General features: G+C 73.3%; 676 protein-coding genes, 3 tRNA genes, 18 pseudogenes and 2 riboswitches (2 of these 699 cut by a window edge). Of the genes and pseudogenes, 321 read left to right on the top strand and 376 right to left on the bottom strand.

Going from position 1 to position 922746, the window contains the following annotated elements:
• Positions 1-30602, bottom strand: the 5' portion of a protein-coding gene (locus tag OG455_RS33135) for a type I polyketide synthase (protein ID WP_266299976.1). Its footprint begins 4954 nt before the window's first position; the window shows 30602 of its 35556 coding nt (coding positions 1-30602); it begins with the start codon at positions 30600-30602; its stop codon lies beyond the left edge, outside the window.
• A 46-nt stretch (positions 30603-30648) separates the two neighbouring features.
• Complete coding sequence (locus OG455_RS33130; protein ID WP_323185615.1) at positions 30649-47097, bottom strand: type I polyketide synthase; 16449 nt, start codon at positions 47095-47097, stop codon at positions 30649-30651.
• A 528-nt stretch (positions 47098-47625) separates the two neighbouring features.
• Between OG455_RS33130 and OG455_RS33125 the strand changes: the two genes are divergently transcribed.
• Together OG455_RS33125 and OG455_RS33120 are read left to right on the top strand one after the other, a co-directional pair.
• Entirely contained in the window at positions 47626-47778 is a 153-nt protein-coding gene (locus tag OG455_RS33125; RefSeq protein WP_266299975.1) for a hypothetical protein, read from the top strand.
• Between the two features lie 70 nt (positions 47779-47848).
• Positions 47849-48061: a DUF397 domain-containing protein gene (locus tag OG455_RS33120; protein WP_266299974.1), complete on the top strand. Its 213-nt coding sequence runs from the start codon at positions 47849-47851 to the stop codon at positions 48059-48061.
• A gap of 97 nt (positions 48062-48158) precedes the next feature.
• Here the strand turns inward: OG455_RS33120 and OG455_RS33115 are convergent, their stop codons facing one another.
• Positions 48159-48482, bottom strand: coding sequence for a hypothetical protein (locus OG455_RS33115; RefSeq protein WP_266299973.1), 324 nt, complete (start codon positions 48480-48482; stop codon positions 48159-48161).
• Complete coding sequence (locus OG455_RS33110; RefSeq protein WP_266299972.1) at positions 48479-48988, bottom strand: GNAT family N-acetyltransferase; 510 nt, start codon at positions 48986-48988, stop codon at positions 48479-48481. The genes OG455_RS33115 and OG455_RS33110 overlap by 4 nt, the downstream gene beginning before the upstream one ends.
• Before the next feature lie 85 nt (positions 48989-49073).
• Between OG455_RS33110 and OG455_RS33105 the strand changes: the two genes are divergently transcribed.
• Together OG455_RS33105 and OG455_RS33100 are read left to right on the top strand one after the other, a co-directional pair.
• Positions 49074-49241 carry a DUF397 domain-containing protein gene (locus OG455_RS33105; protein WP_266299971.1) on the top strand — a complete coding sequence of 56 codons (168 nt, stop codon included), beginning with the start codon at positions 49074-49076 and terminating at the stop codon, positions 49239-49241.
• A gap of 86 nt (positions 49242-49327) precedes the next feature.
• Entirely contained in the window at positions 49328-49957 is a 630-nt protein-coding gene (locus tag OG455_RS33100) for a GNAT family N-acetyltransferase (RefSeq protein ID WP_266299970.1), read from the top strand.
• 179 nt (positions 49958-50136) lie between these two features.
• Here OG455_RS33100 and OG455_RS33095 read toward each other — a convergent pair whose 3' ends face one another.
• From OG455_RS33095 to OG455_RS33085, 3 genes are all read right to left on the bottom strand, one after another.
• Positions 50137-50559: a hypothetical protein gene (locus OG455_RS33095; protein WP_266299969.1), complete on the bottom strand. Its 423-nt coding sequence runs from the start codon at positions 50557-50559 to the stop codon at positions 50137-50139.
• Between the two features lie 114 nt (positions 50560-50673).
• On the bottom strand, positions 50674-77118 hold the full coding sequence (locus tag OG455_RS33090; protein ID WP_266299968.1) for a type I polyketide synthase: 26445 nt from the start codon (positions 77116-77118) through the stop codon (positions 50674-50676).
• A gap of 79 nt (positions 77119-77197) precedes the next feature.
• A complete protein-coding gene (locus OG455_RS33085; protein ID WP_266299967.1) occupies positions 77198-93232 on the bottom strand; it encodes a type I polyketide synthase in 16035 nt (5344 codons plus the stop codon).
• Between the two features lie 230 nt (positions 93233-93462).
• Between OG455_RS33085 and OG455_RS33080 the strand changes: the two genes are divergently transcribed.
• The 3 genes and pseudogenes from OG455_RS33080 (at position 93463) to OG455_RS33070 (ending at position 95330) form a co-directional block, all read left to right on the top strand.
• Entirely contained in the window at positions 93463-94389 is a 927-nt protein-coding gene (locus tag OG455_RS33080; RefSeq protein ID WP_266299966.1) for a hypothetical protein, read from the top strand.
• Between the two features lie 33 nt (positions 94390-94422).
• Positions 94423-94620, top strand: a pseudogene (locus OG455_RS33075) (MerR family transcriptional regulator); the annotation flags it as partial.
• Positions 94621-94838: 218 nt separating this feature from the next.
• Complete coding sequence (locus OG455_RS33070; RefSeq protein ID WP_266299965.1) at positions 94839-95330, top strand: cytidine deaminase; 492 nt, start codon at positions 94839-94841, stop codon at positions 95328-95330.
• Here OG455_RS33070 and OG455_RS33065 read toward each other — a convergent pair.
• From OG455_RS33065 to OG455_RS33050, 4 genes are all read right to left on the bottom strand, one after another.
• On the bottom strand, positions 95323-95718 hold the full coding sequence (locus tag OG455_RS33065) for a hypothetical protein (protein ID WP_266299964.1): 396 nt from the start codon (positions 95716-95718) through the stop codon (positions 95323-95325). The genes OG455_RS33070 and OG455_RS33065 overlap by 8 nt on opposite strands.
• A gap of 101 nt (positions 95719-95819) precedes the next feature.
• The gene (locus OG455_RS33060) at positions 95820-107015 is read right to left on the bottom strand and encodes a type I polyketide synthase (protein ID WP_323185614.1); all 11196 of its coding nucleotides are present in this window, start codon (positions 107013-107015) and stop codon (positions 95820-95822) included.
• A 25-nt stretch (positions 107016-107040) separates the two neighbouring features.
• Positions 107041-116508 (bottom strand): type I polyketide synthase, encoded by a 9468-nt coding sequence (locus OG455_RS33055; protein WP_323185613.1) that lies wholly within the window; start codon positions 116506-116508, stop codon positions 107041-107043.
• Positions 116509-116583: 75 nt separating this feature from the next.
• The gene (locus tag OG455_RS33050) at positions 116584-125244 is read right to left on the bottom strand and encodes a type I polyketide synthase (RefSeq protein WP_266299963.1); all 8661 of its coding nucleotides are present in this window, start codon (positions 125242-125244) and stop codon (positions 116584-116586) included.
• Between the two features lie 379 nt (positions 125245-125623).
• On the opposite strand from OG455_RS33050, the gene OG455_RS33045 reads away from it, so the two are divergent.
• Positions 125624-127168 (top strand): FAD-binding oxidoreductase, encoded by a 1545-nt coding sequence (locus OG455_RS33045; protein WP_266299962.1) that lies wholly within the window; start codon positions 125624-125626, stop codon positions 127166-127168.
• A gap of 129 nt (positions 127169-127297) precedes the next feature.
• Here the strand turns inward: OG455_RS33045 and OG455_RS33040 are convergent, their stop codons facing one another.
• Together OG455_RS33040 and OG455_RS33035 are read right to left on the bottom strand one after the other, a co-directional pair.
• The gene (locus OG455_RS33040) at positions 127298-128848 is read right to left on the bottom strand and encodes a hypothetical protein (protein ID WP_266299961.1); all 1551 of its coding nucleotides are present in this window, start codon (positions 128846-128848) and stop codon (positions 127298-127300) included.
• Positions 128833-129669: an ABC transporter ATP-binding protein gene (locus OG455_RS33035; RefSeq protein WP_266299960.1), complete on the bottom strand. Its 837-nt coding sequence runs from the start codon at positions 129667-129669 to the stop codon at positions 128833-128835. Before OG455_RS33035 ends, OG455_RS33040 begins: the two co-directional genes overlap by 16 nt.
• A 369-nt stretch (positions 129670-130038) precedes the next feature.
• On the opposite strand from OG455_RS33035, the gene OG455_RS33030 reads away from it, so the two are divergent.
• The 9 genes and pseudogenes from OG455_RS33030 (at position 130039) to OG455_RS32995 (ending at position 138776) form a co-directional block, all read left to right on the top strand.
• Positions 130039-130944, top strand: a complete 906-nt coding sequence (locus OG455_RS33030; RefSeq protein WP_266299959.1) for a hypothetical protein — start codon at positions 130039-130041, stop codon at positions 130942-130944.
• 137 nt (positions 130945-131081) lie between these two features.
• Entirely contained in the window at positions 131082-132575 is a 1494-nt protein-coding gene (locus OG455_RS33025; protein WP_266299958.1) for a class I SAM-dependent methyltransferase, read from the top strand.
• Between the two features lie 180 nt (positions 132576-132755).
• Positions 132756-134114, top strand: coding sequence for a crotonyl-CoA carboxylase/reductase (gene ccrA / locus OG455_RS33020; protein WP_266299957.1), 1359 nt, complete (start codon positions 132756-132758; stop codon positions 134112-134114).
• On the top strand, positions 134111-135277 hold the full coding sequence (locus tag OG455_RS33015) for a beta-ketoacyl-ACP synthase 3 (protein WP_266299956.1): 1167 nt from the start codon (positions 134111-134113) through the stop codon (positions 135275-135277). The genes ccrA and OG455_RS33015 overlap by 4 nt, the downstream gene beginning before the upstream one ends.
• Positions 135274-137034 carry a 3-hydroxyacyl-CoA dehydrogenase family protein gene (locus OG455_RS33010; RefSeq protein ID WP_266299955.1) on the top strand — a complete coding sequence of 587 codons (1761 nt, stop codon included), beginning with the start codon at positions 135274-135276 and terminating at the stop codon, positions 137032-137034. The genes OG455_RS33015 and OG455_RS33010 overlap by 4 nt, the downstream gene beginning before the upstream one ends.
• Before the next feature lie 161 nt (positions 137035-137195).
• On the top strand, positions 137196-137423 hold the full coding sequence (locus OG455_RS33005) for a hypothetical protein (RefSeq protein WP_266299954.1): 228 nt from the start codon (positions 137196-137198) through the stop codon (positions 137421-137423).
• Complete coding sequence (locus OG455_RS33000; RefSeq protein ID WP_266299953.1) at positions 137401-137919, top strand: DUF6879 family protein; 519 nt, start codon at positions 137401-137403, stop codon at positions 137917-137919. Before OG455_RS33005 ends, OG455_RS33000 begins: the two co-directional genes overlap by 23 nt.
• Before the next feature lie 5 nt (positions 137920-137924).
• Positions 137925-138128 (top strand): annotated as a pseudogene (locus tag OG455_RS42145) (helix-turn-helix domain-containing protein); the annotation flags it as partial.
• Positions 138129-138131: 3 nt separating this feature from the next.
• On the top strand, positions 138132-138776 hold the full coding sequence (locus OG455_RS32995) for a DUF5753 domain-containing protein (RefSeq protein ID WP_323185656.1): 645 nt from the start codon (positions 138132-138134) through the stop codon (positions 138774-138776).
• A 191-nt stretch (positions 138777-138967) separates the two neighbouring features.
• Here OG455_RS32995 and OG455_RS32990 read toward each other — a convergent pair whose 3' ends face one another.
• Positions 138968-139672 carry a TetR/AcrR family transcriptional regulator gene (locus tag OG455_RS32990; protein ID WP_266299951.1) on the bottom strand — a complete coding sequence of 235 codons (705 nt, stop codon included), beginning with the start codon at positions 139670-139672 and terminating at the stop codon, positions 138968-138970.
• Between the two features lie 224 nt (positions 139673-139896).
• Between OG455_RS32990 and OG455_RS32985 the strand changes: the two genes are divergently transcribed.
• From OG455_RS32985 to OG455_RS32960, 6 genes are all read left to right on the top strand, one after another.
• Positions 139897-141360 (top strand): MFS transporter, encoded by a 1464-nt coding sequence (locus tag OG455_RS32985; RefSeq protein ID WP_266299950.1) that lies wholly within the window; start codon positions 139897-139899, stop codon positions 141358-141360.
• A 154-nt stretch (positions 141361-141514) separates the two neighbouring features.
• On the top strand, positions 141515-141850 hold the full coding sequence (locus OG455_RS32980; RefSeq protein WP_266299949.1) for a hypothetical protein: 336 nt from the start codon (positions 141515-141517) through the stop codon (positions 141848-141850).
• 163 nt (positions 141851-142013) lie between these two features.
• The gene (locus OG455_RS32975; RefSeq protein WP_266299948.1) at positions 142014-143864 is read left to right on the top strand and encodes an RNA ligase family protein; all 1851 of its coding nucleotides are present in this window, start codon (positions 142014-142016) and stop codon (positions 143862-143864) included.
• Positions 143864-146920 (top strand): poly(A) polymerase, encoded by a 3057-nt coding sequence (locus tag OG455_RS32970; protein WP_266299947.1) that lies wholly within the window; start codon positions 143864-143866, stop codon positions 146918-146920. Before OG455_RS32975 ends, OG455_RS32970 begins: the two co-directional genes overlap by 1 nt.
• A gap of 64 nt (positions 146921-146984) precedes the next feature.
• On the top strand, positions 146985-147728 hold the full coding sequence (locus OG455_RS32965) for a dienelactone hydrolase family protein (RefSeq protein WP_266299946.1): 744 nt from the start codon (positions 146985-146987) through the stop codon (positions 147726-147728).
• Between the two features lie 2 nt (positions 147729-147730).
• Positions 147731-147997, top strand: coding sequence for a DUF6295 family protein (locus OG455_RS32960; RefSeq protein WP_266299945.1), 267 nt, complete (start codon positions 147731-147733; stop codon positions 147995-147997).
• 94 nt (positions 147998-148091) lie between these two features.
• Here OG455_RS32960 and OG455_RS32955 read toward each other — a convergent pair whose 3' ends face one another.
• From OG455_RS32955 to OG455_RS32945, 3 genes are all read right to left on the bottom strand, one after another.
• Entirely contained in the window at positions 148092-149723 is a 1632-nt protein-coding gene (locus OG455_RS32955) for a glycosyltransferase 87 family protein (RefSeq protein ID WP_266299944.1), read from the bottom strand.
• Between the two features lie 472 nt (positions 149724-150195).
• Positions 150196-150489, bottom strand: coding sequence for a hypothetical protein (locus tag OG455_RS32950; RefSeq protein WP_266299943.1), 294 nt, complete (start codon positions 150487-150489; stop codon positions 150196-150198).
• Between the two features lie 29 nt (positions 150490-150518).
• The gene (locus OG455_RS32945) at positions 150519-150953 is read right to left on the bottom strand and encodes an ATP-binding protein (RefSeq protein WP_266299942.1); all 435 of its coding nucleotides are present in this window, start codon (positions 150951-150953) and stop codon (positions 150519-150521) included.
• A 294-nt stretch (positions 150954-151247) separates the two neighbouring features.
• Here OG455_RS32945 and OG455_RS32940 point away from each other — a divergent pair, with 294 nt between their 5' ends.
• Genes OG455_RS32940 through OG455_RS32930 form a run of 3 tightly spaced genes read left to right on the top strand, consistent with a single transcriptional unit; the run spans position 151248 to position 152591 of the window.
• Positions 151248-152129, top strand: coding sequence for a helix-turn-helix transcriptional regulator (locus tag OG455_RS32940; RefSeq protein WP_266299941.1), 882 nt, complete (start codon positions 151248-151250; stop codon positions 152127-152129).
• Positions 152116-152328, top strand: a complete 213-nt coding sequence (locus OG455_RS32935) for a DUF397 domain-containing protein (RefSeq protein ID WP_266299940.1) — start codon at positions 152116-152118, stop codon at positions 152326-152328. Before OG455_RS32940 ends, OG455_RS32935 begins: the two co-directional genes overlap by 14 nt.
• Positions 152329-152372: 44 nt before the next feature.
• Positions 152373-152591, top strand: coding sequence for a DUF397 domain-containing protein (locus OG455_RS32930; protein ID WP_266299939.1), 219 nt, complete (start codon positions 152373-152375; stop codon positions 152589-152591).
• A 185-nt stretch (positions 152592-152776) separates the two neighbouring features.
• On the opposite strand, the gene OG455_RS32925 is transcribed toward OG455_RS32930, so the two are convergent.
• From OG455_RS32925 to speB, 4 genes are all read right to left on the bottom strand, one after another.
• Positions 152777-153070, bottom strand: coding sequence for a DUF1330 domain-containing protein (locus tag OG455_RS32925; RefSeq protein ID WP_266299938.1), 294 nt, complete (start codon positions 153068-153070; stop codon positions 152777-152779).
• A 129-nt stretch (positions 153071-153199) separates the two neighbouring features.
• The gene (locus OG455_RS32920; RefSeq protein WP_266299937.1) at positions 153200-154654 is read right to left on the bottom strand and encodes an MFS transporter; all 1455 of its coding nucleotides are present in this window, start codon (positions 154652-154654) and stop codon (positions 153200-153202) included.
• A 26-nt stretch (positions 154655-154680) separates the two neighbouring features.
• Positions 154681-155139 carry a MarR family winged helix-turn-helix transcriptional regulator gene (locus tag OG455_RS32915; protein ID WP_266299936.1) on the bottom strand — a complete coding sequence of 153 codons (459 nt, stop codon included), beginning with the start codon at positions 155137-155139 and terminating at the stop codon, positions 154681-154683.
• 272 nt (positions 155140-155411) lie between these two features.
• Entirely contained in the window at positions 155412-156551 is a 1140-nt protein-coding gene (gene speB / locus OG455_RS32910) for an agmatinase (RefSeq protein ID WP_266299935.1), read from the bottom strand.
• A 599-nt stretch (positions 156552-157150) separates the two neighbouring features.
• On the opposite strand from speB, the gene OG455_RS32905 reads away from it, so the two are divergent.
• From OG455_RS32905 to meaB, 6 genes are all read left to right on the top strand, one after another.
• The gene (locus tag OG455_RS32905) at positions 157151-157630 is read left to right on the top strand and encodes a DinB family protein (protein WP_266301047.1); all 480 of its coding nucleotides are present in this window, start codon (positions 157151-157153) and stop codon (positions 157628-157630) included.
• A 94-nt stretch (positions 157631-157724) separates the two neighbouring features.
• Positions 157725-157850 (top strand): hypothetical protein, encoded by a 126-nt coding sequence (locus tag OG455_RS32900; protein ID WP_266299934.1) that lies wholly within the window; start codon positions 157725-157727, stop codon positions 157848-157850.
• Positions 157851-157970: 120 nt separating this feature from the next.
• Positions 157971-158810, top strand: a complete 840-nt coding sequence (locus OG455_RS32895; RefSeq protein ID WP_266299933.1) for an SAM-dependent methyltransferase — start codon at positions 157971-157973, stop codon at positions 158808-158810.
• A gap of 298 nt (positions 158811-159108) precedes the next feature.
• Entirely contained in the window at positions 159109-161013 is a 1905-nt protein-coding gene (locus tag OG455_RS32890; protein WP_266299932.1) for a methylmalonyl-CoA mutase subunit beta, read from the top strand.
• Positions 161010-163232: a methylmalonyl-CoA mutase gene (scpA, locus tag OG455_RS32885; RefSeq protein WP_266299931.1), complete on the top strand. Its 2223-nt coding sequence runs from the start codon at positions 161010-161012 to the stop codon at positions 163230-163232. The genes OG455_RS32890 and scpA overlap by 4 nt, the downstream gene beginning before the upstream one ends.
• 80 nt (positions 163233-163312) lie before the next feature.
• Positions 163313-164299, top strand: a complete 987-nt coding sequence (gene meaB, locus OG455_RS32880; protein WP_266299930.1) for a methylmalonyl Co-A mutase-associated GTPase MeaB — start codon at positions 163313-163315, stop codon at positions 164297-164299.
• Between the two features lie 61 nt (positions 164300-164360).
• Here meaB and OG455_RS32875 read toward each other — a convergent pair whose 3' ends face one another.
• Complete coding sequence (locus OG455_RS32875) at positions 164361-165146, bottom strand: amidohydrolase family protein (RefSeq protein WP_266299929.1); 786 nt, start codon at positions 165144-165146, stop codon at positions 164361-164363.
• Positions 165147-165246: 100 nt separating this feature from the next.
• On the opposite strand from OG455_RS32875, the gene OG455_RS32870 reads away from it, so the two are divergent.
• Positions 165247-165690 carry a MerR family transcriptional regulator gene (locus OG455_RS32870; protein WP_266299928.1) on the top strand — a complete coding sequence of 148 codons (444 nt, stop codon included), beginning with the start codon at positions 165247-165249 and terminating at the stop codon, positions 165688-165690.
• 64 nt (positions 165691-165754) lie between these two features.
• The gene (locus tag OG455_RS32865; RefSeq protein WP_266299927.1) at positions 165755-166276 is read left to right on the top strand and encodes a putative immunity protein; all 522 of its coding nucleotides are present in this window, start codon (positions 165755-165757) and stop codon (positions 166274-166276) included.
• A gap of 30 nt (positions 166277-166306) precedes the next feature.
• Here the strand turns inward: OG455_RS32865 and lnt are convergent, their stop codons facing one another.
• From lnt to OG455_RS32845, 4 genes are all read right to left on the bottom strand, one after another.
• Positions 166307-169147, bottom strand: a complete 2841-nt coding sequence (gene lnt, locus OG455_RS32860; RefSeq protein WP_266299926.1) for an apolipoprotein N-acyltransferase — start codon at positions 169145-169147, stop codon at positions 166307-166309.
• Positions 169148-169160: 13 nt separating this feature from the next.
• Positions 169161-170540: a flotillin family protein gene (locus OG455_RS32855; RefSeq protein WP_266299925.1), complete on the bottom strand. Its 1380-nt coding sequence runs from the start codon at positions 170538-170540 to the stop codon at positions 169161-169163.
• Between the two features lie 28 nt (positions 170541-170568).
• The gene (locus OG455_RS32850) at positions 170569-170793 is read right to left on the bottom strand and encodes a hypothetical protein (RefSeq protein WP_266301046.1); all 225 of its coding nucleotides are present in this window, start codon (positions 170791-170793) and stop codon (positions 170569-170571) included.
• A 197-nt stretch (positions 170794-170990) separates the two neighbouring features.
• The gene (locus OG455_RS32845; RefSeq protein ID WP_266299924.1) at positions 170991-172046 is read right to left on the bottom strand and encodes a glycosyltransferase family 2 protein; all 1056 of its coding nucleotides are present in this window, start codon (positions 172044-172046) and stop codon (positions 170991-170993) included.
• A gap of 460 nt (positions 172047-172506) precedes the next feature.
• On the opposite strand from OG455_RS32845, the gene lysA reads away from it, so the two are divergent.
• The 3 genes from lysA to metG all read left to right on the top strand — a co-directional run bounded on the left by lysA (position 172507) and on the right by metG (position 177649).
• Entirely contained in the window at positions 172507-173796 is a 1290-nt protein-coding gene (lysA, locus tag OG455_RS32840; RefSeq protein WP_266299923.1) for a diaminopimelate decarboxylase, read from the top strand.
• Positions 173797-173955: 159 nt separating this feature from the next.
• On the top strand, positions 173956-175803 hold the full coding sequence (locus tag OG455_RS32835) for an LCP family protein (protein ID WP_266299922.1): 1848 nt from the start codon (positions 173956-173958) through the stop codon (positions 175801-175803).
• Between the two features lie 136 nt (positions 175804-175939).
• The gene (gene metG / locus OG455_RS32830; RefSeq protein WP_266299921.1) at positions 175940-177649 is read left to right on the top strand and encodes a methionine--tRNA ligase; all 1710 of its coding nucleotides are present in this window, start codon (positions 175940-175942) and stop codon (positions 177647-177649) included.
• A 69-nt stretch (positions 177650-177718) separates the two neighbouring features.
• Here metG and OG455_RS32825 read toward each other — a convergent pair whose 3' ends face one another.
• Together OG455_RS32825 and OG455_RS32820 are read right to left on the bottom strand one after the other, a co-directional pair.
• Complete coding sequence (locus OG455_RS32825; protein ID WP_266299920.1) at positions 177719-178588, bottom strand: ABC transporter permease; 870 nt, start codon at positions 178586-178588, stop codon at positions 177719-177721.
• Positions 178588-179529 (bottom strand): ATP-binding cassette domain-containing protein, encoded by a 942-nt coding sequence (locus tag OG455_RS32820; RefSeq protein WP_266299919.1) that lies wholly within the window; start codon positions 179527-179529, stop codon positions 178588-178590. Before OG455_RS32820 ends, OG455_RS32825 begins: the two co-directional genes overlap by 1 nt.
• Before the next feature lie 371 nt (positions 179530-179900).
• On the opposite strand from OG455_RS32820, the gene OG455_RS32815 reads away from it, so the two are divergent.
• Together OG455_RS32815 and OG455_RS32810 are read left to right on the top strand one after the other, a co-directional pair.
• A complete protein-coding gene (locus OG455_RS32815) occupies positions 179901-181061 on the top strand; it encodes a cytochrome P450 (RefSeq protein ID WP_266301045.1) in 1161 nt (386 codons plus the stop codon).
• On the top strand, positions 181058-181291 hold the full coding sequence (locus tag OG455_RS32810; RefSeq protein WP_266299918.1) for a ferredoxin: 234 nt from the start codon (positions 181058-181060) through the stop codon (positions 181289-181291). Before OG455_RS32815 ends, OG455_RS32810 begins: the two co-directional genes overlap by 4 nt.
• 56 nt (positions 181292-181347) lie before the next feature.
• On the opposite strand, the gene OG455_RS32805 is transcribed toward OG455_RS32810, so the two are convergent.
• Entirely contained in the window at positions 181348-183315 is a 1968-nt protein-coding gene (locus OG455_RS32805; protein WP_266299917.1) for a Xaa-Pro dipeptidyl-peptidase, read from the bottom strand.
• A 254-nt stretch (positions 183316-183569) separates the two neighbouring features.
• Between OG455_RS32805 and OG455_RS32800 the strand changes: the two genes are divergently transcribed.
• From OG455_RS32800 to OG455_RS32785, 4 genes are all read left to right on the top strand, one after another.
• Positions 183570-183965 carry a hypothetical protein gene (locus OG455_RS32800; RefSeq protein WP_266299916.1) on the top strand — a complete coding sequence of 132 codons (396 nt, stop codon included), beginning with the start codon at positions 183570-183572 and terminating at the stop codon, positions 183963-183965.
• Positions 183966-184187: 222 nt separating this feature from the next.
• Positions 184188-184892 carry a class F sortase gene (locus OG455_RS32795; RefSeq protein ID WP_266299915.1) on the top strand — a complete coding sequence of 235 codons (705 nt, stop codon included), beginning with the start codon at positions 184188-184190 and terminating at the stop codon, positions 184890-184892.
• A 233-nt stretch (positions 184893-185125) separates the two neighbouring features.
• Positions 185126-186715, top strand: a complete 1590-nt coding sequence (locus OG455_RS32790; RefSeq protein ID WP_266299914.1) for an alpha-amylase family glycosyl hydrolase — start codon at positions 185126-185128, stop codon at positions 186713-186715.
• Positions 186716-186774: 59 nt separating this feature from the next.
• The gene (locus tag OG455_RS32785; RefSeq protein ID WP_266299913.1) at positions 186775-187653 is read left to right on the top strand and encodes a polysaccharide deacetylase family protein; all 879 of its coding nucleotides are present in this window, start codon (positions 186775-186777) and stop codon (positions 187651-187653) included.
• Between the two features lie 44 nt (positions 187654-187697).
• Here the strand turns inward: OG455_RS32785 and OG455_RS32780 are convergent, their stop codons facing one another.
• Positions 187698-188633 (bottom strand): alpha/beta hydrolase, encoded by a 936-nt coding sequence (locus tag OG455_RS32780; RefSeq protein WP_266299912.1) that lies wholly within the window; start codon positions 188631-188633, stop codon positions 187698-187700.
• A gap of 304 nt (positions 188634-188937) precedes the next feature.
• On the opposite strand from OG455_RS32780, the gene OG455_RS32775 reads away from it, so the two are divergent.
• Genes OG455_RS32775 through OG455_RS32760 form a run of 4 tightly spaced genes read left to right on the top strand, consistent with a single transcriptional unit; the run spans position 188938 to position 192972 of the window.
• Positions 188938-189900 carry a nuclear transport factor 2 family protein gene (locus tag OG455_RS32775; protein ID WP_266299911.1) on the top strand — a complete coding sequence of 321 codons (963 nt, stop codon included), beginning with the start codon at positions 188938-188940 and terminating at the stop codon, positions 189898-189900.
• Positions 189900-190964 (top strand): TIGR03619 family F420-dependent LLM class oxidoreductase, encoded by a 1065-nt coding sequence (locus tag OG455_RS32770; RefSeq protein ID WP_266299910.1) that lies wholly within the window; start codon positions 189900-189902, stop codon positions 190962-190964. The genes OG455_RS32775 and OG455_RS32770 overlap by 1 nt, the downstream gene beginning before the upstream one ends.
• A gap of 9 nt (positions 190965-190973) precedes the next feature.
• Complete coding sequence (locus OG455_RS32765; protein WP_266299909.1) at positions 190974-192389, top strand: MFS transporter; 1416 nt, start codon at positions 190974-190976, stop codon at positions 192387-192389.
• Between the two features lie 34 nt (positions 192390-192423).
• On the top strand, positions 192424-192972 hold the full coding sequence (locus OG455_RS32760) for a cupin domain-containing protein (protein WP_266299908.1): 549 nt from the start codon (positions 192424-192426) through the stop codon (positions 192970-192972).
• A gap of 95 nt (positions 192973-193067) precedes the next feature.
• On the opposite strand, the gene OG455_RS32755 is transcribed toward OG455_RS32760, so the two are convergent.
• Complete coding sequence (locus OG455_RS32755; RefSeq protein ID WP_266299907.1) at positions 193068-193886, bottom strand: SDR family NAD(P)-dependent oxidoreductase; 819 nt, start codon at positions 193884-193886, stop codon at positions 193068-193070.
• 235 nt (positions 193887-194121) lie between these two features.
• Here OG455_RS32755 and OG455_RS32750 point away from each other — a divergent pair, with 235 nt between their 5' ends.
• The 4 genes from OG455_RS32750 to OG455_RS32735 all read left to right on the top strand — a co-directional run bounded on the left by OG455_RS32750 (position 194122) and on the right by OG455_RS32735 (position 197605).
• The gene (locus OG455_RS32750; protein WP_266299906.1) at positions 194122-194991 is read left to right on the top strand and encodes a 3-hydroxybutyryl-CoA dehydrogenase; all 870 of its coding nucleotides are present in this window, start codon (positions 194122-194124) and stop codon (positions 194989-194991) included.
• 198 nt (positions 194992-195189) lie between these two features.
• A complete protein-coding gene (locus tag OG455_RS32745) occupies positions 195190-196050 on the top strand; it encodes a GH25 family lysozyme (protein ID WP_266299905.1) in 861 nt (286 codons plus the stop codon).
• A 56-nt stretch (positions 196051-196106) separates the two neighbouring features.
• Positions 196107-196814 carry a maleylpyruvate isomerase family mycothiol-dependent enzyme gene (locus OG455_RS32740; protein WP_266299904.1) on the top strand — a complete coding sequence of 236 codons (708 nt, stop codon included), beginning with the start codon at positions 196107-196109 and terminating at the stop codon, positions 196812-196814.
• 98 nt (positions 196815-196912) lie between these two features.
• Entirely contained in the window at positions 196913-197605 is a 693-nt protein-coding gene (locus tag OG455_RS32735; RefSeq protein WP_266299903.1) for an MBL fold metallo-hydrolase, read from the top strand.
• 466 nt (positions 197606-198071) lie between these two features.
• Here the strand turns inward: OG455_RS32735 and OG455_RS32730 are convergent, their stop codons facing one another.
• From OG455_RS32730 to infC, 8 genes are all read right to left on the bottom strand, one after another.
• Positions 198072-198803 carry a hypothetical protein gene (locus OG455_RS32730; protein WP_266299902.1) on the bottom strand — a complete coding sequence of 244 codons (732 nt, stop codon included), beginning with the start codon at positions 198801-198803 and terminating at the stop codon, positions 198072-198074.
• Between the two features lie 140 nt (positions 198804-198943).
• On the bottom strand, positions 198944-201481 hold the full coding sequence (gene pheT, locus OG455_RS32725; RefSeq protein WP_266299901.1) for a phenylalanine--tRNA ligase subunit beta: 2538 nt from the start codon (positions 201479-201481) through the stop codon (positions 198944-198946).
• On the bottom strand, positions 201481-202602 hold the full coding sequence (pheS, locus tag OG455_RS32720) for a phenylalanine--tRNA ligase subunit alpha (RefSeq protein WP_266299900.1): 1122 nt from the start codon (positions 202600-202602) through the stop codon (positions 201481-201483). The genes pheT and pheS overlap by 1 nt, the downstream gene beginning before the upstream one ends.
• Positions 202603-202776: 174 nt before the next feature.
• Complete coding sequence (locus OG455_RS32715; RefSeq protein WP_266299899.1) at positions 202777-203910, bottom strand: ATP-binding protein; 1134 nt, start codon at positions 203908-203910, stop codon at positions 202777-202779.
• 94 nt (positions 203911-204004) lie between these two features.
• Positions 204005-204880 carry an RNA methyltransferase gene (locus OG455_RS32710; RefSeq protein ID WP_266299898.1) on the bottom strand — a complete coding sequence of 292 codons (876 nt, stop codon included), beginning with the start codon at positions 204878-204880 and terminating at the stop codon, positions 204005-204007.
• 233 nt (positions 204881-205113) lie between these two features.
• A complete protein-coding gene (rplT, locus tag OG455_RS32705) occupies positions 205114-205509 on the bottom strand; it encodes a 50S ribosomal protein L20 (RefSeq protein WP_266299897.1) in 396 nt (131 codons plus the stop codon).
• A 107-nt stretch (positions 205510-205616) separates the two neighbouring features.
• Positions 205617-205811: a 50S ribosomal protein L35 gene (rpmI, locus tag OG455_RS32700; RefSeq protein ID WP_266299896.1), complete on the bottom strand. Its 195-nt coding sequence runs from the start codon at positions 205809-205811 to the stop codon at positions 205617-205619.
• A 142-nt stretch (positions 205812-205953) separates the two neighbouring features.
• Complete coding sequence (infC, locus tag OG455_RS32695; RefSeq protein WP_323185655.1) at positions 205954-206775, bottom strand: translation initiation factor IF-3; 822 nt, start codon at positions 206773-206775, stop codon at positions 205954-205956.
• A gap of 416 nt (positions 206776-207191) precedes the next feature.
• Here infC and OG455_RS32690 point away from each other — a divergent pair, with 416 nt between their 5' ends.
• Positions 207192-207557: a DUF1844 domain-containing protein gene (locus OG455_RS32690; protein ID WP_266299895.1), complete on the top strand. Its 366-nt coding sequence runs from the start codon at positions 207192-207194 to the stop codon at positions 207555-207557.
• 78 nt (positions 207558-207635) lie between these two features.
• On the opposite strand, the gene OG455_RS32685 is transcribed toward OG455_RS32690, so the two are convergent.
• Positions 207636-208370: an SseB family protein gene (locus OG455_RS32685; RefSeq protein ID WP_266299894.1), complete on the bottom strand. Its 735-nt coding sequence runs from the start codon at positions 208368-208370 to the stop codon at positions 207636-207638.
• 189 nt (positions 208371-208559) lie between these two features.
• Between OG455_RS32685 and OG455_RS32680 the strand changes: the two genes are divergently transcribed.
• Positions 208560-209759 (top strand): alanine racemase, encoded by a 1200-nt coding sequence (locus OG455_RS32680; RefSeq protein ID WP_266299893.1) that lies wholly within the window; start codon positions 208560-208562, stop codon positions 209757-209759.
• 189 nt (positions 209760-209948) lie between these two features.
• Here OG455_RS32680 and OG455_RS32675 read toward each other — a convergent pair whose 3' ends face one another.
• Positions 209949-211235 carry a DUF2510 domain-containing protein gene (locus OG455_RS32675; protein WP_266299892.1) on the bottom strand — a complete coding sequence of 429 codons (1287 nt, stop codon included), beginning with the start codon at positions 211233-211235 and terminating at the stop codon, positions 209949-209951.
• A 220-nt stretch (positions 211236-211455) separates the two neighbouring features.
• Here OG455_RS32675 and OG455_RS32670 point away from each other — a divergent pair, with 220 nt between their 5' ends.
• The 4 genes from OG455_RS32670 (at position 211456) to OG455_RS32655 (ending at position 216166) form a co-directional block, all read left to right on the top strand.
• A complete protein-coding gene (locus tag OG455_RS32670) occupies positions 211456-212574 on the top strand; it encodes a cation diffusion facilitator family transporter (protein WP_266299891.1) in 1119 nt (372 codons plus the stop codon).
• Between the two features lie 85 nt (positions 212575-212659).
• Positions 212660-213511 carry a PhzF family phenazine biosynthesis protein gene (locus OG455_RS32665; RefSeq protein WP_266299890.1) on the top strand — a complete coding sequence of 284 codons (852 nt, stop codon included), beginning with the start codon at positions 212660-212662 and terminating at the stop codon, positions 213509-213511.
• Positions 213512-213577: 66 nt separating this feature from the next.
• Positions 213578-214543 carry a 5'-3' exonuclease H3TH domain-containing protein gene (locus tag OG455_RS32660; protein ID WP_266301043.1) on the top strand — a complete coding sequence of 322 codons (966 nt, stop codon included), beginning with the start codon at positions 213578-213580 and terminating at the stop codon, positions 214541-214543.
• A 255-nt stretch (positions 214544-214798) separates the two neighbouring features.
• Positions 214799-216166, top strand: a complete 1368-nt coding sequence (locus OG455_RS32655) for a condensation domain-containing protein (RefSeq protein ID WP_266299889.1) — start codon at positions 214799-214801, stop codon at positions 216164-216166.
• A 50-nt stretch (positions 216167-216216) separates the two neighbouring features.
• Here OG455_RS32655 and OG455_RS32650 read toward each other — a convergent pair whose 3' ends face one another.
• The 7 genes from OG455_RS32650 to OG455_RS32620 all read right to left on the bottom strand — a co-directional run bounded on the left by OG455_RS32650 (position 216217) and on the right by OG455_RS32620 (position 232594).
• Positions 216217-219405: an amino acid adenylation domain-containing protein gene (locus OG455_RS32650; RefSeq protein WP_266299888.1), complete on the bottom strand. Its 3189-nt coding sequence runs from the start codon at positions 219403-219405 to the stop codon at positions 216217-216219.
• Positions 219392-224932 carry a non-ribosomal peptide synthetase gene (locus tag OG455_RS32645; RefSeq protein WP_266299887.1) on the bottom strand — a complete coding sequence of 1847 codons (5541 nt, stop codon included), beginning with the start codon at positions 224930-224932 and terminating at the stop codon, positions 219392-219394. The genes OG455_RS32650 and OG455_RS32645 overlap by 14 nt, the downstream gene beginning before the upstream one ends.
• Positions 224933-225063: 131 nt before the next feature.
• A complete protein-coding gene (locus OG455_RS32640) occupies positions 225064-225351 on the bottom strand; it encodes a phosphopantetheine-binding protein (protein WP_266299886.1) in 288 nt (95 codons plus the stop codon).
• On the bottom strand, positions 225348-228413 hold the full coding sequence (locus OG455_RS32635) for an amino acid adenylation domain-containing protein (RefSeq protein ID WP_266299885.1): 3066 nt from the start codon (positions 228411-228413) through the stop codon (positions 225348-225350). Before OG455_RS32635 ends, OG455_RS32640 begins: the two co-directional genes overlap by 4 nt.
• 7 nt (positions 228414-228420) lie before the next feature.
• Positions 228421-229980, bottom strand: a complete 1560-nt coding sequence (locus OG455_RS32630; protein WP_266299884.1) for a class I adenylate-forming enzyme family protein — start codon at positions 229978-229980, stop codon at positions 228421-228423.
• Between the two features lie 737 nt (positions 229981-230717).
• On the bottom strand, positions 230718-231722 hold the full coding sequence (locus OG455_RS32625) for an SIS domain-containing protein (protein ID WP_266299883.1): 1005 nt from the start codon (positions 231720-231722) through the stop codon (positions 230718-230720).
• Positions 231723-231850: 128 nt separating this feature from the next.
• Positions 231851-232594 (bottom strand): ribonuclease H, encoded by a 744-nt coding sequence (locus tag OG455_RS32620; RefSeq protein WP_266299882.1) that lies wholly within the window; start codon positions 232592-232594, stop codon positions 231851-231853.
• 246 nt (positions 232595-232840) lie between these two features.
• Between OG455_RS32620 and OG455_RS32615 the strand changes: the two genes are divergently transcribed.
• Positions 232841-233707 carry a haloalkane dehalogenase gene (locus OG455_RS32615; RefSeq protein WP_266299881.1) on the top strand — a complete coding sequence of 289 codons (867 nt, stop codon included), beginning with the start codon at positions 232841-232843 and terminating at the stop codon, positions 233705-233707.
• Between the two features lie 92 nt (positions 233708-233799).
• On the opposite strand, the gene OG455_RS32610 is transcribed toward OG455_RS32615, so the two are convergent.
• Complete coding sequence (locus OG455_RS32610; RefSeq protein ID WP_266299880.1) at positions 233800-235005, bottom strand: cytochrome P450; 1206 nt, start codon at positions 235003-235005, stop codon at positions 233800-233802.
• 211 nt (positions 235006-235216) lie between these two features.
• On the opposite strand from OG455_RS32610, the gene OG455_RS32605 reads away from it, so the two are divergent.
• Entirely contained in the window at positions 235217-236263 is a 1047-nt protein-coding gene (locus OG455_RS32605; protein WP_266299879.1) for a sphingomyelin phosphodiesterase, read from the top strand.
• A gap of 150 nt (positions 236264-236413) precedes the next feature.
• Here the strand turns inward: OG455_RS32605 and OG455_RS32600 are convergent, their stop codons facing one another.
• Positions 236414-239254, bottom strand: coding sequence for an RNA helicase (locus OG455_RS32600; protein WP_266299878.1), 2841 nt, complete (start codon positions 239252-239254; stop codon positions 236414-236416).
• Between the two features lie 312 nt (positions 239255-239566).
• On the opposite strand from OG455_RS32600, the gene OG455_RS32595 reads away from it, so the two are divergent.
• Positions 239567-239941, top strand: coding sequence for a hypothetical protein (locus tag OG455_RS32595; RefSeq protein WP_266299877.1), 375 nt, complete (start codon positions 239567-239569; stop codon positions 239939-239941).
• Between the two features lie 86 nt (positions 239942-240027).
• Here the strand turns inward: OG455_RS32595 and OG455_RS32590 are convergent, their stop codons facing one another.
• The 7 genes from OG455_RS32590 to OG455_RS32560 form a co-directional block, all read right to left on the bottom strand.
• Positions 240028-241203 (bottom strand): aminotransferase class V-fold PLP-dependent enzyme, encoded by a 1176-nt coding sequence (locus OG455_RS32590; RefSeq protein ID WP_266299876.1) that lies wholly within the window; start codon positions 241201-241203, stop codon positions 240028-240030.
• 4 nt (positions 241204-241207) lie between these two features.
• A complete protein-coding gene (locus OG455_RS32585) occupies positions 241208-242998 on the bottom strand; it encodes a glycoside hydrolase family 36 protein (protein ID WP_266299875.1) in 1791 nt (596 codons plus the stop codon).
• Positions 242999-243350: 352 nt separating this feature from the next.
• Positions 243351-244328 (bottom strand): ABC transporter ATP-binding protein, encoded by a 978-nt coding sequence (locus OG455_RS32580; protein WP_266299874.1) that lies wholly within the window; start codon positions 244326-244328, stop codon positions 243351-243353.
• Complete coding sequence (locus OG455_RS32575; RefSeq protein WP_266299873.1) at positions 244325-245305, bottom strand: ABC transporter ATP-binding protein; 981 nt, start codon at positions 245303-245305, stop codon at positions 244325-244327. The genes OG455_RS32580 and OG455_RS32575 overlap by 4 nt, the downstream gene beginning before the upstream one ends.
• Positions 245302-246291, bottom strand: a complete 990-nt coding sequence (locus tag OG455_RS32570) for an ABC transporter permease (RefSeq protein ID WP_266299872.1) — start codon at positions 246289-246291, stop codon at positions 245302-245304. Before OG455_RS32570 ends, OG455_RS32575 begins: the two co-directional genes overlap by 4 nt.
• Positions 246288-247241 carry an ABC transporter permease gene (locus OG455_RS32565; protein ID WP_266299871.1) on the bottom strand — a complete coding sequence of 318 codons (954 nt, stop codon included), beginning with the start codon at positions 247239-247241 and terminating at the stop codon, positions 246288-246290. The genes OG455_RS32570 and OG455_RS32565 overlap by 4 nt, the downstream gene beginning before the upstream one ends.
• Before the next feature lie 16 nt (positions 247242-247257).
• Positions 247258-248991 (bottom strand): ABC transporter substrate-binding protein, encoded by a 1734-nt coding sequence (locus tag OG455_RS32560; RefSeq protein WP_266299870.1) that lies wholly within the window; start codon positions 248989-248991, stop codon positions 247258-247260.
• 250 nt (positions 248992-249241) lie between these two features.
• On the opposite strand from OG455_RS32560, the gene OG455_RS32555 reads away from it, so the two are divergent.
• From OG455_RS32555 to OG455_RS32545, 3 genes are all read left to right on the top strand, one after another.
• Positions 249242-250687, top strand: a complete 1446-nt coding sequence (locus OG455_RS32555; protein WP_266299869.1) for an aminopeptidase P family protein — start codon at positions 249242-249244, stop codon at positions 250685-250687.
• 109 nt (positions 250688-250796) lie between these two features.
• Positions 250797-251405, top strand: coding sequence for a fasciclin domain-containing protein (locus OG455_RS32550; protein ID WP_266299868.1), 609 nt, complete (start codon positions 250797-250799; stop codon positions 251403-251405).
• Positions 251406-251671: 266 nt separating this feature from the next.
• Complete coding sequence (locus OG455_RS32545; RefSeq protein ID WP_266299867.1) at positions 251672-252592, top strand: hypothetical protein; 921 nt, start codon at positions 251672-251674, stop codon at positions 252590-252592.
• Positions 252593-252669: 77 nt separating this feature from the next.
• Here the strand turns inward: OG455_RS32545 and OG455_RS32540 are convergent, their stop codons facing one another.
• The 3 genes and pseudogenes from OG455_RS32540 to OG455_RS32525 form a co-directional block, all read right to left on the bottom strand.
• Positions 252670-253428 (bottom strand): GNAT family N-acetyltransferase, encoded by a 759-nt coding sequence (locus tag OG455_RS32540; RefSeq protein WP_266301042.1) that lies wholly within the window; start codon positions 253426-253428, stop codon positions 252670-252672.
• Positions 253429-253856: 428 nt separating this feature from the next.
• Positions 253857-254897 carry a nitronate monooxygenase gene (locus OG455_RS32535; protein WP_266299866.1) on the bottom strand — a complete coding sequence of 347 codons (1041 nt, stop codon included), beginning with the start codon at positions 254895-254897 and terminating at the stop codon, positions 253857-253859.
• 708 nt (positions 254898-255605) lie between these two features.
• Positions 255606-255797: pseudogene (locus OG455_RS32525) on the bottom strand (helix-turn-helix domain-containing protein); the annotation flags it as partial.
• 308 nt (positions 255798-256105) lie between these two features.
• Between OG455_RS32525 and OG455_RS32520 the strand changes: the two are divergent.
• Positions 256106-257092 carry a hypothetical protein gene (locus OG455_RS32520; protein WP_266299865.1) on the top strand — a complete coding sequence of 329 codons (987 nt, stop codon included), beginning with the start codon at positions 256106-256108 and terminating at the stop codon, positions 257090-257092.
• Between the two features lie 213 nt (positions 257093-257305).
• Here the strand turns inward: OG455_RS32520 and OG455_RS32515 are convergent, their stop codons facing one another.
• Positions 257306-257944 carry a response regulator transcription factor gene (locus OG455_RS32515; protein ID WP_266299864.1) on the bottom strand — a complete coding sequence of 213 codons (639 nt, stop codon included), beginning with the start codon at positions 257942-257944 and terminating at the stop codon, positions 257306-257308.
• Positions 257941-259380 carry a sensor histidine kinase gene (locus tag OG455_RS32510; protein ID WP_323185611.1) on the bottom strand — a complete coding sequence of 480 codons (1440 nt, stop codon included), beginning with the start codon at positions 259378-259380 and terminating at the stop codon, positions 257941-257943. Before OG455_RS32510 ends, OG455_RS32515 begins: the two co-directional genes overlap by 4 nt.
• A gap of 325 nt (positions 259381-259705) precedes the next feature.
• Between OG455_RS32510 and OG455_RS32505 the strand changes: the two genes are divergently transcribed.
• Positions 259706-260779, top strand: a complete 1074-nt coding sequence (locus OG455_RS32505) for an FtsX-like permease family protein (RefSeq protein WP_266299863.1) — start codon at positions 259706-259708, stop codon at positions 260777-260779.
• Between the two features lie 79 nt (positions 260780-260858).
• Positions 260859-261575 carry an ABC transporter ATP-binding protein gene (locus OG455_RS32500; RefSeq protein ID WP_266299862.1) on the top strand — a complete coding sequence of 239 codons (717 nt, stop codon included), beginning with the start codon at positions 260859-260861 and terminating at the stop codon, positions 261573-261575.
• On the opposite strand, the gene OG455_RS32495 is transcribed toward OG455_RS32500, so the two are convergent.
• Positions 261565-261954 (bottom strand): VOC family protein, encoded by a 390-nt coding sequence (locus OG455_RS32495; protein WP_266299861.1) that lies wholly within the window; start codon positions 261952-261954, stop codon positions 261565-261567. The genes OG455_RS32500 and OG455_RS32495 overlap by 11 nt on opposite strands.
• Before the next feature lie 97 nt (positions 261955-262051).
• Between OG455_RS32495 and OG455_RS32490 the strand changes: the two genes are divergently transcribed.
• Positions 262052-262504, top strand: a complete 453-nt coding sequence (locus OG455_RS32490) for a helix-turn-helix domain-containing protein (protein WP_266299860.1) — start codon at positions 262052-262054, stop codon at positions 262502-262504.
• A 172-nt stretch (positions 262505-262676) separates the two neighbouring features.
• On the opposite strand, the gene OG455_RS32485 is transcribed toward OG455_RS32490, so the two are convergent.
• The 25 genes and pseudogenes from OG455_RS32485 to arc all read right to left on the bottom strand — a co-directional run bounded on the left by OG455_RS32485 (position 262677) and on the right by arc (position 287582).
• Positions 262677-263387: a GntR family transcriptional regulator gene (locus OG455_RS32485; protein ID WP_266299859.1), complete on the bottom strand. Its 711-nt coding sequence runs from the start codon at positions 263385-263387 to the stop codon at positions 262677-262679.
• A gap of 263 nt (positions 263388-263650) precedes the next feature.
• Positions 263651-264595, bottom strand: a complete 945-nt coding sequence (locus OG455_RS32480) for an ornithine cyclodeaminase family protein (protein ID WP_323185610.1) — start codon at positions 264593-264595, stop codon at positions 263651-263653.
• Positions 264592-265578 (bottom strand): proline racemase family protein, encoded by a 987-nt coding sequence (locus tag OG455_RS32475; RefSeq protein WP_266299858.1) that lies wholly within the window; start codon positions 265576-265578, stop codon positions 264592-264594. The genes OG455_RS32480 and OG455_RS32475 overlap by 4 nt, the downstream gene beginning before the upstream one ends.
• The gene (locus tag OG455_RS32470) at positions 265575-266936 is read right to left on the bottom strand and encodes an aldehyde dehydrogenase (RefSeq protein ID WP_266299857.1); all 1362 of its coding nucleotides are present in this window, start codon (positions 266934-266936) and stop codon (positions 265575-265577) included. The genes OG455_RS32475 and OG455_RS32470 overlap by 4 nt, the downstream gene beginning before the upstream one ends.
• Positions 266933-267937: a proline racemase family protein gene (locus OG455_RS32465; RefSeq protein ID WP_266299856.1), complete on the bottom strand. Its 1005-nt coding sequence runs from the start codon at positions 267935-267937 to the stop codon at positions 266933-266935. Before OG455_RS32465 ends, OG455_RS32470 begins: the two co-directional genes overlap by 4 nt.
• Positions 267938-268176: 239 nt before the next feature.
• Entirely contained in the window at positions 268177-269040 is an 864-nt protein-coding gene (locus OG455_RS32460; RefSeq protein ID WP_266301040.1) for a dihydrodipicolinate synthase family protein, read from the bottom strand.
• A gap of 240 nt (positions 269041-269280) precedes the next feature.
• Complete coding sequence (locus OG455_RS32455) at positions 269281-270750, bottom strand: FAD-dependent oxidoreductase (protein ID WP_266301039.1); 1470 nt, start codon at positions 270748-270750, stop codon at positions 269281-269283.
• 73 nt (positions 270751-270823) lie between these two features.
• Positions 270824-271138, bottom strand: a complete 315-nt coding sequence (locus OG455_RS32450; RefSeq protein ID WP_266299855.1) for a (2Fe-2S)-binding protein — start codon at positions 271136-271138, stop codon at positions 270824-270826.
• A gap of 152 nt (positions 271139-271290) precedes the next feature.
• Positions 271291-272442: an FAD-binding oxidoreductase gene (locus OG455_RS32445; RefSeq protein ID WP_266299854.1), complete on the bottom strand. Its 1152-nt coding sequence runs from the start codon at positions 272440-272442 to the stop codon at positions 271291-271293.
• A gap of 212 nt (positions 272443-272654) precedes the next feature.
• On the bottom strand, positions 272655-273614 hold the full coding sequence (gene tatC, locus OG455_RS32440) for a twin-arginine translocase subunit TatC (RefSeq protein ID WP_266299853.1): 960 nt from the start codon (positions 273612-273614) through the stop codon (positions 272655-272657).
• 67 nt (positions 273615-273681) lie between these two features.
• Positions 273682-273954, bottom strand: coding sequence for a twin-arginine translocase TatA/TatE family subunit (locus OG455_RS32435; RefSeq protein WP_266299852.1), 273 nt, complete (start codon positions 273952-273954; stop codon positions 273682-273684).
• A gap of 271 nt (positions 273955-274225) precedes the next feature.
• Complete coding sequence (locus OG455_RS32430) at positions 274226-274405, bottom strand: hypothetical protein (RefSeq protein WP_266299851.1); 180 nt, start codon at positions 274403-274405, stop codon at positions 274226-274228.
• Positions 274402-274647, bottom strand: a complete 246-nt coding sequence (locus tag OG455_RS32425; RefSeq protein ID WP_266299850.1) for a hypothetical protein — start codon at positions 274645-274647, stop codon at positions 274402-274404. The genes OG455_RS32430 and OG455_RS32425 overlap by 4 nt, the downstream gene beginning before the upstream one ends.
• Positions 274644-275597 (bottom strand): YafY family protein, encoded by a 954-nt coding sequence (locus OG455_RS32420; protein ID WP_266299849.1) that lies wholly within the window; start codon positions 275595-275597, stop codon positions 274644-274646. The genes OG455_RS32425 and OG455_RS32420 overlap by 4 nt, the downstream gene beginning before the upstream one ends.
• Positions 275594-276625 (bottom strand): YafY family protein, encoded by a 1032-nt coding sequence (locus tag OG455_RS32415; protein ID WP_266299848.1) that lies wholly within the window; start codon positions 276623-276625, stop codon positions 275594-275596. The genes OG455_RS32420 and OG455_RS32415 overlap by 4 nt, the downstream gene beginning before the upstream one ends.
• A 223-nt stretch (positions 276626-276848) precedes the next feature.
• Positions 276849-277223, bottom strand: a complete 375-nt coding sequence (locus OG455_RS32410) for an FKBP-type peptidyl-prolyl cis-trans isomerase (protein WP_266299847.1) — start codon at positions 277221-277223, stop codon at positions 276849-276851.
• A gap of 174 nt (positions 277224-277397) precedes the next feature.
• Positions 277398-278726 (bottom strand): FKBP-type peptidyl-prolyl cis-trans isomerase, encoded by a 1329-nt coding sequence (locus tag OG455_RS32405; RefSeq protein WP_266299846.1) that lies wholly within the window; start codon positions 278724-278726, stop codon positions 277398-277400.
• 152 nt (positions 278727-278878) lie between these two features.
• The gene (locus OG455_RS32400) at positions 278879-279859 is read right to left on the bottom strand and encodes an FKBP-type peptidyl-prolyl cis-trans isomerase (RefSeq protein ID WP_266299845.1); all 981 of its coding nucleotides are present in this window, start codon (positions 279857-279859) and stop codon (positions 278879-278881) included.
• A 216-nt stretch (positions 279860-280075) separates the two neighbouring features.
• Positions 280076-281437, bottom strand: coding sequence for a Pup--protein ligase (gene pafA / locus OG455_RS32395; RefSeq protein WP_266299844.1), 1362 nt, complete (start codon positions 281435-281437; stop codon positions 280076-280078).
• A gap of 143 nt (positions 281438-281580) precedes the next feature.
• Positions 281581-282477 (bottom strand): proteasome subunit alpha, encoded by an 897-nt coding sequence (prcA, locus tag OG455_RS32390; RefSeq protein ID WP_266299843.1) that lies wholly within the window; start codon positions 282475-282477, stop codon positions 281581-281583.
• A gap of 72 nt (positions 282478-282549) precedes the next feature.
• The gene (gene prcB, locus OG455_RS32385; protein ID WP_266299842.1) at positions 282550-283392 is read right to left on the bottom strand and encodes a proteasome subunit beta; all 843 of its coding nucleotides are present in this window, start codon (positions 283390-283392) and stop codon (positions 282550-282552) included.
• Positions 283347-283712 (bottom strand): annotated as a pseudogene (locus tag OG455_RS32380) (endonuclease domain-containing protein); the annotation flags it as partial. The gene prcB and the pseudogene OG455_RS32380, both read right to left, overlap by 46 nt.
• A gap of 74 nt (positions 283713-283786) precedes the next feature.
• Entirely contained in the window at positions 283787-284005 is a 219-nt protein-coding gene (locus OG455_RS32375) for a ubiquitin-like protein Pup (RefSeq protein WP_266299841.1), read from the bottom strand.
• Between the two features lie 178 nt (positions 284006-284183).
• Complete coding sequence (dop, locus tag OG455_RS32370) at positions 284184-285695, bottom strand: depupylase/deamidase Dop (protein WP_266299840.1); 1512 nt, start codon at positions 285693-285695, stop codon at positions 284184-284186.
• 120 nt (positions 285696-285815) lie between these two features.
• Entirely contained in the window at positions 285816-287582 is a 1767-nt protein-coding gene (gene arc / locus OG455_RS32365; RefSeq protein WP_266299839.1) for a proteasome ATPase, read from the bottom strand.
• 220 nt (positions 287583-287802) lie between these two features.
• On the opposite strand from arc, the gene OG455_RS32360 reads away from it, so the two are divergent.
• Positions 287803-288105, top strand: coding sequence for a ferredoxin (locus OG455_RS32360; RefSeq protein ID WP_266299838.1), 303 nt, complete (start codon positions 287803-287805; stop codon positions 288103-288105).
• Positions 288106-288324: 219 nt separating this feature from the next.
• On the opposite strand, the gene OG455_RS32355 is transcribed toward OG455_RS32360, so the two are convergent.
• The 3 genes from OG455_RS32355 to OG455_RS32345 all read right to left on the bottom strand — a co-directional run bounded on the left by OG455_RS32355 (position 288325) and on the right by OG455_RS32345 (position 291469).
• Positions 288325-288996, bottom strand: coding sequence for a hypothetical protein (locus OG455_RS32355; RefSeq protein WP_266299837.1), 672 nt, complete (start codon positions 288994-288996; stop codon positions 288325-288327).
• A gap of 206 nt (positions 288997-289202) precedes the next feature.
• A complete protein-coding gene (locus OG455_RS32350) occupies positions 289203-290159 on the bottom strand; it encodes a tRNA (adenine-N1)-methyltransferase (RefSeq protein ID WP_266299836.1) in 957 nt (318 codons plus the stop codon).
• A gap of 92 nt (positions 290160-290251) precedes the next feature.
• Positions 290252-291469 (bottom strand): site-2 protease family protein, encoded by a 1218-nt coding sequence (locus tag OG455_RS32345; protein ID WP_266299835.1) that lies wholly within the window; start codon positions 291467-291469, stop codon positions 290252-290254.
• Positions 291470-291651: 182 nt separating this feature from the next.
• On the opposite strand from OG455_RS32345, the gene OG455_RS32340 reads away from it, so the two are divergent.
• Together OG455_RS32340 and OG455_RS32335 are read left to right on the top strand one after the other, a co-directional pair.
• Positions 291652-292698 (top strand): RecB family exonuclease, encoded by a 1047-nt coding sequence (locus OG455_RS32340; protein WP_266299834.1) that lies wholly within the window; start codon positions 291652-291654, stop codon positions 292696-292698.
• Complete coding sequence (locus OG455_RS32335) at positions 292698-293369, top strand: response regulator transcription factor (protein ID WP_266299833.1); 672 nt, start codon at positions 292698-292700, stop codon at positions 293367-293369. The genes OG455_RS32340 and OG455_RS32335 overlap by 1 nt, the downstream gene beginning before the upstream one ends.
• 146 nt (positions 293370-293515) lie before the next feature.
• Here OG455_RS32335 and OG455_RS32330 read toward each other — a convergent pair.
• The 3 genes and pseudogenes from OG455_RS32330 to metH form a co-directional block, all read right to left on the bottom strand.
• A pseudogene (locus OG455_RS32330) lies at positions 293516-294937 on the bottom strand (ABC transporter substrate-binding protein).
• A gap of 524 nt (positions 294938-295461) precedes the next feature.
• Positions 295462-296166: an HAD family phosphatase gene (locus OG455_RS32325; protein WP_266299832.1), complete on the bottom strand. Its 705-nt coding sequence runs from the start codon at positions 296164-296166 to the stop codon at positions 295462-295464.
• A gap of 91 nt (positions 296167-296257) precedes the next feature.
• Positions 296258-299791, bottom strand: a complete 3534-nt coding sequence (metH, locus tag OG455_RS32320) for a methionine synthase (RefSeq protein WP_266299831.1) — start codon at positions 299789-299791, stop codon at positions 296258-296260.
• 531 nt (positions 299792-300322) lie between these two features.
• On the opposite strand from metH, the gene OG455_RS32315 reads away from it, so the two are divergent.
• Positions 300323-301165 carry an alpha/beta hydrolase gene (locus OG455_RS32315; RefSeq protein ID WP_266299830.1) on the top strand — a complete coding sequence of 281 codons (843 nt, stop codon included), beginning with the start codon at positions 300323-300325 and terminating at the stop codon, positions 301163-301165.
• Positions 301166-301231: 66 nt separating this feature from the next.
• On the opposite strand, the gene OG455_RS32310 is transcribed toward OG455_RS32315, so the two are convergent.
• On the bottom strand, positions 301232-301858 hold the full coding sequence (locus OG455_RS32310) for a disulfide bond formation protein DsbA (protein WP_266299829.1): 627 nt from the start codon (positions 301856-301858) through the stop codon (positions 301232-301234).
• A gap of 283 nt (positions 301859-302141) precedes the next feature.
• Here OG455_RS32310 and OG455_RS32305 point away from each other — a divergent pair, with 283 nt between their 5' ends.
• Entirely contained in the window at positions 302142-302930 is a 789-nt protein-coding gene (locus OG455_RS32305) for a phosphodiesterase (RefSeq protein WP_266299828.1), read from the top strand.
• Positions 302931-303032: 102 nt separating this feature from the next.
• Here OG455_RS32305 and OG455_RS32300 read toward each other — a convergent pair whose 3' ends face one another.
• The gene (locus OG455_RS32300; protein ID WP_266299827.1) at positions 303033-304175 is read right to left on the bottom strand and encodes a phosphoribosylaminoimidazolecarboxamide formyltransferase; all 1143 of its coding nucleotides are present in this window, start codon (positions 304173-304175) and stop codon (positions 303033-303035) included.
• Between the two features lie 31 nt (positions 304176-304206).
• Positions 304207-304292, bottom strand: a riboswitch (ZMP/ZTP riboswitch).
• 199 nt (positions 304293-304491) lie between these two features.
• Between OG455_RS32300 and OG455_RS32295 the strand changes: the two genes are divergently transcribed.
• The 4 genes from OG455_RS32295 to OG455_RS32280 all read left to right on the top strand — a co-directional run bounded on the left by OG455_RS32295 (position 304492) and on the right by OG455_RS32280 (position 309041).
• A complete protein-coding gene (locus tag OG455_RS32295) occupies positions 304492-305268 on the top strand; it encodes a GNAT family N-acetyltransferase (protein WP_266299826.1) in 777 nt (258 codons plus the stop codon).
• Positions 305269-305312: 44 nt separating this feature from the next.
• On the top strand, positions 305313-306197 hold the full coding sequence (locus OG455_RS32290; protein WP_266299825.1) for an SGNH/GDSL hydrolase family protein: 885 nt from the start codon (positions 305313-305315) through the stop codon (positions 306195-306197).
• Between the two features lie 275 nt (positions 306198-306472).
• Entirely contained in the window at positions 306473-307657 is a 1185-nt protein-coding gene (locus OG455_RS32285) for a PAC2 family protein (protein WP_266299824.1), read from the top strand.
• A 358-nt stretch (positions 307658-308015) separates the two neighbouring features.
• A complete protein-coding gene (locus tag OG455_RS32280) occupies positions 308016-309041 on the top strand; it encodes a slipin family protein (RefSeq protein WP_266301038.1) in 1026 nt (341 codons plus the stop codon).
• A gap of 160 nt (positions 309042-309201) precedes the next feature.
• Here OG455_RS32280 and mshC read toward each other — a convergent pair whose 3' ends face one another.
• The 5 genes from mshC to OG455_RS32255 form a co-directional block, all read right to left on the bottom strand.
• The gene (gene mshC, locus OG455_RS32275) at positions 309202-310431 is read right to left on the bottom strand and encodes a cysteine--1-D-myo-inosityl 2-amino-2-deoxy-alpha-D-glucopyranoside ligase (RefSeq protein WP_266299823.1); all 1230 of its coding nucleotides are present in this window, start codon (positions 310429-310431) and stop codon (positions 309202-309204) included.
• A 153-nt stretch (positions 310432-310584) separates the two neighbouring features.
• Positions 310585-311370: an SCO1664 family protein gene (locus OG455_RS32270; protein ID WP_266301037.1), complete on the bottom strand. Its 786-nt coding sequence runs from the start codon at positions 311368-311370 to the stop codon at positions 310585-310587.
• A gap of 116 nt (positions 311371-311486) precedes the next feature.
• Entirely contained in the window at positions 311487-312065 is a 579-nt protein-coding gene (locus OG455_RS32265; RefSeq protein WP_266299821.1) for a DUF3090 domain-containing protein, read from the bottom strand.
• 188 nt (positions 312066-312253) lie between these two features.
• Complete coding sequence (locus OG455_RS32260) at positions 312254-312976, bottom strand: histidine phosphatase family protein (RefSeq protein ID WP_266299819.1); 723 nt, start codon at positions 312974-312976, stop codon at positions 312254-312256.
• Between the two features lie 34 nt (positions 312977-313010).
• On the bottom strand, positions 313011-314057 hold the full coding sequence (locus OG455_RS32255) for an LLM class F420-dependent oxidoreductase (protein WP_266299817.1): 1047 nt from the start codon (positions 314055-314057) through the stop codon (positions 313011-313013).
• 341 nt (positions 314058-314398) lie between these two features.
• Between OG455_RS32255 and OG455_RS32250 the strand changes: the two genes are divergently transcribed.
• Entirely contained in the window at positions 314399-315379 is a 981-nt protein-coding gene (locus OG455_RS32250) for an aldo/keto reductase (protein WP_266299815.1), read from the top strand.
• On the top strand, positions 315376-317523 hold the full coding sequence (locus OG455_RS32245; protein ID WP_266299813.1) for an ATP-binding domain-containing protein: 2148 nt from the start codon (positions 315376-315378) through the stop codon (positions 317521-317523). The genes OG455_RS32250 and OG455_RS32245 overlap by 4 nt, the downstream gene beginning before the upstream one ends.
• Before the next feature lie 226 nt (positions 317524-317749).
• On the opposite strand, the gene OG455_RS32240 is transcribed toward OG455_RS32245, so the two are convergent.
• Positions 317750-318355: a hypothetical protein gene (locus tag OG455_RS32240; RefSeq protein WP_266299811.1), complete on the bottom strand. Its 606-nt coding sequence runs from the start codon at positions 318353-318355 to the stop codon at positions 317750-317752.
• A 399-nt stretch (positions 318356-318754) separates the two neighbouring features.
• Between OG455_RS32240 and OG455_RS32235 the strand changes: the two genes are divergently transcribed.
• Positions 318755-318949, top strand: a complete 195-nt coding sequence (locus OG455_RS32235; protein WP_266301036.1) for a DUF5703 family protein — start codon at positions 318755-318757, stop codon at positions 318947-318949.
• Positions 318950-319139: 190 nt separating this feature from the next.
• Here OG455_RS32235 and OG455_RS42140 read toward each other — a convergent pair whose 3' ends face one another.
• The 3 genes from OG455_RS42140 to OG455_RS32215 all read right to left on the bottom strand — a co-directional run bounded on the left by OG455_RS42140 (position 319140) and on the right by OG455_RS32215 (position 322203).
• Positions 319140-320066, bottom strand: a complete 927-nt coding sequence (locus OG455_RS42140) for a chaplin (protein ID WP_323185608.1) — start codon at positions 320064-320066, stop codon at positions 319140-319142.
• A gap of 299 nt (positions 320067-320365) precedes the next feature.
• Complete coding sequence (locus OG455_RS32220; RefSeq protein WP_323185607.1) at positions 320366-320608, bottom strand: chaplin; 243 nt, start codon at positions 320606-320608, stop codon at positions 320366-320368.
• 257 nt (positions 320609-320865) lie between these two features.
• On the bottom strand, positions 320866-322203 hold the full coding sequence (locus OG455_RS32215; RefSeq protein ID WP_266299809.1) for a M20/M25/M40 family metallo-hydrolase: 1338 nt from the start codon (positions 322201-322203) through the stop codon (positions 320866-320868).
• A 256-nt stretch (positions 322204-322459) separates the two neighbouring features.
• Here OG455_RS32215 and OG455_RS32210 point away from each other — a divergent pair.
• Positions 322460-322544, top strand: a tRNA-Leu gene (locus OG455_RS32210).
• On the opposite strand, the gene OG455_RS32205 is transcribed toward OG455_RS32210, so the two are convergent.
• From OG455_RS32205 to OG455_RS32195, 3 genes are all read right to left on the bottom strand, one after another.
• A complete protein-coding gene (locus OG455_RS32205) occupies positions 322526-322831 on the bottom strand; it encodes a hypothetical protein (protein ID WP_266299807.1) in 306 nt (101 codons plus the stop codon). The genes OG455_RS32210 and OG455_RS32205 overlap by 19 nt on opposite strands.
• 216 nt (positions 322832-323047) lie before the next feature.
• Complete coding sequence (locus OG455_RS32200; protein WP_266299805.1) at positions 323048-323761, bottom strand: HAD family hydrolase; 714 nt, start codon at positions 323759-323761, stop codon at positions 323048-323050.
• 2 nt (positions 323762-323763) lie between these two features.
• Positions 323764-324522, bottom strand: a complete 759-nt coding sequence (locus OG455_RS32195; RefSeq protein WP_266299803.1) for a hypothetical protein — start codon at positions 324520-324522, stop codon at positions 323764-323766.
• 153 nt (positions 324523-324675) lie between these two features.
• Here OG455_RS32195 and OG455_RS32190 point away from each other — a divergent pair, with 153 nt between their 5' ends.
• From OG455_RS32190 to OG455_RS32155, 8 genes are all read left to right on the top strand, one after another.
• Positions 324676-326466: a hypothetical protein gene (locus tag OG455_RS32190; protein WP_266299801.1), complete on the top strand. Its 1791-nt coding sequence runs from the start codon at positions 324676-324678 to the stop codon at positions 326464-326466.
• 192 nt (positions 326467-326658) lie between these two features.
• Positions 326659-327642: a hypothetical protein gene (locus OG455_RS32185; protein ID WP_266299799.1), complete on the top strand. Its 984-nt coding sequence runs from the start codon at positions 326659-326661 to the stop codon at positions 327640-327642.
• 5 nt (positions 327643-327647) lie between these two features.
• Positions 327648-330236, top strand: a complete 2589-nt coding sequence (locus tag OG455_RS32180; RefSeq protein WP_266299797.1) for a hypothetical protein — start codon at positions 327648-327650, stop codon at positions 330234-330236.
• Positions 330233-331573, top strand: a complete 1341-nt coding sequence (locus tag OG455_RS32175) for a hypothetical protein (protein WP_266299795.1) — start codon at positions 330233-330235, stop codon at positions 331571-331573. Before OG455_RS32180 ends, OG455_RS32175 begins: the two co-directional genes overlap by 4 nt.
• On the top strand, positions 331570-332070 hold the full coding sequence (locus OG455_RS32170; RefSeq protein WP_266299793.1) for a hypothetical protein: 501 nt from the start codon (positions 331570-331572) through the stop codon (positions 332068-332070). The genes OG455_RS32175 and OG455_RS32170 overlap by 4 nt, the downstream gene beginning before the upstream one ends.
• Positions 332067-332795 carry a 4Fe-4S single cluster domain-containing protein gene (locus OG455_RS32165; protein ID WP_266299791.1) on the top strand — a complete coding sequence of 243 codons (729 nt, stop codon included), beginning with the start codon at positions 332067-332069 and terminating at the stop codon, positions 332793-332795. Before OG455_RS32170 ends, OG455_RS32165 begins: the two co-directional genes overlap by 4 nt.
• Positions 332792-334195 (top strand): hypothetical protein, encoded by a 1404-nt coding sequence (locus OG455_RS32160; RefSeq protein WP_266299789.1) that lies wholly within the window; start codon positions 332792-332794, stop codon positions 334193-334195. The genes OG455_RS32165 and OG455_RS32160 overlap by 4 nt, the downstream gene beginning before the upstream one ends.
• Entirely contained in the window at positions 334192-336777 is a 2586-nt protein-coding gene (locus OG455_RS32155; protein WP_266299787.1) for an AAA family ATPase, read from the top strand. The genes OG455_RS32160 and OG455_RS32155 overlap by 4 nt, the downstream gene beginning before the upstream one ends.
• Positions 336778-336915: 138 nt before the next feature.
• Here OG455_RS32155 and OG455_RS32150 read toward each other — a convergent pair whose 3' ends face one another.
• Positions 336916-337956 (bottom strand): hypothetical protein, encoded by a 1041-nt coding sequence (locus OG455_RS32150; protein WP_266299785.1) that lies wholly within the window; start codon positions 337954-337956, stop codon positions 336916-336918.
• 131 nt (positions 337957-338087) lie between these two features.
• On the opposite strand from OG455_RS32150, the gene OG455_RS32145 reads away from it, so the two are divergent.
• On the top strand, positions 338088-338417 hold the full coding sequence (locus OG455_RS32145) for a CU044_2847 family protein (RefSeq protein ID WP_266299783.1): 330 nt from the start codon (positions 338088-338090) through the stop codon (positions 338415-338417).
• 3 nt (positions 338418-338420) lie between these two features.
• Positions 338421-342923, top strand: a complete 4503-nt coding sequence (locus tag OG455_RS32140; RefSeq protein WP_266299781.1) for a tetratricopeptide repeat protein — start codon at positions 338421-338423, stop codon at positions 342921-342923.
• Between the two features lie 829 nt (positions 342924-343752).
• Here OG455_RS32140 and OG455_RS32135 read toward each other — a convergent pair.
• On the bottom strand, positions 343753-343896 hold the full coding sequence (locus OG455_RS32135; RefSeq protein ID WP_266299779.1) for a hypothetical protein: 144 nt from the start codon (positions 343894-343896) through the stop codon (positions 343753-343755).
• A gap of 696 nt (positions 343897-344592) precedes the next feature.
• Positions 344593-351828: a LamG domain-containing protein gene (locus OG455_RS32130; protein WP_266299777.1), complete on the bottom strand. Its 7236-nt coding sequence runs from the start codon at positions 351826-351828 to the stop codon at positions 344593-344595.
• 408 nt (positions 351829-352236) lie between these two features.
• On the opposite strand from OG455_RS32130, the gene OG455_RS32125 reads away from it, so the two are divergent.
• Positions 352237-352569 carry an EthD domain-containing protein gene (locus OG455_RS32125; RefSeq protein ID WP_266299775.1) on the top strand — a complete coding sequence of 111 codons (333 nt, stop codon included), beginning with the start codon at positions 352237-352239 and terminating at the stop codon, positions 352567-352569.
• 46 nt (positions 352570-352615) lie between these two features.
• On the opposite strand, the gene OG455_RS32120 is transcribed toward OG455_RS32125, so the two are convergent.
• Positions 352616-353533 (bottom strand): glutaminase, encoded by a 918-nt coding sequence (locus tag OG455_RS32120; protein ID WP_266299773.1) that lies wholly within the window; start codon positions 353531-353533, stop codon positions 352616-352618.
• A 162-nt stretch (positions 353534-353695) separates the two neighbouring features.
• Between OG455_RS32120 and OG455_RS32115 the strand changes: the two genes are divergently transcribed.
• Together OG455_RS32115 and OG455_RS32110 are read left to right on the top strand one after the other, a co-directional pair.
• A complete protein-coding gene (locus OG455_RS32115; protein ID WP_266299771.1) occupies positions 353696-354028 on the top strand; it encodes a hypothetical protein in 333 nt (110 codons plus the stop codon).
• A gap of 6 nt (positions 354029-354034) precedes the next feature.
• On the top strand, positions 354035-354253 hold the full coding sequence (locus OG455_RS32110) for a DUF1931 family protein (protein WP_266301033.1): 219 nt from the start codon (positions 354035-354037) through the stop codon (positions 354251-354253).
• 72 nt (positions 354254-354325) lie between these two features.
• On the opposite strand, the gene OG455_RS32105 is transcribed toward OG455_RS32110, so the two are convergent.
• Together OG455_RS32105 and OG455_RS32100 are read right to left on the bottom strand one after the other, a co-directional pair.
• The gene (locus OG455_RS32105; protein WP_266299769.1) at positions 354326-355069 is read right to left on the bottom strand and encodes an MBL fold metallo-hydrolase; all 744 of its coding nucleotides are present in this window, start codon (positions 355067-355069) and stop codon (positions 354326-354328) included.
• 316 nt (positions 355070-355385) lie between these two features.
• Positions 355386-356267 carry an SDR family oxidoreductase gene (locus OG455_RS32100; RefSeq protein ID WP_266299767.1) on the bottom strand — a complete coding sequence of 294 codons (882 nt, stop codon included), beginning with the start codon at positions 356265-356267 and terminating at the stop codon, positions 355386-355388.
• Positions 356268-356426: 159 nt separating this feature from the next.
• Here OG455_RS32100 and OG455_RS32095 point away from each other — a divergent pair, with 159 nt between their 5' ends.
• Positions 356427-357002: a TetR family transcriptional regulator gene (locus OG455_RS32095; RefSeq protein WP_266299765.1), complete on the top strand. Its 576-nt coding sequence runs from the start codon at positions 356427-356429 to the stop codon at positions 357000-357002.
• Positions 357003-357364: 362 nt separating this feature from the next.
• Positions 357365-357886: an NUDIX hydrolase gene (locus OG455_RS32090; RefSeq protein WP_266299763.1), complete on the top strand. Its 522-nt coding sequence runs from the start codon at positions 357365-357367 to the stop codon at positions 357884-357886.
• 82 nt (positions 357887-357968) lie between these two features.
• Here OG455_RS32090 and OG455_RS32085 read toward each other — a convergent pair whose 3' ends face one another.
• Positions 357969-358118 carry a hypothetical protein gene (locus OG455_RS32085; RefSeq protein ID WP_266299761.1) on the bottom strand — a complete coding sequence of 50 codons (150 nt, stop codon included), beginning with the start codon at positions 358116-358118 and terminating at the stop codon, positions 357969-357971.
• Positions 358119-358844: 726 nt separating this feature from the next.
• Here OG455_RS32085 and OG455_RS32080 point away from each other — a divergent pair.
• Positions 358845-359207, top strand: a complete 363-nt coding sequence (locus tag OG455_RS32080) for a LysR substrate-binding domain-containing protein (protein WP_266299759.1) — start codon at positions 358845-358847, stop codon at positions 359205-359207.
• Between the two features lie 290 nt (positions 359208-359497).
• Here the strand turns inward: OG455_RS32080 and OG455_RS32075 are convergent, their stop codons facing one another.
• Entirely contained in the window at positions 359498-359779 is a 282-nt protein-coding gene (locus OG455_RS32075) for a MerR family transcriptional regulator (RefSeq protein WP_266301032.1), read from the bottom strand.
• Positions 359780-360935: 1156 nt separating this feature from the next.
• Between OG455_RS32075 and OG455_RS32070 the strand changes: the two genes are divergently transcribed.
• From OG455_RS32070 to OG455_RS32060, 3 genes and pseudogenes are all read left to right on the top strand, one after another.
• Complete coding sequence (locus tag OG455_RS32070) at positions 360936-361151, top strand: hypothetical protein (RefSeq protein ID WP_266299757.1); 216 nt, start codon at positions 360936-360938, stop codon at positions 361149-361151.
• 3 nt (positions 361152-361154) lie between these two features.
• A pseudogene (locus OG455_RS32065) lies at positions 361155-361307 on the top strand (response regulator transcription factor); the annotation flags it as partial.
• Positions 361308-361483: 176 nt separating this feature from the next.
• On the top strand, positions 361484-362545 hold the full coding sequence (locus OG455_RS32060) for a helix-turn-helix domain-containing protein (protein ID WP_266299755.1): 1062 nt from the start codon (positions 361484-361486) through the stop codon (positions 362543-362545).
• Between the two features lie 85 nt (positions 362546-362630).
• On the opposite strand, the gene OG455_RS32055 is transcribed toward OG455_RS32060, so the two are convergent.
• Entirely contained in the window at positions 362631-363104 is a 474-nt protein-coding gene (locus tag OG455_RS32055; RefSeq protein ID WP_266299753.1) for a hypothetical protein, read from the bottom strand.
• 355 nt (positions 363105-363459) lie between these two features.
• On the opposite strand from OG455_RS32055, the gene OG455_RS32050 reads away from it, so the two are divergent.
• The 4 genes and pseudogenes from OG455_RS32050 to OG455_RS32035 form a co-directional block, all read left to right on the top strand.
• Positions 363460-364200, top strand: a complete 741-nt coding sequence (locus OG455_RS32050) for a (Fe-S)-binding protein (protein WP_266299751.1) — start codon at positions 363460-363462, stop codon at positions 364198-364200.
• The gene (locus OG455_RS32045) at positions 364197-365657 is read left to right on the top strand and encodes a LutB/LldF family L-lactate oxidation iron-sulfur protein (RefSeq protein ID WP_266299749.1); all 1461 of its coding nucleotides are present in this window, start codon (positions 364197-364199) and stop codon (positions 365655-365657) included. Before OG455_RS32050 ends, OG455_RS32045 begins: the two co-directional genes overlap by 4 nt.
• Positions 365654-366307, top strand: coding sequence for an LUD domain-containing protein (locus OG455_RS32040; RefSeq protein WP_266299747.1), 654 nt, complete (start codon positions 365654-365656; stop codon positions 366305-366307). The genes OG455_RS32045 and OG455_RS32040 overlap by 4 nt, the downstream gene beginning before the upstream one ends.
• Positions 366304-366477: pseudogene (locus OG455_RS32035) on the top strand (amidohydrolase); the annotation flags it as partial. The gene OG455_RS32040 and the pseudogene OG455_RS32035, both read left to right, overlap by 4 nt.
• Positions 366478-366860: 383 nt before the next feature.
• Here the strand turns inward: OG455_RS32035 and OG455_RS32030 are convergent.
• The 5 genes from OG455_RS32030 to OG455_RS32010 form a co-directional block, all read right to left on the bottom strand.
• Positions 366861-368084: a cytochrome P450 gene (locus tag OG455_RS32030; RefSeq protein WP_266299745.1), complete on the bottom strand. Its 1224-nt coding sequence runs from the start codon at positions 368082-368084 to the stop codon at positions 366861-366863.
• 34 nt (positions 368085-368118) lie between these two features.
• Positions 368119-371370, bottom strand: a complete 3252-nt coding sequence (fabD, locus tag OG455_RS32025; RefSeq protein WP_266299743.1) for an ACP S-malonyltransferase — start codon at positions 371368-371370, stop codon at positions 368119-368121.
• The gene (locus tag OG455_RS32020) at positions 371367-392885 is read right to left on the bottom strand and encodes a non-ribosomal peptide synthetase/type I polyketide synthase (RefSeq protein ID WP_266299741.1); all 21519 of its coding nucleotides are present in this window, start codon (positions 392883-392885) and stop codon (positions 371367-371369) included. Before OG455_RS32020 ends, fabD begins: the two co-directional genes overlap by 4 nt.
• Positions 392886-392887: 2 nt before the next feature.
• The gene (locus tag OG455_RS32015; protein WP_266299739.1) at positions 392888-401218 is read right to left on the bottom strand and encodes a type I polyketide synthase; all 8331 of its coding nucleotides are present in this window, start codon (positions 401216-401218) and stop codon (positions 392888-392890) included.
• A gap of 62 nt (positions 401219-401280) precedes the next feature.
• Positions 401281-407502, bottom strand: coding sequence for an SDR family NAD(P)-dependent oxidoreductase (locus OG455_RS32010; RefSeq protein ID WP_266299737.1), 6222 nt, complete (start codon positions 407500-407502; stop codon positions 401281-401283).
• A 698-nt stretch (positions 407503-408200) separates the two neighbouring features.
• Between OG455_RS32010 and OG455_RS32005 the strand changes: the two genes are divergently transcribed.
• A complete protein-coding gene (locus OG455_RS32005; protein ID WP_266299735.1) occupies positions 408201-408959 on the top strand; it encodes a 3-hydroxyacyl-CoA dehydrogenase in 759 nt (252 codons plus the stop codon).
• A 139-nt stretch (positions 408960-409098) separates the two neighbouring features.
• Here OG455_RS32005 and OG455_RS32000 read toward each other — a convergent pair whose 3' ends face one another.
• Positions 409099-410139 (bottom strand): ketoacyl-ACP synthase III family protein, encoded by a 1041-nt coding sequence (locus tag OG455_RS32000; protein WP_266299733.1) that lies wholly within the window; start codon positions 410137-410139, stop codon positions 409099-409101.
• Positions 410140-410425: 286 nt separating this feature from the next.
• Positions 410426-411850 carry a DHA2 family efflux MFS transporter permease subunit gene (locus OG455_RS31995; RefSeq protein WP_266299731.1) on the bottom strand — a complete coding sequence of 475 codons (1425 nt, stop codon included), beginning with the start codon at positions 411848-411850 and terminating at the stop codon, positions 410426-410428.
• A 608-nt stretch (positions 411851-412458) separates the two neighbouring features.
• On the opposite strand from OG455_RS31995, the gene OG455_RS31990 reads away from it, so the two are divergent.
• From OG455_RS31990 to OG455_RS31975, 4 genes are all read left to right on the top strand, one after another.
• Positions 412459-416619 carry an SDR family NAD(P)-dependent oxidoreductase gene (locus OG455_RS31990; RefSeq protein ID WP_266299729.1) on the top strand — a complete coding sequence of 1387 codons (4161 nt, stop codon included), beginning with the start codon at positions 412459-412461 and terminating at the stop codon, positions 416617-416619.
• A gap of 12 nt (positions 416620-416631) precedes the next feature.
• Positions 416632-425841, top strand: coding sequence for a non-ribosomal peptide synthetase (locus OG455_RS31985; protein ID WP_266299727.1), 9210 nt, complete (start codon positions 416632-416634; stop codon positions 425839-425841).
• 98 nt (positions 425842-425939) lie between these two features.
• Positions 425940-427169: an LLM class flavin-dependent oxidoreductase gene (locus OG455_RS31980; RefSeq protein WP_266299725.1), complete on the top strand. Its 1230-nt coding sequence runs from the start codon at positions 425940-425942 to the stop codon at positions 427167-427169.
• A 242-nt stretch (positions 427170-427411) separates the two neighbouring features.
• Positions 427412-428263 carry a phosphatase PAP2 family protein gene (locus OG455_RS31975; RefSeq protein ID WP_266299723.1) on the top strand — a complete coding sequence of 284 codons (852 nt, stop codon included), beginning with the start codon at positions 427412-427414 and terminating at the stop codon, positions 428261-428263.
• Positions 428264-428311: 48 nt separating this feature from the next.
• Here the strand turns inward: OG455_RS31975 and OG455_RS31970 are convergent, their stop codons facing one another.
• Positions 428312-428848 (bottom strand): NUDIX hydrolase family protein, encoded by a 537-nt coding sequence (locus tag OG455_RS31970; protein ID WP_266299721.1) that lies wholly within the window; start codon positions 428846-428848, stop codon positions 428312-428314.
• Positions 428849-428982: 134 nt separating this feature from the next.
• Positions 428983-430245, bottom strand: a complete 1263-nt coding sequence (locus OG455_RS31965) for an agmatine/peptidylarginine deiminase (protein ID WP_266299719.1) — start codon at positions 430243-430245, stop codon at positions 428983-428985.
• Positions 430246-430396: 151 nt separating this feature from the next.
• On the opposite strand from OG455_RS31965, the gene OG455_RS31960 reads away from it, so the two are divergent.
• Positions 430397-431050: a TetR/AcrR family transcriptional regulator gene (locus OG455_RS31960; protein ID WP_266299717.1), complete on the top strand. Its 654-nt coding sequence runs from the start codon at positions 430397-430399 to the stop codon at positions 431048-431050.
• Positions 431051-431069: 19 nt separating this feature from the next.
• Here OG455_RS31960 and OG455_RS31955 read toward each other — a convergent pair whose 3' ends face one another.
• The 6 genes from OG455_RS31955 to OG455_RS31930 all read right to left on the bottom strand — a co-directional run bounded on the left by OG455_RS31955 (position 431070) and on the right by OG455_RS31930 (position 437433).
• Positions 431070-431900 (bottom strand): ABC transporter ATP-binding protein, encoded by an 831-nt coding sequence (locus OG455_RS31955; protein ID WP_266299715.1) that lies wholly within the window; start codon positions 431898-431900, stop codon positions 431070-431072.
• The gene (locus OG455_RS31950) at positions 431893-432873 is read right to left on the bottom strand and encodes an ABC transporter ATP-binding protein (protein WP_266299713.1); all 981 of its coding nucleotides are present in this window, start codon (positions 432871-432873) and stop codon (positions 431893-431895) included. Before OG455_RS31950 ends, OG455_RS31955 begins: the two co-directional genes overlap by 8 nt.
• Entirely contained in the window at positions 432870-433724 is an 855-nt protein-coding gene (locus tag OG455_RS31945; protein WP_266299711.1) for an ABC transporter permease, read from the bottom strand. The genes OG455_RS31950 and OG455_RS31945 overlap by 4 nt, the downstream gene beginning before the upstream one ends.
• Positions 433721-434680 carry an ABC transporter permease gene (locus OG455_RS31940; protein WP_266299709.1) on the bottom strand — a complete coding sequence of 320 codons (960 nt, stop codon included), beginning with the start codon at positions 434678-434680 and terminating at the stop codon, positions 433721-433723. The genes OG455_RS31945 and OG455_RS31940 overlap by 4 nt, the downstream gene beginning before the upstream one ends.
• The gene (locus OG455_RS31935; RefSeq protein WP_266299707.1) at positions 434677-436338 is read right to left on the bottom strand and encodes an ABC transporter substrate-binding protein; all 1662 of its coding nucleotides are present in this window, start codon (positions 436336-436338) and stop codon (positions 434677-434679) included. The genes OG455_RS31940 and OG455_RS31935 overlap by 4 nt, the downstream gene beginning before the upstream one ends.
• A gap of 96 nt (positions 436339-436434) precedes the next feature.
• A complete protein-coding gene (locus OG455_RS31930) occupies positions 436435-437433 on the bottom strand; it encodes an agmatine/peptidylarginine deiminase (RefSeq protein WP_266299705.1) in 999 nt (332 codons plus the stop codon).
• 325 nt (positions 437434-437758) lie between these two features.
• On the opposite strand from OG455_RS31930, the gene OG455_RS31925 reads away from it, so the two are divergent.
• From OG455_RS31925 to OG455_RS31900, 6 genes are all read left to right on the top strand, one after another.
• A complete protein-coding gene (locus OG455_RS31925; RefSeq protein ID WP_266299703.1) occupies positions 437759-438331 on the top strand; it encodes a TetR/AcrR family transcriptional regulator in 573 nt (190 codons plus the stop codon).
• A gap of 100 nt (positions 438332-438431) precedes the next feature.
• Complete coding sequence (locus OG455_RS31920) at positions 438432-439010, top strand: TetR/AcrR family transcriptional regulator (protein WP_266299702.1); 579 nt, start codon at positions 438432-438434, stop codon at positions 439008-439010.
• 365 nt (positions 439011-439375) lie between these two features.
• Positions 439376-440542 (top strand): agmatine/peptidylarginine deiminase, encoded by a 1167-nt coding sequence (locus OG455_RS31915; protein WP_266299701.1) that lies wholly within the window; start codon positions 439376-439378, stop codon positions 440540-440542.
• Positions 440543-440664: 122 nt separating this feature from the next.
• On the top strand, positions 440665-441852 hold the full coding sequence (locus tag OG455_RS31910) for an agmatine/peptidylarginine deiminase (RefSeq protein WP_266299700.1): 1188 nt from the start codon (positions 440665-440667) through the stop codon (positions 441850-441852).
• Between the two features lie 93 nt (positions 441853-441945).
• Entirely contained in the window at positions 441946-442722 is a 777-nt protein-coding gene (gene ureA / locus OG455_RS31905) for an urease subunit gamma (RefSeq protein ID WP_266299698.1), read from the top strand.
• Positions 442719-444428, top strand: a complete 1710-nt coding sequence (locus OG455_RS31900) for an urease subunit alpha (RefSeq protein ID WP_266299696.1) — start codon at positions 442719-442721, stop codon at positions 444426-444428. The genes ureA (OG455_RS31905) and OG455_RS31900 overlap by 4 nt, the downstream gene beginning before the upstream one ends.
• A 78-nt stretch (positions 444429-444506) precedes the next feature.
• Here OG455_RS31900 and OG455_RS31895 read toward each other — a convergent pair whose 3' ends face one another.
• The gene (locus OG455_RS31895) at positions 444507-445724 is read right to left on the bottom strand and encodes an agmatine deiminase family protein (RefSeq protein ID WP_266299694.1); all 1218 of its coding nucleotides are present in this window, start codon (positions 445722-445724) and stop codon (positions 444507-444509) included.
• Between the two features lie 174 nt (positions 445725-445898).
• On the bottom strand, positions 445899-447068 hold the full coding sequence (locus tag OG455_RS31890) for an alpha-hydroxy-acid oxidizing protein (protein WP_266299692.1): 1170 nt from the start codon (positions 447066-447068) through the stop codon (positions 445899-445901).
• 156 nt (positions 447069-447224) lie between these two features.
• Here OG455_RS31890 and OG455_RS31885 point away from each other — a divergent pair, with 156 nt between their 5' ends.
• The gene (locus tag OG455_RS31885; protein WP_266299690.1) at positions 447225-448322 is read left to right on the top strand and encodes an Lrp/AsnC family transcriptional regulator; all 1098 of its coding nucleotides are present in this window, start codon (positions 447225-447227) and stop codon (positions 448320-448322) included.
• 167 nt (positions 448323-448489) lie between these two features.
• On the opposite strand, the gene OG455_RS31880 is transcribed toward OG455_RS31885, so the two are convergent.
• The 3 genes and pseudogenes from OG455_RS31880 to OG455_RS31870 form a co-directional block, all read right to left on the bottom strand.
• Complete coding sequence (locus OG455_RS31880; RefSeq protein ID WP_266299688.1) at positions 448490-449509, bottom strand: LLM class flavin-dependent oxidoreductase; 1020 nt, start codon at positions 449507-449509, stop codon at positions 448490-448492.
• Positions 449510-449859: 350 nt separating this feature from the next.
• Entirely contained in the window at positions 449860-450681 is an 822-nt protein-coding gene (locus tag OG455_RS31875; RefSeq protein ID WP_266301031.1) for an alpha/beta fold hydrolase, read from the bottom strand.
• Positions 450682-450783: 102 nt separating this feature from the next.
• Positions 450784-451194 (bottom strand): annotated as a pseudogene (locus OG455_RS31870) (cupin domain-containing protein); the annotation flags it as partial.
• 71 nt (positions 451195-451265) lie between these two features.
• Here OG455_RS31870 and OG455_RS31865 point away from each other — a divergent pair.
• From OG455_RS31865 to OG455_RS31855, 3 genes are all read left to right on the top strand, one after another.
• Entirely contained in the window at positions 451266-451892 is a 627-nt protein-coding gene (locus tag OG455_RS31865; protein ID WP_266299686.1) for a TetR/AcrR family transcriptional regulator, read from the top strand.
• Between the two features lie 152 nt (positions 451893-452044).
• Positions 452045-452914, top strand: a complete 870-nt coding sequence (ddaH, locus tag OG455_RS31860) for a dimethylargininase (RefSeq protein ID WP_353963024.1) — start codon at positions 452045-452047, stop codon at positions 452912-452914.
• 167 nt (positions 452915-453081) lie between these two features.
• The gene (locus OG455_RS31855) at positions 453082-454050 is read left to right on the top strand and encodes an iron-containing redox enzyme family protein (RefSeq protein ID WP_266299682.1); all 969 of its coding nucleotides are present in this window, start codon (positions 453082-453084) and stop codon (positions 454048-454050) included.
• 59 nt (positions 454051-454109) lie between these two features.
• Here the strand turns inward: OG455_RS31855 and OG455_RS31850 are convergent, their stop codons facing one another.
• From OG455_RS31850 to OG455_RS31835, 4 genes are all read right to left on the bottom strand, one after another.
• The gene (locus OG455_RS31850; protein WP_266299680.1) at positions 454110-454352 is read right to left on the bottom strand and encodes a CDGSH iron-sulfur domain-containing protein; all 243 of its coding nucleotides are present in this window, start codon (positions 454350-454352) and stop codon (positions 454110-454112) included.
• A gap of 28 nt (positions 454353-454380) precedes the next feature.
• Entirely contained in the window at positions 454381-455034 is a 654-nt protein-coding gene (locus OG455_RS31845; protein WP_266299679.1) for a HemK2/MTQ2 family protein methyltransferase, read from the bottom strand.
• 147 nt (positions 455035-455181) lie between these two features.
• Entirely contained in the window at positions 455182-455355 is a 174-nt protein-coding gene (locus tag OG455_RS31840) for a CsbD family protein (RefSeq protein ID WP_266299678.1), read from the bottom strand.
• 48 nt (positions 455356-455403) lie between these two features.
• Complete coding sequence (locus OG455_RS31835) at positions 455404-456054, bottom strand: hypothetical protein (protein ID WP_266299676.1); 651 nt, start codon at positions 456052-456054, stop codon at positions 455404-455406.
• 125 nt (positions 456055-456179) lie between these two features.
• Between OG455_RS31835 and OG455_RS31830 the strand changes: the two genes are divergently transcribed.
• The gene (locus OG455_RS31830) at positions 456180-456902 is read left to right on the top strand and encodes a TetR/AcrR family transcriptional regulator (RefSeq protein WP_266299674.1); all 723 of its coding nucleotides are present in this window, start codon (positions 456180-456182) and stop codon (positions 456900-456902) included.
• A 91-nt stretch (positions 456903-456993) separates the two neighbouring features.
• On the top strand, positions 456994-457149 hold the full coding sequence (locus tag OG455_RS31825; protein WP_266299672.1) for a DUF6131 family protein: 156 nt from the start codon (positions 456994-456996) through the stop codon (positions 457147-457149).
• Between the two features lie 110 nt (positions 457150-457259).
• Here OG455_RS31825 and OG455_RS31820 read toward each other — a convergent pair whose 3' ends face one another.
• From OG455_RS31820 to OG455_RS31810, 3 genes are read right to left on the bottom strand one after another with little or no spacing between them, the layout of a single operon-like run.
• Positions 457260-457436, bottom strand: a complete 177-nt coding sequence (locus OG455_RS31820) for a hypothetical protein (RefSeq protein WP_266299670.1) — start codon at positions 457434-457436, stop codon at positions 457260-457262.
• Positions 457433-457747, bottom strand: a complete 315-nt coding sequence (locus OG455_RS31815) for a hypothetical protein (RefSeq protein ID WP_266299668.1) — start codon at positions 457745-457747, stop codon at positions 457433-457435. The genes OG455_RS31820 and OG455_RS31815 overlap by 4 nt, the downstream gene beginning before the upstream one ends.
• Positions 457728-457958 (bottom strand): hypothetical protein, encoded by a 231-nt coding sequence (locus tag OG455_RS31810; RefSeq protein ID WP_266299666.1) that lies wholly within the window; start codon positions 457956-457958, stop codon positions 457728-457730. The genes OG455_RS31815 and OG455_RS31810 overlap by 20 nt, the downstream gene beginning before the upstream one ends.
• Before the next feature lie 272 nt (positions 457959-458230).
• Between OG455_RS31810 and OG455_RS31805 the strand changes: the two genes are divergently transcribed.
• The 5 genes from OG455_RS31805 to OG455_RS31785 all read left to right on the top strand — a co-directional run bounded on the left by OG455_RS31805 (position 458231) and on the right by OG455_RS31785 (position 460485).
• Positions 458231-459085 carry a helix-turn-helix transcriptional regulator gene (locus tag OG455_RS31805; protein WP_266299664.1) on the top strand — a complete coding sequence of 285 codons (855 nt, stop codon included), beginning with the start codon at positions 458231-458233 and terminating at the stop codon, positions 459083-459085.
• The gene (locus OG455_RS31800) at positions 459082-459303 is read left to right on the top strand and encodes a DUF397 domain-containing protein (protein ID WP_266299662.1); all 222 of its coding nucleotides are present in this window, start codon (positions 459082-459084) and stop codon (positions 459301-459303) included. Before OG455_RS31805 ends, OG455_RS31800 begins: the two co-directional genes overlap by 4 nt.
• Before the next feature lie 15 nt (positions 459304-459318).
• Positions 459319-459675 (top strand): DUF5753 domain-containing protein, encoded by a 357-nt coding sequence (locus tag OG455_RS31795; protein WP_266301030.1) that lies wholly within the window; start codon positions 459319-459321, stop codon positions 459673-459675.
• Positions 459676-459700: 25 nt separating this feature from the next.
• Entirely contained in the window at positions 459701-460033 is a 333-nt protein-coding gene (locus tag OG455_RS31790; protein ID WP_266299660.1) for a DUF397 domain-containing protein, read from the top strand.
• Positions 460034-460260: 227 nt separating this feature from the next.
• Positions 460261-460485, top strand: a complete 225-nt coding sequence (locus OG455_RS31785) for a DUF397 domain-containing protein (protein ID WP_266299658.1) — start codon at positions 460261-460263, stop codon at positions 460483-460485.
• Positions 460486-460589: 104 nt separating this feature from the next.
• On the opposite strand, the pseudogene OG455_RS31780 reads toward OG455_RS31785, so the two are convergent.
• The 3 genes and pseudogenes from OG455_RS31780 to OG455_RS31770 form a co-directional block, all read right to left on the bottom strand.
• Positions 460590-461093, bottom strand: a pseudogene (locus OG455_RS31780) (isochorismatase family protein); the annotation flags it as partial.
• An 88-nt stretch (positions 461094-461181) separates the two neighbouring features.
• On the bottom strand, positions 461182-462939 hold the full coding sequence (gene ltrA / locus OG455_RS31775) for a group II intron reverse transcriptase/maturase (RefSeq protein ID WP_266299656.1): 1758 nt from the start codon (positions 462937-462939) through the stop codon (positions 461182-461184).
• Positions 462940-463603: 664 nt separating this feature from the next.
• A pseudogene (locus OG455_RS31770) lies at positions 463604-463696 on the bottom strand (cysteine hydrolase); the annotation flags it as partial.
• Between the two features lie 187 nt (positions 463697-463883).
• On the opposite strand from OG455_RS31770, the gene OG455_RS31765 reads away from it, so the two are divergent.
• The 3 genes from OG455_RS31765 (at position 463884) to OG455_RS31755 (ending at position 467571) form a co-directional block, all read left to right on the top strand.
• Positions 463884-464876, top strand: coding sequence for a GlxA family transcriptional regulator (locus OG455_RS31765; protein ID WP_266299654.1), 993 nt, complete (start codon positions 463884-463886; stop codon positions 464874-464876).
• A 640-nt stretch (positions 464877-465516) separates the two neighbouring features.
• Entirely contained in the window at positions 465517-466671 is a 1155-nt protein-coding gene (locus OG455_RS31760) for a family 2 encapsulin nanocompartment cargo protein terpene cyclase (protein WP_266299652.1), read from the top strand.
• A gap of 27 nt (positions 466672-466698) precedes the next feature.
• Positions 466699-467571 (top strand): geranyl diphosphate 2-C-methyltransferase, encoded by an 873-nt coding sequence (locus tag OG455_RS31755; protein ID WP_266301029.1) that lies wholly within the window; start codon positions 466699-466701, stop codon positions 467569-467571.
• A 108-nt stretch (positions 467572-467679) separates the two neighbouring features.
• On the opposite strand, the gene OG455_RS31750 is transcribed toward OG455_RS31755, so the two are convergent.
• Together OG455_RS31750 and OG455_RS31745 are read right to left on the bottom strand one after the other, a co-directional pair.
• Positions 467680-468279, bottom strand: a complete 600-nt coding sequence (locus OG455_RS31750; protein ID WP_266299650.1) for a hypothetical protein — start codon at positions 468277-468279, stop codon at positions 467680-467682.
• A 149-nt stretch (positions 468280-468428) separates the two neighbouring features.
• On the bottom strand, positions 468429-469355 hold the full coding sequence (locus OG455_RS31745; protein ID WP_266299648.1) for an LLM class F420-dependent oxidoreductase: 927 nt from the start codon (positions 469353-469355) through the stop codon (positions 468429-468431).
• A gap of 207 nt (positions 469356-469562) precedes the next feature.
• Between OG455_RS31745 and OG455_RS31740 the strand changes: the two genes are divergently transcribed.
• Positions 469563-470369: a DUF4232 domain-containing protein gene (locus tag OG455_RS31740; RefSeq protein ID WP_266299646.1), complete on the top strand. Its 807-nt coding sequence runs from the start codon at positions 469563-469565 to the stop codon at positions 470367-470369.
• Positions 470370-470413: 44 nt separating this feature from the next.
• On the opposite strand, the gene OG455_RS31735 is transcribed toward OG455_RS31740, so the two are convergent.
• On the bottom strand, positions 470414-471565 hold the full coding sequence (locus tag OG455_RS31735; RefSeq protein WP_266299644.1) for a hypothetical protein: 1152 nt from the start codon (positions 471563-471565) through the stop codon (positions 470414-470416).
• 112 nt (positions 471566-471677) lie between these two features.
• Here OG455_RS31735 and OG455_RS31730 point away from each other — a divergent pair.
• Positions 471678-471751, top strand: a tRNA-Met gene (locus OG455_RS31730).
• Between the two features lie 320 nt (positions 471752-472071).
• Here OG455_RS31730 and OG455_RS31725 read toward each other — a convergent pair.
• The 6 genes and pseudogenes from OG455_RS31725 to OG455_RS42275 all read right to left on the bottom strand — a co-directional run.
• On the bottom strand, positions 472072-472806 hold the full coding sequence (locus OG455_RS31725) for a hypothetical protein (RefSeq protein ID WP_266299642.1): 735 nt from the start codon (positions 472804-472806) through the stop codon (positions 472072-472074).
• A gap of 177 nt (positions 472807-472983) precedes the next feature.
• A complete protein-coding gene (locus OG455_RS31720) occupies positions 472984-473679 on the bottom strand; it encodes a hypothetical protein (RefSeq protein ID WP_266299640.1) in 696 nt (231 codons plus the stop codon).
• A gap of 801 nt (positions 473680-474480) precedes the next feature.
• Positions 474481-475341 carry a hypothetical protein gene (locus OG455_RS31715; RefSeq protein WP_266299638.1) on the bottom strand — a complete coding sequence of 287 codons (861 nt, stop codon included), beginning with the start codon at positions 475339-475341 and terminating at the stop codon, positions 474481-474483.
• Positions 475342-475466: 125 nt separating this feature from the next.
• Positions 475467-476273: a leucyl/phenylalanyl-tRNA--protein transferase gene (locus OG455_RS31710; protein WP_266299636.1), complete on the bottom strand. Its 807-nt coding sequence runs from the start codon at positions 476271-476273 to the stop codon at positions 475467-475469.
• Positions 476270-479446, bottom strand: coding sequence for a non-ribosomal peptide synthetase (locus OG455_RS31705; protein ID WP_266299634.1), 3177 nt, complete (start codon positions 479444-479446; stop codon positions 476270-476272). The genes OG455_RS31710 and OG455_RS31705 overlap by 4 nt, the downstream gene beginning before the upstream one ends.
• A 78-nt stretch (positions 479447-479524) precedes the next feature.
• Positions 479525-479677: pseudogene (locus OG455_RS42275) on the bottom strand (MbtH family NRPS accessory protein); the annotation flags it as partial.
• A gap of 329 nt (positions 479678-480006) precedes the next feature.
• Here OG455_RS42275 and OG455_RS31700 point away from each other — a divergent pair.
• The gene (locus tag OG455_RS31700; RefSeq protein ID WP_266299632.1) at positions 480007-483201 is read left to right on the top strand and encodes a bifunctional diguanylate cyclase/phosphodiesterase; all 3195 of its coding nucleotides are present in this window, start codon (positions 480007-480009) and stop codon (positions 483199-483201) included.
• 79 nt (positions 483202-483280) lie between these two features.
• Here the strand turns inward: OG455_RS31700 and OG455_RS31695 are convergent, their stop codons facing one another.
• Positions 483281-484438 carry a TIGR03364 family FAD-dependent oxidoreductase gene (locus tag OG455_RS31695; RefSeq protein ID WP_266299630.1) on the bottom strand — a complete coding sequence of 386 codons (1158 nt, stop codon included), beginning with the start codon at positions 484436-484438 and terminating at the stop codon, positions 483281-483283.
• 293 nt (positions 484439-484731) lie between these two features.
• On the opposite strand from OG455_RS31695, the gene OG455_RS31690 reads away from it, so the two are divergent.
• Positions 484732-485490: an AIM24 family protein gene (locus OG455_RS31690; protein ID WP_266299628.1), complete on the top strand. Its 759-nt coding sequence runs from the start codon at positions 484732-484734 to the stop codon at positions 485488-485490.
• Between the two features lie 161 nt (positions 485491-485651).
• On the opposite strand, the gene OG455_RS31685 is transcribed toward OG455_RS31690, so the two are convergent.
• Positions 485652-485879, bottom strand: a complete 228-nt coding sequence (locus tag OG455_RS31685; protein WP_266299626.1) for a hypothetical protein — start codon at positions 485877-485879, stop codon at positions 485652-485654.
• Positions 485880-486213: 334 nt separating this feature from the next.
• On the opposite strand from OG455_RS31685, the gene OG455_RS31680 reads away from it, so the two are divergent.
• The 3 genes from OG455_RS31680 (at position 486214) to OG455_RS31670 (ending at position 492001) form a co-directional block, all read left to right on the top strand.
• Positions 486214-490341 (top strand): DUF6531 domain-containing protein, encoded by a 4128-nt coding sequence (locus OG455_RS31680; protein WP_266299624.1) that lies wholly within the window; start codon positions 486214-486216, stop codon positions 490339-490341.
• Positions 490342-490478: 137 nt separating this feature from the next.
• Complete coding sequence (locus OG455_RS31675) at positions 490479-491213, top strand: hypothetical protein (protein ID WP_266299622.1); 735 nt, start codon at positions 490479-490481, stop codon at positions 491211-491213.
• Positions 491214-491275: 62 nt separating this feature from the next.
• Positions 491276-492001 carry a hypothetical protein gene (locus OG455_RS31670; RefSeq protein WP_266299620.1) on the top strand — a complete coding sequence of 242 codons (726 nt, stop codon included), beginning with the start codon at positions 491276-491278 and terminating at the stop codon, positions 491999-492001.
• Positions 492002-492041: 40 nt separating this feature from the next.
• On the opposite strand, the gene OG455_RS31665 is transcribed toward OG455_RS31670, so the two are convergent.
• The 5 genes from OG455_RS31665 to OG455_RS31645 all read right to left on the bottom strand — a co-directional run bounded on the left by OG455_RS31665 (position 492042) and on the right by OG455_RS31645 (position 497301).
• Positions 492042-493310, bottom strand: a complete 1269-nt coding sequence (locus tag OG455_RS31665) for an MBL fold metallo-hydrolase (RefSeq protein WP_266299618.1) — start codon at positions 493308-493310, stop codon at positions 492042-492044.
• Positions 493311-493318: 8 nt separating this feature from the next.
• Positions 493319-494041 (bottom strand): HAD family hydrolase, encoded by a 723-nt coding sequence (locus OG455_RS31660; RefSeq protein ID WP_266299616.1) that lies wholly within the window; start codon positions 494039-494041, stop codon positions 493319-493321.
• Entirely contained in the window at positions 494034-494894 is an 861-nt protein-coding gene (locus OG455_RS31655) for a carbohydrate ABC transporter permease (RefSeq protein ID WP_266299614.1), read from the bottom strand. The genes OG455_RS31660 and OG455_RS31655 overlap by 8 nt, the downstream gene beginning before the upstream one ends.
• The gene (locus tag OG455_RS31650; protein WP_266299612.1) at positions 494891-496204 is read right to left on the bottom strand and encodes an extracellular solute-binding protein; all 1314 of its coding nucleotides are present in this window, start codon (positions 496202-496204) and stop codon (positions 494891-494893) included. Before OG455_RS31650 ends, OG455_RS31655 begins: the two co-directional genes overlap by 4 nt.
• 179 nt (positions 496205-496383) lie before the next feature.
• Entirely contained in the window at positions 496384-497301 is a 918-nt protein-coding gene (locus OG455_RS31645; protein WP_266299610.1) for a carbohydrate ABC transporter permease, read from the bottom strand.
• Positions 497302-498128: 827 nt separating this feature from the next.
• Between OG455_RS31645 and OG455_RS42270 the strand changes: the two are divergent.
• The 12 genes and pseudogenes from OG455_RS42270 to OG455_RS31590 all read left to right on the top strand — a co-directional run.
• A pseudogene (locus OG455_RS42270) lies at positions 498129-498299 on the top strand (helix-turn-helix domain-containing protein); the annotation flags it as partial.
• A 147-nt stretch (positions 498300-498446) separates the two neighbouring features.
• Positions 498447-499475, top strand: a complete 1029-nt coding sequence (locus OG455_RS31640) for a hypothetical protein (RefSeq protein ID WP_266299608.1) — start codon at positions 498447-498449, stop codon at positions 499473-499475.
• On the top strand, positions 499472-500101 hold the full coding sequence (locus OG455_RS31635) for an HAD-IA family hydrolase (protein WP_266299606.1): 630 nt from the start codon (positions 499472-499474) through the stop codon (positions 500099-500101). Before OG455_RS31640 ends, OG455_RS31635 begins: the two co-directional genes overlap by 4 nt.
• Before the next feature lie 174 nt (positions 500102-500275).
• Positions 500276-501025 carry a hypothetical protein gene (locus OG455_RS31630; protein WP_266299604.1) on the top strand — a complete coding sequence of 250 codons (750 nt, stop codon included), beginning with the start codon at positions 500276-500278 and terminating at the stop codon, positions 501023-501025.
• A 145-nt stretch (positions 501026-501170) separates the two neighbouring features.
• Entirely contained in the window at positions 501171-502061 is an 891-nt protein-coding gene (locus OG455_RS31625; protein ID WP_266301028.1) for a phosphotransferase, read from the top strand.
• Entirely contained in the window at positions 502058-502741 is a 684-nt protein-coding gene (locus tag OG455_RS31620; RefSeq protein ID WP_266299602.1) for a bifunctional 2-polyprenyl-6-hydroxyphenol methylase/3-demethylubiquinol 3-O-methyltransferase UbiG, read from the top strand. Before OG455_RS31625 ends, OG455_RS31620 begins: the two co-directional genes overlap by 4 nt.
• A gap of 14 nt (positions 502742-502755) precedes the next feature.
• Positions 502756-503301, top strand: coding sequence for an HAD domain-containing protein (locus OG455_RS31615; protein ID WP_266299600.1), 546 nt, complete (start codon positions 502756-502758; stop codon positions 503299-503301).
• A complete protein-coding gene (locus OG455_RS31610; protein WP_266299598.1) occupies positions 503301-503486 on the top strand; it encodes a hypothetical protein in 186 nt (61 codons plus the stop codon). The genes OG455_RS31615 and OG455_RS31610 overlap by 1 nt, the downstream gene beginning before the upstream one ends.
• A gap of 226 nt (positions 503487-503712) precedes the next feature.
• Positions 503713-504402 carry a hypothetical protein gene (locus tag OG455_RS31605; protein ID WP_266299596.1) on the top strand — a complete coding sequence of 230 codons (690 nt, stop codon included), beginning with the start codon at positions 503713-503715 and terminating at the stop codon, positions 504400-504402.
• 195 nt (positions 504403-504597) lie between these two features.
• Positions 504598-506058: an amidohydrolase family protein gene (locus OG455_RS31600; protein ID WP_266299594.1), complete on the top strand. Its 1461-nt coding sequence runs from the start codon at positions 504598-504600 to the stop codon at positions 506056-506058.
• Positions 506058-507593 carry a DHA2 family efflux MFS transporter permease subunit gene (locus tag OG455_RS31595; protein ID WP_266299592.1) on the top strand — a complete coding sequence of 512 codons (1536 nt, stop codon included), beginning with the start codon at positions 506058-506060 and terminating at the stop codon, positions 507591-507593. The genes OG455_RS31600 and OG455_RS31595 overlap by 1 nt, the downstream gene beginning before the upstream one ends.
• A 96-nt stretch (positions 507594-507689) precedes the next feature.
• Entirely contained in the window at positions 507690-510995 is a 3306-nt protein-coding gene (locus OG455_RS31590; RefSeq protein ID WP_266299590.1) for a LuxR family transcriptional regulator, read from the top strand.
• A 38-nt stretch (positions 510996-511033) separates the two neighbouring features.
• Here the strand turns inward: OG455_RS31590 and OG455_RS31585 are convergent, their stop codons facing one another.
• The 3 genes from OG455_RS31585 to OG455_RS31575 all read right to left on the bottom strand — a co-directional run bounded on the left by OG455_RS31585 (position 511034) and on the right by OG455_RS31575 (position 512601).
• Positions 511034-511627, bottom strand: coding sequence for an SMI1/KNR4 family protein (locus tag OG455_RS31585; protein WP_266299588.1), 594 nt, complete (start codon positions 511625-511627; stop codon positions 511034-511036).
• Positions 511628-511729: 102 nt separating this feature from the next.
• Entirely contained in the window at positions 511730-511930 is a 201-nt protein-coding gene (locus tag OG455_RS31580) for a hypothetical protein (RefSeq protein WP_266299586.1), read from the bottom strand.
• Between the two features lie 155 nt (positions 511931-512085).
• Positions 512086-512601 (bottom strand): putative immunity protein, encoded by a 516-nt coding sequence (locus OG455_RS31575; protein ID WP_323185654.1) that lies wholly within the window; start codon positions 512599-512601, stop codon positions 512086-512088.
• 260 nt (positions 512602-512861) lie between these two features.
• On the opposite strand from OG455_RS31575, the pseudogene OG455_RS31570 reads away from it, so the two are divergent.
• The 5 genes and pseudogenes from OG455_RS31570 to OG455_RS31550 all read left to right on the top strand — a co-directional run.
• A pseudogene (locus OG455_RS31570) lies at positions 512862-513143 on the top strand (IS21 family transposase); the annotation flags it as partial.
• Positions 513140-513913: an IS21-like element helper ATPase IstB gene (gene istB / locus OG455_RS31565; protein WP_266299582.1), complete on the top strand. Its 774-nt coding sequence runs from the start codon at positions 513140-513142 to the stop codon at positions 513911-513913. The pseudogene OG455_RS31570 and the gene istB, both read left to right, overlap by 4 nt.
• 171 nt (positions 513914-514084) lie before the next feature.
• Positions 514085-514291: a hypothetical protein gene (locus OG455_RS31560; RefSeq protein WP_266299580.1), complete on the top strand. Its 207-nt coding sequence runs from the start codon at positions 514085-514087 to the stop codon at positions 514289-514291.
• A 52-nt stretch (positions 514292-514343) separates the two neighbouring features.
• The gene (locus OG455_RS31555; RefSeq protein ID WP_266299578.1) at positions 514344-514838 is read left to right on the top strand and encodes a winged helix-turn-helix domain-containing protein; all 495 of its coding nucleotides are present in this window, start codon (positions 514344-514346) and stop codon (positions 514836-514838) included.
• Positions 514835-515407, top strand: coding sequence for a transposase (locus OG455_RS31550; protein ID WP_266299576.1), 573 nt, complete (start codon positions 514835-514837; stop codon positions 515405-515407). Before OG455_RS31555 ends, OG455_RS31550 begins: the two co-directional genes overlap by 4 nt.
• A 6-nt stretch (positions 515408-515413) precedes the next feature.
• Here the strand turns inward: OG455_RS31550 and OG455_RS31545 are convergent, their stop codons facing one another.
• From OG455_RS31545 to OG455_RS31515, 7 genes are all read right to left on the bottom strand, one after another.
• Entirely contained in the window at positions 515414-515923 is a 510-nt protein-coding gene (locus OG455_RS31545; RefSeq protein ID WP_266299574.1) for an SUKH-4 family immunity protein, read from the bottom strand.
• Positions 515924-516015: 92 nt separating this feature from the next.
• Positions 516016-516750, bottom strand: coding sequence for a GNAT family N-acetyltransferase (locus tag OG455_RS31540; protein WP_266299572.1), 735 nt, complete (start codon positions 516748-516750; stop codon positions 516016-516018).
• A 104-nt stretch (positions 516751-516854) separates the two neighbouring features.
• Positions 516855-517385, bottom strand: coding sequence for a GNAT family N-acetyltransferase (locus tag OG455_RS31535; protein ID WP_266299570.1), 531 nt, complete (start codon positions 517383-517385; stop codon positions 516855-516857).
• 58 nt (positions 517386-517443) lie between these two features.
• On the bottom strand, positions 517444-518670 hold the full coding sequence (locus OG455_RS31530) for a cytochrome P450 (RefSeq protein ID WP_266299568.1): 1227 nt from the start codon (positions 518668-518670) through the stop codon (positions 517444-517446).
• The gene (locus OG455_RS31525; RefSeq protein ID WP_323185602.1) at positions 518667-520526 is read right to left on the bottom strand and encodes an FAD-dependent monooxygenase; all 1860 of its coding nucleotides are present in this window, start codon (positions 520524-520526) and stop codon (positions 518667-518669) included. Before OG455_RS31525 ends, OG455_RS31530 begins: the two co-directional genes overlap by 4 nt.
• A gap of 123 nt (positions 520527-520649) precedes the next feature.
• Positions 520650-523790 (bottom strand): ferritin-like domain-containing protein, encoded by a 3141-nt coding sequence (locus tag OG455_RS31520; protein WP_266299566.1) that lies wholly within the window; start codon positions 523788-523790, stop codon positions 520650-520652.
• A 22-nt stretch (positions 523791-523812) separates the two neighbouring features.
• Positions 523813-525342 carry an NAD(P)/FAD-dependent oxidoreductase gene (locus OG455_RS31515; RefSeq protein WP_266299564.1) on the bottom strand — a complete coding sequence of 510 codons (1530 nt, stop codon included), beginning with the start codon at positions 525340-525342 and terminating at the stop codon, positions 523813-523815.
• Between the two features lie 254 nt (positions 525343-525596).
• On the opposite strand from OG455_RS31515, the gene OG455_RS31510 reads away from it, so the two are divergent.
• From OG455_RS31510 to OG455_RS31500, 3 genes are read left to right on the top strand one after another with little or no spacing between them, the layout of a single operon-like run.
• Positions 525597-526817 (top strand): methyltransferase, encoded by a 1221-nt coding sequence (locus tag OG455_RS31510; RefSeq protein ID WP_266299562.1) that lies wholly within the window; start codon positions 525597-525599, stop codon positions 526815-526817.
• A 56-nt stretch (positions 526818-526873) separates the two neighbouring features.
• Positions 526874-527986, top strand: coding sequence for a tryptophan 2,3-dioxygenase family protein (locus OG455_RS31505; RefSeq protein WP_266299560.1), 1113 nt, complete (start codon positions 526874-526876; stop codon positions 527984-527986).
• 49 nt (positions 527987-528035) lie between these two features.
• The gene (locus tag OG455_RS31500; protein WP_266299558.1) at positions 528036-528455 is read left to right on the top strand and encodes a heme-binding protein; all 420 of its coding nucleotides are present in this window, start codon (positions 528036-528038) and stop codon (positions 528453-528455) included.
• Positions 528456-528535: 80 nt separating this feature from the next.
• On the opposite strand, the gene OG455_RS31495 is transcribed toward OG455_RS31500, so the two are convergent.
• On the bottom strand, positions 528536-529315 hold the full coding sequence (locus tag OG455_RS31495) for an alpha/beta fold hydrolase (RefSeq protein ID WP_266299556.1): 780 nt from the start codon (positions 529313-529315) through the stop codon (positions 528536-528538).
• A gap of 82 nt (positions 529316-529397) precedes the next feature.
• Here OG455_RS31495 and OG455_RS31490 point away from each other — a divergent pair, with 82 nt between their 5' ends.
• Positions 529398-530027: a TetR/AcrR family transcriptional regulator C-terminal domain-containing protein gene (locus OG455_RS31490; RefSeq protein WP_266299554.1), complete on the top strand. Its 630-nt coding sequence runs from the start codon at positions 529398-529400 to the stop codon at positions 530025-530027.
• An 84-nt stretch (positions 530028-530111) separates the two neighbouring features.
• Here the strand turns inward: OG455_RS31490 and OG455_RS31485 are convergent, their stop codons facing one another.
• Positions 530112-530393, bottom strand: coding sequence for a helix-turn-helix domain-containing protein (locus OG455_RS31485; RefSeq protein ID WP_266299552.1), 282 nt, complete (start codon positions 530391-530393; stop codon positions 530112-530114).
• Positions 530394-530483: 90 nt separating this feature from the next.
• Between OG455_RS31485 and map the strand changes: the two genes are divergently transcribed.
• The gene (gene map / locus OG455_RS31480) at positions 530484-531254 is read left to right on the top strand and encodes a type I methionyl aminopeptidase (RefSeq protein WP_266299550.1); all 771 of its coding nucleotides are present in this window, start codon (positions 530484-530486) and stop codon (positions 531252-531254) included.
• A gap of 11 nt (positions 531255-531265) precedes the next feature.
• Here map and OG455_RS31475 read toward each other — a convergent pair whose 3' ends face one another.
• On the bottom strand, positions 531266-531781 hold the full coding sequence (locus OG455_RS31475; protein ID WP_266299548.1) for a DUF1990 family protein: 516 nt from the start codon (positions 531779-531781) through the stop codon (positions 531266-531268).
• 135 nt (positions 531782-531916) lie between these two features.
• Between OG455_RS31475 and OG455_RS31470 the strand changes: the two genes are divergently transcribed.
• The gene (locus OG455_RS31470) at positions 531917-532705 is read left to right on the top strand and encodes a methyltransferase domain-containing protein (RefSeq protein ID WP_266299546.1); all 789 of its coding nucleotides are present in this window, start codon (positions 531917-531919) and stop codon (positions 532703-532705) included.
• An 88-nt stretch (positions 532706-532793) separates the two neighbouring features.
• On the opposite strand, the gene ddaH (OG455_RS31465) is transcribed toward OG455_RS31470, so the two are convergent.
• From ddaH (OG455_RS31465) to OG455_RS31410, 12 genes are all read right to left on the bottom strand, one after another.
• Positions 532794-533693: a dimethylargininase gene (gene ddaH, locus OG455_RS31465; protein WP_353963021.1), complete on the bottom strand. Its 900-nt coding sequence runs from the start codon at positions 533691-533693 to the stop codon at positions 532794-532796.
• A gap of 15 nt (positions 533694-533708) precedes the next feature.
• A complete protein-coding gene (locus tag OG455_RS31460) occupies positions 533709-534908 on the bottom strand; it encodes a hypothetical protein (protein ID WP_266299544.1) in 1200 nt (399 codons plus the stop codon).
• A 7-nt stretch (positions 534909-534915) separates the two neighbouring features.
• The gene (locus tag OG455_RS31455; protein WP_266299542.1) at positions 534916-535368 is read right to left on the bottom strand and encodes a hypothetical protein; all 453 of its coding nucleotides are present in this window, start codon (positions 535366-535368) and stop codon (positions 534916-534918) included.
• The gene (locus tag OG455_RS31450) at positions 535365-536615 is read right to left on the bottom strand and encodes an ATP-grasp domain-containing protein (protein WP_266299540.1); all 1251 of its coding nucleotides are present in this window, start codon (positions 536613-536615) and stop codon (positions 535365-535367) included. The genes OG455_RS31455 and OG455_RS31450 overlap by 4 nt, the downstream gene beginning before the upstream one ends.
• Positions 536612-538189 carry a class I tRNA ligase family protein gene (locus OG455_RS31445; RefSeq protein WP_266299538.1) on the bottom strand — a complete coding sequence of 526 codons (1578 nt, stop codon included), beginning with the start codon at positions 538187-538189 and terminating at the stop codon, positions 536612-536614. Before OG455_RS31445 ends, OG455_RS31450 begins: the two co-directional genes overlap by 4 nt.
• Complete coding sequence (locus tag OG455_RS31440) at positions 538186-538584, bottom strand: cupin domain-containing protein (protein ID WP_323185600.1); 399 nt, start codon at positions 538582-538584, stop codon at positions 538186-538188. Before OG455_RS31440 ends, OG455_RS31445 begins: the two co-directional genes overlap by 4 nt.
• 202 nt (positions 538585-538786) lie before the next feature.
• Positions 538787-540076: a lysine N(6)-hydroxylase/L-ornithine N(5)-oxygenase family protein gene (locus tag OG455_RS31435; RefSeq protein WP_266299536.1), complete on the bottom strand. Its 1290-nt coding sequence runs from the start codon at positions 540074-540076 to the stop codon at positions 538787-538789.
• 120 nt (positions 540077-540196) lie between these two features.
• Positions 540197-541423, bottom strand: a complete 1227-nt coding sequence (locus OG455_RS31430) for an FAD-dependent oxidoreductase (protein WP_266299534.1) — start codon at positions 541421-541423, stop codon at positions 540197-540199.
• 4 nt (positions 541424-541427) lie between these two features.
• Positions 541428-542645 (bottom strand): ParB N-terminal domain-containing protein, encoded by a 1218-nt coding sequence (locus OG455_RS31425; protein WP_266299532.1) that lies wholly within the window; start codon positions 542643-542645, stop codon positions 541428-541430.
• Between the two features lie 247 nt (positions 542646-542892).
• Positions 542893-544197, bottom strand: a complete 1305-nt coding sequence (locus OG455_RS31420; RefSeq protein WP_266299530.1) for an MFS transporter — start codon at positions 544195-544197, stop codon at positions 542893-542895.
• 46 nt (positions 544198-544243) lie between these two features.
• Entirely contained in the window at positions 544244-545497 is a 1254-nt protein-coding gene (locus OG455_RS31415) for an acetyl-CoA carboxylase biotin carboxylase subunit family protein (RefSeq protein ID WP_266299529.1), read from the bottom strand.
• Positions 545498-546276: 779 nt separating this feature from the next.
• Positions 546277-547536 (bottom strand): MFS transporter, encoded by a 1260-nt coding sequence (locus OG455_RS31410; RefSeq protein WP_266299528.1) that lies wholly within the window; start codon positions 547534-547536, stop codon positions 546277-546279.
• 156 nt (positions 547537-547692) lie between these two features.
• Here OG455_RS31410 and OG455_RS31405 point away from each other — a divergent pair, with 156 nt between their 5' ends.
• Positions 547693-548052 (top strand): DUF4190 domain-containing protein, encoded by a 360-nt coding sequence (locus tag OG455_RS31405; RefSeq protein WP_266299527.1) that lies wholly within the window; start codon positions 547693-547695, stop codon positions 548050-548052.
• 107 nt (positions 548053-548159) lie between these two features.
• On the opposite strand, the gene OG455_RS31400 is transcribed toward OG455_RS31405, so the two are convergent.
• Both OG455_RS31400 and OG455_RS31395 read right to left on the bottom strand, forming a co-directional pair.
• Positions 548160-549350 (bottom strand): PLP-dependent aminotransferase family protein, encoded by a 1191-nt coding sequence (locus OG455_RS31400; RefSeq protein WP_266299526.1) that lies wholly within the window; start codon positions 549348-549350, stop codon positions 548160-548162.
• Between the two features lie 110 nt (positions 549351-549460).
• On the bottom strand, positions 549461-550513 hold the full coding sequence (locus OG455_RS31395) for an NAD(P)-dependent alcohol dehydrogenase (RefSeq protein ID WP_266299524.1): 1053 nt from the start codon (positions 550511-550513) through the stop codon (positions 549461-549463).
• A gap of 122 nt (positions 550514-550635) precedes the next feature.
• Here OG455_RS31395 and OG455_RS31390 point away from each other — a divergent pair, with 122 nt between their 5' ends.
• Positions 550636-551502 (top strand): helix-turn-helix domain-containing protein, encoded by an 867-nt coding sequence (locus tag OG455_RS31390; protein ID WP_266299522.1) that lies wholly within the window; start codon positions 550636-550638, stop codon positions 551500-551502.
• 84 nt (positions 551503-551586) lie between these two features.
• Here the strand turns inward: OG455_RS31390 and OG455_RS31385 are convergent, their stop codons facing one another.
• Both OG455_RS31385 and OG455_RS31380 read right to left on the bottom strand, forming a co-directional pair.
• Positions 551587-552609, bottom strand: a complete 1023-nt coding sequence (locus tag OG455_RS31385) for an NADPH:quinone reductase (RefSeq protein WP_266299520.1) — start codon at positions 552607-552609, stop codon at positions 551587-551589.
• A 211-nt stretch (positions 552610-552820) separates the two neighbouring features.
• The gene (locus tag OG455_RS31380) at positions 552821-553084 is read right to left on the bottom strand and encodes a dsRBD fold-containing protein (protein WP_266299518.1); all 264 of its coding nucleotides are present in this window, start codon (positions 553082-553084) and stop codon (positions 552821-552823) included.
• 224 nt (positions 553085-553308) lie between these two features.
• Between OG455_RS31380 and OG455_RS31375 the strand changes: the two genes are divergently transcribed.
• A complete protein-coding gene (locus OG455_RS31375) occupies positions 553309-553569 on the top strand; it encodes a hypothetical protein (protein ID WP_266299516.1) in 261 nt (86 codons plus the stop codon).
• A gap of 14 nt (positions 553570-553583) precedes the next feature.
• Entirely contained in the window at positions 553584-554246 is a 663-nt protein-coding gene (locus tag OG455_RS31370; RefSeq protein WP_266299514.1) for an HAD family hydrolase, read from the top strand.
• A gap of 85 nt (positions 554247-554331) precedes the next feature.
• Here OG455_RS31370 and OG455_RS31365 read toward each other — a convergent pair whose 3' ends face one another.
• Positions 554332-554961, bottom strand: coding sequence for a TetR/AcrR family transcriptional regulator (locus tag OG455_RS31365; RefSeq protein WP_266299512.1), 630 nt, complete (start codon positions 554959-554961; stop codon positions 554332-554334).
• A gap of 240 nt (positions 554962-555201) precedes the next feature.
• Between OG455_RS31365 and OG455_RS31360 the strand changes: the two genes are divergently transcribed.
• A complete protein-coding gene (locus tag OG455_RS31360; protein WP_266301025.1) occupies positions 555202-555570 on the top strand; it encodes a carboxymuconolactone decarboxylase family protein in 369 nt (122 codons plus the stop codon).
• Between the two features lie 33 nt (positions 555571-555603).
• On the opposite strand, the gene OG455_RS31355 is transcribed toward OG455_RS31360, so the two are convergent.
• From OG455_RS31355 to OG455_RS31345, 3 genes are all read right to left on the bottom strand, one after another.
• Entirely contained in the window at positions 555604-556950 is a 1347-nt protein-coding gene (locus OG455_RS31355) for an MAB_1171c family putative transporter (protein WP_266299510.1), read from the bottom strand.
• Positions 556950-557402: a ParH-like protein gene (locus tag OG455_RS31350; protein ID WP_266299508.1), complete on the bottom strand. Its 453-nt coding sequence runs from the start codon at positions 557400-557402 to the stop codon at positions 556950-556952. The genes OG455_RS31355 and OG455_RS31350 overlap by 1 nt, the downstream gene beginning before the upstream one ends.
• A 140-nt stretch (positions 557403-557542) precedes the next feature.
• Positions 557543-557995 carry a helix-turn-helix domain-containing protein gene (locus tag OG455_RS31345; RefSeq protein WP_266299506.1) on the bottom strand — a complete coding sequence of 151 codons (453 nt, stop codon included), beginning with the start codon at positions 557993-557995 and terminating at the stop codon, positions 557543-557545.
• A 685-nt stretch (positions 557996-558680) separates the two neighbouring features.
• On the opposite strand from OG455_RS31345, the gene OG455_RS31340 reads away from it, so the two are divergent.
• The gene (locus tag OG455_RS31340; RefSeq protein WP_266299504.1) at positions 558681-561749 is read left to right on the top strand and encodes a SpoIIE family protein phosphatase; all 3069 of its coding nucleotides are present in this window, start codon (positions 558681-558683) and stop codon (positions 561747-561749) included.
• 73 nt (positions 561750-561822) lie between these two features.
• Here OG455_RS31340 and OG455_RS31335 read toward each other — a convergent pair whose 3' ends face one another.
• Complete coding sequence (locus OG455_RS31335; RefSeq protein ID WP_266299502.1) at positions 561823-563337, bottom strand: fatty acyl-CoA synthetase; 1515 nt, start codon at positions 563335-563337, stop codon at positions 561823-561825.
• Between the two features lie 358 nt (positions 563338-563695).
• On the opposite strand from OG455_RS31335, the gene OG455_RS31330 reads away from it, so the two are divergent.
• Together OG455_RS31330 and OG455_RS31325 are read left to right on the top strand one after the other, a co-directional pair.
• The gene (locus tag OG455_RS31330) at positions 563696-567202 is read left to right on the top strand and encodes a S8 family serine peptidase (RefSeq protein WP_266299500.1); all 3507 of its coding nucleotides are present in this window, start codon (positions 563696-563698) and stop codon (positions 567200-567202) included.
• A 188-nt stretch (positions 567203-567390) separates the two neighbouring features.
• Positions 567391-568344: a deoxyribonuclease IV gene (locus OG455_RS31325; protein WP_266299498.1), complete on the top strand. Its 954-nt coding sequence runs from the start codon at positions 567391-567393 to the stop codon at positions 568342-568344.
• Positions 568345-568349: 5 nt separating this feature from the next.
• Here OG455_RS31325 and OG455_RS31320 read toward each other — a convergent pair whose 3' ends face one another.
• Both OG455_RS31320 and OG455_RS31315 read right to left on the bottom strand, forming a co-directional pair.
• Positions 568350-568562 (bottom strand): DUF397 domain-containing protein, encoded by a 213-nt coding sequence (locus tag OG455_RS31320; protein WP_266299496.1) that lies wholly within the window; start codon positions 568560-568562, stop codon positions 568350-568352.
• Positions 568562-569524 carry a helix-turn-helix transcriptional regulator gene (locus tag OG455_RS31315; protein ID WP_266299494.1) on the bottom strand — a complete coding sequence of 321 codons (963 nt, stop codon included), beginning with the start codon at positions 569522-569524 and terminating at the stop codon, positions 568562-568564. Before OG455_RS31315 ends, OG455_RS31320 begins: the two co-directional genes overlap by 1 nt.
• A 154-nt stretch (positions 569525-569678) precedes the next feature.
• Between OG455_RS31315 and OG455_RS31310 the strand changes: the two genes are divergently transcribed.
• From OG455_RS31310 to OG455_RS31300, 3 genes are all read left to right on the top strand, one after another.
• The gene (locus OG455_RS31310) at positions 569679-570107 is read left to right on the top strand and encodes an ATP-binding protein (RefSeq protein ID WP_266301024.1); all 429 of its coding nucleotides are present in this window, start codon (positions 569679-569681) and stop codon (positions 570105-570107) included.
• 2 nt (positions 570108-570109) lie between these two features.
• Entirely contained in the window at positions 570110-570436 is a 327-nt protein-coding gene (locus OG455_RS31305; protein ID WP_266299492.1) for a hypothetical protein, read from the top strand.
• A 532-nt stretch (positions 570437-570968) separates the two neighbouring features.
• Positions 570969-571451 (top strand): hypothetical protein, encoded by a 483-nt coding sequence (locus OG455_RS31300; protein WP_266299490.1) that lies wholly within the window; start codon positions 570969-570971, stop codon positions 571449-571451.
• Positions 571452-571523: 72 nt separating this feature from the next.
• Here the strand turns inward: OG455_RS31300 and OG455_RS31295 are convergent, their stop codons facing one another.
• From OG455_RS31295 to OG455_RS31285, 3 genes are read right to left on the bottom strand one after another with little or no spacing between them, the layout of a single operon-like run.
• Positions 571524-572486, bottom strand: a complete 963-nt coding sequence (locus OG455_RS31295) for an ABC transporter permease (protein WP_266299488.1) — start codon at positions 572484-572486, stop codon at positions 571524-571526.
• Positions 572483-573370, bottom strand: coding sequence for an ABC transporter ATP-binding protein (locus OG455_RS31290; RefSeq protein ID WP_266299486.1), 888 nt, complete (start codon positions 573368-573370; stop codon positions 572483-572485). Before OG455_RS31290 ends, OG455_RS31295 begins: the two co-directional genes overlap by 4 nt.
• Positions 573367-573762, bottom strand: a complete 396-nt coding sequence (locus tag OG455_RS31285) for a GntR family transcriptional regulator (protein WP_266299484.1) — start codon at positions 573760-573762, stop codon at positions 573367-573369. Before OG455_RS31285 ends, OG455_RS31290 begins: the two co-directional genes overlap by 4 nt.
• A gap of 114 nt (positions 573763-573876) precedes the next feature.
• Between OG455_RS31285 and OG455_RS31280 the strand changes: the two genes are divergently transcribed.
• Together OG455_RS31280 and OG455_RS31275 are read left to right on the top strand one after the other, a co-directional pair.
• Complete coding sequence (locus OG455_RS31280; RefSeq protein ID WP_266299482.1) at positions 573877-574557, top strand: bifunctional 2-polyprenyl-6-hydroxyphenol methylase/3-demethylubiquinol 3-O-methyltransferase UbiG; 681 nt, start codon at positions 573877-573879, stop codon at positions 574555-574557.
• 25 nt (positions 574558-574582) lie between these two features.
• The gene (locus tag OG455_RS31275) at positions 574583-575062 is read left to right on the top strand and encodes a VOC family protein (RefSeq protein ID WP_266299480.1); all 480 of its coding nucleotides are present in this window, start codon (positions 574583-574585) and stop codon (positions 575060-575062) included.
• Between the two features lie 81 nt (positions 575063-575143).
• Here OG455_RS31275 and OG455_RS31270 read toward each other — a convergent pair whose 3' ends face one another.
• Both OG455_RS31270 and trpS read right to left on the bottom strand, forming a co-directional pair.
• Positions 575144-576529, bottom strand: coding sequence for a nucleobase:cation symporter-2 family protein (locus tag OG455_RS31270; protein ID WP_266299478.1), 1386 nt, complete (start codon positions 576527-576529; stop codon positions 575144-575146).
• A 342-nt stretch (positions 576530-576871) separates the two neighbouring features.
• Positions 576872-577870: a tryptophan--tRNA ligase gene (gene trpS, locus OG455_RS31265; RefSeq protein WP_266299476.1), complete on the bottom strand. Its 999-nt coding sequence runs from the start codon at positions 577868-577870 to the stop codon at positions 576872-576874.
• Between the two features lie 276 nt (positions 577871-578146).
• Between trpS and OG455_RS31260 the strand changes: the two genes are divergently transcribed.
• From OG455_RS31260 to OG455_RS31240, 5 genes are all read left to right on the top strand, one after another.
• Positions 578147-579787 carry a metallophosphoesterase family protein gene (locus OG455_RS31260; RefSeq protein WP_266299474.1) on the top strand — a complete coding sequence of 547 codons (1641 nt, stop codon included), beginning with the start codon at positions 578147-578149 and terminating at the stop codon, positions 579785-579787.
• A 142-nt stretch (positions 579788-579929) separates the two neighbouring features.
• Positions 579930-580928: a phosphotransferase family protein gene (locus tag OG455_RS31255; RefSeq protein ID WP_266299472.1), complete on the top strand. Its 999-nt coding sequence runs from the start codon at positions 579930-579932 to the stop codon at positions 580926-580928.
• Between the two features lie 5 nt (positions 580929-580933).
• On the top strand, positions 580934-582112 hold the full coding sequence (locus OG455_RS31250) for an acyl-CoA dehydrogenase family protein (protein WP_266299470.1): 1179 nt from the start codon (positions 580934-580936) through the stop codon (positions 582110-582112).
• On the top strand, positions 582109-583290 hold the full coding sequence (locus OG455_RS31245) for an acyl-CoA dehydrogenase family protein (RefSeq protein WP_266299468.1): 1182 nt from the start codon (positions 582109-582111) through the stop codon (positions 583288-583290). Before OG455_RS31250 ends, OG455_RS31245 begins: the two co-directional genes overlap by 4 nt.
• Positions 583269-584303 carry an acyl-CoA dehydrogenase family protein gene (locus OG455_RS31240; RefSeq protein ID WP_266299466.1) on the top strand — a complete coding sequence of 345 codons (1035 nt, stop codon included), beginning with the start codon at positions 583269-583271 and terminating at the stop codon, positions 584301-584303. Before OG455_RS31245 ends, OG455_RS31240 begins: the two co-directional genes overlap by 22 nt.
• A 97-nt stretch (positions 584304-584400) precedes the next feature.
• Here the strand turns inward: OG455_RS31240 and OG455_RS31235 are convergent, their stop codons facing one another.
• The 3 genes from OG455_RS31235 to OG455_RS31225 are packed head-to-tail and all read right to left on the bottom strand — an operon-like array spanning position 584401 to position 586912.
• Positions 584401-585357 carry an NADPH:quinone oxidoreductase family protein gene (locus OG455_RS31235; RefSeq protein WP_266299464.1) on the bottom strand — a complete coding sequence of 319 codons (957 nt, stop codon included), beginning with the start codon at positions 585355-585357 and terminating at the stop codon, positions 584401-584403.
• The gene (locus OG455_RS31230) at positions 585354-586109 is read right to left on the bottom strand and encodes an SDR family oxidoreductase (protein ID WP_266299462.1); all 756 of its coding nucleotides are present in this window, start codon (positions 586107-586109) and stop codon (positions 585354-585356) included. The genes OG455_RS31235 and OG455_RS31230 overlap by 4 nt, the downstream gene beginning before the upstream one ends.
• A gap of 47 nt (positions 586110-586156) precedes the next feature.
• Positions 586157-586912 (bottom strand): SDR family oxidoreductase, encoded by a 756-nt coding sequence (locus OG455_RS31225; RefSeq protein WP_266299460.1) that lies wholly within the window; start codon positions 586910-586912, stop codon positions 586157-586159.
• Positions 586913-587030: 118 nt separating this feature from the next.
• On the opposite strand from OG455_RS31225, the gene OG455_RS31220 reads away from it, so the two are divergent.
• On the top strand, positions 587031-587687 hold the full coding sequence (locus OG455_RS31220; protein WP_266299458.1) for a TetR/AcrR family transcriptional regulator: 657 nt from the start codon (positions 587031-587033) through the stop codon (positions 587685-587687).
• Between the two features lie 7 nt (positions 587688-587694).
• On the opposite strand, the gene OG455_RS31215 is transcribed toward OG455_RS31220, so the two are convergent.
• Entirely contained in the window at positions 587695-589281 is a 1587-nt protein-coding gene (locus tag OG455_RS31215; protein WP_266299456.1) for a hypothetical protein, read from the bottom strand.
• 94 nt (positions 589282-589375) lie between these two features.
• Positions 589376-589999, bottom strand: coding sequence for a LysE family translocator (locus tag OG455_RS31210; RefSeq protein WP_266299454.1), 624 nt, complete (start codon positions 589997-589999; stop codon positions 589376-589378).
• 85 nt (positions 590000-590084) lie between these two features.
• Between OG455_RS31210 and OG455_RS31205 the strand changes: the two genes are divergently transcribed.
• Positions 590085-590543: an Lrp/AsnC family transcriptional regulator gene (locus tag OG455_RS31205; RefSeq protein WP_266299452.1), complete on the top strand. Its 459-nt coding sequence runs from the start codon at positions 590085-590087 to the stop codon at positions 590541-590543.
• 69 nt (positions 590544-590612) lie between these two features.
• Here OG455_RS31205 and OG455_RS31200 read toward each other — a convergent pair whose 3' ends face one another.
• Both OG455_RS31200 and OG455_RS31195 read right to left on the bottom strand, forming a co-directional pair.
• Positions 590613-591422, bottom strand: coding sequence for a serine protease (locus tag OG455_RS31200; RefSeq protein WP_266301023.1), 810 nt, complete (start codon positions 591420-591422; stop codon positions 590613-590615).
• Positions 591423-591602: 180 nt separating this feature from the next.
• On the bottom strand, positions 591603-592814 hold the full coding sequence (locus tag OG455_RS31195) for an ATP-grasp domain-containing protein (protein WP_266299450.1): 1212 nt from the start codon (positions 592812-592814) through the stop codon (positions 591603-591605).
• Between the two features lie 134 nt (positions 592815-592948).
• On the opposite strand from OG455_RS31195, the gene OG455_RS31190 reads away from it, so the two are divergent.
• Positions 592949-594232: an NAD(P)-binding domain-containing protein gene (locus OG455_RS31190; protein ID WP_266299448.1), complete on the top strand. Its 1284-nt coding sequence runs from the start codon at positions 592949-592951 to the stop codon at positions 594230-594232.
• A gap of 86 nt (positions 594233-594318) precedes the next feature.
• On the opposite strand, the gene OG455_RS31185 is transcribed toward OG455_RS31190, so the two are convergent.
• The 9 genes from OG455_RS31185 to OG455_RS31145 form a co-directional block, all read right to left on the bottom strand.
• Positions 594319-595608 carry a glycoside hydrolase family 16 protein gene (locus OG455_RS31185; protein ID WP_266299446.1) on the bottom strand — a complete coding sequence of 430 codons (1290 nt, stop codon included), beginning with the start codon at positions 595606-595608 and terminating at the stop codon, positions 594319-594321.
• On the bottom strand, positions 595608-597482 hold the full coding sequence (locus OG455_RS31180; protein ID WP_266299444.1) for a glycosyltransferase: 1875 nt from the start codon (positions 597480-597482) through the stop codon (positions 595608-595610). The genes OG455_RS31185 and OG455_RS31180 overlap by 1 nt, the downstream gene beginning before the upstream one ends.
• Positions 597483-597792: 310 nt before the next feature.
• The gene (locus OG455_RS31175; RefSeq protein WP_266299442.1) at positions 597793-598605 is read right to left on the bottom strand and encodes a polysaccharide deacetylase family protein; all 813 of its coding nucleotides are present in this window, start codon (positions 598603-598605) and stop codon (positions 597793-597795) included.
• The gene (locus OG455_RS31170) at positions 598602-599549 is read right to left on the bottom strand and encodes a glycosyltransferase family 2 protein (protein WP_266299440.1); all 948 of its coding nucleotides are present in this window, start codon (positions 599547-599549) and stop codon (positions 598602-598604) included. Before OG455_RS31170 ends, OG455_RS31175 begins: the two co-directional genes overlap by 4 nt.
• Entirely contained in the window at positions 599549-600886 is a 1338-nt protein-coding gene (locus OG455_RS31165; protein ID WP_266299438.1) for a lipopolysaccharide biosynthesis protein, read from the bottom strand. The genes OG455_RS31170 and OG455_RS31165 overlap by 1 nt, the downstream gene beginning before the upstream one ends.
• A 3-nt stretch (positions 600887-600889) precedes the next feature.
• On the bottom strand, positions 600890-602278 hold the full coding sequence (locus tag OG455_RS31160; protein ID WP_266299436.1) for a glycosyltransferase family 2 protein: 1389 nt from the start codon (positions 602276-602278) through the stop codon (positions 600890-600892).
• Complete coding sequence (locus tag OG455_RS31155) at positions 602275-603054, bottom strand: glycosyltransferase family 2 protein (protein ID WP_266299434.1); 780 nt, start codon at positions 603052-603054, stop codon at positions 602275-602277. The genes OG455_RS31160 and OG455_RS31155 overlap by 4 nt, the downstream gene beginning before the upstream one ends.
• Before the next feature lie 271 nt (positions 603055-603325).
• On the bottom strand, positions 603326-605452 hold the full coding sequence (locus OG455_RS31150) for a bifunctional diguanylate cyclase/phosphodiesterase (RefSeq protein WP_266299432.1): 2127 nt from the start codon (positions 605450-605452) through the stop codon (positions 603326-603328).
• A complete protein-coding gene (locus OG455_RS31145) occupies positions 605449-606225 on the bottom strand; it encodes an SAM-dependent methyltransferase (protein WP_266299429.1) in 777 nt (258 codons plus the stop codon). Before OG455_RS31145 ends, OG455_RS31150 begins: the two co-directional genes overlap by 4 nt.
• 332 nt (positions 606226-606557) lie before the next feature.
• On the opposite strand from OG455_RS31145, the gene OG455_RS31140 reads away from it, so the two are divergent.
• Positions 606558-608339, top strand: a complete 1782-nt coding sequence (locus OG455_RS31140) for a glycoside hydrolase family 15 protein (RefSeq protein WP_266299427.1) — start codon at positions 606558-606560, stop codon at positions 608337-608339.
• 95 nt (positions 608340-608434) lie between these two features.
• Here the strand turns inward: OG455_RS31140 and OG455_RS31135 are convergent, their stop codons facing one another.
• Both OG455_RS31135 and OG455_RS31130 read right to left on the bottom strand, forming a co-directional pair.
• Positions 608435-608959: an AAA family ATPase gene (locus OG455_RS31135; protein ID WP_266299425.1), complete on the bottom strand. Its 525-nt coding sequence runs from the start codon at positions 608957-608959 to the stop codon at positions 608435-608437.
• Positions 608960-609005: 46 nt separating this feature from the next.
• The gene (locus tag OG455_RS31130; protein WP_266299423.1) at positions 609006-609905 is read right to left on the bottom strand and encodes an NAD-dependent epimerase/dehydratase family protein; all 900 of its coding nucleotides are present in this window, start codon (positions 609903-609905) and stop codon (positions 609006-609008) included.
• Positions 609906-610079: 174 nt separating this feature from the next.
• On the opposite strand from OG455_RS31130, the gene OG455_RS31125 reads away from it, so the two are divergent.
• Positions 610080-611003, top strand: a complete 924-nt coding sequence (locus tag OG455_RS31125) for a LysR family transcriptional regulator (protein WP_266299421.1) — start codon at positions 610080-610082, stop codon at positions 611001-611003.
• Positions 611004-611072: 69 nt separating this feature from the next.
• On the opposite strand, the gene glmS is transcribed toward OG455_RS31125, so the two are convergent.
• From glmS to OG455_RS31100, 5 genes are all read right to left on the bottom strand, one after another.
• Entirely contained in the window at positions 611073-612899 is a 1827-nt protein-coding gene (gene glmS, locus OG455_RS31120) for a glutamine--fructose-6-phosphate transaminase (isomerizing) (RefSeq protein ID WP_266299419.1), read from the bottom strand.
• Positions 612900-613170: 271 nt separating this feature from the next.
• A complete protein-coding gene (locus OG455_RS31115; RefSeq protein ID WP_266299417.1) occupies positions 613171-613458 on the bottom strand; it encodes a hypothetical protein in 288 nt (95 codons plus the stop codon).
• A 97-nt stretch (positions 613459-613555) separates the two neighbouring features.
• Positions 613556-613954, bottom strand: a complete 399-nt coding sequence (locus OG455_RS31110; protein ID WP_266299416.1) for a DUF6114 domain-containing protein — start codon at positions 613952-613954, stop codon at positions 613556-613558.
• A 299-nt stretch (positions 613955-614253) separates the two neighbouring features.
• On the bottom strand, positions 614254-614895 hold the full coding sequence (locus OG455_RS31105) for a DUF6230 family protein (protein WP_266299415.1): 642 nt from the start codon (positions 614893-614895) through the stop codon (positions 614254-614256).
• A 178-nt stretch (positions 614896-615073) separates the two neighbouring features.
• Positions 615074-615763, bottom strand: a complete 690-nt coding sequence (locus OG455_RS31100; RefSeq protein ID WP_266299414.1) for a TetR/AcrR family transcriptional regulator — start codon at positions 615761-615763, stop codon at positions 615074-615076.
• A gap of 576 nt (positions 615764-616339) precedes the next feature.
• On the opposite strand from OG455_RS31100, the gene OG455_RS31095 reads away from it, so the two are divergent.
• Entirely contained in the window at positions 616340-617281 is a 942-nt protein-coding gene (locus OG455_RS31095) for a hypothetical protein (RefSeq protein WP_266299413.1), read from the top strand.
• Between the two features lie 162 nt (positions 617282-617443).
• A complete protein-coding gene (locus OG455_RS31090) occupies positions 617444-618118 on the top strand; it encodes a Tat pathway signal sequence domain protein (protein WP_266299411.1) in 675 nt (224 codons plus the stop codon).
• A gap of 21 nt (positions 618119-618139) precedes the next feature.
• Here OG455_RS31090 and OG455_RS31085 read toward each other — a convergent pair whose 3' ends face one another.
• Positions 618140-619630, bottom strand: coding sequence for an FAD-dependent oxidoreductase (locus OG455_RS31085; RefSeq protein ID WP_266299409.1), 1491 nt, complete (start codon positions 619628-619630; stop codon positions 618140-618142).
• A 64-nt stretch (positions 619631-619694) separates the two neighbouring features.
• Here OG455_RS31085 and OG455_RS31080 point away from each other — a divergent pair, with 64 nt between their 5' ends.
• Positions 619695-620588, top strand: a complete 894-nt coding sequence (locus OG455_RS31080) for a LysR family transcriptional regulator (protein ID WP_266299407.1) — start codon at positions 619695-619697, stop codon at positions 620586-620588.
• A 119-nt stretch (positions 620589-620707) separates the two neighbouring features.
• Complete coding sequence (locus OG455_RS31075) at positions 620708-621958, top strand: glycosyl hydrolase family 8 (protein WP_266299405.1); 1251 nt, start codon at positions 620708-620710, stop codon at positions 621956-621958.
• Positions 621959-622268: 310 nt separating this feature from the next.
• Here OG455_RS31075 and OG455_RS31070 read toward each other — a convergent pair whose 3' ends face one another.
• Positions 622269-622781: a GNAT family N-acetyltransferase gene (locus OG455_RS31070; RefSeq protein WP_266299403.1), complete on the bottom strand. Its 513-nt coding sequence runs from the start codon at positions 622779-622781 to the stop codon at positions 622269-622271.
• A 150-nt stretch (positions 622782-622931) separates the two neighbouring features.
• On the opposite strand from OG455_RS31070, the gene OG455_RS31065 reads away from it, so the two are divergent.
• Entirely contained in the window at positions 622932-624065 is a 1134-nt protein-coding gene (locus OG455_RS31065) for a beta-propeller fold lactonase family protein (protein WP_266299401.1), read from the top strand.
• Here the strand turns inward: OG455_RS31065 and OG455_RS31060 are convergent.
• On the bottom strand, positions 624019-624981 hold the full coding sequence (locus OG455_RS31060) for a DMT family transporter (RefSeq protein WP_266299399.1): 963 nt from the start codon (positions 624979-624981) through the stop codon (positions 624019-624021). The two genes, OG455_RS31065 and OG455_RS31060, sit on opposite strands and share 47 nt — an antisense overlap.
• A 253-nt stretch (positions 624982-625234) precedes the next feature.
• Between OG455_RS31060 and cbiE the strand changes: the two genes are divergently transcribed.
• Together cbiE and cobM are read left to right on the top strand one after the other, a co-directional pair.
• Complete coding sequence (gene cbiE, locus OG455_RS31055) at positions 625235-626482, top strand: precorrin-6y C5,15-methyltransferase (decarboxylating) subunit CbiE (protein ID WP_266301022.1); 1248 nt, start codon at positions 625235-625237, stop codon at positions 626480-626482.
• Positions 626479-627234, top strand: a complete 756-nt coding sequence (gene cobM, locus OG455_RS31050; protein ID WP_266299397.1) for a precorrin-4 C(11)-methyltransferase — start codon at positions 626479-626481, stop codon at positions 627232-627234. Before cbiE ends, cobM begins: the two co-directional genes overlap by 4 nt.
• A gap of 104 nt (positions 627235-627338) precedes the next feature.
• Here cobM and OG455_RS31045 read toward each other — a convergent pair whose 3' ends face one another.
• Positions 627339-628484, bottom strand: a complete 1146-nt coding sequence (locus OG455_RS31045) for a cobalt-precorrin-5B (C(1))-methyltransferase (RefSeq protein WP_266299395.1) — start codon at positions 628482-628484, stop codon at positions 627339-627341.
• A 23-nt stretch (positions 628485-628507) separates the two neighbouring features.
• On the opposite strand from OG455_RS31045, the gene OG455_RS31040 reads away from it, so the two are divergent.
• Complete coding sequence (locus OG455_RS31040) at positions 628508-629302, top strand: cobalt-precorrin-6A reductase (RefSeq protein ID WP_266299393.1); 795 nt, start codon at positions 628508-628510, stop codon at positions 629300-629302.
• Positions 629303-629354: 52 nt separating this feature from the next.
• Positions 629355-630296, top strand: coding sequence for an SDR family oxidoreductase (locus OG455_RS31035; protein ID WP_266299391.1), 942 nt, complete (start codon positions 629355-629357; stop codon positions 630294-630296).
• Positions 630297-630645: 349 nt separating this feature from the next.
• Here the strand turns inward: OG455_RS31035 and OG455_RS31030 are convergent, their stop codons facing one another.
• From OG455_RS31030 to OG455_RS31020, 3 genes are read right to left on the bottom strand one after another with little or no spacing between them, the layout of a single operon-like run.
• Positions 630646-632250, bottom strand: coding sequence for a precorrin-2 C(20)-methyltransferase (locus tag OG455_RS31030; RefSeq protein ID WP_266299389.1), 1605 nt, complete (start codon positions 632248-632250; stop codon positions 630646-630648).
• Positions 632247-632873 carry a precorrin-8X methylmutase gene (locus OG455_RS31025; protein WP_266299387.1) on the bottom strand — a complete coding sequence of 209 codons (627 nt, stop codon included), beginning with the start codon at positions 632871-632873 and terminating at the stop codon, positions 632247-632249. Before OG455_RS31025 ends, OG455_RS31030 begins: the two co-directional genes overlap by 4 nt.
• The gene (locus tag OG455_RS31020; protein ID WP_266299385.1) at positions 632870-634162 is read right to left on the bottom strand and encodes a cobalamin biosynthesis protein CobG; all 1293 of its coding nucleotides are present in this window, start codon (positions 634160-634162) and stop codon (positions 632870-632872) included. The genes OG455_RS31025 and OG455_RS31020 overlap by 4 nt, the downstream gene beginning before the upstream one ends.
• 103 nt (positions 634163-634265) lie before the next feature.
• Here OG455_RS31020 and OG455_RS31015 point away from each other — a divergent pair, with 103 nt between their 5' ends.
• From OG455_RS31015 to cobN, 4 genes are all read left to right on the top strand, one after another.
• A complete protein-coding gene (locus OG455_RS31015; protein ID WP_266299383.1) occupies positions 634266-634706 on the top strand; it encodes a helix-turn-helix transcriptional regulator in 441 nt (146 codons plus the stop codon).
• 37 nt (positions 634707-634743) lie between these two features.
• Positions 634744-635163, top strand: a complete 420-nt coding sequence (locus tag OG455_RS31010) for a VOC family protein (RefSeq protein ID WP_266299381.1) — start codon at positions 634744-634746, stop codon at positions 635161-635163.
• A gap of 314 nt (positions 635164-635477) precedes the next feature.
• Positions 635478-636215, top strand: a complete 738-nt coding sequence (locus tag OG455_RS31005) for a hypothetical protein (protein WP_266299379.1) — start codon at positions 635478-635480, stop codon at positions 636213-636215.
• A gap of 198 nt (positions 636216-636413) precedes the next feature.
• Positions 636414-636488: riboswitch (cobalamin riboswitch) on the top strand.
• A gap of 54 nt (positions 636489-636542) precedes the next feature.
• Positions 636543-640175 carry a cobaltochelatase subunit CobN gene (gene cobN, locus OG455_RS31000; RefSeq protein WP_266299377.1) on the top strand — a complete coding sequence of 1211 codons (3633 nt, stop codon included), beginning with the start codon at positions 636543-636545 and terminating at the stop codon, positions 640173-640175.
• 88 nt (positions 640176-640263) lie between these two features.
• Here the strand turns inward: cobN and OG455_RS30995 are convergent, their stop codons facing one another.
• From OG455_RS30995 to OG455_RS30965, 7 genes are all read right to left on the bottom strand, one after another.
• Positions 640264-641085: a zf-HC2 domain-containing protein gene (locus OG455_RS30995; protein ID WP_266299375.1), complete on the bottom strand. Its 822-nt coding sequence runs from the start codon at positions 641083-641085 to the stop codon at positions 640264-640266.
• Positions 641082-641621, bottom strand: a complete 540-nt coding sequence (locus tag OG455_RS30990; protein ID WP_266299373.1) for a sigma-70 family RNA polymerase sigma factor — start codon at positions 641619-641621, stop codon at positions 641082-641084. The genes OG455_RS30995 and OG455_RS30990 overlap by 4 nt, the downstream gene beginning before the upstream one ends.
• A gap of 59 nt (positions 641622-641680) precedes the next feature.
• The gene (locus OG455_RS30985; RefSeq protein WP_266299371.1) at positions 641681-642286 is read right to left on the bottom strand and encodes a hypothetical protein; all 606 of its coding nucleotides are present in this window, start codon (positions 642284-642286) and stop codon (positions 641681-641683) included.
• 173 nt (positions 642287-642459) lie between these two features.
• Complete coding sequence (locus OG455_RS30980; protein WP_266299369.1) at positions 642460-643209, bottom strand: DUF4232 domain-containing protein; 750 nt, start codon at positions 643207-643209, stop codon at positions 642460-642462.
• Positions 643210-643360: 151 nt separating this feature from the next.
• Entirely contained in the window at positions 643361-643996 is a 636-nt protein-coding gene (locus OG455_RS30975) for a vitamin K epoxide reductase family protein (protein ID WP_266299367.1), read from the bottom strand.
• Complete coding sequence (locus OG455_RS30970) at positions 643993-644808, bottom strand: thioredoxin domain-containing protein (RefSeq protein WP_266299365.1); 816 nt, start codon at positions 644806-644808, stop codon at positions 643993-643995. Before OG455_RS30970 ends, OG455_RS30975 begins: the two co-directional genes overlap by 4 nt.
• A 120-nt stretch (positions 644809-644928) precedes the next feature.
• Positions 644929-645591, bottom strand: coding sequence for a hypothetical protein (locus OG455_RS30965; RefSeq protein WP_266299363.1), 663 nt, complete (start codon positions 645589-645591; stop codon positions 644929-644931).
• 139 nt (positions 645592-645730) lie between these two features.
• Between OG455_RS30965 and OG455_RS30960 the strand changes: the two genes are divergently transcribed.
• From OG455_RS30960 to OG455_RS30930, 7 genes are all read left to right on the top strand, one after another.
• On the top strand, positions 645731-646696 hold the full coding sequence (locus tag OG455_RS30960) for a lysylphosphatidylglycerol synthase transmembrane domain-containing protein (RefSeq protein ID WP_266299361.1): 966 nt from the start codon (positions 645731-645733) through the stop codon (positions 646694-646696).
• A gap of 69 nt (positions 646697-646765) precedes the next feature.
• Positions 646766-648385: an NAD(P)/FAD-dependent oxidoreductase gene (locus tag OG455_RS30955; protein WP_266299359.1), complete on the top strand. Its 1620-nt coding sequence runs from the start codon at positions 646766-646768 to the stop codon at positions 648383-648385.
• A gap of 41 nt (positions 648386-648426) precedes the next feature.
• Positions 648427-648816 (top strand): co-chaperone YbbN, encoded by a 390-nt coding sequence (locus tag OG455_RS30950; protein ID WP_266299357.1) that lies wholly within the window; start codon positions 648427-648429, stop codon positions 648814-648816.
• 118 nt (positions 648817-648934) lie between these two features.
• Positions 648935-649363 (top strand): hypothetical protein, encoded by a 429-nt coding sequence (locus OG455_RS30945; protein ID WP_266299356.1) that lies wholly within the window; start codon positions 648935-648937, stop codon positions 649361-649363.
• Between the two features lie 254 nt (positions 649364-649617).
• The gene (locus OG455_RS30940; RefSeq protein WP_266299354.1) at positions 649618-650673 is read left to right on the top strand and encodes an isopenicillin N synthase family oxygenase; all 1056 of its coding nucleotides are present in this window, start codon (positions 649618-649620) and stop codon (positions 650671-650673) included.
• A gap of 101 nt (positions 650674-650774) precedes the next feature.
• Positions 650775-651533 (top strand): MerR family transcriptional regulator, encoded by a 759-nt coding sequence (locus OG455_RS30935; protein WP_266301021.1) that lies wholly within the window; start codon positions 650775-650777, stop codon positions 651531-651533.
• Positions 651534-651585: 52 nt separating this feature from the next.
• Positions 651586-651873, top strand: a complete 288-nt coding sequence (locus OG455_RS30930; protein WP_266299352.1) for a hypothetical protein — start codon at positions 651586-651588, stop codon at positions 651871-651873.
• Between the two features lie 11 nt (positions 651874-651884).
• On the opposite strand, the gene OG455_RS30925 is transcribed toward OG455_RS30930, so the two are convergent.
• From OG455_RS30925 to OG455_RS30915, 3 genes are read right to left on the bottom strand one after another with little or no spacing between them, the layout of a single operon-like run.
• Complete coding sequence (locus OG455_RS30925; RefSeq protein ID WP_266299350.1) at positions 651885-652076, bottom strand: hypothetical protein; 192 nt, start codon at positions 652074-652076, stop codon at positions 651885-651887.
• Between the two features lie 57 nt (positions 652077-652133).
• Positions 652134-652325 carry a hypothetical protein gene (locus OG455_RS30920; RefSeq protein WP_266299348.1) on the bottom strand — a complete coding sequence of 64 codons (192 nt, stop codon included), beginning with the start codon at positions 652323-652325 and terminating at the stop codon, positions 652134-652136.
• Between the two features lie 8 nt (positions 652326-652333).
• Positions 652334-653185: a helix-turn-helix transcriptional regulator gene (locus tag OG455_RS30915; RefSeq protein WP_266299346.1), complete on the bottom strand. Its 852-nt coding sequence runs from the start codon at positions 653183-653185 to the stop codon at positions 652334-652336.
• Positions 653186-653449: 264 nt separating this feature from the next.
• Here OG455_RS30915 and OG455_RS30910 point away from each other — a divergent pair, with 264 nt between their 5' ends.
• Both OG455_RS30910 and OG455_RS30905 read left to right on the top strand, forming a co-directional pair.
• Positions 653450-653905 (top strand): ATP-binding protein, encoded by a 456-nt coding sequence (locus OG455_RS30910; protein WP_266299344.1) that lies wholly within the window; start codon positions 653450-653452, stop codon positions 653903-653905.
• 106 nt (positions 653906-654011) lie between these two features.
• A pseudogene (locus OG455_RS30905) lies at positions 654012-654395 on the top strand (DUF6879 family protein); the annotation flags it as partial.
• A 45-nt stretch (positions 654396-654440) separates the two neighbouring features.
• Here OG455_RS30905 and OG455_RS30900 read toward each other — a convergent pair.
• Both OG455_RS30900 and OG455_RS30895 read right to left on the bottom strand, forming a co-directional pair.
• A complete protein-coding gene (locus OG455_RS30900) occupies positions 654441-654884 on the bottom strand; it encodes a hypothetical protein (RefSeq protein ID WP_266299342.1) in 444 nt (147 codons plus the stop codon).
• A gap of 243 nt (positions 654885-655127) precedes the next feature.
• On the bottom strand, positions 655128-655841 hold the full coding sequence (locus OG455_RS30895; protein WP_266299340.1) for a hypothetical protein: 714 nt from the start codon (positions 655839-655841) through the stop codon (positions 655128-655130).
• A 374-nt stretch (positions 655842-656215) separates the two neighbouring features.
• On the opposite strand from OG455_RS30895, the gene OG455_RS30890 reads away from it, so the two are divergent.
• Positions 656216-657001 (top strand): HAD family acid phosphatase, encoded by a 786-nt coding sequence (locus tag OG455_RS30890; RefSeq protein WP_266299338.1) that lies wholly within the window; start codon positions 656216-656218, stop codon positions 656999-657001.
• A gap of 71 nt (positions 657002-657072) precedes the next feature.
• On the opposite strand, the gene OG455_RS30885 is transcribed toward OG455_RS30890, so the two are convergent.
• The 4 genes from OG455_RS30885 to OG455_RS30870 form a co-directional block, all read right to left on the bottom strand.
• Positions 657073-657306, bottom strand: a complete 234-nt coding sequence (locus OG455_RS30885) for a hypothetical protein (RefSeq protein ID WP_266299336.1) — start codon at positions 657304-657306, stop codon at positions 657073-657075.
• Between the two features lie 167 nt (positions 657307-657473).
• Entirely contained in the window at positions 657474-659669 is a 2196-nt protein-coding gene (locus OG455_RS30880; protein WP_266299334.1) for a 3-hydroxyacyl-CoA dehydrogenase NAD-binding domain-containing protein, read from the bottom strand.
• Positions 659670-659720: 51 nt separating this feature from the next.
• The gene (locus OG455_RS30875; protein WP_266299332.1) at positions 659721-660932 is read right to left on the bottom strand and encodes an acetyl-CoA C-acetyltransferase; all 1212 of its coding nucleotides are present in this window, start codon (positions 660930-660932) and stop codon (positions 659721-659723) included.
• Positions 660929-662071: a CaiB/BaiF CoA-transferase family protein gene (locus tag OG455_RS30870; RefSeq protein WP_266301020.1), complete on the bottom strand. Its 1143-nt coding sequence runs from the start codon at positions 662069-662071 to the stop codon at positions 660929-660931. Before OG455_RS30870 ends, OG455_RS30875 begins: the two co-directional genes overlap by 4 nt.
• Positions 662072-662307: 236 nt before the next feature.
• Between OG455_RS30870 and OG455_RS30865 the strand changes: the two genes are divergently transcribed.
• The 4 genes from OG455_RS30865 to OG455_RS30850 all read left to right on the top strand — a co-directional run bounded on the left by OG455_RS30865 (position 662308) and on the right by OG455_RS30850 (position 666458).
• Positions 662308-663156: a GNAT family N-acetyltransferase gene (locus OG455_RS30865; RefSeq protein ID WP_266299330.1), complete on the top strand. Its 849-nt coding sequence runs from the start codon at positions 662308-662310 to the stop codon at positions 663154-663156.
• 35 nt (positions 663157-663191) lie between these two features.
• Positions 663192-664445, top strand: coding sequence for a sensor histidine kinase (locus OG455_RS30860; protein WP_266299328.1), 1254 nt, complete (start codon positions 663192-663194; stop codon positions 664443-664445).
• Positions 664442-665215 (top strand): response regulator transcription factor, encoded by a 774-nt coding sequence (locus OG455_RS30855; protein ID WP_266299326.1) that lies wholly within the window; start codon positions 664442-664444, stop codon positions 665213-665215. Before OG455_RS30860 ends, OG455_RS30855 begins: the two co-directional genes overlap by 4 nt.
• 193 nt (positions 665216-665408) lie before the next feature.
• Positions 665409-666458 (top strand): hypothetical protein, encoded by a 1050-nt coding sequence (locus OG455_RS30850; protein ID WP_266299324.1) that lies wholly within the window; start codon positions 665409-665411, stop codon positions 666456-666458.
• Positions 666459-666498: 40 nt separating this feature from the next.
• Here OG455_RS30850 and OG455_RS30845 read toward each other — a convergent pair whose 3' ends face one another.
• Together OG455_RS30845 and OG455_RS30840 are read right to left on the bottom strand one after the other, a co-directional pair.
• A complete protein-coding gene (locus tag OG455_RS30845) occupies positions 666499-666870 on the bottom strand; it encodes a toxin Doc (protein WP_266299322.1) in 372 nt (123 codons plus the stop codon).
• On the bottom strand, positions 666870-667097 hold the full coding sequence (locus OG455_RS30840) for a hypothetical protein (RefSeq protein WP_266299320.1): 228 nt from the start codon (positions 667095-667097) through the stop codon (positions 666870-666872). Before OG455_RS30840 ends, OG455_RS30845 begins: the two co-directional genes overlap by 1 nt.
• Positions 667098-667196: 99 nt before the next feature.
• Here OG455_RS30840 and OG455_RS30835 point away from each other — a divergent pair, with 99 nt between their 5' ends.
• Positions 667197-667736 carry a SigE family RNA polymerase sigma factor gene (locus OG455_RS30835; protein ID WP_266299318.1) on the top strand — a complete coding sequence of 180 codons (540 nt, stop codon included), beginning with the start codon at positions 667197-667199 and terminating at the stop codon, positions 667734-667736.
• A gap of 74 nt (positions 667737-667810) precedes the next feature.
• A complete protein-coding gene (locus OG455_RS30830) occupies positions 667811-668653 on the top strand; it encodes a hypothetical protein (RefSeq protein WP_266299316.1) in 843 nt (280 codons plus the stop codon).
• A gap of 67 nt (positions 668654-668720) precedes the next feature.
• On the opposite strand, the gene OG455_RS30825 is transcribed toward OG455_RS30830, so the two are convergent.
• Positions 668721-670331: an ABC-F family ATP-binding cassette domain-containing protein gene (locus OG455_RS30825; RefSeq protein WP_266299314.1), complete on the bottom strand. Its 1611-nt coding sequence runs from the start codon at positions 670329-670331 to the stop codon at positions 668721-668723.
• Between the two features lie 319 nt (positions 670332-670650).
• Here OG455_RS30825 and OG455_RS30820 point away from each other — a divergent pair, with 319 nt between their 5' ends.
• A complete protein-coding gene (locus OG455_RS30820) occupies positions 670651-672288 on the top strand; it encodes an ABC-F family ATP-binding cassette domain-containing protein (protein ID WP_266299312.1) in 1638 nt (545 codons plus the stop codon).
• 103 nt (positions 672289-672391) lie between these two features.
• Positions 672392-673045 (top strand): nitroreductase family protein, encoded by a 654-nt coding sequence (locus tag OG455_RS30815; RefSeq protein WP_266299310.1) that lies wholly within the window; start codon positions 672392-672394, stop codon positions 673043-673045.
• A gap of 18 nt (positions 673046-673063) precedes the next feature.
• Here the strand turns inward: OG455_RS30815 and OG455_RS30810 are convergent, their stop codons facing one another.
• Positions 673064-673837: a DUF4230 domain-containing protein gene (locus OG455_RS30810; protein ID WP_266299308.1), complete on the bottom strand. Its 774-nt coding sequence runs from the start codon at positions 673835-673837 to the stop codon at positions 673064-673066.
• Positions 673838-674133: 296 nt separating this feature from the next.
• Between OG455_RS30810 and OG455_RS30805 the strand changes: the two genes are divergently transcribed.
• From OG455_RS30805 to OG455_RS30795, 3 genes are all read left to right on the top strand, one after another.
• Positions 674134-674745, top strand: a complete 612-nt coding sequence (locus OG455_RS30805) for a hypothetical protein (RefSeq protein WP_266299306.1) — start codon at positions 674134-674136, stop codon at positions 674743-674745.
• Positions 674746-674801: 56 nt separating this feature from the next.
• On the top strand, positions 674802-675404 hold the full coding sequence (locus OG455_RS30800) for a hypothetical protein (protein WP_266299304.1): 603 nt from the start codon (positions 674802-674804) through the stop codon (positions 675402-675404).
• A 95-nt stretch (positions 675405-675499) separates the two neighbouring features.
• Positions 675500-676099, top strand: coding sequence for a GNAT family N-acetyltransferase (locus OG455_RS30795; protein WP_266299302.1), 600 nt, complete (start codon positions 675500-675502; stop codon positions 676097-676099).
• Positions 676100-676160: 61 nt separating this feature from the next.
• On the opposite strand, the gene OG455_RS30790 is transcribed toward OG455_RS30795, so the two are convergent.
• On the bottom strand, positions 676161-677795 hold the full coding sequence (locus OG455_RS30790; RefSeq protein ID WP_266299301.1) for an isovaleryl-CoA dehydrogenase: 1635 nt from the start codon (positions 677793-677795) through the stop codon (positions 676161-676163).
• Positions 677796-677867: 72 nt separating this feature from the next.
• On the opposite strand from OG455_RS30790, the gene OG455_RS30785 reads away from it, so the two are divergent.
• Complete coding sequence (locus OG455_RS30785; RefSeq protein WP_266299300.1) at positions 677868-678419, top strand: NUDIX hydrolase; 552 nt, start codon at positions 677868-677870, stop codon at positions 678417-678419.
• 39 nt (positions 678420-678458) lie between these two features.
• Here the strand turns inward: OG455_RS30785 and OG455_RS30780 are convergent, their stop codons facing one another.
• Positions 678459-680843, bottom strand: coding sequence for a Tex family protein (locus OG455_RS30780; protein WP_266301019.1), 2385 nt, complete (start codon positions 680841-680843; stop codon positions 678459-678461).
• A 136-nt stretch (positions 680844-680979) separates the two neighbouring features.
• Between OG455_RS30780 and OG455_RS30775 the strand changes: the two genes are divergently transcribed.
• The gene (locus OG455_RS30775) at positions 680980-681366 is read left to right on the top strand and encodes a PPOX class F420-dependent oxidoreductase (protein ID WP_266299299.1); all 387 of its coding nucleotides are present in this window, start codon (positions 680980-680982) and stop codon (positions 681364-681366) included.
• Positions 681367-681380: 14 nt separating this feature from the next.
• On the opposite strand, the gene OG455_RS30770 is transcribed toward OG455_RS30775, so the two are convergent.
• From OG455_RS30770 to OG455_RS30760, 3 genes and pseudogenes are all read right to left on the bottom strand, one after another.
• Positions 681381-683051: an AMP-binding protein gene (locus tag OG455_RS30770; protein ID WP_266299298.1), complete on the bottom strand. Its 1671-nt coding sequence runs from the start codon at positions 683049-683051 to the stop codon at positions 681381-681383.
• A 41-nt stretch (positions 683052-683092) separates the two neighbouring features.
• Entirely contained in the window at positions 683093-683887 is a 795-nt protein-coding gene (locus tag OG455_RS30765; protein WP_266299297.1) for an SGNH/GDSL hydrolase family protein, read from the bottom strand.
• Positions 683888-684008: 121 nt separating this feature from the next.
• Positions 684009-684359: pseudogene (locus OG455_RS30760) on the bottom strand (winged helix-turn-helix transcriptional regulator); the annotation flags it as partial.
• Positions 684360-684444: 85 nt separating this feature from the next.
• On the opposite strand from OG455_RS30760, the gene OG455_RS30755 reads away from it, so the two are divergent.
• From OG455_RS30755 to OG455_RS30740, 4 genes are all read left to right on the top strand, one after another.
• Positions 684445-685656 (top strand): pyridoxal phosphate-dependent aminotransferase, encoded by a 1212-nt coding sequence (locus tag OG455_RS30755; RefSeq protein WP_266299296.1) that lies wholly within the window; start codon positions 684445-684447, stop codon positions 685654-685656.
• A gap of 175 nt (positions 685657-685831) precedes the next feature.
• Positions 685832-688099, top strand: coding sequence for a germacradienol/geosmin synthase (locus OG455_RS30750; RefSeq protein WP_266299295.1), 2268 nt, complete (start codon positions 685832-685834; stop codon positions 688097-688099).
• Positions 688100-688164: 65 nt separating this feature from the next.
• A complete protein-coding gene (locus tag OG455_RS30745) occupies positions 688165-688932 on the top strand; it encodes a maleylpyruvate isomerase family mycothiol-dependent enzyme (RefSeq protein WP_266299294.1) in 768 nt (255 codons plus the stop codon).
• 217 nt (positions 688933-689149) lie between these two features.
• Positions 689150-690052, top strand: a complete 903-nt coding sequence (locus OG455_RS30740; RefSeq protein WP_266299293.1) for a hypothetical protein — start codon at positions 689150-689152, stop codon at positions 690050-690052.
• 41 nt (positions 690053-690093) lie between these two features.
• On the opposite strand, the gene OG455_RS30735 is transcribed toward OG455_RS30740, so the two are convergent.
• Positions 690094-690426 carry a YnfA family protein gene (locus OG455_RS30735; RefSeq protein WP_266299292.1) on the bottom strand — a complete coding sequence of 111 codons (333 nt, stop codon included), beginning with the start codon at positions 690424-690426 and terminating at the stop codon, positions 690094-690096.
• Positions 690427-690437: 11 nt separating this feature from the next.
• On the bottom strand, positions 690438-691061 hold the full coding sequence (locus tag OG455_RS30730) for a TetR/AcrR family transcriptional regulator (RefSeq protein WP_266299291.1): 624 nt from the start codon (positions 691059-691061) through the stop codon (positions 690438-690440).
• A gap of 180 nt (positions 691062-691241) precedes the next feature.
• Between OG455_RS30730 and OG455_RS30725 the strand changes: the two genes are divergently transcribed.
• Positions 691242-691727, top strand: coding sequence for a peroxiredoxin (locus tag OG455_RS30725; protein WP_266299290.1), 486 nt, complete (start codon positions 691242-691244; stop codon positions 691725-691727).
• A gap of 80 nt (positions 691728-691807) precedes the next feature.
• On the opposite strand, the gene OG455_RS30720 is transcribed toward OG455_RS30725, so the two are convergent.
• From OG455_RS30720 to OG455_RS30710, 3 genes are all read right to left on the bottom strand, one after another.
• On the bottom strand, positions 691808-692443 hold the full coding sequence (locus OG455_RS30720; RefSeq protein WP_266299289.1) for an MBL fold metallo-hydrolase: 636 nt from the start codon (positions 692441-692443) through the stop codon (positions 691808-691810).
• An 8-nt stretch (positions 692444-692451) separates the two neighbouring features.
• The gene (locus OG455_RS30715) at positions 692452-693540 is read right to left on the bottom strand and encodes an S-(hydroxymethyl)mycothiol dehydrogenase (RefSeq protein ID WP_266299288.1); all 1089 of its coding nucleotides are present in this window, start codon (positions 693538-693540) and stop codon (positions 692452-692454) included.
• A 176-nt stretch (positions 693541-693716) separates the two neighbouring features.
• The gene (locus OG455_RS30710; RefSeq protein WP_266301018.1) at positions 693717-695372 is read right to left on the bottom strand and encodes a metallophosphoesterase family protein; all 1656 of its coding nucleotides are present in this window, start codon (positions 695370-695372) and stop codon (positions 693717-693719) included.
• 361 nt (positions 695373-695733) lie between these two features.
• Between OG455_RS30710 and OG455_RS30705 the strand changes: the two genes are divergently transcribed.
• Positions 695734-696942 carry a multicopper oxidase domain-containing protein gene (locus OG455_RS30705; protein WP_266299287.1) on the top strand — a complete coding sequence of 403 codons (1209 nt, stop codon included), beginning with the start codon at positions 695734-695736 and terminating at the stop codon, positions 696940-696942.
• Between the two features lie 21 nt (positions 696943-696963).
• Here OG455_RS30705 and OG455_RS30700 read toward each other — a convergent pair whose 3' ends face one another.
• A complete protein-coding gene (locus OG455_RS30700) occupies positions 696964-698634 on the bottom strand; it encodes an FAD-binding dehydrogenase (RefSeq protein ID WP_266299286.1) in 1671 nt (556 codons plus the stop codon).
• Positions 698635-698940: 306 nt separating this feature from the next.
• Between OG455_RS30700 and OG455_RS30695 the strand changes: the two genes are divergently transcribed.
• Positions 698941-699867: an SGNH/GDSL hydrolase family protein gene (locus OG455_RS30695; RefSeq protein ID WP_266299285.1), complete on the top strand. Its 927-nt coding sequence runs from the start codon at positions 698941-698943 to the stop codon at positions 699865-699867.
• Positions 699868-700191: 324 nt separating this feature from the next.
• Entirely contained in the window at positions 700192-702192 is a 2001-nt protein-coding gene (locus OG455_RS30690; protein WP_323185653.1) for an NPCBM/NEW2 domain-containing protein, read from the top strand.
• Between the two features lie 55 nt (positions 702193-702247).
• Here the strand turns inward: OG455_RS30690 and OG455_RS30685 are convergent, their stop codons facing one another.
• A complete protein-coding gene (locus OG455_RS30685; RefSeq protein ID WP_266299283.1) occupies positions 702248-703390 on the bottom strand; it encodes a HoxN/HupN/NixA family nickel/cobalt transporter in 1143 nt (380 codons plus the stop codon).
• Positions 703391-703586: 196 nt separating this feature from the next.
• Between OG455_RS30685 and OG455_RS30680 the strand changes: the two genes are divergently transcribed.
• Complete coding sequence (locus OG455_RS30680) at positions 703587-705593, top strand: CocE/NonD family hydrolase (RefSeq protein WP_266299282.1); 2007 nt, start codon at positions 703587-703589, stop codon at positions 705591-705593.
• Positions 705594-705669: 76 nt separating this feature from the next.
• Here OG455_RS30680 and OG455_RS30675 read toward each other — a convergent pair whose 3' ends face one another.
• Entirely contained in the window at positions 705670-706659 is a 990-nt protein-coding gene (locus OG455_RS30675; RefSeq protein ID WP_266299281.1) for a hypothetical protein, read from the bottom strand.
• A 158-nt stretch (positions 706660-706817) separates the two neighbouring features.
• Here OG455_RS30675 and OG455_RS30670 point away from each other — a divergent pair, with 158 nt between their 5' ends.
• A complete protein-coding gene (locus OG455_RS30670; RefSeq protein ID WP_266299280.1) occupies positions 706818-707960 on the top strand; it encodes an esterase family protein in 1143 nt (380 codons plus the stop codon).
• A gap of 87 nt (positions 707961-708047) precedes the next feature.
• Positions 708048-710417, top strand: a complete 2370-nt coding sequence (locus tag OG455_RS30665) for a glycosyltransferase family 39 protein (protein WP_266299279.1) — start codon at positions 708048-708050, stop codon at positions 710415-710417.
• 108 nt (positions 710418-710525) lie between these two features.
• Here the strand turns inward: OG455_RS30665 and OG455_RS30660 are convergent, their stop codons facing one another.
• The 5 genes from OG455_RS30660 to OG455_RS30640 all read right to left on the bottom strand — a co-directional run bounded on the left by OG455_RS30660 (position 710526) and on the right by OG455_RS30640 (position 721840).
• Entirely contained in the window at positions 710526-710825 is a 300-nt protein-coding gene (locus OG455_RS30660; RefSeq protein WP_266299278.1) for a hypothetical protein, read from the bottom strand.
• Positions 710826-710829: 4 nt separating this feature from the next.
• The gene (locus OG455_RS30655; protein WP_266299277.1) at positions 710830-712461 is read right to left on the bottom strand and encodes an alpha/beta hydrolase; all 1632 of its coding nucleotides are present in this window, start codon (positions 712459-712461) and stop codon (positions 710830-710832) included.
• A 65-nt stretch (positions 712462-712526) separates the two neighbouring features.
• On the bottom strand, positions 712527-713288 hold the full coding sequence (locus OG455_RS30650) for a hypothetical protein (protein ID WP_266299275.1): 762 nt from the start codon (positions 713286-713288) through the stop codon (positions 712527-712529).
• 83 nt (positions 713289-713371) lie between these two features.
• Complete coding sequence (locus OG455_RS30645) at positions 713372-714445, bottom strand: hypothetical protein (RefSeq protein WP_266299273.1); 1074 nt, start codon at positions 714443-714445, stop codon at positions 713372-713374.
• Between the two features lie 126 nt (positions 714446-714571).
• Positions 714572-721840, bottom strand: a complete 7269-nt coding sequence (locus OG455_RS30640; protein ID WP_266299271.1) for an RHS repeat-associated core domain-containing protein — start codon at positions 721838-721840, stop codon at positions 714572-714574.
• A 450-nt stretch (positions 721841-722290) separates the two neighbouring features.
• Here OG455_RS30640 and OG455_RS30635 point away from each other — a divergent pair, with 450 nt between their 5' ends.
• Entirely contained in the window at positions 722291-725971 is a 3681-nt protein-coding gene (locus OG455_RS30635; protein ID WP_266299269.1) for a hypothetical protein, read from the top strand.
• A gap of 150 nt (positions 725972-726121) precedes the next feature.
• Here the strand turns inward: OG455_RS30635 and moaA are convergent, their stop codons facing one another.
• Positions 726122-727135: a GTP 3',8-cyclase MoaA gene (gene moaA, locus OG455_RS30630; RefSeq protein WP_266299267.1), complete on the bottom strand. Its 1014-nt coding sequence runs from the start codon at positions 727133-727135 to the stop codon at positions 726122-726124.
• Between the two features lie 130 nt (positions 727136-727265).
• Here moaA and OG455_RS30625 point away from each other — a divergent pair, with 130 nt between their 5' ends.
• The 5 genes from OG455_RS30625 to OG455_RS30605 all read left to right on the top strand — a co-directional run bounded on the left by OG455_RS30625 (position 727266) and on the right by OG455_RS30605 (position 732691).
• Positions 727266-727982 carry an NTP transferase domain-containing protein gene (locus OG455_RS30625; RefSeq protein WP_266299265.1) on the top strand — a complete coding sequence of 239 codons (717 nt, stop codon included), beginning with the start codon at positions 727266-727268 and terminating at the stop codon, positions 727980-727982.
• Between the two features lie 140 nt (positions 727983-728122).
• Complete coding sequence (locus OG455_RS30620) at positions 728123-729127, top strand: hypothetical protein (protein WP_266299263.1); 1005 nt, start codon at positions 728123-728125, stop codon at positions 729125-729127.
• A 406-nt stretch (positions 729128-729533) separates the two neighbouring features.
• Positions 729534-730391, top strand: a complete 858-nt coding sequence (locus OG455_RS30615; protein WP_266301017.1) for a hypothetical protein — start codon at positions 729534-729536, stop codon at positions 730389-730391.
• A gap of 236 nt (positions 730392-730627) precedes the next feature.
• Complete coding sequence (locus tag OG455_RS30610; RefSeq protein ID WP_266299261.1) at positions 730628-731470, top strand: (2Fe-2S)-binding protein; 843 nt, start codon at positions 730628-730630, stop codon at positions 731468-731470.
• A gap of 201 nt (positions 731471-731671) precedes the next feature.
• Positions 731672-732691, top strand: coding sequence for a DUF2637 domain-containing protein (locus OG455_RS30605; RefSeq protein ID WP_266299259.1), 1020 nt, complete (start codon positions 731672-731674; stop codon positions 732689-732691).
• Between the two features lie 84 nt (positions 732692-732775).
• Here the strand turns inward: OG455_RS30605 and OG455_RS30600 are convergent, their stop codons facing one another.
• The 3 genes from OG455_RS30600 to OG455_RS30590 form a co-directional block, all read right to left on the bottom strand.
• Positions 732776-734992 carry a SpoIIE family protein phosphatase gene (locus tag OG455_RS30600; protein WP_266299257.1) on the bottom strand — a complete coding sequence of 739 codons (2217 nt, stop codon included), beginning with the start codon at positions 734990-734992 and terminating at the stop codon, positions 732776-732778.
• Between the two features lie 306 nt (positions 734993-735298).
• Complete coding sequence (locus OG455_RS30595; RefSeq protein WP_266299255.1) at positions 735299-735751, bottom strand: ATP-binding protein; 453 nt, start codon at positions 735749-735751, stop codon at positions 735299-735301.
• 203 nt (positions 735752-735954) lie between these two features.
• Complete coding sequence (locus OG455_RS30590; RefSeq protein WP_266299253.1) at positions 735955-736737, bottom strand: carbonic anhydrase; 783 nt, start codon at positions 736735-736737, stop codon at positions 735955-735957.
• Between the two features lie 392 nt (positions 736738-737129).
• On the opposite strand from OG455_RS30590, the gene ureA (OG455_RS30585) reads away from it, so the two are divergent.
• From ureA (OG455_RS30585) to OG455_RS30575, 3 genes are read left to right on the top strand one after another with little or no spacing between them, the layout of a single operon-like run.
• Entirely contained in the window at positions 737130-737840 is a 711-nt protein-coding gene (gene ureA, locus OG455_RS30585; RefSeq protein ID WP_266299251.1) for an urease subunit gamma, read from the top strand.
• Between the two features lie 5 nt (positions 737841-737845).
• Positions 737846-739561: an urease subunit alpha gene (locus OG455_RS30580; protein ID WP_266301016.1), complete on the top strand. Its 1716-nt coding sequence runs from the start codon at positions 737846-737848 to the stop codon at positions 739559-739561.
• A gap of 29 nt (positions 739562-739590) precedes the next feature.
• On the top strand, positions 739591-740628 hold the full coding sequence (locus OG455_RS30575) for an agmatine/peptidylarginine deiminase (RefSeq protein WP_266299250.1): 1038 nt from the start codon (positions 739591-739593) through the stop codon (positions 740626-740628).
• A gap of 62 nt (positions 740629-740690) precedes the next feature.
• Here OG455_RS30575 and OG455_RS30570 read toward each other — a convergent pair whose 3' ends face one another.
• The 8 genes from OG455_RS30570 to OG455_RS30535 all read right to left on the bottom strand — a co-directional run bounded on the left by OG455_RS30570 (position 740691) and on the right by OG455_RS30535 (position 744488).
• Positions 740691-740921 (bottom strand): hypothetical protein, encoded by a 231-nt coding sequence (locus OG455_RS30570; RefSeq protein WP_266299249.1) that lies wholly within the window; start codon positions 740919-740921, stop codon positions 740691-740693.
• The gene (locus OG455_RS30565) at positions 740918-741421 is read right to left on the bottom strand and encodes a hypothetical protein (protein ID WP_266299248.1); all 504 of its coding nucleotides are present in this window, start codon (positions 741419-741421) and stop codon (positions 740918-740920) included. Before OG455_RS30565 ends, OG455_RS30570 begins: the two co-directional genes overlap by 4 nt.
• Positions 741422-741685, bottom strand: a complete 264-nt coding sequence (locus OG455_RS30560; RefSeq protein WP_266299247.1) for a hypothetical protein — start codon at positions 741683-741685, stop codon at positions 741422-741424.
• Positions 741682-742611 carry a hypothetical protein gene (locus OG455_RS30555; protein ID WP_266299246.1) on the bottom strand — a complete coding sequence of 310 codons (930 nt, stop codon included), beginning with the start codon at positions 742609-742611 and terminating at the stop codon, positions 741682-741684. The genes OG455_RS30560 and OG455_RS30555 overlap by 4 nt, the downstream gene beginning before the upstream one ends.
• The gene (locus tag OG455_RS30550; RefSeq protein ID WP_266299245.1) at positions 742611-742814 is read right to left on the bottom strand and encodes a hypothetical protein; all 204 of its coding nucleotides are present in this window, start codon (positions 742812-742814) and stop codon (positions 742611-742613) included. Before OG455_RS30550 ends, OG455_RS30555 begins: the two co-directional genes overlap by 1 nt.
• Before the next feature lie 87 nt (positions 742815-742901).
• Positions 742902-743744, bottom strand: a complete 843-nt coding sequence (locus tag OG455_RS30545; RefSeq protein ID WP_266299244.1) for a helix-turn-helix transcriptional regulator — start codon at positions 743742-743744, stop codon at positions 742902-742904.
• A complete protein-coding gene (locus OG455_RS30540) occupies positions 743741-744280 on the bottom strand; it encodes a DUF6879 family protein (protein WP_266299243.1) in 540 nt (179 codons plus the stop codon). The genes OG455_RS30545 and OG455_RS30540 overlap by 4 nt, the downstream gene beginning before the upstream one ends.
• A 7-nt stretch (positions 744281-744287) precedes the next feature.
• On the bottom strand, positions 744288-744488 hold the full coding sequence (locus tag OG455_RS30535) for a hypothetical protein (protein ID WP_266299242.1): 201 nt from the start codon (positions 744486-744488) through the stop codon (positions 744288-744290).
• 24 nt (positions 744489-744512) lie between these two features.
• Here OG455_RS30535 and OG455_RS30530 point away from each other — a divergent pair, with 24 nt between their 5' ends.
• The 3 genes from OG455_RS30530 to OG455_RS30520 are packed head-to-tail and all read left to right on the top strand — an operon-like array spanning position 744513 to position 745677.
• Entirely contained in the window at positions 744513-745070 is a 558-nt protein-coding gene (locus OG455_RS30530) for a hypothetical protein (RefSeq protein WP_266299241.1), read from the top strand.
• A gap of 16 nt (positions 745071-745086) precedes the next feature.
• Entirely contained in the window at positions 745087-745308 is a 222-nt protein-coding gene (locus OG455_RS30525) for a hypothetical protein (protein WP_266299240.1), read from the top strand.
• A 9-nt stretch (positions 745309-745317) separates the two neighbouring features.
• Positions 745318-745677: a CYTH domain-containing protein gene (locus tag OG455_RS30520; RefSeq protein WP_266299238.1), complete on the top strand. Its 360-nt coding sequence runs from the start codon at positions 745318-745320 to the stop codon at positions 745675-745677.
• Positions 745678-745974: 297 nt separating this feature from the next.
• On the opposite strand, the gene OG455_RS30515 is transcribed toward OG455_RS30520, so the two are convergent.
• Positions 745975-746355 (bottom strand): metalloregulator ArsR/SmtB family transcription factor, encoded by a 381-nt coding sequence (locus tag OG455_RS30515; RefSeq protein ID WP_266299236.1) that lies wholly within the window; start codon positions 746353-746355, stop codon positions 745975-745977.
• A 98-nt stretch (positions 746356-746453) separates the two neighbouring features.
• On the opposite strand from OG455_RS30515, the gene OG455_RS30510 reads away from it, so the two are divergent.
• Entirely contained in the window at positions 746454-748442 is a 1989-nt protein-coding gene (locus OG455_RS30510; protein ID WP_266299234.1) for a heavy metal translocating P-type ATPase, read from the top strand.
• Positions 748443-748630: 188 nt separating this feature from the next.
• Here the strand turns inward: OG455_RS30510 and OG455_RS30505 are convergent, their stop codons facing one another.
• Both OG455_RS30505 and OG455_RS30500 read right to left on the bottom strand, forming a co-directional pair.
• Positions 748631-749119 carry a hypothetical protein gene (locus tag OG455_RS30505; RefSeq protein WP_266299232.1) on the bottom strand — a complete coding sequence of 163 codons (489 nt, stop codon included), beginning with the start codon at positions 749117-749119 and terminating at the stop codon, positions 748631-748633.
• Positions 749120-749341: 222 nt separating this feature from the next.
• The gene (locus OG455_RS30500; protein WP_266299230.1) at positions 749342-749764 is read right to left on the bottom strand and encodes a nuclear transport factor 2 family protein; all 423 of its coding nucleotides are present in this window, start codon (positions 749762-749764) and stop codon (positions 749342-749344) included.
• 171 nt (positions 749765-749935) lie between these two features.
• Here OG455_RS30500 and OG455_RS30495 point away from each other — a divergent pair, with 171 nt between their 5' ends.
• Positions 749936-750448: a MarR family winged helix-turn-helix transcriptional regulator gene (locus tag OG455_RS30495; protein WP_266299228.1), complete on the top strand. Its 513-nt coding sequence runs from the start codon at positions 749936-749938 to the stop codon at positions 750446-750448.
• Entirely contained in the window at positions 750439-751767 is a 1329-nt protein-coding gene (locus OG455_RS30490; RefSeq protein ID WP_266299226.1) for an MFS transporter, read from the top strand. The genes OG455_RS30495 and OG455_RS30490 overlap by 10 nt, the downstream gene beginning before the upstream one ends.
• Here OG455_RS30490 and OG455_RS30485 read toward each other — a convergent pair.
• Complete coding sequence (locus OG455_RS30485; RefSeq protein ID WP_266299224.1) at positions 751759-752433, bottom strand: S1 RNA-binding domain-containing protein; 675 nt, start codon at positions 752431-752433, stop codon at positions 751759-751761. The genes OG455_RS30490 and OG455_RS30485 overlap by 9 nt on opposite strands.
• 98 nt (positions 752434-752531) lie before the next feature.
• Between OG455_RS30485 and OG455_RS30480 the strand changes: the two genes are divergently transcribed.
• Positions 752532-753020 (top strand): GNAT family N-acetyltransferase, encoded by a 489-nt coding sequence (locus tag OG455_RS30480; RefSeq protein WP_266299222.1) that lies wholly within the window; start codon positions 752532-752534, stop codon positions 753018-753020.
• An 89-nt stretch (positions 753021-753109) separates the two neighbouring features.
• The gene (locus tag OG455_RS30475; protein WP_266299220.1) at positions 753110-753721 is read left to right on the top strand and encodes a TetR/AcrR family transcriptional regulator; all 612 of its coding nucleotides are present in this window, start codon (positions 753110-753112) and stop codon (positions 753719-753721) included.
• Positions 753722-753728: 7 nt separating this feature from the next.
• On the opposite strand, the gene OG455_RS30470 is transcribed toward OG455_RS30475, so the two are convergent.
• Positions 753729-755048, bottom strand: a complete 1320-nt coding sequence (locus OG455_RS30470; protein ID WP_266299218.1) for a protein phosphatase 2C domain-containing protein — start codon at positions 755046-755048, stop codon at positions 753729-753731.
• A gap of 282 nt (positions 755049-755330) precedes the next feature.
• Here OG455_RS30470 and OG455_RS30465 point away from each other — a divergent pair, with 282 nt between their 5' ends.
• The 8 genes from OG455_RS30465 to OG455_RS30430 all read left to right on the top strand — a co-directional run bounded on the left by OG455_RS30465 (position 755331) and on the right by OG455_RS30430 (position 762075).
• Positions 755331-755843, top strand: coding sequence for a hypothetical protein (locus tag OG455_RS30465; protein ID WP_266299217.1), 513 nt, complete (start codon positions 755331-755333; stop codon positions 755841-755843).
• Between the two features lie 147 nt (positions 755844-755990).
• Positions 755991-756674: a DUF3105 domain-containing protein gene (locus tag OG455_RS30460; RefSeq protein ID WP_266299216.1), complete on the top strand. Its 684-nt coding sequence runs from the start codon at positions 755991-755993 to the stop codon at positions 756672-756674.
• Complete coding sequence (locus OG455_RS30455) at positions 756674-757441, top strand: DUF305 domain-containing protein (protein WP_266299215.1); 768 nt, start codon at positions 756674-756676, stop codon at positions 757439-757441. Before OG455_RS30460 ends, OG455_RS30455 begins: the two co-directional genes overlap by 1 nt.
• A 157-nt stretch (positions 757442-757598) precedes the next feature.
• Complete coding sequence (locus OG455_RS30450; RefSeq protein ID WP_323185599.1) at positions 757599-758207, top strand: MarR family transcriptional regulator; 609 nt, start codon at positions 757599-757601, stop codon at positions 758205-758207.
• A gap of 87 nt (positions 758208-758294) precedes the next feature.
• On the top strand, positions 758295-759182 hold the full coding sequence (locus tag OG455_RS30445; RefSeq protein WP_266299213.1) for a LysR family transcriptional regulator: 888 nt from the start codon (positions 758295-758297) through the stop codon (positions 759180-759182).
• A 287-nt stretch (positions 759183-759469) separates the two neighbouring features.
• Positions 759470-760252, top strand: a complete 783-nt coding sequence (locus OG455_RS30440) for a maleylpyruvate isomerase family mycothiol-dependent enzyme (protein ID WP_266299211.1) — start codon at positions 759470-759472, stop codon at positions 760250-760252.
• Positions 760253-760500: 248 nt separating this feature from the next.
• Complete coding sequence (locus OG455_RS30435) at positions 760501-761199, top strand: DUF4097 family beta strand repeat-containing protein (protein ID WP_266299208.1); 699 nt, start codon at positions 760501-760503, stop codon at positions 761197-761199.
• A 78-nt stretch (positions 761200-761277) separates the two neighbouring features.
• A complete protein-coding gene (locus OG455_RS30430) occupies positions 761278-762075 on the top strand; it encodes an alpha/beta fold hydrolase (RefSeq protein ID WP_266299206.1) in 798 nt (265 codons plus the stop codon).
• A 24-nt stretch (positions 762076-762099) separates the two neighbouring features.
• Here OG455_RS30430 and OG455_RS30425 read toward each other — a convergent pair whose 3' ends face one another.
• The 4 genes from OG455_RS30425 to OG455_RS30410 all read right to left on the bottom strand — a co-directional run bounded on the left by OG455_RS30425 (position 762100) and on the right by OG455_RS30410 (position 767455).
• Positions 762100-763725 carry a DNA-3-methyladenine glycosylase 2 family protein gene (locus OG455_RS30425; protein ID WP_266299204.1) on the bottom strand — a complete coding sequence of 542 codons (1626 nt, stop codon included), beginning with the start codon at positions 763723-763725 and terminating at the stop codon, positions 762100-762102.
• A gap of 116 nt (positions 763726-763841) precedes the next feature.
• Positions 763842-764624: a class I SAM-dependent methyltransferase gene (locus OG455_RS30420; RefSeq protein ID WP_266299202.1), complete on the bottom strand. Its 783-nt coding sequence runs from the start codon at positions 764622-764624 to the stop codon at positions 763842-763844.
• Between the two features lie 94 nt (positions 764625-764718).
• Positions 764719-765816, bottom strand: a complete 1098-nt coding sequence (gene rsgA / locus OG455_RS30415; RefSeq protein ID WP_266301014.1) for a ribosome small subunit-dependent GTPase A — start codon at positions 765814-765816, stop codon at positions 764719-764721.
• 346 nt (positions 765817-766162) lie between these two features.
• Positions 766163-767455, bottom strand: coding sequence for a YihY/virulence factor BrkB family protein (locus OG455_RS30410; RefSeq protein ID WP_323185652.1), 1293 nt, complete (start codon positions 767453-767455; stop codon positions 766163-766165).
• 288 nt (positions 767456-767743) lie between these two features.
• Here OG455_RS30410 and OG455_RS42265 point away from each other — a divergent pair, with 288 nt between their 5' ends.
• The 11 genes from OG455_RS42265 (at position 767744) to OG455_RS30360 (ending at position 777732) form a co-directional block, all read left to right on the top strand.
• Positions 767744-767827, top strand: a complete 84-nt coding sequence (locus tag OG455_RS42265) for a putative leader peptide (protein ID WP_353963037.1) — start codon at positions 767744-767746, stop codon at positions 767825-767827.
• Between the two features lie 200 nt (positions 767828-768027).
• The gene (locus OG455_RS30405; RefSeq protein ID WP_266299198.1) at positions 768028-769752 is read left to right on the top strand and encodes a nitrite/sulfite reductase; all 1725 of its coding nucleotides are present in this window, start codon (positions 768028-768030) and stop codon (positions 769750-769752) included.
• Complete coding sequence (locus OG455_RS30400; protein WP_266299196.1) at positions 769749-769928, top strand: hypothetical protein; 180 nt, start codon at positions 769749-769751, stop codon at positions 769926-769928. The genes OG455_RS30405 and OG455_RS30400 overlap by 4 nt, the downstream gene beginning before the upstream one ends.
• A complete protein-coding gene (locus OG455_RS30395) occupies positions 769912-770610 on the top strand; it encodes a phosphoadenylyl-sulfate reductase (protein WP_266299194.1) in 699 nt (232 codons plus the stop codon). Before OG455_RS30400 ends, OG455_RS30395 begins: the two co-directional genes overlap by 17 nt.
• 42 nt (positions 770611-770652) lie before the next feature.
• Positions 770653-771252, top strand: coding sequence for an adenylyl-sulfate kinase (gene cysC, locus OG455_RS30390; protein WP_266299192.1), 600 nt, complete (start codon positions 770653-770655; stop codon positions 771250-771252).
• Positions 771253-771269: 17 nt separating this feature from the next.
• A complete protein-coding gene (gene cysD, locus OG455_RS30385; RefSeq protein WP_266301013.1) occupies positions 771270-772202 on the top strand; it encodes a sulfate adenylyltransferase subunit CysD in 933 nt (310 codons plus the stop codon).
• Positions 772203-772204: 2 nt separating this feature from the next.
• Positions 772205-773551: a sulfate adenylyltransferase subunit 1 gene (locus tag OG455_RS30380; RefSeq protein WP_266299190.1), complete on the top strand. Its 1347-nt coding sequence runs from the start codon at positions 772205-772207 to the stop codon at positions 773549-773551.
• 235 nt (positions 773552-773786) lie between these two features.
• Positions 773787-774938, top strand: coding sequence for an aliphatic sulfonate ABC transporter substrate-binding protein (locus OG455_RS30375; protein ID WP_266299188.1), 1152 nt, complete (start codon positions 773787-773789; stop codon positions 774936-774938).
• Between the two features lie 233 nt (positions 774939-775171).
• Positions 775172-775975: an ABC transporter ATP-binding protein gene (locus OG455_RS30370; protein WP_266299186.1), complete on the top strand. Its 804-nt coding sequence runs from the start codon at positions 775172-775174 to the stop codon at positions 775973-775975.
• Complete coding sequence (locus OG455_RS30365) at positions 775962-776912, top strand: ABC transporter permease (protein WP_266299184.1); 951 nt, start codon at positions 775962-775964, stop codon at positions 776910-776912. Before OG455_RS30370 ends, OG455_RS30365 begins: the two co-directional genes overlap by 14 nt.
• A 4-nt stretch (positions 776913-776916) precedes the next feature.
• Positions 776917-777732 (top strand): sirohydrochlorin chelatase, encoded by an 816-nt coding sequence (locus tag OG455_RS30360; protein ID WP_266299182.1) that lies wholly within the window; start codon positions 776917-776919, stop codon positions 777730-777732.
• Between the two features lie 36 nt (positions 777733-777768).
• Here the strand turns inward: OG455_RS30360 and OG455_RS30355 are convergent, their stop codons facing one another.
• The gene (locus OG455_RS30355) at positions 777769-779997 is read right to left on the bottom strand and encodes a hypothetical protein (RefSeq protein ID WP_266299180.1); all 2229 of its coding nucleotides are present in this window, start codon (positions 779995-779997) and stop codon (positions 777769-777771) included.
• A gap of 137 nt (positions 779998-780134) precedes the next feature.
• Here OG455_RS30355 and OG455_RS30350 point away from each other — a divergent pair, with 137 nt between their 5' ends.
• Positions 780135-780473 carry a hypothetical protein gene (locus OG455_RS30350; RefSeq protein ID WP_266299178.1) on the top strand — a complete coding sequence of 113 codons (339 nt, stop codon included), beginning with the start codon at positions 780135-780137 and terminating at the stop codon, positions 780471-780473.
• 25 nt (positions 780474-780498) lie between these two features.
• Here the strand turns inward: OG455_RS30350 and OG455_RS30345 are convergent, their stop codons facing one another.
• Positions 780499-781311, bottom strand: a complete 813-nt coding sequence (locus OG455_RS30345) for a barstar family protein (protein ID WP_266299175.1) — start codon at positions 781309-781311, stop codon at positions 780499-780501.
• A gap of 157 nt (positions 781312-781468) precedes the next feature.
• On the opposite strand from OG455_RS30345, the gene OG455_RS30340 reads away from it, so the two are divergent.
• Entirely contained in the window at positions 781469-782383 is a 915-nt protein-coding gene (locus OG455_RS30340; RefSeq protein ID WP_266299173.1) for a GNAT family N-acetyltransferase, read from the top strand.
• Positions 782384-782474: 91 nt separating this feature from the next.
• Here the strand turns inward: OG455_RS30340 and OG455_RS30335 are convergent, their stop codons facing one another.
• The 3 genes from OG455_RS30335 to OG455_RS30325 all read right to left on the bottom strand — a co-directional run bounded on the left by OG455_RS30335 (position 782475) and on the right by OG455_RS30325 (position 785349).
• Positions 782475-783461, bottom strand: coding sequence for a hypothetical protein (locus OG455_RS30335; protein ID WP_266299171.1), 987 nt, complete (start codon positions 783459-783461; stop codon positions 782475-782477).
• A 95-nt stretch (positions 783462-783556) separates the two neighbouring features.
• A complete protein-coding gene (locus OG455_RS30330) occupies positions 783557-785128 on the bottom strand; it encodes an MDR family MFS transporter (protein WP_266299169.1) in 1572 nt (523 codons plus the stop codon).
• Positions 785129-785190: 62 nt separating this feature from the next.
• A complete protein-coding gene (locus OG455_RS30325) occupies positions 785191-785349 on the bottom strand; it encodes a hypothetical protein (protein ID WP_266299167.1) in 159 nt (52 codons plus the stop codon).
• A gap of 64 nt (positions 785350-785413) precedes the next feature.
• Between OG455_RS30325 and OG455_RS30320 the strand changes: the two genes are divergently transcribed.
• Together OG455_RS30320 and OG455_RS30315 are read left to right on the top strand one after the other, a co-directional pair.
• Entirely contained in the window at positions 785414-785875 is a 462-nt protein-coding gene (locus OG455_RS30320; protein WP_266299165.1) for a MarR family winged helix-turn-helix transcriptional regulator, read from the top strand.
• A 22-nt stretch (positions 785876-785897) separates the two neighbouring features.
• Positions 785898-786749, top strand: coding sequence for a helix-turn-helix transcriptional regulator (locus tag OG455_RS30315; RefSeq protein WP_266299163.1), 852 nt, complete (start codon positions 785898-785900; stop codon positions 786747-786749).
• A 30-nt stretch (positions 786750-786779) separates the two neighbouring features.
• Here OG455_RS30315 and OG455_RS30310 read toward each other — a convergent pair whose 3' ends face one another.
• Both OG455_RS30310 and OG455_RS30305 read right to left on the bottom strand, forming a co-directional pair.
• Positions 786780-787994 carry a serine hydrolase gene (locus tag OG455_RS30310; protein ID WP_266299161.1) on the bottom strand — a complete coding sequence of 405 codons (1215 nt, stop codon included), beginning with the start codon at positions 787992-787994 and terminating at the stop codon, positions 786780-786782.
• Positions 787995-788287: 293 nt separating this feature from the next.
• Complete coding sequence (locus OG455_RS30305) at positions 788288-788878, bottom strand: TetR/AcrR family transcriptional regulator (RefSeq protein WP_266299159.1); 591 nt, start codon at positions 788876-788878, stop codon at positions 788288-788290.
• A gap of 131 nt (positions 788879-789009) precedes the next feature.
• Here OG455_RS30305 and OG455_RS30300 point away from each other — a divergent pair, with 131 nt between their 5' ends.
• A complete protein-coding gene (locus OG455_RS30300) occupies positions 789010-789906 on the top strand; it encodes an SDR family oxidoreductase (RefSeq protein WP_266299157.1) in 897 nt (298 codons plus the stop codon).
• Between the two features lie 286 nt (positions 789907-790192).
• On the opposite strand, the gene OG455_RS30295 is transcribed toward OG455_RS30300, so the two are convergent.
• Genes OG455_RS30295 through OG455_RS30285 form a run of 3 tightly spaced genes read right to left on the bottom strand, consistent with a single transcriptional unit; the run spans position 790193 to position 790981 of the window.
• Positions 790193-790417: a hypothetical protein gene (locus OG455_RS30295; protein WP_266299155.1), complete on the bottom strand. Its 225-nt coding sequence runs from the start codon at positions 790415-790417 to the stop codon at positions 790193-790195.
• Positions 790384-790740: a hypothetical protein gene (locus OG455_RS30290; RefSeq protein WP_266299153.1), complete on the bottom strand. Its 357-nt coding sequence runs from the start codon at positions 790738-790740 to the stop codon at positions 790384-790386. Before OG455_RS30290 ends, OG455_RS30295 begins: the two co-directional genes overlap by 34 nt.
• Entirely contained in the window at positions 790721-790981 is a 261-nt protein-coding gene (locus tag OG455_RS30285) for a hypothetical protein (protein WP_266299151.1), read from the bottom strand. Before OG455_RS30285 ends, OG455_RS30290 begins: the two co-directional genes overlap by 20 nt.
• 109 nt (positions 790982-791090) lie before the next feature.
• Here OG455_RS30285 and OG455_RS30280 point away from each other — a divergent pair, with 109 nt between their 5' ends.
• Together OG455_RS30280 and OG455_RS30275 are read left to right on the top strand one after the other, a co-directional pair.
• Positions 791091-792161 carry a Scr1 family TA system antitoxin-like transcriptional regulator gene (locus tag OG455_RS30280; protein ID WP_266299149.1) on the top strand — a complete coding sequence of 357 codons (1071 nt, stop codon included), beginning with the start codon at positions 791091-791093 and terminating at the stop codon, positions 792159-792161.
• Between the two features lie 18 nt (positions 792162-792179).
• The gene (locus OG455_RS30275) at positions 792180-792380 is read left to right on the top strand and encodes a DUF397 domain-containing protein (RefSeq protein ID WP_266299147.1); all 201 of its coding nucleotides are present in this window, start codon (positions 792180-792182) and stop codon (positions 792378-792380) included.
• A gap of 269 nt (positions 792381-792649) precedes the next feature.
• Here OG455_RS30275 and OG455_RS30270 read toward each other — a convergent pair whose 3' ends face one another.
• The 7 genes from OG455_RS30270 to OG455_RS30240 form a co-directional block, all read right to left on the bottom strand.
• Entirely contained in the window at positions 792650-793954 is a 1305-nt protein-coding gene (locus OG455_RS30270) for an amidase (RefSeq protein ID WP_266299145.1), read from the bottom strand.
• 35 nt (positions 793955-793989) lie between these two features.
• The gene (locus OG455_RS30265) at positions 793990-794544 is read right to left on the bottom strand and encodes a hypothetical protein (protein WP_266299143.1); all 555 of its coding nucleotides are present in this window, start codon (positions 794542-794544) and stop codon (positions 793990-793992) included.
• Positions 794535-795245, bottom strand: a complete 711-nt coding sequence (locus tag OG455_RS30260) for a class I SAM-dependent methyltransferase (protein ID WP_266299141.1) — start codon at positions 795243-795245, stop codon at positions 794535-794537. The genes OG455_RS30265 and OG455_RS30260 overlap by 10 nt, the downstream gene beginning before the upstream one ends.
• Before the next feature lie 29 nt (positions 795246-795274).
• Entirely contained in the window at positions 795275-795829 is a 555-nt protein-coding gene (locus OG455_RS30255; RefSeq protein WP_266299139.1) for a hypothetical protein, read from the bottom strand.
• A gap of 64 nt (positions 795830-795893) precedes the next feature.
• Complete coding sequence (locus tag OG455_RS30250) at positions 795894-796544, bottom strand: response regulator transcription factor (protein ID WP_266299137.1); 651 nt, start codon at positions 796542-796544, stop codon at positions 795894-795896.
• Positions 796532-797779: a histidine kinase gene (locus tag OG455_RS30245; protein WP_266299135.1), complete on the bottom strand. Its 1248-nt coding sequence runs from the start codon at positions 797777-797779 to the stop codon at positions 796532-796534. Before OG455_RS30245 ends, OG455_RS30250 begins: the two co-directional genes overlap by 13 nt.
• Positions 797780-798140: 361 nt before the next feature.
• The gene (locus OG455_RS30240) at positions 798141-798656 is read right to left on the bottom strand and encodes an Lrp/AsnC family transcriptional regulator (RefSeq protein WP_266299133.1); all 516 of its coding nucleotides are present in this window, start codon (positions 798654-798656) and stop codon (positions 798141-798143) included.
• Positions 798657-798731: 75 nt separating this feature from the next.
• On the opposite strand from OG455_RS30240, the pseudogene leuE reads away from it, so the two are divergent.
• Both leuE and OG455_RS30230 read left to right on the top strand, forming a co-directional pair.
• Positions 798732-799428: pseudogene (leuE, locus tag OG455_RS30235) on the top strand (leucine efflux protein LeuE).
• An 89-nt stretch (positions 799429-799517) separates the two neighbouring features.
• Positions 799518-800639, top strand: coding sequence for an NADAR family protein (locus OG455_RS30230; RefSeq protein ID WP_266299131.1), 1122 nt, complete (start codon positions 799518-799520; stop codon positions 800637-800639).
• Here OG455_RS30230 and OG455_RS30225 read toward each other — a convergent pair.
• Positions 800626-801990, bottom strand: coding sequence for an MFS transporter (locus OG455_RS30225; RefSeq protein ID WP_266299129.1), 1365 nt, complete (start codon positions 801988-801990; stop codon positions 800626-800628). The two genes, OG455_RS30230 and OG455_RS30225, sit on opposite strands and share 14 nt — an antisense overlap.
• A 79-nt stretch (positions 801991-802069) precedes the next feature.
• Here OG455_RS30225 and OG455_RS30220 point away from each other — a divergent pair, with 79 nt between their 5' ends.
• The 3 genes from OG455_RS30220 to OG455_RS30210 all read left to right on the top strand — a co-directional run bounded on the left by OG455_RS30220 (position 802070) and on the right by OG455_RS30210 (position 804771).
• Positions 802070-802960, top strand: coding sequence for a winged helix-turn-helix transcriptional regulator (locus OG455_RS30220; RefSeq protein ID WP_266299127.1), 891 nt, complete (start codon positions 802070-802072; stop codon positions 802958-802960).
• A gap of 114 nt (positions 802961-803074) precedes the next feature.
• Positions 803075-804013 carry an ATP-binding cassette domain-containing protein gene (locus OG455_RS30215; RefSeq protein WP_266299125.1) on the top strand — a complete coding sequence of 313 codons (939 nt, stop codon included), beginning with the start codon at positions 803075-803077 and terminating at the stop codon, positions 804011-804013.
• Complete coding sequence (locus OG455_RS30210; RefSeq protein WP_266299123.1) at positions 804010-804771, top strand: ABC transporter permease; 762 nt, start codon at positions 804010-804012, stop codon at positions 804769-804771. Before OG455_RS30215 ends, OG455_RS30210 begins: the two co-directional genes overlap by 4 nt.
• On the opposite strand, the gene OG455_RS30205 is transcribed toward OG455_RS30210, so the two are convergent.
• From OG455_RS30205 to OG455_RS30165, 9 genes are all read right to left on the bottom strand, one after another.
• A complete protein-coding gene (locus OG455_RS30205; protein ID WP_266299121.1) occupies positions 804755-808057 on the bottom strand; it encodes a BTAD domain-containing putative transcriptional regulator in 3303 nt (1100 codons plus the stop codon). The two genes, OG455_RS30210 and OG455_RS30205, sit on opposite strands and share 17 nt — an antisense overlap.
• Positions 808058-808164: 107 nt before the next feature.
• Positions 808165-809148, bottom strand: a complete 984-nt coding sequence (locus OG455_RS30200) for a hypothetical protein (protein ID WP_266299119.1) — start codon at positions 809146-809148, stop codon at positions 808165-808167.
• A 121-nt stretch (positions 809149-809269) separates the two neighbouring features.
• Positions 809270-809788, bottom strand: a complete 519-nt coding sequence (locus OG455_RS30195) for a SigE family RNA polymerase sigma factor (RefSeq protein WP_266299117.1) — start codon at positions 809786-809788, stop codon at positions 809270-809272.
• Positions 809789-809900: 112 nt separating this feature from the next.
• Positions 809901-811685 carry a serine/threonine-protein kinase gene (locus OG455_RS30190; RefSeq protein WP_266299115.1) on the bottom strand — a complete coding sequence of 595 codons (1785 nt, stop codon included), beginning with the start codon at positions 811683-811685 and terminating at the stop codon, positions 809901-809903.
• Positions 811686-811795: 110 nt separating this feature from the next.
• The gene (locus OG455_RS30185) at positions 811796-812290 is read right to left on the bottom strand and encodes a peptidylprolyl isomerase (RefSeq protein ID WP_266299113.1); all 495 of its coding nucleotides are present in this window, start codon (positions 812288-812290) and stop codon (positions 811796-811798) included.
• Between the two features lie 99 nt (positions 812291-812389).
• Complete coding sequence (locus OG455_RS30180; RefSeq protein ID WP_266301012.1) at positions 812390-812770, bottom strand: MmcQ/YjbR family DNA-binding protein; 381 nt, start codon at positions 812768-812770, stop codon at positions 812390-812392.
• A gap of 174 nt (positions 812771-812944) precedes the next feature.
• Positions 812945-814642, bottom strand: coding sequence for a DEAD/DEAH box helicase (locus OG455_RS30175; protein WP_266299111.1), 1698 nt, complete (start codon positions 814640-814642; stop codon positions 812945-812947).
• A 163-nt stretch (positions 814643-814805) separates the two neighbouring features.
• Positions 814806-815009, bottom strand: a complete 204-nt coding sequence (locus tag OG455_RS30170) for a cold-shock protein (protein WP_266299109.1) — start codon at positions 815007-815009, stop codon at positions 814806-814808.
• A gap of 344 nt (positions 815010-815353) precedes the next feature.
• Positions 815354-817552, bottom strand: a complete 2199-nt coding sequence (locus OG455_RS30165; RefSeq protein WP_266299107.1) for an MMPL family transporter — start codon at positions 817550-817552, stop codon at positions 815354-815356.
• Positions 817553-818107: 555 nt separating this feature from the next.
• On the opposite strand from OG455_RS30165, the gene OG455_RS30160 reads away from it, so the two are divergent.
• Positions 818108-820441, top strand: coding sequence for an MMPL family transporter (locus OG455_RS30160; RefSeq protein WP_266301011.1), 2334 nt, complete (start codon positions 818108-818110; stop codon positions 820439-820441).
• Between the two features lie 99 nt (positions 820442-820540).
• Positions 820541-821461 carry an aminoglycoside phosphotransferase family protein gene (locus OG455_RS30155; protein ID WP_266299105.1) on the top strand — a complete coding sequence of 307 codons (921 nt, stop codon included), beginning with the start codon at positions 820541-820543 and terminating at the stop codon, positions 821459-821461.
• Positions 821462-821550: 89 nt separating this feature from the next.
• Here the strand turns inward: OG455_RS30155 and OG455_RS30150 are convergent, their stop codons facing one another.
• Positions 821551-822066 (bottom strand): MarR family winged helix-turn-helix transcriptional regulator, encoded by a 516-nt coding sequence (locus tag OG455_RS30150; protein ID WP_266299103.1) that lies wholly within the window; start codon positions 822064-822066, stop codon positions 821551-821553.
• Positions 822067-822329: 263 nt separating this feature from the next.
• On the opposite strand from OG455_RS30150, the gene OG455_RS30145 reads away from it, so the two are divergent.
• Positions 822330-823400, top strand: a complete 1071-nt coding sequence (locus OG455_RS30145) for an alkene reductase (protein ID WP_266299102.1) — start codon at positions 822330-822332, stop codon at positions 823398-823400.
• Positions 823401-823492: 92 nt separating this feature from the next.
• Here the strand turns inward: OG455_RS30145 and OG455_RS30140 are convergent, their stop codons facing one another.
• A complete protein-coding gene (locus OG455_RS30140; RefSeq protein ID WP_266299101.1) occupies positions 823493-824278 on the bottom strand; it encodes an exonuclease domain-containing protein in 786 nt (261 codons plus the stop codon).
• A gap of 168 nt (positions 824279-824446) precedes the next feature.
• Between OG455_RS30140 and OG455_RS30135 the strand changes: the two genes are divergently transcribed.
• Positions 824447-825277 (top strand): hypothetical protein, encoded by an 831-nt coding sequence (locus OG455_RS30135; RefSeq protein WP_266299100.1) that lies wholly within the window; start codon positions 824447-824449, stop codon positions 825275-825277.
• 202 nt (positions 825278-825479) lie between these two features.
• Here OG455_RS30135 and efeB read toward each other — a convergent pair whose 3' ends face one another.
• From efeB to OG455_RS30120, 3 genes are all read right to left on the bottom strand, one after another.
• Positions 825480-826790 (bottom strand): iron uptake transporter deferrochelatase/peroxidase subunit, encoded by a 1311-nt coding sequence (gene efeB, locus OG455_RS30130; RefSeq protein ID WP_266301010.1) that lies wholly within the window; start codon positions 826788-826790, stop codon positions 825480-825482.
• 53 nt (positions 826791-826843) lie between these two features.
• Positions 826844-828961 carry an iron uptake transporter permease EfeU gene (gene efeU, locus OG455_RS30125; protein WP_266299099.1) on the bottom strand — a complete coding sequence of 706 codons (2118 nt, stop codon included), beginning with the start codon at positions 828959-828961 and terminating at the stop codon, positions 826844-826846.
• 153 nt (positions 828962-829114) lie between these two features.
• A complete protein-coding gene (locus OG455_RS30120; protein ID WP_266299097.1) occupies positions 829115-830380 on the bottom strand; it encodes an SAV2148 family HEPN domain-containing protein in 1266 nt (421 codons plus the stop codon).
• A gap of 397 nt (positions 830381-830777) precedes the next feature.
• Between OG455_RS30120 and glgX the strand changes: the two genes are divergently transcribed.
• The 3 genes from glgX to treZ all read left to right on the top strand — a co-directional run bounded on the left by glgX (position 830778) and on the right by treZ (position 836887).
• Positions 830778-832883: a glycogen debranching protein GlgX gene (gene glgX, locus OG455_RS30115; protein WP_266301009.1), complete on the top strand. Its 2106-nt coding sequence runs from the start codon at positions 830778-830780 to the stop codon at positions 832881-832883.
• A 66-nt stretch (positions 832884-832949) separates the two neighbouring features.
• Positions 832950-835181 (top strand): malto-oligosyltrehalose synthase, encoded by a 2232-nt coding sequence (gene treY, locus OG455_RS30110; RefSeq protein ID WP_266299095.1) that lies wholly within the window; start codon positions 832950-832952, stop codon positions 835179-835181.
• Positions 835181-836887, top strand: a complete 1707-nt coding sequence (gene treZ / locus OG455_RS30105) for a malto-oligosyltrehalose trehalohydrolase (RefSeq protein ID WP_266299093.1) — start codon at positions 835181-835183, stop codon at positions 836885-836887. The genes treY and treZ overlap by 1 nt, the downstream gene beginning before the upstream one ends.
• On the opposite strand, the gene OG455_RS30100 is transcribed toward treZ, so the two are convergent.
• Together OG455_RS30100 and OG455_RS30095 are read right to left on the bottom strand one after the other, a co-directional pair.
• Positions 836865-837755: a transketolase family protein gene (locus tag OG455_RS30100; RefSeq protein ID WP_266299091.1), complete on the bottom strand. Its 891-nt coding sequence runs from the start codon at positions 837753-837755 to the stop codon at positions 836865-836867. The genes treZ and OG455_RS30100 overlap by 23 nt on opposite strands.
• Before the next feature lie 17 nt (positions 837756-837772).
• Positions 837773-838447 (bottom strand): transketolase, encoded by a 675-nt coding sequence (locus OG455_RS30095; RefSeq protein ID WP_266299089.1) that lies wholly within the window; start codon positions 838445-838447, stop codon positions 837773-837775.
• Between the two features lie 55 nt (positions 838448-838502).
• Here OG455_RS30095 and soxR point away from each other — a divergent pair, with 55 nt between their 5' ends.
• The 3 genes from soxR (at position 838503) to OG455_RS30080 (ending at position 839949) form a co-directional block, all read left to right on the top strand.
• Positions 838503-838955, top strand: coding sequence for a redox-sensitive transcriptional activator SoxR (soxR, locus tag OG455_RS30090; protein ID WP_266299087.1), 453 nt, complete (start codon positions 838503-838505; stop codon positions 838953-838955).
• A 139-nt stretch (positions 838956-839094) separates the two neighbouring features.
• Entirely contained in the window at positions 839095-839478 is a 384-nt protein-coding gene (locus OG455_RS30085; RefSeq protein ID WP_266299085.1) for a hypothetical protein, read from the top strand.
• A gap of 87 nt (positions 839479-839565) precedes the next feature.
• Complete coding sequence (locus OG455_RS30080) at positions 839566-839949, top strand: VOC family protein (protein ID WP_266299083.1); 384 nt, start codon at positions 839566-839568, stop codon at positions 839947-839949.
• Here the strand turns inward: OG455_RS30080 and coaE are convergent.
• Both coaE and OG455_RS30070 read right to left on the bottom strand, forming a co-directional pair.
• Complete coding sequence (gene coaE / locus OG455_RS30075) at positions 839930-840538, bottom strand: dephospho-CoA kinase (protein WP_266299081.1); 609 nt, start codon at positions 840536-840538, stop codon at positions 839930-839932. The genes OG455_RS30080 and coaE overlap by 20 nt on opposite strands.
• A gap of 9 nt (positions 840539-840547) precedes the next feature.
• Complete coding sequence (locus OG455_RS30070; RefSeq protein WP_266299079.1) at positions 840548-841195, bottom strand: MBL fold metallo-hydrolase; 648 nt, start codon at positions 841193-841195, stop codon at positions 840548-840550.
• Between the two features lie 63 nt (positions 841196-841258).
• Here OG455_RS30070 and OG455_RS30065 point away from each other — a divergent pair, with 63 nt between their 5' ends.
• A complete protein-coding gene (locus OG455_RS30065; protein ID WP_266299077.1) occupies positions 841259-841714 on the top strand; it encodes a MarR family winged helix-turn-helix transcriptional regulator in 456 nt (151 codons plus the stop codon).
• A 101-nt stretch (positions 841715-841815) separates the two neighbouring features.
• Complete coding sequence (locus OG455_RS30060) at positions 841816-842019, top strand: hypothetical protein (RefSeq protein ID WP_266299075.1); 204 nt, start codon at positions 841816-841818, stop codon at positions 842017-842019.
• Here OG455_RS30060 and OG455_RS30055 read toward each other — a convergent pair.
• Both OG455_RS30055 and rpsA read right to left on the bottom strand, forming a co-directional pair.
• Positions 842006-844246 carry an MMPL family transporter gene (locus OG455_RS30055; protein WP_266301008.1) on the bottom strand — a complete coding sequence of 747 codons (2241 nt, stop codon included), beginning with the start codon at positions 844244-844246 and terminating at the stop codon, positions 842006-842008. The genes OG455_RS30060 and OG455_RS30055 overlap by 14 nt on opposite strands.
• A 257-nt stretch (positions 844247-844503) precedes the next feature.
• The gene (gene rpsA, locus OG455_RS30050; protein WP_266299073.1) at positions 844504-845994 is read right to left on the bottom strand and encodes a 30S ribosomal protein S1; all 1491 of its coding nucleotides are present in this window, start codon (positions 845992-845994) and stop codon (positions 844504-844506) included.
• A gap of 440 nt (positions 845995-846434) precedes the next feature.
• Here rpsA and OG455_RS30045 point away from each other — a divergent pair, with 440 nt between their 5' ends.
• From OG455_RS30045 to OG455_RS30025, 5 genes are all read left to right on the top strand, one after another.
• Positions 846435-847277, top strand: a complete 843-nt coding sequence (locus OG455_RS30045) for a class I SAM-dependent methyltransferase (RefSeq protein ID WP_266299071.1) — start codon at positions 846435-846437, stop codon at positions 847275-847277.
• Between the two features lie 123 nt (positions 847278-847400).
• A complete protein-coding gene (gene hrpB, locus OG455_RS30040) occupies positions 847401-849899 on the top strand; it encodes an ATP-dependent helicase HrpB (protein WP_266299069.1) in 2499 nt (832 codons plus the stop codon).
• A 54-nt stretch (positions 849900-849953) separates the two neighbouring features.
• Positions 849954-850088, top strand: coding sequence for a hypothetical protein (locus OG455_RS30035; RefSeq protein ID WP_266301102.1), 135 nt, complete (start codon positions 849954-849956; stop codon positions 850086-850088).
• Positions 850064-850498, top strand: coding sequence for a Uma2 family endonuclease (locus OG455_RS30030; protein ID WP_266301007.1), 435 nt, complete (start codon positions 850064-850066; stop codon positions 850496-850498). The genes OG455_RS30035 and OG455_RS30030 overlap by 25 nt, the downstream gene beginning before the upstream one ends.
• 261 nt (positions 850499-850759) lie before the next feature.
• A complete protein-coding gene (locus OG455_RS30025; RefSeq protein ID WP_266299067.1) occupies positions 850760-851335 on the top strand; it encodes a GNAT family N-acetyltransferase in 576 nt (191 codons plus the stop codon).
• On the opposite strand, the gene polA is transcribed toward OG455_RS30025, so the two are convergent.
• A complete protein-coding gene (gene polA / locus OG455_RS30020) occupies positions 851266-854019 on the bottom strand; it encodes a DNA polymerase I (RefSeq protein WP_266299065.1) in 2754 nt (917 codons plus the stop codon). The two genes, OG455_RS30025 and polA, sit on opposite strands and share 70 nt — an antisense overlap.
• Positions 854020-854190: 171 nt before the next feature.
• Here polA and OG455_RS30015 point away from each other — a divergent pair, with 171 nt between their 5' ends.
• The 6 genes from OG455_RS30015 to OG455_RS29990 all read left to right on the top strand — a co-directional run bounded on the left by OG455_RS30015 (position 854191) and on the right by OG455_RS29990 (position 861008).
• Positions 854191-854667: a PaaI family thioesterase gene (locus OG455_RS30015; RefSeq protein WP_266299063.1), complete on the top strand. Its 477-nt coding sequence runs from the start codon at positions 854191-854193 to the stop codon at positions 854665-854667.
• 607 nt (positions 854668-855274) lie between these two features.
• A complete protein-coding gene (locus OG455_RS30010) occupies positions 855275-856498 on the top strand; it encodes a branched-chain amino acid ABC transporter substrate-binding protein (RefSeq protein WP_266299061.1) in 1224 nt (407 codons plus the stop codon).
• Positions 856499-856611: 113 nt separating this feature from the next.
• A complete protein-coding gene (locus OG455_RS30005; RefSeq protein WP_266299059.1) occupies positions 856612-857541 on the top strand; it encodes a branched-chain amino acid ABC transporter permease in 930 nt (309 codons plus the stop codon).
• A 19-nt stretch (positions 857542-857560) separates the two neighbouring features.
• Positions 857561-859330 carry a branched-chain amino acid ABC transporter permease gene (locus OG455_RS30000; protein ID WP_266299057.1) on the top strand — a complete coding sequence of 590 codons (1770 nt, stop codon included), beginning with the start codon at positions 857561-857563 and terminating at the stop codon, positions 859328-859330.
• Positions 859331-859332: 2 nt separating this feature from the next.
• Complete coding sequence (locus tag OG455_RS29995; protein WP_266299055.1) at positions 859333-860292, top strand: ABC transporter ATP-binding protein; 960 nt, start codon at positions 859333-859335, stop codon at positions 860290-860292.
• Positions 860289-861008 carry an ABC transporter ATP-binding protein gene (locus tag OG455_RS29990; protein ID WP_266299053.1) on the top strand — a complete coding sequence of 240 codons (720 nt, stop codon included), beginning with the start codon at positions 860289-860291 and terminating at the stop codon, positions 861006-861008. The genes OG455_RS29995 and OG455_RS29990 overlap by 4 nt, the downstream gene beginning before the upstream one ends.
• A gap of 73 nt (positions 861009-861081) precedes the next feature.
• Here OG455_RS29990 and OG455_RS29985 read toward each other — a convergent pair whose 3' ends face one another.
• A complete protein-coding gene (locus OG455_RS29985) occupies positions 861082-861738 on the bottom strand; it encodes an ANTAR domain-containing response regulator (protein WP_266299051.1) in 657 nt (218 codons plus the stop codon).
• 91 nt (positions 861739-861829) lie between these two features.
• Between OG455_RS29985 and OG455_RS29980 the strand changes: the two genes are divergently transcribed.
• From OG455_RS29980 to OG455_RS29960, 5 genes and pseudogenes are all read left to right on the top strand, one after another.
• Positions 861830-861912, top strand: a tRNA-Leu gene (locus OG455_RS29980).
• A gap of 114 nt (positions 861913-862026) precedes the next feature.
• On the top strand, positions 862027-862809 hold the full coding sequence (locus OG455_RS29975; protein ID WP_266299049.1) for a helix-turn-helix domain-containing protein: 783 nt from the start codon (positions 862027-862029) through the stop codon (positions 862807-862809).
• A gap of 126 nt (positions 862810-862935) precedes the next feature.
• Positions 862936-863704, top strand: a pseudogene (locus OG455_RS29970) (hypothetical protein).
• An 89-nt stretch (positions 863705-863793) separates the two neighbouring features.
• A pseudogene (locus OG455_RS29965) lies at positions 863794-864030 on the top strand (hypothetical protein); the annotation flags it as partial.
• 242 nt (positions 864031-864272) lie between these two features.
• Entirely contained in the window at positions 864273-865214 is a 942-nt protein-coding gene (locus OG455_RS29960) for an ADP-ribosylglycohydrolase family protein (protein WP_266299045.1), read from the top strand.
• A 69-nt stretch (positions 865215-865283) separates the two neighbouring features.
• Here the strand turns inward: OG455_RS29960 and OG455_RS29955 are convergent, their stop codons facing one another.
• From OG455_RS29955 to pyk, 3 genes are all read right to left on the bottom strand, one after another.
• Positions 865284-869372: a trypsin-like peptidase domain-containing protein gene (locus tag OG455_RS29955; RefSeq protein WP_266299043.1), complete on the bottom strand. Its 4089-nt coding sequence runs from the start codon at positions 869370-869372 to the stop codon at positions 865284-865286.
• Positions 869369-869677, bottom strand: coding sequence for a trypco2 family protein (locus tag OG455_RS29950; protein WP_266299041.1), 309 nt, complete (start codon positions 869675-869677; stop codon positions 869369-869371). The genes OG455_RS29955 and OG455_RS29950 overlap by 4 nt, the downstream gene beginning before the upstream one ends.
• Before the next feature lie 168 nt (positions 869678-869845).
• On the bottom strand, positions 869846-871291 hold the full coding sequence (gene pyk, locus OG455_RS29945) for a pyruvate kinase (RefSeq protein WP_266299039.1): 1446 nt from the start codon (positions 871289-871291) through the stop codon (positions 869846-869848).
• A gap of 310 nt (positions 871292-871601) precedes the next feature.
• On the opposite strand from pyk, the gene OG455_RS29940 reads away from it, so the two are divergent.
• From OG455_RS29940 to OG455_RS29930, 3 genes are read left to right on the top strand one after another with little or no spacing between them, the layout of a single operon-like run.
• Entirely contained in the window at positions 871602-872708 is a 1107-nt protein-coding gene (locus tag OG455_RS29940) for a hypothetical protein (protein ID WP_266299037.1), read from the top strand.
• Complete coding sequence (locus tag OG455_RS29935) at positions 872708-874414, top strand: VWA domain-containing protein (protein ID WP_266299035.1); 1707 nt, start codon at positions 872708-872710, stop codon at positions 874412-874414. Before OG455_RS29940 ends, OG455_RS29935 begins: the two co-directional genes overlap by 1 nt.
• Positions 874401-875051 carry a hypothetical protein gene (locus OG455_RS29930; protein ID WP_266299033.1) on the top strand — a complete coding sequence of 217 codons (651 nt, stop codon included), beginning with the start codon at positions 874401-874403 and terminating at the stop codon, positions 875049-875051. Before OG455_RS29935 ends, OG455_RS29930 begins: the two co-directional genes overlap by 14 nt.
• Here the strand turns inward: OG455_RS29930 and OG455_RS29925 are convergent.
• The 3 genes from OG455_RS29925 to OG455_RS29915 form a co-directional block, all read right to left on the bottom strand.
• On the bottom strand, positions 875005-875334 hold the full coding sequence (locus OG455_RS29925; protein WP_266299031.1) for a hypothetical protein: 330 nt from the start codon (positions 875332-875334) through the stop codon (positions 875005-875007). The genes OG455_RS29930 and OG455_RS29925 overlap by 47 nt on opposite strands.
• A 130-nt stretch (positions 875335-875464) precedes the next feature.
• Entirely contained in the window at positions 875465-876922 is a 1458-nt protein-coding gene (locus OG455_RS29920) for an aldehyde dehydrogenase family protein (protein WP_266299029.1), read from the bottom strand.
• Positions 876923-876967: 45 nt separating this feature from the next.
• Positions 876968-877840, bottom strand: a complete 873-nt coding sequence (locus OG455_RS29915; protein ID WP_266299027.1) for a helix-turn-helix transcriptional regulator — start codon at positions 877838-877840, stop codon at positions 876968-876970.
• Between the two features lie 144 nt (positions 877841-877984).
• On the opposite strand from OG455_RS29915, the gene OG455_RS29910 reads away from it, so the two are divergent.
• Complete coding sequence (locus tag OG455_RS29910; protein WP_266299025.1) at positions 877985-879004, top strand: hypothetical protein; 1020 nt, start codon at positions 877985-877987, stop codon at positions 879002-879004.
• A 69-nt stretch (positions 879005-879073) separates the two neighbouring features.
• On the top strand, positions 879074-879295 hold the full coding sequence (locus OG455_RS29905) for an ArsR family transcriptional regulator (RefSeq protein ID WP_323185651.1): 222 nt from the start codon (positions 879074-879076) through the stop codon (positions 879293-879295).
• A gap of 178 nt (positions 879296-879473) precedes the next feature.
• Here the strand turns inward: OG455_RS29905 and OG455_RS29900 are convergent, their stop codons facing one another.
• The 17 genes from OG455_RS29900 to hisI form a co-directional block, all read right to left on the bottom strand.
• On the bottom strand, positions 879474-881003 hold the full coding sequence (locus OG455_RS29900; protein WP_266299023.1) for a glutamate synthase subunit beta: 1530 nt from the start codon (positions 881001-881003) through the stop codon (positions 879474-879476).
• Entirely contained in the window at positions 880996-885594 is a 4599-nt protein-coding gene (gene gltB / locus OG455_RS29895) for a glutamate synthase large subunit (protein WP_266301006.1), read from the bottom strand. Before gltB ends, OG455_RS29900 begins: the two co-directional genes overlap by 8 nt.
• 422 nt (positions 885595-886016) lie before the next feature.
• Complete coding sequence (locus tag OG455_RS29890; protein ID WP_266299021.1) at positions 886017-886760, bottom strand: VIT1/CCC1 transporter family protein; 744 nt, start codon at positions 886758-886760, stop codon at positions 886017-886019.
• A gap of 233 nt (positions 886761-886993) precedes the next feature.
• The gene (gene lgt, locus OG455_RS29885) at positions 886994-887956 is read right to left on the bottom strand and encodes a prolipoprotein diacylglyceryl transferase (RefSeq protein WP_266299019.1); all 963 of its coding nucleotides are present in this window, start codon (positions 887954-887956) and stop codon (positions 886994-886996) included.
• A gap of 140 nt (positions 887957-888096) precedes the next feature.
• Positions 888097-888969, bottom strand: a complete 873-nt coding sequence (locus tag OG455_RS29880; protein WP_266299017.1) for a thioredoxin domain-containing protein — start codon at positions 888967-888969, stop codon at positions 888097-888099.
• Between the two features lie 77 nt (positions 888970-889046).
• Complete coding sequence (locus OG455_RS29875) at positions 889047-889541, bottom strand: MauE/DoxX family redox-associated membrane protein (RefSeq protein ID WP_266299015.1); 495 nt, start codon at positions 889539-889541, stop codon at positions 889047-889049.
• 131 nt (positions 889542-889672) lie between these two features.
• A complete protein-coding gene (locus OG455_RS29870; RefSeq protein WP_266299013.1) occupies positions 889673-889861 on the bottom strand; it encodes a hypothetical protein in 189 nt (62 codons plus the stop codon).
• Positions 889862-890127: 266 nt separating this feature from the next.
• Entirely contained in the window at positions 890128-890937 is an 810-nt protein-coding gene (gene trpA, locus OG455_RS29865) for a tryptophan synthase subunit alpha (protein WP_266299012.1), read from the bottom strand.
• Entirely contained in the window at positions 890934-892196 is a 1263-nt protein-coding gene (trpB, locus tag OG455_RS29860; RefSeq protein ID WP_266299011.1) for a tryptophan synthase subunit beta, read from the bottom strand. The genes trpA and trpB overlap by 4 nt, the downstream gene beginning before the upstream one ends.
• Positions 892197-892240: 44 nt before the next feature.
• Positions 892241-892393 (bottom strand): tryptophan biosynthesis modulator TrpM, encoded by a 153-nt coding sequence (gene trpM, locus OG455_RS42320; RefSeq protein WP_368082115.1) that lies wholly within the window; start codon positions 892391-892393, stop codon positions 892241-892243.
• Between the two features lie 12 nt (positions 892394-892405).
• The gene (trpC, locus tag OG455_RS29855) at positions 892406-893215 is read right to left on the bottom strand and encodes an indole-3-glycerol phosphate synthase TrpC (RefSeq protein ID WP_266299010.1); all 810 of its coding nucleotides are present in this window, start codon (positions 893213-893215) and stop codon (positions 892406-892408) included.
• A 286-nt stretch (positions 893216-893501) separates the two neighbouring features.
• Positions 893502-893942 carry a DUF2752 domain-containing protein gene (locus OG455_RS29850; RefSeq protein ID WP_266299009.1) on the bottom strand — a complete coding sequence of 147 codons (441 nt, stop codon included), beginning with the start codon at positions 893940-893942 and terminating at the stop codon, positions 893502-893504.
• 180 nt (positions 893943-894122) lie between these two features.
• Complete coding sequence (locus OG455_RS29845) at positions 894123-894422, bottom strand: HGxxPAAW family protein (protein WP_266299007.1); 300 nt, start codon at positions 894420-894422, stop codon at positions 894123-894125.
• 181 nt (positions 894423-894603) lie between these two features.
• A complete protein-coding gene (locus tag OG455_RS29840) occupies positions 894604-895233 on the bottom strand; it encodes a TIGR02234 family membrane protein (protein ID WP_266299005.1) in 630 nt (209 codons plus the stop codon).
• Between the two features lie 62 nt (positions 895234-895295).
• A complete protein-coding gene (locus tag OG455_RS29835; RefSeq protein ID WP_266299003.1) occupies positions 895296-895850 on the bottom strand; it encodes a Uma2 family endonuclease in 555 nt (184 codons plus the stop codon).
• A 40-nt stretch (positions 895851-895890) separates the two neighbouring features.
• The gene (locus OG455_RS29830; RefSeq protein ID WP_266299001.1) at positions 895891-897411 is read right to left on the bottom strand and encodes an anthranilate synthase component I; all 1521 of its coding nucleotides are present in this window, start codon (positions 897409-897411) and stop codon (positions 895891-895893) included.
• Positions 897412-897545: 134 nt separating this feature from the next.
• Positions 897546-897929 carry a phosphoribosyl-AMP cyclohydrolase gene (hisI, locus tag OG455_RS29825; RefSeq protein WP_266298999.1) on the bottom strand — a complete coding sequence of 128 codons (384 nt, stop codon included), beginning with the start codon at positions 897927-897929 and terminating at the stop codon, positions 897546-897548.
• A gap of 122 nt (positions 897930-898051) precedes the next feature.
• On the opposite strand from hisI, the gene OG455_RS29820 reads away from it, so the two are divergent.
• Positions 898052-898603, top strand: coding sequence for a hypothetical protein (locus OG455_RS29820; protein WP_266298997.1), 552 nt, complete (start codon positions 898052-898054; stop codon positions 898601-898603).
• Positions 898604-898652: 49 nt separating this feature from the next.
• Here the strand turns inward: OG455_RS29820 and hisF are convergent, their stop codons facing one another.
• The 8 genes from hisF to hisD all read right to left on the bottom strand — a co-directional run bounded on the left by hisF (position 898653) and on the right by hisD (position 904587).
• On the bottom strand, positions 898653-899423 hold the full coding sequence (gene hisF, locus OG455_RS29815) for an imidazole glycerol phosphate synthase subunit HisF (RefSeq protein ID WP_266298995.1): 771 nt from the start codon (positions 899421-899423) through the stop codon (positions 898653-898655).
• A complete protein-coding gene (locus OG455_RS29810) occupies positions 899420-899851 on the bottom strand; it encodes a RidA family protein (protein ID WP_266298993.1) in 432 nt (143 codons plus the stop codon). The genes hisF and OG455_RS29810 overlap by 4 nt, the downstream gene beginning before the upstream one ends.
• Positions 899848-900573 (bottom strand): bifunctional 1-(5-phosphoribosyl)-5-((5-phosphoribosylamino)methylideneamino)imidazole-4-carboxamide isomerase/phosphoribosylanthranilate isomerase PriA, encoded by a 726-nt coding sequence (gene priA, locus OG455_RS29805; protein WP_266298991.1) that lies wholly within the window; start codon positions 900571-900573, stop codon positions 899848-899850. Before priA ends, OG455_RS29810 begins: the two co-directional genes overlap by 4 nt.
• 74 nt (positions 900574-900647) lie before the next feature.
• Positions 900648-901283, bottom strand: a complete 636-nt coding sequence (gene hisH / locus OG455_RS29800) for an imidazole glycerol phosphate synthase subunit HisH (RefSeq protein ID WP_266298989.1) — start codon at positions 901281-901283, stop codon at positions 900648-900650.
• A gap of 93 nt (positions 901284-901376) precedes the next feature.
• Positions 901377-901526 carry a hypothetical protein gene (locus OG455_RS29795; protein ID WP_266298987.1) on the bottom strand — a complete coding sequence of 50 codons (150 nt, stop codon included), beginning with the start codon at positions 901524-901526 and terminating at the stop codon, positions 901377-901379.
• On the bottom strand, positions 901523-902122 hold the full coding sequence (hisB, locus tag OG455_RS29790; protein WP_266298985.1) for an imidazoleglycerol-phosphate dehydratase HisB: 600 nt from the start codon (positions 902120-902122) through the stop codon (positions 901523-901525). The genes OG455_RS29795 and hisB overlap by 4 nt, the downstream gene beginning before the upstream one ends.
• Positions 902123-902128: 6 nt before the next feature.
• Complete coding sequence (locus OG455_RS29785; protein WP_266298983.1) at positions 902129-903256, bottom strand: histidinol-phosphate transaminase; 1128 nt, start codon at positions 903254-903256, stop codon at positions 902129-902131.
• The gene (gene hisD / locus OG455_RS29780; protein ID WP_266298981.1) at positions 903253-904587 is read right to left on the bottom strand and encodes a histidinol dehydrogenase; all 1335 of its coding nucleotides are present in this window, start codon (positions 904585-904587) and stop codon (positions 903253-903255) included. The genes OG455_RS29785 and hisD overlap by 4 nt, the downstream gene beginning before the upstream one ends.
• A 125-nt stretch (positions 904588-904712) precedes the next feature.
• Between hisD and OG455_RS29775 the strand changes: the two genes are divergently transcribed.
• Positions 904713-906593: an oxidoreductase gene (locus OG455_RS29775; protein WP_266298979.1), complete on the top strand. Its 1881-nt coding sequence runs from the start codon at positions 904713-904715 to the stop codon at positions 906591-906593.
• Positions 906594-906605: 12 nt separating this feature from the next.
• Here the strand turns inward: OG455_RS29775 and OG455_RS29770 are convergent, their stop codons facing one another.
• The 5 genes from OG455_RS29770 to OG455_RS29750 all read right to left on the bottom strand — a co-directional run bounded on the left by OG455_RS29770 (position 906606) and on the right by OG455_RS29750 (position 910354).
• Complete coding sequence (locus OG455_RS29770; RefSeq protein WP_266298977.1) at positions 906606-907778, bottom strand: methyltransferase domain-containing protein; 1173 nt, start codon at positions 907776-907778, stop codon at positions 906606-906608.
• Complete coding sequence (tgmB, locus tag OG455_RS29765) at positions 907775-908743, bottom strand: ATP-grasp ribosomal peptide maturase (protein ID WP_266298975.1); 969 nt, start codon at positions 908741-908743, stop codon at positions 907775-907777. The genes OG455_RS29770 and tgmB overlap by 4 nt, the downstream gene beginning before the upstream one ends.
• Before the next feature lies 1 nt (position 908744).
• The gene (locus tag OG455_RS29760) at positions 908745-909071 is read right to left on the bottom strand and encodes a hypothetical protein (RefSeq protein WP_266298973.1); all 327 of its coding nucleotides are present in this window, start codon (positions 909069-909071) and stop codon (positions 908745-908747) included.
• Between the two features lie 219 nt (positions 909072-909290).
• Complete coding sequence (locus OG455_RS29755) at positions 909291-909488, bottom strand: DUF397 domain-containing protein (protein ID WP_266298970.1); 198 nt, start codon at positions 909486-909488, stop codon at positions 909291-909293.
• 5 nt (positions 909489-909493) lie between these two features.
• Entirely contained in the window at positions 909494-910354 is an 861-nt protein-coding gene (locus OG455_RS29750; RefSeq protein WP_266298968.1) for a helix-turn-helix transcriptional regulator, read from the bottom strand.
• A gap of 263 nt (positions 910355-910617) precedes the next feature.
• Between OG455_RS29750 and OG455_RS29745 the strand changes: the two genes are divergently transcribed.
• From OG455_RS29745 to OG455_RS29735, 3 genes are read left to right on the top strand one after another with little or no spacing between them, the layout of a single operon-like run.
• Positions 910618-910857, top strand: a complete 240-nt coding sequence (locus tag OG455_RS29745; RefSeq protein WP_266298966.1) for a hypothetical protein — start codon at positions 910618-910620, stop codon at positions 910855-910857.
• Positions 910838-911152 (top strand): hypothetical protein, encoded by a 315-nt coding sequence (locus tag OG455_RS29740; protein ID WP_266298964.1) that lies wholly within the window; start codon positions 910838-910840, stop codon positions 911150-911152. The genes OG455_RS29745 and OG455_RS29740 overlap by 20 nt, the downstream gene beginning before the upstream one ends.
• On the top strand, positions 911149-911349 hold the full coding sequence (locus tag OG455_RS29735; protein WP_266298962.1) for a hypothetical protein: 201 nt from the start codon (positions 911149-911151) through the stop codon (positions 911347-911349). Before OG455_RS29740 ends, OG455_RS29735 begins: the two co-directional genes overlap by 4 nt.
• Before the next feature lie 100 nt (positions 911350-911449).
• Here OG455_RS29735 and OG455_RS29730 read toward each other — a convergent pair whose 3' ends face one another.
• Positions 911450-912298, bottom strand: coding sequence for a helix-turn-helix domain-containing protein (locus OG455_RS29730; protein WP_266298960.1), 849 nt, complete (start codon positions 912296-912298; stop codon positions 911450-911452).
• A 112-nt stretch (positions 912299-912410) separates the two neighbouring features.
• Between OG455_RS29730 and OG455_RS29725 the strand changes: the two genes are divergently transcribed.
• Positions 912411-913004 (top strand): NADPH-dependent FMN reductase, encoded by a 594-nt coding sequence (locus OG455_RS29725; protein WP_266298958.1) that lies wholly within the window; start codon positions 912411-912413, stop codon positions 913002-913004.
• Between the two features lie 212 nt (positions 913005-913216).
• Positions 913217-913909: a hypothetical protein gene (locus OG455_RS29720; RefSeq protein ID WP_266298956.1), complete on the top strand. Its 693-nt coding sequence runs from the start codon at positions 913217-913219 to the stop codon at positions 913907-913909.
• A gap of 44 nt (positions 913910-913953) precedes the next feature.
• On the opposite strand, the gene OG455_RS29715 is transcribed toward OG455_RS29720, so the two are convergent.
• Positions 913954-915342 carry a hydrolase gene (locus tag OG455_RS29715; protein WP_266298954.1) on the bottom strand — a complete coding sequence of 463 codons (1389 nt, stop codon included), beginning with the start codon at positions 915340-915342 and terminating at the stop codon, positions 913954-913956.
• A 190-nt stretch (positions 915343-915532) separates the two neighbouring features.
• Here OG455_RS29715 and OG455_RS29710 point away from each other — a divergent pair, with 190 nt between their 5' ends.
• Together OG455_RS29710 and ybaK are read left to right on the top strand one after the other, a co-directional pair.
• Positions 915533-916261 (top strand): LON peptidase substrate-binding domain-containing protein, encoded by a 729-nt coding sequence (locus tag OG455_RS29710; protein ID WP_266298952.1) that lies wholly within the window; start codon positions 915533-915535, stop codon positions 916259-916261.
• A gap of 178 nt (positions 916262-916439) precedes the next feature.
• Positions 916440-916946, top strand: a complete 507-nt coding sequence (ybaK, locus tag OG455_RS29705) for a Cys-tRNA(Pro) deacylase (protein WP_266298950.1) — start codon at positions 916440-916442, stop codon at positions 916944-916946.
• Here the strand turns inward: ybaK and OG455_RS29700 are convergent.
• The 4 genes from OG455_RS29700 to OG455_RS29685 all read right to left on the bottom strand — a co-directional run bounded on the left by OG455_RS29700 (position 916896) and on the right by OG455_RS29685 (position 920108).
• Positions 916896-917768: an ABC transporter permease gene (locus OG455_RS29700; protein ID WP_266298948.1), complete on the bottom strand. Its 873-nt coding sequence runs from the start codon at positions 917766-917768 to the stop codon at positions 916896-916898. The genes ybaK and OG455_RS29700 overlap by 51 nt on opposite strands.
• 36 nt (positions 917769-917804) lie before the next feature.
• Positions 917805-918611, bottom strand: coding sequence for an ABC transporter permease (locus OG455_RS29695; RefSeq protein WP_266298946.1), 807 nt, complete (start codon positions 918609-918611; stop codon positions 917805-917807).
• Positions 918608-919501, bottom strand: coding sequence for an ABC transporter ATP-binding protein (locus tag OG455_RS29690; protein ID WP_266301005.1), 894 nt, complete (start codon positions 919499-919501; stop codon positions 918608-918610). The genes OG455_RS29695 and OG455_RS29690 overlap by 4 nt, the downstream gene beginning before the upstream one ends.
• A 286-nt stretch (positions 919502-919787) precedes the next feature.
• Entirely contained in the window at positions 919788-920108 is a 321-nt protein-coding gene (locus OG455_RS29685; protein WP_266298944.1) for a hypothetical protein, read from the bottom strand.
• Between the two features lie 35 nt (positions 920109-920143).
• Between OG455_RS29685 and OG455_RS29680 the strand changes: the two genes are divergently transcribed.
• Positions 920144-920947, top strand: a complete 804-nt coding sequence (locus OG455_RS29680) for an alpha/beta fold hydrolase (protein ID WP_266298942.1) — start codon at positions 920144-920146, stop codon at positions 920945-920947.
• 225 nt (positions 920948-921172) lie between these two features.
• Here the strand turns inward: OG455_RS29680 and OG455_RS29675 are convergent, their stop codons facing one another.
• Positions 921173-922369 carry an NYN domain-containing protein gene (locus OG455_RS29675; RefSeq protein WP_266298940.1) on the bottom strand — a complete coding sequence of 399 codons (1197 nt, stop codon included), beginning with the start codon at positions 922367-922369 and terminating at the stop codon, positions 921173-921175.
• A gap of 331 nt (positions 922370-922700) precedes the next feature.
• Between OG455_RS29675 and OG455_RS29670 the strand changes: the two genes are divergently transcribed.
• Positions 922701-922746, top strand: the beginning of a protein-coding gene (locus OG455_RS29670) for an MFS transporter (protein WP_266298938.1). Its footprint extends 1568 nt past the window's final position; only the first 46 of its 1614 coding nucleotides appear in the window; it begins with the start codon at positions 922701-922703; its stop codon lies off the right edge, out of view.

Raw genomic sequence — 922746 nt, 5'->3', positions numbered from 1 at the left:
GCCGGCTGCGCGTCCGTGCTGAACGCGGCCAGCCGCTCGGCCTGCGCGAGCAGTGCGGCCTCGCCCTTGCCGGAGAGCACCCAGGGCACCACCGGGGAGTCGATCGGCTTCTCACTGACGGTGCTTGACGGTACGTCAGTGATCGGCGCCTGCTCCAGGATGGTGTGCACGTTGGTGCCGCTGACCCCGAAGGAGGAGACCGCCGCGCGGCGCGGGCCGGCGGTGGCGGGCCAGTCGGTCGCCTCGGTGAGGAGTTCGACCGCGCCGGCCGCCCAGTCCACGTGCGGGGTCGGCTCGTCCACGTGCAGGGTCCTGGGCAGTACGCCGTGGCGCATCGCCATCACCATCTTGATCACGCCCGCGACGCCCGAAGCCGCCTGGGTGTGACCGATGTTGGACTTGACCGAACCCAGCCGCAGCGGGTTCGCCGCGTCCCGGTCGCGGCCGTAGGTGGCCAGCAGCGCCTGCGCCTCGATCGGGTCGCCCAGCGTGGTGCCGGTGCCGTGCGCCTCGACCGCGTCGATCTGATCGGCCGTCAGGCGGGCGTTGGCCAGGGCCTGGCGGATCACCCGCTGCTGCGAGGGGCCGTTGGGCGCGGTCAGCCCGTTCGAGGCGCCGTCCTGGTTGATCGCCGAACCGCGCACCACCGCGAGCACCGGGTGGCCCAGGCGCTGCGCGTCGCTCAGCCGCTCCACCAGGAGCATGCCCACGCCCTCGCCCCAGCCGGTCCCGTCCGCCGCCGCCGCGAAGGGCTTGCAGCGGCCGTCGGCGGCCAGTCCGCGCTGGCGGCTGAACTCGATGAACGCGCCCGGGGTGGTCATGATCGTCACACCGCCGGCCAGCGCCATCGTGCACTCGCCGCCGCGCAGCGCCTGGACGGCCAGGTGCAGCGCGACCGAGGAGGAGGAGCAGGCGGTGTCGACGGTGACGGCCGGGCCCTCCAGGCCGAAGGTGTAGGAGAGGCGGCCGGAGACCACGCTGGCCGCCGCGCCGGTGCTGCCGTAGCCCTCGGCGGTCTCCGGCGCGCCGAGGAAGAGTGCCGGGTAGTCCTGGCCGTTGGTGCCGACGAAGACACCGGTGCGCGAGCCGCGCAGGCTCTGCGGGTCGAGGCCGGCCCGCTCGATCGCCTCCCAGGTGGTCTCCAACAGCAGGCGCTGCTGCGGGTCCATGGCGAGCGCCTCGCGCGGCGAGATGCCGAAGAAGTCGGCGTCGAACTCACCGGGCGCGCTCAGGAAGCCGCCGGTACGCACGTAGGAGGTGCCGCGCCGGTCCGGGTCCGGGTCGTAGAGCCGCTCCAGGTCCCAGCTCCGGTCGGTCGGGAACTCGCTGACCGCGTCCCGCTCGGCGACCACCAGCTCCCAGAACTGCTCGGGGGTGCTGACCCCGCCGGGGAAGCGGCAGCTCATCGCGACGATGGCGATCGGCTCGCCCTCGGCGGTGGCGGTGCCCACGGCGACCTGCTCGGCCCCCGAGTCGCCGAGCAGCTCGGCGCGCAGCAGGGCGGCCAGGTGCTCGGCCGTCGGGTAGTCGTAGATCAGCGTGCTGGGCAGGCTGAGCCCGGTCACCGCGTTCAGGCGGTTGCGCAGCTCGACTGCGGTCAGCGAGTCGAACCCGAGGTCCTTGAAGGCGCGGCCGGGGTCGACCGACTCGAAGGACGGGTAGCCGAGCGCGATCGCCACCTGGTTGCGCACCAGGGTCAGCAGGATGCGCTCGCGCTCCTCCTCGGTGCGCTCGGCCAGCTCGCGCAGCAGGCCGTTGGACTGCTCGTTCTCGGCGGCGGCCGCCCGCTCCAGCTCGGCGATCGCCTCGCGGGCCTCGGGGATGCGGCGCAGCAGGCGGCTGGGCCGGGCCGAGACCTGGGCCGCGACCAGGCGGCTCCAGTCGATGTCGGCGACGGTGACCTGGGTGTCGCCCAGGTCCAGCGCCTGCTGCAGCGCGCTGATCGCGGCCTCGGGGGCCATCGGGGTGACCGCGCCACGGCGCATCCGCTCCTCGGCCGCGCCCTGGGCGGCCATGCCGCTCTCGGCCCACGGGCCCCAGGCGATCGAGGTCGCGGCCAGCCCGGCGGCGCGCCGCGAGGCGGCGAGCGCGTCCAGGTGGGCGTTGGCGGCGGCGTAGTTGCCCTGGCCCGGGCCGCCCAGCGTGCCCGCGATGGAGGAGAAGAGGACGAAGGCGTCCAGCTCCCGTTCGCGGGTCAGCTCGTCGAGGTGCTGGGCCGCGTCCGCCTTGGCGGCGAGCACGGTGCGCAGCCGCTCGGGCGTCAGGGTGTCGAGGATGCCGTCGTCCAGCACACCGGCCGCGTGGAAGACCGCGCCGAGCGGGCGCTCGGCCGGGATCCCCGCGAGCAGTGCGGCCACCGCCGAGCGGTCGGCCATGTCGCAGGCCGCGACGGTGGTTGTGGCGCCCAACTCGGTCAGCTCGGCGCGCAGTTCGGCCGCGCCGGGCGCGTCCGGGCCGCGCCGGCTGGTCAGGATCAGGTGCTCGGCGCCGTTGCGGGCCAGCCAGCGGGCCACCTGGGCGCCCAGCGCGCCGGTGCCGCCGGTCAGCAGCACGGTGCCGCGCGGGTGCCACGGGGCGCTCTGCGGGGTGGCCGCGGCGGGCAGCGCCCGCTCCAGCCTGGCCCCGAGCAGGCCGGTGGCGCGGATGGCGAGCTGGTCCTCGGCGCCCTGCAGCAGGGCGGTGCCGATCCGGGCCGCGGTGGGTCCGTCCAGCTGGGCGGGGAGGTCGAGCAGACCGCCCCAGCGGTCCGGGTGCTCCAGCGCGGCGACCCGGCCCAGGCCCCAGAGCTGCGCCTGGGTCGGCACCGCACCGCCGTCGGCCGCGCTCACCGCGACCGCGCCGCGGGTGGCGCACCAGAGCGGCGCGCCCAACTCGGCGTCGCCGAGCGCCTGCAGCAGCAGGAGGGTGGCGGCCAGCGGCTCGGGGTCGGTGAGCGCGAGCAGCGAGAGCACCCCGGCGGGGGCCTCGCCCTCGGCGGCCTCCCGGGCCAGCCGCTCGGCCAGCTCGGTGCGGGACGGGGAGCCCTCGATCAGCAGGTGGCGGAGGGTGAAGCCGGCCGCCGTGAGCGCGTCGGCCACCTCGCCGTCCGGCTGCCCGGCCGAGCCGACGACCCACCAGGTGCCGGACGGCGCCGACGGGGTCGCACCCGCCAGCGGCTCCCAGCGCAGCGCGTAGCGCCAGCCCTCCAGCAGTCGCTGGCCAGCCTGGCCACGCCGCCAGGCGGAGAGCGCCGGGAGCACCTCGCTCAGCGAGCCCGCGCCGTCCAGTCGCAGGGCGGCGGCCACGGACTCCAGGTCCTCGCGCTCGACCGCCTCCCAGAAGAGCGTGTCCACGCCGTCCTGGTCCTCGCCCGCACCCGGGCGGCGGCCGCCGGCCGCGATCTCCGGCCAGTAGCGGTCGTGCCGGAAGGCGTAGGTCGGCAGGTCGGTGGCGATGGGCCCGGTGCCGGTGAAGACGGCGGACCAGTCCAGCTCCAAGCCGCGCACGTAGGCGCCGGCCAGGCCGGTGAAGAGCGCCTCGACCTCGCCGCGCCCGGCCCGGCCCACCGGCAGCGCGGCCGCCGGAGCCGGCACGAGGGCACTGAGGATGCCGTCGGGGCCGATCTCCAGGAAGGTGCGGACACCCTGTTCCTGGAGGGTGGCCAGGCCGTCGGCGAAGCGGACGGCCTCGCGGACGTGGCGCACCCAGTAGGCGGGGTCGGTCAGGTCGGCGCTGAAGTCGCCGGTGACGTTGGAGACCACCGGGATGCGCGGGGCGCTGTAGCTCAGCGACTCGGCGACCGTGCGGAACTCGGCCAGCATCGGGTCCATCAGCGCGGAGTGGAACGCGTGGCTGACGGTGAGCCGCTTGACCTTGCGGCCCTCGGCTCGCCAGACGGCCTCCAGTTCGGCGACGGCGGCCTCGGGGCCGGAGACGGTGATCGAGTCGGCGCTGTTCACCGCCGCGACGTCGACGCCGTCGGGCAGTGCGGCGCGGATCTCCTTTTCGGTGCCCTGGACGGCGAGCATCGCGCCACCGGCGGGCAGCGCCTGCATCAGGCGGCCACGGGCGGCGACGAGCTTGCAGGCGTCCGCCAGCGACCAGAGGCCGGCGACGTGCGCGGCGGCCAGCTCGCCGATCGAGTGACCGGTGAGGTAGTCGGGGGTGAGGCCCCAGGTTTCGAGGAGGCGGAAGTAGGCGACCTCGATCGCGAAGAGACCGGCCTGCGTGTACACGGTCTGGTCCAGCAGCTGCGACTCGCTGTCGAAGAGGACCTCGCGCAGCGGGCGGTCCAGCTCGGTGTCGAACTGGGCGCAGACCGCGTCGAGCGCGTCGGCGAACGCCGGGAACACGGCGGACAGTTCGCGGCCCATACCCGCGCACTGGCTTCCCTGACCGGACATCATCACCGCCACCCTGCCCCCAGCAGTTACCCCGCGCACCACACCCGGTGCCTCACCGCCGGCGGCGAGCGCGTTGAGCCCGGAGCGGAACCCGTCCGCCCCTGCCGCGATCACCACCGCACGGTGTTCGAACCTAGAGCGGCCGTGGGCCAGCGAGAACCCCACATCCACCGGGCTCGACCCCGCACCGTCCCCTAGCCAGGCCGCCAGCCGCCCCGCCTGCGCGGACAGCGCCGCAGCTCCACGGCCCGCGAGCACCCACGGCACCACCGGGAGGGCCACCCCTGCGGCCGGGGCGGGGGCCGGGGCGGGGGCCGGGGCGGGCAGGCCCTGTTCGATGATCACGTGGGCGTTGGTGCCGCTGATGCCGAAGGCCGAGACGCCGGCCCGGCGCGGGCCCTCGTGCTCGGGCCAGGCGGTCTGCGCGGTGAGCAGTTCGACGGCGCCGGCCGTCCAGTCCACGTGCGAGGACGGCGCGTCCACGTGCAGGGTCTGCGGCAGCACCCCGTGACGCATCGCCATCACCATCTTGATGATGCCCGCGACCCCGGCCGCGGCCTGGGTGTGGCCGATGTTCGACTTGATCGAACCCAGCAGCAGCGGACGGGCGTCCTCGCGGCCCTGGCCGTAGGTCGCCAGCAGCGCCTGCGCCTCGATCGGGTCACCCAGCGCCGTACCGGTGCCGTGCGCCTCCACCGCGTCCACCTCGGCCGCGCTCAGACCCGCCGACGCCAGCGCCTGCCGGATCACCCGCTGCTGCGAAGGACCATTGGGCGCCGTCAGACCGTTCGACGCACCGTCCTGGTTCACCGCGCTGCCGCGCACCACCGCCAGGACAGGGTGCCCCAGCCGCTGCGCGTCGCTCAGCCGCTCCACCAGGAGCATGCCCACGCCCTCGCCCCAGCCCGTGCCGTCCGCCGCCTCCGCGAACGCCTTGCACCGGCCGTCGACGGCCAGACCGCGCTGGCGGCTGAAGTCGACGAAGACACCCGGCGTGGACATCACCGTCACACCGCCGGCCAGCGCCATCGTGCACTCACCGCTGCGCAGCGCCTGCATGGCCAGGTGCAGGGCCACCAGTGAGGAGGAGCAGGCCGTGTCGACCGTCAGGGTCGGGCCCTCCAGGCCGAGCGTGTAAGCCACCCGGCCCGAGACCACCGCGGCCGCGTTACCCGTGCCCAAGTGCCCTTCCGCCGACTCCACCGCGGCCAGCAGCAGCGCCGGATAGTCCTGACCATTCGTCCCCACGAACACACCCGTACGCGAGCCGCGCACCGACAGCGGATCGACACCCGCCCGCTCGAACGCCTCCCACGAGGTCTCAAGAAGCAACCGCTGCTGCGGATCCATCGCCAACGCCTCACGCGGCGAGATCCCGAAGAACCCGGCGTCGAAGCCACCCGGCTCCGCCAGGAACGCACCCACATTCACATACGACGTCCCCGCGTGATCAGCATCCGGGTGGTACAACCGCTCCAGATCCCACCCACGATCAACCGGGAACCCACCCACCGCGTCAACACCCGACGCCAACAGCGACCACAGACCCTCCGGCGAATCCACCCCACCCGGGAACCGGCACGCCATCCCCACGATCGCGATCGCATCGTCCACCGACGCCTGGACGAGGGCGGTGGGCTCCGCCGCACCGGCGGGCACGGCGCCGAGCAGCTCGGCGGCCAGGTGCTCCGCCAGCACGGCGGCGGTCGGGTAGTCGTAGACCAGCGTGGTCGGCAGCCGCAGACCGGTCATCCCGTTCAGGCGGTTGCGCAGGTCGACGGCGGTCAGCGAGTCGAAGCCCAGGTCGTGGAAGGGCCGTTCGGCGTCCACCGCGTCCGCGGTGGCGTGGCCGAGCGCCAGCGCCGCCGAGAGGCGGACCGCCTCCAGCAGCGCCTGCGCCCGGTCGGCCGGCGAGAGCCCGGCCAGCCTGGCGGCGAAGGAGGACCGCTCCGCGCCGTCGGACTCGCTCGGGCGCGGGCCCGCTTCGAGCGCCTGGACGGCCTCCGGCACGCCGTCCAGGACGGGCAGCCGGCGCGCGGCGGTCAGGCCGGGCGCGTAGCGCGACCAGTCGATGTCGGCGACGACCGCGGTGGCCTCGCCCGCGCCGAGCAGGAGTTCCAGGGCCCGGAACGCCCCCTCGGCGGCCAGCGGGGCGAGCCCGCCCCGGCGCATCCGCTCTTCGACCACGGACTCGTCGGCGGCCATGCCCGCGCCCGCCCAGGGACCCCACGCCACCGAGGTGGCCGCCAGACCCAGCGAACGACGGTGCACCGCCAACGCGTCCAAATAGGCGTTCGCCGCCGCGTAGTTACCCTGACCCGCCGCACCCAACGTCCCCGAGAGCGAGGAGAAGAGGACGAACGCGTCCAGCTCCTGATCGATCGTCAACTCGTGCAGATGACGGGCCGCATCGGCCTTCGCCGCCAGCACCGAGCGCAACCGCTCAGCCGTCAGACCCTCCAACACCCCGTCATCCAGCACACCCGCCGCATGCACCACCGCCGACAACTCGACACCGGCCAGCACCTCGGCCAACGCCCCACGGTCCGCCGCGTCACAAGCCACCAGCGACACCTCGACACCAGTACCGCGCAGCTCCTCGGCCAGCTCCACCGCACCCGGCGCATCCCCGCCACGACGACTCAACAACACCAGACGCCCAACACCCCGAGCAGCCAACCAGCGCGCCACCCGCACACCCAACGCACCCGTACCACCGGTCACCAACACCGTGCCACGCGGCACCCAACCATCACCACCGGCCACCGGCACGACACGCTCCAACCGGGCCACGAACACACCCGACCCACGCACCGCCACCTGATCCTCGACCGACTGCCCCAGCACCGCACACAACCGAGCAACCGCCCGCGCGTCCAACTCCACCGGAACATCGACCAGACCACCCCAACGCTCCGGCACCTCCAACGCCGCCACCCGACCCAGCCCCCACACCAGGCCACCATCAGGAACCGACAGAGCATCAGAACGCCCCACCGAAACAGCACCACGCGTCACACACCACAACGGCGCCGCCAGCCCCAACCGCACCAGCGCCAACACCGCCTCAACACCCTCCAGCAGCGACACCACACCCCGGAACCCACCCGGAACCACAGCCGCCACCGACTCCGCACGCACCACCTCAACAGCACCATGCGCCACCAACCCAGCCGCCACCGCATCAGCGAAACCATCCGCAACCCCCACCAGCAACCAACGACCCTCCAGTGAGGCCTTGTTGGCACCGGTCCACGGCTTCCAGCCGAGCCGGTACAGCCGGCTCTCGCTCGCCGACTGCTCGCGGCGACGGCGGCGCCAGTCGGCGAGCACCGGCAGCACCGGAGCCAGCGCCTCCAGCGGGGAGCCGTCCTCCAGCACCGCGAGCGCGTCCAGGTCCTCGCGCTCGACGGCCGCCCAGAAGCGGGCCTCCACCGGGTCGGCGGCACCGGCCGCCGGCGTGAGCGCGGCGGGCAGGCCCATCTCCAGCCAGTAGCGCGTGCGCTGGAAGGCGTAGGTGGGCAGCTCGACCCGGCGGGCACCGGAACCGGCGAAGTAGGCCGGCCAGTCGACCGCGACGCCGCGCACGTGCAGTGCGCCGAGGGCCGCGACCAGCGTCTGCGGCTCCGCGCGGTCCCGGCGCAGCGCGGCCACCAGGCGGGAGGGGGTGCTCTGCGCGGCCTCGCGGTCGGCGAGCACCTCCTCCGCCATGGCGGTCAGCACGCCGTCGGGGCCCAGCTCCAGGAAGGTACGCACACCCTGCTCGTGCAGGGTGGCCACCCCGTCCGCGAAGCGCACCGCCTCGCGGACATGACGCACCCAGTACTCGGCACCGCCCAGGTCCTCGATCCGGCCGGTCAGGTTGGAGACCACCGGAATCCGGGGCGCGGCATACGTCAGCGACTCCGCGACCGCCCGGAACCCGTCGAGCATCGGCTCCATCAACGGCGAGTGGAACGCGTGGCTGACCGTCAACTTCTTGACCTTGCGGCCCTCCGCCCGCCAGGCCGTGGCCAGCTTCGCGACGGCCGACTTGCTGCCGGAGACCACGACCGAGCGCGGACCGTTGACAGCCGCGATGTCGACCCGGCCACGCAGCGCGGCGCGGACCTCCTGCTCGGTGGCCTGCACGGCGAGCATCGCGCCACCGGCCGGCAGCGCCTGCATCAGGCGACCGCGCGCGGCGACGAGCTTGCACGCGTCGGCCAGCGACCAGACACCCGCCACGTGCGCGGCGGCCAGCTCACCGATCGAGTGACCCGCCACGAAGTCCGGGCTCACACCCCACGATTCGAGCAGCCGGAACAGCGCCACCTCGATCGCGAAGAGCCCCGCCTGCGTGTACACCGTCCGGTCCAGCAGCTGCGACTCGGCGTCGAAGAGAACCTCGCGCAGCGGGCGTTCCAGCTCGGCGTCGAAGTGCGCGCAGACCGCGTCCAACGCGTCCGCGAACACCGGGAACGCGGCGTACAGTTCACGCCCCATCCCCGCACGCTGGCTGCCCTGCCCCGAGAAGAGCACCGCGGACTTCGCCGCCGAGGTGCCGCCGCGCACCGCGCCCGGCGCCTCGCCGTGCTCGGCGAAGGCGGCCAGCGCGTCGAGCAGGCCGGCGCGGTCGGTGCCGGTGACCACCGCGCGCTGCTCCAGGGCGGCGCGGCCGGTGGCCAGCGCGAAGCCGGCGTCCAGCGGCGCGACCTCGGGGTGCGCGGTCAGGTGCTCGTGCAGGCGCGCGGCCTGGGCGAGCAGCGCCTGCGGATCGCGGGCCGAGAGGAGCACCGGCAGCACGGCCGGGGCGACCGGATCGGCGGCCCGGGCGGTCTCGACCGCCTCGGCCGGCTCGGCCTGCTCCAGGATGACGTGCGCGTTGGTGCCGCTCACGCCGAAGGAGGAGACCGCCGCGCGGCGCGGCTGCCCGGTCTGCGGCCACTCCTGACGCTCGGTCAGCAGCTCGACCGCGCCCGCCTCCCAGTCCACGTGCGGGGTGGGCTCGTCGATGTGCAGGGTCTGCGGCAGCAGTCCGTTGCGCAGGGCGAGCACCATCTTGATCACGCCCGCGACACCGGCGGCCGCCTGGGTGTGACCGATGTTGGACTTGATCGAGCCCAGCCGCAGCGGAGCGCGGCCCTCGGAGCGGCCCTGACCGTAGGTGGCCAGCAGCGCCTGCGCCTCGATCGGGTCACCCAGCGCGGTGCCGGTGCCGTGCGCCTCGACGGCGTCGATCTGATCAGCCGTCAGGCGGGCGTTGGCCAGCGCCTGGCGGATCACCCGCTGCTGCGCCGGACCGTTGGGAGCGGTCAGGCCGTTCGACGCGCCGTCCTGGTTCACGGCGGAACCCCGGACCACGGCGAGCACCGGGTGGCCCTGGCGGCGTGCCTCGGAGAGCGGTTCGACGAGCAGCATGCCCGCGCCCTCGGACCAGCCGGTGCCGTCGGCCCCGGCCGCGAAGGCCCGGCAGCGGCCGTCGCCCGACAGACCGCCCTGCTTGGAGAACTCGGTGAAGATACCGGGGGTGGCCATCACGGTCACACCGCCGACCAGCGCCATCGAGCACTCACCGCTGCGGATCGCCTGACCCGCCAGGTGCAGCGCCACCAGCGAGGAGGAGCACGCGGTGTCGACGGTGACCGCCGGACCCTCCAGACCGAAGGTGTAGGAGAGGCGGCCCGAGACCACGCTCGGCGTGTTGCCGGTCAGCAGGTGCCCCTCGACGCCCTCCGGCATGCTCAGCAGGCCGGTGCCGTAGCCGGAGGCGGCGGCGCCGACGAAGACACCGGCGCGCGAGCCGCGCACGGTGGCCGGGTCGATGCCGGCCCGCTCCAGGGTCTCCCAGGCCACTTCGAGCAGCAACCGCTGCTGCGGGTCCATCGCGAGCGCCTCGCGCGGCGAGATGCCGAAGAAGCCGGGGTCGAACTCACTGGCACCGTAGAGGAATCCGCCCTCCCGGACGGAGGAGGTGCCGGCCCGCACGGCCTCGGGGTCGTAGAGGCTCTCCAGGTCCCAGCCACGGTCGGTCGGGAAGTCGCCGATCGCGTCGCCGCCGGTGCTGACCAGCTGCCAGAGCGCCTCGGGCGAGTCCACCCCGCCGGGGAACCGGCAGGCCATGCCGACGATCGCCAGCGGCTCATCGGAGCCGGTCGTGGTCGCGACGGTGGTGGTGGTGGTCGAAGCCGCCACCTCGCCCAGCTCGGAGGCCAGTTCGCTCAGCACGTACTCGGCGAGCACCTGCGGGGTCGGGTAGTCGAAGACCAGGGTGGCGGGCAGCCGCAGACCGGTCGCCCCACCCAGGCGGTTGCGCAGCTCGACGGCGGTCAGCGAGTCGAAGCCCAACTCCTTGAACGCCCGCCCCGACTCGACCGCCTCGGCCGAGCCGTGACCGAGCACGGCGGCCGCCGCACCCCGCACCAGCTCCAGCACGGCACGCCCGCGCTCGGCCACCGCCAGCGGCGTCAGCTTCTCCACCAGCGCCGAACGGCCACCGGCCACCGCCGCCGCGCCCGCCACCCGGCGCACCGCGCCGCGCACCAGGCCGCGCAGCACCGGGGGCAGCGCCCCGGCAGCGGCGGCGCCGCGCAGCGCGCCGAGGTCGATCCGCAGCGCGACCGGCGCCGCGTTCGCCGAGGCGATGCCCGCGTCGAAGAGCGCCAGGCCCTCGGCGCGCGAGAGCGGCAGCAGACCGCCGCGCGCCATCCGCGAGACGTCCGCCTCCGAGAGGGTGGCCGTCATGCCGCCCGACTGCGCCCAGGGGCCCCAGGCGAAGGAGGTGGCCGGCAGGCCCAGGGAGCGGCGCTGGGCGGCCAGGCCGTCCAGGTAGGCGTTGGCGGCGGCGTAGTTGGCCTGACCGCCGGCGCCCAGGGTGCCCGCCACGGAGGAGAAGAGCGCGAAGACGGCGAGATCCTGACGGACCGTCAGCTCGTGCAGGTGCTGGGCCGCACCCGCCTTGGGCGCCCAGACGCCGGCGAGCCGCTGCTCGCTCTGCGCACCGATCACGCCGTCGTCCAGCACACCGGCGGTGTGCACCACGGCGGTCAGCTCGCGCCCGGCCAGCACCGCGGCCAGCGCGGCGCGGTCGGCCACGTCGCAGGCCACCACCTCGGCGGCGGCCCCCGACTCGGCCAGCTCCGCGACCAGTTCGGCCGCACCCGGCGCCGCCGGGCCCCGCCGGCTGAGCAGCAGCAGCTTGCGCGCACCGTGCTCCGCCACCAGGTGCTGGGCGACGAAGGCACCCAGGGTGCCGCTGGCGCCGGTGATCAGCACCGTGCCCTCGGGGTCCAGCGCCCGCGGCACGGTGAGGACCACCTTGCCGATGTGCTTGGCCTGGCTGACGAAGCGGAAGGCGTCCCGCGCCTGCCGCACGTCCCAGCAGCGGACCGGGGAGAGCTCGACGGCACCGGCCTCGAAGAGCGCCAGCAACTCGGCCAGCAGCTCACCGATCCGCGCCGGACCGGCCTCCACCAGGTCGAACGCCCGGTACGCCACCCCCGCCGGGACCTCGGTGCGGATGTCGGTCTTGCCCATCTCCAGGAACCGCCCGCCACGCGGCAGCAGTTCCAGCGAGGCATCCACGAACTCCCCGGCCAGCGAGTTGAGGACCACGTCCACACCCTCGCCACCGGTCACCGCGAGGAACTTGGCCGCGAACTCCAGATCACGCGAGGAGGCGATGTGCTCGTCATCGAGACCCAGCGAACGCAGCGTCTCCCACTTGCCCGGACTCGCGGTGGCGAAGACCTCCGCGCCCAGGTGGCGGGCCAGCTGGATCGCGGCCATGCCCACACCGCCGGTGCCGGCGTGCACCAGCACCCGCTCCCCCACCCGCAGCGAACCGAGGTCGGTCCAGGCGTAGAGGGCGGTGAGGAAGACGATCGGGACCGAGGCCGCCTGCGCGAAGCTCCAGTCGGCCGGCAGGCGGGTCACCATCCGCTCGTCGGCGATCGCCAGCGAGCCGAAGCCACCGGCGAACATGCCCAGCACCCGGTCGCCGACGGCGAGTCCGGTGACACCCGGACCCACCTCGGCCACCACGCCCGCGCCCTCGCCGCCCAGCAGACCGGCCGGGCCCGGGTACATCCCCAACGCGCTCAGCACGTCACGGAAGTTCACGCCTGCCGCCCGCACCGAGATCCGGACATGGCCGTCCGGCAGCTCGGCCTCGGCGTCGGGCGCGGGCACCAGGCGCAGCGCGTCCAGCGTGCCGCGCTCGGTGCTGTCCAGTCGCCAGGCCACCGCACCGGCCGGGGCGGCGAGTTCGGCACCGGCGTCCACCCGCGCCAGGCGCGGGGTCAGTGCGGCGCCGGCGCGCAGCGCGAGTTGGGCGCAACCGGCGGCCGTCATCGCGGCCAGCGCGGCGGGCAGCGCGGCCCGGGAGTCCGCGCTCCCGTCGGTGTCGGCGAGCACCAGGCGACCCGGGTTCTCGGCCTCGGCCGAGCGCACCAGGCCCCACAGGGCGGCGCCCGCCAGGTCGGTCACCGGCTCGCCGGGCACCGTGGCGACCGCGCCCCGGGTGAGCACCACCAGGCGGGAGTCGGCGAAGCGCTCCTCGGCCAGCCAGCGCTGGACCAGCGCCAGCACCCGCGCGGGTGCGCCCTCACCGCCGTCGGCCACGAGCACCAGCGGCGGGACGGGCTCGGCGAGCGAGTCGAGTGCGTCGATTCCGTCGACCCCGTCGAGAGCGTCGAGAGCGTCCGGAGCGCCGAGCACGGTCAGCGGCTCGACGACGGCGTCCTGCCCGGTCGCGGCGGCCGGCGCCTCCCAGACGAGCCGGTGGACCGGGTCGTGGTCGGCGGCGGGCTCGCTGCGCAGTTGCTCGGCGGAGACCGGGCGGAGCACCAGCGAGTCCACCGTGGCCAACGGCGCGCCGGTCGGGTCGGCGATGGTGAGTGCCACCGCGTCCGGCCCGGCGGCGCTCAGCCGCACCCGCAGCGCGGACCCACCGGTGGCGTGCAGCGAGACCCCGGTCCAGGCGAATGGCAGCCGGCCCTGGCCGGCGGCGGTCTCGGCCTCGGTGACGGCGATGAACTCGCCCAGGCCCACCGCGTGCAGGGTGGCGTCGAGCAGCGCGGGGTGCAGGCCGTAGGCTGCGGCGTCGGCCTGCACGCCCTCGGGCAGCACCACCTCGGCGAAGACCTCGGCGCCGCGCCGCCAGGCGGCCCGCAGGCCCTGGAACATCGGGCCGTAGCCGTAGCCCTGGGCGGTCAGGTGCTCGTAGTGGCCGCCGACCTCGACCACCGTGGCGCCGGGCGGCGGCCACTCGGTCAGGCTCTCCGGCGCGCTCCCGGCCGCTGCCGGGCTCAGCTCGCCGAGCGCGTGGCAGGTCCAGGCCGCCTCGGCGTCGGCCCCGGGGATTCCCGTACCGGCCGGGCGGGAGGAGATGGTGACGGAGCGCCGGCCCTCCTCGTCCGCGCCGCTGACCCGCACCTGCAGCAGCACGGCCGCGTCCTCGGCCAGCACCAGCGGTGTCTGCAGGGTCAGCTCGTCCAGCCGGTCGCAGCCGAGCAGGTCGCCGGCGTGCAGCGAGAGCTCGACGAAGGCCGTGCCGGGCAGCAGCACCGCGCCCAGGATCGCGTGGTCGGCGAGCCAGGGGTGGGTGCGGGTGGAGAGCAGGCCGGTGAGCACCAGGCCCTCGTCGTGGGCGAGGTGGACGGCCGCGCCGAGCAGCGGGTGCTCGGCGGAGCTGAGCCCCAGCCCGCCGGCGGACCCGACCGGGGCGCCGGTCAGGCGCGGCCAGATGTGGGTGCGCTGGAAGGCGTAGGTGGGCAGGTCGACGCGCCGGGCGCCGGCGAAGTACGCGTCCCAGTCGACGCGCACGCCACTCACGTGCAGGCGGGCCACGGCGGTCGCCAGGCTCCGCACCTCGGAGCGGCCCGCGCGCTGGGCGGGGATGCCCTCGGCCAGCGCGGACAGCACACCGTCCGGACCCAACTCCAGGAAGGTTCGGGCACCCTGCTCGCGCAGCGTGGCCAGACCGTCGGCGAAGCGGACCGCCTCGCGCACGTGGCGCACCCAGTAGGCGGGGTCGGTGAGGTCGGCGGTGAAGTCGCCGGTGACGTTGGAGACGACCGGGATGCGGGGGGCGGTGTAGGTCAGGGACTCGGCGACCGTGCGGAACTCGGCCAGCATCGGGTCCATCAGCGCGGAGTGGAACGCGTGGCTGACGGTGAGCCGCTTGACCTTGCGGCCCTCCGAACGCCAGCCGGCCTCCAGTTGTGCGACGGCACTCTCGACGCCGGAGACCACGATGGAGTCCGCCGCGTTGACGGCCGCGATGTCGACGCCGTCGAGCAGCGCCGCGCGGACCTCGGCCTCCGACCCCTGCACCGCGAGCATCGCGCCACCGGCCGGCAGCGCCTGCATCAGGCGGCCACGGGCGGCGACGAGCTTGCACGCGTCCGCCAGCGAGAGGACGCCCGCGACGTGTGCTGCGGCCAACTCGCCGATGGAGTGGCCCGCGAGGAAGTCCGGGCGCACACCCCACGACTCCAGCAGCCGGAACAGCGCGACCTCGACCGCGAACAACCCCGCCTGCGTGTACACCGTCCGGTCCAGCAGCCGCGACTCGCCGTCGAACAGCACCTCACGCAGCGGCCGGTCCAGCTCGCCCTCGAAGTGCGCGCAGACCGCGTCCAGCGCCTCCGCGAACACCGGGTAGGCGGCGTACAGTTCGCACCCCATCCCGGCCCGCTGACTGCCCTGGCCCGACATCAGCACGGCCAGGGTGTCGGTGACGCCCCGGTCGGCGAGGCCGCGCACCACGTCGGCGGCGTCGGTCTCCTCGGCGAGGGCGGTGAGCGCGGCCGTCAGCTCGTCGCGGGTGGCGCCGAGCAGCACGGCGCGGTGCTCGAAGGCGGAGCGGCTGGTGGCCAGCGAGAAGCCGACGTCCAGCGGGTCCAGCTCGGGCCGCGCCGTCAGCAGCTCGGCCAGCCGCTCGGCCTGCGCGCGCAGCGCCTCGCCGGTGCGGGCCGACAGCGGCCAGAGCAGTGCGGGCAGCTCGCGCGCCGGCGTGGCGAGCGAGGCCGGCGCGGCCGGCGCGGTGGCTCCGGTGGGCTCGGGGGCGGCCACCGGCTCGGGGGCCTGCTCGATGATGGTGTGCGCGTTGGTGCCGCTGACGCCGAAGGAGGAGATGCCCACCCGGCGCGGCTGCCCGGTCTCGGGCCAGGCGGTGGGCTCGGTGAGCAGCTCCACCGCGCCGGCCGTCCAGTCCACGTGCGGGGAGGGCGCGTCCACGTGCAGGGTGCGCGGCAGCACTCCGTGGCGCATCGCCTGCACCATCTTGATGATGCCCGCGACGCCGGCCGCGGCCTGGGTGTGTCCGATGTTGGACTTCACCGAGCCGAGCAGCAGCGGGCGGTCCTCGGTGCGGCGGCGGCCGTAGGTGGCCAGTAGCGCGTCGGCCTCGATCGGGTCGCCGAGCGCGGTGCCGGTGCCGTGCGCCTCGACGGCGTCGACCTGGTCGGCCGTCAGACGGGCGTTGGCCAGCGCCGCGCGGATCACCCGCTGCTGCGCCGGGCCGTTGGGGGCGGTCAGCCCGTTCGACGCGCCGTCCTGGTTGACGGCCGAGCCGCGCACCACGGCCAGGATCGGGTGGCCCAGGCGCTGCGCGTCGGAGAGCCGCTCGATGAGCAGCATGCCGGCGCCCTCGCCCCAGCCGGTGCCGTCCGCCCCGGCCGCGAAGGCCTTGCAGCGGCCGTCGCCGGCCAGCCCGCGCTGGCGGCTGAACTCGATGAAGACACCCGGCGTGGACATCACGGTGACGCCGCCCGCGAGCGCCATCGAGCACTCGCCGCTGCGGATCGCCTGCGCGGCCAGGTGCAGCGCGACCAGCGAGGAGGAGCAGGCGGTGTCGACGGTGACCGCCGGGCCCTCCAGACCGAAGGTGTAGGAGAGGCGCCCGGAGACCACGCTGGCCGCGTTGCCGGTGCCGAGGTGGCCGCCCAGTTCGTCCTGGGCGCCGACCAGCAGGTGGCCGTAGTCCTGGCCGTTGGTGCCGACGAAGACGCCGGTGGGCGAGCCGTGCAGGGTCTGGGGGTCGAGCCCGGCCCGCTCGATCGCCTCCCAGGAGGTCTCCAGCAACAGGCGCTGCTGCGGGTCCATCGCGAGCGCCTCGCGCGGCGAGATGCCGAAGAAGCCGGGGTCGAACTCGCCCGCCCGCTCCAGGAAGGCGCCGACCTGGACGTAGGAGGTGCCGGCGTGCTCGGGGTCGGCGTCGAAGAGGTTGCCGAGGTCCCAGCCGCGGTCGGTGGGGAACGGTCCCACCGCGTCGCCGTCCGCGACCAGCAGCTGCCAGAGCTGCTCGGGCGTGCTGACGCCACCGGGGAACCGGCAGGCCATGCCGATGATCGCCATCGGCTCGTCCTCGGCCTGGCGGCCGGGAGCCGCCCCCACGACGGCACCTTGGACGGCGGTCGCGTCGGCGGTCGTGCCGGCGGTCGCGTCGGCGGCCTCGTCGGCGCTGAACAGCTCGCCGTGCAGCCAGCCGGCCAGGACGGCGGGGGTCGGGTGGTCGAAGACCAGGCCGCCGGGCAGCCGCAGGCCGGTGGCCCGGCTGAGGCCGTTGCGCAGCTCGACGGCGGTGAGCGAGTCGATGCCCAACTCGCGGAAGGCGCGGTCGGCCTTGACCGCGTCGGCCGAACTGTGGCCGAGCACCAGCGCGGTGTGCGTGCGCACCAGCTGGAGCAGCGCGCGCTCGCGCTCGGGAGCGGCGAGTGCGGCCAGCTGGGCGGTGAGGCCCTGACCGGCCGGCGCGGCCTCGGTGGCGGCACCGGCAGCGGCCGTCGAACGGTCGGCGCGCAGCTCGGGCAGCTCGGCGAGGTAGCGGGTGGGGCGGGCCGCGGTGTAGGCGGGGGCGAAGCGGTCCCAGTCGATGTCCGCGACGGCGAGCACCGGCTCGTCCTCCGCGACCGCCTGGCCGAGGATCGCGATCGCCTGCTCGCCCGCCATCGGGCGCAGGCCGCCCCGGCGCATCCGCTCCTCGACGACCGCCTCGTCGGCGGCCATGCCGGTGCCCGCCCAGGGGCCCCAGGCGAGCGAGGTCGCGGGCAGGCCCAGGCCGTGGCGGTGCGCCGCCAGGGCGTCCAGGTAGGCATTGGCGGCGGCGTAGTTGGCCTGTCCGGCGGCACCCAGGGTGCCGGTGGTCGAGGAGAAGAGGACGAAGGCCGCCAGCTCCTGATCGAGCGTCAGTTCGTGCAGCTGGCGGGCGGCGTCCGCCTTCGCGGCGAGCACCGTGCGCAGCCGCTCGGGGGTCAGCCCGTCGAGCACGCCGTCGTCCAGGACGCCGGCGGTGTGCACCACGGCGGTCAGGGTCAGTCCGTCGAGCGCCCTGGCCAGTTGCTGACGGTCCGTCACATCAGCGGCCACCAGGTCCACCTGGGCGCCCAGCTCGCGCAGTTCGGCGGCGAGCTCGGTGGCGCCGGGGGCCTGCGGGCCGCGGCGGCCGAGCAGCACCAGGTGCTCGGCGCCCCGGCCTGCCAGCCAGCGCGCCACCTGCGCGCCGAGCGCGCCGGTGCCGCCGGTGATCAGCACGGTGCCGGACGGCGTCCAGTCGCCCACCGACAGCTCGCCGCGCGGGGCCCGCTCCAGGCGGGCGGCGAAGAGGCCGGAGGCGCGGATCGCGAGCCGGTCCTCGACGCTCTGCGCGAGGGCCGCGCAGAGACGGGCGGCGGTGCGGTCCGCGTCCGCCCGGTCGGCGGTCGGCGGCAGGTCGAGCAGGCCGCCCCAGCGGTCCGGGTGCTCCAGCGCGGCGACCTTGCCGAGGCCCCAGAGCAGCGCCTGGTCCGGCGCGGCGAGCGGATCGGAGCGGCCGACCGAGACGGCGCCCCGGGTCAGCAGCCAGAGCGGGGCGGTGACGGCGGCATCGCCGAGCGCCTGGACGAGTGCCAGTGCGGCGGCGACGTCGGTCAGCAGCGAGAGCACGCCCCGGATCTCGCCGTCGGCGGTGGCGGCGGCGTTGGCGGCGGCCAGCAGCTCGGCCAGCTCGGCGCGGGTCGCGTCGGGGCCCGCCACCAGGCGGATCGGCCGGGCGCCGTGCGCGGTGAGCGCGGCCTCGATGGCGGCCGGGTCGCCGGTGGCGCCCTGGTCGCTCTCCGCCGGGGTGATCAGCAGCCAACCACCGTTCAGCGAACGGTCGGTGAGGTCGGTGGCAGGCGTCCACCGGGTGCGGTAGCGCCAGCTGTCGGCGGTGTGCCGCTCGCGGCGGCGGCTGCGCCAGGTGGCGAGCACGGGCAGTGCCGGGGAGAGCGCATCGACGGCGGCCTGCGGGTCGACGTCCTCCGTGCGCAGCACGGAGGCGAGCGCCGCCAGGTCCTCCTGCTCGACGGCGGCCCAGAACGAGGCGTCGAGCGGGTCGGTGCCGGTCGCCGGGGCGGCGGGCTTGGCGATGGTGGGCCAGTAGCGGGTGCGCTGGAAGGCGTAGGTCGGCAGGTCGAGCCGCTGGGGGGCGGCCCCGGCGAAGTAGGCCGCCCAGTCCAGCGGGGTGCCCTGGACGTGCAGCCGGGCCAGCGCGCCCACCAGGGTCGCCACCTCGGCGCGGCCGGCCCGGGCGACCGGCACCGCGAGGGCCGTGTCGGGGACCAGCGCGGCGAGCACGGAGTCCGGGCCGATCTCCAGGAAGGTGGTCACGTCCTGCGCGTGCAGGGTGGCGAGGCCGTCGGCGAAGCGGACGGCCTCGCGGACGTGGCGCACCCAGTAGGCGGGGTCGGTCAGGTCGGCGGTGAAGTCGCCGGTGACGTTGGAGACCACGGGGATGCGGGGGGCGGTGTAGGTCAGGGACTCGGCGACCGTGCGGAACTCGGCCAGCATCGGGTCCATCAGCGAGGAGTGGAACGCGTGGCTGACGGTGAGCCGCTTGACCTTGCGGCCCTCGGCCCGCCAGACGGCCTCCAGTTCGGCGACGGCGGCCTCGGGGCCGGAGACGACGATGGAGTCGGCCGCGTTGACGGCCGCGATGTCGACGCCGTCGAGCAGCGCCGCGCGGACCTCGGCCTCCGACCCCTGCACCGCGAGCATCGCGCCACCGGCCGGCAGCGCCTGCATCAGGCGGCCACGGGCGGCGACGAGCTTGCAGGCGTCCGCCAGCGAGAGGACGCCCGCCACGTGCGCGGCCGCCAACTCACCGATCGAGTGCCCGGCCAGCACGTCCGGGGTGAGGCCCCAGGACTCCATCAGGCGGAAGTAGGCGACCTCGATCGCGAAGAGCCCGGCCTGCGTGTACACCGTCTGGTCCAGCAGCTGCGACTCGGCGTCGAAGAGCACCTCGCGCAGCGGGCGGTCCAGCTCGGCGTCGACGTGCGCGCAGACCGCGTCCAGCGCGTCCGCGAACACCGGGTAGGCGGCGTAGAGTTCGCGCCCCATCCCGGCCCGCTGACTGCCCTGGCCCGAGAAGAGCACGGCGGTTCGCGGCGCGCCCTTGGCCTCGCCGAGGACGACCGACGGGGCCGGCCGGCCCTCGGCCAGCGCCTCCAGGGCGGCCAGCAGCTCGGCCCGGGAGGCGCCCACCAGGGCGGCCCGGTACTCGAAGGTCGAGCGGCTGGTGGCCAGCGAGGCGGCGAGAGCGGTCAGGTCGAGTTCGGGCCGCTGCTCGACGAAGGCGGCCAGGCGGCGCGCCTGGTCGGTCAGCGCCTCCTCGGTCCGGGCTGCGACCAGCCAGGGCAGCGCGGTCTGCGGGCGGGCGGGTGCCTGCTCCGTCAGGATCGGCGAACCCGACTGCGGGCCCTGCTCGATGATGGTGTGGGCGTTGGTGCCGCTCACGCCGAAGGAGGAGATGCCGGCGCGCCGGGGGCGACCGGTCTCGGGCCATTCCTGATGTTCCGTCAGGAGCTTGACGGCGCCGGCCGTCCAGTCCACGTGCGAGGACGGCGCGTCCACGTGCAGGGTCCGCGGCAGCACCCCGTGACGCATGGCCATCACCATCTTGATGATGCCCGCGACCCCGGCCGCGGCCTGGGTGTGGCCGATGTTCGACTTGATCGAACCCAGCAGCAGCGGACGGGCGTCCTCGCGGCCCTGGCCGTAGGTCGCCAGCAGCGCCTGCGCCTCGATCGGGTCACCCAGCGCCGTACCGGTGCCGTGCGCCTCCACCGCGTCCACCTCGGCCGCGCTCAGACCCGCCGACGCCAGCGCCTGCCGGATCACCCGCTGCTGCGAAGGACCATTGGGCGCCGTCAGACCGTTCGACGCACCGTCCTGGTTCACCGCACTGCCGCGCACCACCGCCAGGACAGGGTGCCCCAGCCGCTGCGCGTCGCTCAGCCGCTCCACCAGGAGCATGCCCACACCCTCGCCCCAGCCCGTGCCGTCCGCCGCCTCCGCGAACGCCTTGCACCGGCCGTCCTGCGCGAGGCCCCGCTGACGGCTGAACTCCACGAACGTCGCCGGGGTCGACATCACGGTGACACCGCCGGCCAGGGCCATCGTGCACTCGCCGGTGCGTAGCGCCTGCATGGCCAGGTGCAGCGCGACCAGTGAGGAGGAGCAGGCCGTGTCGACCGTCAGGGTCGGGCCCTCCAGGCCGAGCGTGTAAGCCACCCGGCCCGAGACCACCGCGGCCGCGTTACCCGTGCCCAAGTGCCCTTCCGCCGACTCCACCGCGGCCAGCAGCAGCGCCGGATAGTCCTGACCATTCGTCCCCACGAACACACCCGTACGCGAGCCGCGCACCGACAGCGGATCGACACCCGCCCGCTCGAACGCCTCCCACGAGGTCTCAAGAAGCAACCGCTGCTGCGGATCCATCGCCAACGCCTCACGCGGCGAGATCCCGAAGAACCCGGCGTCGAAGCCACCCGGCTCCGCCAGGAACGCACCCACATTCACATACGACGTCCCCGCGTGATCAGCATCCGGGTGGTACAACCGCTCCAGATCCCACCCACGATCAACCGGGAACCCACCCACCGCGTCAACACCCGACGCCAACAGCGACCACAGACCCTCCGGCGAATCCACCCCACCCGGGAACCGGCACGCCATCCCCACGATCGCGATCGCATCGTCCTCGGCAGCGGCGACCACCGAGGCCTCGACGGCGTTCTCGGTCTGCGCGCCGAGCAGTTCAGCGCGCAGGTGGTCGGCCAGCACGGCCGGGGTGGGGTGGTCGAAGACAAGCGAGCTGGGCAGCGCGAGGCCGGTGACGGCGGTGAGGCGGTTGCGCAGCTCGACAGCGGTCAGCGAATCGACGCCGAACTCGCGGAAGGCGCGGTCGGCCTCGACGGCGGCCACGGAGGCGTGGCCGAGGGTGGCCGCGACCTGGGCGCGGACCAGGTCCAGCACCGCGCGGGCCCGGTCGGCCTCGCTCATCGCGCGCAGCTCGCGGACCAGGGCCGCGCCGGCCGGCTCGTCCGTGCCGGGGGTCGCCGCCACGGCCGCCTCGACGGCCTGACGGGCCTCGGTGATGCCGCTGATCAGCGGGCTGGGCCGGGTGGCGGTGAAGGCCGGCGCGAAGCGGGCCCAGTCGATGTCGGCGGCCACCACGGCCGCCTCGCCCTGGCCGACCGCCTGCCGCAGCGCGGCGAGTGCCAACTCCGGTGCCAGGGCCGGGATGCCGGCCTTGCGCATCCGGTCCTCGATCGCCATCTCGTCGGCGGCCATTCCCGCGCCCGCCCAGGGACCCCACGCCACCGAGGTGGCCGCCAGACCCAGCGAACGACGGTGCACCGCCAACGCGTCCAAATAGGCGTTCGCCGCCGCGTAGTTACCCTGACCCGCCGCACCCAGGGTGCCGGCCAGGGAGGAGAAGAGGACGAACGCGTCCAGCTCCTGATCGATCGTCAACTCGTGCAGATGACGGGCCGCATCGGCCTTCGCCGCCAGCACCGAGCGCAACCGCTCAGCCGTCAGACCCTCCAACACCCCGTCATCCAGCACACCCGCCGCATGCACCACCGCCGACAACTCGACACCGGCCAACACCTCGGCCAACGCCCCACGGTCCGCCGCGTCACAAGCCACCAGCGACACCTCGACACCAGTACCGCGCAGCTCCTCGGCCAGCTCCACCGCACCCGGCGCATCCCCGCCACGACGGCTCAACAGCACCAGACGCCCAACACCCCGAGCAGCCAACCAGCGCGCCACCCGCACACCCAACGCACCCGTACCACCGGTCACCAACACCGTGCCACGCGGCACCCAACCATCACCACCGGCCACCGGCACGACACGCTCCAACCGGGCCACGAACACACCCGACCCACGCACCGCCACCTGATCCTCGACCGACTGCCCCAGCACCGCACACAACCGAGCAACCGCCCGCGCGTCCAACTCCACCGGAACATCGACCAGACCACCCCAACGCTCCGGCACCTCCAACGCCGCCACCCGACCCAGCCCCCACACCAGGCCACCATCAGGAACCGACAGAGCATCAGAACGCCCCACCGAAACAGCACCACGCGTCACACACCACAACGGCGCCGCCAGCCCCAACCGCACCAGCGCCAACACCGCCTCAACACCCTCCAGCAGCGACACCACACCCCGGAACCCACCCGGAACCACAGCCGCCACCGACTCCGCACGCACCACCTCAACAGCACCATGCGCCACCAACCCAGCCGCCACCGCATCAGCGAAACCATCCACCCCACCCACCAGCAACCAACGACCGGAGAGCCGCGTGGCGGCCGTCTCGGTCAGCGGGTGCCAGGCGACGCGGTAGCGCAGGCCGCCGGCCGTCCGCTGCTCGCGGTTGCGGCGGCGCCAGTCGGCGAGCACCGGAAGCAGCTCGCCGAGGCGCTCCTGGGCGCCGGGCTCGGCGACCTCCAGGGTGGCGAGCAGACCATCCAGGTCCTCCCGCTCGACCGCGCCCCAGAACCCCGCCTCGACCGCGTCGGTCGCGCCCGGCGCCGCAGCCTGGACGGCTGCCAACTCCGGCCAGTAGCGCTCCCGCTGGAAGGCGTAGGTGGGCAGCTCGACCCGGCGGGCACCGGAGCCCGCGAAGTAGGCGGCCCAGTCGACCGGGACGCCGTGCGTGTGCAGCTCGCCGAGGGCCGCGGCCAGCGCGCGGGCCTCCGGCGCGTCGCGGCGCAGCGCGGGGACGAAGGCGAGGTCCGCGTCCTGGGCCAGGACGTCCTGGGCCATGGCGGTCAGCACGCCGTCGGGGCCAAGCTCCAGGAAGGTGCGCACACCCTGCTCGTGCAGGGTGGCCACCCCGTCCGCGAAGCGCACCGCCTCGCGGACATGGCGCACCCAGTACTCGGCACCGCCGACGTCCTCGATCCGGCCGGTCAGGTTGGAGACCACCGGAATCCGGGGCGCGGCATACGTCAGCGACTCCGCGACAGCCCGGAACCCGTCGAGCATCGGCTCCATCAACGGCGAGTGGAACGCGTGGCTGACCGTCAACTTCTTGACCTTGCGGCCCTCCGCCCGCCAACCGGCATCCAGTTCGGCGATGGCACTCTCGGCACCGGAGACCACGACAGCCTCGGGCCCGTTGACCGCCGCGATCGCCACGTCCCGCTCGCGGCCGACCAGCGCGGCGCGGACCTCCTGCTCGGTGCCCCGCACGGCGAGCATCGCGCCACCGGCCGGCAGCGCCTGCATCAGGCGACCACGAGCGGCCACCAGCTTGCAGGCGTCCGCCAGCGAGAGCACACCCGCCACGTGCGCGGCCGCCAGCTCACCGATCGAGTGACCGGCCACGAAGTCCGGGTGCACGCCCCAGGACGAGACGAGCCGGAACAGCGCCACCTCGATCGCGAAGAGCCCGGCCTGCGTGTAAACGGTCTGGTCCAGCAGCTCGGAGTCCGCGTCGAACAGCACCTCGCGCAGCGGGCGGTCCAGCTCGGCGTCGAAGTGCGCGCAGACCGCGTCCAACGCGTCCGCGAACACCGGGAACGCGGCGTACAGTTCGCGCCCCATCCCCGCACGCTGGCTGCCCTGGCCCGAGAAGAGCACCGCACTGCTCGGCACACCGCGCACGGTCGAGCCGGTGGCCTGGCCGGCCGCGAGGGCGGTGAGGCCGGCGAGCAGCTCCTCGCGGGTGGTGCCGACCACGGCGGCCCGGCGCTCCAGCGCGGCGCGCGCGGTGGCGAGGGTCAGCGCGACGTCGGCGGTGGTGAGTTCGGGCCGGGCGGTGAGCTCGGCGGCCAGCCGCTCGGCCTGGGCGCGCAGCGCGTCCTCGGTGCGGCCGGAGAGCAGCCAGGTGTGCGCGGCGGCCTCGCCGGCGGCCGGCTGGGGCCGCTCGTCCGTCTCGACCGGCTCGGCCGGTGCGGCGGCGGGCGCCTGCTCCAGGATGGTGTGGGCGTTGGTGCCGCTCACGCCGAAGGAGGAGACGGCGGCGCGGCGCGGGCGGCCGGTCTCCGGCCACTCCTGACGCTCCGTCAGCAGCTCGACCGCGCCCGCCGACCAGTCCACGTGCGAGGAGGGCGCGTCGACGTGCAGGGTCTGCGGCAGCAGGCCGTGGCGCATCGCGAGCACCATCTTGATCACGCCCGCGACGCCCGAAGCCGCCTGGGTGTGGCCGATGTTGGACTTCACCGAGCCCAGCCGCAGCGGCTGGTCCGCGCCGTGCTCCTGGCCGTAGGTGGCCAGCAGGGCCTGGGCCTCGATCGGGTCGCCCAGCGCGGTGCCGGTGCCGTGCGCCTCGACCACGTCGATCTGGTCGGCCGTCAGCTCGGCCGAGGCCAGCGCCTGGCGGATCACCCGCTGCTGCGCCGGACCGTTGGGGGCGGTCAGGCCGTTCGACGCGCCGTCCTGGTTCACCGCACTGCCGCGCACCACGGCGAGCACCTCGTGACCGAGGCGCTGGGCGTCGGAGAGCCGCTCGACCAGCAGCAGACCCACGCCCTCGCCCCAGCCGGTGCCGTCGGCGGCCTCGGCGAAGGGCTTGCAGCGCCCGTCGGCGGCCAGCCCGCGCTGGCGGCTGAACTCGATGAAGGCACCCGGGGTGGACATGATCGTCACACCGCCGGCCAGCGCCAGGTCGCATTCGCCGCCGCGCAGCGCCTGCACCGCCAGGTGCAGGGCGACGAGCGAGGAGGAGCAGGCGGTGTCGACGGTGACCGCCGGGCCCTCAAGGCCGAAGGTGTAGGAGAGGCGGCCCGAGACCACGCTCGCGGCGCTGCTGGTGGCCAGGTAGCCCTCGCCGTTCTCGGCGGCGGCGGCCAGCAGGGCGGCGAAGTCCTGCCCGTTGGAGCCGACGAAGACACCGGTCCGGCTGCCGCGCACCGAGCGCGGGTCGAGCCCGGCGCGCTCGAAGGCCTCCCACGCGGTCTCCAGGAGCAGGCGCTGCTGCGGGTCCATGGTCAGCGCCTCGCGCGGCGAGATGCCGAAGAGCGCCGCGTCGAAGTTCTCGGCGCCCCGGACGAAGCCGCCCTGGGTCGCGTAGGTGGTGCCGGGGTGGTCGGGGTCGGCGTGGTAGAGGCGCTCGGCGTCCCAGCCGCGCTCGGCCGGGAAGTCGCCGATGGCGTCCCGCCCGGAGGCGACCAGCTCCCACAGCTCCTCAGGGGTGCTGACGCCGCCGGGATAGCGGCAGCTCATGGCGACGATGGCGATCGGGTCGTCCCCGGCCATGGAGACGGCCATGGAGACTCCCCCGGCCGACGGCTGGGGAAGGCCGGCAGCCGCCTCGCCCGGCGGCTGGACGGCCGAGCGCAGGAAGTCGGCGAGCGCGGTGGGGGTCGGGTGGTCGAAGGCGACCGTGGTCGGCAGGTGCAGCCCGGTGAGCGCGCTCAGGCGGTTGCGCAGCTCGACCGCGATCAGCGAGTCGAAGCCCAGCTCGCGGAAGGCCTTGCCGGGCTCGACGCTCTCGACGCCGGAGTGCCCCAGCACGGCCGCGACCTCGGCGCGGACCAGGCCGAGCAGCAGCCTGGCCTGCTCGCCCGCGGTGAGCCCGGCCAGCCGCCGCAGCAGCGCCGGCTCGCCCGCCGCACCGGTGCTCCCGGTGGCCCCGCTCAGCGCGGTGCGCACCTCCGAGAGCCCGGAGAGCAGTGAACTCGCACGGGTGGCAGTGAAATTGGGAGCGAAACGGTCCCACTGGACATCGGCCACCACGACGGCGGTGTCCTGCGCGGCGACGGCGGTCTGCAGCGCGGCGATCGCGCGCTCGGGCGCCATCGCCCGCACGCCACGGCGGGCCAGGTGGTCGCGGGCGGCCTCGTCGGCGGCCATGCCGCCCTCGGCCCACGGGCCCCAGCCGATCGCGGTGGCGGCCAGACCGGCCCGGCGGCGGGTCTCGGCCAGCGCGTCCAGGTAGGCGTTGGCGGCCGCGTAGACGGCCTGACCGGCCGAACCCCAGGCGGCGGCGATCGAGGAGAAGAGCACGAAGGCGTCCAGCGGCCGGTCGCCGAGCAGCTCGTGCAGGTGAGCGGCACCGCCCACCTTGGCGGCGAGCACCTCGGCGGCCTCGGCCGCTCCGGTCCCGGCCAGCGGACGGATCTCACCGACGCCGGCGGCGTGCACCACGGCGGTCAGGGTGCCCTCGGCCGTGATCGAGGCCAGCAGCTCGGCCACGGCGGCGCGGTCGGCCACGTCGCAGGCGGCGACGGTGACCCGGGCGCCGAGCGCCGTCAGCTCCTGGGCCAGCTCGGCCGCACCCGGCGCGGCCAGGCCGCGGCGGCTGGTCAGCACCAGGTGCTCGGCGCCCGTGCCGGCCAGCAGGCGGGCCACCTGGGCACCCAGCGCGCCGGTGCCACCGGTGATCAGTACGGTGCCGCGCGGACGCCACTCGCCCAGGCCGGACGGCACGGGGGCGTGCGCCAGGCGGCGGCCGAAGACGCCGGAGGCGCGGACGGCGAGCTGGTCCTCCTCCCGCTGGGCCAGCGCGGCCGCCACCCGGGCGGCGGCGCGCTCGTCCAGCGCCCCGTCCACGGCCGGGGGCAGATCGAGCAGACCGGCCCACTGGCCGGGGTACTCCAGCGCGGCCACCCGGCCGAAGCCCCAGAGCTGCGCCTGGGCGGGCGAGAGGGCGGCGTCCGAGCGGCCGATCGAGACCGCGCCCCGGGTGACGCACCACAGCGGCGCGGCCGACGGGCCCGCGGCCAGCGTCTGAACCAGGGTCAGCGTGTCGGCCAGGCCCCGGGTGAGGGCGGGGTGGGCGGCGTGCGGGCGCTCGTCCAGTCCGGTCAGGGTGAGGATGCCGCGCAGGTCGGGGTGGGCGGCGGCGGTCTCGGCGATCCGCTCGGCGAGGTCGGCGCCGAAGGGCAGCCGCAGCACGGTGCCGCCCGCGCGCTCGACGGCGGCGGCGAGCTGGTCGGCGGTGAGCTGGTCGGCGGTGACGGTGGGATCGGCGTCTGTGGCGTCGGCGTCGGAGGGCTCGACCAGCAGCCAGTCACCGGTGAGCGAGGCGGCCTGGGCGGCCTGCTCGACCGGCTCCCACTGGACGCGGTAGCGCCAGGCGTCGAGCACCGAGGCCTCACGCCGACGACGGCGCCAGGAGGAGAGCACGGGCAGCACGGCACCGAGGTCCGGCGCACCCTCGGCGGACTCCAGTTCGAGCGCGGCCTCGACCGCGCCGAGGTCCTCGCGCTCGACGGCCTCCCAGAAGCGGGACTCCACCAGGTCGGCCGAGCCCGCGGCGGCGATGGCGGCCGGGGCGGCGGTCAGCCAGAAATGGGTGTGCTGGAAGGCGTAGGTGGGCAGGTCGACGCGCCGGGCGCCGGTGAAGTACGCGTCCCAGTCGACGCGCACACCGCTCACGTGCAGACGGGCCACGGCGGTGGCGAGGGCCGACACCTCGGGGCGGCCCGCACGCTGCGTGGCGATGCCCTCGGCCAGCGCGGACAGCACGCCGTCCGGGCCCAGCTCCAGGAAGGTGCGGACACCCTGCTCGCGCAGCGTGGCCAGGCCGTCGGCGAAGCGGACCGCCTCGCGCACGTGGCGCACCCAGTAGTCCGGGGTGGCGAAGTCTCCGGTGCTGGTGGGGACGACCGGGATGCGGGGCTGCGCGTAGGTCAGGGACTCGGCGACCGCGCGGAACTCGGCCAGCATCGGGTCCATCAGGGCGGAGTGGAAGGCGTGGCTGACGGTCAGTCGCTTGACCTTGCGGCCCTCCGCCCGCCAGACGGCCTCCAGTTCGGCGACAGCGTCCTCGGCGCCGGAGACCACGATGGAGTCCGCCGCGTTGACGGCCGCGATGTCGACACCGTCGACCAGCGCCGCACGGACCTCGTCCTCGCTGCCCTGCACCGCGAGCATCGCGCCACCGGCCGGCAGCGCCTGCATCAGGCGACCACGAGCGGCGACGAGCTTGCACGCGTCCGCCAGCGAGAGGATGCCCGCCACGTGCGCGGCCGCCAACTCGCCGATGGAGTGGCCCGCGAGGAAGTCGGGACGGATGCCCCACGACTCCAGCAGCCGGAACAGCGCGACCTCGATCGCGAACAGCCCGGCCTGCGTGTACACCGTCCGGTCCAGCAGCTGCGACTCGCCGTCGAACAGCACCTCGCGCAGCGGCCGGTCCAGCACCCCGTCGAACTGCTCGCACACCGCGTCCAGCGCTTCCGCGAACACCGGGAAGGCGGCGTACAGTTCACGCCCCATCCCGGCCCGCTGACTGCCCTGGCCGGAGAAGAGGAACGCCGTCTTCCCCGCCGACCCCGGCGCGGCCGCGCCCTGGACGACGGTGCCCGAGCTCTCGCCCCGGGCCAACTGCTCCAGCCCCGCCGTCAGTTCCTCGCGCGAGGCGCCGAGCAGTACCGCGCGGTGCTCGAAGGCGGAGCGGCCGGTGGCCAGCGAGAAGCCGAGGTCCCACGGGTCGAGGTCGCTCCCAGCCTGTGCCTGGAGCAGCTGGGCGGCCTGTCCGCGCAGCGCCTCGGGGGTGGTGGCGGAGAGCAGCCAGGGCAGCACGCCGTCCCGCCGCGCCGGCGGCGCCGGCTCTTCGGCGGCCTCGGCCGGCTCCGCGACCGGCTCCTGCTCGATGATCACGTGCGCGTTGGTGCCGCTGATGCCGAAGGAGGAGACGGCGGCGCGGCGCGGCTGCCCGGTGGCGGGCCAGTCGGCCGCCTCGGTGAGCAGCTCGACCGCGCCGGCCTCCCAGTCCACGTGCGAGGAGGGCGCGTCCACGTGCAGGGTGCGCGGCAGCACACCGTGCCGCATCGCCAGCACCATCTTGATCACGCCCGCCACGCCGGAGGCGGACTGGGTGTGGCCGATGTTCGACTTGAGCGAGCCGAGCAGCAGCGGACGGGCGTCCTCGCGGCCCTGGCCGTAGGTGGCGAGCAGGGCCTGCGCCTCGATCGGGTCACCGAGCGCGGTGCCGGTGCCGTGCGCCTCCACCGCGTCGACCTGCTGGGGCGTCAGGTGGGCGTTGGCCAGCGCGGCGCGGATCACCCGCTGCTGCGCCGGGCCGTTCGGGGCGGTCAGCCCGCTGCTGGCACCGTCCTGGTTGGTCGCGGAGCCGCGCACCACGGCGAGCACCGGGTGGCCCAGGCGCCGCGCGTCGGAGAGCCGCTCCACGAGCAGCATGCCGACGCCCTCGCCCCAGCCGGTGCCGTCCGCCGCGTCCGCGAACGCCTTGCAGCGGCCGTCGCCGGCCAGCCCGCGCTGGCGGTGGAACTCCACGAAGAGGCCGGGGCTGGACATGATCGTCACGCCGCCGGCCAGCGCCATCGAGCACTCGCCGCCGCGCAGCGCCTGCACCGCCAGGTGCAGCGCCACCAGCGAGGAGGAGCACGCGGTGTCGACCGTGACCGCCGGGCCCTCCAGACCGAAGGTGTAGGAGAGGCGCCCGGAGACCACGCTGGTGGCGTTGCCGGTCAGCAGGTGGCTGTCGGCCCCGTCGCCCGCCTCCTGTGCCGCCGCCCCGTAGCCCTGCCCCGCCGCGCCGACGAAGACGCCGACCTGGCTGCCGCGCAGCGAGGTCGGCACGATGCCGGCCCGCTCGAAGGCCTCCCAGGAGGTCTCCAGCAGCAGCCGCTGCTGCGGGTCCATCGCGATGGCCTCGCGCGGCGAGATGCCGAAGAAGGCGGGGTCGAACTCCCCCGCGTCGTAGACGAAGCCACCGAGCAGGGAGGGGATGTCCGCGAGCACCTCGGAGCCGGCCGCGCCGGAGCCCGGCAGCGGCCAGCCCCGGTCGGCCGGGAACTCCGCGATGGCGTCGACCCCGCCGTCCACGATCCGCCAGAGGTCCTCCGGCGAGCGGACGCCGCCCGGGAAGCGGCAGGCCATGCCGACGATCGCGATGGGCTCGCGGCCGGCCTCCTCCACCTCACGGAGCCGACGACGCGCCTCCCGAAGGTCAGCGGTCGCCCGCTTCAGGTAGTCGAGGTACTTCTCCTCATTCACCATTTCGCGTCCCTCTTTGCGGCATTCGTCAGACGGGGGGCGGAGCAATTCAGGACGTGCCGAGCTCGCTGTCAAGGAGGTCGAACAGCTCGTCCGCGGTGGCAAGCTCAAGCGTTTCGGCGGCTGCCTGGTCCGCCGGGCTCTGGGTCTTCTGCCAGGTCGACAGCAGCTCGCGCAGGCGAGCGGTGATGCCGTCGCTGTCGGTGTCGCCCGGGGTGACGCCGGCCAGCAGCGTCTCCAGCCGGTCCAGTTCGGCGTGCACCAGCGGGGCCGGGGACTTCTCCCCGCCGCTGGGCAGCTGTTCGCCGAGGTAGCGGGCCAGCGCGGTGGGCGACGGGTAGTCGAAGATCAGCGTCGCGGGCAGCCGGCGGCCCACCACGGCGCCGAGCCGGTTGCGCAGCTCGACCGCCGAGAGCGAGTCCAGGCCGAGCTCAAGGAAGCCCCGTCCCGGGTCGATCCCGGCCGCCGAGGCGTGGCCGAGGACCAGCGCGCTGTGCGACTGCACCAGTTCGAGCAGCGCCTGCTCGCGGTCGGCGCCCGCCAGGGCACCGATCCGCTGCTGGAACTCCGCCGCCGGGTCGACCGACGACGAGTTCGCGGCCTGCGCGGCCCGCTTGGGCCGACCGCGCACCAACCCCTGCAGCAGCGGGGGCAGTTCACCGGCGGTGGCCTGGCGGCGCAGCGCCTCCGGGTCGAGCGCCAGCGGCAGGAGCGCCGCTTCCGGCCGCGCCAGGGCCGCGTCCAGGAGCGCGAGGCCCCTCTCGGCACTCAGCGCGGCGACACCGGAGCGGGCCATCCGCTGCAGGTCGGCCTCGCCCAGCTCGCCGGTCATGCCGCCGCTCTGCGACCAGAGGCCCCAGCCGAGCGAGAGCGCCGGCAGGCCAAGCGCGCGGCGGCTGCCCGCCAGGGCGTCCAGGTAGGTGTTGGCGGCCGCGTAGTTGGCCTGGCCGGCACCGCCGAAGACGCCCGAGGCGGAGGAGAAGAGGACGAAGGCGGCGAGATCCTGATCGAGCGTCAGTTCGTGCAGCAGGTCGGCCGCACCGGCCTTCGGCGCCCAGACCGCGGCCAACTGCTCGGCGGTCATCGCCTCGATCACCGAGTCGTCCAGCACGCCCGCCGTGTGCACCACGGCGGTCAGCGGCCGGCCGGCCAGCGCGCGCACCAGCGCCTCGCGGTCCGTGAGGTCGCACTCGATCACATCGGCGGTGGCACCCGACTCGGCCAGGTCGTCGACGAGTCGCTTGGCGCCGGGGGCCTCGGGGCCGCGGCGGCTGAGCAGCAGCAGCTTGCGCACGCCGTGCTCGGCCACCAGGTGGCGGGCCACCAGCGAGCCGAGCGAGCCGGTGCCGCCGGTGATCACCACCGTGCGCTCCGGGTCGAGCGGCTGCGGCACGGTGAGGACCACCTTGCCGACGTGCTTGGCCTGGCTGACGAAGCGGAACGCCTCGCGCGCCTGGCGGACATCCCAGGTGCGCACCGGCAGCGTCTCGATCGTGCCCGCCGCGAAGAGCGCCAGCAGCTCGGCGAGCAGCTCGCCGATCCGCGCCGGACCGGCCTCCACCAGGTCGAACGCCCGGTACGCCACCCCCGCCGGGACCTCGGAGCGGATGTCGGTCTTGCCCATCTCCAGGAACCGCCCACCACGCGGCAGCAGTTCCAGCGAGGCGTCGACGAACTCGCGGGCCAGCGAGTTGAGGACCACGTCCACACCCTCGCCACCGGTCACCGCGAGGAACTTCGCCGCGAACTCCAGATCACGCGAGGACGCGATGTGCTCGTCGTCCAGGCCCAACGAGCGCAGCGTGTCCCACTTGCCCGGACTCGCGGTGGCGAAGACCTCCGCGCCCAGGTGGCGGGCCAGCTGGATCGCGGCCATGCCCACGCCACCGGCACCGGCGTGCACCAGCACCCGCTCACCGGGGCGCACCGCGCCGAGGTCGCGCCACGCGTACAGCGCGGTCAGGAAGACGATCGGCACGGACGCGGCCTGCGCGAAGGACCAGCCCCGCGGGACCGGCGCCACCATCCGGTGGTCGGCCACCGCCTCCGGGCCGAAGGCGCCGGGGAAGATCCCGAGCACCCGGTCACCGACCGCGAGCCCGGTGACGCCGGGCCCCACCTCCAGCACCACGCCGGCGCCTTCGCCGCCGAGCACCGGCGCGTCGCCCGGGTACATGCCCAGCGCGCTCAGCACGTCGCGGAAGTTCACGCCCGCGGCGCGGACCGCGATCCTGATCTGATGCTCCGTCAACTCCATGACAGGGGCGGCGAGGAGCTCCAGCGCGTCGAGCGTGTCGCGCCCAGCGCCGTCCAGCCGCCAGGGGCCGGGGTCCGTCGGGACGGGCAGTGCCTCGGCGGAGCGGGCGGGCAGCAGGCGCGGCGCGAAGGCCTGCCCTGCCCGCAGCGCGAGCTGCGGCTCGCCCGCGGTGACCGTGCCGGGCAGCGCGGCCCAGGACTCGGGCGAGCCGTCCACGTCCACCAGCAGCACCCGGCCGGGGTGCTCGGACTGCGCCGAGCGGACCAGGCCCCAGACCGCGGCGGCCCGCGGGTCGGCGACGGCCGGATCGGTGTCGACCGCGATGCCGCCGCGGGTCAGCAGCAGCAGGTTGGTCTCGGCGTAGCGCTCCTCGGCCAGCCAGCCCTGGAGCAGCTCCAGCGCCTGCCGCGGCTCGGTGGCGCAGGCCACCAGCACCGAGGCGTCGGGCGAGTCGGCCGCCGCGCCCAGCGGCAGGCCCGTGCCGAACGAATCCGCGCCGAGCAGCGCCCAGCCGTTCGCGGACGCGGCGCCGAGGGCGACCTCGGGCCAGGCGAGCCGGAAGAGCGAGTCGTCGCCCGCGCCGGGCGCCTCCCGCAGCCGCCCGGCGTCGACCGGGCGCAGCACCAGGGCCTCCACCGAGAGCACCGGGCTGCCGCTGACGTCGGCGGCCTGCACGGTGACGGCGTCGGTGCCCGCGCCGGCGATCCGCACCCGCAGGGCGCGCGCGCCGGTGGCGTGCAAGGTGACACCGGAGAAGGCGAACGGCAGGTGGCCCTGGGCCGCGCCCGCCTCGCCGAGGAAGCTGCCGAGCCCCACCGGGTGCAGGGCGGCGTCCAGCAGCGCGGGGTGCAGCGCGTAGGTGGCGGCCTCGGCACCCGCCTCCTCCGGCAGCGCGACCTCGGCGAAGAGCACCTCGCCCTTGCGCCAGACGGTGCGCAGGCCCTGGAAGAGCGGGCCGTAGGCGTAGCCGCGGGCGGCCAGCGCCGGGTAGAAGTCGGCGAGGTCGACAGGCGTCGCCCCGGTCGGCGGCCACTGGGCCAGTTCGGCGGCGGCCGGGTCGACGGGGGCGGTGGGAGCGGTGGCGAGGTAGCCGCTGGCGTGCCGGGTCCACCGCCGGTCCGCCGTCAACTCCTGGTCGGCACCGGCGTGCACGGTGAACGGCAGCCGTCCGGCCTGGTCGGCGGCGCCGACCCGCAGCTGCAACTGGACCGCGCCCCGCTCGGGCAGCACCAGGGGGGCTTCGAGGGTGAGGTCGTCCACCTGGACGGCGCCCGCGTGGGCGGCCGCCTGCAGGGCGAGCTCGACGAAGGCCGCGCCCGGCACCAGGACGGCGCCGAGCACCTCGTGCTCGACCAGCCAGCGCTGCGCCTTGGCGGAGAGCCGCGAGGTGAAGAGCAGCCCCTCCTCGTCCGCCAGCGTGACGGCCGCGCCGAGCAGCGGGTGCTCGGCGGCGGTCAGGCCGAGCGCGGCCAGGTCGCCGGCCGCCGCCACCGGGGCGTCCAGCCAGTAGCGCTCGCGCTGGAAGGCGTAGGTCGGCAGGTCCACCCGGACCGCGCCGGTGCCGGTGAAGACGGCCGACCAGTCCACCGGCGTGCCGCGGGTGAAGGCGGTCGCCACGCCGGTGAGCAGCGACTCCACCTCGCCGCGCCCGGCCCTGGCCACCGGCACGGCCACCGCGTCCTGCGGGACCAGGGCGCTCAGCACGCCGTCGGGGCCCAGCTCCAGGAAGGTGCGGACACCCTCGCCCTGGAGGGTGGCGACGCCGTCGGCGAAGCGGACCGCCTCGCGGACGTGGCGCACCCAGTACTCGGGGTCGGTCAGGTCGGCGCCGAGGGCGCCGGTGACGTTGGAGACCACCGGGATGCGCGGGGCGCTGTAGCTCAGCGACTCGGCGACCGTGCGGAACTCCGCGAGCATCGGGTCCATCAGCGCGGAGTGGAAGGCGTGGCTGACGGTCAGCCACTTGACCTTGCGGCCCTCGGCCCGCCAGACGGCCTCCAGTTCGGCGACAGCGTCCTCGGCGCCGGAGACCACGATGGAGTCCGCCGCGTTGACGGCCGCGATGTCGACGCCGTCGACCAGCGCCGCGCGAACCTCGTCCTCGGTGCCCTGCACCGCGAGCATCGCGCCACCGGCCGGCAGCGCCTGCATCAGGCGGCCACGGGCGGCGACGAGCGTGCAGGCGTCCGCCAGCGAGAGGACGCCCGCCACGTGCGCGGCCGCCAACTCACCGATCGAGTGGCCGGTGAGGTAGTCGGGGCGGACCCCCCAGGACTCCAGCAGCCGGAACAGCGCGACCTCGATCGCGAAGAGCCCGGCCTGCGTGTACACCGTCCGGTCCAGCAGCTGCGACTCGCTGTCGAAGAGCACCTCGCGCAGCGGGCGGTCCAGCTCGGCGTCGAAGTGGGCGCAGACCGCGTCCAGCGCGTCCGCGAACACCGGGAAGGCGGCGTGGAGTTCACGCCCCGTCCCGGCCCGCTGACTGCCCTGACCGGACATCATCACCGCCACCCTGCCCCCAGCAGTCACCCCGCGCACCACACCCGGTGCCTCGCCACCGGCGGCGAGCGCGCCGAGGCCCGAACGGAACCCGTCCGGGTCGGCGGCGATCACCACCGCACGGTGTTCGAACCTAGAGCGGCCGTGGGCCAGCGAGAACCCCACATCCACCGGGCTCGACCCCGCACCGTCCCCTAGCCAGGCCACCAGCCGCCCCGCCTGAGCCGCGAGGGCGTCCGGCCCGCGGCCGGTGAGCACCCAGGGCAGCGCCCGCGGCGCGCGCTCGGCGTCCGGCTCGGCGTTGAGTGCGGCGGCGGCGGACTCGGGCGCCTCTTCGAGCAGCAGGTGCACGTTGGTGCCGCTGATGCCGAAGGCCGAGACCCCGGCCCGGCGCGGACGCTCGGCCAGGCGCGGCCAGGCCCTCGCCTCGGTGAGCAGCTCGACCTCGCCCTCGCTCCAGTCCACGTGCGGGGTCGGCTCGTCCACGTGCAGGGTGGGCGGCAGCACGCCGTTGCGCAGCGCCAGCACCATCTTGATCACCCCGGCCACGCCGGCCGCGGCCTGCGAGTGGCCGATGTTCGACTTGATCGAGCCGAGCAGCAGCGGGCGGCCGACCGGCCGCTCCTGCCCGTAGGTGGCCAGCAGGGCCTGGGCCTCGATGGGGTCGCCCAGGCTGGTGCCGGTGCCGTGCGCCTCCACCGCGTCGATCTGGTCGGCGCTCAGGCCGGCGTTGGCCAGCGCCTGGCGGATCACCCGCTGCTGGGCGGGGCCGTTCGGGGCGGTCAGCCCGTTGCTGGCGCCGTCCTGGTTGACGGCGCTGCCGCGCACCACCGCGAGCACCGGGTGGCCCAGCCGCTCGGCGTCGCTGAGCCGCTCGACCACCAGCATGCCGACACCCTCGGCCATGCCCATGCCGTCGGCGGCGCCCGCGAAGGCCTTGCAGCGGCCGTCGGTGGCAAGGCCCCGCTGGCGGCTGAAGGTGACCAGCGCGGCCGGGGTGGTCATCAGCGTCACCCCGCCGGCCAGCGCCATGGTGCACTCGCCGTTGCGCACGGCCTGGGCGGCCAGGTGCAGGGCGACCAGCGAGGAGGAGCAGGCGGTGTCGACGGTGACCGCCGGGCCCTGCAGGCCCAGCGTGTAGGAGATCCGGCCCGAGGCGACGCTGACCGAGTTGCCGGTGGCCAGGTAGCCCTCGCCGCCCTGCGGTGCGCCGGCCACCAGCGCCGCGTAGTCGGAGCCGTTGGTGCCGGCGAAGACGCCGACCTGGGTGCCGTGCAGGGAGTGCGGGTCGATCCCGGCCCGCTCCAGCGCCTCCCAGGAGACTTCGAGCAGCAGGCGCTGCTGCGGGTCGACGGCGATCGCCTCGCGCGGCGAGATGCCGAAGAAGCCCGGGTCGAAGAGCCCGGCGCCGTGCAGGAAGCCGCCCTCGCGGGTGTAGCTGGTGCCGCGCGCGTCGGGGTCGGCGTCGTAGAGCGCCTCCAGGTCCCAGCCGCGGTCGGTCGGGAACCCGGTGACGGCGTCGCCGCCGCCGGCCAGCAGCTGCCAGAGCTCCTCGGGCGACTCGACGCCGCCCGCGTAGCGGCAGGCCATGCCGACGATGACGATCGGGTCCTCACCCTGCTCCGTGCCCCGGGCGGCGTCGGTGGACACCACCGCCGCGCGCTCGCCGATCAGACCGTCGCGCAGCCGGGCGGCCAGCGCCAGCGGGGTCGGGAAGTCGAAGACCAGCGTGGTCGGCAGCCGCAGCCCGGTGGCCTTGGTCAGCCGGTCGCGCAGCTCGACGGCGGTCAGCGAGTCGAAGCCCAGCTCCTTGAACGCGCGGGACTCCGCCACGGCGTCCGGCGAGCCGTGCTTGAGGACGGCGGCCGCGTTGGCGCGGACCAGGTCGAGCAGCAGCCGGTCCTGGTCGGCCGCGGAGAGCCCGAGCAGCTCGGCGCCCAGCTCGGTGGCGGCCTGCGGGGTGCGCGGGCCCGCCGCCTCGGGCGCGGCGGCCCGCACCTGCGCGGCCCGCACCTCCGGGATGCCGTCCAGCAGCGGGCGCGGGCGGGCGGAGCTGAAGGCGGGGGCGAAGCGGTCCCAGGCGACGTCGGCGACCGCGACGAAGGTCTCGTCGTGGTCGAGCACGGTCTTCAGCGCGGCGAAGGCCGGCCGCGGGTCCAGGAACGGCAGGCCCTGGCGCTGCAAGCGCTCCGGGTCCACGCCCTCGGGCACCAGGCGCCCGTCCCAGTGGTTGACGGCCGCCCAGACGCCCCAGGCGACCGAGGTCGCGCCCAGTCCGGCGGCGCGGCGCTGCTCGGCCAGGCCGTCCAGGTAGGTGTTGCCGGCCGCGTAGGCGGCATGGTCGCCGCTGCCCCAGACACCGGCGATCGAGGAGAAGAGGACGAAGGCGTCCAGCGTGTCCTCGGCGAAGATCTCGTGCAGGTTGCGCGCACCCAGCACCTTGGCCTGCAGGTCGCGTTCGAGCTGCTCGGGGGTGAGCACCTCGATCGGCAGCAGGCGGATCGAGGCGGCCGCGTGCAGCACGCTGGTGACCGGGGTGCCCTCGGCCGCCAGCCGGTCGACCAGCGCGCGCAGTTGCTCGCGGTCGGCCACGTCGCAGGCGGCGAAGGTGGCCCGCACGCCCAGGCTCTCGACGTCGGCCAGCAGCGCGGGCGCGCCCGGCGCCTCGGGGCCGCGGCGGCTGACCAGCACCAGGTGCTCGGCCCCGGCGGAGGCGAGCCACTGGGCGATGTGCGGGGCCAGGGTGCCGGTGGCGCCGGTGACCAGCACGGTGCCGCTGGGGTGCCAGTCGCGCGGGGCCGGGCGGCCGGCCAGCGGCGCGCGCTTCAGGCGGCGCACGTAGAGGCCGGCGGGCCGCACGGCCACCTGGTCCTCGCCGCCGGGCAGGCCGGCCAGCACGGTGCCGAGCCGCTCGGCCGCGCGGTCGTCGAAGACCTCGGGCAGGTCGACCAGACCGCCCCAGCGGTCGGGGTGCTCCAGGGCCACCACCCGGCCGAAGCCCCAGATCTGGCCCATCGCCAGGCTGTTCAGCGGGTCCGAGCGGCCGATGCTGACGCCGCCGCGGGTGGCCAGCCAGAGCGGGGCGCCGATCCCGGCGTCGCCCAGGGCCTGGACCAGCGCCAGGGTGTTCGCCAGGCCGCGGGTGAGCGCGGGACCGGCGGCGGAGTCGTCCGCGTCCAGGCCGAGGGTGGCGAGCACGCCGTCCACCGGGCCGGCCTCGGCGAGCAGTTCCGCGAGCAGCGCCGCGACCTCGGAGCGGGAGTCGGCGGACACGCCGCCGAGATTGAGCTGACGGATCGTCACACCACTTGCGGTGAGCGCCCGCGCGTACTGATCGGCGGCAGCGGCGCCCTCGGAGGCGCTGACGACCAGCCAGCTCCCGCTGGGCACCGCGGCCTTCGCGGTGAGCGGCTGCCAGGCCACGGTGTAGCGCCAGTTGTCCAGGGTGGCGGACTCGCGCCGGCCCCGGCGCCAGTCCGAGAGCGCGGGCAGCACCTCGCTCAGCGGCCGGTCCGCGTCGACGCCGAGGGTGGCGGCCAGCTCGCCGCTCTCCACCGCGTGCCAGAACTCGCTGTCGGCGGCGTCGGCTTCGGCGGTGCCGGGGGCCGGGGCGGCGGTGCCGTCCAGCCAGAAGCGTTCGCGCTGGAAGGGGTAGGTGGGCAGGTCGACATGGGTCGTGGCGGTGAGCAGGCGGGTCCAGTCGACGGCGGCGCCGTTGACGAAGGCCTCGGCCAGCGAGGTCAGGAAGCGGTCCGCGCCGCCGCGCTCGCGGCGCAGGGTGCCCAGCGCGACGCCGCCGCCGTTCTCCTCCAGGGTCTCCCGCACGCCGACGGTGAGCACCGGGTGCGGGCTGGCCTCGACGAAGACGCGGTGCCCGGCCTTGGCCAACTCGGTGACGGCGTGCTGCAGTCGGACGGGGTGGCGCATGTTCTCGTACCAGTAGCGGGCGCCCAGCTCACCGGGCTCGACCCACGCGCCGGTGTAGGTGGAGAACATCGGGATGCTCGGCGCCAGCGCCGTGATCGGGGCCAGGGCCTCGGTGATCTCCTCCGCCAGCACCTCCATCTGCGCGGAGTGCGAGGCGTAGTCGACGTTGACGCGACGGGCGTCGACGCCCGCCTCGGCGCAGAGCGCCATGAACTCGTCCAGCGCGGCCGCCTCGCCGGAGACGACCACCGAGCCGGGGCCGTTGACGGCCGCGATGCCGACCCGGCCCTCGAAGCCCACCAGCAGCTCGCCGGCCTTCGCGGCAGAGGCGAAGAGCGACACCATGCCGCCCGAACCAGCGACCCGGGCCAGCGACTTGGCCCGCAGAGCGACCACCCGGGAGGCATCCTCCAGCGAGAGCGCGCCCGCCACGCAGGCAGCGGCGATCTCACCCTGCGAGTGGCCCACCACCGCCGAGACCTCGACACCCAGCGAACGCCACAGCGCCGCGAGGGAGACCATCACCGCGAAGAGCACCGGCTGCACGACATCGACCCGCTCCAGGAGCGCGGCGTCGGTCAGCGCCTCCTCCAACGACCAGTCGGTGAACGGCGCCAGCGCCGCCGAGCAGGCCGCGATCGACTCCGCGAAGACCGGGGAAGCCTCCAGCAGACCCGAGGCCATCCCCACCCACTGCGAACCCTGACCCGGGAAGACCAGCACCACGCCGCCGTCGCCGAGCGCGTGCCCGGTCAGCTCCTCGCCGCCGAGCAGCACGGCCCGGTCCTCGAAGAGCGCCCGGCCGCGCACCAGCGCCGCACCGGCTGCCGCGAGGTCGCCCTCGAACGCACGGGAGCCCTCGAACGCCGCGAAGCGCTCGACCTGCGCGCGCAGCGCCGGCTCGCCCTTGCCCGAGAGCACCAGCGGCACCACCGGGGTGTCCAGCACCGGGGTGTCGAGTACCGGGGTGTCCAGTACCGGCAGGGCCTTCTCCGGCTCCGACGATGCGCCGACCTCGGGTGCCTGCTCCAGGATCACGTGCGCGTTGGTGCCGCTCACGCCGAAGGAGGAGACGCCGGCCCGGCGCGGACGGCCGGTCTCCGGCCATTCCTGACGCTCCGTCAGCAGCTCGACGGCGCCCGCCGTCCAGTCCACGTGCGGGGTCGGCTCGTCCACGTGCAGCGAGCCCGGGACCTGGCCGTGGCGCATCGCCATGACCATCTTGATCACGCCCGCGACGCCCGAAGCCGCCTGGGTGTGGCCGATGTTGGACTTCACCGAGGCGAGCAGCAGCGGGCGCTCGGCCGGGCGGTCCTGGCCGTAGGTGGCCAGCAGGGCCTGCGCCTCGATCGGGTCGCCCAGCGTGGTGCCGGTGCCGTGGCCCTCCACCACGTCCACCTGGTCGGTGGTCAGGTTCGCGCTGCTGAGCGCCTGGTGGATCACGCGCTGCTGGGCGGGCCCGTTCGGGGCGGTCAGGCCGTTCGAGGCGCCGTCCTGGTTGACGGCGCTGCCGCGCAGCACCGCCAGGACGGGGTGGCCCAGGCGCTGGGCGTCGGAGAGCCGCTCGACCAGCAGCATGCCGACGCCCTCGCCCCAGCCGGTGCCGTCGGCCGCCGCCGCGTAGGGCTTGCAGCGGCCGTCGGCGGCCATCGCGCGCTGGCGGCTGAAGTCGATGAAGATGCCGGGGGTGGAGAGCACCGTGACACCGCCGGCGAGCGCCATCGTGCACTCGCCCTGCCGGATCGCCTGCGCGGCCAGGTGCAGGGCGACCAGCGAGGAGGAGCAGGCGGTGTCGACGGTGACCGCCGGGCCCTCCAGGCCCAGCGTGTAGGAGATCCGGCCCGAGGCGACACTGCCGGCGCTGCCGTTGCCCAAGTAGCCCTGGACGTCTTCCAGTTCCTCCGGTCCGGCGCCGAACAGCCGGGAGGCGTAGTCGTGGTACATCACCCCGGCGAAGACGCCGGTGCGGCTGCCGCGCACCGAGGACGGGTCGATGCCGGCCCGCTCGAACACCTCCCAGGCGGCTTCGAGCAGCAGGCGCTGCTGCGGGTCCATCGCGATCGCCTCGCGCGGCGAGATGCCGAAGAAGGCGGCGTCGAACTCGCCCGCGTCGTAGAGGAATCCGCCCTGGTCGGAGTAGCTGCGTCCGGCCCGGCCCGGGACCGGGTCGTAGAGTTCGGCGGCGTCCCAGCCGCGGTCCTCGGGCCAGCCGCCGACCGCGTCGGTACCGGCCGCGACCAGCTCCCAGAGGTCCTCGGGCGAGCGCACCCCGCCCGGGTAGCGGCAGGCCATGCCGACGATGGCGATCGGCTCGTCCGCGGCCAGCGCGCGGGCGGGCGCGCTCGCCCGCGTGGCGGCGGCGAGCGGGAGCCCGGCGAGCTGGGCGGCCAGGTGGGCGGCCAGCACGCGCGGGTTGGGGTAGTCGAAGACGAGCGTGGCGGGCAGCCGCACGCCGGTGGCGCGGGCCAGCCGGTTGCGCAGCTCGACGGCGGTCAGCGAGTCGAGGCCCAGCTCCTTGAAGGCTCGGTCGGCCTCCACCGGGCTCTGCGGACCGTGGCCCAGCACGGTGCCCGCCTCGCCGCGCACCAGCTCCAGCATGGCGCGCTCCAGCTCCTCGGCGCCCAGCCCGGCGTAGCGGCCGACGCCGCCCGCGGCGGCGTCCTCGGCCACCCGGCGCGGCACCGCGCGCACCAGGCCGCGGTAGAGCGGCGCCAGTTCACCGGCGACGGCCTGGCGGCGCAGCGCGGCCAGGTCGAGCCGCGCGGGGACCAGGAAGGCGTCGGAGGTGGCGAGGGCGTCGGTGCCGCCGGGGCCGCCGGGGCCGCCGGGGCCGCTGAGGGCCGTGTCCAGCAGGGTCAGCCCCTGCTCGGCGGTCAGCGGCAGCACACCGCGCCGGGCGATCCGGCCCAGCTCGGTGCCGTCCAGGTGGCCGGTCATCCCGCTCGCCCGGTCCCAGAAGCCCCAGGCCAGCGCCAGACCCGGCAGGCCCAGCGCGCGGCGGTGCGCGGCGAGCGCGTCCACGAAGGCGTTGGCCGCCGCGTAGGCGGACTGCCCCGGGCTGCCGGCCACGCCGGAGAACGAGGAGAAGAGCACGAAGGCGGTCAACTCCAGCCCACGGGTGGCCTCGTGCAGCCGCCAGGCGACGTCCGCCTTGGCGCGCAGCGCGGCCGAGAGCTGCTCGGCGGTGACGGACTCCAGGATCGCGTCGTCCAGCACCCCGGCGGTGTGGATCACCCCTCGCAGCGGGGCGGCCGGGTCGATCGCGGCCAGCACGGCGGCGAGCGCGGCCGGGTCGGCGGCGTCGCAGGCCGGGGTGGTGACGCGGGCGCCCAGCGCGGTCAGCTCGGCGACCAACTCGGCCGCGCCCTCGGCCGCCGGGCCGCGGCGGCTGGTGAGGACCAGGTGGCGGACCCCGTGCTCGGCCACCAGGTGGCGGGCGGTCAGCGCGCCGAGCACGCCGGTGCCGCCGACCACCAGCACGGTGCCGGCCGGGTCCCAGAGCGGCGCCTGCTCGGCGCTGCCGGGGGTGGCGGTGCCGGGGGTGGCGCTGCCGGGGGTGGCGGCGGCCGGCCGGCGTGCCAGGCGGGGCAGCAGGATCTCACCCTCGCGCAGCGCCGCCTGCGGCTCGCCGGAGGCGACGGCGGCGGGCAGCGCGGCCCAGGAGGCGTCGGCGCCGTCCAGGTCCAGCACGGTGAAGCTGCCGGGGTGCTCGCTCTGCGCGGAGCGCAGCAGGCCCCAGACGGGGGCGGCGGCCAGGTCACCGACCTGGTCACCCGGGCGGGCGGCCACCGCGTCGCGGGTCAGCACGACGAGGCGGGCCGAGCCGGCCAGGGAGTCGGTGCGCAGCCACTCCTGGAGCAGCGCCAGGGTGTCGGCGGCAACGGCGTGGGCGACGGCGAGGACGCCGTCCGGCGCGGGCCCGGTGGGCGCCACGGGGAGCAGGACGGTCCGCGGGCTCGCGTCGGGGGCTGCTGCCGCCTCGGCGAGCGCGGCCAAATCCGGGTGGACGGTGACCTGGTGGCCGGCGCGGCGCAGCTGCTCGACCACGGCGTCGCGCGCGGCGTCTTGTGCGGTACCGAACGCGGTGCCGAGCAGGGCGAAGGTGGTGGTGTCCGCGGCAGGGGTGCCGCTCAGCGGCGACCAGTCCAGCCGGAACAGCGCGTCCCGCAGCCCCGCGTCGGCGCCGCCGAGCGTGTCGAGCCGGGCGGCGCGGAGGGTGAGCGCGTCGATGGTGGCGACCGTCCGGCCGCTGCCGTCGGCGACCAGCACCGAGACGGTGTCGGGGCCTGCGGGTGTCAGGCGCACCCGGAGCAGGGCCGCACCGGTGGCGTGCAGCTCGACGCCCGCCCAGGAGAACGGGATCCGGGGCGCGGCGCTGTCGTCCGCCTCAGTGACCGGGGAGCCGCTCGGCAGCAGGGCCAGCGCGTGCAGGGCGGCGTCGAGCAGCGCCGGGTGCAGCCCGTACTTGGGTGCCTCCGCCGCCTCGGCCTCGGCGAGCGAGACCTCGGCGAAGACCTGCTCGCCCGAGCGCCAGGCGGCGCGCAGCCCGCGGAAGGCGGGGCCGTAGCCGTAACCGCGCGCGTCCAGGCCCTCGTAGACGGCCTCGGCGGGCGCGGCCACCGCGCCGGCCGGGGGCCAGGCGGCGAGGACGGCGTCAGCGGCCGGGGCCGTCTGCTGACTGCTCGTCAGATACCCGGTCGCGTGGCGGGTCCAGGGCTCCTCGGTCGAGGCGGGGTCGGCCGCCGGCTGCTGGGCGCGCGAGTAGACGCTGACCGGGCGGCGCCCGTCGGCCTCGGCGGCGCCGATCCAGAGCTGGACGGTGACGGCCTCCGCGCCGGTCAGGACCAGCGGCGTGCCCAGGGTCAGTTCGTCCACCCGATCGCAGCCGACCCGGATCCCGGCGTGCACGGCGAGCTCGACGAACGCCGTGCCCGGCAGCAGCACGGTGTCGCCGAGCGCGTGGTCGGCGATCCAGGGGTGGGTGTGGGCGGAGAGGCGGCCGGTGAAGAGCAGGCCGTCGCCGTCCCCGTCGGCCAGCGCGATGGCCGCGCCGAGCAGCGGGTGCTCGGCACTGCCCAGGCCCGCCGAGGTCACATCGCCGAGCACGGCGGAGACCTGGGGCCAGAAGCGGCGGCGCTGGAAGGCGTAGGTGGGCAGGTCGACGTGGGCGGTGCTGGTGAGCAGGCGGGTCCAGTCGACGGTGGCGCCGTTGACGAAGGCCTCGGCCAGCGAGGCGAGGAACTTGCGGGCACCGCCCTGCTCGCGGCGCAGCGTGCCGAGCGCGACGCCGCCGCCGTTCTCCTCCAGGGTCTCCTGGACGCCGACGGTGAGCACCGGGTGCGGGCTGGCCTCCACGAAGACGCGGTGGCCCGCCTTGGCCAGTTCGGCCACGGCGTGCTGCAGGCGGACGGGGTGGCGCAGGTTCTCGTACCAGTAACGGGCGCCCAGCTCACCAGGCTTGACCCACTCGCCGGTGTAGGTGGAGAGCATCGGGATGCTCGGCGCGAGTCCGGTGATCGGCGCGAGGGCCTGGAGGATCTCCTCCTCCAGCAACTCCATCTGGGCGGAGTGCGAGGCGTAGTCCACGTTGACCCGACGGGCGTCCACGCCCGCCTCCGAGCAGACGACCATGAACTCGTCCAGCGCGGCCGCCTCACCCGAGACGACCACCGAGCCGGGGCCGTTGACGGCGGCGATGCCGACCCGGCCCTCGAAGCCCACCAGCAGCTCACCGGCCTTCGCGGCGGAGGCGAAGAGCGACACCATGCCGCCCGAACCCGCCACCCGGGCCAGCGACTTGGCCCGCAGCGCGACCACCCGGGCCGCATCGTCGAGCGAGAGCGCGCCCGCCACGCAGGCGGCCGCGATCTCACCCTGCGAGTGGCCGACCACGGCGGAGGGGGTGATGCCCATCGAGCGCCAGAGCGCCGCGAGGGAGACCATCACCGAGAAGAGCACCGGCTGGACGACATCGACGCGCTCCAGGAGTGCGGCGTCGGTGAGCGCGTCCTCCAACGACCAGTCGGTGAAGGGCGCCAGCGCCGCCGAGCAGGCCGCGATCGACTCCGCGAAGACCGGCGAGGCCGCCAGCAGACCCGACGCCATCCCCACCCACTGCGAACCCTGCCCCGGGAAGACCAGCACCACGCCGCCGGTACCGAGCGCCCGCCCGGTCACCTCCTCGCCGTCGAGCAGCACGGCCCGGTCCTCGAAGAGCGAACGCCCGCGCACCAGCGCCGCACCCGCCGCCGCGAGGTCGCCCGCGTTGGAGCCCTCGAACGCCGCGAAGCGCTCGATCTGCGCCCGCAGCGCCGCCTCGCCCTTGCCCGAGAGCACGAGCGGCACCACCGGGGCGTCCAGCACCGGCGCCGCCTGGCTCTGGCTCTGGTCCTGGTCCTGGCCCTGGCCCTGGCCCGACGGTGCGTCGACCTCGGGCGCCTGCTCCAGCAGCACGTGCGCGTTGGTGCCGCTCATGCCGAAGGAGGAGACGCCGGCCCGGCGCGGCCGGTCGACCTGTGGCCAGTCCTGACGCTCCGTCAGCAGCTCGACGGCGCCGGCCGTCCAGTCCACGTGCGGGGTCGGCGCGTCCACGTGCAGGGTCTGCGGCAGCACCCCGTGGCGCATCGCCTCGACCATCTTGATCACGCCCGCCACGCCCGAAGCCGCCTGGGTGTGACCGATGTTGGACTTCACCGAGCCGAGCCGCAGCGGCTGACCGGCCGGACGCCCCTGGCCGTAGGTGGCCAGCAGCGCCTGCGCCTCGATCGGGTCGCCGAGGGTGGTGCCGGTGCCGTGCGCCTCGACCACGTCCACCTCTTCGGTGGTCAGGCCGGCGTTGGCGAGCGCCTCCAGGATCACCCGCTGCTGCGAGGGCCCGTTGGGGGCGGTGAGCCCGTTGCTCGCGCCGTCCTGGTTGACCGCGCTGCCGCGAACCACCGCGAGCACCCGGTGCCCGAGCCGCTGGGCGTCGCTGAGGCGCTCGACCAGCAGCATGCCGACGCCCTCGCCCCAGCCCGTGCCGTCGGCCGCGGCTGCGAAGGCCTTGCAGCGGCCGTCGCCGGCCAGCCCGCGCTGCTTGGAGAACTCGGTGAAGGTGGCCGGGGTCGACATGATCGTCACGCCGCCCGCCAGCGCCAGGTCGCACTCGCGGCGGCGCAGCGACTGCACCGCCAGGTGCAGCGCGACGAGGGAGGAGGAGCAGGCGGTGTCGACCGTGACGGCCGGGCCTTCGAGTCCGAAGGTGTAGGAGAGCCGCCCCGAGATCACGGCGGCGGCCGTCCCGGTGACCAGGTGGCCTTCCAGGTTCTCGGCGGAGTTGCCGAAGAGCGCCGCGTAGTCCTGCCCGTTGGAGCCGACGAACACCCCGGTGCGCGAGCCGCGCAGGCTCTGCGGGTCGACCCCCGCGCGCTCGAACGCCTCCCAGGCGGTCTCCAGCAGCAGCCGCTGCTGCGGGTCCATCGCCAGCGCCTCGCGCGGGCTCAGCCCGAAGAACGCGGCGTCGAAGAGGTCCGCGTCCGCCAGGAACGCGCCGTCCCGGGTGGTCGAGGACCCCGGCCGGTCCGGGTCCGGGTCGTAGAGCGCCTCGGTGTCCCACCCCCGGTTCTCCGGGAACCCGCCGACGGCGTCCCGGCCCTCGGTCACCAGCTGCCAAAGCTCCTCAGGGGTACTGACCCCACCCGCGTACCGGCAGCTCATCGCGACCAGGGCGATCGGCTCGCGATCGCCGGCCTCCAGTTCCCTCAGTCGCTCACGCGCCTGGTGCAGGTCTGCAGTGACCCACTTGAGGTAGTCACGAAGTGTCTCTTCATTCGCCACTGAATGCCACCTCTTCGGTTGTGAACGGCCGCACCGGAAAGTCGGCACGCCGAATTCGCCTCTGAACGCATGAAAAACCGCACGGGAAAGTGAAGGAGCCGCCGCCGCCTGACCGCAGGTCAGCACTTGTCTCAGAATTTCCGTTCCGACCCTAGGAACCCGCCCAGGGCCCCAACAACCCCTACGTCCCCTTAAGGGCGGCCTGGTCAGGCGGGGTGCGGTGAGGGGTGGACCGGGCGGTCAGCGGGGCCCGCGCCGGTGCTGCCACGGCGGCGGAGCGACGGTGAGGCGACGGCGGCGGAGCGACGGCGGGGCGACGGCGGGGCGACGGTAGGGCGGGCCACTCCTCCGGATGGACCTTCGCCGGTTTCGACCACGGAGGAGCCCGACCGCCCCTATCCTCGCCGACACAGGGACCCCGGCGACCTGACGGCTCGTCACGGGGTTCGGGAACCGTGCGCCTGCGGCAGGTGGCATCCATCGCGATGACGACCTCGACACCGTCGAGAAGCGGCTTGCGGTGCGCCTTTGTCGCTCGGCGAACGCGCGCCGCTCACCGCGCCGCTGACCCTGCTCACGCTGCCCGGCGGAACCGTCGCCGCCTACACGGAATCGCTGCGCCGCGGGTCGCTGAGCCGGGATCCGGCCGTCATCGAGAAGTGCCGGCGCGGGTACGCCTGATGCGGATCGCCGCCCTCTCGCAGGATGCGTCGGTAGAGCTGATCCGCAACATCAGGCAGGAGCTGTATTCATGAGTGAGCTGACCACCGCGCGGTGGCGCAGGTCGTCCTACAGCGGCAACGACGGCGGCGACTGCGTCGAGGTGGCCGACGGCCAGTTCGACGGCCTCACCCCGGTCCGCGACTCCAAGGACCCCCACGGGCCCGCCCTGATGTTCCGCTCCCACGCCTTCGCCACCTTCGTCGCGAGCCTGCGCGACGGCGGCCTCGACTCCACCCACTGACCGTCACCCCGGGTCGGCGGCCCGGCCGCCCGGGGCCGGGGCCTCGGGGTTGTCGTCACGGGGTTGTCGTCACGAGGTCGCCGTCACGAGGTCGCCGTCACGGCCGCGCATCCCGGCGCCGCAGCGGCGCCCGGTCGAGGACCTCGATGTAGACGATCCGACCGTCCACCACATCCAGGTTCAGCATGCCGCTGTCGGTGAGGAGCGGCACGCACCGATACCCCGCCCCGAACGGCTGCCCCGCCGGGTGGTCCGCCGTCCAGAGGCTCTGGCAGGGGTCACTCGCACACCCGCATTCGCGCACCAACCGCACGTCCAGCACGGTGATCGCCGACTCGCGCTCCCCCTGTGCCGCCAGCAGCGCGGACAACTCGGCCACCAGGTCAGGGAAGACGTCGCGAAGAAGGGGTGACTCCGTCACGGCGCTGTCCCCTGGAGTGCCAAGTCACGCTGGTACCAGGCGCCGTGCTTGCCCCCGAGGTCGGCCGGCCCGGCCGGCCCGACCGTGAGGAACCCGGCTTTGGTCAACACCCGTTGGGACGCGACGTTCTCCCAGGAGGTGGCCGCCCGCAGCGTGCGCAGCCCGTGCCGCGCCGTCGCCAGCTCGCACAACTCCCGCACCGTCGCGGTCGCCACGCCGTGCCCGGCGACGTGCCGCGCGACCCGGTAGCCGAGATCGGCCGTGCCGTCCACGAGGTCGTAGAGGTTGAACCGGCCGAGCACCGAGCCCTCCTCACCGACGAGCAGGTAAAACGCGCAGACGCCGGCCTCCTGCTCGGCCAGCAAGGCGCTGTGCCGCTCGGCGTACCGCTCGTAGAACTCGTCGCCCCGGTCGGAGATCGAGGCGGTGAAGTAGGCACGGTTCGCCAACTCGAAGGCCAGCACCGCCGGGGCATGGTCGGCGTCCAGCCGCGTCAACTCGGGCACCGGCCAACTGTACCCAGGCGGCGCGCCGGGGCCACCTGGGTTTCCCGCCGCCGACGGGAGCACCGGAGAGCCGGCGGGGCCCGGCTTGTCCGGCTGCTCGGTGCTCGGGTGTGGTGATCGAAGACCAGTTCAACGGCCTGCCCTGGTCCGCGACTCCAAGGACCCCGACGGCCCCACCCTGGTCTTCCGCTCCCACGCCTTCGCCACCTTCGTGGCGAGCCTGAGCGACGGCGGCCTCGACGCCACCCACTGACCGTCACCCCGGGGCGACGGCCCGCCCGCCCCGCGGCTGCGTGTGCGGACTTGACGGTCGTGGTGACCGCCAGGTGATCATTGGTCGTGACTCGCGATCTGTCGACGCCGCCCGACCTTCCGCCCGGTTCGCTGGCGGACTCCCCTCAACCCGTGCTCCCCGCCGCCCAGGGACTGCTGCTGCGACCTTGGCAACCGGCTGACGCGGCGACGTTCCTCTCCGCGTACCAGGACGAGCAGATCCGGCGATGGCACACCCGCCGCCCGTCGTCCGAGACCCGTGTCCGGGAATGGTTCGACCGCTATCGCGAGGACTGGGCGCAGGAGAAGGGCGGCCACTGGGCGATCGTCGGCAACGGCGGTGAAGCCAGTAGCGACGGTGAAGCCAGTAGCGACGGTGAAGCCAGCGAGGTGGTCGGCCGCATCGCGCTGGGCAGCGTGAACCTCGATGAGGGCATAGCCGGCGTTGGCTACTGGGTGCTACCGGCAGCCCGCGGCGCCGGTGTCGCGACCTGTGCCCTTTCGGCGCTCACCGCCTGGGCCTTCGACGAGATCGGGTTTCACCGCCTGCACCTGGACCACTCGACGCGCAACCACGCCTCCTGCCGGGTCGCCACCAAGTCCGGCTACCAGTTGGAGGGCACCATGCGCAGTGCCGGACTGCACGACGACGGGCGGCACGACATGCACCTGCACGCCCGAGTCCGGGGCATCTGAGCACGGCCTCCCGGGCCCTCAACCGGCCGGGGGATCATCTGTCGGACAGGCGGCGACCCTGGAGTGCCAGGTCGCATTCGACGGCGGGAGGGGACAGCTTGGCGGTATTCGGGTATTCGGGCATTCGGGCATTCGGGTATGCAGGTATGCGGGCTGCGGTGCGGTCCTGACGGCGGCGTTCATGAGTCAGAAGCTGCTTCGAACCGGGCCAGCGCAGTCCAGTCCAACGGTCGCGCGATCTCGGTCAACCGGCTGAAGGGGTCCTCGCCGGCCTGTTGGAACCACACCACGGACAGCTCGCTGCGGCCGGGGTCGCTCACCCCCTCGGGACGCCAGGGCGCGCTCAGTCGGGCCTGCACCCTCGCCCGTGGCAGCCAGGTGTCCACCCGCGCGGCGGCATCGGCCCGGATGCCGTCCAGGTCGTGGACATACAGACCCTGCGAACCTGCGAGCTGCTTCTCCAACTGCATGATCCTCATCCGACGATGCAGATACGGCGTGCCCTCGATCATCCCTTCGAGGTCGTCCCACACGCGCAGCTCGCGCAACTCGGCTCGGATCTCGCCCACCTGAAACGTACGCAGCTCAAGATTCCCGGTCACAGCGCGCAGCCTAGCGACGGCGCCGGCTGCCGGCGAACGCAATTCCCGGGGTAACAGGGCCCCGCCCTCGCGCTGTCAACGCGAGGGCGGGGCCCTGAACCTCTCGCCCTACCGTCAGCCGCGGCCCAAGTCCCGATTGATGAAGGCGAACAGCTCCTCGTCGCTCGCGTCCGCCAGGGTGTCCGCGACCGGGGCGGACGGGGTGGCGCTCTCCTCGGTGGGGGTGGGGGTGGCCGGGCCGCCGTTCCACTGGGCGAGGAGGCTCTGCAGGCGCATCGCCACCTTGGCCTTGACCAGGTTGTCCACGCCCGCCGAGGCCGCCGCGGCGTCCAGGCGGTTGAGTTCGGCGAGGAAGGCCTCGCCGGCCGGGGCCTGCTCCGGGAGGAGTTCGGCGCGCAGGTGGCGGACCAGGGCGGTCGGGGTCGGGTGGTCGAAGACCAGGGTGGCGGGCAGCGCGAGGCCGGTGGCGGCGCCGAGTTGGGTGCGGAAGTCCACCGCCGTCAGGGAGTCGAAGCCCATCGCGCTGAACGAGCGCGTCGCCTCCACCGCCGCGCCGGAGGCGTGGCCGAGCGCGAGCGCGGCCTGGGTGCGCACCAGGTCGAGCAGCGCCTCCTCGCGTTCCGTCTCGCCGAGCCCGGCCAGCCGCTCGCGCAGCTGGTCCGCGTCGCCGCTGCGGGCCGCCACCGGGTCCGCCGTGGCGGCTGACATCGCCGCCCGCGCCTCGGGCACCCCGCGCAGCAGGGCGCAGGGGCGGGCCGCGGTGAAGAGCGGGGTGAAGGTCTCCCACGCCACGTCGGCCACGGTCAGGCAGGTCTCGCCGTCGTCCAGCGCGCCCTGCAGCGCGTTCCAGGCGGTGTCAGGGTCGAGGGCCGGCAGGCCGCGGCGGCGCAGGCCCTCGGCCCGCTCACCGTCGGTGGCCATGCCGCCGCCGCCCCACGGGCCCCAGGCCACCGAGGTGGCCGCCAGGCCCCTGCCCCGGCGGCTCGCGGCGAGCGCGTCCAGGTAGGCGTTGGCGGAGGAGTAGGCGGACTGGCCGCCGCTGCCCCAGATGCCGGAGATCGAGGCGAAGAGCACGAAGGCGTCCAACTCCTGCTCGCCGAAGAGCTCGTCCAGGTGCCGGGCGCCCGCCACCTTGGCGGCGACCACCTCGGCGAAGGAGGCCAGGTCGGTCTCCGCGATGGTCTCCGAGGCCCCGACGCCGGCGGCGTGCACCACCGCCCGCACCGGGGAGCCCTCGGCCGCCAGGCCGTCGAGCAGCTGCGCCAGCGCGCCCCGGTCCGCGATGTCGCAGGACTCGACGCTCACCCGAACGCCGGCGGCGGACAGCTCCGTCGCCAGTTCGGTGGCGCCCGGGGCCGCGCTGCCGCGCCGGCTGACCAGCACCAGGTGCTCGGCGCCGTTCCCGGCCAACCACCGGGCCGCCCGGATGCCGAGCGCCCCGGTGCCGCCGGTGATCAGCACCGTGCCGCGCGGCCGCCAGACCGTCCGGTCCGTGGCAGCGGCCGGGCGCGGCGCCCGGACCAGGCGTCGGGCGTGCAGGCCGGAGGGACGGATCGCCAGCTGGTCCTCGTCGCCACCACCGGTGAGCAGGCCGCGCAGGCGCTCGCGGCCGGTCGCGTCCAACTGGGTGTGCTGGACCGGAAGGTCAACCACGCCACCCCAGCGGTCCGCGCACTCCAGCGCGACCACCCGTCCCAGGCCGGCCAGTTGAGCCTGATCCGGATGGACCTGCTCACCGCTCGCCACCGCTGCACCGCCGCTGGTGACGCACCAGAGCGGCGCGGTGATCGCCGCGTCGCCGAGCGCCTGCACCAGCAGCAGGGTGTGCGCGACGCCGGTGGTCACGGCCGGGTGCTTGGGGTGCGGGGTGCGGTCCAGGCCCAGCAGCGAGAGGACGCCGGTCGGCGCGGAATCAGCTGCGGACTCGGCTGCGGACTCGGCTGCCGCGGCGCGCAGTTGCTCGGCCAGGGCGGCCCGGTCGGTGTCGGCCTCCTCGACCTCCACCCTGACCACTGTGCCACCGCGCTCGGTGAGCGCGCTGACCGTCTGCTCCACGAGCGGGAGTTGGGCCGCGTCACCCGGCACCAGCACGAGCCAGCTACCGACCGCCGCCGCCGGGGCGGGCTCGGCGATCGCCTCCCAGCGCACCCGGTAGCGCCAAGTGTCCAGCACCGTCTGCTCCTTGCGCTGCCGCCGCCAGGAGGAGATGGCGGGCAGCAGCTCGCTGAGCGGCTGGGCCGGGTCGATGGCGAGCTCGCTGCCGAGCGCCTGGAGGTCCTGCCGCTCGACCGCGTCCCAGAAGCTGCCCGCCGCCACGTCGGAGGCGGCGGCGGCCGGGGCGCCCGCCGACGGCGCTCCCGAGGCCAGCCAGTAGCGGTCGCGCTGGAAGGCGTAGGTCGGCAGGTCGACGCGCCGCGCACCGGCGCCCGCGAAGTACGCGGCCCAGTCAACGCGCACGCCGCGCACGGAGAGGCGGGCGACGGCGGTGACGAGGGTCCGCGCCTCGGGGCGGCCGGCCCGCTGGGTGGCGATGCCGTCGGCCAGGGCGCTCAGCACGCCGTCGGGGCCCAGCTCCAGGAAGGTGCGCACGCCCTCGCCCTGGAGGGTGGCGAGGCCGTCGGCGAAGCGGACGGCCTCGCGGACGTGGCGCACCCAGTAGGCGGGGTCGGTCAGGTCGGCGGTGAAGTCGCCGGTGACGTTGGAGACCACCGGGATGCGCGGCTGCGCGTAGGTCAGGGACTCGGCGACCGTGCGGAACTCCGCCAGCATCGGGTCCATCAGCGCGGAGTGGAAGGCGTGGCTGACGGTGAGCCGCTTGACCTTGCGACCCTCCGCCCGCCAGGCCGCCTCCAGCTCGGCGACGGCGGCCTCGGGGCCGGAGACGACGATGGAGTCGGCGCTGTTCACCGCCGCGACGTCGACGCCGTCGAGCAGCGCCGCGCGGACCTCGTCCTCCGAGCCCTGGACGGCGAGCATCGCGCCACCGGCCGGCAGCGCTTGCATCAGGCGACCACGGGCGGCGACGAGCTTGCAGGCGTCGGCGAGTGAGAGGACGCCCGCGACATGCGCGGCCGCCAACTCGCCGATGGAGTGACCCGCGAGGAAGTCGGGACGGATGCCCCAGGACTCGATGAGGCGGAAGAGCGCGACCTCGATCGCGAAGAGACCGGCCTGCGTGTAGACGGTCTGGTCCAGCAGCTGCGACTCGCTGTCGAACAGCACCTCGCGCAGCGGCCGGTCCAGCACCCCGTCGAACTGCTCGCACACCGCGTCGAGTTCGGCCGCGAACACCGGGTAGGCGGCGTACAGTTCACGCCCCATCCCGGCCCGCTGACTGCCCTGCCCCGAGAAGAGGAAGGCAGTCAGCCCCTCGGCCCGAGTACCGGTGAGGGCCGCACCCGTGGCCCGCCCCTCGGCGAGCGCGTCCAGGCCGGAGAGCAGCTGCTCGCGGTCGTCGGTGACCACGGCCGCGCGGTGCTCGAAGGAGCCGCGCCCGGTGGCCAGCGAGTAGGCGGCGTCCAACGCTCGCAGCCCGGAGTTCGCCCGCAGGTGGGCGGCGAGGCCGGCGGCCTGGCGGCGCAGCGAGTCGGCGCTGCGGGCGGAGAGGATCCAGGTCGTCAGGCCGTCGGGCGCCGGGGCGCCGTCCTGCGGAGTGATGCCCACGGCGTCCTCAACGATCGAATCTCCGATGATCGAGGTTCCGATGGCTTGAGCTTCGATGACTGGAGCACCGATGGCCGAGGATCCGACGGCCGAGGTCTCGATGATCGGGTGATCAGTGGTTGCCCCGTCGACGGTCACACCCTCGACGATCGCGTCCTCGATGATCGCGTGCACATTGGTGCCGCTGATCCCGAAGGCCGAGATGCCCGCCCGGCGCGGCCGCTCCGCCGACGGCGTCCAGGCCACCTCCTCGGTGAGCAGGCGCACCGCGCCCGCCGTCCAGTCCACGTGGGAGGTCGGCTCGTCGACGTGCAGGGTGCGCGGCAGCAGCTCGTGCCGCATCGCCATCACCATCTTGATGATGCCGCCGACGCCGGCCGCCGACTGCATGTGGCCCAGGTTCGACTTGAGCGAGCCGAGCCAGAGCGGGCGCTCGGCCTCACGGCCTTGGCCGTAGGTGGCCAGCAGGGCCTGGGCCTCGATCGGGTCGCCCAGCGGAGTACCCGTGCCGTGCGCCTCGACCACGTCCACCTGGTCGGGGGTCAGGCGGGCGTTGGCCAGGGCCTGGCGGATCACCCGCTGCTGGGCCGGGCCGTTGGGGGCGGTGAGCCCGTTGCTCGCGCCGTCCTGGTTGACGGCGGTGCCGCGCACCACCGCCAGCACCGGGTGGCCGCGCCGGCGCGCCTCGGCGAGCGGCTCGATCAGCAGCATGCCGACGCCCTCGGCCCAGCCGGTGCCGTCGGCCGCCTCGGCGAAGGACTTGCAGCGGCCGTCGGCGGCCAGCCCGCGCTGGCGGCTGAACTCGGTGAACATCCCCGGCGTGGCCATCACGGCCGCGCCGCCGACCAGGGCCATGCCGCACTCACCCTGCCGCAGGGCCTGCACGGCCAGGTGCAGCGCGACCAGCGAGGAGGAGCAGGCGGTGTCGACCGTCATCGACGGGCCTTCGAGGCCGAAGGTGTAGGAGAGGCGGCCCGAGACCACGCTGCCGGTGTTGCCGGTCAGCAGGTGGCCCTCCAGGCCGTCCGGCAGTTCGCCGGTGAGGGCGGAGCCGTAACCGGAGGGCGCCGCGCCGACGAAAACGCCGGCCTGGCTGCCGCGCACGGTGGCCGGGTCGAGGCCGGCCCGCTCGAACACCTCCCAGGCGGTCTCCAGCAGCAGGCGCTGCTGCGGGTCCATCGCCAGCGCCTCGCGCGGCGAGATCCCGAAGAAGGCGGCGTCGAAGCCCGCCACGTCGTAGAGGAAGCCGCCCTCGCGGACGTAGGAGGTACCGGCCCGGTTCAGGTCGGCGTCGAAGAGGCCGTCCACGTCCCAGCCCCGGTCGGTCGGGAACCCGGAGACCGCGTCGCCCCCGCCGGCCACCAGCTGCCAGAGCTCCTCCGGCGAGCGGACGCCGCCGGGGAAGCGGCAGCTCATGGCCACGATCGCGATCGGCTCATCGGCGGTGGTCGCCGTCCCCGTGGTGGGTGCCGCCGTGGTGGGTGCCGCCGGGCCCTGCGCCTCGGCCGCGCCGGGCAGTTCGGCGCCCAGGTGCAGCGCGAGCGCGGCGACCGTCGGGTGGTCGAAGACCAGGGTGGCGGGCAGCCGCAGGCCGGTGGCGGCGCCCAGGCGGTTGCGCAGCTCGACGGAGGTGAGCGAGTCGAAGCCGAGGTCCTTGAAGGCCCGGTCCGGCTCGACGCTCGCCACCGAGGAGTGGCCCAGCACGGCCGCGACACTCCCCCGGACCAGGTCGAGCAGCGCCCGCTCCCGCTCGGCGCCGCCGAGGCCGGCCAGCCGCTCGAGCAGGCCGCCCCGCTCGCCGCGCGCGTCGCCGGTGGCCACGGCGCGCCGCCGGGTGACCCGGACCAGCTCGCGCAGCAGCGGCGGCACGCCGTGCTCGGCACCGCGTTCGCGCAGGGTGGCGAGATCCAGGCGAGCCGGGACCAGCAACGCTTCGGCGCCGGCCTGCGCCACGTCGAACAGCGCCAGGCCCTGGGCGGGGCTGAAGGGCAGCACCCCGGCCTCGGCCATCCGGCGCAGGTCGGCCTCGGTCAGCTCCTCGGTCATGCCGCCGCCGGACTGCTGCCACGGACCCCAGGCGAGCGAGGTCGCGGGCAGGCCGAGTGCGTGGCGGTGGGCGGCGAGCGCGTCCAGATAGGCGTTGGCGGCGGCGTAGTTGGCCTGCCCGGCGCCGCCGACGATGCCGGAGGCGGAGGAGAACAGGACGAACGCGGACAGGTCCTGATCCAGCGTCAGTTCGTGCAGGTGGCGCGCGGCGTCGGCCTTGGGCGCCCGGACGGATGCCAGGCGCTCGGAGGTCATGCCCGCGAACAGCCCGTCGTCCAACACGCCGGCCGTGTGGACCACCGCGGTCAGCGAACGACCCGCCAGAGCGGCGGCCAGCGCGTCACGGTCGGCGACATCACACGCCAACACCTCCGCCGTGGCACCCAGCTCGGCCAACTCCGCGACCAGCTCGGGAACACCGGGCGCCTGAGCGCCCCGACGGCTGAGCAGCAGCAGCTCGCGCACACCGTGCTCCGCCACCAGATGACGGGCCGTCAGCGCACCCAGAGAGCCCGTGCCACCGGTGATCACCACCGTGCGCCCCGGGTCCAGCGGCTGCGGCACGGTCAGCACCACCTTGCCGATGTGCCTGGCCTGGCTGACGAAACGGAACGCCTCACGCGCCTGACGCACATCCCACGTGCGCACCGGCAGCGTCTCGATCGTCCCCTCGGCGAACAGCGCCAGCAACTCCGCGAGCAGCTCACCGATCCGCGCCGGACCGGCCTCCACCAGATCGAACGCCCGATAGACCACACCCGCCGGCACCTCGCTGCGGATGTCGGCCTTGCCCATCTCCAGGAACCGCCCACCACGCGGCAGCAACGTGAGGGACGCGTCGACGAACTCCCCCGCCAACGCGTTCAGAACAACATCCACACCCTGGCCACCGGTCACGGCCAGGAACTTCGCCGCGAACCCCAGATCACGCGAGGACGCGATGTGCTCATCGTCCAGACCCAGCGACCGCAGCGTCTCCCACTTGCCCGGACTCGCCGTCGCGAAGACCTCCGCCCCCAAGTGCCGGGCCAACTGGATCGCCGCCATGCCCACACCACCCGCACCAGCGTGCACCAACACCCGCTCACCCGGGCGGACAGCACCCAGATCCGACCACGCGTACAGCGCCGTGAGGAACACGATCGGCACCGAAGCCGCCCGCGCGAACGACCAACCCGCCGGAATCCGGGCCACCATCCGGTGATCGGTCACCGCGAACGGCCCGAACCCACCACCGAACATGCCCAACACCCGGTCACCGACCGCCAACCCCGACACACCCGGACCGACCTCGGCCACCACACCAGCGCCCTCGATCCCCAACGGCGCCACCACCGGATACATCCCCAGCGCGTTCAGCACATCACGGAAGTTCACCCCACCGGCCCGCACCGCGATCCGAACCTGATGCTCGGTCAACTCCTCTACCGGAGCAGCCACCAGCTCCAGCGACTCCAACGTCCCACGCTCGACACTGTCCAACCGCCAGCCCACCGCGTCCGCCGGCACAGCCAACTCACCCGCACCATCGGCCCGCAGCAACCGCGGCGCCAACACCACACCCCCACGCACCGCGAGCTGCGACTCACCCGAAGCCACCGCCCCCGGCAACGCCACCCACGAATCCGCCGAACCATCCACATCCACCAACACGATCCGACCCGGCACCTCGGACTGCACCGACCGCACCAGACCCCAGACCGCCGCAGCATCCAGATCCGCCACATCCTCACCCGAGGAGGTGGCGACGGCCGCCCGGGTGAGCAGCACCAGCCGCGCATCGGCCGGCTGGTCCTCGGCCAGCCAACCCTGGAGCAGTTCCAGCGCCTGCTGCGGTGTCCGACCGCAGGCGACCAGGACGGCGGCGGTGGTCGGGTCGGCGTTCAGCGGCAGGTCCACGCTCAGCGTGTCCTCACCGAGCAGCGCCCAGCCGTCGACCGACGCGGTGGCCGGTGCCACCGGCGACCAGGCGAGTCGGAAGAGCGAATCCGCGCTGGTGTCAGTCGACTTGAGTTGGTCCGAGGTCACCTGGCGCATCACCAGCGAGTCCACGGCGAGCACCGGCGCGCCCGACTGGTCGACTGCCAGCAGCGACACGCCGTCGGAGCCGGTCCGCGACAGGCGCACCCGCAGGACAGCGGCACCCGAGGCGTAGAGCGACACGCCCGACCAGGAGAACGGCAGGCCGCCGCCCGCCTGCGCCGCACCATCGCCCACGTCCCCGGCGGTCAGCGCGGTGGCGTGCAGCGCGGCGTCCAGCAGGGCCGGGTGCAGGCCGAAGGCGTCCGCCCCGGCCTCCTCGGGCAGCGCGACCTCGGCGTAGACGTCCTCGCCCGAGCGCCAGGCGGCCCGAAGGCCCTGGAACGACGGACCGTAGGCGAACCCGCGCTCGGCGAAGTCCGGGTAGAGCGTCTCAACCGGGACCGCGGTGGCCCCGGCAGGTGGCCAGACTGCCAACTCGGCTACGCTCGGCGCCTGCTGAAGGGCGCCCAGCAGCCTGCCGGTGGCATGCCGGCGCCAGCTGTCCTCGCCCTGGAGCTGGGAGTGGATGCTCAGCGAGCGCGTTCCGTCCTGCTCCTCGGCGCCCACCCGGACCTGCACCTGTACCGCCGCGCCCTCGGTGAGGACCAGCGGCGCCTCCAGCACCAGCTCCTCCACTCCGTGGCCGCCGACCTGGTCGGCGGCGCGCAGGGCGAGTTCGACGAAGGCGGTGCCGGGCAGCAGGACGTGGTCCATGATCCGGTGCTCGGCCAGCCACGGGTGCGTCGTGAGCGACAACCGGCCGGTCAGCAGCGCGCCTTCACCATCGGCGAGCGCGACGGCGGCGCTGAGCAGCGGGTGATCGGTGGCGCGCAGGCCCAGCTCGGTCACGTCGCCGGAGAAGCCCGCGGCCACGGTCGGCCAGTAGCGCTCGTGTTGGAAGGCGTAGGTGGGCAGGTCGATCTGGCTGGTGCCGGTGAAGAGGGCGGACCAGTCGACGGTGGTGCCGCGCACGTAGGCACGGGCGAGGCCGGTGAGCAGTGTCTGCGCCTCGGGGCGGCCGGCCCGCTGGGTCGCGATGCCCTCGGCCAGCGCCGACAGCACACCATCCGGCCCCAACTCGACGAACGTGCGGACACCTTCGGCCCGGAGGGTCGCCACAGCGTCGGCGAAGCGAACCGCCTCGCGCACATGGCGCACCCAATAGGCGGGGTCGGTCAGCTCGGCGGTGAAGTCGCCCGTGACGTTGGAGACCACCGGGATCCGGGGCTGCGCGTAGGTCAGGGACTCGGCGACCGTGCGGAACTCGGCCAGCATCGGCTCCATCAACGCCGAGTGGAAAGCATGACTGACCGTGAGCCGCTTGACCTTGCGACCCTCCGAACGCCAGAGGGCCTCCAGTTCGGCGATCGCGCCCTCGGCACCGGAGACGACGATCGAGTCCGCCGCATTCACGGCCGCGATGTCGACCCCGTCGACCAGCGCCGCCCGCACCTCCTCCTCACTGCCCTGCACCGCCAGCATCGCACCACCAGCCGGCAACGCCTGCATCAACCGCCCACGAGCCGCCACCAACGTGCACGCATCCGCCAACGACAAGACACCCGCCACATGCGCGGCCGCCAACTCACCGATCGAGTGACCAGCCAGGAAGTCCGGCGTGACACCCCACGACTGCAACAACCGGAACAGCGCCACCTCGAACGCGAACAACGACGCCTGCGTGTACACCGTCCGATCCAGCAGATCCGAGTCCGCGTCGAACATCACCTCACGTAGCGGCCGCTCCAACTCCCCGTCGAACCGCGCACACACCGCATCCAACACATCCGCGAACACCGGGAACGCCGCATACAACTCACGCCCCATCCCCGCCCGCTGACTACCCTGACCCGAGAACAAGAACCCGGTACGACCCTCCACCACCGAACCCACCACCACACCAGCAGCCTCATCCCCCTCGGCCACCGCACCCAGACCCGCCAACAACTCCGACGCGTCCACACCCAACACCACCGCACGCTGCTCGAACACAGCCCGCGACACCGCCAACGCCCGACCCACACCCCCCACCGAAACGCCGGCATCCAGGACCTCCGCCAACCGCCCCGCCTGCCCACGCAACGCCGAAACACCACGCCCCGACACCACCCACGGCACCACCGGACCAACAACAGCCACCTGAACGTCAACACTCTCCGGCGCCTGCTCCAACACCACGTGCGCGTTCGTCCCACTCATCCCGAACGACGACACACCCGCCCGCCGAACACGCCCCGACACCGGCCAACCAACAGCCCGCGTCACCAACTCCACCGCACCCGACGACCAATCCACATGCGGCGACGGCGCATCCACATGCAACGACCGCGGCACCACACCATGCCGCATCGCCAACACCATCTTGATCACACTCGCCACACCCGACGCAGCCTGCGTATGACCAATATTCGACTTCAACGACCCCAACAGCAGCGCCCCACCATCCCCACGCCCCTGGCCGTAGGTGGCGAGCAGGGCCTGCGCCTCGATCGGATCACCCAGCGCCGTCCCCGTCCCATGCGCCTCCACCACATCAACCTCAGCCGCCAACACCCCCGCATCCGCCAACGCCTCACGAATCACCCGCTGCTGCGAGGGACCATTGGGCGCAGTCAAACCATTCGACGCACCATCCTGATTCACCGCCGAACCCCGCACCACCGCCAACACCCGATGACCGAGCCGCTCAGCATCCGAGAGCCGCTCCACCACCAACATCCCCACACCCTCGCCCCACCCAGTGCCATCAGCACCAGCAGCAAAAGCCTTGCACCGACCATCCACCGCCAACCCACGCTGACGACTGAACTCGATGAACGCACCCGGCGTCGACATCACCGTCACACCACCGGCCAACGCCATCTCACACTCACCACCACGCAACGCCCGCACCGCAAGATGCAACGCCACCAACGACGAAGAACACGCCGTATCCACCGTCACCGCCGGACCCTCAAGCCCGAACGTGTAAGACAAACGACCCGACACCACACTCGCCGCATTACCGGTGCCGACATGTCCACCCAGGTCGTCCTGGGCGGCGGACAGCAGGCCTGCGTAGTCCTGACCGTTGGTGCCCACGAAGACACCGGTCCGACTGCCGCGCACCGAACGCGGATCGAAACCGGCCCGCTCGAACGCCTCCCACGACGTCTCCAACAGCAACCGCTGCTGCGGATCCATCGCCAACGCCTCACGCGGCGAGATCCCGAAGAAGGCGGGATCGAAGTCGGCCACGTCGTCCAGGAACGCACCGACATTCACGTAGGCGGTGCCCGCGTGGTCGGCGTCGGGGTGGTAGAGGCGCTCCAGGTCCCAGCCGCGGTCGGTCGGGAACGGGCCCACCGCGTCGGCCTCGTCCATCACCAGCTGCCACAGACCCTCCGGCGACAACACACCGCCAGGGAACCGGCACGCCATACCCACGATCGCGATCGGCTCATCCACCGCCGCACGTGGCGCCACGGCCGGAAGGACGGCAGCCGCATCGAGCGCGGCGTCACCGAGTTGCTCGGCGAGGTGCCGCGCCAGCACGGCCGGGGCGGGCTGGTCGAAGACCAGGGTAGGGGCCAGGGCCAGTCCGGTCACCGACACCAGGCGGTTGCGCAGCTCGACCGCCATCAGCGAGTCGAAGCCCAACTCCTTGAAGGCACGGTCCGGTTCGACCGCCACCGCCGAGTCGTGACCGAGCGCCGCGGCGGCAGCGGCCCTCACCAGCTCCAGCAGTTGGCGTTCGCGCTCGATCGGTGCCAGGCCGGCGAGGCGGGCGGCGAACTCGGAACGGCGCTCGGCCGGTGCGGCCTCGCCCGCCGCGCTCGCGCCGATCGCCTGCTGGGCCTCGGGGATCTCGGCGAAGAACTCGCTGCTCCGCAACGCGGTGAAGGCCGGCGCGAACCGCGCCCAATCGACATCCACCACCACCGAATCGCCACCACCGCCCGCCAGCGCGGACTCCAACGCCAGCAACGCACCCGCAGGAGCAAGCGCACCCAACCCACGCCGCCCCAACTCACCCACCGCGGAACCCCGAGCCGCCATCCCCACCTCGGCCCACGGACCCCACGCCACCGACACACCCGCCAACCCACGACCACGCCGCGCCGCCACCAACGCATCCACAAACGCGTTACCAGCCGAATACGCCGCCTGACCACCACTACCCCACACACCCGAGATCGAGGAGAAGACCACGAACGCGTCCAACTCCCGCTCACCCAACAGCTCATCGAGCAGCGCCGCACCGCACACCTTCGCGGTGACGACGGCGGCGAACTCCTCGGCGCTGGTGTCGGCGAGGGCCTGGCCGGTGTCCAGGCCTGCGGCGTGCACGACCGAGCGGAGCGGGTGCTCATCGGTGTCGAGGCCGGCCAGCAGCTCGGCGAGCGCGGCCCGGTCGGCCACATCGCACGCCGCCACCGTCACCCGAGCACCCAGCCCACGCAACTCCCGCGCCAACTCACCCGCACCAGGAGCATCCAGACCCCGACGACTGGTCAACACCACATGCTCAGCACCACCACGCACCAACCACCGCGCGACCTCACCACCCAGGCCACCCGTCCCACCCGTGACCAGCACCGTCCCCCGCGCCCGCCAACCACCAACGCCCGCAGCAGAACCAGCACCGGAACCACCAGCACGCACCAGCCGCCGAACGAACACACCCGACCCACGCAGCGCGAGCTGATCCTCGACCCCCTGCCCCAACACCGACACCAACCGCGCACCCGCACGCTCGTCCAACACCAACGGCAGATCCAGCAGACCACCCCACACCTGCGGGAACTCCAACCCCGCCACCCGCCCAAGACCCCACACCAGACCCGCCGACGCAGCCGTCACCACATCCGAACGACCCACCGACACCGAACCCCGCGTCAAGCTCCACAACCGGCCACCCGCACCGGCCCCACCCAACGCCTGCACCAGCGCCAAGGTCGGGCCCACCGCCGACGCCACCTCGCCCGCGGACCCGGCAGCGCCCACCACCGACGCGAGCAGCGAGACCGCACCCGCGAACTCGCGCCCGGCCAACCGGCCCGCCAGCGACGCACGATCCTCCGCAGCGCCGACCACCAGCACCTCGACCTCGGCACCGGCCGCGGTCAGCGCGCCCTCGACCCAGCGGCACACCTCGCCCTCGGCCGCACCATCCGGCACCGCCACCAGCCAACGGCCATCCAGCGCGACCGACGCCAACTCCGCCGCCCGCCACACCACCCGGTAGCGCCAACCATCCACCACCGAACGCTCCCGCCGCGCCCGACGCCACGACGAGATCGCCGGCAGCACCGCACCCAGCGAGTCATCACCCACCGCACCGACCGCCAACTCCGCGCTCAGCGCCGCGACATCACCACGCTCCACCGCGTCCCAGAACCGCGCCTCCGCCGCATCGGACGGGGTCTCCCTGGTCTGCGCCCGCGCCCGCGCCTGCGGCGCGGCCGAGGCCGCCGCCAACCAGTAGCGCTGCCGCTGGAACGCGTAGGTCGGCAGGTCAACCGGACGGGCACCGGTGCCGGCGAAGTACGCGGCCCAGTCCACGCGCACGCCCTGGACGTGCAGGCGGGCGACGGCGGCAACCAGGCTCCGCGCCTCGGGACGGCCGGCCCGCTGGGTCGCGACCCCCTCGGCCAGCGCGCTCAGCACGCCGTCGGGGCCCAACTCCAGGAAGGTGCGGACACCCTGCTCGCGCAGCGTGGCCAGCCCGTCGGCGAAGCGGACGGCCTCGCGGACATGCCGCACCCAGTACCCGGGATCCGTGAGGTCCTCGAAACCACCGGTGACGTTGGAGACCACCGGGATCCGGGGCTGCGCGTAGCTCAGCGACTCGGCCACCGCGCGGAACTCGTCGAGCATCGGGTCCATCAGCGCGGAGTGGAAGGCATGACTGACCGTCAGCCGCTTGACCTTGCGGCCCTCGGCCCGCCAGGCGGCCTCCAGCTCGGCGACAGCGTCCTCGGCGCCGGAGACCACGATGGAGTCCGCCGCGTTGACGGCCGCGATGTCGACACCGTCGAGCAGCGCCGCACGGACCTCGTCCTCGCTGCCCTGCACCGCGAGCATCGCGCCACCGGCCGGCAGCGCCTGCATCAGGCGGCCACGGGCCGCCACCAACGTGCACGCATCCGCCAGCGACAGGACACCAGCGACATGCGCCGCCGCCAACTCACCGATCGAGTGGCCCGCCAGGTAGTCCGGCGTGACACCCCACGACTCCAGGAGCCGGAACAGCGCCACCTCGATCGCGAACAACCCCGCCTGCGTGTAAGCGGTCTGGTCCAGCAGCTCCGACCCGGCGTCGAACAGCACCTCACGCAACGGCCGGTCGAGAACACCCTCGAACTGCCCGCACACCTCCTCCAGCGCAGCCGCGAACACCGGGAAGGCCTGGGCCAACTCCCGCCCCATCCCCGCCCGCTGACTCCCCTGCCCGGAGAAGAGGAAAGCCGTCTTCCCCGCCGTCCCGGGCAGGGCCACGCCCTGGACGGCCGCCGAGGTCTCCGGCTCGCGGCCGAAGGCGTCGAGGCCGGCCAGGAGTTCGGCCCGGTCGGCGCCCAGGACGACCGCGCGGTGCTCCAGGGCCTGCCGCTGGGTGGCCAGGGCAAAGGCGGTGTCGAGCGCGGCAGCCGGGGTCTGGCGCAGGTGCCGCGCCAGTCGCTGCGCCTGGGCGGCCAGGCCGGCCGCGTCCTTGCCGGAGAGCAGCCAGGGCAGTTGGCGGTCCTCGTCACGCGCAGCCGCCGTCACGCTCGCCGCAGCCAGCGCCGCAGCCGCAGCCGCAGACACGGTCGCGGTCGCGGTGGGCGGCGCCTCAACGATCACATGCGCGTTGGTGCCGCTGATGCCGAAGGAGGAGACGCCCGCGCGGCGCACCCGCCCGTCGGCGGGCCAGGCGGTCGGCTCGGTCAGCAGGCTGATCGTGCCGGCCGTCCAGTCCACCTGGCCGCTGGGCGCGTCCACGTGCAGGGTGCGCGGCAGCAGCTCGTGCCGCAGCGCCATCACCATCTTGATGATGCCGCCGACCCCGGCCGCGGCCTGGGTGTGGCCGATGTTGGACTTCAGCGAACCGAGCAACAGCGGGTTCGCCTCGTCCCGGTCGCGGCCGTAGGTGGCCAGCAGGGCCTGGGCCTCGATCGGGTCGCCCAGCCGGGTGCCGGTGCCGTGCGCCTCGACCACGTCGACCTCGGCGGTCGTCAGGCGGGCGTTGGCCAGCGCCTGGCGGATCACCCGCTGCTGGGCGGGGCCGTTCGGCGCGGTCAGGCCGTTCGAGGCACCGTCCTGGTTGACGGCGGTCCCCCGGACCACCGCGAGCACCTGGTGGCCCAGCCGCTCGGCGTCGGAGAGCCGCTCGACCAGCAGCATGCCGACACCCTCGCCCCAGCCGGTGCCGTCGGCCGCGTCGGCGAAGGACTTGCAGCGGCCGTCCGCCGCCAGGCCCTGCTGGCGGCTGAACTGCACGAACATGTTGGGCGAGGCCATGATCGCCGCGCCGCCGACCAGGGCCATCGTGCACTCGCCCTGCCGCAGCGCCTGGACGGCCAGGTGCAGCGCGACCAGCGAGGAGGAGCAGGCGGTGTCGACGGTCATCGCCGGGCCTTCGAGCCCGAAGGTGTAGGCGAGGCGGCCGGACACCACGCTGCCCGCGTTGCCGGTCAGCAGGTGGGCCTCGATCTCCTCGGGCGCCTGGCCGACCAGCGGGCCGTAGCCCTGGAAGGCCGCGCCGATGAAGACACCGGTCCGGCTGCCGCGCACGGTCGCGGGGCTGATGCCGGCCCGCTCGAACGCCTCCCAGCCGGTCTCCAGCAACAGGCGCTGCTGCGGGTCCATGGCCAGCGCCTCGCGCGGCGCGATGCCGAAGAAGCCGGGGTCGAAGCGGTCGGCCTCGTAGAGGAACCCGCCGTGCCGGGTGTAGCTGGTGCCCGGGCGCTCGGGGTCCGGGTCGTAGAGGTTCTCCAGGTCCCAGCCGCGGTTCTCCGGGAACTCGGCGATGGCGTCGCGGCCTTCGGCGACCAGCTGCCAGAGCGCCTCGGGTGAGTCCACGCTGCCGGGGTAGCGGCAGGCCATCCCGACGATCACGACCGGGTCGTCGGCCGTGCCGACCGCCGGCGCGGGCGCGGCCGGGAGCTGGACGTCCTCGACCCCGCCGAGCAACTCGGCTTCGAGGAAGGCGGCGAGCGAGGCGGCGGTCGGGTGGTCGAAGACCAGGGTGGCGGGCAGCCGCAGGCCGGTGGCCGCGTTGAGCCGGTTGCGCAGCTCGACGGAGGTGAGCGAGTCGAAGCCCAACTCCTTGAACGCGCGGTCCGGCTCGACCGCCGTGGCGCTCGCGTGGCCGAGCACGGCCACGACCTGGGCCTGCACCAGGTCCAGCAGGACACGGGCCCGGTCGGCGCCGGAGAGCGGGGCGAGCCGTTGGAGCAGCGAGGACTGGTCGGCGCTGCGGACCGCCCGCGCCACCGCCCGGCGACGAGCCGGGCGCACCAAGGCGCGCAGCAGGCTCGGCACTCCGGCCGTCTCGGACCCGCCAGGGCCGCCGGACCCGCCGGCCTCGGCGTGCAGGGCGGTGAGGTCGAGGCGGACCGGCACGGTCACGGCGCGGGCAGCGGTGCGGCCGGCGTCGAAGGCCGCCATGCCCTGCGCGGCGTCGAACGGCAGCAGACCACTACGGGCCATCCGCCGCAGGTCCGCCTCCGACAGGTCACCCGTCATGCCACTGCCCGACTGCGCCCACGGACCCCACGCCAGCGAGGTCGCGGGCAGGCCCAGCGCGTGGCGGTGAGCGGCGAGCGCGTCCAGATAGGCGTTCGCGGCCGCGTAGTTCGACTGCCCCACACTACCCAGCACACCAGCGATCGAAGAGAACAGCACGAACGCGGACAGATCCTGATCCAACGTCAACTCGTGCAGATGAAGCGCCGCCTCCGCCTTCGACGCCCACACCGACGCCAGGCGCTCGGGGGTCATGCCGGCGAACAGCCCGTCGTCCAACACGCCGGCGGTGTGGACCACCGCGGTCAGCGAACGACCCGCCAGAGCGGCGGCCAGCGCGTCACGGTCAGCCACATCACAGGCCAACACCTCCGCCGTGGCACCCAGCTCGGCCAACTCCGCGACCAGCTCGGGAACACCGGGCGCCTGCGGGCCACGCCGGCTCAGCAACAGCAGCTCGCGCACACCGTGCTCCGCCACCAGATGACGGGCCGTCAGCGCACCCAGAGAGCCCGTGCCGCCGGTGATCACCACCGTGCGCCCCGGGTCCAGCGGCTGCGGCACGGTCAGCACCACCTTGCCGATGTGCCTGGCCTGGCTGACGAAACGGAACGCCTCACGCGCCTGACGCACATCCCACGTGCGCACCGGCAGCGTCTCGATCGTCCCCTGGGCGAACAGCGCCAGCAACTCCGCGAGCAGCTCACCGATCCGCTCCGGACCGGCCTCCACCAGATCGAACGCCCGATAGACCACACCCGCCGGCACCTCGCTGCGGATGTCGGCCTTGCCCATCTCCAGGAACCGCCCACCACGCGGCAGCAGCGTGAGGGACGCGTCGACGAACTCCCCCGCCAACGCGTTCAGAACAACATCCACGCCCTCGCCGCCCGTGACCGCGAGGAACTTCGCCGCGAACTCCAGGTCACGCGAGGACGCGATGTGCTCATCGTCCAGACCCAGCGAACGCAGCGTCTCCCACTTGCCCGGGCTGGCGGTGGCGAAGACCTCCGCCCCCAAGTGCCGGGCCAGCTGGATCGCCGCCATCCCGACACCACCGGCACCAGCGTGCACCAGCACCCGCTCACCGGATCGGACAGCGCCCAGATCCGACCACGCGTACAGCGCCGTGAGGAACACGATCGGCACGGACGCCGCCCGCGCGAACGACCAACCCGCCGGAATCCGGGCCACCATCCGGTGATCGGTCACCGCGAACGGCCCGAACCCACCACCGAACATGCCCAACACCCGGTCACCGACCGCCAACCCCGACACACCCGGACCGACCTCGGCCACCACACCAGCGCCCTCGATCCCCAACGGCGCCACCACCGGATACATCCCCAGCGCGTTCAGCACATCACGGAAGTTCACCCCACCGGCCCGCACCGCGATCCGAACCTGACCCTCCGTCAACTCAGCGACCGGAGCAGCCACCAGCTCCAGCGACTCCAACGTCCCACGCTCGACACTGTCCAACCGCCAGTGAGCCGCATCCGCCGGCACAGCCAACTCACCCGCACCATCGGCCCGCAGCAACCGCGGCGCCAACACCACACCCCCACGCACCGCGAGCTGCGACTCACCCGAAGCCACCGCCCCCGGCAGCGCGGCCCACGAATCCGCCGAACCATCCACATCCACCAACACGATCCGACCCGGCACCTCGGACTGCACCGACCGCACCAGACCCCAGACCGCCGCAGCATCCAGATCCGCCACATCCTCACCCGACGTCACAGCCATGGCGCCGCGCGTCACGACCACCAGCCGCGCCTCGGCGGGCGCGCCCTGCAGCGGCGCCAGCACCGCCTCGGGCGACGTGGCGCAGACCATCAGCACCGAAGCCGACGCGGCATCACCACCCAGCGGCAGATCCACCCCGAACGTGTCCGCACCCAGCAGTGCCCAACCCTCCACCGTCGCGGCGGAGTCCGCCTCTGCGGGGACCCACTCGACGGCGAACTGGTCCTCGGTGCCCGCGGCGGTCGCCGGCTTCAGCTGCTCGGCGGAGACCGGACGGAGTACCAGCGAGTCCACGGCTGCCACCGGCGCGCCGGACCCGTCGGCGACGATCAGCGACACGCCGTCGGAACCGGTCCGCGACAGGCGCACCCGTAGGGCGGACGCGCCGGAGGCGTGGAGCGACACGCCCGACCAAGCGAACGGCAGCCGTCCCTGCCCGGACTCGGTGTCGGCGAGCAGGTCGCCGACCGCGATCGCGTGCAGGGCCGCGTCCAGCAGGGCCGGGTGCAGACCGAAGGCGTCCGCCCCGGCCTCCTCGGGCAACGCGACCTCGGCGTAGACGTCATCACCGACGCGCCAGGCGGCCCGCAGGCCCTGGAACGACGGACCGTAGGCGAAGCCGCCCTCGGCCAGCCCCGGGTAGAGCGCGTCGACAGGGAGCGCGACGGCCCCGGCCGGCGGCCACTCGGTCAGCGCGGCCGCGTCGGCGGGCGCGGCCTGCCCCACGGACAGCACCCCGCTCGCGTGGCGGACCCAGAGACCGTCGGCCACCGCACCGTCAGGGCGCGAGTGCACGCCGACCGGGCGCAGCCCCGCCTCGTCGGGGGCGCCGACCCAGACCTGCACCCGGGTCGCGCCGTGTGCGGGGAGAACAAGGGGTGCGTGCAGCGTCAGCTCGTCCAGCCGGTCGCAGCCGACCTGGTCGGCGGCGCGCAGGGCGAGTTCGACGAAGGCGGTGCCGGGCAGCAGGACGTGGTCCATGATCCGGTGCTCGGCCAGCCACGGGTGGGTCCGCAGGGAGAGCGAGCCGGTCAGCAGGTAGCCGTCGGTGTCCACCAGGCGCACCGCCGCACCGAGCAGCGGGTGGTCGGCCGCGCTCAGGCCGAGGCCGGCGGCGTCACCGGCGGCGGTGCCCATGGTGGGCCAGAAGTGCTCGTGTTGGAAGGCGTAGGTGGGCAGGTCGATCTGGCTGGTGCCGGTGAAGAGGGCGGACCAGTCGACGGTGGTGCCGCGCACGTAGGCACGGGCGAGGCCGGTGAGCAGTGTCTGCGCCTCGGGGCGGCCGGCCCGCTGGGTCGCGATGCCCTCGGCCAGCGCCGACAGCACACCATCCGGCCCCAACTCGACGAACGTGCGGACACCTTCGGCCCGGAGGGTCGCCACAGCGTCGGCGAAGCGAACCGCCTCGCGCACATGGCGCACCCAATAGGCGGGAACGGTCAGGTCAGCGGTGAAGTCGCCCGTGACATCGGAGACCACCGGGATCCGGGGCTGCGCGTAGGTCAGGGACTCGGCGACCGTGCGGAACTCGGCCAGCATCGGCTCCATCAACGCCGAGTGGAAAGCATGACTGACCGTGAGCCGCTTGACCTTGCGACCCTCCGAACGCCAGAGGGCCTCCAGTTCGGCGATCGCGCCCTCGGCACCGGAGACGACGATCGAGTCCGCCGCATTCACGGCCGCGATGTCGACCCCGTCGACCAGCGCCGCCCGCACCTCCTCCTCACTGCCCTGCACCGCCAGCATCGCACCACCAGCCGGCAACGCCTGCATCAACCGCCCACGAGCCGCCACCAACGTGCACGCATCCGCCAACGACAAGACACCCGCCACATGCGCGGCCGCCAACTCACCGATCGAGTGACCAGCCAGGAAGTCCGGCGTGACACCCCACGACTGCAACAACCGGAACAGCGCCACCTCGAACGCGAACAACGACGCCTGCGTGTACACCGTCCGATCCAGCAGATCCGAGTCCGCGTCGAACATCACCTCACGTAGCGGCCGCTCCAACTCCCCGTCGAACCGCGCACACACCGCATCCAACACATCCGCGAACACCGGGAACGCCGCATACAACTCACGCCCCATCCCCGCCCGCTGACTACCCTGACCCGAGAACAAGAACCCGGTACGACCCTCCACCACCGAACCCACCACCACACCAGCAGCCTCATCCCCCTCGGCCACCGCACCCAGACCCGCCAACAACTCCGACGCGTCCACACCCAACACCACCGCACGCTGCTCGAACACAGCCCGCGACACCGCCAACGCCCGACCCACACCCCCCACCGAAACGCCGGCATCCAGGACCTCCGCCAACCGCCCCGCCTGCCCACGCAACGCCGAAACACCACGCCCCGACACCACCCACGGCACCACCGGACCAACAACAGCCACCTGAACGTCAACACTCTCCGGCGCCTGCTCCAACACCACGTGCGCGTTCGTCCCACTCATCCCGAACGACGACACACCCGCCCGCCGAACACGCCCCGACACCGGCCAACCAACAGCCCGCGTCACCAACTCCACCGCACCCGACGACCAATCCACATGCGGCGACGGCGCATCCACATGCAACGACCGCGGCACCACACCATGCCGCATCGCCAACACCATCTTGATCACACTCGCCACACCCGACGCAGCCTGCGTATGACCAATATTCGACTTCAACGACCCCAACAGCAGCGCCCCACCACCCCCACGCCCCTGCCCATACGTCGCCAACAAAGCCTGCGCCTCGATCGGATCACCCAGCGCCGTCCCCGTCCCATGCGCCTCCACCACATCAACCTCAGCCGCCAACACCCCCGCATCCGCCAACGCCTCACGAATCACCCGCTGCTGCGAAGGACCATTGGGCGCAGTCAAACCATTCGACGCACCATCCTGATTCACCGCCGAACCCCGCACCACCGCCAACACCCGATGACCGAGCCGCTCAGCATCCGCGAGCCGCTCCACCACCAACATCCCCACACCCTCGCCCCACCCAGTGCCATCAGCACCAGCAGCAAAAGCCTTGCACCGACCATCCACCGCCAACCCACGCTGACGACTGAACTCGATGAACGCACCCGGCGTCGACATCACCGTCACACCACCGGCCAACGCCATCTCACACTCACCACCACGCAACGCCCGCACCGCAAGATGCAACGCCACCAACGACGAAGAACACGCCGTATCCACCGTCACCGCCGGACCCTCAAGCCCGAACGTGTAAGACAACCGACCCGACACCACACTCGCCGCATTACCCGTACCCAGGTGACCGCCGAGCTCCTCGACGGCGGTCGCCAGCAGACCCGCGTAGTCCTGACCGTTCGTCCCCACGAAGACACCGGTCCGACTGCCGCGCACCGAACGCGGATCGAAACCGGCCCGCTCGAACGCCTCCCACGACGTCTCCAACAGCAACCGCTGCTGCGGATCCATCGCCAACGCCTCACGCGGCGAGATCCCGAAGAAGTCAGCGTCGAACCCGCTCGCGCCCTCCAGGAAGGCGCCGTGGCGGGAGTAGGTCCGGCCGGCCGTGCCGGGCTCGGGGTCGTAGAGCGCCTCCAGGTCCCAGCCGCGGTCGGTCGGGAACGGGCCCACCGCGTCGGCCTCGTCCATCACCAGCTGCCACAGACCCTCCGGCGACAACACACCGCCAGGGAACCGGCACGCCATACCCACGATCGCGATCGGTTCATCCACCGCCGCACTCGACGGCGAAACCGCCACCGCGGCACCGGAGTCGGCCGTCACGCCCGTGAACTGGGCGAGCAGGTGCCGCGCGAGCGCCTGCGAGGACGGGAAGTCGAAGACGAGTGTCGACGGCAGCTGCAGACCGGTGGTCGCGGCCAGGCGGTTGCGCAGCTCGACGGCGGTCAGCGAGTCGAAGCCCAACTCCTTGAAAGCACGGCCTGGTTCGACCGCACCGGCCGAGCGGTAGCCGAGCACGGCGGCCACCTCGGCGCGCACGGCGTCGAGGAGCAGCCGCTCCCGGTCGGCCTCGGCGGCCTCGGTCAGCCGCTGCTCCAGGAGGCTGCGCGCAGCGGAGCCGGCACCGGCACCACCCTCGGCGCCCTGATCGAGCGCGGCCCGCGCCTCGGGGATCTCGGCGAAGAACTCGCTGCTCCGCAACGCGGTGAAGGCCGGCGCGAACCGCGCCCAGTCGACATCCACCACCACCGAATCGCCACCACCGCCCGCCAGCGCGGACTCCAACGCCAGCAACGCACCCGCAGGAGCAAGCGCACCCAACCCACGCCGCCCCAACTCACCCACCGCGGAACCCCGAGCCGCCATCCCCACCTCGGCCCACGGACCCCACGCCACCGACACACCCGCCAACCCACGACCACGCCGCGCCGCCACCAACGCATCCACAAACGCGTTACCAGCCGAATACGCCGCCTGACCACCACTACCCCACACACCCGAGATCGAGGAGAAGACCACGAACGCGTCCAACTCCCGCTCACCCAACAGCTCATCAAGGTGCGCGGCGCCGTTCGCCTTCGCGGCCAGCTCGTCGGCCAGGGTGGCGGCGTCCAGCTCGGCGAGCGGGGCATAGCCCGCCGCACCGGCCGCGTGGAACACGGCACGCAGCGGGTGCTCATCGGTGTCGAGGCCGGCCAGCAGCTCGGCGAGCGCGGCCCGGTCGGCCACATCGCACGCCGCCACCGTCACCCGAGCACCCAGCCCACGCAACTCCCGCGCCAACTCACCCGCACCAGGAGCATCCAGACCCCGACGACTGGTCAACACCACATGCTCAGCACCACCACGCACCAACCACCGCGCGACCTCACCACCCAGGCCACCCGTCCCACCCGTGACCAGCACCGTCCCCCGCGCCCGCCAACCCTCCCCACCCGACACACCCGCAACCACACGCACCAGCCGCCGGACAAACACACCCGACCCACGCAGCGCGAGCTGATCCTCAACCCCCTGCCCCAACACCGACACCAACCGCACACCCGCACGCTCGTCCAACACCAGCGGCAGGTCCAGCAGACCACCCCACACCTGCGGGAACTCCAACCCCGCCACCCGACCAAGACCCCACACCAGACCCGCCGACGCAGCCGTCACCACATCCGAACGACCGACCGACACGCCACCCCGCGTCAGGCTCCACAACCGACCACCCGCACCCGCAGCACCCAGTGCCTGCACCAGCGCGAGCGTCGGCTCCAGGCCGCCATCAGCGGCAAGCGCGAGCAGCGAGACCGCACCCGCGAACTCGCGCCCGGCCAACCGGCCCGCCAGCGACGCACGATCCTCCGAAGCACCGACCACCAGCACCTCGACCTCGGCACCGGCCGCGATCAGCGCACCGCCGAGCCACGAGGACACCTCCTCGGCGGTACCATCCGGCACCGCCACCAGCCAACGGCCATCCAGCGCGGCCGACGCCAACTCCGCCGCCCGCCACACCACCCGGTAGCGCCAACCATCCACCACCGAACGCTCCCGCCGCGCCCGACGCCACGACGAGATCGCCGGCAGCACCGCACCCAGCGGCTCACCGTCCTCGCCGCCGAGCTCCAACTCCGCGCTCAGCGCCGCGACATCACCACGCTCCACCGCGTCCCAGAACCGCGTCTCCGCCACGTCCGCCGGCCCGCCGGCAGTCACTTCGGCCACGGATGCCTCGCCGGGCAGCAGCCAGAACTGCTCGTGCTGGAAGGCATAGAGCGGCAGGTCGACGCGCTGGGCACCCGAGCCGGCGAAGAACGCGGCCCAGTCCACGCGCACACCCTGGACGTGCAGGCGGGCGACGGCGGCAACCAGGCTCCGCGCCTCGGGACGGCCGGCCCGCTGGGTCGCGACCCCCTCGGCCAGCGCGCTCAGCACGCCGTCGGGGCCCAACTCCAGGAAGGTGCGGACACCCTGCTCGCGCAGCGTGGCCAGACCATCGGCGAAGCGGACGGCCTCGCGGACATGCCGCACCCAGTACCCGGGATCCGTGAGGTCCTCGAAACCACCGGTGACGTTGGAGACCACGGGGATGCGCGGCGCCGTGTAACTCAGCGACTCGGCCACCGCGCGGAACTCGTCGAGCATCGGGTCCATCAGCGCCGAGTGGAAGGCATGACTGACCGTCAGCCGCTTGACCTTGCGGCCCTCCGCCCGCCAAGCCGCCTCCAGCGCACCAACAACAGCCTCGGCACCCGAGACGACGATCGAGTCGACCGCGTTGACGGCCGCGATGTCGACACCGTCGACCAGCGCCGCGCGGACCTCCTCCTCCGACCCCTGCACGGCGAGCATCGCGCCACCGACCGGCAGCGCCTGCATCAGCCGGCCACGAGCCGCCACCAACGTGCACGCATCCGCCAACGACAGGACACCAGCGACATGCGCCGCCGCCAACTCACCGATCGAGTGGCCCGCCAGGTAGTCCGGCGTGACACCCCACGACTCCAGCAACCGGAACAGCGCCACCTCGATCGCGAACAACCCCGCCTGCGTGTAAGCGGTCTGGTCCAGCAGCTCCGACCCGGCGTCGAACAGCACCTCACGCAAGGGCCGCTCCAGCACGCCATCGAAGTGCGCACACACCTCCGCCAACGCCGCCGCGAACACCGGGAACGCGGCGGACAACTCCCGCCCCATCCCCGCCCGCTGACTCCCCTGCCCGGAGAAGAGGAAGGCCGTGCCGGCCTCGGGCACGACGCCGCCGCGGCTGACGGCGCCGGACGCCTCGCCACGGGCCAGCGCCGCCAGGCCCTCCAGCAGCTCGGAGCGGTCGGCGGCCAGCACCACGGCGCGCTGTTCGAGCGAACCGCGGCTGGTGGCCAGCGAGTAGGCGGTGTCGACGGCGTTCAGCGTCGGGCGCGCCCGCAGGTGGTCGGCGAGCCGCTCGGCCTGGGCCCGCAGCGCGGCGTCACCCCGGCCGGACACCAGGAACGGCACCACGGCGGACGGGAATCCGAGCACCTCGGCTCCGTCGTCGGGCTCGATGGAGGCCTCGACCGGCGCCTGCTCCAGGATGGTGTGCGCGTTGGTGCCGCTCACGCCGAAGGAGGAGACGGCCGCGCGGCGCGACCGCCCGGTCTCCGGCCACGCGAGCTGCTCGGTGAGCAGCTCGACGGACCCGGCGCTCCAGTCCACGTGCGGGGTCGGCTCGTCCACGTGCAGGGTCTGCGGCAGCACCCCGTGCCGCATCGCCATGACCATCTTGATCACGCTGGCCACGCCCGAAGCGGCCTGGGTGTGGCCGATGTTGGACTTCAGCGAGCCCAGCCGCAACGGGTGCTCGGCGGCGGCGCGCTGCTGGCCGTAGGTGGCGAGCAGCGCCTGGGCCTCGATCGGGTCGCCCAGCGTGGTGCCGGTGCCGTGCGCCTCTACCACGTCGATCTGATCGGCCGTCAGGCGGGCGTTGGCCAGGGCCTGGCGGATCACCCGCTGCTGGGACGGGCCGTTGGGCGCGGTCAGGCCGTTGCTCGCGCCGTCCTGGTTGACCGCCGAGCCGCGCACCACCGCGAGCACCCGGTGGCCCAGCCGGCGGGCCGCCGAGAGCCGCTCGACCAGCAGCATGCCGACGCCCTCGCCCCAGCCGGTGCCGTCCGCCGCCGCCGCGAAGGGCTTGCAGCGGCCGTCGCGGGCCAGGCCGCCCTGGCGGCTGAACTCGATGAACGCGCCCGGGGTGGACATGATGGTCACGCCGCCGACCAGGGCCATCGTGCACTCGCTCTGGCGCAGCGCCTGGCAGGCCAGGTGCAGGGCGACCAGCGAGGAGGAGCAGGCGGTGTCGACGCTGACGGCCGGGCCCTCAAGGCCGAAGGTGTAGGAGAGGCGCCCGGAGACGACACTGGCCGCGCTGCTGGTGGCGAGGTAGCCCTCGCCGCCCTGGGGGGCGTCACCGAGCAGCGCGGCGTAGTCCTGGCCGTTGGTGCCGACGAAGACGCCGGTGCGGGTGCCGCGCAGCGTGGCGGGGTCGATGCCGGCCTGCTCGAAGGCCTCCCAGGAGGTCTCCAGCAGCAGGCGCTGCTGCGGGTCCATCACCTGGGCCTCGCGCGGCGAGATGCCGAAGAAGCCGGGGTCGAAGCGGTCGGCCTCGTGCAGGAAGCCGCCGTGCTGGGCGTAACTGGTGCCGGAGCGCCGCGAGTCGGGGTCGTAGAGGCTCTCCAGGTCCCAGCCGCGGTTGGTCGGGAACGTGCCGATGGCGTCGGTGCCGCTCGCCACCACCTCCCAGAGGTCCTCCGGGGAGCGCACGCCGCCGGGCAGGCGGCAGGCCATGCCGACGATCGCGATCGGCTCGCGCTCGGCCTCCTCGACCTCGCGGATCCGCTCGTTGGCGTCGTTGAGTTCGGTCACGACGCGCTTGAGGTACTCGCGGAGCTTGGTTTCGTTCGTCGCCATCGCTGTCATCACCCGTGTGTTCTTAAGGCGGAGAGGTCTGTGTGCGCGCGAGCGCCGGTCGGGGCGGGGCGCCGGCCGGTCAGGCCCGGCCGAGGTTCCGGTCGATCAGGTCGAAGAGGTCGTCGTCCGACGCCTCGTCGAGGTGGTCCGTGAGTGCGCCGGTGTCCGACAAGCCACGGGCTTCGTTCCAGAGGGCGAGCAGGTCCTTGAGCCGTCGGCCGATCTTGGCCTGCTCGGCGTCGTCCGGCGCGATGCTGTCCAACTCCGCGGGGGTCACCGCGAGCAGGGCGGCTTCGAGCCGGTCGAGTTCGGCGAGCAGCGGCAGGGCCGTCTCCCCGGTGTCGCCGGAGAGTTCGGCGTCCAGGTGGTCGGCCAAGGCGGCGGCGGTCGGGTAGTCGTAGAGGAGGGTGCTGGGCAGGGTCAGTCCGGTGCTCGCGGTGAGGCGGTCGCGCAGTTCGAGCACGGTGAGCGAGTCGAAGCCGAGGCTCTTGAACGCCCGGTCCGGTTCGATCTCGGCCGGGCCGGCCAGGCCGACCACGGCCGCGACCTCGCCGCGCACCAGTTGCAGCAGGCTGCGGCGGCGCTCGGGCCCGGTGAGCCCGGCCAGGCGCTGCTGGACCGCCTCGGCGCCGCGCGCGGCGGCATCACCGCTCTCCTGGTCCGCCGGGGCCAGGGCGGCCGCGACCTCCGGCAGTGCGGCGAGCAGCGGGCTGGGCCGGACGGCGGCGAAGGAGGTGCCGAGAACGGCCCAGTCCACGTCGGCGATCACGGCGGCGGTCTGCCGGCCGCTCAGCGCCTGGTGGAGCGCGGCCAGCGCGGTGGGCGGGGCGAGCGGGGTCAGGCCGCGCTTGACCAGGTGCTCGCGGGCGGCGGCGTCGCCCGCCATGCCGCCGCCGTCCCAGGGGCCCCAGGCGACGGCGGTGGCGGGCAGGCCGCGCCCGCGACGGTCCTCGGCGAGGGCGTCGAGGTAGGCGTTGCCGGCCGCGTACCCGGCCTGCCCGGCCGAGCCCCAGACACCGGCGATGGAGGAGAAGAGCACGAAGGCGTCCAACTCCGCACCGGCCAGCAGCTCGTCCAGGTGCCGGGCGCCCGCCACCTTGGCGGCGACCACCTCGGCGAGTTCCTCGGGCGTGGTGTCGGTGATCGCGGCGGCCTGCGGCAGCCCGGCCGCGTGGAACACCGCGCGCACCGGCTCGCCCTCGGCGCGCAGCCGCTCCAGCAGCGCGGCGAGCGCGGTGCGGTCGGCGGCGTCGCAGGCGACGGCGGTCGCGGTGGCGCCGGCCGTGGCCAGCTCGGCGACCAGGTCGGCGGCGCCGGGTGCCGCCGGGCCGCGCCGCCCGGTCAGCACCAGGCGGGTGGCGCCCTGGGCGGCCAGCCAGCGGGCGACGTGGGCGCCCAGCGCGCCGGTGCCGCCGGTGATCAGCACGGTGCCGGTGGGCGTCCAGGGAGCCTCGTCGGGGCCGGTGGCGGGTGCCGGGGCATGCGCCAGGCGGCGGGCGAAGAGGCCCGAGGCGCGCACCGCGAGCTGGTCCTCGCTACCGGCCGCTCCACTCAGCAGAGCGGTCAGGAAAGTGAGTTCGCGCTCGGCCGGGCGGGCCGGCAGGTCGATCAGACCGCCCCAGCGCGCCGGGTGCTCCAGCGCCGCGACCCGGCCCAGCCCCCAGACCTGCGCCTGCGAGGGCTCGTTGACCCGCTCCCCCGGCTCGGCGGCGACCGCGCCGGCGGTGGCGCACCAGAGCGGTGCCTCGATCCCGGCGTCGCCCAGGGCCTGCACCAGGGTCGCGGTGAGCGCGAGGCCGCGCTGCCCCTCGGCGACGGCGAGCAGCGAGAGCACGCCGGTGACGGGGCGGCCGGCGGTGGCGGCGCGCAGGCGCTCCGCGAGGGCGACGCGGTCGGTGCCGGGGTCGGTGCCGGGTTCGGTGCCAGGAGCGGCGTCGGTGCCGGGGCCCGGGTCGATGGTGAGGTGGACCAGGTCGGCGGCGGCGGCGAGCGTGGTGACGACCGCCTCGGTGACGGCCTCGGCGGAGCCGCTCGGGCGTGTCGGGGTCAGCAGCAGCCAGCTCCCCTCGACGCGCTCGCCCTCGGCCCGCCCGGGTTCGGCCAGCGGCTCCCAGACGGCCTGGTAGCGCAGGCGGTCCAGGTCGGCCTGCTCACGCCGGTGGCGCCGCCAGGACGAGAGCGCGGGCAGCAGGGCGCCCCACTCCTGGTCGCCGTCGAGCCGCAGGGTGGCGGCGAGTTCGCCGGCGTCCCCGCGCTCGACGGCGGCCCAGAAGCCTGCCTCGGCGCTGTCCGTGCTGCCGACGCTCCCCGCTCCGCCGCGCGCGCCCTGGCGGGCGGCCAGCGCGGTCGAGGCGAGCCAGTAGGGCGCGCGCTGGAAGGCGTAGGTGGGCAGGTCGGTGCGGCTGACCTCCAGGCCGGCGAAGTAGGAGAGCCAGTCGATCCGGCGCCGACCGGCCACCAGCACGGCCAGCGCCCGGGTCAGGGTCTGCGGCTCCGGGCGGCCGGCCCGCAGCACGGGGGTGACGCTCGCCTCGCTGCCCAGCACCTGGCGGGCCAGGGCGGTGAGGACGGTGTCGGGGCCGATTTCGAGGTAGGTGCGCACGCCTTGCGCGTGCAGGGTGGCGAGGCCGTCGGCGAAGCGGACCGCCTCGCGCACGTGGCGCACCCAGTAGGCGGGGTCGGTGAGGTCGGCGGTGAAGTCGCCGGTGACGTTGGAGACCACCGGGATCCGGGGCGCGGTGTACGTCAGGGACTCGGCGACCGTGCGGAACTCGGCCAGCATCGGGTCCATCAGCGCGGAGTGGAACGCGTGACTGACCGTCAGCCGCTTGACCTTGCGACCCTCCGAACGCCAGCCGGCCTCCAGTTGTGCGACGGCACTCTCGACGCCGGAGACCACGATGGAGTCCGCCGCGTTGACGGCCGCGATGTCGACGCCGTCGAGCAGCGCCGCGCGGACCTCGGCCTCCGACCCCTGCACCGCGAGCATCGCGCCACCGGCGGGCAACGCCTGCATCAGGCGGCCACGGGCGGCGACGAGCGTGCAGGCGTCGGCGAGTGAGAGGACACCCGCGACGTGCGCGGCGGCCAACTCGCCGATCGAGTGGCCCGCCAGGTAGTCCGGGGTGACGCCCCAGGACTCCAGCAGCCGGAACAGCGCGACCTCGATCGCGAACAACCCCGCCTGCGTGTACACCGTCCGGTCCAGCAGCTGCGACTCGCCGTCGAACAGCACCTCGCGCAGCGGCCGGTCCAGCACCCCGTCGAACTGCTCGCACACCGCGTCGAGTTCGGCCGCGAAGACCGGGTGGGCCTGGTAGAGGTCGCGGCCCGCGCCGGCCCGCTGGCTGCCCTGCCCCGCGAAGAGCAGCGCCACCTTGCCGCCGCCGCCACTGCCGCTGCCGCTGCCGCCGGTCGTGCCGCCGTGCACCACGGCCGGGAGCTCGGTGCCCTCGGCGAGCGCGTCGAGCCCGCGCAGCAGGTCCTCGGGGGTCGCGGCGGTCACCACGGCGGTGCGCTCCAGGCTCGCCCGGGTGGTGGCCAGCGAGAAGGCGAGGTCCGCGAGAGCGGGAGCCGGCTCGCGCCGCAGCCGGTCGGCCAGGCGGCGCGCCTGCTCGCGCAGCGCCGCCTCGCCCCGGCCGGAGAGCGGGAACGGCAGCTCGGGCGCGGTGCCGGCGGGCCGGGCAGGACGCTCGACGGCGGCTGCGGCTGCGGCTGAAGCTGAGGCTGTGGGCGGCGCCTGCTCAAGGACGGTGTGGGCGTTGGTGCCGCTGATCCCGAAGGAGGAGACGGCCGCGCGACGCGGGCCACCGGTCTCCGGCCACGGCACGGTGTCGGTGAGCAGCTCGACCGCGCCGGCGCTCCAGTCGACGTGGCTGCTGGGCTCGTCCACGTGCAGGGTCCTGGGCAGCACGCCGTGGCGCATCGCCATCACCATCTTGATCACGCCCGCGACGCCCGAAGCCGCCTGGGTGTGGCCGATGTTGGACTTCACCGAACCGAGCAGCAGCGGGTTCGCCGCGTCCCGCTCGCGGCCGTAGGTGGCCAGCAGGGCCTGGGCCTCGATCGGGTCGCCCAGCGTGGTGCCGGTGCCGTGCGCCTCCACCGCGTCGATCTGACTGGGCGTCAGGCGGGCGTTGGCCAGGGCCTGGCGGATCACCCGCTGCTGGGCCGGGCCGTTGGGCGCGGTCAGCCCGTTCGAAGCGCCGTCCTGGTTGACCGCCGAGCCGCGCACCACGGCCAGCACCGGGTGCCCCAGTCGCTCGGCGTCGCTCAGCCGCTCCACGAGCAGCAGTCCGGCGCCCTCGCCCCAACCGGTGCCGTCGGCGGCCTCGGCGAAGGACTTGCAGCGGCCGTCGCCGGCCAGGCCGCGCTGGCGGCTGAACTCGGTGAAGATGTCGGGGGTCGCCATCACGGTCGCGCCACCCGCCAGGGCGAGCGTGCACTCGCCGGAGCGCAGCGCCTGCACGGCCAGGTGCAGGGCGACCAGCGAGGAGGAGCAGGCCGTGTCGACGGTGACCGCCGGGCCTTCCAGGCCCAGGGTGTAGGCGATCCGGCCGCTGGCCACCGAGCCGGTGCTGCCGGTCAGCAGGTGTCCTTCGAGCCCCTCGGGCAGCTCGTCCACGCCGGTGCCGTAGCCGCAGTACGCCGAGCCGACGAAGACGCCGGCCTGGCTGCCGCGCACGGCGGACGGGTCGATGCCGGCCCGCTCGAAGGCCTCCCACGCGGTTTCGAGCAGCAGCCGCTGCTGCGGGTCCATGGCCAGCGCCTCGCGCGGCGAGATGCCGAAGAAGAGCGGGTCGAAGTCGCCGACGTCATGGACGAAGCCGCCCTCGTTGACGTAGCTGGTGCCGGTGCCGCGACCGGCCGGGTCGTAGAGCCGCTCGGTGTCCCAGCCCCGGTCGGCGGGGAACGGGCCGATCGCGTCGGCCCCGGCGGCGACCAACTCCCAGAGGTCCTCGGGCGAGCGCACCCCGCCCGGGTAGCGGCAGGCCATCGCGATGATCGCGATCGGCTGGTCGGTGGCGGCCGCGACCGGCAGTGCGGCGGGCACGGGCGCGGCGGCGGTGCCCTCGACCTCGGTGAGCAGCAGGGCGGCGATGGCCCGTGCGGTCGGGTGGTCGAAGACCAGGGTGGCGGGCAGCCGCAGGCCGGTGGCCGCGTTGAGCCGGTTGCGCAGCTCGACGGAGGTGAGCGAGTCGAAGCCCAACTCCTTGAAGGGGCGGTCCAGGTCGATCTCCGTGGCGGCGTCGTAGCCGAGCACGGCGGCCACCTGGGTCGCCACGGCGTCCAACAGCTCGGCCGAGCGCGCCGCCTCGTCCAGCCCGGCCAGCCGCTGCACCAGCGGCGCGCCTGTGCTGCCGGCGGCAGCGGCGGTGACGGCGGCGGCCGCGCGGGGTGCGCGGCGCCCGGGGGTCCGGCCCAGCTCACGCAGCAACGCCGGGAGTTCCTGCTCGGCGCCCGCGCGGCGCAGCGCGGCGAGGTCGAGGCGCACCGGGATCAGCACGGCCTCGTCGGCGGTGCGGCCGGCGTCGAAGGCCGCCATGCCCTGCTCGGCGTCGAACGGCAGCAGACCGCTACGGGCCATCCGCCGCAGGTCCGCCTCCGACAGGTCACCCGTCATGCCACTGCCCGACTGCGCCCACGGACCCCACGCCAGCGAGGTCGCGGGCAGGCCCAGCGCGTGGCGGTGGGCGGCGAGCGCGTCCAGATAGGCGTTCGCGGCCGCGTAGTTCGACTGCCCCACACTACCCAGCACACCAGCGATCGAAGAGAACAGAACGAACGCGGACAGATCCTGATCCAACGTCAACTCGTGCAGATGACGCGCCGCCTCCGCCTTCGACGCCCACACCGACGCCAGGCGCTCGGAGGTCATGCCCGCGAACAGCCCGTCATCCAACACGCCGGCCGTGTGGACCACCGCGGTCAGCGAACGACCCGCCAGAGCGGCGGCCAGCGCGTCACGGTCAGCCACATCACAGGCCAACACCTCCGCCGTGGCACCCAGCTCGGCCAACTCGACCACCAACTGCTCCACACCCGGCGCCTGAGCGCCCCGACGGCTGAGCAGTAGCAGCTTGCGCACACCATGCTCCGCCACCAGATGACGGGCCGTCAGCGCACCCAGAGAGCCCGTGCCACCAGTGATCACCACCGTGCGCCCCGGGTCCAGCGGCTGCGGCACGGTGAGGACCACCTTGCCGATGTGCCTGGCCTGGCTGACGAAACGGAACGCCTCCCGCGCCTGACGCACATCCCACGTGCGCACCGGCAGCGTCTCGATCGTCCCCTCGGCGAACAGCGCCAGCAACTCCGCGAGGAGTTCACCGATCCGCTCCGGACCGGCCTCCACCAGATCGAACGCCCGGTAGGCCACACCCGCCGGGACCTCGCTGCGGATGTCGGCCTTGCCCATCTCCAGGAACCGCCCACCACGCGGCAGCAACGTGAGGGACGCGTCGACGAACTCCCCCGCCAACGCGTTCAGAACAACATCCACACCCTGGCCACCGGTCACGGCCAGGAACTTCGCCGCGAACCCCAGATCACGCGAGGACGCGATGTGCTCATCGTCCAGACCCAGCGAACGCAGCGTCTCCCACTTGCCCGGACTCGCCGTCGCGAAGACCTCCGCACCCAAGTGCCGGGCCAGCTGGATCGCCGCCATCCCGACACCACCCGCACCAGCGTGCACCAACACCCGCTCACCCGGGCGGACAGCACCCAGATCCGACCACGCGTACAGCGCCGTGAGGAACACGATCGGCACGGACGCCGCCCGCGCGAACGACCAACCCGCCGGAATCCGGGCGAGCAGACGGTGGTCGGTCACCGCGAACGGCCCGAAGCCGCCCGAGAACATGCCCAACACCCGGTCACCGACCGCCAACCCCGACACACCCGGACCGACCTCGGCCACCACACCAGCGCCCTCGATCCCCAACGGCGCCACCACCGGATACATCCCCAACGCGTTCAACACATCACGGAAGTTCACCCCACCGGCCCGCACCGCGATCCGAACCTGACCATCCGTCAACTCCTCTACCGGAGAAGCCACCAGCTCCAGCGACTCCAACGTCCCACGCTCGACACTGTCCAACCGCCAGTGGGCCTCACCCACCGGCACCGTGAGCCCCTGTGCCGAGCGCGCGGGCCGCAGGCGCGGCGTGAAGGCCGCACCGGCGCGCAGCGCGAGCTGTGCCTCACCCGAGGCCACCGCCCCCGGCAGCGCGGCCCACGAATCCGCCGAACCATCCACATCCACCAGCACGATCCGACCCGGCGCCTCGGACTGCGCCGACCGCACCAGACCCCAGACGGCAGCCGCCGTCAGGTCGGCCACGCCCGGGTCGCCGTCGACCGCGACCGCGCCGCGCGTCACCACCAGCACCCGCGCCTCGGCGGGCGCGCCCTGCAGCGGCGCCAGCACCGCCTCGGGCGACGTCCCGCAGACCACCAGTACCGACGCCGACCCGGCATCGTCACCCAGCGGCAGATCCACCCCGAACGCGTCCGCACCCAGCAGCGCCCAACCCTCCGCCGTCGCGGCGGCGGGTGCCACCGGCGACCAGGCGAGCCGGAGCAGCGGCTCCTCGCGGAGTTGCTCGGCGCTCGGACGGCGCATCACCAGCGAGTCGACCGAGAGCACCGGCGCGCCGCTCGGGTCCACGGCGAGCAGCGACACGCCGTCCGTGCCGGTCCGGGTGAGCCGCACGCGCAGCGCGGTGGCGCCGGAGGCGTGCAGCGACACGCCCGTCCAGGCGAACGGCAGCCCGCCGCCCGCGCCGTCACCCAGCAGCGGGGTGGCGTGCAGGGCGGCGTCCAGCAGGGCCGGGTGCACACCGAAGCCCGTGGCCCCGGTCTCCTCGGGCAGCGCGACCTCGGCGTAGAGGTCATCACCGACGCGCCAGGCGGCCCGCAGGCCCTGGAACGAGGGGCCGTAGGCGAAGCCGGCCTCGGCCAGCTCCGGGTAGAGCCGCTCGACGGGGAGCGGCTGGGCGCCCACCGGCGGCCAGGCGGCCGGTGGTTCGGCGGCGGGTCCATGGGCCGCCAGGGTGCCGACGGCGTGCCGCGTCCACTCCAGCTCGGCGGCGGCGCGCCCGTGGACGGCGACCGCGCGGCGGCCGTCGGCCTCCGGCGCGTCGACCCGTACCTGGAGCAGCACCTCGCCGTCGGCGGGCAGGGTCAGCGGCGCGGCCAGGGTCAGCTCCTCCAGGCGGGGGCAGCCGCTCTCCTCGGCCGCCCGCAGCACCAGGTCGAGGAAGGCGGTGCCGGGCAACAGCACCCGGCCCAGCACCTCGTGGTCCGCCAGCCAGGGGTGGGTGCGCAGCGAGAGCGAGCCGGTGAGCAGCAGCACGTCCTGGTCGGCGAGGGTCAGGGTGGCGCCGAGCAGCGGGTGGTCGGCGGTGGCCAGGCCCAGGCCGACCAGGTCGCCGGCGGCCGGACGGGCGGCGGGCTCGGGCCAGAAGCGGCGGCGCTGGAAGGCGTAGGTGGGCAGGTCGACGCGCCGGGCTCCGGTGCCGGCCAGGACGGCCGACCAGTCGGCCGCGACGCCCCGGGTGAAGAGCCGGCCGAGCGCGCCGGTCAGGGCCTGCGGTTCGGGGCGGCCGCCACGGGCCACCGGGATCGCGGCGACGGTGCCGTCGGCGGCCGGGCCCTCCGCCACGGCGCCGGCCGCCACGGCGCCGGCCACGACAGTGCCGGCCGCGACCGGGCCGGCGGCGGACAGCACGCCCTGGGTGAGCGCGGAGAGCACACCGCCCGGGCCGATCTCCAGGAAGGTGCGCACGCCCTGCGCGTGCAGGGTGCGGACGCCGTCGCCGAAGCGGACGGCCTCGCGCACGTGGCGCACCCAGTACTCGGGGTCGGTCAGGTCCTCGAAGCCACCGGTCAGGTTGGAGACCACCGGGATCCGGGGCGGCGCGTAGTCCAGCGACTCGGCCACCGCCCGGAACTCGGCGAGCATCGGCTCCATCAGCGGGGAGTGGAAGGCGTGGCTGACCGTCAGGCGGTTGGTCCGGCGCTGCTCGGCGCGCCAGCGGGCGGCCAGCCGCTCGATCGCGGCCTCGGTCCCGGAGACCACCACCGCCTGGGGGCCGTTGACGGCGGCGATGCCGACCGCAGCGCCCGCATCGCCACTGACATCGCCACCCGCATCACCACTCGCATCGCCACCTGCATCGGCCAACTCGGCCAACGCCGCGCGGACTTCGTCCTCGGTGGCTTGCACCGCGAGCATCGCGCCGCCGGTCGGCAGCGCCTGCATCAGCCGGCCACGGGCCGCGACCAAGGTGCAGACGTCGTCGAGCGAGAGCACCCCGGCCACGTGGGCGGCGGCCAGTTCGCCGATCGAGTGGCCCGCCAGCAGGTCGGGGGCCAGGCCCCACCACTCCAGCAGGCGGTAGAGCGCGACCTCCCAGGCGAGCAGCGCGGCCTGGGTGTAGGCGGTCTGGTTCAGCAGCTCGCAGTCGGCCTCGAACATCACCTCGCGCAGCGGCCGCTCCAGCAGGCCGTCGAAGCGGGCGCAGACCTGGTCGAGCGCGTCGGCGAAGACCAGCTGGCTGTCGTAGAGTTCGCGGCCCATGCCGGGCCGCTGGCTGCCCTGCCCGGAGAAGAGGAAGGCGGTGCGGCCCTCGGCGGGCGCGCCGAGCGACAGGTCGGGCGCGTCCTGCCCGGCGGCCAGCGCGGCGAGGTCGGCCAGCAGACCGGCCCGGTCGGTGGCGGTCAGCGCGGCCCGGGCGCCCAGGCCGGCCCGGGTGGTGGCGAGCGAGAGGGCGAGGTCGGCCAGGCGCGGGGCGCCGTCGGCGGTGAGCACGGCGTGCAGCCGCTCGGCCTGCTCGCGCAGGGCCGGCCCGGTGCGGGCGGAGAGCAGGATCGGCAGCGGAGCGCTCGGCGCCCGCTCGTCGAGGGGCAGTTCGGTGGCGGCGGGGGCCTGCTCCAGGATCACGTGCGCGTTGGTGCCGCTGACCCCGAAGGAGGAGACGGCGGCGCGGCGCGCGCGGCCGGTCTCCGGCCAGGCGATCGGCTCGGTGAGCAGCCGCACGGCGCCGGCCGTCCAGTCGACGTGCCGGCTCGGCTCGTCCACGTGCAGGGTGCGCGGGGCGATGCCGTGCCGCATCGCCTGGACCATCTTGATCACGCCGGCCACGCCGGAGGCGGACTGGGTGTGCGAGATGTTGGACTTCACCGAGCCGAGCCAGAGCGGCTGGTCGGCGGGACGGTCCTGGCCGTAGGTGGCGAGCAGCGCCTGGGCCTCGATCGGGTCGCCGAGCACCGTGCCGGTGCCGTGCGCCTCTGCCACGTCGACCTGATCGGCCGTCAGATCGGCCGCGGCCAGCGCCTGCTGGATCACCCGCTGCTGGGCCGGGCCGTTGGGCGCGGTCAGGCCGTTGCTCGCGCCGTCCTGATTGACCGCCGTGCCGCGCACCACGGCCAGCACCGGGTGGCCCAGGCGCTGGGCGTCGGCGAGCCGCTCGATGAGCAGCAGGCCCGCCCCCTCGCCCCAGCCGGTGCCGTCGGCGGCCTGCGCGAAGGGCTTGCAGCGCCCGTCGGCGGCCAGGCCGCGCTGGCGGCTGAACTCCACGAAGGAGCCCGAGGTGGCCATCACGGTGACGCCGCCGGCCAGCGCGAGCGTGCACTCGCCGCGCCGCAGCGCCTGCACGGCCAGGTGCAGCGCGACCAGCGAGGAGGAGCACGCCGTGTCGACGGTGACCGCCGGGCCCTCCAGGCCGAAGGTGTAGGAGAGGCGCCCGGAGACCACGCTCGCGGTGCCGCCGGTGACCAGGTGGCCTTCGTGCGGGGTGGCCGAGGAACGCAGCAGGGTGGCGTAGTCGAGGCTGTTGGTGCCGACGAAGACCCCGGTCCGGCTGCCGCGCAGCGTGTCGGGGTCGAGCCTGGCCCGCTCGAAGGCCTCCCAGGCGGTCTCCAGGAGCAACCGCTGCTGCGGGTCGGTGGCCAGCGCCTCGCGCGGCGAGATGCCGAAGAAGTCGGCGTCGAACTCGCCCACCGCGTCCAGGAACCCGCCCGCGCTCACGTAGCTGGTGCCGGGGTGGTCGGGGTCGTCGTGGAACAGGTTGGCCAGGTCCCAGCCCCGGTCGGCGGGGAACGGGCCGACCGCGTCACGCCCTGCGGCGACCAGCTCCCAGAGGTCCTCCGGCGAGCGCACCCCGCCCGGGTAGCGGCAGGCCATCGCGACGATGGCGATGGGCTCCTGGTCGCCGCCCGCGCCCGCCTGGAAGGGCGTGCCCGCCTGGGCGGGCGCGGCCGCCGGGCGCTCGGCGCCGAAGAGGCGCTCGCCCAGGTAGGCGGCCAGGGCGCTGGTGGTGGGCTGGTCGTAGGTGAGGGTGGCGGGCAGGCTCAGGCCGGTGCGCAGGGCCAGCCGGTCGCGCACGTCGACCGCGGTCATCGAGTCGAAGCCGAGCTCCTTGAAGGCCCGTTCGGGGTCGACGGCCTCGGCCGAGGCATGGCCGAGCAGCGCGGCGACCTCCTCGCGGACCAGGTCGCGCAGCGCGCGGTCGCGGTCGGCCAAGGACAGTTGGGCGAGCCGCTCCAGCCAGGCCGGGCGGGCCGGGCCGCCGCCCTGCCCGGGGGCCTGGGCACCGGCGCCGGAGTCTGCGTCCGGGCCGGCCAGCACCCGGGCGGCCTCCGGCACGCCGAGCAGCAGCGGGCGCGGACCGGTGGCGGTGTAACTGCGGGCGAACCGCTCCCAGTCGACGTCGGCGACCACGGTGGCGGCCGTGTCCAGGCGGGGCGCGAGCGCGAGGGCGGCCAGCGCGTCGGCCGGCTCCAGCACCGGCAGGCCGCGGCGGCGCAGGTGCTGCTCGGCGTCCTCGCCCGCGGCCATGCCGCCGCCGCCCCACGGGCCCCAGGCGATCGAGGCGGCGGGCAGCCCCTGGTCGCGGCGGTGCTCGGCGAGCGCGTCGAGGTAGGCGTTGGCGGCCGCGTAGGCGCTCTGGTTGCCGCTGCCCCAGGCGGCGGCGATCGAGGAGAAGAGCACGAAGGCGTCGAGCTCCTGGCCGTCGAGGAGTTCGTGCAGGTGGCGGGCACCGAGCACCTTGGCGTCCGCGGTCTCGGCGAAGTCGGCCAGGGTGGTGGCGGTGAGCGGCTGGTAACGCGGCAGGCCGGCGGCGTGCAGGACGGCGCGCAGCGGGTGCGGGTCGGCGCGCAGCGTCTCCAGCAGCGCGGCCAGCGCCGCGCGGTCGGCCACGTCGCAGGCGGCCAGGGTGACCCGGGTGCCGCTCCCGGCCAGCTCCGCGGCCAACTCGCGGGCACCGGGCGCGGCCTCGCCACGACGGGAGACCAGCACCAGGTGCTCGGCCCCGTTGCGGGCCAGCCAGCGGGCCAGGTGGCCGCCGATGCCGCCGGTGCCACCGGTGACCAGCACGGTGCCGCGCGGGCGCCACTGGGCGGCCGCCGGGTCGGCGGCGACCGGCACGGCGGGCAGCCGCTCCAGGCGGCGGGCGAAGACGCCGGAGGGGCCGATCGCCAGCTGGTCCTCGGCGCCGTGGCGGCCGTCCAGGACGGCCAGCAGCCGGGCCAGCGCGCGGGCGTCGAGCAGCGGCGGCAGGTCGATCAGGCCGCCCCACAGCTCCGGGTGCTCCAGCGCGGCGACCCGGCCCAGGCCCCAGGTCCTGGCCTGCTCGACCGAGCCGACGCGGCCCGACCGGCCGACCCGCACGGCGCCCCGGGTGGCGAGCCAGAGCTTGGCCCCGCCGCCGCGCGCGGCGAGTGCCTGGATCAGCAGGGTGTCGGCGGCCAGCCCGGCGGAGAGCGCGGGGTGCTCCGGGTGCGGCTGCTCGGCCAGCGCGAGCAGCGAGAGGATGCCGGTCGCCGGGGTGGCCAGCGCCTCGGTGAAGTCGGGGGCCTCGGTGAAGTCGGCCGCCTCGGGGTCGAGTTCGACGATCAGCGGCTGCTCGCCGCGCCCGCGCAGCGCCTCGGCGAGGGCCTCGGCGTACGGCGTGGCGGCGGCTGTGCCGCGGGGCACCAGGATCAGCCGGCCGCCGGGCGCGGGGGTGGTGACGATGGGGGCACCGGCGAGGGTGGCAGTGGCGAGGGCGGCGGCGGGCGCGCCAGTCGGAGCGGGGGCCGGGTCGGCGAGCGGCTGCCAGCCGATCCGGTAGCGGCGCTGACCGGCGGCCCGCTGCTCCTGCCGGCGGCGGCGCCAGGCGGAGAGCACCGGCAGGGCGGGCAGCACCTCGGCCAACTCGGCGGTGTCCGAGGGCAGGTGCAGCGCGGCGGCGAGCGCCTCGGCGTCCTCGCTCTCGACCGCCGACCAGAAGCCGGCCTCCTCGGGAGCGGCGCCGCCCGCCTGGGCGGGGGTCTCCTGCGCGGCGGCCGACGCCGACCGGGCGGTGAGCCAGTAGCGGTCCCGCTGGAAGGCATACGTGGGCAGGTCGATCTGATGGACCGTCAGGCCGTGGTGCACGGCGGCCCAGTCGACCGCCGCGCCCCGGCAGTGGGCGGCGGCCAGCGCGGCGGTGACGGATCGCCGCTCGTCCCGGCCGGCCCGCAGCAGCGGCAGCGCGACGGTGCCCTCGGGCACGAGCGCCGACAGCACGGCGTCGGGGCCGAGTTCGAGGAAGGTGGTCACGCCCTGCTCGCGCAGGGTGGCGACGCCTTCGGCGAAGCGGACCGCCTCGCGCACGTGGCGCACCCAGTACTCGGGCTCGGTCAGGTCCGCGAAACCACCGGTCAGGTTGGAGACCACCGGGATCCGCGGCTGCGCATAGGCCAGGGACTCGGCGACCGTGCGGAACTCCGCCAGCATCGGGTCCATCAGCGCCGAGTGGAAGGCATGACTGACCGTGAGCCGCTTGACCTTGCGGCCCTCCGCCCGCCAGACGGCCTCCAGTTCGGCGATCGCGCCCTCGGCGCCCGAGACGACGATCGAGTCGGCCCTGTTCACCGCCGCGACGTCCACGCCGTCGACCAGCGCCGCCCGGACCTCGTCCTCGGTGCCCTGCACCGCCAACATCGCGCCACCGGCCGGCAACGCCTGCATCAGCCGCCCACGAGCCGCCACCAACGCGCACGCGTCCGCCAGCGACCAGACACCCGCGACGTGCGCGGCCGCCAACTCACCGACCGAGTGCCCGATCAGGTAGTCCGGCGTGACACCCCACGACTCCAGCAACCGGAACAGCGCCACCTCGATGGCGAACAACCCCGCCTGCGTATAAGCGGTCCGATCCAGCAGGCCGGACCCGTCGTCCTCGAAGAGCACCTCACGCAGCGGCCGCTCCAGCACACCGTCGAAGTGCGCGCACACCTCCTCCAACGCCGCCGCGAAGACCGCGTGGCTCGCGGCCAACTCCCGAGCGGCACCCACGCGCTGGCTGCCCTGGCCGGAGAACAGCAGGGCGAGGCGGCCGCTCTCGGCGGTGCCGGTGACCACGGTGGGCGCCTGCTCCCCCGCCGCGAGGGCGGCCAGGCCCGCGAGGGCGGCCGTGCGGTCCTGGCCCGCCACCGCCGCGCGGTGCTCCAGCGCGGCGCGGGTGGTGGCCAGCGAGAAGCTGAGGTCGTGGGCGCCGGCGGCGAGGTGCGGCGCGCGGGTCAGCAGCGCGTGCAGCTGGGCGGCCTGCTCGCGCAGGGCGGCCGGGGTCGCGCCGGAGAGCAGCAGCGGCAGCGCCGCCGGCTCGCCGCGCCAGCCCGGGGCGGCGGCCGACTCGCCAACTACCTCGCCGGTCGGCTCCGACTCCGGTCGCGCCTGCGCCTGCTCGCCGTCCGCCGGTGCCTGCTCCAGCACGGTGTGGGCGTTGGTGCCGCTGACCCCGAAGGCGGAGACGGCCGCGCGGCGCGGCTGACCGGTCTCGGGCCAGGCGATGGTCTCGGTGAGCGGGGCGACGGCACCGGCCGTCCAGTCGACGTGCGGGGTGGGCGTGTCCAGGTGCAGGGTCTTGGGCAGCAGGCCGTGCCGCATGGCCATCACGGTCTTGATCACCCCGGCGACGCCCGCCGCGGCCTGGGTGTGGCCGATGTTGGACTTCAGCGCGCCGACCCAGAGCGGCTGGTCGCCGGCCCGGCTGCGGCCGTAGGTGGCCAGCAGCGCCTGCGCCTCGATCGGGTCGCCCAGCGTGGTGCCGGTGCCGTGCGCCTCGACCAGGTCGATCTGGGCGGCCGTCAGGCCGGCACTGGCCAGCGCCGCTCGGATCACCCGCTGCTGGGCCGGGCCGTTGGGCGCGGTCAGCCCGTTGCTGGCACCGTCCTGGTTGACGGCGGAGCCGCGCACCACGGCGAGGACGGGGTGGCCCAGCCGCCGCGCGTCGCTCAGCCGCTCGACCAGCAGCATGCCGACGCCCTCGCCCCAGCCGGTCCCGTCGGCGGCGGCGGCGAACGGCTTGCAGCGGCCGTCGGCGGCCAGCCCGCGCTGGCGGGTGAACTCGACGAAGACCTCGGGCGCGGACATCACCGTCACCCCGCCGGCCAGCGCCATCGAGCACTCGCCCTCGCGCAGCGCCTGGCAGGCCAGGTGCAGCGCGACCAGCGAGGAGGAGCAGGCGGTGTCCAGCGTGACGGCCGGGCCCTCCAGGCCCAGCGTGTAGGCGATCCGGCCGGAGAGCAGGCTGCTGGCGTCCCCGGTCAGCGCATAGCCCTCCCCGCCCCGCTCACTGCCGCGCACCCCCGCGCCGTAGCCCTGCGGCGAGGCGCCGACGAAGACGCCGACCGCCTGCCCGCGCAGCGCGTCCGGCGCGATCCTGGCCCGCTCCAACGCCTCCCAGGAGACTTCGAGCAGCAGCCGCTGCTGCGGGTCCATCGCCAGCGCCTCACGCGGCGAGATCCCGAAGAACCCGGCGTCGAACTCGGCCGCCTCGTGCAGGAACCCGCCCTGCTGCGCCAGACTGGTGCCGACCCGCTCTGGGTCGGGGTCGGCCAGCCGCTCCAGGTCCCAACCGCGGTCGGTGGGGAACGGCGTGACGGCATCGGTCCCGCTGACGGCCAGCTGCCACAACTCCTCCGGCGAGCGCACCCCGCCCGGGAACCGGCAACCCATGCCGACGATCGCGATCGGCTCGTGCTCGGCGGTCTCCAACTCCCCGATCCGGCGGCGCGCCTGTCGCAACTCCGCTGTCATCCACTTGAGGTGGGTGAGCAGCTTCTCTTCGTTCGACATGGTCGCTACACCTCTCGCGGAGCCCGTTCCTCGGGGGGACTGAGCCAGTGGAACCCAGGTTCGACCAGCGGAGAGCCCGCCCGATCCGATTCAGGGGGCGCCCGCCGGGAGAACTGGGGTGAGCGCCCCGGCCCCCGGGGGCGACGGCATGATGGAGCGGTGCGGCGCGCTGCGGGTGCGGCGCGTCGGCGTTCGGGTTCGGGTTCGGGTTCACAGAGGAGGCGGCAGCAGTGGTCGAGGTGGGGTCTGAGGGGGCGTTCGGCGTCAACAGCATCGGCCTGGGGCGCTCGGTGTTCCCACTGAGCTTCAGCGTCCGCGAGGCGGGCGGCTCGTGGCTGGTCAACACGGCGCCCGTGCAGACCAGGGAGTTGGTCGACGTGCTCACCCGCTCCGCGAACGACGCCATCGTCGTGGTGGACCTGGCGACAGTCAGCTTCCTGGACGAGGAGTACCAGCAGTGGCCGCCGTCGCGGATCGCGGCGGCGCAGGGCGTCGACTGCGCCGCGCACCCGTTGGGCGCCTGGGCCGCCGGCACGATCGGGCTCGGCACGGAGCTGCTGGTGCTGGACCGCCGGAGCCTGCCCCGCTTCCTGGCGGACTGGTCACCCTACGAGTTGTCGCTGGTCGACCTGCCGACGGGGGCGGAGGCAGGCGCCGAGGCAGGCGCGCGGGCGGGCGCGGCGGCGGCGGGGGTCGAGCCGGACGCGGCACGGCTCGACGAACTCGCCCTGGTCGTCGGCACGGCCGTCTACCCCGAGCCGCTGCTCCCCCGGCTGCCCGGCTCGCGCCTGTACTACTCCGGGCACGACGACTGCTACGCCGCGATCGAGTCCCTCGACCCCGCCCTGCCGGCGGCCGTCCTCGGCCGGATGCTGGCCCTGCTGGCCGGCCCCGCGCTGACCGGCCCAGACCAGGCCGCGCCCGCACGGGTCCCGGAGCCGGACCGCGCGCTGCCGGAGCAGCTGATCCGCGAGAGCCCGCACTGGGTCGGTGTGCTCGGGCCGGTCACCGGAACCACGGTGACCGTCGACCTGTCGGCCAGGCCGCACCCGTGGCGCCTGGACCACCACCTGCCGACCCGGGTCGACCGGGTGGCGAGCCTCGACCTGGTCGGCGGCGGCTGGCGACTCGCACCGGCGGGCGCGCCCAGGGCTTGAATCTCCCGTAAGGGGAGGCGGGAGGGTACGGGCATGGACGGCGACACGCGCTACACGATCGGTGATCTGGCCCGCCGAACCGGTCTGACGGTCAAGGCCATCCGGTTCTACGCCGACCGCGGCATCGTGCCGCCCACCGACCGCAGCCCGGCCGGCCACCGCCGCTACGGCGTCGATGCCGTGGCCCGCTCGGAGCTCGTGCGGACGCTGCGCGATCTGGGCCTGGACCTTGCCAGGTCCGACGTTCGACTGGTTCGTCCGAGCCCTGCGCGCCCTGCTGCCGGGGTGATCCACCGCCGCGCTCCGGCGCGGCGCGCGGTGGCCGAGACGTGCGTAAATCGCTGCCGTGGAGCGCCTGGCGTCTGCCAGAATCGGTGGTTCCCGTCACCTGGACCGGTTCCACCACCCGGCCCGGTTCCCCCACCCGGCACCGCACGAAGGCAGGGACGATGACCCCCCAGAGCGCCCGCGTCGACCATGAACTGATCCAGGCCGCCGCGCAGGTCGCGGCCACCCGCTCCCGGGGCGACAACCACACCATGGCGGCCGCGGCCCGCAACCGGGACGGCCGGATCATCACGGGCTTGAACGCCTACCACTTCACCGGCGGCCCCTGCGCGGAGCTGGTCGTGATCGGCGCGGCCGCCGCGCAGGGCGCCTACGACCTGGTCACCATGGTTGCCGTGGGCGACCGCGACCGGGGCGTGGTGCCCCCGTGCGGGCGCTGCCGGCAGGTCATGCTCGACTACTTCCCGGCCATCGAGGTCATCGTCGGCGCGGGTGACGGGCTGCGCACCGTCCCCGTCGCCGACCTGCTGCCCGCGACCTACGTCTGGGCGGACCACCAGCTCGACGCCCAGCCCGCCTCCGAGCCAGACACCCAACCCGACACCCAGCCCGACGCCGAGCCCGACGCCGAGGAGCAGCCGCCCCTCAGCTGATGCCGGGCCGGTCCGACCCGCTGACGACCGCGACCGCGGCAGCGGTGAGCGCCACCAGGTTCCGGGTCCAGCAGTCCGACTCCTCGGTGGCGACCTCGGCACCGCAGCCGGCGCAGACGAGGTTGGGGCCGTCCTGGCCGTCGAGCCCGCAGCAGCCGTTGCGGCGCCCGGGGTCAGGATGCGGGGCCGCTCCCGGCGCGTCGCCGGGGTGCAGGATGAGGAGCCCGGCGTCCTGGCCGACCGCATGGCCGACCTCATAGGTGCCCCGGGCCATCCGGGCAGGCGCGACGCGATGGCGGGCGCGCCTGCCGGAGTCACGCGAAGGCCGTGCCTCCTTGAGCTCCCCGGTGAGCGGGTGGCCGCAGCCGGCGCAGGTGAAGTGGGTCATCGGGACATTGTGCCGGGCCGCGAGCGAGGTGCCCCGACCCGGCTCCCGCCGGCGACACCACTGACGGGAGCCGACGGGAGCCGACGGAAACCGACGGTGCGTCAGGAGCGTCCGAACTCGCTCTCGATCAGGGCGAGCAGCTCCTCCGCCGAGGCGCCGTCCACGTCCTCGTGGTCGGCGCCCTGGCCGGTGGGCTCGGGGTCGGCGGGGTCGAGGTGGGCGAGCAGGGTGCGCAGGCGGGTGGCCAGCGAGCTGCGGGTGGGGGCGTCGGCGGTCGGCAGGCCGGCCACCGAGGCTTCCAGGCGGTCGAGTTCGGCCAGCGCGTCGCGGGCCGGGTCGGGCTCGTCCAGCGCCAGGCGGTCGGCCAGGTGGGCGGCGAGGTCGAGCGGGGTCGGGTAGTCGAAGACGAGGGTGGGTGGCAGGTCGAGGCCGGTCTCGGCGGTCAGCCGCTTGCGCAGGTCGATGGCGGTCACCGAGTCCGAGCCCAGGGCCTGGAACGGCTGGCCCGGCTTGAGCTGCCCGGCGTCCTCGTGGCCCAGGGCGGCCGCGGTCTGGGCCAGCACCAGGTCGAGCAGCGCCGCCTGCCGCTCGGCCGGGGCGAGGCCGGCCAGGATGCCGGCCAGCCGGGGGGCGGCGGGCCCGGCGGCGGTGTCGCCGTCGACGCCCGTGCCTTCGGCGGGCGCGGCCGGGGCGAGCTCGTCCAGCAGCGGGCGCGGGCGCAGCGCGGCGAAGACGGGCAGGAAGGCCGCCCAGTCCAGGTCGGCGACGGTCAGCTGGGTCTCGTCCTGGAGCAGCGCCTGACGCAGCGCAAGGACGGCACGGTCCGGGTCCATCGGACGCAGGCCGTGGCGGCCCAGTTGCTCGGCCGCGCCGGTGCCCATGCCGGGGCCCGCCCACAGGCCCCAGGCGATGCTGGTGGCGGGCCGGCCGCGGCGGCGGCGTTCCTCGGCGAAGGTGTCCAGGAACGCGTTGGCGGCGCCGTAGGCGGCCAGGCCGCCGCTGCCCCAGACGGCGGAGATGGAGGAGAAGAGCACGAAGCTCGCCAGCCGCTCGCCGAGCAGCGCGTCCAGGTGCAGCGCGCCGAGCGCCTTGACGGTGTTGAGCCGGGCCAGGTCGGCCGGGTCGAGTTCGGCGAGCGGGGCGGAGTGGCCCAGTCCCGCGGCGTGCAGCACGTCGGTGATCGGCTCGCCCTCGGCCTCGACCCGCTCGATCAGCGCGGCCAGCTCGGCCCGGTCGGCGACGTCGCAGGCGGCCACGGTGACCCGGGCGCCGCGCTGCTCCAGCTCACCGGCCAGCTCCAGCGCCCCGGGGGCGCTCGGGCCGCCGCGGCTGACCAGCACCAGGTGGCGGGCGCCCTCCTCGGCCAGCCAGCGGGCGACCCGGGCGCCGATCCCGCCGGTGCCGCCGGTGATCAGCACGGTGCCGCGCGGGAGCTGCCCGCGCCCGGCCGCCGCGTGCCGCGGGGCCCGGACCAGGCGGCGCAGCCGGATGCCGGAGGGGCGCAGCGCGATCTGGTCCTCGGCGGACGGCAGCCCGGTGAGGACGGCGCGCAGCTGCTCGGACCAGTGGGTGGACGGGATGGAGGCGTCGGCGTCCGTCGCCGGGGGCAGGTCGATCACGCCGCCCCAGCGCTGCGGGGCCTCCAGCGAGAGCGAGCGGCCAAGCGCCCACACCTGGGCCTGCCAGGGGTCGAGCGGCCCGTCGCCGCTCTCGATCCGCTGGGCGTGCCGGGTGAGCAGCCACAGGCGGGCCGGGCCGGCCAGGTCGCCGAGGGCCTGGAGCAGCGCGAGGGTGGCGGCGACGCTCGCCGGCAGCGGACCGTCGGGGCCGGGCGCTCCGTCGGGGCCGGGCGCTCCGTCAGGGCTCGGCGCTCCGTCAGGGCCCTCCTCGGACAGGGCCAGCAGCGAGACGATGCCGCTCGCGCCGGGCGCGCCGGCCTCGGCGAGCCGGGCCGCGAGGGCCGCCCGGCTCTGCTCGCCGGGGGCGCAGCGCACGGTGGCGACCTCGGCCCCGGCAGCGGTCAGCGTCTCGGCGACCGCCGCCGCCTCCACCGTGCCCGCCGCCGGGGTGAGCACCAGCCAGCGCCCGTCCAGCCGCCCGGCCTCCGGGCGCGCGGTGCGCCAGACGGAGCGGTAGCGCCAGCCGTCCAGCTCGGCCGCGCCGCGCTGCTCGCGGCGCCAGCGGGCGAGCGCGGGCAGCACCTCGTGCAGCGGCTGGGCGGGGTCCAGGCCCAGGGTGCCGGTGAGCGCGGTCAGGTCCTCGGCCTCGACCGCCGACCAGAACGGCGCGTCGCCCGCCTGCTGCTCGGCCCGCGCGAGGGCGGTCGGGGCGGCCAGCCAGTAGTGGGTGCGCTGGAAGGCGTAGGTGGGCAGCTCGACCCGGCGGGCGGCGGTGTCCGCGTAGTAGGCGGCCCAGTCGGGTCCGATCCCGCGCACCTGGAGCCGGGCCAGCGCGTCGGTGACCGCGCGGGTGGCGCTCTGGTTGCCGCGCAGCGTGGGGATCGCCGCGCCCGGTTCGGTCAGCGAGCGCTCGGCCAGGGCGGCGAGCACGCCGTCGGGGCCGATTTCGAGCAGGGTCTGCCCGCCGTGGCGCTGCAGGGTGCGCACCGCGTCGCCGAACCGGACGGTGTGCCGGGCGTGCCGCACCCAGTACTCGGCGCTGCACAGCTCGGCGGGGTCGGCGAGTTCGCCGGTCAGGTCGGAGACCACCGGGATCCGGGGCGCGGCGTAGCTCAGGCGCTCGGCGACCGCGCGGAACTCGGCGAGCGCGGGTTCGATCAGCGGGGAGTGGAAGGCGTGGCTGACGGCGAGCCGGTTGACCCGGCGGCCCTGGGCCCGCCAGTGCCCGGCCAGCTCCTCGATGGCCTGCTCGGTGCCGGAGAGCACGGTGGCGCGCGGGCCGTTGAGCGCGGCGATGCCGGCCCGGCCGTCGTAGCCGGCCAGCGCGGCGAGCACCTCGTCCTCGTCCGCCTCGACGGCCAGCATGGCGCCGCCGGGCGGCAGTTCCTGCATCAGCCGACCACGGGCGGCGACCAGCGCGCAGGCGTCGGGCAGCGACCAGACGCCGGCCGCGTAGGCGGCGGTGATGCCGCCGATGGAGTGGCCCGCCACCAGGTCGGGGGTGATGCCCCAGGAGCCGAAGAGCCGCAGCAGCGCGCTCTCCAGGGCGAAGAGCGCGGCCTGGGTGTAGGCGGTGCGGTCGAGCAGCGCGGCCTCGGGGCTGCCCTGCGGGGCGAAGAGCACCTCGCGCAGCGGGCGGTCCAGGCCGCGGTCGAGCCGGGCGCAGACGGTGTCCAGCGCCTTGGCGAAGACCGGCCAGGCGGTGTAGAGCTCGCGGCCCATGGCGGCGCGCTGGCTGCCCTGGCCGGAGAAGAGGAAGGCCAGCTTGCCGGGGACCGCCTCGCCGAGCGCGGCCTCGGCGGGCATGCGGCCCTCGGCGAGGTCGGCCAGCGTGCGCCGCAGCCCGGCCAGGTCGCGGGCGGTGAGCGCGGCCCGGTGCGGCAGCGTGCCACGGCTGGTGGCGAGCGAGAGCGCCAGGTCCCAGGGGTCGGGGGTGCCCGAAGGAGTGCCCGAAGGAGTGCCCGAAGGGGTGCCCGAAGGGGTGCCCGAAGCCGCGGGCCCGGTCAGTTGGTCGAGCAGCCTGGCCGCCTGGCCGCGCAGGGCCTGCGGGTCGGCGGCGGAGAGCAGCACCGGCGGCAGGCCGCGCGCCTCGCGCAGTGCGGCGGCGGCGGTGGCCGGCGCGGCGGTGGCCGGCGCGGCGGTGGCCGGGGCGGCGGTGGCCGGGGCGGCGGAGGTGACGGACGCCGGCGCCGGGGCGGCGGGCTCGGGGGCCTGCTCGACGATGACGTGCGCGTTGGTGCCGCTGATGCCGAAGGAGGAGACGGCGGCCCGGCGCGGCCGGCCGGTCTCGGGCCAGTCGGCGGCCTCGGTCAGCAGCCGCACCGCGCCCGCCGACCAGTCCACGTGCGGGGTCGGCTCGTCCACGTGCAGGGTGCGCGGCAGCACCCCGTGCCGCAGCGCCAGGATGGTCTTGATCAGGCCCGCGACCCCGGCGGTGGCCTGGGTGTGGCCCAGGTTGGACTTCACCGAGCCGACCAGCAGCGGCCGGTCCTCGGGGCGGTCCTGCCCGTAGGTGGCGAGCAGCGCCTGCGCCTCGATCGGGTCGCCCAGCGGGGTGCCGGTGCCGTGCGCCTCCACCGCGTCCACCTGATCGGCCGTCAGTTCGGCGTCGGACAAGGCTTGTTGGATTACCCGCTGCTGGGCCGGCCCGTTGGGCGCGGTGAGCCCGTTGCTCGCGCCGTCCTGGTTGACGGCCGAGCCGCGCACCACCGCGAGCACCGGGTGGCCCAGCCGCTCGGCGTCGCTGAGCCGCTCGACCAGCAGCATGCCGACGCCCTCGGCCATCGCCATGCCGTCCGCCCCGGCCGCGAAGGCCTTGCAGCGCCCGTCGGCGGCCAGGCCGTGCTGGCGGCTGAAGGCGACCAGGCCGCCGGGGCCCGGCATCACGGCCGCGCCGCCCGCCAGCGCCATGGTGCACTCGCCGCGCCGCAGCGCCTGGACGGCCAGGTGCAGCGCGACCAGCGAGGAGGAGCAGGCGGTGTCGATGGTCAGGGCCTGGCCCTCCAGGCCGAAGGTGTAGGCGATCCGCCCGCTGGCCACGCTCGCGGCGCTGCCGGTGAGCAGGTGGCCCTCCAGGCCCTCGGGCGCCTCGTGCAGGCCCGCGCCGCCGTAGCCGGCCTGGGCGGCGCCGACGAAGACGGCGGTCCGGCTGCCGCGCAGGGCGGCCGGGTCCAGCCCGGCCCGCTCGAACGCCTCCCAGCTGGTCTCCAGCAGCAGCCGCTGCTGCGGGTCCATGGCGAGCGCCTCGCGCGGCGAGATGCCGAAGAAGCCGGCGTCGAACTCGGCGGCGTCGTGCAGGAAGCCGCCCTGCTGGACGTAGGTGCGTCCGGGCCGGTCGGGGTCGGGGTCGTAGAGGTTGTCCAGGTCCCAGCCACGGTCGGTGGGCAGACCGGAGATCGCCTCGCCGCCCGCGCTGAGCAGCTCCCAGAGCTGCTCGGGGGTGTGCAGGCCGCCCGGCAGCCGGCAGCTCATCGCGATGACGGCGATCGGGTCGGTGTCGGTGCGCGCCGCGGCATCGCCGCCCGGCGAGGAGGCCCGCGAGGAGGCCGGCGAGGGGGCCGGCGTCGGGGCGGCGGCCGCGCCGAGCAGGCCCTCGGTTAGGTGGGCGGCCAGCCGGTTGGGGGTGGGGTGGTCGAAGACCAGGGTCGGCGAGAGCCGCAGCCCGGTGGCGGCGGTCAGCCGGTTGCGCAGCTCGACGGCGGTCAGCGAGTCGAAGCCCAGTTCGCGGAAGGCCCGTTCGGGATCGACGGCGGTGCCCTCGCGGTGGCCGAGCACGGTGGTGGCGTGCGCGGAGACCAGGTCGAGCAGCAGCCCGTGGCGGTCGCCCTCGGGCGCGGCGGCCAGCCGGCGGGCGAAGTCGGAGTCGCCGCCCTGCTCGGCGCCCGCCCGGTCGCGCCGGGCGGGGGCCTTGACCAGGCCGCGCAGCAGCGCGGGCAGCGTGCCGGCCCCGGCCTGGCCGCGCAGCGCGGCGGTGTCCAGCCGGACCGGCACCAGCCGCGCCTCGTCCGAGGCGAGCGCGGCGTCCAGCAGCCGGGTGCCGTCCGCCGAGCCGATCGGGCGGATCCCGCCGCGCGCCATCCGCTCCAGGTCGGCGGCGCCCAGATCGCCGGTCAGGCCGCTGCGTTCGGCCCACAGGCCCCAGGCGAGCGAGGTGGCGGGCCGGCCCTGGGTGCGGCGCAGCTGGGCCAGACCGTCCAGGAAGGCGTTGGCGGCCGCGTAGTTGGCCTGCCCGGCGCTGCCCAGGGTGCCGGCCAGCGAGGAGAAGAGCACGAAGGCGGCGAGGTCCTGATGGTTCGTCAGTTCGTGCAGGTGCCAGGCGGCGTCGGCCTTGGCGCGGAGCACCTGCTCGAAGCGCTCGGGGGTGAGCGCGGCGAGCACGCCGTCGTCGACCAGCCCGGCGGTGTGCACCACGGCGGTCAGCGGGTGCGCGGCCGGCACGGCGGCGAGCAGCTCGGCCAGCGCGGCGCGGTCGCCGACGTCGCAGGAGGCGAGCGTGACCTCGGCCCCGGCGGCGGTCAGTTCGGCGCTCAGCTCGGCCGCGCCCGGGGCCTCGGCGCCCCGGCGGCTGACCAGCAGCAGGTGGCGGGCGCCGTGCTCGGCGAGAAGGTGGCGGGCCATCAGCCTGCCGAGCGTGCCGGTGGCGCCGGTGACCAGCACCGTGCCGTCGGGGTCGATCGGCTGATGGACCGTCAGCACCACCTTGCCGATGTGCTTGGCCTGGCTGACGAAGCGGAACGCGTCGGGGGCCCGGCGCAGGTCCCACACCCGGGTGGGCAGCGGGCGCAGCGCGCCGGAGTCGAAGAGCGCGAGAAGCTCGTCCAGCATCGCGCGGGTGCGGGCGTCACCGGCCTCGCCGGTCTGGAAGGCCTGGTAGCGCACGCCCGGGTACAGTTCGGCGACGGCGCCCGGGTCGCGGACGTCCGTCTTGCCGAGCTCGATGAACCGCCCGCCGCGCGGCAGCAGCCGCAGCGAGGCGTCGGTGAACTCGTGGGCCAGCGAGTTGAGCACCACGTCCACACCGCGCCCGCCGGTGGCGGCCAGCCAGCGGTCGGCGAAGGCGGTGTCCCGGGAGGAGGCGATGTGCGCTTCGTCCAGGCCGAGTTCGCGCAGCGCCTGCCACTTGCCGGGGCTCGCGGTGGCGTAGACCTCCGCGCCCAGGTGGCGGGCGATCCGGACGGCCGCCATCCCGACGCCGCCGGCGCCGGCGTGCACCAGGACGGACTGCCCGGCTCGCAGCCCGGCCAGGTCCACCAGGCCGTAGTAGGCGGTGAGGAAGGCGACCGGCATCGCGGCGCCGTCGGCGAAGGTCCACTGCTCGGGGATCCGCACCAGCCAGTGCCGGTCGGTGACGGCGAGCGGGCCGAAGCCGCCGGTGAACATGCCCATCACCCGGTCGCCGGGCGCGAAGTCCGTGACGCCGGGGCCGACTTCGAGCACCACGCCGGCGCCCTCGCTGCCCAGCAGCGCCCGGTCCGGATACATTCCCAGGGTGATCAGCACATCGCGGAAGTTGACCCCGCAGGCCCGCATCGCGACCCTCACCTGGCCCTCGGCGAGCGCGGCGGCGGCCGCCGGCCAGGGCTCGGTGGTGAGCGCCGCCAGGGTGCCGGAGCCGTCAGCGGTCAGCCGCCAGGGGCCCTCGGTCGGCACCGCGAGCGGCAGCGCCGCGTCCACCCGGGCCAGCCGTGGCACCAGTGCCGCACCCTCGCGCAGCGCGAGCTGCGGCTCCCCGGCGGCGGTCGCGGCGGCCAGCGCGGCGGGCATCGCGGTCCAGGAGGCGGGTGCCGCGTCGATGTCGAGCAGGGTCAGCCGGTCCGGGTTCTCCAACTGGGCGCTGCGCAGCAGGCCCCAGACGGCGGCGGTGACCGGATCGCCGGCCGCCCCGGCCTCCGTGGCGACCGCGCCCTCGGTGAGCAGCACCAGCCCGGTCCGGGCCAGGCGCTCGTCGGCGAGGAAGCCGCGGACCAGCTCCAGGGTGCGCAGCAGCAGTTCCCTGGTGGCGGCCGGGACCTCGCCGGCGCGCGGGCGGCAGGCGGCCAGCAGCAGCCGGGGCGCGGCGGCGCCCTCCTCGTGGCGCGGCAGGCCGAGGGCTTCGGCCTGCTCCGGCCACCACTCCCCCAGCACCGCCCAGTCACCGGCGGCGGGAAGGGCTGCGGGAAGGGCTGCGGGCGGGGCTGCGGGCGAGCCGGCGGACGGCGCGGTGGGCGCCGCGCCGAGGGCCCCGGTCAGCGGGCTCCACTCCACCAGGTGCAGCGAGTCGACCGGCTTGGTGCGGGCGGCGGCGAGCTGCGCGGGGTCGATCGCGCGCAGCACCAGGGACTCCACGGAGGCGACCGGCGCCCCGGTGGTGTCGGCCACGTCCAGCGTGATGGTGTCAGGGCCCGCGGCCGCCAGCCGCACCCGCAGGCCAACCGCGCCGCCGGCGGCCAGGCTGACGCCCGACCAGGCGAACGGCAGCCGGGTGGTGCTCTGCCCGTCGTCCAGCAGCCCGGCGAAGCCTGCCGCGTGCAGGGCCGCGTCCAGCAGCGCCGGGTGCACGCCGTAGGCGGCGGCCGAGGCCTGCTGGTCGGCGGGCAGCGCGATGGCCGCGAAGACCTCCTCGCCGCGCCGCCAGGCCGCCCGCAGGCCGCGGAAGACCGGCCCGTAGCCGTAGCCGCGCTCCGCCAGCCGGTCGTAGAGGTCGCTGACCTCGACCGGCTCGGCGCCGGGCGGCGGCCAGTCGGTCAGGTCGGCGGCGGGCGCCGGCGCGCCGGGGGCGAGGGTGCCGGTGGCGTGCAGCACCCAGGGCGACTCCTCCCCCTCGGCGCCGGCCTCGGCCTCGGGGCCGGTGGGCTCGGCCTGGGAGTGGATGGTCAGGGTGCGGCGCCCCGACCGGTCGGGGGAGGCGATCCGGACCTGCACGCGGGTGCTGCCGGCGCCGACCAGGGCCAGCGGGGCGTGCAGCGTGAGCTCCTCCACCAGCTCACAGGCCGCCTGGTCACCGGCCCTCAGCGCGAGTTCGACGAAGGCGGTGCCGGGCAGCAGCGGGGTGCCGCCCACCGCGTGGTCGGCGAGCCAGGGGTGGGTGGCCAGCGAGAGCCGGCCGGTGAGCACCAGGCCGTCGCCGTCGGCGAGCACGACGGCGGCGCCGAGCAGCGGGTGCTCCACGCTGCCCAGGCCCAGGCCGGTGGCGTCGCGGTCGGTCGCCGGGACGGGTTCCAGCCAGTAGTGCTCGCGCTGGAAGGCGTAGGTCGGCAGGTCGACGGGCTCGGTGCGGCCGAAGAGCGCGGCGAGGTCGAGGTCCGCGCCGTCCACGAAGGCCTCGGCGGCGGCGGTCAGGAAGCCGCGCGGGTCCGTCCCGGCGCCGAGCAGCCGGGTGCCCTCGGGCGCGGCGAGGATCTCGGGCGCGGCGAGGGCCTGGGGTGCGGTGAGGGCCTCGGGCGACCCGAAGAGCAGGAAGAGCCGGTGCCCGGATGCGGCCAGCTGCCCGACGGCGGCGGGCAGTTGCTGGGTGCCGGCGGGGGTCCCGGCAGGGGTGGTGGAAGCGGTGGTGGCAGTGGCAGTGGCAGCGGTGGTGGCAGTGGCAGCGGCCCAGTGGGCGGCGTCCAGCTCGCCCGGCTGGACCCAGCGGCCGGTCCTGGCGGAGAGCAGCGGGATCTCGGGCGTGCCCGCGGTGAGCCCGGCGGGCTGCCCCGCCAGCACCTTGGCCGCGTCGTCGAGCGAGAGCGCGCCCGCCACGCAGGCGGCCGCGATCTCGCCGCTCCCGTGCCCGAGCACGGCCGAGGGCCGCAGGCCGAGCGAGCGCCACAGGGCGGCCAGCGCCAGCCGGTCGGCGAAGGCCTCGGCCGCGCCGGCCGGCCCAGCCCCACCGTCCAGCCCAGCGGCGCCGGCCGGCCAGTACGGCGCCAGGGCGGCCCGGGTGGCCGCCAGCGACTGCGCGAAGACCGGGAAAGCGGCGGCCAGTTCGGCGCTCGGCAGCGGCGCGCCGTCGAGTTCGCCGAAGACCAGCACCGCGCCGCCATCGCCCTGCGCCCGTCCGATCAGGCCGCCACCGGCGGCCACCTCGGCCAGTCCGGCGAGCAGCTCCCGCCGGGTGGCGCCCAGCACCACGGCCCGGTCCTCGAAGGCGGAGCGGCCGCGCACCAGCGCCGCGCCGACCGCCGCCGGGTCGCGCGCCGGGTCGGCGGCGAAGGCCGCCAGCCGCTCGGCCTGCGCCCGCAGCGCCGCCTCGCCGCGCCCGGAGACCACCCAGGGCAGCACCGGCAGCACCGGGGCGTCGGCCTCGACACGTTCTGACGGTCCGTCAGCTTCGGTCGCCTGCTCCAGGATCAGGTGCACATTGGTGCCGCTGACCCCGAAGGAGGAGACGCCGATCCGGTGCGGCCGCTCGCCCCGCGGCAGCGGCACCGGCTCGGTGAGCAGCTCGACGGCGCCCGCCGTCCAGTCCACGTGCGGCGAGGGGGCGTCCACGTGCAGGGTCTTGGGCAGCAGGCCGTGCCGCAGCGCCAGCACCGACTTGATCACCCCGCCGACGCCCGAAGCGGTCTGGCTGTGGCCGATGTTGGACTTCAGCGAGCCGAGCCGCAGCGGCTGCTCGGCGGGCCTGCCCTGACCGTAGGTGGCCAGCAGCGCCTGCGCCTCTATCGGGTCGCCGAGCGCGGTGCCGGTGCCGTGCGCCTCGACCGCGTCCACCTCCCCCGCGGTGAGCCTGGCATCGGCCAGCGCCGCGCGGATCACCCGCTGCTGGGCGGGGCCGTTGGGCGCGGAGAGCCCGTTGCTGGCGCCGTCCTGGTTGATCGCGGTGCCCCGGATCACGGCCAGCACCTGGTGGCCCAGTCGCTGGGCGTCGGAGAGCCGCTCCAGCACCAGCATGCCCACGCCGTCCGCCCAGGCGATGCCGTCGGCGGCGGCCGAGAAGGGCTTGCAGCGGCCGTCCTTGGCCAGCCCACCCTGCCGGGCGAACTCGACGAACGCCCACGGCGTGGCCGAGATCGCCGCGCCGCCGGCCAGCGCGAGCGAGCACTCGCCACCGCGCAGGCTCTGCACGGCCATGTGCATCGCGACCGAGGAGGAGGAGCAGGCCGTGTCCACCGTGACGGCCGGGCCCTCCAGGCCCAGGGTGTAGGCGATCCGCCCCGAGGCGACGCTGCTGATCGTGCCGGTCAGCAGGTAGCCCTCCACCCCGTCGGGCAGCGGCTGGTGCCCGCCCCCGCCGTAGCCCTGGAAGGCGGTGCCGACGAAGACCCCGGACCGGCTGCCGCGCAGGGCGGCGGGGTCGAGCCCGGCCCGCTCCAGCGCCTCCCAGCTGGTCTCCAGCAGCAGCCGCTGCTGCGGGTCCATCGCCAGCGCCTCACGGGGCGAGATGCCGAAGAAGCCCGCGTCGAACTCCCCCGCGTCGTAGAGGAAGCCGCCCTGGTCCGAGTAGAAGGTGCCGGGCTTGTCCGGGTCCGGGTCGTAGAGCTTCTCGATGTCCCAACCGCGGTCGGTGGGCAGCCCGGAGACGGCGTCCGTGCCGGCCGCGACCAGCTCCCAGAGGTCCTCGGGCGAACGCACCCCGCCCGGGTAGCGGCAGGCCATGCCGACGATCGCGATCGGCTGGTGGGCGGCGTCGGTCAGGCTGCGGTTCTGCTGCCGCAGGCGCTCCGTCTCCTTGAGCGAGGCACGCAGCGCGTCGAGGAGCTGTTCGGTGGACGTGGTCATCGTGTACTCCGCACGGGCGTCGATCTCAGGAGTCGGAAGGGGCGAGGGCCAGACGGATCAGGCTCTCGGTGTCGAGCGCGTCGATGTCGGGCGCGTCGGCCGCGGGTTCGGCGGCGGGCTCGGCCGACGGGGCGTGCGGGTCGGCCGCCAGCCGCAGCAGGGCCTGGTCGAGGCCGGCCTCCCGCAGGCGGTGCGGCGGGATGCTCGCGAGCAGCTCGCGCAGCGCCGTGTCGGCCGGGTCCTCGGCCGCCGCCTGGGCGCTGCCGGGGAAGAGCAGCTCGGCCAGGTGCTGGGCGAGCAGCTGCGGGGTCGGGTGGTCGAAGATCAGCGTGGCGGGCAGCCGCAGCCCGGTGGCCGCACCCAGCCGGGTGCGGACCTCGACCGCGGTGATCGAGTCGAAGCCCAGCTCGCGGAAGGCCCGCTCGGCGGGCACCGCGCCCGGCGCGTCGAAGCGCAGCACGGCCGCCGCGTGGGTGCGGACCAGCTCCACCAGCGCCCGCAGCCGCTCGGCGGGCGGGGTGGCGGCCAGCGCGGCCAGGTAGGCCGCGCCTTCGTCCACCGCCCCCTCGGGCGCCTCGGCGGGCGCGTCCAGCAGCCGGCGCACCTCGGCCAGGTCGGCCACCAGCGGGCGCGGACGGGCGGCGGCGAAGGCGGCGTGGAACCGCGGCCAGTCCAGGTCCGCCACGGCGAGCAGGGCCTCGCCCTGCTCCAGCGCCTGGCGCAGCGCGGCCACCGCGTGCTCGGGGGCCATCGCCCGCAGGCCGCGGCGCAGCATCCGCTCGGTGGCGGCGCCCTCGGCCATGCCCGGCCCCTCCCACAGGCCCCAGGCGACCGACGTCACCGGCAGCCCGCGCCGGGCCCGGTCCTCGGCGAAGGCGTCGAGGAAAGCGTTGGCGGCGGCGTAGGCGCCCAGCCCGGTGCTGCCCCAGACGGCGGCGTTGGAGGAGAAGAGGACGAAGGCCTCCAGCCGATCGCCGAGCACGGCCTCGATGGCCAGCGTCGCGGTGACCTTGGCGGTGGCGGAGTCGGCCAGCAGGGCGCGGTCGGTCTCGGCCAGGGTGGCCGTCCAGCCCGCGCCGGCGGCGTGGAAGACGGCCCGGATCGGCTCGCCCTGGGCCTCGACGGCGGCGGCCAGCGCGGTGAGCGCGGCCCGGTCGGCGACCTCGCAGGCGGCGACGGTGACCCGGGCGCCCAGTTGCTCCAGTTCGGCGCGCAGCGCGTCGGCCCCGGGCGCGGCCGGACCGCTGCGGCTGACCAGCACCAGGTGCTCGGCCCCGGCCCCGGCCAGCCAGCGGGCGACATGGCCGCCGATGGCGCCGGTGCCGCCGGTGACCAGCACCGTGCCGTGCGGGCGCCACGGCGTGCCGGCCGCCGACGGCCGTGGGGCCCGGTTGAGCCGCCGCACGTGCAAGCCGGCCGGGCGGATGGCGACCTGGTCCTCGGTACCGCCGTCGCACGGCAGGCCGGCCAGGACGGCGCCCAGCCGCTCGGCCCAGCGCTCGTCCCACGGCCCGGCGGCCGACGGCAGGTCCACCAGGCCGCCCCAGCGCTCGGGGTGCTCCAGGCCGATCACCCTTCCCAGGCCCCAGAGTTGAGCCTGTGCCAGATCCGTTGACTCGGCGCCCGGTTCGGTGCTGACGGCGCCGCGGGTGGCCAGCCAGAGCGGTGCGGCGCACTCCGCGGTGCCCAGCGCCTGGACCAGCGCCAGGGAGCCGGCCAGCCCGCGCGGCACGGCGGGTGCCTGCGCGGACGGCTCGGTGTCCAGCCCCAGCAGGGAGAGCACGCCGTCGACCTGGCCCGCGGTGCGCAGCAAGTCGAGGTAGTGCTCGGGGTCGGCGTCGGTGACGGCGATGCTCCGCTCGACCACCTCGGCCCCCGCCTTGCCGAGCGCCACCGCGCAGTCCTGCACCAGCGCGCTGTCGACGGCCGGGGAGGCGACCACCAGCCAGGTCCCGGCCAGCCGGGCCGGGCCGGCCGGGTCGGCGACCGGCCGCCAGTCGACCCGGTAGCGCCAGTCGGCGATGCTCGCCGCGGCCTCGCGCTCGCGCCGCCAGGCGGCGATGGCCGGCAGCGCCTCGCCCAGCGGGCGGGCCGGGTCGAGACCGAGGGTGGCGGCCAGCTCGCCGCTCTCCACCGCGCGCCAGAACTCGCCGTCGGCGGCGGTGCCGGTGGCGGCGGGCGCGGCGGGACCGGCGGCGTCCAGCAGCCAGTAGTGCTCGTGCTGGAAGGGGTAGGTGGGGAGGTCGACGTGGGCGGTGCTGGTGAGCAGCCGGGTCCAGTCGACGGTGGCGCCGTTGACGAAGGCCTCGGCCAGCGAGGTCAGCAGCCGCTCGGGGCCGCCCTGTTCACGGCGCAACGTACCCAGCGCGACGCCGCCGCCGTTCTCGTCCAAGGTCCCCTGGACGCCGACGGTGAGCACCGGGTGCGGGCTGGACTCCACGAAGACGCGGTGCCCGGCCTTCGCCAGCTCGGCCACCGCCTCCTGCAGACGCACCGGGTGGCGCAGGTTCTCGTACCAGTAACGGCCGCCCAGCTCACCGGGCCTGACCCACTCGCCGGTGTACGTCGAGAGCATCGGGATGCTCGGGGCCAGCCCGGTGACCGGCGCGAGCGCCTGAAGGATCTCCTCCTCCAGCAACTCCATCTGCGCGGAGTGCGAGGCGTAGTCCACGTTCACCCGACGGGCGTCCACGCCCGCGTCCGAGCAGGCCACCATGAACTCGTCCAGCGCGGCCGCCTCACCCGAGACGACCACCGAGCCGGGGCCGTTGACCGCCGCGACGCCGACCCGGCCCTCGAAGCCCACCAGCAACTCGCCGGCCTTCGCGGCGGAGGCGAAGAGCGACACCATCCCACCCGAACCCGCCACCCGGGCCAGCGACTTGGCCCGCAACGCGACCACCCGCGCCGCGTCCTCCAGCGACAGCGCCCCCGCCACGCAGGCAGCCGCGATCTCACCCTGCGAGTGGCCGACAACGGCGGAGACCTCGACACCCAGCGAACGCCACAACGCCGCCAGCGAGACCATCACCGAGAAGAGCACCGGCTGCACCACGTCGACCCGCTCCAGGAGCGCCGCGTCGGTCAGCGCCTCCTCCAACGACCAGTCCGTGAACGGCGCCAGCGCCGCCGAGCACGCCGCGATCGACTCCGCGAACACGTGCGAGGAGGCCAGCAGACCCGACGCCATCCCCACCCACTGCGAACCCTGACCCGGGAAGACCAGCACCACCCCACCATCACCGGCCGCGCGCCCGACCACCCGCTGCTCACCCAGCAGCACCGCCCGGTCCTCGAACAGCGCCCGGCCGCGCACCAGCGCCGCACCCACCGGCGCGAGGTCGCCCTCGGCCGCGAGGTCACCCGCATTGGAGCCCTCGAACGCCGCGAAGCGCTCGATCTGCGCGCGCAGCGCCGCTCCGCCCTTGCCCGAGAGCACCAGCGGCACCAGCGGGGTGTCCAACACCGGCGCCGCCGGCTCGGTGATTGACGGAGCGTCAGAAGGCTCCGCCTGCTCCAGGATCACGTGCGCGTTGGTGCCGCTGATCCCGAAGGAGGAGACACCGGCCCGGCGAACCCGCCCGGTCCGCGGCCAGCTCGTCCGCTCGCGCAGCAGCTCCACGCCGCCCGCCGACCAGTCCACGTGCGAGGAGGGCGCGTCCACGTGCAGGGTCTGCGGCAGCACCCCGTGGCGCAGCGCCATCACCGTCTTGATCACGCTGGCCACGCCCGAAGCGGCCTGGGTGTGGCCGATGTTGGACTTCAGCGAGCCCAGCAGCAGCGGCCGGTCCGCCTCGCGGCACTGGCCGTAGGTGGCGAGCAGCGCCTCGGCCTCGATCGGGTCGCCGAGCGAGGTACCGGTGCCGTGCGCCTCCACGGCGTCCACGTCACCGGTGCTCAGGCCGGCGTTGGCGAGCGCCTGCCGGATCACCCGCTCCTGGGCCGGACCGCTGGGCGCCGCCAGGCCGTTGCTGGCGCCGTCCTGGTTGATCGCCGAGGCGCGCACCACGGCGAGCACCTGGTGGCCCAGTCGCCGGGCGTCGGAGAGCCGCTCGACCAGCAGCATGCCCACGCCCTCCGCCAGGCCCATGCCGTCCGCCCCGGCCGCGAAGGCCTTGCAGCGCCCGTCCTTGGCGAGTCCGCGCTGGCGGCTGAAGGCGACCAGCGTCCGCGGGTTGTACATCACCGCCACGCCGCCGACCAGGGCCATGGTGCACTCGCCGCGGTTGAGCGACTGCCCGGCCAGGTGCAGGGCCACCAGCGAGGAGGAGCAGGCCGTGTCCAGGGTGATCGCGGGGCCCTCCAGGCCCATCGTGTAGGCGACCCGGCCCGAGGCGACGCTGGAGACCGAGCCGGTGAGCAGGTGGCCCTCCGAGCCGGCCGGCAGCGCGCTCAGACCGGTGCCGTAGTCCTGGTAGTTGATGCCGACGAAGACGCCGGCCCTGGTGCCGCGCAGCGAGGTGGGGTCGATGCCGGCCCGCTCGACGGCCTCCCAGGAGGTCTCCAGGAGCAGCCGCTGCTGAGGGTCCATCATCTGCGCCTCGCGCGGCGAGATGCCGAAGAAGCCGGCGTCGAACTCGCCCGCGTCGTAGAGGAATCCACCGTGGCGGACGTAGCTGGTGCCGTCCCGGTCCGGGTCCGGGTCGTAGAGCGCGCCCAGGTCCCAGCCGCGGTCACCGGGCAGCCCGGCGATCGCGTCGCCGCCGCCGTCCACCAGCCGCCACAGGTCCTCCGGCGAGCCGACCCCGCCGGGCAGCCGGCAGGCCATCCCGACGATGGCCAGCGGCTCGCCGTCGGTGGCGGTGCCGGTCGCGGTGCTGGTGCCGGTCGCGGTGGCCGGGTGCGCGGTGCCGCCGGCCGTGGCGGCCGGCGTCGCGGCGGCGTCGCCGAGCAGCAGGGTGAGCAGGTGGCGGGCCAACGCCTGCGGGGTGGGGTGGCTGAAGACCAGCGCGGCGGGCAGCCGCAGGCCGGTGGCGGCGGCCACCCGGTCGCGCAGCTCCACCGAGGTCAGCGAGTCCGTGCCGCTCTCCCGGAAGGCGCGGTCCGGCCGGACGCCGCCCGGCGCCCGGTGCCCGAGCACGGCGGCGGCCTCGGTGACCACCAGGTCGAGCAGCACCTTCTGCTGCTCGGGCGCGCTCAGGCCGCTCAGCCGCTGCCGCAGGGCCTCGGCGGCGGCCGGGGCGGCCTGCGCGCGGCCGGTGGTGGTGGCCTGGGCGGCCTGGGCCCGTGCGGGCCGGGCCTCGGGGATACCGGCCAGCAGCGGGCGCGGGCGGGCGGAGGTGAAGATCGGGCCGAACCGCGCCCAGTCCACCTCGGCGAGCGCGACCGTGGTCTCGTCGTGGTCCAGCGCCTGCTGCATGCCGAGCAGCGCCAGGCGCGGCGCGATGGTGGGCAGGCCGTGCCGGGCGGGCCGCTCGGGGTCCACGCCCGCCGGGGTGCAGCCGTCCCAGACGCCCCAGGCGATCGAGAGGGCCGAGCGGCCGCGGGCCCGGCGGCGCTCGGCCACCGCGTCCAGGTAGGCGTTGCCGGCGGCGTAGGTGCCGTGGTCGCCGCTGCCCCACAGGCCCGCGACGGAGGAGAAGAGGACGAAGGCGTCCACCGAGTCGCGGTCGAGCAGCTCGTCCAGGTAGTCCGCGGTGCCGGACTTGGAGGCCATGGTGTCGTCGAACTCCTGGAGGCTGACGCCCCCCAGCGGGCCGAGCTTGATGAAGGCGGCGGCGTGCACCACCGCGCGGATCTCGGGCCCCTGGGCCTCGACCCGCTCGATCAGCGCGGCCAGTTCGGCGCGGTCGCCGGTGTCGCAGTTGGCGATGGTCAGCCGGGCGCCCAACGCCTCGGTCTGGGTGCGCAGTTCGTCGAAGTCGGGCGAGTCGGCGGGCCTGCGGGTGGTCAGCACCAGGTGCTCGGCGCCGCCGCCGGCCAGCCAGCGCACCAGGTGCGGGCCGATCGCGCCGGTGCCGCCGGTGAGCAGCACGGTGCCGCGCGGGCGCCAGCCGCGCACCGGCGGGGTGTCGGCGAGCGGGGCGCGCTCCAGGCGGCGCAGGAAGAGGCCGGTGGCGCGGATCGCCACCTGGTCCTCGTCCTCCTGGGCCAGCACCGCGCAGAGCCGGGCGGCGGCCCTGGCGTCCAGCACGGGCGGGAGGTCGACCAGGCCGCCCCAGCGGTCCGGGTACTCCAGGGCGGCGGTCCGGCCCAGGCCCCAGACCTGCTGCTGGGCGGGCGCGGTGGCCGCCTCGCCGCCGCCGACCGAGACCGCGCCCCGGGTGGCGCACCAGAGCGGTGCGTCCACGCCCGCGTCGCCGAGTGCCTGCAGCAGCACCAGTGTGGCCGCGACCCCGGTCAGCAGGTGCGGAGCGCCGATCGCCGGGGCGGCGTCGAGTGCGAGCAGCGACAGCACGGCGTCCGCCGGGCCGGCCTCGCACAGCAGTTGGGCCAGCGCGGCGCGGTCCGTGGCGGCCTCGCCCGCCGCGACGGTCAGCACGGTGGCGCCCGCGGCGCTCAGCGCGTCGGCCACTATCGCGGGCAGCTCACCGGCGGCGCCGTCCCGCGGCAGCACCAGCAGCCAACGGCCGGTCAGCCGGGTGCCGGTCGGCTCGGCGGTGGGCTGCCAGCCGATCCGGTAGCGCCAGGAGTCCAGCACCGCGCTGTCGCGGCGGCCCCGGCGCCAGTCGGAGAGGGCGGGCAGCAGGGTGCTGATCGACTGGTCGCCGGCCACCCCGAGGCTCTCGGTGAAGGCGGCCAGATCGCCGCTCTCCACCGCGCGCCAGAACTCGCTGTCGACGGCGTCGGCTTCGGCGGCAGCGACCGCCGTGGTGACGGCCGTGGTGGCGGCGGTGCCGTCCAGCCAGTAACGCTCGCGTTGGAAGGGGTAGGTGGGGAGGTCGACGTGGGCGGTGCTGGTGAGCACCCGGGTCCAGTCGACGGTGGCGCCGTTGACGAAGGCCTCGGCCAGCGAGGTCAGCAGCCGCTCGGGGCCGCCCTGTTCACGGCGCAACGTACCCAGCGCGACGCCGCCGCCGTTCTCGTCCAGCGTCTCCTGGACGCCGACGGTGAGCACCGGGTGCGGGCTGGACTCCACGAAGACGCGGTGCCCGGCCTTCGCCAGCTCGGCCACCGCCACCTGGAGATGAACGGGGTGGCGCAGGTTCTCGTACCAGTAACGGGCGCCCAGCTCACCGGGCCTGACCCACTCGCCGGTGTAGGTGGAGAGCATCGGAATACTCGGGGCCAGCCCGGTGACCGGAGCCAGGGCCTGGAGGATCTCGGCCTCCAGGAGCTCCATCTGCGCGGAGTGCGAGGCGTAGTCCACGTTGACCCGCCGGGCGTCCACGCCCGCGTCGGCGCAGACGACCATGAACTCGTCCAGCGCGGCCGCCTCACCCGAGACGACCACCGAACCCGGACCGTTGACGGCGGCGATGCCGACCCGGCCCTCGAAGTCCACCAGCAGCTCGCCGGCCTTCGCGGCGGAGGCGAAGAGCGACACCATCCCACCCGAACCCGCCACCCGAGCCAGCGACTTGGCCCGCAACGCGACCACCCGGGCCGCATCGTCGAGCGAGAGCGCGCCCGCCACGCAGGCAGCCGCGATCTCACCCTGCGAGTGGCCGACAACGGCGGAGACCTCGACACCCAGCGAACGCCACAACGCCGCCAGCGAGACCATCACCGAGAAGAGCACCGGCTGCACGACATCGACCCGCTCCAGGAGCGCCGCGTCGGTCAGCGCCTCCTCCAACGACCAGTCCGTGAACGGCGCCAGCGCCACCGAGCACGCCGCGATCGACTCCGCGAAGACGTGCGAGGAGGCCAGCAGCCCCGACGCCATCCCCACCCACTGCGAACCCTGACCCGGGAAGACCAGCACCACCCCACCATCACCGGCCGCATGCCCGACCACCCGCTGCTCACCCAGCAGCACCGCCCGGTCCTCCAGCACCGCACGGCCGCGCACCAGCGCCGCGCCGATCGCCGCGAGGTCCTCGTCCACGCCGGCCAGCCGATCGAGCTGCGCCCGCAGCGCCGCCTCGCCGCGCCCGGACAGCACCAGCGGCACCACCGGGGCGTCGACCACCGGCTCCACCTCTACGGCTGACGGATCGTCAACCTCGGTCGCCTGCTCCAGGATCACGTGCGCGTTGGTGCCGCTGATCCCGAAGGAGGAGACGCCGGCCCGGCGCGGCCGCCCGGTCTCGGGCCAGTCGACCGCCTCGGTCAGCAGCCGCACCGCGCCCGCCGACCAGTCCACGTGCGGGGTCGGCTCGTCCACGTGCAGGGTGCGCGGCAGCACCCCGCCACGCAGCGCCAGCACCATCTTGATCACCCCGGCCACCCCGGCGGCGGCCGCCGTGTGGCCGATGTTGGACTTCACCGAGCCGAGCCAGAGCGGCCGGTCCGCCTCACGGCCCTGGCCGTAGGTGGCGAGCAGCGCCTGCGCCTCGATCGGGTCGCCCAGCGGGGTGCCGGTGCCGTGCGCCTCCACCGCGTCCACCTCGCCGGCCGCCAGGCCCGCGTTGAGCAGGGCGCGGCGGATCATCCGCTGCTGCGAGGGGCCGTTGGGGGCGGTGAGCCCGTTGCTCGCGCCGTCCTGGTTCACGGCGCTGCCGCGCACCACCGCGAGCACCTGGTGGCCCAGTCGCCGGGCGTCGCTGAGCCGCTCGACCAGCAGCATGCCCACGCCCTCGGCCGGGCCGAAGCCGTCGGCCCCGGCCGCGAAGGCCTTGCAGCGCCCGTCGGCGGCCAGACCGCGCTGGCGGCCGAGGTCGACGAAGATGCCCGGCTGGGACATCACGGTGACCCCGCCGGCCAGCGCCATCGAGCACTCGCCGCGCCGCAGCGACTGCACGGCCAGGTGCAGCGCGACCAGCGAGGAGGAGCAGGCCGTGTCGATGGTCACCGCCGGGCCCTCCAGGCCCAGGCTGTAGGCGATCCGGCCCGATGCGACACTGAGTTGATTGCCCGTCAGCAGATAGCCCTCGTGCTCGCCGGGGGCGGCGTGCATCGGCGGCCCGTAGTCGGGGGCCAGCGAGCCGACGAAGACGCCGACCTGCTCGCCACGCACCGAGTCCGGCGCGATGCCGGCGCGCTCCAGGCTCTCCCAGGCGGTCTCAAGGAGCAGCCGCTGCTGCGGGTCCATCGCCAGTGCCTCACGCGGCGCGATGCCGAACAGGCCGGCGTCGAACTCGCCCGCGTCGTAGAGGAATCCGCCGGCCCGCACGTAGGAGGCACCGGGCCGGTCGGCGTCGGCGTGCTGCAGGGTGGCCAGGTCCCAGCCCCGGTCCGCGGGGAAGCCGGCGACCGCGTCGCGGCCGTTCACCACCAGCTCCCAGAACTCCTCGGGCGAGCGGACCCCGCCGGGGAAGCGGCAGGCCATGCCGACGATGGCGATCGGCTCGCTGCCGCTCTCCTCCAGCTCCTGCAGCCGGCGCCGGGCCTGACGCAGGTCCGCAGTCGCCCGCTTGAGGTAGTCGCGCAGCTTCTGCTCGGTGGTCATCTGCTTTCAGCTCCTCGGGGGTCGCCAGGTCGGCGGGGCACACAGTGGGCGTCGTTACGGGGTGGTCGGCACGGCTCAGGAGAGGCCGAGGTCGTTGTCGAGCAGCTCGAACAGCTCCTCGTCGCTGGCGTCGTCGAGGTCGTGCCCGGCCTGCGGGTCCGCGCCCTCGGCGGGGCCCGCGCCGGAGCCCCAGCCGGCCAGGAAGGCGTAGAGCCGGGCGGCGATCGCGCCGCGCTGCTCGGCCCCTTCGGGGACCTCGCGCAGCACGTGCTCCAGCCGCTCCAGTTCCGCCATCAGGTCGGTGGCGCCCGCACCGCCGGCCGGTGCGGCGGCCGGGGCGTTGGCGGCGTCAGGCCGGGGCGCGGTGGCCTCGACCAGGTACTGGATCAGCGCGGCGACCGTCGGGTGGTCGAAGATCACGGTGACCGGCAGCCGGACGCCGGTGGCGGCGCCGAGCCGGTTGCGCAGCTCGACGGCGGTCAGCGAGTCGAAGCCCAGCTCGGTGAAGGCGCGTTCGATCCGGACCCCGTCCGGCGAGGCGTGGCCGAGCACACCGGCGGTGTGCTCGCGGACCAGCGCGGCCAGCACCCGCTGGCGCTCGGCGGCCGGCAGCGCGGCCAGCCGCTCGGCCTGCGAGGCCTGCCGGCGGTCGCCGAGCTCGGCCGGGGTCCGGCGGGCCGGCACCCGGATCAGGCCCCGCAGCAGCGGGTCGACGGCGCCGGCGGTGGCGCGGGCGCGCAGCGCGGGCAGGTCGAGCCGGACCGGGGCGAGCACCGCCTCACGGTGGCCGAGCGCCGCGTCCAGCAGCGCCATCCCCTCGGCCGCGCCGAGCAGCGGCAGACCGGAGCGGGCCAGCCGCTCCAGGTCGGCGGCGGCCAGGTGCCCGGTCATCCCGCCGTCCTGCGCCCACGGGCCCCAGGCCAGCGAGAGACCCGGCAGGCCCAGCGCGCGGCGCCGGTGGGCCAGCGCGTCCAGGAAAGCGTTGGCGGCCGCGTAGTTGGCCTGGCCGGGGCCGCCGAGCAGGCCCATCACCGAGGAGTAGCAGACGAAATGGGTCACGCTCGGCAGGTCGGCGGTCAGTTCGTGCAGGTGCCAGGCGGCGTCCGCCTTGGGGCGCAGCACGCCGTCCAGGCGCTCGGGGGTGAGCGAGGTGATCACCGTGTCGTCCAGCGCGCCGGCGGTGTGGATCACGGCGGTGAGCGGGTGCGCCGCCGGGAGGTCCGCGAGCAGCGCCGCCAGCTGGTCGCGGTCGGCGACGTCGGCGGCGGCGATCCTCACCTCGGCCCCGGCGGCGGTGAGTTCCGCGTGCAGCTCGGCCGCGCCCGGAGCCGCCGCGCCGCGCCGGCTGACCAGCAGCAGGTGCCGGGCGCCGTGTTGGGCCACCAGATGACGTGCCGTCAGGGCGCCCAGCGAGCCGGTGCCGCCGGTGATCAGCACGGTGCCCTCGGGATCCAGCGGGGCGGCCTCGGCGGGGGCGGCCTCGGCGCGGGCCAGTCGGGGCGCGAGCGCCTGCTCACCGCGCAGGGCGAGTTGCGGCTCGCCCGAGCCGAGCGCGGCAGCCAGTGCGGCGGCCAGCGCGGCCGCCGTGGACGGTGCGGCGTCGACGTCCAGCAGCACGATCCGGCCCGGGTGCTCCGACTGCGCGGAGCGCAGCAGGCCGCGCACGGCGGCGGCGGCCAGGTCGACCTGCGGGTCGGCGGTGCCGGTGGTCAGCGCGCCCTGGGTGACCACCACCAGTCGGGCGGCGTCGAGGCGGTCGTCGGCGAGCCAGCTCCGCACCAGCTCCAGCGCGCGGTAGGCGGCCGCGCGCACGTCCAGCGGCGGGCGGCCGCTCGCCCCGGCGGCCAGCGCGTAGGCGATCACGGTGCGCTCGCCGGCCACCGCCTCGCCGTCGGGGGCCAACGACTGGGCGAAGGTGTCGAAGTCCGGGTAGTGCTCGGTCCGCAGCCCGGCCCGCTCCAGTGCGGCCGTCAGCTCGAAGCGGTCGGTGCCGAGCAGGGTCCAGGAGTCGGCCGGCTCCGGACGGGCGTCCTGCCGGGACTGGACGGGCTGCCAGTCCAGCCGGTGCAGCGGCAGCCGGCCGGACGCGGGGGCGGCCAGCGCGCCGGGTGCCACCGGGCGCAGGGAGAGCGCGGCGACCTGGGCCACCGGCTCGCCCAGCCCGTCGGCGAGCAGCAGCGCGACGCTGTCCGTGCCGGTCGGGGTGACCCGCACCCGCAGTGAACCGGCGCCCGGCGCCTGGACACTGACGCCGGTGAAGGCGAACGGCAGCAGCAGCGGCGCGGGTTCGGTGCCGGCGGGGGTGTTGGAGGCCAGCAGCACGGCGTGCAGGGCCGCGTCGAGCAGGGCGGGGTGCAGGCCGTAGGCGGCGGCGTCCGCGCGGAACTCCTCGGGCAGCGCCACCTCGGCGTAGATCTCCGTGCCCGACTGCCAGGCGGCGCGCAGGCCTTGGAAGGCGGGGCCGTACTCGTAGCCGCGGGCGGCCAGCGCGGTGTAGCCGGCCTCGACGTCCAGCGGGACGGCGGCGGCGGGCGGCCAGGGCGCGAGGGCGGTGGACTGCTGGGGGGCGGCGAGTGGCTCGGGGGCCGCGTCGGTGATCAGGCCGGTGGCGTGCCGGGTCCAGGCGGCCTCGGCGAGCGGCTCGGCGCCCTCCGGCGAGGAGTACACCTCGACGGCGCGCGCCCCGCGCTCGTCCCGCGCGCCGATCCGGACCTGGATCCGCACCTCGGCGTCCTCGGGCAGCGGCAGCGGGGCCTGCAGGGTGAGCTCCTCGACCGTCCGGGCCTCCAGCAACTGGCCTGCCTGGTGCAGGAGTTCCAGGAAGGCGGTGCCGGGGAGCAGCACGGTGCCGGCCGCGGCGTGGTCCAGCAGCCAGGGATGCGTGCGCAGGGCGAGGCGGCCGCTGAGCACCACGCCGTCGCCGGTCGCGGCGGGGAGCGCGACGCTCAGCAGCGGGTGGCCGACCGGGACCAGCCCGAGGTCGGCCGGGTCGCCGGCGGCGCCGGTGCGGGCCGGCGGCCAGTGGTCCTGACGCTGGAAGGCGTAGGTGGGCAGCTCCACCCGCCGCTCGGCGGCCGGCAGCAGGGTGGTCCAGTCCACGTCCACACCACTGGTGAAGGCCTGCGCCAGCGAGCGGACGAAGCGCTCCGCACCGCCCTCGTCACGCCGCAACGTGCCGAAGGCCGCCGCCTCGATGCCGAGTTCGGCGAGCGTGTCCTCGATCGCCGGGGCCAGCACCGGGTGGGCGCTGACCTCGATGAAGGTGCGGTGCCCCGCCTGGGCCAACTGCGTGACCGCGTCCTGGAACAGCACCGGATAACGCAGGTTCTCGTACCAGTAGTCCGCGTCCAACTCCGGCCCGGAGAACCACTCACCACGAATCGTGGAGAGCATCGGCACCTGCCCGGCCCGCGGCACCACCGAGGACAGCGCCGCCTTCACCTCCGCCTCCACCGGCGCCACCTCCGGCGAATGCGACGGGAACGCCGCAGCGATCCGCCGCGCCCGCACCCCCCGCACCTCACACAACTCCAACAACCGCTCCAACGCCCCGAACTCACCCGACACCGCGACCGTCGCCGGACCGTTCACCGCCGCCACGTACAGCCGGCCACCCACCTCGGCGACCAACTCCTCCACCAACACCCGCGAAGCGAACAACGACACCATGCTGCCCACATGCGCGATCCGCTCCATCACCCGCGCCCGCAACACACTGATCCGCGCCGCGTCCTGGAGCGACAGCACCCCCGCCACATGCGCGGCCGCCACCTCACCCTGCGAATGACCCACCACCGCCGCCGGCTCCACCCCCGCGGCCCGCCACACCGCCGCCAACGACACCATCACCGCGAACAACACCGGCTGCAACACCCGCACACCCGCGAACTCGGCCCCGTCACCCGCCAACACCTCGGCCAACGACCAGTCCACCAGAGGCGCCAGCGCCGCCTCACACTCCGCGATCGACCCCGCGAACACCGGCGACACCCGCATCAACTCCCGGGCCATCCCCACCCACTGCGTCCCCTGCCCCGGGAACACGAACACCGGACGATCACTACCGGCCGCCACCCCCCGCACCACCGCGGGGGACTCCGCACCCGAGGCCAGCACCCGTGCGCCGTCGAGCAGTTCGACCAACCCCTCACCCAGCACCACCGCCCGGTCCTCGAACACCGACCGCTCGCGCACCAGGGAGGCCGCCACCGCCGCCGGATCCAGGTCGAGCGCCTGGTCACCGGCGAAGGCCGCGAGCCGGCCCGCCTGGCCGGCCAGCGCGTCACCACCGCGCGCCGAGAGCACCCAGGGCGCCGACCGGACATCCAGCACCGGCCGCCGCTCAACTGATGACGCGTCAGCTTCCGTTGCCTGCTCGATGATCGCGTGCGCGTTGGTGCCGCTGATGCCGAAGGAGGAGACCGCACCCCGGCGCGGCCGGGGCGCCTCGGGCCAGGCCCGGGCCTCGGTCAGCAGCCGCACCGCGCCCGCCGACCAGTCGACCCGGGAGGTGGGCGCGTCCACGTTCAGGGTGCGGGGCAGCACGCCGTGCCGCAGCGCCAGCACCATCTTGATCACGCCCGCCACCCCGGCGGCCGCCTGGGTGTGCCCCAGGTTGGACTTGAGCGAACCGAGCCAGAGCGGCCGGTCCGCCTCGCGGCCTTGGCCGTAGGTGGCGAGCAGGGCCTGCGCCTCGATCGGGTCGCCCAGCTTGGTTCCCGTGCCGTGCGCCTCCACCACGTCGACCTGATCGCCCGTCAACTCCGCGTCGGCCAGCGCCTGCCGGATCACCTTGCGCTGCGCCAGGCCGTTGGGCGCGGTCAGACCGTTGCTCGCGCCGTCCTGGTTGACCGCCGTGCCGCGCACCACGGCCAGCACCGGGTGACCCAGGCGCCGCGCGTCGCTGAGGCGCTCCACCAGCAGCACGCCCACGCCCTCGCCCCAGCCGGTGCCGTCCGCCGCCTCGGCGAAGGCCTTGCACCGGCCGTCGGGCGACAGCGCCTGCTGGCGGCTCAGCTCCACGAACATGCCGGGGGTCGGCATCAGCGCCGCGCCGCCCGCCAGCGCGAAGTCGCACTCGCCGCGCCGCAGCGCCTGGACCGCCAGGTGCAGGGCCACCAGCGAGGAGGAGCAGGCCGTGTCCACGGTCAGCGCCTGGCCCTCCAGGCCGAGCAGGTAGGCGATCCGCCCGGAGGCGAGGCTGATCGAGGCGCCGGTCAGCCGGTGTCCGTCCGTCCCGTCGCCGGACTCGAAGAGGCGCGGTCCGTACTGCACGTCGGTGGCGCCGACGAAGACGCCGGTGCGGCTGCCGCGCAGCTCGCCCGGGACCAGGCCGGCCCGCTCGATCGCCTCCCAGCTGGTCTCCAGCAGCAGCCGCTGCTGCGGGTCCATCGCCTGCGCCTCGCGCGGGGAGATGCCGAAGAAGCCCGCGTCGAAGCCGGCGATCCGCTCGACGAACGAGCCCTGCCGGGTGTACGAGGCGCCGGCGGCGGCCGGGTCGGTGTCGAAGAGCCGTTCCAGGTCCCAGCCCCGGTCGGTGGGGAACTCCCCGACGGTGCTGCGCTCGCCCGCGATCAGCTCCCAGAGCTGCTCGGGGGTGCTGATGCCGCCGGGGAAGCGGCAGCCGATGCCGAGGATCGCGATCGGCTCCTCGGGCCCGGTGGCGGCGCGGCGGGCGGTGGCGCGGCGGGTGGCGGCGGCCTGCTCCTGGTCGGCGTCGCGGTCGGGGTCCGCGCCGGCGCGGGCGGCGTCGAGGTGGCGGGCCAGGGCGCGCGGGGTGGGGTGGTCGAAGGTGACGGTGGTGGGCAGCCCCAGGCCGGTGGCCTCGGCGAGCTGGGTGCGCAGCCGCACGACGAGCAGCGAGTCGAAGCCCAGGTCGCGGAAGGAGAGATCCGGCTCGACCTGCTCGGCCGCCTCGTGCCCGAGCAGCGCGGCGGCGTGCGCGCGGACCAGCGCCAGCGTGTCGCGCCCGCCGGGGAGCGGCGCGGGCCGCACGGGGGTGGCGCCGGCGACAGCGGGAGCGGGAGTGGCGGGGATGGTCTCGGCGGTGTCGAACCAGTGGCGGCGGCGCTGGAAGGCGTAGGTCGGCAGGTCGACCGTCCGGGCGTGGCCGCCCGTCGGCAGGGCCGGCCAGTCCAGCGCGGTGCCCCGGGTCCAGGCGCCCGCGACCGCCGTGAGCAGCGAGCGCACCTCCGGCTCGCCGCCGTGCAGCACCGGGAGCGCGAGCGCGCCGTCCGGCACCAGGGCGGCGAGCACGCTGTCGGGGCCGAGTTCGAGGAAGGTGGTCACGCCCCGCTCGCGCAGGGTGGCGACGCCGTCGGCGAAGCGGACCGCCTCACGGACATGGCGCACCCAGTACTCGGGCTCGGTCAGGTCAGCGGTGAAGTCGCCGGAGACGTTGGAAACCACCGGGATCCGGGGCTGCGCGTAGTCCAACGACTCGGCGACCGCGCGGAACTCGGCCAGCATCGGCTCCATCAGCGCCGAATGGAAGGCATGACTGACCGTGAGCCGCTTGACCTTGCGGCCCTCAGAACGCCAGGCCGCCTCCAGTTCGGCGATCGCGCCCTCGGCGCCCGAGACGACGATCGAATCCGCCGCGTTGACCGCCGCGACATCGACCCCCTCGACCAGCGCGGCGCGGACCTCGTCCTCGGTGCCCTGCACCGCCAGCATCGCGCCACCGGCCGGCAACGCCTGCATCAGCCGCCCACGAGCCGCCACCAACACGCACGCGTCCGCCAGCGACCAGACACCCGCGACATGCGCGGCCGCCAACTCACCGACCGAATGACCGATCAGGTAGTCCGGCGTGACACCCCACGACTCCAGCAACCGGAACAGCGCCACCTCGAACGCGAACAGCGACGCCTGCGTGTAGACCGTCCGACCCAGCAGATCCGAGTCGGCGTCGAACATCACCTCGCGTAGCGGCCGCTCCAACTCCCCGTCGAACCGCGCACACACCGCGTCCAGCGCCTCCGCGAACACCGGGAACCCGGCATACAACTCCCGCCCCGCCTCCGCCCGCTGGCTGCCCTGGCCGGCGAAGAGCAGGGCGAGGTGGCCACTTCCGGCGGTGCCACTCACCACACCGGGCGCCGGGAGGCCCGCCGCCAGTGCGTCCAGCCCGCGCAGCAGCTCGGCGCGGTCGCGCCCGGCCACCGCCGCGCGCTGCTCCAGCGCGGCGCGGGTGGTCGCCAAGGAGAGTGCCACGTCCGCCGGTTCGAGCTCGGGACGGTCGGCGAGGTGTGCGCGCAGCCGGGCGGCCTGCTCGCGCAGCCCGTCCCGGCTCCGGGCGGAGAGCGGCCAGACCAGGGCGGGCGACGCCACCTCGGGCGCCACCACCTCGGCGCGCTCCTGGGCGGGCCCTGAGGCCGGCGCCTCGGCGAGCACCACGTGGCAGTTGGTCCCGCCGATGCCGAACGAGCTGACGCCGGCCACCAGCGCCTCGTCCTCGCGCGGCCACGGGCCCAGCTCCCGCTGCACCGCCAGGCCGAGGTCGGCGAACGGGATGCGCGGGTTGGGGGTGCGGTGGTGCAGGCTGGCGGGCAGCTGACGGTGCGTCAGACTCAGCGCGGTCTTGATCAGTCCGACGATCCCGGCGGCGCCCTCCAGGTGCCCCAGGTTGGTCTTCACCGAGCCGACCCGCAGCGCCTGGCCCCCCGGGCGCCCGGCGCTCAGCGCGGCGCCCAGCGCCGCCGCCTCCAGCGGGTCGCCCGCAGGAGTGCCGGTGCCGTGCAACTCGACGTACTGGACGGCCTGCTGGTCCACTCCGGCACGGGCGCGGGCGGCCTCGATCACCGCGCGCTGCGCCTCGGGGTCGGGCACCGTCAGGCCCGCGCCGCCGCCGTCGTTGTTCACCGCGCTGCCCAGCAGCAGGCAGTGGATCCGGTCGCCGTCGGCCAGCGCGGCGCTCAGCGGCTTGAGCACCACCAGCGCGCCGCCCTCGCCCTTCACGAACCCGGCCGCGTCGGCGTCGAAGGTGCGGCAACGGCCGTCGGGGGCGAGCACACCCGCGCGGGCGGCGCGCAGCAGGCTCTCCGGCGCCAGGTTGAGGTGGACGCCGCCGACCACGGCCAGGCTGCTCTCACCGCGCCGCAGGCTCTGGCAGGCGAGGTGCACCGCGACCAGCGAGGAGGACTGGCCGGTGTCCACGGTCAGGCTGGGCCCGCGCAGGCCCAGGGTGTAGGAGAGGCGGTTGGCCAGCAGCGCGCGGGCCGTGCCGGTGAAGGCGAACGGGCCCACCGCGTCCGGCCCCGCACCGGCCTGCAGGGTGGCGTAGTCGTCCAGGATCGCGCCGACGAAGACGCCGACCGGCTGGTGGCGCAGCGCGTCCGGGGCCGTCCGGGCGTCCTCCAGTGCCTCCCAGCCGAGTTCGAGCAGCAGTCGCTGCTGAGGGTCCATCGCGGCGGCCTCGCGCGGCGAGACGCGGAAGAAGGTGTCGTCGAAGCCGTCGACCTGGTCCAGGAAGCCGCCGAACGGAGGGCAGTCGGCCGGCAGCGCGCCGCCGAAGCGGTCGGCGGGCGGCGCGGTGACGGCGTCCACGCCGTCCCGCAGCAGGCTCCAGAACTCCTCGGGACCGCCGGCACCAGGCACCCGGCAGGCCATTCCGACGACGGCGATCGGCTCGTCGATGTTCCGCTCGTCGGCGGTTCCGGCGGTTCCGGCGATTCCGGTGATTTCGGCGTTGCCTTCGGGGTGACCGGTGCGGGACTCAGGCCGAGTATTCGTCATTACCCTTTTCCAACCCCTTTGGCCGGTCACCTGAACGCCGGATGCAACGCCCGGATGCAACGCCCGGCGGCAGGCCTGTGCCACCCCCGGTGCAATAGACGGCGCTCACGCTACTGAGCAGGCCCGGGGCGGCCAACCCCTATAATCCCCTAGCGCGTTCTCGCGGTTGACGAGGTGCCGGGAGCTGCGATATCCCCTAGTACGCGGGGGTGTGACCGGAACGGCGTGCAGCGGCCGGCCGCGGCCCGACAATTCCCATTCCCAGATGCGCGGACGCGGATATTCTCCCACGTTCCGCCGACGGGCCCCCGCCCTTTCGAAACCCGAACGTGCCCTGCCGGCGCCCGCTCCCGGGTCCGGCCGAGTGGGAGAAGCGTCCATGCCACTGACCGCAGAACAGCAGCACACCACCACGCAGCAGGTGCTCGCCATCGGCCCCGAGGACCCGCGCTACGCGGACCTCACCCGGGGCTGCAACCAGCGCTTCACCAGCCGGCCCGACCAGGTCTACCTGATCCGCTCCACCGCGGACGCCGTGCAGGCGGTGCAGGAGGCGGTGGACGCCGGCCGGCCGATCTCGATCCGCAGCGGCGGCCACTGCCAGGAGCCGCTGGTGGACAGCCAGGAGGTGCGGGCGCTGCTGGACATGTCCGAGCTGCGCGCGGTGACCTTCGACGCCGAGCGGCGGGCCTTCGGGATCGAGCCGGGCCTCACCCTGGGCGAGATGTACCGCACGCTCTTCAAGAACTGGGGCGTCACACTGCCCGGCGGCTCCTGCCCCTCGGTGGGCATCGGCGGCCACATCGCGGGCGGCGCCTACGGTCCGCTCTCCCGCCGCCTGGGCTACCTGGTCGACTACCTGTGCGGGGTCGAGGTGGTGGTGGTCGACGCGGACGGCACCGCGCGCGCGGTGACCGCCACCGACGCGGCCGACGACCCCAACCGCGAGCTCTGGTGGGCGCACACCGGCGGTGGCGGCGGCAACTTCGGCGTGGTCACCAAGTACTGGCTGCGCACCCCCGGCGCCCGCGGCGACGAGCCGGGCGACCTGCTGCCCCGCCCGCCGCACTCGGTGCTGCTGGGCTACGTGGTCTGGCCGTGGGAGGGCATGGACGAGGCCAACTTCAGCCGCCTGGTGAAGAACTACGTCACCTGGTACGAACGCAACAGCGGCGCCGACTCGCCCTACCTCGACCTCTACAGCGGCCTGCTGCTGCCGCACCGCACGGCCGGCGGCATCATGATGAACGTCCAGATGGACGCCGACGCGCCGAACGCCGCCGAGCTGTTCCAGAAGTTCGGCGAAGCCGTGCTGGACGGGGTGACCGTGCCGCCGGTGATCGTCGAGCGCCAGCACCTGCCGTGGTACCGGGCCACCCTGTGGAACGGCCTCTACACCAGCGGCGGCCTGGAGACCCAGCGCTCCAAGGTGAAGGCGGCCGACATGCGGGCCCGCTACACCGACGAGCAGGTGGCCACCTGCTACCGCTACCTGACCACACCGGACTACGCCAACTCCTCCGCCGCGCTGATGTTCGTCGGCTTCGGCGGCATGGTCAACGAGCGCGAGACGGACGCGACCGCGATCCCGCAGCGCGACTCGATCCTCAAGCTGGTCTTCTCCGCCTCCTGGATCGACCCGGCCGAGGACGACAAGCACCTGACCTGGCTGCGCGAGTGGTACCGCGACGTGCACGAGGGCACCGGCGGGGTGCCGATCTCCAACGGGATCACCGACGGCACCTACATCAACAACCCGGACACCGACCTGATGGACCCGCAGTGGAACACCTCGGGGGTGCCCTGGTACACGTTCTACTACAAGGACAACTACCCGCGCCTGCAGCGGATCAAGGCCGCCTGGGACCCGCGCGGCGTGTTCCGGCACGCGCTCTCCATCCAGCCCCCCGGCGCCGAGGACTGAGCCGGCCCGCCACCCACGGCGAAGGCGCCGGCCCCCGCGAGGGGACCGGCGCCTTCGCCGTGCAAGGTGCGTGCAAGGTGCGCACGAGGTGCGTACGAGGTGCGTACGAGGTGCGGCGTGCGGGCCGGCTCAGGTGGCCGGCCTGCGCACCAGCGAGAAGAGCTCGGGCCCGCGGGTCTCCAGCCGCTGCTGCGCCACCCGGCCCAGCCACCAGCAGAGCAGCGCGCCCCAGCCGATGCCCACCGGCACCGCCAGCCACTCCAGCGCCCCGACCCCGGCCGCCGTACCGGCGATCAGCAGCGCGGCGGCGGGCAGCAGCGTGATCACCGGCAGGGCGATCAGCATCAGGTTGACCTTGACCTGCCGCGGCGGGGTGGGCCCGCCGTCCGCCGAGAGCGGGAACATGGTCAGCACCGAGACCAGCACCAGCACACCGGTGGCACCGGCGACCAGCGCCGGCTCCGCGGCCAGCACCCACGGCCAGGCCCAGTGCTGCCCGCTGATCGCGGTGAGCACCACGGTCAGCAGCAGCCCGACCGGGCCGACCACCAGGAACCAGGCCCACTGCCGCCCGCGCACGTCCGCCCGCTCGACCCGCGGCGTCACCAGGGTGAGCCAGAGCGCGGAGCCGTCGTCGCCGTAGAGGTTGGTGAAGCAGGCCGCCGCGATCACGGTGAAGAGCAGCCCCGCGAAGGGCAGCATGATCGTGGTGCCACCGAGCGAGGGGATCACGCAGGCCAGCACGCCCACCAGGAAGGCGATCATCAGCTGCAGGCTGCGCAGCATCGAGCGCGAGTAGAGCCGCAGTTCCTTGCCGATCACCGCGCCGAGCGGGGTGGACGGCAGGATCGGCTTGCCCGCCTTGCGGGAACTGCGCGGGGCCTTGGTGGACTTGCCCTTCACCGAGAGGGTGAGCCGGCGCCGCAGCAGCGGCGGCCACACCAGCACCAGGGCGCCGATCAGCAGCACCAGGCCGCCGAGCGAGAGCGCGACCACGGCCCAGTCGGAGCGCCCGGCCGCGTCCACCGCCACCGCGCCCCACCCCGAGGGCAGCAGCCGCACGGTGTGCGCGAGGACCGGGGAGTTGCCGCTGGTCAGCTTCTTGGCGATCAGCGGCACCACCGCGGAGGCCAGCGACAGGCCGGTGATGACGAGGGCGACCAGCATCGAGCCGAAGTCGCGCCCGCGCCGGGAGGAGATGGTCGGGCCCATCACGCCGATCGCCACCGTGGAGGCGACCACCGCGAGCGCCAGCTGCAGCAGCACCGCGGCCACCCCGACCAGCGCGGCCGCCGCGCCCGACTGGGCACCGTAGGCGATCAGGCCGGCGAAGGCGAGCAGGCTGAAGACCAGCGAGACGTTGGCGAAGGCGGCGCCGAGCATCGCGTTGGCCAGCTTGCGGGCCGGGATCGGCAGCAGCTTGAAGTAGTCCAGGCGCAGCGTGCTGTCGTCACCCGCCAGCACCGGTCCGGTGACCCAGCCGAGCAGCCAGCCGAAGCTGAGCGTGGCCAGCACGTCGGCCCCCGCCCCGGGACGGGCGTAGTGCACCAGGCCCGCGCTGAACGAGCCGAAGGCGAGGAAGGTGATGAAGAGGACCATCGCGAGCGTGCCCCAGATGCGCTTGCCCTGGGCCTGCTTGCGCATGATCACCGTGCGCATCTCGATCAGGACGCCAACCATGACAGCCCTTCCGCGCCGCCCGTGCGGGCCCCGACGATGTGCACGAAGGCGTCCTCCAGCGACTGGCCGCCGCGGACCTCGTCGAGCGCGCCGTAGGCCTCGACCCGGCCCTTGGCGATCACCGCGACGTGGTCGCAGAGCCGCTCGACCAGCGCCATCACGTGGCTGGAGAAGACCACCGAGCCGCCGGAGGCGACGAAGCGCTGCAGGATGGTGCGGATGGTCGCGGCGGAGACCGGGTCGACCGCCTCGAACGGCTCGTCCAGCACCAGCAGCTTGGGGCCGTGCAGCAGCGCGGTGGCCAGGGTGATCTTCTTGCGCATGCCGGTGGAGTAGTCCACCACCACGGTGGACTCGGCCGAGTCCAGCTCCAGCACCCGCAGCAGCTCGTCGGCGCGCTGCTCGACCACCTCGCGCTCCATGCCGCGCAGCAGGCCGAGGTAGGTGAGCACCTCACGCCCCGTCAGCCGGTCCGGCAGCGCCATGCCGTCGGGCAGCACCCCGATCAGCGCCTTGGCGGCCACCGGGTCGGTCCAGACGTCGCGGCCGAAGATCCTGGCGGTGCCGCCGTCGGGGCGCAGCAGGCCGGTCGCCATGGAGAGCGAGGTGGTCTTGCCGGCGCCGTTGGGGCCGACCAGCCCGAAGAACGAGCCGCGCGGCACCACCAGGTCGATGTGGTCCACCGCGACGTTCTCGCCGAACTGCTTGAAGAGTCCGGAGAACTCCAAGGCGGGCGCCTGCTCGCTCTGCTCCAGCGGTTCGGTCGCCAACTCGGTCTCCTCGTACGGGGCGGCCTCGGCAGGCCGCGCTACTCGGTTCATGGGCCGATCTCCAGATCACGAAGGGGTCGTGTGCCAGTGGACGAGAACCCGGGCCTGGCCACGAACTCCTCCCAGCATGTGCATGTCAGTCAATGTTCTGGTAGGGCGGGCCCCATCAGAGCAGCTCCGCCCCCACACGCGCAGGCACTTTACGCTCCATGTATAGCCTGCTCACAGTGGGTTGCCACCCGCCGATCGGCGGGCCGACCCCCCTAACTTCGGATCAGGGGTACCGGGAGGGGGCGCATCGGACACCAACGACCGGGGGCGCGGGGTTTAGGGGGTTCTCCAGGGGTGTGGGCCGATCGACGGGCGCGGTTACGTTACCCGCGAACCCATCACGTAACCCCCGTCAGGAAGCAGAGGACCATGGCCGAAGCGCAGCGGACCACGGCCGAATCCCCGGCCTGGCGGACCTCGGGACCGGCCAGGACCACCGACCGCGGCAGCGGCAGCGGCAGCGGCAGCGGCAGCGAAACCGGCACCGGCACCGGCACCGGCACCGACCAGTCGGCCGAGCAGTCGGCCGAGCAGGGCGTCATCCTGGCCGTCGACTTCGCCGCCACCGGCCGCCCCGACGCCGGGTTCGGCCAGCTGGTACCGCAGTTGGGCACCGACCTGGCGCTCTGGGAGACCCTGGTGCCGGCCCCCGGCGAGGAGCGGGAGCTGACCGGTGAGGACTACCTGGAGCGCTGGAGCGGCCAGTTGCGCGCGGCCGGCCCGCGGGTGGCGGCCGTCTTCGGCTACTGCGCCTCCAGCGTCTTCGCACTGGCCCTCGCCGAGCGGATCGGCCGCTGGCAGGCCAGGCCCGCGGTGGTCCTCTTCGACCCGACCGCGATCACCGGCCCCACCGTGCTGCGCTACGGCTTCCACCGGGTGATCGACTCGCTGGCCGCGGTGCTCGGCGCCGAGGCGGTCGAGCAGGCCCGCGCCGAGGCCGCGGCGGCCACCGAACGGACGCCCGAACTGCTGCCGCTGACCGAGGAGTTCCTGCGGATCTACCAGGCGGCCGGCCAGGCCGCCTTCGCCAAGCTGGGCCTCGGCGCCGACCGGGCCGAGGAGTTGGTGGCCTGGTTCCGCAGCTACCTGCACTACGTGGTCGCCGCGAGCGAGCTGAGCGTCTCCCCCGACCTGAGCGGGGTCACCACGATCCGCGCCAACGACCTGCCCGCGGGCTTCCTCCAGGCCCCGCGGGAGCTGCGCTTCGACGTCGAGCACACCGGCCTGCTGGGCCATCCCGAGGTCGCCCGCGCCGTCGCCGACCTGCTCGGCTGAGCCCCGCCCCGTCTCGCAGCACGCCCGCAGCACGCCCGCGGCGCGCCCGCCGACGCGATCCGCGGCGCACCGCCGGCACCGCCAGCGCCGTCCGCAGAGCAATCCCAGAGCAATCCGCAGAGCAGGAGAGCCCCCAGATGCCCACCGCACCCTTCGACCAGGCCGACCTCGACCAGGTCGCGCAGGCCCTGACCGCACTCCCCCAGGTACTGCGCGCGCGGGTGGCGAGCGAGTTCACCCCGGCGGGCGAGCCGCGGCTGACCGCCCATCTCACCCTCGCCGAGCAGCCCGAGGCCGAGCGCGAGCCGGAGGTGGAGCAGCAGCGGGTCGACGAGTGGCAGCAGATCTACGAGTGGGTCTACGGCGAGCTGCCCGCCTCCGGCGGCTTCGGCGACAACTTCGTCGGCTGGCACAGCAGTTACTCCAGCTTGCCGATCCCGCTGGACGAGATGCGGGAGTGGCGCGACGCCACCATCGCCCGGATCCTGGCGCACCGCCCGCGCCGGATCCTGGAGATCGGTGTCGGCACCGGCCTGCTGATGGCCCATCTGGCCCCGCACTGCGAGCAGTACACCGCCACCGACTTCTCCCCCACCGTGGTGGCCTCGCTCACCGGCCAGCTGGCCGCGCTGCCCGCCGACGGCGCCGGGGCCGGGGCCGGGGCCGGGCTCGCCGACCGGGTCGAGTTCCTGGTCCGGGAGGCCAACGACTTCACCGGCCTGGCCGAGGACCACTACGACCTGGTGGTGATCAACTCGGTGATCCAGTACTTCCCGAACGCCGACTACCTGGCCGAGGTCATCACCGGCGCGCTGCGCCACCTGCGCCCCGGCGGCGCGGTCTTCGCCGGCGACATCCGCAACCTGCGGCTGCTGCCCAGCTTCCGCACCGCCATCGCCGGACGCGGCCTGCTCGGGCTCGGCGAGCCGGAGCAGGCGCTGGCGGCGGTGCGGCAGAGCAGCCAGGACGAACGCGAACTGCTGATCGACCCCGACTTCTTCGCCGCCGTGCGGCGGCAGAGCCCGCTGGCCGGGGCGCTGGAGATCCAGGTCAAGCGGGCCGCCCACCACAACGAGCTGAGCCGCCACCGCTACGACGCCGTGCTCTACCGCTCCCCCGCCCCGGCCCTGGAGCTCGACGACGCCGAGCAATTGGACTTCACCGGCGCCGAGGACCTGCGCAAGCGGCTCACCGAGGACCGCCCGGCCGCCCTGCGGCTGGTGTCGGTGCCGAACCTGCGGGTCCGCCACGAGAGCGCCGCCGCCCGGCTGCTGGAGCAACTGGCGCCGCTGGAGCAGGTGGTGGCCGAGCTGGAGCCCACCGAGCCTACCGGCGCCGACCCCGAGGACTTCTACCGCCTGGCCGAGGAACTCGGCTACCGGGCCGCCGTCACCTGGTCCGCCTCCGGCGCGCCGGACGAGGTCGACGTGGTCCTGGTGCGCGACGCGGACCCGGCCGCGGCGGTGCCCTACCTGCCCAGCGGCTCGCTGGAGCTGCCCTTCACCGCCTACGGCAACGACCCGGCCCGCAACGCCGCTTCCGCCGCGCTGCTCACCGCGCTGCGCGGCAAGCTGGCCGCCGTGTTGCCGGCGCACCTGGTGCCGGCCGTCCTGGTCCTCGACGCCTCCTGACCCGCGCCCGCGCCCGCTCCGGCCGGCGCCGCGCCCGCCCTGCCCCGCACCACACCCGCCCCGCACCGGCTCCGCCCTGAACCGGCTCCGACCCGAGCCGGCTCCGACCCGCAGGGGCCCTGACCCACACCGGTCTGTCCGCACGCACTCCGGTCTGCCTGCCCGACTCGAAGGGGTCCCATGCAAGAGATCATCAGCGCCGCCCTCGCCGCGGACGCCGACGCCAAGGACTTCGCCGCCCTCGCGGTGCCCGAGTCCTACCGCGCGGCCGTCCTGCGCAAGGAGGAGGCCGACATGTTCGAGGGGATGGCGAGCGCGGACAAGGACCCCTCGAAAGCCCTGCACCTGCAGGAGGTGCCCACGCCCGAGCCGGAGGCCGGCGAGGTGCTGGTGGCGGTGATGGCCAGCGCGGTGAACTACAACACCGTCTGGTCCTCGATCTTCGAGCCGGTCTCCACCTTCGGCTTCCTGGAGCGCTACGGCCGCTCCGGCCCGTCCGGCGCCCGGCACGACCTGCCCTACCACGTGGTCGGCTCGGACCTCGCGGGCGTGGTGCTGCGCACCGGGCCCGGCGTGCGGCGCTGGAAGCCGGGCGACAAGGTGGTCGCGCACTGCCTCTCGGTCGAGTTGGAGAGCCCCGACGGCCACGACGACACGATGATGGACCCGGAGCAGCGGATCTGGGGCTTCGAGACCAACTTCGGCGGCCTGGCCGAACTCTCGCTGGTGAAGGCCAACCAGCTGATGCCCAAGCCCGCCCACCTGACCTGGGAGGAGGCCGCCTGCTCGGGACTGGTCAACTCCACCGCCTACCGCCAGCTGGTCTCCCGCAACGGCGCGGGGATGAAGCAGGGCGACAACGTGCTGATCTGGGGCGCCAGCGGGGGCCTGGGCTCCTACGCCACCCAGTACGCGCTGGCCGGCGGCGCCACCCCGATCTGCGTGGTCTCCAGCCCGCAGAAGGCCGAGATCTGCCGGAAGATGGGCGCCGAGGCGATCATCGACCGCGGCGCCGAGGGCTACAAGTTCTGGCGGGACGAGCGCACCCAGGACCCGCGCGAGTGGAAGCGCCTGGGCGGGCGGATCCGCGAGCTGACCGGCGGCGAGGACGTGGACATCGTCTTCGAGCACCCCGGCCGCGAGACCTTCGGCGCCAGCGTCTACGTGACCCGCAAGGGCGGCACCATCGTCACCTGCGCCTCCACCTCGGGCTACATGCACCAGTACGACAACCGCTACCTGTGGATGTCGCTCAAGCGGATCGTCGGCTCGCACTTCGCCAACTACCGCGAGGCCTGGGAGGCCAACCGCCTGATCGCCAAGGGCAAGATCCACCCCACCCTGTCGGCCGTCTTCCCGCTGGAGCAGACCGGCGCGGCCGCCCGCGAGGTGCAGCTGAACCGGCACAGCGGCAAGGTCGGCGTGCTCGCCCTGGTGCCGCGCGAGGGCCTGGGCGTGGACGACCCCGAGCTGCGCGAGCGCCACCTGCCGGCCATCAACCGCTTCCGGACCGCGGAGCAGCCCGCGGAGCCGTCGTGACCGGGGCGGCCGGGGCAGCCGGGGGCGACGGCGCCTCCCGCGCGGTCGGCATCCTCGGCACCGGCTCCTACCTGCCCGCCGACGCGGTCTCCAACCGGGTGGTGGCGGAGCGCGCCGGCGTCACCGAGGAGTGGATCCTGCGCAAGACCGGGATCCGCGAACGGCGTTACGCCGCCGAGTCCGAGGCCACCTCCGACCTCGCGCTGGAGGCCGCCAGGGCCGCGCTGGCCCACGCCGGGATCAGCGCCGAGCAGCTCTCGCTGATCGTGGTCGCCACCTCCACCCCCGACCACCCGCAGCCCGCCACCGCCTGCCTGGTGCAGCACCGCCTCGGTGCCACCGGCGCCGCCGCCTTCGACCTCAACGCGGTCTGCAGCGGCTTCGTCTTCGCACTGGCCACCGCGGCCCGGCTGCTGCCGGAGCCGGACGGCACGGTGCGCGGCCACGCCCTGGTGATCGGCGCCGACACCTACTCGCGGATCATCGACCGCACCGACCGCCGCACCGCCGTGCTCTTCGGCGACGGCGCCGGCGCCGTGGTGCTCGGCCCGGTCCGCGCCGGGCTGGGCCTGATCGGCACCGACCTGAGAAGCCACGGCGACCAGCACGAGCTGATCCGGGTCGAGGCCGGCGGCAGCCGGCTGCCCGCCTCCGAGAAGACCCTCGCCGAGGGGCAGCACTGGTTCAGCATGTCCGGGCGGGCGGTGCGCGACTTCGTGGCCGCCGAACTGCCGCGCGCCGTGGACCGGATCCTCGACCGGCACGGCCTGCACCCCTCCGCGGTCGACCACTTCGTGCCGCACCAGGCCAACGGCGTGCTGCTGGGTGAGATCCTGCCGGACCTGGGCCTGAGCCTGGCCCACATCCACCTGAACGTCGCCGAGCACGGCAACACCAGCGCCGCCTCCATCCCGCTCGCGCTGGACACGGCGCACCGGGCCGGCGCCCTGCGCGACCGCGACCTGCTGCTGCTGGCCGGCTTCGGGGGCGGCATGACGGTGGGCACCGCCCTGCTGCGCTGGGACGCCCAGGCGGCCCCGGCCGCCCGCAAGGCCCACGTGGGCACCGGTGCCCACGCCACCACCGGTGCCCGCGCCGGCACCAGTGCTCGCGCTGCCCACCCGAACGTCCCGAAGGCCTCCCGAAAGGACGGCGCGGCATGACCGCAGCCCCACACCCCCTCGGCACCGCCGCCCCGCTCCCGCTGGGCACCGCCGCCGTCATCGGCCTGGGCACGGTCGGCTCCGCGCTGGCCCGCGCGCTGGCCCGGGCCGGCGCCGCCGTCATCGCCGTCGAGCCCACCGCCCAGCTGCTGACGGAGGCCCGGGCCCGCACCCTGGAGGGACTCGACGACCCGTCGGCCCAGATCCGGATCAGCTTCAGCACCCACCTGGACGCCATCGCCGGGGCCGACTTCGTCCTGGAGGCCGTCCCCGAGCGCTTCGAGCTCAAGACCGAGCTGCTCCGGCGGGCCGACCAACTCTGCGGCCCCGACACCGTCTTCGCCACCACCACCGCCCGCTCGGTGACCCAGGTCGCCGCTGCCGGCGGCCGACTGCCCCGCACCGTGGGCCTGCACCCGGTGGGCCACGCCCCGGCGGGCGGCGCGATCGAGGTGGTCACCACCCCCGTCACCGAACCCGCCGTGCGCGCCTTCGCCGAGCAACTGGTGACCGCCCTGGGCCGCACCCCGATCGTCGGCTGCGACCGCCCCGGCTTCATCGGGCTCGGCCTGCTGATGACCTACCTGAACGGCGCGATCGGACTCTACGAGCGCCGCTACGCCTCCCGCGAGGACATCGACGCGGCGATGACCCTGGGCTGCGGCCTGCCGCTGGGCCCGCTCGCCCAGCTCGACCTGATCGGCCTGGACACCGTCCTCGACACCCTGACCGGCCTGCACGAACTGACCGGCGAGGCCCGGTTCCTGCCGCCGCCGCTGCTGGAGCACATGGTCACCGCCGGCCTGCTCGGCGTGAAGTCCGGGCGCGGCTTCCACCACTACCCGGCCGCCACCGCCACCGGCTCCACCGCCCCTGGCACCGCGCCGGGCGGCACGGCGGTCGTGCCCCGCCCGGTGCGGCGGGTCGGCATCATCGGCTCGGGCACCATGGCCACCGGCATCGCCGAGGTCTTCGCCCGCTCCGGCTTCGACACCGTCCTGGTCGCCCGCACCGAGGTGCGCGCCAAGACCGCCCTGGACCGGGTGGCCGCCTCGCTGGAGCGCGGCACCAAGCGCGGCAAGATCACCGCCGAGGCGGCCCGGGACGCCCTGGAACGCCTCACCGGCGCCGAGGACTTCGCGGCCGTGGCCGACTGCGACCTGGTGGTCGAGGCGGTCGCCGAGGAACTCCCGGTCAAGCGCGAGGTCTTCCGCCGCCTGGACCAGGTCTGCCGCCCGGGCGCCCTGCTCTCCACCACCACCTCCAGCCTCCCGGTGGTCGAGTGCGCGGCGGTCACCTCGCGCCCCGAATCCGTGCTCGGCCTGCACTTCTTCAACCCCGCCCCGGTGATGCGCCTGGTCGAGGTGGTCGGCACCGTGCTGACCGCCGACGACGCCCTGGCCACCGCCCACCAGCTCTGCGCCCGCCTCGGCAAGCACCCGGTCACCATCTCCGACCGGGCCGGCTTCATCGTCAACACCCTCCTCTTCCCCTACCTCAACGCCGCCGTCCGCCTCCTGGAGGAGCACCGCGCCACCCCCGAGCAGATCGACACCCTCATCACCGCCGGCTGCGGCTACCCCATGGGCCCGCTCACCCTGCTCGACGCCATCGGCCTGGACGTCTCCCTGCAGATCCAGCACAGCCTGCACACCGCCTTCCGCGACCCCGCCCTGGCCCCGGCCCGCCCGCTGGAACAGCTGGTCGGCGTGGGCCACCTGGGCCGCAAGACGGGCCGCGGCTTCCACAGCTACTGACGGCACCGCGTGCTCGGCGGGCCCGGCGGTGCGGACCGCCGGGCCCGCCGGGCCCGCCGGCCCGCCGAGCACGCAAGTTCGCGCAAGTCGGAAGCGCACCGGCAACGTGATGGTGCAGGCTTCCTCACAGCGATCGTCCATCGCACCGAGGAGGACTCATCATGGCGCTGCACGAGCTCGGCAAGGACCCCGAGAGCAAGAACAACGGCTCGCCGACCCTGTACTACGACGACCAGTCGGACAACTACGTGATCCAGGGCTGGAAGGTATTGGACGAACAGCGCCTGTCACAGCTGGATCTGCCTGCCCACGAGACGGTGGTCGAGTTTCCCAAGCGCATGATGCGGTTCTTTCCGGAGGTGAACGATGGCCTCGGAGAAGACGTTTGAGCAGCTGTTCCGTGCAGCCGAGCAGTCCGCGGTGCACCTGGAGATGCGCGACGGATACATGCTGGATGATCCGTCGTTCATCGCCTGGCAGCAGGACGGGCGGCTCGTTCTGGACGACGAGGAAAGCCGGTGGTGGCGCCGACTCGTTCGCGACGCGGTGGCTCGCGGCGTCGAGGTCCGGCGGGCTCGGATCGTCTCCGAGCCCCTGAGCGCCTACACACGCTTCGAGTACGACAGCACCAGCGACCACAATGCCGCCGCCGGCGAGCAGGTGCGCTGGCTACCGCGCCGTCAGGCTACCGACCTCGCGCTGCCCGGAAACGACTTCTGGCTGTTCGACGCCACGATCCTGCTGGCCAACCACTTCACCGGCAACGGGGAGTGGGTCGACACCCAGACCATCACCGATCCCGTCGTCGTGAAACACTGCGCGGCAGCGTTCTTGTCCGTCTGGGAGCGCGCCGTCCCCCACGAGGACTACCGACCTGCCGAGTAAGACAGATGTCTCCCCACTCACCGTCGTCAAGCGTCGAGGAAGCACGCCTTGCCCTCGGTCAGCGACTCGACGGCATCCGACGGGATGCCGGCCTCTCAGCGCGGACACTTGCTGCCCGCGCTGGTTGGCACGAGTCCAAGTGCTCGCGAATCCGAAACGGAAAGACGCTGCCCTCCGAGGCCGACATCAGGGCATGGACGCTTCACTGCGGAGTGCCCGACCAGGCCGGAGATCTGATTGCGACAGCCCGTGGCGTTGAAGGGATGTACGTCGAGTGGCGCAGGCGGACACGCACCGGCCTGCGCCACGTGCAGCAGGCTGTCGTACCACTGTACGAACGAACTCGGCATTTCCGGATCTACGAGCCAGGAGTCATCCCGGGACTACTTCAGACACCGGCCTATGCCATCTCGCTCATGGGAGCGATCGTCGCGTTCCAGCGGATCCCCGACGACACCGAGGCGGCGGTCGCCGCCCGCATCGAGCGCCAGCGGGTGCTTCGCCAAGGCACGCACACATTCGCCGTCCTTCTTGAGGAGTCCGCTCTCAGGGCACAGGTCGCAGATCCCGAGGTGATGGCCGGCCAGCTCGGACACCTGCTGCAAGCAGCCTCCCTGCCGAGCGTCAGCCTTGGGATCATCTCTCAGTCAACACGTCGCACAATGTGGCCGGTTGAGGGATTCTGGATCTTCGACAGCGAGCGAGTCCTGGTGGAGCTTGTCACCGCGGAGGTGACAGTGACGCAACCTCGCGAGATCGAGCTGTACTCACGCACATTCGCGAAACTGGCCGGATTGGCCGTCCACGGCGCAGGCGCTCGCGCTCTGATCACCGCAGCCATCGCCGCGCTCGGGTGAATGCGGATCACCTGCCTCAGCGCAGGCCGACGGCCGGTGGTTCGGCACTGGTGCCGTCCTCGGAGACGATGATGAACCGGTTGCCGCCCGAGACCGGGATAGCCACCGGCAGGTACGACCGGCCGCCGCACCGACGGCGATCGCGTTGGTCCTCGCTCGCCCCGCACCGCTCACCCCTCACCGCTCACCCCTCACCGCTCGATGTACGTCTCCAGCCCCCGCAGGAAGACGTCGAGCTTGAACTCGAAGCGGTCGTCGCCGTCGCCGGTGACCAGCGTCTGCGCCATCTCCTTGAAGAGCGGGAACCGCTCCTCGGGGAGCTGGGCGAAGTAGTCCCTGACCCCCTCGAAGTACCCCTCGATGCCCACGCCCGACGCGAACTTCGCGGTGTACACCGAGGCTTCGTAGGCGTCGGTGTCGACCAGCTGGCCCAGACCGTCCAGCGCCCACGCGGCCACCTGTCGCGGGATGTCGACGGAGAGCATCAGGGCGAGCATGAACTCCGAGATCCGCAGCTTGTTGGGGCCCAGATGGATGCCGCCGAGCGAGACCACGGCGATGTCCCGGTGCGCGGTGTAGACCCGCTGCGCCTCCCGGCAGATCTCCTTGATCTGCTCCTTCCACCGCTCGGGCTCCGGGCGGGCGGGGAGCCGGATCTCGCCGGAGATCCGTTCCAGCATCAGCTCCAGCAGCTCGTCCTTGTTGGACACGTGCGCGTAGAGCGAGGCGGGGCCGGTGCCGAGCTCCTGGGCGACACGGCGCATCGTCAGGCCTTCCAGGCCCTCGCGGTCGAGCACCGCGATGCCGGCCTCGACGATGGCCTCGGGCGTGAGCGGCTGGCGGGTGTCGGCCTTGCGCGCCTTGTGCCACGGGATCGCGGGCATCTCCGAGGTCACGGGCGGCTCCTTTCGCGTCCCATCGCCTTCACGTCCGAATCGTCATTCACGTCTTCACGTCTTCACGTCTTCAACGTCCGATCGCCGACGCCCGGCTCTCCGGACGTCGACGATCATCGTAACCGAGGACGAACAATGTTCGGAACCACGAATGCTGTTTGACAGAACAGCGATCGAGTCCGTAGAACGTTGTTCGTCCGCTCTTCGCACCGTCTGGAGACTCCATGACCGACACACCCGCGCCCTACCGATGGCGATGGGCGGCGCTGTTCGTGATCCTCGCCGCCGAGGTCATGGACCTCCTCGATTCGCTGGTCACCAACATCGCCGCCCCCTCCATCCGCGCCGACATCGGCGGCGGCGAGACCACCATCCAGTGGCTGGGTGCCGCCTACACCCTCGCCATGGCGATCGGCCTGCTCACCGGCGGCCGGCTCGGCGACATCGTCGGCCGGCGCCGGATGTTCCTGATCGGCGCCGTCGGCTTCACCCTCGGCTCGATCGGCTGCAGCCTCGCCCAGGGGCCCGACCAGCTGATCGCCGCCCGCGTCTGCCAGGGCCTGCTGGGCGCGGTCATGCTGCCGCAGGGCCTCGGCATGCTCAAGGAGATCTTCTCCGAGAAGGAGCAGGCCGCCGCGTTCGGCATGTTCGGGCCGGTCATGGGCCTGTCCACGGTCGGCGGCCCGATCCTGGCCGGTTGGCTGGTCACCGCGAACCTGTTCGGCACCGGCTGGCGGATGATCTTCCTGATCAACATCCCGCTCGGCCTCTTCGCGATCATCGGCGGCCTGGTCTTCCTGCCGGAGTGGAAGAGCGGGCGCACCATCCGCCTCGACCTGGTCGGGGCGCTGCTGGCCGCGGCGGGCTCGGCCCTGATGGTCTTCCCGCTGGTGCAGGGCCGCGAACACGGCTGGCCCGCCTGGGCGTTCGCCCTGATCGCCCTCTCGATCGCCGTCTTCGCCGCCTTCGGCTGGTACGAGGCCCGGCGCAGCCGCGGCGGCGGCGACCCGCTGGTGGAGCCCAGCCTGTTCGCCAAGCGCGGCTTCAGCGGCGGCATGGTGCTCGGCCTGCTGTTCTTCTCCGCGATGACCGGCTTCTGGCTGACCTTCAGCCTCTACACCCAGATCGGCCTGCACTACTCGCCCCTCAAGGCGGGCCTGACCGGCATCCCGTCCTCGGTGGGCATGGTGGTGGCCTTCATCGCCTCGCAGGCCCTGGAGCGCTTCGGCCGCAGGGTCATGCACGCCGGCCTGCTGATGATGGCGCTCGGCGTGGGCGGCATCATGCTCACCCTGCAGCTGGCCGGCGCGGCCGTCACCCCCTGGCAGCTGGTCCCGGCCCTGGCGGTCACCGGGCTCGGCATGGGCCTGGTGATGGCCCCGTTCTTCAACACCGTGCTCGCCTCGGTGGAGCCGCACGAGACCGGCTCCGCCTCCGGCACCCTGACCGCGGTGCAGCAGTTCGGCGCCGCCCTGGGCGCCGCGATCCTCGGCACGGTCTTCTTCCAGCAGGTGAAGTCCGGTGACTTCCGGCACGCCGAGCAGGTCACCCTGGGCACCGAACTCGTCATGATGGCAGCGGTGTTCCTCGCGGTCTTCCTGCTCCCCCGGCACGCCAGGCCGCAGAGCGACGTGGTGGCGGGCGGCGACGTCCCCGCCGACGCCCCCGCAGCCGAGGTCAACGCCTGACTCATCCCGGGCGCCGGCCGCCGCAGTGGCGCCACTTCCCCGCGGCCGACTTCCCCACGGTCGCGGGGAAGCCGGCGCTCGGGCCGGACCGAGCCGCGGCCGGCGCTCGGCTCCAAGTTGGCGCCCGCACATACCGCAACCCCGCGAGGCCGACATGACCTTCACCACCGAGGAGTACCTCGACGAGCTCTCCTACCTGAACGACTACGTTCGCGACGACTGGCTCGGGTTCTCGGTGATCACGGGCTCCGCGGCGAAACTGCTCGGTGACGAGTACTCGCGCCCGGCGGAGCGGGAGTTGTGCCTGCGGCTGATCCGCGATCTGCTGAGCGAGGGTGCCCGGGCGGGGGATCTGAGCGCGGATCCGGACCACCCGTTCCTGCCGTGGGAGTCGGATGCCGCCGGTTCGCTGACCCGGATCCGGGCGGAGCTGGAAGCGTTGGGGAAGTCGCCCGATTCCGGGGACGTCTGCTGGTTCTCGGCGGACTGACCGGCCGTGCGGCTCCTGAAGGCCGCTCTCCCGGCGCGCCGCGCCCTCCGCCGAGCCCGGGAACCGGAACTGGTCCGGCCCGCCCGTTAATTCGATGGCTCCCCGCCCCGGCGCCTACCTACAGTGAGCGGATCGACCACTGACTGCCGGGAGCGGATCCATCATGCGCGTGCACTATCCCCGCACGCCGCATCTGCCCTGGTCGCCCGGCGCGACGGCGGACGACCTGCGGAGCAGTGAGCTGTCCGGCCTGCGCGGCCGCGAGGTGGTGGTCACCGAGAAGCTCGACGGCGAGAACACCACGCTCTACCGCGACGGCCTGCACGCCCGCTCGCCGGACTCCGCGCACCATCCGTCCCGGGCCTGGGTGAAGGGCCTGCAGGGGCGGCTCGGGCCGGCGATCCCGCCGGACTGGCGGGTCTGCGGCGAGAACCTCTTCGCCCGGCACTCGCTCGCCTACCAGGAGCTGGCGGGGTACTTCTACGGCTTCTCGGTCTGGGACGAGCGGGACCGCTGCCTGGACTGGGACGCGACCGTCCGCTTCCTGCACCGCGGCGGCGTGCCGACGCCCCGGGTGCTCTGGCGCGGGGTCTTCGACGAACGGGCGCTGCGTGCGCTGCGGGTGGACCCGGCGCGCGAGGAGGGGTTCGTCGTCCGCGCCGTCGAGGGCTTCGCCCGCGCGGAGTTCGGGCAGCGGGTGGCCAAGTGGGTGCGCCCGCACCACGTGCGGACCGACACCCACTGGATGCACGCCGCCGTCGTGCCCAACGGCCTCGGGCCGGCCGCCGAGCTGTGGGCGGTGCGCTCCGGCGCCGCGCCCGACCTGCCCCGGCTGCTGGCCGCGCTGGGGCTGCCGCCGGGCCCGGAACACGAGCAGCCGGCCGCCGGGGTCACGGAAGCCGCCGAGGCAGCAGCCACCCGCGTCACGGAAGCCGCCGAAGCCCTCGACCTGCTCGGCCGCACCGGTGACGCCCGGCTGGCCGGCGTCCTCGCCACCGCGCTGCACGGCACCCGCCGGGCCTGGCTTGCACCCCGGCTGGCCGGGCCGCTCGGCCTGCCGCTGGCGCGCCGGATCGCCGACCTGGTCGGCCTGCACCCGGCCCTGCACCGCCCGTACCCGGACGAGGACCGGCGCGCCGGGCTGGGCTCCCTCGCCCTGGCCGCCGATCTCGGGGTGCTGCACTCCGTGGCCCGCGCGGTGCTCGCCGGCCGCACCGACGGGGCGGCCGGCGAGGCCCGCGAGCAGGTCGACTGGTCCGCGCTGCACGCCCAGGAGGCCGGGCTCTGGGGCCCGGCGCCGTTCGCCCGGCTGAGGGCGGGCCTGCGCGCCGAGCTCGCCGGGCTCGACGCCGCGGCGGCCGACCGCTGCTGGGCGCAGGCCCGCACGGCCTGGGCGCGCGGGCGGCTCGGCACGGTGGAGGAGGCGGTGGCGGCGACCTGGCGCTGGCGCTCCGCCGAGTTCCCGCGGCTGATCCAGCTGGTCGGCCCGTCCGGCAGCGGCAAGAGCACCTTCGCGGCCGCGCTGCCGGACATCGACGCCCGGATCTCGCTGGACGACCTGCGCGAGGCTCGCGGCGAGAGGGCCGACCAGCGCGCCAACCAGGACGTGCTGCGCGAGGGGCTGGACCGGCTGGACACCGCGCTGGCCGCGGGCGGCACCGTGGTCTGGGACGCCACCTCGCTCAGCCAGCAGCAGCGCTCGCTGGTGCACACGGTCGCCCAGCGCCGCGACGCCCTGCTCACCCACGCGGTGGCGCTGGTCGACGAGGCGGAGCTGACCGCGCGCAACGCGCGCCGGGCGCACCCGGTGCCGGCCGCGGTGCTGGGCGCCCAGCTGCACCGGTTCGGCCCGCCCTACCCAGGCCAGGCGCACCGCACCTGGTACCTGGGCGCGAGCGGCACGGTCGAGGACTCCGACGGCGGCCTTGGCAGGTCCGGCAGCGATCCCGGCAGCGGTCCCGGCAGCGGTCCGGGCAGCACCGATGGCACCCTGGTCGGGGAGGACGACGACTGATGCGCACCAGCGAGGAGATCTACCACCGGGTCCGCTGGGACCCGCAGTTCGACCCGGCCAGGTTCGTGCTCGGGGTGGCCAGGCGCGAGGCCGCGCCGAAGCGGATCCCGCTGCCCGCCTTCGTGCCGGGCGGCGAGGTGCCCTGGCACCGGGTGCTCTTCATCGAGGCGGACGACGAGGTGCTCTGGGACCGGGCCACCGGCGTGGACCGGATCGACTCCTCGACGGCCGGGCGGGTGCGCGAGCCGCGCCGGCTGCGGGCGCCGTTCTTCACCGCGCGGACCCCGCACGGCTGGCGGCCCGGTGAGGGGTGGCGCCCCGGCGGCGGCCCGGCGGCGGCCGACGGCCTCTCAGGCACCAGGCCCGGCCCCGCCCTGCGGGTGCTCACCTGGAACACCCTCTGGGACCGCTACGACAGCGAGCGGCTGAGCACCGCGCGGCGCCGCCCGCTGCTGCTGGCGGCCCTGGCGGCGGCGGACGCCGACGTCATCGCGCTGCAGGAGGTGGAGCCCGCGCTGCTCGCGCTGCTGCTGGCCACTCCTTGGGTGCGGGCGGCGTACGCGCTGGGAGGCGATCCGGGCGGCCGGGACGTCGAGGAGAGCGGCCTGCTGCTGCTCAGCCGACTGCCCGTGCGGGAGGCGGGCTACCACCTGCTCGGGCCGCACAAGGCCGTCGCCGCGATCACCGTGCGCGGGGCGGGTGGACCGGTCGTGGTCGCCGCCACCCACCTCAGCAGCGACCACTCGGAGCGCGGCGCGGACCGGCGGCGGGCCGAACTCGCCCGGCTGGCACACGGGTTGGCGGGGATCGAGGGTGAGCTCGTGCTGGTCGGCGACTTCAACGACAGCACCGACACCCCCGCCACCGCCCTCGGGTTGCGGGACGCCTGGACCAGCGTGCACGGCCCGGCCGACCGGACGCCCACCTTCGACCCCCTCGCCAACCCGCTGGCCGCCGTCTCCTCGCTGACCGGGCGGGCCGGCCGGCTGGACCGGGTGCTGCTGCGGCCCGGCACGCTCGGCGCCACCGGGGCCGCGCTGCTCGGCGACGAGCCGACGGCGGACGGGCTCTTCGTGTCGGACCACTACGGCGTGGCCGCCGACCTGAGCCCGCGCGGGTCCGAGCCGGGCGCCGAGCAGCGCGAGCAGCGCGAGCCGCACAAGGTGCACGAGCCTCACAAGCCGCACGAGCCGCGCGACGTGCTCGACCTCGCGCCGACCGCCCGCACCGCCGTGGCCTGGCTTCCCCCCGCCGAACTACGGCCCGTGATCGATGAGTTGCGGCAGCGGTACGACCCGCAGGTACGGCGCTGGCCCCCGCACGTCAACCTGCTCTTCGGCTTCGTGCCGGAGTCCGCGTTCGAGCGCGCGGCCCCGCTGCTGGCCATGGCGGCCGCCGGGATCGCGCCCTTCACGGCCCGTCTGGAGGGCGTGCACACCTTCGGCCACCGCGAGGACGCCACCGTCTGGCTCGACCCGGCCGCGCACGGCGAGGCACCCTGGGCCGCGCTGCACCAGGCCCTGACCGCCCGGTTCCCGCGCTGCCAGGGCCGCGCCGAAGGGTTCACCCCGCACCTGTCCCTGGGGCGCGTCGCGGATCCGCAGCCCGTCGCCGCCGCCTGCGCCGCCCGCCTGCGGGGTGCCTCGGCGCCGGTCGGCGAACTGGTCCTGCTCTCCCGCCGGGGCGACGAGCCGATGCGGGTGCGGGCCACGGTGCAACTGGGCACCGGAGCGGTGCGCTGGGCCACCGAGGACGCCGGGCCGGCGCCGGCATCCGAGGTCGGTGACCCCACCGACTCCACCGACTCCACCGACTCCACCAGCCTCGCCGAGCAGGTCGCCGGGCTCCTCGCGGCCGCGTTCCCCGAGGGCGTCGTGCACACCGTCGGCTCCCGCCGGACGGGCTGCGCGCTGCCCGGCGCCGATCTGGACCTGGTGGCCGCGCTGCCGGGTGCGGTGGCACCGGCCGAAGTCCGTGCCCGGGTGGCGGCCGCACTGCCCGGGGCAACCCGGCTGCGCCAGGTGATCGGCGCCCGGGTGCCCGGCCTGCGACTGCGGGTCGGCGCCCTCGGTGGCGCACTCGACGGCGTGCTCGATGGCGCGCTCGATGTCGACCTGGCCGTGGTCGCCACCGGCGGGCTCGCCCCCGCCGAAGCGGTGCGGCGGCGGGCCGAGTTGGGCGAGGCGGCGGCGATCGCGCTGAGCGGCGTCAGCGACGCGGACGCGGTGCGCGCGGCCGTCGGCGACCGGCACGCCGAATTCGTCCGGCTCGCGCGGCAGGTGAAGGCGTGGGCCAAGGCGCGCGGCCTGGACTCGGCCCCGTTCGGCGGCCTGCCCGGGCTCGCCTGGTCGGTCCTGGCGGCGCGGACGGTCCGCGGAGCCGACGACCTCTCGGAGGGCGCCCTGCTCCGCCGGTTCTTCGCCGACTGGGCAGCCTGGGACTGGCGCGAGCCGGTCGGCCTGCAGCCCGGCGCCCCGCCCCGGACCGTGCCGGCTCCCCCGGCTCCCCCGGCTCCCCTGACCGTCCTGACCCCCAGTCACCCGGTCCGCAGCTGCACCGCGCAGGTCGGCCCCGGCACCGCCGACCTGCTCTCCCAGGAGCTCTACCGCACCTGGGAGCGGCTGACGGACGCGCCCGACCCGCAGCCCGACCCGCGGCCCGACCCATGGCCCGAACTGCTCGCGCCACCACCCCTGCACCACCGCCACGCCGCCTGGGCGGTGCTGACGGTCCGCCAGATCCCCGCGGAGGACTTCGCCACCACCCTCGGCCGCACCCGTGGCCGGCTCCGCGCCCTGCTCACCCTCCTCACCGAGGCGGACGCCCCGGAGGCCCACGCCTGGCCCCGCCCGTTCGAGTCGGTCCCACCCGACCCCGGCCCGCTCGACTCCACCCCGAACGACCTCGCCCCGGCCCTGGTCCGCTACGCCATCGGCCTGGGCCCCACCCCGCCGGACCGCGACCGCCTCGCCGCCCGCACCGAGCACTGGACCAGGCACCTGCCCGGCACCACCCTCACCTGGGCCGAGGGCGGCGCGGTCCCGACACTGCGCTGAGCCCACTCCGACGCAGTGCCGAACGGGACAATTCGCCTTCGCGCAGCCGTGGTATAGCTGACGCATGAGTGATTCCCTGACCGCCTCCACCGTCAAGTTCGCCGGCCACGGCGGCGATGAGATCGAGGCCTACCTCGTCCGCCCGGAAGGGGCGAGTCCCCGCGGCGGCGTCGTGATCATCCACCACATGCCCGGGTACGACCGGGCCACCAAGGAGATGGTCCGCCGCTTCGCCGAGCTGGGCTTCGACGCGATCTGCCCCAACCTGTACTTCCGCGAGGCCCCGGGCGCCGCGCCGGACGACGCGGCCGCGACGGTGCGCGCCGGCGGCGGCGTGCCGGACGAGCGCCTGGTCGGCGACGTCGCCGCCGCGGCCGCCCACCTGCGCGCGCTGCCCGGCGCCAACGGGAAGATCGGCGTGATCGGCCACTGCTCGGGCGGCCGCCAGGCCGTGCTGGCGGCCTGCCACCTGGACCTCGACGCCGTGGTGGACTGCTACGGCGCCTTCGTCACCGGCACGCCGCCGGAGAACTTCCCGCTGAAGGTCACCAACCTGGTCGACCAGTTGCCGCGGCTGCGCGCCCCGCTGCTCGGCCTGTTCGGCGCCGAGGACAAGTTCCCCGGCCCGGAGCAGGTGGCCGAGCTGGAGCAGATCCTCACCGAGCACGGCAAGGACTTCACCTTCCACACCTACCCGGACGCCGGCCACGCCTTCTTCGCGGTGGACCGCCCGGCCTACAACGTGGCGGCCGCCAATGACGGTTGGGAGCGCATCGCCGCCTTCTTCGGCTCGCACCTGGAGGCCTGAGCATGTGCACCTACCTGACCGTCCAGGACCAGATCGACGGCAGCGCCAAGGGGCCCGGCGGCGCCTGGCTGCACGTCACCGACCTGGCGGTGTACTTCGACCACCCGGTGCACGCGATGGCCGAGCACACGGTCAACATCGACCTCAGCGACCCGGCCAAGGGACCCTCGGCGCGGGTCGCGCTGGAGCTGACGGCGCAGTCGGCCCGCGCGCTGGTGGCCGCCATCCAGGAGGCACTGGCGGCGGCGCCCCCGGAGCTGACGGTCTGAGGACCCGCCGCGCCCGGCCGGCCCGAACCGGCCGGGCGCGGCAGCCGCCAGTTGTCAGCCGCCGGCGCCAGCACCAGCACCCGCTTCGCCGAACTCAGCTGGCCGGCCGCTCCAACCGGCCGCCCGCCCCGTCCCCCGCACCGGTCCAGCTCGGCCGCCGCCCGCGCCGGCGCCGCCGGATCCGCAGCCCGGACACCACCAGCACCACCCCCACCAGCAGCAGTTGCGCGTCCGGCACCAGCCGGTAGGCGATCTGCAGCACCAGGTCGTAGAGCCAGTTCGGGCGCAGCACGTGCGCCAGCCCCGGGTCGTACACCAGGGTCAGCAGCGCGGTGTGCGCGAGCAGCACCCAGTCCAGCCAGGAGCGCACCACCATCGCCACCAGCACCCAGGCGACCGCGTCGTACCAGGGGCGCACGTAGGCCGAGCCCAGCAGGTAGGCCAGCACCACGGCCAGCGCCGGGGCCGCCGCCAGCCGCGCCGGGTCGCTGCCCTCGGGCGGGTCCAGCGCGGCCAGCAGCGCCACGGCCAGCACCAGGACCGCGACCACCTCCAGCACCGTCGTGGCCTGCGCCACCCGGGCGGCGCCGACCACGGGGGCCAGCACGGTGCGCTGCAGCATCGCCCAGGGCGTGCCGTCGGCGGCCTGGTCGCTGACCGCCCGGGCGTTGCTGACCGCGAGGGGGGTGAACGCGTAAGCGGCCACCAGCGGCACCGCCCCGGCCGCGACGGCCAGGGCCAGACCGCGCCGGTCGTGCCGCAGCCGCCAGGCGAGCGGGAGGGCGAAGATCCCGGTGGTCAGCTTGATCGCGGACCCGGCCGCGATCGCCAGCGCGGCCGCGACCCCCGAACGCCGCAGCGCCCAGAAGCCGACCACCACGCAGAACGCGCAGAGCGTGTCCACGTGCGGGCCGACCACCAGGTTCCAGAGCAGCACCGGGTTGAGCGTCCAGAGCAGTTGGGAGCGCGCCCGGCGCGCCGGATCGGGGCCGGCCAACCGCAGCAGCAGGGCTCCGGTGGCGAGGAAGGCCGCGCCGCCGAGCAGCGAGAGCAGCCAGACGGTGCGCAGCATCGAGGCGCCACCGAGCACCGAGGCCGCCCACTCGGTGACCGTGGCCAATGGGCCGTAGACGGAGGGCGTGTGCAGCCAGGGCTCGGCGGTCGACAGCTTGCCGACCGGGTCGCCGGTCTGCGCAAGGCCGGCCGGCGTCAGCTGGTAGGGGTTGTGGCCGAGCGCCTCGATCCGGCCGTAGGCGGCGTAGTTGAGCGGATCGGTGGTCCCGGCCGGCGGCACGCAGAGCAGCGCCAGCACCGCGAGGGCCCCGGCGGCCAGCAGCCGCCCTGGGCGCGGAGCCCAACCGCGCCGCACCGCGAGCAGCCCGGCCGCCACCGCCACGGTACCCAGGCCCAGCACGGCCGCGACCAGCACCCAGACCAGCAGGTCCGAGGGATGCCCGTCGACGAACCACGGCGGCAGGTCACCACCGCGCCGCCCGAAGACCGGCTCCACGGCGGACGGTCCGAGCGCGGCCGCCGCCACGGCGAGCAGCACGCACACCCCGCTCGCCAGCAGCGCGCCGACGCCGAGCCCGCGCCCGCGCGGCTCACCGCCGCGCCGGTGGCGCCCGTGGGCTGCCGAACGGGCGGAACGGGTGGATCGGGTGGAACGGGCCGACCGGGCGGGCTCGCTGGCCCATGTCGGGTAGTGCGGAACTCGTGCGGGCACGCCGATGACCCTCGACCTTCGTCCCAGCGGGCAGGAAGCAGGAAGAGGGTCCCACAGGCGGATTGGCACACCTGCACGAGGCCCCGATCGCTCGGGGGACGATCGGAGCCTCGCCGACGCTGTGCTGTGGTGCGCTGTGCTGTGGACGCCGTGCCGTGCCATGCCGGGCTAGCGGACCGGGCGCCAGTACTCGGGCAGTTCATCGGAGCGGACCAGGCGCTCGCCTCTTGGGGGGACGAGCCAGGCAAACAGCTTCTTGAGCATCATGACCTCCTTTCATCGCGAACATGTCATAAACATGGCTACACCATGTGCCCGCTCCGATCCACCGAGTGAAGTCCCGACCGCCGGGTTCCGGCCATTCTTTGGCCGAGCAGGCCCACTTGCCCTCCACCCGCACCAACCGTCCGCCCGCCACGACCAGCCGGCCGGCCCACGTCATGTACGTCGCCGACCAGTTGACCGAACCCGACTACTCCGCCGACCCCAAAGCCCTCGCCGAACTGCCGCAGTCCGCACAGTCCGGCCGCACCCACAGCCTGTGCGGCCCGTCCGGCAGGACGAACGTCAGACCGACCGCCCCGTCGCACTCCAGACGCTCCGTCATATACGCCACCGCCCCGGGCCGCGCGAGCATCAGCTCGAACGCACAGTAGTTGGCGTTGTCCAGCGGCAGCAGCTTCATCGCCCCCCAGGCCGCCGCGAGCGCGTCCGCCAACTCGGCGAACCACGCCGGCGGCGCCACCCCGGTCAACTCCACCGTCACAGGGCCGATCCCCCGTCCGGGTCCCACGGCTACCTCACCGCCGGGTCGGGGGCGCACGAGCACCACACGCGCTTGCCGACACCGATCCCGTCACGCGGGCCCCAACCCCACTTCTCGGCCAGCGTGTCGACCAGTTGCAGCCCACGACCCGACTCCTCCTCGGCCGTGACCCGCAACTGCGGCGGCACACCGGAGGCGTCCTCCACCGAGATCCACAGCAACTCCCCGTCCACCTCCAGCCCGACCCGGATCAACTGCCCCCGCCTGGTCCCGTGCACGAGCGCGTTGGTCACCAGCTCACTCAGCAGCAACTCCCCGGTCCCGACGAACCGCTCACCATCCCGGACGGTACGAAGGAAGGCCCGCAGCACGCGTCGAGCACGAGCGGGGGCCTGCGGACTGCGGGTGAGCCAGCAGTGGTCCTGGTCGGTGGGGGACGGCGGACTGTCGATCGATTCAGGCATGGCGAAGCTCCGTTGCGGCATGGCTGATGCAAGGGCCGGGCGCAGCAGGGCGCCCTGGTGACGGCCGGGATCGGACATGGGAATGCCCGGTGACGAACCGTCAAGATCACGGTGCGCTGTGGCAGTTGCCACTCCCCGTAGTCTGCTCCTGACGTAGCGCAATCTGCAAGACTTCATTTCGATGTCCCAGAATGAAGTAATTCGAACAAATGAAGCTCATTGCGAAGCGAACACGGCAGTGCTTTCATTTCGGATGCCGAGAGTGCTTCATACTGAGGCAGGGAAGGGGTGACCATGGCGGAAGGCCCGACAGGATCAACCGTGCCGCGACGGCAGCTCGGGCGGTACCTTCGCGATCTACGCAACAGGTCGCGGCTCACAGTGAGGGCAGCGGCACGCCAACTGGAGTGGTCGGAGGCGAAGATGTGGCGAATCGAGACCGGTCAGACCTCGCTCCGCAGCCTCGACGTCGAGGCCATGTGCAAGGTCTACGGCGCGCCGGCGGATCTCACCGAGGCACTGATGGGCCTGGCGAAGGAGACGAAGGCGCGCGGCTGGTGGCACTCCTACGGCGACGTGATTCCCGAAGGATTCGACCTCTACATCGGCCTGGAGGAAGCGGCATCACAGATCGACTGGTACGAGAGTGAGTTGATCCCCGGGCTGCTGCAGACCGAGGACTACGCCCGCACGATCATCCGTGCGGACAACCCCGATGAGGCCGAGGACGAGATCGAGCGCCGCGCTCGCTTGCGGACGGCCCGTCAGGTCATCCTCACCCGCGCCACCGAGGCGCCGACGCTGCGCGTGGCGCTGAGCGAAGCCGTACTCAGGCGCCCGGTGGGCACACCGGCCGTGATGGCCACTCAGCTGCTCCATCTGGTGGAGGCCTCCGGGTTGATCCAGATCAGGGTCGTGCCGTTCACGGCGGGCCTGCACCTCGGCGTCATGTCCGGCCCGTTCACCATCCTGCGCTTCCCCCGCAACCCGGACGGCAGCGAGACCGAGCCTCCGACCGTCTATGCGGACGGTTACACGGGCGACCTCTACCTGGACAAGTCCCGTGAAGTTGAACGCTACGACAAGGCGTTCAGCAACATCTGGGAGACAGCACTCAACGAGCAGGCGTCAAAAGATCTGATCTCCGAAGTGGCAGGGAGCTATGGAAAGCTTTGATTCAACGGACGTGAACTGGTTCAAGTCCAGCCACAGTAACGGTCAATCAAACTGCGTAGAAATCGCATTCCTGACCAACAAGGCCGTCCCCGTCCGCGACAGCAAGGACCCTGCCGGCCCCGCCCTCATCTTCCCCACCCCCGCCTGGCACTCCTTCATCGCAGGCGTACAACTGGGCACCCTCCCCATCGAGTTCTGACACAGCCGCAAGCCAGAGGAACAGAGGCAGATGAAATGGAACGCATGTACATCGAGGTAGCCTCAGCCGCCGATCTCGCATGGCAGAAGTCGTCGTTCAGCAACGCCGAAAGCAACTGCGTGGAGGCTGCCGTCCACATTGACCGGGCTACCGCCGTGCGCGATTCGAAGGACCCCCACGGCCCCGCCCTCATCTTCCCCACCCCCGCCTGGCACTCCTTCATCGCAGGCATCCAACAGGGCACCCTCCCCACCCACCCCTGAAGCACCCGCCCCCGGCGGCCCCGAGCGCACGCCGCGCCCGGGGCCGCCGCGCCTTCCCCTCGCCGGTCTGGCACATCACCGGCGATGCCACTGGCCTGACGCCGTTCGCGACGGTGCGGCGCGCTGACGAGCCGGGGTGATCCCCGCAGTCGGCTTCGTGTTCGTCGCCGACGCGGCATCGGTCGTCAGTCGAGGCCTTCGATGATGCGGAAGTCGCGCTCGACGCCGTCGGCAAGTGTGGCCAGCGCCTCCTGGTAGGCCGCACTCGCGCGGGCGGCGACCGCCTGTTCGAAGCTGTCGAACTCGATCAGAATGGTGCGCTCGGCGATTCCGGCGTCGTGTACGGCGACCCGGCTGCCGCGGGTGAGCAGCCGCCCGCCCGCGGCCCTGACGGCTGGACCGGCCAACTTGTCGTAGGCGGCCAGCTTCTCGGGGTCCGCAATGGTGCGGTAGACGCTGACCCAGTAGCCCTTGGCCACGGTACCTCCTGTGTTCGGAATTGATGCTCAGAAGCATGCTCAGGTCAGAAGCATGCTCAGATCCATGGTCATCGCGCTGTGGGTCAGCGGGCCGACGGAGACGGCGTCGAAGTCGGACGGCTTCGATCCTCAGCTCCCGGTTCGACTCGACCGGTCCAGGCCCGGCACATCGACCGGGGCTGTGATCGGATTGGTCTCGGGTGAGCGTCGGCGGGCGAGGGCGAGGCCGGCCGTCGTGGTGATCGCCATCGCGGCGACGCCGACCAGCGCCGCGGTCGTGTAGGCGTCGTCGTTCGGGAAGAGGCGGCCCGTGGCGGTGCCGGCGGCCAGGACCAGACCGCCGATGGCGCTGCCCAGGGAGTACCCGACGCTGCGGACGACGTAGTTGAAGCTCATGGCGCTCGACGTCTCGCTCTTGGGGGTGACGGCCAGGATGACGCCGGGCATGGCGGCCGAGAAGCTGCCGACGCCGAAGCCCAGCACGCCCATGGCCGCGAGCAGTTCGGCCAGGTTGGACCGGGCGGTGGCGAACAGGACGAACCCGCCGCCGACGATGGCGGCGCTGCCGGCCAGGAGCAGGGGGCCGTCGATCCGCGTCCGGACCCGCGGCGTGAGCTTGCCGGCGACGAACCCCAGCACGGAGAACGGGATGAGGACCAGCCCCGCCACGAAGGTGGTCAGTCCGAAGCCGTAGCCGGCGCTGTGCGGCGTCTGCGCGTAGCGGGTGATGAGCGTGAGCAGGAGGTACATGCCGCTCCCGCCGACGAACATGGCGATGTTCGCCCCGGCGACCGCCGGGTGCCGTACCGCCCGGACGTCGACCAGGGGCGTCCTGCTGCGCAGTTCGGAAACGGTCCAGACGCAGAGCAGGAGTACGGCGGCGACGGCAAGGGTCACCGCCACGGCGAGGTGTCGGCTCCACAGGCTCCTCTCGCCGGCCAGGAACAGGACGAGGAGCAGTCCACCCGCCAGGACGAGCGCACCGGCCACGTTCACGTGAGCGGAGCGGCCTTCGGGAGCCGCGGGCATGGAGCGCCACGCGGTCACGAAGGCGATGGCGGTGACGAGCAGGCCGAGGCCGTAGGCGGCCCGCAGTCCGCCGAACTCGGCGAGCAGCGCGGCCAGCGGGTAGCCGACGCCGGCTCCGATGATGGAGACCACCGAGATCAGGGCGATCGTGGCCGCGCTGCGCTCCTCGGGAAGATGGTCGCGGGCCACGCCCATCATCAGCGCCGTGAGGCCGAGTCCGACGCCTTGGGCCGCTCTGCCGACGAGCAGCCAGGCGAACGGCAGCGGCAGCACGGTGAGCGCGCTGCCGACGACGACGATCGCCAGCGTGGCGAGAACCGTGGCCCGCCGGTGCGGACCGGCTCCGAGCCGACCGAGGACGGGTGTGGCGACGGCGCCGCTGAGCAGGGCGATGGTCAGCGTCCACTGCGCGCTGTCGAGGGAGACGTGGAACGTGGTCGCCACGCTGGTGATGAGCGGCGTCCCGAGGCTGGCGACGGCCGCCACGACCAGGGCGATGAACATCAGGGCGGGGACCAGCGGACGTGCCTCGGAACGTATCAGGGCAGTGCTCATGGGCTGGTCATGAGTCTGGGCCGCGGTCACCGGTCCGACTCCTCTCGGGCGTGGCTGTCGAGCTCCGCCAGATGCAGCAGCGCCGGAAGGGCTGCTGCCAAGGCCTCGACCTCGTCACCGGTGAGTTCGTCGATCAACCGCGCGTACGCGTCGACGCCCGTCCGGCGTCGCGTCCGGACGTACGACGCGCCGGCCTCGGTCAGGCACACCAGCGTGACCCGCTTGTCGGACGGATCGCCCCTCCGCTCGACCAGCCCGGATTCCTCCATCACCCGGACCAGGACGGTCATCGCGGGCTGGGTGACGCCCTCGGCCACCGCCAGATCGGTGATCCGTCGCGGGCCGGTCTTGTCCAGGGTGGCCAAGGTGGCGGCGGACGTCAGGCTCATGTCGCGGGGAAGGCGTCTGACGGCCCTGGTGGCCAGGCCGTAGAGGGCTGACCCGATGGCATCGGAAGCGCCGTGCGCGGCGTCTCGGCGACTCATGCCTGAAGCATAACAGATTTATATGAATCCTTTATGCATCTCCGCCCGTTCAGCGCACCCGCACGCCGCACCCGACCGCCGACCGCCGCACGGGTAGCGGCTGATCGCCGCGCTCCGGCTCGGGGCCGATCCCGATCCCCACCGCGATGGGCCGCGCCATGAGCCTGACCCCGACCCAGTTCGACCAGGCCCGCACCCTGCTGCGCCTGCTCACCGCCAACGTCTCCGAGTAGCGCCCGCCCCGGCGCCGGCACCAGGGTGGGTCCCTCAGCTCAGTGGTCGTCGACGATTCCAGCCGCGCGGTCGCGGCGCTGCTCGGCCTCGGCGCGTTGGTCGGCGGTCAGGCGGGTGCCGAGATGGCCGTTCTCGACGAGCGTGGCGAGGGTGTCCATGATGACGCGGGCGCCGAGTTGGGAGGTGCAGTCGGCGACGTCGTAGGGCGGGGATATCTCCACCAGGTCCATGCCGATCAGCCCCTCCTGGGCGACCGTGCGCACGGCTTTCAGGGCTTCGCGAGGAGACATGCCGCCGGGTTCGGGGGTGCCGGTGCCGGGGGCGTAGCCGGGGTCGACGACGTCGATGTCGAAGGAGAGGTAGACGGCGGCGGCGTCCTTCCAGGCGATCTCCAGGGCGATCTCCATCGCGTGCGCGATGCCGAGTTCCTCGACGTCGAACATGGTGATGACGGTGGTGTCGCGCTCCTCGGCGACCTGGACTCCCGAGTGGTTGCCGATCCAGCCTCCGATGCCGATCTGGACCAGGTTGGCCGCGGGCACGTTCGGCAGGTCGGTGGCGTGGGACCAGTGCGTGGTGTGCATGCGCTCGTCCATGGTGGTGATGGCGGTGTCGATGTGCCGGTCGAAGTGGATGATCCCGAGCTTGCCGTCGACGTGTCCGGCCAGGGCTTTCGCGTCCGGGTAACCGATGCTGTGGTCGCCCCCGATGATGACGGGGAAGGCGCCGGTGTCCACGATGTGCGAGACCCCGAGGTCGACCTGGTCGAAGGTCTTCTCGATGTTGGCGGGGATCACGAAGATGTCACCGGCGTCGCCGATGGTGATCTCCTCCAGCAGGTCCATGCCGAGGTCGGGGCTGTAGGAGTCGTAGAGGGCCGAGATGCGCCGAACGGCCTGCGGGCCGAAGCGCGCACCGGGGCGGTAGGTGGTGCCCATGTCGAACGGGGCGCCCACCACGGCCACGTCGTAACGGCCGATGTCGCGGATGTTCTCCACGTAGGGCGACTTCAGGAAGGTCGTGGGGCCGGCGAACATCGGGTCCAGGCCCCGGGAGAAGAGTGAGATGTCGCGGTCCCTGACCGACCGCGCCGCCTCCAGGCCGAGGTCCAGGCCGCGCTCGACCAGTTCGCGCCGTCTGACCTCCGGCACGTCCTTGAGCCGGCGCCGGGCACGCATCCCGGACAGGCGCGCACGCTGGGCGTCGATCTCCCGCGACGCGTCGCCTCGATCCGCGCTTCGATCCGCGCCTCGGTCCGCACGCCCGGGACCGGGCCGCATCGGGTTGCGATGATGACGGTCATCCTCGGGATGCCAGTGGCTCATCGGGACCTCCTCGCACGTACCCCGAACTCGCCGGCCGTGCCCGCGGCGGATGCGTCCGGGCCCCGTCGCGTGGCGCGCCGTCGGGCCGAGTCGGGTGCAGCCCCCTGCGATCCACGCTATGCCTCCCGGCAGTGGTGGGCATCCCCGGTGCCGGCGGGGTCGGGGCAGCGGGCGGGGGCGGGCACGGGGGCGGCGACAGGAGCACGTGGTCCCGCGATTGAGGACAGGGACTGACCTAGATGCGATCTAGCCTGGTCATCGACCGACCGAGCAGTACAGAAGCCATGAGGGAGCGGACCACCATGCCCGACCACGTGCCGACGACCAACGAGCCGATCGACGCCGCAGCCGCCGTAGCCGCCGTAGCCGCCGCAGCTGCCGGAGACGCCGGAGCCGCCGCAGCTGCCGCAGACGTCCCGGACCCCTCGGGCGAACGTGCCGACCTGCTGGCGATGCTGGCCAAGCACCGGCAGTTCCTGCGCTTCACCACCCGCGACCTCACCGACGAGCAGGCCGGCCGGCGGACCACCGCCAGCGAGCTGTGCCTGGGCGGCCTGGTCAAGCACGTCACCTCGGTCGAGCGGGGCTGGGCGAACTTCATCGTGCGGGGCCCCTCGGCGGTGGGCGACTTCAGCACCATGACCGAGGCCGACTTCGCCCGCCGGGCCGACGAGTTCCGGCTGCTGCCCGGCGAGACGCTGGCCCGCGTGCTGGCCGACTACGCCGAGGTGGCCCGTCGCACCGACGAGCTGGTCGCCACCCTGCCCGACCTGAGCCTCACTCAGCCGCTGCCGAAGGCACCGTGGTTCGAGCCGGGTGGGCGGTGGTCGGCGCGCCGGGTACTGATGCACATCATCGCCGAGACCGCTCAGCACGCGGGCCACGCCGACATCATCCGCGAAAGCCTGGACGGCGCCAAGAGCATGGGCTGACGGGGCAGGGCGGGGGCGGGGCTGCCTGCCTGCCTGCCTGCCTGCCAGCCAGCCAGATCAGTTCAGGGCCGCGACCGGTAGTGGTAGCTGTGCGATGCCCGGAACCCGGCACGACGTCCAGGGCGCCGTGCAACTTCTGGGCGGTGCGGCCTTCGACCCCTCCGGTTGGGCCCCGCGGGCCGCCACTCCCCCGGCCGCCCACCCCGTCACCGGCTGCTGAACCGGTCCCTCGTCACCCGCGTCCGACCTCGCCGTGCTGTCCCGTTTCCTTGGCCTGCCGTCAACCGAACCACCGTTCGGACACGGTATCGTGATGATCAACTTCGGTGGGGAGGCGCGAATGGCGAAGGACGTGTGGGCCCGGATGGACCAGGACGGCATGGCGGACCCGCCGGAGATCGACACCACGGTCGCCCACTCCGCGCGGATGTACGACTACTGGCTCGGTGGGAAGACCAATTTCGCGCCGGACCGCGCGCTGGGTGACGCCGTCGAGCAGCTGATCCCGACGATCAGGACCATGGCCCAGGAGAACCGCCGCTTCCTCGGCCGCGCCGTCCGGCACCTGGTGCGCGAACAGGGGATCCGGCAGTTCCTGGACATCGGCACCGGCATCCCGACCGAGGGCAACACCCACGAGGTGGCCCAACTCGCCGACCCGACCGCCCGGGTGGTGTACGTCGACAACGACCCGATCGTGCTGGCCCACGCCCGCGCGCTGATGGACAGCTCCCCGGCGGGCCGCACCGCCTACCTGCACGCCGACCTGCGCGAGCCCGAGGCGATCCTCTCCCACCCGGCCCTGCGGCAGACGCTCGACCTGACGCGGCCGGTGGCCCTGATGCTGATCAGCGTGCTGATGCTGGTCGCCGACGCGGACGACCCCTGGAAGCACGTCGCCACCCTCCTCGACGCGCTCCCGGCCGGCAGCTGCGTCGCGGTCAGCCACGTCACCGCCGACTTCGACCCCGCCGCGGTGGGCGCCGTGGTCGACGCCGAGGACGAGGGCCGGATGACCCTGGTGCCGCGCGGGCGGGCCGAGGTGGCCCGGTTCTTCGGCGACTGGGAGCTGCTGGAGCCCGGCCTCTCCCCGGTGCTGGCCTGGCGCCCGGACGGCGCGGCCCCCGCGCGCCCCGAGGCCGCCTACTACTGGGCGGGCGTGGCCCGCAAGCGCGGCTGACCACCGAACGCGACCACCACCGGCGCAAGCGTCGGCACCGCTCCCCTCCTCCCCCTCCCCCGCCCCTCCTTGTTGCGATCGCGCGAAGCTTCTGATCCGGAGTCATGCGTCCGCGCGGTACGCCGAGCAGTGGGCGTTCCGTGGCGGTTCGAGCGAATATGACCCGTTCGAGGAGCGCTCCCACCCTCACCGTGCGCCCCCTAGCGCACCTGGGCGCTGCCCCGCACGGGCGGGCGAGGGCAACGTCACACCCCGTAGCTCTGCTGCGGCTCAAGGCCCGGGCACTAACCTTCGCAGCATGACGGTCCCGCCCGAAGGGCTCCCCCTGGCCGCCGAGTTCCCGGATGCAAGCCGTGAGCAGTGGCGGCGCCTGGTCGAAGGCGTCCTGAGCAAGTCAGGTACGCACATCAGCGCCGGTACGCCGGCCGAGGACGCGCTGGCCACCGCGCTGCAGGACGACCTGCGCGCCCGGCCGCTCTACACGGCCGAGGACGCCCCGGCCACGGACTCGGCAGGCTTCCCCGGCTTCCCGCCGTTCGTCCGCGGCAGCCGCCCGCAAGGCTCGGCCGTCGGCGGCTGGGACGTGCGCCAGCGGCACGCCGACCCGGACCCGGCCCGCACCGCCGAGGCGGTGCTGGCCGACCTGGAGCACGGCGGCACCTCGCTCTGGCTCACCCTGGGTGCGGCGGGCCTGCCCGTCGAGGCGCTGCCCACCGTCCTCAAGGACGTCTACCTCGACCTCGCGGCCGTCGTGCTCGACGCGGGCCCGCAGGCCAAGGCGGCCGCCGAGCGCTTCTTCGCCGTGCTGGCCGAGCGCGCGGTCCCGAACGACGCGGCCACCGGCAACCTCGGCGCGGACCCGCTGGGCCTGCTCGCCCGCACCGGCGACGACACCGCCACCGACGGGCTGCTGCGCGACACCGCCGAGCTGGCCGAGCGCTGCGCCCGCGAGTACCCGGGCCTGCGCGCGCTGACCGTGGACGCGCTGCCCTACCACGAGGCCGGCGCCTCCCCCGCCCAGGAGCTGGGCGCCGCGCTCGCCACCGGCGTCGCCTACCTGCGCGCGCTGACCACCGCCGGGCCTGGTGCCTCGGGGCTGAGCATCGACGCCGCGGCCGGGCAGCTGGAGTTCCGCTTCGCCGCCACCGAGGACCAGTTCCTCACCATCGCCAAGTTCCGTGCCGCGCGCCGCCTCTGGTCCCGCGTCACCGAGGTCGCCGGCGCCTCGCCGGCAGCCGGCGCCCAGCGCCAGCACGCCGTCACCTCCGAAGTGATGATGACCACCCGCGATCCGTGGGTGAACATGCTGCGCACCACGGTGGCCACGCTGGCCGCCGGGGTCGGCGGGGCCGACGCCGTCACCGTGCTGCCCTTCGACCACGAGGCCGGCCTGCCGGACGCCTTCGCCCGCCGGATCGCCCGCAACACCCAGGCGATCCTGCTGGAGGAGTCGCACCTGGGCAGGGTGATCGACCCGGCCGGCGGCTCCTGGTACGTGGAGCAGCTGACCGACGAGCTGGCGCGGGCCGCGTGGGCCTGGTTCCAGCAGCTGGAGGCGGCCGGCGGCCAGCGGGCCGCGCTCACCTCGGGCCTGGTCGGCGAGAGGATCGCCGCCACCTGGGCCGAGCGCTCGGTCAAGCTCGCCAAGCGGCGCGAGCCGATCACCGGCGTCAGCGAGTTCCCGAACCTGGGCGAGCAGCCGCTGGTCCGCGAGGCCGCCCCGGCCCCGCTCGGCGGCGGCCTGCCCCGGGTGCGCCGCGCGGAGGCCTTCGAGGCGCTGCGGGCCCGCTCGGACGCCCACCTGGCCGCCACCGGTGCCCGTCCCAAGCTCTTCCTGGCCGCGATCGGCCCGGCCGCCGCGCACACCGCGCGCACCACCTTCGCCGCCAACCTGTTCCAGGCCGGCGGCATCGAGACGGTGCTCGGCGAGAGCGGCGAGGCGGCCGCGCTGGCCGAGGCGTTCACCGCGAGCGGGGCCTCGATCAGCTGCCTCTGCTCCAGCGACAAGCTCTACGCCGAGCACGCCGAGGCGGTGGCGGCGGCGCTGAAGGCGGCCGACGCCTCCCGGGTGCTGCTGGCCGGGCGGCCCGGTGAGCAGCGCGAGGCCTACCAACGAGCCGGGGTGGACGAGTTCGTCTTCGCGGGCGGCGACGCGGTCGCGGTCCTCACCTCGCTCCTCGACCAGATCGGAGTGGCGCGATGATCCCCGACTTCAGCACCATCGGGCTCACCGGGTCCCCGGCCGACGGGGCCCGGGCCTCCGGATCGCCGGCCACCGGCGAGCAGTGGCAGGACGCCTGGCGCGAGGCCACCGGCGCGACCGTCGCGGAGCGGCTCTGGGAGACCCCGGAGGGCATCGGCGTCAAGCCGCTCTACACCGCCGACGACCTGGCGGGCCTGGACTTCCTGGGCACCTACCCGGGCGTCGCACCCTACCTGCGCGGCCCGTACCCGACCATGTACGTCAACCAGCCGTGGACGGTCCGGCAGTACGCGGGCTTCTCCACCGCCGAGGAGTCCAACGCCTTCTACCGCCGCAACCTGGCGGCCGGGCAGAAGGGCCTGTCGGTCGCCTTCGACCTGCCCACCCACCGCGGCTACGACAGCGACCACCCCCGGGTGACCGGTGACGTCGGCATGGCGGGCGTGGCGATCGACTCGATCCTCGACATGCGCCAGCTCTTCGACGGCATCCCGCTGGACAAGATGTCGGTCTCGATGACCATGAACGGCGCCGTGCTGCCGGTGCTCGCCCTCTACATCGTGGCGGCCGAGGAGCAGGGGGTGACGCCGGACAAGCTCGCGGGGACCATCCAGAACGACATCCTCAAGGAGTTCATGGTCCGCAACACCTACATCTACCCGCCGCAGCCCTCGATGCGGATCATCTCGGACATCTTCGCGTTCACCTCGCAGAAGATGCCGCGCTACAACTCGATCTCCATCTCGGGCTACCACATCCAGGAGGCCGGCGCGACGGCCGACCTGGAGCTGGCCTACACCCTGGCCGACGGCGTGGAGTACCTGCGCGCCGGGCTCGGCGCGGGGCTGGACGTGGACGCCTTCGCGCCGCGGCTCTCGTTCTTCTGGGCGATCGGCATGAACTACTTCATGGAGATCGCCAAGCTGCGCGCGGCCCGGCTGCTCTGGGCCAAGCTGGTCAAGCAGTTCGACCCCGAGAACGCCAAGTCGCTCTCGCTGCGCACCCACTCGCAGACCTCCGGCTGGTCGCTGACCGCCCAGGACGTCTTCAACAACGTGGCCCGCACCTGCGTGGAGGCGATGGCCGCCACCCAGGGCCACACCCAGTCGCTGCACACCAACGCGCTGGACGAGGCGCTCGCGCTGCCCACCGACTTCTCCGCCCGGATCGCGCGCAACACGCAGCTGATGCTCCAGCAGGAGTCGGGCACCTGCCGGGTGATCGACCCCTGGGGCGGCAGCGCCTACATCGAGAAGCTCACCCACGACCTGGCCAACCGCGCCTGGCAGCACATCCAGGAGGTGGAGGCGGCCGGCGGCATGGCGAAGGCGATCGACGCCGGCATCCCCAAGCTGCGCATCGAGGAGGCCGCGGCCCGCACCCAGGCCCGGATCGACTCCGGCCGCCAGCCGGTGATCGGCGTGAACAAGTACCGGGTCGCCACCGACGAGCAGATCGAGGTGCGCGCCGTCGACAACTCCTCGGTGCGCGCCCAGCAGATCGAGAAGCTGCGCCGGCTGCGCGCCGAGCGCGACGAGGCCGCCTGCCAGGACGCGCTGCACGCGCTCACCCGGTCCGCCGAGGCGGGCTCCTCGACGAGCCTGGACGGCAACCTGCTGGCGCTGGCCGTCAACGCGGCCCGCGCCAAGGCCACCGTCGGCGAGATCTCGGACGCCCTGGAGAAGGTGTACGGCCGGCACTCCGGCCAGATCCGTACCATCTCCGGTGTGTACCGTGACGAAGCAGGAGCCTCCTCCACCGGCGTGCGGCGCACCCGGGACCTGGTCGAGAAGTTCGAGGCCGCCGAGGGCCGCCGCCCGCGCATCCTGGTCGCCAAGATGGGCCAGGACGGCCACGACCGCGGCCAGAAGGTGATCGCCACCGCCTTCGCCGACCTCGGCTTCACCGTCGACGTCGGCCCGCTCTTCCAGACCCCGGCCGAGGTGGCCCGGCAGGCGGTGGAGGCCGACGTGCACATCGTCGGCGTCTCCTCGCTGGCGGCCGGCCACCTGACCCTGGTCCCGGCGCTGCGCGCCGAGCTGGCCGAGGCGGGCCGCGAGGACATCACCATCGTGGTCGGCGGCGTGATCCCGCCGCAGGACTTCGACGCGCTCTACGAGGCCGGCGCCACGGCGGTCTTCCCGCCCGGCACGGTGATCCCGGACGCGGCGTACGACCTGCTGGTCTCGCTCGCCTCCGCACTGGGCCACGAGCTGTGAGCCGCCAGTCACGGCCCGGCGGACGCCACCCGCGCCCCGACGGCCGCCACCCGCGGCCCGGCGCCGGGAGCCGCTGACCGATGGCCCGCACGATCGACCTCGACCAGTACCGCCAGGGCGTGCTCGACGGCTCGCGCGCGTGGATCGCGCGGGCCATCACCCTGGTCGAGTCCACCCGCCCCGACCACCGCGAGCTCGCCCAGCGCCTGCTGGTCGACCTGCTGCCGCACTCCGGCAACGCGGTGCGGGTCGGCATCACGGGCGTGCCGGGCGTCGGCAAGTCCACCTTCATCGAGGGGCTGGGCACCCGGCTGACCGGCCGCGGCCACCGGGTCGCGGTGCTCGCCGTCGACCCGACCTCCAGCCGCACCGGCGGCTCGATCCTGGGCGACAAGACCCGGATGGAGAAGCTCTCCGCCGACGCCAACGCCTTCGTCCGCCCCTCCCCCACCTCGGGCACCCTGGGCGGCGTCGCCCGGGCCACCCGCGAGTCGATGGTGGTGATGGAGGCCGCCGGCTACGACGTGGTGCTGGTCGAGACGGTCGGCGTGGGCCAGTCCGAGACCACCGTCGCCGGCATGGTCGACACCTTCCTGCTGCTCACCCTGGCCCGCACCGGCGACCAGCTCCAGGGCATCAAGAAGGGCGTGCTGGAGCTGGCCGACCTCGTCGCGGTCAACAAGGCCGACGGCCCGCACGAACGCGACGCCAAGGCCGCCGCCCGCGAACTGGCGGGCGCACTGCGCCTGTTGCAGGCTCCCGACGCCGTCTGGAACCCCCCGGTGCTCACCTGCAGCGGCCTGGACGGCGCCGGCCTGGACGTCCTGTGGGAGCGCCTCACCCAGCACCGCGAACTCCTCGACGCCACCGGCGCGCTGGCCGCCAAACGACGTGACCAGCAGATCGCCTGGACCTGGGCCATGGTGCACGACCAGCTCTTCGCCCAACTCCGCGAACACCCGGAAGTACGCCGCCTGACCCCGGAGTTGGAGCGCCAGGTCCGCGAGGGCACGCTGACGGCAACGCTGGCGGCCCAACGGATCCTCGCGGAGTTCCACACACCGTAGCGACCGGGCTCGGTCGAGCCTCGGGACGTTCCCGACCGCTCGCCAATCATCTGACGGCACGTCAGAGCCCCAGCAGCTCCCCCAGCGTGCCACCCAGCACCCGCTCGCGCAGCTCGCCCGAGGGGGTGGCACGCTCCACGGTGGCGCGGGCCAGGACCGGGTCGCCGTAGGGCGCGTCCGAGCCGAACAGGGTGCGCCCGGGGAGCTCTCGGACAGCGAGCCGGACGGCGAAGACGACGGGTGCGGTGGAGAGTTCGAGGTACATGTTCGGCGTGTCCCGGACCAGTTCGACGGCCGTCATCCAGTTCAGCCCGCCGAGTTGGCCGACGATCACCGGGACCGCCGGGTGGCGGGCGGCGAGTTCGGCCAGGATGTGCAGGTCCTCGGCCGTGGTCGGGGCGAAGCCGTGCACCACGACGGGCAGCCCGCCCTGGTCGTGGGCCGCCGCGAGCACCGGGGCGAGCAGGTCGGCCCGCCCGGGCGGCGGGGTGAGTTCCCCGATCCCGCGCAGTCGGCGTCCGACGATCTCGCGCTCCACCGTGGCCGCGATCTGCTCGGCCGGCAGGTCCAGCGGCACGCTGCCGAATCCGATGAACCGGTCCGGGTGGGCGGCCAGCGCCTCGTCCAACTCCCGCCACGCGGCCCGGTAGCCCTCGCCGCGGTTGTCCTGCCCGGACAGCGCCCGGTCGAGCACGCTCATCTCCCGCCGCAGCGAGGCCAGATCGGTGGCCCGCTCGGGGTGCGGCCGGGTGGGGAACAGCACCGCCCGGTCCACCCCCGCCTCGTCCAGCAGCGCGAGGTGGTCGGCCACCGGGTCGTGGACGTGGCTGTGGGCATCGATGATCATGGGCTGTCCTCTCGCGGACGGGCCGCGGGAATGCGGCCGACCCGGCCCACTGTTGCTCCCTGACACAGTGACAAGGTCAAGCGTGGAGGGAACGGCAGGCGTGCTCATCGGTGAACTGTCCGAGCGGACCGGGACGAGCGAGCGCCTGCTGCGCTACTACGAGCGGATGGGCCTGCTCCAGCCGCAGCGCCGCGCCAACGGCTACCGCGCCTACGAACCGGCCGCCGAGGAGACCGTCCTGCGGATCCGGGCCCTGCTCGCGGCCGGCCTGCCGACCCGCACCATCCGCCGGCTCCTCCCCTGCACGACCACGGGCGCGGCGAACACCACGAACGCGACGGACGCCACGGACATCACGGACGCCACGGACGCCACGGTGCAGCCGTGCCCCGGCGTCCTGGCCTCCCTGCGCGAGCAGTTGCGCTCCCTGGACGAGCGGTCCGCCCGACTCACCACCGCCCGCCGGCTCCTCCAGCAGACGATCACCGCCACGGAACGCGCCTCGGCGGCCTTCGAGCACGCCGCTCCCGCCGACAGCCTTTGAAGAAGCACGAAAAATGGTCCGAAAATGCGGCGACGGAAAATTCCGGAACCGGCAAGATGGGCGAATGGACCATGTGACCATCAGCGGCGAGGACCGCCGGCTCCTCGGGCTCTGGGCCGCCGACTGCGCCGAGCGGGCGCTGCCGCTCTTCGAAGCCCTGGCTCCGTCCGACCCCCACCCTCGGGCGGCGATCGAGGGCATCCGGACCTACGCCCACGAGGGGAGACGGACGGCCCTCCTGCGCTCCCTCGCCCACGCGGCCCTCGCGGCCGCCCGCGAGGTCGGCGATCCGGCCGCCACCGCCGCCGCCCGTGCCGCCGGCTACGCGGCGGCGACCCCGTACATCCACCCCCTGGCCACCGTGCACCAGGCGAAGCACGCCCTGGGACCCGCGATGTACGCGGCCCGCGCTCGTGAACTCGCGGCGGGCGACGACACCGCCGTCGGTGACGCGGAGATCCACTGGGCGATCGAGCACGCCCCGCCGGAGGTTCACGGGATCATGCGGCAGCTGCCGGTCTTCAGCCCCGGTCGCAGCCGTCTCGACGCGCTCCGCCACCAGCTCGAAACAGCCCTGCGCCACTGATCCGCGAGCCCGACCCTCAGCCCGCCCCCCTCAGCCCGGCTCCTCCCCCTCCCCGCGCCGCCCCCGCCCCGCCTGCCCCGCGCCGAGCCCCGCCATCGTCACCGCGCCCGCCAGCACCGTGACGCTCACCGCCAGCACCCAGTCCCCGGCCCGCTGGTAGGGCGTGGTCCCCGACACCAGCGGCACGGCCACCACGAAGCCGCCCCGGTAGTCGGCGGAGTGCCAGGCCAGCAGCCGCCCCTGCGCGTCGAACGCCGCGCTGTCGCCCGTCAGCGACACCTGCACCGCCGGCCGGCCGGTCTCCGCCGCCCGCACGGCGGCCAGCGAGGCGTGCTGCGGCTGCGCCCAGCTGCCCTGGAAGGTCGAGGTGGAGGCCTGGTACACCAGCAGCTGCGCGCCGTCGGCCACCTCGGTGCGGGCCATGTCGGGGAAAGCCGATTCGAAGCAGATCAGCGGGCCGATGGCCACCGGCCCGCCGCGCATCACCGTCGTGCGCTCCCCGCGCAGCACGTTGGTCGGCGCGGCCTTGCTGACGCTCGTCGCCCAGCCGAGCAGCCCGCGCAGCGGGATGTACTCGCCGAACGGGACCAGCCGGATCTTGTCGTAGGTCCCGAGCACCCCGTCGGCGCCGATCAGCAGCGTCTGCTTGTAGAACCCGGCCCCGCCGGCCGCCGGGGCGTCCCCGTTGACCAGCAGGTGGGTGCCGGTCCGGCCGGCGAGTGCCGCCAGCGCCGCGTTCGAGGAGGACCCGCTGTCCACGTCGTCGGCCAGGCTGCTCTCGCCCCAGACCACCAGGTCCGGGTGCTGCGCCGCCAGCCCGGCCGTCGCCGCCTCCTCGAACGCCTGCTGCTCGGCCGGCGTGCCCCGCACCCCGGCCTGCACCACGCCCACCCGGGTGCTCCCCACCACCGGCAGCCCGGGCCGCACCGCCGCCCACACCGGGCCGGCCGCCAGGCAACCCGCCGCCGCGGCGGCGCCCACCACCCGCACCCGCAGCCCGCGCACCGTCAGCAGCAGGACCAGCGCCGTGTTGACCCCCATCACCAGGAACCCGGTCAGCCAGACCCCGCCCAGCGAGGCCGTGGCCAGCATCACCGGCTCCTTCCACTGCGTGGCGCCCAGCAGCGCCCACGGCCCGCCCAGGCTCTGCCAGGACCGCGCCGCCTCCGCGCAGAGCCACGCGCTCGGCACCACCACCAGCGCCGCGGCGGCCGCCCGGCCGCCGACGGGCGCGGCCAGCAGCCGGTGCACCGCCCAGCCCCACGGCAGCCAGAGCGCACCCATCAGCAGCGCGAGCAGGGCGAGCGCGGGCCCGACGTCCGGCAGCAGCCAGTACTGGGTGGCCACCTCGAAGCCGGCCATCCCCCACCAGGCCCGCACCATGCCCTCCCGGCGGGTCGGCGCCGCCCGCACCACCAGCATCAGCGGCACCAGGGCGAACCAGGCCAGCCACCACCAGGCGGGCGCCGGGAACGCGAGCGCGGGCAGCGCCCCGAGCAGCAGCGCCGCGCCCCGGCCCCGGTAGCGGCCGGGTAGCCGCGTCCGGTACCGGGACGGCCGCCACCCGCTCAGCACCACCCACCCCGCCGTGAAGCCGGCCGCCACCCACCAGAGCAGCGCCCGCTCGTGGCCGACGTGCCACCAGGGCACCAGCACCAGCCCGGCCAGCACGAACGCGACGTTGTAGACCATGTCGTAGATCGCGAAGACCCGCCCGCGTGCCGGGTCCGGGGTCGCCCCGCCGAGCAGCGCGTCGGTGCAGACCTTCAGCACCTGGAAGGCGAACGCGGCCACCCCGAGGCAGGGCACCAGCACCCAGAGCGAGGGGTCCAGGCCACCGACGTAGGCCGCGGCGGCGGCCGGCAGGAAGGCCGCGGGGAGCAGCGCCCGGGGACCGTAGCGGGCGGCCAGCGCCGGGGCGGCGGCGCTGGCCGCGAAGGTGGCCAGGCCGGTGGCGGCCAGCGCGATGCCGTAGCCGGAGGCCTTCAGCCGGTACTGCGAGTCCGCGACCAGCACCAGCACCACGAAGCCGGCCCCGAGCAGCAGCCGGTGCACCGCGACCGCGAGCAGCGGCCGTCGGATCGCCTGGGTGCGGGCGACCAGCCGGACCCCGTCCCCGAGGTCGGCGGCCACCTGCCGCACCCCTGGCAGCACGAGTTCTCCCGGGCTGCCGCCCAGGTAGGGCAGGCGCGCGAAGACGCCCGCCGCCCCGGCGTACAGCACCCCGGCCGCCAGGAACCCGGCCGCCGCCGACCAGCCGACGAACTGCGAACCGCCCACCGCCCCGAGGAAGGCCGCCGCCGAGCCGGCCAGCGCGGAGAACGCGTTGGCGGGCACCAGCCGCGCCCGGGCCACCGTGCGCGGCAGCGCGGCGCCCTTGGCGGTCAGCACCAGGCGGGAGGAGGAGAGCAGCAGCAGGACCGCCACGTACGCGGGCGCAGTCCACCGCTGCGTGACGATCACCGCTCCGGCCACCACCAGCAGCGCGCGCAGCACGGAGACCAGGACCAGCACCCGCCGCCGGTCGAAGCGGTCGAGCAGCACCCCGGCGAACGGGCCGAGCAGGCTGAACGGGAGCAGCGTGACCGCCAGCACGACGGCGATCCGGCCGGGTGTGGCGCCGCGCCCCACGTCGAAGAGGACGAACTGGGCGAAGGCGATCTGGGCCAGCCCGTCGGCGAACTGGCCCAGGCACTGGCCGCCGACCAGCCCGCGCAGCGGTCCGGCCAGGTCCTGGCGGAGCGAGCCGCCCGACCCACCCGAGCCGCCCGAACCGCCGGCCGGCGCGGCCCCGGGCACCTCCGCCGCCCCGCCGTCGGGGAGCCCGGTGCGCTCGCCCACCTCCCCGTCATCGCCGCGCAGACCGGTCATCGGTGACCGCCGCTCAGGACGGGCGGCGGCCGGGGGCCCCACCGTCGGCGCCGCCGTCGACCTCGCCGTCGACCTCGCCGTCAGTGCCCCCGTCGACAGCGCTGCCGCGCCGCTCGACCAGCCCACGGCCCGGCTCAGCGACCGGCCCGCCGTCGACACTGCCATCGGCACCGCCCTCGGGCTGCCGGGTCGTCGACTGCTTGAGCACGTCGAGGATCGCCAGCCCCTGCCCGACGATCCCCGCCGCGACCTGGCTGACCCCCTCGCTGCCGTTCAGGATGGTCAGGTTCGACCCGGAGATGCCGCGCGCCGCCGCGTCCACCAGGGCCGGCAGGTTCTCCACCACCCGGTTCGCCGCGATCAGCTCCTGCGCGCCGCCGCGCAGCGACTCGGCGCGGGCGGCGTTGGCGGCTGCCTGCGCCTCGGCGGTGGTCCGCTCGGCGTAGGCGTCGCCGTCCGCCTGCACCCGCACCGCCTGGGCCTCGGCCGTGGCGAGCGTGGTGCGGCGGTAGGCCTCGCCCTCGGCCTCGAACTTCGCCATGTCCCTCCGTGCCTCGGACAGGGCGCGCTGGCGGTAGGCCTCGGCGTCGGCGGGGCGGCGCACCTCGGCCTCCAGACGCTGCGCGGCCAGCTCCGCTTGCCGCCGGGCCAGTGCGGTCTGCTCCTCGATGACCTCCTGCGAGGCCTTCGCCTGGGCGAGCGGTCCGGACTGGGCGGCGCGGGCGTTGGCCTGCTCCGTCTCGGCCACGAAGCCGGCCCGCTTGATGGCGGTGTCCCGCTCGTACTCGGCCTTGAGCGCCAGCGCCTCCTGCTCCCGCTCGGAGGCCTCCTGGTCGGCCTTGGCCTGGGCGATCCGGGCCCGGCTGGCGACGGCGGCGGCGTGCGGGGCGGCCAGGTTGGTGATGTAGCCGGTGGCGTCCTCGATCTCCTGGATCTGCAGGGCGTCGACCACGATGCCGAGCTTCTCCATCTCGTTGTGGCTGCCGGCCTTGACCTCCTGGGCCACCCGGTCCCGCTCGCGGATGATCTGCTCCACCGTCAGACCGCCGATGATGGATCGCAGGTGGCCGGCGAAGATCCGGCCGACCAGTTCCTCCATCCGCTGCTGCTCGGCCAGGAACCGCCGGGCCGCGTTGGCGATCGAGACGAAGTCGTCGCCCACCTTGAAGACCGTGACCGCCCGCACGGTCAGCCGGATGCCCTGCTGGGTCACGCAGTCCTCGGCGATCTCCGCCTCGCGCAGCGCCAGTGAGAGCACCCGGGCCTTCTGCTTGATCGGCAGCACGAAGCTGCCGTGCCCGGTGACGATCCGGAACTGGGTGTCCTGTCCCAGGCGCTTGGAGCCGGAGATCAGCAGGGCCTCGTTGGGCGCGGGTACGTGCCAGAACAACATCGCGGCCTCCTGGGACCGACAGACAGATCTACGTACGGGGGAACGGGACGACCAGCACCGAGCGGGCCGATATCCGATCCGTCACCATCACCTGGGTGTTCCGCCCGATCGGCACGTCGGCCCAGGCCGCGAACGCCTCGCTCCCCCCGCGCACCGGGACCAGCACCTCGCCCGGCCCGTCCGCCGGGATCGACACGGTGACCCAGCCGACCGCCCCGACGGGGCTCTCCTCGGCGTCGCCCGACTCCGTCATCAGGCTCACCCGCTCTCCGGCCCGCCAGTACGCACCACTCTGTCCAATCTAACGAGCGCGAGCCCCGAAAGCGCCGCTCGCCGCGCTCGACCCACCCGATGGACCCGCCGGTCCGCGCCGGACCGCCTGCCAGGACCGGCGCGAGCCCCGTGCCACGCCGGCCCTCAGCCGGCCCTCAGCCGGTCGTCAGCCGGCCCTCAGCCGCCGGCCGGCGCCTTCGCGCCGCCCCGCCCGATCACCGCCGTACGCGCGATCTGCGAGAGCTTGGCGACCTCGAAGGCGCTGTAGGCCCCGCCCGCCAGCAGCGAGAACTTGACCCCCTCCCGGCCGCCCGGGCGGCGGTGGCCGGGCGGCAGATAGCGCTGGTAGTGCTCGGCGGCCCGGTGGAAGAAGCGCGGCCGGGCCGGTCTGCCGACGCAGCCCGCGAGGTCGAAGACGAACAGGTAGTGCCGGACCATCCTGGTGAAGAGGTGCCGGGCCACCTGGTCCCAGGCCTCCCGCTCCTGCGGCGGCGCCGCGTCCGCCCGCGCCGCGAGCGCCTCGAAGCTGCGCTCGTACTGGTCGAAGAGGTCGAAGGTGCCGCTCCCCGGCGAACCGGTCGGGTGCACGGTGTGCCGCCGCCGGATCCGCACCAGCTCCTGCTCCAGCACCACGACCCGCCGCGCCGCCAGCAGCGCCGCGTGCGCCACCGGGACCTCCTCGTACTCACCCTCGGGGAAGGCGAGCCCGGCCCCGGTCCAGAGCCGCCGGGCGATCAGCCGGTCCCAGACCTGGGCCGGCGCCTCGAACAGCTCGGGATGCTCCAGCGGCGCGAAGACCTCACGCCCCGCCCCCGCCCTCGCGAGCAGCTCCGCCGCCGCCCCGGGCCAGACCCGCCCCGCGTGCAGTCGGCTGTGCCCGAACAGCACCAGGTCCGGGTCCGCCGCCCCGCCGACCCGCTCCGCCAGGGTCAGCAGCGCCCCGGGGGCCAGCACGTGGTCGCTGTCCAGGAAGAGCAGGTAGCGCCCTTCGGCCCGCGCCGCCCCCGCGTCGCGGGCGCTGCCGACCCCCACCGCCGCGCTCAGCCGCAGCACCGTCACCCGCCCGTCCCGCGCCGCCTGCGGCACCTCGGCCGGGCAGTCGGGCGAGGGGTCGGCGACGACGATGACCTCGAAGCCGCCGAAGGACTGGTCGAGGATCGAGTCGAGGCAGTCGGCGAGCTGTCCTTGCTGGTCATAGGCGGGCAGGACGATGGAGATGAGGGGTGCGGGCATGCGCCAGAAGGTAAGCCGATGTCAGGAACGCGGCAAGGAGCGGCAGGTGACGAAACGGGGCATAGGTGATGTTCCACCAGCCATGCTCACCACACTCTCACCCGCTCACCGACCGACGAGCACAGTCGACGGACCGTCAGGTCCTCGCGGCACTGCGTGACCGGCGCGACCGGGGGCGCGGTCACGGGTGCTCTCGGTCGGACACTGAAATATTTCTCCGGTACCAGCGCCTGACCACCCTATTTACGGTGCCCGGCGACCGGCTCGGGAATTTCTTTCCGCCTTTTTCACGGTGCCCGCCCCGGCAGTACAGTGGCCCGAATTCGGGCCGCCGTCCGGAACGTGGACGCCCCGGAAATCACGCTGCCCTTTCCCGCACAATTCCCGCACCCCCGAACTGTCCGCACCACCCGCGATCCACCGCCGCCCGTCCACCCTCCCGCCGAAGAGGACCATCCCCGTGACCACCACCCCCGCCCTCGCCGGGCCGCGTCTGGCCCGGATCGCCGAGGAGTACGGCACCCCGTCCTGGGTCTACGACGCCGCGCACATCCGCACCCAGATCGCCCGGCTGCGTGGCTTCGACGTGATCCGCTTCGCCCAGAAGGCCTGCTCGAACACCCATATCCTGCGCCTGATGCGGGCCGAGGGCGTGTTGGTGGACGCGGTCTCGCTGGGCGAACTGGAGCGGGCGCTGACCGCCGGGTACCAGGTCGACGGGCCGAACGAGCCGGTCGTCTACACCGCCGACCTGCTGGACCGCGCCGCGCTGCGCCGGGTGGTCGAGCTGCGGGTGCCGGTCAACGCCGGCTCGCCGCAGATGCTGGAGCAGTTGGGCGGCGCGAGCCCCGGGCACCCGGTCTGGATCCGGATCAACCCCGGCTTCGGGCACGGCCACAGCCGCAAGACCAACACCGGCGGCGAGCACAGCAAGCACGGCATCTGGCACGAGCACCTGGCCGAGAGCCTGGAGCTGGTCGACCGCTACGGCCTGGACCTGATCGGCCTGCACATGCACATCGGCTCGGGGGTCGACTACAGCCACCTGGAGGCGGTCGGCGAGACGATGGTCAAGCAGGTGCGGCTCGCGGGCCGCGATCTGCGGGCCATCTCGGCCGGCGGCGGCCTCTCGGTGCCCTACGAGCTCGGCGGCCCCGAGGTCGACACCGAGCGCTACTTCGGGATCTGGGACGCCGCCCGGCAGGAGCTGGTGCGCGAACTCGGCCACCCGGTACGGCTGGAGATCGAGCCGGGCCGCTTCCTGGTGGCGGGCGCCGGGGTGCTGCTCAGCGAGGTGCGCGCGCAGAAGCCGGTCGGCAGCAACCACTTCGTGCTGGTCGACGCGGGCTTCAACGACCTGATGCGACCGGCGATGTACGGCAGCAGCCACCGCGTCTCGGTGCTCGCGCCCGACGGCGCGGCCCGCCCGGAGCCGCAGTTGGACACCGTGCTGGCCGGCCCGCTCTGCGAGGCGGGCGACGTCTTCACCCAACTCGCGGGCGGCGAGGTGGAGCCGGTGCCGCTGCCGCGCACGGAGATCGGCGACCTGGTGGTCTTCCACGACACCGGGGCGTACGGCGCGAGCATGTCCTCCACCTACAACTCGCGCCCGCTGATCCCGGAGGTCCTGGTCGACGGCGAGCAGACCCGGCTGATCCGCCGCCGCCAGCGGGTCGACGAACTGCTGGCCCTGGAGAGCGGGCTGCAGAGCGGGCCGGGGAGCGGGCCGGAGAGCGGGCCGGCAGCCTGACCGACCGCCCCGACAACGGTTTTCGGGCGGCGGAGGTTCAACCGATGCCGCGCTCACCGCTCAGCACCCCAACTAATCTGATGATCTCAAATTGATATAGTCTCCCGCCAAGCGCCCAGGGGGAGGACCTGGCACAGCCAGAAGCTTGGTGGTCACCGCATGACGTTTGACGGCAACGGCCTTACCGGGGACGGCAGTCCTGAGGCGGGCCCCAATCCGCCGCACGACGGCTTCCCGGCAGCCGCGCCGCCCGCCCCCACCGGCGGCGGCCGGGCCGCCGCCCGCAAGGCCGCCAAGTCCGGTGGGCGCGGCCGCCGGGCGAGCGGGCTCGGCAAGGCCGCCAAGCGCAAACGGATCCTCAAGTTCACGGCGGCCGGGGTGGGCATCGCGGTGGTCACCTCGGTCGGCGGCGGCTACCTCTACATCCAGGAGCTCAACGCCAACATCCGCAAGGGCAGCCTCAACAACGGCGGCTCGGCGCTGGCCCCGGCCTCCAAGCCCAACGCGGCCGGGCAGACCCCGCTCAACATCCTGCTGCTCGGCTCGGACGGCCGGAACAACGCGGACGACTGCAAGCTCGGCGGCGCCTGCGACGACAGCGCCCCGCACGCCGACGTCGAGATGCTGGTGCACCTGTCGGCCGACCGCTCCAACGCCTCGATCATGAGCATCCCGCGCGACACCCAGGCGGACATCCCCACCTGCACCAACCCGAACACCAAGGCCGTGTTCAAGGCGCGGCACGACATCATCACCGACAGCCTGAACGTCGGGGACCCGGGCTGCGTGGTGGACACCTGGGAGAAGCTCACCAACATCCACATCGACCACTACATGATGATCGACTTCGCGGGTGTGGTGAGCATGGCCGACGCGGTCGGCGGTGTCCCGGTGTGCACCAAGGAGAACGTCGTGGACGACCAGGTCCAGTACATCCAGGGTGTGCGCCACGAGATCGGCTCGCACCTGGTCCTGCCGGCCGGCACCCGCACGATCGCGGGCGAGCAGGCGCTGGAGTGGCTGCGCACCCGGCACGCCTTCGGGGACGGCACCGACCTCGGGCGCGCCCAGGCGCAGCACCTCTACCTCAACTCGATGATCCGGCAGATGAAGTCGGCCGGCACCATCGCCAACCCGCTCAAGCTCAACTCCCTCGCCCAGGCCGCCACCAAGGCGCTCCAGGTCGACACCGGCCTCGGCTCGGTCGACGCACTGGCCGAACTGGCGCTGGAGCTGAACAAGGTGCCGACCAACCGGATCACCACGGTGACCATGCCGAGCGCCTACGTGCCGGACCCGAAGGACAAGAACAACCAGTTGGTGGTCACCACCTCCGACTCGGCCAAGCTCTTCCGGATGATCGCGGCCGACGTCCCGCTGGACCGCAACGCCCCGGCCCCCGCCGCCGCGCCCAGCGACAGCCCGGCCCCCGCCCCGAGCAGTGCCCCGGCCGCGGCCGCCGCGCCGAGCAGTCCGCCCGCCGCCCCGGTGGACAAGGCCGCCGTGCGGATCACCGTGCAGAACGGCAGCGGCACCAGCGGCCGCAGCACCACGGTCACCGACGCGCTGACCTCACATGGGTACACCGACGCCGTCCGGGACACCAGCACGGTGCCCAAGTCGCCCACCGAGCTGCTCTACCCGGCCGCCAAGGCCGACCAGGCGAAGGCGGTGGCCGCGAGCCTGGGCCTGCCGGACAGCGTGCTGACCGCGTCCACCGCCTCGGCCACCCACCTGACCCTGGTGGTCGGCACCGACTGGACCGCCGGCACCGCCTGGCCGGGCACCGCGCCGGCCGGTGGCGGCTCCGCCGGCACCGCGCCCAGCCCGGTGTCCAGCCCGGTCCCCACCGCCATGCCCAGCAGCGCGGTGGCGCAGAACGCGCAGGACGACGCCAACCAGTGCATGGAGGTCAACCCGGCCCCGCACAACTCGTTCAAGCCGGGCCAGAGCAACTACATCTACAGCTGGACCGGCCCCAACACACCCAACGTCCCGCAGCCCTGACCACAGGGACCCGCCGCACCCCGCCGCCGCCCGCACCGGCCCGCCGGACCCCGGATTCCGGTACGGGCGGCGTTCGGCGGGCCGATAGACTGGCGACACAGTCCGTCACCACCAACATGAACTGGAGCATCCAAGGATGGCTCGACACCTGATCACCAGCGCGCTTCCCTATATCAACGGGATCAAGCACCTGGGGAACATGGTCGGGTCCATGCTCCCGGCGGACGTGTACTCGCGCTACCTGCGCCAGCGCGGCCACGAGGTGCTCTACATCTGCGCGACCGACGAGCACGGCACCCCGGCCGAGCTGGCCGCCAAGGCCGCCGGCCAGTCGGTGGCGGACTTCTGCGCCGAGCAGCACGAGGCGCAGAAGGCGATCTACGACGGCTTCCAGCTCTCCTTCGACTACTTCGGGCGCTCCTCCTCGCAGCAGAACCGCGAGATCACCCAGGAGTTCGCCCGCGAGCTGCAGGCCAACGGCTTCATCGAGGAGCGCTCGATCCGGCAGGTCTACTCGGTCGCCGACGGCCGCTTCCTGCCCGACCGCTACATCGAGGGCACCTGCCCGCACTGCGGCTACGACAAGGCCCGCGGCGACCAGTGCGAGAACTGCACCCGCCTGCTGGACCCGACCGACCTGATCAACCCGCGCTCGGCGGTCAGCGGCTCCACCGAGCTGGAGGTCCGCGAGACCACCCACCTCTTCCTGCTGCAGTCCAAGCTGGCCGACGAGGTCGAGGCCTGGATCGACGAGCACGGCAAGGACTGGCCGACGCTGGCCTCCTCGATCGCCCGCAAGTGGCTGACCGAGGGCCTGAACGACCGCGCGATCACCCGCGACCTGGACTGGGGCGTGCCGGTCCCCGCCGACGTCTGGCCGGAGCTGGCCGCCGAGGGCAAGGTCTTCTACGTCTGGTTCGACGCCCCGATCGAGTACATCGGCGCGACCAAGGAGTGGTCGGACGCCGACCCGGCCAACCGCGACTGGAAGTCCTGGTGGTACGAGGCCGAGGACGTCCGCTACACCGAGTTCATGGCCAAGGACAACGTCCCGTTCCACACGGTGATGTTCCCGGCCACCATCATCGGTACCAGGGCGCCGTGGAAGAAGGTCGACTTCGTCAAGGCCTTCAACTGGCTCAACTACTACGGCGGCAAGTTCTCCACCAGCCAGCAGCACGGCATCTTCACCAACGCCGCGCTGGAGCTGCTGCCCGCCGACTACTGGCGCTACTTCCTGATGGCGAACGCGCCGGAGTCCGACGACACCAGCTTCAGCTGGGAGATCTTCGCCGCCACCGTCAACAAGGACCTGGCCGACACCCTGGGCAACTTCGTCAACCGGGTGCTCTCCTTCTCGCTCAAGCGCTTCGGCGACACCGTCCCGGCGGGCGACGCGCCGGGCGAGGCCGAGCGGGCGCTGGGCGCCGAGATCGCCGGCCTGCTCGCCGAGTACCAGGGCCACCTGGACACGCTGCAGTTCCGCAAGGCCGCCCAGGCGCTGCGCGCGTTGTGGAGCGCGGGCAACTCCTACCTGGAGAACAAGGCCCCCTGGCTGGAGATCAAGACCAACGAGGCCGGCGCCGCGCTGACGCTGCGCACCGCGATGAACCTGATCCACCTCTACGGGATGCTCTCGGCCCCGTTCATCCCGGCCACCAGCGCCGCGATGCGCGGCGTCTTCGCCTCGGCCAAGGCCGGCGAGCCGCGGTGGGTGAGCGCCGAGCAGGCCGCGGCGCTGGACTTCGTCGCGGCCGGCACCGCCTTCACCGTCCCGCCGGTGCTCTTCGCCAAGGTCACCGACGAGGACCTGGCGGCCTGGCGCGAGCGCTTCGGCGCCGAGTAGTCGAGCAGTCGAGTAGTCGAGCAGTCGAGCAGTCGAGCTGCAACTCCCGGCCGCCGGGTGCCGTCCCGCTCAGGACAGCACCCGGCGGCGGAAGTTGCGCAGCCCGATGCCCAGGAAGAGCACGCAGAAGCCGATCAGCACCGGGTAGACGACGTACAGGGGCATGTGCGAGGCGTCGGTGAGTCCGGCCCGCATGCCCTCGGCGATGTAGATCAGCGGGTTGACCAGCACCAGGGTCTGCAGCCACGGGAAGCCGCCGACCTTGACCGCGCCGAGCTTGGTCCACTGGTAGTAGGTCCCGCCGAGGAAGACCAGCGGCAGCACCACGAAGCCGAACATCAGCCCGATGTTGCGCGGCTCGAAGGTGGTGCCGAGCACCAGCCCGAGCGAGGTCATCGCCAGGCAGGACAGCGGGATCAGGGTGACCACGATCCACCAGTGCACCGACAGGTGCGCGTGCACGCCGGGCGCGTGCACCACCGCCGCGATCGGGAAGACCATGATCGCCGAGATCATCCCCTGGGTGGCCCCCGAGAGCACCCGGGAGAGGGCCACCAGCCAGAGCGGGCAGGGCGCCTGCACCCGGTCCTCGATCTCCCGGGTGTAGCCGAACTCCTGGGAGAGCTGGATCGCCACCGACTGGATGCCCTGGAACATGATGGTCACCGCGACCACCCCGGGCACCAGCACCGTCGCGAAGTCGGACTCCCCCGCCGTGCCACCGCCCGAGCCCACCCCCTGGCCGATGGTCGGGAAGACGTACAGGAAGACGAAGACCAGCAGCAGCGGCTGCATGATCGTCCGCCCGGCGAACTCGCCGAAGTTCTTGCGCAGCACCAGCAGGTCGCGGCGGACCAGCGCGCCCAGCGCCGCGCGGGAGGCTGCGAGGACCGAGCGGGTCGGCCGGATGCTGATCGTGGGGGTGGTCGCAGCGGTCATCAGTCCCGCAGCTCCTTCCCGGTCAGGCTGATGAAGACGGTCTCCAGGGTGGGTTCGGCCACCGAGAGGTCCGCCACTTCGAAGCCGCCGGCCTCGGCGGCGCCCAGCACCCGCGGCAGCAGCCGGTGCGTGCCGCCCTTGACCTGCAGCTCCACCCCGCCGGGCAGCAGCCGGGCGCGGTTGACCCCGTCGATCTCGCGGCCCAGCAGCTCGGCCAGGGCGGCCGGCTCGCCGGGTGCCTGCACGGTCACCACGGTGTCGGCGTCCACCGCCTGCTTGAGCGCGTCGGGGGTGTCCAGGGCCAGGACCCGGCCGTGGTCGATGATCGCCACCCGGTCGCAGAGCTGGTCGGCCTCCTCCATGTTGTGGGTGGTCAGCAGGATGGTCTGGCCGTCGGCGATCAGCCCGGCCAGGATCTCCCAGAGCGCCAGCCGGCTCTGCGGGTCCAGGCCCGCGGTGGGCTCGTCCAGGAAGAGCACGGCGGGGCGGTGGTAGATCGCCCGGGCCACCATCAGGCGCTGGGCCAGGCCGCCGGAGAGGGCGAAGACAGAGGCGTCGGCCCAGCGGGTGAGGTGGAAGCGATCCAACAGCTCATCGGCGGTGCGCCGGGCGGTGCGGCCCGAGCGCCCGAAGAGCAGGCCGTGGAAGACCAGGTTCTCCCGCACGGTGAGCGAGCGGTCCAGGGTGTTCTGCTGCGAGACCACCGCGATCACCTGCTTGACCAGGGTCGGCCGGGCGATCACGTCGATGCCGCCGATCCAGGCCCCGCCCGAACTGGGCACCACCCGGGTGGTGAGCATCCCGACGGTGGTGGTCTTTCCGGCGCCGTTGGGGCCGAGCAGCCCGAAGAGCTCGCCCTGGTGCACCGCGAGGTCGAGCCGGTCCACCGCCGCGATCCCGGTCTTCGGATAGACCTTGGTCAGCGCTGCCGTGCGGATCACCGGTTCCGCCGCGGCACTGCGATTGCCGGCCACTGGGCACCTCGTTCCTGAGTCCTCCTCCAGGTTGCGCCGCCTGAGCCGGTCTGACAATTCCCACCGGGCGACCCGGCAGCCAGGGCCCGCGGCCCCGACCCGCGAGCGCCGGGCGCACGCCTGCCGCGCGCCCCAACTCCCCCCGCACTCCCCCTGGTTGGCATGCCCCCGGCCCTTTACCGTCGGTAGCGAGGCCAATCCGCACGGCCAACCGCATGGAGGATCCCGTGTCCGTCGACGAAACCGGCCCGGCCACCCAGGCCGACCCGGCCACCCAGACCACCCCGGCCACCTCGGCCGCCCCGGCCGCCCCGGCCGCTGCCGAACCGCTCGTCCCGCTGCACTGTCTGCGCGCCGACCAGCCCGGGCCGCCCGTGCTGACCGAGCTGCTGACCGGCACCCCGGTCTGGTGGGTGCGCCGGCACGCCGACGTCCGCCAGGTGCTCACCGACCCCCGGCTCAACCGGGTCGGCCTGTACGCGCCGGACGCCCCGCCGCTGACCCCCTACCCGAACATGCTGGACGACCCGGACACCATCCTGAACATCGACGGCCCCGACCACCAGCGGCTGCGCCGCACCGTGCAGCGCGCCTTCACCCCGCGCGCGATCGAGCGCTGGCGGCCCTGGGTGGCCTCGGTGGTGGACGACCTGGTCGAGTCGCTGGCCGGGGCCGAGCAGCCGGTGGAGCTGGTCGCCGCCTTCACCCGCCCGCTGCCGGTGGTGGTGATCAGCCGGCTGATGGGCCTGGACGGCCTGGACCTCAAGCGCCTGGCGCACTGGAGCGACCACGCCCTGGCCGCCAGCGCCTACACCCCGCAGGCGGTGCGGGAGGCGATGCTGGACTTCGGCGCCTTCGGGGCCCAACTGGTGGCCCAGCGGCGCGGCGATCCGGGCGAGGACCTGGTGAGTTCGCTGGTCAGGGCCGCGGACGAGGACGGCGAGGTGACCGAGCTGCAGATCATCAAGCTGGTCATCGGCCTGGTGGTGGCCGGGCACGAGACGACCATGACCACCCTCGGCAACGCGCTCGTCTACCTGCTCTCCGAGGACCGCGACGCCTGGCACGAGCTGGCCACCGGGGAGCGGCGGGCGGCCGCGGCGGCCGAGCAGCTGCTGCGCTCGGTACCACTGGGCGACCGCGTGGTCGCCCCGGGGACGCTGCGCCGGGCGGCGGCCGACGTGGAGATCGGCGGGGTGCTGATCCCGGCGGGCGCGGTGGTGGCCGCGGACACCTTCACCGCCAACCACGACCCCGCGGTCTACCCCGGCAAGTGGCGGGAGAGCCTCTTCGAGGCGCCGGACGCGCCGCACCTGACCTTCGGTGCCGGGCCGCACCACTGCCTGGGCGCCTGGCTGGCCCGGATGGAACTGGAGCTGGGCCTGCACCGGCTGGCCCGCCGGCTGCCCGGGCTGCGGCTCGCGGTGCCGGCCTCGGAGATCGACTGGCGGCGCGGCCTGCTCACCCGCAGTCCGCAGACCCTGCCGGTGACCTGGTGAGCGCCGAGGAGGCGGTGGTCTCCGTCGACCGGCTCCGGTGCGCGGGCACCGGGCTCTGCGCGGCGACCGCCCCCGCCGATCTGGAGCTGGCCGCCGACGGCCGGGCCCGCGCGCGCCGCGAGCGGACCGGGGCGGTGGCGGAGGTGGTCGAGGCCGCCGAACTCTGCCCGATGGAGGCGATCACCGTCCACCGGGCGGCCACCGGCGAGAAGCTCGCGCCCACCTGGTGAGCGCGGCGGTGGTGGTGCCCCGATCAGGGCACCACCACCGTTGACCGTGCGGTGGATCAGTGGAAGCCGGCGATCCCGAGCCCCGCGGGCCGGCGCGGTGCGACGGCCACCGGCGCGGAGGCCGCGGGCGCGGTCGGCCCGGAGGCGGCAGCGGTGCTGCGCGGGTGCGTCGGGGTGCCTGCCGGCAGCTGCCCGGCGCCGCCCACCAGCGGCAGCGTCAGTGCCGACCGGGTCAGGTCGACCGTCAGCTTCGGCCGGGTGCTCGGCGGGTTGATCAGCCCGTCGTCGGTGCCGGCCACGATCAGCGCCAGCCGGTGCCCGGCGGGGATCACGTGGTCGCTCGGGGCCAGCTGCAGCGTCATCGTGTAGGGCGTGTTCGGGGTGAGCCTGACCGTGTGGTCCAGCCCCGCGTAGTGCCCGAGGTCGGCCCAACCCCGGCTGAACACCGTCTCGTTCACCTGAGTGGTGTCGGCCGCCGTGTCCAGGTAGCAGGCGCTGTCCCCCGCCGTGCTGTCACCCCAGCAGGAGCGGGTGGTGAGCGTGGTGATCCCCTCACCGTCGCCCTGGTAGTTGCGGATGGTCGCCGGACCGAGGTCGACCAGCACCGCGCTGAGGTGGGCGCTGCTGGTGCTGGAGCTGACGGTCAGCGTGACCGAGCCGCTGCCGGAGAGCTGCAGGTCCTGGGTGAGCGGGGCGGTGGTGAAGGCGGCCTTCTCCGAGGTGCTCTGGTCGACCTCGGCGGCCCAGGTGTTCTCGTCCTTGGTCGGGTCGTCGGTGAAGGAGACCTTGCCGGTGTTGGAACTTCCGCCCAGCGCACCCGGATTGAGGTGCACCGCGCTCTGCACGGTGCCCGGCGCCGGCCAGCTGGCCTCCGTGGTCCACTGGTCGGGAGCCCGCTCGATGTCGGCCACCGGCTGGTTCTGGATCCCGTTGTCCACACCCATCAGGTAGTGGTCGAACCACTGGTGCAGGGTGTCCACCCAGGCACCGCGCCGGTAGTCGAACGGATCGACGTGCCCGGTCTGGGAGAGCCAGATCTTGCGGTCCACCCCGGTACTGGCGAGCGCGTTCCACCACTGCCCGAAGTTGATGTCCCGCACGTTCAGGTCCTGCATCCCGTGCACCACGAAGACGCTGGCCGTCACCTTGGAGGCGTTCGCGACGTAGTCGCGCTGCTGCCAGGCCGCCGACCAGTCGCCGTTGGACGGGGAGCCGGCGGCCAGCGCCTTCTGCTCGGCGCCGCAGGTGGCCGCGTCGGTCGGGTCCTCGACCTCACTGGCCAGGTCGGCGGGGGTGCCGCTGTAGAGCGGCGCACCCTGGGAGCGGTAGTAGTCGTACCAGGAACTGATCGCGGATATCGGCACGATGGTCTTCAGGCCCGCGACCCCGGTGGCCGCCACGCCGTTGGCGATGGTGCCGTCCCAGGACTTGCCGATCATGCCGACCGAGCCGTTGGTCCAGGTCGGGTTGACCGTGCTCGCACCGGTCCGGGTGCTGTAGCCGTTGGCCCGGCCGTTCAGCCAGTCGATCACGGCCTTGGCACTGGTCACGTCGGAGGTCCCGCCGACGTCCACGCAGCCGTCCGAGCGGTTGGTGCCGGCCAGGTCGACCAGCACCACCGCATAGCCGCGCGGCACGAAGTAGTTGTCGTAGTAGAGCGGGAACTGGACCGGATGACCCTGTGAGTCGTAGGTCTTCAGCTGACTCTCGTTGCCGCGGCCGCAGCACTCGTAGTACGGACTGGCGTCCATGATCACCGGGACCTTGATCCCGGCCTGGGCCGCCTCGCTCGGGCGGATGATGTCGGCGGCGACCCGGTCGTGGTGACCGTCGCCGTTGGTGTCGAGGCCGGTGTCGACCCAGACCGTCTCGCGGATCGCGTTGGCGTAGGAGTAGGTCGGCTGGCTGGCACCGTCTCGGACGGTACCGGCCCAGGCCGCGCTGACGGGGGAGAGCAGCGCGGCGGCAAGTGCGAGCAGCACGGTGGCGATTCCCGCCACCGATCGGATGCGGTGGGTTCTCACGAAGGAGCACCGTACCCAGTCATGTCCATGTTGACTCGTCAGCTCCGGCTCGGCCCGCGGGCCGGCCGCACCTTTCGCCGCGTCAGCTCCGCCGAGCAAGCCACCGACGTTGCGCTCACGGGGTCACACGTTCGCACGCTCTGTAGTGGCGCCATCGCACTGCGCGGCTGACGGTGGAACAGGCGCCCCCGGATGTCCTCCTGGCCGACCAGAGGTCGGCCCGTCCCCGGTGCGCCGTGAAAGGGAATGCACTCATGCGTCGTGTACGTCACCTGGCCGCCGCCACTCTCACCGCCGCCGCCCTGAGCCTGGCCGCCCCGGCCGTCGCCTTCGCCGACGCCGCCCCCGGCGGCCCGGCCGACCGTCCGATCAACTCGTCCACCACGCAGGACGGCAAGAAGGCGGACGACAGCAAGAAGGCCGACGACAAGAAGGCCGACGACAAGGACGCCAAGGACGCCAAGCCGACCGACGAGAAGGCCGGGGCCGAGGAGTGGCAGCAGGAGCACCACCCGCACGGCGGCGTGCACACCGGCGGCGGCTTCGGCGCGCTGAACGGCGGCAGCATGGCCACCGGCGGCGCACTGCTGGCCGGCGGCCTGGGCCTGGGCGCCCTCGCGCTGCGCCGCCGCAAGTCCGCCGAGCACTGATCACCGCTGATCAGCTCGGCTGACCAGCTGACCAGCTGACCAGCTGACCGGCTGACCAGCTGACCGGCTGACCGGCAGTCACCCGAGGCCCCGTCAGCCGACCGCCCCGCCCCGCGTCGCGCGCCGCGCCGCCGCCCTGTCCCCGGCGGCGGCGCGGCGCGCGGCGGTGCTCCCCCGCCCGGACCGTGCCCGCAACACCGCTCCCGCGCAGAAAGGCTCGCCATGGGCAACCACGCTCCCGCGAACGGCGACCCGTCCTCCTCCCCCGACCCCCTCGGCCGCCAGCGCCGGAACGTCCTGTTCGCCGCCGTGGGCGCCTGCCTGCTCGGCCTGTTCATGATCCACCGCGCGGCCGACCCGACCGCGGGCCTGCCTCCGCTGCCGAATTCGATGGCCGCCCAGGCCTCGCCCAGCGCCTCCACCTCCGCCGCCGCAGGTCGCACCGTCCCGGCCCTCGCCGTCCCGGACGCCCGCCCCACCCGGCTGAGCATCCCCTCGATCGGCGTCAACGCTCCCTTCACCGGCCTGGACGTGGACAGCACGGGCGTACTGAACCCGCCGCCGCCGGACAACACCAACCTCGTCGGCTGGTACCAGGGCGGCACCGTCCCCGGCAACCGCGGTCCCGCGATCGTGCTCGGCCACGTCGACACCAAGTCCGCCCGCGGCGTCTTCTGGGGCCTCAGCTCGGTCACCCCGGGGACCACCGTCGACATCGCCCGCGACGACGGCGTCACCGCCAGCTTCACCGTGGACAGCGTGAACGTCTTCGCCAAGGACCAGTTCCCGGACGACCGCGTCTACGGCAAGACCCCCGATGCCCAGCTCCGCCTGATCACCTGCGGCGGCGCCTACGACCGCAAGCACGGCGACTACACGGCCAACGTGGTGGTCTTCGCCCACCTGACGGGGCTGCGCGAGAGCTGAGCGGTGCGCGTCGGTGCGCGCGGGGCGGTGATCCCGATGAGCGCTGAGCATTGAGCATTGCGAGCTGAGCATTAGGCGCTGACAGAATCTGATATCTGTCAGCTGTCATCCATCAGTCGCCATCGCCCATCTGCCCTCAGCCCTCGCCAATCGCCAATCGCCAATCGCCAATCGCGCCGACCGATCCCCGCGACCACCGGACAGGCCCGCCCCGGGCGCCCTACGCTGACCGCATGGCGCCTGTGAGTCCCCGTCAGCCCGCCGTCCCCGCCTGGCTCAGCGAAGCCGTGCTGTACCAGGTCTACCCGCAGTCCTTCGCCGACTCCAACGGCGACGGCATCGGCGACCTACCCGGCGTCACCGCGCACCTGGACCACCTCGCCGACCTCGGGGTGAGCGCCCTGTGGCTCAGCCCGTGCTTCAGCTCCGAGTTCGGCGACGCGGGCTACGACGTCGCCGACTACCTGGCCATCGCCCCGCGCTACGGCACCAACGCCGACCTCGCCGAGTTGGTCGGGGCGGCCGCCGCCCGCGGCATCCGGGTGCTGCTCGACCTGGTGCCGGGCCACACCTCGCACCGCCACCCGTGGTTCCAGCGGGCCGCGCACGACCCCGGCGACGACCGCTACATCTGGTCGGAGCGGATCACCGCCCCGGTGCACGAGTGGATCCCCAACCAGGGCCGGCGCGGCGGCTTCTACCGGGCCAACTTCTACCCGATCCAGCCCGCCCTCAACTTCGGCTACGCCCGCCCCGACCCGGCCGAGCCCTGGCGCAGCCCGGTGGACGCTCCCGGGCCGCTGGCCAACCGGGCGGCGCTGCGCGAGATCATGGCGCACTGGTTCGGGCTCGGGGTGGCCGGCTTCCGGGTGGACATGGCGGCCTCGCTGGTCAAGGACGACCCCGGGCAGGTGGAGACCGGCAAGCTCTGGGGCGAGCTGCGCGCCTGGCTGGACCGCGAGCACCCGGACAAGGTGCTGATCGCCGAGTGGGGCGACCCGGCCCGCTCCGTCCCGGCCGGGCTGCACGCCGACTTCTTCCTGCACTTCAACGGGCGGGCGCTGCGTTCACTCTGGGACAACGGTAGTGGCAGCCAGGGCAGTTGGGCGCACGGTGAGCCCTGCTACTTCGATCCGGACGGCGCCGGCTCACCGGCCGAGTTCCTCACCGCCTGGCAGGCGGCCGACGCGGCGATCGCGGGCCGCGGCCTGGTCGCCCTGCCCACCGCCAACCACGACTTCTCCCGCCTCGCCTGCGGCCCGCGCACCGGCGAGCAACTGGCCTGCGCCTTCGCCTTCCTGCTCAGCTGGCCCAGCCTGCCGGTGGTCTACTACGGCGACGAGATCGGCATGCGCTACGTCCCCGGCCTGCCGGACAAGGAGGGCAGCCAGTTCGGCACCGAGGCCCGCCAGGGCTCGCGGACGCCGATGCAGTGGGACGACACGCCCGGCGCCGGGTTCTCCACCGCCGAGCAGGCCGACTTCTACCTCCCGCTGGACCCGGCACCGGACCGGCCCAGCGTGGCGGCGCAGCGCGCGGACCCGGCCTCGACGCTGAACCAGGTCAGGCGGCTGATCCGGCTGCGCCGCGAGACGCCCGAGCTGGGCACCGGGGGCACCGTGACGGTACTGGCGGACGGCTACCCGCTCGCCTACCTGCGCGGCACCACCCATCTGGTCGTGGTCAACCCGCGCCGCGAGCCGGCCGAGCTGGCACTGCCTCAACTCACCGCCGCCGCCCTACCACTGCTGGTCCAGGGGGTGCGGACCACGCCGGGCGCGGTGCGGGCCGACGGCTTCGGCTACGGGATCTTCCGGCTCTGACCCGGCGTCGGACCGCTTTCGAATCGCCGGGTGATCCGGACCTCCCTATGCTGGCGGCGATGAGCGTCGACCGCCGCAGGATCCTGCGGACCACCGCCCAACTGGCCACGCTGACCGCGGCCGGACCGCTGCTGGCGGCCTGCGGCCAGGAGGCCACCACCGCCGGCGGCAACGCCGCGGCCGCCCGATCCGCCCGCGCGCACCCCGGTGCCGCCGCCGGCACGCCCACGGTGCTGACACCCAATCGGATCCCGAGCGCCACGCCGAGCGCGGTGGCCACGGCCGCCTCGCCGGTCGCCGGTGCCAGCCCGCCGGAGCTTCCGCCGCTGGCCGCGAGCACCCCGGCCGAGGTGGTCACCGGCCCGCGCGACCGGCCGCAGATCGCGCTGACCTTCCACGGCCAGGGCGATCCCGCGCTGGCCACCGCGCTGCTGACCGCGGCCGAGCAGCACGGCGCCCGGGTCACCGTGCTGGTGGTCGGCACCTGGCTGGACCAGCAGCCCCAGATGGCCCGGCGGATCCTGGACGGCGGCCACGAGCTGGGCAACCACACCCTCAGCCACTTGGACATCTCCTCCATGTCCGCCGACCAGGCCTACGCCGAGATCGCCGGCTGCGCGGACCGGCTGAAGGCGCTGACCGGCTCGATCGGGCGCTGGTTCCGCCCCTCCGCCGCGCAGTACGCCACTACCGAGGTCAAGGCGCAGGCCCGCCGGGCGGGCTACGAGCACGTCCTCTCGTACGACGTGGACCCGCGCGACTACGCGGACCCGGGGGCCGAGGTGGTCCAGCGCCGGATGCTGAACGCGATCAAGCCGGGCTCGATCGTCGCCCTGCACATGGGCCACCAGGGCACCGTGGACGCCCTGCCGGCCGTGCTGGAGGCGCTCCAGCAGCGCGGGATCAGCGCGGTGACGGCGAGCCAGCTCTGCTCGTGAGCGGTGAGGCGGCGCCTCAGCGCGTCTGAGGGATCGGCGGCGCCTCAGAGCGTCTGCCGGAAGTGCGCCAGCACGTGGTCCAGCGCCGTGGAGACCGTGCGCTCCTCGTCGTAGAAGTCGAACTGCGAACCCGGCATCCAGTGCAGCGCCTTGGCGCCCGGCAGGGCCGCGTGGAAGCGCTCGGCGCCGGCCGGGATCGCCGCGTCGCGGCTGTGCACCAGCACGGTCGGCACCGCGACGCCGGGTGCCGCGGCGATCGCGTCGAAGCCGAGCCAGCCCAGCCAGCCCATCTCGGCGAACCGGTTGGGCCACTGCGGGACCGCGCCCCTGGACTCGTCCAGGTAGTAGGCGTAGTCCCCGACCATGGCCGCTCGCGGGTCGTCCAGGCTCACCGCGGGCACGTAGGACACCTCGCCGGTGGCCCGGTACCTGGCGGCGGCCGCCTCGCCCCGCCCGCGCAGCTCGGCGACCTGCTCCGCTCCGCCGTACAGGCCGGCGAGCAGGCCGGCGTCGTGCAGCCAGGGCGCGACCATCGCCAGCGAGCGCAGGGCCGCGCCACGGGTGGCGGACACCGCCGTGTAGCCGGCGCCGGCGCAGACACCGAGGCCCCCGACCCGGTCCGGGTCCACGTCCGGGCGGCCGCGCAGGTAGTCGACGGCGGCCGCGATGTCGGCGCTCTTGCGATCGGGCTCCTCCAGGTCCCGCGGGTCGCCCCCGGACTCGCCGCAGCCGTGGAAGTCGAAGGCGAGCGCGGTGATCCCGGCCTCGGCCAGGCCCCGGGCGTAGCAGCCGGCCATCTGCTCCTTGACGGTGGTCCACGACCCCGAGACCACGGCGGCCGGTCCCGGGCGACCGTCGCGACCGTCGCGACCGTCGCGACCGCCGGGGCCGCCGGGGCCGCCGGGGAGGAAGAGGTTGCCGACGAGCGTGGTGCCGGCACTGGTAAAGGTGATCTTTTCAAGGCCTGCACGATGCGACACGGAAGTCTCCTCCAGCGGAGAGCGCAAGGCTGTGGGACCGAGGTCGTTTGCTTACGGCCAACCGGTCAGGAGGGCCAGCATAGACAAGGTGATTGACGCACTGTCAAGGCGGCCAATTACCGCTCTGTTCTGGCAAGTTGATGCGAAGAACCGGAGGGTTGACAGCCATATGTGACTGGCAACTTGACTCGGAGGCATCCCAACTGTTTGCCTTCTTGGGTAAGGTTTTCGGTTCTTGTCCGCCAGTCACCCGACCCGGACCCGGAGATCGGCTTCACACCGGGGACCGCCCGAAGGAGCTGCCATGACGCACGGGGCACAGGAGCAGGGGGCGCAGGATCTGCGCGACCGGCTCGACGTCATCGAGCTTTGCACCAAGTTCGGCTGGCTGTTCGACCAGCGGGACTGGGCTGCGCTGGCCGAGGTGTTCGCCGACCAGGTGGTCACCGGATCACCCGACGAACCGCGCACGCTGACCCCGCGGCAACTGGTCGACACCTGGGCCGCGCAGGTCGCCGGGGTGCGCTCGACCCAGCACCAGATCACCGACCACCTGGTCGCGTTGAACAGCGCCGCCGGTACCGCGAGTTGCACGGCCCAGTACCAGGTGCGCCACACCGGCACCGCCGCGGGTCGCGACCCGCGCCTGGAGAACGCCGGACACTACCGCTTCGACCTGCGGGCGACACCCGCCGGGTGGCGGATCACCCGCCTGGTGGCCACCCCGACCTGGAGCAGCGGCGATCCGACGATCCTCGACGCCCCGCCGGCCGGCGGCAGCGTGGCGGATGCGGGAGCGGATGCGGGAGCGGGAGCGGGAGCGGCCCGGGAAGCGGACGCGCAGAGCGTGGCCCGGCGCTTCCTGGCGGCCATCAGCGACCAGGACCTGCCGACCGCCTTCGACTGCCTCGCCGAGGACGTGGTGATGGACATGCCCTTCGCCCCGCCGGGCAGCCCCCTGCGGCTGAACGGCGCCGACGCGGTCCGCCGGCTCTACGCCGGCGTGGTGACGGCGGTGCAGTCGATCGAGCTGCCGGTGCTGCGCACCGAGGCCTTCGCCGACCGGCGGTGGGCGCTGGTCGAGTACACCGGCAAGATGGTCCAGCCGAACGGCAGCGACTACACGAACCACTACTACGGGATGTTCCAGGTGGTGGACGGCAAGATCAAGGTGCTGCGCGAGCTCTACGACACCTACCGCTACGCCGCCCAGGTCTCGGCCGAGGACCGCCGGGCGATGTTCCAGGCCGCCGAGGGGCAGGCCTGATGCCGGCCGCCGTGACCGGCTGCCGACTGGGCGTCGGGGTGCCGCTCTCCGGCGCCTGGGCCACCCCCGCCAACCAGCGCCGGATCGCCCTGCTCGCCGAGCGGCTCGGCTACCACTCGCTCTGGTCGTTCAGCCGCCTGCTCTTCCCGCTGGCCAGCACCGAGGCGGAGTGGTCCTCGGAGTTCCAGCCCGCCTTCCACCACGGCGTGGCCGAGCCGATCGTGACGCTGGCCCAGGTGGCCGCGGTGACCGAGCGGATCCGGCTCGGCTTCTCGGTGCTCAACGCCCCGTTCAGCGCGCCGGCCGTGCTGGGCAAGCAGCTGATCGAGTTGGACCGGGTCTCCGGCGGCCGGATCGACATCGGCCTCGCCCAGGGCTGGTCGCAGGAGGAGTTCCTGGCGGCGGGAGTGCCGATGGAGCGCCGGGTGGCCCGCACGCTTGAGTACGTCGAGGTGCTCAGGCGCATGTGGGAAGGCGAAGTCGCTTCTTTCAAAGGAGAGTTCACCGAGCTGCCGCGAACTCTCGTGCGGCCCAGGCCGGTTCAACCGCGGTTCCCGCTGCTGCTCGGCGGCTCGACCGGGGCGGCGTTCGCCCGGGCCGGGCGGCTCGCCCAGGGATGGGTCAGCCCCGGGTTCGTCACCCGCGGCGAGATCGCGGCGGCCGTGGACGGGGTCCGGGCGGCGGCCGAGCGGGCCGGGCGGGATCCGGCGGCGATCCGGATCGTGGTACGCGCCTCGGTCTTCCTGGGCGCCGAGCGGCCGAGCGTGCGGCCCGACGGCGAACGGCAGCTGTTCCAGGGCCCGTTCGAGCAGGTGGTGGCCGACCTGGGACTGGTGCGGGAGCTCGGCGCCAGCGAGGTCTTCCTCGACTTCAACTTCGATCCCGCGATAGTCGGCCCGGACGTCGAGTCCGCGGCCGCCCTCGACCGGGTCGAGCGGGCCCTGACGGCCCTCTCCCCCGAGCACTCCCCCGAGCAGTACCCCGGCTTGGTCCCGCGCCGGACCCCGTCCGGCCGGGAGCAGCACCGAACCACCGTGACAGGCGCCGGCTCCGCCGGCCGCTGAAAGGGCATCATGGACCGCACCACAGCACCAGGAACCCAGCAGGCCACCACCGCCGCACTCCCGGCCGGGACCGGTCCCGCCGCCGGGATCGTCGTCGCGATCGCCTGCTTGGGGTTCTTCATCACCACCTTGGACACCACAGTGGTCAATGTGGCGCTGCCGGCCATCGGACGGCAGTGGGGCAACCAGGTCTCCGGGCTGCAGTGGGTGGTCGACGCCTACACGCTGGTCTTCGCCGCGCTGCTGCTCTCGTCCGGCTCGGTGGCCGACCGGATCGGCGCCTCGCGCGCGTTCGGCGCGGGGCTCGCGCTGTTCACCGTGATGTCCGCGATCTGCGGGTTCGCGCCCGATCTCGGCACGCTGATCGTGGCGCGCGCCGTGCAGGGCGCGGCGGCGGCGGTCATGCTGCCGGCCTCGCTCTCCCTGGTCCGCCAGGCCTACAGCGACCCCAAGGGCCGGGCCAGGGGTATCGCGCTGTGGACCGCGGGCGGCGGGGTCGCCATCGCCGCCGGACCCGTCGTCGGTGGCGCCTTGACCAGTGGCCTCGGCTGGCGGTGGATCTTCTTCATCAACCTGCCGGTCGGCGTGGTCGCCCTGCTCGGGCTGCTCAAGGCGCCGCGCTCGCGCCGGGGCAGTTCGGCGGTCGACCTGGGCGGCCAGGTCACCGCCGTGGTGGGGCTGGCCGCGCTGGTCTTCGCCGTGATCAACGGCGGCGCGAAGGGCTACGGTTCGCTCGGCACGTTGCTCGCCCTGCTGGTCTTCGTGGTCTTCGCCGCGGCGTTCGTGCTGATCGAGAGTCGCCAGGCGCGTCCGGCGGTACCACTCGCCCTGTTCCGCGACCGCTCGGTGGCGGTCTGCACCGCCACCGGCTTCGCGCTCAACTTCGGGTTCTACGGCTTCGTCTTCGTGCTGACCCTCTACTTCCAGCAGCTGCGCGGCGCCTCCCCGTTGACCGCGGGCCTGATGTTCGTGCCGATGACCGCCTTCACCACCGTGGTCAACCTTGGCGCCGGTCGGCTGACCAGCCGCTACGGACCGCGGCTGCCGCTGATCGCCGGCGTGCTGATCCAGGCGGCCGGCCTGCTCTCGCTGCTGGCCGTCGAGCAGCACACCGCGACCGCCTTGGTCCTGGTGCTGCTGGTGCCGCTCGGCATCGGCGGCGGTCTCGCGGTGCCGCCGCTGACCACCGCGATGCTGGAGGCGGTGGACGCCGAGCGGGCGGGCCTCGCCTCCGGCATCCTCAACTCCGCGCGGCAGATCGGCGGTGCGATCGGCGTCGCCGTCTTCGGCGCGCTGGTGGCCGGCAGTTCGGGCTTCATGACCGGGCTGCACACCGCCGTGCTGGTGGCGGCGCTCGCGCTGCTGCTGGCGCTGGCGGCGGTGGCCGTACTCCTGCCCACCCACCCACGAGCACAGGCAACCTGACGGATCGTCACATTCGACACCTGGAGGAAGCCCCATGGAGATACAGCGGTTCGTCACCGGGCGCCGGCCCGACGGCTCGTCGGTGGTCGACGCCCACGGCCCGGTCGACCCGGTGGTCCTGCGGGCGCTGCCCGGTCTTGAGTTCTTCCGGATCTGGGGCGCCGACGGCGGGTCGCGGGTCGGCTCCGGGGCCGAGGAACCGGTCTTCGAACCGTACTTCCCCGGCACGGACGGCGGGTTCCGCTTCGTGCTGGTGACCTGGCCGCCGGACAGCGCCCAGGCCCAGCACGAGCCGTCCGCGGGGGACCCGGCCGAGCTGCTGGGCGAGGTCGAGCGGGTCTTCCCCGGCATGCTCGCCGCGATCGCGCCCGACCCGGCCGGCCGGCACGCGACCGACACGGTGGACCTGGTGGTGATCCTCCAGGGCGAGCTCTGGCTCGAACTGGAGGACGGCACCGAGGCGCACCTGACCCCGGGGAGCTGCGTGGTCCAGCGCGGCACCCGGCACGCCTGGCACAACCGGGGCGACGGACCTGCCCTGGCCGCCTGCGTCTTCCTCGGCGCGGAGCCGGCCACCGGCTGACCAGCGCCGGGTGATCCAGTGCCGGGTGATCCAGTGCCGGATGACCGCCGCCGGATGACCCGCCGCCGGATGACCCGCCGAGGTGGCGCGGCGCGCTACGCCAGCGGGTCGTCCGCGCCGTACGGGCGCAGGCGCAGCGTCCGGGCGTTCAGGGCCCGGATCTCGGCGGCCTGCGCCACCAGGTGCTCCAGGTTGTCCCGCCCGGCGTGGATGAACCGCCCGTGCAGCGTGTCGAAGCGGCCGCGTGCGGCGTCGACCATGACGGCGACCATGTACGGGAGGCTGTGCCACTCCTTCATCGTGGCGAACATCGGCATCCCCGCGGTCATGTCGGTGGCGACCGCGCCGGGGCTGATGTCCAGCAGCACCACCCGGTGCTCGGCCAGCGAGTCGGCGAGGTTGTCGGAGAGGTGGAGCAGCGCGCCCTTGGAGGTGGCGTAGGCGGTGTAGTGGCCGTCAGGGCGGAAGGCGAAGCCGGAGTTGAGGTTGACCACCCGCCCGCGCCGCCGCGCCACCATCCCGGGCAGCACGCAGCGCAGCAGGTTGACCGGCCCGCGCAGGTTGACCTCCATCACCTGCCACCACTGCGCCAGGTCCGCCTCCCAGAACGGCACCTCGCCCTGGTCCACCTGTCCGGCGTTGTTGACCAGCAGGTCGATCGGCCCCAGATCCCGCTCGACGCTGCGTACCGCCTCGCGCACCGAGCCCGGCCGGGCCACGTCCGCGGTCACCGCGACGCCCCTGGCGCCCAGGCGCACGCAGGCCTTCAGCGTGGCGGTGAGCGTCGACGGGGTCCGGCCGACCAGCCCGACCGCCATCCCCTCGGCCGCCAGCCCCAGCGCGATCTCCCGCCCGATGCCCCGGCCGGCGCCGGTCACCAGGGCCACCTGTCCCGCCAGCGAACCATTGCGCATCGCGCTCGCCTCCACCCCGTTCGCGCCCGTCGGGCCCTCGGCCCGACCTCCCGGTCAGCATGGTGGCTACGGCGCGCCGCGGGTGCCCGGCCACACGGGGCGCGCGACCCGCCTCACACGAACGGCGCAACCGGTGAATCGGCAGGGTCCCTGGCCCGACCAGGGGTACCAAGTAGTACGGTCGAGCGACATGGGCGGCGACCCCGCCCGGCAGGAACCCCGGAAAGGCAAGTGAGTGAGCGACATCGCGCGCGTCGGAGTGGTCGGCTGCGGTCTCATGGGATCGGGCATCGCCGAGGTCTTCGCCCGGGCCGGACTGGACGTCCTGGTCTCGGAGGCCACCGGCGAAGCCCTGGAGTTGGGCCGCACCCGGCTGACCAACTCGCTGGACACCGCGGTCAAGCGCGGCAAGCTCACCGAGGAGCAGCGCGCCGAGGCCCTCTCCCGTCTCTCCTTCACCACCGACCTCGCCGACTTCGCCGACCGCGACCTGGCGGTCGAGGCAGTGGCCGAGCGCGAGGACATCAAGATCCAGATCTTCCAGGCCCTCGACAAGGTGGTGCGCCGCCGGGACGCGGTGCTGGCCTCCAACACCTCCTCGATCCCGATCGTCAAGCTGGCCGCGGCCACCTCCCGCCCCGAGCAGGTGATCGGCCTGCACTTCTTCAACCCCGCCCCGGTGCAGCGCCTGGTCGAGGTGATCCCCACCCTGACCACCTCCGCGGAGACCACCGCCCGGGTCGAGGCCTTCACCGTGCAGGTGCTCGGCAAGGAGCCGATCCGGGCCCGCGACCGGGCCGGCTTCGTGGTCAACGCCCTGCTGGTGCCCTACCTGCTCTCCGCGGTGCGGATGTTCGAGTCGGGCGTGGCCACCGCCTCCGACATCGACAAGGGCATGGAGGCCGGCTGCGCCCACCCGATGGGCCCGCTGCGGCTGTGCGACCTGATCGGCCTGGACACCATCGCCTCCATCGCGGAGTCGATGTACGCCGAGTACAAGGAACCGCTCTACGCCGCCCCGCCGTTGCTCTCCCGGATGGTCGACGCGGGCCTGCTGGGCCGCAAGTCCGGCCGCGGCTTCTACGACTACACCGCGACCGCCTGAGCACGACCGCGTCGCGGTACCGGTGGGCCCGGCCATTTTACCAGCAGTGTCCGATCCGGCCGGGCCCACCGGCGTCCGAGGCCGGGAGACTGCCGACTTCTGGGGTTTCGGTGCGCGCCACCGGCTATGGGCGGGTCCGGATGTGGGTAACACCGCCAACGTTCGGACACACCGCGCACTCGGGATGAAGGGAGCAGCATGGGCATCTACGGGCAGGACTGGGCCAGCTACCAGTCGGCCGCACCGGATACGACCGGCCTGAGCTTCGCGTTCGTGAAGGTCAGCCAGGGCCTGACCTACACCAACCCGCAGTGGACCGCACAGCGCGACCACGCCCGCGGCGCGGGCCTGGTGGTGGGGTACTACCACTACCCCGAGATGGCCAACTCCCCTCAGCAGGAGGCCGACCGCTTCCTCGCGCTGGCCCAGCCGGCGGTCGGCGAGTTGCTCTGCCTGGACTGGGAGGGCTACGACAGCACCAATGAGGCGGTCTCCAGCAGCGCGCAACTGGCCTACAAGGAAGCCTGGTTGCGGTACGTCAAGGGCCGCTTCCCGCACAACCCGGTCGGCCTGTACTGCAATCTGGAGTACTGGCAGAGCATCGACACCACGGGGTACTTCCAGGACTTCCTGTGGATCGCCACCGCTGGTCTGGCGGCCGGCCAGCCGGGCATCAGCGCGAACTGGCTCTTCCACCAGTACGCCGACTCCGGCAGCGCCGACCAGGACTACTGCCGGCTCGGCTCCACCGCCGAACTGCGCTCCTGGGCGCAGGCCTTCGCGCCGCCCCCGCCGGCTCCCGCTCCAGCCCCGGCGCCCGCCGGGCCGGCCTGGCCGGGCGAGTACCTGAAGCTGCAGAGCCCGATGCTGCACGACGGCAACGTGCGCACCTGGCAGCAGCAGATGGCCGACCGCGGCTGGTCACTCACCGTGGACGGCTGGTTCGGCCAGCAGTCGGACTCCGTCTGCCGCCAGTTCCAGCAGGAGAAGCGGCTCACCGCGGACGGCGTGGTGGGGCCCGCCACCTGGGCCGCCGCCTGGGCCGACCCGGTCACCTGAGGGAAAAGCAGGGAAAAGCAGCGGCGGCTGTCAGCGTGCGGTGATAAGAACAGGCCATGATCACTACTCCTCGGTACACCGAGCACCTCGCCTCGATCTCCGACCGCTCCGCCGCCCTGCGGGCCGCCGCGGCCGCCGCGCCCGACCTCGCGGTCACGGTGCCCGGCTGCCCGGCCTGGACGCTGCGGGACCTGCTGGTCCACGTCGGCCACGTGCAGCGGTTCTGGGCGCTGATCGTGGCCGCCGGGCCGGCCGAGCAGCCGGTGCGGTACGACAACACGGCGGCCGTGTCGGGTGATGTGCTCCTCTGGTCGGCCGCCGCCACCGAGGAGTTGCTCGCGGCGCTGCGGGCGGCCGACCCCGAACGGGGCTGCTGGACCTGGTGGGACTACTCCGGGGAGCCGCAGACGGTCGGCGCGGTGGCACGCCACCAGGTCCAGGAGGCGGCCGTCCACGCGGTGGACGCGCAGCAGGCCGCCGGCCTGCCGGCCGAGCTGCCGGCCGAGGTCGCGCTGGACGGGATCGCCGAGTTCATCGCCCTGGAGCACGACGACTCCTGGCCGCACGCCCCGGCCCTGATCACGCTGGCCAGCACGGAGGGCCGCAGCTGGCAGCTGGAGCTCGGCAAGCCCGGCCCGGACGCCGCGCAGGCCGTCCTCACCGCGCCCGCCGCCGAGCTGCTGCTCACCCTGCACCGCCGCCACCCGGTGCCGGCCGACGCGCCGCTGCTCACCGACCTGGTGGCATGGCCCACCCTCGACTGATCGCGGGCGTCGACTGACCGCGATCAACAACTGATTATTCGTCAGCTCTCGGTGAACGAAAGGCCACCGGTGCCCGGCGCGGATCTACGCTGACTGCCATGGACCTCGTGGAGATCTTCCCGCACCTTCACCTGCTCCGCTTCGCGGTGGGCCAGGCCTACCTGTGGAGCGAGGCCGACTCGCTCACCCTGATCGACTCCGGCCCCGCCGGCTCGGCCCCCGCCATCGCCGAGGCGGTGCGGTCGCTGGGCCGCCGCCCCGGCGAGATCCAGCGGATCGTGCTCACCCACGGCCATGAGGACCACATCGGCGGCGCCGCCGAGGCGGCCGCCTGGGGCGATGCCCGGATCCTGGCCGGCGCGGCCGAGGCGGCCGCGATCCGGGGCGAAGTGCCGCTCCCGCCGCCGGTCCTCACCGCCGACTGGGAGCGCGAGCTGCGCGCCTCGCTGCCGCCGCTACCGGCGGTCGGCCCGGTGCGGGTGGATGTCGAGCTGCGCGAGGGCGACCTGGTCGACTTCGGCGGCGGCGCCCAGGTGCTCGCCGTCCCCGGCCACACCGACGGCAGCATCGCGCTCTACCTGCCGGGTCCGCGCGTGCTGTTCACCGGCGACACCATCGCCAACGTCCAGGACCGCACCATGCTCGGGGTGTTCAACACCGACCCGGCCGAGGCCGCCGAATCGCTGTACCGCCAGGCCGAACTGCCCACCGAGACCGCCTGCTTCGGCCACGGCGAGCCCATCACGCACGGCGCGGCCGAGCGGCTGCGCCGACTGCTTCCCACCGGCTGAAGGGCCCGCCGGCTGAAGGGCCCGGCGACTGAAGGGCCCGGCGACTGACGTGGTCAGCCGGCTCAGAAAGTCAGGAGGACCCGGGAGCGTAGCCTGCTCCCGGGCCCCTTGGTGCCGCCACTTGCACACGCCGGCACGTTGAAGAGTGCGGATCAGCTTTAAATCGACGCGTTCTACCGTTGAACTACCGAGCCACGAGAGCGGCGCAGGCGGGATTTGAACCCGCATTCATCGATATTCGCCCGCACCCGGTCGATCCGGCGATCGACGGCGAATACTGAGACTGGAGCGAGAATCTGAGATTCACAGGGACTGCCTCTACCGGACTTGGGCTACTCCCGCGCGTGGTGCGGGAGGAGGGATTTGAACCCCCACTGGATCCCTGGGTCAGCTTCAACATCAGTTTCAGCTTTTGCGCCGACTGAGCGGCGCACCCCCCGCACTCCTACGGGGGGAGATCATGAGGCTACCGGAAGAGGTAGCCGAACACCGCGTCGCCCGCCCGCTGGTCGGTGACCTCGGCGTTGTTGGCCTCCTCGCGGGCGAACTTGACGGCCTGCTGGAGCTTCTCGACCCGCTCCTGCAGCTCGTTGACCCGGCGGGCCGGCAGCGCACCGGAGAACTTGACGGTGGTCCAGTAGCCCACCGGGATGTCCTCGTAGTACACCTCGACCTGGGCCGGGTGGTTCTCGGTGGCCTCCGCCTTGACGTGGTTGCGCGGCACCTTCTTGGTGCGGATGGTGCGCACCGCCTCGGTCTTCCACGCGTCGGTCGACGGGTCCAGGCTCCAGGACTCGGCGGCGTCCAGCACCGGCAGCTTGCGCACGAAGGTGAACAGGTCGGTGAGCTGCTTCTCCAGGAAGAGCAGGTAGGGCACCGGCACCTCGGCGAGCAGCACCTGCCCGTCCACCACCACGTCGGCGCAGGCGGTGCGGTTGGCCCAGTCCTTGGTGGCCGTCACGTCGAAGAGCCGGGTCAGCGTCGCCGCGGTCGCCCGCAGGATCTCCTCGGCCTTGAGCTGCACCCGGGTCGACTCGGGCGGCAGCTGCTCGCCCTCCTCGTCCTTGGGCTGGTAGGTCCGGGAGATTCCGGCCAGCAGCGCGGGCTTCTGGACGTCCTGGTGAGCCTGGGTCAGCTCCTGGAACGACTTGGACTTGACGCCCTTTTCGACGGCGATGATCTGATTCAGCTTCGGCACAACAGGGACGCTAGCAGGCCGAACAGACGTACGGCCAACCGGTTTCAGCGCGAAACGGGCCCGCGCATCTGTTCTCGGGCAAACGACCGGGGCCCCGGCCCGGATCGCTCCGGACCGGGGCCCCGTCAACTGCCTGACGGCTACGCGCCGCGCAGCACCGCACCGGTGCGGGCCAGCGCGGCGGCCACCGCGGACTCGCGCGCGGCCGAGGCCTCGTCGGCGGTCAGCGTGCGGTCGGTGGCGCGGAACCGCAGCGCGTAGGCGAGCGACTTCTTGCCCTCGCCCACCTGCTCACCGGTGAAGACGTCGAACAGCCGGATCGCCTCCAGGAGTTCACCCGCGCCCTCGTGCAGCGCGGCCTCCACCTCGGCGGCCGGCACGGCGGCGTCCACGATCAGCGCGACGTCCTGGGTGGCGACCGGGTAGCCGGAGACCGTGGGGCCCTGGGCCTGCTGCTCGCCGTCGGCGGTCAGCAGGTCGAGGTCGATCTCGGCGACCACGGTGCGCTCGGGCAGGTGCAGCGCCTTGACAACGCGCGGGTGCAGCTCGCCGGCATGGCCGACCACCCGGTCGCTGCCGGCCACCAGCAGCTCGGCGCAACGGCCCGGGTGCCAGGGGGCGTACTGCCCCTGACGGACCGTCAGCTCGACGCGCGCCGCACGGGCCACCACGCGGGCCGCCTCGACGGCGTCCGCCCAGCTCGCCTGCTCGCCCTTGCCCCACCAGCCGGAGGGCAGCCGCTCGCCGGTCAGCGCGACGGCGACCCGGCGCGGCTGGCGCGGCAGCGCGGCGCTCAGCGCGGCGATCTCCTCGTCGCTGGGGCGGCGGTCGACCGCCGGACGCGGCGCCACCCGCTGCTCGGCCTCGGGCAGGAAGACCAGGCCGGCCTCGAAGAGCGCCAGGTCGGTGTTGCCGCGGCCGACATTGCGCCGCACCGCGCCGAGCAGGCCCGGCAGCAGCGTGGTGCGCAGCGCCGGCTCCTCGTCGTTGAGCGGGTTGACCAGCTTGACGACGCGCCGGCGCTCGTCCGCCGCGTCCAGACCGAGGGCGTCGAAGGCCGCCTCGCCGAGGAAGGGGTAGTTGTGCACCTCGACGTAGCCGGCCCCGGCCAGCGCCACGCCGATCCGGCGGTGGACCCGCTGCTCGGGCGTCAGGCCCTGGCCCGGCGGCACGGTGGGCATCCGGGCGGGGACGTTGTCGTAGCCCTCCAGCCGGATGACCTCCTCCACCAGGTCGTTGGGGTCGGTCAGGTCGGGGCGCCAGGTGGGCGGGGTGACCTCCAGCAGGTCGGCACCGGCCACCGTGCAGCCGACCTCCTGCAGTCGGCGCGCGACGGTCTCGCGGCCGTACCCGAGACCGGCGACCCGGTCCGGCAGGTCGGCGGCGATGGTGATGGTGCGCACCGGGTGCGGAGCGGCGATGTCGGTCACCCCGGCCTCGGCGGTGCCGCCGGCGATCAGCACCAGCAGGTCGACCGCGCGCTGCGCGGCGGCGCGGGCCGCCTCCGGGTCGACCCCGCGCTCGAAGCGCTTGGAGGCCTCGGAGGGCAGCTTGTGCCGCTTGGCGGCGCGGGCGATGGCCACCGGGTCGAAGTGCGCGGCCTCGATGATCACCTCGGTGGTGCCGGCCACGATGCCGGTCTCCTGGTCGAGGACCGGGTCGAGGATCTCGGTGGAGGCCCCGCCCATCACCCCGGCCAGGCCGATCGGACCGCTGTTGTCGCAGATCAGCAGGTCCTCGGTGGACAGCTCGCGCTTCTGGCCGTCCAGCGTGGTGAGCACCTCGCCGGCCTCGGCGCGGCGCACCTGGATCGGACCGTCGACCCGGTTGCGGTCGTAGGCGTGCAGCGGCTGGCCGACCTCCAGCATCACGTAGTTGGTGATGTCGACGGTCAGCGAGATCGGGCGGACGTGCATCTTCTGCAGGCGGCGCTGCAGCCAGATCGGCGAGGTGGCGCCCGGGTCGATGCCGACCACGGTGCGGGCCACGAAGCGGTCGCAGCCCACCGGGTCGGCGACCTTGACCAGGTAGCCGTAGGAGTTGGCCGGCGGCACGTCGAGCAGCGCCGGGTCGGCCAGCGGCAGCCCGTAGGCGGCGGCCGCTTCGCGGGCCACCCCGCGCATCGACAGGCAGTAGCCGCGGTCGGGGGTGACCGCGATGTCCAGCACCTCGTCGACCAGCTCCAGGAGCTCGATCGCGTCGGTGCCGGGCTCGTAGTGGGCGGGCAGCACGATGATGCCGGCATCCTTCTCCCCGTTCGGGGCGGCATCACCCATACCGAGCTCGCGCGCCGAGCAGATCATGCCGGCCGAGGTGTGGCCGTAGGTCTGCCGGGCGGCGATCGGGAACGGGCCGGGCAGCACGGCGCCGGGCAGCACCACGACCACCTTGTCGCCGACCGCGAAGTTGCGGGCGCCGCAGACGATCTCCTGCGGCTCACCGGTGCCGTTGGCGTCGCCGACGTTGACGAAGCAGTGCCGGATCGGCTTCTTGAAACCGGCCAGCTCCTCGATCGACAGCACCTCGCCGACCACCAGCGGGCCCTTGAGGTCGGCGCCGAGCTGCTCGACGGTCTCGACCTCCAGGCCGGCCCTGATCAGCTTCTCGGCCAGCTCGCGACCGGTCGTACCGGCCGGCAGGTCGACGTACTCACGCAGCCAGGAAAGCGGGACGCGCATCAGATCTCCATCCCGAACGGGAGAGTGAAACGCACGTCACCCTCGACCATGTCGCGCATGTCGGCGACGTTGTGACGGTTCATCAGGATCCGCTCCAGGCCCAGGCCGAAGGCGAACCCGCTGTAGCGCTCGGGATCGACCCCGGAGGCGATCAGCACCCGCGGGTTGACCACCCCGCAGCCGCCCAGCTCGATCCAGCCCTCGGAGGAGCAGGTGCGGCAGGGCGCGTCCGGGTTGCCGACACTGGCACCCCGGCAGACGAAGCACTGCAGGTCCACCTCGGCGCTCGGCTCGGTGAACGGGAAGTACGAGGGGCGCCAGCGCAGCTCCAGCTCGTCCCCGATCAGCTTGCTGACCAGCAGCTCGATGGTGCCCTTGAGGTCACCGAAGGTGATGCCCTCGTCGACCGCGATGCCCTCGACCTGACGGAAGACCGGGGTGTGGGTGGCGTCCAGCTCGTCGGTGCGGTAGACCCGGCCGACCGAGACGGCGTAGAGCGGCGGCTGCTTGTCGAGCATGGTGCGGATCTGCACCGGCGAGGTCTGGGTGCGCAGCACCAGGCCCGAGTCGGGCGAGCCGTCGGCGGCCGCGACGAAGAAGGTGTCCTGCATCGAGCGGGCCGGGTGGTCGGGGCCCAGGTTGAGCGCGTCGAAGTTGAGCCACTCCGCCTCGACCTCGGGGCCGGAGGCGATCGAGTAGCCCATCGCGACGAAGGTGTCCTCGATCCGCTCGGCCAGCGTGGTCAGCGGGTGCCGGGCGCCGCGCGGGGCGCGGTCGTAGGGCAGCGTGACGTCCACCGCCTCCTCGACCAGCACTCGGGCGTCGCGCTCGGCCTCCAGCTCCACCTGACGCTTCGCCAGCGCCTGGTTGACGGCGCCGCGGGCCTGGCCGATCAGCTTGCCGGCCGCCGCCTTGGCGTGCGGGGGCAGTGCGCCGATCTCGCGGTTGGCCAGCGAGAGCGCGGACCGGTCGCCGGTGTGCGCGACCTTGGCCTGCTTCAGCTCGTCCAGGCTGGTGGCGGCGGCGAAGGCGGCGACGGCCTCGTCCCGGGCACGCTCGACCTCTTCAGGCTTCAATGCCTCAACCTCGACCGGGTCGTAGGACTTATTGGGTGCCGACATCTCGATGTTTTCCCGTGCTCCTGCTCGTCTCCGGTGGCGTTACACCAGGTCGAGTGTAGTCGCAGGGCCCACACGGCCCAGCAGCTCACCAAGCGACCACGGTGCGGGGTCGTCCCCGTCGGGGAACGCCGTGAAAGGGTGCTCGGCCCGCCGGGCCCGTGGATCGCTGGTCGTTCAGACCATGAAGTCGGGCACTCCGGCGGGCAGGATAAATCGGAACCGCGCGCCGCCGCCGGGGGCCCGGTCGATCCGGATCGTCCCGCCGTGCGCCTCGACCAGGCCCTTGACGATGTAGAGGCCCAGGCCGGTACCGCCGCGCTTGCTGCCGCGCCAGAAGCGGGTGAAGACGCGCGGCATGGCCTCCTCGGGGATGCCGCTGCCCTCGTCGCTCACGGTGACCGCTGTTCCTTCCACGATCCGGGTCGGGGTGCCGGGGTGCTCCCACTCGGCGGCCTCGACGACCTCCTTGGCCGGTGCCACCTCGATGGTGACAGTTCCCTCCCCGTGGCGCACCGCGTTTTCCAGCAGGTTGGCCAGCACCTGGTCGACCTTGTCGGGGTCGGCCCACTGCTGCGGCAGGTCATCGGCGAGCCGGATGTCGAAGCGGTCGGCTGCGATGCCGGCGGCCACCTTTCCCTCGACGTGGCGGCGCACCGCGGCGGCCAGGTCCACCACCTGCTTGCGCACCTCCAGGCGCCCGGCGTCGATCCGGGAGATGTCGAGCAGTTCGGCGATCAGCCGGGTCACCCGGTCGGCGTCGGCGTTCACCGTCTCCAGCATCACCCGCTTCTGGCCGTCGTTGAAACGCTCCCACTTGTTCAGCAGGGTCGCGGTGAAGCCCTTGACGCTGGTCAGCGGCGAGCGCAGTTCGTGCGCGACGGTGGCGATCAGCTCGGCGTGCGAGCGCTCGGTGCGGCGCCGCGCCTCGGTGCCGCGCAGCGCGACCACCACCTGGCGCAGCGGGCCGCGCGGACGCTCGCGCAGATAGCTGGCGGAGACCAGCAGTTCGCGGCTGGCACCGGGCAGCAGCAGGTTGCGCTCGGGCTGGCGAGTGCGGATCGCCAGGCCGCCGTAGGGGTCGGTGAGCGGCCACCAGCGGCGGCCGTCCAGGTCCTCCAGCGGCAGCGCCTCGGGCAGCGGACGGCCCAGCGCGCTGGCGGCGCTGATCCCGGTGAGCCGGGTGGCGGCCCGGTTGAAGCCGATCACCAACCCGTCCCGGTCGGCGATCACCAGGCCGTCCGGGAGGTCGTCGGGGTCAAGGGTGCAAGCGGCCGGCCCGGCGTGCGGCCCGTCCTCGCTGCCGACCATGGCTCTCCTCCCGATCCGCCCGACCCGCGCACCCTGCTGCCACGACCCGCGCACCCGACTGGCCCCCGCCGAGCCACCCAGGGTCAGACAGACCCTAGCGCTCCGTGCCCGGCTCGCGACAGCCTGAGGGCGAACGCTGTGCCCGGGCGGACGCGTAGAGGCAGACGGCGGCCGCGGTGGCGAGGTTGAGGCTCTCGGCGTGCCCGTGGATGGGCACGCGCACCACCTCGTCGGCGAGTGCGCGGGTCGGCTCCGGCAGGCCCCAGGCCTCGTTGCCGAAGATCCAGGCCGTGGGAGCGCCCAGGGTGCCCTCGTCCAGCTCGTGGTCCAGGTCGCGCTCCCCCGCGCCGTCGGCCGCCAGCACCCGCACGCCGGCCGCCTTCAGCTCCGCCACCGCCTGCTCGATCGGCACGCCGACCGCCACCGGCAGGTGGAAGAGGCTGCCCACCGAGGCCCGCACCGCCTTGGGGTTGTAGAGGTCGACCGAGGCGTCGGTGAGCACCACGGCGTCCGCCCCGGCCGCGTCGGCGGTGCGCAGCACGGTGCCGGCGTTGCCGGGGTCGCGCACGTTGGCCAGCACCGCGACCAGCTTCGGCCGGGCCGCCAGCACCTCGGCGAAGGGGGTGTCCAGGAACCGGCAGAGCGCCACGATGCCCTGCGGGGTGACGGTGTCGCAGATGTCGGCGATCACCTCGTCGGTGGCGGTCAGCACCGGCAGGCCGGCCGCCCGGGCCGCGTCCGCGATCCCGGCGTGCCGCTCGTCGGCCTCCGCGGTCAGGTAGACCTCGACCACCGCGTGCTCCCGGCCGCCCGGCAGCAGCCCGTAGGCCACCGCCTCGCGGACCGCCTGCGGGCCCTCGGCCAGGAAGCGGCGGTCCTTGCCGCGCTGGGCCCGGCGGGCCAGCTTGCGGGCGGCGACCACCCGCGGCGAACGGAGCGAGCTGAGCTGGGGGATGTCGGTGCTGGCCATGTCCTCGCGGTTCTCGCGTTCTCTGCGGGCGGTGCCTCAGGGTGCCTCAGCGGTGCCTCAGCGGTGTCCTCGACGCCCTCGGCACGCGTACGCGCATGCGGTACATGCGGTACATGCGGTACATGCGGTACATGCGGTACATGCGCGGCGTATGTACCGTACGTGCGGGCGGGCCGCCAAGCGCGGACCCGCAGGCTCGCGAGGAGCCTGCGGGTCCGGGTTGCTGCGGTGGATCAGGCGGCGTCAGCGGCGACCTTCGGCGCGTTGACGTCGGTCGGCAGCGCCTTCTGGGCGACCTCGATCAGCACGGCGAACGCGTTCGAGTCGTTGACGGCCAGCTCGGCCAGCATCTTGCGGTCGATCTCGATGTTGGCGGCCTTCAGACCCTGCACGAAGCGGTTGTAGGTCATCCCGTTGGCACGGGCCGCAGCGTTGATGCGCTGGATCCAGAGCTGACGGAAGTCGCCCTTGCGCTTCTTGCGGTCGTTGTAGTTGTAAACGAGCGAGTGGGTGACCTGCTCCTTGGCCTTGCGGTACAGGCGCGACCGCTGGCCGCGGTAACCGCTGGCCCGCTCGAGGATGACCCGGCGCTTCTTGTGGGCGTTCACTGCCCGCTTGACGCGTGCCACTTCATTACTCCTTGGGTAGGACCACGGACTACTTCACGTGGTCCGTCATTCGAATGGGTCGGGAAGGATCAGCCGGACTCCGCGACCGGTCAGGTCGCGGCGGGCGATCACTTGCCGAGAAGCTTCTTGATCTTCTTGGCGTCGCCGGGGGCCATCTCGGCGGTGCCGCTCAGACGGCGGGTCAGCGTGGAGGGCTTGTGCTCCAGGAGGTGGCGCTTGCCGGCGCGCTCGCGCAGCACCTTGCCCGAGCCCGTGATCTTGAAGCGCTTGCTGGCGCCACTGTGGGTCTTCTGCTTCGGCATGTCGCCGTATCTCCTCGTCGGTCCGCCCCAGATCCGCGTGCTGACACGCGGATCCGGGCGCTGGGTTTGCTCGGTCACCGGGACGGGAGTCCCGGGACCGCGGTGGCCGGATCGCTCGGACCGAACCGGAGCCCTGGCGGGCTCAGGCGTCCTGAGCGACCTCGGCCGGCTCCTCGGCGGCAGCGGCGGTGTCGCCGGCCTCCGCCTGGTCCTGGGCCGCGTCGTCGACTGCCTCGGCCGCGTCGCCAGTCACGTCGTCCGCCACGTCATCGGCGTCGTCCGCGTCATCGTCCGCGTCGTCAAGGTCGTGCTCGGCCTCAAGGGCCGCGTTCTCGGCCTCAAGGGCGGCGTCGGCCGCGGCGGTGTCCTCGTCGGCCGGGCCGGCGTTGCGACCCTGACGCTCGGCCTTGCGGGCGTCCTGCGCCGCACGGGCCTCGGCCATCGCCTCGGTCTTCTTCTTGTGCGGGCCGAGAACCATGATCATGTTCCGGCCGTCCTGCTTGGCCGAGGACTCCACGAAGCCCAGGTCCTGGACGTCGTTGGCGAGCCGCTGCAGCAGTCGGAAGCCCAGCTCGGGGCGGGACTGCTCGCGACCGCGGAACATGATCGTGATCTTGACCTTGTCGCCCTGCTTGAGGAACCGAACGACGTGACCCTTCTTGGTGTCATAGTCGTGCGGGTCGATCTTCGGCCGGAGCTTCATCTCCTTGATGACCGTGTGCGCCTGGTTCTTGCGCGCCTCACGGGCCTTCATGGCCGACTCGTACTTGAACTTGCCGTAGTCCATGAGCTTGCACACCGGCGGCCGGGCGGTCGCCGCGACCTCGACCAGGTCGAGGTCGTACTCCTGCGCAAGCTCCAGCGCCTTGGCAAGCGGCACGATGCCGACCTGCTCGCCGCTGGGACCGACGAGTCGCACCTCGGGGACGCGAATCCGGTCGTTGATGCGGGGCTCGGTGCTGATGGGGCCTCCTCGGTTGCACCTTCTGCGATGCGGCCGTCAGGGAGGCGGTCGCACGTAGGGACTTCGACCACTGGGCGGGGCTTCATTCGTGCTGCGCTGCCGTCGGCGTCACCACCTGGCACCGCGGCACGAAAAAAGCCCCGCTCATCTGCAAGCGGGGCTCCGTACAACCGGGGGCGGCGCCTGATGAGAGGCGCTGCGGGCGACTCGCGGCCTTGCGGCCGGTGTCGCGGACCGGGACCCGTCGACCGCGAGGTCGACCGGGTGGGAGAGGAGCCTCCACTTGCTGGCCGGGCACGATGAAGCGCCTGGCCGGTCACTGCAAAACTCTACACCACCGGCGGCGGCGACGTCGCCGGGTACTCTGCCAGGGCTACCGACCCCGTAACCGACCCCCGCAACGGAATGAGCCCCTCGTGAGCACCGAGCCCTCCCACCAGGACGAGACCCCCGACTTCGACGACCTGACCCGCGACATCGCGGAGGTGCCGGCCGTCGAGGTGATCACCACCGTGGCGGTGCACCTGATGAGCGCGGCGGCCGTCAAGTGCGGGCTCGCCGAGGGCGGCGAGAAGGACAAGGACCTGGACGAGGCGCGCAAGCTGATCACCGCGCTGGCCGGGCTGGTGACCGCGGGCGCTCCGGAGATCAGCAACTTCCACGCCGCGCCGCTGCGCGACGGGCTCCGCTCGCTGCAGCTGGCCTTCCGCGAGGCCTCCATCGTGCCGGACGCCCCGGGCACCGGGCCGGGCGAGAAGTTCACCGGGCCCGTCTACTCCTGACCTCTGCCCCTGCAGTTCCGCTCCTGATAGCTCCGCTCCTGAGCTCTGCCCCTGAGCAAAGGTCAGGCCTGGCGCCGGTCAGCGCCGGTAGAAGCGCTCGCCCGTCGAGCGGCCGTCGGCCGGCAGCAGCGCGAGGTCCAGGCCGCGGGCGAGCCGCACCCGCAGCGTCGGGTCGGCGGCGAGGGCGCCGGCCAGCCGCTGGGCCAGTTCGGCGACCGGGGCGCCGTCGGCCACCGCGAGCGCGAGCACCGCGTCGGTGGCCTGGCCCGGGCGCAACTCGGCCCCGAGCACCTGCGGCTCGGCGGCCAGCAGGGCGCGCAGCGCGTCCAGCACCTGCGGATCCTGGACGGGCGGCAGCCAGGCCCGGTTCTCCGCCACCGCGCGCATCCGCGAACCGGTCAGCTGGTAGGTGACCGGACCCGCGGGGTCGATCAGCAGGGTGTCGGCGCGCTCCGCGTACGCGGTCATGACGGCCTGCGGGGCGCTGGCCGGTGCCGGCCGGGCGTCGGCCTGCCAGGCGGCCAGCGAGGCCAGCGAGGTGAAGGCGGGCAGCGCGCGGCGGCCGTCGGCGGCCTCGATCACCGGCACCGCCATGTCGCTGGTCTTCTCGTGCCGAAGGCCCTGGGCGTCGGTCTCCACCTCACCCAGCAGCGCGACGATCGGGACCATCAGGCGGGCCGGACGCAGCGCGGCCAGCAGGGCGGCCTCGGCGGCCGGGTCGCGCGCCCAGTCGGCGAGCGCCGCGGCCAGCACGGGATCGGCGGTGCCGTCGTCGGCGGCGAATCCGGGGTTCGGGATGTTCTTGCGGTCCACCCGGCGAGCCTAGCCGCTACCCCGACCCGGGCCGACGACACCCGAGGCGCGGGGGCGGGAGGCGGGGCGCGAGGTGCGACGTGCGGGGCGCGACGTGCGGGGTGCGACGTGCCGCCCTGGCCGTTGGCCATTCGATCGGCCGGCGCCGGACCCTACCCAGCGGTAGTGGCGCTGTGGCAGGCTGCGCCAATGACGACCTCCGCCACCGCCGACCGGGCGCGCTACGACCGCGCCACCGCCGAGTTGGACGCGCCGCTGGCCATCGTCGACCTGGACGCCTTCGACGCCAACGCCGCCGACCTGGTGCGCCGGGCCGCCGGCAAGCCGATCCGGGTGGCCAGCAAGTCGGTGCGCTGCCGGGCGTTGCTGGAACGGGTGCTGGCGATGGACGGTTTCGCCGGGGTGATGAGCTTCACCCTGGCCGAGTCGATCTGGCTGAGCCGGGCCGGGTTCGAGGACGTGCTGCTCGCCTACCCCTCGGCCGACCGGGCGGGCTTCGCCGAGCTGACGGCCGACCCGAAGCTGGCCGCCAACCTCACCGTGCTGGTGGACGACCCGGCGCAGCTGCGGCTCATCGAGCAGGCCAGGGCGGGCGACGAGGTGGTGCGGGTCTGCCTGGAACTGGACACCGCGCTGCAGTTGTTCAGCGGGCGGCTGCGGGTCGGCGCCCGCCGCTCGCCGCTGCGCACGCCCGAGCAGTTGGCCGGGCTGGCCGAGTGGGTGCAGCAGCAGCCCGGCTACCGGGTGGTCGGCCTGATGGCCTACGAGGGGCACATCGCCGGGGTGGGCGACCAGGTCGCGGGGCGGCCGGTGCGCTCGCGGCTGATCCAGGTGCTTCAGGCCAAGGCGCGCACCGAGCTGGCCGAGCGGCGCGCGGCGGTGGTCCGGGCGGTGCGGCGGGTGGCGGACCTGGAGTTCGTCAACGGCGGCGGCACCGGAAGCGTGCAAAGCACGGTCGCGGAGGCGGCGGTGACGGAGGTGGCAGCCGGCTCGGGGCTCTACCAGCCGCGGCTCTTCGACAACTACCGCTCGTTCCACGGGCGTCCGGCGGCGCTCTTCGCACAGCCGGTGGTGCGCCGGCCCGGGGTGGGTGTGGTGACGGTGCTGGGCGGCGGCTACCCGGCCTCCGGCCCGGCCGGCGCGGACCGCTCCCCCGTGCCCTACCTGCCCACCGGGCTGCGCTACGACCCGCAGGAGGGGGCCGGCGAGGTGCAGACGCCGCTGCTCGGCTCGGCCGCCGACGACCTGCTGGTCGGGGACAAGGTCTGGTTCCGGCACGCCAAGGCGGGCGAACTGTGCGAGCGCTTCGAGCGGCTGCACCTGGTGGCGGGCGACGCGGTGGCGGCGACGGTGCCGACCTACCGGGGCGAGGGCCGCACCTTCCTGTGACCGCCGGCCGCTGAGGGCACGGATCCAGCTCCGGTCGGCGGGTCCCGGGCCGGACGCGCCGACCGGACGCGGCGACCGGACGCGCCGCGCCCCGCTGCCGGAGCGGCAGCGGGGCGCGGGCCCGGGTGGGCCGGGTGCGTCGGATGGTGCGTCAGGTGGGTGCGTCCGGTCGGCGCGTCAGATGGGTGCTCAGGTGGTCGTCGTGGTGCCACCGGACGCGCCGCCGGCACCGCCCGAGTAGTTGCTGATCCCGCTGACGATGGTGTCCATTTGGGAGACCGCCGGAGCCTTGTCGGCGATGTCGAAGCCGAGCCGGACCGAGATGAGGCTCTTGCCGTCGCCGGCCGGGAAGACCACCGACTCCACGGTGCCGTTGTTGCCCTGCGCCGCCGTGACCTGCCAGCGGACCAGGTAGCCGGACCGGCCGTCGACGGTGACCTGCTGGGACTCCAGCTCCTTGTGACCGGTGTTGCCCGGGTAGGAGGCGTTCGCGGCGTCCACGATGTCCTGCTTGGCGGCGGCCTGCGGATCGGTGCCCTGGAGCTCGCCGGTGTTGACTCCGCCGAGGGTGCACTGCTGGCCGCCGGCGCCGCCCCCGCTGCCACCCGTGCCGCCCCCCGAACCGCCGCCCGAACCGCTGCCCGCGCCGCCGTCGGTGCTACCGGGGCACTGGTACGCGCCGATGGCCAGGAAGGCCGAGCCGTCCTGAGCGGTGCCGCCCTGCCAGCCGGACGGGATCGGCAGCTGGATGCCGGCGTTCAGGTCGGCGGCCGCCGTGGAGTTGCCGCCACTGCCCGAGCCGCCCCCCGCACCGCCACCGCCGAGGCCGGGCAGGCCGGGGAAGGTGTTGCCGCCGGAGGAGGAGCCGCCGCCCGAACCGCCGCCCGAACCACCACTGCCACCCGCGGTGCCACCCGAGCCGCCGCGCTGGTGGCCGGGGAGCCGGCCGCTGCCGTTCCCACCGCCACTGCCGTTCCCACCGCCGCTGCCGTCCTGCCGGCCGTTCGGCTGCTGCGGGACCGCCTGCGCGGTGCTGCGCGTGTCGTGGTGGTCGGTCGCGAGGTAGGTCACGCCCGAGCCGACGGCCGCGCCGACCAGGGCCGCCACCGCCGCGGCGACCAGCACCGGGCGCCCGGCGCGCCGGAACACCGACGGCTTCTTGGGCGGTAGCGGCTCGCCGTACAGCCCGGCGCTCGGTCCGGGGCCGTCCGGCAGCTCCGGGTAGCGCACGGCGCCGTTCTCCAGCACCTCGCCCTCGATCACCCGGGTGTCACCCAGCACCGCGGTCTGCTCGACGTCGGAGACGCCCGAGACGCCTGAGGTGCCCGAGGCGCCTGAGTTGCCCGAGACGCCGGTGCCGCCGGGACGGGTGGTGGCCGTCCAGCCGGTGCCGTCCCACCAGCGCTCGGGCCGGGGGTCACTGGTCGTGTCCTGCGGGTCCGGGTACCACCCGGCCGGAATCATCGCTTCGCTCACACCAGAAAATGTATGGGCAGGCGGATAAACGCGATATCAACTGAGCCGCAGAATCCGGCCGATTCGGATGAGATTACGGTGAGAGCACCCGATCGGCGCGACCCCAGAGGGGAACGACAACGGTCACCACTGCAGCCTTTGGATCTTCGTCCGATATGCGGTTCACTTCCCTGCAGGGCACCCGTCCTTGACCACACCCGGCGTTCAGGAGACCACCGCGATGGCCGGTCAGCACGACCACCAGCACCCGCACGCGCACGACGACGACCGGGACCACGAGGACCGTGCGCACAGTGACCACGATCACGACCACGGCGGGCATGGCGGGCACGACGGGCACGGCGGACACGGCGGGCACGGCGGGCACGGCCACTCGCACGGTGTGGCCGCCGACGCCGACCGGCGCTGGCTGACCAGCGCGCTCGCGCTGATCGTGGTCTTCATGGCGGCCGAGGTGGTGGTCGGATTCGCCGCCGGCTCACTGGCGCTGATCTCGGACGCCGCGCACATGCTCACCGACGCGGCTTCGATCGTGCTCGCCCTGATCGCCATGCGGCTCTCCGCCCGGCCGGCCCGCGGCGGCTTCACCTACGGCCTCAAGCGCGCCGAAATCCTCTCCGCCCAGGCGAACGGCGTCACCCTGCTGGTCCTGTCGGCCTGGCTGGGTTATGAGGCGATCACCCGGCTGATCTCACCGCCGACGGTCGAGGGCGGCCTGGTGCTGGTCACCGCGCTGGTCGGCATCGTGGTCAACATCGGCGCGGCCTGGTGCATGTCCAAGGCCAACCGCAGCTCGCTCAACGTCGAGGGCGCCTTCCAGCACGTGCTCACCGACCTCTACGCATTCATCGCCACCGCCGTGGCCGGCGCGATCATGCTGACCACCGGGTTCAACCGGGCCGACGCGATCGCCTCGCTGATCGTGGTGGCGCTGATGCTGCGCGCGGGCTTCGGCCTGGTGCGGGACTCCGGGCGGATCTTCCTGGAGGCCGCCCCCGCCGGGATCGACCCGGACGCGCTGGCCGATCGCTTGGTCGACACCCCGCTGGTGGAGGAGATCCACGACCTGCACGTCTGGGAGATCACCTCCGGGCAGCCCGCGCTCTCCGCGCACATCCTGGTCTCCTCCGGCGGCGACTGCCACGCGATCCGCCGCGACCTGCAGCGCCGGCTGCGCGAGGACTACCGGATCACCCACGCCACCCTCCAGGTGGACCACCTCGGCGAGGACGAGGACCAGGAACTGCTGCAGATCACCGACGCCGCCCAGGCACTGGCCGGCGAGCACTGCGCCGACTCGCACGGCCCGGTGCACCGCGCCGGTCCGCACTCGCACTGAGCCGGGCCGCCCGCCGCCCTGCCCGCGTCCCGGGCGGCATCCCGACCCGCGGAACGATCTTCGAAGCCGGAGCGTTCGGCCGATCATGACAACTGTGCTGCGGTACGCCGCGTTCACCACCGACCCCGCCGGCGGCAACAAGGCGGGCGTGGTGCCGGACGCCACCGGCCTGACGGACCAGCGGATGCTGGCCATCGCCGCCGAGCTGGGCTACTCGGAAACCGCCTTCCTGATCGCCGACCCGTCCGCCGGGGAGCGGACCTACCGGGTGCGCTACTTCGCGCCGACCCTGGAGGTGCCGTTCTGCGGCCACGCCACCATCGCCGCCGCCGTGGCGGTGGCCGACGCGACGGGTCCGGGTGAATTGGTCTTCGAGACCGGGGCGGGCACCGTGCCGGTGGTCGTCGCCGCCGACGGGGACGGAGTGCTGCGGGCCACCCTGACCAGCGTGGAGCCCCACGTGCTGGAGATCGGGGAGGCCGACGTGGCCCAGGCGCTCGCCCTGCTCGGCTGGCAGGCGGACGAGCTGGACCCGACGCTGCCGCCCCGCGTCGCCTACGCGGGTGCCCGCCACCTGGTGCTGGCCGCGCGCAGCCGGGAGCGGCTGGCCGAGCTGTCCTACGACTTCGACGGGCTCGCCGCCTTCATGACGGAGCGCGAGCTGATCACCCTGCAGCTGGTCTGGCGCGAGTCGGCCACCGTCTTCCACGTCCGCGACCCGTTCCCGGTCGGCGGCGTGGTGGAGGACCCGGCGACCGGCGCGGCCGCGGCCGCCTTCGGCGCCTACCTGCGCGAGCTGGGCGAGGTCGGCGAGACCGCCGAGCTGACCCTGCACCAGGGCGCGGACCTGGGCAGCCCCGGCCTGCTCAGTGTGGAGCTGCGGGCGGGCGACCCGCGGGTGCGGGTCTCCGGCGCGGGGGTGCGGCTGCCCGAGTGACCTGCCGCCGGGCCGTCGCTGCGGCTGCCTGTCGGTCCGGTGCGGGATGATCGGGGCGTGACCCTGATGCTGCTCGACACCGCCAGCCTCTACTTCCGGGCGTACTTCGGCGTGCCCGAGTCCGTGAAGTCCCCGGACGGCGCTCCGGTGAACGCCGTCCGTGGGCTGCTGGACTTCATCACCCGCCTCGTCCAGGACCACCACCCGGAGCAGCTGGTCGCCTGCATGGACGCCGACTGGCGCCCGCAGTGGCGGGTCGACCTGATCCCGACGTACAAGACCCACCGGCTGGCCCCCGAGCAACCCGCGGGGGTGGAGGGCACCGAGGAGATCCCGGACACCCTCTCCCCCCAGGTCCCGATCATCGAGCAGGTGCTGGACGCGCTCGGCATCGCCCGGGTCGGCGTCCCCGGCTACGAGGCGGACGACGTGATCGGCACCCTGGCCACCCGGGCGGGCGGCCCGGTGCGGATCGTCACCGGTGACCGGGAGACTGCAGATTACCAACCCGCGCGCGTCCTGATCGTGACAGGCGACAGAGACCTCTTCCAGCTCGTCGACGACGCCCGCGGCGTCCAGGTGATCTACCCGATCAAGGGCGTCGGCAACGCCCAGATCATCGACGAGGCCGCGCTGCGCGAGAAGTACGGCGTCACCGGCACCGAGTACGCCGACATGGCCGCCCTGCGCGGCGACCCCAGCGACGGCCTGCCCGGTGTGAAGGGCATCGGCGAGAAGACCGCCGCCCAACTCATCCGCGAGTACGGCGACCTGGCCGGCATCCGCGCAGCCGCCGCCGACCCCCTCTCCAAGCTCACCCCCGCCCGCCGCAAGAACATCCTCGAAGGCGCCGCCTACCTCGACGTCGCCCCCACCGTCGTCCGCGTCGCCACCGACATCGCCCTCCCCGACTTCGACCCCGCCCTCCCCCGCGAACCCCTCGACCCCATGACCCTCGAAGACCTGGCCGAGCGCTGGGGCCTCGGCACCTCCCTCACCCGCCTCCTCGACACCCTCGCGGCCACCCGCTGAGAACGGAGCCAGCGGCCCTCTCCGCGCGGGCTCCCCCGCACGCCCAGGACACGCCACCCCATGTCGTCGTGCCCCATCACCATGCCACCAACCGCCATCCGCGCTGATCACGCCTCCGGCGACGGAGCCAGGCCCGCGCCAGCGACTCCCGCTGCGAACGCTGCGAACGCTGCGGAGACAACCCCCGGACGCGGTTGCGGGACTCGACCCCGGAACGCACAATGGTCTACGCCAATTCTCGAACGGGGGCGCGTCGTGCAGCACGACAAGCAGCTGACGGTGAACTTCGACGGGCTCAGAACCGGCTCCGGCCCGGCCACATGGGGACAACGGACGATCTGGAAACCGATCTCCTGGTACGCCCCGGACGACCATTTCTTCAATATCGGGCTACTCCTGCCGCTGCGACACCCCACCGCCCCGGCCGAGTTCGCGCAGGCGGTCGGCGCGCTGCTGGAGCGGCACGAGTCACTGCGCACCTGCTACACCGCGGACGGGGACAGCGGGCTCACCCAACACCTGCTGGGCAGCGGCACCTTGGCCGTCCGTCTGGTGCACGCGGAGTCGCAGACCGCCACGGCCGCGCTGGCCGGGGCACTGGAACAGGACAAGGCGCTGCGCTTCGACCTGCTGGCCCAGCAGCCGCCGCTGCGGATCACCGCCGTCCTGGTGGCCGGGCAGGTGACCGGGGCCGCCCTGACCCTCGCGCACATCGCCGCCGACGCCACCGGCGCCCGGGTCGTCCTGGACGACCTACGGCGACTGCTCGTCCAGCGGCGCCGGGCGCCGCAGGTCCTGCCGCCGCGGGTACCAGGACGCCAGCCGCTGGAGCAGGCCGCCTATGAGGCGAGCGCGGTGGCGCACACCCGCAGCGAGGCTGCGATCGCTCTGTGGAGTCGCCAACTCGACTCCGTGCCGGCCTCGTTGTGGCCGGACCCGACCGGGCCCGGTGAGTCCGAGCGGTGGTGGGAGGGGATCCTGGACTGCCCCCGCCTGGACCTGGCGAGCCGGCTGGCCGCACGCCGGCTGGGCTCCTCCGCCAGCGCGGTGGTGCTGGCCGCCGTCGGCGTCGAACTCGGCCTGCTGACCGGCCGTCAGGCAGTCGGGCTGAAGGTGATCCTGGGCAACCGGGCGAGCCGCGAGCAGCAGCAGGCGGTCGGCGCCTTCCCGCAGAACGGCCTGGTCGTACTGGGCACCTCGGGAGACTTCGACGAACTCGTCGGGCAGGCCTGGCGGGCCCAGTTGAAGACCTCACGGCACGGGCACTACGACGCCGACGCGATGGAGCGGGCCATCGCGGCAGCCGAGAAGCGGCGCGGCGAACCGATCGACCTCACCTCCTACTTCAACGACCACCGGGAGGGCCCCGACCCGGCCCTGGACGGGGCGGAGCCGGCGGGCCTGCCGGACGGCGCCTTCCGCTGGCGCTCGCGCTGGGCCAGGCAGGACTCCGCGTTCTTCTTCGGTCTGGCCACCGCCGGGGGCAGTACGACCGCCTCGTTGCTGGTGGACACCCGGCTCTTCCCCGCCCGGCAGGTCGAGCCCTTCCTGCGCGCGGTGCAGGCGCGGGTGGTGGCGGCGGTGGCGCCCACAGTGGCGGCCACGGTGGCGGCCGAAGGCTAGTGCCGCGCTGCTCCGGGCCGGCGGATGCCGGTCAGGAGCAGCGCGGCGGCTCAGTCCAGCCGGCTCTCGACCTCGTCCTCACTGAGCGCGTCGATCTCGGCGATCAGCAACTCCTCGACCAGCGCGGCCAGTGAGGCCAGCGTCGGGTTCTCGAAGACGTCGCGGACCTGGACGTCCAGCCCGGCCGTCGAGCGGATCCGGGCGGCGACCCGGGTCACCAGCAGCGAGTCGCCGCCGAGCTCGAAGAAGTCGTCGAGCGCGCCGGCCTTCTCCACCCCGAGTACCTCCTGCCACAGTTCGGCGATCAGCGTCTCGGCGTCCGTACGCGGAGCCAGGTACGCGCGGACCAGCCGCGCCGCCGGGTCGATCCGCGGCAGGGCGGCCAGGTCGAGCTTGCCGTTGGGGGTCAGCGGCAGGGTGCCCACCAGGGCGATGCCGGCCGGGACCATGAAGGCCGGCAGCCGGTCGGCCAGGTGGTCGCGCAGCTCCGGCGGCCGGGCGTCGACGCCCGCCCGCGGGACCACGTAGGCCAGTAGCCGGCCGCCGTCGCCGACCAGCGCCGCCGCCCGGGCCACCGCCGGGTGGTCGGTCAGGGCGGTCTCGATCTCGGCGAGCTCGATCCGGTAGCCGCGGATCTTCACCTGGTCGTCGGAGCGGCCGAGGAACTCCAGTTGGCCATCGCTGCGCCAGCGCGCCCGGTCGCCGGTGCGGTACATCCGGGTCCCCGGCCGGGCGAACGGGTCCGAGCCGAACTGATCGGCCGTCAGCTCCGGACGTCCCAGGTAGCCGATCGCCAGACCGGCTCCGCCGAGCGCCAGTTCACCCACCGCGCCGGCCGGCAGCAGGCGCTGCCGCTCGTCCAGCACGTAGGCGCGCACCCCCGGCAGCGGGCGGCCGAGCGGGGGCCGGCCCTCGGTGTCCGCCGCGCCCAGCTCGGCGGAGGTGGCGATCACGGTGGCCTCGGTCGGACCGTAGGTGTTGACCAGGCGCACCCGGTCGCCGTGCCGCACCCGCCAGGCGGCGACGGACTGGGCGCGCGCCTCGGAACCGCCGAGGATCACCAGTCGCAGCGCGGCCGGCCAGCTCACCGCCTCGCCCAGGTCGACCAGTTCGTGCCAGTAGGCGGTGGGCAGGTCGAGCACGGTGAGCTCGGCGCCGGCCGACGTGCGCAGGAAGTCCGGCAGCGTCCGGCCGCCGCCCGGCAGCAGCACGCAACGCGCGCCGGCCGAGAGCGCCGGCCAGATCTCCTCGGCGTGGGTGTCGAAGCCGATCGAGGCGAACTGCGCGACCCGGTCGGTCTCCCGGAGCCGGTAGCCGTCGCCGGCCATCCAGTGCACCCGGGCGGCCAGCGCCGCGTGGTCCACCAGTACGCCCTTGGGCCGGCCGGTGGATCCCGAGGTGTAGAGCAGGTAGGCGGGCGCGGAGGGGTCGACGGCGGGCGGCACGGCCGGCTCGCCCTCAGGCCGGCCGCGCGGCACCAGCAGTACGGGGACGTCGAGTTCGCCGTCCTCCGAGGTGCTCAGCAGCAGGGTGGCCGCGCTGTCCCGGAGCATGAGGCGCAGCCGCTCCGCCGGGTAGGAGGCGTCCAGCGGGAGGTAGGCCGCGCCCGCCTTCCAGACCGCCAGCAGGGCGGTGACCAGCTCGAAGGAGGGGTCGATCCGGACCGCCAGCACCTGGCCGGCCCGCTCCCCCAGCCGCTCGGCGAGCAGCGCGGAACGCCGGTCCAGCTCCGCGTACGAGAGCGTCTCACCGTCGAACTCCAGTGCCACGGCGTCCGGCTGGGCGGCCACCGAGGTGGCGAACCGCTCCAGCACGGTGGCGACCCGCTCGGGCAGCTCGGGCCCGCTGCCCAGCGCGAGCAGCCGCTCGCGCTCCTCGGCGCCGACCAGCCAGTCGCCCCGCACCGGGGTCAGCGGGTCGGCCACCACGGTCGCGAGCAGGGAGCGGTACTGCTCCGCCACCGCCTCGACGGTGCGCCGGTCGAAGAGCGCGCGGTCGAAGCAGAAGGAGGCGACCAGTTCCTCGCCGTCGCGCCAGACGTCCAGCAGGACATCGAACTTGGCCTGCGCGTAGCCGGCGTCCAGCTGTCCGAGGACGACACCATCGGGGGTCCCTCCCTCGCCCTTGCCGCCCATCTGGTCCTGGCTCTGCAGCACGAAGAGGGTCTGGAAGAGCGGCGGCCGGTTGCGCTCGCGGGCGATGCCCAGCGCGTTCATCAGCCGCTCCAACGGGACGTCCTGGTGCCCGAAGGCGCCCATCACGGCCGAGCGGACCCGGCGCAGCACCGTCCGGAAGTCGGGGTCGCCCTCCAGGTCGGCGCGGATCACCACGGTCTTGCTGAAGTAGCCGAGCATCGACTCGTACTCGACCTCGTTGCGGCCGGCCACCGGGGTGCCGACCCCGAAGTCCTGCTGGCCCGACCAGCGGGAGAGCAGGATCTGGTAGGCGGCCAGCAGCACCATGAACGGGGTGCAGCGCTGCTCACGGGCCAGGCGCTCGACACCGCTGGTCAGTTCGGCGTCCAGCACGGCCAGGCTGAACTCGCCCTCGTGGGCGGGCCGCTTGGGTCTCGGCCGGTCGGTGGGCAGCAGCAGCGGGGGCAGCCCGGCCAGCTTCTCGCTCCAGTAGACGAAGTCCGACTCCCCCGCCGGCCCGCTCAGCCGCTTCTCCTCGGCCACCGCGAACTCACCGAACTGGAGCTCCGGAGCGGGCGGTTCGGCGACGTCCTCGCCCAGCTCGGCGCGGTACAGGGTGAGCAGCTCGGCCCACATCAGACCGGCCGACCAGCCGTCCGAGACGATGTGGTGGATGCCCATGCTGAACGCGTGGTCGTCGGGCCCGACCCGGAACACGGTGGGTCGCAGCAGCGGCCCGGTGGCCAGGTCGAAGGGCGCGTTGATCCGCTCGGCGACCGCCTCGGTGATCCGGCGATCGATCTCCCGCGCTCCCGCCCCCGGCTCGACCGCCAGCTCGACCAGCTCGACCACCGGCTGGTAGGGCGGGTCGACCAGTTGCAGCGGCTGCTCGTCCACCAGGTCGAACCGGGTGCGGAGCACCTCGTGCCGGGCGACCAGCCGGTTCAGCGCGGCGCTCAGCGCCGGCAGCGAGAGCGGGCCGTGCCAGCGCCGGCCCATGTACATGTTGTAGCTGGCGTCCCGCCGGCTCAGCTGCTGGAGGAACCACAGGCGGCGCTGATCCGCCGTCAGGGGGTAGCTGCGGATCGCGTCACCGCTGGTCATCGGGCACCTCTCGGGTGGAGCGGGCGTTCAGGGTCTCCAGGCCCACCAGGTCATCGGCGGGCGCGTCCGGCACCTCGCGGTCGAACCGGGCCAGCACCGGGACGCGCAGGCAGACCAGCGCCAGCAGCGCCATGGCCAGGCCGAAGCAGAGGTAGAGCAGCCCGATGCCGCGGCCGGCGCCGGTGCCGATCACCCGGCCGACGGTGCCGGCCAGCGCGCCGTGGCGCTCCACCAGCGGCTGCAGCAGCTTCGGCCCGAAGGGGGCCACCACCGCGAAGCCGATCGGCAGGGTCGACCAGGCGACCATCGTGTTGACGGCGATCACCCGGCCGTGGAAACGCTGCGGGATCTTGGTCTGGATGATCGTCGCGTAGATGCCGTTCACCAGCGCGAGGCCGGCGGCCATCCCGAAGGCGCCGAACGCGACCACCGGCAGCGAGGCGCGCAGACCGGTCAGCGCCGCGGCGCAGGCCAGCGCCAGGGTGGCCAGCAGGACCCCGCGCAGCCGGTGACGGCGCGGACCGCCCCAGACCAGCAGGGTCAACCCGCCGACGGTGGCGCCGAGCCCGCCGCCCATCGCCACCCAGCCGGTGGCGGCGAGCTTGTCGAAGGAGAGCACCAGCGGGGTGGTCAGCAGGAAGAGCGGCGACAGGAAGACGTTGAGCACCGCGAAGAAGACCAGCATCGCGCGGAACTGGCGGCTGCCGAGCGAGCGGTGGAACCCCGCCCGGATCTCGGCGGCCACCGACTCGCGCCGCCGCCAGGCCATCGTCCGCGGGAACCTGACGAAGGCGACCACACCCACCGCGCAGAGGTAGCTGGTGACGTCGAAGGCGAGGATGCCGCGCAGGCCGACCGCTGCCAGCAGGCCGACCGCGAAGAGCGGGACCAGGAACTGGGCGAAGCCGAAGGCCATCTGCACCACGCCGTTGGCGCGGCCGAGGTAGCGCTTGGGCACCAGCTGCGGCACCGCCGAGCCCCAGGCGAAGCGCTGGAAGGTGAGCGCCAGCGAGAGCGCCGCGATCAACGGGTAGACGTGCCAGACCTGGAGGCTCCGGGTGAACGCGAGGGTGAACATCACCGCCTGGGTGGCGCCCGCCGCGAGATCGCCGTAGAGCATGATCCGGCGCCGGTCGCCGCGGTCCACCACGGCGCCGGCCAGCGGGGCCGCCAGGATGCCCGGCACCAGGGCGCAGACGGCCATCAGGCCGAACTGGGCGAGCGAGCCGGTGTGCAGGTAGATCCAGATCGGCAGGGCGAACTCGGTCAGCGCGGAGCCGATCATCGAGATCTGCTGGCCGGCCGCCACGGTGAGGAACCGGCCCATGCTGGGCCGCACCTCGCTGCCCTGCCCGGGGACGGCCGCGCGGTCGCGGGAGACGTCCTCCAGCCACCAGGTGGAGCCCTCGCGACGGCGGTGGCGGTCCTCGGTGCCCTCCTCGACGGCGAGGTGCACGTTGGTCAGGATGGTGGCGAGTTCGGCGGCGCGGTACTTGAGGAAGAAGTGCCCGGCCTCGTCCAGCACCACCACGGCGGCGGTGTCGGTGATCCGGTGCCACTCGCGGAACCGCTCCTGGTAGAACTCGGTGGCCGGGTCGCGGTCGCCGATCACCGAGATCACCGGCGCCTTGATGCCGGCGACCCGGCCCTCGCCGTCGCCCTCGTTCCCGTTCCCGCTCCCGGTCCCACCCGCGCTCCCGCTCCCGCTCTCGTAGAGCTCGCCGAAGTAGCGCTCGGCCTGCCGGGTGCCGGAGCGGCGGTTCCGCACGATCAGCTTCAGCTGCTCCGGGTCCACCTCGTCCACGTCGAGACCGGCGGCCGTCAGGCCGTTGATCATGCCCTGGTCGCTGCGCAACCGCTCGGTCAGCCGGGCGACCTTCGCCGAGAACCGGGCGCCGCGGCCCTTGGGACGGGCGAACGGGAAGATCCCGCCCATGTGCACGGCCGCCACCTCGCGGCCGGCCGCCTCCAGCCGTCGGGCGATCTCCACGCAGAGCATCACGCCGACCCCGCAGTGGCCGTAGAGCACCACGGCGCCCTCGACGTCGTCCAGGATCTCCTGCGTGCACTCGGCCGCGACCTCCTCGAACGGCCGCTCCTCCTCGCCCAGTTCGTGGCCGGGGACGGCGAGCGAGTGCAGTGCCCAGTCCTCGGGCAGCTCGTCGGCGAGCGGCTTGTAGATCAGCGCGCTGCCGCCGCCGTACGGGGCGCAGACGACGCTCGCGGTGACCGGGCGCTTCGGGGTGAGGCGGTGCAGCAGCTTGCGCGGGCCACGATCCGCGTCCGGGGAGGCGACCAGGGCCGCCAGGGTGCGCACCGTGGAGTACTGGAAGAGGTCCATCACGCTGACCGGCGTGGGCAGTTCGGGGTAGGCCCGGCGCAGTCCGGCGACCACCTGGGTGGCCAGCAGCGAGTGACCGCCCAGTTCGAAGAAGTCGTCCAGCGCGCCGACCCGGGGTAGGTCGAGCAGATCGGCCCACATCGCGGCGATCAGCTCCTCCTCGGGCGTGTCCGGGGGCCGGTAGCCGGTGGCCGGTCCGTCCTCGGGCGCCGGCAGCGCCTTGCGGTCCACCTTGCCGTGTGCCTGGAGCGGGAACCGCTCCAGCGAGACGTAGCGGGCCGGGATCATGTAGTCCGGCAGCAGGTCGAGCAGCTTCGCCCGCAGCTCGGCGGCGACCAACGGCTCGCTGTGGCCCGGGCGTTCGAGGTAGGCGACCAGGTTCTGCCGGACGCCCTCGCCGCGGGCCAGCACCACCGCCTGGGTGACCCCGGGCAGCGCGGCCAGCGCCGCCTCGATCTCGCCGGGCTCGACCCGGTAGCCGCGCACCTTGATCTGGTGGTCGGAGCGGCCCAGGAAGTCCAGCGTGCCGTCCGCCCGCCAGCGCACCAGGTCGCCGGTGCGGTAGAGCCGGCCCTCGCCGTACGGGTCCTCGACGAAGCGCTCGGCGGTCAGCTCGGGGCGGCCCAGGTAGCCGCGCGCCAGTCGGTCGCCACCCAGGTACAACTCACCCGGCACCCCGGGCGGGACGGGCCGGCGCCCGGCGTCCAGCACGTAGCAGCGGGCACCGGCCAGCGGGCGGCCGATCGGGGTGCTGCCGTGGCCGTCACCCTCCGGCGCCTCGGGCCGGACCTCGTGCACGGTGATGCCGACGGTGGCCTCGGTCGGGCCGTAGTGGTTGAAGACCGAGCAGCGGCCGTACGCGGCGAGTTCACGCGCCCAGGCGTAGGAGGAGGCCTCGCCGCCGAGCACCAGCGCCTTGGCGGGCAGCAGTCGCTCCACCGGCACGTCGGCGGCCAGCGCGGCCAGGTGCGAGGGCGTCATCTTCAGGTAGTCGATGCCCAACCGCTCGATCTGCTCGGCCAGTTCCAGGCCGGCGATCCGCCGCGGCAGCAGGTGCACCCGGCCGCCGGTGGCGAAGGCCAGGTAGAGCATGGTGATGCTGAAGTCGAAGGAGAGCGACTGCAGCAGGCCGTAGCTCGCGCCCGGTTCGATCCGCAGCCGCTCACGGGCCCCGGCCAGGTAGTTGAGGATCTGCCGGTGCTGGACCTCGACGCCCTTGGGCTGCCCGGTGGAGCCGGAGGTGTAGATCACGTAGGCGAGGTGCTCGGGGCCGCTGACCTCGTCCGGCGGCGTGTCGTCGCCCTGCGCCGGCTCGGTGTCGAGCAGGATCTCGGGGCCGGCGAAGTCGGTGAAGCGGGCCCGCAGTTCGGTGTCGGTGACCAGCACGGCGGCGCCCGCGTCGGCCAGCAGGTAGCCGAGCCGAGCCGGGGGCTGCTCGGGGTCCATCGGCAGGTAGCCGGCGCCTGCCTTGAGCGCGGCCAGCAGGCCGACCGCCAGCTCCGGGGACTGCTCCAGGCAGATCGCCACCCGGTCGTCCGGCCGCACGCCCGACTCCCTGAGCCGGCGGGCCAGCCGGTTCGCCCGCCGGTCCAGTTCGCGGTAGCTCAGCACCTCGTCCTCGAAGACCAGCGCGGGTGCGTCGGGGGTCGCGGCGACGGTGGCGGCGATCAGCGCGGTGAGGGTGGCCGGGCCCTCGGCCGGCAGTTCGGGGCCGATCGCCCAGTCGGCCAGGACGGCCGTGCGCTCGGCCGCGGTGAGCACCGGGAGCCGGCAGACCAACTGGTCCGGGTCCGCGACGGCGGCGGTGACCAGCAGTTCGAAGCGCTCGGCGAGGCGCTCGACGGTGGCCGGATCGAAGAGATCGGTCCGGTAGGTGAAGAGGCCGCCGAGCCCGTCCGGGCGCTCGTCCATGTACAGCGCGAGGTCGAAGTGGGTGCTGGTGCCCTCGAAGCCGAAGCCCTCGGCGTCCAGGCCGGAGGAGGCGGGCCGGGCGGCGCGGTCGCCGTAGTTCTGGAAGGCGAAGGTGGCCTGGAAGACCGCGGAGCGGCTGACGTCGCGCTCGACGGTGAGGTCGGCGACCATCTGCTCGAACGGGACCTCCTGGTGCGCGTAGGCGTCCAGCGTCCGCTCGCGCACCCGACTGATCAGCTGCCCGAACGTCAACTCCGGTTCCAGCCGGGCCCGGATCGGCAGCATGTTGACGAACGAGCCCACCACGCCTTCGAGTTCACGGTGGATCCGGCCGGCCACCGGGGAGCCGATCGCGAAGTCGCGCTGCCCGCCGTGCCGGGCCAGCAGGGCCTGGAAGGCGGCGAGCAGCACCATGTAGCGCGAGGCGCCGTAGGCCCGGGAGAGCGTGCCGATCCGCTCCGCCAGCGCGCCGTCCCAGTGGAAGCCGTGTGCGGCGCCCTCGAAGGTGAGGACGGGCGGGCGCGGCCGGTCGGTGGGCAGGTCGAGCGTGGGGACGTCGGCCAGTTCGGTCCGCCAGTACTCGCGGTCGGCGGCCAGCGAGCCGTCTTCCAGCCGGCCGCGCTGCCAGGCCGCGTAGTCGCCGAACCGCACCTCCGGCTCGGCCAGTGCGGCCGGCCTGCCGTGCGCCGACTCCGCGTACAGCGCGTCCAGTTCGCGGTTGAGCAGGTCGACCGACCAGCCGTCGCAGACGATGTGGTGCAGCGTCAGGGTGAGCACGTGGTCGTCCGGCCCGAGCCGCAACAGCAGGGCGCGCAGCAACGGGCCGCGGGCCAGGTCGAACGGCTCGGCCGCCGCCTCGCGGACCAGCTCGGCCGCGCGGCGCTCGGGTTCGGCCTCCCCCGCGAGGTCGACGAAGCGGGCGGCGACCGGGCCGGGCTCGGCGACGGTGACCTCGGCGATGCCCTCCTCGGTGGTCGGGAAGGCCATCCGCAGGCTCTCGTGCCGAGCGGTCAGCGCGGTCAGCGCGTCGTCCATCGCCGGGCGGTCGAGCGGGCCGCGCAGCCGCCGGGTGGGGCTGAGCGCGTAGGCGGAGCCGCCCGGGGCGAACTGCTCCATGAACCAGAGGCGCTCCTGGCCGCTGGAGAGCGGCGGCGAGGTGCCCGCCGGGCGGCGTTGGACCACCCTGGTCGGGCCCCGGCCGCCGCGCAGCCGCTGGGCCAGCAGGGCCCGCTTGGCGTCGGACCATCCTGCCTGAGGTACCTGGGTCTCACTCATCGAAGTCCTCGGGATCGGCGACGCGCGGGTGGGCGGTGCGAAGGATCGGGCGGGGCCGCCGGGGCACGGCGGCCCGGCACGCCGGCCCGGGCCGGATCGGGGTGGGGTGGGGTGGGGTGGGGTGGGTGGTACTACGGGGTGACGCCGTGCTCCGTGACCAGGTGCTCGGCGAGGCCGTCCAGGCTGTTCAGGAACTCGGCCGGACCGTCGAGGTCGAGGAAGACCCCGAACCGCTCCTCGACGGCGTCCAGCAGTCGCAGCTGGGCCAGCGAGCCGACGCCGAGCACCACGAACGGCGTGCCGGCCGCCGCCAGCAGCTCGCTCCCGGTGAGCTCATCGTCCGTCGCGGTGGAGACCAACTCGGCCAGCACCGAGAGCAGTTCGACGGAGACCGCGGCCGGCTCCAGGTTCTCGCTCACTGCAGCTCCTTGACGGCCTCGGCGATGCCGGCCACGGTGGAGGTGTCGAAGAAGACGTCGAAGTCCAGCTCCACGCCGAGCACCTTGCGGATCCGGGCGCTGATCTGAATGATCATCAGCGAGTGCGCGCCGAGGTCGAAGAGGTCCTCGTCGATGCCGATGTCGGGGATGCCGAGCACCTCGGACCAGATCGCGCGGAGCGCCTCGTGCACCGGGTCCGCCACGGCACCGGCCACCGGCTGCCTCGGCTCGGCCGGGGCGGCCTCGGGGGGTGCGGGCAGCGCCTTGCGGTCGAGCTTGCCGTTCGGTGTCAGCGGCATGGCCGCCAGCGGGACGAACAGCTGCGGGACCATCGCGCCCGGCAGCGTGCGCAGCAGGTGCTCGCGCAGCTGGGCGCCGGAGGGCGCGGGGCCGCCGCGGGTGACCAGGTAGCCGACCAGGCGGGGTTCGCCGGAGCCGTCCTGGTCGACGGTGACGGCGGCCTCGGCGAGCTCCGGGTGCTCCAGCAGCCGGGCCTCGATCTCGCCCGGTTCGATCCGGTGGCCGCGGATCTTGACCTGGTTGTCGAGCCTTCCCAGGAAGTCGAGTTCGCCGTCGGCGTTCCAGGCGGCCAGGTCCCCGGTGCGGTAGAGACGGCCCTGGCCGAAGGGGTCCTGGATGAACCGCTCGGCGGTCAGCTCGGGGCGGCCCAGGTAGCCGCGGGCCACGCCGTCGCCGCCGAGGTGAAGCTCGCCGGGTATGCCGATCGGCAGCGGACGGCCCTGCTCGTCGAGCACGTAGGCACGGGTGTTGGCGATCGGCCGCCCGATGCCGACCGAGGCGGGATCGAGCGGGACCTCCGCGCAGGTGGACCAGATGGTCGTCTCGGTGGGTCCGTACACGTTGAGCAGCCGGCCCACCCGGGAGCGCAGCCGGGCGGCCAGCGGCAGCGGCAGCGCCTCGCCGCCGACCAGCGCGGTCAGCTCGGTCGCCGGCAGGTCGGCGGTGAGCAGGACCCGCCAGCCGGAGGGGGTGGCCTGGACGTGGGTGACGCCCTCGCGCTGGATCAGCGCCAGCAGTCCGGGCCCGTCCACCGCCAGTCCGTCCGGTGCCAGGACCAGCCGGCCGCCGGTGATCAGCGGCAGGAACAGCTCCAGGCCGCTGATGTCGAAGGAGAGCGAGGTCAGGCCCAGCCAGACGTCCTGGGCGCCGCTGCCGAGCCGGTCGCCGAATGAGCTGAGCAGGTTGACCAGCGCCCGGTGGCCGACCTCGACGCCCTTGGGACGGCCGGTGGACCCCGAGGTGTAGAGCACGTAGGCCAGGTCGCCGGGCAGCGGCGCGGGCGGTTCGGCGGCCCGCGCCACCGCCTCGGCCAGTCGCAGGACGGCCGGGGCGGCCGCGGCCACCTCGGGGGACGGCTCACGGTTGGCCAGCAGCAACGCGGCCCCGGAGTCGGCCAGGATGAAGGAGAGCCGGTCCTCGGGGTAGCCCGGGTCCAGCGGCAGGTAGGCCGCGCCGGACTTGAGCACGCCCAGCAGCGCCACCAGCAGCTCCGAGGTGCGGTCCAGGTAGAGCGCCACCAGGGCGCCGCGGCCGATCCCGCGGGCGGCCAGGGCGGCGGCCAACTCGGTCGACCGGTTGCTCAGTTGGGCGTACGTCAGATCGCCGTCCAGCGCGCTCACCGCGACCGCGCCGGGCGTGCGGGCGGCGTGCTCCTCGAAGAGGGCGAGCAGCGTTCGGTCGGCCGGGTAGGCCCGCGCGGTGGCGTTCCAGGTCTCGGTGACGGTGCGCAGCTCGGCCGCGTCCAGCAGCGGCAGCGACCCGAGCGGCGTCTCGGGGGCGGCCACGGCCGCGTCCAGCAGGGTGCCCAGCTGGGCGGAGATCCGCCGGGCCACATCGGGGGCCAGCACCCGTGGGTCGAACTGCAGGGCCACCGTGCAGCTGTCGGGGGCGTCCACTACCTGGATGTGCAGGGTGTTGCGAGCGGTCCGGTTGAAGACCATCCAGTCCACCCGGGCGTCCGCGCCCTCGAAGACCGGTTCGGCACCGCGCCGGCGGTAGCCGACCGAGACCTGGGTCAGCCCGACCCGCGGGCTCAGCCCGCCGACGGCCTCGCCGAACGGCACGGTGCGGAACCGGTACAGCTCGCGCAGCCCGCCGCGGACCTCGGCCGCGTACTGGGCGAAGGTGGTCCGCTGATCGGTCACCGGCGGTGCGTGGTGCGGGAGTTCGTTGACGAACAGGCCGATCGCGGCGGCCTGCTCCGGGCCCCGGGTGGAGAGCGAGAGGGCCACCGGCGCCTCGGCGTTGCCGTACCGGCCGAGCACCGCGTGCACGGCGGTGAGCAGGAACTCGAAGCTGGTCACCCCGGCGCTCGCCGCGGCCGCGGCGAGCGCCGCCGGGTCCACCTCGCGGCTGACCGTCTGACCGGACCCGGCCCCCTGCGCGGCGCGGGCGACACCCGGCAGGACGACCTGCGCCGCGTCGGTCCAGCGCGGCGCGAACCACCGGGCCGCCTCGCGCACCAGTTCCTCGGCCGGCGCCACGGGCACGGTCGTCACGGGCTCCCGGTCGACCGTGCCGCCCGCCGCGAAGGCGTTGTACGCGGCGGCGAGGTCCGCGACCAGGACGGACTTGGAGATGCCGTCGAAGACCACGTGGTGCGCGACCACCAGCAGTTCCGCCCGCCCCTCGGCACCCCGGTAGAGGGTGAAGCGGGCCAGCGGGCCGCGGTCCAGCGCGAACGGCCGGGCGGTCTCCTCCTCGATCCGCTTGGCCAGTTCGGCCGGGCTGTCCGTGCCGGCCTCCACCGTGGCCGGCTCGGCGGGCAGGGCGGACTGCTCCAGGTAGAGCGTGCCGTCCCGCTCGGCGAGAACGGCGGTGAGCGCGGGGTGGCGGGCCAGCACGGCGGCGCAGGCGCGGGCCAGCGCATCCGGGTCGACCCGCCGGAAGCTGATCCGCAGCGGCAGGTGGTAGCTCTCCCGGGCGGCACCGAGCCGCTCGGTCAGCCAGACGCCCTGCTGAGCCGCACCGGCCGGGATCGAGGGCCGGTCGGCGGCCCGCTTGCTGCTCTGACTGGTCATCAGTTGCTCACTTCGGAGTTCGAGGGGGTGCGGGTTGCGGGGGCGCGGCGGCGGGGTCCGGCGGGGCGATCAGGTCGCGGACCGCCCGCTTGAGCGGTTTGCCGCCCTCGTTGCGCGGCAGCGCGTCGAGGGTGACGATCCGGGCCGGGATCTCGTGCGCGGCCAACCGCCCGGCCAGGAAGGCCCGCAGTGCGGCCGGGTCGAACCCGGCGTCGGCCACCGGCACCACCGCCGCGCCCACGGTCATCCCGAGCACCGGGTGCGGCACGCCCACCACCGCCACCTCGGCGACCGCCGGGTGCTCCAGCGCGGCCGCCTCCACCTGGAGGGTGGAGACCTTGTGGGCGCCGGACTTGATGACGTCCGACTCGCGGTCCACCAGGTGCAGGTAGCCGTCCGCGTCCAGGTAGCCGACGTCCCCCATCCGCACCCAGCCGGTGCGGAACACGCCCGCGCTCGCCTCGGCGTCGCGGTAGTAGGAGCGCTGCGAACCGGGCGAACGCAGGTGCACGTCCCCGGTCTCCCCGGTGGGCAGCGGCCGGCCGTCCGGGCCGGCCACCATGACGGCGCCCTGTGCCGCGCGGCCGAGCGCGGTGGGGCGCTCGGGGTCGTGGACCATCGCGGTCTGCGCGGGCGCGGCCTCGGTGGAGGTGTAGTAGTTGACCACGGTGGCGCGCGGGAAGGCCGCGGTCAGCGCGGTCGCCACACTGGGCGGCAGGGCCGCCGCGGTGGAACCGAGCAGGCGCACCGAGGAGAGGTCGTACCGGTGCTGCACGCCCGCGTGCAGCAGTTCGGCGGCCATCGCGGGGACCACGAACACGCTGCCCACCGAGCGCTGTTCGATCAGCCGGGCGAACCGGCCGGGGGTGAAGCGGGTGGCCACCAGGGCGGCCGCGTGCGCGTCCAGCGCGTTGACCAGCATGGTCTGTCCGGCGTTGGTGCCGACCGCGAAGGAGTGTACGAACTCCTTCGAGTGCGCCAGCGGACGGTGCTTGGCGGTGGGCCGGGTGCCATGGGTGATGTTGGCGTGGGCGGCGAGCACTCCCTTGGGACGGCCGGTGGTTCCCGAGGTGTACAGCAGCTGGGCCGGATCGGCCGCGCCGACCGTTGGCAACTCGGCCGGATCGCCGGGTGGTTCGGCCGCCAGCTCGGCGGCCTCGGCGGTCCACCAGGGACCGGCCGGAGCAGCCGGCGCGGGGCCGGTGACCAGGGCGACGGCCCCGCAGTGTTCGAGCACATGGCGCACCGCCTCGGCCGGCTGCCGGTCCGAGACCGGTACGGCGACCGCGCCGGCCATCGTCACCGCGCAGTAGGCGACGGCGAATTCGGGCCAGTCGCGCAGCCCGAAGAGCAGCCCGACCCGGTCCCCCGGGCGGACCGCGCGGCGGACCAGCGCGGCGGCGGTCGCGATTGCCCCGGCCTGCCAGCCGCCGAAGGTCAGCGCCCGCCCGTCGTCGGTCGCTATCGCCACCTGATCCGGCTGAGCGGCAGATCTGTACTCAAGAAGTCCGTGTACTGTGTACCCGGACGAACGTCTCGCGGGGTCGCCAATAGCGGCCCTGCTCATGGAACTTGACACTCCCCGTTAGTCCCTTCAGGTCTGCGCGCGAAGCCCTCATGCGGGACTTGGTCCAGACCTGCTGAGAGATTGGCATAGACCAACTCGGAGGGTCAAGGTTCTCACCTGGATCCTCACCAGCACCGCGAGGCGGTCACCGGGACGCCACTCAATGACACGCCGTCGTGGTAGACGGATGACACAACTACCCGGGACCACGGTCCTTCTGCTTCACAGCGGACAGGACAGGGACGTTGCGACGAGCGGAACGGCCCTGTCGGCTCTGCGCGTGCCTCATGCCTGTTGCGCTATGGCGACGGCGGCGGTGGTGGAGGAGGAGGTGGAGGAGGGCTCCGCCGCCGAGGGCGAGCGCGGCGATGCCGGCGATGGCCGGGTCGGCGATCGGGACGGGGGCTACGCCCGGGGTCCGGACGGAGAAGGCGACCGGCCCGTGCGGGTGCTCCGTGCCGTTCTGGTCGAACTCGCGGAACGTTCCGCCGCTCAGGGCGGTCCCCTCCGGGGCTTCGAGGCGAGTGCCACGGCCACGGCCACGGCGCTGAACACGTTGTTCGGCAAGACCGCGGCCGCGGCCCCCGTGTACGCCAACGTGTACGTGAGCCGGACGCCCGAGCACTGGATCGGGCTGCACGTGGCCCCCTCCTGCAGCGACGGACGTCCGGCCAGCACGGTGCCGCCGCTCGCGACGTGCCGCGGGGGCGGCGCGGCAGCCGGTCGATCGGTCGGTCTCAGGCGGCGGGTTCGGAGGGGAGACCGATCTGCCACAGGCTGGTCTGGGCCCAGGCGCCGGTGATCGCGAGGTCCGGGTCCTGTCCCCGCAACTGGGCGTAGCGCTCGGCCAGCAGCTGGAGGCGCACCGTCATGGGGATCTGGGCGAGCAGCGGGTGGAGCGGGACGCCGTCCTGACGCGGGGCCTGGAAGGTGGTGGTGGGGATCCCCTCCCGCTGTGCGGCTGCGCCGAGAGCGGCGGTGAGGCCGTCCACGTCGGCGTCGGGTTCAAGGACGAGCAGACCGTCAGCGGCGGTGTAGGGCACGGCGGACCCGTGCAGGAACCGGTCGGAGTCGAAACCCTCGCAGAGCATCCGGGCGGCCTCCCGGATCTTGAGCGCACCCTCGCGGGCGGTGACCCCCCACGGTCCGCAGCCGATGATGGCCAGGCTGCGCGCGGGCACCGGGGTGCGGTCCGCCTCGGCGGCGGTGCGGACCGCGCGGACCTGGTCCGCGGCGCGCAGCAGTTCGGCGGGGCTGCCCCCGGCCCAGCCGAGACGGTGCGCAAGCAGCGCCAGCACGCCCAGCGTGGCGGTGTAGCTGACGGTGTAGGTCTCGGACTCCTCGGGTGCGACGGTCTCGACGGCCTCGGGCCAGCCGCGTCCCTGGCCGGTGATCGAGACGAAGGGGATCCCCGCCTGCCGCGCGGCGGCGCGGGCGCGCACGGCGTAGGCGGTCTCCGCCGTGTGGGTGATCACGACGAGCGCGTCACCGGGGCGCGGCCCGGTGCCCCAACGGGACCACTGCACGGCCGAAACGGGGCGGGCGTCGAGCCCGGCCTGCTCAAGCATCATCGAGCCGAGTTCGGCCGCGTGCTGGCTGGTCCCGGTGCCGAGGACCAGGACCCGGCGCGCCTGCGCCAGCGTCGCGGCCTGGCCGGACAGGTCGAACTCGGCGACGCGTTCCAGCGCGTCGGCCTGCCGCAGGATCATCCGGAGCAGCGCGGTGGAGCCGGTGGACGCCATGGGTCCCTCCTTGAGTACGGGGTACGGGGTACGGGGTACGGGGTACGGAGTGCGTCGGGCGCCGCGACAGCGGACCGGGTACCCGTCGTACCGGTCAGCGTCGACGGCCGGCGGTGTGGATCAGACACTCAGGGCTGGGTGGCCGCGCACTGCGGATGTCCCCAGCTCTGGCCCACCTTGGTGATCGTGTCGCCCTTCGCGTAGGGGCGGGTGCAGGGGCAGGTGCCGGGGAACCGCGCGGCCAGGGTGCGCGAGCCGCCCGAGGAACTCCGCGGCTTCGCGGACGAGGCGGACCCGGACGAGGCGGACGCGGACGAGGCCGACGAGGCCGACGAGGCCGACGCGGCGGCTGGACGACGGGTGCGCGGCGCGGCGGTGGCGCCCTGCTCCGGCACCGGGAGGTCGGCCGCGGTGCCGCCCGCGCCCTGCTGGGTGCGGGCGGCATCGCTCGCGGCCTGGTCGGCGATCGCGTTCAGCGGGTCGCCGTTCACCTGGTGGGCGGGGACGTAGACGAAGGTGACGTCGCGACCCTCCAGGAGTGCGTCGATGCGCTGGATCAGCTCGCGGTTGGCCACCGGCTTGCCGGCGGCGGTCTTCCAGCCGTTGCGCTTCCAGCCCGCCAGCCACTTGGTGGCCGCGTCGCGGGTGTAGGTGCTGTCGAGTCGCACCTCCAGCGCCGCGCCCGGGTCGGTCGCGGCCAGCAGCCGCTCCAGCGCCGTCAGCTCGCCGACGTTGTTCGTGTTGTGCCCGAGCGGACCGGCCTGCCAGCGCTGCGGCACACCCTCACTGTCCGCGATCACATAGGCCCAGGCCGCCGGACCCGGATTTCCCTTGGCAGCTCCGTCACAGGCTGCGATGACTCGTTCGACCATGCACCGATCATGGCAGGCCTCGCGAGCCACCCGAAGCCGCCCGCCTCGCGGCCCGCCTCACGGCACCGCTGCTCCACCGGCCCGGCGGCCGGAATCCTCTGAGTCAGTCACCCGACTCACCATGGACAAGTGACCGACCGGCCGTGCTAACGTCTCCCCCGACGGACTGAGTAAGTCAACTGACTCAGATACCGACCAGCTGAACATCCGAACAGAACCAGAGACCAGAGACCAGAGGACCGCGCCATGCCCCACCAGCACATCCTTGACTCGACCATGCACCACCGGGAGACCGGCACCGGCACGCCGATCGTCTTCCTGCACGGCAACCCGACCTCGTCCTACCTGTGGCGGGACGTGCTGCCGGCCGTCGGCACCGGTCGGCTGCTGGCCCCTGACCTGATCGGGATGGGCGAATCGGGCAAGCCCGCCATCGACTACACCTTCGCCGACCACGCCCGCTACCTGGACGCCTGGTTCGACGCGCTCGACCTGCGGGAGGTGGTCCTGGTCGGACACGACTGGGGCGGCGCGCTGGCCTTCGACTGGGCCGCGCGCCATCCGGACCAGGTGCGCGGCATCGCGTTCACCGAGACCATCGTGAAGCCGATGAGCTGGGCGGAGTTCCCCGAGGGCGGCCGGGAGCTGTTCCGGGCGATCAAGGCCGACGGCGTCGGCGAGGCGATGATCCTCGACGACAACGCCTTCATCGAGCAGGGCCTGCCCGGCAGCACCGCCGGCACGCTCACCGAGGAGCACCTCGACGCCTACCGCGCGCCGTACCCGACCCGGGAGAGCCGGCGCCCGCTGCTGCAGTGGCCGCGCTCGATGCCGCTGGGCGGGGAGCCAGCCGAGGTGGTGGCCAGGATCGAGGCGTACGACCGGTGGCTTGCGGCCAGCCCGGAGGTGCCCAAGCTGCTGCTCACCTTCGGCCCCGGGCCGGGGGCGATGATGCACGAGGGCATCGTCGACTGGTGCGCGGCGAACATCGCCGCCCTGGAGATCGAGCGCTCGCCGGCCGTCGCCGGGCACCACACCCCGGAGGACCAGCCGCTGCTGATCGCCGCGGCCGTCGCGGCGTGGGCGGACCGGTTCGACCTGCGCCGCCCGTAGCGGCGGGCCCGGGGAACGGCGTGCGCCGGGGGGACGGCGTGCTCCGCGGGACGCTCAGGGCTCCGCGGGACGCTCAGATCTCCGCGGGACGCTCAGTGCGCCACCACCCACAGTTCGCGCACGCTGTTGCTGATGAAGGAGGCGACCGGCTCCGGGGGCGTGCCGCGATCGGCCGCGCGCAGGTCGGGGAACCGGGCGAACAGGGCGCGCAGCGCGATCTCGGCCTCCAGCCGGGCCAAGCCCGCACCGATGCAGAAGTGCGGACCGTGGCCGAGCGAGAGGTGCCGGCCCGGGGGGCGGGCGGCATCGAAGGTGTCGGCGTCGGCGTACTGGGCGCCGTCGCGGCCGGCCGCCGCGTAGGAGGCGAGCAGCGCCTCACCGCGGCGGATCAGTACCCCGCCGACCACGATGTCCTCGATCGCGTAGCGCAGCGGGAACTGGCCGACCGGGGAGTCGTAGCGCAGGGTCTCCTCCACCACCGCCGACCAGTCGAGTTCGCCCGCGCGCACCCGGGTGAGCTGGGCCGGATCGGCGAGCAGCGCGCGCACCGCGTTGGTGATCAGGTTGAGGGTGGTCTCGTGTCCGGCGACCAGCATGGTGAGCATGGTGCCCACCACCTCCTCCCCGCTCAGCGCGTCGCCCGCCTCGCGGGCCGCGAGCAGTGCGCTGGTCAGGTCGTCCCCGGGCCGCACCCGCTTGCGCTCGGCCAGTGCGCCGAGCAGCGCCAGCAGGTCGCGCTGGGCGGCGAGCGTCTCGCCGGGCTCGGCCGAGCTGCTGATCAGCACGCTCGACAGCGCGTGCAGGGTGTCCTGGTCGGCGGCCGGCAGGCCGAGCAGCTCACCGATCACCCGCATCGGCAGCGGGTAGGCGAAGGCCTCGCGCAGCTCGAACTCACCCTGCACCGGGTCGAGCAGACGGTCCGTCAGTTCTTGGATCCGAGGCCGCATCGCCTCGACCCGACGGGGCGTCAGGGCCTGGCCGACCAGCGAGCGCAGCCGCCGGTGGTCGGCCCCGTCGGTGGTGATCATCCCGGGCACGTTGACGAAGTTGATCAGCGGCCAGCCGACCGGCAGCCGGCCTTCGGCGTACTGGGTCCAGTGCCGCGGGTCCTTGCCCACCCGGGGATCGGCGAGCAGCTCCTGGAGGACCTGATGGTGCGTCACCGCCCAGGCGGGCACTCCGCCGGGCAGCTCCACCAGGGCCACCGGGCCCAACTCGCGCAGCCGCGCGTTCTCCTGGTGCTGCGATCGGCCGAAGGGGTCGAGCACGACGGGCGACAGCGTCTCGGAGGTCTCCATCCGCGCACCATACGACCGGGACCGGGAGCCGGCCAGGGTGCGCGGCGATCAGGGCACAGTTGTGCAGACAGGTCGACCGGGGCGCGACCGGTGTTGTGCAGACATCTCGCCGCCGAAGATTGGTCGGTTGGAGTTCTTCCAAACGTACCCGCCAGTAGCTACGGTTCCGGCTGTCATGCACAGCTGACCCCTTCCCAGGAGCCGTACTCCCATGACCCTGCGCCGCTCCGCCGCCGCGCTCAGCACCGCCGCCGTCCTCGCGCTGCTCGGCGGCACCGCTGCCACCAGCGCCTCGGCCGTCCCCGCCCCCGCCGCGACGGCCGGCAGTACGCTCTCCGTCCTGACCTGGAACGTGGACCTCGGCACCGCCGTGGTCGACTGGAGCCAGAACGAGAAGGCGAGCACCCGCACGCCGGTGATCGAGTCGATCATCCGTCAGCACAGCGCGGACGTGGTGATCCTGGACGAGCTGTTCAACAACTCCTCGATCGGCGACATCAACAGCAAGCTCGCCGACCTCTACCCCTACCGCACGCCGGTGGTCGGCGGGACCTGCTCCGGCGGCGGCTGGAACGGGACCAGCGGCGACTGCTCCAGCTCCCCGTTCGTGATCAACGGCGGGACGATGATCCTCTCGAAGTACCCGATCACCGCGCAGTACCAACACGTCTTCTCGAACTCCACCTCCGGCACCTGGGACTACCACGCCGACAAGGGCGCCGCGCTGGTCCAGGTGGACAAGGGCGGCGTGAAGACCTGGGTGGCCGGCACCCACCTGCAGGCGGACGAGTCGGACGCCTCCACCGACACCACCCAGGCCACCCGGCTCGCCCAGCTCGGCGAGATCAGGTCCTGGGTGAACGGGATCGCCGGGACCAGCGCCCCGGTGCTCTTCGGCGGCGACCTGAACGTGGAGTACTACAACGGCCAGGCGCGCGGCGACTACGCCAACGCGCAGAACGCGGTGGGCGGCGTACTCGGCTCCCCCGCGCTGGACCCGGACCAGACCATGACCACCATGGACTGCCCCGTCTCCGTCTGGTGCCAGTACATGAGCGGCGTGGAGACCTTCCCGGTCGGCTACCAGGACGACCTGGACTACCTCGGCTACCTGAACCAGCCCGGCCGCCCGGCCCCGCTCGCGCTGCCGACGGTCGCGATCGACTTCGACCCGCAGGCCGGCTGGACCTCCGGCCAGCTGGACACCCAGGCCCCCAGCGACCACTACCCCGTCCAGGCCACCTTCCAGCTCGGCTGACCCCACCGGCCCGAGCCGCCGCTGCCCCGACCGTCGCGGACGGTCGGGGCAGCGGTGCTTGCCGTGCGGTGGCGCCCCGTCAGCCCACCGGCCCGGTCAGCCCCGTCGGCCCGGTCAGCTCGGTCAGCTCGGTCAGCTCGGTCAGCTCGGTCAGCCCACCGAGGAGTAGGCGATGATGCCGCGGCGCAGCGCGTCCACCGCCTTGCGGGCGGTGCGGCGCAGTTCGGCGTCCTCGCCGGCCGCGTCCTGGATCTGGCCGAGCACGTCGATCAGCTGCTTGGTCCAGCGCACGAAGTCGCCGGCCGGCATGTCGGCGTCGCGCAGCACCGAGTCCAGGCCGTGGCCCAGCGCCCAGCGGTAGGCGGCCCAGGCGAAGCCCAGGTCGGGCTCGCGCTGGCCGACGCCCTCGGCGGTACTGATCCGGTGCTGCTCCTCCAGGGCGTCCAGGTGACCCCAGATCCGGACCATCCGGCCGAGCGCGTCCTTGGCCTTGCCCTCGGGGACCCGGGGCGTGGCGGCGTCGTCGGCCTGGCGGGCCTCGTAGACCAGCGCGGAGGCGCAGGCCGCCAGTTCGGCGGCGGCCAGGTCCTGCCAGACGCCCTCGCGGATGCACTCGGAGGCGAGCAGGTCGAGCTCGCCGTAGAGCCGCCCGAGCCGCTTGCCGTCGTCGGTCACGGTGTCGCCGACCAGGTAGCCGAGGTCGGTGAGCAGGCCGGCGACCCGGTCGAAGGTGCGCGAGATGGTGTGGGTGCGCGAGCGCATCTTGCGCTCCAGCACCTCGGTGTCGCGGTGCAGCCGCTGGTAGCGCTCGGCCCAGCGGGCGTGGTTCTCCCGGTCGTCGCAGCCGTGGCAGGGGTGCTGGCGCAGCTCGGTGCGCAGCCGGGCGATGCCGGGGTCGTCCGCGGCCGCCGCCCGGCCCTTGCGGTAGCGCTCGGGCTCCAGGTGGCCGGCCTTGGTGCGCAGGGTGGAGGCCAGGTCCCGGCGGGACTGGGGGCTGCGCGGATTGAAGGACTTGGGGATCTTCAGCCGCTCGATCGCGGCCACCGGGTACGGGAAGTCGATCATCGCCAGCCGCTTGACCTGCCGCTCGGCGGTGAGCACCACCGGGCGTGGCCCGTCCTGGTAGTCCGGGTGGCGCACCGAGCGCGGCGAGCGGCTGACCGGCGGCAGCCCCGGGTCGAGCACCAGCGCGAGGCCGGCGAACTTGCCGGTCGGCACGTGGATCACATCGCCCGGCTTCAGCGCCTCGATCGCCTCGACGGCGGCCGAGCGGCGCTGGCCGGCACCCTCGCGGGCCAGCTCGTTCTCCCGGTCCTTCAGCTCCCGGCGCAGGCCCATGTACTCCTGGAAGTCGCCCAGGTGACAGGTCATCGCCTCGCGGTAGCCCTCCAGGCCCTCCTCGTTGCGCTGCACCTGCTTGGAGATGCCGACCACCGAGCGGTCCGCCTGGAACTGGGCGAAGGAGGTCTCCAGCAGTTCGCGCGAACGGTGCCGCCCGAACTGGCCGACCAGGTTGACGGCCATGTTGTAGGAGGGCTTGAAGGAGGAGCGCAGCGGATAGGTGCGGGTGCCGGCCAGGCCGGCCAGCGCCTCCGGGTCGATGCCGCGCTGCCAGAGCACCACGGCATGGCCCTCGATGTCGATGCCGCGCCGCCCGGCCCGGCCGGTGAGCTGGGTGTACTCGCCGGGAGTGATGTCGGCGTGCATCTCGCCGTTCCACTTGACCAGCTTCTCCATCACCACCGAGCGGGCCGGCATGTTGATGCCCAGCGCCAGCGTCTCGGTCGCGAAGACGGCCTTGACCAGGCCCTTCAGGAAGAGCTCCTCAACCACCTCCTTGAACCGGGGCAACATGCCGGCGTGGTGCGCGGCCACCCCGCGCTCCAGCGCGTCCAGCCACTCGAAGTAGCCGAGCACGTGCAGGTCCTCGTCGGGGATCGCGGCGCAGCGCTCCTCCACGATGGCCCGCACCTGCAGTCGCTCCTGCTCGCCGTTGAGCCGCACTCCGGAGGTCAGCACCTGCTGGACGGCGGCCTCGCAGCCGGCCCTGCTGAAGATGAAGGTGATCGCGGGCAGCAGGCCCTCGGCGTCCAGCCGGTCGATCACCTCGGCCCGGCCCGGGGTCCAGACCCGCCCGGGACGGCCGTTGGCCATCGAGCGGCCGCGCCCGCGCCCGGCGAAGCGCGGGTTGCGGTCGGCCTCGGAGCGGGCGAGGCGGACCAGTTCGGGGTTGACCGCCTTGGCCGGGTTCTTCTGGTTGCCCTTGGGGCGGCCGTCCACGTCCGGGTCGGAGAACAGGTCGTACATCCGGTTGCCGGCCATCACGTGCTGCCAGAGCGGGACCGGGCGGTGCTCGGAGACGATCACCTTGACGCCGCCGCGCACGGTGTCCAGCCAGTCGCCGAACTCCTCGGCGTTGGAGACGGTGGCCGAGAGCGAGACCAGGGTGACCGACTCGGGCAGGTGGATGATCACCTCCTCCCAGACCGCGCCGCGGAACCGGTCGGCAAGGTAGTGGACCTCGTCCATCACCACGTAGCCCAGGCCGTCCAGGGTGCGCGAGTTCGCGTAGAGCATGTTGCGCAGCACCTCGGTGGTCATCACCACCACGGGCGCGTCGCCGTTGACGGAGTTGTCACCGGTGAGCAGGCCCACCTTGGCGGCGCCGTAGCGCTTGACCAGGTCGGCGTACTTCTGGTTGGAGAGCGCCTTGATCGGCGTGGTGTAGAAGCACTTGCGGCCCGCCGCCAGGGCCAGGTGGACGGCGAACTCGCCCACGATGGTCTTGCCGGAGCCGGTCGGCGCGGCGACCAGCACGCCCTCGCCGGCCTCCAGGGTCCGGCAGGCCTCCAGCTGGAAGTCGTCGAGCGGGAAGTCGTACAGCTCCTGGAAACCGTGCAGGGCGGTGGCCTGCTCCTGGGTACGGCGGCGGGCGGCCGCGTACGCCTCGGCGGGGCTCATCGCGTCGTCGTGCGGCAGGGCGCTGCTCATCGGCGTCACCTCTTCTTCCCGTGGTAGTGGGTCGCAGACGGTGACGCCTGCGGCTGCGGGCCGGCTCCGCGGCGCTGGGCCGGACGGGGCGCGCAGCTGGTCCGGTCGGTGTGGTGTTCCAGCATCTCAGCCTGAGATTACCCGGCTGGGCTGACATTGATCGCACCCTTTTCCCGACCTCCGCTGATCACTCGCAGTCCCGATCGATCAAGTGCGGACTCCTTTGCTCAGCTGTGATCATTCGTCAACCGAGCGTTGCTGCCCTGCCTAGAGTCGGCGCCACAGACCTGACCCACCTGGAGGGGCGCAGACATGGCGAACGTGGACACCTCGCTCAAGGAAGCGATCGGGATCGAGGGCGCGATCGGTGTCGCGCTGGTCGACTACGGCAGCGGGATGGCGCTCGGCGCGCTCGGTGACAGCCCCGAGCTGGACCTGAACGTGGCGGCGGCGGGCAACACCGACGTGGTGCGGGCCAAGATGCGGACCATGGAGATGCTCAATCTGCACGACAACGAGATCGAGGACATCCTGATCACGCTCAGCAACCAGTACCACCTGATCAGGCCGCTGACCCGGCAGGGCGGCCGCGGGCTCTTCCTCTACCTGGCGCTCACCCGCAGCCGCGCCAACCTGGCGATGGCCCGCCACCAGCTGAAGATGATCGAGGCCGCGCTGGAGATCTGATCGCCCGAGCCACCCGAGCCAACCGAGCCACCCGGGCCACCCGAGCCAACCGAGCCACCCGGCCCGCCCGGGCCACCCGAGCCGGCTCAGCCGGCCCGGAGCAGCTCGCCCAGACCGGCCGCGAGCTTCTCGTACTCCTCGGCCCGGTTGTAGACCTGGGCGGAGATCCGCAGCACCCCGCCGCCCACCCACGGGCGCACCGCCACCCGGCTGCCCAGCCGCTCGCCGACGGCGCGCATCAGCTGCCGCACGCCCGCCTCGTCCTCGGCCACCCCGGCGGGCAGCCGCACCGCGCGCATCGCCAGCCGCTCGGAGCCGGGCAGCGGCGGCAGCCCGGTCAGCTCGACGAGCCGCCGCTGGCCGTAGGCGGCCAGCCGCACGTTGTGCTCGCGAACGCGCTCCACGCCGAGCCCCTCCAGCACCCGCAGCGCGGTGGGGGCGGCCAGCCAGCCGGTGTAGTCGGCGGTTCCGCGCCACTCGACGTTGAACGGGAAGCCGTGCTCGTGCTCCCAGGAGTAGGTGAGCGGCCGGATCCGCTCCCGCCAGGCCTCGGTCACCGCCAGGAGCGCGGTGGGTCGGGGCGCGAAGGCCCACTTGTGCAGGTTGCCGAACCAGAAGTCGGGCCGGCCGACCTCCAGGTCGGGCGCCAGCATGCCGGGCACGTGGGCCGCGTCCACCATGGTCAGCACGCCGCGCTCGGCCAGCGCGCGCAGCAGCGGCGGGGTGGCGAGCTCGCGGGCGGTGGGCGAGGTGATCCGGTCCAGCAGGGCCACCTTGGTGCGCTCGGTGACGGCGTCGAGCACGGCGGGCGCCGGGTCCAGCAGCTCCAGCGGCACCGGGACCACCCGCACCCGCGCGCCGCACTCGGCGGCCCGGCGCTCGGCGGCCCGGGTGACCACGCCGTAGCCGTGGTCGGTCACCAGGATCTCGTCGCCGGGCCCGAACGGGATGCTGTCCAGGACGACGGCGACCGCCTCGGTCACGTTGCTGACCAGCGCCAGCCCGAGCGGGTCGGCGCCGAGCACCGGGGCGAGTTCGGTGCGCGCGGCGGCGACCCGCTCGGGCAGCACGGCGAAGAAGGCGTCCGGGTCCGCCTCCTGCTCCGCGCTCAGTCGCCGCTGCGCCTCCCGCACCGGGGCGGGCACGGCCCCGTACGAGCCGTGGTTGAGGTGGGCCACGGCGGGGTCGAGGGTGAAGAGCTCGGCCGCGCCGGGAATGGGCTCGGGGGCGTCCGCTGACGGCAGTTCAGGCGTTTCGGTCACGGGATCAGCCTCGGCCAACGGTGCGGCTCGGGGCAAGGGTGAGCAGCCCGCCGCGCGGCACCGGGACAGCCAGCTCACACTCCTGGGCGGTGATCGTCGCCTGCGTCACCGCGACGCCCGCGCAGTCGCGCACCAGCAGGTCGAGGCGGCCCGGCGGCCGCTCGAAGACCAAGCGGACCAGCGGGTCGGGGTCGGCGTTGGCCACCAGCAGCAGCTCCCAGGCGCCGGTGACCGCGACCGGCACCGGCGCGTACCGCCCGACGGCGAGCTGCCCGCCCCGGCGGGACTCCAGCAGCGGGTAGCCCAGCTCCGGGCGGTGCGGCCGGAAGGTGCCGCGCTGCAGCAGCCCGACGTGCTCGCGCATCACCGCCAGCCAGAACCGCAGCGCCGCCAACTGCTCGGGCCCCTGCGCGCCCAGGTCGACCGAGACCTGGGCGGTGGCGAAGAGCACCGACTGCAGTTGCACCGCGATCTCCACCGGGTGCTCGTCCGGGTGCCAGGTGAGCGGGTCCGCGTGCACCGCCAGCGGGCCGGCGGTCAGCCGCAGGTCAGTGGTCCTGGCCCGGTTCTCGGCCGCGTTGTGCGGGCAGTCGGTGGCCCGCACCATCGTCGCGTACGGCCACAGCCCGGGCCCGATGTACGGCTGCCGGTGCTCGACCAGCAGCCCGGGGCGGGCGGCGCGCAGCCGGGCGTCCAGCTCGGCGAGCAGCAGCCGCACGCCCTCGGCCACCGCCACCTGGTCGGCGGCGTGGCGGGAGAAGGTGTCGATGAAGTCGATCTTCAGGCCGTCCACCCCGTGCTGCTCCACGGCCGCCGCGAGCCGCTCCACCAGGTGGTCGCGCACCTCGGGGTCGGCCGGGTCGAGCACCGAGGTCTCCAGCTCCGCCAGGTGGGCCAGGCGCCGCCCGGCGAAGCGCTGCCCGGCGGCGCTGCGGTCGCCGGCGAAGGGCAGCGCGTGCCAGAGCAGGTAGGCCAGTCCGAGGGCGCGCACCCGGGCCACGTGCGCGGCGAAGTCGGGGAACGGGCCGGCGGCCGGCTGCCAGTCGCCGGTGGTGGCGTACGAGCGGGTGGTCTCCTCGGTCTGCCAGCCGTCGTCGACGATCAGCGCGCCGAAGCCCAGCGGCGCGGCGAGCGCGGCCAGCCGCTCGGTCTCCGCCGCGGTGATCTCCAGGTGTCGCGCGTACCAGGTGCAGAAGACCGGCTCGAACGCGCCGTCCGGCACCGCCGGGAGCTCATCGGCACCCCACCAGCTGACCATCCCGGCCAGCGTCTCGGCGAAGTGACGTCCCGTCAGGTCGAGTCGCAGGCGCAGCGGTTCGCCCTCCACCTGGTGCTCGACCCACCAGGTGAACTCGCCGCTCTCCTCCACCGCGCCCTCGCCGATGGCCACCGGCAGCACCCGTTCGGCGACCGCGAAGGTGCACAGCGCCGCGTCCCCGGCGCCGATCAGGCTGCCGATCGGCGCGCCCGCGGGCAGCGCGGCGGTGCGCGGGGCGCTCCAGGAGGGCGGCAACCAGCGGGTGCCGGTCGCCGGGGTCCACAGCGCGGTGGCTCCGGCGCAGGGCAGCTGCCACTCGACGCGCACCCTGGCGGGGCCACCGCCGGGCGGGTCGAGGTCCAGCGGCGCGGCCTCCAGGGTGAGCGACCGGTCGCCGATGACGGTGCGCACCTCCAGCGCTCGGGCGCCGACCGCGGTGACCCGCAGCCGCAGGCCCGGGATCCCGGTGGCGATCTCGCGGCTGTACTCGCCGCGCCCGGAGGGCGGCGCGGTGCCGTCCCAGCTGAGAGGGGACAAGGTGACTGCCTTTCCTGGTGCTTCAGAAGCGTTGCCGCGGCGCGGTGCTGTGGTGCGGGTGCGGTGGCGCGGTGGTGCTGTGCGGTGCTGTGGCGCCGTGCTGCGGTGCGGTGCTGTGCGGTGCGGTGCTGTGCGGTGGTGCTGTGCGGTGGTGCTGTGCGGTGGTGCTGTGCGGCTCGGGGTTCCGAGGCCGCACGGCGGCGCGGCCGGCCCCGGGATGGGGGCCGGCCGCGAGGTGGATCCCGGCCGGGCGCAGCCCTCAGTGGGTTCCCCGCTGCGCCCGGCCGGGGGTCGGTGGGAGGGTCGGCGCCGCGGCGCTCCCTCAGGCTTGCCGCCCCTGGGGCCGGCCCGCTCAGGCCTCGGGGAAGTGGCAGGCGACCTGCCGCTGGCCCGGACCCGTGGTGATGGTCAGCAGCGGCGCCTCGGTGCGGCAGAGCTGCTGCGCCTTGGCACAGCGGGGGTGGAAGGTGCAGCCGGCCGGCGGGTTCGCGGGGCTGGGCGGGTCACCGAGCAGCACGATCCGCTCCCTGGCCCGCTCGGCGGCCGGATCGGGCAGCGGCACCGCGGAGAGCAGCGCCTTGGTGTACGGGTGCGCGGGGTTGCCGTACACCTGTGCCTTGTCGCCGATCTCGACGATCCGCCCCAGATACATCACCGCGACCCGGTGGCTGAGGTGCTTGACCACCGCCAGGTCGTGCGCGATGAACAGGTACGCCACCCCCAGCTCGCGCTGCAGCCGCTCCAGCAGGCCCACGATCTGCGCCTGGATGGAGACGTCCAGCGCGGAGACCGGCTCGTCGGCGACCACCAGCGCGGGCCGGGTGGCCAGCGCCCGGGCGATGCCGATCCGCTGCGCCTGGCCGCCGGAGAACTGGTACGGGTAGCGCTCCAGGTGCTCGGGGGCCAGGCCCACCAGGCCCACCAGCTCCCGCACCTCGCGGCGGATCGCGGCCGCCCCCAGGCCCTGGGCGCGCAGCGGTGCCGCGATGATCTGCTGCACCGTCTGCCGGGGGTTCAGCGAGGCGAACGGGTCCTGGAAGATGATCTGCAGCTTGCCGCGCAGCGGCCGCAGCGCCCGCTGTCCGAGCCGGGTGATGTCCTGGCCCTGGAAGTCGACCTGCCCCCCGGTCGGGTCGAGCAACCGCACCAGCATCCGCCCGGTGGTGGACTTGCCGCAGCCGGACTCGCCGACCAGGCCGAGCGTCTCGCCCGCCCGCACCTCGAAGCTGAGCCGGTCCACCGCCTTGACCCCGGGCCCCCGGCGCAGCCCCTCGCGCGGCCCGGGGAAGGTCATCTCCAGGTCTCGCACGGTCAGCAGCGGAGCTGTCATGTCGTCACCTCCACGTGTACGCAGGCGCTGCGGTGCCCGTCCGGCGCCACCTGCCGCAGCGGCGGTCGGGCTCCCGTGCAGGCCGCCTGCGGGGCGGCCGCGTAGACGGGGCAGCGCGGGTGGAAGGCGCAGCCGGCCGGCGGCGCGAGCAGCGAGGGCGGCGAGCCGGGGATGGCGCGCAGCGCCTGGCCCTCGGCCCCCTCCAGGTTGGGCAGCGAGTCCAGCAGGCCGCGGGTGTAGGGGTGCCTGGGCGCGGTGAAGAGCGCGTCCACGTCCGCCTGTTCGACGGCCGCGCCGCCGTACATCACCAGTACCTCGTCGGCCACCCTGGCGATCACCCCCAGGTCGTGGGTGATCATGATGATGCCGAGCCCCCGCTCGTCCTTGAGCCGCATCAGCAGGTCGAGCACCTGGGCCTGCACGGTGACGTCCAGGGCGGTGGTCGGCTCGTCGGCGATGATCAGCTCGGGCTCGCAGGAGAGCGCGAGCGCGATCATGGCGCGCTGGCGCATGCCGCCGGAGAACTGGTGCGGGTACTCCCCGGCGCGGCGGGCCGGCTCGGGGATGCCCACGTCACCGAGCACCTCCACCGCGCGGGCCCAGGAGGCCTTGCGGCCGGAGCCGAAGTGCTCGCGGTGCGCCTCGGCGATCTGGTCGCCGATGGTGAAGTAGGGGTGCAGCGCGGTGAGCGCGTCCTGGAAGATCATCGCCATCCGGCGGCCGCGCAGCCGGCGCACCGTCTCGTCCGGCGCGCCGATCAGCTCGGTGCCGTCGAAGTCGACCGAGCCGGTGACGGCGGCACCCCGGTGCAGGCCCATCACGGCCAGCGAGGTGACCGATTTGCCGGAGCCGGACTCCCCCACGATGCCCAGGGTCCGGCCGCGCTCGACGTCGAAGTCGACGCCCTTGACCGCCTGCACCACCCCCTCGGCGGTGTTGAACTCGACCGCGAGATCGCGGACCTGAAGCAGCGTCACGAAAGCCTCGCTCTCGGGTCGATCCAGGCGTAGAGCAGGTCCACGACCAGGTTGGAGCTGACGATGAAGAAGGAGGCCAGCAGCGTGATGCCCATCACCACGGGCTGGTCCGCCTTGTGCAGCGAGTCGGCGAAGAGCTTGCCGACGCCCGGCAGGCTGAACAGCGACTCGGTGATCATCGCGCCGGCCAGCAGGGAGCCCAGGTCCATGCCGAGCATGGTGGCCACCGCCGTCAGCGCCGGGCGCAGTCCGTGCTTGCCGACCACCTTGCGTTCGCGCAGCCCCTTGGCCCGCGCGGTGCGCACGAAGGGCTCGGCCAGGGTCTCGATCACCGAACTGCGGGTCATCCGCGCGTACATCGCGGCGGTGGCCAGGGCCAGGGTGATCCACGGCAGGATCAGGTTCTGCACCCAGCCGATCGGGTCGGCGGTGAAGGCGACGTAGCTGGGGAAGGGCAGCAGCCCGAGCACCACGACCACGAAGTAGAGCAGGATCATCGCGGTGAAGTAGACCGGCACCGCCGCCGCGCCGATGGTGGCGACCATCAGGGTGCGGTCGACCCAGCTGTTGCGGCGCAGCGCGGAGACCACGCCGACGCCGAGGCCGAGCAGCATCCAGACCACGGCCGCGCCGATCGCCAGCGAGACGCTGGTGGGCAGCCGGTCCATGATCAGGTCCCAGACCGGCCGCCCGCTCTGGAAGGAGTAGCCGAAGCAGGGGAAGCCGCAGTGCACCACGTACTGGCCGCTGCCCATGGTGCGGCCGGCGAAGATGGCCAGCACGTAGCGGGCGAACTGGACCAGCAGCGGGGCGTTCAGCCCCATCTGCTGGCGCACCTCGGCGACCCGGTCGGGCGGGCAGTCCTTGCCGCAGAAGGTCACCGCGGGGTCGGTGGGCAGCAGGTAGAAGATGACGAAGGTGACCGCGCAGATCACCAGCAGGGTGCCGGCGATGCCGAACAGCCGGCGGACCACGTAGGCGATCATCCGCGACCGCCCTTGGGATCCAGGGCGTCGCGCAGCGCGTCACCGAGCAGGGTGAAGGCCAGTACCACGAGGAAGAGGCAGGCGCAGGGCAGGACGAAGAACATCGGGTCGACCTTGTAGTAGAGCGAGGAGTCGGAGATCATCTGCCCCCAGGAGGGGGTGGGCGGGCGGACCCCCACACCCAGGTAGGTCAGACCGGCCTCGGCTCCGATCAGGTTGGGGATGGCCAGCGTCAGGTAGACGATGATCGTCCCGGTCAGGTTGGGGAGCACCTCGGTAAACAGGATCCGCGCGCTGCCGGTGCCACTGGCCCGGGCCGCCTCGATGTACTCGCGGTGGCGCAGCGAGATGGTCTGCCCGCGGATCACCCGGGCGATGTAGGGCCAGGTGAAGAGGGTCATCACCAGGATCAGCAGCAGGACCCGGTTGGCGTCCCGCACCACCGAGAGCAGCGCGATCATGAAGATCAGGCTCGGGAAGGACATCATGATGTCCATGAACCGGCTGATCACCGCGTCCACCCGGCCGCCGAAGTAGCCGGCCACCCCGCCGAGCACCACGCCGATCACGGTGATCAGCACGGCGGCGCTGAACGCGACCAGCAGGCTGATCCGCGCGCCGTAGAGCAGGCGGGCGAAGATGTCGCGGCCGAGCATCGGCTCGACGCCGAGCCAGTGCGAGGGGCTCATCCCGCCCAGGCTGCCGCGCGGCAGCCCGCCGAGATAGGGGTCGATGGCCTTCCCGTCGGTGTCGGCCGGCCCGTGGCCGCTGATCGCGGTGAGCACCGGGGCCAGGAGCGCGGCCAGCACGAAGAACAGGATCAGGCCGAGACCGAACAGCGCCGCCTTGTCACGGCGCAGCCGGCGCCAGGTCAACCTCCAGGGCGACAGCGTCTCCTGATGGTCCGTCAGTTCGACCGGTTCACCGGTCTTCTGGAGTGCGGCGGTCATGCTTGGGATCCCCGTATCACTTCAGCGACTTGAGGCCGACGGTGGCGTAGTCGATCTGCGCCGACCAGACCGGCGCGGCGAACGCCCCGGCGATGTTGGAGCCGACCAGCAGCGGCTTCTTCTGCCAGGTGAGCGGGACGGCCGGCGCCTCGTCCATGATCTTGGCGTCCAGCGCCTGCCAGGCCTGGTTGGCCGCGGTGACGTCGGTCAGGCCGGCGATCCGGTCCATCTCGGCGTCCACCGCCGGGTCGTTGAAGCGGCTGACGTTGCCCTGGTTGCCGGTGTCGGTGATGATCCGGCTGTCGAACATCATCGGCAGGAAGGTGGACGCCGACGGGTAGTCGGGGCACCAGCCGCCCACCGAGAGGCCGGTCTGGGTGTTCTTGTTGCCCTCCACCGAGTAGGCGACCGAGGCGTCCACCGCGTTGATGGTGACGTTGATGCCGACCCGCTTGAGCGAGGCCTGCAGCGACTCGGCGCGCTGCTCCTCGGAACTGGCGACGGTGAGGGTGGTGGAGAAGCCGTTCGGGGCACCGCCGGCCGCCAGGTACTGCTTGGCCTTGTCGAGGTCGCCGCCCACCGGGATCTTGAAGTGGTCCACCGAGGTGCCCCCGGTGATCTCCGGCGGCAGCAGGGTGGTGGCGATGTCGGCCAGCGCCGGGCCGCCGACGGCCGCCTGGTAGGCGCCCTTGTCGATCGCGTACTCGACCGCCAGGCGCAGGTTCTGGTTGTTGAACGGCGCCTTGCTGGTGTCCATGTCCAGCAGCGCGTCGCAGTTGGAGTTCTCGCTGACCAGGCGGGCCTTGACGCTCGGGTCGGTGATCACGCTGCTGACCTTGGAGGGGTCGAGGTCCGCGTAGGCGATGGCGCTCTGGTCGTCGCCCTGGTTGGCGATCAGCCGGTCGGCCACGTTGGTGGGGCTGAGCGTCTGGTCCACCACGATCTTGTCGGGGTAGGCCTTGCGGACCGGGTCGGTGGACTGGTCCCAGTAGGTGTTGCGGACCAGCACCAGCTGCTTGCCCCGGTCGTAGCTCTGGATCTTGTAGGGCCCGGAGGAGAACGGGTGGTTGGCGTAGTCGGCGCCGGCCTCCTTGGCCTTGGGCACCGGGGCGAAGGTGGGCAGCGTGACGGTGTAGCCGAACTCGGCCACCGGGCGCTTGAGGTGGAAGACGATGGTCTTGGCGTCCGGCGTGTCGATCGCGGTGCTCGGCAGGTCCTGGCCCTTGAGCGGGCCCTGGTAGTCGGCCGGCGCGTCGAGGTAGGTCTTGGCGTACTCCGGGCCGCCGGGCAGGTCGGGCGAGAAGGAGCGCTCGACGTTGTACTTGATGTCCTGGGCGACGATCGGCGAGCCGTCCTCGTACTTGAGGCCGTCCTTGAGGTGGAAGGTCCAGGTCTTGTCGCCGTCGCTCGGCTCGCCCAGGTCGGTGGCCATGTCCGGGACGATCTGCTCGCCGCCCGCGCCCGGCTCGGCCTTGAAGGTGGTCAGCGTGCGGTAGAGGGTGCGGATGCCGAAGTCCATCTCCGGCTCGACCCAGTTGCGGGTCGGGTCGAGGTCGGAGAAGTCCTGGTCGGCCAGCACGTGCAGGGTGCCGCCCTTGACCGGGGTGCCGCCGATGATGCCGTCACCCGCGGTGGTGAGGCTCTTCTCGTCCGCGCTCGAACCGCTGCCGGTGCTCGAACAGGCTCCGAGGCCGAGGGTCAGTGTCGCCGCGATCGCTGCCGCGAGGGCGACGTGGGTACGCCTGGTCATGTTGCTCTCCGCAAAGGGGGGGGTCCGGCGGGATTGGTGGATGGCGCGGTGTGGCGCGGTAGCGGTCGGGGCTTGGGGGCTGGCCTCGCCCGAGGTGTGACCCGTAACATAGTAATGTGAAATTGCACAGGCAAGGGATCGACCGCCCCGTTACCCAGATGTGTCCGAACGGACCGTCAATCCCCGTTCACCGCAAGGACATAAGCCCAGCTCAGTGCCACTGTCCGCAGGCCGCCGAAGGAGTCGCGCCGTGACCCAGCCCATCCCCTCCGCCAACACCGGGAGCCACGACCTCCCCGTCTCCCCCGCACTCGCGGCCTTCATGGCCACCTCGTGGAGCGCCACCCCGCTGCCCGAGACCGAACTCGTTCCCGGCTACGACGTGATGCCCGCACGCCGCACCAGGCTCTCCGCCGCGTTCCCCGGCGAGCGGCTGGTCGTGCCGGCCGGCCAGCTCAAGGTGCGCAGCCACGACTGCGACTACCGCTTCCGCCCGCACAGCGCCTTCACCTGGCTGACCGGCCTGACCGGCGAGGACCAGGTCGGCAACGTGCTGGTGCTGGAGCCCGACGGCGGCGAGGGGCACGAGCCGGTCCTCTACCTGCGGCCGCGCTCGCCGCGCGACGGCATCAGCGAGGAGTTCTACCGGGACCGCCGCTACGGCGAGCTCTGGGTCGGCCGGCGCCCCGACCTGGCCGAGGCCGGCCGGCTGACCGGCCTGCGGGTGGAGCACCTGGACGGCCTGGAGAAGGTGCTGACCGGCCGCCAGGGGACGGTGCGACTGCTCGGCGGCGTCGACCCGGTGGTGGACGGGCTGCACGCGGGCGGTGGCGACGCCCGACTCGCCACCGTACTGAGCGAGTTGCGGCTGATCAAGGACGCCTGGGAGGTCGAGCAGCTGCAACTGGCCGTCAACCACACCGTCCTGGGCTTCGAGGACGTGGCGCGCGCGCTGCCCACCGCGCTGCGCCACCGGCGCGGCGAGCGGTGGATCGAGGGCATCTTCAACCTGCGGGCCCGCGCCGAGGGCAACGGCACCGGCTACGAGACCATCGCCGCCTCCGGCGCGCACGCCGACGTGCTGCACTGGATCCGCAACGACGGCGCGCTCGACCCGAACCAGCTGCTGCTGCTGGACGCCGGGGTGGAGAGCGACACCCTCTACACCGCCGACATCACCCGCACCCTGCCGCTCAGCGGCACCTTCTCCCCCGTCCAGCGCCAGGTCTACGAGCTGGTGCTGGCTGCCCAGGACGCGGGCATCGCCGCGCTGCGCCCCGGTGCCCGCTACCGCGACTTCCACGAGGCGGCGATGCGGGTGATCGCCGAAGGCCTGGCCGACTGGGGCGTGCTGCGCGTCCCCGCCGAGCAGGCGCTGCGCGAGGACAGCGGCCTCTACCGCCGCTACACGCTCTGCGGCAGCGGGCACATGCTCGGCCTGGACGTGCACGACTGCGCCAAGGCCAGGGCGGAGACCTACCTGGACGGGGAGCTGGCGGTCGGCCACGTGCTGACGGTCGAGCCCGGCCTCTATCTGCAGCCCGACGACGAGACGCTGCCGCTGGAGCTGCGCGGCATCGGGGTGCGGATCGAGGACGACCTGGTGATCACCGAGGACGGCGCACAGCTGATGTCGAGCGCGCTGCCCCGCACGGTGGCCGGAATCGAGGAGTGGATGGGGACGCTGCTCGGGTGACGGTCGGGCCGCTGCGGCCCCGACCTCCCGTGCGGCGCCTTGACGGAGTGTCACTATCTGGCGTATCGGGCCGATTCGTCCCGGTCCCGCCCCGAGGAGGACCTCCGCCATGCGCCGTCGCACGACCCGCTCCGCCCTGCTCGCGGGCCTCGCCCTCGCTCTCGCCCTCCTCCCGCTCACGGGCTGCGCGGGCGCGGGCGGCGGTGATGGCGGTGGCGGTCTGGCGGCGGCCGGACCGCCGCCGCCGGAGGAGCCGTCCGGCCGTAGCTGCGCCGCGCTGCCCGCCGACGGCCCCGGCAGCCTGGAGTCGATGGGCCGCGGCCCGGTGCTCACCGCGATCGACCAGGCCAAGGACCTGACCGCGATGTCCGCGCTGATCAGGACCGCCAGGGCCAAGGACCTCCTCGACTCGATGGACAACGTCACCGTCTTCGCCCCGGACGACGCCGCCTTCGGCAGGCTGACGGACGACCAGCGCAAGGCACTGGCCACCCCGCCGGGCGCCGGCGACCTGCTGCGCAAGCTGATCGTGGTGCGGGACCTACGCAGGAGCGACCTGACGGACACGTCGTACACCTCGCTGCAGGGCGCGGTGCTGCAGGCGAGCGGGAGCGGGGAGGAGTACCGGATCGGAGGCGCCCAGGTGCTCTGCGGCAGCATCCGGACGGCCAACGCCCGGCTCGCGATGCTGGACCGGGTGCCGGACTTCGGCGGGTGAGCCGGTGGGTGAGTCGGTGGGTGGCCCGGCAAGTGATCCGGCGGGTGGTCCGCCCGGCCGGGCGCTGCCCCGCGTGGCGGCTCGCTCCCACGGTCGCGCCGAACGGCACGGGGCACGGGGCACGGGGCCAAACGCAGGGGATCGCACGGAGAGTCGGATGGCACCACGTCAGCAGGACCTCTGTCAGTGGCGGAGCCGCGACCACCGGAGACCCACGGGCGGCCACGCGACCATGAGTGTCAGTGGCCTGTGCCAGAGTGGGCGGCATGCTGGCGATCATCATCACCACCGAGAACGGGCAGCGGCACCTGCGGCCGTCCGCGGCGGAGCTCACCGCTCTGGTCCAGCGGATCGGCTCCGGCGACGACCGCTTCCTGGTGGTCCGCCAGATCCCCGACCTGCCCGACGTCTTCGTCCAGGTCTGGCACGAGTCCGAGGGCGACTACACGTTGGAGCATCGCGACGGCGATCCCCAGTGCCAGTACCAGACCCGGCTCGCGGGCCCGGGGGCGGTGGCCGTCGCGATGGCCGGCTGGGCGCGCCGGGAGCCCGATTGGGACGCCGGGCTGTCCTGGACCGAGGTGGAGCTGGGCCCGGTCCCCGACCCCGTGCCGCCGCTCGTCCTCGACGAGGGCGACCGCGAGCAGCTCGAAGAGCGTATCCGCGAGGTGCTCGTCGGCGGCTACGCGACCAGGGCCGAGCTGACCGAACTCGCGGAGGACCACCTGGTCTCCGGCGAGCACCGCCCGGTCTCGCGCGCGCAGGCCCGGCACCTGGTCGACCGGCTCTGGCTGGAGCGGGTCGCCGAGCAGTCCGGCTGGGTGGGCGAGACCGGTCCCGAGCGCCTGACCCGGGCCTTCTGCGCGCTGGAGGCCGCCGGCCTCACCGCCCGGGAGCACTTCACCTGCTGTCACTCCTGCGGCCAGGCCGAGATCGGCGACGCCGGCTCCCCCACGGCCCGCGGCTTCGTCTACTTCCACTCCCAGTCCACCGACGCGGCCGCGGCCGGCCGCGGCCTGACGCTGCACTACGGCGGCTTCGACAGCTCGGCCGAGACGACGACGGCCGTCGGTCGGGAGGTCGCGGCGGCACTGGCGCAGGTCGGGCTTCCCGTGGCCTGGAACGGCGACCCGCACCGCGCCATCGAGGTGAAGCCGCTGGAGTGGCGCCGCCGCCTGGTCGGGTAGGGGTGCGCCGGGCGGCGGCGACTCGCGCCCGCGGTCGGGCCGCCCGGTGAACGGCCCGACCGCACGCCGGTGTTCTCTCAGTCCTCCAGCGCGATGTACAGCCGGGTGCCCTCCGGCCGGAACCCGACCCGCTCGTAGACGCGGCGCGAGCCATCGCCCGAGTACTCGAGCCAGACCGACTCCGCGCCGGCGGCGAACATCGCCTCGGTCAGCGCGGCGGTGACGGAGGCGGCGATGCCCTGGCCCCGGAACACGGGTCGGGTGCCGACACCCGCCAGCTCCGCGGTGCCGACGGCAGGGGCCGAGACCACCGCGCCACCCGCGCAACCGCCATCGGGCGCCCGGACGAAGCGGACGGCGCCGCCGCTCTCCTGGGTGCGGCGCAGCCGGGCCGTGCCCTCCGGTGACGAGCTGAACTCGCCGGCGAAGGCCTCGGAGAGAGCGCCGTCGATCGAGGTGAAGTCCTCGTCGGTGACCGGCGTCTCCACCACGGGTGTGCCGGGGCCGGCCACCGGGACGGCGAGCCGCTCCGGCGTGCAGACCATGTACTCGTGCACCGCTTCGGTGGTGAACCCGGCCGCCAGCAGGGCGGGTTCCACAGCGGGCGCGGCATCGGGGGCGAACTCCAGCCGGGGCTTGAGGCCACGCTCGCGGAAGGCCTCGATCAGCGCGGCGACATCCTCGGCGGTCGGCTCGGCGCCGGGCAGCGGGGTCGCGTAGTTGATGTACGGACTGGTGGTACTGGGGTCGAACCCCGCCACGAAGCCCCCGGTCTCGATGACGACGGGGCGGCGGCGGAGGTTGGCGACGGCAAAGCTCTGGACGTTGGTGCTCAAGGTGGTGATGACCTCACGTGATGACATGGTGGAGCGCGCTCCCGCCGCGGCGGGCGGTGAAGTGAGCAGCGCGGAGTTGTCTGACCCGGCCGTGGGCCGGGGCCATCACCGCGCGCGGCGAGGTGATGGCAGCGGTGCCTGAAGCACCGCACGTGGGGCCGCCGTGGAAGGACGGTGTGGCACTGATGGGGCGAGAGCTGCCGCGTGGGCAGAGCGCTCAGTGCCGACGGCGGCCGCTGAAGGGCGCCGGAACCATGGACTTCAATCCTTTGTCTGATGTGTGTGCGTGCCGCACAACGGCGTTAACCCTCGCACGAAGATCAGCAGTTGGCAAGAGGCTCGTGGCAGCGCAAACAGCGCCCACCGCGTTCGGCGCTCGGCCCTTGCCGCTGCCCCCTGATCCGCTCGCCCACCACCGTTTCCCGCACCTACCGCCCCGCTTCCCGGAGCTCCCGCCACAGCCGTGCCGTGATCTCACCCGCCGCTCCCGACCGCGCCTGGCGGAACGCCGTCCCCGCCCACAGGTGCATCTGCTGCGTGTCACCGCGCCCGGCGGCGGCAGCGCGTAGCGGGGCGGTGAGGTGGTGCACCTCGGGGTAGGCGTGCGGGGCGTGGTCGGCGTGCCGGTCGGTGAAGGAGTTGCGCAGGCCGCGGGCCACCCGGCCGGTGAAGGCGCGGGTGCGGACGGTCTCGGTGAAGGCCCGGTCCGCCAGCGCGGCACGGTGCGGGGCGGAGGTGCCTGCCTCGTCGGCGAGCAGGAAGGCGGTGCCGAGTTGGACGGCGGCGGCACCGGCGCCGAGCGCGGCCGCGATCCGGGCCCCGTCGCCGAGCCCGCCGGCGGCGATCAGTGGCAGATCGACGGCCGCGCGCACCAGCGCCAGCAGGTCGAGCAGCGGTTCGCCCCCCGGGACGGCGGCGGCGGTGTGCGTGCCGCGGTGACCGCCGGCCTCGGGGCCCTGCACGCAGAGCGCGTCCATGCCCAGTGCCGCCGCTACCCGGGCCTCGGCCGCGCTGGTCACGGTCGCCACCTGCGCCGTCCCCACCGCGCGCAGCGCGTGCGCCTCCTGACGGGTCGGCAGGGCGAAGGTGTAGGAGAGCAGCGGGACGGGGTCGGCGAGCAGCACGGCGATCTTGGCCGCCCAGTCCTCGTCGTCCGGCGCGATCGACCCGGGCAGCGCGACGCCCCAGCGCTCGGCCTCGGGCAGCAACTCGGCGCGGTAGGCGGGCACGGCGGCCAGCGCGGCCGGATCGGTGGCGGCCGGGACGAAGAGGTTCACGCCGAAGGGGCGGCCCGTCAGCTCGCGGGTGCGGGCGATCTGCTCGGCCATCGCGGTGGCGCTCTTGTAGCCGGCGGCCAGCCACCCCAGTCCGCCGGCGGCGTTCACGGCCGCGACCAGCTCGGGGGTGGAGGCGCCGCCGGCCATCGGCGCGGCGGTGATCGGCAGGGTCAACTCGGCGAGGGAGAACACGAGATCCACTCTACGGGCGCACGCCCGCTCGGCGGCACGGACCCACGAGGGGACGGCGGGGGCGCGAGAGGGACGGGGGCACGGGGGGCGCGAGAGGCACGGGGGGCGCGAGAGGGACGGGGGACGGGGGGACGGCGGGGGCGCGAGGGGACGGCGGGGCCCGCCGGACCGTCAGGAGTCCAGTGCTGCCGCGGCCGCTCGGATCGCCGCCAGCCTCTCGGGCGGGCAGCCGGCACCACAGGCCAGCCGCACCGCGGCGTCGGCCACGGCCGCCGCGACAGTGCCGGTGGGCCGCTCGCCGCTCTCCCGGGCCACCGCCACGGCGCCCTCCACCAGGCCGAGCACCAGCTCGCCGCACAGCGTCAGCGCGGCCGCGGGAAGTTCGTCCAGCGGGGCGATCAAGATGCGGTAGGCGTTGGCGAGTTCACCCCGGATCCGACGGAAGTCGGCGAAGCGCTCGCCGCGCACCTCGGGCAGTTGGTAGAGCGCGCCGAGGTTGGAGAGTCCACCGAGCAGCAGCTCGGTGTCGAACCTGACCAGCGCCCAGAGCCGTGCCCCCGGCACCGGCACCGGCACCGCTGCGGACCGGACCGAAGCCCGCGCGCGGGTATCGACCGCCGCACCCGCTCCCGCATCGACTCCCGCCGCAGCTGCCACGCCGCCGGCCAGGTCAGGGGCCAGGTCAGCGCCCAGGTCAGCGGCCGCGCCGGCCAGCAGGCCGCGGGCGTAGGCGAGCGAAGGGGCGACACTCCCCTCCAGCAGGGTGGCGAGGATGTCCTCCTTGTTCGCGAAGTGGTGGTAGAGCGTGGACTGGCGCAGACCGGCCCGCTCGGCGACGGCCCGGGTGGTGGTGGCCGCGTAGCCGTCCCGGGTGAACAACTCGGCGGCAGCCGCCAGCACCTGCGCGCGAGCGGCTGCGCCGCGCGGGGCGGCCGGGGCGGTACGTCCGACCGGGGCGGCAAGATCGGGGTGGTCAGGCCGACCTGGCTGACCAGGTTGACCAGGCTCTCCGAACGGAGCGGAGTCGACTGAGGGCATTCGGTGATCTTCCCACAGTGGACCGACGACCCTGCCGGAGCGCGCCGCCGAGCGGCACCGGCGCGGACGCCCCAAGCCGGGCGGCGTAACTCCGCAGGCCGGCACCAGTGGCACTGCGTAACTTCGCAAGCGAACGACGACGTTCACCCCCTCTCCCCCGGAGCACCCAGATGCGGATCCCCGCCCTTCTCGCGACTGCCCTGCTACTGCCGCTTCCGCTCGCCCAGGCAGCCTCGGCCACGACCACACCGACGACCACAACCGCACCCACACCCGGCGCCTCCCACCTCGCCCCCGCCGTGTCCTACCCGATCCGCAGGCCTCACGGCACCAACCACGGACCCGCCGTCCGCAGCGGCGCCGCCCACCGCGCGGCTTTCGCCAAGGACCTCAGCGTCTCCGTCAGCCCGCCGTCCTTTCCGACGGCGCCCGGCGGCGTCGGGACGATCCTGGTGACGGTCTGCAACAACGGCACCGACACTCCCACCGCCGCGACGCTCGTGGTCAACGGCCCCGCCGACCCCGGGCTCACCCTCACCGCCGGCCCCTACCAGAGCGGCCCGGTGGACGGCGGCTGGAACTGGATCCGCTTCCCGGTCGCGCGGAACCTGGCGCCGGCGAGCTGCGAGACCGACAAGATCTTCGGGAGCACGCTGAGCACCACACCGGGCCCGGCGAGCTACGGCGGCGGCACCGCCGTGGTGACCTGGGACCCCAGCCAGAACCCGGACGACAACGCCACCACCTGGAGCTTCGACACCTCCGCCCCGGTGGACAACGCCGTACTCGAACTGGTCCGGCCGCCCAAGCCGGCCGGACCGGGCAACCCGGCCGACTTCGAGGTGCTGGAGCGCAACCTCGGCCCGTCGAGCGGATACCCGGTTCCGGGCAAGGTGGTGGCCATGCTGCCGGCCGGCTCCCGGTTCCTCAGCAGTGCACCCGACTACCAGCAGTGTGCGATCTCGGCCGACGGCACCACGGCGACCTGCGACGACGACGTGCTCAACACCTGGTCGACCTTCAACCGGGGCTTCGCGCTCCAGATCGACCCGAACGCCACGCCGGGGACCAGCATCCCGGTGACCGTCACCCAGCAGGCGCCGGGCAACCCGGCCCCGCACAGCTTCACCCTGACCGTGCTGATCCCGGTCTGCTGATCCGGTCTGCTGATCCGGTCTGCTGATCCGGTCTGCCGGCCTCGATCTGCCGGCCTCGATCTGCCGGCTCTCGGGCGAAGTGCCTCGCAGCAGCAGCTGATCCGACTGCCCCGGGGCACTTCGCCGGCGCAGCGACCTGCGATCAGGTCATCGCTGCCGGGCCTGCCTGGGCGGCTCCAGCTCCAGCACCGGACCCGGACCCGGACCCGACAGCTAACTGGCCCGGATCAGGCCGCTGCTCAGGCCTGCGGCGATGGCGGCGGTGCGGCTGTCCACGCCGAGCTTCTCGTAGACGTGGACCAGGTGGGTCTTCACGGTGGCCTCACTGATGAAGAGCCGCTTGGAGATCTGCCGGTTCGCCAGGCCCTCGGCGAGCAGCTGGAGGATCTCGGCCTCCCGGGGCGAGAGGGTGGGCCGCCCGGCCCGGACCCGCCCGAGCAGCCGGGCCGCCACCGGCGGTGCGAGCACCGTCTCGCCGCGCGAGGCCGCCTGGACGGCTGCGACCAGTTCCTGCGGCGGGGCGTCCTTGAGCAGGTAGCCCGTAGCACCGGCCTCGACAGCGGCCAGGATGTCGGCGTCGGTGCTGTAGGTGGTCAGGATCAGCACGGCAGGCGGATCGGGCAGCGCGTTGATCCGCCGAGTCGCCTCGACGCCGTGCATGCCGGTGCCCATCTGCAGGTCCATCAGCACCACGTCGGGACGCTCGTGGGCCGGCAGGACGTCCAGCAGGCGCAGCGCCTCGGCTCCGTCACCCGCCTCGCCGACGGCGGCCAACTCGGGCAGTTCCTCCACCATGGCACGGAGGCCGCGACGGACCACGGGGTGATCGTCGACCAGCAGCACCCGGATCATCGCACCGTCCCCGTGCTCTTCGGGGCCTGCGGGACCTCAGGGGCCTCAGGGGCCTCAGGGGCCTTCCGAGGCTTCGGGGTCTTCGGGGGTTTCGAGGGTTTCGGGGTCCTCGGGGTCCTCGGGGTCCTGAGAGGCTTTCCGCTCCGCTCAGCCTCCGCGACTCTCGCGGCGTGGGCCGCGGCGTGGTCGGGCGTCATCTGACCGACGAGGACGATCGGCGGGTTGAACCCGCCGTTCGCGAAGACGGTCGCCGGCAGACCGTCCGGCTCGAACATTTCCGGGGTGATATCGGTGGCGAGTTCGATGAGCGGCAGTGCGACCGCCACGGCCGTGCCCTCGCCGGGTGCCGACTCGACCGTCAGGCTGCCGCCGAGAGCGGCGATCCGCTCCCGCATCCCGTGCAGGCCGAAGCCGCCCACACCGGTGACATCGGCCTGCTCGCGGGGGTCGAAGCCGACACCGTCGTCGAAGACATCGAGGGTCACCGCGTCGTCGAGGTAGCTGAGGGTGACCGCGATCCGGTGGGCGGCAGCGTGGCGGACCGCGTTGGCCAGCGCCTCCTGGGTCAGCCGGAGCAGCGCCACCTCGGCCTCGATCGGCAGCGGATAGGGATCGCCGTCGAGGTGGAAGACAGCGCCGCGGTCGGCCGAGAGCCGGCGCAGCGCCTCGGCCAGGGTGGCGTCCTCCAGCGCGGGCGGGGTGAGCGCCTGGACGAAGCGGCGGGCCTCGGCGAGGTTCTCGGCCGCGGTGCGGCCGACCTCGCCGATCCGCTCGGCGGCCGCCCGCGGGTCGGTGGGCAACGCGGCCTCGGCCGAGCGGGCCAGCATCACGATGCTGGAGAGGCCCTGGGCGAGGGTGTCGTGGATCTCCCGGGCCAGCCGCTGGCGCTCACCCAGCCGCCCGGCCTCGCGCTGGCTGGCCACCAGCTTGCTCTCGGTCCGCACCAGATCCTCGATCAGGCGCTGGCGGGCCCGGCTCTCCCGGTAGAGCGCCGCGTACCCGTAGGCGGTGAGCAGCGCGACCGCGGCACCGGCCAGCGGACCGAGCACCTTGGCCGTGCCGAGCCCGCCCGCGGTGCCGGCCTGGGCGGCGACCACCACGCCGGTCAGGCCCAGCACGCCCGCCACCGCCCAGCGCACCGGCAGCAGGTGCAGGCAGATGAAGTAGAGCGGGAAGGCGAGGTAGCTGAACTCGGGGTGCAGCACGGTCAGCACCGACCACAGGGCGACCACCACGGCCAGCCAGCCGCCGGCCCAGCGCCGGTCGGTGCGGAAGCGCTCGACCTTGCCGCCGAACCCGTAGGCCGCGCCGAGCAGCAGCGCGAGGGCCAGGCCGGCCAGGCCCGACCCGCCGCGGCTCAGCTCGCCGACCAGCAGGCCGCGCAGCAGCAGCACCGCCAACAGGGCGAAGAACAGTCCGTGCAGGGCGAGGCTCATCGTCCGCAGGGCGGGGGTGCTCGCAGAATGCACGGCGAGGACCGGGGCGGGTCGGTCGGCGCCGGCACGACCGTTCGAACGGTCGCGGTCGGCTCGGCCAGGAAGGTTGAGGCGGCTCACGCCATCCGAGGGTACGGGCCTGCGGAGGCTCTGCCGCACGCCACGGCATCAACCATTCGATGGATTCCTGCCTCCACCAGGCGAACGGTCCGCGAGCCGCTCCTCTCGGCGATGGCAGCGGTGGCGCCGACCGCCAGAGTGAAGGCGTTGCCAAACCGGCCCGCCCCTCAGCGGCCGTCGCCGTCACCGTCGAAGAAGGTCTGCCGTGTTCGTCGCCCTGCGGGACATCCGCTTCGCCCGGGGCCGCTTCGCCCTGATGGGCGCTGTGGTCACCCTCATCACCACGCTCGTGGTCTTCCTCTACGGGCTGACCGGCGGGCTCGCCTCGGCGGCCTCCTCCACGGTCGCCGGGCTGCCGGTCGACCGGATCGTCTTCGGCGCACCCGCCGGCGCCGCCCCGACCGTCTCGTTCAGCTCCAGCACCGTCTCGACCGAGCAGCAGGCCGGCTGGACGGCGGCACCCGGCGTAGCGGGGGTCGCACCGCTGGGCCTCTCGATGACCCGGCTGACGGCGGCCGGCGCGGCCGCCTCGGTCAGCGTGCTCGGCGCCCCGGCCCAGTTGCTGCCGCCGCTGCGCTCGGGCACCGCGCCGGGCGAGGGCCAGGTCGCCGTCGGGGCCGACACCGCCACCGCCGACCACCTGTCGCTGGGGCAGCAGGTCCGGATAGGGTCCCGCACCCTGACCATCAGCGCGATCACCGACCAGCGCTCCTACGCCCACGCACCCACCGTCTGGACCACCCTGCCCACCTGGGAGGCACTCAGCGGTCAGAGCAGGCCCACCGCGCTGGCCGTCACCACCGGCCGGGGCGCTGACCTCACCGCCCTCGACCGGGCCCAGAACACCGAGGCCGCCACGGTCGACGGCGCGCTGGCCGGCATCGACGGCTACTCGGCCGAGCAGGGCAGCCTGCAGCTGATCCAGGGCTTCCTGTTCGCGGTGAGCGCTCTGGTGGTCGGCGCCTTCTTCACCGTCTGGACGGTCCAGCGCAAGCCCGACATCGCGGTGCTCAAGGCCGTCGGCGCCAGTAGCGCCTATCTGGTGCGCGATGCCCTCGCCCAGGCAGCCGTGGTGCTCCTGGCCGGCGCTCTGCTCGGTGGCGCGGCGGGCGCGATCGGCGGGGTCATCGCCTCCGCCGGGGTGCCCTTCGACCTGAGCCCGGCCAGCGTCGCGGTGCCGGTGGCCGCCATGGTCCTGCTCGGCCTGCTGGGCGCGGCGCTCGCGGTGCGGCGGATCACCGCCGTCGACCCCTTGGCCGCGCTGGGAGCCAACCGATGAGCACCCAACCGAGGACCGACCCGCCAAACACCAACCGCCGACCCGCCGACCCGCCGACCCGCCGACCAGGAGCAGACCGATGACCACTCCGCTCACCTCCGCCATCGCCGCCCCACTCACCGGCGCGGGCCTGACCCTGCACGACGTCACTCTGACGTATCCCGACGGGGAGCAGCGACTGACCGCGCTCGACCAGGTGTCGCTGGAGGTGGCACCTGGCGAGTTCACGGCGGTCGTCGGCCCCTCGGGCTCCGGGAAGTCCAGCCTGCTCGCGGTCGCCGCCACCCTGCTGCGTCCCGACCGCGGCCGGGTGCTGATAGACGGTCAGGACGCCGGACCGCTCTCCGACAGGGCCCGCACCGCGCTGCGCCGGGAGCGCCTGGGCATCGTCTTCCAGCAGTCCAACCTGCTCGCCTCGCTCACCGCGATCGAGCAGCTCCTGGTCCTCAGCGACCTGCGCGGCGAGCGCCCCGCCCACGCCCGCTCACGGGCCGAGGAGCTGCTCGCCTCGGTCGGCCTCGACCCCGCCAAGCAGCGCCGCCGCCCCCACCAGCTCTCCGGTGGCGAGCGCCAGCGCGTCAACATCGCCCGCGCCCTCTTCGGCCGTCCCGCCGTCCTCCTGGTCGACGAGCCCACCTCCGCGCTCGACCACGACCGGGGCGCCCAGATCGTCGCCCTGCTCGCCGAGGTCACCCGCCACCACCGCACCGCCACCGTGATGGTCACCCACGACCGCGCTCTACTCAGCGAAGTGGACCGGGTCCTGAAGATGGCCGACGGCCGCCTCAGCGGCTGATCCCCGCTCCCATGACGCGCTCCACCAACTCCGGGATCCACTCCACGTACTCGACCTCTGCGCCACCGCGATGGCGCGCGTACAGGAACCGTCCGGTGACACCGGTGCTCACCGGTGCGGTGATCTCGGCGCCGGCGGCCGCAAGCGTGCTGGTCAGGGCATCGAGGTCGTCGACGATCACGGTGGCGCTGGCGTGGGAGAAGCGGGCACGCTCCGCGGGCGGCCCCGCGATGACGAGGAAGTCGCCGATCGCCGCGAGTTGGATGGAGCCGAAGACGAAGCGGAGATCGGGTTCCGCGCCGGTCAGTTCGCGCAGCAGTGCCAGCGAGTGGTCCAACTCATCGGTCCACAGGCGTGCGTAGGTCTTGAGAATGGTCATAGCGCTTGTCCTCACGGTCACTTGTGAATACCTGGGAACCGTAGGAGAGTGACGAGCTCAGAGGGAAGAGCGCACCTTTTCGAGAGAAGGGCACCTCGTGGTTACCGAAGAGGTCAAGCGCGTCGCGGAGGACGACGACGTGACCCGCGCCCAGTCTCTCGCGCGTGAGATCTTCTCCGGCATCGCGAACAAGTGGACGCTGCTGGTGGTCAGCGTCCTCGGCGAGCGCACTCTGCGCTTCACCCAACTTCGCGGTGAGGTGGAGGGCATCAGCCACAAGATGCTCACCCAGACGCTGCGCGGGCTCGAACGCGACGGACTCGTCGAGCGCACCGTCTACCCGACCGTGCCGCCGCGGGTGGAATACGCGCTCACGGACGCGGGCCAGGCCCTGCGGCACACCGTCTACGGCATGTGCGCATGGACTCGCCGATACCTGGACCACATCGAGGAATCCCGCGAGCGCTTCGACCGGGCACCACGGGCCGTAGCCACAGCCGCGGCCGTAGCCACGCCCATCAAGGACCGACCGGCGTCAGCCGACCGCTGACGGTGCCCCGCCTCGGGCGGGCCTACTCGTGTCCGAGCAGCCTGTCGACGTCGAGGCTGACAGCGGAGGACGAAGCGAGCACGTTCACCCGATCGGACGCACGCGCTCGCTCAGCCCCGCAGTCACCCCCGGCGGGCCATGACCTACGACCTACCGCGCGTTTTCCACACCCCTACCGTGCGCCGAGCCGCAGCGCGGGGGGCTTCTCGTTGTTCTCCTCCTGGCCCTCCGCCCAGAGGGAGCGGATGTGGCCCAGGTGGCGGGCCATGCAGGCCTCGGCCGCCGCGGCGTCGCCGGAGAGCATCAGGTCGAGCAGCTCCAGGTGCTCCTCGGCGGAGGAGACGAGCTCGCCGCGCTGGTCGAGCCGGGTGAGGCCGTAGAGGCGGGAGCGCTTGCGGAGGTCCCCGACCACCTCGACCAGGCGGGCGTTGCCGGCAAGCCCGAGCAGGGTGAGGTGGAACTGGCGGTCGGCCTCCAGGTAGCCGATCAGGTCGTGCTGCCGGGCGGCGGCGACGATCTGCTGGGCCACCGGGCGCAGCGCCTCCAGTTGGTCGTGGCTGGCGCCCCGGGTGACCCGGCCGACGGTGGGGACCTCGATCAGGGCACGGATCTCGGTGAAGTCGTCCAGGTCGCGCTCGGTCATCTCAGTGACCCGGAAGCCCTTGTTGCGCACCGCCTCGACCAGGCCCTCGCGGGCCAGGTCGAGCATCGCCTCGCGGACCGGCGTGGCCGAGACACCGAAATCGGCGGCCAGCGCGGGGGCGGAGTAGACCACGCCGGGGCGCAGCTCACCGGAGATCAGTGCGGCCCGCAGCGCGTGCGCGACCTGGTCACGCAGGCGCTCCTGGACGGAGATGAGAGGGCGGGGCTTCGACTCGGTCACTTGCGGTCCTCCGGAAGGTGCGGAGCACCAGCGTACAATGTCACGTTTTGGCTGGACCCCAGCTGGGCCGGACCAGTCCGCGAGCAAGTCATTCCTCAGGCGGGCCGGACCATCATGCATCCTGACATGCCGTCAGGGGAACGCCTGCGCCATCCCGGCCCCCCGGACACCCCAGGACACCCCCAGGACACCTCGGGGACTTCCAGGGCCGTCGGCCCGGGTGCCGCTCGCCCCGCCGGCCCGACTCACCCCGCTCAGCCGGCTCACCCGCCGCCTCCGCCGCCATCTCCCGGCAGCGACGCGTGACGCCGGTAGAGCTCGGCCGCGACCGCGAGATCCTCCCAGGCCATTCCGACGCTCTTGAAGAAGCGCGGCCGGTCCGGCGGCACCCGGTCCCCGCTCTGGTCGGCCTGGCCCGCCACCAGCTCGGCGAGGTTGGTCCACCGCTCGGGCGCGGTGGCCGGTCCCGCCAGTAGCAGGTCCCCCGCCTCGCGTCGGGCCACCGCCCGCGCCTCCACGTAGCAGGCGGCGCGCGCCACCAGGGCGGTGTCGACCTCGCGCCCGGTCGGCGAGTGCGAGCCGACCGCCGCGACCATCGCGTGGGCCGGCACCAGCGCGCCGTCGAAGAGCGGCTCGCTCGCGGTGGTGCAGCAGACCACCAGGTCGGCCCGGGCCACCGCCTCGGCGCCGCCCACCTGCGCCGCCAGCCCGCGGGCCCGGGCGTAGCGGGCCAGCTGCTCGGCGGGTCCGGGGCGCCTTGCGACCACGGTGACCCGTTCGAGCGGCCGCACCGCGCGCAGCGCGTCCAGATGGCCGTAAGCCTGCGGGCCGGCGCCGAAGAGGACGAGGTGCGCGGCCCCGGCCTCGGCCAGCCGGTCCACCGCGACGGCGGTCACCGCCGGGGTGCGCAGCGAGGTGAGGGCGGCGCCGTCCAGCAGTGCGAGCGGGAGCAGGGTGGCGCCGTCCAGCAGCAGGTAGCTGCCGGTGATGCGAGGCAGCCCGCGGCCGGGGTTGGCCGGGGCCACTCCGGCGATCTTGACGCCGGCGTACCCGCCGACGGCGGCCGGCATCAGCAGCAGCTCACCATCCGGCACCGCCACGCTGGTGCGGGCCGGGCAGGCCTCGACGTCCAGCCCGGCCCGCAGGGCGGTGACGATCGCCTCGATGGCCTCGGACATCGTCAGATCGACGGCAGGCTGGCTGATCACAGCAGGAACCCCGTCCCCAGCGCGTCGTCCTGGTCCAAGGTGAAGCGGTGCTCCCCGGTGCGGTGGGCCTGTCCGGTGACCTCGGTGAGCACCCCGTCCGCCGGCCGCCCGGGCACCTGCCCCAGCACCCGCCCGGTGAAGACGGTGCCGATCACGGACTCGTGCCGCAGCTCCTGATCCGGTCCGAGCCGCCCGTCCTCGGCCAGCAGAGCGAGCCGGGCCGAGGTGCCCGACCCGCAGGGCGAGCGGTCGAGCTGGCCGTCGGCGAAGACGGTGACGTTGCGCTGGGCGGGCCCGGCCGGGGTGTCGGGCAGCTCCTGGTGGAAGATCACTCCGTAGAGGTCGTACTCCGGTGCCAGTGCCGCCCGCACCTCGCGCCCGAGCACGGTGAGCCACGGCAGGCCGGCAGCCGTCACCTCGTCGACCGCGACCGAGGCGTAGACGGCGCCGGAGTCGGCCAGGTCGACTTCCAGCGGGCCGGCCGAGGTCGCCACCGATCGCTTGCGCGCCAGCACCCGGGTCGGCACGTTGCGGAAGGCGACCGCCGTGGTACGGCCGCCGCTGCGGTGGACCAGTGCGGTCACCCGGCCGGAGGGCACGTCGATCCGCACCCGCGCCGTGCCGTCGGCGGGCGCCGGCACGAGGCCGCTGTCCACCGCCCAGGCGCCGAGCGCCATGGTGCCGTGCCCGCAGGCGGTGGAATAGCCGTCCTTGTGGAAGAAGAGCACGCCCAGGTGCGCCTCGTCATCGTCCGGCGGCACCAGGAACCCGCCGTACATCCCGGCGTGGCCGCGCGGCTCCCGGGTGAGCAGCTGCCGCACGGTGTCCAGCCGGCCGGGTCGGGGGCGGGTCGGACTGCCGCCGGCACCGATGGCGATCGCCCGGCGTTCGGCGACCGAGTCCCCGGGGACGGGCGGCAGGCCCTCGACCACGATCCGGAACGGCTCTCCGGCCGTGTGGTAGTCGACCGTGCGGACGATCACCGGGTGCTCCCGGCCGGCAGCAGCGAGACGGTGCGGCTAGCGGTGTAGAAGTCGAGTGCCGCCTGACCCTGCTCACGCGCCCCGTACGAAGCCGCCTTGGCGCCGCCGAACGGCAGGTGGAAGTCGACACCGCTGGAGGGCGCGTTGATCCGGATCATCCCGGCGTCCAGCCGGTCGGCGGCGGCCAGCGCGACGTCCAGCTCGCGGGTGTGCACGGAGGCGGCCAGGTTGTGCCGGGTGGCGTTGGCCAGCGCGATCGCCTCGTCGAGGTCGGCGGCGGGCAGCAGCACCGCGACCGGTCCGAAGAACTCCTCGGCCAGCAGCGGGTGCCCGGCCGGCACCTGGGCCAGCAGCGCCGGCTCGACGAACCAGCCCTCCCCCTCCGGTCGCCCGCCGCCGGTCAGCAGCTCGGCGCCGCCCGCCACGGCCGAGGTGACCGCCTCGGCCAGCCGGTCCCGGGCCGCCGCCGAGATCACCGGGCCGCTGTCCGCACCGGCCGCCGCCAGCGCCTTGACCAGCGCCGCCCGCAGCGGCTCCAGCGCGCCGCCGACCGCGATCACGCGGCTGGTGGCGGTGCACTTCTGGCCCGCGTAGCCGGCGATCGCGAAGGCCAGGTGTGCGGCGGCCTGCTCGATGTCGGCGTCCGGCAGCACGATGGCCGCGTTCAGGCCGCCCATCTCGGCCTGCACCGGCACCGAGCGCTCGGTGGCGGTGCGGATCACCGCCTGCCCGGTGGCGGTGGAGCCGGTGAAGGAGACGACATCGGCGGCCGAGACCAGCGCCGCGCCCTCCTCCGCGCCGCCCGGCACCACGGAGAGCACCCCGGCGGGCAGCGCCAGCACCTCGGCCAGCCGCAGCGCGCAGGCGGTCGCCTCCGGCGCGGGCTTGATCACCGCCGTGTTGCCGACGGCGAGGGCGGGCGCGAGCTTCCAGACCGGGATGGCGAACGGGAAGTTCCACGGCGTGACCAGCCCGGCCACGCCGTGGGGGCGGCGCCGGGTGAGCAGCAGGCCCTCACCCGCGGCGGGTTCGTGCACCGCGCCGGCCGGCGCGTACGGGGCCTGGGCGTAGTAGCGCAGGATCGCCTCCGTACGGGCCACCTCGCCGCGGGCCTCCGCCAACGGCTTGCCGACCTCCCGGACGGCCAGGGCGGCCAGCTCCTCGGCGTGCGCCGCCACCGCGTCGGCGGCCCGGCCGAGCGCGGCCGAGCGGGCGGCGGCGCCGGATGCGAACCAGCCGGGCTGCGCGGCCCTGGCCCGCTCGACGACGGCGGCGGTGCCGAAGGCGCCCGGCACCGGGGCCTCGACCACCAGGTCGGCGGGGTCGGCGGGGTTGAACGAGCGGACGGTGACGCTCACAGCAGGAAGCCTCCGGGGAAGGGGTCGGTGGGGTCGAGGAAGTACTGCGCGGTGCCGGTCACCCAGGCCCGCCCCGTGACGGTCGGTATGACGGCAGGCAGGCCGGCCACTGTCGTCTCCTCGAGCAGCCGGCCGGTGAAGCGGGTGCCGATGAACGACTCGTTGACGAAGTCCTGCCCCAGCGGCAGCTCGCCACGCGCGTGCAGTTGGGCCATCCGGGCGGAGGTGCCGGTGCCGCACGGCGAGCGGTCGAACCAGCCGGGGTGGATGGCCATCGCGTGCCGGGAGTGCTCGGCGGTGGACCCGGGGGCCAGCAGGTTGACGTGGTGGACGCTGTGGAAGGACGGGTCCTCGGGGTGCACCGGGCGGGCCGGCGAGTTGTTGATCGCGTCCATCAGGGCCAGGCCCGCCGCGAGGATGTCCTGCTTGCGCTCGCGCTCGAAGGGCAGTGCGAACTCGGCGAGCGGCAGGATCGCGTAGAAGTTGCCGCCGTAGGCCAGGTCGTAGCCGACCGTGCCCCAGCCGGGGACGTCGATCGTCTGGTCCAGCGCGACCGTGTAGGAGGCGACGTTGCGGATGGTGACGGCGGTGGCGGCGCCGTTCTCGACCCGCACCTCGGCGGTGACCAGCCCGGCGGGAGTGTCCAGGCGCACCGTGGTGACCGGTTCGACCACCGGCACCATGCCGGTCTCCACCAGCACCGTCGCCACCCCGATGGTGCCGTGCCCGCACATCGGCAGCAGGCCGGAGACCTCGATGAAGAGCACCCCGAAATCGGCGTCCGGACGGGTCGGCGGCTGCAGGATCGCGCCGCTCATCGACGCGTGGCCGCGCGGCTCGTACATCAGCAGGGTGCGGAATTCGTCCAGGTGCTGCTGGAAGTGGATGCGGCGCTCGGCCATGGTGGCACCGGGGATGATGCCGAAGCCGCCGGTGATCACCCGGGTGGGCATGCCCTCGGTGTGTGAGTCGACGGCGTGGAAGACGTGCCGGGTGCGCATGGGTGACCCTTCGTCAGTGGGCGGCGGGCGGCGGATGAGCGGTGGCGGGTGACGGGCGATCGGTGGCTGGCGGCTGACGATCGTCGAATGACGACGGGATCCCGGACAGGCGGTGACAGATGACAGATTTCAGATTCTGTCATCTCACTGTCGATCGACCGACGGACGGGCCGGTCGATCGACAGTAGGTGACTGACAGCCGGCGGGCAGCCAACGGCAAGCGGCAACCCGCCGGGCGCTCAGCTCAGCCCCTCCGCGAGCGCCTTCTCGGTCGCGGCCCGTACGGCGGCCTCGACCTGCTCGGTGAGCGGGCCGCGCGGCGGGCGGACCGGGCCGCCCGCCAGACCGGCGATGTCCATCGAGAGCTTGATCGCCTGCACGAACTCGGTCTTGGAGTCCCAGCGCAGCAGCGGGTGCAGCGCCCTGTAGAGCGGCAGCGCGGTGGTCAGGTCCTGGGCGACAGCGGCCCGGAAGAGCGCGACCGAGGCCTCGGGCAGCGCGTTCGGGTAGCCTGCGATCCACCCCACCGCGCCCGCCAGGGCCAGCTCGAGCAGCACGTCGTCGGCGCCGATCAGCAGGTCGAGCCCCGGGGCCAGCTCGGCGATCTGGTAGGCGCGACGGACGTCGCCACTGAACTCCTTGACCGCCACGATGCTGCCCTCGGCGTGCAGTTCGGCCAGCAGCTCCGGAACCAGGTCGACCTTGGTGTCGATCGGGTTGTTGTACGCGACCACCGGCAGACCGGCCTTGGCCACCTCTGCGTAGTGGGCGCGCACCGCGGCCGCATCGGCCCGGTAGGCGTTGGGCGGCAGCAGCAGCACCGAGCCGGCGCCGGCCTCCGCGGCCTGCTCGGCCCACTGGCGGGACTCGGCGCTGCCGTACGCGGCGACGCCCGGCATCACCCGAGCCCCGTCCCCGGCCGCCTCGACGGCGGTGGTGACGACCCGGGCGCGCTCCTCGGCGGTGAGCGTCTGGTACTCGCCGAGCGAGCCGTTGGGGACCACGCCGTCGCAACCCGCGTCGATCAGACGGCGGACGTGCTCGGCGTAGGCGTCGTAGTCGACGGAGAGGTCCGGGCGCAGCGGCAGCGTGGTGGCGACCATGATGCCGCGCCAGGGACGGGTGCGGTCGTGCTGGGGGTGGGTCACGAGCATATCTCCTTGGTGAGGTGTGACATTTTATAAAGAGTCGACTGAACGGCGCAAGAGGGCGCACCGCATGACTGACGATCGCTCAGCTCACCGGTGCGGACGCCGGCACTGCCAAGCCGGGCGTTGCGCTGCCCGGACGAGCAGGGCAACGCCGGACGTCCCATCGCCGGACGTCCCATCGCCGGACGGCCCTCAGCGCGGGTCGTCCTCGCCCTGCCCCTCGCTCTGGCCCGCACCCACGACGTGGACGTCAACGTCGACATCAGCGCCCGCGTCCGCGTCCGCGTCAGTACTCGGCGGCAGCTGCGCCAGCTCGCCCAGCGGCACCGGACAGGAGAGCGGGCGGCGGTCCGGAGCCGGCTCGACCGCCCCGGCACGCCCGGCAGGCCCGGCGCCCTTGGCCAGGCAGGCCACCGCCGGACCGCACATCCGCCCCTGGCACCAGCCCATCCCGGCCCTGGTGAGCAGCTTGACGGTGCGTGCGTCGGTGGCGCCCAGTTCCTCGACGGCCTCGGTGATCCGCGCCAGCGGCACCTCCTCGCAGCGGCAGACCTCGGTGTCCGGGCGCAGCCAGCCGGGCCAGCCGGGACCGGGTCGGTGGGCGCCGGCCATCAGCTCGGCGAATCCACGCAGCCTCCGGCGCCGGGCCAGCAGCGCGGCGGGCGGGGCGGCACCGGCGATCGCCAGCGCCGCGAGTTCCCCCTCCGCCAGCGCCAACTCCGCGCCCCCGACGCCGCAGGTCTCACCGGCCGCCCAGAGCCCGGGCACGGTGGTGCGCTGGCGGGCGTCGACCCGCAGCGCCAGGGTGCCGTCCGGAACGGTCCGGGTCGCGGCGCCCAGCTCGGTCGCCAGTTCCAGTTGCGGCACCAGGCCATGGCCGACGGCGAGCGCGTCGCAGTCGATCCGCCGCTCGGTGCCGGGCAGCGGCCGCCACTCGCGGTCCAACCGGGCCACCGTCACGGCCGTCACCCGGTCCTCGCCGTGCGCCTCGACGACGGCGCTGGAGCGGCGCAGCCGCACCGCGTGCCGGGCCAGCGCGACACCGTGCACCGCGCCCTCACCGAGCTTGCCGGGCACCGCCGCGAGCACGCCGGGGCGGCGGGCGTAGCCGAGGTAGTCCCCGGCCTCGACGACGGCCGGTACCCGGGCCCCGGCGGCGGTCAACGAGGCGGCCGCGGCCAGCAGCAGCGGACCGCTGCCCGCCACCACGATCCGGCGCCCGGGCAGCACCAGGCCCGCCTTGAGCATCGCCTGCGCACCGCCCGCGGTCACCACGCCCGGCAGGGTCCAGCCGGGGAACGGCAGCTGGCGCTCGTAGGCGCCGGTGGCGAGCAGCACGGCGCTCGCCCGCAGCCGGGTGGCGCGGTCGGCACTGGTCGCGTGCAGGTGCCAGGGCCGGCCGGCCTCCAGCAGGAAGACATGGTGGTCGGAGCGCAGCTCGATCCGGCCGGCCGCGCGGTGCTCGGCCAAGCGGTCCGCGAGCTCGGTGAAGGTGGACCAGTGGTGGTGCAGCCGGTCGGGGCGGGCGGCGCGCAGCGCGGGGTCCGGATGGCGGTAGTACTGACCACCGGGACGGGCGCCCGCGTCCAGCAGCACGCAGCGCAGGCCCCGGTCGGCGGCGGCCACCGCGCCGGCCAGCCCGGCGGGGCCGGCGCCGACCACGGCGAGGTCGTAGGGCCGGTCGGCACCGCCACTCCGGTCGTGGCCACCGCGCCGCTCGGCGCCGAAGGACTGCTCAGCAGGCGAGGTCGGCACGGCCGTGGCCCTCCTGGGTGGTGACGACGGTGCCGGGTGCGGCCGGCAGCAGGCAGGTGCGCCGGTTGGGCTGCCCGTCGACGGTGGCCAGGCAGTCGAAGCAGGCGCCGATCCCGCAGAACGCCCCGCGCGGCCGACCCGTCACCCGGGTGGTGCGCCAGGCCAGGATGCCCTGCGCCCAGAGCGCGGCGGCGATGCTCTGCCCGGGCAGCGCCGGGATCGGGCGGCCGTCGAACTCGATGCTGTGGGCCGGTCCGGGGTCGGCCGCGGCCAGGGAGGACGGAGTACGGCGCATGGGTGGGGTCCATTCTGCGCGGGGGACGGGGACAGGGCGGGGCGGGGCGGGGCGGGCGGACGGGCGGCAGGCGGCAGGCGGCAGGCCCTCACGTCCCGAAGCGCTCAGGTCTCGAAACGCTCAGGTCTCGAAACGCTCAGGTCTCGAAGCGCTCAGGTCTCGAAGCGCTCAGGCCGGAACGGTTCGAGGTCGAGCGGCAGCGCCGTGCCGGTCAGCTGTCCGGCGATCAGCATCCCGGTCGCCGGGGCCAGCCCGATGCCAGCACCCTCGTGGCCGCAGGCCTGGTAGAGCCCGGGCACCCGCGGGTCGGCGCCGATCGCGGGCAGGTGGTCCGGCAGGTAGGGGCGGAAGCCGCGGTAGGCCCGCAGCACCTGGACCCCCGCCAGCACCGGGAAGAGCGCCGCCGCCTGTGCCGCCAGCCGGCGCAGCGCCTCGGTGGAGACGGCGCGCTCGAAGCCGACCCGCTCCCGGGTCGCGCCGATCAGCACCGGCCCGGCGGGCGTGCCCTCCACCACGCCCGAACTCTGCAGCGCGGCCGAGCCGCTGGCCACGTCCGCCACGTAGTCGGCGGCGTAGACCTTGTGCCGCACCAGGCGCGGCAGCGGCTCGGTGACCAGCACGAAGCCGCGTCGGGGCAGCACCGGCAGGTGCGTGCCGGCCAGCTCGGCGATCTCCCCGCCCCAGGTGCCGGCCGCGTTGACCACGGCGCCGGCCGCGATGGTGCGCCGGGTGGTGCGCAGGCCGCGCACCGCGCCGTCAGCGCCGGTGAGCACAGCGGTGACCCGTTCGCCGAGGTGGAGCTCGGCACCGGCTCGGCGGGCGGCACGCAGCAGGTGGGCCGCGGCCAGCGCCGGCTGCACCTGGGAGTCCTGGGGGTAGTGGAAGCCGCCCGCCAGCCCGGGCGCCAGGTGCGGCTCGTACTGGGCGAGCTGGTCGGCGGCCACCTCGTGGGCGATCACCCCGGCCGCCGTCTGCTCGGCGGCGAAGGCCCGCAGCGCCTGCTGCCCGGCCGGCTCGGCGGCCACCACCAGGCCGCCCTTGGCCTCGTACTCGATCGCCGTGGGCAGCTCCGCGGCCAGCTCGTGCCAGAGCCGCGCGGAGAGCCGGGCGAGTTCGAGCTCGGGTCCGGGCGCCTTGTCGGAGAGCAGCAGGTTGCCCTCCCCCGCGCCGGTGGTGCCGCCGGCCACCGGGCCGCGGTCGACCACGGCGACGGTCAGCCCGGCTCGGGCCGCGTAGTACGCGCAGGCGGCGCCGACGACGCCGGCACCGATCACCACGACGTCGTGGGAAGGGTTCGTGAGCACGTCAGTAATATGTCACATTGCCGAGGCGGTGCCAAGCAACTCACGGCGGTCCCTACCCAGCCCCCCGACGCACCGGTGCCCCGGTCCACGTGCGCGGACCGGGGCACCGGCATGATCGGGACGGCCCACCTGATCGGGACGGTCCACCTGATCGGGGCGACCTGGTCGACCTGGACGCCCGAGGCGACCCGGCCGACCGAGCCACCCGGGCATCAGGTGATGTCGTCGTCCACCTGGTCCGCCTGCTCACCCCGGGCGGCGGGGACCGAGGCGAGCGGGGTGGGCGAGGCCACCGCCGGGGCCGAGGCGGCCACCGACTCGGCCCCGTCGACCGCGGTCACCGAGAGGTCCAGGTGCGAGGCCTCCTCGTCCGACAGGTCTGCGTCGGGGTTGCGACGGCGCCTGCGGCGGTCGTTGAGCAGCGCGAAGCCGACCGCCATGAAGTACAGGACCCAGATCGGTGAGGCCAGCGCCAGCATGCTGACCGGGTCGGCGCTCGGCGTGGCGACCGCCGCGAAGACGGTGATCGCCATCACCATGCCGCGCCACCAGCCGCGCATCCGCTTGCCGGTGAGCACCCCGCCGATGTTCAGCATCACCAGCAGCAGCGGGAACTCGAAGGCCAGGCCGAAGACCAGCAGCATCCGGGTGGCGATGTTCAGGTAGTTGTCCACCGGCAGCATCTGCTGCGCCCCTATCGGGGTGAAGGAGCCCAGCACCTCCAGGGTGGTCGGCAGCAGCAGGAAGGCGCAGGTGACGCCGCCCAGGAAGAGCGGCGTGCCCAGGCCGAGGAAGGCCAGCGAGTAGCGCCGCTCGTGCTTGTGCAGGCCCGGCGAGATGAACGCCCACGCCTGGTAGAGCCAGATCGGGACGGAGGCCACCAGGCCGGCCAGCAGGCAGACCTTCAGGGTCAGGTTGAACGGCTGGGTGACACCGATCACCACCACCTGGGCGCAGTGCTTCACCCCCGGCGGGGCCTGGCCGCCGGGCAGGCAGGCCGGCAGCGGCTTCATCAGGAAGTGCAGCAGCTGGTCCTTGAAGAACGCCGCCGCGATCATGCACAGCACGATCGCCAGCACCGACTTGACCAGTCGGTTCCGCAGTTCGCGCAGGTGATCGCCGAGGGACATCCGTCCGTCGTCGTTCTTGGGCGCCTTGGAAGACTTGCTCAACCCCGGTCCTTGAAGTCGTGCGTCGTGACCCGCCGGGCGGCGGCCACGGAGTGGACCGGCCGGACGCTCAGCGCGTGCGGCCGGTCCGCTGCTCGGCGGACGGCCGCGCGGCGGGGGCCCCACCGGGTGCGGCCTTGATGGTCAGACCGGAGTCGCTCACCGCGGGCGGCTCGACCGGCTCCTTCGCCTCCTTGGCGAACTCGTCCCGCAGTGCCGTGGTCTCGCTCTTCAGGATCCGCAGCGAGCGTCCCACCGCACGGGCCAGGTCGGGCAGGCGCTTGCCGCCGAAGAAGACCGCCGCCATCACGATGATGATCAGGAACGCCAGGATCCTGCCCATGGACGACTACCTTCTGACTCGGCGCGGCGCCCTGGATCCACGCGGGACCCCGGCCGCGGATGGACGGGACGCTCTGCGGCCCGCCGGATGCACTTGGGCCACCGGGAGAGCCTAACCCGCGCGCCGGAACCTCAGGAGACCCCCGGGTACACGGGCGGGTGAAGATTGGGCTCCTCGGGGAGATACGTCCGATGGCTGTCGGCCACCACCCCCCGCCACCACCCCCCGCCACCGCTTCGGCCCTCACCCGGCCCCCACCCCGGCTCCGGCCTCAGCCCCGCACGCTCTCGCCCAGCTCCTCGGCGGCCCCGGCCAGCGCCCGCGCCGCCCCGTCCACCTGCGCGGCCAGCCCCCGGACGTCCAGCCAGAGCCGCAACCCCAGCACCCCGAGCACCACCAGACCGGCGGTGGCCAGCCCCACCGCCGCCATCAGCAGCCAGGTCGCGGTCATCCCTCCACCACCTGGAGCAGGCGGATGGTGGAGACGCCCGCGCCGGTCAGCGCCTCGACGATCTTCTCCCCGGCCGGCTTGCGCACCGCCGCCCCGCAAGCGGGGCAGGTGAAACTGTAGAAGGTGCGCTCCTTGGTGCGCCCGAGCGCCAGCCGGAACTCGGCGGCGGCCAGCTCCACCTTCTCCCGGCACTGCGAGCAGTAGACCTTGAATCTGGTGCCGCCCTGGGCGTCCGTGGTCACGGCTGCTCCGGGTAGCCGGCCAGGGCCGCCAGCGCCGCCGCCCTGGCCTGCTCGGCCAGCGGCGCGGGCGCCACGATCCGTCCGTCCCGGCCCAGCCGCAGCGCCAGGGTGCGCAGGCCCGAGGGGTCGGAGCTGCGCAGGGTGATCCGCAGGCCGCCGTCGGGCAGCTCCTCGGCCAGGTCGTGCGTGTAGTACTCGGCCACCCAGCGCCCGGCGGGGCCGACCTCGACCACCACCTCGGGATCGTCGGCGCCCGGGGTGACCAGGCCCTGGGAGAGGTCGCGCGGCTCCAGCCGGGGCGGATCGGCCGGCTCGTCCAGCACCTTGATCTCGGCCACCCGGTCCAACCGGAAGAGACGGCGGTCCTCCGAGGTGCGGCACCAGCCGTCCAGGTAGGTGTGGCCCTCGGTCAGCAGCCGGATCGGGTCCACCTCACGCTCGCTCATGCCGCCGCGCCCGTGCGAGTAGTAGCGCAGCCAGATCCGCCGGCCCTCGCTGAGCGCGCGGTCGATGTCGGCGAAGACCTGGCCCTCGGCCTCGAAGGTCACCCCGACCCGGGCGCTGCCCTCAGCACTCTCCCCCGCCGCGTTCTCGATCTTCACGACGGCCCGGGTGAGCGCCTGCCGGTCCCGCTCGCGCAGGCCGGGCAGTGAGGCCACCGCCCGGGCGGCCACCAGCAGCGCGGTGGCCTCGTCGGCGGCCAGCCGCAGCGGCTGGGCCACGTCGTCGACGTTGTGCCACCAGATCCGCTCGCCGTCGGTGTCGATGTCCAGCAGATCGCCACCGCGGAAGCTCGTGCCGCACATCGGCAGCACGTTCAGGTCGGCGATCAGCTCGCGCTCGGTGATCCCGAAGGCCCGCGCCACCTCGGCGACCTCGGCGCCGGGGCGCTCGCGCAGGTAGGTGACCAGCGAGAGCATCCGCCGGGTCTGGTCGATGGCGTTGCTCACCGGTGTTCTCCCTCAGCAGCGACTCGCTCAACGGCGACCCGGTCGGCGGCGGCACCGCGCGCGGGCAGGCCGGCCACCGCGCGCAGCCGGTCGATGACATCGGCCCGCAGTTCCTCGGGCGCCAGCACCACCAGGTCGGGTCCGTACTCGGCCAGATCGGCGCCGAGCCCGTGCCCGTAGGGGATCTCCAGCTCGTCCCACTCCTCGTCCAGCTGCCGCACGGTCTGCGCCTTGGTGCGCAGCGGGAAGCCCGCGCCGCGGCGCAACCGCACGGTGGCCGAGGCGGTGGCGCCCTCGCCGGCGAAGGTGGCCACGTAGGCGCGCACGTCCACGTGCTCGGGCACCGGGGCGGTGAAGGCGGCCGAACGGGAGCGGACCTTGCCGGTGATCCGACCCAGCCGGAAGACCCGGACGGCCGAGCGGTCGCGGTCCCAGCCGGCCAGGTACCAGTGGCCGCGCCAGCACTCCAGCGCCCAGGGCTCCACCGAGCGCGGCTCACTGACCGCGGCGCCGGCCTTGCGGTAGTCGAAGGCGACCGGGCGGCGGTCCCGGGCGGCGAGCAGCAGCGGCTCGAAGGCGGCCTCGCGGACCGGGATGTAGGGCTCCAGGGCGGTGCGGCCCTCGGCGGCGTCCTCGGTGAACGGCACGCCGGCCGCGCGCAGCTTCTGCAGCGCGCCGCTCGCCGCGCCGGAGAGCCGGGCCTGCTGCCAGACCTTGGCGGCCAGGCTCAGCGCGGCCGCCTCCTCGGCGTCCAGCGCGATCTCGGGCAGCCGGTTGCGGTCCCGGCGGGCCAGGTAGCCAGCCTCGCCGTCCAGCGTGTTCTCGTCGACGTCGATCACCAGGCCGAGTTCGCGCAGGTCGTCCTTGTCCCGCTCGAACATCCGGTTGAAGGCGTCCTCGCTGCCGGACTGCCAGGCCTCGCGATAGGCCTCGACCGACTCGCGCAACTCCCGCTTGGAGAGCGGCCGTCGGGTGTTCATCAGGCACAGGGCGAGGTTCATCAGCCGCTCTGCCTTGGCGATCGCCATCGCTGACCCTTCTGTGATCCGCAGTCCGCCGCGCCGGGCGCGGGGCGCCGGGTCGACGTCTGGGACCTGGCGACCCGACCGTACCGGGTGCGGGACCTGCGGCGAAACCCGAGATCGAAAAGCCCCCGCCGCAGACGGACGGCGCCGGTCACGCGCCCGCCAGGAGCGGGGTGCGCGTGACCGGCGCCGACGGGGTGTCAGACTCCGCGGAGCTGACGGAACATCAGACGCCGAGCAGGTCGACCACGAAGATCAGGGTCGAGCCCGCGGGGATCGCCGGGGTCGGCGACTGGTTGCCGTAGGCCTTGTGGGCCGGGATGGTCAGCTTGCGGCGGCCACCGACCTTCATGCCGACGACACCCTCGTCCCAGCCCTTGATGACGCGGCCGGCGCCGAGCGGGAACTTGAAGGCCGAACCGCGGTTCCAGCTCGCGTCGAACTCCTCGCCGGTCTCGAAGGTGACACCCACGTAGTGCACCTCGACGACCGCGCCGGGCTTGGCCTCGGCGCCGGTGCCGACCTCAAGGTCCTCGATGACCAGCTCGGCCGGAGCCTCGCCACCGGGGAAGTCGATCTCGGGCTTCGTCTTGTCGCTCATCAACTGCCTCTTCTCATCGGCCGCCTGGGGGCGGCCCCACATCAGTCCACACAGCACGGCGGCGGATCCGCCGCACGAGGGCTCCACCGGGAACCACCGTACGGGCATCCGCCGCCCGTGCAGTTCAGGCCCGGCCGCGGGTCGCCCCGCCGGCCGGAAGCCACCATCCTGCCATCACTGGCCGCCGCCGGAGCCCTGACCCGCGTCGAGGATGTCGATCACGAAGACCAGCGAGGCGTTGGCCGGGATTCCGCTGCCGTCCGGCGGGGAGGCCCCGTAGGCCTGCGCCGCCGGGATCACCAGCTCGATCCGGCTGCCGACGTTCTGGCCGACCACGCCCTTGTCCCAGCCCGGGATCACCTGGCCGCCGCCGGTGACGAAGCTGAAGGCCTGGCCCTTCTCGACCGAGGAGTCGAACTTCTTGCCGTCCTTCAGGGTCACCCCGGTGTACTGGACGACGACCTGCTCGCCGCTCTCCACCTTCGGGCCCTTGCCCTGGATCAGCACCGCGGTCTTCAGGTCGGTCGGGTCGGTGACGCCCGCCGGCGGGGTGATCGTGTCGGCGGTCTTGCCACCGTTGATCTTCACCTGCGGGAAGTCGGCCGGCGGGGCGGTCATGTCACCGCTCACCCGGGCGTCCGGCGCGTTCACCCGGTTGATGTCGATCACCAGCACCAGGTCGTCCTTGGGGCCCAGGCCCAGGGAGGTGTTGCCCTGGTCGCCGAAGGCGGCGGCCGGCGGGGCCACCACCAGCACCCGGCTGCCCGCCTTCTGGCCCACCAGGGTGCTGTCCAGCGCCGGGATCACCTGACCGGTGCCCGGCTGCAGGATCAGCGACTTGCCCTGGTCGTAGGAGCCCTGGATGTCCTTGCCGGTCTGCCAGTCCTTGAGGGTGAAGTCGACCGAGACGTAGTCACCCTTGTTGATCTTCGGGCCGTCTCCCTCGGTCAGCGACTTGGCGACGAAAGTGCCGTCCGGGGACTGCTGCGGCAGCGTGATGGTCGCCTTCTTGCCGAAGTCGCCGGCGACGGTGGGCAGCACCTTGGCGTCGGTCTTGAGCGGCGGCACCGGCGGTGCGCTGGGGCTCGGCGCGGCGCTCGGCGTCGCGGTGGCCGCGTCCGAGGCCTTGGCGGCCTTGTCGTCGTGCTGGTTCACGACGTAGAGGCCGACGCCGCTGCCGACCAGCAGCACGGCCAGCACCACGCCGAGCACCACGCCCAGCCTGCCGCCGCCGGAGACGTTCTCGTAGTCGGCCTCGGAGGTCTGCTGCTTGCGCACCGTGGAGGCGAAGACCTGCGGCTCGTCGGTGGACTGGCCGGCGCCCGGGGTCGGCACGCTCTCCCCCGGCTTGGCCCAGCCCGCCTGCTGCTTGAGAATCGACGGCGGGATCACGATCGATTCGCCGTCGCCCGTCAGCGGGCCCGCGGGCCTGGGCCCCGACGGGCCGGTGACCGCGCCGCCATCGGTGTCGGCCTCGCTCGGGCCCGACGGATTCTCAGCCATTTCTCCCCATCCTCGCCATCAGATCGCTCGCCGCTGTGCGAATCGGCAGCAGTATGTCAGCTTGCCATGAGGGCGGGCACTCATCGGGTGTCCATGACACACCGAGAGCACCCGCCCGCGTGACGCGTCCCGCGCCGACCCTACGGCCGTGGTCAGACAGCTTCCAGGATGTCGATGACGAAGACCAGGGTGGAGTTGGCCGGAATTCCGCTCTGCGCGGTCGAGCCGTAGCCCAGCGAGGGCGGGATCACCAGCATCACCCGGCTGCCCACCGGCTGCCCGACCAGCCCCTGGTCCCAGCCCGCGATCACGCTGCCGGTACCCACCTGCAGCGCCTGCGCGCCGCCGTGGCTCCACGAGGAGTCGAACTGCTGCCCGTTGCTGTAGAGCACGCCGGTGTACTGCACCAGCAGGGTCTGGCCGGACTGCACCGGCTTGCCGTCCCCCTTGATCAGCACCGTGGTCTGCAGCGAGGTGGGGGCGGGCTGGCCGGGCGGGATGGTGATCGTCGGCGCGGCCTTGCCGTTGTCCTTGACCTGCGGCTGGTTCGCCGGCGGCTCGGTCACCGTGCCGGTCACCACCGAGTCCTGCGGGACCGCCTGAACGATGTCCAGCGCGAACACCACGGTCTCGTTCTTGCCCACCCCGAGCTGCGAGTTCCCGGTGCTGCCGAAGGCCGTCGAGGGCGGGGCCACCACCAGTACCCGGCTGCCCACCTTCTTGCCCACCACGCTCTGGTCGAAGGCCGGCACCAACTGCCCGATCCCGGCCTGGAAGAGCTGCGGCTTGGCGCCCTGGTCGTAGGAGCTGGGCAGGTCCTTGCCGGTGGTCCAGTCCTTCGCGGTGTAGTTGACCGTCACCCAGTCGTTCTTGTTGACCGTCGGGCCCTCGCCCTCGCTCACCGTGCTGATCACGAACTGGCCGTTGGGCTCCCCGCTCAGCGTGATGGTGGCCCGCTTGCCGAAGTCCCCGCTGACCGTCGGCATCGGCGAGGCCGACCCGACCGGGGCCGGCACGCTCGGCGTGGCGCTGGTGGGCGCCGCCGACGGGCTGGTCTTCGCGGGGGTACCGCTGCTGCACGCGGCGAGCACCAGCATCGGCAGGAGTACGAGCAGCCCGGCTCTGCGGCGCACGGCGGTCCTCACTGTCAGTCACATTTACGGATCAGTAAACGCGATCAGCGTAGAACCAGCGAGCCCCGCCTCCCAGGGAGGCGGGGCCGCGACGCGTGGATTAACCGCATTCTCACCCGAACCGGGCGGCTCACCCGGCCGGAGCTGCGCCCGGAGAGCGGTCGGGCGCCGGACGGACGCCGGACGGACGCCTCTCGGACGCCGGTCAGGCACCCATCACATGCCGGCGATGAGCTTCTCCACCCGCTCGTCCACCGAGCGGAACGGGTCCTTGCAGAGCACCGTGCGCTGCGCCTGGTCGTTCAGCTTCAAGTGCACCCAGTCCACCGTGAAGTCCCGCCGCTGCTCCTGCGCCTTGCGGATGAAGTCCCCGCGCAGCCGGGCCCGGGTGGTCTGCGGCGGCACCGACTTGGCCTCGAAGACCTTCAGGTCGGTGGTCACCCGCTTCGCCTGCCCCTTGTTCTGCAGCAGGTAGAAGAGGCCCCGGCGACGGTGGATGTCGTGGTACGCGAGGTCGATCTGGGCGACCCGCGGGTTGGACATGCTCATCTGGTGCTTCTCCCGGTACCGCTCGATCAGCTGGTACTTCATGATCCAGTCGATCTCGGAGCCGACCTTGGCCAGGTCCTCGGTGCGCACGGCCTCCAGGGTGCGGCCCCACAGTTCGAGCACCCGGCCCACGGTGCCGGTGTTCAGCCCCTTGCGGTCGGCGAACTCCAGCGCCTTCGTGTAGTACTCCTCCTGGATCTCCAGCGCGCTCGCCTCGCGCCCGTTGGCCAGCCGCACCTGGTGCCGGCCGGTCAGGTCGTGGCTGACCTCGCGGATCGCCCGGATCGGGTTCTCCAGCGTCAGGTCGCGCATCACCACGCCGGCCTCGATCAGGCGAAGCACCAGGTCGGTGGCGCCCACCTTGAGCAGGGTGGTGGTCTCCGACATGTTGGAGTCGCCGACGATCACGTGCAGCCGCCGGTAGCGCTCGGCGTCCGCGTGCGGCTCGTCGCGGGTGTTGATGATCGGCCGCGAGCGGGTGGTCGCCGAGCTGACGCCCTCCCAGATGTGCTCGGCCCGCTGGCTGACGCAGAACACCGCGCCGCGCGGCGTCTGCAGCACCTTGCCCGCCCCGCAGATCAGCTGACGGGTCACCAGGAACGGGATCAGCACGTCCGCCAGCCGGGAGAACTCCCCGTGCCGGGCCACCAGGTAGTTCTCGTGGCAGCCGTAGGAGTTGCCGGCCGAATCCGTGTTGTTCTTGAACAGGTAGACGTCCCCGGCGATGCCCTCCTCGTGCAGACGCCGTTCGGCGTCCACCAGCAGGCCCTCCAGGATGCGTTCGCCCGCCTTGTCGTGCGTCACCAGTTCGGTGACGTCATCACACTCCGGAGTGGCGTATTCCGGGTGCGAACCGACATCGAGGTACAGGCGTGCGCCATTGCGCAGGAACACATTGCTGCTGCGCCCCCAGGAAACTACGCGGCGGAAGAGGTACCTGGCCACCTCGTCCGGAGACAGACGCCGTTGTCCCCGGAACGTACACGTGACGCCGTACTCGTTCTCCAGCCCGAAAATTCGGCGGTCCATGCCTGGACTTTACGCTTTTACCGGGCATCTGAAACCGTTTCGGCGACGCCAATCGGATCACGATCCGTGCCGGCGCGATCACAGCCGAGCAGGCCGGTGGGGTGCGGCGGGTGACCCGCCGCACCCCACCGGGTGACCCGCCGTCAGGCCTCGGTGCCGGGCGTGCCGGACTCCTCGGCATCAGGCGTGCCGGACTCCTCCACGCCGGGCGTGCCGGTCTCCTCCACGCCGGGCGTGCCGGACTCCTCCGCGCCGGGCGCGCCGGGCTTCCCCGCGCCGCTGAGGGACTTCCCGGCGCCGCCTGCGGCCTCCTCGGCCTCGTCCGCGTCCGCGTCCGCCTCGCCGCTCAGCAGCCGGCTCAGCCGGCCGCTGAGGACGCGCTTGAACTTGCGCTGCTGCGGGCGCCCGCGGTCCAGGACCGCGACCTCCAGCTGCTCGGGGGTGAGGGTGCGCGGGGTACCGCCGTTGGGGTCGCGGGCGAGCGACTCCACGGCCACCTTGAGCGCCTCGGCCAGCGTCATCCCGACCCGGTGGCGCTGACCGAGGTAGTTCCCGATCGAGTCCGCGTTGCCGCCGACCACGACCGAGTTCTGCTCGTCCACCACCGAACCGTCGGGGGTGAGCCGGTAGATCTGGTCGTCCTCGGGACCGCGGCCGACCTCGGCGACGATGAGCTCCACCTCGTAGGGCTTCTCGCCGACCGAGGAGAAGATGGTGCCCAGCGTCTGGGCGTAGACGTTGGCCAGCCCACGGGCCGTCACATCGGCCCGGTCGTAGGAGTAGCCGCGCAGGTCGGCGTAGCGCACCCCGCCGATCCGCAGGTTCTCGAACTCGTTGTAGCGGCCGACCGCGGCGAAGGCGATCCTGTCGTAGATCTCGGACACCTTGTGCAGCGCCCGGGAGGTGTTCTCGGCGACGAAGACGATGCCGTCGGCGTAGGTGAGCACGACCACGCTGCGGCCGCGCGCGATGCCCTTGCGGGCGTACTCCGCGCGGTCCGCCATGGCCTGCTGCGGCGAGACGTAGAACGGTGTGGACACCGGCTGGTCACCCCCTTCTGGGATGGGCCCCTGCTGCCCGTTGGCAGGCCAGGGGGGAGGGCGGCGGAGTTGTCAGAGGAGCGGGGCCTGGGGACCGTCGGGCTGGCTGCGGCGGTGGTCGGTGATCGAGATCGCGATCGCCGACACCTCCTCCTCGGAGAGCCGGCGGAAGCCGTCCTCGGTGATCAGCGAGACGATCGGGAAGATCTTGCGGGCCAGGTCGGGTCCGCCGGTCGCGGAGTCGTCGTCGGCGGCGTCGTAGAGCGCCTGGACCACCAGGGTGGCCGCCTGATCGGCGGTCAGGTCGGCGCGGTAGAGCTTCTTGAGCGAGCCGCGGGCGAAGACCGAGCCGGAGCCGGTCGACGCGAACCCGCGCTCCTCGGAGCGGCCGCCGGTGACGTCGTAGGTGAAGATCCGCCCGCGCCCGAGCTCCAGGTCGTAGCCGGCGAACATCGGCACCACGGCCAGCCCCTGCATCGCCATGCCGAGGTTGCCCCGGATCATGGTGGTCAGCCGGTTGGCCTTGCCCTCCAGCGAGAGCACGGTGCCCTCGATCTTCTCGTAGTGCTCCAGCTCCAGCTGGAACAGCCGCACCATCTCGACCGCGAGCCCCGCGGTGCCGGCGATGCCGACCGCGCTGTACTCGTCGGCCGGGAAGACCTTCTCGATGTCGCGCTGGGCGATCACGTTGCCCATGGTGGCGCGCCGGTCACCGGCGATCACCACACCGCCGTCGAAGACCGCCGACACGATGGTCGTCCCGTGCGGGGCCTCGATCGTCAGCCCCTCGGGCAGGGCGCGCCGACCGGGGATGAGTTCGGGCGAGTGCTCCGCCAGGAACTCCATGAAGGAGGAATGTCCGGGGGTGAGGAAGGCAGCCGGCAGACGCCCGGTGCCACGAGTGTTGGCTTCCACACGATTCCTTCCAGGTGGTCGGCAGCCCGCCGGAGCGCGTCGGGCCGGTCCCGCTTGTGCCCCGGCGCCGTATTGCCCGCGGAGCAGAGGATGCCACGGACCCTACCCGTTTCGTGGTCGTGATCCACATGCTCGGCCGTTTTGTCCCGGCGGCTTTCACGCCGCTCGCTGAGCGCGCTCCGCGGGGCGGTCGCGAGCCTGCCGCGACCTGGTGGAAACAGCCCCCGCGAGCACAGCGGCGCGCGGCCGCGGGACTCTCCCCTTCGCCCGCCGCCGCGCGCCGTGCTACTTCGAGCGCGAACTGAACGCAGTCGATCCATTGCCGGTGCCGACTGCGGCACGTCCGCTGTCACATTCGGTGTCACATTTCGGTGTCACATTCGGACAGCCGGGACTACTGGCCGCCCTTTTGGACGAAGCCCCGCACGAAATCCTCGGCGTTGGACTCCAAGACCTCGTCGATTTCGTCCAGGACGGAATCCACGTCCTCGCCCAGCTTCTCCTGGCGCTCCTTGAGCTCCTCGGACTGCTGCGCCTCCTCGACCTGCTCCTCGACCTCTTCCGAGGAGCGGTTCGCCCGCTGCTGGCCGCCGCCGGTGTCCTTGGTCGCCATGTCCCTCACCCCGCTCGCATTCGTCTGGCACGGTTGGTCGGTCCGGGCTGTCAGCTCAGACCCTATACACCGGGTGGCGCTGGGCGCTGCCCGTTCATCGCTGGTACTTGATGGAACGCCGGAACCTCACCCGGATGATTCCCACCGGGGCCGGTTTTCACCCCCGGCAACGGATCACTCACCCACCGCTGAGGACCCGGACGAGCTCCTCGGCGGTGCGGCAGCGGTCCAGCAGTTCCTTGACGTGGTCGCGGGTGCCGCGCAGCGGCTCCAGGGTGGGGACCCGCTGCAGCGAGTCCCGGCCGGGCAGGTCGAAGATGACCGAGTCCCAGGAGGCCGCCGCGACGTGTTCGGCGTACTGCTCCAGGCAGCGGCCGCGGAAGTAGGCGCGGGTGTCGTCCGGGGGCTGGTGCACGGCGCGCAGCACGTCCTCCTCGGTCACCAGGCGCTCGAAGCGGCCACGGGCGACCAGGCGGTTGTAGAGGCCCTTCTCGGCGCGCACGTCGCTGTACTGGAGGTCGACCAGGTGCAGCCGGGGGTTGTCCCAGTCCAGTCCGTCGCGCTGGCGGTAGCCCTCCAGCAGCTCGCGCTTGGCGATCCAGTCGAGCTGCTTGGACAGGCTCATCGGGTCGCGCTCCAGCTTGCCGAGCACGTCCTCCCAGCGGGCCAGCACGTCCTTGGTCTGCTCGTCGGCGTCATGGCCGTAGCGGTCCTCGACGTACTTGCGGGCCAGCTCGTAGTACTCCATCTGGAGTTGCACGGCGGTGAGCTTGCGGCCGTTGCGCAGGGTGATCAGGTACTGCAGGGCGGGGTCGTGGGAGACCCGGTGCAGGGTGCGCACCGGCTGGTCGACGGCGAGGTCGACGGCGATGAAGCCGTCCTCGATCATGGACAGCACCAGCGAGGTGGTGCCGAGCTTGAGGTAGGTGGAGATCTCCGAGAGGTTGGCGTCGCCGATGATCACGTGCAGCCGGCGGTACTTCTCGGCGTCCGCGTGCGGCTCGTCGCGGGTGTTGATGATCGGGCGCTTGAGGGTGGTCTCCAGGCCCACCTCCACCTCGAAGTAGTCGGCCCGCTGGCTGATCTGGAAGCCGTGCGCGGAGCCGTCCTGGCCGATGCCGACCCGGCCGGCGCCGGTGACCACCTGACGGGAGACGAAGAAGGGGGTGAGGTGGCGCACGATGTCCGCGAACGGGGTGGCCCGCTGCATCAGGTAGTTCTCGTGCGTGCCGTAGGAGGCGCCCTTGTTGTCGGTGTTGTTCTTGTAGAGGTGGATGTTCTGCCCGTTGGGCAGCTCCAGGGCGCGGGCGGCCGCCTCGGCCATCACCCGCTCGCCGGCCTTGTCCCAGAGCACCGCGTCGCGCGGGTTGGTCACCTCGGGCGAGCTGTACTCGGGGTGGGCGTGGTCGACGTAGAAGCGGGCCCCGTTGGTGAGGATGATGTTGGCCAGGCCGATGTCCTCGTCGGTGAGCTGGCTGGAGTCGGCCACCTCCCGGGCGAGGTCGAAGCCCCTCGCGTCCCGTAGCGGGTTCTCCTCCTCGAAGTCCCAGCGGGCGCGCCGCGCCCGGTGCATCGCCGCCGCGTAGGCGTTGACGATCTGGGACGAGGTGAGCATGGCGTTGGCGTTGGGGTGCCCGGGTACGGAGATCCCGTACTCGGTCTCGATGCCCATCACGCGCCTTACGGTCATGCGGCCCTCCTTGCCCGTCGCCCCGCCCCGTGCGGGCGGGGCACCCGACGTCCCTGCTGTGCCACCGCGGCTGACGGACCATCAGGTCCGTCAGCCGCGTCAATCGAGCGTAGAGCGCTGTTACAGGTACTGCCCGGTGTTGGCGACGGTGTCGATGGAGCGGCCGGACTCGGCGCCCTGCTTGCCGGTGACCAGGGTGCGGATGAAGACGATCCGCTCGCCCTTCTTGCCCGAGATCCGGGCCCAGTCGTCCGGGTTGGTGGTGTTGGGCAGGTCCTCGTTCTCCTTGAACTCGTCCACGCAGGCGGCGAGCAGGTGGGAGACGCGCAGGCCGCGCTGGCCGTGGTCGAGGAAGTCCTTGATCGCCATCTTCTTGGCCCGGTCCACGATGTTCTGGATCATGGCACCGGAGTTGAAGTCCTTGAAGTACAGGACCTCCTTGTCACCGTTGGCGTAGGTGACCTCCAGGAAGCGGTTCTCCTCGGTCTCGGTGTACATCCGCTCGACCACCGCCTGGATCATGGCGACCACGGTGGTGTCCACCGAGCCGTCGTGCTCCTTGAGGTCGTCGGGGTGGAAGGGGAGCGAGCTCTTCAGGTACTTGGAGAAGATGTCCTTGGCCGCCTCGGCGTCCGGACGCTCGATCTTGATCTTGACGTCGAGCCGGCCCGGGCGCAGGATCGCCGGGTCGATCATGTCCTCGCGGTTGGAGGCGCCGATCACGATGACGTTCTCCAGGCCCTCCACGCCGTCGATCTCGGCGAGCAGCTGGGGGACGATGGTGTTCTCCACGTCCGAGCTGACGCCGGAACCGCGGGTGCGGAAGAGCGACTCCATCTCGTCGAAGAAGACGATGACGGGCGTGCCCTCGCTCGCCTTCTCCCGGGCCCGCTGGAAGACCAGGCGGATCTGCCGCTCGGTCTCACCGACGTACTTGTTGAGCAGTTCGGGGCCCTTGATGTTGAGGAAGTAGCTCTTGCCCTGCGGGCGGCCGGTGACCTCCGCCACCTTCTTGGCCAGCGAGTTGGCCACCGCCTTGGCGATCAGCGTCTTGCCGCAGCCGGGCGGGCCGTAGAGCAGCACGCCCTTGGGCGGGCGCAGCTCGTACTCCTTGAAGAGGTCGGCGTGCAGGTACGGCAGCTCGACCGCGTCGCGGATCTGCTCGATCTGGTTGCTCAGGCCGCCGATCTGGCGGTAGTCGATGTCCGGGACCTCTTCGAGGACCAGCTCCTCGACCTCGGACTTGGGCACCACCTCGTACACGTAGCCGGAGCGCGGCTCCAGCAGCAGTGCGTCGCCGGGGCGCAGCGTGACCTCGCGCAGCGGCTCGGCCAGCCGCACCACCCGCTCCTCGTCGGTGTGCCCGACGACGAGCGCGCGTTCGCCGTCCTCCAGCACCTCCTTGAGGGTGACCAGGTCGCCGATCGACTCGAAGGCGAAGGCGTCCACGATGTTGAGAGCCTCGTTGAGCAGGACCTCCTGACCGCGGCGCAGCTCCTCCAGGTCGATGGTGGGGCTCACGTTCACGCGCAGCTTGCGGCCGCCGGTGAAGATGTCGGCGGTGCCGTCCTCGTTCTGACTGAGGAAGATGCCGAATCCGGCGGGGGGCTGGGCCAGCCGGTCCACTTCCTCCTTGAGGGCCACGATCTGGTCGCGGGCCTCGCGCAGGGTGGAAGCGAGCCGCTCGTTCTGAGCGCTCACTCCGGCCAGGTTGGTCTGGAGCTCGACGATCCGGTCCTCGAGAACTCTCGACGAGCGCGGGGAGTCGGCCAGCTTGCGACGCAGCACGGCGATCTCCTGCTCCAGGTACGAGACCTGTGCGGCCTCGTCGGAACCACGGGCGGGCTTGCCGGCACTGCGGTTGTAGTCGTCTTCGTGGGCTGCCACGGTCCTCACCTCCTCCGGGGAGCGGGATGCTTCCAGACCCTACCTGTACCAGGGGTCGTGTAAACCCCTAGATCAAGAAAGACGGAAGGGGTGTGTCCGATCTTCACCCGTGTGTGCTTCCCCTCGGCAAGGAGATACCCACCGCACACGCTCGGAAAGCGGCGGGAGGTAGGGTCGAGCGAGTCAATACCCGATCGTGACCGTTTCTGGGCAGGAGCCGATGTCAGTGACCAGTGAGGCGGGCGGCGCCGAGCCGCTCGAGGTGTGGATCGATCAGGACCTGTGCACCGGGGACGGGATCTGCGTCCAGTACGCGCCGGAGGTCTTCGAGCTGGACATCGACGGTCTGGCCTATGTGAAGGGCGAGGGCGACGAGTTGCTCCAGCAGCCGGGCGCGACCACGCCGGTGCCGCTGACCCTGCTTCAGGACGTGGTCGACTCGGCGAAGGACTGCCCGGGCGACTGCATCCACGTGCGCCGCACGGCCGACCGGGTCGAGGTCTACGGGCCGGACGCGGACTGAGCCGCGCCGCCCGCACCCTGGTGCCCCGTCAGCTCGGGCGCCGCCGCCCCCGGCCCTGACCCGCGGTCAGGTCACCGGGGGCTCAGGTCATCGAGGGGTGCCGGGCCCGGGTCGTCGAGGGCTCAGACCGCCGGGGGCACAGGCTGCCGGGGGCTCAGGTCGTCGAGGGCACAGGCTGCCGGGAGCTCAGGTCGTCGAGGGCCCCGGGTCGCCGGGAGCTCAGGTCGTCGAGGTCGGGGCGCTGTGCTCGGTGCGGCGGTAGTCCTCGCCCGCTCCGGGCGTCCTGGTCCAGTCGAGCTGGACGTTGAGGTCGGGGCAGCAGCGCGGCACGTCGACGGTGGAGTAGCCCTGGGCGGTGGCCGTGATGGTGCCGTCGGAGCGCAGCGCGAGGCGGGTCACGGTGAAGCCCTCCTGCCAGCGCAGCAGGGTGGCGCGGAGCGCCGGGTGGCCGTCCTGCCCCGGGCCGAGGACGAAGAGGCCGTCGGGGGCGGTGCCGCTGCCGGCCTGGCAGTGCGCCGCGACCACGGTGGCCGGGGTGCCGTCGCCCAGGTCGGCGGCGAAGCTGACCGAGACGGTGGTGGGCATCGGCCCGCAGTCCAGCGGCAGCTGCGCCTGGGCCGGGTCGGGGGCCTGGGCGGCGGGCAGCGCGTGCGGGGTGCCGGCGCCGGTCGGTGCCGTGGCCGGCGCGGCGGCCGGGTGCGGCGCGACGCCCGGGGCGGCGGCCAGGGTGCCGGCCACCAGCGCGGCGCAGGCGGCGGCCACCGCGCCCCATCGCCAGGGGCCCGAGCGGGCGGCCGCCGCAGGGGCCGCGGCGGGCCCGGGCGGCGGGACGGGCGTGGCCGCCGGGGCCGTGCGCGTCGGTTCGAGTGCCGCGTCCGCTGCGTCCGCCAAGAGGTCCCCTCCACCGGCCGGGGTGTACGTGTACGCGCAGCATCGTCGCACATGGGCGGCGTGCGGCGGCCACCGGGGCGGTACCGGGAAAAGCCGAACGCGCCGGGAACGCACCGGGGCGGCGCCCCCTGAAGGAGCGCCGCCCCGGTGGCGGTCGGTGCGTGGGTCGGACCCGGTCAGTCCTGGTCAGTCCTGGTCAGTCCTGGTCAGTCCTGGTCGATGACCGGGGTGGCCTCCTTGGCGGCGGCCCTGGCGGCGGCGCGATCGGCCAGGCTCGGCTCGGCGGACCCGTTGTCGTACTCCTCGCCGTAGGCGCCCTTGGCGGGGCGGCGGCGGCGCAGCGGCGGCTCGACGCCGTCGGCCAGGCGGCGGGAGGTGAGCAGGAAGCCGGTGTGCCCGATCATCCGGTGGTCCGGGCGGACCGCGAGGCCCTCCACGTGCCAGGTGCGGACCATGCTCTCCCAGGACTGCGGCTCGGTGAAGTTGCCGTGCTCGCGCAGCGCCTCGACGGTGCGCGAGAGCTGGGTGGTGGTGGCCACGTAGCAGCAGAGCAGGCCGCCGGGGACGAGCGCCTTGGCGGCGACGTCCAGGCACTCCCAGGGCGCCAGCATGTCCAGGATGATCCGGTCGACCTCGTTCTCCACCAGGTTGTCCTGGAGGTCGCCGACGGTGAGCTTCCAGGCCGGGTGCGGTCCGCCGAAGTAGCGCTCGACGTTGCTGCGGGCGATGTCCGCGAAGTCCTGGCGGCGCTCGTAGGAGGCCAGCAGCCCGGTGTCGCCCACCGCGCGCAGCAGGTAGGTGCTGAGCGCGCCGGAGCCGACGCCGGCCTCGACCACGCGGGCGCCGGCGAAGATGTCGGCCATCGCCAGGATCTGCCCCGCGTCCTTGGGGTAGATCACGGCGGCGCCGCGGGGCATGGACAGGACGTAGTCGGGGAGCAGGGGGCGCAGCGCGAGATAGGGGACGTTCCCGGTGGTGCGAACGACGGTGCCCTCGGGGGCGCCGATCAGCTCGTCGTGCGGGAACGCGCCCTTGTGGGTGTGGAAGTTCTTCCCAGCCTCGAGCGTGAACGTGTAGTGACGGCCCTTGGGGTCGGTCAGCTGAACCTGGTCCCCGACCGTGAATGGCCCCCGCCTGCGGGTGGCTCCGGTCGGTTCGGACATGCGGACAATCCTATCCCGACCGGCACACCGCTCGACGCCGCCCGATGATCGGCGCCCGGTCAGCGCCCGGCCGGCGTCCGGTCAGCGCCCGGTCAGCGCCCGGTCAGCGCCGCGCTCAACCGCCGCTCGACGTCGGAGACCGCGAGCACGCCGAAGGGACGGCCGTCCGCTTCCAGCACCAGGTACTCGCTGGCGGGGGTGGTGCGCAGCGCGGTCAGCAGTTCCTCACCGTCCAGGTCGGCCGAGATCCGCAGCCCCGGCTCCAGCGAGCGGGCCAGCGCCCCGGCGGCCACCCAGGGGCGGCGGTGCTCGGGGACCTGGAGCACCGCGGCCTCCTTGACCAGCGCGATCGCCTCGCCGCTCCCGTCGATCACCACCACGGCGCCCGCCTGCGCCTCGCGGGCCCGGCGCAGCGCCTCGGCCAGCGGGGTGTCCGCGGTGACCGAGACGGCCCGGCGGGTCAGGCCCCGCACGGCGAGGCCGGGCAGTGCCGCCTTGAGCCGGGCGTTGCGCAGCGCGGCGCCCGCGCCGTTCCAGATCACCACGGCGAGCACCGCGGCCAGCACCGAGTCGAGCAGCGCCTCACTGCCGCTCCGGTGGGCGCCGGCCTGCGCCGAACTGAGCGCGGGCAGGCCGAAGAGCACCAGCAGCGCGAGCGCCCGCCCCGACCAGGCGGCGGCGATGGTGCCGGTCATCGGGCGCCCGGTCACGGCCCAGACCACCGCGCGCAGCATCCGGCCGCCGTCCAGCGGCAGGCCGGGCAGCAGGTTGAAGACGGCGACGATCAGGTTGGACACCATCAGCCCGGCCAGCAGCACGCCGGGCACGGTCGCCAGCTCGACCAGGTTGAGGAAGAGCCAGCAGATGCCGCCGAGCACCAGCGAGAGCAGCGGGCCGACGAAGGCCAGCCAGAACTCCCGGCCGGGGGTCTCGGCCTCCTTCTCGATCTCGGAGACGCCGCCGAAGAACTGCAGCTGGATCCGACGCACCCCGAGCCGGTAACGCAGCGCGACCAGGGTGTGGGCGAGCTCGTGGACCAGGACGGAGGCGTAGAAGGCGATGGCGAAGGAGAGCGCGACCAGGTAGCGGGTGAAGCCGAGCTGGGGCAGCACGTCGGCGAGCTGGTTGCCGAAGAGCCAGGTGATCAGCGCGGCGATGAGGAACCAGGACGGGCCCACGTAGATCGGCACGCCGAACGGACGGCCCATCAGGATGCCGCCGCCGGGCCGCTCCGGCTCCTTGCCGCGAGTGCCGCGGGTGCCGCGCTGCGGTGGCTGCTGGGAGGTCTGCTGCCCCGTGGTGTCGCTCACCGTGACCCCTTCAGGTCGTCGTCCCCGCCTCGGCCCCGTCCCAGGCGGGCGGGGGGCTGCCCACGCTACGTGATCTCGGACCCCGGCGGCGTGCGTGCCCCTCCTTGTCTACGTTCTACCCAAGTTGCGGGCTGTGAGTGGTCTGACAGTCGGATGACAGCCGGACCCCATAGGGTCTGGGTATGCAGCAGACCGAGACCGTCCGTGAGGCGGTGCCGCCGAGCGGGCTCTCGCCCTCGCGCGCCGGGGACTTCCTGACCTGCCCGCTGCTCTACCGGCTGCGGGTGATCGACAAGCTGCCCGAGCCGCCCAGCCCGGCGGCCACCCGCGGCACCCTGGTGCACGCGGTGCTGGAGCGGCTCTTCGACCACCCGGCTGCCGAGCGGACCCCGGAGCGGGCCCTGGCGCTGCTGCGCCCGCAGTGGGAGCGGCTGCTGGGCGAGCGCCCCGAGCTGGCGGAGCTGTTCCCGCAGGCACCGGCCGGCGCTGCCGGCAGTGCTGTCGGCGCCGGCAGTGCTGGCAGCGCTGGCAGTGCTGTCGGTGTTGTCGATCCCGGCAGTGCTGTCGGCGAAGCCGGTGAGCAGCTGGCCCGCTGGCTGGCGGACGCCGAGAAGCTGCTGGCCCAGTGGTTCCGGCTGGAGGACCCGACCCGGCTGGAGCCGGTGGAGCGCGAGCTGTACGTGGAGACCGTGCTCGACTCGGGCCTGAAGCTGCGCGGCTACATCGACCGGGTCGACGTGGCGCCCACCGGCGAGGTGCGGCTGGTGGACTACAAGACCGGGCGAGCGCCCTCGCGGGACTTCGAGGGCAAGGCGATGTTCCAGATGAAGTTCTACGCCCTGGTGGTGTGGCGCTGGAAGGGCGTGCTCCCCAAGCGGCTGCAGCTGGTCTACCTGGGCGGCGGCGGGGACGTGGTCAGCTACGACCCGGACGAGGCCGACCTGCGCGCGGTGGAGCGCAAGCTGCTGGCGCTCTGGGAGACGATCGGGCGCGCGGTGGCCAGCGGGGAGTTCCCGGCCACGCGCAACCGGCTCTGCGGCTGGTGCGATCATCAGGCGAGCTGCCCGGAGTTCGGCGGGACTCCCCCGCCCTATCCGCTGCCGGTCACCGTGCTGCCCCACCAGACGAGCGCCCCGCGGGACAGCGCGGCGCAGCAGAGCCCGCCGGATGGGACCGCGGGCCAAGAGACCCTGACGAGCACGACGAGCACGACGAGCAAGGAGTCCTAGTGGCGATCCGAGTGCTGCTGGTCGACGACCAGCCACTGCTGCGTACCGGCTTCCGGATGATTCTGGAGGCCGAGGCCGATCTGGTGGTGGTCGGCGAGGCCGGGGACGGTCAGCAGGCGCTGGAGCAGGTCCGGGCGCTGCAGCCCGATGTGGTGCTGATGGACATCCGGATGCCCCGGATGGACGGGGTGGAGGCGACCAGGCGGATCGTCGGCCCCGGGCGGGACGGCCCGGCGAAGGTCCTGGTGCTGACCACCTTCGACCTGGACGAGTACGTGGTGGAGGCGCTGCGGGCCGGGGCCAGCGGGTTCCTGCTCAAGGACGTGCCGGCCGAGGAGCTGGTGCAGGCGATCCGGGTGGTGGCCGACGGGGCCGCGATGCTGGCGCCCTCGATCACCCGCCGCCTGCTCGACATGTACGCCACCCGGCTGCCCTCCGGCGAGGAGGCGCCCTCACCGGCGCTGACCACGCTGACCGAGCGGGAGATGGAGGTGCTGCGCCTGGTGGCCAAGGGCCTGTCGAACGCGGAGATCGCGGCCGAGCTGTTCGTCAGCGAGACCACGGTGAAGACGCACGTGGGCCATGTGCTGACCAAGCTGGGCCTGCGCGACCGGGTGCAGGCCGCCGTCTTCGCCTACGAGAGCGGGCTGGTGCGGCCGGGGGCCCTGTAGGCAGCGCGGCGGCGCGGAACCGCCGCCCACCGCCACCGACCGACGACGGGCCGTGCGACCGGCGGAACTCCGCTGGTCGCACGGCCCGTCGGGTGCCGGCGGCGCGCCGGGCCGGCGCTGACGACAGGTCAGCTACTGACGACGGGTCAGCTGCGGCCGATGTCGGCGAACCGGAAGATCCCGGTGGAGTCCACGGTCGCCTCCATGCCGGTGATGTCCTCGTGCGCCACGTAGAGCGACTTGCTCTGGAACAGCGGCAGCATCGGGACCTCGGTGGCCAGCTGGTTCTGGATGGTGCCGAAGGTGCTGGCGGCCTGCGTGCGGTCGGCCTGGCGCTGGGTCTGCGGCAGCAGCTGCTGGCTGATCACCGGGTCGTCGAAGCCGTTGTGGAAGGTCCCGCCGTCGACCACCAGCGGCGCGACGAAGTCCTCGGGGTCCGGGTAGTCGGCACTCCAGCCGACGTTGTAGGCCTGGTAGCTGCCGTCCCCCCAGCCCTTCTTGTAGGTCGCCCAGTCGGCAACCTGCTTGACCGTCACGTCGAACAGCCCGCCGGCCGCCAGCTGGCTCTTGATCTCGTTGGCCTCGGCGACCGGGGCGCCGGCCCCGGTGAAGCTGAGGGTGAACTTGACCGGGGTGGGGATCTTGGCGGCGGCCAGGATGGCCTTGGCCTTGGTGACGTCGGGCTGGCCGTACTTGTCGAAGAAGGCGGTGTTGTGGCCGCCCATGCCCTGCGGGATCACCGAGTAGAGCGCCTGCACGGTCTCCGCGTAGACGTCGGTGGCGATCTTCTCGCGGTCGAGCATCTGGGCCACGGCCTGGCGCACGGCGACCTGGCCGGTGGTCTGGTCCTTGGTGTTGAAGACCATGAACCCGGCGTCCCCGCCGTCGGCCTCGGCGACCTTGTACGAGCCGGTGCCGGAGAGCTGGGCGGCCTGCAGCTGGGCGGCGACCTTCGGGTCCAGGCTGTTGTCGGTCAGGTCGACCGCGCCGCTGTCCAGGGCGCTCTTCAACTGGTCGGGCTGGGTGAAGAAGCGGACCACGAACTTGGAGTTGTTGAGCTTCTAGTCACCCTGGTACTTGCTGTTCGCCGACAGGGTGATCTTGCTGGGCGACTTGGAGCCGTCCGGGGCGGTGTTCTCGTCCACCGAGTCGATCTTGTAAGGACCGGAGCCGACCAGCTTGTCGTTGGACAGTTCCTTGTCGGCCGGGAAGACGGCGTGGTCCACGATCGAGCCGGCGCCGCTGGCCAGCTTGTCGGGCAGCACCGCGTCCGGCTCGCTCAGGTGGAAGAGCACGTTGCTGTCGTCCGGGGCCTCGACCGACTTGACCGTGCTGAAGAGCACCGACGGGCCGTTCGGGTCGTTGATCTTCTTCATCCGGTCCATCGAGAAGACCACGTCCTGCGCGGTCAGCGGGTGGCCGTTGGAGAAGGTCAGACCCTTGCGCAGCACGCAGTGGTAGGTCAGCCCGTCCGTGCTGAAGTCGCAGGACTGGGCGGCGTCCGGCTGCGGGGAGGTGGCACCGGCCGGGAAGCGGAACAGGCCCTGGAAGGTGTTGTCCAGGATCATCCAGGAGCCGACGTCGTAGGCGCCGGCCGGGTCGATCACGCTGGTGACGTTGATGGTCCCCATGGTGATCGCGGTGCTGCCGCCGCCGGCGATGGACTTGACCGAACCGCAGCCGGCCAGCGTGGTGGCGACCAGGGCCGCGCATCCGAGGACCGCCAGTCTCCCGGGCGCGCGTCGTATGGCTGAAGTCATGCGTTCCTTCTCCGTGCAGGCCGGCCGTGATGGTGCCGGAGGGCAGCCCGCAGGACGGCCCCGGATGAGGGAATCGCGCCGCACGCTCTGCCCGGGCGTGTCGGGATAGACCGGAGCAGCGTGCCACATCCTGGTCGGCGCGATGACCCGGCCGCGGGAACGATCGGCGAGGGGCCACCGCGGGCGCCGACGAGTTGTCAGCTGATGTCCGATTTACCCCCGACGCGGCCGCCGCGCGGGCCGGTCGGGCCACCCGGGAGAGTGACAAGGGTCACAGCACGGGACGCTTGGGAGCGTTTCCAGGTGACTTCCAGATGACGTCCAGGCGCCGCTCAGACTCGGGCGGCGACCACCGAGCGCAGCAGGTCGAGGTCCAGCTCGGCCAGCGAGCGCAGCACGGTGCGCCCGGGCGCGGCGGCGATCGGCGCCACCGAGGGCACCGCGATCACCGGGCAGCCGGCCGCCTCGCCGGCCTCGACGCCGAGCGGCGCGTCCTCGATCACCACGCAGCGCGCGGCCTGCGCGCCGAACCGGGCCACCGCGGCCAGGTACGGGTCGGGGTGCGGCTTGGTGCGGGCCACCTCGTCGCCGGCCACCGAGAAGGCGAACGGGTGGTCACCGAGGTTCTTCAGCACCAGGTCGATGATCCGCCGGTGCGAGGCGGAGACCAGCGCGGCCGGGATCCGGTGCTCGGACAGCAGCGCGAGCAGCTCGCCCGCGCCGGGCATCAGCGGCGCGCCGCCGTCCAGCAGCTCGACGAAGCGCGCGTTGATCCGCACCGTCAGCTCGGCCGGGCTCAGCTCCAGGCCGGTGACGGCGACCAGGTAGTCGATCACCCTGGTCATCGGGCCGCCGACCACGTGCGCCCGGTGGGTGTCGTCGAGCGGGTGGCCGAGCTCGGCGAAGAGCGAGGCCTCGGCCTGCCACCAGTACTGCTCGGTGTCGACCAGCGTGCCGTCCATGTCCACCAGGACCGCCTGCGGGACCGGGCCGCCGAGCGCGGCCGGGTGCACTGCGGTGGTGTCGACGGTGGTCATCCGGCACGCTCCTTCACTGCTCGACCCCGCTCCGGCGGAGCGGGGTCGTCCAGGATACGCGCCGCGGGGCGAACGGCATGCGACCGAGGAGTTACCGCGCGTTGAAGTACTTCGCCTCGGGGTGGTGGATGACGATCGCGTCGGTGGACTGCTCCGGGTGGAGCTGGAACTCCTCGGAGAGCACCACGCCGATCCGCTCCGGCTTGAGCAGCTCGGCGATCTTCGCGCGGTCCTCCAGCTCCGGGCAGGCCCCGTAGCCGAGCGAGAAGCGCGCGCCGCGGTACTTCAAGGCGAACATGTCGCGCACGTCCTGCGGGTCCTCGTCGCCGAAGCCCAGCTCGAAGCGGACCCGGGCGTGCCAGAACTCGGCCAGCGCCTCGGCGAGTTGCACGGACAGGCCGTGCAGCTCCAGGTAGTCGCGGTAGGCGTCCGCCTTGAACAGCTCGTTGGCGGCCTCGGAGATCCGGTTGCCCATGGTGACCACCTGCAGGCCGAGCACGTCGCGCTCGCCGCTCTCCTCCGGGCGGAAGAAGTCGGCCAGGCAGAGCCGGCGGCCGCGGCGCTGCCGCGGGAAGGTGAACCGGGTGTGCTCGCTGCCGTCCTCGTTGTAGACCAGCAGGTCGTCGCCCTTGGAGGCGGCCGGGAAGTAGCCGTAGACCACGGCCGCCTCCAGCCAGCCCTCGGTCTGCAGCCGGTCCAGCCACATCCGCAGCCGCGGCCGGCCCTCGGTCTCCACCAGTTCCTCGTAGGAGGGGCCCTCGCCGGTGCGCGCCGCCTTCAGGCCCCACTGGCCCTTGAAGAGCGCGTCCTCGTCCAGCCAGGAGGAGTAGTCGGCGAACGGGATGCCCTTGACGATCCGGTCGCCCCAGAACGGCGGGGCCGGGACCCGGTTGTCCACCGAGACGTCGGAGCGGATCTGGCCGAGGTTGATCTCGGGCTCCGGCTCCTGGACCTCGACCCGCGCGTGCCGGCGCTGCTTGAGCTCGGGCAGCACCGCGCCGGGCACCCCGCGCTTGACGCCGATCAGCGCGTCCATCAGCCGCAGCCCCTCGAAGGCGTCGCGGGCGTAGCGGACCTCGCCGTCGTAGATCTCGTGCAGGTCCTGCTCGACGTAGGCCCGGGTCAGGGCGGCGCCGCCCAGGATCACGGGGTACTCAGCGGCCAGCTTGCGCTGGTTGAGCTCCTGGAGGTTCTCCTTCATGATCACGGTGGACTTGACCAGCAGCCCGGACATCCCGATCACGTCGGCCTGGTGCTCGACGGCCGCGTCCAGGATCGCCGAGACCGGCTGCTTGATGCCCAGGTTCACCACGGTGTAGCCGTTGTTCGACAGGATGATGTCGACCAGGTTCTTGCCGATGTCGTGCACGTCGCCCTTGACTGTGGCCAGCACGATGGTGCCCTTGCCCTCGTCGTCGGACTTCTCCATGTGCGGCTCCAGGTGGGCCACCGCGGTCTTCATCACCTCGGCGGACTGCAGCACGAACGGCAGCTGCATCTGGCCCGAGCCGAAGAGCTCGCCGACCACCTTCATGCCGGCCAGCAGCGTCTCGTTGACGATCGCGAGCGCCGGACGCTGCGTCAGCGCCTCGTCCAGATCGGCCTCCAGGCCCTTGCGCTCGCCGTCGATGATCCGCCGCTGCAGCCGCTCCTCCAGGGGCAGCGCGGCCAGTTCCTCGGCCTTGGAGGCCGCGCTGGAGGCCGCGCTGACGCCCTCGAAGAGCTGGAGCAGCTTCTGCAGCGGGTCGTAGGCGGGCTCCCCGTCGGCGGCCGGGCGGCGCCGGTCGTAGACCAGGTCGAGGGCGACCTCGCGCCGCTCCTCGGGGATCCGGGCGATCGGAAGGATCTTGGCGGCGTGCACGATCGCCGAGTCGAGGCCGGCCTCGACGCACTCGTGCAGGAAGACCGAGTTGATCACCTGGCGGGCCGCCGGGCTGAGGCCGAAGGAGATGTTGGACAGGCCCAGCGTGGTCTGCACCGCGGGGCGGCGGCGCTTGAGCTCGCGGATCGCCTCGATCGTCTCGATGCCGTCGCGCCGCGACTCCTCCTGACCGGTGCCCAGGGTGAAGGCGAGGCAGTCGACGATGACGTCGTGCTCGGCGATGCCGTACTCCGCGCCGAGCTGGTCGATCAGCCGCTCGGCGATGGCGACCTTGGTCTCGGCGGTGCGGGCCTGGCCCTGCTCGTCGATGGTCAGCGCGATCACCGCGGCACCGTGCTCGCGGGCCAGCGCGGCGACCTTGCCGAAGCGGGTGTCGGGGCCGTCGCCGTCCTCGTAGTTCACCGAGTTGAGCACGGCGCGCCCGCCCAGCAGCTCCAGGCCGGCGCGCAGCACGTCGGTCTCGGTGGAGTCCAGCACGATCGGCAGCGTGGAGGCGGTGGCCAGCCGGCCGGCGATCTCGCGCATGTCCGCCACACCGTCGCGGCCGACGTAGTCGACGCACAGGTCCAGCAGGTGGGCGCCCTCGCGGATCTGCTCGCGGGCGATCTCCACGCAGGCCTGCCAGTCGCCGGCCAGCATCGACTCGCGGAACTTCTTCGAGCCGTTGGCGTTGGTCCGCTCGCCGATCGCCAGGTAGGAGGTGTCCTGGCGGAACGGGACCGGCTGGTAGAGCGAGGCGGCGGCCGGCTCGGGGCGCGGGTGGCGCTCGGTCACCGGGCGGCCCTGGACCCGCTCGACCACCTGGCGCAGGTGCTCGGGGGTGGTGCCGCAGCAGCCGCCGACCAGCGAGAGGCCGTACTCGCGGGTGAAGGTGTCGTGCGCGTCCGCCAGCTCCTCGGGGCTCAGCGGGTAGTGCGCGCCGTCCTTGCCGAGCACCGGCAGACCGGCGTTCGGCATGCAGGAGAGCCCGATCCGGGCGTTCTTGGACAGGTAGCGCAGGTGCTCGCTGTACTGCTCGGGGCCGGTGGCGCAGTTGAGCCCGATGTAGTCGATGCCCAGCGGCTCCAGCGCGGTCAGCGCCGCTCCGATCTCCGAGCCCAACAGCATGGTGCCGGTGGTCTCCACCGTCACCTGGACCAGCACCGGCAGGTCCAGGCCCGCCTCGACCAGCGCCGCCTTGCAGCCGAGCACCGCCGCCTTGGTCTGCAGCAGGTCCTGGCTGGTCTCCACCAGCAGCGCGTCGGCGCCGCCGGCGATCAGGCCGGCCGCGTTCTGCCGGAAGCCCTCGCGGACCACCTCGAAGGTGATGTGGCCCAGGGTCGGCAGCTTGGTGCCGGGGCCGATCGAGCCCAGCACCCAGCGGGTACGGCCGTCGTCGTAGGAGTCGGCGACCTCGCGGGCGAGCCGGGCGCCGGCCTCGGAGAGCTCGAAGACCCGCTCGGGGATGTCGTACTCGGCGAGCGCGGCGTGGTTGGCACCGAAGGTGTTGGTCTCCACGCAGTCCACGCCGACCGCGAAGTACGCCTCGTGCACACCGCGCACGATGTCGGGCCGGGTCACGTTGAGGACCTCGTTGCAGCCCTCCAGCTCCTGGAAGTCCGCGAGCGTCGGATTCTGGTCCTGCAGCATCGTCCCCATCGCGCCGTCGGCGACGACGACCCGGCTGGCGAGGGCTTCGCGCAGCGCGGTGGCGCGGGCCTGGTGGACGGCGGTCTGAGCGTCTGCGGGGGCACTGGCGGCCATGGGGCTACTCCCTGGGTGCGACGGCTGTCGGCTATGCGCTCCCTCCGAACGAGGGCGCACCCCGCCAGCGTATCCGGCCCGGCGGCCTGCGATGGGGGCCATTCCGCATGGTGGGCCATCAGAGGGAGGGGAGGCGTCACCTTGAAGGGCGGGGAGGGGTTGCGTTCGCGGCCGGCGGCCGCGCGGCGTGACGGCCGCTCCGGCCGTCGGCAGCACCAGGGCGACACGTCCTCGCACCACCGACGCCGACGCCGACGCCGACGCGGGCGCCGGCGCGGGCGCCGCCGGTGCGAGCGCCGTCAGGCCCGGCGGCGAGCGGAGCGCCCTCGCCACCGGCTCGCGGCCGGGGGGCACGACGCGGTCCGGCTCGGCCACGCCCGTGGGGCTACGCGCACAGCGCGGCGGGGCGGCAGGCCTCCGGGGTGGCGCTGTACACGCACTTCACGGCGGCGGCGACAGCGGCGGTGGACTGGGAGGCCCACCGGCGAAACCGGTGCCGGGCGGCGCGGCCTGAGCCGTATCGTGGGCCACATGTCCGATGATCTACTGTCTGATGATCTGCTCGATGTGACGCCACGTCAGGTGGCCGGTGGCGGCCTGGTGTACGAGGGGCTCGACTACGCGGCGGTGCCCGGGTTCCGACCGCTGCTGCTGGACCTGCACCTGCCGCCGGTGGCGGCGGCAGGGGCCGGCCCGGTGCCGTTGGTGGTCTGGGTGCACGGCGGCGGCTTCCGGTACGGCGACCGGCGCCGGCCGCCGGAGACGCTGGCGCCCGGGGCGCTCTGGGCGGCGCTGACCGGAGCGGGGATCGCGGTGGCGACGGTCGACTACCGGCTCTCGGGCGAGGCCCGGTTCCCGGCGCAACTGGCCGACGTGACGGCGGCGGTGGAGTTCCTGCGGCGCAACTCGGCGGCGCTGGGGCTGGACGCCGGGCGGGTCGCGCTCTGGGGCGAGTCGGCCGGCGGCACGCTCGCGGCGCTGGCGGGGTTCGCCGAGCCGGACGCCTTCGCGGCGCTGGTGCTCTGGTACCCGATCACCGATCTGCTGGCCCGCCGGCCCGACCGGGCCGACTCCGCCGAGGGCCGGCTGCTCGGCGGCCGTCCCCTCGATCTGCCCGAACTGGCGGCGCAGGGCAGCCCCGTGGCCCGGGTGCCGGCCGCCGGGGCGCCGCCGGTGCTGCTGCTGCACGGGACGGCGGACGCGGTGGTGCCCAGCACGCACAGCGAGCGGCTGCACGAGCTGCTCGTCGCGGCGGGCGGACGCACCGAGCTGCGGCTGGTGCCCGGCGCGGACCACATCTTCGAGGGGTACGGGCAGGTGCCGGCCCTGCTGGCCGAGTCGGTGGCCTTCCTGGCGCGCGAGCTGGGCCGCTGAGGCGGCGGCCGAACCGACGGCGGCCCGCCCGGCGCGGTGCGCGGGGCGGGCCGTCGTCGGTGCCGCTCAGCTGAAGTCGAGCCCGCCGGTGCGGGTCCGCTTGAGCTCGAAGAAGTTCGGGAAACCGGCCAGCAGGCGGGCGCCGTCGAAGACCTTGACCGCCTCCTCACCGCGCGGGATCGCGCTCAGCACCGGGCCGAAGAAGGCGACGCCGTCGATGTGGATGGTCGGGGTGCCCACGTCCTCACCGACCGGGTCCATGCCCTCGTGGTGGCTGCGCTTGAGCGCCTCGTCCCACTCGGTGCTGTGCGCGGCGGCGGCGAGCTCGGCCGGCAGGCCGACCTCGGCCAGTGCGGCCGGGATGACCTCGTCGAAGTCCTTGTTGTCCTGGTTGTGGATCCGGGTGCCCAGCGCGGTGTAGAGGTCGCGCAGCACCTTGGGCCCGTGCTGCTCGGCCGCCGCGATGCAGACCCGCACGGGGCCCCAACCGCGCTCCAGCATCTCCTTGTAGCGCTCGGGCAGCTCCTCGCGGCCCTCGTTGAGCACGGACAGGCTCATCACCTTGAAGCTGAGGTCCAGGTCGCGGTGCTGCTCGACCTCCAGGATCCAGCGGGAGGTGATCCAGGCGAAGGGGCAGATCGGGTCGAAGTAGAAGTCGACCTTGGTGGTCCGGTCCTGCTCGGAAGTCGTCATGGGCCCAACGATAGGCCGCTGGTCCGGCGCCCGTGAGACCGATCCGGGGTCGCGGTCACGGTTTCCGGCCAGTCGGCGGGGACTTCGTCCAGTGGTCCGCGCCAGGCGTGCGGTGAAAGGGCGGGTGACGGGACTGGTCACGGCCGCCCACCGGCCTGCCGGCTCGCCGTCCGGGCGGATTCTGGCCGGATCCGGCCCCAGGGCCCGGTGCCGACGGAGAGGCCATCCTGACGGGGCCTCAATCCACTTGCCCGGCGCCGGTGCGCCGAGTGAGAGTGCCCTCATGAGCACCCTCGCCGTCGCCCACCTCAGCGACACCCACATCACCACAGGACCGCTCGCGGCCGAACCCGCCACCGGCCTGTACCGCGCCCTGGGCCGGATCCTGGCCCTCGATCCGCGCCCGGGGTGCGTGGTGATCACCGGCGACCTCACCGAGGCCGGGCGCCCCGAGGAGTACGCGGCGCTGCGCGAGGTGATGGCCGGCTTCCCGCTGCCGCTGCACCTGGTGGCGGGCAACCACGACGACCCCGAGGCCTTGGTCGCGGCCTTCGGCGGCACGCCGCTGCTGGGCGGCGGCAAGGACACCCACTACCTGGTGGAACACGACGGACTGAGCCTGGTGGTGCTCGACTCCCGGCTGCCCGGCAGTCCGGCCGGGCAGCTCGGCCCGGAGCAGCTCGCCTGGCTGGACCAGGTGCTGGCGGCCCGCCCCGAGGTCCCGGCCGTGGTCTGCGTGCACCACCCGCCGATCGCCCTGGGCATCCCGTTCATGGACGGGATGCGGCTGGAGAACGGCCCCGAGCTGGCCGCCGTGCTCGCCCGCCACCCACGCGTGGTGCGGGTGCTGGCCGGGCACCTGCACCGGGCGATCACGGCCCCCTTCGCCGGCAGCACCCTGGCGGTGGCGCCCAGCACCTACCGCCAGAGCACCCTGACCCTGCGCGAGGACCGGCAGATGGGCTACCTGCACGAGCCGACCGCGTTCCTGCTCCACCTGCCGGCCGAGGGCACCTGGGTCACCCACACCGTCCCGGTCAGCGGCGCGGCGGAGCTGACCGGCGCGTTCTGAGCGGCGTGTGCTGAGCGGCGTGTGCTGAGCTGCGTGTGCTGAGCGGCCCGTGCTGAGCTGGGTGTGCTGAGCGGCCCGTGTGAGCCGAGCGGCACGGCGGCCTCAGTGGTGGAAGAGCCGCAGGCCGGTGCGGGCCAGCGTGATGCCGTGCTCGCGGCAGGCCTGCTCGACCTCCGCCGAGCGGACCGAGCCGCCCGGCTCGGCGATGTGGGTGACGCCGTGGCGGGCGGCGTGGTCGACGTTGTCGCGGAACGGCAGGGCGCCGTCGGAGGTGAAGCGGACATCGGTCAACCCGGCCAGCCAGAGCGATCGCTGACGGTCGGTCAGCTCGGGTGCCGGTGCGGCCAGCAGGTCGGCGGCCGGCGTCTCGCCCTCAAGGTGGCGCAGTTGCCAGTTGATCCGGTCCTGGCGTCGCACCTCGGGGCGGAACTCCAGTGCCCGCACCGCCGGATGGCGGCGCAGCCACCACAGGTCGGCCTTCGCGCCGGCCAGCCGCGTGCAGTCGACCCGCGACTGCTGACCGGCGCCGATGCCCACCGTCACCCCGTCCCGCACGTAGCAGACCGAGTTGGACTGGGTGTAGCGCAGCACCGCGAGCCCGAGCAGCAGGTCGGTGACCGCGGCCGGGTCGAGCTCCTCGCCCGCCGCGGGGCGCAGCAGCTCGGGGGTGAGGTCGACCTGGTCGCGCTCCTGCTCCAGGCGCAGCCCGTACACCTGGCGGGCCTCGCGGGCCGGCGGGCGGTAGGCGGGGTCGGCGGCCAGCACCAGGAACCGGCCGCCCTTCTTGCGGCCGAGCCGCTCGACGACGCCGGGGTGGTAGTCCGGGGCGATGATGCCGTCGCAGACCACGGTGGCCAGCAGCTCGGCGAGTTCGGCGTCCACCGGGTGCGAGAGGGCGGCGAAGTCGCCGTAGGAGGACTTCGGGTCGGCGTCCCGGGCGCGCAGGTAGGCGCTGGTGACCGCGCCGAGACCGGCGGGGCCCACGCCGTGGAGCTCGGCGGCGGCCTCGTCCACCGGCCCGGCCAGGGCGGCGCCCGCCGGCGAGACGTGCTTGAAGGAGGCCGCCGCCACCTGCCCGCCCAGGGCCCGGCTCGCCTCGCCGACCAGCTGCCAGGCGTTCAGCGCGTCGAGCAGGTTGATGTAGGACGGCTCGCCGTTCAGCACCCGGACCGGCACCTCGCCGGGCCGGACCGGCACCACCGGCGCGGCCGTCTGGTGCGGGTTCATGCCGTAGCGCAACTTCACGGGGTTTCCTCCTCAGCGGTCGGTTCGCTGACGGAGGCGCCCAGGCGGTCGACGCTCGCATCGGATCAGCGGCCGCTCCCCGGTGGTGTCCCACCCTCGCCAGTCGCGGCCGGGTCGCAGTATAGGGAGGAAGTGATCACCCGGGGAAGGCCGCGCGGGGCCGGGAGCGCCGGGCCCACGGCGCGGGCGGCGGGGCAGGTGGCCAGGGCGGGGGCAGCGAGCCAGGGCCGGGGTCAGGCGGCCGGGGCGAGGGCGAGCGGCCGGGTGGGCCGGTTAATCGGTTGCCGCCCCCGCGCGCCGCTGCTGAGCTGGGGGGATGGACAACGACGAGGTACTGGCACGGTTCGACCGCGAGGGCCGGCAGGAGGTGCCGCCGGACGGCCCGGGCGCGGTGGTCGAACGGGTCGGCGCCGTGGTGCGGCACGACGGCGGCGAGCACGGCTGGAACGGCGTGCTCTGGTCCGACCTGGACGAGCACGGCGCCGACGCGGCGATCGCCGAGCAGGTGCGCCACTTCGGCGGCCTGGGCCGGGAGTTCGAGTGGAAGCACTACAGCCACGACCACCCCGCCGACCTGCCCGACCGGCTGCGCGCGGCGGGTTTCACACCCGAGCCGCCCGAGACCCTGATGGTCGCCGAGGCCGCCGCGCTGGCCGGCCCGGTCGAGCTGCCGGAGGGCATCCGGCTGCGCACCGAGACCGACCGGACGGCTATCGAGCTGCTCGGCCGCACGCACGTACAGGCCTTCGGCAGCGACGGCGGCCGGCTCACCCGCCGCCTGCTGGACCAACTGGCCCAGGCCCCGGACTCCCTGGAGGTGGTGGTCGCGCTGGCCGGTGACGAGCCGGTCAGCGGCGCCCGGCTGGAGCTGCTGCCCGGCACCTCCTTCGCCGGGCTGTGGGGTGGCGGCACCGCGCCGCAGTGGCGGGGCAGGGGGATCTACCGGGCGCTGGTCGCACACCGCGCGCGGATCGCGGTCGACCGCGGCTACCGCTACCTCCAGGTGGACGCCTCCGACCAGAGCCGTCCGATCCTGGCCCGGCTGGGCTTCGCCGCGCTGAGCGTCACGACACCGTTCAACTACCAGCCGTAGCCGATCAGGCACCCAGCGTCGCAATTCGGCTAGCATGCGTCGCCATGATCCCTCTGCGCACGGCCGCGCCGCGCCACCGCCCGCTCGCCCACCACGGCGCCCCCGCAGGCCGCCGCACCGCCGCCCGCCGGCGCGCCGCCGCCGCGCTGGCGGCCCTGCCTCTCCTGCTGCTCGCCGCCGCCGCGCCCGCGGCGGCGGACCGGCCGGGCTATGTCGCCCTCGGCGACTCCTACGCCGCCGGGGTGGCGGCCGGCGCCTACGACCCGGCCAGCGGCGACTGCCACCGCAGCTCCCGCGCCTACCCGGCGCTCTGGGCCGCCGCGCACCCCGACGGCGGCTTCCTCGACCTCGCCTGCAGCGGCGCCGACACCGCGGAGGTGCTGGCCCACCAGCTGCCCCGACTGCCGGCCGGCACCGGCACGGTGACGCTCACCGTGGGCGGCAACGACCTCGACTTCACCGACGCGGTGGTGGGCTGCCTGCAGCCGCTGACCACCGAGGCCAAGTGCACCCAGGCACTGGACCACGCCGCCGAGCTGCTGCGCGACCAGCTGCCGGGCCGGCTCGACCACCTGCTCGGCGCCATCGACCAGGCGGCGCCGGCCGCCCGGGTGGTGCTCACCGGCTACCCGCACCTGCTGCAGGAGCAGGCGGCCGGGAGCTGCTGGGCCGGGACCGACGACCGCCGGGCCCGCTTCAACCAGCTGACGGACCGGCTGGACGACCTGATCCAGCAGCAGGCCGCCGCTCACGGCGCCCGGTTCGCCGACCCCCGCCCCGCCTTCACCGGGCACGGGGTCTGCGCCGCGCACGGCACCGAGTGGATCACCGGGCTGGTCCTGCTCGACCTCTGGGAGTCCTTCCACCCCACGGCGGACGGGCAGTCGCAGGGCTACCTGCCGCCGGTGGCCCAGGCCCTGGGCGGCTGACCACCGCCGGCCGCGGGCGGGTCCGGCCGATAACCGGTGGCACCCGCCCGGGCCTGCGGTCGAGACTGTCCGCACGTGCGTCCTGCTGGTTCCCCCCGGGGGCCGCGGCGGGTGTGCGGCCCGTCGGGATCGGCGCGCATCAAAGCCCGTAGGCTGGGCAGGTAGGGTCCGTGGAACGGCGCGTTCCACGTGGTGAGGAGAGCAGTCGGCAGCCGACCGACCGCGACCGTCCTCGGGCGGGGAGCGCGGCCTGGCCGGCCGGAGGGAGACGCTGGGTGATCGAGTTGGAAGACGTTCCCGAATTGATCGACCCGGTCATGGTCTGCGCCTTCGAGGGCTGGAACGACGCGGGCGACGCCGCCTCCACGGCGGTCGGACACCTGGAGGACACCTGGGGCGGCAAGGTCTTCGCCGCCCTGGACGCGGAGGACTACTACGACTTCCAGGTCAACCGGCCCACGGTCTGGCTGGACGGCGGGGTGCGCCGGATCACCTGGCCGACCACCCGGCTCTCCGTGGTCCGGGTGACCGAGCCGACCACCAGGGACCTGGTGCTGGTGCGCGGCATCGAGCCGAGCATGCGCTGGCGCTCGTTCTGCAACGAGCTGCTGGGCTTCGCCCACGAGTTGGGCGTGGAGCTGGTGGTGATCCTCGGCGCGCTGCTCGGCGACACCCCGCACACCCGCCCGGTGCCGGTCAGCGGCGTCACCTCGGACGCGGCGCTGGCCCAGCGGCTGGACCTGGAGGAGAGCCGCTACGAGGGTCCGACCGGCATCGTCGGCGTGCTGCAGGAGGCCTGCGCGCACGCGGGCGTCCCCGCCGTGACGCTCTGGGCCGCGGTGCCGCACTACGTGGCGCAACCGCCGAACCCCAAGGCCACGCTGGCGCTGCTGAACAAGCTGGAGGACCTGCTCGACCTGCGGATCCCGCCGGGCGAACTGCCCGACGACGCCCGCGCCTGGCAGCTGGGCGTGGACCAACTGGCCGCCGAGGACAGCGAGGTGGCCGAGTACGTGCAGCAGCTGGAGGAGGCCCAGGACACGGCCGAGCTGCCGGAGGCCAGCGGCGAGGCGATCGCCCGCGAGTTCGAGCGCTACCTGCGCCGCCGGGACAACCAGGGCCCGGCCGGCGAGAAGCCGCTGCCCGGGCGGACCATCGCCGAGCGGCCGCTGGACGGCCCCGCGGGCGAGGCGGGGACGGGCGACGCGGGGCCGGGCGACGCGGGGCCGGGCGAGTCGGGGACGGGCGAGTCGGGTACCGCGGGGGCGGGCGACGTGGAGTCGCAGGGCGAGGACGCCGACGGGAGCGCCGGCGGTGGCGGTGCTGACAGCACCGACGCCCCGGGCCGGGAGACCCGTGCGGCGGTCGAGGACGAGGACGAGGACGAGGTGACGGACGGCGAGGGCAGGGGGGCGGCGGACGGCGGCCAGGGCGCCGATGGCAAGGGCAGCACGCACTGACCGGCGCGCCGCCGAGGGGTCGCCGAGCGGCGGCCGACGGGTGGTGAGCGGGACCGACGAGTGGCGGCCGACGGGCGGGTGGCCGACGGGTGGTGAGCGGGACCGACGAGTGGCGGCCGACGGGCGGGTGGCCGACGGGTGGTGAGCGGGACCGACGAGTGGCGGCCGACGGGCGGGTGGCCGACGGGTGGTGGTCGATGACCGGCGTCGGGCAGCCGCCGGTCATCGACCTCGACCAGTCCACCCGTCAGGACCGATACCTGTCAAGGGTCTAGACCTCTCTCCGCCAAACCCACCCATTCCGGCCGCGGAGTACGGTGGAGGTCCGAAGCGGTGCGGGCCGAGGTGACCAGCGATGATGATCGTCGATGTGGTGCTGGGGGTGGTCATCGGTGCCGCCGCGCTCGGCGCGGTGCTGACGGCGCTGAGCGTGCGGGTGGTGCAGCAGTTCCAGCGCGGGGTGGTCTTCCGCTTCGGCAAGGTGCGCTCGGAGGTCCGCGCGCCGGGCCTGGTGGTGCTGATGCCGGTGGCCGACCGGATCCGCCGGGTGAACGTGCAGATCGTGACCATGCCGGTGCCGGCCCAGGAGGGCATCACCCGCGACAACGTCACGGTCCGGGTCGACGCCGTCGTCTACTTCCGGGTCGCCGATCCGGTGCGCGCCACCATCAACGTGCAGGACTACCAGTTCGCCATCTCCCAGGTCGCCCAGACCTCACTGCGCTCGATCATCGGCAAGAGCGAGCTGGACGACCTGCTGGCCAATCGCGAACCGCTCAACCAGGGCCTGGAGCTGATGCTGGACAGCCCCGCGATGGGCTGGGGCGTGGAGATCGACCGGGTGGAGATCAAGGACGTCGCGCTGCCCGAGTCGATGAAGCGCTCGATGGCCAGGCAGGCCGAGGCCGACCGCGAGCGGCGGGCCCGGATCATCACCGCGGACGGCGAGTACCAGGCCTCCAAGCAGCTCTCCGAGGCCGCCTCGATCATGAGCAAGACTCCGGCCGCGCTCCAACTGCGCCTGCTGCAGACGGTGGTGGAGGTCGCCGCCGAGAAGAACTCGACCCTGGTGCTGCCGTTCCCGGTGGAGCTGCTGCGCTTCCTGGACAGCGCGACCCGCACCCACGAGGACCGGCGCGAGGACCGGCGCGAGGACCGGCGCGAAGAGCTCGCCGACCGGCGCGCGCCGTCACCGGCCGCCGAGTCGCCCGCCGCCGGAGCCCCCGCCGCCGAGGTCCCCGGTCAGGAGGCGCTGGTGCTGGACCTCCCGCTGCCGCCGATCCCGCCGGTCGCCCCAGTACCGCCCGTCGCCCCCGTACCGCCGGGTACCCCGTCCCCGGTCAGCGGGACCTCGGTCAACGGGTCCGGCACCGCGCGGCAGTAGGCACTGCGCTCGGCCTGGAACGCCGCAGGGCCGCCGATCGGGGATCCGGTCAGCGGCCCTGCGCGTGGTGCGGGTTCGTGCGGTGCGGGTTCGTGCGGTACGGGTTCGTGCGGTACGGGTCCAGGCCCTGTCCGGCCCCCGGCCTCCGTAGTCAATACACCTAGAGCGCGACGCCCAGCAGCGCGTCGACCGCGCGGGAGACCAGGCCGGGGGCGCCGGTTTCCTCGCCGCCGGTGGCGGCCTGCTGCTCGGCCCAGCGGTCCACGGCGGCCAGCGCGGCCGGCGTGTCCAGGTCCTCGGCGAGCGCGGCGCGCACCTCGGCGAGCAGTTGCTCGGCCGGCGGACCGTCCGGACGGGAGACGGCCGCGCGCCAGCGGGCGAGCCGCTCGATGGCCTCGTCGAGCGTGGTCTTGGTCCACTCCCAGTCGCTGCGGTAGTGGTGCGAGAGCAGCGCCAGCCGGATCGCCGCCGGGTCGACGCCGTCGCGGCGCAGCGCGGAGACGAAGACCAGGTTGCCGCGCGACTTGGACATCTTGTGGCCGTCCAGGCCGACCATGCCCGCGTGCACGTAGGCGTGCGCGAACGGGTGGGTGCCGGTGGCGCTCTGCGCGTGCGCGGCACCCATCTCGTGGTGCGGGAAGACGAGGTCGCTGCCGCCACCCTGGATGTCGAAGGACATGTCCAGGTGCTTCAGCGCGATCGCCACGCACTCGATGTGCCAGCCGGGCCGGCCGTGGCCCAGCTCGGTGTCCCAGGCCGGCTCGCCCGGGCGGGCCGCCAGCCAGAGCAGCGCGTCAAGCGGGTGCCGCTTGCCCGGCCGCTCCGGGTCGCCACCGCGCTCGGCGAAGACCGGCAGCATCTCCTCGCGACTGAGCCCGGAGACCTCGCCGAACCGCGGGTCGGCCTCGACGGAGAAGTAGATGTCGCCGTCCAGCTCGTAGGCGGCGCCACTGGCCAGCAGCTTCTTGACCAGCGGGACGATCCACGGGATCGACTCGACCGCGCCGACGTAGTGGGCCGGCGGCAGGATCCGCAGCGCCGTCATGTCCTCGCGGAAGAGCGCGGTCTCCCGCTCGGCCAGCTCGGTCCAGTCCTGCCCGGTGGCGACGGCGCGCTCCAGCAGCGGGTCGTCGACATCGGTGACGTTCTGGACGTACCGGACCTCGTGTCCGGCGTCCCTCCAGACCCGCTGGATCAGGTCGAAGGCGTTGTAGGTGGCGGCATGGCCGAGGTGGGTGGCGTCGTACGGAGTGATGCCGCAGACGTACAGGCGGGCGGTCGGGCCGGTGGGCACGACCTCTCGAATCGCACCCGCGGCGGTGTCGTGGATGCGCAGGGGGAGTCCCTGACCAGGCAGGGCGGGAACCTCGGAGGCGGGCCAGGCATGCATGAAAATGACTCTAACCTTGCGATCATTTGAAAGGCCAACCAGTGCGCTGAATCGGCCGAAATGAGCGCGCGCTCACACCGGACCTCGTGCGGTCGCCCGCGGGTGCGCGGGACGCGCCGGTCGGACCGCCGGCAGCCGCGGGCAACCCCTCGGTCAGACCGGCGGCCAGGGGATCGAGGGCCACTCCTGGGACGGCACCGGATGCCGCCCGCTGCTGAGCAGGTGGTCCACCCGCTCCCGAGCGGCCGTCAGCTCGGCCTCCGTCAGGTGCGGACGCAGCCGCTCCCCCAGCGGGCCCGCCAGCTCGGCACGCAGCCGGCCCAGCATCTCCACCGCCTCCTCGGTGAGCGACTGCTCCGCCCAGCCCCAGAGCAGGGTGCGCAGCTTGCCGGGGACGGCGAAGGTCACACCGTGGTCGATGCCGTAGATCCGGCCGTCGGCAGCCGACAGCAGGTGACCGCCCTTGCGGTCGGCGTTGTTGAGCACCGCGTCCACCACCGCGAGCCGGCGCAGCCGCTGGTCGTCCAGGTGCACCAGCAGCGCGGTGCGCCCCTCCCCCACCTCGGCCTCGATGATCGGCAGCCAGCCCTCCTCGGGCGCCCGCGGGTCCTGCAGCGCCAGCAGCGGTGCGGCCCCCGGGTCCGGCTCGACCCAGATCTGCACCATGCCCGCGCCGAACGGACCCTCGCGCAGCACGGTCGGCGGGATCGGTGACCAGCCGGTGGCGGCGGCCAGCTCGTAGGCGGCCACCTCGCGTCCGGCCAGGGTGCCGTCGGGGAAGTCCCAGAGCGGGCGCTCGCCGCGCACCGGCTTGTAGACGCAGAGCGCCGAGCGGCCGTCCAGCGCGACGGAGCAGTAGAGCGCGGCGTTGGAGGCGTCGGTGATCCGCCCGTGCACCGTGAGGGTGCCGGAGCGTAGCAACTCCAGAGCGGCGGGCACGTCGGCGGCGAGCGCGGCGCCTGCGACGGGGTCGGCCTCCGGTATGTCCTGCTCGTGCTGGTCGTCCTGGTCGTGCTGGTCGTGCTGGTCGTGCTGCTGGGGTTCCCGGTCGGTGTTCAGCGCTTGTAACCGTTCTGACGCGGGCACAGGTGGCCCTCCGGGTCCAGCGGGAGGTTGCAGAACGGGCACGGCTTGCGACCGGCTGCGACCAGGTCGAGCGCGCGCTTGGCGAAGACCCGGGCCATCGCGCCGGTCAGCCGCACCCGCAGCATGTCCGGGCCGTTCTCGTCGTCCTCGAACGCCAGCTCGGCGGCGGCCTCATCGTCGTCGTCCTCGGGCCCCTCGATCACCGCCTGGGCCTCGACCACCAGGTAGCCGTCGGAGCTGTCCCAGGCCAGGGCCATGGTGCCGACCCGGAACTCCTGCTCCAGAGGGAGGTCGAGCGGCGCGGTGTCGACCAGCTCGACGGGCGCCACCGCCGGGATCGGCGCCTCGCCGCCGCTGCGCCGCAGCGCCTCGTCCAGCACCTCCTCGACGCGCTCGGCGAGCGCGGCGACCTGTGTCTTCTCCAGCAGCACGCTGGTGATCCGGCCACGCGCGCTGGCCTGCAGGAAGAAGGCCCGCGAGCCGGGCTGGCCGACGGTGCCGGCCACGAACCGCTCGGGCTGGTCGTAGAAGAAGACCTGTCGGGGCACTCTCTCGCTCCGGGGTGTGAAACGGATCTGGTTTCGGTGGCGCGCTTTTTCACCCTACGGCTTCGGCGCACCCCTGCGGCTCCGGCACCGCGGCCGGCCGGTACTGCGGGTAGTCGGTACTGCGGGTAGTCGGCTGTTATTACCGGGGTGAGCCGGCGCCGTACTACCGGGGTGAGCCGGCGCCGCGGTCAGTCGGTGCCGGTGGAGCCGCCGACGACCGCGTCACCGGCGGCTCCGGCGGCTCCGGTGTCATCGGGGCCCCCGTGCGGCTTCGGCTTGGGGCGCAGGCCGCTCAGCGTGCCGGTGTCGCCCATCCGCAGCAGGAAGGGGCGCAGCGGGGTGTAGCGGATGGCGGTGACCGTGCAGGGGTCGACGTTGATCCGCTGGAAGTGGTCCAGGTGCAGGCCGAGCGCGTCGGCCACGATCGCCTTGATCACGTCACCGTGGGTGCAGGCGATCCAGACCGCGTCCGGGCCGTGCTCGGCGGCGATCTTCTCGTCCCACTCGCGGGCCGCCGCCACGGTGCGGTGGCTCAGCGCCCGCAGCGTCTCGCCGCCGGGGAAGGCGGCGGCCGAGGCGTGGTCCTGGACGGTGCGCCAGAGCGGCTCCAGCGCCAACTCCTGCAGCGGGCGGCCGGTCCACTCGCCGTAGTGGCACTCGCCGAGCCGCTCGTCCAGGGTCGGCTCGCCGAGCTCGGGGCGGGCCGCGAGGAGCGGGGCCAGGGTCTGGCGGCAGCGCTCCAGCGGGCTGCTCACCGCGAGCGCCAGCGGCACCCCTGCCAGCCGGTCCACCAGTGCCTCGGCCTGGGCCCGGCCGCTCTCGTCCAGGTCCACGCCGGGAGTCCAACCGGCGAGGATCCCGGCTGAGTTCGCGGTCGACCGGCCATGGCGTACCAACAGCAGTGTGGGCATGACCCAAGCCTACGGGGTCGCCGCTGACGCCTGGTTACCCGAGGCCCGCCAACTCCAGCGCCTCGACCCCGGTGCGCAGCGCGGCGACCCGCTCCGCCAGCGTCCAGCCCGCCGGGGAGAGGGTGAGCGTGGTGACCCCGGCCGCCGCGTAGGCCTGCATCCGATCGGCGATCCGCTCCTTGCCGCCGAGCAGCGAGGTGGCGTCGATGAAGTCCTGCGGGACGGCGGCCGCCGCGCCCTGCTTGTCCCCGGCCAGGTAGCGCTGCTGGATCTCCTCGGCCTCGCGCTCGTAACCCATCCGCTGGGCCTGCTGCTTGTAGAAGTTCTGCTCCTTGCTGCCCATCCCGCCGATGTAGAGCGAGGCGTAGACCCGCTGGGTGTCGGCGGCGGCCGCCAGGTCGGTGCCGACCGCGATCGGCACGGTGGGGCAGAGGTCGAAGCCGTCCAGGGTCAGCCCCGCCTTGGCGCGCCCGGCCCGCAGCCGCTCCAGCGGCGCCTCGGCCTGCTCCGGCGCGAAGAAGAGGCCGAGCCAGCCGTCGGCGATCTCACCGGCCAACTCCACGTTCTTGGGCCCGATCGCCGCGAGGTAGAGCGGGATCCGCTCGCGCACCGGATGCACCGTCAGCTTCAGCGCCTTGCCCGGGCCACCGGGCAGCGGCAGCGTCCAGTTGTCGCCCTCGTGCACCAGCCGTTCGCGTGACATCGCCTTGCGGATGATCTGCGCGTACTCCCGGGTGCGGGCCAGCGGCTTGTCGAACTTGACGCCGTACCAGCCCTCGGAGACCTGCGGCCCGGAGACGCCGAGACCGAGCCGGAACCGGCCGCCGGAGAGGGCGTCCAGGGTGGCGGCGGTCATCGCCGTCATCGCCGGGGTGCGGGCCGGGATCTGGAAGATCGCCGAACCGACGTCGATCCGCTCGGTCTTCGCCGCGACGTAGGCGAGCACGGTGGCCGCGTCCGAGCCGTAGGCCTCGGCGGCCCAGCAGACCGAGTAGCCGAGCCGGTCGGCCTCCTGCGCGACGGCGATGTTGTCGGCGTCCAGGCCGAGTCCCCAGTAGCCGAGGTTGATACCGAGTCGCATAGCGTGCCACGCCTTTCGGGAGGGGGTGCCGCCCAGAGCGTAGTCCTGACCGGCCGGGCGTTGCTACCGGCCGGTAGTGGTGGCGCGGATCACATCACCCGGCAGGCGCGCCCCGCTCCTGCGGGTCTGCGCGGCAGGCCTCGCACGGGCCACTACGCTCGATGGTGCCGACACGCCGGGCCCCGCCCGGGCGTTCATCCGACCAGGTTTTCATGCTTCCGTCCGACCGGGCTGCGCATCCGACCGGCGCGTTCCCCCGCGTTCTCCGGGCCGGGGTGCTCGACCGGCCAGGGTGCCCGCGGCCGGGGCGGCCACATCACGATCGAGGGGGTTCTCCCGCCATGGAGCAGCGTCATCTCGGCCGGACCGGTCTGCGGGTCTCGTGCCTGGGCCTGGGCACCATGACCTGGGGCCGGGACACCGAGGAGTCGGAGGCAGCCGAGCAGCTCAAGGCGTTCGTGGACGCCGGCGGCACCCTCGTCGACACCGCCGACGCCTACGCGGACGGCGGCGCGGAGTACCTGCTCTCCCGGCTGACGGACAGTCTGGTCCCGCGCTCGGAGCTGGTGATCGCCACCAAGTCCGGCAGCGCCCCCGCCGCCGACCGCCGCTTCGACGCCTCGCGTGGACGGCTGCTGGCCTCGCTGGACGCCTCGCTGCGCCGGCTCGGCACCGACCACGTGGACCTGTGGCAGGTGCACGCGTTCGACCCCGGCACACCCACCGAGGAGACCATGCACGCGCTGGACCTGGCCGTCAGCTCCGGACGGGCCCGCTACGTCGGAGTCTCCAACTACAGCGGCTGGCAGCTCGCCAAGGCCGCCACCTGGCAGCGCTGCGCCCCCGGCCGGGTGCCGCTGGCCGGGACGCAGATGGAGTACTCCCTGCTGCAGCGCGGCATCGAGCGCGAGGTGCTGCCGGCCGCGCTGGACGCCGGGATCGGCCTGCTCGCCTCCTCGCCGCTCGGGCGCGGAGTGCTCACCGGCAAGTACCGGCACGGCCTCCCGCAGGACTCCCGGGGCGCCTCCGCCCACCTGGCCGGCTTCGTCAAGCCCTACCTCGGGGAGCGGTCGCGCCGCATCGTGGACGCGGTGGCGACCGCCGCCGACGGCCTGGCCAGCAGTCCGCTGGCGGTGGCCCTCTCCTGGGTGCGGGACCGGCCCGGGGTGGCGAGCGCCATCGTCGGGGCCAGGACCGCGGCGCAGCTGGCGGCGGCGCTGTCGGTGGAGGCGCTTACGCTTCCGGGTGAGATCCGCGGTGCGCTCGACGACATCTCGGCGCCGGTGCGTCGCTACCCTGATCAGGACTGGAACGAACTGTGAGTCAGACGCACGACCCGGAGTCGGGTCCGCAGGAGGCCGCGCTGCCCGAGCCGCGCACCGAGGCGGCACCGGGCGGTGAGGCCGCGCCGGGCGGTGAGGCCGCGCCGGGCGGTGAGGCCGCGCCGGGCGGTGAGACGGTGGTGCCGCCGGAGGGCGAGGTGGCGGCGAAGGCTGCCGAGGTGGCCGCGCTGGCGGAGGCGATCCGGACGATCGGCGGTGGGTCCGGTGGGGCCGGCGATGGCTCGGCCGGTGGAGCGGCGGCGGGAGCAGCGGGGGCGGCGGCCGCACCCGACGAGGCCAGGGCCAGCGCGCTGAGCGCCGTCGGCGAGGTGCTGGCCGCCGGCGGGGCACCCGCACCCGCCGTACCCGCGCTGGCGTCGGCCGCCGTGGCCGCCTTCGGCGAGGGCGCGGCCACTGCCCTGCGGGAGGACCCGTGGGCGCTGCTCGGCCTCCCCGGCACCCGGCCCGAGCAGGCCGACGGCTTCGCCCGAGCCCTGCTCGGCGCCGAGGCCGGCCCCGGCGATCCCCGGCGCGGCCAGGCGCTGGCCGTCTGGCTGCTGGAGCAGGCCGCCGTGCGCGGTCACTCGGCGCTGGAGGCGGGCGAGCTGCGTGAGGGCCTGGCCAAACTCGGCCTGCCCGAGCCCGAGCAGGCGCTGCAGGAAGCCGTGCTGGACGGCCGGGTGATGCCGTTCCAGGAGGAGGAGACCGGCCCCGGGGCGCGCGCCACCGAGGAGGACGAGGAGCCGCCGGTCCGGATGCTGCTCGCGCTGGAGCGGCTCGCGCTCGCCGAGGACAGCGCGGCGGACGGGCTGGTCCGGATCACGTCCACCTTCGAGCCGCCCGCCGACGGCGACAGCGACAGCGACAGCGCCAACGGTGACGGTGACGCGGCCGACGCGAGCCCCGATACTCACGACACTCCCGACGCCCGCAGCCGCCGCTCACCGACCGCCGAGGCCTGGGAGGCCGCGGCCGCCGCCGCACCGTCCGCCTCGGCGGGCGCGCTGGTCCGGACCGTCGCCGCGCACCCGCTGGTGCTGCACACCGGGGACGCCGCCTCCCGCGCCGAGCTCGCCGCGCTGCTCGCAGCCGCCCGCGGCCTGGGCCTGCGGGCTTGGGGCGCCGCCTGGGGCGAGCACGGGCGGGAGGCGCTGGCGGCACAGCTGCCGCCGGCCGACCGCAACGCCTCCGTCACCCTCGCCCAGCTGCTCGACGGCGGCCAGGACGGGCCTGGGCGGGCCGAGGACGGCTCGCTCGCCATCGACCTGCTGATCGTCCAGGACGCCCCGCTGCTCGATCTGGAGCTGGCCGCCACCCTGGTGGAGGCGCTGGCCGACGGCACCCGACTGGTGCTGAGCGGCGACCCCGGGCAGCTCTGGTCGGCCGGTCCCGGGCGGCTCTTCGCCGACCTGCTCGCCGCCAAACCCTGCCCTGTGGTCGCCTCCCGCACCCCCGACCTCAGCCCGATCGGCGAGTTGGTCTCCGGCATCGGCATCGGCGAGCTGCAGAGCGTCGAGGCGCCGGAGAAGGAGGTGGTGATCCTCACCGCGCGCGAGGCCGGCGAGGCCGTCCACCGGGCCGTCCAGCTGCTCACCGACTCGATCCCGCGCGCGCTCGGCATCCCCGTCGAGCAGACGGTGCTGCTGACCCCGGGGCACGCCGGGCCCGCCGGCACCCGGGCACTGAACGCCGCTGCCAAGGCCAAGCTGAACCCGGGCCCCGGGCGGTTCGCCGGCTTCGACCCCGGCGACCGGGTGGTCCTTTCCCCGCTGCCCGGGGTCAACCGCCCCGGCACGGTGCTCGGTGGCGACCAGACGGGCCTGCGGCTGGCCCTGACCGACGTGGCCGAGGAGGTGCTGCTCCCGCCCGCCCAGATCGACCGGCTGCGCCACGGCTGGGCACTGACGGCCCATCAGGCCGTCGGCCGACGCTGGCCCGGCGTCGTGGTGGTACTGCCCGAGGACGCGGCGGCCACGCTGACCCGGCAGTGGGTCTACACGGCGTTCAGCCGCGCCGAGCGCCACCTGTCCGTGGTGCACGCCGCCGGCCCCGCGCTGGCCCAGGCCGTCGCGGAGCGGCCGGCCGTCGCCAGGACCACCCGGCTGCGGGCGATCCTGGCCGAGCACACCGAGCAGGCGTACTGACGGCTCGGGGGCGCCGATCCTCCTCGGCGCCCCCCGTACTGCCCAATGTGCTCTGCGTTGCCCTGACCCGTCCTGATCCGAACTGTCCTGCCCTGACCCGTGCTGACCCGCCCTGACCCGTGCTGACCCGCCCTGGCCGAGCAGTGCTCCGGGCGGGGCGGGTCAGTCGTCCAACAGGTCAGTCGGCGAGCGGGTCAGTCGTCCGGCGGGTCAGTCAGCCTGCGGGTCAGTCGTCCAACTCGTCCTCGTCGTAGACCTCACTGACGTCGAAGCGGCAGAGCAGCAGCTGCGGGTCCGGGCTGTCGAAGGGCTCGGCGAGCCAGTCCCCCGCCTCGACGGGCTCGGCCGCCGTCACCCAGAGCGTCGAGTCGCCCTCCTCCAGACCGAACTCCTCGGCCCGGGCGGCGATCTCGTCCGGCTCGAACTCGCCGAAGACCACCCCCACCGCGGCCGTGACCCCGTTGGCGCCCTCCGGCACCGCGGGCAGCGCGTCGTCCAGCAGCTCGGCCTGCTCGCGCAGCCGCCGCGGATCGGCGATCCGGTAGTCGCGGCGGATCAGCACGCTGATCGCCTCGGGCTCCTCGGACCCGTGGTAACTGCCCGGTCCGTCGTCGCCTGGGACCTCGAACGGGGTCACCTCGTCGTAGACCTCGTAGAGCAGCTGGTCGTAGTGGATGGCTGCCGCGGCCAACTGCTCGTAGGCGGCGAAGACCGCGGGATCGTCGGCCTCGGTGGTACTGGACACCGCTTCCAAATGGCGGTCGATAGCGGCCTTCACCGCCTCGGCGGCTTCGCGTACCTCGGTGCGGGTGAGCTGCGCGGCATCAGACATGAGTCAGACGCTATCCGTACCAGGGCCCGGGGCGCACAGGGGTTCCGCCCTGAGTTTGCGAAAGACCGGCAACTTGACCCTTAATGTCCGAACCGTACACATCTGCTCCTGCCGCAACAGGCCCCGCGCGAGCCCCACCAGCGGCGCATCCCGGCTCGGCAGGGCGGGTAGAACTCCCTCGAAGAGGCACCACCGCACCTCACCAGGGGACTGTTCATGGAGCTGATCGGTGAGCTGATCGGGGAATTGATCCACCATCAGCAGCCTTCTCCCCGGGGTGCGGCACGCGGCCGGCGGTGGGCCGGTCCGGTCGATCGGCCGGACCGGCACCGCTGTCGGAGGCAGGTCGTAGGCTTGCCCGCAGACATCGCTGAGGAGGCGAACTTGATCCCACCGAAGCTGGTCCGACAGCCCGAGTACGAGTACCAGTCACTGCGCATGCCGCGCGGCACCACGCGCAACGCGGCACGGCAGCTGCTCACCGAGCACGCCGAGTACGGGCACTGGGAGCTGGACAGACTGCGGCTGTTCCCGGACGGCAGCCGGACGGTGCTGCTGCGGCGGCGGATCATCCGGCAGGTCCGCAGCTGGTGAGGTCAGCGGCGCCAGGCGCGCCGCTTCTTCACGTCCCGGATGTCACGCGCGCCCCTGGGCGCCGTGCGCGCCGCCGACGCTCCGGCCGGCTCCCCGGCGCGCCTGCCCGCGCCACAGGGAGAGGCCCCGCCGCACGGGGCCCCGCTGTCCGATGCTCGGAGGTCCGACGCTCGGAGGTCCGACGCGGCGGTCAGGCCGCCGTACGGGTGCGGCGGTAGAGCACCCCGCCCGCGATCAGCAGCCCGAGACCGGCCGGCACGAGCACACCGAGGCCGTCGGCACCGGTGAAGGCGAGCTGGCCGACAGCCGGACGGCCGGCGACCACCGGCACGGCGATCGGCGCCGCCACCGGGGCGGCCACGGGAACGGCCACGGGAGTGGTCGCGGTCCGGGTGCTGCCGATCGGCTGCGTCTGAGCCGGCGGAGTCTGGACGGGCGGCGTCCAGACCGGCGGAGTCTGCGGGCCGGGCGCCGGGGCGGCCGGGGCGCTCTCCTGGTTGGCGCAGCCGTTGCCCATGACCGGGTTGAGGGCGCCGACCACGCTGCCCGAGATGCCGCAGAGGTTGACCGGCACGTCCGTGGGGAGTTGGGCGTTGTTGCCCGAGCCCACCCCGGGCGAGTTCGAGGTGACGCCGGAAGCCGAGCTACCGCCACCGGGGACGGCCCCGGTGCCGCTGCCGGCCGGGCCACTGGCGGGCGGGTTGACCACCGAACCGCCCGGGCTGCCCGGACCGCCCGGACTGCCCGGCCAGGAGCCCTGGTCACCCCCGCTGGGCTGCCCCCCGGCTTGGCTGCCGGACTGATCACCGGACTGGCTGCCGCCCTGCTGACCGCCGCCGTTCTGACCGCCGCTCTGCTGACCGCCGCCCTTCTGACCGCCGTGCCGTCCGGTGTGCTGGCCGCCCTGCGGCGAGCTGTTGCCGCACTGGTTCCCGTATGCCGGGTTCAGCAGCCCGACCACGTCGACCGTGTTGCCGCAGAGATTGACCGGAGCGTCCACCGGCACCTGCACCGTGTTGCCCGAGCCGACCCCCGGGGAGCCGGCCGCGGCCCCGTCCGCGTCCGCACCGGCGTACGCATAGCCCGCGGTGGAGGCCAGCACACTGCCGGTGGCCACCGCCGTGAGGATCCCCTTTTTGGCAGCCTGTCGCATAGGTACCCCTGACATGTGATGGTCGGAATTTCCGACGAAATCTTTTCCCGCCCACTGGGTAACGAGTAGCGCCACAAAAGGTTGGCCCAACCGGCCGCACCTCACCCGATCGGGCGGATTGAACCGCGCGAGGGAACCGCGCGAGGGGCTGGGCACGAGACTGGGCACGGAAGAACGGAAGAGGGGCACCCCGACCGGGTGCCCCTCTTCCGTGCGCCGATCCGGCTACCGGCCCGAGGATCCGCCGGCCCGCCGGTCTGCCGTCAGTGGTTGAAGCAGGTGTCGCCGAAGGCGGGGTTCAGCAGGCCGATCACGCTCACCGTGTTGCCGCAGACGTTCACCGGGATGTGCACCGGAACCTGCACGACATTGCCGGACACCACACCGGGCGAGTTGACCGCGGCACCCTCGGCACCAGCACCGCCGGTCGCGGACGCGACACCGGCGCCGGCCAGCATCAGCCCACCGGCAGCGGCCGAGACAATGGCGATCTTCTTCGCGTTCATCTTTTCCTCCTGATCATCTGAGCAGCCCGGTCCCCGAGCCGCCATAGGAGTGAACGACGCTCTGCCGAACGGGGTACGCCACGCCGCGCCCATTCACCCGCAGCGGTGATGCGTCGCTCTGATGCTCGATCATCGGAAGACAAGGAGAAACGATTCTTCTGCCCAGAGATCACCACGCCGCTCGTCATTTCCTCAGCTAAAAAGGCCCGCTCCGGAAGTCGGTCGACTTCCGGAGCGGGCCCAGCGCCCTTCACCGATCAGCAGGCGTCCAGGAACCGGTCCAGCACCCGCACGCCGAACTTCAGCCCCTCGACCGGCACCCGCTCGTCCACGCCGTGGAACATCCCCGCGAAGTCCAGCTCCGGCGGCAGCTGCAGCGGCGCGAAGCCGAAGCAGCGGATGCCCAGGTCCTGGAAGGACTTCGCGTCCGTCCCGCCCGACAGGCAGTACGGCACCGCGCGGGCGATCGGGTCCTCGGCCCGCAGCGCCGACTGCATCGCCTCAACCAGTGCCCCGTCGAAGCTGGTCTCGATCGCCTTGTCGGAGTGCAGGCTCTCGCGCTTCACCCGCGGCCCGAGCACGCTGTCCAGCTCGGCCAGGAACTCCTCCTCGTACCCGGGCAGGAAACGCCCGTCCACGTGCGCCGTGGCCTGCCCCGGAATCACGTTCACCTTGTAGCCGGCGCCCAGCATGGTCGGCTGCGCGGTGTTGCGCAGCGTGGTGCCGATCATCTTGGCGATCCCGCCGAGGACGCGCAGGGTCTCGTCCATGTCCTCGGGGTCGAGCGGCACGCCGAGCGCGTCCGACAGCTCGTCGAGGAAGGAGCGGACCGTCTTGGTGATCCGCAGCGGGAACTCGTGCCGCCCGAGCCGGGCCACCGCCTCGCACAGCTCGGTGATGGCGTTGTCGTCGTTCATCATCGACCCGTGCCCGGCCCGGCCGTCGACCGTGAGCCGCATCCAGTGCATGCCCTTCTCGGCCGTCTCGACCAGGTAGAGCCGCGCCTTGTCGTTGACCGTGAAGGAGAACCCGCCCACCTCGCCGATCGCCTCGGTCACGCCCTCGAAGAGGTCCGGGTGCTTGTCCACCAGGAACCGGGCCCCGTAGGTGCCGCCCGCCTCCTCGTCCGCCAGGAAGGCGAGCACCAGGTCGCGCGGGGGCTTGCGGCCGGTGCGCAGCCGGTCGCGGACCACCGCCAGCGTCATCGCGTCCATGTCCTTCATGTCCACCGCGCCGCGCCCCCAGACGCAGCCGTCCGCGACCTCCCCGGAGAACGGGTGGTGCGTCCAGTCGTCCGCGTTGGCCGGCACCACGTCGGTGTGGCCGTGGATCAGCAGCCCGGGACGCGAGCGGTCCTCACCCTCGATCCGCACCACGGTCGAGGCCCGCCCCTTGGCCGACTCGATGATCTTCGGCTCCAGACCGAACTCGGCCAGCTGCTCCGCCACGTACTCCGCCGCCGCCCGCTCGCCCGGGCCCGATCCGTCCCCGTAGTTGCTGGTGTCGATCCGGATCAGGTCACGACAGATGTCGACGACCTCCGACTCCCCCGTCACCCGCGACCCGCCAGCCCGCTCCGCGTTCGACTCGCTCACACCCACTCCTCGTCGTCTGGCCCCGCCCGGCACACCCGTCCGGGCCGCCCCCGACCTCGCCGGGAACCTTCGAGCACGGTCCCGCCATCCTCCCCCAGTCCCCGCCCCGCCCCAAGGAAATCCCCCCACAACCTCTCCGAACCCGCCCGTCCACCCCCCGGCCACCCCCACTCCCCCAGGCTTTTGGGCCCCTGAGCCGATCTTTGCTACAGTTATGCATGTCAGCGCGACCGACCAGTCACGCGGACACCACCTAGTCCGGGTGGCGGAATGGCAGACGCGCTAGCTTGAGGTGCTAGTGCCCTTTATCGGGCGTGGGGGTTCAAGTCCCCCCTCGGACACCGACCGTGGGCCTACGGGTCCCGGAGAAGTGCTGATCGAGATTAATCTCGATCAGCACTTTTTGCTTTCCGGAATCATAGGTCAGGATCAGCCCGAGCTGCTGGTAGAGCGCGGCCCGGTCGGCGGGCTCGGCGTGGGTGAGGACGGTGACGAGGTCACTGTTGGCGCGGGCGAGGGCGGCGATGTCGTCGCGGGTGAGCTGACCTGCGCCGGCCTGGAAGGCGGTGCGGAGTTCGGCTTCGGCGCGGGCGCGGGTGGCCTGGGTCTGGGTGATCCAGGCGGTCACGATCGCGGGGTCGGCGCCTGCTTCGAGGGCGGCGCGGTGGGTGGCGAGTTTGGCGTCGCAGTCGGTGATGGTGTTGCGGGCGTTCTCGGCTCGCAGGGTGTGCTCGGAGTTGGTGGGGCCGAGGTCGTGGGCGGCGGCGAGGAGGTCGACGGAACTAACGGTCCGTCCAGGGGAATCCTCGCGATGACAGAACCTTGGAGCCCGCAGTTCCGGGTTTCAGTCGACCAGCAGTGCGATGGTGGCGAGCAGAACCTGGGCATCCGTCAGGTCCGTCAGAACCGCGTCCGCCCCGGCGTCTTCGAGGTCCTGCGCATCAGCAGTCCCGGAGGCGACGCCGATCACGCGCGCGCCGCCCTGAAGTCCGGTGCGGATGTCCTCCAGGGAATCGCCGATGATCACCGTATTGGCACGGGTGAACGCCGTCCGGTGCTTCAGCCCCGCACGGCGCTGGGCCACGGCGACGAGCGCCGGCCGGTGAGAATCGTCAGAGGAGAAGCCACCGATCGAGCTGTCCAGGTAGGAGCTCAGCGCGAACGCCTGGAGCTTGATCTCGGCGTTGGCCCGCAGGTTCCCCGTCAGCACCGTCGGGATCAACCCGGCGGTCCGGCGCACTGCCTGCAGAGCCGCGACCGCCCCGCCCATGAGCCGACCCCCCTCGCGCATCTCCACCCCGCGGGCGGCCAGCAGCTCCGGCAGCAGCCGAATGACACGCTCGGCGAGAGCTTCGACCTCCGGCTCGGGCACGCCGTTCTCGCGCAGCAGTTGCCGCACGGCCAACGGCATCGTCACCCCGGTGCCCCGGGCGGGCAGCCGCTCGACGGGGCGGCCGACGACCCGCTCGAACGCCTCGCGGTAGACCCGCCGGTCGGTCTCGCCGACGTAGAGAAGGGTGCGGTCGACGTCCCAGAGGACGAGCGCTCCACCGGGCATGGTCAGCTCCCTTGAGCCAGGAGGAGGTCAGCGCGCTCGATCAGCGCGTTCGCGTTCGCCCCACCGCCGAAGGAGCGCAGGTCGTCGGCCGTACGGCCGAGGTGCTCGTGCAGGCGGGGTGACTGCACACCAACCGCAAGCTCCAACACGCTCTCGACGGCCGCGAATCCCGCCTCGCGCTCGCCGCTCCGCAGGTGGGCCGAAGCCGCTCGAGCCTCGAACAGGGCGCGAGTGCGGCGGTCCGCCGGGTTCAGGGACGCATCAGCCGCTTCGAACTTCACCGCGGCGTCTCGTGGCTCACCCAGGTCGAGGTGGCAGCTGCCGGCCTGACCCGCGATCTCCCCGCTGTTGATCCAGTACAGCCAGCCCGGGTCCTCCTCCGACGGGCCCGTCGCAGCGAACTCGGCGGCCGCCCCCAACGCCCGCAGGCACGCCTCCCGCTCGCCCAGCTTGGCGTGGCCGCGCGCCTGCCTGGTGAGGAGCATCGCCTTCAGTGAAGGCGAGTTGACGGGCCTACGGGCCGCCCGGGACCTCGGCTGAGGCATCCTCAGGATCTCCCGCTCCCGCTCCCGCTCCAGCTTCAGCTCCGGCTCCAGCTCCCGCTGCGACTCCTTCTCCGCCTTCACCAGCCGGGCGTTCCCGGCCCGCGACCGGGCCGGCTCGTCCGCGGCGCCGCCCGCCTGCGGCCCGCCGCCGCAGGACGGTGTCCCCCGGCCTTGCGCACCCGGGTGCGCGGGGTCTCGTGGTCGATGCGTGCCCACAGCGCGGGGGTCACCTCGGTCAAGGACACCCCAATTACTTGAACAGTCTTGCCATGCGGCCACGTTGTGCCAACATGGGGAGCCGGTCGGAGGAAGCGGCAGTTCTCGGCCGGGTTTCCTGAGAGTCGCATCTGTCGAGTTGGGGGACGAGCGTTGAGCGGGGGCTCAGGCGGCTTCGAGCGGGGCTGCCCGGTTTGTCGGATCCCCGAGGAGGGCGGCGAGTGCCCGGTCTGCGCCTGGCGGCTCGACGGCGATCACTTCCTCGGCGGGCCGACCGAAGAGCAGCTGCGGCGCGACCATCAGGCGCTGCGCACGGCACTCGACCGGTGGGATGCCCGCGCCCTCGCTGCCCTGACGCGCCCCGGCCCCGCGTCGTCCGACGGTGAACCCGCGCAGGCGGCGCCCTGCGGTGGGACAAGCTGGGAACACCTGCTGGCGGAGCTGGTCGGGCAGCCCGGCGCGGCGCTCTGGTTCGTCGAACTGACCGCCGAACGGGTTGGCCTGATCAAGGCGACCACGGACCGCGACGGCATCCCCCAGGCCCAGGACGCCGGCGGTGCGCCCTGGGACCTGCTCGTCCCCGGGTTCGCCGCTGACCCCGCCACCCGCGCCTTCCAGCTGGCCGGTGGCATCGGCGAGCTGCCGGCCGTCGACCGCACCGCCCTCGACGACGGCGTCCGCCGCCTGCTGGCCAACCTGCTCCCGCCAGAACCCGGCCCGCGGATCGTCCTGCTGTCGGAGCGTCCGGACTGGCTGCTGCCGACCCGCGCCGCTGCCGTGCTGCGCTCCCTGCGGATGCCCGACGCGGAGATCGGGCCGGCACCCGGTGGCACCACCGGCGTGCGCCGACTGCTGCGGGCCGCTCCGCTGCGCCGTGACCACGAGCTGCTGCTGGCAGCCGTCGAGGACAGCGGCGCGGTGCGGCCGCAGACCAGGCTGCTCTTCCGGGCCGGCGCGCGACTGCGGCCCGAGCAGACCGCCTCGATGGCCGTCACGGTGCATGGCGGCCTGGACGACGACGCCGTGGTCTCACTGCCGATCCTTGCCGGACGCGACACCCCGTCAGGGGGCCACGCCGTGGCGACGTACCGCGTGCGGCTGCCCGCGCTGCGACCCGTCGAACTGACCTTCGTGCTGCGCGGACCCGGCGAGGTCGAGGTACTGCTGCCGGACGGATCGGCAGCTGAGCCGTCCGGCCCCGCCGATGTCGCCGGGCTGATCGACAGCCTGCCCTCCCGGCTGCGCCGGCCTCCTCGCCTCGATCTCCTGCTCGCCGTCGAACTCTCCTACGGAGCCTCGCCGGAGGAGGTCGCCGAGCGGCTCGGATTCGCCCGCGAGGTGCTCGCGCTGATGGCCGGGGAACGGCAGGACACGGCCGTCGCCGCGGTGGGCTACTACGACCACGGCGTGCGCGAGAGCCCCTACACGCCGCAGCGCACCCTGCTGCGCACCGTAGCCCTCGGGACGCCCGCCGCCGCGCTGGTCGCGCTCGCCGGGTGGCAGCCGCTCCAGCGTCACCAGGACACCGTGTCCGCCCTGGAGGACGCGCTCGGGGCGTTGAGACTGCTGGCGGCCTCGACCGCCGTCGCGCCGCCGGCCGAGCGCCGCGTTCTGGTCCTCGGTCGTCGGCCGCCGGCTGAGCCGGCGACATACGGGCGCGTCCCGGCATGCCCGCTCGGCGTCGACTGGCGCCGCGAACTGACGGCGCTGCGCGGCTCCGGCGTCGAGGTGCTGGTACGGCGGGACGGTCCCCCGCACGACCCGGTGACGGACCGGGTGGGCCGGCTGCTGCAGCAGTACGGCGCGAATGCCTGGGCGGAGTTGGGTGCCGACGGCGTCCTCGACCAGCGGTACTCTCCAGCCTCGGCCGTCCGCCGGCTGCTGCCCGTGTGGCAGGTCGAAGGCGCGCCTTGCGCACTCGCGCTGGCCCACCCGCTTCTCTGATCCGTAGCCCTGCCAAGGAGGCAGCCGATGTCGTCCAGCCAGCCGTTCCCGTCCGACCCGGACAAGGAGAAGAGCGCCGGGGACGGCGCCGACGGGCCTTCCTGGGACGGTCCCCGGCCCGGCGGCCCCGCGGGGTCGTTACCGCTGGGAGCGAACGCCGGCGGGTCCTACGGCCTCGGGGGGTCACAGTCGATGGACGGGAATCTGGGGCCGGTCCCCATCCCGCGGTCGCCCCGGGCCGGCGGCGCGGACTCCCTGGTGCGGATCGGCCTGTGGGGGGCGCCGCGCTCGGGCAAGACCACCTTCCTGTCGTCGGTGCCGATCGCCGCCATACAGCACGCCCGCCACGGCCGCGGCAACTGGATCATCAGCGGCATGAGCACCGAGGCGAACGCCTTCCTGTCCCGCGGTGTCGACCTGCTCGCCCTGGAACGCGGGTTCCCCGGGCCGTCGGTGGGCGTGGAGCGGATGACGTGGTCGTTCCAGGGAGAGGAGCCGCGGCTGATCGGTGGGCCCCGGGAGGTGGGCTTCGTGCTCGACGTCCACGACGTCAGCGGCGAGTCCTTCCGGCCCGATCACCCCCAGCACCCCGCCATCGTGGACCAACTCGCGGCCGCCCGAGGCCTGGTCTACCTCTTCGACCCGCTGCTCGACGGCGAACGGGCCACCCAGAGCCTGCAGTTCTTCTACGCCACGCTCACCGCGGTCAACTCGCGGGTCCGAGACCAGGGCGGCCTGCTGCGCAACCGGCTGCCCCACCATGTCGCCGTCTGCGTGGCCAAGTTCGACGACCCGGAACTCTTCCGGCCCTCGGTGGAGGCCGGCTGGGTGACGCAGGACGGCATCGGGGCGCGGCTGCCCCGGGTCCCCGAGCACCTGAGCGCCGGCTATTTCGACTGGCTCTGCGACACCTTCCGCGGCTCCACGACCAGACTCGTGCGCGACGCGCTGAACGGCTACTTCCACCCCGACCGGATCAGCTACTACGCCTCCTCGGCCATCGGCTTCCGCCTCAACGAGGCGCAGATCTTCGACTACCGGAACTACGCCCAGATCGAGCTGGTCGACGGACAGCCGCGGATCTCCACCGAACCGCAGCCGATCAACGTGCTGGAGCCGCTGGTCGAGCTGGAGCGCAGGATCAGCGGCGGGCGCCGCTGGAACCGACGGCGGTGACGGCCGTGCGGCGAGCGACCGAACCCTTCATCACGCACTGGGCCGTGCTCGGCAAGCGTCCCGGGGAGGCCATGGGATACGAGGTGCTGGGCGGCAGCCTGCCCTCGGAACGCGCCGGACGCTGGCTGTGGGGCGCGCAGACCGGTACACCGTCCGTGCGCCAACACGCGGGCCCCGGCGAACTGCCCTGGCGGGTCTTCCTCAGCGGGGTGGACGGGGAGGCGTCGGCCGCCTGCGCCATGGTGGAGCACGACTGGGACGGCAGCCTCGACGGGACGGGCGCGCCGATCATCACCTCCCGGCTGCTGCTCCTGGACTGGGCCCAGGCCAGCGGTGCCGGTCTCACCTGGAGCACGCTGGGCGACGCGGCCGACGCCGTGCCCTGGCCGCGGCACCAGCAGAACACCCCGCTCTCGCTGCCTCTGGTCCCCGCCTCCGCCGAGGCGCTCGCCACGGCGGTCACCGACCTGGGCTTCGACTGGGCGGCAACCGTCGCTGCCCTGCTGCTCGGCGGCCACCTGGTCGTCGTCACCCCGGCCGGCCGGCCGCTTCCCCCGCCCGATGAGCGCGTGCGGCTGGTGGACGCCATCGCGGCGCTGCTGCCCTACGGCTGTCGGCGCTGGCTGAGCGCGGCCACCTGGAGCGGTGCGGCGGAGCACCAGCTCACCCTCAGCTTCGCCGAGTCGGCCCGCTCCGCCCAGACCGAGGTCCGCTACGGCGAGGCCGTCCCGGCGTCCCTCGCGGAGGCGGGCGCGGGCCAGTACCTGGGCGAGCTACGCCGCCTGCGCCACAAGGGCTTCTCCACCACCGACCTGGTACGCCACCTCCTGGCAGCCCGGGAACCGCTCAGGTGGCGCGACAGCGCCGGCGCGTTCCGCGCGCTGCGCGAGGTGGACCTGCTCGATTCCGTCGTCGCCGAGGTGAGGGCGGGCGGCGGTCGCGTCGAGGATGTCGGCCGAGCACTCGCCCTGCCCCGCCCTGCCGTGCTCGACCCCGGCCGGGCGAGCGTCCTGCTGCGCTTCCTCTGCCGAGCCGCCACCCCCGGGGCTGCCCCCGCGACCACCGGCGGCGAGGACGGCCGCGCCGCCGAACTGCTGGGCCGGCACTGGCGGGAGGAGCTCCCGCGATGGGTGGCCGCCGATGTCCTCGCCGAGGCCGCCACCACGGCGGACCATGACCGGGCGCTGGCTTGCCTCACCCTGATGCGCACGCTGCGCGGGCCCGGCTCGCCCGCCTTCACCGGGCTGCTGGACGCCCTGCTGGACAGCACCGCGAACGGCGCGCCGGGCGAGCGGCACGACGCCTGGCGCGGCGCGCTCGCCTGGCGGGCCCAGCGGGCCTTCGGCGCCGAGGCGACGAGTGCCGACCGCAGCCTGGTGGAGCACCCCGAGGTCGGCCGCGCCTGGGCCCGGACCGCCCTCGACCACGGCCCCTTCGACCCGGACGCGCTCAGCCGCCTCCTCGTGCAGGCCCAGCACCTGCCGCTGCGGCAGAGCACCGGCTGGCTGCGCTACGCCGCCTACCTCAGCGCGCTGCCGGGCGCGGGCGACCCGTCCCCCGGCGACGCCGAGGACTTCGCGAGGACAGGGGGCGGCCAACGGTGGCGGCAGATCCTCGCGCTTGCGGCGGCCAACCGGCGTCCGGCGGTGCTCCAGAGCCTGTGGCCGATGTTCTGGGAGGTCGCCGTCAGCTCGCAAGGCCAGCTGCTGGCCGTGCAGTTGGCGCAGCTGGACGGCCCGGTCCGAGCGGCCGCGCCACACGGCGACGAGGCCGGCCTCTCGGCCGACCTCGACCTGATCCGGCTCGTCGCCGACCGGCGCCGGGCCGGCGCACCGCTCGCCGCACTGGGGCGCCGTCTGGCGCACCCGGATCCGCTCGACGAGGACTGGACGGACCGCTACGCCCGGGCGCTGGAGCAGCGGCTGGCCCTGCTGCCCGACGAGATCCCGGCCGCCGTGGTCGACGCCCTGCTCGGCGACCGGCCCGACCCAGGGCGGTGGCGGGTGCTGGAGCGGATCCTGGCGCGGCAGGTGCGCACCGAAGCCGCCCTGGTGCGCGCCCTGGCCAGGCGGCTGCAGACAGGTGATCGCCGCTGGCTCACCCCAGCCGTACCGCGTGGTGCCCTGGCCGCCCTCGCCGCGCTGCCCGACCTGCACTGGATCGCTGCCGCCACCACGCTGACCGGCCTGCTGCACGGTGAACCCGACCCGCGGCGGCTGGGCGAGGCACTGGCCACGGCGGCCGGCTCCGGACCCCTGCCCTCGGCGCTGACCGAGGAGGTCCTGCCGGTGCTGGCACGGTGGCCGGCCGCTCAGCTGGACCGCCTGGCCCAGGAGTTGTGGCATCGCTCGCCGCACCTGGCGACGCAGCTCTACCAGCACATCGCCGATCGGACGGACACCGCGCCGCTGCGGGCGGAGCTGGTGCGGTACTCCGAACGGGAACTCCAGCGGCTGGACAGGGCCCTGTGGGCACTGGGATACGGCACCCGGCAACCGAGGACCGGTGGCGGCGGCGCTGCCCCGCCGCCGCCCGGCGCGCGCGACGGCGGGTGGCGAGGCCTGCTGCCCGGGCGACGGGGGAAGGAGCAGTGAGCCTGGCCATCGACATCGGAACGCGCTTCGTGCGGTTCGCCCACCTGGACGCCGCCGGCCGCCCCGGCCTGGCCGATCTGGAGGGCGCCCTCCCCGGGGAGGGCCTGCCGGTGGCACCCGGCCGCGCGGGCCAACTGGTGCTGGCCGAGGGCTGCGCCGCGTTCCTCGCCCGCCACGGCCCGCCGGACGCCGTCGTCCTGCTCTGCCCGCCGGCGCAGTCGGCGGCCTGCTCCCAGGTGATCGTCGAATGCTTCGGGACGGACCCGGGCGCCTTTCCGCCGCCTCGGCTGCTGCGCCCGGCGGTGGCCGTGCTCGCCCTGCTGCGCCACGACGGCGGGGCGCAGCAGGGGACGTGGGCGGTGTGCGAGCTGGGCGCCGCGGCGGTGGAGATCACCGTGTGCTCACTCGCGCCGCACCGCCTGACGGTGCTGCGGACCGTGCGGCGCCGACCGCACGGCGGGTACGGCGCCGCCTTCGACGACGCCGTGACTGACGCCGTGACTGACGCCGCGACTCACGCCGTGACCGACGCCGTGACCGACGCCGGGCCGGGCGGAGCCGACGCGGCCTCACTGGCGGCCCTGGGACAGGCACTCGGGGCCCCAGGAGCCGGCGAGCGCCTCGACCTCTCACTCGCCCGCGCCGAGCTGGACCCGGCCCGGCACGACGACACGCCCGTGCTGTGGCTCCGCGGCCGGGAGGTGCCCGCCGGGATCCTGCGGCGAGCCCTGCTACCACTGCGCGAGGAGCTGCGGCAGGCCCTGGCCGAGGCCACCATCGACGCCCTGCCCACCGTCGTGGTGGGCGGCGCCGCCCGGCTGGCGGCCCTGCGCCGGCAGGCGGGCGGAACGGGCGGGTGCGTCGAGCTGCCCGGTGGGGTCGACCCCGCACTGGCCGCCGTCCTCGGCGCGTCCCTGGTCGCCGCGGGTCGGGTCGACGCCGCGGACCGCTATCCGCACGCACTGGTGATCGGCACCCGACGGGTGCGCCACGGCCGACTGACCTCAGCCGAGCTGACCCTGTGCCCACCCGGTGCCCTGGTCCCCGCGGCGCCTGCGGTCTTCGCCTGCGAGGGCGGGCGGCCGGTCGCCGTGGGCGGCGCCGGCGACGTCCCCCGGGAGGTCGAGGTCTGGGCGCGCGAGGCGGACGGCGGGCGGACCGTAAGGGCCGGCTCGGCTCGGCTGCCCGCGAGCACACCGGATGAGCGATTCCACGTCGGCGTCGCGCTCGCCCTTGACGGCACGGCCCGGCTGGTGCTGCGGCCAGCGGACGGCGGCGCATCCCACGAGTACCCCCTCGGCGAGCTGCCGGGCGACTTTGAGGAAGTGCGGCAGTGAACTTAACCGACCACCGTTTCGACCCGGCCGCGTGGCTCACCCGCGGCTCCCGAACCCGGTCCCTGACCCTGGCGGTCGTGGCCCTGCTCGCCCTGTGCGTGCTGCTCCCGCTGCTCTTCGGCGCCCTGATCGGCTTCCTGCTGCTGCTCCTGCTGCTGGCCGGGCTCGGCTGGCTCGGAGCCAACCGGCCGGCCCTGGACGGGTACCTGCTGGTGGAGCCGGCCTTCGGCGGGAGCCGGCCGGAACGCGTCGTCCTCACCGGCCGAAGCGTCGCGCTGCGTCCACAGGTCGGCGGCGCCGGGCGGGTGTACGGCCGGCGCCGGCTGACCGGCGGCCGGCTGCGCCTTTCCGTCCGCATCCGCTACAGCCCGGATGGTTCGGCCGCGCGGGCCAGCGCGGCGACCTGCGCACCCGGCAGCCGCGTCGTGGTGGGCGGGACGGCCTTCAGCTACCACGGGCCCTCGGCCGGCGCCGCCCCCTCGGGCGGGCTCCGGTGAGCGCGACCGGGCTCCTGGTCAACGTGGCCGCCACGCGTGTGGGCACCCGGGCCCTGGGGCCGGGTCTGCGCTCCGTCCTGTGGGTGCAGGGCTGCCCCTTCACCTGCCCTGGCTGCATGTCGCCGCAGTGGATACCGGACCGGCGAACCCGGCTGGTGACCCCGCGTGAGCTGGCCTCGGAGCTGCTGGGTGACGCGCGGGTGACGGGCCTGACCCTCTCCGGCGGCGAGCCGATGGCGCAGGCGGACGCGCTCGCCGAGATGGTGGCCCACGCCCGGGCCGCGCGCGACCTCTCGGTGCTCTGCTTCACGGGCTACCGCCTGGAGCGGCTGCGCGCGGACCCGCCCAACCCGGGTGTCGCCCGGCTGCTGGCCTGTGTCGACACCCTGGTCGACGGCCTGTACGTCGCCGCGCTGGACGACGGGCGGGGGCTGCGCGGCAGCCGCAACCAGCGGGTGCACCGGCTCAACCCTCGCGCTGAGGAGGCCGGCACCGACTTCGAGGAAGGCCCGCGCAGTGTCGAGATCGCGCTGGAGGGACCGACCGCGCTGCTCGTCGGCGTGCCCCCGCCCGGGCTGCTCACCGCCTTCGACACCGCGGTGGACACGGTCCGGGCCCTGACGGGCGGCAACCCCGGTGGACGCGGTCCGGGCCCTGACGGGCGGCAACCCCGGTGCGACCAAGGACGCAAGAGGGAATGTGACGGAACGGATGGGCAACGATGAGCGGTAGGAAGCGCATCCAGGTGGACGAGTCCGCGTGGTACGGGCTGCTGCGCAGTGCTGAGCAGCTCAGGGAGGTCCGCCGCGACCTTCCCCGGCTCCTGGAGGACGTACGCCGGCAGGCCCAGGTCGACGTGGCGAACGGCTTCGCGGACGTGCGCGACCGGCAGCAGCGCAGCGAGGCGGGCATCCAACGGCTCAGCGAACAGACCCGTGCGCTGGAGGCCGAGACCAACCGGCGCCTGCAGCAGCAGACCGCCGACCTCCAGCGGAAACTGACAGAGGGAGTCGGGGAACTGCGGGCCGAGACGCGGGAGGCGCTGGACGCCCAGCAGCGCGCCATGGCCTCCGCGCTCGCGGCCGAGCGCCACGAACGGATCGCGCAGAGCGCGGGTCTGGCCCAGCAGCTCGGCGAACTGACCCGTGACCGCGCCCGTGCCGAGGAGTTGTCCCGCACCTGGCTCGCGGACGCGGACACGATCACGGCCCTGATCGCCGAGACCCTGCCGCACGAGCGCTACGCACCCGGGGAGTTGGCTGCCGTGCGGACCAGGGTGGCGCAGGCCCGGGAGAATCACGCGCTCTGCCGCTATGACGCGTCGCTGGCCGTCTCCCAAGAGAGCTACCACGCTCTTGGCGAACTCCGGGTCCGGATCGAGCAGGAGGATCTGGCCCGCAGGTCATGGCAGGTGGCCGCGGTGCAGGCCGCGGCACTGGTCGAACGACTGATCGAGGAGAATGCCGAGCGACCCGTGCTCGGGCCCGACCGGCGGGAGATCCCCGGTGCGGTGCTCGACGTCGACTACTGGTCGGGCGGAGGGCTCGAAGAACTGCGCCGGGTCACCGCCCTGGTGCTGGACCGGGCCCGGGACGAGGCCACTTCGGCGCAGGAACTGCGGCTGATCGGCGAGCAGGAGGTGCCGATGCTGGAGGCCCGGCTGAGCGACGCCGTCCAGCGGGCCGCCCTGAGCCAGCTCGCCTCGCAGATCCGGGTCAACCTCGCCGACGAGGTGGCGCACGTGCTGGCCGAGACCGCCTTCTACTCCTTCGAAGACGCCGAGTTCGTCGACGCGGACCAGCGCGGGGGCTTCTTCGCCAGACTCCGCCACGAGAACGGCAGCAAGATCGTCATCGACATCGAGCAGGCCGAACCGGATTCCGGCGCCGTGGTGCTGCGCGTGCTCTCCTTCGACCAGGACACCGAGTCGGAGGCCGACCAGCGCAGCCGTGCCGAGGCGATCCGGTACGCGCTCGCCGAACGCGGCCACCAGGTGCAGGTCCCGGTGGCCGAACTCCCACCCGCACCGGCCTTGGACCCGACGCCGGAGCCGGCCGAGGACCGGTACGACCCGGCGGCCCATCGAAGGCGCGGGGCCCGACGCGACGAGGTCCCCGGTCCGTGAGCACCCCGGCATCGTGGTCGGACCGCTCCGCCTCGCGCGGCGGCGACGAGCAGCGCGGGGAGCGGTTCCGTGGGCTGCGGCTGAGCACTGACGAGCCGTTCACCGTGCTCTACGGTCCGGGCGTGGACGACATCTTCGTCGACCCCGACTACCGGGTGCGCGGGCTTGAGGAGGTGCTGTGGCGGCTGCTGCGCGCCGAGGGCTACCAGCGGATCGTCTACTCCTCGCTGAGCCGGCCGCTCTACTTCCGCGACCCCGAATCCCGGCGGCTCAGCCGGCCCGACGCGGCGGCCCCGGCCGCCGGCCCCGGCCCGCTGATGCGCAATCCGGGCCTGCGCGGCCCGCTGGGACGGCTGCGGCTCGGCGGCGACACCGGCACCCCGCTCCCCGCCCGGGACGTCGCCGCCGGCCAGGCCCCGCCCGCGCGCGCCGTGGCGGACCCGTTCGCGGTGATGACGCATCACGGATACCTGCGGCACCGCGCGGTGCGCAGCGCGGTGGTCTACACCCAGGCCGAGGAGATCCTGCGCCACCACCAGGCGGCGCGGCAACTGGCCGGCGCCCTGGCCGACCAGGCCAGGGACCACCTCAGCGGCAACCGGTGGATCTTCGTCTTCCGGCAGGCGACCCTCGGCGAGGCCGAGCGCCTGGTGGCCGCCCAGGGCGCCTATCCGGCGCTCGCCGGCTTCATCCGGGCCCAGATCGAACAGTCGGCGCTCGGCGGCGCCTTTCGCGTCGACCTCCCGCAGGACGCGGAGCTCGGGCGCCTGATCCAGAGGCTGCGCCTGCAGGAGGGGTTGCGGATCGGCGACTGGCAGGAACTCGAACCGGTGCTGCGCTCCTTCGCCGGCCGCCCGCGCCGGGCCTCCGCCTGGCGCGAGGACCTGCGCGGGCTGATCACCGACGGGACCGCGCTCAGCCGGCGCGCGGTCCTCGACCGCGGCCTGGTCACGTCGGTGACGCCGTACGACGACACCCCTTGGGCGCGGCTCAGGGCCATGCCGGGTCTGGAGCCCATCAAGCGACACCTGCGCGCCCTGCGCGACCGGACCGAGTCCACCCGGGAGCTCGTTGCCCGGGGCGTGACCCCGCGTGACCCCGGGGCCCACCACCTGGTGTTCAGCGGCAACCCCGGGACCGGAAAGACCACCGTTGCCCGCCTGGTGGGTGAGATCTACCGCGACCTCGGCCTGCTGCACCGCGGCCACCTCGTCGAAGCCAAGGCCCCGGACCTCGTCGCCGGATTCGTCGGCCAGACCGCGGAACGGACCAACGCGCTGATCGACCGGGCCCTGGACGGCGTGCTCTTCATCGACGAGGCCCACGGCCTGAGCGACCAGCAGGACGGCTTCGGTGGCGAGGCGATCACCTCACTCGTCCAGCGGATGGAGAACGACCGCGGGCGGCTGGTAGTGGTGGTGGCCGGTTACCCCGCCAAGATGGCGGAATTCCTCGAAGCCGACCAGGGCCTGGCGGACCGGTTCGCGGCCCAGATCCACTTTCCCGACTACGACCCCGAGACGCTCCACGCCATCCTGCTCGGCATGCTGGCCGACCGCGGCCTGCACCCGGACGAGGCCGCGCACCAGCAGCTGCGCGCGGTCCTCGCCGGAATGTACCGGGTCCGCACCGAGAAGTTCGGCAACGCTCGCGCCGTGCGGCTTCTGGCCGAGGCCCTGTCCGGCGCCTGGCAGGGGCGGGTGCGGAAGGAGGTCGACCTGCCACTGCTGCCCGAGGATCTCCCTTCGGAGTACCAGGCCTACCTGCCGCGCCCCGCGCCTGCCGCCGCGGACCTGCTCGCCGAGCTGGACCACCTGGTGGGGCTGCCGAAGGTGCGGGAGTTCCTGACCGGGATGACCGAGCTGCTGGCCTTCCGTCAGGCCCGCGGCCTGGAACTCACCCGGCCGCCGCACCTGCTGTTCCTCGGCCCGCCCGGGACCGGGAAGACCACGGTGGCCCGCCTGGTCGGACGGATCCTCCACGCCCTCGGGCTGCTGCACTCCGACAAGGTGGTCGAGGTGACCCGCGCCGAACTGGTGGGCCAGTACATCGGCGAGACCGCGCAGAAGACCAAGGAGGTCGTCCGCTCCGCCCTGGACGGGGTGCTCTTCATCGACGAGGCCTACAGCCTCGCCGCCGGCCCGGGCCGCCAGGACTACGGCCGGGAGGCGGTCGACACGCTGACCCGGGAGATGATGGAGAACCCCGGGCGGTTGGTGGTGATCGCCGCCGGCTATCCGCACGAGATGCGGGAGTTCCTGGACGCCAACAGCGGCCTGCGTTCCCGCTTCACCCGGACGCTGCACTTCGACCACTACCCGACCGCCGACCTGGTGAAGATCCTGCGCCGTCGGGCCGAGGCGGACCGCTACCTGCTGTCGGCCGAGGCGGCGCAGCGCGCGGCGGCCTGGTTCGACGCCCGGCGGGCGGCACAGCCACGGGACTTCGGTAACGCCCGAGCGGTGGGTGAACTCCTTGAGGCGATGGAGATCCGCCTGGCCCAGCGCCTGGGCCGGTCCGGGTGGCAGGGGCCCGCCACGGAGCCGGTCGGCTTCACGGCGGAGGACGTGCCGCCGCCGTGAAGGCGGGCGCGAGCCCGTCGCGGCCTCCGTCACGGCCTGTGTCACGGCCTGTGTCACGGCCTGTGTCACGGCCTGTGTCACGGCCTGTGTCACGGCCTGTGTCACGGCCTGTGTCGGGGCCTGTGTCGCGTGGCAGCGTCAGTCGACTGTCCAGGACAGTGCCGCGTGCTCCTCGGCGCCCCGCAGGTCGCGCCGGTCCAGGGCCTGGCGCAGCCGGGCGTCCACCTCGCGGAGCCTGGTCTCCACCAAGGTGGCCAGCGCTTCGGCCTCGGCCAGGGCGGACCGCTCGGACGCACCGGCAGTCCCGGTCCTATCGGCAGTCCCGGTCGGATCGGCAGTCCCGGTCGGATCAGGTGATGAGGAGCTGCCGGCCAGTGCCCTGGCCAGTTCCGCGTCGGTCTGCGCGTGCAGGCGCAGCGCGGCGAGCCGCCCGTCGCGCAAGCCCCGCAGGTCGGCAAGCTGCTGCTCGGCCAGGGCCAGCCGCTGCTGTGCGCTGTCGAACGTCCGCTGCTCCGCGGCGAGCGCGGCCTCGGTGCGCTCGGCACGAGCCAGCGCCTGCCGGGTCTGCGGCGCGAGGACCGCCAGTTGCTCCTCGGACAGCTGCAGCAGCCGCTCGGCGCTGATCCGCAGGGCGTCCTCGACGCCCGCGTCCTTGCCGCGAAGGTGCAGCAGCCGCGCGCTGATGGCCGCCTGCTGCTCGCCGAGCCCGTCCAGGGCCCCGACGATCCGCTCCAGCCGGCGAAGCTCGTCGACCTGGCGGCGCAGTTCGGCGTGGTCGGCCAGGCGTCGGCGCAGCTCCTCCTGACGGTCGAGCAGGTTGGTCAAGTCGGCGCGCTCCGCCGCGAGCAGGTCCGCGGCCCGGGCCAGACGGCCCGTCAACTCCGCGACACCGCCCCGCAGGGAGGCGCCGGCGCGGGCGGCATCGAGCAGCCCGGGCACTGCGTCCGCAAGCGTCGCGGCCGCGCTCAACGCGTCGTCCAGTTCATAGACCACCGCCAGGGCCGTCGACCCGCCGGGGCCCGGGTCCAGGGTGCGCAGCTCGGTGCAGACCCGGCTCAATGCCGCCCGCAGGGCCCGCGGCGCGGCCATCGCGCCCTCGGGACCGGCACCCCCGGGACCAGCACCCTCGGGGCCGGCACCCTCCAGGGCGTCCTGGATCTCCCGCCTGAACTCCTCCACGCCACCCCCGAGGCCGGACCGACCCTGTCCCAGTCGGGTGTCATGCTATCGACGCAAAGGTCTCAGCCGGCGCCCGGGCCCGGATATCCTGGCGGTGGCCGATCGGCCGGACACGTCAACCAGGGGGATCTGTGACCGAGTTGCTGCGCTTCCGGGGCCCGCAGGGCAGTTCCCTGGTGGTGGAGGTGGAGGAGGACTCCCCGGGGATCGAGCTGGTCTCCCGCACGAACGAGGGCATCGCCGAGGCGGCGCACCAGCTCGACGAGGCGCTCGCCGCCAGCCGTCCGACCATCGAATCCGTGCTGAGCTCACTGCGGCACCTGAAGCCCGAACAGATCGAGGTCTCCTTCGGCATCAAGCTCAACGCCGAGGCGGGGGTGGTCATCGCCAAGACCGCCGCCGAGGGACACTTCGACGTGACGCTCAGCTGGCGAACCGCCGGGCCGGCGACGGAGGACTGAGTCGTGGCGATCGATCCGGCCCGTCCGCCCTGGCTGGTCGGCATCCGGCCCGCAGGCGCGCCGGCGCCGGAGGGGTGCGGGACGCTGGTCACGGACCGACTCGTACTCACCTGCGCCCATGTGGTCGACCCGGCGAACCCCGCCGAGCCCCCGACCGGGCCGCTGCACGTCCACTTCCCGTTCCTGGCCGAGCACGAGCAGATCCCCGCGTGGGTGGTCCCCGGCGGCTGGCACCCGCGGCAGGGCTGGGCGGGCGACGTCGCGCTGCTGGAGCTGAGTCGCCCTGCGCCGCCCGGAGCCGGCCCGGCACCGCTGTGCCGCACCGACGCCGACCTGTTCGACCACACCTTCCGCTGCTACGGATTCCCCAAGGGCCACGAGTCGGGTGGAGTATCCATCCGCGGCGACATCGTCGGCTACTCCGAGATCGACTGGCTGCAGCTGGAGTCGACGACACCGACCGGCTGGACCACCGAACCCGGCTTCTCCGGCGCTCCGGTGTGGGACAACACGCTGCGTGGCGTGGTCGGCATGGTCGCCGCGCGGCAGAAGCCGGACAGGACCGACCGCCGCGTGGGGTTCGCCAAGTCCCTGGACTCGATCGGTCGGCTCTGGCCCGCTCTCGGCCCGCTGGTCCACGACATCACCGAGCAGGAACAGCGCGAGCAGCTACGCACGTTGTTGGCCTTGCCGCTCACCGCCGCCGGGGAGCTGCCCAGGCTGGACCAGCTCGATCCGCACGACCTCGGGGTCAGCGAGTCCAAGTACACCGCCGCCGGTCACGAACCCTATGTCGCGCGGCCCTCGGCCGACCGGGAGCTGGACGAGGCCCTGGCTGCCGGCGGCTTCGTGCTGGTCACCGGCGGCTCCAAGGCCGGCAAGTCCCGTACCCTGCACGAGCGCCTGAGCCGTGGCCACGGCGAAGCCCGGGTGGTGGTCCCCCGGCGCCACCGGGGTGCCCTGGAGGCCCTGGTCCGGGTCGGCCTGCCGCAGACCTCCGGGCCCGGCGAAGAGGTCGTCATCTGGCTCGACGACCTGCACCACTACCTGCTCTCCGGGGCCTTGGACGCCGGCGTCCTCGACCTTCTGCTGCGGCACGACCCGCCCTGCCTCCTGGTCGCCACCCTCACTCACCGGCACCGGGAGGAGCTGCGAACCCTGGACAACGAGGTCGGCCGCGCCGCCGGTGCGGTGCTGCGCCGGGCCACGGTGGTGACGCTGCCGCGCACGTTGGTCGAGGAGGAGCGCCGGGAGGCCGCGCTGCTCTACCCGCGGGAGGACTTCTCGCAGCGCGGCATCGGCGAGATGCTGGTCGCCGCGCCGGCCCTGGAGTCCCGCTTCGACGCGGGCACCGAGCAGTGCCCCGAGGGCTGGCTGGTGGTCAGGGCCGCCGCCGACTGGGCTCGGATGGGCGCGCTGGCCCTGCTCGACGAGCCGACCCTGCGCGAACTCTTCGACGAGTACCGGCGATGGGCCGCCGAGCTCGACGTGGAGCCGGGCGAGGCGGCGTTCCACGCGGGCGTCGACTGGGCGCGCGACCGCGCGCCGGCCGGGATCGCCCTGCTGGGCAGGACCGCCGACGAGTCCGGACGGCCGGGCCACGACTTCGCGCGGCCGGGCCACGAGTCCGGGCGGGCGGGCCACGAGTCCGGGCGGGCGGGCTACGCGGTCTTTCCCTACATCGCCGAGTACCTGGACGCCGTCGGCGGACCCGCGACGGAGATCCCCGACTTCGCCTGGGCCCGGGCTGCCCGCACGCTCTCCGACGCCGACCTGCTGACGCTCGCCTACGTGGCCGGGGCCCGCGACAAGGAGGACGTCGCCACCGCCCTGCTGACCCGTCTGGTCGAGCAGGGCCAGGAGGAGGACGTGCGCGCCACCGCCGCCCTGCTGCTCGCCCTGGTCCGCATCTACCGGCGGGAGTTCGCCGAGGCCGAGGCGCTGCTGCGCCAGGCAGCGGCAGCGGGACCGGAGAACGTCGCCGAGCTGGCCAAGGCCGAGCTGGCGGATCTCCTCGCCGCGCGCGGGGACTACCCGGCGGCGCGGGAGCTGCTGGAGGCCGCGATCAGCGCACGGGACCCGCACGTCGCCCTGATCGCCCAGGCCGGGCTGGCCGGGGTGCAGTGGCAACTGGGCGAGGTGGAGCAGGCCGAGCGCCTGCTCGCGGCCGTACTGGCGTACGGGGTCTCGGAGGTGGGCCCGCGCGCCACCGAGCGGCTCGGCCGGGTGCTCGCCGGCCAGGGAGGCGCGCCCGTGATCGCCCCGCTCGGCCTGGGCGGACCGGAGCACGGCAAGCAGGCCATGGCGCCGCGGTCGACGGGCGGCGGCGAGCCGGCGGACCAGCCGTGGCTGCTGTCCGAGGTGGTCGGCGCGGCAGCGAGTTCCTCCATTGCCGCCATCGCTCGCACTCGCGTGGTCGGGCTGCTGGTCGGCCAGGGCGAACTCGACCGGGCCGAGGAACTGCTGCGGTCCGTGATCGAGGACGGCGACCCGCTGGCCCGCCCGGTCGCTCAGGCCTCGCTGGGGGAGCTGATGATCGTCCGGGGGCGCCATCAGGCGGCTGCGGACCTGCTGGAGCAGGCCGTCAGCGCCGCCACACCGGTGGCCGTCGACGGGCCCCGGCTCTACCTGGGCGTAGCCCGGCTCCACCTCGACCAGGTGGACGAAGGGCTGGCGCTGGTCCAGCAGGTCGCCGGGGCGGGACACCCGGAGAAGGCGCCCGAGGCGACGGCCCTGCTCGGCTTCTGGTTCGCCAACGCCGGGAGGCACGAGGAAGCCGAACACTGGCTGCGGCTGTCGATGGCGGGTGACCACTCGCGCTGGGCCCGGACAGGTCAGGTCGGGCTCGCCTGTCTGCTGGCCGGCCGGGGCGAGCAGGAGGAGGCGCTCCGGCTGCTGGCAGAGGTGGCCGCGTCGGGTCGAGTCGATCCCGGGCCGTGGGCGGCGCACCTGAAGGGCAACCTGGCGCTGGCGCTGGGGCGGCAGGACGAGGCGGTCCAGGCCTACCGGACCGCGGTCGCGTACGGGCACCGCGAATGGTCCCTGGCCGCCCGGATCAACCTCGCCCTGGTCCTCGCCGAGCAGGAACCCGCCCAGGACGCCTCGCCAGGCGCCGGTTCCGCCCGCTGCGCGGCCTCGCCGCCGCGCGGTGGCGCCGAGGAGGCCGCCGCCCTGCTGGCGGAGGTTGCCCGGGCACCGCACGCCGAACTCGCCCCCCGGGCCGCCGACCTGCTCGGCGACCTCCTGGTGCGCGAGGGACGGCCGGAGGAGGCAGAGGCCGCCTACCGCATGGCGATCGGCTACGGGCACCCGGAATGGGCCCTGGCCGCCCGGATCGACCTGGCCATGCTGCTGGTCAACCTGGAGCGGTCCGACGAGTCCGAGGTGCTGCTGCACGAGCTGATCGCCTCCGGGCACCCGGTGGCGGCCGGCACCGCCACGGCCCTGCTCGGCGTCCTGCTGCTGTACACGGACCGCTGGGAGGAGGGGCGGGCCCACCTGAGGACCGCCGTCGACACTGCGAGGGGACCCGCGCTCCAGCTGGCCCGCTTCCATCTGGCCAAACTGCTGATCGAGCGGGACGAACCGCAGCCGGCCGCCGAACTGCTGCGCGCGGTGGTCGAGGACGAACCCTCGGAGGCGACCGAGGCCGCCCGGGCCACCCTCGCCCTGCTGCTGGTGCGAGGCGGGAAAGCGGACGAGGCCGCCGAACTTCTCGGGGGCGGTGCCGGCTCCGCCAACCCGCAGGACAAGGTGGCGGCCTTCGCCGAGGCCGGCGAGCACCTGTTCGACGCCGGCGAACTCCACGCTGCGGCCGAACTGCTGCAGGCCGCACGGGAGATCCCCGAGGTGGCGCGCGCACCCCGGGTGGCGGCGCTGCTGGGCGTCGCGCGGCGGGCCCTCAACCAGTTCCCCGAGGCGAGGGAGCTGCTGACCGAGGCGCTCGACTCGGAGGAGGAGCCGCTCGAACCGATGGTCCGCCGCTACCTCGGCAGCACCCTCTTCCGGCTGGGCGAGTCCGCGCAGGCGGAACAGGTGCTGCTGCCGCTGGCCCGGGCCGAGTTGGACGGCGGGCACCGGCCGGGGGCACTGCTGCTGCTGGCGCAGGTCCTGGACACCATTCCCGGACGGCAGGGGGAGGCCGGCAACTGGTTCGAGGCGGCGAGCCACTGCGGCGACCCCGAGATCGAGCGCCGCGCCAGCCTCGACCACGCGCTCCAACTCCAGCGGCTGGGCCACCCGGAAAGAGCCCGGGAGATCCTCGCCACGCTGAGCGGAGAGGACACCGACCGTGCTGACGGTACCGATCACGATGACTCCGCCACCCCTGGTGACAGCGCCGACCGCGGTGGCGACCTGCTGGACACAGCCGAACCCACGCCCGCCACAGGCCTGCCGACAGCCGTGCTGCTCCTGCTCGCGGACCTCGCCGACGCCGAAGCCGACCCCGCCGAGGCCGCCTACTGGCGCACCTGCGCCGAAGCGGCTGGCAGTGCCGGGCGGTAGTACTACCCAGCGCTCATCGAGACGGCAGACGACCGTGCGGCCCAGCCTGCCCCGGGTCGGCGGGGACGGGACCGGCGGCACGGTTGACTGTCCCGTTCTGTCCCGTCCCGTTCTGTCCCGTTCTGTTCTGTCCTGCTGGGGGTCCGGGGGAAATGATCTTCAGAGTTGCGGGAACGAACCATCTGCTGGCTGGGTGAAGTCGCAGGTCAGCGGAGTGCGCCGGTTTCCCCATCGACCATGAGCCCACGGGTTCCGGAAAGTGCTGGTTGAGATTCATCTCAACCAGCACTTTTTGCTTTCCCGAATCGTAGGTCAGGATCAGGCCGAGCTGCCGGTAGAACGCGACTCGGCCAGCGGCCTCGACGGTGGCGAGGACGGCGACCAGGACCGGCGAGCCGGTCAGCTGCCCCCGCTCACGCGGGGCGGACAAGGTCTCAAGAGCCGCGACCCGCTGCTCGAACGGGTGACCCCCGCTCGCGCGGGGAGCACGCGGACCCACTGATGGGCGGACTGCGGCACGGCGGACCACCCTCGCATCGGCGGGAAGCACTGCACCATCAGCCACCGCCACCACCGCGCTCCTGGCAGCCGACCGCCGCCCCTGAGGGCTGGCCCACAGGTCATGGATCCCCGTCGTGTCTAGTCTTGGCTCGCACTCGGCCTCATCGTCGCTGCCTGCGATCGGGCGACGGGTGCGTTTCCGTTGAGGTGACCTCCGTGGTGGATCATGCGGCGAGGGCGAGTTGGCCCTGGTAGCGGGTGGCGTGGGTGCGTTCTGACTCGCGTTGGAGGTGGAAGGCCCAGTACTCGTCGATGTCACCGTTCGCGATCACGGCCGCAGCGCGAGGACGGCCTCGGCGTCGTTCAGGGCCAACGCTTGGACGGGCCGGTAGGTGACGTGTCCGTAGAGGACCGTGAGTACCTCGCGCGGGTCGGCCAGCACCGCCGTCACCTCGCGCGGCTCCTCACTCATCGGATCGTGGCCGAGGACCCGCACCGGGCCCTGCTGCAGCTGCGCGGCATACGAACAGGCGTTGGTTGGCCCGACCTTAACCCGCGAGGTCGACCCTCTGCCCATCTCCGCTGCCCCGCTCTTACGGAAGCCATCGAGGTGGGTCTGTACAGCCAACACCCGAACCAAGCGGATCATGAGGCAGATGCACGGCCGAGCCGGGTTCCCCCTACTCCACCACCGCATCCTCCTCCAGTGATCACTACGCAGCGCTACCACCGATTTCGGGGCGGCGCCGAAGACGGTACAGACCCAGCGACACCACCGTGGGCGGCCCGTGAGATGGTGCGGAGGCTGCCGTCCCTTCGGGGATGGCAGCCTCCGGCACGGAGTCCAACATCATCCCGAGTGAGCGTCATGTCGGTCCGAGAGATGGGAGTTGGCCCTGTTGATGGAAACTGATGGGGCACGACGGGGCTCCCGAGCAAGGTGCCGGGTGAGGTGCCGGGTGAGGTGTGGCCGGTTGCGCCGGGGTCGCCGGCTGCGGTGCCCTGGCACCTGCCGTGGTGGTGCTCGGGCCGTTCATCGAAGCTGTGCCGGCGGGCGGCCTGACGGTCCGGTCGCGGCTGGGCAGTTGGGACAGGGGGCGGCCGGTCCAGTGGCGAGCGGCACCCGCCCGCTTTGTGTAGGCGGGTGCCGCGGTGGTGTCCGGGATGGTCAGATCACGGTGAAGGGGATCGGGCCGGCCAGGGTGGTGTAGCCGTCGTTGAGGAGGTACCAGGCGGCGTAGTTGCCGGGGTTGGCGAGGCCGCCGGTCGTGGGGAAGGTCAGGCTGCCGCTGGTGTTGGGGGCGTACTGGAAGGTGAGGGACTCCCTGGTGCCGGGGGTGGCCCCAGCGGGGTAGATGCCGATCCAGTTCTTGCTGCCGGCGGTGGCCGCGGTGGTGGCGTACTGGAAGGTGATGCTTGCCCCGCGGGCGGGCGTTCCGGTATTGGCGGTCAGTGTGCTGGCCGGTACGGGGGCCGGGGCCGCAGTGGCCGCCGGGGTGGGGATGCCGTAGAAGGCGGCGAGGCGGGTGGTGATGGTGTCGGTGTAGGGGGTCAGGGTGGTGAACTGGGTGGCGATGAGGGTCTTGGCGGCGGTGGTGAGGTCGGCCAGGTTGCTGGTGGCGCCGACCAGGTGGGGTTCGAGCTGCTTCATCAGCTGGTAGTCGCTGGTGATGCCCAGTGCGCCCATGGCGGTGCCGAGCGAGGGGGCGCTGCTGGCGGTGTCCTGGACGCGGCTGACGAAGGTGACGCGGTGCAGGATGCGCCAGCAGGGGGGCTTGCGGTCGCTCTGGCGGGCCTTGGCCAGTTCCTTGGCGTTCGGGTCGTTGCTGGTCTCCAGCCAGGCGGGGTCGATGACCTTGCCGTAGAAGTCCTCGTAGTTGTCGGTGGAGGTGTCCAGGTAGAAGGACATGAACCGGTAGGCGTCGACGCGTCCGGGGACCAGGACGGGCTGGTTGTTGGCGTCGAAGACGGCGTCGGTGCCGTTGTACTTCTGCAGGTTGTGTCCCGGTTGGGCGACGACGTCCAGGCTGAAGGTGCGGGTGGCGTCCTTGGTCCTGCGGCGGGTGACGCTGTAGCCGCCGCCCAGCGTGGCCTCGAAGCCGGCCTTGAAGCCGATGGGGCCGACATCGGCCTGGAAGCCGGCCTGGAAGGTGGCGCTGCCGCTGACGCTGTAGTCCCCCGCGGTGCTCTGGGTGACCTGGTCGGTGGTGGCGGTGGTCTCGGAGAACAGGCCGCCGGCGGCGGTCCACACGTAGGTGTTGACGATGTTGCGCCGCGCGGCCGACTTGTTGGCCGCGCGCCCCACCGCCGGGTCGCTCCCGCCCGCGGTGAGGCCGGTGCTGCCGGTGCCGCCCATCATGCCCTTCAGCACCCGGTCGGCGGCGGCTGCCACCGGGTCGGGGGCCTGGGTGTCGGTGGACACCGACTCGTAGAAGCCCTGGAGTTGCTGCTCCTCGCGCTGGATGCGGCGCTTGAGGGCGTACGCCTCACGGGGCCGGTAGTAACTGTAGGAACCGCCGTCGCCGGCGTTGGGGAAGGACGGGTCGGCGAAGGGCTGCAGAGTCGCTGCGGTGCCCTGGGCGCTGAAGCCGACCAGGCCGTCCAGGGTGCCCTGCTTGGTGTAGCGGGGGTTGATCGGGAACGCGATGATGTTCCAGTCCCGGGGGATGTCGGGGTTGGGCACCATCCGGTAGGCCACCAGGGCGCCGCTGTGGGCCAGGCGCAGCGCGTACTGGTCGGCGGTGTCGGACTGCACGATGGCGAAGCCGGTGTTGGCCGGCACCCAGCGCCGGCCGGCGGTGGCGTTGAGCTGGCCGGCGGGGTCGGTGGGCTCCCAGTGGCCGGTCAGGGTGACCGAGCTGGTGCGGGTGGTGGTGGCGCCCTGGCTCACCTGGGTGTCGTTGCTCCAGCTGTTGGAGTACTTCATCTCGTAGGTGGCGCCCACGCTGGCCTTGAGGGAGCTGAGGGGTTTGGCGGTGCCCGCGCCGAGCGGGGCGGCGACGACGAAGGTGTCGTCGCCCACCGAGCCCTCGAAGGTGGCTTTGGCGGAGGCGTCGACGCTGGTCTTGTTGTCCGAGGAGATCGTGTTGGCGACGGTGTTGGCCTGCACGAAGCTGACCGAGGACTTCTCGCTGTAGTCGTCGGCGGTGCCGGCGATCAGGTTCTCCGAGGGGACCGGCGGGGCGCCCTCCAGGTAGCCGACCAGCTGCGGGTTGAACTGCGCCTGGCCGACCCAGGTGGTGGTCAGGTCCCCGACCTTGAAGCCGGTGGTCAGCACCCAGGAGGTGCCGCGCAGCGAGGTGTAGCACCGCTTCATGACGCCGATCATCGTGCCGTGGGCGTCGCTCTGCAGATCGGCGTACTCCGAGGCGCTGGGGGTTCCGGTGATCAGGGAGTTGAAGGGGGTGAGGGTGCCGGTCAGCGCGGAGCGGACCTCGGCGGTGTCGTCGGAGATCGGCGCGGTGGACAGCACGATGCCCGGGGCCTTGGTCGAGGGGGTCAGGTCACAGCCCTGCAGCCCGGCGTCGGTGACGGTGGCGCCGGCGACGGTGGAGGCGGCGTCGAAGGGGTAGTAGGCCATCAGGTCGCCGCGCTCGCCGCGCAGGCGGGTGAACATGTTGTCCAGGAGTTGCTCCTGGGTGCGGCAGGTGCGCCAGATCCGCAGTTCGTCCAGGGCGCCGGTGAGGGCCTCGGTGGGCTGGCCGGAGGCATCCGTCATCGCGGCCGCGGTGACCTGGGCTGTGCCCGTGACGGCGAGCATGTCGTTGGCGCCGGCCAGGACGGCGATGCTGGGGTTGCCGTTGTGGTAGAAGGTGAGACGGTTGCCGGCCGGGTCGGGGGTGCGCACCCGAACAGGGCCGCGAACCTGGGCGGGGTAGCTGTCGCAGCCGTCGGCGGTGGTGGCGCCGGCGCTCTCATGGAACGCCCACCAGGCCACCAGGCCCTGGGACTTGGCGGTGACCGGCGCGCCGATCTGGTCCTTGTCACGGGCCACGTTCCAGATCCGCGCCTCGGAGAGGGTTCCGCGCAGTCCGAGCGCCGACGTGCTGATCTTGTACCGGCCGATCTCGCAGTTGGCGTCGTTGCCCACCGGCTTGGGGCCGTTGTACTTCTGCGGGTCGCCGCCCACGAGTTGGCCGTTGATGTAGAAGCGGATGCTGATGGTGCCGAGCTTGTCCTCGCCGGCCTTGCGGGTGACCGCGACCTTGGTGAACACCCCCGCCTTGAGGACGCTGCCGGTGCCCGAACGGTAGACCTTCTGCTGGCCCCTGCCCCCGGCGCCGGCCTCGAAGGTGAACGCGAGCTGGCCGTCGGACTCGACGTAGAAGCTGTAGGGGACGGCCGAGTCCGCGATGCCCGAGCCGATGGCGCCCTTGCCGATCAGGCCGTGGACGGTGCCCAGGGTGTCGAGCTGGACGAACGCCTCCAGGGTCAGGTCGTCGACCAGGTCCAGGCCGTCGGGCCCTGCGGCGTCCAGGTAGCCGTCCCCCTCCATGGCCATCGCCCAGTCCTGGCGGAACGCCATCGCCACATGCGCCCAGTCGCCGCCGGGGAACGCCTGCTGGCTGCGGAAGAACTGCTTGCCGACACCGGCCGCCAGCGAGTAGCCGCGCTGCGCGGTCTGGGTCAGGATGGGAACGCCGACCATGATTCCGTCGTGGCCGTTGCCCGAACGGTCCACGGTGGAGGCGTCGGTGAAGCTCCAGTAGCCCAGCAGTCCGGGCTCCTGGCCGCTGAGCTGACGGTTCACGAACGCCGCGATCTCGTCCGGGGTGCGGACCCGGCCCCACAGCCGGTACTCGTCCACGATGGCCTCCGCGGCCCAGCCCCCGCCCCAGCCGGCGATGCCCAGCATGGTGTGCCCGGTCCCGGGATACGGGGCGTTCGCGCGGCCCTGTGCGATCTGGATCCCGTCGCAGTAGATGGCGCGTGTCCCGGTGGACGTGTCGAAGGAGGCCGACCAGCAGTGCCAGCCCTGGTCCACAGCCAGCGACGCGGTCGCCAGCTCGTCGCCGGGCCAGCCGAAGACCATCTGGTTCGACGCATTGAAGCCCAGGTACAGGTTCGGATCCGTCATCGTGGGGCCGCCGTGTCCGAACAGCGTGTCCTGTCGGCCGCCGTTCCCGCGCCTGGCCCACACCTCGATGGTGAAGCTCTGCCCGGCCAGGGCGATGCCGGTTCCGCAGTCCACCCAGCTGCTCCCGTCCAGCGCGAAGGCACTGGTGGGCGCGCCCGGCTCCAGGGCCAGGGTGTAGGGGGCTCCGGGGACGGCGGCATGCCAGATCCGGGACCGGGTGCTGGTCATGGACGGGTTCACCCACGCCTCCACCGTCAGGTCGGCCGGCGAGGTGACCTTCGGCCAGGCGGCCTGGGGCAGGGTGAGGTACTGGGCCTTGCCGTCGAAGGACAGCGCGCGCCCCGGAGAGTTGCCGTGCCAGCGCGGCACCAGCGGGCCCGCCCCGTCGGCGGCGGCTCCGTTGGGCACCGGCGCGCTCGGGTTGAGGAGGTTCACGCCCACGATCTGCGAGCCCCGGTCCAGCACCGCGCCCACCATGGTGCTGGTCGCGGTCGCGTAGTCGTACAGCGCGGTCCGCAACTGCTGGCCGACCGTGCCGCTCAGGTCGCCGTTCGCCGTGACGGTGATCTTGTTGGCTCCGGCCGACACCGCCGCGGCCACCGTGCGGACCTGGCCGCCCACGGAGATCGCCGCGCCCGCGGCCAGGGGTTGGGTCAGCGCGGCGGCCAGTTCGATGATCTGGCCCTGGGCCGAGCCGACGGTGCCCAGGACGGTGCCCGGCGGGCGGACCCCGTTCAGCACCTGCGCGAAGGCGGTGGCCTGGCGCGGGACGCCGGGGAACGTCTCGGTGACCGTACCAGCGGTGACCGTGACCTGGCACAGGTCGGCGGTGGCGCCGTCGGCGACGCTCAGCGCGAAGTCGGCCAGTGTCGCGGCGCTGTCGCGCGCCAGCAGCGTCAGCTGACCGGTGCCCACCGCGATCGTCCGCGTCGCCCGCGAGACGTCGGCGGCGTAGTAGGCCGAGAAGAACTGCCCGTTCCCGCCCCGGAAGTACAGCACCACGTCACCGGTCGAACTCTCCAGCAGCGACGGCGCGTCCGTGGTCCACGCGAACGTCAGCAGCGACGCGTACACGCTCAGGCCCTCGCGGTCGGTGGAGACCTTGGGCATGGCCAGCACCACCTCCGAGCCGCCCTGCATCCCGCCGGTCAGCGTCGCCAGTGCCGCCTGCGCCGCGGTCAGCTGCGCCTGGTCGAAACCGAGCCGGAAGGCGGCCAGCCGCAGCGTCGGCACGGTGCTCTCCAACTGGGCGCGCTGCTGGTCGCGGAAGCCGAAGCGGGCGATGTCCGCGATGTAGTTCAAGGTGGGCTGCAACAGGTCGGCCTGCGCCTGGTCGGTCGCCAGCTGGGTCTGCGCCGCCGTCACCCGGTTCTGCGCGGCGGTCACCGCGTCCAGGTCCTGGGTGGGTGCGGGCTTGCCGACCTCGCCCAGCGGTACCAGGTAGGGAGCCATGGCCAGGCGCCCGTCACGCCCGAGCGCGAAGTCCACCGTGGCCACATACCGGCGATCCGCCGTCCCGCCGGTGGGCGCAGGGCCCGTCGTCGCGCAGGCCAGCAGTACCCTTGCCTGCCGCTTCTCCTGCGTGGGGGCGGCCCCGTAGCCGGTGGGCACCGGCTCCTGCTGGAAGTAGAGCGTCGCGGCCAGCGGCCCGACCGCCTGGCGGGTCCCGAAGGTGAACACGTCCCGCGACAGGCCCGGGCCGTCGCCGACCGGCGCGTCGGAAGCCACCCACTTCGGACCGATCAGCATCGCGGGCGAAGCACCGTCGCACTGGTTCGTGGTCAGGCCGCCGGTGCCCTCGTCGAACCGGAAATAGGTCACCAGGCCCGGTTCTATGCCCACCAGGCGCCGGCCCCGGTCGGCGAAGTCCGCCGCCGTGCGGGCCCGGTTCCACAGCCGCACCTCGTCGATGTCCCCGACGAACTGCTCGACGGCCTGCCCCGCCACCGTACGACTGCCCAGATACTCCACACAGGCCGGGCCCACCGCCACCGGCACCGCGCCGCTGCCCACGCTCACGCCGTTGACGAACAGCGTGACCGTCGACCGGTCGAACACCGCCGCCACATGCGCGTACGCGCCCATCGCCAGCGCCTGCGAGCCGGTCACGCTCCACCCGGTACTGCCCTGGCCGATCGACAGCCTGCGCGAAGCGTCCACCCCCAGGTGGAAGCCGTCCGCGCGGCTCTCGTCATAGGTGGCCGCGATCGTCCCGGACGGCGCCGTGGGCCGCACCCACGCCTCGAACGTGAACCCGTCCGGCCCCGCCGCCATACCGTAGTTCACCAGCTTCAGCACGCACGGCGGCCCGGCCGAGAACCGCAGCGCGGTGCCCGCCCGGTCGGTCGTGGCCGGCACCGGGACCAGCGGAAGCCTGGTGTTCGGGTCGATCCCCGGCTCACGCTCCAGCACCGAGGACGCGAACCTCGGATCCGGGCTCGTGTACAGCTGGGTACCCGCGATGTTGAACAGCCCGTCCTTGCCCTGCTCGCAGCTGAACGAGTCGATCTGGCCCTTGAGCGTGTTGCGAACGAACAACTGCCAGCGCGAGACACCGTCCACCGCGGTCGGCAGCAGCATCACCGCGAACCCACCGTCCTGGACCCGCTGCACGAACGAGAGCTTGCTCGTGGGCTCGTAGAACAGCTTCCCGTCCATGTCCCGGGTGCCCAGCGTGTCCGTACCCTCCACCGCCGGGGCGAACTTGCTGCGGCTGCGCTGGTAGCGCACCTCCACCACCGGCTTGAGGACCGAGCCCACCAGCACGAACCGGTCCACCAGCAGCGAGGAGTCCACCGGCGCGACTTTCGCCGGAGTCGCCCCCGTGGTCATCGTGTAGTCGGTGCGCGCCGGATCCCCCGACAGCGCGGTCCCCGACGTCTGGAACACCGCGTTCGGGTCATCGGCGCCGATCGACTGCCGGAACACCAGGATGTACCGGCCGTCGGAGACCACCTGGATCGGCGCTGACGCGGTCAGCCGCGCCGTGGTCGACAGGAACGGATCGCTCTCACCCGCGAACAGCTTCTCCGGCGCCGTCTCGACACCGCTGCCCTTCTTGACCGTCGGCATCACCATCGCCACCGGCGCCTGCGCCCCCGGGTCCACGATCTCCGACGGGAACGCCAACAGACCCGGATCCGCGTTCCAGTACGCCACGTCCAGCGGCCCGCGCACGCCCTGGGCCTGCTCCAGGTCCAACACGCTGTAGTAGATCCGCCGCTGGTCGTCCATCGCGAACGCCACCGTCGTACCACCGTGACGCACCGTCGTCGTCGACACGTACGTCTTGTCCCGGTAGACCTTCACCAGGGTCTTGTCCTGCATCAGGCAGACTCTCCTCGATCGCCAGGCCCGCACCGCTGCGGGCCGCTGTGGAACGCCCGGACGCGGACGCTCAAGACCTGCGGCCCCCGGCCCCGGCAGACACCGGCACACAGGGATCCACGACCGCACCACACCTGAGGACCACCCGTGCCACCCACGGCCACACCGGCGGATCGCGAACAGAAGAGCAGGACCAACGCCCCACGTGGCAGGCCCCGGGGAATGACAGCAGGGACGACAACAACCCGAACGACGAAGCACCCTGACGATGCCTCAGCGCTGCCAGTACCCTGGCACGCCCACCCACCTCGCCGCAGTCGAACACCGGAACCAGTCACTCCTCTACCCGGCACTGACGTTCTGTCCTGATGCCGACCCACGGTCCAGATCCCGGCCGCAGGATCGTCCGTGATCACTCTGCTCACCGTCATCCGCAAGAAGCCCGAGGTCTCCACCGAGGACTTCCGCCGCTTCAGGAAGCACGAATACGGACCGACCTACGAGGCGCTCCCACAGACCCGCGCCTACGTCCAGTACCCCCTCACCGACCTCGCCTCCGACGGTGCGGAGGACCCCATCGACGCCATCGCGCAGATCAGCTTCGAGTCGCAGGAGGCCATGGCCGAGGCACCCTCGACCGACGCGTACAAGAAGGCCCACGACTTGCGCGAGCAGTACATGCGCGAGACCTCCGTCGGCATCCACTCGGCACGCGTCGACGAGACCGTCACCTTCGTGTGAAACCGGACGGCACCCGGCGGCCCCGGCCGGGTCCGTGCGCCGCCGGTCAGAAGATGGACCAGCCGGTGTGGGTGGTGAGGGTGTCGAGCGCGGTGATGCCCGCGATCGAGTTGCCGTGGCGGTCGAGGGCCGGCCCCCAGGCGCAGAGCGTTCCGCGACCCGGGATGACGGCCAGGATGCCGCCGCCGATGCCGCTCTTGGCGGGCAGGCCGACGCGGTGGGCGAACTCGCCCGCGGCGTCGTAGGTGCCGCCGATCAGCATGACGGCGTTGACGCGCTTGGCCTCGCTGCGGGTGAGCAGCCTGGTGCCGTCGGCCCGTAAGCCGTGCCGGGCCAGGAATCCGCCGGCCACGGCGAGGTCCCGGCAGCTCATGGTGAGGGCGCACTGCCAGAAGTAGTGGTCGAGGACGTCCGGGACGGGGTTGTCGAGCCGGCCGTGGTCGGCCAGCAGGTGGCCGAGCGCGGCGTTGCGGTGTCCGTGCTGGCTCTCGCTCCAGGCGACCTGGGCGTCGAAGTCGATGCGGGGGTTGCCGCTCTCGGTGCGGAGGAACTCGCGCAGGGTGCCCCGGGAGTCCCCGGTGAGGGTGAGCAGCCGGTCGGTGATCACCAGCGCGCCGGCGTTGACGAACGGGTTGCGGGGGATCGCGTTCTCCCGCTCCAGCTGGGCGAGGGAGTTGAAGGGCGACCCGGAGGGCTCCTTCCCCACCCGGGTCCACAGCGAGTCGCCATCCGCGGCCAGGACCAGAGCGAGGGTGAACACCTTGGAGATGGACTGGATGGAGAACGGGACCTGCCAGTCCCCAGTGCCGCGTGGCGGCTTGCGGGTCGCGGTGTCCGCGATCGCGAGGCCGAACCGGTAGGGGTCGACGGCGGCGAGGGCCGGAATGTACTGGGCGACGGTTCCCTCGGCCAGGACGGGATGGACTGCCTCGTTGATGCGTTCGAACAGGTTCTCGTAGTCCATGCCGGTCCCCCTCCGCGGGCAGGACGCCGTTGTCCGGCCCGGCATCAGCATGCGCCGGGGCGCTCGCGGGGGGAAGAGCGCCCGCAGCGGAGAGGCGAGGTCCGATTTCCGGCTATCGTGACATTCGGGTACATCGCATGACCGGAAAGTGACGGACGTCGGATGGTGGATCACCTCACCCAGACCCACAACGCTTCCTCCCCGCGGTCGTCGGAACAGGAGAGCACCCCGCAGGGGGACATCGCGGCACTCCACGGAACCGTCATGAAGTGCATGGGCCGCACCTACCAGGTGACCGTGCCGGACACGGCCACAGCGGTCACCATCATCGACGTCACGGACATCACCCACCCCACCCTGCTCGGCACCGCCCTGCCCGACAGCACGGGAACCTGGCAGGTCAGCACCGCCCGTTGCCTCGGCTCCACCCGGGCCCGGGACCTGCTCCACGCGGCAGCCCTCCTACACGAAGCCGCCCGCCCACGTCCCCAGTGACCGGGTCTGTACGCCTGTACAGACCCGCTCGACCAGCTCGCGGCCCGCCCCGCCCTCGGCATGGAGGCCGCCGAGGACACCCAGCAGCGGCTACCCGACCTGGCCGGCGGCCTCAGCGTCGCCCTCGCCCTCGCCCGCGCCCTCAAAACCATCGCCCGCGACACCCGCCGCCCCTCCACGGACCAGTGGGACGAGGCCTTCGAACTCTTCGACCTGCTGATCTGAGCGGGGCATCCACCGGGCCGGCAGTTCCGCCGGTTCGGCCGGGGTCGATCAGGTGGCGGAGCGACCGACTCCTCAACAGTGAGCGTGCAGGCGTCCCCGGGCCACGAGGCGGTCGAGTCGTCGCTGCTCTACGGCCGCCCAGCGGCCCACCCGATCCGGGTCGAGGGGTGCGCCGTGTCCGACGTGGATCTTCGTGGGACGGAGGGCCAGCGTCTCGCGCAGGCTGGCGAGGTTGCCGAGGCGGTCGTCGTGGAAGGGCGGGTTGGCGGGTCGCCCCTTGACGAGGCCCAGGAGCGGGGTGGCGACGAGGTCTCCGGCCACCAGGTCGCCGTCGTCGGTCAGGACGGAGACGGAGCCGGGGGTGTGGCCCGGGGTGGGCATGATGCGGGCCTGGACGCCGAAGTCCGCCGGGTGCGTCTCGCCGCGGATGAGCACGGTGGGGTCGAACGGTTCGGTGGTCTCGCGCACCCGGGAGGTGCGGGCGAAGAGGTGCCCGAACAGCCCGATGGGCAGGTACGGCTCGCTCACCCGACCTGCTCGATAGGTGCCCAGGTCGGCGATGTGGCCGGCGATGGGTGCGCCGGTGAGTCGGCTGAGTTCGGCGGCGGAGCCGAAGTGGTCGACGCGGCCGTGGGTGACGACGATCAGGCTGACGTCCTTGGGGTCCACGCCGTGGGCGGCGACCTGGTCGTGGATCAGTCGGCCGCTGCCGGGCGTTCCGGCGTCGACGATGACCGGTCGCTTGCCGAGCAGGAGATAGGCGTTGGCGACGTGCCGGCCGAGCACCGGTATGGCAATGACCTTGGTCGGTGACATGGAGGGGCTCCTTGACGGGTGCGGGATGGGCGCCCGGCCGAAGGACGGACCGGTCCGCGAGGCGGACCGGTCCGCCTCGCGGCTGGGCGCCGAGGAGTCCCGGTGGCCGCGCCTGTGATCGGGGCGCGCCGACCCGCCACGGCGACTTCCCCGCCGCGACGACCTCATCGACAGACTGGAGACCTGCATCATCAGCAGAAACGAAACCGTGAAACCGTGAAACCGTGGAGATCACGCGATCGAGTCACGCATTCGAACCGGCGCCCGGATGGATCACTGCGGAGGACGGCTTCTCGCGCCTGCTGTCGGTGGTTGGTCACAGGAAGTAGTGGCCTTGTTCGATGTCCTCGATGAGGCCGGGGTGGGTGGGCTTCCATCCCAGGAGTTGCTGGGTGATGGTGCTGGAGGCGGGCATGTCGGTGCCGAGGAGGCGCACGAGCATCCCGTTGAACTCCTCGGCGGGCACGGAGTGTGCGGGTAGGTCGAGGTGTCGGCCGATGGCCTCGGCGATCTCGCGGACCGGCACGCCGTCGTCGCCGACGGCGTGCAGGACGGAGCCGGCGGGTGCCTGCTCGACGGCAAGGCGGTAGAGGGTCGCGGCGTCCTTGACGTGGACGGCGGGCCAGCGGCCGGTGCCGTCGCCGATGTAGCCGCAGACGCCCTTGGCCCGGGCCGTGGCGATGAGTTGGGGGACGAAGCCGTGACGCTCGCCCTCGCCGTGGACCGAGCGGGGCAGCATGACCAGGGAGGTGCGCACGCCCGTTTCTGCTGCTGCGAGCGCTGCCCGCATGGTGGCGATGCGGGCGGCGACGGGTCCTGCCGCGACGAGTTCGTCGTGCTCGGTCGTGGGCCGGCCGGGTGTCACGAGTGTGGCGCCGGAGATCACCAGGGGCCTGCCGGAGCCGGCGAGGGCGGCGGCGAACGTCTCGATGGCCTTGGCGTCCGTTCGTGTCGCGGCCTCGCTCGTGCTGGGAGTGACGAAGGCCAGGTGGATGACGCCGTCGCTGCCCAGAGCGCCGGCGCGCAGCACGTCGGTGTCGTTCAGGTCGCCGCGCAGCACCTCCGCTCCCATCGCGGCGACCGCGTGCGCGGAGGCGTCCGAGCGGGCCAGCCCGATGACCTGGTGCCCGGCGTCGATGAGTTCGGGGACGACGGCTGAGCCGATCCAGCCGGAAGCACCGGTGACGAAGATACGCATGGGGACTCCTTGGTGACGGCGCGGCCGAGGACGCGCAGCTCAGATTCGCTCGCGGGAGACTGATGCGACTCTGTTGCATCAACAGTACCGCAGCCATGCGACTAAGTCGCATCATTCGACAGGATGATGCGACCTGGTCGCTTCGCATAGACTGCGGTGGTGAGCAGATGGGCACCGGACGCACGTGAGCGCCTGGAGAGCGCGGCGTTGGACCTGTTCGTGGAGAACGGGTTCGACGAGACCACCGTCGCGCAGATCGCGGATCGCGCCGGTTTGAACCGCGCCACGTTCTTCCGCCACTTCACTGACAAGCGCGAGGTCCTGTTCGGCGGCGAGGACGTACTGGCGGGCCTGTTCGCCGACGGCATCCGCGCCGCCGCCGCGGACGCGACGTTCGCGCAGTGCCTGCGGGCGGCGTTCGCGGCCACCGACCCGGTCATGACCCCGCAGCGGCGGGCCAAGGCCGTCCAGCGCAGGCGGGTGGTCGCGGCCAACAGCGAACTGCAGGAGCGGGGACTGCTCAAGCACGCCCGGATCGCTGCGTCGATCAGCACCGCCCTGCGCGAACGCGGCACGGCCGAGCTGACCGCCCGACTGGGCGCGGAAGTGGCGATGCTCGCCTTCGCCATCGCCGCCGAGCGCTGGATCGAGGCGGACGACGACGAACCGTTCCCGCCCCTCGCCCAAGCGGCCCTGGGCGACCTGCAGGTGCGCGCCGCCGAGCTCGACGCCTGACCCGGCACACACACCCCGCCCCGGACGGACGTCGGCTGGTCAGCCCCGAGTGTCAGTGCAGGTCAGGGCTGGTCAGCCCCGAGTGTCAGTGCAGGTCAGCGGCCGGTGAGAACGGGCAGGGCGCTCCATCCGGGTGGCGGCGGGGCTCAGTGTGACGGGGGGTGGGCAGAGCCTGCGGCATGACGGCACCTTCGACCACAGGCCGCCGTCGCCCGGCCTCGCCCGCCATCCCCGCCCACGCCGCCGCTGCTCCGGTTCGGGGCGCGAGGCTGCCGGACCTGCTCCAGCGAGCACATCTCCCCAGGCGGCCGGGGCATCCGCACGACCTGGCACGAGCCCGCCTGCTCGACCTGAGGGCACCCGTGACCGCTGACACGAGCACCAGGCCGGTTCGCGTGCGGGTGTGCGTGGTCCTGGTCCACGACGGCCGGTCATTCCTGATCCGCAGGCAGCGCCCCGCCGGCCTGCAGCTCTCCCTGCCCGACGGCCCGGCCGAGCACGGCGAGGACGCGCCGACGGCGCCGCGCCGGGAGCTGCTCGAGGAGCTCGGCTTCGACACCGCCCATCTGCCCGCGCCGCCGGTGCTGCGCTTCGCCCGGGACCAGGAGACGCTACGCCCCGGCGAGAGCGCGGCGTTCCGCTGCCGGCACCTGCTCCTCGCCGCCCACCTGCCGACCGGCTTCCACCTCGCCGTCGCCGCCACCGAGCAGGATGACCCAGACCAGGCACCGGTGATCTGGGTGCCCGCAGCCGCAGCGGCCTGCCTCCGCCTCTCCAACGAGGACCCCGCCGACCGGCCTGAGGTGCGTCACGAGGCACGCCGCCAGGCCCTCGTGGCTGGGTGCGCCGAGACCACCGGCGCCGTGCAGAACGCCAACCGTTGAAAAGACTTGGGGAGTCCGTCCTGTGGCGGATGCCTGAGCCTCCTGTCCAAGGTGGCCTACCGGGCTGGTGCGGCGACTCGTGTCACATGATGAACGTGGCTCCGAGGTCCACGGCGAGTGTGGGGCCGAAGAGTGCGGCCGGGGTGTACGAGCCGGCGGGTAGGCCCTGTTCGGCCAGGCGTCGGGCGACCTCGGCGGTGGCGGTGACGGTGAACTTCTGTGCGTCCCCCAACCGCAGCCATGCCTCTCGCCGTGTGCCGTCGGGCCACTCCATGGTGCAGTGCCCCCAGGCACGTCTACATCCTTGTCTCACCGGGCGCCGGCCCGGCGTTCTCGTTTCGTGGCAATGTGCATGACCGGCGTGCGGGGGGCAGGACTCGGCCAGGTGTGCGGGTCGATCTGTCGGCCTCGTAGGCCACCACCGCGCACAGGCCCGGACCGTTGCGAGTGCGGTGGGCGAGGTGCGCGAAGCGACTACTGCGCCGGGGCGGGGCCCACGTGCTTGGAACACAGGCCCCGCCCCGGCCTGTTCGTGACCGTGTTCCCGGGTCGGCGTCGACTCCCTGAAGGTACGTCTGCCGATGGTCGTCGACGCAAGTCGGCGCGGATGCGGTCGGCGACTGTCGACACGACGTCGCTGCCGTCGCGGCTGGGGTCGATGTGGACGCGGAAGGGGCGCTCGCCGTGGGGGTGGCCCTGTTCGTCGATGATCCGGTCGATGGCGGCGTCGACGGAGGGTTGTGAGGTGACGTCCAGTTCGATGGGGCGCAGGTCCACGCCGTGCAGGGGGGCCTTGTGCTGGATCTCGGCGACGGCGGGGGCGTTGCGGCCGGTGGTCTCGCGCAGTCCGGCGTAGACGGTGTGCCCGGCGCGGGCCAGGGCTCCTCTTCGCCGGCGAGACGTTCGCCCCCGCCGCCGCGGCCGAGTCCTTCCGGCTCGCCGGCACCGACTACCCCCGATGGTGTTCGGCCCCGCGCTGTTCCAACGCGTCTTCCAGCAGTCACCGCACTCCACCGTCACCTTCCGGGCCTGGCACGACGGCGTCTTCGAGGACCTCACCCGAGGACTCACCGACATCGTCTTCTACGGCGTGGCCCCGCCGCCCGCCCTGCGCTCCGAGAAACTGTTCGAGGAGACCTTCGTCTGCGTCATGTCCACAGACCACCCCCTCAGCGCGCACACGCAGCTGCAACTCGACGACTACCTGCGCTGCTCGCACGTGTTCGTCGACATCGTCCAAGGCGACCAGACCGTGATCGACCGTCACCTGCACGCAACGGATGCCGGACCGTCGGGACCACAACCTGGCTCTCCGTGCTGAGCTGAGGCCCAACTCTCCGCCCAGTACCGAAAGGGGCGATTCGCCAAGCCGTAACCGTCAGCGAAGCCTCACCCTCGACTGCCCCCGGCCACTGCACCCAAGGGTGGCACCCTCACTCCTACTGCCCGCCTGAACGGGCCCTATCTGCCGTACCGCGCTGGGAGTTCCGCTCGTCGGGGCTGGTATCGCAGGCCCCGGCTCGTGGACCGGCGACGGATTCCCCGGGTGGCCTGCGGTGAGCATCTGTCACTCACCGCGGGCCGGTCTCGTGAGCCGGGCGGATGGTCGAGTCAGGTGTCGGCCGCGGGTTCCTGGCCGTGCTGGGAACGGCGGAGTTGGTCGTTGATGCGCAGGGCTTCTTCGAGTTGGTCTTCGAGGATGACGATGCGGCAGGCGGCGTCGATGGCGGTGCCCTGGTCGACGAGGTCGCGGGCGCGCATCGCGATGCGCAGTTGGTAGCGGGAGAAGCGGCGGTGGCCGCCCTCTGAGCGCAGCGGGGTGATCAGGCCCTGTTCACCCAGGGAGCGGAGGAATCCGGCGGTGGTGCCGGTCATCTCGGCGGCGCGGCCCATGGTGTAGGCGGGGTAGTCGTCGTCGTCGAAGGAGTTGGGCGTGGCGGGGGTGTGGGGCCTGTCGGTCGTCGTAGTCACTGCACCTCTCTTGGTTCCTGGGGAACGCGTCGAGGGGCCCCGGCGCCATATCGGCTCCGGGGCCCCGAAGGGGAAACAACACCATCTACCGGCCTGAGCCGGGTTCCTTGTTCCGCAACTCCCCAACGGTGGGGGTGTGCGGGGATCGCGTATGCGTGACCGGAAACCACCGTCCTCGTACTCAAAAGGGGGTCTGCGGTGTCCGCCCGGGTGAATGCCTCACGGGCCGGGCGATCCTGATGGCGCTCTGTCCCTCCGTTCATCCTCTGTACGGACTGATACTGCGAACTGCGGTACTGCCAACCACTGGTACTGCGAACTGCTCGGTACTGCGCACACGGGTACTTCTCGGTACTGCTGAACTTCAACTACCTGATACTGCTACGGCCCTGACGGGCCACCTGGTCCGACAGCCAGCCCCGTCGCCCGTCCCGCTCACCTGCTCGGCTTGGAACCCCACTGCCCGGACTCCCAGCACGCGCGCCCGCAGCCTGGCGCCTTCACTGGGATACCTCGAACCGCGACTGCTTGTACCGCTTCACTCAACTTCACCTGCTGTTACTGCACCTACAACTACCGCGGTACCGCTGATCGGTGACCCCTGATCACTGCGGGTCACCTGGCCCGGCCGCCAGTCCCGTTGCCGTCCTGCACCTGCTCTGGCTTCGGAACTCCACGGCCGCGCCGGTTGCGTCACTGCTTCACGCCCATCTGCCCGGCGTGTCCCACGTACTGCTCACCTGCTGAGTACTGCACCTGCTGAACTGCGGTACCGCTCGTTGGCGGGCCCCTGATACCTGCGGGCCGCCCGGCCCGGCCACCGGTCCTGTCGCCTTACTGCACCTGCCCTGGCTTCAGGACCCCGCAACCGTTCTGTAATGCTCCCCGCCAGTTCGTGTCTGGCGGGTACCGCTTGACTGCGTCTACGAGAGAAACACTAACCACAGCCGACGGCAATGTCTACTCCAGCCAGCACAGATTTTTCGGTGTTCGAACGGAAGGTAGTCTTCGCTCCGCAGGAGGGCGGTCCGCACCCGCGGCCCGGGGCAACGAGCAGCACCACGGACGGGAGGCGACGATGGAAGGGCCACAGACGACGCGGCCGGTGCGCACGCCCGGCCCGCACGCGCGGGCGTCCGTACTGGCCGCCCTCGCCGAAGCCGTCCGTGACCGGGACCAGCGCAGCCTGCGGCGGCTGCTGACCCGCTTCGCCGAACAGGTCACCATCACCGACCTGCACGCCCTGAGCGATGCGCTCGACCCTCGCCGAAGCCGACGGTCAGGCCCCCCGTAGCCGGCACGACTCGCCGCGACCGGCCGAAGCAACAAGGAGATCGGCCACGCGCTGCGCCTGTCGCCCCGCACCGTCGCGGCGCACCTCTACAAGATCTTCCCCAAGCTCGGCATCACCTCCCGGGCCGCGCCCGCCCACGCTCTCGACGCCTCCTGAGACCCGAAGGCGTCCGGCGATTCCGGTGCTGCCCGTGCACCGCGCCTGGTCCGACAGCGCACACCCTCCCCCGCTCTGCGGAGCGACAGTCAGATGACTTACAACGCCGGCCGACCCGCGGAACAGACTGACTCCGCAGGGGTACAGCCGAGAGGGGCAGTCAGGTGGGTTCGCTGGTGACGACCGATTCGGTCCCGGATGACGAGAAGGCGCGATTCTGGGGAGAGGCGGTGTCGCGGACGCTGGTACCGGTGGAGGTGGTGCCGCTGGCCGACCGGCCGTTCGAGGGCCGCCTGGTGTCGCACCGGCTGGGATACCTGCGGGTGTCCACGCTGGAGGCGGACGCGATGCGGGTGACCCGCACGGCCGCGCTGATCGCGCGGTCCCCGCAGGCCGAGGCGCAGGTCGGGGTGGCGGTACAGGTCTCCGGCCGCGCCGTACTGGCCCAGGACGGGCGCCGGGCACAGGTACCGGCGGGCAGCCTCGTGCTGTACGACGCAGCGCGGCCGTACACCCTCGACTACCCGGAGCACTTCAGCACCCACCTGCTCCAATTACCGTGCAGACTGCTGGGGGCGGCGGAGCACGACATCCGGCAGGTGGCGGGGACGACCGTCACCTCCGCCGAGGCGTTCGGAGCCGTCCTGCTGCCCTTCCTCGACACCCTCGCCGCCTGCGCGCACTCCTGCCGGGCCTCCGTCGGCGACCGGCTGGCCGGCAGCGTCACCGACCTGCTCAGCACGCTCGTCGCCCAGCTCACCGGGGCGGCGGCCACCGACCCGCACGCCAGAGACGGCCATCTCGTCCAACGGGTGCGGGAGCACATCGACCACCACCTGGGTGACCCGGAGCTCTCACCGGAGACCATCACCGGCGCCCATCACATCTCGGTGCGCTACCTGCACCGCCTCTTCGAAGGGGAGGGCGTCACGGTGAGCCGGCTCATCCAGCAGCGCCGTTTGGAGGCCTGCGCACGCGACCTGGCCCGGCACGGCCGGACGTCGCCCACGGTGTCAGCGGTCGCCCAGCGGTGGGGATTCGTCAACCCGGCCCACTTCAGCCGCGCCTTCCGCGCAGCCTACGGCGTCCCCCCACGCACGTGGCGCGCGCTCCGAACCACCGAAGCAGCTGACGGCCCGCTGGCCCGTTCAGTGCCGGTCGACCCGCGGCCACGGATGGTGGAGCAAGTGGCGGCCTTTCCTCGACAGCACAGCCAACCGATCTACCAATCAACGTGACCCGGCCCTGAAGGACCGGGTCAAGTTGACGGCGACATGGGAACGACCCTGAGCGGGTCGATGCCGCGCCGCCCGTTCCGGACCGCTACTGGGCGCCGATGCCGTTCGACCAGGCCCAGGGCGAGCCGTTGCCGTTGCTGAAGACCCGCGAGATGGCCCACAGGCCGTTCGAGCAGTGCAGGCCGTAGACCTCGCCGGTGGTGAACCAACCGGACTGGCCCTGGAAGAAGTGGTTGGCGTCCGAGTCGCCGTTCACGCCGTACGTGACACCGTTGCAGGAGTCGTAGACGCCGCTGTAGACCCGCACGTCGGTGCTGCCGCCGGTCAGGTAGGTCCTGGTGTAGAACCCGCCGTCATTGGCCTCGACGATGCAGGGCGTGAGCTCCCAGTGGTTCCACGGCGAGCCGTCCGCGCCGCCCTGGTTGACGGCGCCGCACAGCTGGGCATCGGCGTGGGCCGCCCCGGCGCCGAGGAAGGTGACGCCGGCGGCAAGTGAGACTCCGGCGGCGGCCATGGCGATCGTGCGGCGGAGCCCGAGTGCCTTCGAGAAAGTGCGCAAGACGTTCCTCCGTACCTCGTCTGATTGTCCAATGAGACTATAGGCAAAGGGATCTGACGATCCAGTTCCCTCCCGAAGCCCTCCTGGCAGACCAGCCCCGACGCTGCGCCTGCCGAGAATCCCATCCGGCCAAGTCAGGTGACATGCCAGTACCCATGGAGCACCGCCGTCACCGAGCTCGACGTCGCGGGCCACGGTTTCGAGCCGGGCGTGCGACGGCTGGTGTCTAACTCGCCGCACTCTGGGAACGCTACGGGTCAGGTGGCACCGGATCCCCTGACGCGCGGATGCCCTGACGTGCGGATGCCCTGACGTGCCGGACCATGATGTCCCCGTACCGGAAGGGAGTTGAGCGGTGCGTATCGCCCTGTTCATCACCTGCTTCAACGACACGCTCTTCCCCGACACCGGCCGGGCGGTGGTCAGTGTGCTCGAACGCCTCGGCCACACCGTGGAGTTCCCGCAGGAGCAGACCTGCTGCGGCCAGATGCACTTCAACACCGGCTACCGGCCCGAGGCGATGCCGATGGTGCGGAGCTTCGCGGAGACCTTCGCGGAGTACGACGCGGTGGTCACGCCGTCCGCGTCGTGTGCGGGGATGGTGCGGGAGGGCCACCCGGTACTGGCCGAGCAGTACGGCCCGTCCGGGCTGCGCCGCCGGGTTGCCGAACTGGTGCCTCGGGTGCACGAGTTCACCGAGTTCCTGGTGGACGTGCTGGGCGTCACCGAGGTCGGCGCGCACTTCCCGCGCAAGGTGGCCTACCACCCGACCTGCCACTCGCTGCGCGGACTACGCCTGGGCGAGCGGCCGTACCGGCTGCTGCGCGCCGTCGACGGGATCGAGTTGGTCGACCTGCCGGGTTGCGAGTCGTGCTGCGGGTTCGGCGGAACCTTCGCGGTGAAGAACGCGGACACCTCCGCCGCGATGCTCAGCGACAAGATGAGCGCCGTGCACGACTCCGGCGCGCAGGTGCTGTGCGCGGCCGACAACTCCTGCCTGATGCACATCGGTGGCGGCCTGTCCCGACAACGCAGCGGGGTACGGACCATGCACCTGGCCGAGATCCTGGCCGCCACGGAAGGGGACCGGCGATGAGTGGTACCGGCGACGGCCTGGTCTGGCTCGACACACCCGCCTTCCCCCAGGCGGCGCGCACCGCGCTCGCCGACCCGCAGCTGCGCGGCAACCTGCGCCGGGCCACCGGCACGATCCGCGACAAACGCCTCGCGGTGACCGGGGAGTTGAGCGACTGGGAGCAGCTGCGCGAGGCCGGGGAGGCGCTCAAGCGCCGGACGCTGCGCCATCTGGACCAGTATCTGGAGGAGTTGGAGCGCTCGGTGACGGCGGCCGGGGGCACCGTGCACTGGGCGGCGGACGCCGAGGAGGCCAACCGGATCGTCACCGAACTCGTGCGGGCCACCGGCGAGCGCGAAGTGGTCAAGGTCAAGTCGATGGCCACCCAGGAGATCGGACTCAACGAGGCGCTGGCCGAAGCCGGGATCACCGCCTACGAGACCGACCTCGCGGAGCTGATCGTGCAACTCGGTGAGGACCGGCCCTCGCACATCCTGGTGCCCGCCATCCACCGCAACCGGGCCGAGATCCGCGAGATCTTCCTGCGGGAGATGGGCCGTTGGGGCCGCCCCGCGCCCGAGGGCCTGTCCGACGAGCCGCGGGCGCTGGCCGAGGCGGCCCGGCTGCACCTGCGGGAGAGGTTCCTGCGGGCGAGGGTCGCCGTCTCGGGGGCCAACTTCGGGGTGGCCGAGACCGGCACGATCGCGGTGGTGGAGTCGGAGGGCAACGGCCGGATGTGCCTGACCCTGCCGCAGACGCTGATCACCGTGATGGGCATCGAGAAGGTCGTGCCGTCCTTCACCGACCTGGAGGTCTTCCTCCAACTGCTGCCGCGCTCCTCCACGGGTGAGCGGATGAACCCGTACACCTCGATGTGGACCGGCGTCACGCCCGGCGACGGGCCGCGGGAGTTCCACCTGGTACTGCTGGACAACGGCCGCACCGCCACGCTGCGGGACACGGTGGGTCGCCAGGCACTGGCCTGCATCCGCTGCTCGGCCTGCCTGAACGTCTGCCCGGTCTACGAGCGCACCGGCGGCCACGCCTACGGCTCGGTCTACCCCGGCCCGATCGGCGCCGTGCTCACCCCGCAGCTGGCCGGCGTGGACCACGCGGCGTCGCTGCCGTTCGCCTCCACGCTCTGCGGGGCCTGCTACGACGCCTGCCCGGTGAAGATCAACATCCCGGAGGTGCTGGTCCACCTGCGCGCCGAGGTCGTCGAGGCCAAGCGCCGCAGCCGCCACGCACCCACCGCCGAGGCGCTCGCGATGAAGGCGGCGGCTGCCGTGCTCGCCTCCCCGGCCCGGCTGGCGGCCGCCCAGAAGGCCGCCGCGCTCGGCGGCCGCGCACTGGCCCGCGAGGGCAGGATCGGCCGGCTGCCCGGACCGCTGCGCGGCTGGTCCGACGCCCGCGACAGTCCCGTACCGCCCGCCGAATCCTTCCGCGCCTGGTGGCGCAAGAACCGGGAGCAGTCTTGACCGACCATCAGAAGAGTGGCCGTCAGGAGATCATCGGCCGGATCCGCGCCGCCCTCGCGGACGTCCCCGACGACGAGGCACCCGAGTCCGTCCCGGTACCGCGCGACTACCTGCGCAGCCACGCCGAGGGCGACCTGGTGGAGCTGTTCGCCGAACGGGTCGCCGACTACCGCGCCACCGTCATCCGCAGCACCCCCGAGGGGCTGCCGGACGCGATCGCCCGCGCACTGGCCGCGCGCGGCGCCACGAGGGTCGCCGTGCCGCCGGGGTTCCCCATCGAGCAGCTCCCGACCGGGACCTGGACGCGCGACGAACCGTCTCTCAGCATCGCCGAGTTGGACCAACTGGACGGCACGATCAGCACCGCCGCACTCGGCATCGCCGTCACCGGCACGATCGTCCTGGACGCCGGCCCCGGCCAGGGCCGGCGGGCGCTGACCCTCGTCCCGGACTACCACCTGTGCCTCATTACCGCGGACCAGATCGTCGCGGACGTCCCCGACGCCCTCGCCGGGCTCGACCCCACCCGCCCGCTCACCTTCATCTCCGGACCGTCCGCCACCAGCGACATCGAACTCGACCGCGTCGAAGGCGTGCACGGCCCCCGCACCCTGGACGTCATCATCGTCACCGCCCCGGAGCCCTCGTGACCGCAGCCCCGCGCACCCATGTCGTCGACGCCCACCACCACGTCTGGGACCTCACCGTCCGCGACCAGGACTGGATCACCGGCAAGCCCCTCGCCCCACTGCGCCGCGACTTCTCCCCCACCGACCCGCACCCGCTCGCGCAGGCGGCCGGCGTCAGCGCCACCGTCCTCTTCCATCTCAACGGAGACCAGACCGGCGGGGGATTTTCGGATCTCACCTACCAACCCTTCACTCTCGAAGGCAACTTCGCGGCCATGCAGGCCGTCCAGGAGATGCTTCTGCAGCAGATCGCCTTCACCGACCCGCCCGCCCGGCGTCCTGCGCCGCGACCGTGGGACGCGTGGCCGATCACCGGCCTGAGGCCTGAGGCCTGAGACCTGAGGTGTGAGGCCTGAGGCCTGAGGCCTGAGGACGGCTTTCTCGGCAGGCGCGGTGGCGCCGTCCGGCGACGCGTGCGGTCCGATCGCATGCGTCGCCGGAGACAGGGACACGCTCTACCGGCTCGACTGCCGGGCGCCGGGCCGACGTTGTGGCGCGCCCCCGGCGCCGCGGCTCACACCCGGATCGGCAGTCGTGCCGCCCCGCGCAGGCTGAGCAGTCCGTTCCACTCGACCTCGCCGTCCAGGCTCACGCCGGGGAAACGGCGCACCAGTTCACCGATGGCCACCCTGCCTTCGATACGGGCCAGCGTCGCGCCGATGCACAGGTGCATCCCGCTGCCGAAGGACAGATGCCGGCGTGCCTTCTCCCGGTCGATGCGCAGTTCCGCCGCGTCGGGCCCGAAGAAGTCCTCGTCCCGGTTGGCCGCGGCCAGGCTGGCGAGGATGAAGGACCCGGGCGGAATCTCGGTCCCGCCGACCTGGTACGGCTCAAGGGTGATCCGCCTGCTGTTGTGCACGGGAGAGTCGTAGCGCAGGAACTCCTCCACCGCGTTCTGCTCCAACTCCGGCTTGGCTCGCAGCAGTTCCAGCTGGTCCGGGTTGCGTAGCAGTGCGAGGGCGCCACCGGAGATGAGGTTCACGGTCGTCTCGTGACCCGCGATGTAGAGCATGGCGACCTGGGCGATCAACTCGTCGTGGCTGAGGGTCTCGCCGTCCTCCTCGACCGTGATGAGCGCGCTGAGCAGGTCGTCACCGAGATTGCTCCGCTTCCAGGAGACGGCTTCACCGACGAGCTCGAAGAGCTCCGCGTCGGCCGCCTCCACGGCCCTCATCACCTCGGGGTCGGTGGTCGGTTCGACGGAGCGCATCAGCATGCTGGTGAGCTCGCGCAGCCGCTTGTTGTCCGTGGGCGGCATGCCGAGCATCCGCGCGATCACCATGAACGGCAGCGGGAACGCGAGCGCCTCGACCAGGTCGCCGCCGCCGGCCTCGGCGATCCCGTCGAGGGCGTCGTCGACGAGGGAGCGGATCTGCGGCTCCATGGCGCTGATCGCGCGTCCGGTGAACGCCGTGCTGACCAGCTTCCGCAGCCGGGTGTGGTCCGGCGGGTCCCGGTCGAGCAGGGCCAGCCCCTTCAGCCTCGGGTCGTCCGTGACACCCGCGTTCGTGTAGGCGTCGCGGAACGGTCCGGGGGCGACGTGGCGCTGCTCGACGGAGAGCCCGGACCGCACCAGCGCGAGCACGTCCTCGTACCGGGAGAGCATCCAGAAGCCGCCCGGGTGCTCGTGCACCGGCACGTGCCTGCGCACCTCCGCGTAGTGCGGATAGGGGTCCTCCATGAATTCGGGCGTGAACGGGTTGAACATCACCGGCTGGTTCTGCGGCACTTCGGTCATCGTCTTGGGTTGTCCTGTTCCGTGATTCCTGTGGTCACTTGCTCTGGCTGTGCGGGGTCTGCTGGAAACCCCGCAGCCGGGTGGTGAGATGCGCCGCCGCGCCCTCCATGAGGGTGTCGGAGATGGCCTCGACCGTGCGGTGGTGCCAATCGCGCAGACGGGTCCCGGCTACCGCCTGGTTGAACGCGCCCATGGCCGGCCCGCAGTGGACCAGATAGTCCACTCTGGAGTTGCGGTCGCCGGTCACCGCGAGCCGCAGTCCGCGGGCGAAGTACGCGCGGAACAGCGTGGCCAGCTCCGCCTTCGGGTCCAGGCCGGCCGCCGCGGGCGGGAGTTGCTCGCCGCCGAGGTAGCGGTCGACCACCTGGGTCCGGGTCCCCTGGTCGAGTCCGGCGAACGAGGCGTGCCGGTGCCAGAGATCATACAACCGGGAGGCGCGGGCGGGAAAGAACAGACCGCGCTTCAAATAGCGTGCCCGCACCCCGAGTTCGAACATCTCACCCCAGGGTGCGGTGTCCACGTCGTACTCGCGCGCCTCCTGCAGGAGGTCCTTCACCGCGTCGCTGGTGGCCGCCTCCACCGAGCACTGGTTGACCGAGCCGGTCAGCACGAAGTCGGCGCCGAGCAGGAAGGCCGCGGCGGCCGCCTCCGGACTGCCGATTCCACCGGCGCAGCCGATGTGCACCGGGTGGCCGGGCAGGGCGCTCCCGTCCCGGAGCCGGAGCACGGCAGGAAGGACGGTCAGCGCATCGGCCGTGCCGCTCAGCCACCCGCCGTCCCCCTCGACGCACAGGTCGTCGGCCATGGGGCGGGAGGCCGCCGCGGCGGCCTCCTCCCGCGTCACCGCCCCGGATTCGAGCAGCCGCGCGACCAGGCGCTGCGGGGGTGGCGCCAGGAACTCGGCGGCGGTGTCGCTCCTGGAGACCTTCGCCAGGATCCGGCCGCCCTTGAGCCGGAACCGGACCAGGTCCTCGGTGATCAGCGGGAACCCGGAGGCCTCGACCAGATCGACGCCGTACCTGAGCAGCAGGTCGACCAGGGCTGCCTCCTGCTCGGGTGCCCCGTGCCGGTGGAGGAAGTTGACACCGAAGGTGCCGCCCGGGCCCAGCTCCTCTGTGAGCGAGCGCAGTTGACGGTCCACCTCGTCCAGCGGGAGTCCGCCGGCCCCGAGGAATCCGAGCAGGCCCGCCTTCGCCGCCGAGCGCAGCAGCTTCTCGCCGGAGACGCCGCCGTACATCGAACCCACCAGGTAGGCACGCCGCAGCCCGTACCGTGCGCGGAAGGCCGGGGCGCCGAGCGCGTCGGCGTCGATCACCGGCGCACGGCGCTCAGCCCCTGGCACCGTGCGCCCGCCCGCCGCGGGCGCGGCCACGGGCGCCGGCTCGGCAGCTTCCGCCGGAGGCGCGCTCGGCGCGGGCGGCGCGAGCGGCGCGGCGGCCGCCTTGATGCGCGTGACCAGCTTGGTGAGCGCCTGGCCGGGGCCGAGCTCGACGAACTCGAAGTCGCCGTGCCCCATCAGCCTGCGCACGGTCTCGGTCCAGCGAACCGGCGAGGCGATCTGGGCCGCCAGGCGCTCCTTGAGCCGGCCGGGCGGGTACGGCATCGCGTCGACGTTGGACAGCACCGGGATCGTCGGCGGCCGCAGGGTGAATCCGTCGAGGAAGCGGGCGAACTCCTCGGCCGTGCCGCGCAGGTAGCGGGAGTGCAGCGGCGCGCTGACGTTGAGCCGGACCGTCCGGGCGCCGAGGGCCTCGAACGCGGCGCAGGCCGCGTCGATCCGCTCGGTCGGGCCGGAGACGACGAACTGGTCCGGGGCGTTGTGGTTGGCCAGGTCCAGGCCGGCGAGGCCGGGGGTCGCGAGCATGCGGGTGACGCTCTCCTCGTCGATCCCGATCACCGCGGCCATGGAGCCGCCGCCGGCCGCGGCGATCAGCTCACCGCGTCGCCGCACCAGCCGCAGGCCGGTCTCGAAGTCGAAGACCCCGGCCGCGAAGAGTGCCGCGTACTCGCCGAGGCTGTGCCCGACGAGGTAGTCGGGCGGCACCGCGTCCTGCGCGACACGGTCCAGATAGCTCAGCGCGCCCACCACGTACAGCGCGGGCTGGGTGAACTCGGTTCGGCCGAGCCGACGCTGCGGGTCGCGGACGCAGAGCTCCTCGATGGAGTAGCCGAGGACGTGGTCTGCCGTCGCGCTCTGCTCCGGGAACCTCTCGAACAGCCCCCTGCCCATCCCCCGCCGCTGCGAGCCCTGCCCCGGGAATCCGTAGACCTTCATACCGTCCGCCTTCCTCGGTGGCCTGCGGGCCGCCCGCTGCTGGGCCTTCGCGAACAGGGTGGTGTCCTTCTCGAACGGGCTGAGCAGCGGCAGCGACTCCGAACGCGTCCCCGCGGCGAGGTTGTTGCGCACGAAGTTGTGCAGGCTGCCGGAGGGGCCGAGATCGAGGTAGCAGAAGTCGCCCCGCTCGCGCAGCGCGGCCATGGCACGCTCGAACTCGATCGGGCGGCGGGCCACCCGGTAGAAGTGCTCCGCCGACGGGTGCCGCACCAACTCGCCGTCCACGCAGGACATCCAGGGGATGCGCGGCGCTGCCAGCGCCACGCCGTCGAAACCGGCCCGGCACTCCTGGAGCACCTGGTCGACCAGGTGGGAGTGGAAGCCGTACTCGACCGGCAGGCGCAGGTGCACCACATCGGCCGCGCGCAGCCCCCGCTCGGCTCGGGCCATGGCCTCCTCGGTGCCCGCGACCACGAAGTTGCCCGGGTAGTTGCGGGCCGCGATCTCGCACTCGCGCAGCGCGGGCACCAGGTCCAGCACCTCCCGGCCGGCCAGCACGGCGAGCATGCCCCCGCGCGGACCCGCGCTCAGCACCTCGGTCTGACGGACCAGCAACCGCAGGCAGTCGAACGGGTCGAGACTGCCCGCGACGACGGCCGCCGCGTACTCGCCGAGGCTGGAGCCGAGGACGTAGTCCGGCTCGATCCCCTCCGCACGCAGGGCCTCGGCGAGCGCGAGCTCGATCATCACGATCCCCGGGTGGGTGATCCGGGTGTCGATGAGGGGGTGGTTCCGCCGCTTGCCCGGGTCGAAGATCCGGGCCAGCACGGACTCGCCGAGTTCCCCGACGACCATCGCGTCATAGCGGCGCAGCGCCGTGCGGAACACCTCGTTGGTGTCGTAGAGCTCCTTGCCCATCCCGGAGTACTGCGAGCCCTGCCCGGAGAACATGAAGACCACGGGCAGGGACCCCGCCGGGGCGGGCTCCGGGGCGGACAGCGTCGTGTTCATCGGTAACTGTCCCAGAACAGGCCCGCGGGCCGAGTCGTGGGTGCGTCGGTCCCTCTGATGACGATCCTCCGGTTCAGCGCGGGTTCCGGCAGCGGTTCCCTGGTCGGGTCGGTGCCTCGGGGTGCGGGCGCGACCAGCAGGTGCGCGTTGGTGCCGCCGTCGGCGAAGCAGTTGATCGCGGCGAGGCCGGCGGTCCGCGGCCACGGCTGCGCCTCCCTGGGGAAGTACAGCGGCGAGGCGGCGAGATCGAAGTGCTCCAGCGGCTGCTGCCCGGAGCGGAACGGCACCTGCTCCCCGTGGGCCAGCATCAGGACCACCTTCACGAACGCGGCGATCCCCTCGGCGGCCAGCGGGTGGCCGATGTTCGGCTTGATCGAGCCCAGCGCCAGCGGCTGGGTGGAACCGGTCCGGTAGACCCCGGCCACCGCCTTGAGTTCGAGCAGGTCGGTGACGGTCGACCCGGAGCCGTTGGCCTCCAACCAGCCGACGTCCTGCGGGTGGTGGCCGCTGCGTGCCAGTGCCGTCGCCATCACCTCCTTCTGCGCCTGAAGGTTCGGCGTGGCCGGGCCCGCGGTCCGGCCGTCGTTGTTGATCGCGATGCCCTTGAGGACCGCGAGCACCCGGTCACCGTCGGCCTGCGCCCTGGCCAGCGGCTTGAGGAGAACGACACCCACGCCCTCGCCGAGGATCAGCCCGGCCGCCCGCCGGTCGAAGAGGTGGAAGTCGGCGCCCGGGTTGAGCAGTCCGCGTTGGCCGAACACCTGAAACGGCCGGTCGTTGCCGAGCAGGCTGACCCCGGCGACCACGGCCGACTCGATCTCACCGGCCCGCAGCGCCTGCGCGGCCATGTCCATCGCCACCAGGGCGGAGGAGCAGGCGGTGTCGACCACCAGGCTCGGGCCGCGGAAGTCGAAGAACTGCGAGACGTTGGCGGAGAGGTAGTTCTGGCCGGTGACCACCACCGGGTTCTTCGCCTGCGCCATGCGCGTCTCGTCCGGCAGGTGGGCGGTGCGGCCGCCGACGTACACCCCGATCCGGCGGCCCTTGAGCTCGGCGGGGCGGTACCCGGCGTGGTGCACCGCCCGGTGCACCTCCTCGAGCAGCAGCAGCGCCTGGGGGTCCATGGCCGCGACATCGGCCTCGGAGAGCAGGAACGACTCCGGGTCGAAGCGGAGCACGTCGTCCAGCAGCCCGGCGTGGTAGCGGTTCGGCCGACCGAACCGCTGCGCGGGGATGGGCCGCAGCGCCGTACGGCCCTGCCGCAGCAGCTCCCAGTACGCGCTCGCGGACGCGGCCTCGGGGAAGCGGCAGGACAGGCCGACCACCGCGATGTCACCGGTGGCACTGACCGGCTGCGACACGGGCGGCGCGGGGGCCGCGGGGGCCTCCGCCGCGGGGGCCTCCGCCACAGGCTCCGCGCCGACCGCCGCGGTCGCCCCGAAGGCGGTGAGCAGTTCCCCGGGGTGCTGCTCGGCGAGGTGGGCCGCGAACTCGTCGGCGGTCGGGTACTCGAAGAACGCCGAGGGGTCGACCGGCGCACCGAGCCGCCGGCCCACGCCCTGGACGAGCTGGGTGACCAGGATCGAATCGATGCCGTAGTCGTGGATCGGCACGTCACCGGTCAGATTGGCCCGGTCGAACCGCAGTTCCGTCGCCAGCTGGTCGAGCAGCCATGCGGCCGCCGCGGCGGCCGCGCTGCGGAGCGCCGCGGAAGTCTCCCCGGTCCCGGTCCCGGTCCCGGCGGTCGGGGCGGGGGCGGCAGGCGCCGGGGCAGCAGGGGCGGCGGCGGGGGCGGCAGGGGTGGTGTCCAGGCGACGGAGCGTCAACCGCTCCGGCCGCCAGTCGGCATCCCGGCGCGCCAGCGCCGGCAGGACCACCCGGGCACCGCTCGCCAGCGCCCGCTCCAACAGGGCCAGCCCCTGCTCGTCCGAGAGCGCGGCCAGCCCGGAGGCCTGGTAGGCGGCGCTGCGCGCCTCCCCCATGCCGGTGTCCTTCCAGCTCGGCCACTGCACACTGACCAGCGGCAGCCCGTACGGCCGGGCTTCGGCAACCGCGTCCAGGTAGGCGTTGGCCAGGGCGTAGTCGCTCTGGCCGACCGCGAGCGCGGGGACGGCGGCGGCGACCGAGGAGTACAGCACGAACAGGCTCAGCGGCTCGTCGCGGAAGCACTCCACGAGCGAGTCGAGACCGAAGACCTTCGGGCCGATCACCCGGGCGATGCCGTCCTGCGGCTTCCGCACGAACGCCGGGTTCTCGGTGTCGGTGAAACCGGCGCTGTGGACGACACCGCCGACCGGGCCCAGCCGCAGCCTGACCTCCGCCAGGGTCTTGGCCAGCGCCTCCTTCTCCTCCAGCGGCACGGCGAGGACCTCCAGCTCGACCCCCTGGTCCGCCAGCTCGGCCAGCGGGCGCAGCTTGCGGCCCAGCGCCGTGTCCGCGGCGATGTGCGCGGCCCAGTCCGCGCGGGGCGGCAGCTCCTCACGGCCGGTGAGGACGAGCTTGCGCACGCCGTGCCGGGCAACGAAGTGACGAGCCGTCAGCAGTCCGATCCCGCGCGTTCCGCCGGTCACCCAGAGCACGTGGCCGGCCGGGAAGCGCGGCGCGTTCGCCGGACCGTCCGGCAGCTCGCGCAGCTCGGCCCGGTGCCGGACGCCCCCGCGGTAGGCGATCTCGGCCGCCTCCCCCTCGGCGCCCAGTTCCTCGGCCACCCAGCGGCACAGCTGCTCGTCCGAGGCGTGCCGCTCGATGTCCAGATGGCCCGAACGCAGGTGGCGGTACTCGCTCTGGAGCATCCGGTACAGGCCCACCCGGGCCGCGCCGCCCAGGCCGACCGTCCCGTCGGCGCCCGACGCCGCGCCCCGGGAGACCAGCAGGGTGCGCAGCTCGCGCCGCCCCTGGTCGACCAGGTGCTGCAGCCAGCGCAGCCAGCCGGGCAGCAGGGAATGCGCCGGGTCGGCGCAGCCGGCCAGGTCGACCACGGCGTCGAAGCGGTCCCAGCGGGTGCCGGGGTCGGCGAGATCGGCGGCGAGCCGGTCGGTACCGAGCACCTCGGCGCCCGGCAGCAGGGCCGCGAGCCGGGCAGCCAGTGCCTCGGTGCCCGGAACCGCCAGAACGGCGGTCCGGCCGGGCAGCTCGGTGCGTCCGGTGGGCTCGGCGGGGAGCCAGTGCCTGGTCAGCAGCCGCCCGGCCCCGGCCCGGTCCCCCTCCAGGGCCGCCAGCTCGGCATCCGCCGCCGCCAACCAGACCCGCTCACCGTCGAAGGGATAGCCGGGCAGCGCCACCCGGTCCCGCCGGATGCCGGCGTGCAGCACGGACCAGTCCACTGCTCGGCCCGAGATCCAGGCCACGGCGTAGGCGGCGGGGCCGGCCGGCGGGGCCTCGCCCGCGACCGGTTTGCGCGGATCGACCCGCCCGGTCCAGCTGTCGGCCGGTGTCGCGCCGGCCGCGAACTCGTCCAGGCGCGCCGCCAGCTCCGGCAGATCGCGGAAGACCACCGCGAACCTGTGCGCCATCGCCTCGCGCCCCTGCTGCAGGGTCCAGGCGACCTGGTGCGGGGCCGCTGAGGCGCCCTCGGCGCGCAGGTGTGCCGCGAGGCGGCGCGCCTGCCGGAGCAGCCGGTCGCCGTCCCGGGCGGAGAGCACCGCCAGCTGCGGGCCTGCCGCGGCGGCCGGCGCCTGCGGTCGGCCGAGGAACTCCTGAAGGATGACGTGCGCGTTGGTGCCGCCGGCCCCGAAGGAGCTCACTCCTGCCGTGCGCGGCAGCACCGTCCCGTCGGCCCCGACGCGGCGCGGCCAGGGCGCCAGCTCGCGCTGAACCCGGAACGGGGTGGCCTCGAAGTCGATGTTCGGGTTGAGCCGGTCCGCGTGCAGCGAGGGGGCCAACTCACCGTGGCGCATCTGGAGCAGCACCTTGGTGATCGCCGCGACACCGGCCGCGGATTCGGCGTGTCCGATGTTGGCCTTGACCGAGCCGATCGGCAGCCGCTCCGGCAGGTCGCCCTGGAATGCCCGCAGCATGCCGGTGATCTCCACCGGGTCACCGAGTGCGGTGCCGGTGCCGTGCGCCTCGATGTAGTCCAGGTCGCCCGGGCGCATCCCGGCGCGGTCGAGTGCGGCCCGTACCAGGTCGCCCTGCGCCTTGGGGTTGGGCACGTTGAAACCCCGCCCCGTGCCACCGTGGTTGACCGCCGATGCCTTGACCACCGCCAGGATCCGGTCGCCGTCGGCGAGTGCCGCGTCGAGGCGCTTGAGCAGGACCGCGCCGGACCCCTCGGCCGGCACGTAGCCGGTGCCGCCCTCGCCGAAGCTGCGGCACCGTCCGTCCTCGGCGAGGAACCCGCGCCACGCCAGCTGCAGGTACTTCGCCGGGTGGCTGGTGATGTTGACCCCGCCGGCGACCGCGACGTCGCAGTCACCGTTGCGAATGGCCAGGCAGGCCTGGTGGATGGTGACCAGCGCGGAGGAGCACATCGCGTCCACACCCATGCTGGGCCCGGAGAAGTCGAAGAAGTACGACACCCGGTTGGCCACCGAGGCGAAGGACGAGTGCGGGGGCAGGCCCTCGCCGCGCAGTGCCTCCTGGACGCCGTACAGCTGGTACTGGCCGTACATCATGCCGACGAACACCCCGGTGCGGGAGCCCCGCAGCTGCTCGCGGGTGTAGCCGGCGTCCTCCAGGAGGTGCCAGGTGGTCTCCAGGAACACCCGTTCCTGGGGGTCCGTGTGCTCGGCCTCGATCTGCGACATCCGGAAGAACAGCGGATCGAAGCGGTCGGCGCCACGGACGAAACCGCCCCACTTGCCGTACGTTCGGCCGGCCGCCGACTTGTCCGGGTCATAGAACCTGGCGTGGTTCCACCGGTCGGCCGGCACCTCCTCGATGCTGTCCCGGCCGGCCCGCAGGTTGCGCCAGAACTCGTCCACGTCGTCGGCCTGCGGGTAGCGGCCTGCGACGCCGATGATCGCGATGTCGCCGCTGCCGGCGACAGGCCGCCGCACCGGTCCGACGGCAACGGGTTGGACTCCGGCGGACGCGGTCGCGACAGGCGCGGCCGGATCGTCCAGGGGTTCCGGATCGGCGGCTGGCTCGGCTCCGGGCTCGGCTCCGGGCTCGGCTCCGGTGAACGCGTCGGGGTACTCCGCGACCAGATGGTCCGCCAGCTCACTGACCGTCACATACTCGAACAGCAGCGTCTTCGACAGCGGGCCGAAGCGCTCCTCGAGCCGCCGGGTCACGCTCAGCGTGATCAGTGAATCCAAGCCGTAGTTGTCGAAGGACTCGGTGAGGGCGATCTCCTCCTCGGGGAACTTCAGTTCCTCCGCCATCAGCCGGAGCACCAGCAGCTCGGCCTGAGCACGCGCGTCCGGCCCGACCTGCGGTGCCGCGGCCTGCCGGGAGGCGGCCGGGCCGGCCGGTTCGGGCGCCCCCGCGTTGAGCGAGGCGAGGATCCGGACGGGGTCGCCCGGGGCGAGCAGCAGCCGCGGCGCGGTGCCGGCCAGCGCACGGTCCAGCGCCTCCAGCGCGGGTCGGGTGCGCAGCGGGCGGATGCCGAGCTCGCGGGTCATGTACTCGGTGCCGGCGGCGTCGGTCCGCATGGCGCCGTCGGCCCAGACCGGCCAGGCGGCGGCGAGGGTGCGGCCCCGCCGCGCCCCCTGGTGCCGCCGCTGCTCCCGTCGATCCGCGAAGTGGTCGAGGAAGGCGTTGGCGAAGGCGTAGTCGGTCTGGCCGACGTTGCCGAACGCCGCTGCCGCGGAGGACAGCGACACGAAGTAGTCCAGCGGGTCGTCCCGCGTCGCGTCGTCCAGAAGCACCGTCCCGCGCACCTTGGCGGACAGCACCGCCTCGGCGTCCGCCCGGTCCTTGCGGTGCAGCAGGCCGTCTCTGAGCACTCCTGCGGCGTGCAGCACGCCGCTCACCGACCCGTGCTCCCGGCGGGCCTCGGTGACCAGCGCGTGCACCGCCTGCGCGTCGGCGACATCGGCCCGCACCACACGGGCCCCGATGGCCTCGATCCGGGCCCGGGCCCCGGGAGCAGGAGCGGTCCTGGACACCAGCACGAGCCCGCCACCGGTGATCGCGGCAGCACGCCGAGCGGCGGCGATGTGCTCGGCGAGCAGCAGGCCGAGCGCGCCGGTGCCACCGGTGATCAGGTGGGCTCCCGCGCCGGTGAACACCGACTCGCCGGCGGCCGGCAGGCTCACCCGGCGCCATGCCCGGCGGCTCCTGCCCAGCTCGTCGGTCCGCACCTCGGGCTCGCCCTGAGCGCCGAGCTCGGCGATCACCGCGTCGGCGAGCGCGCCGCCCGCGACGGTCAGCACGGAGAAGTCGATCGCCGGGTGCTCCCTGCGCACCGACCGGGCGAAGGCGGCCATCGCCGGGTGGGCCGGCGAGTCGGCCGGATCGCGGTGCACGTAGAGGTAGCGCAGTGCGCCGCGCCGCTCCCGCTGCCAGGCCTGGAGGAAGGCCATGGCCGCGTGGAAGCCGTGCTCGACCGCGCTGCCGGGCTCGCTGTCCTCGCCGGCCAGGTGCACGACCTGGAAGGGGCCGGGCTCGCCGGCGCGGACCGCTGCCGCCCGCTCGAAGCCGGCGCCGGGTTCGATCCGCCGGGTGACCGCGCCCGCAGCCGTCAGGGCGGCGCTCACCTCGGCCCCGTGGGAGCCGGCGTCCAGGAGCAGGACCGTCCCGGCCGGCGCACGCCGGGCCGTGGGGGCCGGCTGCCAGATCGGTTCGAAGGCGGCCACCGCATCCCGCTCGGGCGCTGCCCGGCCGGGCACCGCCCGGAGCGTGAAGCCGTCGATCGCCACGACAACCTCGCCGGTCCCGTCCAGCAGTGCCACATCGAAGCAGAGCGTGCCGGGCGCGGCCGGCCGCGCCGAGGCAGTGGCGTAGGCGTACATCCGCTCCGGCAGTTCGGCGTACCGCCGGACCGAGGCGAGCGAGAACGGCAGGTACGGCACCGGGTCGATCAGGTCCTGCGCGCCGGGGGCGAGCCGGGCCGCCGTCTGCAGGGCCGCGTCGAGAAGCGACGGGTGGAACGCGTACTCGCCGGCGTCCGCCACCCGCACCGCGGGCAACCGAAGGGCCGCCAGCACCTCGCGCTCCCCGACGGCGAGTTCCTCGATCACCTGGAAGCTCGGACCGTAGTCGAAGCCGAGCCGGGAGAAGACCTCGTAGCACTCGGCACCGCTGTGCTCCTGCGAGCAGCGCGCGCGCACGCCCGCCACGTCGATCCGGGCGGGGCGCTCGTCGGCCGCGCCGAACAGCAGGGTCCCGTGGGCGTTCGGTGACGCGCCGCCTCCCTCGGTCCGTACCTCGAAGGACGCCCCGGTGCGGTCGCCGGTGAGCCGGACCGTCAGGCGGTGCTCGCCCCCGGCCGCGGGGAGCCGGACCGGGGCCGCCCACACCAGGCCGTCGACACCGCGGACCTGCTCCCCGAACGCCAGTTCACCGGCGAGCCGGGCCATCTCCAGGTAGGCGACCCCGGCCAGCACCAGCTCGCCACCGACGACGTGGTCACGCAGGAAGAACTCGCCCCCGGTGAGGGTCTTGGCAAAGGCCGGCACGCCGGCGGCGGAGACATCGGCATCCAGCAGGGTCGGGTGCAGCCGGGCGGGCGTCGGGGCCGGCGTCGGCGTCGGGGCCTGAATCGGGGCCGGGGCCGGCGTGACCCAGTGCCTGGTGCGGGCGAACGGGTAGCTGGGCAGGTGCACCCGGCGCCGCTCCGCACCCCGGTGCAGCGTCGGCCAGTCGACGTCGGCGCCGGCCAGCCACTCGTGCGCGATCTCGGTCAGGTCGTCCGTCGCGGTGGCCGCGCACGGGATCCGGCGCTGCTCGGCCTGCCCGGTGCGCACCGCCGACGGGCGGCCGGCGAGGTGCTCGGCCAGCTCGGTCCGCAACCGGGCGGTGCCGGCCGCCGGCACGGCGAGCCGATGACTCATCGGCTCGCGGCCCACCTGCAGGGTGTACGCGAGGTCACCCGGCGCCGGGTCCTGTTCCGCCAGATGGTCGGCGAGCCGCCCGGCGGCCTGCCGCAGTGCCTCGGGGGTACGCGCGGAGAGCACGAACAGCTGCTCTGCCGCGTCCTCGTCACGGGTGTCCGACATGGTCGGTTCCTCCAGTACGACATGCGCGTTGGCTCCGCCGAAGCCGAAGGAGCTGACTCCGGCCCGTCGTGGCAGATCGTTCCCGGCGGCATCGCGCGTCCGCGGCCAGGGCCGGGTGGTGGTGGCGACCTCGAACGGGCCGCCGTCGAGTTCCAGATACGGGTTCAGCTCTCGGACGTGCAGGCTGGCCGGGATGGTGGCGTGCCGCAGCGCCAGCACCGTCTTGAGCAGCCCGGCGATGCCCGCGGCGGCCTCCAGGTGGCCGATGTTCGTCTTGACGGACCCGATGGCGCAGCCGGGCGCGGCCTGCGTCCCGCGCTCCGCGCGCAGCCGCCGGAAGGCGGTGCTCAGCCCGGTGGTCTCGATCGGGTCGCCCAGCGCGGTGCCGGTGCCGTGCGCCTCGATGTATCCGACGCTCTCCGGCGGCACGTCGGCGGCACGGTAGGCCTCGACCAGCAGGTCTGCCTGGGCGTCCGGGTCGGGCGCGGTGAGCGAGGTGGTCCGGCCGCCGTGGTTGACCGCGGCCGCCCTGATCACCGCGTGCACGGCGTCACCGTCGCGGCGCGCCCTGTCGTCCGGCTTGAGCAGCACCACGCCGACGCCCTCGCCCCGGACGTAGCCGTCGGCCCGGCTGTCGAAGGCCTTGCAGCGGCCGTCGGGGCTGAGCATCTCGCCCTGGCTGAGCAGCTCGTGCACGCTCGGCGACAGGATGAGGTTGACCCCGCCCGCGATCGCCAGGTCGCAGGTGCCCTCGCGCAGTGCGGCGCACGCCTGGTGGAGGGCGACGAGCGAGCCGGAGCAGGCCGTGTCCACGGCCATGCTGGGGCCGCGCAGGTCAAGCAGGTAGGAGACCCGGTTCGGGACGATCGACAGCGCCGCGCCGGTGGCGCTGTGGGCCCCGGGCTCGCGCCCGGCGGCCCGCTGGACCTCCAGGTACTCGCTGTTCGCGACCCCGACGAACACCCCGACGCGCTTGCCGGCCAGTTCGGACGGGCGATAGCCGGCGTCCTCGATGGCCGACCACACCACTTCGAGCAGCAGCCGCTGCTGAGGGTCCATCAGTTCCGCCTCGCGCGGCGAGATCCCGAAGAACGCGGCGTCGAAGCGGTCCATGTCGGGGATGAAGCCGCCCCAGCGGGAGCGCGGCCGGTCCCGCCAGTCCCAGCGCTCCGCGGGGACCTCGCCCACCAGGTCGTCCCCGGCGGCCAGGTGGTCCCAGAACTCCTTCAGGTCGGCCGAGCCCGGCAGCCGACCGGCCATGCCGATGACCGCGACACCACCACCGCCACCGCGACCACCGCCACCGCGCTCCGGTTCGGCCTGGGCATGGGCCTGGGCCTCGGCGGGCCGTGGCACGGCAGCGGGCGTCGCCGCGACGGCGCCGAACCGGGCGGCCAGTTCGGCCGGGTGGTGCTCCCAGAGGTGCTGGGCCAGCGCGGACAGGTGACCCCGGCGGTAGAACAGCGTCGGGTAGACCTCGATGCCGTACGACTTGCGCAGTTCAGTGCTGAGTGCGGTGAAGCTCACCGAGTTCATGCCCACCTCGCCGAGCGGGGTGTGCGCACCGATGTCCTCGGGGGCCACCCCGGCCAGCCGGCCCACCATCTTGGCCAGTTCGGCGATCAGGGCCTCGTCGCGGCCGCCGGGCGCTGCGGGGCTGTCCTGCCGCCCGGCCGGGGACGCGCCGAAGCGGGCGCGGAGTTCGGCCGGCGGCAACGCGGCCAGGGTGGTCCGGTCGACCTTCTCGTTGAGCGTGTGCGGGAAGCCGGTCACCCGGAGCAGCACGTCCGGGATCATGTGCTCCGGCAGCCAGGCCGCCAGCTGCTCCCGGGTCGGGTCGGCGGCGCCGTCGGCGAGCAGGTAGCAGGCCAGCAGCGAGCGGTCCCCGCCGCCCTGGCCCCGGGCCACCACGACGGCCTCGCGAACGCCGTCCAGCCGGCGCAGGGTGGACTCGATCTCCTCCAACTCCACCCGGAAGCCGCGGACCTTCACCTGGGAGTCGATCCGGCCCAGGCAGGCGATGCGGCCGTCGGGCAGCCGGCGGGCCAGGTCGCCGGTCCGGTACATCCGCGCGTGGCGCCCGGTGGCGAACGGGTCGGGCAGGAACCGCTCGGCGGTCAGCTCGGGCCGTCCCAGGTATCCGTCGGCCACACCGTGGCCGCCGATGTACAGCTCACCGTCCACGCCGGTCGGTACGGGCCTGCGGGCGCTGTCGAGGACGTGGAGCACGGTGTTGGCGATCGGGTTGCCGATGGTCACCCGCTCGCCCCGGCGCAGCCGGCTCGCCGCCGACCAGATGGTGGTCTCCGTGGGGCCGTAGAGGTTCCAGACCTCGCCGTTGCCGGCGAGCAGCGCCTGCGCGGTGTCGCCGGCCAGGGCCTCGCCGCCGCAGAGGACCCTGAGCCCGGGGTTCCCCTGCCAGCCGGCGGCGAGCAGCATGCTCCAGGTCGCCGGGGTCGCCTGCATCACCGTGGCGGTGCTGCGCTCCACCGCCTCCCGCAGCCGCAGTCCGTCCTGGGCCGCCTCGGTCGGCAGGATCTCCACGGTGCCGCCGCTGATCAGCGGCAGGTAGAGCTCCAGACCGGAGATGTCGAAGCACACCGTGGTGAGCGCGAGGAGCGTGTCCCTGGGCCCGAAGCCGGGCTCGCGGGCCATCGACCAGAGGAAGTTGGTCAGCGCGCGGTGCGGGACCCGCACGCCCTTGGGCCGGCCGGTCGAGCCGGAGGTGTAGATCACGTACGCGGTGTCCGACGGCCCGGCGGGGCCCGGCGAGGGAGCGGCCGGCGGTTGCCGGTCCCGGTCCACGAGCAACCGGGCCACCGCACCGCCCCAGGCGGACTCGACGGCGGAGTGCGTGAGCATCAGGTGCAGCCCGGCGTCCTCGGCCATGTAGGCGAGTCTCTGCGGCGGGTACGCCGGGTCGAGCGGTACGTACGCGCCACCGGCTGCCTGCACGGCCAGCAGGGCCACCGGCAGGTCGGCGTCACGCGGCAGCAGGACGCCGACGGTCCGGCCCCGGCCGACGCCGGCGGCAGCCAGCCGGGCGGCGAGGCCTTCCACCCGCTCACGCAGCTGACCGTAGGTCAGTTCCGTTCCCTCGTACCTGACCGCCACCGCCGCGGGGCGGGCTTCGGCCTGGCTGCGCACCAGCTCCCAGACCAGCGTGTCGGCGGGGTAGTCCGTGTCGCCGGCCGGGGCGAGCAGCGCGCGCTCGCCTTCGGTCAGCAGCTCCAGGTCGCCGACCGCTGTCCGGGGAGCGCCGACGGCGGCGGTGAGCAGCGTGACGAAGTGCTCGCCGAAGCGCTCGACCGTGGCGGCGTCGAGGAGGTCGGGGTTGTACTTGAGGGTGTAGCGGCAGCCTTCGGGCTCGTCGACCAGGTCGAGGGTCAGGTCGAACTCGCCCTCCTGGTGCACGCCCTCGACCCGGCCCCGCACCACGCCGTCGTCGCGCAGGTCGCGCGCCCAGTTGTGGAAGTAGAAGGCGACGTTGAAGAGCGCGCCCGAGGCGGCGGGGGTCTGCCGCCGCAGCTCCTCGGCGAGGGTGATCAGCGGGTAGGCGCCGTGCTCCAGCGCGCCCAGGACCATCCGGTGGACGCGGCCGAGCAGCTCGCGGAAGGCCTCCTGGCCGTCCACCCGCTCGGCCAGCACGACCATGTTCATGAAGTAGCCGAGCACGTCGTCGTAGCCCTCGGCCGGACGGCTCGCCGTGGGTGTGCCGACGGTGATGTCGGCCTGGTCGCTGTAGCGGTGCAGCACGGCGAAGTAGCCCGCCAGCAGGACACTGCTCAGCGAGGTGCGCGCCGCGGCGGCGAGCGCCCGGGCCTGGTCCGTCACCGCCGCCGGGACGCGTCCCGCCACGCTCGCTCCGCGGAAGGTCGGCACCGGCGGGCGAGGCCGGTCGAGCGGCAGCGCGGTGACGGTCTGCCGGTCGCGCAGCCGCTCGACCCAGTACGCGCGCAGGCGCTCCGCCTGCGGCCCGGCGAGCAGGTCGCGCTGCCAGGCCGTGAAGTCACCGAAGGTGCGGGCGGGCCGGTCGGTCGGCAGCGGGCGGCCCGCCCGGAGCTCGCGGTAGCCGCGGTCCACCTCGGCCAGCAGCAGCGGAATGGACAGGCCGTCGAGCACCAGGTGGTGCACGTTCAGGTGCAGGGCCTGGCCGCCGTCGCCGAGGGTGTACAGCGTCGCGCGCAGCAGCGGGCCCCCGGCCAGGTCGAACGGCTCCCTCATGTCGGCGTGGATCCGCTCGCGCAGGTCGCTCTCCGAGACGGAGGTCAGAAAGACCTGCTGGAAGGGCAGCTCCGGTTCGGCCGCGATCCGGATGAACGGCCCGTCCTCGGCCGTCCGGACGGTCGCGCGGAGTTCCTCGTGCCGGTCGAGCAGGTCCTGCAGGACCACCCGCAGGGTGAGCACGTCGACGTCGCGGTCCAGCCAGAAGGCGAGCGGCAGGTTGTAGGCGTGGTTCCCGGGCGCGATCTGCTCGATCACCCACAGCGCACGCTGCCCCTGGGACATCGGATGGGCGGCCTGGTCCACGTCCCGGCGCGGCCGCAGGACCAGGGCCGCCTCCGGGGGAACCGGAGCCGCGCCGGACGCGGCGGCGGGGGTGGCGGCGGGGACCGTAGCGACGGGGGCGACGGGCGCGGGCAGCAGCGGCGCGGGCGCTGCGGGCACCAGCGGCGCGGGCGCCGCGGCCTTGGGCGCCACTGCGTCGGCCAGCCAGCGGGCGGCCAGATACTCCGTCAGCTCACGCAGCGTCGGACGCGCGAAGAACTCGTCAAGCGGCACGGCGACACCGAAGGCATCACCCACCACCGACACGATCTTCATCCCGCTCAGCGAGTCGAACCCGTAGTCCGCCAGCGGACGGTCAGGATCGATCCGCTCATCCAGCTTCAGGACCCGCTCCACCAGCTCCCGCAGCCGCTCTCCCACCGCTTCGTCCCCTCCCGGCCGCACGGCAGCGCTCACCGTCCCACCGGCGGCAGCGGCGGCCGGCACCGCGGTCTGCGCCGCGCCGCCGTTCGCCGCGACCAGGACGTGCTGCCCGAGTTCGCCCGGCCCGGCGCCGAGTACCGCCACCTCCGTGTAGCCCTCCTCCTGGAGCAGCCTGGTCCAGCTCTCCGGCGCGGCCAGCGGCGACCGCGGGATGCGCACCTCGCCGTCCTCGAAGGCCCACCAGCCCTCCATCACCCCGCCGCCGAGGGTCAGGTACGGCCGGATGGCGGTCAGCTCGTTGAGCACCAGCAGGCCGCCGGGCCTGAGCAGCGTCCTGAGCCTGCGCAGCGTGACCCTCAGGTTCCTGGTGGCGTGCACCACGTTGGTGCCGAGCACCACGTCCGCCGAACCCGGTGCGAAGTCCTGCTCGGACAGTTCGCGCTCCAGGTTGAGCAACTGGAACCGGACGAACGGGTGTTCCGCGGCGAACCGCTCGCGGCCGTGGTCCAGGAAGCGCGGCGAGACGTCGGTGAAGGTGAAGCCGACGCGGCCCGGCCGGTCGGCCAGTACCGGGAGCACCCACTCGCTGGTGGCGCCGGTCCCGGCGCCGACCTCCACCAGTTGGATCGTCTCGTCCCGTGCCGCCCGGGGCAGCCGGACGTCCAGGTAGCGGCGGACGGTGTCCGCCACCAGCTGGTTGAAGTGGTCGGTGAGCGGATTGCCCCGGTAGAGGTTCCGCACCAGCTCCATCGAGGAGTCGGGAAACATGACCTCGGTCCCGATCACCTCGCCGCGCAGCAACTGCGGGTACAGCCGCAGGAACTCCCGGTTGAGGGTGACCGTGGGCTCCACCTCCGGGTACGCGGTCGCGACCCGGTCGAACTCGGCCTCCCACTGGTCCACCGCCGGGTCCGCGGCCGCACCGACGGTGACCAGGTCGCCGTCGCGGGTCAGGTACCCGGCTCCGGCCAGCAGGTCGAGAAGCGCATCGTGCAGCCGCTGGAACTTGTCCCGGATGCGCAGGCTGCCGCGCATCGCCTCACCGCGGAACTGCTCGCCCGGGCGCTGGAAGACGCCCATCCGCCGGTACACGCCGAGCAGCCCGGACACCGAGGCCGTGTCCAGCGCCTGGTACCCGGCGAGCACCCGGGCGACGGCGGGGTCGATGCCCGCCCCGCCCCGCGGGTGGGGGGCCGTGACCGCCGGTGCCCGCTCACCGGCCGACGGCTCGGGGATCCACAGGCTCTTGCGGGCGAACGGGTAGCCCGGCAGCTCGATCCTGCGAGCGGCCGAGGGGGTGATCCGGGGCCAGTCGACCTCGGCGCCGGCCAGCCAGTGCCGGGCCACCGCCGTCAGGTCGCGCCGCGTCAGCGCCCGCTCCAGGGCGACGACCGCGTCCCCGGTGGGCCGCACCGCGATCCGGTCGAGGTGGCCGGTGCCGACCCGGTCGTCGGCGCCGCCCGCCGCGTACGTCTCCAGCAGCTGTGCGGCCTCGGGCACCGAGGCGGCGGACAGGGCCAGGCGGAACTCGTACGCGGTGCGACCCGACTGCAGCGTGTGGGCGACGTCGGCGAGCCGTGCCGACCGCTGGTCGCTCCGGTCCACGCCACGGGGCCGGATGCCGGCCACCGCCTCGGCCACCGCACCGATGGTCTCGGCGGCCAGGGCGGCCGGCGGCAGCTCCGTGCCCAACTCCCCGGCCAGCCGCGAGTGGAAGTGGGAGCGTTCGGCGATGCCGAACCCGCAGTCGACGAGATCGGTCGCGAGTTCCAGGGACTGCGGCGCGACACCGGCCAGCTCGGCGGCCAGCCGCAGGCACCGGAGCCGGGCATCCGTCAGCGCTTCCGCCGCCGCCGCATGCCGCGGGGTGCCCCGGCGCAGGAAGGCCGCCAGATCCGCCGCGTAGGCGCGAAGCCGCTCCTCGGTCCTGGCGGAGAGCACCAGCAGCTGCTCCCCGACGGGCTCGGCCGGCTCCGGCGCACCGCCCTGCGGGTACTCCTCCATGACCACGCAGGCGTTGGCGCCACCCGCGCCGAACGAGCTGACCACCGCGCGCCGCGGCAGTTCGCCCTCGGGCCGCGACTGTCGCGTCCAGGGCTGGAGCGTCTGCTGGATCTCGAAGGGCGTGCCGGTGAAGTCGATCTCCGGGTTGCGCTCTGCCGAGTGCAGCGACGGCGCCAGCATCCCGTGCCGGAACTGCAGCAGCACCTTGGTCAGGCCCGCGATGCCGGCCGCCGACTCGAGGTGGCCGATGTTGGTCTTGACCGAGCCGACCGCGACGGGTGGCCGCTGGACGCGGCGTGCCGGATCGCTCGCCTCGCCGAAGGCCCTGGCCAGGCCCGCGATCTCGATCGGGTCGCCGAGCAGGGTACCCGTGCCGTGCGCCTCGACGTAGCCGACGGTGTCCGCCCCGACCCCCGCGCGGCCCAGCGCCGCCTGGATCACCCCGCTCTGCGAAGCCGAGCTCGGCACGGTGTAACCGCCGTTGTTGCCACCAGAGTTGATCGCCGATCCGCGGATCACGCCGAGGATCCGGTCCCCGTCGGCGACAGCCGCCGCCAGCGGCTTGAGCAGCACCGCGCCCACGCCCTCGCCGTCGACGAAGCCGTCGGCGCCCGCGCCGAAGGCCTTGAGCCGGTCGTCGTGTGCCAGCATCCCCGCCTGGGCCAGGCCGCGCAGGTGCTTCGGGTGCAGGATCAGGTTCACTCCGCCCGCGATCGCGGCGGCGCACTCACCGGCCCGGATGCTCTGGCAGGCCAGGTGGATCGCGGTCAGCGAGCTGGAGCAGGCGGTGTCCACCGCCAGGCTCGGCCCGGTGAAGTCGAAGAAGTGGGACACCCGGTTGGCGACCGACCAGTGGTGCGAGTGGGCGTCGGTCGGAACGCCGGACGCGTTCGCCGCGCCGCCCATCCACTCGTAATCGTTGCTCATCACACCGACGAACACACCGACCGGGCCCTGGGCGGCGAGGACGGCCGCCGGACGGCCGGCGTCATCCAGGGTCGCCGCCGCGGTCTGCAGGAACAGCCGTTCCTGGGGGTCCATCGCCTCGGCTTCCGCGGGCGAGATGTGGAAGAAGAGTGGGTCGAACTTGTCGACGTCCTCGATGAAACCGGCCCACTTGCTGTAGGAACCGCGGATCCCGGCCGGGTCGTAGTGCGCGTCGGCGTCCCACCGCTCAGCGGGCACCTCCCGGATGCAGTGCCGGCCGCCGGCCAGGTTGTCCCACAGCTCGCCGACGGTGGGAGCGAGCGGATAGCGCCCGGCCACGCCGATGACCGCGATCCGATCGTCCCCACTCGGCCCGGCCTCGGCAACGGCCTGCGGCGCGACGGACGCCGACTCGTCACCGGACAGCTTGCCGGTGAGGAAGTCCGCCACCGCCCTCGGTGTGCGGTGGTCGAAGACCAGCGTCGCCGGCAGCCGCAGCCTGGTGCGCGCGCTGAGCTTGTTGCGCAGTTCGAGCGCGGTCAGCGAGGTGAACCCGAGGCGCTGGAACTCGGCGTCGGGGTCGAGGTCGCCGGCCGAGTCGTGCCTGAGCGCCGCGGCCACCTCCCGGAGCACCAGCTCGCCGATCACACGCTCGCGCTCCACCGACGGGATCGCGCGCAGCTCGGAGCCCTCGCCGTTGGCGGGCGCGACAGCGGTGGCGGGGCCGGCGGCCGGCATCCCGGGCCGTTGACCGCGCACCGGGGCCAGCTGACGGAGCATCGGCGAGGCCGCACCCGCCGCGAGGTCGAGTCGGACAGGGAGCAGGTGGGCCCGGTCCGCGCCGAGGGCGGCGTCGAGAAGCGCCAGGCCCTGCTCGGTGGCCAGCGGACGCACACCGGCGTCGGTCAACCGTGCCAGATCGGCCCCGCCGAGCCGGCCGGTCAGGGCGCTGCGCTCGGCCCAGAGGCCCCAACCGAGCGACAGCGCCGGCAGACCGAGGCCGCGACGGTGCTGCGCCAGCGCGTCGAGGAAGGCGTTGGCGGCGGCGTAGTTGCCCTGTCCCGCGGTGCCCAGCGTCGCGGCCACCGAGGAGAACAGGACGAAGGCCGCCAACTCCAGGTCACGGGTCAGCTCGTGCAGGTGCCAGGCGCCGTCAGCCTTCGCCGCCAGCACGGTCCGCAGCCGCTGCGGCGTCAGGGAGCCGATCACCCCGTCGTCCAGCGCTCCGGCGGCGTGCACGACGGCACGCAGCGGGCGGTCGTGCGGGATCGCCGCCAGCAGCTCGGCCAGCGCGTCGCGGTCGCTGACGTCGCAGACCGCCGAGGTCGCCGTCGCACCCAGTGCGGTCAGCTCGCCGGCGAGCGCCGGCGATCCCTGGCGGCTGACCAGCAGCAGGTCGCGGACCCCGTGCGCGGTCACCAGGTGGCGTGCCACCAGTGCGCCGAGGGTGCCCGACGCCCCGGTGAGGAGCACCGTGCCGTCAGTGGGGAAGCCGGGCGCGGCAGGTGCCGCGGGCAGTTCCGCGCGCACCAGCCTGGGCACCCGGGTCCCGCCCTCGCGCACCAGGACCTGGGGCTCACCGCAGGCCAGCACCGCCGGCAGCAAGCGCGGCAGGTCGTCCGGGTCGTCGGTGTCGACCAGCACGATCCGGTCCGGGTGCTCCGTCTGGGCCGACCGCACCAGGCCCCACACCGCGGCCGCGGCCGGATCCACCTGCGCTCCGACGGGAACGGCCTGATGCGTCGCCACCACCAGGCGCGAGTCACCGGTCCCCGCCTCGGCGAGCCATTCCTGCAGCTTCCCGAGCACTTCGGCCGTCACCGCCTCGGCCCTGGCGGGCGGTTCGCCATCGGCGGACGGGCAGCGCAGCAGCGTGGGGGCCACGGTCCCGGGCGCGGCGGACTCGGGCGCGGCGGACTCGGGCGCGGCGGACTCGGGCGCGGCGGACTCGGGCGCGGCGGACTCGGCACGTGCGGGAACCCACCGCAGTTCGAACAGCGCGCCGTCGGCCGTGGTGCCGAGAAGCGCGGCGCCCAGCGGACGCAGCGTCAGGGAGCCGATCGACAGCAGGCCGTGGCCGGTGCCGTCGGCGATCCGCACGGCTACCGAGCCGTCCTGGAGCGGGGTGATCCGCGCCCGCAGGCCGGCCACCTGCGCCGCCGCGTCCGGATCCAGCCAGCGCACCTCGCTCCAGGAGAACGGCAGCGCGGGCCCGGTCGTCACGTCCAGCGCGTGCAGGGCCGCGTCGAGCAGCGCGGGGCGGACCGGCACGGGCAGGGAGACCTCGGCGAAGAGCTCGCCGCCGTGCCGCCACAGTGCCCGCAGGCCCTGGAAGCCGGGCCCGTACTCCAGGCCCCGCGCGGTCCGGTCCTCGTACCAGGAGGCCAGGTCCACCGCCTCGGCGCCCGGCGGCGGCCACGCCGCCAGGTCCTGTCCGGCCGCGTCCGGGGCTGGGCGCCCGGCCAGGTCGACGAGCGCCCCGGTCGCGTGCAGCCGCCAGTCGGCCTCCGGGGCGCGGGCGTGCAGCCGCAGCGCCCGGTAGCCGCGGTCGTCGGCCGGGTCCACCAGCAGCTGGATCTCGACCTCGCCCTGCTCGGGCACCACCACGGGCGCCTGCAGGGTGAGCTCGTCCACCGCGTCCCCGGCCTGCAGCGCCATCTCCAGCAACGCGGTCCCCGGTACCACGACCCTGCCGCGCACCCGGTGGTCGGCCAGCCACGGATGCGTCCGCAGCGACAGCCGGCCGGTCAGGACCGTCTGCCCGTCTCCCACCAGCTCGACGGCGGCGCCCAGCAGCGGCCGCTGGATCCGGAGCCAGTAGGGCCTCGACCGGAAGGCGTAGGTGGGCAGCTCCACCGCACGGGCGCCGGTGCCCGCGAAGAGCTGCGGCCAGTCCACCCGGACACCGCGGACGTGCAACTCGGCCGCGGAGAACAGGAACTCCCGCCTCGCGTCCTTGTTGCGGCGCAGCGAGCCGACCACCACGACGGACCGGTCCGCGGCCTCGGCGGCCTCCTCGATGCCGACCCGCAGCACGGGGTGGGCGCTGCACTCGACGAAGACCCGGTGTCCCTCGGCCAGCAGGCCGTTGATCACGGACTCGAAGCGGACGGTGTTGCGCAGGTTCCGGTACCAGTAGTCGCCGTCGAGCCCGGCGGTGTCCAGGACCTCGCCGGTGAGCGTCGAGTGGAAGGGCACCGAGCCGGAGCGCGGGCTGATCTCGGCCAGGTCGTGCAGGATCCGCTCGCGGATCCGCTCGACGGACGCCGAGTGCGAGGCGTAGTCCACCGGGATGCGCCGGGCACCGATCGCCGCGCCCTCGCAGTACGCCAGCAACTCGTCCAGCGCGGCGGTCTCGCCGGAGAGCACGGTCGAGTGCGGTCCGTTGAGGGCGGCGACCGAGATCCGTCCGTCCCACGTCTCCAGCAGGGTGCGGGCCCGGTCCGCCGGCAGGGCCAGGGCGACCATGCCGCCCTGGCCGGCGATCTCCAGCAGCGCCTGCGAGCGCAGGGCCACCACCCGGGCACCGTCCTCCAGCGACAGCCCGCCGACCGCGCAGGCGGCGGCGATCTCGCCCTGGGAGTGGCCCACCACGGCGGAGGGCTCCAGGCCGAGCGAACGCCACACCTCGGCCAGCGACACCATGACCGCCCAGAGCGCGGGCTGCACCACGTCCACCCGCGTCAGCGCCGCCTCATCGTCCAGGACCGCCCGCAGCGACCAGTCGACCAGGCCGCTCAGCGCCCGCTCGCACTCCTCCAGCCGCGCGGCGAAGACCGGGGAGGACTCGCGCAGGCCGCGGGCCATGCCGGCCCACTGCGAACCCTGGCCGGGGAAGACCCATACCACGCCGGATTCGGCGGCGACAGCGCCCTCCACCACCTGCGGCGACGGCTCACCCGCCGCCAGGGCGGCCAGCCCTTCCAGTAGTTCGGCCCGGTCGCCGGCGACGACCGCGCCGCGGTGCTCCAGCGCCGATCGGGTGGTCACCGTGGCGAAGCCGATGTCCACCGGACGCAGCTCGGCATCGGACTCCACCCACTCCAGCAGCCGCGCCGCCTGGGTCCGCAGCGCCTCCTCGGACGCGCCCGACAGCACCACCGGCACCACGGACCCGGCCCTCGCGTCGGGAGCGTCGGGCTCGACAGGCTCGACGGGCACGTCGGGCTCAACCGGGTCGGCCTGCTCCAGGATCACGTGCGCGTTGGTGCCACTGGCCCCGAACGCCGAGACGCCGGCCCGGCGCGGCCGCTCCAGGCGCGGCCACACCCGCTGCTCCGTCAGCAGCTCCACCGCCCCCGCCGACCAGTCCACATGACGCGACGGCTCATCGACATGCAACGTCCGCGGCAGCACACCGTGCCCCATCGCCATCACCATCTTGATCACACCCGCGACACCCGCCGCCGCCTGCGCATGACCGATGTTCGACTTCAACGACCCCAACCAGAGCGGCTCCACCCGATCCCGCCCGTAGGTCGCCAGCAGAGCCCGCGCCTCGATCGGATCACCCAGAGTGGTCCCCGTGCCATGCGCCTCCACCACATCCACCTCCGCCCCGGACAGACCGGCCGACGCGAGCGCCTCACGGATGACCCGCTCCTGCGAAGGACCGTTCGGAGCCGTCAGACCGCTGGAGGCGCCGTCCTGGTTGATCGCCGAACCCCGCACCACGGCCAGCACCCGGTGCCCGCTGCGCCGCGCGTCCGACAGCCGCTCCAGCACCAGCACACCCACCCCCTCGGACCATCCCGTGCCGTCGGCCGCGTCCGAGAACGCCTTGCACCGGCCATCGGGCGACACCGCGCGCTGGCGGGAGAACTCCACGAAGGTCGTCGGCGTGGACATCACCGCCACCCCACCGGCCAGCGCCAGCGAGCACTCCCCCGAACGCAGCGACTGCGCCGCCAGATGCAGCGACACCAGCGAGGACGAACACGCCGTGTCCACCGTCACCGCGGGACCCTCGAACCCGAAGGTGTAGGCGATGCGACCCGACGCCACACTCGGCAGGCTGCCGATCAGCAACTGCCCTTCGTAGCCGCCCGTGTCCTGCCCCAGCCGCGACGCGTAGTCGCTGTACATCACGCCGGCGAAGACTCCGGTGCGGCTGCCGCGCAGCGCGGAGGGGGCGATGCCCGCACGCTCCAGCGCCTCCCAGGACGTCTGGAGCAGCAGCCGCTGCTGCGGATCGGTCGCCGCCGCCTCCCGCGGCGACATCCCGAAGAACCCCGCGTCGAACTCCGCCGCGTCGTGCAGGAACCCGCCGTGGCGCGTGTAGCTCGTGCCACTGCGGTCCGGGTCGGGGTCGTACAGTCCTTCGAGATCCCAGCCGCGATTCGTCGGGAACCCGGACACCGCGTCCACGCCGTCGACCGCCAGCCGGAACAGCTCCTCGGGCGAGGACACGCCACCGGGATAGCGGCAGGCCATGCCCACGATCGCGATCGGCTCCTGAGTCGCCGACTGCGCCTCCGCCAGCTTGCGGCGGGTCTGACGCAGCTCGCCGGTGACGCGCTTCAGGTAGTCGAGCACCTTCTCGTCGCTCATGCTCAGGGCCTTCCAAGCTCATCGTCGATCAGGGCAAAGAGTTCATCGGCGCTCGCCTCCGCGAGCTCCTGGTCGGGCACCGCTCCCGCCGCGTCCGCCTCGGCGGTCAGGGTGGCCAGCAGCGCCCAGAGCCGGGTGGCGACAGCCGTGCGCTGGTCCTCGCCAACGGCGCTCACACTCGCCTCCAGCCGGTCCAGCTCCGCCAGGACCGAGGGTCCGGCCGCGGGCTGTTCCGGGGCGAGCCGCTCCAGCAGGTGCCGGGCCAGCGCGGCCGGACTCGGGTGGTCGAAGGTCACCGTGGCAGCCAGGGTGAGCCCGGTGCGGGTACCGAGCCGGTTGCGCAGCTGAAGGGCGGTCAGCGAGTCGAAGCCCAGTTCCGTGAAGCCCCGCTCGGGGGGCACGTCATCCGGTCCCGACCGGCCCAGCGCGGTCGCGATCTCGGCCTGTACCAGCTGCCGTACCGTGCGCTCCCGGTTGTGGTCGGACATGGTGAGCAACCGCTCGCGCAGCGGCTCGGTGCCCTGCCGGGCCCGGCCGCCCGGCGCGCCCTGACCGGCCTGGCCGGCCCGGGTGCGGACCAGCCCGCGCAGCATCGCGGGCGGCTCGGCATCGCCCGTCCCGGACAGGTCCACCCGGACGGGCACCAGGTGGGCCTGGTCCGCGGCGAGCCCGAGGTCGAGCAGCGCCAGCCCCTCGTCCGTGGGGAGCGGCCGCAGGCCCATCCTGAGGATCCGCTGCCGGTCGGCTTCGCCGAGCCCGCCGGTCAGGCCGGTGCTCTGCTCCCAGAGCCCCCAGCCCAGCGCGACCGCGGGCAGCCCCGTCCGGTGCCGCTCGTGGGCCAGCGCGTCCAGGAAGGCGTTCGCGGCCGCGTAGTTCGCCTGCCCGGCCAGGCCGACCGTGGCCGAGACGGAGGAGAACAGCACGAAGGCCGACAGGTCGAGTCCGCGGGTGGCCTCGTGCAGCTGCCAGGCCGCATCCACCTTCACCGCCAGCACCGCGTGCAGCCGCGGCGGCGTCAGCGACTGCACCGCGCCGTCGTCCAGCACCCCCGCCGCGTGCACCACGGCCCGCAGCGGCGCCGACGCGGGCACGGCCGCGATGACCTTCGCCAGCTCGGCCCGGTCGGTGACGTCGCAGGCGGCCACCTGGACACGGGCGCCCGCCGCGCTCAGCTCCGCCACCAGCTCGCCCGCACCGGCGGCGGCCGTGCCACTGCGGCTGACCAGCAGCAGGTGACGCGCGCCGTGCTCGGCCACCAGGTGCCGCGCCACCGCGGCGCCCAGTCCCCCGGTCCCGCCGGTGATCAGCACCGTGCCGTCGGAGCCGGCCAAGGCCCGGCCAGGGTCGGGGGCGGGGACGGAGGCGCGGGCCAGCCGGGGGATCAGCACCCGGTCCGCGCGCAGGGCGACCTGCGGCTCGCCGGCCGCCAGAGCGCGGCCCAGCTGATCCGCCGTCAGCTCGCCGGTGCCCTCGCAGTCCACCAGTACGATCCGGTCGGGGTGCTCGGTCTGAGCCGACCGGAGCAGCCCCCACACGGTGGCGGCGGCCAGGTCGATGGCCGCGTCCGTCGTCACGGCCACCGCCCGCCGGGTGGTGACCACCAGTCGGGACGCACCGTCCTGGTGCTCAGCCAGCCACTGCTGGACGCCGCGCAGCACCGTCTCCGCGGTCCGGTGCACGGCCGCCGGCACGTCGCCATCGGCGGGCTCGACCGTGAGCACGGCGGCCGCGGCGGCCGCGGCGGCCGGCCCGGCCGGTCTGCCGTGCGCGGCGGCCTCGACCCACTCGACCTGGAAGAGCTTGGGGTTGAAACGCCGGGCGTCCAGCGGCCGCAGCGTCAGCGACTCGACCGAGAGCACCTCGGCGCCGCTGCCGTCGGCGACGGACAGCGAGGCCCGGTGCTCGCCGGCCGGGGTGATCCGGACCCGCAGCCGGGGCCCGGCCGCACGCACGGACCGCACACCGGCCCAGGAGAACGGCACCAGCGGGCCGGGACCCGCCTCCAGCACGAGCGGATGGAGCGCCGCGTCCAGCAGCGCCGGGTGCACGGTGAACGATCCCGCCTCGTCGCGCAGCGCCATCTCGGCGAGCAGGTCGTCGCCGTGCTGCCAGACCTGGCGCAGGTTCTGGAACAGCGGCCCGTACTCCAGGCCGAGTTCGGCGAGCCGGTCGTACCAGCCGGCCAGCTCCACCGGCGTCGCCCCGGGCGGCGGCCACTCGGTCAGGTCGAACCCCGGGCCCTCGGGCCCGGCCTCGCTCACCTGCCCGGTCGCGTAGAGCCGCCACCCCGGGTCGGCACCGTCGCTCTCCCGGCCGTGGATGCGCAACTCGCGCCGGCCGGCCCCGTCCGGCGCCCCGGCCCTCAGCTGCACCTCGACCTCGCCCCGCTCCGGCAGCACCAGCGGCGTGAGCAGGGTCAGTTCGTCCACCGTGCCGCCGAGAGTCAGGGCCATCTCCAGCAGCGCCGTCCCCGGCACCACGACCTGGCCGAGCACCCGGTGGTCGGCCAGCCAGGGCCGCGCGCGCAGCGACAGCCGCTCCGCCAGGACGGTGCCGTCACCGTCCGCGAGCTCCACGGCGTGCACCAGCAAGGGCTGGTCCGGCCTGGCATCCGCCCAGTAGCGCTGGTGCTGGAAGGCGTACGTCGGCAGGTCGACCCGGCACGCGCCGGCGCCGGCGAACGCCTGGCGCCACTCGACCGGGGCACCGCGCGTCCAGACCTGGGCCACCGAGGCCAGGAGGCGGGCCAGGCCTCCCTCCTGACGCCGCAGCGTCTCCGACACCGTCGCGGGTGCCGCCTGCGCGCCGCCCTCCAGGATCTCCTGGAGCGCGATGGTGAGCACCGGGTGGGAGCTGACCTCGATGAACGTGTCGTGGCCCTGCTCGGCCAGCGCCCTTACCGCGGCGTGGAACTGCACCGTCCGCCGCAGGTTCCGGTACCAGTAGCGCGCGTCCACCAGCCCGTCACCCAGCCAGTCCCGCTCGACGGTCGAGAAGAACGGCACCTGGGCGGGCACCGGCCGGATGTCCGCGAGCACCGACGACAGCCGCTCCTCGATGCGCTCCACCTGGGAGGTGTGCGAGGCGTAGTCCACCGGGATCCGGCGCGCCCGCACCCCCTGCGCCTCGCACTCGGCGAGCAGCTCCTCAAGCGCCCGCGGATCACCGGCGACCACCGTGGCGGACGGACCGTTGAGCGCCGCCACCTCCAGCCGGCCCTGCCACGGCGCCAGCCGGGACTCCACGTCCGCCTCCGGCAGGGCCAGCGACATCATCCCGCCGAGACCGGCCAGCTCCTTGGCGATCGCCTGCGAGCGCAGCGCCACCACCCGGGCACCGTCCTCCAGTGACAGCGCACCGGCCACGCACGCCGCCGCGATCTCGCCCTGCGAATGCCCCACGACCGCCGCGGGCTCGACGCCGTAGGAGCGCCACACCGCCGCGAGCGAGACCATCACGGCCCAGGAGGCGGGCTGCACCACGTCCACCCGCTCCAGCGTCGGCTCGCCCGGCAGCTGCCGCAGCACGCCCTGGAGGTTCCAGTCCACGAACTCGGCCAGCGCCGCCGCACACATGGCGATGCGCTCGGCGAACACCGGTGAGGCGTCCAGGAGTTCAACAGCCATGCCGGCCCACTGCGAGCCCTGGCCGGGGAAGACGAAGACCACCTTCCCGCCGCCCTGGCGGGCGGCCCCCTGGACCGGCCCCGGGGCCTGTGCCCCCTGGGCCAGCACGTCCAGACCGGTCAGCAGCTCCTCCCGGTCCATGGCCAGGAGCACGGCGCGGTGCTCGAACTCCGTACGCGAGGTCGCCAGCGACCAGCCCACGTCCACCGGACGCAGCTCGGCATCGGACTCCACCCACTCCAGCAGCCGCGCCGCCTGGGTCCGCAGCGCCTCCTCGGACGCGCCCGACAGCACCACCGGCACCACGGACCCGGCCCTCGCGTCGGGAGCGTCGGGCTCGACAGGCACGACAGGCACGACAGGCACGACGGGCACGACAGGCTCGACGGGCACGTCGGGCTCGACGGGCACGTCGGGCTCAACCGGGTCGGCCTGCTCCAGGATCACGTGCGCGTTGGTGCCACTGATCCCGAAGGACGAGACGCCGGCCCGGCGCGGCCGCTCCAGGCGCGGCCACACCCGCTGCTCCGTCAGCAGCTCCACCGCCCCCGCCGACCAGTCCACATGACGCGACGGCTCATCGACATGCAACGTCCGCGGCAGCACACCGTGCCCCATCGCCATCACCATCTTGATCACACCCGCGACACCCGCCGCCGCCTGCGCATGACCGATGTTCGACTTCAACGACCCCAACCAGAGCGGCTCCACCCGATCCCGCCCGTAGGTCGCCAGCAGAGCCCGCGCCTCGATCGGATCACCCAGAGTGGTCCCCGTGCCATGCGCCTCCACCACATCCACCTCCGCCCCGGACAGACCGGCCGACGCGAGCGCCTCACGGATGACCCGCTCCTGCGAAGGACCGTTCGGAGCGCTCAGTCCGTTGGAGGCGCCGTCCTGGTTGATCGCCGAACCCCGCACCACGGCCAGCACCCGGTGCCCGCTGCGCCGCGCGTCCGACAGCCGCTCCAGCACCAGCACACCCACCCCCTCGGACCATCCCGTGCCGTCGGCCGCGTCCGAGAACGCCTTGCACCGGCCATCGGGCGACAGCCCGCGCTGGCGGGAGAACTCCACGAACATCCCGGGCGTGGACATCACCGCCACCCCACCGGCCAGCGCCAGCGAGCACTCCCCCGAACGCAGCGACTGCGCCGCCAGATGCAGCGACACCAGCGAGGACGAACACGCCGTGTCCACCGTCACCGCGGGGCCCTCGAACCCGAAGGTGTAGGCGATGCGACCCGACGCCACACTGGGCGCACCGCCGGTCAGGGCGTGCCCGCCGAAGCTCTCGGGCGCCTGGTGCAGCGGGGGGACATAGTCCTGGTTCATGACGCCCATGAAGACGGCCGTCCGGCTCCCGCGCAGGGTGGTGGGGTCCAACCCGGACCGTTCCAACGCCTCCCAGGACGTTTCCAGCAGCAGCCGCTGCTGAGGGTCCATCGCCCGTGCCTCGCGCGGGCTGACCCGGAAGAAGTCGGCGTCGAACTCCAGGGCGTCCGCCAGGAAACCGCCGGTTCGCACGTTGCCGGTGCTCGCCGGGTCCAGGTTCCAGCCGCGGTCCTCGGGGAACCCCGAGATCGCGTCCACCCCGTCGGCCACCAGTCGCCACAACTCCTCCGGGGACGAGACGCCGCCCGGAAGCCGGCAGCCCATCCCCACGATCGCGATCGCGTCCTCGTGCGGATCGCTGCCCCGCTCGGCCCGTCTCCCCTCGGAGGCGCCCCCCGACAGCTCGTCATGGAGGTGCCGCACGAGCTCGGTGAGGGTGGGACGGTCGAAGAGCAGCGTGCTCGGCAGCCGCAGACCGGTCGCGCGGCTCAGGCGGCTGCTGAGCTCCACCGAGGTGACCGAGTCGAACCCGATGTCCTTGAACGAGCGGTCGGCCTCGACCAGGCGCGGGTCGGCGTACCCGAGCACGGCCGCCGCCTGGGAGCGGACCAGGGCCTCCAGCTCCCGCTCCCCCAGGCCGGTCGGCTCGACGGCGGGTGCGGCCTGCGCGGGCGATTCGATCCGTGCCGCGGGCGCTGCGGCACCCCCTCCGCTCAGCCAGTAGGGCTGCCGCTGGAACGCGTAGCCGGGCAGCTCGACGACGCGGGCGCCGGCGCCCGCGAACATCGCCCGCCAGTCCACCGCGACGCCCTGCGCGTGCAACTCGGCCATCGAGAGCAGCAGCCGTCGCACCCCGCCGTCCGCACGGCGCAACGTGCCCTGCACGACCACCTCGCGGGTGTCGCGCGCCGTGTCCTGGATCGGCGTGGTCAGCACCGGGTGCGGGCTGGCCTCCAGGAGCACCCGGTGCCCGTCGGCGACCAACGCCCGGACCGCGTCCTCCAGTCGGACCGTCTCCCGCACGTTTCGGTACCAGTACTCGGCGTCCAGCGCCTCGGCGTCCAGCCGGCCCCCGGTGACCGTGGAGTAGAACGCGACGTCGCTCGGTGTGGCCGTCACCCCCTCGGCGGCCCGCAGCACCTCGTCACGGATCTCCTCCACCTGCGGCGAGTGCGAGGCGTAGTCGATCGGGACCATCCGGGCACGCACCCCGCGGGCCTTGCTCTCGGCCACCATCGCGCGCACGGTGTCCACCGGCCCGGAGATGACCACGGCGTCGGGCCCGTTCACGGCACCGATCGCGACCCGGTCCTGGTCGATGTCCTCGACCGGCACGGCCAGCAGGGCCATCGCCCCGCGTCCGGAGAGCCGAGCGACGATGGCCTTGCTGCGTTCGACCATCAGCCGCAGGGCGTCCGGCAGGGAGAGGATCCCCGCCGCGCAGGCCGCCGTGATCTCACCCTGGGAGTGCCCCACCACGGCGGAGGGCGCGAGCCCGACCGAGCGCCACACCTCGGCCAGCGACACCTGGACCGCGAAGAGCGCGGGCTGCATGACATCCATGCGCTCCAGCGCCGCCGCGTCGGCGAGCACCTGCCGCAGCGACCAGTCGACCAGACCGCTCAGCAGCCGCGCGCACTCGTCCATCCGGGCGGCGAACACCGGTGAGGAGTCCCATAGTTCGAGCCCCATCCCGGCCCACTGCGGCCCCTGGCCGGGAAAGACCCACACCACGCCCGACGCGGGGGCGGCCGCGCCCTCCACCACGTTCGGGGAGGCCTGTCCCGCCGCCAGCGCCGCGAGTGCGGTCAGCAGTTCGCCGCGGTCCGAGGCGACGACAACCCCGCGCCGCCCCAGCGTGGTTCGGGTGGTCAGCGTCGAATACCCCACGTCCACCGGACGCAGGCCGGCGTCGGACTCCACCCATTCCAGCAAGCGCCGTGCCTGGGCCCGCAGCGCCTGCTCGGTGGTGCCCGACACGGCCACCGGCACTGGCACTGGCATCGGCATCGGGGCCTCGGCGGTCTCCTCGACAGCGGTCTCCTCGACAGCGGTCTCCTCGACAGCGGCTTCCCCGAGCTGGGTGGGCCCCTGGGCCACCACCAGGTGGCAGTTGGTGCCGCCCAGACCGAAGGAGCTGACGCCGGCGAGCCGCGGGCCCTGCGGCCAGGGGCCGGTGGCGGCGTTGACCCGGAGCTTCAGCTGCTCCATCGGGATCGCCGGGTTCGGCTCGGAGTAGTTCAGGCTCGCCGGGACCATCCCGTGCCGCAACGACAGCGCGACCTTGATCAGCCCGATGACACCGCCGGCGCCGTCCAGGTGCCCGATGTTGGTCTTCACCGAGCCCACGAGCAGCGGCCGCCCGTCGACGCGCCCCTGGCCGAGGACCGAGCCGAGGGCCTGCGCCTCCACCGGGTCACCCGCCCTCGTGCCACTGCCGTGCAGCTCGACGTAGCGCACCTGTGCCGGGTCCACCCCGGCCCGGGCGTAGGCCTGGCGCAGCAGTTCCCGCTGCGCGTCACCGTCGGGGACGGTGAGGGCCTGGCCGCCGCCGTCGTTGTTCACCGCGCCGCCGAGCAGCACGCACTGCACCCGGTCACCGTCGGCGATGGCGTCGCTGAGACGCTTCAGGACGACCACGCCGCCGCCTTCGCCCCGCACGGTGCCGTTGGCGCGCGCGTCGAAGGTGTAGCAGCGGCCGTCCGGGGAGAGGGCGCCCGAGCGGGCGAAGGCGAGCGTGCTGTCCGGAACCAGGTTCAGGTGCACACCGCCCGCCAGCGCCAGTGCGGTGGTGCCCGACAGCAGGCTCTCGCAGGCCATGTGCACGGCGACCAGGGAGGAGGCCTGCGCCGCGTCCACCGTGAGGCTGGGCCCGCGCAGACCAAGGTGGTAGGAGACCCGGTTGGCGATGACGCCCCGGCTCAGCCCTGCCAGCGAGTGGTGGGACACGGCGTCGGGGCCATGCTGGTGGACGAGCGCGGCGTAGTCGTCACCGGTGACCCCGAGCAGGACCGCCGCGGACTCGCCGCGCAGGCTCTGCGGCACGACACCGGCGTGCTCCAGTGCCTCCCAGGCGAGTTCGAGGGCCAGTCGCTGCTGCGGGTCCATCGCCGCGGCCTCGCGTGGCGAGATGCCGAAGAACCCGGGGTCGAAGTCGGCGACCCCGTCGAGGAAGCCGCCCCTGCGGTGCCCTGCCGGGTCGGCCCCGTCCGGCACGCCGTCGAGGTCCCACCGTCCGCCGGGCACGTCGGTGATCGCGTCCACACCGTCCAGCAGCAGCCGCCAGAAGGCGTCCAGGCCGTCGGCGCCCGGCACTCGGCAGGACATGCCGACGACGGCCACCGCGCGCTCGGTCGGATAGTTCATGGGCATGCCCTGCTCCCCTTCCGGTTGTTCCTGGTAGCGGTGCGGACCGAACTCCGTCTCCCGCATCGTCAGGCCGAGATCAACAGCGCGCGCAGCGCCTGCGGGTGGTCGGTGGCGAAGTAGCGGGCCAGTTCGCGGAGGGTCTCGACCTCGAACAGGAGGGTTCGGGGCAGCGGCCCGAAGGTCTTCTCCAGCTGTCCGATCACGCTCACCGCGATGACCGAGTCCATCCCGTACCGCTCCAACGGGGCCTCCGCGGAGAGCCGTTCGGGCCTGACCTTGAGCACGGAGGCCAGCAGCCGCCGCAGGTGTTCGACCGCGGCGCCCTCCAGCGCGTGGGCGGTGCCTTCGTCGTCCGGCGTCCCGACCGGGTCGGGTCCGGCCAGCGGGTCGGGTCCGGCCAGCGGGTCGGCGGCGGTCGCGTCGCGGGCTGAGCGGGTGGCGGACCCGACCCGGTCGCCTGACGGCTCCTCGGGGTCACCGGTGAACAGGGACTCCAACTCGCCGCGTCCGCCCACGAGGACGGTCAGCCTGCCGTTGGTGAGGGTGCTGTCCTCGGGGGTCATGGCGTAGCGCAGTGCGGTGAGGGCGCGGGTGGTGTCCAGGGGGATGAGGCCCAGGGTGCGCAGGTTCTCCCTGACGGCGGCGCCGCCTATGCCGCCTTCCTCCCAGAACGGCCAGTTGATGGAGACCGTGTCGCCGGTGCGCAGGCCGGCGTGGACGAGCCGGTTGCGGTAGGCCGCGTAGGTGTCCATGAACGCGTTGGCGGCGGCGTAGTCGCCCTGGCCGGCGTTGCCGAACGCGCCGGTGATGGAGGAGAAGCAGACGAACGCCTCCAGCGGCAGCCCGCTGCTCAGTTCGTCCAGGTTGACCAGGCCGCGGACCTTCGGCGCCAGCACCCGCGCCAGCTCCTGGGGGCTCTTGCGGATCAGGAAGTTGTCGGCCACGACGCCCGCGCTGTGCACGATGCCGGTCAACGGCCCGTAGTTGTCGGCGATATGGGCCAGCACGCGCTCCACCGCGTCCCGGTCGGCCACGTCGGCGCGCTGGTAGTCGACGGCCAGCCCGGTGGCGCGCAGCTCGTTCAGCGAGCGCCGCTTCTCCTCGTCCAGCGGTGACCTGCCGGTGAGGACCACGGTGGCCTGGCTCACCGAAGCGGCGATCTCCGCCGCCACGATCCGGCCAAGGCCCCCGGCACCGCCGGTGACGAGGTAGACACCGCCCTCCGTCCACGGCGAATCCACGACTCGGGGATGGCTGACCCGCGTAGGCCGGGCGACCAGGCGGCGGCCGTCGCGGTAGCGCACCTCCGGTTCGGGATCGCGCACCGCCTCGGACTCAAGTCGGCTGACGACTCCTGTAATTGACATACCGTCAAGACACTCGACGTACTGCACGTACAGGAACGGGTTCTCCTGGTGGGCCGTCTTCAGCAGCCCCGCCACCCCGCCGAAGCAGGCCAGCCGCTCCCGTTCGGTGTCCGTGCCGGCGGTACCGACCAGCGCCACCTGAACCAGCACCGGTCGCCTCAGGCCACCCTTGAGGATCCCCTGGACCAGCGTGAACACCCGCTCCACGACCTCGCCGTACTGCCGGTCCAGCGATCCGTCCCCGGCCTCCACGAACTGGCAGGCGGCGCCGGTCGGCAGAGCGGCCCGGAACGCGTCGCGCTCCCCGGCCTCGAACCGGCCGAGCACCAGGACGTGATGCTCGGTGAACCCGTCACCTGCCTGACCCGAGCCGGGTCCTGCGGCGGCGGTGGCGGCGGTGGCGGTGGCGGTGGCGGTGGCGGTGGCGGCAAGTCGAGCGTCCCGCGCGACCCATCCGGGCCGTAGCAGCACCATCTCGTCCGCCGCCGCGGCAGCCGCGTCCGGTCGTGAGACCGCCACCGGGGCGGCTACGGGAGCGAGCGCCTTCTCCTCCGGCGCCTTCTCCTCCGGCGCCTTCTCCTCCGGCGCGTCGCCGAGGTCCGGGTCGAACCAGCAGCGGTCGCGAGCGAAGGGGTACCCGGGCAGGGAGATGCGCCGTGCGGGCGGGGCCGCGGGGTGGAGCGTCTCCCAGTTCACCGCGGCACCGTCGGCCCACAGGCGCAAGAGGTCGCCGTGCTCACCGCGGTCGGTCCAGTCGGACGCGGCCGCCCGCAGCGCGTGTTCGTCCGTGCCGCCAGAGGTCCGCCGAACGGGACGGGCGGTGCCCCGCGTCCAGGTGCCCGGCCGCAGCGGGTCGGCGATGAACGACTCGAGCTGGGCCCTGGCGGCGTCCAGCGAGGTCGCGGCGAAGGCGAGTCGTTCCTCCAACGCCATCCGCCCGATCTGCAGGGTCCAGGCCACGTCGGGGAGCGCGTCGTCGGTCAGCTCCGCCAGCCGTGCGCGCAACCGTTCGGCCTGCTGCACGAGTTGGTCCTCGCTCTGCGCGGAGAGCACCAACAGTGCGGGCCGGCCGGCCGGCGCGGGCGGCGCCGGGTGGGAGCCGGCCTGTCGCGGCTGGAACTCGGCGATGACGATGTGGGCGTTCGAGCCGCCGGCGCCGAAGCCGGACACGCCGGCGATCCGTGGGAACGTTCGGTGTTCCCCGTCGATCTCGACGGTCGGGCGGTGCCACGGTGCCAGCTCGCGCTGCACCCGCACCGGAGCGCGGCCGAAGTCGATGTGCGAGTTGAGCGTGCTGGAGTGCAGGCTCGGCACCAGCTCCCCGTGCTGGAGTTGCAGCAACACCTTGGTGACGCCGGCGATGCCGGCCGCGCCCTCGCAGTGCCCGATGTTCGACTTGACCGAGCCGATCGCGCACTGCGCCGGCAGGCCGCCGTTGGCCTGGAACGCCTTGGTCAGGCCGACGATTTCGAGCGGGTCGCCCAGGGCCGTCCCCGTGCCGTGTGCCTCCAGGTAGCTGACCGAGCGAGGGTCGACGCCCGCGGCCGTGAGCGCCTCGGTGATGACCTCGCCCTGCGCGGTCGGGGAGGGCACCGAGTAGCCGGGGGCCCGACCGCCGTGGTTCAGCGCGGTCCCCTTGACCACCCCGTAGATGTGGTCCCCGTCGGCGACCGCCCGCGCCAGGGGCTTGAGCACGACGACGCCGACGCCCTCGCCCGGCACGTAGCCGTCGCCGCCCTCACCGAAACTGCGGCAGCGCCCGTCGCTGGACAGGAAGCGGCGCTGGCTCAGCATCAGGAACTTGTTCGGATGGGAGTGGAGGTTCACCCCTCCGGCGAGCGCCATCTCGCACTGGCCGCTCCTGATCGCCTCGCAGGCCAGGTGGATGGCCGTCAGCGAGGACGAGCACATGGAGTCCACGGCCATGCTCGGCCCCTTGAAGCCGTAGCTGTACGAGACCCGGTTGGCGATGCCGGACGCGCTGCTCGACAGCGTGACCGCCTGGCCGCGCTCCTGCGCCTGCGCGCCGTAGAGCTGGTACTCCTGGTACATCGCACCGACGAAGACGCCCACCTTGCCCGACGGCGCGACGGCCGCCGCGGCGCCGCCCGGCTCGGCCGCCGCCCGGGCCAGCAGCTCGCCGGTGTATCCGGCGTCCTCCAGCGCGTGGTGGGCGCACTCGACGAAGAGGCGCTCCTGGGGGTCGAGGAGCTCGGCCTCGTGCGGCGAGATCTGGAAGAACAGTGAGTCGAACCGGTCGATGCCGTCGATGAAGCCGCCCCACCGGCCCGAGGAGGAGCCACCGACGTCGGCGTACCGGCGGTGGTCCCAGCGCTCCGCCGGCACCTCCCGAATGCAGTCACGCCCGGAACGGAGGTTCTGCCAGAACTCGCTCAGGTCATCCGACTCCGGGTAGCGGCCGCTGAGACCGACGACCGCGATGTCGGTTTCGACGTGCTGGGCGGCCGCAGGCCGGCTCGCGGCCGCCTGCGTCGGCGTCGGCGTCGGAGCCGACGCCGACGCCGACGCCGGAGTGTCCACGAGGATCCGGGTGCTGAGACCGGTCAGGTCCGCACACGCCAGGCCGTCCTCGTCGAAGACGGTGATGTCCAGCCTTGCCTTCACCGAGTCGGGGTCGCCGCCAGGCTGGTGCCGGATCCAGGCGTACGCCATCGCGGGGGTGGCGGCGGCGGACTCCACGTGCTGCACGGCGAACGGCAGGGCGGGACGCGCCGGTTGCCCGGTGGAGCCCGGCGGCGTCAACCGCAGGCCGACGATGGCCTGCAGTGCGCCGTCCAGGATGCTCGGGTGCAGCCGCCAGTCGGCCGACCGCTCCGCCGCCGCGGGCAGCCGCAGCTCCGCCAGTGCCTGGGGCCGTCCGGTCCCGTCCGTGCCGAGGCCCACGGCCACCAGGGAGCGCTGCGCGGGGCCGTAGTCCATGCCCACCCGCTCGTACAACTGATAGATGTCCGTGGCGGGAACCACCCGCTCGGCGCAGGCCGCGCGCAGTTCGTCCAGTCGCGGCAGGCCACGGTGGCCGTCCTCCGGCAGGCTCGCGCGACCCTGGCTGCAGAGCACGAACTCGCCGTCGCCGGACAGGTACTGAACCGAGTAGTCCCAGCCGCCGCCGGCCAACGGCTCCACATCGATTCGCAGTTCCAGTCCGTCCTGGTCACAGGTCGCCTGGCGCAGCCACACGACGTCGTCCAGCCGCACCCGGCCGGGCTGCTCCTGACCGAGTGCGCGCTGGACCGCCGCACGCGCCATCTCCAACTGCACGACGGCAGGGAGCACCCGGGAGCCGCGCACCTGGTGGTCCCGCAGGAACGGCTCGTCACCGTCGAAACGCGTCAGGTACGTGATGCCGACCGCGCCGCGCACTTCGCGCTGCAGCAGCGGATGCGGGCGGGTCTCAGCCACGTGGGTCGCAGCCACGGTGGCCGGGCCGTCCGCGGCCGACACCGACTCGCGCCTCACCTCGGCCAGGTACTCGGCCAGGTACTCGGCCAGAGCCTGCACGGTCGGGCGTTCGCTGACGACGGCGGGTGTGAGCGCCAGTCCATAGCGCTCGTTCAGCCGGACCACCAGCTGGGCGAGACCAGTGCGGTCGAAGCCGAACTCGCTGAATTCACCCTCCGGTTGCACTTCACCGGCCGGCACCTTCAGCAGTGCCGACACCTCGTCGACCAAGGCCGCTCGGGTCGCGGACAGCACATCGGCGAGGTCGGTGCCGACACTGTCCCGCCGCCCCACGCCGGCCGCCGCGAGCTCTTCCTGCAGCGAGGCCGCCAGCTGGGCGATCGACCTGTACTCGAACATGATCGTCGGTGACAGCGACAGCGACAGCCGGTCCTCCAGATCGGGCACCATGGACACCAGCTGTGCCGAACCCAGTCCCAACTCGTAGAATCCGCCGTCGACATCGACCTGCGCCGGCGGCACCGCCAGCCGCGCCGCGACCAACTCCCGCAGTATGCCAATGACATCCTGCCCAACAGTGGCCACGGCGGCTGGTGCCCCGGCCCCCGAACGCGGAGCGGCGAGTGTGGCCCCGGCCTCCGGGGCCGGCGGCTCGGCACGAACATCGAGGGCTGACACGGCCCGCACCCGCTTCGCCGTGAGCCGGCCGACCTCGGCGACCTTCGCCCCCGTCTCGTCGTAGAACTCCACGGAGAGTCGCATGAGTTCGTCGTCCCTGCGGGCCGATCCGGCCGGGACCCTGACGAAGCAGCGCCGGCCCAGCGGTGCCGCCGCGCGGAACGACTCGAAGACCAGGGGCAGGTAGAGCTCCTCGCTCTCGACCCCATCATGCAGCATGTGGAGGCCCACGCTGCCGCCGAGCAACCCTGCCTCGAACAGGGCCGGATGGAAGAGGAAGCGGTCCGCACCTCTGTGCTGCGCCGCGGGGAGTTCCAGCTCCACAACCCAGTCCTCGGCCCGCCGGTGGACCACACCGTCGATCTTCATCAAGCCGGAGTGGACCAGTTCGCGTCCCCGGAGCCAGGAGTAGATATCGGAGAGCGTGGTGAGCCGGTCCGCTCCGGCGAGGGGTAACGCCAGTCGCTCCTGGAAGGCCGTCGGGGCGCACCTCTCTGCCGTCACCCGCGCGTGCAGGATCTCCGCGGCCTCGTCCCGGCGCCGACTGGTGACCTCGATCCGCCACCCCCCGCCGGGGGCGGGCCGCCCCGCGACGGTGGCCAGGACCGGGTCGCCGGGCGCGACCACGAGCGGCGCGAGAATGGTGAGATTCCGCAGTTCGACCTCCCGCATGGCCTGACCGTGCCGGGCGAGGACCTGGAGCACGAGGTCCACGTAGCCGACCCCGGGCAGCAGGCTGCGCCCGTGCACGACGTGACCCTGCAGCAAGGGGTTGTCGGTGGTGACGGTGAAGGTCTCGGAGAACGTCAGCGAGTCGGCCATCGGTATCCATCCCGGCAAGTCGGTATACGTCCCAGAACAGTGTCGAAGCGTCAGTGCAGCCCGGCCCCACCCAGGGACCAACCATGAGCACCTCGAAGTCGCGAAAGGGACTCCCGGCGCTGATTCCGCGCCTCGGCGCGGCAGCATGCAGAATCGAAACACGCGTTTGCCCGACCCCAGGAGGTCAGCAAAATCGCCGTATGAAGCGGGAACAGCCCGCTAGAAATTGAAGAAAACCATTCCTACTCCCCGTGATTCCCCCGTGATCATCACGGCGCGCACCGCCGGGGCCACAAATCTCCCGGCCGCGAGATACTCGCGGCAAGATTAGTGCCAATACTCCGTGACGCTCGTGATCCTTTGCGACAGTATCCTGTATCACCACTAGGCGCAATGAACACATTGCGATGATCCACACTCCCAAGGGAACGCAATGTGAAGCTCTCGTGCGCTCCTTTGATTGTGCGCGCGCATCCGTGCGCAGGCCCGCCGAATCGTCGCGGCGGGCGGGGCAACGTGGCTAAGGTGGCGTTGCACCCACCGCGCGGCTGATCCCTGATGATCAGTCACCGCCGGTCCTGCGGCGAACGGTTGCGGCATCGCCCGACCGATCCTCTCCAAGCACAGTGGCCATCGGTCCGTGCTGAACCGCCATCTCGTCACAACCGCTTCGGCATCACACAGAACAGGAGATACGCGTGCAGATCGAAGGAAGCGTCGCGCTGGTCACCGGCGGAGCGTCCGGCCTGGGCCTGGCAGCCGTCCGCGAACTGCGCGACCAGGGCGCGTTCGTGGTCATCCTCGGTCGTTCCTCGCGAGGAAAGGAGGTCGCGGACGAGCTGGGTGAGCGCGTCCTCTTCTCCGCCGGCGACGTGACCAGCCAGGATGACGTCAGCGCCGCGATCGAACTGGCCTCGTCCCTCGGCACGTTGCGCATCGCGGTGAACTGCGCCGGGATCGGCAACGCCATGAAGACGGTGGGCCAGAACGGCCCGTTCCCGCTGGCCGCCTTCAGCAGAGTCGTCCAGGTCAACCTGATCGGCAGCTTCAACGTCATCCGGCTCGCCGCGGCACGGATGTGCCAGACCGAGGACGACGAGGCGGAGCGCGGGGTCATCGTCAACACGGCCTCGGTGGCCGCGTTCGACGGCCAGATCGGCCAGGCCGCGTACGCGGCGTCGAAGGGCGGCATCGTGGGCATGACCTTGCCGATCGCCCGGGACCTGGCCCAGTCGCGGATCCGGGTGGTCACGATCGCGCCCGGCCTGTTCCGCACCCCGCTGTTCGACGCCCTCCCCGAGTCCGCCGTCGAGGCACTGGGCCGGCAGGTGCCGCATCCGGCCCGACTCGGTGACCCTTCGGAGTTCGCCTCACTCGTCTCGCACGTCGTGCAGAACCCGATGCTCAACGGCGAGACGATCCGGCTGGACGGCGCCATCCGGATGGCGCCGAGGTGACCGAAGCCGACTGAGCCTGCGGCCCGCTCCTCGGCGAGCGGGCCGCCGGCTCCGTACTGGGTCGTACTTGGGTGGCTCGGCGGTGCGTCCAGCCGGGATGCCCGGCGTCGCGGGCCCGGCGGGAACTGTCAGACACGGCCTAGGACCACTGCGGCTCGGACACGATCTCCAGGACGGCGGCGCCGAAGTTGAACCCGTGGCCCAGGGCGGACAGCACCACCTTGTCCCCTGGCCTGACCGCCTTGTTCTCCAGCAGGTCGGCGAGCCCGGCGAACTGGTCACCTGCGCCCAGGTGCCCGAGGCGGCGGCCGAGTTCCCAGTTGGTCTGGGTGACGTCGACGCCCGCGATCTCCTTGACAGCGTCCCAGTCGACCTGCGTCGCCCCGGAGTGCGGGTAGATGAAACGGGCGACCTCCTTGATGTCGACACCCGCTTCGCCCATCGCCGCCAGCATCGAGGACTGCTGCCCGGCGGCCAGGGCCGTGGCGATGTCCGTCACCTGCGCGGCACCTGAGACCAGGAACTCCTTGAGGCGCTGCCGCATGTTGATCGGCCAGCCCTGCTCGCCGGCGACGCTCTCCCACTCCCCCGTTCCTCGGTACATCCCCTCGAAGGCGGTGTCGGAGATCACCGCGGTGGACAGCAGGCGGGCGACGCCCGCGCCGCGGGTCAGGACCACCGCGGTCGCTCCGTCGCCGCGCGGCGCCCCCTTGTCCGAGCGGTACCGGTCGAACATCGGCAGCTGGTACTTGTCACTGGTGGTGATGAGGGCGGCGGCGGGCGCGGGGCGGGCGGCCAGGTGCGCCGCGACCAGGTCGAGCGCGCCGAGGCCACCGTTGGACGCCTGCTGGAGCTGGATCGCCGAGGCCTGACCACCGATGGTGCGGGCCTGGATGTACGAGGCGGGTGCCCAGTGGTCAAGCCCCTGGAAGCCACCGCTGGTGACGTGCGCGACGAGGGTGTAGTCCTCGTGAGCGGCTCGGCTCCGGCCTACCGCCAGCCGGGCTGCGTCCACGGCCATGTCGGCGTGGCTGGCGTCGTCCACGACGCTGACGCTCACGAGGTCGTCCGCCTCGCACTCCGCGGGGTCGTAGCGCCCCTCCTCGGCCGCCTGCCGCACGTCCTCCAGTCGCCCGAGTCTGGTCGCCACCGCGTCTATGTAGATGTTGTTCCAGAGCATGTTCACGTCTCCCTAGTCGGCTCGGCCGAAGTATGCGGGTTGGGTGATGGAACGCTCCCGGTCACGCCGAAGACGGCGGCGTCCAGCCCGCCGTCAGCACGGCAACGCCCTGTCGCCCCCTGTGGAAGCTGTCCGAAGTCTCATGGCGAGACGCAGCTGATACTCAGTCAGAGGGCATGCGTGACAGGCTTGTGCGCGCGACCCCCGTGATCACATTCGTAACTTAACACGCAGCAACCACAGCTGAAAGAGCATCAGACCAGGGTGCCGCCCCCGACACGAAGCGCTACTGCCGTACGGACGGCGCGGGCTCGCGAGTCTGCTGCACCCGCTGCTCGGCGCGTTCGGCCTTGGCGAGCAGGAGCGCGGGAGCCGTCGCGCACAGCCCGATGGCCAGCACCCACCAGAACGCCGTGCCGAATCCCGCCGCCTGCTGCGCGGGGGTCGTCGCGCTGTCGAGCCGGCTCTGCAGCACGGCGGCGAGGATCGCGGTGCTGAGCGAGCCGCCGATCCGCTGCAGCACGTTGGTCTGGATCGTGGCATCGGCGATGGCTGTGGGCGGGATGACGCGGAAGGCCGCGGTCATCACGGGCACCATGGTGGCGCCGATGCCGAAGCCGCGGACCACCATGACGGCGCCGAGCAGCCAGTAGGAGGTGTGCGCGCCGACCAGGACGAACGGGAGCGTGGCCACCACGCTCACCAGGCCACCGAGCAGCGCGGCCCGCCCGATGCCCAGGGACTGGATGAACCGCGATCCGGTACCGACGGCGATCGCGACGCCGATGCTCTGCGGGATGAGCAGCAGGCCGGTGGCGACCGGATCCTGGTGCCGCACGATCTGGAAGTACAGCGGCATCAGGATGACCGAGCCGAACAGGACGGCGCCCAGGAAGAAGTTGGCGACGGAGGCCGCCGTGTAGCGGGTGTTGCGGTACAGGCGCAGATCGGTCAGCGGAGCGGCGGCGCGCAGAGCGTGCACCACGAAGACCCCCAGCAGCAGCACACCGCCCACGGCCCACGGGAACACGTTCCAGGAGAAGAAGTCACCGTGCGTGCCGAACTCGGTGAGTCCGTAGGTGAGTCCGACGCAGCCGAGCGCGAGCAGCGCGAAGCCCAGCAGGTCGAGGCGGCCGGCTCCGGCGGCCTCGTCGCGCGGCAGCAGCCGCAGTGCGAGGACGACGATGAGCGCGCCGATCGGCACGTTGATCAGGAAGATCCACCGCCAGCCGGCGTGGTCGAGCAGCAGCCCGCCGACGGCCGGGCCGAGGATGGGAGCGAGGATCGTGGGGACGCCGGTCACGCTCATGACCTTCGCCAGGCGCTCGGGGCCGGCGGCACGCACCGCGATCATCTGCGCCACGGGTGCGGCCACCGCCGCCGCGGCGCCCTGGACGGCGCGGAAGGCGATCAACTCGCCGACCGAGTCGGCCAGACCACAGGCCAGCGAGCCTAAGGTGAAGGTGGCGATGGCCACCGCGTACACGCGCTTGGCCCCGAAGCGGGCGGCGGCCCAGCCTGACACCGGCAGCACGGCGGCCAGTGCCAACAGGTAGGCGGTGACGAGCCATTGAATGGTCGACAGCGGAGCGTCGAAGCGGTCGGAGAGCGAGCGCAGGGCCACGTTGACGATGCTGGAGTCGAGGAACGCCAGGAACGACCCGAGCGTCGTCACGACGAGCACCCTGCGCAGGGCGGGAGAGAAGGGCATGCGGAACAGATCTCCGTTCATTTGCATACTACTGAGAGCGCCGAATCGGGCATGACAGCGCTCCAGACTATAGGGACGGATGCTTCACGGTATCCACGTTCGACGATCACGGACAACGCCCAACTACCCTCTGGGAAGATCCAGTCGACCGGAAGTGCCTCCCGGCGCCCATTGATCTCGCCCCTGGCGTCTGGGTAGGGTTCTGTAGACAAACGGGGGTGAGTCAAGCATGTTCGACGTGTAGGCGTTCTGACCGAGTCACGGCCGACTCCTGCGATTGCGGGTGCCGTGGCCACCGCGCCGGTCGAGAGGCATTCAAACAGTGCCTCGGGCAGCCCTGCCGCTATCCGCGGAGCGGGGCGCCACTTCTGACGGCACCGCGCACTCACTCCGGTCAGGCTTGTACGTTACCGACGTTCACCGGGCCTCCACTATTTCGGCTGATAATCCGTCTCCGCGCGGTCCTGCCCCATCCAGGCCGTGTCGGGGCGCCCGGCCATGCGGTCTCGCCCTCCTCGCGCCCGTCGCTGCCGCTCGCGGCGAGCAGGTTCCGGCTGCCGCTCAGCCTGTCCGAATTCTCCTTCGTGCGTGAAAGGCACTGGTACGACGTGGACTTAGACAGCACGGCGGAGACGTCGATCCGGCCCACCACCGGTCGCCCGGAGGGAGTCGTCCCCGAATCGGGTGAGATGCTGCTGCTGCGGCCCGGCTGGGTCGCGCGGGAGGGCGAGCAGGCGAACTCCGCACGGTCGTTCGCCGAACATGTGGTAGTGGTGCTGGGCCAGGCGGGACAGGCGGAGCGCGAGGCGCTTCAGGCCGCTATGCCCGCCGGTGCGGTGTGCCGGTTCGTTGAGGTGGCCGACGGCCCACTGGACGGCCAGTACGCCGAGTTCGTGGAGTGGGTGTTCACCCTGCTCCAAAAGATCCTGCAAGGCGGCGTGCGGCGCCCGGCGCTGGTGCAGGTGGTACTGGTCGGGTCCGCCGGCGCGGGCGCGGAACGGGAGCGGCTGGCCTGCTTCGGCGGGGTGGCGGGTCTGCTGAAGACTGCTCATCAGGAGAACCCGCTGCTGAACGCCCAGTACCTGGAGTGTCTTGACGGGCCGTCAGCTGAGGCCGTGGCCGCCCGGCTCGTGTACGAATCGGCGCACGAGACCGAGCCGGAGGTGCGCTACCGCGACGGCCTGCGCCTGGTGGCCCGGCCCGCGGAGCTGCGCTCGCCCGGGACCGCCGCCGCACCCTGGCGCGAGGGCGGTGTCTACCTCGTCACCGGCGGTGCCGGGGGCCTTGGCCGGATCGTGGCGGCGGAGATCGCCGCTTCGGTGAGCCACGCCACCGTGGTCCTCACCGGCAGGTCACCGCTGGACGAGGAGAAGCGGCGCTCGCTGAACGAGCTGCGCGCCACCGGGCTGGCCGTCGACTACAAAAGGGCGGACGTGGCCGACCGGGACGCGGTGGAGCGCGTGCTGGCCCATATCGCCGACAACTACGGGCCGTTGACCGGCATCGTGCACAGCGCGGGCGTCGTGGCCGACAACTTCCTGATCCGCAAGAGCCCCCAGGAGCTGGCGCGGGTGCTGGCGCCGAAGGTCCGCGGCCTGGTCAACCTGGACGAACTGAGCAGCGGGCTGCCGCTGGAGGCGTTCGTCTGCTTCTCCTCCATCACCGGCGCGTTCGGCAACGCCGGCCAGGGCGACTACGCCGCCGCCAACGCGTTCATGGACACCTACGCGGCCTACCGCAACCGGCTCGTCCACGCCGGCCTGCGCACCGGCGACACGGTCTCCATCAACTGGCCGTTCTGGGAGGAAGGCGGCATAGGCGGCGCCGCCGTCAGGGAGAACCTGCGCACCCTGGGCCTCATCCCCCTGGACACCACCCGCGCCCTCACCGCACTGCGCTACGCCATGACCCCCGAGGACAGCACCCTCACCAACGGCAGGCTGACCGTCCTCGCGGGCACACCCGCCGCCCTCGCCACCTTCGCCGCCCTCGCGGTGACCGACAACTCCCAGCAACCGCCCACCGAACGGAGTCACATGCCGGACAACGACACCGCCCACGCGCTGGAGAGCACCGCGGTCGAACACCTGCGGCGGCTGCTGGCCTCGGTGCTCAAACTCGCCCCCGAACGGCTCTCCCCGGACGCCCCGTTGGAGCGGTACGGGATGGACTCGGTCATCGCGGTGAGCGTGATCGGACAGCTGGAGAAGACCTTCGGACCGCTGCCCCGAACCCTCCTGTTCGAGGTCGAGACCCTCCGCGAACTGGCCCGCTACTTCGCCACCGACCACCCGCAGGCGCTGCGCGCGCTGCTTGGCGAGCCGGCCGCACCCCGCCCGGCCGCACCACCGACCACACCACCGACCACACCACCGACCGCACCGCCGGCAGCACCGCCGGCGACGGCCCCCGCGACGGCGACGGAGCGCGTCGGGGCCGTCGAGCACCGGCCTGGCCGTGACGAGGACATCGCGGTCATCGGCATCACCGGGCGGTTCCCGCAGGCCGAGGACCTCGATGCGCTGTGGGCCAATCTGCGTGCGGGCAAGGACTGCGTCACCGAACCGCCGGCGGACCGTTGGGGCGACTCGACCGGCGCATGGGGCGGGTTCATCGACGGGATCGACCGCTTCGACTCGTTGTTCTTCGGGATCTCGCCGCGCGAGGCGGCCGCGATCGACCCGCAGCAGCGGTTGTTCCTGGAGACCGTGTGGCAGTTGCTGGAGCAGAACGGCGTGACCCAGGAGACCGTCGAGCGGCGCTACCGGCGGCGTGTCGGGGTCTACGTCGGGGCGGCGTACCAGCTGTACCGGGCGGACGAGTCGGATCCCGTGCTGGCGGCGGTCACCGCGGCGACCTCCTACAGCATGATCCCCAACCGGGTGTCGCAGTACTTCGGCTTCGAGGGCCCGAGCCTCGCCGTGGACAGCATGTGCACCTCGTCGACCATGGCCATCCACCTGGCCTGCGCCGATCTGCAGCGCGGCGAGACCGAACTGGCCGTCGCCGGAGGCATCAACCTCTCCGTCCATCCCGACAAGTACACGGCGCTGACCGAGATGCAACTGATCGGCAGCCATCCCGGCAGCCGCAGCTTCCGCGACGGGGACGGCTATCTGCCCGCCGAGGCCGTCGGCGCCGTGCTGCTCAAGCCGCTGTCCGCCGCGCTGCGGGACGGCGACACCGTGCACGCCGTCATCAAGGGCACGGCCTCCCTGCACAGCGGCCGCTCCAACGGCTTCATGAAGCCGAGCCACCGCGCCCAGGTCACCGTGATGCGGAGGGCGTTGGAGCGGGCCGAGGTCGGCGCCGACACCATCGGGTACGTCGAGGCGGCGGCCAACGGCAGCCCGCTCTCCGACGAGGTCGAACTGCGCGCCCTGCGCGAGGTGTTCAGCGGAGTGACCGAGCCGGTCGCGCTGGGCACCGTGAAGTCCAACCTCGGCCACCCCGAGGCGGCCTCCGGCATCGCCCAGCTGAGCAAGGTCATCCTGCAACTGCGCCACCAGGAGATCGTGCCCCTGGTGGCGGTGGGAGTCCCCAACCCCAACCTGGACTTCGCGGGCACCGCGCTGAGCCTGTGCGAGGAGCCGACGGCCTGGCAACCACGCGCCACGGCAGCCCGGCACGGCGACCCTGCTCCGCACCGCGCACTGATCAACTCGGTGGCCGCGGGCGGCAGCCTGGTCAGCCTGGTCGTCGAGGCACCGCCCGCGGTCGGGACCCCCGCTGCGGACCCCCACGACCTCGGGCCCCAGCTGGTGGTGCTGTCCGCCAGGACGCCGCAGCGGCTGAGGACAGCGGCACGACAACTGCACACCTTCCTGGAACGCGACACCGAGGTGGACCTGGCCGACGTCGCGTACACCTCGCAGCTGGGCCGCGAGGCACACCTCGAGCGGCTCGCCGTGGTGGCGGGCTCCGTGGCAGAGCTCCGGCAGTCCCTGGCCCGGTACCTCGCCGACGGCTCCGGGGACGCGGCTGCGGACGCCGAGGGCGCGCTCCCGACCGCGCAGGTCCACCTCGGCAATGCCGAGCAGGACGCGGGACCGCTGGGAAGCGTCCTCTCGGGCCCCTCGGGTGAGGTCTTCCTCACCGGTCTCGTCGCGGAGCGGAACCAGGAGCACCTCGCCGAACTGTGGGTTCACGGAATCGACATCCCCTGGCAGGGACTGCACCGCGAACGCCGCCGGCTGGTACCGCTTCCGCCGACCGCGTTCGAACCGGAGCGGCACTGGATCGGCCGGAAGCCCGGACCCCGCACCCCCGCGACGGCCGAGGCGGTCCCCGACTCCACGAACTCCACGAACTCCACGGTCACCGCAGACTCCACGGTCGCCGCCGTTCCCGACCGGGCCGAGGAGCCCGAGGCCGGCCGGGGCCACGAGACCAGCGCGGACCGCACCGGGCAGCCGCCGGCCCGCACGCTCACCGACACCGAGCAATTCCTGGTCGGCGCCTGGTCGGATCTGCTGCAGATCGACGCCGAACACCTCGACGTGACAAGCGACTTCCTCACTCTCGGCGGCAACTCGCTCCTGGCCACCCGGCTGATGAACCTGGTGAAGGCACGGACCGGAACGGAGTTGCCCGGTCACATGGTCTTCGCCGCGTCGCGGCTGGCAGACCTGGCCACCACCCTGGAGACGTACATCCCGGCTGCGGCAGGCGGAATGCTCAAGGCGGAGCAGTCGATCGTCGACCACATCGCCATGGTCGAGAACCTGAGCGCCGAAGAGCTGGACTCGCTCCTGAGCAGCGGGAACTGAGGAGGAACGACGATGACCGCCACCAATCAGGAGCACGGCGGGCTGGAGTTGGTCCAGCGGTTCAGGACCCTCTCGCCCAAGCAGCAGCGCGCGGTGCGGGCGCTGCTCGAAAAGCAGGGCGTCGACCTCTCGCTGCTGGACGTCATCCCGCGAGTACCCCGGTCGGCCGATGACCTGGCCCCGTTGTCGTCCACCCAGCAGCGCCTGTGGTTCCTCGCGCAGCTGGACGGGTCGAGCGCGGCGGCGGCCTACAACCTCCCGGGCGCGACGCGGCTGCTGGGGCCGCTCGACCGGCCCGCGCTCGTGCGGGCGCTGGACGCCGTGGTACAGCGGCACGAGGCCACCCGCACCCGGTTCGTGGTCAAGGACGGTGTGCCGTACCAGCACGTGGGAGACGGCAGCGAGTTCTCGCTGCGCACCGAGGAGCTCGCGGACCCGGCCCGGTTACCGCTGCTCATGGAGCGCGAGGCGACCACGCCGTTCGACCTGGACCGCGATCCGCTCGTCCGGGTGCGGCTGCTCCGGCTGTCCGAGCAGGAGCACGTCCTGCTGATCACGATGCACCACACCGTGTGCGACGGCTGGTCGTACCGCGTCATCAACCGCGACCTCGCGCTGCTGTACGAGGCCTTCCGCGCGGGACAGCCCAACCCCTTGAAGCCGCTGCCCATCCAGTACGCCGACTTCGCCCACTGGCAGCGGGACTGGTTCGCCGGCGAGGAGTACGCGCGCCGGCTGGACTACTGGACGACACGGCTCGCCGGCGTCAACCCGCGGCTGTCGCTGCCGACCGACCGGCCCCGCCCGCCGGTCAAGACCTACAACGGGGCACGCGAGGTGTTCCGCTGCCCGCCCGCGCTCGTGGACAAGCTGCATGCCGTCGCGACGCAGCACGGGGCCACGCTGTACATGACCCTGCTGGCGGCCTACAACGTCGTGCTGCACCGCTACACGCAGCAGACGGACATCGCCGTCGGCACGGTGGTCGCGAACCGCATCCGGCCCGAGCTGGAGGGGCTCGTCGGCTACTTCGCCAACACCCTGGTGATCCGTGCCGACCTGACGGACGATCCGACCTTCTCCGAGCTGCTCACCCAGGTGCGCAGGACCACTCTGGAGGCGTACGACCACCAGGACATCCCCTTCGAAGCCGTGGTGGAGGCGCTGCAGCTGGAGCGTGACCTCAGCCAGCACTCCCCCGCCTTCCAGACGATGTTCGTGCTGCAGGAGGCGTGGGCCGAGCCGGTGACCAGGGTGGGCGGGCTGGAGCTCCGTCTCCTCGACATCGACATCCCGGTCGCCAAGTTCGATCTCGCCTTCGAGCTCCAGGAGACCCCGGACGGGCTGGTCGGAACCGTCGAGTACAACACGGACCTGTTCGATCGGGAGACGATCCAGCGTCTGGTCCACCACTACACCACGATGCTCGATGTCGTCGCGGACGAGCCCGCGGGGCGGATCTCCCGCCTGCGGATGCTCGACGCGGCCGAGCGCCGGCGGGCGCTGCTGGAGTGGAACGAGCTCCCGGCAGACGTGGAGTCGGCCCAGCGGTGTCTGCACCAGTGGTTCGAGGAAGTGGTGTCGGGGGCACCCGACGCGGTGGCGGTGGCGTACGGGGACGAGTCCCTGACCTATGCCGAGCTGAACGCGCGGGCCAATCGGCTGGCACGTCATCTGCGGCGGTTGGGCGTGGCCCCGGGTGTCCTGGTGGCGCTGTGCCTGCCACGCAGTGAGCAGATCCTGGTGAGCGTGCTGGCGGTGCTGAAGGCGGGGGGTGCGTACCTCCCCTTGGACCCGGCTGTTCCGGCGGAGCGGCTGGAGTACGTGCTGGAGGACGCCGCGCCGCGGGTGCTCCTGGTGGACGGCGCGGTGCCCGAGGGTGTGGCGTGGTCCGCGGGACCGGTCATCGATGTGCGGGTGGACGCCGGGCAGTGGGCCGACGCGTCGGCCGACGACCTGGTGGCCGGTGAGGTGGGGTCGTCGCCGGCCGATCTGGCGTATGTGATCTACACGTCGGGGTCGACCGGCAAGCCGAAGGGCGTGATGATCGAGCACCGGAACGTGACGCGTCTGCTGACGGCGACACGGCAGTGGTTCGATTTCGGTCGTGAGGACGTCTGGCCGCTGTTCCACTCCTTCGCCTTCGACGTCTCGGTCTGGGAGATGTGGGGCGCGCTGCTGCACGGCGGGCGCCTGGTGGTCGTACCGCAGGCCGTCACCCGCAACCCGCGAGAGTTCTACGAACTGCTCTGCGCCAACGGGGTGACGGTGCTGAACCAGACCCCCAGCGCCTTCGGGCAGTTGATCACCGCCCAGGGCGACCAGGGCGCGCCGCACCGGATCCGGGCGGTGGTGTTCGCCGGTGAGGCGCTGGACGTGGCGGCGCTGGAGCCGTGGATGCGGCGCCCGGTCAACCGCGGCACCCGCCTGGTCAACATGTACGGGACCACCGAGACCACTGTGCACGCGACACACCGGGTGGTGACGGAGGACGACACCGACAGCTCGGCGAGCCCGATCGGGCAGCGGATCCCCGACCTGCGGACGTACGTCCTGGACGGGCACGGCGAACCGGTCCCCGTCGGCGCCGTCGGTGAGATCTACCTTGGCGGCGCCGGCGTGGGACGCGGCTACCTGAACCGCCCCGAGCTGACCCGGGAGCGCTTCCTGCCCGACCCGTTCAGCGGGCGACCCGGCGACCGCATGTACCGGACCGGCGACCTGGCCCGCCAACTGCCGGACGGCTCGATGGAATACCTGGGCCGCAACGACGACCAGGTCAAGATCCGCGGCTTCCGCATCGAACTCGGCGAGATCGAGGCCGTCGTCGGCCGGCACCCCGCCGTGCTCTCGTGCGTGGTCGCGGCTCGCGAGGACCAGCCGGGCAACAAGCAGCTGGTCGCCTACGTGGTCCTGGCGGACGGGCAGGCTGGGCAGGTTGAGCAGGCGGAGCAGGAGCAGCGCACAGAGTTGCGCCGGCTCGCGGAACGCGCGCTTCCGGAGTACATGGTCCCCAGCGCCTTCGTCATGCTGGAGAGCCTGCCCCTCACCAACAACGGCAAGCTCGACCGCAGGGCCCTGCCGGCCCCCGGCATCGACGCGTACACCCAGCGGGAGTACATCGCGCCGAGCACCGCCACCGAGCGTGCGCTGGCGGCGGTCTGGGCGGACCTGCTGGGCTTCGATCCGGACCGGGTCAGCGCGCACGACAACTTCTTCCAGCTCGGCGGCCATTCGCTGCTGATCACGGTCCTGGTGGCCAGGCTCAAGGAACTCGGCTTCGACGTCCCGGTCCGCAGCGTGTTCAGCAGCCCGACGCTCGCCCGGCTGGCGACGGAGATCGACGCCGGCACGGCGGGCCCGGCGTACCAACCGCCGCCCAGCCTGATCCCCGACGGCTGCGAGCGCATCACCCCGCAGCTGCTTCCGCTCATCGACCTCGACCAGGCGCAGATCGACGCGATCACGGCCACCGTCCCCGGCGGCGCGCCCAACATCCAGGACATCTACCCCCTGGCCTCCGCGCAGGAGGGAATCCTCTTCCACCACCTGCTCGACCCGGACAACGACCCGTACCTGGTCTCCCTGCTTCTGGTCGCCGAGAACGAGCAGGTGTGCGTCCGGTTCACCGAGGCGTTGCAGGCGCTGATCGCGCGCCATGACGTGATGCGCACAGCGGTGATCACCACCGGGCTGCCCGAGCCCGCGCAGGTCGTGTACCGCAGCGCCCGGCTGACGGTGGATCGGACCACGCTGGATCCGCACGCCGACATCGAGCAGCAGGTGAACACCCTGCTGGACCAGCCCGCGCGGATGCGGGTCGACCAGGCCCCCATGCTGCGGCTGCTCGTCGCCGAGGACCCGGGCTCCGATCGCCGGTACCTGCTGCTGAGCGCCCACCACCTCGTCGAGGACGCCACCACCCTGTGGCTGTTCCTCAAGGAGATGGCGGTCCACATGGCCGGCCGCAGCGAGGAGCTGGCGCCCGCCCCGCCCTACCGCGACTTCGTCGCCCACACCCTGCACCAGACGGCGTCGGCCGACGGGGAGGCCTACTTCCGGGCCGCCCTCGGCGATGTCACCGAGCCGACCACGCCGTTCGGGCTGACGAACGTGCGCGGGGACGGGCACCAGTATCCGCAGCTGCGCCGAGCCATGCCGGTGGAGCTCACCCGTGACCTGCGGGCCCAGGCGATGCGGCTGCGGACCAGCCCGGCCTGCCTCTTCCACGTCGCCTGGGCCTGTGTCGTGGCCGCAGCGAGTGGACGCGACGATGTCGTGCTCGGCACCGTGCTGTCCGGACGCCTGCAGGGGGTGCCCGGAGTGGAGCGGATGCTGGGCAACTTCATCAACACCCTTCCGCTGCGGGTGCGGCTGGCCGGGCGTACCGTCCGTGAGCTGATCAGCGAGGTCGACGCCGGCCTCCAGGAGCTGATCGCCCGTGAGCAGAGCCCGTTGAGCCTGGCACAGCGCTGCAGCGGCCTGGACGTCGATACGCAGATCTTCAGCGCGGTGGTCAACGTCCGGCACTTCGACGGGGTGCCGGGCGCCGAGACCTCCCCCCTCGAGGACCAGGGCATTCACTGGCAGGGGGAGGCGGACGCGATCAACTACCCCCTGGTGGTGTCGCTGGACGACTTCGGAGCTGAGTTCGCGTACCACGTCCGGGTCGACGACTCGGTGGCCTGCGAGACCCTGGTGGACTACGTCGAGACGGCGCTGTCCGGGATCGTCGCCGCCCTCGCCGCCGACGACGGTGCGAGCACTCCCGCGCTCGCCATCGAGGTGCTGTCCCCGGCCGAGCGCCGACGGGTACTGACCGAGTGGAACCAGCCGCCGGCGGCCCTGGCCGCCCCGGCCCGGTGCCTGCACGAGTGGTTCCAGGACGTGGCCAGGAAGACCCCCGACGCGGTGGCGCTGGAGTACGAGGGCCGCACGCTCACCTACCGCGAGCTGAACGCGCGGGCGAACCGGCTGGCCCGGCACCTGCGCGGGCTCGGCGTCGGCCGCGACGTGCTGGTGGCGCTGGCCCTGCCCCGCAGCGAGCAGCTGATGGTGTGTGTGCTGGCGGTCCTGAAGGCGGGCGGCGCCTACGTGCCGGTCGACCCGACGGTCCCGGTGGAGCGGCTGCGCTACATCCTCGGGGACAGCCGGCCTCGGGCCCTGTTGACGGACGGGCCGCTGCCCGAGGGCCTGGACACCTCCGGGGTTCCGGTGGTGGACATCCGGGTCGACGCCGATCGCTGGGCGGACGAGCCGGACGGTGACCTGGCCGGTACCGCGGTCGCACCGGCGGACCTCGCGTACGTGATCTACACGTCGGGGTCGACCGGCGCGCCCAAGGGCGTGCTGGTGGAACACCGCAACGTGACACGGCTGTTCACCGCCACCGAGGAGTGGTTCGGCTTCGGTGGCGAGGATGTCTGGACGCTGTTCCACTCCTTCGCCTTCGACTTCTCGGTCTGGGAGATGTGGGGCGCGCTGCTGTACGGCGGGCGCCTGGTGGTCGTGCCGCAGGCCGTCACCCGCAACCCGCGAGAGTTCTACGAACTGCTCTGCGCCAACGGGGTGACGGTGCTGAACCAGACCCCCAGCGCCTTCGGGCAGTTGATCACCGCCCAGGGCGACCAGGGCGCGCCGCACCGGCTGCGGACGGTGGTGTTCGGTGGTGAGGCGCTGGACGTGGCGGCGCTGGAGCCGTGGATGCGGCGCCCGGTCAACCGCGGCACCCGCCTGGTCAACATGTACGGAATCACCGAGACCACCGTGCACGTGACGTACCGTCCGCTCAACGCGGCCGACGCCGACGGTTCGGCGAGCCCGATCGGGCAGCGGATCCCCGACCTGCGGACGTACGTCCTGGACGGGCACGGCGAACCGGTCCCCGTCGGCGCCGTCGGCGAGTTGTACGTGGGCGGGGCGGGTGTGGCCCGCGGCTACCTGAACCGCCCCGAGCTGACCCGGGAGCGCTTCCTGCCCGACCCGTTCAGCGGGCGACCCGGCGACCGCATGTACCGGACCGGCGACCTGGCCCGCCAACTGCCGGACGGCTCGATGGAATACCTGGGCCGCAACGACGACCAGGTCAAGATCCGCGGCTTCCGCATCGAACTCGGCGAGATCGAGGCCGCCCTCGCCCAGCACGGGACGGTGGCGCAGAGCGTCGTCCTCCCGCAGGAGTCCGGCGACGGCCGCACCCTGGTCGGGTACGTGTGCCCGAGCCCCGAGTGGCTCGACGAGGTCGCCCAGGAGCAGAACGCCACCCTCGTCGAGCAGTGGCAGCGGGTCTTCGAGGACGAGTACGCCGGGTCCCAGGACGCGGACACCTCCGACGACCTCAACCTGGCCGGCTGGGAGAACAGCTACACCGGCGAGCCCATCCCCGTGTCCGACATGCGCGAGTGGATCGACGGCACGGTCCGGCTCATCGAGGAACTGCGGCCCAAGCGGCTGCTCGAGGTCGGCTGCGGCACCGGGCTGCTGCTCCTGCGCTACGCCGGGGCCTGCGAATCGGTGCACGCCCTGGATCTGTCCGCCTCCGCGCTCGACGACGTCCGCAGGGGCGCGGAGCGCCGCGGCTGGTCGCACGTCACGCTGGCCCAGGGAGACGCCCTGTCGGCGGCGGCACTGCCCGAGGGCACGTTCGACACCATCGTGGTCAACTCGGTGGTCCAGTACTTCCCGAACCGGCTCTATCTGGAGGAGGCCATCGCCCGGTTGCTGCCCCTCCTCGCGGAGGGCGGCCGCATCCTGATCGGTGACGTCCGCAACCTGGACCTCCTCTCGGCCCACCTGGGCGCGGTGGAGCGGAGCAGGGCGAGGTCGGGCACCACGGCCGGAGCGCTGGCCGCGCGGCTGCGACGCCGCCGGCGGCACGAGAGCGAGTTGCTCCTCAGCCCCAGCTACTTCGCCCGGTTGGGCGAGCGGTTCCCCGAGCTGGGAGCCGTCGACCTCATGGTCAAGCGCGGGGTGGGCGACAACGAGATGCTCGCCTACCGCTACGACGTGGTGCTGACCAAGTCGGCCGTCACGTCCGTGGCGCCGCTCGCATGGCTGGAAGCCGCCGACCCGGGAGCGCTGCGCGACCTGCTGGACGGCGATCTCCCCAACCGGTTCGGTGTCACCGGCCTGACCAACTCCCGGATCAGGGAGGACGTGCGGGTCGCCGAGGGGGTGACCCTCTGGTCACCCGGTCATGAGGTGGCGCCACTGCCCGGTGAGGCACGGCTGTCCGCCGCGGCCGCCGCGGAGGCCAGGGAGCTCGAAGCCCTGCTGCGGCGTGCCGAGGAGCTCGGCTACCGGGTGTCGGCCACCTGGTCGCAGAGCCGCCTCGACGGCCTGGACCTGGTGTTCGGCCGGGGCGAGCTGCCCCCGGTACAGGCCCGGGCCCCCTACCGCGCACCGCACCTGGCGAACGTGCCGCGGCTCGCCGACCTGGTCCCCGCCGTGGCCAGGCTGCTCAGGGAGCACCTGTCCACCCGCCTGCCGGAGTACCTGGTCCCCAGTGCCTTCGTGCTCCTCGAAGAGCTCCCCCTGACACCCAACGGAAAGATCGACAAGCGGGCACTGCCCGCCCCGGACGAGAACGACGTGGCCAAGGAGGCCTACGTCGCGCCGCACACCGATGCCCAGCGGACGCTCTGCCGCGTGCTGGAGAGCACGCTGGGGACCGGCAGGATCGGCATCAGGGACAACTTCTTCGCTCTCGGCGGGGACTCCCTGCTCGCGGTCCGGCTCGCCATGCGGATCCGGCAGGAGACCGGTACGGACATCTCCCTCCAGGCGGTCCTCACCAGCACCACCATCGAGGAGATGGCCTCGGCGCTGGAGCAGTCGGCGACCACCCCGGCAGTCGAGCCGTTGCTGCCGGCTGCCACCGAACAGGCGGGTGCCCAGGCCCCGCTCTCGCTCCAGCAGCGGGAGTTGTGGTTCCTGGACTGGCCGGAACACCTGGGCGCCTCGTACCGCAACGCCCAGCTGACCCTGCGGATCACCGGCCGGTTGGACCGTGACGCCTACACGCGCGCCGTCCGGGCCCTGGTCGAACGCCACCCCGTCCTGCGCACCGGGTACGTCCGCGACGAGGAGGTCACCCAGCGGGTGACCGACGGCGCCGGCTTCACCGTCAACGTCATGAACGTCGACGACCAGGACGCGGCCATCGAGTGGCTCCGGGCCGAGCGGGTGCGTCCGTTCGCGCCGGACGACCGGGCCATGCTCCGCGCGCACCTGCTGGTGCTGTCCGAGAGCGAGCACGTCGTCGCCTTCACCAGGCCGTGGGGCGTCTTCGACGGATGGTCGGTGAACCTCCTGCTGGCGGACCTGTTCGAGATGTGCCGCGCGTTCAGCAAGGGGGAGGAGCCCCGACTGACGCCTCTGCAGCTGACCTACGCCGACTTCGCACGCTGGCAGAGCCGCACGGTGGATGCCGCGGAACTCGGCCGGCAGGAGGAGTACTGGCGCCGGCAGCTGGCCGGGCTGCCCGCCTGCTCGTCGCTGCGCACCGACTACCCGCGTGGCCCGGTGAGGTCGTATCAGGGCGCCTCGGTGGAGTTCGAGATCCCCCTCGACCTGCTCACCCGGATCCGAGCGCTGAGCCAGGAGGAGGGCGTCACGCTGTACACGGCCCTGCTGTCGGCGTACGCCGTCCTGCTGGGCGGATACACCCGGGACCGCGAGCTGGCGATCGGCACGCCGGTCGCCAACCGCCCCGGCCCGGAACTGGAGCACGTCGTCGGGATGTTCGTCAGCGAGCTCGTGATGCGGCTGGACGTGACACGGGACCGGGCGTTCACCGCCGTGCTGGCACAGGCCAAGCAGGTCATGATCGAGGGGCAGCAGCACAAGGACCTGCCGCGCGCCGACCTGGTCCGCGCCCTGGTGCCGGAGCCCGACCCGGCCTGTCCCCCGCTGTCGCAGGTGATGTTCAACCTGCTTCCGAGGCCGGCGTCCGCGCCGGGCGGTGCCGACGGACCGGCGGAACTCCAGGTGACCCAGCTGCGCTCGGACCCCGGTCCGGCGATGTTCGACCTCACCCTGACGGCCACTGAGACCGAGTCCGGCGTGCGCTGCTCCCTGGCGTACAGCACCGACCTGTTCGCGCGGGGGACGGCTGAGCGCATGGCGCTGTACTACGAACGCCTGCTGCGGGAGATCGCGGCAGCCCCGGAGGCGGACCTGGACGCGCTGCGGGCCAGGGCCGGCCTGCCCGAAGAGGTCTGAACCACCTGCTGCCGCACCCGGCGCCCGCAGCAGGTCGCCGGTGCGGGTGCGGGCGCCCGTACAACCGATGAACCGATGAACCGATGAAAGGAATCCACTTGCGATTCGGACTGTTCTACGAACTGCAGCTGCCGCGCCCCTGGCAGCCGGACTCCGAGCTGAAGCTGGTTCAGGAGGCGCTGGAGCAGATTGAGCTGGCGGACCGTCTCGGTTTCGACTACGCCTGGGCGGTGGAGCACCACTTCCTCGAGGAGTACAGCCACTGCTCCGCTCCTGAGGTCCTGCTCGGCGCGGCGAGTCAGCGCACCGAGCGGATCCGGCTCGGGCACGGGATCGCCGTGCTGCCCCCGGGGATCAACCCGACGGCGCGAGTGGTCGAGCGGATCGGCATGCTCGACCTGCTCTCCAACGGCCGTATCGAGTTCGGCACCGGAGAGTCGAGCACCCTGATGGAGCTCTCCGCCTTCGGCGTGGAGCGCGAGACCAAGCGTGACCAGTGGCTGGAGGCCGTCAACGCCGCGAGCCGCATGTTCGTCGAGGAGCCGTTCGCCGGCGTTGACGGCAAGTACGTCAAGATGCCGCCGCGCAACGTCATACCCAAGCCGCTGCAGAAGCCGCACCCGCCGATGTGGACGGCCTGCAGCCGGCAGGAGGGCCTGGTGTACGCCGCCCGCAACGGCCTGGGCGCGCTGACCCTCTCGTTCGTCCAGCCGGACGAGGCCAAGAAGTGGGTGGGGGACTACTACGCGACAATCACTTCCGAGGAGTGCGTGCCGGTAGGCTTCTCCGTCAATCCCCAGGTCGCCATGACGGCGTACCTGATGTGCCACGAGGACGAGTCCGTGGCGCGTGAGCGCAGTCTCGCCGATCACCAGTTCTTCGCGCGGTCGCTCTCCTACTACTGGGGCGTGGGGTCGCCGGCGCCCGGGCAGACGGTGCTGGCGGATCAACTGGGCCTCGACCTCGCCAGGGACTCCGTAGGAACGTTCCCGCAGCAGCTGGACGGGGCGCACGCCGCGGTCGGGACCCCTGAGCAGATCCGGCAGCAGCTGCGGGAGTACGAGGCGGCCGGCGTCGACCAGATCCTGCTGATCGCCCAGTCCGGGCGCATCAAGCATGAGCACATCTGCGAATCGTTGGAACTCTTCGCCAGGGAGGTCATGCCGGAGTTCGCCGAACGCCACGAGAAGGCCGAGGCGGAGAAGACGGCGCGGCTGGCCCCGGCCATCGAGGCGGCGCTGGCACGCCGCCAGCCCCCGCAGAAGGTGGACCCGGACTACCGCGTTCCGCCGACGATCCAGCCGCCGGGCGCGATCGAGCGTCTGTGACCCTGCGGTTGGTCGGGGACACCGCACCGCGGTGCCCCCGACCGGCCAGCGGGACGGCCGCACCACGTGCCCCTGGCGCCAAGAGTTAAGATCCCACTCACGTGTGTGACACACGAACAAGTGGGCGGCGACCAGTAGTACGGGGGGCACATGGAGATCCGGTTCGGCATACGCGGGCTCTTGACGATTCATCGGCACGGGAAGCCGCGGCCGACCTCGGAGCACCCGTGCGTGAGGAGGGGGTGACCCTGAAGAACGACTACGCCTACCCCGCCCGCACGGCTGACACGGCCCGGAGCGAGGGCGCGTCCCCGTCGGTCGATCGGCTGCCCGAGGCCGCGCCGGAGCGGCGGCGGTGGTGGCGCCGCGGGCAGTGGGAGGTGCTGCTGCTGGTGTACGCGGGCTACGACGGGAGCCGGCTGCTCGTCAGCGGCAACCGGCCGCAGGCGCAGCAGCACGGGCGGGACCTGCTCTCCATCGAGCGCGCGCTGGGCCTGAGTCCGGAGCACTGGCTCAACCACGCCTTCGCCGAGCACGCCTGGCTGGGCATACCCGCCGACTTCGTCTACGCCACACTGCACTACGCGGTCACGGCGGTGGTGCTGTTCTGGGTGTGGCGCTACCGCCGCGAGCACTACGCCCGCGCCCGCACCTGGCTGCTGCTGACGACGGCCCTGGGACTGGTGGGGTTCGTGGCGTTCCCGACCGCGCCGCCGCGGCTGCTCGACAGCTCCTCGGGGTTCATGGACATACTGGCGCAGCACGCCTCGATCGGGTGGTGGAGCGGCGGGGGCGGCGTGCCGAAGGGGCTCGCCGCGGTGACCAACGACTACGCGGCGATGCCGAGTCTGCACGTCGGCTGGGCCCTGTGGTGCGGGCTGCTGCTCTTCCGTCACAGCCGCAGCCGGGTGCTGCGGCTGCTCGGCCTGCTCTACCCGGCGGCCATCGCCGTCGTGGTGATGGGCACGGCCAACCACTACCTGCTGGACTGCGTGGCCGGGGTCGCGGCGACCGTGCTCGGCCTGCGGGGCACCGGGCCGGCGACGCGACTGGGCGCGTGGATCGGCGCGAAGCGGGCGGCCCGCCGAGCGTGAACGCCGGGGCCGCGAGGGGGCCTCGGCGCACGCCGCGGGGCGGACCCGTCAGCCGAGGCGGCCGATGTGTGCGAGGGCGCGCTTGAGCAACGCGCCCTGGCCGCCGGGCATCTCGTTCTGCACCAGCGCGGAGGCGGCCTCCTCGGGGCTGAACCAGACCAGGTCGAGGGCGTCCTGGCGCGGGCGGCAGTCGCCGGCCACGGGGATGACGTAGGCGAGGGAGACCGCGTGCTGGCGGGGGTCGTGGAACTCGGTGACGCCCAGGGTGGGGAAGTACTCGGCGACGGTGAACGGCTGTACCGAGACCGGGATGTGGGGCAGCGCCACCGGTCCGAGGTCCTTCTCCAGGTGCCGCAGCAGGGCGTCGCGGATCCGCTCGTGGTGCAGCACCCGGCCGGAGACCAGGGTCCGGCTCACCGTGCCGTCCGGCCCGATCCGCAGCAGCAGTCCGACCTGTGTGACCTCTCCGGCGGCGTCGACGCGTACCGGCACCGCCTCGACGTAGAGGATGGGCATGCGCGCCCGCGTCGTCTCCAGCTCCTCGGGAGCGAGCCAGCCTGGCGTGGTCTCCGTGGTGTCGGTCATGGGCTGATCGTATGTCCTCCGGCTCACCCGGCGCTGGTGCCCCGCTGGTTGCCTGCCAGGGCCTGGCCGGGCCTGGCCGAGCCCGCTCGGGAGTCGGCCGGCCCGGAGCGGCCGGGCCGGCCGGATTTCCGCTGCTACGGGGCCGGTTGCTGCTGGGTGACGCAGTGGATGCCGCCGCCGCCCGCTCCGATGTAGTCGATGTTCAGCTGCTCGATGGTGCGGCCCGGGAAGAGGCGGGCCAGGGTGGTCCTGGCGGCGGCGTCGGCGCTGGTGTCGCCGAACTGCGCCGAGATCACCGCGCCGTTGCAGACGTAGTAGTTGGCGTAGGAGCCGACGAAGTCGGGGTTGGTCGACCGGATGCGGTTGTAGTTGGGGCCCTGGATCTTGCTGACCGCGATGGCCGCCCCCTGCGCGTCGGTGGCGGTGGAGAGGGTCTGGTACTGCTGGCGCTCGTCGTTGGACCAGATGTCGGTGTCGCTCGACAGCGGCATCTGAACGGCGGCGGTCCCGGCACCGAGGAACCGGGAGGTGGCGTCGACGTGGTCGTCGGTGATGTCCTGGCCCGAGATGCCGGTGAACCAGATCACCTCGGAGGCGCCGTAGGCCGCGCACAGGGCCGACTCGATCTGGGCCTGTGACAGATCGGGGTTCCGGTCGCTGTTGATGATGCTGCTCCGGGTGGCCATCAGGGTGCCGGCCGCGTCGGTCTCGACGGCTCCTCCCTCGCAGACGAGCCCGGCGGCGGTGAAGGGGACGCCCAGGTAGGCCGCGACGTGCTGGGCGACCAGGGCGTCGTTCTGGTGCGGGTTCTGCTTGTTGCCCCAACCGTTGAAGTTGAGGCCGACGGCGTCGAGGCCGCCCGCTCCGTCGGTGCGGAAGATCGGGCCGGTGTCGCGCATCCAGCAGTCGTCGACCGGGATCGAGCTGATGACCGTGACGGCCGAGCCGCACATCGAGCGGGCCTTGGCGGCGCTCGCCGGGTTGGCGCACATGATGACCGGCTCGTACTTCGCGATGGTCTTGGCGACCAGCGCGATGTTCGACTGGACGCCGCTGAGTTGGTTGCGCCAGATGCTGGTGCTGTCCGGCCAGGCCATCCAGGTCCGGGTGTGGCGCAGGGTGTCCAGCGGGACGACGTAGCCCGTCGCGCCGGCCCGGCCCACCCTGCCTGCCGTGCCTGCCGCGCTTGCCGTGCCTGCCGCGCCCGTCGCGGGAGTTGCGGAAATCGCGGGAGCCGCCCGGCCCGCGGCGGCGGCCGGCCCGCGGCGCTGGGCGGCCACCGCCCGGCCGCCGGTCGCGGTGGTGACCGCGACGCCCGCCGCGGCGAGGCCCGCGGCCGTCAGGAATCCGCGTCTGCCGACCCCGGCGCGCGGCCGGGGGTCCACGTGCTCGTTCATCTCTGCCTCCAGTCAACTGTCCGCGACATCACCGCGGTTGACGGTGAACATAAAACTGACCAAGCGCTCGGTCAATACCCCTCGCAGCGATTCGCCCACGATCGGAGCGGGGCCCGCCGGCCGGCGGCCGCGGGCTCGTTAGAGTGGCGCCATGGCCGCACGCGCGCAGGACGCCACCACCGCGACTCCCGCAGACCCTCCCGTCGGCCCGCCGCGCCCGGCCGGCCGGGCGCGGGCCTCGGCCAAGGGTGAGCAGACCCGCGCGCGCCTGGTCGCGGCGGCCAGGACCCTGCTGGCCAGCGCGGGCGGCGAGCGCTTCACGACCCGCAACGTGGCCGCGATGTGCGGGATTTCGCACGGCATGTGCCACTATCACTTCGCGGACCGGACCGATCTGATCGTGGCGGTCGTCGAGGACATCCGGCCCGAGTGGATCGCGCCGCTGGAGGCGGCCGTCGACGCTCCCGGCACGTTCGCCGAGCGCGCCGAGCGGGTCCTCGCGCTGCTGACCCAGCCCGAGGGCGCCGACCTGGCCCGGCTGCACTCCGCGCTGCACTGGTTCGCCCTGCACGACGACCGCGTGCGGGTCGCCCTGGAGGCGGAGTACCGCCGCTGGCGGGCCTGCTTCATCGCACTGTTCGAGGTGCTGGCCCAGGAGCGCGGCGACGGCATCGACCCGCGGCCCCTGGGTGAGGCCGTCGCCGGGGCGGTCGACGGGCTGGCGGCGATCCGGTCCCTGGATCCTCAGCTCGACGCCGCCGCCGCGCTCCGGGGCCTGGTTCGCGCGCTGGCGGCGGGCGGCTGAGCCCCGCGACCGCTGACGGTCACGTGTGCCCGGCCGGCTCGGCAGGCGCCTCCTGGAGCGCGCGCCGGGCCGCCGCGATGCGCCGCGGGTCCCAGCCCGGCCGTGGCACGGAGTCCAGCAGCAGGCGCGTGTAGGGGTGCCGGGGTTCGGCCAGCACCTCGCCGGTGGGCCCCTCCTCGACGATCCCGCCGTGCCGCATGACGATGACGTCGTCGGTGACGCAGCGGACCACGCCGAGGTCGTGGGTGATGAAGAGGTAGCCGATGCCGGTCTCTTCGCGGATGTCGGCGAGCAGGTTGAGGACCTGCGCCTGCACGGAGACGTCCAGGGCCGCGACCGCCTCGTCCAGGACCATGACCGCGGGTTCGACGGCCAGGGCGCGGGCGATGGCGACGCGCTGGCGCTGGCCGCCGGAGAGTTGGCGGGGCAGCGCGCTCGCGGCCCGGGAGCCGAGGCCGACCTGGTCGAGGAGTTCGGTGATCCGGCGGGCGTGGTCCTGCTCGGGGAAGTGCAGCCGCAGGGTCTCGCGCAGCGCCGCCCCGACGCTGGTGCGCGGGTCCAGGGAGAGGTAGGGGTCCTGGAAGACCATCTGGACCTGGCGGGCCCGCGCCAGGCGTTGGGCCTTGCCCCGGGCTCGCTCGGTACGGTCGCGCCCGTGCAGCAGCACCTTTCCGGCGTCGGCGCGCTCCAGGCCGACGATGATCCGGGCGGTGGTGGTCTTGCCGGAGCCCGACTCCCCGACGATCCCGAGGGATCCGCCCGCGGCGAGCGCGAAGGAGACGTCGTCGACGGCACGGAAGGTGCCGTACGTCCTGTGCAGGCCGCTGACTTCGAGCACGGTGTCAGGCATCGGCGGCACCCTCCGCGAGGTGGTCACTGTGGTGGCACGCGGACAGGTGGTCGGGCACGCCCGGCGCGGCCTGCGGCTGCGGCACCTCGGTGCTGCAGACGGCGGTCGCGAAGCGGCACCGCGGGGCGAACGGGCACCCCGCCAACTCGTGCCGCAGGTCGGGTGGTTGACCCTCGATGGCGGCGAGCCTGCCGCCGGGGGCCGCCAGGTGCGGGGTGGCCGCGAGCAGCGCCAGGGTGTAGGGGTGGCGGGGCTCGGCGAAGAGGGGGCCGACCGGGCCCGTCTCCACGATCCGTCCCGCGTACATCACGTAGACCCGGTCGCTGATGGCCGCGGCGAGGCCGAGGTCGTGGGTGACGAAGAGCAGCGCGGTGCCGAAGCGCTCCTTCAACTCACCGATCAGCGAGACCACTTCCGCCTGACTGGTGACGTCCAGCGCGGTGGTGGGCTCGTCGGCCAGCAGCAGCACCGGGTCGCCCATCAGCGCGGCGGCGATCATCACGCGCTGCAGCATGCCGCCGGAGAGCTGCCCGGGGTAGCGGCGCAGGACCGCGGCGTCGAGGCCGACGGCCTCCAGGAGTTCGGCGGCGCGGTGGGTGGCGCCGTCCTCGTCCATGGTGCCGGCCAGGCGCACGCTCTCGGTGAGGAAGTCGCCGACCCGGCGCAGCGGGTTGATGGCCGCCCGCGGGTCCTGGAAGATCATCGCGGCCCGGCCGGTGCGCAGCGCGCGCAGTTCCCGCGGGTTCAGGGCCAGTACGTTCTCCCCCGCGACGTGGACCTCGCCCGCCGTCCGGGCGCCCTTCGGGAGGAGGCTGAGCACGGATCGCGAGGTCATGGTCTTGCCGGAACCGGATTCGCCGACCAGGGCGACGGTCTCGCCGGCCGCGATGTGCAGGTCGACGCCGTCGAGCACGGGCCGGGCGGTGTCCGGCAGGCGCAGGCTCAGGTTCCTGATGTCGAGGGTGCGGGTCATCGGTCCCTCCGGGCGACCTGGTCGGCCCAGCGTTCGCCGACGACGTTGAAGGCGACGACGGTCAGCACGATCGCCAGGCAGGGCAGGATCGCGGAGAGCGGGTAGCCGCGTTGGATGGCGGTCTGGCCGTCGAAGACCATCCGGCCCCAGTCGGGGGTCAGCGCGGGGACGCCGAGTCCGAGGTAGGAGAGGCCCGCGAGGTCGATCAGGGCGTAGCCGAAGTTGATGGTGGACTGGGCGAGCACGACGGGCGCGATGTTGGGGATGACGTGCCGCAGGCAGATCTGCAGGGAGGAGTGGCCCTGGACCTGGTACGCGGCGATGTGGGGGCGCTCGCGCTCGGCCAGCACGAGCGAGCGGGTCAGCCGGGAGACGTAGGGCAGGTAGGCGATGGCCAGGGCGATCACCGGGGCGAGCAGTCCCTCGCCGTAGACCGTGGCGATCAGGATCGCGAGCAGCAGGCCGGGGAAGGCGAAGACGAGTTCGGTGCTGCGCGAGAGCACGGAGTCCAGCCAGCCGCCGCGCCAGCCGGCGGCCACGCCGACCGCCACACCGGCGAGGGTGGAGAAGACGACGACGCCGAGCGGGCCGATCAGCGAGGTGCGGGCGCCCAGCAGCAACCGGGAGAGGGTGTCGCGGCCGGCGGAGTCGACGCCGAGCAGGTGGTCGGCGGACGGCCCGGCGAGCAGGTTGCCGAGGTCGACCGAGTTCGGGTCGCCCGGGGCGATCCACGGCGCGAGCAGCGCCGCCAGGACGACCAGGACGGCGAAGCCGAGGCAGGCCAGGTGGAGCGGCTGCCGGGTGGCCCGGATGCGGCCGAGACCGGGCCTGCGGGTGAGGGCGGTGGTCATGCGGTGGACCTCCGGGCGCCGAGGGTGACCGTGGGATCGACCAGCGGGAAGAGCAGGTCGATGACGAGGTTCACGGTCATGAACAGCCCGACGATGAGCAGGGAGATGGCCTGGACCGTGGGGAAGTCCTTGGTGGTGGTGGCGAGTTCGAGGAGCTGTCCGATGCCGCCGATGCTGAACGCGGACTCCACCAGCACGGTGCAGATGATCAGGGTGGAGACGATCAGGCCGCCGGTGGTGAGCACCGTGCCCAGCGCGTTGCGGAACACGTGGCGCCAGATCACCTGCCGCTCCGGGACGCCGCGGCTGCGGGCGACGGTGACGTGCTCGCGCCCCAGTTGTTCGAGCATGGCGGCGCGGGTGACCCGGGCGAGCATGCCGATCAGGTAGAGGGCCAGGGCGATCGCGGGCAGCGTGAGGTGCCAGATCATGTCTCCCAGGCCCTGGCCGCCCCCGCCGGTGGGGAACCAGCCCAGGCACACCGAGAACAGCCCCTGGAGCAGGATGGCGGCGACGAAGGACGGGGTGCCGACAGCGACGGTGGTGGTGACCAGGATCGTCGAGTCGACGGCCCCGGCGCGCACCGCGCCGATCCAGCCGAGCGCCAGGCCCGCCGCGACCACCAGGACCAGTGCCATCGCGACCAGCAGCAGGGTGCTGGGCAGCCGGTCGGCGAGCAGCTTGGAGACGTCGGTGCGGTACTCGATCGAGCGCCCGAAGTCGCCGTGCAGGATCTGGCCGAGCCAGCGGAAGTAGCGCTCGAAGAACGGGTCGTTGAGGTGGTACTCGTTGTTGATCGCCGTCAGGGCGGCCGGTGAGGCCGAGCGCCCGGAGAGCAGGAAGCTCGCCGGATCACCCGGTGCCAGGTACATCGCGCCGAAGATCACGAAGGAGGCGCCGAGCAGGGTGGCGGCCATCTCCAGCAGCCGGCGGACGGCGAATCTCGCGAACGTCACTTGGCCGCCCCCACGTCGGCCGCCCACGGGTAGTACATGTAGGAGATCGTGGTCGGGGCGCCGGTGATCCGCTTGTTCAGGAAGACCGAGGTCGGCCACTCCGCGACCGGGATCCAGAGCACCTGGTCGGCGGCCTTCTGGTTCAGCCGGGCCTCGATGGCCAGCCGCTGGGCCGGGTCGTAGGTGCCCACGGCCTGCTCGACGAGGTCGTCGTAGCCCTTGTCGCTGTAGCCGGCGTAGTTCTGGTAGGCGCCGGTCTGGAAGTTGGTGAGCAGGTCCATCGGGTCGGTGATGGACAGGTAGTAGGTCTCGGGGAACATGTCGATCCCCTGGCGCGCCTTGGGGTCGGTGAAGAGCGCGGTGAAGGCGTCCGGGGCGATCGTCCTCAGCTTGATGTCCAGCCCGATCCTGGTGCCCGCCGACTGCACGGCCGTGGCCAGCAGCGAGACGTCCTGGCCGATCGAACTGGTGGCCATGGTGAGGGTCTTGCCGGTCGCGCCGGCGTCCTTGACCAGCTGGGTCGCCTGGGCGATGTCCTGCGCGGTGGGCTGGAGGCCGCCGAGGGCCGTCGTCCGCGTCGCGTCGTCCGCCGCGGCCCAGGCCGCCTTGGCGGTCAGCGAGGTGGTCGCGGTGCCGTTGCCGCCGAGGCCCGAGTTGACGAACCCGGTGCGGTCGATCGCCAGGGAGAGCGCCTTGCGCACCCGGACGTCGCCGAGCGGGCCCTGCATGTTGGTGACGTTGACGTTGACGGTGCTCAGGCCCTCACCGAAGTAGAGGGTGCCGGCGCTGCTGCTCCTCAGGCGGGCGTAGCTCTCGGTGGGGATCAGGTAGCCGCCGTCCACCTCGCCGGTGAGCAGGGCGTTGGTGCGGGCGGAGGCGTCGGTGAGGAACTCGAAGAGGACCTTCTTCGACCTGGCCCTGGTGCCCCAGTAGTCGTCGAAGCGGTCCAGCTCGATCGACTGGCCCTTGGTCCAGGTGCCGAGCTGGTACGGGCCGGTGCAGTCGAGGCTGCCGCTGGTGCCGTAGTCCTTGCCCGCCGCCCGCACGCCCCGCTCACCGGCGACCACGCCGGCGGCGGTGGCCATGTACTGCGGGAACTGGGAGTCGGGGGTCTTGAGCTTGACGGTGACCTGCAGCGGCCCGGTTTTGGCGATCGACCCGACGTTCTGGAAGACGTTCGCCCACGCGCCGCCGTTGGCGGGGTCCATCTGCCGGTCCAGGCTGAACACCGCGTCGTCCGCCGTCATCACGCTGCCGTCGTGGAACTTCACGCCGGGACGCAGGTCGAAGACCCAGGTGGTGGGGTCGGGGTTGGTGGCCTTCTCCGCCAGGCCCGGCTCCTCCCCCAGCTGCGGCGTCCAGCGCATCAGGCTCTCGCAGACGTTGGAGAGGATGGTGTTCTGCGGGTAGTCGAAGGCCTGGAGGTAGTCCAGGGTCGGCGGTTCGGCGTAGAGGGCCCAGCTGAACGAGTCGAGGTCGCCCTTCGCGGGCGGGGTGGTGGCCGACAGCGCGTAGGCGTTCGGGCCGGCGAGGCCGCCGGCCGGCGGCGGGCCGGAGCAGGCGGCGACCAGGGCGAGGGCGCTCAGGGCCGAGGCTGCCAGGGTGAGGCCGCTGGCGCGCCTCCCGCGTCTTCCCGGGCGCGGCGGGGTGGGGGGCATCGGCGCTTCCTTTCGGTGTCCGGTGAGGGGGGTCCGGTGAGGGTCCGGTAGGAGGGGGTCCGGGGCGTTCCCGGGGCGTTCCGGGGGGAGCGGGTGTCAGGCGCTGGTGCGGCCGGCCGGGACCTGCTGGGTGATGCAGTGGACGCCGCCCCCGCCGAAGGCGATGACGCGGGCCCGCACGCCGACGACCTCGCGGCCCGGGTAGGCGCGGGCGAGCACGGCCAGCGCGCCCTCGTCCTCGGGATGGTCCGCGACGGGGACGACCACGCCGCCGTTGGCGAGGTAGAAGTTCAGGTAGCCGACCTCGGTCCGCTTGCCGTCGACCTCGACCCAGGCGGCCTGCGGGAGGTCGACGATCTCGAACGGGCGGCCCTGGGCGTCGGTCGAGTGCTCCAGGACGGCGCGGTTGGCGCGCATCCGCGCGTAGTCGGGGTGCTCGGGATCGGCCGGCAGCTGGACGACGACCTTGCCCGGGGCCACGAAGGCGCAGACGCCGTCCACGTGGCCGTCCGTCTCGGTGTCCAGCAGTCCGCCGTAGGGCAGCCAGACGACCTTGGTGACACCGAGCCGTGCCTTCAGCTCGGCCTCGATCTCCTCGCGGCTCATCCCCGGGTTGCGGTTGGGGTGCAGCAGGCACTGCTCGGTAGTGATCAAGGTGCCCTCGCCGTCGACGGTGATCGCACCGCCTTCGAGGATCATCTCGGAGCGGACCACCGGAAGTCCGAGGTGCTCCAGGAGCAGCGCGCTCACCTCGTCGTCGGCGTCCCACGGGTGGTGCTTGCGGCCCCAGGAGTTGAACCTGAAGTCCACGCCGGCGCGGTGGCCGTCCTCGTCGCGGACGAAGATCGGGGCACTGTCGCGGAACCAGGAGTCGTCCATCGGCAGCTCCACGACCGTGACGCCCTCGCCGCACCGCTCGCGGGCCTCGTCGCCGTGGCCGGGCGGCGCCGCCATGGTGACCGGCTCGAACCGCGCGATGGCGCGGGCGACCTCGGCGTACTCGTGCTTGACCTCGTCGAGGGTGTCACCCCAGAGTTCCGGCCGGACCGGCCAGGCCATCAGGCAGCCCTCGTGTTCGGTCCATTCGGCAGGCATGCGGAAAGTCACGGCAACCTCTTCCTCTTCGGAGCTCCGGGGGTCAGCGAGTGGCGCGGGCCGGGCGGGGGCCGGGGGCGCGGGCTGGTCCGGGGTCGGTGTGCCCCGCATCCTTCACCGAACTGAAAATTCAGTCAAGCCTTCGGTGCTCACAGACCCGCACCGCGCCCCGCGATCGGAACGATCACCCGTGCCGGCCGGCAGGTGCTGGCGGCCGAGGCCGCGATCATCAGGGGAAATCCGCGGCAACCCCTCCGAGGTCTCCCTGACATATCAGTCAGGAAAATTGCCCATCCGGGCTCACCGCCCGCTAGGATCAGCGCTCATGTCGGACCGTCGGACAGAGATACTCAAGGCAGCCACCCGCGTGATCGCGCGGCGCGGCGTGCGCGGACTGCGCGTGGGCGAGCTGGCGGCGGAGGCGGGGGTGTCGACCTCGCTGATCTACTACCACTTCACCGACCGCGCCGGCACGCTCCGCAGGACCCTCGAGTTCATCAGCGACCGCGCCGACCGCTACACCGCCGAGCGGAGTCCCGGAACGCTCCCCGACGACGCCCGGGCCGATCTGGAGCAGATCCTGCTGCTCGAACTCCAGGACACCCCCGAGGTGCGGGAGAACAGCACCGCCTGGGGAGAGCTGCGTGCCAGCGCGGTCTTCGAGCCCGACCTGCGCGAGGACCTGGCGAAGTCCACCCACACCTGGGTCCACGAGATCGCCGACCTGCTCGCCCGCGCCGACCCGCTGGGCACCGCCCCGGCGCACGCGGCCGCCGCCGAACGCCTGACGGCCCTGGTCGAGGGCCTCAGCGTCCGCTGGCTCAGCGGCTCGCTGCCGCTGGACCACGCCCGGCACCTGCTCGAAGGCGCCATCGACGCCGAGCTGGGCCGCGGTTGAGCCTCCGGTCCCGAGAGCCCGCGGCTCGTCCCGCGCTGGGCCGGCAGCCCCTGGCATTCCGGTCAGTGCGGCACCCGGCGGTCGCGTAGGGTGTCGGACCATGGCAGGTCGTAGAACAGCAATCATGGAGGCCGCCGCGCGCGTGATCGCGCGGCGCGGGGTCCGCGGGCTTCGGGTGGAGGAGCTCGCCGCGGAGGCCGGCGTGTCCACCGCGCTGATCTACTACCACTTCAAGGACCGCACGGGGATCCTCCGCCAGACCCTCGAATTCATCAGCGACCGCGCCGAGCGCTACACCAGGCAGCGGGCGGCGGGCAGCGAACCCCTCAGCGCCCGCGAGGAGTTGGAACAGGCGCTGCTGCTGGAGCTGCAGGACACCCCCGAGGTGCGGGAGAACAGCACCGCCTGGGGAGAGCTGCGCGCCAGCGCGGTCTTCGAGACCGAGCTGCGCGAGGACCTGGCCAGGGCCACCCTCGTCTGGATCCAGGAGGTCGCCGAGATCCTCGGGCGGATCCAGCCCATGGGGTCGGCGGTGGCGCTGGCCGGCGCGGCCGAGCGGCTCACCGCCCTGCTGGAGGGGCTGAGCGTGCGCTGGCTCAGCGGCGGCCTGCCCGTGGACCACGCCCGGGACCTGATGGCCGCCGCCATCGACGCCGAGGTGGCGCGACTGCGCCCGTAGGCGCCCGCGGCCTGCGCGGCCGCACCCGCACCCGCACCCGCCACAGCGCCCTTCTCGCCCCGCCTCGCGCCTCGGCCCGCCACAGCCCGCCTCGGCCCGTCCGGGGCTTCACACGCAGACCTGCCTCCAGAAACTTGACTGACTTTTCAGTCAATGCGACAGTGGGTCGCGCAGCCGGGCCCGGCAGGTCCGGAGCAGCCTCCGACCCGCCACCGCGGCGCAGCCGCGTCAAGCCCGCGCAGAGCGCACCGCCGCACCGCCGCACCACCGTGATGCGGCCAGGTGGCGCCCGCCGACCGGTCCCCCGCGGATCCGGGCATTCGCCGAGTCGCGCGGGCCGGAGCCATACTCGAACTGGAGATCCCATGAGTGACCCGCACGCGCGCCCCTCGCTCGGTGAGCGCCTCTTCGGCGCCGCACCCTCCCGCCGCGCCCTGCTCGGCACCGCGGGACTGGGCGCGGTCGGCCTCGCCCTCGGCTCCCAGGTCCTCGCCGGCTCCACGGCGTTCGCCGCCGACGGTGCGGCACCGCGGGCCCGGGTGCCCTCGGACGACGTCCCGCACACCCGGACCTGGATGTCCTGGCCGTCGCGCAAGTCGGTCTGGGGCCGCCAACTGGGCGGGGTGCAGGACGACATCGCGCTGATCGCCCGCACGATCGCGCGCTACGAACCCGTGGTCATGTGCGCACCGGACGACTACTCGGTCCGCGAGGCCCAGGACGCCTGCGGCCCCAGTGTGTCCGTGATCGGCTCGATCCCGACGGACGACCTGTGGATGCGCGACATCGCCCCGGTCTTCCGGCGGGACGGCCGCGGCGGACTCCAGGCCGTCGGACTCAACTTCAACGGCTGGGGCAGGAAGCAGGTCCACACCGATGACGCCCACGTCGCCGAGAACGTCGCGCACCTGACCGGTCTGCCCTTCGTCCGCGCCGACTTCGTCGGTGAGGGCGGCGGCATCGAGACGGACGGCGACGGCACGGTCATGGCCACCGAGAGCAGCCTGGTCAACAAGAACCGCAACCGCGGCTGGAGCCGCGACGAGGTCGAGGCGGCCGTGCTCGACGCGTACGGCGCGGACAGGATGATCTGGGTGCCCGGCATCAAGGGCAAGGACATCACCGACGACCACATCGACGTCACCTCCCGCTTCGTGCGCCCGGGCGTGGTGCTGGTCCAGCTGCCGCCGGACGACCGCGACGACGCCTGGGCGCGGGACGCGCGCGAGCAGTTCGCCGTGCTGAGCGGGGCGACCGACGCGCGCGGGCGCCGACTGCGGGTCATCCGCGTCGACGGCCCGGACACCGTGCGCTCACGACGCTCCGACTTCGTCGACTCGTACCTGAACTTCCATGTCGTCAACGGCGCCGTCATCGCCGCCCAGTTCGGCGACGCCTACAAGGACGCGGCCGCCAAGCGGACCCTGGAAGCGGCCTTCCCCGGCCGTGAGGTCATCCAGCTCGACGTGGACCGCCTGATGGCGGGCGGTGGCGGCATCCACTGCTCGACGATGCAGGAACCGCTCCCCTAACACCACGTGAGCCGCTAACACCACGTGAGCCGCCCGCAGCCGGTGCCGGCCCCGCGCCTTCGACGGCGGCGGTGCCGGGCCCTCCCCCGTACGCGCTCCACCTGCCACCTCCGGAGAACCACGTGCCCCGCTCACCCCTGTCCCGCCGCACCGTGCTGCGGTCCCTCGCCGGTGCCGGCGTCGTGGCGCTCGGCGCGGCGGCCTGCACCGGACCCGACGACCTGAACGACGCGGCCGACACGCCCGGCGCCGGCGCACCGGCCTCCGGCGGCACGAACGGCACGAGCGGTCCGAGCGGTGCGACGCCCGGGCGCAGGCTCGGCGCCGAGTGGGAGGAGCACGCGCGCACGTTCATGGCGTGGCCCGCGTCGCAGGACGTCTGGGGCGGGCAGCTCGACGCCGTCCGCACGGACATCGCGGGTGTGGCGCGGGCGATCGGGAGCCGGGAGCCGGTGGTCCTGCTGGTGCGGCCCGGTCAGGAGGCCTCGGCGAAGAACGCCTGCGGCTCGGACGTCGAGATCTTCTCCACCCCGGTGGACGACCTGTGGGCGCGCGACACCGTGCCGGTGTTCGTCGAGGAGGCCGGGAAGGTCAAGGGCGTCGACTTCAACTTCAGTGGCTGGGGCGGCAAGCAGCAGCACGCCGACGACGCGGGCGTCGCCCGCGCCGTGCTGGCGAAGTACGGAGTCGAGCGGATCCGGACCCCGCTCGTCGCCGAGGGCGGCTCCTTCGAGAGCGACGGCCAGGGCACCCTGCTGGTCACCGAGAGCTCGGTCGTCAACGACAACCGCAACCCCGGCAGGAGCCGCGACCAGGTCGAGGAGGAGCTCAAGCGGGCCCTGGGCGTGACCAAGGTGGTCTGGCTGGCCGGCGTACGCGGCAAGGACATCACCAACGCGCACGTGGACTGCCTGGCCCGGTTCGCCGCCCCCGGCGTCGTCCTGCTGGACCAGGCCTTCCCCGGCCTGCCGGCGGACGTCTGGTCGCGCTCGGCCGACCAGGCCCGGTCCGTCCTGGCGGACGCCACCGACGCGACCGGCAGCAAGCTACGGGTCATCGAGATCCCGCAGCCGGACCCCGACCGGATCACCGGTCGTGGCGACGCCTTCGTCTCCTCGTACCTGAACTTCTACATCGGCGACAAGGGCGTCTACCTACCGCTGTTCGGCGACCCGAAGGCCGACGACCAGGCGCAGCAGATCCTCAAGGACCACGTCCCGAACCGCGAGATCGTCCCGATCCGGATCGACACCATCGCCTCCGGCGGCGGCGGCATCCACTGCTCCACCCACGACCAGCCCGCCGGCTGACCGGTCCCCGCGCACCAACCGCCACCACAGACGAGGAGTTGGGCCGATGAGCCCTCATGGCTTCCACAGCGCGCGCAAGGGCCTGGAGTCACCGTGCAGCTGACCCCGACCGAGCGCGACCGGCTGCTGCTCTTCACCGCCGCCGAGCTCGCCCGCGCCCGCCGCGCCCGCGGCGTGCGGCTCAACGTGCCCGAGGCCACCGCGCTGATCGCGGACACCGCCTGCGAGGCGGCCCGGGACGGCCTGCGGCTGGCCGAGGCGATCGAGCGCGCCCGCTCCGTGCTCGGCCCCCAGGACGTCCTGCCGGGTGTGCCGGACCTCGTCACCGAGGTGAACGTCGAGGCGGTGTTCGCCGACGGCACCCGGCTGGCGGTGATCGCCGACCCGTTCGGTGGCGGCGGCAGCCTGGGCGAGGCCGCGCCCGGTGCCGTCCTCTCCGGCAGCGACGTGCCGTACGTGCCGCGGCCGGTCCGCACGGTGACGGTCCGCAACACGGCGACCGTGCCGGTGAGCGTGACCTCCCACTTCCACTTCTTCGAGGCCAACCCCCGCCTCGACTTCGACCGGGCCGCCGCCTACGGCATGCGGCTCGCCGCGCCCGCCGGCGCGTCCACCCGCTTCGACCCGGACGCCGTGGTCGAGGTCGCGTTGGTGCCGATCGGCGGCGCCCGCGTCGCGATCGGCTTCGCCGGGCTGGTCGACGGCCCGCTGGACGCCCCGGGCGCCAAGCAGCGGGCGCTGCGCAGCGCCGCCGCGTGCGGCTACCTCGGTGCCGATGCCGATGCCGGTGCCGATGCCGAGGAACAGGCCGACGAAGAGCCCGGCGCACAGCCCGATGAGCAGTCCGATGAGCAGGAGGACCAGCGGTGAGCAGCACGATCGAACCGCACGAGTACGCCGCCGTGCACGGTCCGCGAGCCGGTGACCGGGTGCGGCTCGGCGACTCCGGCCTGGTGGTGCGGGTGGAGTCCGACTCGCAGCTGCCGGGCGAGGAGTTCCTGGTGGGCTTCGGCAAGACCGCCCGCGACGGCCTGCACCTGAAGGCCGCCACCGTCCGCTCGACCTGCGACGTGGTGATCAGCAACGTGCTGGTGATCGACGCGGTGCAGGGCATCCGCAAGACCTCGATCGGCATCCGCGAGGGCCGGATCGCCGCGATCGGCCGGGCCGGCAACCCGGACACGCTGGACGGCGTCGAGGTGGTGGTCGGCACCGGCACCACGATCGTCTCCGGCGAGGGGCTGATCGCCACCGCCGGTGCCATCGACACCCACGTGCACCTGATGTCGCCGCGGATCATGGAGGCCTCGCTCGCCTCCGGTGTCACGACGATCATCGGCCAGGAGATCGGCCCCGCCTGGGGGGTCGGCGTCAACTCGCCCTGGGCGCTGCGGCACGCCTTCAACGCCTTCGACGCCTGGCCGGTCAACATCGGCTTCCTGGGCCGCGGTTCCTCCTCCGACCCGGGCCCGCTGGTCGAGGCGCTGGCCGAGGGCGGTGCCAGCGGCTTCAAGGTGCACGAGGACATGGGCGCCCACACCCGCGCGCTGGACACCGCGCTGCGGGTCGCCGAGGAGTACGACGTCCAGGTCGCCCTGCACACCGACGGGTTGAACGAGTGCCTCTCGGTCGAGGACACCCTCGCGGTGCTGGAGGGCCGCACCATCCACGCCTTCCACATCGAGGGCTGCGGCGGCGGCCACGTACCCAACGTCCTCAAGATGGCCGGCGTCGCCAACGTGATCGGCTCCTCCACCAACCCCACCCTCCCCTTCGGCCGGGACGCGGTCGCCGAGCACTACGGCATGATCGTCTCCGTCCACGGCCTGAAGACCGATCTGCCGGGCGACGCCGCGCTGGCCCGCGACCGCATCCGCGCCGGGACCATGGGCGCCGAGGACGTCCTGCACGACCTGGGCGTCATCGGCATCACCTCCTCCGACGCCCAGGGCATGGGCCGGGCCGGCGAGACCGTGCGCCGCACCTTCGCCGTGGCGGGCAAGATGAAGGCCGAGTTCGGACCCATGGAGGGCGACGGACCTGACGCGGACAACGCCCGCGTGCTGCGCTACATCGCCAAACTCACCATCAACCCGGCCATCGCCCACGGCCTCGCGCACGAGGTCGGCTCGATCGAGGTCGGCAAGCTCGCCGACCTCGTGCTCTGGCGGCCCGCGTTCTTCGGCGCGAAGCCGCAGCTGGTGCTCAAGGCCGGCTTCCCCGCCTACGGCGTGACGGGCGATCCGAACGCGGCCACCGAGGCCTGCGAACCACTCGTCCTCGGGCCGCTGTTCGGCGCGCACGGCGCGACGGCCGCCGACCTGTCGGTCGCGTTCGTCAGCCGCGCCGCGGCCGAGTCCGGATCGTTCGGCCGCCCCTACGACGCCATGGCCACCCGGCGCCGCCGGGTCGCGGTCGGGGGAACGCGGGGAATCGGCCCGGCGGACATGGTCCGCAACGCCCGCCTGGGCGACGTCCAGGTCGATCCCCGCGACGGCCTGGTGACCCTCGACGGCAGCCCGGTCCGCTCCGAACCGGCGCAGACCGTGCCGCTCAGCCGCCTCTACTTCCTCTGACGGCGCGGCAGGCGCTGACGGAGCGGCAGGCGCCGGCGGCGCTGACGGAGCTGACAGAGCTGACAGAGCGGCAGGCGCTCACGAGGCCGACGCCGAGGGGCCCGGGGCCACCGGCTGCTGCTGCGTCGCGCAGTGGATGCCCCCGCCCCCGGCGGCGATCGCGTTGATCGACAACTGCACGACCTTCCGCCCCGGGTGGAGGTCGGCCAGGGTCGCAGCCGCGTGGTCGTCCGCGCTCTGATCGCCGAACATCGGCGCGATCACACCGCCGTTGACCACGTAGAAATTGAGGTAGGTGGCGAGGAAGTCCTTGCCCTGGCCCTCGATCGCGCTGGAGTCGGGCTCGGTCAGCTCGACGACCCGGAGCCTGCGCCCCTTCGCGTCGGTCGCCGCGCCGAGGATCTGCAGCGCCTGGTCGGAGGCCTGGGTCCAGATGTCCGGCGGGGTGTCCGCCGCCGGCCGGTGGAGGACGACCACGCCCGGCTCGGCGAACCTGGCCAGCGCGTCGATGTGACAGTCGGTGATGTCCTGGCCGGCCACCCCCGGGATCCAGATGACCTTGGAGACACCCAGCAGCTGCTTCAGATCCGCCTCGATCTGATCGCGGGACTTGCCCGGGTTCCGGTTGGCGTTGACCCAGGAGCTCTCCGTGGCCATCAGCGTGCCTTCGCCGTCGACCTCGATCGCCCCGCCCTCGCCGGTGATCGGTGCCTGGACGCGGACGATCCCGTACTTGTCGAGCAGGTTCCTGGCGACCTGGCTGTCGTTGTCGTGGGTCTGCTTGCCGCCCCAGCCGTTGAAGTTGAGGTCCACGCCGGCCAGGCCCTGCGGCCCCGTCACGAAGGTCGGCCCGGTGTCCCGCGCCCACAGGTCGTCCACCGTCAGCTCGATCACCTCGACCGAGGAGCCGCACATCTGCCGGGCGTCATCAGCCTGGTCGGACCGCGCCATCAGCACCACCGGCTCGAATCCGGCCACCGCCTTCGCCACGTTCGCGATGTCCTGGCGCACCGCGGGCAGCTGACTCCCCCACACCTCCTCCAGCGCCGGCCAGGCCATGAAGGTCCGGACGTGCGGAAGCCACTCGGCGGGCATCGAACGCGCCGTGGCACCCGCGCCCGCGCCCGCGCTCGTCGCCGCCGCTGCCGACGCGGGTGCCGACGCCGACGCGGCTCCGGGTGAGGCTTCGTCACCGCTGGAGCCCGACGAGCACCCTCCGAGCACCGCCAGCGCCGCGCCGGCCGCGCCGGACCGCAGCAGCGTCCGCCGGGACGGATTGCCGATCTCCACGGGCACCTCGGTTCTCCGGGCCGCTCCCCGGCCGACTTCCGCCGCATTCGGCGACATCCTCACAATAGTGACGAAAGGGTCGTGACCGGACTCGCCGCGCACGTCCCTCCGAGGCCCGCGCTCCTGGTCGCCGCGGCACCGTCCGCGCGGCCGGAGCCAGGGGCACGGGCCCTGGCCGCGTCACTGACGGATACGGCGCAGCGCGTCCGGGGTGAGCGCGGCGAGGTCGGGGTAGCCGTCGACCGCCATGGTCAGGTCGGCCTCGGCCAGGATCGAGCGCAGCACGTGCACGATGCCCTCGGCACCGCCCAGCGCGAGCCCGTAGGCGTAGGGGCGGCCGATGCCGACGGCGGTGGCGCCCAGCGCGATGGCCTTCACCGCGTCGGTCCCGCTGCGGATGCCGGAGTCGAAGAGCACGGGCAGGTCGCCGGCCGCCTCCACGACGGCGGGCAGCGCGTCGAGGGCCGGCAGCCCGCCATTGGCCTGGCGCCCGCCGTGGTTGGAGCAGTAGATGCCGTCCACCCCGCCGTCCTTGGCGCGGCGCACGTCCTCGGGATGGCAGAGGCCCTTCACGATCAGCGGCAGCGAGGTGAGCGAACGCAGCCACGGCAGGTCGTCCCAGGTCAGCGCCTTGCCGAAGACCTCCTTCCAGCGCAGGACGGCCGCGCCCGGGTCCTCCCGCGGCGACCGCTCCAACTGGGCCAGGAAGACCGGGTCGCTGGTGTAGTTGGCCAGGCAGTGGCCCCGCAGCTGGGGGAAGTTGCTCGTCGCCAGGTCCCGCGGGCGCCAGCCGGTGACCCAGGTGTCCAGGGTGACCACGACGCCCTTGAACCCGGCCGCCTCGGCGCGCCGCACCAGGCTCTGCGCCAACTCCCGGTCGGTGGGGGTGTAGAGCTGGAAGAAGCCCGGGGTCCCGCCGAACTCCGCGGCGACCGTCTCCATCGGGTCGACGGACAGGGTCGAGGCGACCATCGGGACCACGGTGCGCGCGGCGGCGCGTGCCGTGGCGAGGTCACCGTGCCCGTCCTGGGCGCACACCCCGATGACGCCGACCGGGGCCATGAAGAGCGGCGTCGGCAGCCGCATCCCGAACAGGTCGACCGAGAGGTCGCGCCGCTCGGCCCCGACGAACATCCTCGGCACCAGCCCCCAGTCCTCGAAGGCGGCCACGTTGGCCCGCTGGGTGTGCTCGTTGCCCGCGCCGCCCGCCACGTAGGACCAGACCGACGGCGGCAGCGCGGCCCGCGCCCCCGCCTCCCAGCCGCCGTAGGTCATCGGCAGCGACGGCAGGACCCCGCGCAGGCCGCCGGCGTAGATCTCGTCCTGGTAGGACCCGAACGATCGGCTCATGAGCTGCTCTTCCTCTTCGAACTCTCGCCACTGCGGGCGAACTCGGGACGCTTCGGACTCCGGGCCAGGGGCGCCGGGCCGCCGTCCTCTCCAGAGTGCGATGCTTGGCGGCGGAAGTGACGCGAACGCAGGAATCCCGCTGGAAAGGGCACTTGGGTGCAGGAAGACGCCGCACTGCTGAGCGAGGAGGACCTGGCGCTCGTCCACGCCCTGCAGCTGCGCCCGCGGGCCTCGTGGACGGTGCTCGGCCAGGCGCTCGGGGTGGACCCGGTCACCGTCGCCCGGCGCTGGAGCCGGCTGGCGCGCCGCGGTGAGGCCTGGATCCTGGGCTCGCCCGGCCCGCTGCTCTTCGACCACATCTGCGTGGCCTTCGTGGAGGTCGAGTGCGCCGTCGGCAGCGCCGCCGCCGTGGCCCGGGAGTTGAGCGGCCACGCCCACGCGCTCACCATCGAGCGCCCGGCCGGGAGCCACGACCTCCTGGTGACGGTGTCGACGCGCGACCTGCTCGCCATGTCCCGCTACACCCTCGACCAACTACCCGCCGTGGCAGGCGTGACCGCCGTGCGCACCCGGATCGTGACGCACATGTTCACCGAGGGCGGCAGCTGGCGCATCGCCGCGCTCGACCCCGGCCAGCGCGCCCAACTGGCCGAGCCGCCGGGCGGACCACGCGCCCGCCGGGGGCCGCTGGACATCAGCGCCTTCGACCGGGCGATCCTGGGGCGGCTGGCGGTCGACGGCAGGGCCTCCTACCAGGCGGTGGCCACGGCGCTGGACACCAGCGCCTCCACCGTGAAGCGCCGGATCGACCGGCTCGGCGACCTCGGACTGATCACCTTCCGCTGCGACTTCGCCCGCCCGCTGGGGGGCTGGCCGGTCTCGGTCACCTTCTGGGCGCGGGTACCGCCCGCCGACCTCCCGGAGGTCGGCCAGGCGCTCGTCCGGTACCCGGAGGTCCGCAACTGCGCTGCCATCAGCGGACCGTACAACCTCATCCTGGAGGTGAGCCTGCACTCCCTGCCCGATGTCCTGCGCTTCGAGACGCAGGTGGCGACCAGGCACCCGAGCCTGGACATCGTCGACCGGGCGGTCATCCTGCGCCAGGACAAGCTGCTGGGCCACCTGCTCGATCCGCACGGGCGGTCCCTGGGCGTCGTGCCGGCCGACCTCTGGTCCGCCCCCGGCACCACGACGCGCGAGCACCGCCGAGTCCCGGCCCCCGCCGCCGCGGAGCCACCGGCGGGCGTCCGCTGACCGGGGCGGGGTCGGCGCGGGGTCGGACGCGGGGCCCGGCGCGGGGTCGGACGCGGGGCCCGGCGCGGGGTCGGACGCGGGGCCCGGCGCGGGGTCGGACGCGGGGCCCGGCGCGGGGTCGGACGCGGGTCAGGCACGGGATCAGGCGCGGGATCAGCTGCCGGTGCTCAGGCCGCCGGCTGCCAACCGAGCACGGGGGCGAGTCGGGTGGCGATGTCCGTGAGGATCTGGACGTAGTCCTCGCGGTCGAAGGTGAAGGGCAGCGCGAAGGCGACCTCGTCGACCTCGCGGAACGCCGGGTGGGCGTACAGCAGTTCGGCGATCTCCGCGGAGCCGCCGACGAGGTCGGGGGCGAACATCAGGCGGGCCGGCCCCTGTGGGACGGCGGTGCGCGGCGCCCGCTTGCGCGCGTACTCCTCGTACTTGGCCCGCTGCTCCCGCGTGGCGGTGTCGGTGGGGATCACCACGAGGCCCTGGGACACCCGGGCGCGGTCGCCCTCCGGGTGGGCGGCCCGGAACGCCTTGATCTGCGAGCGCTGGATCTCGGCGAAGTCCTCGGACTCCTCGGCCTTCACCACGCTGCTGGTCAGCAGGTTCATCCCGTGCTCGCCGGCCCACCGCGCCGACCGCAGGCTGCCACCGCCGTACCACAACCGCCGCCCCAGGCCCGGGGCGTGGGGCTGGACGCGGCGGGAGAACACCTCGAAGCCCTCGGTCCCGCCGAAGTCACTGGCCTGCTCGCCCCGGACGAGGTCCAGCAGCCGCTGGACGCGGCCGTAGCCGAAGTCCTCCAGGTCGGCGGTGTCGGGGTAGAGCGCGGACCTGACCCGGTCGTAGTGCATCGGCGGCCCCACGCTGACACCGGGGTTGAGTCGGCCGCCGGAGAGGATGTCGACCGTCGCCAGGTCCTCGGCCAGTCGCAGCGGGTTCTCCCAGCCCAGCGGGATGACCGCCGTGCCCAGCTCGATCCGGCCGGTGCGCTGCGAGGCCGCCGCCAGGACGGCCACCGGCGAGGAGATGCCGAACTGCAGATGGCGGTGGCGCACCCAGACGCTGTCGAAGCCGAGCCGCTCACCCAGCTCGATGAGGTCGAGCGTCGCCTCGTGGCCCCGCCCGGGGTCCTCCTCCTCGAACGACCCGATCGTCAGGAAGCCCAGCTTCCTCAGTGGCTCCGCGGGCAGCGGCACAGGTTCCTCCCTCGTCCGCGGACCGGCCGGGCACGCACCGGACAGGCGGGTGCCGAACTGGCCCGCACCGACAGGCCCGCACCGACAGGCCCGCACCGAACAGGCACGCCCCCGAACAGGCGCGCACGGCAGCCGACTGTAGTCGAGGCGTCGGACCCGGCGGCGCCAAAATCCGCGGGCGGTCCCAGGTGCGCCGGCATCGGCGCAGGTCAGCCCGGGTCGTCCCACCGAGCGGCGGCGCAAGCTGCAATGCCGCCGCAACAACAGCGGGTCACCAGGGCGGGTCACCCGGGCTGTTCACCAGGGCGCCGCCCGACCGGGACCGGCCGGGCGGCGACGACCGTGCGGCCTCAGTCCTCGGGCTTCTCCTCGGGCTTCACCTCACCGTCGACGAACTCGCCGATGGCGGCGAGGACCACGGCCGGCTGCTCCAGGTGCGGGAAGTGCCCGGCCTCGGCGATCGGGCGGAAGGTGGCGTGCGGGAAGGAGTCGGCCAGGGCGCGCTCGTACCCGAGGGGCACGATGCCGTCCTGCTCGCCGGCCAGCACGAGCACCGGGACGGTGACGCGGTGCAGGCGGCCGCGCAGCTTCGGGTCGTGGCCGAGCGGGCCGGCGTAGCGGGCCAGGGTGCTCTGGTTGGCGGCTATGACGGCCTTCTGCTCCTCGCTGAACGCGGCGGCGTCCGGGCGCAGGGCCGGGTTGTGGAAGGCCAGTTCGCTGGTGCGGGCCGGGCCGAGCGCGGCGGGGTCCGCGATGGTGTGCGCGGGCTCGGGGGCGATGCCGGTGGCGCCGATCAGGACCAGGCTCGCGATCCGGTTGCGGGTGTCGCGCAGCGCCATCTCGGCGGCGATCCAGCCGCCGCCCGAGTTGCCGATCACCAGCACCCCGTGCAGCCCGAGCTCGTCGAGCAGGTCGAGGTAGGCGGTGGCCAGGTCGGCGATGCTGTCGGTCTCCTCGGGGCGCGGCGTGCCGTCGAAGCCCGGGTGGGTCGGCAGCAGGACGCGGGCGTACGGGGCCAGGCCGGCGGCGAGGCCGGCGATCGAACGCGGTCCGGCGCCGCCGTGCAGCACCAGCACGCCGGTGCCGTCGGCGTTCTCGCCGAACTCCTGGAGGGTGATGCTCAGGCCGTCGCGCAGGTCGACGGTGCGGGTGGCGGGGGCGGAGTCAGTCATCTGGGTCGACTTCCTGTTCGTGAGGTCGTGGTCGGTGACCGCCGTGGTGGCATAGCGGCCCATCACCTGGGAGATGTGGTGCGGGGTCATCGCGCCACCGGCGGCGATCATGTCGCGCAGGTCCCGGAAGTACTGGACGTACAGGTCCGGGGTGAAGGTGTTGATCATGACCAGCGGCCGGTCGCCCGGATTGGCGAAGGTGTGCGGGGCACCCGGCGGGACCATGACCAGCGTCCCGGCCGGCGCCTCGTGCACGTCGTGGCCGACGGTGAACCTGGCTGTGCCGGAGACCACGTAGAAGCCTTCGTCGTGCTGGGCGTGGCGGTGCTGGGGCGGACCGGCGGTGTGCGGCGGGACGGTGATCTCGGCGACGCCGAGGCGGTGCGCGGTGGTGCCGCCGTCCTCCAGGACGCGGATCCGGGCCTGCCCCAGGTCGATCACCTCACCGCCACCAGGGGTGACGACGGAGACGTGTGATGTCACGGACGGCCCTTCGTGAGAGTTGACTTGCATGACTGTAGTGCGGTCGCGCGAACTCGTGCAAGTGCTCTCTCGTCATTGGAGTCGGCTTGTACAGTGGAGCCATGCAGGAAACGGAATCGAAGACTCCCCCGAGTGCGAACGGCCGCACCAACCAGAAGCTGCGCACCCGCGCGGCGATCGTCACGGCCGCGGTGGAGCTGATGCGCACCGGGCGCGAGGTGACCATGCCCGAGGTCGCCAAGGCGGCGCTGGTCTCCGAGGCCACCGCCTACCGCTACTTCCCCGACCTGGCGAGCCTGCTCCGGGAGGCCATGGCCGGCGAGTGGCCGACCCCGGGCGAGGCACTGCGCGCCGTCGCCGACTCCACCGACCCCGTGCGGCGCGTCGCGGCCGCGACCGAGCACCTGATGCGCCTGGTCCTCGCCCACCAGGGCGCCACCCGCGCGATGATCGCGGCCACCATCACCCGCCCCACCGCCGCCGCCACCCGCCCCGCGCTGCGCCTGGGGCTCATCGACCACGCGCTCGAACCGGTCGGCGACTCGCTCGGCGCCACCGATCCCGACGCCCTGGCCCAGCTGAAGCGCGACCTGGCCGTCGCCATGAGCGCCGAGGCCCTCTTCGTGCTGACCGACCTGCTCCACCTCGACCCCGAGGCCGCCATCGCCAGCGCCGTCCGCACCGCCACCACCCTGACCCGCGCGGCCGTCGCCACCGCCCGGGCCTGACCTGTCGCTCTCGTCCTCGTCCTCGTCCTCGTCCTCGCCCCCGCCCGCGTCCTCCGCCCACGCCCCCGCGCCCCGGCGCGCGTCACGGGTGCGGGTCGGGCAGCGTGGTGCTGTAGCCCGCGCGACGCGGGCCGGCGGAAGGCAGGAACGCCATGAGGAACGCCATGAGGACAGCGCCCGCACCGGTAAACCGCACCGAACGCGCCGCTGTGCCCTGCCACTTCCTGATGTGTCCGCCCACCCACTTCCGCGTGGAGTACGCGATCAACCCGTGGATGGAGCCGGACCGGCCGGTGGACCGGCAGTTGGCGGTCGAGCAGTGGAGCGCGCTCCGCGAGACCCTGTTACGCATCGGCCACCGGGTGGAGCTGATCGAGCCGCTGCCGTCGCTGCCCGACATGGTCTTCGCGGCCAACGGCGCCACCGTCGTGGACGGCAGGGCACTGATCGCCACCTTCCGCCATCCGCAGCGCGCGCCCGAGTCCGACGCGTACGAGAAGTGGTTCCGCGGCCGCGGCTACCAGCGGGTGCGCCGCGCGGAGCACATCAACGAGGGTGAGGGCGACCACCTGCTGGTGGCGGGGATGGTGCTGGCCGGCAACGGCTTCCGCACCACGGCGGCCTCCCACGGCGAGACCCGCGACCACCTGCGGCGCCCGGTGGTCGGGCTGACGCTCCTCGATCCGCGCTTCTACCACCTGGACACCGCGCTGGCCGTCCTCGACGACGAGCAGATCATGTACTGGCCCGGGGCGTTCTCACCCGCCAGCCGACGCCGGCTCGCCGAGTTGTTCCCCGCCGCGCTGCGCGTCGAGGAGCAGGATGCCGTGCGGTTCGGGCTGAACGCCATCAGCGACGGCCGCCACGTCCTGCTGCCCGCGGCGGCACGCTCCCTGGCCGGGCGACTGGCGGAGCGCGGGTACCAGCCGGTCGCGCTCGACGTCTCCGAGCTCGCCAAGGCCGGCGGCGGCCCGAAGTGCTGCGTCCTGCAGTTGCGCCCGCCGCCCCGCGCCCGGCCGTGAGCCGGCGCTCCGCGCAGGCATCGGGGTCCCGCTTCCGGGTAGGGGCCCAACCACACGCCGCCACACGCCGCCACACACCGCCACGCGCCACCACTCGCCGGGAGGTATCCGCCGTGGGTGTCACCGTTACCGGCTCCGGGCCGCCCCTGCCGCAGCCTCGCGGGCCCTTGACCGACCGTCTCGTCACACTGCTCGCCGCCGGCCCCGGGCCCGTTGCCGCCACGCTGTCCGCCGGCCCGGCCGCCGCCGACCCGTGGAGCGGGGACCACCAGCTCGCGCTGTACCTCTGCTACGAACTGCACTACCGCTCCTTCGCGGGAGTGGACGCCGGGTGGGAGTGGCATCCGGGGCTGCTGGCCCTGCGCGGACGGCTGGAACGGTCCTTCCTGGACGCCCTGCGGGCCGAGACCGGCGCGGTGGCACCGCTGGACGAGCAGTTGCGCGACCTCCTGGTCGAGCCGGCCGACGGGGACGGCCTCTCCCACCACCTGCTGCGCGAGGGCGAGCGGTGGCAGGCCCGCGAGTACCTGGCCCTGCGCTCCCTCTACCACCTCAAGGAGGCCGACCCGCAGACCTGGGCGATCCCGCGCCTGCACGGCGCCGCCCAGGCGGCCATGGTGGCGGTCCAGTACGACGAGTACGGCGCCGGCCGCGCCGAGCGGGCCCACTCCCGCCTGTTCGCCGAGATGATGGACGACCTCGACCTCGACAGCGGCTACGGCCGATACCTGGACCACGCGCCCGCGGCCGCGCTGGCGGTCGTCAACCTGATGTCCCTGTTCGCCCTGCACCGCGCGCACCGCGGCGCGCTGGTCGGGCAGTTCGCCGGAGTCGAGATCACCTCCTCGCCCGGCTCCGCGCGCCTGGCCGCCGCCCTGGAGCGGCTCGGTGCAGGGCCCGCGGGCACCCGCTTCTACCTGGAGCACGTCGAGGCCGACGCGGTGCACGAACAGCTGATGCGCCACGGTGTCATCGACGCCCTGCTCCGGGACGAACCGGAACTGGCGGACGACATCGCCTTCGGCCTCGCCGCGAGCACGCTGCTCGACGACCGCCTCGCGCGGCACGCGCTCGCCTGCTGGAAACAGGGGCGCAGTGCCCTGCTCGCCCCGCTCGACGCCGCGGCGGCCGCCTGAACCCGCGTTGACGCGGCTGACGCGCTCAGCGACTCGGTCCGCTCAGCGACTCGGTCGGCTCAGCGACTGGCGGGCTCAGCGAGCGTCCCGCCCTCCGGCGGGGGCTCCCCGGCGCCCTGCTCGCGCCGCTCGGTGGGCGGCACCGAGCGGCGGCGGTGGCTGGTGTCGCAGAACGGGTAGTGCTTGCTGCGCCGGCACACGCAGAGAGCCACCACCGGCCGCTCGCTCGTCGTCACCGTGCCGTCGGGCAGCACGATCTCGACCGGCCCGCTCACCAGCACCGGACCGACGTCACCGGGCATGACCACCCGCGCCGCCGCAGCCGGCCGGCTACTCGGGGCGGACACCGCGGATCACCGCCAGCTCCTCGTGGCGCACCCCGGGGGCGACCAGGCCCTGCTCCTCGAACCAGTCGGCGCGCGCCGACATCACGGGGCCGAACGGGAGGCGCCGGCGGGCGACGACCTCGGTCCGCAGCCCCGCCAGGTGAAGGGCCCGACAGCTCTCCTCGACCCCGCACAGCGAGGAGTGCACCAGCAGCAGGACACCCCCGGGCGCCAGGAAGGCCGGCCCGGTGCGGCAGATCCGGTCCACCAGCGCCCGCCCGTCCGGCCCGGCGTCCCAGGCCCGGGCGAGGCCGTGGGAGGGCGGTGCGCTCGCGGCGGCCGGCACGTACGGCGGGTTGGAGGCGATCAGGTCGAACCGCCGGCCGCGCACCGGCTCCAGCAGGTCGCCCTGCAGCACGTGGATGTGCCGGCCGTTCACCGCGCCGTTGAGCCAGGCCGTGGCCAGGGCGCGCCGCGAGACGTCGATAGCGGTGACCCGGGCGCCGGTGCCGGCCGCCGCGAGGGCCACCGCACCTGTGCCGGTGCCGAGGTCGAGCACTTCGTCGCCTTCTCGCAGACGCTCGCGGCCCAGACTCGCGATCAGCAGATCGGTGTCTTCCTGGGCGCGGTAGACACCAGGGGGTTTTATCAGCCACATACTTCTCGTCTGCCCCTCGGGGGACGTGCGACACCCTGACCTGCCACCGTGGGGACCGTGGGGGCCGACGCGAGGTCGTGTGCCCGGCCTCGCGAGGCCGGGCACACGGCCGGGCGGTCTGTGCTTGAACGGTCAGGGCTTGAACGGTCAGTGCTTGAACGCGTCCTTGACCTTGGCGCCCGCCTGCTTGGCGTCGCCCTTGACCTGGTCGCCACGGCCCTCCGCTTCGAGGCCGCGATCGCCGGTGGCACGTCCGACGGTCTTCTTCACGCCGCCCTTGACCGCTTCGGCCTTGTGGGCGGCCTTCTTACCGATACCCATGACTGGATTTCCTTTCGTGAGCGCGTCCGACGGTGCGGGTGCGGCGGCCTACCGGCGCCCGGAGTGGTGTCCGAGGAGCAGGTGCGGCCTGCGGTGCCCGCGGTCGGGCTCCGGCTCGCCGTCGTCGGACTGCGACGTGGTGCGGGCGAGCGGGGTGGCGCCGGCCGGCGGGGTGGCGTCGGCCGGCGGGGTAGCGTCGGCCGGCGGGATGCCGGCGGCCTGCGGCGTACCGGCGGCCGGCGGGCCACCATCGGCCTGCGGCATGGGGCCCACGCGGGTGCCGGCCGTCTGCTCGCCGGCCGGGGCGCTCTGCCGGGTGATGAGGGCGTCCCGCTGCTGGGCGAGGTCGTCGCGCTGCTCGGCCAGCGACTTCCGCTCCGCGGCGAGGGTGTCGCGCTGCTCGGCCAGATCGTCACGGTGTCGGCTGACGGCCGCCGTCTCCCGGCGCGAGTGCCGCAGTCCGTCGCGGGCGGCCGCGCCGCGCCGAGCGCCGGCCAGCAGCAGGGCCAGCCCCAGCATGCCCACCGCTCCGACGACGATGCCGTAGAGGAAGAGCGCGCCGGTGGAGCCGGTCATGTGGTGCCCGAACACGGTGAACGCGTTGGTGAGCGCGTGTGCGCTGCCGGTGTTGCTGAGGATTCCGGCGATCGCGACGACGGCCGCGACGACCAGGAGGATGAGTCCGAGAACAATGAGCATGACGTGCTCCTAACGGATCTACGTCGTATGCCTACAGTCAACTCCTGGACTAGACTGGTGTCTACACCGTATGTCTACGAACTTTGCGTTCATCGGCACTCACCCAGCGAGAGAAGGCGCCCGCCATGGTCCCGCCCCCGGTCGACCCGGCTCTGCGGGACTGCGACCCGCCCGTCGGCGGAAAGCTCAGCCGGGAGCGCATGCTCGCCTGCGCGCTGGAGATCATCGACCGCGAGGGCATCGAGAAGATGTCCATGCGCCGCCTGGCGCGCGCCCTGGGCCACGACCCGATGAGCCTCTACCGCTACGCCGCCAACAAGGCCGCCCTGCTCGACGGCGTCGCCGAGACGGTCCTCGACGAACTCACCGTCGACCCCACCGACCCGGACTGGCCCGCCCAACTGCGCGCCGTCGCCCGCCAGTACCGCCGACTCGCCCTGACCCACCCCAACGTCGTCCCCCTGCTGGTCACCCGCCCCCTCGCCACCCCGCTCGCCCTCCGACCCCGCGGCACCCTGCGCCCGCTCGAAGCCACCCTCGCCCTGCTCACCCGCGCCGGCTTCACCACCGCCGACGCCCTGCACATCTACCGGGCCCTCTTCGGGCTGCTCAACGGCCACGTGCTCAACGAACTGCAGGAACTCGTCGACAACCCCGACGAGACCGACGACCTGCTACGCCTGGGTCTGCACCGGCTGCCGATCACCGAGTTCCCCCTCCTGCGCAGCCTCGCCACCACCCTCGCCTCCTACGACGGCGCCGCCGAACTCGAGCGCGGCCTCGACATCCTCCTCAACGGCCTCACCGCCACACTCACCCCCACCACCACCCCCACCCCGACCCCGTAACCGGGCACACGCCCTCCAGGAAAGGGAGCAGCACTCCCTCCGCACCGCCGGAGGACCACATCACCGGGGGGAACGAAAAACGGAGTTCACCGTGATCGTCCTCGGAGTCATCCTTCTCGTCATCGGATTCGTCAGCAGCATTTCCATCCTGTGGACCATAGGCATCGCCCTGGCCCTCATCGGCCTCGCCCTGTGGGCCCTGGGCGCAGCCGGCCACGAGGTCGCCGGCCGCCGGCACTACTGGTAACCCGGCCACCACCGCGGCCCGGACCGAGGGCGGACCAACCGCCTCCGGCCCGGGCTACGGGCTGCGGGCTGCGGGCCGGCGGTAACCGAGCCAACAGCGCCGGCCCGTCCTCACGTGCGGGCCGATGGGGCGCAGCGCGGGCAGCCGCAGTGCGGCCAGAGGTCGCTGAAGGGGCGGGTGTCGGGGGCGTCGGCCGAGACGCGGGTGGTGGAGAGCCTGATGCGCTTGCCGGTGGGGGTGATCCGGTAGACGCGCAGGGTCATCGCGCTCTGCTTCCCCGGCTTCATCGGGGCCTCAGTTCGGCGCGCAGACCGGGCAGTTCGGCCAGGCCAGTGGGCACGATGGAGCCTCGGACGACGCGGCCCGTGCAGCGCGCGTGGGCGGCGATGTGGTCGGCGATCGCCTGGAGCGCGGGGGTGCCGCAGCCGCCGATCTGGATGTGGGCGCCTGCGGTGGTGATGGTGATCCGGGCGCCTTCCAACCCAACCAGCGGCGGCAGTCCGGCCAGCGCGAGGGCGTCCACCATGGCCGCGACGGCGCGTTCGGCGGCCTCGCGCTGTTCGCGCTCCTGGGCGGGTTCAACGCTGCTGCTGGGCACGGGCGTTCAGGCCGTCGCGGAGCAGGGCGGTCAACTCGTCGACCACATCGGAGCGGACCCGGCCGAGGGTGACCAGGTAGTGACCAGTGACGGTGGGCCAGTCCACCCCCAGGGAGGGGATGGTGATGGCCGCGTCGCTGAGGACGGCGGTCAGCGCGGCGGCGGAGGTGAGGGCGCGCTGCTCGGAGGGATTTTCGAAACTTGCGGTCATGGTGCGGTCTCCTCGCTCGGCTCTGACGGGTGGTCGAACCGGCTCTGGGCGTGCAGGGGTGACAGGCGGAGGAGGATGTTGATCACTGTTAGGTGATGCTCCGTCACTCAAAGCATGCTGGCCGGTCGTGCCGTTTTGCAAGTGGCTCGGCGAAATCTGAAAACATTCAATTCGAACGTGAATTCGCCCGCTCTAAAGTCGGGTTGGCGGTGGCGCAGGCCCCTTGCGGGCAGGCAGACTGGCCACCTGACGGGTCAGGAGGGGTGAGAAGGATGGCCGCTAACGACGTGCCCACCGTGCGCCATCGGCGCCTCGCGGCTGAGCTACGCCGCCTGCGCGAGGACAAGGGCTTCTCGGCCGAGGAAGTCGTGGGCCAGATCCCTGGGATGAACCTGCCCAAGCTGAGCCGCTACGAGAACGCCCGCGTCGCCAACCCGAAGGCGGAGGTGGTTGGCGCTCTGCTCGACATCTACGAATGCGACGCTGACCTCAAGACCGTGCTGCTGCAGATCGTCAAGGAGAAGCCGAAGCGCGGCTGGTGGCAGGGCTACAGTGACGCGCTCAACCTTCTCCACACCGACCTGATCACTCTTGAAGCGAGCGCCGTGGGGATCAAGTCCTACGAGGCTTCGTTCATCCCGGGGTTGTTCCAGACACGGGCGTACGCGCAGGCGATCTTCTCCAGGCTGAGCCGCACCCCGGCAGCCATTCCGGCGTTGCTCGATGTCCGGATCGCGAGGCAGGCAATCCTGACGCGGGCAGAGAACCCGGTCACGATGTGGGCTGTCATCCACGAGTCAGCTCTCTCGGCCAACATGGGCGAAGGAGTGATGGCTGATCAGCTCAACAAGCTCATCAGCCTGCACGGCAACCCGAACATCAAGGTTCAGATCATGGAGTCATCGGCGCCGCCGCATCCAGGTATGAACGGTGCCTACACTCTGCTGGAGTTCCCCGCACGCGCGCTCGACGTCGTCCTTGCGCCAGGCCATGCGGGCAGTCGCTGGGAGGATGAGCCAGAGCGAGTGGAGGTCTACCGAGCGGGCTTCAACCAGATCATTGCGGCGGCTCTGAACCTCGACGACTCGCACGCGCTCATCATCGAGAAGAGAGACACAATCAAGTGAGCAGCTTTCCGAATGCGTCCGCCCTGGCAGTGCGCTGGCAGAAGTCGAGCTGGAGCAACGAGGACGGGAACTGCGTCGAGTGCGCCGCAGCGTCCGGTGACATCGCCGTCCGGGACAGCAAGGACCCCGCAGGCCCGGCGCTCCAGTTCTCGCCGCAGGCGTGGACGGCGTTCGCCGGCGCGGTCGGCGCCGGGCGGCTCGCGGTCGCGGACAGCTGAAACCCTGGACTTGATCTGCAGGTCGTCCTCGACGAGGCGAGTCTCCGCAGGCTGGCCGGCGGGCCCGAGGTGACGCGTGGTCAGCTGGATCAACTGATCCAGTTCGCTGCCGAGGTGCCGAACGTGACCATCCAGGTTCTCCCGTTCGCCAAGGGATCCCACGGATCACTCGCCGGTGGCTTCACTCTGATCGATTTCCCGGATCCGCACGAGGCTGAGGTCGTCTACTGCGACACGCCGAGTGGCAACCTCTACCTCCAGAAACCCCACGACACGCGTCGCTTCAGTCAGCTCTACGGCCGACTGCTGGGCCTCGCGCCCGACCCAGCCGACACGGTGCGATTCCTTCGAACCGTCCGCCAGGAAATGTGAGTCCGTGATGACAGCTCGACCAAACATGAGCACCGCCCATTGGTTCAAGGCGAAGGCGAGTGAGACTGCCCAGGGGTGTTCCGAGGTCGCCTTCCTTGCTGGCGCAGTGGCGCTGCGCGACAGCAAGCGCCCCGAGCTTCCGGCGCAGGTTTACCCGGCCGAGGTCTGGGCCAGTTGGCTCACCTGCTTGCGCGAGGGCCGGTACGTCGGGCATCGGGTCGAGCTCTCGTTCGTTGGCGGCGGCGTGACCGTGCGCGACAGTGCTGATCCAGCAGGCCAGATTCACGCGTTCACGCAGCACGAGTTCGAGTGCTTCCTGAACGGTGTTCGAGGCCGGGAGTTCGACCTCGCCTGTTGATGCAACCTCGCCACTGACGTGACCAGTTCTCAGGGTTAGTGGCCACTGGGTGGCCACTGCGACGCAGAGGTGACCGGAAGGACTTGAGCCTGTTGCGGCAGGCAGCTCATCCGTCCCTCCCGAGACTGATGGACGAGCCGTCTGCCCTGTCTACTGCGACCTTCGGGGGCCATGAGCGTTGATGAGTCCCTCAAGTTGATCACTGCACAGAAGGACAAGCTGACCAAGTGACGTACTACCCCAATGCCGATGCCACTGGCCTGCGCTTCCACAAGTCCAGCTACAGCAGTGACGACGCCAACTGCGTGGAGTGCGCGACAGGACTGCCGGGCGAGGTCGCCGTCCGGGACAGCAAGGACCCCGCAGGGCCGGCGCTCCGGTTCTCGCCGCAGGCGTGGGCGGCGTTCGCCGGCGCGGTCTGCGCCGGGCGGCTCGCGGTCGCGGGCAGCTGAAGCCCTTCGTCTGATCCACAGGCCGTCCTCGAAGAGGCGCGGCCCCCCGCTCGCGTGCGGGGGGCCGTGGGGCAAGGGCGGCGCGGGTGCGGGCTCCCGGCCGCTCAGCGCAGGGACTTGGCGGACTCCACCACGACCCCGTACAGGTCGGCGATCGTCGCGAGTGCGCCGTGGTGGATCTGGTCGGCGGAGAGCTCGGCGCCCACCGAGCGCAGCGGGCGCGTCGCGCAGGCGTCGGCCACCACCGTGGGGCGGTTGCCGCGCAGGAAGGCGCCTTCCACCGTGAACGTCACGCACATGTGCGTCATGAAGCCGGCGACGATGACGTCCTTGTGGCCGGCGGCGTCGACCCGCTCGCCCAGATCGGTGTCGACGAACGCGTTCGGCACCTGCTTGACGACGACGGACTCGCCCTCGACCGGGGCCACGCTCGGGTGGATCTGCCCGATCTCGGCGCGGATGTCGTACGGGGTGCCCTCGCCGCCGTCGTTGATGACGTGGATGACCGTCGCGCCCGCCGCCCGCGCCCGGCCCAGTAGCGCGGCCGCGGAGTCGAGCGCGTCCTGCCAGCCGTCGAGCTCCATCACGCCACCGGTGTAGGTGTGTCGGGTAGGACCCTGACCTCTCGGCGCAGAGTCCCCCCTCAGAACCGGGCGTGCGACTTTCACCGCACCCGGCTCAAGCAGGCCCAAATGGCTACGCAATTTCCTGCATCTCCTTGTCGTCGGAAGCGTGGTGCTTCCTGTGGCAATCGGAATGAATGAGCACGAGGTTGCTGGCCTGATCCGATCCGCCGCGCGAGCGGTAGGTCAGATGGTGCTTGTGCAGCCGCCGGAAATTCGCCTCGAACCAGTCCGCCCATTCGCGTACAGATTCGGGCTCATACCCGGCCCCGGCGATGAGATCCGTGCCGCACAGCGGGCACAGACCCTTCTGTCGGGCTGCCATTCCCACGGCCTTCCGACCGTGGGCCTCTGGATGCTTGCGCTTATTGCGCCGCTCGGCCCAGTAGTCCACCAAAGACGGATCATCCGGAGATGCCGCCCCCTTCACCACGATGTGGCGAACGATGCGTGTCCAGCTGAGCTTCACCAGGTATGCACCGGTCTCCTTGTCACCGAAGACCCAGTTGTCTCTGCGATGCGGGTGGAAGGCTCCGAAGTAGTTGTTCCGCATCCACGCGGTCGACTTTTTCGGATGCCTTCGCTTGACCCACCTGAACATCCTCTTGTACATCCAGTGATCGAGGTCTCCGAAGACCTTGCTCGCTGCCGCACCTCGGTAGTAGGTGGACCACCCCTTGATCAAGGGATTGAGACGGCGCGTGACATCTACCGTCTTGGCCGTGGCCATCTCCTTGGAGATCGCCGCGATCTTCTCCTTGAATCGCTTCACCGCTTCTCTGCTCGGTCTGGTTAGCAGCTTCCCATCGAACCGGCGGATATGAAAGCCGAGGAAGTCGAAGCCTTCGTCGATGTGGACCACGCGGGTCTTCTCATCGTTGAAAGCCAGCCCTCTCGGTTTCAGCCATTCGGTGAGCCTCTGCTTTACCGTGTATGCCTGTTCCTCCGTGGCGCACATCACCACGAAGTCGTCGGCGTACCGTACAAAGGTCGGGGTCACTTGGGCCGACTTCTGCCAGATCGGCTGTCGGTCTATGTCCCCTGCGGCGTTCCCCATGCCGTGCAGCGTGATGTTCAGCAGCAACGGACTGATGACCCCGCCTTGCGGCGTGCCCTCCTCCGTGGGCGCGAAGCGCCCCTGCTCCATCACCCCGGCTGTCAGCCATCCCTGGATCTCCCGGCGAGCCGGGAAGTCTCCGATGGCATCCAGCAGGCGATCGTGGTTGACCCGGTCGAACGCACTCGACAAGTCAGCGTCGAGGACCCAGGTCCTCTTCGAGTCCTTGCGCGACATCGTCGTGTGAATGCGTCCTACCGCATCGTGGCAATTCCTCCCCGGTCGGAAACCATAGCTCCGCTCCTCGAAGAGTGCCTCCCACTCCGGCTCCAAGGCGTTCTTCACCCTGGCCTGCTCCACGCGGTCCCGAATCGTCGGAATTCCGAGTGGCCGCAGTTTTCCGTTCGCCTTCGGGATGTGCACGCGCCGTACGGGCACCGGCCGGCATCGCGGCGCCGCCTCCAGCTCCCGAAGGAGCTGTCCACGGTCCTGATCCGACAGGGCCACTTTCCCGTCCACACCGGGAGTACGGCGTCCTTGACTGAGCTGCGTCACCCGGCGGATGGATACCACCGTGTTGTGACGAGACCGCAGCATCAGCTTTTGCAGGTTGCGGAGACGCTTGGCGTCCCCATCTTGCGCAGCCTTGAAGATCCTCTGCCTCAGTCGACATACGTCCGCCTCTGCCTCGGCCCAGTTCACACTGCGCCATGCTTTGGCATCGTCCAGGCTTTTCGTCACTCGGGTGGCCGCGTCGGCCGTCTTTTCGGTCATCTTGTCCACCTCCGTGTCTACGTCCAGCTACTGGTTCTGCCGTCATTGCTTCGGCCTCTTCAAAGGCCCACCTGTCCCGCGTCAGCCCTCTTTCGAGTCCGCGCATGTGCGCGGTATCCGCCGGGTTATGGACAGCGGCCAAGGAACCGTATCTCTGCCTTTTCCCCTAGGCTTTCGCCTTAGCGGCCTTCGCTTCTCGGGACATCCTGTTCCCGCATAGGATCTGTGCCTTCGTTACCTCCGGCCTACCGGCTTGCACCGGACCCATACGGGTTTTCGCTGTTCCACACGCACCAGGTACGACCTGGGTGGGGCGCTCCCTATACTCCGGGGTCAGTGGTGACCACGCTGCCCGTTCCAAAGTCCGGTCAGCCACCTCGGGTATTTCACCCGACGACCCTTACCGCCGATTGCTAGTCGTTGCCGCGGTTTTCGATGACGAAGCCTCATCAGGAGTTCACTTGCGTTCGCCCTTCAGGTCTTCCCCTTGCCCTGTCGCCGACGACGACCCGTCGGCCCCTTGGGGCTTCTTGTCAGGCAGCTTCACACCCGCTAGTTACCCGGCGAGCATGTGCCCTAGGGGACCAGCCATGTTGGTCACTTGGCTGGAGGGAGCACCATCCTCACGGCGCTCCCCGCTGGTGCGAGCGGCTTATCAGCTCGCACTCTGGTAGTCGACCAGGATCAGGGTCGAGTCGGCGAGCGACGCGGGCGTCTCGTCGAAGCCGTTGAGTGCGCGCAGGGTCGTCGTAGCCATGGTTGTACCGCCTTAGGTTCCGTGCCGGGTTCGCCGGCTCACTCGCGGTGAGCTGCGCTGGAAAGCTGCGGTGGGCCGCGCTGGAACGCTATGGCCGGCCACGTCATGTCGGCAATGCCATCTAACATGCAGAAACAGACATCGCCTCGGGCCGCCAGGGCTGAGAACCGGGAGAAGCAGGAGACTCATGAGCACCGTCAGGCGACTCGTCGTCATCGTCCTCTTCGAGGGCGTCGACCTGCTCGACGTCACCGGACCGCCGGAGGTGTTCTCCCTCGTGCGGCGGGAGACGGAGGAGGCGACGGGTTATCAGGTCGTCCTCGCGGCCGAGGCGATGGGTCCCGTCACCACGTCAGCCGGCGTGCGCGTCCTGCCCGATCTCACCTTCGAGGAGGCCGCCGCGCGGAGCATCGACACGCTGCTGGTGCCGGGTGCGGTCGAGGTCGACAGCCTGCGCCGCGTCCACCCGCTCACCGACCCCACCGTGGTCCGCTGGGTGAAGGTGCTGGCGGCCGGGTCGCGCCGGGTCGCCTCCGTCTGCGTCGGGGCGCACATCCTCGCCGCCGCCGGGCTGCTCGACGGCAAGCGGGCCACCACCCACTGGTCCACGGCGCGGCAACTCGCCAGCGACTACCCGGCGATCGAGGTCGACGCCGATCCGATCTTCATCCGCGAGGGCGACGTCTGGACGGGCGCGGGCATCAGCGCCTGCCTCGACCTCTCGCTCGCCCTGGTCGCCGAGGACTTCGGCGAGACGGTCGCGCTGCGCGTCGCCCGGCAGCTGGTGATGTACCTGAAGCGTCCCGGCGGGCAGAGCCAGTTCAGCGTCCCGCTCGAACCCGTCTCCACGACCCGGCGCATCGAGGACCTGCGCCACCACATCGCACGCAGCCTGGAGCAGCCGCTCACCGTCGCCGACCTCGCCGTCTTCGCGCACGTCAGCGAGCGTCAGCTCACCCGGATCTTCAAGACCGAGCTCGGCATGACCCCGAGCGCCTACGTCGAGTCGGCCCGTGTGGAGCGGGCGCGCAACCAGCTCGAATCCACCGACGCGACCCTCGAACGCGTCGCGTCCACCTGCGGGTTCGGCACGACCGACACCCTGGTGCGGGCGTTCCGCCGCAGGCTCGACACGACACCGACGGAGTACCGGCTGCGGTTCCGGGCCCACTCCGGCTGAGCCGAGGCGGCTGGACCGGGCCGGGCCGAAGAAATGCCAAGCGTCCCACGATGCCCGCGCTCGTGACCCGGCATTCCGGTGAAGATGATCGAATGAAAGTCATATCAGTCGACGATGTGTCACTCCTGAACTCGGGCGCATTGTTCGACTTTGCCCGCATCGTCTGCACCTGACCTTGTCAGCGCCGCCGAACGATTCCCCGAAAAGGACCGAAAGAGCCCGCACAGCCCCCAGACGCGTGTGCGACCCCGATCGCAAACGGCGGCATGCCGCGTGGAGCCCCGGACAGCCGCGCACGCCGCCGCCGTGCGCGCGTGCGCCGGGTGGGCGGGGATTGCGGGCGGGCTCCGGGGCCAAGTTAAGTGGGTGAGTCGGCAACTCCGCTTTTCCGCCGGACGGTTCGGGGCCCTGCCGCGCAGGCGGACCGTGCCACCGCCCACCGGCCGAGGCCGGCTCGCACCGAAATCACACCAGCTCCAGCCGGTTCGCACAAGGAGTAGTCCATGCCCCAAGTCCGGTTCGCCGTCGAAATGCGGTCACGCTGCTCCGCCCGCGCCGCGGGGCGGGCCGCGAGACCAACCGTCACGACCGCCCCGCCGCTGCCGGGAGCGCCGGCCCGGGCGGCACGAGCGGCACGGGCGTGAGCACGGCCGCCAGGGGACGCATCCCGCGCGGTCCGAGCGGTCTGGGCACCGCGAGCCTCTACCCGCCGCGCTCCGACGCACCGGCCCAGGTCGCGACCGAGGCCACCACCGCCACCACCGCCGCACCCGGGGCGGACGAGGCGGGCGAGGCGGTTGACGAAGCGCCCAGGACGCCCCGGCCGATCCCGGGCCTCTACTACCACCCGGTGCCCGAACCCGACCCCGTGCGGGTGGCCGAGGTGGGCCGGCGGGTCAAGCAGTGGGCGGTGGAGGAGGTGCGGCTCTTCCCGCCGGAGTGGGAGGACCAGTTCGACGGCTTCGACCTCGGCCGCTACATGGTCGCCTGCCACCCCGCCGCTCCCACCATCGAGCATCTGATGGTCGCCACCCGGCTGATGGCGGCCGAGAACGCGCTGGACGACCTCTACTGCGAGGACCACGGCGGATCGCCGGTCGGCCTCGGTGGACGGCTGCTGCTGGCGCACACCACGCTCGATCCCCTGTCCACCACGCGGGAGTACCAGCCGCAGTGGGAGGCCTCGCTGCACGCGGACCCGCCGCGGCGCGCCTACCGCTCCGCGATGGAGTACTTCACCCGGCTGGCCACGCCCGCCCAGGCGGACCGGTACCGGCACGACATGGCCCGCCTGCACCTGGGCTACCTCGCCGAGGCCGCCTGGAGCGAGACGGACCACCTGCCCGAGGTGTGGGAGTACCTGGCGATGCGCCAGTTCAACAACTTCCGCCCCTGCCCGACCATCACCGACACCGTGGACGGCTACGAGCTCCCCGCCGACCTGCACGCCCTGCCCGAGCTGCAGCGGGTCATCGCGCTCGGCTCCAACGCCACCACCATCGTCAACGACCTCTACTCGTACACCAAGGAGCTCGCCGCCCCCGGCCGGCACCTGAACCTGCCGGTGGTGATCGCGGAGCGCGAGGGGTGCGGCGACCAACCGGCGTACCTGAAGGCGGTCGAGGTCCACAACGAGCTCATGCGCGAATTCGAGTCCGCGGCGGCCGCCGTGGCCGCCGCCCACCCCGTGCCGTCCGTGCTCCGCTTCCTGCGCGGCTTCGCCGCCTGGGTCGACGGCAACCACCACTGGCACTGCACCAACACGTACCGCTACAGCCTGCCCGACTTCTGGTAACCGAGGAGCTGACCAGCAGTGACCACCATGGACATCAACCCCGCCACGACCACCGCCACCGTGCCCGGCCCGGCGACCCCGTACCAGGACGACATCGCCCGCTACTGGGACCAGGAGGCCCGCCCGGTCAACCTGCGCCTGGGCGATGTGGACGGCCTCTACCACCACCACTACGGCATCGGCGACGTCGACCACGGCGCGATCACGGCACCCGAGGGGAGCGAGCGCGAGAAGCAGGTGATCGCCGAACTGCACCGGCTGGAGTCCGCGCAGGCCGACCTGCTCCTGGACCACCTGGGCCCGATCCCGGACGACGCCACGCTGGTGGACGCCGGCTGCGGGCGCGGCGGCTCGATGGCGATGGCCCACCAGCGGTTCGGGTGCCGGGTCGAGGGCGTCACCCTCTCGGCCAAGCAGGCCGACTTCGGCAACCAGCGCGCACGCGACCTCGGCATCGACCGGTACGTCCGCTCCCGCGTGTGCAACATGCTGGACACGCCCTTCGAGACCGGGCAGGTGGCCGGCTCCTGGAACAACGAGTCCAGCATGTACGTGGACCTGGACGACCTGTTCGCCGAGCACTCCCGCATCCTGGCCGTCGGCGGCCGGTACGTGACCATCACCGGCTGCTGGAACCCCGCCTACGGGCAGCCGTCGAAGTGGGTGTCGCAGATCAACGCGCACTTCGAGTGCAACATCCACTCCCGCCGGGAGTACCTGCGGGCCATGGCCGACAACCGCCTCGTGCCGCGGGCCGTCATCGACCTCACACCGGCGACGCTGCCCTACTGGGAGCTGCGGGCCACCTCCTCGCTGGTCACGGGCATCGAGGAGGCGTTCCTGTCCTCCTACAAGGACGGCTCGTTCCAGTACGTGCTGATCGCCGCCGACCGGGTCTGACACGGTCGCGGGTCCGGGGCGGTCGCGGGCGGCGGCCGCCTCGGGCCCGTGCTGGGGAGGACGGCCCACACCGTCCTCCCCAGCGGCTACGGGGCCGCTACCGCGGGCTCAGGACGTGGTCCAGTCGTTGTTGCTCGGGGTGCCCAGGGTGTAGATGTGGTCCGGCGAGGCGTCGTCGAAGTAGTCCGTGTCGATCTTGAAGTCCGATCCGTTCGAGTAGCGGCCGTAGATCTCGGCCTCCTCGTTGCCGTGCCCGCTCAGCGCGAACCAGGTGCACTGGCCAGGGGTGACCAGGATGGTCTCCCAGTTGCCGCGCTGGGGGAAGCGCACGAAGGAGGTGTAGCTGCCCTTCGAGCAGAGCGCGAAGTCCCCCCTCGGGATGGACTGCGAGGCACCGCCGGCCGCGGTACCGCCGCTCATCCCGCCACCGCTGATCCCGCCACCCTGCGAAGCACCACCGCCCTGGGTCGCCCCACTGGCGCCACCACCCTGCGAAGCACCACCGCCCTGGGTCGCCCCACTGGCCCCGCCACCCTGCGAAGCACCACCGCCCTGGGTCGCCCCACTGGCCCCGCCACCCTGCGAAGCACCGCCACCCTGGGAAGCACCACCGGCGCCGCCGGCCGCGAAGGCACCGCCGCCGAGCGCGAGGGTGAGGCCGGCCGCCGCGGCGAGGACCGCCGAGGCGCGCTTGATGGTCACGTTCATCTACATCCTCCGGAAGGAAGGCGATGGTCGAAGGACTGACCCGTGGTCATGTCCCGCTGGATAGACGGCTCGGGGACCGTTCCGGGTTCGGTCCAGCACGCACCATCCGCACGCCGCCCGCGCACATCCGCACACCGACCGCGCGCCGCTCAGCGGCCGGGGCGGATCCACCGGTCGGCGAGGTCCGCGACCCACCCGGCCGCCAGGTGCGGCGCCGCGGGCGGCGCCCCGACCACGACCAGTTCGGTCACCCCCGCTCCGGCCAGGCCGGGGAGCAGCTCCGGGGTCCCGTCGCTCAGCGCGACCGCCACCGAGAATGCCGAGGGCCCGCCACCGAGCCGCGCACCGTACCCGGCAAGGGCGTTGACGTGCGCGGCGACCTCGGCGGCCGGGAGGTTGAAGCCGTACCAGCCGTCGCCGTGGGCGGCCGCCCTGCGCAGCGCCGCGTCACTGTTGCCGCCCAGCACGACCGGCAGCCGCCTGCCGCGCACCGGCCTGGGATTGACCCTGATCCCCTCGAAGCGCACGAACTCCCCCTCGAACGAGGCGACGTCATCGGACCAGAGCACGCGCATCGCCGCGAGGTACTCCGCCGCGCGCGGGCCGCGGCGGGCGAAGGGCACTCCGAGCGCGGCGAACTCCTCGGCGGACCAGCCGACTCCGACCCCGAGGGTGAACCGCCCCGCGGAGAGCACGTCCAGCGTCGCGGCCTGCTTGGCGACCAGGACCGGGTTGTGCTCGGGCAGCAGCAGCACACCCGTGGCCAGGCCGATCCGGCTGGTCACCGCCGCGGCGAAGCCGAGGGTGAGCAGCGGGTCCAACCAGTCGGCGTCGGCGGGGACGGGGATGGTCCCGTCGGCGGCGTAGGGGTAGCGGGAGTTGGGTTCGTCCACCAGCACCACGTGCTCGCCGACCCAGAGCCTCGCGAAACCGGCGGCCTCGGCGGCGCTCGCCACCGCCCGGATCACCTCGGGGCGGGCACCGTCCCCGATGCCGAGCGCGTGCAGCCCGATCCGCATCCGTCCCACCTCCCGAGGCCGCACCGCCGCGCGGGCGACGGCCTGGGTGGGGGCCACCCGGCGGGGCTGGAGGCCTACCCGTCGATCGTAACGAGGACGGCACGCCGGTCGCCAGCGCTCCGCCCGCACCGGTAGCGGCCGGCCCGGTGACGGCCTCTGTCACAGACCTGTTACGTGCTGTTACTCCGGGTCAGGAACCGGCCTGCCGGATCGCACTGTGTTGAGAAGCGGGACGACACCAGCTCCGACGCTCCTGGGGGACCAATGACCACGCCCGCCGCCACCCGCCGCCGCATCCTGCCGCTCGTGCTGCTCGCCGCCGCCGCGACCCTGGCCCTGAGCGCCTGCGGCCCCGACGACACCGGCGCCGGCACCGCCAACGCCGCCGGCCCGACCCCTGCCGCCACCGCCCCGCAGGCGACCGCCACGACCACCCCCGCCGCCGCGCACTCCGCCACCCCGCGCGCCACCGGCAGCGGCAGCGCCACCGGCAGCGGCACCGGCAGCGGCACCGGCAGCGGCACCGGCAGCACCGCAGCGACCCGCCCGGCCTCCCCCACCGCCGCCTCCGACGCCACCAGTGACTCCTACGCCTACGCGCACCCCTGCACCGCCGACCAGCTCGCGCTGAAGGCCGTGTACGACGCCCAGTTGGGCACCAGCAAGCGGCTGATCGAGGTCACCGACACCGGCAGCACCGCCTGCGGCCTGGACCGCTACCCGCTGGTGGCCATCGACGCCAGCAGCACCCTGCGCACCGGCAACGGCGAGGCGCTGACCGTGCAGCCCGCCGTCCCCACCAGGATCGGCGGCGCCGCGTCCTACCCGCTACACGCGGGCCGCACCGCCTACGCCGTGGTCGACCTGGACCCGGGCCACGGCACCGCCGGGGCCAGTCGCGCCTACGACCAGCTCTCGGTCATCGCCAGCAGCGACCTGCCGAACGCCGACGAGCTCGACACGAAGATCACCGTGGAGGGCGGCGGCACCGGCAACCCCTACGTCGAGTCGCCCTTCCTGGGCCTCTACCAGGACACCATCGCGGCGGCGGCCGCCTCTGCCAGGCCGTGACCGCCGATCCGCGCTCCCGCTGACCGCTGCCCCCACTGCCCCTGCTAACGCCGCGGCGGGTCGAGCAGCGCGGCGCCGACCCGCACCATCCGGCGCATGACGGGGACCGGGATGGCGGGGTTGCGGGCGGCGCTCTCCGCGGAGCGCGGGTCGAGCAGCAGCGTCGTCAACGCGTCCGGTGGCAGGACGGGGTGTTCCCAGGCCCGCCGGCGCACGCCCTGGTCGGGGTCGGCGGCCAGTCGGACCGCCGCCTCCGGCGCGAGCCGGGAGTCCTCGGCGGCGGCCCTGCGGACGCTCTCGTGAGGGTCGTGGCCGAACCGCTCGACGAGTGCGGCGGTGGCGGCCGGGTCGTCGAGCGCGAGCGCCCGCAGGCGCGGGTTCGGGTCCGCCGCGAAGCGCAGCAGGCCCTCGCGGGGGAAGTTGGGGTGGTTGCGCGGCCGGCCGGGGAACGAGAGGCTCCCGTCCCACCAGCCCGCCACGTCCAGGAGCAACTCCGGCGGGGCGTCGTCGCAGGACTCCGCCAGGAAGAGGCGCACCGCGCGGTCCTCGTCGCGGGCGAGGACCGCCACCACGTCCGCGGGCAGCCGCGGTGCCCTCGCGACGCTGCGGCGGACCAACAGCTTGGGAGAACGCGCGAGTTGACGCATGGCCTCCGGGTCCGCGTGCAGTGCGCCGATCCACCACAGCGCCGTCGTCTGCCCGCTCGGGTCGATGTCGGGGACCTCGGCGGCCATCGCGGCGATCTCGCGCGGTCCCGTGGGCGGCGCGGCATCGGGGTGCGGCGCCCGCCCGACTCCGCGACCGCCGCGGGAGAGCAGCCGGGCCGCGAGCCACTCCTCGGCGTGCGCCGCCAGCCGCCGGCGGACGTCCGGCTCGGGGGTGGCCGCGATGAGCCGCTCCCACTGGGTCGGGGAGAGTCCGCCGATCTCCGCGACCTGGCCGCGGACGTGCCGTGTCCGGTGGACGATCGCGGCGTCCAGGACGCCGTCCGGCAGGTCCTTGCGGTACAGGAGGCCGATCTCACCGAGGTCCAGCAGCTCGACCAGCAGCTCGGCGGGTGCCACGCGGTTGAGGCCGAGCCCGGAGAGCCACGAAAGACCCACCCGCCGACCGACCACGGTGGCTGACGCGGCCGCGGTGGCCGCGGTGAGCCTGGCCCAGGCGGTGCCGCTGGTGGCGGGTGGCGTCTCTGTCATCGGTGTCTCTGTCATCGGTGCCTCTGTCACCGGCTGAAGAGTAGGGCAGGCGCGGCCGCCGGATATCGGATTTCGCCTCGCGGCCGCCATGCCGTAGAGTCAGGTTCACCGACGCGGGGTGGAGCAGCTCGGTAGCTCGCTGGGCTCATAACCCAGAGGTCGCAGGTTCAAATCCTGTCCCCGCTACTACAGCGGCAGTGGTCCCGGCGCACAGTGTGCGCCGGGACCACTGCCGTTTCCGGGCAGGCCCTGGCAGCGGTCCAAGGCGGCTGCTCACGCTCCGGCGGAGGACAGGGCGTCAGCACCCTTCGGCGGGCGAGACGGAACCGACGCCGTCGAGGCAGCGGTGGCGTGCCGCACCGGCCGGCAGGACGCCGACGGGCGCCCTGCCGGACCACGGCGGGCAGGCACTCCCCCACCAGGGGCGCGGCACGGCCGAAGCCCCCCGGGCGCGGTGGGTGGCGCCAGGGGGGCTTCGGTTTCAGCGGGTCAGCGGCCCGTGGTGGCTACCACCAGCGCTGCCAGGAGTTCCAGCCACCGGAGTTGTGGTGCGTGGTGGTGTGCTGGCCGGTGCCGCTGTGCGCGGGGGCCGGGGTGGAACCGCTGCCGGCGGTCGGCGCGGTGCCGGTGCCCGTGGTCGGCGCCGGCGTGGTGGGCGCGGCCGGGGTGGTCGGGGTGGTCGGGGCCGGGGCGGGCGTCGTGGTGGTGGGCGCGGCGCCCGAGATCTTGTCGTACCGCAGCGGGGTGTAGTAGCTGGTGGGCCAGCCCGCCACCGAGCTCGCGTTCAGGTCGCCCTGGTACTCGTTGGTCAGCACCCGCGAGTTCTGCTCGGAGTAGTAGTTGAAGGTCCCGGCGGACTGGTCGATCCAGTTGCCGAAGAGGATCACGTGCTCGTCGGTGTAGTCGAGCGCGTCACCCGGCTGCAGCTGGGAGGAGCTGATCTGGGTGGAGACGCTCGGCAGGGTCTGGGTGACCAGGCTGTCGGAGAGGTGCCAGGCCATCGAGACGAAGCCCGAGCAGTCCTCGCGGTAGGTGCCGTTGCTGTCGCTCTGGTAGCCGGCCTGGTTGTACGGCACCCCCTCGCTGACCCAGCTCTGGGCGCGCTGGATGACCTCGGTCGGGGAGATGGTGCCGTCGACCGAGGAGGCGGCGTGCGCGGGGACGGCCACCAGCATCGAGGCGGCGCCGGCGCCGAGCAGACCGGTGATCCAGCGGCGGAGGTGGGGACGGTGCGTGGACATGGGTGTCTCCAGGGAAGGGGGACAAGGGGGACAAGGGGGACGGGAACCGCGACGCGGCACGGTGGGAGATGGGAGAGGTGCCGCGGGTGGGACGGGTACTGCGGTGGGACGGGTACTGCGGTTGGACGGGTGCTGCGGTGGGACGGGTACTGCGGTGGAGCGGGTGAGCCTGAGCGGCTAACCGAGCTTGCGGGCGACCGAGGTGAGGAGGTCGCCGTCGGCCCGGGTGCTGTAGGGGGCGGCGGGAGAACTCGCCCATTCGTCGAAGTGGACGACGGCCAGGGTGCTGCCCTGCTGGACCGCGTACAGGTGGTCGGTCTGCGGGCCGCCGGCCGAGATGCCCTCGACGCCGGTCCACCGGCGTGACCAGGCGGTGCCCTGCCCGTTCTGCGCGGTGGTGGCGACCTGGGCGTCGGCGGCCGCCGCACCCAGCGACTTGGTCTGCAGGGCGCGGGACTGCGTCTGACAGCCGTCCATCTGCGTCAGCAGGGCCTGGTAGGCGTGCTGCGCGGCGGCGTTGTCGTGAAAGGTGAACAGGTCCTGTTCGGCGGGCGTCCGGTAGGTGCTGACGTAGGCCTGCTGCTGCCAGGCGGCCGCGCCTTGGACGGAGGCGCACTCGTTGACCTGGATCGCGCTGCTGACCGCCTGGACGTGCGGTGCGGCCAGCGGCTGCCACTGCTCGACCGCGCCGGCCGGCAGCTCGCTCGCGGAGAGGCGTCCGGAGACCGCCGGCGGGGAGGCGGGAGAGGCCGGGGAGACGGCGCCGGAGGACGGCGCGCCGGTGGCCGCGACACTGCTCGGGCTGCCCGCGGCGTGCTGCCCGGAGCCGCCGCACGCGCTCACGGCGGCCAGCACCCCGAGCACACCGGCCACACCCAGGGCGGCAGTTCGGACATGCCGGGCATTGTTACGTTTTCGGATATTTCGGTCTGATCTGCGTGTGCTGAAGCGGCCAGGCATCAGAGGCTTCCTAGCGAGGTCGTCGTGGCAGGACCGGCCACGGCACTGGCGGTGCCGGGACCTCGATGGGGTGGACACCGCTCGACGAACGGCGGACGGCGCGGACGCACGGACCGCCGGGGCGGTCGCAGACGCGGGGACCGCCGAAGCGGTCGGGCCGTCGGGTCCGGCAACCGTCCGCTGTGGGGCGGCCGCTGCCGGGATGCCCGGATTCTTGCCCGATCGTTCGAATACTGTCAATCTCGCGGCGAGGCATCCCGATGTGTTCAGGAACACGGTCCGACCGCGCTCAACTGCGGGTATTTTGAGCCGCGATGCCCACCTCTGGTGCTGTTCGCGCCGGTGTCCGATGGCGGCCCGGGCCTGAGCCGGAGCCGGATCGGCGCAGCCGGTGGACCGCTTCGAGCGTGCGCGCCGACTCCCACCCGGACGGCTGCCCCGAGGCATCTGTCACACCGTCCGACCCGCCGCCGCACCGCCGGTTGTGACCCCGGCCACCCAGGTCACGATCCCGTTACCGCACAGTCGCGTTCGCCGGGAGCCGATGCCAACACCCGATCGAGACAGCACCGTTACCTCGGCAGCACGGTTACCCCGACAGCACGGTGCCGCCCGGCGAGTCGATCCGCCGGGCGGCACCGTCCAGGTCTCGACGGCCCGCGCCCGCGCCCCCGTGCCAGGGGTCGGTCGGATAGGGCCTGTCCGGGGGCGTCCTCAGGAGGGCGGGACGGCGGCCTCCCAGAAACCGGACGTGCGCGGCGGCCGGTCGCGCAGGTCGGCCCGTACCTGGATGGCCAGCCGGCGGGTGTCGCGGCGGTTCAGCTGGGCGCCGAAGGCCGAGCCGATCAGCAGCGGGGTGAGCGAGGGCAGCTTGCGCAGCGAGCCGCGAGCCAGGCGGCGGGTGACCTGCTTGCGCACCCGGGCGCCCGCCCCCATCGCCAGCACCCCGCTGGGCTTCAGCAGGCTGATGCTGTCGATCCCGCGCCGGTGGGCCCAGGCGCCGAGGTAGGCGGTCGCGCGCTCCCGCGCGCCACCGGCGGCCGGCTGCCCGTACGCCTCGTGCAGTTCGGCGATCAACTTGACCTCGACGGCCGCGACCGCCAGCAACTCCGCCGCGAGCTCGGCGGTGACCGCCGCGGTCGGCACCACGGCCGCCGCGCCCACCCCGGCCCCGATCGCGGTCGTGGCGCGGCAGGCGCCGACCACCAGGCGGTCGGCCAACTGCTCGGGCGAGGTCGCGCCCGGGTGCTGGCGGCGCAGCGCGGCGAGGTCGCGGACCGGGATCCGCGGCGCGGTGGCCATCAGGCGGTCGGTCAGCGTGCGGCGAGCGGTGGCGGCACCGCGCGCGGCGCGCCCGCGGGCCAGCGACCGGCCGAGCCCGAGCAGCGCGTCCCGGGCCCGCACCACGCGCTGCCGCTGGTCGACGTCGTCCGCCGGCGGGACGCCCGCCGGGTGCTCCAGCCCCTGCGGGCCCTCCAGCCGGGCCAGCTCGGCGGTCAGCTCGGCGAGCCGCTGGTCGGCCTCGTCAGGGGCGGTAACCGCTCTGGCCGGGCCGCGTCTGCGAAGAATTCCCATGCCTGCCGCGTACCCGCCCTGGTCCGCGCCACGCGGCGCCGAACGTGTACTCCGAACGGAGACCGACCGGTCACCCTGCGCAGCGGCGAGGGGCCAGGCCACCGGGCACACGGGCACTCAGGCACTCAGGCCAGCCGACTCGCCGGACGCAACTCGACCGGCGGCACGGCCTGGGCACCGGCACCGGCACCCGCACCGGCACCCGCACCCCCGGCCGCGCCCTCCCCCAGCGCCGCCAGGTAGCCGGTCCTGGGGATCGGGGCGGCGCCCAGGGTGCGGATGTGCGGGCTGTCCCACTGCGCGTCCAGCAGCCGCCCGCCGGCCTCGGCGAACCGGGCCGACAGGTCGGCGACCGCCACCCTGGCGGCGTCCGGACGGCGGTGGAACATCGAGTCCAGGCTGAGCACCGGGCCGATCCGGACGCCGAACGCGCCGCCGATCAGCTCACCGTCCGCCCAGACCTCCACGCTGTGCGCCCAGCCGCGCTCGTGCAGCCGAGCCAGGCTGCCGCGCAGTTCGGCTGTCAGCCACTGCTGCCGCCGGTCGGCCGCGCAGCCCTCGACGACCTGGCTGAACTCCCGGTCCACGCTGGTCGACCAGTCCAGCCGGTTGCGCAGCCCGCGGGCCAGTCGGCGCCCGAGGCGGGCCTGGCCGGCGCCGATCACCGGTCGCGGGTCGGGGGACCACCAGGCGACCTGGTAGGGGACCTCGCCCTCCCCCAGCACGGCGATGGTGCCCGCCGCGACCTGGTCCTCGAAGAGCGCCTCGTTGAGGCTGCGGGCGTACTCGTCGGCGGCGGGCATCGGGAACAGGCCGCGGCGGTAGGCCGCGAGCAGGCCCTCCGGCGTGAGGTCGGCACAGAAGGCGGCCGGTGCGTCGCCCGGCGCCCCGGCCAGGTCCAGCGCCTCCCAACTGCGGTAGCGGGCGGTCATCGCGCGGCCTCCTCGGCGCTCTGCCCGGCACCCGTCCCGGCACTGCCGCCGGCGCCCGTCCCGGCGCTGCCGCCGGCGCCCTGCCCGGCACCCGGGACCGGCGGCGGCGCCAGCCAGCCGGCGGAGCGCAGCTGGTCGAGGTAGAGGTCGAGCAGGGCGTCGTCCACCGGCGGCAGCTCGATGCCGCTGCCGCGCAGCGCCTGCGCGGCGTTCCACCGGCCGAACCGGGGGAAGGTCGGCCGGAAGTACATCTCGCTGATCGACAGCTCGGTGCCGGGCGCGCGGTCGACGAAGAGCGGTACGAACGGGGTCATCGGATGCGTCGGGTGCCCGGCCGCGAACCGCACCAGCCCCTCGACCCAGGCGGGGTAGGGCACTTGCTCCACCGGGTAGCCGTGCGCCCGCAGCCGCTCGGCGAGCGCGCCGAGCAGCGGCGGGCGCGGGCTGACCACGTGGTAGACGTCGCCGGCCGCCCGGGCGTGCGCGGCCAGGTAGGCGAAGGCCTGGCTGAACCGGTCGGCCGGTACGAAGTCCAGCGGCAGCCGCACATCGGGGCAGCGCCCGCTCTCCGCCACGTACTTGATCAGGGCGCAGAGCTCGGTGCCGGTGTTGAGCACCCCGGTGGTCAGGCCTCCGGTGACGTCGTTGGTGCGCACGATGCTGACCGGCAGCCCGGCCGCGGCGGCGTTGTGCAGCAACGCCTCGGCCGCCCATTTGCTCTCGACGTAGCCAACCCCGAGGTGCTGGGCGTGGTCGAGCGGGGTCTCCTCGGTGACCTCGGGCACGCCGACCGCGCCGAAGCCGGCCAGCACCGCGAGGCTGGACAGGTAGTGCACCGGGATACCCCGCGAGTGCCCGGCGAGCCGGACCACCTCCCGGGTCGCGGTGACGTTGGCCGCCCGCAGCTGGTGGTACGGGTAGATGAAGTTGACCTGCCCGCCGAGGTGGTGGATCGCGTCCAGCGAGTCGGCGAGTTCGGCGAAGCGCCGCTCGGTCAGGCCGAGCCGCGGCTCGGTCAGGTCGCCGACCAGCGGCAGCACCCGGTCCGAGACCAGGTCCCGGCGCAGGAAGCGCTGGTGCGCGGCGCGCAGCCGCTCCAACCCGTGCTCCGCGTCGGGCGCGCGGACCAGGCAGTGGATCCGGGCGTCGGTGGTGGCCAGCAGGGTGGCCAGCAGGTGCGTGCCGCAGAAGCCGGTGGCGCCGGTGAGCAGCAGTTCGGCGGGGCGGTCCCGGCGGGGCAGCGGCCGGCCCGAGGTCCGCACCGGGACGCCGGTCAGCGCGGTGTCCGCCACCAGGTCGACCGACTGCCCGGCGGCGGTGCCGGCCCCGGCCCTGGCGGTCTCGACCGCTGCCGCGAAACCACCCAGGCTGGCGTCGCGCAGCAGCGAACGGGTCAGGAAGCGGATCCAGGTGACCTCGATGCCGAACATGATCCGGGCCCGCGCCAGCATCTCCATGAGCAGCAGCGAGTTGCCGCCGAGCTCGAAGAAGTCGTCTCCGTCGCCGACCCGCTCCACCCCGAGCACCTCGGACCAGAGCTGGGCCACCCCGAGCCGGACGGCGCCGGTGGCCGCGGACCCGCCGGGCCGGCCGCGGACCCAGTCACCGGCTCCGTCCTCGGCCCGGCGCCTGAGCTGCGGCTCGGTGCGCGGCAGCCGGCCGCGGTCGATCTTCCCGGCCGGGGTCAGCGGCATCCGGTCGAGCAGCACGAACTCGGCCGGGACCATGAACTCGGGCAGCCGCTCGGCCAGGTAGCGGCGCAGGCCGATCCGGCGGGCGTCCGCGTCGGTGTCGCCGCGCTCGGCCAGGGTGTAGTAGGCGGTCAGGGTGCGCTCGCCGTCGCCGTTCTCCCGGGGGCAGACCCGCACCAGGCGGACCGCGTGGTGGGCCGCGAGCACCGACTCCACCTCGATCGGGTCGACCCGGAAGCCGCGCACCTTCACCTGTTCGTCCAGGCGGCCCAGCAGCTCCAGCTCGCCGTCCGGCCGCCACCGCCCGGCGTCCCCGGTGCGGTACATCCGCTCCCCCGGGGCGTCCGCGTACGGGTCGGGCAGGAAGCGCTCGGCGGTGAGCCCGGGGCGCCGCCAGTAGCCGAGTGCCAGGCCCGGGCCGCCGAGGTGGATCTCGCCCCGCTCGCCGGGGCGCACCGGGCGCAGCTCGGCGTCCAGCAGGTGCACCCGGACGCCGGGCAACGGCCTGCCGATCGGGACCGGGGCGGCGGGCTCGGCGTGCAGCAGCGCCGCGTCGGCCGTCCAGAGCAACGAGGTGACGGCCGCCTCGGTCACCCCGTAGGCGTTGAGCAGCCGGGTGCCGGGCAGTCGGCGCAGACAGGTGCGGCAGTCGCCGGCGCGCACCGTGTCACCGCCGACGATCAGTAACCGCAGCTTCGCCGGGGCCGGGCCGAACTCCGGCAGCAGGCTCAGGAACTGGTGCCAGTACGCGGGGGTCAGGTCGGCGACGGTCAGGTCGAGGGCGGGCAGGCGCTCCAGCAGGTCGGTGGGCGCCCAGCCGGCGGGGCCGCCGAGGAGCAGGGTGGCGCCGCTGAGCAGGGTGGCGAAGATCTGCTCCAGCGCGGTGTCGAACCCCAGCGCGGCGAGCTGCAGGACCCGGTCCGCCGGGGTGAGCCCGTAGGCGGCGGTGACCCGGGAGACGGTGAAGAGCAGTGCGCCGTGGGTCACCAGCACGCCCTTGGGCGTCCCGGTGGTGCCGGAGGTGTAGACGAGGTAGGCGGGATCGCCGGGCCCCGAGCGGTCGGGCACCTCCTCGGCGCCGATGGGGTGCGGCCCGGAGCGGTGCTCCTCGACCAGCACCGGGTGGACACCGCAGGGTGTGAAGTGCGGCTCCAGGGCGCGATCGGTGAGCACCAGCCCGGCCCCCGAGTCGGCGACCAGCTGGACCAGCCGGCGGGCCGGGTAGCCGGGGTCGAGCGGCAGGAAGTGGCCGCCCGCCTTGAGCACCGCGAGCAGCGCCACCACCAGGTCGAGGCCGCGCGGCAGGCAGACCGGTACCACCGTGCCGCGCCGCACCCCCAGGCCCCGCAGGTCCCGGGCCAGCCGGTCACCGCGCCGGTCGAGCTCCCGGTAGCTGAGTGCGCCCTCCTGCGTGACGACGGCCGCGGCCGTCGGGCGGCGGGCCGCCTGGGCCCGGAAGAGCTGGTGAACGGTTTCGGGCACGGCACCCGGGCCTGCTTCCGGCCCTGTTCCCGCGCCCGTGTCCGCACCTGGGCCCGGCCACCGCCGCTCGATCTCGGTGAGGCAGGCCTGGCGCGATCGCGCTGCGTACACGCTCCGCCAGCCGGCGGGGATCGGAGAGTCACCGGACCAGATCGCATGGTGCCCGCCGCCATTGCGGAGAACCAGGTGGCGACCGCCACCGTCCGGTGTGAGGCTGTTCGAATCGTCCACGGTCACGACCTCGGCTGAGGCGTTCCGGGAGCAGGGGCGCGCCGCTCCTCCCGCCAACTATACTAACGATAATGGGATCTCCTGATAGTGGCCGGTTCACGGATATCGCCGGGCCACCGACGGACGATTCCTGAATTCCCGACACCGTCTGCCGACACCGTTTCCCGAAGCGGGGTTTCCCGACACCGAGTTGCCCGACCCAGAGTTTCCCGACACCGTTTCCTGGTTTCCCGGCAACGTTTCCCGGCACCGTTTCCCGGCCCGGGTTCCCCGGATTCCCGAGGCCCTCAACGTCTCCCCGGCGCCATGTCGCGCAGGAGGTAGCACTGTTGACACACCGACGACGAATGCTGATGGTCTGCTATCTGGTCTGGATGGCGACCTTCACCTGCGTGTACTACGCCAACCCCGGTCAGCGGATCATCTGGTGGACCGGCATCGGGCTGGGCGGCGTCGCCGCCATCGTGGTCGGCGTGCGGCTCAACCGGCCCGCGCATCCGCTGCCGTGGCTGCTGCTGGCGGCGGCGAACCTCAGCTTCACCTGCGGCGAGGTCGTCCAGGTGGTGCAGACCCAGTTCCTGCACCTGGACAACCCCTTCCCGTCCGCCGCCGACGGATTCTACCTCGCCGAGTACCTGCTCTACGCGATCGGCGTGCTGGGCTTCATCCGCTGGCGGACGGCCCATCAGGACCGGGCCAGCCTGCTCGACGCGCTGATCCTGACCGTCGGCCTGGCGCTGCTCGCCTGGATCTACCTGATCCTGCCCAACGTGCACACGCCCGACCTGGGTTGGTTCCCCAAGGCCGTCTCGGTGGCCTATCCGCTCGGCGACATCCTGATCCTGGCGATGCTGCTGCGGCTGCTGGTGCCACGCGGCGGCAAGAGCCGCGCGCTGCTGCTGCTCACCGTGGGCACCCTGGGCCTGCTGGTCTCCGACACCCTCTACGGGCTGATCCAACTGCACGGCACCTGGCGCATCGGCACCCCGGTGGACCTGGGCTGGGCCGCCTTCTACTGCGCCTGGGGCGCGGCCGCGCTGCACCCCTCGATGGTGGAACTGACCCGCCCGGTGCCGAGGCAGCAGACCGACATCACCGCCGGGCGGCTGGCCCTGCTGACCCTCGCCTCACTGATCGCCCCGGGGATCCTGGTGCTGGAGGCGGCGAACGGGGTCAGCTCGCACGCCGCGCTGATCGGCGCCTTCTCCGCCGTGCTCTACCTGCTGGTGCTGGCCCGGCTGGCCGGCGTGGTGCTGGTGCACCGCCAGGCGCTGGCCCGCGAGCACACCCTGCGGCAGGCCGGCGCCTCGCTGACCTCGGCCCTCGCGGTCGAGGAGGTGGCCGAGACCGTGCAGCTGGCCACCAGCCGGCTGCTGCGCCGGGAGGCCGGCCAGCAGGCGCTGCTCGCGCTGAACGACGGCGACACGCTGCGGGTGCGGCAGGCGGGCCGGCGGGCCGAGCTGCGGCTGGGCACCGAGGAGTCCGAGCCGGTCTTCGCGTTGCTGTCGACCCGCCGCACCCGGCTGCTGCGGTCCGACGAACTCGGGCCCGGGTTCGCCCTGCTGACCAGCGGGATGCCGTGCGCGCTGCTCTCCCCGCTGGTGCTGCGCAAGCGGCCCTCGGGCGACCCGATGATCGGGGTGCTGATCGTCACCGGCAGCGAGCAGGAGCTGACCGCCTTATGGAGCTCGCTGGAGATCGTGGCCTCCCAGTCGGCGCTGGCGATCGAGCGGGTGATGCTGAGCCAGGAGGTCACCAAGCGCAACAGCGAGGCGTACTTCCGCACCCTGGTGCAGAACGCCTCCGACGTGATCCTGATCCTCAGCGCCGATGACCGGATCCGCTACGCCAGTTCCTCGGCGGAGCGGGTGCTCGGCCACCAGGACCTGGGCGGCGCCCGGCTGCTGGACCTGGTGCCCACCGAGGACAGCCGCACGGTGGGCCGGGTGCTGCTGCGGATGCGGGCCGGAGACTCCGACGGGCAGCGCCAGCACTGGCGGCTGCTGCGCCGCGACGGCACCCCGATCGAGGCCGAGGTGCACTGCAACGACCTGCGCGAGGACCCGACCGTGGACGGCCTGGTGCTCACCCTGCGCGATGTCACCGAGCAGCGCCAGATGGAGCGCGAGCTGACCCACCGGGCCTTCCACGACTCGCTGACCGGCCTGGCCAACCGGGTGCTCTTCCAGGACCGGGTCGGCCACGCGCTGGCCCGCAGCGAACGGCGCGGCACGGTGACCGGGGTGCTCTTCATCGACCTGGACGACTTCAAGGTGGTCAACGACACCCAGGGGCACGCGGTCGGCGACGAGTTGCTGGTGGCGGTCTCGCTGCGGGTCGCCACCGCGCTGCGCACCTCCGACACCGCCGCCAGGCTCGGCGGCGACGAGTTCGCGGTGCTGGTCGAGGACGCGCTGCGGCCGGCCGACGTGCAGGCGATCGCGGACAGCGTGCTGGGCACCTTCACCGAGCCGTTCAAGCTCAGCTCCGGCGCGGTCCGGGTGGCCGCCAGCATCGGGGTGGCGACCACCGAGGACAGCGAGCACGCGGCCGAGTTGCTCACCCACGCCGACCTCGCGCTGTACGCGGCCAAGGCCGCCGGCAAGCGGCAGTGGCGCCACTACCAGCCGGCCCTGCAGGCCGGCCTGATCGAGCGGCACGAGCTGAACGAGCACCTGGTCTGCGCCCTGGCGGTGGCCGACTCCGCGTTCACCGTGCGCTACCAGCCGATCATCGACCTGCCCACCGGCAACCTGGTGGCCTTCGAGGCGCTGGTCCGCTGGCCGCACGACCAGCGCGGCATGGTGCTGCCGGACGACTTCATCCCGGTGGCCGAGGAGAGCGGGCAGATCGTCCAGCTCGGCGCCTGGGTGCTGGGCCGGGCCGCCACCGACACCGCCGACTGGCAGCGGATCAGCAGCCCCCACCGGGCCGGCACCGACCGGCCGCCGCTGCGGCTGAACGTCAACGTGTCGGCCCGCCAGTTCCGCGACGCCGGCTTCGTCGACGTGGTCCGCGAGGTCGTCCGCGACTCCGGGCTGAGCCCGGGATCGCTGGTCCTGGAGCTGACCGAGAGCGTGCTGATGCGCCGCGACGAGCGGGTGCGGGCCGACATGCAGGCCCTGGGCGAACTCGGCGTCGGCATCGCCATCGACGACTTCGGCACCGGCTACTCCTCGCTGAGCTACCTGCGCGAGTTCCCGATCTCGATCCTGAAGATCGACAAATCGTTCATCGACGGCCTGGCGCACTCCCGACAGCAGTACGCGCTGGTCGAGGGGATCGCCCGGATCGCCGACACCCTCGGCGTCCAGGTGATCGCCGAGGGCATCGAGGACATCGCCCAACTCGACCTGCTGACCGCGATGGGCTGCCCGCTGGGCCAGGGCTACCTCTTCGCCCAGCCGCTGGAGGTGGAGCAGGCGCTCGGCCTGGTGCGCGACGACGCCGCGCTGATCGGGCTCCAACGACTGGCCGGCCGCGCCACCCCGTCGGCGGGTGAGAGCCGGATCATCGAGGGCTAGCACCGCCGTTCCGACCCGGCGCGGTCCGGGCACCACCCGTCGCGGTCCGGGCACCACCCGTCACGGTCCGGGCACCGGCTCAGCCGCAGAGGGCCGCCAGCTCGGCCGCCGACGGGGTGCCCTCGCCGTCCAGCGTGTCGAGCACCCGCGGGGCCAGGCCGAGGGCGGTCGTCATGCCGACGCCCGAGGTCACCGAGACCACCCGGATGCCGTCGGCGGGGGCCGCGACCAGGAACGGGCTGGTGCCGGAGGCGTAGACGCCGCGCCAGCGCTCACGGACCGTCAGCTCCGGCGCCCCGAGCAGTCGGGCGCTCTCCCGCAGCACGGCGGCGTCCAGCTCCTCCTGGTCGAAGGGGGACGGGGTGACGTCGTAGGCGTGGGTGTCGCCGATGGTCAGGGTGCCGTCGGGGCGCTGGGTGAACATCAGGTTGAGCCCGATCCCGATCAGCTCGGGGTGCTCGCGGGTGAGCCGCTCGCGCACCGCCGGCAGGCTCGGGCAGGCGTTGAAGCCGCCGTAGCGCAGCAGTGAGAAGCCGGTCTGCACGGCGGGCTCGATCACGGTGCCGTGCGGGTTGTCCACCCGCAGCATCCGCAGCACGCAGCGCCTGACCGCGAACCGCTCGGCCAGCCGCGGGAAGTGGCGGTCCACGTCATGGCCCGCGGCGAAGACGATCGAGCCGGCCCGCAGCTCACCGCGGCTGGTGCGGACCAGGCCGGGCTCGACCGCCAGGGCGGTGGTGGCCCAGTGGAACCGCGCGCCGCGCTCGGCGAGGTGGCGCGCGATCGCGGCCGCGGCCGCGCGCTGGTCGATCCGCAGGTCGTCGGGCAGGAAGGCGCCGCCGACCACGCCGGGGCCCACCGGCACCCGCCGGGCCACCTCGGCCGCGGTCAGCGCGCGCACCTCGGCGCCGCGCAGCTGCCCGAACTCGGTCAGCACGGCGAGTTCGTCCTCGGCCCTGGCGACCATCACGGTGCCGGTGCGGCCCAGCCAGAAGCCGGCCGCGTCGGCCAGCTTCACCCAGCGCTCGCGCGCGGCCAGGCCGTACTCCAGCGCGACGCCGTCCTGGGCGGTGGCGCAGGCGTGGCCGAAGTTGCGCACCGAGGCGCCGGCGGCCCGCTCGTCGCGCTCGACGACCGCCACCGACAGCCCGCGCTCCAGCGCCTCGTACGCGTGGGCGAGGCCGACGATCCCGGCTCCGACGACCACCACGTCCGCCGCGCCCAGCGTGTCGTTCACAGTTCTCCCCGTCGCAGTGCTTCCGCAGTCAAGTTGTATGAACAACTTCTTTCCTAGGGAAACCTACGACCGGTCGGCGAACGAGGCCGAGAGACAGTCGGTGAACAACCGGTGAATACGCGGCCGTCACCCGGCGCCGGTGGCGCGTCGGCAACGCGGCGGCACCACGCCGTCAACGCACCGGGGCGCATTGCGACGGCACGCCCGGCCGCCCTGTTCGGCACCAGGGCGGAGCGGTACCGTGCCCGCAGGGTGGTGGCATGCGGCCGCCCCCGGTCGGGGAGGGAACCCGGATGCACGACGTGATCAAGGGCAGCACGATGCCGGTGCTGGAGATGCAGTTGGGGGCCGGTGAGTCGATCATCTCGATGCACGGCGAGCTCTCCTGGATGTCGGCGAACGTCCAGATGTCGCAGACCACCAACACCGGCGGCCCGGGCGGCGGCGGCCTGTTCAACACCCTCAAGCGGGCGGTCAGCGGCGGCGGGCTCTTCCTGACCCAGTACCAGGCGCACGGCGCCCCGGGGTTGGTGGCCTTCGCCTCGAAGGTGCCCGGGCACATCGTGCCGGTGGACATCACCCAGGGCCGCGGCGTGCTGGTGCACCGGCACGGCTGGCTCTGCGGGACCCCGGGGATCACCCCGACCATCGCGCTGCAGCAGTCCTTCCGGGGCGGACTGTGGGGCGGCGAGGGCTTCGTGCTGCAGCGGCTGCACGGGCAGGGGCGGGCCTGGATCGAGCTCTCCGGCGAGCTGTGCCAGTACACCCTGGCGCCCGGTCAGACGATGCTGGTCCACCCCGGCCACGTCGGGATGTTCGACGAGACGGTGCAGTTCAGCATCACCCGGGTGCCGGGCATCGCCAACAAGATCTTCGGAGGCGACGGCTACCACCTGGTGGCGCTGACCGGTCCGGGACAGATCTGGCTGCAGAGCATGCCGCTCTCCAGCCTGGCCCACGCCCTGGAGCCCTACCTGGCCCGGGACACCGTCACGGCGGGCGCCGAGGGCGCGGGCCTGGGCGGGATCGTCGGCGGGATGCTGCGCGGCTGACGAGCCGGGGCCGCCGACCGGGTCGGGTGACCCGGCCGGCGGCCCCGTTCGACGTTCCTGACCGACGTTCCTGACCGACGTTCCTGACCGACGGCTCCGACCGACGGCTCCGGCCAGCGACCGCGCGACCGGCGACCGGCGACCGGCGACCGGCGACCGGCTCAGAAGAAGTCGCGGTCGATGATCTCCTCGCGCTCGATGATCTCCTCGCCGCCGCCGAAGAAGCCATCGAAGACGCCCGGGCGCTCGATGATCTCCTCGCGCTCGATGATCCGCTCACGACCGAAGCGGTCGCGCTCGACGATTTCCTCGCGCTCGATGATCTCCTCACCGCCGAAGAAGCCGCGGTCGCGCTCGATGAACTCCTCGCGCTCGATGAACTCGCGCACGGTGTCCCTCCCTCTGGGATCCACCGGGCGGAAACCCTCCCCCGGCAGTGGTGTTGACGTTCCGACACGCGTGACCATAACGCACCCGGCCGAGGGCGATCGCAACACCTGGGTAATACCTCTGTGCGGATGCTGTCACGACAGGAACAGCCTGCTCAGACGCACCGCTTGCGCTCCCGGGCGATGGGATCGCGCACCGCGCGGCCTTGGTTACCGGCAGGGCATTCCTTGCTACCGTGAACTGACAGGGGGTCAGGAGAGAACCGTTCGTCACGGCACCCGCGGGGCGCGTGCGGTTCCGGCACAACCCGGGGTGCCGAGGGACGTGGTTCCGATGGGTCGCCAGATCACCGAAGCTCTGGAAGACGCGGCGAAGAAGACCGGCCAGGGGCTGGCCAAGGACTTCTCGGATTCCTACCAGAAGATTCTCCGGGACACCCACGAGAAGGCCACCTCCGTGGCCGACCGGACGGCCGAGCACGAGACCACGGTCGTCGCCCACCTCAACGGGACCGGCCGCGGCGAGCCGGGCAAGGGCTCGGTGGCGGACCCGCACCCCGAGGGGCAGTCGTCCGGCGGCGCCCCGGCCGAGCGCGCCCCGGGCACGGGCGACGACGGCGAGCCCGCCGCACCCGGCAGGAGCGGCCCCGGCGGCGACGGCGGACCAGCAGCGCCCGGCAGGAGCGGACCGGGCCGGGGCGGCGAGCCCGACCTCAACGAGGGCGGCCCGGGCGGCGGGCAGCGCTCGGACGGCAACGAGGGCACCGAGACCGGCGGCACCGACCCGGTCGACCTGGTCTCCGGGCAGATGATCAGCTCGGCGACCGACCTGGACATCCCGGGCCTGCTGCCGATCCTGCTGCGCCGCGCCTACGCCTCCGGCTACCGGGCGGGCACCCTGTTCGGACCGGGCTGGTCCGCCACCCTGACCCAGCGGGTGCAGCTGGACCGCCAGGGCATCCACTACGCGGGCGACGACGGCCAGTTGCTGCACTACCCGGTCCCCGCCGGGCCCGGTGCGCGGGTCCTCCCCGAGGCGGGCGCCCGCTGGCCGCTGACCTGGGACCGCGCCGCGGACGTCATCCTGATCCACGACCCGGAGACCGGCTGGACGCGGCACTTCGCCGCCACCGATGCCCCCGGGCAAGGCGGCACGGAGCAGCACGGCACGGAACGCGACGACACGGAACGCGACGACACGGAACGCGGCGGCACGGACCACGGCGGCCGCGGCGCCCTGCCGGCCCCGGGCATCCCGCACCAGGGCGCCCCGGCCGCCGCGCGCGCCCTGCGCCCGCTCACCGCGCTGACCGATCGCAACGGCCACCGGATCGAGCTGCGCCACGACGCGAACGGCCTGCCCGTCGAGCTGCGCCACAGCAGCGGCAAGCGGGTGGCCGTCGGCCTCGTGCGCACCGCCGCCGGCCCGCGGATCGAGGAGTTGCGGCTGCTGGACGGTACCGGCGGCCACCTGGGCACCATCCTGGTCGGCTTCGGCTACGACGCCCGCGGCCGGCTGACCGACGTCGTCAACTCCTCCGGCCTGCCGCTGGTCTACGACTACGACGGCCTGGACCGGATCACCGCCTGGACCGACCGCACCGGCCACCGCTACGCCTACGAGTACGACGAGCGCGGCCGGGTGGCGCGCGGCCACGGCCCGTCCGGCGCGCTCTCGGTCAGCATCGCCTACGACCCGGCGAACCGGGTCAACACCGTCACCGACAGCCACGGCGGCCGCACCGAGTACCACTACGACGAGCACCAGCACCTGAGCCGGATCACCGATCCGCTCGGCCACTTCGTCCGGGTCCGGCACGACCGCTACAACCGCCTGCTGCGCTACACCGACCAGCTCGGCCACACCACCCGCCTCACCCGTGACGAGCGCGGTGACGTGGTGCGGGTCGACCGCCCGGACGGCAACACCCTGGCGATCGCGTACAACGAGCTCCGGCAGCCGGTGGAGATCCGCACCCCCGACGGCCTGAGCTGGCGACAGGCCTACGACGAGCGGGGCAACCGCACCGAGTTGACCGACCGGGCCGGCGCCACCACCCGCTTCGCCCGCGACGGGGCTGGCCGGCTGACCGGGGTGACCGACGCGCTCGGCCGCACCACCCTGATCAACTGCGACGCCGCCGGACTGCCGATCAGCACGGTGGACGCGCTCGGCGCCACCACCACCCTGCGGCGCGACGCCTTCGGGCGCCTGGCCGCGGCCACCGACCCGCTGGGCGGCACCGCCCGGTTCAGCTGGACGGTGGAGGGGCTGCCGCTCTCCCGCACGCTGACCGACGGCAGCACCGAGCACTGGAGCTACGACGCCGAGGGCAACAACATCGGCCACACCGACCCCCAAGGCGCCGTCACCACCCTGGAGTACACCCACTTCCACCTGCTCACCGCCCGCACCGACCCCGACGGCGCGCACTACCGCTTCACCCACGACCGGCTGCTGCGGCTCACCGAGGTCGCCAACCCGCAGGGGCTGAGCTGGCGTTACGAGTACGACGAGGCGGGCCGGCCGACCGGGGAGACGGACTTCGACGGGCGGCACGTCAACTACCGGCACGACGCGGCCGGCCAGGTGGTGCGCCGGGAGAACGGCGCGGGCCAGCAGGTCGACTTCGGCTACGACCCGCTGGGGCGCCTGGCGAGCAGGACCGCCGACGGCCGCACCACCGAGTACCAGTACGACGCGGCCGGCCGGCTCATCGCCGCCCGCACGCCGGACTGCGAACTGACCCGCCGCCACGACCCCCTCGGCCGGTTGCTCGCCGAGACCGTGGACGGGCGCACCGTCCGCTTCGGCTACGACCCGCTGGGCCGCCGCACCAGCCGCCGCACCCCCGCCGGCAGCCTGAGCAGTTGGACGTACGACGCGGTCGGCAACCCGGAGTCGCTCACCGCGGACGGCCACCGGATCGGCTTCGAGCACGACGCGCTGGGGCGCGAGACCGGCCGCCACTTCGACCAGGGCCTGGCGTTCGGCTTCGGTTGGGACCCCGCGGGCCGGCTGACCGGGCGGACCACCACGGCCGGTGGCGCCGCCCTCGCGCGGCGCTCCTACCGCTACGCCGGTGGCGGCGACCTGACCGGCATCACCGACCTGGCCGCCGACGGCTCCACCGCGCGGACCGGCTTCGAGCTGGACCGCGCGGGGCGGGTGACCGCCGTGCGGGCGGCCGAATGGACCGAGACCTACGCCTACGACAGCGCCGGCCACCTCACCGAGGCCGCCTGGTCCGGGCAACGGGAGGCGGCCGCCCAGGGCACGCGCGCCTACCAGGGCGGCCGGCTGCGCCGGGCCGGGCGGGTCGACTACCGCTACGACGCCGAGGGCCGGGTCACCGGGCGCCGGCTGCGCACCCTCTCCGGGCGGAGCAGGACCTGGCGCTACACCTGGGACGCCGAGGACCGGCTCACCGACGTCGTCACGCCCGACGGCGCGCACTGGCACTACCGCTACGACCCGCTCGGGCGCCGCATCACCAAGCAGCAGTTGATCCACGCGGACGGCGAGCCGACCGTGCTGCAGTGGACCGAGTTCAGCTGGGACCAGCAGACGCTGATCGAGCAGACCGCGCACAGCCCCCAACTGCCCGGCCCGTACACGCTGAGCTGGGAGTACCAGGGCCTGCACCCGATCACGCAGCGCGAGCGGCTGGCGGCGGGGCCCGAGGAGCAGGCGGCGGTCGACGAGCGGTTCTTCGCCGTCGTCACCGACCTGGTCGGCACGCCGACCGAACTGCTCGCCCCCGACGGCTCGACGGCCTGGGCGCAGCGCGGCACCATCTGGGGTGTACCCGTGGCCGGGGAGCGGCAGGCCACCGACACCCCACTGCGCTTCCCCGGCCAGTACTACGACCCCGAGTCCCGGCTGCACTACAACGTCTTCCGCTACTACGACCCGGCCGCCGCCCGCTACCTGACCGTCGATCCACTGGGCCTGTCCCCCTCGCCGGACGCCTACGGCTACGCGGGCAACCCGCTGCTGGCCTGCGACCCGCTGGGCCTGATGCTGCGCGCGCCCAACGGCCAGTTCATGACCAACCCGAACGCGACCCCGAACACCCACACCCGCAGGACCGAGTACCCGAGCAACTACCGGGTGCCGACCCACGAACACATGATCCAGCACTGGACGGACGAGGGGGTCACCCAGAACACCGGGCGTCCGGTGGACGCCAACGGCGCCGTGATCCCCAGGGACCAACTGACCTGGCGGGACCGCAACGGCCAGGTCATCCCCGCCGGCTCGGTGACGTACGAGCACGTGAACCCGGTGGTCAACCACTGGAACAGCACCGGCCACGACACCGACCGTGCGGCGCGCAACGACTACTACAACAACACCGCTAACCTGGAAGCGATGGACTCGAGCACGAACTCGAGCGGCGGCGGCCAGATGTCCCAGCGCTATCAACAGAACACCGGCCCGAACTACAGTCGGACCTGAGCCGCACCTGCCTGAGCCGCACCTGAGCCGCACCTGACCTGCACCTGACCTGCTGCGGCCCGCAGCCGGCCCGCTGCCGACCCGCATGTGCCCCGCACCTGCCCGCACGTGCCCCGCACCACCAGGAGCCCCCACCCATGGACCTCAGCGAGACCCTGTCCGCCATGCCCGCCGCCGAGCCGTTCGCCGCGCTGCCCGACGCCTGGCACTGGTCGCCGAACCCGCGCTTCCACTTCGTGGCGGCGCCGGCGGCGGACGGCAAGCACGCCCTCCAGGTGACCACGCTCGGTCCCTTCGAACCGGGGCTGGTCGCCCTGCTGCTGGCGGCGGCCCGCGCGCACACCGACCAACTGCTCGGCGACCCGCGCCCGCTGATCGCGCTGCCCGGATTCGGCGCGCCCGGGCACGAGTTCGACACGGCCGCGGTGGCCGCGCCCCGCGGGCACACCCTGCACGCCCGCGACAACGCCGAGCTGCACGCCCTCACCTACGCGGTCTTCCCCGGCTGGCACTACGAGTTCTCCGGGACCGAGACCGACGAGGAGGCGCTGTTCCAGGTCTCGCACCCGCAGGGCCTGCGGGCCACCAGCCTGGACCGGCAGCCCTCGCCGTTCCTGCGGATGCGGTTCGACAACCCGCGCACCAAGGGAGGAAGCAGCGGCCCCGACCGCGGGTTGGCCAAGCCGGACATGCTCTTCCGCGAGCTGGAGCTGCTGGAGGGGGTCCCGGGCGCCTTCGTGGAGTTCGAGAACTTCCGCCACCAGGTCTGGCGGGCCGCGTGGGCCGACGGCTTCACGCTGACCGGCGAGGGCGGCCACCGCGAGCTGGACCGCGACGGGCTGCTGCGGTTCGCGGAGTCCTCGCTCACCTGACGGGCGACCGAAGAGGCACACATTCCACGGGGGTGGCGCGAGCACGATCCGAGGGGTAGCGCATGGCGATCGAACTTCCGGACCCGGTGGTCGACTTCCTGATGGCCATCGGCATCAACTGGCCGCAGGTGAACGAGGACAAGGTGCGCGAATTCGCGTCGCACGTGCGCACCTTCGCCACCAGCATCGACGACACCCACCAGCAGGCCACCGCCACGGTCAGGGCGATGGGCACGGCCTACCAGGCCAACTCCTACGACCTGCTGGTCTCCAAGTGGGCCCACCTGTCGCAGGGCCACATGACCGAGCTGCTGTCGGCCTGCCACGTGCTGGCCACCGCGCTGGACGCGGCGGCCGACTTCATCGTGGGCCTGAAGGTGGAGACGATCGGCGAACTGGTCGCCATGGCGGCCGCCTTCGTGGCCGACCAGGCGGCGGCGGTCTTCACCCTCGGCATCTCCGAGGCCGCCGTCCCGCTGATCATCGAGGGCGCCGAGCGGCTGGTCGACGCGCTGGAGCAGCAGTTGGTCCAGTACGTCATCGCCCAGGTGGTGGAGGCCGCGCTCACCCCGCTGCTCGGCCTGGTCGAGAAGGCGGTGTCGGGCATGAGCTACTCGGCCCTGGAGGACCTGCTGGACAGCTCGGCGGGCGGCCCCGGCAGCGGCTTCATGATCGACCCCGACGAGCTGCGCACCCACGCGGCGGTCTTCACCCAGCACGCGGACAGCGTCCAGGCGCACGCCCAGACGCTGTCCGGCAACATCGCCGGCCTGGACTTCGCGACCTGATGGTTCGTCAGATCACCTTGCCTGGCAGGCCGATCGGGCATCAGATCGGGTCGCCACCGAAGGTGTAGGAGGTGCCGTAGGCGGCGACCACCCGGCGCATGCCGCGCGGCGGGTGCAGCCGGGTGGGCGACGTGGTGTGGATCGGGAACACGGTGGCGGGCCGCATCCGCTCCAGCATGTGGTGCAGGTCGTCCTGCGAGGCGTGCCCCGAGCAGCCGATCTGCCGCAGCTCGATGCCGAGCGCGCCGAGCCAGTCGGTGAACGGCGCCCAGCGCGGCTCGAACGGGCCCAGCGGTTCACCGTTGGCGTGCACCAGGCAGCTCGCGGGGTAGCCGTCGCCGACCGGCAGGTCGAGCAGCGAGGGCAGGTCGTCCGGGTCGGGCATCAGCACGTAGCGGCCCGGCTCGGCGGCCAGTTCGGCCGGCGGCACCTCGGCGGCCCCGAGCACCCGCTCGACGCCGACCAGCCGCAGGAAGGCGGCGATCCGCTCGGTCCAGACGATCCGCCGCCCGGCCGCCTCGGCGATCGCCAGGAAGGCCTTCACCCGGTCCACGTCACGCGGGTAGAGCGAGAGCAGCACCAGGCCTGCCGTCTCCTCCAGCGCGCGGGCGAAGTCGCGGGCGACGTCGGTCTCGTCGCGCTGGCGGCCCGAGGAGTCCCAGCCGAGCGTGGTGCCCTCGGTGACCAGGACGGCGCTGCCCGCCGCCCGGTCGACGAAGTCCCAGGACCGCTGCGGGTGGTGCCCGTGGAAGCGGTAGTCGCCGGTGAAGACGAGGGTCCCGTCGGGCGTGTGCACCAGGTAGCCGCTGGCGCCGGGCACGTCGTGGTCGACCGGCACGCACTCCACCTCCAGTGGCCCGACCTGGACCTTCTGACCGTCCGTCAGGCGCTGCCAGTCCGGCTCGCCGTGGGTCAGGCCCTGCCCGGTGGCGGCGAGCGCGGTCAGCACGTCGACCGCGTCGGTGTGCGCGTGCACCGCCACCTCGGGGCGCACGAAGCCGGCCAGGCCCACGTGGTCGATGTGCGGGTGGCTGACGAAGACGGCGGTCTCGCCCACCTGCTCGGCCAGCGGCGACCCGGGCGCCATCGCCTCGGGGGCGAAGAGGCCGGGCAGCGCCGGGGCGGCGCCCAGCCGCAGCCGGTCGGCGAGTTCGCGACCCGGGCGCGGACGCACCGGGAGGCGGAACAGGTCACCGCCGGAGGGGATGTCGATGCCGATGTCCAGCAGCACCCGGTAGCCGTCCTGCTGCACCAGGATCTTGCTGCCGCCGATGACGCCGACGCCGCCCCAGAATTCAATGGTCGCCATGCGGAGTGTCAGTTCCTTTCGGTCCGCGCCCGGCCCGTGGCCCAGGTGCGGATGGAGTCGAGCAGCCCCTCCACGGCGGGGGCGATCGCGTCGGCGGGGCCGTCGGCGCGGCCGAACCGGTCGATGTAGGCGCTGTGCGCGCCGACCTCGCGACCCGGCTCGATGTCGTTGCGCCAGTGGTCGCCGATCACGCAGACGAGGCCGGCGGTGCCGGCGGGGTTCTCCGCGCGCAGCAGGTGGCGCAGGCCCTCGGGCTTGCCGGTGCCGGAGACCACCGCGTCGAGCAGTGGCGGCAGTTCGAGCCGTGCCAGCAGGCCGTCCAGGCCGGCCGCCGGGCTGTTGGTGGCGAGCACCACCCGCACGCCCGCGCCGCGCAGCTCGGTGAGCAGCTCGGCGTAGCCGGCCGGCACCTCCAGCGGGCAGCGGCCCGGGTCGAGCATCAGCTCACGGGTCGCGCGGAAGGCCGCGTTGAGCGCCGCGTCGCCGAGGCCGGCCGCCCGGCCGAGGACCGCGACGGCCTCCCAGCCGTCGATCGCCGCGGCCAGCCGCGGGTCGCCGGACTGCGCGCCGAGGTCGAGGAACTCCTCCACCCCGGCCAGGAGTTCGGCCCGATCGGCGGTGTCGAGGGCGGCCGCCGCGTGCTCCGCGTAGCGGCGGATGGGCGCGTCGCCCCGGTAGAGCGTGCCGTCGAAGTCGGTGATCAGCACCAGTGGTGCCGCGTGGTCAGCCACGGACGCCTCCCGCGGTGGACATGGCGCCGGTGACGAAGTGCCGCTGCAGCACCAGGAAGAAGGCGAGCACCGGCACGGTGGTGAAGACCACCGCGGCGGCCAGGCCCGGGTAGTCGGTGCCGTCCGCGCCCGCGAAGGCGGCAAGGCCCACCTCGACCGGCTGCACGTTCGGGTCCTGGGTCATGATGAACGGCCACAGGAAGGAGTTCCAGCTGGCCAGGAAGATCTGCAGGGCGATGATCAGCATGGCCGGCCGGACCAGCGGCATGCCGATCGACCAGAGCATCCGGAACCGTCCGGCGCCGTCCAGCTCCGCCGCGTCGAACAACTCGGCGGGCAGGCCCAGGAAGAACTGCCGGACCAGGAAGATGCCGAAGACGCTGGCGCCCCACGGCACGATCTGGATCCAGTAGGTGTCCAGCCAGTTGATGTCGGTGGCGACGATGTAGTCGGGGATGATCAGCACCGTGCCGGGGACCATCATCACCGCGAGCACCAGCCCGAAGAGCACGTTCCGGCCGCGGAACTTCATCACGCCGAAGGCGAAGCCGGCCAGCAGCGAGGTGGCCAGCGCCAGCGCCACGGTGCAGGCGCCGATCAGCACGGTGTTCAGGAAGAGCCGGGGCCAGGGCGCGGCGGCCCAGGCGCGGGTGTAGTTCTCCCAGTGCCAGTGCGGCAGCAGGAGGTCACTCAGCGAGCTGGACTGCGACGCCGAGTTCAGCGAGGTGGCCAGCACGTAGTAGAACGGGAACACGAAGGCCAGGCCGACCAGCACGGCGGCGGTGCGGCGCAGCGCGCCGCGCGGCCGGAGCGAGCCCCGGCCGCGCGACACGGGCGATGGTGCGAGGGTCACTGGCCCGCCTTCTGGTCCGCCACGGCGGCCTGCTGGGCGGCGTTGGCCGCGGCCGTCGGGTCGCCGCCCTGCTCCAGCACCTTCTGCAGCGCGACGACCTCCTCGCCCGTGGCCTTGGCGACCCACGGGAAGGCCGGCTGCGCCACCGCGTAGTCCAGCGCGCCGGCCGCGGTCTTCATGTAGGGGTTCTTGGCCAGGAAGTCGCCCATCTGGTCCAGCGCCTTCGCGGTGACCGGCAGGTACCCGGTGGTGCTGGACCACTGGGCCTGGCTGCTCGCCGAGGCCAGGAACTGCATGTACTTCCAGGCCGCCGCCTGCTGGGCCTTGCTGGCCGAGGCGAACATCGCGATGTTGGTGCCGGAGAGCACGTTGCTCTGCTGGCCGTTCGCGCCGGTGGGCAGCACCTCGGTGCCCAGGGTGAACTTGCCGCCCACCGCCTGGTTCTCGTAGTAGTAGCCGGCCGCGCTGGACATGTCGAAGACGCCCTTCTGGGCCCCCAGCGCCGTCTCCCCCGGGTAGTTGGAGCCGACCGCGAGCGCGCCGGCCTTCTTCAGGTCGGACAGGTAGGTCAGCGCCTGGATCGAGGCCGGGCTGTTGAGCTGCGGGGTGCCGTCCGCGGCGAAGTCCGGGGTGCCGTTGGCCGCGCAGAGCGCCTCGTAGAGCACGGTGCCGCCGCCCGGGGAGGCGGTGGTGCCCGGGTCGACGCTGATGGCGGTGACGCCGTTGCCGGAGACCGCCTTGGCGGCGGTGGCGAACTGGTCCCAACTGGTCGGCGCGCTCTGGCCCTTGGCCTGCAGCATGTTCTGGTTGTAGAAGAGCACCTGGACGCTCTTGTTGAACGGCCACATCCAGAGCTTGCCGTCGGGCAGCCGCAGGTCCTTCTGCACGCCCTGGTAGAAGTCGGAGAGCCCGGCCGGGCTGTCGCTGCCCGCGTACTGGCCGACCGGCAGGATCACCTGGCTCTTGGCGTACTCCGCGGCCCAGCTCTCGTAGACCTGGCCGATGGTGGGCGGGTTGTGGGCGGCGACGCCGGCGGTCTCCTTGGCGTGCAGGGTGCCGTAGTCCGGCTGGTACTCCAGGTTGACCTTGATGGTCGGGTTGGCCTTCTGGAAGGCGTCGGTCAGCGCGACCAGGGTGCTCTTCTGGGTGCCGCTGATCATGATCTGCATGAACGAGATGGTCGTGGTGCCGCCCGAACCCGCGTCGGCACTGGAGCTCTTGGAGGAGGAACAGGCGCTCAGCGCGCCGAGCACGGTGGCCGCGGCCAGCACGGTGGCGGCGGTGCGGCGCAGCTTGCGGTTGGAGGACATCGCGGGTTCCTTTTCGCGTGTGAGGTGCGAGGGGAGGGGACGGGCGGAGCGGTGCTGCTGGGGGTGGGTCGGTCCTGCTGGGGGTGGAACGGTCCTGCCGAGGGTGGAGATCGTGGGTGCTGCCAAGGTGCCGCTGCTCAGGTGTCGCTGCTCAGGTACCACTGCTCAGGTACCGCTGCTCAGGTGTCGGCGGCGAGCCGGTCACCGAGGCGGCGCTGGAGCAGCGTGAAGGCGGCGGTGACGATGAACAGCACCACGGCCAGCGCGGCGCCGTAGCCGGTGTCGAAGAACACGAACGCCTCCTGGTAGAGCAGGTAGCTGAGGGTCGTGGTCGAGTAGGCCGGGCCGCCGTGGCTCATCTCGTAGAACTGGGTGAAGGCCTGCAGCGAGGTGATGCTGGTGATCACGATCGCGAAGAGGGTCACCGGGCGCAGCTGCGGCCAGGTGATGTGCCAGAACTCCTGCCAGGGGCCGGCGCCGTCCACCCGGGCCGCCTCGCTGAGTTCGCCGGAGGTGACGGCCAGGCCGCCGAGGAAGAGCACCACGGTGAAGCCCAGCTCGTGCCAGAGGCTGTAGATGATCACCGAGGGCATCGCCCAGGTGCTGGAGAAGAGGAACTGCGAGACGGGCAGGTGCAGGTCCTTCAGCACCAGGTCGACCAGCCCGAACTGCGGGTTGAAGAGCCAGACCCAGGCGAGCGAGGTGGCCACGATCGGGGTCGCGTACGGGGCGAAGATCGCGATCCGGGTGGCGCTCAGCAGCCGGCCGCCGCGCTGCAGCAGCAGCGCCAGGGCGAGCGAGATCGCGGTACCGCCGATCACCATGGCCGCGCAGTAGTAGAGCGAGTTCCAGGCGCTGGTCAGGAAGTCGGGGGCGGTGGACCCGAACAACTGCTTGTAGTTGTCCGCTCCGATGAAGCTGGACATCGACGGGTTGAGCGTGTTCCAGTGGAAGGTGCTGACGTAGAGGGTGTAGGCGGTCGGCCCGATGATGAAGACCGAGAAAATCAACAGCGCGGGCGCGGAGTACAGCCACCCCGCCCATCCTTCACGCGGCCGGCTGCGCCGTCGTACCCGCTCGCTCAACTGCTGCGCCATTGCACCTGTCTCTTCGCGTTCGTGCTGTTTCGACGGGTCAGAGTGAAACGCGCGTAGATAGCTTTCCGGTAGCTAACTGATGAACAATTGGACAATCAGCGGCGGAAAATCATGAACTGTGAAATCCTGGAAGGCTGGCCACTCCCTACTCTGACCGCAGAGTCCTTGATCGCCTGAGGACGAACCCGTCGGAGCGGCTGCCCCCGGCTGCGCGAGACTGATCCGACGCCAGGTGATCAACTCTCAGGGAGCCACCGGATGACCGCACCACTGCCCGGGCTTGACGCCGTCGACTGGGCCTCGCTCAGCCACGCCTACGGCGATGCCGGCCGGGTGCCCGACCTGCTGCGCGCACTGGCCGGCCCGGACCCGGCCGCCCGATCTGTTTCTACAAACCCCGTGTCCCACACAGGTCGTGTCGCATTGGGAGAGGCTGAACCCACTCGATCCCGCCGTAGTGACAGAGCTGAGTGTGCCTCACACCGCCACTGACACAACCGCATCAAACGATGAAGGTCACTTGCGTGGACGGGTGCGAGGTAGGGGCTACCTTGCGCCGCCATCGGGCCGGGCCGCCCCGCACATGACATCTTTGATCTTGGGGCAATGTGTCCCGAGGGTGGCTGGGCGGACGGTGACGTGATGGCCCTTCTGCTCGGCGTGTTGGCTTCAGCCGAGCGGGAGTCCTGGCGGGGCTCCTTTGGACCCCGCCCCGCCGGATCGGTTCGCTCGGTCGAGGGATCCCGGGCCGTTCCTCTGTCAACAGGGCGGCTCCGGCCGTACGGTTGCCGTCGGTAGTTTCTCGAACACGGACCTGGGGTTGTCCTGTGGCAGAGATCGACAAGCTGATCGGCTCGCGCATCGCGAAGGCTCGCAAGCGGAAGGGGTGGCCGCAGGCTTTCCTCGGGGATCTGATCGAGCGCTCGGAGTCCTGGGTCTCGCAGGTGGAGCGGGGGGCCATCGCGCTCGATAGTGTGGCGACGGCTGAGAAGCTGGCCGGGTTGCTGGAGGAGGCCACACCGCATCTATTAGCGTTCGATGTGCGCTACCCGACGGCGGGAGTTGACGCGTCGTCACTCAGATCACACCGGCCCTCTCCGGCTTCGCCACGTGCTGCGAGGCCCGATGCGGAAAGCTCAGATGCTGTGCTGCGACGAACGTTCAACCTCGGCGCCCTCGCGGGCGTGACCAGCGCCCTCGCCGGCCTGTCCCCTGATACCCGGGCGCGAGCGGCCGAGCCGCCCCGGGGCACCCTCGACCGCGAGACGGTGGACGAGCTGCGATCCAACGGCGCCTTCTACCGCCGCTCCTACAAGAGCTTCCCGGCGGCCACGCTGGTGCCGGTAGCGCACAGCCAGATCGACCTGGTGCTGTCGCTGCGGCCCAAGGACCAGCCGGCCGAACTGCGGACCTCCCTGCTCGCGCACATGGCCGAGATGGCATGCCTGGCGGCGTGCCTGCTCTCCCTGGACCTGGCCGACCGCCAGAAAGCCGACTCCTACATGGACCTGGGATACGAGATCGGCAAGGAGATCGACAGCGCCGAGCTCCTGGCGCTCGTCCTGGGTGGCAGGGCCTTCAACGCCTCCTACGGCGGTGACCCGGACAGCGGACTGGACTACGCGCTCGCCGCGGTGGACCACGCCGAGCGCGGGGCCTCGCGGCGGATGCTGGCCTGGACGAACGCGGTTGCCTCCGAGATGTACGCCTCGACCGGCGACGACCACGGCTTCGGCTCCTCGCTCCAAGAGGCCCGCACCGTGCTGTCCGGCCCGATGGACGACGAGCGGTGGGGTGGGATCGCCTGGTTCGACCTGTCCAAGGCCGACGCCTACGAGGGCAGCGACCTGGTCCGCCTGGGCCGCTACCGCGAGGCCCTACCGTCCCTGGACCAGGCGATCGACCGGCTGCCGGAGGAGATGATGCGCCACCGCTGCACCGCCTACATCTCCCGCGCCGAGGCCAACGCCGGCGCCGGGCAGGTCGACGCCGCATGCGCCGACGGACAGGCCGCGCTGGACCTGGTGGAGAAGGTCCAGCACCGCGAGACCCTGCGCCGGGCCTCCGAGCTGCACCGCAGCCTCCGCCCCCACCGCACCGCTGCCGTCCGGTCGCTGGGCGAGCACGTGATCGATACCCGAACCCTTCTCAAGACCGCCAGGAGTGCCGCATGACCCACCGCACAGGACTGATCCTCGACTTCGGCGGGGTGCTGACCACCAGCGTCCCGGCCTGCGCGGCCGGCTTCGACCGCCGCGCCGGCCTACCCGAGGGCACCTTCCTGTCGGTCATCGCGAAGAACCCTGAGGGCATCGCCCTCTACGCCGACCTGGAGCGCGGGGCGATCACCCAGACAGAGTGGAACGAGCGGACCGGTGCCCTGCTCGGCATCGACGGCACCAACCTGCTCGGCACGGTGCTGGAGGACCTGCACCTGGAGCCGTCGGTGATCGCCGCCGCCCAGGCCGTCCGCGCGGCCGGGATCAAGGTCGGCATCTTCTCCAACAGTCTCGGCTCCGAGCCCTGTGACCCCTACCTGGGCCATGACCTGGCCGCGAACTACGACGCGGTCCTGATCTCCGAGCACTACAAGGCCCGCAAGCCCGACCCGGTCCTCTACCAGACGATGCTCGACCTGATGGACCTGCCTGGGACCGCGTGCGTGTTCGTGGACGACACCGCCCGCAACCTGCCGCCTGCCAAAGAACTCGGCATCGCGACGATCCTCGCCACGGACCCGGCGGACACGATTCGGCAGATGGAAGCCCTGCTCGGGCTGCGACTCACCGAAGAGGTCTAGACGACCCGCAACAGGGCTGCGGGTCCGCAACGCGGTTGCGGATACGGTCCGTTGCCGGGCGGCACTGTGGTCTCCAAGCCGCCCCCGGGGAAGAACCCCAAGGCCCCGGGGGCGGCTGACCAAGCCGAACGGCACCCCGCCGGCCGGGGTGCCCGACCCGGAACGGAGACACAGGTGACCACCACCGTCGACACCGCGACGATCACGGTCGAACTGCCGGAGGCGTTCGACCCGCGCTGGAACCGCCTGCCCGGCATCACCGTGGACGGCAAGCGCATCACCCTGAACCCCGCGGAGTACTTCTTCCGCTTCGAGAGCAACACCTGGCTCGTCATCGACTGGGAGACCGTCAAGAACAGCATCCTGAACGCGGACGAGACCGAGACGGCCGCGCTGGAGCAGATGGCCCTGGACTTCGTGAAGGCCAACGCCACCAGCACCACCGACGCGGCGAAGGTCCTCACCATCGCCTACGACGTCTACGCCTACCTCTTCCGCGAGGAGCACCTGGCCGGCCTGGGCCTGCCGCAGATCACCGCCGAGCACCTGAAGATGCTCCGCGAGGCGGCGGTCTTCATGGCCCTCAACAAGGTCGAGCTGGACGGACACATCTCCAACGTCGGCCCGTGCTGGTTCTTCCCCGCCGCCACCTCCGTGGTGTTCGACCTGGACACCGACATGGGCGAGATGCTGGACGAGGTCTACCACGGCGGCTGGTTCAACGAGCACCGCCGCATCGAGGGCATCAAGGCCCACACCGCGCTCGGCGGGCGGCTGGTGCACGGCTGCCAGTCCAAGCCCAGCCAGTCCGGCGGCGTCGTCGCCCCCTACGGCACCGCCATGGCCGCGTTCAACAAGGAGCTGACCGACCTGCGGGGCGACTGGATCGCCCAGGTCTACTCCCACCGCGTGCCGCCGGCCTGACAGATCAGTTGACCAAGGGGTCCGGGGCGGCAGGCGCCACCGTCCCGGACCCGGCAGCCCCGCCCCCGCCCCCGCCCCCGCCCCCGCCAGCCAACGCCCCGAAACGCCCTGGAGCCCCACCGTGGACAAGACCCTCGTCACGGCCATCCTCACCGACATCTGCACCAGCACCCACCGCCCCCAGCCCACCCGCCGCGAGATGCGGGTCTGGGACATGTCCGGGGTCGAGCGCCTGACCTTCCCCGACGGCGCCACCGCCATCTACAAGTACGCCGTCGAGCCGTTCGCCACCGAGGATCAGATCCTCAAGGCCGCCCGCCGCGCGGGCATCCCGGTGCCCGAGGTCCACGGCTCGATCAGCCGCGACGGCATCCTCGGCATGGTCATCGAGGACCTGGGCGAGGAAGCCCACCAGGCCGGGGACACCGACGGCGTCGTTGCCGCCGTCGCCCTGCACGAGGCCGAGCCGTTCGACTGGCTGCCGGTGATGGACGAGGACGCGCTGACCGCACTGCCCGCCCTCGCACTCGGCCACCTGCGGCGCCTGCGCGAGGGGGGCCGCTGGCTGGAGGGCACCGAGGAGATCGCCCAGTCGCTCACCGCGCTGACCGCCGCCGGCGCCAAGCGCGCGATCGGCGCTGAGCTCGCGCCGTTCGGCTGGGTGCACTCCGAGTTCCACCCCACCAGCCTCCACCTGGGTCAGGACGCCTGGTTCCTGCTGGACTTCGCACGCGCGTTCACCGGCCCCGGCCTGCTCGACCTGGCCTCCTGGCACGGCACCCTCGACACCCCCGAGCCGGCCCGGCTCCGCGCCTTCATCGAGGCGTACGTCGCCGCCGGCGGCCACCGCGACGCGCTCGCCGAACGCGGTGGCCTGGCCCCCGAGGCGTGGGCGCTCGGCTGGCACCGGGTCTGGGCCTGCGAGTGGTTCATGGAACAGGCCCACCGCTGGATCAACAACCCCGCCGACGACCCGGTCTACATCGGCGTCGTGCGCCAGCACCTGGAAGCGGCCGTGCGGCTGCTGGAAGCGTGACCGGCAGCTTCTGGGACGCCCACGCCACCGCCCGCCTCGCAGAGGCCCCGCCAGGGCCTCTGGAGGCACCGGCCCGGATGGAGTGGACCCAGCAGCGCGACATCGGGCCCGGCGCCGAGATCTTGGGCACTGACCTTGCCGGTCGCCGGATCATCGAGCTGGGCTGCGGCCCGGGGCACAACGCCGCCCACCTCGCCCAGGCCGGCGCCCGCGTGATCGGCGTGGACAGCTCGGCCGGGCAGATCCGCCGGGCCCTGGCCCACTACGGCCACACCGGTGCCCTGTTCCACCGCGGCACCGCGCTCAGCCACCTCACCCGGGGCAGTGTCCCGCTGGACGCGATCGTCTCGGTCTTCGGCGCCATCGGCTTGACCGAGCCCGCCCCACTGCTGAACGCCGCTTCCCGCCGGCTCACACCCGGCGGCGTCCTGGCCTTCTCCGTCCCGCACCCGCAGCGGAGCGGCGCCATCCGCCGCACCCCCCGAACCCGCGAGGTGATGGCCCTGCCCGACGGCAGCACCGCCACCGTCGAACGTTGGGAACTCGAGCCCGCGACCTGGGCTCGGACGCTCAACCGCGCGGGCCTGCAGGTCACCGCCCTTCAGCACCACTTCGCGCCGGCCAACTCGCCCTGGCCCACCACCCTGCTGATCACCGCACGGAAGCCCCGACACCCCTGACCTGGGAGGCACCGATGCACCAAACCCCGTACCTGCTGCTGGACATCGACGGCGTCCTCATCCCGTTCCCCGCCACGGACGGCAGCACCCCGACCAGCCACACCCGCCACCTCGTCCGCACCGCTGACATCCCGGACCCGTTCGCGATCTGGCTCAACCCCGACCACGGCAAGCTGATCACCGACGCCATCCGCTCGGACCTGGTCCGCCCCGTCTGGTGCACCAGCTGGCGCTTCGACGCCCGCCGCATCATCGCCCCGCTGCTGGGCCTGCCCGACTTCGACCACATCGAGCTGCCCAACCTGCCCATCACCACCAGCCACCCCGACGGCTACCTCTGGAAGCGCAACCACGTCGCGGACTGGCTCGCCTCCGGGCCCGCCGTGTGGATCGACGACGACTTCACCCCACTCGACCACCGGTGGGCCGCCGACCGCACCGCTTTCGGCAACCCCACCCTGCTGATCCAGCCCGACCCCAACACCGGCATCCAGCCCGAGCACGTCATCAATGCCCTGGAATGGGCCGCCAGTCTCACCACCACGAAGCAGGCGGCCTGATGACAGCCCGCCACGCGGCACCGGACCGCGACCGGCTCGGCACCGTCCTGACCACCGGCTGGGCCGCCCTGAACCTCGCCGGCCCCGCGGTCCTGGGCGTCGCCGTCCACCAGTCGCAGGCCGCCGACGCCGACCACCTGGGTTACGCAGCCACCGTCCCGGACGGGGAGCCGGCAGCCGCGTGACCCAGCGGTAGCCCCCGTCAAAGTGTTCAGCTGCACGATCCGTGCGGGGTCGTACGGCTGCTGGTCGTCAGCTGCCGGACGATCCCGACCGGACCGGACGCCTCAGGGCGCCGGACCAGTTCCTGCCGAAGGCGTTCGATTTCCAGGTGCTGGGCAGCGACCCGGCCAGTGCCTGCAACTGCTGATCGCGGCCGGCGACCGGCGCGGCGCCACCCTGCTCGCCGAGTTGCTGCCCGGCCGCGAGGGCCCGGAGGACCTGGTCGCCTGGTGCGCCCGGCTCGCCCCGCACGCGGCGGAGCTGATCCCCGCCCTGGTGAACCACCTGTCCAGGACGAACAGGCAGATCGACACCGAGTCCGACACCTTCGACCACGCCGGGACGGCCGCCTCCTGCCGCGCCCTGGCCGCGCTGCAGGCCTGCGGCTTCGACCAGGCCTCGCTGCTGCTGGGCCCCGTGCTGACCGCTTTCCTGGCGGAACGGCCCGACACCGGAGACAAGTTGCACAGCGCGGCCCGCATCCTCGGGCCGCTGCGGGCGTGCAAGGCCGACGAGTCGGACCTGATCGCCGCCCTGGCCGCGCTCGCCCTGCGCGCGGCCGGCCCGGCAGTGGCGGCGGCTGCGGCGGCGGGCGTTGCCACCAGCGCAGCCGTGGTGACGCCTGATCAGGTCGTGTGTGCGGCCTGGACCAGGACCAGAGCGGTCCGGCCCGTGGTCGCCGCCGGCCTGCTCCGGGCGGCACGCGCCGGTCAGGCGCTGCCCGCCGGGCTGCGGGAGCTCCTGGTGGCCGAGCTGGCCGAGGTCCGGCGGCTGGGCAACGACGGTGCCCCCAAGGCCGGTTACCGCTACAACCGCGCGGCGGACGAAGCGCTGCGGGCCGACTGCACGGCCCTGCTGGCGCACCTCGACCGCCCCTGACGCCGCTCACCGTCCGGTGGCCCCGGGCACGGGCCGTCGGACGGTGCGGGAGTTTTCCACCGTTCAGCAACGACCTTGACACTCCATCGAATAGCGCCCTAATCTCGTTTGTGGTCGATCTAGACAGCATGGAAATGCTGCATTCTTTTCATATTTATCACCCCGCAGATGTCCGGCTCCCGAGGGGTTTCCACGATGGACCACGAGGAGATTTCCACCACACGCCCCGGCCCGCCGACGGCCATCGCCCTGGTCGGCGGCCGACTCATCGACGGCACCGGCGCACCACCGGTGCCGAACGGCGTCACGCTGATCGAGCGCGGTGTCCTCACCCGGCTGACGCCCACTCCGCCGGCGCCCACTCTGGTGTCGTCCGCCCCGGTGCCGTCGGCCCCGGTGTCGTCGGCCCCGGTGTCGTCCGCCGCCGCACCGCACGGCCCGGCGGGCGGTGCGGCGGCGGCAGCTGATCCGGCGAACGGAATTCCACCCGGCGCCCGGGTGATCGACTGCGCGGGGCTGACGATCCTCCCCGGTTTCATCGATTCGCACACCCATGTCGAGCGCGACATTCCCGCCGTGCTGCGCGCTTTCCTGCGGGACGGGGTGACCAGCCTGGGCAACACCGGCAGCGGCCCAGGACTGGTCCCCGAGCTGCGCGCCGCCGGGGCCGAACCGGACGCCGCCCGCGCGTTCGTCGCCGGTCCCGCGATCACCGCGCCGGGCGGCTACCCGGTGATCCGGGGCGACGGCTCGGCCGCACGCGGGGTCGACAGCCCGGCCGGGGCGCGCGCCGCAGTGGACGAACTGGCCGCCCTCGGCGTGGACTTCATCAAGCTGACCCAGGAGCCGTTCGACTTCGACTACCGCACACCCGGGCAGCTCCCGGTGCTCGCACCCGAGTTGATCGCCGTGGTGGCTCGCCGCGCCCGCGAGCACGGCCTGCCGGTGCGCTCCCACGTGCACCACGCCGACCAGCTGGAGGTGGCGCTGGCCGCCGGGGTGACCAGCGTCGAACACCTGCTCTTCCCGCTGCCCGCCCACACCGGCTACGTCGAACTGCAGCGCGCGGGCGCGCTGCGGCTGAAGGAGCTACCCGAACTCGACCGCCGGATCGAGGCGATGGTGGCCCAGGGGGTCTACCTGGTCCCCACCCTCGGCAGCGAGCTGACCAGCATCCGGCTCGGGCTGCCGGAGCTGCCCGAGAGCGCGCTGCGGGAGATCGAACGGCTGCTGGTGGAGGTGCTGGGCCGGTTCGTCGCCGCGGGCGGCACCGTGGCGCTCGGCAGCGACTGGGTGGGCCTGCCCGGTGTGCCCCCCGGGCTGCCGCGCCAGGAGCTCGGCCATCTGCTGGCGGCCGGCCTGACCCCGCTCCAGGTGATCGAGTCCGCGACCCGGCACGCGGCCGCCGTCTGCGGCCGCCGCGAGTCGCTCGGCACGCTGACCCCCGGGCGGCTGGCCGACCTGCTGGTGGTGGGCGGCGATCCGGGCACCGATCTCGCGGCCCTGGACGACCTGCGGCTGGTCATCAAGGCCGGCCGGGTGGTCCACGACACGACGGCCCGCTCCCCCGGCGGCTCGTCGAACGGCTCGTCGAACGGCTCCCCCGGCCGCTCCGCCGGTGGCTCCCCCGCGCACGCCACCCTGCGAGCGCCCTGATGAGCGCCACCGGGCAGCCGGGCGCCCCCGGCCCGGCGGCCGCCGTGGGCCAGGCGAACGCCACTGGGGCAGAAGGGAGTTCACCATGGAAGACGCTGATCGCGGTTTCGGTGGGGTCGTTCATGACCATCCTGGACGCCACCGTGGTCAATGTCGCCGTCCACGCGCTGCAGCTGAAGTACGCGGCACCCACCGCCGAAGTGCAGTGGGTGATCAGCGGCTACGCGCTGGCGCTCGGCATCGCCACACCGCTGGCCGGCGAGCTGGGTGAACTCTACGGCGGCAAGAGGGTGTTCATCGGCTCCCTGTTCGGCTTCACGTTCGCCTCGCTGCTCTGCGGACTCGCGCCGAACCTCGGCCTGCTGATCGCGGCCCGCGTGCTCCAGGGCCTGGCCGGCGGCTTCGCGCTGCCGCTCGGCTCGGCCCGGCTCTTCACCGCGTTCCCGCCGGGCCGGCGTGGCGTGGCGTTCGGCGCCTTCGGCCTGGTGCTGGTCTTCGCGCCGATGATCGGCCCGCTGGTCGGCGGCGCCTTCGTGGACGCCGGGCTGATCAGCTGGATCTTCTTCATCAACGTGCCGATCGGGCTGCTCGGCGTGCTGCTCGGCAGCCGCTTCCTGGCACCGGACCCGCCCAGGCCCGCCGTCCGCCACCAGGTGGACTGGCCGAGCGTGGCAGCCGTCTGCCCGGGCTTCGGCGGGCTGCTGCTGGGGGCCTCGCTGCTCGGCTCCGGTGACCGGGACGCCGCGCTGCTCGCCTTCGCGGTGGGGCTGGCCGCGCTCGGCTTCCTGGTGCTCCGCCAACTGCGCGGCAGCGGACCGGGGCTCTTCGATCTGCGGCTCTACCGGGTGCGCACCTACGGGATCGGCAGCGCGATCAACGCGCTCGGCCAAGTACCCTTCTTCGGGACCCAGTTCCTCCTGCCGCTGGGCCTGCAGGTGGTGCGCGGGGCAAGCGCGCTGGACGCGGGCCTGGCCCTGCTGCCGCTGGCGATCAGCTCCGGGGCCACCGGACTGCTGGGCGGACGGCTGCGCGACCGGATCGGCCCCCGGCTGCCGCTGACCGCGGGCTTCCTGTTGCTCGCGAGCGGCATCGCCCTGCTGCGCGCCGACGCCACCGACCCGGCGCCCGCCACCCTGGTCTGGCCGCTGCTGCTGGCCGGAGCCGGCGCCGGTGTGATCCCGCCGCTGACCCAGGTCACCGCGCTGAGCGAGGTGCCGCGCGCCTCGGTGGCCCGGGGGACGTCCCTGCTGCAGGCCACCCAGCGGGTCTGTCAGGCGCTGAGCGTGGCGGTGCTGGCCACGATCGTCGCCCGGGCGGTGGGCGGGGCGAGCGGGCCCGGCGGCGGAGACCCGGGCTATCGCGGCCGGTTCGCGGCCGGTGTGGCCGACGGCTACCTGCTGGCGATGGTGCTCGCCGTCTGCTGCGCGGCGCTGGCGGCGCTGCTGCCCGGGTGGCCGATCGCGGGGCCCTGGGGCGCGGCCGCGGCACCGGGCCGGGGCGCCCCGGCCGAGCAGGTGCCGGACGCGGGCGGGTGATCGGTGGTGTGCCGCGACTGCGAGGCGCCGCGCGAGCGGGGCGAGGCGCGGGAGCGCCCACGGGGCCAGGCGCTGGGCGATCCGGCGGGAGGTCCGGTGGGTGATCCGGTGGGTGATCCGGCACGCCTGGCGACCGGACGGACGGACCTGCCGGCGGAGTGGGCCGAGGTGCGGTCAGCGGGCGCGGTGCGGTCGGCGGGCGCGGTGCGGTCGGCGGGCGCGGTGCGGTCGGCGGGCGCGGTGCGGTCGGGCATGCCGGCCGGGGCGTCAGCCGGGGCTGCGGGCGGGGCGGTGGGCGCGGTGCGGCCCGGGCCCCTGCGCGGGCGGGAGCAGGAGGTGGCGCGGCTCACCCAACTGCTCGACCGCACGCTGAGCACCGGGCGCGCTGCCACCGCCGTGATCGCCGGGCCCGCCGGATCCGGCCGGACCCGCCTGCTGCGGGAGGCGGAGCGGCTGGCCGTCGGGCGCGGGTTCCGGGTCACCCGGCTCGACCCGGGCGCGTGCCCGGCGCCGGGCGGCCCGACCGTGGCCGGACTCCCGTGGGCGGCGGAGCCCCCGGAGCAGGCGGGGACGACATCGGCATCGGGCCCGGCACAGGCGTCGGGTTCAGCAGAAGTGTCCGGTTCAGCACAGGTATCGGATTCAGCACCGGGCCGGGCGCGGGTGCTGGTCCCGGCGCAGCCTTCGGGCCCCGCGCGCCTGTCGCGGGGGCCGGGGGCCGGGGCGAGGCAGCCGCGGCGCACGGCGGTGCTGGTCGGCTGCGACTGCGACCGAGCCTGCGAGCACCCGCCGCTCCCCTGGATCAGCCAGGCGACGGCCGTGCTGCGGGTCTCGACCCTGCTGCTGCCGCAGGCCGAGGAGTCGGCCGCCCGCGAGGCGTGGGACCTGCGGGTGGAGCTCGGCCCCCTGCCCGCCCCCGCCGTCGCCCAGCTCTGCACCGACCTGCTGGGAGCTTCGCCGGACGCCGAGTTGGCGGCCCTGCTCGGCGTGGCGCGGGGCCGGCCCGGCCCACTGGTCGAGCTGCTGCACGAGCTGGCGCGGGGGGCCTCGCTGCGGACGGCCGACAGCGTGCTCGGGCTCGCCGATCCGTCGGGCGGACTTCCACCAGCGGTCAGTGACCTGACGCTTCGTCAACTCACCGCCTCCCCGCCCCGGGTGCGCGTACTGCTGGAGGCCGCCGCCGTGCTGGGGCGGACGAGCCTGCCGGAGGAGGTGGCGCGGATGTTGAACGAGCCGGTGAGCGCACTGGTTCCGGACTTCCGAGCGGCGGCTGCCACGGGCCTGGTCCACTTCGACACCGAGCACCTGGCCTTCCGTCACGAACTGCTGCGGCTGGCCCTGCTCGCCGAGCTTCCCCCGGCCGTCCGCGCGGCCATGCACCGTGAGGCCCTGACCCTGCGGCTCGCCCGGGGACGGTCACCCGCCTCCCTCAGCTCCCACCTGCTGCACGGCGCCTATCCCGGCGACCCCGTCACCGGCCCGCTGCTGCGCCTGGCCGCCGCCCAGTCGCTGGCCGAACACCCCGCGGCGGCAGCCGAGTTGGCGCTGCGCGGGCTCGAAATGCTGGGAGCGCGGGGGCCCGGAGCGGAGACGGGGCCCGAGGCGGAGACGGGGCCCGGCCCGGAGGCGGGGCCCGGCCCGGGCGCCGCCGAACCGGCCGGGCCGCCCCAGCCCACCGCCCCGGCGCCACCCGCACCCCGGAGCAGTCCCGCCGAGGCCGGCGCCGACCTGACCGCGCTGGCCGCCGAGGCCTGCGTCCGCTCCGGCGCGCTCGCCAAGGGAGCCGCGCTCGCCCGCACCGCCCTGACCGGCCCCGCCCTGCCACCGAGCGCGGACGCCCGGCTGCGCGCCTCGCTCGCCACCGCGCTGCTGCTGCTCGGTCGGCCCACCGAGAGCGCCGCCCTCGCGAAGCAGGCGGCCGGCCACCCCGGAGCACCGGACGCCGCGCGCCAGGAGGCGCTGCTCACCGGCCTGGCCGCCCTCGGGGACGGCGCGGCGGTGGACGACCCCGAGCGCCGGATCTCCGCGCTGCTCCATCAGGCCGCTCCGTCCGGCCTCGACCTGCGCGCCGCGGCCCGCCTCAGCGGCGCCTCGCTCGCCTGGCGCGCCGGCCGCCCCGGGACCGCGCTGACCCTCTGCCGGCAGGCGGCCGCACTCGCCGCACAGGGCTCCACCATCGCCTGGCACACCCGCCCGGAGCTGACCCTGGCCCTGCTGCTCGCCCAGTGCGGCCGGCCGGGCGAGGCCACCGAGGCGGCCGCCCTGCTCGGGCAGCCGACGCCGGGGGCCTTCCTCCCCGAACTGGTCCGACGGATCGTCACTGCCCGACTCGCCCTGGCCCACGGCGCACCCGAGCGGGCCGACGCCGAGGCGGCCGACGCCCTGCGTCTCGCGGTACAGGCCGGCATCCCGTCCCACCAGGCGACGGCCCGCCTGCTGCTGGCCACCACCGCGCTGTACCGCGGCGACCACCCGGCCGCCGCCGACCACGCCCTCGCTCTGCCGGGCGCTCCCGCCGCCTGGGTCGAGGCCCGACTGCGCGCCGCGGGCGCCGCCCCCGCCCCGCTCCCGCCCGTCCTCAAGGAGCTCACCGCCGACCCGGCCGCCCTCGCCCGGCTCTGCCTGGAGGAGCCCGCCGCCGCCCCCTGGCTGGTGCGCACCGCGCTGGCCCTCGGCGAGCCCGGCCGAGCCGGCACCGTGGCCACCGTGGTCCGCGGCCTCGACCCCGCCGAGCCCGCCGCCTCCACCAGTGCCCTGGCCGCCACTGACTCGCCTGCCGCCACTGACGCCCTTGCCGCCGGGAGCGCCGGCAGGACGCCCGCCGTGCGGGCAAGCGCCGCCCATCTGCACGGGCTGTTGGAGCGTGACCCGCAGGCGCTCGCCACCGCCGCCCGCGACCACCGCGACGCCTGGGCCCGTGCCTCCGCGGCCGAGGACCTGGGCGCCCTGCTCGGCACGGCCGACCGGCCCCGCGCCGTACGGAGCCTGGGCCAGGCCCTGGAGGTCTACGAACAGCTCGGCGCCACCCCCGACGCGGCCCGCACCCGCCGCCGCCTGCGCACCCTCGGGGTCCGCCGCCGCCACCGCCCGCCCACCCCCGAGCCGTCCGCCCCCGAGCCGCTCGGCTCCGCCTGGACCGGCCTCACCAGGACGGAGCGCACCGTCGCGGGCCACGCCGCCGCCGGCCTGACGAACCGCCAGATCGCCGGCCGGATGTTCCTCTCCCCCCACACGGTGGCCTTCCACCTGCGCCAGATCTTCCGCAAGCTCGGCATCCACTCCCGCCTGGAACTCGCCCGCCGCGCCCCCGGCGGCGCCCGCCGGAGCGGCGCCGGTCCCTGGAACGCACTCCAACAGCCATCGCCGGGCACCGGCAGGAGCAAGGAGCGCCTGCCCGAGTAGCGCCCAGCCCGGCCGGCAGTTGGGGCCGCACCGGGGGCTCAGCTCGTTGACTCCAGCCAGCCCCTGTACCAGTGGTGGAAGTCCGGACCTGGGGTCAGACCACCCCAGCCCGGGTCGTCCGACCACACCTGGCCGGCGCTCCTCCCGGTGACGACGAGACGGTGGAACTCTCCGCACCCGGCTTCCGCGATGACAAGGGTTCCCCTGACCGAGTAGTCGGCGCGGCCTCCCCGAGCAGGACCGGGGTACTCCTGGGCGTACGGAAAGGGCGTGGCCAGAAAGCCGGGTCTTCGGCCTTCCTCCCGGAGTTCGTACACCGCGTCCTCCTCGGCCAGGTGGTCGGTGAGCCGGAACACTCCGTGACCGGGGCCGGCTCCTCCGTCCGCCACAGCCGTGAGAAAGCCGCGGTAGGACGCGGGCAGCCTGACTCCGTACACCCGCTCGAAGGAGCGGACCGCCTCCTCCGCCAGGGGAGGGTGGAGTCGGTAGCCGTGACCATCGGCACCGAAACGCCTGAACCCGGGATCCCGTTCTGCCATGGCCGCGACCCGCTCCCGCACCGGGACACCGTCCCAGCCGCCACTCCGGCCGTCATCGGACGGATGCTCCGCCGGGCTCACCGCCACCTGCACACCCCTTGCTCCTCGGTGCCGCGCGAGGCCCTGATGAGGACTCTTGAACGGCTCTGCCCACAGTTGCGTGAATGATCCTTGGCCTGGCAGCGCGGACCGTGATCAGCCGGATCGACCGTGCTTGTGCAGCGCGGCGCCGGAGCGGAAGCGGATTCGGCCGCACCGGTCCCTCTCATCCTCGGTTGCGTCGACCGGGCAGCAGCAATGCCGTCCCAGCCAGGCCAGATCGCTCGGGTCCAGCCAGAGCGGCACGCGCCCGCGATCCGCCTCGGCCTGGGGATTCGTCGGCTCGATCTCGGTCATGGCGAGAGGCTACCCGACCACCAGGCGGCGTCCTCGAAGATCATTCACGTGAGCGCGGGCAGCCGCCGTCCTGGCCCGGGAAGCGAACGACGAGGCCACCGACGCCGTCCGCACGCACCGTCCAAGGGGGCAGCGCAGACAAGCCGTCGTGCCCGTCAACAGTCGAAGACCGACCAGCAGATCTCGTTTCGCAACCGCTGATCGTCCAGGACGAGTTCGCGAATCTCAACCGGGAGCTGTTCGCGCTGCCAGCGGCATTCGAGCCTGCCGGCGCTCTCACCCTCCCGCCCGGGGGCCGTCGCACGCACAGCCTTGATCGCGTAGGCCGCGGCGCCGAGCTCGTGTGCGGCGACGTGCGCCACCACCGCCGCCTGGCCGGCAGCATACGCGGCGTGCCGAGCGGCTCCGCTCAGCCCTCTTGCCGCAGCCATGGCATGGCCACCCGCCGCTCGGGACCGGGACATCCCGATCTCGCCGCACGCCCATGCCCGGATCTGCTCGATCGCCTCGCGGGGCCGCAGGTCCGAGGGCTGCGCCGACTCGAAGAGGTGCAGAACGTGCTCCGCGCACGCGGCGGCCCACAAAGCCAGGAGCCGATGGTCGGAGTCCGTAAGCGTCCCCCCACGGCGGATGGTGATGAAGCGGGGGTCGCGATCTTTGGGGAGGATCATGGCGTTCCAAGGGATCGGCTGCGCGCGTAGGGCGATGACGTCCAACGTCAGGGTTTGAAGCGAGAGTTGGGCACCCTCGCGACCGCACTCTAGATGAAGACCGACGCTCTACCGAAGACGTCCCCGCATCTCGCGCCATGGCGGCCTGCCGCGGGGATCGCCCCGCGACTCACCGACGCCGAACTGGTCACGCCGCCGAGGTCGGCGATGCCTGCGGCATGGTGATCGGCCAGCCGCTGGAGGTCAACGCGATCTACCGGCTCCGCGCCGCCCAAGGGGTGATCGCCCTGCGCAAGAAGTACGGCGACGGCAGGCTGGAGGCGGCCTGCGCGAAGGCGATCACGTTCGGCGACCCGTCCTACCGCACCATCAAGGGCATCCTGGTGGCCGGCACCGAGACCGATCCGGAGACCGGCGACGTGGGGGCCGCGGCCTTCCTCCACGGAGCCCAGCAGTTGTTCGCCTCCGCCATCCCCACCCAGACGCAGGACGAACTCCGCGATGACCAGGGCCGCGACGACAGCCAGGAGGCCGTCCGATGAGTGTGATGAACACGGCTCTGCGCGAGTCCCTGAAGGCGCTTCGGCTGTCCGGGATGTTGGAGACCCTCGATGCCCGCCTGCTTCAGGCCCATGGCGGTGAACTCGGGCACCTGTTCTTCCTGCAGGTCCTCTGCCAGGACGAGATCACCCGCCGCGAGACCGTCGCCTTCCAACGGCGTCTGCAGAGAGCGGAGTTCGAGCAGCAGGTCACGCTGGAGGAGTTCGACTTCGCAGCCTCCTCGAAGCTGCCCGCGACCCAGATCCGCGACCTGGCCGCCCTGCGCTGGCTGCATGCCGGCGAGTCCGTAATTTTGTTCGGTCCGGTCGGCGTCGGCAAGACACATATCGCCCAGGCCCTGGGCCACCTGGCTGTCCGCCAGGGCGCCAACGTCCGCTTCGTCAAGACCAGCCGCATCCTGGCGGACCTGGCGGGCGGCCACGCGGACCGCACCTGGGAGAAGCGGATCCGCGAGCTGATCCGCCCCGACGTCCTCATCCTCGACGACTTCGCGATGCGCCAGCTCACCGCGGCCCAGGCCGACGACCTCTACGAGCTGGTCAGCGAGCGGCAGGGCCGGTCCCTGATCATCACCAGCAACCGGGCACCCAGCGACTGGTATCCGCTCTTCCCCAACCCCGTCGTCGCCGAGTCGCTCCTGGATCGGCTGATCAACACCAGCCACCAGGTCATCATGAACGGCCCCAGCTACCGGCCGAACAAGCGACCCAAGAACCCGGCAGACAAGACCGACAAGCCGTCGATCAAGTAGGCCCTGCCCCGGCGGATCGTGTGGCTATGCGAGTGTCGGGTTGTTGCGCCCGGGACAGGGTGCCGGCTGATCTCACGAACCCGGGGCGGGTGCGGCTGAAGCCGCACCCGCCCCCGCCAGGGTGTCAGCCCGCCGACGCAGGTTCTCAGCGATGTCGTCCCAGTCGGGACCATGCAGATAGAGGCTGTCCGCTGCCTCGCGCATGAGCACAGGCTCGTCTGGTCGCTGCAAGAGCACCAGCCGGTAGGCGAGGTTACGGACCCACACCGGGAGAAGGCCGTCAACCAGGTGCGGGCACAGTTCACGCAGCATGACGAGAATCGAGTCCGCGTCGGCGAAGGTCAGTTCCTCGACGAAGTACTGAACTTGATTGGGTGATGTCGGGCTGTTCGCCGGACAGCGTGCGGGTGGTTTCGGTAGTCCTGGTGGGGTGAGATATCCGCAGGGCGGCGGCTTGACCGACGCCGAGAGGGCCGGGCGAGAGCGGGTCCGGCTCCAGGCCGTGACTGGCTTCGAGGCCGGCGAGAAGAACCGGGAGATCGCTGCGGTGTTGCGGGTCTCGGAGCGGTCGGTGGAACGGTGGCGGCGCCAGTGGCGCGAGGAGGGCCTGGCCGGGTTGGCGTCGAAGGGATCGCCTGGCCGACCTCGACTGTCGGAGACGCAGATAGCCAGGCTGGAGCAGGAGTTGGAGCGAGGCCCGCTGGCCCATGGGTGGGCCGACCAGCGGTGGACGCTGGCCCGGGTGAAGACGATGATCGGCCGCCTGTTCCACGTCTCGTACACCGTGGAGGGCACGTGGCGGCTGCTGCGGCGGCACGGCTGGTCGTGGCAGCAGCCCGCCCGGCGCGCGATCGAGCGCGACGACGACGCGGTGGAGCTGTGGAGGCAGGAGGTCTGGCCGCGGGTAAGAGCACCGCGGCGGTGAACAACGCCTGGGTGGTCTTCGAGGACGAAGCCGGCCAGTCGATGACGCCGCCGCGCGCCAGGACCTGGGGCCGCCAGGGCGTCACCCCGGTCGTCCGCGTGCGCGGGCGGGGCTCGGGCCGTGTCTCCATGGCGGGGATGACCTGCTACAAGCCCGGTGAGCGGTCCCGGCTGATCTATGCGATCCGCGAGTACCGGGGCCGCAAGGACGAACCGAAGGGCTTCGGGTGGAAGGACTACCGCGACCTGATCGTCCGTGCCCACAGCCAGCTCGGCGGTCCGATCGTCCTGGTGTGGGACAACTTGCGCATGCACCTGGTCGCGCCGCTGCGGGAGTTCTTCGAGGCCAACGCCGCCTGGCTCACGGTGTTCCAGCTACCGACCTACGCTCCGGACCTGAACCCGCAGGAGGGCGTCTGGTCGCTGGTCAAGCGGGGCATCGGTAACCTCGCCGCCGCTGACCTCGGCCAGATCACCCGCGCGGTGAAGCGCAAGCTCAAGATGCTGCAGTACCGGCCGGAGGTGATCGACGGCTGCCTGACGGCCACGGGTCTGATGCTGGAGAGCTGATGTGCTTCAGTCCTCCCAGTTCGCGTAGTCGCCCATCGCGACGTCGTCACACAGGGTCTCCCAGAACCCGTTGTGTGCCAGCGCGGTGGCGTCGAGGGTGGCGAGGAGCTCGCGAAGGTCGTCCGCTGCCTGGTCGAACCGGTCCTCCTCGTGTTCTTCGTAGAAGGGGAAGCGGGCGATAGTGGCTGCCACGCACCGGTGGAAGGCCCCGAGGTCCCGGTTCACGTGGTTGACGACCGAAGCCTCGGTGCTGGGGATGTGCACGATGAGGCGCGAAGCCACATTGATGCCGATCAGCCCGAACAGACTGCAGGACCCGAAGACGACTACCCCGCACTCGCCGAACCCGTCCAGAACTGCCGCCTCGGCCAGCGGTCGGTACTCGTAGCCGATCAGTCCCGCCGGCACGCCGGTCTGCCGCAGATCGGCGGCGATCTCTGTGGGCACCCGCGGCGAGCAGCCGATCCGGACCACGGCGTACTGGGGCAACGGCAACGGCGGCAGGTCTCGAATCACGCGGACATCATCCTCGTACTCCCGCGTCGTGGGGAAGCCGCAAGTCGGGCCCCCATCACCGAGCAGCAGACCCCGACATCACGGATTCAAGTTCAGTACTGCGGTACTCCACGACCGAGCCCCTGAGGATCTCCCGGATCTCCGGGCGCCACCGAGTCACTACCTGCGGCGTGGAGGTCCTCCTGCGGCAGGCCGAACATCTGGCGGCAGGGCCGCAGTCCGCTGATCGAGACGGGGACCTGCTGGTGCGCCTGCCAGCGGGCACGCGTCAGCCTCAGCCGCCTCATCGTCGTGGGCCGGCCGCGGACCGCGTGCCGGTCGATGCCGTCGAGTTCGTAGCCGTGCTTCTGGGACACGGCGAACGAGGTGGCGTTGTCCTCGAAGGCGCCCGACGTCGCCTCCAGGGCTTCGAGCCCTTCGAAGGCCAGGTGCAGTACGGCGGCGCGCATCTCGGTGCCGATGCCTCGCCGTTGGTACCGCGATCCGAGCCAGGAGCCGGTGCTGACCTGCCGCAGGACGGCGAAGTCCCGGGCGAAGACGGACTGCAGCCCGACGACCCTGCCGCTCTCGAAGACGGCGAGGGTCAGCGCCCAGTTGTCCGGCGACCAGTTCCCCCGGCGCAACCAGTGGTGCTGGACCACCGAGCGGGCCCGTTCCGCCGGCGGCAGGTCGGTCCACGGCACCAGGAAGGGCATCCGGTCCGGTTCGTGGATGCCCTCCGCCGCCAGGTCGGCCAGCTCGGCCAGCTCGTTGTCGCCGGGCAGGCGCAGTTCCAGGCGGGGGGTGCTCAGGCGCAGGCCCAGCAGGGGCCAGTGGTCGATCAGCATGAGCCATTGTTGATCACGACAGCAGCTCCGGTCGCCTGATTTCCAGCCTCGGGGCAGGCCGGGAGACTCGGGTCGCCTTCCCCCTGCGGCGGCTGCTCCACCGGCTATCCGGCCGGGTGCCATTCGTGCTCCAGGATGCTGTGGACCTCGGAGTCCCGCCAGCCGTCCCGGAGCAGCATCGTGTGGCGCAGCCGTCCCTCGTAGGTCAGGCCGAGCTTGGCCATGACCCGGGCCGAGCCGTGGTTGCGCGGGTCGCAGGTGGCATGGATCCGGTGGAGGCCCAGCTCCTCGAAGCCGTGTGCGAGCAGTTCCCGACCGATGGCCGTGCCGATGCCCTGCCCCCACACCCGCGGGTGCACGAGGTAGGAGATCTCGCCCTCGCGGCGGCCGCGGTTGCGGATGTGCAGTTCGCCCATGCCGACGGCCTCCCCTCGCAGCCGGGCCAGGTAGGGGTAGCGCCGCTGCGGGGTGTATGCCCAGGACTCGACCGCGGCGGTCACGAACTGCCGGGTCTGCTCCTCGGTGTTCGGCCCCCAGGGCTGGTAGCGGCACACTTCCGGCAGGCTCGCCCAGCCGTGGACGGCGGGCCAGTCGCTCTCCTCGATCCGGTGCAGGACCAGCAGTTGCTCACGCATGTGGTGATCCTGCCGTCCCGACGGGGTTCCTCCAAGACCATCCGGGTGGGCCGGGGCGTCACCAGCGCAGCAGCAGCCGTTCCGGGCCGTGGAAGACCAGGTCCGCCGCGTACCGCACCGGTCGCTCCAGCAGCTCGGCGGTGCTCAGCGGGCCCAGCAGGGCGGCCAGCGCCAGCTCCGTCTCCGCGCGGGCCAGCACCGCGCCCAGGCAGTAGTGGATGCCCAGGCCGAAGGCGAGTTGCCGACCGGTGGTCCGTCGGTGCGGGTCCACCGCGTCCGGCCGCTCGAAGTGGGCCGGATCGCGGTTGGCAGCGCCCAGCAGCAGGGTGACCCTGGCCCCGCGCGGGACCGGGTGGGCGCCGAGCCGTTCATCCTGCTGGACCCAGCGGGTGACGGCCTGGACCGGCGGGTCGTAGCGGGCGAACTCCTCGACGGCGGCGGGGAGCAGCGCGGGTTCGGCGCGCAACAGGGCCACCAGCTCCGGGCGGTCGAGCAGGGCCAGCACCGACTTGGTGATCAGGTGGGTGGTGGTCTCGTGCCCGGCGGTCAGCAGGTGCACGCAGGTCGCGACGACCTCCGCCGACGTCAACTCCCCGGCCGCGAGCAGCAGGTCGATCAGGTCGCCGCCCCCGCTGCCGCCCCCGCTGCCGCGCGCCCGCCGCCCGGCCAGTTGCTCGTGGAAGTAGCCGGTCAGCTCCCTGGCCGCCGCGTCGGCCAGGGCCGGTGCCTCGGGCGTGCGCCCCGCCCGTGAGCTGCTCCCCTGCTGCAGGCGCAGCGAGCACTCGCGCAGCCAGCGGCCGTCCCGGCGGGGCAGGCCGAGCAGTTCGGAGATCACCAGCACCGGGTAGGGCGCGGCGAAGTCCGCCACCAGGTCGATGGTGTGCTGCCCCGCCAGCAGCTCGGCCACGATCGCGGCCATCCGCGCCCGCAGCCCGGCCACCACCCGGGGGGTGAACTCGCGGCTGAGCACGGCCCGCAGGCGGGTGTGGCGGGGCGGGTCGAGGAAGACCAGCCAGTCCTCCACCAGGGCGCGCACCGCCGTGTCCGCCACCGCCGCGTGGGTCACCCCGGCCCCGACGGCCGCCGCCGGGGCACGCCGGCCCAGCCGTGGGCTGGCCAGTGCCTGGGCCACCTCCTGGTAGCCGAAGACGAAGTAGCCGCCCGCGCCCTCCTGCACCGCACCCGCCGCGCGGTAGCGCCGGTAGACGGGGTAGGGGTCGGCGATCTGCTCGGCAGGCCAGTCGGCCAGGGTGAACGGGGGCGGCGGTATCCGATCCGCCGTCACAACGCCCCCCGCACAGCGGCAGCTCCGGCGTCGGCAGCTCCGGTTTCGGCAGCTCCGGCGTCGGCAGCTCCGGCGTGCTCGGTCACCTGGGCTGCATCGGTCACCCGAGCGGCGTCCGTGGTGCCCGGGATCGCGTCCGCTCCCCCGTACGGCCCCGTGGCTCGCCCGGCGCCACGCACCGTGTCGGCCAGGGCGCCCGGGTCGGCCGGCAGCTCGTCGTCCCGCCAGGCGACGTGGCCGTCGGGGCGGACCAGCACGAAGCGGCGGCGGTAGAGGTCGGCCACCTCCTTGTCCCCGCAACTGGTGACCGAGAGCGGCACCCGCCGGTCCGCGAAGGCCCGGATCAGACCGTCGAGCAGGCCCCGCGCACCGGACGCGCCAGAGGCACCGGACGGGTCGGACGGGTCGGACGGGTCGGACGGGTCGGACGCGCCGGACCCTGCGCGTGTGAAGTCGAGCAGCCGGAAACCGTCGCCGAACAGGTCGAGGGTCGAACGCCCGGGCGCCAGCCAGGCGTGCGGCGCCCGCGCACCGGGGCGGCTGTTGGGACGATCCTCGGGCTCGTCCGGATCGGCCGGCACCCGGTCCGGCAGCACGATCGCCGAGCGGTAGCGGTAGCCCATGTGGATCATCGGCGCGTCGAACTCGCGCCGCACCCCGCCCTCCTCCAGCCGCTGCCCGAATTGGGCGCGGGCCAGCTCACCGGCCGGGCCGTCCTGGTGCAGCTCGGCGGGCAGCTCACGGCCCATGGTGCGGACCAGGTTGCGGTTGGCCTCCTCGACGGCCTCCAATGCGACCGGGCGACGCTCCGTGCGGTAGCTGTCCAGCAGGCCGGGACCCGCCCAGCCGGCCAGCTCGGCCGCCAACTTCCAGCCCAGGTTGGCGACTGCCGCGATCCCGGCGTTGAGGCCGAAGCCGCCGGACGGCGAGAGGGTGTGCGCGCTGTCGCCGAGCAGCAGCACCCGGCCGTGCCGGAACTCCTCGGCCACCCGGTGGGTGAGGTGCCACTCGTGATCGGAGAGCACCTCGACCGGGGTCGGCACGGCGATCGCGCGCCGCAGCAGCTCGATCGCCGGTGCGGTGGCCTCGGGACCGCCGTCGACCCGGACCGAGAGCCGGAAGAGCGCGTCACCGTCCATCGCGCGCATCGGGAAGCGCAGCGTGTCGGAGAGCAGCAGGAAGTAGAAGAGCGCTGCCCGGTCGCCGAGTTGGGCACGCAGGCCGGGGGCCCGGAAGAGGATGTTGCGGAAGACCTGGGTGGGGTGCCGGGCGGGTGCCGCGATCGCGCAGGCCTTGCGGATCGGCGAGGCGGCCCCGTCGCAGGCCACCAGGTAGCGGGACCGGAGCGTGCGGGGCCGCTCCCGCGTGGCGCCGTCGCCGAGGTCGGTGAGGGAGGCCGTGACGCCGTCCTCGTCCTGGTCGAATCCGCTCAACCGGCAGCGCAGCCGCAGCGGCCCCTCGGGGTGATGGCCGACCGCCTCGGCGAGCAGCGGGCCGAGCCAGTGCTGGGGGCAGATCGCGTCCGGCTCGGGGGTGTGTTGGAACGGCGGCCGGGTCAGCGTGCTGCCGATCCGCAGCCGGTAGACCTCGTGGCCGCCGACCCGGGTGACCCAGGCGCTGTCCAGGGTGTGGTCGGCGGGCCAGCCGGCGGCGCGGATCCGGTCGGCCAGCCCCCAGCGCCGGTAGTGCTCCATCGAGCGCGGGCCGATGTTGCTGACCTTGGGGTGCGCGACCGAGCCGTCGCCCGCCTCCACCACCACGCAGTCCACGCCGCGCGAACGCAGCTCCAGCGCCAGGGTCAGGCCGATCGGGCCACCGCCCACGATCAGGACCTCGGTGTCGTGCTGAGGGGTCATCGGACTCCTTTCTCGGGTCGTGCTCTGCACTCGGGTCGTGCGCTGTTCCGGGGTCGTGCGCTGTACGCGGGCCGTGCGTTGCCCGCGGGTCGTGCTGACGGTTCACACCGGCGGCACGCGCCCTCAGGTCGGGCCCGTCGTCCGCAGCCGGGCGATCAGGTGGTCGAGGGTGCCCGGCACCTGGGCGGGGACGAGCGGGCAGGCGCGGGCCGCCGCCGCCAGCCGGTGCAGGCGTCGGCCCAGCTCGCGCCGGGTGGCGGCGGGCGGCCCGGGTATCGGCCGCGGCTCGCCGGCGAGCTCGAACGGCGGCCCGGCAGTGCGACCCGGCACCCCGGCGGGCAGGTTCACCAGGAGTTCGGCGAGCGGGCGCAGCGCCCCGTTCATCAGCTCGATCGACGCGTTCATCAGCTCGGAGCGGCGCAGGCTGGCCGCGGGGTGCTCGGCGAAGTGCTGGACCATCAGCTGGGCCATCAGCGCATAGGCATCGTTACCGAGCAGGGCCACCTGACGGGCCGTCGGCTCGGTGATCAGCTGCTGGGCGGCGCTCCCGGGGCGCAGGGTCGGGTTGCGCAGCACGGGGTGGGCGAGCTCGGGCACCAGCTCGCCCCCCTTGCCGGGCCCGACCGGTTCGAGGGTCGCGAGCAGCTCGGCGATCCGCCGGAAGGAGTCGTGGTGCGACTCCTCCCCCGGCGGCCGCCCCGGCTCCAGCACGCCGCCCTCACCCTGTTCGGTGACGAAGTCGACGGCGAAGAGCGCGCTGCGCAGGTCGTCGACCTGGAGCTGGTAGTCGGGGTGGCGGGAGTTGACCGAGCGGCGTAGGAAGACGTGGTGCTCGCCGCCGGAGGGCCGTCCGGTGAAGAGGTCGGGCAGTCGCGGCAGCGCCTGGCGGATCGCGGCATAGAGCTCGCTGATCGAGTGGTAGGCGGGGCCGGCGGCAGCGGGGGGTCCACCGTGGCCGGGCAGGCAGCCGTGGCCGGGCAGGCCGCCGTAGCGGGGCTCGGTCAGCAGGCGGTCGGGCTGCTCCAGGGCGATGAAGCGCTGCACGCCGGCGGGCCCGAGGGCTTCGAGGCAGAAGTCGAGCGGGATCGGCAGCCGGTGGTTGAGGGTGCCGAAATCGACGGCGGGGAAGTGGAACGGCTCGCCGAGCGCCATCAGCAGGTTGTTGACCACCAGGAAGTGGGTCATCTCCTCGCGGGCGACGCGCAGCAGCGTGCTGCGGATCGAGTCCTCCAGCGTCTCGCCGCCGTCGCCGCAGACCAGCCGCAGCCGCTGCTCGCTCCAGGCGCCGCACCGTTGGTAGGCCAGGCCGGCGCCGTGGGTGGGCAGTGAGTAGACCGCGTACAGGTACTGGAGGGTGACGGCCAGTTCGATGGTGACGGCGTCGCGCAGCGCGGCGACCAGCTCGGCGCGGGTGGTGATCGCGCCGGCAGCGGGGCGCCGGGGGGCTGGAACGGTGGTGAGCACGTGGCGCGGGGTGCCGCTGGCGCGCAGGTAGCCGAGCAGCAGCCAGGCCTTGGGCGCGGAGAGGTCCCTGGTGGGCGGCATGTAGTAGGTCCGGCCCTTGTTGCGCGGGTCGGACATCTGCCAGCAGAGCCGGGCATAGGTCTCCACCCGGTGCGGGTCGGCCAGGCTGAAGACCTCCTGCTTCATGAAGGTGGAGGTCAGCTCGTAGTAGGCGAAGACCTCGCGGTGCAGCAGTTCGAAGGTGATCCGCTCGGCCGGCAGGTCGGCCAGCCGCCAGTCGTCGGGCAGCACCCGCAGCGCGAGGTGGCCGGTGCCGGACCAGTGGCGCAGCGCGTCCTGGTCGTCGTAGGCCGCCGGCTCCGGCTCGCCGGGGGCCGCGAGCAGCAGCCGCCCGCAGCCGGCCCGCGCGCCGCGCAGGGTGAACCGGCCCAGACCCTCGGGCCCGGTGTCCAGCGTGCAGGCCGCGGACCAGACGCCCGTTCCGGGCCGCAGCCGCACCAGCGGTCGACCGTCCGGCTCGGCCTGCGGCCTGGCGCGCGGATTGACGTACTGCCGGATCCGGATGCCGCGCACCGGCGCCGGCCGGCCGCGCACCAGCGACCGGACGGTGACCGTCACATCCTGTTCGGCGTCCTCAGGGCCATTGGGGTGCTCCACGATCAGCGCGGCCTCGTCGCTCTGGACGTTGACCTCCTTCTCGCGCCGCAGCACCACCGGCTCGCCGCCCGGTGCCGCCCGGACCAGCAGCAGGGCCCGCTCGGCCGGCTCCGGCCCCGGTAGCCGCGGCACGGTGACCAGACCGCCGCCCACCCCGGCCGGCAGGATGGCGAGGGGGCGGTCGTCGCCCTCGGTCCGCAGCTGCCACTGCCCCGGGCCGAGCCGGCCGGCGATCAGATTGACCTGCACCAGCCGCTCGGTGACCGCCACCGTGAGCTGGCCGGGCGCCGCCGGCGCCGAGTCGGGCGCCGGCCCCTGCCGCTGCCCCGACCCCGGTGGCGGCGGCAGTGGCGTCGTGAGCAACCGACCGGCCGGGTAGCTCCGCAGCTCGCCACGGCGCCAGGGCGCGATGGTGCCGGCCAGCGACCAGCCGACCGGTCGGCCGGTCGGCAGTGGCCGGGGCAGCGCGGTGAGCGCGAACTGCACCACCAGGCCGGCCACGCCCGGTGCCTCGGCGGCGGCCCGCAGCTCCGCCACCAGCGGCGAGCCGTCGGACCAGGCGAGCGCCTCGGTCGGCACCGCGAACTGGTGCACGGTGCGCAGCGGCAGCCGCGGGTGGGCGGCGGGCCCCGGAGCGAAGTCGTGCCAGCGCGGCGGCTGGAAGCCGTCGACCTCACCACCGCACAGGTACCCGGCGTCGAGCGAGCGGCCGAGTCGACCGAAGCCGAACTGACCGACCATCAGCGTGGTGGTCCAGGAGGAGGCCGGGTCGACGTCGAAGACCCGGGCCCGGTTGGCCGTGGTGGCGAAGTACTCGTTGTAGTGGCCCCAGAGGTCCACGCTGCGGCCGAGCAGCGGGTCGCCGGCCACCGGCTCGCCCGCCACCCGCTCGGCGCCGACCACTTCGGCGGTGACCGTGAAGTGGCCGTTGGCCGCCAGGTGCGCGCCCGGCGCGTCGAGCCGGCCCAGCTCGGCCAGCTCGCGGTGGTACTCCTCGGCCGGGCGGTCCACCGGGAACGGGCGCCACCCATGGGTGAGCGCGGTGTTGCTCGCCAGGTCGACCAGGCCGCTGCGGGCGCCGGTGGGCAGCTGGGTGGTGGCCGTGCCGGCGAAGTGCAGGCGCGGCAGGTCGAAGACGCTCATCCCGGGCTCCCTTCCCCGCCGCTCAGGCCGGTTCCTCGACCGCGTCGGCCGCCAGGGCGCTGTCGGCGGGCGACCCGCCGTGCTGGTGGCCGTCGATCAATCGGACCGCCTGCTGCGCCGACTCGACCGCTCCCTCGACCCAGGCGGGGTGCGCGGAGCAGTGCTCCCCGGCGAAGAAGAGCCGGCCCTGCGGCCGGGCCATCGCCTGCCGCTCCTCCTCGCAGGAGGCCGCGTCCTTGCCCCAGCGGACCGCCGCGGCGCCCTGGGCCGAGGGCTCGGTGCCCCAGACCTGGTCGGCCACGCCCAGCACCATGCCGGGGCGGCGCAGCTCAGGATGGACGACGGCCGCCTCCGCCAGCACCGCGGCGATCCGCGGCCCGCGGCCCAGCCCGCAGAGCCGGTCGGCGTCCTGGCCGATGGTGTAGCTGGCCAGCAGGGCGGCGCCGAGCTTCGGGTCGCCCTCCACCGGGGGGTAGTAGGTCTGCCGGATAAGCCCGCCGGTGAAGGAGGCGCCGCCCGTGATGCCGTCCCGCTCCCAGAAGGCCTCGCGGCAGTGGAAGGCCACCTTGGTCGCCGCCCAATAGCGCTGGTCGTGGATCGCGGCCAGCTTCTCCTCGTCCAGGCCGGCCAGGTCCAGGCCGCGCAGCACCGAGAACGGTATGGTGCAGAGCACGTAGTCGCAGGAGCGGGTGACGGTGCCGAAGCCCTGGCGGATCCGCAGCTCGACGCCGCGCCCGTCCACCGCGAGTCCGGTCACCTCCTGCCCGCAGCGCACCGGCCCGCGGATCCGCTCGCGCAGCCGGTGGGTCAGCTGGTCCAGGCCGCCGCTCAGCCGCATCAGGGTGGATCCGGTCTCGTTGACGATGTCGTCCACGAAGCGGAACAGCCGCCCGCGGCAGCCGGCCCGGATCTGCGGGTGGTCGGCGAAGAGCGCGCGGAGGTCGATCAGTTCGCCGCCGGCGCCGGGCGAGCGGACGTAGTCGGCCAGCTCGATCCCGGCGACCAGGTCCAGCAGCTCCTGGTCCAGGCCCTGCCGGATGCTGTCCCGGAAGTCGCTGGGCGCCAGCGCGTTGACCCGCACCGCCATCCAGGCGCCGAACAGCAGCGCCTCGGGGCTGTACTCCTCGGCCTCGCCGCCGGACAGCCGCCCGCGCAGCTCGGCGACCAGCGTCTCGGAGGCCTCCCGGATCCGGCGGTGGCCCTGCCCGGTCCGCACATAGGCCGCGTCGTCCTGGAAGAGGGTGGTGAACTCGCGCAGCTGGTCGGCGAGACCGAGCTTGCGCAGGTAGCGCATGGTGCGATGGTGGGTGGCCGGGAGGCGCATCGCGCCGAGCTCGACCAGCGGCCCGGCACGGCCGGGCAGGAAGCGGTGGGTGCGGATCCGGCCACCCACCCGGAGGTGGCCCTCCAGCACCTCGACGCTGTGGCCGAGCCGCTCCAGTTCGTACGCGGCCACCAGGCCGGCCACTCCGGCGCCGAGCACGGTGACCCGCTTCCTCGGCTGCCACGGACCCGGCTGCCGGGCCGGGCCGGCCGCGGTATCAGGCGACATGATCTTCCCCCTCCACGAGCCTCCTCGATCGGACGGCCCCAGTGTGTAGAGCGTCGAGCCGCCGCCACATCCCCGAAGTGGACGGTGGGTTGACGGGTTCTACGGCCCGTTCCGCCGGCCGATTGGGCCATCAGGGGACGTCACCCCGCACGATCGAACGGTATTTGGCCGCCCGTACCCGAACCACCTCGTCCGGGCGGCCATGCTGGTGCTCCTGACATCCGTTCGAGTCCGCTCGTAGAGGGGAGTCCGCGATGGAACGCACAGCGGTGGAACGCCCGGCCGTGGTCGACCAGATGGCGGCCGGGCAGCTGGCGGCCGACGAGGTGGCGGCCGGGCAGCTGGCGGCCGGGCAGGCCTTGGTGGACGAGGTGGCGGCCGACGAGGTGGCGGCCGGCCCCGCGGGCACCGCGCCGGCCGGCGCGCCGGGCTCGATGCCCGCGCCGCTGGAGCGCGCGGTCTACGGCCTCTTCGTCACCAGCGCGCTGGAGTTGGCGATCCGGCACGGCGTGACGGCCCGACTGGCCGAGCACGGAGCGGCGAGCGGACCGGAGCTGGCCGCCGCACTCGACCTGGACGGGGAGACCCTGGGCCGGCTGCTCACCGTGCTGCGCGCCTTCGGCGTGCTGACCGCCGACCCGCACGGCCGCTACGCGGTGCCCGACGCCGCGCTGCCCTACCTGGATCCGCGCGAGCCCCGCTATCTGGGCGGCTTCGTGCGCCACCTGATGGAGAGCACCACCGAGCGCCTGCCCCGGCTGGACGACCGCCTCAGCCGCACCAGGCCCGGGGCGGAGGCGGCGGCGCCCGAGCCGCTGGACGAACCGTTCGCCGAGCTCTACCGGGACGCGGCGGCCACCGCCCGCTTCCTGGACGCGATGTGGCAGCTGAGCTTCGACGTCTCGGTCGAGCTGGTCGAGCTGGCCGGGCTGGCCGGCGCGCGCGAGCTGGTCGACGTGGGCGGCGCCGGTGGCCCGTTCGCGGTCGCGGCGCTGCTGCGCCACCCGGCGCTGCGGGCCACCGTCTTCGACCTGCCACAGGTCGGGGCCAAGCTCGCCGAGGCCCGCGCCACCCACCGGCTGGGCGATCGACTGGCCTTCGCCCCCGGGGACTTCCACCGCGAGGAGCTGCCGCCCGGCGACTGCCTGGCCTTCGGCTACATCCTCTCGGACTGGACCGACGAGACCTGCCTGGCACTGCTGCGCAAGGCCTACCGGGCCTGTGCGCCCGGCGGGGCGGTGCTGGTGATGGAGCGCCTCTTCGACGAGGACGGCTACCTGCCGCCCGCCACCGCCGCGATGAACCTGGCCATGCACGTGGAGACCCAGGGCCGGCACCGCACCGCCGCCGAGTACCTCGGCCTGCTGCGGGCGGCCGGGTTCACCGGCTGCGAGCTGCGTCGCTCCGGCCGGGAGAAGCACCTGCTGCTCGGCCGTCGTCCGCAGGAGCGGCCGGCCGAAGGCGGTGCGCCATGAGCTGCCCGAGCGGCGCGGGAGCGGTGCTGCCCGGACGGGGCGAGGAGATAGTACGGATGCAGCACGCCAGAGGCCGGCTGGCGCTGACCCCGACCGAGCGCGAGCGGCTGGCCGACTGGTACGAGGAGGCGGTGGCCGGCAGCGGGCAGCCGAGCGAGGAGCGATCGGTCCTGGAGCTGCTCACCCGCCCGTTCAGTCGGGCCGAGATCCCCGAGTACTACCGGTACACCAGCCTGCACGTCTACGACTGGTTCCTGACGCCCCACCAGGCCGATCCGGTGACGGCCGGGCTCACCGCGCTGCGCGTCACCCTGCTCGACCTGGCGGCGAGGGAGCGGGAGCAGCGCGCCCCGCTGCCGGGCTTCGGGGCGGCCGAGTCCGCCGAGCGCCGGGCCCGACTGGCGGCCCTGATCGACACCTTGGACACGCCGCCCGACCGCCCCGGCGGCTGGTGGCCGCAGGGGCCGCCGGGCGAGCCGGGCGGCCCGGGCGAGCCGCGCCGGGAGCTGAGCGTGCTGGTCAGGTGCACCGGGTTCCCGCAGTCCGACGTGCACCACGAGCACCTCTTCCTGCGCTCGGTGCACGCCTGCGAGGTCGTCTTCTTCCTGGCCCGCTGGACCGCCTGCCGGGCGATCGCCGCCATCACCGCCGACGACCTGCCGCAGGCCCTGCTGCGCACCCGGCAGACCGCCCGCTGCGCGGAACTGCTGACCGGCATCCTGCACGTGCTGCGCACCCTCTCCCCCGAGCAGTTCATGAGCTTCCGGGCGGCCACCGGCGACGCCAGCGCGGTGCAGTCGCTCAACTACCACCTGGCGGAGCTGGCGGTGTACGGCTACGACCCGCGCAAGACCGAGGTCTTCCTCGGCGTCCACCACCTGCACCCGCTCAACGAACCCCCGTACCGCGATCTCTGGCCGCTGCGCTCGGCCGTCCGGGCGGCCGACCAGCCGGAGCTGACCGAGGCCTTCGCGGCGGTCGAGCAGGCCCTGCTGACCTGGCGCGGCCGGCACTACGGCTTCGGCCGCCGCTACCTGCCCCGCGAGCTCAAGGGCTCGGGCGGCACCGAGGGTGCGGGCTACCTGAAACGCATCGTCGACAAGACGCCCTGCCTGCCGGGCCCGAGCGGGCCGGTGCCCGAAGAGATGTTCCGCTTCGCGCGCTGCTGACGCCCCAGCTGATCTGATCCGACGTCAACTCGGCAAGGAGAAGCCGACCATGCCCACGAGCCCGATCCTCTCCGCCGCACAGGCCCGCAGCATCCTGGATGCCGCCCTCGCCAAGGCGCAGGCGCTGAAGACCCCCGTCGCGGTGGTCGTGGTGGACCCAGGCGGCAATCCGCAGACACTGGCCCGGATGGACGGCGCCACCTTCTGGGCCACCACCGTGGCCACCCACAGGGCGGTGACGGCCGCGGGCCTCGGCGTCCCCACCATCGACTTCGGCAAGGCCGCCGCCGGCGACCCGGTGCTGCTGGCCACCATGGCCGCCCAGCCCGGCTTCGCGCTGCTCCCCGGAGGCCTGCCGATCTACCTGGACGGCACCATCGCGGGCGCCGTCGGCGTGGCGGGCGGGGTGAGCGGCGAGGACCAGCCGATCGCCGAGGCGGGCGCCGCGGCGGTGGCCGGCGTGAGCTGACCCCTCGCCGGGCCGGTCAGCCACCGCGGTCAGCCATCACGCCAGCCACCGCGGTCAGCCACCGCGGTCAGCCACCGCGGTCACCCGCCCAGCGCGCCCAGCGGCATGAAGCGCGTCGCCCGCTCCTCGCCGAAGAAGTCCAGCAGCAGCCGGCTGACCAGCTCCGGCTTCTCCAGCGGCGCCACGTGCGAGGTGCCCGGGAGCACCGCGAGTTGGGCATCGGGCAGCGCCCGGGCGATGGCAGCGCTGTGCTCGATCCGCACCCCGTCGTCGTCGCCCTGCATCACCAGCACCGGCGCGGTCAGCCCGGGCAGGTCCTCGAAGCCGATGTCGGGTTCCGTGCGCCACATGGCGAGCCACTTCGCGAAGACGACCGGGAAGTGCTCGGGACCGTCCGGCGAGAGCGGCTCGTACTGCGGGCGGAACATCGACTCGAGCATCGCGGTATTGGCCTCGCTGACCAGCTCCAGGTCGGCCGCCGTGCCACCGTCCCGGCTGACCCCCGAGCTGATCAGCACCAGCTTGCGGACCAGCTCCGGGCGGCGCAGCGCCAGCCGCAGCGCGACCGTGCCACCGGCGCTCCAGCCGACCAGGTGCACCGGGCCGGTGCCGAGCTCCGTCAGCAGGGCCGCCAGGTCCTCGGCGAGCAGCTCGCTGCTGACGGGGCCCGGCAGATCGTGGGTCCGGCCGTGCCCGCGCCGCTCCGGCGCGTAGACCCGGTAGCGCTCGGCCAGCGCCGGTAGTTGGCCGTACCAGCTGTCGGCGGTCGTCCCGCCGCCGTGCAGCAGCACGACAGGATCGCCCTCGCCCGCGACCTCGTAGTAGGTCCGCAGACCGTTGACGGTCAGGTATTCCCCCATGCCACGCTCCCCTTCTCGCGCCGGCTACTTGAGCAATGCTCAGGTCGATCATAGCCAGACCTCCTGAGCTAAGCTCAAGTCCATGCCGCTCCACCGCGATGACGTCGTCCGAGGCGCGATCGACCTGCTGGACGAGGTCGGGCTCGACCGCCTCACCACCCGCGCGCTGACCACCCGGCTCGGCGTGGCACCCGGCGCGCTCTACTGGCACATCCGGAGCAAGGCCGAACTGCTGAGCGCCATCGCGGCGGAGATCATGCGGGAGGCCTTCACCGCACCAGCCGCCACACGTGGCGACTGGGCCGAGCAGAGCGCCGCCTTCGCCCACCGCACCCGCCGCGCCATGCTCGCGCACCGCGACGGGGCCCGGGTGGTCGCAGGCCACCTCCCGTTCAGCGCCGCCGCCCTGGACGCCACCGAGGCAGGCCTGGCCCTGCTGCGCGGCACCGGCCTGCCGCTCGCCCGCGCGGCGTACTTCGGCCACACCGTGGCCAGTTACGTGACCGGCTTCGTCCTCCAGGAGCAGGCGGAACCGCCGGTTGCCGAGACCACCGAAGGGGCGGCCGGCACACCGCTGCCGACGGTCACGCCGGAGCGGCACCCCCATCTGCTGGAGTGGATGTCCGCGAAGCCCACCGACCGCGAGGAGGCCTTCACAGCCGGCCTCGACCTGATCATCAACGGCCTGCGCGGCGAGCTCGCCCAGCAGTAGGCCGCCGCCACGGCACCGACCGGACGGTCCACGCCGAGCAGGTCACGCCGAGCAGGCCACACCCACCGGGTCACGCCGAGCAGATCACGCCGAGAGCAGCTCCACGCCCTCCGGCTGCCCTCCCACCAGCACGCAGCAGGAAGCGACTTCGTCCAGCGACAGCCCCAGCGCCTGGGCCAGCGCCACCACCGTGAAGAACGCCGGGGTCGGGGCGCGCCCGGTCTCGATCTTGCGCAGGGTCTCGGGCGACAGCCCCGCCTGTGCGGCGACCTCGACCATGCTGCGCTCGCCCCGGGCCTGCCGGAGCAGGGCACCGAGCCGTTCGCCGCGTTCGCGTTCCAGTGGAGTGAGGGGGGTGCGCACCATGCCGACGATTCTAGGGCCTCACTCCACCAGGAGCGTGATACAAATACCGGTATAAGAATTGGACTGATCACGAAGGCCGGGAGGCCACCCATGGTGGAGATCAAGACGGACGCCGCACTGGACGCGATGCGCGACGCGGGGCGCGTGGTCGGAGACGCGCTGGACGCCGTGCGGCGCGCGGCGGCGGTGGGGGTCTCACTCGGTGAGTTGGACGAGGCGGCCCGCGGGGTGCTGCGCGCGGCGGGGGCCCGCTCCCCCTTCCTCGGCTACCGCCCGGGCTTCGCCGACACCCCGTTCCCGGCGGTGATCTGCGCCTCGGTCAACGACGCCGTGGTGCACGGCATCCCGACCGGCTACCGGCTGCGCGACGGCGACCTGGTCAGCATCGACTGCGGAGCCGAGGTCGGGGGCTGGACGGGCGACGCGGCGATCAGCTTCACCGTCGGCACACCTCGGCCCGCCGACCTGGCGCTGATCGAGACCACCCGGCAGGCACTGGCCGCGGGCATCGCCGCCGCGGTGGTCGGCGCCCGGATCGGGGACATCTCGCACGCCATCGGCAAGGTGGGCCGGGCCGCCGGCTACGGCATCCCGGCCGACTTCGGCGGCCACGGCATCGGCCGCCGCATGCACGAGGACCCGCACGTGCCCAATGAGGGCCGACCCGGACGCGGCCTGCGGCTGCGGCACGGCATGGCGCTGGCGATCGAGCCGATGTTCCTGGCCGGCGGCCAGGACACCTACCGCACCGGCCCGGACGGCTGGACCCTGCTGACCTGCGACGGCAGCCGCGCCGCCCACGCCGAGCACACGATCGCCATCACGGAGGACGGCCCGCGCGTCCTCACCCTCCCGTCCTGAGCCTCCCCTGCCTAGCGGCGGCCGGCGGCGTCGCGGCGCAGCACCCGACCGCAGCGCCGGGCGTAGAGCTCCTGGAAGAGCACTGCGAGCGGATACCCGACCCGGGCGTACCAGCGGACGGGCCGGCTGAACGCCGTCACGCTGAACCAGACCTGCCGGTCCGGCGCCAGCTCCACCAGGAACGCCTCCTCTCCGCACTCGGGATGCCCGGGCAGCGTCCCGTAGCCGAAGCCGCGCCGAGCCGGACCGTCCACGGCCCAGACCACCTCGCACGGCGCCGCGATCCCGAGCCGGCCTCGACCGAGCAACACCCGCACCCGCACACCGGGAGCGGCCCGCGCGGCGCTCGCGGTCAGCCGCACCCCGACGGCGCGGTGCATCCGCCAGTCGAGCAGCCGCTCGCCCGCCGCCGCGAACAGCGCCTCGCCCTCGCCGAGGCGGGTGCGGTACCGCAGGTGCCGGTAGCCGGCCGGCAGCGGGCCGGGGCGACCGGTCGCGCCGACCTCGTGGTAGCTGAATCCGCTCACCGCCCCATCATGGCGAACCACGCCGCGCCAGGCCGACACCACCCCAAGTTCTCTTGATATCAAGATATTGTGCGAGGCAAGCTCGACCACAGGTAGATATCTTGATGTCAAGAGAATGAGACCCGAGGAGCCGGCATGCCCACCCCCGTCTGGGACCCGCAGCAGTACCTGCGCTTCGCCGACGAGCGCACCCGCCCCCTGCACGAGCTGCTCGCGAGGGTCCCCGAGCTCCCCGCCGCGCCGGTACTGCTCGACATCGGCTGCGGGCCGGGCAACTCGACCGCCGAGTTGCGCCGCCGCTGGCCGCAGGCGGCGATCACCGGCATCGACAACTCCGCCGAGATGCTCGCCACCGCCCGCGGCGAGCGCGGCGAGCCCAGCGCCGCGTACCTGCTGGCCGACGCCGCCCAGTACGACCCCGCACCGGCCCGGCCCGACCTGATCGCCTCCAACGCGACGCTGCAGTGGGTCGACGGGCACCTCGACCTGCTGCCGCGCTGGGCGGTGGCACTGCGGCCCGGCGGCGTGCTCGCGTTCCAGGTGCCGGGCAACTTCGAGGCGCCCAGCCACCTGCTGCTCGGCGAGCTGCGCCGCGGCCCCCGCTGGCGGGACCGGCTCGGCACCGAGGCGACCCGGGCCGGCGTGCACCGACCCGAGGTCTACCTGGACGCGCTGCTGGCCGCCGGCTGCACCGGCGACGTCTGGGAGACCACCTACAGCACCCTGCTCACCGGCCCCGACCCGGTCCTGGAGTGGACCAAGGGCACCGCACTGCGTCCGGTGCTCGCCCGGCTCACCGATCCGGGCGAGCGCGCGGAGTTCCTGGCCGAGTACGGCGCGCTGCTGCGCGAGGCGTACCCGGCCGGGCCGCACGGCACGGTCTTCCCGTTCCGCCGGATCTTCGCGGTCGGGGTCAAGCGCTAGCAGGCACCTCCCCGCACTCCGCCACAGCCGAGCCCCTGCCCCCGCCCCGCCACCGCCACCGCCACCGCCACCGCCTCAGGAACGCAGCTCAGGAACGCAGCTCCAGCGTGCAGCACTTCACGCTGCCGCCCGCCTTGAGCAGTTCGGACAGGTCCACCCCGAGCGGTTCGAAGCCGCGCTCCTTGAGCTGCTCGATCAGCCCGGAGGCCGCCTGCGGCAGCAGCACGTTGCGGCCGTCCGAGAAGGCGTTCAGACCGAAGACCGCCGCGTCCTCGGGCGAGGCGATCACCGCGTCGGGGTAGAGCTCGCGCAGCACCGCCTGGCTGCCGGGGGTGAAGGCGGCCGGCCAGTACATGATCTCGGTGTCGGAGAGCACCGCTAGGGCGGTGTCCAGGTGGTAGTGGCGCGGGTTGACCAGCGTCAACCCGGTCACCGGCAGGCCGAAGAACTCCTGCAGCTCGGCGTGCGCGCGCCGGTCGGTGCGGAAGCCGCTGCCGGCCAGGATCCGCCGCCCGACGCAGAGCAGATCGCCCTCGCCCTCGTTGATGAACTCGGGCCACAGCACCTCCTGGTAGCCGTTGCGCAGGAACCAGGAGAGGTAGGCGGGCCCCTCGGCGGTCCGCTCGACGTGGCGGAACCGGGCACCCAGCACCTTGCCGTCGACCACCGTGGCACCGTTCGCCGCGAAGACCATGTCGGGCAGGCCGGGCACCGGCTCGATCACCTCCACGGTGTGGCCGAGCGAGAGGTAGAGGTCGCGCAGCCGGTCCCACTGCAGCAGGGCCAGGCTGTTGTCCACCGGCTTCTCGGGGTGCATCCAGGGGTTGATCGAATAGCAGACCTCGAAGTGCTTGGGCCGGCACATCAGCAGTCGGCGCGGCCTGGCCACCCGCTCGGCCACCCGCCCGGTTCCCGCCTCGGTCACTCGCTCGGTCACCCGCTCGGCCCCCGGTCCGGTCCCCGTCGCGGTCTCGGTCTCGGTCGTCATCAAAGCCACGGTGAATCAATTCCTCGGTGAGTAAGGTTGGTTGGCGGAATCAGGAGCCGGTTCCAGCACGTCGAACCAGCCGTGGCCGACCAGCGAGCGCACCAGCTGCGCCGGATCGCCGCCACCGGTGTCGACCACCGCGACCTCAGGCAACTCGGCTGCCACATGGCCGCGTTCGAAATCCGAGGCGGTCAGGAAGACCACCGACTCGGTGCCCAGGCCCAGGGTCTCGGCGGCCCGACGCAGATTGCCCGCTCGAGGCGCCCAGCTGACCACCCGGCGGGCGAACAGCTCGGCGCGCAGCAGGACCTCGGGCCGCTCACTGAGCACCCGCTCCACCGGATCGGGCGCGTGCGGGTCGGTGGGGAGCAGCCGCACGCCCTGCTCGGCGAGCAGCGCCACCGTGCGCCGGACCTCCGGCGGCCAGCGCTCGGCGTCGGGGCCCAGCGCCAGCAGCCGGCGGGAGAGGCCGAGCCTGGCCTGCCCGAGCCGACGGACCTCCTCGGCCAGCAGCAGCAACGCCCGGTCGGTGTACGGGGGGTCGGAACGGGCTTGCCGGCGCTCGTCGCGGGCGGCGGCCGGCACCGTGCTGAGCAGCCCGGCCAGGTCCACCACGTGGATCCGCTGGTCCTGCTCGGCCAGCTCCAGCAGGCCGGCGTTGAGCCGGTACCAGAGGCGGGTCAGCAGCGCCCGGGCCCGGATGCCGATCACGGTGTCCCGCAGCCGGGCCGGCAGCGGGACGGTGTGCAGCACGATCGCCACCGGCCCGACCGACCGCAGGTCGGCCGCCAGTTGGGCCAGCCGCCGCTCCAGGTGCCCGCCCAGCGCCGCCGGCGCGGTCAGGTCGAAGCGGTGCGGCAGGAAGGCCGACTCGTCCAGCAGCCGGACCAGCAGATCGGGAGCGGGGCCGGGCGGCCCGGCGGGCGGCCCGGAACCGAGTGCCGCGCAGGGCAGCTCGATCAGCTCGGGCCGGGCCCCCGCCGCGACCAGCACCGCGCGCAGCAGCGCGCCCAGCGGGCCGGGCGGGCAGGCGGGGGCCAGCACCACCCGCAGTGCCCGTAGTTGGCCCTCGGGGTCGCGCAGCGCGGCCAACGCCAGGCCCGCCGCGGCCAGCAGCACCGGGTCGGCACTCTGCGCGAGCGCCAGCCGCACGTCCGGGGCGGGCGCTCGGCCGGCCGCCACGGCCTGCCGCACGGCCTCGATCAGTTCGGGCATCCGGCCCTCACGACGCCGCCCCGGCCGGGGCGTCCGGCACGGCCTCCTCCAGCCAGGAGATGCCGCTCGCGGCGTGCGCCCCGTAGCGTTCCCAGCGCTCGTGCAGCCGGATCCGACCGTCCGGCAGTCGGCTCGGGGTGGAGTGGCAGCGCCCGACCACCACCTGACCATCCGTCAGGACCATGCAGTAGGCGAAGTCCAGCGTGCCGTCGGGGCCGCAGACACCGGCGAGGACGCCCTGGCGGGTGTCACCGCCGGAGAACTCGCCGCGCAGCAGATCGCCGTCCTGGTGGTAGCGGGCCGAGCGGCCGGACTCGCCGGGATCGGCGCCCGCCGGGCGGAAACTGCGCCCGTCGTAGTCGTACTCGCGGTCGTGATCGTAGTCGTACACGCGGTCGTGACCACGGTCGTGATCGCGGTCGTGATCGCGGTCGTGATCGCGGTCGATGGCGGTGTTCACTTCGGCTCCACCGTGACCTTGATCCGGTCCGCGAAGCCGGTCATGGTGTCCATCGCGTCCTCGAAGGTGGTACCAGTGGTGCCCAGGAATCCGAAGATCGAATTGCCGTACGGCGGACGCAGGTTGACGTCCCCCGGGCGTGCGGTGAGCTTGAACAGGAAGACCTGCTCGGAGGTGCTCACCTGCTCGGGCACCTCGATGCCGGTGATGGTGCCGCTCTCCTCGGCGATCAGGCACATCGCGGTGATGTGGGTGCCGGTGGGGCGGTAGTGGCGCACTTGCGGCGCGACCCCACCGCCGATGTCCGCCACGGCCTTGATCGGGTCGTGCCCCGCGGTCAGCCGCGCGCAGGCGTCCAGGCCGCCGCCGCCCACCCGTGCCGCGATCTCCAGCAGGTACGGCTTGCCCTGGTGGAAGCGGACCTCGGCGTGCGCCACACTGCGCCGCAGCCCCTGGGCGTGCAGTCCGGCCTTCACCACCTCGTGCACCGCCACGAGTTCGGCCTCGCTCAGCGTGGTGGGCCCGTGGTGCACGTCGTCGTCGAAGGTGGCGCCCTCCAGGGTGATCCGGTCGATCACCGAGCCCAGGTAGACCTCGTCGTCCCAGGCCACCGCCTCGATCAGGAACTCCCTTCCGTCCAGGAAGGATTCGATCAGCAGCCCGTCCGGCCCCAGGTCCACCCCGCCGACCTCGGCGTGCGACCAGAACATGCCGGCCAGGCCCTCCTTGGCCTGCTGGTAGCGCTCGGCCAGCTCGGCCTCGTCGTCGACCTTGAAGACGAAGTAGCTGCCCGCGCCCAGGGTCGGCTTGATGATCACCGGGTAGCCGAACTCAGCGGCGGCGGTCTTCGCCTGCTCCAGGCTCTCGATGTAGCGGAAGGCCGGGTGGGCCGCCCGCCCGCGCTCATGGGCCTGGCGCATCAGGTACTTGTTGCGGCTCGCCTTGGCCGCCTCGACCCCGATGCCGGGCAGGCCGAGCGCCTCGGCGACCACCGCGACGGCGATCACGGCGGGCTCGCTGAAGGTGATCACGCCGTCGAAGTGCTCGCTCTCGTGCCACTCCTTGGCCAGCTCGACCAGCCGATCGGCCTCCCGGGAGCCGGCCAGCCGGTAGCGGTCGGCGGGCCAGAAGTCCACGTCACCGACCCCGTTGAGCACGTAGAGGTCCACCCCGAGGTCGACCACCTGCTGGTAACGGGACTTGTAGTACTGCTTGTTCTGGACGCTCTCGATGGCGAGCAGCTTCATCGTTCTTCCCTCCTGCGGGTCAGGGTGGGCAGCCGGAACGGGGTGATCTTCTCGGGCAGCGCGGCGTCCGGCACCAGCTCGACCCCGGCCGCCCGGGCCTGGGCGGCGGTGTCCACCAGGAACGGGGCGGCCACGGCCAGCAGGCCCCGGGCGGCGGCCAGCAGGTCGCCGAAGCCGGCGCCAGCCGCGGCCTGGTCACGCAGCTCGGCGATCCGGTCGGTGATCAGCGCGGCGGCCCTGGCGACACTGAAATCGGCCAACTCGAAGCAATCGGCGACCTGTTCGGCGAACGCACGGGCCGCCTGCCGGGCCGGCTCACCCACCGGCACCGGGGCGCTGCCCCGCACGGCCCGCAAGTCGTCCAGCAGTGCGGCGAGTTCGTCCCAGGGGCCGACGATCCGGGCGGTGCCGGCCGCGGCCAGCTCGGCGCGGTCGAAGTTGGTCCGCTCGCGCTCGGGCAGGGTCAGTGCCAGGTAGAGCCGCAACACGTCGCGCGGCGTGTCCGCGAGCAGTTCGCGACCCCGGATCAGATGGCCGCGACTGGTGGAGAACTTGGCGTGCTCCAGCTCGTAGAACTCGTTGACCACGCTCGCCCGCGGCCGCACGTAGCGCCCGCCGTGCGCGAGCATCAGCGCCAGGTCGACCACACCCCAGTGGTAGACGTTGTCGAAGCCGTGCAGGAAGACCAGTTCGGCGCCGTGCTCGGCCCGCCAGTACTCGTCGTAGCCGACCTCCGGGTCCTGCCCCTGGGCCCACCATGTGGCGTACATCGCCAGCGGCATCCCCTCGACCCAGGGGTAGACGATCTGGCCCGGCGTGGGCGCGAACGGCGCGGGCACGCCCCACTCGCCGGGGACCGTCACCGGGACCACCGGCAGTGGCCCGGCCAGCAGTTGCTCGATCAGCCGGTTGGGGTGGGGGCGCCAGCGCCCCGCGGCCTCGGCGAAGTGGGCGGTGAGCTCGGCGCGGTACTCCTCCAGCGGGAGCACCAGGATCGTCACCTCCCGGAATCCCACCGGCTCCTCGGGGTCCAGCGCGTAGCGCGGTTCGAGCAGTTCGTCGAAGTTGTTGGGCGCACCGCAGTCCTCGCAGGCCCCGCCGTTGCTGCCGGCCCCGCAGGCGGGGCAGCGGCCGCTCAGCAGGCCGTCGTAGAGGTGCAGCCCTGACCGCTCGGCGTAGGGCAGCCGCACGGTCTGCTCGCGCAGCACCCCGCGCTCGTACAACGCGGTGACGAACCCGGTCACCGCCGCCCGCGCGCCCTCGTCCACCGGCGGCATCAACTGCGTTCCAGTGCTCGTGAGTTCGATCGCCATGTCGCGCAGCGAGCGCTCGATCGCGGCGGTCGAGTCGGCGGTCAGCCGCTCCGGCGTGCTGCCGGCCCGGGCGGCCGAGGCCACCACATAGGTCTGGCTGTCGTCGGTGATCGTGGTCCAGGTCACCTCGGCGCCGCTCGCGCGCAACCGGCGGGCGTAGATGTCGCCCGCCAGGTAGGGGCCGGCCAGGTGGCCCACGTGCAGGTCACCGTTGGGCGTCGGGGTGGCCGCCACCACGATCCGGCGTGGGGTCGCGCTCACGAGGCCGCTCCGGCGGCTTCCTGCTCCTTGGCGTGCCGGTCGAGGAAGGCCACGGCCAACTCGCTGTCCCACCAGATCGAGTAGAACTCCAGGTTGCCCTCCGCACCCTCCTCGTTGATCGCGTAGTGCGTGGTCCCCGGGGTGAAGTGGACCACGTCACCGGCGGCGAACGGGCGCCGCTCGCCGTCGCCCTCGATCAGGCCCGCCCCGCGGGCCGCGATCCAGATCTCGTACTCGTGGTGCTCGTGCGGCCGCGAGGAGGTGCCGGGCTCGACAATCGACCAGCAGCCCTCGAACGGCGCGTTCAGCAGCGGCCACGGCACCAGCCGCTGGGTGAACAGCTCGTACTCGAACGTCAGCCCGTCGCGGTTCAGCGGGCGGATTTCCATCGTCATGTGCGATCCCTCTCCCGGAATCAGAAAGACGGCGGCCAGAAAGCGGCCGGTGAATGCGGCGGCGGCCGGAAAGGGCAACCGGAAAGAGGCCGGCGCGGGCCGGAAAGGACCAGGAACGGCCAGGAACGGCCAGGAACGGCCAGGCACAGCCAGGAGGGCCAGGGCGGCGGCCGTCGACGCGACCGGGATGCTCTTGTGGATGTCAGGCGGCGTCGACCAGCAGGCCCGGCTGGTCGCGGCGGCCGAGCAGGTCCTGCACGATCTCGCCGGAGCGCCCGGCCAGCACGCTCAGCAGCGAGTCGGAGATGCCGTGGGTGGCCTCGTTGACCCCCTGCAGGTAGACCGCGGGGCCGCTCTCCTCACCCGGCAGCACCAGGCGGTAGTTGCGCGTCACGGTCACCTCCGCCAGGCCGAGCTGGTCGGCCAGCCCCTGCACCAGCCTGGGCATCCGCCCCTCGAAGCCGGTGCCCAGCAGCACGTGGTCGGCGGCCAGTTCGGAGCTTCGACCGGTCCGCCGGTCGACCAGGGTCAGCACGACCTCGCCGTCCTCGAAGCGCGCGGACACCACGTCGGCCATGGTGATCAGCTTCAGCCGCTCCTCGCCGCCGAGCCGCTCCAGGTAGCGCTGGCGGTAGAGCGTCTCCAGCAGGCCCGGGGCCAGGCCCGCGTAGTTGCTCAGGTGCATCTCGCGCAGCAGCTGCTCGCGGGCCGGGCCCGGGGAGGCGAAGAAGTCGTCGATGAACGAGCTGTAGTAGACCTCGTTGGTGAACTTGCTGGACTCGTAGTTCTTCAGGCCGATCGAGCGCATCACCATCGTCGTCTCGGCCGCCGGGAAGCCCTGGTGGACGGCCCAGAGCAGCTCGGCCGCGCTCTGCGCGCCGCCGATCACCACGAAGCGCTGCTTGGCCGCCGGGTCGAGCGCGGCGATCCGCGCGGAGTACTCGGCGCTGTGGATGACCCGCTCGGCGGGCAGCTGGGCGAACTCCGCCGGGATCCGGGCATCGCGCCCGGATCCCACCACCAGGTGGCGCGAGGTGATCTGCGAGCCGTCCGCGAAGCCGGTCCGCCAGCCCCGCAGCCGTCCGTCCCGGCCGCGCAGCGGGGTGATGCCGGTGCTGCGCCGGCCGTAGTCGATCCGGACCGTGGCCAGGGTGTCGGCGACCCACTGCAGGTAGCCGGAGATCTCCTGCCGGTACGGCGTGAAGGTGCCCAGGTTGATGAACTCGTCCAGCCGGCCCGCGGAGTGCAGGTAGTTGATGAACGAGTAGCGGCTGGTCGGGTTCCGCAGGGTCACCAGGTCCTTCAGGAAGGAGACCTGGCTCTGCGTCCACGGCAGCAGCATGCCGCGCTGCCAGATCACCGAATCGTGCTGCTCCACGATTCGGGTCCGCTCGGCGAGATCGCCCGGTGCGAGTTCTTCCAGTGCCACCGCCAGGGCGAGGTTGGCCGGTCCGGCGCCGATGGCGAGCAGTTCGATGTCCTGGCTTTCCAAAACATTCCCCAATCACGGAAATGGTGGGTGCATTCCCCTTTGCGCAGCAAACCACGGTGGTTTTTCGCCGACAAGGCGTTCAACTGACCGAATTCCTGGTTCAACTGACCGAAAACGCGTTCAACCGGCCGCGGCGGCCTGGAGGAGTTCCTCTGCGGCGGTACGCGCGGCGGTGAGCGCCGTCTTGGCGGCGCCGCCGGTGCCGCCGGTGAAGGTGAAGAGTCTTTCCTGGCCAACGAGCTGACGGAGCATCAGCCCGCCTGACAGGGCATAGCAGTCGGTGGCCGCGACGGTGCGCGCGTGGCCCGGGTGGCGCCTGCCGCCCGGCCCCGGCGGCAGCCGCAGGCGCTGCTGGGCCACCGCCAGCACCCGCACGGCCAGCGCCGGATCGGGGCGCGGTGCGACCGGATCCACGTCCCAGCGGTCGGTGGGCAGGCCGAGCAGCAGGCCGTCCGGCCCGTCCGGGCGGCCGTAGAGCCCGGAGGTCTCGTCGACGAACGAGCCCAGGCCGGGCGGGAGTCGGACGCCGCGCAGCACGGTGTACTGGATCTGCTTGCTGCGCAGCCCCTGGTCGGGCAGGCCCGCGCGGGCCAGCAGCGCCGGTGTCCACGGTCCGGTCGCCAGCACCACCGCCCGGTGGCGCGAACGCAGTTCGGCGTCCGAGGGATCGGCCACCGGCTCGGCGCACAGCCGGCCGCCGTGCCGCTCGACGGCGGTCAGCAGCGAGCGGCGCAGCCGGGCGGGCGAGATCCGGCCCGCCGCCCGCTCCAGCACGGCCCAAGTCCCGGGTGGCAGACTGCGGAAGGCGGGCAGCGAAGCCGCCTCGACCAGTTCGGCCGAGCCCGGCAGCAGTCCGTCCAGCAGCCCCAGCACCGCGTCCGGGCCCGGCGGCCGGTCGCCGCCGGGGCCAGGGCCGGGGCCGGGGCCGGGGCCGCTGCCAGGCAGCAGCACGAAGCAGGAACCGGTCTCCCGGTAGCCGGCCCAGTCGCGGAGCACCGGATCAGCCCGCAGCTCGGCCAGGCCGGTCGCGGCCGACCTGGCTGCCACCAGGTCGGGTTCGAAGCCGCGGACCAGTCCACCGGAGGCCTCGGTGGCGTCCGCCGCGGCGCTCTCCCGGCCGCCGGTGAAGACCGTGACCGGGCATCCGCGCCGCACCAGCCGCCAGGCGAGCGCGGCACCGGCCAGTCCGCCGCCGACGATCGCGACCCGGTCGCGCCCGACACCGCGCCCAGGAGCACGCCCTGGAGCAGGAACGGAGCGGGGAGCGGACGCGGGGTGCGGGGCGGGCCCCGGGCCCGGATGCGGCGGCGGGCCCGGGGCGGCTCCGGTGGCCTGCCGAGCCGGCATCGGGTCAGCCGATCTGGCGGGCACGGTAATGGAGTTCGATCGACAGCTCATGCCAGATGTCGGAGCACTCCTGCGCCAGGTCGGCCACCACCGGCAGTAAGTGCGAAGGGATGTTGCCCAGTTCGCTCTCCGCCTCGCCGACCACCACCAGTCGGCGGTGCAGCCAGATCAGCAGCGCCCGGCCGTGGTCGGTGAAGCGCAGCGAGGGATCGCGGCGCAGCGTCTCCAGTCCGGCGAACGGCTCGGGGCGCTCCGGCCGTTCGGACCGCTCGGGCCGCTCGGTGCGCTCGGTGCGCTCCCGCCGGACGGTCTGCGGGGCGTGCCGAGCGTGCGCGGCCGACCCGGCCATGCCGAGCGGGCCCATCGCGGCGAGTCGGCCGTTGCGCGGCGCCGGAACCGAAGCTGTCGGCGCCTCAACCTCCACCTCCACCTCCTGCGACACCCTCAGCCCCGCGGACCCGCCCGGCGCACCGGCGCCCGCCGACCCACCGGCGCCCGGCGACCCACCGGCGCCCGGCGACCCACCGGAGGGCGCGGAGACCGCGGCCAGCTCCACCCCCTGGGCGGCGGCCAACTCCCCCGCGCCGCGCGGCACATCACGGTGCACCGGGTCCTCTCCCCGCTCCAACCGGGCCCTGATGTCATGTGCCGTACCCAGCGACACCCCGGCCGCCTGGGCGATCTCACGCAGCGAGGCATCCGGATACTCGCGGATCACCGCCACCGCCCGCCGCCGTCCCTCGTCCGCGTTGACCGGGCGGAGCCGTCCGTCCCGCCCCACCCGGGTGCCGCGCTGGGCCGCCTCGGCGCCCGCGAGCTTGCGGATGGCGCTCACCGTGCCGGCGGCCAGCCCGGTCAGCTGCGCGACCGCCCGGTCGGCCAGCTCCGGCTGCAACCCGACGATCCGGCGGGCCGCCTCCTTGCGCTCGGCCAGCGAGAGCGGCAGCCCGTGCGCCACGTTGGCCTGCACGCCCAGGATGTAGGCGGCCGCCTCGGTGCCGTCGAAGTACTCGACGACGATGGTCCGTTCACCTTTGAGCTGGGCGGCCCGCAGCCGGTGCATGCCGTCGATCACCCGCATCGTGCGGCGGTTCACCAGGATCGGCGGCAGCTCGGCATCGGTCTGCGCCAGCCGCCTGATGTGCTCTTCGTCCTCCGCGCCGAAGCGCGGCGACTCCCCTGGCCGGATCGACTCGATGGGTATCCGGTCCGCTGTTCTCATCTAGCGCCCCCAGGCAGATGTGTCGCCAGAACGTGTGCGGCTCCATGTGGCGGAGCCGGGCTGTGCGCGGTGAGCGTCGAAGCGGCCGCCGGGCACCCGCCCGGGACGGGGTCGCCGCCGGCGGTGGTGCCAGGGATCGCGCATGCTCGAAACTTCGGGACTGTTCGGAACTCGGGACTGCTCGGAACTCGGGACTGCTCAAAACTCAAGGCTGCGCCAAGGCTCGGGACCGCACCCGGCCGGCGCCTCAGACGCCTTCGCTGACCGGCTCCTGGTCCGGCTGCTCGCTCAGCGCCGCGGACGGCACGATCGGCCGGATCCCGGCCACACCGAAGACGGTGGAGAGCGCGCCGAAGAGCGCCACCACCGGCCAGACGCCGTGGCCCAGTTGCTGGAAGAGCAGGCCGCCGACCACCGGACCGACCGCGGTGCCGGCGGTGAAACTCAGCTGGAAACTGCTGATGTAGCGGGCCTTGAGCCGCGGTGGAGCGGCCAGGCCGGGGTAGGCGAAGAAGGTCGGCCCGCCGACGATCTCGCCCAGCGTCCAGATCAGTGTGCCGGTCAGGATCACCGCGGCACCCAGCGGCAGGCCGTAGCACGCCTCACCGAGGCCGACCAGGGCGAAGCCGGTGCCGGCGGTGAGCTTGACCGGCCACTTCTGGGTGTACTTGGTCAGCGGCAGCTCGACGAAGATCACGATGATGCTGTTCGCCGAGACCGCCAGGCTGTACCAGAAGACGTCGACATGGGCCCGGGTGAGGTCCAGCGGCAGCGTCGAGAGGTACTGCGAGTAGATGATCCCGTTGGTCAGCGCTGCCACCAGGAAGAAGCTGAACCTGGTGTCCTTGAGGACGGTCAGGTAGCTCTCCTTGGGCGCGGCCTCGCCGACACCGGCGCCAGCACCAGCACCCGCGCGCCGGCCGGCAGCCGGCTCCGCGCCCGGCGCCGGCTTGCCGGGCAGCGTGAGGAAGGCCAGCACCGCGTACCCGACCGCCACCACAGCCTCGCCCCAGAAGAGCATGCCGTAGCCGTGGCCGCCCAGCCGGTACAGCCCGAAGCCGAGCTGCGGGCAGAGCGTGGTGCCGATGTTCAGCCCCAGCCGCCAGATCCCGAAGATCATCACCTGCCGCTCGTCCGAGGTGAGTTCGGAGAGCAGCGCGGCCGAGGCCGGCCGGTAGATGGTCTGGAAGAGGCCGACCAGCACCACCGACGCGGTGATCAGCGGGTAGCTGTGCACGTAGTAGACCAGCACCAGCAGGAAGGCCGAACCGGTCATGCTCAGCACGGTGGCGTTGCGCGCACCCAGCCGGTTGGCCAGCGCGCCGCCGACCACCACGCCGGCCACCCCGCCGAACCCGTAGGCCCCGAGCGCGAAGGCCGCGTGACCGGCCGAGTAGCCGCGGGCGGTCAGGTAGAGCACCAGGAAGATGCCGAGGAAGGCGCCGAGCCGGTTGATCACCACGCCCGCCAGGATCGCCTTCACCGCGAGCGGCGACTCCACGAAGGTGGCCCACGCTCCCGGGCCGCCGCCGCTCTCCGCCTTGCCGCTCATCGCCCTGCCCCACAGCATATCTGACGGTTCGTCAGAATCATGGCCATCACCCCGGCAGGACGACGAGTGCCGCCTCGGCCGCGTCCAGCGCCGCGCCGCACGCCGCCCGGTCGTCGGCGGCGGCGGTGGCGTAGGCGATCCGGCCCCAGACCGTGCCCCTGGGCGGCGGTGAGACGACCGCGCCCGGCGCCGCGACGGCGACCGCGCGGTCGATCGCGGCCGGCAGCCGCTGCCGGTCGAAGTCGACCGAGCCGATCACGGTGTCCTCCTCGGCCACGTAGAAGAACCGCACGCCAGTGGTCCTGGCCAGGGTCGCGGTCAGCTCCGGCGCCTGGCCGCAGGCCACCCGGGCGGCGGCCAGGCCGGGGTCGATCCCGGTGGCGAGCCGGCCCAGGTACGGGATCAGGTCGCCGCCGAGCCGCCCGTTGACCTCGATCAGCCGCGGCCCGTCGGCGGTGAGCATGAACTCGCTGTGCGTCCAGCCGTCGGTGAAGCCGAGCGCCGCGTGGGTCTCGGTGAGCAGCCGGGCGAACTCCGGATCGGCGAGCAGCGGGTCCGCCGCCTCGACGAAGTGGCCGACCTCCTCCGCGTAGGGCGGGTAGCCGACCTGCTTGCGGCCGACGAAGAGCGCCGTCACCACGCCGTGGTGGACCACGGAGTCGACGCTGATCTCCTCACCGGTGACGCACTCCTCCACCAGATAGGGCTCGGCGGAGTTGAAGACGACCGGGTCGGGCAGCGTGGTGGTGCGGGTGAAGGAGAAGCCCCGCGCCAGTTCCTCGCGGCTCGCCACCTTGATCACGCCGATGCTCGCGCCGTAGCCGCGGGGCTTGACGATCACCGGGTAGCCGATCCGCTCGGCCGCGGCCAGCGCCTCCTCCTCGGTGCTCACCGGGATCGACAGCGGCTGGGGCACTCCGGCGGCGGCCAGCGCCTGCCGGGTCTGCCCCTTGTCGCGCAGCCGCCAGATGACCGCGGGGTCGCCGTTCGGAAGCTTCAGCGCCTCGGCGATGTGCGAGGCCGCGTGGATCCGCCCCTCGTCCCAGCAGAGCACGCCGTCGAACGGCTCGACCTGGTGCAGTTCGGTGGCGGCGGCGGCGAGCGCCGGCCCGTCGTAGGTGTCGGGCAGCACCGTCCAGCCACTCAGGTACTCGCGCTCCCACGTCGGTTCGACCGTGTGGAAGAGGTGCACCCGGAACTCGGTGCTGATCGGCCCGAGCAAGTACTCGCGGTAGGACCGCATGCCCGTGGCGACCAGAAGGAGAAGTGGCCGCTCTGCCACCCCGCTGCCGGTGATCATTTTCTGACTTCCTTCCTGGACTCCCTCTCCCATCCGGCCAGTTAACGGATCGGGTCGCCGCCTTGGAGTCCTGGCGAATTCGGTCCACAACCTACAAGCGGTTCTGACGGACTGTCGACACATTCGCCAGGGGTGACTCGGACACCGGTCCGAATATGTCAGGGACTCGACAGAAAGGAGCTGACCGAGGGTCAGGCATCGGTGACGGAAACCGTATGCGTTCAACTGACAGGAGTGAACGGTCGAACGCCACGTGTCAGGTCAGGGCGATAAGCTGAACGACGGCCAATCGCTCGACACTTGACAACCAGGCGGCTGGGAATCCAGTGAATTCCGCACGCACAGCGGTCAGGAATCGCGGGCGGCGCTGATCCGATGCACCGTGTCCGATTCTCCGGCGCCGCCCGCGCGACAGCCGAGAAGCAGGTGGCGACCGTGTGAATCGAGCGACCTCGGCCGACCGCGGGCACCCGGGCCTGCGGGCAGGGGGCGTGCGGTCCGGCGGCCCGGCGCAGGCCGCAACCGAACTGCTCACCCGGGCAGTTCCGATCCGCCGGATTCCCGGATTCCCCGATTCCCGGGATTCCCGGATTACCGGCCGGGGCCGCACGAACCGGAGTGCCGCCACGAATTGGCACCGGCCTCCGGGCGGCACAGGTACGCGGCGACGGCGGCCGCCGCCGGGCCCTCCCGTCGTAGCACCTGACGGCCGCCTGGCCCGGTCGGCCACCCGGTCGGCCACCCGGTCGGCCACCCGGCCGGCCACCCTGTCGAGGCCCCTACCCCCCGGCCGCGGCGCCCGCCAGGGCGCCCGCACCGCCGGGCCTGGTCCGCACCGCCCAGGCGGCCAGCGGCGGGCCGAGCAGCCCGAGCAGCGCGAAGAAGACGCCGAGCAGCAGCCAACCGAGCTGCCCCAGCCCCAGGCAGACCGTGGTCAGCAGCGCCGGGGCCAGCGCCTGCCCGATGTCGAAGCTGAGTCCGAGCAGCCCTTGGTACTGCCCCTGGGCGTGCTCGGGCGCGAGTCCGAAACCGAGCGCGAAGTTGCCCGATGACTGCCACACCTCTCCCAGGCTGTGCGCGGCCATCGCCGGCACCACCAGCAGCACCGCCTCCCAGGGCGGCAGATCGGCGGTCAGCGCCATCAGCGGGCAGCTGAGCAGGAAGAGCAGGCCCGCGTGCCGCAACGCCAACCCGCCGTCGCCGGGGGTCCTCACCCGGGACCCGATCGGGATCTGGAAGGCCACGCAGCAGAGCGAGTTGAGGGCGGCGACGGCCGCGACCGTCCACCGCGGGACGGGAGTGTGCTGCGCCAGCCAGAGCGGCAGCAGCAGCGAGGCGACCGGGTACTGCAAGCCCATCGCCCCGTCCACCGCGGCGATCAGTGCGAACGGTTTGTCCCGCAGCGCCGTCCAGCGGCCCTCGGCGGCCGGCCTGGGCAACGGGGGACAGCTCGGCACCCGGAGCAGCAGCAGGCCGCAGCCGAGGTAGCTGGCGGCGTTCAGCAGGATCAGCGCCGCGTAGGCGGCGCGGGTGTCCAGCTGCACGGCGACGGCCGCGCCCGACGTGCCCAGCACCACACCGACGTTGACGAAGGTGCGCAGCCTCGCCCGGAACTCGGCGGGCCGCTCCCCGCCGATCCGGGCGATCAGCGCGCCGCGCGCGGCGTTGTTGGCCGAGAGCGCTAGCAGGTCCAGGGTGGCGATCGCGGTGAAGGCCGCCCAGCTGTGCACGAAGAGGAAGGCCACCATGGTCGCGGTCTGCACGGCCAGGGTCAGCAGCACCACCGCACGCGGGCCGCGCCGGTCGGCCAACTCCCCGGCCGGCACCCCGGCGAGCAGGCCGATCAGCCCGGCGATGCTCAGGCCGAGCCCGATCTGGCCGGCCGGCAGGTGCACCACCCGGGTGAAGTAGAGGACCGAGGCGTTGTTGAAGAGGCCGTTGCCGACCCGGTTGACGAAGCTGGAGAGCACCATGGCCCGCTGCGGCCCGGCCGGCGGCAGCGCCCTGGAGAGCCGTGGGGCGGATATCCGTTCGAGCATGGTGGTCAGCGTACCGACCATCACTCGGCGGCTCTCAGCCCGGCCCGGCAGCCTCCCCCGATCGAGGGAGCACGCTCTCCCCCCTTCCCGCGATGCGCCGCCGTGGCCCCGCCCGCCATGATCGTCTCCTGCCGAGGTGACGGGAGAGGACAGCCGATGAACACGATGAACACACAGCTGAACACAGAAGGGACGCGGGCAGCGCCGAACGGCCTGGCCGTGGCCGCCATGGTGCTGGGCATCATCAGCCTGATCGGCTCGGTCGTCTTCGTCGGCGGTCCGCTCGGCGTCATCGGCCTGGTCCTCGGCGTCCTCGCCCTGCGCAGGGCCAGGCGGACCGGTGCCGGGCGCGGACCGGCCATCGCCGGCACGGTGACGTCGTCCATCGCGATCGTGGTGTCGGTCCTGGTCGTGGTCAGCGCCGTGTGGTTCGCCCACCGGACGCAGAACTGCTACCAGTTCCACAAGGTCCAGCAGTGGCAGCACTGCGTCCACCAGCAGTTCTCCGCCGGCTGACCATCGACCCACCGACGGCCGTCTCACACCACCGTCCGCAGCGGCACCGTCCGCGCGCCCCACTGTCAGGCCGGCACCGTCAGCGGGCCGCCGTCAGCGGGCCGCCGTCAGCCGCCCAGCGCCTTGCCGAGCCGGCGCAGCCCCTCGGCGATCTCCTCGGGGGTGTGGGTGGTGAAGGACATCCGCAGCGCGGCCGCGTCGGCGGGCCCGGCGAAGAACGGCGCGCCGGGCACGTAGGCGACGTCCTGCGCGACCGCCCGGGTCAGCAGGGCGGTCGCGTCGTGCCCGTCCGGCAACCGGACCCAGAGGAACATCCCGCCGGCCGGCCGGTTCCAGCTGCTGCCGGCCGGCAGCGCCTGGGGCAGCCCGGCCAGCAGCGCGTCGCGTCGCGCACGGTAGGCGGCGGTGACCTTGGCCAGGTGCGCGTCCAGGTCGCTGTCCGCCAGGTACCGGGCGGCGGCGGCCTGGTCGACCGTCGAGGTGTGCAGGTCGGCGGCCTGCTTGGCGATCACGCAGGCGCGCCGCAGCGCGGCGGGCGCCCGCAGCCAGCCCAGCCGCAGGCCCGGCGCCAGCACCTTGGAGAAGCTGCCCAGCAGCACCGTGCGGTCGGCCGCCGCCGGGTAGGACGCCAGCCACGGCTCCCGCTCGCCCTCGAACCGCAGCTCGCCGTACGGGTCGTCCTCGACGATCCACACCCCGTGCCGCTCGGCCACCTCGGCGACCGCCCGGCGGCGCGGGCCCGGCATGGTGCGCCCGGTCGGGTTCTGGAAGGTGGGCACCAGGTAGAGCAGCTTGGGCCGCTCGCCGCGCACCAACTCGGCCAGCGCCACCGGGTCGACGCCGTCCGCGTCGGTGGGCACCGGCAGCACCCGGGCACCGGCCAGGCCGAAGCACTGCAGCGCGGCCAGGTAGCTGGGATCCTCCACCAGCACGGTGTCACCGGGTTCCAGCAGCGCGGTGGCCAGCAGTGCCAGCCCCTGCTGCGAGCCGGTGGTGATGATCAGGTCGTCCGCCCCGGTGGCCAGGCCGCCGCCGGTCAGCCGGGCGGCGACCGCGCCCCGCAGCTCGGGGTCACCCTCGGTGGTCGAGTACTGCAGCACCTGGTGCGGCCGCTCGGCGAGCACCCGGTCGTAGGCGGCGCGCAGGCCCGCCGCGTCGAAGAGTTCGGGGGCGGGCAGACCGCCGGCGAAGGAGATGACCTCCGGCCGGGCGGTCAGCGCCAGGATCTCGCGGACCGGTGACGCACCGACGCTGGCGGCGCGCGCGGCTAGGGCAGGGGCATCGGCTCGGTTGCTCATGGCCGTCAGCCTAGGCAACCCGGCCATGCGGTGACACCCCTGCCCGCATCCCGGTCACCTCCCGGTGATGCCCCCCGCAGGGGCATCACCGGGAGGCGACTGACGCACCGTCAGATCGTGGCGGTGTCGATCACGAAGCGGTAGCGCACGTCGCTCTTCAGCACCCGCGCGTAGGCCTCGTTGATCTGGTTCGCCGCGATCACCTCGATATCGGCACCGATGCCGTGCTCGGCGCAGAAGTCCAGCATCTCCTGGGTCTCCTTGATGCCGCCGATCATCGAGCCGGCCAGCGACTTGCGCTGACCGATCAGCGCGAAGCAGGCCACCGGCATCGGCTCCTCGGGCGCGCCGACCTGCACCATGGTGCCGTCGGTGCGCAGCAGGCCCAGGTAGGCGTTGAGGTCCAGGTCGGCCGAGACGGTGTTGAGGATCAGGTCGAAGGTGCCGGCCAGCCGCTCGAAGGTGGCCGGGTCGCTGGTCGCGTAGTAGTGGTCCGCACCCAGCCGCAGGCCGTCCTCGCGCTTGCTCAGCGTCTGGCTGAGCACCGTGACCTCGGCGCCCAGCGCGTGGGCGATCTTGACGCCCATGTGCCCGAGCCCGCCCAGGCCCACCACGGCGACCTTCTTACCCGGACCCGCGTGCCAGTGCGCGAGCGGCGAGTAGGTGGTGATGCCGGCGCAGAGCAGGGGCGCGGCCTCGTCCAGGCCCAGGCCCTCGGGGATCCGCAGCACGTAGTTCTCGTCCACCACGATGTGGGTCGAGTAACCGCCGTGGTTCGGCGTGCCGTCGCGGCCCTCGGCGTTGTAGGTGCCCACCATGCCGCCGGCGCCGGTGCAGTACTGCTCCAGGCCCGCACGGCAGTTGTCGCACTCGCGGCAGGAGTCGACGAAACAGCCGACGCCGACCCGGTCACCGACCGCGTACCCGGTGACCCCGGCGCCGACCTCGGCGACCACGCCCGCGATCTCGTGGCCCGGGACCATCGGGAAGGTGCCGATGCCCCAGTCACCGTTGACCTGGTGGATGTCGGAGTGGCAGATGCCGGCGAACTTGATGTCGATCAGCACGTCGTGCTCGCCCAGCGCACGACGGGGGATGGTGGTCTTCTCCAGCGGGGCGCTCGGGGCGGGGGAGGCATAGGCGGCGACAGTGGTCTGTGTCATGACACCAAGCTTGCCGCCTCCCCGCGCCCGCAACCAGGGCCGCGCCCAACGTACGCACGCGGTTCGTACCACTGGCAGTGGCACCCTGCCGGGCGGGCGGCGCCGCCGGTCATACTGGACGGATGGACCAGCGCACCGAACTGAGCGAGTTCCTCCGGTCCCGGCGGGCCCGGCTGCAGCCCCAGGACGTCGGGCTCGCCCACTACGGCGGCCGCCGCCGGGTGCCCGGGCTGCGCCGGGAGGAGTTGGCGCAGCTGGCCGGGGTCAGTGTCGCGTACTACACGCGGCTCGAACAGGGTCACGCAGAGAACGTCTCCACCACCGTGCTCGACGCGATCGCCGGCGCGCTGCGGCTCACCCCGGCCGAGCGCGAGCACCTCTCCCGCCTGGTCCGCCCGGTCTCCGGACGCTCGCGCGCCACCGTGCGCCCGCAGCGGATCCGGCCCGAACTGCAGCAGCTGCTGGACACCATGCACCCGGTCCCCACCTGCGTGCTGGGCCGGCGCCTCGACGTGCTCGCCTGGAACCCGCTGTACTGCGCGCTCTTCGGCGACTACGCGACGCTGCCGCCGGAGCAGCGCAACCTGGCCTGGCAGCTCTTCCGCGACCCGGCCTCGCGCGAGCTCTTCGTCGACTGGGACGGCAAGGCCGCCGACGTGGTCGCCAGCCTGCGCCTGGAGGCCGGCCGGTATCCGGACGACCCCCGGCTGTGCGCGCTGGTCGGCGAACTCTCGGTGAAGAGCGAGGACTTCCGCCGGCTCTGGGCGATCTACAACGTGCACGACAAGGGGCACGGCAGCAAGGAGCTGCACCACCCGGTCGTCGGCCGGCTCCTGCTGCGCTACGAGACCCTCGCGCTGCCGGCCGACCCCGACCAGGTGCTGCTCACCTACCACGCCGAACCCGGATCCGCCTCGGCCGAGTCGCTGCGGCTGCTGGCCAGCTGGTGGGCCAGCTCCGAGGAGCCCGAAGGCTCCAGGGCCCGCTGAACCAGGGCCCGCTGAACCAGGGCCCGTTGAACCCCTCAGGTCGGCCAAGTCCGTCGGCGCCCGGCGGGAATTGTCAGACAGACCCTAGGCCGGTTCCACCACGTCCACCAGCACCTTGCCGACCACCGCGCTCTCCACCGCCGCGTGGGCGTCGGCGGTCTTGGCCAGCGGGAAGCGGTGCAGCGGCAACCCCGCCGCCTCACCCACCCGCAGCGCCCCGTCGGCCACCGCCGCCGCGACCGCCGCCACGCCATGCTCCTTGGCCTCGGCGGGCAGGGTGTAGACGAGGATGCCCTGCCAGCGCAGATTGGCGTCCATGAACTCGCGGATCGGATAGCTGACCACCGGGCCGTTGTTCACCGCGTAGCAGGCGATCACCGCGTTCGGCGCGGCCACCGCGTGGTCGAGCACCGCGTTCTGCGCGGGCGAGACCTCCACGATCACGTCCACCCCGGCCGGTGCCAGCGCGCGGATCGCGGCGGCGGCGTCCTCGGCCCGGTAGTCGACCACGTGGTCGGCGCCCGCCGCCCGGGCCAGCGCCGCCTTGGCCGGACCGCTGACCGTGGTCAGCACTCGCGCCCCGGCCCACCGGGCCAGCTGGACGGCCGCGTTGCCGACCGCGCCGGCACCGCCCGCGACCAGCACCGTGCGCCCCACCAGCACGCCCGGGGCCAGCCGCTCGGGCCCCCGGTCGGCCACCGTCAGGGCCCGGTGCGCGGTCAGCGCGGGGATGCCCAGCGCGGCGCCGAGCTCGAAGGAGGCCGCCGCGGGCAGCGCGACGGCCTGGCGCTGCGGGAGCACCGTGTACTCCTGGGCGGTGCCGTCGGCCCGCAGCCGGGCGGCCTCCCAGATCCAGACCCGCTCGCCGACCCGCGCCGGGTCCACCCCCGGGCCGACCGCGTCAACCACGCCGGCGCCGTCCTGGTTCGGCACCTGCGCGGTGATCCCGGGGGCCAGGCCCGCCGTGCGGCTCTTCCAGTCGGTCGGGTTGACCCCGGAGACGTGCACCCTGACCCGGACCTCGCCGGGGCCCGGCTCCGGCAGCGGCCGCTCGACCAGGGTGAGCACTTCGGGGCCGCCGCCGGTCGTGTAGACGATCGCCTTCATGCGCAGTCAACTCCGTTGCTCGGGTGCGGACGTGACGGGCCTTGCCCGCACTCACGCTACCCGAACACGATGGTGACACACCGTCAGCGATCGGCCGGTGCGGCCGGCCCGACGGGACCGGCGCATCCCCGTCCCGGCGCATCCCCGTCCCGGCACACCCCCGTCCCGGCACACCCCCGTCCCGGCACACCCCGGTTCAGTACACCCCGGTTCAGTACACCAGGTAGGCCGGTCGCCGCCCCTCGTCGTCGATCTCCCCGGCCGCCTGGGCCCGCAGCTTGTGCGAGAGGTCGTCCAGCGCCCGCCAGGCGGCCACCTCCTCGCCGATCCTGGCCAGCGGCCGGTCGGCCGCGCTGCGCAGCGCCTCGCCGTGGCCGGCCAGTCCCGGGGCGCGGGCCCCGACCAGCCGGGCCTCACACATCGTGTGCACCCCGTCTTCCTCGAAGCTCAGCTCGACATCCCAGTGGTTTCGCATGGCGCGCCTCCTGCTCCCCTCCAGCCTGAACCCGACGGGCCGGGGTCGGCAAACGCCCGCGCTCGTCACCAGGGGGAGCGAGCGGTCGTCCGCCCTCACCCCGTCGGCCCCCTTTCCAGCCCCTGTCGGCCCTCCTTTACCGGGATCCCTTGTCGGCGCCCGGCCCGACTGAGGATGATCTGACGGTACGTCCGCTGACCTCCGCCGCTTCCCCTGGAGCCGCCATGCCGATCCTGCCCGAACCACCGGAACTCCCCGAGCCGCCCGAGCTGCCGGAGCCCGAGCTGCCCGAACCGCCCGACCTGCCGGAGCCCGGAGAGCTGCCCGACATCCCGCGGCTGCCGGTCCCCCACCTGCCCCGACCCGGCCGGCTGCCGGAACCGCCCGACCTGCCCGCACCCCCCGAGCTACCGCAGCCCCCAGCGCTCCCCGAACCGCCGGAGTTGCCGGAGCCGCCCGAACTCCCCGACCCGCCGCGGCCGTGACCCCCGGCCCCCCGATGACCCAGCGCCTGGCCCTGTTCGACCTGGACAACACCCTGCTCGACCGCGATGCCGCCTTCGCTCGCTGGGCGGCCGGATTCGCCGCCGAGCACCGGCTCGACGAAGCGGCGCACAGCTGGCTGCTGCGGCAGGACGCGGCGCACCGGGGGCCGCGCGGCGGCTACTTCCAGGCGGTGCACGCGCGGTTCGGGCTCGGCGGCTCGGCGGACGAGCTCTGGGCCGGCTACCGGCGCCGGATGCCCGAGCTGGTGGCCTGCCGTCCGGCCGATCTGGCCGCGCTCGCCGAACTGCGCGCCGCGGGCTGGCGCACGGCGATCGTCACCAACGGCCGGACGGACAACCAGCAGGCCAAGATCCGCCGTACCGGGCTGGCCGACCTGGTCGACGCCTGGTGCGTCTCGGAGCGCGAGGGCCTGCGCAAGCCGGACCCGGCCCTCTTCGCCCTGGCCGCGCGACGCTGCGGCGCCGATCCGGCCGCCGGGGGCTGGATGACCGGCGACAGCGCCGAGGACGACATCGCCGGCGGCCGCGCGGCCGGGCTGCGCACCGTCTGGATCCACCGGGGCCGGCCCTGGCCGGCCGCCTCGGCTGCGACCGCCCCGGACCACGCGGTCGAGCGCGTCGCCGACGCCGTCCGGCTCCTGCTCGCGCGCGCCTGAGCTCCGCCGGCCGCCCCGGGGAACCACAGGCCGCCGACCCCGGTCAACGGCCTGCGGTCAGCGGCCTGTGATCAGCGGCCTGTGATCAGCTCTCCGGGGCCGCCCCGGGCCGGACGAAGGCGCCCTGGTGGGCGGCGGTACTGGTGATCAGCGCCACCCGGTCCGCGAAGGCCTCGTCGACCGGATCCCGGGTGAAGAAGATCCGGTGGTGCACGTGCCCGGAGACGGTGCGGATCACCTCGATCCCGACCGTGCCGCCGGGCAGTTCGCCGCGCGCCACCGCCCGGTCCACCACCGCGCCCCACTCGTGGTCGGCCCGGTCGATGAAGGCGTGCAGCGCGGTGCCGGCCTGGCCTCCGGGGTCGGCGGCCGCGGCGGCGACGATCGCGCAGAACGCCGGGCCGATGGTCGGATGGGCGAAGCCGGTGGCCAGCGCCCGCGCGTAGCCGCGCAGGTCGGCGTCGAGGTCGCCGGTCTCGGTCAGCGGGACGGCGTCCTCGCCGATCCTGCTCAGCAGGTCGGCCACCAACCCGGGGCCACCGCCCCAGCGACGGTAGAGGGTGGCCCGGCCGACCCCAGCGCGCTCGGCGACCCGCTCCAGGCTGAGCCCCCCGTAACCGCGTTCCGCGATTTCGGCCATGGCGGCGTCGAGCACGGCCGCGCGGGTGCGCGCGGTGCGGCCGCCGGGGCGGGAAGTTCCTCCGACGGGATTCAAATGAGACTCCTGTCTTGTTAGTGGTGTGGATCGTGCTATCTTCTGCTGCACCACAAACGATACCCATGTCTCGTTAGAGTCGCGCACTCAAGCATCCGGCACCGGCAGAGGAGAGCCCCCATGAGCACCCCCACCATCAGCGCCCCGGAAACCATCACCCCCGACACCAGCACCCCTCCCACCGGCACCCCCGCCCCCCGCGGCGGCGCCACCACGCGCGACGAGCGCTTCGCCTTCGGCATGTCGGTGCTCAACGAGATCGACGGCGACGCCGGCGGGCGGGTGATCGACTCACTCGCCGACGTCAGCCCCGAACTCGCCCACACCGTCGGCGCCTGGGCCTTCGGCGAGATCTACGCCCGCCCCGCCCTGCCGCCGCGCGAGCGGCAGCTGGTCACGCTCGGCATCCTGACCGCGCTCGGCGGCTGCGAGGCCCAGCTCGCCGTGCACGTCAACGCCTCGCTCAACGTCGGGCTGACCCCCGAGGAGATCGTCGAGGCGATGCTGCACGCCGCCGTCTACTGCGGGGTGCCACGCGCGCTCAACGCCACCTTCGCGGCCAAGCACGTCTTCGCCGAGCGCGACCTGCTGCCGGTCCGGCAGAACTGACGCTCAGGCCGGTCGGTCCAAGTCGGTCTCGCGCTACCGGCCGGGCTCCGGTCCGCCCCCGCCCGCCGCGAGCGCCTCGGCGGCCCGGCGCCGGACCCGGTCGACCGCGGCGCAGCCGTCGAAGGCCACCGCGACCCGGATCAGCCACTCCGCCTCCGCGTCCACCGTCCCGGGGCCCGGGACGGGCTGCGGCACCCCGGTCACCGTGGCGGTGGGGCAGCGCTGCCCGGCCCGCGCCGCCTCCAGCGCGGCGGCCAGCGTCGCCGCCTCCACCTCCGCACCATCCAGTTCCGCGCCGTCCAGTTCCGCGCCGTCCAGTTCCGTGCCGTCCAGTTCCGCGCCAGCCCTCCCCGCAACCCGCCCCGCACCCGGCGCCGGGCCGCCCGCCTCGGCGACCCAGCCCGCCACCCGCTCCCCCGCGTACGGGCGCAGCGCCAGCTGCCCGTCCCGGATCTCGATGATCCGCCGGTAGAGCGCGAACTCCGCGTCCCGCAGGGCCGGTCGGCGCCCGCCGGCCCCCTCTCCGAGCGCGATCTGCGGCATCACCAGGTGCAGCGCCTCCCAGAGCGGACCGAGCGCCGCGTACCGCCGCCGCGCGCGCCACCAGCGCACGGGGGCGGTGAGCCGCGTGCCCCAGCGGGTGCCGCCCCACATCGTCACGGTGGCCCCGCTGATCGTCAGCCCGGCGCAGAGGACCCCGAGCACGTCGGAGACGGTGTCCTCGCCGGCCTTCTGCTGGGCGTGCAGCAGCACGTCGCGCACGTCGTCCAGGGCCCAGGCGCTCCACAGCACCCCGACCACCGCCGCCAGCGTCATCAGCCGCAGGCCGGTGCGCAGCAGGCCCCGGCCGGTGAGCCGGGCCTGGCGGGCGAGCACCGAGCCGAGCACCAGCAGGCAGCAGACCGAGTGGCCGCCGAAGAGCAGGTCGTAGCCGGCCAGTGGCCAGCGCCGGCCGCCGCTCACCATGAACTCCTGTCCCTGGTCGGCGATCCGGGCGGCCCGGAAGAGCAGCGCCAGGCAGCCGGGCACCGCGATCACGGCCACCGTCCAGCGCCGCAGCCGGGCCCGCGCCGCGCCGGGATCACCGCGCGGCCCCTGGAGCAGCAGCGCGATCAGCACCAGCAGGCCCACCGCGACGGTCTTCAGCAGATCCCCGAGCAGCAGGGTGAGTTCCCGGTTCGAGCCGATGCTCGCCGCTGCCAGGGTGCTGGGGGCCAGCGCCACCAGCCCCGCCCCCATGCAGAGCGCGAACCCGCCCGCGAAGAGGTTGACCAGGTCACCCCGCCAGTTGCGCAGCGCGGCGAACCGCTGGGCGGCGAAGGCCAGGAAGAGCGCTGCGGAGCCGTACTCGGCCAGGTCGGCCGCACCCGCCCCGGCCACTAGCCGCCCCCCGGTCTCCCGAAGACCGACTCGGTCCAGGAGGCCGCACCGCCCCCGCGCCGGTCGGCGTCCAGCTGCGCCCGGTGCAGGATCAGCGAGGCGAGGAGCTCCGCCTCCCGCTCCTGCGGCTCGGTGTAGACCGTGCGCCCGAGCACCCGGTGCACCAGCTCCGAACTCAGGTGCGGCAGCAGCGTCCTGCTCGCGGGGGCACTCTCGTCGTGCCGGCAGATCAGGTGCGCCGCCTCGTGCAGCAGGATGTGCCGCTGGTGCAGCGGGGTGGTGTCGGCGGAGTAGAGGATGCAGTCCGCCTGGTCGGTGGTGACCAGCAGGCCGCACGGCAGGTTGGGGCGCCCGCTGACCGCGATCAGCTCGATCGGCCGGCCGCGCCGCTCGGCCAGCCCCTCGACGAACCGCACGGCGTCGAACGGATCCGGTAACTCGAGCTCGGCCACCGTCTGCTGACACCGCTGCCAGATCCGCCCGCGTCGCGCCCGCCGCCCGAACACCCTTGCTCGCCCCCTTCGCCGCAGCGGGCTCCCCCGCCGCGGGCCTCCCCGCCGGCCGCCGGCACCAGGCCGGCCCGCCGCTTCGCTCAGCCCTTCCCGCTGCCGCCCTCGCGCCGCGCGATCACGTCGATCATGTCGCTGATCGTCCCCACGCCCTCCGGCGAGAGGTTGACCGCGCGCAGCGCGACGCTGCGCACCCCGGCGTCGCGCAGGGCGCCGAGCAGCTCCAGTTCCTGGGCGATGACGGCGCCCTGGTCGTCATCGAAGAAGTAGGCCACCGGGACCTGGAAGAACTGGGCCAGCGCCTCCAGATGCCGCTTGGTCGGATTGTCGCGCCGACCGGTGCGCAACTGCCAGAGGTAGGTGGCTGAGAACGTCTCGCCGGTCGCCTCGCGGCAGGCCTTGGCGACCTCCTCGTGGCTGTACTGCTCCCGGTTGGGGCGGCGGACGACCCGGAACAGGCCGTCGATCTTCTCCGCCAGCGTGGTCGTCGAACCCGTGGCCGCGCAGGCCTCTGTCGTGATCGTGGTTCCGTTCACTGTCCCGTGCTCCGTCGTCACAGCCCCCGTGGCCCCGTCCCCCGTCGTCGTCCCCGTCGTCGTCCCCGTCGTCGTCCCGGTCGTCGAAGTCCCGGTCCCGGCGTCAGGCGCCGTTCCCCGTACCGCGTCCTCGGCTTCCGTCATGGCACACCTCCCGGCCCTCCTGGCATGCACGGGCCTGACGTTAGATGGCGTTCATCGTAGTTCACGTTGTGACCCGCTGTCAGCGTGGTGGTTCCGGTACTGCCGAACCGCTCAGGCACCATGCGCCACAAGGCCGGGAGCGGTTCGCGGGGGGTCGCCGCGCGCCGTTCGAGCGGCGATTTCGCTGACGGAGCGTCAGCATGCCGAGCGCCGTCCCGAGCACCGGGTCCGCTTCGCCAGATGGTTGATCGGTCACCTTTCCGCCGGCCCTCTCCCGACCTGCCCCCCAGCGCTCCCGCCGGCCCTCCCCCGACCCGCCGCCGGCACGCCCCCCAGCGCTCCCGCCGGCCCTCCCCCGACCCGCCGCCGGCACGCCCCCCAGCGCTCCCGCCGCATCGCCGCGCCGCCGCGCCGCCGACCCCCCGCCCCTCGGGCACCGCGGCCGAGGCGGCCGACCCCGGCCGCGGTGCCCGGGCTGCTCCCGCCGGGCGGTGGGAAAATGGCCGGGCGGGGATCGCGCCTCCGAGCGGAGGGTCGTGGCATGGGCGAAGTCGAGCACGAGGGCCAGGTGGGCGGCGGCGCCGTCCGCTCCGAGGGGCTGCTCATGGTCCCGATCGCCACCGCCCTGATCCAGCACGACGGGCGGATCCTGCACTGGAGCGCGGACGCCGAGGCCCTGCTCGGGTACAGCTCCGCGCAGGCCGTCGGCGCGCCCGCCGCGCGGCTGCTGGCCGGCGAGGGCGACCGGGACGAGGTGCTCGCGCTGTTCGACCGGATCCTGGCCGGAAACCCCTGGTCAGGGGTGTTCCCGGTGCTCCACCGGGAGGGCCACTACGTCAACCTGGAGTTCCGCACCCACCCGGTGACCGGCCCGGACGGCCGCCCGCTGGTGCTCGCGGTCGCCTCCGACGTCACCGCACTGCGCCGGATCCAGGCCGACCTCGCGGTGCTGGACGGATTTTTCACCCAGTCGCCGGTAGGCATGGCCGTCTATGACGACCAGCTGCGCTTCGTGCGGCTCAACGAGGCACTGGCCCGGATCAACGGCGTCCCGGTGGCCGAGCACCTGGGCCGCCGGATCACCGAGATCCTGCCGGGGATCAACGCGGTCGAGATCGAGGGCGTGATGCGGCACGTGCTGGCCACCGGCGAGCCGGTGCTGGACGCCCGCTCGCACGGGCGCACCGCGGGCGACCCGGGGCACGACCACGCCTGGTCGGCCTCCTACTTCCGGCTGGAGGACCCGCCCGGGCAGGTCCTCGGGGTCAGCTCGACCATCGTGGACGTCACCGGGCGCTACCTGGCCGAGTCGCGCGCGGCCCGGGCCCAGGAGCGGCTCACCCTGATGGTCGATGCCACCGCCTCGATCGGCACCACGCTCGACCTGCGCCGCACCGCCGAGGAGCTGGCGGAGGCGATCGTCCCCCGGGTGGCCGACCTGTGCGGGGTCTTCGCCCTGGAGCGGCTGGTCAGCGGCGACGGGGACGACACCGGCCTGACCCCGGTCCGCCGGCTGGCCCTGGCCAGCGACGACCCCGGCTACCCGGTCGGCTTCCTGCCGGTGGACGCGGTCCACGACATCGACCCCGGCTCGCCCTACGCCCGGGCGATGGCCGGCGGACGCACCGTGGTGGTCCCGTCCTGGGACCTGGAGCCGCTCACCGACGACATGCGCGCCGAGTCGCTCAAGGCCTACTGGGGCGGGCGCTCACGCTCGGTGCGGATCACCCCGCTGACCGCGCGCGGCTCGGTGCTCGGCATGGTGGTCTACTCGCGGCGCGGCGAGCGCGAGTCCTTCGCCGAGGCGGACATCACGCTGGGTGACGAGCTGGCCTCGCGGGCGGCGGTGGCGATCGACAACGCCCGCCTCTACACCCGCGAGCGCGAGGCCGCCGAGGACCGGCGCCGGGCGCTGGACGAGGCCCAGACGGCCACCCAGCGGCTGGCCCTGCTGAACGAGGCCAGCTCGCGGATCGGCACCACGCTGGATCTGCAGCGCACCGCCGAGGAACTGGTCGAGGTGGTCATCCCGCGGTTCGCCGACTTCGTCACGGTGGACCTGCTGGACGCGGTGCTGCAGGGCGACGAGACCCCGGTGGTGCCGCCCTCCGGCTCGGCGACGATGCGCGCGGTGGCGGTCGGCGAGCTCGGCCCGGGCGGCCGGCTGACCGGCGCGGCCGATCCGGTGGGCGGCACCTCGCAGTCGGCCCAGCTGTACGCGCAGAGCCTGCGCAGCGGCCGCTCGATCCTGGTGGCCGAGGTGGACCGGGAGGCGCTGACCCGGATCGTGGCCGCGCCGGACCGGGTCCAGCCCGCCCTGGACGCCGGCATGCACTCCTACCTGATGGTCCCGCTGGTGGCCCGCGGCCGGGTGCTCGGCGGCGCGGAGTTCATGCGGATGCGCAACCCGGAGCCGTTCACCGCGGCGGACGTCGCGCTCGCCGAGGAGCTGGCCGCCCGCGCGGCCGTCTGCATCGACAACGCGCGGCTCTACCGGCGCGAGCGGGACACCGCGCTGACCCTGCAGCGCAGCCTGCTGCCGCAGCGGGTGCACAACCCGCCGGGTCTGGAGATCGCGCACCGCTACCTGCCGGCCAGCCAGCTCAGCGAGGTGGGCGGCGACTGGTTCGACGTGGTGCCGCTCTCCTGCGGGCGGGTGGCGCTGGTGGTCGGCGACGTGACCGGGCACGGGCTGCGGGCGGCGGCCATGATGGGCCAGCTGCGCACGGTGGCGCGCACCCTGATCACCCTGGACATGGACCCGGCCCGGGTGCTGCGGCGGCTGGACGAGGCGGCGGCCACCGCCGGCGAGGGCGCGGGCGAGGGGCAGTACGCGACCTGCGTCTGCGTGGTGCTGGACCCGGTGGAGCGGGCCTGCACGGCGGCCTGCGCGGGCCACGTGCCGCCGGTGGTCGCCACGGCGGACGGCTCGGCGCGGCTGCTGGACCTGCCGCCGGGTGCGCCGCTGGGGGTGGGCGGGGTGCCCTTCGAGAGCGTCGAGTTCGCGCTGCCGGAGGGCGGGCTGCTGGTGCTCTGCACCGACGGGCTGATCGAGCGCCGGGACCGCGACCTGGACGCCGGGCTGGAACTGCTGCGCGCCACGGTGGCCGCCCAGCACGACAGCAGCCTGGAGCGCTCCTGCGACGCGGTGCTGGCCTCGCTGATCACCGGCACCCGGGAGGACGACATCGCGGTGATCATGGCCCGCTCGCGTCCGCTGGGCCCCGACCGGATCGCCACCCTCTCGCTGACCGGCGACCGCGCGATGGTCGGCCACGCCCGGCGGTTCGCCCGGCGCACGCTGGACGGCTGGGGCCTGTCCGCGCTGGTCGACCAGACCGAGCTGCTCACCAGCGAGCTGATCACCAACGCGCTGGTGCACGCCGGCGCCCCCACCCAGCTGCGGCTCTTCCGCAACCAGGCGCTCACGGTGGAGGTCGCCGACGTGGACGGGCACGCCCCGACGCTGCGCCGGGCCCTGGAGGACGACGAGGGCGGGCGCGGGATGCACCTGGTGAACGAGCTGGCGCACCGCTGGGGCAGCCGGGGCACCCCGCTCGGCAAGGTGGTCTGGTTCGAGCTGGAGCTGCCGCTGGGCAACCCCGGCTGACCCGGCCGTTCCCGGGCGAGGGGGCCGGCCCCCTCGCCCGGGGTGGGCCCGGCGCGGAGTGGGCCCCGCCCGGTCAGTCCTGCCAGCCCGCCGCCGATCCGGTGAGCCGCTCGCGCAGCTCGCGCTTGAGCAGCTTGCCCGAGGCGTTCTTCGGCAGCGCCGGCGCGAAGTGCACGGCCTTGGGCGTCTTGTAGGCGGGCAGCCGCTCGCGGACCCAGGCGATCAGCTCGGCGGCGCCGACCGGCTCGCGGAGCACCACCACCGCGGTGACCGCCTCGATCCAGCGCGGGTGCGGCGTGCCGATCACGGCCGCCTCGGCGACCGCCGGGTGCGCGTAGAGCACGTCCTCCACCTCGCGGGAGGCCACCAGCACGCCACCGGTGTTGATCACGTCCTTGAGCCGGTCCACCACGTAGAGGTAGCCGGCGGCGTCCCGGCGGACCAGGTCGCCGGAGTGGAACCAGTCGCCCTCGAAGGCGGCCGCGCTCTCCTCGGGCTTGTCCCAGTAGCCGGTGCAGAGCTGCGGGGAGCGGTAGAGCACCTCGCCGACCTGGTCGGGGCCGACCTCGGCGCCCGCCTCGTCCACCACCTTGACCTCGACGAAGAGCACCGGCCGCCCGGCCGAGTGGGGGCGCTCGACGTGCTCCTCGGGGCGCAGCACGGTGGTGAGCGGGCCGACCTCGGACTGGCCGAAGGCGTTGTAGAAGCCGGTGCCCGGCAGCGCCTCGCGCAGCCGGGCGAGCACGGGGGCGGGCATGATCGAGGCGCCGTAGTAGGCCTTGGCCAGCGCGCCCAGCCCGGCGGCCGCGAAGTCCGGGTGGGCCGCGATCGCCGTCCACACGGTGGGCGGGGCGAAGAAGCTGGTGAGCCGGTGGCGCTCCAGGCGGGCCAGCAGCTCGGCCGGGTCGGGCGCGGCGAGCAGGTGGTTCTCGGCGCCGAGCAGCAGGTAGGGCAGCAGGAAGACGTGCAACTGGCCGGAGTGGTAGAGCGGCAGCGCGTGCAGCGGGCGGTCCCGCTCGGTGAGGTCGAGCGCGACGACGGCCGAGAGGTACTCGTGCAGCAGGGCCCGGTGGGTCATCATGGCGCCCTTGGGCGCGGCGGTGGTGCCGGAGGTGTAGAGCAGCTGGACCAGGTCGGTGTCGCGGACCTGGACCTCCAGCACCGGCACCGGGCCTGCGCTCGCCGCCGCGTGCAGCTCGGCCAGGTCGGCGGCGGGCAGCGGGGCGAGCGCGGCGGCCGCCGGGGCGTACTCGGTGTCGTGCAGCAGCAGCGAACTGCCCGACTGCGAGGTGAAGTAGCGCAGTTCGTCCTGGGTCGCGTTGTAGTTGACCGGCACGTGGACCAGACCGGCCCGACCGCAGGCCAGGAAGAGGATCAGGTAGGTGTCGGAGTTGCGGCCGAGCGCGGCCACCCGGTCGCCGGGGCGCAGGCCGCGGGCCAGCAGCCAGCCGGCGGCGCGGGTGACGGCGTCGTCCAGCTCCCGGTAGGTCCAGTGGCGGTCGGCGAAGTGCAGCGCGACGCGGTCGGGCACCCGGGCGGCGGACCGGCGCAGGATGTCCGGAACAGTACTGGCGTGAGTGAGCTCCATGCCGCTGGGTATATCCCCGCACACCGCGGGTGACGCCGTGTCGCACCGGCCTTGACGAACGCTTGACCTGATGATTCGTCAGCGTACGTCCAGTTGTTCGGTCATTATGTTGCGATCTTCATAAAAAAGCCACGGCGCGTCGACCTACGACAGGGCCTCTGATCTGGGATTGTCCGTATAGCGGACGTCCAACTCCGCTCTCCCTGTTGCCCGATGTATGTCAACCCTCTTGTCGTGGCGGTCACCGACACGATGGAATGCCTGAGCTTGTCGGGACGGGCGTTCCAGAAGCACGCGTGCGTCCGACCCCGGTACGCGCGATCTGGCCGCGCCCCCTGACGTCTTATCAGACGAAGGGATGTTCATGATCGGCTGGCGCAAATCGCAGCTCGCAGCCGTCACGCTCACCGCCGCCTCCGTTGTCCTGGCCTTCGGGACCAGCGCGAGCGGCGCACCCACCGTCCCCGCCCCGAACGCCCAGGCGGTTTCGGACAGCGGTGCCCCGGCCCCGGTGATCGTGATTCTCAAGGACCAGCTCTCCAGCACCCCGGCCGACGCCGGCCACCTGGACGCGCGCAAGAAGCAGGCGGGCCAGGACCAGGCGCCGCTGCTGGCCAAGGTCAAGGCCAACGGCGGTTCCGACATCAAGAGCTTCGTGGTCGGCAACGCCTTCTCGGCCACGGTCAGCCCCGCGCTGCGGGCTCAGCTCGCCGCCGACCCCACCGTCGCCTCGGTGATCGACGACCAGACGATCAAGGTGACGCCGCCGGCCCCGACCAAGGCCGGCACCGACAACGGCACCAACGCCGGCACCGCGCCCACCACGGGCGCCAAGGCCAACACCCAGGCCGCCGCCGCGCCGACCGCCAAGGGCAGCACCTACGACCCGAACGCGGTCTGCCCCAGCGACCCCAGCCAGCCGCTGCTGGAGCCCGAGGCGCTCTACTCCACCCACACGGAGAGCACGCCCGGCCAGCCGGGCGCGCACGAGATCGCCGACGGCACGGGCGTCAAGGTCGCGTACATCGCGGACGGCCTGGACCCCAACAACCCGGACTTCATCCGCCCCGACGGCTCCCACGCCGTGGTGGACTACCAGGACTTCTCCGGCGACGGCTTCTTCGCCCCCTCGGGTGCGGCGGAGGCCTTCGGTGACGCCTCGGCGATGATCGCCCAGGGCCGCCAGACCTACGACGTCTCGAAGTTCGTCAACCCGAGCCACCCGCTGCCGGCCGGCTGCAACATCCGGGTCGAGGGCATCTCGCCCGGCGCCTCGCTGGTCGCGCTCAAGGCCGGTGGCGACCTGTTCCCGAACTCCGCGATCCTGCAGTCGATCGACTACGCGGTCACGGTGGCGCACGTCGACGTGCTGAACGAGTCGTTCGGCAGCAACATCACCCCGGACAGCGGCGCGCACGACACCATCTCGCTCTTCAACGACATGGCGGCCGCGGCCGGCGTCACGGTGACCGTCTCCTCCGGTGACGCGGGCGTCAACGGCACCATCGGCACCCCGTCCACCGACCCCAACGTGATCAGCGCCGGGGCCTCGACGGACAACCAGAACTACGCGCAGACCGGCTACGCGGCCTTCCAGTTCTCCAACGGGACCTGGGCGAACGACCGGATCTCGGCGCTCTCCTCGGGCGGCATCACCCAGGGCGGCCGGACCGTCGACCTGGTCGCGCCGGGCGAGTCGGACTGGGCGCTCTGCTCGCCCGACATCTCCATCTACACCGAGTGCACCAACTTCAACGGCCAGGGCTCGGGCATCCAGCCCTTCGGCGGCACCAGCCAGGCCGCGCCGCTGACCGCCGGCGCCGCCGCCGACGTCATCCAGGCGTACCGGGACAGCCACAACGGCGCCTCCCCGACGCCCGCCCTGGTGAAGAAGTTCCTTACCGGCACCGCCGCCGACCTCGGCCTGCCGGCCGACGAGCAGGGCGCCGGTCTGCTGAACGTGCGCGCCGCCGTCGAGGCCGCCAGCGGCTACCAGAGCCCGACCGGCGCCACCGCCAGCAACACCGTCGCGGTGACCACCGGCCAGGTCGACCTGACCGGCCAGGCCGGCTCGACCCACACCACCGACGTCACCGTGGTGAACACGAGCGCCAAGCCGCAGACCGTCTCCGCCTCCACCCGCGTCTTCGCGCCGCTGGCGGACTCGCAGCAGACGGTGCAGATCAACTCCTCGACCGACCCGCAGTTCCCCTACGCCACCAACGGCGCTCCGTGGGTCGCGCACAAGGTCACCTTCAACGTCCCGGCCGGCGCCGACCGACTGGCCGCGTCCATCGCGTGGCAGGGCGCTCCGCAGGCCTCCGGCAGCAACACCGTGACCCCCGTGGTCCGGCTCACCCTGCTGGACCCGTCGGGCCGGTTCGAGACCAACACCCGTCCGCAGGGCGGCGCCACCTCGCCGAACTTCGGCCTGGTGGACGTCCCGCACCCGACCGCGGGCACCTGGACCGGCATCCTCTACACCCCGGCGGGCACCAACGGCTTCACCGGCCCGGTGCAGCTGGACACCGCCACCCAGCGCGCGGTCCCGGCCGGCGCGGTCAGCCCGCAGGTCACCGACCTGAAGCCGGGTCAGACCAAGACGCTGCACGTGCAGGTGACCACCCCGGCGGCCGGCGGTGACGCCAGCGAGTCGGTCGTGATCGCCGGCTCCAACGGCGCCACCACCAGCGTCCCGGTCGTGCTGCGCAGCCTGGTTCCGCTGAACGGCACCACGGGCACCTTCACCGGCACCATCACCGGTGGCAACGGGCGCGCCTCCTCCCCGGCGCAGTCCTTCGCCTGGTCCTTCGACGTGCCCAAGGGCCACAAGGACCTGCGGGTCGGCGTGACCGTCGCGCAGGACCCGAAGCTCGTCATGCAGGGTGTGCTGATCAGCCCCAACGGCACCCCGATCGACGCCGAGAGCAACGCGGTCAGCGACAGCTCGGGCAACATCCTGTCCACCGGCGCGGGCGCGTCGGCCACCACGGTCGACCCGGCCGCCGGCCGCTGGCGCTTCGTGCTCAACGTGCTCAACCCGGTCAGCGGCGCGGAGCTGGGCCAGGCGTTCACCGGTGTGGTGGGCCTGGACCAGAACCAGGTCAGCGCCGCGGGCCTGCCCAACAGCGCCGGCAGCAAGCTGCCGGCCGGCAAGCCGGTCACGGTCAACGTGCAGTACACCAACAACACCGCGGCCACCCAGTCGCTGCAGGCCGACGGCCGGCTCACCAACCGGGTGAACCTGCCGCTGGTCCCGATCGGCACCTCGGCGACGGTCAACCTGCCGCTCTCCACCAGCAGCACGGTGCCGGCCTTCCTGGTGCCCCCGGGCACCGACACCCTGACCGGTGTGGCGGCCTCCACCACCCCGGGCCAGTTCGAGCTCAGCGGCGCCACCGGCTCGCCGGACATCTTCGGTGACCTGAAGAAGGCCCAGGACGGCTCGACCATCTCCACGGTGACCGACAACGGCAGCGCCGCGCAGCCGATCGTGCCGGGCTTCTGGAGCACCTACGTGCAGCAGATCGGCCCGTTCCCGACCAGCGGCGCCCCCAAGGGCACCTCGACCCTGAGCGCCTCGGCGCACACCCTGGCGTTCGACCCGGCGCTGTCCTCCAGCACCGGCGACCCGTACGCCGCCGCGTACAACGCCACCGCGCCGGCCGTCACCCCGGTGACCGTCGCGCCCGGTGCGACCGGCTCCCTGCAGGTCACCCTGACGCCCAAGGGCGCCAAGGGCAGCGTGGTGCACGGCGTGCTCTACCTGGTCTCCGGCCCGGGTGGCGGCTTCCTCTCCAACTCGCAGTACGCGACCACCGGGTCCGTGCTGGCGGAGATCCCGTACAGCTACACCGTCAACTGATGAACGGTTGGCAGTCGACGGTTGGCAATCGACGGTTGGCAACTGACGGCTGGCAACTAACAGCTGACGGCTGACAACTGACAGAATCGTGATTCTGTCATCGCGACAGCCGCGCGCCGAGGCCGTCCCCGCACCGCGGGGGCGGCCTCGGCCGTTGGAGCGGCGCGCCGGTGTGGCACCCTCGTGGGGTGAACCCCGCAGCTCAGCGCCACCGCAACCCGATCGGCGCCCACGTCCCGGTGGCCGGACGCGGTCTGGTCGGCACCGGGCTCGCCTACAACGAGAAGATCGGCGGCGAGGCGGTCCAGGTCTTCGTGGCCAACCCGCGCGGCTGGGCCACCCCGGCGGGCGACCCCGCGCAGGACGCGGCCTTCCGGGCCGCCTGCGCCGAGGCCGCGATCCCGGCCTACGTGCACGCGCCGTACCTGATCAACTTCGGCTCCGACAGCCCCGCCACCCGCGAGCGCTCCACCGCCTCGCTGCGCCACTCGCTGCGGCGCGGCCACGCGATCGGCGCGCTGGGCGTGGTGGTGCACACCGGCTCCGCCGTCGGCACCGCGCCGGACGGCTCCTCCCGCCGCACCGAGGCGATGGCCCAGGTGCGGGCGGACGTCCGCCCGCTGCTGGCGGAGTTGGACGCGCTCGGCGAGGACGCGCCCTGGCTGCTGCTGGAGCCCACCGCCGGGCAGGGGCGCTCGCTCTGCTCCCGGCTGGAGGAACTGGCCGAGTACGCCGAGGCGCTGGACCACCACCCCAGGGTCGGGGTCTGCCTGGACACCTGCCACGCCTTCGCCGCCGGACACGACCTGGCCGAACCGGGCGGGGTGGCGAAAGCGCTGGACGTGCTGACGGCCGCGATCGGCCCCGGGCGGCTGAAGCTGATCCACGCCAACGACTCCAAGGACGTGGCCGGCGCCCGCAAGGACCGGCACGCCAACATCGGCGACGGCCACATCGGCGCCGAGCCCTTCCGCGAGCTCCTCGCCCACCCCGCCACCGCCGGCGTTCCGCTGATCCTGGAGACCCCCGACCGCAGCGCCGCCCCCGGCTTCGGGCATGCGGCGGACGTGGCCACACTCAAGGAGCTGCGGGCAGAGACACGGAAGCTCGGCGGAGACCTCTCCGCCGAGCTTCCGTCCTGACCCGATCAGCAGTCGGCCGGGAACTCCCCCGCCCGAACGCCCGCCACGAACGCCCGCCACGCGTCAGCGGCGAAGACCAGCGCGGGACCGCCCGCGTCCTTGCTGTCCCGGACCGGCAGCAGGCCCGCGAAGCCGTCGGCGACCTCGACGCAGTCGTTCGTGGAACCGCTGTAGCTGGACTTCCGCCAGGCCGCCGCGTGGAAATCAGAGGTGTGCATCAGCTGGAACCTTTCATCCCTTCCCATATGTCACGCATCATGCGGCGGCTGTCACCAGGATTCAGGGCAGCGGACCGCAGATTGTCGAAGACCGTGCGATACCTCTCGGCGTCCTCGGGATCGTCGAGGTACAGAGAGGACGTGAGATTCTCCAGGTAGATTACGTCACCGGCGGCCGGCAACGGGTAGGAGAAGATGACGAAGGGGCCCGACAGGCCCGCGTGGGCGCCCACTTCGAAAGGCAGCACCTGGAGCGAGGCGTTCTGCCGCCCCGCCACGCTCAGCAGGTGCTCCAACTGCCCGCGCATGACGGTCCGTCCACCGATCGGGGTCCGCAGCGCGGCCTCTCCGATGATGGCCGAGAGCCGCGCGGGGTTCGGCGCGGTCAGCACCTCCTGCCGGGCCAGCCGGACCTTGGTGAACGCGTCCAGTGACGCGTCGTCGAGAATCGCCGGATTGGCCCGCGTCACCGCCCGCGTGTAGCCCTCGGTCTGCAACAGCCCGGGAATCAGGGCGATCTGGAACGTACGGATCTGCGAGGCCTCAACCTCCAGCGCGATCAGGTCCGCGTATTCCGGCGGCAGCGTCTCCGCGTACTGCTGCCACCAGCCGCGCTTGCGGCTGTCACGCGCCAGAGCCTCCAGCGCGACGACGGCATCCGGATCGGTCACCCCGTAGAAGGCGAGCAACGGCCCGATGTCACGCGGCCTGATGCCGGTCTGGCCCAGCTCGACGCGGCTGACTGTCGCCTTGTGGACCTCCAGGAAGGCGGCGGCCTCCTCCACCGTCTTTCCCGCGTCCTCGCGGAGCCGCCGCAGCTGCGAACCGAGCCTGCGCCGCCGGATGCTGGGCTGCGGTGGGTGAGCAGGCGTCATGTCCGGCGCCCCCTTCGTGGTGGTCCAAATCTGCCGAGCACCACGATGCCAGATCAGGCGGGGGCGATCGAACTCAACATCGAACAACTGTAGATGTTGCAATCTGCGGCTGACGCGAGCAGTCTTGACTCTGCGATGAACTGTGGTCGCGCTGAGCGATCATGACGGTTCGTCACCGGGCATCCCTGTGCCCGTCTTCATTCAGCGACCGCGCCCCGGATGGAGCTCCGCCGTGCCCGAGATGCCCGAGATGCCCGACCAACCACCCTCTCCCATCGCCCCGGACCGCTGCTGGCTCCCGTGCAGCCGCCAATCACCGGCCCGGGCCCGGCGCCTGCTGCGAGAGTTCCTGCCCAAGCTGCGCGACGGCGAACGCTTCGCCGAGAAGGCCGAGTTGCTGGTCAGCGAGCTGGTCACCAACGCCCTGCTGCACGGCACGCGGCCCGGCCAGCTGATCCGGCTCGGCCTGGAGACGGACGGCGATCTGCTCTGGATCTCCGTCGAGGATGCCAGTGAGGCACCGCCCAGACCGCGCCTCGCAGCGGACGAGGAGTCGGGGCGCGGTCTGCTCCTGGTGGAGAGGCTCTCCGAAAAGTGGGGCTGGGGCCCGCGCGAGGGGACCGGCAAGCGGGTGTGGTGCGCGTGCGCCCCCGGCCCAGGGGTGGCGTAGCCATGACGTCCACTGAGGCAGAGTGCCCCGTTGTGGTGGAGATCGAAGGCATCACGCCCCCCGCGCAGTTCGCGCGCCTGGGCGACGCGCTCGCCGCACTCTGGGAGTCGATGCGCCTGCTGCCCCTCGGCGAGCCGCAGGCCGACTGGTTCGGCTACTACCTGACCCGGCCCGACGCCGCCCGACGGGTGGCGGAGATGCTGGAGCGCGACCAGCAGGTAGAGCTCTCCTTCGGCCTGCCGGACGGACCGCACGTGCTGTGCGTCCGGAAGGCAGGCGTCGAGGTGCCCCAACGGTGCTCGGCGAGGCGTCCGTCAGCGTCTGCATGAACTCGTAGCGAGCAAGGGGATCCAGCGCGGCGAGGTCGTCGCGGCCGCAGTCCGGCGCCCTGGGCCTTGCGCGACCAGATCACCAACTCCGCCCGAAGCTGGGCTTGTTAAGCCGATGAAGGCCCTATCAGCACGCCCACCAGGAAGGTGCCGACGCCGGGCGGCCTGCCGCGGGGCCCGCCAACTCCGGCTCCCGGTAGGCCTTGAGGACCGTGTTCGGGGCTTCCGGCCGCAGACCGGCGACTGGCTGGATCACCGGGCCAGTGACCCCCCGATCCTGGAACCCCCCGACCGCGGCGCCGCCCCCGGCTTCGGACACGCGGCGGACGTGGCCACGCTCAAGGAGCTGCGGGCCCGGACGGCCGCCAGCGAAGCGTAGTGGTCCTACGAGGCACGGTTTCTGACTGATCATCAGTTTCATGTGCGGCGTTCAATCCGACGTCATCTCGGATCCGCCCGGCCAGTGCAATATCACATGGCAGGCGGTCGGAACGTCCGGCCTCCGCCACCGCACTCTGAAGAGGGATCCCTCATGAAGCGCACCGCCCTGCTCGTGACCAGCACGCTGAGCCTCGGCCTCGCCCTGGCGGCCGGCCCGGCCGTTGCCGCAAACGCCGCACCGGCCACTGCTGCCGCTGCTGCCGCTGCTGACACCACCGAGACCTGCAGCCACACGGCGCTGCAGTCGGGGCTGGCCACCACGGTCTGCGTCGATGTCACCGGCACCGACGTCGCGCTGTCCGGGCAGATCGCCCTGGCCGGCCCGCCCAGCATCAGCGGCCCCGGACAGCAGCCGCAGCCGCCGCAGTTGATCACCACGCTGTCGGGCACCGTGGTCGGCGGCGCCGACCTGGGCACCACCCAGCAGGATCTGATCTTCCGCAACCAGACCCTCCACGTCACCGGCGTGAGCGGCACGGTCAACTGCGGTGACACGGTGCACGCGTCCTTCACGGTGGCCTCCTTCGGCTGGGGCAACACCCCGGTCACCGTGGACGTCCCGGTCACCTGCTGACCGCCGGCCCACCACCCGTCGCGCCCACTGCCCGCTGCCTGGCTGCCCGCTACCTGCTGCCTGGCTGCCCGCTCAGGCGATCCGCCGGATCCGCCGCACCGCGAGCCAGAGGAGCAGGGCCGCCAGCGCGAGGAAGATCCCCGTCTCGATCCCCTGGAAGGCCCAGAAACGGTCGGCCGGCTGGTACTGCTCCCAGTTGTAGGCGCCGGGCCCCAGGCTGGAGCACAGGTCCCCCGGCGTGGCGGCGCCCGGGGAGCAGCCGACCTGGCCGTCGCTGACCAGCAGCTTGCCGGCGGCGCTGCGCACGCCCTCGGCGTAGACCCAGTCACCGGCGGCGCGATCGGCGCCGGGGCCCGAGGTCACGGCGGTCACCGCGTAGGTCAGGGTCCTGGGCGCCATGAAGTGAGGGCGGGCCAGCATCTCGACGGCGAGCCGCACGGCGGTGAAGCCGCCGAGGGTGAGGGCCATGGCGGGCAGCACCTTCGGGCGCACGGTGCCCACGAAGAGGCCCAGGGCCAGTGCGAAGAGGGTGTAGCCGATCGGCACGATGCCCTGGACGTCGAAGTAGCCGTACGCGAACCGGCCGGCGCCCGCGCTGGCCAGTGGGGCGATCCACCAGGTCACGCCCAGTGCGTAGACCACGGCGAGCAGCACCGCGACCGACCCGACCAGGCCGAACTTCACCGCGGCCCAGCGCACCCGGCTGACGCCCTGGGTCCAGACCAACCGGTGGGTGCCGTCCTCGACCTCACGGGCGATCAGCGGGGCGCCGAAGAAGAGTCCGACCAGCAGCGGGAGCAGCATGAAGAGGATCGCGACGAAGCCGAGGCTGCCGAACTGGTTGTTGAACTGCTGGCCGAGCTCGCCGCAGTCGGGCCGGCGGCTGGCGGCGGACCCGCAGCCGGCCAGGCCCGAGCCGGTGAAGACGGAGTGCATGTGCAGGCCGGTGGGCAGCATCAGCGCGACGAGCACGGCGATGCCGATGGCCGTGTACAGCGCCTGCTTGCGGTGTTGACGCCAGGTCAGCCAGATCACGCGGTCACCGCCATGGCCGTGCGGGTGTCGGCGGCGGCGAGGTGGGCGAGGACGAGGTCCTCTAGGGTCACCTCGTGCACGGTCCAGCCCGGTTCGAAGGCCGCCCCGTCGGTGCGCACCAGCAGGGTGGACTGGCGGTCGGTGTGGCTGGCCCGGACCACCTCGGCCACGCCCGGGATCGGCCCCCCGCTCCCGGTGCGCGGGCCGATCAGGCGGCGGTGCTCGGCGAGCAGGTCCTCCACCGCGCCGGCCAGCTGGACCTGCGAGGTCCGCAGCAGGATCAGGTGGTCGCAGGAGCGCTCCAACTCGGCCAGCAGGTGCGAGGAGAGCAGCACGGTGGCACCGGTCTCGGCGACCGCGCCCATCAGCGTCTGCATGAACTCGTGCCGGGCGAGCGGGTCCAGAGCGGCGATCGGCTCGTCGAGCAGCAGCAGCCGGGGCTGCTTGGCCAGCGCGAGGGCCAGCGCGACCTGGGCCCGCTGACCGCCGGAGAGTCGCCCGACCGGTCTGTCGAGCGCGATCCCCAGCCGCGTCAGTCGCTCGCGGGCAGGCGCCGCCTCCCAGCGGCGGTTGAGCTTGCCACCCATGGTGATCAACTCGGCGGCGGTGAAGTCCTGGTAGAGCGGCGCGTCCTGGGCGACGAAGCCGATCTCGGCCAGCGCCTCGGTGTTGCCCACCGGGTCCTGGCCGAAGATCCGCACCTGGCCGGCGTCCGGCCGCAGCAGGCCGACGGCGAGGTGCAGCAGCGTGCTCTTGCCGGCGCCGTTCGGGCCGACCAGGGCGGCGATCCGCCCCGCCGGCAGCCGCAGTGAGCAGCCGCGCAGCGCCCAGGCGGCACCGTACCGCTTGCCCAACCCGGTTGCTTCCAAAGCGATGTCGGTCATGTGTTTCCCCCATCCTCGTCGGTGGCGCGGATCGTGGTGTCGATCAGCGCCGCAAGGTCGTCACGACTGAGGCCGGCGGCCCTGGCCTTGCGCAGCCAGAGCACCAACTCCTCCCGCAGTTCGGCCTGGTTGGCCAGCGACGGGCCGGCCAACGTGCCCACCAGGAAGGTGCCGACGCCGGGGCGGCCGGCCGCCAGGCCCGCCAACTCCAGCTCCCGGTAGGCCTTGAGGACCGTATTCGGGTTGATCGCCAGCGCCTGGGCCACCTCACGCACCTTGGGCAGTTGGTCGCCCGGCTGGGCCAGACCGACCCGCAGGGCCTGCTTGACCTGCAGCACCAGCTGCAGGTAGGTGGCCACCCGTGAGCGGCCGTCGAGCACGAACTCGATCACCGGCTACTTCCTCCATTGTCCTACGACAGTAGTACAGGCTGCCCCCGACGTGCCGAGCTGTCAAGCGAGCGAGGTAGTTTGAAAGTCCGTCAGCGGAACCAGGAGCAGCTCCCCTTGCACGAGAACGCCCAGTCCTTCGACCACGTCGCCGAGGAGTACGAGCGGCTGCACCAGCTGCTCGGCGACCCGGTGGCCGATTGGCTCCCCGACTGGCTCCCCGACGTGCTGCCGGACAGCGGCGGCCGGGCACTGGACCTGGGCTGCGGCGGCGGGCGGCACGCCGTACTGCTCGCCGAGCGGTTCGCGGAAGTCGACGCGATCGACCTCTCGGTCCCGATGATCGACCTGGCCCGCCGCGAGCGCCCGCGGCCCAACGTCCGCTACCGGGCGGCGGGCCTGCTGGAGACGGCCGGCCCATACGACTTCGTGCTGAGCGCCGCGACCCTGCACCACCTGCCCGACCTGGACGCGGCACTGCGGCACATCCGCTCGCTGCTCGCGCCCGGCGGGCGGGCGGTGCTGATCGACACCGTGTCCAAGCGCCCGGCCACCCCGCGCTGGTGGCTCTACTGCGGCGCCGTGCGCGCGCTCGCGCGGGAGCTGCCGCGGCGCGGGCCGACCCAGGCCCGGGAGCTCTTCCGACTGCGGACCGGTGACTGGCTGGATCACCGGGCCAGTGACCGCTACCTCAGCCGGGAGCAGTTCGAGCAGCGGTACGCGGCCCGCTTCCCCGGGGCCCGGTTCCAGCGTGTCGGGCGGGCGCACGGGATGGTCTGGGACCAACCTGGGAGATAACAGACATCCCGGTCAGGAGGAAGCAATGAGCACCGACGGCTTCACCACGTGCCTCTGGTTCGACGGACAGGCCGAGGAGGCGGCGGACCACTACCTCTCGATCTTCAAGAACTCCAGGCTCGGCCGGATCGGCCGCTACACCGAGGCCGGCCCGGGCCCGGCCGGCAGCGTCATGGCGGTCGAGTTCGAGCTCAACGGGCAGCGGTTCGTGGGCCTCAACGGCGGCCCGCAGTACACCTTCAACCCGGCGATCTCCTTCCAGATCAGCTGCGCGGACCAGGCCGAGGTCGACCACTACTGGGACCGGCTTGCCGACGGCGGCACCCCCGTCGCCTGCGGCTGGGTGACCGACCGCTTCGGGGTGTCCTGGCAGGTGGTCCCGGCCGAGCTGATCGACCTGGTCAGCGACCCCGACCCGGAGAAGGCGCAGCGGACCACCGCCGCGATGCTCAAGATGGTCAAGCTCGACATCGCGGCACTGCGCCGGGCCCACGCGGGCGACTGAACGGGCGGCCGCCCCCGGTGGACCGGCCGATCCCACCGGCCCACCGGAAGCCGGCCCAGCGCACCGGCCCAGCGCACCGGCTCAGTGCACCGGCGCGGCGGCCGGGGCCGTGGGCGCCGCACCGGGCACGGGCGCATCCGCGCGGCGCCGGCCCAGGTGGTTGAAGAGCAGGTTGAGCACGATCGCCGCCAGGCAGCCCGCCGAGATGCCCGAGCTCAGCACCGTGCCGATCTGCTGCGGGAAGGCGTGGTAGAAGGACGGGTAGGCGATCGGGAAGAGGCCGAAGGCCAGGCTCACCGCGACGATCAGCGCGTTGGAGCCGACCGACAGATCGGCCTTGCCCAGCGTGCGCACCCCCGCCACCGCGACGGTGCCGAAGAGCACCACGCCCGCGCCGCCGAGCACCGGTTGCGGCACCAGCGAGACCAGTCCCCCGACCGCCGGCAGCAGGCCCATCACGATCAGGAAGCCGCCGCCGAGCGCCACCACGAAGCGGCTGCGGATCTTCGTCAGCGCGACCAGGCCGATGTTCTGCGCGAAGGCGGAGCAGATGAAGCCGTTGAACACCCCGCCGAACGCGGTGGCCAGGCCGTCGGCACGCAGCCCGGCCGCGATGGTCCGGTCGTCGGCGGGGCGCTCGACCACCTCGCCGAGCGCGATCATGTCGGCGGTGGACTCGGTCATCGAGACCACCATCACCACCAGCATCGAGATGATCGAGGCCGCTTCGAAACGCGGCGCGCCGAACGCGAAGGGGTGCGGGAGCGCGAAGACCGGCAGCGAGGTGAGCGCGTGCGGGTCGACCTTGCCGAACGGGATCGCCGCCAACGTGCCCGCCAGCAGGCCGAAGAGGATGGCGATCCGCTGCGCGAAGCCGCGCAGGAAGCGGTTGAGGAGCAGCACCGCGAGCAGCGTGAAGGCGGCCAGGCCCAGGTTGGTCGGCGAACCGTAGCCGGCCGCCTGCGCGTTGCCGCCCTGCGCCCAGTTGCCCGCCACCGGCAGCAGTGAGACGCCGATCAGGGTGATCACCGTGCCGCTGACCACGGGTGGGAAGAATCTGACCAGGCGACAGAAGAGCGGGGCGGCCAGGAAGCAGCAGAGCCCCGCGACGATGGTCGAGCCGAAGATCAGCGGCAGCGCGGCGCCCCTCTTCGCCTCCACCACGGCCAGCACCGGGGAGACGGTGGCGAAGGAGACCCCGTTGACGAAGGGCAGCCGGGAGCCGATCCGCCAGACCCCCAGGGTCTGCAGCAGGGTGGCGATGCCCGCGATGAAGAGGGCGGCGGCCAGCAGCGCGGTCAGCCGCGCGGGGCTCAGGCCCACCGCGGCGCCGATGATCAGCGGCGGGGCGGCGACCCCGGCGTACATGCTCGCCACGTGCTGCAGCGCGACCGCCGACATCCGTCCGAACGGCAGTACTTCGTCGACCGGGTGCGTCCGCTCCGGCTCCAGGTCCTGACGGGCCATGGGTGTTGTCCCTCCACAGTGAACGGTGGCTTCGGGCCCGGGAACGACGACCGAAGTGCGGGACGGTGCACGGTGACGCTGGGACGGCCCTGGCGGACGGCGCAGCCGTCGCCCACCTGCCGGCTCCCGCGGCGAACGGGAGGCCGGCCCATGTGGCGAAATCCACGATGCGGAAACTCATTTCCGCGTTGGAGAGAATCTAGGAAGCGTGACTCCGCTCGTCAATAGCTCCTGGCCGATCGCCGCATACACGTACCAACTCTTGGTGGTTCCTCCAAGCGATCCGCCGAGCGATCCGTCAAGCGATCCGTCAAGCGATCCGCCGAGCGATCCGCCGAGCGCTCAGTACCGCATCCCCATCGCCGCCGTCACCTCGGCGAGCGTCACCTGCGCCACCTCGGCCGCCCGCTCGTTGCCCCGGGCCAGCACCTCGCGCAGGTGGCCCTGGTCGCCGGCCAGGGCGGCGCGCCGCTCGCGCAGCGGGCGCAGGTGCTCGTTGACCGCCTCGGTGACCAGCGCCTTGAGCGCGCTGGCCCCGCCGTCGCCGAGCCGCTCGGCCACCGCGCGCGGGTCCAGTCCCTGGCAGAACGCCGCCAGGTTCAGCAGGCTCGCGACCTCGGGGCGGCGCTCGGGGTCGTAGCCGATCCGGCGCTCGGTGTCGGTCTTGGCGCCGCGGATCAGCCGGGCCGTCTCGTCCTCGCTCGCGCCCAGCGCGATCGCGTTGCCCCGACTCTTGCTCATCTTGCCGCCGTCGGTGCCGAGCAGCAGCGGCATCGCCGAGAGCAGCGCCTCCGGCTCCGGGAAGATCGGCGCGGCCCCGTGCGCGTAGCGGGCGTTGAAGCGGCGCGCGATGGTCCTGGTGGCCTCCAGGTGCGGCAGCTGGTCCTGGCCGACCGGCACCAGGTGCGCCTTGCAGAAGAGGATGTCGGCCGCCTGGTGCACCGGGTAGGTCAGCATCAGACCGCTGACCTGGGCCTGGCGCGAGTGGGCGATCTCGTCCTTGACCGTGGGGTTGCGCTGCAGCTCGGCGGTGCTGACCAGGGAGAGGAAGGGCAGCAGCAGCTGGTTGAGGGCCGGCACCGCGCTGTGCGTGAAGATCACCGAGCGCGCCGGATCGATCCCGACCGCGAGATAGTCGAGCACCAACTCCCTTACGTAGTCGCCGAGTCGGTCGGCCACGTCGCGGTCGGTCAACACCTGGTAGTCGGCGATCACCACGAACAGCTCGGCGCCCTCGGCCTGCAGGCGCACCCGGTTCTGCAACGAGCCGAAGTAGTGGCCGAGGTGGAGGGCGCCGGTCGGGCGGTCGCCGGTCAGGACACGGGGGCGGAAGGCGGTCATCTTGCGTCTCCTCTGCACGGGGCGGGGCGGGGCTGCCGTCCGGCGGGGCCCGTGCGGTGGAGCACGCGAAAGGGCCGTCCGTCCGGACGACCCTGGGCATGTCGAATGCGCGGCCGTCCTAGGACGGCCACCAGCTGAGCGGGAGCAGCGGGTTGCGCATGGCAACACTGTAACCCGTGCAAGCGTTCAGTGGGGCGCCGGTTGCCGTTCACCACCCATGGGTACGCCGCCGCTAGCGTGAGCGGCCTTCACCAATCCCCTAGGCGAGGAGTTCCTGTGGACCAGCCCTTCGACGCCCCCGAGCAGAGCGGTGACGGCACGCTGAGCCGCCGCACCGCGCTGCGGCTGACCGCCACCGTGGGCGGTGCCGCGCTGGCCGCCGGACCGCTGCTCGGCGCCACCCCGGCCGTCGCTGACGACGGCTCAGGTGGCGGTGCATCGACCCAGGGGGCCGGCTCGCCGCTGCTGCTCACCCGGCCCGAGTCGCTCGGCGCCCCGCCGGTCGAGGGCCTGCACCTGACCTTCGGCGCCGACCCGACCCGGCAGATGACCGCCTCCTGGAGCACCGAGGGCCCGGTGCGCAACCCCCGGGTCCAACTGGGCACCCTGGAGGGCGGCTTCGGCCGCACCGTGCAGGCCGAGACCCGCACCTACACCGACGGTGCGAGCAACCGGGTGGTCTACACCCACCACGCCCGGATGGAGAACCTGCGCCCCGGCACCTACTACACCTACGCCGCGCTGCACGACGGCGGCCGCCCGGACGCCGGCACCTTCCGCACCGCCCAGCGCGGGCGGCAGGCCTTCACCTTCACCAGCTTCGGCGACCAGTCGGTGCCGGACACCACCTGGCAGCCGGACGGCAAGGGCGGCTTCACCGCGGTCGCCAACGGCATCGCCTCGCCGGCCGCGGCCGACATCGTGGGCGGCATCGAGCAGGTCGACCCGCTCTTCCACCTGCTCAACGGCGACCTCTGCTACGCCAACATCACGCCCGACCGGCTGCGCACCTGGCAGGGCTTCTTCGCCAACAACACCCGCTCCGCGCGGTACCGGCCCTGGATGCCGGCGGCCGGCAACCACGAGAACGAGAAGGCCAACGGCCCGATCGGCTTCTCCTCCTTCCAGACCCGCTTCGACCTGCCGGGCAACGGGGGCGACGAGGAGACCGAGGGGCTGTGGTACTCGTTCACGGTCGGCTCGGTGCACGTGGTGGTGCTGCAGAACGACGACGTGGCCTACCAGGACGCCGGTGACACCTACGTGTACGGCTACAGCGGCGGCGCCCAGCGCGCCTGGCTGGAGCAGGACCTGCGCCAGGCCCGGTCCGACAAGTCGATCGACTGGGTCGTGGTCTGCATGCACCAGGTGGTGATCAGCTCCTCGGACGCCAACGGCGCCGACCGCGGCATCCGCGAGCAGTGGGGGCCGCTCTTCGACCGCTACCAGGTGGACCTGGTGGTCTGCGGCCACGAGCACGACTACGAGCGCTCGCTGCCGGTGCGCGGCACGATATCCGGCTCGGAGACGCTGACCCCCAACCCGGTCTCCACCGCGACCGACGTGATGGACACCTCGCGCGGCACCGTGCACATGGTGCTGGGCGGCGGCGGCAACTCCTCCACCAGCAACGGCAAGTTCTTCGCCCCGGCCAAGGCCAAGGTGATCACCGGGGTCGGCCCGGTGGGCAGCAACGGCAAGCGGACGCCGATCTACGTGAACGAGGAGGCACCCTGGGTCGGCGTGCGCGACGTCGAGCACTCCTACGGCTTCGCCGCGTTCACCGTGGACCCGGGCACCAGGCCGGGCGGCACCACCAGCATCCACGTCACCTACTACACGGTGGCCCAGCCGGACGGGTCGATCAACCCGCTGGAGACCTTCGTGCTGCAGCGCAAGCGCTCTGACACACACTGACGGGCACTGACGGGCACCGACCGTCCCGACGAGGCCGCGTCCACCACCCGGTGGGCGCGGCCTCGTCGTTGACATCTCCCGCTCCGGGCGAGAGTCTAAGCAAGCGCTTAGTCAGCCTCGTTCCCGAAGCCCGAAGGACGCCATGACCGACAATCCCCCCGGACTCGACCTCGCCGCGCTCCAGGCCCACCTGGGCACCGGGCCGCTGAGCGCCGAGCTGATCGAGGGCGGCCGCTCCAACCTGACCTACCGCCTCACCGACGGCAGCAGCCGCTGGGTGCTGCGCCGTCCGCCGCTCGGACACGTGCTGGCCACCGCCCACGACATGGCCCGCGAGTACCGGGTGATCGGCGCGCTGCACGGCTCGCCGGTCCCGGTGCCGCAGGTGGTGCGGCTGACCGAGGACCCGGCGGTGATCGGCGCGCCGTTCTACCTGATGGAGTTCGTCGAGGGCACCGCGCACCGCGACAGCGCGGCGCTCGCCGCACTCGGGACCGAGCGGGTGCGGGCGCTGGCCGAGCACCTGGTGGACACTCTCGTCGCGCTGCACGCGATCGACCCGCGGGAGGTTGGCCTGGCCGACTTCGGGCGCCCTGAGGGCTTCCTGGCCCGGCAGGTGCAGCGCTGGGGCAAGCAGCTGGCCGCCTCCCGCAGCCGGGAGGTGCCCGGGATCGAGGAGCTGGCCGAGCGCCTGGCGCGCCTCCTGCCGCACTCCCCCGCGCCCGCGCTGGTGCACGGCGACTACCGCCTGGACAACGTGCTGGTCGGTCCGGACGACCGGATCACCGCCGTGCTCGACTGGGAGATGTCCACCCTCGGCGATCCGCTGACCGACCTCGGGCTGCTGGTGATGTACACCGAACTGGCCGCCGAGTTCGCCGGGGTGATCCCGGGCGTCGCGCTGGCACCGGGCTTCCCTGACGGCGCCGAGCTCATCGCCCGCTACGCGGATCGCTCGGGGCGGGACGTGGGCCGGGTCGACTGGTACGTGGCCTTCGCCTCCTTCAAGCTCGCCGTGGTGCTGGAGGGCATCCACTTCCGCTACAGCCGGGGCGGCACCGTCGGGACCGGCTTCGACCGGGTCGGCGCGCTGGTCCCGCTCTTCGTCGAGCACGGCCTGACCGCACTCAAGGAGCGCTGAACCGCATGGACTTCGCCTTCGACGCCCGCACCGAGGAGCTGCGCGAGCGGCTCACCGCGTTCCTGGAGCAGCACGTCCACCCCGCCGAGTCGCGCCTGACCGTCAACGAGGACTGGTCGACCCCGGCCGTCATCCGCGAACTGCGCACCGAGGCCAGGGCGCAGGGCCTGTGGAACCTCTTCCGTGAGCTGCCCAACCTGCAGTACGCCCCGCTCGCCGAACTCACCGGGCGCAGCATCCTGCTGGCCCCGGCCGCGGTCAACTGCGCGGCGCCGGACACCGGGAACATGGAGCTGCTCGCCCAGTTCGGTGACGAGGCGCAGCGCGAGGAGTGGCTGGAGCCGCTGCTGGCCGGCGAGATCCGCTCCGCGTTCGCGATGACCGAGCCCGAGGTGGCCTCCTCCGACGCCTCCAACATCGAGACCCGGATCGAGCGGCGCGGCGGCGACTACCTGGTCAACGGCCGCAAGTGGTACATCACCGGGGCGATGAACCCCGAGTGCAAGGTCTTCATCGTGATGGGCAAGACCGACCCGGACGCCGATCCGCGCCACCAGCAGTCGATGATCCTGGTGCCGCGCGACACCCCGGGAGTCACGGTCAAGCGTGCGATGACGGTGTTCGGTTACGAGGACCGCGACCACGGCGGGCACGCCGAGGTGCTCTTCGAGGACGTCCGGGTGCCGGCCGCCAACCTGATCGGCGAGCCGGGCTCCGGCTTCGCGATCGCCCAGGCCCGGCTCGGCCCGGGGCGGATCCATCACTGCATGCGGGCGATCGGGATCGCCGAGCGGGCCCTTGAGCTGATGTGCCGCCGGGTCACCGAGCGGGTGGCCTTCGGCCGGCCGCTGGCGGCGCAGGGCGTGGTGCAGGACTGGATCGCGGAGTCCCGGGTGCGGATCGAGCAGGCCCGGCTGCTGGTGCTGAAGACCGCCTGGCTGATGGACACGGTCGGCAACAAGGGCGCGCACACCGAGATCCAGGCGATCAAGATCGTGGTCCCGCAGACCGTGGAATGGATCCTGGACAAGGCGGTGCAGGCGCACGGCGCGGCCGGCGTCAGCCAGGACACCCCGCTGGCCCAGCTCTGGGCGGGCAACCGCACGCTGCGACTGGCCGACGGCCCCGACGAGGTGCACCGGCGCTCGCTGGCCCGGCGCGAGCTGCGGAGGTACCAGGCTTGAACGAGACCGAACTCCAGGCCCGGACGAGCGAGCTGCTCGCGGCCCATCCGCATGCGGAAGTCGGTCGGCTCGACTTCCTGCGCGCCCGGTTCGACGCCGGCCTGGCCTGGGTGCACTTCCCGGTCGGGCTCGGCGGACTAGGCCTGCCGCGTGCCCAGCAGGCCGTGGTGGACGCCGGGTTGGCGGCGGCCGGGGCACCGGACAACGACCCGCGCCGGATCGGCATCGGGCTGGGCATGGCCGCCCCGACCATCCTGCGCCACGGCACCGACGGGCAGCGGCGCCGCTGGCTGCGGCCGCTGTGGACCGGCGAGGAGGTCTGGTGCCAGCTCTTCAGCGAGCCGGGCGCCGGCTCCGACCTGGCCGCCCTGGCCACCCGCGCGGTGCGGGACGCGGACGGCGCCTGGACGGTGGACGGCCAGAAGGTGTGGACCTCCAGCGCGCACACCGCCCGCTGGGCGATCCTGATCGCCCGCACCGACCCGGCGCTGCCCAAGCACCAGGGCATCACCTACTTCGTCTGCGACATGACGGCCCCCGGGGTGGAGGTGCGCCCGCTGCGGCAGATCACCGGCGAGGCCGAGTTCAACGAGGTCTTCCTGACCGGCGTGCGGATCCCCGACGCCGACCGGCTCGGCGCGGTGGGCGAGGGCTGGCGGATCGCCGGGACCACGCTGAACAACGAGCGGGTCGCGATCGGCGGCCAGGCGACACCCCGCGAGGGCGGCCTGATCGGCATCGTCGCCGGGACCTGGCGGGAGCGGCCCGAGCTGCGCACCCCCGAGCTGCACCAACGGCTGCTGCGGCACTGGGTGGAGGCCGAGGTGCTGCGGCTGACCGGCGAGCGGCTGCGCCAGCAGCTGGCGGCCGGCCAGCCGGGCCCCGAGGGCGCCGGCGGCAAGCTCGGCTTCGCCCGGCTGGCACAGGAGTTGACCGGCTTCGAGGTCGAACTGCTCGGCGAGGAGGGCCTGGGCTACGACGACTGGACGCTGCGCCGCCCCGAGCTGGTGGACTTCAACGGCCGCGAGGCCGGCTACCGCTACCTGCGGGCCAAGGGCAACTCGATCGAGGGCGGGACCAGCGAGATCCTGCGCAACATCATCGCCGAACGGGTGCTGGGACTGCCGCCCGAGCCGCGCACGGACAAGGACGTCCCGTGGAAGGAGCTGTCGCGGTGAACCTGCTCTACTCCGAGATCGAGGAGGAACTGCGGGCCAGCGTGCGGGCGCTGCTGCGCGACCGCAGCCCGGCGGCGACCGTGCTGGCCCGCGTCTCGGCCGGCCAGGGCTACGACCCGGCGCTGTGGCGGGCGTTGGCGGTGGACCTGGGCGCGGCCGGCCTCCAGGACCCGGCGGCGGGCGGCTCGCTGCGGGAAGTGGCCGTGGTCATGGAGGAGTTGGGCCGCTCGGTGGCGCCCGTGCCGTTCCTCGGCAGCGCCGTGCTGGCCACGGCGGCGCTGGGCGGGGAGGGGCTGGGCGAACGCACCGGCACGCTGGTGGTGCCGTTCTCCGGCGGGGCACCGACCGTGCGGGAGTCCGGCGGGCGGCTGACCGGCCGGGTCACCTCGGTGGCCGACGCGCTGACCGCCGACCTGCTGGTGGTGCCGAGCACCGACGGCGCGCTCTGGGTGGTGGAGCAGGGCTTCACCGTCACCCCGCGCACCTCGCTGGACCTGACCCGGCCGCTGGCGGACGTCGTGTTCGACGACGCCCCGGGGCGGTTGGTGACCGAGGACCCGGCGGCGCTGGAGCGGGCGCTGCTCACCGGGGCCGGACTGCTGGCCTCCGAGCAGCTCGGGATCGCCGAGTGGTGCCTGGCCACCACGGTCGAACACCTCCGCGAGCGGCGGCAGTTCAACCGTCCGCTGGGCTCCTTCCAGGCGCTCAAGCACCGGTTGGCCGACCTCTGGCTGGAGGTGGTCGGTGCCCGCGCCGCCGCCCGGGCGGCGGCGGACGCGCTGGCGGGCGCTGCGGCGGACGCGGAGCTGCTGGTCGCCGTGGCCGCCTCGCACTGCGGCACGGTCGCGGTGCGGGCCGCCGAGGAGTGCGTGCAGCTGCACGGCGGCATCGGCATGACCTGGGAGCACCCGGCCCACCTCTACCTGAAACGGGCCAAGGCCGACCAGTTGGCGCTGGGCACTCCGGGGCGCCACCGGGCCCGGCTGGCCGAACTGGTGGACCTGCCGGCCTGAACCCGGCCTGAACCCGGCCCTGAACTCGGCCTGAGCGTGGCGTGAGCGTGGCGTGGCGGTGCCCCCGAGGATCAACACCTCAGGGGCACCGCCACGTTCAGAGCCCGATCACCACGCGTCCGGTGGTCGTCCCCTCGGCCACCCGCTGCACGCCGTCCGCAGCCTGCTCGAACGCCAGCCGCTCGCTCACCAGCGGGCGCACCACGCCCTGCTCGGCCAGCTTGGTCAGCTCCTCGTGCGCGGCCCGCACCGCGCCCGGGTCCTTGGTGTTGTAGAGGCCCCAGTGCAGGCCCAGCACCGAGTAGTTCTTCACCAGCGCGTGCCCCAGCGGCGGCGCCGGGATGGTGCCGCCGGCGAAGCCGACCACCACGATCCGGCCCTCGAAGGCGACGCACCTGGTGGAGCCGGTGTAGGCGTCCCCGCCCACCGGGTCGAAGACCACGTCCGCGCCGCGGCCACCGGTGGCCTCCTTGACCGCGGCCACGAAGTCCTCGCTCTTGCGGTCGATCACCACGTCGCAGCCCAACCGCCGTGCCACGACGGCCTTCTCCGCACCGCCGACGACGCCGATCACCGTCGCACCGGCCGCCTTGCCGAGCTGCACCGCCGCGCTGCCGACCCCGCCGGCCGCCGCGTGCACCAGCAGGGTCTCCCCCGGGCGCAGCGCGGCCCGGCGGTGCAGCGCGAACCAGGCGGTCTGGTAGCCGATGTGCAGCGCGGCCGCCTCGGCGTCGTCCAGCGCCCGGGGAGCCGGGAAGAGCGCCCGCGCGTCCAGCAGCGCGTACTGGGCGAAGGCGCCGGTGCCCGCCACCGGATTGCCGATCACCCGCTCACCGCTGGGAAGTTCACCGCAGAGCTCGACGCCCGGGGTGAACGGCAGCGGCGGCTTCACCTGGTAGAGCCCCAGGCACATCAGCGCGTCGGGGAAGTTGACGGCCGCGGCGCGCACCTTCACCAGCACCTGGTGCTCGCCCGCGACCGGCGCGGGCACGTCCTCGACCAGCCGCATCACCTCGCGCGGCAGTCCCAGCTCGGCCACCTGCCAGGCCCTCATGCCAATCCCTCCACGACCTTGGCCTGCAAGCGGTTCATCGCGTCCAGCCAGCCGTCCGGATCCGTCGCCCGCGCCGCGTAGTAGCCGGCTACTTCGGGGTGCGGCAGGATCAGGAACCGCTCGGCCTCGATCGCCCGCAGCACCTCCTCGGCCACCGCCGCGGGCTCCAGCGCGGTGGCGCCCATCAACGCCTCGCCCACCGCGCCGGCCTCCTCAAGGATCCGGGTCCGCACGCCCTGGGGGCAGAGCGCGTGCACCTTGACGCCTCGGTGGCGGTAGGTGGCGGCGAGCCACTCGGCGAACGAGAGCGCCGCGTGCTTGCTGACCGAGTACGGCGCCGAGCCGAGCATGGTCAGCAGCCCGGCCGCCGAGACGGTGGCCACGAAGCGCCCCTCTCCGCGCTCCAGCCACTCGGGCAGCAGCAGTTCGGCCGCCCGCACATGGGCCATCACGTTGACCTCCCAAGCCGCGCTCCACAGCGCCTCGGGCGCGTCCGCACCACCGCCGGGCGCCACCCCGGCGTTCGCGCAGTACACGTCGATGCCGCCGAACCGCGCCCGGGCGCCCTCGATCAGCGCCGCCACGCCCTCACGGCTCGCCGCGTCACCGGGCAGCGCCACCGCGCCGATCCGGGCCGCGACCTGGGCCGCCGCCTCGGCGTCCAGGTCGTTGACCACCACCGACGCACCGCCCGCCGCGAAGGCCTCGGCCAGCGCGGCGCCGATCCCGTGCCCGGCGCCGGTCACCACCACCCTCCCCCAGCCTCCGGCCGGGGGGACCCCCGCACCCCCGGCCCCGCTCACAGGCCGCCGCCCAGGGTCACGCCGCCGTCCAGCACCAGGGTCTGCCCGGTGATCCAGCCGGCCTCCTCGGAGAGCAGGAACGCCACCGCGCCCGCCACGTCCTGCGGCACCCCGAGCCGCTTCAGCGGGTAGGGCGCGGCCGCCTCCTCCTCGCGGCCCTGGTAGAGCGCCTCGGCGAACTTGGTCTTGACCACGGCGGGCGCCACCGCGTTCACCCGGATCCCCGGGCCCAGCTCCCCGGCCAGCTCCATGGTGAGCCGGGTGAGCGCGGCCTTGCTGACCCCGTACATGCCGATGCCCGGCGAGGTCCGCAGGCCCGCGATCGAGGAGACGTTGACCACGGCGCCGCCGTGCTCGCCCATCCAGGCCTGGTGGGCGAGCCGGGTCCAGGCCAGCGGCGCGAGCACGTTGACGGCCAGGATCTTGGCGGCGGCGCCCGGGTCGGTGTCCAGCACCGAGCCGAAGACCGGGTTGATGCCGGTGTTGTTGACCAGCAGGTCGAGCCGACCGAACTCGGCCATCACCCGCTCCACCGCCGCCTGCTGGTGGGCCGGGTCGTCGGCCTTGCCCGCCACCGCGATCGCGTGCTCGGGGCCGCCCAGCTCGGCCACGGCCTCGGCGAGCGGCTCGGGGTTGCGGGCCGTGACGCAGACCCGCGCACCGCGCTCGACCAGCTCACGGGCGATGCCCAGGCCGATGCCCCGGCTCGCGCCGGTGACCAGGGCCACCTGCCCCTTGAACGTCAACGTCATGGCCATCCTCTACTCATCGGTAACTCAGGTGACTAAGCGCTTGCTCAGCATCTTGTCCCCGGGCCACACTGTCAACCGTCCGCCTGCCCCGATCCGTGCCCGTGCGAGGATGTCGACCATGACCACCGAGCAGCACCTCGCCGACCTGTGGCCCGGGGAGCGTCCCGAGGCCGCGCGCCGGCTGCTGCTCGCCGCCGTCGAGTCCTTCGCCTCACGCGGCTTCCACGCCACCACCACCCGGGACATCGCCACCGCCGCCGGGATGAGCCCCGCCGCGCTCTACATCCACTACCCCTCCAAGGCCGCGCTGCTCGCCGAGATCAGCCGCAACGGGCATGCCGCCACCCTCGCGCTGGTCGAGGAGGCCGCGGCGGACGGCACCGATCCGGCGGCCCGGATGCGCAGGCTGGTCGAGCGGTTCACCGCCTGGCACGCACGCGGCCACACCGTGGGGCGGATCGTCAACTACGAGCTGCGCGCCCTGCCGGAGGAGGACTTCGCGGTGGTGGCCGAGCTGCGGCGGCGGATCGAGGACACGGTGATGCGGCTGATCGAGGAGGGCGCGGCGGCCGGCGTCTTCAGCGTCGCCGAGACCCGCACCACCGCTCGCGCGGTCACCTCGCTCGGCATCGACGTGGCCCGCTGGTACAACGAGCGCAGCAGTGAGAGCCCCGAGGAGCTGGGCACCCGCTACGCCGACCTGGTGCTGCGGATGCTCGGCGCCGCCGGCGCCACCAGCGTCGCCGACACTGCCCAGGCCACCCCGACAGCCTGACGCTCCGTCAGATTCCGCTGCTCAGCGTGTTGTCGAGGTGCGGACCGAGGTAGCCGAGGTAGATCAGGCCGCCGTGCGCCGAAGCGTCGTGGAAGTGCAGCCGCGGCGCCTTGCCGTGGCCCGCGCCGATCCGCAGGTGGGCGCCCATGAAGACGGTGCCGCTGGGGTCCACCGCCGCCGGCACCGGGAAGGTCCGCTGCAGGCGCCAGGCCTTGCGGCCCGCGGTCTGCGGCGACTCGTCGCGCACCACCTTGCCCGGCGGGAACCGGTGGCCGCCCGGCGGCGTGTCGCGGCACCAGTGCAGGAAGTCGCGCAGGTGCTCGCCCTGCCGCTTGGCCCGCGCGTAGTCCTGCAGCGCGAGCAGCGCGTCCCAGGCGGTGGCGGCCCAGTCGGCGCCCAGCGCCTGGGCGTCCAGCTCGACGGTCACCCGGCGGCTGCCGGTGAAGCGCAGCTCGGGCAGCTCGCCGATCCGGTCGAGCAGCGTCTCGAAGCCGCCCGGCCCGTGGTGCGGGACGCGCGGCGACAGCCGCACCGCGGCGCCCGGTGCGCCGAGCGCCGCCAGGTCACGCTGCAGGTCGCGCAACTGGGCTTCGGCGCCGCGTAGTTCCGCGGCCCGCTCGGCCAGCTCGACGGAGAGCTCGAAGGCGTGCTCCTCCTGCTCGCGCAGCTCCAGACGCAGCTCGCCCAACTCCTTGAGCCGCGCGCCCTCCTCGTGCGCGGCCTCGTCGAGCAGGCCGTTCAGCACGGTGTTGTCGGCGCGCAGCCGGGCCAGCTCGTCGCGGTCCGCGCCGGCGGCGGGCCGGGTGCGCAGCGCGGGGACGGTGGCGAGCTCGGCGGGCAGCGGGGTCCGGGCGGCCAGCCGGCGCGGCAGCCGGGCCAGCAGCTGGGCGGCGTGCTCGCGCTGGTGCGGCAGGCCCGGGGTCACCGGGTGCCGGAAGACGTCGGCCGGCCGGTCCGGCTCGACCCCGGGCAGATAGGTGCGCGCGCCACCGACGGGGACCGGGTGGTGCGCGAGCGCGCGGTTGAACGCGGGCTCCGCCTCGGGGGTGAGCAGGTACGCGACGGCGAGCCCGGGCAGCTCGCGGGTGAGCGGCGCGGCGAGCGCGGGCGGCACGGCGAGGACCACGATGGGCAGTCGGCGCCGCTCCTCGCGCAGCTCCGCCAGCACCCGGGGCAGGTCGCCGGGACGCACCTCGGCGGGGGCGGCGGTCACCGCCACCGCGCCGTCACGCGCCCGCAGCGCGGTGAGCAGCGGGGCGGCCAGCCCGGGCGCCGGGCTCCAGGCCGGGTGGGCGCCCGGGACGGCGGGCAGCTGCTCGGCCTCCAGCCGCACCCACGGCGCGGCGTCGCCGACCCGCGCGCGCACCAGCAGCGTGGTCTGCCGCAGGCCTTCGGGCCGGCTCTCGCGCAGCCGCCAGCGGGTGTAGGCGCCGTGCAGGTTGGCCTCGGAGTCGACGTCCAGCCGGATCCCGGGGGCGAGCAGGTCCACGCCTTCCGCAGCCAGCCAGGCGCGCAGCTCGGCGTCGGCGATCGAGCCGGTGCTGACGTAGTCGTGCCCGCTCTCGACGAGCATCCGGTAGGCGCTGGTGTCCACGGCAGCAGAGCCTGCCAGCGAACGTGCTGAAGGTCCATCAGTTCGCTTCGGATCAGCCGTACTTCCCGAAGTCCGCGGCAGGCGGCGGGCCGGGTCAGGCGCTCGCGGTCACCGCCGCCACCGCGAGCAGGATCACGGCCGAGGCGGTGGAGACCCGGCGGGCACCGCGCTCGCTGGTGGTCAGCGAGTTGCCGGCCCGGCCGGCCAGCAGCGCGAGGGCACCGTAGATCCCCGCGCAGGCCAGCACGTTGAGGGCACCGAGCACGGCCACCTGGCCGCCGATCGGCAGCGCGGCGTGCGGGGAGATGAACTGCGGGATCAGCGAGAGGTAGAGCAGCAGGCCCTTGGGGTTGAGCAGCGCGGTGAGCACGCTCTGCCGCAGCACGGCCGCCGTCGGCTGGTCGCCGGCGGCGGCGAGCGCGGGGGTGCCGCGGCGGGCCGAGCGCAGCAGGTTGACCGCGATGAGCACCAGGTAGGCGGCGCCGACGTAGCGCAGCGCGGGCAGCGCGGCGGGTATCGCGCGCAGCGCGGCGGCCAGGCCGGCGGCGGCCAGCAGGGTGTGCGCGGCGTAGCCGGCGCAGATGCCGGCCACCGCGGTCAGCCCGGTGCGGCGGCCCTGGCCGAGGCTGCGGGCGACGACGTAGAGCCAGTCGGGCCCGGGGGTGCAGACGAGCAGCAGGTCGACGCCCAGGAAGAGCAGCAGCAGGTGGGTGTTCATGATGCGGCGACGCTAACCGAACAGGCGTGGCAGCCGATGGCCAGTTCGGGCGACACTCTCGGCCATTGTGGCAGGATATTGCGCCATGGACCGCATCGACCGCAGAATCCTGCGCGAACTCCAGCAGGACGGCCGGCTGACCAACGCCGAGCTGGCCGATCGGGTCGGCCTGACCCCCTCCCCCTGCCTGCGCCGGGTGCGCCAGCTGGAGCAGGACGGGGTGATCCGCGGCTATCGCGCGCTGCTCGACGGGGCCTCGCTGGGCCTGGGCTTCCAGGCCTTCGTGACCGTGGTGATGGCCCGCGAGGACAAGCCGACGGTCACCGAGTTCGAGCACCAGGTGGCGGCGCTGCCCGAGGTCGTCGAGGCGCACCGGCTGTTCGGCGACCCGGACTACCTGCTCCGGGTCGCCGTGACCGACCTGGCCGCCTACGAGCGCTTCCACACCGAGGTACTGTGCGGCCTGCCGGGGATCGCCCAGGTCAACTCCCACCTGCCGCTGAAGCTGGTGCGCCCGGACGAGGGCATCCCGACGGGGGCCTGACCGGGCCGACCAGCCCGACCGGACCGACCGGACCGACCGGCCCAACCGGCCCAACCGGCCCGGACCTCGCTACGGCCGGGGCAGCGTGCAGCCCGCCGCCGTGAGGTCCAGCGTGTTGCCGGGGTCGAAGCAGGCGGTCAGCAGGTAGGTCTCCTCGGCGTAGTTGGTGCCCTCGTGGACAGTGACGTTGCCGTTCTGGTCGACCTCGCACGGGTTGTCCACGGTGCAGCTCTCACCGTCCTCGTTGCCGGTGTTGTTGACGGCCACCAGCAGGCCGGTGCTGGTGTCGATCACCGGCGAGCCCGAGGTACCGCCGATGGTGTCGCAGCTGGAGGTGTAGCGGACCGAGTCGCTCCAGGTCCAGTCGCCCTCCTTCAGCTGGTAGACGAACCCGTCGATCGAGCAGGAGTAGGTCCTCTTCCAGTAGCCGGAGACCACCTTGATCGCCGCGCCGGCCGTCGGGTGGTCCGCGGATATGGTCAACGGGCTTATCCCGTACCGCTGCTGGATCGAGGCGTAGGTCGTGGTGAGCTGGTAGAGCGTCACGTCGGTGTTGGTCATGGTCGCGTAGACGACCTTGCTGGCGCGCAGCGTCGCCACGCCCCTGCCCGAGGCGTTGAGCAGGGTGAAGCTGCGGTTGGACGACTGGTTGACGATCACCTGGCCGGCGTCCGGCATGCCGGTCTCCAGGCAGTGGCCGTTGGTGAGCACCAGCGCGGGGTCGGTCGGCTGCGAGTTCGGCATCCGGACCACCGAGCCGGAGCAGTCGTCGAGCGCGACGGTGCCGGCGTAGTTGACGGTGACGGCCGCGGGCGCGGGCGCGCTGACGGGCACCGCCGCGGCGGCGCCGGCCGGGGTGGCGGCGGCGCCGAGCAGCAGGGTGAGCAGGGCCGCGGGCAGCGCCGCGCGGCGGATGAACGGGGCCTTCGGCGTGCGGGGGTTCGTCACGGCGGGACTCCTCGAAGGTGGGGGTCCTGCCAATTTGGCCTGGACATGACGATTGGTCAAGAGTCCTGGCACGCCCGGTGGTGGTCCGTCATCGCCCCGGCCGGCCGCCGGTCATCGCCCGGCCAGCCGGCGGGCCACCGTTGCGGCGAACCGCCCCGCCTCGGCGGCCGCCGGCAGCGGGTCGTCGCAGGCGAGCCAGGCCCGCTGCAGACCCCGGCGCGGCAGCACCGCGGACGGCAGCCGGCGGTGCGCGCGGATCCAGCAGAGCGCCGAGGGCAGGTCGAGCTGGCCCACCACCATGCTGCGCGAGGTGAGTTGGGGGGCCCGCGGGATCTCCCGCCCGGTCAGGTCCAGGTGCATGGCGCGCACCAGGTCCACCCCGCGGGCGTTCTCGAAGAGCCGGAACTGCGCGCCGACCCGGGGGTTGAAGTCCACCAGCTTGTAGCGGCCGTCGCGCCGGTCCAGCCGCCAGTCCATGTCGGCCGGCCCCCGGTAGCCCAGCCGCTCGCACAACTCGGATGCCATCAGGGCCAGTTCCTCGTTCCACGGGGCGTCCGCCCGGCTGGTCACGCCGGCTCCCGGCGGCCAGGAGCGCAGCTTGCGGCCGGTGAAGACCAGCTCGGTGCGCCCCGTGCCGCCGTTGTAGGTGTGGGTGATCCAGTCCTCGCAGCGCTCGGCCGGCAGGTACTCCTGGACCAGCACCGAGAGCGCGCCCTCCGCCGGCACCGCCGCGCGCAGCTGGGCCTCGTCGCGGACCAACGTGGTGCCGCCCACCACCGGCGCCCGCAGCCTGGTCCAGGCCTCCAGGTTCTTCAGCACCAGCGGATAGCCCCACTCCCGCCCGACCGCCAGCAGCTCCGCCCGGTCGGCCGGGGTGGCCGAGCGCGCGGTGGGCACCCCGTACTCCTGGCAGATCCGGTAGAGCTCGCCCTTGCTGGCCAGCCGGCGCGGCAGCCCCGGCGGCACGGCCGGCAGCAGGAAGCCCTGCCGCAAGCGGTCGGCGTGCTCGGCCAGCACGAGGGCCGCCTCGTCGTCGGTGGGCACCGCCATCGCGCGGCGCCCGATCCGCTCGGCGACCGCCAGCAGTGAGCGCACCAGCTCCTCCGGCTCCTCACGCCCGCTGGGCGGCCGCACGGCCCGCCCGGCCAGGTAGCGGGAGAGGGCGACCGGGGTGAACCGGTCCTCCACCATCGCGAGCACCGGCACCCCGCACCGGGCCAGGGTCCGCACCACCCCGAGCCCGCCGGGGTGCTGCGGATAGCGGCCGACCTTGACCAGCAGCGCGGGCACGCCGCGGTCGAGGTCGAGCCCCGGGCCGGTCACGGCTCTCCCCCCGGGACGGGCGCGGGCCGGCAGGTCGGACGCCGGTCGCACCGGCCGGCCCCGCTCGAAAGATGCCTCCCGATACGGCGGGACGCATCCTGGGGACAGAGCACGCCCGCGCAGGAGGTCAGGCGATGAACAGCACGGACCACTCGCAACTCCCGGTCACCGTCGTCGGTGCGGGACCCTACGGCCTCGCGGTCGCCGCCCACCTGCGGGCCCGCGGGATCGAACCACAGGTGTTCGGCGAGCCGATGGAGAGCTGGCGCGAGCGCATGCCGCGAGGGATGTACCTCAAGTCCACCCCGTCCGCCTCCTCGATCTCGGCGCCCGGCGAGCGCTGCCGCCTCGCGGACTTCCGCGCCGACGAGGGGCGGCCCTCCGGCCAGGATCAGCATCCCGTCCCCATCGAGGAGTTCATCAACTACGGGCAGTGGTTCCAGCGGCGCTGCGTGCCCGCGGTGCGCCGCGAGCGGGTGCGCCGGATCGCCCGCGAGGACGGCGCCTTCCAGGTCACCCTGGAGTCCGGCGAGAGCTACGCCAGCGCCCAGGTGGTGCTGGCCACCGGCCTGGGGCCGTACGCGCACGTCCCCGAGCCGCTGCGGCCGCTCGTCGGGCGCGGGACCGCCTCGCACCCCGCCGACCACCCGGACCTGGCGGTCTTCGCCGGCCGCCGGATCGCGGTGCTCGGCGCCGGGCAGTCCGCGCTGGAGAGCGCGGCGCTGCTGCACGAGGCCGGCGCCCGTCCCGTGCTGGTGGCCCGCACCGGGGAACTGCTCTTCGGCGACCCGCCGGCCACCGACGATCCCGCCGACCGGCCGCTGCCGCTGCGGCTGGCCAAGCCCGCCTCGCCGCTGGGCCCCGGCTGGTCGCTGCTGGCCTTCGCCAAGGCACCGGCCGCCTACCGCCATCTGCCGGACCCCACCAGGGAGCACTTCCTGCGCACCGTGCTGGGCCCCTCCGGCGCCTGGTGGCTGCGCGACCGGGTGGCCGACCGGTTCCCGCAGCTCACCGACCGCACCGTGCTCGGCGCGGACGGCGCCGAGCACGCGGGCGGGACGGGCGGCGCGGGCGGGACGGGCGGCGCGGGAGTGCGGCTGCGGCTGCGCCGGGCGGACGGCGGGGACGAGGTGGTCGAGGCCGACCACCTGCTCTGCGCCACCGGCTACCGGGTCGACCTCGACCGGCTGGCCCTGCTCGACCCGCCGCTGAGCCGCGCGCTGGCCCGCCAGGGCACCGCGCCGCGGCTCTCGGCCGACCTGGAGTCCTCGGTCAGCGGCCTCTACTTCGCCGGCCTCTCCGCCGCCGCCTCCTTCGGCCCGGTGCTGCGCTTCGTCTGCGGCACGGGCTTCGCCGCCCGCCGGATCGCCGCCGCGGTCGCCGCCGCCCGCACCGGCAGCCCGCTGCCCCGGTCCTAGGGCCTGCACGGCCCGCACGGCCCGTACGGCCCGTACAGCCTGCAGAGCCGGTACGCGAGGCGGCGCGGGCTGCTGCCCGGCCGGGGTCAGTGCTGCCATACCCGCACCCAGTCCACGCGCAGGGCCGCCGAGTCCACCGAGGCCGGCGCCGGCGCGGGGTAGCCGACCGCGAGGTTGACGATCAGCTCCATCGGCACGTGCGGGATCCGCCCGGGATCGGTCTGCTGCCAGCGCTGGACGCCGTCCACGTACCAGGTGAGCGAGTTCGGCTCCCAGTCCAGCGCGAAGACGTGGGTGCCGGCCGGGAAGTCGACCGGCCCGAAGGTGGAGCCGGCGGACTGGTCGGCGCCCGTGGGGCCGGGCCAGTGCACGTTCAGCTGCACCTGCTGGGTGATCTCGGGGAACTCCGCGATGTCCAGCTCGGGCGGGCTGACCCGGGTGTCCGGCAGCAGCCAGAACGCCGGGAACATGCCGGCCTGCGCCGGGATCCGCAGCGCGGCGGCGAAGTAGCCGTAGGTGAAGGTCTCCCGGGGCTGGGCGAACCAGGAGTCGCGACCGGTGGTGATCATGCCCGAGGTCCACGGATGGCTGACGCCGTCGGTGCCCTGGGTGGTGTGCCGCTGCGCCGTGAGGGTCGCCGACCCGCCACCGACCGTGACCTGGCTCGGCTGATACCACTCCTGCTCGTGGTTGCTGCCGTTGGTGCAGCCGTTGTTGTTCCAGTCGTAGCAGGTGGCCCAGCGGGCGTGGTCCAGGCTCCGGCCGTTGAAGTCGTCCCCGAAGACCTGGTGCCAGTTGCCCGGCGCGGCCGGCGAGGCGTCGGTGGTGGCGGAGCCGGTCGCGCTCGCGCAACCCGCGGTCAGCAGCAGCGCGCCGGCCAGCGCCGCCCACGGCCCGAGCACTCGCCGAGGCCGCCGCACCCGCCGCACCGGCCCGGCACCGTGGGCGCCGCGCCGCTGCGGGCCGTCCGACCGCGGACCGTCCGAGCGTGCCCCGGCCGGAGCGGCCCCGGCGCCGGCACCCCGGCCGCGGCGCCGCCAGGGCCGCCACCGCTCGGGACGCAGCGCCAGCAGGCTGGTCAGGACGGCCAGCACCAGCAGCGCCCGCCGCACGGTGAAGGCGTGGTTCAGGTAGAAGGCCTCGGCCACCAGCGCGCCCAGGGCCAGGCTGAGGACCACCGCCAGCACCAGGTCCTCCAGCACGTCGGCCGCCCCGGCCCGGCGCCGGGCGCGCGGGCGCACGGCGGCGGCCCCCGGGCAGCAGAGCACGAAGGCCACCAGCACCCCGATCCGCACCGGGTGCCCGGCCGGCAGCGCGGTGGCGAGCAGCGCGAGCCAGCCGGTGAGGGCGAGGGCGATCCTGACACGGACGTTCATCACTGGCCTCCGGCCGAAGGGCTGAGGTACTGGTAGACGACCGCGTCCGCGTTGCGGTAGATCGGGCGCAGCAACTGGGGTGAGTGGTCGGCGGTGTCCTGCAGCCGGGCCACCGTGCCGGCGGGCAGCACCCCGGTCAGGTCGGACTCGGCGGCCTGGGCGCGGGTGAGGATCAGGTAGGCGGGTCCGCTGTAGCCGACATCGGCCCTGGCCAGAGCGGCCGAGGGGTTGGTCGCCACCTCCTTCTGGAACGAGAGGGACCCCTGGGTGAAGACCACCCGCTGGCGCTGGTCGTAGTGCTGATCGAGGCCGGGCAGGTCGGCGGTGGCCGAGATGATCACCGAGCCCGGTGGCGCGTGGTCGGCCAGGAACTGGCCGGCCGCCACCTCACCGGTGCTGAAGTAGTTCATGTCCTCCTTGCCGTAGTAGCCGAAGAACAGGCCGCTGAGCAGGCAGCAGAGCACGCCGATGGTGGTCGCCATCCGCAGCCGCGGCCGCGCGCCGGGCTGCAGCACCAGCGCGGCGGCCAGGAACGCGGTGGCGGGCAGCGCGAAGAGGTAGGCGCGGAAGAGCATCTCGCCGCCGTAGCTGTTGGCGGCCAGCAGCGGCAGCGGGGCCAGCGCCAGCAGCGGCAGGCCGGTGCGGCGCAGCCAGGGGCGGCGCACGAAGCCGATCAGCGCGAGCGCGAAGAGGGTGGCCGACATGCCGCGGTCCACCCAGGAGAGCAGCACCTGCCCGGGTGAGGCGGGGCCGAGCGCGGCCAGGCCGGCCACCGCGTTGGAGTCGGGCGCGGTGAGCGCCTTGAGGAAGCTGGCGAGATTGGTCGTCACGTAGGGCCGGGCCACCGTGGCGTACCAGATCAGGCTCATCGCCAGCGCGCCGCCCAGCAGCGGCAGCACGGTGCGGCGGTTGCGGCGCGGGAACGAGAGGAAGACCAGGGCGCTGATGAGCATCAGCGGGGTCAGCTGGTGCGAGGTGACGATCGCCGCCTCCAGCACCAGGAGCACGACCAGCCGGCGCGGCCGCCACCCGTCCACGCCGCCGATCGGGGCCCGTAGCGAGCGGGCACCGCCGGAGCCGGCCCCGGCACCTGCACCTGCACCTGCACCTGCACCTGCACCGGCCCGTGCTGGTGCTGGTGCGCGCACCTGCTGAAGGCGGCGCACCAGCACGGCGATCAGCGTGGTGTAGAGCAGGAAGCCGAAGGCCTGCGGCGAGAAGTAGTCCTGCCCGACCCAGGAGGAGGCGTAGAAGATGAACACCGCGCCCCAGACCAGCCGCCGGTCCCGGGTCACCGACTGGTAGAGCAGCACCAGCGGCCCCACCAGCAGCACGTTGACGATCACCGGCGCCCAGACCGCGTAGCCCAGCGCCGAGGAGAGGCCGGTGACCCGCAGCAGCAGCGCGTTGAGCTGGAAGAAGCCCGGCCACTGGTTGTAGATGTCCAGCTCCTGGGCGTTCGGCACGGTGCCGTTGTGGCTGAGCATCGCCTGCAGCACCGCGATGTGCTTCCAGGCCCAGGCGTAGCGCAGCTCCGGGTAGAGCAGGCTCGGCGTGGCGTGGATCATCGCGATCAGGCCCAGCACGTAGCCCAGCGGCAGGCGCCAGCCGCCGCGCGGCTCGCGCAGCACGGCCGCGAAGCCCAGGGTGAGCAGCAGCACCGCCACCCAGTAGAGGGCGGGGAGCACCTGGAGCAGCCCGAGGTCGCCCATCGAGCGCAGCGGCACGTGGCGCAGCGCGAGCAGCCACAGGCCCAGCGCCACCGGCAGCGCCCACCGGGCCAGCAACTCGGCGGGCCGCCGTGCGCGGGCCCGGCTCCTCCGTGCACCGGGCGCCGGGCGCTCGGTGGTGGCGGTGAGCGGTTGCGCGGCCATCACGGCTCCTCGTCCCGGGCGCGGGAGGAGGGCCGCGGGGCGGGAGGCGCGGGGCGGCGACGGTTCATCAGGCCTCCGTCGGAACGGGCCGAGCGGTGCCGGACGGCAGCGGGAGCGGCGGCGTCCGGGGGTGGATGTCGGCCATGATCCAGCCTCCCAGTCGGGCGGGGTGCGCGCATCCGAGCCGGTCCCTCCGGCGTGAGCCGGGCACGGGCCGGGAGCGCGAGGGCGGGGGCGTGCGGGGTCGGGAACGCGCGGGGGCGGGAACGCGCCGCGCACGGTCGGTCGGTGGGCGGTCAGTCGGTGGGCCTCAGTCGGTGGGCGGTCCGCCGACCGGGCTGCCCACCGCCGCGCGGGCGCGGCGGTAGAGCCGCCAGCCCTTGGTGGTGAGCTTCTCGGCGACCGGGGCGACCGGGGCCCCCCGGCCGTCCAGCCACTGCTGGAACTGGTCGGTGGAGGTGTCGGCGCGCACCATCAGCCGGGCGATCCGCAGCGGGTCGTCGCTCTGCGAGCTGAAGGTGTTGGCCACCGCGCAGGCCGAGGTCCAGCCGGCCAGCTGGACCCGGCGGCGCACCGTGGCGCTGGAGTAGCCGTGCGGATAGGCGAAGCTGGTCAGCGGGTGGCCCAGCGCCTCCTCCAGCTCCTCCTTGCAGCCGGCGATCTCCGGGCCGAGCCGGCCGCGCGGCAGCGTGTCCAGCTGCGGGTGGGTGCGGGTGTGCCCGCCGAGCTCGAACCCGTAGGCGTCGATGGTGGCGACCTGGCGCCAGTTGAGCATCTCGGCCCCGGGCAGCAGGCTGCCCGGAGCCTGCTCGCCCGGCGGGTGCAGCGCCCCGGTGGTCAGGTAGAGGGTGGCGGGCAGGCCGCGTTCGCTGAGCAGCGGGGCCACCGTCCAGTAGAAGTCGGCGAAGCCGTCGTCGAAGGTGAGCACCGCGCTGTGCTCGGGCAGCGGGGCGCCGCCGCGCTGGGCGGCGACCAGGCGGCGCAGCGGCACCACCGTGCGGCCGCTGTCGGCGAGCCGGTCCAGTTGCTCGATGAAGTCGCGCGGGCGGACCGTGTAGGGCGCGATCCAGGCCGGCGGGTCGACGCTCACCGAGTGGTACAGCAGCACGGGGACGGCGGTCATGGCCCCGCCTCGGCCGGGCTGCCGGGACGGGCTCGGGTGAGCAGGTAGCCCAGCAGGGTCGCGGTGGTGCCGGTGACCAGGCCGGCCAGGGTGCGCGGGTCGGTGCGGTCACCGGGCGCCAGCGCGCGCAGCGCGGCCCGCGGCAGCGTGGCCAGCAGGTGCCGCCGTTCGCTGGCCAGGGCGCGCCGCGGACCGGCGTAGCGGGCCACCGCCGACTTGGAGCAGCCCTCGGCGTAGCAGCGGGCCCTGAAGTACGAGAAGTCGGTGCGGGCGCCCGGCACGTGGTGGCGCACGGCGGCCGCCGGGTCGTAGCGGAGCACCGCGCCGGGGTGGCGGGCCGCCAGCCGCAGGCAGAGCTCGGTCTCCTCACCGCCCAGCGGGCGGCTGCCGACCCGGCCCAGGTCGGTGCGGAAGCCGCCGGCCGCCAGCAGTTCGGCCCGCCGGAAGGACATGTTGGCGCCGATCAGGTTGCGCACCGCCTCGGGGCGCTCGGGCAGGCCGCGGTAGGAGCAGCCCACCACCCAGTCGAACTCGGGCGGGAACCAGGCCGGCCGGCCGGTCTCCCACCAGGGAAGGACCAGGCCGCCGACGCCCAGCACCGCCGGGTCGCGGTAGCCGGCCAGCAGGCGCAGCGTCCAGTCCGGCTCGGCCGCCGCGTCGTCGTCCAGGAAGGCGACCACCTCGCCCTGGGCGGCGGCGGTGCCGGTGTTGCGGGCCCCGGAGAGGCCGGGCGGCCCGGCGCTGGCCAGCACGGTCAGGTCCGGCAGCTCGCGCCGGGCCCGCGCGGCGAGCTCGGGGCAGTGGTCCACGACCAGCAGCAGCTGCTCGGCGCGGTGGCGCTGGCCGTGCACCGAGCGCACGGCGGCGCACAGGTCGCCCCAGCGGCGCGGGGTGAAGGCGCAGATCACGACGGTCAGGGTGGGCAGCGCGGTGGTGGTGGTCATCACGGCCTCCGTTTCGGGAGCCAGCGCGGCAGGGTGAGCAGCAGCGGCACGGCCAGGGCGAGCTCGGCCAGCAGCCAGGCCAGCGCGATGCCGGTCAGGCCGAGCCTGGGCATCAGGGCGGTCCCCAGGCCCAGCACCAGCACGCAGAGCGCGGCCTGCAGGCCGACCACCCAGCGCAGCCGGCGCCGGGCCCGGGCGACGTCGATCGCCACGTCGAGCAGCAGGTTGGGCACCGCGGCCAGGGCCAGCAGGCGCACCGGGGTGGTGCCCTGGGCGGCGTACTGCGGGCCGAACAGGCTCAGCAGCAGCGGGGCCAGCAGGATCAGCGCGGCGGCGCCGGCGGCGATCAGCGGGGCGCTGTGCCGCAGCACCGTGCGGGCGTGCGCGGCCAGCTGTTCGGGGGCCCGGGCCGCCTCCACGATCAGCGAGCTGCCCATGTTGTAGGCGGCCAGGAAGAGCGTGTAGGCGATCACCCAGGAGAGCGAGAAGTAGGCGTTGCTGTCGGGGCCGAGGTAGTCGAGCACCAGCAGCGGTACCAGGTTGTAGGCGGTCAGCCGGCAGAGCGCCCCGGCGTAGTCGGCGGCCGCGTAGCGCAGCACGCCCCGGGGCGGGTCGCCGGCCGGTCCGCGCTCGTGGCGGGGCACCGCCCGGCGCACCAGGAAGGTGCTGGTGACGGCGAGCGAGACGGCCAGCGCGCCCAGCCAGGAGAGCAGGATGCCCGAGCCGACGGCCCACAGGCCGAACACCACGAGCGCTCCCGTCTTGACCGCCGCGAAGAGGCCGTTCTCGGCGAGCACCCAGCCGGGCCGGCGCATCCCGGTGAGCGCGCCGTCCTGGACCACGAAGAGCGCGTAGCCGACGGTGCCGGCCACGAAGCCGATCGCGGCGGCCGGGCCGCGCAGGAATTCGAGCCGGGGGGTGACCTCGGGCACCACCGCCAGGAAGAGGACCGCGCCCAGCGCGCTGGCCGCCGCCGCGGCGGCGTAGCAGCGCAGCACGAGCCGCCCGCTGTGCCGGCCGGCCGCCGGCAGGAACCTGATCAGCACGTCCGCGAGGTTGAGCTGGCCGAAGCCGGCCAGCAGGGTGGCGGCGGCGATCACCGCGTAGGCCAGGCCGATCTGCTGGGCGCTGTACCACGAGGTGGCGAAGAGCCAGAAGACCGCGCCGACCGAGGCGGTGAGCAGCGAACTGAGCGTCAGCAGGTGGCCGTTGCGCAGCAGCCGGCCGTTCTCGGCGGGCCCGAGCACACGGGCCCGCAGCGCGCGGGACCGGGCGAGCAGCAGGGCGCCGTAGCCGGCCGGGCGGGCCGTCGGGGAGAGTTCGCGCACGGTGGCCATCACTCAGCCTCCGATCCTGCGGGCCTGCGCGCGGCTGCGCAGGTAGCCGACCGGCCCGTAGGCCAGGCCCCGCAACTCCAGCAGGCCAAGGCCCTGGGCCTGGCCGCCGGCCTGCCCCGCGCGCTGCCGCAGCCGCAGCGCGGCGTACCGCAGGCCGCCGGGGAGCCTCCGCAGCAGCGCCGGCAGCATGCCGGGCTCGGCGCCCAGCGCGGCGGCCAGGAAGGCGCCGAAGCCGGCCCCGTAGCCGAAGGCCTGGGCGGGCAGCGCCTCGGGGGTGCGCCGGTGGTGGTGCCAGATGACCGCCTCCGGGCGGTAGGCCACCGTGTAGCCGGCCGCCAACACCTGGAAGAAGGCGAGCAGGTCGTCGCCGCCGCGGGCCGGCGTGCCGGTGCCCAGCGCCCGGTCGAAGGCGCCCAGGCCGCGCAGCGCAGAGGTGCGGAAGGCCATGTTGGCGCCGGTGCCGAAGCGGCCGGCGGTGAAGGGGAAGAGCGGGTCGGGCGGCGGGTCGGCCAGCGACCAGCGCAGCGGCGCGAAGCCCTTGCCGAAGCCGCTGAGCCGCTCCAGAGCGGCCTGGGTGGCGGTCTCCAGCTCGGCGGGCAGGATCAGGCCGGTGACGCAGCCGATCCGCGGGTCGGCCGCGAATCCGGCCGCCAGTGCGGCCAGCCAGTCGGGGTCGGCGAGCGTGTCGTCGTCGGTGAAGGCGCAGATCGTGCCGTGGGCGGCGGTCAGCGCCCGGTTGTGGGCGCGGGCCAGGCCCGCCACCGGCTCGCGCAGGTAGCGGACCCGGCCGCGGTACCGCTCGCGGACCAGGTGCTCGGCCGCGTCGTCGGACGGGGCGTTGTCCACCACGATCACCTCGAAGCGCGGATAGCCGTTCCGCAGCACGGAGTCGAGGCAGCGCCGCAGGGGGCCGGCCCGGTCGTGGGTGGCGACGATCACGCTGATCAGCGGCGGGTCCGCGCACGCCCCGGCCCGACCCGCCCGACAGGGGTGGGCCGGGGACGTCGCGGTGGTCTTCGGAAACGCCGGTGCTGTCACCGGTGCTGTCACTGGTCCGGTTGCCGTTTCGACTGCCGATCCGGTTGCCGTTTCGGTTGCCGTTTCGGTTGCTGGGATGGCGAGTTCACGATGGGCGGCGGCGACCAGCGCTCGGCAGAGCCCGGCTTCGTGGCCTTGGGTGCCGCTGGTGGTGACCAGTCCGAGCGGGTGCCCGTGCAGCCGCACCAACGCCAACACGCGTCCGCCGGGACGGGCGGGTCCCTGGCCACCGGGCGAGCGCAGCTCGTCCGGCGCGGCCAGGTCCAACTCGACGACCTGGACGGGGGTGTAGAGCGAGTCGCGGGCGGCGAGGCGGGGGCAGGCCGCGGCGGCGCGCCGGTCCGCGCCGGTCATCGCTCCCTCACGGCCTTCGTCTGCGTGGGCCGGGCGCCGGGGCGCTCGGCGATCAGGGTCCGCAGTACCCGTCGGCCGTCCGACACCGCGTGCAGGTGCGAGCGCCCGCTGCGGCGAGGAAGTTCCGTGCTGGGGACCTCGGCGATCCGAAGTCCCTTGCGCAGGGCGTGCGCTGTCATCTCGGCCTCGATCTCGAAGCCGGTGGCGCGCAGCTCCAGGGTCTCCAGGAAGCTGCGCCGGAACGCGCAGTACCCGTAGCAGAGATCGGTCAGCCGGGCGCCGTAGAGGCGGTTGACCACGGCCAGCAGCGCCCGGTTGCCGGCCGACCGGATGGCGGTCAGGTCGAGCGAGCCGCCACCGGCCAGGTAGCGCGAGCCCTTGACGAAGTCGTAGCCGTGGTCGAGGAAGTGGATGTAGTGCGGGATCTCGGCGGGAGTCATCGAGCCGTCGGCGTCGATCATCACCACGTACTCCCCGGTGGCGGCGGCGAAACCGGTGCGCAGCGCGCTGCCCTTGCCGGTGCCGCGTTGGCGGACCGTCCGCACGGAGGGCAGGCAGGTGCTGGCCATCCGCAGGGTGGCGTCGGTGGAGTCGCCGTCGACCAGCACGACCTCGTCCACGCAGCGGGGGATCTGCTCGAAGACCCAGGGGATGTTCAAGGCCTCGTCGCGGGCCGGCACGATCAGGCTGACGGTGTGTCGGAGCTCGGCGCGGTCGCCGGCCCGGCGCAGCACGCGGTCATCCGCGCGCCGGCCACCTGGCATGGTGGTACTCATGGTGGACTGCCTCTCGGGAGGCATACGGGGCCGGTCGTCCGGCAGTGGGCCGGGATCCGGCGATGACGGCCGCGCGGGTAGGCCGCGCGCCTCTGACGACTGGCTTCTCGGGCAGTCCCCCCGTCCGAGCCCCCTGGCCCCCGTGGCCCCCTGGTGCCCGCCGCAACCGCTGGACGCCCCCGCCCGGTGCGGTACCAGGGCCCCATCATGGACACCGCGGCCGGTCAGAGTCAAGGCTTTTCGGAGCGTTCGGGCTTATTTGCCAGGGAGTTTACTTTTTGTCCGATTCCAGGATCCGCCGGACGATCTCCTCCGGCCGCATCGGCCGCCCGAAGTACCAGCCCTGGGCCAGGTCACAGCCCATCGAGCGCAGCCGGTCGGCGTGGTCGGCGTTCTCCACGCCCTCGGCCGTCACGGTCAGCCCCAGAGTGTGCGCCAGGGAGACCAGGCCGCCCACGATCCGCCAGCCGAGCACCTGCTCGCGTCCGGAGTCCTTCAGGTCGCTGACGAAGGAGCCGGCGATCTTCAGCCCGGAGACCGGCAGGTCCCGCAGGTAGGCGAGGTTGGACCAGCCGGTGCCGAAGTCGTCCACCGCGAGCGAGACGCCCATGTCGGCCAGCGAGTTGAGCGCGCGCAGCGACTCGTCCTTGGGCCCGACCACCGCGCTCTCGGTGATCTCCAGCTGCAGCCTCCCGGGCTCCAGGCCGGTGTCGCGCAGGATCCGGTCGATGTCCGAGACCAGCCCGGCGTTGCGCACCTGACGCACCGCCAGATTGACGTTGACCTGCGGTGCCCTATCGCCGAACTGCCTTGCCCAGTCGGCCGCCTGACCGCAGGCCTGCTCCAGCACCCAGCGGCCCAGCGGCATGATCAGACCGGTCTCCTCGGCGGTGCCGATGAACTCGTCGGGACCGAGCACGCCCAACTGCGGGTGGCGCCAGCGGACCAGCGCCTCGACCGCCGCGAGCGAGCCATCGGAGAGCGCGCAGAGCGGCTGGTAGTCGATGAAGAACTCGCCGCGGTCCAGCGCGACCGGCATCCGCACCGAGACCGCGTAGCGGCTCACCGCACGGGCGTTGCGCTGCGGGTCGAAGAGCGTCCAGCGACCGCGCCCCTCCTCCTTGGCCCGGTAGAGGGTGAGGTCGGCGGCCCGCACCGCGGCCATCGGCGTGGTGGCCGCCACCGGCCGCTCCAGCACGCCCACGCTGGCGCCCACCGCGAGGCGGTGCCCGTCGATCGGCACCGGCTTGGCGAGCGCGGCCAGCACCGTCTTGGCCGCCGCCACCGCCTCCTGCTCGCCGCGGCAGTCCTCCAGCAGCACCACGAACTCGTCGCCGCCCAGCCGGGCCACCAGGTGCCCCAGCGGGCGCAGCGCGGCCTCCAGGCGCAGCGCGACCGCCGCGAGCAGCTGGTCGCCCATCTCGTGGCCCAGCGAGTCGTTGACGACCTTGAAGCCGTCCAGGTCGACGTAGCAGAGCCCGAACCTGGCGCCGGGCTCGGGCGCGTCGAAGATCGCCTCCAGCCGCTCGAAGAAGGCCGAGCGGTTGGGCAGGCCGGTGAGCGGGTCGTGGGTGGCCTGGTGGCGCAGCCGCTCCTGCAGGCGGTAGCGGTCGGTGATGTCCTCCAGCATCGCCACCTGGTACACCGGCGTGCCCTCGTCGTCGCGGATCAGCGAGACGGTGAGGTGGGTCCAGACCACCTCGCCGTCCTGGCGGTAGTACGGCTTGTCGAAGGAGAAGTGCTCGCGCTTGCCGCTGACCAGGTCCTCGTAGGCCTCCCAGACGCCCGGGGTGTCCTCCGGGTGCACCAGGTCGTTGACCCGCCGGCCCTGCATGTCCTCGGGGCGGGCGCCGAAGATGTTCTCCAGCGCCTTGTTCACCGCCATGATGTTGCCCTCGACGTCGCCGATGCCGATGCCGATCGCGGCGCTCTCGAAGAGCGCCCGGAACCGGGCCTCGGACTCGCGCAGCGCCCGCTCGGCCTCCCGGCGGGCGGTGTCGGCGGCCAGCCGGATCGCCTCCTGCTCCTGCAGGGTGCGCTCGCGCAGCGCCGAGGCCCAGCCGGCCGCGAAGGCTCCGGCCAGCTCGGCGCCCGCCGCCCGGTCGCCGGAGGCGGCCAGCAGGGCGATCGCCCGGGAGAGCAGGTCGGCGTCGGTGAAGTGGGCCTCCACCAGCAGCGCGCCGGCCTCGGCGGCCGCACCGGAGTCCAGCGGCTCGCACCGCTGGGCCCCGTGCAGCAGCTCGATGGTGCGGCTGACCAGCCGGGTCAGCGCGCCGGGGTGCATTGCCGCGCCCTGGCTGCCGCGCAGCAGCGCCGCCCACCGGTCCGGATCGGGGATGTCCGGGAGGGTGGGGGCCGCGGCGCCCGCGCTGTCGCCGGCCGGCGGCGGCGCGGTCACGGCAAGCGCCCCACACCGACCACGCCGACCATCCGCTCGGGGTGCTCGCCGACCGAGGCCGGCTCGTCCGGCCGCCACTGCGGGAGGTAGACGACGCCCGGTTCGACCACCTCGAAGCCGTCGAAGAAGCCGGCGATCCGCTCCATCGACCGCATCGTCAGCGGGGTCGGCGTCCGGTTGTACAGGTCCTGGTGGGTCTCGGCCTGGTCCGGGCGCCCCTCCAGCGAGGCGTGGCAGATCGCCAGCGCGCTGCCCGGCGGCAGCGCCTCGCGCAGGGTGCGCACGATGCCTTCGGGGTCCTGGTCGTCGGTGACGAAGTGCAGCACGGCGACCAGCAGCAGGGCCACCGGCTCACCAGCGGCGAGCAGCTCGGCCACCTCGGGGCGGGCCAGCAGGGCCTTCGGGTCGGTCAGGTCGCCGTCGACCACGGTGCTGAGCTCGTCGTCCTGCAGCAGCAGGCGGCTGTGGGCGACCGCGACCGGGTCCTTGTCGACGTAGACGACCCGGCTCTCCGGCTGGATCTCGCGGGCCACCTCGTGCACGGCGCCGAAGGTCGGGATGCCGGAGCCGATGTCCAGGAAGCGGGTGAAGCCCTGCTCGGCCAGGAACGTCACGGAGCGGCGCAGGAAAGCCCGGTTGGAGCGCATGATCTGCGGCAGGTCCGGCCAGAGCTTGATCGCCTTGCGGGCCATCTCCCGGTCGGCCGCGAAGTTGTGCGAACCCCCCAGGTAGTAGTCGTACACCCGGGCCGCTGCCGGCCGGTCAAGATCCATACCCTCGGGCACCCATGGTGGTCGCCGCATCAGGGACCCCTTTCCGACGCAGGACTCCAGCACAAACAGACAAGAGGCACAAAGATCATCCTACGAACAGAGCGTGACTGCAACCGCTGACCGTCCCGCCCCTCGCGGCCCACCCGCCCTGACCGCCCCTCGGCTCCCTCCCGCCTCCTCCTGCCACCTTCCTGCCACCTCCTGCCCCTCCGGTCCGGGGGCACTCCCCGGCCGTCCCCGACCTGCCGGGCCTGGCCGACCCTGCCCCCTCCGGTCCGGGGGCGCTCCCCCGTGCGGCGGACAGCGGCCCCCGGGCGGCGGACAATGGCCGCATGGCGGGACGGATCGAGGACTACGCCCTGATCGGGGACCTGCAGACCGCCGCCCTGGTCGCCAGGGACGGGTCGGTCGACTGGCTCTGCCTGCCCCGCTTCGACTCCCCCAGTTGCTTCGCCGCACTCCTCGGCGACCAGCGGCACGGCCACTGGCGGCTGGCGCCCACCGGACCCGGCTACCGCGCCGAGCGCGCCTACCGCCCCGGCACCCTGGTGCTGGAGACCTGCTGGGAGGGGCCCGGCGGAGCCGTGCGGGTCACCGACTTCATGCCGCAGCGCGACCGCGAGCCACGGCTGATCCGCCTGGTGACCGGGCTGCGCGGCTCCGTGGAGCTCTGCGGGGAGCTGCGGCTGCGGTTCAACTACGGGCGGGTGGTGCCCTGGGTGCGGCGCACCGACCACCACCGGGTGGCGATCGCCGGGCCGGACTCCGCCTGGCTGCGGGTGCCCCCCGGCGTGCACACCTTCGGGCAGGACGGGGCGACCCGCTCGGAGTTCACCGTGCGGGCCGGCGAGGTGGTGCCGTTCACCCTCACCTGGCAGCCCTCCCACCTGGGCACCGCCCGCCGGGTCGACCCCGAGCGCGAGCTGGCCGCGACCACCGCGCGCTGGCAGGAGTGGGCGGCCGGCTGCCGCTACCAGGGCCCGTGGCAGGAGTCGGTGCTGCGCTCACTGCTCACCCTCAAGGCGCTCGCCTACGCGCCGACCGGGGGCATCGTGGCCGCCCCGAGCGCCGCGCTGCCCGAGACCCTGGGCGGGGAGCGCAACTGGGACTACCGGTTCTGCTGGCTGCGGGACTCCAGCATGACGCTCTCCGCGCTGCTGCGCGGCGGCTTCCGGGAGGAGGCGACGGCCTGGCGGCGCTGGCTACTGCGGGCCATCGCCGGCGACCCCGGCGACCTGCAGGCCGTCTACGGGGTGGCCGGCGAACGCGGCCTGCCCGAGACCGAGGCCGGCTGGCTGCCCGGGTACGCCGGCTCGGCACCGGTGCGGTTCGGCAACGCGGCCGTCGGCCAGCTCCAACTGGACGTCTACGGCGAGGTGGTGGACACCCTGCAGCTGGCCTGGGCGGCCGGTGTGCCGATGGAGCGGCAGGTCTGGGGGCTGCTGAAGGCACTGATGGCCTACCTGGAGACGCACTGGCAGCAGCCGGACGAAGGCCTCTGGGAGGTGCGCGGCGAGCGGCGGCACTTCACCCACTCCAAGGTGATGAGCTGGGTGGCGGCCGACCGCGCGGTCAAGCTGGCCGAGGCCACCGGCCTGCCGGCCCCCGTCGAGCGCTGGCGGGCGATGCGGGCGGCGGTGCACGCCGACGTCTGCGCGAACGGGTACGACGCGAGCCGGGGTTCGTTCGTCCAGGCCTACGGGGGAAAGCAGTTGGACGCGGCCACGCTCTTCGTGGCGAAGACCGGGTTCCTGCCGCCGGACGATCCGCGGGTGGTGGGGACCGTGGCGGCGGTGCGCGAGGGCCTGGACCTGGGCGGGTTCGTGCGCCGCTACGCCGACGACGCGCCCGATGGGCTGACTGGGCGCGAAGGGGCCTTCGTGGCCTGCTCGTTCTGGCTGGCGGACGCGCTGGCGAGGATCGGCGAGCAGGCACAGGCGCGGGAGCTGTTCGACCGCACGGTGCGGCTGGGCAACGACCTCGGGCTGCTCTCCGAGGAGTGGGATCCGGTGAGCGAGCGGCAGTTGGGGAACACCCCGCAGGCGTTCAGCCATGTGGCGCTGGTCAACGCGGCGTTCACGCTGGCGGAGGGCGGTGACGGGGTGGGGCGGTGACGGGGGCGGGGCGGTGACGGGGGCGGGACGGGGCGGGGGCGGGGGCGGGGGCGGGGGCGGGGGCCCTCCACGCTCAAGAGGGCCGTGATCAAGCCTCAACCGTTGACGGCCTCCACGATGCGCAGGGCGGCCTGGGCGGGCGTGAGGTGCGTGGTGTCGACGACTTCGGCCTCGCCGTGCAGCCACGTGCGGGCCGCCTCGGCGTAGGGCTCCAGGTACTTGAGGCGGAAGTAGGAGTTGGGACCGACGACAGTGTCCCCCGCGATGCGCCCACGGAGGGTCTCCTGGTCGGCGTGAAGGACGAAGTGCCGCACCGGGATGTCATATCGGGCGAGGCCCGTACTGATCTCGCGCCAGTACTGCTCGACCAGGACGGTCATGGGAATCACCAGAGTGCCGCCGGTGTAGTCGAGTACGCGGCGGGCGGTCTCGACCACGAGTGGCCGCCACGGCGGCCAGTGCTGGAAGTTGTCCGTCGCGGGCAGCCCTGGTGTGATGTCCATGAGTGTCTCGCCGACCTTCTCGGCGTCGAACACCCGTGAATCCGGGATCAGCTGCTGCACGAGGGCGCTGGTCGTCGTCTTGCCCGCGCCGTGGGTGCCGTTGAGCCATACGATCATGGGCCGACGCTAGCGGTGTTCAGGCCGCGGCCTGGTACCGATCACGTCACAGAACTGGCACAGCAGAGTCCTTGACGGCCTGGGGCAGCCAGTCGGCGGCGGAGGAGAACCGGAAACCCAGGTCGGCCGCCCGCCCGGTGTCCACGGCGTAGCAGCGCTCGAAGGAGAACGGTGAGACGGGCTCGCCCGTCCCCGCGACCAGGACCGGCTCCCTGCCGACCACGCTACCGACCAGCGCGCACAACTCCAGGGCGTCCAGAGCACCGTGGGAGGCCGCGTTGACGGGGCCGGTGAAGTCCGCCACCGCGGCCCAGGCCAGGAACCGGGCGATCTCCGGCTCGTGGACGAAGGACGCGGGCTGCGGCGCGGGGTGGACCACCACCGGCAGGCCGCGCTCGATCCGCTCGACGTAGTGGGCGAGCCGCCCGGTGAAGTCGGCGCCACCGAGGACGTGCGCGGTGCGGACGGCGGCAACGTCGAAGGGGGCCTGGCGGGTGAGCAGTGCCTCCGCCTGACGCTTGCCCTCGCCGTAGTGGTCCGCCCTGAACCGCTCGTCGGACCAGGGAAGTTCCAGATCCACGGGCCAGGCCGCCGGGTCGACGGCCTGCTCCGGGAGGGGCGCCCCGCCTGGTCGGCCGAGTTCGGCGTAGACCTCGACCGTGGAGGTCAGCACATAGCGCCGGGTGCGGTCGGTGAAGACCCGCACGGCGGCGGCCGCTTGGAGCGGCGAGTAGCAGACCTGGTCGACCACGACGTCGAAGGACCGGTCGGAGAGCGCGGCACGCAGCGCGGCCTCGTCGTCGCGGTCGGCGCACAGCTGGACCACACCCCGAGGCGCGGGCGTCGAACCGCGGTTGACGACGGTCACCGCCGCGCCCGCGTCCCGCAGCTCCTCGATCAGCCGCCGCCCGAAGTAGCGGCTCCCTCCGATCACACACACGTCCATGCCGCTGTCCCTTTCCTCGCCCGGCTCGGCTCGGCTCAGCTCGTCCTCGGCTCAGCTCGTCCTCGGCGCATGCCCTCGGCGCGCACCGTCGGCTCACGCCGTCGAGGAGGAGTCTGCTCGGCAGTGATCACCAGTGGTAGTGTCGATTTCGCTGCCTCGTCATTAGGAGAACTGTTGATCGACGTCCAGCGGCTGGCCGTGCTCCGCGAGGTCGCCCGCCATGGCAGCTTCAACCAGGCGGCGGTGGCGTTGCGTTGCACACCGTCCGCCGTGTCGCAGCAGATCGCCGCACTGGAGCGGAGCCTCGGCGCGCCCGCTCTCGAACGCTCCACCCGCGGCGTCACGCTGACGGACGCCGGCCGCTTACTGGTGGAGGCCGCGGACACGATCGCCGCCGAGCTCGCCGACACGCAGCGGCGCATCGACCGGCTGGCCGCCGAGCGGATCGAACTCACCATCGCCACCTTCGCCAGCGCGGGCCGGCGGCTGCTGCCCGCCGCGCTGGCCGGTTTCGTCGCCGACCACCCTCAGGTGGAGCTGACGATCCTGGAGGCGGAACCGGAGGAGAGCCTGCCCTGGGTCCGCGAGGGGCGGGCCGACCTCGCCCTCGCCTACCACTTCGAGGGCCCGCCACCCGGTCGGCCCGGCGACCGGTCCGGCCTGGACTGGACGTCGCTGGGCGTGGACCCGCTGCGGGTCGTACTGCCGCGCCGGCACCCGGACGCGGCCCGCCTGCAGGCCCGGCCCGAACCACCGCACCTGGCCGAACTCGCCGACCAGCGCTGGATCCTGGGCTGCCGCAAGTCCGCCGACCAGCTCACCCGGCACGCCGACCTGGCCGGCGTCGAGCTGCGCGTCTCGTGCACGGCGACGGACTACGACTTCGCGCAGGCACTCGTCAGCGCCGGCGTGGGCATCGCGCTGATCCCCGAACTCGGCCTGACCCGGCAGCCGGACCTGGTCGCGCTCCCGCTGGCCGGGCCGAGCCCGCGCCGCCACCTGGGCCTGGCCCTCGCCCGCCGCCGCCGCGGCCACGCGGCCCAGCTGGCGGAGGAGTTGGCGTCCCGGCTCGTGGGACAGGCCACGGCGCACGCCTGACAGGACGGGACGGTCCCGGCGGGCGACGGGCGACGGGCGGGCAGGCGGGCAGGGCAGGGCAGGGCAGGGCTACTCGACGGTCACCGACTTGGCCAGGTTGCGCGGCTTGTCGACGTCCCGCTCCAGGGCCACCGCCGCGTGGTAGGCCAGCAGCTGCAGCGGGATGTTGAGCAGCAGCGGGTCCAACTCGGGCTCGTTCTTGGGCACCAGCACGGCGTGGTTGGCGAGCTTGGGGTCCGGCACCCGGTGCGCGATGGCCAGCACCCGGCCGGCCCTGGCCCGGATCTCGCCCAGGGTGGTGAGGTTCTTGTCGAGCAGCTCGTCGTCCGGCACCAGGGCGACCGTGGGCAGCTCCGGGCTGATCAGGGCGAGCGGGCCGTGCTTCAGCTCGCTGGCCGGGTAGGCCTCGGCGTGCACGTAGCTGATCTCCTTCAGCTTCTGCGCACCCTCGCGGGCCACGGGGTAGCCGCGCACCCGGCCGATGAACATCATGCCCTGGCTGCCGGCGTACTCGGCGGCCAGCTCGGCGATCTCCTTCTCCTGGGCGAGGATCTCGCGGATCTGACCGGGCAGCGCCTTCAGGCCCTCGACGATCCTGCGGCCGTCGGCCGGCGAGAGGTCGTTGATCCGGCCGAAGTGCAGGGCCAGCAGCGCGAACGCGACCACGGTGGAGGTGAAGGCCTTGGTCGAGGCGACCGAGATCTCCGGACCGGCGTGCAGGTAGATGCCGCCGTCGCAGGCCCGGGCGATGGCGCTGCCGACGGTGTTGACGATGCCGAGCACCCGGCCACCCTTGCGCTTGATCTCCTGGACGGCGGCCAGGGTGTCGTAGGTCTCGCCGGACTGGCTGATCGCCAGGTAGAGGGTGTCCGCCTCGATCACCGGGTTGCGGTAGCGGAACTCGGAGGCCGGCTCGCTGTCGGCCGGGATCCGGGCCAGCTCCTCGATCAGCTGGGCACCCATCTGCCCGGCGTAGTAGGCCGATCCGCAGCCGATGATCTTCACCCGGCGGATCTCGCGCAGCTCGCGGGCGTCCATGTTCAGGCCGCCCAGGTGGGCGGTGGCGAAGCGCTCGTCGAGCCGGCCGCTCAGCGTGCGCTCGACGGCGCCCGGCTGCTCGTGGATCTCCTTGATCAGGTAGTGCGAGTGGCCGGCGGTGTCGTAGGAGTCGATCTCCCAGTCCACCGTGGAAGGCTGGCGGTTGGTCGGGCGGGCGTCCTCGGTGAAGGTGCGGAAGCCATCGGCGCGGATCACCGCGAGCTCGCCGTCCTCCAGGTGCACCACCTGACGGGTGTAGCGGACCAGCGCGGCCACGTCGGAGGCGACGAACATCTCCTTCTCGCCGATGCCGAGCACGATCGGGCTGCCGTTGCGGGCCACCACGATCCGGTCCGGCTGCTCGGCGTCCACCACGGCGATGCCGTAGGTGCCGACCACCAGGGCGAGCGAGGCGCGCACCGCCTCCTCCAGGTCGGTCCCGTCGGCCGCGTGCGCGGCGATCAGGTGGACCAGCACCTCGGTGTCGGTCTCGGAGGAGAAGACGGCGCCCTCGGCGGTCAGCTTGTCGCGCAGCTGGTCAGCGTTCTCGATGATGCCGTTGTGCACGACGGCGATCCGGCTCGCGTTGTCCAGGTGCGGGTGGGCGTTGGCGTCGCTCGGCTCACCGTGGGTGGCCCAGCGGGTGTGGCCGATGCCGGTGCTGCCCTTGAAGCGGGCCGGCACGGCGGCGGCCAGGTCGGCGACCCGCCCCTTGGTCTTGCGCACCTTGAGGCCGCCGCCCTTGCCGGTGACGGCCACGCCCGCGGAGTCGTAACCGCGGTACTCCAGGCGTTGCAGGCCTTCGAGCAGGAAGGGGGTGGCGTCCTTGGGTCCGATGTAGGCGACGATTCCGCACATGGTGGACGGGCTCCTGAGGGTGGAGTGGATGAAGTGGAGTTGGATGAATGGGGGTGCTGGGCGTGGTGCGGCCCGGTGGTCGGTGACAGGTGACAGGTGACAGGTGACCGATAACAGGCAGCAGACGGCAGGTGGCAGAGGGCAGAGGGCAGGCGAAGGATGACGGATGGCTGATGACGGATGACTGACGAGGGGCAACAGATTTCAGCTGACAGAATCTGATATCTGTCATCCGTCAGCCACCATCCACTCGCCACGCACCGCCATCCGATCAGCCGTAGACGATCCGCCGCAGCTGCCGGACCGACAGCTCCGGAGCGACCACCCGGCGGGCAGGCAGCTCCTCGGCGACCCTGGTGAAGATCTGCTCGTTGGTCAGGCCCCGGGTCTGGAGTTCGCCGTGCCGGCGCTGGACGAACTCCGGCGCGGTCTCGGAGAAGTAGGCGAGCACCTCGGCCACCATCCGGGCAGCCTCGGCCGGCCCCAGCACGCTGGTCCTGGTCAGGTGCGCGATCAGGTCGGCGTAGGGCGGCGGAGGCGAGGGCGGTGAGCTGGGCACGGAGAGTGAGCCTAGAGCGAGTATCTGAAAAAACAAAGAATCCTGCCCGAGATCGGGCAGGATTCTCTGTTCCACTCTCGCCGACGCGGCAAGCGGGCTAATGGGGCGACGGCGCCGCCCCCTGGTTCCGCCGCAGCAGCCGCCGGCGGGCCGGCTGCGCGGGGAGCCAGCCGAAGGCCAGGGTGCTGCCGATCAACCCGAGCAGCAGACCCAGGAAGAACCCGCCGAGGTTGGAGGTCAGCCAGCTGGTCAGGGTGAGCAGGACGGCCAGCACCGAGTAGAAGAGGCGCTGGGCCGGGTTGAAGATCAGCAGCAGGCCGCAGGCCGCGAGGATGAGCGGCACCAGATACCCCGCCAGCCCCTGCATGCCGATGTGCAGGACGACCGGCAGCGGCGCCTTCTCGGTGAGCAGGATCTCGCCACCCGCGAGGGTGACCAGCACCCCGCCCCAGAACGGACGGCGGCCGCGCCAGCCCTTGAACGTGCGGCGGGGCACGGCCGAAGGTGGCGCCGACTCCGGGCCTGGGTCCGGATCGAGGGGCGGATCGAGGGGCGGTGCCGCCTCGGCGGCGAGCGCAGCGGCACCCTCCGGAGCCAGGACCACGGTCGCCGGTTCGAAGGCCACGGTCTCGGGACCCCCAGCCTCGAAAGTCGCGGCCTCGGGAACCCCAGCCTCGAAGGCCGCAGCCTCGGGCCCCACGGGCTCAGGAGCCGCGCCGCCCGGCCGGCCGGGCCCAGGTGGCCCGGGCTCCGGCAGGGGCGCGCCGGCCCCCGCCGTCGAAGCGTCCGCCATGCTCAGCAGCCCGTGTCGCTGAAGCTGAGGTGCAGGCCGGGCAGCTTGAAGGAGACAGCCGTGGTGGCCCAGTTGTCCTGACGCAGGTTCTGGATGGTCACCGTGTCCGCCTGCTGGCCGAAGACACCCTGCGGCCCCTGGACGCCCGCATCGGTGAAGGTGCTCGCGTCGCCGCCGATCTGGATGTTGCTGAACGAGGCGTCACCGGTGAGCACGTCGGAGTCGGTGGTCAGATCGCTGGCGGTGACCGGCGTGCTGCCGGTGCCGGCAGTGATCTTCAGGTTGGTGCCGCCGAGGTTGACGCTCTGGCAGAGGTTGGTCAGCGTGGCGGTCTTGATCGCGGAGACCGCCACCAGCACCTGCCCGCCGGTGCTCCCGGCGTTCGGACTGTTGTCGATCATGTTGTCCAGGCCGCCGAACTGTTCGAAGCCGGTACCGTCCAGGCGGTCGGCGGTGACGGTGAAGGGCATGCCGGAGATGGAGAACTGGGCGGCGAGCACACCCTGCGCGGTGAGCGCCATCAGGACGCCGCCGGCCACGCAGGCCGGGATCGCCATCAGGGCGGCTCGGCGCAGCCGGACCCGGCCGCGCGGGGCGGGTGTCACGGCGTCTGGTTCTGCAGCCTGCTCTTCGGACCGGGCCATGAATGCTCCAGGGAGGTAGTGGGGGACCTGTGATCACATCGGCACGATGTCCTGGCGCGGACAGCGCCCACGCCGGGCATTCGGGTGGATGATCAACTACCGTCCCTGGCAGGGGATTTCCTGATCTTTTCCCATAGCGTGGCAGCTGACTGGAAGTTACCTCGGAGTAAGCGGAGGGTCAAGACTTCGCGCTCGACCCGGCCGGCCCCTCCAGCGGGACCGGCTCCGCCTCCTCCAGCAGGCAGGGCAGCAGCGGCTTGCGCCAGCCGGCCCCGGCTGCCTCGGCCCGCGCCACCCGCTCGACAGCCTCCCCGGGACCGATGAAGGCGGCCAGCGCGAAGTGCGCCAAGGTGGGCAGCAGACTTGGTAGTTCAGCGTGCCGACCGGCCGCGATGGTGCGGTAGATGGCGGAGTACACGCCGCCGACCACGGTGTCCACCAGCAGCTCGCCCGACACCCCGCCCGGCGGCGGCGGGCAGCCGACGAACAACCGCCGCATGCGCACCCGCAGTTGCTCGCGCACCAAGCGACCGGCCGGCCCCACCGCGTCCACCTCGACCACCGCCACGGTGGCGAAGGCCGGCACCTCGGCGAGGATCGCCAGCACCACCCGCAGCGCCGCGTGCACCCCGTCGCACCAGTCGGGATGCGCCGCGAAGGCCTCCTCCATCCGGCGGATCACCACCGCCGTGCCGTGCCGGTGCGCGGCGAGGAACGCATCCTCCTTGCCACTGAACTGCTCGTAGAAGACCGGCCTGGTCACCCCGGCCGCCTGGCAGATGTCGCTCACCCGGGCCCGGGCGTAGCCGTAGGCGGCCACCGTGTGGACCACGCCGTCGAGCAGCCGTTCGCGCTGAGTGGCGGCCACCACCTCCGGTGGGAGCCGGCTGGGACCGCGCCGGATCGAGCGGGCCGGATCGCGACCACTGCGAGTCCCGGGGAGGATGAACTCTCCTGTGACTGGACTGAGTTCGCCGCCCAGTTCAAGTTTTGTCTGCAACTTGCGCACCATCCCTTGACGCTGGCGTTGGTCAGGTTTAGAACCTTCCCAGGTTTTCAATTTCTCGGCGCTGTCGCGGCACCCCCGCTCCGGCGCCGTCAGGGGCCGAACGGCCCTGCCTCCCATGGGTGTCGGCAATCGGCGGTGGCAGCCGCCGGGCCGGCTCCGCCGGTTCTGGGGACCGGTGCGCCGGACCGCTCGTGGCGCCGAGCGGTCCAGCGGGGGTCGGCGCCTCCGCGCTCCGACACCCGCCCGGCAAGGACCAGTTGGCCGCACCGCGCTCCCCGCCGACTCGGCCGATCCCGTCGACCCCGCCGACCCCGCCGACCCTGTGTCGACCCCGCCGATCCCGCGGATCCCGCCGACCCGGCAGACCCGGCAGACCCGGCACCGCCGACCCGACCCGCACTCCCGTCCACCCGCCGTGTCACGAGGAGTCCCACCGTGCTTCGAACCCCCCTGCCCGCAAAGCGCCTGCTGTCCGGGAAGCGCCTGCTGCCCGCCGTCGCCCTCGCCGCGAGCGCCGTCCTGCTGGCCACCGCCGCGCCCGCCCAGGCCGCCGCCCCGGGCGGCCCGTACAGCGGCATGGGCAACTGCCCCACCGCCGCGCCCGCCATGACCGACCCGGCCAACCTCCAGGTGGGCTGCGTGGTCTCGGTCACCAACGCCGGAAGCTTCACCATCGGGACCACGACCGTGCCGCTCACCTCGCCGATCACGCTGCAGTTCGGGGTCTACTGGGACAAGTCCGCCCCGGTTGTCACCTTCCCCGACGGCAGCACCGCCAACCAGTACGCCACCGTGGCCCCCACCGGCGCCAACCTGCTGACCGCCCAGCCGGCCCAGATCACCATCCCGGGCATCATCAACTTCCTCCCGGGCATCACCAGCGTCTTCGCCCAGGTCGAACTCGCGGGCCCGGTCACCGACTTCACTCCGCTGGCGGCCGGCGAGTCGTACCCGGTCTTCACCCTGCCGGTCAAACTCCACCTGTCCAACGCCTTCTTCGGCGGCAACTGCTACATCGGCTCCAACAGCTCGCCGATCCTGCTGCACCCCACCACCGGCACCACCGCGCCGCCCGCGCCCGCCAAGCCGATGACCGGCGACCCGGGCACCATCGCCGTCAACGCCGACCCCAACGGCTACAACACGCTGATCGCCTCCTTCACTGGCGCCTCGCTGGTGGACAACACCTTCAGCGTGCCCGGTGCCTCCGGCTGCGGGCTCGGCGGCATCCTGGACCCGATCATCGACTGGACGATGGGCATCCCGTCCGGCGCCGGCCAGGGCTCGGTGAGCTTCCAGCAGACCGACACCACGCTCGCCCTGGACACCGGGCTGAGCGACCTGACGGGCGCGCTCGGCGCCTCCGCCAAGCACTGACCACGGCCTGACCTCCCGGCACCCGGAGCCGACCCCGGGACCTCGTACAGAGCGCCGACCCGGGCCACACCCCGGGCCCCAGAGCCCCACCGCGGGCTCCACCAGACCCGTGCGCGCCCCCACTGCGCGCACGTCCTCCCCCACCAGAAGATGAGGAAACCCGTGCGCAAGCATCTCTACCTCGGTGCGGCCGTGGCCGCCGCCGGACTCGCCGCCCTGACCGCCCTGCCCGCCTCGGCGGCCTCCTCCAGCGTGTTGACCTACGGCAGCGTGGGCGGCAGCGCCGTGGCCACCGGCGACGTGCTCACCGCCTCGCTGCAGAGCGGCACCATCGCCACCCTCTACTCCACCGCCGCCGGCGGCACCGGGGTGAAGTGTTCGTCCTCCGCGTTCAACGCCACCGTGGTCAGCAACCCGACCGCGCCCGGAACCGCCGTGGAGACGCTGAACAGCCAGACCTTCGCCGGCTGCAGCGCCGTCGGCGTCACCGGCGTCACCGGGGTCATCAGCGTCACGGTCAACAACCTGACCTACACCAACAACGTCAGCGACGCCGCGGGCAACCCGGTCACGCTCAGCCCCGGCACCGCGGGGCCGATCCAGACCACCATCGTGCTGAAGACCCTGCTGGGCAACGTCACCTGCGCCTACCAGGCCAGCCCGACCAGCCTGTCGGGCACCACCAACAACACGGCGCAGACCATCAGCTTCGCCAACCAGACCTTCAACAAGAGCAGCGGCCCCGGCACCTGCTTCGCCAACGGCTACTTCACCGCCGCCTACGGCGCGGTGCTGGACAGCAGCAAGGCGGGCAGCCCGTCGGTCTACATCAACTGAGAAACCTGAGTTGACGTAGGGTCAGATCCTGGTGACCGCCTTCCGGGCGGCCACCAGGACCGGATCCCAGACCGGTGAGAACGGCGGTGCGTAGGCCAGGTCCTGGAAGAGGAGCTCACGCACCGTCAGCCGGCAGGACAGCGCCACCGCGGCGACGTCGATCCGCTTCGCCGCACCCGCCCCGCCGACGATCTGCAGACCGAGCAGGCGCCCGCTGCCGCGCTCGGCCAACAGCTTGACGGTCATCGACTCCGCGTCCGGGTAGTAGCCCGCTCGCGCGGTCGACTCGACGACGGCGGCGGTCCAGTCCAGGCCCGCCGCCGTCGCCTCCCGCTCGTTGAGCCCGGTGCGGGCGATCTCCAGGCCGCGGAACCTGGTGATGGCGGTACCCACCACGCCGGGGAAGCTCGCGTCCTCGCCGCCCAGGTTGCTGCCGATCACCAGGCCGTGCTTGTTCGCGTGGGTGCCCAGCGGGATGTGCTGGTGCCGCCCGGTGACCAGGTGCCGCACCTCCACGCAGTCCCCGCCGGCCCAGAGACCGGGCACCGGTTCGCCGTCCGCGTCCAGCACCCGCATCCGCTCGTCGGTGCGCAGCCCGCCCTTCGGGCCCAGGTGGAGGCCGGCGGCGCGGGCCAGCGCGGTGCGCGGCCGGACCCCGAGGCCGAGCACCACCAGATCCGCCGGGTGATCGCCGGCCGTGCTGCGCACCGCGCGCGGGCGCCCGTCCGGGCCGAGCAGTACTTCGGTGGCCTCGGCGCCCGGGACCACCTCGATGCCCAGCTCGGTCATGCCCTGCCGGATCAGCGCGCCCAGGTCGGGATCGAGCCCGGGCATCGGCTCGGGGGTGCGGTGCACCAGCGTGACCCGGTAGCCGCGCAGCAGCATCGCCTCGGCCATCTCGATGCCGATGTACCCGCCACCGACCACCACGGCCCGCCGCCCACCGGCACCCACCCGCGCGCCCGCACCCGCACCCGCGTCCCCGCCCACGCCCGCACCGGCGCCCCCGCCACCGCCACCGCCCGCGTCCCCGCCCGCACCCGCACCGGCGTTCGTGGCCAGGGCCGCCATGCCCTCCAGCAGCGCCTGCCCCTGCGGCAGCGTGTGCACGGTGTGCACGCCGGGGGCGTCGAAGCCCGGCAGCTCGGGGCGGACCGGCTCGGCGCCGGTGGCGATGACCAACTGGTCGTACGCCGTCCATGCCTCCGCCCCGCTCACCAGGTCGCGGCCGCGCACCCGGCGGCCGACCGGGTCCAGCTCCATCACCTCGGTGCGCGTCCGCAGGTCGATGCCCCGGGCCCGGTGCTGCTCGGGGGTGCGGGCGATCAGCTCGGCGGGGTCGGCCACTTCGCCGCCGACCCAGTAGGGGATGCCGCAGGCCGAGTAGGAGGTCATCGAGCCCCGCTCGAAGGCGGTGATCCGCAGCTCGTCCGGGCCGCGCCGGCGCCGGGCCTGCGAGGCGGCGGTCATGCCGGCGGCGTCCCCGCCGATGATCACCAGGTGCTCCGTCATGTCCGGCTCCTGTTCGTTCCGTACTCGCCTGTTCGTATTCCGGTGACCTCCCTAGACTTTCACGATGATCACTTCGCGTCAGCTGGAGTACGTCCGCGCCGTCGCCCGGGAGCTGCACTTCACCCGCGCGGCGCAGCTGCTCGGCATCGCACAGCCCGCCCTCTCCCAGCAGATCCGCAAACTGGAGGGGCAGTTGGGCGTGGCCCTGTTCGAGCGCAGCAACCACCGGGTCGAACTGACCGCGGCCGGACGGGCCCTGCTCGCGGGCGCGGAGCGGATCCTGGCCGATCTGGCGGCCGTGGAGCAGGAGCTGCTGGCCTGGGCGGACGGCACCTGCGGCCTGATCCGGCTGGGCAGCGCGCGCGGGCTGACCGCCCGGATCGCCTTGGTGCTGAGCGAGTTCGCCGCCGCGTTCCCCGAGGTGGAGGTGGAGCTGCGGGAGTTGAGCACCACCGAGCTCGCGGCGGGGCTGCGGGCCGGACAGCTGGACGTGGCGACGGTGGCCCGCGGCGGCTCGGCGGCCGCCGGCGCCGGGCTGGCCTACCGGGAGCTTCGCCCCGAACCCCTGGTGCTGATCAGCGCGGTGGACGGCGGGCCCGACGAGGCGCTGCTGCCGATCACCGAGTTGGACGGCACCGACCTGGTCGGCTATCCGGTCGGCTCGACCGTGCGGGAGATCATGCTGGCGGAGCTGGCGAAGGCCGGGGCCACCCCCCGGTTCCGTTTCGAGACCCGGGAACCCGCCGCCGCCCGGGCGCTGGCCGCCTTCGGGGTGGCCGCCGCCATCGTGCCCCGCTCGGTGGCCGAGGAGCCGGGGCGGCCGGTCCGGGTGCGGCGGCTGACGCCCGAGCCGCACTGGCGGCCCGCGCTGGCCTGGTCGGCGGAGCGGCGACCGGGGCCGGCGCTGGCGGCCTTCCTGGACTTCGCGGGCGGCCACCCGGCGCTCGGGCAGGCCTGACGGGCCGGCGCAGTTGACCAGGAGTCAAGTGACTCGCGGGTATTGACATGAACGTGAATGATAAAGAAGCTTTACTAACTATCACTCACGCACTTCTCACCCCCCACGAGGAGTATTTGATGGTCCTTCGGTTCGGCACCCCCCGCGCCCGGTCGGCGCTCGCCGCCGGCACCGCGCTGGCCACCGCCGCGCTCGGCCTCGGCCTGGCCGGCGCCGCCCCCGCCACGGCGGCGAGCACCGCGCACCCGTTCCCGACCCACACCACCTACCAGGTCGGCGTCATGCCCTCCGCCTCGCAGTCCAGCCGGGACGCCGCGGTGGAGAAGGAGTACGACTCCTGGAAGGCCACCTACCTGCACCACGGCTGCGCCTCGAACGAGTACTACGTCTCCACCAAGGGCGACGACGACGCCACCAACAACGGCCCGGTCTCCGAGGGCCAGGGCTACGGGATGAACATCGTCCCGCTGATGGCCGGCTACGACACCAGCGCGCAGAGCGAGTTCAACGGCCTCTGGCAGCTGGTCAAGGACCACAAGGACCAGTACGGCCTGATGCAGTGGCAGTTGGACGGCAAGACCTGCAAGTACTACAGCGGCGGCACCCCGGACGGCGCCACCGACGGCGACCTCGACATCGGCTACGGCCTGATCCTGGCGGACAAGCAGTGGGGCGGCTACACCGCCGACGCCAAGGCCTGGTTGGCCGCCTTCTACGCCCACGACGTGGCTCCGGACGGGCACCTGAAGTGCGAGGACGACGGTCCGAACACCGACACCCGGCCCTCCGACATGATGCTCGACCACCTGCGCGCCTTCGCCGCCTACGACACCGCGCACGACTGGAACAAGGTGATCCAGCGCACCGAGGCGGTGATCAGCTCCTTCACCAAGTCCTACTCCCCCACCGGCGGCCTGCTCTCCGACTTCGTGGTGAACGCCGGCACCAGCAGCCCCAAGCCGGCCCCCGCCAACTACCAGGAGGACCAGCCGGACAACATCGTCGGCTACAACTCCATCCGGGTCCCCTGGCACCTGGGCACCGACGCGCTGCTCTACGGCGGCAGCACGGCGGCGGTCTCGCTGAGCACCGCCAAGCTCGAATCCGCCTGCCTGAAGAAGGAGTCCGGCGGCAACCCGGAGAAGGTCTACCCGCACACCAAGCTCAACTGCACCGCCTACAGCACCAGCGACCAGGCCGAGGAGGCCGGTGACGCGGTGGGCCCGGCGGCGATGGCGGCCGGCGACCAGGCCTGGACCGACGCGATCTGGAATCAGTTGGGCGGCAACCCGTTCGGGGACGGCTACTTCGGCGAGACGATCAAGACGCTGGTCTACCTGGTGATGGCCGGTGACTACTGGCGCCCGTAGTCCCGGCGTACCGCGGTGGGTTGAGGCCGGCGGCGGCTACCGCGCCGGGTTGAGCCGGCCGTAGGGCCGACGGCGGACGCCGAGGGTCCGGGCCGGCGACTACCTTGGGGCGCGGGTCACCGGGTCACCGGCGCCGCCGGACCGGCCGGCGGCGGTCGAGGCGCAGAGCCCTGACCCGTCGCCGGTCCGTGTCACCGTGCGGCCCCCGGGCGGCGGTCGGGTGTGGTCCCCGGCCGCCGCCCCCGCCGTTCCTGCCGTTCCCGCCGACTCCTCCCGACCCCTCCCACGCCCTCCCGGCCCCGGTCGCCCGTCAGCGCTCGCGGACGTGCCGGTGGCCCGGCCGCGGCCACTTCGGGCTGGGCGGGAGTTCGTCGGCCAGCCCGAACCCCGCCTTGACCGCCACCCGGCACGAGGCGGAGTTGTCGACCGCGTGGAACAGCTCCAACCGGCGCAGCCCGCGCCCCTCGAAGGCCCAGCCGGTCAGCAGCTCCAGCGCCCGCGGCGCCACCCCCTGGCCACGCGCGGCGGCCGCCGTCCAGTAGCCCACCTCGGCGGCCTGCGAGGTCGGGTCGGGGTGCTTGAGCGCGATGTGCCCGGCGAGCCGGTCCGCCAGCAGCACCGCGAAGCCGAACCGGTCCCCCGCCTGCCACCCCGCCAGCTGCGCGAGCAGCCAGCCCTGCGCCTCGGCGTGGTCGCGCGGCGGTGGGTTCGCCAGCCGGGCCCGCAGCTCGGGATCGTCGGCGACCGCGAGCAGCGCCTCGGCGTCCTGCTCGACCCAGGGGCGCAGCAGCAGCCCGTCCGGGCCCTCGATGGTCACACTCATGATCGTCTCCATTCGCTCGGGGCCATTGGACCATGGCGGCCGGAGTTCTTACGAACCGCGAACAGCCCCGGTTCGGAGGGCATTTCACGCCGTGGCGGCGCTTAGCGTGGTGCGCACCGAGTTCCCGGACCTCCCCGAGGAGAGACAGCCATGCGTTCTTCCGTTCTGCGTTCCGCCACCGCCCTGGCCACCGCGGCCGGCTTCGCGCTCGCCGGCCTGGCGCTGGGCGCCGGGTCGGCCTCGGCGGCGACCGGCGCGCCGGTCTTCGTCCAGAGCGACGCGCTGGGCGGCAACACCGTCGTCGCCTACACCCATGACCGGGACGGCGCCCTGCACCAGGCCGGGGTCTACCCGACCGGCGGCCTGGGCGGGGCGCTGCAGGGCTCGGTGGTGGACCACCTGGCCTCGCAGGGCTCGCTGGCCTACGACGCGCGCCACCAGCTGCTCTACGCGGTCAACGCGGGCAGCGACACGGTGACCGTCTTCGCCGTGCACGGCAGCCGGCTGGAGCGCACCCAGGTCCTCGCGTCCGGCGGCTCGTTCCCGGTCTCCGTGGCGGTGCGCGGCGACCAGGTCTACGTGCTGGACGCCCAGAACGGCGGCGCGGTGCAGGGCTTCCAGCGGGTGGGCGAGCGGCTGCGGCCGGTGGCCGGGTGGCAGCGCTCGCTGGGTCTGGACCCGGCGGCGGCCCCGCGCTTCACCCACACCCCCGGGCAGCTCGCGGTCACCCCCGACGGCCGTGACCTGGTGGTCACCACCAAGGCGGGCGGCCAGAGCATCGACGTCTTCCCGCTCGCGCCCGGCGGCGCCCCCGCCGCCGCGCCGGTGGTCAACGCCGAGCCGGGCACCGTGCCGTTCGGCTTCGTCTTCGACAGCCGGGGCCGGCTGCTGGTCACCGAGGTCGGCACCAACTCGGTGGCCACCTTCACCGTCGGGCGCGACGGCACGGTCACCGCCGTCGGCACACCGGTCGCCACCGGCCAGGCGGCGACCTGCTGGCTGGCCGCCGCCGGCGACCGGGTGTACGCCTCCAACGCGGGCAGCGGGAGCCTGTCGGGCTTCCGCGCGGACGGGCACGGCAAGCTGACCGCGCTCGGCGACACGATGACCGACCCGGGCACGGTGGACGCCGCCGTCTCCGGCGACGGCCACTACCTCTACGCGCAGACCGGCGGCCAGGGCGTGGTGGACGAGTTCCGGGTGCGCGCCGACGGCTCGCTGACCCGGGTGGGCTCGGTCACCGTGCCGGACGGCATGGGCGGCGAGGGGATCGTCGCGCTCTGACGGCGACGGCCTGCCGGGTCTCGGCCACCGCCAGGACGGTGACCGAGACCAGCAGCAGCGCCGCGCCGACCAGCGTGGCCGGGGCCAACCGCTCACCGAACAGGGTCAGGGCCAGCACGGTGGCGCTGACCGGCTCGACCAGCGCGGTCACCGCGACGGTGGTGGCGCGCACCGCGGTGACGCCGGTGAAGTAGAGCGCGTAGCCGATGGCGGTGGGCACGGCCGCCAGGTAGAGCAGCACCGCCGCCGTCCGCCCCAGGCCCTGCGGGCTCGGCCACAGGCCCTCGGCGAGCCCGAACGGGAGCAGCAGCAGCGCGCAGATCAGGAAGGAGTGCAGGGTGGTGGTCAGCGCGTCGGCGCGCGGGCCGGGGCGGGCGGCGATGAGGCGCCCGTAGAGGGTGATGCAGGCGTAGCCCGCCGCCGAGAGCAGCGCCCAGAGCACACCCCCGGCGCGCACCGGCGCACCGGCGGAGCCGCCCAGGATCAGCACCGCGAGGCCGCCCAGCGCCCCGAGCACCGCGATGAGGCCGGCGCCGCCGAGGCGTTCGCGCAGCAGCGGCCCGGCGCCGAGGGCCACCAGCACGGGGGCGGCGCCGAGCGTGACCACGGTGGCGACGGCCAGGCCCGTGCCGTGCACGGCCTCGAAGTAGGCGATCTGGAAGAGCGTCAGGCCGATGCCGTTGACGGCGAGGTCGAGCGGCCGCACCGGCCCGCCCGGTCGGCGTCGCACCAGCCGCAGGAGCAGCAGCAGCGCGGCGCCGCCGGCCGAGCGCCAGAAGGTGAGCGCCACCGGGCCGAGGCCGCTGGGACCGTAGAGCAGCGCGGCCCCGGCACCGGCGGTGCCCCAGGAGGCGGCCGAGAGCAGCAGGTAGAGCAGACCCCGCCCGGCGGGCAGGGTGGATGGACTTGCGGACACGGGTGTTCTCCCACCGAAGACGTGAACTGGTCGCGTGATCCCGTCCGCGGGCAGCACCGACCGCCCTGGGGTCGCACCCCGGGCTCAGGTCTTCGGTCGCTTCGCCGCCCGCTCAGGCGGCGGGAGGTGGCAGAACAGCACTCGTCGGCATGTCCGCCAGCCTACCCACCACCCCGGGCGCCCCGGTGACCGCCCGGTAGGCTGCCCCGGTGCACCTGTCCGGAGCTGGGAGGAGACCCCGTTGAGCGTCCCCATGTCGACACCACCGGTGACGGTGGTCGGGATCGGCGCGGACGGCTGGGACGGGCTCCCGGCGGCGGCCAGGACGGCGCTGCGCACGGCCGACACGGTGGTCGGCGGCCCCCGGCAACTGGCGCTGCTGCCCGACGAGGTGACGGGCGAGCGCCTCGCCTGGCCCTCGCCGCTGCGGCCCGCCGTGCCGGGGCTCTTCGCCTCGCTCGCCGGCCGGAGCGTCGCGGTGCTGGCCAGCGGGGACCCGATGTTCTACGGGATCGGCCGCACCCTCACCGAGGAGCTGGGCGCCGAGCGGCTGCGGGTGCTGCCGCACCCCTCCTCGGTCTCCCACGCCTGCGCGCGCCTGGGCTGGGCGGTGGAGGAGACGGCGGTGGTCAGCCTGGTCGGGCGGGACCCCGCGACGCTGGCCGGAGCGCTCTTCGAGGGGCGGCACCTGCTGGTGCTCAGCGCGGACGCCTCGACGCCGGCCTTGGTCGCCCGACTGCTGGTCGAGCGCGGGTTCGGGCCGAGCGGGCTGCGAGTGCTGGAGCAACTGGGCGGACCGGACGAGCTGGTGGGCGCGAGCGGGGTGGCGAAGGACTGGTCCCGGCCGCCCGGCGACCCGCTGAACCTCGTCGCCGTGACCTGCCGGGCCGAGCCGGATGCCCCGCGCCCCGCCCTGGTGCCCGGCCTGGCCGACGAACTGTACGAGAGCGACGGGCAGCTGACGAAGCGTCATGTCCGCGCGGCGACACTGGCCGCGCTCGCGCCCGCGCCCGGCGAGCTGCTCTGGGACGTGGGCGGCGGCTCGGGCAGCATCGCGATCGAGTGGCTGCGCGCGCACCGGAGCTGCCAGGCCGTCAGTGTCGAGCGGGATCCGGTGCGGGCCGCGCGGATCGAGCGCAACGCGGCCGCGCTCGGGGTGCCCCGACTGCGGGTGGCAACCGGCGCGGCCCCCGCCGCGCTGGCCCAACTGCCCATGCCTGACGTGGTGTTCATCGGCGGCGGACTCACCGCCCCCGGCCTGCTGGAGGCCTGCTGGGCGGCGCTGCCGACCGGCGGCCGACTGGTCGCCAACACCGTGACGCTGGAGTCGGAGGCGCTGCTCACCCAGTGGTACCGCCGGCACGGCGGCGAGCTGCTGCGGCTGGCCGTGGCGCACGCGGTGCCGGTCGGCGGCTTCACCGGGTGGCGGCAGGCGATGCCGGTGACGCAGTGGTCCGTGGTCAAGTCCGAAGCAGGATCCGAAGCAGGAGAAGCACTGTGACCGTCTACTTCATCGGTGCCGGCCCCGGCGCCGCCGACCTGATCACGGTGCGCGGCGCGCGGACCCTGGCGCGCTGCGGGGTCTGCCTCTACGCGGGCAGCCTGGTTCCGGTGGAGTTGCTGGCCGAATGCCCGCCGGACGCGCGGCTGGTGGACACCGCGCGGCTGAACCTGGACCAGATCACCGCCGAGCTCATCGCCGCCCACGAGGCCGGACAGGACGTGGCCCGGCTGCACTCCGGTGACCCGTCGGTCTTCAGCGCGGTGGCCGAGCAGATGCGGCGCCTGGACGCGGCGGGCGTGCCGTACGAGGTGGTCCCGGGCGTCCCCGCGTTCGCCGCGGCGGCCGCCGCGCTGAAGCGGGAGCTGACCGTCCCGACCGTGGGCCAGACGGTGATCCTGACCCGGATCGCCGAGCAGGCCACCCCGATGCCGGCGGGCGAGGACCTGGCCACCCTGGGCCGCAGCGGCGCCCTGCTGGTGCTGCACCTGGGCGCCCGCTACGCCGACCGGATCGTCGCCGAGCTGCTGCCGCACTACGGCGCCGACTGCCCGGCGGCCGTGGTCGCGATGGCCAGCCGCCCCGACGAGCTGGTGCTGCGCGGGACGCTGGCCGACATCGCCGAGCAGGTCAAGGCGGCGGGCGTGGTGCGCACGGCGGTGATCCTGGTCGGGCGCACACTGGGCGCCGAGCAGTTCCCCGACAGCCACCTGTACTCGGCGGAGCGCGACCGGGAGTGCCAACTGCCGTAGCGGCGCGGCACGCCCACCCGGGGCGTGCCGCTACGGCATCCGGTTCAGGCCCGGTTGGTTCAGGGCCGGCCGGCTCAGGCCCGGCCTGTCCAGGGCCGGCCGGTTCAGGGCCGGTTGGCCGCCGGCTCGCAGCGACCCACGATCGTGCCCGCGCGGTCGATGCAGATCACGTCGACCGCGATGGGCGCCTCGCGCAGGACGCCCAGGGCGGTGGCCCGGGCGGCCTCGGCGACCAGGGTGCCCAGGGGGACGCCGGCGGCGGCGCAGCGCTGCACGGCCTCCAGGCCGGTGTTGGCGGCCGCGACCGCCGCCACCAGTTCGGGGCCGGCGCCGCCGGTGCGGGCCAGGTCGGCCAGGTAGCCCTTGTCGACCTGGGAGCGGGCGGAGTGCAGGTCGAGGTGGCCGGCGGCCAGCTTGGAGAGCTTGGCGAAGCCGCCCGCGATGGTCAGCCGGGGTACCGGGTGGCGACGCAGGTACTTGAGGACGGCACCGGCGAAGTCGCCCATGTCGAGCAGGGCGTCCTCGGGCAGGCCGTACTCGGCGGTCGCGACCCGCTCGGAGGTGGAGCCGGTGCAGCCCGCCACGTGGGTACGGCCGGCGGCGCGGGCCACGTCGATGCCGCGCCGGATGGAGTCGATCCAGGCCGAGCAGGAGTAGGGGACCACGACGCCGGTGGTGCCGAGCACCGAGAGCCCACCGAGGATGCCCAGCCGCGGGTTCCAGGTGCTGCGGGCGATCTCGGCGCCGTTGTCGATGGAGATCTCGATCTCGACGTCACCGCTGCCGCCGTGCGCGGCCGCCACCTTCGCCACCGCCTCGCGCATCAGCTGCCGGGGCACCGGGTTGATCGCGGGCTCGCCGACCGCCAGCGGCAGGCCCGGCTTGGTCACCGTGCCGACGCCCGGACCGGCCCGGAAGACCACGCCCGCGCCGGGCGCGCCGAGCCGCACGGTGGCGCGGACCACCGCGCCGTGGGTGACGTCCGGATCGTCGCCCGCGTCCTTGACCACGGCGGCCATCGCGGACCGCCCCGCCGCCAACTCCTCGCCGGCCAACGCCTCGCCGGCCAGCGCGAAGGCGGGCTGCCGGCCCTTGGGCAGGGTGATCGTCACCGGGTCGGGGAACTCGCCGGTGAGCAGCGCCGTGTAGGCGGCGGTGGTGGCGGCGGTGGCGCAGGCGCCGGTCGTCCAGCCGGGGCGCAGGCCGCTGCTGGACAACTGGCCGGCACGGCCGCCGGTAGCCTCAGACATTCATCACTCCGGAGGGGACACTCGTGCGGCACATCCTGATCCTGGGCGGCACCACCGAGGCCCGGCAGTTGGCGGCGGCACTGGCGCCGCTGCCCGGGCTGCGGGTGACCAGCTCGCTGGCGGGGCGGGTGAGCGCCCCTCGGCTGCCGGTGGGCGAGGTGCGGGTGGGCGGCTTCGGCGGCCCGGCGGGGCTGGCCCACTGGCTGCGCGAGCACCAGGTGCAGACCCTCATCGACGCCACGCATCCCTTCGCCCGGGTGATCAGCCGCAACGCGGCCGAGGCGGCCGCCGCCGTCCATGTTCCCCTGCTCGCCCTGCGTCGGCCCAGCTGGGTCCCGGTTGCGGGTGACCGCTGGCACCCGGTCGACTCGCTGGAGCAGGCCGCCGCCGCGCTGCCGGGCCTGGGGCGGCGGGCGCTGCTCACCACCGGACGGCTGGGCCTGGCCGCCTTCGCGGCGGTGGCCGGCGTGCACCTGGTGGCCCGCTCGGTGGAGCAGCCGGACCCGCCGCTGCCGCCGGACCTCACGGTGCTGCTGGCGCGCGGCCCCTTCCGGCTGGACGGCGAGCGGGCGGTCTTCCGTGAGCACCGGATCGACGTGCTGGTGACCAAGGACAGCGGCGGCGCGGCCACCGCGCCGAAGCTGGCGGTCGCCCGCGAGCTGGGGCTGCCGGTGCTGATCGTGCGGCGCCCCGAGCTGCCCGCCGGAGTACCGGAAGTGCCCGATGTCGCGGGAGTAGTAGGTGAGTTGGGCCTGGACCCGGGTAACGTCAGCTCAATCGGACCTGGGGGCGAGCAGCACCCGGAGTGGTCAACCTGAGCGGGTGCGCGGCGCGAAGTGCCAGTGCGAGGAGAGTCGAGAGGAGCCGGTGATGGCCCGTCGGATCAAGGACATCGCGGTGCCCGACCAGCGCGGGCGGCTGGCCGTGGTGACCGGGGCGAACAGCGGGATCGGGTTCGAGACCGCGCGGCGGCTGGCGCTGGCGGGCGCGGAGGTGGTGCTGGCGGTCCGCGACGAGGCCAAGGGTGAGCGGGCCACCGCGCTGATCCGGGCCGCCGCCGGTCCGGACGTCCGGGTCGGCGCGGCGGCCCTGGACCTGGCCAGCCTGGACTCGGTGGCCTCCTTCGCCGACGCGCTGCACGAGCGCGGCCGGCCCGTCGACCTGCTGGTGAACAACGCCGGGGTGATGGCGGTGCCGACCCGGCACACCACCAAGGACGGCTTCGAGCTGCAGTTCGGCACCAACCACCTGGGCCACTTCGCCCTCACCGGGCGCCTGCTGCCGCTGCTGCGGGCGGCGAGCGCCCCTCGGGTGGTCACCGTGGCCAGCGGCTCCGTCTGGCTGGCCCGGCTCGACCTGGCGAACCTCAACAGCGAGCGCCACTACCGGCCGATGGACAGCTATGCCCGCTCCAAGCTGGCCAACCTGATGTTCGCGCTGGAGCTGGACCGGCTCAGCGCCCGGCACGGCTGGGGCGTGCGCAGCATCGCCGCGCACCCCGGGTGGACCAGGACCGGCATCGCGACCGGCGGGCCCGCGCTGGACAAGCCGCCGGGGGCGTTCAACCTGGGGGCGCTGCTGATGGCCCTGCCCGGCGCGGCCCAGGACCCGGTGCGCGGGGCGCTGCCGCTGCTGGTGGCCGCGACCAGCCCGGCGGCGGTGGGCGGCGGCTACTACGGGCCGGACGGGATCGGCGGCCTGGCCGGCCTGCCGGCCGTGGCCCGGGTGCCCGGGCGGGCCACCGACCTGACCATGGCGGCGGGGCTGTGGCGCTCCTCGGAGCAGTTGACCGGAGTGGCCTTCCCCGCCTGAGACCCCGCCTGAGCGCCGGCCCGGCGGGCGGGCTCTGACGAGCGAACTCCGGCGGGCGGGCTCCGGTCGGCGCGCACTGCTCGCTTCGTGCCGACCGGAGCCCCGCCCTCCCCGGACGATGCGACGGCGCCACGCCGTCGGGCCTCCCCCGTGAGCGGCCCGACGGGGCGGCGCCCGTCGCATCGTCAGGAACGATAGGCGCCGCGCCACCGGCCCGCGTACAGCGCTGGGTTGAACTCCCAGGTAAACCCTGGGTTGACGCCGACGTGGAGACGGGGCCCCGCGCCGCAGCCGCGGGGCCCCGTCAGCACTCGGCCCGTCAGCACTCGGCCCGTCAGTGCTCGGCCCGTCAGCGCTCGGGGTACCGGCGCGGCGTCCAGACCACCTCGGTGCCGTCGCCCCGCTCGACCGCCTGGGTCTGCGAGGAGCCGATCAGCAGGATGGTCCGCATGTCCACCTCCGCCGGATCCAGCTCCGCGAGGCGCACCGTGCGGACCCGCTCGGTCGGGCCGCCCACGTCGCGGGCCAGCACCACGGGGGTGTCCGGCGCGCGGTGTTCGAGCAGCAGGTCGCGGGTCAGGCCGACCTGGGTGGTGCGGCTGCGCGAGCCGGGGTTGTAGAGCGCGAGCACCAGGTCGGCGGCGGCCGCCGCGCGCAGCCGCTCGGCGACCACGGACCAGGGCTTGAGCCGGTCGGAGAGCGAGACCACGGCGTAGTCGTGGCCCAGCGGCGCACCGGCCCGGGAGGCGGCGGCGTGCGCGGCGGTCATCCCGGGCACCACCCGCACCGGCACCTCGCGGTAGGGGTCGGCGCAGGCGGCCTCCAGTACGGCGGTGGCCATCGCGAAGACGCCGGGATCGCCGGAGGAGACCACCGCGACCCGGCGCCCGCGCCGGGCCAGGTCGAGCGCGAACTCGGCCCGCTCGGCCTCGACCTTGTTGTCCGAGCCGTGCCGCAGCTGGCCGGGGCGGACCGGGACCCGGTCCAGGTAGGTGGTGTAGCCGACCAGGTCGTCGGCGGCGGCCAGCGCGCCGCGCGCCTCGGGGGTCAGCCAGAGCGGGCCGGCCGGACCGAGGCCGACCACGGTGACCGCGCCCTCACCGGGCTCGCGCACCGGCTCGCTGTCCGCCTGCCCGGCCGACTGCCCGGCCGACTGCCCGGCCGACTCGGCGGCGGCCCTGGCCACCCGGCTCGGCAGCACCGCGACGGAGAAGTACGGCACCTCCGCCGGGTCCACCTCCGCCAGCGGCGCGGTCCGCTCGCCCGGCATGGTGGCGCGCTCCACGTACCGCGCCTCGGCCAGCCGGCCGGCGCGCTCCAGCGCGCGGCGCACGGTCGGGAAGGTGCGGCCCAGCTTCATCACCACGGCCGAGTCGGTGGCGGCCAGCCGCGCGGTCAGCTCCTCCTCGGGCAGCGTGCCCGGGATGACGGTGAGCACCTCCTCGGCCTCCACCAGCGGCTCCCCCAGCCGGGCGGCGGCGGCGCTGATCGAGGTCACCCCCGGCACCACCTCGGTCGGGTAGCGGTGCGCGAGGCGCTTGTGCATGTGCTGGTAGGAGCCGTAGAAGAAGGGGTCGCCCTCGGCGAGCACCACCACGTCGCGCCCGGCGTCCAGGTGGGCGGCCAGCCGGGCGGCCGCCTGCTCGTAGAACTCCTCCAGCGCGCCCCGGTAGCCGCCCGGGTGGTCGGTGGTCTCGACGGTGATCGGGTAGACGAGCTTCTCCTCGATCTGCCCGCCCGTCAGGTACGGCTCGGCGATGCCGCGCGCGATCGACCGGCCGTGCCGGGCGCTGTGGTACGCCACCACGTCGGCCGCGCCGATGAGGCGGGCCGCCCGCAGGGTCAGCAGCTCCGGATCGCCTGGGCCCAGCCCGACGCCGTACAGCCGACCGGTCGGCCGCGGCTGCTCAGGGTCCGGCCGCCCGGTCGAGGGCGGCGTCTGCTCGGGGCTCATTCGACCTCACTCGCGATCGCGTTCAGCGCGGCCGCGGCGATCGCGCTGCCGCCGCGCCGCCCGCGCACCACCAGGTGCTCCAGGCCGGCGGGGTGCTCGGCCAGCGCCTGCTTGGACTCGGCGGCGCCGACGAAGCCCACCGGCACGCCGATCACGGCGGCCGGGCGCGGCGCACCCGCCTCGATCATCTCCAGCAGCCGGAAGAGCGAGGTCGGCGCGTTGCCGACGGCCACCACCGAGCCCGCCAGCTTGTCCCGCCACAGCTCCATGGCCGCCGCGCTGCGGGTGGTGCCGAGCTCGGCCGCCAGGGCCGGCACGCGGGGGTCGGAGAGCGTGCAGAGGACCTCGTTGTCGGCGGGCAGCCGCTTGCGGGTGACACCGCTGGCCACCATCGAGACGTCGCAGAGGATCGGCGCGCCGGCCCGCAGCGCGGCGCGCGCGTCGGCCACCACGCCGGGGGTCCAGAGCAGGTCGGCGACCAGGTCGGTCATCCCGCAGGCGTGGATCATCCGCACCGCGACCTGGGAGATGTCGGCCGGCAGGCCCGCCAGGTCCGCCTCGGCGCGGATGGTGGCAAAGGACTCGCGGTAGATCGCCGCGCCGTCCTTCTCGTACTCGATCACGTGGTCCTCCGGGCCGCGGCGACCGCCGCGGCCATCTGTTGGTTCGTCACTTCGATTGCCCCGCCGCCACTCGCGCCGCCACTCGCGCCGCCGCGCAGGGCGAGGCGGTAGCCGTCACCGGTGGCCAGCACGTCGACGAACGGGCCGGCCGGGTGGCCGCAGCGCCGTTCGCAGCCGGACCAGTGCACCGGCAGCGGTGCGGCCACCGCGTCCGCGTCCACCGCGTCCGCGTCCACCGCGTCCAGCGCCGCCGCCGCGTCGCCGCGCACGTCGGCCAGCGACTTGGCGCAGCCGGGCGAGCCGGTGCAGGCCGTGGCCCCCTCCCACGGCGTGGCCGACCCGGTGCGCAGGCCGGCCGCCGCCAGGGCGGGCAGCACCTCCGCGCCCGCGCCGGGCAGCACCACCTGGCGCCACGGGGTGACCCGCAGCTCCCCGGTGGCCGCGGCGGCGAGCGCGGCGAGCGTCCGCCACGGCGCGGCGTCCGCCCGGCCGAACCGCAGGCCCGCCACCACCCCGCCACCGGCTGCCACCGCTCCGTCGGCGCCGCCCGCCACCACGCCGACCCCGGGGCGGCGGCCGGGCAGCGCGGGCAGCGGCAGCGGCGCCAGGCCCAGCCGGGCGGCCAGCAGCGTGCCGTCCGGGTCCGCCTCGCGCACCCGCCAGGCACCGCTGCGCAGCGCGACGAACGCCTCGGCGGCGGCCAGCGCGGCGCGCGGCCCGTCCGCCACGACGGCGGCGGCATCGGCCCGGCCCAGGCGCAGCAGGGCGCCGCCGTCGGGGCGGGCGATCAGGGTCAGGTCGGCGTCCAGCGCGGCCACGTCGCCGCGCCCGTCGTCGAGGGCGAAGAGGAAGCGTCCGGAGAGCTCCCGGGCCGTCTCGCTGCCCAGCAGCAGGGCGTCCAGCTCGCGCACCCACGGGCCGAGGCCGGCGCCGCCGTCGAGGCCCGCCAGCGGTGAGGCGACGATGTTGCGCACCCGCTCGTGCGTGTCCGAAGGGAGCAGCCCGACCGCGCGCAGCCGCTGCGCCAACTCCCCGCCCGCGTCCGCGCGCAGCCCGCGCAGCTGGACGTTGCCGCGCGAGGTTGCCTCCAGCGCGCCGTCACCCAGCTCCTCGGCGGCCAGCACCAGCGCCAGCAGCTGAGCCACCGACAGCAGCCCGCCGGGCACCCGGACCCGGGCCAGCGCGCCGTCGTCGGCCGCGTGCAGCCGCAGCGCGCCCGGGCAGGCGTCGTCCCGGCCCCGACCGGCCCGGACGGGGGCAGGCTCGATGGCGTCGGGTGTGGGTGACATGGCCGCGAGCATACCGATGATCTGACCGCACGTATGCCCCGCGCCCGGCGTGATCCATGTCTCCGCCGCCCGCCTGTCAGTGCCCCGAACTAGGCTGAAATCCGTGCCACCTCATCACCCGGCCCGCCATCTGCTGCGGGCCAAGGACCTGGTCGACGTCCGGTACGCGGAGCCGCTCACCGTCGCCGACCTCGCGGCCGCGGCCGGCCTGTCGCGGGCCCACTTCAGCCGGGAGTTCCGACGCGCCTTCGGCGAGCCACCTCACGTCTACCTGCTGACCCGGCGCCTGGAGCGGGCCGCCGCGCTGCTGCGGCACACCGACCGGCCGATCGCCACCGTCTGCCTGGACGTCGGGCTGAGCAGCCTGGGGTCCTTCACCACCAGTTTCACGCGGATGTACGGGCTGGCGCCCGCCGCCTACCGGGCCGCCCAGCCGCCGGCCGCCGCGCACGCCATCGTGCCCGGCTGCGTCCGGCGGGCGTACGGACGGCCGCAGCACCGCACGTTTCGAGAAGACAGCCCGCCCGAGGGCGGAATAGCGTGACGTTATCGCCGCAAAGCACGCATACCAGGAGAAAATCATGATCAAGATCGCCACCGCGCAGCTCTGGGTCCACGACCAGGACGAGGCGCTCGCCTTCTACACCGAGAAGGTCGGCTTCGAGGTCCGGATGGACGTCACCGTGGCCGAGATGGGCGACTTCCGCTGGCTCTCGGTCGGCCCGGTCGGCCAGCCGGACGTCTCGATCGTGCTGATGGCGATCCCCGGCGCACCGGTCTTCGACGCCGACACCGAGGCCCAGATCCGCGAGCTGACCGCCAAGGGCGGCGCCGGCAGCGTCTTCCTGACCACCGACGACTGCGACGCCTCCTACGCGGAGCTGTCGGCGCGCGGCGTGGAGTTCAACGAGAAGCCGACCGACCAGCCCTACGGGCGCGACTGCGGGTTCCGCGACCCGTCCGGCAACAACATCCGGCTCACCCAGCTCGCACAGATGTGAGCACGGGTACGTGAGCACGCGGATGTGAGCACGCGGATGTGAGCACGCAGCTGTGAGCCCCGAGCGCCCGGCCGGTCCCCCGCGGACCGGCCGGGCGCGTTCCTCTCGCGGCGGCCCGGCGTGTGGCGGTTCGGTGAACGCCGGCTGCCGATGGCGCGGGGCGCTGTCACGAAAAGGCCCGTTCTCGCGCCCCCGAACGTGCCCTGGATCACGAACACGCGTCCCAACTGGTGCCACATGTCCCTGGTGCGCTATCAACTGTGGCTAGACGGTCGCCTGCTGGCGACCCACGGCAATCAACGGGGAATAACTTCATGAGCAGGAACGGCACTGTCAGGGCTGTGTACGGGATGATCGGGCTGGCCACGGTCGGCGCTCTCGCGCTGACCGGCTGCGGACCCGACGAGACCACGGCGAGCAACACCACGAAGAACACGCAGGCCGCCACACCCACGGCGACCACCGGCGGGTTCCAGAACACCCTCCCGACCGACAGCCCCACCACCGCGCCGGCGGCGCCCAGCCAGAGCGCGCCCACCACCGCGCCCACCACCGCGGCGCCCAGCACCGCCGCGCCCGCGCCCGCCGGGGACGGGACCCTGGCGAAGGCGGGGCAGAGCTTCAAGGTCGGCCAGACCGCCCAGCTCCCGTTCACCTACGGGGACACCAAGGGCACCATCGCGCTGACCGTCACCGCGATCGAGGCGGGCAACCCGGCCGACCTGGCCCCGCTCAAGCTCGGCGACCAGGCCGCGGGCAAGATCCCGTACTACATCCGCTACTCGGTGAAGAACGTCGGCAACACCGACCTGTCGTTCTCCACCGTCGACCACGTGACGGGCCTGCTGCCGGACGGCACCCAGGGGCAGGACGTGATGCTGATCGGCACCTTCGACAAGTGCTCGACCGACGCGCTGCCCAGTGGCTTCACCAACGGCAAGACGGCCCAGGGCTGCGCGCTGGTGCTGGCGCCGTCCGCGTCGACGAAGATCACCGCGGCCGAGTACTGGGGCGACCCGTTCACCCTGGACCAGGGCCTCACCTGGAAGTGAGCCCGCGATAGCACCCGGGCGGTGCGGGTCGGTGCCGGCGGCGCCGACCCGCACCGCCCTTCGCGTGACTGCCCTTCGCGTGACCGGGCGACCGTGTGACCGGGGCGACGGGCAGGCCTCTGGTGCCGCCGACGGCCCCCGTTAGGATGTCCGCCGGGCGGGCCGACTGGTCCGCTCACGCCCGAGACGGCGTCAGGGGAGGAAACCGGTGCGACACCGGTGCGGTCCCGCCACTGTGACCACGGCTCAGCGGCCGTGGGAAGCCAGGAACTCCCGCCGTCTCCCCCTCACCGCCCGGGGCGCGGACCCCGAGGAAAGGCCAGCCGCGTGATCCTGCTGCTCTCGACCTCCGACACCGACCTGCTCTCGGCCCGCGCCAGCGGCGGACCGGTCGCCTACCGCCTGGGCAACCCGGCCCGGCTGCGCGCCGAGGACCTGCCCGAGCTGGTGGCCGGCACCGATCTGGTGGTGGTCCGGCTGCTCGGCGGCCGCCGCGCCTGGCAGGAGGGCCTGGACGCGCTGCTCGCCGGGCCGCGCCCGGTGATCGTGCTCAGCGGCGAGCAGGCGCCGGACGCGCAGCTGATGGAGCTGTCCACCGTGCCGGCCGGCCTGGCCGCCGAGGCGCACGCCTACCTCGCGCACGGCGGCGCCGCCAACCTGGCCGAGCTGGCCGCCTTCCTCTCCGACACCGTGCTGCTCACCGGCCACGGCTTCGCGCCGCCCGCCTCCGCGCCCGAGTGGGGCCCGCTGGAGCGCGAGCCGCGCAGCGCGGCGGGCCCTGACGGGGGCCCGCTGGTGGCCGTCCTCTACTACCGCGCGCACCACATGAGCGGCAACACCGCCTTCGTCGAGGGCCTCTGCGCGGCGATCGAGGACGCGGGCGGGCGGGCCAAGCCGCTCTACTGCTCCTCGCTGCGCGGGGCGCCCGCCGAGCTGTTGGCCGAACTCGGCGCGGCGGACGCCATCGTGACCACCGTGCTGGCCGCGGGCGGCACCCGCCCCGCCGACGCGCAGGCCGGCGGCGACGAGGAAGCCTGGGACGCGGGCGCGCTCGCCGCGCTGGACCGGCCGATCCTGCAGGCGCTCTGCCTGACCTGGTCGCGCGAGGCCTGGGAGTCCAGCGACGAGGGCCTCTCCCCGCTGGACACCGCCACCCAGGTCGCGGTGCCGGAGTTCGACGGGCGGCTGATCACCGTGCCGTTCTCCTTCAAGGAGCTGGACGAGGACGGCCTGACCGTCTACGTCGCCGACCCCGAGCGGGCCGCCCGGGTCGCCGGGATCGCGGTGCGGCACGCGCGGCTGCGCCACATCCCGGCCGCCGAGCGGCGGTTGGCCGTGGTCCTGTCCGCCTACCCGACCAAGCACGCCCGGGTCGGCAACGCGGTCGGCCTGGACACCCCCGCGAGCGGGGCGCGCCTGCTGCGCCGGCTGCGGGAGGAGGGCTGGGACCTGGGCGAGGGCTTCCCCGGGATGGAGCCGGTCGAGGGCGAGCACGAGGGCGACGCGCTGATCAAGGCGCTGATCGAGGCCGGCGGCTACGACCAGGACTGGCTCACCGAGGACCAGCTGGCCCGCAACCCGGTCCGGATCCCGGCCGCCGACTACCGCCGCTGGTACGCCGCGCTGCCCGCCGCCCTGCGCGAGCGGGTGGAGGAGCACTGGGGCCCGGCCCCCGGCGAGCTCTACCTGGACCGCAGCCGCAACCCGGACGGCGACCTCGTGCTGGCCGGCCTGCGCGCGGGCAACCTGCTCGTGCTGGTGCAGCCGCCGCGCGGCTTCGGCGCCAACCCGGTGGCCATCTACCACGACCCCGACCTGCCGCCGAGCCACCACTACCTGGCCGCCTACCGCTGGATCGCCGCCGCGAAGGCCGACGGCGGCTTCGGCGCGGACGCCGTGGTGCACCTGGGCAAGCACGGCAACCTGGAGTGGCTGCCCGGCAAGACCGCCGCGCTCTCCGCCGAGTGCGGCCCGGACGCCGCGCTCGGCGACCTGCCGCTGATCTACCCCTTCCTGGTCAACGACCCGGGCGAGGGCACCCAGGCCAAGCGCCGCGCGCACGCCACCCTGGTCGACCACCTGGTGCCGCCGATGGCCCGCGCCGACTCCTACGGCGACATCGCCCGCCTGGAGCAGCTGCTGGACGAGCACGCCAACATCGCCGCGATGGACCCGGCCAAGCTGCCCGCGATCCGCGCGCAGATCTGGACGCTGATCCAGGCCGCCCGCCTGGACCACGACCTGGGCCTGGAGGACCGCCCCGAGGACGACGGCTTCGACGACTTCCTGCTCCACGTCGACGGCTGGCTCTGCGAGGTCAAGGACGCGCAGATCCGCGACGGCCTGCACGTGCTGGGCCAGGCGCCGGTCGGCGAGGCCCGGGTCAACCTGGTCCTCTCCATCCTGAGGGCCCGTCAGATCTGGGGTGGCGTCAGCGCGCTGCCCGGCCTGCGGGAGGCGCTCGGGCTGGACGAGGCGGCGCTGACACTGGGCGCCACCGACGCCGCCGAGGCCACGGCGCGCGAGCTCGTCGAGGCGATGGAGGCGGCCGACTGGGCACCGGAGGCGGTGGCGAGGACCGCCGCCGGGCACCCGGCCGCGGTGGCCGAGGTGCTGGACTTCGCCGCCCGCCAGGTGGTCCCCCGACTGGCCGCCACCACCGACGAGTTGGACGCGGTCATCCACGCGCTCAAGGGCGGCTTCGTGCCGGCCGGCCCGTCCGGCTCGCCGCTGCGCGGGCTGGTCAACGTGCTGCCGACCGGGCGCAACTTCTACTCGGTGGACCCCAAGGCGGTGCCCAGCCGGCTCGCCTGGGAGACCGGGCAGGCGCTGGCCGAGTCGCTCGTCGCCCGCTACCGGGCCGACAACGACGGCGCGGTGCCGCCCTCGGTGGGCCTCTCGCTCTGGGGCACCAGCGCGATGCGCACCGCCGGCGACGACATCGCCGAGGCCTTCGCGCTGCTCGGCATCCGCCCGGTCTGGGACGACGCCTCGCGCCGGGTCACCGGCCTGGAGCCGATCCCGCTCGCCGAACTCGGCCGCCCCCGGGTGGACGTGACGCTGCGCATCTCCGGCTTCTTCCGCGACGCCTTCCCGCACGTGGTCGCCCTGCTGGACGACGCGGTGCGGCTGGCCGCGGCCCAGCAGGAGGCGGACGAGGACAACTTCGTACGCGCCCACGTGCAGGCCGACCTGGCCGAGCACGGGGACGAACGCCGCGCCACCGTACGGGTCTTCGGCTCGCGCCCGGGCACCTACGGGGCCGGCCTGCTGCAGCTGATCGACAGCCGCGACTGGCGCACCGACGCCGACCTGGCGGAGGTCTACACGGTCTGGGGCGGCTACGCCTACGGCCGCGGCCTGGACGGGCGCCCGGCGCGCGAGGAGATGGAGACCGCCTACAAGCGGATCACCGTGGCGGCGAAGAACACCGACACCCGCGAGCACGACATCGCCGACTCGGACGACTACTTCCAGTACCACGGCGGCATGGTGGCCACCGTCCGGGCCCTGACCGGCTCGGCGCCGGCCGCCTACATCGGCGACTCGACCCGCCCGGAGACGGTCAAGACCCGCACCCTGACCGAGGAGGCCGCCCGGGTCTTCCGCGCCCGGGTGGTCAACCCGCGCTGGCTGGAGGCGATGCGCCGGCACGGCTACAAGGGCGCCTTCGAGATGGCCGCCACCGTCGACTACCTCTTCGGCTACGACGCCACCACCGGCGTGGTCGCGGACTGGATGTACGAGCGGCTGACCCAGGAGTACGTGCTCGACCCGGTCAACCGCGAGTTCCTCACCGGGGCCAACCCCTGGGCCCTGCACGGGATCAGCGAGCGGCTGCTGGAGGCAGCCGAGCGCGGGCTGTGGGCCGCGCCGGACCCGGAGCTGCTCGCCGAGCTGCGGACCGCGTTCCTGGAGGCGGAGGGCGACCTGGAGGAGGGCGGCGACTCCCAGGGCTGACGCCACGTCAGTTCGCCTGCCGGGCAGCGGGGTCGGTGCGCCGGGGCCAGTGTGCCGGGGCCAGTGTGCCCGGGCCAGTACGCCCGGGTCAGTGCGCCGGGATCGAGAGCAGCAGCTGGTCGCTGAGCAGGTCGCGGACCTCGAAGTGGCTGATCTCACCGGGCTGGAAGCCGGTGCCGCCCGAGGTGGTCAGCCGGGCGGCCGGCGCACTGCCGTAGCCGCCCGCCGGCACCGTCCAGCTGGCGACCGTCTGGCGCGCGCCCTGGGTCGAGACGGCCACCAGGTCGCAGCTGCGCGGGCCGGCCACCCCGGCGAGCCGCAGGGTCACCGAGCTGCCCCAGCTGGTCGGGGTCACCGCGACACTCGCGCTGGCCCCGTCCGGCGCACTCGCGCTGTGGGCCGCCGCGGCGGCCACCGGGGCGCCGCCCGTGCCACCGCCGTCCAGCACCGCCGCGGTGGCGGCCGGGCCGCCCACGACCAGCACCGCCGCGACCGCGACCAGCCAGCGCCGGCGCACCCGGGTGCGCCGGCGGGTGGCGGCGGCCTCGGCGAGCAGCCCGTCCAGCAGCCGCGGGCCCGGTCCGGCCAGGCTCGCGCCGACCAGACCGCCGCTCTCGCCCCGGTCACCCCGGCCGGCGTTCTCGCCCCGGCCTGCTCCCGCGCCCGCGCCCACGAGTGCCGCGCTGTCGGCCTTGAACTCGGCCAGCAGCGGCTCCAGTCGGCCCAGCGAGGCGACCTCCTCGGCGCACCGCGGGCAGTGGGCGAGGTGCTCCTCGAAGCGCGCCAGGTCGGAGGCGTCGAGCAGGCCGAGCACGTAGGCGCCCGCGTCCAGATGCCGCTCAGGGCACGCCGGGTCATCCCGCGGGTCGGGCCCGTGCTGCGGGTCCCAAGGACCCTGGGGCGCTGTCACGACGTCACTCCCCGTTCCTCCAGCGCGATCTTCAGCGAGCGCAGCGCGTAGAAGACCCGCGACTTCACCGTACCTTCCGGGATGCCCAGTTCGACCGCGGCCTCGGCGACCGTGCGGCCGCGCAGGTAGGTCGCCACGACCACCTCGCGGTGTGCCTCGGTGAGCGCCCCGAGCGCGTCGGTGATGGCCATCATCCGCAGCGCCCGGTCGAGTTCGTCCACGGCGGGCAGCAGCTCCAGGGGCGACGCATCGGTCTCCGGGGGCCGGGCGACCGCCCGCCGGTGGTCGTCGATCACGATCCGCCGGGCCACCGTGACCAGCCACGGCCGGACCGAGCCCGCCGCCGGGTCCAGCTGGTCGGCGTGCTTCCACGCGCGCACCAGGGTCTCCTGGACCACGTCCTCGGCGCGCTGCCGGTCGCCGCCCACCAGGTGCAGGACGAAGCCGTAGAGCGGGCCCGCGTGGTCCCGGTAGAGGGCCCGGATCAGCTCCTCGCCCGTGCCCGCGGCGCCGCGGCTGCGGGGGTCATCGGTCACAAGGCCATCCTGGCGCACCCGTACCTCCAGGTCGAACGGTCAGCACCGCTGACACCCGGTCAGTAGCCGCCACCGGAGGTCCCGCCGCTGGACGGGCTGCTCGGGCTGCTCGGGGCCGTGGTGGCGGGCATCGCCTTGCCACCGGTCGGGGTCGCCGCGAACCAGACGCCGCCGACGCCCTCGCCGTTGGTGTCGCCGGGCTTGGTGTCCGGCATGTAGCGGTAGAGCGGCCAGCCGTTCAGGGTCAGCTGCTTGGTGCCGTCGGCCCGGGTGAGCGTGCCGATCATGGCGGCGTTGACGCCGCTGCCGGTCGGCTGGGCGGGCGCCACGGCGGCCGGCCAGAGGGTGGCGCAGGAGCCGTCGCAGGTGGACTTCGGCGGGCTGGCGCTGTCCTGGTCGAAACGGTAGAGGGTGAAGCCGTTGCTGTCGGTGACGATCTGGCCGAGCTTGGGATCGGTGGTCACCTTCAGGGCCGGGGCCGAGGAGCCCGCCGGCGGCGGCGTGGCCGGGGTGGCGGACGAGGGGGCCGGCGCGCTCATGCTCGGTGCCGGGCTGCCGGCCGCGGAGCCGCTGGACGAGGACCCGCTGGAGCCGCAGGCGGTGGCGAAGGCGAGCACGGCCGCGCCACTGGCGGCCAGCGTCCCGATGCGGCGGAGGTTCGACATGGTGGCCTCCCAGGCGCGAACTGTGCGAGCTGTGCGAACAGTACGAACTGTGCGAACTGTGCGAACTGTGCGAACTGCTCGGGTGCGACAGCCGGACGGCTGCCGCACCCAGGGGTACGCACGGGGAGGCGGTGGCGTTCAGCGGGCCGGGCTCAGGGCTCCGGACCGCGGACTCAGGAGGTGAGCGGGCCGATGGTCAGCGCGTGGATGCTCGGGCCCGCGCAGTGCTGGGTCTGCCAGGGCAGGAAGAGCGCGGCCTTCTCGCCGGGCGGGTAGATCCGCAGGCCCTGGGCGGGGGTGAGCTGGCACTGCCCTGGGTCGTAGCCGCCCGCGCCGTTGGCGTCGTGCAGGGTGGCCTTCGCGGTGCCGTGCGGGGCGAGGGTCACCGTGGCGTACTGCGTGCCGGTGCGGGTGGCGGGGTTGCCGGACTGCTGGCCCGCCGCGGCCACGTAGGAGACCCCGGGGTAGCCGGCGAGGGTGCAGGTGCGGCTGGAGGTGTTGGTGAAGACCAGGGTGGAGTAGTACTGGCCGGCGCCGACGTTCGGGTTGGTCTGCGCCACGCTCAGCTCGGCGCTGGTGCAGGCACCCGGGCCCGCCGGGGTGTCGGGCAGCGAGGCGGTGGTGGGCGCGACCGTGGGCCCGGTGCCCGCGGGGGCGGTGGTCCTGGGGGCGGTGCTCCCGGGCGCGGTCGTCGGGCCGGAGCCCGAGGGTGCGGTCGTCCCGGGCGTCGTCACCCCCGAGGTCGCGGGGGCCGGGTTCGAGGCGGCGGGGCCCGAGCCGGTCGGAGCGCTCGCGGCACCTGCCGGCGGCGGGGACGAGGCGTTGCCGGTCGCCGACGAGGAGCATCCCGTCAGCGTGAGGGCGGCCGCCGCGGCCACCAACGCGGCCGCGGCGATCGGGGTCCGGGCGGTCCTGCGGGACATGGTGGTACTCCTTCGCGGCGCCGTACTGGCTGTCACGCTCAGTCTTGCCGCAAAAGGGGCCCGCGATCCGCGCTGATACACGGCTGTGGCAGAACCCGGGCAGCACCGTGACAGTGCCACCCGGGGGCCACCGCAGACCGCAACTCGGCGGTCAGAGAAGGGTCTTCCAGTAATACCAGAACCGGCCCAGGATCATCAGCGCGATCACCGCGTACCAGAGCACCGGGACCACCCAGTGGTACCGGTTCAACTCCCGCACCACCGGCTTCAACCGCTCGCCCACCGGGATCACGCCGGTGCGCAGGTTGGCCAGCGTGGTGTACCAGAAGAGCGCGATGGTCACCGTCCAGACGACCATGCAGTACGGGCAGAGCGCGCCGATCGAGTAGAGCGACTGGCTGATCAGCCAGTGGATCAGCGCCAGCCCGAGCGTGGTGCCCAGTTGCAGGCCGAGCCAGTACCAGCGGCGGTAGCGGGCTCCGGCCAGCATCCCGGCGCCGGTGGCCAGCACCACGGCGAAGCCGACCAGGCCGAGCAGCGAGTTGGGGAACCCGAAGGCGGAGGCCTGGTGGCTGGTCATCACCGAACCGCAGGCGATCACCGGGTTGATGTTGCAGTTGAGCGCGGTGTGCGGGTTCTTCAGCAGCTCGAACTTGTCGATGGTGAGGATCGCGGAGGCGGCCAGCCCCAGCGCCCCGGCCACCACCAGCAGCCAGGCGAACGCCCGCCCGGGGCCCGGCCGGGTCACCGGCTCCTGCCGGGCCCCGGTGGCCAGGGCGGCGCTCACTTGGTCCCGGCGCTCTGCTGGATCAGCGCGGTGTACTGGTCGGCGCTGATCGGGTTGCCGCTGCTGTCGAAGAGGGTCAACTGCTTGCCGTCCAGCTTCATGGTCGGGGTGCCGGTCACGCCGCTGCTGTTGAAGGCGGTGGCCACCTGCTGGGCCCAGGGCAGGTAGGTGTTCGCCTTGACCGCGTTGACGAAGGCGTCGGAGTTCAGACCGGCCTTGGCGGCCACGTAGAGCACCGTGTTGACGTCGCCGTAGCCGTCGGTCTGCTCGTCCGGCTGGTTGGCGTAGAGCGCGTCGTGGAACTTCTTGAAGTCGGCCGGGCTCTGGTTCAGCGCGGCACCCGCCGCCGCCAGCGCGGTGATCGAGCCCTTGCCGCCGAGGTTGTCGTCCAGGAACGCGGCCATGTGGTACTGGATCTTGTACGTGCCGTTGTCGGCCAGCGCCTGGACCGCCTGGCCGTCGCTGGTCTCGAACTTCTTGCAGATCGGGCAGCGGAAGTCCTCGTAGACGTCCAGCGTGTGCGGGGCGTTGGCGTTGCCGTAGGTGATCACGGTGCCGTTCGGTCCGCTCGTGTTGGCCGGCGCCACCACCGGGGCGCTCGCGGCCGCTCCGCCGCTGTGCCCGCTGCCGCCCGAGACGGCGATCGCCACGCCGCCGCAGAGCGCGAGCACCAGGGCCGCCGAGACGCCGATCACGATCCGCCGGCGCCGGGTCTCGGCCTGCTGCTCGCGCAGCCGGGCCTCGTGCAGCGCCTCCCGGCGGGCGGTGCTCTTCTGCTGGTGGTTCTGGGGCTTGTTCGGCTTGCTGCTCATGGAGGTCGGTCCTGACCGCGTCACACGGCGCGCACCAAGGCGGCCGGACGCTCGAAGGGGGAGGTGGGCGTCAGCGACGCGCGCCGCAGGCCCGGCTCCCCGCCTCGGGGCGGGAGGGGCTCAGCAGGCGAGCGCGAAGGACGCCGGCGGACCGCGGCGGCGCGAGGGCGCGAGCGGCAGGTCCTCGGTGGGCGCGTGCTCGGGCCGGGGCTCGGGCAGCGGCGCGCCGGGCGCGGGGCGGGCCGGCAGCGGCGCGAGCAGCAGCAGGGCGCGCAGCGCGTCCGGGGCCAGCCGGGCCAGCGAGCCGATCAGCTCGGGCAGCCGCACCAGGGCGGCGTCGGCCAGCTGCAGGCAGAACGCGGCGAGCAGTGAGAGCGCCACGTGCACGGCCAGCAGCACGACTTCCAACATCGTGGGGGCGAGCGTGAGAACGCCCTCGCCGCCGCCCACCTGGCCGCCGCCGCAGACCACCAGGTCGAGGCCGTGGCCGCCCTGGTGGGCGAGCGCCCCTGTGGTGGGGCGGGCACAGGTCTCCTGGCCCAGGTTGAAGGTGGTGTTGAGCAGCAGCTCGACCGGCAGCAGCAGCGCGGCGATCTGCGCGAAGCCGCGGTCGGCGCCGGCCAGCAGCGCGGCCACCAGGAAGACGATCACCCCGGCGAGGGCCACCACGCTCAGCGGCAGCGCCTGCCCGGTGACCACCACGTGACCCGCCGCGGACAGCGGAACGGCGAGCGCCGCGAAGAGCAGCGCCCGCAGCGTCCGGGTCGAGTGGCAGAAGGTCACGATTCGGAGTATGCCACGGGCCGCGGAGCGGGCACGAGGGTACGGAACGTGAGGAATCCCTTAGTACCGGTCGTCCCGTACATGCCGGGGTCCAGAAACGGCCAGGCGTCGCTCAAGGGTGTCGTGGGACCATGCGAGCGTGACCACGGGGATATCGCAGACGAGGCGGGCGCGCAGGCCCGGTTGGGTCAGGCCGCGCACGGCGATCATGGCGGCGGGGGCGCTGGTCTTCACCTTATTGCTCTACCTGCAGGGCACCCGCGTGCGCATGGTGCTCGACGCCGACCCGGCCTGGACGCTGCTGGCGGTGCTCGCGATGGCGGCCAGCTACCCGGCGGCGACCATGGGGTTCCTCGGCTTCGTGCCGGAGCGGATCGGGTTCGCCAGGGCCGGGCTGGCCCAGCTCGCCGGCGCCTTCGTCAAACTGGTGGCGCCCGGCGGCTTCGGCGGGATGGCGCTGAACACCCGGCTGCTGCTGCGGGCCGGCATAGCGCCGGGCCCGGCGGCCTCCAGCATCGGGGCCGGCTCGCTGCTCGGCCTGGTGCTGCACATGACCCAGCTGGCCTTCTTCCTCTGGCTGACCGGGTTCCAGCCGGACCGCCACGCGGACGGCACCGGCGAGCTGATCGCCCTCGTCGGCGTCGGCGCGCTGGCCGTGCTCGCCCTGGCCCTGCTCACCGTCCCCGGGCCCAGGCGCCAGGTGCTGGCCTGGCTGCGCCCGGTGACCGAGGGCTCGCTGACCCGGCTGCGCGATCTGGCCCGCCATCCGCGCCACCTGGCCGTCGGGGTGCTCGGCCAGCTGCTGGTCTCGATGACCCTGGCGGCCTGCCTCTACAGCTGCGTGCGGGCCACCGGCGCCGACCCGGGGTTCGCGCCGGTGGCGGTGGCCTTCCTGCTCGGCAACGCGCTCGGCTCCGCGGTGCCGACCCCGGCCGGGGTCGGTGGGGTGGAGGCGGCCACCGCGGCGCTGCTGTCCACCACCACCGGGCTCGGCACCACTCAGGCGCTGGCGCCGGTGGTGCTCTTCCGGCTGATCACCCTGCTGCTGCCGGTGCTGCCGGGCTGGGCCGCCTTCGGCCTGTTGCAGCGGCAGAAGGCGCTCTGAGTGCTCCGGGTGCCCGAGGATGGCTGACACCGCATCAGCCGTGCGGCAGCCGTCCCCAGGGAGATCCGGATGACCCCCCAGCCCGACCCCACCCAGCGCTACAGCTCCGAGCCCGAGAGTGCCGAGCCCTTGGGCGCCGAGCCCTTGAGCGCCGAGCCCTTGAGCGCCCGGGCCGATGCTGCTGCCAGCGCCTCCGCCTCCGACAGCGCGGAGTACGACGTCATCGTGCTGGGCGGCGGGCCGACAGGCGAGAACGTTGCCGACCGGACGCGGGCCGCCGGGCTGAGCACGGCCCTGGTGGAGAGCGAGCTGGTCGGCGGCGAGTGCTCGTACTGGGCCTGCATGCCGAGCAAGGCGCTGCTGCGCCCGTCGGCCGCGCTGGCCGCCGCCCGCGCGGTGGCCGGCTCGCGCGAGGCCGTCACCGGCGCGCTGGACGCGGCGGCGGTGCTGGCCCGCCGGGACTCCTTCACCTCGCACTGGAAGGACGACGGGCAGGCCGACTGGATGGCCGGGGTCGGCATCGACCTGGTGCGCGGCGAAGGCCGGCTGGACGGGCCGCGCCGGGTGGTGGTGCGCACCCCGGCGGGCGGTGAGCGGGTGCTGACCGCCCGGCACGCGGTGGTCGTGGCCACCGGCACCCGGGCGGTGCTGCCCGGCGGGGTGCCGGGCCTGGCCGAGGCCGCGCCGTGGACCAGCCGGGAGGCGACCAGCGCCAAGGCCGTGCCGGACCGGCTGCTGGTGGTCGGCGGCGGCGTGGTGGGGGTGGAGATGGCGGCGGCCTGGCAGGCGCTGGGCGCCCGGGTCACCCTGCTGGTCCGCGGCGGCGGGCTGCTGCCGCGCCTGGAGCCGTTCGCGGGCGAGCTGGTGGCGGACGGGCTGCGCGCGGCGGGTGTCGAGGTGCGGCTGGACACGGAGGTGGCCTCGGTGGCGCGGGACGGCGCGGTGGTGACCGTGCGGCTCGCCGACGGCGCCGAGCTGGTCGCCGAGGAGCTGCTCTACGCCACCGGGCGGGCCCCGCGCACCGAGGCGCTGGGCCTGGCGAGCGTCGGCCTGCGGGACGGCGACTGGCTGGCGGTGGACGACGGCTGCGCGGTCCAGGGGGTCGAGGGCGGCTGGCTGTACGCGGCCGGCGACGTCAACCACCGCGCGCTCCTCACCCACCAGGGCAAGTACCAGGCCCGGATCGCGGGCGCCGCGGTCGCCGCCCGGGCGCTGGGGCGGCCGCTGGACCCGGCCCCCTGGGGCGCGCACCGGGCCACCGCCGACCTGGCCGCGGTGCCGCAGGTGATCTTCACCGAGCCGGAGGTGGCGGCGGTCGGCCTCTCGGCGGCGCAGGCGCGCGAGGCCGGGCACCGGGTCGAGGTGGTCGACTACGAGATCGGCCAGGTGGCGGGCGCCTCGCTGGCCGCCGACGACTACCGGGGGCGGGCCCGGATGGTGGTCGACCTGGAGCGCGAGGTGCTGCTCGGGGTCACCTTCGTCGGCCCCGGGGTGGGCGAGCTGCTGCACTCGGCGACGGTGGCGGTGGTCGGTGAGGTGCCGATCGGCCGGCTCTGGCACGCGGTGCCGGCCTACCCCACGGTCAGCGAGGTCTGGCTGCGGCTGCTGGAGACCTACCGGGACGCGGACCGTACGGACGACGCGGAACAGGGCCGCGGAACAGGGCCGCGGAACAAGGCCGCGGAATAGGGCCGCGGAATAGGGCTGGGGCGGGGGAGGTTGGGCCGGACATGACTACCGTGGAACTCACCAAGGACAACTTCGACGAGGTCGTCAACGAGGGCTCCTTCGTCCTGATCGACTTCTGGGCGTCCTGGTGCGGGCCGTGCCGCAGCTTCGCCCCGGTCTACGACAAGGCCGCCGAGAACCACCCGGACCTGGTCTTCGGCAAGGTGGACACGGAGGCGCAGCAGGAGCTGGCGGGCGCGTTCGGCATCACGTCCATCCCGACCCTGGCGATCATCCGCGAGAACGTGATGATCTTCGCCCAGCCCGGCGCGCTGCCGCCGGCCGCGCTGGAGGATCTGATCCAGCAGGCCAAGCAGCTGGACATGGACGAGGTGCGCGCCAAGATCGCGGCCGAGCAGCAGGCCGAGCAGGGGTCCGTCGAGCAGGCCTGATCCTGCTCCACCCTCGGGCTCGGGCGCGGTCCCGTGTGGGAAGTCGACTCGATCGACTTCCCACACGGGACTGCGCGTCGCCTCACGGAGCGTGATCGCACGGCCACAGAATGGCCTCATGCCACGCATCCGCACCGCGCTCGCCGCGGTCTCCTCCCTCGCACTCGCCGGCCTGCTGGCCGGGCCCGCGCACGCCGTGCCGCGGCAGGACCGCGCCTCGGACCAGGTCAACACCTTTTTCGGCCAGTACCGGGCCGCCGTGCGGGGCCAGAACCCCGGCACCGACACCGCCGGGGTGCGCGCGAAGTTCCTCACCGCCCAGCTCGACACCGATCTCGACCAGTGGGCCGTCACCCACAACGCCGACCCGGTCTTCCGGGCGCAGAACGTACCGAACGGCTGGTCGGTGCGGTACAACGGCAGCGGCGCCGGCCACAGCACGGTGATCCTCACCGAGCGGTTCGGCGACGGCCGGAGCATCGACGTCTGGTACCAGGTACGACTGGCTGATCTGGCTATCGACGGCCTGGAGGACCCGCCCTCATAATCGCCAGTTATGCAGGTCACAGGACGCCCCCCGCCCCACCTCGTCTAACCTGGTGGACGTGCTCATACTCGTCAGGCGTCGCCACGTGGACCTGCTCCGCGTCACGAGCATGTCCTGTCGCGGCCACCGCTGACCCCTCACCCTCACCTCTCAGGACCCCGGCACCGGGGGCGCCGCGCCACCATCCGCCGCGCACCCGGTCCACCCGGCCACCGCCGGGAGCGGCCGGGCCGAACACAGCGGATGTCACCCCCATGTCGCAGCAGCACATAGCCACCCCCGCCTCCTTCAGCGCCCCCGCCGCCGCCCCCGCCGCCCCCGGTCTGCCGGTGATCGACCTGGCCGCCGCCTCCGGCACCCCCGAGCAGCGGGCCGCGTTCCAGGCCGAGCTGAACCGGGCCGCCACCGAGGTCGGCTTCTTCCACCTGATCGGCCACGGCATCACCGAGCGGGAGACCGCCGCGCTGATGACCGCCACGCACGCCTTCTTCGCCCTCCCCGAGGCCGAGCGGCTGGCCATCAGCAACCTCAACTCCCCGCATTTCCGCGGCTACACGCGCACCGGCACCGAGCGCACCCAGGGCCGCAGCGACTGGCGCGACCAGATCGACATCGGCGCCGAGCTGCCCGAGCACCGCCCCGGACCGGGCGAGCCGGACTACTGGTGGCTGGAGGGCCCCAACCAGTGGCCGAAGGGCCTGCCCGAGCTGCGCGAGGCCTCGCTGCACTGGATCGACCGGCTGAGCGGCGTCGCCGAGCGCCTGCTGCACGAGCTGCTCGCCGCGATCGGCGCCCCCGCCGACTTCTACGACGCCGCCTTCGCCGGCCACCCGCACCTGCGCCTCAAGCTGGTCCGCTACCCCGGCAGCGCCCCCGACGGCGGCGGCCAGGGCGTGGGCGCGCACAAGGACTACGGGTTCCTCACCCTGCTGCTCACCGACGAGGTCCCCGGCCTGCAGGTGGAGCAGGCCGACGGCGGCTTCCTCAGCGTGCCGCCGCTGCCCGGCTCGTTCGTGGTGAACCTCGGCGAGTTGCTGGAGGTGGCCACCGACGGCTACCTGAAGGCGACCAACCACCGGGTGGTCAGCCCGCCCGGCGCGCGGGAGCGGTACTCGGTGCCGTTCTTCTACAACCCGCGCCTGGACGCCCACATCGCGCCGCTGGAGTTCCCGCACGCCCACCACGCGCCGGGGGCCACCACCGACCCGGCCAACCCGCTCTACGCCGAGTTCGGCCGCAACGAGCTGAAGGGCTACCTGCGCGCCCACCCCGAGGTCGCCAAGCGCCACCACGCGGAGCTGGTGAGCTGACGCGGGTGCCGGCCTGACGCCGTCGGCAGCCTGCCGCGGCCCGGCGCGGGACAGTTACAGTGTCGCTGTCACACTTCAACTGTCCCGTGCTGGAGGGCGCGATGCCGCGACTGACCGTCGACGAACTCGCCGCCCGCGCCGGGGTGACCGTGCGGACCCTGCGCTTCTACAGCGGCAAGGGCCTGCTGCCGCCGCCCGAACTGGGCCCGCGCCGGGTCGGGTTCTACGGCGCCGAGCACCTGGACCGGCTGGAGCTGATCGAGGAGCTCCAGCGGCTGGGCCTCACGCTGGCCGCGATCGAGCGCTACCTCGACCAGCTCCCCGCCGACATCAGCGCGCTGGACCTGGCCATCCACCGCGCCCTGATCGCCGTCTGGGCCCCCGAGACCGCCGAGCAGGCCACCACCGAACAGCTCTCCCGGCGGGTCGGACGCGGCCTCTCCGACGCCGACCTGGACCAGCTGGTGGCGATGGGTGCCCTGCAACGCACCGAGCGCGACGGGGAGTTCCTGGTGGACCCGGGCCTGCTGCCACTGGGCGCCCGGGTGCTGGACCTGCCGATCCCGCTGGAGACCATCGTCGCCACCCGCGCCGTGGTGCGCCTGCACAGCCGGGCCACCGCGCGGGAGCTGCACCGGCTCTTCCGCGAGACGGTCTGGAAGCCGTTCCGGGAGAGCGGCGCGGACGAGGCAGAGGTCGAGCGGATGCGCGAACTGACCGGCGGGATCGAGCCGCTGCTCACCCAGGCGCTGGTGACGGCGTTCCACCGCTCGCTGGCCGAGCAGCTGGCGGGCGGCGGCGAGGCCCTGATGAACGCCCCGGCCGGCGCCGCGACCGAGTCCGAGTCCTCGTCCTCGTAGGAGTAGGCGCCGCGCCGCACGGCGGTCACGCCATGGCTCAGTCGGCGGTGACGTGGCCGGCGAGGAAGGCGAGCAGCTCGTCCAGCTTCTCTTCGACGCCTGGCACCGGACGGACCCACAGCCGGTCGACTGCGCGTGCGGGATGCCGATGGAGCCGCTGCTCACCATCGACAGCACGGAGTGGCACGGCGGCGGTCGGAGCTGGATGCCGCTGGAGGATCGAGCGCGTGAGGGTGCCACGGCCCTGCCCACCGGGGTCACGATCGGCCGCTGGGGCGCACTGCGCATCTTCACCTGCCCCGCCGACCCGACGCACCCGCGTCAGGTCGGCGAGCAGTAGCCCGGCGGGCGTCAGAGGAGGTGGTCGGCCTTGCCCGCCTTGATGTCCAGGATCAGGGTGCGGAGGGCTTCGCGTGAGTCGGTGAGGGGGCGGTCCTCCTGACCGGCGACGGCGATGTAGGCGTTGCCGGTCGCGTCGGTGCCCAGGCGGAAGCAGTTGTTCCCCTCTGCGCAGAAGGGCTCTTCCCAGGTGATGGTGGGCATCTCACTCCCCTCGACGGTGGCCAGGGCAACGTCGACCGGCGCCCTGGCCACAACGGCTTACAGCAGATGGTCGGCCTTGCCCGCCTTGATGTCCAGGATCAGGGTGCGGAGAGCTTCGCGTGAGTCGGTGAGGGGGCGGTCCTCCTGACCGGCGACGGCGATGTAGGCGTTGCCGGTCGCGTCGGTGCCCAGGCGGAAGCAGTTGTTCCCCTCACCGCAGAACGGCTCTTCCCAAGTAACGTCAGACATCGGACCTCCTAGAGTTGCTGAGCAACGACGTGTATGAAGTCTCTGGACTTCTCCGGAGACAGTGCCGCCTCCGCCATCCAGTCAAGGTGTGCACGGTACTTTGCCAGCTGGGCTTCGGCATCGGTGAATTCGGGGCCATGGGCGGAGTCCAGCTGAACGGTGTCGAGTCGAGGGACCGCACCCTCCGCGTAAAGGAGGGCGTGCCCCGCACCTGGGAACGCCCCACACTCGACCGGGAGAACACGAATGGTGACATTCGCCCGCTCTGATTCGGCGCACACGTGGTCGAGCTGCGCCCGCATGACCTTGCGACCACCGAACTGCATCCTCAAGGCCGCCTCGTGCACATACCCGACATACCGAAGCAGCTCAGGCCGCCCCAGTACACGTTGCCTCGCCATCCGGTGGTTCACACGCAGCTCGACTTCCAGCCGCGACAACGGCGGTAGCACGGCCCCGAAGACAGCACGAGCGTATTCATCCGTGTGCATGAGACCTGGCAAATGCACGGTCTGCGCCGTCGAGAGGCCCGCCGCATGCCACTCCAGCTCCGCAATATCGCTCAGTCCGGATGGAAGGACTCCGCGATACTCCTCCCACCAGCCACGCTCCCGACTTTCAGCCATCGCGACGAGCGCATCGATGTACGCCCCGTCAGCGCAAGCGTAGTTGCTGGCCAAGGTCCGCACCCGGTCAGCGCTCACGACGCGGACGCCCGACTCCATATTGGAGATCTTCGTACGGTCGAGCCCCAGCAGGCCAGCCGCATAGTCGGTACTGACTCCTGCGGCGAGGCGGAGCTTTCGCAGTTCAGCGCCCAGACGCTTCTGGCGCTCGGTCGGAACAGGTCGGGTCGGCATGCCATCCTCTCGGGCTGACTTGGGGTCAGTCTGCCGTGATCAGTCGCTCCCAGTCCAACACGATCGTGGCAATTACCGTAGATCTAGTGGCACAGTGCCACCGATCACGCTAGCTTGAAGTAGCAAGACGCTCACCTACGGCAACGCCCGGAAGTGCACCGCGCGAGCATGCCCGCCCATCCCTGGGACCGGTGTGCCCGCGCCCAGGGAGGCAGGCCACCGGCGCCGCCGCGTCAACCACCGCACACCCGCGAGGAGTCAGCCATGCCTGGAATCCCGCTCCCCACGCCCGCCGTCCCCACCACCACCCCCGCTGTCCCCGCCGTGCCGACCCATTGGCGCTTCCCCGCCCGGCTCAGCTCGGTGCCCCGGGCCCGGCAGGCCGTCCGGGACGCGCTGCCGCGTCAGTGTCCGGCCCAACTCTCCTACGAGCTGCGGCTGCTCACCTCCGAGCTGGTCACCAACGCGATCCGCTACGGCACGGACCCGCACGAGGACGAGGTGGTCGAACTCGTGCTCTGGACCGCCGACGGCCACTACTGGCTCGCCGTCTCCGACCCCGGCCCCGGCCGGCCCACCCCCACCGCGTCCGGACCGCACGCCTGCACCGGTCGCGGCCTGCTCCTGGTGGACGCGCTCTGCGACAGCTGGGCCGTAATCCCGCGCCCGACGCGCGGCAAGTCCGTCGTCGCGGGGATCCGCCTGGACAAGGCGGCCTGACCGGCCGTCACCAACGCCGAGTGGCCGCCCCGACCGGAGGGGATGGGGCGGCCACTCGCAACAGCACCGACCGGCCGGCCGGGCGATCGCTCCGGATCTCCCGTAGGACCGCGCGCCGCGGTGGCGTCCGTGGCTCGACCTGACCGCCGAGACGGTGGGACGCGGCGTGGCCGTGCGCCGGGCGCGGATCGTCTCGGAGCCGGTGAGCGAGTACATCAGGTACGAGCACAGCGGGACGTTCACCAACATCGCGGCGGGTGAGCAGGTCCGGTGGCTGCCGCGTCACCTGGCGTCCGACATCGCGCTGCCGGGCGACGACTTCTGGCTCTTCGACGGCCGGCTTGCCGTGTTCAACCACTTCACCGGCGCCGGTGACTGGCGTGACCCCGACCGGACATCGACCGACGAGCCGGCGGTGGCCAAGCTCTGCGCCGACGCCTTCGAGGCCGTCTGGGATCGAGCCACCCCGCACGAGCGGTACGCCGTCTAACTCGCTGCTACGAACACCCCAGGAACCAGGCGGACTGACGTGTGGTCAGCCCCTGCGAGTCCATGCGGTGAACGCGGCGGCCACGCTCAGGCAGTCGACGATCGTGATGAAGGCGACAACGTACCCCTCGCCGGACAAGAAGCCTGCGATGAAGCTCAGGAAAAGTGCCGAACAGAGCACGGTCGCGGTGGTGACCAGGGCTGCCATGACTGGGGCCAGCCGGGAGCCGCGTCGGAAGGCGATGGTGGTGATCAGCCACAGCACGGTCGGTGCTGCCGCCAGGACGGTGATGAAAGCCGTCACGAACTGGGACATCGCGGCTGCACGGTCGGGATCGCCGTACTCGTCCACGGCATTGGCAACGGCACCGAGCCGCACCGTGAAGTACGCGAAGGCGAGCACCACCGCACCCCAGAGCGCCGTGACCGTGAACATCAAGCGGAAAGCGAGCTTCGCCCTACGGGGCGTGGCAACGGCGGCTATCGGCACGAAGCCCGACCATAGTGGGAAAGGCCCAGGATTTCACCTGTATCCACGTCCTCGTGGAGCGTCGGGCAGTCACCTACTCCGGAGGTGCTGCCGATCGCTCGCGAACTTCGTGCCATGTCCTTGCTCCCCTCGGCGGGTTCCGTTCCGGAGAGCATCACGGTTTTTTGACAGGGAAGGTGACACTGATTCGCAGATATTCGCCGACGGTGCGGTACGCCCCCAGGTCGCCAGGGCCGAAGGTCGTCAGTACCGGCCCGACCTGATCCGGTCGATCACGGAGTCGTACTCGTCGTCCCAGGTCTCGGTGGGTGTGGGGGCGAAGGCGTGCAGCTCCTGGCGGAGCGCGGCGTAGTCCGGGTCGGCGGTCACGGCCGGGACGCCGATCAACTCGTAGAACGACCGGTAGTGCTCGGAGATGAAGAAGCGGTGGTGGAAGGGGTCGTAGAGGATCCGGCCGCCGGAGACCAACTGCATCGTGCGGCCGATCTCGGGCAGCGTCACCTCGAAGTAGGAGGCCACCCGGGCCGGGTCCGGCTGGAGGCCGGAGGCCGCGGCGGGTTTGGTCGTGTGGTCCGTCGTACTCGCCTGGAGCCAGGCGTAGTTGGCGCGGGCCCGCAGCTGGTTGGCGGCAACGCCCGCCGGGAGCGCGGCGGGTCCGTACGGGCCCTGGGGCAGGCCGCGGTCGATCGGCGCGCCCGAGTGGGAGGAGCGGATCTCCAGTCGGCTCGACGCGAGGGGACCGGAGTCGTTCGCACAGAGAGCGAGGACGCCGGCGCTGTGGCCCTCGTCCTCCAGGGCCTGCAGCACGGCTTGGCGCCGGACGATGGACTCCACCCGGGGGACGACGGCCTTGCTCAGCAGCCCGAGGTCGTCCTTGGTGGCGGGCCGGACCTTCTGGTAGTCGATCCGGTTGAGGGTGTTGGTCGTCGTTCTGGCGCAGTCATCCAGGAAGGGCATGTCACCTCTGCCTCACAGCTCCCCGTGGAGCCGGTCATGGTCGTGCCGGATCATCGGGCGCCGGGGGTCGCGCGAGCTGTTCAGGGCATGAGCATAGGGGTTCGGGGTCAACCACCGCAGCGGTTCGGCGACTTCGGCCTGTGCGGGGCAACGGGGGCGGCGGAGCGGCGGGGCGGCGCCGAGCCGTCCGGGACGTGCCTCGGACGTGCCTGGCCGGCCACCAGCACCGCGCGTAGACAGCACGCGTAGACACCGCGCGTAGAATCTCTTGACCTGGCGGGTTACCCAGCCGTACGTTTCCTCCCGCCTCGCGTGTGCCGGGTGTGCGGGGGGCGAGCCGCGCCCTCTCCCGGCAGGGGAAGGGAAGAAGCCGCATGCTCAAGATGTCCCTCAGGACCCACTCGAAGACGCTGGCCACCCTCGCGGTCGGTGTCGTCGTCGGCGGCGCCGTCGCGGGTGGCGGGCTGGCGCTCGCGGACAACCGGGTGCCGCGGACCGACCGCCAGATCACCAACATGACCAACGAGGTCAGCGACATCAAGGCCTACTACGGCGACACCGTCGACGCCCAGGGCGAGCACTGGCCGTCGCCTACCGGCAACTACGCCAAGCAGGTCGCCGGGATCGAGAAGGACGCCGAGAAGTACCTGCAGAGGCAGGCCCGCGACGACCGCGGGCAGCGGAAGGCGATCGTGCTCGACGTCGACGACACGTCACTGTCGACGTACAACTACGAGTTGGAGACCACCTTCGTCTACAACCCGGTCAGCAACGCCCAGTACATCGCCACCAAGACCATGCCGGCCGTCTTCGGCATGAACGCCCTGGCCACCTGGGCCCAGCAGCAGGGCTACACCGTCTTCTTCATCACCGGCCGGCCCGAGTCGCAGCGCGCCTCCACCGCCGCCAACCTGGCCGCCGTCGGCTTCCCGGCCGCGGACGCCTCCCACCTGTACCTGAAGAACGCGGCCACCCCGCCGGCCTATCTGCCGTGCGGCGCGACCTGCACCACCATCCAGTACAAGTCCGGTACCCGCGCCCACATCGAGGATCTCGGCTACAAGATCGTGGCGGACTTCGGGGACCAGAACAGCGACCTGTCCGGTGGCCACGCCGGCCAGACGTACAAGCTCCCGAACCCGATGTACTACCTCCCCTGACCGGCAGGGCGCTGCGGCCAAGGCGCGTGGTTCCCCACCGCCCCGGCCGCAGAGCGCCGCGCAGCGCCGGCTCAGCCGAGCGGGCCGCCGGCGATCCACTGTCCGTCGTAGGTGCCGCCGGAACAGACGACGCCCTCCAGGTACACGTAGGCCATCTGACCGCCGCCGGCGACGCACTGGTCGTAGCTGACGTAGGTGATGGGCGGACGGGCGGCGGCCGCACTGGCGGAGCCGGTGGTGGCCAGGCCCAGGCCCAGGGTGAGGGCCGAGCCGAGGAGGACGGTGGGGACGAGGCGGCGGCGCATGCGGATCACTCCGATCATCGGTGGGTGTCGTGTGCGCATCACCGTAGGCACCGCACCGCGCCCGCGCCGCCCCCGACCGCCGGGGCGGCGACCCCTGCCCGTCCGGGCCACCGCCCCTACCCCTCGCCCGCACCGCCCCTGACGGTCCGTCACCACCGGCCCGGCGCTCAGTCCTTGAAGACGCCGCCCTCCGCCGCCACCCGCTCCAGCAGCGCCGGCGGGGTGAACCGCTCACCGTAGGCGGCCGCCAACTCCCGGGCCCGCGCGGTGAATCCGGCGGCCCCGCCCGGGTAGCCGTTGATGTACTGCAGCACGCCGCCGGTCCAGGCCGGGAACCCGATGCCCAGGATCGAGCCGACGTTGGCGTCCGCGACCGAGGTGAGCACGCCCTCCTCCAGGCAGCGCACGGAGTCGAGCGCCTCGGCGAAGAGCATCCGCTCCTTCATGTCCTCGAACGGCACCTCGACGCCCTCACCGCCCTCGCCGCCCCCGCGCCCGAAGTGCTCGCGCAGGCCCGGCCAGAGGCGGCCGCGCCTGCCGTCGGCGTCGTACTCGTAGAAGCCCGCGCCGCCGCTGCGGCCCGGACGGCCGAACTCCTCGACCATCCGGTCGAAGACGACCTCGGCCGGGTGCGGCAGCAGCGGCTCGCCGGCCTCCTCGGCCGCGCGGACGGCCTCGGCGCGGATCTTGCGCGGCAGGGTCAGGGTCAGCTCGTCCAGCAGCGAGAGCACCTTGGCGGGGTAGCCGGCCTGCGCGGCCGCCTGCTCGATCGAGGCGGGCTCGACGCCCTCGGCGACCATCGCCACGCCCTCGTTGATGAACTGGCCGATCACCCGGGAGGTGAAGAAGCCGCGCGAGTCGTTGACCACGATCGGGGTCTTGCCCAGGCGGCGGACCAGGTCGAAGGCGCGGGCCACGGCCTCCTCCCCCGTCGCCTCGCCCTTGATGATCTCGACCAGCGGCATCTTGTCGACCGGCGAGAAGAAGTGCAGCCCGATGAAGTCGGCCGCCCGGTCAACGCCCTTGGCCAGCAGGCCGATCGGCAGCGTGGAGGTGTTGGAGCAGAGCAGCGCGTCGGGGTCGACGACGTCCTGGACCTCCTGGAAGACCTGGTGCTTGAGCTCGACGTTCTCGAAGACCGCCTCGATCACCGCGTCGCAGCCGGCCAGGTCGCCCGGCTCGGCGGCCGGGGTGATCCGGGCGAGCAGCTGCTCGCGCTGCTCGGCGGTGCCGCGCCCGCGTGCCACCGCCTTGTCCAACAGCCCGGCGGAGTAGGCCTTGCCGCGCTCGGCCGCCTCGATGCTGACGTCCTTGAGCACCACCTCAAGACCGGCCTTGGCACAGGAGTAGGCGATCCCGGCGCCCATCATGCCCGCGCCGAGCACCGCGACCCGGCGCACCTGGCGCTCGGGGATGCCACTGGGGCGCGAGGCACCGGAGTTGACGGCCTGCATGTCGAAGAAGAGCGCCTGGATCATGTTCTTCGCGGTCTGGCCGCAGACCAGTTCGGTGAAGTAGCGGGCCTCGATGACGAAGGCGTTCTCCACGTCGACCTGGCTGCCCTCGACGGCCGCCGCCAGGATGTTGCGCGGCGCCGGGTAGGGGGCGCCGTTCAGCTGCTTGCGCAGATTGGCCGGGTAGGCGGGCAGTTGGGCGGCCAGCGACGGGGAGGCGGGGGTGCCGCCGGGGATCTTGTAGCCCTTGACGTCCCAGGGCTGCTCGGCGCTCTCGTTGGCGGCGATGAAGGCGCGCGCCTTGGCCAGCAACTCATCCCGATCGGCAGCCAGTTCGTGCACGAGCCCGGCCTCGACGGCGGCCGCGGGGCGGTACTGGCGGCCGGTCAGCAGCCACTTGAGCAGCGCGTCCGCCAGGCCCAGCAGCCGCACCGTGCGGACCACCCCGCCGCCGCCCGGCAGCAGGCCCAGCGTCACCTCGGGGAACCCGATCTTGCTGCCGGGCGCGGTCAGCGCCACCCGGTGGTGGCAGGCCAGCGCCAGCTCCAGGCCGCCGCCCAGCGCGCTGCCGTTGATCGCGGCGACCACCGGCCTGCCCAGCGTCTCCAGGGTGCGCAGCGCGCGCTTGAGCCGCAGCGAGCCGGCGAAGAACTCCTCGGCGCCCTCGGGCCCGACGGCCGAAAGCATGCGCAGGTCGCCGCCGGCGAAGAAGGTCTTCTTGGCGGAGGTGATGACCACCCCGCGCAGTTCCCCGGCCTCGGCGAGGCGGGCCAGCTCGGCCACCGCGCTCTCGAAGTCGGCGGTGAAGGCGGTGTTCATGGTGTTGACGGACTGGTTGGGATCATCGAGGACGAGGGTCACGACACCCTCCTGGTCCTGTTCCCAGCGGATGACGGTCAGGTCGGTCATGGCAATGGTCTCCAGGGACACGGAAGGACGCGGAAGGACGCGGGAAGGGGGTCAGATCCGCTCGACGATGGTGGCGATGCCCATGCCGCCGCCCACGCAGAGGGTGGCCAGGCCGTAGCGCAGCTCGCGCCGCTCCAGCTCGTCGATCAGGGTGCCGAGGATCATCGCGCCGGTGGCGCCCAGCGGGTGGCCCAGCGCGATCGCGCCGCCGTTGACGTTCACCTGCTCGTGGGCGAAGCCGAGTTCGCGCATGAAGCGCAGCGCGACCGCCGAGAAGGCCTCGTTGATCTCCACCAGGTCGATGTCGGCGGCAGTCAGCCCGGCCTTGGCCAGCGCCTTGCGGGTGGCGGGGGCGGGGCCGGTGAGCATGATGGTGGGCTCGGAGCCGGAGACGGCGGCGGCGACGATGCGGGCGCGCGGGCGCAGCCCGTACCGCTCGCCGACGGCCGGCGAGCCGATCGCGACCAGCGAGGCGCCGTCCACGATGCCGGAGGAGTTCCCGGCGGTGTGCACGTGGTCGATCGCCTCCACCCAGTGGTACTTCTGCAGCGCCACCGCGTCGAAGCCGCCGGCCTCGCCGATGTTGGCGAAGGCGGGCTTCAGGCCGGCCAGGGTCTCGGCGGTGGTGCCCGGGCGCAGGTACTCGTCGCGCTCCAGCACGATCAGGCCGTTGCGGTCGCGCACCGGGACCACCGAGCGGTCGAAGAGCCCGTCGGCCTGGGCCTTGGCCGCGCGGGCCTGCGACTCGGCGGCGAAGGCGTCCACGTCGGCGCGGCTGAAGCCCTCGATGGTGGCGATCAGGTCGGCGCCGATGCCCTGCGGGACGAAGGAGACGTCGAAGTTGGTCATCGGGTCCATCGCCCAGGCGCCGCCGTCCGAGCCCATCGGGACCCGGGACATCGACTCGACGCCGCCGGCCAGCACCAGGTCCTCCCAGCCCGAACGGACCTTGGCGGCGGCCATGTTGACCGACTCCAGGCCGGAGGCGCAGAAGCGGTTCTCCTGCACGCCGGCCACGGTGTCCGGCAGGCCGGCCGCGACGGCGGCGATCCGGGCGATGTCGGAGCCCTGGTCGCCGAGCGGGCTGACCACGCCGAGCACGATGTCGTCGATCGCCGCCGGGTCCAACTCGGGCAGCCGGGCGCGCATTTCGCGGATCAGCCCGACCACCAGGTCGACCGGCTTGGTGGCGTGCAGCGAACCATTGCGGCCGCGGCCGCGCGGCGTGCGGATCGCCTCGTAGACGTACGCTTCGGTACTCACGACGGTTGCCTCTCAGGGGAGTCGGTCGGACGGTCAAGGCCGGGCAGGCCCCAGTCACGGGCCACCTCGGCGGTGTCGGCGCCGGGGCGGGCCGGGGGGCGACCCAGCACGGCGGGAGTGGCGGAGAAGCGCGGGGCGGGGGCGGGCTGGGTGACGCCGTCCCGGGTGAGGTAAGTGCCGCGCGCGGTCAGGTGCGGGTCCTGGGCCGCCTGGCGGAGCGTCAGCACCCGGGTGACACAGGCATCGCTGCCCGCGAAGACGGCGTCCCAGTGGGCCCCGGTGCGGCTCGCGAAGCGGGTGGCGATCAGCGCGCGCAACTCCGGCCAGCGGGCGGTGTCGTACTGCCCCGGCGCGTCCGGCCCCAGCTCCAGCAGCCGGGCGAACTCGGCGTAGAACCGCGGCTCCAGCGCGCCGACCGCGAAGTGGCCGCCGTCGCCCGCCTGGTAGACGGCGTAGCAAGGGGCACTGCCGTCCAGGAAGTTGACGCCACGCCGGTCCTGCCAGCGACCTTCGGCGAGCAACCCCCAGAAGAGCGTGGCCAGATGGGCGGTGCCGTCGACGATCGCGGCGTCCACCACCTGGCCCTGGCCGGTGGCGCGGGCGTGCTGCAGCGCCGCGAGCAGGCCGACCACCAGGTAGAGCGAGCCGCCCGCGTAGTCGCCGAGCAGGTTGACCGGGACGGCCGGCGGCCCGTCGCCCGGCCCGATCATCGAGAGCACCCCGCTGAGCGCGACGTAGTCGATGTCGTGCCCGGCGGTGGCGGCCAGCGGACCCTGCTGCCCCCAGCCGGTCATCCGCCCGTAGACCAGGGCCGGATTGCGGTCCAGGCAGGCCTCGGGGCCCACCCCCAGCCGCTCGGCGACACCCGGGCGGTACCCCTCGATCAGCAGGTCGGCGCGCTCGACGAGGTCGAGCAGCAGGCCGGGCCCGTCCGGAGCCTTGAGGTCGAGCAGCACCGAGCGCTTGCCGCGGTTGGTCAGGTCCAGCGCCGGGTCGCCGGCCAGTGGCGAGCCGCTGGGGCGGTCCACCCGCACCACGTCCGCGCCCAGGTCGGCGAGCAGCATCGCGGCGAACGGGCCCGGACCGATCCCGGCCAGCTCGACCACCCGCACCCAGGCGAGCGGACCGGCCGCCCGCACGGGGGCCGGGGCCGGGGCCGGGGCCGGGGCCGCAGGACCCTCCGCCGCGGAGCCGCCCGCCGCCCGTTCGCCGGTCACCCGGTCGCCAGTCACCCGGTCGCCTCCTCGCGAGCGTGACAGTGGAGCTGTAACACTCGGGATGGTATGCCGGTGACCCGCCAGTAACAAGGGCGGTGGAGCCGCCACCGGCGCGGCCCCCGGCGAAATCGGATTGACGCCGCGCCTACGGTCGACGAGTGAGCGATTCAGCCGACCTCCCGGACCTGGCGGAGCTCCTCGACGCCTACGACCAGCAACTGCGCGACGGCCCCCACGGCCCTGACCTGGCACGGGACCAGGACGGGCCGCTCCTGCGGCTCACCGGCGACAGCCGCGCCTTCGTGACCGCACCGCGCGACCTGGGCCTGACCGGCGCCGCGCTGGACGCGCTGATCGCCCGCCAGCAGGCCCACTTCGCGGCCCGCGGCCGACGCGTGGAGTGGAAGGTGCGCGGCCACGACCTGCCGACCGAACTGCCCGAGCGGCTCCTGGCGGCGGGCTTCGTCCCCGAGCAGCCCGCGACCGTCCTGGTCGGCCGCACCGAGCGGCTCGCGCTCCCGGCGGGCCGGGATCCCGCCCTGCCGGCCGGCGTGGGAGTGCGCCGCACCACCGACCCCGGCGACGCCGACCGGATCGCCGAGCTGGAGTCGGCGGTGTGGGGGCAGCGGATCGACACCATCGCCCCCTTCCTCAAGGGCCGGTTGGCCGCCGACCCCGAGGGCATCGCGATCCTTCTCGCCGAGGCCGACGGGCAGTTGGTCTCCGCCGGCTGGCTGACGCTCCCGCGGGGCTGCGACTTCGCCGGCCTCTGGGGCGGGGCGACACTGGAGCGGTGGCGCGGTCGCGGCGTCTACCAGGCGCTGGTGGCGCACCGGGCCCGGATCGCCCAGCGACTCGGCCACCGCTACCTACAGGTGGACGCCTCGGCACAGAGCGCGCCGATCCTGCGCCGCCTCGGGCTCGCGGCGATCACCACCTGCGTCCGGTACGTCTGGACGCCGCCGCCCCTCCCCCGCCCGGGGGAGGGCGATCAGCCCGCAGCCTGATGAACGGTCATCCGGCGGACCGTAGGGTCGGCGGCATGGAACGGATCGCGCTCGCCCTGGTGGGGCGCCGGGCCCGGGTGCGCTGGGTGCACCTGGTGCTCGGCGGTGCGCTGCTGATGCCCTTCTGGATGCTGGCCATGGTGCCGATGTACACGCTGTTCCCCGGCCGGACGGGATGGCCGGCGCTACTGGTGCAACTGCTCTGCCTGCCGATCGCGCTGCCCATGGCCTGGGTCGCCGGGCTGCTGCCGGTGGTCCGGGTACTGGTCAGCACCGCGGCCCGGGCGCTGGCCGCCCCCGCCGCCGAGCTGGCCGGCGGCCCGGCCCGCGGCTGGGCGGCCCGACGGCGCACCGCGCACTGGTTCACCCTGCACCTGCTGCTGGGCGGCGTGGTCAGCGGGATGTCGATCTCGGTGCCGCCCGCCGTGCTGGTGCTCTGGTTCACGCCGCACACCCTCTTCGCCCACCCCGCGACGCCCTGGGTGCGGCGCCTCGCCGGTGCGCCCCTGCTGCTGGGCACGGCGCTGCTGCTCCTGCTGCTCGGCACCAGCGCCGCCGCGGGCGCGCTGCTGGCCCGCCGGGCTCCCGCGCTGCTCGGGCCGAGCCCGGCGGAGCGGCTGGCCGCGGCCGAACGGCGGGCGGCGGTGCTGGCCCAGCGCAACCGGCTGGCCCGCGAACTGCACGACTCGGTCGGCCACGCGCTCAGCGCGGTCTCGATCCAGGCGGCGGCCGCCGCGCGGGTGCTGCACCGCGATCCCGCCTTCGCCGCCGAGGCGCTGGCGGCGATCGAGGAGGTGGCGCGCGAGGCGGTCGGCGAACTGGACACGGTGCTCGGGGTGCTGCGCGAAGAGGAGGGCGAACCGGCCCTCGGGGCCGGGCCCACGCTCGCCGGGCTCGAACCGCTGGTGCGCCAACTGGCGCTGGCCGGGGTGGCGGTGGAGACGCACACCGGGGCCGGCCTGGCGCTGCTGCCGGCGCCGGTCTCCCGGGAGGCGTACCGGATCGTGCAGGAGGGGCTGACCAACGTGCTCCGGCACGCCGGGCCGGTGCCGGCCACCCTGCGGCTGGACCTGCGGGACGGGCGGCTGGACGTGGAACTGACCAACGCCCTCGGCGCGGGCCGGCCCAGCCGCCCCGGCGGCGGGCGCGGGCTGCGCGGGGTGGCCGAGCGGGCCGCCGCGCTGCGCGGCGGGTGCGAGAGCGGGCGCACGGCGGACGGGGCGGCCTGGCGGCTGGCCGTCTGGCTGCCGGTCACCGCCGGCGCGACGGGAGAGGCGGGGACGGCATGAACGGGGACGGCGTGAGCAGGGACGGCGCGAGCGGGGACAGCGCGAGCGGGGACGGCACGGACGTGGGCAGGGGCGGGGGTGCGGAGAGCGGCGCGGAGACCGGTGCGGCCGCGCCGATCAGGGTGGTGATCGCCGACGACGAGCGGCTGGTCCGGCTGGGTCTGCGCGTGGTGATCGACGCCGAGCCCGACCTGACCGTGGTCGGCGAGGCCGCGGACGGCAGCGCCGTGCTGCCACTGGTCCGCGAGACCCGCCCGGACGTGGTGCTGATGGATGTGCGGATGCCCGAGGTGGACGGCATCCGCGCCACCACCCTGGTGCTGGACTCGCTGCCCGAACCGCCCCGCGTGCTGGTCGTGACCACCTTCGAGAACGACGACTACGTCTACCAGGCGCTGCGGGCCGGCGCGGCCGGGTTCCTGCTCAAGCGGGCCAGGGCGGCGGAACTGGTGCAGGCGGTGCGGCTGGTGGCACGCGGCGACTCGCTGCTCTACCCGGCGGCGATCCGCGAGCTGGCGGCCGGGCGCCCGCGACCGGGTGCCGGCCGCGCCGACGGACCCGGCCCGATCGCCCGGCTCACCGAGCGCGAGAGCCAGGTGCTGCGGCTGATGGCGACCGGGCGGAACAACGCGGAGATCGCGGACCACCTGGTGCTCAGCCCCGAGACGGTGAAGTCGCACGTGGGCAACGTGCTCGCCAAACTCGGCGCGCGCGACCGGACCCAGGCGGTGATCACGGCGTACGAGTGCGGCTTCGTCCGCCCCGACTGAACCCCCCGCGCGGGCCGGCCCGGTGCGGGCCCGCGCCGGCTGCTCCGACCCGTGCGGTCGGGGACGTGGCAGTCCGCCCAGGACGTTCTAGGCGACCCGATATTGGTGCGAGCGCGATGGGCGGGCACCTCTATGATGCGGGGCCATGACGAGACGTGGCCTGACCTTGGCCTTTGCGATAGCCCTCAGCACAGTGACAGTGACAGCGGCCGGCCAGGCGCACGCGGATGTCTGCACGACGATGGCCACCGGCACCTACAGCATCGACGGCGTGTACGGCCCGATCCCCAATGTGCGTGCGGGTGGATCGCATACAACTGACAACATGCTGCACCTCGACGCCCCGGACCAGGCCTCCGCCGAGTACGACATGATGATCATCCCCACCCAGCAGCAAGGCGGCTACACGCCCGGTCCGGCTCCGTCCGTGCAGCTGAGCGTGGACGGCGGCCCGTCGCACAGCTTCTCGTTCACCTGGCAGTTGGCTCCCCAGTCCGGCGATCTCGGCACCTGGAACTCCGGCCGCGTCGCGTTCGGCGGGCTGTCGCGCGGTGACCACGTGCTGCACGAGACCCTGTCGATGCCCGCCGGCAGCCCGGACGGGGTGTACGAGCTCGAAGCGGAGGCGTACCTGGGGCCGTGCGCCATGATCACGCCCACCAAGCTGGGCACGGTGAGCGACTATTTCACCGGCGGCAACCCCGCCCAGGCGCCCGCCCCGACCCCCGGCGGCGGCACGACCCGGACGCCGAGCCCGCGGGCGACCGCGACCACGACCGGCACACCCGAGCCGAGCCCGCGGGCGACCGCGACCCCGAAGCCGAGCCTCCGCGCGACCGCGAAGCCGAGCCCGCGCGCGACCACTACCGCAGCCGCAGCCGCTGCACCGGAGCCGAGCCCGACCACGGACCCGCCGTCGCCTTCCGCCTCCCCCACGCCTTCCGCCTCGCCGTCACCGATCGCGAGCCCGACGCCGTCGCCGAGCCCGACGCCGACCACGGTGAAGTCGCCGACCGTGGTCCAGCTGGCAGCCACGCCTGCCGCGCACAGCAGCCCCGCGCTGCCGTGGGTGGTCGGGGTGCTGGGAGTGCTGGCCGCGCTGGCGGCGGGTGGGGCGTTCGCGCTGCGCCGGCGCCGGGTGGTGGTGGCGGGTGCGGTCGAGGCACCGGCGGCCGATCCCGAGCCCGCCGCAGAGAGCGCGCCGGCTCCGGAGCCCGGACAGCGGACGCCCGGCACCGACTGACGCCCCCTCTGGACATGGACGGCCGACCACGGAGTGGAGCCTAGATCCGCCAGTCGCGGATCCGGTCGGCCGCCGCGAAGACGTCCGCCGTGGTGTCGGCCACGTCGCGGGCCAGTTCGACCAGGGCGCCGTACGGCGGGTCGATGCCCTCCTTGGCCGCGTGCATGTAGGCGGCGGTCGCCATGCAGGCGTAGAGGTTGTTGCGCACCGGCAGCGGGCGGAGCAGCACGATGGTGTGCATCAGCGCGGCCGCGCACCACGCCGGGTCGGCGTCGTGGCCGAGTTGGGCGGTGTTCACCCGGTGCCGCGCCACGGCCGCCTGGAGCGCCGAGTAGTCGCGCACGCTCAAGTCCTCGGGGGAGGCCTGCTCCTGGACATCGAGGAGCCAGCGGATGTCGACGTGCAGGATCATCAGGCCGCGCGGCGCCGGGCGGCGGGGGTGTCCTCGGGGAAGGCGGCGTCGAACTCCTCCAGGTGCGCGTTCCAGAACGCCACCGCGTGGTTGACGAAGGTTCGGCGCTGCTGCTCGCGCACGCTCAGGTCGTGGACGTATGCCTTGACGGTCTTGCCGTCGGCCGCCGCGGCCTCGCGGATGGCGGCCAGTTCCGCCTCGGTGTACTCGATGTTGAGAGCCGGCATGCGGCTCAGGGTACCGGAGCGGTACCGGGCCGGGACAGGGCTGCGAGAATTCTCCGCGAACCCTGCAACAGGCCGCACCACCCATCGCGTTAGACAGACATGGACCAGCACCCACCGACGACCGAACAGGCGCCGCCGGGCCGGATCGACTTCCTGGACTTCGCCGCGGCCCGAGGCGGGCAGCTCCACCGCACGGCCTACCTGCTCACCGGCGGCGACTCCCATCTGGCCGAGGACCTGGTGCAGGAGGCGCTGAGCCGGGTGTACGTGCGCTGGAAGCGGGTGTCGCGACTGGAGAATCCGGCCGGCTACACCCAGACCGTGCTGGTCAACACCTTCCTGAGCATGCGACGCCTGCGGAGCAGCAGCGAGCGGGTGACCATCGAGTTCCCCGAGGTCGCGGTCAACGACCAGGACCCGACGCTGCGCCTGACCCTGTTGCAGGCCCTGCGCGACCTCCCCGCGCAGGACCGCGCGGTGCTCGTGCTGCGGTTCTGGGAGGACCGCAGCGTCGAGGAGACCGCCGCCGCGCTGCACCTGAGCTCCACCGCCGTGCGTTCGCGCAGCCATCGCGCGCTGCACCGGATGCGCGCCCTGCTGGGCACCGGCTTCACCGAGCGGACGTCCCAGCCGCGCTGACCGGGCATGCCGCCCGCCCGTCGACCGCCAGCCTCCCCTCCCCCCGCGAGACCTGACCGAAAGCAGCATCTGCCATGTCCTTCGAAGAGGAATTCAGCCATGCCCTGCGGGAGGCGGCCACCGACTCACCGCCGGTAGCGGTGGACCTGCTGGCGCTCGGCGCCGCCGAGCGCGGACAGCGCCGCAAGCGCCGGCGCACCGTGCTCGCGAGTGCCGCCACCGTGGCGCTGCTGGCCGGCGTCGGCGCGTTGACGCTGCAGCCGCGCCCGAGCGCCGAGGCGGCCGGCCCGAGCGCTGACGGTCGGGGCGCCCCGACCGTCAGCGCGGCGGCGAGCGGTTCACCGACGACCACCCCTTCGCCGTCGGCCCCTTCCCCGTCCACCCCTTCCCCGTCGGCCACGGCACCGGTCAGCGCCGAGCAGTTGCTGGAGCTGTTCAAGACGAAGCTGCCCGGCGGGCTGCAGCTGAGCGACCCGATGGCGCGGGACAACGTCGACGGGGTCTCGAACCGGTTCGCCGCCCTCACCGTCACCGACGGCCGAGGCTCCAGCAGCGTCGAGATCACGATCCAGCACGCGCCGCCCTGGCCGAACCCGACCAAGCCCCCCATCGGCAACTGCCTGACCACCGACCCCGACTGCGTCGGCACCGCACAGCCCGGCGGCGCCTACCTGCTGGCCTACCACCCCCCGCGGGCCGCGGGCGGCGCGCAGCAGTGGAGCGCCATGTTCGACCGGCCCGACGGGGCAAGGGTGATCGTCGACGAGAGCGACGTCCCGGGCCCCGGCACCGGCCGGACCGAGCCGTACGCCAACGCACTGCTGCTGAGCCCGGAGCAGCTCTCGGCCCTCGCGCTCGATCCGGTCTGGGCGCCGCTGGCGGTCGGCCTGCCCACCCCGTGGGCCTCCCCCAAGTGACCGGCCCGGGCCGTGGCGGCCGGCGGGGCGACCCCGGGCCCGGCCGCCCGGCATCGGTCCACCCGCCTCACATCGGATCCACCCGCCGCAGCCCCGACTCGTCCAGCCGCAGCCAGCGGGTGAGCCCGAGCCCGCGCAGGAACGGCAGGTCGTGGCTGACCACCACCAGCGCGCCCTGGTAGGAATCCAGCGCGTCGGTGAGCTGGCCCACGCTCGCCAGGTCGAGGTTGTTGCTCGGCTCGTCGAGCAGCAGCAGCTGCGGCGGCGGGTCGGCGAGCAGCAGCGCGGCCAGTGTCGCGCGGAACCGCTCGCCGCCGGAGAGGGTGCCGGCCAACTGGTCGGCCCGCCCGCCGCGGAACAGGAACCGGGCCAGGCGGGCCCGGATCTGGTTGTCGGAGACGGCGGGTGCCAGCGCCTTGACGTTCTCCGCCACACTCAGCGCGTCGTCCAGCAGGTCGAGCCGCTGCGGCAGGTACCTGATCGGCACCGGGCTGGTGATCTCGCCCTCCAGCGGCGCGAGTTCACCCGCGATGGTGCGCAGCAGGGTGGACTTGCCGGCCCCGTTGGCGCCGACCAGGGCGATCCGCTCGGGGCCGCGCAGGTCGAGCTTGACGCTGTGGCCGTAGGCGAGCCGGACGTTCTCCATGGTCAGCACGGTGCGGCCGGGCGGCACCTCGGTGCGCGGCAGGTCGATCCGGATCTCGGCGTCGTCGCGCACCGCCTCCTCGGCGGCGTTCAGCCGGTCACGGGCGTCGGCCAACCGCTCGGCGTGCATGCCGCGCACCCGCCCCGCGGTGACCTCGGCCTTCCGCTTGAAGGCACCGGCGAGGATCTTCGGGTCGTTCCTGGTGATCGACTTCTTCTTGCCGTAGCTGGCGCTGCGGGCGAGGCGGACGTTGGCCTCCACCAAGTCCCGCTGCTGGCGGTGCACATCGGCCTCGGCCACCCGCACCAGCCGCTCGGCGGCCTCCTGCTCGGCCGCCAAGGTCCGCTCGTAGTCGTCGAAGTTGCCGCCGTACCAGGTGACTTCGCCGTCGCGCAGGTCGGCGATCTGGTCCACGCGCCGCAGCAGCTCGCGGTCGTGGCTGACGATCACCAGCACGCCCGTCCAGCTCGCCACCGCCTCGTAGAGGCGCTCACGGGCCGAGCGGTCCAGGTTGTTGGTCGGCTCGTCGAGCAGCAGCACGTCGGGCCGCTCGATCAGCAGGGCCGCCAGCCGCAGCAGCACGGCCTCGCCGCCGGAGAGCTCGCCGGTGGTGCGGTCCAGGTCGAGCCGGCCCAGGCCCAGCTTGTCCAGGGTGGCGCGGGCCCGCTCCTCGACGTCCCAGTCGTCACCGAGCGCGGTGAAGTGCCGCTCGGCGGCGTCACCGGACTCGATCGCGTGCAGCGCCTCGCGGCGCTCGCGGATGCCCAGCGCCTCGTCCACCCGAAGGCCCGTGTCGAGTGCCAGGTCCTGTGGCAGGTAGCCGAGTTCGCCGCCGATCCGGACGCTGCCGGCGGAGGGCGTGAGCTCGCCCGCCAGCAGCCGCAGCAGGGTGGACTTGCCGGCCCCGTTGAGGCCGATGAGCCCGGTCCGGCCGGGGCCGACGGCGAGGTGGAAGCGGTCCAGGACGGGCTTGCCGTCCGGCCACTCGAAGCTGAGGTCGGTACAGAGGATCGCGGTGGTCGTCGATGCCATGGGGGCCTCCTGCGGGTTGCTCGTGGGACGGGAAGGGGCAACACGGAGACACCGCGGGAGGGCAGGGGGTCGGACGGCGGAACAGGCAGCTCCGGACCGAGGCCGAGCACACTCACCGAACGCGCGAACACTCAGCGCGATCGACCGCGCGGGTAAGCAGCGCGGGAGCGGTGTCTCATGACCTCAGTAAAGCAACGGCCTTCTCCTGTTCCGGTGGACCAACGAGCCCAACGGTACGACGGGCGGGAGCGGCGGGCAATGCATTTACGGGCGACCGATTCAGAGGCCTGATGCGCGTCCGTTTAGGATCGGACCCATCATGAGTGCCACTCTCGTAACCAAGGACCTGGCCGCCGGCCACGGCGACCGCACCCTGTTCTCCGGGCTCGACCTGGTCATCGCTCCCGGCGAGGTGACCGGCCTGGTCGGCGTGAACGGGGCCGGCAAGTCGACGCTGCTGCGGCTGCTGGCCGGGCTGGACAGCCCCGAGAGCGGCTCGATCACGCTCAGCCCGCGCGGCGCCAACGTCGGCCACCTGCCGCAGGAGCCCGAGCGGCGGGCCGGTGAGACGGTCGGCGCGTTCCTGGCCCGGCGCACCGGCGTCGCCGCCGCGCAGGCCGCGCTGGACGAGGCCACCGAGGGCCTGGTCGAGGGCCGGGCCGGCGCGGACGACGCCTACGGCGACGCGCTGGAGCGCTGGCTCGACCTCGGCGGTGCCGACCTGGAGGAGCGCGCCGAGCAGGTCACCGACTCGCTCGGCCTGGCCGTCGGCCTGGACCAGGAGATGACCTCGCTCTCCGGTGGTCAGGCGGCCCGCGCGGGCCTGGCCTCGCTGCTGCTCTCCCGCTACGACGTCTTCCTGCTGGACGAGCCCACCAACGACCTGGACCTGGACGGCCTGGCCCGGCTGGAGGAGTTCGTCACCGGCCTGCGCGCGGGCACCGTGCTGATCAGCCACGACCGCGAGTTCCTGGCCCGCACGGTCACCCGGGTGCTGGAGCTGGACCTGGCCCAGCAGCAGGTCAACCTCTACGGCGGCGGCTACGCCTCCTACCTGGAGGAGCGCGCCCGGGAGCGGCGGCACGCCCGCGAGGAGTACGAGGAGTACGCCGACACCAAGTCCGGCCTGGAGGCCAGGGCCCGGGTGCAGAAGGGCTGGGCGGACAAGGGCGTGCGCAACGCGCTGAAGAAGAGCCCGGACAACGACAAGATCCGCAAGGCCGCCGCGATCTCCTCCTCGGAGAAGCAGGCCGCCAAGGCCAAGCAGACCCAGCGGCTGATCGAGCGCCTGGACGTGGTCGAGGAGCCGCGCAAGGAGTGGGAGCTGCAGATGGAGATCGCCGTCGCCCCGCGTTCGGGCGCGGTGGTGGCGACGCTGCGTCAGGCCGCCCTGCGGCGCGGTGGGTTCGGCTTCGGCCCGGTGAACCTGCAGATCGACTGGGCGGACCGGGTGGCGATCACCGGCGCGAACGGCGCGGGCAAGTCCACCCTGCTGGCCGCCCTGCTGGGCCGGCTCACCCTCGACTCCGGTGAGGCGGCGCTCGGTTCGGGCGTGGTGGTCGGCGAGGTCGACCAGGCGCGCGGCCTCTTCCTGGGCACCGAGACGCTGCTGGCGGCCTTCGAGGCGGCCGTGCCCGAACTCTCCCCCGCCGATGTCCGCACCCTGCTCGCCAAGTTCGGCCTCAAGGCGGCCCACGTGCTGCGCCCCGCCGACACCCTCTCCCCCGGCGAACGCACCCGGGCGGCGCTGGCCCTGCTCCAGGCCCGCGGCGTCAACCTGCTGGTCCTGGACGAGCCGACCAACCACCTCGACCTGCCCGCCATCGAGCAGCTCGAATCGGCCCTCGCCTCCTACACCGGCACCCTGCTGCTGGTCACCCACGACCGCCGGATGCTGGAGACGGTCTCGGTCAACCGCCGCCTCGCGGTGGCGGACGGACAGGTCACGGAGCTGTAGGAGCTCTCGGAGCTGTCGGAGCCGGGCGGGTGCGGCGAGGCTCCGGCGGGACGACCGGGCCCAGGTTGGTTTAGACCACTGCCGGGCTTCCCATACAGGTCATATGACCTCCTACCCCAGTGTCCCGCTGCACCCGATGGCCGTGCCCGCTCACGAGGCCGAGGCACGCGCCAGGGACTTCCACCAGGTGATGGCCCAGCGCCGCACCGTGCGCGACTACGACCGCCGACCGATCCCCGAGGGGGTGCTGGACTGGGCGGTGCGCACCGCCGCCACCGCGCCGAGCGGGGCCCACGTTCAGCCGTGGCGGTTCGTGGTGATCACCGACCCCGAGCGCAAGCGGCGGCTGCGCGAGGCCGCCGAGGCCGAGGAGCGCGAGTTCTACGACCACCGGGCCTCGGCGGAGTGGCTGGCCGCGCTGGCACCGATCGGCACCGACTGGCACAAGCCGTTCCTGGAGGACGCGCCGGCCGTGATCGTGGTCTTCGAGGTGCACAAGGGCCCCGACTCGCCGCGCCCCTACTACACCAAGGAGTCGGTCGGCATCGCCGTCGGCCTGCTGCTCGCCTCGCTGCACCAGGCCGGACTGGCCACCCTGACCCACACCCCGAGCCCGATGAAGTTCCTCAACGAGGTCTGCGACCGGCCCGCCGAGGAGCGCGCCGCCTACGTGATCCCGGTCGGGTACCCGGCCGACGAGGCCCGGGTGCCGGACCTGCGGCGCAAGGAGCTGGACGAGGTGCTGGTCCGGCTCTGACGCGCTCGCGGCCCCGGGTCAGCCGGTGCGCACGTTCACCGTGCTGAAGCCGAGCGAGCGCAGCAGCTCCTCAAGGGCGTCGCGGGTGTTCTGCTCGGCGCGCTGGAGCAGCCCGGAGTCCTGGGCGGCGCTGGCGATGCGCCGGGTGGCCAGCCGCTCCACCTGCTGCTGGTCACCCGGGTTGCCGGAGAGGAAGTCGCCGATCCGGTCGAAGAGGCCGCGCTCCTGGGAGTAGACGTAGGAGCGTTTGCTGTCGAGCGCCACCTGCCCCAGCTGGGCGTGCGGCACGACGAGGGTGGCGCTGCGGCGGTCGGCGGAGACGGTGACACCGGATCCGGCGACCTTGCCGAGGTCGACGTAGGCCTCCACCGTGCCGGCGGCCACGTACAGGGTCCGGTGGCCCAGCAGCGCGGACGGGAGGAACTTCGCCTCCTGGTCGAGGTCGACCACGAGCTGGAAGTTGCCGGTCGCCGAGGTGTAATGACTCATGTCCTGGATGGACTTGAGCAGCACCGGTTGGCTGCGGTCGGTCGTCCGCTCGGCGAACGGGTCGGGCAGGCCGGGCAGCAGGCGCAGGTCGGCCGCGGCCAGGAAGAGCGCGGTGATCACGGCCAGGGTGACCGGCAGACCGACGTACCACGGGACCCGGCGGCGCGCGGGGGCGGCGGGGGCCGGGGCGGGGGCCGGCTCCCGGTCGGCGCCCCGGTCTGACGCGGGCGTGTCGGGGTCTGACGCGGGCCTGTCGGGTCTGTCGGGGAGTGGGGCGGTTCCCCGCCGGGAGGAACGGAACATGGCGGACTGCCTCCTTCGGCACTGAGTCGGCGTTGAGTCGGCACCAGTCCGGGCCGAGCCGCCCGGATGCCTGAACTCCGTTGCTCGGCACGCTCGGTGAGCGTCGGATCTCGCCTGCCCCGAACCGGCTGGACGACGCCGGCGCGCAGCCGCCGGTTTGAACTCCGCCCAGCGGGCAGGCGCTTGACCGGGCCGCTGCGACATCTCCCCGCCGTGCGGCCGCTGGTGAAGCCCCGGTGCCGCCGGGAGCGGCACGGCGCGGGCCCGACCGGGCCCGGCAGCGAAGGAGGATCGGTATGAGCGTGTTGATCGCATCGGTGGTCGTCGTGCTGGCGGTCGCGGCGGGTCTCGCCGTGGCACTCCCGCGGCTGACCACCCACCGGCTCCAGCAGCGCTTCGGGCCGGAGTACGACCGGACGGTGCGGACCCACGACGGCCGCACCCGGGAGGCCGAACAGGAGCTCGTCGAACGGCTGCGCCTGGTCCGCCGGTTGAACCTCACCCCACTGCCGCGGCGGCGCGTCGAGGAGACCACGGCCCGGCTCGGCACGCTCCAGGAGCTCTTCGTCGACGACCCGGCCCGCGCGCTGGACGAGACCTCGGCGCTGCTGGACGCGGCGCTGGACGAGATCGGGTACCCCACCCAGGGGCGAGCGGGCGCGCTGTCGGTCGACCACGGGGCGCGGCTGCCCGCCTACCGGTCGGCGCAGCGGGTGCTCGAACGCACCCGCTCCGAGCAGGTCGGCACCGAGGAGCTGCGGACGGCTCTGCTGGGGGTGCGGGACATGATCGTGGAGGTCGTGCGGGCCGGCGCCGGGCGTCGCCCCGAGGGCTCGACCCCGCCCGCGCCGGCGGCGCCGTCCCGGCGCGCGCAGCGTCCGACCGTCCCGCGCCAGGCCATCCGCTGACCGGCGGCACCCGGCACCCGGCACCCGGCACCGACAACTCGAAGGAGAGTACGACGATGGCCCAGTACGGATCCGCGGCGGCGAACGACGACGACAGCGCCGCCGACCACGGCTCGACCCCTGACACCCGTGCGGCGGACCGCCGCCGCGAGCAGGCGTCGGCGGACCTGGCGAAGCGGGAGCCGGACACCTACCGGCCGGACAGCGACCGCCGCGACACCGACCGTCGGGACAGCGACCGCCGGGACAGCAACCGCTCGGACGCCGGCAGGCGCCCGGCCGGCGGGCGGTTCGCCGTCGTCCCGGCCGGGGAGCAGGCCGCGCCGAGAGGGGCCGACAGCCAGTCCGCCACCGACAACGCCGCCGTCGGCAGCGGCAGCGGCAGCGGATGGCTCGCCCCCGAGCGCGCGCAGCGACTCCGCGCCGAGTGGCACTCCGTCCAGGCGGGCTTCGTCGACGACCCGCGCCAGTCCGTCGACGAGGCGGATGCCCTGGTCGAGAAGTCGATCGGCCTGATCACCGAGGCCGTCGCGGAGCGCCGCCGCCAGCTGCGCGGTCCCGACCCGGCGCCGGGCGAGGAGCCCGCGGGCCGCACCGAGGAACTGCGGCTCACCCTGCGGCAGTACCGCACCCTGCTGGACCGGCTGCTGGACGCCTGACGCTCCACGGCCTCCGGGCACCAGGGCCCACCCGAGTCCGCCACCCGCCGACACCGGCGGACGGCGGGCGCGGGTGGGCTGACATCATTCGTACCGTGACCGACATCGCCGATGAGCCCGCCCCCACCGCGCCGCCCGCCGACAGCCACCCGCCGGAGTGGCTCGACCTGCCGGACGGCTTCGCGCTGCGCCGCCGCACCGCCGCGGACGCCGGCGAGATGAACAGCGTGATCGTGCGCAACAACGCGCACCTGCGGCCGTGGATGCCCTGGGCGGCCGGCCTGCCGACCCTGGCGCACACCGCCGAGATGATCCGGCTCGGCTCCCAGCTGTGGGAACAGGGCTCGGACTTCCTCTACGTGCTGGTGCACGCCGAGCGGCCCGGCGGGGTGCTGGGCATGTTCGGCCTGCACCGGCGGATCGGCCCCGGCGCCATCGAGATCGGCTACTGGATCGACCAGGCGCACACCGGTCGTTCGCTGGCCACCAACGGCGCGGCGGCGCTCACCGGGGCGGCGCTCCGGCTCGTCGACGTGGAGCGGGTGGAGATCCACTGCGACGAGGCGAACGCGGCCAGCGCCGCCGTCCCGCGCAAGCTCGGCTACCGGCTCGACCGCATCGCCGAGGGCCCGATCGCGGCGCCGGCCGAGACCGGGCGCAAGCTGATCTGGATCCAGCGGCGCCCGGCCCACTGAGCCCGGCCGCCGCGCCCGCGCCCCAACGCCCCTCCGGTCCCCGCGCCCTACGCCCTACGCCCTACGCCGGAACCATCCGGGCCCGGGCGATCACCGCCTCGGTGTCCACCCCGACCGGCAGCGTGCCGAAGGCGCTGCCGTGGTCGCCGCCCAGCCGCGAGGCGCAGAACGCGTCGGCCACCGCCGGTTCGCCGTGCCGCACCAGCAGCGCCGCCTGCAGGGTGAGCGCCATCGACTCGACCACCCGGCGGGTGCGGTACTCGACCTCCGCCAGGTCGCCGAGCTCCTTGCGCAGCGTGGCCACCGCCGCGTCCAGCCGGCGGTCGGCGCCCGCCACCGCGTCCAGTTCGGCGAAGTAGGCCTGCACGGACTCGGGGCTGCGGGCCATGGCGCGCAGCGCGTCCAACGCCGCCACGTTGCCCGAGCCCTCCCAGATCGAGACCAGCGGCGCCTCCCGGTAGAGCCGGGGCATCCCCGACTCCTCGACGTAGCCGTTGCCGCCCAGGCACTCCAGCGCCTCGGCCGCGTGCGCCGGCCCGCGCTTGCAGACCCAGTACTTGGTCACCGCCAGCGCCAGGCGCTTGAAGTGCGCCTCGCCCTCGTCGCCCGCCGCCGCCCGGTCGGTGGCCTCGGCCAGCCGCAGCGCCACCGTGGTCGCGGCCTCGGACTCGATCGCCAGGTCGGCCAGCACGTTGCGCATCAGCGGCTGGTTGACCAGCTCGGTGCCGAACGCCCGCCGGTGGTCGGCGTGCTGGACGGCGCGCTGGACGCCCAGCCGCATCCCGGCGGCCGCGCCCAGGGTGCAGTCGAGCCGGGTCATGTTGACCATCTCGATGATGGTCCGCACCCCGCGCCCCTCCTCGCCGACCAGCCAGCCCACCGCCTCCTCGTACTCCAGCTCGGCGGAGGCGTTGGAGCGGTTGCCCAGCTTCTCCTTGAGCCGCTGGATCCGCAGCGCGTTGCGGGTGCCGTCGGGCAGCACCCGGGGCAGCAGGAAGCAGCTGAGCCCGCCCGGCGCCTGGGCGAGCGTCAGGAAGACGTCCGACATCGGCGCGGAGGTGAACCACTTGTGGCCGGTCAGGTGGTAGGTGCCGTCCCCGGCGGGCAGCGCGACGGTGGTGTTGGCCCGGACGTCCGAGCCGCCCTGCTTCTCGGTCATCGACATGCCGGCGATCAGCCCGCGCTTGCCCTGCGGCTCGCGCAGCCCGAAGTCGTAGACGTTCGAGGCGAGCAGCGGCTCGAAGGTCTCGGCCAGTGCGGGGGTGGCGCGCAGCGCCGGAACGGCGGCGTAGGTCATCGAGACCGGGCAGCCGTGGCCGGCCTCGACCTGGCTCCACAGGTAGAACTTGGCGGCCCGCGCGGTGTGCGCGCCCGGGCGCGGGTCGCGCCAGGGCGCGGCGTGCAGGCCGTGCTCGACCGCGACGCTCATCAGCTGGTGCCACGCCGGGTGGAACTCGACCTCGTCGATCCGGTGCCCGAACCGGTCGTGGGTGCGCAGCACCGGCTCGTTCTCGTTGGCCAGCCGCCCCCACTCGGCGGCCCGCTCGGTGCCGCCGAGCACGCCGAGTTCACGCAGTTCGGGCTCGGCCCAGCCGGCTCCGGCCCGGTGCAGCGCGGCGAGCAGGGCGGGGTCCTCGGCCAGGTTGTGGCCGTAGGGCGGCGGGACCTGGTTGGTGACCTCGTGGGTGTGCGGCACGGTCTGCTCCCTACTCGTGAGTAAGACAGCACCAGAGTAGGGGTTCCACCGACGGCGGACTACGATCGGCCGATGACGGAACGCACCGATCTCAGCAGCCCGCCCGAGGACCGCTATCCCGCCCTGTTCGCGCCGCAGCGCTGGGAGTGGGGCGGGATCGACGCCCAGTTCGCCGTCGAGATGCCGCCGGACGAGCTGATCACCAACATCCACCTGATCGGTTTCGCCGGCGATCTGGTGGTGCTCTGCCGTGATGCCCGGGGCCACTGGTTCCTGCCCGGCGGCACCCGGGAGCCGGGCGAGTCGGTCGGCGACTGCCTGGCCCGCGAGTTGCGCGAGGAGGCGGGGGCGCGGCTGCTCGGCGAGCCGGTCTGGCTGGGCGCGCACCGGGCGGTGACGGACCGTCCGACGCCGTACCGGCCCTGGCAGCCGCACCCGCTCAAGGCCTGGCTCTGGGGCCACGCCGAGGTCCTGGTGGACAGCGAGCCGACCAACCCGGCGGACGGCGAGCAGGTGGTCGAGGTGCGCGCGGTGCCGGTCGGCGAGGCGGGCGCGCTGCTCTCGCGCGGGCGCGAGCGGTGGTGGGCCGAGCTGATCGAACTGGCGGCGGCGCACCGGAGCTGACGGGGCGTGGGACGAAGCCCACGCCCCGCCGGCCGCGCGCTACTTGCCGAGCCCGGCCCGGCGCAGCGCGTCGGCCATCGCGCTGTTGGCCACCGGCGCGGGCCTGGCCCCGCCGCCTGCGCCCGAGTTGCCACCGGAGTTGCCGCCGGAGTTGCCACCGCCGCGCCGGTCCTGGCGCGGCGGACGCGGACCCCGCTCGCCGCGCTCCCCGCGCTCGCCCCGGTCACCACGCTCACCGCGCTCACGCGGCCCGCCGGCCGGCCGGGGCGCGGTCTCGTCCTCCAGCCGCAGGGTCAGCCCGATCCGCTTGCGCGGGACGTCGACCGAGACGACCTTGCAGGTCACCACGTCACCGGACTTGACCACCTCGCGCGGGTCCTTGACGAACCTGGTCGACAGCGCCGAGACGTGGACCAGCCCGTCCTGGTGCACGCCCACGTCGACGAAGGCGCCGAAGGCGGCGACGTTGGTCACCACGCCCTCCAGCACCATGCCCACCACCAGGTCGCCGATCTTGTCGACGCCCTCCTTGAAGGTGGCGGTGCGGAACGCCGGGCGCGGGTCGCGCCCCGGCTTGTCCAGCTCGCCCAGGATGTCGGTGACGGTCGGGATGCCGAAGGTCTCGTCGGCGAACTCGGCCGGGCGCAGCGCCCGCAGCGCGGTGCCGTTGCCGACCAGTTCGCGCACCGTGCCGCCGGTCTTCGCCAGGATCCGGCGCACCACCGGGTAGGCCTCGGGGTGCACGGCGGAGCCGTCCAGCGGGTCGTCGCCGTCCGGGATCCGCAGGAAGCCCGCGCACTGCTCGAAGGCCTTCGGGCCCAGCCGCGCCACGTCCTTGAGCGCCTTGCGGGTGCGGAACGGGCCGTTGGCGTCGCGGTGCGCCACGATGTTGTCGGCCAGCGTGCCGTTCACCCCGGAGACCCGGGTGAGCAGCGGGGCGGAGGCGGTGTTGACGTCCACGCCGACCGCGTTGACGCAGTCCTCGACCACCGCGTCCAGCGAGCGGGAGAGCTTCAACTCGCTGAGGTCGTGCTGGTACTGGCCGACCCCGATCGACTTCGGGTCGATCTTGACCAGTTCGGCCAGCGGGTCCTGCAGCCGGCGGGCGATCGAGACCGCGCCGCGGATCGACACGTTGAGCTCGGGCAGCTCCTGCGAGGCGAAGGCGGAGGCGGAGTAGACCGAGGCGCCTGCCTCGGAGACCATCGCCTTGGTCAGCTTCAGCTCCGGGTGGCGGTTGATCAGGTCCTCGGCCAGCTTGTCGGTCTCGCGCGAGGCCGTGCCGTTGCCGATCGCGATCAGGTCCACCTGGTGCGCCTCGGCCAGCGCCGCCAGGGTGGCCAGCGCCGCGTCCCACTTGTTGGCGGGCTGGTGCGGGTAGATGGTGTCGTGCGCGACCACCTTGCCGGTGGCGTCCACCACGGCGACCTTGACGCCGGTGCGGAAGCCCGGGTCCAGGCCCATGGTGGCCCGGGTGCCGGCCGGCGCGGCGAGCAGCAGGTCGCGCAGGTTGGCGGCGAAGACCTTGACCGCCTCGTCCTCCGCCTCCTGGCGCAGCCGGCCGCGCAGGTCCAGGCCGAGCCGGACCAGGATCCGGGTGCGCCAGGCCCAGCGGACGGTGTCGCCGAGCCACTTGTCGGCCGGGCGGCCGTGGTCGGCGACCCCGAAGCGGGCGGCGATCCGCTGCTCGTAGTCGCTCGCGCCGGGCAGGTCGCCCTCCGCCTCCCCGTCGAAGGGCGACAGGTCGAGGTCGAGCACCTCCTCCTTCTCGCCGCGCAGCATGGCCAGGATCCGGTGCGAGGGCAGCTTGGTGAACGGCTCGGCGAAGTCGAAGTAGTCGGCGAACTTCGCGCCCTCCGTCTCCTTGCCCGCGCGGACGGTGGCCACCACCCGGCCCCGGCCCCACATCCGCTCGCGCAGCGTGCCGATCAGGTCGGCGTCCTCGGCGAACCGCTCGACCAGGATCGCCCGGGCGCCCTCCAGCGCGGCGGGCGCGTCGGCCACCTGCTCGTTGACGAAGGCCGCGGCGCGCGCGGCCGGGTCCTGCCCGGGGTCGGCCAGCAGCTGCTCGGCCAGCGGCTCAAGGCCCGCCTCGCGGGCGATCTGGGCCTTGGTGCGGCGCTTGGGCTTGTACGGGAGGTAGATGTCCTCCAGGCGCGCCTTGGAGTCGGCGGCCAGCACCTGGGCGCGCAGCGCGTCGTCCAGCTTGCCCTGCGCCTCGATCGACTCCAGCACCGCGGCCCGGCGCTCCTCCAGCTCCCGCAGGTAGCGCAGCCGCTCCTCCAGGGTGCGCAGCTGGGTGTCGTCCAGCTCGCCGGTGACCTCCTTGCGGTACCGGGCGATGAACGGCACCGTCGAGCCGCCGTCCAGCAGCTCGACGGCCGCCCTCACCTGCCCTTCCCGGACCCCGAGTTCCTCGGCGATCCGCCGCCCGACGGCCTGTTCGGCCGCCGCGGCTGCCCGTGCTGACTGCTCGGCTGGCGTGGTCACGAAGCCGGTCACCTTCTCATGAGTCGCGTTGCGCTTACCCCCCGCATTCTGTCAGTTGTAGAGTCCGGGCATGGCTGACGCGCTGCTCGACAAGCTGGGCCGGGGCAAGTACCTGCTGGTCACCTCGTACAAGAAGGACGGCACGGCGGTGCCCACCCCCGTCTGGGTGGTGCGGGACGGGGAGGCGCTCGGCATCTGGACGGTGGCCGACTCCTGGAAGGTCAAGCGGATCCGGCGGCGGCCCGAGGTGCTCGTGGGGCCGTGCGACGTGCGCGGGCGGCCGACCGGTGAGTCGGTGCCGGCCGCGGCCGAACTGCTGGACGCCGCCGGGGCCGCCCGCTACCGGCAGCTGCTGTCCCGCAAGTACGGGCTGATGGGCCGGCTGACCCTGCTGGGCAGCCGGCTGCGGCGCGGCGCCGACGGCACGGTCGGCATCCGGATCACCCTCATCCCTTAGGAGCTGTCCGGCCGTTACCCCTTCAGCTCGGGGAACTGGTCGTCGCGCCACTCCTGGCCGGCGACCGGCCCCGCGGCCTCGCGGTTGCGCAGCTCGACCCGGCGGATCTTGCCGGAGATGGTCTTGGGCAGCTCGTAGAACTCCAGCCGCCGCACCCGCAGGTAGGGCGCCAGGTTCTGCCGGGCGTGCCGCAGGATCGCCAGCGCGGTGTCGCGGTCCGGCGCCCAACCCGGGGCGAGCGCGACGTAGGCCTTGGGCACCGCGAGCCGGGTCGCGTCGGGTGCCGGGACCACCGCCGCCTCGGCGACCGCGGGGTGCTCGATCAGCACGCTCTCCAGCTCGAACGGCGAGATCTTGTAGTCGGAGGCCTTGAACACGTCGTCGGTGCGGCCGATGTAGGTGATGTAGCCGTCGGCGTCGCGGGCCGCCACATCGCCGGTGTGGTAGTAACCGCCCGCCATCACCTCGGCGTTGCGCGCCTCGTCGGCCAGGTAGCCGGTCATCAGGTTGACCGGCCGCCGCGCCAGGTCCAGGCAGAGCTCGCCCTCCTCGGCCGGCTCGCCGCTGACCGGGTCGACCAGCACCACCGGCACGCCGGGCAGCGGGCGGCCCATCGAGCCCGGCTTGACCGGCGCGCCGGGCGTGTTGCCGACCAGCAGGGTGGTCTCGGTCTGCCCGAAGCCGTCCCGGATGGTGCGCCCCCAGTGCCGCTCGACCTGCGCGATCACCTCGGGGTTGAGCGGCTCGCCGGCCGCGAGCAGCTCGCGCAGCTCGCCGGGTCCGGCGGACAGGTCGGCCTGGATCAGCATCCGCCACACCGTCGGCGGAGCGCAGAAGGTGGTCACCCGCGCCCGGTGCAGCTGCTCGACCAGCCGGGCGGCGTCGAACCGGGTGTAGTTGTGGACGAAGATGGTCGCCTCGGCGATCCACGGCGCGAAGAAGCAGCTCCAGGCGTGCTTGGCCCAGCCGGGCGAGCTGATGTTGAGGTGCACGTCGCCCGGGCGCAGGCCGGTCCAGTACATCGTGGTCAGGTGGCCGACCGGGTAGGAGACCTGGGTGTGCTCGACCATCTTGGGGCGGCTGGTGGTGCCGGAGGTGAAGTAGACCAGCAGCGGGTCGGTGGGCGCGGTGGTGGCGGTGAACGGGGCCGGGTCGGCGAGCCGGTAGGCGGCTTCGAAGGCGGCCCAGCCGTCGGCCGCGCCGCCGACCGCGATCCGGGTGAAGTCGGCGCTCAACCCGGTGAACTTGGGGGTGTCGGCGAGGTTGGCCACCACGTGCCGGGCCCGGCCGCGCTCGATCCGGTCGGCCAGGTCGGCGGCGCCGAGCGCGGTGGTGGTGGGCATGATCACCGCGCCGAGCTTGAGCACCGCGAGCATCGCCTCCCAGAGCTCGACCTGGTTGCCCAGCATCAGCATGACCCGGTCCCCGGACCGCACGCCGAGCCCGGCCAGGTGGTGGGCCACCTGGTCGGAGCGGTGCGCCAGTTCGGCGAAGCTGTACTTCGCCTCCTGCCCGTCCTCCTCGACGATCCAGAGCGCGGTGCGGTCGTTGCCCCGGGCGATCGCGTCGAACCAGTCGACGGCCCAGTTGAAGGGGCCCTCGATCACGGGCCAGGCGAAGTCGGCCGCACCGTCCTGAGCCAGCAGCAGGTCACGGGCGGCGCGATAGGTCTCAGTGGCGGTCACGGCAGCCGAGCATACCGAGCGGCCGGGCGCCCGGCAGGGGCTCAGCCCTGGTAGGGCAGCAACTCCGGCCGCTTGGGCGGTCGTCCGTCCCCGGACGAACGGCCGGTCAACCGCCGTCCCAGCCAGGGCAGCAGGTGGATCCGCAGCCAACGCAGGTCGGCGCGGAGCACGGCGAGGCGGCCCACCGGCGGGGCGGGCGGCAGCGGCGCCCGCCAGTCGAAGGCCGGCGGGCGCCCGAGTGCCTGCAGCACCGCCTCGGCGACCCGCCGGTGCCCCTCGGGCGACAGGTGCAGCCGGTCCTCCGCCCAGAGCCGGCGGTCGTCGAAGCAACGGGCCGAGAAGAGGTCGACCACCGCGACCCTGGGGTGCTCGCCGAGTTCCTCGACGAAGGCCTTGAGCCGCGTGATGGCCGGCAGCAGCCGGGCGCCGCCCGCCATCCGGCGGGTCGGGTCGGTGCTCGTGAAGAGCACCACCACGGCCCCCGTGGCGAGCAGTCGCTCGGCCGCCGACCCCAGGCGCGCCCGCACCTCGGCGATGTCGCAGCCCGGGCGCAGCACGTCGTTGAGCCCGCCGGCCAGGGTGACCAGCTCCGCCCCCGCGGACTCGGCCGGCGCCAGCTGCTCGGCGCAGATCTGCCCGATCAGCTTGCCCCGCACCGCGAGGTTGGCGTACCGGAAGTCACCCCCGTCGACTTCCGAAGCGAGCGCGGCGGCCAGCCGGTCGGCCCAGCCGCGGTAGTGGCCGTCGGGTCCCAGCTCGTCGCACATGCCCTCGGTGAAGGAGTCGCCGAGGGCGAGGTAGCTACTGAAGCGGGTGGGGGCGGTGGTCTGGTCCATAGCACCCCGATGCTACCGGCGGGTACCCCCGGGTTGTGGCCCGGGGCCGCCGGGCTTCCCTCCCGACGGCCCCGGAGACTGTGTGGAGACCGCGTCAGGCGGGCACCGGGGCGTCCGTCACCCAGTGCCCGCGCACCGCGTCGGTCGGCCGCTGCTCGCCGAGCGCGGGCAGCCCCCAGCTGCCGAGCGCGTCGATGACCGCCCGCAGCCCGGCGCCGCGCTCGGTCAGCTCGTACACCGTCGCGTTGGCCGGGCGCTCCAGCTTGCGCCGCACCACCACGCCCTCGCCCTCCAGTTGCTTGAGCCGGGCGGCCAGGATGTCCGTGCTGACCCCGGGGAGGTCGGCGTGCAGGTCCGTGTACCGGCGCGGTCCGCCCAGGAGTTCACGGACGATCAGGAGGCTCCAGCGCTCCCCGACCGCGTCCAGGGACCGGGCGACGGCGCAGTACTGGTCGTAGCTTCTGCGTGACATGCCATCAGCATAGCCAAAAGGTTGGACTTTCCAAGTGCCTACTTGGTAGAACAAAGCAACCAGATGGTGAAGCCGGGAGGCAGCAGTGGAGTATCGGCAGTCCAGCAAGCTCGCGGGCGTGTGCTACGAGATCCGCGGCCCGGTGGTTGATCAGGCCAATGCCCTGGAGGAGGCCGGGCACAGCGTGCTGCGGCTGAACACGGGCAACCCGGCGCCGTTCGGCTTCGAGGCGCCCGAGGAGATCCTGCAGGACATCATCCGCAACCTGCCCAACGCCCACGGCTACAGCGACTCGCGCGGCATCCTGCCGGCCCGCCGCGCGGTGGTGCAGTACTACCAGCAGCGCGGGGTGGCCGGGGTCGACGTCAACGACGTCTTCCTCGGCAACGGCGCCTCCGAGCTGATCCAGATGGCCGTGCAGGCCCTGGTGGACGACGGCGACGAGGTGCTGGTCCCGGCCCCCGACTTCCCGCTCTGGACCGCCGTGGTGCGCCTGGCCGGCGGCAAGGCGGTGCACTACCTCTGCGACGAGGAGGCCGAGTGGTACCCGGACCTCGCCGACATCGCCGCCAAGATCACCTCGCGGACCAAGGCCATCGTGGTGATCAACCCCAACAACCCGACCGGCGCGGTCTATCCGAAGGAGCTGCTGGACGGCATCCTGGACCTGGCCCGCCGGCACGGCCTGATGGTGCTGGCCGACGAGATCTACGACAAGATCCTCTACGACGGCGTCGAGCACCACTGCCTGGCCGCGCTCGCCGACGACGTGCTCACCCTCACCTTCAACGGGCTCTCCAAGGCCTACCGGGTGGCCGGCTTCCGCAGCGGCTGGCTGGTGGTCTCCGGGCCCAAGCAGCACGCCAGGGACTACCTGGAGGGGCTGACCATGCTGGCCGGCATGCGGCTGTGCCCCAACGTGCCGGCCCAGTTCGCGGTGCAGGCCGCCCTCGGCGGCCACCAGTCGATCCACGACCTGACGCTGCCGACCGGGCGGCTCACCGAGCAGCGCGACGTCACCTGGCGCGCCCTCAACGAGCTGCCGGGGGTGAGCTGCGTCAAGCCCAAGGGCGCGCTCTACGCCTTCGCCAAGCTGGACCCGGCGGTGCACAGGATCAAGGACGACGAGCGCTTCGTGCTCGACCTGCTGCTCCGCGAGAAGATCCACATCGTCCAGGGCACCGGCTTCAACTGGCCCCGCCCGGACCACTTCCGCTTCGTCACCCTGCCCAGGGCCGACGACCTGGAGACCGCGATCAGCCGGATCGGCCGCTTCCTCACCACCTACCGGCAGTAGGCGCCGGGCGTCCGCGAATCGCCGGAGCTTCACCCGAAAGATCACGTGCGGTCCGGTCCGCACGCCTCCCCCGCACTGCCGTACGCGTCTTACGGGCCGTCGGTCCTCCGCTGACACTGAGGAAGATCGACGGCCATCGTCCGGCGTGGCCGAATGTCCCGGTGGGGGGATCCCAATGGCACAGCCCTTCGAACTACCCGACTTCTACCTGCCGCACCCGGCCACGCTCAACCCGCACCTGGAGGGCGCGCGCGTGCACACCCGCGCCTGGGCGCGCGAGATGGGCATGCTGGAGGGCAGCGGCGTCTGGGAGGCGCAGGACCTGGAGGACCACGACTACGCGCTCCTCTGCGCCTACACGCACCCGGACTGCGACAGCACCGCGCTCGACCTGGTCACCGACTGGTACGTCTGGGTCTTCTTCTTCGACGACCACTTCCTGGAGATCTTCAAGCGCACCCTGGACCGGCCCGGCGGCAAGGTCTACCTGGACCGGCTGCCGCTCTTCATGCCGATGGACTGGACGCCGGAGCAGGGGCCGGGCGGCTTCCCCGAGCCGACCAACCCGGTCGAGGCGGGCCTGGCCGACCTGTGGGCGCGGACCGTGCCGAGCATGTCGCCGGACTGGCGGGCCCGGTTCCGGGAGAGCACCGAGCACCTGCTGAACGAGTCCATGTGGGAGCTGTCCAACATCGACCAGGGCCGGGTCGCCAACCCGGTCGAGTACATCGAGATGCGCCGCAAGGTCGGCGGCGCCCCCTGGTCGGCCGGGCTGGTCGAGTTCGCCGCGCAGGCCGAGATCCCGGCCCGGGTGGCCGCCGGCCGCCCGCTGCGGGTGCTGCGCGACACCTTCTCGGACGGCGTGCACCTGCGCAACGACCTCTTCTCCTACCAGCGCGAGGTGAGCGAGGAGGGCGAGCTGAGCAACGGCGTCCTGGTCCTGGAGACCTTCCTCGACTACACCACCCAGCAGGCCGCCGACGCGGTCAACGAGCTGCTGACCAGCCGGCTGCACCAGTTCGAGAACACCTTCTTCACCGAACTGCCGCTGCTCTTCGCCGAGTACGGCCTGGCCCCCGACGAGATCGCCCGGGTGCTCGCCTACGCCAAGGGCCTCCAGGACTGGCAGTCCGGCGGCCACGAGTGGCACATGCGCAGCAGCCGGTACATGAACGAGCGCGCCGACCTCGGCGGTTCGGCCTTCTCGCCGGTCCCGGTCGGGCTCGGCACCTCCGCCGCCGAGGTGCGCCGCTTCCTCGACCCCACCGTGCTGCGCAGCTTCACCCACGTCCCGTACCAGAGCGTGCCGCCGTTCCAGGTCCCGGAGATGTACCTGCCCTTCCCGCCCGCCCTGAGCCCGCACCTGGGCAGCGCCCGGCGCGACTCCACCGCCTGGGCCCGGGAGATGGGCTACCTGGACCTGGTCCCCGGCCTGACGGACTCCGGCGTCTGGGACGATCGCAAGATCGTCTCGTACGACCTGGCGCTCTGCTCGGCCGGCCTCGACCCGGACGCCACTCCCGAGGAGCTCGCCCTCTCCGCCGAGTGGCTGATCTGGGGCACCTACGGGGACGACTGGTTCCCGATCGCCTTCGGCCACCCGGGCGATGTGCCCGCCGCGCGGGCCTGCGTCGACCGGCTCGCCCAGTTCCTCACCCGCTCGCCCACCGAGCCGTTGCCCGTCCCGGTCACGGCGCTGGAGCGCGGGCTGGCCGACCTCTGGCCCCGCACCGCCGACCCGATGCCGCCGGCGGCCCGCGCCGCCTTCCGCGACGCCGTCGGCGACATGCTGGACAGCTGGGTCTGGGAGATCGCCAACGTCGCCGAGAACCGCATCCCCGACCCCGTCGACTACGTCGAGATGCGCCGCCACACCTTCGGCTCCGACCTGACCATGAGCCTGGCCCGGTTCGCCAACCAGCGCACGCTGCCCGACGAGGTCTTCCGCTCCGGCACCATCGAGGCGCTGAACCACGCGGCCGCCGACTACGCCTGCCTGATCAACGACCTCTTCTCCTACCGCAAGGAGGTCCAGTACGAGGGCGAGATCCACAACGCCGTCCTGGTGGTGCAGAACTTCCTCAACTGCGACCTGCCGCACGCCCTCGCCGTGGTCTCCGACCTGCAGACCTCGCGGATGCGGCAGTTCGAGCACCTGACCGCCAACGAGATCCCGCAGCTCTGCGAGGACTTCGCGCTCGACGCCGCCCAGCGCGCGGAGCTGGAGGACTACCTCCAGGACCTGCGCAACTGGATGAGCGGCATCTACGTCTGGCACCGGGACGTCGGCCGGTACCGCGACGCCGAGCAGGAGTACCAGCCCGCCGCCCACCACCGGCGGCTGGCCGCGGCCGCGGCGGCCGGCCCGGTCACCACCGGTTTCCGGGTCCCGGTCCCCAGCGGCCTGGGCACCTCCGCCACCCGGATCGCGGCACTCGGCTGACAGTGACGCCGGCGGGCAGCGGGTGCCCCGGTCCACGGACCGGGGCACCCGGCTAGGCTCCCCTGGTGGACACCCTCGATCACCGCACGCTCGTCGCCGAAGAAGCCGCCCGGTTCGCCGCCCTGATCAGGGGCGTCGACCTGGCCACCCCCGTCCCCGGTTGCCCCGGCTGGACCCTCCTGGAGCTGACCCGGCACGCCGGCAGCGTCCAGCGTTGGTTCGCCGGGCTGCTCAACCAGCGGATCCAGCAGCCGCCGGCCCGCCGCGAGGTCGAACTGGACCTGCCCGCCACGGTGGACGGCTATCCGCAGTGGCTGCTCGCCGGCGCCGCCGTGGCGGCCGAGGCCTTCGCCGGCATCGAGCCCGAGACCGCGATGTGGGCCTGGGGCCCCGACCAGCACGCCCGCTTCTGGGCCCGCCGGATGCTCTTCGAGCTCCTGGTGCACCGGGCCGACGCCGAACTCGCGCTGGGCCTGCGGCCCGAGTTCGATGCGGCCGTCGCCGCCGACGGCATCGACGAGTTCCTCACCAACCTCCCGTCCGCCGGCATCTTCGCCCCCCAGGTGGCCCAGCTGCGCGGCACCGGCGAGACCATCGGCTTCGCCCGCACCGACGGCTCGGGCAGCTGGCTCGTCCGCCTGGACCCCGACGGCTTCGGCCTCACCACCGCCGACCCCGCCGGCCCCGCCGACCCCGCGACCGCCACCGTCCGGGGCACCGCCGCCGACCTGCTGCTCCTCCTCTACGGCCGCCTCGACCGCACGGCGCCCGCCTTCGAGGTCGGCGGGGACGAAGAGCTGCTGGCCCGCTGGTTCGCCAACTCGGCGTTCTGAGCGCGGCGAGCGGCGCGCGGTGAGGCGAGCCGGCAGGGGGTGAGGCGAGCCGGGTCCGCACCAGCGCGGTGCCACGCATGACAGCTGCTCAGCTGCTCAGCCGCTCAGCCGCTCAGCCGATGGTCCGATCGGTGCGCATCTGCCGCCCGGTCGCTGCACCGCGCGCGTGGCGGGGAACCCCTCCAGGTCGGGAACCACCCGCCTGAAAGGTCATCTCATGCCACACCGCACTCTCCGCCACGCCGCCACCCTGACCCTGGTCGCCTCGCTCGCGCTGGCCACCGCCGTCGCCGGGGCGGGCCCGGCCGGGGCCGCCTCGCCCGAGGACCATCCGTTCGAGGTGAGCGTCGGCACCACCGGGATCCAGGCGCCCAGCACCGGCACCGGTGGCCTGGTCAGCTTCCGGGTCAGGACCGACGACCCGAAGGGCCGGCACCTCCAGCTCCTCCGCCTGCACGACGGAGCCACCATCGACCGCCTGCTGGCGGACCTCGCCGACTCCGTCGGCAACGTCCCCGCGACCCGGGCCGCCGGGGTGCGCGCGGTGCGCGGCGAGGCCGACGCGCTGGGCGGTGCCATCGTGACGCCGCAGGTGCACGAGCAGTTCACCGAGGAGGTGGCGCCCGGCGCCGTCTACCTGGTGGACCTGACGGCGCTGCGCGCCGACCCCGCGCACCCGGTGGTCAAGCGTCTGGACCTGTCGGGGACCAACGGCCAGAGCGCCAACCAGGCCCGGTTCCCCGACGGCATGGTGATCGCCCGCGACACGCCGGCCGGTCCGCGGTTCCAGACCGAGGACTTCGACCACGCGCACCTGGCCTACCTGATGCACAACGACTCCGCGCAGCTCCAGGCGATGGAGCTGCGGCCGGTCGGCCCGGACACCACCGACGACCAGGTGCGGGCGTACTTCCAGGCGCTCGCGATCGGCCTGAACCCGCAGTCGCCGTTCACCGGCCCCGGCACCGGCTTCGGCGCGCTCTCGGGCGACCGCGGCGCCTCGGTGCAGGCGCACGGACTGGCGCCCGGCCGCTACGCGCTGCTCAGCCTGATCCCCGACGAGGAGACCGGCCAGCCGCAGGTGGTGCGGGGCATGCACCGGATCGTCACCCTGCAGTAGGCGCCCGTGGGGGGCCGCCAAGTCGCGGCCCCCCACGACTCTCAGTGCTTGGGGCCGTACATGATCACACCGACCCCGACCAGGCAGATCAGCGCGCCGAGCAGGTCGTAGCGGGTCGGCCGGAAGCCGTCCACCACCGCCCCCCAGATCAGCGAACCGGCCACGAACACCCCGCCGTAGGCCGCCAGCACCCGGCCGAAGTGGCTGTCCGGCTGCAGCGTCGCCACGAAGCCGTAGGCGCCCAGCGCCACGATCCCGGCACCGGCCCAGGCCCAGCCGCGGTGCTCGCGAACCCCCTGCCAGACCAGCCAGGCGCCCCCGATCTCCAGGATCGCGGCCAGGACGAAGAGCAGGGCGGAGCGCGCGACGGTCATGAGCCGGGAGTTTACGGCGTGCCGGTCGGCTCGCCCGCCTCACCCACCGGCTCGCCCGCCTCGCCGAGCACCGCCGAAACGGCCTGCGCCAACCGCCGCGCGACCAGCGCCGGATCACCCAGCGCGCCGCCGACCATCGCGCCGTCGCGCAGCAGGACCAGGATGTCCGCCTTCCGCTCGGCGTCGGCCGCTCCCGCTCCGGTCAGCAGCTCCGCCAGCAGCGAGCGCAGCCACGCCCGGTGCTCGGCGACCGCCCGCGCCACCGGGTTGGCCGGGTCGGGGTACTCGGCCGCCGCGTTGATGAACGGGCAGCCGCGGAAGCCCGGTCCGCACATCTCCTGCCCCAGCCGGGTGATCACCAGCGCGAGCACCCCCGCGGGCGCCGCGGCGGCCGTCGCGGTGGCGGCCTCGGCGCGGATCCGGGCGTCCCACTCCTGGATGTAGGAACGGACCAGCTCCTCCTTGCCCGGGAAGTGCCGGTAGAAGGTGGCCCGGGTGACGCCCGCCTCGGTGACGATCCGGTCCACGCCGACCGTGTGGATCCCCTCGGCGTAGAAGAGCCGGGTGGCCGCCGCCAGCACCCGCGCGCGGGCGGGCGACCGGTGGGTGGAGCGGGTGTCGGAAGGCGTACTCACGGTCCCGACCGTACTCCACCGCGTGAGCGGCCCCGGCCGGGCCCGCCACACCGGCCCGCCACGCCGGGCCGCCACGCCGAGCCCGCCACACCGGGCCGGGTGCGCCGAGGGCCGCCGCCGTACTACCATCGAGCCGAGAGAACGAACGTTCTGCCTCCCCCTGGTGCGAAAGGCTCCCTGATGGCCAAGTACCCCGAGGTCGGCGCCCCCGCGCCCGACTTCACCCTGCCCGGCCTACTGCTGACCGGCGACGCCGGGCAGCCCGCCGAGCGACGCGACTACCGGCCGGCCGAGGCCGCGGGCGGCCCGCTCGTGCTGGTCTTCTACCCGGGCGACAACACGGCCGTGTGCACCAAGCAGCTCTGCTCGTACACCTCGGACCTGGACCGGTTCCGCGACCTGGGCGCCACCGTCTGGGGGATCAGCCCGCAGGACCTGGACAGCCACGAGGCCTTCGCGCGCCGCCACGACCTGCGGTTCCCGCTGCTCGCCGACACGGACCGCACCGTCGCCAAGGCCTTCGGCATCGCCGTGCCCGGGCTGGGGCTGCGCCGCTCGGTCTTCATCCTCGACGGCGACGGCACGGTCCGCTGGCGCCACGTCGCGCTGGCCGGCCTGACCTTCCAGAACAGCGACACGCTGGCCGAGCAGTTGGCCGCCCTCTAGGCCCTGTCCGGCCCCGGTCACCTGGACCGGTCCGGGTCGGCGGCCGACCGGCGGCCGCCGCCCCGGACCGGGGCCCGGGGTCAGTGCCCCCTGGCGATCCACTCCTCCAGGTGCGGGGCCTCCTCGCCGATCGTGGTGGTCGGGCCGTGCCCGGTGTGCACCACGGTCTGCGGCGGGAGGACCAGCAGCCGCTCCTGGATCGAGCGGACGATGGTCGGGAAGTCGGAGAACGAACGCCCGGTCGCCCCCGGACCGCCCTGGAAGAGCGTGTCGCCGGTGAACACCGCCTCCAGCGCCGGCACGTAGACGCTCACGCCGCCGGGGCTGTGCCCGGGCGTGTGCCGGATGTGCAGGTAGAGGCCGCCCACCGTGATCCGCTGACCGTCCCTCAGCTCCTCGTCGGGGTGGTCGTCCGGGTGGGCCTGCTTCCACAGCGGCAGGTCGTCCGGGTGCAGGAAGATCGGCGCGCCGGTGAGCGCCGCGAGGGCGGGGGCGGCGTTCACGTGGTCGTTGTGCGCGTGGGTGCAGATGATCGCCAGCACCCGCCGGTCACCGACCTTCTCGGCGATCGCGGCCGCGTCGTGCGCGGGGTCGATCACCACGGCTTCGCGGTCGTTGGCGATGATCCAGACGTTGTTCTCCACCTCCCAGCTGCCGCCGTCCAGTTCGAAGGTGCCGGCGGTGACGAGGTGCTCGATCTCGGGTTCGGGGGGCATCACGTGCATCAGAGGACCACCACCGAGCGCAGCACGTCGCCGTCGCGCATCTTGTCGAAGGCCTGCTCGACCTCGTCCAGCGCGATCGTCTCGGTGACGAAGGCGTCCAGGTCCAGCCGGCCCTGCAGGTGCAGGTCGATCAGCATCGGGAAGTCGCGCGAGGGCAGGCAGTCCCCGTACCAGGAGGACTTCAGCGCGCCGCCGCGTCCGAAGACGTCGAGCAGCGGCAGTTCCAGCGTCATCTCCGGAGTCGGCACGCCGACCAGCACCACCGTGCCGGCCAGGTCCCGGGCGTAGAAGGCCTGCCGGTAGGTCTCGGGGCGGCCGACCGCCTCGATCACCACGTCCGCGCCGTTGCCGTCGGTCAGCGCGCGGACCGCCTCGACCACGTCGGCCCCGCCGGAGGCGTCCACCACGTGGGTGGCGCCCAGGCCGCGGGCCCGCTCCAGCTTGCGCTGGTCCAGGTCGACGGCGATGATCTTCGCCGCGCCGGCCAGGCGCGCGCCCAGTACGGCCGCGTTGCCGACCCCGCCGCAGCCGATCACCGCGACGCTGTCGCCGCGGCCGACGCCGCCGGTGTTGATCGCCGCGCCGAGCCCGGCCATCACCCCGCAGCCCAGCAGCCCGGCCACGGCGGGCGAGGCGGCCGGGTCGACCTTGGTGCACTGGCCTGCGGCGACCAGCGTCTTCTCGGCGAACGCGCCGATGCCCAGCGCGGGCGACAGCTCGGTGCCGTCGAGCAGCGTCATCTTCTGCTTCGCGTTGTGGGTGGCGAAGCAGTACTGCGGCCGGCCGCGCCGACAGGAGCGGCACTGCCCGCAGACCGCGCGCCAGTTGAGGATCACGAAGTCGCCGGGCGCCACCTCGGTCACGCCCTCGCCCACGCTCTCCACCACGCCGGCGGCCTCGTGCCCGAGCAGGAACGGGAACTCGTCGTTGATCCCGCCCTCCCGGTAGTGCAGGTCGGTGTGGCAGACCCCGCAGGCCTGCACCTTGACCACCGCCTCGCCAGGCCCGGGGTCCGGCACGACGATCGTCGTCACCTCGACCGCTTCGCCCTTGCCCCGGGCGATGACGCCCCTGACCTGCTGTGACATCCGGTCTACCCTTTCGCAGCGCAGCCGAGAAGCCGAACGGCCCCTCGGGAGAGCATTCTCTCCCGAGGGGCCGCCCGCGACGCCCATCCGTCAGTGGGCGCCGAGCAGAACAGGACGATCAGCGGTGATCAGTGCCGATCAGTGCCGATCAGCACAAGATCAGTGCCGCTCAGGGCCTACCAGCCCCAGCCACCGCCCTCGCCGTCGTTGTCGGTGGTGCTGGTCCAGTTCTCACCGACCGTGCGCTCGATGGTGTAGTGGTCGATCTGCTGGCCGGTCTCGGTCAGCGCGGTGACCTTCATCGTCGACTTCTGGTGCAGACCCGCCGGGGTCACGTCGACCTTGATGAAGGAGTAGCCGAGGTAGCGGACCCGCGACCACTCGACCGTCTCGGTGACCTTGGTCTGGCCCTTGGCGTTGTAGAAGGTCTGGATCGAGTCGACCTGGTTGACGTTGCCCTCGTAGCTCTGCGGAGCGCCGAAGGAGTACAGGCTGCGACCGGCGGCACCCGCGGTCACGTAGACCACGCCGTCCTTCTCCGGGTTCAGGGTGGCGCCGCTCGGGATCGCCTTGGAGACCTTGTTGCCCAGGATCGCGTCGGTGCGCTCGTACACGTGGTTGTGGCCGTTGATCACCAGGTCGACCCGGTACTTCTCGAACAGCGGCACCCAGGCCTCGCGGACCCCGCCCTCGGAGGCGTGCGAGATGGTGGTGGAGAAGGCGCAGTGGTGGAAGAAGACCACGACGAAGTCGATCGTCTCGTCGTTGCGGAAGTCCTTGAGGGTCCGCTCCAGCCACGCGGTCTGCTTGCCCGCGGTGATGCCCAGGTTGGCCGGGATCTCGTAGCTGACGTCGTTGGCGTCCAGCGAGATCACACCGACGTTGCTGTACCGGAACGAGTACACGCCGGGGGCCGTGCGGGGGTTCGGGCCGTTGTCCGGCAGGAACCAGCGGGCGTCCTCGCCGCCGTAGCCGTTGTGCGAGTACCAGGCCTCCATGTCGTGGTTGCCGTAGGCCACCATCCACGGGATCTTCGCGGCCACCCGCTCGGTCTGGACCAGGAAGGAGTCCCAGGTCTTGGCGTTGAAGTCGGCCTTGTCCGCGTCCAGGCCCTGGCCGTCCGGGTCGGCGTAGCAGATGTCGCCGGCGTGCAGGTGGAACTTGGGGTTCTGCGCCAGGATCACGTTGTCGTTGTTCGCCGCGTGGACGCTGACACCCTGGTCGCCGAAGGCGGTGAAGGTGAAGGGGTCGTACACCTTGCCCCAGCGGTGGTCGCGCGAGGCGGCCGTGCGGAAGGTGCCGAGCGTGGAGACGGCCTGCTGGCTCGCCGGGTCGAAGCCCTGGTGGCCGACACCGTAGTAGTACGTGGTGTCGGGGGTCAGGTCCTCCAGCGCCACGTGCAGGTAGTACTGGTCGACCGGGGTCTGGCCGGGGACCAGCGCCGGGGTGTGCAGCGTACGCACCTCGGCCTCGACCTTGTGGCTCAGCTCCCACGGGGTCTTGCCGTAGCGCAGGAACGGCTTCTTGACCGGGACCGGGACCTGCCAGGAGATCCGGAACTCGGTGTCCGGCTCGGCACCGAACTGCAGGTGACGGCCGACCGGGATGACCTGCGAGCCGTCGACGGCCGAGGCGGCGGCGTCGGTGACCAGGGTCGGGGAGGTCTTCGGCGCGGCGTAGGCGCTGCCGGAGCCGAGCACCCCACCCACCGCCAGGGCACCGACGGTGACGGCGCTGGATCGCAGCACCTTGCGCCGGGAGAGCTTGCTGCGCAGGTAGTCGTGCTGCTCGGCCATGCTCATGCGGGCGGCGAGCTTCGCGGGCACGCCCATGTTCGGGATATCCATCTCCATGAGCGGGACTGTGCCAGGTTCGGCCGTCGTTCGTTTGGATGTTCGGTGAACAGGCGTCAACGAATCGGTGGCGAGTACTGGCAGTCGCTGCCACCGGATCTCCCTGAGTCACCGTCAGTCCGAACGGTCCCGTGGCCACCCCGTGGCCGCCCGTTGTCCGCCCCGCGGCCGCCCCGCGGCCGCCCCGCGGCCGCCCCGTGTCCGCCCCGCGGCCGCGCACCTGACGCTGACCCACGACACACCCGACGCTCACGGCGCGGTGCCCGCCGAGCCCTTGCCCGACCCCCTCGCCCTCCCCTTGACTCCGCACCACCACCCGTCACCCGAGAGAGGCACTCTCATGTCCACGGAGCCGGAGCACCCCGCAACGCCGGGGCACCCGACCACCCCGACGCCCCCCGGGAGCCCCGCACGTGCCGGGAGCCCGGGCCGGCGCGGCGCGATCCGCACCCTGCTCGCCGGCAGCGCGGCCGCCGCGGTGGCCGGCTCGGCCGCCCTGGGCGCGGCCGCGGCCGCCCAGGCGACGCCGACCGGGCCGACCACCACGGACCCGTTCGCGCTGGAGCAGGCGCCCGCCGGCCAGGTCCGCGAGTACTGGATCCAGGCCGAGTCCTTCGAGCACAACCCCGTCCCCAACGGCTACGACGGCATGATGGGCACGCGCTACACCGCGGGCCAGACCAGCTTCTGGGCGATCGGCTTCCGCGCCTGCACCCCCGGCTGGGGCGCCCCGCTGCCCGCCGACACCGGCCCGCAGGGGATCGGCGCCAACAGCGGCATCCCTGGGCCGGTGCTGCGCGCCCAGGTGGGCGACACCCTGGTGGTGCACTTCCGCAACAACGACGCGCACTACCAGTGGCCGCACAGCATGCACCCGCACGGCGTGCGCTACGACGGCGACAACGACGGTGGCTGGCTGGCCGACCAGCCGGACCGTCCGGGCACCGCCGTGCCGTTCGGCGGCACCTACACCTACACCTGGACGGCGCTGCCCAGTTCGGTGGGGACCTGGCCCTACCACGACCACTCGGTGCCGCAGACGATCGCGCCGCCCGCCGCCACGAGCGGTGCGGCGCCGGCCACCCCGAAGCAGGGCATGGACATGGGCTCGGGCGGCGGGGTGATGGAGATCGGTGCCGAGCTGGGCCTGTTCGGCATCATCGCGGTGACGGACCAGCACACCCCGGCGGTGGACCGGGAGTTCGTGCTCTTCTTCCACGACGCCTACCAGGACGACATCCCGTCACTGGCCCAGGACGTCGACATGTTCAACGGCGGCGCCTTCCTCGACAACACCCCGCTCTTCACGGCCAGGCGCGGCGACCGGGTGCGCTGGCGGATCGCGGCGCTCGGCAAGGAGTTCCACGTCTTCCACCTGCACGGCCACCGCTGGCTGCGCGACGGACGTTACGTGGACTCCGAACTGCTGGGCCCCTCCACCTCGCTGACGGTGGAGTACACCGAGGACAACCCGGGATCCTGGATCTACCACTGCCACGTCACCGACCACATGATGGGCGGCATGGTCGGCCGCTATCACGTGTCCTGACGGGTCATCAGGCCGTCGCCATCACGCCGTCGCGGCCGCGGCGGCCCGCCCCGCCGTGCGGCCGCTGAACAGGCAGCCGCCGAGGAAGGTCCCCTCCAGCGAGCGGTAGCCGTGCACCCCGCCGCCGCCGAAACCGGCCACCTCGCCCGCCGCGTAGACGCCGTCCAGCACCGAGCCGTCGGCCCGCAGCACCCGGGCCGAGAGGTCGGTCTCCAGGCCGCCGAGCGACTTGCGGGTGAGCACGTGCAGCCGCACCGCGATCAGCGGGCCGGCCTTGGGATCGAGCAGCCGGTGCGGGGCCGCGGTGCGCACCAACTTGTCGCCCAGGTAGCGCCGGGCGCCGTGGATCGCGGTCACCTGGAGGTCCTTGGCGAAGGGGTTGGCGATCTCGCGGTCGCGCGCCTCGATCTCGCGGCGCAGCGCGGCCTCGTCGATCAGCCCCTCGCCCGCCCCGGAGGGATCGACCAGCCGGTTCATCCCGCGGACCAGGTCGCCGAGTTGGTCGGCGACCACGAAGTCCGCCCCGAACTTCTTGAACGCCTCCACCGGACCGGGCGCCCCGGGCAGCGCGCGGCCCAGCACCTGGCGCACGCTGCGGCCCGTCAGGTCCGGGTTCTGTTCGGAGCCGGAGAGCGCGAACTCCTTCTCGATGATCTTCTGGGTGAGTACGAACCAGGTGTGGTCGTACCCGGTGCGCATGATGTGCTCCAGGGTGCCCAGCGTGTCGAAGCCGGGGAAGAGCGGGACGGGCAGCCGCTCGCCGCGCGCGTCCAGCCAGAGCGAGGAGGGGCCGGGCAGGATCCGGATGCCGTGCCGGGCCCAGACCGGGTTCCAGTTCTCGATGCCCTCGGTGTAGTGCCACATCCGGTCGCCGTTGATCAGGTGGCCGCCGGCCGCACCCGCCACCTGCTGCATCAGGCCGTCCACGTGCGCGGGCACGCCGCTGAGCAGGCGCGCGGGCGGGGTGCCGAGCCGGGCCGGCCAGGCCTCGCGGACCAGGTCGTGGTTGCCGCCGATGCCGCCGGAGGCGATCACCACGGCCTGCGCGCGCAGCTCGAAGGCGCCGGCCGCCTCGCGCGAGCTGGCCGTGCCGCGCTCGGCGCCGCTGGGCACCAGCACCTCGCCGCGCACCGTGTCGGTCACGCCCGCCGTGCCGGCCAGTGCGGTGACCCGGTGCCGGAAGAGCGTGCGCACCAGGCCCTTGGCCACGCCGGCTCGCACCCGGCGGGCGAACGGCTCGACGAGCCCGGGTCCGGTGCCCCAGGTGATGTGGAAGCGCGGGACCGAGTTGCCGGGGCCGCTGGCCAGCAGTCCGCCGCGCTCGGCCCAGCCGACCACCGGGAAGAAGCGCACGCCCTGCGCGCGCAGCCAGGCGCGCTTCTCCCCGGCGGCGAAGTCGAGGTAGGCCTTGGCCCACTGGCGCGGCCAGTGGTCCTCGGGCCGGTCGAAGCCGGCCGAGCCGAGCCAGTCCTGCCAGGCGAGTTCGTAGGAGTCGCGGATCCGCATCCGGCGCTGCTCGGGTGAGTCGACCAGGAAGAGGCCGCCGAAGGACCAGTGCGCCTGGCCGCCGAGCGAGGCGGCCGGCTCCTGGTCGAGCAGGATCACCGTGCGCCCCGCGTCGGCGAGTTCGGCGGTGGCGGCCAGGCCCGCCAGGCCGGCTCCGATCACGATGACGTCGGCGTCCAGTGCCATCCGCGGGCTCCTCCAGTCGCTGCGGGGACCCCGGCCGGCCTCTCGGACCGCGCGGGGACCCCGATCCTGGGGCCTGTGCTCCGGCGAGTCAACCACCGAGGGGCTCCCGCCGGGGCCGGTGCAAGGGATCCCGGGGCGAATTCCGCATTCCGAATTCCGCTCCACCCCGACGCGAAATTCAGGCGCCGAATTCCCCTCCCGCATTCTGTAGACGCGTAGGAAACCTGACGGTAACTTACCTGTCAGTAGCACCCGCGGCAGTGCGCACACACCCCCACCCTCTGTTTCTCTCCCCAGGAGGAACCCGTGCTCAGCCCTGCCCGGAAACTCTTCGGCGGCCTGGCCCTGGCGGCCGCGCTGATCAGCCTGTCCGCGAACTCGGCGATCGCCGACACGAGCCCCTACAGCTCCTATGTCGCGCTCGGTGATTCGTACGCGGCCGGTGCCGGCGTACCGGATCAGTCGGCCGGACTCTGCCTGCGCTCCGACCACAATTACGGCCATCTGGTGGCCGCCGCCCTGGGCACCTCGTCGTACACCGACGTGACCTGCTCGGCCGCCAAGGTCAAGGACATCACCGGCTCGCAGTACGACGCCATCATCAAGGTGAACGACCCGCAGCTGAACGCCGTCTCGGCCGGCACCAAGCTGGTCACCCTCGGCATCGGCGGCAACGACCTGGGCACCTCGGACCTGGGCATCGCCGACGTGATCGCCACCTGCATCGGCGGCGCGGTGGTCAACCCCGCCGGCACCCCGTGCAAGGACGTCTACGAGCACGGCCACTGGGCCTGGGACTGGAGCTCGCTCAGCTTCAGCTGGCAGTACGGCGAGGACACCCTGGTCGACCGGATCGACGCCGCCGCGCCCCAACTGGCGAGCGTGCTGCGGCAGATCCACGCCAAGGCCCCGGGCGCCAAGGTGCTGCTGGTCGGCTACCCGTCGGTGCTGCCGGCCGACGCCTCGACCTGCGCGGGCCGCCAGCCGGTCACCGTGGGCGACGTGGCCTACCTGCACGGCATCCTCGGGCAGCTGAACGACATGCTGGCCGCCACGGCCGCGGCCAACGGCGCCACCTACGTGGACACCCAGACCCCGACCGCGGGCCACGACGTCTGCTCCGACGACCGCTGGATCGAGGGCGCGCTGCCCGACCAACCCGCCGTCCCGTTCCACCCGAACGCGACCGGCGAGCAGGTGATGGCGAACGCCGTGCTGGCGGCGCTGCACTGACGTACCGTCAACTACCGCACGGCGGGGCGCGACCGGACTCCGGTCGCGCCCCGCCGTCGTTCACCGCCGCCTCAACGGGCAAACACAACTCAACATGATCCTCCATGAACGAACGTCAGATCCCTTGACATGGGCAGCCCCAGGCTCTGTCATATGTGATGTTCCGTTTGATTGCGTTCAATTTCGTCGCCTTCAGGAGGATCCCCCTTGCACAGCACCCACAGAGTCGGCCGCCGCCTCGGCGCGCTCGGTACCGCGCTCACCCTGCTCACCGGCGGCGGCGCACTCGCCGTCGGCCTCGAACTGGCCGCCGCGCCACCGGCCATGGCCCTGGACAACGGCGTCGACCGGACCCCGCAGATGGGGTTCAACAACTGGAACTCGACCGGCTGCAGCGACACCTTCAACGAGGCGATGGTCAAGTCGATCGCCGACCTGTTCGTCAGCAAGGGCCTCAAGGCCGCCGGCTACCAGTACGTCAACCTGGACGACTGCTGGGCACTGCCGAACCGGGACGCGAGCGGCAACCTGGTCGCCGACCCGGTCCGGTTCCCGGACGGCATCAAGGCGCTGGCCGACTACGTGCACTCCAAGGGCCTGAAGTTCGGCCTCTACTCCAGTGCCGGCACCAGCACCTGCAACGCCAAGGGCTTCCCCGGCGGCCTGGGCCACGAGCAGCAGGACGCCAACCTCTGGGCCTCCTGGGGCGTGGACTACCTCAAGTACGACAACTGCAACAACCAGGGCATCGACTCGCTCAGCCGCTACCAGGCGATGGGCAACGCGCTCAAGGCCACCGGCCGCCCGATCGTCTACAGCATCTGCGAATGGGGCTCCACCCAGCCGTGGACCTGGGCACCGGCCGTGGGCAACTCCTGGCGCACCACCGGCGACATCAGCGACAACTGGGACTCGATGCTCGCCAACGCGACGGCCAACATGGGCCTGGCGCCCTACGCCAAGCCCGGCGCCTTCAACGACCCGGACATGCTGGAGGTCGGCAACGGCGGCATGACCGGCACCGAGTACCGCACCCACTTCAGCCTCTGGTCCGAGATGGCCGCCCCGCTGATGATCGGCACCGACCTGCGCACCGCCCAGCAGCAGACCTTCGACATCCTCACCAACAAGGACGTCATCGCCATCGACCAGGACCCCCTGGGCAAGCAGGGCTCGGTGGTCTCCGACTCCGGCGGCCTGGTCGTGATGAGCAAGCCGCTGGCCGACGGCAGCCGCGCGGTGACGCTGACCAACGAGGGCTCCTACGCCACCACGATCAGCACCGACGCGGCGACGATCGGCATCGCGGGCGCGCCCTCCTACAGCGTCAAGGACCTCTGGTCGAAGGCGACCAGCACCAGCACGGGCAGCATCAGCGCCACCGTCCCCGGGCACGGCACGGTGATGTTCCGGGTCACCCCGAGCGCCGCGGTGCCGCCGGCCGGCGGCATCAGCTACCTGAGCGACCTGCCGTTCGCCTCCTCGACCAACGGCTGGGGCCCGGTCGAGCGCGACATGAGCAACGGCGACTGGCAGCCCGGTGACGGGCGCGACCTCGCCGTGCGCGGCACCCACTACAGCAAGGGCCTGGGCACCAACGCGCCCAGCGAGGTGGACTTCTCGCTCGGCGGCGCCTGCAAGGACCTGGTGACCGACGTGGGCATCGACGACGAGACCGGCGGTCAGGGCTCGGCCGACTTCCAGATCTGGGCGGACGGCAAGCAGCTGGCCGACAGCGGCACCCTGACCGGCACCGCCGCCGCGAAGACGCTGACCGCCGACCTGACCGGCGCGCAGACGCTGCGCCTGGTGGTCACCGCGCCGAACGGCGCCAGCTGGGCCCACGCCGACTGGGCCGGGGCCAGGATCGCCTGCGGCGCGGGACCGGCCGCCGGCACCCACCAGCTCTCCGACCTCACCTGGTCGCTGGCCTCCAACGGCTGGGGCCCGGTGGAGCGGGACCTGAGCAACGGCGAGAACTACGCCAGGGACGGACAGCCCATCAGCATCGGCGGCACCCGCTACGCCAAGGGCCTGGGCACCAACGCGCCCAGCGAGGTGGACTACTACCTCGGCGGCTCCTGCCACGCGCTCAGCACCGACGTGGGCATCGACGACGAGACCTACGGCCAGGGCTCGGCCGACTTCCAGCTCTGGAAGGACAACACCCTGGTCGCCGACTCCGGGCTGGTCACCCCCGCGAGCGGCGTCAAGCACCTGACCGCCGACCTGACCGGCGCCGACCAGCTGCGCCTGGTCGTCACCGCGCCGAACGGCGCGAACAGCGCGCACGCGGACTGGGCGGCCCCGGTGCTCAGCTGCTGATCCGGTGACCTGCTGACCTACTGACCCGGTGAACGGCCGGTGCCGGAGCGCGGACTCACTCCGCCTCCGGCACCGCGCCGTCGGCCGGCGGCGCCGACCACTTCTGCTCCACCTTGCCGAACTTCCAGAAGGCCAGCGCGCCCGCCCAGGTGACGGCGAAGAGGCCCACGATCGCGAAGCCCACGTTGTTCAGGTTCAGCGTGGCGATCCAGCCGATCGGCCCGCCGGTGATGCCGTACTGGTCGGCCAGCAGCCCGACCAGCTCGATCACCCCGATCACCAGCGCCACCAGCACCGACAGGCCGGTCACCGTGAGGTTGTAGTAGATCTTGCGGACCGGCTTGGAGAAGGCCCACTCGTACGCGAAGTTCATGAACGAGCCGTCGATGGTGTCCAGCAGGCTCATCCCGGCCGCGAAGAGCACCGGCAGCACCAGCAGCGCGTACCAGGGCAGCGAGAAGGCCGCCGCGCCGCCGGCCAGCACCAGCAGCGAGACCTCGGTGGCGGTGTCGAAGCCGAGCCCGAAGAGCATGCCGACCGGGTACATGTGCCAGGACTTGGTGACGGCCCTGGTGGTGCGGCCCAGGATCCGGTTGAGGAAGCCGCGCTTGTCCAGCTGCGCCTCCAGCTCCGCCTCGTCGAAGTGCCCGCCGCGCATCTTCCGGAAGACCTTGAGGATCCCGTTGAAGGCGCCCAGGTTGACCAGGCCGATCACCAGCAGGAAGGTCCCCGAGACGCTGGTGCCGATCAGGTTGGTGGTGCGGTGCAGCTGGGAGTCGTCGGTCTCGACCGAGGAGGCCAGCGAGCGCACCCCGAAGGCCAGCAGCGCGCAGAGGCCGAAGACGATCGAGGAGTGCCCGAGCGAGAACCAGAAGCCGACCGAGAGCGGCCGCTTGCCCTGGCCCATCAGCTTGCGGGTGGTGTTGTCGATGGCCGCGATGTGGTCGGCGTCGAAGGCGTGCCGCATGCCCAGGGTGTAGGCGGTCAGGCCGAGCCCGGCCCCGAAGGCCTGGTTGCCGATCGAGTAGTGCTTGGGCGCGATCACCGCGAGCAGGGTGAACCAGCCGACGACGTGCAGCGCCAGCACGAAGCCGCCCATCCCCGCCAGCCGCAGCCACTCGTCGCGGGTGAGGCGGGCGGTCCAACGGGTGGGGGCGACGGCGGTCGCGGTGGTGGTGGGTGCCGGTGCGGTACTCATGGGCGGCAACCTCTTTCGGGATCTGCGGTGGTGACGCGGTGCGGTCGAACTTGCCCATCCTTCCGTCTCGGCACCCGTACTTGCAAGTGATGTGCAATTAGGTCCGATGAGCGAACGTCCTGACCTGGCCGTGCGGTCTGGACACGCGTCCGGACGGTTCGCCACTTTTGCCCGTTTCCTCCTCTATGGTCGGTCCATGCGACACCCTGTCAGCTACCCCCACCGCATCACCCGCGAGGACCTGCGGATCCCGGTGGCCGAGGGCGTCGAACTGCACGCCCGGATCTGGCGCCCCGTCACCGACGAGCCGGTGCCCGCCCTGGTCGAGTACCTGCCCGACCGGCTGACCGACGCCACCGCCGAGCGCGACGCCGAGCGCCACCCCTGGTACGCCGGCCACGGCTACGCGAGCGTGCGGGTCGACCAGCGCGGCCACGGCAACTCCGGCGGACTGCCCGGCGAGGAGTACGGCGGCCGGCAGGTGGAGGACGGCCTGGCGGTGCTCGACCAGCTCGCCGCCCGGCCCTGGTGCAACGGCCGGCTGGGCCTGATCGGACTGGGCCGGGGCGCGAGCACCGCGCTGCGGCTGGCGGCGCGGGCCCCCCGGGCCCTGCGGGCGGTGGTCGCCGTCGGCGCCAGCGAGGACGGCTACGACAACGACGCGCACTACCTGGGCGGCGCGCTGCTCGGCCCGCCCGGCCACGCCCGGGCCACCGCGCTGCTCGCCCTCGCCGCCCAGCCGCCGGACCCCCGCTACGTCGGCGAGCAGTGGCGGCGCCAGTGGCTGGAGCGGCTGGCCGCCGTCGAGCCGCACCTCTTCCCCTGGCTGGCCCACCAGAGCCGGGACGACTACTGGCGGCGAGCCGCCCTGGAGGCGCCCTACGACACGATCAGGGCCGCCGTGCTCGCGGTGGGCGGCTGGGCGGACCCCTCCCGCGACACCGTGCTGCGCCTGGTCGAGCGGCTCACCGCGCCGGTGCGCGGGCTGATCGGCCCCTGGGCCGGGCAGTACCCCGACCGCGCGCACCTGCCGGGGCCGGCGATCGGGTTCCTGCAGGAGACGCTGCGCTGGTGGGACCAGTGGCTCAAGGACACGGACACCGGGATCATGGCCGAGCCCGCGCTGCGCTGCTGGCTGGCCGAGCCGGACGGCACCGGGCGCTGGGTCGGCGACGACCAGTGGCCCTCGGACGACGTGCGCGACATCCACTACGGCCTGGCCGAGGCGCTGCGCACCGCCGGCACCCCCGAGGGCGAGCGCTTCGTGCCGGTCCGCTCCCCGCAGCACACCGGGATCGACGCCGGCCGCTACCTCCCGCTCGGCGGCGCCGCCGACCTGCCGCCCGACCAGCGCGAGGAGGACGGCCGCTCGGTCTGCTTCGACAGCGCCCCGCTCTCCGAGCGGCTGGAGCTGCTCGGACGCCCCTCGGTGCGGCTGCGGCTGCGCTGCGCCGCCCCGCGCGGCCAGGTGACCGCCCGGCTCTGCGCCGTGGCACCAGACGGCGGCTCGACCCTGGTCACCCGCGGCGCGCTCAACCTGGCGGCCCGGCACGGGCGGGAGGTGGCGGTGCCGTGGGAGCCGGGCACGGTCGCCGAGGTGGAGTTCGAGCTGCTGGCCGCGGCCTTCGCGATCCCGCCCGGTCACCGCATCCGGCTGGCGCTCTCCTCCGCCTACTGGCCCTGGCTCTGGCCGCAGCCCGAGACGGCCGGCTTCGCCGTCGACCCCGGGCCCAGCGTGCTCACCCTGCCGGTGCGCCACCTGGCCGCCGACGTGGGCCGGGCGCCGATCGGCTTCGCCGAGCCCGAGCAGGCCGGGCCCTCGGCGGTGCGGCACGGCACGCCCACCGAACCGCGGCCCGAGCGGCTGGTGGTGCGCGACGTGGCGGCCGGTGAGTGGCGCCTGGAGCTGACCCCTCGCCCCGGCGCCACGCAGCGGCACCCCGACGGCCTGGCCCGCACCGAGCGGTCGCTGGCGAGCTGCCGGATCCGCTCGGCCGACCCGCTCAGCGCCGCCTCGCACGCCGAGTGGACGATCCGCCTGGAGCGGCCCGAGGACGGCTGGGACGTCACCGTGCAGGCCGACTCGGACCTCGACTGCGATGCCGAGGCCTTCACCGCCCGCGGCCGGCTGACCGCCTGGGAGGGCGGCGCGGTGCTCTTCGAGCGCGACTGGGAGCGCCGGATCCCGCGCACGGCCGGCTGACCCGTCCCACCGCGCCACGCCCGGTGGGACGGGGGCTCGCGGGACGGGCCTCAACGGGCCTTACGGGACGTGGTCGTTACGGGACGGGGTAGGTGTCCGGCGGCACCGTGTCGGTCTGGGCGTTGCCGCCGACGCTGGCCGACAGGGTGAGCGTGTAGGTCTGGTACGTGCTGGACGTGGTGGTGAAGTCGGCGGTGTCGTCGAACTTGGTGAACTCGCAGCTCTGGGTGAACTTCTTGGTCGAGTCGTCCCAGTCGAGGCCACCGGTGAAGAAGATGTTGTACGTGCCGTCCTCGATCCCGGTCACCTTGGTGCTCTTGCCCTTGAGCACGTAGAAGGAATAGGCCGACTGCCCGTCCTTGACCAGGGAGAGCACCGCGTCCGTGGTGCCGCTGGTGTTGTCCACGGTCAGCTCGCCGCTGCCGTCCGCGCTGCCCTTGCGGACCCAGGCGCCGTTGTCCAGCGCGCGCTGCTGCGGCTGCGGCAGCTGCGGGACGGTGAAGGTGCTGGAGTACCCGGCGGCCGACAGCGTCTGCAGCGCGGTGGCCACGTCCTTGAGCCCCTGCGACTGGCCGGTCTCGGCGAGCGCGGAGGAGGTGGCGCAGACCTTGCTGCTGCTGATGTCGCTCTGCACGGCGCCGAGGTCGGTGGCCAGCGAGCCGAGGGCGACGTAGAGCTGGCGGTGCGTGTCGCCGACGGCGGAGGGGGCGTCCTCGCCCTGCAGACCCTGCGCGCCGGCGCTCGCGGCCTGCTGCGCACTGGCCAGCGCGGTGTTCAGGTCGTCCAGGCTGCCGGCCTGGGTGAGCTGGGCCAGCGCGTTGCTGACCGGGCTGACGTAGGACTCCAGCACCTGCCCGTAGGGCAGCGCGGTGGGGCTCGGGCTCGCGGTCGGCAGCGGCCCCATCGAGCCGACCGGAGCCGCGCCCTGGTCGTGGGCGGCGGTGCAGCCGGCGGCCAGCAGCAGCGCACCGGTCAGGACCGCGGTCTGCCGCAGCGGGTGGCGGGCGGCTCCGCGCCCCGGACTGCTGGTGGTACGTGGTGATCCGTGCAAGGTGAAGACCCCCATGAAGGCGCTCGCGTGCGCGTGCGCGATCAGCGTCCCAAAGCCGGACTGACCGGGTCAATGGGCCGTGCACGAGACGTGAAGCCCCGCATACGAAGGGTGCCCGGCGCGGCCGAGGGGGCGGAGGACGGCGTGTCCCACTCGTCATCTAGGATCGGGCGGTGCTCGCCCTGACCGGACTCCCGCTGCAGATCGTCACCAGCCTCCTCGCGCTGGCGGCCTTCGTCGCCACCCTGTGGCTCTGGCCCAAGCTCGCCGGATCGGGCGTCAAGCCCGTCCTCGGCCGGCTCGGCACCTTCTTCGGCACCCAGGTGCTGGTGCTGGTGGCGATGGCCTTGGTGGCCAACTCCTACTTCGGCTTCTACACCAGCTGGACCGACCTGCTCGGCACCGCCGGCGGCCCCGGCACCGTGGTCGACCACCAGCCGAGCAACTCGCTGAAGGTGACCGGTCAGCAGAGCTTCTACTCCTCGCAGGGCTCGGCCGAGGACCGCTCCGGGGTGATCCAGCAGGTCTCGGTGACCGGCGCCGCCTCCGGGCTGACCAATGACGGCTACGTCTACCTGCCGCCGCAGTACTTCCAGCCCGCCTACGCCGACAAGAAGTTCCCGATGGCGCTGGTGCTCGCCGGCTACCCCGGCTCGGCCGAGAAGCTGATCTCGCTGATGCAGTACCCGGCCAGCACGCTGAAGGCGATCAACGCCAAGCAACTGCCGCCGACCGTGCTGGTGATGATGCGCCCCTCGCCCATCGCCAACCGGGACACCGAGTGCATGGACGTCCCGCACGGCCCGCAGGTGGAGACCTACTTCACCCAGGACCTGCCCAAGGCCGTGGCCACCGGCTACCGGATCGCCCCGCAGGCCTCCGCCCACGCGGTGATGGGCGACTCGACCGGCGGCTACTGCGCGCTGAAGTTCGCGCTGCGCGAGCCGGACGCCTACGGTGCGGCGATCGCGCTCTCCGCCGACTACAGCGTCTCCAACGACCCCACCACCGGTGACCTGTTCGGCGGCAGCGAGCAGCTGAAGCGGGAGAACGACCTGCTCTGGCGGCTGCGGAACACCGCGCCCGCGCCGGTCTCGCTGCTGCTGGCCACCAGCCCCAACGAGAGCAACTACCAGGCCACCCAGGAGATGGTGAACTCCTTCAAGGCGCCCACCAAGCTCTCCACCATCACACTGGACAGCGGCGGCCACAACTTCCACACCTGGGGGCGGGAGATCCCGCCGGCCCTGCAGTGGCTGGGCCGGCAGTTCTCGGTCCCCGGCCTGGCGGCGGCCCCTGCCCAACAGGGCGCCTGACTCGGCGGTCCGCGCGCGGCACGGCTCATAACCGCCTCACAGCAGGACCCCACGGCCCGCTCAGCGTGAGGGCGGAACGTGGCACCCATGACCACGACCAGTTCCACTCCCCAGAGCAGCGTGCCGTGGCCCGAGGGCGCGCACCACCCGCCGCCGCAGCCGGCCCCGGAGCGGCGCGAGCACCCGGCGGGCCCAGCGGCCACGCCGCCCTACCCGCCCGCCGCGCCGCCAGGACCGGGGCCGAAGGGGCCGCGGAGCTGGTCGGGCCGACTGCGCACGCTGCCCGCCCGGACCTGGCGCGGCCGACCGGACGACCCCGCCTGGGTGCGCCCGGCACTGCTCGCCCTGCTGGTCGCCACCACCGTGCTGTACGGCTGGAACCTCACCGCCTCCGGCTGGGCCAACTCCTTCTACTCCGCCGCCGTGCAGGCCGGCACCCAGAGTTGGAAGGCCTTCTTCTACGGCTCCTCGGACGCCGCGAACTTCATCACGGTCGACAAGCCCCCGATGTCGCTCTGGCCGATGGAACTCTCCGCCCGGCTCTTCGGGCTCGGTTCGTTCACCGTGCTGGCCCCCGAGGTGCTGATGGGCACCGCCACGGTCGGCGTCCTCTACGCGGCCGTGCGCCGCCGCTTCTCCCCGCTCGCCGGGCTGCTGGCGGGCGGTGTGCTCGCGCTCACCCCCGTGGCGACCCTGATGTTCCGCTTCAACAACCCGGACGCGCTGCTGGTCCTGCTGATGACGCTCGCCGCCTACGCCTTCATCCGGGCCGCCGAGGGCGCGAGCACCCGGTGGCTGGTGCTGGCCGGGGTGATGTTCGGCTTCGGCTTCCTGACCAAGACTCTGCAGGCCTTCCTGATCCTGCCCGGCCTCGCGCTGGTCTACCTGGTCCTCGCGCCCACCGGACTGTGGCGTCGCGTGGGGCAGTTGCTGGCCGCCGGGCTCGCGCTGGTGCTGGCGGGCGGCTGGTGGGTGGCCGTGGTGCAGCTGGTGCCGGCCAAGGACCGGCCCTACATCGGCGGCTCGCAGGACAACAGCTTCCTGTCGCTCACCTTCGGCTACAACGGCTTCGGGCGGCTCACCGGCGACGAGACCGGCAGCGTGGGCGGCGGCGCCCCGGCGGGCGGCGCGGGTGGCGCGGGCGGTTTCGGCGGCGCCGGCGGCGCGGGCGGCGCGGGCGGCGCGGGTGTTCCGGGGGGCGCGGGCGGTCCCGGTGGCGGCGGTTCGCACTGGGGCACCACCGGGCTGACCCGGCTCTTCGGCACCGACCTGGGCGGACAGATCGCCTGGCTGCTGCCGGCCGCGCTGGTGCTGCTGCTCTTCGGCCTCTGGGTGACCAGGCGGACCGCGCGCACCGACCAGGCGCGGACCGCGTTCCTGGTCTGGGGCGGCTGGCTGCTGAGCACCGGCCTGACCTTCAGCTACATGTCCGGGATCTTCCACCAGTACTACACGATCGCTCTCGCCCCCGCCGTCGCGGCGCTGGTCGGGATGGGCGTGGACGGCCTGTGGCGGGCCCGCCGACGGCTCCCGTACGCCGCGCTGCTGGCCCTGGTGGTCGCCGGCACCGCCGTCTGGGCCTACCAACTGCTCGGCCGCAGCCCCGACTTCGTGCCGTGGCTGCGCCCGGCGGTGCTGGTCGGCGGCCTGCTGGCGGCCGTGGCGCTGCTGCCGGCCGCGCGGCTGGCGGCCCGGCCCGCCGCCGTGGTGGGCGCGGTCGCGCTGCTGGCGGGGCTGGGCGGTCCGACGGCGTACGCGCTGGACACCGTGTCGACCGGGCACACCGGCTCACTGCCCACCGCGGGACCACAGGTGGCGGGCGGCGGCCCCGGCGGCGGGCAGCGGCGGGGCAACGGCGGCTTCCCGGGCGGCGGGCGGAGCGGCCAGGGCGGCGGCGCGGGCTTCCCGGGTGGCGGCCGGGGCTTCCCCGGCGGCGGCACCGGCACCGGCAACGGCGCCGGCATCGGCAGGACGGCCGGCGGCACGCTCCCCGGCGGCGGTCAGGGCTTCCGCCCCGGCGGCGCGGGCGGAAGAACCGTTGGCGGAGCCGGTGGCGGCGCGGGTGGCGGCATGGGCGGCGGCATGGGCGGCCTGCTCGACGGCGCGCAGGTCAGCCCGGCCCTCGCCACCCTGCTCAAGACGGACGCCACCCACTACACCTGGACCGCCGCGGCCATCGGCTCGCAGAACGCGGCCAGCTACCAACTCGCCGTCCGGCGGCCGGTGATGGCGATCGGCGGCTTCAACGGCAGCGACCCCTCGCTGAGCCTGGCCGGCTTCCAGCAGGACGTGGCCCAGGGGAAGATCCACTACTTCGTCGGCGGCGGTGGCGGCTTCGGCAACCAGCAGGGCGGCTCCGACGACAGCTCGCAGATCTCCAGCTGGGTCGCCGCGCACTTCACCGCGAAGACGGTGGGCGGCACGACGGTCTACGACCTGACCGCGCCGACCTCCTGACCCGAGACCGTCCTGCCGCTGCCGGGCCCCGAACGGGCCCGGCGGCGGCACGACCGGCAGCGGCACGACCGGCGGCGTCACCACCACCCGGCCTCACCACCACCGGCGTCACCAGTCCCGGTGCGACCAGAGGTCGGGGGTGAGGTCCAGGGAGCGCAGCCAGGTGTACTCGCCGCGCTGCGTGATCGCGGCGCCCTCGCGCTCCAGCGCCGCCATCAGCTCCTCGTCCGACCCGGCGCCCAGCGCGGCCGCCACCTTCGGCACGTCGGCCGCGCTGACCGTGATGTAGTACTCGAAGTCGGTCGCGCCGTTGTAGTCGTGCCCCTCGAAACGCAGCTTGCCGTCGTCCTCCAGGGTGGCCGTGGCGTGCAGGCCCTTCCAGGCCTTGAGGATCACCGAGTGCGCCACCGCGTCACCCCGTGATGTCGGTCGAGCAGTGCGTCCCGGCCGCCGGCATGGTGCCGGCGAGCAGGAAGGCGTTCACCGCGGTCTGGACGCAGCTGCTCTTGTCGTAGGCGGTGTGCCCGTCGCCGTCCCGGGTCAGCAGGGTGGCCTGGGAGAGGGTGGCGGCCAGGTGCTGGGCCCAGGCGTAGGGGGTGGCGTCGTCGCCGGTCGAGCCGACCACCAGGATCGGGGCGCTGCCGGCGGCGGTGATCGCCTGCGGCGGGGTGCCGTGGGCCGGGAAGGCGCCGCAGTCCAGGCCGATCCGCAGGTCGTCGACGGTGACCCGGCCGTTCAGGTAGGAGGCCTTGTCGTGCAACTGCTGCAGGGCCTGCTGGAGCTGGTCGTCGGTGGGCGCGGCGGAGCCGTCGTCGGCGCAGTTGATCGCCATGTTGGCGTCGGCCTCGTTGCTGTAGTGGCCCTTCTCGTCCCGGCCGTTGTAGTTGTCGGCCAGCGCCAGCATCATGTCGGGGCTGTGCAGCCTCATCGCCTGGGAGAGCCCGATCCGCAGGTAGTCCCAGTCCTTGGCCGAGCCGTAGAGCATGCCCAGCGCGCCGGTCCAGCCCTCGGCCGAGGTGAGGGTGCGGCCGGACTTGGCGGAGGTCAGCGGGTGCTCCTGCAGGCCGTCCAGGAAGTCGGCGGCCTTCTTCGCGGCCGCCTGGGGGTCCGAGCCGAGCGGGCAGTCGCTCTGCTTGACGCAGTCGGCGGCGAAGTGCTCGAAGACGCCCTCGAAGCCGATCTGCTGCTGGACGTCGGCGTCGAGCGCGTCCACGCTCGGGTCCATCGCGCCGTCCAGCACCAGCCGGCCGGTGCGGTCGGGGAACTCCTGGGCGTAGACGGTGCCGAGGTAGGTGCCGTACGAGAAGCCCAGGTAGTTGAGCTTCTGGTCGCCCACCACCCCGCGCAGCACGTCCAGGTCGCGGGCCGCGTTCACCGTCCCGACGAACGGCAGCAGCTTGCCGGAACCGGCCGCACAGGCGCTCTCGAAGTCCTTCATGCTGGTCGGGGTCGCGTGGTCCTGGGCGTTGAACTTGTCGCGCGCCGCGTCGTCCAGGCAGTGCACGGCGGTGCTCCGGCCGACCCCGCGCGGGTCGAAGCCGACCAGGTCGTAGCGCTGGTTGAGGGTCTTGAACTGGCTGACCGCGGTGTTGCTGAGGTAGTCGATGCCCGAGCCGCCGGGGCCGCCCGGGTTGAAGAAGAGCGAGCCGAGGCGCTGGCCCTGCTGCACGGCGGTCTTGCGGATCAGCGCGATGTCGATGGTGTCCCCGGCGGGGTTGGTGTAGTCCAGCGGGACGTGCGCGGTGCCGCACTGGAAGACCGAGAGGTCGGTGCCCTGCTGGTCCGGGTCCGCCGAGCAGGACGCCCAGCTGATCTGCTGTCCGTAGAAGGACTGCAGGGCCGGATCGGCGGCGCCGGTGGGGTGCGCCGTGGGCGTCGGCGAGGGTGAGGGCGTGGGGGCGGCGGACGGGCTCGGCGCCACGGCGGAGGCCGAGGCCACCACCGAGGGCGCGGCGGGGCTCTTGGCGGCGGTGGTGCCACCGGAGCCGCCACAGCCGGCCAGCGCGGTGACCCCCAGCACGGCGGGCAGGATGCGACGCGACACGCGCGCCAGAGTGCTCTTCACCGCAGACAGATATCACCTTCTCTTCATACAAACACACACCGGGGTCACTCTGATCGCAGCAGCCCCCGGGCCGCCGTCAGCTCGGGCCCGGCGCCGTGCCGCCGCAGGTACCGCAGGCCCTGGCGCAGGTAGGCCCGCGGATTGGTGGTCAGGTGCCGGTCCCAGCCCGGCCGCTGCTCGCCGCGCAGCCAGGCGTAGCAGGCTAGCCCGTAGCCGAACTGCTGCTCGGAGAGGTAGCCGAGGCGCTGCCAGGAGCGCTGCCGGTGGTCGCGGGTGGTGGTGAAGGCGGAGTTGGCGGTGAAGACGCCGAGGCCGGCGAAGACCGTGAAGAGGTCGGTGAGCGGCTCGTGGTCCTCCCGGGCAGCGCTGATCCGGCCCTCGTCCAACAGCCGGACGTGCCCCAGCTCATGCGCGATGGTGGCCACCAGGGCCACCGGGCGGGCCGCCATCCGCTGGTCGATGCCGATCACCACCTGGCCCTCGCGCCGCCGGTAGTGGCCGGCCGCGAAGCGCGAGCGGCTGGTCAGCCCGAGCTCGGCGACCATCGCCGCCTCGCCGTCGTCCGGCTCGATCTCGACCGTGACCAGCTCCGGGTGCACACCGGTGAAGCCGCAGATCCGGCCCACCAGCCGGCGGATCTCGGCGGGCGTGCCGGAGTACGGCCCGGGGAACTGCTCGGCGGTCGGCAGCACCGGCTCGCGCAGCGGCATCGCCGGGCCGAACTCCCCGGCCAGCCAGGCCGTCGAGCGCTCGATCCACTCCCTGGGCCCGTCCCCCACCGGGCACGCCGCCGCACGCCACCGCATCCGCTCTCCCCCGTCCGCCAACACCCTGTCCGCCAACACGCTGTCCACCAACACCCCGTCACCGCATCGGTGATGGCCCGACGCTACGCGATCCGGGCGAGTTCCACCTCGACCTCGGCGGGGTCGAAGGCGCGGCTCGCGAAGAGCCGGTCCAGCCGCGCGGCCGTCAGTGCGGCGATCTCCCGGTGCTCGGCCTCGACCCGCTCGGCGATCGCGCGCAATCGCGCCCACTGTTCGGGATCCCCGATCGCCTCGGCGAACACCTGCCTGGTCACCAGCTGCATCGCCATCCGCGCCGGCTCCTGGTCGACCGGGATGTCGCCGGCCGCCCCGCTCTCGCTGTTCAACTCGGCCCGGATGGCCGCCTGTGCCGCCCGCGGCGCGAAGAGGTGCCGCGACTCCGGTGGCACCTCGGCCAGGTACCCCGCCAGTACGTCGCCGACCTCGCGCGGCTCGCAGGGGGCCGGGAACCGCCAGCGGATCGCCGCACGGAAGAAGACCAGGGACGCCACCGTGAAGTACGAGTTGCACCTCGCCAGCGCCTGCCCGGACTCCGCCCCGCTCCGCGCGGCCCAGACCGCGGCCACGGCCTCGCGGAACTCCTCACTCTCCGTCATCGACGGCCGCCGCTCCGGCACCGACGGCCGCCGCTCCGGCACCGGGGCGGCGGCCGGGTACAGCACGACGCCCCGCGCCTCGATCCGCCGCTCGGTGTCGCCGATCAGGTTGACGACCTGACGCGGCGGCCACGTCAACCGGGGCATGATCAGGTAGCACAGCGTGCTGTGGCCCCGGGCCCGCTCCGACTTGGTCAACTCGCCCGGGATCCCGGGCACGCGCTTGCGGGCCGCCGCGATCAGCACCTCGAAGACGGCCCGGTCCGGCGCGCCGGAGTCCGGCGGGAAGCGGTCGACCTCCTCCAGCAGGCCGGCCTCGCTCGTTCCGCCCACCTTCAGGTACTTGTCGAGCAGGTGCTCGAACACCTCCGCCAGCGGCTGGAGTTGCTCCGGCTCGTCCGGGATCTCGTCGAACCGCGCCGCGTACTCCCGGCGGAGCTCGACCTGGTCGGTCAGCGCCGCCGCCAACCAGCATCCGACGAGCGACCTGGGCTGCCGCGCGCCCAGCATCCGCCGCCACTCGGTCCGCAGAGCCTTCATCAGCCGTCCACTCCGTCCAGTCCGTCCACTGTGTCCTGCCGTGCCTGAGGTGGCCGCGGAGCCGGAGCTCCGCGGCCACCAGGGATCGATCAATACTGTCCGGCTAGCGCCGAGCGGCGCACGGGGTCACCCGCGCCATCGCCTCACCCCCAGCACGACCACCTTGGCCACGGCGGCCCCCAGGATCAGCATGACACTTGGCGAGGAGTCGATCTGGTGGTCCACCGGCACCGCATCCCCGCCCTTGGGCCCGACTACCGCGTTGGTGCCCAGCACGCGCCCCTTGCTGACGGCGTCCAGGAGACTCTCGCTGTCCTTCAGAGCGGTACTGACCTCGTCGGCTCCCTTCTTCATCGGCATCTCCTGCGCGGCCGCCCTGGTCCCGGCGGCCCCGGTGCTGCCCGCCGGCGGGGAGCAGTGGCAGAGCGGGTCACCGTCAAAGTGGATGTTCAGCGGGCACGCGTCGTTGTGCACCAGCACCGGGATGCCGTCCGCCACCACGAAGTAGGTGTGCAGGTCCTCGACGGTGAGGTTGTACGCGGTCTCCGGGGCCGTCCGGTAGTTGTGGACGGTGGTGACCGTGGCGGTCCCGACGGCGGCGTCCACCGCGATCCGGTCGCCCGGCGTCAGGTCCGCCGCATCGGTCCAGCGCTGGGTGGTGACGTCCCAGAACGGGTGGTGCTGGGTGGAGGTGACGGCACCCTTCGCGGGCGTCGTCCCCGAACCGTCCACGGCGAAGGTCAGGTCGGTGAAGGCCTGGTCGTCGGGGGTGACGATGGTCTGGGTGACCGCCTCGCCCGAGGACTGCCCGGTCTGCGGATCGGCCGAGGCCACCTGGTCGCCGATGGCGACGGTGTTGATGGCCTTGGTGCTTCCGTCGGCCAACAGGACCTGGGTTCCGGCGGGGAAGGAGTTGGCGCACGCCCTGCCGACCTTGGAGAGCGCCGAGTCGATCGCGTCGCCCAGCATCGGAGCGGCCTTCGTCAGCACGGCCTTGCCCACGGCGCTCGCACCCTCGGAGAGCACACCGCTGGCGGCACCGAAGGCGGCACCGGTGGCCACGTCCTTGAAGACGCCGCCCGGGGTGGTCGGCCCGTCAGGGCTGAGCAGGTCGTAGGTCGCCGCACCGGCCGCGCCCGCGGCCGCGCCGCAGCCCGCCACGGCGAGCAGGCTCGCCCCTCCCGTCTCGGCCGCACCGGCGAGCGAACCGCCGATGCAGCCGGAGTAGACGATGGTCTCCACCACCGCCTGTCCGATGTCGGCCCGGTGGTTCCAGGCCCACTGGGCGCCGCTGCTGGTCGCCTGGGAGACGGCCTGGGCACCGCTCGCGATGGCCTTGGCACCGCTGGTGACGACATGGCCGGCCGACTTCAGCCAGGAGCGCCAGCCACCGCCTCCGCTCTTGCCACCGCCGTTGCTCTTGGTCGTGGGCTTGGGCGCGGGCGGCACGTAGTGGCCGTGGTGCACCTCGCCCGCGTCCGGGTTGTCCGGGTCCTCGGGGCCCGTGTCGACGTAGCGCACCGGGTTGCTCGGGCTGCTGCCCGTACCGCCGATGGGCGTGCCGACGCCGCAGATGTCGGCCGGGCAGAGACCGGTCGGGTCACTGCTGTCGACCGGGTCGTTGCCGCTGTAGGCGTAGCCGTTCCACTGCTGCGGACTCGTGGCGGCCAGCAGCGGATCGGGGTTGAGGAAGCGCCCGTGGACGGGGTCGTACTCCCGGTCGCCGAGGTTGGTCAGCCCGGTGGCGGTGTCCTGGATGCCGCCGACGAAGCCCTTGTCACCGGACCAACTGCCCGGCGAGGGTTGGGTGCCACGTGGGTTGCCGAACGGGTCCAGCGGGCGGCGCGTGACGGTCTGCGCCGAACTGGTGTCGATCTGCACGCCGTTGGTGCCGTGCGGATCGGCCGCCTGGTAGACGAGGGTGCCCCCGCCGGTGGCCGCGGTGACCCGGGTGATCGTCAGACCGCCCGGTGACGGGTAGTAGCGCACATCGGAGAGCGACTGGCTCGCCGTGTCGAGGGTGAGCTCGTCCATCCCCAGTTCGAGGGTGGTCTTGCCCGGGTCGCGCCGGATCAGCTGGTTGCCGTCGGCGTCGTACAGGTAGCTGGTGCCGCCCTGCTGGCTGGTCCGGGCGACCGAGGCGAGCTGGTCCTCGCCGGTCCAGCCGAGCGTGGTGGTGCCGGACGTGTCGGTGATCGCGGTGGTGTTGCCCAGCAGGTCGTACTGGAAGGTTGTCTTCTTCGTGCCGCCGCTCGGCGAGGTGGCGGTCGAGGAGAGCAGCGCGTGCGGACCGCCGGAGCCGGTGTTGGGCTGACCAGGGGTACCGAACACCTGCGTGGTGGTGACGTCGTTGGCGGTGTTGCCGCTGACGTCGTGCTGGACCAGCTGGGTGCGGTTGCCGGTGCTGTCGTAGCCGTAGGACTGCCAGTACGGCGCCGGGCCGCCCACGCTCGGCGTACCGGCCGAGGTCGCCGGGCCGTTCGCGTTGGCGCAGCCACCGATGCCCGGCACCGAGGCCGGGTTGCCCTTGGCGTAGGAGGTGCCCGAAGTGTCGGTCCAGACGCCGGTGGGCTTGGTGGTGACGCTGCCGGTGTCCGTCCAGGCCTGGCTCAGCCGGCCGAGGTAGTCGTAGGTGTAGCACTGCGTGTCACGCGCGGAGGCGTTCTGCAGGTCGGTGGCGGAGGTGATCTGGCCGGACGGGTCGTAGGTGTAGTTGGTCTGGTCGACGGAGCTGGTGCCCGCCTGGCGGTCCAGGAAGGAGGAGAGCACCGAGCCGGTGGCGGCGTCGTACACCTGGGTGGAGACCACCTGGGTGCCGTAGTCGCCCAGCGTGGTGCGCACCGGGTCGCCGAAGGCGTCGTACTGGACGTCGTGGACCAGCGTGTCGTTGCCCCAGGAGTTCTGCAGGTTCCCCGAGGTGTCGTAGACGTTGCTGACCGTCTCGGCCGGCAGGCCTCCCATGGCCGGCAGGTCGGTGTGGTCGAGCGTGCCCAGGATGTTGTTGTAGCCGTAGCCGGTGGTGTAGGTCCCGGCCAGCGCGCCCTCGACCGCCGGGATGGTCACCGTGCTGCCCTGCGGGCGGTAGGCGGCGTCGTACCCGGTCAGCGCCTGGCTGTAGGCCGCGCCGCCGGCGCCGCCGACGTAGCGGGTCGAGCCGGTGGGCTTGCCCTTGGCCAGCGTGTCGTAGCTCCAGGAGGCCAGCTCGTTGGCCGGGGCCACCGAACCGCTGTACATCGCGGTCTTGCGACCGAGGATGTCGTAGGTGTACGCGAGGGTGTTTCCCTTAGCGTCGACGGTGTGGTCGATCCGGGAGTTGACGTCGTAGTAGGTCCGCGAGGTCCCGGTGTCCGGGTCGCTCTGGGAGGTTTGACGGCCCATCAGGTCATAGCCGTAGGACCAGGTGTTGCCCGCCGCGTCGGTGCGGGTGGCCGCCTGGCCGGAGGGCGTGTAGGTGTAGCTGGTCACGTCCGCGTCGCCGGCGTTCCCGGTCGGCGTGCCGCCGTGGTACTGCCAGAGCGCGGTGGTGTTCCCGCGCGCGTCGGTGAACGTGGAGGTGGCCGAGCCTCCGGCCGGCGGGGTGGTGTCGGTGCGGTCGGCGCCCGGGTAGGCCGTGCTGGTCGACCACTGGAGCTGCGCGTAGGACATGAAGGCCGAGTTGACGACCTGACCGCGTCCGTCGTAGGTCAGCCAGGTCTCGGACGGCACCTGGGAGTCCTGCGGCAGGAAGATCGTGCTGTTGGGGAAGCTCGTCTTCTCGTAGTAGGGCCCGGCCTCCTTGACCTCCCAGCCGTGCGAGTCGTAGCCGACGTCGCTGATCAGGCGGCCTGAGGCGGCGGTCGGCGAGGTCGCCTGCGTCTGCCGCAGCCGGCCCAGGCCGTCGTAGAGCTGGTTCGTGTAGGAGTAGGTGCTGTCCTCGTTCAGCGTCTGGCTGGTCACCACGGAGGGGCCGGTCAGACCGTTGATCGCGTACGAGTACTTGAAGTTGGGGTTCTTGCCGGTGGCCTGCTGGGGAAGCCAGACCGCGGCGAGCCGCCCGAGGCCGTCGTACTGCTCCGTGGTGGCATGGCCGTTGGCGTCGGTGGAGACCAGCGGCAGGCCGCGGCCCGGGTCCTGGTCCACGGTGGTCGCCCAGGAGGCGCCCATCGGGCCGGTCAGCGTCACCCGGGTGGGCAGCGCGCCGGTGGCCGGGGTGTAGGAGGTCGCCGAGGTGGCCGCCGGCGCGGCCGGATCGGGACCGGTCAGCCGGCTGCCGGAAGCGCCGTAGGTGGATCCGTCGCCCTCGCTGACCGTGGCCGGGCGGCCGTAGAGGTCGAAGGTCGCGCGGGCCGAGTTGGCGAACACCGGGTTCCCGGAGCCGTCGTAGTGGTCGAGCAGCTCCGAGCTGGTGGTCTCGGCCAGCGCGCCGGCCTGGCCGAACGGCTGGCCGTCGTAGATGCTGCGGACATCGCTCTGGGTGTTGGCGCTGGTGGCGGTGGTGCCGCAGGGCCCGGTCACCGACTTCTTCTCGCTCAGCAGTGTGAGCAGCATCGGGTCGGCGGCGCTGGTCGCATAGGAGTCGGTGGTGCAGATCTCCGGAGTGGCGGCCGTGCCGTCGCCCTTGTCGTCGACCTGGGTCTCCCGGTTGCCGTGCGCCGGATCGCTGCCGGCAACGGTCGTCGAGGTGCGCCAACTCCCGTTCGAGAGCTTTTCCTTGGAGACACTGGTGAGCTGGGAGGCGGGATAGCGCGCGACCAGCGGCGGCATGCCGCCACTCTGCTGGTGGGTCGCGGTGGTCTGCTGCCCGTTGGAGGTGCTGCCGCTCATCGCCACGACCTGGCCGCCGGCCTGGTCGTACTCCTGGGTGGCGAGTTCGGTGCCGGCCAGCCAGTCGCTGTCCGTCACCGAGCCGCCGAGCGGGTCGGGGACACTGACGCCGGGTTCGCTGCCGTCGGCCTTGACGTCGCCGTCCATGCCGCGCAGGTAGGTCACCGTCTGCTGCGTCCTGGGTGCCTCACCGGTGAAGCCGCTGCCGGTCGTGGTGGTCACCGACTGGTAGCCGCGGAACCCGTCCCAGGTCCGGGTCTTCGGGTCGGTGAACTCCGCGTCGTCGCGGTGCCAGGCCGCGCCGCCGGCGTAGGTGTAGTGGGTGTCCTTGACCAGCGACCCGGTGACCGCGTCCTGCTCGGTCACATCGGTCACGGTGAACTTGTTGAACCAGTCGTGCACCGGGTCCGTGGAGCTCGACCCCGGCAGGTACCAGTGCACCGGCAGGCAGGCCATGGTGTTGCCGTCCTCGGAGGCCGGCATCGTGTTGTTCACCCGCGAGCACTGCGGCTGGCTGTAGACCACGTTGATCTGGCCACCGGTCTCGGTGGTGATCTGCTGGATCCGCGGCCGGTTGAACACCGGCTCGGCCGGCACGAGTCCGTCGACCCGGTTGGGCAGTTCGCGGGCGGCGAAGGAGACCGCCGGCAGGGTCTGGGCGGGTTGGCCGTCGGAGCCGGTGCGCTGGATCGAGGAGAGCCACAGCGTGGGCTTGGTGCCGTCGCCGGGGTCGGGGAGCGAGTGGGTCAGCGCCCAGGAGTCCACCGTCCGGTAGGCGGAGCCGACCAGCACCTGGGTCGAGATGCCGGCCAGTCGCTTGGTGGTGAAGAACGACGGTGAGGTGTTGGCGCAGGTCGTGGTGCAGAGCTGGTCCAACGGGACGTCGGGCCAGTAGGCGGCGTTCGCGGTGGTGCGCTGGTCCTCCGCGCAGGTGATCGTCCCCGAGGGCAGGCAGCGCTCGGCGGTGGCGAAGACCACCTTCACGGCCGGGTTGACCGAGCCGTGCGCCGCGACCTGCTCCGGCAGCCGCTGGCCGTAGGCGATCTGGGTCGGGTAGCCGCCGCGGACGTAGCTGGTCAGCGTGCCGCTGCCGCCGTTCTGCCCGCCCCCGCGGCTGTAGTTGTTGGTCTCGGTCGCGTAGGAGTACGTGAGCAGGTTCTGGTGGGTGTCCACCACGTAGTCGAGGTTCCACCGCCAGCCCATGGTGCACCAGGAGCCCTGCCCAGCGGTGGAGCTGTAGCACGGGTCGCCGCTGTTCGGGGAGTAGACCGGCTCGCCCCAGGCCGAGTTGGTCGCGGGATCGGTGCCGTCACCGCCCGGCAGGTGGTCCAGGCCGAACCAGTACTGCGTGCCGTCCCCGGTGGTGACCTTCCAGTACTCGCCGTTGTTCAGGCCGTTCGGCGCACCGGTCAGCTGCTCGATCTTCGAGCCGTCGTCGCTCTGCAGGTGCCAGACCCCGGTGGCGTCGTCGCGCACCAGCGTGCCGGAGTGCCCGCCCAGCGAGAGGGTGGCGTTCTGCCCACCCCAGCACAGGTCACCGGAGTTGGTGATGCCGTCCTTCGAACAGCCCTTGTAGGAGCGTTCGATGAAGCCGGGTGAGTAGCTCCAGCCGTCACCCACCCACGAGGACTGCGAGTTGGTCGACGAGGTCATCCCGTCGACCGCCGAGGAGTCGTAGGACAGCGCCACCGCGGGCGCCTTCCCGCCGAGCCCACCGGGCAGCTGGATCGGGTACGAGTAGGTGAAGTCGCCGAGGTTCGACCCGGCGCCCCAACTCGCCGACGGTGAGAGCGAGGTCGCCGCGTAGGAACCCCCGGAGCCCGCGGGGCCCGAGGTGGCGGCCAGCACCATCGGCGCGGCGGCGGGGGCGGTGGCGGCGCCCGCACTGCCCGCGGCGGCCGCCGGATGGTCGGCGGCCGGCTGTGGCAGCGCCACCTCGGCACTCAACGTACCCGATCCCGGGTCCAGTTGGCTCTGCAGCGGGGTCTGCTGCCGGCACTGCGCGAGGTCGGGCGTGGTCAACGCGCAGGCCGGCAGCTGGACCAGGTGCGCGCGGTCGGCCCAGAGGCCGTCGCCCAGGGCGGGCAGGTCGAGGTTCACCACCACCTTGTGGCCGGGGCCGCCGGTGTCGGCGTCGGTCAACGTGAGCAGCGGTCCGGCCACCCCGGCGGCCTTGCTGCCGGCCGGGCCGGCGAGGGCCACCTTCACCGGGTGGGCCGTGCTGGTGTCATCGGCGGCCTGCGCCAGGGTGACGGCCGACGAACCGGCGGGGACGGCCGAGAGGCCGGCGGAGGCCGGTGAGCCACCGCCGGTGGCCGCCGCGGCGGCGCGCGCTTCGGCCGAGTCGGCACCGAGCACGACGGTCGCCGTCGCCGCGGCCACCGGGGCGGTGGCCACGGCGGGTTGCCACTGCTTCGGCTGCGGGTAGGCGGCCGGCCGCGGCCCGCTCACCACCTGGTTCCCGCCCGCGACCGACCTGGTGCCACCGCCCAGGGGAGTGTCCGGCGGCACCCAGGTCTTGCCGTGCGGGCGCCGCGCGGCCCAGGCCTCGGTCGGTGGCACGGCCAGTAACGCCATGGCCAGCACGGCCACCAGCCCCAGGCTCAGCCATCTGTGCGGTCGCCAGATCGGACGTTGCCGTGGTCGTGTTCGAGCACGCCAAACTCTCACGAGCACTCCTCGCGCTGTCATGTCAGTGAGGCTGCGTTCCTCCCGTCCGCCGCCGAGCGCGCAACCGTTCGAGCGGGACACACCTCAGCACAGACGGACCTGTCCCGTATACGAATAGCCCTGATTTGCAGATAACTTGAGGGTTCCCGGCACCACAAAGCGGACTTCTCACCGGAATACCCTGAACTCCTTGACGCATCATGCCTGTTGGCCGCATCGTTCCCGTTCGAACAACGTGTCACCAAAGGCAGCACCATGGCCGACTTCGACCGGAGACGTGCATCCGACATGCCCAGCATCAGAAGACCTGAAAGACCGTCAGTCCACCTGCGGCGTCCGGCGGCGGGGCGCCGCGCCGCGTTACTGGCGGTCGTGCTGGCCGCCGCGACCCTGACCGCCGCGCCGAGCGCGCAGGCCACCGGCGCCGGCGGCACTCCTCCCCCCGCGGCAGCCGCCGGAAAGGCCGCCGCCCCGGCCCTCTCCCCGCAGGCGCAGGCCATCCTCACCGCGCGCGCCAAGGCCAAGGCCACCGGGCAGCCGGTGAGCGTCGACGTGCTCACCGACGAGGCCTCGGACACCGTGGTCAACCCCAACGGCACGCTGACCACCACCTCGCACGCCGAACCGGTGCGGGTGCGGCGCGGCACCGGCTGGGCCGCCGTCGACGCCACCCTGCACCTCAACGCCGACGGAACGGTCAGCCCGGCCGCCCTCCCCGCCGATCTCACCCTCTCCGGCGGCGGCGCGGGCCCGCTGGCCGTGCTGGCCGACAGCGGCGGCAGGAAGCTCGCGGTCAACGCCCCGTTCACACTTCCCAAGCCGACCCTGAGCGGCGACACCGCCACCTATCCCGGCGTGCTCGGCCCTGACGTCGACCTCCAGGTGACCGCGCTGCCCACCGGCGGCTGGCGTGACGTCATCGTGGTGAAGACCGCGGCCGCGGCGGCCAGGCCGGAGCTGAAGAAGCTCCACTTCCCGGTCTCCGGCGGTGGTTTGAGCACCAGCAGCGACGCGGCCGGCAACATCGCGTTCAAGGACGCCGGCGGCACCGAGCGGTTCTCCTCGCCGCCGCCGCTGCAGTGGGACTCCAGCACCGCGGCCCCGGCCGGCGGTTCGACCCCGGCCGGCGCGCCCCAGGCGCGCAAGCCGGCCGCGAGCGGCAGCGGGGCGGCGAACGCCGCGGCCGGCGACGAGGCCGACACGTCCTCCGCCGCCGAGCCGGGCGACCACGCCACAGTGGCGCCGATCGCCGTCAGCACCTCGGGCGGCGCGGTCGACCTGACGCCGGATCAGAACGCGCTCGGGCACGGCACCGGCCCCTGGTTCCTGGACCCCTCGATCAGCGTCACGACCTCGGGCGCCAGCCAGCAGTCGGTCGAGGTGCAGGAGAACCATCCCGAAGCCGAGAACGCCGACCAGCTCGCGCAGTTGGGCACCGGCTACTGCGGCTACTCGGACTGCACCGGCTACGGCCGCTACCGCGCCTACTACCGGATCGGGGTGCCCTCGCAGCTCACCGACTCCAGCACCTCGCACGGCCCGCAGACCGTCTACAGCGCCACCCTGTACACCCAGGTCACCAGCGCCGCGGCGCCCGGCACCCCGACCCCGATGGGCCTGTACTGGACCGGGCCGATCAACCAGTGGACCAGGTGGGACGCCCAACCCTGCGGGACCAACGGCACCATGGCCGGCTGCACCAAGATCGGTGACAACTGGATGGACCCCGCCGGACCGATGACCTACTCGGTCACCTCGCAGATGCAGCAGGCCTCGGCCGGCAAGTGGCCCGACTTCACCATCGGCCTCGCCCCCGACGACGAGAACAACGCGGCCTACCGCCACCACTTCGCGAACAACCCCTACATCGTCACCAACTACGATGTCGCTCCCACGATCTGGGGCCCCTCCACCACCCCCACCCCCGGCTTCGCCGACACCGGCGCCCAGGCGCCCTGCACCAGCGGTGGCACCAACGCCTGGGACAACCCGGGCTGGCTCGGCTCGAACCAGAACATCCAGCTGAACGTCAACCTCTGGTCGCCGACCAACCTGCCGGTCACCACCGTCTACCACCTGTGGGGCAGCGGCGGCGCCGCTGACAACCAGACCATCACGGTGGACAACGGCATCAGCTACGGCACCTCGCACGCCGGCGTCGGCGGGCTCAAGGACGGGCACGTCTACGGCTGGTACGCCGACAACTACGACGCCGAGCCGATCAGCAACGGCCTGGGCTCCTCGGACTCACCGCAGTGCTACTTCGGGGTCGACCAGACCGCACCGACCGTCGGCATCAGCTCCACCGCGTTCCCGCCCTCCGGCACCCCGAACGACAACCCCCAGTACTTCGCCAACCACCCGGAGAAGCCCGGGACCTTCCAGCTCAACGCGAGCGACCCGGCACCGGCCGCCGGTGGCAGCGCCTCCGGCGTGGCGTGCATCCGCTGGGCCACCACGGCACTGGACGCGAGCGTCACCGGCTGGCAGTGCGGGCAGAGCGACACCACCTCCGGCGCCTCCGGCTCCTTCGCCTTCAGCCCGAGCCTGTGGGGCACCAACGTGGTCTACGCCCAGTCCAAGGACCGCGCCGGCAACTACAGCCAGCTCGCGCAGTACACCTTCTACGCGCCCTGGGACAAGAACGCCACCCCGGTCTTCGGCGACGTGACCGGCGACCGCCGCCCCGACATCCTGCTGCCGGACGGCTCGGGGAACCTGCACTACGTCGGCGCCAACACGGACGCCGCACGCTCGCTCGCCGCCCAGGCGACCGCCGCGCCGGGCGCCCAGGACCCGGCCTTCCAGGGCGCCGACAGCTGGGCCGACTACCAACTGACGCACCGCGGTTCGCTGCAGTCCGGTTCCTTCGTCGATGACGTGATCGCGCACAACACCACCACCCCGGCGCTCAAGGCCAACCTCTACCGGCTGAAGAACGACGGCATGGGCAACTTCCTGGGCAAGCCGACGCAGCTCACCAAGCCCACCAGTTGCCGCGACGCCAACAACGTGAGCGCCAGTTGCGCCACGCTCGGCATGCCGCCGGACTGGAGCCAGGCCACCCAGGTGCTGGCGCTGGGCACCCCGACCGGCGAGAGCACCACCCCGGTCACCACCACCAACCCGGACGGGAGCACGACCACCAAGTACGTCGTCTCGCAGACCTGGCTGCTCGCGGTCGAGAACAAGAACCTCTGGCTCTACGCGCCCACCCCCGGCGGCACCCTGGCCTACGCCCGGCTGCTCTCCACCAGCGGCACCTGGGACCAGTACGACCTGATCGCCCCCGGCCCGGCCGGCGGCGACAGCAACAGCAAGGCGACCCTGTGGAGCCGGGCCCAGGACGGGACCATCCGCTCCTACTCCCTCGGTTCGGCGACCGCACCCGACTACTCCGCGTTCGCCGACCCCGCCAAGGGCACCACCATCCTCACCGGCGCGACCCGTGCGGCCTACCCGCGGATCGGCTCCTCGGGCGACCTGAACGGCGACGGCGTGCCCGACCTCTGGGCACTCAACAGCCAGGGGCACCTGGTCAGCTGGCCCGGCGCCACCGCCGCGGGCAGCAACGCCGTCACCTCCTTCAGCACCGGGCAGAACGGCGCCCCCGCGGCCGACCTCGGCCTGGTGACGGTCGCCATCGGGCCGGACGGCAACGGCAGGACGGACCTCCCGGCCGGCACGGTGCTCCACTCCGGCGACACCGTCTACGCCGCGCACACCCGGCTGGCGATGCAGAGCGACGGCAACCTGGTCCTCTACTCCCTCAACTCGGGTGCCGCGCTCTGGTCCACCGGCACCTACAACCACCCCGGCGCCTGGGCGGCGTTCCAGAGCGACGGCAACCTCGTCGTCTACCAGCCCCAGCAGGACCCGGTGACCGGCAGCCCGGTCTACCCCGTCCCGGGCACCTCCGCCTACGCCCTGTGGAACACCGGCGGGCACCCGGGGGGCGTCCGCGCCTCCGTGCAGGACGACTCCAACTTCGTGATCTACGACGCGAACACCAACCCGCTCTGGAGCAGCGGCACCTGGCAACCGAATCCGTGACGTGACCGCACGACCGCACGCACCGCGTGCACCGCACGACCGCATGCACTGCATGCACCGCACGCACCGCACGCCGCGGGGGCGGGCCACCCGGTGGTCCGCCCCCGCGGCGTGCCGTCGCGGGCCCGGCCCAGGATCGGCCCCGGGCGCTCAGCCGCCGATCGCCGACATCGGCCGCTCCGGCTGGACGAAGCCGGCGGAGTTGATCTCGTGGCCCGGGCCCTTGCGGGCGATGGTGTTGCGCCAGGCCCGCTCGATCTCGGCATCGCCCGCCCCGCCGCGCAGCAGGGCGCGCAGGTCGGACTCCTCGGTCGCGAAGAGACAGTTGCGCAACTGGCCGTCGGCGGTCAGCCGGACCCGGTCGCAGGTGCCGCAGAACGGACGGGTGACCGAGGCGATCACGCCGACCACGGTGTCCGTCCCGGCGATCCGGAACTCCTCGGCCGGCGGGGTGCCGCCCTGGGCCCCGAGCGGCGCGCGCGCCACCGGGAGCAGGTCGAAGCGGGTGCCGAGCACCGCGAGCAGCTCGTCGGCGGTGATCATGGCCGACCGGTCCCAGGCGCCCTGGGCGTCCAGCGGCATCGACTCGATGAACCGCAGCAGGTAGCCGTGCTCGGCCGCGAAGTCGACCAGGTCGAGGATCTCGTCGTCGTTGACCCCGCGCACCGGCACGGCGTTGATCTTGACCGGCGCCAGCCCCGCCGCCCGGGCCGCGGCCAGGCCCGCGAAGACGTCCTCGATCCGGTCCCGCCGGGTGATCTCCTGGTAGCGGTCGCGCCGCAGCGTGTCCAGGCTGACGTTGACCCGGCGCAGCCCGGCCGCCCGCAGCTCGCCCGCCAGCCGGGCCAGCCCGATCCCGTTGGTGGTCAGTGACAGCTCGACGCCCAGCCCCGTCAGCCGCTCCACCAGCCCCGGCAGGCCGCGCCGCAGCAGCGGCTCGCCGCCGGTCAGCCGCACCGAGGCGATCCCCAGCCGGCGCACCGCGATCCGGGCCAGGCGGACGATCTCCTCGTCCGTGAGCACCTCGGCCCTGGGGAGCCAGCTCAGGCCCTCGGCCGGCATGCAGTAGGTGCAGCGCAGGTTGCAGCGGTCGGTCAGGGAGACCCGCAGATCGGTGTGGACCCGGCCGAAGCGGTCGACCAGCGGGGAAGGGGCGGTGTGCATATCGGCCAGTAGAGAACGGCGCGGCGCAAAGATCCAGCGGCGCATCGACCGGCTTCCGTCCAAGGTCAGCAGCGCACCCTTGTGCAATCACACAGGGCGGCGGGGGCCCGGCTGCCGCCATGCTGGTGGCATGGCCGAGCCCCACCCGCCCGCAGCCGCCCCCGACGTGCCCGCCACCGGGCCCACTTCCGGGCCCGCCGCCACGCCCGCTTCCGATGCCGCCACCGGGCCCACCGCGCCCCCGGCCGCCCCGGCCGCCGCCCCCGTGGCCGGCCTGGTGCTGGCCGCCGGCGGCGGGCGGCGGCTGGGCGGGCGCCCCAAGGCGCTGCTGCCGTTCCACGGCCGGCCGTTGGTCGAGCACGCCGTGCGCACGGTCCGGGACGGCGGCTGCTCCCCCGTCCTGGTGGTGCTCGGCGCGGCCCGCGACCAGGTGCTGGCCACCGCCGGGCTCGACGGCTGCACGGTGCTGGCCAACCCCGACTGGGCGCAGGGCATGGGCGGCTCGCTGCGGGCGGGCCTGGCCGCGCTGCCCGCCGACTGCTCGGGCGTGCTGGTCTCGCTGGTCGACACCCCGGGCGTCACCCCGGCCGCCGTGGCCCGGCTGCTGGCCGCCCACCGGGCCGGCGCCGCACTGGCCGCCGCCGCCTACCAGGGCCGGCGCGGCCACCCCGTGCTGATCGGCGCCGCCCACCTGGCCGAGGCCGCAGCCGGCGCGCGCGGCGACGCCGGTGCCCGGTCGCTGCTGACGGACCGCCAGGCCGAACTGCTGCTGGTCGAGTGCGGCGACATCGCGGTCCCCGACGACCTCGACACCCCCGCCGATCTGGCCCGCTGGTCGGCGGGTTGACTCCCACCGGCGGCTCGGCCCACCGTCGGTTCCACCCTGAAAATCCCCTGATCATTCAGCCATTCGCTGCCACCGCGGGGCCCGATCGGGGAGCATGGAGGGCGACCCGCCCATCTCCACCCGAACGGACGGTGCGCGCCTTGTCCGGACACCCGCTGCCCGACGACTTCACCGGCAACGACCCGTGGACCGGCGCCGGACCACCCGCGGGTGACCCGCTCCCCGAGGCCGTGACCGCACCGGGCACGGCGCAGCCGATCCGCTGCCCGGCCTGCCGCCGTGAGCACGTCTACGAGCCGCCCACGCTGCCCTGCCCGTGCGGCGCCGCGCTCAAGGTGCCGCTGCTGCGCGGCGGGGTGCCGGTGCAGGTGCGGTTCCGCTCCTGGGAGGACTCCTGGCTGAGCATGCGCTGCCCGAACTGCGGCCGCTCGGACCAGTGGCCGCAGCCGGAGTTCACCTGCAACTGCGGCGCCACGGTGCGCCTGCCGGTGGACCGTGCGCCACGCGCCGGCACCACCGGCCCGCAGGGGTCGCGTCCGCTGGGCGTGCGTCCGCAGACGGGCGCCACCGGTGCGCCCCGGTACGACGGCTCGCTCTACGCCGACCGCCCGGGCCATCCCGGCTACCCCGGCTACCCCGGCTACCCGGCCGGAGCGCCCGGCAGTGGCGGAGCGCCCGGGAGTGCCGGCGCGCCGGGCTCCCCCGTCCCGCCTGCGGCGCCGCCCACCGTGCCGCAGGGCGGCCGCTGGCAGAACCGGCCGCCGTTCCGCCCGCACCCGATCCGCACCGCGCAGGACGCCGTGCTGAGCGCCGCCCGCTACCTGGAGTGGCTCGGCTTCGGCGAGTTGGAGCTGACCGAGGGCCAGGAGCGCGAGGCGGTGACCATGCTCGGCGAGCGCGTGGTGGCGCAGGTGGACACCTGGCCGGAGCAGGCCGACATGCGCTCGGTGGAGTGCCTGTGGCTGCAGACCCTGCACGCCGAGGAGATGGCGGCCGCGATGTTCACCACCGCCGGGTACTCGCACCAGGCGACGGTGCGCGGCGAGCAGCTGCTGGTGGCCCTCTTCACGCTGGACGAGAGCGGGGTGCCGCAGCCGGTGAACGGCGCGGCCGAAGCGCTGCTGGAGACCGGCTGGACCTCCTGAGCCCCGCCGGCCCCACCTGGCGGCCGCCCGACCCGCCATCCGACCCGTCCGCCCCACCGCCCGAGCCACCGCCTGACCCACCGTCACCAGCTGCCCCGTGAGGCGCCCGGCCGCCACCCCGAACCGAAATACGTCGCGCTCGTGATCTGGTGCACAAGCTCCCCCGAGTGTTGAATTGCGGATGCTCCACGGCCGTGACCGCTGGGTCCTGTCCGCCTGGAGCACCGCATGGCCGTGGGGCACCGCACACAAGGAGGTGGCGTTGTCGGAGCACGGAACGGCCCCGCTCGGCGGGGGGACGCGCGGCCGGCCGGCGGATGCCGACCGACATCAGGACAGCGAGCCGCGGCGCGGCGGGCCGACCCGACCCGGCGGACCACCGGGAGTGCCGCCGCACGGCGGGGGGCTGCACCCCGGGGCGGACGGCCCCCTCGACGAGATCACCAGCGGCACGGTCTGGCGGCTGCGCTCGCGCGCCTGCTGGCAGGAGGCCGCCGAACTGCTCACCCAGGACGCCGAACGGGACGCCCGCACCGCCCTGGTGCGGGCCGAACTGCTGATCGAGCAGTGCCTGTTCACCGCCGACCACTGGGAGCAGGCCGAGGTCGCGCTGCGGATCGCCGAGGCCGGCGTGACCAGCACCGAGCAGCGTGCGGCGGCCGCCTGCGCGCGCGGCTTCCTGGCCTACCTGGGCAGCGTGCTCGGGCCGCGCGACCGGCTGGACGAGGCGCAGGCCGCGCTCGGCCGCACCTCCGCGCTGCTGCCGCCGCACGCGCCGGGGCGTCCGCTGCTGGACTTCCGGCGCGGGCTGGTCGCGGAGAACCTGCTGCGCGACCAGACCGCCGCCTGGATCGCCTACCGCCGGGCCCACGACGGGGCGCTGGCCCGCGGTGACACGCTGCTCGCCTCCTCCACCTGGCGCCACCTGGCCGCCCTCGCGCTGGCCGGCGGTGACCGGGGGCGGGCCCGCGAGGGCTTCGCCGCCTCGCTCCGGCTGCGCGAGGAGCTGGGCTTCATGGTGGGCGTGGCCCCGGCGCTGGCGGCGCTCGCCGAGGTCTCCGAGCCCCCCGAGGCCAGGCGGCTGCGCGCGGAGGCCGGGCGGCTGGTGCAGGCGCTGGGGGGCGTGCCGGTCTGGCTGGTGGGCCGGCTCGGAGAGGACGGTGAGGACGGCAGTCCCGGCGGGCCCCCGGGCGCCCCGCGCGGCGCACCCCCGAGCGCGCGCCCGGGGGTGCCGGGCGCGCGCGGGGTGGCGGGGGCGGCGTAGGGCCCGCCTGACGGCTCCCGCCGGGCGCGCGCCCAGGGGGCGGGCGCCCGGCGGAAGGCCCCCACGCACACCGCGGGCCCCGGACGCCCCCGCAGGCTCCCGCGTCCCCCGGACGGACGCCGTCGGCACGATCTCCGACGACTCGTCAGATAAGGTGAGGCTAACCTGATTGGACGGGGGTGCGGCATGAGCCCGCGCGCCCCGTCCGGCCTCCCCCGAGCCGATGGGGTCCCGCCTTGCCCGAGTGCGCCGATCCGGACCCGCGCCTGCCCTTCGCCGGCGCGTACACCGCCTTCGCCCAGGTCTTCCCCGACCTGCGGATCCAGCACCGCGGCACCGCCCACCCGCACGAGGGGTGGGTGCCCACCCACCGGCTGCTGACCGATCCGGCGCTGCGGGCCCGGCTGATCGCCGCCGAGGCCCGGCACGGGCGGGACCGCTACGGCACCGCGCCGCGCCCCGACGTGGCCGCCGGCTTCTGGCTGCACCGCTACACCTGGCCGCTCTGCCTGCTCTTCACGCTGCCCTGGTTCCTGGAGCGCCGCGTCCCGCTGCCGGCCGTCGAGCAGTTGGCCAGCCGCCGGGCGGCGGGCGGCGGCGGACCGGCCGAACTCGCGCTGCTGCCCGGCCCCGACCGCGCCCCCACCGCCTTCGCCTGCCTGCCCGACGACCCCGCGGCGCGCCGGCCCGGCGCCCGCCCGGTGCGCGACGAGGCGGAACTGCGGAACGTGCTGCGCACCGCCCTGGCCGACCAGTTGGCGCCGCTCCTCGCCGCCTTCCGCACCGAGCTGCGACGCGGTCCGCGCACCCTGTGGGGGCTGGCCACCGACGAGCTGGTGGAGGGCCTCTGGTACGCCGCGGGGCTGCTCGGCGAGGAGGAGCGCGCGGTGGCCGCGCTCGCCGCGCTGCTGCCCGAGGGGGCGGACAACGCGCCCTTCGGCGGGGCCGCCGCGTTCCGCACCACCGGGCCCGACCGCCAGGGCGCCGCACCGGCGCCGGCGCGCACCCGGGTGAGCTGCTGCCTCTACTACACGCTGCGGCCCGCGGAGCTCTGCGCCGGCTGCCCGCGCGGCCGCTGACGGGGCGGCGACTCCGACGATCACCTCGGCCGCCGACCGCGCGTTGGTCATACCATCATTCTGACGAAACGTCAGTCTTTGCTCTCTCCAGTGTATTTACTCCCAAACCACCCGTGCGGCCCACCGTCGTCCGCCATGATGGACCTCCCTCGGGTGGCCCCGTGCCATCCGCCGCCGAGAGAGCGAGGCTGGTTCAGCGCCATGAAACTGTCGGACATACCACTGGGCTGGGCCGTCGCCGCCGCCGTCGTCCTGCTGCCGGGCGCCCTCCTGGTGGCCTTCCTGCGCAGCAGGGGGGCGGCCGCCGCGCGCGGTGCGGACTCCTGGGAGCGCACGGAGGAGCGGCGCCGCCGCAAGGAGTCGCTCTACGGCGGCGCCTCGTACACCCTGCTCTTCTGCTGCGCGGCCGTCGCCGCCGCACTCTCCTTCCACGGCCTAGTCGGCTTCGGCACCCAGAACCTGGCCCTGTCCGGCGGCTGGGAGTACCTCGTCCCGTTCGGCCTCGACGGCGCCGCGATGTTCTGCTCGGTGCTCGCCGTGCGCGAGGCCAGCCACGGTGACGCGGCCCTCGGCTCGCGCCTGCTGGTCTGGCTCTTCGCGGGCGCCTCGGCCTGGTTCAACTGGGTGCACGCCCCGCGCGGCGGCGGGCACGCGGGCGCCCCGCAGTTCTTCGCGGGGATGTCGCTCTCGGCCGCCGTGCTCTTCGACCGGGCGCTGAAGCAGACCAGGCGGGCGGCGCTGCGCGAGCAGGGCCTGGTGCCGCGCCCGCTGCCGCAGATCCGGATCGTGCGCTGGCTGCGCGCCCCGCTGGAGACCTACGCGGCCTGGTCGCTGATGCTCCTGGAGAACGTCCGCAGCCTGGACGAGGCGGTCGAGGAGGTCCGGGACACCAAGCGCGAGGCGGTGGTCAGCCGCGAGCGCCAGCGGCTGGCCAGCCGCCGCGAGCGGGCCGAGATCCGCGCGATCAACCGGGCGCACGGCGGCTGGGGCCGCGGCCGTTCCGGCGCCGCCGCACGCCAGTTGGAGCCCGGCGGCGCGGAGCCCGCGATAGCGGCGCCCACCGCTGCCAAGGCCCCCGCCGCGGAGGCCGCCGCGCCCGGCCTGCCGACCCGCCAGGGGCGCCGGACCATCGACCTCACCACCGAGGACGACACCATGACGCTCCCCCGCCTCGACTCCCTGGAGCAGAAGCTCAAGGACCTGGAGCGGCAGTTCGGCTAGCCGGCCGCCGGGCCGGCCCGCGCGGCGGCGGGCCGGGACTCGGCCGGACAGGGCGAGGCGGCGGGGCTGATCGGCGAGCGCCGGTCAGGCCGCCGCGTCGCCCGCCGAGAGCTCGAACCACATCCGCTTGCCCGACCCGCGCGGCTCCACGCCCCACGCGTCGGCCAGCGCCTCGACCAGCATCAGGCCGCGCCCGGAGGAGGCCTGCTCGCCCGGGGTGCGCCGCTTGGGCCACAGGTCGGACTCGTCCTCGACCTCGATCCGCAGCCGCGGCTCGCGGCCGTCCTCGCGGTAGAGGCGCGCGGTGAACATCGCGTCCCGGTCGGTGTGCCGGATCGCGTTGGTCACCAGCTCCGAGGCGAGCAGTTCGGCGGTGTCGATCAGCTGCGGGACGCCCCAGCGCCGCAGCGCGTCGCGCAGTTCGCCGCGCAGCTCGGCCACCCGGGCAAGGTCGGCCTGCCCGATCCGGCGGCGCAACTGCTGGGCGGCGAGCCCGCCCTCCGGGCCGTCCCAGCGGAGCAGCAGCAGCGCTATGTCGTCCTCGCGCTCGGAGGAGTCGGCGGCCCGGGCTGCGATCCGCTCCGCGAGCTCCTCGATCGGGTCGGTCGCGCCCTCCCCGGCCATCGGCGGCAGCTCGCCGGCCACCGCCTCGCAGAGCCGGGCCATGCCGGTGTCCAGGTCCAGGCCGCGCGACTCGACCAGGCCGTCGGTGCAGAGCACCAGGGTCTCGCCCGGGTCCAGGCTGAACCGGGTCACCGGGTACTCCTGGTCGGCCGCGATGCCCAGCGGCAGCCCACCGGCCACGCTCTGCACGGAGCTGCTGCCGTCGGCCCGGCGCACCACCGGGTCCAGGTGGCCGGCCCGGACCGCGTAGACCACGCCGTAGTCGACATTGACCTCGGCGTAGGTACAGGTGGCGAAGTGATCGGTGTCCAGGTCGGCGAGGAAGCGCGAGGCCCGCGCCATCACGGCGGCCGGCGGGTGCCCCTCGGCCGCGTACGCGCGCAGCGCGATCCGCAGCTGGCCCATGATCCCGGCCGCGTGCACGTCGTGGCCCTGCACGTCGCCGATCACCAGACCGACGTGGCCGCCGGGCAGCGGCACCACGTCGTACCAGTCGCCGCCGATCTGCAGGCCCGAGCCGGCCGGCAGGTAGCGAACCGCGGTGGTCACCCCGGGCACCGCCGGCACGGTGCGCGGCAGCATCACCCGCTGCAGGCCGGCCGCCAGCTCGTGCTCGGCGTCGTGCAGCCGGGCCCGGGCCAGCGACTGGGCGACCAGGCCGCCCAGGGTGGAGAGCAGGGTGCGCTCGTCGGCGTCCAGCTCGCGCGAGTCGTCGAAGCTGACCAGGCAGAGGCCGATCGCCCGGCCGCTGGCCACCAGCGGCAGGAAGGCCCAGGCGCTGCGCCCGGTGCCACGCACCCGCGGCCAGGCCTCGGGGAACCGCTCCTGGTACTCCTCCGGGCTCGCCAGGAAGACCGGCAGTCGGCGGCGGATCGCCTCCGCGGCGGGCTGGAACGGCTCCAGCGGCATCCGGTCGTAGGCGACCATGTCCTGGGCGCGGTAGCCGCTGGCCCCCAGGATCCGCAGCCGCCCGGCCTCCATCGCGGCCAGCACCAGGCCGTCCGGCGGCAGCCCGGGCAGTGGCAGCTCGGTGAAGACCCGGGCCACGTCGCGCACCGTGACGGCCTCGGAGAGCGCCCGCGCGGCCTCCTTGATGAACCGGGAGCGGTCCTCGCGCAGCGCGGCCTGCCGCCCGGCGTCCTCCCGCTTGTGCAGCTCGGCGGTGGCGTCCCAGACGAAGCCGACCATCCGCGAGGGGCGCCCGAAGGCATCGGCCAGCACCCGGCCGCGGAACCGCACGGCGTGCAGCTCGCCGCCGGGGAAGACGGTGCGGTAGTAGGCACCGCACTGGCCCAGCTCGGCCACCGCGCGCTCGACCCGGCGGCGCACCACCGGCGCGTCGTCGGGGTGCAGCAGCGCGAGGAAGGCCTCGGCGCTGAGTTCGGTGCCGCTGTCGCTGACACCCATGAAGTCGCAGGCGCGCTGGTCGGCCTCGATCAGGTCGCGCCGGATGTCCCAGTCGAAGGAGCCGATGCCGTTGGCCGCCATGGCCGGCTCCAGCCACTCCGGGATCGAGTCACCGGCGCGGTTGGGCAGGGCCTGGACGGGGGGCAGGACCGTGGGTGCCGCGATCCGGCCCAGCGGACCGCCGCCCGGGCCACCCGCGTGCCGACCGTGCTGGGCCTGCGGGCCGAGCGGTAGGCGTGCGGGCCCTTGCGGCTCGGGCTCAGTCGCCATGGTTCTCCTGCCCCTGCCGGATCTGTCGGTGGGTGTGTTCCTGGACGCCACCCCGGGTGCGGGGCGCCTGGTCCGGACACACATTCTCACTATCCTGTCGAATGTTCGACCACCCGGCAATAACGCCAGGTCCGCCGGGCCCGCCGGAGGCTTCGACTCCGCTCCGTCACGACCGCTCCACCAGGGCCGCTCGGCCACGGCCGCCCCATCCGCCCAGCTCGGTCACGGCCGCCCCATCAGCGCCGCTCGGTCATCGCCGCCTCGTCATCGCCGCTCGGTCATCGCCGCTCGGTCATCGCCGCCCCGTCACGGCCGCTGTGCCTCCAGTTCGAACCAGGTGGTCTTGCCATCGGCCCGCGACCGCACACCCCAGGCGTCCGCCAGCGCCTCGACCAGCACCAGTCCGCGCCCGGTGGTCTCGCCCTCCCCCGCCCGGCGCGGCCTGGGCAGCCTCGCATCGCCGTCCCGCACCTCGACCCGCAGCCGCAGGTCGGCGCCGAGCACCGCGTCCAGCACCGCGCCGGCGCCGGTGTGCTGCAGGGCGTTGGCGACCAGCTCGGTGGCGAGCAACTCGGCGGTGTCGGCCAGCGCGGGGACGCCCCAGTCGGCCAGCGCCGTGCGCAGGGCCAGCCGCAGCGGGGCGATCGCCGCCAGGTCGGCGGGCGCGAAGGCGGCGTGCAGCCGGCGGCCGGGCGCGCGCTGCCCGGCGAGGTCCGATCCGACCTCCGCCCCGACGTCGAAGTACTGCTGACTTTCCATCAGATTTCCCCCCAGCTGCGCTCCATACCATCGTGGAGCCCGCGCACCCTTGGTCGCAACGGTGCACGAAACGTCGATCGAGGTGCACGGGGGGCTCACGGCGCACAGTCTGCTGACAGCTTGTCAACACCCGCCGTCCGGCGGCGCTGGGGCAGTGATCGGATCAAGCGATGATCTGACCTGTCCTCGGCCGCCTTCTCGGCTCAACCTCCGAGGTCGGGGGCCAGGTCCGGGTCCAGGTCGACCACGCCGCTGTCCAGCGCGTAGTAGCCGCCGCGCACCGCCAGCCGCCCGGCGGCCACCGCCGGGGCGAGCAGCTCGTCCGCGCGCAGCCGGGCCACGGTCTGCCGGATCTGCTCGCGGACCACCGCCTCCACCACCTCCCCCTCCGCGACCGGTGCGCCATCGGCGGCCGCCACCGCCTGGCAGGGCGCCCGGAGCGCCTGGGCCACCTCCGCCAGGTGCCCCGGCAGCGGCGTGCCCTCGCGCAGCGCGCGGACGGCCGCGGTGACGGCGCCGCAGTGCTGGTGGCCGAGCACCAGCAGCAACGGGGTCGCCAGCTCGACCGGGCCGTACTCCAGGCTGCCGGCGACCAGCGTGTCGAGGGTGTGCGCGGCCGTGCGGACCACCAGCAGGTCCCCCAGCCCCTGGTCGAAGACCAGCTCGGGCGGGACCCGGGAGTCGACGCAGGTGAAGACCACGGCGAACGGCGCCTGGCCGCCCGCCAGGTCGTGGCGCCGGGCCGACGAGGCGTCCGGGTGGCGGGCCTGCCCGCGCACCCAGCGCTCGTTGCCCGTACGCAGCCGCGCCAGGGCCTGCGCCGGATCGCCGGGCGGACCGGCATCGCCCGACCCGCCCGACCCGCCCGGTCCGCCGGTGGTCCCCGGCCCGGCGGCGGTGCCCGGCCCGCCGGCGCGCGCCGGTTGCGCACCCGCCGCGGGCAGCACCCCGAGTGCGCCCGCCGCCAGCAGTACCCGTCGCCGCACCCCCGCCACCTCCCGCTCCGCAACGCCACCCGGACCGCAGCTGGAGCGCGCCCTCCGCACACCTGGCCGCACCCGGCGCACCCGCCGGCCACCTGGCAAACGAGTGACACCCCCGCCGGTCACCCGAATCGCAGAACGCCGCAACCCGGGCAAGGCTGGACACGGCGACTCGATCCGGGTTCAATGGCCACCAGATATTTGAACGGCGTTCTAACTTCGACGTCCAAGGCTCCCCGCAGCAGCCTCTCCCGAGGCCTCCCGGGACCGCGAGCCCCGGCCGCCGAGCACCGGCCGTCGGCCCCACCTGAGCGCCACCCCTGAGCTCCACCCCCGAGCCCCACCCCGTCCCCCATCCCCCGGCAACCCGCCCCGGCACCCGCGAGCGAGGCACCGTGCGACTCACCCCCACCGAACGGGACCGGCTGCTGATCTTCACAGCCGCCGAACTGGCCCGCGCCCGCCGCGCCCGCGGCTGCCTGCTCAACGTGCCGGAGGCCACCGCGCTGATCGCCGACACCGTCTGCGAGGCGGCCCGCGACGGCAAGCGGCTGGCCGAGGCGATCGAGGCCGGGCGCAGCGTGCTCGGCGCGGCGGACGTGCTGCCCGGCGTGCCGGACGTGGTCACCGTGATCCAGGTCGAGGCCGTCTTCGACGACGGCACCCGGCTCGCCGTGGTCAACGACCCCTTCCGGGGCGCCGGTTCGCTCGGCGACGACGGCCCGGGCGCGGCCCTGCCGGGCGCCGGGACGGGCTACGACCCCGTCGAGGAGACCGTGGTGGTGGCCGTGCACAACACCTCGGCGGTGCCGATCTCGGTCACCTCGCACTACCACTTCTTCGAGGTCAACCCGCGACTCGCCTTCGACCGCGCCGCCGCCTACGGCACCCGCCTCGCCGTCCCGGCCGGCTCCTCGGTGCGCTTCGACCCGGGCGCGGTGGTCGAGGTCGGCCTGGTGCCGATCGCGGGCGAGCGGGTGGCGATCGGCTTCGCCGGCCTGGTCGACGGCCCGCTCGACGCGCCCGGTGCCCGCGAGGCGGCCCTGGAGAAGGCCCGCGCCACCGGCTACCTGCTGAACTTCGACGACCCGGAGGTGGAGTCGTGACCTCGATCTCCCCGCACGACTACATCTCGGTGCACGGCCCGCGGACCGGCGACCGGGTCCGGCTCGGCGACTCCGGGCTGATCGTCCGGGTCGAGTCCGACTCGCAGGCCCCGGGCGAGGAGTTCCTGGCCGGCTTCGGCAAGACCGCCCGCGACGGCCTGCACCTGAAGGCCGCCACCGTCCGCTCGACCTGCGACGTGGTGATCAGCAACGTGCTGGTGATCGACGCGGTGCAGGGCATCGTGAAGACGTCGATCGGCCTGGTCGGCGGCCGGATCGCCGCGATCGGCCGGGCCGGCAACCCCGACACCATGGACGGCGTCGAGGTGGTGGTCGGCACCGGCACCACGATCGTCTCCGGCGAGGGGCTGATCGCCACCGCCGGTGCCATCGACACCCACGTGCACCTGCTCTCGCCGCGGATCATGGAGGCCTCGCTCGCCTCCGGTGTCACGACGATCATCGGCCAGGAGTTCGGTCCGGTCTGGGGCGTCGGCGTCAACTCGCCCTGGGCGCTGCGGCACGCCTTCAACGCCTTCGACGCCTGGCCGGTCAACATCGGCTTCCTGGGCCGCGGTTCCTCCTCCGACCCGGGCCCGCTGGTCGAGGCGCTGGCCGAGGGCGGCGCCAGCGGCTTCAAGGTGCACGAGGACATGGGCGCCCACACCCGCGCGCTGGACACCGCGCTGCGGGTCGCCGAGGAGTACGACGTCCAGGTCGCCCTGCACACCGACGGGTTGAACGAGTGCCTCTCGGTCGAGGACACCCTCGCGGTGCTGGAGGGCCGCACCATCCACGCCTTCCACATCGAGGGCTGCGGCGGCGGCCACGTGCCCAACGTGCTGAAGATGGCCGGCGTCGCCAACGTGATCGGCTCCTCCACCAACCCCACCCTCCCCTTCGGCCGGGACGCGCTGGCCGAGGCCGCGGGCATGATCGTCTCCGCCCACGACCTCAAGCTCGACCTGCCCGGCGACGCCGCGATGGCCCGCGACCGGGTGCGGGCCGGCACCATGGGCGCCGAGGGGATCCTGCACGACCTCGGCATGATCGGCATCACCTCCTCCGACGCCCAGGGCATGGGCCGGGCCGGCGAGACCGTGCGCCGCACCTTCGCGATGGCCGGCAAGATGAAGGCCGAGCGCGGCCCGCTGGACGGCGTCGGCTCCTACGGCACCCGCGAGAGCGGCGACGACAACGAGCGGGTGCTGCGCTACATCGCCAAGCTCACCATCAACCCGGCCATCGCCCACGGGCTCGCGCACGAGGTCGGCTCGATCGAGGTCGGCAAGCTGGGCGACATCGTGCTCTGGCGCCCCGACCACTTCGGTGCCAAACCGCAGTTGGTGCTCAAGTCCGGCTTCCCCGCCTACGGCGTGGTCGGCGACCCGAACGCCAGCACCGACCGCTGCGAACCCCTGGTGCTCGGCCCGCAGTTCGGCGCCCACGGGGCGACCGCCGCCGACATCTCGGTGGCCTTCGTCGCCCAGGCCGCCGCCGACGGCGCCTACCTGGACCGCGCCGCCGACCAACTCCCCACCCGGCGGCGACGGGTGGGCGTGCGCGGCACCCGCGGCATCGGCCCGCGCGACATGGTCCGCAACGGCCGTACCGGCCAGGTCGGCGTGGACGCCGGCACCGGCCTGGTCTCGCTGGACGGCACCGCGCTGCGCTCCGAGCCCTCCGAGAGCGTCTCGCTCAGCCGCCTGTACTTCCTTTAACGCTCCCCCACCCCTGAGGACCCGCCACCATGACCACCCCCGCCTCGCTCGGCTTCTCGATGCCCGCCGAATGGCACCCGCACGAGCGCACCTGGATGGCCTTCCCCACCGGCAACCAGACCTTCGACACCCCCGAGAACCTGCACGCCGCCCGGCTCGCCTGGGCGAAGGTCGCCAACACCATCGTCCGCCACGAGCCGGTGACCCTGATCGTCAACCTCGGTGGGACGGCGGCCGCCCGCGAGTACGTCGACGCCGGGATCGAGATCGTCGAACGCCCGCTGGACGACGCCTGGATGCGCGACATCGGCCCCAGCTTCCTGATCGACGGCCAGGGCTCGCTCGCCGCCGCCGACTGGATCTTCAACGGCTGGGGCGCCCAGTCCTGGGCCAGTTGGGAGCACGACCAGCACATCGCCGAGCACATCAGCGAGTTGACCGGCGTGCGGCGCTTCGCCTCCCGCCTGATCAACGAGGGCGGCGGCATCCACGTGGACGGCGAGGGCACGGTGCTGGTCACCGAGACCGTCCAACTCGGCGAGGGCCGCAACGCCGACTGGACCAAGGAGCAGGTCGAGGCCGAGCTGCACGCCCACCTCGGCACCACCAAGGCGATCTGGCTGCCGCGCGGACTCACCCGCGACTACGACGAGTTCGGCACCCGCGGCCACATCGACATCGTCGCCTCCTTCGTCCGCCCCGGCGTCGTGCTGGCCCACGTCCAGCCCGACCCGGCCCACCCCGACCACGCCGTCTGTCAGGAGCTCGTCGCCATCCTGCGCGCCGCGACCGACGCCCAGGGCCGCCGCCTGGAGGTCATCGAGGTGCCGGCCCCCACCGTGCTGCACGACGAGGACGGCGAGCCGGTCGACTACTCCTACATCAACCACTACGTCGCCAACGGCGCGGTCATCCTCTGCGCCTTCGACGACCCCCGCGACGAGGAGGCAGCCGCCATCCTCGCCGAGGCCTACCCCGACCGGACGGTCGAACTCGTCGACGCCCGCGAGATCTTCGCCAACGGCGGCGGCATCCACTGCATCACCCAGCAGCAGCCGAAGGCGTGATGCGCCGCGCCGGGCCCGCACTGGTGCGCGGGCCCGGCGTCAGCCGTGCCCTCAGCCGTGCCTCAGGCGGGCGTTGGCGGCGTCCAGCCGTCCGGCAGACGGTGGAAGGGGGTCATCAGCACCCGGGCCGCCGTGCGAGGAGCATCCGGGCCGACCCGGGTGACCGTGATCGGCACCCGCACCGTGACCAACTCGTCCACGGCGATCAGCCCGGTCTCGACCGCGTTCATCGCGACCGCGTGGTGCTCCAGCCACTTGTGCGCCTGGAACGGCGCACTGCCCGTCTCGGTCATGTGCCTGCTCCTGTCACTGCCTGGCTCCCGCCGGGCTTGTTCATACACGACACCTGGCAGTCCGGCGGGGAGTGCGTGCAGCTCGCGGCTACCACGATCTCCCCGGACCGCGGGTCGCCCCACAACCGGTAGTCCGGCAGGTATCCGGCCTCCTGCATCATGCTGGTCGTGAAGATCACCACACTGCCGTTGTACCGGGTCGGGTCCGGACGCTCAGGATAGTGGTGCACCGGGCCGTCGAGCTGCGCGCACAGCTCCTCGTACGCCTTGGTGTGGAGGATCAGGGCGTGCCAGCCCTCGTCCACCACACGCGACGGGGCCATGCCACGGTCTCTGAACCGGCCGCAGGTGGCGACGAACTTCAGCGCCTCGCGGACGATGCGCCGCACGAGCGGCTCGTCCATCTCCGGGTTGTTGTCGCGGACCGTGGCGACGACCGCGGCGAACACCTGTGGCGGGACGAGGCTCTCGGGGTCCTTCCAGAGCGTTGCGGTACTCATTCAGCTCTCCTGGGTTGTCGGGTTCTGGAGCCGGCACCTCTCGGCCCGCCTCCGGGCCCGCAGCGGTGTCGGTGTGGGCGGCACCGGCGGCTGGTGAGCGCCGAGTTCGGCCGCCAGGTGCGTGCGGATCCCGTCGTCCAGCTCGCGCATGCTCGCGAGGAGCGGGTCCAGCACCGGGGCCCCGGCGCCCCGCACCGCGGCGTCCTGTAGCAGTTGGCCGAGCCCGCGCAGCTCGGCGAGCACCCGCTCCTGGTACGGCGTCACCGGGGCACTGCCTCGGTGACGCCGGCCGGGGGCCGGCACCTGGAGCTGGTGGCGGTCCAGGCCGTCAGCGCCCACTGGAACCGGTCCAGGGAGCGGGCGAGTTGCCGGGTGGCCTCGTCCAGGGCGGGGTCGGTGCGCACCGCGCGGCAGATGACCTGGAAGCGGCGCTCCTCGGCAGCGAGCCACTCCCGCGCCTGCTCCTGCGCCTGCGCCCGCGTCAGCTCCTCGGCCACCTCCAACGCGTCGACCACACCGAAACGGTCACCGTCTACAGCGACAGCGACAGCGGCGGCGAGATCGTTGGCCAGGTAACCGACCGTCGAGAACGCGTCGAGCAGCAGCCGCACCACAGGTGCCGTCCACTGCGGCGTGACGCACTCCTCTGCCACCTCGCACCACATCGCGGCCAGCAGCATGCCACCGTCAGCGGGCCGCAGCGCCAGGTACTGGCTCAGCGAAGGCACCCGCGCCGGCTGCACGAAACGCACCAACTTGGCCGCCGCAGCGTCGATCCAGTCGATCACCTGCTCCCGGTACCGGCGCCACCACGCCTCGGGCATCGAGGCCTGCGTCTCCCGCGACAACGCGCACAGGGCCCGCACCACCGGCCGGGCGCCGTGCGGGCCCTCGTCCTGCCGCTTCCCGTTCAGGGCAACGATGAGCGCGTGGACGAACACCGGCACCGTGGCCGGCTCGGCATCACGCAACTCACCGTCGAGGACATCGTCAGCCAGCCACGTCCACACCGCCCAACGCGTCGCCAGGTCGAGCCGCGCACCGGACGAGCCGGGCCACGCGGACAGACAGAGGTCGACGTAGCCGTGCGCGAGGTAGGCCGCCGGGTCGGGGTGCAGGCCGTGCTCGGAGAGGAACGTGGCGGCACTGACGTAGAGATCGGTGTGCCGCCGATCGGTCACGGCGGCCATCAGCGGGCCTCCCCGGCATGCGCGGCGCAGGCCGCCACGGCCCAGGTCAGGCCGTCGACCGTCCGGTGGCCAACTGATACCAGCGGCGGCACCGAGGAGCCGCAGACGACGCATGCGCGCTCGTGCAACTGGGCGTAACTCAGGGTTGTGTCCACGTGCGGCAGCCCGGCGGCGGGCTGCGGCTGGACCACAAGATCTGCCATGGTCGATACGCTAGGTGACCGCTTCGCCACCTGACGTCGATGTTTCTCCGCGCTTCTCGAAGCGCTGCTGCTGTTTCGCATGGCTTCTCAGAGTGCCGCCAACGCGTGTCTCGCTCGACCGATCAAGCGGTGGACGCCAGCGCCGAACTCTGCGACCTGCTCATACATCGACCAGGCCCGGAGATACAGATCAACGTCCGCTCGGGTGTCCAGCCACAGCGCCGCGTTGATCGTCTCAACGGTGACATAGGCCTCATCGTGGATCCAGAATCCATGACGTAGCGTCAGCGGAAGGGCCGCTGAGAACGGGATGACTCCGAGCGTCACGGTGTCCAGGCCCACCAGGCCAGTCAGTCGATCCAGTTGCGCAGCGAGCACCTCTCGGGGACATGGCTGGGCGTGGAGTACACCCTCCCAGAGGATGAAGTGGAACGATCGACCACGCTCGTACAGAAGTTCCTGGCGGCGCACGCGCTCTCGCACCGCATCCTCGGTGTCCCGTGGGGACTGGTGCAGCACTGCCGCAGCCGTAAGAACGGCGCGAGCGTAGTCCGGCGTCTGGAGTATGCCTGGGATCACGGTCGGTTCGTAAGCGCGGACCATCCTCGCGGCGCGCTCCTCGGCGCCGGCTTCCCGCTGCGCTGCCTCATGGCCGGCGGCGAGGCGGCGACGCCACGATCGGTACTGGGTCTCCAGGCCCCGCAGGTCGGCGTGAAGTGACGCCGCCATGCCCAGGTTCCCGGTGTGCTCGGCCCATGCGGTGAGATCCGCCTCCACCGCCGTTTGCCGTCCGGTCTCCAGCTTGCTGATCTTCGAGTGTGGCCACCCTGCGAGAGCGGCCAGGGCACGGCCCGAAAGGCCCGCGTCAACGCGCAGCTGCCGCAGCCGCGCACCGAGGGCCTCTCGTGCCCGCTGGAAGTCGGTGCTCACACGGCTGAAGGTACCCTCTTCGCGAACTCCTCGCGGACAACGGCATGGTGCCAAGCAGCGTCGCGGATCTGACAGGCAATCAGAACTGCGCCCTGGTCATCGATCAGCTCAGCCCCGAGGTACTCGTCAGCACAGTCGAAGTGCATCTCAATGAGAACCCGGGAGTCGAACAACCAGAAGTCCCTTTTCGGGAGGCGGAGTTCTGCTGCGACAGCGCGGTCCAGGTGGCGGATGTCCTCGCCCGCCGCGACATTCGCCCACCCCACTGCGAGGAGGAAGGCCTGGCCGGCGGTGAGCGGGGAATCCGCGACCCGCACGCGCTCGATTCGCTTGCCTGCAGCGACCTGCGTCCGGATGTTCTGGCACCACGGGCGGTACTGATCGGCCTGCGGGTCCTCTCCGGCCGACCATCGCTGATACATGGGAGTTGCCAGGTCAGACGCGTAGGCGGAGCGACTTTCCAGCCGCCAGGCGGTGTGCTGGAAGCCGTCTCCGAAGAGGTGGTCGAACTGCTCGTCGGTGATGAACTCGGTCACGCGGTCTCTACTCCTTGGGGGCGAACTTGGCCAACAGCTCGCGGGGCACCACCACGAAGCTCTCACCTGGCAGTACATCCCGCAGTTGCGCAAGAGCTTCCGGGTCACTGAGCGTGTACCCCTGAACGACGATGTCTCCGGTCGGCGTCTCGTACAGGGTCGGGCACTTGCCATCGTCGGAGGTGGTACCGAGGAACTTGAGCTTCATAGTGGTGCTCTCCCTCTCTGCCGGATGCAGCACCAGGATGCCCGGTCCGCAGTCCTTGTGGGGCCAGATCAATCGATCCTGGTCAGGTTCAAAGCCAGCCAGGCCCGTGTCGGTGCGGCCATCGGCATGAACCAGGGCTGCGTCAACGAGATCATCAACGGGCTCCGAGAGGCGTCGCACCTGGATGTCTTCGAGCGGATCGCCGATGGGCTGTCCATGCCCGACGACGCCCGGCACCTCCTCGGGCTCGCACCCCAGCGGGAGGAGCGCGCAGGGGGCGCGGCATTCGACTTTGTCCGCCTCCCCGCGGTCGTGCGTGGCTACTCCGAACAGGCCGCGGCAGCCGAGGAGATCCAGCAGTGTGCCCGCGCCACCCGGGAACTCGATGTGCTCGCGGTTCGCGGCCTCGGGCTGCTCGGTCTCCGCAACTCCCTCCTACGCCCTCACCTGGATCGTGACGGAGGCGATCCGCCGAGCCTGCGCGTCCTGCTACTCGACCCCGACAGCGACGCCATGGCTCAACGCGCCTCAGAGATCGGCGAATCCACCGAGTCCCTCGCGGGCGGCGTTCCGGCTCGCTGAGGCACGCTTGCGGGAGTTGGCCGTCCACAGAGCCGTCGAGGTCCACCGGTACAGCGGCCTGCCGGTCTGGCGCATCATCAGACTCGACGCAACCCTGTACGTGGCCAACTTCGCCGGCACCTGGAAGGGGCACGAGTCGGCGACCTACAAGCCGGCAGCCACCCCACGCAGCTCCTTGTACCAGGGGTTCCGCAGGCTGTTTGATTCAATGCTGAAGGACGCGCAGCGGGTCATCTGAGGAGGAGCATTGGCTGTCGAAGCCGAGCTGAAGGCGATCGTGCGTGACCCCGAGGCGGTGACGGAACGTCTGGAGGAGGCGTACGCTCCCGGGCGCCCAGAGGTCTACCAGGACACCTACTACGACACTCCGGCCGGCTTGCTCGACCAGGGCGACCGGGAGCTGCGGATCCGTACCGTCCAGACAGCCAATGGCAGAAGAGGGCGATCTCACCACCGGGCTCTACACCGACGCCGTCGCGGCCTGCCGCTGACCCCGGACATGCGGCAGCGCTCCTTCCCGGCCCGCCGGATCGCGGTCACTGTCGGCAAACTACGAGGGCGTGGACGGACTATGTGGCATCTGGAAGCTACTCGCGCCGAGGCGTGATCATGGGGACGATCGGACTGAGGCCAAAGGACGTTCTGAGCCGATTGGCCCGGCTCGACTCTTGACTCGGGTCAGGTGGACCGGTGGTGTGGAGTCACGGAGTCGCCAGGCATACAGGACTCCGTTCCGTGCGGCCACCAGGAACGCTACCCGGGTCACGCAGCCCAGGTGCCAGAACTGCCCCTCGCGCCACGGTGGGGCGGCTCTTCATGCTTTCCAGGTCAGCAGCTGGGCGGCCAGTTGAGTGAGCGAGTCGACCCGTCCGCTGTCGAGGATGACGACCTGGGCGAGGAGTGGTCAGTCGGCGTCGACCGTGTCCTCGGGGGCGTCGCTGAGGCCCAGGCGGAGGTGCTCGACGTGGTAGACGGCCTGGTCGAGGAGTTCGGCGACGTGGTGGTCGTACAGCGCGTAGACGATCGAGCGGCCGTGCCGCTCGCCGACCACCAGGCCGAGATTGCGCAGGAGCCGCAGCTGGTGCGAGCAGGCGGACTGCTCCATCCCAACGGCGTTGGCCAGGTCGGTGGCGGCCAGCGGGCCCTGGCGCAGGCGGGCCAGGATCAGCAGTCGGGAGGGGGTGGCCAGGGCCTGCAGGGTGGCTGCGACCTTGGCGGCGTTGGACGCGTCCAGCTGGGTGTGCGGGACGGTGTTCTCAGCTGCTCTGACGACTCCATGGCCCATGGAGACCATCCTACAGATGATGAATGAAGACATGTTCATGTGTTCCTGTATGTTGGATGGGCCGCCCCGCCCTGCCTGCGCGAAGGAACACCACCGCCATGTCCACGACCCTCACCGAGCGCCCGGCCCCGGCCGGGGCCCCGCGCGAGAGCCTCGCTCCCAGGCGTCGCACGCGCGTCTTCGCGCTGGCCGAGGCCCGCTGGGCCGCCGCCGCCACCGTCGCCTTCCTGATCGCCCTGCCGCTGCAGCTGACCGGCGCCCCCGCCTGGGCATGGGTGCCGATGTACGCGATCGCCTACGTCACCGGAGGATGGGAGCCGGCCCGGGCCGGGCTGGAGGCGCTGCGCGAGAAGACCCTCGACGTGGACCTGCTGATGATCGTCGCCGCGATCGGCGCGGCCTCGATCGGGCAGGTGATGGACGGCGCGCTGCTGATCGTCATCTTCGCCACCTCCGGCGCCCTGGAGGCGCTGGCCACCGCCCGCACCCGGGACTCGGTGCGCGGCCTGCTCGACCTCGCCCCCACCATCGCCACCCGCCTGCTGGACGACGGCGGCGAGGAGACCGTCGCCACCGAGGCCCTGGTGATCGGCGACACCATCCTGATCCGCCCCGGCGAGCGGGTCGGCGCCGACGGCCGCGTCCTGGACGGCGCCAGCGACGTCGACCAGGCCACCATCACCGGTGAGCCGCTGCCGGTCGCCAAGCAGGCCGGCGACGAGGTCTTCGCCGGCACCGTGAACGGCACCGGCGCGCTGCGGGTCAAGGTCGAGCGCGACGCCTCCGACTCGGTGATCGCCCGCATCGTCAAGATGGTCGAGGAGGCGTCCGAGACCAAGGCCCCCACGCAACTGTTCATCGAGAAGGTCGAGCAGCGGTACTCGCTCGGCATGGTCTTCGCCACCCTGGCCGTCTTCCTGATCCCGCCGGCGTTCGGCGCGGCCGTGACCGGCTCGCTGCTGCGCGCGATGACCTTCATGATCGTCGCTTCGCCGTGCGCGGTCGTGCTGGCCACCATGCCGCCGCTGTTGTCCGCGATCGCCAACGCCGGACGCCACGGCGTGCTGGTGAAGTCCGCCGTCGTCATGGAGCGGCTGGGCCAGGTCGACGCGGTCGCCCTGGACAAGACCGGCACCCTGACCGAGGGCACCCCCCGCGTCACCGACATCCGCCCGCTGGCAGGGTCGGGCCTCTCGGACGACGAGCTGCTGGCGCTGGCGGCGGCGGCCGAGCACCCCAGCGAGCACCCGCTGGCCCGCGCCATCGTGGGCGCCGCCTGCGAACGCGGCCTCGATGTTCCCGCGCTGGAGGGCTTCACCTCCGCCCCTGGCATCGGGGTGACCGCCACCGTCAACGGTGACGCGGTCGCCGTTGGCGCCCCGGCCCGGCTGCTGAACGGCGCCACCGACGCGCTTTCCGCGAAGGCGACCGCCGTCGCGGAGGAGCTGGAGCATGGTGGGCACACCGCCGTGCTGGTCGAGCGGCGCGGTAGGCCGGTCGGCGTGCTGGGCATCGCGGACCGGCTGCGGCCGGACGCCGCCGCCACCGTCGCCGCCCTGGCGAGGCTGACCGGCAGCACGCCGATGCTGGTGACCGGCGACAATCCGCGTGCCGCCGCCCGCCTCGCGGCCGAGGTCGGCATCACCGATGTCCGCGCCGGGCTGCTGCCCCAGGACAAGGTCACCGCCGTCCAGGAGCAGGAGAAGGCCGCCCGCAAGGTGCTGGTGATCGGCGACGGTGTCAACGACGCCCCCGCGCTGGCCGCCGCCCACACCGGCATCGCGATGGGCCGCGCCGGCTCGGACCTCGCGCTGGAGACCGCGGACGCGGTCATCGTCCGCGACGAGCTCGCCACCGTCCCCACCGTGGTCGCCCTGTCCCGCAGGGCCCGCCGGTTCGTGGTGCAGAACCTGGTGATCGCCTCGGTGTTCATCTCCGGCCTGGTGATCTGGGACCTGGTCGGCCACCTGCCGCTGCCGCTCGGCGTGCTGGGCCACGAGGGCTCGACCGTCATCGTCGGCCTGAACGGCCTGCGGCTGCTGCGCGAGAGCGCGTGGAAGCGCGCCGGCGCAGAAGGCTCGAAGTGAGCAAGCACGGAGCCACCGGGCCGCCTCCACCACCAAGGTGGGGCGGGCCCCCTGCCCGGTCACGGTCTGCCGAGGCCGAGAGCATGTGAACCGAGCAAGGCAAGTTGGCGGAGCATGATCCGCCGCACGGCCGCACGGCCGCTCGATCATCGGCCTTCGGCCGATCCGGCAGTGCCGCGCCCGCTTCGCTACACCTGGCCGTCGTCCTCCTCCTCGTCGTAGGGCTCCTCGGGCGGGGGCGCGAGCACCATCGGCCAGTCGTCGTAGGTCGCGATCAACTCGTCCAGTGGAATGTCCAGGCTGGTGGTGAAGACGGCGGTCCCCTCGGACAGTCGTACGGACGCGTCCGGAGCGGCCGCTGTCCGCGCGCGCAGGACCACCACGGCCTCCGGGTCGACGGCCGACCGGTCGGTGAAGTCGGCGGGGTCCACGCGGACCGCGAGCAATGTGCCCGGGTAGAGGGCGACGGCGACCGCCAGTTGGCCGCCGTCGCGTACGTGCTCGACCCAACCGTCGGTCTGCAACAGGCAGGCCCACCCGTTCACCTCGTGGCAGTAGGTGCCGAGCCGGGCCACGGCGCGCTCCCCGGGAGTGCCCTCGGGGTCGACGACGAGGACGGCGACGGGCACGTCCGGTTCGTCGGGGTCCAGGCCGGAACGTATGTGCAGGCGGGCCATCGGCACCTCCAGGTCGCAGCAGGTCGGGCACCAGTACACATCCCGCCAACGACACTGCGGCAACGGGCCGGTGTCACGCGGCGCCCCGGGATTCCCGACACGCCGGACGAGTCCAGGCGACTACGGACGGCCACTGTCGTAGCGCCCCGCCCCGAGAATTGGCGACAGTTGAACAGGCGACCTCACCAGGCATCAAGACCGGGAGCGGCCGGGCGGGGGTGACTACTGGGCCCCGCCGAAGACCGCGCGGTGTCCGCGCGCCGTGTCCATGTACTCGCGGACGCGGTGGATCAGTCCGTCGCGGAGCTCGAAGACCAGGCAGTAGTCGTTGGCGTAGTGGTTGCCGTTGGCGAGCGTCGCGGTCATGGTCTCTTCCACGATCACCCGCTCGCCGTCGGCGTGGAACCCGTGGAAGGTGACATTGACGTCACTGACGAACAGGCGGGGGAAGTCCTCGGCGAGGAACCGTGCGATCGCCGCCCTGCCGACCATGTGACTGGGGCAGTCCAGCGCGGTGGCCGTCGCGTTGCCCGGAGGTGCCAACCACTCGGCGTCCTCGGTGAACACTTCGGAGATCCGATCGGCGTCGTGGCTAGCGAACGCCTTCCAGGCGTGCTGAACGGTGTCGCGGCTGCGTTGGGTCATGCCGGCGAGCGTAGAGCGGCGTGGGCGGGCTGTACTGGCGGTTTTCGGACAGTGTCACCTGACGGCAGGACAGGTTCGGCGCCCCGCGGCGCCGTACCGCCGGAAGGCGTGACGGCATCGTTGGCAGCGCGATTATGACAGCACTTATATAAGCACTGTTACGATGCGTCCATGGCCGACACCGCCCCACCCGACACCCCGCCCGACCCCACCGAGCAGAGCCTCTGGCGCCCGCTGCGGCTGCTCCAGGGCGCGATGGACGCCGACATCGCGCGGATCTACGCGGAGGCGGAGATCGACGGGGTGCGGCCGAGCTTCGTGATGGAGCTGATCCGGCTGCACACCCGGGGGCCGATGACCATCACCGAGCTGGCCGAGTCGGTGCAGCGCACGCACTCGGCGCTCAGTCAGAAGGTCGCCGCGATGCGCGCGGCCGGCCTGGTGCGGACCGTGCCCGGCGCCGACGCCCGCAGCAAGAAGGTCGCCCTGACACCGAAGGCCCGCCGGATCGTGGCCCGGTTGGCCGCGGAGTGGCAGGCCACCGAGGCCGCGCTCGCCGAGATCGAGGCGGAGATCCCCTACCCCCTCAGCCAGGTGGTCGGCGACATCGAGCAGGCCCTGCGGCGCAGGAGCTTCCACGACCGGATCGCCGAGAAGCTCGCGGAGGACCCACGGTGGACCTGACACGTCGTCCGGCCCTGAAACGCTTACCAGCCCTGAGCCGCGTACTGATCGACATCTCGCCGCTGCGGACCTCGCCCGCGTTCCGGCGACTGTGGATCGGGCGGACCTGCTCGGGGCTCGGCAGTCAACTGACCGTCGTCGCGGTGATGTTCCAGGTCTGGCAGACCACCGGCAGCACCGCCTGGACCGGCGCGGTCGGCCTGGCCCAGGCCCTTCCGCTGATCGCGTTCGGGCTCTTCGCCGGGTCGCTGGTCGACCGGGTGGACCGGCGCCGGCTCTACCTGGTCACCAACGCCGGCCAGGCCGCCTGCTCGGTCCTGCTGGCCGTCCAGGGTCTGTTCGGCCACCTGCCGGTGGCCGGGTTGCTGCTGCTGGTCGCGGCGCAGTCCTGCTTCGGCGCAGGCGGCGGCCCCGCCTCCCGCACCTTCATCCCGCGGCTGCTGCCGAAGGACCGGCTGGCGGCCGGGCTCGCACTCCAGCGGATCTCCTTCCAGGGCGCGATGCTGCTGGGGCCGGCCCTGGGCGGGCTGGTCCTCGGGCAGTTCGGCGTCGGCGGGTGCTACCTGGTCGACGCGGTGACCTTCGGGGCGTCGTTCTACGGCGCGTTCGGGCTGCCGCCGATGCGACCCGAAGGGGAGCCGTCCCGACCGGGCCTGGCCGGCGTGCTGGACGGCCTGGCCTTCATGGCCCGCAGCGCGCCGGTGCGCGGCGCGCTGCTCACCGATCTGGCCGCCACCGTGCTGTCGATGCCGATCAGCCTCTTCCCGCTGGTCAACGCCGAACGGTTCCACGGCGACCCGCGCACCCTCGGGCTCTTCCTGAGCGCCATCGCGGTGGGCGGGGTGGCCGCGTCCGTGCTGTCGGGCGCGATGATCCGACTGGCCCGCCCGGGCCTGCTGATGCTCGGCGGGGCGGCGGTGTGGGGAGCGGCGCTGGCGCTCTTCGGGCTGTCGGACAACCGGTGGGTCGGGCTCGGCTTCCTGGTGCTGGCGGGCGCGGCCGACACGGTCTCCGTCGTTTCCCGCAGCACGATCGTCCAACTGCACACCCCGAACGCCATGTTGGGCCGGGTCAGCGCCGCCGAACAGGTCGTCGGCCAGGCCGGCCCCGACCTCGGCAACCTGCGCGGCGGCCTGCTGGCGGGCTGGACCTCGGGCGCCACCGCGCTGGTCAGCGGCGGTCTGCTCTGCCTCGGGGCCGTCGCGGCGATCGGTGCGGCCACACCCGGCCTGCGCCTGGTCGGCCCGGACGACTCCGAGCGGCAGCAGGCGCGAGCCCAGGGCCCGGCGGCCCCGACGGCCCCGACGGTGTCAGGCTGAGTCGGGCGGCCGGGCGGCGCCCAGGCGGCAGGAGAGGGCCAACCGGCGGCGCTCGCGGTCGAGTTCGATGACGGCCACGCTGATCCGGTCGCCGACCCGGACGACGTCCTCCGGCGCGGCCACGGGTGTCCGGCTGAGTTCGTCGAGGTGGACCAGCCCCTCGATCCCGTCGGCGACCCGGACGAAGGCGCCGAACGGGACCAGCTTGGTGACCACTCCGTCCAGGAGCCGCCCCACCGCGACGCTGTCGGCGAACGCCTGGAACGGGTCGGGCCGCGTCGCGCGCAGGGAGAGCCGGGCCTCCCCGTTCCAGGTGTCGAACTGGAGGAACTCGCAGGAGACGCGCTCGCCGACCTGGACGATGTCGGTCGCCGCCTCGAAGTGACTCCAGGAGAGCTCGGGATACGTGATGAACCCGACCCCGGCGAAGAGCGGGTGCTCGGGTCCGTCGTCCAACGCGACGAAGACGCCGAAGCGTTCGATGGCGGCGACCGTGCCGGAGAGGATCTCGCCGAGGCTCAGCGACTTGAGGAACGCCCAGAGCTCGGGGTGCTCGGTGGCGGCCATCGACAGCTCGACCGGGCCGCCGTCCAGATCGACCGAGACCACCTCGGCGGTGATCCGTTGCCCGACCCGCACGGCCTGATCGTCCGTCGCTTCGTCCACGCGGCGCAGTCTCCCAGGCGCGCCGGTGATCGCGGTAGGTCGCGACCCGCGCCGAAACGGGTTGGCGGGTCCGGGGTCCGGCGGACATCCTTGTCCGCATGCTGATCAGAGAAGCCGTCGCCGAGGACTGGGCCGCCATCTGGCCGTTCTTCCACGAGATCGTCGCCGCGGGCGAGACCTTCACCTACCCCGTCGACCTCACGCGGGAGCAGGGTCGGGACTGGTGGCTGCTGCCGGCTCCGGACCGTACGGTCGTCGCCGTCGACGACGACGGTGCGGTGGTCGGCACCGCGAAGATGAACACCAATCAGCGGGGCAACGGCTCCCACGTCGCGAGCGCCAGCTACATGGTCGACCCGGCGCACTCCGGGCGGGGCGTGGGACGGGCGCTGTGCGAGTACACCGTGGCGTGGGCGCGGGCGGCCGGGTTCCGGGCGATGCAGTTCAACGCGGTGGTCGAGACGAACACGCACGCGGTGGAGCTCTACCGGTCGCTGGGCTTCGAGGTGCTGGGCACGGTACCGGAGGGCTTCCGGCACCCGGCGCGGGGATACGTCGGGTTGCACGTCATGCACCGCGTCCTCTGACAGCGCCGTAGGGTGAAGGGCGATCGGTCCGGATCCGTCCGGACCCACCCGCCCCACCCGCCCCACCAGCGCCGCAAGGAGCCCGCAGCATGGCAGAGCCCCGTCCCCGGCGACCGGCGCGCCCGCGGGAGGAGGTGCTCGCCGTCGCGATGGGGGCGATCGCGGAGCACGGGCTGGCGAAGCTGACCATGGCGGGGCTGGGGCAGCAGCTGGGGATGAGCGCGGGGCATCTCCTCTACTACTTCGGGAGCAAGGACCAGCTGCTGCTGGAGACGCTGCGGTGGAGCGAGGAGCAGCTCGGCGAGCGGCGGCGGGTGGCGCTGGGGCGGCCGGGGCTGACCGCGTGGGAGCGGTTCGGGGCGTACGCGGAGCTGTACCTGGCCGATGGGCCGGGCGATCCGCGGTGGATCCTCTGGGTCGAGGTCTGGGGGCGCTCTCCGTCCAGTGCGGAGATCCGGCAGGGGCAGCTGGCGATCGAGGCGCCCTGGCAGGCGGACCTGGCGGCGCTGATCGAGGACGGGGTGGCCCGGGGCGAGTTCCGGGCCGGGCCGGCCGGGGAGCGGGCGGCGCAGCTGCGGGCGGTGCTGGACGGCTTCTCGGTGCCGCTGGCGATCGGCCTGCCCGGGGTGGCGCGGGAGCGGTCGGCGGCCCAGGTGCGGGCGGTGGCGGCCGCCGTCCTGGGTACGGCACAAGAGATCTGACGGACCGTCAATCGCTCCAGAGCGCGACCGCGGTGCGGTCGTCGGCGTAGCCCTTGGCGCGGACCTGGACCTGGCGCAGGAAGTCGACCGTGCCCGGCGGGTGCGGGTGGGACCAGTGGCCGGCCAGGAAGTGCGCGACGGCGGGCTCCTCGGCGATCGGCTCGGCCAGGCCCGGCGAGCAGAGCAGCAGGATGTCGCCGGGGCCGGCCGGGATCAGCCGGAACCGGAACGGGCGCGGCTCGGGAACGGTGGTCGGGCCGTCCGGGTGGTGCAGCAGGCGGGCAGCGTAGGCGTCGATCCAGTGCCCGGCCCGCAGCAGGTAGAGGCCGCCGGGGCCCACGCCGAACGCGGCCCGGTGGGTGGCCCGCGGATCGAGCGGGACCAGCAGGCAGTGCAGCGACCCCGTGTCCGGGGCGAGCGCGCGCAGGCCGGCGGCGGCACCGGTGGTCAGGCGCTGGAGTCCGTAGCGGAGCCGGTCGCGGGCACCTTCGCGCAGGTCGGCGGCGAGCTCGGCGCGGCTGCGGCCGATCGCCTCCGCCAGGTGCGCGGCGGCCGACCGGACGGTGTCGGACGGCTGCTGCTCGGCGGCCGTGGCGGGGGCGTCCTGGTCGGCACGCGGATCGACGCGGGGGCGGGCGCGGCTGCCGATGACGGCGAGCAGCAGGCCGTCCGGGGCGTCGCCGAAGCGGGTGACGAGCAGCGCGTCGCCGCGCGGTGCGCCGCGGTGGCGGGCGGAGTCGCCCCGCACGGAGGCGGCGCGCAGGGTGAGGCCGGGGTACTGGGCGCCGTCGAGGGCGGTGTCGGGGACGATCGCGGCGACCCGCTCGGGGTGGGCTGCGGGGAGCAGCGTGGGTTCGTAGCCGTAGGCGGGCGGCCGGGTGGGAGCGGGGGCGGGGATGTCCGTGAGGGTGGGAGTGGGAGTGGGAGTAGGGGCGGGCGCGGGCTTCGCGGGGGCGGCGGGCTTGGTGAGGTCGAGCTTCGGCAGCGCGGGCTCGGGCTCGGGAGCAGGAACAGGAACAGGAACAGGAACGGAGACCGGCTCAGGAGCGGGCTCGGGCTCGCGCTCGACGGCCTCCGCCTCCGCCTCCGCCGCCACAGCTTCCGCCTCGCCTGCCACCTGCCGCTGCTGCCCGATCAGCCCCACCGCCGAGGCGATCGAGTCGAACCAGTCGTCGACGCTCTGCGCGCCACCGCCGGCCCGCGGGGTGTCGGGCAGCCGACCGGCCGGGCCCTCGTACACCTCGGTCCACCAACCGTCCTCGGGCGCACCGTCCTTGGGCGTCCCCTCGTCGGGGCGACGCTGCGCGGGGGCGCCCTGGTCGGTCATCTCTCGGCTCCTCGTTCGTGGCTGGCGGGCGGACCGTCACCTGCGGAGGCGGGCCACCTGGTCATTCTGCCCACGGCGCCGGTCGCTGTCCGGGGATTCGCGCGGATTCGCCACGATGACGCCGATCAAGCGAGGAGCGGGCGGATTAAACCGAAAGTAGCGACCCATCGGGGGGACCCCTTAGGCCGTCCGGCTGATTAATATGTGCGCATGACCGCGCCAGGGCCTCTCCGACCGACGCCGGGGAGCGCCGTTACCGTTGGCCACCCGAGTGGCGCGTCCTTGGTCCTGCCACTGATCGGTCTACTGGTCGCCCTGCTGGTCGCGATTCCCTGCGCGGGATCGGCGCGGGCCGCGACCCCGCCGCCGCCCGCGCCGGTGAAGGGCCTGGTGAAGGGCCTGGTGAAAGGCCCGGTGAAGGGCCCGGTGAAGGACCCCGCGCAGACCACCCGCGCCACACCGGCCGACCACGCCACACCGACCAGCCGCGCCACCGACACCGCGCACACCGCGCACACCGCCAAGGCCGGCGCCCACCGCGCCGCCGGGCTGTCCCTCGCCCCGGTGACCCTGTGCGCCCTCGACAGCTCCGACCCCCGACCGGGCGACGGCTGCTCCAGCCACTCCTTCGGCGGCCAGGACGCGCAGCTGCCGAACGCGCCTCCGCAGCCCGGCCCGACAAACCTGCCGCTGCTGGTGGCCGTCCACCCGGTGCCGGCGAGCGGCTTCCCGAGTACGGGCCCGGGGTCGGCGCCCGCTCCTGATCTCCACCTGCTCCAGGTCAACCGGACCTGAGCGGAACCCCCGCCGGTCCTGGCACCAGCCGCGCGACGCGAGTCCCGCACCGCGCACCGGGCGTCCGGCCGGTGGTCTCCACCTCCCCTGTTACACCTCATTCCGCCGTGCCCGAGCAGAGCACCGGCGGGGACAAGGAAGATTTCCGTGGGTTCCGCCTCCAAGCAGACCAACAACGCCAAGCCGGGCAACAAGGCGAGCGGCAAGCAGACGGCGGCCGACCGCCGCGAGCGGATCGCGCAGCTGCGGGCCGAGGAGCAGCGCCGCGAGAAGCGCATGCGGTTCATCGCGATATCAGTGGCGTGCGTGCTGATCGCGGGTACCGCCGGCGCCGGTTACTTCATCGTCTCGAACGCCAACAAGAAGCACGACAAGGAGGTCGCGGCCGCCAAGGCACCGATCCCCGGTGTGAAGACGTGGAGCAACCTGACGCGCAACCACGTGCAGGGGACGGTCAACTACGCGATGACCCCGCCGGTCGGCGGCGACCACAACCCGGTCTGGCTGACCTGCATGGGCAACGTCTACGACAAGCCGGTCACGAACGAGAACGCCGTCCACTCGCTGGAGCACGGCGCGGTCTGGGTGACGTACAACGGCAAGGCCACCGCCGACGACATCAAGACGCTGTCGGACAAGGTGAAGGTGACCCCGTACTCGATGATGAGCCCGTACCCGACCGAGACGGGCACCATCACGCTCAACGCGTGGGGCACCCAGCTGGTGGTGGACAGCGCCACCGACCCGCGGGTCAACGAGTTCTTCACCAAGTACGTCCAGGGTCCGCAGACCCAGGAGCCCGGCGCCTCCTGCAGTGACGGAGCCATGTGATGACGGCCGCGCAGCCGCCCGGGGGCGAGGCGCTCACCCCGGACGACCTGGCCGGGCCGGACATGCCGGCCGCCCTGGACGACACGGACGGGCCGGCCCCCTGGGACGAGGCCTCCCCCGCCGCGCCCAGGCGCCGCCGTACCCTCTGGTGGCCGGCCGCGCTGGCGGCGGCGGTGGCGCTCTGCCTGGGCGTGCCGGCGCTGGTGGCAGGGGGCTCCTCGGCCTCCGGTTCGGTGACGGCCGCGCCGGCCTCCGACTCACCGGACGCCGGGTTCGCGCGGGACATGGCGACGCACCACCAGCAGGCGATCGACATGTCGTTCATCATCCGGGACCGGACCTCGAACGCCGAGGTGCGCGGGCTGGCCTTCGACATCATCAACACCCAGGCGAACCAGCGCGGCATGCTGATGGGCTGGCTCAGCCAGTGGGGGCTCAGCCAGAGCTCCTCGGCCGCGCCGATGGCCTGGATGAAGATGACGCCGTACCCGGCGCACGACGGCTCGCTGATGCCCGGGATGGCCACCAACACCCAGCTCGCCCAGCTGCAGCAGCTCAGCGGCACGGCGGCGGAGGTCTTCTACCTGCAGCTGATGGTCCAGCACCACACCGGCGGGGCCGCGATGGCCCAGGGCTACGTGGACGTGGCGAAGAACCCGGTGGAGAAGGCGCTCGCGCAGTCGATGGTGACCGCGCAGACCTCGGAGATCCAGCTGATGACCAGCATGCTCGCCGAGCGCGGCGCCAAGCCGCTGCCGACCAGCTGAGCTGCTGAGCTGCTGAGCTGCTGGCTGCGAGCCGCTGACGGGTGCTCAGTGCGGCGCCCGCCGGTCCGACCTCCTCGGACCGGCGGGCGCCGCACCGCGTTCACCCCTTCGCCATGCCGCCTCCAGCACCCTGCCACGACCCGATACGCTGTCGCCCATGTCCGCCGTGTCCCGCCCCGTGCCGTCCAGCGATCTGCCCGCCACCGGAGCGTCCGAGCCGACCGAACCGACCCAGCCGAGCGACCCGACCCAGCCGAGCGCCCCGAGCGACCCGAGCGGACTGGCCGAGGCGCTGGCCGTGGTGCGGGCCCAGCGGCTGACCGACGTCGTCACCCGGCTGCGGCGGGCACTGCGCAGCAGCATCAGGACCGACTACCCGTGGGAGTCGCTGCCGATGGCGCAGGTGGAACTGCTCCAGACGCTGGCCGCCGCCCCGCTGCGGGTCGGCGAGCTGGCAGCGCGGCAGCGGTTGGCGCCGAACACCGTCAGCGGCCTGGTCGGCAAGCTGCTGGACGCGGGCTTCGTGGACCGCCAGGCCGATCCCGGCGATCGCCGCACCGCCCGGATCGGGCTGACCGCGGCGGGCCACCAGCAGTTGGAGGACTGGCAGCGCGCCCACGAGCGCCGGATCGCCGGCGCCCTGGCCACCCTCTCCCCGGCCGACCACGACGCGGTGATCGCCGCCCTGCCGGGCCTGGAGCAGCTCGCCACGGCCCTGGCCGCCGGCGGCTCCGCCGAGGCGCCGGACGACCTCGAAGCCCCGTAACCCCGCCGACCTGCATAGACTTCGCACGGGCCCGGTGACGGCCCGGTGACGGCACGGCGGCCGTCGAAGGGGCGAGGGGGCGCGCTGGTGGAACTGAGGGACATCGAGATCTTCCTGACGCTGGCCGAGGAGCAGCACTTCGGCCGGACCGCCCAGCGGCTGTTCGTCTCCACGTCCCGAGTCAGTCAGGCCATCAAGCTGCAGGAACGGGCCATCGGCGGCAGTCTGTTCGAGCGGACCAGCCGTTCCGTCCGTCTGACGCCGCTCGGTCAGCAGTTGCGCGACGACATGGCTCCCGCCTACCGGGATCTGAACGAGTCGATCGCGCGCGCCCGGTTGGCGGCCCGAGGGGTCAGCGGCCGGCTGCGCGTGGGCATGATGCCGCTCAACATCGTGGACCTGCACGTCTACTGGAAAGAGTTCCGGCGGCGCAATCCGCACTGTGAGCTGCAACTGCGCGTGTCGACGGTCGTGGATCCGTTCGCCGACCTCCGTAGTGGCCAGTACGACGTCTTCGTGGCGTGGCTGCCGGTGGAGGAGGAGGACCTGACGGTCGGCCCGACGCTGCTCACCGACCCCCGGCTGCTCGCCGTGGCCGACGATCACGTGCTGGCCGGGCGCACCTCCGTCGGGGTGGAGACGCTGGCCGACTTCCCGCACGTCTCGGCCCCGCTGGCGCTGGACTACTGGGAGGATGCCTACTTCCCTTTCAACACCCCCCGCGGTCGACGGCTGGAGCGCGTCCACCCGGTGGCCACGGTCCAGGACGTCGTCGACCTGGTCGGCATGGGCGAGACCGTCCAGATCTATCCGACGCACGTCACCCGGTACTGGACCTTGCCGAACATCCGCTGGCTGACGCTTCCCGACCTCTCCTCGCTGTCCTTCGCGCTGATCTGGCGGACCGAGGCGGAGAACGATCTCATCCGCTCCCTCGCCGACACCGTCCGCGATCTCGGCACGCTTTCGTTCTAGATGTTGCGGTTGTCGGCAGCAGGGGGGATGGGCATCGGCAGCAGACTGTGTAAGGCCGCTTCCGGAGCTGGGAGTTGGACGGGACCGGAGCGGCTGTCCACCGCGATCTCGGCCGAGGCCGAGGCGGCCGGAGCGATCGGGGGGCGTGGTTCTGTCGCCCGGAACGCGGGGCTCGGCTGTGGCGTACCGAAAGCCCGAGCGTGGGCTCGCCCGGGCCGGAGTTCCCGGCCGTATCGGCTGGGAAATCCGCTGTCGGGCGAATGGATCAGGGTGGTAGAACTACCGCCGTGCACAAGACTCTGGAGTTTCCCGAGCTGCTACGGCTGATCGACGAACGTTCAACCGCCTTCCGCGCCGCGATCGCCGTCGCGCCCAGCCTCGACCTGCCCGTGCCGACCTGCCCCGGGTGGACGCTGTTCGACCTGGTGCAGCACATCGGCGAGGGCCGCCGCCGCTGGGCCGCCACCGTCGCCGCCGGGCCGGACGCCACGTCCAGGACCCCGGCCCAGGGTGACGCGGTCGCGCCGCAGGAGCGCGAGGACGTGCTGGCCTGGCTGGCCGCCTCGACCGAGCTGTTGCTGGCGGCCCTGCGGGAGGCCGGTCCGGACCGGGGCTGCTTCACCGGCTGGGGTGTCACGCAGACGCCGCACACTGCCGGCGGCGTCGCCCGGCACCAGGTCCAGGAGATCGCGGTGCACACCTACGATGCCCAGCTCACCGTGGGCGACTCGGCCTCACTGCCTGTCGAGGTGGCGCTCGACGGTGTCGAGGAGAGCCTGTTCATCGCCAGCTTCACGAGGAGTGCCTGGCCGCACAAGCCCACCGCCTTCGACTTCCACGCCACCGAGGACCGCTCCTGGCGCCTCACGGTCGACGGCGACGGCGCACGGACCACCCGGCTGCCCGCCATCGGCGAGGCCCCGGAAGCGGCAGGCCTCTCCATTCGCGGCACGGCCAGTGATCTGGTCCTCTGGCGGTACGACCGCATTTCGGCGGACTCCCTGCAACTCGACGGGGACCCGGAGCTGCTCGACCTGCTCTTCGCCTGGGAACCGGAGGACTGGGCGTGACGACAGGCCACCGCGTACGAACCTGTCGCTGAATCGCGAACGGACTCGCGCCGAACATCGGCCGCGCCGTGGCGCCCGCCGATCGGCATCGCTCCCTGATCGCCTACGATCACTGACCCCTTGGAATTGATCATCCAGCAGGCGCCGGTCCATGGCGGCCCTCCTGGCAGGTCCGTGAACACCGGTGTTAACGACCGTTGAGGGAATGCTCGTTGTTCCCGCCGCTGATCCCTCAGATGCTGGACGTCATGAACACCACCTCAGCAACTGCGGTAAGCACGACGCGGAAATTCGACACCCCCACACCGATTGCGGCCGTCCTCGACATCCCCGCGGGGCGTCTGACGTTCATCGCCACCGACCGGTCCGACAGCACGGTCGAGGTCCGGCCCGCCGACCCCGACAGCGCTCGTGACGCGAAGGCGGCGCAGGAGATCACCGCCGAGTACGGGGACGGCGTCCTGCGGATCCAGGCCCCGGCGAAGGACCGGCCCCTGGGCCCCTCCGGGTCCGCCGAGGTGACGGTCCACCTGCCCGTCGGCTCGCGGGTCGAGGCGAAGGCGGCAGCCGCCGAGGTCCGCACCACGGGACGGCTCGGCGAGGTCGCCTTCGAGGGCGCGCACGGCTGGATCAAGCTCGCCGAGGCCGACAGCGCCCGCCTCACCCTCCTCGCCGGCGACGTCCAGGTGGGCCGCCTGGGCGGCGCCGCGGAGATCAGCACCGGCAAGGGCGACATCCGGATCGACCAGGCCGTGCGCGGCACCCTCGTGCTGCGCACCGAGCACGGCGCGATCTCGGTGGCCGCCGCCGCCGGAGTCCCGGCCCGCCTGAACGCCGGTGCCTCCTACGGTCGGATCCACAACGCGCTGCGGAACACCGAAGGCGCCGCCGAACTGGACATCCACGCCACCACCACCTACGGCGACATCACCGCCCGCAGCCTGTGACAGCGGGGCCGGCACGTCCGCACCACCCCACCCACCGCTCCCCCTGAGCTGCTCCGAACCCTGGCGAAAGGCAAAGCCATGACCACCGAGAGATCCCCCTGGACCGGAATGGTGCCGGTCGAGGACACCGCGCTGGCCGTGACCGACACCGGCGGCCCCGGCCGCCCCGTGATCTACCTCAACGGCTCCTACGCCGTCCGGAAGCACTGGCGGGGCGTCATCGACGACCTCGGCACCGGCTACCGGCACATCACCTTCGACGAACGCGCCCGCGGTGCGTCCAAGGGCTCGCGGGACTACTCCTTCGACGCCTGCGTCCGCGACATCGACGCGATCCTGGAGGCCCGGGGCGTGGAGCGGCCGATACTGGTCGGCTGGTCCTACGGGGCGGCGGTGGCGGTGCACTGGGCCGACCGCAACCCCGACCGCGTCGCCGGGGTCGTGTCGGCGGACGGGGCCGTCCCCTTCGGCCTCACCGACGAGGAGGGCCAGGAGCGGATCCGGCGCTTGTTCCGGAAGATGCGCTGGCTGCTGCCGATCGTGCGTCCGCTAGGCATGGCCGCGCGGATGAGCGCCGATGAGCACGCCGAGTTGAACATCGAGCTCAACGCGATCTGCGCCGCCCTGGCGCCGCTGCTGGAGCGCCTGAGCTGTCCGGTGCGCTACGTCCTGGCCACTGGTGCCAGCCTCGGCTCCAGCCACGAGGTGATGGAGCAGATGCGGGCCTCACTGGATCCGGTGCTCGCCCGCAACCCGAACCTCACCGTCAGCGCCAAGGTCTCCAGCAACCACTCGAAGATCCTGCGCGACGACTCCCGAGCCGTCGCCCAGGCGGTCCGCGAACTCGTGGACACTCCCGTCCATGCGAACGCCTGAGCCACGACCGGCCTACCCCGCGGCCTACCCGGCCTCCCCCAGCAGCGCCCACAGCTGGTGGACCGCGTACGAGCGCCAGGGCGCCCACTGGGCGGCGGCCAGCGCGGCGGCCTTCGGGTCGCCGGGCAGGCCCAGGCGCTCCAGCCCGTGGCGGACCCCGACGTCGCCAGGCAGGAAGACGTCCGGGTCGCCCAGTGCCCGCATCCGCAGGTAGCCGACCGTCCAGGGGCCGATCCCGCGCAGCGCCAGCAGCTGGGCGGCGGCCTGCTCCCGGTCCACCCCGGCGTCCAGCCGCACGGTGCCGTCGGCGAGCGCGGCGCACAGGCCGCGCAGCGCGTTCTGCCGGGAGACGGGCATCGCGAGGTCGGCCGGGTCGGCGGTGGCCAGCGCCTCGGCGGTGGGGAAGAGCACGGTGAGGCCGCCGCTCCGCTCTTCCTGGGCCGCCGCGCTGCCCGCCGTCCCGGAGGTGCCTCCGGAGAGCGGCGCGCCGTAGCGCACCGCCAGCCGGCCGGCCAGGGTGCGGGCGGCGGCGACGGTGATCTGCTGGCCCAGCACCGCCCGTACCGCCAGCTCGTGCGGGTCGACGTGGCCCGGTGAGCGCAGCCCGGGGCGGCGGGCGACGACCGGGCCGAGCGCGGGGTGGCGGCCGAGCTGGTCGGCCACCGTCTGCGGGTCGGCGTCCAGGTCGAAGAGGGCGCGCAGGCGGTGCACGGCGGTGGTCAGGTCACGCAGGTCGGTCAGCCGCAGGCGGCAGTCCAGCCAACCCCGGTCGGCAGGCACGCCCGCGGCCCGTCCGGCCGCTCCCGGGCGCGCCTCCCGGGCGGTGACCGCGAGCGGGTCGACCTGGAGGGAGCCGACGGGGAGCGAGTCGACGGGGAGCGAGTCGACCTCGGCGATGGCGTGGCCGTGCGGCAGCACGAGGGTGCGGCGGTAGGTGCGCACGCCGCGCCCGCCGGGGACCACCTCCTCCACGCCGGGGACGGCGCGCAGCGCGAGGAAGTCCATCAGGTGCTCGGTGTCGATCGGGCCCCGGTAGGCCAGCCGCAGGCTCAGGCTGCCGGGGGACGGCACGACCGACCGCGCGCCGCGCCCCCGCACCTCGGCCCGCAGGCCGCTCGGCGTGCGGTCGTACACCTCCCGCACGGTGTCGTTGAACTGCCGCACGGAGGCGAACCCGGCCGCGAACGCGACTTCGGTGACCGGCAGTTCGGTGGTCTGCAGGAGCAGCCTGGCGGCCTGCGCACGCTGCGCGCGGGCCAGCGCGATCGGCCCGGCGCCGAGTTCGGCGGTCAGCTGCCGCTGCACCTGCCGGGCGCTGTAGCCGAGCCGGGTGGCCAACCCGGCGACGCCCTCGCGGTCCACCACGCCGTCGCCGATCAGCCGCATCGCCCGGCCCACCAGGTCGGCCCGGTGGTTCCACTCCGGCGAACCGGGCACCGAGTCGGGGCGGCAGCGGCGGCAGGCCCGGAAGCCGGCGCCCTGGGCGGCCGCCGCCGTGGGGTAGAAGGTGCAGTTGACCCGCTTGGGGGTGACCGCCGGGCAGCTCGGACGGCAGTAGATGCCGGTGGTGGTCACCGCCGTGAAGAAGACCCCGTCGAAGCGGGAATCGCGGCTGTCCACCGCTCGGTAGCGCGTCTCATCATCGATCACGCCGTCCAGTCTGCTCCTCGTACGGACCACTTCCTGGCGGAAATCGGACGTGGCCGTGCCCGACCGCGAATGGCGCTGCCCGACCGCGGGTGAAACGGCCGGGCCGAGCGCCGGGGTCAACCGAGCCGGGCGCGGACGAGCCGGGGCCAGCCGAGCCGGGCGCGGACGAGCCGGGGCCAGCCGAGCCGGGCGCGGACGACGAGGAAGGGCGGCAGGCCCGCCCGCCGTGGTTGCTCGGCCAGCACGAGCGGGCCCGGCGCCGGCTCGCCGACGGCTTCGAGTCGGAACCCGTGTCCGAGCAGCGCGGTCAGACAAGTGGCAAGCGTCCGGTGCTGGTTGCCGGCCCGGCGGACTCCGTGCGGGTTGTCGGAGCGCCAGAACCCCTCGGTGCGGTAGTCGCCGACCACCCGGCGCTCCGTCCCGTCCGCCGTCCGCGTCCAACCGGCTTGCGGCGCCTCGAAGCAGGGGTGCGGGACGGTGAGCACGAGCGCGCCGCGCGGCGTCAGGACGCGGCGCACGGCCGCGAGCGCGGCATCGAGGTCGGGCACGTTGTTGAGCGACAGGCCCGCGGTCACCCACTCGACGCAGCCGTCGGCGACCGTGCCCAACACCGTGCCGTCGTCCACCGCGTAGGCCACGGTGCCGGGCTCGCCGCCCCCGGCGGCCCGCGCGTGCTCGATCATGCGCGGCGCCGGGTCCACGCCCAGCACGCGGGCCCCGCGGGCGGCCACGGCGCGGGCGATGATGCCCTCGCCGCAGCCGAGGTCGAGCACCCGCTGCCCGGTTAGTCGGGCGGGGAGCTGGTCGAGCAGCACCTCGCGGTTGAAGGCGTGCAGGGCGGAGCCGGTGCGGATCCGCTCCGCGTACCAGTCGGCGATGCTGTCCCAGGTATCGGTCATCAAGACCCGCACGCTACGCGGACACCGCCGTTGGCCACCAGTCGTTTTGACGAACCATCAGCGACACCCGGCCGCCCCGCCCCGCCCGGCCGCCTCAGGGGCGCACCCGGTCCCGGGCGCCCTTGGTGCGCAGCTTCCACACCCGGGCCCGCTCGGCGGCCAGCCGGGCGTCGGTGCGGGAGGCGATCCACGCGTTCTCCCGCTGGAGCTTCAGGTAGCTCTCCATCCGGCGCTGCGCGAGGGTGCCGTCGGCCAGCGCGCCCTGGACCGCGCAGCCGGGCTCGCTGGTGTGGGAGCAGTCGTCGAAGCGGCACCGCTCGGCGAGTTCCTCGATCTCGGCGAAGGCGCGGGCCAGGCCCTCGCCACCGAAGAGGCCGACACCGCGCAGGCCGGGGGTGTCGATCAGCACGCCGCCGCCCGGCAGCGCGAACAACTCGCGCGTGGTGGTGGTGTGCCGGCCCTTCTGGTCGGCGTCGCGGGTGCGCTGCACGGTCATCACCTCGGCGCCGGTCAGCGCGTTGGTGAGGGTGGACTTGCCGGCCCCGGACTGGCCGATCAGCGCCGCGGTGGTGCCCAGGCAGGCGCGCAGCACGTCCAGGCCCGCACCGGTCTCGGCGCTGACCACCAGCACGGTGACGCCGGGCGCGGCCCGTTCGACGTCCTCGCGGATGAACTCGGCATCGGTCACCAGGTCGGCCTTGGTCAGCGCGACCACCGGCTGGGCGCCGCTCTCCCAGGCGAGCGCGACGAAGCGCTCGACCCGGTCGATGTCGGGGTCGACGGCCAGCGAGACGGCGATCAGCACGGTGTCCACGTTGGCGGCGAGCACCTGGCCCTCGGAGGCCTTGCCCGCGCTCTTGCGGATGATCGCGGTGGCGCGCGGCAGCACCGCGCTCACCACCGGCAGGGGCTCGGCGGCCAGGTCGAGCGCCACCCAGTCCCCGGTGCACGGGTTCTCGGCGGTCTCGGCGCCGGTGACCGGGCGGGTGCCGGCGCGGACGGTGCGGACCGTGCCCGTCCCGGCGTCGGCCACCAGGACGTCGGCCCGGCCGCGGTCGACCCGGGCGAGCCGGCCGGGGGTCAGCCCGGCCTCGGCGAGCGGCGCGAACAGCTCGGCCAGCTCGGCGGTCCAGCCGTAGCCGGCCAGCGGGGAGCCGGACAGCGGGGAGCCGGGCAGCGAGGAGCCGGACAGCGGGGAGGCCGCAAGATCGGAAGAGGTGGAATCGGAGGAGAGTGCGTCGAACAACGCGGTGAGGCCCTTCGGGAGGAAAGCGGGGAGTACCCGATCCCGGGGCTGAGCGATCGTCAGCCGGCAGCCGGGAAGGAGCGGAGGATCCGGGGGCTGCGCTGGGCAACCGTGAGCGCGACAACAGTCATGGCCCACCTCCTGCTTCTCTTCCGGGACGGTCGTGGCGACCGCCCTGCCGGTGACCTGCGCGGGCAGCCTAGAGCAGCCCGCACCGCGCCCGCACCCCAATTAACCGGATCCCGCGGCCACTCGGCCGAAACCGGCAGCCGCCCCGCTCACCCGCGCCCCGCTACCCCCGCCCCGGGTCCCACGGCGGCCGCGGCGGGTAGCTCGGCAGCGCGGAGTCCACCGGCCCCAGCTCGCCCGGGAAGCGCCCGTCCGAGGCCCACGGCTCGGCCGGCCGCTCGGCCGGGTCCCGCGGCTCGGCGGGGTGGTGGGCGGGCGGCCGCGGCAGCGGCGGCGCGGGCCGGTCGCTGTCCGGCGGGGGCGGCGGCGTGCGCCTGGCCCGCCCGCGCAGCCCGGCCAGCCGCCCGCGCAGGTCGCCGGGGGCCCGGAAGTCGGCCCAGCGCTCGGGGTACTCCGAGGGCGCCTCGTCCTCGCCGCCGGCGCCCTCCTCGCCCTCCTCGTCCTCGACGCCTTCGGCCAGCCCCAGCTCGCGGGCCCGCAGCGCCCGCTCGGCGACCCGGCGGGCACCGGCCTCTCGGACCAGCGCGGCGGCGACCTGCTCGCCGACCCGCTCGTTCTCGGCGCGCGCGTCCGCGGTCTCCGCGCTCGGCCAGCGGCGGTCTATCGCGGCGTTCATCGCGGCGCCGATCAGCACCGCGAGCGCCAACACGAAGATCCACAGCAGCACGGCGATCGGCGCGGCGAGCGAGCCGTAGATGGTCTTGCTGCCCTCGACCGAGTGGACCAGGTAGAGCCGCAGCACCAGGCTGCAGATCACCAGCATGCCGAGCGCGACCAGGGCGCCGGGGATGTCCTCGCGCCAGGGCGTGCGGGCCGGGACGGAGAGGTGGTAGAGCGTGGTCAGGAAGACGATCAGCAGCAGGATCGCCACCGGCCAGTACAGCGCGCTGACCACCCCGGCGATGCCGGGCACCGCCGAGACCACCAGACCGGGCCCGGCGATCAGCAGCGGCAGCACCAGCGAGCCGATGACCAGCGCGCCCAGGTAGAGGGCGAGCGACATGGACCGGGTCTTGACGATGCCGCGCTTGCCGTCCAGGCCGTACATCACGGTGATGGTGTCGATGAAGATGTAGAGCGCCCGGGAGCCGGACCAGAGCGAGATCAGGAAGCCGATCGAGATCAGGTCGGGGCGCGGGCTGTTGAAGACGCCTGCCAGCAGCGGCTTCACGGTCTGCTCGATCGAGGAGGGCGAGAGCACCGTGCCGGCGGCCGACAGGATGTCCTGCTGGAGCTTCTGGATGGTGCCGGCGCCGAGCAGGTCGTCCAGGTAGCCGAGGGTGCCGGCCAGGCAGAGCAGCAGGGGCGGGATCGAGAGCAGGGTGAAGAAGGCGGCCTCGGCGGCCAGCCCGGTGACCCGGTACTCGACGCAGGTGTTGGTGGTGTCCTTGATCAGCGCCCAGGCCGTGCCGCGCCAGGCCGACTGCCGGGCCGCCCGCCGGGCGCCCTTGCCCCGACGCCGGGAGGGCCGCTCCGCCCCCGCTCTGCTGGTCTCACCTGGTGCCTGCACACGCATACGGTATCGGGCGGGCCCGACGGCCCCGCGCCCGACGAGCGCGGTGGGGCGGACCGGCGCGGCGCCGCAGACTGCGGACCGGCGCCCGCATCTCACGATGCGGAACAAAGTGGTCCGCATCGTGGACGTTAGTGGACCGGGCCTCGCTCGGCGTGCGAATCTCTTGCCATGCCTAGCGCCGGAACCACCCTGGTAGGTCGACTCCACGTCGATCTCCTTCGCGTGTCCAGCGCCATGTGTCCGGTGATCTGAGCCCCACCCCAGCCGCCACCACCGCACCCGGCGCCACCTCGCCGCCGGCCCCGCCGACGCGGCCGCGCGAGCACTCGGGGCCACGATCACCACCACCCCCCGCCTGCCGGAAAACCGCAGGTCGGCGCAGGTGAGCAGGTCGTGGCCCGGGATCAGCGCAGCTTCCCGCACCAGAGCCACCTGCCCGAAGGACTTCTCACATGGCCACCACTCCCGACCCGGTCGAGCCCCAGCCCGCGAGCGCCGCCGCGCCGCGCCAGGGCACGGCCCGCAAGGTGACCCGCCACCGCGGTGAGGGCCAGTGGGGCATGGGGCACTTCACCCCGTTGAACCCCAACGAGCAGTTCAAGAAGGACGACGACGGTCTCAACGTGCGGACACGCATTGAGACGATCTACGCGCACCGCGGCTTCGACTCGATCGACCCGGCCGACCTGCGCGGCCGGATGCGCTGGTGGGGTCTCTACACCCAGCGCAAGGAGGGGATCGACGGCGGCAAGACCGCGATCCTGGACCCGCACGAGCTGGACGCCGAGTACTTCATGCTGCGGGTCCGGATCGACGGCGGCCGCCTGACGGTGGCCCAGCTGCGGGCCGTCGCCGAGGTCTCCCAGAGCTACGCGCGCGGCACCGCCGACCTGACCGACCGGCAGAACATCCAGTACCACTGGATCCGGATCGAGGACGTGCCCGCGATCTGGCAGAAGCTGGAGGCGGTGGGCCTGTCCACCACCGAGGCCTGCGGCGACACCCCGCGCGTCATCCTCGGCTCGCCGGTGGCCGGCATCGCCGAGGACGAGATCATCGACGGCACGCCCGCCATCGAGGAGATCCAGCGCCGCTTCATCGGCAACCCCGACTTCTCCAACCTGCCGCGCAAGTTCAAGTCGGCGGTCTCCGGCTCGCCGCTGCTGGACGTGGCGCACGAGATCAACGACATCGCCTTCGTCGGCGTGGTCCACCCCGAGCACGGGCCCGGCTTCGACCTGTGGGTCGGCGGCGGCCTGTCCACCAACCCCAAGCTGGGGGTGCGGCTGGGCGCCTGGGTGCCGCTGCACGAGGTCGCCGACGTCTACGGCGGCGTGATCGGCATCTTCCGCGACTACGGCTACCGCCGGCTGCGCAACCGCGCCCGGTTGAAGTTCCTGGTCGCCGACTGGGGCGTGGAGAAGTTCCGCCAGGTGCTGCAGGACGAGTACCTCAAGTACGAACTGATCGACGGCCCGGCGCCGCAGGAACCGGCCGGCACCTGGCGCGACCACGTCGGCGTCCACCGGCAGCGGGACGGCAGGTTCTACGTCGGCTTCGCGCCGCGGGTCGGCCGGGTGGACGGCGCGCTGCTCGGCAAGGTGGCCGAACTGGCCGCCGCGCACGGCTCGGACCGGCTGCGCACCACCGCCGAGCAGAAGATGCTGGTGCTGGACATCGCCCAGGACCAGGTCGAGTCGCTGGTGGCCGGCCTGGAGGCGCTGGACCTGCGGGTCACCCCGTCGCCGTTCCGCCGCGGCACCATGGCCTGCACCGGCCTGGAGTACTGCAAGCTCGCGATCGTCGAGACCAAGGAGCGCGGGCGCACCCTGATCGACGAACTCGAAGCGCGGCTGCCCGACTTCGCCGAGCCGCTGACCATCAACATCAACGGCTGCCCCAACTCCTGCGCCCGGATCCAGGTGGCGGACATCGGTCTCAAGGGCCAGCTGGTCACCGACGAGAACGGCGAGCAGGTCGAGGGCTTCCAGGTCCACCTGGGCGGCGCGCTCGGCCTCCAGGCCGGCTTCGGGCGCAAGGTGCGCGGCCTGAAGGTCACCAAGGACGGGCTGCCCGACTACGTGGAGCGCCTGCTCACCCGCTTCCAGGCCGAGCGCCAGGAGGGCGAGCGGTTCGCCCAGTGGACGGCGCGGGCCAGTGAGGAGCAGCTGTCGTGAGCGAGCGAGCCGCCCCGTTCTACTGCCCCTACTGCGGTGACGAGGACCTCCGTCCCTCGGAGACCGGCGGCCACGGCGCCTGGGAATGCGCCTCCTGCCGTCGCGCTTTCCAAGTGAAGTTCCTCGGCCTGCTGTCAGCTACGAATGGGGGAACCACAGATGAGCACAGCCACTGACCTTCAGGCGCTGGCCACGGCCGCGGCTCGGGACCTGGAGGAGGCCTCGGCGCAGGAGATCCTGCGCTGGGCCGCCGACGCCTTCGGCCGCAAGCTCTGCGTCACCTCCTCGATGGAGGACGCGGTCGTCGCCCACCTGGCGTCGACCGCGCTGCCCGGCATCGACGTGGTCTTCCTGGACACCGGCTACCACTTCCCGGAGACCATCGGCACCCGGGACGCGGTCGCCGCCACCCTGCCGGTCAACGTGATCACCCTGACCCCGCGGCAGACGGTCGCCGAGCAGGACGCCGAGTACGGGCCCCACCTGCACGACCGCGACCCGGACCTGTGCTGCTCGCTGCGCAAGGTCGAGCCGCTCAACCGCGGCCTGCTGGGCTACGACGCGTGGGCCACCGGCCTGCGCCGCGACGAGTCGCCGAGCCGGGCGAACACCCCGATCGTGGCCTGGGACGCCAAGCGCCGCAAGGTGAAGATCGCGCCGATCGCCCGCTGGACCCAGGACGACGTGGACGCCTACGTGCAGGCCAACGGGGTGCTGCTCAACCCGCTGCTCTGGGAGGGCTACACCTCGGTCGGCTGCTCGCCGCTCTCCTGCACCCGCAAGCCGGTCGAGGGCGAGGACGCCCGGGCCGGACGCTGGGCGGGCTCGGGCAAGACCGAGTGCGGCATCCACCTCTGATCCACCTTCGCGCCACCGTTCCCACCACTCAGGAGAGTTGACGTGACCTCAGCCACCACCACGGCTGCCGGAACCGCCGCAGAGGCGGCCGCCCCGGCCGCCCCCTGCGAGCGCGGCGCCACTGTGTGGCTGACCGGGCTGCCCAGTGCCGGCAAGACCACCCTGGCCTTCGCGCTGGCCGAGCGGCTGCGCGCCGAGGGCCACCGGGTCGAGGTGCTCGACGGCGACGAGATCCGCGAGTTCCTCTCCAAGGGGCTCGGCTTCAGCCGCGAGGACCGCCACACCAACGTCACCCGGATCGGCTTCGTCGCCGAGAAGCTGGCCTCCAACGGCGTCAAGGTGCTCGCCCCGGTGATCGCCCCCTTCGCCGACTCGCGCGCCGCGGTGCGCGAGCGGCACGCCGCCGAGGGCACCGCGTTCCTGGAGGTGCACGTGGCCACGCCGGTCGAACTCTGCTCGGAGCGCGACGTCAAGGGCCTGTACGCCAAGCAGGCGGCCGGGCAGCTCTCCGGCCTGACCGGGGTGGACGACCCGTACGAGGCGCCGCGCAGCCCCGAGCTGCGCATCCAGACCCAGGGGCGGACGGTTGCCGAGTCCGCCGCCGAGCTGCACGCCTTCCTGACCGAGAGGGGCCTCGCGTGACCACCGCGACCGACATCGTGACGCCGACCCAGGACCCGGGCGACGCCGACGGGCCCTACGCGCTCTCCCACCTCGACGCGCTCGAAGCGGAGTCGGTGCACATCTTCCGCGAGGTGGCGGGCGAGTTCGAGCGGCCGGTGATCCTCTTCTCCGGCGGCAAGGACTCGATCGTCATGCTGCACCTGGCGCTCAAGGCCTTCGCCCCGGCGCCGATCCCGTTCTCGCTGCTGCACGTGGACACCGGCCACAACTTCCCCGAGGTGATCGCCTACCGCGACCGCGCGGTGGCCCAGCACTCGCTGCGGCTGCACGTGGCGAGCGTGCAGGACTTCATCGACGACGGCCGGCTGCGCGAGCGCCCGGACGGCACCCGCAACCCGCTGCAGACCGTCCCGCTGCTGGACGCCATCGAGTCGAACAAGTTCGACGCGGTCTTCGGCGGCGGCCGCCGCGACGAGGAGAAGGCGCGCGCCAAGGAGCGGGTCTTCTCGCTGCGCGACGAGTTCGGCGCCTGGGACCCGCGCCGCCAGCGCCCCGAGCTGTGGTCGCTCTACAACGGCCGGCACGCGGTGGGCGAGCACGTGCGGGTCTTCCCGCTCTCCAACTGGACCGAGCTGGACGTCTGGCAGTACATCGAGCGGGAGGGCATCGAGCTCCCGGAGATCTACTACGCGCACGAGCGCGACGTCTTCGCCCGCGACGGCATGTGGCTGACCGCGGGCGACTGGGGCGGCCCCAAGGAGGGCGAGCAGGTCCAGCGCCGCCTGATCCGCTACCGCACGGTCGGCGACATGTCCTGCACCGGCGCCGTCGACTCCGACGCCGCGACCATCGCGGACGTGATCACCGAGATCGCCGCCAGCCGCCTCACCGAGCGCGGGGCCACCCGGGCCGACGACAAGCTCTCCGAGGCCGCCATGGAAGACCGCAAGCGCGAGGGGTACTTCTAAGCATGACCAGCACCACCGAGACCCAGACCCCCGGCGCCGGCGAGCTCAGCGCCACCTCGCTGCTGCGCTTCGCCACCGCCGGCTCGGTCGACGACGGCAAGTCGACGCTGGTCGGCCGCCTGCTGCACGACTCCAAGTCGGTGCTGGCCGACCAGTTGGAGGCCGTCGAGCACGCCTCGCGCAAGCGCGGCCAGGCCGCGCCCGACCTGGCGCTGCTCACCGACGGCCTGCGGGCCGAGCGCGAGCAGGGCATCACCATCGACGTGGCGTACCGCTACTTCGCCACGCCGCGGCGGCGGTTCATCCTGGCCGACACCCCCGGGCACGTGCAGTACACCCGCAACATGGTGACCGGCGCCTCCACCGCCGAGCTGGCCGTGGTGCTGGTCGACGCGCGCAACGGCGTGGTCGAGCAGACCCGCCGGCACGCCGCGGTCGCCGCGCTGCTGCGGGTGCCGCACGTGGTGCTGGCGGTCAACAAGATGGACCTGGTCGAGTACGCCGAGCCGGTCTTCGCCGCCATCGCCGAGGAGTTCACCGCCTACGCGGCCTCGCTCGGGGTGCACGACATCACGACCATCCCGATCTCCGCGCTGGCCGGCGACAACGTGGTGGAGCCCTCGGCGCAGATGGACTGGTACGGCGGGCCGACCCTGCTGGAGCACCTGGAGACGGTGCCGGTGGGCAGCGACCCGAGCCAGGAGCCGGCCCGGTTCCCGGTGCAGTACGTGATCCGGCCCCAGAGCGCGGAGAACCCCGACTACCGCGGCTACGCGGGCCAGTTGGCCTCCGGGGTGCTGCGCACCGGCGACCGGGTCACGGTGCTGCCCTCGGGCCGCACCACCACCGTCGCCGGGATCGACGCGCTCGGCACGGAGACCGACATCGCCTGGGCGCCGCAGTCGGTGACCGTCCGCCTCGCCGAGGACATCGACGTCTCGCGCGGCGACCTGATCGCCGCGGGCCCCGTCCCCGAGCCCACCAAGGACGTCGAGGCGACCGTCTGCCACCTGCACGAGCGCGCGCTGAGGCCCGGCGACAAGGTGCTGCTCAAGCACACCACCCGCACCGTGCGCGCGCTGGTGAAGTCGATCTCCTACCGGATCGACATCGACACGCTCGAACAGCGTGGCGACGCACAGGAGTTGAACGTCAACGAGATCGGACACGTGCTGCTGCGCACGGCCGAGCCGCTGGCGCTGGACAGCTACAGCGACAACCGCCGCACCGGGTCCTTCCTGCTGATCGACCCGGCCGACGGCACCACGCTGACCGCGGGCATGGCGGGCGAGTCCTTCGCCACCCGGGCCCCGGCGGCAGCGGCGAACGCAGAGGAGGGCTGGGTCTGATGTCAGGGGAGGCGTTCTCCGACATGGACAAGGAAGGCGGCCGCATCGGCAGCGGCGTCCGTGGCAGCGGCCAGGGCGGCATCGGCCGATGTGCGTGCGGACGGGGCCTTTGACGGCTCCGTCACCGGGACCAACGGCCGTCTCCCCCGCTCCTCGGACCGGACGGCACCCGGCGTGCCAGGGCAACACCCCACGCACCACCCTTCCTTGACCGTTCCAGCAGAGGACACCTCCGATGGCTCCCACCCAGTCGATAACCCATAGCCGTCCCCGCCCGAACGCCGGCCGCGCCAGACGCGTCGCGCTGACCGCCGTGGCCGCACTGACCGCGGCCGGCCTGCTCAGCGCCTGCTCCTACGGTTCGAAGTCCGACAAGAGCAGCACCGCCAAGGCGCCGGTGGCCTCCAACGCCCCGAAGCTCACCGCCGACACCGTCAAGATCGGCTACTTCGCCAACCTGACCCACGGCACCGCGCTGGTCGGCCTGCAGGACGGGCTGTTCCAGAAGGAGCTGGGCGCCACCCAGATCAAGACCCAGGTCTTCAACGCCGGCCCGGCCGAGATCGAGGCGCTGAACTCGGGCTCGATCGACATCGGCTGGATCGGCCCCTCCCCCTCGATCAACGGCTTCACCCAGTCGAAGGGCCAGTCGCTGAAGATCATCAGCGGTTCGGCCTCCGGTGGCGTCGAGCTGGTGGTCAACCCCAGCAAGATCACCTCGTTGGACGACCTCAAGGGCAAGAAGATCGCCACCCCGCAGCTGGGCAACACCCAGGACGTGGCGCTGCTCAACTACCTGGCGGGCAAGGGCTTCAAGGAGGACCCGCAGTCGGGCGCCGGCGACGTCAGCGTGGTGCGCACCGACAACAAGGTCACCCCGGACGCCTACTCCTCCGGCTCGATCGACGGCGCCTGGGTGCCGGAGCCGACGGCCTCGCAGCTGGTCTCCAAGGGCGCCAAGGTGCTGCTCAACGAGAAGGACATCTGGCCGAACCAGCAGTTCGTCAGCACCAACGTGATCGTCTCGCAGAGCTTCCTCAAGGCCCACCCGGACGTGGTGGAGGCGGTGCTGCGCGGCTCGGTGGCCGCCAACGCGTTCATCAAGGCCAACCCGACCCAGGCCGAGCAGGACGCCAACGCCGCGATCAAGGCGGCCGGCGGCAGCGCGCTGGCGCCGGGCATCCTCGACACGGCGTGGAAGAACATCGACTTCATCAACGACCCGCTGGCCAGCACCCTGCAGTCCGAGGCCGACCACGCGGTCACCGCCGGCCTGCTGAAGAAGCCGACCCTCACCGGGATCTACGACCTCGACCCGCTCAACAAGGTGCTCAAGGCCGCGGGCCAGCCCGCGGTCAGCGACGCCGGCCTCGGCAGCGGCTCCTGACGGTCCATCAGGCACCAGGCACTTGGACGCCCTGAGTCCCCCTCAGGTCGCCCGGGTCCCCGAGGCCGCCCCTGACTCCGGGGTCCGCCCCCGCCCGGTCCCGGTCGATGCCCAATCACAGGGACCGGGCGGGGGTGGACCCCGGCCCCCGTCCTCTCCGCTCGCCACCCGTCTCCTCCCCTCGCCACCCGCCTGCCACACGCTCGCCACACTCACGCCAGGAGGTGCCCGCTATGAGCCAGGCACTGACCACCCCGAACGACGCTTCCGCCGTCGCGGCCCGGGCCGAGCAGCCCGCCGTCCGGATCGCCGGCGTGCACAAGTCCTTCGGTCGTCCCGGCAGCGCCACGCCGGTGCTGGACGACATCACCCTCGACGTCGCCCCGGGCGAGTTCCTCTGCCTGCTGGGCGCCTCCGGCTGCGGCAAGTCCACCCTGCTCAACCTGGTCGCCGGCCTGGACGAGCCGACCGCGGGCAGCATCGAGGTGCCCGGCGGTCGCCCGGCCCTGATGTTCCAGGAGCACGCGCTCTTCCCCTGGCTGACCGCCGGCAAGAACATCGAACTCGCGCTGCGCCTCAACGGCGTGCCGCGCGCCGAGCGCCGCACCGAGGCCGAGCGACTGCTCGGCCTGGTCCGCCTCGGCGGCTCCTACGGCAAGCGGGTGCACGAGCTCTCCGGCGGCATGCGCCAGCGCGTCGCGCTGGCCCGCGCGCTCGCCCAGGGCAGCAGCGTGCTGCTGATGGACGAGCCCTTCGCCGCGCTCGACGCGATCACCCGCGACGTGCTGCACGAGGAGATCACCCGGATCTGGCAGGAGCGCGAGCTCACCGTCCTGTTCGTCACCCACAACGTGCGCGAGGCGGTGCGGCTGGCCCAGCGGGTCGTGCTGCTCTCCTCGCGGCCCGGCCGGGTGGCCCGCGAGTGGCAGGTCGACCTGCCGCAGCCGCGCCGCATCGAGTCCGCCGCCGTCGCGGACCTGTCCGTCGAGATCACCGAGCACCTGCGTGGGGAGATCCGCCGCCATGGCCAGCACTGAGACCACCCCCGCCATCGAGCCCGCCGTCGAGCCCGCTGGCTCGGCCGCGGCCGAAGCACCTCCCGGGCGCGAGCCCGCGCACGACCTGGCCGGTGTCGAGGCCGGCCTGGACGCGCTGGACGCCGTCCAGCTCCACCGCGCCTCCCCCGCCCAGCTGCTGCGCGACAAGGTGCTGCCGCCGGTGCTCGGCGTGCTGCTGGTGCTCGGCGTCTGGCAGCTGCTCTTCAGCCTGCACGTCACCCCCGAGTACAAGCTGCCCAGCCCGGTGGACGTCTGGCACAGCCTGACCGACCTCTGGGACCAGGGCACGCTCTTCTCGATCATCTGGACCAGCGTCTGGCGCGGCATCACCGGCTTCGCCGCCGCCGTGGTGATCGGCACCCCGATCGGCCTGCTGGTCGCCCGGGTCAAGTTCGCCCGCGCGGCACTGGGCCCGGTGCTCTCCGGCCTGCAGTCGCTGCCCTCGGTGGCCTGGGTGCCGGCCGCCGTCATCTGGCTGGGCATCGACGACCAGGCGATGTACGCCGTGATCCTGCTCGGCGCCATCCCCTCCATCGCCAACGGTCTGGTCTCCGGCGTCGACCAGGTGCCACCGCTCTTCCTGCGGGCCGGGCGCACCCTGGGCGCGCGCGGCTTCAGCGGCGCCCGGCACATCCTGCTGCCCGCCGCGCTGCCCGGCTACCTGGCCGGCCTCAAGCAGGGCTGGGCCTTCTCCTGGCGCTCGCTGATGGCCGCCGAGCTGATCGCCTCCTCACCCGACCTGGGCCTGGGCCTGGGCCGCTACCTGGAGAACCAGCGCGACGCCTCCGACATGTCCGGCGTGCTGCTCGGCATCATCCTGATCCTGACCGTCGGTGTCGCCATCGACCTGCTGATCTTCAGCCCGATCGAGCGCCGCGTGCTGCGCAGCCGGGGCCTGCTGCAGACGGGACGATGACACCATGCGCACCTCCCCCACCCTGCTGCTGATCGCCCACGGCAGCCGCGACCCGCGGCACGCCGCCACGGTCGAGGCCCTGGTGCGGGAGGTGCGCGCCCAGCGGCCCGGCCTCGACGTCGCCACCGCCTACCTGGACCACTGCGCGCCGCGCATCCCCCAGGTGGTGCGGCGGCTGGCCGGCGAACCGGCCGTGGCCGTGCCGCTGCTGCTGAACCGCGCCTTCCACGCCAAGCACGACATCCCCGCCGCCCTGCGCTCGGCGGGTGCCGGCCTGCCGGTCGCGGACGTGCTCGGCCCCGACCCGCTGCTGCTCACCGCCCTGGAGCGCCGCCTGGCCGAAGCCGGTCTGGCCACCGCCTCCCCCGCCACCCGCGCCCGCACCGGCGTGGTGCTCGCGGCGGCCGGCTCCTCCGATCCCGCCGCCGACGCCGCCACCCGCGCGCTGGCCGCCGCCTGGCAGCGCCGCCGCGGCTGGGGCGCGGTCACCGTCGCCTACGCCTCGGCGGGCGGGCCGCAGGTGCCGGAGGCGCTCGCGGAACTCCGCGCGGCGGGCGTGCGGCGCACGGCGGTGGCCCCGTACCTGCTCGCGCCCGGCCTGCTCCCGGACCGGATCGCCGACGCCGCCGAGGCCGCCGGGGCCGATCTGCTCGCCCCGGTGCTCGGCGCGGCGCCCGAGATCGCCCGGCTGCTGCTGCGCCGCTACGCGGTGGCGGCGGCAACCGCGACGGGCGGGGCGGACGGGGCGGACGGGGCGGACGCGGACGGGGCGATACCGGGCGCCGCGGCCCGCCGCCAGGTGGCGTCCAGCGCCGCGTGAGCGTCCTACCGGCCCGTCCGGTCAGCTGAACCAGACTCAGCTGAACCAGACGGTGACGCCGGCCAGTTGGCTGGTCGCGTACCCGGTGCCCGGGTTCGCCGTGCCGGCCACCCAGGACGAGCCGCCCCCGCCGCCGCCCTGGGACTGGCAGCCGCCGCCCCAGTCGTTGCCGCCCCAGCCGCCCACGAAGCCGGCGCCGCCGCCGGAGTCGCCGTCGTGCACCCAGCCGCCGCCCCCGTTCGGGGATCCGTTGTTCCCGGCCGAGCCGTTGTCGGCGCCACCGGTGCCACCCGGGTTCCCGGCGGCCACCCCGTTGGCACCGCTGGGCCCCGAGCCGGTCGCACCGGGGTCGGCGGTCAGCGAGGTGGCCGGTCCGCCGCCGTCACCGCCGCGCCATCCCCAGTACCCCGCGCAGGTGCCCCCACCGCCACCGCCGCCACCGCCGGCGACCACCAGGGGCGTGCCGCCACCGGCCGCGCAGGTGGCGGCCGCGCAGACGGCCGAGGAACCGCCGCCCGTCCCGCCGCCGGACATGCTGGACCCACCGGTCGACCAGCCGGCCCCGCCGCCGTTCGTGCTGGAGGTGCACCCGCTGACCGCCGAGATCGTCTGACCCGGCGTCACCCCGAACGTCGCCAGGACCGCGCCGCCGGCCCCGCCGGGGTTTCCACCGCCGCCGTTGACACCCCAGCCGGTCTGCCCCGGCGCGCCCGCCACCAGCACCCGCGCGGTGTGGTCACCGGCGGGCACCGTGACGGCCGACGAGGTGCCGCAGCCGGCCGGCTGCCAGCCCGCCGGGCCGCTGACGTCGACGATCGCGGCGCCGTGCGCGGGCACGGTGACCGTCCGGTCGGCGGCGCCCAGCGGTCCGGCCTGCAGGCCCGCATTGCCCAGGACGTCGGTCACCGTGCCGCCGCCGCTCAGCGCGAGGGCGGGCAGGTAGCTCCCCAGGTCGTAGGTCGCCGCCGTGCCCGAGGTGTTGAAGAAGGCCACGTCACTCTCGCCGCCGCTGACGGCCTTGCGCCACACCTGCAGCCCGTTCTGGTCGTACACGCGGGTCGCGGCGGCGCCTGCCTGGTCCACCCGGATCAGCCCGGGGTTCTTCAGCATCGCCAGGTCACCGGCGTCCAGGTGGGTCAGGTCGGCGCCGATCATCAGCGGCGAGGAGGCCATCGCCCACAGGGCCAGCATCGACCCCCGCTCGTCCACCGTGATGCCGTCGCTGCTCCCGTTGCCGACCTCGATGGAGTCCAGGTCGTTCCAGTGGCCGCCGCCACCCCAGGAGGCCCAGGCCGCGGCGTCGTCGAAGCGGCTCGACACGTTCGACCACGAGGTCAGCGGGTAGACGGCGTTGCCCTGGTAGGAGTTGACGTCGCCGTCGATCCGCCAGGTGTTCGCGTCCTGCGCGGCCGTCGACGCGATGCCGATGCCCACTCCGCCGCCGTTCGACAGGGTCAGGCTGATCGGCCGCGGCGCCTGCCGCAGGGCGCCGCTCCAGGCCGCGATGTCGGCGGTGTCGTTGGAGCCCACCCCGTCGAGCTTCAGGTGGTCCACGCCCCAGGAGGCCAGCAGGTCCGCCCACCCGTTGACGTAGGCCTGGCCGGCGCCGGGCGCGGCCGGGGTGTCGTAGTCGATGTAGTCCATGCCGCTGTTGCCGCCCGGCCGGCCGCCGGTGGTCGTCGCGCAGTTGTAGTTGGTCTCGTCCTGCCCGGTGGTGGCGGACTGCTTGATCTGGTCCGTGCTGTAGCCGGTGCCGGCGATCGGCTTCCCGTCACCGGACCAGGGCAGGCCCGGCGTCAGGTAGATGCCCAGCTGCAGGCCCAGTTTGTGGACGTAGTCGGCCACCGGCTTGATCCCGCCGGGGAAGGCGGCGCTGGGCGTCCAGTACCCGTTCGCGTCCGTGTCGTACGTGTCGTGCCCGAGCGCCGCGCTGTAGGTGCCGCAGGACATCCAGAAGTCGTCGATGCTGACCATGGTGTAGCCCGACGCGCTCAGCCCGCTGCTGACCAGGTAGTCGGCCTCGGCCTCGATGTTCGCGGCGCTGGGGTTCTTCCGCACGTAGTCCCAACTGCTCCACCCCATCGGCGGCGTGGGCGTCAGCCCCACCGCCCCTGCGGACAGAGCGCGCGCGGCCCGCACCGGCGCCGGCCCCGCGGCGACCACCCCGGAGAGCGAACCCGCCACCACCACCGCCACCAGCGCGGCCCGCCCCAGCGGCGGCCGCGAGCCCCCGCGCAGTGCGTGTCCGAACCGAAAGAGACCCATCGACCCACCCATCCCGTGCGAACCAATCGGAACCGCACATAATCAAACAAGTAGCCAAGTAAACGCACCACCTCCACCTCGGCGTCAAGAGTCGTGCAGGCATGCTCCGCCCGGGCCGTGAGGGGGAGAATGCCGCTGTGCGTGATCGGGTCGAGCTCGTTCCCCGCCCCTCGAAGAGCCCCGCGGCGCTCAAGGCCGCGCTCGCCGTTGTCGCGGCGGACCGCCTGCCGGAGCCGGCGGACGGGCAGACCAGGGCCATGGCGGAAGCGATCGAGGCGGGCAGCGTCAACCCGATCCGCGCCTTCGTCGCCCACTGGGCCACCATCGTGGAGATCGAACGGCGTCCGGAGACCGCCAAGGCGTACCACCGGGCCGACTACCTCGCCAACCACGCCGGCACCGTCGGGGAGTGCCGCGAACACGCCATCCAGGTCGCGGAGTTGTACCGCGGCGCCTACGCGGCGGTGAACGGGTGAGCCGGAGTCGGGCCGCCCGCCCCGCTCAGCGCAGCGTCAGGGTGCTGCCGCGCTCCGCGAAGATCTCCAGCACGGTCGCGAGGAACGGCGCGGGCAGGTGCTCGCGTCCGGACTTGCTGTGCCGCCACTCCACGGTGAGCGGGGGCAGCGCGCCCCAGCGGCCGGAGAGGCAGTCGTCGAGGGCGTCCAGGTTCCAACCGAAGTAGCCGCCGGGGCCGTTCACCGCCTCGCCGAGGGCGCAGTAGAAGCTGTCCTCGTCCACGACGTGGCGGCCGTCCAGCTGGTAGGTCGTCCCGCCCGGCTGATCGGGCAGCTCGCGGTAGGCATGGTGGAAGAGCGCGACGGAGAGCCAGCCGCGCCGGCCGGCGGGGCCGAGTGAGCGCCACAGGCCAGGCCGGTCCAGGGTGCCGGTGCGGCGCAGCTCCCACGGCCACCCGGCGTGCGGCAGCGCGTTGGCGCACCACAGGCGCACGGTGAGGTCGAGCAGCTCGGCCGGCCCGTCCCCGCCGGCGGCCGTGCCGCCCCTCGTGCCGCCGGCCGGCCGCACCGCCTCCACCGTCACGCTGTTGACGAAGTATTCGCCCATCACCGCGCCGCCCGCGTCCAGCAGCAGCACGTTGGCGTTGCCCGCCGGTGCCCGCCCGGTGCCGATCCGCTCGGTACCGATCCGCTCGGCGGCCGCCCGCAGGCCGCCCCGCGGCGCGCAGCCGAGCAGGCGCACCCGGCGGGAGCCGTCCCGCAGGGGCGTGAAGAGGCCGGTGGTCGCGGTGGCGCGGCCCCAGAAGTCGTCCTCGTCCTCGTCACTGGTCAGCGTGCAGCCGGGCCCGACCTCGCTCATGCCACTCCCCCGTACCGGGACGCCGGCCCACCGACCCGCCACCGTGGCGCCCGCGCCGCCGTACCGCCCCACCAGCCGAATCCCCTGATCCTAGGGCCCACCCGCGCTGCCCGGCGAACCAGTGACAACAGCGACCGCCCTCACTAAGGTTCGTGCGATGACCCTTCAGATCCGTGACTTCACCGCGGCCGACGCCGCCGCGGCCGCCGCCTGCTACCAGGCCGGACGGCCCTACCTGATGACCACGGCGGAGGTGGTGGCCTGGCAGGTGAAGATCGTGCCGGCCGACCTGCGCTACCGGCTGCTGCTGGCCGAACTGGACGGTGTGGTGGTGGGCTCGGCCCGGTGCAGCCTGATCCCCAACGCCGGCACCCCGAACCAGGCCGAGCTGAACGTCTCGGTGCTGCCCGAGTACCGGGGCAAGGGCGCGGGCGGCGCGCTGCTGGCGGCGGGCGAGGAGTACCTGCGCGGGCTGGGCGCCACCCACCTGCACGGCTGGGGCGACGAGGACGAGGCCTCCCTCGCCGTCACCGGGCGCTACGGCTACCGGGCCGGCCGGGCCTCGCAGATCGCGCGGCTCGACCTGACCGGTGAGCTGCCGCCGGTGCCCGCCCTGCCGCCGGGCGTCCAACTGCGCACCGGGGCCGACTACCTGGACGACCCCCGCCCGATCTACCTGCTCGACGAGGAGGGCCTGCTCGACGAGCCGGGCGACCTGGAGCTGGACACGCTCGACTACGGGGTCTGGTACGACATGACCTGGTCCCGCCCCGACCAGCAGCGGGAGTTGACCATCGTGGTGCTGGCCGACGGCGAGCCGGCCGCGCTCACCACCGTGCAGAGCGACGGTGGCACCCGCTACTGGTCGGCGGGCACCTCCACCCGTCCCCGGTACCGCGGGCGCGGCCTGGCCAAGTTGGCCAAGCTGGCCTCGCTGCACCGGGCCAAGGCGGCCGGGTTGACCGAGGCGTTCACCAACAACGACGCCGAGAACCTCCCGATGCTGGCCGTCAACAACCGCCTCGGCTACACCCCGTACGCCCGGCAGTTCCGGCTGACCAAGGAACTCTGAGGCGGGCCCGACCCCGAGCGCCCGACCCGCCCCATGCCCGACCCGACCCATGCCCGAGCCGCCTCACACCGGGCGCCTCACACCGGGCGCCTCACACCCGGCGCAGCGTGAACGCGTCGCTGGTCGTCCCGGTGGCGAACAGCGGGCCCAGCTCCCCCGACAGCGTGAAGACCGCGCCGCCCGGGCCCCGGGTCACCCCGGTCGGGCCCGGGTCGGCCGACGGGCGGACCACGACCGAGGCCGTGTGCCACCCGTCACCCGAGCGCAGCCGCACCACCTGGTCCGCGCCACCGCCGCCCAGGGTGTTGGTGACGCCCTCGATCTGGCCGCGCCCGTCCGCCACCAGGCCGTCCAGGCCGGTCAGCCGGGGGTCGGAGACCACCTCGCGCACGTCGGTGGGGTGGTTCACCGGCACCTCCCAGACGGAACCGGTGGCGTAGTTGCCCAGCACCAGGCGACCGCCGGTCAGCACGATGCCGTTCAGACCGAACTGGCCCTGCGGCGCGGCCAGTCGGTCATCCCGGACGAAGACCGAGGCGTGCCCGTCGGCGGTCACCCGGTAGACGATCGGCGCGAACGAGTCGGTCACGTACGCCGTGCCGTCCTGGTCGAAGACGACGTCGTTGGCGAAGTGCGGGCCGCCGTCAGCGGCCACCGCCGCCAGGTCGACGTACCACAGCCGCTTGCCGGTCCGCAGGTCGTAACTCCCCAGCCCGGCCAGCTGCTTCACCGTGGCCGGGCCGCTGCGCACACCCACGCCGGGGTCGGCGTCGCAGACCAGCACCCGGTTGCGGGCGTCGTCCACCTTGATGCCGGTCACCGAGACCAGCACCGACGGGTCGTCGACCAGCGTGTGCGCCACGCCGTCGGGCCCCACCGTGCTCACCGTGCCGTGCCGCAGCCCGCTGACCACGAAGCGGTGGTGCGCCGCGTCCCAACTCACACTCTCGGGGTGCACGCCGGCACCCGAACCGCGCACCACCACCGGGGTGGCGGCCTCGGCCATCGGAGCCGCCGCGACGGCGGCCGTCGCTGCGGCGGCCAGCAGGGCGGCCAGAACCATTCGACGGGCAGTCATTGTTCGTCCCCTCAACTCACGTGTTCTCGACTGCCCTCAGCCTCCCGCCCCCGCACCGCCGCCAGCAGTGCGTGGCGATACTGGTAGCGGCGCTACTACTCAGCGGCCACCGACCCGGCTCGCTCAGCGGGCGCCGAACCCGGCACCGACCCGCGCAGCGGCACCTCGCGGATCAGCCAGCTGACCGCGAACGCCACCGCCGCCAGCAGCGCCCCGCCCAGGAACACCTCGTGCACCCCGGAGACCACCGCCGCCTCGAACGCCTCCCGCGCCGGGCCGGGCAGCGCCCGCACGGCGGACGGCGGCACGTGCGCCGAGATCAACGCGTGCCCCTGGGCCGCGCCCAGCCGCGCCGCCAACCGGTGGTCGAGCCCACGCGTGTAGAGCGAGCCGAGCAGCGCGATGCCCAGCGAGCCGCCGATGGTGCGGAAGAGCGTGACCGCCCCACTGGCCGCGCCCATGTCGCGCAGTTCCACGCTGTTCTGGGTGATCAGCATGGTGTTCTGCATCAGGAAGCCCATCCCGAGGCCGACCACCACCGTGAGCAGCGAGGCCACCAGCAGCGCGGTGTCCACCCGCAGGAGCAGCAGCACCAGCATCCCGGCGGTCAGCACCGCGCCGCCGGTGATCACGAAGACCCGGTACCGCCCGGTGCGACTGGTGATCTGACCCGCCGTCAGCATCACGGCCAGCATGCCGAACATCAGCGGAAGGAGCAGCAGCCCGCTCGCGGTGGGCGAGGCGCCCTGCACGTACTGCATGTACTGCGGCAGGAAGTTGACCGCGCCGAACATCGCCGCGCCGACCAGGAAGCTGAGCACCTGCGCCACGGTGAAGTTGCGGTCGCGGAACATGTGCGGCGGCAGGATCGGCTCGGGCACCCTGTGCTGCGAGAGGACGAACGCGCCCAGGGCCAGCGCCGCCAGGCAGCTCAGCAGCAGGATCGGCGCCGAGGCCCACGGGTACTGCCCGCCGCCCCAACTGGCCACCAGCGTCACGGCGACCACGCCGACGGTGAGCAGCGCGCCGCCCAGGTAGTCGAGCCGGGCCCGCAGCCGGCGGCGCGGCAGCTTCATGCCCAGGCCGGTGACCAGCAGTGCCACCACGCCGAGCGGCACGTTGACGTAGAAGCACCAGCGCCAGCTGAGGTGCTGGGTGAGGAAGCCGCCGAGCAGCGGGCCGCCGACGAAGGCGATCGGCATCATGCCGCCGATGAGGCCCATGTAGCGTCCCCGCTCGCGCGGCGGCACCAGGTCGCCGAGGGTGGCCATCGCGCCGACCATCAGGCCGCCCGCGCCCAGGCCCTGCACGGCGCGGAAGCCGATCAGCTGGTTCATGCCCTGGGAGAGCCCGGCCAGCGCGGAGCCGATCAGGAAGAGCACGATCGCGGCCATGAACATGATCTTGCGGCCGTGCAGGTCGCCGAGCTTGCCCCAGAACGGGGTGGTGACGGCGGCACCGAGCGCGTAGGCGGTGACCACCCAGGAGAGCCGGGCCAGGCCGCCCAGGTCGCCGACGATGGTGGGCAGGGCGGTGCTGACGATCAGGTTGTCGAGCATCGCCATCAGCATGCCGAGCATCAGCCCGGCCATCGCGAGGTGGACGGTCCGGCGGCTGGGGGTCGGCTGGTGGTCGGTCTCGGTGGGGACGGCCTCGGTGCCGGTCATCGACACACTCCCTCGGGTTCAGGGCCGGTCGGTCAGGGGCGATCGTTCGTCGGCGCCATTGATCATTCGCCGCACCTCATCGCCGCACTCTTCATCGCAACGCTGTTCATCGCAACGCTGTTCACCGCAGCGCTGTTCATCGCAGCGCTGTTCATCGCCGCACTCTTCATCGCCACCACGGCGGGCGGCGATCGCTCGCGGCCGTCCTCCAGCGTACCCATTCGTTGGCGTTCGCGAACGGTTTCCGAACATCCACCGTTTCCCCGGCGGCGATACGATGGCGGCATGACCTCCGCCGCCGCCCGCGCCACCGCCACCGACCGGCTGAGCTTCCTACTCGCCCGGCACGGCCGGCTGATGAAGCTGCGGCTGCGCGAGGCACTGGCGGTCAGCGGGCTCGGCCCCCGGCACGGCGCGCTGCTGCTGCGGCTGGCCGACACCGGCACGGTCAGCCAGCAGGCGCTGATCGAGGCACTCACCGTGGACCCGAGCACCCTGGTCGCGATCCTCAACGACCTGGAGCGCGACGCCCTGGCCGAGCGCCGCCGCGACCCGGCCGACCGGCGCCGCCACCTGGTGGCGATCACCCCGGCCGGGCTCGCCGCCGCGGCCACCGTCGAGGCGGCGGTCGGCGCCGTCGAGCGCGAGGCCTTCGCCGACCTGGACGCCGACGAGGTCGCCCAACTGCACGCGCTGCTGCGCCGGGTGGACACCAGCTTCGACAGCCACTCCTCATCCTGCGAGTGAAAGATCAACGGGGGGAACAGATATGACGCAGCATCAGATGCGACGTGACGCGCTCGCGAACTTCCTGCGCACCCGCAGAGCCCGCCTGACCCCCGCCGAGGTCGGCATGGCACCGGGCCTGCGGCGGCGCACACCGGGGCTGCGGCGCGAGGAGTTGGCGGTGCTCGCCGGGGTCGGGGTCACCTGGTACACCTGGCTGGAGCAGGGGCGCGACATCAACCCCTCCCCCGAGGTGCTCGGCAGCCTGGCCCGCACGCTGCGGCTCAGCCCGGCCGAGACCGACTACCTCTTCCGGCTGGCCGGCAGCCGGCCCGTCCCGCGCGGCACCATCGCGCCCGCCGAACCGCCCGCCGCCCTGGTCCGCCTGGTGCGCGCGCAGTCGCCGTGGCCCGCCTTCCTGATCGACGGCGGCTGGGACGTCCGCGCCTGGAACTCCGAGGCCGAGGCCCTCTTCGACTTCTCGCGCTGGGAGCCGGAGGACCGCAACATCGCCTGGATCATGTTCGCCCACCGCCCCGCCCGCGAGCGCACGGTGGACTGGGAGCGGCACGCCCGCCGCCTGCTGGCCCAACTGCGTGCCGACTACGCCCAGCTCGGCGGCAACGGCACCGCCGGCGGGCGACAGCTGGCCGAGCTCATCCACCGGCTGCGGGACCACTACCCGCAGGCGAACCGCTGGCTGGACGAGCACCAGGTGCAGGACCGCTCCAACGCCCCGGTCAAAGAACTGCGACACGAGGCGGTCGGCCTGCTGCGGATCGAACAGTTGACCCTGCGCGCACCGGACGAGCTGCAGCTGCTGGTGCTCACCCCGAGCGACGAGGAGAGCGACCAGCGGATGCGGCTGCTGGGGCACACCGTCAGCGTGGGCTGACGGTGTGCCCGGCGCCGGGACCGCACAGCGCTACTTCAGCGGGTGGTCGGGCACCAGCACCGCCGAGACCTGCTTGGCGATGACCTCGGCCGTGTTCCCGTCCGGGGTGTCGCAGTTCTCGGTGGTGGCCACCGCGATCGCCACCCGCTGCTCGGGGTAGTAGGCCTCGATCGCCGCGTAGCCGGAGAACGACGGGTTCTCCACGATCCAGTCGTTGGCGACGATCAGACCGAGCCCGAAGTGGTTCGACTCGGTGTTGAAGTCGGGCAGGCAGGCGGTCGGCGGGCACTTGTCCGTAGGCCCGCCGAGACCGACCGTGCCGGGGTCGAGCTGGGTCCGGAAGCTGCTCGGCGAGAGCAGCTTCCCGGTGCCGATGGCCTCGGCCGAGCGTGCCAGGTCGCAGATGTGGGTGGTGATCACGGCGCCGGGGCCGGTGGTCCAGGACGGGTTCCAGAAGGTCGACTCCTCGTACGTGCCGCGTTCGGAGGTGAACGCGTGCAGGACGGGGCCGGGGATGTCCGGGGTGAAGTTGTTCTGGGTGTCGCGCAGGCCGAGCGGGCCCGTGACGCGTTGCTCCAGCAACTGGTCGAGCCGGGTGCCGGTGATCTTCTCCAGAGCCGCGCCGAGGAGCACGAAGTTGGCGTGCGAGTAGCTCCAGTTGGTGCCGGGCTTGTACCAGAGCGGGTGGCCGGCGGCGATTCCGACCAGTTCCTCGGGCGTCCAGTGGCGGAACGGCTCGGCCTCCAGTTGGGCCTGGAAGTCCGGGTCGGTGACGTAGTCGTGCAGGCCCGAGGTGGTGGCGCCGAGCATCCGCAGGGTGATCCGGTCGGCGTGCGGCGCGTCGGGCAGCCAGCGGGCGATCGGGTCGTCGAGCCCCACCTTGCCCTCCTCGACCAGCTGGAGCAGCGCGTTGGTCATGAAGGGGAAGGCCATCGAGCCCGCTCGGAAGTGCATGCCCGGCTCGGCGGGCACGCCCGTCATCGACTCGCCGAAGGCGTCGGTGACCAGCTCGTGGCCGTCCACGGTGACGCGCACCAGCACGGATTTGAGGTCGAGGTCCTTCTTCGCCTGCCGCACCGTCTCCAGCACCCGGCTGCCCGGGCCATCGACGGGGTGCGGCGAGCGGACGCAGGGCTGGACCTCGCGCGGGGCGAGGGTGGTGACGGCGGCCGCGGTGCCAGGGACGGTGGCGGCGGCGAGCAGGGCGGTGGCGGCGCAGAACAGCGCGGTCCGGTTGCGGATCATGTCGCATGATGTGCGCACGCAGTTGGCGCCCGGAACGCGACACCCCGGGCTGTAGGCCGTCCAGGGGAGGAGGCCGGCACGGGGTACCACCAACGTGCCCGCGCCTCCCACGACACCGTCACCATCGCGTCCCCGACCTCGCGGGTCAGCATGTCCGGACAGCAGCAGGTCCACCCGTTCGGAGTTACGCGAGTCTCCGGGTCGGCCCCGGCACGGGCCAACTCGGCGGAACGTCAACTCGGCGGAACGTCGGGCACTTCACGCGCACGCCGCGCGCCGAGGCCGCCGTGCCGTCACCCGATGGTGCGCGGGACCGTCACCTTGCGGGTCAGGGTGAGCAGTTCGCCGAGCACCTCCGCCGAGAGGTCGGCGAGGGAACGCCGCTCGCCCTCGCGGATCCACTGAGCGAAGGCGATCCCGAAGACGGTGGTGCCCGACTCCGCAGCCAGGGTGGCGGCGACTTCGCCGACGCCGCGCGCGCGGAGGGCGTCGGCGACGGTGGTGGCGAGGCCGGCGAGCTTGTGCGCCTCGCGTTCCCGCAGCGCGGGGTTCTGCTCGATCACCGACTGCCGCGTGCGGGAGTGGGACCGGCGCTCGTCCGGGAACAGGCCCGCCGCCGACCGCAGGGCGCAGGCGACGATCTCGATCGGGGACGCGTCGGGCGGCGCGGTGTCCACGCCGGTGAGGAACGCCTGGACGAACGCGTCCTGCCCGTGGAACAGGACCTCGCGCTTGTCGCTGAAGTGGCGGAAGAAGGTGCGCTCGGTCAGGCCGACGGACTGGGCGATCTCGGTGGCGGTCGTCTGCTCGTAGCCGCGGGTCGCGAACAGTTCGAGCGCCGCCTTCTGCAACCGCTCCGGAGCCCCCGGTTCCCAACGCGCCATGCGGCCAAGTGTAGCGATGACAGTGACTGTCTTCAAAAAGTAGTACGCTATGTCTGTGACTGACATCAGTCGCTACCGGCAACCACTCGGATCAATCCCCGCGTGCCCGCGGGGTGTCGGAGGAGATCACCATGCACGTTTTCGTCACCGGAGCCTCCGGATGGATCGGCTCCGCCACGGTCGACGAGCTGCTCGCCAAGGGCCATGAGGTCACCGGACTGGCCAGGTCCGACGCGTCCGCCGCGGCCCTGCGGGCGAAGGGCGTCCACGTCCGCCGCGGGGACCTGGACGACCTGGACAGCATCCGGGCCGGCGCCGAGGGCGCCGAGGCCGTCATCCATCTCGCGAACAAGCACGACTTCGTCAACCCGGCCGTCTCCAGCGCGGCCGAGCGCGCCGCCGTCCAGACCATCGGCGACACGCTCGCCGGCACCGGCCGCCCGTTCCTGCTGGCATCGGGCGTCGCCGGCCTCGCCCTGGGCAGGCCCGCCACCGAGAGCGACCCGTCCTCGGCCCACGGCCCGGACTCCCCGCGCGGCGGGAGCGAGAACCTGGCGCTCGAATTCGTCGACCGGGGCGTGCACAGCGTGAGCCTGCGCTTCTCGCCCACCGTGCACGGCGCCCGCGACCACGGGTTCATCGCGGCCATCGCCGCGGTCGCCCGCGAGAAGGGCGTCTCCGCCTACCCCGGTGACGGGACCAACCGTTGGCCCGCCGTGCACCGCTCCGACGCCGCCCGCCTCGTCGCCCTCGGCCTGGAGAAGGCACCCGCGGGTACCCGCCTGCACGCCGTCGCCGAACAGGGCGTCCCCACCCGCGAGATCGCGGAGGCGATCGGCCGCGCGTTCGACCTGCCCGTCGCCTCGGTCGCCGCCGAGGACGCCCTGGGCCACTTCGGCTGGATCGGCCACTTCTTCACCATGGACCTCCGGGCGACCAGCACCGCGACGCGGGAGCTGCTCGGCTGGACGCCCACCGGACCGACCCTCATCGAGGACATCGACGCGGGGGCGTACTCGGCGCACTGACCGGGTCGGCCACGGCCGCTGCCTGCGCCCGTGGCCGTGGCCGTGGCCGTGGCCGACCGGGCTACCCCTCTCCGACCGGTGGCCGCCTCGGCCTTGGCGACCTGGCGGATCGTCAGGACTGCCAGGGCCGAGGCGAGGGCGTCGAGCAGGACGAGGAAGGGCGCGTTGGGGTCGCCATTCAGATCGACCACCGGGTAGGCCCTGGTTCCGATGGGGCCGCGTGGGGCGCGTCCACGCGGCCTTCGCCGGGTCGGCATGCTCCTACCGGTCATCAATTGATTTATCGTCAGCTCCGCCGCCCCGGCGCCAGGCCCGCGCGGCGCAGCCGGGAGCGGTGCATCGGTGCGCAGCGGGGGCAGGTGCACGGCGGCCACTCGCCGCTGATCGGGCCGCTCCAGTAGGACTCGCCGGGATAGACCTCCAGGCGGGCGAGTTCGGTCCGCTCGCCGGAGCCGCTGATCCGGTAGGTGCGCAGCGTCATGGTGCCGCCGTTCCGGGGTACTTCTCGCACGGGTGGCTCATTTCCTCGCGCACACCGGGCAGTTCGGCCAGCCGAGCGGGCAGGAGCTCGCCCCGGACGACCCGGCCGGTGCAGCGCGCGTGGTCAACGACGTACTGGGTGAGGGCTTCGACGGTCCGGACCCCGCAGCCGCCGAGCTGGACGTGGTATCCGGCCGTCGTCCGGGTGATGCTGCCGCCGCCCTCCAACGAAGGCAGCGGCGGAAGGCCGGCCACCGCGAGAGCGTCCACGAGCCGGGCGACGGCGCGCTCGGCGGCGGCGCGCGCCTCACGGACCTCGCGCTCCTCAGGAGGCTCAACTCCGCTGCTGGGCACGGGCCGCCAACCCGTCTCCGAGCAACTCCGCGATCCCGCGCACCACGTCCGGCCTGGCGCGACCGAGGTCGACCAGCACCGTGCCGGTGAACCAGCCCTCCTGCCAGTCCTCGCCGAGCGAGGGCAGCGCGAGCCCGGCTTCGGCGAGGACGGCGCGCAGCGTTTCGACCGCCCGGCGGGCGTCGTCGCGGGCGTCGGCGATGAGCGTTCCGAGGCGCGTGGAACCATATTGGTTGGCCATTGAACGACTTCCTTTCGTCGCATTCTGCTAACAAGCATCGGCATTGCGTAGTACCTTGGCGAGACCAAATCCCTGACATCAGCCCCATGGCACGGAAGTAGGTTGGGACATGGCCGCGCGTCGTTCCGCAGAACAGGTCGCTCCCCCGCTCAGCCCGGAAGGGTTCGGCTGGCTGCTCCGTGATCTGCGCGAGGCGGCCGGTATGAAAATCGCTCCGCTCGCCCGCCAAGTTCCCTGTGACAGTTCGCTGTTGTCACGCTTCGAGTCGGCCGAACGGGTGCCGAAGCTGTCGACCGTCCAGCGGCTGGACGTGCTGCTGGACACGGGCGGGCAGCTGGAGCGGGCGTGGGGGAAGGTGGATTGGCACCGGGAGATCGAGCATCCGGATTGGTTCAAGCAATTCGTGAAATTTGAATCGACCTCGGCTCTCTTCCGTGACTACAGCGTCTCTGCGATCCCGGGACTGTTGCAGACGCCGGAATATGCCCGCGCCCTTCTCGCACGAGGTCCTGCGCACAAAGACGGACCCACTCTGGAACAACGGGTGGCAGCGCGGATGAGTCGCCAGGACCGATTTCTCACGGAGGACGGCCCACTGGCCTTCTTCCTCATCGACGAGGGCGTGCTGCGTCGGATGGTGGGCGGCGGCCTGGTGATGTACCACCAGTTGAGGCACATCCTCGACGTGATCGAGCGCTATAAGAACATCGTGGTCCAGATCGCTCCGGACGAGTTGGGCGACCGTGTCCCGACGACCGAAAGCTTCACGCTGGTGAGACAGCCCGACGGCACCGAGGTGATCTACTCGGAGAGCGTGACGCGTGGCCATTTTTCGCGTCGGCCGGACGAGATTGAGCGGCTCTCACGGGACTATGATCGGCTGCGAGCGGATGCCCTCTCGGCGTCCGAGTCAGCCGACTTGATCCGCCGTATCATGGAAGGACTGCTCAACGTGAGCCCAGAAATCCAGCCGCTCCCGACCCAGATCTCCTGGTTCAAGGCCACCTACAGCGGCAACAACGGCGGCAACTGCATCGAGACCTCGCACGACCTGCGCCCCAGCGGCCTCGTCCCCGTCCGTGACTCCAAGAACCCGGGCGGCCCGGCCCTCGTCTTCCCCGCCGACTCCTTCGCCGGCTTCATCCAGGGCATCAAGACCGGTGGTTTCGGCACCGTCTGAGCCTGGAAGAGAGCTGGCATGACCACCACCTGGTTCAAGTCCAGCCACAGCGGCAGCAACGGCGGCCAGTGCGTCGAGGCCTCCCGCGACCTGCTCCCCACCGGCCTCGTCCCGGTCCGCGACTCCAAGGACCCGGACGGCCCCGCCCTGACCTTCGCCGCGCCCGCCTTCGCCACCTTCGTCACGGCACTCAAGTCGGGCGCCCTGCCGACCACCTGACCCCGCGTCCGCCGCAACCACACCCAGCGGACGTGGGGTCAGTGGCGTCCCCCTCGCAGGCCCTGCTGCGGGAGACGGTGGAGCAGACCGGCCTGATGATCGACCAGGTCAGGCCCTAGCTAGGGCAGTTCGACTACGCCTCCGGGAGCGGCGTCAGCGACGCCGTCCGGGAACTGATCATCCGCTGAGCGGCCGGCCATCGACGATGCACCATGACAGCCACCTCATCTCCCAGGCCCGCGCAGACGTCAGCTTCAGCCGGACTCATGTCACCTGTGGGGCGGGAAGCCAGTGGGGGGCATCAGCGTCTCGATGGCCTGCGCCCGGTCCAGCAGCCGCTCGTCACTTCCTGCGGGGCTGACGCACTGCAGGCCGAGCGGCAGGCCGTTCTCGGTCCGCCCGGCGGGGACGGAGAGGGAAGGCCAGCCGGCGTAGCTCCAGGGCAGGCACATGGCGGAGCTGCCCGTGCCGGCCAGACCGTGCGGTGCCGGGCCGGTGGCAGCGGGGCAGATCCAGACATCGACGTCTGCCTCGTCGGTCACCTGTGACAGGCTGATCCGGAAGGCTTCCCGTCGTCGCAACCCGTGCTCGTACTGCTCCCGGGAGATCGCCTGCCCCTGACGGATCGTGGCTACGGATTGCTGTCGGTAGAGGGCGCCGTACCGGGGGAACCACTCGGCGTGGCTCTGTGCGGCTTCGTAGCGGTTCACCGTGAACAGGTCGTCGGCAGCACGGGCGAGGTCCGAGAACATGGGGATGCGCCGTACGGGGAACCCGGCGCTCGACAGGGCTGCCACCTGCGCTTCGAATGCCGCACGCGCCTCCGTTCCGGCCTGCTCCAGGTAGGGCCCGTCGGGCACGCCGAGCACTGGGCGCTTCCGCTCGACGTCCCGCACCGGCTGCCAGCCGTCGCACAGCACGGCCGCTGCCGTCGCCACGGCGGAGAGCGTCGCGGCGAAGACCCCGATGGTGTCGAGGGTCGGTACGTTGGCGATCACGCCGTCGACCGGTATCCGACGGGCCGTCGGCTTGAACCCCACGACACCGCAGTACGCCGCGGGACGGATCATCGACCCGACCGTCTGCGTACCGATGGCCAGCGGCACCATTCCCGCTGCGACCGCTGCCGCCGACCCGCTGCTGGAGCCGCCGGGCGTGTGGTCGTGGGCGTGTGGATTAACTGTCGGGCCTGGTGCAGTCATCGCGAACTCTGCCGTCACGGTCTTCCCCGCGATCAGGGCTCCGGCATGGCGAAGCCGGTCCACGACTCCTGCCTGTCCGCCCTCGAACACCTCCGGGGGCAGCGCGGAGCCACCTCGCGTGGGCAGCCCGTCCACGTTCACGATGTCCTTCACCGCGACCGGGACGCCGAACAACGGCGGTCGCGACTCAGCGACCGGCCAACGCTCGTGGACCCGTTGGAGCTCCCCGCGAACGCGTTCCCGCCGGGCGGCGCCCGTCTCCGAATCGGAGACGAAGGCATGGATGACACGGTCCATCTCATCGATCCGATCGCACAACGTGTCAACCGTCACGGACGGCGCACCACTTGTCTCATACGTCTTCGTCTTCATACGGACCAGACTGCCAGAGCCGAGCCCCCCGACGGTCAGTCGGTCGTCACCGGCACCTCGCTGTACCGCTGCACCGCCGCGAGCACCTCAGGCAGGCGCGGGGGCAAGGGGCTGGACAGCACCACCAGCGGGCCGCCATAGCGCTTCACCAGCCTGGCGGCCCGCCACTTCGAGCGGGCGAACGGCAGCATCGTGGGGAAGGCGGCGAGCGGGACCCCCGGCCGGGCCGTGAAGACCACGGCCGCCGGGCGCAGGCCCCGCCTGACCGTCCAGCGGACCTCGCTCAGCTCCGACCACGGAACCGTCCCCGCATCCCGGACCGTGACCCCGGCGGCGTCCAGCCGCAGCGCCCACCCTTGCGTCCGCCGACGGCGCTCCACCACCAGGAGGGACACCACCAACACGGGGAAGAGCGCGGAGACGACCCAGCCGAGGTCAACGAGGACGTGATTCGGCGAAGCCAGGAAGCGGCCGGCGAAGTACGCCGGTAGCACGAGCACGAGTATCGACCCGGCGGATCCCGGACGTCGGTACCCGACCTCCAGCGCGGCCCGGCGCGGGTCCTGCTCCTGCGAACCAACTAATGGCATACGGCGGAATCTACGCCTCCCCACCTCCCGCGCGATCCAGCGGCCCCCGGCTTTCCGGCCACCAGGCTCGCGACCTGCCGCTTCATCCCCTCCCCCGGCTCCCGCACCAGCCGCGCGGTGACCACGAGCCCGGCCTGCTCCAGGAGTTCGGCGATCCGGTCCGCCGGCAGCAGATGCGAGTCGAAGGGCGCGGGATGCTCACCGTAGGCGTGCGTCAGCCGCACGTGCTCGTACTCGGCGGCGACCACCCGGGTGACGATCATCAACTGCCCACCGGGCGCCAGGGTGCGGTGGAACTCGGCGAACACCACCGGCAGCAGCTCCGGCGGCGTGTGGTGGACGGAGTAGTGGGCCAGGATGCCGCCCAGCTCCCCGTCGCCCACCTCCAGCGCGGTCATCGAGCCCACGCTGAACCGCAGTTCGGGATGGGCCGCCCGCGCCAGCTCGATCATCCTCGGCGACACGTCCACGCCGAACGCCTCCACGCCCAACTTCACCAGATGGGCCGTCACCTTGCCGGGCCCGCACCCCAGGTCCGCGACCACCCCCGGGCCGGCGCTGCGCACGAGTTCGGCGAACGCGGCCAGCATCGCGCGTGACAGCGCGTCCAGTTCGGCGGGGGCGGGGACGTGCTTCGCGTAGTCGTCCGCGACGGTGTCGTAGGACTCCCGCACGGCGGAGACGTAGGAGGAATCGGTCATCCGGGCACACTAGCCGAGCCCTCCGACGGTCAGCCGGTCCTCACCGGCACCTCGCCGCACCGCCGCACCGCCGCGAGCACCTCGGGCAGGCTCGCGCTCAGCCCGGCGGACGGCACCACCAGCGGGCCGCCGTACTTCTTCACCAGCGCGGTGGCCCGACGCTCCGAGCGGGCGAACGGCAGCATGGTGGGGAACGCGGCGAGCACGACCCCCGGCCGGGCCGTGAAGACCACGACCGCCGGGCGCAGGCCCCGCCCGGCCACCGACCTGACCTCACGCAGCTCCGACCACGGAACCGTCCCCGCACCCCGGACGGTGACCCCGGCGGCGTCCAGCCGCAGTGCCCACTCCTGCGCCCGCTGACGGCGCAGCACGGTCAGGACGAACCCCAGGGCCGCGACGACCAGCACGATGTCGGTGTACCCGAGGACCGTGGAGAGCTGGTCCCCCGAGAACAGCAGGCGCACGGAGGGCAGCAGCGGGAGCAGGAGGGCGGGCAGCATGGCAACGGGGCTCGGCAGCCGGTAGGCGACCTCCAGCGTGGTCCCGTCCCGGTCCTTCTCCTGCGAACTGGCGGATGACATGCCCGGAATCTACGCGGCCCGGCCCGCACCCCCGCCGCCGGGGCTCCCACGGCGTCAACCAAGGTCAGGCCCGGGACGCTCCGAGGAACCGCAGCACGGCCAGGACGCGGCGGTGGTCCGCGTCGACCACGGGCAGGTCGAGCTTGGCGAAGATGTTGTTGATGTGCTTCGCCACGGCGCTCTCGCTGACCACCAGCGCCTGCGCGATGCCGGCATTGGAGCGCCCCTCGGCCATCAGGCCGAGCACCTCCCGTTCGCGGGGGGTCAGCCGCGCGAGCGGGTCGCTGTCGCGCCGCAGCAGCAACTGGGCGACGACCTGCGGGTCCAGGGCCGTGCCCCCGGCCGCCACTCGCCGGACCGCCGCCACGAAGTCGGCGACATCGGCAACCCGCTGCTTGAGCAGGTAGCCCACACCGCTGGTGTTCGTAGACAGCAGGTCAGCCGCGTACCGCTCCTCCACGTACTGCGAAAGCAGCACCACCGGCGTCCCCGGCCAGCGCCGACGGATCTCCATCGCCGCCCGCACCCCCTCGTCGGTGAAGCCGGGCGGCATCCGGACGTCGATCAAGGCAAGTTCGGGCCGGTGCTCCGCCACTGCCGCCAACAGCCCCTCCGCGTCGCCGGCTTCCGCGGCGACCTGGAACCCGCCCATCTCCAGCACCTTGATCAGGCCGACCCGCAACAACACCGAATCCTCGGCGATCACCGCGCGCACGGCAGCTCCGCGGTGATGGTGGTGGGCCCGCCAACGGGGCTGCTGACGTGGAAGGCCCCGTCGAGGGAGCCGACCCGCTTGGCCAGCCCGGTCAGCCCCGTGCCGGCGGCGGCGTCGGCACCGCCCAGCCCGTCGTCGGTGACGCGCACTCGCAGCACCTCGCCGACCTGACGGACCATCACCTCCGCACGCATCGCGTTGGCGTGCTTCGTCGCATTGGTCAGCGCCTCGGAGATCACGAAGTACGCGACTGACTCCACGTTGGGCGCCAGCCGCTCCTCCAGATTGACCCGCAGCCGCACCGGCAGGGGCGTGCGGGCAGCCAGCCCGGACAACGCCGCGTCCAGACCTCGGTCTTCGAGCACGGCCGGGTGCAGCCCCCGCACCAGGTCATTGAGTTCGGCGATCGCCTCCTTCGCCTCCAGGTGCGCTCTCGCGATCACCTCGCGGGCATCACCCGGCAGGTCCGGGCGGGTGGCAATGGCCAGACCCAGGTTGACCGCGAGAGACACCAACCGCTGCTGGGTGCCGTCGTGCAGGTCGCGCTCGATCCGGCGGCGCTCCGCGTCGACGGCCTCGATCAAGTCGGTCCGGCTCACGGCCAGCTGATCGACCCGCTCCTGGAGCCGCTGCGCCCGGCTGGGCCCGAGCAGGCCCAACGCCAGCCGCGCCTCGGCGCGGGCCACCGCCCGCGTGGTCCAGGGCAGGGCGCACAGGAGGAGGAGTCCAGCCGCTGTGTAAGCCGGCAGCTGGGTCAGGTAGCCGAACCAGTCCTGGCGGATTCCGGTTGGCAGCACCCATGACCAGGCGTAGGCGATGGCGCCCGCGAGGCACACCGCTGCCACCGCGAGCACCAGCAGCTCCAGCAGCGCGAGCAGCGGGCCCAGCAGGAGGTGGTAGCCGATCTTGCGCCAAGGCCGGGTCGCCGCGAGCCACCGGGCGGTCGAGGCCCACGTCCACTGTCCCGGCGCGGTGGGGGTGAGCCGGGGGACGTCCACACCGATGAGCACCCGGTAGCGAGTCCGCTGAACGGCCGTCAGCACCGGGGTACCGAGCAGGACCAGGGCGGCCGACACGGAAGCCGTAAGGAGCCAGTTCCCCGTCCTGGCGGTGGTCGCCGCCGCCCAGGCCCACACGGGCACCAGCGCCAGGTGCGGCAGCACACCAGTGGCAAGAAAGCCGGTGTCCCGCTGCGCCCGGAGGACCGTGCGTCTCAGTCCGGCTGGAATCGTCATGGCACGACGCTAGAGCACCGCAGGAGGACGGTGCCATGAAACCTGCACCCGATCTCATGGTGAACCTAGTACCAGGTCCAAGTGGCGTGCGATGGACGCTGGTCGGCCCGGCGCAGCAGGAGCGGCGCCGGGTGCCGTCCCGCCGATCCTCGCCGCCACCCGCCGGGCCGTGAAGGGCGCCTGGCGGGTACAACTCGATTGGCTGGAAAGGGGCCTGCTACTCCGCGGCGATCGGGCGGGCGGTCAGTTCCACCGTCGTGGAGCTCGGCCGCGCGGGCTCCGGTAGCAGCGTGAGCCCCAGGTGGACTCGGCCGCGGATGGGCGACACCCGAACACGCGAGCTCACCGGCCTCAAGCCCGTCTACTGCGCGGGTGGCAGGACCCTGCCCTGCACCGGCGTCGAGAGCACGATCGAGGTCGAGGTGCGGCCGATGCCGGAGACGTGTTCGAGCAGGTCTTCGAGGTGGGCGGTGTCCCGTACCGCGACCTTGAGGATCCAGCCGTCCTCGCCGACGAGGTGGTGGGCTTCGAGGACCTCGGGCCGGGCGGTCATCTCCCGCAGCCGCGGGTCGCGGAACCCGATCCCGGCGGCGGGGCTGAGGCGGATGAAGGCGAGCAGGCCGTAGCCGAGGCGGGCCGGGGAGACGGTGGCGGCGTAGCCGGTGATCGTGCCGCCCTCCTCCAGGCGGCGGATCCGCTCGGACACCGCGGCGGGGCTCAGGTTGACCCGGCGGCCGAGCTCGCTGAGGGTGATCCGGCCCTCGGTCTGGACCAGTTCGAGCAGCCGGATGTCCAGGCTGTCGAACCGGGCTGAGGGATCATCGGCGGATGGCCGCGGATGCCGTGGTTCTTTCGGTGCGGTGGCCGGAACGCCCATGATCACCCCTTCAGGATTCGCCGGGACACCGTAACACTTGGTGATCAACACGACGGCTCCCGGAAAGGCCCAGACATGTTCGGCACCCTCAACCTCCCCGAGTTCGCGCTGGGCGCGCTGCTCATCGTCCTGCTGCCCGGACCGAACTCGCTCTACGTGCTCTCGGTCGCGGCCCGCAAGGGGGTGCGGGTCGGCTACCGCGCGGCCTTCGGGGTGTTCCTCGGCGACACGGCGCTGATCACCGTCACCGCGCTCGCCCGCGGCCTCGCTGCTGACGCGCTCGCCCGCGGCCTTCGACGTGATCAAGTGGCTCGGCGCCGGCTACCTCAGCTACCTGGGCATCGGCATGCTGCGCTCGGCGGCAACCGCGCTGCGCGGCCGCCGCACCGGCCCGTCGGCCGGGGCCCGGCCCGAGACCGGCGCTGAACGCCCGTTCCGCGAACGCCCGTTCCGCGAACGCCCGTTCCGCGAACGTCCGTTCCGCAAGGCGCTGATCGTCAGCCTGCTCAACCCGAAGGCGATCCTCTTCTTCCTGGCGTTCTTCACCCAGTTCGTCGATCCGCGCGCCGCCCACCCGGCCGAGGCGTTCACCGTGCTCGGGGCGATCGTGCAGGTCTTCTCGCTGTCCTACCTGAGTGCGCTCATCCTCGGCGGCGACCGCCTGGCCTCGGCGTTCCGCCGACGCAGGCGGCTGGCGGCGTCGATGACCGGCGGGGTCGGCTCGCTGTTCCTCGGGTTCGCCGCCAAGCTCGCCACCGCGTCACTGGGCTGAGCGCGAAGTCGCTGGGCCGAGCGCGAAGTCGCTGGACCCAGCCCGAAAATCCCCGGCCTCCCCGGCGGCCGCCGCGCGACAATTCCCGGATGATCGGCAACCGGATCACCCATCGCACGGCGGACGGCGTCCGCATCCCCGGCACCTGGCGGCACGCCTTCATCCGCAACGGCGGCCGCTACTTCCTGACCGACCTGTTCATCTACGCCGACGGGCTCATCGACTGCTGGGAACTGGTCACCGTCGAGGAGTTCGAGGAGAAGCTCGGCAGCGGCTGGGTCGCCACCGACTTCCCCGAGGGCGCCGAGGCCTCCGCACACGATCTGGCCTCCTGGACGTTCGGCGAGCCGGACAGCTGGCTCACCCCCGAGCTGCTGCTCGCCGAGGTGCGGGACACCATCGACCAGCTGAACGGCCGGCCCGACTCGACCGGCCGCTGCCTCGCGGCCGTCGACGTCTTCCTCGCCGACCGGACGGAGGAGAACCGGGCCGCCGCCAGGGCCGCCTTCCTGGCCGTCCCGGAGTCGCGGCGCCGTTACGCGCTGGGCGACATGGACCGCAAGGACCAGCCGCTGCGGGTGCTGCTGGCCGGGCCCGGCGGGCAGTCCTACCACTCGTTCGACCACCCGATCACCCAGGAGGACTACGACGAGGCGGTCGCCTACTTCGAGGAGCGGGCCCGCTGGATCGCCGAGCGGCCCTCTCGGGTGCCGGCGGACGGGCCGGTGGCTTCGCACGCCCCGGCGGTCAAGCTGTACCAGTCGTTCCCGAACAAGCCGGCGGCCGACCCCGGCAAGCTCGGCCTGCGCAACGACTACCCGGCCCCGATCACCGTCGGGGAGGTCGACTACCCCTCCGTCGCCCGCGCCTACTTGGCCCTGTCCCTGGCCCGACCCGAACTGCGGGCCGCGATCGCGGCAGCCGAGACCCCGTCCGCCGCCCGCACGCTCGCGGCCGGGGCAGCGCGCCGCGAGGGCTGGACACAGGCCCGGACCGCCGTGCTGACCGGGCTGCTGCGCGCCAAGTACGCGCAACACCCCGACCTGGCCGAGATCCTGCTGGCGACGGACGACGCGACCGTGCTCTACGACGACATGGACTCGGACTTCTGGGGCGACAACGCCGGCCGGGGCCGCAACTGGTCGGGCCGCCTCCTCGAACTCGTCCGCGCCGAACTGCACGCGCGGCGGGCCGAGATCACGGAGCGCTGACCGGGCCCGGGCCGGGATCACGGAGCGCTGACCGGGCCCGGGCGGGCCGGCCCCTCACGCCAGCTCCCGCACCCCCCCGCAGCGGGCTCAGCCAGAGCGGCAGCGGGATGGCGAGCGCCACCAGGCAGACCAGCCACAACGCCTCCCGCGCGCCGAACGCGGTGGCCGCGAACCCGGCGGCCAGCGCGCCCACCGGCAGCATGCCCCAGGTGATGAACCGCACGGTGGCCATCACGCGCGGCAGCAACTCCGCGGGCGTCACGGTCTGACGGTGCGTCCGGGTCAGGGTGCTGAGCACCACCACGCCCATCGCGAAGCCCACGTTGCCGAGCCCGAACAGGAGCAACCGCCAACCACTGCCGGCCAGCGGCAGCAGCACCAGCGCGAGCGCGCCGCCGGCCGGCGCCAGCAGCACCGCCCGCGCGCTGCCAAGCCGGCCGGCCAGCCGGGGTGTCAGCGCGGCGCCGATCAGACCGCCGACGCCCTCGGTCGCGACCAGCACGCCGACCAGTCCGGCGGGAGCGCCCACCGAGCGCACCAGGAAGAGCGGCGTGAGCGCGGCCAGCGCGCCGCAGACGAAGTTGGTCACCCCGGCCGCCGCGACGCAGGGCCGGATCAGCGGGTGGTGCACGACGAAGCGCCAGCCGTCGCGGATCAGCGCGGCCATCGAGACGCCCTGGGCAGGGCGCTGCGCCGGCGCGGGGCGAGGCAGGCTGCGCAGCAGGGCGGCCGAGACCAGGTAGCTGACGGCGTCGACCAGCAGCGTGGCGACCGAGCCGATCAGCTGCACCAGCACTCCGCCCAGCGCCGGGCCGCCGAGCGAAGTCGCGGCACTCCCGGCCGAGTTGACGCTGTTGCGGGCGGTCAGCTCCGCGGGGCCGACGATCGAGGGCAGGAAGGTCGAGTTGCCGATGTCGAAGACGACGTCGGCCAGTCCGACCAGCAACGCCACGGCGATCAACTGCGGCAGCGCGAGCAGCCCGAAGGCGGCGGCGAGCGGGATCGAGAAGAGCGCGGCGGCGCGCAGCAGGTCCATCACCACCTGCGTGCCGCGCAGCGGCAGCCGCTGCACCAGCACCCCGGCCGGCAGCCCGATCAGGATCCAGGCGACGTCACCGGCGGCGGTCAGCACGCCGACCTGCACGCTGCTCGCGCGCAGTGCGGCCACCGCCGTCAGCGGCAGCGCGACCAGCGTGACGGCCGAGCCGGTACTGCTGATCGTGCCCGCCGTCCAGTAGCGCCAGAAGAGCCGGCTGCCACTCTCCGGCCCCCGCGCCGCCCGCTCCTCCCGATCCCGCTCCTCCCGCTCCTCCCGCCTCCTGGCCTTCGGCCCCTGCGTCGTGCTGGTCACGTTCACTCCCCCTAGTGAGTATCCATTTGATACTCACTATACCCAGCGCCTCCCTGGGGCCATCAGGCAAGGTGGACCCATGCGCGCTTCCGCTTCCGCCTCCACCGACCCGAACTGCTCGCTCGCCCAGGCCGTCGCCGTGGTGGGCGACTGGTGGACCCTGCTGCTGGTCCGCGATGTCGCGGGCGGCGTCCACCAGTTCGAACAGTTGCTGGAGTCCACCGGCATCAGCCGCCGGGTACTGGCGGGCCGACTCAAGTCCCTGGTCGAGGAAGGTGTGCTGGAGAAGCGGCTCTACCACCCGCACCCGCCGCGCTTCGAATACCACCTGAGCCCCACCGGGCGCGGGCTGCTGCCGGTGCTGGTCGCGCTCCAGGACTGGGGCGCCCGCTACGTGCTGGGCGACGGCGAACTGACCGCCACCAGCGCACCCGACTCCGCCGAGACCCACCGCGTGCACGCCCTGGTCGGCACCCGGCTGCCCGACCTCACCCTGCGCGCCGCCACCGGCACACCTCTCGACCCGGTCACCGCGCAGCCGTGGACGGTGCTCTACTGCTTCCCCGGCGGCTACGCCCCCGGCCACCAGGGCCTCCCGCCGGAGTGGGACACCATCCCCGGCGCCCCGGGCTGCACCCTGGAGTCCTGCACCTACCGCGACCGGATCGCGGAGTTCACCGAGCGCGGCGCGAGCGTCCTGGGCGTGAGCACCCAACGCCCCGACCAACTCGCCTCCTTCGGCGAGCACCACCGCCTGCCCTTCCCCCTCCTCTCCGACGCCGACCTCCACCTGACCGCCGCCCTGCGCCTGCCCACCTTCCGCGCCGCCGGCACCGACCGCCTCAAGCGCCTGACCCTCCTCCTCGACCGCACCCGCGCCGTGCGCGGCGTCCTCTACCCCCTCCCCGACCCCGCCGGCTCGGTGGACGACGCGCTGGCCCTCCTGGACAGCGTCCGCCACGACTCCTGACCCGCCTGCTGACACGCCTGCTGACACGACTCCTGACACCGCCCGCCCGCGCCCTCGGCAGCCGTGTCAGGACGGTGTCAGCCCCGTGTCAGGGCCGGTGGCGACGCTGGAGGCATGAGGAATCCAGTGATCGCGGTCTCGGGACTGCGGAAGGCATACGGGGAGCGGACCGTACTCGACGGCGTCGACTTCGAGGTCGCCGAAGGATCGGTCTTCTCCATGCTCGGCCCGAACGGGGCCGGCAAGACGACGACGGTGAACGTCCTGACCACGCTGCTGACGGCCGACGCCGGCACGGTGCGCGTGGCCGGGCACGACGTGGTGCGGGCCACCAAGGAGGTGCGCAAGGTCATCGGCGTGACCGGCCAGTTCGCCGCGGTGGACGAGCTGCTGACCGGCAGGGAGAACCTGCGGCTGATGGCGGACCTGAGGCGGGTGCGCTCCGGTGACCAGGTGGTCGCGCGGCTGCTGGGGCGGTTCGACCTGGCGGAGTCGGCGCAGAAGATGGTGGCGACCTACTCCGGCGGCATGCGGCGGAAGTTGGACCTGGCGATGACGCTGGTCGGGGCCCCGCGGATCATCTTCCTGGACGAGCCGACGACGGGTCTGGACCCGCGCAGCAGGCGCACCATGTGGGAGATCGTCCGCGAGCTGGTGGCCGAGGGCACCACCATCTTCCTCACCACCCAGTACCTGGAGGAGGCCGACCAGCTGGCCGACCGGGTCGCGGTGCTCGACCAGGGCCGCATCGTCGCCCAGGGCACCCCCGAGGAGCTCAAGCGCCAGATCCCCGGCACCCACGTCCGGCTCCGGTTCGCCGCCCCGCACGAACTCGACGCGGCGGCCCGGGTGCTGCCCGACGCCACCCGGGACGACCAGGACCTGGTGCTGCGGGTGCCCAGCGACGGCGGCTCCAGGTCGCTGCGGGCCCTGCTGGACCGGCTCGACGAACACCTGATCAGCGCGGCGGAGTTCTCGGTGCACACCCCGGACCTCGACGACGTCTTCTTCGCCCTGACCGGTCACACCAGCACACAGGAGAACGCACGATGAGCACGCTGACGACCTCGCTCGGCGACTCGGCGATCATGCTGCGCCGCAACTTCAAGCACACGGTGCGCAATCCGTCCGCGGTGTTCCAGGCGGTCCTGTTCCCCCTCGTGATGATGCTCATGTTCGTCTACGTCTTCGGCGGCGCCTTCAAGGTGCCCGGCAGGTACATCGACTACGCGGTGCCGGGCCTGATCGTGATGGCCATCACCTACGGGCTGGGGCCGACCGCGACGGCCGTGAACGGGGATCTGACCACCGGCATCATCAACCGGTTCAAGGCCATGGACGTCTCTCGCGGCGCCGTGCTGACCGGTCATGTCGTCGCCACGACGGTGCGCAGCCTGATCGCCGACGCGGCCGTGATCGGCGTCGGGTTCGCGATGGGGTTCCGCCCGCACGCGGGCTTCCTCGACTGGCTCGCCGCGATCGGCGTCATGGTGCTGCTCGGGCTCGGGACCAGCTGGCTCACGGTCGCCATGGGCCTGGCGGCGAAGACCGCGGAGTCGGCGGGCATGGCCACCGTGCCGCTGATCATGCTGCCCTTCCTGAGCAGCGCGTTCGTGCCCGCCGACACGATGGGCACCGGCGTGCGGCAGTTCGCGGAGTACCAGCCCTTCACGCCGATCATCGAGACGCTGCGCGGACTGCTGACCGGCACGCCGTCGACCGGTGACACCCTCGCCGCCCTGGCCTGGTGCGTCGGGTTCGGGGTGCTCGGATACGCGTGGGCGATCGCCTCCTTCAAGAAGCGAGCGTGACCTCGACCAGCTGGGACCAGTCGGTCTCCGCTCCCTCCCGTGCCGCCTCGGCGAACCCCGTGTCGCCGAGGCGGCGGCGCGCTGCCCGCTCGATCCGGGCCACATCCGGGTGGGAGCGGTCCACCAGCCCGCGCACCCCGGCGCTCGCCGCGAGCAGCCGCGCGGCCTGCTCGTGCTCACCGCGGCGCAGCGCCAGGTCCGCGACCCCGACGAGCACCTGCGCGATCAGCACCGCGTGCCCCGCCTCGGACGCCGCCGCGCAGGCCGCCGCGCGGTGCTCCCGGGCCTCGCCGAGGTCCTCGGCGAGGTACCCGAGCAGGTCGTGCGTCGCCGCGCGGATGTACGCCCGCTCCGCCTCGGCGCCCAGCACGGCCCGCGCGACGGCGAGTTGGCCGCGCGCCTGCTCGGCGTCGCCGCCCCACCGGGCGAGTTCCGCCTTGGCGAGGGCCAGCTCGGCCAGCGCGTCCGGCCAGGTGACCCGCTCCGCGCACCGCTGGGCCTCGGCCAGGGCGGCCGCGCCGGCGTCCTCGTCCCCCAGCAGCCGGTACAGCTGCGCCTGGCGCGACCGCAGCCGGATGACGTCCTCGGTGGCGCCCACCTCGGTGACCACCGCGACCGCCTGCTCGACGTACGCGCAGGCGCCGGCGAAATCGCCGCGCGCGGCGATCCGGTCCGCCAACTCGGTCAGGGCGAAGGAGATCCCGAAGCGCTCGCCGAGCGCCCGGAACTCGGCGAGCGCCGTCTCCAGGTAGGCGTCCGCCTCCGGGCCGCCGTGGCCGAGCACGATCCGCATCTTGCCCATGTGCAGCCGGGCCAGTGCGCGCACCCAGGGGTCCTCGTCGCCGAGCAGCGGTTCGAACGCGGTCAGCAGCGAGTCGGGCTCCCGCAGCATGCGCTCCAGCGCGGTGACGAACGCCAGCCCCGGGTGGCGGCCCCGACTGCCCCGACCGACCTCACTGCCCCGGCTGCCCTCGCCGGCCCGACCGCCCTGGCTGAGCCGGTGCGCCTCGTGGATCCACCGGGCCGCCTGGTGCTCGTCACCCCGCCCCGAACTCATGAAGAGCACGACCAGCGCGTACAGCGTGGCCCGGAGCTCGTCGGCCACCTCGCCGGCCACCTCGCCGGGCATCGCGGCGGGCATCGCGGCGGCCGCGGTGATCAGCTCCAAGCCCTCGGTCTTGTGCCCGCCGAGCCACCAGTACCAGCCCGCGCCCACGGCGAGCCGCATCGCCGCCCGCGCCTCACCGGCGGCGAGCGCGCCGCGCAGCGCGGAGGCGATGTTGTCGTGCTCGGCCTCCAGCACGGCCAGCCACTCCAGTTGCTCGGCGCGGCGCAGGTGCGGCTCCGCCCGCTCGGCGAGCTCGGTGACGTGGGCGAGGTGCGCCCGGCGCGCCAGGTCCGACTCCCCCGCCTGCGCGAGCCGCTGCGCGGCGTACTCCTTGATCGTGCCGAGCATCCGGTAGCGCGGTACGGCGTCGCCCGCCGTGCGCAGCAGTGACTTCTCGGCCAGCGAGGTGAGCAGCTCGAACACCTGCTCGCGCTCGACCCCGTCACCCGCGCAGACCCGCTCGGCGGCCTCCAGGCCCGCTCCGCCGGAGAACACCGAGAGTCGGCGCAGCACCGTCCGTTCGGCCTCGGTGAGCAACTCCCAGCTCCAGTCGACCACCGCGCGCAGCGTCCGGTGGCGCGGCAGCGCGGTGCGGCTGCCGCTGGTCAGCAGGCGGAACCGGTCGTCGAGCCGGTGGGCGAGCTGGTCGACGGACATCGTGCGCAGACTGGCGGCGGCCAGCTCGATCGCCAGCGGCATCCCGTCCAGCGCCCGGCAGACGCGCACCATGGTGGCGAGCGTGCCGGCGTCGGCCGCGAGGTCCCCCCGCACCGCGCCCGCCCGGTCCCGCAGCAGTTGGACGGCCGGCGAGGCCTCCAGCTCGGCGCGGCCGGAGTGCGCCTCCGGCAGGGCCAGCGGCTCGACCGACCAGAGCGCCTCACCGGTGATGCCGAGCGGCTCCCTGCTCGTCGCCAGGATCCGCAGCCGCCGGCACTCCCCGAGCACGCGGTGGGCGAACGCCGCCGCCGACTCGATCACGTGCTCGCAGTTGTCCAGGATGAGCAGCGCCTCCCGGTCGCGGATCGCCGCGATGAGCCGGTCCGTCAGCGAGGTGTTCGGCGCCCCGCCGAGCAGCGCGTCCCGCAGGCCCAGTCCGGCGAGCGTCGACTGCGCCACGTCACCGTCGGCGCCGATCGCCGCGAGTTCCACCAGCCAGGCCCCGTCCGGCAGTTCGTCGAGCAGCGTGCGCGCGGTCTCGGTGGCCAGCCTGGTCTTGCCCGAACCGCCCGGCCCGATCAGGGTGGTGAGCCGGTGCCCGGCGATGAGCCCGCGGACGGCGGCCACGTCGGCGCCCTTGCCGACGAAACTGGTGAGCTCGGCGCGCAGGTTGGTCCGCCGACCCTCCTCGCGCCGGCCCGCCTCGCCCCACCCCGCCTCGGCCCGCCCCGCCCCACGCTGGCCCGACTCACGCTGTCCCGCCCCGCGCTGGCCCGACTCACCCGGCCCCGACTCGCCCCGCAGCAGCGCGACATGCAGCGCGGACAGCTCCGGCGAGGGGTCCGCGCCCAGCGCGTCGGCCAGGGCCTCCCGCGCGCGCTGGAACACCAGCAGCGCCTCACCGGGGCGGCCGGCCGCGACGAGGGCGCGCATCAGCGCGGCGGTCAGCCGCTCCCGCACCGGGTACGCCGCCACCAGGTCGGTCAGCTCCGCGACCACCTCCGCGCCGCGCCCGAGGGCGACCTCCACGTCGAACCGCTCCTCCGCGGCGGTCAGGCGCAGCCCTTCGAGCCGGACGGCCGCGGCGTCGAACGCGGCGCTGTCCAGCGGACCGACGTCCCGCATGGCAGCGCCACGCCACAGGTCGAAGGCCTCGCGCAGCAGCCGCACCCGCCCGGCGGCGTCCTCGGTGCGGGCCCGGGCCGCGCTGACCAGGCGTTCGAACCGCACGGCGTCGACGGCGTCGGGCGCGACCCTCAGCCGGTAGCCGTCCGGCTGCCCCTCGACCGGCACGTCCGGCAGTGCCTTCCGCAGCCGGGAGACCAGGCGCTGCAGGGCGTTCGCCGCGTCGGCGGGCGGCCGCTCCCCCCAGATCCAGTCGACGAGCACGGCCTTCGGCACGACCTGACCCGGCCTCAGCGCGAGGGCGATCAGCAGTGCGCGCAGCCGCGCGCCCGGTACGTCGGCCGAGCCGCCGTCGTCCGTGAGGACCTCGAACGGCCCCAGTATCCCGATCTGCACCCGCTGATCCTGCCATTGAACCCGCGCGGGCGCTCCGGCGGGCACCGGCGGGGCCGGAGCGCTCCCCTGCGCCGCTCCGGTCCCGCCGGTGCCCGCCGGAGCGGCCGTCAGTCGATGACGCAGTCCGCCTTCTTCGCATCGCTCGGGCAGGGCAGCCGGGAGATCGTCCTGGCGAACTCGGCCCCGGCGTCCAGCACCGACTGCGACACCTTGAACTGCCAGGCGGGGCTCTGCGCGATCGCCTGCCAGCCGGCCAGCCCGACCGGTGGCCGGTCCCGGGTCACGGTGATCCCCGGGGCGGGCGCGGTGTCGTCCAGGGTCGCGTTGGCGGCCGTGATGGAGACGTAGACGCCGTCGGGCCGCAGCACCCGGACCGACTCGTCGTAGAGGCCGACCGTGTCGGTGCCGGTGACGAGGGAGATCATCGAGCCGCCGCCGGGCAGCTGGGTCACCTGGCAACTCGGCTGCTCGTAGTCCGGCCTGCGCGGGCCCTCGTTCGAACCGCCGCCCCAGTGGTCGCAGGTCATGATGCCCACGCCCTTGGCGCCGGTGTCGCCCACCTCGATCATCACCGTCGAGGCGCCCGCGCCGTCGTTGTACTGCAGCTCGACGTAGCGCCGCGTGTCGGTGGTGTTGAAGTGGATCCCGGACGGGTCCAGCTCGGCCAACTGCCCACCGGGCGGCAGCTGGTCGTGCAGCGTCTTCGCCAGCGCCTGCCAGGTCACGTCCAGCGTGCCGGACGGGGTGCCCGCACCGGCGCTCGCGCTCGCGGACGCACTCGCACCCGCGCTCGCACCCGCACCCGCACCGGGCGAGGCGGACGCGGCGCCGACGGCGGCCGCGCTGGCGGACGGCGAGGCGGCCGCCGCCACCCCGACGGGGCTCGCGGTGCCGTGGCCCAGCCCCGCCACCGCGCCCAGGGCCACCAGCGCCCCCACCGTGGTCGCGGCACCCACCGCCTGCAGGCCCCGGCGCAGCCGCTTGCGGCGGCGGCCGGTGCGGCCGCCCTCGGCGACCATCGCGGCCACCGGCGGTTCGAGTTCGTCGATGCTCTCGGTCAGCATCCTGGTCAGCTCGTCTTCGAATTCCATCGCGGGATCCCTCGTCGTCTCAGGTCGGCTCGGCCCGGTGGGCGCATGTGCGCAGGCCTGCGGAGTCGTGCGGAGTCGTGCGGAGTCGTACCCAGGCCTGCGGAGTCGTGCGGGGGCGGGCTCAGGCCCCGGTGCGGAACAACAGTTCGCGGTCGTCGCCCAGCAGCTCCCGAAGCCGGGCCAGCGAGCGCGAGTTGAGGCTCTTGACCGCGTTGGGGCTGCTCCCCAGCACTTCGGCCACCGCCTCGATGCTGTAGTCCTCCAGGTACCGCAGCACCACCGCCGCGCGGCTGCGCGGCGGCAGCAGGCGCAGCGCCGACAGCAGCGTCAGCCGCAGCTCGGTGCCGCCGCCGTGCTCGCCCGCCGGCTTCTCGGGCAGCTCACCGACGGCCAGCTCGCCGGAGCGCCGCAGTCGCCGGTGCGAGAGGTAGCTGTTGACCAGCACCTTGCGCGCGTAGGCGTCGATCTCGACCTCCTGGCCGCTGCGCTGCAACCTGCCCCACGCCACGTAGAGCTTCGCCAGGGTGGTCTGTACGAGGTCCTGCGCCTGGTGCCAGTCCCCGCACGTCAGGTACGCGACCTGGAAGAGCCTGCGCGCCCTGGAAGACGCGAACTCCTCGAAGCTGAGCACCTCGTTCACCTGTGTCCCCCCGGTTGTCCTCCGCTGTGCGCGGTTCGGTCGTCACCAGGGAAGACGCCGCGAACCGGGCGGAGGTGTCACGGGGATTTCCACCGGGCCGCCGGGGACCCGCTCAGGAGCCCTCGGGCTCGGTCCTGGTCACCTTGCCCTTCTCGTCCGTCTCCAGGTAGCCGCCGCCGTAGGCGTTGGAGAGGTAGAGGCGGATGCTGGGCGTGCCGTCGAACAGGTCCGGGCTGATGATCAGGTACCGCCCCGTCGGGTTGGCCACCTTCAGGGTCGCCGTGGCCTGCTGCCACAGGCCGGGCAGCACGTCCCAGTCGAAGTCGTCCAGCTCGACGGGCTTGCCGCTGTCGTCGTCCACCGTGCTGCCCACCGTCCGCGCGGCGTGCTGACCGGGCCGGTAGTCGACCTCGTCGTACTCGGCGGGATTGTCGGTGCGCACGACCTCGGCCTCGGCGTGGTCCGGGTAGAGGTCCAGCTCCAGGACCTTGGTGGTGCCCATGGTCGGCTTCATCGCCGCGATCGCGGCGCGCACGCCGGCCGGAGTGGTCAGGTCCTGCTGCGCGCCACCGGTCGCGGCGCCCGCGGCCGGGGCGGTCGTGGCCGGGGCGGTCCCGGGCGCGGCGCCGGCCGAAGGCGCCGTGGCGGCCGGGGTCGCCGTGCCACCGGTGGCCGCGCCACCGGTCGCGGGCGGGCGGGCGGCGGCGTGGCCCGGGCCGGGTCTCAGGCTCCAGCCGAGCACGCCGAGCGCGGCGACCGCCGCGACGGAGGATATGGTCAGCCCGGCCCGGCGGCGGGCGGGGCGGGCGGCGGGCGGGGCCTTGGTGAGGGTGATCGCCGGGGCGGCGGCGGGCGCGGGGAAGCCGCCCGAGGGGTGCGGCTGCCGGCCCTGCGCGCCCAGTTGCGCGGTCGGCTGCGCGGTCGGCCCCGTCAGGCCGGGCGCGCCCGTCGGCGCGCCGTACCCGTACCCGTACCCCTGCCCGTACCCGTGCCCCTGCCCCTGCCCGTAGCCCTGTCCCTGCCCGCCGGCGTGCCCGTACCCGCCGGTGTACCCGCCCTGGTACTCCGCCTGCGCGAGCGCCTGGTCGAGCTGCGCGGCGTTGGGGCGCAGCGCCGGGTCCTTGGCGAGCAGCGCGCCGAGCAGCGGGCCGAGCGGCCCCGCGTGCGGCGCGGGCGGCAGCGGCTCGTCCAGCACGGCGGCGAGGGTGGCCAGCGCGGTGCCCCGGCGCAGCGGGTGCTGCCCCTCGATCGCGACGTAGAGCATCATGCCGAGCGACCAGAGGTCCGAGGACGGGTTGCCCTCCTGGCCGCGGATCCGCTCGGGCGCCATGAACTCGGGCGAGCCGATCAGCGAGCCGGCGGCGGTCAGCGCGGTGGCGCCGTGCATGGCCGCGATGCCGAAGTCGGTGAGCACCGGCGTGCCGTCGGGGCGCAGCAGCACGTTGCCGGGCTTGACGTCCCGGTGCTGGATGCCCACCGCGTGCGCCGCGCACAGGGCGCCGAGCACACCGCGGCCGATCCTGGCCGCCTCGGGGATGCTCAGCGGCCCGGCGGCCAGCCGGTCGGCGAGACTGCCGCCGGTCACCAGCTCCATCACCAGCCAGGGGTGCGGGTATTCGGCGCCGTCCACGATGTGGTGGATGATCACGACGTTGGGGTGCTGGAGCCGGGCCAGCGCCCGCGCCTCGCGCAGCACCCGCTCCCGGGTCTCCCGGGTCAGGCCGGGGTCGGCCGCCGCCATCGCCGGGTCGGCCGGCCGGACCTCCTTCAGCGCGACCTCGCGCTGAAGGGCGTTGTCCCGGGCCCGCCAGACCAGGCCCATCCCCCCGCCACCCAGGCGCTGCAGCAGTTCGAAGCGGCCGTCGATGAGCCGCGCGTCCGGCCCCTCAGTAGTCATGCGCGACATCGTAGGGGGCCGGTCGGACCTCGCGGATCACGAGGTGACCGGCCCCCTGACGAGGAGGCCGAGCCGCCGCCGCGGCGGCGGACCGGACGTGTGCGAGCGGCTCAGACGGTGCCGGAGGCGGTGATGACGACCTTGCCGGTGGGCTTGCCGCTCTGCGAGCCCAGGCCCTCGAGCTTCTTCAGCAGACCGGACTCGTCCTCCGCGACCTCGCCGAAGACGACGTGCTTGCCGTCCAGCCAGTCGGTGGGGATGAAGGTCAGGAAGAACTGCGAGCCGTTGGTGTTGCGGCCGGCGTTGGCCATCGAGAGCAGGCCCGGCTTGGTGTGCTTCAGCTGGAAGTTCTCGTCCGCGAACTTCTCGCCGTAGATGCTCTTGCCGCCGGTGCCGTCGCCGCGGGTGAAGTCGCCGCCCTGGGCCATGAAGCCCGGGATGATGCGGTGGAACGCGGACTCGGCGAAGCCGAAGCCGTGCTGCCCGGTGGCCAGCTCACGGAAGTTCTGCGTCGTCTTGGGCGCGACGTCGTCGTAGAGCTTGAAGACCAGGCGGCCGGCGGGCTGGTCGTTGATGCTGATGTCGAAGAAAACGTTGGATCCCATGGATCGATCATGACACGGCGCGACGCCTCCGTGTGCACGCCTCCCCTCGACGGCCGCCCCTCGCGTCCGCACCTCGCGGCCGCCCGTCACCCGCGGCCGTCAGGCCTCCCTGGAGCCCCGCAGCCCGGACCAGTCGAGCACCAGCTGCTGCCGGCGCGGCAGGCTGCTCACGACCAGGTCGTAGGAGTCCTCGACCAGCTCCAGCAGCAGGTCCTTCGGCACCGAGCCGTCGAGCAGCACGGTGTTCCAGTGCCGCTTGTTGAGGTGCCACCCCGGAGTGATCGCCGGATGGCTCGCGCGCAGCTGGACGGCGATCTCCGGCTCGCACTTCAGGCTGACCTTCAGCGGCTCGCCGTCCAGCGCGCTGATCGCGAAGATCTTCCCGCCGACCTTGAAGACCGAGGTCTCCGGGTTGAACGGGAAGGTCTCCTCGGCGCCGTTGAAGTCCAGGCAGGCGGCCTTGAGCTGACCAGGCGTCATCGTCGTCATGGTGGTCAGTCTGCCGAACACCACTGACGGCCGAACACCACTGACGGCCGGCCCGTCGGGCGGGTGGGCCCGGAACCAGCCCCGCGCCGCCCCGCCCCCGGGCACGCCGCAGGGCCCGCGCGCCGTGTGGCGTGCGGGCCCTGGGTCAGCCGGTGCGGCCGCGCGTCAGCGCGCGGGGCGGCGCTGGCGGCCGGTGCCGTAGTTGGAGCCGCTCTTCGAGCCGCTGCCGGGCTTGGCGGCGGCGCTCGCCTTGCCGGAGAAGCCGGCCGCGGTGCGGGTGGCCCCGCCGCCGGCGGCGGCGCCGGTCTGGCCCATCCGCTGCTTGGGGCGGCGACGCTTCGGGTTGCCGTTGATGTCCACGTCGGCCGGGCGCGAGGAGCGCGGGCCGGCCGGGCGGCGCTTGGCGGCGCCGGGCGCCGCGGCGGGCTCGGCGGTGACCGGCGGGGCCAGCGTGACGGCGATGCCCGAGGGGGTGCGGGCGCCGGTGATCCGGGCCAGCTCGGCGTCACCGGGGCGGACCTTGGTGGTCACCGGGCGGATCGCGGCGGCGATCATCAGCTTGGACATGTCCCGGCGCTGCTCGGGCAGCACCAGGGTGACCACGGTGCCCGACTCGCCGGCCCGCGCGGTGCGGCCGCCGCGGTGCAGGTAGTCCTTGTGGTCGATCGGCGGGTCCACGTTGACGACCAGGTCCAGGCCGTCGATGTGGATGCCGCGGGCGGCGACGTTGGTGGCGATCAGCGCGGTCACGTGCCCGTCGCGGAACTGGTCCAGGGTCCGGTTGCGCTGCGGCTGCGACTTGCCGCCGTGCAGCGCGGCCGCCCGCACGCCGCTGGCCAGCAGCTGCTTGGCGAGCCGGTCGGCGCCGTGCTTGGTGTGCACGAACATGATCACCCGGCCCTCGCGGGAGGCGATGTGGGCGGTGGCGGAGACCTTGTCGGCCGCCTCCAGCTGGAGCACGTGGTGCTCCATGGTGGTGACCGCGCCCGCCGAGGGGTCCACCGAGTGGACCACCGGGTCGGTCAGGAAGCGGTGCACCAGGCGGTCGATGTTCTTGTCCAGGGTGGCCGAGAAGAGCATCCGCTGCCCGCCCTCGGCGACCTGCTCCAGCAGCTTGGTGACCTGCGGCAGGAAGCCCATGTCGGCCATCTGGTCGGCCTCGTCCAGCACGGTGATCCGCACCTCGTCGAGCCGGACGTCCTGCCGGTTGATCAGGTCGTCGAGCCGGCCGGGGGTGGCCACCAGCAGCTCGGCGCCGCGGCGCAGCGCGTTGGCCTGGCGGGTGATCGACATACCGCCGACCACCGTGGCGATCCGCAGGTTCACGGCGGTCGCGTAGGGGGTGAGCGCGTCGGTGACCTGCTGGGCCAGCTCGCGGGTCGGCACCAGCACCAGGGCCAGCGGCTTGCGGGCGTCCGCGCGCTGCCCGGCGGTGCGGGCCAGCACGGAGAGGCCGAAAGCGAGCGTCTTGCCGGAGCCGGTGCGGCCGCGGCCGAGCACGTCGCGCCCGGCCAGCGCGTCCGGCAGGGTGGCCGACTGGATCGGGAACGGGTCGGTGACGCCTTCGCGGGTGAGCGCGGAGAGCAGGCCCTTGGGCATCTCCAGCTCGGCGAAGGTCGCGGCCGGCGGGCGCGCGGGGGTGCCGGTCACCACGGTGAAGTCGGCGGGCTCGGCGACGCGGCTCTTGCCCGCGCCGCGACCGCGGCCCTGGGCCTGGGACTGCCCGCGCAGCCCGCCCGAGCTGCGGCCCGCGCGCGCCTGCGCGTCGCTGAAGCCGCCGCTGCTGCTGGTGCTGCTGGTGCTGCCCGAGCCCTGCGAGCGGGGTCGGCCACGGCCGCCGGTGCGGCGTGCCTGATCAGTCATGGGTGTTTCTCCGTCCTGAGCGGTCACCGTCGATGGGTGGCCCGTCGGTTCGGCCGCCAGGAGGAAGTGCGCCGCCCCGGCCGTTGGGCGGCATGGGCGAAGGCCCGCACCGTGCGGTACGGGCCTTCGCTTGCGTCGTACGTACCAGCGGAGAGCCGGAACGTCAGATGACGCGGATGTTCTCGGCCTGCGGGCCCTTCTGGCCCTGGGTCACGTCGAACTCGACGTGCTGGCCCTCAACGAGCTCACGGAACCCGTTGGCGACGATGTTCGAGTAGTGCGCGAACACGTCAGGGCCGCCCTCGGCCTGCTCGATGAAGCCGAAGCCCTTTTCGCTGTTGAACCACTTCACGGTGCCGGTAGCCATAACCGTCTCCTTAATACCTGGGGCTACGAGACCCACACTGCGTGGACCCCGCGTCGCCGCGATCCCCATCCGGAGGTGACACCGGACAAAACAAATGCGCCTGTTGGTTGTTGGACCAGCAGGCGCACACAAGCGTTCATGGGAACCAAAACTGCAACTGGTTCGACTGTAGCACGAGGCCCCCCAGAGATCATCGGATAATTTCGGCCGCTTCGGCTCGTCTCCGACCCCTCTCCGGCTCGCCCCGCACGCCGGACGGGCCGCCCCGGGGGAGGATCCCCGGGACGGCCCGTCCAGTGGTGTGACGCGATCGAGTGACGCGCGGGAGTGACGGGGCCGCTGGATCAGCGGCGCCCGGCCGGCTCGGCGCCGGAGGTGTGGGCGTCCGAGCGGCCCTGGCCCACCAGGGTGGGTCCGCCGTGGGCGCCGGGCTCCTGGTGGCCGGGCCACCAGGCCGCCTTGCCGAGCAGCGCGGTCAGCGCCGGGGTGAAGAACATCGCCATCACGAAGGCCGCCAGCGCGATGCCGAAGGCGATCGAGAAGCCGATCTCACTGAAGAGCACGTTCCCGGCCAGCATGAAGGTGGCGAAGGAGGCCGCCAGGATCGAGCCGGCCGCCGCCACCGTCGGTCCGCCGTGCTTGATCGCCTCGTAGGCCGCGGCGCGCGGGTCGCGGCCCTCGCGGGCCTCCTCCCGCAGGCGGGCGATCATCAGGATGTTGTAGTCGGTACCGATCGCCACCACGAAGAGGTAGATGAAGATCGGCAGCATGAACATCAGGCCGGACTGGTGGTCGAACTTCTGGAAGACCACGCTGGTGGCGCCGAGCGTGGCACCGAAGCCCAGGCCGACCGAGGCCATCAGGTACCAGGGCGCCACCACGCTGCGCAGCAGCAGGCCGAGGATCACCATGATCAGCACCGCGGCGATCGGGAAGACGACCTTGTAGTCGTGGTCCATCGCGGCGTTGATGTCCGCCTCGACGGCGGTCTGCCCGCCGACCAGCGCCTTGGTGCCGGCCGGAGCGGCGGAGTGCGCGGCCTTGCGCAGCCCGTCCATGGTGTCGATGGCCGCGTTGGAGGCCGGGTCGTCCTTGAGCGTGACCACGAAGTCGGCGGTCAGCTTGTCGTTGCTCACCTGCGGGTTCGCCGCGACGTCGGCCACGCCCTTGACCCCGGAGAGGGCCTGCTCGTAGGCCGGGAACGCCGACGGGTCCAGCGGCGTGCCGTTGGTCGAGGTGAGGTAGACCTGCGAGGGGTCGGAGGCACCCGCCGAGTAGGCCGACATCACGGTGTTCTGGACCACCATCGACTCCTTGGTCTTCGGCATCGAGCCGGAGGCCAGGTCGAAGGTGCCCTTGTAGCCGAGCGCGGCCAGGGTCAGCAGGATCAGCACACCGCCGGAGGCGGCGGCCACCCGGGCGGGGTGGCGCTGGGTCATCCGGCCCAGGGCGGCGAAGCGGGCGCCGTCCTTCTCGTGCATCCACTTCTTGCCGGGCCAGAAGAGCGCCCGCTCCGGGATGACCGAGAGCACGGCCGGCACCAGCGTGATCGAGGCGATCGCGGTGGTGACCACGGCGATGGCGAGGGCCGGGCCGATCGCCTTGAAGAGGCCCAGGCTGGAGAGGATCAGCACGGCGAAGGCGACGGTCACGGCACCGGCGGCGGAGGCGATCGCCTCGCCGACCCGGCCGATCGCGTTGATCATGGCCTCCTTGCGCTCCTCGCCCGCCCGCAGCCGTTCCCGGTAGCGGAACATGAGGAAGAGGAAGTAGTCGGTGCCGACCCCCAGCAGCACCACGATCAGGATCGCCGACATGGTGCTGTTCGCCTTGAGGTCGAACAGCTTGGTGGCGTCCGCGATCAGCGCGTTGCTGGTCGGCATCATCACGGCCATGATCAGCAGCAGCGGCAGGATCGAGATGATCGCACTGCGGAAGATGATCGCGAGGATCACCACGATCAGCAGGAAGCTGCCGAGGAAGATCAGCGCGTCGGCCGAGCTGGAGGAGTCCTTCTGGTCCAGGTTCTGCGCGGCCTGCCCGCCCAGTTGGACCTTGAGGTTGCTGCCGTTCGCCAGTGACTTGGCGTCGTCCCGCAGCTGCTTGGTGGTCACCGAGCTGTCCTGCGGGGCGTCCTTGGTGTAGCCGACCTGGGACAGCGCGTACTTGCCGTCCTTGGAGACGGCCTTCTCGGCGCCCGCACTGCCACCGCCGACCGGCGTGATGACCTGGACGTACTTGATGTGCTCGGCGGTCAGGCCGGTGACGACCTTGTTGATCGCGGCCTTGTCGTCCGAGGTCAGCTGGCCACCGTCGGTACGCTCGAAGAGCAGCATCGCGTTCGGCGTGAACGCGGACGGGAAGGCCTGCTGCTGCAGGTTCGAGGCCACGATCGACTCGTAGTGGCTCGGCAGGAAGTCGCTCTCGTTGTCCGAGGTGGTCAGCGCGGGTGCCGACGCGATGACGGCGACCGCGGCCACGACCCAGGCGATGATCACCCACCAGGCCCGCTTGACGACGAATTGTCCGATTCGGTGGAACATGCTTGCGATGCCTCCTGGCATGGTTCACCGCAGCCCTTGGGGGACGGGACGCCGGGCGACGGCAGAGACGGCTTCCCCCGAGCGGTCATTAGCCGGTCGGCAGGTAAGTAGTAGCGGGAGCATCATACGAGAACTTACTAGCCGACCGGCAAGCAGACCCCCGTCGGCCGGAGTCCTCGACCCGATTCCCCCGGGCCACTGAGTGGCCCCGCACCATCCTGACCTGCCGCCCCGTGCCAACACCTCGTCCCCCGGGTGGAGAGCCCTCCCCCTCAGGGTGGAGTTCCACCCGTACCCAGGTCTGAGGGGCGACCTGGGGAAAACCCCACCCCCTGCCCTGGGGTTCTACCCAGGGTGCACTCACCCGCTGGCCGGATTACCCGTCAAGGCCGTGCTCCCTAGGGTCAGTTGTGAGCCCGGGAGGACCGCCGGGCCCCGCACCGCGGCCCGCACCGCCGCCTCCCAGGGGGAGACTTCCCAGTGGTAACCAGCCAGAGCCGGACCCAGCGCGGCAGGACCCCGCACGACAGAGTGAAGCTCGGGTTCGCCGCCACCATGGGCGCCTGGAGCGCCCGCAACCGCAAGACCGCCGTGTTCGGCTGGCTGCTCTTCGTGGTGCTGGCCGCCTTCCTCGGCAGCGCCGCCGGCACCCACCAGGTCACCGACGCGGAGTCGATGCCCGGCCAGGTGGCCCAGGCCGCCAGGATCCTCGACCAGGCCGGGATCAAGAACCCGCAGGGCGAGACGGTCCTGGTGCGCAGCGCCACCCGCACCGCCGACGACCCGGCCTTCCGGGCCGAGGTCGACCGGACGATAGCCGCCGTCAACGGCACCGGGAAGACCGGCGACCTGCGCTCCCCCTACGACTCCCAGGCGATCTCGGCCGACCGCCACTCGGCGCTGATCCAGTTCACCGTGACCGGCGACGCGGACCAGGCCGCCACCAACGTCACCGCCCCGCTGGACGCGGTGGCCGGCGTGCAGCGGGCCGACCGCTCCTTCACGGTCGAGGAGTTCGGCGAGGCCAGCGCCAACAAGTGGTCCAACGAGCAGTTCAAGAACGACTTCTCGGCCGCCGAGTGGACCGCCGTGCCGCTGGCCCTGGGCATCCTGCTGATCGCCTTCGGCGCGCTGGTCTCCGCCGTCCTGCCGGTCGGCCTGGCGCTGACCGCCTTCATCGCGGCCGGCGGCCTGGTCTCGCTGAGCAGCTCGTTCCTGCACACCAGCGACGACGCCAGCTCCGTGATGCTGCTGGTCGGCCTGGCCGTCGGGGTCGACTACTGCCTCTTCTACCTGCGCCGCGAGCGTGAGGAGCGGGCCGCCGGGCGCAGTGCCGAGGAGGCGCTGAAGGTGGCCGCCGCGACGTCGGGCCGGGCCGTGCTGGTCTCCGGGATCACCGTGGTGGTCGCGATGGCGGGCATGTTCTTCACCGGGATCGCCGACTTCCAGGCGATGTCCTACGCGACCATCGTGGTCGTGATCACCGCGGTGCTCGGCTCGCTCACCGTGCTGCCCGCCCTGCTGTCGATGCTCGGCGACCGGGTGGAGAAGGGCCGGGTGCCGTTCCTGCACCGGCTCAAGGCCAAGGACGTGAACAGCGGCAGCCGGGTGTGGAACGCCGTCCTCACCCCGGTGCTGCGCTTCCCGCTGGCCGCCGCCGTGCTCGCCGCCGGCCTGCTGCTCGCGCTGGCCGCCCCGCTGCTCACCATGCACACCGCCAACCTGACCTTCCAGCAGTCGCTGCCCAAGAACAACCCGCTGGTCGCCACCTCGCAGCGGATCGAGGCCGCCTTCCCCGGCAGCCCGGCGCCCGCCGAGGTGGTGGTCAAGGCCACCGACATCAACTCCCCCGCGATCTCGCGGGCGATCGCCGACCTGCGGACCGAGGTGCTGGCCGACGGCCGGATGCACGGCCCGATCGAGGTCACCACCTACCAGGCGCAGAACGTGGCCACCATCACGGTGCCGCTCAACGGCAGCGGCAACGACGCGACCAGCAACGCCGCGCTGGCCGAGCTGCGTGGGACGATCGTGCCGCAGACCCTGCTCAAGGTGCCCGGCACCCAGGCGCCGGTGACCGGTGACACGGCCGGCTCGCACGACTTCAACCAGCAGATGACCAACAGCATGCTCCCGGTCTTCGCCTTCGTGGTGGTCTTCGCCTTCCTGCTGATGCTGGTCTCCTTCCGCTCGTTGTCGATCGCGCTCACCGCCGTGGTGCTCAACCTGCTCTCGGTGGGCTCGGCCTACGGGGTGCTGACCCTGGTCTTCCAGCACGGCGTGGGCGCCTCGCTGCTCGGCACCAGCGGAGTGGGCGCGGTGGAGTCCTGGGTGCCGCTCTTCCTCTTCGTGATCCTCTTCGGGCTGAGCATGGACTACCACGTCTTCGTGGTCTCCCGGATCAAGGAGGCGCACGACCAGGGCCTGACCACCCGGGCCGCCATCTCCTACGGCATCCGCTCGACCGCCGGGGTGGTCAGCAGCGCGGCGATCATCATGGTGGCGGTCTTCGCGGTCTTCGGGACCCTCTCGGTGCAGTCGATGAAGCAGATGGGCGTGGGCCTGGCGGTGGCGGTGCTGGTGGACGCCACGGTGATCCGCGGGGTGCTGCTGCCCTCGGTGATGAGCCTGCTGGGCGAGCGCAACTGGTACCTGCCGAGCTGGCTGGCCTGGCTGCCGAAGCTCTCGCACGGCGAGGCGCCGCGGCCGGTGGCGACCGCCACCGAGGCCGGCGTGCGGGCCGACGCGCAGGCCGGCGTGCAGCCCTACCCGCAGGGCTACTCGCAGACCGACGTGCAGGCCGACGTGCGGGGCTACTCGCAGGCCGACCCGCAGGCCGAGGGCACGGACCCGGCCGGCGGCCCGCGGCACCGCCGGGTGACCGCCTGACGGTCCGCCCGCCGGGGCGGGAGGGCACCCGCCGCGACGCCACCGACCAAGAGCCTGCCGCCCGGCCCCGAACGAGGGGTCGGGCGGTAGGTTTCGGCCATGGTCATCTCTGGGGTCTTCTCCGAAGCCCGGGCCCGGACGCTGCTCGCCCAGGCCTGCCTGTCGGTCGGCCTGCCGGACCCGACCGGCGCCCGGCTGCTCTCCCTGGGCGAGAACGCGGTCTTCGACCTCGGTTTCCCCGCCCTGGTCGCCAAGGTCGGCCGGGACGGCGGGCTGCGGGGCAGGGCCGCCCGCGAACTGGCCGTCGCCCGCTGGCTGGACAGTGCCGGGATCCCGGTGCCCCGGCCCGCCGACGGCCCCATCGGCCGACAGCTGGAGGGGGTGGTGGCGGCCGCCGGACACCCCGTCACCTTCTGGCACCGGCTCACCCCGGCCACCCGGCCCGCCGATCCCGCCGATCTCGGCCGGCTGCTGCGCGCGCTGCACCTGCTGGCCGCGCCCGCGCTGCCCGAACCGCTGCCGCGTCGCGAGCTGCTCGCCCCCGTCGAGCGCTGGCTGGCCGCCGCCGGGGACCACCTCGACCCGGCCGACGCCGCCTACCTGCTGGCCCGCCGCGCCGAACTGGCGGACGCCATCGCGGAGCTGGTGCCGGTGCTGCCCGCCGGGGTGATCCACGGCGACGCGCTGCCGCGCAACGTGCACGTCGGGGCGAGCGGTCCGATCCTGCTCGACCTGGAGACCTTCGCCGAGGACCTGCGGGAGCACGACCTGGTGCCGCTGGCCCTCAGTCACGACCGGTACGGCGTGCCGAAGGAGCAGTACCGGGCCTTCACCCTGGCCTACGGCTGGGACGTGCGGGACTGGGCGGGCTGCGCGGCGCTGCGGGCGGCGCGCGAGACGGCCAGCGCGGCCTGGGTGGCGCAGCAGCTGCCCGGCAGTCCGGCGGCCCGCACGGAGTTCCGGCGGCGGGTGGACTCGCTGCGGGCGGGCGACGGGACGGTGCGCTGGTACGCGTTCTGAGCCGCGTTCCTCCTGACCCGATTCCGTCGGCCGGCGACGACACGGGCGAGCGGTAGGCGGGCCGGTCGGCTCCACCTCGCCGGGCGCGGTCAGGTTCCGAGCTGTGCGGCGGTGCGGGTCAGTCGCTTCTCGATGTCCTCCAGGGCCCGCAGGACGGAGACCTGTTCCTCGTCGGTGGTGTCGCCGACGGTGGCGTCTTCGAGCTGGCGCCAGAGCTGTTCGACTTCCTTGCGCAGCGCGTGGCTGGCGGTCGTGGCCTCGACGACGGAGGCGCGTTTGTCGTCGGGGCAGGGTGAGCGACGGACGAAGCCGGCGTGTTCGAGGCGTCGGATGGTGCGGGTCATGGTGGCGGCGTCGGAGTCGAGCAGGCGGACGAGGTCGACCTGTCGCTGCGGTCCGAGTTCCCACAGCTGCATCATCACCAGCTCCTGGCCGGGGTGCAGGCCGACGCGGCGCAGGAGGTGTCCGGCGATCATGCGGTGGGTGCGGGCCACCCGGAAGATCGCATGGCTGATGGGTCCTCCACCGGCGGCCGCGGGCAAGGGGATGGCCGCGTCCGCCGAAGCCGGTGAACGGCCCTCGCTGCCGGGTGCGGACTCCGTCATGGCCTGGCGCTCCTGTCCCACGGTGAATGTTGCTCGAACAGGCTACCTCCTCCCGCCCCGAGCCTCCCCCAACCCCGCGCGCCTTCCGCGTGCTCACCGGCCCAACTCTGGCAGATCCTGGACTGCCGTGACGGGCGTCATGGCAGTTGCGGAATGCCATCGAGAGTTTTACTGTTCGAACAGGCAATCAGGCCGGGTCGTACCTGGACCCGCCGGCAGCGGCCGCCACCGGCCGCCGCACCCACTGCGTGAAGGGCTTGATCATGACTACCGCTTTCGATCCGATCGTCCTGGGCGGCCGCCGCCTGGCCAGCCGCGTCGTGATGGCGCCGATGACCCGCAGCCGCGCCTTCGGGCCCGGCGCCGAGCCCACCGAGCTGATGGCGACGTACTACGCGCAGCGCGCCACCGCCGGCCTGATCGTCACCGAGGGCATCCAGCCCTCGGCGGTCGGCCAGGGCTATCCCGACACCCCCGGGCTGCACACGCCCGGGCAGGTGGCGGCATGGCGGACGGTGACCGACGCCGTGCACCGCGAGGGCGGGATGATCTTCGCGCAGCTGATGCACACCGGCCGGATCGGCCACCCCAGCCTGCTGCCCGACGGCCTGGTGCCGGTGGGCCCGTCAGCCGTGGCCGCCAGGGGCCAGGTCTTCACCCACGAGGGGCCGAAGGACTACGTGACGCCCAAGGAGCTGACCGAGGCGGAGATCCGGCAGACCGTCGACGACTTCGCCGCCGCGGCACGAGGGGCGATCGAGGCCGGCTTCGACGGCGTGGAGCTCCACGGCGCCAACGGTTACCTGGTCCACCAGTTCCTCGCGCCGAACACCAACCGGCGCACCGACGCCTGGGGCGGCGAGGCCGAGGGACGGATCCGCTTCGCCGTCGAGGTCACCACGGCCGTGGCCGAGGCGATCGGCGGCCACCGGGTGGGCCTGCGGATCTCGCCCGGCAACCCGTACAACGACATCGCCGAGGACAACCCGGCCGAGACCTACGAAGCGCTGATCGCCCGGATCGCCGGCCTGGATCTGGCCTACCTGCACCTGATGGAGGGCCCGGACCGCGACCTGACCGACCGGCTGCGCAAGGCCTGGCCCGGCACGTTCGTCCTCAACCCGTTCACCCACCCGCAGGCCACAGGTCCCGAGGCGCTGAAGCTGATCGAGGACGGAGCCGCGGACATGGTCGCCTTCGGGGCACTGTTCCTGGCCAACCCCGACCTCCCCGCCCGCCTCGCCGCCGGCGGCCCGTTCAACGCGCCGGATGCGTCCACCTTCTACGGCGGCGACCACCGGGGCTACACCGACTACCCCGCTCTCGCCGGCTGACCGCGCGGCCGGGGCTCGCGGCCTGCTGCCGGGCGTTTCGCCACTGTGACCCCGAACGGCGACGGCTGGACGGAGCGAGCGAACGCCGCCGCTCAGCGCATCGGCCAGCGGGCGTCGACCACCGCCTGCGGGTCCTTCCCCTTGCGCAGCCACGCCTGGAAGCCCTCGGCCCAGTCGCGGTACCAGCGCACCTGCTGCTCGTGCAGCGCGAGCAGGCCCAACTCGCCGACCTGGGCCGGATAGCGCTCGCCGAGGGCGACCGCGACCCGCACGGCGGCCAGCGCGTCGCTGGCCGCCTCGTGGGCGTCGAGCAGCTCGACCCCGTAGACCTCGCAGACCTTCTGCAGGCCGCGGGAGCCCTTGCGGTAGCGGTCCACCGCGCGGTCGATCACCAGGGCGTCCAGCACCGGGGCGACCAGGTTCCCGGCCAACCGCTCGGCCAGCGGCACCCGGCCGTGCCGGCGCAGCTCGGCGTCGATCAGCGAGAGGTCGAAGGGCGCGTTGAAGGCGACCACCGCCGTGCCCTCGGCCAGCAGCGCGCAGAGCGCGGCGGCGATCTCCTCCACCGCGGCGGCGGCCGGCCGGCCTCTGGTGCGGGCCTGCTCGTCGCTGATGCCGTGGATCGCGCGGGCCTGCTCGGGTATCGGCACCCCGGGGTCGAGCAGCCAGCGGGTGGTCCGCACCGGCAGGCCGCCGATCGTCTCGACCAGGGCGGCGGAGACGATCCGTGACTCGGCCGGATCCGTCCCGGTGGTCTCCAGGTCGAACCCGACCAACGGGCCCTGCCACCACCGCGCCCCGGCCCGCTCGGACCGCGGCCGCAGCGCCACCCCCGGCTCGCCGGTCCGGAGTGTCCCGTCGCCCAGTTCGTCCATCATCCGCACCTTCCATCCGTTCGCCGTTCGACTGCGGGATTCATCATCCCCGCCGCCTGTGACAACGGGTCGGCGCGGCCACCGGTCGGCTGATCGGAAAATAGGGGTCGCGCGCTGCGGTGTTGCTGTACGGTCGCGGCCGGTAGCGCCTCCGTGACAAGGGATCCTGACATGCGCGCATTGCGGCCGATCACCCGCTCCCTGCTCTGCCTGACGGTCGCTCTGGGCGCGGCAGCCTGCGGCGGGGGATCGAGCCACAGCGCCGCGGGCACCGCGAAGGCGACACCGGCGACGCCGAGCGGTGCGGCGAGCCCGACGGCCGCGTCACCGGCCACCACCACCCCGGCCACCAGCACGGCACCGAGCGCGGCCACCGACACGGACTCGCCCGCCACCCAACTGGCGCAGCACGCCCTGGAGACGACCGCCGGCCTCACGAGCCTGCAGGCGGACGGCACCGACAGCAGCGCCGGCACACCGATCACCGCGCACTTCGACATCGACCAGCAGTCGGGCGACTGCGCGGCGAAGCAGTCCTCGGGCGGCACCCCCTACATGACCATCGTCATCAAGACGCACGAGGTCTGGACCCGCCCGGAGGCGGCCTACTGGGCCGGGCACCCCGGCGGCAGCGCGGTCCAGGGCCGCTACCTGCACGTGGCCCACGGCGACACCCGCTTCACCCAGCTCGTGCAGATGTGCCACCTGGACAGCCTGCTCAGCCCGATCGTCGGATCGCTGACCGACCTGACCGAGAGCGGGACCACCACGGTCAACGGCCACCGCGGCACCGTGCTGGCCCTGCCCGGGGCCGACGGCGCGGGGGCCACGGTGGTGGTCGCCGCGGACGGCCCGCCCTACCTGCTGGAGGCCAAGGGCAACAAGCAGACGCTCGACTTCAGCGGCTTCGACCAGCCCGTGAGCATCGTGCAACCGCCCGCCGACCAGTCCGTCGACGCTCCCCCGCTGACCGAGGCGCCGAGCGCGCCGGCCGGAGACTGACCCACTGTCCGAGCCGGCGACTGACCCACTGTCCGAGCCGGCGACTGACCCACTGTCCGAGCCGGCGACCGACCCGCCGCGCTGACGACGCTGCCCCGCCCAGGGCCAGCGGGGCGGGGCAGCGCGGTGGCCGGGGGCAGAGGAGCCCGGCCGGGACGGGCACGCGCCGGGGGTCGGGCGGCGCGTGCCGTGGTACCAGGGGTCAGGCCGCGGCGAACAGGCCGCTGCCGAGCCAGTCGTTCGCGTCGCGCACGCCCGGCAGCACGAAGAAGTAGCCGCCGCCGGTCGGGGAGATGTAGTCCACCAGCGGCTCGTCGATCAGCCGGGTCTGGGTGGCCTCGAACTGCCGCACCACGTCCTGCTGGTAGGCGCAGAAGGCCAGGCCCATGTCCAGGTTGCCGACCTTGTCCACGCCGCGGTCGTAGTTGTAGCCGCGGCGCAGGATCCGGCTGTCGTCGGTCTGCTGGGTGCGCGGGTTGGCCAGCCGGATGTGGGCGTCCAGCGGGATCGCGTTGCCCTCGGGGTCCTTGGCGTAGTCGGGCGCGTCGGTCTCGTTGGCGCCGTCCAGCGGGGCGCCGGTGTCCTTGCGGCGCCCGAACATCTTCTCCTGCTCGGCCAGCGAGACCCGGTCCCAGAACTCGACCAGCATCCGGATGATCCGGATCACCTGGTAGCTGCCGCCGGTGGCCCAGGCCGGCTCGCCGGCCCCGGCCTGCACCCAGACCAGCTTGTCCATCTCGCGCCCGGACTTGACGTCGGGGTTCACGATGCCGTCCTTGAAGCCCAGCAGGTTGCGCTGCGCGCCGGCGGGGCGCGGGGCGCTCTGGAAGCCGTCGACCCGCCACTTGACCTGCATCGCGCCGCGGGTGTGCTTGGCGATGTCGCGCAGCGCGTGCAGCACGGTGTCCTGGCTGTTGGCGCAGATCTGCAGCGAGAGGTCGCCGTGCAGCTCGGCGGCCTGCAGGTTGTCGTTGGGGAAGGTCTTCATCGGGCCCAGCTTGACCGGCTTGGCCTTGGCCAGCCCGTAGCGCCCGTCGAAGAGCGAGGAGCCCACGCCGACCGTGACGGTCAGGTTGTCGCTGGGCACCACCGGGCCGAGGATCCCGTTGTCGGACGGCGGCGCGCCGACCCCCAGGTCCGGCGGGGTACCGCCGGAGGTGAGGAAGCGGATCCGGTCGGTGAGGGTGTGGAAGAGCTCCTCCAGCGCCTTCCGGTCGGTGGCGATGACATCGAAGGAGATGAACATCGCGGCGCTCTGCTGCGGGGTCAGCACGCCCGCCTGGTGATCGCCCTGGAAGGCCACCTGCGCGTTCGCGCCACCGGCGTCGGCCGCCTCGGCCCGCCCGCCGCCCGCGGTGAACGCCAGCGCGCCGCCGGCCACCGCCGCGCCCACCGCGCCGACGCCGAGCGCCGCGCCCAGGAAGCTGCGGCGGGCGGGGGCGGCGGGGCAGCCGGCGGCAGCGGCCTGCGCGGCCTGGGCCTGGGCTATCGCCTGCGCCTGCGCCTGGGCCATCGCCTCGTGCGGGAAGGGGCAGGAGCCGCTGGTGCTGGGGTGCTGGCTGGTCATCAGGCGGACTTCCGGATCTCAAGAAGGTCGGGCACGGGAGCGAGGTCTTCGAGCAGCTGCCCGGTGGCGCCGTTGAGCCGCGCCCGGGTGGCGGGGTCGAGCTGCTCGACCGGGGTCCAGCCGCCGTCCGCGTGGTGGGCGCCGGCCAGCAGGTCGGCCACCCGCTGGACGTCGGAGTTCACCGTGCCGAGCAGCTGCGGGCTGCGCTGCTGGATGAGCGGCTGCAGCACGGTCAGCAGTTCGCGGGTGCCGGCCAGGTTGGCCTGGGCGGTGGCCAGGTTGGTGCCGCTGCCCTCGTCGGTGTCGGCGGTCAGCTCGAACTGGAGGGTGTTCTCCAGGATCTCGTGGGTGCGCAGCGGCAGGTCGGTGGGGTCGAAGTCCTGGGTCGGGAAGGCCTTGCCGAGACCGTCCACGTCGGTGACCAGCTGGTCGGCCACCGGCGCCAGTTCGGTGGCGTCCTGGTTGTGCCACAGGCCGTACTCCAGCCGGTGGAAGCCGGCGAAGTCCTTGTCCGCGACGCCGTCGGGCAGGCCGTCGGCCCGGCCGTTGATCTTCTGGTCGAAGTCGGCGAAGGTGCCGTAGGCCGCGCCGAGCGAGGAGTACTGCAGGTGGGCGGTGAGCCAGTCGGCCCTGGCGGCGTCCAGGTCGCCGCCGTGCAGGTCGGCCTGCAGCTTCTGGGTCTCGGTCAGCAGCGTGGCCAGGCCGGTGTTCACGTAGGCCTTGTACTGGTCCAACGGGCCCTTGAGGTCGTCCTCGGAGACCGGCAGCACCGCCGCCACCTGCGACCCGCCGCTGACGTGCACGGCGGCCGAGGTGACCGCGTCGCCGCCGGTGGGCACGCAGCGCCAGGCCAGGTCGCCGGTGCCGATGGTGGCGGTCAGCGGGCGGGTGGTGCCGGGGGCCAGGCCCTCGATCTCGCCGTAGACGGCGTTGGTGGCCGGGTTGACCAGGTAGACCTCGGAGGTCTTGCCGCCGGTGTTGTGCATCTGGAAGGTCTGCTGGCCGGGCCGCGGGGTGGTGAAGCCCCTGCCGCACTGGTCCTTGGCGTCCGAGACGGTGACGGTGGCGGCCGCGGCCGGCTTGCCGTCGCTGACCGCGATCACCACGCCGGCCAGCACGGCCGGGACGGCGACCAGCGCGGTCGGCACCAGCCAGCGCGGGCGCGCGCGGCGGGGCTCCTCGGCGGCGGGAGCGGCGGCGGGAGCGGGCTCGGCGACGGTCGGGGCCTCGGCAACGGGCTCGGCGGCGGGCGCCTCAGCGGTCTCGGCGGTCTCGGCGGTCTCGGCGGGGGCCGGCTTCGGGGCGCTCACCCGCATCCCGCGCACGAAGAGCGTCATGACGCTCGCCAGGTACAGCACGTACGCCACCACCTGGAGCCAGGTCATGGTGACGGTCAGGTTGAGGACGCCCTGCACCAGCGTCGCGTACCAGGAGCCGGCGTCCAGCGAACCGCTCAGGTCGAAGGCGTAGCTGGTGCCGCCGGGCAGCACGCCGCCCTCCTGCAGGTCGCGCAGGCCGTAGCTGAGCACCCCGGCCGCGATGACGATCAGCACCATGCCGGTGTAGGTGAAGAACCGGGTCAGGTTGATCTTCAGCACCCGCCGGTACAGGCCCCAGCAGAGCCCGGCGGCCAGCACCAGGCCGGTCCCGGCGCCGATCGCGGGACCGGTGGCCTCACCGGCCGAGCGGGCGGTGGTCCACAGGAAGAGCGAGGTCTCCAGGCCCTCCCGGCCCACCGCCAGGAAGCTGGTGAGCACCAGCACGCCGGCGCCCGTGCTGAGGGCGGCGGTCACCTTCTCGCGGATCTCGGAGGAGAGGTTGCGGGCCGAGCGGCGCATCCAGAAGACCATCGCGGTGACGAAGGCCACGGCGATCAGGCTGAGCGTGCCGCCGAAGGCCTCCTGCGCGGTGCCGGAGAGGTTGGCGGCGGTGAAGGTGAGCACGGCGCCGAAGCTGAGCGCGAGCGCGATGGCGGCCAGCACACCCGTCCACACCTGGGGCAGGCGGCCCTTCTGTCCCGAGCGGACCAGGGTGGCGACCAGGATCGAGACGATGAGTCCCGCCTCCAGGCCCTCCCGCAGGCCGATCAGAAAGCTCGGAAAAGCGTCGTCCCACATGGGTGCTGAACTCCCCTAGACGTCCGTGTCGCGCCCGGCGGACAGGGTGCGCCGCCGGGCATCGCCAAGCACGGCCGCGCTTAGCTTAGGCATACCTTAGCCAGGGGATATGAGAACGCGCACGGCAGGGGGGTGTCAAGACCTGGCCGGGGCTCAGCTGACCGACCGTGAGTCGGTCCAGACCCCCTCGAACTCCTCGCGGTAGACCGCCAGCAACCCGGGGTCCTCGCCCTCCCCCGGGCCGGCCCCCGGCCGCAGCACCAGGGCCGGCGACTCGATGCCCCGGGCCCGGCGCAGATAGGGCTGCACCACGCCGACGTCCCCGGTGCGGCGGCGCGAGCCGGGCAGCCGGGTGCCCTCGACCAGGTAGGCGGTGAACCGGGGGGTCTCGTCGAAGACCCGGATCTCGAAGGCGCCGGGATCGCGCAGCCGGGCCCGCACCCGGCGCACGTGCATGATGTTCATCTCGATCGAGCGGGAGAGCTCGCCGCGCCCCAGGCCCAGCTCCCGCTCGCGCCGGCGCACCGCGCTGCTGGCGGGGTTGAGGAAGAGCAGCCGGGTCCGGCAGCCCTCGGCGGCCAGCCGGGCCAACCGCTTGCCGGTGTAGTTCTGGCAGAGCATGCCGAGCGCGATGCCGAGCGCGTCCAACCGCCGGGCGCCCTCCAGCAGGTCCTCCATCGGCAGGTCGCGCTGCAGCAGGATCCGGTCGGCGTGCACCGCGGTCACGTCCGCGTAGCGCCCGGCCACCAGCTCCTCGATCACGTCGGCGGGCAGGCCTGCCCCGGCGGCCGGCCGCCCGTCCAGCAGGCCGAGCACCCGGGCGGCGGCCCGCTCGGCCTGCGCCAGCACGGTCGGCGAGAGGCTGCGGTTGCGCGAGACCACGTGCCGGGCGACCTCCAACTCGTCCAGCGCGAGCTCGATCTCCCGGCGGTCGTCCAGGTACGGCTCGAAGCAAGGCCAGTGCTGCACCATCAGCTCGCGCAGCTGGGGCAGGGTGAGGAAGACCAGCGGGTCGTCGTCGGCCGGGTCGAGCAGGAAGCCCTTGCGCCGGCTCACCTCGCGCACGGCCGCCGCCCGGCTCACCCACTCCTCGCCCACCGGCCCCGCGGCGGCGGTCACCCAGTCCGCGCCGTGCGCGGGGGCGTAGACCGGGCGCAGCAGGTCGTCCAGGAGCGAGCGCAGCCGCTGCTCGACCAGGTTGAGCCAGACGTAGGCCCGCCCGGTCAGCCGCACCCGCTGGTAGGCGCGCTGCCACTGCTCGCCGCTCCAGGTCGGGCCCGCGGCCTCCGGGCCGGGCACGACCGGGCCCAGCCGGCCGCCGCCGGGTGAGCCCAGCACGGCGGTCGGCGCCTCGGACCGGCCCGCCGTCCCCGCCGTTCCGCCAGCCCCTTCGGGCCACTCGTCGGCGGGGAAGACCATCTGATTACCTCAACTCTCCGCGCCCGGCCCTGTGACGATCAAGACTACTGCCCGGCCGCCCCGCCGGGCGGCCCGTTGCCCTACCGCAACGTCGCCCCGCCGCCGATCCCGGTGAGCGGCGGGCCCGCTCACCGGGCGTCAGCAACCGCGCGCCTCACCACTCCGCCGGACACCCGTTCGGGCGAATGCGCCCCGAAAGAGCGTCAGATTGCGGGCGGAACGGCAACGATGGCAATCGCCAGGGAAAAATGACAGTGCGTAGATGCGCGGTGTGCCGTGCGTCACGCTGAGCGGCACGCAGACATGTGACGCGCGCCACCGGGCATACCGCACCCAGCGGTGCGCCAACATCCCGAGGGAGCATCAGCTCCTCTTGACACCAGGGAAGTTGAGGCTTATGCAGGTCTGGCCGGGGCAACCGTACCCCCTGGGTGCCACCTACGACGGGGTGGGCACCAACTTCGCGGTGTTCTCCGAGAGCGCGGACCGGATCGAGCTGTGCCTGCTCGGCCCGGACGACACGGAGAGCACCATCGAGCTGCGCGAGACCGACGCGTTCGTCCGGCACGCCTACCTGCCCGGCATCCAGCCGGGCCAGCGCTACGGCTTCCGCGTGCACGGACCGTACGACCCGGCGCGCGGCCAGCGGCACAACAGCGCCAAGCTGCTGCTCGACCCCTACGCCAAGGCGATGAGCGGCACGATCGACTGGGACGAGTCGGTCTACGGCTACCACTTCGGCGCGCCCGAGCGTCGCAACGACCTCGACTCGGGCCCGCACACCATGCACTCGGTGGTGATCAACCCGTACTTCGACTGGGGCAACGACCGCCCGCCGCGCACCGACTACCACCGGTCGGTGATCTACGAGGCGCACGTCAAGGGCCTCACCCGCACCCACCCCGGCATCCCCGAGGAGATCCGCGGCACCTACGCGGCGCTGGCCCACCCGGCGCTGATCGAGCACCTGGCCAAGCTCGGGGTGACCGCGATCGAGCTGATGCCGGTGCACCAGTTCGTCCGCGACCACCGGCTGCGCGACCTCGGGCTGACCAACTACTGGGGCTACAACACCGTCGGCTTCTTCGCCCCGCACGGCTCCTACTCCTCGGTCGGCGACCGGGGCCAGCAGGTGCAGGAGTTCAAGTCGATGGTCAAGGCGATGCACGCGGCCGGGATCGAGGTGATCCTCGACGTGGTCTACAACCACACCGCCGAGGGCAACCACCTGGGCCCCACGCTCTCCATGCGCGGCCTGGACAACGCCTCGTACTACCGGCTGGCCAACGACCGCCGGTACTACATGGACACCACCGGCACCGGCAACAGCATGCTGATGCGCAGCCCGCACGTGCTCCAGCTGATCATGGACTCGCTGCGCTACTGGGTCACCGAGATGCACGTGGACGGCTTCCGATTCGACCTGGCGGCCACCTTGGCCCGGCAGTTCCACGAGGTGGACCGGCTCTCCTCGTTCTTCGACCTGGTCCAGCAGGATCCGGTGGTCTCCCAGACCAAACTGATCGCCGAGCCGTGGGACGTCGGCGAGGGCGGCTACCAGGTGGGCAACTTCCCACCGCTGTGGACCGAGTGGAACGGCATGTACCGCGACACCGTGCGCGACCTGTGGCGCGGCGAGCCCGCCACACTGGCCGAGTTCGGCTCCCGGCTGACCGGCTCCTCCGACCTCTACCAGCACGACGGCCGGCGCCCGATCGCCTCGATCAACTTCATCACCTGCCACGACGGCTTCACCCTGCGCGACCTGGTCTCCTACAACGACAAGCACAACGAGGCCAACGGCGAGCAGAGCCGGGACGGCGAGTCGCACAACCGCTCCTGGAACTGCGGCGCCGAGGGCCCCACCAAGGAGACCAGGGTCCTGGAGCTGAGAGCCCGTCAGCAGCGCAACTTCATCGCCACGCTGCTGCTCTCCCAGGGCGTGCCGATGCTCTCGCACGGCGACGAGCTGGGGCGCACCCAGTTGGGCAACAACAACGCCTACTGCCAGGACAGCGAGCTCTCCTGGGTGAGCTGGCCCGGCGACCAGGAGCTGCTGGAGTTCACCCAGGGCATGGTCTGGCTGCGCCGCAACCACCCGGTCTTCCGGCGCCGCCGCTTCTTCCGCGGCCGCCCGGTGGCCGCGGCGCACGACGACCTGACCGATCTCGCCTGGTTCACCCTGAGCGGGGAGGAGATGACCGAGCGGGACTGGGGCGCCAGCTACGCCAAGTCGCTGACCGTCTTCCTGAACGGCTCGGCGATCTCCGAGCCGGACCGGCGCGGCGGGCGGATCACCGACGACTCCTTCCTGCTGATGTTCAACGCGCACCACGAGTCGCTGCAGTTCACGGTGCCCAAGGAGCACGGCGAGGAGTGGCAGGTGGTGGTGGACACCACCCTCGCGACACTCCCGACCCCGGGGACCGGACTTCTGGTCAAGGAGGGCGACGGGCTCTGGCTCGCCGACCGCTCCTTGCTGGTGCTTCAGCGACCGGCGTGAGCCGGGGCCCGGGCCGGGCGGCCGAAGCGGGTCGTACGGCCACGGCGTACCGGGTAGGCATGGGGTGTGATCTCACCCCCTACGGCGAGTTACCGCCTGCAGCTGCAGCCCTCGTTCACGCTCGTGGACGCCGCGGCGGCCGTCCCCTACCTGGCCGGGCTCGGCGTCTCCCATCTCCACCTGTCCCCACTGCTGGAGGCGACCCCCGGCTCCAGCCACGGGTACGACACGGTCGACCACACCCGGATCAGCGAACAGCTGGGCGGCGAGCGGGCCTTGCGCGCGCTCGCCGCCGCCGGCCGCGAGCACGGGCTGCGGCTGATCGCCGACATCGTCCCCAACCACATGGCGCTGCCGGTGCCGGAGCGGCTCAACCACCCGCTCTGGCAGGTGCTGCGCGACGGGCCGCAGTCGCCCTACGCACACTGGTTCGACATCGACTGGGCGGCCCAGGGCGGCCGGATCCTGCTGCCGGTGCTGGGTGACCGGCTCGGCGCGGTGCTGGACCAGCTGAAGGTGGACCAGGACACCCTGCGCTACTACGACCACGTCTTCCCGCTGCGCCCGGGCACCGAGCGGCTGCCGCTGCGCGAGCTGCTCACCCGGCAGCACTACCGGCTGGCCTGGTGGCGGCTGGCCGGCACCGAGCTCAACTACCGCCGCTTCTTCAGCATCAACGAGCTGATCGCGCTGCGGGTGGAGGACCCGGAGGTGTTCCGGGCCACCCACGCGGTGCTGCTGCGGCTGCACGCCGAGGGGGTGATCGACGGCTTCCGGGTCGACCACCCCGACGGGCTGGCCGACCCGCGCGGCTACCTGCGCCGCCTGGCCGAGGCCTCCGGCGGCGCCTACACGGTGGTGGAGAAGATCCTCACCGGCCAGGAGCGGCTGCCGGGCGACTGGCCGTGCGCGGGGACCACCGGCTACGACGCCCTGCGGCACGTCGACGGGGTGCTGACCGACGGCGCCGGGGTGCGCCGGCTGGCCGGGCTCTACGCCGACTACACCGGCCTGCGCTCCTCGGCCGCCGAGCAGGCCCGGCTGGGCCGCGCCGAGATGACCTGCCCGCAGGGCGAACTGGCCGCCGAGATGAACCGGCTGGTCCGCCTGGCCGAGCGGATCGGCGCCGCCGAACCCGAGCTGGCCGACCACGCGCCGGCCGCGGTGCGCGAGGCGCTCTGCGAGCTGTTCACCCACTACACGGTCTACCGGCCCTACCTGCAGACCGCCGAGCGGACCGTCACCACGCCGGAGTCGACCACCGAGTTCGTCGAGCTGCTGACCCAGGGGCACCTGGGCGCGGGGCCGCTCAAGGACGAGTTCCGCACCCGGTTCGCGCAGACCGCCTCGGCGGTGGCGGCCAAGGGCGTGGAGGACACCGCCTTCTACCGCTGGTACCCGCTGCTGAGCCTGAACGAGGTGGGCGGCGACCCGGCGCACCCGGGCGTCGACCCGGCCGACTTCCACCGCTGGTGCGAGGAGATCCAGCGCAACTGGCCGCTGACCATGACCGCCCTCTCCACCCACGACACCAAGCGCAGCGCGGACGCCAGGGCCCGGCTCGCGGTGCTCGCCGAGCTGCCCGAGCGGTGGTCCCAGGAGTGCCTGGCCTGGTCGGAGCTGGTGGACGGGCCGGCCGACCGCAACGCGCAGTGGCTGCTCTGGCAGACCCTGGTGGCCGCCTGGCCCCTCGGGGGCGAGCGGCTGCGGCAGGTGCTGCTCAAGTCGGTCCGCGAGGCGAAGCAGGCCACCAGCTGGACCGCCCAGGACCCGGTCTACGAGGCCGCGGTGACCGACCACGCCGAGGCCGTCCTCGCCTCGCCCGAGCTGATGGCGCGGATCGGCGCGTTCGTCGCGTTCCTGGAGCCCTACGCACGCAGCAACAGCCTCTCGGCCGCGCTGCTGCACCTCACCATGCCCGGGGTCCCCGACCTCTACCAGGGCTCGGAACTTCCGCTGCACACCCTGGTCGACCCGGACAACCGGGCACCGGTGGACTTCGACGTCCCGGAAGTCGACCTCTCCGACTTCGCGCGCCGCAAACTACGCCTGACCCGCACCGCCCTGCACCTGACCAGACCACTGGGCCGCTACCGGCCGCTGGAGGCCGGCGAGCACCTGATCGCCTACCAGCGCGGCCCGGACATCACCGTGGTCGCCACCCGGCTGCCCTACGCACTGGCGCGGCGCGGGGAGCCCGCCGTGCTGGAGCTGCCCGGCCAGTGGCGGGACCTGCTGACCGACCGTCCGTTCGACGGTGTGGTGGACACCGTCGCCCTGCTCGCCCGGGAGGCGTGATGCGAGCCGTCGTCGAGTATCGCGTGTGGGCACCGACCGCCGAGCGGGTCGAGGTCGAGGTGGACGGGACCGCGCACCCGCTGGCCCCGGGCGAGGGCGGCTGGTGGCAGGGCGAGGCGCCGGCCGGGCAGGGGTACGGCTTCCGGCTGGACGGCGCCCGGGCGCTGCCCGATCCGCGCTCGGCCCGGCTGCCCGACGGCCCGGACGGCCTGAGCCGAGCCGTCGACCACGCCGCCTTCCGCTGGTCGGACACCGACTGGCACGGGCGGCCGCTGCCCGGCGCCGTGGTCTACGAGCTGCACATCGGCACCTTCACCCCGGCCGGTACCTTCGCCGGGGCGATCGAGCGCCTGGACCACCTGGTCGAGCTGGGCGTGGACTTCGTGGAGCTGCTGCCGGTCTGCCCCTTCCCCGGCCGGCACGGCTGGGGCTACGACGGGGTGGCGCCGTGGGCGGTGCACGAGCCCTACGGCGGCCCCGAGGGGCTCAAGCGCTTCGTGGACGCGGCGCACCGCGAGGGCCTGGGCGTGATCCTGGACGTGGTGCACAACCACCTGGGCCCCTCCGGCAACTACCTGCCCGCCTTCGGTCCGTACTTCACCGAGCGGCACCAGACCCCCTGGGGCGCGGCGGTCAACCTGGACGCGCCCGGCTCGGACGAGGTGCGGGCCTACCTGAGGGGCAGCGCGCTGGCCTGGCTGCGCGACTACCGGATCGACGGCCTGCGGCTGGACGCGGTCCACGCCTTGGTGGACGACCGGGCGACGCACTTCCTGGAGGAACTCGCCACCGCCGTCGAGCGCCTGGCCGCCGAGCTGAACCGCCCGCTGTTCCTCATCGGCGAGTCGGACCTGAACGACCCGCGCCTCGTCACCCCCCGGCAGGCCGGCGGCCTGGGGCTGGGCGCGCAGTGGAGCGACGACTTCCACCACGCGCTGCACGCGGCGGCCACCGGTGAACGGCAGGGCTACTACGCCGACTTCGGCCGCGCCCCGCTGGCCGCGCTGGCCCGCACGCTGACCCGCGGCTGGTTCCACGACGGCACCTTCTCCTCGTTCCGCGGGCGCCACCACGGCCGGCCGTTCCCGCCGGCCGAGGGCCACCGGCTGCTCGGCTACGCGCAGACCCACGACCAGATCGGCAACCGGGCCCGGGGCGACCGCCTGACGGCGGGTCAACTCGCGCTGACCGCACCGCTGGTCCTCACCTCGCCGTTCACCCCGATGCTCTTCATGGGCGAGGAGTGGGGGGCCGCAACGCCCTGGCAGTACTTCACCGACCACACCGATCCCGACCTGGCCCAGGCGGTGCGCCAGGGTCGGCGGCGGGAGTTCACGGCGTTCGGCTGGGCGGCCGAGGAGGTGCCCGATCCGCAGGACCGGGCCACGGTGCTGCGCTCGACCCTGGACTGGAGCGAGCCGCGCTCCGGCGAGCACGCCGAACTGCTCCGCTGGTACCGCCGGTTGATCCGGCTGCGGCGGGAGCATCCGGCGCTGCTCGACCCGGACCTCAGCACCGTGCGGGTGGACTTCGACGAGGCGGCCGGGCAGCTCACCGTGCACCGGGGCGGGTTCCGGGTGGCGGTGAACTTCGGCGAGAAGCCCGGCGAGGCGCCCGCCGGCACCCTGCTGGCGAGCTGGGGCGAGGTGGCGGCGGGGCGGCTGGGCCCGCGCTCCTGCGCGATCACCGCGACAGGAACCCGGTGATGCTCGCGCGCAGCCCGGCCGGGTCCAGGCCGTAGGCCGCCAGGTGCTCGTCCATCGACCCGTAGTGCCGGTGCTCCTCGCGCGGGACGCCCAGGCCCAGCACCCGGTGCGGCAGGTCGGCGAGCGCCTGGTGCGCCTCGTTGTTGGAGGTGCCGGCCAGGTACGGCTCCACCAGCACCACGTCGGTGGAGCCGGCGGCGCGCAGCGCGGCGGCGTCGAAGGGCCGCACCGAGGCGGCGTACAGGACGGTGGTGTCCAGCCCCTCGGTCGCGGCCAGCACCGCGTCGAGCAGCGGGCCGACGGCGACGACGGTGGCGCCCGCGCCCTGGCGGACCGTCAGGAACCGTCCGGGTTCGACGGCCCGCGCCCGGGCGTTCTGCTGCAGCGAGAGCCGGACGTAGACGTTGCGGTCCCCGTCGGCCACCGCGTGCCGCAGCAGCGCCTCGGCCTCGTCGGGGTGCCCGGGCACGTGCACCGTCCAGCCCGGCAGCGTGTCGAGCAGCGCCACGTCCCCCGGGCTCATGTGGGTGCGGCCGCCGGCCGGCCAGTCGTACGAGCCCAGCGCGCTGACCAGCACCGCGCCCACGCCCTGGTGGCCCAGGTCGAGCTTGACCTGCTCGAAGGGCCGCTCGATCAGGAAGCTCGCGAAGGTGTGCGCGATGGGCCGCAGCCCGGCCAGCGCCAGCCCGCCGGTCACCCCGATCATGAGCTGCTCGCGGATGCCGACGTTGAGCACCCGGTCGGGGTGCGCGGCGGCGGCCTCCGTGAAGCCGGCGGCGCTGATGTCGGCGAGCACCAGGGCGGTGCGCGGGTCCTGGTCCAGCAACTCGGCCGCCACGGTGACGAAACGCTCCCGCATGGTGTCCATCCGTCTTCTCCCCCTGCTCAGTTCTTGGGCTCGACCCGGGCGATCACGGCGTGCGGCCGGCCCGGGTGCTCGGTGGTGAAAGCGCCGTACAGCGCCGCGTGGTCGTGCCCGTCGACGGTCACCGCCGACCAGCCGGCCGCCGTGAACCGGGTGGCGATGCCGCCGCTCCAGCCGTGCGTGGCCGAGGAGTTGTCGATCACCACGGCGTGCAGCCGCTCCAGCCCGATCGCCCCGGCGTAGGCCAGCGCCTCGTGGTTGCTGCCCTCGTCGAACTCGGCGTCCCCGAGCAGCGTCCAGACCGCCGGGCCACTCAGCCCCTGGGCGCGCAGCCCCAGCGCGGTGCCCACCGCCAGCGGCAGGCCGTGCCCCAGCGAACCGGAGCCGATCTCCACCCCGGGCACCAGGGTGCGGTCGGGGTGGTGGCCCAGCGGCGAGTGGTAGCCGCCGAAGCCGTCGAGCCACTCCTCGGGCAGCAAGCCCTTGGCCGCCAGCACCGCGTAGTAGGCCATCGGCCCGTGGCCCTTGGAGAGCAGGAACCGGTCCCGCTCCGGGTCCCGCGGGTCCGCCACCCGCAGCACCCGCTCGTAGAGCACCCAGAGCGCGTCGAGGGTGGAGAGCGCGGCCGGGCCGTGCTTGTCGGCCCCGGTCATCCGGCCCATCAGGCCGGGCAGTTCCCCGTACGTCTTGATCATGCGACCAGGGTGCTACTTCAAGCCCACTTGAGGTCAAGCCCTAGAATCCGCTCCCATGAACGCCCACCTGAGCATCGGCGAACTCGCCGCCCGCAGCGGCCTGGCCCCCTCCGCGCTGCGCTACTACGAGGAGCTCGGCCTGATCCACGCCGAGCGCACCCCCGGCGGCCGCCGCGTCTTCGCCCGCCAGACGCTGCGCCGGGTCGCCTTCGTCCGCGCCGCCCAGCGCGTGGGCCTCTCCCTGGACGAGGCCCGCGCCGCGATGGCCGACCTCCCCGTCGACCGCTCCCCCAGTGCCGCCGAGTGGCGCCCGGTGGCCACCACCTGGCAGTCCCGGATCGACCAGCAGATCGCCGACCTGCAGCGCCTGCGCGACCACCTCACCGGCTGCATCGGCTGCGGCTGCCTCTCGCTGGGCAAGTGCGCCCTCTACAACCCCCACGACACCCAGGGCGCCGAGGGACCCGGCGCCCGCAGACTGCTGCCCCGGCGCACGCAGCCGTCCTGACACCCTGCACGGCCAGGATGCTTCGTATTCAATCGAAGGTGGGGTTTGGCTCAACCCGGCACACTTTCCTGCCGATGCTCCCAGCGGAGCGAGTCCCGGACGACGGGCTCGCCCGCACCCGGAAAAGGAGACGACGCTCATGATGCGACGCAAGGTCGTGCTGGGAGCCTGTGCCATGGCGATGACGCTGGCGGCGGGCGTGGGCTGGACCGTCCAGGCCAACGCCGACGACACCGCCGACACCCAGCCGGCCCAGCAGGCCCAGCCGGCCGCCGCCCAGGCGTTCGAGGGCTACCAGATCGTCACGCTCGACAACGCCAACGTCGGCAACTTCCAGCGCCGGACCGTCTACTGCCCGAACGGCAAGAAGGCCATCGGCGGCGGCGCCGAGGCCCGGGGCAACGACTCGATCCTGAACGGCAGCTTCCCGACCGAGGACGGCAACGGCTGGATCGGCATCGGCCACCAGCCCGGCTACTCCTCGGTGGGCATCAGCGTCTACGTGGTCTGCGCCCACGTCTGACCGCGCCCACGTCTGACCGCGCCACCGGCTCGGGCGGCGGCACCGGAAGTGACCGGTGCCGCCGCCCGATCGCCTACGCTCTCCCCCATGATCACCCTCACCGCCCTCCTCGTCCGCGACTACGACGAGGCCATCGACTTCTACGTCAACGCCGTCGGCTTCGAGCTGCGGGAGGACAGCCCGCGCGGGGACGGCGGGCGGTGGGTGGTGGTGGGGCCGCGCGGCGGGGACGGGGCCGGGCTGCTGCTGGCACGGCCGTCCAAGGCGGAGCAGGTGGCGCGGATCGGGGACCAGACCGGCGGCCGGGTGGGCTGGTTCCTGCACAGCGCCGACTTCGAGGGCGACCACGCGCGGATGGCCGCCGCCGGGGTCCGGTTCCTGGAGGAGCCGCGGCGGGAGGCCTACGGCACGGTGGCGGTCTTCGCCGACCTCTACGGCAACCGCTGGGACCTCATCCAGCCGTCGACGTGAGCCGCTCCCACACGGCCGCGACCCGCCGCTCCAACTCCTCGACCGTGCCGTTGTTCGCCACCACCAGGTCGGCCGCCGCCAGCCGCTGCTCGCGGGTGGCCTGGGCGGCCATCCGGGAACGGGCCTCGTCCTCGGACATGCCGCGCAGCCGGACCAGGCGGTCCAGACGCACCGACTCGTCGGCGTCGACCACGATCACCTGGTCGTAGAGCGGCTGCAGGCCGTTCTCGACCAGCAGCGGGACGTCGTGGACCACCACGGCGCCGGGGGCGGCGGCCGCCTCCAGCTCGGCCGAGCGGGCCCGGACCAGCGGGTGGACGATCGCGTTCAGCGCCCGCAACCGCGCGGGGTCGCCGAAGACGATCGCACCCAGCGCCGGCCGGTCCAGCGCGCCGTCGGCGCCCAGCACGCCGGGGCCGAACTCCGCGGCCACCGCGGCGAGTCCGGGCGTGCCGGGGGCCACCACCTCGCGGGCGATCCGATCGGAGTCGATCAGCACCGCGCCGAGCGCGACCAGCAGGTCCGCGACCGCGCTCTTGCCCGCCCCGATGCCGCCGGTCAGTCCGATCTTCCGCCCGCTCTTGCGCATGGCCGCAGACTACACAGCGTCGAGCTCCAGGCCGGCGCCGGGCCGCAGGTGGCCGTAGGGCACCCCGGTGCCCGGCCCGTGCTCGCCGAGCCAGCGCTCGCCGATGCCGAGCCCGATGTCGCTGAGCACCGCGTCGTGAATGCCCAGCACCCGGCCCGGCGCCAGCTCGCGGACGTAGTCGATCAGCTCGCCGACCTTGTTCCACGGCCCGGCGATCGGCAGCAGCAGGGTGGCCACGGGCTGCTCCGGCACGGTCAGCGCGTCCCCCGGGTGGAAGAGCCGGCCGTCCAGCAGGAAGCCGATGTTGGAGACCGGCGGCGCGTCGGGGTGGATGACGGCGTGCCACTCCCCGTGCACCAAGACGTCGATCCCGCCGACTTCGAACGCGTCCCCCGCGCCGACCACGCTCACAGCGGCGCCGAGACCGGCCAGCTGGTCGGCGACCGCGCGGTTGGTCCAGATCCGCAGGCCCGGATTGGCGGCCAGGGCGGCGCGGACCTGGTCCTCGGTGAAGTGGTCGAAGTGCTCGTGGGTGATCAGCAGCGCGTCGGCACCCTCGACCGCCGCCGGCTCGGTGAACAGGCCCGGGTCGATGACCACAGTGGTGTCGTTCTGCTCGATGCGGACGCACGCGTGTCCAAACTTGGTCAGCTTCATACAGCAGGACTGTACAGCAAGGCTGCACAGCTCAGCTGTACATATCGCGGGTAGAGTGGTCGCATGGACAATCCTCCGCCGATCGAGCCGCAGGCCGACGGGCCGCCGACCGCCGGCCTGCAACTCGCCGCCGACCTGCGCGCCGCCCTCGGCGACCTGGTGCGCCGGGTGCGGCACGCCGAGTCCGCGCTGCCACAGAACCAGGCCGGCGCCCTGGGCTGGCTGGTCCGCGAGGGCCCGCACACCACCGCCGAGCTGGCCGACCGCCAGCGGGTGCGCCACCAGTCGATGGCCCGCACCGTGGCCCTGCTGCTCCAGGCCGGCCTGATCCGCCAGGAGCGCCACCCCACCGACGGCCGCAAGCTCGTGCTGACCGCCACCGAGGCGGGCATGGCCACCCTCCAGGGCCAGCGCCGCCGGCGCGAGCAGCACCTGGCCGCCGCCATCGAGCGCGAGCTGACCGAGTCGGAGCGGCAGACCCTGCGCCAGGCCGTCGACCTCCTGCGGCGGATCACCTGACCCGCGCTCGCTTCGCCGCAGTCACTTTCGCCGCAGTCACTTTCGCCGCGGTCGCGCGTTAGCAGGGCAGACCCGTTCCGCCCAGCCCTAAGGACCCTCGCGTGACCTCGCTGCGCACCTCCCCGCCCTCCCGCCCGGTGCCCGCCCCCGCCCTGCTGTCGAAGCGCCGCGCGCTGCCGCTGCTGACCGTCGCCCTCTGCGGCCTGATCCTCGCCGGCGCCGGCAGCGCCGCGGCCTGCGACTCCGCCAACCTCGGCGGCGCGCTCAACTCCGGCTTCGGCAACGCCTGCGTCAACGGCGAGTGAGCTCGGGTCCGACCGGTTCGGGCCCCGCCAGCTGAGGTTGTGGGCTGCGCGGAGCCGGCACCGAGGCGCCGGCCGGTACCGCCAGCGGCGGCAGCGCCACGTGCTCGCGCAGCCCGAACCGGCGGTAGAGCTTGCGCAGCGGGGCCGGCGCCCACCAGTTGAACTCGCCGAAGAGCGACATCGCGGCCGGCACCAGCAGGCAGCGCACCAGCGTGGCGTCCACCGCGACGGCCACCGCCAGCGCGATGCCCATCTCCTTGACCATCAGCATCTGCCCGGCCGCGAACCCCGCGAAGACGATCACCATCAGCAGCGCGGCCGAGGTGATGATCCGACCGCTGCGCTGCAGGCCCAGCTGCACCGACTGCTTGCAGTCGTACCCCTGGTCCCGCAGCTCCTTGATCCGCGCCAGCAGGAAGACCTCGTAGTCCATCGAGAGGCCGAAGGCGAAGGCGAAGACCAGCACCGGGATGAAGGTCTCCAGCCCCCCGGTCGGGGTGAAGCCGAGCAGCCCGCTGAACCAGCCGTGCTGGAAGACCATGGTCAGCGCGCCCAGCGAGCAGCCCAGCGAGAGCAGGTTCATCAGCAGCGCCTTGACCGGCATCACCACCGAGCCGGTCATCAGGAAGAGCAGCACCAGGGTGCCGAGCGCGACCAGTCCCAGCGCCCACGGCCCGCGGTCGACCAGCTCGTGCTGGAAGTCGACCACGCTCGCGGCGTCCCCGGTCACGTAGGTGGTCAGGCCGCCCCGGTCGGCGCGCAGCTCGTCCACCACCCGCTTGGCCTGCCCGCCCTGCGGATCACCCTGCACCAGCACCTCGACGGTGCTCAGGCCGGTGCCCGCCGGCTGCACCGCGCGCACCCCGGCGACCCCGGGCAGCTTGGCCACCACGTCGTCGGCATAGTGCGCTGCCGCCTGCGCGCTGCCCTGCACCACCACGGTGACCGGCGCGGGCGCCAGCTGCGGGAACCGCTGCGCGATGGTGTCCGAGACCTGGCGGCCCGCCGAGCTGGTGGGCAGCACGGCCGCGCCGGTGGAGCGCATCTCGGCGTGCACGAACGGCGCGCCGGCGGCGGTCAGCAGGGCGACGCAGATCAGCGCGACCGGGACGGCCCGGCGCTGCACCCGGCGCACGGTGCGGGCGAAGAAGCCCTCGTCCGGCTCCGCGTGCTTGGGTGGCTTGATCCGGTGCCCGGCGAAGCCGAGCAGCGCGGGCACCAGGGTCAGCGCGGCCAGCACCGCGATCACGACCACGCTGACGCCGGCCGCCCCGACCGCCCGCAGCACGGGGTTGGTGAAGACGAAGAGACCGCTGAGCGCGACCGCCACGGTCAGGCCGGAGAAGGCGACGGTGCGCCCGGCCGTCGCGGCCGTCCGGTCGACGGCGGCGGCCAGGTCCGCGCCGCGCCCGCGCTCCTCGCGGAAGCGGTTGACCATCAGCAGCGCGTAGTCGATGGACAGGCCCAGGCCCAGCACGGTGGCGATCGGCAGCACGCTGGTGTCGATGTCCATGATGTGGCTGAAACCGAACATCGCCAGCAGCGCCCCGCCGACCGAGGCGATCGCGCCGATCACCGGCAGGCTGGCCGCGGCGAGCCCGCCGAAGACGAGCACCATGACGACCAGCGTGAGCGGCAGTGTGACGATCTCGCCGAACTTGGTGTCGGACTGGGTCTGGTCCTTGACCTCCTGCTGCAGCACCAGGTCGCCGCCGACCGTGACGTGGCCGCCGGGCGGCTGCATCGCGGCGAGCCGCTGGCTGACCGCCTGCTGCTGCGCGGCGGTGGAGTCGGCGGCCATCCTGACGTCGACCAGGCTCGCCGAGCCGTCGGCGGAGCGCAGCGCCTGCTGCCCGTCCTGGTAGGCGTCGGCGACCGAGAGCACCCCGGGCAGCCCGGTCAGATCCCGGGCGGTGGCCGTGACGGTCCCGCGCACGGCCGGGGTGTCCACCGGCTGCCCGGCGACCACGGCGGTGATGGTGCCCGCGGACGGATCGGCGGCGGCGACCACCGCAGCGCCCCGGGCCGACTCGTAGCCGCCGGCCGAGGTGTTGGTGACCGAGCTGTCGAAGACCCGGCCCCCGATCAGCACCCCGAGCGCCAGCACGGCCACCCAGAAGGCGAGCACCCAGCGCCGGTGGCGGTGGCAGAAGCGACCCAGCGCGGCGAGCCTGCCGGGAGCGAGCGCGGCCGCGGGCGCGGGAGGTGAAGCGGCAGATGAGCGCATCAAGCGGAATGCCTAGCGTTCGGGGCGAGGGAGCCCGTCGGGCAACTCATCCCACGCTAGGTCTTCTGTCCTAAAACGCCCATAAGATCGTGATGAGCGCCTTATCACACCAAATCCGGCACTCCGCTCGGGAACCGGCACGGGAACGCCTCAGGAACCAAGCTCCCGAACCGGCTCACCACATGGCAGTGGGCCCCCACCCGGTCACCCGGGTGGGGGCCCACTCAGTTCAACTCACGCGGAGTCGCGCTGTGCGATCAGCTCTGGCCGCCGGCCAGCTTCTCGCGCAGGGCGGCCAGCGCCTCGTCCGAGGCGAGGGCGCCGGCGCCCTCGTCGCTGGAGGAGGAGTAGTTGCCACCGGCGGCGGCGGCAACCGCGTCGCCACCCTCGGCAGCGGCCTCGGCATCGGCCTCGCGGCTCTTGATGACCTGGGCCTGGTGCTGCTCGAAGCGGCTCTGCGCCTCGGCGTACTGGCCCTCCCAGGCCTCACGCTGCTTCTCGAAGCCGTCGAGCCAGTCGTTGGCCTCGGGGTCGAAGCCCTCCGGGTAGATGTAGTTACCCGCGTCGTCGTACGAGGCAGCCATGCCGTAGAGGGTCGGGTCGAACTCGACCGTCGCCGGGTCGGCACCGAGGGACTCGTTGGCCTGCTTCAGCGAGAGGCTGATGCGGCGGCGCTCAAGGTCGATGTCGATGACCTTGACGAAGATCTCGTCGCCGACCTGGACGACCTGCTCCGGGATCTCCACGTGGCGCTCGGCCAGCTCGGAGATGTGGACCAGGCCCTCGATGCCCTCGTCGACGCGCACGAACGCACCGAACGGAACGAGCTTGGTGACCTTACCGGGAACGACCTGGCCGATCTGGTGCGTCCGGGCGAACTGCTGCCACGGGTCCTCCTGGGTCGCCTTCAGCGACAGGGAGACGCGCTCGCGGTCCATGTCAACGTCGAGAACCTCGACGGTGACCTCCTGGCCGACCTCGACAACCTCGGACGGGTGGTCGATGTGCTTCCAGGACAGCTCGGAGACGTGCACCAGGCCGTCGACGCCACCCAGGTCCACGAAGGCACCGAAGTTGACGATGGAGGAGACGACGCCGGAGCGCACCTGACCCTTCTGCAGGGTGGTGAGGAAGGTCTGGCGGACCTCGCTCTGGGTCTGCTCCAGCCAGGCACGGCGGGACAGGACCACGTTGTTGCGGTTCTTGTCCAGCTCGATGATCTTGGCCTCGAGCTCCTTGCCCACGTAGGGCTGCAGGTCGCGGACGCGGCGCATCTCGACCAGGGACGCCGGCAGGAAGCCACGGAGGCCGATGTCGAGGATGAGACCACCCTTGACGACCTCGATGACGGTACCGGTGACGATCCCGTCCTCTTCCTTGATCTTCTCGATCGTGCCCCAGGCGCGCTCGTACTGCGCGCGCTTCTTGGACAGGATCAGACGACCCTCCTTGTCCTCCTTCTGGAGAACCAGGGCCTCGATCTCGTCGCCGACCTTGACGACCTCGTGCGGGTCAACGTCGTGCTTGATCGAGAGCTCGCGGGAGGGGATGACACCCTCGGTCTTGTAACCGATGTCGAGGAGCACCTCGTCACGGTCGACCTTCACGATGATGCCCTCAACGATGTCGCCATCGTTGAAGTACTTGATGGTCTCGTCGATCGCCGCGAGGAATGCTTCCGCGTCGCCGATGTCGTTGACCGCAACCTGCGGGGTGGTGCTGACAGAGGTGTCGGTGGGGCTCGTCATTAGGAAAAGGGCTCCGGTACGGACATGAAGTCGTAGGTAATGCCACGCGGGGGCCCGTATCGCTCCCACCGAAAGCCGGACAGCCAAGAACACGGCCCACCATCCTCGATTGCTCAAGAAGAGGTGTCCGTCTTGCGACCGTGGGGTCTTCGACAGATGCGAGCGCGACCTGCTCCGTCCGAGGCGCGCAGGCCCGCAGCGCAACTTGTAGCATACGGGGACAGCCGGGCATGGTCAACGTCGAAGGTCGCGCAACCGTCCAGGCCGGTATGGATCAAGCCATATCCTCCAACTGCGCGCCTCACGCGACCGGCCGGCCGACGTGGGGAGTGGCAGTTGAGGGGGCCCGCTCCCCGGATGCCACCGCCTGATCCCGCCCCCGAGGGGGTGGTGCCATGCAGCGGCGCTTTCCGCAGCCCCTACCCTACGCGAGGCGCACGATGACGCTTGACACCACCCCTGAGGCCGGCGCCCCGGAGGGCGAGGAGGAGGACCTCGCGCTGCGGCGGGCGGCGCCGGCCGAGGAGAGCAGCCGGGCCAGCCGCTCCTGGTGGGACCGCAACGCCGACGAGTACCAGGACGAGCACGGCGCCTTCCTCGGCGACGACCGGTTCACCTGGTGCCCCGAGGGCCTGGACGAGGCGGACGCCGCACTGCTCGGCCCGGTCGCCGGACAGGACGTGCTGGAGATCGGCGCGGGCGCCGCGCAGTGCTCGCGCTGGCTGCGCGCTCGGGGCGCCCGCCCGGTGGCGCTGGACATCTCGCACCGCCAGCTGCAGCACTCGCGCCGGATCGACCTGGGTCGCGGGGCGGAGCCCGTCGCGCTGGTGCAGGCGGACGCGGCGGTGCTGCCCTTCGCCGACGCCTCCTTCGACCTGGCCTGCTCGGCCTACGGGGCGGTGCCGTTCAGCGCCGACACCGCCGCGCTGATGCGCGAGGTGCACCGGGTGCTGCGGCCCGGCGGGCGCTGGGTCTTCTCCGTCACCCACCCGATCCGCTGGGCCTTCCCGGACGAGCCGGGGGTGGAAGGGCTGACCGCGACCGCCTCCTACTTCGACCGCACGCCCTACGTGGAGCAGGACGAGCAGGGGCGGGCCAGCTACGTCGAGCACCACCGCACGCTGGGCGACCGGGTGCGCGAGCTGGTCGCGGCCGGCTTCACGCTGCTCGACCTGGTGGAGCCGGAGTGGCCGGCCGGCCTGGAGCAGGAGTGGGGCGGCTGGAGCCCGCTGCGCGGCCGGCACATCCCGGGGACGGCGATCTTCGTGACCGGGCGGGGCTGAACCCGCCGGGGCCGAACCGGGCGCGGCCGAACGGGCGGGGCCGAACCGGGCGGGGCTGAACCCGCCGGGGCTGAACCCGCCGGGCTGGATCGGGGCTGATTGCCGGGGCTGAATACTGTCCGGGTGAACCTCGACCTGCCCGTCCGCAGCGCACTGCCGGCCCTGGCCGCCGCCCTCGACGAACGCGGGGTGGCCGTGCTCGCCGCTCCGCCCGGCACCGGCAAGACGACGCTGGTGCCGCTCGCGCTGGCCGGGCTGCTGGACCCGGCCGCGCCACGGCGCCGGGTGCTGGTGGCCGAGCCCCGGCGACTGGCGGTGCGGGCGGCGGCGCGCCGGATGGCCTGGCTGCTCGGGGAGCGCGAGGGCCTGCGGGTGGGGCACACCGTGCGCGGGGAGCGGGTGGTGGGGCCCTCGACGGTCATCGAGGTGGTCACCACCGGGGTGCTGCTGCAGCGGCTGCAGCGCGATCCGGAGCTGCCCGGGGTGGACGTGGTGCTGCTGGACGAGTGCCATGAACGCCACCTGGACGCGGACACCGCGCTCGCCTTCCTGCTGGACGTGCGCGCCGCGCTGCGCCCCGAACTCGCGGTGCTCGTCGCCTCCGCGACCTCGGACACCGAGGCCTGGGCCGCGCTGCTGGGCGACGCCCCGGTGGTGGCGGCGCACGGGACCGCGCACCCGGTGGAGGTGGTGTGGGCGCCGCCGCCGCGCGCCGTGCGGCCGCCGCAGGGCACCCGCACCGACCCGGCCCTGCTGGCGCACGTCGCGGCCACGATCCGGCGGGCACTGGCGGAACGCGCGGGCGACCTGCTCTGCTTCCTGCCCGGCGTCGGCGAGATCGCCCGGGTGGCCGGACAGCTGGGCGGGCTCGACACGGCCGTCCTGCAGCTGCACGGGCAGGCCCCGGCCGCCGTGCAGGACGCGGCGCTCGCGGTGGGCGAGCGGCGCCGGGTGATCCTGGCCACCTCGGTGGCCGAGTCCTCGCTGACCGTGCCGGGCGTGCGGATCGTGGTGGACTCCGGGCTGGCCCGCGAGCCGCGCACCGACCACGCGCGCGGGCTCGGCAGCCTGGTCACCGTGCGGGCCTCGCTGGCGGCCGGCCGCCAGCGGGCCGGGCGGGCCGGGCGCGAGGCGCCGGGCGCGGTCTACCGCTGCTGGGCCGAGGTGGCCGATGCCCACGCCCCGCGCTTCCCGACCCCCGAGATCGCCCTGGCCGACCTCACCGGCTTCGCGCTGCAGGCCGCCTGCTGGGGCGACCCGGACGCCACCGGGCTCGCACTGCCCGACCCGCCGCCGGCCGGGGCGATGGCGGCCGCCCGGCACACGCTGCTCGCGCTGGGCGCGCTGGCGCCGGACGGGCGCGCCACCGAGCGTGGGCGCCGGTTCGCGCGCACCGGCCTGCACCCGCGGCTGGCGCGCGCGCTGCTGGACGGCGCGCCGGTGGTGGGCCCCCGGCGCGCGGCGGAGGTGGTCGCGCTGCTCTCGGAGGAGCCTCCCCGGGAGCTGGGTGACGACCTGTCAGCGATCTGGCGCGCGGTGCGGGCCGGCAGCGACCCCTACGCCGGCCGCTGGCGGCAGGAGGTGCGGCGGCTGCGTGCCCAGGTGGACGGGCCCGAGCGCGCCGCGCTGCCGGACGCGGCCGCCGCCGGGCTGCTGGTCGCGCTCGCCCATCCGGAGCGGGTGGCCCGGGCGCGCGGCGGCGCCTTCCTGATGGCCTCCGGCACCGCCGCCGAGACCGCGCCCGGCTCGGCGCTGAGCGGCGCGTCCTGGCTGGCCGTCGCGGTCGCCGACCGCCCGGCGGGCGCGGCCACCGCCCGGGTCCAGCGGGCCGTGGTGATCGACGAGCAGAGTGCCCGCCGCGCGGCCGCCCACCTGCTCACCGAGCGGGACGAGGTGCGCTGGGCCGTCCCGCCCGGCAGCCGGCGCGGCGAGCTGGCGGCCCGTCGGCTCACCGCGCTGGGCGCGCTCGAACTGGACGCCGAGCGGCTCACCCGGCCCGACCCGGCCCTGGTGCGGGCCGCGCTGCTGGAGGGGCTGGAGCGGGAGGGGGTGGGCGAGCTGCTGCGCTGGCCGGAGGGCGCGACCTCGCTGCGCGCGCGGCTGGCCTTCCTGCACCACGCGATCGGCGCGCCGTGGCCGGACGTCAGCGACGCCGCGCTGCTCGCGGCGGCCGACGCCTGGCTGGAGCCCGAGCTCTCCCGCGCCCGGCGGCGGGCCGACCTGGAGCGCCTGGACACCGGCTCGGCCCTGCAACGCCTGCTCCCCTGGGCCACTGGCGAGGCCGGGCGGCTGGACGAGCTGGCGCCCGAACGGATCACCGTGCCGAGCGGCTCGCGGATCCGGGTCGACTACAGCGGCGAGCGCCCGGTGCTCGCCGTCAAGCTCCAGGAGCTCTTCGGCTGGGCGGCGGCCCCGGCCCTGGCCGGCGGCCGCATCCCGCTCACCGTCCACCTGCTCTCCCCCGCCGGGCGCCCGGCCGCCGTCACCGGTGACCTGGCCGGCTTCTGGCGCGAGGGCTACCGCGCCGTCCGCGCCGACCTGCGCGGCCGCTACCCGCGCCACCCCTGGCCCGAGGACCCGACCACGGCCGAGCCGACCCGGAGGGCGAACCCGCGGAAGTGAGCCTGGCCACGAGTGGGCCGTCTACGCCGGGGGCGAGCCGGCCCAGGAGGACAGATGTCCGCGCACCACCTCGACCTGATCGAGGAAGCCCGCAGGATCGCGCCGAAGAACATCAAGGTCGAGGTCTCCGGCGATCTGATCATCATGCAAGCCTCGCCTCGGGTATCCACCAGCGGAACCCGGCCCTGATCCAGCGTCAGTTCGAGGCCCACGCCCCGGAGGGCTACCTGGCATCCGGGAACTCCGATCTGTCCTCACCCGCGATCGGCAAACTCCGCAACCCGGACCTGACCTACCTCCCCGAGGACGCGATGGCGACCACGGAGAACCGGATTCCAGCCGAGGTCGCCCTGATCGCCGTCGAGATCGTCTCCCCCTCGAACCCGGAGAACGACTGGGAGGGAAAGGTCCGGGACTATCCCCGGATGGGGATCCCCGCCTATCTGATCGTCGATCCCGGACGTAAGACCGTGACCCTGCTCAGCGAGCCCGAGAACGACCGCTACCGGCTCCGGGAGGACGCCGCCTTCGGGGAATCCGTCCACATCCCCGAGCCCTTCGGTTTCGTCCTCGACACCACTGGCCTGCTCGCGTACTGACCACGGCCGACCGTGAGGCTCCACGCGTGAGGCGGCCCGATCCGGCAGGACCTGGTCCCCCGTCAGCGGTGACGGCCGGGGCCGCTCGGGAGGGCGGCGGCATGGACGAGGTCGTGGATGGTGATGATGTTCGGGTGCTCGCGCAGCCGGGCCGCGTCGCGGCCTCGCGCCTCGCCCGTCCGCCGATCAGCTGCCCGGCCCGCGCCCCGTCCAGCCGTAATCCCCCTGACACCTGGACCGTGCTCAATCTACCCTGCCCGCATGACCGTTCACGAGAGCACCCTGCGCCGGTTCGACGAAGCCTGCGACTCCGTGGCCGAGTTGACCGCGCTGCTGCACCGGGCCTACGCCGAACACGCCGCCGCCGGGCGGGTGTTCCTCGCCTCCTACCAGAGCGAGCGGGACACCGCCCACCGACTGGGCAAGGGCGAGTGCTGGTTGGCGGTGGGCGCGGACGGGGCGCCGCTGGGCACGGTGACGCTCTCCGCCACCGACCGCAAGCCCCAGGGATATCCGCGCGAGCCCGGGTCCGGGTCGTTCTGGCAGCTCGCGGTGCTGCCCGAGCAGCGCGGCACCGGCCTGGGGAACCGGCTGCTGGAGCTGGCCGAGCGGCGGCTGGCCGAACTGGGCAGCCGCCGCGTGGTGATCGACACCTCGTCCACCGCCACCGAGCTACTGGGCTGGTACGCCCGCCGCGGCTACCGCCCGATCGGCAGCTACGACTGGGCGGCCACCAACTACCTCAGCACGGTGCTGCGCAAGGAGCTTCAGTGCGCCGCCGCCTCCCAGTTGGGGCCGACGCCGACCGAGACGTCCAGCGGGGCGCGCAGCGCGTAGGCGCCGGCCATCTGCTCGCGCACCAGCGCCTCCACCGGCTCGCGCTCGCCCGGGGCCAGCTCCAGCACGATTTCGTCGTGCACCTGGAGCAACATCCGCGACTTCAGCTCCGCCTTCGCCAGCTCCGCGTCCACCCGGAGCATGGCGATCTTGACGATGTCGGCGGCCGAGCCCTGCACGGGTGCGTTGAGCGCCATCCGCTCGGCCATCTCGCGGCGCTGGCGGTTGTCGCTGGTCAGGTCGGGCAGGTAGCGGCGGCGGCCGAGCAGGGTCTCGGTGTACCCGGTGGCGCGGGCCTCCTCGACCACCCGGTGCAGGTACTCGCGGATGCCGCCGAAGCGCTCGAAGTAGGTGTCCATCAGGCCCTGCGCCTCCGCGGGCTTGATGCCCAGCTGCTGCGAGAGCCCGAAGGCGGAGAGTCCGTAGGCCAGGCCGTAGGACATCGCCTTGATCTTGCGGCGCATCTCCGCGTCGACCTGCTCGCGCGCCACGCCGAAGACCGAGGAGGCGACCGTGGTGTGCAGGTCCTCGCCGCTGGCGAAGGCCTCGATCAGCGCCGCGTCCTCGGAGAGGTGGGCCATGATCCGCAGCTCGATCTGCGAGTAGTCGGCCGTCAGCAGCGACTCGTACCCCTCGCCGACCACGAAGGCGCGCCGGATCAGGCGGCCCTCCTCGGTGCGGACCGGGATGTTCTGCAGGTTCGGGTCCTGCGAGGAGAGACGGCCGGTGGCGGCGACCATCTGGTTGAAGGTGGTGTGGATCCGGCCCTGCGGCGAGACGGTCTTGAGCAGGCCCTCGACCGTGGTGCGCAGCTTGGCCTGGTCGCGGTGGCGCAGCAGGATGACCGGCAGCTCGTTGTCGCTCTGGGCGGCCAGCCAGGTCAGCGCGTCGGCGTCGGTGGTGTAGCCGGTCTTGATCTTCTTGGTCTTGGGCAGGCCGAGCTCGTTGAAGAGGATCTCCTGCAGCTGCTTGGGCGAGCCGAGGTTGAACTCGCGCCCGGCGGCCCGGTGCGCCTCCTCGACCACCCGCTGGATCTCGGCGGCGAACTGGCTCTCCAGCGACTGCAGCCAGGCGCGGTCGGCGGCGATGCCGGTGCGCTCCATCCGGGCCAGCAGGGCGGCGATCGGCAGCTCCATGTCGCGGATCAGCTCGACCGAGCCGTGCTCGGCCAGCCGGCCCTCGAAGAGCTCGGCCAGGTCGAGCACGGTGCGGGCCTGGACCATCAGCGCCTGGGCGCCGGCCGCCGGGTCCTCCTCGGGGGCGTCGAAGGCCAGCTGCCCGCTCTCGGCGACCTCGGCGGGGGCCAGCGACCGGCTCAGGTACTCCTCGGCGAGCACCTCCAGGGTGAAGGTGCGCCGGCCCGGCTTCTCCAAGTAGGCGGCGAGCGCGGTGTCGGCGGCGACGCCCTCGACGCGCCAGCCCTGCTCGGCGAAGGCGCGGATCACCTGCTTGGCGATGTGCAGCGCCTTGGGGCGGGCGGGGTCGGCCAGCCAGTCGGCGAAGGCCCGCTCGTCCGCCTCGGCGAGCTGGGCCGGGTCGAACCAGGCGGCGCTCTCGGCGGTGGCCAGCGCCACCTCCTGCACCGAACCGCTGCCCAGCGCCCACTGGTAGACGGCGGCCAGCGCCACCGGGGCCGGGCCCGCGGCGTGCTCGGCCAGCCAGCCCACCAGCGCGCCCGGCCCGGTCAGCAGCTCGCCGGCCACCTCGATGCCGGGAGCGGCGGCCGGCTCGGCGGACTCCCGCACGGCGCCGACGTCCAGCGCGAAGACCCGCTCGCGGAAGTTGGGGTTGCGGAACTCCAGGGACTCCATCAGCTGCCCGACGGCCTCCCGGTCGAAGGGCTCGCGGCCCAGCTCGGCCACGCCCAGCGGCAGCTCGACGTCGCGGACCAGCTCGGTGAGCACCCGGTTGCGCTTGACCGAGTCCAGGTGCTCGCGCAGCTTCTCGCCGATCTTGCCCTTGACCTCGTCGGCCCGGGCCACCAGCTCGTCGAAGGAGCCGAACTGGTTGACCCACTTGGCCGCCGTCTTCTCACCGACGCCGGGGATGCCGGGCAGGTTGTCCGACGGGTCGCCGCGCAGCGCCGCCAGGTCGGGGTACTGGCTCGGCGTCACGCCGTACTTCTCGGCGACCTTCTCGGGGGTGTAGCGGGTCAGCTCGGAGACGCCCTTGGTGGGGTAGAGCACCGTGGTGTGCTCGGTGACCAGCTGGAGCGCGTCCCGGTCGCCGGTGACGATCAGCACCTCGAACCCGGCCGCCTCGGCGGCGGTGGCCAGGGTGGCGATGATGTCGTCGGCCTCGAAGCCCTCCAGCGAGAGCCGGGGCACCTTCATGGCGTCCAGCAGCTCGCCGATCAGGCCGATCTGACTGCGGAACTCGTCCGGCGTCTTGGCCCGGTTGGCCTTGTAGTCCGGGAACTCCTCGGAGCGGAAGGTCTTGCGCGACACGTCGAAGGCCACCGCGAGGTGGGTGGGCGCCTCGTCGCGCACGGTGTTGGCCACCATCGAGGCGAAGCCGTAGACCGCGTTGGTCGGCTGCCCGGTGGCGGTGTTGAAGTTCTCCACCGGCAGGGCGTAGAACGCCCGGTACGCCAGGGAATGGCCGTCGAGCAGCATCAGCCGGGGCCGCGCCCCGGCCGCGTCGCCCGTACTGCCCGCGCTCTGCCCCGCACTCCGCTGCGCCACGTCAACGTCCGTTCCTAGCCGATCCAGCAACTCCGCCCTCGATCCTAGGGCGCCCCACCGACATCCAGGACCAGCCACGAGCGGGCCCGCCAGCACGGCGGGCACCGCCGGTCGTACGATCACGAAAGGCGATCACGACCGGCGATCACCGGCGATCAGGAGAGATGACCGATGACCGAGCAAGCCCCCACCGAAGCCGCGCAGGCCCCGTTGAAGCTCGACGTGCCGCAGGACGTGCTGGACCACTTCGCCAAGCTCGGCGTGGAGCCCAGCACCTTCTCCGGGGGCACCCTCGGCGACAAGATGGGCATCCGGATCGTGGAGGCCTCCGGTGACCGGGTGGTCGGCACCATGCCGGTGGAGGGCAACCAGCAGCCCTACGGCCTGCTGCACGGCGGCGCCTCGGCGGCGCTGGCCGAGACGCTCGGGTCGATAGGGGCGATGCTGCACGCCGGGCCCGGCCGCTACGCGGTCGGCGTCGACCTCAATGTGACGCACCACCGCTCGGCCACCTCCGGCCTGGTCACCGGCGTCGCCACCGCCGTCTTCAAGGGCCGCACCGCCGCCACCTACGAGATCGCGGTCACCGACGACACCGGGCGCCGGCTGACCAGTTGCCGGCTGACCTGCGCGCTGCGCGACCTCTGAGGTCTGTCGACCCCGGACCGGCCGGGCCCGGCCCCACCCGCACCTCGCCGCACCCCACTTCCCGCGCCCCCTCGTTTGGCCGCCGCCCGCACTGGGCAGGTCCCTGGCCGACGAGGGGGCGCTGTCGTGTCCGCGGCCGAATCGCCGGCACCCCTCGCCTGTAACGCTGTGTGACACGCAGGCAATCAGCTCAGCACACGACCGACCCGTCGCGCACCACGTGACAGCCCCGTGGACACTGCGTCAGGTCCGCATTCCGGACGCGCGCGACCGGTCCACCCTCGGCGGACGGTCGCGTCCGCTCATCGAACAGAGAGCCCACCACCAGACGCTTTCACGGGTATTCGCGCAGCCACTGACGATCAGCCAGTAAACCAATCGCCTTGATCGAACCTCAAATGTCCACGATCCGAGACATTCGCATGAGGGGCTCATAACAAGAGAATCACAGCAGCGCCACACCCCTGCCACGCGCCGCTCGACGCCTCTAGAGTCACGGCCAGTCACCGCGCCACCGGATCGGGCCAACCAGTTCGGGCTGCCCCAGTGCGCGAACCGGCCGCCGGCCGCCCTCGGCCAGCAGCCTTCAGACCAGAAGGGGACCCTCGTGCGTCATCGTTCACTGCTCGTCCTGAGCATCGCCCTCACCGGAGCGCTCACCGTCACCGCCTGCGGCTCCCGCGGCGCCAAGTCCAGCGACAGCTCGGCCAGTGGCCTGACCGTCACCATCGGCGTGGACGCACCGCTCTCCGGCGAGAACTCCGCCACCGGCCTGGGCATCCAGTACGGCGTGCAGATCGCCGTGGACGACGCCAACGCCAACCACCTGGTGCCCGGCGTCACCTTCAAGGTCAAGCCGCTGGACGACCAGGCCCAGCCCGCCACCGGCCAACAGAACGCCACCGCGCTGGTCGCCGACTCCAGCGTGCTCGGCGTCGTCGGCCCGCTCAACTCCGGTGTGGCGCAGTCCATGCAGCAGGTCTTCGCGACCGCCAACCTGGTCGAGATCTCGCCCTCCAACACCAACCCCGCGCTCACCCAGGGCCCCAACTGGGCCAGCGGCCAGAAGACCCGGCCGTACCCGACCTACTTCCGCACCGCCACCACCGACGCGCTGCAGGGCGCCTTCGCGGCCCAGTACGCCAGCGCCGCGGGCAAGAAGAACGCCTTCGTGGTCGACGACAAGCAGACCTACGGCGCGGGCCTGGCCGGCATCTTCAAGGACTCCTTCACCAAGGACGGCGGCGCCATCGCGGGCACCGACCACGTCAACACCGGTGACAAGGACTTCTCCACCCTGGTCACCAAGATCAAGTCCTCCGGCGCCGACCTGCTCTACTACGGCGGCCAGTACGACGAGGCCTCGCTGCTCTCCAAGCAGCTCAAGGCCGCCGGCGCCAACATCCCGCTCTTCGGCGGCGACGGCATCTACTCCGCCACCTACATCTCCACCGGCGGCACCGGCACCGAGGGCGACCTCGCCACCTCGGTCGGCGTCCCGGTCGACACCCTGGACACCGCCAAGGACTTCGTCGCCAAGTACAAGTCCAAGGGCTACCCCGGCGACTACGGCACCTACGGCGGCTACTCCTACGACGCCGCCACCGCGATCATCAAGTCGGTCGGCACCGTGGTCAGCGCCAACGGCGGCAAGCTTCCCAGCGACGCCCGCGCCAAGGTGGTCGCCGGCGTGCAGAGCGCCGACTTCAACGGCATCGCCGGCCACATCTCCTTCGACCAGTACGGCGACACCACCAACAAGCAGCTGACCGTCTACCAGGTCACCAGCGGCAAGTGGGTCTCGGTCAAGACCGGCACCTACACCGGCTGACCCTCCCCCACCACCCGCCCCGGGGCCGCCCGCGCACACCCGCGCGCGCGGCCCCGCGTCCCCCCACCCCGCGCGGACCCACGCCACGCCGGCACAGCGACCTGGAGGCTGCGGTGCACACCCTGCCGCAACAACTCGCCAACGGCCTTTTCCTAGGCTCGACCTACGGGCTGATCGCCATCGGTTACACGATGGTCTACGGAATCGTGCAGCTCATCAACTTCGCCCACGGCGAGATCTTCATGACCGGAGGCTTCGGCGCCCTCACCGTCTACCTCGTCCTGCCGCACGGCACCAGCCTCTGGCTCGCCCTGCCGCTGATGCTCATAGGCGGCGCACTGACCTCCGTCCTCATCGCACTGGGCGCCGAGCGCTTCGCCTACCGCCCGCTGCGCACCGCCCCCCGGCTGGCCCCGCTGATCGCCGCCATCGGCCTCTCGCTCGCACTCCAGCAGGCCGTGCACAACCTCTACCCCAAGGCCACCAGCCCCCGCGCCTTCCCTCAACTCGCCGCCGGGCCCTGGCACCTGGGCAGCATCCAGATCCAGTCCGGCGACCTGTTCACCGTCGTCGCCGCCCCGATCTGCATGATCATCCTGGCCCTCTTCGTGCAGCGCTCGCGCACCGGGCGCGCCATGCAGGCCACCGCCCAGGACCCGGGCACCGCCCAGCTGATGGGCATCGACACCAACCGCATCATCGCCACCGCCTTCGGCATCGGCGCCCTGTTCGCCGCCGTCGCCGCCGTCTGCTACGGCCTGCGCTACGGCGAGGTCGACTACAGCATGGGCTTCCAGGCCGGCCTCAAGGCCTTCACCGCCGCCGTGCTGGGCGGCATCGGCAACATCTACGGCGCGATGCTCGGCGGCCTGGTGCTCGGCCTCGCCGAAGCCCTGGCCACCGCCTACATCTCCGACGTCCCCGGCATGCAGCAACTCGGCGGCGGCGCCTGGGCCGACGTGTGGGCCTTCGTCCTGCTGATCCTGGTCCTGCTGCTGCGGCCGCAAGGACTACTCGGCGAACGCGTAGCGGACCGGGCCTGAGGCCGAAGGAGACCCAGAGATGACCACCAGCCCCAGCCTCGCCCTGCTGCGCCGCTCGACCACGGCCGCCCTCGCCCGGCTCGAAGGCACCGCCCCGGCGCCCGTCGCCCGCGCCCTGACCGCCGGCGGTGCCGTCCTCACCATCGCCTCCGCCTTCCTCTCCTGGACCTGGACCTCGGACTTCCCCGGCGACCTGACCGTCACCGGCTACCCCGGCGGCCTGCAGTGGCTCACCGTCGCCACCGGCCTGCTCCTGCTGCTCCAGGCGCTGGCCGCCCACCAGCTCCCCGGCCTGCGCGGCCTGGCCCCCACCGGGCACACCACCGCGCTGCGCGGACTGGCCCTGGCCGCCTTCGCCACCACCTGGTTCACCCTGGCCGCCATCGCCACCGAACTCGGCGGCCTGGCCAACCTGACCGCCGGCGGCGTCATCGCCGGCCTCGCCGTGCTGCCCGCGCTCTACGGCTCCCTGGCGCTGCCCGCCGACCGGCACCGGGCCGCACCAGCGGCGCCCGCACCGGCCTGGCGGGAGCGCCTGCAGGTCACCGTGCTGGTCGCCGCCGGCCTGCTGCTCTTCACCTACGGCATCGACACCTCCTACGGCGAGCTCTTCGAGGGCTTCCTGATCGCGGTCGGCTTCGGCGCCGCCGCCTACCTCAAGTCCGGCCTCTTCGAGCGGGTCACCGCGCTGCTGCAGCGCCAGCGCCCGTTCGCGATGGCCGCCGCCTTCGCCGCCGCCGCGCTCTTCCCGCTCACCCAGAACAACGACCACGACGCCAACGTCGGCGTCAACATCCTGATCTTCGCCACCGTCGCCCTGGGCCTGAACATCGTGGTCGGCCTCACCGGCCTGCTCGACCTGGGCTACGTCGCCTTCCTCGGCGTCGGCGCCTACACGGCCGCCCTGGTCTCCGGCTCCCCCTACTCCCCGTTCCACAACGCCCAAGTGCCCTTCTGGGCAGCGGCGCTGATCGGCGCCGGCGTCTCGCTGATCTTCGGCGTGCTGATCGGCGCACCGACGCTTCGGCTGCGCGGCGACTACCTGGCCATCGTCACCATCGGCTTCGGAGAGATCTTCCACATCGTCGTCCAGAACCTCGACGGCACCTCGGGACCGAAGATCACCAACGGCCCCAACGGCATCCCGCAGATCCCCGACATCAGCTTCTTCGGCCTCAACCTCGGCACCAGCCACCAACTCGGATCCATCACCATCGGCCGGTTCGCCAACTACTTCTTCCTGATGCTGATCGTCACCCTGATCGTGGTCGCCGTCTTCAGCCGGGCCGCCAACTCCCGGATCGGCCGCGCCTGGATCGCCATCCGCGAGGACGAGACCGCCGCCGAGGCCATGGGCATCAACGGCTTCCGCACCAAGCTGACCGCCTTCGCCCTGGGCGCGGCGCTGGCCGGCCTGGCCGGCACCGTCAGCGCCCACGTCACCTACAGCGTGGTCCCCGACCCCTACGTCTTCGCCGGCTCCACCCCGCCCAACTCCGCCTTCCTGCTCGCCGCCGTCGTGCTGGGCGGCATGGGCACCGTCAGCGGCCCGCTGCTCGGCGCCTCGCTGCTCTACCTGATCCCCGAGAAGCTCTCCTTCCTGCAGAACTACCAGCTGCTCGCCTTCGGCGTCGCGCTGATCCTGCTGATGCGCTTCCGCCCCGAGGGGATCATCGCCAACCGGCGCCGCCAGCTGGAGTTCCACGCCGACGACGCCGACGCCGACACCCACCTCCCGGAACAAGGCACGGGTCCGGACAAGACCAACCTCAGCAAGGCAGGGGCGTGACCATGACCTCAACAGCAACGCCGCTCCTGGACGTACGCGGTGTCACCATGCGCTTCGGCGGCCTCACCGCCGTCAACAACGTCGACCTCACGGTCAGCGAAGGCGAGATCATCGGCCTGATCGGCCCCAACGGCGCCGGCAAGACCACCTTCTTCAACTGCCTCACCGGGCTCTACGTGCCCACCGAGGGCACCGTCACCTACCGCCAGAAGGTGCTGCCGCCCAAGCCCCACCTGGTCACCCAGGCCGGCATCGCCCGCACCTTCCAGAACATCCGGCTCTTCGCCAACATGACCGTCCTGGAGAACGTCCTGGTCGGCCGGCACAGCCGCACCAAGGTGGGCCTCATCTCCGCCCTGCTGCGCGGCCCCGGCTACCGGCGCGCCGAGGCCGACAGCAGGGAGAAGGCGATGGCCCTGCTCGAATTCACCGGCCTGGCCGACAAGGCCGAGCACCTGGCCCGCAACCTCCCCTACGGCGAGCAGCGCAAACTGGAGATCGCCCGCGCCCTGGCCAGCGAACCCGGCCTGCTGCTGCTCGACGAACCCACCGCCGGGATGAACCCGCAGGAGACCCGGGCCGCCGAGGAGCTGGTCTTCGCCATCCGCGACCGGGGCATCGCGATCCTGGTCATCGAGCACGACATGCGCTTCATCTTCAACCTCTGCGACCGCACCGCCGTGCTGGTCCAGGGCCAGAAGATCGTGGAGGGCGACCGGGAGACGGTCCAGAGCGACGAGCGCGTCATCACCGCGTACCTGGGCGAACCGCTGGAGACGGAACCGCTGGAGACCGCGCCCGCGCCTGCCCCGGTCATGACCAAGGACCCCGCGCCCAAGGTCCCCGCGCCCGCCGACCCGGTGAACACCGACCAGGTGAACACCGACCAGGAGAGCACCGACCCGGAGAGCACCGACCCGGAGAGCACCGCCACCGCCGCCGCAACGGAGAACGACGAATGAGCAACGCCCTCCTGGATGTCCAGGACCTCCGGGTCGCCTACGGCAAGATCGAAGCCGTCAAGGGCATCAGCTTCAGCGTCGCCGCCGGCGAGGTCACCACCCTCATCGGCACCAACGGCGCCGGCAAGACCACCACCCTGCGCACCCTGTCGGGCCTGCTGCGCCCCACCGCCGGCAGCATCACCTTCGACGGGCAGCGGCTGGAGACCGTCCCCGCGCACAAGATCGTCGCGCTGGGCCTGGCCCACTCCCCCGAGGGCCGGCACATCTTCCCCCGGATGACCATCGAGGAGAACCTGCTCCTCGGCGCCTTCCTGCGCAAGGACCAGCCCGGCATCACCGAGGACGTCGAGCGGGCCTACACCCTCTTCCCGATCCTCGGCGAGCGGCGCAAGCAGGCCGCCGGCACCCTCTCGGGCGGTGAGCAGCAGATGCTCGCGATGGGCAGGGCGCTGATGTCGCGCCCCAAGCTGCTGATGCTCGACGAGCCCAGCATGGGCCTCTCCCCGATCATGATGCAGAAGATCATGGCGACCATCGTCGAGCTGAAGAGCGGCGGCACCACGATCCTGCTGGTCGAGCAGAACGCCCAGGCCGCGCTGTCGCTGAGCGATCGCGGCTACGTGATGCAGACCGGGCGGATCGTGCTGGAAGGCACCGGCGCGGAGCTGCTGCGCGACGAGTCGGTGCGCAAGTCGTACCTCGGCGAGGATTGAGACCGCCGAACTCGCCCGCGCCGGGCGCTGAGCACCGGACCCCCGCCGCTCAGCGCCCGGCGCGCCGCGTCACTCAGGCCTCGGCGCCGGGCGCGGCCTTCTTGCGGTCCTGCGCCTCGCCCTCCTCGATCACGGCCTCGGCGACGGCGGCCATCGTCATCCGCCGGTCCATCGAGGTCTTCTGGATCCACCGGAAGGCGGCCGGCTCGTTCAGCCCGAACTTCGTCTGCAGCACGCTCTTCGCCCGGTCCACCAGCTTGCGGGTCTCCAGGCGCAGGGTCAGGTCCGCGATCTCCCCTTCGAGCGCGCGCATCTCGGTGTAGCGCGAGACCGCCATCTCGATCGCGGGCACCAGGTCGCTCTTGGAGAACGGCTTCACGATGTACGCCATCGCCCCGGCATCGCGCGCCCGGTCCACCAACTCGCGCTGCGAGAACGCCGTCAGCATCAGCACCGGGGCCAGGTGCGCCTCGTGGATCCGCTCGGCCGCCGAGAGGCCGTCCAGGATCGGCATCTTGACGTCCAGGATCGCCAGGTCCGGCTTGAGCTCCTCGACCAGCCGCACCGCGGTCTCCCCGTCCCCGGCCTCGCCGACGACGGTGTAGCCCTCCTCCTCCAGCATCTCCTTGAGGTCGAGCCGGATCAGGGCCTCGTCCTCGGCGATGACAATCCGGGTGATCTGGGGCGAGTCGGTCTCAAGCGCCTGGGGCTGCTCGTCGGCGGTGCTCACGGGACTCCTCGTTCCGGCGGGGGGTGCATGCACGAGGGTACCTAGCTGCGCCGAAGACCGCCCACAGGGTATCCTTCACGAGCGCAACCTAGCCGGGTTGATGGAAGGGCAGACATGATCGCCTCAAAAGCGATTGCTCGAAAGGGCGTGTGGGTTCGAATCCCACACCCGGCACCTAGTTTCACCTTTGATTTCTGGTTTATTTCCGGAGATCAGCAATTCATCACGATGAGTGATTTCTGACCTCGGGCATACCGTTTCCCTACCGCCAGGCGCAACCTGGCGGCCATGACGACCCGTTCAGTCCGCAGCCAGGCGCTTCTTCTCCTTCGCGCCGGAAAGTCCAACGTCGAAGTCGCGCGGATGCTCGCGGTGCCCAGAGGAACGGTCGGCGCCTGGAAGCACTACGACCGGGCGGAGCGGGGTGAGCTTCCGGGCCGCAAGCGGTCGATCTGTCCCCACTGCTACGGCGACGAGCTCAATGCCCCCGCATACTCCTACCTCCTGGGGCTCTATCTGGGAGACGGCCACATCGTCCACCCGAAGCAGCACCGGACGCACAATCTCGCCATCACCTGCGACAACAAGTGGCCCGGCGTCATGGATTCGGTCGAGCAAGCCATGCGCGACGTCCTTCCGACCAACACCCCCTGCCGGGTCCGCCGCACTGGCTGCAAGGACGTCAAGGTCTACTCGCAGCACCTCACCTGCCTCTTCCCTCAACACGGCCCTGGCAAGAAATTCGAGCGGCCGATCATCCTCGAACCCTGGCAGCAGGACATAGTCAACGCCCACCCCTGGGGCCTGCTGCGCGGCCTGATCCACTCCGACGGCTGCCGCATCGTCAACTGGGCCACACGTACAGTCAACGGGGTCGTCCGGCGGCACGAGTATCCCCGGTACTTCTTCACGAACAAGTCCACCGACATCATCGGCATCTTCACCAACACCCTCGACTCCGTCGGCGTCGAGTGGAAAGCCGCCCGCCGCACCAACGGAGCCGTCAACATCTCCATCGCCCGCCGCGCCTCCATCGCCCTGATGGACCAGCACATCGGCCCCAAGTACTGACGCCCGTCTCCAACTCCTCCACCCGCGCAGGATTCCGCCGACCGGCAGCGATCGCGGCGCGCGCGGCCGTACAGATTCGTTGGCCCGACGGGCTCGGGGTGCGAGGCGCGGGGAGGGATGCACGTCATGGCGCAGGTGGTGGCGGTGCACGGGATCGGACAGCAACTGCTCGGTGAGCAGAGCCTGCTGGAACGCTGGCGCCCGGCACTGCTGGACGGCCTGCGCCGGGCAGGCGGGCCCGAGCCGGCCGGGGGCGCGGCGGCGTTCGCGATGGGCTTCTACGGCGACCTGTTCCGTCCGCCGGGTGCCCTACTCGCGGCCGGCGACGCGCGCCACACCGCTGCCGACGTGACCGAGGGCCTTGAGCGGGACCTGCTGCTGGCCTGGTGGCAGGCCGCCGCCGAGGTGGACGAGCGAGTGGCGCCGCCGGGCGCCGAGACGTTGGCGCGGGCGCCGCGTTCGGCGCAGGCGGCGCTGCGGGCGCTGTCGGGGTCGCGGTTCTTAGGAAACCCGGGTGGTGGTGGGGCACTCGCTCGGTTCGGTGGTCGCCTACGAGGCGCTCTGCGCGCTGCCGGGGCACGGGGTGCGGGCGCTGGTGACGCTGGGCTCGCCGCTCGGCATCCCGATGATCTTCGATCGGCTGGAGCCGAAGCCCGGCGGCTGGCCGGGTGTGGCGGCGTGGACGAACGTGGCGGACGCGGGCGACGTGGTGGCGCTGGTGAAGGACCTGCGCCCTGCCTTCGGCGAGCGGGTCGCATCCGCGCTGGTCCACAACGGCAGCCACGCGCACGACGCCACCGCCTACCTCACTGACCGGCTCACCGGCGCCGCCATCGCGCGGGGCCTGAACGGTGACCTGGCCGATGGCCCAGCCGACAGCCCGGCCGATGCTTGAGGCGCCACCGCGCCGGTTCCTGATCGCCACGGCCGTCGCCCACCACAAGAACGAGCCCGCCTGGGACCGCCCCGGGACGCCGACTCGGTGAGCTCCGTGGTCACACCAGTGGCGTAGGCGCGGTGGCCTGCGGCGTCCTCGACGGCCGTCCCACCGCCGTCACCGCCGGATTCGACGGATCACTGCGCGTGTGGGACCTGGCCGGCCGCACCTGCACCGCCGTCCTCCACCTGCCCTCTCCCTGCGCGGCCCTGGCGCTCACCGACTCGGGCCACCTGGTCGCCGCCTTCAACCGCGACCTCGCCGTCTTCACGCGACGACCGTGAGCGCGCGCGGCGACAGCCCGCACCGCAGCGCTGCCGCCACCCACGACGTCCGGCCTCAGCGACCGCCCGCGAACTCCCCCGCCCGCACGCCGGCCACGAACGCCTGCCACGCCTCGGCGCGATCGAAGCGAGTCGAACGTGATCGTATACCCGGCCGTCTCCGCAGGGGTCTCCATGTACAGGGTCCCCAAGCGACGACAACTCGGCGGCCCGCTGATGGTGCATCCCGCTAGCCTGACGCCATGGTGAGCGAGCAGTGTGCGGCCGGAGCGGTGGTCGGTTCAGCGGTAGGGGACGCACTGGGTGCCCCGTTCGAGTTCGGCGCGCCCGGAGTGTTCTCAGCCCGCTTCCCCCTTTCCACATCAGGTGGCGAGATGTGTGGGGGCGGCGGCTGGGAGGCCGGTGAGGCCACCGACGACACGCAGATGGCCGTCATGGTCGCCGAGTCCCTGCTGGAGCATCGCGGGCTGAACCTGCCGGACATCTTCGCCCGGTTCCAGCGCTGGGCTGCGGCCGAACCCAAGGACATCGGGCTGCAGACCGAGGACGTGCTGACCAACGGCATGCCGTGGGACCAGGCCGCGGCCGGGCACTTCCAGGTCAACCTGCGCGCCGCCGGGAACGGTTCGCTGATGCGGGCCGCGACCTCGGCCGTGTACTTCGCCCCCGGCGGACGCGAGGTGACGATGGCCGCCGCCCGCCGGATCGCCGCCCTGACCCATGGCGACGCCGCCGCCTGGGAGGGCACCGCGATCTTCCACGAGCTGGTCCGCCTCGCCTTGGTCGGCGACGATCCGCTGGCCGCCCTCCCGGAGATCCTCACCCTCGTCGACCCGCACCAGCGCGAGCGCTACGTCCGCGTCCTCGCGCCCGGCTGGCGCCCGGAGGATGCCACCGAGTTCAACGGTGCCGTCTGGCCCTGCCTGGGCTCCGCAGTCTGGGCCGTGCGCACCACCAGCGGCTACGAGGCGGCCGTACGTGCCGCCATCGACCTCGGTGGTGACACCGACACCGTTGCCGCCGTCACGGGTGGCCTCGCCGGCGCGATTTATGGCCTCTCCGCCGTCCCCGCCCACTGGACCGAGCCCCTGCACGTCCCGCTCCCCGGCCACAGCGGCCGGGTCCTGCGGCTGCCGGAGCTCCTCGACCTCGCGGACCGACTCGCCTCGCCCGCCACCCTGTGACCGCGCCACCGGAGGAGTCGTCCGGTGGCACGGTCAACGATCCTGGTGGCGGCTCGTCACACAGCCGCGTCAGCGGCCAGGCCCGCCCGGCTCCAGCTGCGCGAGGACGACGTCCCGCACTGCCCGGACCGCGTCCGGGGCCAGTTCGGCGAGGGCGGGGAGGGCGTGGCGCCAGCCGTCGGTGCGCAGGGCGGCGGCGAGGAGGGTGTGGGCGCGGGCGAGGCGGGCGGGGGTGGGGGCGGGGGGCGGGGTGGCGATCGCCGCGCAGGCGAGGGCGATGGCGAGTTGGCCGGCCTCCGGGTCGAGGGGCGTGCGCAGGGCTGGGGCGGGCAGGGCGGCGAGGCGGGTCGCGACCGCGCTGAGGCCGGCGCCGTCGTGCAGGAGGGCGTCAACCGCCTCCTCGAAGAGTGTGGGCTCGGGGTAGGCGTCGTAGACGATGGCGCAGATCGCGATCTGGTCGGGTGCCAGGAGTTCGAGCGGCGTCGCGTTCGACGAGGCGCTGAAGAGCTGGTGTGACCAGCCGGCATCACGCTCGCGGAGCAGCAGGCCGAGCAGCGCCAAGGTGTCCCGCTCGTGCAGGTGTTGCTCGCGCGGGCCCGGAGCCAGCAGCGACAGGGTGTCGAGCCAGTCCGGAAGCCGGTCGGGCAGCACCGTCCCGAGGTCCGCGATGAGTTGCAGATTGAGGTGGAGGCGAAGGTGGACGATGTTGTGGCGCTCGTCGAGGCTCTTGTCCGCCAGGCGCCGCTGCCATCGATCGGCCAGGGCTCGTGCCTCGGCCGTCGCCCGGGCCTCGTGGAGGGCGGCGGCGATCGGCAACTCGGCTTGCTGCCGCTGCTCGGCGAGGGCCCTGGCCTGTTCGGTGAACCCCAGGCGCGCCAGCACCTCGCCCGCCGCACCAGGGTCCGCGAAGGCGGGCACGCCGGGGTCCGCACTCGGGTATCCCACCGCCTCCAGCAGGGCGACCGCGCGCGGTCGGTCGGTCGCGGCCCGCCGCACCGCGGTGGCTGCCACGGCCCAGCCGCGCTCGCGCGGGGCGGTGATCGCGTCGGTGATCCGTTCGGCGTCGCCGAACTCGCCGCAGCCGGCGAGGGCGCCAACAAGGGCGGCCAGGCAGCGGTCGTCGCCCCAGCCGTGGCTGACCTCCGCCAGCTCGGAGGCTTCCACCAGCACCGTCTCGCCGAGCCGCTCGGCGGCATCGCGATCACGCTCGACGGCGACCTCCGTGAGCGCGGCGTGGGCGCGGAGCCGCGCGCGCCCGGGGGCCAGCTGCTCGATCCATCGCTCCGCCACCGCGAGGCCATCCGCCTCGCAGCGCCCGGCCAGATAGCGCACCGTCTCCGGCCACGGCAGGTGGAAGGGATCATTCGCCAGATCCGGTCGACCTGCCGCGCAGTAGGCGGCACCGATCTGACTTGACGTCAGCCAGCTGTACGCCGCCTTCCTGAGCCTGCGGGCGACTTCACCGGCCTCGGCGACCAGGCCGCTGCCGGCCAGTGCCTCGATGAACAGGCAGCCGTGCTCCCGCAGCCCGCCGGAGGTCAGGACTCGCCCGTCCGCCCAGACGGCGCGGGCCAGTCGGCGGGCCAGGTCCGGCAGTTGGTCGCGGAGCTGGACGGACGCGGTGGCCGCGGCCGTCACCGGGGCGCCGGGGGCCAACCGCGACTCGGCCGCCGCCACCAACTCGGCGGCGGCGCGCGCGCCCTGCTCCGGGTCGACCGCAGCGGCGGTCCGGGCCAGCGCGGCCAGGTAGTCGATCGCGGGTCGCGGGGCGAACTCGGCAGGGTACGGCCAGTCGTCCGGTTCCCGCACCCTGGCGAGGAGGCGCGCGGCCAACTGCCGGTCACCGGGGGCGAGGGCCTCGGCGACGGCGAGCAGCGCCATCCGGGCTTCGTCGTTCATCCGGTACTCGACGTCCACCACCTCGGCATCGTCGAAATCACCGCTGGCGCCGAAGTCCAGTTCTGGTATCGCGTCCTGGAGCGTGTCGGCCAGCGCGATCGCCTCAACCGCCAGGCCGGCGGTGGCGAGCGCCACCGCGCGGCGTGTGGTGAGTTCCTGGGCATGCTCCTCGTCGGATGGCGTCCAGGGGTCGCCCCGGGGCGTGTCCAGGACCAGCCCCGCCTCGGCCACCAGCGCCGCCGTCCGGGACGGGTCCACGGTGGCCAGCGCCTCGGCCACCCCGGTCAGCGCCTCGGCCCGCGGCAGTCCGGGGGGCAGGGTGCGGGCGAGCCCCTCGGCCCGGTGGACCTGGCCCAGGCGGGCCAGCACGCCGGGCAGCTCCGGGGGGACGAAGCTGTTGCGGCGGGCCAGCAGGTCGCCGGCGGCCGCGAGGGCGGCCAGGCCCGCCGGTTCGTCCCCCAGCAGGGCCCGCACCTGGTCGAGTTCGGCCAGCACGGGCGCGTCGCTGCCCAGCACGGCGCGCAGCCGGGTGTGCCGGGCCAGGTCGACGGCCAGGGCGGTGGCGCGCGTGCGGTCGCCTGCCGCGATGGTCATCGGCGGGTAGGTCAGCAGCAGGTAGCGCGGGGTCCCAGACGGCCAGCCGAGGGCGCGGTAGCGGTCGGCCCAGGCGTGCAGGCGGTCACGGTACGGGTCGAGGTCTGGTCCGAACGCGTCGAGGGCCGCGGTGAACAGGGTGTCGTGGGCGTAGAGGTAGCCGCCGTCCCGCGCGCGCAGGATCCGACCGAACGGGCCGTCGAGGCGCGCCCGCACCAGGAAGCCCTCCCTGCCGGTGAGTTCGCGCAGGTCGGCGAGGTTCAGCGCGCCCCGGGCGGCGGCGAGCAGCCCGAGGATCTCGCGGTCCAGGCTGTCACCGTCCAGCGCCCGGGTGAGCTCGTAGCGGGCGTTGTGCTCCAGGCCGCGCGCGGCGGCGGTGGCGGTCAGGCTCGTGACGGGGCAGTCCCGTAGTGGGTGGCTTCCCGGAACATCCTGCGGGATGCCCGGGTTGGGGCGGCTGGTGACCAGCACCCGGACGTTCGCCGGCAGCCGCTCGGGGAGCGAGGCGGCGATGCTCCCTTGCGAGGACCGGTCCTCGTCCAGGCCGTCCACGACGAGCAGCAGGACTCCGTCGGTGGCGGCCGCCGCGTCGTGCAGCAGCTGCCGGCGCTCCTGGTCGCGGCCGGCCGGAGTGGCGTGCGGGGCTGGTTCGACCCCGGCGACGGCCGCGAGTTGGCGCACCAGCTGCTCGGTGAACGCGGCGCTGTCGGCCTGCCCAGCCTGCCGCGAGGTGACGAAGAAGCAGACCGGGACGACCCCGGGTGGCGGGTGCAGGGCGAACCAGGCGGCCAGCGTGGTCTTTCCGGCCCAGGGCGGGCCCTGGAGCCGGCGGTACGGTTCGGTGCCCGCGCAGAAGGCGGCCAGGTCGGCGAGTTCGGCGTCCCGGTCGTCCAGGTGCTCGGGGGTCAGGTCGTGCAGCAGGGCCCGCAGGCCGGGCGGCGCGGCCGGGCGCACGACGTCCGGGAGCCGGGTGAGTCCGGCGCCCAGCAGCGCGGTCAGGGTGGCGAGTTCGTCGGGTGCGAGCCGCTCGGCCCAGCGGTCCACCCGGCTGGCCGCCAACCGCCCCGGCCCATCGCCCGAATGGTGTTCGCTGACCACCCCGATGAGGTGTCCGCCACTGAAGACGGCCGCACCGGACATGCCGTCCCAGACCGAGCCCGGCACCGGCACTCGCAGGTCCAGCGTGCCCTCGCGCCGGTTGGAGAGCGGCGAGCAGAGTGCCCGCACGTGTTCCAGGTCGCGGTACTTCCCCTGGCCGTCGGCGTCATCGCGCAGCTTGAAGCGCGGGAAGCCGGCCGCGCTGCAGTACAGCACCGCGTCGTGCTCGCCGACCCGTCCGTAGGAGACCGGAGCGTAGGAGACCGGCGCGACGCGATCGCCCGCGTCCTCGAAGCGCAGCACCGCGACGTCGACGCCGGCGTGCGCGAAGACGACCTCGGCCTCGAACTGCCGCTCCCCGGGCCGATCCGCGTCGAACCGCACCCGCACCCCGGCGGCACCCGCAGCCGCTGCCACGCCCGCACCCGCACCCGCACCCGCACCCGCCACCACGCCCGCCACCACGTGCGCCGCCGTGAGCACCACTCCCGGCCCGACCAAGTAGCCCGAGCCCCGCCGCCCACCCGCGATCACCTCGGCGACCCGCTCGACCCGCAGACCGGTCACCGCTCCCCGTCAACCGCCTCGTCGCCGATCAGCACCGGCGAGGGCGTGCCGCCCTCGGCCACCAGAACCGGCTGCAGCGTCAGGGTGATCTTCTGCGTCCGGGAGTGGGTCAGCTTCCCGTCCCCACCGGCCTCCACCACCCAGAACTTGACCTTCCCGCTCCCCCCGGCCGCCCGTTCCACGGCGACCGTCGCCTCGACCTCCACCGCCCCCAGCTCGAACCGCAGCGCCTGCCCGTCCCCGCCCGCGATCGCCGCGTTCAGCTCGCCCCGCAACTCCCGGATCAGCTCCGCCAGCTCGATCACGCGTCCCCCTCAGGTCACCTGTGCGCCATGCTATCGGGGGCGCCGACGGCGCGGATCCCGCCGGGGGACGCCCGCCACCGGCAGGCGCCCCGACGGGATCAGGGATCAGACGTCAGGACTCACGCGTCAGGACTCAGACGTCAGGACTCACGCGTCAGCGATCAGCCGTCAGTTGTCCAGCTGCCCCACGTGGTGCACCCGCACCAGGTTGGTCGAGCCCGCCAGGCCCGGGGGCGAGCCGGCCGTGATGATGACGACGTCGCCCTTCTCGCAGCGGCCCAGGCTGAGCAGTTGGGCGTCGACCTGGGCGACCATCTCGTCCGTGGTCGGCACGAACGGGCCGAGGAAGGTCTCCACGCCCCAGGTCAGGGCCAACTGGCTGCGCACCGAGGGCTCGTAGGTGAAGGCGAGCACCGGGATCGGCGAGCGGTAGCGGGTCAGGCGGCGGGCGGTGTCGCCGCTCTGGGTGAAGGCGACGAGGTACTTGGCGCCCAGGAAGTCGCCGATCTCGGCGGCCGCGCGGGCGACGGCGCCGCCCTGGGTGCGGGGCTTGTTGCGCACGGTCAGCGGCGGGAGGCCGGCCTCCAGCACCTCCTCCTCGACCGCCTCGATGATCCGGCCCATGGTCTTGACCGTCTCGACCGGGTACTTGCCGACCGAGGTCTCGCCGGAGAGCATCACCGCGTCGGTGCCGTCGAGCACGGCGTTGGCGACGTCCGAGGCCTCGGCGCGGGTGGGGCGGGAGGCGTGGATCATCGAGTCGAGCATCTGGGTGGCCACGATGACCGGCTTGGCGTTGCGCTTGGCCAGCTTGATGGCGCGCTTCTGGACCAGCGGGACCTGCTCCAGCGGCATCTCCACGCCCAGATCGCCGCGGGCGACCATCAGGCCGTCGAAGGCGTCGACGATGGCGTCCAGGTTGTCGACGGCCTGGGGCTTCTCGATCTTGGCGATGACGGGGAGGAAGCGGCCCTCCTCGCGCATCACGGTGTGCACGTCCTCGATGTCCTTGCCGCTGCGCACGAAGGAGAGCGCGATCAGGTCGGCGCCGATCCGCAGGGCCCAGCGCAGGTCGGCGACGTCCTTGTCGCTGAGCGCGGGCACGGAGACGGCGACTCCGGGCAGGTTGAGGCCCTTGTGGTCGGAGACCAGGCCGCCTTCGATGACGATGCAGCGCACCCGCGGTCCGTCGACGTGGGTGACCTCCAGGCAGACCCGGCCGTCGTCGATCAGGATCCGCTCCCCGCGCGCGACGTCATTGGCGAGCCCGGGGTAGGTGGTGCCGCAGATCTCGCGGTCACCGGGGACGTCGTCCACCGTGATGGTGAAGTCGTCGCCGCGTTCGAGGAGTACGGGGCCCTCGGCGAAAGTACCGAGGCGGATCTTCGGACCTTGAAGGTCGACCAGGATGCCGACGCTGCGGCCGGTCTCGTCGGCGGCCTTGCGGACCCGGCGGTACCGTTCCTCGTGTTCGGCCTGGGAGCCGTGGCTCAGGTTGAAGCGGGCGATGTCCATGCCGGCGTCGACCAGGGACTTGATCTGGTCGTACGAGTCGGCGGCGGGCCCGAGAGTACAGACGATTTTTGCTCGGCGCATGGCTCCGAGGGTATGCATTACCCGCGCGTAACAAAGACGTTCCGACGGATCGTCATGTGACCACTGCGGGAAGCTTCGTTGAACTTTCTGATGAATCATGACATCCCTTGATCCGCAGGCGGGTTGACGACACCGAGCCCGGAACCGATGCGGATCCGTGAAGGGCTGTTCACCTCCGGTTCATCGTCCCGACAGCCCGTGCTCCCGCCCCGGCGGGACGCTCGGGCCCATCGGCACGACACGACGGGCCCATCGGCCCGGCCCGGCGAAGGGGGACCCGTCGGTCCGGCCCGGCGGGCGGGGGACGGGGACGGGGGACGGGGACGCGATGAGACGCCTGCTCGGGTTGCTGGTGGCCGCGGGCCTGCTGGTCGGCGTGGTGGCCGTGGTCCTGCAGCGGCACCAACCGCCCGGGCCGAGCACCGCGACCGTCAGGCTCACCGGCCTGATCGGGTCGGAGAAGGCGGACTTCTTCGCCGACGAGCAGGTCCAGCAGGCCCTCGCCGCCAAGGGTCTGACCGTCTCGGTCCAGCACTCGGGCTCCTGGCAGATGGCCGACGACGCGAAGGGCGGCGGCTTCGACTTCGCGTTCCCGGCCAGTTCGGTGGCCGCCAAGGCGATCAGCACCCCGATCACCACCACGCCGGTGCGCCCGTTCTACTCCCCGCTGGTGCTGGTCGCGCACGCGGACACCGCGCGGTTCCTGGCGGACAACGGCCTGGCGAGCCAGGACCCGACGTCGAAGATCTGGACCTTCCGGATGGCCGCCTACCTGAAGGACGTGCAGAGCGAGCTGAGTTGGAGCGACCTGACCGGCGGGACCCGACCGCCCGACGTCGCCGGGAAGATCTACGTCGCCACCACCGACCCGAGCAGTTCCTCCTCCGCCGCGCTCTACCTGGCGGTGATGTCCTACCTCGACAACGGCAGCCAGGTGGTTTCGGACCAGAGCGGAATCGACCGGGTCAGCCCACTTCTGCGGTACCTGATCGCGAACCAGGGCGCTCTGCTCGCCAGCAGCGACCAGCTCTTCCGGGACTTCGTGGCCGGCACCGGCAAGCCGCTGAGCTGGACGTACGAGTCCGAGGTCGCCGAGCAGGCGATGAAGGGCAAGCTGCCCGACGACACGGTGGTGCTCTATCCGGACATCGACATCCAGAGTGACCACACCCTCGTGGAGTTGACGAAGGGCTCGGACGCGCTGGCCCAGGCCCTGCTGACCGACCCGACCCTGATCGAGCTGGAGGCCCGGTACGGCTTCCGGCCCACCAACGACAGCCAGGCGATGGTCCAGGCGCTCATCGCGAAGACCGGCAAGCAGCAGACCAGCTTCCCGCTCGACCTCGGCTCGCTGGGCACCTTCCAACCACCGACACCCACCACCGGCACGCTGCAGGCGCTGGTGAACGCGGTGTCCGCCACGGGGAGCAGCTGATGACCGAGCCGATCACCCGCCGCTCGCTGGTCGGTGCCCTGGCGCTGGGCCTGGCGGCGCTGGCCACCGGGTGCGACAGCGGCCACGGGCCGGGGCCCGCGCCGGGCCCGAGCGGCGGCCAGGAGGGCAGCACCGGCTCCACGGCCCCGGGGGGCGCCGGCGACCCGCCGCCGTCCGGCGCGCCGTACACCCTGCGGGTGCTGGCCGGCAGCGAACTGCAGGACCTGCAGCCGGTCCTCGATGACGTGCGGAAGGCCACCGGGGTCAGCGTCCGGTTCACCTACACCGGCACCCTGGACGGCGCCGCGACGGTCTCCTCCGGCAAGGCCGACGGGACGTACGACGCCCTCTGGTTCGGCTCCAACCACTACCTGCGGCTGGACCAGGGCGCGGCCGGCAAGCTGCTCTCGGAGACCTCGGTGATGGTCTCGCCGGTGGCGCTCGGGGTGCGCTCCTCGGTGCTCGCCACGCTCGGCTGGGACCCGGCGCACACCACCTGGTCGCAGGTCGGGCAGGCGGTGGCGGCGAACGGCCTGACCTTCGGCATGACGGACCCCTCGCAGTCCAACTCCGGCTTCTCCGCGCTGATCGGGCTGGCGGCCGCCTTCTCCGGTGCCCAGGCGGCGCTGACCCAGGACGACGTGGCGAAGGCCACCCCGGCGCTGCGCGGCTTCTTCGCGGGCCAGCAGCTCACCTCGGGCTCCTCGGGCTGGCTGGCGCAGGCCTACCAGCGCGCGGCGCGGGGCGGCGCGGGGCGGCAGGTGGGGGCGCTGGTGAACTACGAGTCGGTGCTGCTCTCGCTGAACCGCACGCTGCCCACCGACGCGCAACTGACGGTGATCCGGCCCGCCGACGGCGTGGTGTCCGCCGACTACCCGCTCACCCTGCTGAGTTCGGCCGGCGCCGGGGCCAGGGACGCGTTCAGCCGGTTGACCGCCGAGTTGCTGCGGCCCGAGGTGCAGCGCCAGATCTCCGACACCACCGAGCGGCGGCCGGTGGTGCCGGGCGTCGCGCCGGGCCCGGGCCTGGGCACCGACCGGCGGCCCGAACTGCCGTTCCCCGGGAGCCGGGCGGTGGCGGACGCGCTGCTCGCCGCCTACCAGAACCAGCTGCGCCGCCCCTCGCGCACGGTCTACGTGCTGGACACCTCGGGCTCGATGCAGGGGGCCCGGCTGGACGGGCTGAAGCAGGCGCTGGGGCAGCTGACCGGGGCGGACGGCAGCCCGGCGGCCAACGGGTTCCGCGAGCGCGAGGAGGTCACGCTGATCTCCTTCGCGGACGACGTGAAGTGGGAGCACACCCACCAGGTGCCCGACACCGCGCCGCAGGCCGAACTGGCCTCGATCGAGGCGGACGTGCAGAGCCTGTCGGCCGGCGGGGGCACCGCGATCTACAGCACGTTGGAGCACGCGTACCAGCTCGTCGCGCAGCAGCAGGCGGCGGCGCGGGACGACCGGTTCACCTCGATCGTGCTGATGACCGACGGCGAGAGCAACGAGGGCGACTCGGCGGACGGGTTCACCGCCTTCTACCGGGCGCTGCCGACCGCCCAGCAGACGGTGCCGGTCTTCCCGATCCTCTTCGGCGAGGGCGCGCTCGCGCAGTTGCAGGGGATCGCGGACACCACGGGCGGCAAGCTGTTCGACGCGACGGCGGGTCCGAGCGCGCTGGACGGGGTCTTCGAGGAGATCCGTGGCTACCAGTGACCGGCGCGGCAGGGTGCTGCCGCGCTGGTTCGGCACCCGGGCGCACTACCTGGGTAGCGGCGGGGCGGCGGCGGGCCTGGTGGTGTCGCTGGTCGACGGGCTCGGACTGACCAGCGCGGCGGTGGTCGGCGGGCTGTACGCGGCGGGGGCGGTACTGGGGGTCGCCTTCCGCCGGAAGGACCCGACGCCGACCCCTGAACCGCCCCCCGGCCCGACCCCGCCGCCGATCCCCGACCCGCACCCGACCTCGGAGCCACCCCCGACCCCGGAGCCACCCCCGCCTCCGACCGAGTCCCTCCGGGCGCGACTGGCCGGCCAGCGCACGCGGGTGGCGCAGGCGCGCTGGCCGGAGCAGGGAACGACACTGGCCCGCTACCTGCTGGACGAGCTGGAGCGCTGGCTGCCGGCCACCGCCGCCGAGCAGCCGCACGAGTGGCCCGGCGAGCGGGTCGAGGAGGCGGTGGCCGCGCTGGAGCACTACGAGCGGGACCGGTCCTGGCAGCGGCTGGAGCCGGACGGCCCCTCGCCGGAGGAGGCGCTCGCCGAGCGGGTGGGTGCGGTACTGGACGAGCTGGGGGCGGCCGGCCGCCTCAGTGCGCCGAGTGCCGCTCGGCGCCGCGGTGCCGGTGGCCCTTGAGTTCGCTGTGGCCGGGCATCGCACCGGTCAGCGCCCGCTCCTCGGGCCCTCGGCGCCCGCCGTGGCTGAACGGGGCCTCCCCGGTCAGCGCCGCGTAGCTGCCGTAGCCCGCGGCGGCCGCGCCACCACCGGGGCCGGCGTGCAGCACCGGGCCGACCGTGCCCGGCGCTCCGCCGCTGCCGGTGGCCATGCCGCGGCGCTCCAGCAGCTCCTGAGTGCCGCGGCGCAGCTTGAGGCTGGTCTTCTTGCCCGTCGTCTTCTTGCCCGTGGGTCGCTTGGTCATCACTGGCCTCCCATCGACGCCTTTCTGCGATGGTATGTCCAGTTCCGACCGGTTTCACCCGAGCAGAGCAGAGCGGGGCGGGGCGGGGCGCAGCGGCACAGCAGTGCGGCGCCGCGCCCCGCCCGCGCACTCAGAACGGGAAGCGGCTGCGCCCGTGCTGGATGGAGATCCACTTCTGCGTGGTGAAGGCCTCCACCGTGGACTCGCCGTTCAGCCGGCCCACCCCGGAGTTCTTCTCGCCGCCGAACGGCACGATCGGCTCGTCGTGGATGGTGCCGTCGTTGACGTGGATCATGCCGGTCTCGATCCGCTGGGCCACCCGCACCCCGCGCTCGATGTCGGCGGTGTGCACCGCGCCGCTGAGGCCGAAGGGGGTGTCGTTGGCGATCGCCACCGCCTCGTCCTCACCGTCGAAGGGCACCAGCAGGACGACCGGGCCGAAGAGCTCGCGGTGCAGGATCGGGGCCTGCGGGTCCAGGTCGGTGAGCACCACGGGTGCCATCAGGGTGCCCACGGTGGTGCCGCGCAGCAGTACGGTGGCGCCGTCGGCCACCGCCTGGTCGACCTGGGCGGTGAGCGCGTCCGCCTGGGTCGTGTTGATCAGCGGGCCGATCTGGGTGGCCGGGTCCTTGGGGTCGCCGACGGTGAGCGAGGCGGTCTTGGCGACGAACTTCTCGGTGAACTCGGCCAGCACCGCGCGGTCCACCAGCACCCGGTTGGCGGCCATGCAGACCTGGCCCTGGTGCGCGAAGCGGCTGAAGACGGCCGCGTCCACCGCGTAGTCGACGTCCGCGTCGTCCAGCACGAGCAGTGCGCTGTTGCCGCCCAGCTCCAGCACCGAGCGCTTGAAGTGCGAGGCGGCGACGGTGGCCACGTGCCGGCCCACCCGGTCCGAGCCGGTGAAGGAGATCGCCTTGGGCACCGGGTGCTCCAGCAGCGCGTCACCGATCTCCGCGATGTCGGTGACCACCACGTTGAGCAGGCCCGCCGGCAGGCCGGCGTCCTCGAAGATCTTGGCGAGCAGGGTGCCGCCGACGATCGGGGCGTCCTGGTGCGGCTTGAGCACCACGGCGTTGCCGAGCGCGAGCGCGGGGGCGACCGGCTTCATCGACAGGAAGAGCGGGAAGTTGAAGGGGCTGATCACGCCGACCACACCGACGGGCAGGCGGTAGAGGCGGTTCTCCTTGCCGTCCACCGGCGAGGGCAGGATCCGGCCCTCGGGGCGGATCGCCAGCTGCATCGCCTCGCGCAGCATGTCCTTGGTCAGCGAGAGCTCGAAGGCGGCCTTGAGGTGGGTGCCGCCGAGCTCGGCGATGATCGTCTCGGTGATCTCCTGCTCGCGCTCCTCGACGATCCGCAGGGCGCGCTCGAAGACCAGCCGGCGGGTGTAGGGGTTGGTCGCGGCCCAGTCGCGCTGCGCCCGTTCGGCCGCCCGGTAGGCCTGGTCGACCTCGGCGACGGTGGCCACCGTGATCGCGGCCAGCTTCTCGCCGTTGTAGGGGTTGATGTCGACGATGTCCCAGGAGCCGCTGCCCTGGCGCCATTCACCGTCGATGTACTGCAGGGCGAGTTCCGAAAAGTGCGACACCAGGCTCCCCTTCACAAACTGACAGGGGATCATCCTACTGATATGTCAGGTCTCTTGGAGCAGAGTCCGGAGAAGCTCGCGACTGTGTTCGGCGCTCAGGCTGTCGGACCGCAGCCGCTCCAGGGAGTCGACGTACTCGGCCACTTCGCGCGGGCGGTCCAGGTAGAGCGCGGTGGTGAACTGCTCCAGGTAGACGACCTCGGCGAGGTCGGACTCCCGGAAGGCGAGCAGCGAGAAGGCGCCGGTCTCGGCGGAGAGGCCGTCGAAGCCCAGCGGCATCACCTGCAGCTCGATCCGCGGCGAATCGGCCAGCTCCAGCAGCCGGACCAGCTGACCGCGCATCACCTCGGGGCCGCCGCAGGGGCGGCGCAGCGCGGCCTCGTCGATCACGGTGACCAGGCCCGGGCCGCCCTCGGCGGCCAGCAGCCGCTGGCGGCGCATCCGCACCTCGACCCGGCGCTCGATCTCCTCCTGCGGGGCGCTCTGCGCGCCGAGCCGGATCACCGCGCGGGCGTACTCCTCGGTCTGCAGCAGGCCGGGGACGAACTGCACCTCGTAGGTGGAGATGGTGCCGGCCGACTCCTCGAAGCCCAGGTAGGTCTGGAACCAGCCGGGCACCACGTCGGCGTAGGCGTGCCACCAGGGGGTGGCGTTGGCGGCGCGCACCATCGAGAGCACCTCGGTGCGCTCGGTCGCGCCGGTGACACCGTAGAGGGTGAGCAGGTCGGCGACGTCGCGCTCCTTGAAGCTGACCCGGCCCAGCTCCATCCGGCCGATCTTCGACTCGGAGGCGCGGATCTCGTAGCCGGCGTCCTCCCGGGTGACCCCCTGGGCCTCGCGCAGTCGGCGCAGTTGTGAGCCGAGCAGCAGTCGTCGGACCGTCACCCCGCTGCCGGTCTGGCCCGTCCCGCTGCTCATCGCGCCCCGCTCCTCCCCTGGATCCTTCCGCGCCGCAGTCTGCCATGTCCACCTGACACAAGCACGGGATGGAACCTGTGAGTTCACCCAGGCGTCCAACGCCTGACCGACGAACCATCAGCTTTCCCGGAGGAGTTGAGCCGCATGACCTGGCGCGTCCATCGCACGGCCGCCGCGCTGCTGCTGGCCGTGGTGCTGACCGGCTGCGGCCGGGGGGTCGGCACCGATCCGGGCTCGCTGTCGGCGGGCCCGGCAGGCCCGGTGCCCCCGGCGGCGACCGTGCCGCCCGCCACGACGGCGCCGAGCGGGGCGGCGCTGGCCCGGGCCCGGGCGCTGGCCGCGGCCTGGCCCGGGTCGGCCGCGGCCCGGAGCTGGCGCACCGGCTACGTCCCGGAGTCGGTGCCGCCCGAGTGGCTCCCGGCGGACGCCTTCCACTCCAAGGCCGACAAGATCGCCTACCAGTCCGGGCAACTGGACCTGCGCACCGCGCTGCCGTACTCCCCCGAGACCGGGACGGTGACCTGGGCGGACGGCTCGACGGCGGTCCTGCCGCTGCTGCCGCCGGCCCGGGTGCTGGCCGGCCTGCGCGACCCGGCCGCCCCCACGGCGGGGGCGAGCCGGCTGGCCGTCACCGCGATCGCCCCCGGCGCCCGGCAGGTGCTCACCAGCCGGGGCCGGGCGACCATCCCGGTCTGGGAGTTCACCATCGCCGGGTACCAGCAGCCCTTCGTCTACCCGGCGGTGGCCGGACCGCCGTCCCCGTACAGCTCCCTGACTCCAACGCCGACACCGACACCGGCCACCGGCCCGCTGCCCGCCGGGCTGACCGCCGTGGTCAACTGGAGCGCCACCTCGCCGGACGGGCTGACCCTCACCGCCGCCGAGGAGAACGGCGGGTGCGAGCGCCCACTACCCGGGCAGGTCTACGAGACGGACCAGGTGGTGGTGCTGATCGGGCAGCGCAGCGTCCCGCCGAGCGGCCGGGCCTGCCCGGCCGACATGCGAGTCGCCCCCGCGCGGTTCCGGCTCACCCGCCCGCTCGGCGACCGCGACGTGCTGGACGCGGCCGGCGGGCAGCCGCTGGCACTCATGCCGCTGCAGCCCGGCGGCCCGATCCGCTCCCCGTCGCCGTCCCCGTCCCCGCCGCTGTCCCCGTCCCCGTGACCTGATCAGCCGCGCCCTGATCAGCCGCGCCCTGCGGGATCAGCCGTTCGAGCAGCAGCAGGGCGGGCGCTGGCGGCCCTGCTCGGCCGCGGCCGGGCCCAGGTCCTCAGCGAGCTCGCCTCCCCCGCCTCCACCACCGAACTCACCGCCCGCACCGGCCAGTCGGCCCCCAACGTCGCCCACCACCTCGCCGTCCTGCACGCGGCGGGCCTGGTGGGCCGCCACCGCACCGGCCGCACCGTGCTCTACCTGCGCACCGCGCTGGCCGAGGCGCTGGCACCCGGCGGCTGACCGGTCCTGGCAGGGGCACGGGCACGCGCAACGGCGCCTGCCCCCAGCTGGTCGGGGAGGGGGCAGGCGCCGTTCTGACGCTCCGTTGGGGACCGGCGGCTCTGACGGTCCAACGGGTTTGGTGCGGCCCGCGCGGAGCGGGCGGTGTGCGGGAGGGTGTCCTGGAGCGGTGCGGGAGTCAGACCACCAGCGGGCGGTCGGTGGGGCGGATCGGGGCGGGCAGCGGGGTCTTGCCGCCCAGGTAGGCGTCGACCGCCGCGGCCGCCGAACGGCCCTCGGCGATCGCCCAGACGATCAGCGACTGACCGCGCCCGGCGTCACCGCAGACGTAGACGCCTGGGGTGTTGGTGGCGAACTTGCCGTCCCGGGCCACGTTGCCGCGCGCGTCCAGCTCGACGCCGAGCTGCTCGACCAGGCCGTTCTTCACGTCGGTGCCGGTGAAGCCCATGGCCAGGGTGACCAGCTGCGCCGGGATCGCCCGCTCGGTGCCGGGCACGGGCTCGAACCGGCCGTCCTTGAACTCCACCTCGACCAGGTGCAGTTCGGCCACGTTGCCGTCCTCGTCACCGGTGAAGTGGGTGGTGTTCACGGAGTAGACACGTCCCTCCTTGCCCGCCTCCGGCGAGGAGTGTCCCCCTGCCTGGTTGCCCACCGTCGTCGTCTCCCGGACGTGGATGGCCTCCTCGTGCGCGGAGGTGACCTTGTAGGTCATCGGCATGGTCGGCCAGGGCTGGTTTCCGGGGCGCTCGTCGCCGGGGCGCGGCATGATCTCCAGCTGGGTGACCGAGGCCGCCCCCTGGCGCAGCGCGGTGCCCAGGCAGTCGGCGCCGGTGTCGCCGCCGCCGATCACGATGACGTGCTTGCCCTTGGCGCTGATCGGAGTGTCGACGTAGTCGCCCTCCTGCACCTTGTTGGCCAGCGGCAGGTACTCCATCGCCTGGTGGATGCCGCCCAGCTCCCGGCCGGGCACCGGCAGGTCGCGCGCGGTGGTGGCACCGGCGGCCACCACGACCGCGTCGAAGCGCTCGCGCAGCTGCTGGCCGGTGATGTCCTCCCCGACGTGGACCCCGGTGCGGAACCGGGTGCCCTCCGCGCGCATCTGCTCGATGCGGCGGTTGATGTGCCGCTTCTCCATCTTGAACTCGGGGATGCCGTAGCGCAGCAGGCCGCCGATGCGGTCGGCCCGCTCGTAGACGACCACGGTGTGGCCGGCCCGGGTGAGCTGCTGGGCGACGGCCAGCCCGGCCGGGCCCGAGCCGACCACGGCGACCGTCTTGCCGGAGAGGCGCTCGGGCACCTGCGGGCGCACCCCGCCGTTGTCCCAGGCCTTGTCGATGATGGTGACCTCGACGTTCTTGATGGTCACCGCGTCCTGGTTGATCCCCAGCACGCAGGCCGACTCGCACGGCGCCGGGCAGAGCCGCCCGGTGAACTCCGGGAAGTTGTTGGTCGCGTGCAGCCGCTCGATCGCGCCCGTCCAGTCGTCCCGGAAGGCGAGGTCGTTCCACTCGGGGATCAGGTTCCCGAGCGGGCAGCCGTTGTGGCAGAACGGGATGCCGCAGTCCATGCAGCGGCCGGCCTGCTTGGTGATGATCGGCAGCAGGCTGCGCTCGACGTAGACCTCGTTCCAGTCCCGCAGACGCACGTCCACGGGACGGCGCTCGGCCAACTGCTTGCCTGTGGTCAGGAAGCCCTTGGGGTCAGCCATGTGCCGCCTCCATCATCTTGCGAGTGGTCTCGGACTCGGAGAGTCCATCGCGCTCAGCGGCGTCCTTGGCGGCGAGCACAGCCTTGTAGTCGGTCGGCATGATCTTGGAGAAGCGGGAGACCCCGCTGCCCCAGTCGGCCAGCAGCTCGGCGGCAGCCGTCGAGCCGGTCTCCTCGTAGTGCAGTTGCACGGTCTCGCGCAGCCAGTCGCGGTCCTCGGCGTCGGGGGCCTCGATGCCGACCATGCCGCCGTTGACGTTGGCCGGACGCAGGTCCAGGACGAACGCGATGCCGCCGGACATGCCCGCGGCCAGGTTGCGGCCGGTCTCGCCGAGGATGACCACCCGGCCGCCGGTCATGTACTCCAGGCCGTGGTCGCCCACGCCCTCGACCACCAGGGTGGCCCCGGAGTTGCGGACCGCGAAGCGCTCACCGGCCTTGCCGCGCAGGTGGATCCGGCCGCTGGTGGCACCGTAGCCGATGGTGTTGCCGGCGATCACGTGCGCCTGGGCGTCGTTGCCGATCGCCGCCGCGTCGCGGGCCGGGCGGACCACCAGCACGCCGCCGGACAGGCCCTTGCCGACGTAGTCGTTGGCGTCGCCCTCCAGGCGCAGCGTGATGCCGCGCGGCACGAAGGCGCCGAAGGACTGGCCGGCGCTGCCGGTGAAGGTCACGTCGATGGTGCCCTCGGGCAGGCCCTCGCCTCGGTACCGCTTGGTCACCTGGTGGCCGAGCATGGTGCCCACCGTGCGGTTGACGTTGCGGATCGGCAGCTGGACGCGCACCGCCTCGCCGCGCTCCAGGGCGTCCTGGGCCAGCTCGATCAGCTGGTTGTCGAGCGCCTTGTCCAGCGCGTGGTCCTGCGCGGTGGTGCGGTGCAGGGCCGCGCCCTCGGGCAGCTCGGGGACGTGGAAGAGCGGGGCCAGGTCGAGCCCGGCTGCCTTCCAGTGCTCGATGGCGGCGTCGGCGTCGATGTGCTCGGCGCGGCCGACGGCCTCCTCGATCGAGCGGAAGCCCAGCTCGGCGAGGATCTCGCGGACCTCCTCGGCGATGAACTCGAAGAAGTTGACCACGAACTCGGGCTTGCCGGAGAAGCGCTCGCGCAGCACCGGGTTCTGGGTGGCGACGCCGACCGGGCAGGTGTCCAGGTGGCAGACCCGCATCATGATGCAGCCCGAGACGACCAGCGGCGCGGTGGCGAAGCCGAACTCCTCGGCGCCGAGCAGCGCGGCGATCACCACGTCGCGGCCGGTCTTCAGCTGGCCGTCGGTCTGCACCACGATCCGGTCGCGCAGGCCGTTGAGCAGCAGGGTCTGCTGGGTCTCGGCCAGGCCGAGCTCCCAGGGGCCGCCCGCGTGCTTGAGCGAGGTGAGCGGGGAGGCGCCGGTGCCGCCGTCGTGGCCGGAGACCAGCACCACGTCGGCGTGGGCCTTGGAGACGCCGGCCGCGACCGTGCCCACGCCCACCTCGGAGACCAGCTTCACGTGGATGCGGGCGTCGGGGTTGGCGTTCTTGAGGTCGTGGATCAGCTGGGCCAGATCCTCGATGGAGTAGATGTCGTGGTGCGGCGGCGGCGAGATCAGGCCGACGCCCGGGGTCGAGTGCCGGGTCTTCGCCACCCACGGGTAGACCTTGTGGCCGGGCAGCTGGCCGCCCTCGCCGGGCTTGGCGCCCTGGGCCATCTTGATCTGGATGTCGTCGGCGTTGACCAGGTACTCGCTGGTGACGCCGAACCGGCCGGAGGCGACCTGCTTGATCGCCGAGCGGCGCTCGGGGTCGTGGAGGCGCTCGGGGTCCTCGCCGCCCTCGCCGGTGTTGGACTTGCCGCCCAGGCGGTTCATCGCGATGGCCAGCGTCTCGTGCGCCTCCATCGAGATGGAGCCGTAGGACATGGCGCCGGTGGAGAAGCGCTTGACGATCTCGGCGACCGGCTCGACCTCGTCGAGCGGGATCGGCGCGCGGCCCTTGCCGTCCAGCTGGAACAGGCCGCGCAGCGTCATCAGCCGCTCGGACTGCTCGTTCACCCGGCCGGTGTACTGCTTGAAGATGTCGTACCGGCGGTTGCGGGTGGCGTGCTGCAACCGGAAGACGGTGTCGGGGTCGAAGAGGTGGGGTTCGCCCTCGCGCCGCCACTGGTACTCGCCGCCGATCTCCAGCGCGCGGTGCGCGGCGGGGATGCCGGAGGCGGGGTAGGCCTTGGCGTGCCGGGCCGCGGTCTCCTTGGCGATCTCGGTCAGGCCGATGCCGCCGAGCTTGCTGGTGGTGCCGCAGAAGTAGGCGTCCACGGTGTCCTGGGAGAGGCCGATGGCCTCGAAGACCTGCGCGCCGCGGTAGGAGGCGACGGTGGAGATGCCCATCTTGGACATCACCTTGAGCACGCCCTTGCCGAGCGCCTTGATCAGGTTGCGGATGGCCTTCTCGGGCTCGATGCCGGTCAAGAAGGTGCCCTGGACGACCAGGTCCTCGACCGTCTCCATGGCCAGGTACGGGTTGACCGCGCCCGCGCCGTAGCCGATCAGCAGGGCCACGTGGTGGACCTCGCGGACGTCGCCGGCCTCGACCAGCAGCGAGATCCTGGTGCGCTGCTTGGTGCGGATCAGGTGGTGGTGCACCGCGGAGGTGAGCAGCAGCGAGGGGATCGGCGCGTGCTCGGCGTCCGAGTGGCGGTCGGAGAGCACGATGATCCGCGCACCGTCGGCGATCGCCGCGTCCGCCTCGTCCGCGATGGCCTGCAGCCGGGCCGCCAGGGCCGTGCCGCCGCCGGAGACCTTGTACAGGCCGGAGAGGGTGACGGCCTTCAGGCCGGGCTGGTCCCCGTCGGCGTTGATGTGGATGAGCTTGGCCAGCTCGTCGTTGTCGATCACCGGGAACGGCATGCCGACCGAGCGGCAGTGCGCGGCGTCGGTGGCCAGCAGGTTGCCCTCGGGGCCCAGGTTGCTGAGCAGCGAGGTGACCAGCTCTTCGCGGATCGCGTCCAGCGGCGGGTTGGTGACCTGGGCGAAGAGCTGCACGAAGTAGTCGAAGAGCAGCCGGGGCTTCTCGGAGAGCGCGGCGATCGGCGAGTCGGTGCCCATCGAGCCGAGCGCCTCGCCGCCGGTGCGGGCCATCGGCGCGAGGATGACCCGCAGCTCCTCCTCGGTGTACCCGAAGGTCTGCTGGCGGCGCGTGACCGAGGCGTGGGTGTGCGCGATGTGCTCGCGCTCGGGCAGCTTGGAGAGCTGGATCTGACCGGCCTCGACCCACTCCTCGTAGGGGTGCGCGGCGGCCAGCTCGCCCTTGATCTCCTCGTCCGGCACGATCCGGTTCTCGTCGAGGGCGACCAGGAACATCTTGCCGGGCTGCAGGCGGCCCTTCTGGACCACCTTCTCCTGGTCGATGTCGAGGACGCCGACCTCGGAGGAGAGCACGACCAGGCCGTCCTCGGTGATCCAGTACCGGGCCGGGCGCAGACCGTTGCGGTCGAGCACCGCGCCGATCCGGGTGCCGTCGGTGAAGGTGACGCAGGCCGGGCCGTCCCAGGGCTCCATCAGGTTGGAGTGGTACTGGTAGAAGGCGCGCCGGGCCGGCTCCATGGTGGCGTGGTTCTCCCAGGCCTCCGGGATCATCATCAGCACCGAGTGCGGCAGCGAGCGGCCGCCGAGGTGGAGCAGCTCCAGGACCTCGTCGAAGGAGGCGGAGTCGGATTGGTCCGGGGTGCAGACCGGGAAGATCCGGCTGAGGTCCTGCCCCTTGCTGTTGACCGGGATCAGGTCGGTGACCAGCTGCGACTCGCGCGCGGTCATCCAGTTCCGGTTGCCCTTGACGGTGTTGATCTCGCCGTTGTGCGCGACGAACCGGTAGGGGTGGGCCAGCGGCCAGCTCGGGAAGGTGTTGGTGGAGAAGCGGGAGTGCACCAGGCCGAGCGCGGAGGCGTAGAGCCGGTCCGAGAGGTCGGGGAAGAAGGGCTCCAGCTGCCCGGTGGTGAGCATGCCCTTGTAGACGATGGTCCGGGCGGAGAGCGAGGGGAAGTACACCCCGATCTCCCGCTCGGCGCGCTTGCGCACCACGAAGGCGATCCGGTCCAGCGCCAGGTCGGCCGTGCCGTCCTGGGCGAGGAAGAGCTGGCGGAAGCGCGGCATCACCGAGCGGGCGGTGGCGCCCAGCAGGTCGGGAGCGGTGGGGACCTCGCGCCAGCCGAGGACGGTCAGGCTCTCCTCGGCGGCGATCCGCTCGATGTGGGCGACCGCGGCGGCGTCAGCGGCGTCCTCGTCGGGCAGGAAGGCGATGCCGACGGCGTAGGAGCCCGCGGCGGGCAGCTCGAAGGCGGTGTTGGCGCGCAGGAACGCGTCGGGGATCTGGGTCAGGATGCCCGCGCCGTCGCCGGAGTCCGGCTCGGCCCCGGTGGCACCGCGGTGCTCCAGGTTGCGCAGGACGGTGAGCGCCTGCTCGACGATGGTGTGGTCGGCGATGCCGGTCAGCGTGGCGACGAAGCCGACGCCGCAGGCGTCGTGCTCGTTTCGCGGGTCGTACAGGCCCTGAGCAGCAGGTCGCGCATCCGGAACGAGCGCATAAGGGGAGCTGCTGCTGCCCTGGGGCTCGTTGGCGGAGTGCATGGATGCAGACAGCATCGGCTCTCCCGTCGTCGTCTTGGCAATAGGTGCAGTTGCAACAGGGACGACGTTGGCCCTCTGCGATTTCGTGCAGGTTACATGATGCGGGAAATCCCGGGAAGTGGAATTTCGCGTCCACATGGCGGACAACAGCCCCAGGTCAAAGGCTATTACCGGCCGGTAATGGCGGTCCGGGGAGACACGCACTCATCCCCGCGCTGCCACCAGTGTGCCCCGCCGTTCGCACGCTGAAACAGCTGCGAAACGCCGCCGAAGCGAAGCGGAATCCGCCGGGCCTGCGATTCCACCCCGATGGAGCAGCACGAGGCGCTGGACCAGTGGTCGACAGCGCCTCGGGGCCACACTTCTGCATGAATATGCGGGGCAGTGCGTGACGTTCCACACACGCACCGCCGGTCGGGCACTCAGCCCAGGTGGCCGCCGATCAGCCCGCCGAGCAGGTAGGTCACCCCGGCCGCCGCGGCACCCAGCACCAGCTGGCGCAGTCCGCTGAACCACCAGCTGCGCGCCGTCACCCGGGCCACCACCGCCCCGCAGCCGAAGAGCCCGAGCACCGCCAGCACCAGCGCGGGCAGCAGCGAGGTGGCGCCCAGCAGGTAGGGCAGCAGCGGCAGCAGCGCACCGAGCGCGAAGCAGCCGAACGAGGAGACGGCGGCGACCAGCGGGCTGGGCAGGTCGTGCGGGTCCACCCCCAGCTCCTCGCGGGCGTGCACCTCCAGCGCCTGCTCCGGGTCGCGGGTCAGCTGGCGGGCCACCTCGCGGGCCAGCTCCGGCTCGACGCCGCGCGCCATGTAGAGCTCGGCCAGCTCGACCAGCTCGCCGTCGGGGTTGCGGCGCAGCTCCAGCCGCTCGGCCTCGATCTCCGCCTGGACCAGCTCGCGCTGCGAGGCCACCGAGGTGTACTCCCCCGCCGCCATCGAGCAGGCGCCGGCCGCCAGCCCCGCCAGCCCGGTGAGGATCACCGTGCTGTTGCTCGCCGCACCGCCGACCACGCCGGTCATCAGCGCGAGGTTGGAGACCAGCCCGTCCATCGCGCCGAAGATCGCCGGACGCAGCCAGCCGCCGTTGACGTCGCGGTGGTGGCCCTCGGCGGGCACCCGCGGCTGGGCCGGCTCGCTGACGGCGGTTTCGGTGATGGTCACGGACATGGTGGTGGGCCCTTCTGTTGCCGACTTCCCCCACTGCGGACGCGTCCGGGCACGGCGAAGAGCCGTGAGCCGGACAGGGCCCCCAGGGCTTCTCACGCTTCGAAGTTAGTCGGACGGTACGACAGTTTCCAGCAAGCAAGCCCTGGCTTACCTCGCTGACCTGCGCCGTTGTCCGCCCAGCACAGCAACGGGCCCCGGAGTGCGTGCACTCCGGGGCCCGTGGTGACGGATCCTCAGGTGCGCTCGGCCTGTTCGGCGAGCGCGGCACCGTCAGCGGCGGGAGCCTGGGCAGCCGCGGGAGCCGCGGCGTCACCCTCGCCGTCACTGTCACCCTCACTGTCACCCTCGCCCTCGGCGGACTCCGGGCGGGACTGCGGGTCGATCGAGTCCGGCGCCTCGCGGCCCGGGCGCTTCCTGCCGACCACCACCAGGTAGACCACCGCCCCGGCGAAGACGACGATCGAGGTCCAGTCGTTGAGCCGCAGACCCAGGACGTGGTGCGCCTCGTCGATCCGCAGGTACTCGATCCAGGCCCGGCCCACCGTGTAGGCGGCGACGTAGAGCGCGAAGGCCCGGCCGTGGCCCAGGCGGTACTTGCGGTCGGCCCAGAGCACCAGGAACGCCACACCGACGCACCAGATCGACTCGTAGAGGAAGGTCGGCTGGAAGATGCCGTCGGTGACGGTGCCGTCCGGGTTCACCTTGTGGATGTGCAGGCCCCAGGGCAGCGTGGTCGCCTTGCCGTACAGCTCCTGGTTGAACCAGTTGCCCCAGCGGCCGCAGGCCTGGGCCAGCGCGATGCCCGGTGCGATGGCGTCCGCGTAGGCGGGCAGCGGCACGCCGCGGCGGCGGCAGCCGATCCAGGCGCCGACCGCGCCGAGCGCGATGGCGCCCCAGATGCCGAGGCCGCCCTCCCAGATCTTGAAGGCGTTCCAGGGGTTCTGCCCCGGGTCGAAGTAGAGCTGGTGATCGGTGATCACGTGGTAGAGCCGGCCGCCGACCAGCCCGAAGGGCACCGCCCAGACGGCGATGTCGCCCACCGTGTGCTGGGCGCCGCCGCGGGCGACCCAGCGCTTGCCGCCGAGCCAGACGGCGACGGCGACACCGATGATGATGCAGAAGGCGTAGGCGCGCAGCGGGATCGGTCCGAGGTGGATGACGCCCTGCGACGGGCTGGGGAGGTAAGCGAGTTCCATGACGCCTCCGACGCTACCGTGTGGTGACCTTGGGCCGGCACCGGTGGCGGTACCGGTTCGGAAACAGGTGGCCCCCGGGGCGCGGGTGCGCGCTCCGGGGGGCCGGCCGGCCGCTGGGCTGGGGTGCCGGGGTGCCGGGATCAGCCGGTCGGGCTGGCCGGCGGCTGGTTCGGATCGGTCTCGGCCGCGGTGCTGGTGGGAGCCGGGCTGGCCGAGGCGCTGCCGGTGGTCCCCAGCGTCTTGCCCTGGTTGGCCTCGTCGACCCACTTCACCAGGTTGTCCGGGGTGATCTCGTCGTTGCCGTTCTTGGGGTAGATCGGCTTGCCGTTGAGCAGCACGGTCGGCGTGGAGGTGTAGCCGGACTTGTCGAAGTCCTGCTCGACCGCCGAGACCCAGCTGCCGAACTTGTTGGTGTTGACGCAGGATTCAAAGGTCGGCGTGTCCAGGCCCGGGACCTGCTTGGACAGGTCGATCAGCTTGGACTTGTCCTTCCAGGTGTCGACCGTCTCGTCCGGCTGGTTGCGGTAGAGGACGTCGTGGTAGGCCCGGAAGTACCCCGCGTCCTGGGCGCAGGCGAGCGCGTTGGCGCCGTTCTTGGAGCCCTTGCCACCGTCGTGCCGGTCGATGAACGAGACGATGTGGTAGTTGCCGTAGATCTTGCCCTGATCCTGCAACTGGTCCACGGTGGGCGCGAATTCACGCTCGAAGGCGCCGCAGGCCGGGCATCGCGGGTCCTCGTAGACGGTCAGCGTGGCGGGCGCGTTGGCCGGGCCGTCGGGGATCACCAGGTTCTTGGGGCCGATCGCGCCGGCCGGCGAGGCCGTCGGGGTGTCCGAGCTGGACCGGCCGCTCTGCACCGCGAACCCGATGCCGCCGGCGGCCAGCAGCACCAGCACCACCGCGCCGATCACCAGGAGCTTCTTCCTGCGGGCGTCCCTGGACGCCTCGGCGACCCGCTCCTCCCGCATCCGCTCGCGGGCCGTGCGCTTGCCTTCTCGGTTCTTGTCGCTCATGTCTCTGCTTCCAGCATGTCTCGGCTTCCAGGCTTCCAGGGGAGGTCGCCGCGGGGATCGGGGCGGTCAGGAGCGGCTCAGAGGGCCAGCCAGGCGTCCACCGAGGCCTTGGAGCGCGGCCGGAGCACCAGCCAGAGCGCCATCAGCAGGAAGCCGATGTCACGCAGGATCTCCTGCAGGTACTGGGTCTGGGAGGCGGCCACCGCCCCGCCGCCGCCGAAGCAGCCGCAGTCGATCGCGATCCCGCGGGCCCAGGTGGAGGCGATGCCCGCGACGAAGGTGAGCAGCAGCAGCCCGGAGACCACCGCGGCCACCCGCACCGCGAGGCCGACCAGCAGCAGCAGCGCGAGCGCCAGCTCCAGGAACGGCAGGCCGTAGCCGACCGGTTTGACCAGCGACTCCGGCAGGATCCGGTAGGCCCGCACCGCCTGGGCGGCGACCGCCGGATCGGAGATCTTGGCGAGGCCGGCCCAGGCCCAGACCACCGCGAGGCCCAGCCGGACCGCCGTGCTGAGCCACTCGAAGGCCGAGCCCGTGGCCCACCGCCGTGCCACCGTCTCGCTGCCGGCCACCGCGCCACCCCCTTCATCCAGGACACCCGCCGCCCGGGCACCGCACCCGCGGGGGCTAACCTGATGAACCGTAGGGGATTCGTGACGCTTAATCCAAAATGGCCTAATTCACCCGAATGAGTGATTGCGTGTCATCTGCCCTTTTTGACACCCTGTCCAGGGTCCTGTGAGGCGGTCTCCGCGTGGTGCTGATGGGCCGCCAGCTCGGCGCCGCGCTTGGCCAGCGCATGGCCCACCGCGTGCTCACCCCCGAAGGCCGCGGCCAGCACCAGCGCGGCGGCGGCGGCCCTGAGCAGGACAGCACGGTGCACGCAGGCCACGGCGACGCTCCCTCGAATCGGTGCTGATGGTTGCGGAGCAGTGCGGGTTCGGTGCGAAACCGGAGCGGAGTACACGAACCGCAGCGGGCGGAGCGTTCCCGGACCACACCAGGTGCAACGCCCCGGGGCACCGTGATGACACGTCAGGCGGTGCCGATTCACCCGTACGGACCGGCCGCCGGCCCGGAACGCGCAACGGCCCGTCACCCCGGCTGGGGTGACGGGCCGTCAGGAGCGTGCTCAGTGGCGGTGCTCAGTGGCGGCGCTCAGCGGCGGCGCACGCCCTCGGCGAGGTCGGCGGCCAGCGCGCGGACCGCCGCGAGCGCGGCGCTCTCGTCGCCGTCCGCGTCCAGGATCCGCTGCACGAAGGCCGAGCCGACGATCACCCCGTCGGCGAAGCCGGCCACCTGGGCCGCCTGCGCCGCCGTGGAGACCCCGAGGCCGACGCAGACCGGCAGTTCGGTGGTGGCCCTGGTCCTGGCGACCAGGTCCTCGGCCAGCTCGCCGACCTGGGCCCGGCTGCCGGTCACGCCCATCACGGCGGCGGCGTAGACGAAGCCGCTGCCGGCCGCGGTGACCTGGGCGAGCCGCTTGTCCTGGCTGCTCGGCGCGACCACGAAGACCGTGTCGAGGCCGTGCGCGGCGGCCGCGGCACGCCAGGCCTCGGACTCCTCCACCGGCAGGTCGGGCAGGATCACGCCCGCTCCCCCGGCGGCGGCCAGGTCGGCGGCGAACCTGGCGGTGCCGTAGCGGTCCACCGGGTTCCAGTAGGTCATCACCAGCACCGCGGCCCCGGGGTGGGCGCCGGCCACCTCCTGGACGGTGCGCAGCACGTCCTTGATCCGCACCCCGCCGCGCAGCGCGATGTCGTCGGCGGTCTGGATGGTCGGGCCGTCCAGCACCGGGTCGGAGTGCGGCAGGCCGACCTCGACGATGTCGCAGCCGCCCTCGACCAGGGCGTTGATCGCCTTGATCCCGCCCTCCACCGAGGGGAAGCCGGCCGGCAGGTAGCCGATCAGGGCGGCGCGGTCCGCGGCCTTGGCGGCGGCGAGCACGGCGCTCAGCTTGGAGGTCATCGGGTCTCCCCCTGGGCGGTGCCGGCGGTGGCGTCGGTGTCGTAGAGGCCGAAGTACTGGGCGGCGGTGTGCATGTCCTTGTCGCCGCGCCCGGAGAGGCTGACCAGGATGACGGCGTCCGGGCCGAGCTCGCGGCCCAGCACCAGCGCGCCCGCCAGCGCGTGGGCGCTCTCGATGGCCGGGATGATGCCCTCGGTGCGCGACAGCAGGCGCAGCGCCTGCATGGCGTCGTCGTCGGTGACCGGGCGGTACTCGGCCCGCCCGGTGTCCTTGAGCCAAGCGTGCTCGGGGCCCACCCCGGGGTAGTCGAGACCGGCCGAGATCGAGTGGCTCTCGATCGTCTGGCCGTCCTCGTCCTGCAGCACGTAGGTGCGCGCGCCGTGCAGCACGCCCGGGTCGCCCTTGGTCAGGGTGGCCGCGTGGCGCGGGGTCTCGGCGCCCTCGCCGGCCGCCTCGCAGCCGATCAACCGCACCCCGGCGTCCGGGATGAACTCGTGGAAGATGCCCATCGCGTTGGAGCCGCCGCCCACGCAGGCGACCACGGCGTCCGGCAGCCGGCCGGTGCGTTCCAGCACCTGGGCGCGCGCCTCGATGCCGATCACCCGGTGGAAGTCGCGGACCATCGCGGGGAAGGGGTGCGGCCCGGCCACCGTGCCGAAGAGGTAGTGGGTCGAGTCGACGTTGGCGACCCAGTCGCGGAAGGCCTCGTTGATCGCGTCCTTGAGGGTGCGGCTGCCGGACTTGACGGCCACCACCTCGGCGCCGAGCATCCGCATCCGGGCCACGTTGAGGGCCTGGCGCTCGGTGTCGACCTCGCCCATGTAGATGGTGCAGTCGAAGCCGAAGAGCGCGCAGGCGGTGGCGGTGGCCACCCCGTGCTGGCCGGCGCCGGTCTCGGCGATGATCCGGGTCTTGCCCATCCGGCGGGTGAGCAGCGCCTGGCCGAGCACGTTGTTGATCTTGTGCGAGCCGGTGTGGTTGAGGTCCTCGCGCTTGAGCAGCACCCGCGCGCCGCCCGCCTCGGCGGAGAAGCGCTGCACGTCGGTGAGCGGGCTGGGCCGCCCGGTGTAGTCCTTGAGCAGCAGTTCGAGCTCGGCGATGAAGGCCGGGTCGTGCTTGGCCTTCTCGTACTCCTCGGCGACCTGCTCGACCGCGGCGATCAGCGCCTCGGGGATGAAGCGGCCGCCGTAGGCGCCGAAGTAGCCACGGGCATCGGGCACCTGAGGGCCCGTCAGATTTTCAGAAGCCTTTTCGGACATGCGCGATCCTGGTGTGATGGTGAACGGACGAACGGAGCGGGGAGTCAGCGCTGCGTCGTCCGGCGCCATCGGCGGCCCGGCACCTGCCCGGGCTCGCAGCCGATCACGTACCGCACCCGCCGCCCCAGTACCCGGCGCGCGGGAGCGCGGCAGCCGCGCGGGCGGCAACCGGGAGCCAGTCGGGGGGCGAGGGCCATGAGCGCGCCGCCTCAGCCCTTGTTGTGGCGCAGGGCGGGGTGGGCACCGGCCGCGACCAGGTCGGCGACGGCCGTCCTCGGGTCCTTGCCGGTCACCAGGGACTCGCCGACCAGCACCGCGTCGGCGCCCAGGTTGGCGTAGGCGATCAGGTCGTGCGGTCCGCGCACGCCGGACTCGGCCACCTTGACGACGCTGTCCGGGATCGCGTGCACCACGTTGCCGAAGGTGTCGCGGTCGACCTCGAGGGTCTTCAGGTTGCGGGCGTTGACCCCGATGATCCGCGCGCCGGCGTCCACCGCGCGGCGGATCTCCTCCTCGTCGTGCACCTCGACCAGCGGGGTCAGCCCGATCGACTCGGCCCGCTCGATCAGCGAGACCAGGGCCGGCTGCTCCAGCGCGGCCACGATCAGCAGCGCCAGGTCGGCGCCGTGCGCGCGCGCCTCCCAGAGCTGGTAGGCGGTGACGATGAAGTCCTTGCGCAGCAGCGGGGTGTCCACCGCGGCCCGGACCGTGTCCAGGTCGGCCAGCGAGCCGCCGAAGCGGCGCTGCTCGGTGAGCACGCTGATCGCGGCGGCGCCGCCGGCCGCGTAGTCCGCGGCCAGGGCGGCCGGGTCGGCGATCGCGGCCAGCGCGCCCTTGGACGGGCTGGAGCGCTTGACCTCGCAGATCACCCGCACGCCCTCGCCGCGCAGCGCGGCCACGCCGTCCTTGGCGTCCGGGGCCTTGGCGGCCAGTTCCTTCAGCTCGTCCAGGGAGACCCGGGCCTGCCGCTCCGCGAGGTCCTCGCGGACCCCGTCGATGATCTCGTCGAGCACGCTCATGCGCGGGTGGCCCCCATCGAATCTGATAGTCGGATGGTGCCGTCGGTGGCGCGGATCCGGTCGGACGCGCCCCCATCGGCGTTGTCGATGGTATCGGCACCGGGGCGCGCGGGGCGCATCCGCCCGGCGCGCGTCTCGCGGAGCGAAACGGCTGCCGAGCAGGTCACCGGGCCTGTGACCGCTGGCCGGGCCCTTCGGCCCGCCGCGGGCCCGTGCCCGTGCCCTGGCCCGTTCCGGTGCCGGTGCCCGTGTCTGTGCCCTGGCCGATGCCCTGGCCCGTGCCGGCTCAGACGAACGGCGGCGCCAGGCCCGCGCCGCCCGGCAGGTTGCGCACGACGGTGAAGGCGAGCACGAGGAGCAGCAGCCCGATCAGGCGGCCCCTGCTCATCGCCAGGTGCGGCGGCTCGGCGCCGGTCAGCGCCGAGAAGAGCCAGCGGACCCAGAGCACCCCGAGCACCGCGAAGAGCGCTACGGCGAGCAGGTTGTCGTGGCAGGCGGCGGTCAGCTGACCGCGGCTCAGCGCGTGCACGCAGCGCAGCCCGCCGCACCCCGGGCACCACCAGCCGGTGGCCTGCAGGAACGGGCAGGTCGGGTAGTGGCCGGGGGCGTTCGGGTCGACGGCGGAGACGTAGAGGGCGGGCAGCGCGACGGCGGCGAGGGCCGTGAGCGGGCGGGCCAGACGGCGCAGGACGGGCGGCGGTCCGGCCGGGGTGCTGGGGGCGGTCACGTGCTGATTCTGCCCCCGTTCGGGTGGTCGACGCGCTACGCCGCGCGGGTGGCGCCCCGCCGCCACGGACCAGGACGGCCGGGGCCGGACGCGCGCGGACCGGGGCGCCCGGCCCGCAGGGGGTCGGGCGCCCCGGTCCGGAGCGGTGCCAGGTGCTGGTGGCAGCGGGTCAGCGGCGGGTCAGTGGGCGCCGACGGCGGCGGTCTCCGGCGTGGCCACGACCTCGCCCTTGGCGGCCTTCGCGGCCTTGGCGCGCGCCTCGGCGGTGACCCTCGCCGTGGTGTCGTCCGCGACCCTGCCCATGCCGGCCATCGACATCGCCTTGCCGACCACGCCGCCGAGCAGGATGACCGCGATACCGACCCAGAAGATCGGCACCGCTGCCATGATCATCGCGGCCCCGCTGACGCAGAAGCCGACGAAGATGATGGCCGACCCGGTCCAGGCGGCAGGGGTGTGTCCGTGGGCTTGCGACGACATCTGGGTACTCCTTGGTTCTACGGTCCTACCGGGGGTCGGTGCCGGCCTCGGCGGATTGTCACCCTCCATTGTGGCGGACGCCTCCCGGCGGCCCAAAGCCGGGTCCGGGTGAGGACGGTCACGGTTGACGCGCCCCGTACCCGGGCACGGCCGCCGGCGGGCAGGGCAGGGCAGGGCCGGCTCAGACGGCGGTCGGGTCCTCGCCGCGGTCCAGCGCCTTCCACAGCTCGGCCGGGCTGCTGACCGCACCGGCGGGCTTCGCCGCGGCGCTCTTCTTCGCCACCGGGGCGTCGTAGCGCGAGCCCATGCTCGGCCAGGCCCGCCCGCGCAGCAGCGTCAGCAGGCCTGCCGCGGCCAGCAGCAGGCCGCCGAGCAGCGCCACCCAGGGCCAGGCGGTGTGGCTGACCCGCTCCGCGGTGGTGCCGAGCAGCCCGAGCTTCTTGGCCGCCTCGCCGTCCACCGCGCCGCTGTCCACCGCGCCGAAGCCGGCCGCCAGCGCGGCGCCCAGCCCGGCCAGCGTCACCAACGCGCCGACCGCGTACCGCCCCGCCCCGCGCACCGCGAAGATCGCCACCGCCGAGGCCAGCCCGACCAGCGCCAGCGCCCCCGGCAGCCCCGACACCTCGCTGCCCGAGGCACTCAGCGCCAGGCCCTTGACCTGCCCCTGGGTCCAGGTCCGCCCCGCCGCCAGCAGCACCAGCCCGGCGCCGCCCACGGTGAGCAGCAGCATCAGGGCGAGGCTGCGCCGGTCGGCGGCGGAACGCGCGGGGGCCGGGGTGGCAGCGGGGGTGGGCGACGGGGTGGCAGTCATCCGTCCACTATCCCCCGGGATGCCCCGAGCGCCGACACCGGGGCGGCCCGGACCGACCGGTCTCAGTCGCGGGGGAAGCCGGTGGTGTCGATCACGATGGTGCGGCCCTCCAGAGGCAGGACGAGATCCTCGCCGAACGGGACGGGCTCGGACCGCGCGTAGCTGCCGGTGGCTTGCGGGTCGCTGTGCACGGTGCAGAGAGCGGTGGCGGGGTCGATCACCACGTAGAGCGGGATGGCGCACTCGGCGTAGAGCGCCATCTTCTTGACGAAGTCGTTGTCCTGGGTCGACTTCGAGCCGACTTCGAGGACGGCTTCCAGGTCGTGCCACTCATAGCGGCCACGGCCGTTGAGTTCGGCGTCCGGACCGACGATCGCAAGGTCGGGGGCATAGCCGTACAGGCTGGTCGGGAAGTCCACCATGACGTCGGAGATGTAGTCGCCGCGCTCGGCCAGCTGGTCCTCGATCTGCCGGGCGGCCTTGAAGATGACCTTCATCTGCGTCAGGCCCTGAGGCGTCATGATGATCTTCCCGTCCGTGATCTCGACGTGGTAGCCACGCGGGAAGTCGACGCCTCGGTGCACATCCCAGGCGCTCTCGGCTGCCATCGCGGTCATCCTCGCCACCTCCCGATGAGATACAACGATCCGGCGATCCTCACGATACCGGCGCCCGCAGCGTGTTCGCCGTGGCCACCGCGCGCAGCACGGCGGCCGCCTTGTTGCGGCACTCGGTGTCCTCGCTCGCCGGGTCGGAGTCGGCGACCACGCCGGCGCCGGCCTGCACGTAGGCGGTGTTCTCGCGCAGCACGGCGGTGCGGATGGCGATCGCGGTGTCGGCGTCGCCGGCGAAGTCGAGGTAGCCGACGCAGCCGCCGTAGAGGCCGCGGCGGGTGGGTTCGAGCTCCTCGATGATCTGCATCGCGCGGGGCTTGGGGGCCCCGGAGAGGGTGCCGGCCGGGAAGCAGGCGGTGAGCACGTCGAAGGCGGTGCGGCCCTCGGCGACCTGGCCGGTGACGGTGGAGACGATGTGCATCACGTGGCTGTAGCGCTCCACCGACATGAAGTCGACCACCTCGACGCTGCCCGGGGCGCAGACCCGGCCCAGGTCGTTGCGGCCCAGGTCGACCAGCATCAGGTGCTCGGCGCGCTCCTTGGGGTCGGCCAGCAGTTCGGCGGCCAGCTCGGCGTCCTCCTGCGGGGTGGCGCCGCGGTGCCGGGTGCCGGCGATGGGGTGCACCATCGCCTGACCCCGCGTCACCTTGACCAGCGCCTCCGGGCTGGAGCCGACCACGTCGAAGCCGCCCTCGGCCCCGCCGTCCGGGCCGGGGAAGCGGAAGAGGTACATGTACGGGCTGGGGTTGGTGGTGCGCAGCACCCGGTAGACGTCCAGCGCGGAGGCGGCGCACGGCGCCTCGAAGCGCTGCGAAGGGACCACCTGGAAGGCCTCGCCGGCCCGGATCCGCTCCTTGACCTCCTCGACCGCGGCCCGGTAGGGCGCCCCGCCGAAGGGGGAGACGGCCTCGGCGGCGGCGGTGGGGGTGAAGTGCGCCAGGCCCGGGTCGACCGGCTTGGCCAGCTCCGCCTCCATCGCGTCGAGCCGGGCCACCGCGTCCGCGTGGGCCTGGTCGGCCCCGCTGGCCAAGTCGTTGTGGTTGATCGCGTTGGCGATCAACAGCACGCTGCCGTCGACGTGGTCGAGCACCGCCAGGTCGGTGGCGAGCATCATGGTCAGCTCGGGCAGCTTGAGGTCGTCCGGGTTGAGGTCCGGCAGCTTCTCCAGCCGGCGCACGATGTCGTAGCCGAGGTAGCCGACCAGGCCGCCGGTGAGCGGGGGCAGGCCGTCGTCGGTGGGCCGCGGGGTGTGCAGCGCGGTGAGCGCGGCGCGCAGCACGTGCAGCGGGTCGCCGCTGCGCGGGATGCCGACCGGCGGGGTGCCCAGCCAACGGGCCGCGCCGTCCGGGTTGACCGTCAGGGTGGCGGCGCTGCGCACCCCGACGAAGGAGTAGCGCGACCAGCTGCGGCCCTGCTCGGCGGACTCCAGCAGGAAGGTGCCGGGGCGCTCGCCGGCCAGGCTGCGGTACAGGCCGATCGGCGTGAGGCCGTCCGCCAGGAGCCGGCGGGTGACCGGGATGACCCGGGTGTCGGCGGCGAGCTTGCGGAAGGCTTCGAGGTCCATCGGGCGGGCACCGATCTGTCGGGGGTTGGCGTCTTTCGGGGGTGGGCGCCGTTCGGGGTGGGCGCCGTTCGGGGTGGGCGTCTTCGCGGAGTTGGCGTCTTCGCGGAGTTGGCGTCTTCCCGGAGCCGGCGGGGTCAGCGGGAGAGCAGGACGTCCTCGTCGAAGCAGGTCCTGGCACCGGTGTGGCAGGCGGCGCCGACCTGGTCGACCCGGACCAGCAGGGTGTCCCCGTCGCAGTCCAGCGCCACCGACTTCACGTGCTGGAAGTGGCCCGAGGTGTCGCCCTTGACCCAGTACTCGCGGCGGCTGCGGCTCCAGTAGGTGCAGCGCCCGGTGGTCAGGGTGCGGTGCAGGGCCTCGTCGTCCATCCAGCCGAGCATCAGCACCTCACCGGTGTCGAACTGCTGGGCCACGGCGGGCAGCAGGCCGTCCTCGGTGCGCTTGAGGCGGGCCGCGACGGCCGGGTCGAGGGCGGTGCTGCCGGGGACGGCGGGGAGCTGCGGCGCTGCGGATGACATGCGGACATTGTGGCAGGCAACGGGCGGCGGCGGGGCACCGCGACGATCTTCGGGACGATCTCCGGAGGGGACTTGCGGCAACCGGGCCCCAGCACCGGCCGCACTGCGGGATTCTGGTGCACATGACCCAGCCTGCCCGCCGCACCGGCCCGTTGCTCGCGCTCGCCGTCGTGCTGCTGCTCACCGCCGGCGCGGTGACGGCGGCGCTGCTGTGGCCCACCGACAAGCACCCGGCGGCCGCGCCGCCGCCCTCCCCCAGCCCCTCGCCCTCCCCCAGCGCCTCGCCCGCTCCCTCGCCCTCGCCCAGCCCGAGCAAGCAGTTGCCCTACCCGTGGTTCCCGGTCGGCGCCTGCCTGCAGGACCCGGAGCTGAGCCCGGCGATCACCATCCCGCAGGCCGCCGGGTGCGACCAGCCGCACGACGCGCAGGCGATCGGCAATCCGACCCTGCCCGACGGGCTGACCAAGGCCAGCCAGATCGGCCTGGCGCTGGTGAAGGCCTGCCAGCCCGTCGTGGCCGCCTGGGAGGCGCAGCAGGGCGGCGGCACCTGGTACCCGCTGCAGTTGGAGCCCCCGCTCGGCGACTACCAGAAGGGCTTCCGGGACGCGACCTGCGTGCTGGCGGCCTCCCGGCAGCCGGGCGGCACGAAGCTGACGGCGCCGCTGAAGCAGTAGGCGCGCGGCGCGAGCAGGGCGAGGGCGTGCCCAGCGGACCGGACAGCTCCTAGCGGACCGGGTGGCCCGCCTCGCGCAGCGCGGTCTTCACGTCGCCGATCCGCAGGTCGCCGAAGTGGAAGACGGAGGCGGCCAGCACCGCGTCCGCGCCCGCCTCGACCGCCGGGGCGAAGTCGGCGAGCGCGCCGGCGCCGCCGGAGGCGATCACCGGCACGGCGACCCGCTCGCGCACCGCGCGGATCATCGCCAGGTCGTAGCCGTCCTTGGTGCCGTCCGCGTCCATCGAGTTGAGCAGGATCTCGCCCGCGCCCAGCTCGGCGGCGCGCTCGGCCCACTCGACCGCGTCCAGGCCGGTGCCGCGGCGCCCGCCGTGCGTGGTGACCTCGAAGCCGGAGGGTGTCCCGGTGCCCGGCTCGGCCCGGCGGGCGTCCACCGAGAGCACCAGCACCTGGCGGCCGAACCGCTCGGCGATCTCGCGGATCAGCTCGGGCCGGGCGATCGCGGCGGTGTTGACGCCCACCTTGTCGGCGCCGGCCCGCAGCAGCTTGTCCACGTCCTCGGCGGTGCGGATGCCGCCGCCCACGGTGAGCGGGATGAAGACCTGCTCGGCGGTGCGGCGCACCACGTCGTAGGTGGTCTCCCGGTCGCCGGAGGAGGCGGTGATGTCCAGGAAGGTCAACTCGTCGGCGCCCTGGGCGTCGTAGGCGCGGGCCAGCTCCACCGGATCGCCCGCGTCGCGCAGGTTCTGGAAGTTGACGCCCTTGACCACCCGGCCCGCGTCGACGTCCAGGCAGGGGATCACACGTACGGCGAGCGTCACTTCTGGGTACCTTCCAAGGACTGCGCCAATCCGGCGCGGTAGGCGTCGAGTTCGACCTCGACCATCATCCGGGAGTCGATCAGGCCCTGGACCACCACCATGGTGGCCGCCGGGCGGACCTCGTCGAAGAGCTGCTTGTGCGCCCGGCCGATCTCGTCGGCGTCCCGCATGTGGGTGATGTACATCCGGGTGCGGACCACGTCGTCGATCGTCAGACCGTAGGCGGCGAGGGCCTCCAGGCCGATCCCGAAGGCGCTCAGGGTCTGCGTGAAGGGGTCGCCCTCGCGCTCGATCTGCCCGTTGACCCAGGCGGTGCAGCCGGCCACGTGCACGTGGTCGCCGGCCGCGACGGCCCGCGCGTAGCCGAACTGCTCCTCCCACGGGGAGAAACCGGACACCCTGCCCCGCACGATCTGACGATCCGTCACGATGAAACAGCCTCCAAGGCCTCTTCGAGGGTGAACTTCTGCTCGTAGAGGGCCTTGCCCACAATCGAACCCTCGACACCTTCAGGTACCAGGGTGGCGATCGCCCGCAGGTCGTCCAGCGACGACACGCCGCCGGAGGCGACCACGGGCTTGTCGGTGCGGGCGCAGACGTCGCGCAGCAGCTGCAGGTTCGGGCCGGTCAGGGTGCCGTCCCGGTTGACGTCGGTGACCACGTAGCGGGCGCAGCCCTCGGCGTCGAGGCGGGCCAGCACCTCGTAGAGGTCGCCGCCGTCCCTGGTCCAGCCGCGGCCGCGCAGCGTGGTGCCGACCACGTCCAGGCCCACCGCGATCTTGTCGCCGTGCTCGGCGATCACCTTGGCCACCCACTCGGGGGCCTCCAGCGCGGCGGTGCCCAGGTTGACCCGGGTGCAGCCGGTGGCCAGCGCGGCGGCCAGCGACTCGTCGTCGCGGATGCCGCCGGAGAGCTCGACCTTGATGTCCAGGCGGCCGGTGACCTCGCGCAGCAGCTCCCGGTTGGAGCCGGTGCCGAAGGCCGCGTCCAGGTCCACCAGGTGCAGCCACTCGGCACCGGCGTTCTGCCAGGCCAGGGCGGCGGCCAGCGGCTCGCCGAAGGAGGTCTCGGTGCCGGAGGCGCCCTTGACCAGGCGCACGGCCTGGCCGTCGCGGACGTCGACGGCGGGGAGGAGTTCGAGGCGGCTCATTGCTACAACCTTCGGAAGGCTAGGGGGCCCGGAGGCCCTGGGGGCTCGGAGGGACTCAGCGGGGCCCGAGGGGCTCAGAGGGTGGCGACCCAGTTGGTCAGCAGCGCGGCACCGGCGTCGCCGGACTTCTCGGGGTGGAACTGGGTGGCCCAGAGCGGGCCGTTCTCCACCGCCGCGACGAACGGCTGCCCATGGGTGGTCCAACTGACCAGCGGGGCCTTGATCTTGTCGTTGGTGACCTCCAGCTCCCAGCGCCGCACCCCGTAGGAGTGCACGAAGTAGAACCGGGTCTCGGGGTCCAGTCCCGCGAAGAGGCGGCTCTGCTCGGGCCAGGAGACGGTGTTCCACCCCATGTGCGGGATGATCGGCGCCTGGAGCGGCTCGACCGTGCCGGGCCACTCGTCGCAGCCCTCGGTCTCCACCCCGTGCTCGACCCCGCGCTCGAAGAGGATCTGCATCCCCACGCAGATGCCGAGCACCGGGCGGCCGCCGGCCAGTCGGCGGCCGATGATCCGCTCGCCGCCCACCGCCTTCAGCCCGCGCATGCAGGCCTCGTAGGCCCCCACGCCCGGCACCAGCAGGCCGTCCGCGTCCAGCGCCTGCTGGAAGTCGGAGGTCACCGTCACCGTCGCACCGGTACGCTCGACGGCCCGCTGCGCCGAGCGGAGGTTTCCTGATCCGTAGTCGAGGACCACGACGTTCTTGCCCATGATCGGGACAACTCCAGTGTCTAGAGCAGGTCTGTCTGATGCCGGTCTGCGTACCGCCGTGCGTCCGCGCCCCCGCGCGCGGACGAACGCGTGCTAGAGGCGCAGGACGCCGGCGGCCAGGCAGAACGCCGAGCTGATGGCGAGCAGGAAGACGACGCCCTTGGGCAGCTTCTGCTTCCAGAACGAGTACACGCCGCCGGCCAGGAAGAGCCCCACGACGATCAGCACCGTGGCCGTGTTCACAGCGCACCCTTGGTCGACGGGAGGACGCCGGCCGCCTTCGCCCGCGGATCGAACTCCGCGGCGTAGCGCAGCGCCCTGGCCAGCGCCTTGAACTGGCACTCGACGATGTGGTGCGCGTTGCGCCCGTACGGGACGTGCACGTGCAGCGCTATCTGCGCCTGCGCGACGAAGGACTCCAGGATGTGCCGGGTCATCGTCACGTCGTAGCTGCCGATCATCGGCGCCATGTTCTCCGGCTCGGTGTGCACCAGGTAGGGGCGGCCGGAGAGGTCGACGGTCACCTGGGCCAGCGACTCGTCCAGCGGGACGGTGCAGTTGCCGAAGCGGTAGATGCCGGTCTTGTCGCCGAGCGCCTGCTTGAAGGCGGCGCCCAGCGCGAGGGCGGTGTCCTCGATGGTGTGGTGGGTGTCGATGTGCAGGTCGCCCTCGGTCTTGACGGTGAGGTCGAAGAGTCCGTGGCGGCCCAGCTGGTCGAGCATGTGGTCGTAGAACCCGACGCCCGTGGAGATGTCGGTCCGGCCGGTGCCGTCGAGATCGATCTCGACCAGGACCGTGGTCTCCTTCGTGGTGCGCTCCACGCGCCCGATGCGGGACATCAGTTCTTACAGCTCCTTGGTGGCAGTGCGGACGGCGTCCAGGTCCTTGGTGACCGTGCGGACGGCGTCGAGGAAGGCGTCGTTCTCGGCGGGGGTGCCGGCGGTGACGCGCAGGTGCCCGGGGACACCGTTGTCGCGGATCAGCACGCCGAGCTCCAGGACCGCCCGCCAGACGGCGTGCGGGTCGGCGAAGACGCCGAACTGGATGAAGTTCGAGTCCGACTCGGTGACGGACAGGCCCATCGCGCGCAGCGCCTCGACCAGCCGGTCGCGCTCCGCCTTGAGCTTCTCCACGTAGCCGAGCAGCGTGTCGGTGTGCTCCAGGCAGGCCAGCGCGGTCGCCTGGGTGACGGCCGAGAGGTGGTAGGGCAGCCGGACCAGCTGCACGGCGTCCACCACCGCCGGGTCGGCGGCCAGGTAGCCCAGCCGCAGGCCGGCCGCGCCGAAGGCCTTCGACATGGTGCGGGTGACCACCAGCAGCGGGCGGCCGGCCAGCAGCGGCAGCAGCGAGGCGCGGTGCGAGAACTCGACGTACGCCTCGTCCACGATCACGATCGTCGGCTTGACCGCCTGCGCGGCCTCGTAGAGCGCGAGGACGGTCCCGCGCTCCACGGCGGTGCCGGTCGGGTTGTTCGGCGAGCAGATGAAGAGCACGTCGGGGCGGTGCTCGGCGAGCGCGCCGAGCGCGGCCTCGACGTCGATGGTGAAGTCGGCCCGGCGCGGGCCGGCGATCCAGCGGGTGCCGGTGCCGCGCGAGATCAGCTCGTGCATCTGGTAGGACGGCTCGAAGCCGAGCGCGCTGCGGCCCGGGCCGCCGAAGGTCTGCAGCAGCTGCTGGATGACCTCGTTGGAGCCGTTGGCCGCCCAGACCTGGCCGGTCCCCAGCGGGTGCCCGGTGGTCGTGGTCAGGTAGCGGGCCAGCTCGGTGCGCAGCTCGACCGCGTCCCGGTCCGGGTAGCGGTTGAGGTTGCGGGCGGCCTCGGTGACCCGCTCGGCGATCCGGGCCACCAGCGGCTCGGGCAGCTGGTAGGGGTTCTCGTTGGTGTTCAGCTGGACCGGGACGTCCAGCTGCGGGGCGCCGTAGGGCGACTGTCCGCGCAGCTCGTCGCGGACCGGGAGGTCGTCGATCTTCACGTGGTGGGAACCGTCCAGTCGGTGCGCTGCTCCAGTTCGCCTTCGGCAAAACGTGCCCGGACGGCGTCGCCGTGACCGGGCAGGTCCTCGGCGTTGGCGAGGTTCACCACGTACGCGGCGGCGTCCGCCAGCGCCTCGCGGCTGTAGTCGATCACGTGGATGCCGCGCAGGAAGGACTGCACGGACAGGCCCGAGGAGTGGCAGGCGCAGCCGGCGGTCGGCAGCACGTGGTTGGAGCCCGCCGCGTAGTCGCCCAGCGAGACCGGGGCGTAGCGGCCCACGAAGATCGCGCCCGCGTTGCGCACCCGAGCGGCGACGGCGGCAGCGTCCCGGGTGTGGATCTCCAGGTGCTCGGCGGCGTAGGCGTTGGCCACGGCCAGGCCCTGCTCCAGGTCGTCCACCAGCACGGTGCCGGACTGCTTGCCGGAGAGCGCCTCGGTGACCCGCTCGCGGTGCTTGGTGCTCACCACCTGCCGCGCCAGCTCGGCGTCGACCGCGTCGGCCAGCGCGAGGGAGTCGGTGACCAGCACCGAGGCGGCCATCGGGTCGTGCTCGGCCTGGCTGATCAGGTCGGCGGCCACCTCGGCCGGCACGGCGCTGTCGTCGGCCAGCACCAGGATCTCGGTCGGGCCGGCCTCGGCGTCGATGCCGATCCGGCCCTTGAGCAGGCGCTTGGCGGCGGCCACGTAGATGTTGCCCGGCCCGGTGACCAGGTTGACCGGCGCGCACTCCGCGGTGCCGTAGGCGAACATCGCGATGGCCTGGGCGCCGCCGACCGCGTACACCTCGGTGACGCCGAGCAGCGCGCAGGCCGCCAGCACGGCCGGGTGCACCTTGCCGCCGAAGGCCTTCTGCGGCGGGGAGGTGACGGCGATGCCCTGGACGCCGGCCTCCTGGGCCGGCACCACACTCATCACAACGGAGGACGGGTAGACCGCCAGACCGCCCGGCACGTAGAGGCCGACCCGGTCCACCGGCACCCAGCGCTCGGTCACCGTGCCGCCCGGCACCACCTGGGTGGTGTGGTCGGTGCGGCGCTGCGCGCGGTGGACCAGGCGGGTCCGGCGGATCGTCTCCTCCAGCGCGGCGCGGACCGCCGGGTCCAGCGTCCCGAGCGCGGCGGTGATCTCCGCCTCGGGCACCCGGGTGGAGGTCAGCGCGACGCCGTCGAAGCGCTCGGTGATCTCGATCAGCGCCGCGACCCCGCGATGGCGTACGTCCTCGCAGATCGGCCGCACCTTCTCCAGGGCGGCTTCCACGTCGAACTCGGCACGGGGCAGCAGGTCGCGGGGGTCCGAGGTGGAGCCGCGCAGGTCGATTCGAGAGATCACACGGTCCAGTGTAAGGAGTGGCCGGAACGGGTGGCCCCGCATTTCAGTCCGTGATACGAACGCTGAGACGTCCGAGGGGTGGCGGACGCGGGGCTGGGCAGGCACACGGGGATGGGCGGCGACAGGTGGGGACGATCAGGAGCACGCGAGCGTCGGCACGGCCGCGCCGGGCACCGGGCGGAGCGGGCGGGCCGGGCGGAGCAGGCGAGGCGCCGGCGCGGTGGAGCCCGGTCGAGCAGCGGCTCTGGGAGGACTTCCGGCGCGGCGAGGTCTGCGACCTGTCGGCCGGCAACCCGGCCGCCGACGATCCGGCCGGCCCGGCCGCCTGGGGCCCGGAGCGGACCGTGCGGGCCGAGGCGCTCTCGCTGCTGCTGCTGGCCGGGCCCGCCGCCGTCCCCGGTACTGTGCGCGGCCTCAAGTTGACCGGCGCGCTGATCACCGGGCGCCTGGACCTCGCGGGCGGCCGGATCACCGACTTCGTCGAGCTGCGCGCCTGCCGCTTCGACACCGGTGTGCTGCTCTCAGAGGCCCAGGTCGGCACCCTGCGCCTCGACGGCTGCTGGCTGCCCCGGCTGGACGCCTCCCGGCTGACCACCGCGGGCGACCTGGTGCTGGCGCGCTGCACGGTGCCGTTCGGGGTGCGGCTGACCGACGCGCAGATCGGCACCGACCTGATCGTCAACTACCTGGTGGCGGGCTGCGACCAGTACAAGCACGCGTTCTCGGCGGACGGCCTGACGGTCAGCCAGGACTTCGAGGCCGACCGGCTGACCACCTACGGCGACCTGAGCCTGCGCACCGCCAAGGTCGGCGGCCGGCTCTCGCTGCGCGGCGCCGAGCTGCACGCCCGCCCCGGCCAGGGCAACTGCCTCAACGCCGCCCGGGTGAACGTCGGCAGCACCTTCTACCTGAGCGGCTGGTCACCGGCCCCGCTGCTGCGCCCGCACCCCAGCGCCCACCCGCCAGCGCTGCGGGGCGTCACCTACAGCCTGCCCAGCCGCGACCCGGGGCCGTTCTACCGCACCCCGCAGAGCGGCGAGACGGCGAGCCACGACCCGCAGAGTTACGACCCGCAGAGCCACGACCGGAGGCTCCCCGAGCAGCGGGCCGGTGAGGAGGCGGCCGGGCCGCTCGGCGAAGCGGCCGACCCGCTCGGCGGCGACCCCAGCAGCATGTACGGCCAGGGCTTCGGCGAGGCCGCCCCGCTGGGCAGCCGGACCATGCCGTTCCGCGCCTACGGCGGGGTCCGCCTGGAGGACGCCCGCTTCGAGGCCGCCTGCCTGATCGCCAACGCCGAGTTCCACCTGGCCCCCGACCAGGAGCTCTCGCTGCGCCGGATCCAGACCCCCGAGCTGCGCTTCACCTGCCCGACCCCGCCCACCGGCACGGTCGCCCTCTCCCGCGCCCGGATCGGCAACCTGGTCGACACCCCGGGCGCCTGGCCCGCCAACCACCGGGTGCGGCTGACCGGCTTCGCCTACGACTACCTGCGCCCGGCGGAGGGCACCCCGTTCACCATCGAGCAGCGGATCGCCTGGCTGGACCACGCCCTGGACACCTACCACCCCGAGCCCTACGAGCAACTCGCCGCCGCCCTGCGCCGCGACGGCCTGGACGAGGACGCCCGCGAGGTCCAGTACGCCAAGCAGCGCCGCCGCCGCCAGACCCTGCCGCTGCCCGGCCGGATCTGGTGCCGCTTCCAGGACGTCACCGTCGGCTACGGCTACCGCCCCGGCCGCGCCGCCCTCTGGCTGGTGGCCGCCTGGGCACTCGGCACCCTCTGGTTCACCGGCCACCAGCCCCCGCCCGAGAAGCTGGATGAGCACCCGCACTGGAACGCCGCCCTCTACTCGGCCAGCCTGGTGCTGCCGATCGTCAACCTCGGCCAGGACGGCTGGGCCCCCACCGGCGTCGGCCAGTGGCTCAGCGCGGGCCTGGTGATGACCGGCTGGCTGCTCGCCACCACGGCGGTCACGGGCGCGACCCGGATCCTGCAGCGGGGGTGAGGGGCGGCCGCGTCAGAGTGCCCAGCGGCTCACGATGCCGTCGGCAGCGCGGTAGCTGACACTCTGTCCGCCGCCGTCGACGTTCATGGTGAGCCACTCACGGCGCGGTCGGTGGTGCCCGCGCCACTGCTCGTGCGCGGCCTCGACGAGTTGCCAGAGATCACGGGGGCCGGTGATCGTCACCATGACCTGACCGTCCGCTCGGTCGTGGATCAAGGCTGCTGATCCGTCCACGGGATCGTGGAGCGTGATGGAGTGTTCTCCGTCGACCTGCCCGCCCTGCCGGACCACGGTCGGCGGCAGGTGCAGATGGACCCAGAACGAGAATCGGTAGTCGTCCAGCACCCGGCCGCTGATCCGGGTCGCGCGCTGCGGACCGTCGATCCGGCCGGGCACCGGGAACGCCTCCTCAGGACCGGACTTCAACGGCATGAACGCTGCCGGGGTGTGCAGGAAGTGGCCTGCCGCCTGCCCACCGCCCAGCTTGGTCAGGCACGCGACCGCGCCGCCGTCCAACGTCCCTTTGATGGGAACCACGATGACACCGCCGGGCCTGCACTGGTCGAGCCACGCCTGAGGGATGCGACGCACCGAGCACGTCGCGATGATCCGGTCGAAAGGCGCCCCGCCCGCCTGGCCCGCAGCACCGTCACCACGGAGCACGGTCGGTTCGAGACCGCTCTCCCGCAGTCGGCGCCGGGCCGACACCACCAGGGGCTCGGTGTGATCGAGCGTGATCACGTTCTCGGCGCCCGCGAGGTGACAGAGCAGAGCCGCGTTGTAGCCGCTGCCGGTGCCGATCTCCAGCACCCGGTCACCCAGTTGCACATCGAGCGCGTCGAGCATGTCGGCCATGAGGCGCGGCATGGTCGAGGATGACGTCGCAGGCCCGGCTTGGCCGGCGCTGGGAGCGTCCCCGGCGAGAACGCCGTCGACCTCGGTGACCAGCGCGCGGTCGGAGTAGACGTGCCGAAGCCATTCGTCGGCGGCGCCGTCCGTGATCCGCCAGGGAACGTGAGTGGAGCCCGCGCGACGGTAGAAGACAGGAACGAACGGATGCCTGGGCGTGTTGAGGAACGCCTCGGCCACCCGGGAGGACAACGCCGAACTCCCGCGATCGATCTCGGACACGAGATCGACCCGCGCTTGCAGGAGGCGCTGCGGGGTGGGTTCTTGCTCGGTCATCGCCTGTTCCCTTCCAGGTAGTCGCAGATGGCAGCCGTGATGGGCAGACCCGTCGCCTGCTCGATGAAGCCCCATTGCCCGTTCGGGTTGACCTCCAGGAACCACCACTCGCCGGACGGGCTCACGATGAAGTCGAATGCACCGAAGTTGAGGCCGAGTCGAGCGAGGAGCCGGCGGACACTTGTACCGACGGCGGCCGGCGGATCGCACATCCTGTAGGTGAGGCTCTCGTAATCGCTTCGCCAATCGACGTGACCTGCCGCTGATCCAGCATGGATCTCAGCAGCGAACAGCCGATCACCGACCACGGTCAACCGGACCTCATGAACCTTCGGTATCCACTCTTGGAACAGGTGAGCAGTGGTGGCGATATCCGGGTGCGGCAGGTCATCAGGCCGCAGGACGTTTGCATAGACGGCAACCGACCGCCCGTCGAGCGTGCCCCGGATCGGAGAGAACGGCTTGTAGACCACCGGCGATCCGAGCCGGTCGGCGAACCTACTTGCTGCGGCAGGATCGTTGGTGATCAGCGTTCGAGGAACATGGAGGCCGACCTCGGCCGCCACGCGTAGTTGCAGCGGCTTGTACTCCGCGTCGGCTGCCCGGCCAGGGGGCGGGAGCCATGGGCACGGTAGGGCGGCGAGCAGGCCCCCGAATCCCCGTCGAGCTTCTGCCATGGCAACCGCTCGGGCCTCGGGTGGCATGTCGTCGGGGAACTCGGGCGCCGTCGGACGACGGTAGTAGACCGAGCGGACGTTCGACAGGTCGAGGGACCGCTGGTCAGTCGCCAGCGTGCCGCGCCAGCCAAGCCCCTCAAGACTGGCCGCAAGGGTCAGACTTGAGGGGAACCACGCCATATCGGCGCGGAACACGGGCACGGCACGCCGGGCCAGTTCCTCGATCACAAGATCGGCCGTAGGGTCGAACGATCCCGTGATCACGAGGACAGAGCCGGAAACCGGCATGCTAGTCGTTGCTGCTTCCGGGGTCGTCGGGGGCATCCATCTGCCCTGTCGGCTGAGTGGGCCCATAGGTCTTGGGAGGGGTGCTCGTCATGTAGACCCCGGGCGGCAGACCTTCGTAGGTGCAGGTCTGCGAAGCCGGGTCGTACGCGATGTCGGCAGGCAGGATGCCACCGGCGCCCGTGACCGGGGCAAGGAACCGGAAGGCGAACGGGGTCGGCCCCGCCAAGTCGTCCAGCCTGGGCATCTGCGCCGGGCCGGCCAGGCCCAGCGGCATGCGCGACTCGGGCCGGTCGAACACCGGCGTGCGGTCGATGGTGGAGGTAGGCATTGCTCTCCCTCTCAGCTGATGGGGCAAACGTTGCTGACCCGCCGCGCAGCAGGCGGGCATTACTCACCAGGCAAGCGGGGGCCAAGATGCAGCCCCGGCCTGACGGCTGTGCGTGCTGTAACGGTAGACCTACAGTGAGCAACGTAGCAAGAGTGCTCCCAAAACTGGAGCGGCCTCGCATCCCAAGAGAGGATGCGAGGCCGCTCCAGAGGATCTGCGTCAGGCGGAGAAGTCTCCGTAGCTGTCGAACTCCCCGCTCTGGACGCCGAGCAGGAACCGTGCCCACTTCCTCGGGGTAGTCCGAACGATGATTTCAGCTGAATCAGATTCGCGAACCTCGACCATTCCGTCAGCAGTGCGCACCTCGATGCACTCGTTGGCGCTTCCACTGAACGAAGATTTCTGCCAAGGGGTCATGGATTTCAGCCTTTCAGGTCTTGCATGATCTTATGGATAAAGTCACGGGAAGTAGCGGGCGAGAGGGCCGTTCCCTCAATCTCCGCAACCATGCTTCGATACGTCCGCAGATCCGCCTCGGCATGGATGAATTGCGGCCCCTGAGTCAGATCGATCTGCACCGTGTCGAGTTCTTGGACCACACCCGCCGCCAAGGTCAGGTTCTCTCCGGCACCTGGGAAGGTATCAACATCGAACGGGATGGCGCGGACTGCGACACTGGGGCGCTCCGAATCCTCCAGGAGGCTCTTCAGCTGGTCACGCAGCACAGCAGGGCCGCCGAACTGCATGCGCAGGGCTGCCTCATGAATGTATGCCGTGTATGGTTTTCCGTCGAGCACGACGCGTTGGCGCTGCACTCGGAACGCGGTGCGCGCATCCACCTCATGCCTGGGGAGCGGAGGCCTGATACGTGCGAAGACCGCGCCGGCGTACGCACCTGTCTGTGCGAGTCCCGGAATATACGTCGTCGCCCAAGTGATCAGGCCTTTCTCGTCATCGGAGTAGTACTCCATCTCGGCGATGTCGAGAAATCCGGTCGGGAGGCGGCCACGATACTCGTCGAACCACCGTTTCCCTCGGTCTTGCGTCATCGCCACGAGTGCACCGATCAGCCCGTCATCAGTGCACTTACTCGCAATAGCCCAAGACCGGATCCGTTCCGGACTGACTCCAGCCTTACCGGACTCCATCTGGCTGATCTTTGGGGTATCGGTGCCGAGAGCCGCAGCCATGGCCTGCGGGGTCATTCCCGCATATTCACGCATCTTGCGCAGCTCAATGCCCATGCGCTGCTGACGGACAGTCGGTGACAGGCGTGGTGGCATGCGATCCGGCATTCCTTCCTCGACGGGTGCTGACAGTCTGCCGTCCAGCGGCTGAGCAGGTCCACCCCGACGAGCGGCGGAGGGCCGCCTGCAGGCTCACTCGGACGAGTGACTACCGAATCGGTAGCAATATTTGCCCCTCATGCTCTAGCGTTGTCCATGCCGGGCAGGCGTCGACTAACCGTCAACTCTCGCATCTTGATGCCTACTTCTGCGCTCATCCAGCGCGCCCGGCCCACCGGACCCGCCAAGGAGGCAGCACTATGCCAGCACACTCCCCCGCCCCCCTCGACCCCTCCGAGCAGCGCGCCCTCACCTCCGCCGCCGCGCTGACCGCCGTCCTCAGTGACGCGGCCATCACCATCCCCTCGCTCGGGGTGGACTGGCCCACCATCACCGGCCACTACCTGGTCACCCTCGGCCGGGTCCGCTCCGATGTGGCCGACGAGTTGACCGCCCTGCTCCGCGACGGCCTGAACGCCCGTGCCCAGCAGCAGCGTTGAACCCGCCCAGGAGCGCGAACAGCGCGAGGCCGCCGAGCATGCGATCGCGGCCATGGTGGACGCCCTCGCGCTGGCCGGTCTGCCGCCGCTGGTTGGGCTGGAAGGCGCCCGGATCACCATCACCACCGCCGGCGCCCACATCGCGATCGGCGGCTGCGGCACCCCCGCGCTCCAGGCGATCGCCGACCACATCGCCGCCCACGCGCGCTGCACGGGCCGCATCCTCCGGGGCTCCGTCGTGCCCACTGGCCTGGCCGAACTGCCCGGTCTGCGCATCGAACTGAGGCACCCATGACGAAAAGCACGAAGAAGAGCACGACGAAGAGCGTGATGACCCTGCGCGTCTACCGGATCACCCCCACCGGCAAGCGCATCCGGCTCTCCACCACCCGCGTCTCGGCCGACGCCCCCGACACCCGCCCCTTCAGCGACCTCTGGCCGCACTGCACCTGCCCGCGCTGCGCCAGGCACTCAGCGCGGGCCTGGCGATGACCAGCCGGCTGCTCGCGACCACGGCGGTGACGGGCACGGCAGTGACGGGCTCGACCCGGGTCCGGCTCCAGTGGCTCAGGCCGCGCGAGCTCGTGGTGCGTTACGAGATCGCCCGGAGGTGGCCGTGGGGCCGGCTGCGGAGTCGGCCTCGGAGTTGCTCGACGGCCTGAGCCGTCTGTTCGTCCGCCGGGAGGAAGACGACCAGTTGCTGGGCGTCCGAGGAGAGTTCGAGCGTCTCGCGGAGCAGCCGGACCTCCAGCCCTGCCGGGTGGTTGAGTCGCAGGACGCCACGCCGCGGAACCACGTGGCGGTTCAGGCGGCGCGCGAAGTCGGCGCCGGCGGCGAGTGCGAGTTCAGTGGTGAGCCACTCGGAGTTCTCGACGGACGGTCCGAGCCACAGGTCGAAGGCCTGCTCGTCCGCGACGTCCGCCCAGTCGGCGAAGTACTCCCGGGCGCGCGGGTCGGTGAAGACGTAGCGGGTGAGGTTCGGGACGTCGGAGTCGAGCAACCCGGTTCCGCTCGTCACCGCCTCGAAGCCACTGGTGCGGGCGAGCACGTCGCCCAGCCGGTTGGTCACCATGGCGACGCCCGGTTCCAGCAGGCGCAGCGTCTCCAGGACGGCGGGCCGCACGTCCCGGCGGGCTGGTGCGGGCCGGGTGTGGGCGGAGCACTCACCGCCGCTGATTTTCGCGAGGTAGCGCGGGTGGTCGCGCTCCGAGGGGTCGAGGCTGAGGGCGTCGGCGAGCGCGTTCATGATCGGTACCGAGGGATTGCGGTCACGGCCCTGTTCGATGCGGGTCAGGTACTCGACGCTGACGCCGGCCCGGGCGGCGAGGTCCGAGCGCCGCAGCCCCGGTGAACGGCGGCGGCCGTGATCCGGCAACCCCAGCGATCCCGGCTGGATGCTGTCGCGCTTGGCCCGGATGAAGTCCCCCAACGGCGTCCCCATGGCCCGAGCATATGGCGCTGCCCGCGGACCGCGGAGTCCTCAGCCTGGCCCTGCGGGGGCCAGCCTGAGCGGGGTCTGGTTGCGGCCGCGGACCAGCCCGATCGTGGTGGTCATGGAGAACAAGCACAAGCTGCTGATCATCGTCGGAAGCGTCCGGGAAGGACGGTTCGGCCCGGTGGTGGCCTCATGGGTCGCCGAACAGGCGGGCATCCACGGCGGCTTCGAGGTGGACACCGTCGACCTGGCCGACATCGAGATCCCGCTGGAGCTGCCCGCGGCATCGCCGAAGTACGCCGGCGCCGACTACCCGCGCCCGGCCGGGATGGCGGCGCTGACCTCGGCGCTGGAGGGCGCCGACGCGTTCATCGTGGTGACGCCCGAGTACAACCACAGCTATCCCGCGTCGTTGAAGGCGGCCATCGACTGGCACTTCACCCAGTGGACGGCCAAGCCCGTCGCCTTCGTCAGCTACGGCGGCGCGGCGGGCGGGCGGCACGCGGCGCTGCACCTGGAGAACGTGCTGACCGAGCTGCACGCGGTGACGATTCGCGACGGTCTCGCCTTCGCGAACTACTTCACGGCCTGGCAGGACGGCCGTCCGCTCGACCCCGCGGCTCCCGGGTACGCCAAGACGGTGCTCGACCAACTGACCTGGTGGGCGGGCGCCCTCCGGTCGGCGCGCAAGGCCGCCCTCTACCCGGCCTGAGGACCGCGACCATGGCTCAGGTCGCCCTCAACGGTTTCTGAGGGCTGGTCACCGTCAAGGCCCGGCACGCGGCCACGGGGCGCGGTTCGGTCACGGATCGCCCACAGCTGTCACAGCTGTGCAACAGGGGAAGCCGGCAGGGGCCCGGGCCACGTGTCCCCAGATGAAGGCCGCCGCACGGGCTGCCACGACCGCCCCGGAGGACCAACACCATGCGCAACCGCCGACTCTTCGCCGCCACTGCCCTGCTCACCACCGCACTTGGCCTCTCCCTCAGCGCCTGCGGCCCGGACACCCCGTCGACCACGAGCCCGAACGCCAACGCGGGCGCTCCCAGCACGGCCGCCAGCACCGCCCCCAGCACCGCCCCCAGCACCGCCGCGAACGCCCCTGCCCCGGTCGCGACCGTGCCGACCCCGCCCGCCAGCGCCGCACCGGCGGCGGCGACGTCCGCCAAGCCGACGCCCGCGAAGACCACCGCCAAGCCGACGCCCACCAAGCCCACCGCCGCCCCGTCCTCCCCCACCGCCGACTGCACGGCCGCCGCGACGCACCCGGGCCACAAGGTGATCAACGCCGTGACGGGCTGGGCCGACCCGAACCGGCTCGGCGGCAACCCGACGAAGTTCATCTGCGGCCCGGACGTTCCGGACGACGGCTACTACCAGTCCGTCGCCGGGAGCGCCGACTACACCTTCGCCCCCGGGGCCACGGCCCACCTGGTCGGCAACTACGCGTCGGAGGGCGGCCAGAGCGTCTCGATCACCGACCTGCTGACGCACATCGACCACTGCACCACCGGCAACACCACCGGCAACCCCTCCGCCTGCTACGGGAACATGTACGACATCACCGTTGACAGCGCCGGCCGGATCACCACGATCACCGAGGTCTACCACCCCTGAACAGCGGGGCGTTCGACGCCCCGTGGAGCAGCGTGCCGAGCAGGCTACGGCACGAGCTGCGCGTCGGGGTAGGCGGCGCTGGGGCCGTCGAGCAGGTGGTCGTTGTGGCCGCGCAGCCAGCGGTCGAAGAAGGAGCCGAGATAGGCGCGCTGTTCGGCGACGGCGCGCTCGGGCGGGATGGTGCCGATCTCCTTGCCGAGGTCGAGGGTGCTCGACGGCAGCTTCAACTGGCGGGCGATCTGCGGCAGCATCGTCTCCTTGTCCGTGAACGTCGTCTCGGTCGAACCCGTCAGCGTCACATCGCGGTGCCAGCCGGTGCTGTGCTGCCACAGGGCAGCCCAGGAGGGGTCGGTGTTGTGGTCATCGCCCTGACTGCCCATCAGCAGCATCGGGCGGTCGACCCCGTCGGCGGCGGCGGTCGAGGTGGTGGAGGGGTCGATGGGGTCGGTGTCGTTCTGGACGAGACCGAGCACGCCGTCGAGGTCGGCGGCGGCCTTGATCCGCGGATCGTCGTGCATGGCCTGGGTGGCGGTGAAGCCGCCGCCGGACTGGCCGAACATGCCGATCCGGTCCGGATCCGGGGAGCCGGCCAGCCCGCGGGGCAGTCGCTGCCCGTCGGCGTCCGGATCGCGACCGGCCGCCAGGGCGTCCACCTGGTCCAGCACGAAGCGGGTGTCGGCCACCCGGGTCGACATCACCTTCTGTATCAGGGCGGTGACCTCGGCCGGGTCGTCCTGGACCGCGCCGAACTGCTGGCCGAGCACGCCGGTCACCACCCGCGGCGGGGTGCCGGGGAACTCCACCGCCGGGGCCTCGTAGGTGTGGTCGACGGTCACCACGAGGTAGCCGCGCGAGGCCAGGTCGTCCGCCAGGGTGCTGTTCAGCGAGCCGGGGTCGCCGGCGCCGGGCGAGTAGAGCACCACCGGGAGCCGGCCCCCGCTCCGGTCCACCGGGGCGCCCTGGTGGGCGTGGGTCAGGGTGGCCGCCCAGTCGACCTGGTCGAGCGGCTCCCCGTTGGTGTTCAGGTACTGGTCGGGGAAGGCGGCGGCCACACCGGGCGCCAACTGCGGGGCGAGCGGGTAGCGCGCGGCGTCCTTGGCGGGGAAGGCGGCGGGGTAGCGCAGGCTGACCATCAGTTCGCGGGCCGGCTGCGCGGGGACCCAGGGGTCCGGGCGCGAGTTGTCCACCAGGTGGAGCGAGACGGTGCCGACCTGGTGCGGCCCGCTGGGTGCGGGCAGCACCACCCGCGCACGCTGCCCGGGATCGGCCGCCATGGCGGGGCCCGCCGGGACGACCGCGCCCACCGCGGCCGCCGTGGCCAGCAGCGCCGTGGTGAGCAGCAGCCGGCGCGGCGCCCGCCGCCGCGCGGTGTCAGGGACGACGCCATCGGTAGCGCCGGCAACGCTGGTGACCCTGGTGAGCGCGTTGAACATGGGGTGACTCCTTGACCGTCGAGCAGCGGGGCGGTCCTGCTGCTGGATCAAGCATTTCGCAGCCGCACACCTGGAAACAGCGTGCCAACACCCCAACCGCGAGGTGGTGCCAGCACGAGTTGCGGCCGTGGAGCCGGACAGCGCCCTCCGGGTGGCCGACCTGTCGCCGCGGGCGGCTACGCTGTGCGCCGTGACAGAACGGCTGCCGATCTTCCCGCTGAATGCCGTGCTCTACCCCGGGCTGGTGCTGCCCCTCCATGTGTTCGAGGAGCGCTACCGCCGGCTGGTGGCCGATTTGCTGGCCGGCCCCGAGGACCAGCCGCGGCGGTTCGGGGTGCTGGCCATCAAGGACGGGCGCGAGGTGGCGCCGGTGACGGAGAGCGACGAGGTGCCCGGGCCGCTGGCCGGGCTGGGCACGGCGAGCGGCGATCCGCTGGAGGCGCTGCACCACATCGGCTGCGTGGCCGACGTGGCCTCGGTGACGCCGCAGGCGGACGGGCGCTACGAACTGCTGGTCACCGGGACCACCCGGTTCCGGCTGCGCGAGGTGGAGACCGGCGGGCCCTACCTGGTCGGCGCGTGCGAGCTGATCGAGGAGGAGCCGGGCAGCGGCGCCGGCGCGCTGGCCGGCGGCGTGGAGCGCGCGTTCCGGGCGTACCAGAAGCGGTTGGCCGGGGCCCGGCAGGCGAGCCTGACGGGCGAGCAGGAGCTGCCCGACGACCCGCAGGTGCTCTCCTACCTGGTGGCGGCCGCCGCGGTGCTGGACGTCCCGGTCAAGCAGCGGCTGCTGGCCTGCCCGGACACGGCGACCCGGCTGAGCACCGAGCTGGAGCTGCTGCGCCGGGAGACCGCGCTGCTCGCCTGGCTGCCCTCGGTGCCCGCGGTGGAGCTGACCCGGCAGGCGTTCAGCCCGAACTGAGACAGCCGTCTGAGACGTTGAGCTGAGACCAACGCATGAGACCAACGTATGAGACAGCCGTATGAGACCGGCGTATGAGATTCCCGTCTGAGACCGTTGGCCGAGACCGCTGACCAAGACCGGCGTCTGAGACCAGCGTCTGAAACCACCAGTGACCAGCCGCTCAGGGACCGAGGACATGGCGAAGGCGAAGAAGAGCGGCGGCGGCGGCAAGGGCACCCCCGCCACGGTGGCGCTGGAGGCGGCCGGGGTGCCCTTCACCGTGCACGCCTACCAGCACGACCCGGCGGCGCCCTCCTACGGCGGCGAGGCCGCGCAGGCGCTCGGAGTGGCCCCGGAGCGGGTGTTCAAGACGCTGGTGGCCGAGGTGGACGGCGCGCTCACGGTGGGCGTGGTGCCGGTGGCCGGGCAGCTGGACCTCAAGGCGCTGGCGGCCGCGGTGGGCGGCAAGCGGGCCGCGATGGCCGACCCGGCCGCCGCCGAGCGCAGCAGCGGTTACGTGCGTGGCGGGATCTCGCCCCTGGGCCAGCGCAAGCCGCTGCCCACGGTGCTGGACGCCGGCGCGCTGGCCCACCCGACGATCTACGTCTCGGCGGGCCGGCGCGGCCTGGAGGTGGAGCTCACGCCGGCCGACCTAGTGCGCCTGACGGGAGCCGTCAGCGCCGAGATCAGCCGGCTGCGATGACTTCGAGGACGAGGACGGCGGCGGCACGACCGGGCCGCCCTGCCCGGCCTGGCCACTCTGACCGCCCTGACCGCCCTGACCGCCCTGCCCGCCCTGACCGCTGTGACCACCCTGACCGGGCGGCGCGTCGGCGGGCGCCGGGTCGGCGACGGTCGTCGGCGGTCGCAGCTCGTCCACCGGCCCACCGGCCGACGGCACCGCCGGGCCCGCCCAGTACGGCGGCGGGTCCTCCTCGCGCTTGCCGAAGGTGGCGGTGAGGGCCAGCAGCAGCACCAGGGCCGCCATCGGCCAGGCCAGTACCGCGCCGTGCGCGCCGAGCTGGAGCGCCTCGTTGAAGGTGTGCCCGTCGCCGACCTGCTTGGCGTGGGCGATGAGGTCCTTGGTGGGGCCGAGCGCGATGCCCAGCGGCCAGGCGATCAGCGAACCGGCCAGGCCGCCGAGGGAGAGCGCGGCCGCCACCACGATGCCGCCGCCGCGCCCGCGCGTCCAGAAGAACGCGGCCAGCGCGGTGAGCAGCCCGAAGGCGAGGCCCAGCAGCACGAAGGTGCCGTCGGCCCCGGCGCGCTGCTCGCCCTCCGGGTCCACGTACAGCACGCTCTGGCCGTGCACCACCAACGGGACCTCGGGGGCCAGCCAGTACCAGAGCGCGCCCATGAGCACACCGAGCAGCAGGCAGGCGCCGAAGATCGGGGCGCCGACCCGCAGCTCGTCCAGGAGCCGGCGCCACTGGGGGGCCAGGGGGGCGGAGCCCTGGAGCGGCTCGGCACCCGACGACTGGATGTCCGGAGAAGGAGCGTCCGGAGAACTGTTCGGTACGGTCACGGCACCCATCGTTTCACGCCAAGGCCGCGAAACCCGCTAGCGGGTCGTGGCGCGGCGGTAGGACCAGGTGGCGAACCCCAGCGAGAGCACGCCGACCACCGCGCAGACCGCCAGGTCGGCCAGCACCAGCGGCCAGTCGGGCCGGCGCGCGAAGGTGGCGGCGAAGGCGTCCACCCCGTACGTCGAGGGCAGCAGGTCGCGCAGCGCCCGCACCGCCGCCGGCAGGTGGGAGGCGGGCAGCACGCCGAGCAGCAGCGCGGCCGACATGCCGAGCTGGCCCGCCATGGTGGCCAGCTCCTGCTTGGGGGCCAGCAGTCCGAGCGCGGCACCCAGGCCGGAGAGCGCGGCACCGGCCAGCGGGACGACCACCAGCAGCACCCACAGGTGCGCGAGCGGCAGCCCGAAGAGCACCGAGCCGAAGGCCGCCGTCACCAGGGCGCCCGGCAGCGTGAAGGAGGCGTAGGCGCCGGCCGCGCCGAGCACCACCGAGGCGGCCGGCACCGGCAGCGTCGCGTAGTGGTCCAGGCCGCCGGTGGCGCGCAGCTTGCCGAAGTACTGGGCGAGCAGGTTGAGCGCCACGAAGGCGACCACCAGCACGCTGGATCCGGCCACCACGGCGCGCGCCGACGGGTTGTCACCGCCGTCGACCACCCCGCGCATCATCACCAGGATGCCGACGGACTGGAAGGTGGCGACGAACATCAGCGGGATCCGGGCCACCTTGGCCCGGGCCAGCTGCGCCCGGTAGACGGCCGCCAGGGCCGGCAGCAGCCGGGCGGCGGGGGCCAGCGGGGCGGGGGCCCGGGTCGCCGCCGGGGCGGCGGCGGGGGTGAGTACGGTCACTTCGCCAGTCCTTGGTGGCGGCCGCCGAGCCGGAGGTAGACGTCCTCCAGGCTCGGAGTGGCCAGGGTGAAGTCGTCCAGCGCGGCGAAGGCCGGCCCGGTGGTGACGGCGGCGACCAGCTCCCTGGCCTCCTCCGGAGTGGTGCGCACCGTCCAGCGCCGTCCGGTGCGCTCCGCGCGCTCGGCCAGCCGGGCGACCGCGGCCACCGCGAGGGGGGGCTCGGCGCGCCAGACCAGGTCGAGTCGGACGTCGCCGTCGACCAGCGCCTTCAGACCGCCGGGCGTGTCGCAGGCGATCACCCTGCCCTCGTCCAGCACGGCGACCCGGTCGAGCACCGTCTCGGCCTCGATCACGTTGTGGGTGACCAGCAGCACGGTGGTGCCGTGCTCGGCCCGGCGCCGGTCCACCGCGGACCAGACCGCCCGGCGGGCCACCGGGTCCATGCCGGTGGTGGGCTCGTCCAGGACCAGCAGCGGGCGCTCACCGACCAGGGCGGCGGCGAAGCAGGCCAGTCGCCGCTGGCCGCCGGAGAGCTTGGCGAGCGGCCGGCTGGCCAGCGGTTCGAGGCCCAGCTCGGCGAGCACCTCGGCGCTCCGGGCCCGGGCGGCGGCCCGGCCCAGCCCGCGCAGCCGGCCGGTGGTCTCGGCGGCCAGCGCCACGGTCAGCTCGTCCAGCGCGGTGGACTCCTGACCTAGGTAGCCGAGCAGCCGGGCCGCCCGGTCCGGGTGGCGGACCACGTCGTGGCCGAGGATCTCGATGCTGCCGGCGTCCGGGCGCAGCAGACCGGTCAGCTGGCGGACCAGAGTGGACTTGCCGGCGCCGTTGGGGCCGAGCAGCCCGAAGATCTCGCCCTGGCGGATCTCCAGGTCGACCCCGTCGTTGGCCAGGATCTCGCCGTGGCTCTTGGTGAGGCCCCGGACGGAGCAGCAGGGCAAGGGGGCGTCACTCACGAGCGACGACTCTACGCGCCGACCATGAGGAATCCGGACCAGGGGCCCGCACCGCCGCCACGTCACCGCCTCACCGCGTCCCCGCGTCACCACCCGCCGCGGTCAGCGCGACGGTCAGCGCGAGGGCAGCGCGAGAGCACTGCCAGGGTCGCCACGGCGCTCGCCACGTCCGTGGGCCCGTGGGGCGTCCTGAGGTCCCGCGGCGCTGCCTCCCGGCATCGCGGCATCACGGCATCACGGCATCGCGGCATCGCGGCATCGCGGCCTCCTGCACGGTCCGTGGCGTCTCCCGCATAGCGTTCACCTTCAACTCATTGCACTGAACAGCAGCGCAGGCTCGTTGCGTTAACCGGCAAGGCAGTGCAACGAAATCCCGCCGCTCACCTGCCATGATGGCAGTCATGCGCGTTAAATGTTGTTGCCAGATCCTTGAATGCAACGTAGCGTTTCCCTCATCGGAAACGACGAGCGCGGCTCTGGACACCGGCACCGACCACGGCCGGATCCACCACACGCCCAAGAGCACCGACAGCACCGACAGCACCACCGTCCACCCCTCCCGACCCTGGAACGAGGCACACCATGACCACCAACCACCCCGCCTGGACCGGCATGCTGTCGGTCGACGACACCGCCCTGGCCGTGACCGACACCGGCGGCACCGGCCGCCCCGTGGTCTACCTCAACGGGTCCTACGCCTCCCAGAAGGACTGGCGGCGCGTCATGGCCGACCTCGGCGACGGCTACCGGCACATCACCTTCGACGAACGCGCCCGCGGCAAGTCCAAGACCGCCGGCGACTACTCCTTCGAGGCCTGCCTGCGCGACCTCGACGCCGTCCTCGAAGCCAGAGGCGTGGAGCGGCCCATCCTGGTGGGCTGGTCGTACGGTGCGCTGATCGCGGTGCACTGGGCCGCCCGCAACCCGGAGCGCGTCCAGGCCGTGGTGTCCGTGGACGGCGCGCTGCCGAGCGAGTGGCTCGACGAGGCCACCCGGGAGCAGGTCCGCAAGCTGTTCCGCCGACTCAGCCCGATCTTCCCGATCTGCCGCCCGCTGGGACTGGCCGCGCGGATGAGCGCCGTCCAGCATGCCGAGATCAACCTCGAACTCAACGAGCTGTGCTCCCCCGCCGCCCTCGAACCGGTCTTCGAGCGCCTGACCGCACCGACCCGGTACGTCCTCGGCACCGGCGGCAACCTCGGCGCCGATGCGAAGGTGATGGAGCAGCTCCGCACCAACCTCGACCCGATGATCGCCCGCAACCCCAACATCCAGGTCAGCGCGAAGGTCGCGAGCAACCACTCCAAGATCCTCAGCAAGGACTTCGGAGCCGTCGCCCACGCGGTACGCGAACTCGCCACCACCCAGCACCACAAGGTCGGCTGAGCGGAACCGGCAGCACCACGGCGACGACCGGCCGGCACCACGACGACCGTCCAGCACCACGACGACCGGCCGGCACCACCGCCGGAACACCCCGACCGGCGAACCACTCTGGCGGCCGGGCCCTGCCAGCCCCGCGAGCGGATCGCCGTCCTCGACCGCGCCGAGCAGTTGCCCGACTCCTGAGCGCGGGGGTACGGCTCGGACCTGCCGCGGCTGGAGGGCGGCTCAGTCGTCCACCACGATCAGCTCGCCGCCCGGCACCCGGGCGGCCAACTCCTTCCAGAAGCCGGCCCGGATCGCGTAGCGGTCGTGCTCGTCGATCTGGTCGTCCTTGTGCGCGAGCAGGCCGAACCGGGCCGCGTAGCGCAGCAGTTCGCCGTCCACCCGGTGCGGGATGCGCGGGTAGTCGGACCAGATCGGGGTGAGCCGCTCGCGGTCGCCGAGCCGGTCGGTCCAGCGGCGGGCGAAGACCTGGCCGACCTCGTGCGGGTCGCCGCCGATCGCGGTGATGTCCTCCTCGCGGTCGGCCCAGCGCTGCTCGGCGGTGGTCAGCTGGGCCAACGTGGGCAGCGCGTCGGCGGCGGTCGGCGGCTCGGCCGGACGGTCCACCCAGCCCCGGTCGGAGGACCAGCGCAGCACCGGCCCGTTGCCCGCGACGGAGCCCGGGTGGTGGTGCGTCTGGGCGGTGCGCCCCGCCAGGTCCTTGGGGGTGGGCACGACCTTCAGCGCGGTCGGCGGCAGCGCGGCCGGCTCGCTCGACGCCAGCGGGGCCTCGGCGGCGGCGGGCGCGGCGGCGGGCGGCGCGGCCGGCGGCGCGGCGAGGATCTTGGCGATCTCCGGACGCGGGCCGGCGGGCGGGAAGGCGATGGCCGGCTCGCGCAGCCGCACCGAGCGGGTGATCCACTCGCGGTCCAGCACCCGGCGCTCGTCGGCCTCGCCGACCAGGTCCTCGGACTGGTTGAAGTCACCGTCGGCGGCCTGCAGCGCCCAGAGGTGCACGGCCACGCCGTGCTCCTTGGCGGACATCATGCCGGGCAGCAGATCACCGTCGCCGGTCACCAGCACCACGTCCGCGCAGGCCCGGTTGCGGGCCAGTTCGGAGAGCTCGGCGTGCATCGCGGCGTCCACGCCCTTCTGCACCCAGCGGCCCTCGGCCCGGGTGAGCGCGCCCAGCCGCACGGTGACCCGGGGCAGCACCCGCAGCCGGCGGTGCTCGGGCATCGGGCGGCGCTCGGGAGCCGCGTCGAACCAGTAGATCCGCAGCAGCGGCAGGCCGGTCTCCTCCTCGGCCCGCTCGCGCAGCGAGGCGATCAGCGCGGTGTGGTCGACGGTCACCCGGGAGCGGGCCGACTCACCGGCGAGCAGGCTGGCCGCGGCGCCCAGCAGGTATCCCGCGTCCACCAGGACGACGCAGCGGTCCATGAGGTACCCCTCTTCCTGTGCTCTGCCGCTGAGCACGGGCAGTTGGTGCAGTCTGCCCGAGGGAGGCTCACCTGGGCACCCTGCCGGACCGTTGCGGTCTCCTTTACCCCCCGAAGGCGTGGTGAATCACCCGGCTGCGCGCGCCGCCGGGCCCTCCCGCGCGCGCCGCCCGGCCCGCCGATCGGCTCGCCGAGCGCCTACCGCCCGGCGGCACTGACCTGGTCGGGTACACGCCTGTGCCTCCGTGACAGGAAAGTGCCTTCTTCCGCGGGATCTGACGGTCACACAGGATGGCCCCGGTAACAAGACGTGCACCTTTGGAGGTCAAGCCATGTCCGCCGGGACACCCAGGACGAAGGGCCGCAGAGCGGCCGACA

This window comes from Kitasatospora sp. NBC_01287, assembly GCF_026340565.1.
Lineage (GTDB): Bacteria > Actinomycetota > Actinomycetes > Streptomycetales > Streptomycetaceae > Kitasatospora.
The sequence above is the reverse complement of the archived record's forward strand: the minus strand, read 5'-3'. Positions and strand labels throughout refer to the sequence as shown.

Coding starts and splice junctions, on each gene's coding strand:
- OG455_RS31380 (WP_266299518.1), bottom strand. CDS start 553,084: ATGCGAAACCACTGGGATGTCGAGCTGAGCTTCGAGGAAGACGGGGTG.
- OG455_RS32715 (WP_266299899.1), bottom strand. CDS start 203,910: ATGGTCGGCAGCGAGGACGGGCCGCACGCCGGGCCGGCCGCTTGCACC.
- glgX (WP_266301009.1), top strand. CDS start 830,778: ATGCAGGTCTGGCCGGGGCAACCGTACCCCCTGGGTGCCACCTACGAC.
- OG455_RS30645 (WP_266299273.1), bottom strand. CDS start 714,445: ATGAAGGCTCTGCGGACCGAGTGGCGGCGGATGCTGGGCGCGCGGCAG.
- OG455_RS33005 (WP_266299954.1), top strand. CDS start 137,196: ATGGCGCTGCACGAGCTCGGCAAGGACCCCGAGAGCAAGAACAACGGC.
- OG455_RS30705 (WP_266299287.1), top strand. CDS start 695,734: ATGTCCACGGAGCCGGAGCACCCCGCAACGCCGGGGCACCCGACCACC.
- OG455_RS31385 (WP_266299520.1), bottom strand. CDS start 552,609: ATGAAGGCGATCGTCTACACGACCGGCGGCGGCCCCGAAGTGCTCACC.
- OG455_RS30945 (WP_266299356.1), top strand. CDS start 648,935: ATGCCACGCATCCGCACCGCGCTCGCCGCGGTCTCCTCCCTCGCACTC.
- OG455_RS31405 (WP_266299527.1), top strand. CDS start 547,693: ATGAACACGATGAACACACAGCTGAACACAGAAGGGACGCGGGCAGCG.
- OG455_RS32600 (WP_266299878.1), bottom strand. CDS start 239,254: ATGAGCAGCGCCCTGCCGCACGACGACGCGATGAGCCCCGCCGAGGCG.
- OG455_RS30725 (WP_266299290.1), top strand. CDS start 691,242: ATGGCCAAGTACCCCGAGGTCGGCGCCCCCGCGCCCGACTTCACCCTG.
- OG455_RS32450 (WP_266299855.1), bottom strand. CDS start 271,138: ATGCGCCGTACTCCGTCCTCCCTGGCCGCGGCCGACCCCGGACCGGCC.
- OG455_RS32105 (WP_266299769.1), bottom strand. CDS start 355,069: ATGTCACCGACCAAGGTCATTGCCATACCGGTGCTCGGCCGGCACGTC.
- OG455_RS32435 (WP_266299852.1), bottom strand. CDS start 273,954: ATGGGCAGGATCCTGGCGTTCCTGATCATCATCGTGATGGCGGCGGTC.
- OG455_RS32670 (WP_266299891.1), top strand. CDS start 211,456: ATGGCCGGTCAGCACGACCACCAGCACCCGCACGCGCACGACGACGAC.
- OG455_RS32130 (WP_266299777.1), bottom strand. CDS start 351,828: ATGCAGGACAAGACCCTGGTGAAGGTCTACCGGGACAAGACGTACGTG.
- OG455_RS30380 (WP_266299190.1), top strand. CDS start 772,205: ATGACCAGCACCACCGAGACCCAGACCCCCGGCGCCGGCGAGCTCAGC.
- OG455_RS30455 (WP_266299215.1), top strand. CDS start 756,674: ATGACGGCCGCGCAGCCGCCCGGGGGCGAGGCGCTCACCCCGGACGAC.
- OG455_RS32945 (WP_266299942.1), bottom strand. CDS start 150,953: ATGCCTGAATCGATCGACAGTCCGCCGTCCCCCACCGACCAGGACCAC.
- OG455_RS30120 (WP_266299097.1), bottom strand. CDS start 830,380: ATGGTCTTCCCCGCCGACGAGTGGCCCGAAGGGGCTGGCGGAACGGCG.
- treZ (WP_266299093.1), top strand. CDS start 835,181: ATGCGAGCCGTCGTCGAGTATCGCGTGTGGGCACCGACCGCCGAGCGG.
- OG455_RS30405 (WP_266299198.1), top strand. CDS start 768,028: ATGGCCACCACTCCCGACCCGGTCGAGCCCCAGCCCGCGAGCGCCGCC.
- OG455_RS30155 (WP_266299105.1), top strand. CDS start 820,541: ATGGTCATCTCTGGGGTCTTCTCCGAAGCCCGGGCCCGGACGCTGCTC.
- OG455_RS30985 (WP_266299371.1), bottom strand. CDS start 642,286: ATGTCGAACCTCCGCCGCATCGGGACGCTGGCCGCCAGTGGCGCGGCC.
- OG455_RS30535 (WP_266299242.1), bottom strand. CDS start 744,488: ATGAAGCTCAAGTTCCTCGGTACCACCTCCGACGATGGCAAGTGCCCG.
- OG455_RS32935 (WP_266299940.1), top strand. CDS start 152,116: ATGGAAAGCTTTGATTCAACGGACGTGAACTGGTTCAAGTCCAGCCAC.
- OG455_RS32260 (WP_266299819.1), bottom strand. CDS start 312,976: ATGCCCACACTGCTGTTGGTACGCCATGGCCGGTCGACCGCGAACTCA.
- OG455_RS31275 (WP_266299480.1), top strand. CDS start 574,583: ATGAGCACCGACGGCTTCACCACGTGCCTCTGGTTCGACGGACAGGCC.
- OG455_RS30530 (WP_266299241.1), top strand. CDS start 744,513: ATGCAGCACCAGGATGCCCGGTCCGCAGTCCTTGTGGGGCCAGATCAA.
- OG455_RS29910 (WP_266299025.1), top strand. CDS start 877,985: ATGACCTGGCGCGTCCATCGCACGGCCGCCGCGCTGCTGCTGGCCGTG.
- OG455_RS32460 (WP_266301040.1), bottom strand. CDS start 269,040: ATGGTCGCCACCACGCTGCCGCTGCGCCCGGACCTCTCCGTCGACTAC.
- OG455_RS31320 (WP_266299496.1), bottom strand. CDS start 568,562: ATGCACACCTCTGATTTCCACGCGGCGGCCTGGCGGAAGTCCAGCTAC.
- OG455_RS33060 (WP_323185614.1), bottom strand. CDS start 107,015: ATGACCACGTCCACCGAACAGCTCCTCGACGCGCTGCGTGCCTCGCTC.
- OG455_RS32895 (WP_266299933.1), top strand. CDS start 157,971: ATGGCGAAGGACGTGTGGGCCCGGATGGACCAGGACGGCATGGCGGAC.
- hisB (WP_266298985.1), bottom strand. CDS start 902,122: ATGTCCCGCATCGGGCGCGTGGAGCGCACCACGAAGGAGACCACGGTC.
- OG455_RS32520 (WP_266299865.1), top strand. CDS start 256,106: ATGCGGATCCCCGCCCTTCTCGCGACTGCCCTGCTACTGCCGCTTCCG.
- OG455_RS30325 (WP_266299167.1), bottom strand. CDS start 785,349: ATGGGTACGCTGGAGGACGGCCGCGAGCGATCGCCGCCCGCCGTGGTG.
- OG455_RS32295 (WP_266299826.1), top strand. CDS start 304,492: ATGGACAACGACGAGGTACTGGCACGGTTCGACCGCGAGGGCCGGCAG.
- OG455_RS30890 (WP_266299338.1), top strand. CDS start 656,216: ATGCTCAAGATGTCCCTCAGGACCCACTCGAAGACGCTGGCCACCCTC.
- OG455_RS31645 (WP_266299610.1), bottom strand. CDS start 497,301: ATGGCGCAGCAGTTGAGCGAGCGGGTACGACGGCGCAGCCGGCCGCGT.
- OG455_RS31340 (WP_266299504.1), top strand. CDS start 558,681: ATGGGCGAAGTCGAGCACGAGGGCCAGGTGGGCGGCGGCGCCGTCCGC.
- OG455_RS31955 (WP_266299715.1), bottom strand. CDS start 431,900: ATGCCTGACACCGTGCTCGAAGTCAGCGGCCTGCACAGGACGTACGGC.
- OG455_RS30550 (WP_266299245.1), bottom strand. CDS start 742,814: ATGGCAGATCTTGTGGTCCAGCCGCAGCCCGCCGCCGGGCTGCCGCAC.
- OG455_RS30810 (WP_266299308.1), bottom strand. CDS start 673,837: ATGTTCCGTTCCTCCCGGCGGGGAACCGCCCCACTCCCCGACAGACCC.
- OG455_RS30895 (WP_266299340.1), bottom strand. CDS start 655,841: ATGCCCTTCCTGGATGACTGCGCCAGAACGACGACCAACACCCTCAAC.
- OG455_RS30245 (WP_266299135.1), bottom strand. CDS start 797,779: ATGACGATTCCAGCCGGACTGAGACGCACGGTCCTCCGGGCGCAGCGG.
- OG455_RS31250 (WP_266299470.1), top strand. CDS start 580,934: ATGGACTTCGCCTTCGACGCCCGCACCGAGGAGCTGCGCGAGCGGCTC.
- OG455_RS32200 (WP_266299805.1), bottom strand. CDS start 323,761: ATGCCCGGTGGAGCGCTCGTCCTCTGGGACGTCGACCGCACCCTTCTC.
- OG455_RS30285 (WP_266299151.1), bottom strand. CDS start 790,981: ATGGCCAACCAATATGGTTCCACGCGCCTCGGAACGCTCATCGCCGAC.
- OG455_RS31725 (WP_266299642.1), bottom strand. CDS start 472,806: ATGTCCACGCACCGTCCCCACCTCCGCCGCTGGATCACCGGTCTGCTC.
- OG455_RS31915 (WP_266299701.1), top strand. CDS start 439,376: ATGAGTGACCCGCACGCGCGCCCCTCGCTCGGTGAGCGCCTCTTCGGC.
- OG455_RS30330 (WP_266299169.1), bottom strand. CDS start 785,128: ATGACCGGCACCGAGGCCGTCCCCACCGAGACCGACCACCAGCCGACC.
- OG455_RS32735 (WP_266299903.1), top strand. CDS start 196,913: ATGGACCTCGTGGAGATCTTCCCGCACCTTCACCTGCTCCGCTTCGCG.
- OG455_RS31805 (WP_266299664.1), top strand. CDS start 458,231: ATGGCCGCTAACGACGTGCCCACCGTGCGCCATCGGCGCCTCGCGGCT.
- rpmI (WP_266299896.1), bottom strand. CDS start 205,811: ATGCCGAAGCAGAAGACCCACAGTGGCGCCAGCAAGCGCTTCAAGATC.
- OG455_RS29890 (WP_266299021.1), bottom strand. CDS start 886,760: ATGTCCGTGACCATCACCGAAACCGCCGTCAGCGAGCCGGCCCAGCCG.
- OG455_RS31845 (WP_266299679.1), bottom strand. CDS start 455,034: ATGTGGCTGATAAAACCCCCTGGTGTCTACCGCGCCCAGGAAGACACC.
- OG455_RS29715 (WP_266298954.1), bottom strand. CDS start 915,342: ATGTTCAACGCGCTCACCAGGGTCACCAGCGTTGCCGGCGCTACCGAT.
- OG455_RS32120 (WP_266299773.1), bottom strand. CDS start 353,533: ATGGACTACGAGAACCTGTTCGAACGCATCAACGAGGCAGTCCATCCC.
- ybaK (WP_266298950.1), top strand. CDS start 916,440: ATGGCGAAGGCGAAGAAGAGCGGCGGCGGCGGCAAGGGCACCCCCGCC.
- OG455_RS32835 (WP_266299922.1), top strand. CDS start 173,956: ATGACGTTTGACGGCAACGGCCTTACCGGGGACGGCAGTCCTGAGGCG.
- OG455_RS30860 (WP_266299328.1), top strand. CDS start 663,192: ATGGAACGGATCGCGCTCGCCCTGGTGGGGCGCCGGGCCCGGGTGCGC.
- OG455_RS30815 (WP_266299310.1), top strand. CDS start 672,392: ATGACCTCCTACCCCAGTGTCCCGCTGCACCCGATGGCCGTGCCCGCT.
- OG455_RS30435 (WP_266299208.1), top strand. CDS start 760,501: ATGAACACCACCTCAGCAACTGCGGTAAGCACGACGCGGAAATTCGAC.
- OG455_RS30375 (WP_266299188.1), top strand. CDS start 773,787: ATGGCTCCCACCCAGTCGATAACCCATAGCCGTCCCCGCCCGAACGCC.
- OG455_RS30275 (WP_266299147.1), top strand. CDS start 792,180: ATGACCACCACCTGGTTCAAGTCCAGCCACAGCGGCAGCAACGGCGGC.
- OG455_RS33045 (WP_266299962.1), top strand. CDS start 125,624: ATGCCACTGACCGCAGAACAGCAGCACACCACCACGCAGCAGGTGCTC.
- pyk (WP_266299039.1), bottom strand. CDS start 871,291: ATGCATACCCTCGGAGCCATGCGCCGAGCAAAAATCGTCTGTACTCTC.
- OG455_RS30065 (WP_266299077.1), top strand. CDS start 841,259: ATGGACAATCCTCCGCCGATCGAGCCGCAGGCCGACGGGCCGCCGACC.
- OG455_RS30085 (WP_266299085.1), top strand. CDS start 839,095: ATGATGCGACGCAAGGTCGTGCTGGGAGCCTGTGCCATGGCGATGACG.
- OG455_RS30505 (WP_266299232.1), bottom strand. CDS start 749,119: ATGGCCCGCCTGCACATACGTTCCGGCCTGGACCCCGACGAACCGGAC.
- OG455_RS30805 (WP_266299306.1), top strand. CDS start 674,134: ATGAGCGTGTTGATCGCATCGGTGGTCGTCGTGCTGGCGGTCGCGGCG.
- OG455_RS30080 (WP_266299083.1), top strand. CDS start 839,566: ATGATCACCCTCACCGCCCTCCTCGTCCGCGACTACGACGAGGCCATC.
- OG455_RS32865 (WP_266299927.1), top strand. CDS start 165,755: ATGGACCATGTGACCATCAGCGGCGAGGACCGCCGGCTCCTCGGGCTC.
- OG455_RS32710 (WP_266299898.1), bottom strand. CDS start 204,880: ATGGCCAGCACCGACATCCCCCAGCTCAGCTCGCTCCGTTCGCCGCGG.
- OG455_RS29975 (WP_266299049.1), top strand. CDS start 862,027: ATGACGACCCGTTCAGTCCGCAGCCAGGCGCTTCTTCTCCTTCGCGCC.
- ccrA (WP_266299957.1), top strand. CDS start 132,756: ATGCAAGAGATCATCAGCGCCGCCCTCGCCGCGGACGCCGACGCCAAG.
- OG455_RS31225 (WP_266299460.1), bottom strand. CDS start 586,912: ATGACGTTGACGTTCAAGGGGCAGGTGGCCCTGGTCACCGGCGCGAGC.
- OG455_RS42265 (WP_353963037.1), top strand. CDS start 767,744: ATGCCTAGCGCCGGAACCACCCTGGTAGGTCGACTCCACGTCGATCTC.
- OG455_RS32975 (WP_266299948.1), top strand. CDS start 142,014: ATGCGCGTGCACTATCCCCGCACGCCGCATCTGCCCTGGTCGCCCGGC.
- OG455_RS30360 (WP_266299182.1), top strand. CDS start 776,917: ATGCGCACCTCCCCCACCCTGCTGCTGATCGCCCACGGCAGCCGCGAC.
- OG455_RS31130 (WP_266299423.1), bottom strand. CDS start 609,905: ATGGACGTGTGTGTGATCGGAGGGAGCCGCTACTTCGGGCGGCGGCTG.
- OG455_RS30835 (WP_266299318.1), top strand. CDS start 667,197: ATGGACCAGCACCCACCGACGACCGAACAGGCGCCGCCGGGCCGGATC.
- gltB (WP_266301006.1), bottom strand. CDS start 885,594: ATGCACTCCGCCAACGAGCCCCAGGGCAGCAGCAGCTCCCCTTATGCG.
- OG455_RS31105 (WP_266299415.1), bottom strand. CDS start 614,895: ATGGCCCGGTCCGAAGAGCAGGCTGCAGAACCAGACGCCGTGACACCC.
- OG455_RS31920 (WP_266299702.1), top strand. CDS start 438,432: ATGGCAGGTCGTAGAACAGCAATCATGGAGGCCGCCGCGCGCGTGATC.
- OG455_RS30940 (WP_266299354.1), top strand. CDS start 649,618: ATGTCGCAGCAGCACATAGCCACCCCCGCCTCCTTCAGCGCCCCCGCC.
- OG455_RS29835 (WP_266299003.1), bottom strand. CDS start 895,850: ATGACCGCGATGGCAGCCGAGAGCGCCTGGGATGTGCACCGAGGCGTC.
- ddaH (WP_353963021.1), bottom strand. CDS start 533,693: ATGACGACCGAGACCGAGACCGCGACGGGGACCGGACCGGGGGCCGAG.
- OG455_RS30710 (WP_266301018.1), bottom strand. CDS start 695,372: ATGGGCGTGCCCGCGAAGCTCGCCGCCCGCATGAGCATGGCCGAGCAG.
- OG455_RS31010 (WP_266299381.1), top strand. CDS start 634,744: ATGATCAAGATCGCCACCGCGCAGCTCTGGGTCCACGACCAGGACGAG.
- OG455_RS29960 (WP_266299045.1), top strand. CDS start 864,273: ATGGTGAGCGAGCAGTGTGCGGCCGGAGCGGTGGTCGGTTCAGCGGTA.
- OG455_RS32900 (WP_266299934.1), top strand. CDS start 157,725: ATGCCCGGAACCCGGCACGACGTCCAGGGCGCCGTGCAACTTCTGGGC.
- OG455_RS30370 (WP_266299186.1), top strand. CDS start 775,172: ATGAGCCAGGCACTGACCACCCCGAACGACGCTTCCGCCGTCGCGGCC.
- OG455_RS32580 (WP_266299874.1), bottom strand. CDS start 244,328: ATGACAGCTCCGCTGCTGACCGTGCGAGACCTGGAGATGACCTTCCCC.
- OG455_RS32665 (WP_266299890.1), top strand. CDS start 212,660: ATGACAACTGTGCTGCGGTACGCCGCGTTCACCACCGACCCCGCCGGC.
- OG455_RS31155 (WP_266299434.1), bottom strand. CDS start 603,054: ATGAGTACCACCATGCCAGGTGGCCGGCGCGCGGATGACCGCGTGCTG.
- OG455_RS32340 (WP_266299834.1), top strand. CDS start 291,652: ATGCAGCAGACCGAGACCGTCCGTGAGGCGGTGCCGCCGAGCGGGCTC.
- OG455_RS32660 (WP_266301043.1), top strand. CDS start 213,578: ATGCTGCTCGACACCGCCAGCCTCTACTTCCGGGCGTACTTCGGCGTG.
- OG455_RS31950 (WP_266299713.1), bottom strand. CDS start 432,873: ATGACCCGCACCCTCGACATCAGGAACCTGAGCCTGCGCCTGCCGGAC.
- OG455_RS29935 (WP_266299035.1), top strand. CDS start 872,708: ATGACCGAGCCGATCACCCGCCGCTCGCTGGTCGGTGCCCTGGCGCTG.
- OG455_RS31500 (WP_266299558.1), top strand. CDS start 528,036: ATGCCCACGAGCCCGATCCTCTCCGCCGCACAGGCCCGCAGCATCCTG.
- OG455_RS32325 (WP_266299832.1), bottom strand. CDS start 296,166: ATGACCACCGTCGACACCACCGCAGTGCACCCGGCCGCGCTCGGCGGC.
- OG455_RS32985 (WP_266299950.1), top strand. CDS start 139,897: ATGACCGACACACCCGCGCCCTACCGATGGCGATGGGCGGCGCTGTTC.
- OG455_RS31145 (WP_266299429.1), bottom strand. CDS start 606,225: ATGGATCTTGACCGGCCGGCAGCGGCCCGGGTGTACGACTACTACCTG.
- OG455_RS31970 (WP_266299721.1), bottom strand. CDS start 428,848: ATGACCGACACCACGGAGACCACGCCAGGCTGGCTCGCTCCCGAGGAG.
- OG455_RS30825 (WP_266299314.1), bottom strand. CDS start 670,331: ATGGCATCGACGACCACCGCGATCCTCTGTACCGACCTCAGCTTCGAG.
- OG455_RS31430 (WP_266299534.1), bottom strand. CDS start 541,423: ATGCCGGCTCGGCAGGCCACCGGAGCCGCCCCGGGCCCGCCGCCGCAT.
- OG455_RS31830 (WP_266299674.1), top strand. CDS start 456,180: ATGGTCCCGCCCCCGGTCGACCCGGCTCTGCGGGACTGCGACCCGCCC.
- OG455_RS29770 (WP_266298977.1), bottom strand. CDS start 907,778: ATGACCGAGCAAGAACCCACCCCGCAGCGCCTCCTGCAAGCGCGGGTC.
- OG455_RS32515 (WP_266299864.1), bottom strand. CDS start 257,944: ATGATCCGGGTGCTGCTGGTCGACGATCACCCCGTGGTCCGTCGCGGC.
- OG455_RS33040 (WP_266299961.1), bottom strand. CDS start 128,848: ATGGTTGGCGTCCTGATCGAGATGCGCACGGTGATCATGCGCAAGCAG.
- OG455_RS32940 (WP_266299941.1), top strand. CDS start 151,248: ATGGCGGAAGGCCCGACAGGATCAACCGTGCCGCGACGGCAGCTCGGG.
- OG455_RS30265 (WP_266299143.1), bottom strand. CDS start 794,544: ATGCCATTAGTTGGTTCGCAGGAGCAGGACCCGCGCCGGGCCGCGCTG.
- OG455_RS32605 (WP_266299879.1), top strand. CDS start 235,217: ATGACCCTGCGCCGCTCCGCCGCCGCGCTCAGCACCGCCGCCGTCCTC.
- OG455_RS30510 (WP_266299234.1), top strand. CDS start 746,454: ATGTCCACGACCCTCACCGAGCGCCCGGCCCCGGCCGGGGCCCCGCGC.
- OG455_RS33120 (WP_266299974.1), top strand. CDS start 47,849: ATGAGTGAGCTGACCACCGCGCGGTGGCGCAGGTCGTCCTACAGCGGC.
- OG455_RS30575 (WP_266299250.1), top strand. CDS start 739,591: ATGACCACCCCCGCCTCGCTCGGCTTCTCGATGCCCGCCGAATGGCAC.
- OG455_RS31140 (WP_266299427.1), top strand. CDS start 606,558: ATGGCGGGACGGATCGAGGACTACGCCCTGATCGGGGACCTGCAGACC.
- OG455_RS30650 (WP_266299275.1), bottom strand. CDS start 713,288: ATGCGGTGGCGTGCGGCGGCGTGCCCGGTGGGGGACGGGCCCAGGGAG.
- OG455_RS30345 (WP_266299175.1), bottom strand. CDS start 781,311: ATGAGCGAGGTCGGGCCCGGCTGCACGCTGACCAGTGACGAGGACGAG.
- OG455_RS30680 (WP_266299282.1), top strand. CDS start 703,587: ATGCGACACCCTGTCAGCTACCCCCACCGCATCACCCGCGAGGACCTG.
- OG455_RS32080 (WP_266299759.1), top strand. CDS start 358,845: ATGGTGTTCGGCCCCGCGCTGTTCCAACGCGTCTTCCAGCAGTCACCG.
- OG455_RS32770 (WP_266299910.1), top strand. CDS start 189,900: ATGCCGGCCGCCGTGACCGGCTGCCGACTGGGCGTCGGGGTGCCGCTC.
- OG455_RS30175 (WP_266299111.1), bottom strand. CDS start 814,642: ATGACTGATCAGGCACGCCGCACCGGCGGCCGTGGCCGACCCCGCTCG.
- OG455_RS32000 (WP_266299733.1), bottom strand. CDS start 410,139: ATGCTCTGGAACAACATCTACATAGACGCGGTGGCGACCAGACTCGGG.
- OG455_RS30740 (WP_266299293.1), top strand. CDS start 689,150: ATGCCACACCGCACTCTCCGCCACGCCGCCACCCTGACCCTGGTCGCC.
- OG455_RS31580 (WP_266299586.1), bottom strand. CDS start 511,930: ATGACCGAGATCGAGCCGACGAATCCCCAGGCCGAGGCGGATCGCGGG.
- hisH (WP_266298989.1), bottom strand. CDS start 901,283: ATGGGCAAGAACGTCGTGGTCCTCGACTACGGATCAGGAAACCTCCGC.
- OG455_RS31755 (WP_266301029.1), top strand. CDS start 466,699: ATGGACATCAACCCCGCCACGACCACCGCCACCGTGCCCGGCCCGGCG.
- OG455_RS32240 (WP_266299811.1), bottom strand. CDS start 318,355: ATGTCTGATGCCGCGCAGCTCACCCGCACCGAGGTACGCGAAGCCGCC.
- OG455_RS30800 (WP_266299304.1), top strand. CDS start 674,802: ATGGCCCAGTACGGATCCGCGGCGGCGAACGACGACGACAGCGCCGCC.
- OG455_RS31395 (WP_266299524.1), bottom strand. CDS start 550,513: ATGACACAGACCACTGTCGCCGCCTATGCCTCCCCCGCCCCGAGCGCC.
- OG455_RS32755 (WP_266299907.1), bottom strand. CDS start 193,886: ATGCGCAATGGTTCGCTGGCGGGACAGGTGGCCCTGGTGACCGGCGCC.
- dop (WP_266299840.1), bottom strand. CDS start 285,695: ATGACCGTAAGGCGCGTGATGGGCATCGAGACCGAGTACGGGATCTCC.
- OG455_RS30570 (WP_266299249.1), bottom strand. CDS start 740,921: ATGACCGAGACGGGCAGTGCGCCGTTCCAGGCGCACAAGTGGCTGGAG.
- meaB (WP_266299930.1), top strand. CDS start 163,313: ATGGCCCGCACGATCGACCTCGACCAGTACCGCCAGGGCGTGCTCGAC.
- OG455_RS30340 (WP_266299173.1), top strand. CDS start 781,469: ATGACCCTTCAGATCCGTGACTTCACCGCGGCCGACGCCGCCGCGGCC.
- OG455_RS32560 (WP_266299870.1), bottom strand. CDS start 248,991: ATGACCAGGCGTACCCACGTCGCCCTCGCGGCAGCGATCGCGGCGACA.
- soxR (WP_266299087.1), top strand. CDS start 838,503: ATGAACGCCCACCTGAGCATCGGCGAACTCGCCGCCCGCAGCGGCCTG.
- OG455_RS30240 (WP_266299133.1), bottom strand. CDS start 798,656: ATGGGCGTTCCGGCCACCGCACCGAAAGAACCACGGCATCCGCGGCCA.
- OG455_RS31675 (WP_266299622.1), top strand. CDS start 490,479: ATGGACCTCAGCGAGACCCTGTCCGCCATGCCCGCCGCCGAGCCGTTC.
- OG455_RS31070 (WP_266299403.1), bottom strand. CDS start 622,781: ATGAGTGTGACCATCGAGGGCCCGGACGGGCTGCTGCTGCGCCCCTGG.
- OG455_RS31935 (WP_266299707.1), bottom strand. CDS start 436,338: ATGCCCCCCACCCCGCCGCGCCCGGGAAGACGCGGGAGGCGCGCCAGC.
- hisI (WP_266298999.1), bottom strand. CDS start 897,929: ATGTCATCCGCAGCGCCGCAGCTCCCCGCCGTCCCCGGCAGCACCGCC.
- OG455_RS31065 (WP_266299401.1), top strand. CDS start 622,932: ATGCGTTCTTCCGTTCTGCGTTCCGCCACCGCCCTGGCCACCGCGGCC.
- OG455_RS32495 (WP_266299861.1), bottom strand. CDS start 261,954: ATGACCATTCTCAAGACCTACGCACGCCTGTGGACCGATGAGTTGGAC.
- OG455_RS31370 (WP_266299514.1), top strand. CDS start 553,584: ATGACCCAGCGCCTGGCCCTGTTCGACCTGGACAACACCCTGCTCGAC.
- OG455_RS31400 (WP_266299526.1), bottom strand. CDS start 549,350: ATGAGCAACCGAGCCGATGCCCCTGCCCTAGCCGCGCGCGCCGCCAGC.
- OG455_RS32800 (WP_266299916.1), top strand. CDS start 183,570: ATGCGTCGTGTACGTCACCTGGCCGCCGCCACTCTCACCGCCGCCGCC.
- trpA (WP_266299012.1), bottom strand. CDS start 890,937: ATGACCTCCAAGCTGAGCGCCGTGCTCGCCGCCGCCAAGGCCGCGGAC.
- OG455_RS31520 (WP_266299566.1), bottom strand. CDS start 523,790: ATGAGCGTCTTCGACCTGCCGCGCCTGCACTTCGCCGGCACGGCCACC.
- OG455_RS30185 (WP_266299113.1), bottom strand. CDS start 812,290: ATGGGATCCAACGTTTTCTTCGACATCAGCATCAACGACCAGCCCGCC.
- OG455_RS32775 (WP_266299911.1), top strand. CDS start 188,938: ATGACGCACGGGGCACAGGAGCAGGGGGCGCAGGATCTGCGCGACCGG.
- OG455_RS30170 (WP_266299109.1), bottom strand. CDS start 815,009: ATGGCTACCGGCACCGTGAAGTGGTTCAACAGCGAAAAGGGCTTCGGC.
- OG455_RS32280 (WP_266301038.1), top strand. CDS start 308,016: ATGATCGTCGATGTGGTGCTGGGGGTGGTCATCGGTGCCGCCGCGCTC.
- OG455_RS31135 (WP_266299425.1), bottom strand. CDS start 608,959: ATGATCGTATGGCTCAACGGCACCCACGGCGCGGGCAAGACGACGACC.
- OG455_RS32760 (WP_266299908.1), top strand. CDS start 192,424: ATGGAGATACAGCGGTTCGTCACCGGGCGCCGGCCCGACGGCTCGTCG.
- fabD (WP_266299743.1), bottom strand. CDS start 371,370: ATGAACACGACGCTGTCCGCCCCGGAGCCCGCCCCGGCGGGGTCCCTG.
- OG455_RS30045 (WP_266299071.1), top strand. CDS start 846,435: ATGACGCTTGACACCACCCCTGAGGCCGGCGCCCCGGAGGGCGAGGAG.
- trpB (WP_266299011.1), bottom strand. CDS start 892,196: ATGTCCGAAAAGGCTTCTGAAAATCTGACGGGCCCTCAGGTGCCCGAT.
- OG455_RS32920 (WP_266299937.1), bottom strand. CDS start 154,654: ATGAGCACTGCCCTGATACGTTCCGAGGCACGTCCGCTGGTCCCCGCC.
- OG455_RS30055 (WP_266301008.1), bottom strand. CDS start 844,246: ATGCGCTCATCTGCCGCTTCACCTCCCGCGCCCGCGGCCGCGCTCGCT.
- OG455_RS30845 (WP_266299322.1), bottom strand. CDS start 666,870: ATGATCCTGCACGTCGACATCCGCTGGCTCCTCGATGTCCAGGAGCAG.
- OG455_RS31575 (WP_323185654.1), bottom strand. CDS start 512,601: ATGATCCTCCCCAAAGATCGCGACCCCCGCTTCATCACCATCCGCCGT.
- OG455_RS31410 (WP_266299528.1), bottom strand. CDS start 547,536: ATGCTCGAACGGATATCCGCCCCACGGCTCTCCAGGGCGCTGCCGCCG.
- OG455_RS30840 (WP_266299320.1), bottom strand. CDS start 667,097: ATGCCGGCTCTCAACATCGAGTACACCGAGGCGGAACTGGCCGCCATC.
- OG455_RS31665 (WP_266299618.1), bottom strand. CDS start 493,310: ATGGCGACCATTGAATTCTGGGGCGGCGTCGGCGTCATCGGCGGCAGC.
- OG455_RS32360 (WP_266299838.1), top strand. CDS start 287,803: ATGTCAGTGACCAGTGAGGCGGGCGGCGCCGAGCCGCTCGAGGTGTGG.
- OG455_RS32620 (WP_266299882.1), bottom strand. CDS start 232,594: ATGGTCGAACGAGTCATCGCAGCCTGTGACGGAGCTGCCAAGGGAAAT.
- OG455_RS31835 (WP_266299676.1), bottom strand. CDS start 456,054: ATGCTCATTGTTCTCGGACTCATCCTCCTGGTCGTCGCGGCCGTCGTC.
- OG455_RS30500 (WP_266299230.1), bottom strand. CDS start 749,764: ATGACCCAACGCAGCCGCGACACCGTTCAGCACGCCTGGAAGGCGTTC.
- OG455_RS32185 (WP_266299799.1), top strand. CDS start 326,659: ATGGACGGGAATCTGGGGCCGGTCCCCATCCCGCGGTCGCCCCGGGCC.
- OG455_RS30220 (WP_266299127.1), top strand. CDS start 802,070: ATGCGCGCTTCCGCTTCCGCCTCCACCGACCCGAACTGCTCGCTCGCC.
- OG455_RS31210 (WP_266299454.1), bottom strand. CDS start 589,999: ATGAACACCCACCTGCTGCTGCTCTTCCTGGGCGTCGACCTGCTGCTC.
- OG455_RS30190 (WP_266299115.1), bottom strand. CDS start 811,685: ATGACTACTGAGGGGCCGGACGCGCGGCTCATCGACGGCCGCTTCGAA.
- istB (WP_266299582.1), top strand. CDS start 513,140: ATGAGTGTGATGAACACGGCTCTGCGCGAGTCCCTGAAGGCGCTTCGG.
- OG455_RS30720 (WP_266299289.1), bottom strand. CDS start 692,443: ATGCCCCCCGAACCCGAGATCGAGCACCTCGTCACCGCCGGCACCTTC.
- OG455_RS29760 (WP_266298973.1), bottom strand. CDS start 909,071: ATGCCTACCTCCACCATCGACCGCACGCCGGTGTTCGACCGGCCCGAG.
- OG455_RS30320 (WP_266299165.1), top strand. CDS start 785,414: ATGACCTCCGCCGCCGCCCGCGCCACCGCCACCGACCGGCTGAGCTTC.
- OG455_RS33010 (WP_266299955.1), top strand. CDS start 135,274: ATGACCGCAGCCCCACACCCCCTCGGCACCGCCGCCCCGCTCCCGCTG.
- pheT (WP_266299901.1), bottom strand. CDS start 201,481: ATGCGCGTCCCGCTTTCCTGGCTGCGTGAGTACGTCGACCTGCCGGCC.
- OG455_RS30820 (WP_266299312.1), top strand. CDS start 670,651: ATGAGTGCCACTCTCGTAACCAAGGACCTGGCCGCCGGCCACGGCGAC.
- OG455_RS30785 (WP_266299300.1), top strand. CDS start 677,868: ATGACGGAACGCACCGATCTCAGCAGCCCGCCCGAGGACCGCTATCCC.
- OG455_RS32075 (WP_266301032.1), bottom strand. CDS start 359,779: ATGGGCCGCGCCGCCGAGATGACCGGCACCACCGCCGGATTCCTCCGC.
- OG455_RS29880 (WP_266299017.1), bottom strand. CDS start 888,969: ATGAGCGACAAGAACCGAGAAGGCAAGCGCACGGCCCGCGAGCGGATG.
- OG455_RS31820 (WP_266299670.1), bottom strand. CDS start 457,436: ATGAAGCCGGGGAAGCAGAGCGCGATGACCCTGCGCGTCTACCGGATC.
- OG455_RS30035 (WP_266301102.1), top strand. CDS start 849,954: ATGTCCGCGCACCACCTCGACCTGATCGAGGAAGCCCGCAGGATCGCG.
- OG455_RS30665 (WP_266299279.1), top strand. CDS start 708,048: ATGACCACGACCAGTTCCACTCCCCAGAGCAGCGTGCCGTGGCCCGAG.
- OG455_RS31560 (WP_266299580.1), top strand. CDS start 514,085: ATGCAGATAGAGGCTGTCCGCTGCCTCGCGCATGAGCACAGGCTCGTC.
- OG455_RS33090 (WP_266299968.1), bottom strand. CDS start 77,118: ATGGCGACGAACGAAACCAAGCTCCGCGAGTACCTCAAGCGCGTCGTG.
- OG455_RS30025 (WP_266299067.1), top strand. CDS start 850,760: ATGACCGTTCACGAGAGCACCCTGCGCCGGTTCGACGAAGCCTGCGAC.
- OG455_RS31735 (WP_266299644.1), bottom strand. CDS start 471,565: ATGACAGAGACGCCACCCGCCACCAGCGGCACCGCCTGGGCCAGGCTC.
- OG455_RS33070 (WP_266299965.1), top strand. CDS start 94,839: ATGACCCCCCAGAGCGCCCGCGTCGACCATGAACTGATCCAGGCCGCC.
- OG455_RS31270 (WP_266299478.1), bottom strand. CDS start 576,529: ATGGCCCGTCAGGACCTGGAGCCGGAGCGGACGCACCCGGTCGACGAA.
- OG455_RS31045 (WP_266299395.1), bottom strand. CDS start 628,484: ATGTCTGAGGCTACCGGCGGCCGTGCCGGCCAGTTGTCCAGCAGCGGC.
- OG455_RS32595 (WP_266299877.1), top strand. CDS start 239,567: ATGGCGAACGTGGACACCTCGCTCAAGGAAGCGATCGGGATCGAGGGC.
- OG455_RS30150 (WP_266299103.1), bottom strand. CDS start 822,066: ATGACGGAGTCCGCACCCGGCAGCGAGGGCCGTTCACCGGCTTCGGCG.
- OG455_RS31650 (WP_266299612.1), bottom strand. CDS start 496,204: ATGTCCTCCAACCGCAAGCTGCGCCGCACCGCCGCCACCGTGCTGGCC.
- OG455_RS29725 (WP_266298958.1), top strand. CDS start 912,411: ATGGAGAACAAGCACAAGCTGCTGATCATCGTCGGAAGCGTCCGGGAA.
- OG455_RS31185 (WP_266299446.1), bottom strand. CDS start 595,608: ATGAACGTCCGTGTCAGGATCGCCCTCGCCCTCACCGGCTGGCTCGCG.
- OG455_RS30450 (WP_323185599.1), top strand. CDS start 757,599: ATGTCCGCCGTGTCCCGCCCCGTGCCGTCCAGCGATCTGCCCGCCACC.
- OG455_RS31175 (WP_266299442.1), bottom strand. CDS start 598,605: ATGACCGCCGTCCCCGTGCTGCTGTACCACTCGGTGAGCGTCGACCCG.
- OG455_RS29730 (WP_266298960.1), bottom strand. CDS start 912,298: ATGGGGACGCCGTTGGGGGACTTCATCCGGGCCAAGCGCGACAGCATC.
- OG455_RS30925 (WP_266299350.1), bottom strand. CDS start 652,076: ATGCCCACCATCACCTGGGAAGAGCCCTTCTGCGCAGAGGGGAACAAC.
- OG455_RS31965 (WP_266299719.1), bottom strand. CDS start 430,245: ATGAACGAGCACGTGGACCCCCGGCCGCGCGCCGGGGTCGGCAGACGC.
- OG455_RS32645 (WP_266299887.1), bottom strand. CDS start 224,932: ATGAGTGAGACCCAGGTACCTCAGGCAGGATGGTCCGACGCCAAGCGG.
- OG455_RS32875 (WP_266299929.1), bottom strand. CDS start 165,146: ATGATCATCGATGCCCACAGCCACGTCCACGACCCGGTGGCCGACCAC.
- OG455_RS32765 (WP_266299909.1), top strand. CDS start 190,974: ATGGACCGCACCACAGCACCAGGAACCCAGCAGGCCACCACCGCCGCA.
- OG455_RS32290 (WP_266299825.1), top strand. CDS start 305,313: ATGATCCCTCTGCGCACGGCCGCGCCGCGCCACCGCCCGCTCGCCCAC.
- OG455_RS32980 (WP_266299949.1), top strand. CDS start 141,515: ATGACCTTCACCACCGAGGAGTACCTCGACGAGCTCTCCTACCTGAAC.
- OG455_RS32070 (WP_266299757.1), top strand. CDS start 360,936: ATGGAAGGGCCACAGACGACGCGGCCGGTGCGCACGCCCGGCCCGCAC.
- OG455_RS32625 (WP_266299883.1), bottom strand. CDS start 231,722: ATGGCGTCCACCGGCTCCACCGCGCTGCTCCGGATGATCCTGCGGCAG.
- OG455_RS31005 (WP_266299379.1), top strand. CDS start 635,478: ATGAGCAGGAACGGCACTGTCAGGGCTGTGTACGGGATGATCGGGCTG.
- OG455_RS32850 (WP_266301046.1), bottom strand. CDS start 170,793: ATGACGGAGTCGGGCGACGCCGAGGAGAGCCCCGTCGGGGCGGTCGGC.
- OG455_RS30605 (WP_266299259.1), top strand. CDS start 731,672: ATGAAACTGTCGGACATACCACTGGGCTGGGCCGTCGCCGCCGCCGTC.
- OG455_RS32030 (WP_266299745.1), bottom strand. CDS start 368,084: ATGACCGAAGTGCCGCAGAACCAGCCGGTGATGTTCAACCCGTTCACG.
- OG455_RS32350 (WP_266299836.1), bottom strand. CDS start 290,159: ATGTCCGAACCGACCGGAGCCACCCGCAGGCGGGGGCCATTCACGGTC.
- OG455_RS33025 (WP_266299958.1), top strand. CDS start 131,082: ATGCCCACCGCACCCTTCGACCAGGCCGACCTCGACCAGGTCGCGCAG.
- OG455_RS33000 (WP_266299953.1), top strand. CDS start 137,401: ATGGCCTCGGAGAAGACGTTTGAGCAGCTGTTCCGTGCAGCCGAGCAG.
- cbiE (WP_266301022.1), top strand. CDS start 625,235: ATGTCGACACCACCGGTGACGGTGGTCGGGATCGGCGCGGACGGCTGG.
- OG455_RS31995 (WP_266299731.1), bottom strand. CDS start 411,850: ATGCCCTTCTCTCCCGCCCTGCGCAGGGTGCTCGTCGTGACGACGCTC.
- OG455_RS32615 (WP_266299881.1), top strand. CDS start 232,841: ATGCCCCACCAGCACATCCTTGACTCGACCATGCACCACCGGGAGACC.
- OG455_RS30885 (WP_266299336.1), bottom strand. CDS start 657,306: ATGCGCCGCCGCCTCGTCCCCACCGTCCTCCTCGGCTCGGCCCTCACC.
- OG455_RS31450 (WP_266299540.1), bottom strand. CDS start 536,615: ATGAAGCTGCTCGCCATCGAGAGCGTCCAGAACAAGCAGTACTACAAG.
- OG455_RS31945 (WP_266299711.1), bottom strand. CDS start 433,724: ATGACCACCGCCCTCACCCGCAGGCCCGGTCTCGGCCGCATCCGGGCC.
- OG455_RS31460 (WP_266299544.1), bottom strand. CDS start 534,908: ATGCCCGAACTGATCGAGGCCGTGCGGCAGGCCGTGGCGGCCGGCCGA.
- OG455_RS32045 (WP_266299749.1), top strand. CDS start 364,197: ATGAGTGGTACCGGCGACGGCCTGGTCTGGCTCGACACACCCGCCTTC.
- OG455_RS30495 (WP_266299228.1), top strand. CDS start 749,936: ATGGCCGACACCGCCCCACCCGACACCCCGCCCGACCCCACCGAGCAG.
- OG455_RS32010 (WP_266299737.1), bottom strand. CDS start 407,502: ATGGCCGACTCGCTGACGTTCTCCGAGACCTTCACCGTCACCACCGAC.
- OG455_RS32610 (WP_266299880.1), bottom strand. CDS start 235,005: ATGGAGACCTCCGAGACGCTGTCGCCCGTCGTGCTCGACCCCTTCGGC.
- OG455_RS29830 (WP_266299001.1), bottom strand. CDS start 897,411: ATGGACCTCGAAGCCTTCCGCAAGCTCGCCGCCGACACCCGGGTCATC.
- OG455_RS31415 (WP_266299529.1), bottom strand. CDS start 545,497: ATGATCACCGGCAGCGGGGTGGCAGAGCGGCCACTTCTCCTTCTGGTC.
- OG455_RS29940 (WP_266299037.1), top strand. CDS start 871,602: ATGAGACGCCTGCTCGGGTTGCTGGTGGCCGCGGGCCTGCTGGTCGGC.
- OG455_RS31810 (WP_266299666.1), bottom strand. CDS start 457,958: ATGACCGCAAGTTTCGAAAATCCCTCCGAGCAGCGCGCCCTCACCTCC.
- priA (WP_266298991.1), bottom strand. CDS start 900,573: ATGAGCCGCCTCGAACTCCTCCCCGCCGTCGACGTCCGCGACGGCCAG.
- trpS (WP_266299476.1), bottom strand. CDS start 577,870: ATGACCGCCTTCCGCCCCCGTGTCCTGACCGGCGACCGCCCGACCGGC.
- OG455_RS30855 (WP_266299326.1), top strand. CDS start 664,442: ATGAACGGGGACGGCGTGAGCAGGGACGGCGCGAGCGGGGACAGCGCG.
- OG455_RS30210 (WP_266299123.1), top strand. CDS start 804,010: ATGAGCACGCTGACGACCTCGCTCGGCGACTCGGCGATCATGCTGCGC.
- OG455_RS31220 (WP_266299458.1), top strand. CDS start 587,031: ATGACCACCGAGCAGCACCTCGCCGACCTGTGGCCCGGGGAGCGTCCC.
- OG455_RS31030 (WP_266299389.1), bottom strand. CDS start 632,250: ATGAGCCCCGAGCAGACGCCGCCCTCGACCGGGCGGCCGGACCCTGAG.
- OG455_RS32680 (WP_266299893.1), top strand. CDS start 208,560: ATGACGACCTCCGCCACCGCCGACCGGGCGCGCTACGACCGCGCCACC.
- OG455_RS30260 (WP_266299141.1), bottom strand. CDS start 795,245: ATGACCGATTCCTCCTACGTCTCCGCCGTGCGGGAGTCCTACGACACC.
- OG455_RS30100 (WP_266299091.1), bottom strand. CDS start 837,755: ATGGACACCATGCGGGAGCGTTTCGTCACCGTGGCGGCCGAGTTGCTG.
- mshC (WP_266299823.1), bottom strand. CDS start 310,431: ATGCATGCCTGGCCCGCCTCCGAGGTTCCCGCCCTGCCTGGTCAGGGA.
- OG455_RS29750 (WP_266298968.1), bottom strand. CDS start 910,354: ATGCCACCACGCCTGTCACCGACTGTCCGTCAGCAGCGCATGGGCATT.
- OG455_RS30095 (WP_266299089.1), bottom strand. CDS start 838,447: ATGATCAAGACGTACGGGGAACTGCCCGGCCTGATGGGCCGGATGACC.
- OG455_RS30160 (WP_266301011.1), top strand. CDS start 818,108: ATGGGCGCCTGGAGCGCCCGCAACCGCAAGACCGCCGTGTTCGGCTGG.
- OG455_RS30880 (WP_266299334.1), bottom strand. CDS start 659,669: ATGACCGACCTGACCGTCATCCGCTGGGAACAGGACCAGGAGGGTGTC.
- OG455_RS30135 (WP_266299100.1), top strand. CDS start 824,447: ATGCGCGCATTGCGGCCGATCACCCGCTCCCTGCTCTGCCTGACGGTC.
- OG455_RS30015 (WP_266299063.1), top strand. CDS start 854,191: ATGACCGAGCAAGCCCCCACCGAAGCCGCGCAGGCCCCGTTGAAGCTC.
- OG455_RS33065 (WP_266299964.1), bottom strand. CDS start 95,718: ATGACCCACTTCACCTGCGCCGGCTGCGGCCACCCGCTCACCGGGGAG.
- OG455_RS30280 (WP_266299149.1), top strand. CDS start 791,091: ATGGCCGCGCGTCGTTCCGCAGAACAGGTCGCTCCCCCGCTCAGCCCG.
- OG455_RS29900 (WP_266299023.1), bottom strand. CDS start 881,003: ATGGCTGACCCCAAGGGCTTCCTGACCACAGGCAAGCAGTTGGCCGAG.
- OG455_RS31610 (WP_266299598.1), top strand. CDS start 503,301: ATGACAGCCCGCCACGCGGCACCGGACCGCGACCGGCTCGGCACCGTC.
- OG455_RS32405 (WP_266299846.1), bottom strand. CDS start 278,726: ATGGCTGAGAATCCGTCGGGCCCGAGCGAGGCCGACACCGATGGCGGC.
- OG455_RS32930 (WP_266299939.1), top strand. CDS start 152,373: ATGTACATCGAGGTAGCCTCAGCCGCCGATCTCGCATGGCAGAAGTCG.
- efeB (WP_266301010.1), bottom strand. CDS start 826,790: ATGGCCCAGGCGCAGGCGCAGGCGATAGCCCAGGCCCAGGCCGCGCAG.
- OG455_RS32545 (WP_266299867.1), top strand. CDS start 251,672: ATGCTGGCGATCATCATCACCACCGAGAACGGGCAGCGGCACCTGCGG.
- OG455_RS33030 (WP_266299959.1), top strand. CDS start 130,039: ATGGCCGAAGCGCAGCGGACCACGGCCGAATCCCCGGCCTGGCGGACC.
- OG455_RS29925 (WP_266299031.1), bottom strand. CDS start 875,334: ATGACCAAGCGACCCACGGGCAAGAAGACGACGGGCAAGAAGACCAGC.
- OG455_RS30515 (WP_266299236.1), bottom strand. CDS start 746,355: ATGGGCCATGGAGTCGTCAGAGCAGCTGAGAACACCGTCCCGCACACC.
- OG455_RS30735 (WP_266299292.1), bottom strand. CDS start 690,426: ATGACCGTCGCGCGCTCCGCCCTGCTCTTCGTCCTGGCCGCGATCCTG.
- OG455_RS30750 (WP_266299295.1), top strand. CDS start 685,832: ATGGCACAGCCCTTCGAACTACCCGACTTCTACCTGCCGCACCCGGCC.
- OG455_RS31680 (WP_266299624.1), top strand. CDS start 486,214: ATGGGTCGCCAGATCACCGAAGCTCTGGAAGACGCGGCGAAGAAGACC.
- tgmB (WP_266298975.1), bottom strand. CDS start 908,743: ATGCCGGTTTCCGGCTCTGTCCTCGTGATCACGGGATCGTTCGACCCT.
- OG455_RS30430 (WP_266299206.1), top strand. CDS start 761,278: ATGACCACCGAGAGATCCCCCTGGACCGGAATGGTGCCGGTCGAGGAC.
- map (WP_266299550.1), top strand. CDS start 530,484: ATGGTGGAGATCAAGACGGACGCCGCACTGGACGCGATGCGCGACGCG.
- OG455_RS30480 (WP_266299222.1), top strand. CDS start 752,532: ATGCTGATCAGAGAAGCCGTCGCCGAGGACTGGGCCGCCATCTGGCCG.
- OG455_RS31595 (WP_266299592.1), top strand. CDS start 506,058: ATGAGCGCCACCGGGCAGCCGGGCGCCCCCGGCCCGGCGGCCGCCGTG.
- OG455_RS30685 (WP_266299283.1), bottom strand. CDS start 703,390: ATGAGTACCGCACCGGCACCCACCACCACCGCGACCGCCGTCGCCCCC.
- OG455_RS31290 (WP_266299486.1), bottom strand. CDS start 573,370: ATGACCGACATCGCTTTGGAAGCAACCGGGTTGGGCAAGCGGTACGGT.
- OG455_RS30625 (WP_266299265.1), top strand. CDS start 727,266: ATGGCCGAGCCCCACCCGCCCGCAGCCGCCCCCGACGTGCCCGCCACC.
- OG455_RS30310 (WP_266299161.1), bottom strand. CDS start 787,994: ATGATCCGCAACCGGACCGCGCTGTTCTGCGCCGCCACCGCCCTGCTC.
- OG455_RS30420 (WP_266299202.1), bottom strand. CDS start 764,624: ATGACCGATACCTGGGACAGCATCGCCGACTGGTACGCGGAGCGGATC.
- OG455_RS32790 (WP_266299914.1), top strand. CDS start 185,126: ATGGCGCCTGTGAGTCCCCGTCAGCCCGCCGTCCCCGCCTGGCTCAGC.
- OG455_RS30970 (WP_266299365.1), bottom strand. CDS start 644,808: ATGAGCAGCAAGCCGAACAAGCCCCAGAACCACCAGCAGAAGAGCACC.
- OG455_RS30955 (WP_266299359.1), top strand. CDS start 646,766: ATGACCCCCCAGCCCGACCCCACCCAGCGCTACAGCTCCGAGCCCGAG.
- ddaH (WP_353963024.1), top strand. CDS start 452,045: ATGAGGAACGCCATGAGGACAGCGCCCGCACCGGTAAACCGCACCGAA.
- OG455_RS31035 (WP_266299391.1), top strand. CDS start 629,355: ATGGCCCGTCGGATCAAGGACATCGCGGTGCCCGACCAGCGCGGGCGG.
- OG455_RS29680 (WP_266298942.1), top strand. CDS start 920,144: ATGACCACCAACCACCCCGCCTGGACCGGCATGCTGTCGGTCGACGAC.
- OG455_RS31505 (WP_266299560.1), top strand. CDS start 526,874: ATGCAGCACGCCAGAGGCCGGCTGGCGCTGACCCCGACCGAGCGCGAG.
- OG455_RS32740 (WP_266299904.1), top strand. CDS start 196,107: ATGATCACTACTCCTCGGTACACCGAGCACCTCGCCTCGATCTCCGAC.
- OG455_RS31540 (WP_266299572.1), bottom strand. CDS start 516,750: ATGCTGATCGACCACTGGCCCCTGCTGGGCCTGCGCCTGAGCACCCCC.
- OG455_RS30700 (WP_266299286.1), bottom strand. CDS start 698,634: ATGGCACTGGACGCCGACGTCATCGTGATCGGAGCCGGCCTGGCGGGC.
- speB (WP_266299935.1), bottom strand. CDS start 156,551: ATGCGTGCCCGGCGCCGGCTCAAGGACGTGCCGGAGGTCAGACGGCGC.
- trpM (WP_368082115.1), bottom strand. CDS start 892,393: ATGGCCCTCGCCCCCCGACTGGCTCCCGGTTGCCGCCCGCGCGGCTGC.
- OG455_RS30255 (WP_266299139.1), bottom strand. CDS start 795,829: ATGTCATCCGCCAGTTCGCAGGAGAAGGACCGGGACGGGACCACGCTG.
- OG455_RS31515 (WP_266299564.1), bottom strand. CDS start 525,342: ATGTCGCCTGATACCGCGGCCGGCCCGGCCCGGCAGCCGGGTCCGTGG.
- OG455_RS32635 (WP_266299885.1), bottom strand. CDS start 228,413: ATGACCAGTCAGAGCAGCAAGCGGGCCGCCGACCGGCCCTCGATCCCG.
- OG455_RS32430 (WP_266299851.1), bottom strand. CDS start 274,405: ATGACCGCGACCTGGCTGCTGATGGCGGCGGTGGGGCTGGCCACCGCC.
- OG455_RS30200 (WP_266299119.1), bottom strand. CDS start 809,148: ATGGAATTCGAAGACGAGCTGACCAGGATGCTGACCGAGAGCATCGAC.
- OG455_RS31490 (WP_266299554.1), top strand. CDS start 529,398: ATGCCGCTCCACCGCGATGACGTCGTCCGAGGCGCGATCGACCTGCTG.
- OG455_RS32795 (WP_266299915.1), top strand. CDS start 184,188: ATGGGCAACCACGCTCCCGCGAACGGCGACCCGTCCTCCTCCCCCGAC.
- OG455_RS30180 (WP_266301012.1), bottom strand. CDS start 812,770: ATGACGCCTGGTCAGCTCAAGGCCGCCTGCCTGGACTTCAACGGCGCC.
- OG455_RS30300 (WP_266299157.1), top strand. CDS start 789,010: ATGCACGTTTTCGTCACCGGAGCCTCCGGATGGATCGGCTCCGCCACG.
- OG455_RS30935 (WP_266301021.1), top strand. CDS start 650,775: ATGCCGCGACTGACCGTCGACGAACTCGCCGCCCGCGCCGGGGTGACC.
- OG455_RS31535 (WP_266299570.1), bottom strand. CDS start 517,385: ATGCGTGAGCAACTGCTGGTCCTGCACCGGATCGAGGAGAGCGACTGG.
- OG455_RS30775 (WP_266299299.1), top strand. CDS start 680,980: ATGGCTGACGCGCTGCTCGACAAGCTGGGCCGGGGCAAGTACCTGCTG.
- OG455_RS32250 (WP_266299815.1), top strand. CDS start 314,399: ATGGAGCAGCGTCATCTCGGCCGGACCGGTCTGCGGGTCTCGTGCCTG.
- OG455_RS29720 (WP_266298956.1), top strand. CDS start 913,217: ATGCGCAACCGCCGACTCTTCGCCGCCACTGCCCTGCTCACCACCGCA.
- OG455_RS30140 (WP_266299101.1), bottom strand. CDS start 824,278: ATGATGGACGAACTGGGCGACGGGACACTCCGGACCGGCGAGCCGGGG.
- OG455_RS31170 (WP_266299440.1), bottom strand. CDS start 599,549: ATGACCACCACCACCGCGCTGCCCACCCTGACCGTCGTGATCTGCGCC.
- OG455_RS32415 (WP_266299848.1), bottom strand. CDS start 276,625: ATGGCGATCGCCAAGGCAGAGCGGCTGATGAACCTCGCCCTGTGCCTG.
- OG455_RS33035 (WP_266299960.1), bottom strand. CDS start 129,669: ATGAACCGAGTAGCGCGGCCTGCCGAGGCCGCCCCGTACGAGGAGACC.
- OG455_RS29845 (WP_266299007.1), bottom strand. CDS start 894,422: ATGTCGTCGCAAGCCCACGGACACACCCCTGCCGCCTGGACCGGGTCG.
- OG455_RS30600 (WP_266299257.1), bottom strand. CDS start 734,992: ATGGCGACTGAGCCCGAGCCGCAAGGGCCCGCACGCCTACCGCTCGGC.
- glmS (WP_266299419.1), bottom strand. CDS start 612,899: ATGTGCGGAATCGTCGCCTACATCGGACCCAAGGACGCCACCCCCTTC.
- OG455_RS32310 (WP_266299829.1), bottom strand. CDS start 301,858: ATGACGACTTCCGAGCAGGACCGGACCACCAAGGTCGACTTCTACTTC.
- OG455_RS31335 (WP_266299502.1), bottom strand. CDS start 563,337: ATGGAGCTCACTCACGCCAGTACTGTTCCGGACATCCTGCGCCGGTCC.
- OG455_RS30475 (WP_266299220.1), top strand. CDS start 753,110: ATGGCAGAGCCCCGTCCCCGGCGACCGGCGCGCCCGCGGGAGGAGGTG.
- OG455_RS31440 (WP_323185600.1), bottom strand. CDS start 538,584: ATGACGATGGAAATCCGCCCGCTGAACCGCGACGGGCTGACGTTCGAG.
- OG455_RS31840 (WP_266299678.1), bottom strand. CDS start 455,355: ATGGGTATCGGTAAGAAGGCCGCCCACAAGGCCGAAGCGGTCAAGGGC.
- moaA (WP_266299267.1), bottom strand. CDS start 727,135: ATGCACACCGCCCCTTCCCCGCTGGTCGACCGCTTCGGCCGGGTCCAC.
- OG455_RS32960 (WP_266299945.1), top strand. CDS start 147,731: ATGTGCACCTACCTGACCGTCCAGGACCAGATCGACGGCAGCGCCAAG.
- OG455_RS30915 (WP_266299346.1), bottom strand. CDS start 653,185: ATGCCGACCCGACCTGTTCCGACCGAGCGCCAGAAGCGTCTGGGCGCT.
- OG455_RS30690 (WP_323185653.1), top strand. CDS start 700,192: ATGGCCCTGGACAACGGCGTCGACCGGACCCCGCAGATGGGGTTCAAC.
- OG455_RS30715 (WP_266299288.1), bottom strand. CDS start 693,540: ATGTCACAGCAGGTCAGGGGCGTCATCGCCCGGGGCAAGGGCGAAGCG.
- OG455_RS29755 (WP_266298970.1), bottom strand. CDS start 909,488: ATGACCCCTTGGCAGAAATCTTCGTTCAGTGGAAGCGCCAACGAGTGC.
- OG455_RS31420 (WP_266299530.1), bottom strand. CDS start 544,197: ATGAGCGGCAAGGCGGAGAGCGGCGGCGGCCCGGGAGCGTGGGCCACC.
- OG455_RS29990 (WP_266299053.1), top strand. CDS start 860,289: ATGAGCAACGCCCTCCTGGATGTCCAGGACCTCCGGGTCGCCTACGGC.
- trpC (WP_266299010.1), bottom strand. CDS start 893,215: ATGAGCGTGCTCGACGAGATCATCGACGGGGTCCGCGAGGACCTCGCG.
- OG455_RS32915 (WP_266299936.1), bottom strand. CDS start 155,139: ATGAGTCGCCGAGACGCCGCGCACGGCGCTTCCGATGCCATCGGGTCA.
- OG455_RS31750 (WP_266299650.1), bottom strand. CDS start 468,279: ATGAACGTGACCATCAAGCGCGCCTCGGCGGTCCTCGCCGCGGCGGCC.
- OG455_RS31190 (WP_266299448.1), top strand. CDS start 592,949: ATGAACAGCACGGACCACTCGCAACTCCCGGTCACCGTCGTCGGTGCG.
- OG455_RS29745 (WP_266298966.1), top strand. CDS start 910,618: ATGCCAGCACACTCCCCCGCCCCCCTCGACCCCTCCGAGCAGCGCGCC.
- OG455_RS32160 (WP_266299789.1), top strand. CDS start 332,792: ATGAGCGGTAGGAAGCGCATCCAGGTGGACGAGTCCGCGTGGTACGGG.
- coaE (WP_266299081.1), bottom strand. CDS start 840,538: ATGCGCAAGAGCGGGCGGAAGATCGGACTGACCGGCGGCATCGGGGCG.
- efeU (WP_266299099.1), bottom strand. CDS start 828,961: ATGTGGGACGACGCTTTTCCGAGCTTTCTGATCGGCCTGCGGGAGGGC.
- OG455_RS31330 (WP_266299500.1), top strand. CDS start 563,696: ATGTTCATGATCGGCTGGCGCAAATCGCAGCTCGCAGCCGTCACGCTC.
- lnt (WP_266299926.1), bottom strand. CDS start 169,147: ATGACCGGTCTGCGCGGCGATGACGGGGAGGTGGGCGAGCGCACCGGG.
- OG455_RS32115 (WP_266299771.1), top strand. CDS start 353,696: ATGGTGGATCACCTCACCCAGACCCACAACGCTTCCTCCCCGCGGTCG.
- OG455_RS31925 (WP_266299703.1), top strand. CDS start 437,759: ATGTCGGACCGTCGGACAGAGATACTCAAGGCAGCCACCCGCGTGATC.
- pheS (WP_266299900.1), bottom strand. CDS start 202,602: ATGTCGGCACCCAATAAGTCCTACGACCCGGTCGAGGTTGAGGCATTG.
- OG455_RS32020 (WP_266299741.1), bottom strand. CDS start 392,885: ATGAGCGACGAGAAGGTGCTCGACTACCTGAAGCGCGTCACCGGCGAG.
- OG455_RS32100 (WP_266299767.1), bottom strand. CDS start 356,267: ATGCGTATCTTCGTCACCGGTGCTTCCGGCTGGATCGGCTCAGCCGTC.
- OG455_RS31160 (WP_266299436.1), bottom strand. CDS start 602,278: ATGACCGGCGCGGACCGGCGCGCCGCCGCGGCCTGCCCCCGCCTCGCC.
- OG455_RS31495 (WP_266299556.1), bottom strand. CDS start 529,315: ATGGGGGAATACCTGACCGTCAACGGTCTGCGGACCTACTACGAGGTC.
- OG455_RS32905 (WP_266301047.1), top strand. CDS start 157,151: ATGCTGGCCAAGCACCGGCAGTTCCTGCGCTTCACCACCCGCGACCTC.
- OG455_RS30070 (WP_266299079.1), bottom strand. CDS start 841,195: ATGAAGCTGACCAAGTTTGGACACGCGTGCGTCCGCATCGAGCAGAAC.
- OG455_RS31085 (WP_266299409.1), bottom strand. CDS start 619,630: ATGACGGAGCACCTGGTGATCATCGGCGGGGACGCCGCCGGCATGACC.
- pafA (WP_266299844.1), bottom strand. CDS start 281,437: ATGGACCGCCGAATTTTCGGGCTGGAGAACGAGTACGGCGTCACGTGT.
- OG455_RS31375 (WP_266299516.1), top strand. CDS start 553,309: ATGCCGATCCTGCCCGAACCACCGGAACTCCCCGAGCCGCCCGAGCTG.
- OG455_RS31865 (WP_266299686.1), top strand. CDS start 451,266: ATGCAGGAAACGGAATCGAAGACTCCCCCGAGTGCGAACGGCCGCACC.
- OG455_RS31080 (WP_266299407.1), top strand. CDS start 619,695: ATGATCACTTCGCGTCAGCTGGAGTACGTCCGCGCCGTCGCCCGGGAG.
- OG455_RS32375 (WP_266299841.1), bottom strand. CDS start 284,005: ATGGCGACCAAGGACACCGGCGGCGGCCAGCAGCGGGCGAACCGCTCC.
- OG455_RS32825 (WP_266299920.1), bottom strand. CDS start 178,588: ATGACCGCTGCGACCACCCCCACGATCAGCATCCGGCCGACCCGCTCG.
- OG455_RS29840 (WP_266299005.1), bottom strand. CDS start 895,233: ATGACTGCCACCCCGTCGCCCACCCCCGCTGCCACCCCGGCCCCCGCG.
- OG455_RS31360 (WP_266301025.1), top strand. CDS start 555,202: ATGTCGGTGCTCAACGAGATCGACGGCGACGCCGGCGGGCGGGTGATC.
- OG455_RS30215 (WP_266299125.1), top strand. CDS start 803,075: ATGAGGAATCCAGTGATCGCGGTCTCGGGACTGCGGAAGGCATACGGG.
- OG455_RS30830 (WP_266299316.1), top strand. CDS start 667,811: ATGTCCTTCGAAGAGGAATTCAGCCATGCCCTGCGGGAGGCGGCCACC.
- OG455_RS31020 (WP_266299385.1), bottom strand. CDS start 634,162: ATGTCACCCACACCCGACGCCATCGAGCCTGCCCCCGTCCGGGCCGGT.
- rpsA (WP_266299073.1), bottom strand. CDS start 845,994: ATGACGAGCCCCACCGACACCTCTGTCAGCACCACCCCGCAGGTTGCG.
- OG455_RS32465 (WP_266299856.1), bottom strand. CDS start 267,937: ATGCGCACCCGGCACGTCTTCCACGCCGTCGACTCACACACCGAGGGC.
- OG455_RS30335 (WP_266299171.1), bottom strand. CDS start 783,461: ATGACTGCCCGTCGAATGGTTCTGGCCGCCCTGCTGGCCGCCGCAGCG.
- OG455_RS31690 (WP_266299628.1), top strand. CDS start 484,732: ATGCACGACGTGATCAAGGGCAGCACGATGCCGGTGCTGGAGATGCAG.
- OG455_RS30470 (WP_266299218.1), bottom strand. CDS start 755,048: ATGACCGACCAGGGCGCCCCCGCGCAGCGTCGCCCCGACGAGGGGACG.
- OG455_RS30165 (WP_266299107.1), bottom strand. CDS start 817,552: ATGTTCCACCGAATCGGACAATTCGTCGTCAAGCGGGCCTGGTGGGTG.
- OG455_RS30980 (WP_266299369.1), bottom strand. CDS start 643,209: ATGTCCCGCAGGACCGCCCGGACCCCGATCGCCGCGGCCGCGTTGGTG.
- OG455_RS32970 (WP_266299947.1), top strand. CDS start 143,864: ATGCGCACCAGCGAGGAGATCTACCACCGGGTCCGCTGGGACCCGCAG.
- OG455_RS30920 (WP_266299348.1), bottom strand. CDS start 652,325: ATGTCTGACGTTACTTGGGAAGAGCCGTTCTGCGGTGAGGGGAACAAC.
- OG455_RS31485 (WP_266299552.1), bottom strand. CDS start 530,393: ATGGTGCGCACCCCCCTCACTCCACTGGAACGCGAACGCGGCGAACGG.
- OG455_RS32570 (WP_266299872.1), bottom strand. CDS start 246,291: ATGATCGCCTACGTGGTCCGCCGGCTGTTCGGCATCGCCGGCACCCTG.
- OG455_RS32220 (WP_323185607.1), bottom strand. CDS start 320,608: ATGAACGCGAAGAAGATCGCCATTGTCTCGGCCGCTGCCGGTGGGCTG.
- OG455_RS33055 (WP_323185613.1), bottom strand. CDS start 116,508: ATGACCACCGAGCAGAAGCTGCGCGACTACCTCAAGCGGGCGACTGCG.
- OG455_RS30000 (WP_266299057.1), top strand. CDS start 857,561: ATGACCACCAGCCCCAGCCTCGCCCTGCTGCGCCGCTCGACCACGGCC.
- OG455_RS31635 (WP_266299606.1), top strand. CDS start 499,472: ATGACCCACCGCACAGGACTGATCCTCGACTTCGGCGGGGTGCTGACC.
- OG455_RS29735 (WP_266298962.1), top strand. CDS start 911,149: ATGACGAAAAGCACGAAGAAGAGCACGACGAAGAGCGTGATGACCCTG.
- OG455_RS31670 (WP_266299620.1), top strand. CDS start 491,276: ATGGCGATCGAACTTCCGGACCCGGTGGTCGACTTCCTGATGGCCATC.
- OG455_RS31310 (WP_266301024.1), top strand. CDS start 569,679: ATGCCCGAGATGCCCGACCAACCACCCTCTCCCATCGCCCCGGACCGC.
- OG455_RS30145 (WP_266299102.1), top strand. CDS start 822,330: ATGACTACCGCTTTCGATCCGATCGTCCTGGGCGGCCGCCGCCTGGCC.
- OG455_RS31235 (WP_266299464.1), bottom strand. CDS start 585,357: ATGAGGGCCTGGCAGGTGGCCGAGCTGGGACTGCCGCGCGAGGTGATG.
- OG455_RS31390 (WP_266299522.1), top strand. CDS start 550,636: ATGGACCAGCGCACCGAACTGAGCGAGTTCCTCCGGTCCCGGCGGGCC.
- OG455_RS29820 (WP_266298997.1), top strand. CDS start 898,052: ATGACCCAGCCTGCCCGCCGCACCGGCCCGTTGCTCGCGCTCGCCGTC.
- OG455_RS33085 (WP_266299967.1), bottom strand. CDS start 93,232: ATGTCGAACGAAGAGAAGCTGCTCACCCACCTCAAGTGGATGACAGCG.
- OG455_RS32855 (WP_266299925.1), bottom strand. CDS start 170,540: ATGTTGTTCTGGCACGTACCCGCGCCCAACGAGGCCCTGCTGATCTCC.
- OG455_RS30270 (WP_266299145.1), bottom strand. CDS start 793,954: ATGAAGACGAAGACGTATGAGACAAGTGGTGCGCCGTCCGTGACGGTT.
- OG455_RS30765 (WP_266299297.1), bottom strand. CDS start 683,887: ATGGACCAGACCACCGCCCCCACCCGCTTCAGTAGCTACCTCGCCCTC.
- OG455_RS31510 (WP_266299562.1), top strand. CDS start 525,597: ATGGAACGCACAGCGGTGGAACGCCCGGCCGTGGTCGACCAGATGGCG.
- OG455_RS32965 (WP_266299946.1), top strand. CDS start 146,985: ATGAGTGATTCCCTGACCGCCTCCACCGTCAAGTTCGCCGGCCACGGC.
- OG455_RS30555 (WP_266299246.1), bottom strand. CDS start 742,611: ATGGCCGCCGTGACCGATCGGCGGCACACCGATCTCTACGTCAGTGCC.
- OG455_RS32135 (WP_266299779.1), bottom strand. CDS start 343,896: ATGAGTGAGGAGCCGCGCGAGGTGACGGCGGTGCTGGCCGACCCGCGC.
- OG455_RS31710 (WP_266299636.1), bottom strand. CDS start 476,273: ATGACCGCCCGCTACCGCAGTTGGGAGGCGCTGGACCTGGCCGGGGCG.
- OG455_RS31255 (WP_266299472.1), top strand. CDS start 579,930: ATGACCGACAATCCCCCCGGACTCGACCTCGCCGCGCTCCAGGCCCAC.
- OG455_RS31600 (WP_266299594.1), top strand. CDS start 504,598: ATGGACCACGAGGAGATTTCCACCACACGCCCCGGCCCGCCGACGGCC.
- OG455_RS31615 (WP_266299600.1), top strand. CDS start 502,756: ATGCACCAAACCCCGTACCTGCTGCTGGACATCGACGGCGTCCTCATC.
- OG455_RS31765 (WP_266299654.1), top strand. CDS start 463,884: ATGAGCACCGTCAGGCGACTCGTCGTCATCGTCCTCTTCGAGGGCGTC.
- OG455_RS31740 (WP_266299646.1), top strand. CDS start 469,563: ATGACCACGCCCGCCGCCACCCGCCGCCGCATCCTGCCGCTCGTGCTG.
- OG455_RS30305 (WP_266299159.1), bottom strand. CDS start 788,878: ATGGCGCGTTGGGAACCGGGGGCTCCGGAGCGGTTGCAGAAGGCGGCG.
- OG455_RS32255 (WP_266299817.1), bottom strand. CDS start 314,057: ATGCGACTCGGTATCAACCTCGGCTACTGGGGACTCGGCCTGGACGCC.
- OG455_RS29995 (WP_266299055.1), top strand. CDS start 859,333: ATGACCTCAACAGCAACGCCGCTCCTGGACGTACGCGGTGTCACCATG.
- OG455_RS30595 (WP_266299255.1), bottom strand. CDS start 735,751: ATGGAAAGTCAGCAGTACTTCGACGTCGGGGCGGAGGTCGGATCGGAC.
- OG455_RS31875 (WP_266301031.1), bottom strand. CDS start 450,681: ATGACTGACTCCGCCCCCGCCACCCGCACCGTCGACCTGCGCGACGGC.
- OG455_RS30565 (WP_266299248.1), bottom strand. CDS start 741,421: ATGAGTACCGCAACGCTCTGGAAGGACCCCGAGAGCCTCGTCCCGCCA.
- OG455_RS31425 (WP_266299532.1), bottom strand. CDS start 542,645: ATGAGAACAGCGGACCGGATACCCATCGAGTCGATCCGGCCAGGGGAG.
- OG455_RS31850 (WP_266299680.1), bottom strand. CDS start 454,352: ATGCCCGGTGACGTCGGTCCGGTGCTGGTGAGCGGGCCGGTCGAGATC.
- OG455_RS32305 (WP_266299828.1), top strand. CDS start 302,142: ATGAGCACCCTCGCCGTCGCCCACCTCAGCGACACCCACATCACCACA.
- OG455_RS31205 (WP_266299452.1), top strand. CDS start 590,085: ATGGACCGCATCGACCGCAGAATCCTGCGCGAACTCCAGCAGGACGGC.
- OG455_RS32890 (WP_266299932.1), top strand. CDS start 159,109: ATGACGGTCCCGCCCGAAGGGCTCCCCCTGGCCGCCGAGTTCCCGGAT.
- OG455_RS31300 (WP_266299490.1), top strand. CDS start 570,969: ATGAAGCGCACCGCCCTGCTCGTGACCAGCACGCTGAGCCTCGGCCTC.
- OG455_RS31985 (WP_266299727.1), top strand. CDS start 416,632: ATGACCGCCACCAATCAGGAGCACGGCGGGCTGGAGTTGGTCCAGCGG.
- ltrA (WP_266299656.1), bottom strand. CDS start 462,939: ATGACCGAAAAGACGGCCGACGCGGCCACCCGAGTGACGAAAAGCCTG.
- OG455_RS32015 (WP_266299739.1), bottom strand. CDS start 401,218: ATGCCCATGAACTATCCGACCGAGCGCGCGGTGGCCGTCGTCGGCATG.
- OG455_RS32500 (WP_266299862.1), top strand. CDS start 260,859: ATGACCACTCCGCTCACCTCCGCCATCGCCGCCCCACTCACCGGCGCG.
- OG455_RS32650 (WP_266299888.1), bottom strand. CDS start 219,405: ATGACCAGCGGTGACGCGATCCGCAGCTACCCCCTGACGGCGGATCAG.
- OG455_RS32510 (WP_323185611.1), bottom strand. CDS start 259,380: ATGAGCCTCGCCCTGCACGGACTGTTCTTCGCCCTGTTGGCGGTGCTG.
- OG455_RS32315 (WP_266299830.1), top strand. CDS start 300,323: ATGTCCGATGATCTACTGTCTGATGATCTGCTCGATGTGACGCCACGT.
- OG455_RS33050 (WP_266299963.1), bottom strand. CDS start 125,244: ATGACGAATACTCGGCCTGAGTCCCGCACCGGTCACCCCGAAGGCAAC.
- OG455_RS31165 (WP_266299438.1), bottom strand. CDS start 600,886: ATGGCCACCGTGCGCGAACTCTCCCCGACGGCCCGCCCGGCCGGCTAC.
- OG455_RS30675 (WP_266299281.1), bottom strand. CDS start 706,659: ATGGGGGTCTTCACCTTGCACGGATCACCACGTACCACCAGCAGTCCG.
- OG455_RS32410 (WP_266299847.1), bottom strand. CDS start 277,223: ATGAGCGACAAGACGAAGCCCGAGATCGACTTCCCCGGTGGCGAGGCT.
- OG455_RS29915 (WP_266299027.1), bottom strand. CDS start 877,840: ATGAGCAGCGGGACGGGCCAGACCGGCAGCGGGGTGACGGTCCGACGA.
- scpA (WP_266299931.1), top strand. CDS start 161,010: ATGATCCCCGACTTCAGCACCATCGGGCTCACCGGGTCCCCGGCCGAC.
- OG455_RS31960 (WP_266299717.1), top strand. CDS start 430,397: ATGGCCGCACGCGCGCAGGACGCCACCACCGCGACTCCCGCAGACCCT.
- OG455_RS31525 (WP_323185602.1), bottom strand. CDS start 520,526: ATGACCCCTCAGCACGACACCGAGGTCCTGATCGTGGGCGGTGGCCCG.
- lgt (WP_266299019.1), bottom strand. CDS start 887,956: ATGGAACTCGCTTACCTCCCCAGCCCGTCGCAGGGCGTCATCCACCTC.
- OG455_RS30950 (WP_266299357.1), top strand. CDS start 648,427: ATGACTACCGTGGAACTCACCAAGGACAACTTCGACGAGGTCGTCAAC.
- OG455_RS32550 (WP_266299868.1), top strand. CDS start 250,797: ATGCGCCGTCGCACGACCCGCTCCGCCCTGCTCGCGGGCCTCGCCCTC.
- OG455_RS30355 (WP_266299180.1), bottom strand. CDS start 779,997: ATGGGTCTCTTTCGGTTCGGACACGCACTGCGCGGGGGCTCGCGGCCG.
- OG455_RS30365 (WP_266299184.1), top strand. CDS start 775,962: ATGGCCAGCACTGAGACCACCCCCGCCATCGAGCCCGCCGTCGAGCCC.
- OG455_RS30910 (WP_266299344.1), top strand. CDS start 653,450: ATGCCTGGAATCCCGCTCCCCACGCCCGCCGTCCCCACCACCACCCCC.
- OG455_RS31305 (WP_266299492.1), top strand. CDS start 570,110: ATGACGTCCACTGAGGCAGAGTGCCCCGTTGTGGTGGAGATCGAAGGC.
- OG455_RS31075 (WP_266299405.1), top strand. CDS start 620,708: ATGGTCCTTCGGTTCGGCACCCCCCGCGCCCGGTCGGCGCTCGCCGCC.
- OG455_RS31930 (WP_266299705.1), bottom strand. CDS start 437,433: ATGCCTGCCGAATGGACCGAACACGAGGGCTGCCTGATGGCCTGGCCG.
- OG455_RS29675 (WP_266298940.1), bottom strand. CDS start 922,369: ATGGACCGCTGCGTCGTCCTGGTGGACGCGGGATACCTGCTGGGCGCC.
- OG455_RS30395 (WP_266299194.1), top strand. CDS start 769,912: ATGAGCACAGCCACTGACCTTCAGGCGCTGGCCACGGCCGCGGCTCGG.
- OG455_RS32845 (WP_266299924.1), bottom strand. CDS start 172,046: ATGCCCGCACCCCTCATCTCCATCGTCCTGCCCGCCTATGACCAGCAA.
- OG455_RS31715 (WP_266299638.1), bottom strand. CDS start 475,341: ATGGGAATTCTTCGCAGACGCGGCCCGGCCAGAGCGGTTACCGCCCCT.
- OG455_RS32630 (WP_266299884.1), bottom strand. CDS start 229,980: ATGAGCAGGGCCGCTATTGGCGACCCCGCGAGACGTTCGTCCGGGTAC.
- OG455_RS30230 (WP_266299131.1), top strand. CDS start 799,518: ATGATCGGCAACCGGATCACCCATCGCACGGCGGACGGCGTCCGCATC.
- OG455_RS31790 (WP_266299660.1), top strand. CDS start 459,701: ATGAGCACCGCCCATTGGTTCAAGGCGAAGGCGAGTGAGACTGCCCAG.
- OG455_RS32745 (WP_266299905.1), top strand. CDS start 195,190: ATGGGCATCTACGGGCAGGACTGGGCCAGCTACCAGTCGGCCGCACCG.
- OG455_RS32785 (WP_266299913.1), top strand. CDS start 186,775: ATGAGCGTCGACCGCCGCAGGATCCTGCGGACCACCGCCCAACTGGCC.
- OG455_RS32565 (WP_266299871.1), bottom strand. CDS start 247,241: ATGACCGCCGCACTCCAGAAGACCGGTGAACCGGTCGAACTGACGGAC.
- metH (WP_266299831.1), bottom strand. CDS start 299,791: ATGGCCGCCAGTGCCCCCGCAGACGCTCAGACCGCCGTCCACCAGGCC.
- OG455_RS31180 (WP_266299444.1), bottom strand. CDS start 597,482: ATGGCCGCGCAACCGCTCACCGCCACCACCGAGCGCCCGGCGCCCGGT.
- OG455_RS30315 (WP_266299163.1), top strand. CDS start 785,898: ATGACGCAGCATCAGATGCGACGTGACGCGCTCGCGAACTTCCTGCGC.
- OG455_RS31890 (WP_266299692.1), bottom strand. CDS start 447,068: ATGAGCCGATCGTTCGGGTCCTACCAGGACGAGATCTACGCCGGCGGC.
- OG455_RS31470 (WP_266299546.1), top strand. CDS start 531,917: ATGCCCACCCCCGTCTGGGACCCGCAGCAGTACCTGCGCTTCGCCGAC.
- metG (WP_266299921.1), top strand. CDS start 175,940: ATGGCTCGACACCTGATCACCAGCGCGCTTCCCTATATCAACGGGATC.